This is a genomic window from Persicobacter sp. CCB-QB2, from assembly GCF_001274635.1.
GTDB classification, from domain to species: Bacteria; Bacteroidota; Bacteroidia; order Cytophagales; family Cyclobacteriaceae; genus Persicobacter; species Persicobacter diffluens.
Genome location: NZ_LBGV01000001.1, coordinates 2,768,233 through 3,690,978 on the forward strand (window position 1 = coordinate 2,768,233; position 922,746 = coordinate 3,690,978).

Annotated in this window: 762 protein-coding genes, 46 tRNA genes, 15 pseudogenes and 1 riboswitch (1 of these 824 only partly in view); of the genes and pseudogenes, 425 read left to right on the plus strand and 398 right to left on the minus strand. The window is 42.6% G+C overall.

Annotated elements, in window-relative coordinates:
* Nucleotides 1-105 precede the first annotated feature (105 nt).
* The 8 genes from NG22_RS12175 to cmk all read right to left on the minus strand — a co-directional run bounded on the left by NG22_RS12175 (nucleotide 106) and on the right by cmk (nucleotide 8,082).
* On the minus strand, nucleotides 106-1,605 hold the full coding sequence (locus NG22_RS12175; RefSeq protein WP_157601058.1) for an O-antigen ligase domain-containing protein: 1,500 nt from the start codon (nucleotides 1,603-1,605) through the stop codon (nucleotides 106-108).
* A 173-nt stretch (nucleotides 1,606-1,778) separates the two neighbouring features.
* Nucleotides 1,779-2,396 carry an NADH:ubiquinone reductase (Na(+)-transporting) subunit E gene (nqrE, locus tag NG22_RS12180; RefSeq protein ID WP_053405978.1) on the minus strand — a complete coding sequence of 206 codons (618 nt, stop codon included), beginning with the start codon at nucleotides 2,394-2,396 and terminating at the stop codon, nucleotides 1,779-1,781.
* 16 nt (nucleotides 2,397-2,412) lie between these two features.
* Complete coding sequence (locus NG22_RS12185; RefSeq protein ID WP_053405979.1) at nucleotides 2,413-3,078, minus strand: NADH:ubiquinone reductase (Na(+)-transporting) subunit D; 666 nt, start codon at nucleotides 3,076-3,078, stop codon at nucleotides 2,413-2,415.
* A 20-nt stretch (nucleotides 3,079-3,098) separates the two neighbouring features.
* Nucleotides 3,099-3,809 (minus strand): NADH:ubiquinone reductase (Na(+)-transporting) subunit C, encoded by a 711-nt coding sequence (gene nqrC, locus NG22_RS12190; RefSeq protein WP_053405980.1) that lies wholly within the window; start codon nucleotides 3,807-3,809, stop codon nucleotides 3,099-3,101.
* On the minus strand, nucleotides 3,796-4,992 hold the full coding sequence (locus NG22_RS12195; protein WP_053405981.1) for an NADH:ubiquinone reductase (Na(+)-transporting) subunit B: 1,197 nt from the start codon (nucleotides 4,990-4,992) through the stop codon (nucleotides 3,796-3,798). The genes nqrC and NG22_RS12195 overlap by 14 nt, the downstream gene beginning before the upstream one ends.
* A gap of 8 nt (nucleotides 4,993-5,000) precedes the next feature.
* On the minus strand, nucleotides 5,001-6,362 hold the full coding sequence (locus NG22_RS12200; protein WP_053405982.1) for a Na(+)-translocating NADH-quinone reductase subunit A: 1,362 nt from the start codon (nucleotides 6,360-6,362) through the stop codon (nucleotides 5,001-5,003).
* 144 nt (nucleotides 6,363-6,506) lie between these two features.
* Entirely contained in the window at nucleotides 6,507-7,376 is an 870-nt protein-coding gene (locus tag NG22_RS12205) for a 4-hydroxy-3-methylbut-2-enyl diphosphate reductase (protein ID WP_053405983.1), read from the minus strand.
* Between the two features lie 19 nt (nucleotides 7,377-7,395).
* Nucleotides 7,396-8,082: a (d)CMP kinase gene (cmk, locus tag NG22_RS12210; RefSeq protein ID WP_053405984.1), complete on the minus strand. Its 687-nt coding sequence runs from the start codon at nucleotides 8,080-8,082 to the stop codon at nucleotides 7,396-7,398.
* 444 nt (nucleotides 8,083-8,526) lie between these two features.
* On the opposite strand from cmk, the gene NG22_RS12220 reads away from it, so the two are divergent.
* Together NG22_RS12220 and NG22_RS12225 are read left to right on the plus strand one after the other, a co-directional pair.
* Nucleotides 8,527-8,826 (plus strand): hypothetical protein, encoded by a 300-nt coding sequence (locus tag NG22_RS12220; RefSeq protein WP_053405986.1) that lies wholly within the window; start codon nucleotides 8,527-8,529, stop codon nucleotides 8,824-8,826.
* 54 nt (nucleotides 8,827-8,880) lie between these two features.
* Complete coding sequence (locus NG22_RS12225; protein ID WP_053405987.1) at nucleotides 8,881-9,246, plus strand: DUF4870 domain-containing protein; 366 nt, start codon at nucleotides 8,881-8,883, stop codon at nucleotides 9,244-9,246.
* Between the two features lie 224 nt (nucleotides 9,247-9,470).
* Here NG22_RS12225 and nagA read toward each other — a convergent pair whose 3' ends face one another.
* Together nagA and NG22_RS12240 are read right to left on the minus strand one after the other, a co-directional pair.
* Nucleotides 9,471-10,649, minus strand: coding sequence for an N-acetylglucosamine-6-phosphate deacetylase (nagA, locus tag NG22_RS12230; RefSeq protein ID WP_053405988.1), 1,179 nt, complete (start codon nucleotides 10,647-10,649; stop codon nucleotides 9,471-9,473).
* A gap of 540 nt (nucleotides 10,650-11,189) precedes the next feature.
* Complete coding sequence (locus NG22_RS12240) at nucleotides 11,190-12,611, minus strand: aldehyde dehydrogenase family protein (protein ID WP_053405990.1); 1,422 nt, start codon at nucleotides 12,609-12,611, stop codon at nucleotides 11,190-11,192.
* Nucleotides 12,612-12,805: 194 nt separating this feature from the next.
* Here NG22_RS12240 and NG22_RS12245 point away from each other — a divergent pair, with 194 nt between their 5' ends.
* Nucleotides 12,806-13,699 (plus strand): glycerophosphodiester phosphodiesterase, encoded by an 894-nt coding sequence (locus tag NG22_RS12245; RefSeq protein WP_053405991.1) that lies wholly within the window; start codon nucleotides 12,806-12,808, stop codon nucleotides 13,697-13,699.
* Nucleotides 13,700-13,742: 43 nt separating this feature from the next.
* Here NG22_RS12245 and NG22_RS12250 read toward each other — a convergent pair whose 3' ends face one another.
* A complete protein-coding gene (locus NG22_RS12250; RefSeq protein ID WP_053405992.1) occupies nucleotides 13,743-14,516 on the minus strand; it encodes a bifunctional 2-polyprenyl-6-hydroxyphenol methylase/3-demethylubiquinol 3-O-methyltransferase UbiG in 774 nt (257 codons plus the stop codon).
* A 193-nt stretch (nucleotides 14,517-14,709) separates the two neighbouring features.
* On the opposite strand from NG22_RS12250, the gene NG22_RS12255 reads away from it, so the two are divergent.
* The gene (locus NG22_RS12255) at nucleotides 14,710-15,918 is read left to right on the plus strand and encodes a GWxTD domain-containing protein (protein ID WP_053405993.1); all 1,209 of its coding nucleotides are present in this window, start codon (nucleotides 14,710-14,712) and stop codon (nucleotides 15,916-15,918) included.
* 506 nt (nucleotides 15,919-16,424) lie between these two features.
* A complete protein-coding gene (rlmB, locus tag NG22_RS12260) occupies nucleotides 16,425-17,201 on the plus strand; it encodes a 23S rRNA (guanosine(2251)-2'-O)-methyltransferase RlmB (protein ID WP_053405994.1) in 777 nt (258 codons plus the stop codon).
* Nucleotides 17,202-17,247: 46 nt separating this feature from the next.
* Here rlmB and NG22_RS12265 read toward each other — a convergent pair whose 3' ends face one another.
* Entirely contained in the window at nucleotides 17,248-18,330 is a 1,083-nt protein-coding gene (locus tag NG22_RS12265; protein WP_053405995.1) for a mannose-1-phosphate guanylyltransferase, read from the minus strand.
* Nucleotides 18,331-18,666: 336 nt separating this feature from the next.
* On the opposite strand from NG22_RS12265, the gene recQ (NG22_RS12270) reads away from it, so the two are divergent.
* The 4 genes from recQ (NG22_RS12270) (at nucleotide 18,667) to NG22_RS12285 (ending at nucleotide 22,870) form a co-directional block, all read left to right on the plus strand.
* Nucleotides 18,667-20,862: a DNA helicase RecQ gene (recQ, locus tag NG22_RS12270; protein WP_301280967.1), complete on the plus strand. Its 2,196-nt coding sequence runs from the start codon at nucleotides 18,667-18,669 to the stop codon at nucleotides 20,860-20,862.
* Nucleotides 20,863-20,975: 113 nt separating this feature from the next.
* Nucleotides 20,976-21,881, plus strand: coding sequence for an SDR family oxidoreductase (locus NG22_RS12275; RefSeq protein WP_053405996.1), 906 nt, complete (start codon nucleotides 20,976-20,978; stop codon nucleotides 21,879-21,881).
* Nucleotides 21,882-22,130: 249 nt separating this feature from the next.
* A complete protein-coding gene (locus NG22_RS12280; protein WP_053405997.1) occupies nucleotides 22,131-22,463 on the plus strand; it encodes a hypothetical protein in 333 nt (110 codons plus the stop codon).
* A 14-nt stretch (nucleotides 22,464-22,477) separates the two neighbouring features.
* Nucleotides 22,478-22,870: a HEPN domain-containing protein gene (locus tag NG22_RS12285; RefSeq protein WP_172674376.1), complete on the plus strand. Its 393-nt coding sequence runs from the start codon at nucleotides 22,478-22,480 to the stop codon at nucleotides 22,868-22,870.
* A 50-nt stretch (nucleotides 22,871-22,920) separates the two neighbouring features.
* On the opposite strand, the gene hisS is transcribed toward NG22_RS12285, so the two are convergent.
* Nucleotides 22,921-24,288 (minus strand): histidine--tRNA ligase, encoded by a 1,368-nt coding sequence (gene hisS / locus NG22_RS12290; RefSeq protein ID WP_053405999.1) that lies wholly within the window; start codon nucleotides 24,286-24,288, stop codon nucleotides 22,921-22,923.
* A 215-nt stretch (nucleotides 24,289-24,503) separates the two neighbouring features.
* Between hisS and NG22_RS17950 the strand changes: the two genes are divergently transcribed.
* Nucleotides 24,504-24,647: a hypothetical protein gene (locus NG22_RS17950; RefSeq protein WP_172674377.1), complete on the plus strand. Its 144-nt coding sequence runs from the start codon at nucleotides 24,504-24,506 to the stop codon at nucleotides 24,645-24,647.
* A 63-nt stretch (nucleotides 24,648-24,710) separates the two neighbouring features.
* Here the strand turns inward: NG22_RS17950 and NG22_RS12295 are convergent, their stop codons facing one another.
* On the minus strand, nucleotides 24,711-25,220 hold the full coding sequence (locus NG22_RS12295) for a metallophosphoesterase (RefSeq protein WP_053406000.1): 510 nt from the start codon (nucleotides 25,218-25,220) through the stop codon (nucleotides 24,711-24,713).
* A gap of 300 nt (nucleotides 25,221-25,520) precedes the next feature.
* Between NG22_RS12295 and NG22_RS12300 the strand changes: the two genes are divergently transcribed.
* The 5 genes from NG22_RS12300 to hemB all read left to right on the plus strand — a co-directional run bounded on the left by NG22_RS12300 (nucleotide 25,521) and on the right by hemB (nucleotide 30,751).
* Nucleotides 25,521-25,754 (plus strand): hypothetical protein, encoded by a 234-nt coding sequence (locus tag NG22_RS12300; RefSeq protein WP_053406001.1) that lies wholly within the window; start codon nucleotides 25,521-25,523, stop codon nucleotides 25,752-25,754.
* A 2-nt stretch (nucleotides 25,755-25,756) separates the two neighbouring features.
* The gene (locus tag NG22_RS12305; RefSeq protein WP_053406002.1) at nucleotides 25,757-27,139 is read left to right on the plus strand and encodes a cytochrome ubiquinol oxidase subunit I; all 1,383 of its coding nucleotides are present in this window, start codon (nucleotides 25,757-25,759) and stop codon (nucleotides 27,137-27,139) included.
* 39 nt (nucleotides 27,140-27,178) lie between these two features.
* Nucleotides 27,179-28,252 (plus strand): cytochrome d ubiquinol oxidase subunit II, encoded by a 1,074-nt coding sequence (gene cydB / locus NG22_RS12310; protein ID WP_053406003.1) that lies wholly within the window; start codon nucleotides 27,179-27,181, stop codon nucleotides 28,250-28,252.
* 276 nt (nucleotides 28,253-28,528) lie between these two features.
* On the plus strand, nucleotides 28,529-29,257 hold the full coding sequence (locus tag NG22_RS12315) for a hypothetical protein (protein ID WP_053406004.1): 729 nt from the start codon (nucleotides 28,529-28,531) through the stop codon (nucleotides 29,255-29,257).
* A 510-nt stretch (nucleotides 29,258-29,767) separates the two neighbouring features.
* Nucleotides 29,768-30,751, plus strand: coding sequence for a porphobilinogen synthase (gene hemB / locus NG22_RS12320; protein ID WP_053406005.1), 984 nt, complete (start codon nucleotides 29,768-29,770; stop codon nucleotides 30,749-30,751).
* Between the two features lie 302 nt (nucleotides 30,752-31,053).
* On the opposite strand, the gene NG22_RS12325 is transcribed toward hemB, so the two are convergent.
* Both NG22_RS12325 and NG22_RS12330 read right to left on the minus strand, forming a co-directional pair.
* Nucleotides 31,054-31,458, minus strand: coding sequence for a hypothetical protein (locus NG22_RS12325; RefSeq protein WP_053406006.1), 405 nt, complete (start codon nucleotides 31,456-31,458; stop codon nucleotides 31,054-31,056).
* The gene (locus tag NG22_RS12330; RefSeq protein WP_053406007.1) at nucleotides 31,455-32,093 is read right to left on the minus strand and encodes an RNA polymerase sigma factor; all 639 of its coding nucleotides are present in this window, start codon (nucleotides 32,091-32,093) and stop codon (nucleotides 31,455-31,457) included. The genes NG22_RS12325 and NG22_RS12330 overlap by 4 nt, the downstream gene beginning before the upstream one ends.
* Before the next feature lie 344 nt (nucleotides 32,094-32,437).
* On the opposite strand from NG22_RS12330, the gene NG22_RS12335 reads away from it, so the two are divergent.
* Complete coding sequence (locus tag NG22_RS12335; protein WP_053406008.1) at nucleotides 32,438-32,824, plus strand: DUF6249 domain-containing protein; 387 nt, start codon at nucleotides 32,438-32,440, stop codon at nucleotides 32,822-32,824.
* A 1,110-nt stretch (nucleotides 32,825-33,934) separates the two neighbouring features.
* Here NG22_RS12335 and NG22_RS12340 read toward each other — a convergent pair.
* The 7 genes from NG22_RS12340 to NG22_RS12370 form a co-directional block, all read right to left on the minus strand.
* Nucleotides 33,935-34,007: transfer RNA gene (locus NG22_RS12340), tRNA-Gln, on the minus strand.
* A gap of 28 nt (nucleotides 34,008-34,035) precedes the next feature.
* Nucleotides 34,036-34,108: transfer RNA gene (locus NG22_RS12345), tRNA-Gln, on the minus strand.
* Between the two features lie 28 nt (nucleotides 34,109-34,136).
* Nucleotides 34,137-34,209, minus strand: a tRNA-Gln gene (locus NG22_RS12350).
* 24 nt (nucleotides 34,210-34,233) lie between these two features.
* Nucleotides 34,234-34,306: transfer RNA gene (locus tag NG22_RS12355), tRNA-Gln, on the minus strand.
* Nucleotides 34,307-34,333: 27 nt separating this feature from the next.
* Nucleotides 34,334-34,406 (minus strand) — tRNA-Gln (locus NG22_RS12360).
* Between the two features lie 42 nt (nucleotides 34,407-34,448).
* A tRNA-Gln gene (locus NG22_RS12365) sits at nucleotides 34,449-34,521 on the minus strand.
* A gap of 66 nt (nucleotides 34,522-34,587) precedes the next feature.
* Nucleotides 34,588-34,660 (minus strand) — tRNA-Gln (locus NG22_RS12370).
* Between the two features lie 218 nt (nucleotides 34,661-34,878).
* Between NG22_RS12370 and NG22_RS12375 the strand changes: the two genes are divergently transcribed.
* The gene (locus NG22_RS12375; protein ID WP_053406009.1) at nucleotides 34,879-36,159 is read left to right on the plus strand and encodes a lipopolysaccharide assembly protein LapB; all 1,281 of its coding nucleotides are present in this window, start codon (nucleotides 34,879-34,881) and stop codon (nucleotides 36,157-36,159) included.
* Nucleotides 36,140-36,397, plus strand: coding sequence for a hypothetical protein (locus tag NG22_RS12380; RefSeq protein ID WP_157601060.1), 258 nt, complete (start codon nucleotides 36,140-36,142; stop codon nucleotides 36,395-36,397). The genes NG22_RS12375 and NG22_RS12380 overlap by 20 nt, the downstream gene beginning before the upstream one ends.
* A 19-nt stretch (nucleotides 36,398-36,416) precedes the next feature.
* On the opposite strand, the gene NG22_RS12385 is transcribed toward NG22_RS12380, so the two are convergent.
* The 14 genes from NG22_RS12385 to NG22_RS12450 all read right to left on the minus strand — a co-directional run bounded on the left by NG22_RS12385 (nucleotide 36,417) and on the right by NG22_RS12450 (nucleotide 52,854).
* Entirely contained in the window at nucleotides 36,417-39,386 is a 2,970-nt protein-coding gene (locus NG22_RS12385; RefSeq protein WP_053406011.1) for a PD-(D/E)XK nuclease family protein, read from the minus strand.
* Nucleotides 39,387-39,438: 52 nt separating this feature from the next.
* Nucleotides 39,439-39,918, minus strand: coding sequence for a gliding motility lipoprotein GldH (locus tag NG22_RS12390; RefSeq protein ID WP_053406012.1), 480 nt, complete (start codon nucleotides 39,916-39,918; stop codon nucleotides 39,439-39,441).
* The gene (locus tag NG22_RS12395) at nucleotides 39,919-41,421 is read right to left on the minus strand and encodes a regulatory iron-sulfur-containing complex subunit RicT (RefSeq protein WP_082305138.1); all 1,503 of its coding nucleotides are present in this window, start codon (nucleotides 41,419-41,421) and stop codon (nucleotides 39,919-39,921) included.
* A gap of 518 nt (nucleotides 41,422-41,939) precedes the next feature.
* Nucleotides 41,940-43,226 (minus strand): phosphoribosylamine--glycine ligase, encoded by a 1,287-nt coding sequence (purD, locus tag NG22_RS12400; RefSeq protein WP_053406013.1) that lies wholly within the window; start codon nucleotides 43,224-43,226, stop codon nucleotides 41,940-41,942.
* A gap of 219 nt (nucleotides 43,227-43,445) precedes the next feature.
* Nucleotides 43,446-44,351, minus strand: a complete 906-nt coding sequence (locus NG22_RS12405; protein WP_072159292.1) for a peptidylprolyl isomerase — start codon at nucleotides 44,349-44,351, stop codon at nucleotides 43,446-43,448.
* 140 nt (nucleotides 44,352-44,491) lie between these two features.
* The gene (locus NG22_RS12410) at nucleotides 44,492-45,643 is read right to left on the minus strand and encodes a PCMD domain-containing protein (protein ID WP_053406015.1); all 1,152 of its coding nucleotides are present in this window, start codon (nucleotides 45,641-45,643) and stop codon (nucleotides 44,492-44,494) included.
* A 12-nt stretch (nucleotides 45,644-45,655) separates the two neighbouring features.
* Nucleotides 45,656-46,396 carry an outer membrane beta-barrel protein gene (locus NG22_RS12415; RefSeq protein WP_053406016.1) on the minus strand — a complete coding sequence of 247 codons (741 nt, stop codon included), beginning with the start codon at nucleotides 46,394-46,396 and terminating at the stop codon, nucleotides 45,656-45,658.
* 174 nt (nucleotides 46,397-46,570) lie between these two features.
* Nucleotides 46,571-47,833, minus strand: coding sequence for a GTPase HflX (hflX, locus tag NG22_RS12420; protein ID WP_053406017.1), 1,263 nt, complete (start codon nucleotides 47,831-47,833; stop codon nucleotides 46,571-46,573).
* Nucleotides 47,834-47,949: 116 nt separating this feature from the next.
* On the minus strand, nucleotides 47,950-48,291 hold the full coding sequence (locus NG22_RS12425) for a cytochrome c (RefSeq protein WP_053406018.1): 342 nt from the start codon (nucleotides 48,289-48,291) through the stop codon (nucleotides 47,950-47,952).
* 78 nt (nucleotides 48,292-48,369) lie between these two features.
* Nucleotides 48,370-48,726 (minus strand): hypothetical protein, encoded by a 357-nt coding sequence (locus NG22_RS12430; protein WP_157601062.1) that lies wholly within the window; start codon nucleotides 48,724-48,726, stop codon nucleotides 48,370-48,372.
* A 120-nt stretch (nucleotides 48,727-48,846) separates the two neighbouring features.
* On the minus strand, nucleotides 48,847-49,662 hold the full coding sequence (locus NG22_RS12435) for an alpha/beta fold hydrolase (RefSeq protein WP_053406020.1): 816 nt from the start codon (nucleotides 49,660-49,662) through the stop codon (nucleotides 48,847-48,849).
* 159 nt (nucleotides 49,663-49,821) lie between these two features.
* Nucleotides 49,822-50,604 carry a ZIP family metal transporter gene (locus NG22_RS12440; protein WP_053406021.1) on the minus strand — a complete coding sequence of 261 codons (783 nt, stop codon included), beginning with the start codon at nucleotides 50,602-50,604 and terminating at the stop codon, nucleotides 49,822-49,824.
* Nucleotides 50,605-50,916: 312 nt separating this feature from the next.
* Nucleotides 50,917-51,663: a class I SAM-dependent methyltransferase gene (locus NG22_RS12445; protein WP_053406022.1), complete on the minus strand. Its 747-nt coding sequence runs from the start codon at nucleotides 51,661-51,663 to the stop codon at nucleotides 50,917-50,919.
* Nucleotides 51,664-51,765: 102 nt separating this feature from the next.
* Nucleotides 51,766-52,854: an FAD:protein FMN transferase gene (locus NG22_RS12450; RefSeq protein WP_053406023.1), complete on the minus strand. Its 1,089-nt coding sequence runs from the start codon at nucleotides 52,852-52,854 to the stop codon at nucleotides 51,766-51,768.
* A gap of 270 nt (nucleotides 52,855-53,124) precedes the next feature.
* On the opposite strand from NG22_RS12450, the gene ruvB reads away from it, so the two are divergent.
* From ruvB to NG22_RS12475, 4 genes are all read left to right on the plus strand, one after another.
* Nucleotides 53,125-54,159 (plus strand): Holliday junction branch migration DNA helicase RuvB, encoded by a 1,035-nt coding sequence (gene ruvB, locus NG22_RS12455; RefSeq protein ID WP_053406024.1) that lies wholly within the window; start codon nucleotides 53,125-53,127, stop codon nucleotides 54,157-54,159.
* 9 nt (nucleotides 54,160-54,168) lie between these two features.
* Nucleotides 54,169-55,098: a tRNA epoxyqueuosine(34) reductase QueG gene (gene queG, locus NG22_RS12460; RefSeq protein ID WP_053406025.1), complete on the plus strand. Its 930-nt coding sequence runs from the start codon at nucleotides 54,169-54,171 to the stop codon at nucleotides 55,096-55,098.
* Nucleotides 55,099-55,932: 834 nt separating this feature from the next.
* Entirely contained in the window at nucleotides 55,933-56,346 is a 414-nt protein-coding gene (locus tag NG22_RS12470; RefSeq protein ID WP_053406027.1) for a hypothetical protein, read from the plus strand.
* 5 nt (nucleotides 56,347-56,351) lie between these two features.
* Nucleotides 56,352-56,903 carry a hypothetical protein gene (locus NG22_RS12475; RefSeq protein ID WP_053406028.1) on the plus strand — a complete coding sequence of 184 codons (552 nt, stop codon included), beginning with the start codon at nucleotides 56,352-56,354 and terminating at the stop codon, nucleotides 56,901-56,903.
* A gap of 55 nt (nucleotides 56,904-56,958) precedes the next feature.
* Here the strand turns inward: NG22_RS12475 and NG22_RS12480 are convergent, their stop codons facing one another.
* Nucleotides 56,959-57,138, minus strand: a complete 180-nt coding sequence (locus NG22_RS12480; RefSeq protein ID WP_053406029.1) for a hypothetical protein — start codon at nucleotides 57,136-57,138, stop codon at nucleotides 56,959-56,961.
* Nucleotides 57,139-57,246: 108 nt separating this feature from the next.
* Here NG22_RS12480 and NG22_RS12485 point away from each other — a divergent pair, with 108 nt between their 5' ends.
* From NG22_RS12485 to NG22_RS12500, 4 genes are all read left to right on the plus strand, one after another.
* Nucleotides 57,247-58,728 (plus strand): BatD family protein, encoded by a 1,482-nt coding sequence (locus NG22_RS12485; protein ID WP_253275690.1) that lies wholly within the window; start codon nucleotides 57,247-57,249, stop codon nucleotides 58,726-58,728.
* 279 nt (nucleotides 58,729-59,007) lie between these two features.
* Complete coding sequence (gene aroC, locus NG22_RS12490; RefSeq protein ID WP_053406030.1) at nucleotides 59,008-60,102, plus strand: chorismate synthase; 1,095 nt, start codon at nucleotides 59,008-59,010, stop codon at nucleotides 60,100-60,102.
* A gap of 174 nt (nucleotides 60,103-60,276) precedes the next feature.
* Complete coding sequence (locus tag NG22_RS12495) at nucleotides 60,277-61,608, plus strand: dicarboxylate/amino acid:cation symporter (RefSeq protein ID WP_053406031.1); 1,332 nt, start codon at nucleotides 60,277-60,279, stop codon at nucleotides 61,606-61,608.
* Between the two features lie 84 nt (nucleotides 61,609-61,692).
* Entirely contained in the window at nucleotides 61,693-62,301 is a 609-nt protein-coding gene (locus tag NG22_RS12500; protein WP_082305077.1) for a NifU family protein, read from the plus strand.
* A 425-nt stretch (nucleotides 62,302-62,726) separates the two neighbouring features.
* On the opposite strand, the gene NG22_RS12505 is transcribed toward NG22_RS12500, so the two are convergent.
* Nucleotides 62,727-64,769, minus strand: a complete 2,043-nt coding sequence (locus NG22_RS12505; RefSeq protein ID WP_216597624.1) for a S9 family peptidase — start codon at nucleotides 64,767-64,769, stop codon at nucleotides 62,727-62,729.
* A gap of 708 nt (nucleotides 64,770-65,477) precedes the next feature.
* On the opposite strand from NG22_RS12505, the gene pyk reads away from it, so the two are divergent.
* The 4 genes from pyk (at nucleotide 65,478) to NG22_RS12525 (ending at nucleotide 70,576) form a co-directional block, all read left to right on the plus strand.
* Nucleotides 65,478-66,896 carry a pyruvate kinase gene (pyk, locus tag NG22_RS12510; protein ID WP_053406033.1) on the plus strand — a complete coding sequence of 473 codons (1,419 nt, stop codon included), beginning with the start codon at nucleotides 65,478-65,480 and terminating at the stop codon, nucleotides 66,894-66,896.
* Between the two features lie 174 nt (nucleotides 66,897-67,070).
* The gene (locus NG22_RS12515; protein WP_053406034.1) at nucleotides 67,071-69,038 is read left to right on the plus strand and encodes a gliding motility-associated C-terminal domain-containing protein; all 1,968 of its coding nucleotides are present in this window, start codon (nucleotides 67,071-67,073) and stop codon (nucleotides 69,036-69,038) included.
* Nucleotides 69,039-69,160: 122 nt separating this feature from the next.
* Complete coding sequence (locus NG22_RS12520) at nucleotides 69,161-69,499, plus strand: YbaB/EbfC family nucleoid-associated protein (RefSeq protein ID WP_053406947.1); 339 nt, start codon at nucleotides 69,161-69,163, stop codon at nucleotides 69,497-69,499.
* Between the two features lie 66 nt (nucleotides 69,500-69,565).
* The gene (locus NG22_RS12525) at nucleotides 69,566-70,576 is read left to right on the plus strand and encodes a glycosyltransferase family 2 protein (protein ID WP_053406035.1); all 1,011 of its coding nucleotides are present in this window, start codon (nucleotides 69,566-69,568) and stop codon (nucleotides 70,574-70,576) included.
* Between the two features lie 13 nt (nucleotides 70,577-70,589).
* Here the strand turns inward: NG22_RS12525 and NG22_RS17440 are convergent, their stop codons facing one another.
* Nucleotides 70,590-70,808: a PspC domain-containing protein gene (locus NG22_RS17440; protein ID WP_072159071.1), complete on the minus strand. Its 219-nt coding sequence runs from the start codon at nucleotides 70,806-70,808 to the stop codon at nucleotides 70,590-70,592.
* A 147-nt stretch (nucleotides 70,809-70,955) separates the two neighbouring features.
* Here NG22_RS17440 and NG22_RS12530 point away from each other — a divergent pair, with 147 nt between their 5' ends.
* The 3 genes and pseudogenes from NG22_RS12530 (at nucleotide 70,956) to NG22_RS12540 (ending at nucleotide 74,843) form a co-directional block, all read left to right on the plus strand.
* The gene (locus tag NG22_RS12530) at nucleotides 70,956-72,737 is read left to right on the plus strand and encodes a M48 family metallopeptidase (RefSeq protein WP_053406036.1); all 1,782 of its coding nucleotides are present in this window, start codon (nucleotides 70,956-70,958) and stop codon (nucleotides 72,735-72,737) included.
* 176 nt (nucleotides 72,738-72,913) lie between these two features.
* Nucleotides 72,914-73,890 (plus strand): annotated as a pseudogene (locus tag NG22_RS12535) (pyruvate dehydrogenase complex E1 component subunit beta).
* A gap of 95 nt (nucleotides 73,891-73,985) precedes the next feature.
* Nucleotides 73,986-74,843 carry a patatin-like phospholipase family protein gene (locus NG22_RS12540; protein ID WP_053406037.1) on the plus strand — a complete coding sequence of 286 codons (858 nt, stop codon included), beginning with the start codon at nucleotides 73,986-73,988 and terminating at the stop codon, nucleotides 74,841-74,843.
* 5 nt (nucleotides 74,844-74,848) lie between these two features.
* Here NG22_RS12540 and ffh read toward each other — a convergent pair whose 3' ends face one another.
* Complete coding sequence (gene ffh, locus NG22_RS12545; protein ID WP_053406038.1) at nucleotides 74,849-76,180, minus strand: signal recognition particle protein; 1,332 nt, start codon at nucleotides 76,178-76,180, stop codon at nucleotides 74,849-74,851.
* 295 nt (nucleotides 76,181-76,475) lie between these two features.
* On the minus strand, nucleotides 76,476-76,721 hold the full coding sequence (locus NG22_RS12555) for a YgjV family protein (protein ID WP_053406040.1): 246 nt from the start codon (nucleotides 76,719-76,721) through the stop codon (nucleotides 76,476-76,478).
* A gap of 169 nt (nucleotides 76,722-76,890) precedes the next feature.
* Between NG22_RS12555 and hemE the strand changes: the two genes are divergently transcribed.
* Nucleotides 76,891-77,931 (plus strand): uroporphyrinogen decarboxylase, encoded by a 1,041-nt coding sequence (gene hemE, locus NG22_RS12560; protein WP_053406041.1) that lies wholly within the window; start codon nucleotides 76,891-76,893, stop codon nucleotides 77,929-77,931.
* A gap of 671 nt (nucleotides 77,932-78,602) precedes the next feature.
* On the opposite strand, the gene NG22_RS12565 is transcribed toward hemE, so the two are convergent.
* Nucleotides 78,603-81,575, minus strand: a complete 2,973-nt coding sequence (locus NG22_RS12565) for a DUF2723 domain-containing protein (protein WP_053406042.1) — start codon at nucleotides 81,573-81,575, stop codon at nucleotides 78,603-78,605.
* Between the two features lie 358 nt (nucleotides 81,576-81,933).
* Between NG22_RS12565 and NG22_RS12570 the strand changes: the two genes are divergently transcribed.
* The 10 genes from NG22_RS12570 (at nucleotide 81,934) to NG22_RS12620 (ending at nucleotide 89,694) form a co-directional block, all read left to right on the plus strand.
* Nucleotides 81,934-82,398 (plus strand): hypothetical protein, encoded by a 465-nt coding sequence (locus NG22_RS12570; protein WP_053406043.1) that lies wholly within the window; start codon nucleotides 81,934-81,936, stop codon nucleotides 82,396-82,398.
* Between the two features lie 702 nt (nucleotides 82,399-83,100).
* Nucleotides 83,101-83,547, plus strand: coding sequence for a 50S ribosomal protein L13 (gene rplM, locus NG22_RS12575; protein ID WP_053406044.1), 447 nt, complete (start codon nucleotides 83,101-83,103; stop codon nucleotides 83,545-83,547).
* A gap of 5 nt (nucleotides 83,548-83,552) precedes the next feature.
* Nucleotides 83,553-83,939, plus strand: a complete 387-nt coding sequence (gene rpsI, locus NG22_RS12580) for a 30S ribosomal protein S9 (RefSeq protein WP_053406045.1) — start codon at nucleotides 83,553-83,555, stop codon at nucleotides 83,937-83,939.
* Between the two features lie 65 nt (nucleotides 83,940-84,004).
* Complete coding sequence (gene rpsB / locus NG22_RS12585) at nucleotides 84,005-84,775, plus strand: 30S ribosomal protein S2 (protein WP_053406046.1); 771 nt, start codon at nucleotides 84,005-84,007, stop codon at nucleotides 84,773-84,775.
* A gap of 151 nt (nucleotides 84,776-84,926) precedes the next feature.
* Complete coding sequence (gene tsf / locus NG22_RS12590) at nucleotides 84,927-85,757, plus strand: translation elongation factor Ts (RefSeq protein ID WP_053406047.1); 831 nt, start codon at nucleotides 84,927-84,929, stop codon at nucleotides 85,755-85,757.
* A 611-nt stretch (nucleotides 85,758-86,368) separates the two neighbouring features.
* Nucleotides 86,369-86,740, plus strand: coding sequence for a hypothetical protein (locus tag NG22_RS12600; RefSeq protein ID WP_053406049.1), 372 nt, complete (start codon nucleotides 86,369-86,371; stop codon nucleotides 86,738-86,740).
* A gap of 102 nt (nucleotides 86,741-86,842) precedes the next feature.
* Entirely contained in the window at nucleotides 86,843-87,379 is a 537-nt protein-coding gene (locus NG22_RS12605) for an outer membrane beta-barrel protein (RefSeq protein ID WP_216597625.1), read from the plus strand.
* Nucleotides 87,380-87,461: 82 nt separating this feature from the next.
* Nucleotides 87,462-87,968 (plus strand): outer membrane beta-barrel protein, encoded by a 507-nt coding sequence (locus tag NG22_RS12610; RefSeq protein ID WP_072159075.1) that lies wholly within the window; start codon nucleotides 87,462-87,464, stop codon nucleotides 87,966-87,968.
* A gap of 100 nt (nucleotides 87,969-88,068) precedes the next feature.
* Entirely contained in the window at nucleotides 88,069-88,884 is an 816-nt protein-coding gene (locus NG22_RS12615; RefSeq protein ID WP_053406052.1) for a carboxypeptidase-like regulatory domain-containing protein, read from the plus strand.
* 111 nt (nucleotides 88,885-88,995) lie between these two features.
* Nucleotides 88,996-89,694, plus strand: a complete 699-nt coding sequence (locus tag NG22_RS12620) for a carboxypeptidase-like regulatory domain-containing protein (RefSeq protein WP_172674378.1) — start codon at nucleotides 88,996-88,998, stop codon at nucleotides 89,692-89,694.
* Nucleotides 89,695-89,929: 235 nt separating this feature from the next.
* On the opposite strand, the gene NG22_RS12625 is transcribed toward NG22_RS12620, so the two are convergent.
* Together NG22_RS12625 and NG22_RS12630 are read right to left on the minus strand one after the other, a co-directional pair.
* Nucleotides 89,930-91,198, minus strand: a complete 1,269-nt coding sequence (locus NG22_RS12625) for a replication-associated recombination protein A (RefSeq protein ID WP_053406054.1) — start codon at nucleotides 91,196-91,198, stop codon at nucleotides 89,930-89,932.
* A 12-nt stretch (nucleotides 91,199-91,210) separates the two neighbouring features.
* A complete protein-coding gene (locus NG22_RS12630; protein WP_053406055.1) occupies nucleotides 91,211-92,026 on the minus strand; it encodes a Rossmann-like and DUF2520 domain-containing protein in 816 nt (271 codons plus the stop codon).
* A 124-nt stretch (nucleotides 92,027-92,150) separates the two neighbouring features.
* On the opposite strand from NG22_RS12630, the gene nhaC reads away from it, so the two are divergent.
* On the plus strand, nucleotides 92,151-93,617 hold the full coding sequence (gene nhaC, locus NG22_RS12635; protein ID WP_053406056.1) for a Na+/H+ antiporter NhaC: 1,467 nt from the start codon (nucleotides 92,151-92,153) through the stop codon (nucleotides 93,615-93,617).
* 10 nt (nucleotides 93,618-93,627) lie between these two features.
* On the plus strand, nucleotides 93,628-94,215 hold the full coding sequence (locus NG22_RS12640) for a 3'-5' exonuclease (RefSeq protein ID WP_053406057.1): 588 nt from the start codon (nucleotides 93,628-93,630) through the stop codon (nucleotides 94,213-94,215).
* Between the two features lie 62 nt (nucleotides 94,216-94,277).
* Here NG22_RS12640 and NG22_RS12645 read toward each other — a convergent pair whose 3' ends face one another.
* Together NG22_RS12645 and NG22_RS12650 are read right to left on the minus strand one after the other, a co-directional pair.
* Nucleotides 94,278-94,883 (minus strand): YigZ family protein, encoded by a 606-nt coding sequence (locus NG22_RS12645; RefSeq protein ID WP_053406058.1) that lies wholly within the window; start codon nucleotides 94,881-94,883, stop codon nucleotides 94,278-94,280.
* Nucleotides 94,884-94,955: 72 nt separating this feature from the next.
* Entirely contained in the window at nucleotides 94,956-96,077 is a 1,122-nt protein-coding gene (locus NG22_RS12650; protein WP_157601066.1) for a hypothetical protein, read from the minus strand.
* 267 nt (nucleotides 96,078-96,344) lie between these two features.
* Between NG22_RS12650 and NG22_RS12655 the strand changes: the two genes are divergently transcribed.
* Together NG22_RS12655 and NG22_RS12660 are read left to right on the plus strand one after the other, a co-directional pair.
* Nucleotides 96,345-97,205, plus strand: a complete 861-nt coding sequence (locus NG22_RS12655) for a hypothetical protein (protein WP_053406060.1) — start codon at nucleotides 96,345-96,347, stop codon at nucleotides 97,203-97,205.
* 56 nt (nucleotides 97,206-97,261) lie between these two features.
* Nucleotides 97,262-97,549, plus strand: coding sequence for a hypothetical protein (locus NG22_RS12660; protein ID WP_216597626.1), 288 nt, complete (start codon nucleotides 97,262-97,264; stop codon nucleotides 97,547-97,549).
* Here the strand turns inward: NG22_RS12660 and rsgA are convergent, their stop codons facing one another.
* From rsgA to NG22_RS12680, 4 genes are all read right to left on the minus strand, one after another.
* Nucleotides 97,550-98,476 (minus strand): ribosome small subunit-dependent GTPase A, encoded by a 927-nt coding sequence (gene rsgA, locus NG22_RS12665; RefSeq protein WP_053406062.1) that lies wholly within the window; start codon nucleotides 98,474-98,476, stop codon nucleotides 97,550-97,552.
* 11 nt (nucleotides 98,477-98,487) lie between these two features.
* Entirely contained in the window at nucleotides 98,488-99,738 is a 1,251-nt protein-coding gene (locus NG22_RS12670) for a 3-deoxy-D-manno-octulosonic acid transferase (RefSeq protein WP_072159077.1), read from the minus strand.
* 549 nt (nucleotides 99,739-100,287) lie between these two features.
* A complete protein-coding gene (locus NG22_RS12675) occupies nucleotides 100,288-100,917 on the minus strand; it encodes a peroxiredoxin (RefSeq protein WP_053406064.1) in 630 nt (209 codons plus the stop codon).
* 264 nt (nucleotides 100,918-101,181) lie between these two features.
* Nucleotides 101,182-101,646, minus strand: coding sequence for a Dps family protein (locus NG22_RS12680; protein ID WP_053406948.1), 465 nt, complete (start codon nucleotides 101,644-101,646; stop codon nucleotides 101,182-101,184).
* 441 nt (nucleotides 101,647-102,087) lie between these two features.
* Here NG22_RS12680 and NG22_RS12685 point away from each other — a divergent pair, with 441 nt between their 5' ends.
* The 3 genes from NG22_RS12685 (at nucleotide 102,088) to NG22_RS12695 (ending at nucleotide 104,859) form a co-directional block, all read left to right on the plus strand.
* Nucleotides 102,088-103,299 (plus strand): hypothetical protein, encoded by a 1,212-nt coding sequence (locus NG22_RS12685; RefSeq protein ID WP_053406065.1) that lies wholly within the window; start codon nucleotides 102,088-102,090, stop codon nucleotides 103,297-103,299.
* Nucleotides 103,300-103,353: 54 nt separating this feature from the next.
* Nucleotides 103,354-104,271, plus strand: coding sequence for a PfkB family carbohydrate kinase (locus NG22_RS12690; protein WP_053406066.1), 918 nt, complete (start codon nucleotides 103,354-103,356; stop codon nucleotides 104,269-104,271).
* 105 nt (nucleotides 104,272-104,376) lie between these two features.
* Nucleotides 104,377-104,859 carry a hypothetical protein gene (locus NG22_RS12695; protein ID WP_053406067.1) on the plus strand — a complete coding sequence of 161 codons (483 nt, stop codon included), beginning with the start codon at nucleotides 104,377-104,379 and terminating at the stop codon, nucleotides 104,857-104,859.
* A 140-nt stretch (nucleotides 104,860-104,999) separates the two neighbouring features.
* Here NG22_RS12695 and prmC read toward each other — a convergent pair whose 3' ends face one another.
* Nucleotides 105,000-105,860 (minus strand): peptide chain release factor N(5)-glutamine methyltransferase, encoded by an 861-nt coding sequence (gene prmC, locus NG22_RS12700; RefSeq protein ID WP_072159297.1) that lies wholly within the window; start codon nucleotides 105,858-105,860, stop codon nucleotides 105,000-105,002.
* A 226-nt stretch (nucleotides 105,861-106,086) separates the two neighbouring features.
* Here prmC and NG22_RS12705 point away from each other — a divergent pair, with 226 nt between their 5' ends.
* On the plus strand, nucleotides 106,087-106,545 hold the full coding sequence (locus tag NG22_RS12705) for a hypothetical protein (RefSeq protein WP_053406068.1): 459 nt from the start codon (nucleotides 106,087-106,089) through the stop codon (nucleotides 106,543-106,545).
* 342 nt (nucleotides 106,546-106,887) lie between these two features.
* Here the strand turns inward: NG22_RS12705 and NG22_RS12710 are convergent, their stop codons facing one another.
* Nucleotides 106,888-108,054 carry an IS91 family transposase gene (locus NG22_RS12710; protein ID WP_053406069.1) on the minus strand — a complete coding sequence of 389 codons (1,167 nt, stop codon included), beginning with the start codon at nucleotides 108,052-108,054 and terminating at the stop codon, nucleotides 106,888-106,890.
* Nucleotides 108,054-108,950 carry a tyrosine-type recombinase/integrase gene (locus tag NG22_RS12715; protein WP_216597627.1) on the minus strand — a complete coding sequence of 299 codons (897 nt, stop codon included), beginning with the start codon at nucleotides 108,948-108,950 and terminating at the stop codon, nucleotides 108,054-108,056. The genes NG22_RS12710 and NG22_RS12715 overlap by 1 nt, the downstream gene beginning before the upstream one ends.
* A 52-nt stretch (nucleotides 108,951-109,002) precedes the next feature.
* Here NG22_RS12715 and NG22_RS18055 point away from each other — a divergent pair, with 52 nt between their 5' ends.
* From NG22_RS18055 to NG22_RS12730, 3 genes are all read left to right on the plus strand, one after another.
* Complete coding sequence (locus NG22_RS18055) at nucleotides 109,003-109,167, plus strand: hypothetical protein (RefSeq protein WP_216597628.1); 165 nt, start codon at nucleotides 109,003-109,005, stop codon at nucleotides 109,165-109,167.
* Nucleotides 109,168-109,262: 95 nt separating this feature from the next.
* A complete protein-coding gene (locus NG22_RS12720) occupies nucleotides 109,263-110,063 on the plus strand; it encodes a DUF2807 domain-containing protein (RefSeq protein WP_053406070.1) in 801 nt (266 codons plus the stop codon).
* Nucleotides 110,064-110,564: 501 nt separating this feature from the next.
* Complete coding sequence (locus NG22_RS12730) at nucleotides 110,565-111,368, plus strand: DUF2807 domain-containing protein (RefSeq protein ID WP_053406072.1); 804 nt, start codon at nucleotides 110,565-110,567, stop codon at nucleotides 111,366-111,368.
* Between the two features lie 256 nt (nucleotides 111,369-111,624).
* Here the strand turns inward: NG22_RS12730 and NG22_RS12735 are convergent, their stop codons facing one another.
* Entirely contained in the window at nucleotides 111,625-112,179 is a 555-nt protein-coding gene (locus tag NG22_RS12735; RefSeq protein ID WP_053406073.1) for an acyl-CoA thioesterase, read from the minus strand.
* Between the two features lie 184 nt (nucleotides 112,180-112,363).
* On the opposite strand from NG22_RS12735, the gene ribD reads away from it, so the two are divergent.
* The 5 genes and pseudogenes from ribD to NG22_RS12760 all read left to right on the plus strand — a co-directional run bounded on the left by ribD (nucleotide 112,364) and on the right by NG22_RS12760 (nucleotide 118,811).
* Nucleotides 112,364-113,404: a bifunctional diaminohydroxyphosphoribosylaminopyrimidine deaminase/5-amino-6-(5-phosphoribosylamino)uracil reductase RibD gene (gene ribD, locus NG22_RS12740; RefSeq protein ID WP_053406074.1), complete on the plus strand. Its 1,041-nt coding sequence runs from the start codon at nucleotides 112,364-112,366 to the stop codon at nucleotides 113,402-113,404.
* Nucleotides 113,405-113,414: 10 nt separating this feature from the next.
* Nucleotides 113,415-113,897 (plus strand): GAF domain-containing protein, encoded by a 483-nt coding sequence (locus NG22_RS12745; RefSeq protein ID WP_053406075.1) that lies wholly within the window; start codon nucleotides 113,415-113,417, stop codon nucleotides 113,895-113,897.
* A 276-nt stretch (nucleotides 113,898-114,173) separates the two neighbouring features.
* Nucleotides 114,174-115,318, plus strand: a pseudogene (locus NG22_RS12750) (arginine deiminase family protein).
* A gap of 235 nt (nucleotides 115,319-115,553) precedes the next feature.
* Nucleotides 115,554-118,022 (plus strand): TonB-dependent receptor, encoded by a 2,469-nt coding sequence (locus NG22_RS12755; protein ID WP_053406076.1) that lies wholly within the window; start codon nucleotides 115,554-115,556, stop codon nucleotides 118,020-118,022.
* Between the two features lie 459 nt (nucleotides 118,023-118,481).
* Nucleotides 118,482-118,811, plus strand: coding sequence for an MGMT family protein (locus NG22_RS12760; RefSeq protein WP_053406077.1), 330 nt, complete (start codon nucleotides 118,482-118,484; stop codon nucleotides 118,809-118,811).
* Nucleotides 118,812-118,849: 38 nt separating this feature from the next.
* On the opposite strand, the gene NG22_RS12765 is transcribed toward NG22_RS12760, so the two are convergent.
* From NG22_RS12765 to ispE, 4 genes are all read right to left on the minus strand, one after another.
* Nucleotides 118,850-119,734, minus strand: coding sequence for a DUF6048 family protein (locus tag NG22_RS12765; RefSeq protein ID WP_157601070.1), 885 nt, complete (start codon nucleotides 119,732-119,734; stop codon nucleotides 118,850-118,852).
* Nucleotides 119,706-120,236, minus strand: coding sequence for a hypothetical protein (locus NG22_RS12770; RefSeq protein WP_053406079.1), 531 nt, complete (start codon nucleotides 120,234-120,236; stop codon nucleotides 119,706-119,708). The genes NG22_RS12765 and NG22_RS12770 overlap by 29 nt, the downstream gene beginning before the upstream one ends.
* Nucleotides 120,237-121,090: 854 nt before the next feature.
* Nucleotides 121,091-125,794 (minus strand): tetratricopeptide repeat protein, encoded by a 4,704-nt coding sequence (locus NG22_RS12775; protein WP_082305078.1) that lies wholly within the window; start codon nucleotides 125,792-125,794, stop codon nucleotides 121,091-121,093.
* Between the two features lie 300 nt (nucleotides 125,795-126,094).
* Entirely contained in the window at nucleotides 126,095-126,916 is an 822-nt protein-coding gene (gene ispE / locus NG22_RS12780) for a 4-(cytidine 5'-diphospho)-2-C-methyl-D-erythritol kinase (RefSeq protein ID WP_053406951.1), read from the minus strand.
* Between the two features lie 118 nt (nucleotides 126,917-127,034).
* Here ispE and NG22_RS12785 point away from each other — a divergent pair, with 118 nt between their 5' ends.
* Nucleotides 127,035-128,078: a DUF481 domain-containing protein gene (locus tag NG22_RS12785; RefSeq protein ID WP_053406081.1), complete on the plus strand. Its 1,044-nt coding sequence runs from the start codon at nucleotides 127,035-127,037 to the stop codon at nucleotides 128,076-128,078.
* 55 nt (nucleotides 128,079-128,133) lie between these two features.
* On the opposite strand, the gene NG22_RS12790 is transcribed toward NG22_RS12785, so the two are convergent.
* Entirely contained in the window at nucleotides 128,134-130,326 is a 2,193-nt protein-coding gene (locus NG22_RS12790) for a S46 family peptidase (protein WP_053406952.1), read from the minus strand.
* Between the two features lie 186 nt (nucleotides 130,327-130,512).
* On the opposite strand from NG22_RS12790, the gene NG22_RS12795 reads away from it, so the two are divergent.
* The 3 genes from NG22_RS12795 (at nucleotide 130,513) to NG22_RS12805 (ending at nucleotide 133,872) form a co-directional block, all read left to right on the plus strand.
* Nucleotides 130,513-131,754, plus strand: coding sequence for a DnaJ domain-containing protein (locus NG22_RS12795; RefSeq protein WP_053406082.1), 1,242 nt, complete (start codon nucleotides 130,513-130,515; stop codon nucleotides 131,752-131,754).
* Nucleotides 131,755-132,109: 355 nt separating this feature from the next.
* The gene (locus tag NG22_RS12800) at nucleotides 132,110-132,931 is read left to right on the plus strand and encodes an enoyl-ACP reductase (protein ID WP_053406083.1); all 822 of its coding nucleotides are present in this window, start codon (nucleotides 132,110-132,112) and stop codon (nucleotides 132,929-132,931) included.
* 107 nt (nucleotides 132,932-133,038) lie between these two features.
* Complete coding sequence (locus NG22_RS12805; RefSeq protein ID WP_053406084.1) at nucleotides 133,039-133,872, plus strand: diacylglycerol kinase family protein; 834 nt, start codon at nucleotides 133,039-133,041, stop codon at nucleotides 133,870-133,872.
* A gap of 26 nt (nucleotides 133,873-133,898) precedes the next feature.
* Here the strand turns inward: NG22_RS12805 and NG22_RS12810 are convergent, their stop codons facing one another.
* The 9 genes from NG22_RS12810 to NG22_RS12850 all read right to left on the minus strand — a co-directional run bounded on the left by NG22_RS12810 (nucleotide 133,899) and on the right by NG22_RS12850 (nucleotide 146,398).
* Entirely contained in the window at nucleotides 133,899-134,150 is a 252-nt protein-coding gene (locus tag NG22_RS12810; protein WP_157601072.1) for a hypothetical protein, read from the minus strand.
* A gap of 123 nt (nucleotides 134,151-134,273) precedes the next feature.
* A complete protein-coding gene (locus NG22_RS12815; RefSeq protein ID WP_157601075.1) occupies nucleotides 134,274-135,875 on the minus strand; it encodes a T9SS type A sorting domain-containing protein in 1,602 nt (533 codons plus the stop codon).
* Entirely contained in the window at nucleotides 135,875-141,151 is a 5,277-nt protein-coding gene (locus NG22_RS12820) for a S8 family serine peptidase (protein WP_082305079.1), read from the minus strand. Before NG22_RS12820 ends, NG22_RS12815 begins: the two co-directional genes overlap by 1 nt.
* Nucleotides 141,152-141,327: 176 nt before the next feature.
* The gene (locus NG22_RS12825; RefSeq protein ID WP_053406088.1) at nucleotides 141,328-142,095 is read right to left on the minus strand and encodes a TrmB family transcriptional regulator; all 768 of its coding nucleotides are present in this window, start codon (nucleotides 142,093-142,095) and stop codon (nucleotides 141,328-141,330) included.
* 339 nt (nucleotides 142,096-142,434) lie between these two features.
* On the minus strand, nucleotides 142,435-143,358 hold the full coding sequence (hemC, locus tag NG22_RS12830) for a hydroxymethylbilane synthase (RefSeq protein ID WP_053406089.1): 924 nt from the start codon (nucleotides 143,356-143,358) through the stop codon (nucleotides 142,435-142,437).
* Between the two features lie 10 nt (nucleotides 143,359-143,368).
* Nucleotides 143,369-144,493 carry a DNA polymerase III subunit delta' gene (gene holB, locus NG22_RS12835; protein ID WP_053406090.1) on the minus strand — a complete coding sequence of 375 codons (1,125 nt, stop codon included), beginning with the start codon at nucleotides 144,491-144,493 and terminating at the stop codon, nucleotides 143,369-143,371.
* Between the two features lie 165 nt (nucleotides 144,494-144,658).
* On the minus strand, nucleotides 144,659-145,747 hold the full coding sequence (locus NG22_RS12840; RefSeq protein ID WP_367379237.1) for a putative sugar nucleotidyl transferase: 1,089 nt from the start codon (nucleotides 145,745-145,747) through the stop codon (nucleotides 144,659-144,661).
* 138 nt (nucleotides 145,748-145,885) lie between these two features.
* Nucleotides 145,886-146,134 carry a type B 50S ribosomal protein L31 gene (locus NG22_RS12845; protein ID WP_053406091.1) on the minus strand — a complete coding sequence of 83 codons (249 nt, stop codon included), beginning with the start codon at nucleotides 146,132-146,134 and terminating at the stop codon, nucleotides 145,886-145,888.
* Between the two features lie 30 nt (nucleotides 146,135-146,164).
* Nucleotides 146,165-146,398 (minus strand): hypothetical protein, encoded by a 234-nt coding sequence (locus tag NG22_RS12850; RefSeq protein WP_053406092.1) that lies wholly within the window; start codon nucleotides 146,396-146,398, stop codon nucleotides 146,165-146,167.
* A 142-nt stretch (nucleotides 146,399-146,540) separates the two neighbouring features.
* On the opposite strand from NG22_RS12850, the gene clpB reads away from it, so the two are divergent.
* Nucleotides 146,541-149,156, plus strand: a complete 2,616-nt coding sequence (gene clpB / locus NG22_RS12855) for an ATP-dependent chaperone ClpB (RefSeq protein ID WP_053406093.1) — start codon at nucleotides 146,541-146,543, stop codon at nucleotides 149,154-149,156.
* A gap of 285 nt (nucleotides 149,157-149,441) precedes the next feature.
* Nucleotides 149,442-150,050 carry a hypothetical protein gene (locus NG22_RS12860; RefSeq protein WP_053406094.1) on the plus strand — a complete coding sequence of 203 codons (609 nt, stop codon included), beginning with the start codon at nucleotides 149,442-149,444 and terminating at the stop codon, nucleotides 150,048-150,050.
* 54 nt (nucleotides 150,051-150,104) lie between these two features.
* Here NG22_RS12860 and NG22_RS12865 read toward each other — a convergent pair whose 3' ends face one another.
* The gene (locus NG22_RS12865; protein ID WP_053406095.1) at nucleotides 150,105-150,464 is read right to left on the minus strand and encodes a T9SS type A sorting domain-containing protein; all 360 of its coding nucleotides are present in this window, start codon (nucleotides 150,462-150,464) and stop codon (nucleotides 150,105-150,107) included.
* Between the two features lie 212 nt (nucleotides 150,465-150,676).
* Here NG22_RS12865 and NG22_RS12870 point away from each other — a divergent pair, with 212 nt between their 5' ends.
* Nucleotides 150,677-151,843, plus strand: a complete 1,167-nt coding sequence (locus tag NG22_RS12870) for a BamA/TamA family outer membrane protein (protein WP_053406096.1) — start codon at nucleotides 150,677-150,679, stop codon at nucleotides 151,841-151,843.
* Between the two features lie 292 nt (nucleotides 151,844-152,135).
* Here the strand turns inward: NG22_RS12870 and NG22_RS12875 are convergent, their stop codons facing one another.
* The 3 genes from NG22_RS12875 to tgt form a co-directional block, all read right to left on the minus strand.
* Nucleotides 152,136-153,065 carry a DMT family transporter gene (locus NG22_RS12875; protein WP_053406097.1) on the minus strand — a complete coding sequence of 310 codons (930 nt, stop codon included), beginning with the start codon at nucleotides 153,063-153,065 and terminating at the stop codon, nucleotides 152,136-152,138.
* A 1-nt stretch (nucleotide 153,066) separates the two neighbouring features.
* Complete coding sequence (locus NG22_RS12880; RefSeq protein ID WP_053406098.1) at nucleotides 153,067-154,143, minus strand: LptF/LptG family permease; 1,077 nt, start codon at nucleotides 154,141-154,143, stop codon at nucleotides 153,067-153,069.
* A 68-nt stretch (nucleotides 154,144-154,211) separates the two neighbouring features.
* On the minus strand, nucleotides 154,212-155,342 hold the full coding sequence (gene tgt, locus NG22_RS12885; protein WP_053406099.1) for a tRNA guanosine(34) transglycosylase Tgt: 1,131 nt from the start codon (nucleotides 155,340-155,342) through the stop codon (nucleotides 154,212-154,214).
* A gap of 146 nt (nucleotides 155,343-155,488) precedes the next feature.
* Between tgt and NG22_RS12890 the strand changes: the two genes are divergently transcribed.
* The 5 genes from NG22_RS12890 to crtD all read left to right on the plus strand — a co-directional run bounded on the left by NG22_RS12890 (nucleotide 155,489) and on the right by crtD (nucleotide 160,245).
* Entirely contained in the window at nucleotides 155,489-156,667 is a 1,179-nt protein-coding gene (locus NG22_RS12890) for a glycosyltransferase (protein WP_053406100.1), read from the plus strand.
* Nucleotides 156,625-157,239, plus strand: a complete 615-nt coding sequence (locus tag NG22_RS12895; RefSeq protein ID WP_053406101.1) for an RNA polymerase sigma factor — start codon at nucleotides 156,625-156,627, stop codon at nucleotides 157,237-157,239. The genes NG22_RS12890 and NG22_RS12895 overlap by 43 nt, the downstream gene beginning before the upstream one ends.
* A 103-nt stretch (nucleotides 157,240-157,342) precedes the next feature.
* Nucleotides 157,343-157,978 (plus strand): 16S rRNA (guanine(527)-N(7))-methyltransferase RsmG, encoded by a 636-nt coding sequence (gene rsmG / locus NG22_RS12900; protein ID WP_053406102.1) that lies wholly within the window; start codon nucleotides 157,343-157,345, stop codon nucleotides 157,976-157,978.
* Between the two features lie 5 nt (nucleotides 157,979-157,983).
* The gene (locus NG22_RS12905) at nucleotides 157,984-158,706 is read left to right on the plus strand and encodes a CPBP family glutamic-type intramembrane protease (protein WP_053406103.1); all 723 of its coding nucleotides are present in this window, start codon (nucleotides 157,984-157,986) and stop codon (nucleotides 158,704-158,706) included.
* 63 nt (nucleotides 158,707-158,769) lie between these two features.
* Nucleotides 158,770-160,245 carry a 1-hydroxycarotenoid 3,4-desaturase CrtD gene (crtD, locus tag NG22_RS12910; RefSeq protein WP_053406104.1) on the plus strand — a complete coding sequence of 492 codons (1,476 nt, stop codon included), beginning with the start codon at nucleotides 158,770-158,772 and terminating at the stop codon, nucleotides 160,243-160,245.
* 47 nt (nucleotides 160,246-160,292) lie between these two features.
* Here crtD and NG22_RS18220 read toward each other — a convergent pair whose 3' ends face one another.
* The 3 genes from NG22_RS18220 to NG22_RS12925 all read right to left on the minus strand — a co-directional run bounded on the left by NG22_RS18220 (nucleotide 160,293) and on the right by NG22_RS12925 (nucleotide 164,345).
* The gene (locus tag NG22_RS18220; protein WP_053406105.1) at nucleotides 160,293-161,786 is read right to left on the minus strand and encodes a transporter substrate-binding domain-containing protein; all 1,494 of its coding nucleotides are present in this window, start codon (nucleotides 161,784-161,786) and stop codon (nucleotides 160,293-160,295) included.
* Between the two features lie 412 nt (nucleotides 161,787-162,198).
* Nucleotides 162,199-163,506, minus strand: coding sequence for an adenosylhomocysteinase (ahcY, locus tag NG22_RS12920; RefSeq protein WP_053406106.1), 1,308 nt, complete (start codon nucleotides 163,504-163,506; stop codon nucleotides 162,199-162,201).
* A gap of 77 nt (nucleotides 163,507-163,583) precedes the next feature.
* Nucleotides 163,584-164,345 carry a biotin--[acetyl-CoA-carboxylase] ligase gene (locus NG22_RS12925; protein WP_072159079.1) on the minus strand — a complete coding sequence of 254 codons (762 nt, stop codon included), beginning with the start codon at nucleotides 164,343-164,345 and terminating at the stop codon, nucleotides 163,584-163,586.
* 53 nt (nucleotides 164,346-164,398) lie between these two features.
* Between NG22_RS12925 and rsfS the strand changes: the two genes are divergently transcribed.
* The 9 genes from rsfS to glf all read left to right on the plus strand — a co-directional run bounded on the left by rsfS (nucleotide 164,399) and on the right by glf (nucleotide 174,957).
* Nucleotides 164,399-164,767, plus strand: a complete 369-nt coding sequence (gene rsfS, locus NG22_RS12930; RefSeq protein WP_053406108.1) for a ribosome silencing factor — start codon at nucleotides 164,399-164,401, stop codon at nucleotides 164,765-164,767.
* 192 nt (nucleotides 164,768-164,959) lie between these two features.
* Complete coding sequence (gene ftsH, locus NG22_RS12935) at nucleotides 164,960-166,981, plus strand: ATP-dependent zinc metalloprotease FtsH (RefSeq protein ID WP_053406109.1); 2,022 nt, start codon at nucleotides 164,960-164,962, stop codon at nucleotides 166,979-166,981.
* Between the two features lie 106 nt (nucleotides 166,982-167,087).
* Nucleotides 167,088-167,885: a UDP-2,3-diacylglucosamine diphosphatase gene (locus NG22_RS12940; protein WP_053406110.1), complete on the plus strand. Its 798-nt coding sequence runs from the start codon at nucleotides 167,088-167,090 to the stop codon at nucleotides 167,883-167,885.
* A 49-nt stretch (nucleotides 167,886-167,934) separates the two neighbouring features.
* Nucleotides 167,935-168,216 carry an ATP-dependent Clp protease adaptor ClpS gene (locus NG22_RS12945; RefSeq protein WP_053406111.1) on the plus strand — a complete coding sequence of 94 codons (282 nt, stop codon included), beginning with the start codon at nucleotides 167,935-167,937 and terminating at the stop codon, nucleotides 168,214-168,216.
* A 41-nt stretch (nucleotides 168,217-168,257) separates the two neighbouring features.
* Nucleotides 168,258-168,881 carry a recombination mediator RecR gene (recR, locus tag NG22_RS12950; protein WP_053406112.1) on the plus strand — a complete coding sequence of 208 codons (624 nt, stop codon included), beginning with the start codon at nucleotides 168,258-168,260 and terminating at the stop codon, nucleotides 168,879-168,881.
* A 263-nt stretch (nucleotides 168,882-169,144) separates the two neighbouring features.
* Nucleotides 169,145-170,344, plus strand: coding sequence for a pyridoxal phosphate-dependent aminotransferase (locus tag NG22_RS12955; RefSeq protein ID WP_053406113.1), 1,200 nt, complete (start codon nucleotides 169,145-169,147; stop codon nucleotides 170,342-170,344).
* 145 nt (nucleotides 170,345-170,489) lie between these two features.
* Nucleotides 170,490-171,494: a D-glycero-beta-D-manno-heptose-7-phosphate kinase gene (rfaE1, locus tag NG22_RS12960; RefSeq protein ID WP_053406114.1), complete on the plus strand. Its 1,005-nt coding sequence runs from the start codon at nucleotides 170,490-170,492 to the stop codon at nucleotides 171,492-171,494.
* Nucleotides 171,495-171,933: 439 nt separating this feature from the next.
* Nucleotides 171,934-173,748 (plus strand): TrkH family potassium uptake protein, encoded by a 1,815-nt coding sequence (locus tag NG22_RS12970; protein WP_072159305.1) that lies wholly within the window; start codon nucleotides 171,934-171,936, stop codon nucleotides 173,746-173,748.
* 57 nt (nucleotides 173,749-173,805) lie between these two features.
* Nucleotides 173,806-174,957, plus strand: a complete 1,152-nt coding sequence (gene glf, locus NG22_RS12975) for a UDP-galactopyranose mutase (RefSeq protein ID WP_053406117.1) — start codon at nucleotides 173,806-173,808, stop codon at nucleotides 174,955-174,957.
* Here the strand turns inward: glf and NG22_RS12980 are convergent.
* From NG22_RS12980 to NG22_RS12990, 3 genes are all read right to left on the minus strand, one after another.
* A complete protein-coding gene (locus tag NG22_RS12980) occupies nucleotides 174,944-175,729 on the minus strand; it encodes a DUF4422 domain-containing protein (protein ID WP_053406118.1) in 786 nt (261 codons plus the stop codon). The genes glf and NG22_RS12980 overlap by 14 nt on opposite strands.
* 161 nt (nucleotides 175,730-175,890) lie before the next feature.
* Entirely contained in the window at nucleotides 175,891-176,724 is an 834-nt protein-coding gene (locus NG22_RS12985; protein ID WP_053406119.1) for a glycosyltransferase family A protein, read from the minus strand.
* A 33-nt stretch (nucleotides 176,725-176,757) separates the two neighbouring features.
* The gene (locus NG22_RS12990; RefSeq protein ID WP_216597629.1) at nucleotides 176,758-177,447 is read right to left on the minus strand and encodes a capsular polysaccharide synthesis protein; all 690 of its coding nucleotides are present in this window, start codon (nucleotides 177,445-177,447) and stop codon (nucleotides 176,758-176,760) included.
* Nucleotides 177,448-178,219: 772 nt separating this feature from the next.
* On the opposite strand from NG22_RS12990, the gene NG22_RS12995 reads away from it, so the two are divergent.
* Complete coding sequence (locus tag NG22_RS12995) at nucleotides 178,220-178,867, plus strand: DUF1919 domain-containing protein (protein WP_053406121.1); 648 nt, start codon at nucleotides 178,220-178,222, stop codon at nucleotides 178,865-178,867.
* Nucleotides 178,868-178,921: 54 nt separating this feature from the next.
* Here NG22_RS12995 and dnaK read toward each other — a convergent pair whose 3' ends face one another.
* Entirely contained in the window at nucleotides 178,922-180,847 is a 1,926-nt protein-coding gene (dnaK, locus tag NG22_RS13000) for a molecular chaperone DnaK (RefSeq protein ID WP_053406122.1), read from the minus strand.
* Between the two features lie 337 nt (nucleotides 180,848-181,184).
* On the opposite strand from dnaK, the gene NG22_RS13005 reads away from it, so the two are divergent.
* The 3 genes from NG22_RS13005 (at nucleotide 181,185) to NG22_RS13015 (ending at nucleotide 184,256) form a co-directional block, all read left to right on the plus strand.
* The gene (locus NG22_RS13005) at nucleotides 181,185-182,162 is read left to right on the plus strand and encodes a glycosyltransferase family 2 protein (protein ID WP_053406123.1); all 978 of its coding nucleotides are present in this window, start codon (nucleotides 181,185-181,187) and stop codon (nucleotides 182,160-182,162) included.
* Between the two features lies 1 nt (nucleotide 182,163).
* Nucleotides 182,164-182,976, plus strand: a complete 813-nt coding sequence (locus tag NG22_RS13010; protein WP_053406124.1) for a hypothetical protein — start codon at nucleotides 182,164-182,166, stop codon at nucleotides 182,974-182,976.
* A 116-nt stretch (nucleotides 182,977-183,092) separates the two neighbouring features.
* Nucleotides 183,093-184,256 carry a glycosyltransferase family 4 protein gene (locus tag NG22_RS13015; protein ID WP_053406125.1) on the plus strand — a complete coding sequence of 388 codons (1,164 nt, stop codon included), beginning with the start codon at nucleotides 183,093-183,095 and terminating at the stop codon, nucleotides 184,254-184,256.
* On the opposite strand, the gene NG22_RS13020 is transcribed toward NG22_RS13015, so the two are convergent.
* On the minus strand, nucleotides 184,233-185,201 hold the full coding sequence (locus NG22_RS13020) for a glycosyl transferase family 90 (RefSeq protein WP_053406126.1): 969 nt from the start codon (nucleotides 185,199-185,201) through the stop codon (nucleotides 184,233-184,235). The genes NG22_RS13015 and NG22_RS13020 overlap by 24 nt on opposite strands.
* Nucleotides 185,202-185,326: 125 nt before the next feature.
* Here NG22_RS13020 and NG22_RS13025 point away from each other — a divergent pair, with 125 nt between their 5' ends.
* The 6 genes from NG22_RS13025 to mnmD all read left to right on the plus strand — a co-directional run bounded on the left by NG22_RS13025 (nucleotide 185,327) and on the right by mnmD (nucleotide 191,149).
* A complete protein-coding gene (locus NG22_RS13025) occupies nucleotides 185,327-186,448 on the plus strand; it encodes a glycosyltransferase family 4 protein (RefSeq protein WP_053406127.1) in 1,122 nt (373 codons plus the stop codon).
* Between the two features lie 377 nt (nucleotides 186,449-186,825).
* On the plus strand, nucleotides 186,826-187,620 hold the full coding sequence (locus NG22_RS13030; protein WP_053406128.1) for a hypothetical protein: 795 nt from the start codon (nucleotides 186,826-186,828) through the stop codon (nucleotides 187,618-187,620).
* Between the two features lie 165 nt (nucleotides 187,621-187,785).
* Nucleotides 187,786-188,433, plus strand: a complete 648-nt coding sequence (locus tag NG22_RS13035; RefSeq protein WP_053406129.1) for a hypothetical protein — start codon at nucleotides 187,786-187,788, stop codon at nucleotides 188,431-188,433.
* A gap of 120 nt (nucleotides 188,434-188,553) precedes the next feature.
* The gene (locus tag NG22_RS13040; protein WP_053406130.1) at nucleotides 188,554-188,838 is read left to right on the plus strand and encodes a hypothetical protein; all 285 of its coding nucleotides are present in this window, start codon (nucleotides 188,554-188,556) and stop codon (nucleotides 188,836-188,838) included.
* 9 nt (nucleotides 188,839-188,847) lie between these two features.
* A complete protein-coding gene (locus NG22_RS13045) occupies nucleotides 188,848-190,365 on the plus strand; it encodes a bifunctional ADP-dependent NAD(P)H-hydrate dehydratase/NAD(P)H-hydrate epimerase (RefSeq protein WP_053406131.1) in 1,518 nt (505 codons plus the stop codon).
* Nucleotides 190,366-190,462: 97 nt separating this feature from the next.
* Nucleotides 190,463-191,149: a tRNA (5-methylaminomethyl-2-thiouridine)(34)-methyltransferase MnmD gene (gene mnmD / locus NG22_RS13050; RefSeq protein ID WP_053406132.1), complete on the plus strand. Its 687-nt coding sequence runs from the start codon at nucleotides 190,463-190,465 to the stop codon at nucleotides 191,147-191,149.
* Between the two features lie 34 nt (nucleotides 191,150-191,183).
* Here the strand turns inward: mnmD and NG22_RS13055 are convergent, their stop codons facing one another.
* Entirely contained in the window at nucleotides 191,184-192,083 is a 900-nt protein-coding gene (locus tag NG22_RS13055) for a lysophospholipid acyltransferase family protein (protein WP_072159081.1), read from the minus strand.
* Nucleotides 192,084-192,548: 465 nt separating this feature from the next.
* Between NG22_RS13055 and gmk the strand changes: the two genes are divergently transcribed.
* Together gmk and nadD are read left to right on the plus strand one after the other, a co-directional pair.
* A complete protein-coding gene (gmk, locus tag NG22_RS13060; RefSeq protein ID WP_053406134.1) occupies nucleotides 192,549-193,121 on the plus strand; it encodes a guanylate kinase in 573 nt (190 codons plus the stop codon).
* Between the two features lie 9 nt (nucleotides 193,122-193,130).
* The gene (gene nadD, locus NG22_RS13065) at nucleotides 193,131-193,733 is read left to right on the plus strand and encodes a nicotinate (nicotinamide) nucleotide adenylyltransferase (RefSeq protein ID WP_053406135.1); all 603 of its coding nucleotides are present in this window, start codon (nucleotides 193,131-193,133) and stop codon (nucleotides 193,731-193,733) included.
* Between the two features lie 320 nt (nucleotides 193,734-194,053).
* Here the strand turns inward: nadD and NG22_RS13070 are convergent, their stop codons facing one another.
* Nucleotides 194,054-195,382, minus strand: coding sequence for a serine hydrolase (locus NG22_RS13070; RefSeq protein ID WP_053406136.1), 1,329 nt, complete (start codon nucleotides 195,380-195,382; stop codon nucleotides 194,054-194,056).
* 83 nt (nucleotides 195,383-195,465) lie between these two features.
* Entirely contained in the window at nucleotides 195,466-196,167 is a 702-nt protein-coding gene (locus tag NG22_RS13075) for a hypothetical protein (protein ID WP_053406137.1), read from the minus strand.
* Nucleotides 196,168-196,397: 230 nt separating this feature from the next.
* Between NG22_RS13075 and NG22_RS13080 the strand changes: the two genes are divergently transcribed.
* The 4 genes from NG22_RS13080 to NG22_RS13095 all read left to right on the plus strand — a co-directional run bounded on the left by NG22_RS13080 (nucleotide 196,398) and on the right by NG22_RS13095 (nucleotide 201,374).
* Nucleotides 196,398-197,342 (plus strand): GTP-binding protein, encoded by a 945-nt coding sequence (locus NG22_RS13080; RefSeq protein ID WP_053406138.1) that lies wholly within the window; start codon nucleotides 196,398-196,400, stop codon nucleotides 197,340-197,342.
* Nucleotides 197,343-197,361: 19 nt separating this feature from the next.
* On the plus strand, nucleotides 197,362-199,011 hold the full coding sequence (locus NG22_RS13085) for a Zn-dependent hydrolase (protein WP_053406139.1): 1,650 nt from the start codon (nucleotides 197,362-197,364) through the stop codon (nucleotides 199,009-199,011).
* A 324-nt stretch (nucleotides 199,012-199,335) separates the two neighbouring features.
* On the plus strand, nucleotides 199,336-200,865 hold the full coding sequence (locus tag NG22_RS13090; protein ID WP_053406140.1) for an aldehyde dehydrogenase family protein: 1,530 nt from the start codon (nucleotides 199,336-199,338) through the stop codon (nucleotides 200,863-200,865).
* Between the two features lie 92 nt (nucleotides 200,866-200,957).
* The gene (locus NG22_RS13095) at nucleotides 200,958-201,374 is read left to right on the plus strand and encodes a response regulator (RefSeq protein ID WP_053406141.1); all 417 of its coding nucleotides are present in this window, start codon (nucleotides 200,958-200,960) and stop codon (nucleotides 201,372-201,374) included.
* 56 nt (nucleotides 201,375-201,430) lie between these two features.
* On the opposite strand, the gene NG22_RS13100 is transcribed toward NG22_RS13095, so the two are convergent.
* From NG22_RS13100 to NG22_RS13125, 6 genes are all read right to left on the minus strand, one after another.
* The gene (locus NG22_RS13100) at nucleotides 201,431-202,036 is read right to left on the minus strand and encodes a superoxide dismutase (RefSeq protein WP_053406142.1); all 606 of its coding nucleotides are present in this window, start codon (nucleotides 202,034-202,036) and stop codon (nucleotides 201,431-201,433) included.
* A gap of 536 nt (nucleotides 202,037-202,572) precedes the next feature.
* On the minus strand, nucleotides 202,573-203,028 hold the full coding sequence (locus NG22_RS13105) for a nucleoside deaminase (RefSeq protein WP_053406143.1): 456 nt from the start codon (nucleotides 203,026-203,028) through the stop codon (nucleotides 202,573-202,575).
* The gene (locus tag NG22_RS13110; protein ID WP_053406144.1) at nucleotides 203,025-203,570 is read right to left on the minus strand and encodes a hypothetical protein; all 546 of its coding nucleotides are present in this window, start codon (nucleotides 203,568-203,570) and stop codon (nucleotides 203,025-203,027) included. The genes NG22_RS13105 and NG22_RS13110 overlap by 4 nt, the downstream gene beginning before the upstream one ends.
* An 80-nt stretch (nucleotides 203,571-203,650) precedes the next feature.
* Nucleotides 203,651-206,746 carry a translation initiation factor IF-2 gene (gene infB, locus NG22_RS13115; RefSeq protein WP_053406145.1) on the minus strand — a complete coding sequence of 1,032 codons (3,096 nt, stop codon included), beginning with the start codon at nucleotides 206,744-206,746 and terminating at the stop codon, nucleotides 203,651-203,653.
* Nucleotides 206,747-206,868: 122 nt separating this feature from the next.
* Entirely contained in the window at nucleotides 206,869-208,110 is a 1,242-nt protein-coding gene (nusA, locus tag NG22_RS13120; protein WP_053406953.1) for a transcription termination factor NusA, read from the minus strand.
* 69 nt (nucleotides 208,111-208,179) lie between these two features.
* Nucleotides 208,180-208,665, minus strand: a complete 486-nt coding sequence (locus NG22_RS13125; protein ID WP_053406146.1) for a ribosome maturation factor — start codon at nucleotides 208,663-208,665, stop codon at nucleotides 208,180-208,182.
* Nucleotides 208,666-208,945: 280 nt separating this feature from the next.
* On the opposite strand from NG22_RS13125, the gene cysS reads away from it, so the two are divergent.
* Nucleotides 208,946-210,442: a cysteine--tRNA ligase gene (gene cysS / locus NG22_RS13130; RefSeq protein ID WP_172674379.1), complete on the plus strand. Its 1,497-nt coding sequence runs from the start codon at nucleotides 208,946-208,948 to the stop codon at nucleotides 210,440-210,442.
* A 249-nt stretch (nucleotides 210,443-210,691) separates the two neighbouring features.
* On the opposite strand, the gene rfbA is transcribed toward cysS, so the two are convergent.
* Genes rfbA through NG22_RS13150 form a run of 4 tightly spaced genes read right to left on the minus strand, consistent with a single transcriptional unit; the run spans nucleotide 210,692 to nucleotide 214,986 of the window.
* Nucleotides 210,692-211,555 carry a glucose-1-phosphate thymidylyltransferase RfbA gene (gene rfbA, locus NG22_RS13135; protein WP_053406148.1) on the minus strand — a complete coding sequence of 288 codons (864 nt, stop codon included), beginning with the start codon at nucleotides 211,553-211,555 and terminating at the stop codon, nucleotides 210,692-210,694.
* Nucleotides 211,556-211,605: 50 nt separating this feature from the next.
* Nucleotides 211,606-212,655: a dTDP-glucose 4,6-dehydratase gene (gene rfbB, locus NG22_RS13140; protein ID WP_053406149.1), complete on the minus strand. Its 1,050-nt coding sequence runs from the start codon at nucleotides 212,653-212,655 to the stop codon at nucleotides 211,606-211,608.
* Nucleotides 212,656-212,662: 7 nt separating this feature from the next.
* Nucleotides 212,663-213,649 (minus strand): UDP-glucuronic acid decarboxylase family protein, encoded by a 987-nt coding sequence (locus tag NG22_RS13145; protein WP_053406150.1) that lies wholly within the window; start codon nucleotides 213,647-213,649, stop codon nucleotides 212,663-212,665.
* Between the two features lie 5 nt (nucleotides 213,650-213,654).
* Nucleotides 213,655-214,986, minus strand: a complete 1,332-nt coding sequence (locus tag NG22_RS13150; RefSeq protein WP_053406151.1) for a UDP-glucose/GDP-mannose dehydrogenase family protein — start codon at nucleotides 214,984-214,986, stop codon at nucleotides 213,655-213,657.
* 244 nt (nucleotides 214,987-215,230) lie between these two features.
* Between NG22_RS13150 and rpsU the strand changes: the two genes are divergently transcribed.
* From rpsU to raiA, 3 genes are all read left to right on the plus strand, one after another.
* Nucleotides 215,231-215,425, plus strand: a complete 195-nt coding sequence (rpsU, locus tag NG22_RS13155; protein ID WP_053406152.1) for a 30S ribosomal protein S21 — start codon at nucleotides 215,231-215,233, stop codon at nucleotides 215,423-215,425.
* Nucleotides 215,426-215,571: 146 nt separating this feature from the next.
* Complete coding sequence (locus NG22_RS13160; RefSeq protein ID WP_053406153.1) at nucleotides 215,572-216,474, plus strand: tyrosine-type recombinase/integrase; 903 nt, start codon at nucleotides 215,572-215,574, stop codon at nucleotides 216,472-216,474.
* 23 nt (nucleotides 216,475-216,497) lie between these two features.
* Nucleotides 216,498-216,866 (plus strand): ribosome-associated translation inhibitor RaiA, encoded by a 369-nt coding sequence (raiA, locus tag NG22_RS13165; protein WP_082305080.1) that lies wholly within the window; start codon nucleotides 216,498-216,500, stop codon nucleotides 216,864-216,866.
* Between the two features lie 477 nt (nucleotides 216,867-217,343).
* Here the strand turns inward: raiA and metK are convergent, their stop codons facing one another.
* From metK to NG22_RS13185, 4 genes are all read right to left on the minus strand, one after another.
* Nucleotides 217,344-218,600: a methionine adenosyltransferase gene (metK, locus tag NG22_RS13170; protein WP_053406154.1), complete on the minus strand. Its 1,257-nt coding sequence runs from the start codon at nucleotides 218,598-218,600 to the stop codon at nucleotides 217,344-217,346.
* 149 nt (nucleotides 218,601-218,749) lie between these two features.
* On the minus strand, nucleotides 218,750-219,463 hold the full coding sequence (locus NG22_RS13175; RefSeq protein ID WP_053406155.1) for an SAM-dependent methyltransferase: 714 nt from the start codon (nucleotides 219,461-219,463) through the stop codon (nucleotides 218,750-218,752).
* Nucleotide 219,464: 1 nt separating this feature from the next.
* The gene (locus NG22_RS13180; protein WP_053406156.1) at nucleotides 219,465-220,220 is read right to left on the minus strand and encodes an alpha/beta fold hydrolase; all 756 of its coding nucleotides are present in this window, start codon (nucleotides 220,218-220,220) and stop codon (nucleotides 219,465-219,467) included.
* 6 nt (nucleotides 220,221-220,226) lie between these two features.
* Nucleotides 220,227-220,940 carry a pyridoxine 5'-phosphate synthase gene (locus tag NG22_RS13185; RefSeq protein ID WP_053406157.1) on the minus strand — a complete coding sequence of 238 codons (714 nt, stop codon included), beginning with the start codon at nucleotides 220,938-220,940 and terminating at the stop codon, nucleotides 220,227-220,229.
* A 141-nt stretch (nucleotides 220,941-221,081) separates the two neighbouring features.
* Here NG22_RS13185 and NG22_RS13190 point away from each other — a divergent pair, with 141 nt between their 5' ends.
* The 12 genes from NG22_RS13190 to NG22_RS13245 all read left to right on the plus strand — a co-directional run bounded on the left by NG22_RS13190 (nucleotide 221,082) and on the right by NG22_RS13245 (nucleotide 232,284).
* Complete coding sequence (locus NG22_RS13190; RefSeq protein WP_053406158.1) at nucleotides 221,082-221,534, plus strand: GatB/YqeY domain-containing protein; 453 nt, start codon at nucleotides 221,082-221,084, stop codon at nucleotides 221,532-221,534.
* A gap of 12 nt (nucleotides 221,535-221,546) precedes the next feature.
* Nucleotides 221,547-222,056 carry a CvpA family protein gene (locus NG22_RS13195; protein WP_157601079.1) on the plus strand — a complete coding sequence of 170 codons (510 nt, stop codon included), beginning with the start codon at nucleotides 221,547-221,549 and terminating at the stop codon, nucleotides 222,054-222,056.
* A gap of 2 nt (nucleotides 222,057-222,058) precedes the next feature.
* Entirely contained in the window at nucleotides 222,059-222,631 is a 573-nt protein-coding gene (locus tag NG22_RS13200; RefSeq protein WP_053406160.1) for an aminodeoxychorismate/anthranilate synthase component II, read from the plus strand.
* Between the two features lie 88 nt (nucleotides 222,632-222,719).
* Nucleotides 222,720-223,469, plus strand: coding sequence for an alpha/beta fold hydrolase (locus NG22_RS13205; protein WP_053406161.1), 750 nt, complete (start codon nucleotides 222,720-222,722; stop codon nucleotides 223,467-223,469).
* An 8-nt stretch (nucleotides 223,470-223,477) separates the two neighbouring features.
* Nucleotides 223,478-224,143: a CBS domain-containing protein gene (locus NG22_RS13210; protein ID WP_053406162.1), complete on the plus strand. Its 666-nt coding sequence runs from the start codon at nucleotides 223,478-223,480 to the stop codon at nucleotides 224,141-224,143.
* An 85-nt stretch (nucleotides 224,144-224,228) separates the two neighbouring features.
* Nucleotides 224,229-225,101: an NAD kinase gene (locus NG22_RS13215; RefSeq protein WP_053406163.1), complete on the plus strand. Its 873-nt coding sequence runs from the start codon at nucleotides 224,229-224,231 to the stop codon at nucleotides 225,099-225,101.
* Nucleotides 225,102-225,219: 118 nt separating this feature from the next.
* Entirely contained in the window at nucleotides 225,220-226,113 is an 894-nt protein-coding gene (locus NG22_RS13220; RefSeq protein WP_157601081.1) for a DUF6089 family protein, read from the plus strand.
* 78 nt (nucleotides 226,114-226,191) lie between these two features.
* Nucleotides 226,192-226,938, plus strand: coding sequence for an isoprenyl transferase (locus NG22_RS13225; protein WP_053406165.1), 747 nt, complete (start codon nucleotides 226,192-226,194; stop codon nucleotides 226,936-226,938).
* A 2-nt stretch (nucleotides 226,939-226,940) separates the two neighbouring features.
* Nucleotides 226,941-229,619 (plus strand): outer membrane protein assembly factor, encoded by a 2,679-nt coding sequence (locus NG22_RS13230; protein ID WP_253275692.1) that lies wholly within the window; start codon nucleotides 226,941-226,943, stop codon nucleotides 229,617-229,619.
* 490 nt (nucleotides 229,620-230,109) lie between these two features.
* Nucleotides 230,110-230,655: an OmpH family outer membrane protein gene (locus NG22_RS13235; protein ID WP_367379238.1), complete on the plus strand. Its 546-nt coding sequence runs from the start codon at nucleotides 230,110-230,112 to the stop codon at nucleotides 230,653-230,655.
* 104 nt (nucleotides 230,656-230,759) lie between these two features.
* Nucleotides 230,760-231,305 (plus strand): OmpH family outer membrane protein, encoded by a 546-nt coding sequence (locus NG22_RS13240; protein WP_053406166.1) that lies wholly within the window; start codon nucleotides 230,760-230,762, stop codon nucleotides 231,303-231,305.
* 64 nt (nucleotides 231,306-231,369) lie between these two features.
* Entirely contained in the window at nucleotides 231,370-232,284 is a 915-nt protein-coding gene (locus tag NG22_RS13245) for an LD-carboxypeptidase (RefSeq protein ID WP_053406167.1), read from the plus strand.
* Here NG22_RS13245 and chrA read toward each other — a convergent pair.
* Nucleotides 232,273-233,451, minus strand: a complete 1,179-nt coding sequence (gene chrA, locus NG22_RS13250) for a chromate efflux transporter (RefSeq protein ID WP_053406168.1) — start codon at nucleotides 233,449-233,451, stop codon at nucleotides 232,273-232,275. The genes NG22_RS13245 and chrA overlap by 12 nt on opposite strands.
* A 169-nt stretch (nucleotides 233,452-233,620) precedes the next feature.
* On the opposite strand from chrA, the gene NG22_RS13255 reads away from it, so the two are divergent.
* Nucleotides 233,621-234,385 (plus strand): superoxide dismutase, encoded by a 765-nt coding sequence (locus NG22_RS13255; protein WP_253275693.1) that lies wholly within the window; start codon nucleotides 233,621-233,623, stop codon nucleotides 234,383-234,385.
* 98 nt (nucleotides 234,386-234,483) lie between these two features.
* Here NG22_RS13255 and NG22_RS13260 read toward each other — a convergent pair whose 3' ends face one another.
* The 9 genes from NG22_RS13260 to NG22_RS13300 form a co-directional block, all read right to left on the minus strand.
* Nucleotides 234,484-234,753, minus strand: a complete 270-nt coding sequence (locus tag NG22_RS13260) for a DUF493 family protein (protein WP_053406169.1) — start codon at nucleotides 234,751-234,753, stop codon at nucleotides 234,484-234,486.
* 146 nt (nucleotides 234,754-234,899) lie between these two features.
* Nucleotides 234,900-236,987: a peptidylprolyl isomerase gene (locus NG22_RS13265; protein ID WP_053406170.1), complete on the minus strand. Its 2,088-nt coding sequence runs from the start codon at nucleotides 236,985-236,987 to the stop codon at nucleotides 234,900-234,902.
* Nucleotides 236,988-237,338: 351 nt separating this feature from the next.
* The gene (locus NG22_RS13270; protein WP_053406171.1) at nucleotides 237,339-238,619 is read right to left on the minus strand and encodes a hemolysin family protein; all 1,281 of its coding nucleotides are present in this window, start codon (nucleotides 238,617-238,619) and stop codon (nucleotides 237,339-237,341) included.
* 7 nt (nucleotides 238,620-238,626) lie between these two features.
* Nucleotides 238,627-238,863, minus strand: coding sequence for a hypothetical protein (locus NG22_RS13275; RefSeq protein WP_053406172.1), 237 nt, complete (start codon nucleotides 238,861-238,863; stop codon nucleotides 238,627-238,629).
* 7 nt (nucleotides 238,864-238,870) lie between these two features.
* Nucleotides 238,871-239,476: an LPS export ABC transporter periplasmic protein LptC gene (gene lptC, locus NG22_RS13280; protein ID WP_053406173.1), complete on the minus strand. Its 606-nt coding sequence runs from the start codon at nucleotides 239,474-239,476 to the stop codon at nucleotides 238,871-238,873.
* A 305-nt stretch (nucleotides 239,477-239,781) separates the two neighbouring features.
* Nucleotides 239,782-241,086, minus strand: coding sequence for a lipopolysaccharide assembly protein LapB (locus tag NG22_RS13285; RefSeq protein ID WP_053406174.1), 1,305 nt, complete (start codon nucleotides 241,084-241,086; stop codon nucleotides 239,782-239,784).
* A gap of 434 nt (nucleotides 241,087-241,520) precedes the next feature.
* Nucleotides 241,521-242,828 carry a tetratricopeptide repeat protein gene (locus NG22_RS13290; RefSeq protein WP_053406175.1) on the minus strand — a complete coding sequence of 436 codons (1,308 nt, stop codon included), beginning with the start codon at nucleotides 242,826-242,828 and terminating at the stop codon, nucleotides 241,521-241,523.
* 13 nt (nucleotides 242,829-242,841) lie between these two features.
* Complete coding sequence (locus tag NG22_RS13295) at nucleotides 242,842-244,212, minus strand: hypothetical protein (RefSeq protein ID WP_053406176.1); 1,371 nt, start codon at nucleotides 244,210-244,212, stop codon at nucleotides 242,842-242,844.
* On the minus strand, nucleotides 244,199-244,927 hold the full coding sequence (locus NG22_RS13300) for a type III pantothenate kinase (RefSeq protein ID WP_053406177.1): 729 nt from the start codon (nucleotides 244,925-244,927) through the stop codon (nucleotides 244,199-244,201). Before NG22_RS13300 ends, NG22_RS13295 begins: the two co-directional genes overlap by 14 nt.
* Nucleotides 244,928-245,500: 573 nt before the next feature.
* Between NG22_RS13300 and NG22_RS13305 the strand changes: the two genes are divergently transcribed.
* Nucleotides 245,501-247,084 (plus strand): sodium:proton antiporter, encoded by a 1,584-nt coding sequence (locus NG22_RS13305; RefSeq protein WP_072159085.1) that lies wholly within the window; start codon nucleotides 245,501-245,503, stop codon nucleotides 247,082-247,084.
* A 143-nt stretch (nucleotides 247,085-247,227) separates the two neighbouring features.
* A complete protein-coding gene (locus NG22_RS17445) occupies nucleotides 247,228-247,488 on the plus strand; it encodes a hypothetical protein (protein WP_072159088.1) in 261 nt (86 codons plus the stop codon).
* Between the two features lie 194 nt (nucleotides 247,489-247,682).
* Here NG22_RS17445 and coaE read toward each other — a convergent pair whose 3' ends face one another.
* The 7 genes from coaE to NG22_RS13340 form a co-directional block, all read right to left on the minus strand.
* Nucleotides 247,683-248,291 carry a dephospho-CoA kinase gene (gene coaE, locus NG22_RS13310; protein ID WP_053406178.1) on the minus strand — a complete coding sequence of 203 codons (609 nt, stop codon included), beginning with the start codon at nucleotides 248,289-248,291 and terminating at the stop codon, nucleotides 247,683-247,685.
* Nucleotides 248,281-249,261: a YbbR-like domain-containing protein gene (locus NG22_RS13315; protein WP_053406179.1), complete on the minus strand. Its 981-nt coding sequence runs from the start codon at nucleotides 249,259-249,261 to the stop codon at nucleotides 248,281-248,283. The genes coaE and NG22_RS13315 overlap by 11 nt, the downstream gene beginning before the upstream one ends.
* A 343-nt stretch (nucleotides 249,262-249,604) precedes the next feature.
* Nucleotides 249,605-250,501: a lipoyl synthase gene (gene lipA / locus NG22_RS13320; protein ID WP_053406180.1), complete on the minus strand. Its 897-nt coding sequence runs from the start codon at nucleotides 250,499-250,501 to the stop codon at nucleotides 249,605-249,607.
* A gap of 216 nt (nucleotides 250,502-250,717) precedes the next feature.
* A complete protein-coding gene (locus tag NG22_RS17665; RefSeq protein WP_053406181.1) occupies nucleotides 250,718-250,906 on the minus strand; it encodes a hypothetical protein in 189 nt (62 codons plus the stop codon).
* Nucleotides 250,906-251,442, minus strand: a complete 537-nt coding sequence (locus NG22_RS13330) for a hypothetical protein (RefSeq protein WP_157601083.1) — start codon at nucleotides 251,440-251,442, stop codon at nucleotides 250,906-250,908. The genes NG22_RS17665 and NG22_RS13330 overlap by 1 nt, the downstream gene beginning before the upstream one ends.
* Nucleotides 251,443-251,551: 109 nt before the next feature.
* Nucleotides 251,552-251,887: a bacillithiol system redox-active protein YtxJ gene (gene ytxJ / locus NG22_RS13335; RefSeq protein WP_053406183.1), complete on the minus strand. Its 336-nt coding sequence runs from the start codon at nucleotides 251,885-251,887 to the stop codon at nucleotides 251,552-251,554.
* A gap of 8 nt (nucleotides 251,888-251,895) precedes the next feature.
* A complete protein-coding gene (locus NG22_RS13340) occupies nucleotides 251,896-254,355 on the minus strand; it encodes a hypothetical protein (protein WP_157601085.1) in 2,460 nt (819 codons plus the stop codon).
* 290 nt (nucleotides 254,356-254,645) lie between these two features.
* Here NG22_RS13340 and NG22_RS13345 point away from each other — a divergent pair, with 290 nt between their 5' ends.
* Nucleotides 254,646-255,881, plus strand: a complete 1,236-nt coding sequence (locus tag NG22_RS13345; RefSeq protein ID WP_053406185.1) for a pitrilysin family protein — start codon at nucleotides 254,646-254,648, stop codon at nucleotides 255,879-255,881.
* A gap of 28 nt (nucleotides 255,882-255,909) precedes the next feature.
* On the opposite strand, the gene NG22_RS13350 is transcribed toward NG22_RS13345, so the two are convergent.
* Nucleotides 255,910-257,256 carry a YihY/virulence factor BrkB family protein gene (locus NG22_RS13350; protein WP_157601087.1) on the minus strand — a complete coding sequence of 449 codons (1,347 nt, stop codon included), beginning with the start codon at nucleotides 257,254-257,256 and terminating at the stop codon, nucleotides 255,910-255,912.
* Between the two features lie 142 nt (nucleotides 257,257-257,398).
* Here NG22_RS13350 and ispF point away from each other — a divergent pair, with 142 nt between their 5' ends.
* A complete protein-coding gene (gene ispF, locus NG22_RS13355) occupies nucleotides 257,399-257,878 on the plus strand; it encodes a 2-C-methyl-D-erythritol 2,4-cyclodiphosphate synthase (RefSeq protein WP_053406187.1) in 480 nt (159 codons plus the stop codon).
* 72 nt (nucleotides 257,879-257,950) lie between these two features.
* Here the strand turns inward: ispF and NG22_RS13360 are convergent, their stop codons facing one another.
* From NG22_RS13360 to upp, 4 genes are all read right to left on the minus strand, one after another.
* Nucleotides 257,951-258,334 carry a hypothetical protein gene (locus NG22_RS13360; protein ID WP_053406958.1) on the minus strand — a complete coding sequence of 128 codons (384 nt, stop codon included), beginning with the start codon at nucleotides 258,332-258,334 and terminating at the stop codon, nucleotides 257,951-257,953.
* Nucleotides 258,335-258,485: 151 nt separating this feature from the next.
* On the minus strand, nucleotides 258,486-259,445 hold the full coding sequence (locus NG22_RS13365; RefSeq protein WP_253275694.1) for a calcium/sodium antiporter: 960 nt from the start codon (nucleotides 259,443-259,445) through the stop codon (nucleotides 258,486-258,488).
* Nucleotides 259,446-259,584: 139 nt separating this feature from the next.
* Nucleotides 259,585-260,541: a calcium/sodium antiporter gene (locus tag NG22_RS13370; protein ID WP_053406188.1), complete on the minus strand. Its 957-nt coding sequence runs from the start codon at nucleotides 260,539-260,541 to the stop codon at nucleotides 259,585-259,587.
* A gap of 139 nt (nucleotides 260,542-260,680) precedes the next feature.
* Nucleotides 260,681-261,337, minus strand: coding sequence for a uracil phosphoribosyltransferase (upp, locus tag NG22_RS13375; protein WP_082305081.1), 657 nt, complete (start codon nucleotides 261,335-261,337; stop codon nucleotides 260,681-260,683).
* A gap of 383 nt (nucleotides 261,338-261,720) precedes the next feature.
* Between upp and hpt the strand changes: the two genes are divergently transcribed.
* From hpt to dnaJ, 5 genes are all read left to right on the plus strand, one after another.
* Nucleotides 261,721-262,248 (plus strand): hypoxanthine phosphoribosyltransferase, encoded by a 528-nt coding sequence (gene hpt / locus NG22_RS13380; RefSeq protein ID WP_053406189.1) that lies wholly within the window; start codon nucleotides 261,721-261,723, stop codon nucleotides 262,246-262,248.
* A gap of 89 nt (nucleotides 262,249-262,337) precedes the next feature.
* The gene (locus tag NG22_RS13385) at nucleotides 262,338-262,910 is read left to right on the plus strand and encodes an adenylate kinase (protein WP_053406190.1); all 573 of its coding nucleotides are present in this window, start codon (nucleotides 262,338-262,340) and stop codon (nucleotides 262,908-262,910) included.
* 671 nt (nucleotides 262,911-263,581) lie between these two features.
* Entirely contained in the window at nucleotides 263,582-264,583 is a 1,002-nt protein-coding gene (gene obgE, locus NG22_RS13390) for a GTPase ObgE (protein WP_053406191.1), read from the plus strand.
* A gap of 109 nt (nucleotides 264,584-264,692) precedes the next feature.
* Nucleotides 264,693-265,286, plus strand: a complete 594-nt coding sequence (locus NG22_RS13395) for a nucleotide exchange factor GrpE (protein WP_053406192.1) — start codon at nucleotides 264,693-264,695, stop codon at nucleotides 265,284-265,286.
* Between the two features lie 77 nt (nucleotides 265,287-265,363).
* Nucleotides 265,364-266,515, plus strand: a complete 1,152-nt coding sequence (dnaJ, locus tag NG22_RS13400; protein ID WP_053406193.1) for a molecular chaperone DnaJ — start codon at nucleotides 265,364-265,366, stop codon at nucleotides 266,513-266,515.
* A gap of 349 nt (nucleotides 266,516-266,864) precedes the next feature.
* Here the strand turns inward: dnaJ and NG22_RS13405 are convergent, their stop codons facing one another.
* The 4 genes from NG22_RS13405 to NG22_RS13420 all read right to left on the minus strand — a co-directional run bounded on the left by NG22_RS13405 (nucleotide 266,865) and on the right by NG22_RS13420 (nucleotide 269,843).
* Entirely contained in the window at nucleotides 266,865-267,278 is a 414-nt protein-coding gene (locus NG22_RS13405; RefSeq protein ID WP_053406194.1) for a PIN domain-containing protein, read from the minus strand.
* Complete coding sequence (locus NG22_RS13410; protein WP_053406195.1) at nucleotides 267,271-267,522, minus strand: DUF6364 family protein; 252 nt, start codon at nucleotides 267,520-267,522, stop codon at nucleotides 267,271-267,273. Before NG22_RS13410 ends, NG22_RS13405 begins: the two co-directional genes overlap by 8 nt.
* 81 nt (nucleotides 267,523-267,603) lie before the next feature.
* Nucleotides 267,604-268,902: an ABC transporter permease gene (locus NG22_RS13415; protein WP_253275695.1), complete on the minus strand. Its 1,299-nt coding sequence runs from the start codon at nucleotides 268,900-268,902 to the stop codon at nucleotides 267,604-267,606.
* The gene (locus tag NG22_RS13420; RefSeq protein ID WP_053406196.1) at nucleotides 268,902-269,843 is read right to left on the minus strand and encodes an ABC transporter ATP-binding protein; all 942 of its coding nucleotides are present in this window, start codon (nucleotides 269,841-269,843) and stop codon (nucleotides 268,902-268,904) included. The genes NG22_RS13415 and NG22_RS13420 overlap by 1 nt, the downstream gene beginning before the upstream one ends.
* Before the next feature lie 145 nt (nucleotides 269,844-269,988).
* Here NG22_RS13420 and NG22_RS13425 point away from each other — a divergent pair, with 145 nt between their 5' ends.
* Nucleotides 269,989-271,122 (plus strand): serine hydrolase, encoded by a 1,134-nt coding sequence (locus NG22_RS13425; protein ID WP_053406197.1) that lies wholly within the window; start codon nucleotides 269,989-269,991, stop codon nucleotides 271,120-271,122.
* Nucleotides 271,123-271,178: 56 nt separating this feature from the next.
* Here NG22_RS13425 and NG22_RS13430 read toward each other — a convergent pair whose 3' ends face one another.
* Together NG22_RS13430 and NG22_RS18345 are read right to left on the minus strand one after the other, a co-directional pair.
* Nucleotides 271,179-272,858: an FAD-dependent oxidoreductase gene (locus NG22_RS13430; protein ID WP_053406198.1), complete on the minus strand. Its 1,680-nt coding sequence runs from the start codon at nucleotides 272,856-272,858 to the stop codon at nucleotides 271,179-271,181.
* 26 nt (nucleotides 272,859-272,884) lie between these two features.
* Nucleotides 272,885-273,121: a cysteine-rich CWC family protein gene (locus NG22_RS18345; RefSeq protein WP_060685184.1), complete on the minus strand. Its 237-nt coding sequence runs from the start codon at nucleotides 273,119-273,121 to the stop codon at nucleotides 272,885-272,887.
* Between the two features lie 243 nt (nucleotides 273,122-273,364).
* Here NG22_RS18345 and NG22_RS13440 point away from each other — a divergent pair, with 243 nt between their 5' ends.
* Nucleotides 273,365-273,955, plus strand: a complete 591-nt coding sequence (locus NG22_RS13440) for a GPR1/FUN34/YaaH family transporter (protein WP_053406199.1) — start codon at nucleotides 273,365-273,367, stop codon at nucleotides 273,953-273,955.
* A gap of 253 nt (nucleotides 273,956-274,208) precedes the next feature.
* Here the strand turns inward: NG22_RS13440 and NG22_RS17450 are convergent, their stop codons facing one another.
* The 14 genes from NG22_RS17450 to NG22_RS13505 form a co-directional block, all read right to left on the minus strand.
* Nucleotides 274,209-274,979, minus strand: coding sequence for a septal ring lytic transglycosylase RlpA family protein (locus tag NG22_RS17450; RefSeq protein ID WP_072159090.1), 771 nt, complete (start codon nucleotides 274,977-274,979; stop codon nucleotides 274,209-274,211).
* Nucleotides 274,980-275,431: 452 nt separating this feature from the next.
* Complete coding sequence (gene nadB, locus NG22_RS13450) at nucleotides 275,432-277,042, minus strand: L-aspartate oxidase (protein WP_053406963.1); 1,611 nt, start codon at nucleotides 277,040-277,042, stop codon at nucleotides 275,432-275,434.
* A 204-nt stretch (nucleotides 277,043-277,246) separates the two neighbouring features.
* Entirely contained in the window at nucleotides 277,247-279,508 is a 2,262-nt protein-coding gene (locus tag NG22_RS13455) for an NADP-dependent malic enzyme (protein ID WP_053406200.1), read from the minus strand.
* Nucleotides 279,509-279,615: 107 nt separating this feature from the next.
* On the minus strand, nucleotides 279,616-280,731 hold the full coding sequence (locus tag NG22_RS13460) for a DUF4837 family protein (RefSeq protein ID WP_082305082.1): 1,116 nt from the start codon (nucleotides 280,729-280,731) through the stop codon (nucleotides 279,616-279,618).
* 351 nt (nucleotides 280,732-281,082) lie between these two features.
* Entirely contained in the window at nucleotides 281,083-282,492 is a 1,410-nt protein-coding gene (locus NG22_RS13465) for a lytic transglycosylase domain-containing protein (protein WP_053406202.1), read from the minus strand.
* Nucleotides 282,493-282,504: 12 nt separating this feature from the next.
* Nucleotides 282,505-283,929, minus strand: a complete 1,425-nt coding sequence (gatA, locus tag NG22_RS13470) for an Asp-tRNA(Asn)/Glu-tRNA(Gln) amidotransferase subunit GatA (RefSeq protein ID WP_053406964.1) — start codon at nucleotides 283,927-283,929, stop codon at nucleotides 282,505-282,507.
* A 138-nt stretch (nucleotides 283,930-284,067) separates the two neighbouring features.
* Nucleotides 284,068-284,244: a twin-arginine translocase TatA/TatE family subunit gene (gene tatA / locus NG22_RS17455; RefSeq protein WP_072159092.1), complete on the minus strand. Its 177-nt coding sequence runs from the start codon at nucleotides 284,242-284,244 to the stop codon at nucleotides 284,068-284,070.
* 95 nt (nucleotides 284,245-284,339) lie between these two features.
* Nucleotides 284,340-285,551, minus strand: a complete 1,212-nt coding sequence (locus NG22_RS13475; RefSeq protein WP_053406203.1) for a murein hydrolase activator EnvC — start codon at nucleotides 285,549-285,551, stop codon at nucleotides 284,340-284,342.
* A complete protein-coding gene (locus NG22_RS13480) occupies nucleotides 285,538-286,305 on the minus strand; it encodes a DUF4292 domain-containing protein (RefSeq protein ID WP_053406204.1) in 768 nt (255 codons plus the stop codon). The genes NG22_RS13475 and NG22_RS13480 overlap by 14 nt, the downstream gene beginning before the upstream one ends.
* 76 nt (nucleotides 286,306-286,381) lie before the next feature.
* The gene (locus tag NG22_RS13485; protein ID WP_053406205.1) at nucleotides 286,382-288,145 is read right to left on the minus strand and encodes a tetratricopeptide repeat protein; all 1,764 of its coding nucleotides are present in this window, start codon (nucleotides 288,143-288,145) and stop codon (nucleotides 286,382-286,384) included.
* A 217-nt stretch (nucleotides 288,146-288,362) separates the two neighbouring features.
* The gene (locus tag NG22_RS13490) at nucleotides 288,363-289,373 is read right to left on the minus strand and encodes a sugar nucleotidyltransferase (RefSeq protein WP_053406206.1); all 1,011 of its coding nucleotides are present in this window, start codon (nucleotides 289,371-289,373) and stop codon (nucleotides 288,363-288,365) included.
* Between the two features lie 29 nt (nucleotides 289,374-289,402).
* Complete coding sequence (gene dut, locus NG22_RS13495; protein WP_053406207.1) at nucleotides 289,403-289,834, minus strand: dUTP diphosphatase; 432 nt, start codon at nucleotides 289,832-289,834, stop codon at nucleotides 289,403-289,405.
* 15 nt (nucleotides 289,835-289,849) lie between these two features.
* Nucleotides 289,850-291,355, minus strand: coding sequence for an oligosaccharide flippase family protein (locus NG22_RS13500; protein ID WP_053406208.1), 1,506 nt, complete (start codon nucleotides 291,353-291,355; stop codon nucleotides 289,850-289,852).
* 74 nt (nucleotides 291,356-291,429) lie between these two features.
* Entirely contained in the window at nucleotides 291,430-292,209 is a 780-nt protein-coding gene (locus NG22_RS13505; protein ID WP_053406209.1) for an enoyl-CoA hydratase/isomerase family protein, read from the minus strand.
* Nucleotides 292,210-292,646: 437 nt separating this feature from the next.
* Here NG22_RS13505 and NG22_RS13510 point away from each other — a divergent pair, with 437 nt between their 5' ends.
* Nucleotides 292,647-294,089: an NADP-dependent isocitrate dehydrogenase gene (locus tag NG22_RS13510; protein ID WP_053406210.1), complete on the plus strand. Its 1,443-nt coding sequence runs from the start codon at nucleotides 292,647-292,649 to the stop codon at nucleotides 294,087-294,089.
* Nucleotides 294,090-294,310: 221 nt separating this feature from the next.
* On the plus strand, nucleotides 294,311-296,326 hold the full coding sequence (locus NG22_RS13515) for an LruC domain-containing protein (protein ID WP_053406211.1): 2,016 nt from the start codon (nucleotides 294,311-294,313) through the stop codon (nucleotides 296,324-296,326).
* 36 nt (nucleotides 296,327-296,362) lie between these two features.
* Here the strand turns inward: NG22_RS13515 and NG22_RS13520 are convergent, their stop codons facing one another.
* A complete protein-coding gene (locus tag NG22_RS13520; protein ID WP_053406212.1) occupies nucleotides 296,363-297,292 on the minus strand; it encodes an NAD-dependent epimerase/dehydratase family protein in 930 nt (309 codons plus the stop codon).
* Nucleotides 297,293-297,442: 150 nt separating this feature from the next.
* Between NG22_RS13520 and NG22_RS13525 the strand changes: the two genes are divergently transcribed.
* From NG22_RS13525 to NG22_RS13600, 16 genes are all read left to right on the plus strand, one after another.
* Nucleotides 297,443-297,631, plus strand: coding sequence for a hypothetical protein (locus tag NG22_RS13525; RefSeq protein WP_253275696.1), 189 nt, complete (start codon nucleotides 297,443-297,445; stop codon nucleotides 297,629-297,631).
* Nucleotides 297,632-297,697: 66 nt separating this feature from the next.
* Complete coding sequence (gene kbl / locus NG22_RS13530) at nucleotides 297,698-298,888, plus strand: glycine C-acetyltransferase (protein WP_053406213.1); 1,191 nt, start codon at nucleotides 297,698-297,700, stop codon at nucleotides 298,886-298,888.
* A 246-nt stretch (nucleotides 298,889-299,134) separates the two neighbouring features.
* Nucleotides 299,135-300,526, plus strand: coding sequence for a sigma-54 dependent transcriptional regulator (locus NG22_RS13535; RefSeq protein WP_053406214.1), 1,392 nt, complete (start codon nucleotides 299,135-299,137; stop codon nucleotides 300,524-300,526).
* Nucleotides 300,516-301,889, plus strand: coding sequence for a PAS domain-containing sensor histidine kinase (locus NG22_RS13540; protein ID WP_053406215.1), 1,374 nt, complete (start codon nucleotides 300,516-300,518; stop codon nucleotides 301,887-301,889). The genes NG22_RS13535 and NG22_RS13540 overlap by 11 nt, the downstream gene beginning before the upstream one ends.
* Nucleotides 301,890-302,145: 256 nt before the next feature.
* Nucleotides 302,146-303,033 carry a UDP-2,3-diacylglucosamine diphosphatase gene (locus NG22_RS13545; protein ID WP_053406216.1) on the plus strand — a complete coding sequence of 296 codons (888 nt, stop codon included), beginning with the start codon at nucleotides 302,146-302,148 and terminating at the stop codon, nucleotides 303,031-303,033.
* Nucleotides 303,034-303,042: 9 nt separating this feature from the next.
* Nucleotides 303,043-304,182: a glycosyltransferase family protein gene (locus tag NG22_RS13550; protein ID WP_072159094.1), complete on the plus strand. Its 1,140-nt coding sequence runs from the start codon at nucleotides 303,043-303,045 to the stop codon at nucleotides 304,180-304,182.
* A 94-nt stretch (nucleotides 304,183-304,276) separates the two neighbouring features.
* Nucleotides 304,277-305,338 carry a hypothetical protein gene (locus NG22_RS13555; protein ID WP_053406218.1) on the plus strand — a complete coding sequence of 354 codons (1,062 nt, stop codon included), beginning with the start codon at nucleotides 304,277-304,279 and terminating at the stop codon, nucleotides 305,336-305,338.
* Between the two features lie 412 nt (nucleotides 305,339-305,750).
* Nucleotides 305,751-306,380 carry a riboflavin synthase gene (locus NG22_RS13560; protein ID WP_053406219.1) on the plus strand — a complete coding sequence of 210 codons (630 nt, stop codon included), beginning with the start codon at nucleotides 305,751-305,753 and terminating at the stop codon, nucleotides 306,378-306,380.
* A gap of 70 nt (nucleotides 306,381-306,450) precedes the next feature.
* Entirely contained in the window at nucleotides 306,451-307,338 is an 888-nt protein-coding gene (locus tag NG22_RS13565) for a helix-hairpin-helix domain-containing protein (RefSeq protein ID WP_053406220.1), read from the plus strand.
* Between the two features lie 46 nt (nucleotides 307,339-307,384).
* Complete coding sequence (locus NG22_RS13570) at nucleotides 307,385-307,807, plus strand: secondary thiamine-phosphate synthase enzyme YjbQ (RefSeq protein WP_053406221.1); 423 nt, start codon at nucleotides 307,385-307,387, stop codon at nucleotides 307,805-307,807.
* 166 nt (nucleotides 307,808-307,973) lie between these two features.
* The gene (gene ruvA, locus NG22_RS13575; RefSeq protein WP_053406222.1) at nucleotides 307,974-308,567 is read left to right on the plus strand and encodes a Holliday junction branch migration protein RuvA; all 594 of its coding nucleotides are present in this window, start codon (nucleotides 307,974-307,976) and stop codon (nucleotides 308,565-308,567) included.
* A 37-nt stretch (nucleotides 308,568-308,604) separates the two neighbouring features.
* Nucleotides 308,605-315,744, plus strand: a complete 7,140-nt coding sequence (gene sprA / locus NG22_RS13580) for a cell surface protein SprA (protein WP_253275697.1) — start codon at nucleotides 308,605-308,607, stop codon at nucleotides 315,742-315,744.
* A 183-nt stretch (nucleotides 315,745-315,927) separates the two neighbouring features.
* Nucleotides 315,928-316,305 carry a glycine cleavage system protein GcvH gene (gene gcvH / locus NG22_RS13585; RefSeq protein WP_053406223.1) on the plus strand — a complete coding sequence of 126 codons (378 nt, stop codon included), beginning with the start codon at nucleotides 315,928-315,930 and terminating at the stop codon, nucleotides 316,303-316,305.
* Nucleotides 316,306-316,350: 45 nt separating this feature from the next.
* A complete protein-coding gene (locus NG22_RS13590) occupies nucleotides 316,351-316,743 on the plus strand; it encodes a VanZ family protein (protein ID WP_338235633.1) in 393 nt (130 codons plus the stop codon).
* Nucleotides 316,744-316,835: 92 nt separating this feature from the next.
* A complete protein-coding gene (locus NG22_RS13595; RefSeq protein ID WP_053406225.1) occupies nucleotides 316,836-317,510 on the plus strand; it encodes an energy transducer TonB in 675 nt (224 codons plus the stop codon).
* 528 nt (nucleotides 317,511-318,038) lie between these two features.
* Nucleotides 318,039-318,713, plus strand: a complete 675-nt coding sequence (locus tag NG22_RS13600; protein WP_053406226.1) for an energy transducer TonB — start codon at nucleotides 318,039-318,041, stop codon at nucleotides 318,711-318,713.
* Nucleotides 318,714-318,811: 98 nt separating this feature from the next.
* Here the strand turns inward: NG22_RS13600 and NG22_RS13605 are convergent, their stop codons facing one another.
* On the minus strand, nucleotides 318,812-319,696 hold the full coding sequence (locus tag NG22_RS13605; RefSeq protein WP_053406227.1) for a YicC/YloC family endoribonuclease: 885 nt from the start codon (nucleotides 319,694-319,696) through the stop codon (nucleotides 318,812-318,814).
* Between the two features lie 124 nt (nucleotides 319,697-319,820).
* Between NG22_RS13605 and NG22_RS13610 the strand changes: the two genes are divergently transcribed.
* The 3 genes from NG22_RS13610 (at nucleotide 319,821) to NG22_RS13620 (ending at nucleotide 321,942) form a co-directional block, all read left to right on the plus strand.
* The gene (locus NG22_RS13610) at nucleotides 319,821-321,674 is read left to right on the plus strand and encodes a long-chain fatty acid--CoA ligase (RefSeq protein WP_216597630.1); all 1,854 of its coding nucleotides are present in this window, start codon (nucleotides 319,821-319,823) and stop codon (nucleotides 321,672-321,674) included.
* 113 nt (nucleotides 321,675-321,787) lie between these two features.
* Nucleotides 321,788-321,864: transfer RNA gene (locus tag NG22_RS13615), tRNA-Arg, on the plus strand.
* A gap of 4 nt (nucleotides 321,865-321,868) precedes the next feature.
* Nucleotides 321,869-321,942, plus strand: a tRNA-Arg gene (locus NG22_RS13620).
* 73 nt (nucleotides 321,943-322,015) lie between these two features.
* On the opposite strand, the gene recF is transcribed toward NG22_RS13620, so the two are convergent.
* Complete coding sequence (recF, locus tag NG22_RS13625) at nucleotides 322,016-323,125, minus strand: DNA replication/repair protein RecF (protein WP_053406229.1); 1,110 nt, start codon at nucleotides 323,123-323,125, stop codon at nucleotides 322,016-322,018.
* Between the two features lie 115 nt (nucleotides 323,126-323,240).
* Here recF and pdhA point away from each other — a divergent pair, with 115 nt between their 5' ends.
* The 6 genes from pdhA (at nucleotide 323,241) to feoB (ending at nucleotide 330,456) form a co-directional block, all read left to right on the plus strand.
* Entirely contained in the window at nucleotides 323,241-324,269 is a 1,029-nt protein-coding gene (gene pdhA / locus NG22_RS13630; protein ID WP_053406230.1) for a pyruvate dehydrogenase (acetyl-transferring) E1 component subunit alpha, read from the plus strand.
* A gap of 67 nt (nucleotides 324,270-324,336) precedes the next feature.
* Nucleotides 324,337-325,053, plus strand: a complete 717-nt coding sequence (locus NG22_RS13635) for a tol-pal system YbgF family protein (protein WP_053406231.1) — start codon at nucleotides 324,337-324,339, stop codon at nucleotides 325,051-325,053.
* A 985-nt stretch (nucleotides 325,054-326,038) separates the two neighbouring features.
* Nucleotides 326,039-326,515 (plus strand): 6,7-dimethyl-8-ribityllumazine synthase, encoded by a 477-nt coding sequence (gene ribH, locus NG22_RS13645; protein WP_053406233.1) that lies wholly within the window; start codon nucleotides 326,039-326,041, stop codon nucleotides 326,513-326,515.
* Between the two features lie 90 nt (nucleotides 326,516-326,605).
* A complete protein-coding gene (locus NG22_RS13650) occupies nucleotides 326,606-327,922 on the plus strand; it encodes an aspartate kinase (protein ID WP_053406234.1) in 1,317 nt (438 codons plus the stop codon).
* Nucleotides 327,923-328,118: 196 nt separating this feature from the next.
* Nucleotides 328,119-328,343 carry a FeoA family protein gene (locus tag NG22_RS13655; RefSeq protein ID WP_053406235.1) on the plus strand — a complete coding sequence of 75 codons (225 nt, stop codon included), beginning with the start codon at nucleotides 328,119-328,121 and terminating at the stop codon, nucleotides 328,341-328,343.
* A 4-nt stretch (nucleotides 328,344-328,347) separates the two neighbouring features.
* Nucleotides 328,348-330,456, plus strand: coding sequence for a ferrous iron transport protein B (gene feoB / locus NG22_RS13660; RefSeq protein ID WP_082305142.1), 2,109 nt, complete (start codon nucleotides 328,348-328,350; stop codon nucleotides 330,454-330,456).
* A gap of 198 nt (nucleotides 330,457-330,654) precedes the next feature.
* Here feoB and NG22_RS13665 read toward each other — a convergent pair whose 3' ends face one another.
* From NG22_RS13665 to NG22_RS13675, 3 genes are all read right to left on the minus strand, one after another.
* Nucleotides 330,655-331,053, minus strand: coding sequence for a type II toxin-antitoxin system HigA family antitoxin (locus tag NG22_RS13665; RefSeq protein ID WP_053406236.1), 399 nt, complete (start codon nucleotides 331,051-331,053; stop codon nucleotides 330,655-330,657).
* A gap of 145 nt (nucleotides 331,054-331,198) precedes the next feature.
* Complete coding sequence (locus tag NG22_RS13670) at nucleotides 331,199-331,528, minus strand: type II toxin-antitoxin system HigB family toxin (protein WP_053406237.1); 330 nt, start codon at nucleotides 331,526-331,528, stop codon at nucleotides 331,199-331,201.
* Between the two features lie 141 nt (nucleotides 331,529-331,669).
* Nucleotides 331,670-331,999 (minus strand): helix-turn-helix domain-containing protein, encoded by a 330-nt coding sequence (locus tag NG22_RS13675; RefSeq protein ID WP_053406238.1) that lies wholly within the window; start codon nucleotides 331,997-331,999, stop codon nucleotides 331,670-331,672.
* 355 nt (nucleotides 332,000-332,354) lie between these two features.
* On the opposite strand from NG22_RS13675, the gene NG22_RS13680 reads away from it, so the two are divergent.
* The 4 genes from NG22_RS13680 (at nucleotide 332,355) to NG22_RS13695 (ending at nucleotide 336,159) form a co-directional block, all read left to right on the plus strand.
* Entirely contained in the window at nucleotides 332,355-332,861 is a 507-nt protein-coding gene (locus NG22_RS13680; protein WP_053406239.1) for a lactoylglutathione lyase family protein, read from the plus strand.
* A 371-nt stretch (nucleotides 332,862-333,232) separates the two neighbouring features.
* On the plus strand, nucleotides 333,233-334,975 hold the full coding sequence (locus NG22_RS17670) for an L-dopachrome tautomerase-related protein (protein ID WP_082305084.1): 1,743 nt from the start codon (nucleotides 333,233-333,235) through the stop codon (nucleotides 334,973-334,975).
* A gap of 92 nt (nucleotides 334,976-335,067) precedes the next feature.
* Nucleotides 335,068-335,655, plus strand: coding sequence for an RNA polymerase sigma factor SigZ (sigZ, locus tag NG22_RS13690; RefSeq protein WP_053406969.1), 588 nt, complete (start codon nucleotides 335,068-335,070; stop codon nucleotides 335,653-335,655).
* 96 nt (nucleotides 335,656-335,751) lie between these two features.
* Complete coding sequence (locus NG22_RS13695) at nucleotides 335,752-336,159, plus strand: hypothetical protein (protein WP_053406240.1); 408 nt, start codon at nucleotides 335,752-335,754, stop codon at nucleotides 336,157-336,159.
* 293 nt (nucleotides 336,160-336,452) lie between these two features.
* On the opposite strand, the gene NG22_RS13700 is transcribed toward NG22_RS13695, so the two are convergent.
* The 5 genes from NG22_RS13700 to nrfH all read right to left on the minus strand — a co-directional run bounded on the left by NG22_RS13700 (nucleotide 336,453) and on the right by nrfH (nucleotide 342,147).
* The gene (locus tag NG22_RS13700) at nucleotides 336,453-337,805 is read right to left on the minus strand and encodes an alginate export family protein (RefSeq protein WP_053406241.1); all 1,353 of its coding nucleotides are present in this window, start codon (nucleotides 337,803-337,805) and stop codon (nucleotides 336,453-336,455) included.
* Between the two features lie 21 nt (nucleotides 337,806-337,826).
* The gene (gene ccsA / locus NG22_RS13705) at nucleotides 337,827-338,606 is read right to left on the minus strand and encodes a cytochrome c biogenesis protein CcsA (RefSeq protein WP_053406242.1); all 780 of its coding nucleotides are present in this window, start codon (nucleotides 338,604-338,606) and stop codon (nucleotides 337,827-337,829) included.
* 2 nt (nucleotides 338,607-338,608) lie between these two features.
* On the minus strand, nucleotides 338,609-339,877 hold the full coding sequence (locus tag NG22_RS13710) for a cytochrome c biogenesis protein ResB (RefSeq protein ID WP_053406243.1): 1,269 nt from the start codon (nucleotides 339,875-339,877) through the stop codon (nucleotides 338,609-338,611).
* Nucleotides 339,878-340,043: 166 nt separating this feature from the next.
* Nucleotides 340,044-341,543, minus strand: coding sequence for an ammonia-forming cytochrome c nitrite reductase (gene nrfA / locus NG22_RS13715; RefSeq protein ID WP_157601090.1), 1,500 nt, complete (start codon nucleotides 341,541-341,543; stop codon nucleotides 340,044-340,046).
* A 19-nt stretch (nucleotides 341,544-341,562) separates the two neighbouring features.
* Entirely contained in the window at nucleotides 341,563-342,147 is a 585-nt protein-coding gene (gene nrfH, locus NG22_RS13720; protein WP_053406244.1) for a cytochrome c nitrite reductase small subunit, read from the minus strand.
* A gap of 478 nt (nucleotides 342,148-342,625) precedes the next feature.
* Here nrfH and NG22_RS13725 point away from each other — a divergent pair, with 478 nt between their 5' ends.
* Nucleotides 342,626-343,645: a hypothetical protein gene (locus tag NG22_RS13725; protein ID WP_053406245.1), complete on the plus strand. Its 1,020-nt coding sequence runs from the start codon at nucleotides 342,626-342,628 to the stop codon at nucleotides 343,643-343,645.
* Nucleotides 343,646-343,911: 266 nt separating this feature from the next.
* Here the strand turns inward: NG22_RS13725 and NG22_RS13730 are convergent, their stop codons facing one another.
* The 4 genes from NG22_RS13730 to NG22_RS13740 all read right to left on the minus strand — a co-directional run bounded on the left by NG22_RS13730 (nucleotide 343,912) and on the right by NG22_RS13740 (nucleotide 347,717).
* The gene (locus NG22_RS13730; protein ID WP_053406246.1) at nucleotides 343,912-345,738 is read right to left on the minus strand and encodes an asparagine synthetase B; all 1,827 of its coding nucleotides are present in this window, start codon (nucleotides 345,736-345,738) and stop codon (nucleotides 343,912-343,914) included.
* 86 nt (nucleotides 345,739-345,824) lie between these two features.
* Nucleotides 345,825-346,472 carry an endonuclease III gene (nth, locus tag NG22_RS13735; protein WP_053406247.1) on the minus strand — a complete coding sequence of 216 codons (648 nt, stop codon included), beginning with the start codon at nucleotides 346,470-346,472 and terminating at the stop codon, nucleotides 345,825-345,827.
* Nucleotides 346,473-346,572: 100 nt separating this feature from the next.
* On the minus strand, nucleotides 346,573-346,713 hold the full coding sequence (locus tag NG22_RS17850; protein ID WP_157601092.1) for a hypothetical protein: 141 nt from the start codon (nucleotides 346,711-346,713) through the stop codon (nucleotides 346,573-346,575).
* On the minus strand, nucleotides 346,710-347,717 hold the full coding sequence (locus NG22_RS13740; protein ID WP_157601094.1) for a hypothetical protein: 1,008 nt from the start codon (nucleotides 347,715-347,717) through the stop codon (nucleotides 346,710-346,712). The genes NG22_RS17850 and NG22_RS13740 overlap by 4 nt, the downstream gene beginning before the upstream one ends.
* Before the next feature lie 387 nt (nucleotides 347,718-348,104).
* Between NG22_RS13740 and NG22_RS13745 the strand changes: the two genes are divergently transcribed.
* The gene (locus NG22_RS13745) at nucleotides 348,105-349,862 is read left to right on the plus strand and encodes a PAS domain-containing protein (RefSeq protein ID WP_157601096.1); all 1,758 of its coding nucleotides are present in this window, start codon (nucleotides 348,105-348,107) and stop codon (nucleotides 349,860-349,862) included.
* 284 nt (nucleotides 349,863-350,146) lie between these two features.
* On the opposite strand, the gene NG22_RS13750 is transcribed toward NG22_RS13745, so the two are convergent.
* Nucleotides 350,147-351,265, minus strand: coding sequence for a hypothetical protein (locus NG22_RS13750; RefSeq protein WP_157601098.1), 1,119 nt, complete (start codon nucleotides 351,263-351,265; stop codon nucleotides 350,147-350,149).
* 286 nt (nucleotides 351,266-351,551) lie between these two features.
* On the opposite strand from NG22_RS13750, the gene NG22_RS13755 reads away from it, so the two are divergent.
* From NG22_RS13755 to NG22_RS13770, 4 genes are all read left to right on the plus strand, one after another.
* Nucleotides 351,552-352,919 carry a dipeptidase gene (locus tag NG22_RS13755; protein ID WP_053406251.1) on the plus strand — a complete coding sequence of 456 codons (1,368 nt, stop codon included), beginning with the start codon at nucleotides 351,552-351,554 and terminating at the stop codon, nucleotides 352,917-352,919.
* A 150-nt stretch (nucleotides 352,920-353,069) separates the two neighbouring features.
* Nucleotides 353,070-353,453, plus strand: coding sequence for a hypothetical protein (locus NG22_RS13760; RefSeq protein WP_053406252.1), 384 nt, complete (start codon nucleotides 353,070-353,072; stop codon nucleotides 353,451-353,453).
* Nucleotides 353,454-353,552: 99 nt separating this feature from the next.
* On the plus strand, nucleotides 353,553-355,529 hold the full coding sequence (locus NG22_RS13765; RefSeq protein ID WP_053406253.1) for a cytochrome c biogenesis protein CcdA: 1,977 nt from the start codon (nucleotides 353,553-353,555) through the stop codon (nucleotides 355,527-355,529).
* Between the two features lie 344 nt (nucleotides 355,530-355,873).
* Nucleotides 355,874-356,734 carry an HAEPLYID family protein gene (locus NG22_RS13770; protein ID WP_053406254.1) on the plus strand — a complete coding sequence of 287 codons (861 nt, stop codon included), beginning with the start codon at nucleotides 355,874-355,876 and terminating at the stop codon, nucleotides 356,732-356,734.
* A 209-nt stretch (nucleotides 356,735-356,943) separates the two neighbouring features.
* Here NG22_RS13770 and NG22_RS13775 read toward each other — a convergent pair whose 3' ends face one another.
* From NG22_RS13775 to NG22_RS13800, 6 genes are all read right to left on the minus strand, one after another.
* Entirely contained in the window at nucleotides 356,944-358,266 is a 1,323-nt protein-coding gene (locus NG22_RS13775) for a hypothetical protein (RefSeq protein ID WP_053406255.1), read from the minus strand.
* 272 nt (nucleotides 358,267-358,538) lie between these two features.
* Nucleotides 358,539-358,859 (minus strand): hypothetical protein, encoded by a 321-nt coding sequence (locus NG22_RS13780; protein WP_053406256.1) that lies wholly within the window; start codon nucleotides 358,857-358,859, stop codon nucleotides 358,539-358,541.
* Nucleotides 358,860-358,874: 15 nt separating this feature from the next.
* Nucleotides 358,875-359,264, minus strand: a complete 390-nt coding sequence (locus tag NG22_RS13785) for a hypothetical protein (RefSeq protein ID WP_157601100.1) — start codon at nucleotides 359,262-359,264, stop codon at nucleotides 358,875-358,877.
* 74 nt (nucleotides 359,265-359,338) lie between these two features.
* Nucleotides 359,339-360,892, minus strand: coding sequence for an Rne/Rng family ribonuclease (locus NG22_RS13790; RefSeq protein ID WP_053406258.1), 1,554 nt, complete (start codon nucleotides 360,890-360,892; stop codon nucleotides 359,339-359,341).
* A gap of 219 nt (nucleotides 360,893-361,111) precedes the next feature.
* A complete protein-coding gene (locus NG22_RS13795; RefSeq protein ID WP_053406259.1) occupies nucleotides 361,112-361,987 on the minus strand; it encodes a tetratricopeptide repeat protein in 876 nt (291 codons plus the stop codon).
* Nucleotides 361,988-362,024: 37 nt separating this feature from the next.
* Nucleotides 362,025-362,318 carry an HU family DNA-binding protein gene (locus tag NG22_RS13800; protein WP_053406260.1) on the minus strand — a complete coding sequence of 98 codons (294 nt, stop codon included), beginning with the start codon at nucleotides 362,316-362,318 and terminating at the stop codon, nucleotides 362,025-362,027.
* Nucleotides 362,319-362,481: 163 nt separating this feature from the next.
* Between NG22_RS13800 and mutY the strand changes: the two genes are divergently transcribed.
* The 6 genes and pseudogenes from mutY (at nucleotide 362,482) to NG22_RS13830 (ending at nucleotide 369,417) form a co-directional block, all read left to right on the plus strand.
* A complete protein-coding gene (mutY, locus tag NG22_RS13805; protein WP_053406261.1) occupies nucleotides 362,482-363,555 on the plus strand; it encodes an A/G-specific adenine glycosylase in 1,074 nt (357 codons plus the stop codon).
* A gap of 155 nt (nucleotides 363,556-363,710) precedes the next feature.
* Nucleotides 363,711-364,190: a single-stranded DNA-binding protein gene (locus tag NG22_RS13810; RefSeq protein ID WP_053406262.1), complete on the plus strand. Its 480-nt coding sequence runs from the start codon at nucleotides 363,711-363,713 to the stop codon at nucleotides 364,188-364,190.
* Between the two features lie 731 nt (nucleotides 364,191-364,921).
* A complete protein-coding gene (gldE, locus tag NG22_RS13815) occupies nucleotides 364,922-366,268 on the plus strand; it encodes a gliding motility-associated protein GldE (RefSeq protein WP_157601102.1) in 1,347 nt (448 codons plus the stop codon).
* A gap of 23 nt (nucleotides 366,269-366,291) precedes the next feature.
* Nucleotides 366,292-366,870, plus strand: coding sequence for a gliding motility protein (locus NG22_RS13820; protein ID WP_053406263.1), 579 nt, complete (start codon nucleotides 366,292-366,294; stop codon nucleotides 366,868-366,870).
* Nucleotides 366,871-366,895: 25 nt separating this feature from the next.
* A pseudogene (gene recG, locus NG22_RS13825) lies at nucleotides 366,896-368,994 on the plus strand (ATP-dependent DNA helicase RecG).
* 132 nt (nucleotides 368,995-369,126) lie between these two features.
* Nucleotides 369,127-369,417, plus strand: a complete 291-nt coding sequence (locus NG22_RS13830) for a PLDc N-terminal domain-containing protein (protein ID WP_053406264.1) — start codon at nucleotides 369,127-369,129, stop codon at nucleotides 369,415-369,417.
* On the opposite strand, the gene NG22_RS13835 is transcribed toward NG22_RS13830, so the two are convergent.
* From NG22_RS13835 to NG22_RS13860, 6 genes are all read right to left on the minus strand, one after another.
* On the minus strand, nucleotides 369,414-370,676 hold the full coding sequence (locus NG22_RS13835) for an oxygenase MpaB family protein (protein WP_053406265.1): 1,263 nt from the start codon (nucleotides 370,674-370,676) through the stop codon (nucleotides 369,414-369,416). The genes NG22_RS13830 and NG22_RS13835 overlap by 4 nt on opposite strands.
* 550 nt (nucleotides 370,677-371,226) lie before the next feature.
* Nucleotides 371,227-372,210: an aldo/keto reductase gene (locus NG22_RS13840; RefSeq protein WP_053406266.1), complete on the minus strand. Its 984-nt coding sequence runs from the start codon at nucleotides 372,208-372,210 to the stop codon at nucleotides 371,227-371,229.
* Nucleotides 372,211-372,762, minus strand: a complete 552-nt coding sequence (locus NG22_RS13845) for a hypothetical protein (protein ID WP_053406267.1) — start codon at nucleotides 372,760-372,762, stop codon at nucleotides 372,211-372,213.
* 298 nt (nucleotides 372,763-373,060) lie between these two features.
* On the minus strand, nucleotides 373,061-374,941 hold the full coding sequence (locus tag NG22_RS13850; protein WP_172674380.1) for a GAF domain-containing protein: 1,881 nt from the start codon (nucleotides 374,939-374,941) through the stop codon (nucleotides 373,061-373,063).
* A gap of 104 nt (nucleotides 374,942-375,045) precedes the next feature.
* Nucleotides 375,046-376,569, minus strand: coding sequence for a 2,3-bisphosphoglycerate-independent phosphoglycerate mutase (gene gpmI / locus NG22_RS13855; RefSeq protein WP_053406269.1), 1,524 nt, complete (start codon nucleotides 376,567-376,569; stop codon nucleotides 375,046-375,048).
* 20 nt (nucleotides 376,570-376,589) lie between these two features.
* Nucleotides 376,590-376,811 carry a hypothetical protein gene (locus NG22_RS13860; protein ID WP_053406270.1) on the minus strand — a complete coding sequence of 74 codons (222 nt, stop codon included), beginning with the start codon at nucleotides 376,809-376,811 and terminating at the stop codon, nucleotides 376,590-376,592.
* Here NG22_RS13860 and NG22_RS13865 point away from each other — a divergent pair, their 5' ends adjacent.
* The 7 genes from NG22_RS13865 to NG22_RS13895 all read left to right on the plus strand — a co-directional run bounded on the left by NG22_RS13865 (nucleotide 376,812) and on the right by NG22_RS13895 (nucleotide 382,264).
* Nucleotides 376,812-377,207, plus strand: coding sequence for a DUF4783 domain-containing protein (locus NG22_RS13865; RefSeq protein WP_053406271.1), 396 nt, complete (start codon nucleotides 376,812-376,814; stop codon nucleotides 377,205-377,207).
* Between the two features lie 127 nt (nucleotides 377,208-377,334).
* A complete protein-coding gene (nadC, locus tag NG22_RS13870) occupies nucleotides 377,335-378,189 on the plus strand; it encodes a carboxylating nicotinate-nucleotide diphosphorylase (protein WP_053406272.1) in 855 nt (284 codons plus the stop codon).
* A 28-nt stretch (nucleotides 378,190-378,217) separates the two neighbouring features.
* A complete protein-coding gene (locus tag NG22_RS13875) occupies nucleotides 378,218-378,733 on the plus strand; it encodes a hypothetical protein (protein WP_053406273.1) in 516 nt (171 codons plus the stop codon).
* Between the two features lie 334 nt (nucleotides 378,734-379,067).
* Nucleotides 379,068-379,559 carry a regulatory protein RecX gene (locus NG22_RS13880; RefSeq protein WP_053406274.1) on the plus strand — a complete coding sequence of 164 codons (492 nt, stop codon included), beginning with the start codon at nucleotides 379,068-379,070 and terminating at the stop codon, nucleotides 379,557-379,559.
* Entirely contained in the window at nucleotides 379,556-380,221 is a 666-nt protein-coding gene (locus NG22_RS13885) for a carotenoid biosynthesis protein (RefSeq protein WP_053406275.1), read from the plus strand. Before NG22_RS13880 ends, NG22_RS13885 begins: the two co-directional genes overlap by 4 nt.
* Before the next feature lie 54 nt (nucleotides 380,222-380,275).
* Entirely contained in the window at nucleotides 380,276-381,163 is an 888-nt protein-coding gene (locus NG22_RS13890; protein WP_053406276.1) for a MerR family transcriptional regulator, read from the plus strand.
* Nucleotides 381,164-381,412: 249 nt separating this feature from the next.
* Entirely contained in the window at nucleotides 381,413-382,264 is an 852-nt protein-coding gene (locus NG22_RS13895; protein ID WP_053406277.1) for a hypothetical protein, read from the plus strand.
* A 433-nt stretch (nucleotides 382,265-382,697) separates the two neighbouring features.
* Here the strand turns inward: NG22_RS13895 and NG22_RS13900 are convergent, their stop codons facing one another.
* The gene (locus NG22_RS13900) at nucleotides 382,698-383,534 is read right to left on the minus strand and encodes a hypothetical protein (protein ID WP_157601104.1); all 837 of its coding nucleotides are present in this window, start codon (nucleotides 383,532-383,534) and stop codon (nucleotides 382,698-382,700) included.
* A gap of 405 nt (nucleotides 383,535-383,939) precedes the next feature.
* On the opposite strand from NG22_RS13900, the gene hemA reads away from it, so the two are divergent.
* Nucleotides 383,940-385,217 carry a glutamyl-tRNA reductase gene (gene hemA, locus NG22_RS13905; protein ID WP_053406279.1) on the plus strand — a complete coding sequence of 426 codons (1,278 nt, stop codon included), beginning with the start codon at nucleotides 383,940-383,942 and terminating at the stop codon, nucleotides 385,215-385,217.
* Between the two features lie 23 nt (nucleotides 385,218-385,240).
* On the opposite strand, the gene NG22_RS13910 is transcribed toward hemA, so the two are convergent.
* The 3 genes from NG22_RS13910 to NG22_RS13920 form a co-directional block, all read right to left on the minus strand.
* A complete protein-coding gene (locus NG22_RS13910) occupies nucleotides 385,241-386,752 on the minus strand; it encodes a SpoVR family protein (protein WP_053406280.1) in 1,512 nt (503 codons plus the stop codon).
* A gap of 24 nt (nucleotides 386,753-386,776) precedes the next feature.
* The gene (locus NG22_RS13915) at nucleotides 386,777-388,048 is read right to left on the minus strand and encodes a YeaH/YhbH family protein (RefSeq protein ID WP_053406281.1); all 1,272 of its coding nucleotides are present in this window, start codon (nucleotides 388,046-388,048) and stop codon (nucleotides 386,777-386,779) included.
* 69 nt (nucleotides 388,049-388,117) lie between these two features.
* On the minus strand, nucleotides 388,118-390,046 hold the full coding sequence (locus NG22_RS13920) for a PrkA family serine protein kinase (protein WP_053406282.1): 1,929 nt from the start codon (nucleotides 390,044-390,046) through the stop codon (nucleotides 388,118-388,120).
* A 417-nt stretch (nucleotides 390,047-390,463) separates the two neighbouring features.
* Here NG22_RS13920 and NG22_RS13925 point away from each other — a divergent pair, with 417 nt between their 5' ends.
* The 3 genes from NG22_RS13925 (at nucleotide 390,464) to NG22_RS13935 (ending at nucleotide 394,145) form a co-directional block, all read left to right on the plus strand.
* Complete coding sequence (locus NG22_RS13925) at nucleotides 390,464-391,498, plus strand: TrkA family potassium uptake protein (RefSeq protein ID WP_157601106.1); 1,035 nt, start codon at nucleotides 390,464-390,466, stop codon at nucleotides 391,496-391,498.
* 126 nt (nucleotides 391,499-391,624) lie between these two features.
* Nucleotides 391,625-392,599, plus strand: coding sequence for an NAD-dependent epimerase/dehydratase family protein (locus NG22_RS13930; RefSeq protein WP_053406283.1), 975 nt, complete (start codon nucleotides 391,625-391,627; stop codon nucleotides 392,597-392,599).
* Nucleotides 392,600-393,221: 622 nt separating this feature from the next.
* Nucleotides 393,222-394,145: an AraC family transcriptional regulator gene (locus NG22_RS13935; protein WP_053406284.1), complete on the plus strand. Its 924-nt coding sequence runs from the start codon at nucleotides 393,222-393,224 to the stop codon at nucleotides 394,143-394,145.
* A 101-nt stretch (nucleotides 394,146-394,246) separates the two neighbouring features.
* Here the strand turns inward: NG22_RS13935 and NG22_RS13940 are convergent, their stop codons facing one another.
* Nucleotides 394,247-394,768: a YfiR family protein gene (locus NG22_RS13940; RefSeq protein WP_053406285.1), complete on the minus strand. Its 522-nt coding sequence runs from the start codon at nucleotides 394,766-394,768 to the stop codon at nucleotides 394,247-394,249.
* 366 nt (nucleotides 394,769-395,134) lie between these two features.
* Between NG22_RS13940 and prfA the strand changes: the two genes are divergently transcribed.
* The 7 genes from prfA (at nucleotide 395,135) to NG22_RS13975 (ending at nucleotide 401,861) form a co-directional block, all read left to right on the plus strand.
* Nucleotides 395,135-396,205, plus strand: a complete 1,071-nt coding sequence (gene prfA, locus NG22_RS13945; protein ID WP_053406286.1) for a peptide chain release factor 1 — start codon at nucleotides 395,135-395,137, stop codon at nucleotides 396,203-396,205.
* Nucleotides 396,206-396,400: 195 nt separating this feature from the next.
* Entirely contained in the window at nucleotides 396,401-397,612 is a 1,212-nt protein-coding gene (locus NG22_RS13950; RefSeq protein WP_157601108.1) for a hypothetical protein, read from the plus strand.
* A 91-nt stretch (nucleotides 397,613-397,703) separates the two neighbouring features.
* On the plus strand, nucleotides 397,704-398,336 hold the full coding sequence (locus NG22_RS13955) for a hemolysin III family protein (protein ID WP_053406288.1): 633 nt from the start codon (nucleotides 397,704-397,706) through the stop codon (nucleotides 398,334-398,336).
* Between the two features lie 94 nt (nucleotides 398,337-398,430).
* Complete coding sequence (locus NG22_RS13960; RefSeq protein ID WP_053406289.1) at nucleotides 398,431-399,036, plus strand: sigma-70 family RNA polymerase sigma factor; 606 nt, start codon at nucleotides 398,431-398,433, stop codon at nucleotides 399,034-399,036.
* 100 nt (nucleotides 399,037-399,136) lie between these two features.
* Nucleotides 399,137-399,871, plus strand: a complete 735-nt coding sequence (locus NG22_RS13965) for an acyl-CoA desaturase (RefSeq protein WP_053406290.1) — start codon at nucleotides 399,137-399,139, stop codon at nucleotides 399,869-399,871.
* A gap of 101 nt (nucleotides 399,872-399,972) precedes the next feature.
* Complete coding sequence (locus tag NG22_RS13970; RefSeq protein ID WP_053406291.1) at nucleotides 399,973-401,010, plus strand: RluA family pseudouridine synthase; 1,038 nt, start codon at nucleotides 399,973-399,975, stop codon at nucleotides 401,008-401,010.
* A gap of 104 nt (nucleotides 401,011-401,114) precedes the next feature.
* Complete coding sequence (locus tag NG22_RS13975) at nucleotides 401,115-401,861, plus strand: SDR family NAD(P)-dependent oxidoreductase (RefSeq protein WP_216597648.1); 747 nt, start codon at nucleotides 401,115-401,117, stop codon at nucleotides 401,859-401,861.
* Nucleotides 401,862-402,394: 533 nt separating this feature from the next.
* Here the strand turns inward: NG22_RS13975 and NG22_RS13980 are convergent.
* On the minus strand, nucleotides 402,395-403,024 hold the full coding sequence (locus tag NG22_RS13980; RefSeq protein WP_157601110.1) for a hypothetical protein: 630 nt from the start codon (nucleotides 403,022-403,024) through the stop codon (nucleotides 402,395-402,397).
* Nucleotides 403,025-403,336: 312 nt separating this feature from the next.
* Between NG22_RS13980 and yfcE the strand changes: the two genes are divergently transcribed.
* Entirely contained in the window at nucleotides 403,337-403,885 is a 549-nt protein-coding gene (yfcE, locus tag NG22_RS13985; RefSeq protein ID WP_053406973.1) for a phosphodiesterase, read from the plus strand.
* A gap of 405 nt (nucleotides 403,886-404,290) precedes the next feature.
* Here the strand turns inward: yfcE and NG22_RS13990 are convergent, their stop codons facing one another.
* On the minus strand, nucleotides 404,291-405,952 hold the full coding sequence (locus tag NG22_RS13990; protein ID WP_082305086.1) for an OstA-like protein: 1,662 nt from the start codon (nucleotides 405,950-405,952) through the stop codon (nucleotides 404,291-404,293).
* 156 nt (nucleotides 405,953-406,108) lie between these two features.
* Here NG22_RS13990 and tilS point away from each other — a divergent pair, with 156 nt between their 5' ends.
* From tilS to NG22_RS14010, 4 genes are all read left to right on the plus strand, one after another.
* Nucleotides 406,109-407,449, plus strand: coding sequence for a tRNA lysidine(34) synthetase TilS (tilS, locus tag NG22_RS13995; RefSeq protein ID WP_053406295.1), 1,341 nt, complete (start codon nucleotides 406,109-406,111; stop codon nucleotides 407,447-407,449).
* Complete coding sequence (locus NG22_RS14000; protein WP_053406296.1) at nucleotides 407,433-407,948, plus strand: Crp/Fnr family transcriptional regulator; 516 nt, start codon at nucleotides 407,433-407,435, stop codon at nucleotides 407,946-407,948. The genes tilS and NG22_RS14000 overlap by 17 nt, the downstream gene beginning before the upstream one ends.
* 333 nt (nucleotides 407,949-408,281) lie before the next feature.
* On the plus strand, nucleotides 408,282-409,907 hold the full coding sequence (ade, locus tag NG22_RS14005) for an adenine deaminase (RefSeq protein ID WP_053406297.1): 1,626 nt from the start codon (nucleotides 408,282-408,284) through the stop codon (nucleotides 409,905-409,907).
* Between the two features lie 272 nt (nucleotides 409,908-410,179).
* Nucleotides 410,180-411,196 (plus strand): hypothetical protein, encoded by a 1,017-nt coding sequence (locus NG22_RS14010; RefSeq protein WP_053406298.1) that lies wholly within the window; start codon nucleotides 410,180-410,182, stop codon nucleotides 411,194-411,196.
* 377 nt (nucleotides 411,197-411,573) lie between these two features.
* Here NG22_RS14010 and NG22_RS14015 read toward each other — a convergent pair whose 3' ends face one another.
* From NG22_RS14015 to NG22_RS14040, 6 genes are all read right to left on the minus strand, one after another.
* Nucleotides 411,574-412,788: an ectonucleotide pyrophosphatase/phosphodiesterase gene (locus NG22_RS14015; protein WP_053406299.1), complete on the minus strand. Its 1,215-nt coding sequence runs from the start codon at nucleotides 412,786-412,788 to the stop codon at nucleotides 411,574-411,576.
* A gap of 749 nt (nucleotides 412,789-413,537) precedes the next feature.
* Nucleotides 413,538-415,016, minus strand: coding sequence for a glycine--tRNA ligase (locus NG22_RS14020; RefSeq protein WP_053406300.1), 1,479 nt, complete (start codon nucleotides 415,014-415,016; stop codon nucleotides 413,538-413,540).
* Nucleotides 415,017-415,454: 438 nt separating this feature from the next.
* On the minus strand, nucleotides 415,455-416,216 hold the full coding sequence (locus NG22_RS14025; protein WP_082305087.1) for an FkbM family methyltransferase: 762 nt from the start codon (nucleotides 416,214-416,216) through the stop codon (nucleotides 415,455-415,457).
* Nucleotides 416,213-417,472 (minus strand): cation:proton antiporter, encoded by a 1,260-nt coding sequence (locus NG22_RS14030; RefSeq protein ID WP_053406302.1) that lies wholly within the window; start codon nucleotides 417,470-417,472, stop codon nucleotides 416,213-416,215. Before NG22_RS14030 ends, NG22_RS14025 begins: the two co-directional genes overlap by 4 nt.
* Before the next feature lie 10 nt (nucleotides 417,473-417,482).
* Nucleotides 417,483-418,316: a universal stress protein gene (locus NG22_RS14035; RefSeq protein WP_053406303.1), complete on the minus strand. Its 834-nt coding sequence runs from the start codon at nucleotides 418,314-418,316 to the stop codon at nucleotides 417,483-417,485.
* Nucleotides 418,317-418,510: 194 nt separating this feature from the next.
* Entirely contained in the window at nucleotides 418,511-419,413 is a 903-nt protein-coding gene (locus NG22_RS14040; RefSeq protein WP_053406304.1) for a glycosyltransferase family 2 protein, read from the minus strand.
* Between the two features lie 61 nt (nucleotides 419,414-419,474).
* On the opposite strand from NG22_RS14040, the gene NG22_RS14045 reads away from it, so the two are divergent.
* Both NG22_RS14045 and NG22_RS14050 read left to right on the plus strand, forming a co-directional pair.
* Entirely contained in the window at nucleotides 419,475-420,230 is a 756-nt protein-coding gene (locus tag NG22_RS14045; RefSeq protein ID WP_053406305.1) for a glycosyltransferase, read from the plus strand.
* Nucleotides 420,224-420,763: a glycosyltransferase gene (locus NG22_RS14050; RefSeq protein ID WP_253275725.1), complete on the plus strand. Its 540-nt coding sequence runs from the start codon at nucleotides 420,224-420,226 to the stop codon at nucleotides 420,761-420,763. Before NG22_RS14045 ends, NG22_RS14050 begins: the two co-directional genes overlap by 7 nt.
* A gap of 204 nt (nucleotides 420,764-420,967) precedes the next feature.
* On the opposite strand, the gene NG22_RS14055 is transcribed toward NG22_RS14050, so the two are convergent.
* Nucleotides 420,968-421,855, minus strand: coding sequence for a class I SAM-dependent methyltransferase (locus NG22_RS14055; RefSeq protein ID WP_157601112.1), 888 nt, complete (start codon nucleotides 421,853-421,855; stop codon nucleotides 420,968-420,970).
* Between the two features lie 290 nt (nucleotides 421,856-422,145).
* Nucleotides 422,146-423,138: a carbohydrate porin gene (locus tag NG22_RS14060; protein ID WP_072159097.1), complete on the minus strand. Its 993-nt coding sequence runs from the start codon at nucleotides 423,136-423,138 to the stop codon at nucleotides 422,146-422,148.
* Between the two features lie 1,118 nt (nucleotides 423,139-424,256).
* Between NG22_RS14060 and NG22_RS14075 the strand changes: the two genes are divergently transcribed.
* The 3 genes from NG22_RS14075 (at nucleotide 424,257) to NG22_RS14085 (ending at nucleotide 426,458) form a co-directional block, all read left to right on the plus strand.
* Nucleotides 424,257-424,505 carry a hypothetical protein gene (locus NG22_RS14075; protein ID WP_053406311.1) on the plus strand — a complete coding sequence of 83 codons (249 nt, stop codon included), beginning with the start codon at nucleotides 424,257-424,259 and terminating at the stop codon, nucleotides 424,503-424,505.
* Nucleotides 424,506-424,520: 15 nt separating this feature from the next.
* Nucleotides 424,521-425,753 carry an aspartyl protease family protein gene (locus tag NG22_RS14080; protein WP_053406312.1) on the plus strand — a complete coding sequence of 411 codons (1,233 nt, stop codon included), beginning with the start codon at nucleotides 424,521-424,523 and terminating at the stop codon, nucleotides 425,751-425,753.
* 267 nt (nucleotides 425,754-426,020) lie between these two features.
* A complete protein-coding gene (locus tag NG22_RS14085; protein WP_053406313.1) occupies nucleotides 426,021-426,458 on the plus strand; it encodes a DUF2141 domain-containing protein in 438 nt (145 codons plus the stop codon).
* A 54-nt stretch (nucleotides 426,459-426,512) separates the two neighbouring features.
* On the opposite strand, the gene NG22_RS14090 is transcribed toward NG22_RS14085, so the two are convergent.
* The 5 genes from NG22_RS14090 to NG22_RS14110 form a co-directional block, all read right to left on the minus strand.
* Nucleotides 426,513-426,586, minus strand: a tRNA-Arg gene (locus NG22_RS14090).
* 44 nt (nucleotides 426,587-426,630) lie between these two features.
* Nucleotides 426,631-426,704 (minus strand) — tRNA-Arg (locus NG22_RS14095).
* Nucleotides 426,705-426,748: 44 nt separating this feature from the next.
* Nucleotides 426,749-426,822: transfer RNA gene (locus tag NG22_RS14100), tRNA-Arg, on the minus strand.
* 44 nt (nucleotides 426,823-426,866) lie between these two features.
* A tRNA-Arg gene (locus NG22_RS14105) sits at nucleotides 426,867-426,940 on the minus strand.
* A 44-nt stretch (nucleotides 426,941-426,984) separates the two neighbouring features.
* Nucleotides 426,985-427,058, minus strand: a tRNA-Arg gene (locus NG22_RS14110).
* A 518-nt stretch (nucleotides 427,059-427,576) separates the two neighbouring features.
* Between NG22_RS14110 and NG22_RS14115 the strand changes: the two genes are divergently transcribed.
* From NG22_RS14115 to NG22_RS14150, 7 genes and pseudogenes are all read left to right on the plus strand, one after another.
* Nucleotides 427,577-430,336: a 2-oxoglutarate dehydrogenase E1 component gene (locus NG22_RS14115; protein WP_053406314.1), complete on the plus strand. Its 2,760-nt coding sequence runs from the start codon at nucleotides 427,577-427,579 to the stop codon at nucleotides 430,334-430,336.
* Between the two features lie 39 nt (nucleotides 430,337-430,375).
* Nucleotides 430,376-431,941 carry a 2-oxoglutarate dehydrogenase complex dihydrolipoyllysine-residue succinyltransferase gene (gene odhB / locus NG22_RS14120; protein WP_053406315.1) on the plus strand — a complete coding sequence of 522 codons (1,566 nt, stop codon included), beginning with the start codon at nucleotides 430,376-430,378 and terminating at the stop codon, nucleotides 431,939-431,941.
* Between the two features lie 81 nt (nucleotides 431,942-432,022).
* A complete protein-coding gene (gene lpdA / locus NG22_RS14125; protein ID WP_053406316.1) occupies nucleotides 432,023-433,423 on the plus strand; it encodes a dihydrolipoyl dehydrogenase in 1,401 nt (466 codons plus the stop codon).
* 520 nt (nucleotides 433,424-433,943) lie between these two features.
* Nucleotides 433,944-434,584 (plus strand): annotated as a pseudogene (gene aqpZ, locus NG22_RS18170) (aquaporin Z).
* 151 nt (nucleotides 434,585-434,735) lie between these two features.
* Nucleotides 434,736-435,308, plus strand: a complete 573-nt coding sequence (locus NG22_RS14140; protein ID WP_053406318.1) for a GNAT family N-acetyltransferase — start codon at nucleotides 434,736-434,738, stop codon at nucleotides 435,306-435,308.
* 105 nt (nucleotides 435,309-435,413) lie between these two features.
* Nucleotides 435,414-435,842: an organic hydroperoxide resistance protein gene (locus NG22_RS14145; RefSeq protein WP_053406319.1), complete on the plus strand. Its 429-nt coding sequence runs from the start codon at nucleotides 435,414-435,416 to the stop codon at nucleotides 435,840-435,842.
* Between the two features lie 69 nt (nucleotides 435,843-435,911).
* On the plus strand, nucleotides 435,912-436,388 hold the full coding sequence (locus NG22_RS14150) for a GNAT family N-acetyltransferase (protein WP_053406320.1): 477 nt from the start codon (nucleotides 435,912-435,914) through the stop codon (nucleotides 436,386-436,388).
* Nucleotides 436,389-436,451: 63 nt separating this feature from the next.
* Here the strand turns inward: NG22_RS14150 and NG22_RS14155 are convergent, their stop codons facing one another.
* Complete coding sequence (locus tag NG22_RS14155; protein WP_053406321.1) at nucleotides 436,452-437,186, minus strand: outer membrane beta-barrel protein; 735 nt, start codon at nucleotides 437,184-437,186, stop codon at nucleotides 436,452-436,454.
* 97 nt (nucleotides 437,187-437,283) lie between these two features.
* Here NG22_RS14155 and NG22_RS14160 point away from each other — a divergent pair, with 97 nt between their 5' ends.
* On the plus strand, nucleotides 437,284-439,320 hold the full coding sequence (locus NG22_RS14160; protein ID WP_053406322.1) for a hypothetical protein: 2,037 nt from the start codon (nucleotides 437,284-437,286) through the stop codon (nucleotides 439,318-439,320).
* A gap of 152 nt (nucleotides 439,321-439,472) precedes the next feature.
* Nucleotides 439,473-439,943 carry a hypothetical protein gene (locus tag NG22_RS14165; protein ID WP_053406323.1) on the plus strand — a complete coding sequence of 157 codons (471 nt, stop codon included), beginning with the start codon at nucleotides 439,473-439,475 and terminating at the stop codon, nucleotides 439,941-439,943.
* A 268-nt stretch (nucleotides 439,944-440,211) separates the two neighbouring features.
* Here NG22_RS14165 and epsC read toward each other — a convergent pair whose 3' ends face one another.
* Nucleotides 440,212-441,036, minus strand: a complete 825-nt coding sequence (gene epsC, locus NG22_RS14170) for a serine O-acetyltransferase EpsC (protein ID WP_053406324.1) — start codon at nucleotides 441,034-441,036, stop codon at nucleotides 440,212-440,214.
* Between the two features lie 576 nt (nucleotides 441,037-441,612).
* Between epsC and NG22_RS14175 the strand changes: the two genes are divergently transcribed.
* On the plus strand, nucleotides 441,613-443,427 hold the full coding sequence (locus NG22_RS14175; protein WP_172674382.1) for a tetratricopeptide repeat protein: 1,815 nt from the start codon (nucleotides 441,613-441,615) through the stop codon (nucleotides 443,425-443,427).
* A gap of 160 nt (nucleotides 443,428-443,587) precedes the next feature.
* Complete coding sequence (gene gltX / locus NG22_RS14180; RefSeq protein WP_053406326.1) at nucleotides 443,588-445,132, plus strand: glutamate--tRNA ligase; 1,545 nt, start codon at nucleotides 443,588-443,590, stop codon at nucleotides 445,130-445,132.
* An 835-nt stretch (nucleotides 445,133-445,967) separates the two neighbouring features.
* Here gltX and NG22_RS14185 read toward each other — a convergent pair.
* The 4 genes from NG22_RS14185 to NG22_RS14210 all read right to left on the minus strand — a co-directional run bounded on the left by NG22_RS14185 (nucleotide 445,968) and on the right by NG22_RS14210 (nucleotide 449,410).
* Complete coding sequence (locus NG22_RS14185; RefSeq protein WP_053406327.1) at nucleotides 445,968-446,312, minus strand: hypothetical protein; 345 nt, start codon at nucleotides 446,310-446,312, stop codon at nucleotides 445,968-445,970.
* Between the two features lie 453 nt (nucleotides 446,313-446,765).
* On the minus strand, nucleotides 446,766-447,110 hold the full coding sequence (locus NG22_RS14195) for a T9SS type A sorting domain-containing protein (RefSeq protein ID WP_053406329.1): 345 nt from the start codon (nucleotides 447,108-447,110) through the stop codon (nucleotides 446,766-446,768).
* Nucleotides 447,111-447,615: 505 nt separating this feature from the next.
* Complete coding sequence (locus NG22_RS14200) at nucleotides 447,616-447,960, minus strand: hypothetical protein (protein WP_053406330.1); 345 nt, start codon at nucleotides 447,958-447,960, stop codon at nucleotides 447,616-447,618.
* An 829-nt stretch (nucleotides 447,961-448,789) separates the two neighbouring features.
* Nucleotides 448,790-449,410: a sterol desaturase family protein gene (locus NG22_RS14210; protein ID WP_053406332.1), complete on the minus strand. Its 621-nt coding sequence runs from the start codon at nucleotides 449,408-449,410 to the stop codon at nucleotides 448,790-448,792.
* Nucleotides 449,411-449,659: 249 nt separating this feature from the next.
* On the opposite strand from NG22_RS14210, the pseudogene icd reads away from it, so the two are divergent.
* Together icd and dnaE are read left to right on the plus strand one after the other, a co-directional pair.
* Nucleotides 449,660-450,924 (plus strand): annotated as a pseudogene (icd, locus tag NG22_RS14215) (NADP-dependent isocitrate dehydrogenase).
* 385 nt (nucleotides 450,925-451,309) lie between these two features.
* Nucleotides 451,310-455,629 (plus strand): DNA polymerase III subunit alpha, encoded by a 4,320-nt coding sequence (gene dnaE / locus NG22_RS14225; protein ID WP_053406334.1) that lies wholly within the window; start codon nucleotides 451,310-451,312, stop codon nucleotides 455,627-455,629.
* A gap of 558 nt (nucleotides 455,630-456,187) precedes the next feature.
* On the opposite strand, the gene NG22_RS14235 is transcribed toward dnaE, so the two are convergent.
* Together NG22_RS14235 and NG22_RS14240 are read right to left on the minus strand one after the other, a co-directional pair.
* Complete coding sequence (locus NG22_RS14235) at nucleotides 456,188-456,616, minus strand: DUF523 domain-containing protein (protein WP_072159099.1); 429 nt, start codon at nucleotides 456,614-456,616, stop codon at nucleotides 456,188-456,190.
* Entirely contained in the window at nucleotides 456,613-457,116 is a 504-nt protein-coding gene (locus NG22_RS14240; protein ID WP_053406337.1) for a mechanosensitive ion channel domain-containing protein, read from the minus strand. Before NG22_RS14240 ends, NG22_RS14235 begins: the two co-directional genes overlap by 4 nt.
* Before the next feature lie 470 nt (nucleotides 457,117-457,586).
* On the opposite strand from NG22_RS14240, the gene mutS reads away from it, so the two are divergent.
* On the plus strand, nucleotides 457,587-460,193 hold the full coding sequence (mutS, locus tag NG22_RS14245) for a DNA mismatch repair protein MutS (RefSeq protein ID WP_053406974.1): 2,607 nt from the start codon (nucleotides 457,587-457,589) through the stop codon (nucleotides 460,191-460,193).
* Nucleotides 460,194-460,774: 581 nt separating this feature from the next.
* Here the strand turns inward: mutS and NG22_RS14255 are convergent.
* The 6 genes from NG22_RS14255 to NG22_RS14280 form a co-directional block, all read right to left on the minus strand.
* Nucleotides 460,775-460,954, minus strand: coding sequence for a hypothetical protein (locus tag NG22_RS14255; protein WP_053406339.1), 180 nt, complete (start codon nucleotides 460,952-460,954; stop codon nucleotides 460,775-460,777).
* A 326-nt stretch (nucleotides 460,955-461,280) separates the two neighbouring features.
* On the minus strand, nucleotides 461,281-461,928 hold the full coding sequence (locus tag NG22_RS14260; RefSeq protein ID WP_053406340.1) for a MarC family protein: 648 nt from the start codon (nucleotides 461,926-461,928) through the stop codon (nucleotides 461,281-461,283).
* 253 nt (nucleotides 461,929-462,181) lie between these two features.
* Entirely contained in the window at nucleotides 462,182-463,057 is an 876-nt protein-coding gene (metF, locus tag NG22_RS14265) for a methylenetetrahydrofolate reductase [NAD(P)H] (RefSeq protein WP_053406341.1), read from the minus strand.
* 738 nt (nucleotides 463,058-463,795) lie between these two features.
* Nucleotides 463,796-464,518: a HisA/HisF-related TIM barrel protein gene (locus tag NG22_RS14270; RefSeq protein ID WP_053406342.1), complete on the minus strand. Its 723-nt coding sequence runs from the start codon at nucleotides 464,516-464,518 to the stop codon at nucleotides 463,796-463,798.
* A gap of 389 nt (nucleotides 464,519-464,907) precedes the next feature.
* On the minus strand, nucleotides 464,908-465,606 hold the full coding sequence (locus tag NG22_RS14275; protein WP_053406343.1) for a response regulator transcription factor: 699 nt from the start codon (nucleotides 465,604-465,606) through the stop codon (nucleotides 464,908-464,910).
* A complete protein-coding gene (locus tag NG22_RS14280; RefSeq protein ID WP_082305089.1) occupies nucleotides 465,590-467,338 on the minus strand; it encodes a cell wall metabolism sensor histidine kinase WalK in 1,749 nt (582 codons plus the stop codon). Before NG22_RS14280 ends, NG22_RS14275 begins: the two co-directional genes overlap by 17 nt.
* A gap of 161 nt (nucleotides 467,339-467,499) precedes the next feature.
* On the opposite strand from NG22_RS14280, the gene NG22_RS14285 reads away from it, so the two are divergent.
* From NG22_RS14285 to NG22_RS14295, 3 genes are all read left to right on the plus strand, one after another.
* The gene (locus tag NG22_RS14285) at nucleotides 467,500-468,453 is read left to right on the plus strand and encodes a hypothetical protein (RefSeq protein ID WP_157601113.1); all 954 of its coding nucleotides are present in this window, start codon (nucleotides 467,500-467,502) and stop codon (nucleotides 468,451-468,453) included.
* 616 nt (nucleotides 468,454-469,069) lie between these two features.
* On the plus strand, nucleotides 469,070-471,346 hold the full coding sequence (locus tag NG22_RS14290; RefSeq protein WP_053406346.1) for an ATP cone domain-containing protein: 2,277 nt from the start codon (nucleotides 469,070-469,072) through the stop codon (nucleotides 471,344-471,346).
* Nucleotides 471,347-471,813: 467 nt separating this feature from the next.
* The gene (locus NG22_RS14295) at nucleotides 471,814-474,099 is read left to right on the plus strand and encodes a serine/threonine protein kinase (RefSeq protein ID WP_053406347.1); all 2,286 of its coding nucleotides are present in this window, start codon (nucleotides 471,814-471,816) and stop codon (nucleotides 474,097-474,099) included.
* A gap of 295 nt (nucleotides 474,100-474,394) precedes the next feature.
* Here NG22_RS14295 and NG22_RS14300 read toward each other — a convergent pair whose 3' ends face one another.
* The 6 genes from NG22_RS14300 to NG22_RS14320 form a co-directional block, all read right to left on the minus strand.
* Nucleotides 474,395-474,748: a DUF6787 family protein gene (locus NG22_RS14300; protein WP_053406348.1), complete on the minus strand. Its 354-nt coding sequence runs from the start codon at nucleotides 474,746-474,748 to the stop codon at nucleotides 474,395-474,397.
* 126 nt (nucleotides 474,749-474,874) lie between these two features.
* Nucleotides 474,875-475,039, minus strand: a complete 165-nt coding sequence (locus NG22_RS17855) for a hypothetical protein (protein ID WP_157601115.1) — start codon at nucleotides 475,037-475,039, stop codon at nucleotides 474,875-474,877.
* A gap of 213 nt (nucleotides 475,040-475,252) precedes the next feature.
* Complete coding sequence (locus tag NG22_RS14305; RefSeq protein ID WP_053406349.1) at nucleotides 475,253-477,058, minus strand: acyl-CoA dehydrogenase family protein; 1,806 nt, start codon at nucleotides 477,056-477,058, stop codon at nucleotides 475,253-475,255.
* 94 nt (nucleotides 477,059-477,152) lie between these two features.
* Nucleotides 477,153-478,325, minus strand: a complete 1,173-nt coding sequence (locus NG22_RS14310; protein ID WP_053406350.1) for an acetyl-CoA C-acyltransferase — start codon at nucleotides 478,323-478,325, stop codon at nucleotides 477,153-477,155.
* A 31-nt stretch (nucleotides 478,326-478,356) separates the two neighbouring features.
* Nucleotides 478,357-480,756: a 3-hydroxyacyl-CoA dehydrogenase/enoyl-CoA hydratase family protein gene (locus NG22_RS14315; RefSeq protein ID WP_053406351.1), complete on the minus strand. Its 2,400-nt coding sequence runs from the start codon at nucleotides 480,754-480,756 to the stop codon at nucleotides 478,357-478,359.
* 43 nt (nucleotides 480,757-480,799) lie between these two features.
* Nucleotides 480,800-481,276: a MarR family winged helix-turn-helix transcriptional regulator gene (locus NG22_RS14320; RefSeq protein WP_053406352.1), complete on the minus strand. Its 477-nt coding sequence runs from the start codon at nucleotides 481,274-481,276 to the stop codon at nucleotides 480,800-480,802.
* Nucleotides 481,277-481,625: 349 nt separating this feature from the next.
* On the opposite strand from NG22_RS14320, the gene ndk reads away from it, so the two are divergent.
* Nucleotides 481,626-482,096 (plus strand): nucleoside-diphosphate kinase, encoded by a 471-nt coding sequence (ndk, locus tag NG22_RS14325; RefSeq protein ID WP_053406353.1) that lies wholly within the window; start codon nucleotides 481,626-481,628, stop codon nucleotides 482,094-482,096.
* A 125-nt stretch (nucleotides 482,097-482,221) separates the two neighbouring features.
* The gene (locus NG22_RS14330; RefSeq protein WP_157601116.1) at nucleotides 482,222-482,872 is read left to right on the plus strand and encodes a hypothetical protein; all 651 of its coding nucleotides are present in this window, start codon (nucleotides 482,222-482,224) and stop codon (nucleotides 482,870-482,872) included.
* Between the two features lie 127 nt (nucleotides 482,873-482,999).
* Here the strand turns inward: NG22_RS14330 and NG22_RS14335 are convergent, their stop codons facing one another.
* Nucleotides 483,000-483,608, minus strand: coding sequence for a Crp/Fnr family transcriptional regulator (locus NG22_RS14335; RefSeq protein WP_053406355.1), 609 nt, complete (start codon nucleotides 483,606-483,608; stop codon nucleotides 483,000-483,002).
* Between the two features lie 57 nt (nucleotides 483,609-483,665).
* On the opposite strand from NG22_RS14335, the gene NG22_RS14340 reads away from it, so the two are divergent.
* On the plus strand, nucleotides 483,666-483,932 hold the full coding sequence (locus NG22_RS14340) for a DUF2492 family protein (protein WP_053406356.1): 267 nt from the start codon (nucleotides 483,666-483,668) through the stop codon (nucleotides 483,930-483,932).
* Nucleotides 483,933-483,991: 59 nt separating this feature from the next.
* Here NG22_RS14340 and pheA read toward each other — a convergent pair whose 3' ends face one another.
* The 5 genes from pheA to thrA all read right to left on the minus strand — a co-directional run bounded on the left by pheA (nucleotide 483,992) and on the right by thrA (nucleotide 490,751).
* Nucleotides 483,992-485,062, minus strand: coding sequence for a prephenate dehydratase (gene pheA / locus NG22_RS14345; RefSeq protein WP_053406357.1), 1,071 nt, complete (start codon nucleotides 485,060-485,062; stop codon nucleotides 483,992-483,994).
* A gap of 7 nt (nucleotides 485,063-485,069) precedes the next feature.
* The gene (locus NG22_RS14350) at nucleotides 485,070-485,810 is read right to left on the minus strand and encodes a DUF2807 domain-containing protein (protein WP_053406358.1); all 741 of its coding nucleotides are present in this window, start codon (nucleotides 485,808-485,810) and stop codon (nucleotides 485,070-485,072) included.
* Nucleotides 485,811-485,882: 72 nt separating this feature from the next.
* Nucleotides 485,883-487,175, minus strand: a complete 1,293-nt coding sequence (gene thrC, locus NG22_RS14355; protein WP_053406359.1) for a threonine synthase — start codon at nucleotides 487,173-487,175, stop codon at nucleotides 485,883-485,885.
* Nucleotides 487,176-487,193: 18 nt separating this feature from the next.
* The gene (locus NG22_RS14360; protein ID WP_053406360.1) at nucleotides 487,194-488,159 is read right to left on the minus strand and encodes a homoserine kinase; all 966 of its coding nucleotides are present in this window, start codon (nucleotides 488,157-488,159) and stop codon (nucleotides 487,194-487,196) included.
* Nucleotides 488,160-488,297: 138 nt separating this feature from the next.
* Nucleotides 488,298-490,751 (minus strand): bifunctional aspartate kinase/homoserine dehydrogenase I, encoded by a 2,454-nt coding sequence (thrA, locus tag NG22_RS14365; RefSeq protein WP_053406361.1) that lies wholly within the window; start codon nucleotides 490,749-490,751, stop codon nucleotides 488,298-488,300.
* A 943-nt stretch (nucleotides 490,752-491,694) separates the two neighbouring features.
* On the opposite strand from thrA, the gene NG22_RS14370 reads away from it, so the two are divergent.
* Entirely contained in the window at nucleotides 491,695-492,543 is an 849-nt protein-coding gene (locus tag NG22_RS14370) for a universal stress protein (protein ID WP_053406362.1), read from the plus strand.
* Nucleotides 492,544-493,066: 523 nt separating this feature from the next.
* On the opposite strand, the gene NG22_RS14380 is transcribed toward NG22_RS14370, so the two are convergent.
* Both NG22_RS14380 and NG22_RS14385 read right to left on the minus strand, forming a co-directional pair.
* Nucleotides 493,067-493,699, minus strand: a complete 633-nt coding sequence (locus tag NG22_RS14380; RefSeq protein ID WP_082305090.1) for a nicotinamide mononucleotide transporter family protein — start codon at nucleotides 493,697-493,699, stop codon at nucleotides 493,067-493,069.
* 135 nt (nucleotides 493,700-493,834) lie between these two features.
* Nucleotides 493,835-494,086 carry an acyl carrier protein gene (locus tag NG22_RS14385; RefSeq protein WP_053406365.1) on the minus strand — a complete coding sequence of 84 codons (252 nt, stop codon included), beginning with the start codon at nucleotides 494,084-494,086 and terminating at the stop codon, nucleotides 493,835-493,837.
* Nucleotides 494,087-494,260: 174 nt separating this feature from the next.
* Here NG22_RS14385 and NG22_RS14390 point away from each other — a divergent pair, with 174 nt between their 5' ends.
* The 6 genes from NG22_RS14390 (at nucleotide 494,261) to NG22_RS14415 (ending at nucleotide 498,795) form a co-directional block, all read left to right on the plus strand.
* Nucleotides 494,261-494,509 carry a 4a-hydroxytetrahydrobiopterin dehydratase gene (locus tag NG22_RS14390; protein WP_301280977.1) on the plus strand — a complete coding sequence of 83 codons (249 nt, stop codon included), beginning with the start codon at nucleotides 494,261-494,263 and terminating at the stop codon, nucleotides 494,507-494,509.
* Between the two features lie 125 nt (nucleotides 494,510-494,634).
* A complete protein-coding gene (rsmI, locus tag NG22_RS14395; protein ID WP_053406367.1) occupies nucleotides 494,635-495,315 on the plus strand; it encodes a 16S rRNA (cytidine(1402)-2'-O)-methyltransferase in 681 nt (226 codons plus the stop codon).
* A 20-nt stretch (nucleotides 495,316-495,335) separates the two neighbouring features.
* On the plus strand, nucleotides 495,336-496,988 hold the full coding sequence (lnt, locus tag NG22_RS14400; protein ID WP_072159101.1) for an apolipoprotein N-acyltransferase: 1,653 nt from the start codon (nucleotides 495,336-495,338) through the stop codon (nucleotides 496,986-496,988).
* A gap of 18 nt (nucleotides 496,989-497,006) precedes the next feature.
* Nucleotides 497,007-497,801 carry an inositol monophosphatase family protein gene (locus tag NG22_RS14405; protein WP_053406368.1) on the plus strand — a complete coding sequence of 265 codons (795 nt, stop codon included), beginning with the start codon at nucleotides 497,007-497,009 and terminating at the stop codon, nucleotides 497,799-497,801.
* 85 nt (nucleotides 497,802-497,886) lie between these two features.
* Complete coding sequence (locus NG22_RS14410; RefSeq protein WP_157601117.1) at nucleotides 497,887-498,306, plus strand: hypothetical protein; 420 nt, start codon at nucleotides 497,887-497,889, stop codon at nucleotides 498,304-498,306.
* A gap of 36 nt (nucleotides 498,307-498,342) precedes the next feature.
* Nucleotides 498,343-498,795 (plus strand): hypothetical protein, encoded by a 453-nt coding sequence (locus NG22_RS14415; protein ID WP_053406370.1) that lies wholly within the window; start codon nucleotides 498,343-498,345, stop codon nucleotides 498,793-498,795.
* Between the two features lie 308 nt (nucleotides 498,796-499,103).
* On the opposite strand, the gene NG22_RS14420 is transcribed toward NG22_RS14415, so the two are convergent.
* Nucleotides 499,104-500,294 carry a BamA/TamA family outer membrane protein gene (locus NG22_RS14420; RefSeq protein WP_053406371.1) on the minus strand — a complete coding sequence of 397 codons (1,191 nt, stop codon included), beginning with the start codon at nucleotides 500,292-500,294 and terminating at the stop codon, nucleotides 499,104-499,106.
* A gap of 1,204 nt (nucleotides 500,295-501,498) precedes the next feature.
* On the minus strand, nucleotides 501,499-504,339 hold the full coding sequence (gene uvrA / locus NG22_RS14430; RefSeq protein WP_053406373.1) for an excinuclease ABC subunit UvrA: 2,841 nt from the start codon (nucleotides 504,337-504,339) through the stop codon (nucleotides 501,499-501,501).
* A 238-nt stretch (nucleotides 504,340-504,577) separates the two neighbouring features.
* Between uvrA (NG22_RS14430) and NG22_RS14435 the strand changes: the two genes are divergently transcribed.
* A complete protein-coding gene (locus tag NG22_RS14435) occupies nucleotides 504,578-505,546 on the plus strand; it encodes an App1 family protein (protein ID WP_082305092.1) in 969 nt (322 codons plus the stop codon).
* A gap of 29 nt (nucleotides 505,547-505,575) precedes the next feature.
* The gene (locus NG22_RS14440) at nucleotides 505,576-506,670 is read left to right on the plus strand and encodes a DUF4421 domain-containing protein (protein WP_053406375.1); all 1,095 of its coding nucleotides are present in this window, start codon (nucleotides 505,576-505,578) and stop codon (nucleotides 506,668-506,670) included.
* A 792-nt stretch (nucleotides 506,671-507,462) separates the two neighbouring features.
* Here NG22_RS14440 and NG22_RS14445 read toward each other — a convergent pair.
* Nucleotides 507,463-508,440: an endonuclease/exonuclease/phosphatase family protein gene (locus tag NG22_RS14445; RefSeq protein WP_053406376.1), complete on the minus strand. Its 978-nt coding sequence runs from the start codon at nucleotides 508,438-508,440 to the stop codon at nucleotides 507,463-507,465.
* An 88-nt stretch (nucleotides 508,441-508,528) separates the two neighbouring features.
* Here NG22_RS14445 and NG22_RS14450 point away from each other — a divergent pair, with 88 nt between their 5' ends.
* Together NG22_RS14450 and NG22_RS14455 are read left to right on the plus strand one after the other, a co-directional pair.
* The gene (locus tag NG22_RS14450) at nucleotides 508,529-509,314 is read left to right on the plus strand and encodes a pseudouridine synthase (RefSeq protein WP_072159103.1); all 786 of its coding nucleotides are present in this window, start codon (nucleotides 508,529-508,531) and stop codon (nucleotides 509,312-509,314) included.
* Between the two features lie 3 nt (nucleotides 509,315-509,317).
* Nucleotides 509,318-509,701, plus strand: coding sequence for a nucleoside triphosphate pyrophosphohydrolase family protein (locus tag NG22_RS14455; RefSeq protein ID WP_053406377.1), 384 nt, complete (start codon nucleotides 509,318-509,320; stop codon nucleotides 509,699-509,701).
* A 644-nt stretch (nucleotides 509,702-510,345) separates the two neighbouring features.
* Here the strand turns inward: NG22_RS14455 and NG22_RS14460 are convergent.
* The gene (locus tag NG22_RS14460) at nucleotides 510,346-510,825 is read right to left on the minus strand and encodes a methylated-DNA--[protein]-cysteine S-methyltransferase (protein ID WP_053406378.1); all 480 of its coding nucleotides are present in this window, start codon (nucleotides 510,823-510,825) and stop codon (nucleotides 510,346-510,348) included.
* Between the two features lie 2 nt (nucleotides 510,826-510,827).
* Nucleotides 510,828-512,033 (minus strand): N-acetylmuramoyl-L-alanine amidase, encoded by a 1,206-nt coding sequence (locus NG22_RS18175; protein WP_082305094.1) that lies wholly within the window; start codon nucleotides 512,031-512,033, stop codon nucleotides 510,828-510,830.
* A 266-nt stretch (nucleotides 512,034-512,299) separates the two neighbouring features.
* On the opposite strand from NG22_RS18175, the gene NG22_RS14470 reads away from it, so the two are divergent.
* Together NG22_RS14470 and NG22_RS14475 are read left to right on the plus strand one after the other, a co-directional pair.
* Entirely contained in the window at nucleotides 512,300-512,782 is a 483-nt protein-coding gene (locus NG22_RS14470) for a hypothetical protein (protein ID WP_053406379.1), read from the plus strand.
* 56 nt (nucleotides 512,783-512,838) lie between these two features.
* Entirely contained in the window at nucleotides 512,839-513,294 is a 456-nt protein-coding gene (locus tag NG22_RS14475) for a hypothetical protein (RefSeq protein ID WP_053406380.1), read from the plus strand.
* Between the two features lie 4 nt (nucleotides 513,295-513,298).
* Here the strand turns inward: NG22_RS14475 and NG22_RS14480 are convergent, their stop codons facing one another.
* Complete coding sequence (locus NG22_RS14480) at nucleotides 513,299-514,525, minus strand: FtsX-like permease family protein (RefSeq protein ID WP_053406381.1); 1,227 nt, start codon at nucleotides 514,523-514,525, stop codon at nucleotides 513,299-513,301.
* Nucleotides 514,526-514,663: 138 nt separating this feature from the next.
* Nucleotides 514,664-515,083: a 30S ribosome-binding factor RbfA gene (gene rbfA, locus NG22_RS14485; RefSeq protein WP_053406382.1), complete on the minus strand. Its 420-nt coding sequence runs from the start codon at nucleotides 515,081-515,083 to the stop codon at nucleotides 514,664-514,666.
* Nucleotides 515,084-515,400: 317 nt separating this feature from the next.
* On the opposite strand from rbfA, the gene NG22_RS14490 reads away from it, so the two are divergent.
* The 6 genes from NG22_RS14490 (at nucleotide 515,401) to panB (ending at nucleotide 521,011) form a co-directional block, all read left to right on the plus strand.
* Nucleotides 515,401-516,807, plus strand: coding sequence for a hypothetical protein (locus NG22_RS14490; RefSeq protein WP_157601118.1), 1,407 nt, complete (start codon nucleotides 515,401-515,403; stop codon nucleotides 516,805-516,807).
* A 65-nt stretch (nucleotides 516,808-516,872) separates the two neighbouring features.
* The gene (locus tag NG22_RS14495; RefSeq protein WP_053406384.1) at nucleotides 516,873-517,664 is read left to right on the plus strand and encodes a porin family protein; all 792 of its coding nucleotides are present in this window, start codon (nucleotides 516,873-516,875) and stop codon (nucleotides 517,662-517,664) included.
* A 115-nt stretch (nucleotides 517,665-517,779) separates the two neighbouring features.
* A complete protein-coding gene (locus NG22_RS14500; RefSeq protein ID WP_053406385.1) occupies nucleotides 517,780-518,253 on the plus strand; it encodes an Lrp/AsnC family transcriptional regulator in 474 nt (157 codons plus the stop codon).
* A 182-nt stretch (nucleotides 518,254-518,435) separates the two neighbouring features.
* Nucleotides 518,436-518,954, plus strand: a complete 519-nt coding sequence (locus tag NG22_RS14505; protein WP_253275701.1) for a phosphoribosyltransferase family protein — start codon at nucleotides 518,436-518,438, stop codon at nucleotides 518,952-518,954.
* Nucleotides 518,955-519,028: 74 nt separating this feature from the next.
* Complete coding sequence (locus NG22_RS14510) at nucleotides 519,029-520,150, plus strand: HAMP domain-containing sensor histidine kinase (RefSeq protein WP_053406386.1); 1,122 nt, start codon at nucleotides 519,029-519,031, stop codon at nucleotides 520,148-520,150.
* 39 nt (nucleotides 520,151-520,189) lie between these two features.
* Nucleotides 520,190-521,011, plus strand: a complete 822-nt coding sequence (gene panB / locus NG22_RS14515) for a 3-methyl-2-oxobutanoate hydroxymethyltransferase (protein WP_053406387.1) — start codon at nucleotides 520,190-520,192, stop codon at nucleotides 521,009-521,011.
* A 418-nt stretch (nucleotides 521,012-521,429) separates the two neighbouring features.
* Here the strand turns inward: panB and NG22_RS14520 are convergent, their stop codons facing one another.
* Nucleotides 521,430-524,321 carry a DEAD/DEAH box helicase gene (locus NG22_RS14520; protein WP_053406388.1) on the minus strand — a complete coding sequence of 964 codons (2,892 nt, stop codon included), beginning with the start codon at nucleotides 524,319-524,321 and terminating at the stop codon, nucleotides 521,430-521,432.
* Between the two features lie 171 nt (nucleotides 524,322-524,492).
* Between NG22_RS14520 and NG22_RS17860 the strand changes: the two genes are divergently transcribed.
* Nucleotides 524,493-524,636, plus strand: a complete 144-nt coding sequence (locus NG22_RS17860) for a hypothetical protein (protein ID WP_157601119.1) — start codon at nucleotides 524,493-524,495, stop codon at nucleotides 524,634-524,636.
* Between the two features lie 287 nt (nucleotides 524,637-524,923).
* Here the strand turns inward: NG22_RS17860 and NG22_RS14525 are convergent, their stop codons facing one another.
* The 14 genes from NG22_RS14525 to NG22_RS14590 form a co-directional block, all read right to left on the minus strand.
* The gene (locus NG22_RS14525; protein ID WP_072159324.1) at nucleotides 524,924-525,370 is read right to left on the minus strand and encodes a methylglyoxal synthase; all 447 of its coding nucleotides are present in this window, start codon (nucleotides 525,368-525,370) and stop codon (nucleotides 524,924-524,926) included.
* Between the two features lie 260 nt (nucleotides 525,371-525,630).
* Entirely contained in the window at nucleotides 525,631-530,742 is a 5,112-nt protein-coding gene (locus tag NG22_RS14530) for a hypothetical protein (protein ID WP_053406389.1), read from the minus strand.
* Between the two features lie 101 nt (nucleotides 530,743-530,843).
* The gene (locus NG22_RS14535; protein ID WP_053406979.1) at nucleotides 530,844-531,434 is read right to left on the minus strand and encodes a nitroreductase; all 591 of its coding nucleotides are present in this window, start codon (nucleotides 531,432-531,434) and stop codon (nucleotides 530,844-530,846) included.
* A 78-nt stretch (nucleotides 531,435-531,512) separates the two neighbouring features.
* Entirely contained in the window at nucleotides 531,513-533,345 is a 1,833-nt protein-coding gene (locus NG22_RS14540) for a tetratricopeptide repeat protein (protein ID WP_053406390.1), read from the minus strand.
* An 876-nt stretch (nucleotides 533,346-534,221) separates the two neighbouring features.
* On the minus strand, nucleotides 534,222-535,940 hold the full coding sequence (locus tag NG22_RS14545) for an Ig-like domain-containing protein (RefSeq protein WP_053406391.1): 1,719 nt from the start codon (nucleotides 535,938-535,940) through the stop codon (nucleotides 534,222-534,224).
* Nucleotides 535,927-536,808: a class I SAM-dependent methyltransferase gene (locus NG22_RS14550; protein WP_053406392.1), complete on the minus strand. Its 882-nt coding sequence runs from the start codon at nucleotides 536,806-536,808 to the stop codon at nucleotides 535,927-535,929. The genes NG22_RS14545 and NG22_RS14550 overlap by 14 nt, the downstream gene beginning before the upstream one ends.
* A 42-nt stretch (nucleotides 536,809-536,850) precedes the next feature.
* A complete protein-coding gene (gene mnmG, locus NG22_RS14555) occupies nucleotides 536,851-538,716 on the minus strand; it encodes a tRNA uridine-5-carboxymethylaminomethyl(34) synthesis enzyme MnmG (protein ID WP_053406393.1) in 1,866 nt (621 codons plus the stop codon).
* Between the two features lie 133 nt (nucleotides 538,717-538,849).
* On the minus strand, nucleotides 538,850-539,287 hold the full coding sequence (gene ybeY, locus NG22_RS14560) for an rRNA maturation RNase YbeY (protein WP_053406394.1): 438 nt from the start codon (nucleotides 539,285-539,287) through the stop codon (nucleotides 538,850-538,852).
* On the minus strand, nucleotides 539,287-539,688 hold the full coding sequence (locus NG22_RS14565) for an ATP-binding protein (protein WP_053406980.1): 402 nt from the start codon (nucleotides 539,686-539,688) through the stop codon (nucleotides 539,287-539,289). Before NG22_RS14565 ends, ybeY begins: the two co-directional genes overlap by 1 nt.
* A gap of 5 nt (nucleotides 539,689-539,693) precedes the next feature.
* The gene (locus NG22_RS14570; protein WP_072159105.1) at nucleotides 539,694-542,993 is read right to left on the minus strand and encodes a DUF4175 family protein; all 3,300 of its coding nucleotides are present in this window, start codon (nucleotides 542,991-542,993) and stop codon (nucleotides 539,694-539,696) included.
* A 75-nt stretch (nucleotides 542,994-543,068) separates the two neighbouring features.
* Entirely contained in the window at nucleotides 543,069-544,850 is a 1,782-nt protein-coding gene (locus tag NG22_RS14575) for an ABC transporter substrate-binding protein (protein WP_053406395.1), read from the minus strand.
* Nucleotides 544,851-544,868: 18 nt separating this feature from the next.
* A complete protein-coding gene (locus NG22_RS14580) occupies nucleotides 544,869-545,630 on the minus strand; it encodes an exodeoxyribonuclease III (RefSeq protein ID WP_053406396.1) in 762 nt (253 codons plus the stop codon).
* Between the two features lie 12 nt (nucleotides 545,631-545,642).
* Nucleotides 545,643-546,014 carry a hypothetical protein gene (locus NG22_RS14585; protein WP_053406397.1) on the minus strand — a complete coding sequence of 124 codons (372 nt, stop codon included), beginning with the start codon at nucleotides 546,012-546,014 and terminating at the stop codon, nucleotides 545,643-545,645.
* A complete protein-coding gene (locus NG22_RS14590) occupies nucleotides 546,011-546,364 on the minus strand; it encodes a carboxymuconolactone decarboxylase family protein (protein ID WP_053406398.1) in 354 nt (117 codons plus the stop codon). The genes NG22_RS14585 and NG22_RS14590 overlap by 4 nt, the downstream gene beginning before the upstream one ends.
* Before the next feature lie 150 nt (nucleotides 546,365-546,514).
* Between NG22_RS14590 and NG22_RS14595 the strand changes: the two genes are divergently transcribed.
* Complete coding sequence (locus tag NG22_RS14595; RefSeq protein WP_053406399.1) at nucleotides 546,515-547,204, plus strand: ComF family protein; 690 nt, start codon at nucleotides 546,515-546,517, stop codon at nucleotides 547,202-547,204.
* 53 nt (nucleotides 547,205-547,257) lie between these two features.
* Here the strand turns inward: NG22_RS14595 and gldJ are convergent, their stop codons facing one another.
* The 5 genes from gldJ to NG22_RS14620 all read right to left on the minus strand — a co-directional run bounded on the left by gldJ (nucleotide 547,258) and on the right by NG22_RS14620 (nucleotide 555,448).
* Nucleotides 547,258-548,451, minus strand: coding sequence for a gliding motility lipoprotein GldJ (gene gldJ, locus NG22_RS14600; protein ID WP_053406400.1), 1,194 nt, complete (start codon nucleotides 548,449-548,451; stop codon nucleotides 547,258-547,260).
* 174 nt (nucleotides 548,452-548,625) lie between these two features.
* Nucleotides 548,626-551,976, minus strand: coding sequence for a transcription-repair coupling factor (mfd, locus tag NG22_RS14605; RefSeq protein WP_053406401.1), 3,351 nt, complete (start codon nucleotides 551,974-551,976; stop codon nucleotides 548,626-548,628).
* Between the two features lie 55 nt (nucleotides 551,977-552,031).
* Nucleotides 552,032-552,508: a hypothetical protein gene (locus tag NG22_RS14610; protein WP_157601120.1), complete on the minus strand. Its 477-nt coding sequence runs from the start codon at nucleotides 552,506-552,508 to the stop codon at nucleotides 552,032-552,034.
* A gap of 142 nt (nucleotides 552,509-552,650) precedes the next feature.
* Complete coding sequence (locus NG22_RS14615; protein ID WP_053406403.1) at nucleotides 552,651-554,711, minus strand: OmpA family protein; 2,061 nt, start codon at nucleotides 554,709-554,711, stop codon at nucleotides 552,651-552,653.
* 38 nt (nucleotides 554,712-554,749) lie between these two features.
* On the minus strand, nucleotides 554,750-555,448 hold the full coding sequence (locus tag NG22_RS14620) for an OmpA family protein (RefSeq protein WP_053406404.1): 699 nt from the start codon (nucleotides 555,446-555,448) through the stop codon (nucleotides 554,750-554,752).
* Nucleotides 555,449-555,765: 317 nt separating this feature from the next.
* Here NG22_RS14620 and NG22_RS14625 point away from each other — a divergent pair, with 317 nt between their 5' ends.
* Entirely contained in the window at nucleotides 555,766-556,800 is a 1,035-nt protein-coding gene (locus NG22_RS14625; protein WP_172674383.1) for a radical SAM/SPASM domain-containing protein, read from the plus strand.
* Between the two features lie 350 nt (nucleotides 556,801-557,150).
* Here NG22_RS14625 and NG22_RS14630 read toward each other — a convergent pair whose 3' ends face one another.
* On the minus strand, nucleotides 557,151-559,898 hold the full coding sequence (locus tag NG22_RS14630; protein ID WP_053406405.1) for a hypothetical protein: 2,748 nt from the start codon (nucleotides 559,896-559,898) through the stop codon (nucleotides 557,151-557,153).
* A gap of 263 nt (nucleotides 559,899-560,161) precedes the next feature.
* On the opposite strand from NG22_RS14630, the gene NG22_RS14635 reads away from it, so the two are divergent.
* Nucleotides 560,162-561,181 (plus strand): hypothetical protein, encoded by a 1,020-nt coding sequence (locus NG22_RS14635; RefSeq protein ID WP_053406406.1) that lies wholly within the window; start codon nucleotides 560,162-560,164, stop codon nucleotides 561,179-561,181.
* Here NG22_RS14635 and NG22_RS17470 read toward each other — a convergent pair.
* From NG22_RS17470 to NG22_RS14705, 14 genes are all read right to left on the minus strand, one after another.
* Nucleotides 561,147-561,338 carry a CPXCG motif-containing cysteine-rich protein gene (locus NG22_RS17470; RefSeq protein WP_072159106.1) on the minus strand — a complete coding sequence of 64 codons (192 nt, stop codon included), beginning with the start codon at nucleotides 561,336-561,338 and terminating at the stop codon, nucleotides 561,147-561,149. The genes NG22_RS14635 and NG22_RS17470 overlap by 35 nt on opposite strands.
* Before the next feature lie 254 nt (nucleotides 561,339-561,592).
* Nucleotides 561,593-561,961, minus strand: a complete 369-nt coding sequence (locus NG22_RS14645) for a hypothetical protein (protein ID WP_053406408.1) — start codon at nucleotides 561,959-561,961, stop codon at nucleotides 561,593-561,595.
* Nucleotides 561,962-562,085: 124 nt separating this feature from the next.
* Nucleotides 562,086-563,318, minus strand: coding sequence for a diaminopimelate decarboxylase (lysA, locus tag NG22_RS14650; protein WP_053406409.1), 1,233 nt, complete (start codon nucleotides 563,316-563,318; stop codon nucleotides 562,086-562,088).
* Nucleotides 563,319-563,356: 38 nt separating this feature from the next.
* Nucleotides 563,357-563,821 (minus strand): hypothetical protein, encoded by a 465-nt coding sequence (locus NG22_RS14655; protein WP_053406410.1) that lies wholly within the window; start codon nucleotides 563,819-563,821, stop codon nucleotides 563,357-563,359.
* Nucleotides 563,822-566,833: 3,012 nt separating this feature from the next.
* The gene (locus NG22_RS14660; RefSeq protein WP_053406411.1) at nucleotides 566,834-568,309 is read right to left on the minus strand and encodes a cryptochrome/photolyase family protein; all 1,476 of its coding nucleotides are present in this window, start codon (nucleotides 568,307-568,309) and stop codon (nucleotides 566,834-566,836) included.
* Nucleotides 568,310-568,460: 151 nt separating this feature from the next.
* Complete coding sequence (locus NG22_RS14665; RefSeq protein ID WP_053406412.1) at nucleotides 568,461-569,006, minus strand: hypothetical protein; 546 nt, start codon at nucleotides 569,004-569,006, stop codon at nucleotides 568,461-568,463.
* Between the two features lie 72 nt (nucleotides 569,007-569,078).
* Nucleotides 569,079-571,610 (minus strand): M14 family zinc carboxypeptidase, encoded by a 2,532-nt coding sequence (locus NG22_RS14670; RefSeq protein ID WP_053406413.1) that lies wholly within the window; start codon nucleotides 571,608-571,610, stop codon nucleotides 569,079-569,081.
* A gap of 231 nt (nucleotides 571,611-571,841) precedes the next feature.
* Nucleotides 571,842-573,491 (minus strand): DNA repair protein RecN, encoded by a 1,650-nt coding sequence (gene recN, locus NG22_RS14675; RefSeq protein WP_053406414.1) that lies wholly within the window; start codon nucleotides 573,489-573,491, stop codon nucleotides 571,842-571,844.
* A gap of 25 nt (nucleotides 573,492-573,516) precedes the next feature.
* On the minus strand, nucleotides 573,517-574,419 hold the full coding sequence (locus tag NG22_RS14680; protein ID WP_053406415.1) for a DUF4835 family protein: 903 nt from the start codon (nucleotides 574,417-574,419) through the stop codon (nucleotides 573,517-573,519).
* On the minus strand, nucleotides 574,412-575,635 hold the full coding sequence (coaBC, locus tag NG22_RS14685) for a bifunctional phosphopantothenoylcysteine decarboxylase/phosphopantothenate--cysteine ligase CoaBC (RefSeq protein WP_253275702.1): 1,224 nt from the start codon (nucleotides 575,633-575,635) through the stop codon (nucleotides 574,412-574,414). The genes NG22_RS14680 and coaBC overlap by 8 nt, the downstream gene beginning before the upstream one ends.
* A gap of 180 nt (nucleotides 575,636-575,815) precedes the next feature.
* Nucleotides 575,816-576,127 carry a DNA-directed RNA polymerase subunit omega gene (locus NG22_RS14690; protein ID WP_053406416.1) on the minus strand — a complete coding sequence of 104 codons (312 nt, stop codon included), beginning with the start codon at nucleotides 576,125-576,127 and terminating at the stop codon, nucleotides 575,816-575,818.
* Complete coding sequence (locus NG22_RS14695) at nucleotides 576,127-576,948, minus strand: outer membrane protein assembly factor BamD (RefSeq protein WP_053406417.1); 822 nt, start codon at nucleotides 576,946-576,948, stop codon at nucleotides 576,127-576,129. The genes NG22_RS14690 and NG22_RS14695 overlap by 1 nt, the downstream gene beginning before the upstream one ends.
* Nucleotides 576,949-577,085: 137 nt before the next feature.
* A complete protein-coding gene (locus tag NG22_RS14700) occupies nucleotides 577,086-577,778 on the minus strand; it encodes a T9SS type A sorting domain-containing protein (protein ID WP_053406418.1) in 693 nt (230 codons plus the stop codon).
* A 233-nt stretch (nucleotides 577,779-578,011) separates the two neighbouring features.
* Nucleotides 578,012-578,827 carry a mechanosensitive ion channel family protein gene (locus tag NG22_RS14705; RefSeq protein WP_053406419.1) on the minus strand — a complete coding sequence of 272 codons (816 nt, stop codon included), beginning with the start codon at nucleotides 578,825-578,827 and terminating at the stop codon, nucleotides 578,012-578,014.
* 125 nt (nucleotides 578,828-578,952) lie between these two features.
* Here NG22_RS14705 and NG22_RS14710 point away from each other — a divergent pair, with 125 nt between their 5' ends.
* The 5 genes from NG22_RS14710 to NG22_RS14735 all read left to right on the plus strand — a co-directional run bounded on the left by NG22_RS14710 (nucleotide 578,953) and on the right by NG22_RS14735 (nucleotide 583,141).
* A complete protein-coding gene (locus tag NG22_RS14710) occupies nucleotides 578,953-579,303 on the plus strand; it encodes a hypothetical protein (protein ID WP_053406420.1) in 351 nt (116 codons plus the stop codon).
* A gap of 73 nt (nucleotides 579,304-579,376) precedes the next feature.
* Nucleotides 579,377-579,754 carry a RidA family protein gene (locus NG22_RS14715; RefSeq protein WP_053406421.1) on the plus strand — a complete coding sequence of 126 codons (378 nt, stop codon included), beginning with the start codon at nucleotides 579,377-579,379 and terminating at the stop codon, nucleotides 579,752-579,754.
* 1 nt (nucleotide 579,755) lies between these two features.
* Nucleotides 579,756-580,037, plus strand: coding sequence for a hypothetical protein (locus NG22_RS14720; RefSeq protein WP_053406422.1), 282 nt, complete (start codon nucleotides 579,756-579,758; stop codon nucleotides 580,035-580,037).
* A 217-nt stretch (nucleotides 580,038-580,254) separates the two neighbouring features.
* Nucleotides 580,255-581,415 (plus strand): TlpA disulfide reductase family protein, encoded by a 1,161-nt coding sequence (locus NG22_RS14730; RefSeq protein ID WP_053406424.1) that lies wholly within the window; start codon nucleotides 580,255-580,257, stop codon nucleotides 581,413-581,415.
* A gap of 391 nt (nucleotides 581,416-581,806) precedes the next feature.
* Entirely contained in the window at nucleotides 581,807-583,141 is a 1,335-nt protein-coding gene (locus NG22_RS14735; RefSeq protein WP_072159108.1) for a porin, read from the plus strand.
* A 73-nt stretch (nucleotides 583,142-583,214) separates the two neighbouring features.
* On the opposite strand, the gene NG22_RS14740 is transcribed toward NG22_RS14735, so the two are convergent.
* The 4 genes from NG22_RS14740 to NG22_RS14755 all read right to left on the minus strand — a co-directional run bounded on the left by NG22_RS14740 (nucleotide 583,215) and on the right by NG22_RS14755 (nucleotide 587,722).
* Nucleotides 583,215-583,745, minus strand: a complete 531-nt coding sequence (locus NG22_RS14740; protein WP_053406425.1) for a TrmH family RNA methyltransferase — start codon at nucleotides 583,743-583,745, stop codon at nucleotides 583,215-583,217.
* Between the two features lie 75 nt (nucleotides 583,746-583,820).
* The gene (recQ, locus tag NG22_RS14745; protein ID WP_253275703.1) at nucleotides 583,821-585,992 is read right to left on the minus strand and encodes a DNA helicase RecQ; all 2,172 of its coding nucleotides are present in this window, start codon (nucleotides 585,990-585,992) and stop codon (nucleotides 583,821-583,823) included.
* A gap of 46 nt (nucleotides 585,993-586,038) precedes the next feature.
* Entirely contained in the window at nucleotides 586,039-586,467 is a 429-nt protein-coding gene (locus NG22_RS14750) for a Fur family transcriptional regulator (protein WP_053406427.1), read from the minus strand.
* A gap of 115 nt (nucleotides 586,468-586,582) precedes the next feature.
* Complete coding sequence (locus tag NG22_RS14755) at nucleotides 586,583-587,722, minus strand: cystathionine gamma-synthase (RefSeq protein WP_053406428.1); 1,140 nt, start codon at nucleotides 587,720-587,722, stop codon at nucleotides 586,583-586,585.
* Between the two features lie 180 nt (nucleotides 587,723-587,902).
* Between NG22_RS14755 and NG22_RS14760 the strand changes: the two genes are divergently transcribed.
* Together NG22_RS14760 and NG22_RS14765 are read left to right on the plus strand one after the other, a co-directional pair.
* Nucleotides 587,903-588,478 (plus strand): hypothetical protein, encoded by a 576-nt coding sequence (locus NG22_RS14760; RefSeq protein ID WP_157601121.1) that lies wholly within the window; start codon nucleotides 587,903-587,905, stop codon nucleotides 588,476-588,478.
* A 23-nt stretch (nucleotides 588,479-588,501) separates the two neighbouring features.
* The gene (locus NG22_RS14765) at nucleotides 588,502-589,155 is read left to right on the plus strand and encodes a hypothetical protein (protein WP_157601122.1); all 654 of its coding nucleotides are present in this window, start codon (nucleotides 588,502-588,504) and stop codon (nucleotides 589,153-589,155) included.
* 57 nt (nucleotides 589,156-589,212) lie between these two features.
* Here the strand turns inward: NG22_RS14765 and NG22_RS14770 are convergent, their stop codons facing one another.
* From NG22_RS14770 to NG22_RS14780, 3 genes are read right to left on the minus strand one after another with little or no spacing between them, the layout of a single operon-like run.
* Entirely contained in the window at nucleotides 589,213-590,238 is a 1,026-nt protein-coding gene (locus NG22_RS14770) for an ATP-grasp domain-containing protein (RefSeq protein WP_053406431.1), read from the minus strand.
* Between the two features lie 2 nt (nucleotides 590,239-590,240).
* On the minus strand, nucleotides 590,241-590,963 hold the full coding sequence (locus NG22_RS14775; protein WP_053406432.1) for an NRDE family protein: 723 nt from the start codon (nucleotides 590,961-590,963) through the stop codon (nucleotides 590,241-590,243).
* An 11-nt stretch (nucleotides 590,964-590,974) separates the two neighbouring features.
* Nucleotides 590,975-591,478, minus strand: a complete 504-nt coding sequence (locus NG22_RS14780; protein ID WP_053406433.1) for a hypothetical protein — start codon at nucleotides 591,476-591,478, stop codon at nucleotides 590,975-590,977.
* A gap of 406 nt (nucleotides 591,479-591,884) precedes the next feature.
* Between NG22_RS14780 and NG22_RS14785 the strand changes: the two genes are divergently transcribed.
* The 3 genes from NG22_RS14785 to cysK all read left to right on the plus strand — a co-directional run bounded on the left by NG22_RS14785 (nucleotide 591,885) and on the right by cysK (nucleotide 595,229).
* Nucleotides 591,885-593,003: a hypothetical protein gene (locus tag NG22_RS14785; protein ID WP_053406434.1), complete on the plus strand. Its 1,119-nt coding sequence runs from the start codon at nucleotides 591,885-591,887 to the stop codon at nucleotides 593,001-593,003.
* Nucleotides 593,004-593,159: 156 nt separating this feature from the next.
* Nucleotides 593,160-594,128 carry an IS30 family transposase gene (locus tag NG22_RS14790; RefSeq protein ID WP_053406435.1) on the plus strand — a complete coding sequence of 323 codons (969 nt, stop codon included), beginning with the start codon at nucleotides 593,160-593,162 and terminating at the stop codon, nucleotides 594,126-594,128.
* Between the two features lie 189 nt (nucleotides 594,129-594,317).
* Nucleotides 594,318-595,229 carry a cysteine synthase A gene (gene cysK / locus NG22_RS14795; RefSeq protein ID WP_053406436.1) on the plus strand — a complete coding sequence of 304 codons (912 nt, stop codon included), beginning with the start codon at nucleotides 594,318-594,320 and terminating at the stop codon, nucleotides 595,227-595,229.
* Nucleotides 595,230-595,259: 30 nt separating this feature from the next.
* Here the strand turns inward: cysK and NG22_RS18350 are convergent, their stop codons facing one another.
* Nucleotides 595,260-595,505, minus strand: coding sequence for a DUF2256 domain-containing protein (locus tag NG22_RS18350; RefSeq protein ID WP_053406437.1), 246 nt, complete (start codon nucleotides 595,503-595,505; stop codon nucleotides 595,260-595,262).
* A gap of 165 nt (nucleotides 595,506-595,670) precedes the next feature.
* On the opposite strand from NG22_RS18350, the gene NG22_RS14805 reads away from it, so the two are divergent.
* From NG22_RS14805 to NG22_RS14835, 7 genes are all read left to right on the plus strand, one after another.
* Nucleotides 595,671-596,219, plus strand: coding sequence for a 30S ribosomal protein S16 (locus NG22_RS14805; protein WP_053406438.1), 549 nt, complete (start codon nucleotides 595,671-595,673; stop codon nucleotides 596,217-596,219).
* A gap of 16 nt (nucleotides 596,220-596,235) precedes the next feature.
* Entirely contained in the window at nucleotides 596,236-596,763 is a 528-nt protein-coding gene (gene rimM, locus NG22_RS14810; RefSeq protein WP_053406439.1) for a ribosome maturation factor RimM, read from the plus strand.
* Between the two features lie 8 nt (nucleotides 596,764-596,771).
* Nucleotides 596,772-597,467, plus strand: coding sequence for a tRNA (guanosine(37)-N1)-methyltransferase TrmD (gene trmD / locus NG22_RS14815; RefSeq protein WP_053406440.1), 696 nt, complete (start codon nucleotides 596,772-596,774; stop codon nucleotides 597,465-597,467).
* A 75-nt stretch (nucleotides 597,468-597,542) separates the two neighbouring features.
* Entirely contained in the window at nucleotides 597,543-597,902 is a 360-nt protein-coding gene (gene rplS, locus NG22_RS14820) for a 50S ribosomal protein L19 (protein ID WP_053406441.1), read from the plus strand.
* Nucleotides 597,903-597,989: 87 nt separating this feature from the next.
* Nucleotides 597,990-598,490 (plus strand): GNAT family N-acetyltransferase, encoded by a 501-nt coding sequence (locus NG22_RS14825; RefSeq protein ID WP_053406442.1) that lies wholly within the window; start codon nucleotides 597,990-597,992, stop codon nucleotides 598,488-598,490.
* A 70-nt stretch (nucleotides 598,491-598,560) separates the two neighbouring features.
* A complete protein-coding gene (locus NG22_RS14830; RefSeq protein ID WP_053406443.1) occupies nucleotides 598,561-598,770 on the plus strand; it encodes a hypothetical protein in 210 nt (69 codons plus the stop codon).
* A gap of 136 nt (nucleotides 598,771-598,906) precedes the next feature.
* Nucleotides 598,907-599,224 (plus strand): Fic family protein, encoded by a 318-nt coding sequence (locus NG22_RS14835; protein WP_053406444.1) that lies wholly within the window; start codon nucleotides 598,907-598,909, stop codon nucleotides 599,222-599,224.
* 11 nt (nucleotides 599,225-599,235) lie between these two features.
* On the opposite strand, the gene NG22_RS14840 is transcribed toward NG22_RS14835, so the two are convergent.
* The 3 genes and pseudogenes from NG22_RS14840 to glmS all read right to left on the minus strand — a co-directional run bounded on the left by NG22_RS14840 (nucleotide 599,236) and on the right by glmS (nucleotide 602,209).
* Nucleotides 599,236-599,625, minus strand: coding sequence for a hypothetical protein (locus NG22_RS14840; protein ID WP_157601124.1), 390 nt, complete (start codon nucleotides 599,623-599,625; stop codon nucleotides 599,236-599,238).
* A gap of 44 nt (nucleotides 599,626-599,669) precedes the next feature.
* Nucleotides 599,670-600,266: a PolC-type DNA polymerase III gene (locus tag NG22_RS14845; RefSeq protein WP_053406446.1), complete on the minus strand. Its 597-nt coding sequence runs from the start codon at nucleotides 600,264-600,266 to the stop codon at nucleotides 599,670-599,672.
* A 108-nt stretch (nucleotides 600,267-600,374) separates the two neighbouring features.
* Nucleotides 600,375-602,209, minus strand: a pseudogene (gene glmS, locus NG22_RS14850) (glutamine--fructose-6-phosphate transaminase (isomerizing)).
* A 430-nt stretch (nucleotides 602,210-602,639) separates the two neighbouring features.
* On the opposite strand from glmS, the pseudogene radA reads away from it, so the two are divergent.
* The 3 genes and pseudogenes from radA (at nucleotide 602,640) to NG22_RS14865 (ending at nucleotide 605,354) form a co-directional block, all read left to right on the plus strand.
* A pseudogene (gene radA, locus NG22_RS14855) lies at nucleotides 602,640-604,033 on the plus strand (DNA repair protein RadA).
* 76 nt (nucleotides 604,034-604,109) lie between these two features.
* Nucleotides 604,110-604,493 (plus strand): DUF5684 domain-containing protein, encoded by a 384-nt coding sequence (locus NG22_RS14860; protein WP_053406447.1) that lies wholly within the window; start codon nucleotides 604,110-604,112, stop codon nucleotides 604,491-604,493.
* A 249-nt stretch (nucleotides 604,494-604,742) separates the two neighbouring features.
* Nucleotides 604,743-605,354 carry a hypothetical protein gene (locus NG22_RS14865; RefSeq protein ID WP_157601125.1) on the plus strand — a complete coding sequence of 204 codons (612 nt, stop codon included), beginning with the start codon at nucleotides 604,743-604,745 and terminating at the stop codon, nucleotides 605,352-605,354.
* Between the two features lie 55 nt (nucleotides 605,355-605,409).
* Here NG22_RS14865 and NG22_RS14870 read toward each other — a convergent pair whose 3' ends face one another.
* Entirely contained in the window at nucleotides 605,410-605,994 is a 585-nt protein-coding gene (locus tag NG22_RS14870) for a porin family protein (RefSeq protein ID WP_053406449.1), read from the minus strand.
* A gap of 346 nt (nucleotides 605,995-606,340) precedes the next feature.
* On the opposite strand from NG22_RS14870, the gene NG22_RS14875 reads away from it, so the two are divergent.
* The 6 genes from NG22_RS14875 to NG22_RS14900 all read left to right on the plus strand — a co-directional run bounded on the left by NG22_RS14875 (nucleotide 606,341) and on the right by NG22_RS14900 (nucleotide 610,573).
* Complete coding sequence (locus NG22_RS14875) at nucleotides 606,341-606,922, plus strand: N-acetyltransferase (RefSeq protein ID WP_053406450.1); 582 nt, start codon at nucleotides 606,341-606,343, stop codon at nucleotides 606,920-606,922.
* 63 nt (nucleotides 606,923-606,985) lie between these two features.
* Entirely contained in the window at nucleotides 606,986-607,648 is a 663-nt protein-coding gene (locus NG22_RS14880; RefSeq protein ID WP_072159109.1) for an LON peptidase substrate-binding domain-containing protein, read from the plus strand.
* 159 nt (nucleotides 607,649-607,807) lie between these two features.
* Nucleotides 607,808-608,281 carry an NADH-quinone oxidoreductase subunit A gene (locus NG22_RS14885; RefSeq protein WP_053406452.1) on the plus strand — a complete coding sequence of 158 codons (474 nt, stop codon included), beginning with the start codon at nucleotides 607,808-607,810 and terminating at the stop codon, nucleotides 608,279-608,281.
* A 21-nt stretch (nucleotides 608,282-608,302) separates the two neighbouring features.
* Nucleotides 608,303-608,818 (plus strand): NADH-quinone oxidoreductase subunit NuoB, encoded by a 516-nt coding sequence (gene nuoB, locus NG22_RS14890; protein ID WP_053406453.1) that lies wholly within the window; start codon nucleotides 608,303-608,305, stop codon nucleotides 608,816-608,818.
* A gap of 18 nt (nucleotides 608,819-608,836) precedes the next feature.
* On the plus strand, nucleotides 608,837-609,337 hold the full coding sequence (locus tag NG22_RS14895) for an NADH-quinone oxidoreductase subunit C (protein ID WP_053406454.1): 501 nt from the start codon (nucleotides 608,837-608,839) through the stop codon (nucleotides 609,335-609,337).
* Between the two features lie 18 nt (nucleotides 609,338-609,355).
* Nucleotides 609,356-610,573, plus strand: coding sequence for an NADH-quinone oxidoreductase subunit D (locus NG22_RS14900; RefSeq protein WP_053406455.1), 1,218 nt, complete (start codon nucleotides 609,356-609,358; stop codon nucleotides 610,571-610,573).
* Nucleotides 610,574-611,231: 658 nt separating this feature from the next.
* On the opposite strand, the gene NG22_RS14905 is transcribed toward NG22_RS14900, so the two are convergent.
* From NG22_RS14905 to NG22_RS17865, 3 genes are all read right to left on the minus strand, one after another.
* Entirely contained in the window at nucleotides 611,232-611,645 is a 414-nt protein-coding gene (locus NG22_RS14905; protein ID WP_053406456.1) for a hypothetical protein, read from the minus strand.
* Between the two features lie 66 nt (nucleotides 611,646-611,711).
* On the minus strand, nucleotides 611,712-613,367 hold the full coding sequence (locus tag NG22_RS14910) for a hypothetical protein (RefSeq protein WP_053406457.1): 1,656 nt from the start codon (nucleotides 613,365-613,367) through the stop codon (nucleotides 611,712-611,714).
* An 81-nt stretch (nucleotides 613,368-613,448) separates the two neighbouring features.
* Nucleotides 613,449-613,619 (minus strand): hypothetical protein, encoded by a 171-nt coding sequence (locus tag NG22_RS17865; protein WP_157601127.1) that lies wholly within the window; start codon nucleotides 613,617-613,619, stop codon nucleotides 613,449-613,451.
* A 365-nt stretch (nucleotides 613,620-613,984) separates the two neighbouring features.
* On the opposite strand from NG22_RS17865, the gene NG22_RS14915 reads away from it, so the two are divergent.
* Entirely contained in the window at nucleotides 613,985-614,842 is an 858-nt protein-coding gene (locus NG22_RS14915; RefSeq protein ID WP_053406458.1) for a hypothetical protein, read from the plus strand.
* A 128-nt stretch (nucleotides 614,843-614,970) separates the two neighbouring features.
* Here the strand turns inward: NG22_RS14915 and NG22_RS14920 are convergent, their stop codons facing one another.
* Complete coding sequence (locus NG22_RS14920) at nucleotides 614,971-615,567, minus strand: lipoprotein signal peptidase (RefSeq protein WP_053406459.1); 597 nt, start codon at nucleotides 615,565-615,567, stop codon at nucleotides 614,971-614,973.
* A gap of 267 nt (nucleotides 615,568-615,834) precedes the next feature.
* A complete protein-coding gene (gene ileS / locus NG22_RS14925) occupies nucleotides 615,835-619,146 on the minus strand; it encodes an isoleucine--tRNA ligase (RefSeq protein ID WP_053406460.1) in 3,312 nt (1,103 codons plus the stop codon).
* Nucleotides 619,147-619,391: 245 nt separating this feature from the next.
* Between ileS and NG22_RS14930 the strand changes: the two genes are divergently transcribed.
* Nucleotides 619,392-620,825 carry a PP2C family protein-serine/threonine phosphatase gene (locus NG22_RS14930; RefSeq protein ID WP_082305096.1) on the plus strand — a complete coding sequence of 478 codons (1,434 nt, stop codon included), beginning with the start codon at nucleotides 619,392-619,394 and terminating at the stop codon, nucleotides 620,823-620,825.
* 39 nt (nucleotides 620,826-620,864) lie between these two features.
* Here the strand turns inward: NG22_RS14930 and NG22_RS14935 are convergent, their stop codons facing one another.
* Nucleotides 620,865-623,273 carry an RND family transporter gene (locus tag NG22_RS14935; protein ID WP_053406462.1) on the minus strand — a complete coding sequence of 803 codons (2,409 nt, stop codon included), beginning with the start codon at nucleotides 623,271-623,273 and terminating at the stop codon, nucleotides 620,865-620,867.
* A gap of 609 nt (nucleotides 623,274-623,882) precedes the next feature.
* On the opposite strand from NG22_RS14935, the gene NG22_RS14940 reads away from it, so the two are divergent.
* Nucleotides 623,883-624,404, plus strand: a complete 522-nt coding sequence (locus NG22_RS14940; protein ID WP_157601129.1) for a hypothetical protein — start codon at nucleotides 623,883-623,885, stop codon at nucleotides 624,402-624,404.
* Between the two features lie 414 nt (nucleotides 624,405-624,818).
* Complete coding sequence (locus tag NG22_RS14950; protein WP_053406465.1) at nucleotides 624,819-625,043, plus strand: hypothetical protein; 225 nt, start codon at nucleotides 624,819-624,821, stop codon at nucleotides 625,041-625,043.
* 99 nt (nucleotides 625,044-625,142) lie between these two features.
* Here NG22_RS14950 and asnS read toward each other — a convergent pair whose 3' ends face one another.
* On the minus strand, nucleotides 625,143-626,594 hold the full coding sequence (gene asnS / locus NG22_RS14955; protein WP_053406466.1) for an asparagine--tRNA ligase: 1,452 nt from the start codon (nucleotides 626,592-626,594) through the stop codon (nucleotides 625,143-625,145).
* Between the two features lie 501 nt (nucleotides 626,595-627,095).
* On the opposite strand from asnS, the gene rpoN reads away from it, so the two are divergent.
* Both rpoN and NG22_RS14965 read left to right on the plus strand, forming a co-directional pair.
* Nucleotides 627,096-628,547 (plus strand): RNA polymerase factor sigma-54, encoded by a 1,452-nt coding sequence (gene rpoN, locus NG22_RS14960; RefSeq protein WP_053406467.1) that lies wholly within the window; start codon nucleotides 627,096-627,098, stop codon nucleotides 628,545-628,547.
* 97 nt (nucleotides 628,548-628,644) lie between these two features.
* Nucleotides 628,645-629,319, plus strand: coding sequence for a hypothetical protein (locus NG22_RS14965; RefSeq protein WP_053406468.1), 675 nt, complete (start codon nucleotides 628,645-628,647; stop codon nucleotides 629,317-629,319).
* Here NG22_RS14965 and NG22_RS14970 read toward each other — a convergent pair whose 3' ends face one another.
* From NG22_RS14970 to NG22_RS14990, 5 genes are all read right to left on the minus strand, one after another.
* Nucleotides 629,320-630,363 carry a hypothetical protein gene (locus NG22_RS14970; protein WP_053406469.1) on the minus strand — a complete coding sequence of 348 codons (1,044 nt, stop codon included), beginning with the start codon at nucleotides 630,361-630,363 and terminating at the stop codon, nucleotides 629,320-629,322.
* Nucleotides 630,360-631,823: a glycosyltransferase gene (locus NG22_RS14975; protein WP_172674384.1), complete on the minus strand. Its 1,464-nt coding sequence runs from the start codon at nucleotides 631,821-631,823 to the stop codon at nucleotides 630,360-630,362. The genes NG22_RS14970 and NG22_RS14975 overlap by 4 nt, the downstream gene beginning before the upstream one ends.
* Nucleotides 631,824-632,154: 331 nt before the next feature.
* Complete coding sequence (locus NG22_RS14980) at nucleotides 632,155-632,907, minus strand: geranylgeranylglyceryl/heptaprenylglyceryl phosphate synthase (RefSeq protein WP_053406471.1); 753 nt, start codon at nucleotides 632,905-632,907, stop codon at nucleotides 632,155-632,157.
* Nucleotide 632,908: 1 nt separating this feature from the next.
* The gene (locus tag NG22_RS14985) at nucleotides 632,909-633,307 is read right to left on the minus strand and encodes a hypothetical protein (RefSeq protein WP_053406472.1); all 399 of its coding nucleotides are present in this window, start codon (nucleotides 633,305-633,307) and stop codon (nucleotides 632,909-632,911) included.
* Entirely contained in the window at nucleotides 633,300-633,659 is a 360-nt protein-coding gene (locus NG22_RS14990; RefSeq protein ID WP_053406473.1) for a phage holin family protein, read from the minus strand. The genes NG22_RS14985 and NG22_RS14990 overlap by 8 nt, the downstream gene beginning before the upstream one ends.
* A 372-nt stretch (nucleotides 633,660-634,031) precedes the next feature.
* Between NG22_RS14990 and NG22_RS14995 the strand changes: the two genes are divergently transcribed.
* Complete coding sequence (locus tag NG22_RS14995; RefSeq protein WP_072159111.1) at nucleotides 634,032-636,485, plus strand: bifunctional UDP-N-acetylmuramoyl-tripeptide:D-alanyl-D-alanine ligase/alanine racemase; 2,454 nt, start codon at nucleotides 634,032-634,034, stop codon at nucleotides 636,483-636,485.
* 1,319 nt (nucleotides 636,486-637,804) lie between these two features.
* On the opposite strand, the pseudogene NG22_RS15005 reads toward NG22_RS14995, so the two are convergent.
* Nucleotides 637,805-638,052: pseudogene (locus NG22_RS15005) on the minus strand (GlsB/YeaQ/YmgE family stress response membrane protein).
* A gap of 290 nt (nucleotides 638,053-638,342) precedes the next feature.
* Between NG22_RS15005 and NG22_RS15010 the strand changes: the two are divergent.
* Entirely contained in the window at nucleotides 638,343-639,803 is a 1,461-nt protein-coding gene (locus NG22_RS15010) for an ATP-dependent RecD-like DNA helicase (RefSeq protein ID WP_053406475.1), read from the plus strand.
* A 25-nt stretch (nucleotides 639,804-639,828) separates the two neighbouring features.
* Here the strand turns inward: NG22_RS15010 and NG22_RS15015 are convergent, their stop codons facing one another.
* Nucleotides 639,829-640,278, minus strand: a complete 450-nt coding sequence (locus NG22_RS15015; protein ID WP_053406476.1) for a DMT family transporter — start codon at nucleotides 640,276-640,278, stop codon at nucleotides 639,829-639,831.
* Nucleotides 640,279-640,287: 9 nt separating this feature from the next.
* Entirely contained in the window at nucleotides 640,288-640,974 is a 687-nt protein-coding gene (locus NG22_RS15020) for a DNA alkylation repair protein (protein ID WP_072159339.1), read from the minus strand.
* Between the two features lie 475 nt (nucleotides 640,975-641,449).
* On the opposite strand from NG22_RS15020, the gene dapF reads away from it, so the two are divergent.
* From dapF to mazG, 5 genes and pseudogenes are all read left to right on the plus strand, one after another.
* On the plus strand, nucleotides 641,450-642,226 hold the full coding sequence (dapF, locus tag NG22_RS15030) for a diaminopimelate epimerase (RefSeq protein WP_053406479.1): 777 nt from the start codon (nucleotides 641,450-641,452) through the stop codon (nucleotides 642,224-642,226).
* 158 nt (nucleotides 642,227-642,384) lie between these two features.
* Complete coding sequence (secA, locus tag NG22_RS15035) at nucleotides 642,385-645,744, plus strand: preprotein translocase subunit SecA (protein ID WP_053406480.1); 3,360 nt, start codon at nucleotides 642,385-642,387, stop codon at nucleotides 645,742-645,744.
* A gap of 1,039 nt (nucleotides 645,745-646,783) precedes the next feature.
* Nucleotides 646,784-647,320, plus strand: a complete 537-nt coding sequence (locus tag NG22_RS15050) for an SPOR domain-containing protein (protein WP_053406483.1) — start codon at nucleotides 646,784-646,786, stop codon at nucleotides 647,318-647,320.
* Nucleotides 647,321-647,326: 6 nt separating this feature from the next.
* On the plus strand, nucleotides 647,327-648,514 hold the full coding sequence (locus NG22_RS15055; protein ID WP_053406484.1) for a M20 family metallopeptidase: 1,188 nt from the start codon (nucleotides 647,327-647,329) through the stop codon (nucleotides 648,512-648,514).
* Nucleotides 648,515-648,586: 72 nt separating this feature from the next.
* A pseudogene (mazG, locus tag NG22_RS15060) lies at nucleotides 648,587-649,401 on the plus strand (nucleoside triphosphate pyrophosphohydrolase).
* A gap of 79 nt (nucleotides 649,402-649,480) precedes the next feature.
* Here mazG and NG22_RS15065 read toward each other — a convergent pair.
* Nucleotides 649,481-651,337 (minus strand): TraB/GumN family protein, encoded by a 1,857-nt coding sequence (locus tag NG22_RS15065; RefSeq protein WP_053406485.1) that lies wholly within the window; start codon nucleotides 651,335-651,337, stop codon nucleotides 649,481-649,483.
* 73 nt (nucleotides 651,338-651,410) lie between these two features.
* Nucleotides 651,411-653,084 carry an alpha-glucan family phosphorylase gene (gene glgP / locus NG22_RS15070; RefSeq protein ID WP_053406486.1) on the minus strand — a complete coding sequence of 558 codons (1,674 nt, stop codon included), beginning with the start codon at nucleotides 653,082-653,084 and terminating at the stop codon, nucleotides 651,411-651,413.
* Nucleotides 653,085-653,767: 683 nt separating this feature from the next.
* On the opposite strand from glgP, the gene NG22_RS15075 reads away from it, so the two are divergent.
* The 7 genes from NG22_RS15075 to NG22_RS15105 all read left to right on the plus strand — a co-directional run bounded on the left by NG22_RS15075 (nucleotide 653,768) and on the right by NG22_RS15105 (nucleotide 663,159).
* The gene (locus NG22_RS15075) at nucleotides 653,768-655,186 is read left to right on the plus strand and encodes a hybrid sensor histidine kinase/response regulator (protein ID WP_053406487.1); all 1,419 of its coding nucleotides are present in this window, start codon (nucleotides 653,768-653,770) and stop codon (nucleotides 655,184-655,186) included.
* Between the two features lie 101 nt (nucleotides 655,187-655,287).
* Nucleotides 655,288-656,430: a 5-(carboxyamino)imidazole ribonucleotide synthase gene (locus tag NG22_RS15080; protein ID WP_053406488.1), complete on the plus strand. Its 1,143-nt coding sequence runs from the start codon at nucleotides 655,288-655,290 to the stop codon at nucleotides 656,428-656,430.
* The gene (purE, locus tag NG22_RS15085; RefSeq protein WP_053406489.1) at nucleotides 656,427-656,936 is read left to right on the plus strand and encodes a 5-(carboxyamino)imidazole ribonucleotide mutase; all 510 of its coding nucleotides are present in this window, start codon (nucleotides 656,427-656,429) and stop codon (nucleotides 656,934-656,936) included. Before NG22_RS15080 ends, purE begins: the two co-directional genes overlap by 4 nt.
* Before the next feature lie 105 nt (nucleotides 656,937-657,041).
* Nucleotides 657,042-658,745 (plus strand): single-stranded-DNA-specific exonuclease RecJ, encoded by a 1,704-nt coding sequence (recJ, locus tag NG22_RS15090; RefSeq protein ID WP_053406490.1) that lies wholly within the window; start codon nucleotides 657,042-657,044, stop codon nucleotides 658,743-658,745.
* A gap of 97 nt (nucleotides 658,746-658,842) precedes the next feature.
* The gene (lptB, locus tag NG22_RS15095; protein ID WP_053406491.1) at nucleotides 658,843-659,574 is read left to right on the plus strand and encodes an LPS export ABC transporter ATP-binding protein; all 732 of its coding nucleotides are present in this window, start codon (nucleotides 658,843-658,845) and stop codon (nucleotides 659,572-659,574) included.
* A 29-nt stretch (nucleotides 659,575-659,603) separates the two neighbouring features.
* On the plus strand, nucleotides 659,604-661,118 hold the full coding sequence (locus tag NG22_RS15100; RefSeq protein WP_053406492.1) for a GH3 auxin-responsive promoter family protein: 1,515 nt from the start codon (nucleotides 659,604-659,606) through the stop codon (nucleotides 661,116-661,118).
* A gap of 328 nt (nucleotides 661,119-661,446) precedes the next feature.
* Complete coding sequence (locus NG22_RS15105) at nucleotides 661,447-663,159, plus strand: Na/Pi cotransporter family protein (RefSeq protein WP_053406493.1); 1,713 nt, start codon at nucleotides 661,447-661,449, stop codon at nucleotides 663,157-663,159.
* 43 nt (nucleotides 663,160-663,202) lie between these two features.
* Here the strand turns inward: NG22_RS15105 and NG22_RS15110 are convergent, their stop codons facing one another.
* Entirely contained in the window at nucleotides 663,203-664,339 is a 1,137-nt protein-coding gene (locus tag NG22_RS15110; RefSeq protein ID WP_053406494.1) for an acyloxyacyl hydrolase, read from the minus strand.
* 88 nt (nucleotides 664,340-664,427) lie between these two features.
* Entirely contained in the window at nucleotides 664,428-665,348 is a 921-nt protein-coding gene (gene miaA / locus NG22_RS15115; protein WP_053406495.1) for a tRNA (adenosine(37)-N6)-dimethylallyltransferase MiaA, read from the minus strand.
* A 186-nt stretch (nucleotides 665,349-665,534) separates the two neighbouring features.
* Between miaA and NG22_RS15125 the strand changes: the two genes are divergently transcribed.
* Nucleotides 665,535-666,059, plus strand: a complete 525-nt coding sequence (locus NG22_RS15125; RefSeq protein ID WP_053406497.1) for an adenine phosphoribosyltransferase — start codon at nucleotides 665,535-665,537, stop codon at nucleotides 666,057-666,059.
* Between the two features lie 14 nt (nucleotides 666,060-666,073).
* Nucleotides 666,074-666,412, plus strand: coding sequence for an arsenate reductase (glutaredoxin) (gene arsC, locus NG22_RS15130; RefSeq protein WP_053406498.1), 339 nt, complete (start codon nucleotides 666,074-666,076; stop codon nucleotides 666,410-666,412).
* A 62-nt stretch (nucleotides 666,413-666,474) separates the two neighbouring features.
* Here arsC and NG22_RS15135 read toward each other — a convergent pair whose 3' ends face one another.
* The 3 genes from NG22_RS15135 to NG22_RS15145 form a co-directional block, all read right to left on the minus strand.
* Complete coding sequence (locus NG22_RS15135) at nucleotides 666,475-666,864, minus strand: DUF4890 domain-containing protein (protein WP_157601131.1); 390 nt, start codon at nucleotides 666,862-666,864, stop codon at nucleotides 666,475-666,477.
* A 150-nt stretch (nucleotides 666,865-667,014) separates the two neighbouring features.
* Nucleotides 667,015-667,527 (minus strand): hypothetical protein, encoded by a 513-nt coding sequence (locus NG22_RS15140; protein ID WP_053406500.1) that lies wholly within the window; start codon nucleotides 667,525-667,527, stop codon nucleotides 667,015-667,017.
* Nucleotides 667,528-667,593: 66 nt separating this feature from the next.
* The gene (locus NG22_RS15145) at nucleotides 667,594-668,730 is read right to left on the minus strand and encodes a Na/Pi symporter (RefSeq protein ID WP_082305099.1); all 1,137 of its coding nucleotides are present in this window, start codon (nucleotides 668,728-668,730) and stop codon (nucleotides 667,594-667,596) included.
* A 228-nt stretch (nucleotides 668,731-668,958) separates the two neighbouring features.
* Here NG22_RS15145 and NG22_RS15150 point away from each other — a divergent pair, with 228 nt between their 5' ends.
* Complete coding sequence (locus NG22_RS15150) at nucleotides 668,959-671,397, plus strand: TonB-dependent receptor (RefSeq protein ID WP_053406502.1); 2,439 nt, start codon at nucleotides 668,959-668,961, stop codon at nucleotides 671,395-671,397.
* A gap of 373 nt (nucleotides 671,398-671,770) precedes the next feature.
* Nucleotides 671,771-672,739, plus strand: a complete 969-nt coding sequence (locus NG22_RS15155) for an imelysin family protein (protein WP_172674385.1) — start codon at nucleotides 671,771-671,773, stop codon at nucleotides 672,737-672,739.
* A 392-nt stretch (nucleotides 672,740-673,131) separates the two neighbouring features.
* Here the strand turns inward: NG22_RS15155 and NG22_RS15160 are convergent, their stop codons facing one another.
* A complete protein-coding gene (locus NG22_RS15160; protein WP_053406504.1) occupies nucleotides 673,132-673,584 on the minus strand; it encodes a hypothetical protein in 453 nt (150 codons plus the stop codon).
* A gap of 260 nt (nucleotides 673,585-673,844) precedes the next feature.
* Between NG22_RS15160 and NG22_RS15165 the strand changes: the two genes are divergently transcribed.
* Nucleotides 673,845-674,195, plus strand: a complete 351-nt coding sequence (locus tag NG22_RS15165; RefSeq protein WP_053406505.1) for a hypothetical protein — start codon at nucleotides 673,845-673,847, stop codon at nucleotides 674,193-674,195.
* A 37-nt stretch (nucleotides 674,196-674,232) separates the two neighbouring features.
* On the opposite strand, the gene NG22_RS15170 is transcribed toward NG22_RS15165, so the two are convergent.
* On the minus strand, nucleotides 674,233-676,254 hold the full coding sequence (locus NG22_RS15170) for an alpha-amylase family glycosyl hydrolase (RefSeq protein WP_053406506.1): 2,022 nt from the start codon (nucleotides 676,252-676,254) through the stop codon (nucleotides 674,233-674,235).
* A 440-nt stretch (nucleotides 676,255-676,694) separates the two neighbouring features.
* Here NG22_RS15170 and ccoN point away from each other — a divergent pair, with 440 nt between their 5' ends.
* The 8 genes from ccoN to NG22_RS15210 all read left to right on the plus strand — a co-directional run bounded on the left by ccoN (nucleotide 676,695) and on the right by NG22_RS15210 (nucleotide 684,686).
* Nucleotides 676,695-678,827 (plus strand): cytochrome-c oxidase, cbb3-type subunit I, encoded by a 2,133-nt coding sequence (gene ccoN / locus NG22_RS15175; protein WP_053406507.1) that lies wholly within the window; start codon nucleotides 676,695-676,697, stop codon nucleotides 678,825-678,827.
* Nucleotides 678,828-678,883: 56 nt separating this feature from the next.
* Nucleotides 678,884-679,069, plus strand: coding sequence for a cbb3-type cytochrome c oxidase subunit 3 (locus tag NG22_RS15180; protein WP_053406508.1), 186 nt, complete (start codon nucleotides 678,884-678,886; stop codon nucleotides 679,067-679,069).
* A gap of 20 nt (nucleotides 679,070-679,089) precedes the next feature.
* On the plus strand, nucleotides 679,090-679,938 hold the full coding sequence (locus NG22_RS15185) for a cbb3-type cytochrome c oxidase N-terminal domain-containing protein (protein WP_157601135.1): 849 nt from the start codon (nucleotides 679,090-679,092) through the stop codon (nucleotides 679,936-679,938).
* A gap of 312 nt (nucleotides 679,939-680,250) precedes the next feature.
* Nucleotides 680,251-681,678 carry a cytochrome c oxidase accessory protein CcoG gene (ccoG, locus tag NG22_RS15190; protein WP_053406987.1) on the plus strand — a complete coding sequence of 476 codons (1,428 nt, stop codon included), beginning with the start codon at nucleotides 680,251-680,253 and terminating at the stop codon, nucleotides 681,676-681,678.
* Nucleotides 681,679-681,698: 20 nt separating this feature from the next.
* A complete protein-coding gene (locus NG22_RS15195; protein WP_053406509.1) occupies nucleotides 681,699-682,139 on the plus strand; it encodes a FixH family protein in 441 nt (146 codons plus the stop codon).
* A gap of 10 nt (nucleotides 682,140-682,149) precedes the next feature.
* Nucleotides 682,150-682,857, plus strand: a complete 708-nt coding sequence (locus NG22_RS15200) for a sulfite exporter TauE/SafE family protein (protein ID WP_072159116.1) — start codon at nucleotides 682,150-682,152, stop codon at nucleotides 682,855-682,857.
* 26 nt (nucleotides 682,858-682,883) lie between these two features.
* Nucleotides 682,884-683,660 carry a GNAT family N-acetyltransferase gene (locus NG22_RS15205; protein ID WP_053406511.1) on the plus strand — a complete coding sequence of 259 codons (777 nt, stop codon included), beginning with the start codon at nucleotides 682,884-682,886 and terminating at the stop codon, nucleotides 683,658-683,660.
* 381 nt (nucleotides 683,661-684,041) lie between these two features.
* Complete coding sequence (locus NG22_RS15210) at nucleotides 684,042-684,686, plus strand: hypothetical protein (protein ID WP_157601137.1); 645 nt, start codon at nucleotides 684,042-684,044, stop codon at nucleotides 684,684-684,686.
* 78 nt (nucleotides 684,687-684,764) lie between these two features.
* Here the strand turns inward: NG22_RS15210 and NG22_RS15215 are convergent, their stop codons facing one another.
* Entirely contained in the window at nucleotides 684,765-685,892 is a 1,128-nt protein-coding gene (locus NG22_RS15215; RefSeq protein ID WP_053406513.1) for an AAA family ATPase, read from the minus strand.
* A 659-nt stretch (nucleotides 685,893-686,551) separates the two neighbouring features.
* Here NG22_RS15215 and glyA point away from each other — a divergent pair.
* From glyA to NG22_RS15230, 3 genes are all read left to right on the plus strand, one after another.
* Nucleotides 686,552-687,820 (plus strand): serine hydroxymethyltransferase, encoded by a 1,269-nt coding sequence (gene glyA / locus NG22_RS15220; protein ID WP_053406514.1) that lies wholly within the window; start codon nucleotides 686,552-686,554, stop codon nucleotides 687,818-687,820.
* 164 nt (nucleotides 687,821-687,984) lie between these two features.
* The gene (tatC, locus tag NG22_RS15225) at nucleotides 687,985-688,857 is read left to right on the plus strand and encodes a twin-arginine translocase subunit TatC (RefSeq protein WP_053406515.1); all 873 of its coding nucleotides are present in this window, start codon (nucleotides 687,985-687,987) and stop codon (nucleotides 688,855-688,857) included.
* Between the two features lie 41 nt (nucleotides 688,858-688,898).
* A complete protein-coding gene (locus tag NG22_RS15230; RefSeq protein ID WP_053406516.1) occupies nucleotides 688,899-689,333 on the plus strand; it encodes an RpiB/LacA/LacB family sugar-phosphate isomerase in 435 nt (144 codons plus the stop codon).
* A gap of 48 nt (nucleotides 689,334-689,381) precedes the next feature.
* Here NG22_RS15230 and NG22_RS15235 read toward each other — a convergent pair whose 3' ends face one another.
* Nucleotides 689,382-690,479, minus strand: coding sequence for a Fic family protein (locus NG22_RS15235; RefSeq protein WP_053406517.1), 1,098 nt, complete (start codon nucleotides 690,477-690,479; stop codon nucleotides 689,382-689,384).
* A 1,269-nt stretch (nucleotides 690,480-691,748) separates the two neighbouring features.
* On the opposite strand from NG22_RS15235, the gene NG22_RS15245 reads away from it, so the two are divergent.
* On the plus strand, nucleotides 691,749-692,717 hold the full coding sequence (locus NG22_RS15245; protein WP_053406519.1) for an IS30 family transposase: 969 nt from the start codon (nucleotides 691,749-691,751) through the stop codon (nucleotides 692,715-692,717).
* A gap of 490 nt (nucleotides 692,718-693,207) precedes the next feature.
* On the opposite strand, the gene ung is transcribed toward NG22_RS15245, so the two are convergent.
* Nucleotides 693,208-693,873, minus strand: a complete 666-nt coding sequence (gene ung / locus NG22_RS15255) for a uracil-DNA glycosylase (RefSeq protein WP_053406521.1) — start codon at nucleotides 693,871-693,873, stop codon at nucleotides 693,208-693,210.
* A gap of 240 nt (nucleotides 693,874-694,113) precedes the next feature.
* Between ung and NG22_RS15260 the strand changes: the two genes are divergently transcribed.
* The 12 genes from NG22_RS15260 (at nucleotide 694,114) to NG22_RS15315 (ending at nucleotide 701,475) form a co-directional block, all read left to right on the plus strand.
* Nucleotides 694,114-694,189, plus strand: a tRNA-Gly gene (locus tag NG22_RS15260).
* Between the two features lie 33 nt (nucleotides 694,190-694,222).
* A tRNA-Gly gene (locus tag NG22_RS15265) sits at nucleotides 694,223-694,298 on the plus strand.
* A gap of 31 nt (nucleotides 694,299-694,329) precedes the next feature.
* Nucleotides 694,330-694,402: transfer RNA gene (locus tag NG22_RS15270), tRNA-Gly, on the plus strand.
* A gap of 55 nt (nucleotides 694,403-694,457) precedes the next feature.
* Nucleotides 694,458-694,541: transfer RNA gene (locus tag NG22_RS15275), tRNA-Leu, on the plus strand.
* 10 nt (nucleotides 694,542-694,551) lie between these two features.
* Nucleotides 694,552-694,624, plus strand: a tRNA-Gly gene (locus NG22_RS15280).
* A 67-nt stretch (nucleotides 694,625-694,691) separates the two neighbouring features.
* A tRNA-Gly gene (locus NG22_RS15285) sits at nucleotides 694,692-694,764 on the plus strand.
* 56 nt (nucleotides 694,765-694,820) lie between these two features.
* Nucleotides 694,821-694,904 (plus strand) — tRNA-Leu (locus NG22_RS15290).
* Nucleotides 694,905-694,914: 10 nt separating this feature from the next.
* Nucleotides 694,915-694,987: transfer RNA gene (locus tag NG22_RS15295), tRNA-Gly, on the plus strand.
* A 191-nt stretch (nucleotides 694,988-695,178) separates the two neighbouring features.
* Complete coding sequence (locus tag NG22_RS15300) at nucleotides 695,179-696,162, plus strand: MoxR family ATPase (protein ID WP_053406522.1); 984 nt, start codon at nucleotides 695,179-695,181, stop codon at nucleotides 696,160-696,162.
* Between the two features lie 427 nt (nucleotides 696,163-696,589).
* A complete protein-coding gene (locus NG22_RS15305; RefSeq protein ID WP_053406523.1) occupies nucleotides 696,590-699,352 on the plus strand; it encodes a TonB-dependent receptor in 2,763 nt (920 codons plus the stop codon).
* A 120-nt stretch (nucleotides 699,353-699,472) separates the two neighbouring features.
* Nucleotides 699,473-700,675, plus strand: a complete 1,203-nt coding sequence (locus tag NG22_RS15310; protein ID WP_053406524.1) for a hypothetical protein — start codon at nucleotides 699,473-699,475, stop codon at nucleotides 700,673-700,675.
* A gap of 62 nt (nucleotides 700,676-700,737) precedes the next feature.
* Entirely contained in the window at nucleotides 700,738-701,475 is a 738-nt protein-coding gene (locus NG22_RS15315; protein ID WP_157601139.1) for a hypothetical protein, read from the plus strand.
* Between the two features lie 247 nt (nucleotides 701,476-701,722).
* Here NG22_RS15315 and NG22_RS15320 read toward each other — a convergent pair whose 3' ends face one another.
* A complete protein-coding gene (locus NG22_RS15320) occupies nucleotides 701,723-702,187 on the minus strand; it encodes a toxin-antitoxin system YwqK family antitoxin (RefSeq protein WP_053406526.1) in 465 nt (154 codons plus the stop codon).
* 328 nt (nucleotides 702,188-702,515) lie between these two features.
* A complete protein-coding gene (locus NG22_RS15325) occupies nucleotides 702,516-702,854 on the minus strand; it encodes a carboxypeptidase-like regulatory domain-containing protein (RefSeq protein ID WP_172674386.1) in 339 nt (112 codons plus the stop codon).
* Between the two features lie 307 nt (nucleotides 702,855-703,161).
* On the opposite strand from NG22_RS15325, the gene NG22_RS15330 reads away from it, so the two are divergent.
* The 4 genes from NG22_RS15330 to NG22_RS15345 all read left to right on the plus strand — a co-directional run bounded on the left by NG22_RS15330 (nucleotide 703,162) and on the right by NG22_RS15345 (nucleotide 707,089).
* The gene (locus tag NG22_RS15330; protein WP_253275704.1) at nucleotides 703,162-704,067 is read left to right on the plus strand and encodes a TIGR01777 family oxidoreductase; all 906 of its coding nucleotides are present in this window, start codon (nucleotides 703,162-703,164) and stop codon (nucleotides 704,065-704,067) included.
* A gap of 17 nt (nucleotides 704,068-704,084) precedes the next feature.
* On the plus strand, nucleotides 704,085-704,819 hold the full coding sequence (locus NG22_RS15335; RefSeq protein ID WP_053406529.1) for a TIGR00730 family Rossman fold protein: 735 nt from the start codon (nucleotides 704,085-704,087) through the stop codon (nucleotides 704,817-704,819).
* Nucleotides 704,820-704,895: 76 nt separating this feature from the next.
* Nucleotides 704,896-705,828, plus strand: coding sequence for a lytic transglycosylase domain-containing protein (locus tag NG22_RS15340; protein WP_082305143.1), 933 nt, complete (start codon nucleotides 704,896-704,898; stop codon nucleotides 705,826-705,828).
* Nucleotides 705,829-706,192: 364 nt separating this feature from the next.
* Complete coding sequence (locus tag NG22_RS15345) at nucleotides 706,193-707,089, plus strand: IS982 family transposase (protein ID WP_053406531.1); 897 nt, start codon at nucleotides 706,193-706,195, stop codon at nucleotides 707,087-707,089.
* Nucleotides 707,090-707,240: 151 nt separating this feature from the next.
* Here NG22_RS15345 and metX read toward each other — a convergent pair.
* From metX to NG22_RS15365, 4 genes and pseudogenes are all read right to left on the minus strand, one after another.
* Nucleotides 707,241-708,271 (minus strand): annotated as a pseudogene (metX, locus tag NG22_RS15350) (homoserine O-acetyltransferase).
* 72 nt (nucleotides 708,272-708,343) lie between these two features.
* A complete protein-coding gene (locus tag NG22_RS15355) occupies nucleotides 708,344-709,663 on the minus strand; it encodes an O-acetylhomoserine aminocarboxypropyltransferase/cysteine synthase family protein (protein ID WP_053406532.1) in 1,320 nt (439 codons plus the stop codon).
* A gap of 251 nt (nucleotides 709,664-709,914) precedes the next feature.
* Nucleotides 709,915-710,018, minus strand: a riboswitch (SAM riboswitch).
* A gap of 125 nt (nucleotides 710,019-710,143) precedes the next feature.
* Nucleotides 710,144-710,377 (minus strand): hypothetical protein, encoded by a 234-nt coding sequence (locus tag NG22_RS15360; protein WP_053406533.1) that lies wholly within the window; start codon nucleotides 710,375-710,377, stop codon nucleotides 710,144-710,146.
* A gap of 133 nt (nucleotides 710,378-710,510) precedes the next feature.
* The gene (locus NG22_RS15365; RefSeq protein ID WP_082305100.1) at nucleotides 710,511-711,569 is read right to left on the minus strand and encodes an endonuclease/exonuclease/phosphatase family protein; all 1,059 of its coding nucleotides are present in this window, start codon (nucleotides 711,567-711,569) and stop codon (nucleotides 710,511-710,513) included.
* 185 nt (nucleotides 711,570-711,754) lie between these two features.
* On the opposite strand from NG22_RS15365, the pseudogene NG22_RS15370 reads away from it, so the two are divergent.
* The 3 genes and pseudogenes from NG22_RS15370 to NG22_RS15380 all read left to right on the plus strand — a co-directional run bounded on the left by NG22_RS15370 (nucleotide 711,755) and on the right by NG22_RS15380 (nucleotide 714,783).
* Nucleotides 711,755-711,990, plus strand: a pseudogene (locus tag NG22_RS15370) (hypothetical protein).
* Between the two features lie 99 nt (nucleotides 711,991-712,089).
* On the plus strand, nucleotides 712,090-713,496 hold the full coding sequence (gene glmM, locus NG22_RS15375) for a phosphoglucosamine mutase (RefSeq protein WP_053406535.1): 1,407 nt from the start codon (nucleotides 712,090-712,092) through the stop codon (nucleotides 713,494-713,496).
* Between the two features lie 156 nt (nucleotides 713,497-713,652).
* Nucleotides 713,653-714,783, plus strand: a complete 1,131-nt coding sequence (locus NG22_RS15380) for a cysteine desulfurase family protein (RefSeq protein ID WP_053406536.1) — start codon at nucleotides 713,653-713,655, stop codon at nucleotides 714,781-714,783.
* 404 nt (nucleotides 714,784-715,187) lie between these two features.
* On the opposite strand, the gene hemH is transcribed toward NG22_RS15380, so the two are convergent.
* From hemH to NG22_RS15410, 6 genes are all read right to left on the minus strand, one after another.
* Nucleotides 715,188-716,237, minus strand: a complete 1,050-nt coding sequence (gene hemH, locus NG22_RS15385; RefSeq protein WP_053406537.1) for a ferrochelatase — start codon at nucleotides 716,235-716,237, stop codon at nucleotides 715,188-715,190.
* A gap of 174 nt (nucleotides 716,238-716,411) precedes the next feature.
* Complete coding sequence (locus NG22_RS15390) at nucleotides 716,412-717,080, minus strand: phosphatidylserine decarboxylase family protein (protein ID WP_053406538.1); 669 nt, start codon at nucleotides 717,078-717,080, stop codon at nucleotides 716,412-716,414.
* Between the two features lie 133 nt (nucleotides 717,081-717,213).
* Nucleotides 717,214-718,491 carry a Glu/Leu/Phe/Val dehydrogenase gene (locus NG22_RS15395; RefSeq protein WP_053406539.1) on the minus strand — a complete coding sequence of 426 codons (1,278 nt, stop codon included), beginning with the start codon at nucleotides 718,489-718,491 and terminating at the stop codon, nucleotides 717,214-717,216.
* A gap of 95 nt (nucleotides 718,492-718,586) precedes the next feature.
* Nucleotides 718,587-719,414 (minus strand): phosphatidate cytidylyltransferase, encoded by an 828-nt coding sequence (locus NG22_RS15400; protein ID WP_338237592.1) that lies wholly within the window; start codon nucleotides 719,412-719,414, stop codon nucleotides 718,587-718,589.
* A complete protein-coding gene (locus NG22_RS15405; protein ID WP_053406541.1) occupies nucleotides 719,407-719,616 on the minus strand; it encodes a DUF2007 domain-containing protein in 210 nt (69 codons plus the stop codon). The genes NG22_RS15400 and NG22_RS15405 overlap by 8 nt, the downstream gene beginning before the upstream one ends.
* Nucleotides 719,617-719,669: 53 nt before the next feature.
* Complete coding sequence (locus NG22_RS15410) at nucleotides 719,670-720,164, minus strand: ferritin (protein WP_053406542.1); 495 nt, start codon at nucleotides 720,162-720,164, stop codon at nucleotides 719,670-719,672.
* 302 nt (nucleotides 720,165-720,466) lie between these two features.
* Here NG22_RS15410 and dusB point away from each other — a divergent pair, with 302 nt between their 5' ends.
* The 3 genes from dusB to NG22_RS17870 all read left to right on the plus strand — a co-directional run bounded on the left by dusB (nucleotide 720,467) and on the right by NG22_RS17870 (nucleotide 722,991).
* On the plus strand, nucleotides 720,467-721,459 hold the full coding sequence (dusB, locus tag NG22_RS15415) for a tRNA dihydrouridine synthase DusB (RefSeq protein ID WP_053406543.1): 993 nt from the start codon (nucleotides 720,467-720,469) through the stop codon (nucleotides 721,457-721,459).
* A 68-nt stretch (nucleotides 721,460-721,527) separates the two neighbouring features.
* The gene (locus tag NG22_RS15420) at nucleotides 721,528-722,430 is read left to right on the plus strand and encodes a DMT family transporter (protein WP_253275705.1); all 903 of its coding nucleotides are present in this window, start codon (nucleotides 721,528-721,530) and stop codon (nucleotides 722,428-722,430) included.
* A gap of 288 nt (nucleotides 722,431-722,718) precedes the next feature.
* Nucleotides 722,719-722,991 (plus strand): hypothetical protein, encoded by a 273-nt coding sequence (locus NG22_RS17870; protein WP_157601145.1) that lies wholly within the window; start codon nucleotides 722,719-722,721, stop codon nucleotides 722,989-722,991.
* Nucleotides 722,992-723,066: 75 nt separating this feature from the next.
* On the opposite strand, the gene NG22_RS15430 is transcribed toward NG22_RS17870, so the two are convergent.
* A complete protein-coding gene (locus tag NG22_RS15430; protein ID WP_053406545.1) occupies nucleotides 723,067-724,857 on the minus strand; it encodes a chloride channel protein in 1,791 nt (596 codons plus the stop codon).
* 261 nt (nucleotides 724,858-725,118) lie between these two features.
* On the opposite strand from NG22_RS15430, the gene NG22_RS15435 reads away from it, so the two are divergent.
* Both NG22_RS15435 and NG22_RS15440 read left to right on the plus strand, forming a co-directional pair.
* Nucleotides 725,119-726,060, plus strand: coding sequence for a nitronate monooxygenase family protein (locus NG22_RS15435; RefSeq protein ID WP_053406546.1), 942 nt, complete (start codon nucleotides 725,119-725,121; stop codon nucleotides 726,058-726,060).
* Between the two features lie 112 nt (nucleotides 726,061-726,172).
* Nucleotides 726,173-726,745: a hypothetical protein gene (locus NG22_RS15440; RefSeq protein ID WP_053406547.1), complete on the plus strand. Its 573-nt coding sequence runs from the start codon at nucleotides 726,173-726,175 to the stop codon at nucleotides 726,743-726,745.
* 83 nt (nucleotides 726,746-726,828) lie between these two features.
* Here the strand turns inward: NG22_RS15440 and NG22_RS15445 are convergent, their stop codons facing one another.
* The 6 genes from NG22_RS15445 to tpiA form a co-directional block, all read right to left on the minus strand.
* Nucleotides 726,829-727,593, minus strand: a complete 765-nt coding sequence (locus tag NG22_RS15445; protein ID WP_053406548.1) for an OmpA family protein — start codon at nucleotides 727,591-727,593, stop codon at nucleotides 726,829-726,831.
* A gap of 144 nt (nucleotides 727,594-727,737) precedes the next feature.
* Nucleotides 727,738-729,075: a peptidoglycan DD-metalloendopeptidase family protein gene (locus NG22_RS15450; RefSeq protein WP_082305144.1), complete on the minus strand. Its 1,338-nt coding sequence runs from the start codon at nucleotides 729,073-729,075 to the stop codon at nucleotides 727,738-727,740.
* Between the two features lie 281 nt (nucleotides 729,076-729,356).
* The gene (gene prmA / locus NG22_RS15455; RefSeq protein ID WP_053406550.1) at nucleotides 729,357-730,184 is read right to left on the minus strand and encodes a 50S ribosomal protein L11 methyltransferase; all 828 of its coding nucleotides are present in this window, start codon (nucleotides 730,182-730,184) and stop codon (nucleotides 729,357-729,359) included.
* A complete protein-coding gene (locus tag NG22_RS15460) occupies nucleotides 730,184-730,705 on the minus strand; it encodes a GrpB family protein (protein ID WP_216597632.1) in 522 nt (173 codons plus the stop codon). The genes prmA and NG22_RS15460 overlap by 1 nt, the downstream gene beginning before the upstream one ends.
* A 33-nt stretch (nucleotides 730,706-730,738) precedes the next feature.
* A complete protein-coding gene (locus tag NG22_RS15465) occupies nucleotides 730,739-731,089 on the minus strand; it encodes a DUF6150 family protein (protein ID WP_053406552.1) in 351 nt (116 codons plus the stop codon).
* Between the two features lie 365 nt (nucleotides 731,090-731,454).
* Nucleotides 731,455-732,222, minus strand: a complete 768-nt coding sequence (gene tpiA / locus NG22_RS15470) for a triose-phosphate isomerase (RefSeq protein ID WP_053406553.1) — start codon at nucleotides 732,220-732,222, stop codon at nucleotides 731,455-731,457.
* A gap of 196 nt (nucleotides 732,223-732,418) precedes the next feature.
* Here tpiA and NG22_RS15475 point away from each other — a divergent pair, with 196 nt between their 5' ends.
* Nucleotides 732,419-732,895 carry a hypothetical protein gene (locus NG22_RS15475; protein ID WP_157601147.1) on the plus strand — a complete coding sequence of 159 codons (477 nt, stop codon included), beginning with the start codon at nucleotides 732,419-732,421 and terminating at the stop codon, nucleotides 732,893-732,895.
* A 15-nt stretch (nucleotides 732,896-732,910) separates the two neighbouring features.
* Nucleotides 732,911-734,059, plus strand: coding sequence for a hypothetical protein (locus tag NG22_RS15480; protein WP_157601149.1), 1,149 nt, complete (start codon nucleotides 732,911-732,913; stop codon nucleotides 734,057-734,059).
* 805 nt (nucleotides 734,060-734,864) lie between these two features.
* Here the strand turns inward: NG22_RS15480 and NG22_RS15485 are convergent.
* Entirely contained in the window at nucleotides 734,865-736,373 is a 1,509-nt protein-coding gene (locus tag NG22_RS15485) for an SDR family oxidoreductase (RefSeq protein ID WP_053406556.1), read from the minus strand.
* A gap of 178 nt (nucleotides 736,374-736,551) precedes the next feature.
* Between NG22_RS15485 and NG22_RS15490 the strand changes: the two genes are divergently transcribed.
* Nucleotides 736,552-737,001 carry a hypothetical protein gene (locus NG22_RS15490; protein WP_157601151.1) on the plus strand — a complete coding sequence of 150 codons (450 nt, stop codon included), beginning with the start codon at nucleotides 736,552-736,554 and terminating at the stop codon, nucleotides 736,999-737,001.
* A 203-nt stretch (nucleotides 737,002-737,204) separates the two neighbouring features.
* Nucleotides 737,205-739,622, plus strand: a complete 2,418-nt coding sequence (locus tag NG22_RS15495; protein ID WP_053406558.1) for a heavy metal translocating P-type ATPase metal-binding domain-containing protein — start codon at nucleotides 737,205-737,207, stop codon at nucleotides 739,620-739,622.
* A 465-nt stretch (nucleotides 739,623-740,087) separates the two neighbouring features.
* Here the strand turns inward: NG22_RS15495 and NG22_RS15500 are convergent, their stop codons facing one another.
* On the minus strand, nucleotides 740,088-741,110 hold the full coding sequence (locus NG22_RS15500) for a hypothetical protein (RefSeq protein WP_157601153.1): 1,023 nt from the start codon (nucleotides 741,108-741,110) through the stop codon (nucleotides 740,088-740,090).
* 24 nt (nucleotides 741,111-741,134) lie between these two features.
* Nucleotides 741,135-741,455, minus strand: a complete 321-nt coding sequence (locus NG22_RS15505; protein WP_053406560.1) for a hypothetical protein — start codon at nucleotides 741,453-741,455, stop codon at nucleotides 741,135-741,137.
* A gap of 191 nt (nucleotides 741,456-741,646) precedes the next feature.
* On the opposite strand from NG22_RS15505, the gene ccoS reads away from it, so the two are divergent.
* On the plus strand, nucleotides 741,647-741,850 hold the full coding sequence (gene ccoS, locus NG22_RS15510; protein ID WP_053406561.1) for a cbb3-type cytochrome oxidase assembly protein CcoS: 204 nt from the start codon (nucleotides 741,647-741,649) through the stop codon (nucleotides 741,848-741,850).
* A gap of 171 nt (nucleotides 741,851-742,021) precedes the next feature.
* The gene (gene mdh / locus NG22_RS15515) at nucleotides 742,022-742,954 is read left to right on the plus strand and encodes a malate dehydrogenase (protein WP_053406562.1); all 933 of its coding nucleotides are present in this window, start codon (nucleotides 742,022-742,024) and stop codon (nucleotides 742,952-742,954) included.
* Nucleotides 742,955-743,280: 326 nt separating this feature from the next.
* On the opposite strand, the gene NG22_RS15520 is transcribed toward mdh, so the two are convergent.
* Nucleotides 743,281-744,087, minus strand: coding sequence for a zinc-dependent peptidase (locus NG22_RS15520; protein ID WP_072159119.1), 807 nt, complete (start codon nucleotides 744,085-744,087; stop codon nucleotides 743,281-743,283).
* Nucleotides 744,088-744,870: 783 nt separating this feature from the next.
* Nucleotides 744,871-745,191 (minus strand): thioredoxin, encoded by a 321-nt coding sequence (gene trxA, locus NG22_RS15525; protein ID WP_053406563.1) that lies wholly within the window; start codon nucleotides 745,189-745,191, stop codon nucleotides 744,871-744,873.
* Between the two features lie 506 nt (nucleotides 745,192-745,697).
* Here trxA and NG22_RS15530 point away from each other — a divergent pair.
* The 5 genes from NG22_RS15530 to NG22_RS15550 all read left to right on the plus strand — a co-directional run bounded on the left by NG22_RS15530 (nucleotide 745,698) and on the right by NG22_RS15550 (nucleotide 750,010).
* Nucleotides 745,698-746,276 (plus strand): RNA polymerase sigma factor, encoded by a 579-nt coding sequence (locus NG22_RS15530; RefSeq protein WP_053406564.1) that lies wholly within the window; start codon nucleotides 745,698-745,700, stop codon nucleotides 746,274-746,276.
* Nucleotides 746,263-746,898, plus strand: coding sequence for a hypothetical protein (locus NG22_RS15535; protein ID WP_053406565.1), 636 nt, complete (start codon nucleotides 746,263-746,265; stop codon nucleotides 746,896-746,898). Before NG22_RS15530 ends, NG22_RS15535 begins: the two co-directional genes overlap by 14 nt.
* 17 nt (nucleotides 746,899-746,915) lie before the next feature.
* Entirely contained in the window at nucleotides 746,916-748,022 is a 1,107-nt protein-coding gene (locus NG22_RS15540; protein ID WP_082305102.1) for an outer membrane beta-barrel protein, read from the plus strand.
* A 79-nt stretch (nucleotides 748,023-748,101) separates the two neighbouring features.
* Nucleotides 748,102-748,986 (plus strand): LysR family transcriptional regulator, encoded by an 885-nt coding sequence (locus NG22_RS15545; RefSeq protein WP_053406567.1) that lies wholly within the window; start codon nucleotides 748,102-748,104, stop codon nucleotides 748,984-748,986.
* 91 nt (nucleotides 748,987-749,077) lie between these two features.
* The gene (locus tag NG22_RS15550; RefSeq protein ID WP_053406568.1) at nucleotides 749,078-750,010 is read left to right on the plus strand and encodes a YeiH family protein; all 933 of its coding nucleotides are present in this window, start codon (nucleotides 749,078-749,080) and stop codon (nucleotides 750,008-750,010) included.
* An 81-nt stretch (nucleotides 750,011-750,091) separates the two neighbouring features.
* Here the strand turns inward: NG22_RS15550 and serS are convergent, their stop codons facing one another.
* Nucleotides 750,092-751,372: a serine--tRNA ligase gene (gene serS, locus NG22_RS15555; protein ID WP_053406569.1), complete on the minus strand. Its 1,281-nt coding sequence runs from the start codon at nucleotides 751,370-751,372 to the stop codon at nucleotides 750,092-750,094.
* Nucleotides 751,373-751,791: 419 nt separating this feature from the next.
* On the opposite strand from serS, the gene rho reads away from it, so the two are divergent.
* Nucleotides 751,792-753,813: a transcription termination factor Rho gene (gene rho, locus NG22_RS15560; RefSeq protein ID WP_053406570.1), complete on the plus strand. Its 2,022-nt coding sequence runs from the start codon at nucleotides 751,792-751,794 to the stop codon at nucleotides 753,811-753,813.
* Between the two features lie 420 nt (nucleotides 753,814-754,233).
* Here the strand turns inward: rho and gshAB are convergent, their stop codons facing one another.
* The 3 genes from gshAB to NG22_RS15580 form a co-directional block, all read right to left on the minus strand.
* Entirely contained in the window at nucleotides 754,234-756,531 is a 2,298-nt protein-coding gene (gene gshAB / locus NG22_RS15570; RefSeq protein ID WP_053406572.1) for a bifunctional glutamate--cysteine ligase GshA/glutathione synthetase GshB, read from the minus strand.
* 4 nt (nucleotides 756,532-756,535) lie between these two features.
* Entirely contained in the window at nucleotides 756,536-757,900 is a 1,365-nt protein-coding gene (locus NG22_RS15575; RefSeq protein ID WP_053406573.1) for an MATE family efflux transporter, read from the minus strand.
* A gap of 61 nt (nucleotides 757,901-757,961) precedes the next feature.
* Entirely contained in the window at nucleotides 757,962-758,291 is a 330-nt protein-coding gene (locus tag NG22_RS15580) for a helix-turn-helix transcriptional regulator (protein ID WP_053406574.1), read from the minus strand.
* Between the two features lie 258 nt (nucleotides 758,292-758,549).
* Here NG22_RS15580 and NG22_RS15585 point away from each other — a divergent pair, with 258 nt between their 5' ends.
* A complete protein-coding gene (locus tag NG22_RS15585; protein WP_157601155.1) occupies nucleotides 758,550-759,257 on the plus strand; it encodes a DUF2490 domain-containing protein in 708 nt (235 codons plus the stop codon).
* On the opposite strand, the gene NG22_RS15590 is transcribed toward NG22_RS15585, so the two are convergent.
* From NG22_RS15590 to panC, 5 genes are all read right to left on the minus strand, one after another.
* Nucleotides 759,247-760,485, minus strand: coding sequence for a S9 family peptidase (locus NG22_RS15590; protein WP_053406576.1), 1,239 nt, complete (start codon nucleotides 760,483-760,485; stop codon nucleotides 759,247-759,249). The genes NG22_RS15585 and NG22_RS15590 overlap by 11 nt on opposite strands.
* A gap of 3 nt (nucleotides 760,486-760,488) precedes the next feature.
* Entirely contained in the window at nucleotides 760,489-760,974 is a 486-nt protein-coding gene (gene rfaE2 / locus NG22_RS15595; protein WP_072159121.1) for a D-glycero-beta-D-manno-heptose 1-phosphate adenylyltransferase, read from the minus strand.
* 18 nt (nucleotides 760,975-760,992) lie between these two features.
* A complete protein-coding gene (locus tag NG22_RS15600) occupies nucleotides 760,993-762,033 on the minus strand; it encodes a lysylphosphatidylglycerol synthase transmembrane domain-containing protein (protein ID WP_053406577.1) in 1,041 nt (346 codons plus the stop codon).
* 102 nt (nucleotides 762,034-762,135) lie between these two features.
* Nucleotides 762,136-762,486 (minus strand): aspartate 1-decarboxylase, encoded by a 351-nt coding sequence (panD, locus tag NG22_RS15605; RefSeq protein ID WP_053406578.1) that lies wholly within the window; start codon nucleotides 762,484-762,486, stop codon nucleotides 762,136-762,138.
* A gap of 201 nt (nucleotides 762,487-762,687) precedes the next feature.
* Nucleotides 762,688-763,539 carry a pantoate--beta-alanine ligase gene (gene panC / locus NG22_RS15610; protein ID WP_053406579.1) on the minus strand — a complete coding sequence of 284 codons (852 nt, stop codon included), beginning with the start codon at nucleotides 763,537-763,539 and terminating at the stop codon, nucleotides 762,688-762,690.
* Between the two features lie 127 nt (nucleotides 763,540-763,666).
* On the opposite strand from panC, the gene NG22_RS15615 reads away from it, so the two are divergent.
* The 6 genes from NG22_RS15615 (at nucleotide 763,667) to NG22_RS15640 (ending at nucleotide 771,499) form a co-directional block, all read left to right on the plus strand.
* Nucleotides 763,667-764,473, plus strand: a complete 807-nt coding sequence (locus NG22_RS15615; RefSeq protein ID WP_053406580.1) for a glycogen/starch synthase — start codon at nucleotides 763,667-763,669, stop codon at nucleotides 764,471-764,473.
* A gap of 70 nt (nucleotides 764,474-764,543) precedes the next feature.
* Nucleotides 764,544-765,836 carry a DUF4270 family protein gene (locus tag NG22_RS15620; protein ID WP_053406581.1) on the plus strand — a complete coding sequence of 431 codons (1,293 nt, stop codon included), beginning with the start codon at nucleotides 764,544-764,546 and terminating at the stop codon, nucleotides 765,834-765,836.
* 1,009 nt (nucleotides 765,837-766,845) lie between these two features.
* Complete coding sequence (locus NG22_RS15625; protein ID WP_053406582.1) at nucleotides 766,846-768,270, plus strand: HAMP domain-containing sensor histidine kinase; 1,425 nt, start codon at nucleotides 766,846-766,848, stop codon at nucleotides 768,268-768,270.
* 621 nt (nucleotides 768,271-768,891) lie between these two features.
* Complete coding sequence (locus tag NG22_RS15630) at nucleotides 768,892-769,764, plus strand: hypothetical protein (RefSeq protein ID WP_157601050.1); 873 nt, start codon at nucleotides 768,892-768,894, stop codon at nucleotides 769,762-769,764.
* On the plus strand, nucleotides 769,725-770,255 hold the full coding sequence (locus NG22_RS15635) for a hypothetical protein (RefSeq protein ID WP_053405915.1): 531 nt from the start codon (nucleotides 769,725-769,727) through the stop codon (nucleotides 770,253-770,255). The genes NG22_RS15630 and NG22_RS15635 overlap by 40 nt, the downstream gene beginning before the upstream one ends.
* Nucleotides 770,256-770,743: 488 nt before the next feature.
* Entirely contained in the window at nucleotides 770,744-771,499 is a 756-nt protein-coding gene (locus tag NG22_RS15640; protein ID WP_053406583.1) for a glycosyltransferase family 2 protein, read from the plus strand.
* A gap of 43 nt (nucleotides 771,500-771,542) precedes the next feature.
* Here the strand turns inward: NG22_RS15640 and polA are convergent.
* Nucleotides 771,543-774,406, minus strand: a pseudogene (gene polA, locus NG22_RS18180) (DNA polymerase I).
* A gap of 204 nt (nucleotides 774,407-774,610) precedes the next feature.
* Here polA and NG22_RS15650 point away from each other — a divergent pair.
* The gene (locus NG22_RS15650) at nucleotides 774,611-775,465 is read left to right on the plus strand and encodes a YitT family protein (RefSeq protein WP_053406584.1); all 855 of its coding nucleotides are present in this window, start codon (nucleotides 774,611-774,613) and stop codon (nucleotides 775,463-775,465) included.
* Nucleotides 775,466-775,660: 195 nt separating this feature from the next.
* Here NG22_RS15650 and NG22_RS15655 read toward each other — a convergent pair whose 3' ends face one another.
* Nucleotides 775,661-776,080, minus strand: coding sequence for a fasciclin domain-containing protein (locus NG22_RS15655; protein WP_053406585.1), 420 nt, complete (start codon nucleotides 776,078-776,080; stop codon nucleotides 775,661-775,663).
* Nucleotides 776,081-776,278: 198 nt separating this feature from the next.
* On the opposite strand from NG22_RS15655, the gene NG22_RS15660 reads away from it, so the two are divergent.
* From NG22_RS15660 to NG22_RS15670, 3 genes are all read left to right on the plus strand, one after another.
* Entirely contained in the window at nucleotides 776,279-776,929 is a 651-nt protein-coding gene (locus tag NG22_RS15660) for a hypothetical protein (RefSeq protein ID WP_053406586.1), read from the plus strand.
* Between the two features lie 117 nt (nucleotides 776,930-777,046).
* A complete protein-coding gene (locus NG22_RS15665; protein WP_082305145.1) occupies nucleotides 777,047-777,649 on the plus strand; it encodes a YceI family protein in 603 nt (200 codons plus the stop codon).
* Nucleotides 777,650-777,856: 207 nt separating this feature from the next.
* Nucleotides 777,857-778,471, plus strand: a complete 615-nt coding sequence (locus NG22_RS15670; RefSeq protein ID WP_053406588.1) for a YceI family protein — start codon at nucleotides 777,857-777,859, stop codon at nucleotides 778,469-778,471.
* A gap of 767 nt (nucleotides 778,472-779,238) precedes the next feature.
* Here the strand turns inward: NG22_RS15670 and NG22_RS15675 are convergent.
* The gene (locus tag NG22_RS15675; RefSeq protein ID WP_053406589.1) at nucleotides 779,239-782,097 is read right to left on the minus strand and encodes an AsmA-like C-terminal region-containing protein; all 2,859 of its coding nucleotides are present in this window, start codon (nucleotides 782,095-782,097) and stop codon (nucleotides 779,239-779,241) included.
* 239 nt (nucleotides 782,098-782,336) lie between these two features.
* Between NG22_RS15675 and NG22_RS15680 the strand changes: the two genes are divergently transcribed.
* A complete protein-coding gene (locus NG22_RS15680) occupies nucleotides 782,337-783,509 on the plus strand; it encodes a M20 family metallopeptidase (protein ID WP_053406590.1) in 1,173 nt (390 codons plus the stop codon).
* Between the two features lie 293 nt (nucleotides 783,510-783,802).
* Here NG22_RS15680 and nrdD read toward each other — a convergent pair whose 3' ends face one another.
* Nucleotides 783,803-785,965: an anaerobic ribonucleoside-triphosphate reductase gene (gene nrdD, locus NG22_RS15685; RefSeq protein WP_053406591.1), complete on the minus strand. Its 2,163-nt coding sequence runs from the start codon at nucleotides 785,963-785,965 to the stop codon at nucleotides 783,803-783,805.
* A gap of 374 nt (nucleotides 785,966-786,339) precedes the next feature.
* Here nrdD and NG22_RS15690 point away from each other — a divergent pair, with 374 nt between their 5' ends.
* A complete protein-coding gene (locus NG22_RS15690) occupies nucleotides 786,340-786,963 on the plus strand; it encodes an outer membrane beta-barrel protein (protein ID WP_072159126.1) in 624 nt (207 codons plus the stop codon).
* Between the two features lie 296 nt (nucleotides 786,964-787,259).
* Here NG22_RS15690 and NG22_RS17875 read toward each other — a convergent pair whose 3' ends face one another.
* Nucleotides 787,260-787,544: a hypothetical protein gene (locus NG22_RS17875; protein WP_157601159.1), complete on the minus strand. Its 285-nt coding sequence runs from the start codon at nucleotides 787,542-787,544 to the stop codon at nucleotides 787,260-787,262.
* Between the two features lie 103 nt (nucleotides 787,545-787,647).
* Here NG22_RS17875 and ltrA point away from each other — a divergent pair, with 103 nt between their 5' ends.
* Both ltrA and uvrA (NG22_RS15700) read left to right on the plus strand, forming a co-directional pair.
* Nucleotides 787,648-789,045: a group II intron reverse transcriptase/maturase gene (gene ltrA / locus NG22_RS15695; RefSeq protein ID WP_216597633.1), complete on the plus strand. Its 1,398-nt coding sequence runs from the start codon at nucleotides 787,648-787,650 to the stop codon at nucleotides 789,043-789,045.
* A 163-nt stretch (nucleotides 789,046-789,208) separates the two neighbouring features.
* A pseudogene (uvrA, locus tag NG22_RS15700) lies at nucleotides 789,209-792,057 on the plus strand (excinuclease ABC subunit UvrA).
* Between the two features lie 283 nt (nucleotides 792,058-792,340).
* Here uvrA (NG22_RS15700) and NG22_RS15705 read toward each other — a convergent pair.
* Nucleotides 792,341-792,655: a hypothetical protein gene (locus NG22_RS15705; protein WP_053406593.1), complete on the minus strand. Its 315-nt coding sequence runs from the start codon at nucleotides 792,653-792,655 to the stop codon at nucleotides 792,341-792,343.
* 656 nt (nucleotides 792,656-793,311) lie between these two features.
* On the opposite strand from NG22_RS15705, the gene NG22_RS15715 reads away from it, so the two are divergent.
* Both NG22_RS15715 and NG22_RS15720 read left to right on the plus strand, forming a co-directional pair.
* Entirely contained in the window at nucleotides 793,312-794,373 is a 1,062-nt protein-coding gene (locus NG22_RS15715; protein ID WP_053406595.1) for a sensor histidine kinase, read from the plus strand.
* Nucleotides 794,351-795,103, plus strand: coding sequence for a LytTR family DNA-binding domain-containing protein (locus NG22_RS15720; protein ID WP_053406596.1), 753 nt, complete (start codon nucleotides 794,351-794,353; stop codon nucleotides 795,101-795,103). Before NG22_RS15715 ends, NG22_RS15720 begins: the two co-directional genes overlap by 23 nt.
* A 147-nt stretch (nucleotides 795,104-795,250) precedes the next feature.
* Here NG22_RS15720 and NG22_RS15725 read toward each other — a convergent pair whose 3' ends face one another.
* Nucleotides 795,251-795,619, minus strand: coding sequence for a hypothetical protein (locus NG22_RS15725; RefSeq protein WP_053406597.1), 369 nt, complete (start codon nucleotides 795,617-795,619; stop codon nucleotides 795,251-795,253).
* Between the two features lie 95 nt (nucleotides 795,620-795,714).
* A complete protein-coding gene (gene hemW / locus NG22_RS15730) occupies nucleotides 795,715-796,842 on the minus strand; it encodes a radical SAM family heme chaperone HemW (protein WP_053406598.1) in 1,128 nt (375 codons plus the stop codon).
* 362 nt (nucleotides 796,843-797,204) lie between these two features.
* Between hemW and NG22_RS15735 the strand changes: the two genes are divergently transcribed.
* The 7 genes from NG22_RS15735 (at nucleotide 797,205) to gldN (ending at nucleotide 804,431) form a co-directional block, all read left to right on the plus strand.
* Nucleotides 797,205-797,984, plus strand: coding sequence for a DUF4271 domain-containing protein (locus NG22_RS15735; protein WP_172674387.1), 780 nt, complete (start codon nucleotides 797,205-797,207; stop codon nucleotides 797,982-797,984).
* A 29-nt stretch (nucleotides 797,985-798,013) separates the two neighbouring features.
* On the plus strand, nucleotides 798,014-798,790 hold the full coding sequence (locus NG22_RS15740; protein ID WP_053406600.1) for a uroporphyrinogen-III synthase: 777 nt from the start codon (nucleotides 798,014-798,016) through the stop codon (nucleotides 798,788-798,790).
* A gap of 99 nt (nucleotides 798,791-798,889) precedes the next feature.
* Entirely contained in the window at nucleotides 798,890-799,849 is a 960-nt protein-coding gene (locus NG22_RS15745) for a PorP/SprF family type IX secretion system membrane protein (RefSeq protein ID WP_053406601.1), read from the plus strand.
* 127 nt (nucleotides 799,850-799,976) lie between these two features.
* On the plus strand, nucleotides 799,977-801,014 hold the full coding sequence (locus NG22_RS15750; protein ID WP_157601162.1) for an SUMF1/EgtB/PvdO family nonheme iron enzyme: 1,038 nt from the start codon (nucleotides 799,977-799,979) through the stop codon (nucleotides 801,012-801,014).
* A 49-nt stretch (nucleotides 801,015-801,063) separates the two neighbouring features.
* Complete coding sequence (gene gldL / locus NG22_RS15755; RefSeq protein ID WP_053406602.1) at nucleotides 801,064-801,939, plus strand: gliding motility protein GldL; 876 nt, start codon at nucleotides 801,064-801,066, stop codon at nucleotides 801,937-801,939.
* 29 nt (nucleotides 801,940-801,968) lie between these two features.
* On the plus strand, nucleotides 801,969-803,582 hold the full coding sequence (gldM, locus tag NG22_RS15760; protein WP_053406603.1) for a gliding motility protein GldM: 1,614 nt from the start codon (nucleotides 801,969-801,971) through the stop codon (nucleotides 803,580-803,582).
* A gap of 18 nt (nucleotides 803,583-803,600) precedes the next feature.
* Nucleotides 803,601-804,431 (plus strand): gliding motility protein GldN, encoded by an 831-nt coding sequence (gldN, locus tag NG22_RS15765; RefSeq protein ID WP_053406604.1) that lies wholly within the window; start codon nucleotides 803,601-803,603, stop codon nucleotides 804,429-804,431.
* 33 nt (nucleotides 804,432-804,464) lie between these two features.
* Here gldN and uvrC read toward each other — a convergent pair whose 3' ends face one another.
* The 3 genes from uvrC to NG22_RS15780 form a co-directional block, all read right to left on the minus strand.
* Complete coding sequence (gene uvrC / locus NG22_RS15770) at nucleotides 804,465-806,267, minus strand: excinuclease ABC subunit UvrC (RefSeq protein WP_053406605.1); 1,803 nt, start codon at nucleotides 806,265-806,267, stop codon at nucleotides 804,465-804,467.
* A gap of 67 nt (nucleotides 806,268-806,334) precedes the next feature.
* Nucleotides 806,335-808,731, minus strand: coding sequence for a penicillin-binding protein 1A (locus NG22_RS15775; RefSeq protein ID WP_082305108.1), 2,397 nt, complete (start codon nucleotides 808,729-808,731; stop codon nucleotides 806,335-806,337).
* Between the two features lie 36 nt (nucleotides 808,732-808,767).
* Complete coding sequence (locus tag NG22_RS15780; RefSeq protein WP_053406606.1) at nucleotides 808,768-811,431, minus strand: hypothetical protein; 2,664 nt, start codon at nucleotides 811,429-811,431, stop codon at nucleotides 808,768-808,770.
* A 296-nt stretch (nucleotides 811,432-811,727) separates the two neighbouring features.
* Between NG22_RS15780 and NG22_RS15785 the strand changes: the two genes are divergently transcribed.
* The 11 genes from NG22_RS15785 to NG22_RS15830 all read left to right on the plus strand — a co-directional run bounded on the left by NG22_RS15785 (nucleotide 811,728) and on the right by NG22_RS15830 (nucleotide 820,023).
* Nucleotides 811,728-812,582 carry a M23 family metallopeptidase gene (locus tag NG22_RS15785; RefSeq protein WP_053406607.1) on the plus strand — a complete coding sequence of 285 codons (855 nt, stop codon included), beginning with the start codon at nucleotides 811,728-811,730 and terminating at the stop codon, nucleotides 812,580-812,582.
* 131 nt (nucleotides 812,583-812,713) lie between these two features.
* Nucleotides 812,714-813,163, plus strand: coding sequence for a polymer-forming cytoskeletal protein (locus tag NG22_RS15790; RefSeq protein ID WP_053406608.1), 450 nt, complete (start codon nucleotides 812,714-812,716; stop codon nucleotides 813,161-813,163).
* Nucleotides 813,084-813,353 carry an AtpZ/AtpI family protein gene (locus NG22_RS18355; RefSeq protein ID WP_071932155.1) on the plus strand — a complete coding sequence of 90 codons (270 nt, stop codon included), beginning with the start codon at nucleotides 813,084-813,086 and terminating at the stop codon, nucleotides 813,351-813,353. Before NG22_RS15790 ends, NG22_RS18355 begins: the two co-directional genes overlap by 80 nt.
* Nucleotides 813,350-813,739 carry a hypothetical protein gene (locus NG22_RS15795; protein WP_053406609.1) on the plus strand — a complete coding sequence of 130 codons (390 nt, stop codon included), beginning with the start codon at nucleotides 813,350-813,352 and terminating at the stop codon, nucleotides 813,737-813,739. Before NG22_RS18355 ends, NG22_RS15795 begins: the two co-directional genes overlap by 4 nt.
* Nucleotides 813,739-814,764: a F0F1 ATP synthase subunit A gene (atpB, locus tag NG22_RS15800; protein WP_072159129.1), complete on the plus strand. Its 1,026-nt coding sequence runs from the start codon at nucleotides 813,739-813,741 to the stop codon at nucleotides 814,762-814,764. Before NG22_RS15795 ends, atpB begins: the two co-directional genes overlap by 1 nt.
* Before the next feature lie 83 nt (nucleotides 814,765-814,847).
* On the plus strand, nucleotides 814,848-815,099 hold the full coding sequence (atpE, locus tag NG22_RS15805) for an ATP synthase F0 subunit C (RefSeq protein ID WP_053406611.1): 252 nt from the start codon (nucleotides 814,848-814,850) through the stop codon (nucleotides 815,097-815,099).
* Between the two features lie 73 nt (nucleotides 815,100-815,172).
* The gene (locus NG22_RS15810; RefSeq protein WP_053406612.1) at nucleotides 815,173-815,667 is read left to right on the plus strand and encodes a F0F1 ATP synthase subunit B; all 495 of its coding nucleotides are present in this window, start codon (nucleotides 815,173-815,175) and stop codon (nucleotides 815,665-815,667) included.
* 2 nt (nucleotides 815,668-815,669) lie between these two features.
* Complete coding sequence (gene atpH / locus NG22_RS15815; protein WP_053406613.1) at nucleotides 815,670-816,215, plus strand: ATP synthase F1 subunit delta; 546 nt, start codon at nucleotides 815,670-815,672, stop codon at nucleotides 816,213-816,215.
* Nucleotides 816,216-816,252: 37 nt separating this feature from the next.
* Nucleotides 816,253-817,830 (plus strand): F0F1 ATP synthase subunit alpha, encoded by a 1,578-nt coding sequence (gene atpA / locus NG22_RS15820; RefSeq protein ID WP_053406614.1) that lies wholly within the window; start codon nucleotides 816,253-816,255, stop codon nucleotides 817,828-817,830.
* A 51-nt stretch (nucleotides 817,831-817,881) separates the two neighbouring features.
* Nucleotides 817,882-818,772, plus strand: a complete 891-nt coding sequence (gene atpG / locus NG22_RS15825; RefSeq protein ID WP_053406615.1) for an ATP synthase F1 subunit gamma — start codon at nucleotides 817,882-817,884, stop codon at nucleotides 818,770-818,772.
* Between the two features lie 417 nt (nucleotides 818,773-819,189).
* Nucleotides 819,190-820,023 (plus strand): hypothetical protein, encoded by an 834-nt coding sequence (locus tag NG22_RS15830; RefSeq protein ID WP_053406616.1) that lies wholly within the window; start codon nucleotides 819,190-819,192, stop codon nucleotides 820,021-820,023.
* Nucleotides 820,024-820,069: 46 nt separating this feature from the next.
* On the opposite strand, the gene galK is transcribed toward NG22_RS15830, so the two are convergent.
* Nucleotides 820,070-821,215 carry a galactokinase gene (gene galK / locus NG22_RS15835; protein ID WP_053406617.1) on the minus strand — a complete coding sequence of 382 codons (1,146 nt, stop codon included), beginning with the start codon at nucleotides 821,213-821,215 and terminating at the stop codon, nucleotides 820,070-820,072.
* A gap of 397 nt (nucleotides 821,216-821,612) precedes the next feature.
* Between galK and NG22_RS15845 the strand changes: the two genes are divergently transcribed.
* The gene (locus NG22_RS15845; RefSeq protein ID WP_216597634.1) at nucleotides 821,613-822,893 is read left to right on the plus strand and encodes an MFS transporter; all 1,281 of its coding nucleotides are present in this window, start codon (nucleotides 821,613-821,615) and stop codon (nucleotides 822,891-822,893) included.
* 582 nt (nucleotides 822,894-823,475) lie between these two features.
* Here the strand turns inward: NG22_RS15845 and aspS are convergent.
* Nucleotides 823,476-825,236 (minus strand): aspartate--tRNA ligase, encoded by a 1,761-nt coding sequence (gene aspS / locus NG22_RS15855; protein WP_053406620.1) that lies wholly within the window; start codon nucleotides 825,234-825,236, stop codon nucleotides 823,476-823,478.
* Nucleotides 825,237-825,657: 421 nt separating this feature from the next.
* Here aspS and NG22_RS15860 point away from each other — a divergent pair, with 421 nt between their 5' ends.
* Entirely contained in the window at nucleotides 825,658-826,428 is a 771-nt protein-coding gene (locus tag NG22_RS15860; protein WP_053406621.1) for an AAA family ATPase, read from the plus strand.
* A gap of 234 nt (nucleotides 826,429-826,662) precedes the next feature.
* Here NG22_RS15860 and NG22_RS15870 read toward each other — a convergent pair whose 3' ends face one another.
* From NG22_RS15870 to NG22_RS15910, 8 genes are all read right to left on the minus strand, one after another.
* Nucleotides 826,663-827,175: a hypothetical protein gene (locus NG22_RS15870; RefSeq protein WP_053406623.1), complete on the minus strand. Its 513-nt coding sequence runs from the start codon at nucleotides 827,173-827,175 to the stop codon at nucleotides 826,663-826,665.
* 99 nt (nucleotides 827,176-827,274) lie between these two features.
* Nucleotides 827,275-829,281: a type I pullulanase gene (gene pulA / locus NG22_RS15875; protein ID WP_053406624.1), complete on the minus strand. Its 2,007-nt coding sequence runs from the start codon at nucleotides 829,279-829,281 to the stop codon at nucleotides 827,275-827,277.
* 235 nt (nucleotides 829,282-829,516) lie between these two features.
* Nucleotides 829,517-830,683 carry an AIR synthase related protein gene (locus tag NG22_RS15880; protein ID WP_053406625.1) on the minus strand — a complete coding sequence of 389 codons (1,167 nt, stop codon included), beginning with the start codon at nucleotides 830,681-830,683 and terminating at the stop codon, nucleotides 829,517-829,519.
* 165 nt (nucleotides 830,684-830,848) lie between these two features.
* Complete coding sequence (locus tag NG22_RS15885; RefSeq protein WP_082305110.1) at nucleotides 830,849-832,471, minus strand: OmpA family protein; 1,623 nt, start codon at nucleotides 832,469-832,471, stop codon at nucleotides 830,849-830,851.
* On the minus strand, nucleotides 832,375-832,968 hold the full coding sequence (locus tag NG22_RS15890) for a hypothetical protein (RefSeq protein ID WP_053406627.1): 594 nt from the start codon (nucleotides 832,966-832,968) through the stop codon (nucleotides 832,375-832,377). Before NG22_RS15890 ends, NG22_RS15885 begins: the two co-directional genes overlap by 97 nt.
* Before the next feature lie 27 nt (nucleotides 832,969-832,995).
* Nucleotides 832,996-833,475 carry a hypothetical protein gene (locus NG22_RS15895; RefSeq protein WP_053406628.1) on the minus strand — a complete coding sequence of 160 codons (480 nt, stop codon included), beginning with the start codon at nucleotides 833,473-833,475 and terminating at the stop codon, nucleotides 832,996-832,998.
* 380 nt (nucleotides 833,476-833,855) lie between these two features.
* A complete protein-coding gene (locus NG22_RS15905; RefSeq protein WP_053406630.1) occupies nucleotides 833,856-834,653 on the minus strand; it encodes a (Fe-S)-binding protein in 798 nt (265 codons plus the stop codon).
* A gap of 21 nt (nucleotides 834,654-834,674) precedes the next feature.
* Complete coding sequence (locus NG22_RS15910) at nucleotides 834,675-836,003, minus strand: (Fe-S)-binding protein (RefSeq protein ID WP_053406631.1); 1,329 nt, start codon at nucleotides 836,001-836,003, stop codon at nucleotides 834,675-834,677.
* Between the two features lie 423 nt (nucleotides 836,004-836,426).
* Between NG22_RS15910 and NG22_RS15915 the strand changes: the two genes are divergently transcribed.
* The 7 genes from NG22_RS15915 (at nucleotide 836,427) to NG22_RS15945 (ending at nucleotide 837,231) form a co-directional block, all read left to right on the plus strand.
* A tRNA-Phe gene (locus tag NG22_RS15915) sits at nucleotides 836,427-836,502 on the plus strand.
* Between the two features lie 61 nt (nucleotides 836,503-836,563).
* Nucleotides 836,564-836,636 (plus strand) — tRNA-Phe (locus NG22_RS15920).
* A 60-nt stretch (nucleotides 836,637-836,696) separates the two neighbouring features.
* Nucleotides 836,697-836,769 (plus strand) — tRNA-Phe (locus tag NG22_RS15925).
* A gap of 31 nt (nucleotides 836,770-836,800) precedes the next feature.
* Nucleotides 836,801-836,873 (plus strand) — tRNA-Phe (locus NG22_RS15930).
* A gap of 45 nt (nucleotides 836,874-836,918) precedes the next feature.
* A tRNA-Phe gene (locus NG22_RS15935) sits at nucleotides 836,919-836,991 on the plus strand.
* Nucleotides 836,992-837,038: 47 nt separating this feature from the next.
* A tRNA-Phe gene (locus tag NG22_RS15940) sits at nucleotides 837,039-837,114 on the plus strand.
* Between the two features lie 44 nt (nucleotides 837,115-837,158).
* A tRNA-Phe gene (locus tag NG22_RS15945) sits at nucleotides 837,159-837,231 on the plus strand.
* A gap of 1,555 nt (nucleotides 837,232-838,786) precedes the next feature.
* On the opposite strand, the gene NG22_RS15955 is transcribed toward NG22_RS15945, so the two are convergent.
* Both NG22_RS15955 and tsaB read right to left on the minus strand, forming a co-directional pair.
* Nucleotides 838,787-839,311, minus strand: coding sequence for a DUF2480 family protein (locus NG22_RS15955; RefSeq protein ID WP_053406633.1), 525 nt, complete (start codon nucleotides 839,309-839,311; stop codon nucleotides 838,787-838,789).
* Nucleotides 839,308-840,000, minus strand: coding sequence for a tRNA (adenosine(37)-N6)-threonylcarbamoyltransferase complex dimerization subunit type 1 TsaB (gene tsaB / locus NG22_RS15960; RefSeq protein ID WP_053406634.1), 693 nt, complete (start codon nucleotides 839,998-840,000; stop codon nucleotides 839,308-839,310). Before tsaB ends, NG22_RS15955 begins: the two co-directional genes overlap by 4 nt.
* A 198-nt stretch (nucleotides 840,001-840,198) precedes the next feature.
* On the opposite strand from tsaB, the gene NG22_RS15965 reads away from it, so the two are divergent.
* The gene (locus NG22_RS15965; protein ID WP_053406635.1) at nucleotides 840,199-840,756 is read left to right on the plus strand and encodes a chromate transporter; all 558 of its coding nucleotides are present in this window, start codon (nucleotides 840,199-840,201) and stop codon (nucleotides 840,754-840,756) included.
* A gap of 13 nt (nucleotides 840,757-840,769) precedes the next feature.
* The gene (locus NG22_RS15970) at nucleotides 840,770-841,327 is read left to right on the plus strand and encodes a chromate transporter (protein ID WP_053406636.1); all 558 of its coding nucleotides are present in this window, start codon (nucleotides 840,770-840,772) and stop codon (nucleotides 841,325-841,327) included.
* 211 nt (nucleotides 841,328-841,538) lie between these two features.
* On the opposite strand, the gene NG22_RS15975 is transcribed toward NG22_RS15970, so the two are convergent.
* From NG22_RS15975 to proS, 11 genes are all read right to left on the minus strand, one after another.
* Entirely contained in the window at nucleotides 841,539-843,203 is a 1,665-nt protein-coding gene (locus NG22_RS15975; RefSeq protein ID WP_053406637.1) for a S41 family peptidase, read from the minus strand.
* Between the two features lie 386 nt (nucleotides 843,204-843,589).
* Nucleotides 843,590-843,982 carry a ribonuclease P protein component gene (rnpA, locus tag NG22_RS15980; RefSeq protein ID WP_253275706.1) on the minus strand — a complete coding sequence of 131 codons (393 nt, stop codon included), beginning with the start codon at nucleotides 843,980-843,982 and terminating at the stop codon, nucleotides 843,590-843,592.
* A gap of 23 nt (nucleotides 843,983-844,005) precedes the next feature.
* Nucleotides 844,006-844,161 (minus strand): 50S ribosomal protein L34, encoded by a 156-nt coding sequence (gene rpmH / locus NG22_RS17485; protein WP_071932153.1) that lies wholly within the window; start codon nucleotides 844,159-844,161, stop codon nucleotides 844,006-844,008.
* A gap of 183 nt (nucleotides 844,162-844,344) precedes the next feature.
* Entirely contained in the window at nucleotides 844,345-845,508 is a 1,164-nt protein-coding gene (locus NG22_RS15985) for a formimidoylglutamase (RefSeq protein ID WP_053406638.1), read from the minus strand.
* A 137-nt stretch (nucleotides 845,509-845,645) separates the two neighbouring features.
* On the minus strand, nucleotides 845,646-846,941 hold the full coding sequence (gene nqrF / locus NG22_RS15990) for an NADH:ubiquinone reductase (Na(+)-transporting) subunit F (RefSeq protein ID WP_053406639.1): 1,296 nt from the start codon (nucleotides 846,939-846,941) through the stop codon (nucleotides 845,646-845,648).
* A 188-nt stretch (nucleotides 846,942-847,129) separates the two neighbouring features.
* Nucleotides 847,130-847,969 (minus strand): acetyl-CoA carboxylase, carboxyltransferase subunit beta, encoded by an 840-nt coding sequence (gene accD, locus NG22_RS15995; RefSeq protein ID WP_053406640.1) that lies wholly within the window; start codon nucleotides 847,967-847,969, stop codon nucleotides 847,130-847,132.
* Between the two features lie 258 nt (nucleotides 847,970-848,227).
* On the minus strand, nucleotides 848,228-849,649 hold the full coding sequence (locus NG22_RS16000; RefSeq protein ID WP_053406641.1) for a GAF domain-containing protein: 1,422 nt from the start codon (nucleotides 849,647-849,649) through the stop codon (nucleotides 848,228-848,230).
* On the minus strand, nucleotides 849,649-850,296 hold the full coding sequence (locus NG22_RS16005) for a cache domain-containing protein (protein ID WP_157601164.1): 648 nt from the start codon (nucleotides 850,294-850,296) through the stop codon (nucleotides 849,649-849,651). Before NG22_RS16005 ends, NG22_RS16000 begins: the two co-directional genes overlap by 1 nt.
* A gap of 362 nt (nucleotides 850,297-850,658) precedes the next feature.
* Nucleotides 850,659-850,931 (minus strand): DUF4834 family protein, encoded by a 273-nt coding sequence (locus tag NG22_RS16010; protein ID WP_053406643.1) that lies wholly within the window; start codon nucleotides 850,929-850,931, stop codon nucleotides 850,659-850,661.
* Nucleotides 850,932-850,993: 62 nt separating this feature from the next.
* Nucleotides 850,994-853,804 (minus strand): carbamoyl-phosphate synthase large subunit, encoded by a 2,811-nt coding sequence (gene carB / locus NG22_RS16015; protein ID WP_053406644.1) that lies wholly within the window; start codon nucleotides 853,802-853,804, stop codon nucleotides 850,994-850,996.
* A 325-nt stretch (nucleotides 853,805-854,129) separates the two neighbouring features.
* On the minus strand, nucleotides 854,130-855,605 hold the full coding sequence (gene proS, locus NG22_RS16020) for a proline--tRNA ligase (protein ID WP_053406645.1): 1,476 nt from the start codon (nucleotides 855,603-855,605) through the stop codon (nucleotides 854,130-854,132).
* Nucleotides 855,606-855,802: 197 nt separating this feature from the next.
* Between proS and NG22_RS16025 the strand changes: the two genes are divergently transcribed.
* Nucleotides 855,803-857,191 carry a hypothetical protein gene (locus NG22_RS16025; RefSeq protein ID WP_157601166.1) on the plus strand — a complete coding sequence of 463 codons (1,389 nt, stop codon included), beginning with the start codon at nucleotides 855,803-855,805 and terminating at the stop codon, nucleotides 857,189-857,191.
* Nucleotides 857,192-857,367: 176 nt separating this feature from the next.
* Nucleotides 857,368-858,879, plus strand: coding sequence for an OmpP1/FadL family transporter (locus NG22_RS16030; RefSeq protein ID WP_157601168.1), 1,512 nt, complete (start codon nucleotides 857,368-857,370; stop codon nucleotides 858,877-858,879).
* 41 nt (nucleotides 858,880-858,920) lie between these two features.
* Here the strand turns inward: NG22_RS16030 and NG22_RS16035 are convergent, their stop codons facing one another.
* The 4 genes from NG22_RS16035 to NG22_RS16050 form a co-directional block, all read right to left on the minus strand.
* The gene (locus tag NG22_RS16035; RefSeq protein ID WP_053406648.1) at nucleotides 858,921-859,427 is read right to left on the minus strand and encodes a shikimate kinase; all 507 of its coding nucleotides are present in this window, start codon (nucleotides 859,425-859,427) and stop codon (nucleotides 858,921-858,923) included.
* A 311-nt stretch (nucleotides 859,428-859,738) separates the two neighbouring features.
* Entirely contained in the window at nucleotides 859,739-860,800 is a 1,062-nt protein-coding gene (locus tag NG22_RS16040; protein WP_053406649.1) for an ABC transporter permease, read from the minus strand.
* Between the two features lies 1 nt (nucleotide 860,801).
* On the minus strand, nucleotides 860,802-861,896 hold the full coding sequence (locus NG22_RS16045) for a BT_3928 family protein (RefSeq protein WP_053406650.1): 1,095 nt from the start codon (nucleotides 861,894-861,896) through the stop codon (nucleotides 860,802-860,804).
* Nucleotides 861,897-861,938: 42 nt separating this feature from the next.
* Nucleotides 861,939-862,484, minus strand: coding sequence for a DUF1599 domain-containing protein (locus NG22_RS16050; protein WP_053406994.1), 546 nt, complete (start codon nucleotides 862,482-862,484; stop codon nucleotides 861,939-861,941).
* Nucleotides 862,485-862,519: 35 nt separating this feature from the next.
* On the opposite strand from NG22_RS16050, the gene folP reads away from it, so the two are divergent.
* From folP to NG22_RS16065, 3 genes are read left to right on the plus strand one after another with little or no spacing between them, the layout of a single operon-like run.
* On the plus strand, nucleotides 862,520-863,377 hold the full coding sequence (gene folP / locus NG22_RS16055; RefSeq protein ID WP_072159132.1) for a dihydropteroate synthase: 858 nt from the start codon (nucleotides 862,520-862,522) through the stop codon (nucleotides 863,375-863,377).
* 45 nt (nucleotides 863,378-863,422) lie between these two features.
* Nucleotides 863,423-864,337 (plus strand): diadenylate cyclase CdaA, encoded by a 915-nt coding sequence (gene cdaA, locus NG22_RS16060; RefSeq protein ID WP_053406652.1) that lies wholly within the window; start codon nucleotides 863,423-863,425, stop codon nucleotides 864,335-864,337.
* Nucleotides 864,334-864,657 carry a DUF721 domain-containing protein gene (locus tag NG22_RS16065; protein WP_053406653.1) on the plus strand — a complete coding sequence of 108 codons (324 nt, stop codon included), beginning with the start codon at nucleotides 864,334-864,336 and terminating at the stop codon, nucleotides 864,655-864,657. Before cdaA ends, NG22_RS16065 begins: the two co-directional genes overlap by 4 nt.
* Nucleotides 864,658-864,973: 316 nt before the next feature.
* On the opposite strand, the gene yajC is transcribed toward NG22_RS16065, so the two are convergent.
* From yajC to NG22_RS16090, 5 genes are all read right to left on the minus strand, one after another.
* On the minus strand, nucleotides 864,974-865,288 hold the full coding sequence (yajC, locus tag NG22_RS16070; RefSeq protein WP_053406654.1) for a preprotein translocase subunit YajC: 315 nt from the start codon (nucleotides 865,286-865,288) through the stop codon (nucleotides 864,974-864,976).
* A 24-nt stretch (nucleotides 865,289-865,312) separates the two neighbouring features.
* Nucleotides 865,313-865,816, minus strand: coding sequence for a DUF1573 domain-containing protein (locus tag NG22_RS16075; protein WP_053406655.1), 504 nt, complete (start codon nucleotides 865,814-865,816; stop codon nucleotides 865,313-865,315).
* 19 nt (nucleotides 865,817-865,835) lie between these two features.
* Nucleotides 865,836-866,141 (minus strand): YtxH domain-containing protein, encoded by a 306-nt coding sequence (locus NG22_RS16080; protein WP_053406656.1) that lies wholly within the window; start codon nucleotides 866,139-866,141, stop codon nucleotides 865,836-865,838.
* 176 nt (nucleotides 866,142-866,317) lie between these two features.
* Nucleotides 866,318-867,502: a transcription antitermination factor NusB gene (gene nusB / locus NG22_RS16085; RefSeq protein ID WP_072159134.1), complete on the minus strand. Its 1,185-nt coding sequence runs from the start codon at nucleotides 867,500-867,502 to the stop codon at nucleotides 866,318-866,320.
* Nucleotides 867,503-867,674: 172 nt separating this feature from the next.
* A complete protein-coding gene (locus NG22_RS16090) occupies nucleotides 867,675-868,778 on the minus strand; it encodes a Glu/Leu/Phe/Val dehydrogenase dimerization domain-containing protein (RefSeq protein WP_053406658.1) in 1,104 nt (367 codons plus the stop codon).
* A 147-nt stretch (nucleotides 868,779-868,925) separates the two neighbouring features.
* On the opposite strand from NG22_RS16090, the gene NG22_RS16095 reads away from it, so the two are divergent.
* Genes NG22_RS16095 through NG22_RS16105 form a run of 3 tightly spaced genes read left to right on the plus strand, consistent with a single transcriptional unit; the run spans nucleotide 868,926 to nucleotide 871,464 of the window.
* The gene (locus tag NG22_RS16095; protein ID WP_053406659.1) at nucleotides 868,926-870,713 is read left to right on the plus strand and encodes an ABC transporter ATP-binding protein; all 1,788 of its coding nucleotides are present in this window, start codon (nucleotides 868,926-868,928) and stop codon (nucleotides 870,711-870,713) included.
* Between the two features lie 24 nt (nucleotides 870,714-870,737).
* Nucleotides 870,738-871,151 (plus strand): nucleotidyltransferase substrate binding protein, encoded by a 414-nt coding sequence (locus NG22_RS16100; RefSeq protein WP_216597635.1) that lies wholly within the window; start codon nucleotides 870,738-870,740, stop codon nucleotides 871,149-871,151.
* Nucleotides 871,144-871,464: a nucleotidyltransferase domain-containing protein gene (locus NG22_RS16105; protein ID WP_053406660.1), complete on the plus strand. Its 321-nt coding sequence runs from the start codon at nucleotides 871,144-871,146 to the stop codon at nucleotides 871,462-871,464. The genes NG22_RS16100 and NG22_RS16105 overlap by 8 nt, the downstream gene beginning before the upstream one ends.
* 600 nt (nucleotides 871,465-872,064) lie before the next feature.
* Here the strand turns inward: NG22_RS16105 and der are convergent.
* Nucleotides 872,065-873,372 carry a ribosome biogenesis GTPase Der gene (gene der / locus NG22_RS16115; protein WP_053406662.1) on the minus strand — a complete coding sequence of 436 codons (1,308 nt, stop codon included), beginning with the start codon at nucleotides 873,370-873,372 and terminating at the stop codon, nucleotides 872,065-872,067.
* A gap of 157 nt (nucleotides 873,373-873,529) precedes the next feature.
* Nucleotides 873,530-874,423 (minus strand): GTPase Era, encoded by an 894-nt coding sequence (era, locus tag NG22_RS16120; protein ID WP_053406663.1) that lies wholly within the window; start codon nucleotides 874,421-874,423, stop codon nucleotides 873,530-873,532.
* Between the two features lie 218 nt (nucleotides 874,424-874,641).
* On the opposite strand from era, the gene NG22_RS16125 reads away from it, so the two are divergent.
* The 17 genes from NG22_RS16125 to NG22_RS16205 all read left to right on the plus strand — a co-directional run bounded on the left by NG22_RS16125 (nucleotide 874,642) and on the right by NG22_RS16205 (nucleotide 876,358).
* Nucleotides 874,642-874,713: transfer RNA gene (locus tag NG22_RS16125), tRNA-Glu, on the plus strand.
* Between the two features lie 23 nt (nucleotides 874,714-874,736).
* A tRNA-Met gene (locus tag NG22_RS16130) sits at nucleotides 874,737-874,809 on the plus strand.
* 38 nt (nucleotides 874,810-874,847) lie between these two features.
* Nucleotides 874,848-874,918 (plus strand) — tRNA-Glu (locus NG22_RS16135).
* A 23-nt stretch (nucleotides 874,919-874,941) separates the two neighbouring features.
* A tRNA-Met gene (locus tag NG22_RS16140) sits at nucleotides 874,942-875,014 on the plus strand.
* A gap of 38 nt (nucleotides 875,015-875,052) precedes the next feature.
* Nucleotides 875,053-875,124 (plus strand) — tRNA-Glu (locus NG22_RS16145).
* A gap of 31 nt (nucleotides 875,125-875,155) precedes the next feature.
* Nucleotides 875,156-875,227: transfer RNA gene (locus NG22_RS16150), tRNA-Glu, on the plus strand.
* A gap of 31 nt (nucleotides 875,228-875,258) precedes the next feature.
* Nucleotides 875,259-875,330 (plus strand) — tRNA-Glu (locus tag NG22_RS16155).
* 23 nt (nucleotides 875,331-875,353) lie between these two features.
* Nucleotides 875,354-875,425, plus strand: a tRNA-Met gene (locus NG22_RS16160).
* Nucleotides 875,426-875,463: 38 nt separating this feature from the next.
* A tRNA-Glu gene (locus tag NG22_RS16165) sits at nucleotides 875,464-875,535 on the plus strand.
* 23 nt (nucleotides 875,536-875,558) lie between these two features.
* A tRNA-Met gene (locus NG22_RS16170) sits at nucleotides 875,559-875,631 on the plus strand.
* Between the two features lie 37 nt (nucleotides 875,632-875,668).
* Nucleotides 875,669-875,740, plus strand: a tRNA-Glu gene (locus NG22_RS16175).
* 23 nt (nucleotides 875,741-875,763) lie between these two features.
* A tRNA-Met gene (locus tag NG22_RS16180) sits at nucleotides 875,764-875,836 on the plus strand.
* Between the two features lie 38 nt (nucleotides 875,837-875,874).
* Nucleotides 875,875-875,946 (plus strand) — tRNA-Glu (locus NG22_RS16185).
* Between the two features lie 23 nt (nucleotides 875,947-875,969).
* Nucleotides 875,970-876,042: transfer RNA gene (locus NG22_RS16190), tRNA-Met, on the plus strand.
* Nucleotides 876,043-876,080: 38 nt separating this feature from the next.
* Nucleotides 876,081-876,152 (plus strand) — tRNA-Glu (locus tag NG22_RS16195).
* A 23-nt stretch (nucleotides 876,153-876,175) separates the two neighbouring features.
* Nucleotides 876,176-876,248 (plus strand) — tRNA-Met (locus NG22_RS16200).
* Between the two features lie 38 nt (nucleotides 876,249-876,286).
* A tRNA-Glu gene (locus NG22_RS16205) sits at nucleotides 876,287-876,358 on the plus strand.
* 108 nt (nucleotides 876,359-876,466) lie between these two features.
* Here NG22_RS16205 and NG22_RS16210 read toward each other — a convergent pair.
* From NG22_RS16210 to NG22_RS16220, 4 genes are all read right to left on the minus strand, one after another.
* Complete coding sequence (locus NG22_RS16210) at nucleotides 876,467-877,291, minus strand: mechanosensitive ion channel family protein (RefSeq protein WP_053406664.1); 825 nt, start codon at nucleotides 877,289-877,291, stop codon at nucleotides 876,467-876,469.
* 159 nt (nucleotides 877,292-877,450) lie between these two features.
* The gene (locus NG22_RS16215; protein WP_157601170.1) at nucleotides 877,451-878,125 is read right to left on the minus strand and encodes a hypothetical protein; all 675 of its coding nucleotides are present in this window, start codon (nucleotides 878,123-878,125) and stop codon (nucleotides 877,451-877,453) included.
* Between the two features lie 233 nt (nucleotides 878,126-878,358).
* Nucleotides 878,359-878,490: a hypothetical protein gene (locus tag NG22_RS18225; RefSeq protein ID WP_301280968.1), complete on the minus strand. Its 132-nt coding sequence runs from the start codon at nucleotides 878,488-878,490 to the stop codon at nucleotides 878,359-878,361.
* Between the two features lie 73 nt (nucleotides 878,491-878,563).
* Entirely contained in the window at nucleotides 878,564-879,211 is a 648-nt protein-coding gene (locus NG22_RS16220) for a hypothetical protein (RefSeq protein ID WP_053406666.1), read from the minus strand.
* A 217-nt stretch (nucleotides 879,212-879,428) separates the two neighbouring features.
* On the opposite strand from NG22_RS16220, the gene sdaAA reads away from it, so the two are divergent.
* The 6 genes from sdaAA (at nucleotide 879,429) to NG22_RS16245 (ending at nucleotide 884,074) form a co-directional block, all read left to right on the plus strand.
* Nucleotides 879,429-880,337, plus strand: a complete 909-nt coding sequence (sdaAA, locus tag NG22_RS16225; protein WP_053406667.1) for an L-serine ammonia-lyase, iron-sulfur-dependent, subunit alpha — start codon at nucleotides 879,429-879,431, stop codon at nucleotides 880,335-880,337.
* Between the two features lie 150 nt (nucleotides 880,338-880,487).
* Nucleotides 880,488-881,546 carry a HAMP domain-containing sensor histidine kinase gene (locus NG22_RS16230; protein WP_253275707.1) on the plus strand — a complete coding sequence of 353 codons (1,059 nt, stop codon included), beginning with the start codon at nucleotides 880,488-880,490 and terminating at the stop codon, nucleotides 881,544-881,546.
* Between the two features lie 11 nt (nucleotides 881,547-881,557).
* A complete protein-coding gene (locus tag NG22_RS18185) occupies nucleotides 881,558-881,770 on the plus strand; it encodes an ATP-binding protein (protein ID WP_253275729.1) in 213 nt (70 codons plus the stop codon).
* A 200-nt stretch (nucleotides 881,771-881,970) separates the two neighbouring features.
* Nucleotides 881,971-883,482, plus strand: a complete 1,512-nt coding sequence (gene atpD / locus NG22_RS16235; RefSeq protein ID WP_053406668.1) for a F0F1 ATP synthase subunit beta — start codon at nucleotides 881,971-881,973, stop codon at nucleotides 883,480-883,482.
* Nucleotides 883,483-883,526: 44 nt separating this feature from the next.
* Nucleotides 883,527-883,772 (plus strand): ATP synthase F1 subunit epsilon, encoded by a 246-nt coding sequence (gene atpC / locus NG22_RS16240; RefSeq protein WP_053406669.1) that lies wholly within the window; start codon nucleotides 883,527-883,529, stop codon nucleotides 883,770-883,772.
* Between the two features lie 38 nt (nucleotides 883,773-883,810).
* Entirely contained in the window at nucleotides 883,811-884,074 is a 264-nt protein-coding gene (locus NG22_RS16245; protein ID WP_053406670.1) for a hypothetical protein, read from the plus strand.
* Nucleotides 884,075-884,080: 6 nt separating this feature from the next.
* Here NG22_RS16245 and NG22_RS16250 read toward each other — a convergent pair whose 3' ends face one another.
* Genes NG22_RS16250 through NG22_RS16270 form a run of 5 tightly spaced genes read right to left on the minus strand, consistent with a single transcriptional unit; the run spans nucleotide 884,081 to nucleotide 888,365 of the window.
* A complete protein-coding gene (locus tag NG22_RS16250) occupies nucleotides 884,081-884,584 on the minus strand; it encodes a sterol desaturase family protein (protein ID WP_053406671.1) in 504 nt (167 codons plus the stop codon).
* A 9-nt stretch (nucleotides 884,585-884,593) separates the two neighbouring features.
* Nucleotides 884,594-885,439, minus strand: coding sequence for a 4-hydroxy-3-methylbut-2-enyl diphosphate reductase (locus tag NG22_RS16255; RefSeq protein ID WP_053406996.1), 846 nt, complete (start codon nucleotides 885,437-885,439; stop codon nucleotides 884,594-884,596).
* Between the two features lie 49 nt (nucleotides 885,440-885,488).
* Complete coding sequence (locus tag NG22_RS16260) at nucleotides 885,489-886,325, minus strand: phytoene/squalene synthase family protein (RefSeq protein ID WP_053406997.1); 837 nt, start codon at nucleotides 886,323-886,325, stop codon at nucleotides 885,489-885,491.
* An 11-nt stretch (nucleotides 886,326-886,336) separates the two neighbouring features.
* Nucleotides 886,337-887,824 (minus strand): NAD(P)/FAD-dependent oxidoreductase, encoded by a 1,488-nt coding sequence (locus NG22_RS16265; RefSeq protein ID WP_053406672.1) that lies wholly within the window; start codon nucleotides 887,822-887,824, stop codon nucleotides 886,337-886,339.
* A gap of 28 nt (nucleotides 887,825-887,852) precedes the next feature.
* Nucleotides 887,853-888,365: an RNA polymerase sigma factor gene (locus NG22_RS16270; protein ID WP_053406673.1), complete on the minus strand. Its 513-nt coding sequence runs from the start codon at nucleotides 888,363-888,365 to the stop codon at nucleotides 887,853-887,855.
* A gap of 382 nt (nucleotides 888,366-888,747) precedes the next feature.
* Here NG22_RS16270 and trkA point away from each other — a divergent pair, with 382 nt between their 5' ends.
* Nucleotides 888,748-890,097, plus strand: coding sequence for a Trk system potassium transporter TrkA (gene trkA / locus NG22_RS16275; RefSeq protein WP_053406674.1), 1,350 nt, complete (start codon nucleotides 888,748-888,750; stop codon nucleotides 890,095-890,097).
* 8 nt (nucleotides 890,098-890,105) lie between these two features.
* Nucleotides 890,106-891,563 (plus strand): TrkH family potassium uptake protein, encoded by a 1,458-nt coding sequence (locus NG22_RS16280; protein WP_053406675.1) that lies wholly within the window; start codon nucleotides 890,106-890,108, stop codon nucleotides 891,561-891,563.
* A gap of 255 nt (nucleotides 891,564-891,818) precedes the next feature.
* On the opposite strand, the gene NG22_RS16285 is transcribed toward NG22_RS16280, so the two are convergent.
* Both NG22_RS16285 and NG22_RS16290 read right to left on the minus strand, forming a co-directional pair.
* Nucleotides 891,819-893,009, minus strand: coding sequence for an RsmD family RNA methyltransferase (locus NG22_RS16285; protein WP_053406676.1), 1,191 nt, complete (start codon nucleotides 893,007-893,009; stop codon nucleotides 891,819-891,821).
* Nucleotides 893,010-893,019: 10 nt separating this feature from the next.
* Complete coding sequence (locus tag NG22_RS16290) at nucleotides 893,020-894,012, minus strand: aspartate-semialdehyde dehydrogenase (protein WP_053406677.1); 993 nt, start codon at nucleotides 894,010-894,012, stop codon at nucleotides 893,020-893,022.
* 124 nt (nucleotides 894,013-894,136) lie between these two features.
* Here NG22_RS16290 and NG22_RS16295 point away from each other — a divergent pair, with 124 nt between their 5' ends.
* From NG22_RS16295 to NG22_RS16310, 4 genes are all read left to right on the plus strand, one after another.
* Nucleotides 894,137-897,667: a hypothetical protein gene (locus tag NG22_RS16295; RefSeq protein ID WP_053406678.1), complete on the plus strand. Its 3,531-nt coding sequence runs from the start codon at nucleotides 894,137-894,139 to the stop codon at nucleotides 897,665-897,667.
* Nucleotides 897,668-898,064: 397 nt separating this feature from the next.
* A complete protein-coding gene (locus tag NG22_RS16300; RefSeq protein WP_053406998.1) occupies nucleotides 898,065-898,457 on the plus strand; it encodes a TraR/DksA C4-type zinc finger protein in 393 nt (130 codons plus the stop codon).
* 1 nt (nucleotide 898,458) lies between these two features.
* Nucleotides 898,459-899,022, plus strand: a complete 564-nt coding sequence (gene scpB, locus NG22_RS16305) for an SMC-Scp complex subunit ScpB (RefSeq protein ID WP_053406679.1) — start codon at nucleotides 898,459-898,461, stop codon at nucleotides 899,020-899,022.
* A 62-nt stretch (nucleotides 899,023-899,084) separates the two neighbouring features.
* Nucleotides 899,085-900,098, plus strand: coding sequence for a pseudouridine synthase (locus NG22_RS16310; protein WP_082305112.1), 1,014 nt, complete (start codon nucleotides 899,085-899,087; stop codon nucleotides 900,096-900,098).
* Nucleotides 900,099-900,270: 172 nt separating this feature from the next.
* Here the strand turns inward: NG22_RS16310 and NG22_RS16315 are convergent, their stop codons facing one another.
* From NG22_RS16315 to NG22_RS16335, 5 genes are all read right to left on the minus strand, one after another.
* Nucleotides 900,271-901,545: a pitrilysin family protein gene (locus NG22_RS16315; protein ID WP_053406680.1), complete on the minus strand. Its 1,275-nt coding sequence runs from the start codon at nucleotides 901,543-901,545 to the stop codon at nucleotides 900,271-900,273.
* Nucleotides 901,546-901,612: 67 nt separating this feature from the next.
* The gene (gene porV, locus NG22_RS16320; protein ID WP_072159139.1) at nucleotides 901,613-902,797 is read right to left on the minus strand and encodes a type IX secretion system outer membrane channel protein PorV; all 1,185 of its coding nucleotides are present in this window, start codon (nucleotides 902,795-902,797) and stop codon (nucleotides 901,613-901,615) included.
* A gap of 69 nt (nucleotides 902,798-902,866) precedes the next feature.
* Entirely contained in the window at nucleotides 902,867-906,238 is a 3,372-nt protein-coding gene (gene porU, locus NG22_RS16325) for a type IX secretion system sortase PorU (RefSeq protein ID WP_053406681.1), read from the minus strand.
* 66 nt (nucleotides 906,239-906,304) lie between these two features.
* Entirely contained in the window at nucleotides 906,305-907,012 is a 708-nt protein-coding gene (gene pssA, locus NG22_RS16330) for a CDP-diacylglycerol--serine O-phosphatidyltransferase (RefSeq protein WP_157601172.1), read from the minus strand.
* Complete coding sequence (locus NG22_RS16335) at nucleotides 907,002-907,637, minus strand: MBL fold metallo-hydrolase (RefSeq protein WP_053406682.1); 636 nt, start codon at nucleotides 907,635-907,637, stop codon at nucleotides 907,002-907,004. Before NG22_RS16335 ends, pssA begins: the two co-directional genes overlap by 11 nt.
* 67 nt (nucleotides 907,638-907,704) lie before the next feature.
* Between NG22_RS16335 and NG22_RS16340 the strand changes: the two genes are divergently transcribed.
* Together NG22_RS16340 and NG22_RS16345 are read left to right on the plus strand one after the other, a co-directional pair.
* Nucleotides 907,705-908,739: an FAD-binding oxidoreductase gene (locus NG22_RS16340; RefSeq protein ID WP_053406683.1), complete on the plus strand. Its 1,035-nt coding sequence runs from the start codon at nucleotides 907,705-907,707 to the stop codon at nucleotides 908,737-908,739.
* Nucleotides 908,740-908,998: 259 nt separating this feature from the next.
* On the plus strand, nucleotides 908,999-912,313 hold the full coding sequence (locus NG22_RS16345) for a hypothetical protein (RefSeq protein WP_053406684.1): 3,315 nt from the start codon (nucleotides 908,999-909,001) through the stop codon (nucleotides 912,311-912,313).
* A gap of 283 nt (nucleotides 912,314-912,596) precedes the next feature.
* Here the strand turns inward: NG22_RS16345 and NG22_RS16350 are convergent.
* Together NG22_RS16350 and NG22_RS16355 are read right to left on the minus strand one after the other, a co-directional pair.
* Nucleotides 912,597-914,884: pseudogene (locus NG22_RS16350) on the minus strand (M1 family metallopeptidase).
* A 75-nt stretch (nucleotides 914,885-914,959) separates the two neighbouring features.
* Nucleotides 914,960-915,547 carry a HupE/UreJ family protein gene (locus NG22_RS16355; protein WP_053406685.1) on the minus strand — a complete coding sequence of 196 codons (588 nt, stop codon included), beginning with the start codon at nucleotides 915,545-915,547 and terminating at the stop codon, nucleotides 914,960-914,962.
* Between the two features lie 138 nt (nucleotides 915,548-915,685).
* Between NG22_RS16355 and NG22_RS16360 the strand changes: the two genes are divergently transcribed.
* Nucleotides 915,686-916,189 carry a DUF6702 family protein gene (locus NG22_RS16360; protein ID WP_053406686.1) on the plus strand — a complete coding sequence of 168 codons (504 nt, stop codon included), beginning with the start codon at nucleotides 915,686-915,688 and terminating at the stop codon, nucleotides 916,187-916,189.
* On the opposite strand, the gene NG22_RS16365 is transcribed toward NG22_RS16360, so the two are convergent.
* A complete protein-coding gene (locus NG22_RS16365) occupies nucleotides 916,186-916,743 on the minus strand; it encodes a 2'-5' RNA ligase family protein (RefSeq protein ID WP_053406687.1) in 558 nt (185 codons plus the stop codon). The genes NG22_RS16360 and NG22_RS16365 overlap by 4 nt on opposite strands.
* Before the next feature lie 324 nt (nucleotides 916,744-917,067).
* Here NG22_RS16365 and NG22_RS16370 point away from each other — a divergent pair, with 324 nt between their 5' ends.
* The gene (locus NG22_RS16370; RefSeq protein ID WP_367379239.1) at nucleotides 917,068-918,780 is read left to right on the plus strand and encodes a glycosyltransferase; all 1,713 of its coding nucleotides are present in this window, start codon (nucleotides 917,068-917,070) and stop codon (nucleotides 918,778-918,780) included.
* 130 nt (nucleotides 918,781-918,910) lie between these two features.
* On the opposite strand, the pseudogene floA reads toward NG22_RS16370, so the two are convergent.
* The 4 genes and pseudogenes from floA to uvrB form a co-directional block, all read right to left on the minus strand.
* Nucleotides 918,911-919,884, minus strand: a pseudogene (gene floA, locus NG22_RS16375) (flotillin-like protein FloA).
* Nucleotides 919,885-919,888: 4 nt separating this feature from the next.
* A complete protein-coding gene (locus NG22_RS16380) occupies nucleotides 919,889-920,350 on the minus strand; it encodes an NfeD family protein (protein WP_053406688.1) in 462 nt (153 codons plus the stop codon).
* 133 nt (nucleotides 920,351-920,483) lie between these two features.
* Nucleotides 920,484-921,140 (minus strand): DNA-3-methyladenine glycosylase, encoded by a 657-nt coding sequence (locus tag NG22_RS16385; protein WP_053406689.1) that lies wholly within the window; start codon nucleotides 921,138-921,140, stop codon nucleotides 920,484-920,486.
* Nucleotides 921,137-922,746 carry the 3' portion of an excinuclease ABC subunit UvrB gene (uvrB, locus tag NG22_RS16390; protein ID WP_053406690.1) on the minus strand. Its footprint extends 409 nt past the window's final position, so only the last 1,610 of its 2,019 coding nucleotides appear in the window; its start codon lies off the right edge, out of view; its stop codon occupies nucleotides 921,137-921,139. The genes NG22_RS16385 and uvrB overlap by 4 nt, the downstream gene beginning before the upstream one ends.

The following is a 922,746-nucleotide window of genomic DNA, read 5'->3' on the forward strand; positions in this document are numbered from 1 at the left end:
GAAAATTTGGCCTTTTACGGTAAGTCAAATCAAATATATTCAATTAGCTCGCTGGCAGACAAGATGGATAACGGGTATTGACCGCAAATGACACAGAGCTTTTTTTTAATCAATAGGAATAGTCTTTTTCTTTAGCTTCTCCTCCTCTTCCAGCGCCTTCTGCCTTTTCTCCTCATCCCGCTCCCATCGCGGGCCTAGAAAAATAAAAGCAATGCCAAAATAAGTCAGGGGAGCAGTAGGAATCTGTGTGATCAGTCCGTTGGTATAGCTCGCTACCGCCACTCCACAGTAGCCACCATACATCGCAATGAGCTTTACACGGGTATTGGACTCTTTCAAATTCCAGACGACCATAAACCCTTTCACTGCAATAAATACAATCATAAAAACGTGAACATAAAGGCCGATAAAACCACACTCGGCCCAAACCCTCGTGTAGTGGCCGTCCGTGCCTAATTCGGCGAGAAAGGAGCCTGGTGCAAAGCGTTTCCCCCAAGAGCCCGCCATTCCAATTCCTGCACCAATCGGTTTATTGTGCATATAGTTTTCCAAGATCTTCTCCCTGTTCTTCCGCACCATAAAGGAGGGATCCTCGGATGGATTCATGGCCGTTCGCATTCGGTTAATCTGATAATTGGTTTGGCCAATGGTGGTCCATTTTAATACCGCAAACATAAAGAATCCGATAGAACATCCCAGAATCAGGATTTTCACCCGTTTACTCAGCAACAAATACATGAAACCCGCCAAAGCAGGAATCACCAAGGGCCCACGGGAACCTGAAATCAGCATTCCGTAAAAAGCCATCAGAGAGGAAAATATCAGGTAGTTACGCCGTCTTTTATTTTCCCATTCAGCAATGGAGAAGATTCCAAAAACAATCCCCGCCATGGCTTGAGAGGCTCCAAATTGTGCCGCATCTGAGTAGTAAGAAAATACCCTTAATTTACCAAAAAGAACATGGGTATTCGCCGCTCCGGCATCCAGCCATCGCTGCTCAGTGGGAGAAACCCCGATGAACAATTGCTTAATTCCCCAAATGGTTCCGATAATGGAAAAGATGGTCCAAATGGTGATCATCATGTCCATATCCTTGGGTTTATTAAAAATAAGAACACCACAGATGAAATTCAAAACCAGATATAGGGCCAGGCCACGCATAGCATAAAACCAGGCGACTACGGAGCGGGAAAGCGGATTGGCAATTTCAATCACACAATAGCCAAACCAGATCAAAATCACATAAAATACGGCCTGATGGAGATCCGAAGCATCCAGCTCGCGGCCTTTGCCCAAAATAGTAAAGAGAATGGGTAGCAGGAGGAAGACATCAACCCCCAAGCCATAGGGGGCAAAGGGATAATAGCGAGTGAGGCCGGCTTGCATAAAGGAGATGACCAGTACGAAATACATCCCCACCTTGGGGTTGGCATAAAAATAGGCCATGAACATCAAAATGGGCGGCAAAAAGAATAGCATCAGCGGTAGCTTATTCCCCGTACCAATGGCAAGGCCCAGCAAAAGTGCAAAAGGAAGGGCCAATAACCAACCCCAGCGACGTATCCATGGGCCACCCAGAAAAAGTCGAAGTCTGTGTATATCCAAAACGGTGAAAGGCTTGATCTAAAATAGATTACGCTTTTCTTTTTTACCGCATTTCAGGAAGGAAGTTGTTTATTGAAAATGACGAAAAACTATCTACGTGTAGGTTTTCAATCAAAAAAACAAAAAAAGGCAGCCCGATCGGACTGCCTTTTCAATATCTATATGTCGTGGGATTACAAAGCAATACCCATGAAAGACATAAATGCCATACCCATCAAACCAGTGATGACCATGGTGATCCCCAAACCTTTCATGGCATCAGGTACATCAGAATACTTCAAACGCTCACGGATTGCAGCGATGGCGATAATCGCCAACAACCAACCAATACCGGAAGAGAATCCATATACTGCAGACTCACCCAAGCCCATCTCACGCTGTACCATAAACATGGAAGAACCCAAGATTGCACAGTTTACTGCGATCAAAGGCAAGAAGATACCCAATGAACCGTAAAGTGCCGGAGAAACTTTCTCAATGATCATCTCTACCAACTGTACCATAGAGGCAATTACGGCGATAAACATAATCGCTTGCAAGAAGGTCAGGTCGATTTCAGCTGCCTGCGCACCTAATAACCAAGACAATGCGCCTTCTCTCAATACATACTCCTGCAATAACCAGTTAACAGGTACGGTGATCGTTAATACGAACGTTACCGCTAGTCCAAGGCCCATTGCAGTATCTACTTTCTTCGAAACGGCCAAATAAGAACACATTCCCAAGAAGTAGGCAAATACCATATTCTCAATGAAGATGGATTTGATACCTAAGTTTACTAATTCTAACATTGATTCGTTCGTTTAATTATTTTTCAACGTAACCTGTGTATGCGCGCTGTACCCAAATGATCAGCCCCAACACCATAAATGCACCTACCGGAGAAACCATCAAACCGTTCAATGGGAAATCTGGCAAACCAATCGCTTCAAATACTTTGAAACCGAAGATAGAACCAGAACCGAACAACTCACGGAAGAAGGCTACTGCCAGGATGATCCATGCATATCCAAAACCGGATCCCAAACCATCCAATACGGAATCGTAAGGTTTGTTACCCATCGCAAATGCTTCCAGACGCCCCATTACAATACAGTTGGTAATGATCAGGGAAACGAATACGGACAGCATCTTGGATACGTCGAAGAAATATGCTTTCAATACCTGGTCTACCAAAGATACCAAAGTTGCAATTACTGCCAATTGCACAATGATACGGATACGACCCGGAATCAAATTACGCATCAATGAGATAATCAGGTTGGAGAATACAATTACCACCGTTACGGCAATGGCCATAACGAAGGTAGGCTCCAACTGCGTGGTTACTGCCAATGCAGAACAAATCCCCAATACCTGAATGGTAATCGGGTTGTCATCGTTCAAAGGATCAGTAACAATCTTTTTGCGGCGCTTAGAGAATAAAGGCTCTGCTGCCTTTTTCACTTCTGCCGTTTCAACTGTTTCAGCCATTTTAATTTCTTTATTTGGTATTAACCGTTGATTACACTTTTTTCCAAGAATGCCTTATAGTAAGACAGGTAGTTCTCCAACATGTCATTGACACCATCAGCAGTCAAGGTTGCCCCTGACATACCATCTACCTGGTGGTTAGACAATGAAGCATTGTTCTCCCCTTTCAACATTTGAATGGATACTAAATTAGTCCCTTCAAAAATTTTCTTACCGGTATAACGATCCTGTACTTCATCAGAAGTGATACGAGCACCCAAGCCTGGCGTCTCACCTACGTGATCCATAGAAATACCTTTTACAGTGTTTCCATCTGACTCCAATGCCAAGAATCCCCAAATGTTATTCCAAAGACCATTACCATACATTGGCAAAATATAAGAAGCAGCACCGTTAGTATCAGTATACTTAAATACTGGCAATTGACGCTCCTCTACAGGCTTTTTAAATTCACGGCCTACATCTACCTTAGATGCATCTACTCCGTCAATCTTTTCACCTTTAGAATTTACTACAAAACCTTCGATCTGCGTATTGAAGATCTCCAAAATACGGTCCGGCGTCTCTGAAGAGATATCCGTTACCGCACCCAGGATCTGCTTACGCGTATCCAATTCTACTGCTTTCTTTTGGGCATCTTTTAACCCAACAGCGGCAAAAGACAATAGTCCTCCAAGAACGATTGTCATGGCAGCCGCAAAACCGACGATATATCCGTTAGACTGTTGCACGTTTCAATCTCATTTTTTTGTTAGACTCAACTACATAGTGGTCGATCAACGGAGCGAATACGTTCATCAACAAAATTGCCAACATGATACCTTCCGGGTATGCAGGGTTGAACACACGGATGATAACCGTTAATACACCAATCAAAATACCGTAAACCCACTTACCAACAGTGGTATGAGCAGCAGTTACAGGATCCGTTGCCATGAAAACAGCACCGAAAGCCAAACCACCGATTACCAAATGGTAATGAGCAGGCATTCCCATATAAGCGTTCACCGCCAATGCATTCAACAACAAACCGGTCAAATAAGCACCACCGAAAACACCTACCATAATTCTCCAGGAAGCTACACCCGTTGCAATCAACAAGATAGCACCCAAAAGAATCGCTAGTGTGGAAGTTTCACCGATAGAACCTGGAATAAAACCCAGGAACATGTCCATGAAACCGAAATTAATGCCGCCATAAGAAGAGGCTTCTAATGTCGCTACAACACTCTCACCCGCTGGCGTAGCGTTCGCAATCGCCAATGGAGTAGCACCTGTGAAACCTTCTACAAGGTTAGCCCCCTCGATACCGGAAGTCCAAACGTTACCGGAGATATCCGTTGGGTAAGCGAAGTAAAGGAATGCACGAGCAGTCAGGGCCACGTTCAATACGTTAGTCCCTACACCACCGAAAACCTCCACGCCTAATACTACGGCGAAGATCATCGCTACGGCTACCTGCCACAATGGAATAGAAGCAGGAATACACAATGGCACCAACATCCCGGTTACCAGGAAGCCTTCCGCCAATGGGTGTTTACGTAGCACGGAAAAAGTTCCCTCTACCATACCACCGACAGCGTATGCCACCAATACGATAGGCAACACCTGAATGGCGCCATAAATGAACATATCACCAAATGAAGCATCAGTAACGCCTGTTGCTGCATAGTGCTGATACCCTACATTATACATACCGAACAACAAAGCAGGCACCAATGCGATCACTACGGTCATCATTAGTCGCTTCAAGTCGTTGGCATCTTTCACCTGAACTCCTTTGGAACCCGTTACCTCCTTTGGTACATAAAGGATGGTATCAACGGCTTCAAACAGGTAGTGGAACTTCTCAAATTTCCCACCCTTTTCGAAGTCAGGCTTGATATTGTCAAGTTTTTCTCTTAAGAATTTCATGATGTTTATTAGCTATACTGCAACAAATCCAAACCTTTTCTCAAAATAGCCTGAATATCGTTCTTCGACACGTCAATGAACTCACAAAGGGCTACATCTTCTTCTACCAACTCGTAGATACCCAATGCTTCCATATTGTCGAAATCCTCGGCAATGATGGCTTTCATCAGGTGAGTAGGTAAAATATTCATAGGCATCACCTCTTCGAAGGCACCGGATACTACGAAACGACGCTTCTCCCCACGCGTGTTGGTGTCTAAACGAAACTCCTTATTTGGATTAAGGAATGACAATAAACCAAACGCTTTGTGGAAGGATACACGATTCGACTGCGGAGTAATCCATCCCAGGAATTCCTGCTCACCATCTCCCTCAGGGATTACCGTGAATTGGTTGTGATAAAAACCTAGGAAACCGTCCTGAGCAATTTTCTCACCAGTCAAAACGTTACCAGAAATATAACGCAAGTGACCCTCGTTTACATTACCCTCAACCAAAGGCTTGATGCACGTACCCGCCAATACTTTCGCATAGGCCGGCTTTTTCACCTCAGAACCGGTAATCGCAATCACGCGGGAAGCGTCATACTTACCCGTCAGGAACAATTTACCGATCGCTGCTAAGCCAGTAGCAGAAACAGTCCAGTAAAGATCCCCTTTGTTGATTGGAGAAATTTCGTGAATCTGTACCCCTACGTTACCCACTGGGTGCTTACCGGTGAAAGCGGTTTGCTCGCAGTTTTGTAAACCCGCAAAAATGGAGTTAGAAACTGCACCGTTTAAGCCCAGGTGAACACGATCCGTGAATTTCGCTAGTACATCGATACCTGCCTGAAGATACGCTTCTTCACCCTGGAAGGCGAATTCGTAATCAGGTGCCAATGGATGGCTATCGAAAGCAGAAATGAAAATTGCTTTCGGGGCATCTTGTGGATTTGCTACAACGCCATAAGGACGCTGAATAATGTGTGGCCATACACCGGCCTTGCACATTTGTGCAACAGCTTCCTCGCGAGATACCTTTTGTAAATCAGCGGAGCTGTATTGTGTGAAGGACTCAAACTCGAGTTCCTTGTCTGCCAAAACGCGGATTTCCAATAAACGACGCTTCGCACCACGAACGATCTCTACCACCTCGCCGGATACCGGAGAAGTATAAAGAACATCTGGTGTCATTTTGTCGAATAACATCGGAGAGCCTGCCTTGACTGTATCCCCTACTTTCACCATTAATTTCGGACGTTGGATTCCAATGAAGTCCGATGGTTTAAGCGCGAATACATTTGATTCTGCAAATGAAGAGATTTGTTTATCAGCTTGGCCAACAAGCTTGATATCAAATCCTTTCTTTACCTTTTTTGTATTTGACATCGCTACATGAATTGATTCAATAGGTCCCTAAAAAACGGCTCAAAGCTAATAAAAAGTGCGCTAATTATTGATTAAATTGACAATAATTCACGTAAATAATGAGCCTCATCATATCTTAATCTTCGAAAAGTATAAAAAGCTGACTCAGTTGGCCTTTTTTATGAAGTCCGCCACCTGTTCCATCAGCCACATTGGAGTAGAAGTCGCCCCGCAAATGCCCACAGAATTCACGCCCTCCAACCACTCAGGTAATACTTCTGCTTCGGATTCTATGAAATAGCTTTTTGGGTTGTGGGTTTTACAAACCGCATACAGCGCCTTTCCATTTGAACTTTTCTTACCTGAGACAAAAAGAATCAGGTCATGTTCCTGAGAAAAACGCTCCAGCTGTGGCTCACGGTTTGACACCTGTCGGCAGATGGAATCATTCGCCTGAAAATCCACCACCTCAGCCTTTTGGTGCATTTTATTTTCTATACTTTCCTTAAGGGCATAAAAGCCTTTGGTGCTTTTGGTCGTTTGAGAAAATAGGGTCACCGGTCGGTTAAAGTCCAACAATTCCAGATCCTTTTCCTCAGACACGATCAAGGCTTCTTCATTGGTTTGCCCAACCAATCCAATCACCTCGGCATGCCCTTTTTTTCCATAGATCACCACCTGTCCATTATCGTCCTGCATTTTATCGTGAGCCGTCTTCACACGGTTCTGCAGTTTTAACACTACGGGACAGGAAGCATCAATCAGGGTAATATTATTTTCCATTGCCAGGCGGTAAGTTTCCGGCGGCTCGCCATGAGCACGAATCAGCACCTTGCAATCCTTAAGATCTGCCAGATCTTCCCGGGAAATCACCCTCAACCCCTGCTCATTTAAGCGCTTCACCTCCATATCATTGTGGACAATATCCCCCAAACAATACAAAGTAGACGAATGCGCCATTTCATCCTCCGCCATCTTGATGGCATATTCCACTCCAAAACAATAGCCGGAGTTTTTATCAATGGTTACTTCCATAATCCAGGTTTCTTCTGATCTATTGAGCGGCAACGGTTTCCTCAGCAGCCTTTACTATTTCTCCCACCTGTTCCTCAAAGGTCAGGAAGGAGGTATCTACCACTTTTGCATCTTCCGGCTGCACCAAAGGACTTTCCGCTCGTGTGGTATCTATTCGGTCTCTCTTCCGAAGATTTTCGATAATCTCTTCCAGATTCACAATTTGCTTTTGTTCAAATAACTCCTTCTGCCTTCTCTCAGCACGAATGCGCACATCTGCTGTCATGAAAATCTTGAGCTCAGCATCCGGAAAAACCACCGAACCAATATCGCGTCCATCCATCACCACTCCTTTTTTCTTGCCCATCTTACGCTGCTGCTCGACCATCGCTTCACGAACCAATCCAATAGCGGCCACATCACTCACTGCATCGGAGATATACATCTTGCGGATCTCTTTTTCGACATTCGTTCCATTTAAAAAGGTTTCGTTCACCCCTTCTTGTTTATTGTATTTGAAACGAATATCAATAACCTTCAAAGCTTCTTTAATGCCCTTCGGGTCAGTTAGTGAAACATTATGTTCCTTGAAATATAGCGTCACCGATCGGTACATGGCACCTGTATCAATATACCCATAACCCAACTGAGCAGCTACCGCTTTAGCTGTTGAACTTTTCCCACAGGCGCTATAACCATCAATGGCGATTACTATTTTTTTACTCATATTTTTCCGCTGATCAACAAATGTTTAACAGTCCTTCATTGGACAGGGAATAGGCTTCCCTTTTTTGATTTGCTTCTTTTTGGGAGGATATTTCCGACCAGTAGAGCAAGAACTCAGGCCTGCCCCGCCAACGATCAACATTAAGCACAGACACATTGCCGTCTTCCAACGAACAGTTATCCTTTTTTTCTTCACTGATTTCGTATTTTATTTGGTAAAAAAATTCTCTCCCACTATTCCAAATCGCCTCCAAAGGTAACAAAGCTTTCCATAATTTCCCCCTAAAATTTTTATTCTCAAATCGTAACCTTTCAGAATGTTCAAATACGGTCAAACGGGACAGCCCTCAAAGTCGTTTTTACAATTAGCAGGAAGTAAGTAATCCCTCAAATAAGTTCTATTTAATATTTAAAATACGCATAAATTTACCAAAAACTACTGACAATGAACAAGAAAGAAAATGAAGGCTCCATGGAAAAACTCTTCCGAAATATTGGTAAAAAGATTGATGACCTGATCAACGAAGTACCGGTAGACAAACAAGAAGTGAAGGAAGAATGGAACAAAAGATCAGGCGAAATCAAGCGCAATCTCCATTTTTTAGAAATGAAAGTAGATGAATTTGCCATCGAGCACCAGTCCACCATTCAGGAAATAGAAGACAAAGTAAAAAGCACTACTGAAAAAATTAAAAAGGAGTTTTCCGACTTTAAATCGGGCAATGACAGAAAAAAAGAAAATTAAACGAAAAAGCGATCCGGTAAATAAAAGGAACGCCATCCATCAAAAACAATTATTATGAGTAACACCCTTCCCGTCAGGTATGCCAATAGTCAGGAAAAACAATGGGGACTATTCGCTCACCTCGGCACCCTTATCGGGCTATGCATCCCGCTAGCCAATATCCTGGTGCCGCTAATCATTTATCTCTCCAAAAGAGAAGAATCTAATTTTGTGGCCGAGCACGCCAAGGCCTCTTTCAACTTTCAGGTGTCGATGACCATCTTCCTGATCATCTCCGGATTACTTTCCTTCCTCATCATCGGCATTCCCTTTGTAATCCTTTTCGCCCTGATGACGGTGATCTGCTGCATCATCGCGGCTATTGATCTGGACAAAGGAAAGTTTTATCGCTACCCACTCACCATCCGATTTTTGGATTAAAACACGGGAAACCAACCATCCTTAGCCTTGATTTGGAGGAAGCATTCATTTCACTAAAGTCTTCCTCCAACAACACTCCCCCTCCCACTACGCCGTATGTCGTAATGGCCAATAATTTTGCACATAAAAAAACCGGGCTCAACCAAATAAACCCGGCGCTAAACCATCAATTTAAAAATAAACCAAAGTTTTAATTAACCTATTCTCAACCTATTAGAATTTCACTAAGCCATTGCCTGCAATTCCTTCGCGGCACTGGCTTTTTTATATTTTTGCACACCGTTGACAAAAGTGCTCATCACATTCATTTCCTCATCCAGCAACACAAAGTCTGCGGCATAGCCATTTTCAATCTTCCCGATTCCTTCCAGGCCTAAACTTTGCGCCTGATTCCAAGAGGTGGTTTTCACCAGCTCAGCCAAAGATAAACCAGTCACCGAACGCACCATTTTAAGTCCCTCATTGAACCGTAGGGTAGATCCGGCCAGGGAACCATTCTCCAGGCGGGCCACTCCGTCTTTCACCTCCACCTTCAACCCACCAAAGCTTCGCACACCATCTTCACACCAGGAAGCCGCCACTGAATCTGTAATCAGCATCAGGTCTTCCATTTTACGGCTTTTGAAAATCAGCTTGATCATATCCCGATTCAAATGCACCCCATCACAAATCAATTCCAATTTTACATCATCATCCAATAATCCGGCCCCAACCAATCCAATTTCGCGGTGATGCAAAGGTGTCATCTGATTACAAAAATGCGTTAAGTGTGTCATTCCTTTCTTCTTGGCCTGAAGGAAATCCATATAACTCGCATCCGTATGAGCCGCTGAAACCGTAATACCTGCATCCGTGGCAGATTTAGTGAATGGCAAAGCTCCTTCCGTCTCAATGGCCACAGAGACCACCGACACCGGATAAATATCATGCAAAGCTTTCAATTCCGACCAGTCCGACTTGCGAACGAAATCCGGATTCTGAGCCCCGGCACATTTTCGGTTGATAAAAGGCCCCTCAATATGCACTCCCGGTGTTTTCGCAAACTCCGCATCCTGTGCATACGCCTTCACCGCCTCCATTGATTTTTCCAGCACCTCATTGGGCGCGGTAATGGTCGTAGGCAAAAAGGTTGTTACCCCTTCTTTTAATTTAGTCTCTGCTATAGTTCGGATCGAATCCGCTGTACCATCGCACACATCCGCCCCACTAGCGCCATGAGTATGGATATCCACAAAACCCGGCATCAAAATTTGCCCGCGACCATCAATCACCTTTTCGGCAGCCGGAACCATTTGCCCCAAACGAATCACCGCCTGAATCAAACCATTCTCCACCAATACCGAGGCTCTGTTCAGATCCATTCCGGGAGAAACCACGCGCACATTTTGAATAAGTGTTCTCATGAACTAATTAATTACATTTGTTTATCAACACAATTCAAATATAGTGCTAAAAATTAAAAAAGGAAGTTAATTAAAAATATTTTTTAAAAATTAAAGCATTATTAATCAAAAACCGATTTAAAAGCCGATTTAAAAGCCGGAAATTAAGACCTTAAACCCAAATTATTCACCGCTCAATTTAGTAGCCCCCCTTAACCCAAATTATTCATCAACAGCTTGCGTAAATTACCGCAAACAACTTAAAACTAGCGTAATTTAATTTGGTTTCCGGATTTTTAAAGCTCTAATTGGGGCGTACTTGCTTCCTCCTCCCTCACCTGCTTCCGTGGAAAAAAACTGAAATAAGGAATTATTTCTTCCTTTCTCCCTCCTTGCAGCTAAACGAAGATTTAGGCATAAATTATCCGGCTTAACGAAAATCAACCTCTTAAAAAACCGCATCACCAACCATAAAATACCCTTAAAAACAAAAAAAGCTGGACCTAAATCGGATCCAACTCCATTAATAAATATTTTTTCACAATAAAATACGCTTCAATTCTACATCCATTTAAATAATTGTTTCATAAAAGATAATTTCCCACGATAAGGTGCATACCTAAAAGGCAAATCCAGCCAACTGCTTTTTTTCATCACCCCCTTCATATGACTAAAAGCCTCCACAGAATATGCTCCATGATAGCCCCCCATACCACTATGCCCGATCCCGCCAAAAGGCAGACTGCTCTCCGCTAAATGCGCCACGGCATCATTAATCGCACCTCCACCAAAAGCTCTTCTGCTCATTAAGCTCTCCGCAAAAGCTTTATCCTCCGAAAACACATATTGCGCCAGAGGATTAGGATACCGATCCAGCAAAGCATCCAGTTCTTCCGCCTTTTGATAAGTCAGCACCGGTAGAATCGGCCCAAAAATCTCCTCCTGCATCACCGCATCTTCCGTTGTGACATGATCCATGATTGTCGGCGCCAGGTATCGATCCGATGCTGTGTACTCTCCCCCCATCACCACCTTACGCTCATCCAGCATTTTTACCAAACGCTCAAAATGACGATCACTGACCATTCGTGGATAATCCGGACTTTTTGAAGGGTCTTTTCCATACATCTTCTCCACCTCGTCCATCATATGCCCCACCAAAGCATCCTTAATTTTTTCATCCGCCAAAATATAATCTGGTGCTACGCAGGTCTGACCTCCATTCACAAATTTGGCCCAAACAATTCTGCGCGCGGCAATGGCTAAATTGGCATCCGCCGCTACTATTGCAGGGCTTTTCCCTCCCAATTCCAAAACTACCGGAATCATCTTTTCACCTGCAGCGCGGGACACCAACCGCCCAACCGCCTCACTTCCGGTAAAAAAGATATGGTCCACTGGCTGGGCAAGTAAATGTGTTGACACTTTTACGCCTCCCTGCACCATTTTTACATATTTTTCCTCAAAAAGCTCCTCCAGCAATTTCTTCATCACCTTGCTACAGTTTGGAGTGTATTCTGAAGGTTTCACTATGGCGCAACAGCCTGCAGCAATAGCCCCCATCAGCGGCAATAAGGCCAGCTGAACAGGGTAATTCCAGGGTGCAATAATCAGGGATACGCCATAGGGGTGTGGGTGAATTTTTGTAGTAGCAGGGAAATTAGCCATACTGAACCTGCTCACCGTTCTTGGCCCTGCCCACTGCTTTAAATTCCTGATCATGTGCCTTACCTCCACTTGCAGCAGGCCAACCTCTGTAATGAAGCCTTCAAACTTTGACTTCCTAAAGTCAGCCTGCAATGCCTCCAGCATTTCGGACTCATATTGCTTCAGGCCCTTTGCCAGCTTCAGCAGTTGCCGCTTCCGAAATGAAAGCGAAAGCGTTTCCTGACTTTTAAAATAAGCTTTCTGCAATTGTAGGATCCGTTGAATTTCCTCTTCTGAGGTTTCAGAAAAAGTTGGAGTAATAGGTTCTTGCGTCATGGTCTGTTTGTTTATTTTGGAGAAAAAGAAACCATTGCGGATCCCTTTTCATTATTACGGCATAATAATATATAAAAACCCCGTCATGCTGTCGAGTTTCTTACAAAAACAGTCATAAATTCTTAATGATGATCAGTTTTTTTTCAATTTCTCAAAAACTACCTTAGCCCTCCTTATCCTTTTGATGTATACCTATGAGATTTTATCTTTCTTTTTCCCTCTTTTTAGTAATGTTCAATCATCCCTCTATTGCACAATTTGATTTTGAAGGCCATCGTGGTGCGCGGGGCCTGATGCCCGAAAATACCATTCCGGCCTTTATCAAAGCACTGGACCTGGGCGTCACTACTTTAGAGATGGACGTCGTCATCAGCAAAGACAAAAAAGTTGTGGTTTCGCACGACCCCTTCCTGAATCATGAAATCACCACCACCCCAGAGGGCAAAAGCATTCGCGAAAAGAATGAGGAGACTTATAATCTGTATGATATGAATTATAAGGAGATCAAAACTTTTGATGTAGGAAAGAAAAAGCACCCCCGATTCCCGAGACAGGAAAAACTGACGGTCTTTAAACCCCTATTATCGGAGGTCATCAAAGCAGCGGAACATCATGTAAAAGATACGGACCGCAATGAGGTCTATTATAACATCGAAATCAAAAGCCGGGAAGAATGGGATGACATTCACCACCCGAGAGTGGGCGAATATTGTGAATTAGTCGTTAAAGCAATTCAGGATTATTTACCCACGGAAAGAGTGATTCTGCAGAGTTTTGATGTCCGCGCTTTACAGTACCTGCATGAGTATTATCCCGAATTTACCCTTGCTTATCTGATCGAAAACAAAAAATCTGAAAAAGAGAATTTAGACAAATTGGGATTTCTGCCCGACGTTTACAGCCCTGAGCATATTCTTTTAAAGAAAAAAAACATTGAAGACCTCCATGAAATGGGCATGAAAGTAATTCCATGGACGGTCAACGAACGAAAAGACATGGAAGAACTGATTGAATGGGGAGTAGACGGCCTGATTTCAGACTATCCCGATTTACTGATGATCGTAGGAGAGGAGAAGCATTTGCAATAAAATAAAAAAAGGCCGCCCTCAACAGGACGGCCTTTTTTAGGGTTTATTTTCTTAAAATGTAGAAAAGATCCAGTGCCTCATCCGCATTTTTCACCTCCAAATAATCCTCATGTCGGATAGACATCACCAAATCATCTGAAGCGGTTTTCAGTTTATTGCGATTTCTTCGATTCATAAAATCATAAGGAATGCGTAGCAACCAGGCAGGCAAACGATATTGCAAATTCAATACATCGTACTTCATAACGGCCTCCACCGATTTCTTATTACGGTGATAGTATTCCCATACCTTATCATTTCCGCCAATACCATTGGCCTCCACCTGATCAAAATACCTGCCGGCCAAAGCCTTCAGTTCATCAGCGGTATACTCCCGCTCGTGCCATGGATTTCGGCTCAGCGTTTTCTTAATATTCGGCGTTGAAATAATCGCTACACCTCCTTTTTTCAATACCCGATGGATTTCTTTTAGAAATAAAGCATCATCGGCAATGTGCTCAATCACCTGAAAAGACACCACGGTATCAAAGCTCTCATCTGCAAAATCCTGGAAAGGAGGCACTACTGCCTGACGGAAATCCACTTCCGGATGCTCCGCTTTCAGCTTGTCAACCACTTCGGGAATTTTATCTATAGCCGTGTAGGACTCACTCTTAGGTGCCAGCAAGTGCACCCCTCTGCCTTCCCCACAACCCACTTCCAACAACTTTCCCTTCACATAAGGAGCTGCGGCATAATAGGCTTTTAATAATCGCTGATGGATAGGATTATCAGAAGGAATCTGATCAGAAGCGATTTCTGTGGTATATACACTCATTTAATTTCTAATCTATAATAAAAAATGATCCGCCCAACGAGCTTACCAATTTTTCGTTTATCTTAACAACACAAATATAGCCATTTCCGTGAACTGCAAAGGCTGGGGAGATATAAATGATTGAAGAAGGGAGACTTTTCACCGAAATTTTATTTTTGTACTTAAATTCCCGACTTTCTCAAAATCATCCAAAATGAATTTTGCCTGCTATCGATTTTTCATCCTTACCTTCTTTTTCTTTTCCCTTCCGGAATCGTTCGCGCTGGCTCAATTGCCTTTCAATGAATACAACCAATCCTATAATTACAATCCCAACGCGCTTACCAACTTCCGACACTTTGTATTTCGGGATGAGGAAGGTTATAAGGTTATTCTAAATATCAAATACCGGTCGCAGGAAAATGTGGTGGACGAATGCCGGCTGACGTATTTCTTTGTCAACTCCTATAATTCACTGGACAAGTCCGGTGCCACAGGGGTAAATTATGATAATTTTAAAAAGCGCGATGGAGAAAACAATTACTTCATCATCCCGCTATCCCCAAAGGTAGACACCAAGGATATCATGATTCTGAAGATGGCGACGAATAACGGAGATTTCGTGTTTTATCATGATATTCCTTTATACGATGCCGTTGATTTCATCCCACAGGATGGAGAGGAGCCCTTCTGGGCCGTAACGGCCAATTACATCCCCTTAACTGCCTTGAATGTAAAAGCCACTGGAGCAGAACAGAAAGTCACCATCCGCTATTGGGAACACAAATTCCTTCCTGCTTTGCCGCCCATGAGCAAAGCCTCCTCTCCAAAAGAATTACATTATACCGATACTTCTTTCAATTCCGGCACCATCATCCCCATTGATAAGACCGGCACCTACTTTGTTTCCACACAGCCCGAAAGCAAAAAAGGCTGGGTATTCCGGAAAGAGGGCACATACTTTCCGGAAATTAAAGAAATGAACGAGCTCGGCCCTCCACTGCGCTATATTTCCACTAATGAGGAATATCAGGACTTGCTTACCCATTCGGATTTGAGACAAGCCTTTGAGCAGTTTTGGCTGGAAAACAGCCGGTCTCCGAAAAGAGCACGCGCCACCATCAAGCGCTATTACGGACAGGTGACTAATGCCAACATCCTTTTCACCACTTACAAGCAAGGCTGGAAGACCGACCGCGGCATGGTCTATATTGTTTTTGGCAAGCCGGATCAGGTGTATCGGGACCAATCAGAGGAGATCTGGATCTATGGAAAAGATGAGCTGGAGCAGGTGAAATTCACCTTCAACAAAAATCAGGATTTTTACCATAAAGGGTTTTACCTGCTGAAACGTTCCAAAAAATATCAGGACAGCTGGTACCGACAGGTAGACCTTTGGCGTAAGGGCCTTAAGGGCATTTAGCGCGTTTTTCAGGTCCATTCATCCGAAGCAAATTTCGATAACGGAGTGTAAGGCTTTTTTATAATCATCAGGCAAGGCGATTTAAACGGATTATTCCTGCTTAAATCTTCCTTTAGCTGCAAGGCGGGAAAAATGAAGGAAAAGGTCTCCATATTAATTTTCTTCTAACGCAGCAGAGGAATAAGGAGAAAGCAAGCTTGCCCAAAATTATGGTGATTAATCTGTCAGCAACCAAAGATTAAGCGACTAATAATGGGCTATTTAAAACGAACCGAAAAAGCTAGCGGTGAATCATTCGGCTTTAGCCTGAGCTTGCTACCTACTCTTTAACGCTTCAATCCCATTAGTACCAAAAGGCATTTTTGTAATTTCCCTATTTAAAGTCAGGGCCAGCGAACAATTCCTAAAACTATTCAGCTATCTTTGCAGCGGAGAAGGGCAAGCCGGGAATTTTTGCATTATTCTTGCAGGCAGAGGCTTACCTTCCAAAAGAAAGCTAGTGATTTATGGAAAGAACGTTCCGCGGAAACTTCCGCAAAAAACCGCAAACGGCGGATATGATTTTTGGCACAAGAGCCGTTATCGAAGCCATTCGGGCTGGAAAAGAAATCGACAGACTGTATATCCAAAAAGGGCTGAATAACGAATTGACGAAAGAGTTGGTAGACACTGCCATTGAATTTCGCCTTCCGATCAGCAAGGTTCCGGTTGAAAAACTGAACCGGATTACCCGCAAAAATCATCAGGGAGCAATTGCTTACCTTTCTGCGGTAACCTACCAGTCTTTGGACAATATTATCAGCGAGTGTTATGCTAAAGGAAAAGATCCTTTCATTCTGATGCTGGACCGCGTGACCGATGTCCGCAACTTCGGGGCCATTTGCCGTACAGCGGAATGTGCAGGGGTAGATGCGATCGTTATTCCTTCCAAGGGAGCTGCGCAAATTAATGCGGATGCTGTAAAAACTTCCGCCGGCGCATTAAACATCATCCCGGTAACGCGTCAGGATTACCTGAAGGACACCATTACGTATTTACAGGAAAGTGGCATCAAGGTCGTAGCGGCCACAGAAAAGACAGATCAAATTTATACGGAGTTGGACTACAATCAACCGATTGCCATTTTAATGGGTTCTGAGGAAGATGGTGTTTCTCCTGAATACCTGAAACGCGCTGATGAAAAGGCTAAAATTCCGATTTTAGGAAAAATTGAATCTTTGAATGTATCCGTTGCAGCGGGCGTCATTATTTATGAAGCCGTTCGCCAAAAAGGAATAAAATAAAAAAAGGGAAGCCTGATGAGCTTCCCTTTTTTTTACCTGAACTATTTTACAGATACTCTTTGCCGGTTTTATTTTTCACCGCCTTGAAAATCTTCTTGTAGTTGCGTTCATTTCCTTTCTTCACCACCACCACTAACTTTTCTCTGACCGCCACCACATAGTTCTCCAGCCCTTCTGCTACTACCAGCGTCTCCGGATCTTCACTGACCACCATGGAATCCTCTACATCAAAGAGCATCGCATTGGCAAAAACGGTATTTCCTTCCTCTTTCTCCTGATTCAATTCATGGATGGTCTGGAAAGAACCTAAATCCGTCCACTCAAAATCACCCAGAATCACATCCACATTTCCGGCCTTCTCCATCAAGCCGTAATCAATAGAAATATTCTTGCAATGGGAATAGGCTTTTTGCAGGGACTTTCCTTCAGCGGTGGTAAAATAATCCCCCTTCATTTCCTCAAAAACATCTGCCAAATCCGGCAAATGCTTTCGCAATGCCCGGATAATCGCCTGCACATTCCAGATAAAAATACCTGAGTTCCAAACGTAATCCCCACTTTCCACAAAAAGTTCCGCCATTTCTTTGGAAGGCTTCTCCGTGAAAGTTTTCACTTTTTTGATGGTGGCTTCATCTCCATCCCGATATTGTAAATAACCATAAGAAGTCTCCGCCTTATGCGGACGTAAACCAATGGTCAACAACCGATCCTGATCAATAACCGATTCCAGACCGGTAAAAATACAGTTATGAAAAGCCTCCTCCTTGAAAATCGCATGATCAGAAGGAGAAACCACGATGCGGGCATTCGGATAGGCTGATGCAATTTTATAACAAGCATAAGCTATACAGGCCGCCGTATTTCTTCTATGAGGTTCCAGTAATAATTGATCCTGCCCGATTTCCGGCAATTGTTCCTGTACCAGCTCACGGTAATCCTCATGGGTCACCACAAAAATATTCTTTCGGGGGCAAATCGGTAAAAATCGATGATAGGTTTGCTGCAATAGTGATTTCCCTAAGCCGAAAACATCCATAAATTGCTTGGGACGGTCCGTTCGGCTAAAGGGCCAAAGCCTGCTACCAATACCTCCAGCCATGATCACCACGAAATTATTCTCACTATACATCCCGATTTATTTTATTATTATAACCTTTCTTTAATTTGTGAAATTTGTCATTTCAATTGCGCAATACGAATTTATGGTCTAAACACTTAAAAAAGAAATAAACTCCTTTTGTAGAAAGTTCAGAAAACGTAAATTCATATATTAATTAACTAATCCTGATAAGGTACAACGTCGATTACACAAATCTATTGGAAATTTTTCTCCAAACTACCTGTCAGTCTGCCTAGTGTAAAAATAGCGCATTTTAGGCAAAGATCTAATGATCTATTTCATTAGAATAATACAATAATTTTTATTAAATTAAATAGACAGCACATTGATTCCCCCCATCATGGTGTGCTTTCCATTTATTTACCAGAACAACAGCAGAAGGTCTTGAGTAAAATAACAGATAAATTAAAGGATGTCTTTGGATACGATCAATTCAGAGGTAACCAGGAAGCCATTATCGAAAATTTACTGGCAGGGAATCACACCTTCGTGATTATGCCTACCGGGGCCGGTAAATCCATGTGTTATCAATTACCGGCACTCCTGATGGAGGGGACGGCAATTGTCATTTCTCCATTGATTGCCCTGATGAAAAATCAGGTAGATCAGCTAAGGGCATTGGGGATAGACGCCTACATGCTCAACTCTACCCTGACCAAGGGCGAGATGACCCGGGTAAAGAAAAAAGTATTGGCCGGAGAAGCACAGCTCCTCTATGTAGCGCCGGAATCCCTCACAAAAGAGGAGAATGTCGAGTTTTTGAAACAGGCCAAAATTTCTTTTGTCGCCATTGATGAAGCACACTGTATCTCGGAGTGGGGACATGATTTCCGCCCTGAGTACAGAAGAATCCGCTCGATCATTTCCCAGTTTGGAGATCTGCCTATTATTGCCCTTACTGCAACGGCGACTCCAAAGGTACAGCTGGATATTCAGCGCAACCTGGGATTAGAAGATGCCAAACTTTATAAGTCTTCCTTTAATCGGGAAAACCTGTATTACGAAGTTCGTCCCAAGAAAAATATTGACAAGCAGTTGATAAAATTCATCCTGGACCGCAAGGGACAGGCCGGCATCATCTACTGCCTGAGCCGAAAGAAAGTGGAAGAAGTCGCCAACCTCCTGAAGGTAAACGGCGTAAAGGCGGCCCCTTATCATGCCGGACTGGAAGCCGGGCTTCGGGTGAAAAACCAGGACGACTTCCTGAATGAAGAGCTGGAAGTGATTGTGGCCACCATTGCCTTCGGCATGGGGATTGATAAGCCGGATGTGCGCTTTGTTATTCACTATGATGCCCCAAAATCTTTGGAAGGCTACTATCAGGAAACAGGTCGGGCGGGCCGGGATGGGCTGAATGGTCACTGTTTGCTTTTCTACAGCTATAATGACATTGTCAAGCTGGAAAAATTCAATAAAGATAAGCCGGTTACAGAGCGCGAAAACGCCAAAATGCTTTTGGAAGAAGTCGCCTCCTTTTCGGAGTCCGCCGTTTGCCGAAGGAAGCAATTACTCCATTATTTTGGAGAGCACCGCGAGAAGGATTGTGGTTTCTGCGATAATTGTAAGAACCCCAAGGAACGCTTTAACGCTCAAAAAGAAATAGTCATTGCGCTTAAAACCTGCCTGTTGACCAAAGAACGATTCGGCATTAACCACCTGGTTAATGTAGTTCGAGGCTCACAAAACCAGTATGTGATGAGCTATGAGCACAATGAACTGGAAGTGTACGGACTCGGAAAGGGAGATACCGATGAGGACTGGAAAAGCATTTTCCGTGCGGCGATGATCAACCAATTCCTGGAAAAGGATATTGATAATTATGGGGTGCTGAAAATGACCGATGCCGGAAAAGCCTTCATCGAAAATCCGCATGAGGTATTGGTCCCTAAAGGCCATGACTACCGCAATATGCCGGAGGAAGACGAGGTGCCAGCCATCACCACCAAATCCTATGATAAGGTGCTGTTTGGGCAGCTTTTGGCCTTGAGAAAAGAAGTTGCCAAGCGGAAAAAGGTTCCCCCTTATGTCGTTTTCTCTGAGCCTTCATTGGAAGAGATGGCCATTACCTATCCCTGCACCATGGAAGGCATGTTGCAAATTCAGGGTGTTGGCCAAGGAAAGGCCGCTAAATTCGGAAAGCCATTCATCGAGCTCATCAATAAATATGTTAGTGAAAATGACATTGAAACTGCTGATGAGATTACTGTAAAAACCGCTGGTGACCGTTCCAAGGATAAAATCTTCATTATTCAGCAAATTGACCGCAAGGTGAATCTGGATGAGTTGGCAGAAGGCCGAAACTGGGATTTTTTCCAGCTACTGGAAGAAATGGAACATATCTGTTTTTCCGGCACTAAACTGAATATCGACTATTTTTTAGAAGATATTATGGATGAGGAAATGCAGGACGAGCTGAGAGATTATTTCATGGCGGCCGAAACAGACGATATTGAAGAAGCATTGGACGAATTAGGCGAAGACTTTGCTGAGGACGAAATCCGATTGATGCGCATCAAAATCTATTCGGATTTAGCCAACTAACACTAGAATTCTTACATTAAGGCGTTTATCTTTTCCAGGCTGCGAGAGAACCAATCGCAAGGCCATACGGATCTAAAGGTAAACGCTTTTTTTGTGAACCTATATCAACAAAAATGAAAATACTTATCACTGGAGCAAATGGTCTCCTAGGGCAAAAACTGGTAGGCCTACTGGCTGAAAAGGAAGTGGAAATCATCGCCACTGGTAAAGGGAACAGCCGCCTGCCCAATTCGGATACCTTTACCTATGTAACCATGGACATTTGCAATGCCAAGGAGGTAATGGAAACCATTAAAACTCATCAGCCTGATGTGATTGTCAATACTGCGGCCATGACACAGGTGGATCAATGCGAAACCGAAAAGGAAGCCTGCTGGGATTTAAATGTGAATGCCGTCGAACACCTGATTAAAGCTTCGGAAGCAAACAATGCTTTTCTTCTGCATCTTTCTACTGATTTCATTTTTGACGGAGCCGATGGTCCTTATGATGAAGAAGCTTCCGCCAATCCGTTAAGTTATTATGGAGAGAGCAAATTGGCCGCGGAAGAGCTGTTACAGAAAAGTAACATCCGTTGGGCCATTGCCAGAACCGTTCTGGTTTATGGCATTGCCCATGATATGAGCCGCTCCAACATCATCCTTTGGGTAAAAAACTCCATAGAACAGGGTAAAGACCTGAAGATCGTGGATGATCAATGGAGGACGCCAACCCTGGCAGAAGATTTAGCGATGGGCTGCTGGTTGATTGCCGAAAAGCAAGCGGAAGGTATTTTCAATATATCCGGCAAAGACCTGCTAACCCCTTACGATATGGCCATGATGACCTGCGATTATTTCCAACTGGATAAATCCTACATTGAGAAAGTAGATGGCAGTATTTTCCAGCAAACCGCTAAGCGCCCGGCCAAAACCGGTTTTAACATCAATAAAGCAAGAGAGATTTTGGGCTATGAGCCGCACAGCTTTGAGGAGGGCATCAAAATCCTACATGAGCAGATAAGTAATCGAAAAGGGTAGGAGGAATTCGCTTATTTTCATCACCATACCGTAAGCAGATAGTTGAAGACCATACAAGCTTAACTGAAGGCTATTTCCCTAACATTTCCCACCCCAAATAAGGGTAATGACATAAAACCCCAAATAACTATTCGGGACAAAAAAGGCCCTCAATTTCGATTGGGGCCTTTTTAATTCTTAGGCGCTAAGTTGAAATGCGACAAATTTTTTGGCTAAAAACAATTGGAAACATTATCCCGTTGACGAAACATGGAACAAGAACTAATCCTTTCGGATAAAGAACTCCTTGGAAGACTTAAAACTGCCATTACTTCTATTCAATCAAATTTAGAGGTTTTGGTCTATGGACCTTTTATCCACAATAAGCCTAACCCTGAGAATGAGCTACATTTGATCATATTATTGGATAAGGAAAAAATAAGCTTAAAAAAAGAACTGGAAATCAGTAAGCCTCTTTTTGATTTGGGCATTTACCATGGCTTTTTGATCAGACCCCTTTTTCTTTCCAAAAAATCATGGGAACGCATTTCAAAAGAACAGCCGGAACTTTACAATATAAAGAAAGGAGCGTTAGTCATATAACCTTTATTTGCATCATGCCCAACAACTACCATTCCCCTAATTGCCGATACCGACTTTCCCGTTCTCAACTGATGCTTCAAGAGGTAAGTCTGCTTTTAAAGCATAACTTTTTCCTTTCTGCCATCAACAGAAGCTATTATGCTTGTTTTTATGCAGCCAGTGCCTATTTATTAAGTAAAGGAATCCAACCAAAATCACATAGCGGCATTGTCCGAAAACTTAACGAAATTCAGGCACAGCAAAAATGTTTCACACAAGACAACATCATTTTTTATAATTTCCTTGCCAACAAACGAAATCAGGCGGACTACCAGGATTTTTTTAATATTTACAAAGAAGGAACGGAAATCATTTATCAGGAAAGCGCACTCTTCATACAAGAGATGCTAGAATACTTCCGACAATAAAAAAGCCACTCCTCAAAGTGGCTTCCTCATTTCATCTAAAAGACAGTGCTTTAATTCAGTTTTTCAATAATCTCCGCAACACTCAATTTATCCTGCTCTCCAGTCTCCATATTCTTCAAAGTGTAAGCCCCATTGGCAATCTCCTCAGAGCCCACCATCAATACATATGGAATAGATTTCTTATTGGCATAGTTCATCTGCTTTTTCAGCTTGGCTGAGGAAGGGAAAATCTCAGATTTAATTCCCGCCTCACGGAATTGTGCCAGCAAGCCCAAACCATGCGTTTCTGATTCCTCATCAAAGTTCACAATCATCAGCTGGGTAGTGACCAAATTATCTTTTGGAAACAAATCCAACTCTTCCATTACATCATAAATACGATCCACGCCAAAAGAGAATCCAACGCCAGGTACATCCGGTAAGCCAAATACGCCGGTCAGGTTGTCATAGCGACCACCACCACTCACCGAGCCAATGGATACATTATTCACCTTAACCTCGAAGATCGCTCCGGTATAATAAGAAAGTCCTCGGGCCAAAGTTAAATCAAAATCCACATGGTGATCTTCTACCCCAAACTTTTTCAGGTAGGTGAAGATTTCCTCCAATTCTTCTACTCCTTTCGAACCATCTGCAGAAAGTGCCAAAAGCTCTTTGCTCTCGGCCAAAAGTTCCTCATTGCTGCCGGCCATCTTCAAAATAGGCTTGGCCTGCTCCACAGCATCTTCTGAGAACCCGCGTTCTGCCAATTCCTCCAACACCTTATCAAACCCGATTTTATCCAGCTTATCAATCGCTACACAAAAATCCGTCTCTTTCCCCGGGGCGCCGATGGTCTCTACAATACCGCTTAGAATTTTACGGTTATTCATTTTGATGGAATAATCTGTAATATTCAGGCCGGCGAATACTTTATTGATCATCTGGATGATTTCCGCCTCACAAATCAGGCTATCCGTCCCCACCACATCCGCATCACACTGAAAGAACTCTCTATAACGACCTTTCTGCGGACGATCCGCACGCCATACCGGCTGAATCTGATAACGTTTGAAAGGGAAAGTAATATCATTTCGATTCATGACCACATAACGGGCAAAGGGTACCGTTAGGTCATAACGCAAGCCTTTCTCGGCAATTTTCGGAAGTAAAGTCTTCGATCCTGCTTCGTAATCAGCCACCGATGTTTTCTTCAAATAATCACCGGAATTCAGCATTTTAAATATCAGCTGGTCTCCCTCATCACCATACTTTCCGGTTAATACGGAAAGGTTTTCCATGGTTGGAGTCTCCAACGGCATATAACCGAATTGTTCAAAAACAGATCTGATGATCGAAAAAATATAATTTCTGCGAACCATCTTTTCTGGTCCGAAATCTCTGGTTCCTTTAGGTATGGACGGTTTTTGTACTGCCATTGATGCTTATTGAAAATATGTCACGTAATTTTAGAGTGCAAAAATACAAAATGGGAAGCGATTAATAAGCGAATGACCGCTTTTTTCCGTTCCAACGCCCGTTGATTTTCAAGTTTTTGTGATTTTTTTTGGGGCGTTAATTAGTTTTTTAGTGACAATCCCTTAAATTTGCAGTCCGTTTGTAAGAATCATATAAAATCATAATAAATAAAGACATGGCAGTTACTAGACTAGTCCGTAAAGGAAAAAGAAACAAGGCGGTTGCTAAAAACCTTAACAAAGCTATTGCTCACGCATGTGCGAAGCCTGTTATCAAAAAAGTTGATGTAGAAGAATTGAAAAAACAATTCGAAGCATAAGATCAGTTTTTGATCTCTGTTAAAAAGCAGCATCCCGCAAAGGTGCTGCTTTTTTATTATCCTTTATTTCAGGGCTGAGCGCGCTCCCAATTCTATCACCTCCAACTTTTCCGGCCGCCCGGCATTTACTTCAAACCTCAGCAAAGTCCGGACTTTATGAAAGCCATGCCGACCTGCCGCTCCCGGATTCATGCATAACATATTCCCGAATTTTGGATCTGCCATCACCTTCAGAATATGAGAATGCCCACAAATAAACAGATCCGGCGCCCCTTGACTTTTTAATATATTTCTCACTCTGGCTGCATATTTTCCGGGATAACCACCGATATGCGTCATCCAGACTTTCAGGCCTTCTACCTCAAAAAATAAATCTTCGGGTAATTCCTGCCGTAATTTGCCGCCGTCAATATTCCCATAAACTGCCCGAAGGGGCTTAAAGTCCTCCAACTGCTCCAGCAATTCCCAATCCCCAATATCGCCTGCATGCCAAACCTCATCGCAATCCTTAAAATACTCAAACACACGCTCATCCAAAAAACCATGAGTGTCTGACAATAGTCCTATTTTCATCTTTAATTTATCGTTTTATTCTAAATTACTAAAAGCATCATTTTTTTAAAAAAATCAATTTTACAGCATTCTACAGGATTATTAATAATTGACGAACAAAAAAGTCTTTGATAATTCAAAATTCCCCAAACGATCAAATTAAAAAACCTTTAAATTTTGATTTAAAGGCATATTCTATGGATTTTTGGCATCAACAAACCTTATGCGCAAATCATTTTAATTGATACAAAATTCAGTCTCTAAAATGACCTTTCAAGCTGACTAATGCCGAATTTCGCGCCATGAATACTTCTTTATGCTATGAATAAAGCGTCCAAAAATAATACAGCCCAGCTCATATTTGCCTGGGTGATGATTTGCTTCTTCAGTTTCTATCTATTTGCCAACCTTCCGGGCATGCCGGAAGAAGTTTTGGGCATGGGTTGGAAGAAGTTCCTCCGATGGGTCTTTGGCTTATTATTCAGCGCTGGTTCATTTACGATCTATTTTCGTGACGAACTATTCCGAAAAAAACAAAAAACAGATAAATCATAATTATGGACGTTGAACTACTATCGCGATTTCAATTCGCTTTCACGGCTTCCTTCCATTACCTTTTTCCTCCTTTCAGTATTGGGATGGGCCTCTTATTGGTCATTTTTGAATCCCTATACCTGATCACCGGCAAAGAAGTATGGGAGCGTATTACTCGTTTCTGGATTAAAGTATTTGCCGCCAACTTCTCCGTCGGGGTAGCCACCGGTATTGTACTGGAGTTTGAGTTTGGTACCAACTGGTCCACTTATGCGCGTTTTGTAGGAGATATTTTTGGCTCTCCTTTGGCTGCAGAGGGTATTTTTGCCTTCTTCCTGGAATCGGGCTTTTTAGCCATCCTGCTTTTTGGCTGGAACCGTGTAAGCAAACGCACGCACTTGTTCTCCACCATAATGGTATTCCTGGGATCTACCATGTCCGCTTTCTGGATTGTGGTTGCGAACTCCTGGCAACAGACGCCGGTCGCCTATAAACTGGAAACATTGGATGGTGTCACCAGAGCGGTAATTACCGACTTCTGGGGTATGGTCTTTAACCCATCGGCCATGCTTCGTTTTGAACACGTGGTCGTAGGAGCATTCCTTCAGGGAGCATTTCTGGTACTTTCCGTTTCGGCTTACTTTATTTTGAAAAAGCAATATGAAGAATTTGCCAAAAAATCATTCACCATTGCATTAATCGTTTCTACGATTGCGGCACTGGGACAATTAGCCATTGGGCACAGCCATGCCGAGCAGGTGGCAGAATATCAGCCGGCAAAATTAGCCGCTTATGAAGGCCTTTATGAAACCACGGAAAGAGCGCCGCTTTACCTATTCGGATTTACCGATCCGGAAACGCAGGAAACCGTCGGCCTGGCCATCCCGGGCATGTTAAGCTTCCTGACGCATGGTGATCTGGATGCACCCGTAAAAGGCCTAAATGAATTCCCGAAAGAGGAATGGCCAAAGGCGGCGGCGGTATTCCAGACTTATCACATCATGGTAGGAATCGGTATGCTGCTCATCGGCTTGACTTTATTCTCTTGCTTCCTGCTTTACCGCAAGCAGCTCTTTAACCAGGATTGGCTGATGAAAGGCTATGTGGCTGCAGTCGTACTACCGGTAATCGCCAACCAATTGGGCTGGTTCTCCGCTGAAATGGGTCGACAGCCGTGGGTGGTGTACGGTTTATTAAAAACCAAGGATGCCGTATCAAAGAGTGTTACCGCTCCGGAGGTTTTAACTTCTTTGATCATGTTCATGATCGTTTACGCATTGCTTTTCTTCGTTTGGTTGTATGTTTTAGACCGTGAGATCAAACACGGACCGGGTGGGGAAGATCACGGTGTAGAAGCGGGATACTCCCACAAGGGTAAGAAAATTGAAGGATTAAAAGGGCTGTAAGGCGGCTCTGCTCATTAATAAATATCAAATTATTGCACTATGGATTATCATGTAGTATGGTACCTGTTGGTAGGAATTCTATTGATTGGGTACGCCATTCTGGATGGCTTTGATTTAGGGGTTGGCGCCTTGCATTTATTATCCAAGACGGATCATGACCGGAGAATCATGCTGAACTCCATTGGTCCGGTATGGGATGGGAATGAGGTTTGGCTGATTACTGCCGGAGGAGCCCTTTTTGCCGCTTTCCCAGAAGTTTACGCCACCGCCTTCTCCTCATTTTATCTGGCTTTAATGTTTGTACTGGTCGCCCTGATATTCCGGGCGGTCTCCATCGAGTTCCGCTCCAAAGAAGAAAATACCACCTGGCGTAAAACCTGGGATTTTAATTTCTTTATTGGTTCCGTAATCGCTGCGGTAGTTTTTGGGGTAGCGATTGGAAATATTATCATGGGCATTGAAATTGGCCCGGACAAGGAGTACCATGGAACTTTCCTGGCCTTGTTTACGCCATATACCCTGATGACGGGCGTTTTCAATTTGGTGATGTTTACCATGCATGGTGGAGTTTACCTGTTGATCAAAACAGAGGGAAAATTACAAGCCGATATGAAGCGTTACACGATGAATGCTTATTTCGTTTTCGTCACCCTTTTTGTGGTCCTCACCGGTATGACCCTTTATTTAAAACCGGAAATGTTGGCTAACTTCTCTTTTGGAAAAGTGGCAGCCACTAACCCTCAACACCATCTGATCAAGGATTACCAGACCATTGTCTCCGTATTTGCCTGGTTGGTGATTGGCTTAAATGTCTTGTCCATCATGAACATTCCGAGAACCATTGTAAAAGGGAAATACCATCAGGCTTTTATTTCCAGTTCTTGTACCATTGCGGCACTGATCATGCTTTTCGCTTTGGGTGTATTCCCGAACCTGGTCGTAGCCAATGATCCTGCCAACAGCCTGAATATTTACAATTCAGCCTCTTCGGAATATACACTAGAAACCATGTTTAAAGTCGCCATTTTCGGTATGCCTTTCGTCGGAATTTATACTTCCCTTATTTATTGGACTTATAAGGGCAAGACCAAAATTGATGACCAGAGTTATTAATAATATTTTATAACGTTTAAAAAGACCGGTGCTTCCGGTCTTTTTTTTATCCCATCAACACCTAACAGTCAACCAAACCCCACCAACACCCCAAATTGGTAAATTAAAGCATGGTTGGTATTTATTTCATAAACCTATCCTCAGTAAATTTAATCTCCCCCAACAGACACATTCAAACACACTTATAAAAAGAGAAATAAAAATCACTGACATTACTATTTATTGATAATATTTTATTTATTCGAACCTTCAATTAACCTAACTCAATTTAAAAAGATGAAATTATCAAGCACCTCATTATTAAGGTGGGAAAGTCTACTTCTTCTGATCACCCTGTTTGCCGCCTGTTCCTCTGAAGATGATCATGACATCAACAGCCCTTGCTCCGACCCTTCGGAACACATTTACCAGGAAGTAGATGGGATCATCACTGTTGAAATGGAAAACACTACCATTGGGGAAGGATGGGGATTAAAAACAGAAAGCCCTGATTTTACAGGAAAGGGCTATTTGCAGTGGGAAGGTGAAACGGCTTACAATAATCCGGGAAATGGCCTTTTAACCTACCGGATACAAGTAAACACTCCCGGAACCTATCGATTCCTTTGGCGGGGTAGAATCAACGAAGGGAACTCCGGTTCTGACGCCAATGATGCCTGGCTTAGAATGGCAGATGCCACGGATTTCTTCGGCTATAAAGCCAAGAATGGTTCTTACGTCTACCCCAAAGACTCTGGCAAAACCCCTAACCCAAATGGGTCCGGAAAAGAGGGATGGTTTAAGATCTACCTCAATAAACTGAATGAGTGGGCATGGATTTCCAATACCTCTGATAACGATGCCCATGCGGTATTTGCCACTTTTGAAAAAGCCGGGATCTATACCGTGGAAATTTCCGGCCGATCAAAAGGTTTTGCCATTGACCGCTTCAGTCTCTTCCATGAAAATGTGAATGAAGCAGATGCTACCGACGCTATTCTCAATCCCTCCATCACTTGCCAGTAGAAATTTCAAGCCGGAAATACTTCCGGCTTTTGTTATCACCACAGGGCTTTTTCATAAAAAGATAAATCAGCCATTCAACACCTTATATTTAATTATCAATCGTTTCTTTTTCATTTTTTCTTGATAAAAAACGAAACAAAAAAATCAAGGCTTGTGATCAATGTCGGCGGGACAAAGAACCTGCTGACGGAATCCATCAAGGCGACATTTCGAGCAGGCAGGAGTCTGGTAAAATAGGGCTAAAATGTCGCTGTGATGCCTTCTTATCGCCAGCAGAACCTTTGTCTTTCCGCCCATTGATCAAGGCCGGTTGTTGATGTGGAAAATTTTATACTATTAAGTTAATACCCTAAAAGATAGTAATCTAACTCATAAACAAGCGCTCAAATCAATTAGACCCTCATTGGGAACTAGATCTTTCATATTATTTGTAGTTTTATGAAAAAACCGTGATTATCATCAACCATCCAACGAAATCCTTAAATTGCAGTCAATACAAAATACGTTAATATGGATTTATCTCGTAGACCAAGGAGAAACCGTAAGTCGGATGCCGTACGCCAAATGGTAGCGGAGACGCAGGTGAATACTTCAGATCTTATTTTCCCCCTCTTCCTGATTGAAGGAAGTAATAAAAAGGAAGAAGTGGCTTCAATGCCCGGCATCTACCGATGGTCACAAGACCTGTTGTACAAAGAAATTGAAGAATGCATGAATTTGGGCGTTCGCAGTTTTGATGTTTTCCCTTCCCTTTCCGAGGACAAAAAAGATAAGATGGCTACGGAAGGATTAAATCCTGAAGGTATTTACATCCAGACCCTGGCCGGTATTAAAGCGCGATTTCCGGAATGCTGCCTGATGACTGACGTGGCCATGGACCCTTATTCTTCGGACGGACACGATGGCATTGTTGAAAATGGACAAATCCTGAATGATGAGACCCTGGAGGTTTTAGGTAAAATGGCCGTGGTGCAAGCACAAGCCGGAGCAGATATCATTGGCCCCTCAGATATGATGGATGGCCGTGTGGCGCATATTCGTGCGGCTTTGGATGCAGCAGGATTCACCAACACCAGCATCATGTCTTATACGGCCAAATATGCTTCTGCCTATTACGGTCCTTTCCGTGATGCTTTGGATTCTGCACCAAAATTCGGTGATAAAAAAACCTACCAAATGGATCCGGCCAATCGTAAGGAAGCGATTCTGGAAGGAGAGCTGGATTTTCAGGAAGGGGCAGATTTCCTAATGGTGAAACCGGCATTGGCTTATTTGGATGTTATTCGCACCTTAAAAGATAACTTCGATATTCCGATCTCATGCTATAATGTCAGTGGCGAATATGCCATGGTCAAAGCGGCTGCAGAAAAAGGCTGGTTAGACGGTGAACGCATTATGCTGGAGACCTTATTATCCATGAAGCGTGCCGGAGCAGATATTATCCTGACCTATCACGCCAAGGAATTTGCCGAATGGCAAAAAAACAACCGATAATTGAAGATAAAAATAAAGCCTGTCCGAGTAGACAGGCTTTATTTTTTTTACCAATTATTTCGTTTAGCTCAATTATTCAAGTTTATGCCGGATTATTGATGTTTAAATCCTCACTTAGCCCAGGACGAAAAAAATGTAGGAGTTTTTCCTATTTCAAGTTTATTCCAGGGAAGCTGACGAAATGAGGAGCAAGCAAGCTCACCCCAATTCGGACGATTTAACTATCAGTAAAACCACTCAAAACAAATTAAAAATTGAGCGATTACTTCTTCTTTAGATAATCCAGTGGCAAATATTTCGGTTTAAATGCTCATTGAGCTAAATATTTTCTTGAACTTCTGATCCATCAAGCTCAAAACTAAACCACTTAAAGCTAATAAAAAAGCCCCCATGATTATGTCCTGGCTTTGGTATAGAGCACTCATCTCCAAGGCCCAATTCATCCAAAAGCTATCTGCCGCAGTGGATACCGATTGAGCAGGCGCCATCATCAACACAACACCGCCAAGGGCCAGCACCAAGACCAGCAACAACACCCATATACGCTTTGATATCAGTGGGCTATAATGCTTCATCGGCACGACCATCGCAGGATGTTGCATATTATGCAAAACCCGCTGACTAAAATCAGAAGATAATCGTGGAGTAGATTTCAAGCCTGATATTAAATCCTTTTCCCAGTCTTTTTTATTATCTAACTCGCTCATAAGGCAAACATACTTTTTCGATTGGACAATTTTTCTTCCAGCTTTTTCCGGCTCCGGTGTAATCTCACCTTCACCAGATTCGGCTTAATATTCACCACCTCGGCAATTTCCTTCGTACTCATTTCCTCCAAATAATATAGGGAAATAATCACCCTTTCCTCTTCCGGTAGCTGGCTGATCGCCGCATGAACCTGCTCCTTTCGGTCTTCCTGCTCCATCATCTCAGCGGCATCAGGACCCTGTTGCCGATCCGGTAATTGATCCGTCACCCATTCCCATACGGACCGACGGGAATTTTGCCTGTTTTTACCCAGGGCCATATTATAAGCAATACGGTAAAGCCAGGTGGAAAACTTAGCCTCCCCCCGAAACTGATCCAGGGCTTCAAAGGCTTTCAAAAAACTATCCTGAGCTGCTTCTTCTGCATCGGCATGATTCAATAAAATCCGATAGCAGATTTGATACACCATCTCTTTATGATGATCAATCAAAAGCGTAGCCCGGCTATAGTTTCCCTGCCGTATTTGGTTCAATATGGTGTTTTCAGTATCAGTATTCAACATCTGTCCATTGGATGCGCTATCAGAAGCTGCGGTTACAGAAGTTAAGCATTTTTCTTGAAAAAATTTCCCCAACCCGGATTGACCATATTAACCCGAATTATTTATGCTTAAATCCTCGTTTAGCTGTAAGGCGAAAAAAATGTAGGAGTAGTTTCCTATTTCGAGTTTTTTCCAACGAAACAGAGGAATGAGGAGAAAGCAAGCTTGCCCACATTTGGGCCATTATAAATCAAAGAAAATAAATCACAATAAACTGAAAATAAGTCGCTTATGCTTAGTTAATGAATTTATCGTTAAATAATTGGGGTTAACTCCTTCATCAGGCTGATGAAAAAAAAAGGAATTTTTGTAACCATCCTTAACCAGCTGGCATCAAAAGGGCGAAAAACAGCAAAACAACATTTAAATTTAAAGCTATGAGTCCTTTATTAATTCCAATTTTAGTCCCGCTTTCCGCTTTTTTGATGGTTTTTGGCATCGTTTATATCCTGACCACCGCTCGGAATCGGGAACGTTTAGCCATGATTGAGAAGGGAATGGATCCCACAGACCTGATGAAAGGACCTGAAAGAAAAAATCGTTTTAGCTCCCTCAAAAATGCCTTATTGGCTTTGGGCGTAGGCCTGGGGGGAATTATTGGCTTCTTTATTCAGGGTGGACAGGATTTCTCCGATTTCCTCCAGTCTCCGGTCAATATCTTCCTGATGATTATTGGAGGTGGCTTAGGACTATTAACCTACTATTTCATAGCGAGCAAAATTGAGCAAAAAGAAAAAGAAGAGGATTCCTCTTCACCCTTTTAAAACCAATTACTTCAGAAAAAAGGCCTTCCCAATCCGGAAGGCCTTTTTTTCGAATAAATCTTCTTCTCTTTCCAGCTTCAAAATTGAGGCCTGATGCAGGATAAAATACTGCTCCTAATAATAACCGACCTCATTCGTGCCAGTAAAAGAGAAACAACTAAGCCGGATTATTTATGCCATAATCCTCGATTCTTCAAATTTTCCCTTCGAATTTTGACCATAAACACACTCTTATTGCCTGCAGTCACTCCATGGCTTCTTTCTACCAAAATAAACAAATTCAGAAAAATCATACAGCTTCCCCACAAACCCTACATTGAAGACAAAGCCCTAAAATTCAACACATAAGCCTTTACATCAAGCACAAAATGCTCCGTTCGATGACCTGTTGAGCTATTTAAGCTATTTTTCCAATTGGATTTTTCAAATTAAATGAGGAATGATTTCATACTTCCTTATCTAGAAATATCAAAACTACCTCATTAAAAATCAGGACATTAAATTTTACTTAAAATTGAACATTTTGAATAGCCTGACTAAAGGAGCTCTTAAAAATTATTTTGAATCTGTCAGAAAACGCAATCAAAAATTACCGAAACCTTCATTTTCAATGAATCTCACTTTTTTTTGGAAACTACGCAACAAAATTCTTTTGTACTATAAAGGAAACTAAATAAAAAAGGAGGTTCCCCGTAAATCTCACAACTCGTTTAACCACAAACAACTCACTCAAAACCAATACAATACAATTTAAAGAACTTTCTTACACCATGACAAATGCGCTTTTTTAACCAATTCCCCCTTACTATATTGCAATACAATCACAGGAAACTCACCCTCAACAAGAGGCTGAAACTTTACATTTTTCCTTGAGGAAAGCATAATAATTTTGTTCATTTAATCCCCCACTATCATGTACACTATTAAATATCAATCCCCAAAAGGCGTAGCTTTCCTAAAGCTCAAAGCAAGATCAAATTCCGATGCTGTGCGCGAGCTTTTTAGACTTCACCGGGTGGAACTCCACCGTGTTATTGAAGTAAGCCAGAAAAACTAAAAGTGACTCCAACAAAAAAAGCCGCTCTCTGTAATAAGAAAGCGGCTTTTTTGTTGCCCGACTAGGGCTCGAACCTAGACTCTTCTGAACCAAAATCAGACGTGTTGCCAGTTACACCATCGGGCAGGATAATATCCAAATATTGTAAGCTTTGTTGCCCGACTAGGGCTCGAACCTAGACTCTTCTGAACCAAAATCAGACGTGTTGCCAGTTACACCATCGGGCAGGATAATATCCAAATATGTAAGCTTTTGTTGCCCGACTAGGGCTCGAACCTAGACTCTTCTGAACCAAAATCAGACGTGTTGCCAGTTACACCATCGGGCAGGATATATCCAATTGTAAACTTTGTTGCCCGACTAGGGCTCGAACCTAGACTCTTCTGAACCAAAATCAGACGTGTTGCCAGTTACACCATCGGGCAGGATAATATCCAAATTGTAAGCTTTTGTTGCCCGACTAGGGCTCGAACCTAGACTCTTCTGAACCAAAATCAGACGTGTTGCCAGTTACACCATCGGGCAGAGTATCGTATCGCAATACGAACACTGTTTATTATCTTGAAGTTGCCCGACTAGGGCTCGAACCTAGACTCTTCTGAACCAAAATCAGACGTGTTGCCAGTTACACCATCGGGCAAGAAATAAAAGACGAAGTAGTTAAAAACAACTCCCAAACATCTTTTAATCAAGATCATTATGAAAGTTGCCCGACTAGGGCTCGAACCTAGACTCTTCTGAACCAAAATCAGACGTGTTGCCAGTTACACCATCGGGCAGTAGCATCGCTTAAAGGTGAAACCCTCAGCGTTTTTGCGGATGCAAATATAACGGACTTTTAAATTAAATTCCTAACCCCCGCACGTAAAATTTTGGCATTTCCGGAAAAATAAAGGGCTGTTCCCTGAAATACAGAAAGATGGAGAATAATCCCCAAAGGCGCATTTTTACGTAATTTTCCTTTAACTTTGTATTGATACTTCGTTAAAGAGACCATATGAGCTTCGTTCAGGATTTTTTCAGGTCTGCCAAACCAATGCTGACCTTTTCCTTTTGTTTTTTGCTACTATTTGCCTTACCGGCTACAGCCCAATACGACACGCTGGTGGTGCAGGGAAATGGGCTCTTATTGCTTAATGAAACAGAAGTACAGATCGCCTCTTCCAAAATGCTGGACGACATTTATGATTTCCGCTTCGATGAGGTAGAGACCGAATACGTAAAGCTCAAGGAAGATTTTGGCTGGCACCCCTTGCCTTATTTTCTGATGGGATTAGCCGAGTGGTGGAAAATCACGGTCAATTTCGAAGATAAAAGCCAGGACCCGGTTTTCATGGCCTATATGGACTCCTCCATTATGCTGGCCGATAAGCTCTATAATTACGAAAAAACTTCTCTGGAAGGCGCATTCTTTCTGGCTGCTGCCTATGCTTTTGAGGCCCGGCTGGTCTCGGAGAGAAAAGAATGGACCAAAGCAGCCAACCTGGCCAAAAAATCTTTGGCCTATTTAGAGGAATCCAAAGGAAAGGGAGGCATGAGCCCGGAATTATTGTTTGGGGATGGGCTTTATAATTATTATGCCCAATGGATACCGGAAAACTATCCCATGCTGAAACCTATCATGTGGTTTTTCCCCGGAGGGGACAAAGATTTAGGGATCAAGCAGCTCAGGGAGGTGGGGAAAAATGCCTTTTTCACCCGTACAGAAGGACAAATATTCCTGATGCGGATGTTGGCCAGTGATGGAAAAGACCCACAGGGCGCGCTGCATATTGCACGCTACCTCCACAAAACTTACCCGAATAACCCCTTCTTTGAGCGTTATCTGGCCCGAATGCTTTACGCTACGGCCTCCTATTATGAAATGGAAAAAGTCTGCCTGTCCATCATTTCAGATATTGAAAATAAAAAATATGGCTACGGGGCTGATGACGGCCGCTATGCCGCTTTCTTTTTAGGCCAATTATATCACGCCCGCATGCAGTATCAGAAATCTGAGCAGTACTATAAAATGGTGATGGATTTTGTAGCCGAAAATGAAGCCTTCAACATGGGCTATTATCATTATGCCATTTTAGGCCTCATGGATATTTATGGAAAACAAGGGGAGTACGAAAAAGCAAAGGAGTACCACAAACTGTTGAAGAAGCACACCAAGCGCGGAGAGTCAGTGGCTAAAGCCGCGAGGAGTCGTATAAAAAATTATAAAGAAATCGCTAAAAAGTTAGACGACAACCCCAAAAAAATAGTTAGCGAAGATGGAACGAATTCAGATTAAAATGAGCCCGGAACTTTTTTTAAGCTACCCGATTTGTCAACAATGTGATATGCTGTGGGAGCAGGCAGAGCTGCTTTACATTAATGTGGAAGATGACCAAATGATCCACCTTTATGTTATTCAGGGCTTTTTCGTAGAAGTTCTTTTTCGAAAAGGAGGACAGATGATAGATTTGATCAAAGCCTATGAAGCAGCCTCAGCCATAGAAAAATACTGGCAGGAAGTTAATATCGAATAATCACTCCCCGCCTTTTGGCTTACCGTCTGCAAATCTTTCGATAATCACAGAATCGGCATTTTTCTTCTTTATCGGTTTGGTCAAACACCTGTTCTTCCGAGAAAATCTCCTCCAGCAATTGCTGCAGCCCTTCCATTATTTCAGGAAATAATCTCCTTGCATTTTCCAGTCGGTTTTTCCCTTCCTTAAGGAAATACTCGAATTGCTGGCCGTACATTTCCCTAATGGCGTAAACAGCCGGTACTATACTATTTTTCTCCTCCGGATCAGGAAAGTTATGATCATATAACAAACTATAAATCAAGGTCTGCAAAGCCACTTTAGAGCGATCCTTCTCTTCCCGATCAAACAAGCTCCCGACTGATTTGAAAGTGGTGGAATCACCTCCGGTTTTATAATCCAGTATCCGCAACTGCCCATCCTTCAAATCTACTCGATCAATACTCCCGGAGAGTCGTACCGTAGCGCGCTGCCCATTCAGATTCAGGGGAATTTTCAAAAACTCATTTCTTCCGATCTCCAGCCCTACAAGGGTAAAGGGAGCATATTCCATATCCCTTTTTAGAATCTGCCGGCCCATGTTCAGCAACATTTTTTTCACAATTACATTATTGCCGGCCAGGGCCATTTCCTCAGCATCCTGCAACTGATAATGCTTTCGGATCTCCCGTTCAATTTGTTTTTCCAGTTGTGGTAAAATCAGTTCCTTAATTTGCTGAGGCATGACCATTCCGCCGTCCCTGCTCAAATAAGGCTTATATAGATTTTCCAGTGTATTGTGCAAAATCGTACCGGCTACGGCCACATCAAGTTCCTCTTGTAACTCCTGCTCTTCCTTCAGGCCGGCAATATAACGGAAGTAAAACTTCAGGCGGCAATCCAGAAAGGTGGTGAGCGCAGTAGGAGACAAAGGCACTCCATTTTGCCCTAAATAACGGGACAATTGCTTCTGCACCTCCGGACTTCTTTTGATTTCAATGGCATTCGCTCCCACTGCCTTTGGAGTGGTCGCCAAAACGCTTTCTTTTAATGGAAAGGGCGACTCAAACTTTAGCTGATACAGGTAGCGACTTTCTTCCCCTTTATAATTCCCATCTGTTTCGGTATTATGCACCAGATAAACTTTTTTCGCCCGCTGAATCAAACGATAAAATAAATAGGCATACATCGCATCATGCTGTTCAAAAGTAGGCAGCCTGAAAGCTTTTCTGAGACTATAAGGAATAAAAGAGTTCTTGGAGGCTGCTTGCGGAAAAGCGCCCTCATTCATAGAAAGAATAATGACCTGATCAAAATCCAGATTACGGGTTTCCAACACCCCCATAATTTGTAAGCCCAGCAAAGGCTCCCCGCTAAAAGGCACCCGAACGCCCTGTATCACCTGCCGAAGCAAGCGGATAAAGGTTTCCATCGGCAAGGCCATTTGATGCGTATTCAGCAGCTCCTGCAGCTTTTTAAGCTCTTTATACAGCTTCAATACAAATTCCTGCTCCGGGGCCGCTTCCTCAAACTCTTCCGTAAGCACTGTTTTGTTCACATACAGCAAGAGTTCAGTTAAGTAATGACTAAAATGCGCCACATCCGGTGCTTTATAAAAAATCACGTTCAGAAAGGGCACCTCCAAAGATTGGATATAGACACCCTTGACCATGGACTGATTTCGACGAATAATTTGCCGGCGAGCCTCCTGCACTTTCTCCAGCTCCTCCGCTTGCAAAGACTGCATCAGATAAGGATGCGCCATTAATTCCAAAACCACCTTATAAGGATATTCCGGCCCCTCTACTGCACTTTGCTGCAACTGGCAAGCCAGTTCAAAGAAAGAGTACAGGGCGGTATTCTTGAGCGGATACCCCATGGTCACGTTCAGGCTTTTGAACTCCTCTGGCACAGCATGCAAAAGGGAAAAAAGCATATGCTCTTGTGGAAGAATGACCGCCGTCTTTTCCTCCTCGAACTTTTCCCCTTTGGCCAGTACGGCATTCCGGATTTCCTGTAACAGCTCCCCGGCCACCTTCGTCTGCCCTACTTCCAGTGGAACCCCAATAACCTCTATGGGATCCTGCTCGTCTTTTTTCGATTGTATAAAATGATCTGCTGCCAGCTTTTGTTCTTCCTCCGCCACGCCATAGCGAAACGGATCCGGCAAGGTGGCTCCCAGGATAGGATCCTGCTTGTATTCTCTCAAAAAACGTCCGGCTTCCTGCTGAAAATCATCGTAGAAATAGCGATCCAAATCCCAATAAATGCGGGCCTGGTGTTTTTCTACAAAAAAGGAAATAATCTGCTGCTCAGTTTTGGTCAGGGCATTAAAACCGGCAAAAACAATATTTCCGTAATGATGCTCATAATTCCCACTTGTTAATTTTTCCAGCAAATGGCGGTGCACCATACCGGAATAACCCCAGCCCTTTGCTTTCAGCCGATCCTGAAACTTTCGGTGAATCTGGGGCAACTTCTCCCACAGCTCCTGAAAGCCCTGGGCATATTTTAAATTCTTATCCTTAAAGCTGGTCCAGAATTTTTCTACCAGTGCCTGCTCCTCTTCAGTCAGAAAGTCAAACTGCTGGTCAATGGCTTTCAGGTCTGCCACATTGGTCAACAGGTGCTCACTTTCCACCATATACTTATCCAGATCCTCAAAATCCTTAAGCAACATCTGCCCCCAGAAGTAAAACTGATCAAAGGACTCCCGGCTTTGTTCCGAAAGCTCCTGCTGCCCGTACATCACCTCCTGAAAGACATGATACAATTCGAAATTAAGCGCCAGAGGGTCCTGCGTTTTCAAATCAGAAAGGCGCTGGATAAAATCATCAATACTGATCACATTAGGTGACCAAATGGCTTTATTAATCTTCTGCGAAATGGCCTTGCGCAGAAAAAGACCGGCACGGCGGTTAGGAAATATAATGGTCAGCTTTTCCGGCTGGGGAAAGTCCCGCAGAATCATATCCGCCAGCTCAGACAAAAAGGTTGAGGAATTAGCCATAGATCTAAAAGGAAAAACCACCCTGCCGGACGGCAAAGTGGTTTGAATGCGATTAATTACTTTTACTTACCCGAATACCTACCGCTACGATTTCGGGAAGACTCGTTTCTTCATTCCGAACAAATTGCTGCAGCTTCAATCGGTAACCCCCTCGCTGGGGAAATTTGAAATGCTCCTTAAGCATAAACTCATGGTCGAAGATATCTCCCAAACCTGTTCCCAAAGGGCGGCCGGTCACCGGATCGAATAAATCTTTCTTCAGCAACTGCGAATCAAGCACCTGACCGGTACTGTCTTCCAGCGTATAGGTCAGGTAAATATTATGCTTCGGATACTGCAATGTATTCCTGATCAGACAAGCCACATTGTATTCCTGCCCGGGATCAGGGATGGAAAAATCGAATTTGGGAGCATCTTCATCCTCCCATTTTTGACCTTCAAATTTGTGCATGGCCTCGTAAACCTGCCCGCTGTCACAGGCAAAAAATGCCAAAGCCATACACGCTAAAAGGCAAAACTTCAATCGTTTCATTTATTCCTTATTGTTGGGTTTTTGATTTCTGGGACCGGAAGGCTTACGTCTGCGGAAATTCCGACGACGGCCCTGCTGTCCTCCTTCTTTCTTTTCTCCGGACTGTTCTGCCTTTCCTTCCGGCTTGCGCTGATCCCTTCCTTCGGGATTATGCTTCTGCCGCGGTGGAATGGCCGGATTTCCCTCCTTCGCCTTTGGCGCATCTCCGTTTGTTTTCTGCGGAGCAGTATTGCCTTTGGTCTGTGGGTTATTATCCCTTGCCGGACGACGAGAACGGTTTCTACGGTTACGGTTAGATCTGTTCTCTCCTCCCTCCTGCTTTGGCTCTCTTTGCTCTCGGCTTTCCTTTTGCGATGGATTCTGCTCCGAAGTTCTCGCCTCACCGGATGTCCCCGGCTTCTTACGACGCTTCTTCTTGCGACGCTTGTTATCCGAAGAGTATTTTTTATCCAGCTGGTCCAGATCACTGGCAAATGCCGCCTGTGCATCCGCTACCTGCTGCTCATCGGATTCCAAAGTGGCCGGATGCTGTCCGCGCTTATTCATGCGGATGATCTCCATCACCCGATCAATCGGAATAGAATACCAGCTGTTCTCACTTTCATAACCAAACCACATGATTCGGCGGAAAATGTCCGTTTTTTGCAATCGGGCTTCGCCTTTTTCCGTCACCAATGGGACATTAATTTCCGGAATATCCTGAAGTGCTTCCAGGTAAGTTTCCAGCTCATAGTTCAGGCAACATTTCAATCGCCCGCACTGTCCGGAAAGCTTGGATGGGTTCAAGGAAAGGTTCTGATAGCGTGCCGAAGAGGTGGAAACGCTCTTAAACTCGCTCAACCAGGTGGAGCAACAAAGCTCTCGACCACAGGAACCAACTCCACCCAGACGCCCAGCCTCCTGACGAAGACTGATCTGTCGCATCTCTACGCGGATTTTAAACTCAGAGGCCAAAATCTTGATCAGCTCCCGGAAATCCACCCGCTCATCTGCGGAATAATAGAAAGTCGCCTTGGTATTATCTGCCTGAAATTCCACATCGGTCAGCTTCATGGACAAATTCAGGTCATGAATAATCTCCCGCGTGCGGTAAAGGGTCGGCATTTCCCTTTTCTTTACTTCGTGGTATTTGTTAAAGTCTTTATCACTGGCCAGGCGGTATATCGGGCGAATTTCGCCATTGTCCTCTACCTTTTTTTTGCGCATTTGCAGGCGCACCAACTCGCCCATCATGGATACATAACCCATATGGTGACCATTAGGCACATCTACAATTACAGCCTCTCCGGTAGCCAGTGGTAAGCTTTGGTCATTTCTGAAAAAGTCTTTGCGTCCGTTTTTAAACCGGACTTCGATTACGTCATATTCCTTGTCTACCGGCAGCTCCATATTGGCCAGCCAGTCGAAGGAATTCATTTTATTGCAACCGCCGGAACTACAAGACCCCTGACTGCCGCAACCGGCAACCTCTTGTCCTGTTCCACAGGTGGTACATCCTTCCATGTTATCTATATATATCATCGGAGGTGCCACCCGCAATCATCACACTCCTGTTGAAAAGACATGAAAATAAAAAAATTATTTTGTAGGGTGGGTCTGTTTAGTTCAATGTAAGGATAAAAGTAAGAAATATCTGCAATTAAATGAAAACAGTTCCTCTTTGGCATCAAAAAAGAAGGTTCGAATGGTTAAATCCGGGCCAAATTTATACAACAGTGCTTCCCTCCCTAACCCCAATTATTCACCGCCAGATTCAGTAACTTCACTTAACTAACTCACCGTCAATTCATTACATTTTTGCCTACTGATTTTTTATAGCCCCAATTAGGGCAAGCTTGCTTTCTCCTCATTCATCTGCTTGGTTGGAAAAAACTCGAAATAAGAGACTATTCCTTCATTTTTCCCGCCTTGCAGCTAAAGGAGGATTGAAGTATGAATAATCCGGGCTAATGCCAACCCCCACAAAAAAAGGCCATTACCCTCCGGCAATGACCTCTTTGTATCTTGAAAGACGAAATGTCTTATTTTTCCAATTTCAATAAGTCCTGACCAATGTCACCGCGGAAGTTTTTATTGTTCCAGTCGATCTTGTTCACACCGGCGTAGGCATTCTCCAAAGCAGTAGTTAAATCAGCTCCTTTTCCGGTAATATTCAACACACGACCGCCATTGGTGACCACCTGCTCTCCTTCTAACTTGGTTCCGGCATGGAATACAGTGGCGGTATCTACAGCCTCAATACCGGAGATAGCATCTCCTTTTCCATAAGCTTCCGGATAACCACCGGCTACCATTACTACAGTGGTTGCCGTCTCTTCATAAACTTCATAGCTGGTATTGCCCAAATTACCATTGGCTGCAGCCTCCAACAAGTCTAAGAAATCCGACTTGATACGAGGAATTACTACCTGCGTCTCCGGATCACCCATACGAACATTATATTCGATCACTTTCGGATCTCCGTTATCATTCATCAAACCAATGAAGATAAAACCGTTATAATCGATCCCTCTGTCTTTCAAGCCCTCAATGGTTGGCTTTACAACACGATCTTCCACTCGCTGCATGAATTCAGCACCTGCAAAAGAAACCGGCGATACCGCACCCATTCCACCAGTATTCAAACCGGTATCCTGTTCGCCAATACGCTTGTAATCTTTAGCCTCCGGCAAAATCACATAGTCTTTACCGTCTGTCAGTACAAAAACAGAAAGCTCAATACCGGTCAAAAACTCCTCTACTACTACCGAAGCAGAAGCCGCACCGAATTTCGCTTCTAACAACATTTCTTTGAAAGATGCCTTAGCGTCTTCATGAGACTCACAGATCAACACCCCTTTTCCTGCCGCCAATCCGTCTGCCTTCAATACGATAGGCGTGGACATGGTGTCCAGATAAGCCAAACCGGCATCGATGGTCTCCGCTGTAAAGGTTTTATAGGCTGCGGTAGGAATGCCATACTCCTCCATGAAGGCTTTGGAGAAATCTTTACTCCCTTCCAAAGTAGCTCCATCCTGCTTAGGACCTACAATCTTCAATCCGGCATATTTCGCATCCGCTTCAAAGAAATCACGAACCCCTTCTACCAAAGGTACCTCAGGCCCTACTACTAGCAAGTCCACTTTATTCTCCAAAATAAAAGCGCCCAAAGCTTCGAAATCGGTTACCCCGATGTTCACATTTTCTGCGATAGCTGCAGTACCGGCGTTGCCGGGAGCTACAAAAAGCTTTTCACATTTTGGACTTTGTTTAATCTTCCAAGTGAAGGCATGTTCTCTACCTCCGGATCCAAGGACAAGGATATTCATAATTTCCGCGCTGTAAATAATTTGATAATGCTTTGGCCTTTAGCCACGGCAAAAATAATAATAGTTTAGCTGTAATTGGTGGGATTAGGATTTTTTTTCAAAAGGAAGCTGGAGCCCTAAATTCACCCTATTTAAAAGCATTGTGAAAGAAAACACCCTTCTTTTCTTTAAAAAATCACCCTAAAACGCAAAAAAGGACCCATCCATGAGCCCTTCCACTTATTTTTTAGCCTTGGAGTAATCCGCCTTTAAAACTTCCAAGGGCACATTTACGGTTCCTTCTTCGGTATACTGCAGCCCGAATGTTTTACTAAGTTTCTTTTTGGACATTTCCTCCACAGTGATTTTTATATATACCGGCTTGCGTGGTTTATCCCCTGCACCGGTTTCCACGGCGGCCAGTTGATCAATCACGTCCAGGCCTTCCACTATCTGCCCAAAAACAGTATACTCATCATCCAAATGGTATACGCCGCCGATGGTCTCATAAGCTTTTACCCTCGCTTCCGGATAGCCGGCTTTGGTCAGCTTCACATCAAAACGCTCCTCCATAACCGGAATCAGTTTAAAAATTTCATCATTATAGGCCTCCAGTCCATCTTGGTGATAAATGTCATTCAGCTTATAAAGCACGCTGTCATAGCCCGGCACCTCGGGCATATATTTGGTCAAATAATGATTCACGGCATTCATATTCGCGACCAGCTCGGTTTTACTCACCCTTTTTCCATCCACAATGTAAAACTGACAAGCACTGGAGGCTTTTTTAGGGTTGACATTATCTCCTTTTCGGGCTGCCGCAATTGCTCCTTTTTGGTGGAAAAGCTCCTGACGAAATTCAGCAGGGATGGTCTTATTCGCCTTTCCGGGCATTCCGACTTCTGCCAAATCTCCTCCCTGTACCATAAAGTCATTAATCACCCGGTGCCAGGTAGTAGAATCATAAGCACCTGAGGCGGCCAGCTTCAGGAAATTGGCCTTGTGCCCCGGGGTCTGATCATATAAAATGGCTTTCATTTCCCCGAATGGAGTATGAAAGGTGATCAGGCTGTCATTGTTTTTATTACAAGCCTGCAGACCGATGACCATCAAAAGAACGAATAAAAAAAGAAGGCGAAAACGCATAGTATTACTCAATTGAGGAGTTGAAAATTTATCCACACAAAAAAATAAAAATTTGACGGAAATGAATAGTAATTTTTCTCCATCCATAAAAAAAGCGACCGCTGACCGGTCGCTTTTTTGAATATGTGAGCTAGCTCATCTTAATATAGTAATTCAAAATTCGCCACATCCAGTCGGCTGTCAATCACCCCGGCGAAGTCGTTACCATTGGCACTTGGAGAGAAAACCACCACAATTTCATTTGGCTCGGTTCCTTCCGGTGCATAGCCCGACTCGTTCAGACTGGCATATAAGCTGGTTTTCGGTTGCGCGTAATCAGGAAGTTCTTCATGATCTCCATAATAAATCGGAATCTGAATACGTTCCCAACCTGTATCCACATTATCCGAGGCAGGATTAAAACTACGGTCTGCAGTTCGGAACCAACCCGTTGCCACCCGCTGAATAGTCTGCCCGTCATTGAACCTCAACATCACATAAATATCCGCTGCATCTTCGTCATTTGCAGGTAAAGTTTTATCGCCATCAATCCCATAATACTTTTTACCCCCTCCCGGATAATAACGGTAATCAACCTCAAAACCTATCGGCTGATCTGTAAACGGCTTTCCGAATACAGGCAATTGGTAAGGGTCCGGAATAAGGTTTGAACCATAGTTAAAATCACCGGAATACAGGCTACCTGCAGCGATAGGTGGTAATCCATCAACAGAAGAAACATCGATGGTCGTCAGTGAAACCGCCGGCCCATCACTTTTAGTAAAGGGTATATTATTTTCATTTTTGAATGCCCGCTTACTTCCTTCATTTGGAGTGATCCAAAAATTGTCTACATCTACAGAAGTTCCGATCTGCTGGTATCTGGTTACTATTACAGATCCATAAGATGCCGTGTACCAATCACTAAAGTCGGCATTAATCGGCTGTGTTTCATTAACTGACCTCAAACCAATGTTCACGCGCCAGCCCTGTGTACTGCCATCCTCAGCGGTAACCACATAAAGCACCTCTTCATTAAAGTCCTGTACCTCACCTGGCTGAGGTTGTACAGTGGAAAGACTGGAAGTTGTAATCACAGCAGGAGCTACTTCAGAAAGATCCGTCCCCAGTGGTAAATATAAATCAATCGTAAAATCAGTGGTATCAATAACCGATGAACCAATTTGCCCATCCACCTGAAAAGTTAATATTAACTTTTGATCCGTTACCCCAAAAAAGGTTTCATCAATGTTACAGGCAGTAAAAAGCACTGCAGCGGCTAAAGCCCAAAATATGTTTTTATAAAAATGCATATACTCTCCTCCTTAGAAATAATAGGAAACCCCCATATTCAATTGCAATAAGCTAATTCTGAAATCGAAGTTCGAACGGGTGATTTCCGTCACTTCCTCATAGTTTTCCCTACCGGTTTCTTTGCTCACATTCAAGCCCAAAAGCCCCACAGAAACTTCAAAAGAAAAACCATCAGAGATAAAAGCCACCATACCGGGTTGAATCCCCAAGCCAATCTCATGAAAGTCCGTCAGTGATTTGTTGATTTCCGGACCTACCGTACTCACATTTAAACGCTTTCCGTTTTCATAATAAAAATTAGTTTGATTAAAAAGGGCAAATCTACCCTGCCCGTCTAATGGCAAATAATTTCTGATGAAAGCCGTCGTCACGTAGGATTGATTCAGGGACTGCGCCAAAGTGTTATTGGGGTCTCCCTGAATGGTTCTTTCATTTTCACCCCGGTTATAGCCAAAGCCCAAGCCTACAGAAAAATTATCTTTTATAAAGTAACCTCCCAGCGCCCCCATGGAGAAATCATATTTCCGCTGATCTAAAACCGTCTGAATGATTTGATCCTCATTCTTGGCATTTCTGGTACTAAAAGAAAAAGTAAGGCCGGTATGAAATTGTCCCTTAGCCCTGTATTGATTAAAGTCTTCCGTGGCTAATTTCTCCCCGGGACTCAACTTCTCTGCCTTACCTTGCGCCAAGGCGATGTTAACCCCAAAGCCGAGCAGCAAGGCTAAGGTCAGGCGTAATTTGTTTAACATGTAAAATAGAATTGGTTACTGATTGGTTCAGAAAAGAGTCAAGAAGGAGGGATTTTTAATATGGCTCAAATTTATAAGAATTTACTAAGCCAAACTATAACTTCAAAACAAAAAAAGCTCATCAAATTCAGACATCCGATGAGCTTTCTATTGAAAAAAGATGATTTTTATGGGTTAGGACAGGTCAAAGTTTCCGCCCCACTCCCAGTCTTCTTTTTCATAATTCGGGAAAATTTCAAAATGGCGTTCTCTTACTTTTCTAAGCACTTCCTTCTTGAATTCATCCATATTCTTCTTCTTGGATGCGGAGATAAATACCGTGGTTTGCGCGTCTTTCCCATGATAAGTACGCTTCAGGCGTTCTATCAGATCCTCCTGTGGCTCCTCCTCATAGTCGGGGGCTTGCCCCATCTCTTCCAACATTCGACGTTCGTGTGCCTCCCTGCGCAATTGCTTTTCGTAAAGATCAATCTTATTGAAAACAAGCACTGTAGGTTTATCCGTCACCCCGATTTCTGCCAGGGTACGCTTCACCACATCAATATGCTCCTCAAAAGAGGCATGGGAGATGTCTACCACATGAATCAAAACATCCGCTTCTCGAATCTCATCCAAGGTGGACTTAAAACATTCTATCAGGGTGGTCGGCAACTTTCGGATGAACCCGACAGTATCGGTCAACAGAAAGGGAATGCGGTCGATCACTACCTTTCTCACTGTGGAGTCCACCGTAGCAAACAGCTTGTTCTCTGCAAACACATCTGCCTTTGCTACTGCCTGCATCAGCGTGGATTTCCCCACATTGGTATACCCCACCAAAGCCGCCCGCACCATGCGGTCACGGTTTTGTCGACGGGTTTGTGACTGCTTATCAATCTTGCTCAGCTTATCCTTCAACAGGGATATGCGATGTTTAATGATTCGGCGGTCAGTCTCGAGTTCCGTCTCCCCGGGACCACGCATCCCGACCCCACCTTTTTGTTTCTGAAGGTGCGTCCACATGCGCGTCAATCGCGGCAATACGTATTGGTACTGCGCCAATTCCACCTGCACCTTGGCCTGAGCCGTTTGAGCACGGATGGAGAAAATATTTAAAATCAACAGGCTTCGGTCCAGAATTTTACACTGAAAGTGATTTTCCAGATTTCGTACCTGCGAAGGCGAAAGGTCATCATCAAAAATGACCATATCAATATCATAAGCCGTCACGTAGGCTTCAATTTCTTCCAGCTTACCCGAGCCTACATAGGTACGCTTATCCGGGTGATCCAGATTCTGCACAAATTTCGCCTTTGTGATGGCGCCGGCCGTAGTGGCCAAAAATTCCAGCTCGTCCAGATATTCCTCCGTCTGTTCCGGGCGTTGTTGTCTGGTAGAGACTGCCACTAAAACAGCGGTTTCAATTTTGGCACTGGTGGTTATTGATTCTGCTTTCATATAATCTTTTCCTGCATGCTGCCGGAGCAGTAATGCGATAAAATCATGGTTGCTACTCGTTTAATGAAATAGCGGTGTATTTAAAACGGCGTCCCCATCATTTTATTTTTCTTTTCTTAAAGTTTGTCCAAATACTTTGCCACAGCTTCAATTTCCTGCGGACTCAGTACATCTTCAAAGGCATTCATATCGCCTTTTCCTTTACGGATGATCTCTATGCGCTCTTCTATGGTCATTTGAGTCTGGCTCAAATCCGCAGAATTGTACATTCCTTTCTTACCATCCCAACCATGACAGGTATTACAGGCCGCTTTTCGATAAGCTTTTTTGCCCGGATCTACCTGTGCCACTTTTTTGGGCGCTTCCTGTTTTTGCTGGCTTTCTTTTTGCTCACTCCCGCCACAAGCACTTACCAGCACTATCATTAGGGCCAAAAGGCCGAAGACTAAATTCTTCATGATTCCTATAGGTTTAAAATAGCAAAAGGGTAGGCCTTTAATAGACTTACCCTGCTGCTTTCATTAGGTTATTTTCAATTATACGTTACCGTAGTGCAGCAACATATAAAGTAAAAGCAATGTAAATGAACCAGCCGATATACCGGCCAGCACTGCATTCTTCTTTCGAAAACCGATGATTCCCAGCGGAGTTCCTACCAGAACGATCGCCAACTTCAAAAAGAATAGGTGATTCCCAAATAAGCCGGAGGCCATCCATAAGTATAATCCTGTAAGCAAGACTAATGTCCCCAGTATCATGTCGGCTACTTTTGTTTTAGCGCGGAGCGCATCCACTTTTTGCGGAGCCGCCAGCATCATCACAAATTTAAAGACAATCCAAAGGGTAAAAAGGATGACTACAGTCGTATGTAAATGCTTTATTCCTGTAAGCATAAGGGTTGTGGTTATGATTGTAAGGTTTTTGTTGCTCCTTGGAGCATTGATTGTTATGCAAATATATTACAATCCCTACATAATCCGTAGCAGGCAGGAAAAAATCGTAATCCGATAATTCTATAATCGCATAGGCTTGGCGTGTTGCCCTAAAAATGCCAAAGCCTCTTCATTAAAAAAGGCCGGCGCCTCCACATTACAAACATGCCCACAATCTTGTGCCACCTTCAATAGCGAATTAGAATGCCGTGCGACCATTTCCTTTACCGGCTGCAGGAACATATGATCCTGCGCACCCATAATGTAAAGGATAGGGGTTTTGATTTCCTTTTCTCCAAAAAGCTTCAGCAGCGGATTCACCTCATTGGTCAGCTTAAACCAGCGAAGAAATTCTTTTTGTGCCAACTTTCGGGCTTCCCTAATAAATAAGTTTCTGGACTCCTTATGATTGTTTTGTGGCATAATGATAAATGCCAAAATGGAATACAACCACATATAAGGTACAAAGCGTTTGGTCCATTCGGCTATGCGAATCAAAAATCGACTGCTCAGCTTCAGTCGGGTTACTGCGCCCCCCATAATCATGCTGGTGACCATTTCCGGTCGAATTTCAGCAATGGTTCTGATGACAATCGTCCCTAAGGAAATACCGACAAAATGCGCCTGCTTCAATCCAAGATGATCCATCAGCCTGATCACATCCTCGGCCACACTATTAAAAGTGTATTGCGTATCTACCAAATTCTGAATAATCTCCTTGGATTGTCCGTGTCCCCGCAGGTCTAATAATAGAACATTATATTGTTTTTTAAACTCCCGCAACTGCTTGAACCAGATGGAAGAACTTCCCCCGGCTCCATGCACAAAGACCACCCAATCGTGTTGATCTGAAAGTTTAAATATTTTATGATGTAATAAAGCGCTCTTCTCCCTCATACAATTTTGCTGTTAAAACACCGGTCAGTGAATAACTCTTAGACCACTGCCTGCCTTATTTGTAACAGTTCGTTAACGCTTTTTGCCGAAAAAAATTAACATTCTTCCAAAAAGCATTCGCTTCAATGGACATTTCGGACAAACAACGTCAATGTATGTTTAAAAGGGAAAAAACTCCGTACTTACCGCAATCAGGGAACCTAAAAGCATTGCTCCAAAGCCTTTCCAGCTTTTATGCGCTTTCCCCGTATTTTCAAAGAAAATAGTACTGGAAATATGTAAAAAGCTACCGGTTACCAAGGCAGAGATCCATCTCAGGTGTTCATCCTCCACCCAGCTGGCATCCCCTAATGCATGCGCCATCAACGCCCCCACCGGAGAGGCCGCCGCAAACAACAGCAAGATGACAATGGTGCGGTTCTTCATGGTTTTTCCATGATTCAGCAAAGCGGTTAAAGCAAATGCCGCCGGTAATTTATGAAGCATAATTCCCAGCAATAGGTTATTGCCGTGATAATGCCCGTGAGATAACTCATGCCCGCTTAAAGCTCCATGGCCTAGCATTGCCCCTTCCAGAATAGAGTGAATCCCCAAACCAATCAATAACACCCAGGGGGACAGCTTATCCTGATGACCATGCCCACCAGAAGCATGAAAATGTCCGTGTTCTATCCCTCCGGAAAGTTTTTCCAAAATTACCTGAACGAAAAAGCCCATCAGAATCAAGCCTCCTAATAAGGTTTCATCCATCAGGCTGTGATCATGGCCGGCATCAAAATGGAATAATTCCGGAATTTGGTGCACCACCGTGAGGGCAAATAAGTAGCCTCCGGCAAAATTGAGTATTTCTCTAAAATCAGGTTTGAACTTTTTAGAAATCCAAGGTTGGGCGAGCCCCGCTAAAAGCGTAGCAAAAAAGAGAACCGATAAGGTTAGCCACATATATAATTAATCCTAAAATCCTGTTTATCGCAACAAGGTGGCAAGTTAAGGGAATTTTATGAAATCATATTCATTAAAATAAAGATTCCTTTAGCCGAATGGCGCACAGTCCGCAGCAGTAAACTAAAGCAATATTCTTATTTACTGATCATTAAAGCTGTTTTTTTGATTTTTTTAAGCCGGATTATTCCTGCTTAAATCCTCCTTAGCTACAAGGCCGGAAAAATGAAGGAATTTTCCCTATTACATTTTTTTCCGAGGCAGCAGAGGAATGAGGCTTTAAGCGTAATCCGTCATGGTTAAAGTCTCCAGTTAAGGTCTCCTGGCCACAAATATCATCCGGTCAGACTTTTGGGCATCATATTCATTAAGGTAATAATCCCCGTAAACCTGCTGCACCTCTAAACCCGCCGCTTCAAAATATTGGATAAATTCTTTCTTGGAAATGGCTTTCACTCTCTCCTGAAAGTGAAAAGGACGATTCTCATCCTCGAACCAGATATCCTTCACAATAAAATTCTGATCGTCTACCTGTCGGGTAATACAGAAATTAATCTCCTCCACGGTCTTACGTTCCCGACCCACCAAATTGCTGATCACTTTTTCCGGATTCAAAAAATCCAAGACAAAAACACCCCCTTTTTTCAAAGCTTGTGCTGCACTTTCAATGGCCTGCTGATTTTGTTGTTCTTCTGCGAAATAACCAAAGGAAGTAAAAAGGTTCAGCACATAATCAAATTGCTTCACGCCCTCCGCGAATACCTTGCGCATGTCATGGATATAAAAATGCAAGTGACTATTTCCGGACTGCCGGGCAGCTTCCACATTTTGGGCGGAAAGATCCAGACCGACCACATCGAAACCCAATTTATTTAAATAGATACTGTGCCGCCCTTTTCCACAGGCCAAATCCATCACTTTTGCTTGCTTTGGAAAAGCCAGTTTTTCCACCAGTCGACTGATGAATTGTTGGGCTTCGGTATAATCCCGGTCTTTGTATAAAATATGGTAATAAGGAGAATCAAACCATTCTCCAAACCATTCTTTTTTTGTTGTCATCCTTGAAACTGTCATAGAACAATTCTCTGGCAATAAGTAAGCTATTCCAATAAATATCCCCCATGGGAATTTATCAATTAAATTTTTAAGAATATTATCCTTTTATCGAATGTTGACCATGGCTTTTTCAGCACCCTTGGTCGCATAAATCTTCATTTTTCCTTCTTCATCGGAATAAATCAAATACCCCTCCAAATCAGGCTGGCTTTCCAGTATAGCAATGGATTTCTCTACTCCCATCACCATAAAAGCCGTTGCGTAGGCATCTGCCAGCATGCAGTTTGGCGCCAAAACCGTCGCACTGAGTAGACTCCTTTGCACCGGATAACCCGTCTTTGGATCAATGGTATGGGCATATTTCACCCCATTTTCCACATAGTAATTGCGGTAATTTCCACTGGTGGCCATCCCCTGATTTTCCACTTTTATAGCGGCATACAATTGACGCTTAACGCCCCGTTCAGCTAATTCTTCTGACGTTAGGGGCTCATCAATCCCGATAACCCATGGCATATTTTTATCGCTCAATCCATGGCAAACTACTTCACCACCAATCTCTACCATTAAATGCTCCACCCCCTGTGCTTTTAAATAATCAGCAACTACGTCCACACCATAACCTTTGGCCAAAGCGTTAACGTTCAGCTGTACTTCCGGGCGTTCTTTTTTTACCTCTTCCTGATCAAATACAATGGAGGGAAAGTCCAGCAATGCCAATAAACTATCCACCTTTGCCTGGCTCATCGTCGTACGGTCCCCGGCACCAAAGCCCCAGGCTTTTGCCAGAGGACCAATAGTAGGATCAAATGCCCCGTCTGTTATTTCATAGACCTCTTTGGAAGCCTCTAATACCGGATAAAAATAAGGACTTTTATATTTCAGCGCCTGCTCCCGGTTAAACTGTGAAATCTCGGAATCAGGGATATAAGTAGAAAGTGCCTGATTAAAATCCAAAAGCACGGAGTCTACCTGCTGTTTATAATTACGCTGGCCCTCATCCAAATACTTGATATGATAGGTGGTACCCATGGTGTTTCCCTCAAAATAGACCAGTTTGGAAGCGTTCTCTGCCAAATCCTGACCATATTTTCGCTCGCGATATTGCTGAACGGCAAACATAAGCCCCAATAACACAATGGGGTATATTAATGATTTGGTATTAAAGCGTGGTCGGTTTCCTTGATTACTCATGATTATTAACAATTTCACTGCAAAAATAAGGGCTTATTGTCCTGATTCCCAAAAAGCATGACTTTTGTTGTGAATTTATTGCCTGTATTCCCCAAAATCAGAAAAATAGAGGGAGGAAAAAGAAAGCAAAAACCATATTCGCCAAAAAAATGTCATAATTTCCGCCACTCTTGATGGATAAATTTTTCCTAATCCTTATTTTTGCGCCATCCATATTTTGGATAACTTCGATTTGAAGCGAAAACATTTGTTGAATTAAGGCCAGAACGCATGCGCGAAGACTATTTAAGCGGAGACGAAGAACACTTAAGTCCCAAAGAGAAAGAATTTGAGAAGGCGCTTCGACCGCTAAGCTTTGCCGATTTTACCGGGCAGGAGAAGGTTTTGGAAAACCTGAAGGTCTTCGTTAGCGCTGCTAAAAAACGTAACGAGCCATTGGATCATGTGCTTTTACACGGCCCTCCGGGCTTAGGAAAAACCACCCTATCGCACATCATCGCCAATGAACTGGGCTCCAACATTAAGGTCACTTCCGGGCCTGTTTTAGACAAGCCCTCTGATTTGGCAGGCCTGCTTACTAATCTGGAGGAGCATGATGTACTATTCATCGATGAAATTCACCGATTAAATCCGGTGGTAGAAGAATACCTGTATTCCGCTATGGAGGATTATAAAATCGACATCATGCTTGATTCCGGACCTAATGCACGCACTGTGCAGATTGGCCTGAACCCATTCACGCTTATTGGCGCCACCACCCGCTCCGGTTTACTTACCGCTCCACTGAGAGCGCGCTTTGGTATCAATGCCCGCCTGCAATATTACGATGCCCAGCTGCTGACCAAGATCGTGGAGCGCTCCTGTCATTTGTTAGGGACTCCTATTGATGAGGAAGGCTCCTACGAAATTGCCCGTAGAAGCCGGGGGACCCCAAGGATTGCCAACAACCTGTTGCGCCGCACCCGAGACTTTGCTGATATTAAGGGAGATGGAAACATCAATATGGACATTGCCCAAATGGCATTGGAAGCCCTGGACGTAGACCATAATGGTCTGGACGAAATGGACAACCGCATTCTGAGCACCATCATCGAAAAATTCAAAGGAGGACCGGTAGGCATTAGCACCATTGCCACCGCTGTGGGAGAAGAGGCAGAAACTATTGAGGAAGTTTATGAGCCATTCCTGATTCAGGAAGGTTATATTAAGAGAACTTCCCGAGGACGGGAATGCACCCTACTAGCCTATGAACATTTAGGGATCAGCCCACAACAAGACGCTACACAGGGATCATTATTTGGATAATATTCAGCTTTGAACAATACGGCAGCACATACCGCCATCCTAAAAGAGGAGGCAAAAAGACTAGGATTTAATTTTGTAGGCATTGCCCGGGCAGATTTTTTAGAAGAAGAAGCCCGCCCACTGGAACAATGGCTAAAAAATGGCTACCAGGGAAAAATGCAATACCTGGAAAATCATTTTGACAAAAGACTGGACCCCCGAAAATTAGTCGAGGGGGCAAAATCAGTGGTTTCTTTAGTCTATAATTATTTCCCTCAGGAAGATTTGGCCCAGGCTGGAGCATATAAAATTGCCAAATATGCCTATGGGAAAGATTACCATTTCATCATTAAAGACAAGCTAAAGGAGTTGATTTCCCAACTACAGGAGCGAATTGGGGAAATTGATGGACGGGCTTTTGTGGATTCTGCTCCGGTAATGGAAAGACAATGGGCGCAGAAATCAGGTTTGGGCTGGATTGGAAAAAACAGTTTGCTGCTCAATCGCCAAATGGGAAGTTTTTTCTTTTTAGCCGAACTCATCATTGATCTGGAACTGGAACCGGATGTGCCCCTGGCCAAAGATTATTGTGGCAGCTGCACCCGATGCATTGATGCCTGCCCAACTGACGCCATCACCCAGGCGGGCGTTGTTGATGGCAGCAAATGCATTTCCTACCTCACCATTGAGCTTAAAGATAGTATCCCGGACACCTTCAAAGGACAGATGGAAAACTGGATTTTTGGTTGTGATATTTGCCAGGACGTGTGCCCATGGAATCGATTTTCTAAACCTCATCAGGAAAATCAGTTTTATCCACATCCTGCCCTGAAAGATATGCACAACAGGGACTGGGAAGAACTAAGCCGGGAGCTCTTCAATGAAATATTCCGAAAATCAGCGGTAAAACGCACAAAATTAGAGGGTTTAAAACGAAACATTTCTTTTATAAAGGAGTAGCCACACGCTCAAATTCGCCCTTTTAGCTTTCCAATCTTCACACTTATCCACCAAAATAGTGGATTGTGGAAAACTATTGTGGAAAAGTTGGGCAAAATCCGCCATTACCCACACTTTTCTCCTGAATTTTTAGATTTTCGCCAATTTTTCGTCTAAAAATCGAACTTTCTGAAGTTTAGATGTGGATAACTGGTATACGAACTTTGATTTTCGAACTCTCAACTTCTTAAGTGTGGATAAATAAGCCGTGATCTATAATTTTCGAAATAGCATTTAAGCAGAATTAGGCCGGATTATTCATGCTTCCATCCTCTTTTAGCTGCAAGGCGGGAAAAATGAAGGAATAGTCTCCTATTTCGAGTTTTTTCCAACGAAGCAGATGAATGAGGAGAAAGCAAGCTTGCCCAAATTTGGGCTATTATAAACTAGAGAAAATAAATTATAATAAACTGAATTCAAGTCGCTTACACTTAGTTGATAAATTTAGCGGTGAATAACTCGGGTTAGGCATGCTCAAATCCTCCTCTAGCGGCAAGGCGGTAAAAATGAAGAGGAAGGTTCCTATTTCGAGTTTTTTCCAACAAAGCCAATGAAGGAAGGGATAGTAATTTACCCAATTTCGGACCATCAAAATCAACGATAACGAACTGATCATAAACTCCTTGATCAGCCCCGAGACCTAATAGGTGGGCAATTCGTGTTAATTTTTCCCAGACCAGCATATCTCCCTTTAAATTCCAGTACTTTTTCCGTCAGATGGCCGTTAAAAAAATGAGGTTTTGTATACCCGACAGTTTTTTATACTTTTAATCTACATTGTGCTATTTAAATTATATGAGAGTTTTAGAGAACAAACCATTCATTTGGATTGCCTCCACCTTATTGCTTTTGCTTTTATCCTGCATTATTCCTGAAAAAGCCAGTGCACAGGTTTTAACCCCTAATACACAGGCTCCGGGCATGCAGTATTCGAAAAAGAAAGAAAAGCAAATAAAGAAGGCAGAAAAGAAAAGGCAAAAAGCCTTGAAAAAGGCTCAAAAAGATGGAAAACTATCCAATTCTTTTGATCAGGCCGTCATTGAAGCTAAAGAAAGGCAGAAGCAGAACGCCATTAAAAGAGCCCGGATGGAAGAAGAAATGAAAAAACCGCAATATTCGGATCCCTCTTATTTCGGACATAAAAAGAAACCGAAAAAAAGACCCCCCGGGAAAAAGAAATATTGTAAGGAATGTGAAATGTACCACTAAATTTTATGCTTAACGTACGCTATTCTAATATTGTAGCGACTGCCGAAATTGATGCACAAAAACTGGAAAACCAGCTCCAAAAGCAGCCTTCCTCCAAAACGGAAATGCTTTTTGTGGCTCCATTTTGGGCAAAAAAAGCCCTTAGAGATGCAGTGGACAAAGAAAAAGTAGGCGTCATTTTGGACTTTCCCTATGGCAATAGCCGGTCAGAAAGCATTCTGACCGGGGCACAAATTGCACTGAAAGAAGGTGCTAAACATGTCGCCATCACTTACCCCTATGGCGCTCATGCTTCCGGGATGAATTGGCCCAAAATTCTTTTTGCCCAGCTGTCCAAATTAGTGCATTCCAATGAAAGCCTGCTTTGGGTATACCTGGACACCGCTCACCTGCCCGAACCCCTATTGGCACAAGCCCTAAACTGGATCAAAAATGCCGGGGTAGACGGAATAATTTTAAGCCAAGATCAGGGAAACCATCCGGTAAATCAGCAAACAATAGATTTTACCCTGCAAACCTTAGCCCCTCAATTATGGGTGCATTTATTCCAAAAATGACACAAAAAACCCCAAGGGAAAAATCCATTGGGGTCTGTAAAGTCTTTGGGGTAGGTTATGCGAAAGCCTCATTCAGAATGCTTCCGTATTGGTCACCGTATTCGCGATAACACCAGTTTTGAAGAGCTAGTTTTTCCACAGGCACACAATATCCAAGTGCTTTGATCAGTTCTTTTCTAAAAAGATAGGGATCGAAGCTTACTTTAGACAAAATAGTCTTGCAATAATTTAGCATGTTAATAAATTTAGTCCCACCAATGAAGGTGTTTTAAAAAGATTATTATTTAGGGGATTTAATAAATGTCTTACTTTTGTAAGAACTCAAAAAAGTAATTGTTTTTGCATGCGCTGTAATTCAAAAATATCTTATGTACTTTTTCTGGTAGGATTGATGCTTCTACCGCAGTATACGATGGCACAGGATGAAAAGGTTTCAATCATTTTGGGATCTTCCGACATCGGTATGAATCAAATGTACACCATTACCATTCAGGTAGAGAATGGAAGGCTAAAAGGATACTCGGACTTCCCTGAAATTGAAGGGTTTGTCATGAGAGGAACTTCCTCTTCCAGTTCCACCAACATCGTGAACGGGCAAATATCCTCCACCCAAAAACTTACTCAAAACTATGCCCCCATGCGGGAAGGGACTTACCGGCTCTCGGCCTTTGAAATGACGGTAAATAATCAAAAGATTTCCTCCCCGGGCGGCACGATCAAAGTTGGCCCTGCCAAACAACAAAGTCGCCAGCGAGGATTTGATCCTTTTGGAGATCCTTTTGGGCGTGACCCCTTCGATGATTTTTTTGGTCGAAACAACAGCCAGCCGCAGGAATTTGTGGACGTAAAAGAGGATGCCTTTTTTGCTTTGTCTACCAGCAAAGAGGAGGTCTATGTCGGGGAAGGCTTTAACTTAAGCCTGGCCTTTTATGTGGCAGCCAATAACCGCGCCCCTATGGACTTCTATCAGCTTCCCGAGCAGGTGGCCGAGATGACCAAGAAGATCAAACCAGCTAACTGTTGGGAGGAGAACTTTAATATTGACCGCGTACAGGGCGTTCCGGTCACCATCAACGGCAAAACCTATACCCAGTACAAATTGTATCAGGCGACTTATTTCCCTTTGAATACCGGAGAAATTGATTTCCCTTCATTGGAATTGAAAATGATCAAGTACAAGGTGGCCAAGCAACAGTCCTTTTTTGGCAGAAATCGAAAAGAAGATTTTAAATCTTTCCGTTCCAGATCCAAAAAAGTAAAAGTAAAGGAGCTTCCTGATCATCCACTCAAAGACAAAGTGGCGGTAGGCCGATACCGATTAACGGATAAATTAAGCCTGAAAGAACTGGATGCCGGTAAAAGTTTTGAATATGCATTTACCGTATCCGGCAGAGGCAATATTGCCGCCATTGATCAACCGATACAGGCAGATAATAAAGACATTGAATTTTACCCCCCCAACATTCGTCAGAATATCAACCGGAATAACAACCGAGTGACAGGTTCCAAAACCTTCACTTTCTATGGTATTCCGCGCGAACCGGGCGAGTACAACTTGGGTGACTTCTTCCAGTGGATTTACTTTGATCCGGACAAGGAAACCTATGACACCCTTCGTCCAAAGGAAACCATCAAAGTCACCGGGAAAAGCCAACAGTTCCTGACGATTGAATCTAATCAGCTGGGAAGTTTCTATGACAAAATCAATTTAGAAAGCAATGATTTAAAACCATTGCAATCGCCTAATTATTGGAGATGGATCGGGAACACCCTCATCCTGCTATTAATGGGAACCATGGCATTTTTCCTGATTCGGAAGCCGTAGACCGAAATATTCATAGTTAAATCCTCCATGACCTGTAAGGCGGAAAATAAGGAAGGAATTTTTCCTATTTCGAGTTTTTTCCAATGAAGCAGATGAAGGAGGAGAAGGCAAGCGCAGCCCAATTTGGCTGATTGATAAATTAGCTAACCAGTAAAACAAATTGATAATGAGCTCCTTGGCATAAAACCTAAGTCAGACTGTGAATAATTCGGCACAGCACCTTGAACACCAGGCCTTCGGGCCAATGAACGCACACATAAAAATTTAAGCATTTCGACCATGGGAAATATTTTTGGACGAAAATTTCGCATCACTACCTTTGGGGAATCCCACGGCAGAGGGTTAGGCGTCACGATAGACGGATGTCCTGCCGGAGTTCCCATTGATGAGGAATACATTCAGACGGAATTAGATCGCCGTCGCCCGGGTCAGTCAAAAATCACCACTCAACGCAAAGAGGGAGATAAAGTGGAAATTCTTTCGGGAGTTTTTGAAGGACTGAGCACCGGCACGCCAATTGGCATGATCATCATGAATCAGGATCAGAAGAGCAAAGATTATTCGCATATCGCAGAATCTTTCCGTCCTTCCCATGCCGATTTCACCTATCATGAAAAATATGGCCATCGCGATTACCGTGGTGGGGGGCGTAGTTCTGCCCGGGAAACTGCCGCCAGAGTAGCGGCAGGAGCCGTTGCCAAGAAAATGTTGGCTCATTTTGGTATAGATTTCAAAGCCTGGGTTTCTCAGGTAGGCCCACTGAAGCTGGATAATCATTACCAGGCGCTGGATCTTTCCGCCATTGAATCCAATATCGTTCGCTGCCCGGACGGGAATATGGCTGAAAAAATGATCGAGCTGATTGACGATACCCGTAAAAAGCGGGATACCATCGGCGGCGTCGTTTCTGCTGTAATTTCCGGAGTTCCTGTAGGACTGGGAGAGCCGGTGTTTGATCGTTTAAATGCCGAATTAGGCAAAGCCATGTTAAGCATTAATGCGGCCAAAGGTTTTGAATATGGCAGCGGATTCGAGGGGGTGAGCATGTATGGTTCGGAGCACAATGATAAATTCTTCACGGATGAAAATGGGCAGGTAAAAACTGAAACCAACTACTCCGGTGGTATTCAGGGAGGCATCTCCAATGGACAGGATATTTTCTTCCGGGTAGCTTTCAAGCCGGTGGCCACCATTATGATTGATCAGGAAAGCATTGATATACACGGCGAAGCCGTAACGGTCAGCGGAAAAGGAAGACATGACCCCTGCGTGGTCCCAAGAGCCGTTCCCATAGTAGAAGCCATGGCCGCCTTGGTCATTGCAGATCATTTCATGCTGAACCAATCTACACGTTTGGATCAGTTAAAAGCCTGATAAAAAAGGGAGCTATCTTAAAATGGCTCCCCTTTTTGTTTAAAAACAGGGCTTTATTGGATTCTTCCAAAAATGTTTGGAAAGCCCGGTGGTATTGCGTAAAATCAGCGTCCCTGAAAGGGCCTTGGTCTTTTTGAGGCATATTTATTAGTTATTACATTCCCCTTTTTTTAGATGTTCAAAAAAATCCCACTACATAGCCAGATCTTTTTAGGTTTAATTCTGGGCCTGGTCGTAGGCTTAACCTTTATTTTCACCAATGTTCCGCAATGGATCACCCTGGAGCTAATAAAGCCGATAGGTGAAATATTTGTGCGCGCACTGAAAATGGTGGCGGCGCCACTGGTCATTGCATCCCTGATTTGTGGTATCGCTAACCTGAGTGATATTTCCAAGCTTAGCCGTATGGGCACCAAAACCATTGGTATTTATATCCTGACCACCACCTTTGCCATTACCATCGGTTTGGTCACGGTTAATTTACTACAGCCGGGTAAGCTAATTTCCCCTAAAACCCGCTCAGATATTGAAGCCAAATATTCACAGGATGTTAAGGCTAAAAAAGAACAGGCAGAAGAAGTTAAAGAACAATTGGTCTTGCAGCCATTAATTGAAATGGTGCCGGAAAACTTTGTAAAAGCAGCTTCGGAAAACAGCCGGATGTTACAGGTAGTTTTCTTTGCCGTATTATTCGGTGTGGCTTTATTAAAAATTCCGGAAAATAAACGCAGCCCGGTAGTCGCCTTTTTTGATGGACTCAACCATGTGGTGCTCAAGATTATTGACTTTATCATGATCATTTCTCCATACGGGGTATTTTCTTTGATCTGTACTTTATTGGTGGAAGTGGCCGGAGATGATCCTAACAAGGTTTGGGGAATCCTCAAGTCTCTTGGTTTTTATGCCCTGACGGTTATCATCGGCTTGCTGATCATGGTATTGGTGGTATACCCCATGCTATTGAGGATCTTTACCCGAAAAAATTTCAGCTATAAAGCATTCTTCAAAGGCATTGAAAGAGCCTTGCTTTTAGCTTTCAGCTCCAGCTCTTCAGCGGCAGCCCTTCCGATCACTATTGAGTGTGTAGAAAAAGAATTTGGGGTATCAGAAGAGGTGAGCTCCTTTGTTTTGCCACTAGGCGCTACGATGAATATGGATGGCACTTCCCTTTATCAGGCAGTGGCGGCAGTATTTATCTCCCATGCTTTGGGCTATGATCTGAGCCTTGGTCAACAATTGACCATTGTTTTCACCGCCCTATTGGCCTCAATCGGCTCTGCGGCAGTTCCTGGCGCTGGACTGATTATGCTATTGATCATTTTGGAATCAATCGGAGTTCCTTCTGCCGGTTTGGCACTTGTTTTAGGCCCGGACAGAATTTTGGACATGTGCCGTACGGCTGTCAATGTAACTGGAGATGCGACCGTTTCCATGATTATTGCCACTACCGAAGGAGAAAAATTAAAGATACTGGAAGACAAAAAGGAAACGGTAGAAGTAGAATAAGTCAATGGCAATAAATGTCGGTGGCATAACCGATTAAGGCCAAAATATTGCTTAGATTTGTATTAAAATAGAACATTCATAACCATGGAAAATAACCAAGGATACGATCGCGATAAAATGTACGAAAAGGTGGTGACCATTTATTTGGAAGCCAACCCTAACCCTAATTCTTTGAAGTTTGTCACCAGTATGATGCTGGTGGATGGGATGGAACAATACGATTTTTCTGATATGGAAAATGCAGCCCCATGCCCTTTAGCGCAGGAATTATTTGGTTTCCCATTTGTGGAGCGCGTTTTTATTAGTTCCAACTTCATTACCATTTCCAAATCTGCGGAGGTAAACTGGGAAGAAGTGCAGGGCGCATTAAAAGACCATATCATTGATTATTTACAATCCGGTAAAGAGCTTTTCTCCAAAGAAGCATTGGCCGCACAGGAAGTCTCCAAAGGGGAAGAAACTGAGATTGAAGGAAAAATCAAGATGATTTTGGATGAGTATATTCGTCCGGCTGTGGAATCAGACGGCGGGGCAATCACTTTCCATTCTTTCCAAAATGGCGTGGTAAAAGTATTATTACAAGGAGCGTGCTCAGGCTGCCCGTCTTCGACCATTACTTTGAAACAGGGTATTGAGAACTTATTGAAGCATCAGCTTCCGGAAGTTCAGTCCGTAGAGGCGGTAGGAGTTTAACCCGAATTATTCACCGCTAAATTAATCGACTAAGCATAAGCGGCTTATTTTTAGTTCGTTATAATTTATTTTCTTTAGTTTATAATTGTCCAAATTTGGACAAGCTTGCTTTCTCCTCATTCATCTGTTTTGTTGGAAAAAACTCGAAATAGGAAACTATTCCTTCATTTTTTCCGCCTTACAGCTAAACGAGGATTTAAGCCTGAATAATCCGGGTTAAAAAATATATTGCTAAGAAAAATCCTCCCTGAACTTCATCAGGGAGGATTTTTTGTATTCAACCATTTGCAAACTGCCGGGCCCGAATTTGGGCGAGCTTGCTTTCTCCTCTTTTTCAGCTTTGATGGGAAAAACTCGAAATAAGAAAAATCCCTCCATTACTCCCCCTAGCAGCTAAACGAGGACTTCAGCAGGAGTAAATCTGGCTAATTATTGGTCATTCCCATTTGATCCAACAAGAAGGCATATTCTAAAGCCGTCTCTTTAAATTTTCGGAATCTACCGGAATTCCCTCCATGACCAGCCTCCATATTGGTATGCAATAAAATCGGATTATCATCTGTCTTTAGCTCCCGCAATTTGGCCACCCACTTGGTCGGCTCCCAATATTGCACCTGCGAATCATGAAAACCGGAGGTTACTAAAACAGCCGGGTAAGCCTTGGCCTCCACATTATCATAAGGCGAATAAGACAACATATATTCGTAATAAACCTTATCATTCGGATTTCCCCACTCCTCATATTCTCCAATCGTCAATGGGATGGACTCATCCATCATGGTCGTCACCACATCCACAAATGGTACAGCGGCAATCACTGACTTGAACAATTCAGGTCGCATATTCATCACAGCTCCCATTAACAAACCACCGGCCGAGCCTCCCATGGCAGACAATTTCTCCGGAGAAGTATATTGGGCTTCCACTAACCAATCTCCCGCGGCGCAAAAATCTTCAAAGGTATTCTTCTTCTTCAGAAATTTACCATCCTCATACCAGGCTCTGCCCAAAGTCTCTGATCCACGAATGTGCGCAATGGCATATACAAATCCACGGTCCAGCAAACTTAAACGAACGGAGCTGAAAAAGGGATCAATGGAATAACCATAAGAACCGTAACCATAAAGCAGGGTGGGATTTTGTCCATCTTTCTTTAAGCCCTTTTTATATACAATGGACATGGGCACCATTTTGCCGTCATGCGAAGGGAAATTGACCCGCTCGCAGACATAGTCTTCCGGATTGTATCCCCCCACCACTTCTTGTTCCTTTTTCAGCTCTCTGGCTTTTGTTTTCATATTAAAATCAAAAACCGAGGATGGACGCGTCATAGAAGAATAGCCATAACGCAGAATTTCCGTATCAAAATCAAGATTAGAAGTGGTATAAGCGACATAGGCCGGTTCATCAAAAGGAATAAAATACTCTCCCTTGCCATCCCAACGCTTCACGTTGATTTGAATCAAGCCCTCTTTACGCTCACTGACTACAAGGTAATCCTTGAAAATCTCGATATCCTCCAGCAGCACCTCCTCCCGGTGTGGAATCACCTCCACCCAGTTTTCCACACTGGTAGCGGTTTCAGGCGTTTTCATCAGGCGAAAATTTTTCGCTTCCAGATTGGTACGAATGTAAAAATGATCCTCATAGTGATCAATCCCATATTCCAGCAAAGGCTTTCTTTCCTGGAACATCCGGAATTCGCCTGTTGGATTATCTGCCTCTAAAATCTGAAATTCAGCAGAAGTAGTACTCGAAGAACCAATTACTAAATACTTCTTGGATTTCGTTTTGTAGATGAAAGTATCAAATAGACCATCTTCCTCTTCATATACCAACACATCCTCGGACACCGGACGCCCCAATTCATGGCGGAATGTGCGGTTAGCCCTGAGCGCCTCATCCTTCAGTGTATAGAAAAGCGTTTTATTATCATTGGCCCAGGTGATGTTGCCCACCGTTTCAGGAATACGATCCTCCAGAATCTCCCCTGTTTCCAGATTCTTAATACGGATATCATAATTCCGGCGACCAACGGTATCCTCGCTAAAAGCAATTAGCTGCCTGTTGGTACTGATCTCCCAATCGCCCATGGCGTAATAGGAAGTACCCTCCGCCAATTCATTTTGATCCAACAAAATCTGCTCTTCCGCCTCCATACTCCCCTCTTTGCGGCAGTTTATCGCATATTCTTTCCCTTTTTCGTATCGGGTATAATAATAATACCCTTCAAAATAAACAGGTACGGAGCTATCATCCTGCTTAATTCTCCCAACAATTTCATTATATAAGGTTTCCTGAAGTCCCTCGGTGTGTTTCATCACCGCTTGGGTATAGTCGTTTTCTTGATTCAGATAATCCACAACTTCCTGATTCTCGCGATCACGCATCCAGTAGTAATCATCGGTGCGCTGATGTCCGTGAGCTTCAAGAACCTGTGGTATTTTTTTGGCAACGGGTGCTTTCATAGGTGCCTCTTTTTTATTGTTCATACATCCCAATGAAAATGTCATCATCAGGAAAAGCCCAAAGGTCGTTCTTTTTGAAAAAATTATCATAGCATATTTTTAAGAATTAATACTTCTAAGATTTTCAATAAAAAATATACGAAATATTAAAATTCCCACCTAAAAAGCCTGCCTAATAATCGAAAAATGACTAATAACATTATTAATTACCCGCAAAGCAGATATATGTCATTTGATAGTTTTAAAGTACTGTATTCCAAAAGGCAAATTCTTTGAAAATTAATATTCTCTCATCATCTTCTCATGGATTTTTATTGTCAATTAAAGACAAAACCCCTCAATCCTATGTTAAAAACCAAACTACACCCCCTCTCCTTAATTACAATATTATCAATTTATTAAAGGTAAAATTGGCGTATTTTGCATATCCCATTAAAAAACAAGGGAAAGATTGACCTGATTGAAAATCAACTCTTTTTTACGCTGGGAATTAGGCGCTCAATCTTCTTTTATTTAAATTTGCACCGGTTTTAGAGCACCATCCATTTTTGGAAAATGGAGAAAAGTACAATCCTGATCAAAAAGGATTTAAAAAAAATCTCTAAATACCTCTATAGGTTTTACTTACCTCAAAAAAGTTAAAACCATAACCACCATTAGGATGGTTTAGCATACAGAAAAGCTGGAAACATTTAATAAAACATTTTTATGAAAAACACGAAAATCGTTGCTACGATCTCTGACCGTAAGTGTGATATTCCATTCTTGACAGAGATGTATAACCAAGGTATGAACGTTGTTCGTATCAACACTGCACACCAAACTTTCGACGACTCTATGCGCGTTGTTGAAAACGTTCGTGCTGTATCTGACAAAATCGGTATCTTGGTAGACACTAAAGGTCCAGAAATCAGAACAACAAAGATCGATGAAGAATTTCGTGTGAAGCCTGGTGATGAGGTATTCATGGCGGGTGATCCGGAAGGTATCTCAACTCGTGAGTTGGTATACGTTAACTACGCTGGTTTCGTAGAGGATGTACCTGCAGGTTCTCGCATCTTGATTGACGACGGTGATGTTGAATTCATCGTTAAAGAAAACCTAGGCGACAAATTGTTGTGTATTGCACAGAACTCTGGTCCTGTAAAGTCTAGAAAGTCTGTAAACATTCCTTCTGTACACGTGAAATTGCCTTCTATCACTGCAAAGGATAAAGGTTATATCGAGTGGGTAGCAGATAACAACATCGATTTCGTAGCACACTCTTTTGTACGTAACGCAGCTGACGTTATCGCAGTACAAGAGATTTTGGATGCTAAAGGATCTGATGCTAAAATCATCGCTAAAATCGAGAACCAGGAAGGTGTTGATAACATCGACGAAATCTTGGATCACGCACATTCGATCATGGTAGCACGTGGTGACTTGGCTGTTGAGATTCCTCAGGAGCGTATTCCAATCACTCAAAAAATGATCATCGACAAGTGTATCGCTCGTCGTAAGCCTGTAATCACTGCAACTCAAATGTTGCACACTATGATTGAGAACCCACGTCCAACTCGTGCGGAGATCTCTGACGTAGCGAACGCAGTTTACGATGGTACTGATGCGGTTATGCTTTCTGGTGAGTCTGCTTATGGTGACTACCCAATCGAGGCGGTAAAAACAATGGCTTCTATTGCTGAGGCAACTGAGAAATACGAAGGTTTCAAGAAAGACACTGAGTTTGTTGTATTGAACAACGACATCTCTGCATTCGTAGCAAAATCTGCTTACTATGCGTCTGAGAACTTGAACCCAGCGGCAATCATCACTGATTCTGCTAACGGTCGTACTCCTCGCGCTATCGCGGCTTACCGTCCAAAAACAGCTATCTTCGCCAAAGTTTACGATGAGCGCGTAATGCGTGAGTTGTCTTTGACTTACGGTGTTCACGCTTCTTTCTTGGCAAAAGGTGATGATTCTGATGCTTACATCAAAGAATCTTTGGCTGAGTTGAAAGAGAAGAACATGGTAGAGCAAGATGATCGTTTGGTAGTTGTAGGTGGTAACTTCGGTGACTTCCACGGTGCTTCTTTCTTGGAAGTAGCTACAGTTGAGAACATCGAGTCTAACTTGAAAAAATAATCCTTCGGGATTCACAATATTAAAGGCTGCCTTCGGGCAGCTTTTTTTTTGCCCTGATCTTCCGCAGTTGGCGCATTTCTGCTCGATTTCCTCCGCTCCTTAATTTTTTCTTGTTATTTTTCGAAGTAATATTCGTATCATTTCAATACAAGCCCCTGTAACCCACATTTTTCTTTGAAGCATTTCATTCTATATATTTTCTGTTTTATCCTCTTTCCCGTTGCCCTGAAAGCGCAAGTTCTTTCGGACAAAGAGTCTTTCAGTGTGGACAAAAATATCTTGTGTGCAGGAAGCAAATTAGTTATTCAGGATAACCCATTGGGAAATGATACCGGTGGGGCAGATGTGGTCATCAGCTATTATCAAGACGACTATACCATACTTGAAAATGCCATTTTCAGAGAATCAAATGGCGCCCCCAAGGCTTTCAAAGTGGGAGACCTTATCGGGGATGGACTTCACGGAGAAAATGACTTTAATCCACAAAAATCATTCACATTGATTCGAGTGAGACAGGCAGGGCCAGGAGGAACATTGGACATCGATTCCTTACAAATTTCCATCACCGTTGATCCTCCTCAATTCTCCATTTTTCAATGCCCCAACAGCACTGATAATGAGGTAGTCCTTTTTTTTGACGAAAGTCAAAAAGCGAATTTCAACCGAATCATTGTAGAAAGCCCCGTTGCAGACGAATTTTTACTGGAAGACACCCCTAGGAGATATGATAATTTCTCCGCCGGAGCTACCACCTTTACCATCAGAGGAGATTTTGGAGAGGTGGGAGACACCATGGATGATGCCTGTAAACGAGGGAGGACCTCCAAAATCATCGAAGACAATTATGACATTCCCTCCCCGAAGGAGGTCAGCCTGAGTGTCACGGCACAATCCGAAACCGATGGAGCGATAGCCATCACTTTTAGCGGAGATACCGAACGATACCCTTACTTTTATGATCTCCCTAAGGAGGATCCGGTATTGGCGGTTAACAACACCATCCTGGGCGAGGACCTTAATACGCAAAGCTCCCTAAGCTTTTCCCTCTATGCTTATGATTTCTGTGAATCTGAAAGCTATGGCGACATTCGCACGCTTCATACTATTGCCTTAAATGCGGCATCTCAAAAAGGCTTTAACGAGGTAAAAAATACTTACGCGGGTACTGATAAACTGTCCCTTGAAAAAAATGGGGAGGACTTTCAGGAATTCGAGCCGAATGCCATTATAGAAGACAGGTCCGTTGACTGTGGCCTTTTATACCAGTATCAGGCACTGGCCACTAATGATAATGGTACTTCCCGTTCCGTCCTCAGCCCGGAAATTACCGGAAATTCCGATCAGGCCGCCACCATTCGTTATGTGGTAGCAACCGTTTCGGATGACGCCCAAATTGAAATTATGGGAGAAGAACCGGTTGCACAGGCTACTTATTATCTGGAAGTGGGCACAAATAAAGAAGAAAACACCGAACACCTGTTCTCCTTTGAAAATCTCAATCCTAATGAGCAAGCCCATTGCTTTACCTCCAGCCTGTTGGACGAATGTGATAATCTGTCTGTCCCCAAAAATTCCTGTACAATTTTCGTGGAGAGCGAACAACTTTCCGCCAAAAGGATGGCTTTTAAGTGGACAGATTATGTGGGTTTTTCTGTGGACGAATATGAGTTGTACTTACTGGATCAGGACTTTCAGCTACTGCAAAGCATTAATGCCGGCATATTTACACGTGATGAAATCAATTTGGAAGAAATCTCAGAGGAAACCACCTTTGCCCAAATTGCAGCCATCAATAATGCCGATAATTTAACTGCCCTTTCCAACATCATCTCTATCGATTTTGAACCGATCATTCGCTTCCCTAACGCTTTTACGCCCGATGGAGATGGCCTGAATGATGTTTTCACCTATGTAGGCACCTCTCCTTTGGAAAAATTCGAACTGGTGATTTTTAACCGTTGGGGAGAAACCATATTCGCCCTCAGTGAAACCCAAAATATAGCGGGTGGCATCAGACCCGGCTGGAACGGCACCTACAAAAATGAAAAAGCGCCAGCTGGCACTTATTCTTATCGCGCCAAGCTGACTACCACTGATGGAAAAACGCTGGATTTCAGCGGAATGCTCCAATTAATCCGATAAATAAGCTGACAGGCCATAAATAAGCACGAAATTTGTTAGCTTTAGGCAAATTTGGGGTCTGGAAATTCTTTTTTCAATTTTTCAGCCCCTTTAACGATAGAACCAAAAATAAAAGCGATACTATGTTCGACATGATGAAAATGATGGGCAAAGTGAAAGAGGTGCAAGACCGTGTTCGCGAAGCTCAGGACCGCTTAGGAAATATTACAGTAGAAGGTGAATCCGGCGCCGGTATGGTAAAAGTGGTGGCCAACTGCAAAAAGCAAATTGTAAAACTGGACATTGATGATTCCCTAACCGGAGCGGAAAGCAAAACCATTCTTTCTGACCTTATCGTGGCGGCGGTCAACAACGCCATGGATAAAGCAGATGAAACGGCTCGCGAAGAAATCAAAAAAAGCACCGAAGGTATGATGCCGAACATTCCAGGCATGGACCTATCCAATATGTTTGGAGGATAAACCTATTAAATATTCTTAAAGAAACGGCCCTGTGTCGTTTCTTCATTTTTTCACGCGCTTCTTTTCATGACTGCATCTGTAGCCATTGTCATCCTCAACTATAACGGACGAACCTTCCTTAACAAATTCTTACCCAACGTACTTCAGCATGCAGAAGGCGCCGAGGTCATTGTGGCTGACAACCAGTCTACCGATGACTCTGTTGCTTTTATGCAAGCAACTTTTCCGCAGGTAAGACTGATCATTAATAAGGAAAATGGCGGGTTCGCCAAAGGCTATAATGATGCATTGAAGCACGTGGATGCGGACTATTACGTACTGCTCAATTCTGATGCAGAAGTAACAGCAGGCTGGCTCACGCCCATTATTTCCTTTATGGAGGAACACCCAAAAGTCGCTGCCTGCCAACCCAAAATCATGGCCTATCACAATCGGATAACCTTTGAATATGCCGGAGCGGCAGGGGGTTACATTGATTATTTAGGTTATCCTTTTTGCAGGGGAAGGCTGTTCGATACTTTAGAGGAGGATGAGCATCAGTATGATGATATTCGAAAGGTTTTTTGGGCAACAGGATGTTGTATGTTTTTGAGATCCAGCACCTTCCATGAATTCAATGGATTTGATGAGGATTATTTCGCCCATATGGAAGAGATCGATCTTTGCTGGAGGATGAACAATGCGGGCTACGAAGTGTTCTATCACGGAGAATCAAAAGTATATCATGTTGGTGGAGGAACTTTACCCAAATCAAACCCACGTAAAACCTACCTCAATTTCCGCAATTCACTCATTACCCTCTATAAAAACACGAGGCGAAGACACCTTATACAAAAATTGTGTCTTCGATCCCTACTCGATGTGGTGGCCGCCACCAAATTCCTGTTTTTTGACTCGAGGGCCGACGCAATGGCCGTTTATCGAGCACAGTGGTACTTTTGGTCCCGATTACCCAAGTGGCAGTCCAAAAGAAAAAACCTTAAAAGAAGCAATAAGGCATGTTTGGATTTGATTCTTCCAAAATCGATTGTCCTTTTGTATTATTTAAAAGGTAAAAAAAGTTTTAAAGATTTGTGAAATTAATTTAAATTCAGGCATAAATTATTGGATTATTGTGCCTTCTTAAATTTCTGCGAATATTTTTCCAGAAAGCAAGGATAAGATAAAGCACTAATGGAGATCCAGCGGTAAGACAGGAAAGATACATAAAACTTAGTCGAACGCTGAAAACGGAAATCCCCATTTTTTGAGCGATGGAAGTGCAGACTCCAAATGCATAATCTTCTATGAAGTATTGTATTTTTTTCATTTTTTATTGGCTGATATCTAATGCGATATTCGGTTGGTAAAGATAAAAGTTACAATCGAGATGATTTTTTTTTACTATTATTGCAATAGTAAGCATATACCGATATTTTCGCACGAATGCAACCTTTATAATTAAACGAAGATAGAAATGAGAAAGCTTGTTTTTCCTGCCGCCGTACTAGGCGCCATGATGATGTCAGGTTGTTCTTTGAACAAAATGGCTAAAATGGCAAAAGACCAGGAATTGACAGTAACTCCGAACCCATTGGAGGTTCATGCAGATACTGTACAATTCGAAATGTCAGCAGTTTTGCCTGTTAAAATGTTAAAGCCAGGCCTAGAGTATCAGATGGAGCCATCTTACAATTACGGTGAGAAGTCTGAAACACTAAGCGCTGTCACTTTGAAAGGTGATGACTGGGCTGATAAAAAAGATCAGAACCCACGTTTGTCTGAGTCTTTCGCTTTTGCTTACAATGATGAAATGTCTTCTGGTGAGTTGGCGATCGCAGGTAAGGCTGTCGACCCTAAGAAGAATAAAATTAAGGAAGGTCCGGTTCTTCCAGTAGCTAAAGGTGTTATTACTACTTCTCAATTGGTAGAAGATGTATACGCTCCTGCTTACTTGTTCCACGGATACAACAACCAAGAGGAATTGATCCCAACAAACGTTGAGTTCTTCTTTACTCAGGGTTCTTCTGTATTGCGTTGGTCAGAGAAAACTTCTGAGCGTGGTAAGTTCTTGGATGCTTTCGTAGCAGACAAAAACGTAACCCGTACGGTAATCATTACTGGTACTCACTCTCCAGAGGGTACAGAGCGCAATAACTCTCGCTTGGCGGAGAATCGTGCTACGGTAATCGAGAAAGAATACCGCAAATTGATGAAGCGTTACGACTACAAAGGCACTGCGGATTCTATCAAATTCGTATTGAAGCCAGTAGTAGACGATTGGGCGGAATTCAAAAAAGAATTGGAAGCTTATGATGGCGTAGACGCTTCAGTGAAGTCTGAATTGTTGTCTATCGTTAACGGTGCAGGTTCTTTCGAAGAGAAAGAGAAGCAAATGCAAAAAGTTAACGGATACCGCAAAGTATTCAAGGATGTTTATCCTAAGTTGCGTACTGCAAAAACTGAGATCTTGACTGTAAAAGAAAAGAAAACAGATGCAGAAATCGCTACTTTGTCTAAGCAAATCCAAAACAACAGTGTAAACGCTGATACTTTGAGCTTGGAAGAGTTAATGTACTCTGCTACTTTGACTCCTTCGGTTTCTGAGAAAGAAGCTATCTACGCTGCTGCCACTAAGAAAGCGGATAGCCACATTGCGCACAACAACTTGGGTGCTGCTTACTTGGCTTCAGCTGCTGAAGCAGAAGGTTCTGCTCGCGCTGAGATGGTAGAGAAAGCAATGACGCAGTTCGAATTGTCTAACCGCAAGCAAGAAACTGCTGAAGCTACTGCTAACATGGCGGTTGCTGCTTATTTGGCTGGTGACGACGTGAAAGCTTTCAACTTGATTGAGAAAGCTTACGCTATGGGTCTTGAGTCAGAAAACGCAAAATCTTTGGCTGGTGTGAAAGCTGCTTTGGAGATCAAGCGTGCAAAATATGCTGACGCTGTAGCTTCTTTGGCAAATGCTGATGACGCTGCTGCTAACCTTTACAACAAAGGTTTGGCTCAGCTATTGAACAAGCAATATGACGCTGCTGTAGTTTCTTTCCAGGAAGCTGCTGAGAAAGACAGCAACTTTGCTGCTGCATTCTATGGCGAAGCCATTGCTAACGCTCGTGCAGGTAAAGAAGATGCTGCTATCGCAGCTTTGAAGAAGTCAGTAGCTGCTGAGCCAGAGATGGCCAAAAAGGCGGTTAACGATTTAGAATTCTCTAAATTCTCTGCTTCTGAAGCATTCCGTAACGCATTGAAATAAGGCGAATTTTCGCTGTTTCAGCAATATTAACAAAGCCCTCAGCCATTCGGTTGAGGGTTTTTTATTATCAAAGGGAGAATATTTTTTTTTCATTCCATTTCGCTTATTTTTACGCCACATTACCCGCCAGGGTATTTAACAAACAATGCACAATAACCTAATTCAAAATAATAACCATGAGACAAATCCAGTTTCGAGAAGCACTACGTGAGGCGATGAGCGAAGAAATGCGTCGCGATGAAACCATCTTCCTAATGGGAGAAGAGGTGGCCGAATACAATGGTGCTTATAAAGTGAGCCAGGGAATGCTGGACGAGTTTGGACCAAAACGTGTCATTGACACCCCAATTACGGAAGCAGGATTTACCGGTCTGGGGTAGGTGCTGCCATGAATGGCATCCGTCCGATTATTGAGTTCATGACTTTCAACTTCTCTTTGGTAGCAATTGACCAGATTATCAACTCTGCTGCAAAATTGAAGTCGATGTCCGGTGGACAAGTAGATGTGCCGATCGTTTTCCGTGGAGCAACGGGTAATGCAGGTCAGTTGGCTGCTCAGCACTCGCAAAACTTCGAAAACTGGTATGCCAACACCCCTGGATTGAAAGTGGTGGTTCCTTCTAACCCAAAGGATGCTAAAGGACTTTTAAAATCTTCTATCCGTGACAATGACCCGGTGATCTTCATGGAGTCAGAATTAATGTACGGTGACAAAGGAGAGGTGCCTGAGAGCGAATACCTGATTCCAATCGGTACGGCTAATGTTGTAAAAGAAGGTACAGACATTACCTTGTGTTCTTTCGGTAAAATGATGAAGGTAGCGATTCAGGCTGCTGAAGAAATGGCGAAAGAAGGCATTAATGTAGAAGTGATTGATTTGCGCACTGTTCGTCCTATTGACTGGGCGACCATCATTACTTCTGTGAAAAAAACCAATCGTTTGGTGGTACTGGAAGAGGCATGGCCATTGGCTTCTATCTCCTCAGAAATTGCTTTCCACGTATCCAAAAACGCTTTTGACTATTTGGACGCTCCTGTTACCCGAGTAGTTTCTGAAGACGTTCCGGTGGCTTATGCAAAATCATTATTGGAAGCGACCGTCCCTAATGTAGAAAAAACCGTTAAAGCTATTAAGGAAGTGCTTTATCGTTAATAATATTTATTTTCATATATAAAAGCGCACCTCTGGGTTGCGCTTTTTTTTTGCTTCTGATTTTATATTGCTCAACCAAATAAAAAAATTTACCAATGCTCATACCCGCAGACATTGAAGTAGGGATCGCTTTGAGTGGGGGAGGCGCAAGAGGAATTGCTCATATTGGAGTATTACAAGCTCTGGAAGACTATGGGATTTTCGTAAAAAGAGTTTCAGGCACCAGTATGGGGGCCATTGTTGGTGCATTATACTGTGAAGGTATTCGCCCGATACAAATATTAGAAATTGTGAGTGAGCGCAGGTTTATCAATATGTTTCGATGGCGGTTATTAAAGACCGGACTCCTGCCGCTGGATTATTTAGAGGAAAAGATACTGGAGTATATTCCCCATAATTCTTTTGAAGGCTTAAAAATGCCCTTACATATCTGCGTAAGTAATTTGTCTACGGGAAATTCGAAAATTGTCTCCTCGGGACCTCTAATGGACTGGGTAAAAGCTTCCGCCTCTATTCCGGTTTTATTCCCTCCGGTGACGATCAATAACGAGCAATTTGTAGATGGAGGCCTGACCAATAACCTGCCGGTGGAACCTTTACTGGAACATGCCAACCGCACGATCGGCGTTCATGTAAATCACAACCTCAAAGTCCCGCAAGTTAGTGGCATCAAATCTGTGGCGGAGCGGGTGTATCGGCTCGCTATCTGGCAAACGGTGAAAGACCGGATGGATGAATGTGATCTGGTCATTGATCCTATTGATGCACGAAAATATGGTACTTTTGACTTTAATCAGGCGCAGGAACTATTCAATATAGGCTATAAAGCCACAGAGGAAGTCATGTATCACCTCACCAAAAATATTAATCTGGAAAAACTGATTAACCTTCACCAAAGAAAAAGCCCCACCAAAGAGGAGGGGCCTAATCAAAATATGGTTCAAAGCGAATAGTTCACTTATCTTTTCATCAAATTACTCAATCCCATACCACGACGAGAACCCGTCAATTTATTCATGGTTTTCATCATTTTGCGCATTTCATTGAATTGCTTCAACAACTTATTCACATCCTGAACGGTAGTCCCGGAACCTTTTGCAATTCTTCTGCGACGGCTACCGTCCAACAATTCCGGATTTTCACGCTCTTCCTTGGTCATGGAAAGAATAATGGCCTCGATAGGCTTAAATGCATCGTCATCGATATCGATGTCCTTCATCATTTTACCTACACCCGGCAACATGCCTACCAAATCCTTCAGGTTACCCATTTTCTTAATTTGGGCTAGCTGAGAAAGGAAATCTTCAAAGTTGAACTGGTTCTTGCGGATCTTTTGGTTGATACGCTTCGCTTCATCCTCATCAAAAGCCTGCTGCGCACGCTCTACTAAGGAAACCACGTCACCCATACCCAAAACACGCTGGGCCATACGCTCAGGATAAAAGACATCCAAAGCATCCATTTTCTCTCCGTAAGAGATAAACTTTATCGGTTTTTCTACAACCTTACGGATTGAAATGGCCGCACCACCACGGGTATCACCATCCAACTTGGTTAATACTACTCCGTCAAAATCCAAACGGTCGTTGAAAGTCTTGGCTGTATTTACGGCATCCTGACCGGTCATCGAATCCACAACGAACAAAGTCTCTGATGGCTGAATGGCATCTTTAACTGCTGCAATCTCATTCATCATTTGCTCATCCACCGCCAAACGACCCGCCGTATCGACAATGACCACCTTTTTATTCTGCGCTTTTGCTTCCGCAATCGCTTTTTGGGCAATCTCTACCGCGTTTTTATTCTCAGGCTCGGCATATACTTCAACACCAACCTGCTCTCCCAATACCTTCAGCTGGTCAATCGCCGCAGGGCGGTAGATATCACAGGCTGCCAGCATAACGCTCTTTCCTTCCTTCTTCAGGCGGGAAGCTAATTTACCGGTAAAAGTAGTTTTACCGGAACCTTGTAAACCGGCAATCAGGATGACCGCAGGATTTCCCTCCAACACGATATTCTCCTGCGTACCCCCCATCAGACTGGTTAACTCATCCTGAGTAATTTTCACCAACATCTGACCTGGAGACACGGAAATCAAGATATCCTGTCCTAGGGATTTATTTTTAATTTCGTCAGTTACCTCTTTTGCTACCTTAAAGTTAACGTCGGCATCAATCAACGCACGGCGAATTTCTTTTACCGTGGTGGCAACGTTAATCTCGGTAATACTGCCCTGACCTTTTAGGTTTTTAAAGGCCTTATCTAATTTGGTACTTAAATTATCGAACATGGCATTCCTTCAGTTTCCGCAAAAATATAAAAATTATATCGCTTTTTTATTGAACGATAGGGCTTTTGCATTCTTTTTAGGAACGCGATGACCCATTAAAAAGATGATAGATATTGAAAATGGCAATAAAACTATTCACGACTACCACCGGGTAGGCCTGAATCATCACTCCATAAATCACAAAAAAAACAGCTCCTATTGAATTAATAAGCCGCAATTTCCGTATTTCCTTAAAAGTAAAAGAAAGCGCAACGAGTGTCATTGCAATGTATCCTACCCAATCAGAATAATTCATTTATGAAGAATAAGTTTCTGGATGCTGTCCCTGCTTGTAGTAAAAGCGATAAAGCTCGTAAACATTCAATGCCAAAATAATCACATTGAGTCCCACTACCGGCAAGGCCTTAATCAACAAGCCGTAAACAATAAAAATCAAGGCTGCAAAAATATTGACTTTCCGCAGGGTTACCAAATTTCGGAATGTAAAAGAAAATGCTGCCAATCCCATGGCCATATAACCTAAAAGCTCCGTCCAGTTCATTTATCTCACTCTAAAAACACCTAAACAACTATTGCACAGCTGTTTTCAAAAATCAATCCAAAAACACACCTACCCTTTACCTATTTTTACTTTAGAAAAATTAAGTGGGGAACCTCTTAAAAAACAGCAAATAACTCTAAATTTGCGATCGAAAATTTCTGAAATAGCTATGGAACTTAAAAATGACCTCATCCTACGAGCTGCACGTGGGGAAAAAACGGAAAGAACGCCTGTATGGCTAATGCGTCAGGCTGGAAGAATTTTACCGGAATACCGTGCGGTAAGAAGTAGCGTCAGCGGTTTTATTGAGCTGGCTCAAACACCTGAATTGGCAGCAGAAGTTACCATTCAGCCCGTTGACCTTTTAGGGGTGGATGCCGCCATTATCTTTTCAGATATTTTGGTTGTTCCTGAAGCCATGGGACTGCCTTACAAAATGGTAGAGAAAAAGGGGCCATGGTTCCCGGAGACTGTTAAAAGTGCTGCCGACCTCAAAAAATTAAGCGTGGCAGATGTGGAGTCAGATTTAGGATATGTATTAGAAGCCATAAAAATCACCAAAAAGGAGTTGAACGGCCGCGTTCCTCTAATTGGTTTCGCTGGTGCTCCCTGGACGATTTTTTGTTATATGATTGAAGGACACGGCTCTAAAACTTTCTCCAATGCGAGAAAAATTTTATATACCGATCCTCAGATGGCGCAGCAGTTATTGCAGATGATCACTGACACCACCATCACTTACCTAAAAGCACAAATTGCCGCCGGAGCTGACATGGTGCAAGTCTTTGATTCCTGGGCAGGAATCTTACCTGACGATCACTATGAAACTTTCGCCTTGTCATACATCCGTCAAATCTGTGATGCCATCACGGAAGTGCCCATCACTGTATTTGCCAAAGGAGCTTATGGAGCGAGAAAAGCCATTGGGCAATTAAACTGCAACACTGTTGGCCTGGACTGGAATATGGACATTCAGGAGAGTCGCCAATTAATTGGAGCTAATAAAACCCTTCAGGGAAATCTGGATCCTGCCGTACTATATGCTGATTTTGCCACTGTGGAGGCTAAAACCAAGACCATGCTGGATACTTTTGGCCCTGACCGACACATTGCGAATCTCGGACACGGCGTTTATCCGGACATTGATCCGGAAAAAGTGAAGTGTTTTATTGAGACCGTAAAAAGCTACAGCCCAGGCCTGAGAAAATAAATTAATTTTTTTTCAAAAAGGAGGGTTACCTGTCTTTGGCATTTAGTATATACAAATGCATAAGCAATTTAAGTAGCACAAAATTTATACACCTGTTTTTGATTGAACCCCGGCCTTGTCCGGGGTTCATTCTTTCTAAAGGATTTATTTCTTACATCCGCTCCTATTCCTCAGCTTTTAGGCCACACTTATTCCTCCCCCTCTCAAGACAACAAAGCCACCATCTTTTACGTCGGGCAAAAAAATATGCGCCCTGACTAAGCCCCTCTTCCCTTTCTTTATAATAATACCGGCTACTACTGGCCACAATTCCTTCAATTTTCCTGTCATGCAACAAATGGAGGAAGCATGCAGCATTCGGATGGTGAATGAATATTACACCCGGATTATTTATGCTTAAATCCTCGTTTAGCTGTAAGTCGGAAAAAATGATGGAATAGTTTCCTATTTCGAGTTTTTTCCCACGAAACAGATGAATGAGGAGAAAGCAAGCCTGCCCGAATTTGGGCTATTATAAATCAAAAAAAATAATTATAATAAACTGAAATTAAATTACTTGCGATCATTTAATAAATATGGCGGTGAATAATTCGGGTTACAGGGCAGCAGGTCAGAAATTTCCAAAAAAAAAGCCCACCATCCGGTGAGCCTTTTCTTCAATTATTTATTTTTTATCCGCCGAAGCGAGCGTAATGGTGTCTTAATTTCTCATCCATTTCCACCGCCAAGGCATCTTCCTTTTCGGTCTTCAGAATTCTCACAAACTCTCCCAACACCATCATGGACATCTGGGTGCTGCGGTCCAAACCTCCGGCAATGCGCTCATTATAGTCCAGGTTTTCGATTGCCCGATCTCCCATCACTTTGATAATTTCCATCGCTTTTGCTTTTTCATTCACTGCCAACAGGAATCTAACCATTCGCATGGAAGTATAATCATAAGGCACCGCCTCATCCGGAATACGCTCCAAGGTGGCATTCATCACTTCCTTAGCGCGCTCATCATCTCCCTCTTCCAACAAGGCCAGGATCAGACTATTAATATTCGAACGGGTATTAAGCACAAAGTTACGGTAGTTCTCATCATAATACACTTTCGGGTCATCCAGACTACGGTAAGCAAATTTATTCATCACGTTATCGTACATGGTTTCAGTATCCACCAAGTACTCCCCTGATTGCTGTTGCCCTGGGAAATCAATCGGTAATAATCGATAAACATTACCTTCTTGCGCCACATGGTGGGACAAATCAATTCCAATAGAGGAAAGCGATGTATTATTGAAATAGATCGGACGCTCCCAATTATTATTAGTAATCAGATCAATCAGCATAATAGTGTTTTTCTCCAAGCCGTTTCCTTTCAGAGACCACACCAATTTATCCGTAACATAAGGCTTCAACTTATCCGGCACCAAATTACTGTTCAACACCTCAGAGGTATCCACATCAAAATACATAGATTTGGAAGGAACAACACTCATTACCCCGCCACTACGAGTAGGGAATTGTAGCTGATTAGATCCCTTGCGTAATAAACTGATGTATTGCTTGGCATTGATCGCCGCGCCTTTTTTCACAGAAGGCAACTCCTGATAAACCGCATAATCATTCGGCCCACCCTGACGGTAATGTTCCTTTTCAAAAGTAAAAGGTAGTTCTTCCGACTCATAAGCTTTACGCTTCATTTGGTCAATGTACCAATCCGTATTAAAGTAAGATAATACGATTACCCGCACATCGGTACGGAAATTCTCTACTTCCTGAACATACCACAATGGGAAAGTATCATTATCCCCGCCGGTGAAAATAATGGCATTCGGTGCCAAGCCTGCCAGAAAATTACGGGCAGAATCCACGGAGAAGTAACGATTCGAACGATCATGATCATCCCAGTTTTGTTGTGCCATAATAGCCGGCGCCACCAGGCAAAGTGCGGTTGCCAAAGCCGGAGTGGCAACACCTTTGGTAAACTTGCCTAATAATTCGGCAATGGCAAATACCCCGATTCCACACCACATGGCAAATACATAGAAAGCCCCTACATATATATAGTCTCGTTCACGTGGCTCAATAGGAGGTGAGTTCAGGAACATCACCAAAGCCAGGCCGGTGATCAGGAACAAAATCAATAAGAAAAAGAAGGTCTTCGGGTCTTTATTAAAATTAAAGAACACCCCAAATAGCCCCAGAATCAGCGGCAACATGAAGTAGACATTGTGCGCCTTGTTATCCTTAATCGTAGAAGGTAAATCTTTAAAAGCATCTGTAATCCCTACCCAGCTCGCTCCCTGAATATCACTTTCTCGTCCGGAGAAGTTCCACATAAAATAACGCATGAACATCGTCCCGATCTGATGCGAGAAGAAGAAGCTCAGGTTATCACTGAAAGTAGGCTGCTCTCCCGGACGTAAGCCCAGCATATTCTGATACTCTTGTACGTGGCGCGGGCTATTGCTCCATATTCTTGGGAAAAGCGTTTTGCGTTTATCGTCAAATTGATATTCAATTTTATGATCTGCAATTTCATACTTATCCTTTCCTTTCACATAAACCGGCGCACCCACTTCGGTCCCCACTACCTCGGCATCAAAGTACTGCCCATAACCCAAAGGACGGGTACCGTACTGCTCACGCTTCAGGTAAGAAACGAAAGATACAATGTTATTCGGGTCGTTCTCATCAATCGGAGGATTGTAATTGGAACGAATCGGGATGATACTGAAAGAAGAATAACCAATCAGAATAAATACAAACCCTAACAGGAAAGTATTCAGAATGGGCTTCTGCATTTTCTGAGAGTAATAAACCCCGTAAATCAATGCCCCTAAAAAAGCAACAATAAAGCTCACAATTCCGGAACCGAAAGGCAGGCTCAAAGTATTAACGAAGAATAATTCAAAATCCCCGGCCCAGGTAGGTAGTCCAGGAATAATAATATCGTTAATAAATAACAGAATGACAGAACTCACCGCCAGCGTTATGAAAACCCCTTTGATGGTCGCCTCTTCATACTTTTTAAAATAATAAATCAACCCTAAAGCCGGAATGGTCAACAAGTTCAGCAAGTGAACCCCGATAGAAAGCCCCATTACATAGGCAATCATAATTAACCACCTTAAGGAAGCGGACTCATCCTCAATGAATTCCCATTTCAACATCATCCAAACTACGGCCGCAGTAAATAAGGAAGACATTGCATATACCTCCGCCTCAACAGCAGAAAACCAGAAAGAATCAGAGAAAGTATAAATCAAGGATCCCACAGCAGCGCCACCCATTATGAGTACCGTTTGCTCCAGCGAGGCTTTTGCGCGATCAACCTTCAAAATTTTCAGCCCCAACATCGTCAAACTCCAGAATAGGAATAGAATGGTAAATCCAGAGCAAAGTACCGAAGAAATATTAATCCAATAGGCAATTCGAAGCGGATCTCCCATCGCAAGGAAAGAGAACATCCGGTTGATCAACATAAAAAATGGTGCCCCCGGAGGGTGAGAGACCTCCAACTTGTAAGAGGTGGCAATGAACTCCCCGCAATCCCAAAAACTGGCGGTCGGTTCCACTGTCAGCCAATACACCAAGGTGGCAATTCCAAAAATGATCCAACCGGTGTAATTATTAATTTTACTGTAATTAAACATTTAATGTAAGGTTATCTTGATAACAAGAATTATTGCATACAATTTTTCAAGGGTTGAAAATAGGAACTCTTCTGCAAATAATAGCCGATCGCGGCTTAAAATTTAATAAGAGCATTTCAATATGCCCTAAAGAACCCCGCTTATGAACGCCATAAGCTTTCCTCTACAGTACACCCTTAATAGCAGAAGGATCAAAAAACAACAAAAAATTATTACGCCACTTCATTTATTAACTAATAAAGAATTAGTTAAACTAAACCACTTCGAGAATTATTCGTGAAGAAAATAGAAGGTGCTAAGCAAGCATCCCCCTATTACCTTTCCCGATTTCGGTTTTCCCTACAATCAAAAATACACTATGAAAAATCTACATTTTCTGTTCATCTTTTTGGTCATTTTTGCCGCCTCCTGCTCTGATGATGACAATGGAGATACCTCCGTACCTTCTGCTGCCGGAGACTGGTACCTTTCCGGAATTAATGGAGAAGCTGTTCCGGCAGGTACTGGTGGGCTGATCTCAATTCCTGTTGAAATTGATGGAGACTCACTCGACTTACTGCTGGGCGATAAGGATGACCGGACCGTAATCCTGGACGAGGATAACAAAATATACCCTAAAGATATTAGTGTAGCCATTGGCAGCTGGATGCAAGACAATGGAAATATTACCATCACCATTGATTCTTTAGAACAATACAGTGGTACCACTGATGGCACTTCAGTCATTACCCTTCAGGTTTCTGACTTAATCATTGAATTACCCGATGGATCCCAATTCCCCGAAGTGAATTTCCGAGGAGATGCCATTTGGTCAAAACCATAAAACATTTCTTCCCCCAACCCAAAAAGAGAGCTTCGGCTCTTTTTTTTTGCCTTTTCAATGCTGCCCCACTTTTCTCCTGGCTCATTTTAGCCCGAATGATTCAACGACAAATTCGGCAAACCACCTGACTATGCTTATGCTAAGATTATTAAGCTTGTGTCTATTGAGTTATAAATAGCCAAAATTTGAGCAAGCATGCTTTCTCCTCATTCTGCTGCTTCATTGGAAAAAATGAAACAGGAAAAATTCCGTCATTTTTCACGCCCTGCGGCTAAACGAGGATTTTAATATGAATAATCCGGGTTAAACAGAGCCGCTGCACCAAATTCCATTTTTAGGTCACTTCATTTTTTTAGCACGACTTTTGACCAGCACTCTGGGCATTCGATTGATGCTCAGGGGTAAATGGATCTAAAATATTGAAATACAGTTTCATCTTCCTAGGTTTGTAAATATTTTTCTTCTATATTTGCACTCCTTTTGGGGTGGATTGAGTCCAAACCGCCTTAGATTCTAACCGCCCCCTAAGGAACCGAAACCTCGTACCTTAGCACGTACAAGTCCGTATTACACTGATTTAAAAGGGTTTCAAGCCGACAGGATTCACGTAATCAAACTGCGTAGGAGCTTCCAAACCAATGCAGCAAGAAGTGATGAAATTCGGATCTAAGATTATTTTATAATTATTAAAATTCAGCTAAAGTGGATACTTTAAGTTACAAAACACTATCAGCTAACAAGGCGACTGTTGAAAAAGAATGGGTTGTTGTTGACGCTACCGATATGGTATTGGGTCGTTTGGCATCTGAAGTTGCTAAAATGATTCGTGGTAAGCACAAGCCATCTTTCACTCCTCATGTAGACTGTGGAGACAATGTTATCGTAATCAATGCGGACAAAGTTCGTTTGACTGGTAACAAGTGGACTGACAAAGTTTATGTTCGTCACACTGGATACCCAGGTGGTCAGCGTAAGCAAACTCCTATGGAGGTAAAAACTAAGAAGTCTTCTACGATCTTGGTAGAGCGTGCTGTTAAAGGTATGTTGCCAAAGAATCGTTTGGGCCGTCAGTTGTTCCACAATCTATTCGTTTACGAAGGTGCTGAGCACAAGCACGACGCACAGCAACCAAAAGAAATTAAATTCTAAGAAGCATGGAAGTAGTAAACACTTTAGGAAGAAGAAAGACTTCAGTCGCAAGAATTTATGTAAAAGCTGGTAACGGTGAAATCACTGTTAATAAGCGCCCATTGGCGACTTATTTCCCAACTGAGATCTTGCAATTGATCGTAAAACAACCATTAGTTATCTCTGAAGTTGATGGTAACTTTGACATTAACGTAAACGTGTACGGTGGTGGTATCAAAGGACAAGCGGAAGCTGTTCGTTTGGCTATCTCTCGCGCACTTTGCGAAATCGATGAGGAGAATCGTCCTGCATTGAAGAAAGAAGGATTCCTTACTCGTGACCCACGTATGGTCGAGCGTAAGAAATACGGTAAGCGTAAGGCACGTCGTTCTTTCCAATTCTCGAAACGTTAATATTTTGCTTCGGCGAATGTTTTCGTTTTTTAAAACATTTGAAATTTTCTATATAAGATTTAGTAATGGCTATTCAACTAACTTATAAAGACTTACTTGATGCTGGTGTTCACTTTGGACACTTAACGAGAAAGTGGGATCCAAAAATGGCTCCATATATCTTCATGGAGCGTAATGGCATCCATATTATTGATTTGAACAAAACCTTGGTGGCTCTCGAAGAAGCATCTAACGCCCTTCAAGGAATCGTTCGTTCTGGTCGTAAAGTGATGTTTGTTGCTACCAAAAAGCAAGCTAAGGACATCATCGCTGAAGAAGCAGGCCGCCTTAAAATGCCTTTCGTAACGGAGCGTTGGTTAGGTGGTATGTTGACCAACTTCGCGACTATTCGTAAGTCGTTGAAGAAAATGTCTTCTATCGACAAGTTGATGAAATCGGAAGAGTACATGAACTTGGCGAAGCGTGAGCGTTTGATGGTATCTCGTGAGAAGGACAAATTGGAGCGTGTATTAGGCGGTATCGCTGACTTGACTCGTCTTCCAGCAGCTTTGTTCATCATCGATATCAAGCGTGAGCACATCGCAGTGAAAGAAGCACAAAAGTTGAATATCCCAGTATTCGGTTTGGTGGATACTAACTCTGATCCAACTTCTGTTGATTTCGCTATCCCTGGTAACGACGACGCATTCAAGTCGATCTCTATCATTGCTAAGGCGATCGGTTCAGCTATCGAAGATGGTTTGAACGAGCGTCGTAAAGACAAAGAAGAGAACGAGCGTAAGAAAGAAGAGGAAGCTAAAAAAGCAGCTGATTCAGAGAACGCTGAAGAAAAATAATCTTAGGATTAAATAAAATTAATGAACACCACCCTGCCTTCGCGTAGTTGGAGGTGTTCATTTTTTTTATCTAGATAAGTAATTGAAGATCTGTACAAATTCAATTACTTTCGCAGAGAAATTTCTTATTGATCACTAAATAATATTAACAATGGCAATTTCAGCAAAACAAGTTAATGAGCTGAGAAAAGCGACCGGTGCCGGTATGATGGATTGTAAAAAGGCATTGGTTGAAACTGATGGCGATTTCGACAAAGCGATCGAGGTTCTTCGTAAAAAAGGTCAGAAAGTTTCTGCTAAGCGCGCTGATAACGAAACTTCAGAAGGTACTGTATTCGTGAAAGCGAATGAGGATTACACTGAGGTAGTATCTTTAAGCTTAGTATGTGAGACTGACTTCGTAGCGATCAACGACGAGTACCAGGCTTTGGGTAATGCTATCTTGGATGCTGCTGCAGCGGCTAAGCCAGCAGACGTTGAAGGTATCATGGCGTTGTCATTGGGTGATATGACTGTAGCTGAGAAGATCACAGAGACTATCGGTAAATTCGGTGAGAAAATTGTGATCAAGAACTACGAAGTGATCACTGGTGAGAAAGTTGTTGCTTATATCCACTCTAACAAGAAATTGGGTGTAATCGTAACTTTGGCCAATGTTGGTGAAGCTGACTACGTAACTGCAGGTAAAGATGTAGGGATGCAGATTGCAGCAATGAACCCAATCGCATTGAGCTCTGATGATGTAGATGAGGCTACTAAGGCTAAAGAATTGGAAATCGGTCGTGAGATCGCATTGAAAGAAGGTAAGCCAGAAGCTATCGTTGACAAAATCGCTCAAGGTAAATTGCAGAAGTTCTTCAAGGACAACACTTTGTTGGCACAAGATTTCGTAAAGGACAACTCTATGTCTGTTGCTAAATACTTGGATAGCTTGAACAAAGGAATGACTGTAGTTTCATTCAAGCGTATCACTGTAGGATAATTATATATTCTCAGAAAAATATAGAAGCAGGAGGAAACTCCTGCTTTTTTTATACCCTATTAAGTCAGCTAAGCCGGATTATTCATGCTAAAATCCTCGATTAGCTGCCAGGCGGAAAAAATGAAGGAATAGTTTCCTATTCCATTTTTTTCCAAGGAAGCAGATGAATGAGAAGCAAGCAAGCCTATCCTAATTTGGGCTATCAGAAATTTCGCAAATACAATCGAAAAGAATTAACAAACAGCCTCTTGCGGTAGACTCTAAAACTAGCGGTGAATAATTCGGGCTAACTCCATCAAACCAACCCAAGCGCTTCACGACCAAATCATTACAGACATTTTTCTTTGGTTTTTAATAGCCCAAAGTCGAGCAAGCCAGCTTTCTCTTCTTTTCTGTACCCCACCCTGAAAAACTGGAAATAATAGCCTAAGCCTACATTTTCCCAGCCTTGCTGCTAAACCATATTCTAAGCAGTCATCATTCGGCCAAACAAACTCCTCCATAACTTAAAACTCCAAAACAACTCCCGGATAACGGCCATTTACCCCATTCCGACATGATTAATTCCGCTGTTTTATTTATATTGGCGACCAGACTTAATTTTTTGCTTCATGGATTGCAGACTTTTGATAAAAAAGCAGGACCTCATAAAACTCCACGGTACGGCTGTGGGAATATATCAGCCGCAAAATGCCTTTCTTAGACCTGAAATGGCAGAGATTTTTTATCTGGGCATACTGATGAAAGAAGGTTTCGGGCGCGTATTTTTCCCTGTCACCAAAACCATCATTGAGTATTTAATGATGGGTAAAATTACTATTCGGGACATATACAATAACACCGAATCCCTTACTTATCAAATCAAAAAAGGAGCTAACAAAGCCATCACGGTTATCAGAGATGAAGTAGAAAACAACACCCTATTTTGGGATGACTATTTCACGGATCTGGATCCGGACCTACTGGCCTATCCTCAAGTGTAATACTTTACAATTAAATATTATCAATTCAACCTTCCGGAGGCTAAACTCCGGACTCAGGCTTAGGCAAGCAAGCAATCCCTAAGTCAAAAAATTATTAAACTTATGAGATTATTCGGACTCTTTCTATCTATGGCGCTAGCGCTATCCTTGACTGCCATGGGACAAGCCAAACCTCAAACAGAGGGAGAAAATTCCCTACCTAAGGGTGGAATGCAGATTAACGCAGGATTTGGACTTTCAGGAAATGGCATCCCGGTTTATGGGGGAATGGATTTCGGTGTTCATCAAGACATGACAGCCGGATTCGAAGTAGGTTATCGCTCTTTTTCCGATAACTACTGGCGTTACAACTCCTTCTCTATCACCGGAACTTTTAACTACCATTTCAATCGATTAATCGGCCTACCTTCCAACTTTGATGTATATGCCGGAGGTAATATTGGCTATGTTAACTGGAACCACCACTGGGAAGGCCCTGCTGGTACGGATGAATGGCATAAAAATCATTCTTCAGGCATAGGCCTTGGCATTCAGGTAGGTGGTCGCTATTTCTTCAACCAAAACTGGGGAGTAAATGTGGAACTAAACGGTGGAAACCAATTATCCAGCGGAAGAGTTGGGGTAACCTATCGCCTGTAAGAAAAAACTCATCATATCTTAATCCGTTTTTTTTTGAAAAGCAGCTGAGAAAGAATTTATTGCGCCCCGAAAATAAATTCACATGAAAAAATTAATTACATGCTGCTTGTTGTTAATGCTCACAGTATTAACCGCTAAGGCTGATTCTCCGCTTGGACAAGGGGGAAAACAATTAAACTTCGGATTAGGATTTGCCAATTATGGCATCCCGGTTACTGGTAGTTTTCAGTACGGAGTTCACCGCGATATGTCTGTTGAAGCAGAGCTTTCCTGGGCGAATAGAAATGTAAAGTATAATAAGGATAAATATTACCGCAGAAATACTTTCGGCATCGTAGGACGCTTTAATTATCACTTCAACACCATATTGAATATTCCATCCAACTTTGACCTCTATGCGGGTGCTAATGTTGGCTTTAGAATTGTGAACTACCCTTACGATTATTACGGAAACAGAACTTCCGGACTGGGCTTAGGCCTTCAGGTAGGTGGACGCTATTATTTCAATGACCAGTTTGGTATAAATTTGGAATTTGCAGGCGGTAGAGCCGTTACTGCCGGAAAAATTGGAATCTCCATTAGATTTTAACAGAAAGGGTGCTTCGGCACCCTTTTTCATTGTTAATAAAAGTTAAATAATTGTCTTGCTGAGCATTAGCCACTACCTTCGGCTTTTCAATATTTGCAAGATGAAAGCATTCCTACTCTCCTTCCTTCTCTTTCTTCCAGCCATTTCCTTAGCGCAGGAAAACACTCCACTGCCGACCTTACTACATGGCCAATTGCTCAATGCTAACAATCAGGAAAGCATTCCCTTTGCACATATTGTCAATATCTCTCAAAAAAAAGGTGCCATTTCGGATGAAATAGGCTACTTCTCTATCAATGCACAACAGGGAGACACCCTTTGTTTCCGGGTTTTAGGCTATAAAACGGATACCATCACCCTAAGCAGGGCCCAACTGGAGGCCATCAGTACCAAATTCCGTTTGGAAGAAGAAACGCGAAAACTGGCCAATGTTAATATATACTCCTATGATAATTCCGCCATGTTCCGAAAAAAACCGGAACCCTATTATATTCCGGGTATTAACATGAACCTGAATCCTCCCAAAAAGGACACCCTTTTACAAAAGCCCCGTGATCCAAAGGCCTATGAATATGCCATTGGAGCCATTTTCAATCCGGTGAGCACTCTCTATTCTGCCTTTAGCAAAAAAGAGGATGAAACGCGAAAAATGGCAAAAGTGCTTTATGAAGAACAACAGGAACAATTAACCAATCAAAAATTCAACAAATACTTCAGCCCGGAAGCCATTTCCAAATTACTCAATATTGAGACAGAGGAAGCCGAAGCTTTCCTGGCCTTCTATAATCCTTCAAAACAAAGAGTGTATGGTTTAGCTCCCCCTGAGATTATCATAGAAATCCTGAATCAATACGGTGAATATCTGGAACAGGATCTATATATTTCTAAAAAAAGTAAGCCCTCTAACAGCCATTAAATCAACGATTAGTCAATGCCTCAAGCTGATCAAAGAATCTCCCTGCGGAAGATCATCCCGCTTCTATTGCTTTTCCTCCCCTATAAAACTTATGCGCAGGATCTTCCCTCCATGATTTTAGGACAACTTGTTCACTCAAAAGAAACAACAGGAATTCCCTTTGCACACATCATCAATCTGAATAGCAACAGAGGTACATTCGCTGACAAAAATGGCTTTTTCTCCATTAATGCAGAAGCAGGAGACAAAATATACTTCCGCGCAATCGGATTTCAATCCGATACAGTTGAAATCAATCAGAATCATCTTCAGGCTTTGGAAAATCAATTCTTTCTCGATGAAAATATTCAAACCTTAAAAACGGTAGTCATCTCAGAAGCCTCTTATCCCACCATCCTTAGAAAGCAACCTGAAGGCATTTTAATCCCAGGACTAAATACAAAATTACCAAAAGCCGAAACAGATACTATCCTAGTAGAACCCGTATTCCCCAAAGTGCACCATTATGCCCTAGGCATGCTCTCAAGTCCCTTTACAACCTTGTATATTGCATTTAGCAAAGAGGAAAAAGAAAAAAGGAAAATAGCCAAAATTCTTTACAAAGAACAGCAGGAACAATTGACTGATCAAAAATTCAACAAACACTTCAGCACGGAAGCCATATCCAAATTACTCAATATTGAAACAGAGGAAGCTGAAGCTTTCCTTTTAAAAATTAAAAAAGACACCATTCTCATTAAAAGGCAAAATAGTCGGGCTATAGAAAAAGATATTTCTCTAATGTATTTTGATTACCTCAACAAAAAGTAAATAAAAAGCACCTTCAATTAACACAAATTAGGCACCGACAGATTCAATAAAACGATCCCCGACCTAATTTTCAGCACATAGTAGGTATTACTCCAGATTTTTCATCATCCAATTTTGGGCAGACTTGCTTTCTCCTCATTCATCTGTTTCGTTGGAAAAAACTTAAATAGGGGACTACTCCTTCACTTTTTCCGCCTTGTAGCTAAACGAAGATTTAAGCCGGAATAAATCCGGGTTAATACCCATACTTATCCTTCCACCAGTATTTCAACCACTCCCGGGTATGCTTTTCTTTTTGGTTATCTCCCGGATCATAGAGTTTCGTGCCTTCCAGTCCTTCTGGTAAATATTCCTGTGGTGCAAAATTCCCCGGATTATCATGACTGTAATTGTAGCCCTTACCATAGCCCTGTTCTTTCATGAATTTGGTGGGCGCATTTCTTAAATGTAAAGGCACCGGCAAGTCCCCTGTAGCATCAATCAATCGCATGGCCTTATTCACCGCCATATAGGACGCATTACTCTTCGGACTGGAAGCCAAATAAGCCGCACATTGAGCCAAAATAATTCTTCCCTCCGGATAGCCAATGGCCTGCACCGCCTGAAAAGCATTGGTCGCAATCACCAGAGCTGTCGGATTGGCCATGCCCACATCTTCTGAGGCAGAAATCAATAAACGGCGGGCAATAAATTTAATGTCTTCTCCTCCCTTGATCATACGGGACATCCAGTACACTGCCGCATTCGGGTCTGAACCCCGGATAGATTTAATCATGGCCGAAGCCAAGTCATAATGCTGATCGGCATTCTTATCATAAAGGGCCATGCGCTGCTGGGCCAACTTTTTGACCAGCTCATTGGTGATTTGTTCTCCCTCTTTCAAGGCATCTGCCACGATCTCCACCAAATTCAACAGCTTGCGCGCATCTCCACCGGAAACAGACAATAAAGCCTCATATTCTGCCACCTTCAGGTTTTTAGGTGCAATCACCTTATCCTCCGAAAGCGCCCTTCTGACCAGACCTTTCAGATCTTCCTCTTCCAAAGATTTCAGGGTATACACCTGACAACGTGAAAGCAAAGCCCCATTCACCTCAAAAGAAGGGTTTTCGGTAGTCGCCCCAATCAGGGTAATATGTCCACGCTCCACCGCCCCTAAGAGCGCATCCTGCTGCCCCTTATTAAAGCGGTGAATTTCATCTATAAACAACAGCGTTTTTTCCTGTCGGCGCGCCTTATCAATCACCTCCCGAACATCCTTTACGCCGGAAGAAATAGCGCTCAGGGTGGCAAAGGGCATTTTCACCGTCTCTGCCATAATTTGAGCCAGCGTTGTTTTCCCCACACCCGGAGGCCCCCAAAGGATTAAAGAAGGCACCATGCCGCTTTCCAGCGAGTGACGCAATACTCCTTTAGGGCCCACCAGATGCTGCTGCCCCACCATTTCATCAATATTTCGGGGGCGCAGGCGTTCTGCTAATGGCTGCTGTTTATTTCCTATCATAACAATCCTGTTTTATAATTCCCACTCCTCTTCTTCACTCGGGCGGTGCCACTCATCAATAATTTGCTGACTAAGCGCCCGGTACACCTTGGCCTTGTCCATATCATCTTCCAGCAAATCCAGGTGCGCTTCCAATGTTTGAACATCCTTACGTATGGCCGGGCCCGTTTGGGCTGCTTTGGGACCAATTTCCAAGGTCTTATTCACCGTTTCGGCAATCAGAGGATGTAACAATTCAAAATCCAGGCCCTGGGATTCCATGATCTGAGAAGCCCGCAGCATCATGAAATTGGAGAAATTACAGGCAAATACCGCAGAAAGGTGCAAATATCGCCTTTGGGCAGAATCCATTGCCCTCACCGTTTGACTGATCGTAGCCGCAAAATTCAGCAATTTTTGACTGGCCCAATCCGAAGAGGCTTCAATTAAAAAGGGGATTTCTTCCACCTCGATTTCCTTTCTCTTAGAAAAAGTTTGTAAAGGATAAAAAACTCCGTGTGCATCCGCTGCTGCAAAAGAAAGTTCTCCCATGGGCTTTGCTCCCGAAGTGTGCGCTAAAATTGCTCCATCCGGCAAAATAATCTCTTTTGCCACCTCGGAGATCGCATCATCACTTACACAAATCAAAATAATGTCTACCTTTGTGTCTGAAAAGTCGAGATCGGGCTTCCATTCAGCCCCATAAAGTCGATTCATTAATTGGGCGCCACGCTTGGCATCCCGGCCGTAGACCGTCATTACTTTATGGCCTGCATTTTCAATTGCAGGAGCCAAATGCCATGCTACATTGCCGGTACCGATTATGGCTACTTTGTATAACTTATTCATGACATTTCGTTAAATTTATCCGATTATCCAAAAAATAAAACTAATCAATTGATTAACGTACGCTTTTTGCACCCGCCTATCGACGGGTTTTTATTTGGATAACATAATTACAAAAATACTATAGATGGAGCAAAAGTCTTATAAAACACCATCCCTTCTTCAGGCCCTCATACCTGTAAGCCTATTAATTCTTCTTTTAGCCGCCAATGTTTTTATATTCGGAGATGATGCAACCTATGGTCCTAATCAGATTGCACTAATCCTGGCGGCTGCATTAGCGGGCGTAGTCGGGGTCAACCTGCACTACAATTGGGATGATATGCAGGAAGGTATTGTGCAAAGTATCAAATCCTCCCTTCCGGCGATTTTGATTTTGCTCCTGATCGGTTCCCTTTCAGGCACCTGGCTATTGAGCGGGATTGTCCCTTCCATGATTTATTACGGACTGGGCATTATGACCCCAAAGATTTTCTTATTTGCCACCGTAATTATCTGTGCCATTGCTTCCATTGCCATTGGGAGTTCCTGGACTACTATTGCCACCATTGGTATTGCACTTTTGGGGATTGGTTCCGCTTTAGGCTTTGATAAACCCATGATTGCGGGTGCGATTATTTCTGGCGCCTATTTCGGAGATAAAATTTCTCCTATGTCTGATACCACCAACCTGGCCCCCGCAATGGCAGGTACGGACTTGTTTACCCACATCCGAAGTATGATGTTTACTACAGTTCCGTCCATCATCATCACCCTTATCATTTTCTTGATTTTGGGATTCCAGCATTCCTCTGGTGCAGATGCTGGTAATATTGAAGCGATTCGTGAGAGTATTGATCAGACCTTCAACATCACCCCCTGGTTATTTTTGGTTCCGGTGATGGTGATTGGCCTGATCCTAAAAAAAGTGCCTGCGATCCCGGCCCTTTTAATTGGTACATTGCTGGGAGGTATTTTTGCCTGGATTTTCCAGCCCTCCGTTATCCAACAAGTGGCCGGAACAGAGGATTTTACCTGGGTTGCACCTTATAGTGTCTTGATGAAATCCATGTTTACAACAATCTCTATCACTACAGAAAACACGCAGGTCAATGAACTGCTTACTTCCAGTGGAATGGAAGGCATGCTCAATACCATCTGGTTGATTATTTGTGCGATGATTTTTGGTGGAATTATGGAGTCTACCGGCCTTTTGCAACGTATTACTGCTGCTATTATTAGTAAGGTAAATTCAGTTGGTGGCTTGATTTCCGCTACCGCCGGATCCTGTTTATTTTTCAATGTAACTGCCTCTGACCAATACCTTTCGATTGTGGTGCCTGGCAGGATGTTTGCAGATGTTTATCGCAATCGGGGAATTGCTCCGGAAGTTTTATCAAGAACACTGGAAGATTCCGGTACTGTGACGTCGGTACTTATTCCATGGAATACCTGTGGTGCGTATCAGGCAGGAGTATTATCAGTAGGCACTTTAGCCTATTTACCTTACTGCTTCTTTAACATCCTAAGTCCATTCGTCACAATCATTTTCGGGTATTTGTTCGTTAAACCGGATGCGGCCAAAAAGGCTGAGCCGGTAGTGGCAGTCGATTAAGTGAGCTTTTATGTATCAAAAAGAAATAAGTAAAGAAGAAGTCAACGAATTACCGTTAACCAAATATGAGGGAGAAGTAGTCTATATCACGGAAAAGGACGAACTTCAAGAGGCTTTAAAGGAAATTGAACAATACAATGTGGTGGGTTTTGATACAGAGACCAAACCCAATTTCCGAAAGGGCGAGAATAACGGAATTGCTCTGATTCAAATTGCGACAGAAGAAAAAGTATATCTGATCAGGGTAAAGCAAACGGGCATGACAGCGCGCCTGGCAGACTTTCTTTCCAATCCGGACATTTGTAAAGTAGGCATTGCTTTAACGGATGATATCCGCGGATTAAAGGAAATTGGAGACATTTTACCCAATGGATATGTGGATTTAGCCGTGGAAGTAAAAAATTTGGGCTTAAAAGTAACCGGCGCCAGAAACCTATCCGCGATTTTCTTGGGGATTCGCATCTCTAAAAACCAACAAACCTCCAATTGGGAGAAGGCGGAATACAGTCCTCAGCAAATTGATTATGCCGCCACAGATGCCTGGATTTGTCTGGAAATTTTCCGAAAGATACAAATGCTGGAACCAGCGTTTTATTAAAGGTTAATAAGGGTAATAAAAAAGGTCGTGAGCACATCACGACCTTTTTTTATAGCTCATTTTTATTCTTCTTCCTCTAATAGGTAGAGACCGTCAATATCTTTCAATTTGGCATACACCTGCTCAAATAATTTCTCCCGAACCGATATTTCCATCTCGCAAACATTATCAAACTCCTGTTTTACGATCTCCAAATCGTACTCTTTTATCAATTTCATTACATCATTCATCGACAAGTACTCAAAGCGAAAAGGGATTTCTATCGTCAGGATTTTCTCCACGATTTCCCCCTCTTCTATCGCCTCTGCCGCTGAAGTCCGATAAGCATTCACCAATCCCGGTACTCCTAGCTTCGTCCCTCCAAAGTAGCGCACTACCACAATCAACACATTAGTCAGATTATTGGAACGAATCTGCCCTAGAATAGGGTCTCCGGCGGAGTGATTCGGCTCTCCATCATCATTGGCCCGGTAGCGTTCGCCCTCCTTTCCCAACACCCAGGCAAAGCAGTGGTGACGGGCATCGTAGTACTGCTTTTTTAGGGCATCCACAATTTCCTTGACGTCTTCCTCCTTTTTAATAGGATAAGCATATGCCAAAAATTTACTTCCTTTTTCTTTATATAAACCTTCTGATGTTCCGGCCAGCGTTAAATAGGTGTCTTTCATATGTCTTTTCTGCCTTGCAAAGCACAAAAATAAGGATAGTTTTCTGCAATCAAACTTCTGTTGATATTTCCCCTACAGTGCATTTATAGAGCGGCTGTCGATATCATATTTATTGTATTTTATGGCCAGCTTTTTATACTTGCTAAAATCCGCTGAATTCCCTGTTGCCTCGGCATATTTAGCCAACTCAATATAAGTCACGCACAAGCCGTGGTCAGAGGGATGCTCCTGCTTCAAAAAATACTTTTCGGCCTCCAGTAAATAGGTTTTCACCTGTGGATCCTTTGGATTGTCTTCTGAGAGAAAACGCGCCATAAAGGTGTAAGCCGGCGCTTTATACAATAAAATATTCTGCTGGGTCAGTGCCCGTGCCATCTCCATTCTTTGTCCATCCTCTTTCTCTAAATAGGCCAGGTTTTCCAGATACATGCAACGGAAATAGGGATTATTCGGAAAATGAGTTATCAAATACCGGGATTGCTGCAAAGCACTTTTGGCATCCATTCCGTAGCGTAGCTGCAAATGAAACAGGTACTGCCTCGCCTCCACTGCTGTAAAAACGCCATTCTCGGTGGCATAAGCCATTTGTTCCAGTCCTAATTCAATATCCCCACTTTTAAAAAACATCATAAAAGGACGGTATATGGGGTTATTTTGAGGAAACTTTACTCTGTAAAAATTATACAGGCCGGTAGTAAAATAGAAATCCGGAAACTGATCCATCAGTCCGAAGCCCTCCTTTACATAATTATAGAGCACTTTTCCATAATTAATCGCTTTCATCGAGCTTCCCTCATCAAACCAATATTCAGCAAACATTCCATTAAATGTAAGGGCCGCAAATTTAGCCTCAGCACTTTCAGGGTATTTCGCCAGCAGCTCCAAAGTCAGTTCCATACCTCGTTCTAAAAGGTGTACATACTGCGTTTCCAATTTATTGGCATCGGGTACAAATTTCTGTTTCCAAAAAAGTACCCGCGCTTTCAGTAGATATACCGTTGGGTGTTCGCCCAGGTAGGCATCTAAAGAATCGGCATAATCATTCGCCAAATCAAATTCAAAATTGTAAGTAGCATCCAGCCCCTTTTCGATATAGCGCATCGCACGCCTATCTTTTTGAATATTAATCTGATTCCCCGAAAAAGCGGGAAAGGAAAGGGTAACGAATAAAAGAAGAAAGATATTTTGCCTCATGTAAAGGAAATTTACCAACGAGCGATTTAAAGAAAAACCACCATAACGGGATTTATAAGTTCGCATAATTGGGGAAAATTGTGGAGCGGACAAACAAAAAACTGTTTTTTTGCGCTATTTATTTGAATAATTTTTAAATTTTATACCTCTACCTAACTATAATAGGATCTCATTTTTTATCGCCTGTAAACTGTTTTTGTTATCGAAGCTCTCAAAATATTTAGTTCTGACTGGCTCAGTAAAGCGAAACTGAGCCTGAGTACCCTCTTGATTCGAATCATCACGCAGCTGGGTATCATTAAACTGTTTGCTGTATATTTTGGACCTTCCGGCATTGCATTACTGGCTCACTTTCAAAACTTAATTGAACTGATCACCCAGATCCCCAACGAAGGGATCAACCGGGCATTGGTGAAATTTTGGTCTAATCCTACTTTAGACGCAGGGCCGAGGCGACGGGTTTTCTATGCCGTAATTTCATATAATCTGATTATCCTTGTCTTTAGCTTTGTCCTGTTTTATGGATTAAAAAATATATTTCTGAAAGAGTTTTTAATTCTGGGAAATTCCGGACTTCCATTTGAAGGGCTCTTCTTTACCGCAGCTATTCTCATCCTGATCCATCTTTTCCTGATGAGCGTAATTCTCTCGCATGGAAATGCGAAGACTTACACCCTTTTCAGCCTTTTGGGCATGATTCTCTCTTTTATTGCGGTGGCCATTTTTATTAATGAAGATGATCAGCAATTGGCCCTGCTTTCGGTGGCCTTCGGACAGGCCATGGGCTTAATACTCTCCATGAGCTATTCTGCTTATCACGGACTTATCCGGAAAATTCGCCCTGTAGAAACCAGTAAAGGCTCTATGGAAGCCGTTTGGGATTTTATTGCCATGAGCATTGGCGCATTTGTATTTGGTAAAATGGTGGAATACGGCGTACGGGAATGGGCAATGAATACCTATGGACTGGAACAGACGGGGCAGTGGCAATCGGTGGTCAAAATTTCCGAAAACTACCTGTTATTGTTTACTGGTACAGTAGGGGTAGCCTTTTTCCCAAAAGTAAACCAGCTTATCTTTTTCCCAAAAGAATTGCGCACCTACATTCGGGGGTATTTGCCCTGGTAATCCCGGTGACTTTGGTGGGATCCCTCTTTATCTTTTTTGGTAAGGATATTCTTTTGATGGTACTTTTCAGTCACCAATTTTTGGAAGCAACCGACTTTTTCCTTTTCCAGCAAATTGGGGATTTCTTTTTTATCCTGAGCTATCTTCTCGCTTTTCTGGTCACGGCTCAATCCAGAGCCAAAGTTTATCTGAGCATACAATTTGGTGCTACACTGCTTTATTTGGCCTTGGTAGCTTTCTTTTCCAGCCGCGACGGCATCGTGGGCATAGTCGAAGCCCATGCCCTGCGATCCATTATTTACTTTGGCGTTTTGCTCTTACTCAACAGAAGAATCCTGCTTTAGCTATCGGCGGTTATCATCGCCCTCAATCATACTGAGGTAGCTCAAATATCGTCCTTCATCGATATAGCCCTCTTTCATGGCTTCCCGCACCGCACAGCCCGGCTCGTGAATGTGGCTGCAATTGTAAAAACGGCATTCGCTCAACAAAGCACGGAATTCCGGAAAATAACCCGCAATTTCTTCTTCCTTGATATCCATTAAGCCCAGCTCTTTGATGCCCGGAGTATCGATTAAAAAAGTCCCGGGCTCAATTTCAAACATCTCTGCAAAGGTAGTGGTGTGCACACCCTTGTTCGCATAGGTAGAGATTTCCTGCGTCCATTGCTCTACCTCCGGTGCGATAGCATTAATCACCGTGGATTTCCCTACACCCGAATGTCCGGAAAGAATAGATACTTTTCCCTTGAGTAACTCCCTGAAGGCGTCCAGTCCATCCCCTTTTTTGGCAGAAATCGCCAGGCATTTATAGCCAAGAGATTCATACAACTCCATCAGCTCTTCCTGAATTTCCAGGGCTTCCGGCACCAGAATATCAGACTTGTTAAACACCAATACTGCCGGAATATGGTAAGACTCACAAGAAACCAGGAAACGGTCTATGAATCCCTGAGAGGTTCTGGGCATTACCAAAGTACAAACCAAAATGGCCTGATCCAGATTAGCCCCAATAATATGTCCGTGACGCACCTTTCGGGTAGACTTCCGAATCAGGTAATTATCCCGCTGATGAATTTCGGTGATCACGCCCGTTTCCTCCTCCGTTTCTTCCAACTCAAAAGTCACCCGGTCTCCCACCGCTAATGGGTTGGTGACCTTCAGTCCTTTTATTTTGAATTTTCCACGTAATCGGCAACGGTATACCTGCTCACTTTCTTTTTCTCGAACTTCATACCAGGAGCCGGTAGAGCGCATCACTAATCCTTCCATATTGTATTTGGCTATTTAATATAAGCTTCGCAAAAATCGAGAATTTGATCCGTAACGCCTAAATTTTCTTCCACATATGCACGCGAAGCTTCGGCGGCTTGACGCCTTTTCTCCTCATTTTGATAAAAATGATCAAATTGCTGCAAAAAGTCGCCAGCATCCTTGACCATAAATGCCCCCTGGCGCTTGACTAAATCAACGGCTTCCTGAAATTTTGAGTTTTTGGCAGATCTACCAAAAAAGATCGGTAAGCCGTAAGTGGCTGCTTCCAGAATATTATGAAGGCCTGCGCCAAAAGCACCCCCAACATAGGCGAAGCTACCATAACGGTAAAGGGAAGATAGCATACCAAAATTATCGATGAGCAGCAATTTCTTATCCGCCACATTTTCCTCAGTGGCCAGGGAATAACGAATGCAAGGCACCAGGGCGTTTTGCTCCACTTCCTCCATCTCCTCTTTTTTCAGATTATGCGGTGCAATGATAAATTTCAGATCTTCATCCCCCCGGTTAATCAAGGGGTAAAGCACTTCCATATCCTGTGGCCAGCTGCTGCCCACCACTAAAACACGATGTCCCTTCGCAAAATTCTCTACAATGGGTAAATCCACCGCCTGCTGACATATTTCCTCCACACGATCAAACCGACTATCACCGGTTTTGCTAAAATTATAAATCTTGGCCTCTTCCAATAGTCGAACAGAAGTCTCGTTTTGAACAAAAAAATGATCGAAGCAATGCAGTGTGCGCAGAAAAAAGCTACCATACCACTTGAAAAAGATCTGATCTTCCCTGAAAATGGTAGAGAAGGAAAATAAAGGTATATTTTTCTGTGCGACCCGCTTCAGGAAATTATACCAGAACTCGTATTTCACAAAGAAAACCACGGAAGGCTCCAGCGTATCCACAAAGCGCTTGGCATTCTGCCAGGTATCTACCGGTAGGTAAGTAATCAAGTCTGCCTCGGCATAATCTTTCCGGACTTCGTAACCAGACGGAGAAAAAAAAGTCAGGACCACTTTATACTGTGGGTATCGCTTTTTAAAGCCTTCCAATACCGGGCGTGCCTGCTCAAATTCCCCCAGAGAAGCACAATGAAACCAGGCCACCGGAGCCGAATTTTCTCTTTTAAACAGGGCTATTCGTTTAATAACGTCTTTTCTGCCATTGACGAATAGTTTTAATTTTTTGCTGAATAATGCCGCAACTGGCAATAGCGATTCCACCAGGTGGAAGAAAAAATTGTATATGAATTGCCCCATGGGTATTGGTTGGATGAAACCATCAACTGCCCAGAAGGCAGCAAATTTTACCCAAAAATAAAAAACCCCCCGATATTATCGGAGGGTTAGGAAAATTATCTTTAGCCGAATGATGCATGCATAAATCCGCATCTAGCCACAAGGCAGGGAAAATATAGCAATAGCACCTATATTAAGTTTTTCCAGGGAAGCGACTGATGGCGGAAAAGCAAGCTCATCCCATTTTGGGCGGAAAAAAGCAGTTAAAAAATCTACCGTTCACTTAAAATAAGCTCCTCGAGTGGATTTTTTAATCTGCCAGTGCATTTTTCGGCTTAAGCCGGATTAATTCATGCTTAAATCCTCGTTTAACTGTAAGGCGGAAAAAATGAAGGAATTTTTCCTATTTCGAGTTTTTTCCAACGAAACAGATGAATGAGGAGAAAGCTAGCTTGTCCAAATTTGGGCTATTATAAATCAAAGAAAACAATCTATAATGAATTTGAAATAAGCTACTTGTGATTATTTGATAAGTTTAGCGGTGAATAATTCGGCTTAATACCAAAAGGCTTAATTAGCAGACAAATACTCTGCTACCCCTTCCTTAGTGGCTTTCATTGCTTCTTCGCCCTCTGACCAGTTGGCCGGGCATACTTCCCCATGCGCCTCAACGTGGTGCAAAGCATCTACCAAACGGATCATCTCGTCGATGTTACGACCTAATGGCAAGTCATTGATCGTTTCATGACGAACCACCCCTTTTTTATCAATCAGGAAGGTACCACGGAATGCTACCGGAATTCCCTCGAAAGTCAATTCACCTTCGTCATTGTATTCCCAGTCACCAGCTAAAACACCATAATTATTCGCGATAGTTTTCGCCAAATCAGCCACCAATGGATAAGTTACACCTTCGATTCCACCCTGCTTTTTAGGAGTAGATAACCAAGCCAGGTGTGTTTCTTCAGAATCACAAGAAATACCCACAACCGCAACATTACGCTTTTCGAATTCAGCCAGTTTACTTTGGAAAGCCAGGATTTCAGTTGGGCAAACGAAAGTAAAATCTTTTGGGTAGAAGAAGAAAACCACTTCCTTCTCACCGATATACTGCTCTAAAGAGAAGTTTTCAACGATTTCATCACCGTTTACTACTGCAGGAGCCACAAATGATGGGGCTTTTTTTCCAACTAATGACATCTGTTATTAATGTTTTAGGATTTAAAAGATTTCAAATTAAACCCCAAATTATGGGGGTGCTCAGCGAAAATCAATTTTAAAGAAGGGAATTAAACATTGCTTTTCCTTATCCTAATATTAGTTTTAATGATAGTAACCAAAAACGATCTTTAATGATCAAAAGCCAATTCGACTCCCTGCATTTTGTCTAAAAAAAACATTATAAAAAAAAAGAGGAAAACGAAATTATCGCTTTCCTCTTTTGACATTATTTGAAAGGATCAATTATCCCAAATAAGCATTCAGCATCCAGGCTGTTTTTTCCTGACCAGAAATATAATCTCCTACTAAAGTAGATGTACCTTCATCATCAGCCTCCCCTGCCAATTCCAAAATAGCACGCTCTTTAGAGATCAGGGTTTGAATATTTTTCAGGGTAATACTTACCGTATTCTCCGCATCAAAAACATCCACAGCAGGCTCTATTTCGGCTTTCGCCAAATAATCACCAAAGGAATGGATCGGCGTAGCACCTAAAGTAAGGATACGCTCAGCAATCTCATCAATTTGCTCCTGCGCCTCGGTATACAGCTCTTCAAATTTCGCATGCAATTCAAAAAACTGCGGGCCTTTAATGTTCCAATGGAACCCACGCAGATTCTGATAATATAATTGATAATTGGCCAACAAATCGTTTAAAGCAAGGGCTAATTCGTCTGATTTGGCTTGGTCTAATCCGATAAAATTCATAATGATATTTTTTATTGTTTGTCTGTTATTTACTTCTATGATGATGCAAATGTAGTCCCGCCACATTCCTTCATCAAATCATAAAATCCAATGTCGAAATCATTGAAACCGATAAGCGATAAGGCTAAGTTTTATCCCAAAAATGAAACCCCGCCCTAACAGGCTTACGCTCAATAAATCGTCATTTTTCAGATTAAAAATTCCCACTATTTCTATTAAAAAAGACTAATGATTGTCATGTTTTAAACTGATTCTAATTCAGGCACACCTAAACGTCTCTATGAAAATATTTTAACTATATAAACCATTTCCCACTAATCCTGCCCTTTTCTGTGCGGTAGATTGCCCGCTTTTCGGGGCAATCGTTTTTTAAGCACCCATTTTGTGCTAACTTTGGTTCTTGCGCAAATTTTTCGGTAGAATCTCAGGTTCAGCTATATTATGCAATTAATTGAAGTAAATAATTCGGCATTGGAGAAAGCATTCATTGACTTTCCCCATCCGCTATATAAAGATTATCCTAATTACATCCGTCCCCTGGACAAGGACATCGCGGCTGTTTTTGATCCTAAGAAAAATAAGTTTTACCAGCATGGGGAGGCCATCCGCTGGATGCTTAAGGATGAAAAGGGAAAATATATTGGTCGGGTAGCTGCTTTTTACAGCTCCACCACCATGAATAAAGACAATGACCAGCCCACAGGTGGCATGGGCTTTTTTGAGTGCATCAATGATCAGGAGGCCGCTTTCAAATTGTTTGATGCCTGCAAAGACTGGTTAACGGATAAAGGGTTGGAGGCCATGGATGGCCCGATTAATTTCGGGGAGCGGGATAAATGGTGGGGCCTACTGGTAGAAGGGCATGACCGTACGGCCAATTATGAAAACAACTACCATCCGGAGTATTATCAGGCATTATTTGAAAATTACGGTTTCAAAATCTATTTCAAACAGTATACTTTTGGCCGCTATACTTTCGACCCGCTTTCGGATTTGATTCACCGCAGGGCCGAAAAAATCCTGAATACGGAAGGATACCGATTCGAGACGATCGACAAAAAGAATCTGGACAAATACACCCGCGATTTCACCAAAGTATACAATGATGCCTGGCAAAATTTTGAGGGGGTTGCGTCCTTATCTTATGAGCAGGCTAAAAGTCTGATGGAACAAATGAAACCCATCATGGACGAGCGACTGATCTTTTTTGGTTATTATTTCGATGAGCCGGTTGCTTTTTATATCAACCTGCCGGAAGTGAATCAGATTTTCCGCCATATGAATGGCAAGTGGAATATCTGGCAGATGATAAAATTCAAATACCTTCAAATGAGAGGCGTCTCCAAGCGTGTAATGGGGATGGTATTTGGGGTCGCTACGGCTCACCAGGGAAAAGGGGTGGAATCTGCACTGATCATTGAAGCTGGAAAGAATGTCATCAACCCTGATGTGCACAATTATTCCGAGCTGGAGATGAACTGGATTGGGGATTTCAATCCGGCCATGATGCATTTGGCTAAAAACCTCGGCACTAAAATCGTAAAGACGCACCACACTTATCGCCTGATGTTTGACCCGAATAAGGAGGTGACGCGTCACCCAAGGTTGGGCTTCAAAAAGAAAGCGGCAGCAGTGACTGAAGATGCAAAATAATCGTTCTAAATTCAGTACGACATCCTATAGAAAGTATAAAAATATATATAAACCATGAGCTTATTATCCATTGGAACGGTGGCTTTTGATGCCATTGAAACCCCTTTCGGAAAAACTGATAAAATTGTTGGTGGATCCTGCACTTATATTGCCTTGGCAGCTTCCTACTTTATAAAAGAAGCCAACAACATTGTGGCAGTGGTGGGAGATGATTTCGGGAACGACAATATCGCAGACCTGAACCGCCACGGTATTGATACCGAAGGCTTACAGATTAAAGATGGCGAGAAATCCTTCTTTTGGGCCGGCCGCTACCATAACGATATGAACAGCCGCGATACCCTGACCACGGAATTGAACGTACTGGAAAACTTTGATCCGGTCATTCCGGAGAGTTATCAGGATTGTCAGTATTTAATGTTGGGTAACCTGACGCCTGCAATTCAAATTGAGACCATCAAGCGTCTGAAGAACCGTCCGAAATTCATTGCCATGGATACCATGAACCTGTGGATGGACATTGCGATGGATGATTTGAAAAAGGCACTGACGATGATTGATATGTTGATCATCAATGATGAAGAAGCCCGCCAGCTGTCCGGTGATTACTCTTTGGTACGTGCGGCTCAAAAAATTCAAGAGATGGGCCCTAAGTATTTGGTGATTAAGAAAGGAGAGCACGGTGCATTGCTTTTCGGTGAAGGCCGTACTTTCTTTGCGCCAGCCTTACCTTTAGAGGAAGTTTTCGACCCTACCGGAGCGGGTGATACTTTTGCTGGAGGATTGATGGGATATTTGGCAAAGTCAGACAATGTAACTTTTGACAACCTTAAAAGAGGAATTATTTTCGGTTCAGCGATGGCTTCTTTTACGGTAGAGAAATTTGGTCCGGAAAGATTGAAGGATTTGGATGAAGCTACGGTAAATGCCCGTGTGCAGGAGTTTGTGAACTTATCGCAGTTTGAGCTATAAGCTTAAAATTTCACAATGTGAAAAGCCGGTTCCGATCAGGATCCGGCTTTTTTGATTGAGGAAGACGGAGATAAAAAAACAGGAATATTTGATTAGCTTTGCGCTATGATTGAAAAAATTGAGGCGATTGAGGATCAGTTGAATAAAATTGGTCCGAAAGGGTATAAAACTTTGTATGAGGAAATTCGACAGGAACAGCCTTTATTGAGTGCTTTCTTTTTGGGTTTTAAAATGGATGGATACGGCAACTACCTCCAGGGAGCATTGCTCAGGGGCATTTTTGCGGTCTATCTGTATTATAAAGAGGAGGCGTTTTTTCAAAAGAAACTGGGCTATGCCGCTTTTAAGGAAATGCGGGATGAGCAATTACATTTCCTGGAATTTATGGAAAGCCAGCCCATGATGATATCAAAAGAGGACCTGACCGGCAAAATGGTGAAAGCCCTGGAGGACCAGCAGCTGTTTTCTTATATCATCCGTGGATTTGAAACTTCTCAGGCCTTTAATGGCTTACCACCCGAAGAGAAGGGGACCATTGCACTGGAATTTAAAGTATTGCTGGAATTGATTCAGCAACAGAAGAAATAATAAGTCAGGGGAATAACCGCCCGTTCCACCTATTAAAGCCTAATTATTGGTATTGACTTTGAATTAATATTTGACAATAGCGATGAATAGTTCAACTTATACCGAAAAAAGCCCGAAGTAATGAAAACTTCGGGCTTTTTTTATCGCTCTGCGCGCACGATGCGATCTTTTCCATTCAGGTCCCTCACAATCCGAACCTCTTCAAATCCTTTTTCCTCCAGCATGGCTTTAGTCTCTTTTCCATAAGCCTCATTGATCTCGAAATACAGCTTCCCGCCATCATTCAAATGATCCATGGCCAAATCAGCTATACGCTTATAGAATAATAAGGGTGCATCATCCGGCACAAAAAGCGCCAGATGCGGATCATATTTCAAAACATTTTCATGCATATCCGCTTTTTCTCTTTCGCAGATATAGGGCGGATTACTCACGATCACATCAAAAGTCTGCTGGAAGGGCAGGGCATCTTTCAGCACATCCATCTGCTCGAATTCCACGGCAGCATCCAGATAAACCGCATTTCTTCGGGCTACGAACAAGGCCTTTTCTGAAATATCCACCGCAAAAGCATCACAATGTGGCATTTCTAGGTCAAGCGTTATCGGAATACAGCCGGTTCCAGTCCCAATGTCCAGTACATTGAACAAGTCGCCCTGGTTCTCTTCCAAAATCAATTGCACCAACTCCTCCGTCTCCGGCCGAGGAACCAAAGTTTCAGGAGTCACAATGAATTTACGATTGAAAAAAGGCGCAACGCCCGTGACATGCTGTAAAGGCACCTGCTTTTTCAGTTGCTCCACCGCATCCCATAATTCATCCCATTCTTCTTCCACTAATTCCAATGGCGCGTCCGTCAACACGGCCGTTCTGTCAATCTCAAACAAATCTTCCAACAAACCATAGGCTACACTCTCTGCTTCGCGTTCTCCTAATGCCTCCAAAAGGGCCTTGGTAATATATTGTTTAAGGGCCTTAGCCCCTTTTAATCCTTTATCCATACGACCGCAATTTACGAAAATTCCAACCAATTCATGGCTTCTTTCACGCATAGCACTGCGTACAAAAAAACCACTACCCGTGATTTTTGCATCAAAAAAGATACAAATTAACCCTTATCCCTCTTTAGCGTTAAAAATTGGGGTCGAAAATGATACGTTCGTCATTTTGTTTAATCATTAATCTAATAAAATCGTTAAATAATAATAAATAAAAACTATTACGCAGATGGCCTCCTACGAATCACCCGGACTAAGTTTCACATTATCTAAAAGGGATCAATTGGCGACTGTTTCTTTTCGGGATGTCATTGAAGAGGCCGAATTCCATTACTTAAAAGAACAAATCGCTCCTTTCATCCAACAAAGCAAATGCTGCAAGTTCATTCTCGATTTAAGTCAGCTCACCCTCCCAACCTTCAAATTTTTCCATAAATCCATAGAAGAATTCCTATTTCATACCACTCGTCATTTTTGGTGTTGTAAAGTAGTAGTAGTGACCGGTGCCAGAATGGATCAAATAAGTGCCTTTAACTTATGGATGCTCCAAATAGAAAACCTGGCCACTAATATGAATACCGACACCCTGGTCAGAATGCCGAGCGCCGACTATTGGAATCAAAAATGCGTCATGAAGTGTCAACAAAAAGGTTTGGCAGGCATCACCTTTAAACTTCCCTCCAAATAGCATGTTTAATAATAAATGATTAAATTCTATTTACTTAAAAGCATCACTAATAAATAGGAATACGAGCGGTCTGCAAGACCCAGCGAATATTCCCGGTTGAACTACACCCCTGAGCGCATGGAGTCCCCGATCTGATACTATGTGTTTTGCGGCAAGTTTATCGATGTTTTCTTTATCCCTCAGTCTTTTTTACAAAAATTTGAAGCTGAAAATCATCAAATATTGACTTTTCAAAAGGTGATTCTCTTGGTTATTTTCCGATTTTCAACTGAATCTCCGAGGTTTAGGGTGTTCGGTTCCAGGCCACATGAAAATGCGGCTTTTTTTCGTGCTTGTACAAAATTATTGCAGGGCCTTGTAGAACAAGGTGCTGATGGCAATGGCAGGAGAACGAATTTTCGGAAGCTCCCGAACTACCACCATTTTGCCATGCTCACAATGCGGACACTTTTTGAAATCCTTACCTGCGATGCGATGGATCACTGCCGTTGCAGTTTCATTGCTCCGCTGAATTTCCTTTTCGACCGGACGTCTCTCTGGCTGAAATTGCAGTTTTAAATTGCGTTTGGTGGTCGGGTTATAAATTCCATAATACCGGATTTTGACAAAATTCCTCGGTAGAATATGCTGACAAAATCTTCTGAGGAATTCAACCCCAGTGATCGTAATGGTCTTTTTTTGACCACCTGTCCGATAGTTTTTAGCAATGAAAGAGACATGGGTTTGGGTAATTTTCAGAATGCGCTGGTTACTAATCGCTACCCGGTGCGTATATTGCCCGAGGTAACGAATGACATGCTCCGCATTGGCCATGGCAGGCTCACAATATACCACCCATTTTTTTTCATAAGCTTCTTCAATGTTCTCCTCAAAATCGGTTAACAGCTGATTTTTCCGTAAACGCCGTTTGAGCAAATCCAGAAATTTCCCTTTAAAAACACCACTTAACTGATGCACCGGATAAAGAAATTTTTGATGATCGCCCAGCTTTTTCCAGCGGCCTTTCAAGTCATAACCCGCTGCAGGCACCAGGCAATGCAGGTGAGGATGCAGCGATAAATTTTGTCCCCATGAATGCAAAACACAGACCGCCCCCGTTTCCGCACCGAAATGTGTATAGCCGAAGGTTTTTAAGGTGCTCCAGCAAGCATCGAAAAGTGCACTGTAATACAGTTTTCGATCATAAAGACAAAGTCGGTTGAGCACATGAGGCACAGTAAACACCAAATGATAATGCCTGACCGGAAGGGTTTTCGATATCAGTTTTTCGATCCATAAAGCCTGCTTGGAAGCCAGGCATTTGGGGCAATGACGGTTACCACAACTATTATAACTGTAGCGGACGGTATGGCAACAGTCACATCGTTCTTCATGCCCACCCAATGTGGCAGTCCGGCAGTTAAGCAAATCATTGAGCACCCTGAGCTGTTCAGCGGTAGGCTTTTCCTGCTCACAATATTGCTTCCCGAATTGTCGAATGACATCCGCAATTTCGAAGGCCGGTCGCATTATCTCCGTCCATATAGGGTGTCCAATGGACTATGAGGGGTTAGCTTTTCGCATTGCGCCACATGTAAATAAATCATCGTGGTGCCGATTTCAGAGTGCCCAAGCAGGTCTTTTACCGTAACGATATTTAATCCATCTTCCAGTAAATGGGTCGCATAACTATGCCGAAGTGAATGTAGATTAACCTTCTTTTTGATTTGGGTTTTCTTCAATGCTTCCCGCATTACCCATGACAAGCCACGGACACTGTATTGACCGCCATCTTTTCCATTAAAAAGCCAAATGTGAGGATGTTCCGCTGAAAGATATTTTTTTAAACCAACAACCATCACTTCTGAAAGTGGGACAATGCGGTCCTTCTTGTACTTTGACTGCCGGATATGAATCGTTTTTCGCTCCAAATCAACATCACCCAATTTAAGGTTGATCACCTCCTGCCCCCTTAGGCCAGCAGAATAAATTAGCGTGAGAACGATGCGCTGTTTGAGTAAAAACGGTGCGGCAAAAAGCTCCTTTAATTCTGAGCGATTTAAAATGACCGGCAATTTGGTATCCCCCTTTAGGGAAGGTAGGGCGATGGCATTTTTATTCATCCCCAACAATCGGAAATAGTAGCGCAAGCCATAAACCATATGCTTAAAGCTACTTCGAGAGGGTGATTTCGGGTCACGGGCCAAAGCCACCAGATATTCATTGATCTCGTCCTCACTGATTTTCTCCGGTAACTGTTTAAAATGAAGCACAAACAGCGCCACCCGCCTGATGTAATTGTTCAGTGTGCTTTCACTTTGACCGCGTAAGCTGACCTGAGAAGCCATTTTCTTACATACATTTGCAAATTCCGGAACAGCAATGATAGCCTGCTCAACGATGGTTAATCCTTTCTTTTTTCTCATCTTTTTTTTGTTTAGGTGAAAATTGTGAAAGGTTTAATTTATAAAAATCGGTATGATCACTATCTTTAGTGATGATGAGCTATCCCGAAGGGATTTAGTTCAACACTTTCTAACAAAAATGACCCTGCTTCTTGTCGCAATCGCCTTTATTACGCCCTTTATAGCCGGAGGGATCATTCTTTGGTACATCATGAGTGGAGAAAAGAAAACCAAATAACCCCTGCTGTTTTAGCCTTCTCCTAAAAATACCCTTCAGATAAACACAAAAATCAAAATCATGACTAGTTTTGGGATTAATTATTTACATCCCAAATGAAAAATAATACTTCAAGCCCTAAGCTGGCATTCCTTTTATTGCTCATTAGTATCGGCTTTTTTTCTTGTAATGATTCTGATGTACAGGAAAGAGTGCTATTGCCCTTCTCTCAAATCAGTACTTATAATGATGTCAGGATTCATTTGGTCAACGGCCCTCACCGGATTGATATCCTCGGGGAAGGATCAATTTCCGCTGTTAAATGGGAACAAAATGGTTCACATCTGCACCTGAAGGAAATCAATGGATTGAATCCGGAATACAACATCGTTCAAATTTCCACCCCTTCTCTGGAAAGTATTTGTTTGAAAAATTCGAGTCAAATTTATATCCCGGAAGAATTTTTCACTTCAAAAACTTTAGACCTTCAAATCCTGGATGCCGGCAGATTAGAAACCAATGATCGTTTCATTGTGGACTCGCTAATTACTATAGAAGCCAGAAATGCTGCCCGCATCTATATTCATGAGCTCTCTGCCCATCTTGCTGAATTTGATATTCACGATGGAAGTCGGGTAGATGTTGGTGGGCAGGTGAATGCGCTGGTGGATCTCCGGGTACGGAATGGCGCCCGTTTTCATTTGGATGGGGACGACCATTGGTTTTTAAATAATCCGCTTTCTGCCCCAAAATTTCAAATTCATCTAACTGATGGGGGGAACGCATGGGTGCATGCTACCGACACTTTGCAGGCTTTGGTGAAGAATGGGAGTCATTTGTATTACAAATCTTTTGAAGGCCATCTCCACATCGAAAAGCAGGACGGAGGAAATGCGACCATTAAGGACGAACACTAAAAAATAAGGCATTTCCGTTAATGGAGCTTAAAATTAGGATCCAGGCACCATTACTATTCTACCAAAATAATCCTAATCAATGCGATAATACTTAGAATTATTCAAATGAAAAAGGCTTTTAAACAAGCGCCTAAAAAGTAAATTTTAGCCACTTTTTTATAAATTGGCACCTTAACAAAAGCGATTATCCCTAATTATTCACCGCTGGACTTTGAGAAGCGAGCCAACAAACTCATTTTCAATCCACGGCGATTGACATTACCGATTTTTAAATCGCCCAAACTGGGTTAAGCTTGCTTGCCATTCATCTGCTTTGTTGGAAAAAACTCGAAACAGGAAAAATTCCTTCATTTTCCGCCTGGCAGCTAAACGAGGGTTTGAGCATGAAAAATCCGGTTTGAATACGCTACCTACTCAAGGCTCCTATAAAAAAGGAAAATACAGCCCACATCAATCCGCTGTAAACACCTCCTCAGTATTTCCTAAACTAAATTATTCATAATGGAAAAACTTAGATTTTCCCTTTTATCAGGACTATTATTCGCATTGGTTGCGTTTTCATCTTGTAAAAAAGATGACCCCAAACCTCATTCTCTAACCAAAGAACTTTCCGCTTTCAGCAAAGTCATTATTGGTCAGGATTTAAATGTAGAATTTCGCATTGGAAGTGATAGCCGTGCTGAACTTCGGGGCTTCGGAAATTTAGAGGAAGTCACCTTTCTTTATAATGATGACCAATTGACGATCTCCACTCCGGAAAAAACGTCCATTTCACAGTTGACCATCTACCTTTACACCAACAATGTTAATGAGAAAATAGAACTAGAAGCCAAAAGTCAGGCAAAAGTTCGTTTCCCTGATGGCTTCACTACCTATGAGGACATTAAGCTGATCGCCAAAGACCAAGCGGAAGTCAGCTCTCATGGCGTTTTTGCCTCCAGAAATATTTCCATTTATGGAAGTGGCACCGGCTCGAAAATTTTTATGGATAATATTATCCCGCAAACCACCACGATCGATCTTAAGGGACAAGCCATTTGTAACTTGAATGGACGAAGCCCGAAAAAAGTTCAGGTAAAAGCAGCCGGAAGCTCAAGTCTGAATATGGTGGAAAACCCCTTCCAGCCTTTAGCATCTGAGCATTATGAACTGGACCTATCCGATGGGGCAAAAGTTTGGGTGAATGCCAGTGTAAAAATCAGTGGTAAAATGACGGGTGGTGCAGAATTATTCTACAAACCCCTGAATCCTGACTTTTCAGATTTAGAAAGGGAAGACGGCAACCGGGTTGAAGAAAAGCACTAAGTGCCTATTTATAAATGCCTATTTAAAGGAAAAGCGATGAGACCAACTCATCGCTTTTTTTTCCAGAATGATGCCATTATAGCGTCTATTTTTCAGACTATTGCAGGTGATTTTGCTGATTTTTTTAGCCCGGATTTGGGTAAACTTTCGTTCTCCTCCTCCGCCTGCAACTTTTGCAAAAACTCACAACAGAGAATTATTCCTTCATTTCTACCTCCATAAAGCTCAAAGAGATTTCCAGCAGGCGTCATTTCGCTTATAACTCCATTTTTACATTATACTGCTTCAGGGCTTCCAGGTATTCCTCAGATTGAAAATCTTCATCCTGATGTTCATGAAATTCATGCCTTTTATTGGTGGTAAACTCTACCTGTTTGGCTGCCCTCAGAAATCGTCGAATGCCATCGCGATCTTTAATCACCAAGCCGGGCACCTTGTGCGGTTGCCCTCCCTCCTCCTTTGCCACCATTGTAAAATAGGAGGAGTTACAATGCTTCGTTTTTCCGGTTTTAATATCTTCTGCCTCCACTCGAATACCCACAATCATGGAGGTATTGCCCACATAATTGACCTGTGCCTTCATTGAAACCAGTTCTCCTACCTCAATAGGGTTTAAAAACTCTACTCTTTCCACGGCGGCAGTCACACAATAACAGGCCGAATGCTTGGAGGCCACGGTAAAAGCCACCTGGTCCATTAAAGCCAGAATGTGCCCTCCATGGATTTTCCCACTAAAATTGGCATTAGAGGGTAGCATCAATTGTTTGATTTCAACCCTTGAATCTTCAACGGTTTTGTACTGATTGTTCATTGGTTTTAGTTTTCTTATACCATCAATGTCGTTTATCGGGTAAATAAATTGAACACAATGGCTTAAATTTTATGGGTGTAGATGAAAAATAACAGATAACTCCCTAACTTCAGCTCTATTTCAAACAATTGTCTGAAATAAAACAGAATTATTAAAAAACATATTTATTCTCTACTAATTGCTTATGTGCCCTTCTCCGCGATCAGAAGACCAAAAGTTCATGTTACGCGCCATCCAGTTGGCCGAAAACGGTTTGGGAGCTACTTACCCTAATCCAACGGTGGGTTGTGTTATTGTTCACCAGGGAAAAATTATTGGAGAAGGCTGGCACCAGCGGGCAGGTGAAGCGCATGCCGAAGTGAATGCAGTCGCCTCGGTAAAAGATCCCTCGCTCTTGAAAGAAAGTACGGCCTATGTTACGCTGGAGCCTTGCAGCCATTTTGGAAAAACGCCTCCCTGTGCTGATCTGCTGATCAAACATCAACTTAGGAGAGTAGTAGTGGCCGCAACAGACACCAATCCACAGGTAGCCGGCACTGGCCTGAATAAAATCCAAAAAGCGGGGATAATAGTAGAGACCGGAGTATGCGAAGCAGAAGCCAGAGAAATGAACCGCCGCTTTTTCACCTTTATGGAGAAAAAAAGACCCTATGTAGTTTTGAAATGGGCACAAACGGCCGATGGATTTGTGGCCAGGGAAAATTTTGACTCCAAATGGATCAGTAATATCTGGTCTCGTACCCTGGTACACAAGTGGCGAACCGAAGAACAAGCCATCATGGTGGGGAAAAATACGGCTCATTACGATAATCCCAGCCTGAATGCTCGCATGTGGACCGGAAATGATCCTGTGAGAATAGTCATTGACCGCCATTTAACCCTTGATTCCGGATTGAACCTTTTTCGGGGAAAACAGCCCACCATCTGCTATAATCTGACAAAATCAGATACTAAGGGAAATACCACTTATGTGGCGATCAAGGAAGATAACTTCCTGAAAGCCGTCTTCGATGATTTATACCAAAGAAAAATACTGTCTGTTTTCATTGAGGGTGGAGCTGGTTTATTAAAAGAAATCCTGGAGGCTGAACTATGGGACGAAGCCCGCATTTTTAAAAGCCAAACAATCTTTGGAACGGGCATCTCCGCTCCAGAAATCAGTGGATTTTGTCAGGAAAAACACCTTGTAAATGAAGATAATTTAGAAATTTGGCGCTCAAAATAAATCGAACATTATGGCTGAATCATTAATCATCGACCAAGAGGCGGATAAAGCCGCTCAATACCAACAACTGCTTCCCCAAATTGAAGCCCTGATCAGTTATGAAGAAGACCTGATCGCCAATCTGAGCAATATTGCCGGAGCGCTAAAGCAGGCAATGGATTTCTTTTGGGTAGGATTTTACATCGTAAAGGGAGAACAATTGGTACTTGGCCCTTACCAGGGACCTATTGCCTGTACGCGTATTGCTAAGGGTAGAGGGGTTTGTGGAACGGCCTGGGCGGAGGGCAAAACCCAATTGGTAGCGGATGTGGAACAATTCCCGGGACATATTGCCTGTTCCTCGGACAGTAAATCAGAGATTGTGGTCCCCTTAATCGTAGCCGGAACCGTCAAAATGATACTGGATGTCGACAGTAATCACTTAAATGATTTTGATGCCACTGATCAAAAATATTTGGAGAAATTAATGGATATTTTAGCTAAGCAACTATAAATCAACCCTCCAAAAATATCCCAAAAAAGAAATCAACGCAAAGCTTTCTATGATCAGCGCATAAATGCTATTTTAGTACGCTTTATTTTAAACTTTCTGGATTTGACCATTATACTTTCATTCACCTACAAATGATTTAATTAAACTTAATCCAGAAATACTCAAACATTAGGCTTAATGCCAAACGAATAAATAATTGTTATGGAGCTTAAATTGCAATCCGAATTTGGAGTACTCAATGGAGTGATCATGCACCGTCCGGGTTTTGAGCTGGAAATGCTAACCCCTGACAACATTGGTGAATTCCTTTTTGAGGACGTGCCATATCTGGAGCAAATCCAGCGTGAACATGATGAATTCCGTGCATTAGTACGATTAAATACCGAAGCCAAGGTTTTCCGTCTTGAAGGCCTTCTTCAGGAGGTATTAAAAGATGAAAAATTAAGGCTGGACGCTTACCGCAAAGCCCTTGCGGCGAAAGGATACCAGCATGTAGCAGAAGACTTATTATCCCGTTTATCCCTGGCGGAAGCCACTACCGCACTTACTGCGGGAATTCGGATGAAGCATTTGCGCAGAAAATACAACCCAAAATCCCTGCAGGACCTGGGAGATCTTGACTTCTTGATCACTCCGAACCCGAACAGCTATTTCATGCGGGATCCGGCGGCAGTGATTCAGTCCGGTGTTATTTCCAGTCATATGAAATATCCGGGTCGACAGCGCGAGTCCGATATCATGCAGCTGATTTTTGAGCACCACCCTGAATTCAAAAACAATTATATCAATGCCTACCCACATGATGGCAGCCCGGAAACCGGCTGTATTGAAGGGGGGATGTCATTGTATTGTCAAACAAAGCGCTGGCCATTGGCAATTCTGAACGCACAGATCCAAAAGCCATTAAGGCCGTGGCCAAACATGTGATTGCCAATAGCGAGGTAGAGCGCGTATACGAAGTACACCTGCCGGCACGTCGTAATTTCATGCACCTGGACACCGTGTTTACCATGATTGATGAAAATTTAGTCGTGACATATCCGGATGCCATGGACATGAACCTGACCACCTACATTTACCGTCAAAAAGGCGTAGATGCCAATGGAGAAGTTATTCTGGAAGAAGAAGTGGTGAATAAATCCATCATTGATTTATTGAAGCTGGAAATTCCTTATCTGGAAGTGATTGGTACAGCACAAGGCTATCCGGAATATGCCTCCAGAGAACAATGGTACGATGGCGCCAATGTTTTTGCCATCGGACCACGAAGAGTGATTGCCTATGATCGCAATAAGTACACCAACCGCGCCTTAATCGAAGCCGGAGTGGAGGTATTGGAAATTCGATCATCTGAACTTTCCAGAGGCTTGGGAGGCCCCAGATGTATGACCATGCCACTAGAGCGACAATCCTTGAAATAAAACGAAAAGGATCAAAAACAAAAGGCCTTCCTCTTTCGGGGAAGGCCTTTTTTTGTTGAATAATCAGCTAAAAAAACTCAACAAAACCAATCAAATAATTAAACAAAATGCCATAATAAAGGATTTTTATATAGATTTTTACTCCAAAATGTTAAACAAAAGTTGCAACTATCGTACTAATGAGTAACATTTGTTGCTAACATAATTAAACGAACAGAACCTAACACTCCATTCAATGAAAAATAGCATTCTTTGCTTGTTCTTTATTTTCATAGGGCAGGTGGCCCTAGCGCAAAATGGCATCATAAGAGGTGAAGTTATCAATAAACTTACCAACGAAAGTATTCCTTTCGCTAACGTAGTCGTTCAGGGATCCACTACCGGCGTGGTCACTGATGTTAATGGTAAATTTGAATTCACGGGCCTGCAACCCGGCCTTTATAACTTAGAGGTGAGCTATGTTGGCTTTAGCCCACGGACACTTTTTGAAATTGAAGTTACTAATGCCCGTCCGGCCATCGTGAAGTTTGAATTAGAAGAAGATGCCACCCAATTAGAAGGAGTGGAAGTGGTCGCCAAAGGCTTCGAAAGAAAAATGGAATCTCCACTTTCTATGAGAACGATTGGAACGAATGAAATTAAAAGAAATCCCGGAGGTAACCGTGACATTTCCAAAGTGGTGCAATCTTTACCCGGGGTGGCTTCCTCAGCCTCTTTTAGAAATGATATTCTGATTCGTGGTGGAGCTCCCTCCGAAAACCGTTTCTATCTGGATGGAATTGAGATTCCGAATATCAACCACTTTGCGACACAAGGCGCTTCCGGTGGTCCGGTGGGGATCATCAATGTAGATTTCATTCGCGAAGTAGAATTTTACAGTGGTGCTTTTCCGGCCAACAGAGGAAATGCCCTGAGTTCCGTATTTGAATTCGAGCAAAAAGACGGTCGTGACGATCATCTCACTTTTAATGGTATTGTAGGGGCCAGTGATCTGGGAATCACCCTGGAAGGTCCACTTTCGGAAAAAACCACATTCATCGCCAGTGCCCGAAGGTCATATTTACAATTCTTATTTCAGGTTTTGGGCCTGCCTTTTCTTCCGACTTATAATGACTACCAATTCAAGCTAAAACACAAATTCAACCAAAAAAATCAACTTACTTTGGTGAGTCTGGGTTCTTTGGATGATTTCTCCCTGAATGCGGATGCGCTTTCTGACAGTACCTCTGAGGATTTCAGACAAAATGAATACATCTATAATAACATTCCGATTCAGGATCAGTGGTCTTATGCCATTGGCGCCAAATATGAGCATTTCCACAAAAACGGGGTGTTGACTGCAGTAATGAGTAGAAACATGCTCAAAAATACCTCCTACAAGCATCAGGATAATGATGAAAGTAAACCCAAGACACTGGACTATCAGTCCTCCGAAGCGGAGAATAAAATCAGAATTGAGGATTATCGCAAAGTAAACGGCTGGGCTTTCAACTATGGCGTAGGGACGGAATTTGCGAAATATACCAACCGAAGCCAATTTTTAACTTATTCTGCGGCAGATGATCAGCTGATACCGATTAACTACTCCAGTGATCTGGATATGCAGAAATGGAATGTTTTTGGACAGGTGACCAAAGGTTTTTTTGATGAACGATTAAGCCTTTCACTTGGGGTGCGGGCGGATGCCAATAATTATTCAGATGATATGAATAATATGCTGGATCAATTATCACCACGGTTCTCTGCTTCCTATGCCATGACGCCAAAGCTGAGTGTGAATTTCAATACCGGTATTTATTATCAGCTGCCTTCCTATACCACTCTTGGCTATCGCGACGAAAATGGCACCTTGGTAAACCAGCAGAATGATTTGAAATATATTCGCTCTGAGCACTTGGTAGGTGGATTGGAATACCGCATCGATGAGAAGAATTTACGCTTTACAGCGGAAGGATTTTATAAAAAATACAGCAATTCTCCCTTCTCTATTCGTAACCAGGTAGCCCTGGCCAATCTGGGCGCAGATTTTGGTGTAATCGGAGATGAACCGGTTACTTCCACAGCGAAAGGTAGATCTTATGGATTTGAGTTTTTGGCCCAACAGAAATTTTACAAGGGCTTTTACGGATTGCTGGCTTATACCTGGGTGCGATCTGAATATACAGATGCCAATAATCAGTTTATTCCTTCTTCCTGGGACAGCCGCAATATTGTGAGTTTAACCGCCGGTAAAAAGCTGAAGCGCAATTGGGAAATTGGTACCCGTTGGTTGTATTCCGGAGGAACGCCCTTTACCCCATATAATGTAGAGGCTTCAATGAAGAGAGATTACTGGTTGGTGAACCGGGTGGGAATACGGGACTTTGAAAACCAACTGAACAGCCAGCGGAATGGAAACTTCCACCAGCTGGATTTGAGAATTGATAAGAAGTATTACTTCGATAACTGGAGTTTGAATTTCTTTATCGACATTCAGAACCTGTATAACTTCAGTCAGGATGCTCAACCCAACTTAACGGCTGCTCAGGATGCCAATGGCAATCTGCTACGCGATCCTAATGATTTTGGAAACGACATCCCCAATCCCATTAACCCGGGAGAGACTATTCCGGATCCGAATAATCCGGGCAGTTTCCTGCCTGACTATATTCCTTCCACTAATGGAAATATTCTGCCGACTATTGGAATTATTATCGAGATATAGCCTTTAAACAGTGCTATTCACCGCTAAATTTATCCCACGATTATCCATGCTATACTCCTCGTTTAGCTGTAAGGCGAGAAAAATGAAAGAATAGTTTTCTATTTCGAGTTTTTCCCACGAAACAGATGAATGAGGAGAGCAAGCTTGCCCAAATTTGGGCTATTAAAAAATCAGTCGACACGAATGTACCATACTGATAATTAGTTGATTAAAGCGAGTCTCTGAATCTGGCGGTGAATAATTCGGATTATGGCCCCAAATCAAAACACTTACATTCAGTTTATTTCAATTTGGGTTAAACTTGCTATCTACTCATCCACCTGCTTTTAAGAAAAAGGATGATTTATTTAAATTAATTCAAACCCGTATATATCCAATAATTGGAGGAGCCTGTAACCCCGGGCTCCTTTTTTTATTGGAAGGACGATCAGAGTTGCCAGCATTAAGCTATCTTTAAGCATGAAAAATGACTTTTTTGAACAGGTGTACGAAGTTGTCAAGCTGATTCCTGCGGGCAGAGTAAGCAGTTATGGTGCCATTGCGGCCTATTTGGGTGCCAAACGGTCGGCACGCGTGGTGGGCTGGGCCATGAACAATGCGCATGGGTTGCCGGAGGTACCTGCGCACCGGGTGGTGAACAGAAACGGCTTATTGAGTGGTAAAATGCATTTTAATCCACCGGAAGCGATGGAAGAAAGACTCGCTAATGAAGGAATCGAAGTGAAGGAGGACCAAATTGTGAACTTCAAAGCCCATTTTTGGGATCCCGCCAAAGAATTAGCCCTATAAAAAAACCGCACTGAATCATCAGGCGGTTATGAAATCTCTTAATTCTTAGGAATTCGTTCTTTATACCTCACTGGCATTATCGGGATTCTCCAGGCTAAAAACAGATCCAATCCCATGGAGGTGCCATTCGCAAAGCCGTAACCGGAAATATATCGGACCGGGACTTCATAATTATTATCAAAATCACCCAGCACGCGATAGCGGAAGGTAAAGCCCATCAACAGGTTTTTCCAAATGGCGGTCTCTGAAGTGATGTCCACCTCCCACCAATTGGCCGACAGGTTATTTCTGGCAAAATCCACTTCATAATCATCAAAAATCTCTCCGGTGATTCGCGCCGTTCCGGAATCCGAAAAAGTACTGTTGCCAATACGCCCACCAATACGAAGGGAACTGTTTTGCTTCACGGGAATTTTTAAATCTCCCCCAAACCGATAATACTGTCCATTAACCTGGTAATTGTCCACATTTTTGTAGGCAGAACCATTAAAGGTGATGTCTTGTGTTCCGAATTCTGCCACGGCCACAAAATATTCGAATAGGGTCAATCCCGCCCAGGCTTCTGCCATTAGGCCATTTCTGCTGGAAAATCCTTCTATGGGGTCAGAATAGTTTACGGCAATTTCCAGATTAGATAAAGGCGGCAATATTTTTTTAGGCAGGGAGTCCTTTTTGGCCTTCTCTAATTCCCTTCTTTCCTTCCTGGAGAGGGTCTTAAACTCATCGGACCGATCCAGAATGGGAATATCAATCAAAACCATAGGAGTCGTTCGGACAGTGTCCCGAATGTAAAGACTTCTGTCAAAGGTTGGTTTTGCCGGTTCATTTTCTTCCTCCAGCTCTTGTGCCATGGCAAAAAAGGGCAGGAAGAGAAAGCTTACACAAAAAATGAATTTAGTTAAGTATAAAAACAATGTTGACATTGGTGTTTTCGCTTATACAATCTGCAGATTCATCATTACAAATTACCTCAAAGGACCGAACTTTATCATTTCCGTTCGAAGGCTCTCCCTCAGGTTTTACGTTAGTGGCCACTACTCTCACAATATTGCGTGGATCCAGCGTCTCCGTTAAATCATAGGTCAATTCAAAATCAAATTCAATGGGCTGCAACTCTACCTCACCCCGCTTCTTAATGACCTCCAACCGGTACTTGGCTCGTGGAGTATTCATGTCCAATGGCAAATTCATGGTCGTAACTGAATCCTCTATCCCGAATTCATCACTCAAACTGCCATCTTCCAGTATCCCATAAGCTGTGGCCATCAATCGAACAGAGGGAGTTCCCTCTTGATTCTCAAAAAAATTCAACACCACATAGGGATTGGTTTGCTCTGGTCCGCAGTCCGAACAGGTATCACAGCTGGAGAGTCCCAAAAAGGTCATACCGACCATTAAAAGAAAAAAGAAAATGCTTTTTTTCATAGTTATGCGCTTGCAACAAACAAAGGTACACAAAAGCATTCGGGGATCAATAGTGGGTAAAGATTTCTAATCCTAATTATTCACCCCTATTATCACTTACCGATTCATTGGATTAATTGAATGTCGCCTTCCTTGATTGGACTGGTGTTTAAATGGCTCCTGGGAGGAGGTATTCTTGCTATTAATTCATCTGCGGTGTTGGGATGAGCCGTGTTGCTTTCAGAGCCTCTGCAGCTTATTCCTTTCTATTACTAAAAGCTGATAAAACCTCAATAGTAAAATTCGCTGCTATTTCCTGTCTTTTCATGTTCATTTATTCTGAATAGAGGCGTCTAGACCCATTCGTGAAAATTCGGGCCATTCGTGGCTAAAAAAAAGCAAGGCTGTGATCAATTTTGGAAAGTCATTGACCAAGGCCAAATTGTTGCTGTTTAAGGTTTTCTATTATAAATATAGCCCCTCGCTTTTAGGGAATTTGTTGACGACTAAATATAGGCCTTGGGTTTATGCACATTCTTTGATTCTGCTTTATTTTTTTTTAAAAATGCCCTGAATTTTGCAGCCTGCGCTGGTTAAAAAAGCCTGAGCTGAAACAAAAAAAGCCCGCAACTTGTGCGGGCTGTTATAAAATTATGATTTTAAGCTTTTGCGCTAGAGCATGTTTAAAAGCACACCATCCGGCTACAAATTCGAATAATTGGAAGCGATTTTGGCTTTTCATCACGCTCTTAAGGATGGAGGGCTTTGCCTGAGCTCCTTTGGGGGAATGATAAATGATATGCTATCTCACATTCGCCCAAAGCGCGAGGCCCGAGCACCTGACCGCCCCTAGGGTGCCCCCCACACACAAAGTCCTATTTACAATATTGTTTGATCATGAAACCTGCTTTTCGGTCGCCCATGCTAGCGGCTTTTTGCCAGTCTTCACAAGCGCCTTGGTTATTTTCCAGTCGCCTTTTGATATTCCCGCGCACTAAGAAGTAGTTGGCTTTGGAATCATCCAGTCCAATGGCTAAATCCATATCCTTGATGGCACCCATCAGGTCATTTTCCTCCACCAGCAAACTTGCCCGATTATAGAACATTTCCGGATCTTTTGGATTCAGTTCAATGGCCACATTATAATCCTTAATGGCTGCTCTGAAATTCCCTTTCTGTTCCAGAATCAATGCCCGGTTATAATACACATCCGGATTCTTTGGATCCAGCTCAATGGCATTGGTCAGGTCTGCCAGGGCTTCTTCATATTTTTCCAAATAGACATAAGCCGTGGAACGGAAACGGTAAATATCACCGGTTTTGATCCCTTTGTTTACGGCGTCTGACAAAGATTTTATGGCTTGTTCAAACTCTTCATTTTCCAGGCGCGCCTCTCCTAAATGAGCGTAAAGCGTAGGTTCATTGATTTTATTATTGGTCCGCTCATAATAAGAAATGGCGATATTGAAATCTCCCTGGTGATAATAACATTCCCCGATATAATACAGTATTTCCTCCTCCTGTTTCTCGGTAAGCTTCTCGAACTGACGTAAGTCGACTACAGCTTTTTCATAATCATTAATCAAATAATAGGCGACCCCACGATTTTCCAGGGCTTTTGCGTATTCCGGCATCTGATCCAATGCCGCTGTATAAGCCGCAATGGCCTTTTCCTTGTCTCCAGTCATGAAGAGCGCCTTACCTCTATTGTTCAATAATTTAGCATTATTTCCGCCCTGGCTCACTGCCTGATTGTAGTCAGACAAAGCTCCTTCATAATCTTTAAGGCGGAATTTGGTATCTCCACGCTGCTGATAAGCCTCCGGATAGCTGCTCTGTAGCGCTATGGCCTTATTCAGGCTTTGTAAAGAAGCGCGGAAATCACGTGCTCCATATTGCACCATTCCCATATGATAGAACGTTAGCGGATCCTGAGTGCCTAACTGAATGGCTTTCTCCAAGGCCGGCTTGGCTCCCTTTTCATTTTCCTGAAACATTTCGGCATTTCCCAAAGCATTGAATCCGGTCAAATCCTCCCGTCCCTTCAATCCCCTTTGAAGATCAGGAATCGCTTCCTCATATTTTTTCTGAATATACAAACAAACCCCTCGGCCTAAATAGACCTCCTGATCTTTTACCCCCTGGGTGATGGCCATGTCCAGGCGATCATATGCCTGCTCGTATTTCCCCAGGCGGAAATAAGCCGTACCAATCATGGCGCCCACCTCTTTGCCTGCATTGGCGTTCTGCTCTAAAGCGATGAAGTCAGTAAGGGCTTTTTCGTAGTCCGACATTTTATAATAGGCTAAACCACGGCCCTGAAGCGCTTCAATACTATTGGCATCAATGGCCAGTGCATGAGAATAAGCAGTAATAGCCTCTTCTTTCTTTTTCAATGCGACTTTTACGGCACCCAGATCTGAATAAGCGGCGATGGTTTTTTCACCGGCGGTAGTGGCTGCTTCTAATGATTTCTCCGCGTTGACATAATCCTTGGTTTTATATTGGCTGCGTCCTAAACGGAATTTTTCTTCTGCTGTCAGGCCTCCTGCTTTCGCTAGATCAGTGGCTGCCTTCTCAAATTGATTCGTCAGAAAAAGGGCATTTCCTCTGGCTTTTAAATAGGCCGGATTATCCGGCTGCGCATTGATTGCCCGATTCAAATCGTCTATGGCCGGCGCGTTTTTGCCTAATTGGTAATAGCACATTCCTCTATCTCCATAGTAGGTGGGCGCATCATAACCTAATCGGCCCGCTTCCTCGAATAAGCTCAGCGCCTTTTCATAATTTTTGGCCTTTAGTTCCATTTCAGCGGCCAGTCCATAAACCTTTTTATTTTTGGAACCCTGTGATATCGCCTGATCCATATTGGTTTTGGCATTCGTCTTATCGCCCATTTCATAAAGAGAAATCCCCAGCATCTCATAGAGTGGGGTTGCCCCTTCACTCAGGCTTTTCGCTTTCTCCAAATCTGATTTCGCCGAAGCATATTGATCCTGACGATATTTTGCGGTTCCTCTCAATAGGTAAGCCACGGAATTTTCAGAATTCTGCCCTATCACCGCATCCAGTGCTGATGTAGCCTTAGGATAATCCTTCAACTTCATGGCCAATTTGGCGCGCTTCATCTGTATTTCTTCCCCATTGGAGCCTGCAGCTACGGCTTTGTCATAATCCGCTAATGCTGCTGCCTCCTCCTTTTGCTTCAGGTTCAGGCTCGCCCGGGTTTCGTACAAATCTGCCTGCTGATAACCCAGTGCCTCTGCCTTGTTTAATTGGATCAAAGCATTGTCATAATCGCGAATAGCATAAAGTGCCAGGCCATATTGCCCCGCAACAGTCGGCGTCTTTAAAGCGCCTGAATTAGGGAAGGCCTCCACGGCCGTTTTCATATCGCCACTTTCATAAGCCGAAGCTCCTAATTTTTTCAAAACATCCGGATCGTTCACCCCACCTTTTACCGCCATTTTCAGGGCCGCAGAGGCTTCCTTATATTGCTCCATTGCATATAAAGACAATCCTAAAAACTGATAACATTCCGGTTCGCGAGCACCGCCATCAATGGCCTCCTCCAAATGCTGAATAGCCTCCGCATATTGCTCCAATTGGTAACAAGCCAATCCCCAGGACTTTTCCAGCGCACTGCCGGAGGCACCACCAGCCTTTGCTTTTTGAAAATAAGGAATGGCTTGCTGGGCCTGAGACTTTTGCAGGTAAGCAAATCCAATTGCCTGATACATTTCGGCATCAGTACTGCCCATTTCTTCTGCTTTCAATAATATAGATAACAAATCTGCATGATCAGGCTGCTCTTTCAACATCGCCGCTCCCAGAGTAGTATACACTTCCGCCTTTTGGCTGGACATTTCCACCGCCTTTTGCAAGTGAGGAATACATGCCGCCACCTCATTGGCTTCATATTGAGAAAGCCCCAGGCTCTCGTAAAGCTCCAAATCCGACTTTCCCTTTGCTAAAGCTTTTTTGAAATGGGCCACGGCGGGTTTTAACTGCTCCGTCTTCCAATAAACGGTGGCCAGCTTAAAATGAAAGTCAACATCATCTGCGCCGGCAGTTTGCGCCATAATATAAGTCTGAATAGCAGGATTATATTGCTTTAACTCCACCTCTGAGGCTGCCTTCATGATCAAAATCTCCACCTCATCAAAGCCACGAGTGACGGCATCTTTCAGGGAAGCTGCGGCCAGTTCATATTGTTTTAGCTGATAAGCGGCCACCCCTTTATACAAAGTCAATTTTTTATCCTTACCGCCCATGCGCTCGGCGTTTTGGGCATCTTCCAGGGTGGACTCCCATTGCTTAAGCGCATAATGGGCTGCCGCACGGTTTTCCACGGCCTTTACATAAGTGGGATCTATCGACAATGCCTTGGTCAGGTCAGTTTTGGCCTGAGCTGCATTACCATTAAGCAAGTGTGCTTTTCCCCGGTTATTATAGAGGGTCATTTCTTTATTACCGGAATTTTCAGCCCCATTATAATTGCTGATGGCCTTATCGAAATCCTTTTGACGGAAATAGGCATTTCCTAACTGAAACTGGCTCTCCGCGGTTTTGGGAGCCTTTTCTAAAATGAGTATGGCCTGCTCAAATTGGTTCTCTTCATAAAGTGCGGTTCCCAGGGCGGTCAGTGCTTCCGGACTGGCTTTTCCCGCTGCTTCAACAATCGTTAAATCATCAATGGTGGCTTTGAAATTTTCAGTTTTGAAGCTCAGCAAACCGCGGGATTGCAAAATCTCCAGGTCTCCTTCTTTATAATCCAATGCTTTACCATAAGCAGTGCGTGCACCGGCCAAATCCCCCTTGGCCTCACGGGCCTTGGCTCCATAGTAATAGGCGGTAAACTCACTTCCCACCAAACGCACACATTTGGCAAAAGTGGCCGCGGCTTTTTCATATTCCTTTTGGTCAAAGGCTTCCATGGCGATCAGCAAATTGCGATTTGCTCGAAAGGAAGGCAACCAGTCTTCTAGTTTTTGATTTACCTTTTGTAATTGGTAAATTCTCTGGGCATCGATGATGGCCGTTTTACCCTCTATCACCTGATCGGCCACTATCCCAATCACTTTTCCGTCGGCAATTACAGGTGCCCCATCCGCTTCAATGGATTTATTGGATAAGGCCCAATGTCCATAGTTTTCAAATTTCACCGCCTTATCCAGAGAAAGGGCAATCGTTTCTGCCCCCTCCGCATTGTGCTTTTCCACTTTTGCTTGCTGGCCTTTGGAGGGCATGCCCACCGCATAGGCAATAGTGCCCTTGGCTTTATTCACGGAAAATTTCACCAGGCTGGTGGCTGGATCAAACGCCAAAACCTTTCCGATGGAATAGCTTTGCCCGTCTGCCAGGATCACCTCCACTTTCACCGCTTTATGAAAGCCGGTTCCACGGCTAATGGCCGTTCCGTTTTCATCAATAAAAAAGCCGGTAAATGCATTAGCCTGCTTTCCATTGGCACCAATGGTTTTGATTAAGAAAGTACCGGGGTTTTGCGCTGATTGCGCATGAGACGAATAACCCACTCCCCAAAGAAGGAGTAGCAGAAAAAGTAATTTTCTTTTCATAGGTCAATGATATGTTGGGATGACGAACGGGCCGTCGGTAAATGCGTAAAATGTTAGGTTCCGATTACAAATATTACGAAAAAAGCGACAAGACTCCTGCATTTCCGGCAAAAATCGAAGGAAATAGAGACGCTACCTTTATTTTCAATAACCCTCTAATGTTCAAATAAATACCGCTTATCCCTAAATTTATCCTTAAAACGATGTAAAATGACACCAATAAAAGCAAAATAGTTGTCGCAAAATAAACCTGTTCGCAACAGGTATATCAAAAAAGCTCAATATTAAACTAATCTTCAATCAAAGCAAACTACTATGTTTCAGATAACTATCAGAAAAGCCTTCCTTAATTTGTTCAATTTTCTGATCACCTTCAAATATTCCATAAACCGTAGCGCCCGATCCGGACATGGAAGCATAAACTGCCCCGGCTTTATACATATCTTCCTTTAATTTCGATATTTCAGGGTGATTCGGAAAAATAGACGCCTCAAAATCGTTTTTCAACAAGCCTTTCCACGCCTTAATCTCATAATTTTCAATGATTTCCTTCACCGATAATTCGGGTACTCGAGGCGAAATTCCCGCATAAGCTTCGGCGGTTCCAATATGGATATTCGGATTCACCAATAAAATCTGATAGCCTGAAAGGTCCACATTCACCGATTCAAAAGTGGTTCCGGTGCCCGTAGCCAAAATTGGTGTATTCTTAATAAAAAACGGGCAATCACTCCCCAAACGAGCAGCATAAGACTCCAATACCGCCACCTCAAGCTGCAGATCAAACTGCTCATTTAAAAGTTTAAGGGTAAATGACGCATCCGCGGATCCTCCCCCCAGGCCGGCACCTATGGGAATAATTTTCTCCAGGATAATTCTTACCGTGGGCATAGGATAATCTTTCGCCAACAAATGATAGGCTTTTAGACACAAATTACTGTCCGGGTTTCCCGGAATATGAATGCCGTAGCTTTCAAAGGTGGTTTCGGCCGCGGGCACAATTTCCAGAGCATCCTTCCAGTCTACCGGAAGAAAGACGGATGAAATATTATGAAAACCATCTGAACGCCTGGAGATTACATCAAGCCCCAGGTTGATTTTTGCATTTGGAAAAGAAATCATGATCAAATATATCAAAAAGGGTTCAGTATGAAAACAAGTAAAATTACAATCGAGTTGCCAAAATAAAAGCTTTCGATTAAGCTCATTTAATTCATACGATAAGGACACTTTTACCTCCATGAAAACACAATACCTCTACCCACTTTTGATATTATTTTTTATTCCGTTAATTACTATAGGGCAAACAAAAGTCGATGAACTCATCCTAAAAAACGGGGATGTCATTCATGGAGAATTTACTAAGTTACAAAGGAACTACGTCTTTATTGATGCTGATTACGGAGATGCTGATTTTAAAATTGATTGGGATGAAATTGAAAGCATCTTCTCTGAACGCACTTACAATATTTATTTAAAAGGAGGAGACCGGGTTGTAGGAAGCTTTAAAACAGACCCAAATGATTCTACGGCTGTCATCATCACGCCCTTTTACGGAGGGCAGCCCTACAGTAAAAAATTAAGAGAGATGGTCTCTATAAAGACGGTCGATACTAAATTTATTGATCGCTTCACCGTTGGGCTTAGCTTAGGCTATACCTTTACCAAAGCCAAAAATGTGCAGCAATTTACCGGACAGGCCAATGCGCGTTATGCAACTGATAATTGGGCTTTAGGCGGGAATGTCAAATCTGTCCAAAACTCCCAGGATTCCGTGGCGGATACACACCGAACCGATGGGGCGATCAATTGGGCATGGACATTTTACAAAAGCTGGTTTGCCGGCGTCGGGATGAGTTTTCTCAGCAATGATGAGCAAAATCTAAAATTGAGGACCTCCACCTCTGCTCGTATTGGTAATTATATTGCCCGCTCACATAAACTGGACTGGCTGGTATCAGCAGGTATGGCCTGGACGAATGAACGCTATATTAACACAGAAACCTCCAATGCTACCTCTAACTCCGCAGAGGCTGTGGTCTCCACCCAGTTGTCCATTTTTGGTATTGATGATTTCACCTTAAATACTAATCTGGATACTTACGCCAACCTGAATACTGCCGGTAGGTACCGGGCCGATTTCACCGTGGATCTGACCTGGGATTTACCCAAAGGATTTTTGTTTAAAATAGGAAACACCACCAACTACGATAGCAAACCGGTAAGTCCGGGTGTTTCTGAAGTCGATTATGTATTTTACACCACTTTTGGCTGGGAGTTATAGCATAAAAAAGGCAAGCCGATCTGGCTTGCCTTTTTCATGAAGTGCCTGTTAAAAATTACTCCACTACCTCTTCAACTTCAGGCAGTTGAACGGGCTTGGGATCTTCTTTTACCAAAGTCATTTCCTCCACCAAATGTCCGGCACCGGCATATACATCCACTACCCACAATACATAGCGAATATCCACAGCAATATTGCGGCAAATGTCTTTATCGTATTTGATATCCGACATGGTGGATTCCCAGGAACGGTCAAAGTTCAAACCGATCAAACGGCCGTGGCCATCAATTACCGGAGAACCGGAATTACCACCTGTGGTGTGGTTGGAAGCGGTGAAACAAACAGGCAATTTGCCCGTCTCATCGGCATACTGTCCATAGTTTTTGTTGGCATAAAGTTCTCTCATGCGATCTGTGATCACATAGTCATCTGCTCCAGCCATTTCTTTTTGGAAAACACCATCCAGATAAGTGTGAGAAGTGAAACGCATGCCGTCATATGGGTTTGAACCATCCACCACACCATAAGAAACACGCATGGTGCTGTTGGCATCCGGATAGAAAGTTTTCTCCGGCATCATCTCACGCAATCCGGCAGTATAAGCACGGTTCAGTCTCTCCAAAGCATTTTGTGTATCCGTCATAACGGTTTTCACTTTCTGGGTATAGATGTCGTAGAATTCACGCTCCAGCTGAATGGCCGGATCTTTCATCAATTGCTTCACGGCTTTTTCATTGAAATTCTCCAATAAAGCATTGACCTTTTCTTCACTTACCATGGCTGACTTTTCAAAGATAAAATCCGCATAGTCCTCCATATCGCCTTTATATTTCTTTACCGCCGCATTCAATAGGGCTGGCTGGAAATTCGAATGGATATCCTCATGGTAAAGTCCCATCAGGGACGCAAATACTTTTTCATCCGTGGCCGCGCTGTAATCCTTAAAGAATTTCTTAGCATATGCCTTGGCGCCTTCAATACTCTTCTCCTTATCATCCGGCAGGGCGTCAATAATAGCACGGAACTTCGCAGCCATGGTCAAAACCTCTGTGCCGTAAACAGCCTCGCGGATATAGTTATAAGGCAATATCACATCCTGCTCCTCTTTGTGCGTCTGCTCAAATTTTGACAACAGGCTTCCGTATGTGGCTTTTCTGTCCGCATCCGCATCTGCCCATTTTTGGAAATTTGCTTCCAAAGCCTCTTTCTCGTCAATGGCGTTGGTTACCTTCAATCCACGGTTCTCTCCAATCCACTTTTTATAGTAATTCGCTACGCGGGCATATTTGGCAGAATACTTAATACGAACGGCTGCATCCTTATCCATATCCGCCTTCAAAATATTCAATTTGGTCTCGCGGATTTTGATTCGGTTCGGGTTAGTCGTTTCTACCAAAGGCTTCACCGAATAGGTGGTCAAATACTCCTGTGTACGCCCCGGAAATCCGAATACCATGGTGAAATCGCCATCTTCAACGCCAGTCATATTGATGGGTAAGAAATGTCTTGGCTTCAATGGAACATTCTCCTCCGCATATTTTGCAGGGCTGCCATCCGGTGCGGAATATACACGGAACATAGAAAAATCTCCGGTGTGACGCGGCCACATCCAGTTATCAGTATCTCCTCCAAATTTACCAATGGCCGATGGAGGAGCTCCTACCAAGCGCACATCGTCATAAGTCTCGGTAACAAATAAATAGTACTCATTGCCATAAAACATGGACTTCACCTTGGCGCCATAGTGCGTGCCTTTCGTTGCTTTCGCCACCACCTGATCAATATTCAGGCTTACTCTTTCCTGGCGCTCTTCTTCCTCCATAGCAGGAGTAATGCCATCCAGAACCTCTGAAGTCACCTCCTCAATACGTACAATGAAAGTCACGAACAAGCCCGGATTCGGAATTTCTTCCTCACGTGACATGGCCCAGAAGCCATTCGTCAATAAATCATTTTCAACAGAAGAGTGAGACTGAATCTGCCCGTAACCGCAATGGTGATTGGTTAACACCAGGCCTTCGGGAGAAATTAACTCTCCCGTACAAAATCCGCCAAAAGACACCACTGCATCTTTGAGGCTGGATTGGTTCACACTGTAAATATCTTCTGCAGACATTTTCATGCCCCTTGCCTGCATATCTGCCTCATTCAGGCTTTTCAATAATTGTGGGAGCCACATGCCTTCATCTGCTTTCGTTAGCACAGGCGTGAGCAATAATAGCAGGGCGAATCCCCACTTCTTCATCATCTTCATAGGTATTGATTCCTTATAATTTGATAAATCGTATTTTTCTTCCAAAACCTTATTTTCCGGTTTCTAACCATCTTTCAAATTTCATCTAAATTTATGTCATTTCAAAAGAGAGTTTTCGTATTCAAAAAGATACCATCTGCAACATAACCGTTTTTACTTTCATCCCAACAATCACGCACCTTGATCAACTATTACCAAATATTAGGCGTAGATCCCACATCCAGCTCGCCGGAAATCCGAACGGCATACCGAAAACTTGCCCTGCAATATCATCCCGATAAAAACCCAAATGATCCTGAAGCGGAAGAAACGTTCAAGCTTATCTCCACGGCCTATCGGGTACTCATTGACCCGGAACAACGTGCTGCCTATGATTTTTTGATTTCCCACCAACACCAAACGGCCCAAAAGTCTGATACAAAACAGGAAGAGGACGCTTTTAACCCCAGAAAAAGAACCACCTATCAGCAGCGTGAAAAACATCGGGAAAAATATTACCAACAAAATCCGGAATCCCGACCGGAGCCTATCAGCTATTGGGAAAAGCTGGGGCAAAACCACTGGATGAATGTGATGACTGCTGTGGCGTTTTCTGCCCTGCTATCGATAATGGTCGGGATCCCAATCTATATGTATATTAAAAAGCAGCAGGAAAAGGAAATTGCCCGCCTGATGGAAGAGCAAAGAAGGTTTGATGTGGCCCGGAGTTTATATGAACATAAGGCCTACCATGCAGCCCTGGACTCTTTGGAAATTTTAGTAGCGCATCCAAAAGCGAATTTTGATATTATCTCTTACCGTAATGCGATCCTGAATGATCTTTATGAAAAAGGGCAGGATGCCTACTTCGATGAAAAGTATCAGCATGCGGTCTATTATTGGCAGTTACTTGTAAAACACTCTGATTATTCTGCGGTACTTTATCAGCAACTGGCCATGGCCTATGAGGATATTGGCGCCTACCAACAGGCGCTTTCTATTTATGAAGAGATGGTAGGAATGGAACAATTCAACATTCCATTACTACTTTCGGCCGCCTCACTTTGCGCAGACCAGCTCATAAATAATGAAAAAGCCCTAAAGTATTATACCATGGCCACTGATGCCATGATTGATGCCTATATTATTAACTATGGCCGCGCCTATGCCTTGGTTTTGCAACCCAAGGACATTCCCGAGTCCCATTATATTGCACACTATGGGCTTGCGGTGGTATTGGCCAGACTGGAAGAATATGAACGGGCAAAACTTGCCTGCGACTGGGCCATTTTTCTCCGCCCCAGAAGGCCTGAAGCCTATAATGTTTTAGGAAACTGCTATTATGCCATGGATCAACGACAGGAAGCCTGCGAAGCCTGGGATCAGGCCATTCACAGAGGAAGCTTACAGGCGGGGGAGTGGGTGGCCCGCTTCTGTCCCTAATTTCACTACCGATAAATGAGCGGATTCGAATTATAGCCCACCAAGCCCCAAAAACCCAACCAACAAGCTTATTATCAGAACACTAAAGCAATTATCCCAGATTTTTAATTAGTCCAGACCGGGGATTAACTTTCATCCTCCTCATTCCGCTACTTTGTTGGAAAAAACTCAAAACTGGAAACTATTCCTTCATTTTAACGGCCTTGCAGCTAAACAAGGGTTCAAGCATGAATACTCCGCACCAGGGCTTCACCCTCCGTTAAATTAGCATCGAAAAAGGTCGGGGATATTGTGGAAGATTTATAAATTGCAGGCTAATTTCGGAAACTGAAATAATATATTAAACTATAATACCATGGCAACTAATCTGCTAAAAGGAAAAAGAGGGATCATTTTTGGTGCCTTAAATGAAGAGTCTATCGCTTGGAAAACCGCTTTGATGGCACATGAAGAAGGTGCTGAATTCGTACTTTCCAATGCTCCTATCGCTTTGCGTATGGGTAAAATTAAAGAATTGGGCGAGGCTTGTAATGCAGAAGTTATTCCGGCAGACGCGACCAGCGTTGAGGATTTGGAAAACCTATTCAACAAAGCATCCGAAATTTTGGGCGGTAAAATTGACTTTGTATTGCACTCTATCGGCATGAGCCCGAACGTTCGCAAAGGCAAGACTTATGGTGATTTGAACTATGACTGGTTCCACAAGACTTTGGATATTTCAGCGATGTCTTTCCACAAAGTATTGCAGACTGCTGAGAAATTGGATGTAATGAACGAGTGGGGATCTATCGTAGCGCTTTCTTATATTGCTGCACAGCGTAGCTTCTCTCACTATGCCGATATGGCGGATGCCAAGGCATTGTTGGAGTCTGTTGCACGTGGTTATGGTGCGCGTTTTGCCGCTAAAAAAGTACGTGTAAATACCATCAGCCAGTCGCCAACGGTAACTACGGCAGGTCAGGGTATCACCGGATTTGATGATTTCTTCAACTTCGCAGATCAGCTTTCTCCATTAGGAAACGCGCCATCTGAAGAGTGTGCAAAATACATCCTTTCTCTATTCTCTGATTACACCCGTTATGTAACCATGCAGAATTTGATGCACGATGGTGGATTCTCCACTTGTGGTATCACAGAGGAAATGATGGAGACTTTGGCCAAAGCACGTCAGAAGTAATACTGACATCATAAAAAGACAATATCACCGACTGCTATTTAGTGGTCGGTTTTTTTATGCCTTAGCGTTTGATTTCGTTTATTAGAGAAAATTTTTCCCAGCGAATCATGCCCGAAATACAACCCCAATACCTCATTATCTATAACCCGATTGCCGGCGCCGGTAAGATTCAGGGATTAAAGAAAATGGTCAAAAAAAGCTGGTCCGGAAAAATTGGTTATAAATGGAAAAAAACCAAATATGCCGGACATGCTGCCGAAATCGCTCGAAAAGCCATCGGCCGGTATGATGCCGTAATCGCCATTGGTGGAGATGGAACCGTGAATGAAATTGCCGGAGCACTAGCGGGTAGTCCAACAGCCATGGGCGTCCTCCCAAAAGGTTCAGGCAATGGATTGGCGCGGCACCTGGGCATACCCATGGAGCTGAAGAGGGCCATCAAATGGATGCGAAAAGCTAAAACCCAACCGGTGGATACACTGGAAATGAACGGGAAATTTTTTATCAATGTGGCCGGAATCGGCTTTGATGCCCATGTAGCACACCGGTTTGCAAAAGCCGGCAGCCGGGGATTACACACCTATGTGAAGGAAAGTATTCTGGCTTATTTCACTTACCCGAAAAAAAACTACCGCCTGCAATGGAATGGGCAGGACTTATCCACTAAAGCGTTTTTGATCAGTATTGCGAATTCTTCCCAGTTTGGTAATAATGCCTATATCGCCCCCCATGCCAGTGTTTCGGATGGAAAGGTGGATGTTTCCATCATCAGGGCCTGCCCGATTTGGTATGCGCCCTGCATGGGCTATCGCCTGTTTACCAAAACACTGCATCGCAGCCGATTCTACCAAAGTTTTCAAACGAAAGAAGTGCTGATCTCCTGTGAAAGAGAGGAGGAGGTGCATCTTGACGGAGAGGCAGTTCAGATGGAGCTCCCTTAACAGTGAAATTGCATCAGGGAAATTTATTAATGCTTAGAAGATAAAGTGCTGAAGATATCTGAGGACTTTATTCTGGTGTACATTAACCAGCCTGCCATAAATAAAAGGCCTACTTTAACCAAACGTGCCAAAACGACACCTGAAAAAAAGCCCCATTCATAAGCGGAAGAAGCTTCCACTATTTCTACCGGCTCAATCAGGAAAAACGCCAATAACAATGGTAAAACGAAAGCGAATAAAAAGAATAGGGTAAAGGAATAAATTAAACGATTGCTCATTTTGTAGTCTGCTAATTTAGAGTTCAAATCTAGAACTGAAATATGATTTAAACAATAATTTTTAGCATAAAAAAATCCCACCGAAGCGGGATTTTTAAAAAGCAATAAACATTACAAGTTGAACTATTCCTTAATCACCTTAGCTATGGACTTACCCCCAGACCAGCTGATCTGAAGAAGGTAATACCCTGAAGGCAAGGCGGACAAATCACTACTTACCCGCTGGCTTTCTGCCCGCTCTGCAAGGGTCATCAACCTCTTACCTGACATGTCCATTATCTCCAACTGCACCATCTCATTGGCCGCCACCGTAGGTAGAATCACGGATAAGCCTCCAGTGGTTGGATTAGGATACACTTTCATGGTAGCAGCCATTCCGGAAGAAAGCGGTGCCTGATTTACTTTTACCTTCAGAGGAGCTGAGGTAATCAAACCGGATTCATTCTCTGCTACAACCTCCAACTCAGTAGTTCCTACTGCCACTCCCAAAAGGACAAGCGTTGTTTCTTCCACAAAAGCAGAAACCATTCCGTCAGCAGTCTTCACATAAAAATGAAGTGCCTCCTCATCCAGTGTTTCGAAATAATCTGCCAGATGCACTTCCTGCAGTGCTGCTACCTGAAGCTCGTAATCCGTAAATTCCTGAGTCAGCACCGGTGCTACTTTCACATCATTCACCAAGACTGAAAGCGTAAAGGTTGACTGTGCTCCCAATTCATCTACAAGCAAAAACTCTGGAGCATATTCCCCACTCATCAGATAATCCGGAGCCATTTCCAAAATCATTTTCCCTTCTTCCAAACGATAAGTGAAATCATCGGCGCCATTGATAGCAGAAAGCGTCAGCGCATGATTTTCTGGATCTAAAAGCTCAATTTCCCATTGTGCTTCCTCCCCTTCATTGATCTCAAGGGGCGCCAGTTCTTTTGCCATAGGTGCACCATTAAACAGAATGCTTGTTGGCACTTTCACCGTCTCGCGCATCGGCTCATTATGCCCTAGATACAGGTACCCTTCATAAACTCCCGGCTCGAAACCTTTCATTTCCGTGCTGATTTCCACCGTAGCTTCCTCCGCTGTTTCCAGGCTTCCTGTTTTCGGTGAAATATCCAGCCATTCGGCCCCGTAAGCGTCCATCGCTCTCAGCTTAATGGCATAAGTATAGTAGAAAGAACTTGAAGAAGACATGGCTTCCCAGGTGACTCCTCCATCCAGCGTCACGAAATACTTTCCGATCACTGAGGGCACATCATATTCTACTGGTAGGCGATAGTGGATATCATCTGATGCTACCATCTTAATGGTGAAAACCTCTCCCTTAGTGAAGTAAAGTGGTTGCGACAGTGGGATATTCTCCATCGCTCCCGTTTCAGAAACAGGGAAATACTCCTCAGTCGCCAAAACCTCTGCCCCGATAGGGCTGTCTCCTTTGATCACGATAACAGTCCATGGAGAGTCCGTTTGCTTAACAAAATAGTTACGTATATGCGTCAAGGTAAATCCCTGCGGGTTGACTACCTCAAACTTAGCGGCATACTGAACATCTACTTGATCAGAACCTAAAAGACTCATCGGTATATCCGTTGCCAAATCATAAGCCAGAGAATCAGAGAAAGCATGCTTCTCTTCATGTACCACTCTCGCATTTACCATTTGCTCAAAGGAGCGTTCCGGAATTGGCATTTCGTCTAAAAGAGCGAAACTCGTGGATACGTTACTCTCCACTACGCGAGCATTGGATGGAGTTGGTATCGGGTTTCTACTACCTGTTCAGATGCTTTGCTCCAACCGTAACGCGTCAGCCCCAAGGTAACATCATAATCCAGTGGCATCTCTTTCCCTATATTTGACAATTGAAAAGCGTACTGCCCTAACTGCCCTTGGTTCACCAATATATCAATCGTATCTTGGCGCGATGTATAATCCATAACATACTGCAAGTATGGCGCTGATTTGGCATCTCCGACAACAGGTAGTGTCAGCTCGGTGGCATTATCAAAGGCAAGCACCAAAGTATCATAAGTGACTTCATCAGTCAAAGCCTGATAACGCACACTCAATGACACTTGATCAAAGGCGCCTAATGGCAAGGTGTCTGTCGTGCAAGTAAATGAGTCCCCTTCTTTAAATGAAGCAGAAAACATTACGGGCAAGCTGCCCTCATTACGAATATCTATTGGCAATGTCTGCTCAAAGGCTGAGTCTAAAGCATAAATCACATCATTAAATTCAAGCTGCTCTTGGACTGTGGATAATTGAGCCTCACCGGTAACTTCCAACTGGACATTTGTACTCCAGGACGGCTGATTAACATCATCACTATAGACTGTCATTTCGTATTCATGACTACCCACAGCTGTTGACGCTGCATTATATTGCATATCGATACTAAGCTCTTCATTAGGATTAAGAGTAAACAATTTTGGTGCTTTCACCTTGATTGTTTTACCTAAAATTTCTTTAATGAAATCTGCATTGCTTTCCATGTATTGCCAAGCTAAATCACCCGTTGAGTTTTTCATCCCTACTATCTGATAAGTAAATGCTGTTGGCAATTGCTTATATGACAACTCTATTCCACCATCAGACGTCAATATGACTTGTATAGAAGTTTGGGTATACGGAGTTAATGGCCCCGCCATTACTGCCCACATATCATCAAATTGAATAATCAGACGGTCCTCCTCTTCCAACAGATAAATTCCACCCTCACTAGAAGCGTACATTCTCATCCAAAAAGCTGAAATAACGCCTAAATCTGCATTGAAGGCCAATTGATCTTCATTAATATCATAACCAGGAAATGGCGCTGCATTACCAAACGCATAATCTGGAATCCCCCCATTAAAGCTAAGTACCCCTGCACTCGAAATACGAATTTGACGCTGTATTTCTCCATAAAATGGAAAGTTAAATTTATCGAAATGGTAAGTGGTGATATAATCTGGATATACCATATCCTGAAACAGCTCCCTTCCCTGCTCTGATATATCCAACCATTCAACACCTTCCGTTATTTCAAAAGAGTAGCCAAAATTACCATCTCCTCTTTGCAAAGAAGGAGTATCATCCTGTAAATTAAGCCATGCAGGGGTGCTTACAACAAAATTCAGCGACTCTGTCTCAGAGGTATTGCTAACCACCAAACTGGTCTGCTCTCCTAAAGCTCCATAGGCCATCGTGGCAGAAGTAAGGAAATTATCGGCCCTTACATTCATTTCCGGAGACTCAAGCCCTTCGACAGATAAGGCGATAGTGAAATCAGTATTATCAACTGAAATAGTCAAATCCCCAGAATGCTCTCCTACACCCGGTAATTGCGCAATAACTTTTAAATTCACCACTCCTCCTGCACTTATACTGGATGGAACATAGCCTGAAATAGTATATCCTTCCGAAATACTTTTTACCTGAAAGCTTGCTTTTGCATTCCCTGTATTTTTCACTGCGATACTCTGTGTTATTTCAAGCCCCTCCTGATAAACACTTTCACCAAAATGGATTTTTTCGGGTACCTCAATTATGGCCTCACCAATCAATTGCACGGAAAACTTCAGGCTACCTCTTCCAACTGGAAAGTCATAATAAGTGGTTCTGCTTGAGTTATAGCCATTGTCTTTCAAGCCTTCGGTATTGATGAAAGCTTCCACCTCCATCGATTCTCCCACTTTCAAAAATCCTTTATAAGGCGTTAAGAACTGAATATAACCGCTACTCTTTCCATCTTCAAAGCTGGAGAATATAAACTCACCGTCACGATCTCCGGTGTTGGTAACCGTGAATTTGGCCGTTCTGGTCTCCCCGATAGGAATTGCATTTTCATCCACCCACTCAAATTCCGCCTGATCCACTTCCATAAATGCACCTTTGATATAATGAGCACTCAATACCAAACGTTCGGTTTCCTCCTCTTCTTTATGAATTTCCAAAATGCCTGATACCGTACCGACTTCTGATTGCGCTACCGCTTTTACCGTTACTTCTACTCCCTTGCCCGGAACAATCGGATTAATCACAGCCGGAGATACTTCAAAATATTCTGAATCCCCTACCGTTAAACGAAGCGTATCTGTCAGTGCTTTTCCTTCATTGCGAATTAAAAACTTACGCGTTGCGGCCTTATTCAGATAAAGCGTTGAAAAGTCTACGGCATCCTCGGTGATCACGATTTCCGGTTTATTTCCCTTGACAGTCAAAGTCACCGGACGGGACAATGGCCCCTGCATCGGGTCATCATGACTGGCAATTAACTGCAAATTATATACACCGTCATACCACTCATTTCCTTTGATGGTCATGGTGGTCAAACGACTTTCACCGGACTCTACCACTACAAAATTAGGATCAAAAGTAACCAGGCTGTTTGTTTTCAATACCTCAAAAGCACGAATCTTAAAGAGCATGCGCTGAGCCGATCCAAAATCCTGGAAGTAATTATGGCTCTCCCGTCGAACATAGGACTTTCCTCTATAGCTACTGGTGACGTTTTCTCCACCCAGAGGATAGAAAACCCCTTGTGGCGAAAGTACAGAAATCCAGAATACCTCTCCTTCCGCTACTGCCACATCCCTTGAAAATGAAGCAGAATACCATTTTCCTCTCTGATCATCCACCCGCACCGTCACACGGTGAACCGGCGTGGTAATCGGGCGGTCATCTCCTCCCACATAAATGGCCAGAGTATAAGATACTTCCGTATACATCTCACTACACAGGAATGCACTTAACGCCCCGATTTTCATATCCCGGGGAGCGGTGAATTTATTTAAAAATTCCGTAGTCCCCCCGCCATTTCCGGCCATAAAATTCGGCATATATTCCTGATCATGGTGCAGAGAATCAATGGCTTTATAGGTAGGCATAATCACTACCGGATCGGAAGCTGTAGTAGTATTTGAAAAGTTACCTGCTGAAGCATTAAATGGAATTGCAGAAGGTTCCGGATGATCTGAAAAAGGGATAACAGCATTGCTTTCCGTGGAGAATGCGGATAGGCGGCCATTGGTCATTTCAGGTTCTTCTTCCATTTGGAAATCATTCAGACGGAAAGAAACCCGGCTTGGCCATTCCCCGGTATTTTTTACTGCCATGGTTGCCTGTGGATTACTTTCTCCATCCAGATCTACTTCCAATGCAATAGGGGATTCTTCTACCCAGGAAACTTCCGCTGATGGTGTAGTGGTAAAAGTCATGATTTCTGACAATTCCGCACGATTACCGAACTGATCCACCCCACGAACCGCCAAGCTATAAGTAGTGGTAGGCATTAATCCATTAAAAATATAGCTCATAAAAGCGTTAGAAGTCCCACCGGAATGATGCATCACACTGGCTGCATTTTCAAAAGCCGCAGATTCCTCCTGCGTAAACTCTCCCTCGGCCAACAAAATTTCATATTCCTGAACGGTTAAACCAAAGGCATCGGTTACCAACATCCAGCCAATCTGAGCACCTATAGAACCAATAGAATAAAATCCCCAGTTTTCAATGGTATTCGGCTTTTGACCTTCGTCTTTCACCAAAGCTGCATAGGCATCCAATCGACCTTTCCCTATTTTCCCTACGAAAGAGGTGTTTAGGTAATCAATATTCGCCGAATGATCAATCAATCTGCTACGAATCTGATCGGCTGTTATCTGATAGGCATTATTGGAAGCCACAAGCGCAGCCACACCGGTCACGTGAGGCGCTGCCATAGAAGTACCTGAAATGGCCACATATGCTCCATTCGGATAAGTGGAGTAAATATTACTCCCCGGTGCCGCAATATCAATGGTTTCATTCCAATAAGAAGATAATGCCTTCTGGTCATTGTGATCCACATTGGAGACCGAGATTACTTCCTCCATTATGGAAGGGAAAGAATAAGCCGGACGGGTATACACCGGATTATAACCAAAGTTACCTGCCGCAAAAATCACCACACCTCCATCTACCGGACCTACCGCATTTCCTTCATCATCACGACCTGCCATGGCAATAAAATAACGGATAGCGTCTTTCTGAATTTCTGACTCAGTCGCATCCGGAAAGCCCCAGGAGTTATTGGTAATCACTGCTCCCATATCAGCGGCATAAATAAAGGCTTCTTCAAATCCGCCCTGGGTGCTCCATTGCAAATAATTCGAAAATACCTGCAGGGACATCATACGAATACCATCATCCGGACCAGAACCACCGGCCACTCCGGCCACTCCAATACCATTATTGGTTTCGGCTCCAATCGTACCGGCAACATGAGTACCATGGGTATGTGGAATAATAGTAGGCATATTATCGGCAAAGTTCCATCCGTAGACATCATCCACGAAGCCATTGCCGTCATCATCAATTCCGTTGCCGGGAATCTCTCCGGTATTGACCCAAAGGCGATTCATCAAATCAGGATGGTTCACATCAATACCACCATCAATGACACCGACAACTACATCTGGAGAACCTGTCTCAATCCCCCACGCTTTCAGTAAATTGATATCAGCTCCGGATGTTCCACCCGATTGACCTTGGTTGTCATAGTGCCATTGCTTCTGAAAGAAAGGGTCCGAGGGAGCAGTGCTCATCGGCTCACCAAATAGCTTACAGAGCATTTTTGGTTCCACTTTTTCCACCATTTCCAAAGAACCGAAGGAAGCCAGTAAGGCCTCTACTTCATTCAAAGAGTCGGTCTCAATTTCGTACCACTGATGCAGTCCGAAAGCACGGTGACGCTCTTCAAATTTGCCGGCCTCCCGAAAAACTCTTTTAATACTTTTGGTCTGAAACTGGGTATTGAACTGGTCAAATTCTTGAATACCAGTCTGGTTGATGGAGATCTGACTGGATTCAATCTGACGCAGCTGCGCCTCCAGATAAGGCAGATCTTTCTCTTTGATTTTCATTCGAATCACCCCTTTGGTGGGAATGGATTCTTCTTCCTGCGCCCATGCCACGCCTGAAAAAATCAGACATAGCAGTGCCAGTAAGCTCATCCTTCGGATGGCTGTCACAGTAGTGTTAAGCATGATAGGTAAAGATTAGGTTACACTATAGTTATTATATTTCGCTTTATATTGATGCTTCCCTGTCCCTCATTCTTCTTGCGCGTAAAAGAGGGAGGTCAGAAGGTTTCATTTTTGAACAAAACAAGGCCGTTAAGCCTTCAAGGCTTTTCTTTTTAATATAAAAAATGGGTTCAGGGCTAAAGCTCCGCTGCAGACTCCCAGTAAAAGTTAAACAACTGAAACATGGACCTCGCAAAAGCCTCGTCTTCTATCGACAAAGCCATATTGACGGGTACATCATTTCCTCCGTGAATCAGCAACAGCACATATTGGAAGTCCACCATCAGCATTTTAAAAGGCAGTGCTTTCGCCATTCTTACCTCTTCGCCCTGGGATTTAAAATAGGCCGCCAGCCGCTTCACATCCTCCTCACTTTCTCCTTTGGGTATTTCATAAATCCCCTTAAATACCACGCCCTTTTCCATGGAAGCCTCTTCTGAAGGATTCACTTCCGGCAAATTTGAAATATCCACCGAATAAGGTGCCTTTGAAAAACCGACTCCGATTTTTTCCGCCAGGCGAAAAAGTCGGTAATACTCCTTCAGTATTTCATCCGCATCTGTCAGGGTACGGAATACGGAAACCGCCGGCTGCTCCAGTTTCTGAAATTGTTCTTCCAGCTTTTTACTTAGCGTCGCCAATTCCTGTTCTTGTTGTAACAACTCATCCCGCCTGCGGGAAAAAGCTGATTTCGGAGAATTCACGGCATACATCTTCGGTTTTTCAGAAGTCAATCGGCAATAGCCTTTATCTGCCAGGCCTTCCATAAAGGCATATAGCTTTGAAGTAGGAATACCACAAACCCTGGAAATTTCTGAAACCGCTAATTCTCCCTTATCCAGCAAAAGCCTGTAAATCTTCAACTCTTGTTGGGAAAATCCAATTTTACTTAATAACTCATCCATTGCTACTACCAAAAGTAGTAGCTAATTCTGTAAAACAAAATTATTTTGAAATTTATTACTACCCCAAAACAATATTTCGAACAATAAGAAGGACGCAAAATAAACAAAAGACACGAAAATCATTCAATCGACTGACTTCAAAGGCCGCGCAAGGCACAAAATCCCACAAAACAACAGCTTTGCTGTTCCGTTAAATAGCGTACGTTTAAATATCAAAAAACTCAACAAAAGATTATCCCAGAGGGTAACAACCTCCAACCAAAAAGAATTCAAAACAGATAAAGTACAAAAAAAGGGAAGGCTCACGCCCTCCCTTAAATTTAATTATTGATCAAATACCTATAATTGTGCCTTAATCTCTTTCAGCATCTGATCCCCTCCCTGGCCGATTAAATCCTCCGCCACGGCAGTTCCCATTTCTTCCACAGCCTCCGGTGCAGTCATCGCAGAGGCTTCAATTTGCTTCTCGCCCTGCAGGCCAATAATTCCACCCACAAGCTTCACCTGTACTCCTTCCCATTGCGCCAGCCCATACACCGGAACGGAACAACCGCCTTGTAACCTCCTCAAGAATGCGCGCTCGGCCAATAATAATTTTTCGGTAGGTTCGTGATTTAGACACTCCCGGATTTTTGCACGCAATGCAGGATCCAGCTTCACAGAAGCTTCAATCGCCACAGACCCCTGCCCCACGGCCGGCGTAAAACGATCCAAAGGTAATTTCTCCACGATCAAATCATCATATTCCATGCGGTGAACACCGGCATAAGCCAAAAGTAAGGCATCACATTGGCCCTCTTCCATTTTTTGAATCCGGCGCTGCAAATTTCCACGAATCGGTACAATCTCAATATGCGGATAATATCGGCGAAGGGTCGCTACTCGACGATTAGAAGAAGTACCCAATCGGAATTTTTTACCGCTGTCCAGCGTCAGGGATTTATCCTTGGAAACAATGACATCATTCGGTGTTTCGCGCTCACTAAAGGAAATCAACTCAAAGCCTTCCGGTAGCTCCGACTGCATATCCTTGGCACTGTGCACTGCAATGTCAATGCGCCCATCATTCAGCTGCTCTTCAATTTCCTCGGTAAACACCCCCTTGGAGCCAATCTTATGGATAGAAACATCCAGAATTTTATCTCCCTTGGTTTCAATCGTCACGATTTCGGTCTCCAGCCCTCCTTTTTGCAAGGCATCCTGTACAAAATAAGCCTGCCAAAGGGCCAGCTTACTTCCTCTTGTTCCTATTCGAACCTTCATATATCTATAGTTATTGTCCTCTCAAAATGCTCGCTATTCTCAGCGATAGGTTGAAAAAGGTGATCTTGGCATTGGCATTTCTTTCCAGATGATAAGCCGCATCACCAATCAGGCGGTTAATCCACTCTACCTGCTCCATATTCATCACCCGGGAAAAGCGGCCTACGAAATCCTGCCCGCCCTGATTCAACGCCTGCAGATCCTGCGCCCCATAATGCTGTAAAAGTGATGCCCGCATGATGCTCATCCCATACTGCAACATCCCCTGCTGGCGCAATTTATTGTATTTGGCAAATGCTTCGGTCAGTTGCATCAGTTGAGCGAAGTCCCAGGAATAGCACAGCCGCATCCACTGACGGAAAAGCTCCTGACTGTCCTCTTCTCCTTCCTCTAAAAGCGCCATTGCTTCCGGCACCGTCTCGGCAATTTGTGCCAATTGCATGGCCCTTTCTTCAGATGCTCCTCCATCCCTTTGCAATATTTCCTGCAGTTCTGCCGGAGAATAATGAGGCACTTTCACCATCTGCGTTCTCGAACGGATGGTACCGATTAATTGCTGCTCCTGATTCGTCACCAAAAAGAACAGGGTGTTCTTTGGTGGCTCTTCAATGATTTTCAATAGCGCATTGGAGGCCGCGATATGCATTTTTTCGGGTAACCAGATGATCATCACCTTATATTCCGCCTCATAGCTTTTCAGGGCCAAAGATCGGATAATGCGACGTGACTCCTCCTTGGAGATATTCACCTGCCTGTTCTCCCCGCCAAAGGCGGCCACCCAGCCTGCAAGTGTTGGATGTGCCTCGCTGGCCAAATACTTCCGAAAATCCGGCAGAAAGTTATCACTCACCACATCCTTACCAACAAACTGCTTGGTGGCACTTACCGGAAAGGCAAAATGCACATCCGGATGCGCGATGTTTTTCATTTTTTGACAGGAAGGACACTCCCCACAGGCATCGCCTTCCTGTTTGTTGGTACAGTTTACATAGGTCGCCATGGCCAAAGCCAGGGACAGCTGACCTCCACCTTCCGGGCCGGCAAACAATAATGCATGTGCCAAATGGTTATTCGACACTGCCTTTAATAGCCTTTGTTTGATTTCGGCTAAACCGATGATATCCGCAAACTGCATAAAAAAATCTTATTCCAATTTATCTCAGAATTCCTGAGTTATTCTATTATTTCTTTTCCCAAACCCGGTGTGGCTTTGATTCCTCAAAAACCCTCGCCAGAATTTTAAAATCTGCCTCACTAAATTCCAGGCTACGGCGAGCCATCACCCGCTTTGCCACCTCTACTACCCGGGGCAATGCAAAAGTAGAAAATCCACCATGCCCTCCCAAGAATAAGAAGGAATATAATTTCGCGGATAACCTTCCCCGAAAACATTGGCCCCTACCCCTACCACCGTAGCGGTATTGAACATGGTATTAATCCCTGCCTTGGCATGGTCTCCCATGATTAAACCCAAAAACTGCTCGCCGGTATTCACAAAGCCATCCTTTTTAAAGGACCACACTTTACAGGGCGCATAATTATTTTTAAGGTTCGAAGTGTTGGTATCCGCTCCCAGATTACACCATTCTCCCAAAACAGAATGCCCCATATAGCCGTCATGCCCTTTATTGGAATAGCCAAAGACCACGGAAGTATCCACCTCTCCGCCTAATTTGGACCATGGCCCGACAGTGGTATTGCCTCGCATTTTCGCTCCCAGCATTACCTGCCCATGCTCGCATAAAGCAAAAGGACCTCTGACAATCGCCCCTTCCTGAATCACCGCATCCTTACCAATATATATTGGGCCGGCCTCGGCATTTAAAGTAGCATCTTTAATATCCGCGCCTTCTTCAATGAAGATATTTTCTTTGGCATATATCCGCGTATAGGGATCCGTGATGGCTTGAGATTTTCTGCCTGCTGTTACCAGCTGAAAATCTTCCTTTATTTCTTTCCCATTACGGGTATAAATATGCCACACTTCCTCCACCAAATTATATTCCCCATCAAAAGGCACCTCCACAGAACCCTCCACCGGATGTACACCGTCAAAATTCGCCAACTGGCTTTCCGAATATACCGCGGCTAATAACTGCTCCCCCGACATTAAGCTTGCCCCCTGAGGTAATTCCTCCAACGCTTGCACCAAAGCAGCATTGGGGCAAAGCGCTCCATTAATAATAAGATTGGCTTCCTCTGCCACCCAAAGTGGAAACTTCTCTTGCAGATAATCTGCCGTCAAAAAGCTTACTTCTTCTTCCAGATGTTTTTGCCACTTCTCAGCAATGGTCAAAATTCCAATACGGATACCGGCCGTCGGGCGGGTAAAGGTAAAAGGCTTCAGGGCAGTCCGAATTTCGGGCTGATCAAATAGGATGATATTCATTTACACACAGTTTTGGGTTGGCCCTTTGCACAGTTGGCCAGCACCCATTCACAATTTCAATAGGGCAAAAATAAAAAAGTCTCCTTGATTTGCACCAAGGAGACTTCTGTTTCTTCAAGCGAGACGCGCCCGCAGGAATTAGTTTTTCTTTCCGTACTTTTGGTAGAATTTATCCACACGACCAGCAGTATCAACGAAGATGTTCTTACCAGTGTAGAATGGGTGAGATGCAGAAGAGATCTCGACCTTTACCAAAGGATATTCTTTTCCGTCTTCCCATACGATAGTCTCAGCTGTCTCTACAGTAGAACGAGTCAAGAATTTAAAGTCAGATGATTGGTCGTGAAAAACCACTTCTCTGTACTCAGGATGGATTCCTTTTTTCATGATCTTATATTTTATTATTTATATTTTCTTTTATTCTTCTTCAAAAGGAGTGCAAAAATAGGAAACATTATCGTAAGGCACAACCCTACTGACATTTAATTGATTAGTAATTTTCCTTTTCCACTCCGCCCAAATGTTAAGGATTTGGGAATAATCAGCCTGCAAAGTTAACAAAAGTTTACGCAAGGAAAAACGGATTGATTCGGAAATCTGCCACAATTTCTCTCTACTGCCGTTTTTTACTGAAATTATTTCAGGCTCCATGACTCAGCTGCGACATTTTCACCGACTTTTTGCCGAAATTTCAGTTGAAGCGACAATTTTTCAGCCATCAACCTACTGGAACACAGATTGATCAACATTACCTGAGCGCTTCAACGATCAACAAAATTTAAATGGAAGAAAAATGAATTTAAATCAATATACCATTAAGTCGCAGGAGGCATTGCAGAAGGCCGTTGAGTTGAGCCAATCGAATGGACAACAGGCCATAGAGCCTGCACATTTACTCAAAGCAATTCTTTTGGTGGATGAGAATGTCTCCAATTTTGTATTAAAGAAATTAAGCATAAACCGTTCGCAGCTAGAGGAGAAACTAGATCAACAGATTGCGGGCTTTGCCAAAGTAAGTGGCGGGCAACAATCCTATTTCTCCAATGAGGCGCAACAGATATTAAATCAAGCCCAGAACAGCATCACCGAATGGGGAGATGAATATGTGGCCATTGATCACCTTTTGGTAGCTTTGGCCCAAAGTAAAAACCCCACCGGTCAGCAAATGCGGGATTGGGGCATGGATGCATCGGCGCTAAAGAAAGTATTATTGGAACTTCGGGGCGGCAATCAGGTCAAAGACCAGAATGCCGAATCGAAATATAAATCACTGGAAAAATACTCGAAGAACCTGAATGAGCTGGCCAAAGCCGGAAAAATTGATCCGGTCATCGGTCGTGATGAGGAAATTCGTCGGGCCATTCAGATTCTTTCCCGTCGTACGAAAAACAACCCCATGCTGACCGGTGAGCCCGGTGTAGGGAAAACGGCAATCGTGGAAGGGATGGCCAAAAGGATTGTGGATGGTGATGTACCGGAAAACCTAAAATCCAAGCAAATCATTGCCCTGGATATGGGACTTTTGGTGGCCGGGGCCAAATATAAAGGTGAATTTGAGGAACGATTAAAATCCGTCATTCAGGAAGTGGCGGCTTCTGATGGGGAAATCATTCTCTTTATTGATGAAATCCATACCCTGGTAGGCGCTGGTGCCGGAGGTGATACCGCCATGGATGCGGCCAACCTGTTGAAGCCTGCCTTGGCCAGAGGGGAACTGAGAACCATCGGGGCTACCACCACGAAGGAATATCAAAAATACATTGAGAAGGACAAGGCGCTGGAGCGCCGATTCCAGACCGTGATTATTGATGAACCTACAGTCGAAGACACCATTTCTATTCTGCGAGGGATCAAGGACAAGTATGAATTGCACCATGGGGTGCGCATTAAGGATGATGCGGTAATTGCGGCAGTGGAACTTTCAAATCGCTATATCACTGAAAGATTCCTACCCGATAAAGCCATTGACCTGATGGATGAGGCGGCTTCCAAATTACGTATTGAAATTGACTCCCTGCCTGCAGAACTGGATGAATTGCAACGCAAAATTATGCAGCTGGAAATTGAGCGTGAGGCGATTCGCCGGGAAGGAGATAAGGACAAAGAAAGTCAGCTGAACAAAGTAATCGCCGAATTATCCGATGCGCGCAATACCTTAAAAGCGCAATGGGAAAATGAAAAATCCGTGATCACCAGCATTCAGGCGGAAAAAGAAAATATTGACCGGCTGAAATATGAAGCAGAACAGGCGGAGCGTTCCGGCGATTTGGGCAAGGTCGCCGAGATTCGATACGGAAAATTACTGGAGGCGGAAAAGCGGTTGGAAGAGGCCCAAAAACAAGTAGAGGCTTTGGAAAGTGAAAACACGCTTTTAAAGGAAGAAGTCTCCAGCGAAGACATTGCGGAAGTGGTGGCGAAATGGACCGGAATTCCTGTATCAAAAATGTTACAAAGTGAAAGAGAAAAACTTTTGCATTTGGAAGAGGAACTGGCCAAAAGAGTAGCCGGCCAACATGAAGCCATTAACGCCATTTCGGATGCGGTGCGCAGGAGTCGCGCCGGATTGCAAGACCCCAAGCGCCCGATTGGTTCCTTCCTTTTCATGGGAACCACCGGAGTTGGGAAAACCGAGTTGGCGAAAGCCTTGGCAGATTATCTTTTCGATGATGAAAACGCCATGGTGAGAATTGATATGTCAGAATATCAGGAGCGTCATGCGGTTTCGAGACTGGTCGGAGCGCCTCCGGGATATGTTGGTTATGATGAAGGTGGACAATTAACGGAAGCGGTTCGCCGCAAGCCTTATTCAGTAGTGCTTTTGGACGAAATTGAAAAAGCGCATCCGGATGTCTTCAATATTCTGTTGCAGGTACTGGACGACGGACGTTTGACCGATAACAAAGGCCGCATTGCCAATTTCAAAAATACGATCATCATCATGACCACCAATATGGGTGCGCAGGTGATTCAGGAAAATTTCGCCAGCATTAATGATGATAACTATTTTGACGTCATTGAAAAAACGCAGGAGCAGGTCCTGAACTTACTCAAGCAGATGGTCAGACCGGAATTCCTTAACCGAATTGATGAAACCATTATGTTCCATCCATTAAGTAAAAAGGATATCCGTAAGATTGTCAATATTCAGTTTGAGGAGATCAAACGCAGATTACGAGAGAACAATATCGAAATCGAAGCCAGCGTCGAAGTACTGGACCGCCTGGGAGAATTGGGTTACGATCCTTCCTTTGGCGCCAGACCGCTAAAAAGGGTGATGCAAAAAGAATTATTGAACCCCTTATCCAAGGAAATTCTTTCCGGAAGAATTAAAGCGGAAGGTGTGGTCAGTATTCAACTTTCAGACCAACTGGATTTGGTCTTTGAAAATATCAACCCCCTAAACCTGTAGCCATTGGTACAGAATATGCTATGTACTAGGAGGTTGTGTTTTAAAAGCTTTCTCAATTTCTAAAGAAATTTGAGGCTTGGGACGTGTTATTTTACACGTCCTTTTTTTATATATGCCGCCCTTCCCTCCAGGGAAAAATCAATCAATCCGTCCTCCAATTAAGCTAAAAAAATCATAAGCAATTCCACGAAAATCTTTCTTTAAGGGAAAATTTGGATATATTGGAGTATTAATTTAAAGTATATCATTATATTCGTATTTAAGTGTACCTATATTAAGCAACCTATGAAAAAATTAGTACTTCTTTTTTCTCTTTTCTTCTGTGTTGGTTTAGTTGCTACTGAAGCGCAAGCACAACTTTCCAAAAAGGAAAAAAAAGAGTGGAAGAAAAAACTCAAACGCGTTACCCCTGAACAATATAAGCAGTTGACCGAAGATTACGCAAAATTGCAAGGTCAGGCAGGTAAGTATGACTCTCAAATTGCTTCTCTAGAGAAGAATGTTGCCGAGCGTGATGCCAGAATCATGGAATTGACAGCTGAAGTTGAAAACAAAGATGGTCAGATCTCCGCTATGCAAGAAGAAAAAGCCGCTTCTATTGGTTCAGCACCAGCAAAGTCTTCTGCATCCGTGGATGGTGTGATTTTTAAAGTTCAAATTGGTGCTTTCAGAAATAAAGACCTTTCGAAATATTTCGAACAGCATGAAAACTTCTCTGGTGAAACAGATGCGGACGGTACGCAGAAATTCACTTTGGGCCACTTCGTGGATTACTGGGAAGCGGACACTTTCAAGAAATATCTGAGAGAGATGGGCGTAAAGGATGCCTGGATTGTTCCTTACAAAGATGGTCAGCGTGTAGCGATCAAAGACGTATTGGAAGGCGCTATTTAATAAAAAAATATGAAGTCAAAAAAAAGCAGTGCGATCTAATCGACACTGCTTTTTTTATTCCTTCTTGATCCGAATTGCTTTATTAAAGCGTGTTTTAGGATCTTTTAATACAAGTAAATAATATCCCGGCTGAAAATCGTGGGTATCAATTCGGTAATACCTGTTTTTGATCACCTCTTCTGCATCAATCTTTATATTATTCCCGATAATATTAAAAACCTCCATTTCCAGAGAATTCACATTGATATTATCGAGTTTTACGTGTAAAACATCATTGTTCGGATTGGGATAAACCTCTACCCGATCATTGACGGTTCGAAGGCCTAGAGGCAATGCATTCTCAGTTTGGGCGAAAGCCGTCAAACTCAGAACCATCGTAAAGGCCAACATAAAAAGTACCTTTAGACCATTCATTGAATTTATTAGTTAAACATTTTTTAAAAAGAATCGGCAATTTCCGTTCCTCACTAGCAAATATGCTAATTTATACGCACATTATTGCACCCCATTGAAATAAAAAGGTGATTATCACGCTTATCTTCACAAAATTTAACAATTAAGCAAAAGCTTCTTACCTTTGCAGGCTCAAATTTACGGATAAACACCTCATTCTGGGTCAATTATACATGCATCGAATATTAGTTACAAGCCTCTTCATTTTAACCTTTTTTCACCAAATCGCTTTGGCGCAGGAGGCAGAAGCTGTTGATGAAGTGGGAAAAGCAAGCACTGGCGTTGGGTTGGTGGATAAAGTTTTGAACCTGGTCGATTTATTTTCCTATGAAAATGAAAAGGTAGCGCTTTCGGCTTATCCGGCGGTGGCCTACAGTCCTCGGGATGGCATGCGAATGGGAGGGCTGTCCATCATTAAAATCAAAAATAACAACAATCAGGAAGATTGGTATCGCCCCACCCTTTTAATGCCGCAACTTACCTGGTCTACCAAAAATCAGGTCAAGGCGGAATTGGGTTATGACGTTTATTTGAAAAAATGGAACCTTCAGGGAAATATTAATCTGGCATTATTGCCCAATGATGAATTCTATGGCATTGGAGCAGCGAACAGCTCCGAGCAATTCACCCTTTACACCTCCAATTCCTTCAGCTATAATGCCGAATTTAATTATATGCTGCGACAAGAGTTAATGGTGGGTTTCGGAATGAACTATATGCACCAGACGGTTGCAGACATTGACAATCCCGAGATATTACCCATATCCACCCCGGGTTACGAGGGCGGAAACCTGATCGGCTTTGGCCCTATTTTGCGCTGGGACACGCGAAACAATAATTTCTACCCTACTTCCGGCCACTGGCTCAATCTACAAGCCTCCTTTTATACGCCGGGACTTAGTGATTATCAATTCAATTTATTCACCGCCGAGATCCGGAAGTTTTTTACTATTGTGGACGAAAAAAACATATTGGCACTTCAGGGAAGAGTAGACATTACCGATGGAGAGGTGCCCTTTTTTCTGATGCCCGGCATTGGCGGGAGCAAAAGATTAAGAGGAATTGACCACTTCAACCGCTATTTAGATAATAATGCCTGGTTTGCTCAGGTAGAATTTCGCCGGCATTTATGGTGGCGATTCAGCGGAGCCACCTGGGCTGGTGCCGGACAAACCGCTACTCATGCACATCAATTCAGCCTTCAGGAGGCGCAGTTTGTGGGTGGTGCAGGCCTTCGTTTTCAGGCCACGGAAAAGGATCGCCTGAATGTTCGGGTAGATGTAGGATTCGGCTCCGGGGGGCAAAAAGGAATTTACCTTTCCATACTGGAAGCTTTTTAAGCCGAATGATGCATGCTTAACCCGGATTAATCATGCTTCAATCCCCCTTAGCTGCAAGGCGGAAAAAATGAAGGAATAGTATCCTATTTAGAGTTTTTCCCAAGGAAGCAGATGAATGAGGAGAAAGCAAACTTGCCCAAATTTGGGCTATAAAAAAATCAGCAGACGCGAACGTAATGAATTGATAATAAATCTATCAAGACGGATAACTAAATCTAGCGGCGAATAATTCGGCTTAAAACTAAAAAAAGGGAATGCATTGCGCACTCCCTTTTTTGTAACTTCTTTAGCTTCAAACCTCCTGAAGCCTTATTTTTTCTTTTTTATGCTTTCTCCGCTTATCCCAGTTTTTCAATAAGGGATAGCACAATACAGATAGCAAAATCATCGCTGTTCCGATGTAGAACTGACTGCTCATTTTCTCCTCTGAGCCCAGAATCAGGACCGCCAGGGTAATACCATAAATCGGCTCCATATTCACGGTAAGATTCATCATGAAAGGGGTAACGGTACGCATCACCTTCACGGAAGCCGTATAGGCATAAACGGTACAACCCAGCGACAATATCATCAACCAACCGAAATCAGCCCATCCACCCCACATTCTCAATATATTTCCCTCCGCAAAAAAGGTCACATAAATTGGCAGGAATAGCACGGTGAAGCCAAAGGCACCTACCATTTCATAAAGGGTAATGGTCGCTGGTTCGTATTTCCCGACAAATCGCCCATTACAAATCGTAAATAAGCTGGCTGCAATGGCTGAGGCAATCGCCACCATTAAACCCCAAAAGTGCGTGAATTCAAAACTAAAAATTACATAAAGGCCCAACAGGACAAATATCCCCAATAGCACCTCATACCAGGCCACTTTTCGCTTATTGATCATTGGATCCAGTAAACTGGTCCAAAAAGCACCGGTCGCAATTCCTGCTAATGAGACCGAAGCGGTAGAAATTTCCGCCGAGGCAAAAAACAAAATCCAGTGAAAACCGATTAAGGCACCTGCCCCCAACAAGTGGTATTTCGCCTTTTTAGTCAGCGCCTGTAGCCGCTTACGCTGTGCCAGTAAAATATACATGGCTACTGACGCAATCAGCGTTCGGTAAAATACAATCTCTACGGCGGGCAAAGTGATCAATTTCCCCAACACTGCCGTGAAGCCCCACACAAATACGATAAAGTGGAGCATCAGGTAATCCTTTACTGCGTTCTGTTGCATTTTATTTAGGCACGGTTCGATATAAATATACCCCAATACATCCAAAGACGATATTAGGAATCCAAACAGCGATAATCGGGGTTAAGGTCCCCTTTTCCGCCAAAGTTCGGCCAAACATAAAGAAGATAATGTACACAAAGGCCAATACGAAACCAATCGCAACCTGTACGCCAGTCCCTCCACGCGCTTTTCTGGCAGACACCGTAATTCCGATAAAGGTCAGGATCAGAATGGCAAAAGGAGAGGTATAGCGCACAAATTTCTCAATTTCGTATTCCTTCCAGGTCTCAGAACCCCGGGACTGCAAATCGGCAATGGCCATATCCAGCTCTGGAAGCGTCAGGGCTTCATATTCCTTTTCCTGATTTTCGAAATATTTCGGCAAAAGGTTAAAGGCAGAATCAAGCTCATTCCCCTTGGTAACAATTTCCTCCATCCCATTGATTTCCCTTTGCTGCCAATTATAGAGCGTCCAGCTTTCCTTTTCCCTATTCCACTTCATTCGGCGAGCGGTCAGTTTGGATTTCAGTTCATTGCCTTCAATCGTTTCCAAAGTCACCCGATAACCCGTATTGGAACTGTTATTGTACGATTTTAGATACAAATAGGACTCCGGTGAAAGCTTAATGTGTACATGCTGATCATCAAAATAAAACTGACGCTCCAAATAAGCCCGTTCAAATTCCAGTCGGGATTTGTTTGAATTCGGAATCAAATAAGCATTGGCAAAAAAACTGACTACTGCCAAAAGTGTCGCCCCCACAAAGTAAGGGCGCATAAACCGCTTAAAGCTCACCCCACTACTTAAAATCGCAATGATTTCAGTATGACTGGCCAGTTTAGAGGTCACGAATACCGTGGTGATAAAAACCATGAGTGGGGTAATGAAATTCCCCATATATAGCGCAAAATCCCCATAGTAAGCCAGAATTTCCATCATCGGCAGCTTATTCTGCAGGTATTTATCGTTCTTCTCGGTCATATCGATAATACAAATTACCGACACCAATACCATCACGACAAACACATAGGAGGTCAAAAACTTTTTGAGGATATAGCGGTCAAGAATTTTTAGCATGAGCTTAAAAAAGGTTGAGTGGGCAATTTAAATTACCCACAATAAAAATCGAAAAGATTCAAGGCCTATTACAATCGACGGCTCACCTTTTCTACCATCACATTTTTCCAACTGGCAAATTCTCCGGATTTGATTTTCTCACGTGCCTGCCCTACCAACCACAGGTAGAAAGTTAAATTGTGGATAGAAGCAATTTGGTTCGCCAATAATTCCTTCGCCGTCACCAAATGGCGCAAATAAGCTTTCGTATAGAAAGTAGACACATAACCTCCAATATTCGGATCAATCGGAGAGAAGTCGTCCTTCCATTTTTCATTTTTAATATTGATAATGCCCTCAGAGGTAAAAAGCATACCGTTACGCGCATTACGCGTAGGCATTACGCAGTCCAGCATATCCACCCCTAAAGCAATACTCTCCAGAATGTTAGCCGGCGTCCCTACTCCCATTAAATAACGAGGCTTGTCTTCTGGCAAAATATTCGTTACCAAATCCGTGGTTGCATACATTTCTTCTGCCGGCTCTCCCACCGAAAGTCCTCCAATGGCATTTCCTTCACGGCCTTGCTCCGCAATAAATGTAGCCGACTGCTCGCGCAAATCTTTATAGGTTGATCCCTGAACTATCGGGAACAAAGTCTGGCTATAGCCATATTTCGGATCAGTGCTGTCAAACCGATCAATACAACGCTTCAACCAACGGTGTGTCATTTCCATGGAATCTTTCGCATAGCGGAAATCACAAGGATAAGGCGTACACTCATCAAAAGCCATCATAATATCGGCACCGATCGTACGCTGAATATCCATCACGCCTTCCGGTGTAAACAAATGCTTGGACCCATCGATATGAGATTTAAAAGTCACCCCATTCTCCTTAATTTTTCTGGTTCCGGAAAGTGAAAACACCTGATACCCGCCACTATCGGTCAAAATAGGACGATCCCAGCCATTGAACTTATGCAGTCCGCCCGCCTGTTCCAGTATATCCAATTTCGGACGAAGGTACAGGTGATAGGTATTTCCCAAAATAATCTGCGCCTTTACATCCTCCTTCAACTCCCGGGTGTGTACCGCCTTCACGGATCCCGCCGTACCTACCGGCATAAAGATAGGAGTTTCGATTTTCCCGTGATCGGTGGTGATCACCCCGGCACGTGCTTTACTCTTGGGGTCTTTTGCTTCTAATTCGAACTGCATGCGTTTTTCTATTTATCGATCAAAGATGAGCCCTCTGAGGAGAACTATCTAAAATTTCCATTACCTTTAAACGAATGAAGCAAGGAAATATACTAATCATCCTATTTCCTATGCTTTGCCGTTTAACCGAGCAAAATTAACGCTTTTTGGAAGATATTATTGAAAAATACTCGGGGAATCCCAGCCTTTTTTTTCTTTTAATCAGCTGGTTGATCGCCGGAGGGATACAAATGATTTACCATGGCCTGCTGTTTAGCAGAATTTGGTGGCAAAAGCCCAAAAATTCGCCCGGGCCCTCCCTTCCCAAACTCAGCCTGATTGTTGCAATTCACAATGAGGAAAAAAATCTTCCTGAACTTCTGGAACAACTCCAAAAACAAAAATATCCGGAGGATTGGGAGCTATTATTCGTCGATGACCGATCAACAGACAGCAGCAGGAAACTACTGTTGGAGCAAAAAAAATTCAATTCTCATTTAAATATTATTTCCATAAATGAGACTCCAGCAGGCAAAAGTCCCAAAAAATATGCAATTCAACAGGGAATCCTACACGCCCAACACAATCATATGGTCTTCACTGATGCGGACTGCCGGCCCGCCAGCGAGGATTGGCTCTTCCTTATGGCCTCTAAGTTCCAAAAAAACATACAATTCGTATTGGGATACAGCCCGTATAATTTTCATAAGGGATTTTTGAATTTATTTATTCGTTTCGAAACACTTTTAAGCGGGATTTCCTATCTTTCACTTGCAATGTGGGGAAACCCTTATATGGGAGTAGGTAGAAATTTGGCCTATCAAAAAGGTTTTTTTCTCGACCATGGAGGGTTTAGCAAGCATGATCAAATTCTCAGTGGAGACGACGATTTATTGGTCAATGAAATGGCCAATAAGCACAACACTGATTGGGAGATTCATCCAGCCGCTTTTGTTTATTCCAAACCTAAGGAAAGCTGGAGGGCATTTATCCATCAGAAAACACGTCACCTTTCTGCTGGAGTGAAATACCGATTTACCGACCGCCTGCTATTAGGGTGCTGGGTGATCAGCAAAGTCTTTTTCTGGCTATTGCTGCCCCTGAACCTTTGGCATTTTGGTTTATCAATAAATTTACTGGCATTTGGGCTACTTGTAGTTGCAGTGATCAGTATCAATATTAAATTGTCTGCAGAAAGACTCAGAGAAAAAGTTTCGATCTGGAGCATCCCAATTTTAGACCTGCTATACGTCTTTTATTATGTATTAACAGGACTGCGAACACTTTTTATCAAACAAACTCAATGGAATCATCACCAAGAAAGACATTTTCAGCAAAAGCATTAGAGGATTTCAAATTGATTGACCGAGCTGTAGAGGAGGGAGATCAGCAAGCTTATGCTGATCTGATGAAAAGATATAAAAAACCGGTTTATCATATCATCCTGAAGATGATCCGCAACGTGGATGATGCGGAAGATCTGACCATTGAAGCTTTCGCGAAAGCGTTCAAGAACTTACACAAATTTAAAAAGGACTATACCTTTTCTACCTGGCTGTTTCGCATTGCGACCAACAATGCCATTGACTTTATCCGTAAGAAGAAACTGGATACTTTAAGTATTGAGTCTACGTATAAAGATGATAATGGCGAAACAGTGGGCATAGAGGTGAGAGATGGTTCTTTGAATCCACAGGAAGAGGCGATTAAAAGTCAGAAAATCGAACTGGTACAAATGTTCGTGACCAAGCTTCCTCCTAAATACCAGCGACTGGTACGGCTTCGGTATTTTCAGGAATTATCCTATGACGAAATCGCCAAAGAGCTGGGTTCCCCACTGGGTACGATTAAGGCCCAACTGCACCGCGCCAGAGAATTACTGTATGACCTGGTAAAAGGGAACGAGCATCATATTTAATGCAATTTCGCATTCGATTTGTAGGACAAGCAGGTAGTTTCTACCTTTGCATAAATTATACTGAAGGAGAGTTTATTACTCTCCTTTTTATTTAAATAATGCAATGGAACATACTGTCGATATTATCTTCAAATATTTCCCGGAGCTTACAGAGAAGCAAAAGGAGCAATTCAGCCAGCTGAAGGATTTATATTTTCACTGGAATAGTCAAATCAACGTCATTTCCAGAAAAGATATAGAGGAGTTGTATGTACGCCACGTGCTGCATTCCCTGGGAATAGCCAAAGTGATGGGCTTCCGCCCGGGAGCACATGTTTTGGATGTAGGAACCGGTGGTGGTTTTCCAGGTATTCCCTTAGCGATCATGTTTCCAGAGACTAACTTCCACCTGATTGACTCCATTGGGAAGAAAATCACGGTAGTGCAAAATGTTGCGGAAGCCCTGGGATTGGATAATGTAAAGGCGGAGCAAATTCGAGCAGAGAAGGTCAAGCAAAAATACGATTTTGTGGTCAGCAGGGCGGTAACGCGCATTAAGCCATTCTTTAATTGGGTACGCACCCATTTCAAAGACGAATCTTTGCACCCCTTATTCAACGGTATTTTGTATTTAAAAGGGGGAGATCTCAAAGAAGAGATGGCCGAATTGAAGCGTCCTTATCGCGAATATGACCTGCCAGACTTTTTTGAGGAGGATTTCTTCGAGACGAAGAAAGTGATTTACGTAGAAGTGGAATAAGCATCATGAGTACAATTTTTTCTGAGGGAGAAAGCTTAAAGCATTTTTGGAAAGCCCCTCGTGATATTTACCAGAAAGAAGATTTTCAGACTGCTTTACCAAAGGTTTTAGGAATTTACCTGATGATGTGGATTCCTATGTTTTTGGTAATGGGTGTATTATATACTTTAGAGTCGAAGGGCATAGTGGATAATTTAGATAACCATGCCATTGAGCAGTTTCTGGAAACCATGCCCTTTGCGGTGGTCTTTGTTTTAGCCGGAATTGTTCAGCCCACCCTGGAAGAATTAGGCTTCCGCTTATTTCTCCGGCCCAAATACGCCGGCATTTCCTTTTTCATTTGGATCGTTTTCCTGGCAGCCATTTGCTTTCAGTCACTTCCAAAAAATTTAGCCATAGTACTCATCGGTGCTTTGTCGGTTTTCCTTTATTTCTATTTTTCCGACTGGCGACACCGGCCGGAGGTGATCTGGGGAAAATATTTCAAAGGACTATTCTGGTTGTCCGTGTTTTCTTTTGGGTTGGCACATGCCGTAAATTTTGTAGCGGTGGATGTTCCCCTATGGGCAATTCCTTTAATGGTTCTTCCCCAGATTGTAGCGGGTTACTTCCTTGGCTTTACCCGACTCCGCTTTGGAATCAGCTGGGCAATTTTCTTTCATTGCCTCCACAATTCTCTTTTACTGCTCGGGTATTTGATCAATGAGCATTATTTACATCTGACCTAAGCTGATAAAGCGGTATTAATTTTTTAATTTATACCGCTTTATTTTTTTAAAAGGAAACCTACTATGAACAAAATAGGCATTATTGGTGCCGGAGTTGCAGGACTTTCGGTCGCCATCCGCTCAGCCATCAAAGGAGAGGAGGTACATGTTTTTGAAGCCAACGCCTATCCGGGCGGCAAGCTCTCCGAAATCAAATCCGGTGAGTACCGCTTCGACGCCGGGCCTTCCCTGTTCACCTTGCCTGAATTAGTAGATGAACTTTTTGAACTGGCAGGCGAAAATCCCCGCGATCATTTCGAATACAGCCGAATGGATCCTATTTGCAAATACTTCTATGAATCAGGACTGGAGATTACGGCTCATGCCGAAGTGGAAAAATTTGCAGGGGAAATCGCACAGAAAACTAAAGTTCCCTTTCGGCAAATCATGAAGGGCATGAAAAAAAGCCAGGAACTTTACGAAACGCTGGCCCCCTTGTTCATGTACAAAAGCATTCACAAAGCCAAAACTTACTGGAGTCGAGAAGCTTTCAATGCCTATCCTAAAGTTCCCAGGTTAAATTTCCTGAGAAGCATGCATCAGGAAAACCAACATCTGTACGGGAATAAGGAAATTATTCAACTTTTTGACCGTTATGCCACCTATAATGGATCCGACCCTTATCAGACGCCTGCCACTTTAAATATTATCCAGCATTTGGAACACCAATTAGGAGCTTATGCCCCAAAAGGTGGGATGATTGCGATTACCAAGGCGTTGTTTGAGCTGGCCAATAGGAAAGGCGTTCATTTTCACTTTAACCAAAGAGTGGAAGAAATTCTGACAGAGGATAAGCTGGTAAAAGGGATTGCCACTGACCAAGGACAATATAAATTTGATGCGGTGGTCAGTAATATGGATATGGTCAATACCTATCGAAAACTATTGCCTCAGGCATATGCCCCGAAATTCCTTCTGAATCAGCCGAAATCAAGCTCAGCACTTATTTTCTATTGGGGCATCAAAAAGCAATTCCCACAGTTAGGCGTACATAATATCCTTTTCTCCAAAAATTACCGGGAGGAGTTCCGGCAGCTCTTTGATCAAAAAAGCATTTTCGAGGATCCAACCATCTACATCTGCATTACTTCGAAATATGAACCTGAAGATGCACCAAAAGGCTGCGAAAACTGGTTCACTATGATTAATGTCCCCCATAATCAGGGGCAAGACTGGGATCAACTCGTCAGGGAGGCCAGGGCTCATATGATTCAGAAAATCAATCGACAGCTCCGAACCAATATCGAGGAGCTCATCGAAACAGAGGAAATTTTGGACCCCAGAGGCATAGAAGACAAAACCAGCAGTTTTGCCGGGGCCTTATACGGGAACAGCTCCAATAATATGTTTGCCGCTTTTTTGAGACATGCGAATTATTCCTCCAACCTTCAAAACCTTTTCTTCTGTGGGGGCAGCGTACACCCGGGAGGAGGTATCCCGCTTTCCATACTGAGCGGTAAACTGGCAAGAGAGTTTATGGATGAAAAGCTGCCCGCTTAGAATCACCCAAAATTTAACGGCCTCCCAAAATGAGAGGCCGTTAAATCTTAACTCGGTATAAGTTGTTGGTAAGAATCGTACCTTTTCAAAATGCTTTTTACATAGGTCACCGGTTCTCTTCCCCGACAATAGCCAGATTTCACTACCGGATCTTTATAAAAGGTTGCTTCCGATTTTTTTAATAAGTAAAACTCCACATTGTCCTCCCATTTTTCCGGATCCTTTCCATACTTTTTCGCCAATCGCTGTGCATCCAACACATGCCCTTGTCCGGCATTATAAGAAGCTAAAATAAACTTAATCCGTTCTTTGGGGTCTTCTATTCTTCTCGCCCAGAATTTATTCAGCCAGTTCAAATACTCGGTTCCTGCGGCTATATTTTCCCCGGGATTATAAAGATCGGATTCATTTTTCCCAAAAAACTTCGCGGTATTGGGCATCACCTGCATCAGCCCCTGCGCCCCCATCCAGGATTTCGCCTGCGGATCAAAAAGGGATTCCTGATAAATCTGAGCGGCCAGTAATCGCCAGTCCCAACGGATATTGTATGCTCCTTTTTTAATCATTTCATCATATGGACTCAGCCGGTCACCATTGATGGTCGAGAACTGCGAATCATTACGCATTTTAAACCTTCTTTGATCCATATAATAACGGTTATAGATGCCGTTAAAACTGAAAGTCGTTTTGATATGTCTCAACCACTCATTTGTCGCCGTCAATAATTCAGGACTATTCTTGCGCATGGCCCAGGCCAGCTTTTGAGGGGCATCAATAGCTACTTCTGTATTCAAATTCCCAAAATAAATCGCATTGGAATTGGCAATGTGTGCATCAGAGATCGTGTAATCAATCTTCCCCTCCGCCACTTCCCGAATCAATTCTTCGGCAGTTTTATCTACAATTTGAACTTGTACTGGCTCTTTACAAATTAAAGAAAGCTCATATAGCATATTGGAGAATACCGTATTTCTCCCCACATATACTTTCTTCCCGGCCAACTGCTGGCGTTTCACCACAAATTCCGTGGGAGATAAGGGCGTGGTAGGGTTTTTTCGTCCCACTTCACGCTGTACCAATACCGGAGGCTCTTCCCGCATGGTTCCGGTGAAGTTGACCAGCATCTTCCTTTCATTGGTTTGGGTTAAATTATGGGCAATAATATCACCCTCTCCTTCATTCAGCATCTTTAAAGCTGCTTCAAAGGAATTCGTTACCCTGATTTTAAGATCTACATCCAAAGATTTCGATAAACTCTGTAGCAACTCATACTCATAACCACGAGGAGTACCTTTGTAAAGATAAAAACTGGTAGAGTTACCAAAAAGAATCGCCGTCAAATGTCCCCGATCGCGAATATCGTCCAAATCCACATCCACCATAGGAGCATGTTTCGCTAAGCGCTGCTCTAAGGTCTCCGTCTTCGACGTATCGGAATTAGTTTGTTTACAGGCGGTAGGAATCATCATCATGATGGCCGCAGTGTAAAAAAACCTCTTGCTCCGGTTTACTGACTCAACAAAGTAATTGGCAAAGTTCATAGATCAATGTTTTCGAGTACTGGCCCTTTCCTCCGTCCGAAGAAAAAACTGATATTTGGTGATTAAACTCATAATTGTTAAAATTCAATCAAATCTCACTAAGGAGCTAAATATCGCGCACTCACCCTTCTTGCAATTATACGCAAAAAGACCACCAAACTAAGGTACCAAAAACACAACTAGCACAAAATCAACATGAAAATGCCTTTTAGATGATTAAAACACATTTTTTTCTAGTATAAATTTTAATTATATATTACCTCAAGTTCTATAGACTAATTCACTGACTATCAATATAAAAAAAGGAGCCCCAAAATGGGACTCCTTTTTATAATTATGTCAATGCAATTTAACGCATGTTTAATACCAAACCATCCGGAACGAATTAGGGCTTTTCAACATGCTGTTCGTCTTAATATCTATAATACTCAGGCTTGAATGGGCCTTCTACCTTAACGCCGATATAGTCTGCCTGATCCTCAGAAAGCGTATCTAATTCCACTCCGATTTTTGCCAAATGCAAACGTGCTACTTTCTCATCCAAATGCTTTGGCAAAGTGTAAACTTTGTTTTCATAAGCATCGCTATTGGTCCATAGCTCAAGTTGCGCCAAAGTTTGGTTGGTAAATGAGTTGGACATTACAAAAGAAGGGTGACCAGTAGCACAACCCAAGTTCACCAAACGTCCTTCAGCCAGAATAATTACCTCTTTTCCATTAATGGTGTACTTGTCCACCTGATCTTTAATGGTATCTTTAGTATCACCATAAGTGCCGTTCAACCACGCCATATCGATTTCATTATCGAAGTGACCGATATTACAAACAATGGTTTTGTCCTTCATTGACTCAAAGTGACGACCCACGATGATATCTTTGTTACCAGTAGTGGTTACCACGATATCCGCCTCTTTCACAGCATCGTCCATTTTCTTTACTTCAAAACCTTCCATGGCTGCCTGCAAAGCACAAATCGGGTCAATTTCCGTAACGATAACACGAGCACCTGCACCACGCAATGATTCTGCGGAACCTTTTCCTACATCACCAAAACCGGCAACGACAGCTACTTTACCCGCAATCATCACATCAGTTGCACGACGGATACCATCTACCAAAGACTCACGACAACCGTATTTGTTATCGAATTTCGATTTTGTCACCGAATCGTTCACGTTAATCGCTGGTAATACCAATGAACCATTGCGCTCGCGCTCGTATAAACGGTGTACACCAGTAGTGGTCTCCTCTGAAAGTCCTTTGATTTCGTTCACAAACTGAGGGTAACGATCCAATACCATATTAGTCAAATCACCTCCATCATCCAAAATCATATTCAATGGCTTGCCATCTTCGAATGCAGTCAAAGTTTGCTCGATACACCAATCAAACTCTTCCTCATTCATTCCTTTCCAGGCGTAAACCGGAATACCCGCAGCAGCAATGGCCGCAGCAGCATGATCCTGAGTTGAGAAAATATTACAAGAAGACCAAGTTACCTCAGCACCCAATGCTACTAATGTCTCAATCAATACGGCCGTCTGGATGGTCATGTGCAAACAACCGGCAATACGCGCACCCGCTAAAGGCTTTGCGGCACCATATTCTTCACGAAGGGACATTAGACCCGGCATTTCCGCCTCCGCCAATTTAATCTCTTTTCTTCCCCATTCAGCTAAAGTAATATCTTTAACCTTGTATTTTAAACCTGATTCAATCATATGTTTTTATAAAAATATAGTTTGATTTCGCTTAAATTAAATTCAATTACAACACGCTTTGTTTCAATTCAGTACACTTATTCTTCCAAAGAGAGGAACTTGATTTCTTTAAACTGATAACGCTGCAACTTTCCATTGACTTTCAGTACCAGTGGGCCCTGATCCTCAACATCTACAATTTCTCCCTCAATTACCTTACCATTTAAATCCTCGTAGCTGCAGACTTGCTCATAACCATACAAAGCGTTGAGGTAGTCAGTTTTAAGCGCCTGCTGCCTTCCCATGGCTAAGTTAGTATACTCCTGCTCAATGGATTGTAATATTAACCTTAAAATCTCCTGTTTGTCAAATGGCTGTCCACAAATCATGGCGAGAGAAATGGCCCTATCCAGCTCAAATTCAATCTGATTCACATTTAATCCAATTCCGATCACCGACCACTCCATGCGGCCCTGTTTGATCACGTTTTCGATCAGTATACCACAAATCTTTTGTTTGCCAACCAGAATATCATTGGGCCATTTTAATTGAAGCTCATCTTGGGGAATGTATTGCTTCAGCACCTTGTAGATGCCCAGGGCAATCACCATACTCAGATAGAATTGCTCCGAAAGGTGAATAATCTCTGGTTTTAAAGCGATTGAAAAGGTCAGGTTAGCCCCAGGCTCAGATTCCCATCCATTTCCTCTTTGTCCCCGACCCGCCGTTTGATCCTCCGTCACTATGACACTGCCATTTTGCGTGCCATCCTGCAGGGTCATTTGCATCAGAAGACTATTGGTTGACTGACATGTTGGCAGAAATTTGATTTCTTTTCCTATTCTTATTTTTTTTGCCAATTTTTTGCGGAGTGAATTATAATTATATTACTGCGCTAATTTATATACATCGAATGGAAGAAAAAAATAACTTATCCTCCGAGGAGCTGAGCCAGTTAGTCGTGATGGGGATGCTGGAAAAGAAAGCCAGCAATGTGGTGGTCATGGATTTGAGAAAAGTGGGCAATGCAGTAGCTGACTTTTTTGTAATTGCTTCGGGTAGTTCAGATACCCAGGTAGAATCCATCGCCAAATCAGTTGATGAGGAAGTATTCAAAAAGAACAAAACCAACCCATGGCACCGTGAAGGAATGGACGGCAGAGAATGGGTACTACTGGATTATGTAGATGTAGTGGCGCATGTTTTTAAAAAAGAGACCCGCGAGTTCTACGATCTGGAAAATATGTGGGGAGATGCAAAAATTACACGAATTGATTCTTAATGAATCTTCTCTAAGCATACTTCATAAAGTTGACAGCAAATTGGTTAGCAATAAATAATACAATAAATTAATTTTGAATTGTATTAAATCCTGAAAATAAATCTAATATTGAGGGAACGAAGGCATAACCAATCCGTTTGTTATCAAATACCAAGAAAATTCCGTTTATTTTTTATATCAAACTAATTTATAATGGCAGAGAATCCACAGAAAAAGCGAAAAATGATTCCTACTCCGCCGCCTAGAAATAATTACCAAATGTGGGTAATTATTTCATTGTTGTTGCTGGTGATAGGTTTCAGCATGTTCGGCAAAGGCAATTCTGCAAAAGACATTACCCGTGATCGCTTCGACACCATGCTTTCCGATGGTGACGTGAAGGAGGTTTTGGTGATCAGAAACCAAAACCTGGTGGAAATCACCCTGAAACCGGAAGCAATGGAAAAAACCAAATATAAGGAGGATCAATCTGCTCCGGCATTTGGCATGCCCGCTTCTGAGGGCCCACAGTACAAGGTTAATATAGTATCCGGTGATGCTTTTATTACCCATTATACCGATCTGGAAAATAAGCTAAAGGAAAAAGATCCTGAATATCAGAAAATCGGCTATAAGGTAGAGGATCGTTCAGATATCACCTCTTTTATCTTCAACTATGGTTTCTTGATTTTGATGTTGTTCGCTTTTTGGTTCCTGATGCGCCGGATGACCGGCGGTGGCGGACCTGGCGGCCAAATTTTCAACATTGGTAAATCCAAGGCACAGCTTTTCGACGCAGAGAATAAAGTAAAAATTACTTTTAAAGATGTTGCCGGACTGGACGAAGCCAAAGAAGAGGTGCAGGAAGTTGTAGAATTCCTGAAGAAACCTTCCAAATTCACCAAACTGGGAGGTAAAATTCCTAAAGGCGCCTTATTAGTAGGCCCTCCGGGTACTGGTAAAACCCTCTTGGCGAAAGCCGTTGCCGGGGAGGCAGGTGTTCCTTTCTTTACTTTATCAGGTTCTGATTTCGTGGAAATGTTTGTAGGGGTAGGTGCCGCACGTGTACGTGACCTTTTCAAACAGGCAAAAGACAAGGCGCCCTGTATCATCTTTATTGATGAGATTGATGCGATCGGTAGAATGCGTGGTAAAGGCCAGATGCCGGGCTCCAATGATGAGCGCGAAAACACCCTGAACTCCCTGTTGGTGGAGATGGATGGTTTCGGTACGGATTCAGGCGTGATCATTTTGGCGGCTACTAACCGTCCGGATGTACTGGACAGCGCATTGCTTCGTCCGGGACGTTTTGACCGTCAGATTTCCATTGATAAGCCGGATATTTTAGGTCGTGAAGCTATTTTTGGGGTGCATTTGAATAATCTGAAGCTTTCACCTGATGTGGATGCGAAAAAATTAGCAGCCCAAACTCCGGGATTTGCCGGTGCAGAAATTGCGAACGTAACGAATGAGGCGGCTTTGATTGCCGCACGTAGAGACAAGGAGCATGTCGACATGCAGGACTTCCAGGATGCGATTGACCGCGTGATTGGAGGTTTGGAGAAAAAGAACAAGATTATTTCTCCTGAGGAGAAGAAAATTGTGGCTTACCATGAGGCCGGTCATGCAGTGGCAGGTTGGTTCCTGGAGCATGCTGATCCATTGGTGAAAGTAAGTATTGTTCCGCGTGGAGTAGCGGCTTTGGGTTATGCCCAATACCTTCCAAAAGAGCAGTTCCTGTATCAGACGGAGCAATTGATCGATGAAATGTGTATGGCCTTGGGTGGTCGTGTAGCGGAGGAAATTATCTTCGAAAAAATTTCTACCGGAGCATTGAGTGATTTGGAGCGGGTAACGAAAATGGCCTATTCCATTGTCTCGATTTATGGGATGAACGATAAAATTGGCAATGTTTCTTTCTACGATTCCAAAGGGGGAGACATGCAGTTCAATAAACCTTACTCTGATGCGACCGCTGAAAGAATTGATGAGGAGGTACGCAAAATCATTGCAGATGCCTATCAGCGCACCAAAGAGTTGCTGATGAGTAAAAATGATCAATTAGAGCTGATTGCGCAGGAGTTGTTGGATAAGGAAATCTTATTCCAGTCCGATCTGGAAAGATTAATTGGAAAGCGCCCTTTCGAGAAGCAAACCACTTATCAGGAATACACCAATAAAAGCGTAGAGCCCTCTAAAGAAGAAAAAACTTCCGAGGAGAATACAGAAGCTTAAAAAGGTATAAAAAACCGGAATAGATAAAATCAGATGGGGGATCCTCATCTGATTTTTTTATTTTCGCACACAAATGTTTTAAGCTGGCTGCAAGCCTTTTTTCCTGATGAATTTAGATTCCCTACAACATTTGCCCAACGGCAAAAAAATATATTTCGCTTCTGATTTTCACCTGGGTGCTCCTGATGCCGAGCAAAGCCTTATCCGGGAAAAAAAAATCATCCGCTGGCTGGACAGCATTGCCGATGATGCGCACGCCATCCTGCTTTTGGGAGATATTTTTGACTTCTGGTTTGAATACAAGACGGTTGTCCCGAGAGGTTATGTGCGATTTTTAGGCAAATTAGCGGAGTTGCAAGACCGGGGCATTCACATCCTTTTATTCACCGGGAATCACGACATGTGGATGTTTGATTTCTTTCCCAAAGAACTGAATATTCCGGTGATTAAAGCACAACCCATCAGCCTGCAAATTAATGGCATCAAAATGATGATTGGCCATGGTGACGGGCTGGGCCCGGGAGACAAGAAGTACAAATTCCTTAAGAAAATCTTCGCCAACCCTTTCTGTCAATGGTGCTTTGAGCGTTTACACCCAAATCTGGGTATTGGTATCGCCACCCGATGGTCACAGGGCAGCAGACTGCAAAATGCAGACTTTGACGAGCAGTTTTTGGGGGAAGACGAGTGGATTTTTGCCTATTGTAAGGAAATTGAGGCGGAAAACCACCACGATTATTATTTATTCGGACACCGGCATTTGCCCCTGAATCTGAAGATCAATGAAAATGCCCGTTATTATAATCTTGGGGAATGGTTCAAGCACTGCCTTTACGGAGAATTTGACGGGAAGCGGCTGGAATTGAAAAATTTCGAATCGGAAACTCAACTAATAACCAATTGATTATCATATTATTTGGTATCTTTACAGATCAAAACAATATTTATTCACCATGAGAAACGATATTCTAGAGGAAATATTGGAGGAAGTGCTGGTGCAGGACACTATCACGGAGGAGCGGGATCTTATGGTCTTCAATGATGATGTCAACACTTTTGACCATGTCATCAATACACTCATCAAAGTCTGCCGACACACTACCGAACAGGCCGAACAGTGCACCTGGATTATCCATTATAAAGGAAAATGTTCCGTTAAGAAAGGCAGCATGAAAGAATTGCGTCCAATGAAGGATGCCATCTGTGAAGCCGGTATTGATGCTAAAATCATTTAAGTTTCAGAAATCCAACCTTTATATAGGTTTCAACACCATATATGCAATTTTCATCTAAACTTATTGAAAACGCCGTTGGCGAAATTGCCAAACTGCCGGGCATTGGTCAAAAAACTGCCCTGCGGCTGGTAATGCATTTGCTCAAAGCACCGGAAGAGCAAAGTGAGCAACTTTCCAAAGCCATCGTCAAAATGAGACAGGACATTAAATTCTGTCAGAAATGCCATCATATCAGTGATGAGGAGGTTTGTAATATCTGCCAGTCTCCACGTCGGGATGGTGCTATCATTTGCGTGGTGGAAGAATCGCAGGATGTAATGGCGGTCGAAAATACGGCGCAGTACTTCGGGCATTACCATGTGCTGGGTGGCGTGATTTCCCCCATTGAAGGCATTGGCCCTTCGACTCTGAAAATTTCAGAACTCATCCACCGGATTGAAAAAGCAAAAGAAGAAGACGAACCGATCAAAGAGGTAATCCTGGCGCTTTCTCCCACCATGGAGGGAGACACCACCGCTTTCTATCTGACCAAAAAACTCCGAGCCTTTGAAGATTTAAAAATCACCACCATTGCCCGGGGCATACCTGTGGGCGGTGAACTGGAATATACGGATGAAGTCACCCTGGGCCGATCCATACAGGCCAGAGTCTCTTTCGCTGATTAATTAAAAATTGGAATATTCCCTGTTCAGGGATCCAAAAATATCCGATACTTCGACAAGAGGGATCGGATATTTTTTTGCAACAAGGTTTGTTGTTTTTAAAACAAAACTAAAATTACCCCTGTATGATGTTAAAATTTCAGATTGATGAACAACATCACCTCAGGGACTTGTTAAAAATCATTTTTCTTTCGGAAATATTACGAATACTGTTTAATTTTTCAGTGTTTATTAAGAAATATCAAACCGCATAATTGCATTAACTAATGGACATCTTATCCAATCGCGTAAAATCCATGGCCGTTTCAGCGACAATCGCCATGGCCCAAAAAGCCCGTGAAATCAAAGCACAGGGTGCTGACGTTATTAGCCTAAGTTTGGGAGAGCCTGACTTCAAAACACCAGAGCACATTCAGGTGGCGGCTAAGGATGCGATCGATTCGGGAGATTATTTCACCTACACTCCTGTACCTGGTTATCAGGATTTGCGTGAAGCAATTGCGGAAAAATTAAAAGCCGAAAATGGCATTGAAGCCACTGCGAATAACATTGTAGTTTCCACCGGCGCCAAGCATGCTATCGCGAATGTATTCCAGTGTATCATTAATGAAGGAGATGAGGTGATCATTTACTCCCCATTCTGGGTAAGCTACCCGGAGATGGTCGGCGTTGCCGGAGGTAAATCTGTTTTCATTGATGCTGGTATTGAAAAAGATTTCAAAGCTACTGCAGATCAGTTGGAAGCGGCTATTACGCCAAAAACCAAAGCCATCATCTTCTCTTCTCCCTGTAATCCAACAGGAGCGGTATTCTCCAAAGAGGAATTGCAGGCTATTGCAGATGTAGTGACCAAGCATGACAACATCGTGGTGATTGCGGATGAAATTTATGAGTACATCAACTTCACCGGCCAGCACTGCTCTATCGCCACCTTACCAGGAATGGCCGAGCGTACCGTAACGGTGAACGGCTTGTCTAAAGGACATGCCATGACTGGCTGGAGAATAGGTTATATTTGTGCACCTGAGTTCATTGCAAAGGCCTGTGCTAAATTACAGGGGCAATTCACTTCCGGCACCAACTCTATTGCCCAAAGAGCAGCACTTGCCGCTTTGACCGGCGATACGGAGCCTACCAAGAAAATGGCAGAGGCTTACCACCACCGCCGTTCGATGGTTTATGAATTATTGTCTGAGATCCCGGGCATGAACTTAAATATGCCTGAGGGCGCTTTCTATTTCTTCCCGGATGTCTCTGACTTCTTTGGAAAGAAAACTCCCGCAGGGGAAGAAATTAAAGACGCGAATGATTTATCGATGTACTTATTAACGGAGACCCACGTTTCTACCGTGTCCGGTGCTGCTTTTGGCTCTCCAAATTGCTTGCGTTTATCTTATGCTGCTTCAGAAGAGCAATTAAGAGAAGCCATCCGAAGAATGAAAGCAGGATTAGCGCAACTGGCTTAATTCCGCTACAAAATATTCTCTTACAAGCGCCTGTATTTCAGGCGCTTTTTTTTTGTCCGAGCAGATCAGACTAAAAAAGGAGAGATAATCCGTGGGAAAAGCGTTTCTTTTTTATTTTTGCACTTTGAAAAAGAATTAGATAACAATGAAATATCCCTCTTTAGATAAACTATTCGAAAGTTTTAATCCACTGAAGGTATTGGTGATCGGAGATGTGATGGTGGACTCCTACATTTGGGGCAAAGTAGACCGCATTTCTCCGGAAGCACCGGTACCAGTAGTGAACATCCACAAGAAAGAGGATCGTTTAGGTGGCGCTGCCAATGTGGCCAAAAATATTCAGTCCATGGGGGCGACCCCTATTCTTTGTGCATTGGTAGGAGATGATGACCAGGGACAAAGTTTTATGGATTTACTGGAGGCCAGAGGCGTTTCTGCAGAGGGAATTATCAAAAGTAATCACCGCACCACGACGGTGAAGCAAAGGGTATTGGCAGGTTCGCAACAAATGCTGCGAATTGATACCGAGAATGATCAAAACCTGAATGCGGAAGAACAGGAAACCCTTTTAAACAGAATTGAAGAAATCATTAACGGCGTGGATGTGATCATCTTCGAAGATTACGATAAAGGCGTCCTGAATAAGGAGGTGATCGCACAGGTAGTCAACTGGGCCAGGGCCAAAAATATACCTACAGTAGTAGATCCGAAGAAACGTAATTTCATGCACTATCAGGGCGTGACGCTTTTCAAACCTAATTTGAAAGAAATCAAAGAGGGCTTAAAAATTGAGTTTAATGCAGATCATCAGGAAGAAGTTTTAGCAGCGGTAGATCAATTATTAAAAAGCCTGCAGGCAGATACTGCCCTGATCACCATGTCGGAAAGAGGTGTATTCATCAAGAATGAAAAGCAACACGTTCATGTTCCGGCCCATATTCGCAGCATATCCGATGTTTCCGGTGCAGGAGATACCGTGATCAGTATTGCCTCCCTTTGCCTGGCTTTGGGTCTTCCTTTGGACTTCACCGCCTCTCTGGCTAACCTTGGAGGCGGATTGGTTTGTGAATCATTGGGAGTGGTTCCAATAGATAAAAAACGCCTTTACGAAGAAGCACTCAAAAACAAATACTTTGACCTTTTAACTTAAATGTGTTTTAATACCGTAACTATTAAAGCGATAATTTGATAATTGCTGAAACGGTAGTCGATAGTTTTGAACGAATAGTTCGCTTTGGTTAAAACGAATTTATCACCGTAAATTTCGTAAAACGCGATAAAGTAAGTTTTCTCCATTCCTTGCGATTGGTTTTACTGATTTTATAATAGTCCCAATTTGGAGCAGCTTGCTTTCTCCTCTTTCACTTTGCCCGTCAGGAAAAATCCGAAAAAGGGGACTAATCCTTACTTTTTTCGCCTTGTGGCTAATCAAGGATTGAAGCATTCCTTATTCCGGTTAATTACGGCAAAGCCTGAAAGCCATTTCTTTTTCGAAAGAAAATGTGATATTGCATAACATCTTTGCCGTGTCTCGTTTTCCTTCTGAAGAGCATTGGCTTTTTTGTTTTCCATTTAATGCCTTTCCCCTCATGAGCCGCAATCCGATATTTGAGCGTATCATTAACCAACTTTACCTCAGTAGGCCAATTGCCTACAAAATCATTGGCATTTCCCGGTTTCTCATTACGCTGGCAGTAGTACTAGGGATTGTTTATGCCATTGGATTTGAATTGGATCAGATCCAACTACAAAAAGTGACCTTCTGGCTGGATATCGCTTTAGATTTTTATATCATCAACTTTATAGCCCGGGGCATTTACAGTCTGAGGATGAAGGAATTTCTCCTATCGCATAAATTCGAATTTGCGCTCATCCTTTTTGTATTACTCAATAAGGCTACTACCCACCATTTGGACAATTATATTTTTGAGCTTTTACTCAAATCGAAGTTCATCCACACCCGGCATTCCAACTTTTACTTTTTCTTTGTTTCCCTCTGTCTATTATTCATTTTCATCAATGAATTTGCCGTTGCCAGCCGCTTTCTCAGTAATCTGACCATCAAACCGGCCAAACTTATCACGCTCAGCTTCTTAAGCCTGATTCTTGCAGGAGCCGGCACGCTGATGTTACCCGCCATGACGACTTCTGGTGGCTCCATGCCTTTTATTGATGCCATATTCACTTCCACCAGTGCGGTCTGTGTCACAGGCCTCATCGTAGTGGATACTGCCACCTATTTTACCACCAAAGGACAATTCGTTATTATGCTTTTATTCCAGCTGGGAGGCCTGGGAATTATTGCATTTGCCGTTTTCTTTTCCGGTATCCTGGGAGGGCAGTCCAATATCAAAGAACAAATGCTCATTCAGGATTACCTGAGCTCGGACTCCCTCAAAGATTCCATTGAGACTTTAAAGGTCATTTTCAAGATGACTTTTCTGATTGAAGCCGCTGCGGCAGTAGGCATCTACATGACCTGGGGGTCGGGCGTTCAATTTGAATCTCAATTACAGAAAATCTTCTTTTCAGTGTTCCATGCCATTTCGGCCTTTTGTAACGCCGGCTTTAGTTTATATACCAATAACCTGTACGAAGCTGGTGTGCGCGATGCCTACCTGCTGCATGTCATCGTGGCGGCGACCATTATTTGCGGCGGAATTGGCTTTGGTGCTATGAAAGATCTTTTCTCCATCAAAAGGCTAAGAGAAAGACTGGAAAAGCCCTGGATGGAATGGAAGCTAGGAACCCGGATTTCCATTTGGGTCTCGTTTTTCCTGATCATCTTCGGGACCCTTTGTTTTTGGCTTTTGGAAAAGAACAATGTGATGTCTGGCATGAATACGGGACAATCCATTATCTCAGCGATGTTCCAATCCGTTTCTACCCGTACCGCCGGCTTTAACACGGTGGATCTTTCCCGAATAAAAACCTCTACTGTCCTGATTATGTCCTTTCTGATGTTTATTGGAGCATCCTCAGGATCCACCGGGGGTGGCATTAAAACCTCCACATTCTTTGTGATACTTTCTTCCATGTATGCCAACATCCGGGGAAAATCAAGAATCGAAATCGGAAAACGGGAATTACCCAAAGAGGCCTTATTCAATGCCAATGCCATTTTTGTGTTTGCCATTCTGATTAATGCCGTCTCCATTATTCTACTCACGATTTTTCAGGAAAAATCCCCTTTGCAAGTCATCATCTTCGAGCAAATCTCCGCCTTCTCCACCTGTGGGCTTAGCATGGGCTTAACCTCCTCTCTGGACTATTGGAGTAAATGGATTATCATTAATTCCATGTTTTTGGGCAGAGTAGGTAGCCTGACCTTCATTGTGGCAATAAGTTCAAGTAAATATTCAAAAATTTACAAATACCCAAGTGCGAATATTATGGTGGGGTGATTTAATTTGAATCAATATTTTTTAAATTGAGTCCCTCTTAACCATCTTTTTCGCTACATGTATGATTTTTTGATTGTAGGCTCCGGCTTATTTGGGGCGGTCTTTGCCCGTGAGGCGCATCAAAGAGGAAAAAAATGCCTAGTCATTGACAAAAGAAGCCATTTGGGAGGTAATATTTATTGTGAGCAGGTCAACGGGATAAATGTCCACCAATACGGTCCTCATATTTTCCACACGAACAGTAAACGCATTTGGGAGTATGTCAATCAGTTTGTAGAATTCAAACCATTTGTTTATAGCCCAATAGCGAATTATTACGGAAGCCTGTATAACCTTCCTTTTAATATGAATACTTTTTATCAACTTTGGGGATGCACAAGCCCTGAGGAGGCTAAGGACATTATTGAAAAACAGATAAAAAAGGAGGGGATAAGCAACCCTCAAAACCTGGAAGAGCAGGCAATATCCCTGGTAGGGAGAGATGTTTATGAAAAACTGATCAAAGGATATACTGAAAAACAATGGGGCCGAAAAGCCACCACATTACCGCCTTCCATCATTAAAAGGCTGCCGGTGAGGTATACTTTTGACAACAATTACTTTAATGACCATTATCAGGGCATTCCCATTGGTGGCTACAACAATTTAACCCGTGGGCTTTTGGAAGGCATTGAATGTAAAACCAACACGGATTTTTTTGAAGACAAGGCCTATTGGGAAAGCCTGGCCAAAAAAGTGGTATATACCGGAAAAATTGATGAGTACTTCAATTATTGTTTCGGGAAGCTGGAATACCGGAGCCTGAAATTTGAATCTGAAGAACTCCCCCAAAAAAATTTTCAGGGAGTAGCGGCGGTCAACTATACCGACGCGGAAACTCCTTTCACCCGAATTGTGGAACACAAACACTTTGAGGGCGGAAGCCAGTCCACTACAGTCATTACCAAGGAGTACCCATTGGGAAATTCTGCAGAAAATGAGCCCTATTACCCCATAAATGATATCAAAAACACGGAGTTATATCAGCGGTATAAAGCCCTTTCCGAAGCGCTACCCGATGTGATTTTTGGAGGAAGACTGGGAGAGTACAAATATTATGACATGCACCAGGTCATTGCCTCTGCTTTAAAATACTTTCAGGAAAAACCTCATTCACCAGGGAAGCAATTCACAATGGAGGAAAAAAAGACCAAGTTCAGTCTTCAATAAAAATGGTTTGTAATTCTTTAACTTTTAACTGATGGTGAGTGACGAATAAATGCAATAGTCGCTCGCCTAAAAAACCGTAAACCCTTGCCTGATAAACATCGGAGGATTTTTCGGCCTTCAGCTTTCCCTCCATTTTGCCCAAAACATCAAATAACCACTGCATATAGGAGCTGAACAGCTCAGGCTTCATAATAAAAATGTGATAAATATAGACCCGGGCGGGTTGTTTAAGGAATTCCTTTTTAAATGTAGGAAAGTAATGGGGATAATCATCCCTGATTACCTTTTCAAAAACCTCCCAATCCTCTTTATAATGAGCCTGTGCAAAATCGTCTTTGGGGGACAGCCGCTTTTTATAAAACTTCCTTGGAAGAAGTACATCATGGGTGTTTAAATAATGATTGATCTTTTCCCCATGGCTGTCATTATAAATGCCTGACCACTCTGTGGCTGTTCTCAAAACCTTTTTCACCTTTTCATAAGGAGAAAAACCATGCAAAAAGGATCCTAATGCAGTCTGATCAAAATTCAAGAATCTACGATAATGCATAAATCCAATAAACGGAAGATTTTGCAATGGAAGGTTTTTCCATGCCCAATACATGGCCGTTAGCTCACAGTAATTTTTATTCTTCTCGGAAATGTGGTCCTCTCCATCCATATCCGAAATCATTGGTAGGTCGACTCGAGACAGCGCTTTCCCAACATGAATAGGTTTGAAAATTTCACTTTTTGAATAGGGATACTCTTTATGAAAGGCAACTAAAATCATTTCAAGAATTTACTATAAAAAAGGCTACAGAGAAATGCCTTACTTTTTCTAATTAATAAGTAGAGTCAAAACTAAAAAATTAACCCGAGCCTACAACTTTTCAAAAGTTGCCTTTTTATTAATTTCAATCAGGTTTCCAGATAAAATAATAAAAAAATTCCTTAGCCTACAATATCCATCCCGAACAGGCGCAACCTAGCCCCTCTCCTTTTGGACCAATTAATAACAAAGAACCGCTTCCTCATTTCCTTTCTCAGATATTTATTGGATAACCTGTGCCTTTTAAAGTAAGCCTGGTGATTCTTTTTAATTTGGTCATACATTTTCACCTTATTCAGGTTAGCAGAACAAGTTCTGGATCCTTCTAATTGCCTGTAATAAAAAAGAACATCTGGAATTTGATAAAATTTCCTGCCCTTTTCAACGAAACTCAACCATAAATCCCAATCCTCAAACCCCTTGTCCATATTGACATTATAACCCCCAATTTCTTCCCAATCAGATTTTCGAAAAAAAGCAGTGGCAAACACCATGTTTGATACCCAGATTCGCTGCGGATTAAATTTTCCCAAATTCCAATGCCACTCCCCTTTCTCATTGAAAAAATTCGCCTGGCAATACACAACACCACAATCCTGAGTGGAAAATACCCTGAGAGCTTTTTCACAATATTCAGGATGAATCAGGTCATCAGCATCTAATGGCAGAATAAATTCTCCTCGAGCTTTTGCTATGCCACGATTTCTTGAAATGGCTGGCCCTGAATTTTTTTCATTTTCAAGTAATGAAATCTTCCCCGGGTATTGTCGTTGTAAGGCTTTAATAATTTGAACCGAATCATCAGACGAACAATCATCCACACAAATAATTTCAAAGGATGGGTTACTTTGATGAATTACGGAGTGAATCGTTTCATAAATATATGGAGCAGCATTATATACCGGTATAACTACCGTAAAAATCACATTAAAATCTGTCATCACATTAACCAACATTAATTATGTTTATTGTCGAATTAAACACATAAATCACCTGTAATCACTTTTTGTGAATCGAATATCGTCGAAAAACAATAACTTATCAGAATAAGTCAAGCAAAGGGGATGAAAAATATCTCCCAAAATTCCTGTCCACGGAATGGGATAACCTTTATTATCACCCCATATATTCCCAGGGTTATTCCTTAAGTGTGGTAAATACTCATCTAATCGTTGATGCAATAATTCCATCCAATGTTGAGTAAAAGTGGTATTAGCCTTAAAAAGATAACCACAATTACCCAACAACTTCGAATAATTATTCGCCAAGTGAACAGAAAGCGCCGTACCATCAAAAGCGACATCCTCCCGACTTCGTTCTGGATAACCAATTGCAAACACATCTGAACATTCTAATTTAACGAAAAAAGGTGCCCAACTTTTCTCCACTCGCTTAATATCTGTGTAGCCGCCACCATAATGATGCATGAAATATGTTCGAAGATAATCAGACTTATGAACACAGGATAAATACTGATAAGCAGGGTGGAGAGGTGCCTCAGCTTTGATATACTCATTCAAATTTTCAGAAGTAATGAGAATCAATGGCATTCCTATACTAGCTTTGGTGATCTCTAAATTTCTCAACCTATTAGCTGTCATAGGATTATCTCCTGTCCAAAAACAGAAAACAGATGGACTTACTTTATTGGCTTTTGGATGCTTTATTTTCTTTGCCAAAAAACACGAAGGTATTAACTCTCGCCCAGTTGTCTTATACCACAAATATTTAATTACCGCTGATTTCTTTGTTATTTTATTCTTAAGCCCCATTATTCATCTCACAAACTATATTTCTCGAATGATCTTTTTTTACTATTTAAACAAAATTACCATACAACTATACATTTTGCCTAAAAACGCAAAAAACGAATCAACAATAGTAACTTTGGGTTCCAACGCCAACAAAGCTCCATGTTCGATTCGCTTGACGACAAACTTACACAACAATTTCCAGAATGGGTTAAAGCATGATGAAAAAATGTACTCGCTTAAAATCTAGGAGCCTGTCGGATTACAAGTGATTTCACTAGAATCACAAAATATTATTTTAACAGCCAATTTTTTGGCTAAGTCAATTCTGCTATAAATCCCATATAGATCGGATTTTAAAAGTGTATGCCTCCAATGTAAGCTGATATTCCAAATAAAATTTCGTCGGATTAGCTGGATTGATATTAATTCGACAGGCTCCTAGAAAACCCCATTAAGAAACTGGATTTCTTATACAAAGTAAAAGATTACTTCGGTAGTATTCAAAAACAAAAAATACAATGAGTAGCACCAATAAGCAAGTCAACCACCTCTAGCAATTTTAAGCTAGGGCTATAAAATAAGTCAAAAGAAGAAACTATAAATCAAAAACATAAAACCCTCATGCAAAATCTTGCACGACGGCTCAAAGAATTCAATATTTGAAAAACGACTACGCTACCGCAGAATTTTCAACCCAATGTACCCTTACTTTTTAAAAAACCCCTTACTACCGAGGAAGCTCAAAAAGCGCCTATACAAAAAATACGCCACTCAAAGCCTGAAAGGCCGCGCATTCACCCTACTCTCCAGCGATAGTTTAGGTGGGCAAACCTGCAAAGAAGCCGGCACTCCATACAATTCCCCGACGGTGGGTTTATTCCTCTATCCGGAGGATTTCTACGAACTGTGCCGTGCACCGGAGTATTTTTTCCATGCTCCTTTAACTTTTATCAGGGAGTCGAAATACCCCTCCGCAAAAAAGCACCTGGAGGAACATCATTACCCCATTGGTTGCTTAAAAGGAGAAATTGAGATTCATTTTCTGCATTACAAAAATGAGGAAGAAGCCAGAACCAAATGGAACCGCAGAGTTAAACGCATCAATTGGAAGAACATCTTGGTGATTACCAATGACCAAAATGAATTTACTCCGGAGATGCTTTCTCATTTTGATCAAATAAAGTATCCCAAGATTCTGCTTTCTGCTAAGGATCTAAATCACCCAGACACCGTTCTACTCTCCTATTTTAAAAAGGACGCCCATGTTGGCGACACCTTCTCTAACCGTTTAAAAATTATCAAAGACTTCGATTTGGTTCAATGGATTGTAAAAAATACACCATAAAAAAAAGCAGCCCCAAAAGGCTGCTTTTCTATTTTATGATTTATATCTAAAGGATTATTTCACCTCTTCGAAATCTACATCTTCTGCAGAAGAACCAGTGTCGCCACCTGCTGCACCTGCGCCAGCATTAGCGCCTGCGTCAGGACCTGGCTGAGCACCACCTTGCGCTTCCTGCTGTGCCTGGTAAAGCTCTTGAGAAGCTGCTTCCCATGCCTTATTCAAACCTTCCATTGCCGGATCAATCTGAGCCACATCACCTGAAGCATGCGCAGTTTTCAAAGTAGCCAAAGCATCTTCGATTGCTTTTTTGTTACCTTCAGAAAGCTTATCGCCGAATTCTTTCAATTGCTTTTCTGTTTGGAAAACCAATGAATCCGCCTGGTTAACTTTCTCTACTTTCTCTTTTGCTTCTTTATCCGCAGCTTCATTCGCTTTCGCTTCCTCTTTCATGCGGTTGATTTCCTCATCACTCAAACCTGAGGATGCCTCAATCTTAATTTTCTGCTCTTTACCAGTACCTTTATCTTTGGCAGATACGTGCATGATACCGTTCGCATCAATATCGAAAGTTACTTCGATTTGAGGAACACCACGTGGTGCTGGTGGAATGTCAGTCAATTGGAAACGACCAATCGTCTTGTTATGAGCAGCCATAGGACGCTCACCCTGAAGTACGTGAATTTCTACAGATGGCTGGTTATCCGCAGCAGTAGAGAATGTTTCTGACTTCTTAGTTGGGATAGTTGTGTTAGACTCAATCAATTTCGTCATTACACCACCCATGGTCTCAATACCCAAAGAAAGTGGCGTAACATCCAATAACAATACGTCTTTTACATCACCAGTCAATACACCACCCTGTATGGCAGCACCAATCGCTACTACCTCATCAGGGTTCACCCCTTTAGATGGCTTCTTACCGAAGAATTTCTCAACAGACTCCTGAATAACCGGGATACGAGTAGATCCACCTACCAAGATTACTTCATCAATATCTGAAGTAGACAAACCTGCATCATTCAATGCCTGTTTCACAGGATCCATAGAACGACGTACCAAATCATCTGCCAATTGCTCGAATTGTGCACGAGACAATGACTTCACCAAGTGCTGAGGAATACCATCAATCGGCATGATGTATGGCAAGTTAATCTCAGTGCTGGTAGAAGAAGACAACTCGATCTTCGCTTTCTCAGCCGCCTCTTTCAAGCGCTGTAATGCCATTGGATCTTTACGCAAATCTACGTTGTGATCAGACAAGAAAGACTCTGCCAACCAGTTGATGATCACTTGGTCAAAGTTATCACCACCCAGGTGAACATCACCGTTAGTAGACAACACTTCAAATACACCGTCACCCAATTCCAGGATAGAGATATCAAAAGTACCACCACCAAGGTCATAAACAGCGATTTTTTGATCATCCATTTTCTTGTCCAAACCGTAAGCCAAAGCAGCTGCGGTAGGCTCGTTGATGATACGCTTCACATCCAAACCAGCAATCTGACCTGCTTCTTTGGTTGCCTGACGCTCTGCATCGTTAAAGTAAGCTGGTACAGTAATAACTGCTTCCGTTACTTCAGTACCCAAGAAATCTTCAGCAGTTGACTTCATTTTCTGAAGAATAACTGCAGAAAGCTCCTGAGCTGTATATTGACGATCACCGATCTTCACGCGAACAGTGTCGTTAGCTCCTTGCTCTACCTGGTAAGCAACCTCTTTAGCCTCCGTAGAAACTTCAGAATATTTCTTACCCATAAAACGCTTCACAGAAGCGATTGTATTCACAGGGTTGGTAATAGCCTGACGCTTAGCAGGCTCCCCTACTTTACGCTCACCATTTCCATTGTCCAAAAAACCAATAATAGATGGAGTTGTACGGTGCCCTTCCGCATTTTGAATAACTACAGGCTCGTTACCCTCCATTACAGCCACACAAGAGTTGGTGGTTCCTAAGTCGATACCAATGATCTTACCCATTGCAATAATTGATTTATATGTTTTCTAATTTTTTTCTTTTCAAACACGCCCAAAAGACGCTCGGGAACTATTCATCAAGTGGCGTGCCAATGCGGAAAAGCGCTCCAATCAGTGATTTTTGCGTGACAAATTGACACGAGCTGTCATAAAATAAAAATTTCTTTTCGCTTCAAGCCTCAAATTGACACACTTCCTGTCAATCTTGTGTACCCCAATGACGTGTTTTCTGACTGAAATTTCGGAAAAGGCTAAATTCCATGCCCTCAATTTTATTCACATCTTTATTTCCCCTATTTTTGAAACTTAATAATAAAGCGATCACTCATTCTATTTTTTCATGAGAAGTATTTCAGCGATTGTTCCTAATTACAATGGAAGAGAACTATTGGAAAAAAACCTTCCCTCTTTGATTCAGGAATTATCCCGGGCATGTCAGGATTTTGAAGTAATCATAGTGGATGACTGTTCCACTGACGATTCGGTGGATTTCCTGAATGCACATTATGCCGAGCATATCATTATTGCCAAAGAAAAGAATGAGGGATTTTCTGCCACCTGTAATGCGGGTATTCAAAAAGCGGGCAAAGCGCTCATTTTTTTAATGAATAGCGACATTATCCTGACCGAAGGCTATTTTGAACCTCAATTCAAATATTTTGAGCAGGAAGATACCTTTGGGGTCATGGGAAAAATCATTGGCTATTTTGATGATAAAATTCAGGATACCGCCAAGCTGCCCATCATGAGAGGACTGAAGCTGAAAGCCGATAACAACTACCTGTTAGAGGACCATCAAGAAGGTTTTTGGACGCCGACCATCTATTTATCCGGTGCCAATGCGCTGATGGATGCCCAAAAGCTAAAAGCCATGGGTGGTTTCGACGAAATCTATTCTCCCTTTTATTCGGAGGATTTGGATTTAGGAATTCGTGCCCACCGCCTTCACTGGAAATGCTATTATGAACACCGTGCGGTATGTCGTCATGAAGGCTCTGTTTCTACAGGCAAGTTACGAAAGACCTGGGTAGATACTATTGCTCGCAGAAATCGATTTTTTGTACATGGCATTCATTATAACGGCTGGCGATTATGGCTTTATAATTTACAAATTGCCTTTGAAATGATGTTTCGTTGGGTGAACTTCCGCTTTGGTGTTTATTTTGGATATTGGGAATACCTTAATTCCTCCAAAAAAATGCGACAATCCAAAAAGCAACTGGAAGAACTGGCCTACCCCCAAAAACCGCTCAGTTTGAAGGAAATCGTTCAAAGACACTATGATTCAATTGACACCTACAAAATCAAAAGAGTTTAAAATGGAAAAAATAATTCCCCAAAAAATCACGGTGGAGGAAGATTTTTCATTTGAATTCTCTATCTGCTCCTTTGTTACTGACCTCAATGAATATGAGGAAATGGTGGCGTCCTTTCAAGCCAAAGGTTTCTCCGCCTCCAATAGTGAATTTTTGTTTGTAGACAATAGCCAGGGTAACTCCTTTGAGGCTTTCGGCGGAATTAATCGTATGCTTCGTCAGGCAAGAGGGCGATATGTCATTATCTGCCATCAGGATATTTTATTGCAAGAGGATGGTAAAGCCGAACTCGAAGCAAAAATTGCTGAGATAGAATCCATTGACCCTAACTGGGGCATACTGGGAAATGCCGGAGGGGTAAATCTTAAATATAATGCCTTTCACATTTCGCACCCACAGGAAGATTTAAGAGAGCAACATTTGCCCCTGAAAGCGATCAATCTGGATGAAAATTTTCTCATCATCAAGGCCGCTGCAAATTTGAATACTTCCGCTGACTTAAAGGGTTTTCACCTTTACGGCACTGACATTTGCCTTTTAGCGAATATCAGAGGGTACCAGGCCTATGTCATAGATTTCAAAATATTCCATAAAAGCAAAGGCAATGCGAATAAGAGCTTTTTTGAGATAAAAAATGCCTTGAAAAATAAATATGAAAAGGCCTTTGCCGGAAGGTTTGTGGGAACTACCATCACGCGGTTTTATGTATCCGGATCAAAATGGAAAAATCTCGTTATTAATTCCGGATTTGTGATGTTTTGGGCTAGGCAGTATTATAAATTCTTCAAGCCTAAAAAACATTATAAGCCTCATTAGCCGAAAATCGCTAAATTGTATCCCGATTCGGTATTATTAAATATAATTCCCTATTTGGATTAAATTTTGAAAGCCCCTTCATCAAGCCATCATCTGCTCATTTAAAATTTTACACAATGAATATTTTAGTTATTGGACATGAAGCCTCCCGGACTGGTGCCCCAATCCTTTTAGAGCATTGGTGCAGGTGGATAAAAACCAATACTAAGCATGACATTCGAATCCTACTAATTAATGGAGGAGAAATCGAACCCGAATATCAGGAAATCGCGTCCTGCCAAGTCCTTAAAAAAAACCTTTACGGCAAATGGATGCCTAAATTTTTTAGAAGAAAAAAATTAGAATATTCAAACGTCAAGCTTGAGGATGACCATTTTCAACCAGATATTATTTATGCCAACACCTCAGCTTCTAGTCATATTTCCAGCCAATTAAAGGAAAAATACCAAGTCCCCTGTATCACGCACATTCACGAATTAGAAAAGATTATCGACAAATTAGGGAATAAAATGTGGGTGGATAATTTAAAAACTACCGACATCTTCATTGTAGTTTCTAAGGCGGTGAAACAAAACTTGATACAAAACAGAAACGTTCCTGAACAAAAAATCAGACTGCATTACGGAATGTCTGATTTGATTAACTTTAAAAGACAAAAACTTAATATTTCTGAGAAGAATCAGTTAAAAAAAGAATTAGGAATTGCCGAAAACGCACTCTTAGTCGGAGCCTCCGGAACCATTATTAAACGCAAAGGATATGACTGGTTTATAAAAACTGCGGCTTTATGCAAGGTCAAATATCCGGATTTAAATATTTCTTTTCTTTGGGTGGGTGGAGATGAAAAAAAACTTCACAAGCTCAAAAAAGATCATACGGCAACACTGGCAGAAGCCGATATTACATTTATCCCCAATACCGCCAGTCCTCAAAAATACTATAGCCTTTTTGATGTTTTCTATATGTGCTCCATAGAGGATCCATTTCCTTTAGTAGTATTAGAAAATGCAGCCCTGGGAAACCCGACTGTATGTTATCAAAATGCTGGTGGTATTCCTGAGTTTGTAAAAGAAGATGCCGGTTTCTCTGTCCCTTTCACGGATGTAGAGGCAGCTGCGGACAAGTTTGCTCTATTTTATAATGATCGATCGCTTTTAGCCTCCATGGGCAAAACCGCTGAAAACAGAGCCTTAACTAATCATAATATTGAAAAGATCAGCAGTGAAATAATGGAAACACTGGAAGAAACTTTAAAATCACAGACCTCCTGCAAGGGTTAAATATTTCTCCAAAACCATCAAACCCAGTACAAATTCCCTTTTTCGATTTTTAAATGTTGCCGCAAAAGCATTTGCATTTTGTACAATTTCCATCGCTTTCTCGGGATGGGATTCGAAAAAGGCAATTTGTTCTTTCAGGTCGGACCAATCCGCTTTAACTTCAATATAGTGTACTCCGGCCTTTAATGTCCCCTCCATAAACCAAGTTTCAAATTTCGGTTTCGGCATTACCGCTACCGAGTTAGAGGACATCACCCACTTTAAATTGGTCGCCACATCATTGCCTTCCGGGCACAACAAATAGCGATATTTCAGCTGTTCAGGAATACTCATCCGCTCTTGCTTCCACTCCTTGGGAGTATCTCCATTATTCGTTTTTCCTATATTCATCGAGGGATCCTTATGATGATTCTGCATTAAACTTACACGGCTTTCCTGCCCATAAAAAACAGCTCCTCTCCAACAAGCTTCCGCTTTTTTATCTTTCCAGGAATAAGGATCCTTAATGAAATTAAAATGCCGAACCTCATTTAACTTTAGAAGCACTCCGTTTTGCTCCCCTACAGGACGGCTTTTCTGAATAGTCGGAAAAGCCTCCACATGCCGAATGTCTCCAAATAAATAATCAATCTTAGTAGCGGAAGAAAAATGACGAAGGTAGCGGCGCGTATCGAAAAAATAAACCTTTGAATGACGCTCTGAGGCCAATTCCTGTAAAGATTTCGCATTTTCACTTAAAGCAAAAGGGGTCTCCAACTGACAATAAAAATCTCTTCTCTTTTCCATAACCTTCCACTCTTCTGCTGTACATCCTTTTTTATAATGCCGGATAATCCAATCAGCAGATCTGATGGCTGGCAGGCCTTCTAACCAACGATTGAAATAATAAAGCGCTTTATTTCGCTTATAAGAAAGAGGGGGGAATATGGAAGAAAGTAGACTCATTCAAAAATTGCTAATAATCTTACAGAAAGGAGGAATATCCTTTTGAATTACGGCCCTAATTATAAAACTTGCGGCAAGTTTTTCTATAATTCATCACAAATATAGACGGTTCTACTTTTAAGTTTATGCAAATCCTACTTCTTTCCTCCGATGGACTACACAATGGCGCATCTCATTCCATTTGTTATTTGGCTGACGGACTCGCCAGAAGAGGTCATACGGTTGTTTTGGGCTGTAAAAAGGACAGTTATATTTGGAGTAGAGGGAAATCTTACGGAACCTTTATTGTTGAAGCTTTAGATTTTAAATCAAAATTTGCCCTGCGTGACCAGCTCCAACTGAAGGCGGTTATTCAAAAGCACAATATTCAAATCATTAATGCCCAGGAAAGCAAAGACCGCTACTTATCCATGTTGGTGAACAAGTTTTTCAAACTTGGGCTTAAAGTTTTCCATACCCGGCGCCAAAGGCCACTAAGTGTTGGCGGAAAAATTCAGAACAGCCTTTACCTGAAAGGAACAGACAAAATGATTGTCATCAGCGATGCGCTGAAGCAGACTTTTATTGAAAAAGGTTTTCCGGCTCATCATTTGGAGGTAATCAGCAATGGCCTTCCTTTTGAGGGGAAAAGTAATGCCAGTGAGTATGCGCTGATGCAACTGAAAGAAAAGTACAGTATTCCACTTGAAAAACGGTTGATTGGATGTTTTGCACGCCATAAATGCCAGGACCAACTGGTGCGTGCGCTCGAACATGTAGAACAGGATGCCTGCCTGCTATTGGCGGGTGTGGAGAAAAATGTTTTTGATGAATTAGTGGCAGAACACCAAATCAAAAATAAAATCATCTATCTGGGCATGCTGCCGCGGGAAGAAATTTTGCCATTATATGAAATTCTGGATCTTTTTGTCCTGCCTTCTGATTCCGACGGATTCGGATTGGTACTGGTAGAAGCCATGATGAAAGGTGTTCCCGTCATCGGGACAAGAATGCATGGTATTATTTCGGTGATTAATGAAGAAAAGAATGGGCTATGGTTCGAACATGGGGATCACCAGCAATTGGCAGAAAAAATAAATCTTTATTTGAATAATGAAGACATTCGTCAAAAATACATTCAAGCCGGGCTAAAAGCCGCAAGAGAGGAATTTTCCATCGAAACCACGGTGAAAAATTATGAAACATTCTTTCAATCCTACCTTCCTGCTGAGGTCATAATGGAAAACGAATCACTACTCACTCTTTGAGCCGATAAAGCCCAGCATAAATCTTCCAGTTGGCGCAAAAAATAAAGGAATAGTTCCCCATTTCATATTTCTCTCTATGAAACAGATGCATGGAAAGAAAGCCAGCTCGCCCAAATTTGGGCCATTAAAATCCAGCAAACACACGCTTATTAAACTGAAAACAAGTCAATTAAAAAGCATTAATAAATAAAGCGGTGAATAATTTGGGATACCATCACACTTTTTAAGCCCGTCCCTGTCCTGCTTATTTTTTATTTTACGACAACTATTTGGTCTTTATAAGTTCGATTTTGCGACAGCTGAGGATGAAATGCATCAAAAAAGATGCAAAGTCAAAGCTCATTCCATGAATATCATTAACTTAGCAAATAAAAAACATGCCCCACCGATTACAGCATTGGGAAAATGAGGTTTACCAATTTATTTCCCAATATGCTGCATTTAAAATTCAAAAAACGCCTGAACAGCCCACCGCACTCATCAGTGAACAACTTTCCATTTATTTATTTGAACCGCTGGAGCAACTTCCTGCCGATTTTGGAACAGAAAGATTACAGGGAATACACCTTTGGAAAGATCAATGGGCCAATCAAAAGGAAATTATTTGTTCCAGATTACTTTCGGCCCTTGGCATTACCCAAAGAATTCATGGCAGGAAATGTAAGGTTATCCCCATAAGTAATCCGGAACTAATTAACTTTCTAGAACAAAATCATTTACACACTCCGCTGAGGGCAAAAATCAAATATGGCTTAATATATGAGGGAGCACTTGTCGCCGTAATGGCCTTTAGCCATCCCCGACAAATAAGCCGAAATGGCAACATTTACAAATCTTTCGAACTGATCCGACATTGTAATAAATCAGGCTATACGGTGGTGGGTGGTTTTAGTAAGCTGCTGAAGCACTTTATTCAGGAAAAATCCCCGGATGATATCATGACTTATGTAGACCTGGAATGGTCCAAAGGAGAAAGTTACCTGCAATTTGGCTTTGAAGAGGTAGGGATCAGCCCTGCCCAATTTTTTTATCTTGACCAAACCCAAAAAAAGCGGATTTATCCGCATTTGATTGGGCAAGATGGAAAGTTTGTTAACCAACAATTAATTGATTCCGGTTTTCGGGTGGTTTATAACCACGGAAATATTAAATTGCTTTTGAAACTGAAGTAAGAAATACGACGCAATTGTGATGCGTCTAACAAAATAATTTTTAGATCTTACTTACAAAATATTATCTTTACGTAAGATATTGTACAATAGACAGTTATCTACTTAGCATTTTTGCACGCTATTTGATGTGATTTGTGCTGATTAATTCGAATCAAATTTAGAAAGATGAAGAAAAAATTGTGGGCCCTTTTGCTTGGATCTTTTTTGGTGGGAAGTATCTCTGTAGCAAGTGCACAGGGAACGGAGCAGGCAGCTACTGGAGAGCAAACCCTTAAAGAACAATTTCAGAGTTTGAAAAAAAGCAGTACCACCTATAAAAATGGTGCTGGTGTTCCTTATAAAGTGATCAAAGAGGTGAGTTATGATAAAATCGTTCGTGTAGTAGAGGACAGTATCGTAGGCCACCGTAATCTGTTGAAGCAAACCAATGCGCAACTGGCTGAAAGTAATGAAGAGATTGTTCGCCTGAATGATATGATTTCCTCTAAAGACAAAGAAATCGAAGAGAATATCTATCAGGTAAGCCACCTAACCGCACTTGGCATTGACTGGAACAAAAACACTTTTAAAGTGACAAGTTTCGGTATTATCCTTTCGCTAGTAGCTGCTTTAGTATTTGCCTTTACGCGTGTTAAATTTTCGAATAATACTGCTGCTTCAAAAACTTCAGATTATGAAGAGCTACACGAGGAATTCGAATCTTACAAACAAAGAATGAGAGAGCGTGAAACAAAGCTACGCAGAGAATTGACTACTGAAATGAATAAGGTGGAAGAGCTTAAGGCTTCTTTAAAAAGAGGAACCAACGCTTAATACTTAAAAAAAATTAGAGGAAAGAGGGACTTCAACGGTGCCTCTTTTTTTTGGCCTTTGAAATCGAATCCCTTTTAATTTTTTGCTGAAAGCCTTATTTTCCATTGGAGGAAAACAGGTATGACCAAAACCAAATACCGCATTGAAATCAGGCTTAAGGAAATGCCCATTGTGCAATATCAGTATGCTCATTTGGAAGAAGCCAGTAACTTTTTCGACTTTCTTTGTCAGGGAGATTTTCAACAACAAACCACCCTTTTACTAGACGAAGTCCTTAGCAACCCACTGGATGCTGACCTGCAAACCATCAATAAAATGGTGAAAATAGAGATCAGCCCGCGTGGAAAAAAAGTTCACCATGACCACCGCTCCTCCCGAGAGGGTTACACTTATTTTGGCTATTAGCTCCCTACTATGACAAAAATTCTAACTGCTGAGCAAATTCGTGCCTGTGATCAATATACCATAGAACACGAACCCATCTCCTCCGAAGATTTAATGTATCGGGCCTCCGGACAATTTTGTAATTGGTTCCGTAACCATGCCCCGAACCGCCCAAAAATTCTGGTCTTATGTGGAATGGGCAATAATGGGGGAGACGGACTGGTAATCGCTCACTTATTGCATCAAAAAGGTTATCCGGTAGAAGTAGCCATCATCCGCTTTACAGAAAAAGGCAGTAAAGATTTCAACCATTACTATTATCAGTATCAGGGCAACTTCCCTTTTCACGAGGTGCAGAAAAAGGAAGAACTTCCAGATTTAAAAAAATATCAGGTATTAATAGACGGAATTTTTGGATCAGGCCTTAACCGACCTGTTGAAGGCCTGGCCGCTTCGATCATAGATGCTGCCAACCATTCCGGAAAAGAAATTATCGCTATAGATATTGCCTCCGGCTTATTTTCAGAACACAAAGCCAAAGGTCAGCATCCTATCATTCAGCCTAAGCATACCGTTTCTTTTCAGGTGGGGAAGCTGGCTTTTTACCTGCCCGAAAATCATATACATGTTGGTCAACTGCATATTGTAGATATTGGCTTGGATAAAGCCTTTATTGCAGAGCAGGAAAGTGATTATGCCGCGGGCTCCCTAAAGAAAATCAGGGAAATCTTAATACCGCGTCAAAAATATGATCATAAAGGCAGTTTCGGCCACGCCTTGTTAATAGCCGGCAGCTATGGCAAAGCGGGAGCCTGTATTTTAGCAGCCAAAGCAGCACTGCGTTCAGGCCTGGGCTTACTCACGGTGCATTGCCCCCAAAAGTGTGTGGAAGTCATTCAAACCTCCGTTCCGGAAGCTATGGTGCTCCCGGATGAGATGGGCACCAAGTTCTTTACCAAGCCTCATCAAACGGATCAATATGATGCCCTTGGTGCCGGACCTGGCTTAAGCACCGAAACGGCAGCTAAGGAAGCCATGAACATCCTCTTTGCGCAACATCCCTCTCCAATGGTGTTGGATGCCGATGCCCTCAATATTATTAGTCAGAGTCCGCATTTATTGGCAGCTATTCCTTCGGGCAGTATATTGACGCCCCATCCAAAAGAATTTGAACGCCTAGCCGGAAAAAGCGAAAACCAATTTGAACGACTCCAAAACCTGCAGGCGCTGGCCGTGGAACACCAGGTAGTTTGTTTAATCAAAGGAGCGAACACAGCCATTGGCTTTCCGGACGGCAAAATCATTTTCAATCCTACCGGAAACCCGGGAATGGCCACCGCAGGTAGTGGCGATGTATTGACCGGCATCATCACCGCCTTATTTGCGCAGGGATATGCCTCTTCAGAAGCCGCTATGATAGGCGTATTTGTGCATGGCCTCGCCGGAGACTTAGCCGCTAAAGAATTTGGGCAAACCAGCCTGATCGCCTCCGATATCATTGAAAAGTTGCCTCAGGCCTTTCAAAGGCTGTATCAGGACCTTTGGTAAAAATTACCGATATTTGCCCTTTGATCAATCACCTGCCGGTAGTCTATCTATTTCCAGGTATAAATTGATCCTTTCGCTTGAACATTGAAATAAGCATATGGCGGCAAAAGCAATAAAAATCATTGAAACGGAGGATGGATCGCATTCGCTTTTTCTTCCGGACATGAATGAAACTTATCATAGTTCCCACGGGGCCATACAGGAGTCTCGTCATGTTTTCATCAAAATGGGGCTGGATTATTGGGCATCGCAATCTCCGGAGGGAAGCCTGAGCATACTTGAAATTGGCTTCGGAACAGGCTTAAATGCACTTCTTGCATACGAATGGGCCATGAAACACCAACGAAAGGTGGAATTCATCACTTTGGAGGCATACCCGCTTCCGGAAGAAATTACAAAAGCCTTAAATTACCCCGCACAGATGGAGAGGGCAGATCTTTCGGACACTTTTCAACAAATGCATCAGGCAGAATGGAATAAAGAAGTCCCCATTTCAGAATATTTCAGTCTTTACAAAATGGAAGATAAGCTGGAGACAGTCATCTTCCCTGAAAAAGCGCTACAAGTGGTTTTCTTCGATGCCTTTGCGCCGAGTAAACAGGAAGAAATGTGGGCGCCGGAACTTCTTCAAAAATGTACGCAACAACTCGTCTCTAATGGAGCATTGGTGACTTATTGTGCCAAAGGTCAATTAAAAAGAGATCTTAGAGGTTTAGGCCTAACCGTAGAAAGTCTGGAAGGCCCTCCGGGAAAAAAAGAAATGGTACGCGCCATTAAAAACTAAAAAAAAGGGCTGTCCGCAAAAGACAGCCCCTTTTTTATACCACCGCCTGCACATCTTTCGGCTTTTGGTGTGCACGCTTCCACCTTCGGTGAGTCCACATCCACAACTCAGGCTGAGCAATAATATCTTCTTCTAACCTGCGGGTATGTCTTCTGGAAATTTCCAGATCACTCAAAGATTTTGGATCCATGGTTAAAACTTCAAAACTTACTTTATAATGACCCCTTTTCGGCCTGCGAACCACGGCATAAACCACCGGGTAATCAAACTTTTGAGCCAATTGAGCCGTCCCCCGATAAACCGGTGTATCCTGATTCAGGAATTTCACCCAATGAGAGTTGGATAATAATAAAGGTGTTTGATCGGCCAGGAAAACAATGGCCGTTTCCCTATTCCTATTGGCCAGCATCACCCTGGGCGTATTCTTTGTGGCGACCACTTCCCCTCTGAACCTAGTCCTGATATACAAAAACAGCTGATCCATCATTTTATTATGAAGCGGCTTATAAATACAAACCAAAGGATGCCCTTCCTCCAAACCAATTCTTGCACCACCCAATTCCCAACTGCCGTAATGCCCCATCACCACGATAATACTATGCTTATCCTTATACAATTGGTACATTTCTGCATAATGCTCTATCTCGACCCTTCTCCTCAATTCTTTCTCAGAAATAGACAATTTCTTCAGGGTTTCGAAAAGTGAGTCCGTGAAAAATCGGTAATGTTTTCGGGCGATGGCCTTAATTTCCTTTGGAGATTTTTCAGGAAAAGACCGATGGAGGTTATCCAGCACTACTTTTTTTCTGTAGCCTATCAAATAATAGGTAACAAAATAAAAGCAATCGGAAAAAAGATACATTATCCGTAGGGGGATAAGGGAGATTAAATAGAAAAATGGGAAAAAGAGAAATCTATAAATGAATTGCTGCATGAATAAACCACCTTGTTAAGCCCTAAAAGTCGTAATTTTTTTAATTAAATGGGAACCTTATAGCAGGTTTAAAAGCCAAAATTCGAAGCGAAAATTTGATTATTGCAGAAGCGATACCCGAATATTTTGAGCGCATAGCATCGCTATTGTTGAGAAATTATCCAAATTCGCTTTCAATAATTCGAATTTGCTGCCGGATGGTGCGCTTTTAAACATGCTCTCCTATACGATTCCCCAATCCTTTATGGATTTTTGCTTCATTTTTGGCTGTCCTATACGATTTTCCTACCTTTGCGCATGGAAAAATTCAAAGCTGCAATTTTCAAATTGAAGTACAAGGGACTTCCTCCTTTTCCCCTTCTTTTATCAGCGAAAGATCCAATTTTTGGAATTTCGCTGCTTTAGCGTCATTCCTCTATATTTTCCATACCCAAACTTAAATTTCTCTTTCAATTTTAAAAAATCATGACGCATAAAGGCAAGGCTTTTATCTTTTCAGCGCCTTCAGGTTCAGGAAAAACAACTATCGTTCATCATTTATTAAATCAGCGAGATGATTTATGCTTCTCTATTTCGGCCACTACCAGAGAGGCCAGAGGTGCGGAAAAGCATGGTCAGGACTATTACTTCCTCAGCAAAGAAGAATTCAACAATAGAGTGAATCAGGATGAGTTTGTGGAGTGGGAGGAAGTTTATCCCGGATGTTGCTACGGTACTTTGAAATCAGAAGTGGAAAGAATTTGGGCAGAAGGAAAGCACGTCGTATTTGATGTGGATGTAAAAGGAGGAGTTAGCCTGAAAAAATATTTTCAGGAGCAGGCATTGGCCGTTTTCGTCAGAATACCGGATCTGGAAACCCTGGAAGCGCGACTTCGGGGCCGAGGTACTGATGAGGAATGTGCCATCAAAAAGCGACTGGCCAAGGCCGAGTATGAATTAGGCTTTGAAGAAAATTTTGACATTTCCATTATCAATGACAATTTGGAAAATGCCTTAAAAACCTCAGAAGAGACGCTTCAAAAATTCATTGAAAAATAAACACCAGCCATGTTCGGGAATTTCGTTCAAAAAAAGCTCAAAATAGGTCTTTTCTTCGGTTCCTTTAATCCCATTCATATTGGTCATCTTATCATTGCCAATAGTATGGTGGAATTGGCAGATTTGGATCAGGTGTGGTTTGTGGTATCTCCACAAAATCCTTTCAAAAAGAAAAGTAGCCTGGAGCATGAATTTGACCGCTACGATTTAGTGGAGAAGGCCATAGAAAACAATCATAAGCTTCGGGTGACCGATGTGGAATTCCGCATGCCAAAGCCCAGCTATACCATTGACACCCTGGCTTATTTATCCGAAAAGAACCCGCATCATGACTTTAAAATTATTGTAGGGCAGGACAATTTAAGTCATTTCCATAAATGGAAAAACCATGAGGAGATTCTGAAAAATTTTGGCCTGGTGGTTTATCCCCGACCGGATTCCAAACCAAGCCCCTTTGATGATCACCCAAAAGTGACCATGGTCGAGGCTCCAATGGTCGATATATCAGCCACCTTTATCCGAAAGTGTATTAAGGCAGAAAGGTCTATCAAATACATCGTCCCGGATGAGGTTATTGAAATGATTGAAAGTCGGAAATTATTTGGTGCTTAAGCCCATTGCCTCAAAAAAAAGCGCCAAAACTTGGTCTCCACCCCAGTTTTGGCGCTTTTTTGATACAGCTCGCCTGCCTGTCTCGCTATTGCACTCAAAAGGGTACAAACTTTAACTCGGGTTATTTATGCTTTAATCCTCTTATAGCTACAAGGCGGAAAAATGAAGGAATTTTTCCTATTTCGAGCTTTTTCCAAGAAAACAGATGAAGGAGGAAAAAGCTAGCTTGCCCCAATTTGGGCTAATTGAAAATCGGCAACAACAATTTTAACGATCTGACATAAAGCCACTACCTGAATCTGGCGATGAATCATTCGGGTTTAATTATCCTGAGCCACTGCTTTTAATACTCCGGACAGAAATTCATTGAAGTCAAAATCTTCTCCCGAAGAAAGCCCCAAACGTACCACTACCAAATCATGAGAGGGAATTACCCAAACCCTTTGCCCCTGAAATCCATCAGCGAAATAAACATCAGCCGGACAATCCGGAAGAAAATGCAGGCTTTCATTTAACCACCATTGTGCGCCATACTCCCCATCTGCACTTTTTGCTGCCTGCCGGGAGTAATCGACCCAGCCTTCCGGCAGAATTCTTTCTCCATTAAATATCCCGTCATTTAAATAAAGTAAACCAAATCTGGCCCAGTCGCGGGTAGTGGCAAAGGAGTAGGAGGAGCCTACAAAATTACCGGAGGCATCCGGTTCCAACACCATCGAACGCATCCCACAGGGATTAAATAACCGTTTTCTGGCAAATTGATAATAGGCCCTTTGATCGCCCAAAGTCTCATAAATAATCTTTGTTAAAATATTGGAAGTTCCGGAGGAATAATACCAAACCCGACCCGGTTTATGCGCCAAGGGCACATTGGAAGCAAATTTCCCCATATCACTGGAAGCATACAACATCGTCGTTGCATAGGAAATATCGCCATAATCTTCCACCCAGTCCAAGCCGCTGGACATTTGTAATAAATGATTTAAGGTGATATTCTTTCGCTGGTCCGATTGCCAATCCACAACCGGGGCCGGGGCGTGAATATCCAACTGCCCATCCCCAACCAATATTCCGATCAAGGCAGAGGTAATGGATTTAGTCATTGACCAGCCCAGTAATCTGGTATTTTCGTCAAAGCCCTCAGCATATTGTTCCCAAATCAACTCATCCCCTCTGGTGACTAATACCGCTCTGGTTTTTTTCTCCTTTTGAAAAGCCTTGTCCATCACCTTTTTTAAAGCTGGATAAGGCTTTCCTCTTCCCAAAAAATCCCCCACTGGCCACATAAGTGTATCAGGGCGATCAGGCCATACCGATATAGCCTGCTCCAATGCAGGCGGCTGTTTACTGTCTGCTACCAGAGTGCAACCCAACCCTTCCTGATAAACTGAGGTTTCTGCCCCCAGCCCCCACACCGTAGAGGTGACCGTTTTTCGATCATAATCCACTTCAGGCGAGGCATATTTAATCAGTGAAAAATTCAAGTCAGTGGCCAATATATCTTCCGGAGATCGCTCCGAAACAAAAACACAGGAGCACATCATTTTTGAAGCATAACCATTAATGATGGGAAGACGGGCGTAACCATACCAGGCACCATAAAACAACAATAGGGCGATACTGGCCCAAAAAATAACTTTTCTATTCATAGGAGGTGAGTTAGCTTATTCAACTCCTACAAAATAATGCAATAATTAAAAAAGCACAGTAAGAACTGTGCTTTTATATTGTTTTATAAACTCATCACCCGATCCAAATACATCAGGTGCTTTTCATAACCATTCATCTGGATGGTTAGGCGATTAATTTTCTCAAGCTTTCCAATGTCAAAGGATCGGTCTCTCAAAGATTCCTTATAGGTCATTCTGTTTCGGAATGTTTTCCATTCCATTTCCACCAAAGTAAGTAAATAGGGGTTTTTAATTTCAGGCAAGTGCAATTCCCTGGCGATTTTCTTTCTTTTAATATTAGGTCGTCCAAAAGTCTGCAATAAATCATTCACCAAACCCAAATTGGAAGTCATTTGTACTTTAGCAAGCATGTCATCTATAAAATATAGGGTAACATCAAAACAGTCTGCATTCTTTAGCTTCACCAGGTGCTTTTTCGAGATAAATACCTTAAGCCTGCCCTCATAAAACTCCCCATAATCCATAAAGTCTCCCAAATTAAGATCCTTCAAATAAGTCCCCAATTTGAAATCATGTATCCCATTCAACTGATCTACATTGTGAATATCCATAATGCCCAAATGCAGATTAGCACTGCTCATATCCAATACAACCGGGTTTTTAATGTTAGCTTTTAAATTTTCAATGGGAATACTACGGGTTTCCGGCTTGACCTCCTCAAGAGGCTGGCAACTTGTATGTACCAGGAAACAAATGAAAAAGATCACAAAGGGCTTAAATGGGAATGTTAAAGTCCGGGTCATAAATAAGATGAGGTTAGGTTTGAGAAAAAAATCAGGATGTGATATTAAAACTCAAATTGTAGGAATACTGTTCCCTGTAAGTAACATTTGGAGGCATTGCTCCCGTAACATTTTGGAATATTTCCGTTAGAAAAAATTTCTACGCGATGTAACCCTTAGTATTATTTCAGGAAAACTCCTTGAGATGTCGATGGGCATTGCCTACCTTGGAGTAAATTGTACGAAATAAGATGCAGCAAAATTCTATAAAAGTTACCATACTAACCGGCTTTCTGGGTGCGGGAAAAACCACTCTCCTTAACCACATCATTTCACAAAATCCCCAAACACAATACGCCATTATTGAAAATGAATTTGGCAAAATACCCTTAGATCAAGAACTGATCGATGGACCAAAAGAGGGCATTTTTGAATTAGCCAATGGCTGTATTTGCTGCAATATCAATGAAGAGTTACTCAAGGTATTAACCAAGCTGATCACCAGTGACTTTAAGTTTGATCACCTGTTAATTGAAACCACCGGCATTGCCGATCCGCTTTCGGTAGCTGCTACCTTTATGTTTGATCCTCACCTGCAGGGCATATTCAGCCTCGATGGTATCATCGCCCTGGCCGATGCTCCAACGGTACTGGAAAGAATCGAGCAAGAGTCCGTTACGGCTAAACAGCTATCAGCAGCACACAACATTTTACTGAACAAGACTGATCTTCTCCCAAAAGAAGAGTGGAATAAGGTTAAGGAGGTTCTAGCTTCCCTGAATCCTTTTGCTGAAATTATCCCCTGTCAATTTGGGCAGGTAGACAATGAACATCTTTTTGATTTAAGAAAAAGAGATTACAAAATGGTGGAAAAGGCCGACCAGCCCATCCATCATCAACACGGACAGATCAGAAGTTTTACCTGGCAGTCTGGAAATGCCCTGGATTTGCATAAATTCGAAGCCTGGCTTTCGATGTTCCTGCCCATGAATCCTTCGGTCTACAGAGTAAAAGGGAAATTGTACTCAAAAACGTACGACCGCAAAATCATCGTGCAGTCCGTGGGCACCCAATTTTATTTTACTCAGGGAAGTCTGTTCGAAGAGGAAAGGGGCGATAACATGCTGGTCTTCATCGGAAATAACCTGGACCAAGAGAGCATCAAAAAAGCATTATCAGATTGTGAGATCAATTAATAAAATCAACCTTAATAATATGAAAAAGAACCACATACTCTCCCTTGCCTTTGCAGGAGGACTACTATTGGGAGGATGCCAGGCAGATCAAAAAAAAGCTGAAAATTCCAGCCTATCGGTATCAGATCCGGTTCAGGAAAAAGTAAACCAGTATGATCATTTTACTTTGACTGCCGACCTTTCCCATTTGAGTGAGAACCAGAAAAAAATGATTCCGCTGTTGATTCAAGTAGCTGAAATCATGGATGATATTTTTTGGCAGGAAGCTTACGGAGACAAAAATGCTTTGCTGGAACAGCTAAGTCCGGCAGAAAAAGCCTATGCTGTAATCAACTATGGACCCTGGGATCGCTTGGAAAACAATAAGCCCTTTATCCAAGGCGTGGGAGAAAAGCCTAAAGGAGCGAATTATTACCCGGCAGATATGACCAAGGAGGAGTTTGAGAAATCTTCAGCGTCTGATATCAACAGCTTATACACCATGGTCAGAAGGGGAGAGGACGGAAACTTGGTGGCCATCCCTTATCATGAATTTTTCAAAGCACAAACGGAGGAAGCTGCACAGTTATTAGAACAAGCAGCCGACTTGGCCGAAGATAAAGGTTTCCAAAAATACCTTCAATTAAGAGCAAAAGCCCTCCGAGCTGATGAATACTTCGAGTCGGATTTAGCCTGGATGGACATGAAGGACAATATGATTGACCTGGTGGTGGGGCCTATAGAAACCTATGAAGATAAGCTATTTGGCAATAAAGCATCCCATGAAGCCTACGTTTTAATAAAAGATATGGAGTGGAGTAAGAAATTAGCCAAATTTGCCTCTTTTCTTCCAGAGCTTCAGCGCAATCTTCCGGTAGCGGAAGCTTATAAAAAAGAAGAAGCCGGAACCGACTCTGATCTGAATGCCTATGATGTCGTCTATTATGCAGGAGATTGTAATGCGGCATCAAAAACCATTGCCATTAACCTGCCCAATGATGAAAAAGTGCAACTGGAAAAAGGTACTCGCCGACTGCAGCTAAAAAATGCCATGAAGGCCAAATTTGACAAAATCATGCTGCCCATTGCCAGTGCATTAATTGTGGAAGAACAAAGAAGCAATGTGACTTTCGACGCCTTTTTTGCCAATACCATGTTCCATGAAGTAGCCCATGGTTTGGGAATAAAAAATACCATTAACAATAAGGGAATGGTAAGAGCTGCCCTTAAAGAACATGCCTCGGCCTTGGAAGAAGGAAAAGCAGATATTCTTGGCCTGTATATGATCGATCAATTACATGCTAAAGGAGAATTGGAAGGGGAGATGAAAGATTACTATACTACCTTCCTGGCAGGTATTTTCCGCTCCGTACGCTTCGGAGCAGCCTCTGCACATGGTGTGGCGAATATGATTCGATTCAATTATTTCAAGGAATTCGGCGCATTTTCCAAAGACGAAGCCACCGGCCTTTACCGTGTTAATTATGAAAAAATGGAGGAGGCGGTAAATGCCTTGTCAGAGAAAATATTAACGCTGCAGGGTAATGGCGATTACGATGGAGTAGCCGCATTGGTAGAAAAAAGCGGCAAAATAAGCCCGGAACTACAAGCGGATTTGGATAAACTATCTGAGTTAAATATCCCTAAAGATGTGGTCTTCCAGCAGGGAATAAAAGAATTGGGGCTTTAGTAGCAAGGCCTAATTAAAGTGCTACATGTTTAGCAAAAAAATGAAGTATTTTGGAAGCGCTGCAGGTTTTTCAAAGCACAATGCAATGCTATTTTTTTAAAATAAACCAAAATCAAATACGATCGTATTAATTTTCTTCAGATAAAGGGGGATTTAAATATCAATTAAATCCCTTCAGAAAAGCCAGTGTGAAAGCACTGGCTTTTTTTTGCACTCAAAAACGTACAGTCCTTCTCAGTGGTAAATTATCCCAAAATGCCTCATTCCAGCCTGAAATTTCGTATTTTCACCTAACAAAAAATTAAAGAACAAACCCCAAATAGAATGAACCTGAACTTTTTATCCCAACTAAAACTCGAGCATGAAAACTTGGGTATCGCCATTGGTAACCAATGGCAAAGAGGTAATGGCCCCAAAATAAAAAGTACTTCTCCAGTCAATGGCAATACCATTGGAGAGGTGCAGCTGGCCACCGAAGAACAGTATCATCAGGTAGTTGATCAGGCCAGGAAGGATTTCCTTGAATGGAGAAATATACCTGCTCCGAAAAGAGGAGAAATCGTTCGACAGATAGGGGAGGCCTTCCGTCAAAATAAAGAAGCGCTCGGCCATTTAGTTTCCTATGAGATGGGGAAATCCCTTCAGGAAGGACTAGGGGAAGTACAGGAGATGATAGATATTGCTGACTTTGCGGTGGGCTTATCCCGACAATTGCACGGTCTGACCATGCATTCTGAACGTCCACAGCACCGCATGTATGAACAGTATCATCCGCTGGGCGTGGTGGGCATCATTTCGGCCTTTAACTTTCCGGTAGCGGTGTGGTCATGGAATGCTTTCCTGGCCTGGGTATGTGGAGATGTTTGCATTTGGAAACCTTCCGAAAAAACACCCCTTTCAGCAATTGCGTGTCAAAAAATTGTGCAGGAGGTATTGCAAGCCAACCATGCCCCGGCAGCAGTAAGCTGCCTTGTGGTGGGAGATGCTTCAGTGGGTAAAGCCATGGCTAACGATAAGCATGTTCCTTTGGTTTCCGCAACGGGATCTACCAAAATGGGAAAATCAGTGGGGGCTGCAGTGGGGGCGCGTCTTGGAAAAAGTCTTTTGGAACTAGGCGGAAATAATGCCATTATCATAACACCGGAGGCAGATTTAGAGATGTCGATCATTGGGGCGCTATTCGGAGCTGTAGGTACCTGTGGGCAGCGATGTACCTCTACGCGTAGATTAATCGTCCATGAATCTATCATAGAGACGGTGGCTGAAAAACTTAAAAATGCCTATGCCCAACTAAAAATCGGAAATCCGCTGGATACGGAAAACCATGTGGGGCCATTAATTGATAAAGAGGCGGTCAATAATTATCTGAATGCCATAGCCAAAGCCAAAGAAGAAGGAGCCGAAGTGATTATCGATGGAACAGTTTTGGAAGGAGAGCGCTACAGTTCCGGCTGCTATGTGCAACCTGCCATCTTCAAAGTAGAAAATGAATACAAAATTGTTCAGGAAGAGACTTTCGCACCAATTTTGTACCTGATTTCGTACAATAGCCTGGAGGAAGCCATAGCGAAACAAAATGATGTGCCACAAGGGCTGAGTTCTGCCATCATGACTTTGAATATGAGAGAGGCGGAGCAATTCTTATCCACTAATGGTTCCGACTGCGGCATTGCCAATGTAAATATTGGCACCTCCGGGGCAGAAATCGGCGGCGCCTTTGGTGGTGAAAAAGAAACGGGTGGAGGTAGAGAGTCCGGATCAGATGCCTGGAAAATCTATATGCGCAGGCAAACTAATACCATGAACTATGGTTCGAATTTACCTCTGGCTCAAGGCATTGAATTCAATATTTAATGTAATTATTTATTAACAATTTTATGATTTAATTGAAAAAAAATCATTTAATTACGTTACGTTTATGAACTGTTTTAAATAAATAAGTTATCATGAGTCCAAATAGTCCCAAATATTCCGCGGTGATGCTGATCGACGATAATGAGATTGACAATCTAATTAATCAAAAGATGATTGAGGCGGCCAATATTACGGAAAGAATCTATACCCATACTGGTGCTAAAAGTGCAGTTGAGTTCTTAAGAAATATTGAAAAAATGGAAGAAGTGGCCGAGAGCGTTCTTCCAGAAGTCATTTTCCTCGATATTGATATGCCTTTAATGGATGGATTTCAATTTTTGGATGAATTCGACAAACTTTCAGATCTTACAAAGAACAAATGTAAAATCGTGATGCTGACTTCCTCCATTAACCCGCAGGATGTTAGCAAATCAAAAAAATACGATTACGTAAAACAATACATCAACAAGCCACTGTCTCAAGACAATTTGGCAAAGTTGGAAATCTAAAAACAAAAAATCCCGTTCAGATGAGCGGGAGTTTTTTATTCATTATCTAATGCCGATTATTTCGCAGCAGCAAAGTTTTTAGAAACCTGCTCCCAATTAATAACATTAAAGAATCCACCGATATAATCCGGACGACGATTCTGGTAATGCAAATAGTAAGCATGCTCCCAAACATCCAACCCTAAAATTGGTGTTCCTTTTTCTTCTGCAATATCCATCAATGGATTGTCCTGATTAGCAGTTGAAGTCACGGCCAAAGAACCATCAGCCTTAACAATCAACCAAGCCCACCCTGAACCAAAACGCGTGGCCGCTGCATTGGAGAAAGTCTCTTTGAATGCGTCAAAAGAACCAAAAGCGGCATCAATAGCTGAAGCCAATTCTGTTGATGGCTGACCACCATTTGCACTCAAAATGCTCCAGAACAAGGTGTGGTTGTAGTGACCTCCACCATTATTTCTTACTGCCGTCCCCAAAGATCCTACTTCTGCCATCAAGTCTTCGATAGATTTATCAGCAGCGGGTGTTCCTTCAATAGCAGCATTCAATTTTGCTACATATCCGGCATGGTGTTTACCATGATGAATTTCCATAGTGCGCGCATCAATATGTGGTTCCAGCGCATCAAAAGCGTAAGGCAAAGCCGGTAATTCGAAAGCCATGATTATTGTGTTTAATTGGTATTGTTTCAATTGTTTTTCACTGAAAATCAGTAGAATTAAGATAATTTTTTTCTTCAGAAAGTCCTAAATAAAAGGATTAATTATCTTATTCACTTCTGATTTTCAGACGGAAATTAGCATACTCCGTTCGCTATTCCCAATTGATAAAAACCATAATCCTATTGAAGGAATTGATTCTCCCTGATAATGAGTATTTAGCAAGCAGGAACCTCACAAAATTGCTCCAACAACAATGATACTACTATAGCCCGAAAATAATTCTAGCGGGAATTAATCATGTTTAAATCCTAATTTAGCTGCTATGCGGTAAATATGAAGGAATAAATTCCTATTTCGGTTTTTTCCCAACACAGAAGAGGAATAAGAAAGATTACCCCAATTTGAGCTATTAAAATAACCAGCAAAGTCAACCGTAATGCAATGAAAATAAATCCAGCGGTGAATAATTAGGGTAACATCACTTCTGCTATAATGGTCATTTAATTGAACATCACACTTTTAAACACAAGCGGGTTTTACTTACGCAATTTTTGGAAAAACTCATCCACTATGGCCTGACACTCCGCCTGCATGATTCCTCTGACGATCTCGGTTTTTCCATGCAGCACCGGAGGATCCAGCCGCTCATAGCCTCGTTTTAAATCCGCAGCACCGAATACCACTTTACTCACCTGCGCCCAAAATATGGCACCTGCACACATGGTACAGGGTTCCATTGTAACATAAAGTGTACAATCTTTCAAGTACTTCCCACCAATGGCATTGGCCGCAGCAGTAATGGCTAACATTTCGGCATGTGCCGTTACATCAGACAATCGCTCGGTTTGGTTGTGGGCTCTGGCTATTATTCGGTTTTTCCACACGACCACCGCACCAACCGGTATTTCCTCTTCTTCAAACGCTACCTCCGCTTCCTGTAAAGCCTGACGCATGAAATAATTATCATCAAAAGGGTTTATCAACTCACTCATTTTATCATTAGGGTATTTAACACCATCATAGCAGTATTCTGATATTGTGATTTAATCCGGCTATTACAGGAAAAATTATAGGTCAACAGCTGTCCATTATCAATGGTATAGGCTATTAGGTTATATTTTCTTCCCACCCCATTGGAAGGTCCTTCTCCACTTGGTAGCGGCGCATCAAATTCAAATACGAGAAACGATTTACCATTGATTTCCAGCACCTCTTCCCTGCTAAAATCAATATCTCCGTTCAGCTCCTGAATAGAACTCTTGAAAAAGCCTCTCAGGATCGGGAAGTCAGCCGTAGACCATTGACTAGGCTTTTGAGACAAGGTTAAGTCTGCCTGGCCGTTTAAATCTGACATCGCTGAAATAACGGCGCTACTTCCGGCATATTTCCGGGCAATTACATCCGCTGCCATAGGTCTGAAATCAGTTGGTACTTCGATAGTGATCTCATCATTCACTTTTACTTTTTCCAATTGCTGCGCTTGAAGGCAGAAAGGCAGCATCAGGAATACCACCGCCATGTATATCTTTTTCATAATTACTTAAAGGTTGAATGCCCCAAAAATAAAAAAGCCGACCAAATTGGCCGGCTTTTTCAATAATATTTTTCTCGTTATTAAAGCGTACGCTTTGTCTCCTGGATCTCATATGACTCAATAACGTCACCGATTTTGATATCGTTGAAACCGTTGATTGAGATACCACAGTCGTAACCTTTCTTCACTTCTGCTACATCGTCTTTGAAGCGTTTCAAAGCACCCAATGCACCAGAGTAAATCACGATACCGTCACGGATCAATCTCACATCATTACCACGCTTGATGATACCGTCGGTAACCATACAACCTGCAATAGTACCCACTTTAGAGATTTTGAAGGTCTCACGTACTTCGGCGTTACCCATGATGACTTCTTGTTCTTCTGGAGCCAACATACCTTCCATCGCATCTTTCACCTCGTTAATCGCATCGTAGATGATAGAGTACAGACGGATATCAATTTCTTCAGATTCGGCAATTCTTCTCGCCTGAACGGAAGGACGAACCTGGAAACCGATGATAATCGCATCAGAAGCAGAGGCCAACAATACATCAGACTCAGAGATCTGACCTACAGCCTTGTGAATAATATTCACGGCTACCTCATCAGTAGACAATTTCAATAAGGAATCAGACAATGCCTCAACGGAGCCATCCACGTCACCCTTAACGATAATATTCAATTCCTGGAATGATCCAATCGCCAATCGACGGCCAATCTCATCCAGAGTAATGTGTTTCTTCGTACGAACAGACTGTTCACGAGCCAACTGCTGACGTTTCGTTGCAATTTCACGCGCCTCACGGTCCGTTTCCATCACATTCAACTTGTCACCCGCCTGTGGAGCACCATCCAAACCTAATACCTGAACCGGTGTCGCTGGCCCTACGGACTCCAAACGGTTTCCACGGTGGTCATACATGGCTTTTACTTTACCATAATGCTGACCGGCCAACATGATGTCTCCGATATTCAAAGTACCGTTTTCTACCAACATGGTAGCGACATAACCACGACCTTTATCCAAAGAAGCCTCCACTACAGTACCTGCTGCTTCACGATTTGGATTGGCTTTCAATTCCAAAATCTCCGCTTCAAGCAATACTTTCTCCAGTAGCTCTTCTACACCCTGACCTGACTTAGCAGAAATTTCCTGACACTGGTATTTACCACCCCAGTCCTCTACCAAGATATTCATTTGTGACAACTCATCACGGATTTTATCCGCATTCGCTGCCGGCTTATCAATTTTGTTAATCGCAATTACGATTGGTACACCCGCTACCTGAGCGTGGTTGATGGCCTCTTTTGTTTGTGGCATTACCGCGTCATCGGCTGCTACTACGATAATGGCAACGTCGGTAACTTTCGCACCACGTGCACGCATCGCAGTAAAGGCTTCGTGACCTGGAGTATCCAGGAATGCTACACGCTTACCAGTTTCGGTCATCACGTCATAAGCACCAATGTGCTGCGTAATACCACCGGCCTCAGATGCCGTTACGTTAGCGTTACGGATATAATCCAAAAGGGAAGTTTTACCGTGGTCAACGTGACCCATGATCGTTACGATCGGTGCTCTTTCCTGTAGATCTTCAGCCTTATCCTCTACAACGGTAACTTCAGTCTCGTCCTCTGCAGAAGCAAATTCTGCATCGTAACCAAACTCATCGGCTAATAAAGTAATCGCTTCCGCATCCAAACGCTGGTTGATGGATACGAACATGCCCATATTCATGGCTGTTGCAATCACTTCGTTTACAGAAACCTCCATCAAAGTAGCCAAATCGTTCGCAGAAATAAATTCTGTTACTTTTAGCTTCTTTGCATCCAGTCTTTCCTGCTCCATCTCCGCCTCAAAGGCTTCACTGGCACGGTTTCTCTTATCTTTTCTGTATTTAGAACGGTTAGAAGCCTGATTTCCTTTGTTTCCGCCGGAAAGCTTAGCAAGCGTCTGCTTGATTTGCTCCTGAATTTGCTTATCTGTAAGCTCCTCCTTTTGTGGCTGTGGCTTTCTTCCGCCTTTTCTATTCTGATTTTGATTACGGCCTCTTCCGCCACCTTGCTGATTTCGGTTACCACCGCCACCTTGCTGGTTGCGATTACCTCCACCCTGCTGATTGCGATTGCCGCCGCCCTGGCTTTGCTGATTGCGATTGCCGCCACCTTGCTGGTTACGGTTTCCTCCGCCTTGCTGATTACCACCTTGCTGACCACCCTGGTTCTGTACGTTCCCCTGGCCATCTTTGGTAATGCGCTTGCGCTGTCTCTTTTTTCCGCGACCTTTGTCATCAGAAGATGCTATCGGCTTTTTCTTTGGCTTGCGCTCAAAAGAACTCAAGTCGATTTTACCTACTACTTTTAATCCCTGCAGCTTGTCTGCCTGGGCTGTAATTACCTTACCGGACTCACCAGTAGTAGTTCCTTTCTGATCGGCATTCCCCTCAGAAGTCCCCTTTGCTTGAGGAGCATCTTTTTTAGTTGCTGCCTCAACGGTATTTTCCTTTTCCAAAACTTTATTCTCTGAAACCGGCTTCTCCGGTGTTTCTTTAGTTGCTTTCTCGGTTTGGGCTGGCTTTTCAGGGGCAGCCTCTTTCTTCGGAGGATTTACTTTAGCGGCATCAGTTTTTTCAATCTTCTCCTCAGAAGGTTTTTTCTCCTGTGCTTTCGGTGGTGTAGCCTTCTTGGGCTCAGCAGCTTTTTTCTTTTCTGCCGGTTTTGGGGATGGCTTTTTCAAAGCATCCAAATCAATTTTACCAACCACTTTCAATCCTTCCAGTTGTGGATCTTCCACTTTAGGTATTTCCTTTTGCTGAGGTTTTTCTTCCTCTTTTTTTGGCGTCAGGGGCTCATCGCTCATGTTTTTGATAAACACTTGCTTCTCCTCCTGAAATTCTTCTTCTTTTTTAGCAGTTTCCTTTTTGCTGGTCTCATTACCGGCGTTCGCTGCTCTTTTTGAAGTACCGATTTGCAGTTCAGCCGCTTCCTCCTTGTCCTGAGCGGATCCCTGAAATTCCTTTGCTACAAGGCGGAATTCTTCCTCAGATAATTTAGAGTTAGGATTACGTGAAACCTCATACCCTTTCTTCGTCAAAAAATCGACGACAGAGTTAAGGCCCACATTTAATTTGGAGGCGACTTTACTTAATCGGTGCTTTTTTTCTTCTGCCATATATTTACTGATGCCTGATGCTAATAAAAATGAGCTATTCTCAAATGATAGGAAATCCCGAACGACAAATATACATTAAAAAGAGACAGGTTCGGGATTCCCTGTCTCTTTATGCTATATTTTTATTCAAACTCGTTGTGAATTACCTTCACGATCTCGGCAATGGTCTCCTCTTCAAGGTCAGTACGACGTACTAATTCTTCCATAGAAAGGGCGATAACGCTCTTTGCGGTATCCAGACCAACTTTGTTCAACTCTTCGATGATCCACTCATCAATTTCGTCTTTAAATTCAGTTAGCATGATATCTTCTTCCTCCCCTTCTTCAATGTCACGGAAGACGTCAATCTCATAACCCACTAATTTACCGGCAAGACGGATATTATATCCTCCTTTACCGATTGCCAAAGAAACCTGATCCGGTTTAAGGAATACCGCAACGCGAGACTCTTCTTCGTTAATCTCGGTACGAACTACCTTCGCCGGGCTCAATGCACGAGCAATAAACAAGTCTTTGTTCTCTGTGAAATTAATCACATCAATGTTCTCATTACGAAGCTCACGAACGATAGAATGGATTCTGGATCCTTTCATTCCCACACAAGCTCCTACTGGGTCAATTCTGTCATCATAAGATTCCACCGCTACTTTCGCACGTTCACCTGGCTCACGAACAATCTTCTTAATAGAGATCAATCCGTCATAAATCTCAGGAACTTCCTGCTCAAATAAGCGTTCCAAAAATTCAGGAGAAGTTCTTGAAACCAAAATCTTTGGATTACCATTATTGGTATCTACCTTATGAATGATCGCACGAACAGTGTCTCCCTTGCGGAAACGATCTTTTGGGATCTGCTCTCCTTTTGGTAAAGACAATTCATTTCCTTCCCCATCGGCAAGGATGATTTCACGACCCAAAACCTGATAAACTTCAGCCGTAATGACATCACCTACCAAATCTTTATATTTTTGATATAAAATATCTTTTTCCAAATCTTTAATGCGTTGCATCAAAGTTTGACGAGCAGTCATAACTGCACGACGACCGAAATCCTCCAATTGAACCGACTCCGCAACCTGCTCTCCAATCTCAAAATCAGGCTCGATCTTTCTAGCCTCTTCCAGGCTGATTTTGTCATAATCCCAGATATCCTCAGAGTTATCATCCACGATTTCGCGATAACGCCAGATTTCCAGGTCACCCTTTTCAGCATTGATAATAACTTCGAAGTTATCATCAAACTCATATTTTTTGCGGATCATTGTACGGAATACATCTTCCAGAATACGGATCATCGTGGGGCGATCCACATTTTTGGTTTTTGCGAATTCCGCAAAAGACTCGATTAAAGTCGAACTGTCCAACATATGCTTTCGGTCTCTTTACTTGCTATAATAAACAAATTAAACTGTTACTTTTTAGCACAGCCTTTCTTAAAATACAATTACAATCATGGCTTCCTTGATGGAATCGAAAGCAATCTCGGTATCCTCATAGTTTACCTTTTTCTTTCCTTTTTCCTTCACCTCGGCCTTCAGAAGAATATTTGAATCTGTTACTTCCAGTAACTCCCCTTTAAAAGGTTTGGATTCTCCTTCCACTGTAACTTTTAGCGTTCTGCCAATATTCTTCAAATATTGTCTGTGCAATTGTAGCGGGTAATCCAATCCGGGAGAAGACACTTCCAAAATATATTTGGTGCTAATGACCTCCTGCTCCTCTAACTGATACCCTACATATCTGCTTACCTCTGCACAAACATCAATATCCATACCATCATCGCCATCAAGCAGCACCAAAACTTTCATATTGGGCTGATGACCACTGATAATCACATTGACAACAAAGTATTGATCGTCCTTCAGGGCCTCCTCAGCCAACTTCCAGACTTTATCTTTTAAATCTTCCTGAAATGCCATACCTGCATTTATAAACAAAAGAGGGAGCGATGGGCCCCCTCAACCTTTTGATAGCGCAAATATAGAAATTTTTAATTTTTATAACAACATCTTATTTGATCACAGCTAGATATATATGCATTCCTTTTAATTTTAAGGCACCGAAAGGAGACTTTCTATCTCCAAAAGGGTATTTATAAAAATCAGTTCTGTCCAATCATTTTTTTAGATTTGGATTTTGAGGGAGAAAATTATCATCCATAATTCCTTTAAGACTTGGCGATTATTTTAAATTTGCATTATGCTGAATGAATTAAAAGTCTACAATTCCCTAAGTGGGAAAAAAGAGAAGTTTGAACCACTCAATCCCCCATTTGTTGGGATGTATGTTTGTGGTCCTACTGTTTACAGTGATGTTCACCTGGGAAATGTTAGAACCTTTATGTGCTTTGACGTCATCAACAGATACTTAAAGTTCCAGGATTATAAAGTGCGCTATGTACGCAACATTACTGATGTAGGACATTTAGTGGATGATGCTGATGCCGGGGAGGACAAGATCGGGCGCATTGCAAAACTGGAAAAAATTGAGCCCATGCAGGTTGTTCAGCGTTACACCACCGGTTTTCACGAGGTCATGAAATTATTCAACATCCTCTCTCCGGACATCGAACCCTCGGCAACGGGACATATCATTGAGCAAATTGAGGTGATTCAAAAAATATTGGACGCAGGCCTTGCCTATGAGTCTGAAGGGTCGGTTTATTTTGACATTGCCAAATATAATGAGCAGGAAAATTACGGAAAACTTTCCGGCAGGGTAGTAGAAGACCTCTTAGAGACTACCCGAAATTTGGACGGACAGGAAGAGAAGCGATCCAAGGCGGATTTTGCCCTTTGGAAAAAAGCTTCCGAGGAGCACATTATGCGCTGGCCATCTCCATGGGGCATTGGTTTCCCGGGCTGGCACTTAGAATGTACGGCCATGAGCACCAAATATCTGGGTGAGCAGTTTGATATTCACGGAGGAGGATTGGACTTAAAATTCCCTCATCATGAATGTGAAATTGCGCAGGGAAAAGCCGCCACTGGCAAAGAAACGGTCAAATATTGGATGCATTCCAATATGCTGACGGTTAATGGCACTAAAATGAGTAAATCTAAGGGGAATTCATTCTTGCCTAACCAATTGGTAACCGGAGATCATGAATTATTAGAAAAAGGATATTCTCCAATGACTGTCCGCTTTTTCATGCTACAGTCCCATTACTCTAGTCCATTGGACTTCTCCAATGACGCTCTGAAGGCTGCGGAGAAAGGATATATACGCCTTGCAAATGGAATGAGGTTAATCTCCAAACTGAATTACCAGGAGGAGGAAGGCGTTGAAATCAATGAAAAGCAGCAGAAACAAATCAATAGTATTTGTGATAATTGCTATCGTGCCATGAACGACGATTTCAATACTGCTCAAACCATTGCACACCTTTTCAACCTTTTGAAGAAGATTAACACCCTATATTTAGGTCAACTGAAATATGCAGAGATAGGTCGGGAAACTTATGACCGCCTGATCAATACCTTTAACGGTTTTGTTTTTGATGTTTTAGGCCTTCAAGAAGAAAAAATCGAAGAGGTAGATCCGATCATCCATATGCTTTTGAAATTTTACCAGGAAGCTAAAGAAGCTAAGGATTATGATAAAGTGGATGAAATTAGAGCTGCTCTGAAAAGTCAGGGCATTGCAGTAAAAGATATGAAGGACAAAATTGACTGGGCATACGACGAGATAAAATAAAAAAAGAAAAGGAGGTCAATGACCTCCTTTTTTTATAACGCCGTAATATGTCCTAACCCGAATTATTCACCGCTAGATTCACCCAGCCACCTTAAGTGACTTTTTTTCTTTTGTTAATATTGGCTTACAAATTTCCCATTTGCCCCAATTTGGGTAGGCTTGCATTTTCCTCATGCATCTGTTTCGTTGGAAAAAACTCGAAATAGGGACTATATCTTCATTTTCCCCGCCTTGCAGCAAAACGAGGATTTAAGCGTGAATAATACGGGCTAAGTATTGACCATAACCACTTTTCATTAAGGGCTCTGCGAGTTCTAGCAATTGCTCCTTGTTAATAAAGTTCATCCGGTAGGCGATTTCCTCAATACAGCCTACTTTTAGCCCTTGTCTTTCTTCAATAATTTGAACGAACTGCCCGGCCTGAGCCAAAGAAGCATGGGTGCCGGTATCCAACCAGGCTGTACCACGATTCATCACACTGACCTTCAATTTCCCCTTCCTCAGATAAACTTTATTTACATCTGTAATTTCCAGCTCTCCTCTTTTGCTTGGCTTGATGGATTTAGCAATAGACACCACCTCATTATCATAAAAGTACAAGCCCGGCACCGCATAATTTGACTTTGGCTCCAATGGCTTTTCCTCGATGGAAATGGCTTGTTTTTGATCATCGAACTCTACCACACCATAACGCTCCGGATCATTCACATGATAGGCATAAATGATTCCTCCATCGGGATCAACATTCCCCTGAAGCTGAGTGGATAAGCCGTTTCCATAGAAAATATTATCACCCAAAATCAAAGCGACCTTATCATCCCCAATAAATTCCTCGCCAATAATGAAGGCCTGTGCTAATCCTTCAGGATGCTCCTGAACAGCATAAGAAAATTCACACCCCAGTCGTTTTCCATCTCCTAATAATTCTTCAAAAAATGGAAGGTCCCTTGGGGTTGAAATGATCAATATCTCACGAATACCAGACATCATGAGAATACTTAATGGGTAATAAATCATGGGTTTATCATAAACCGGCATCATTTGTTTACTCATTGCTAAAGTTAGGGGGTGTAACCTCGTCCCTGATCCCCCCGCTAGAATTATTCCTTTCATGGGATAAAAAATTTAGGGGCAGAAAAATCCGCCCCTTGGTTTCAATTCTTTTATTGCTCGTACTGCTCCTGGTAGTACTTTTGGTAATCTCCTGAAGTAATGTTGTCCATCCACTCCTGATTTTCCAGATACCAATCAACCGTTTTGCCAATCCCTTCTTCAAACTGTAAACTAGGTTCCCAACCCAATTCCTTCATAATCTTGTTCGCATCAATGGCATACCTCAAATCATGACCTGCACGATCCGTCACATAGGTAATAAGTTGCTCTGCCGTTCCTGCCGGACGACCTAACTTCTCATCCATTACCTTACAAATCACTTTAATCAGGTCAATATTCTGCCACTCATTAAAGCCACCGATATTGTAGGTTTCCCCCAATTTTCCCTGATGGTAAACCACATCAATTGCACGGGCGTGATCCACTACGTACAACCAGTCTCTTACATTTTCTCCTTTCCCATATACCGGAAGAGGCTTATTATTTCTAATGTTATTAATAAACAGCGGAATCAATTTCTCCGGGAACTGATTTGGCCCATAGTTATTGGAACAATTCGTAATCACCACCGGTAACTTGTATGTATTGGCGTAGGCTCTTACAAAATGGTCTGAAGACGCTTTTGATGCTGAATATGGAGACTGTGGGTCATAAGAGGTATCTTCGTAAAAGAAACCTCCATCATCAAGAGAACCATAAACCTCATCCGTACTAATATGATAAAATCGCTTCCCTTCAAAATTATCTACCCATAAGTCCTTGGCAGCATTTAAAAGATTTACCGTTCCAATAATATTGGTCTTCACAAAAGCCAGAGGGTCTTTAATAGAGCGATCTACATGTGATTCGGCCGCCAGATGTAAAACCCCTTCAAATTGATATTTCTGAAAAAGGCTATTGATGAAAGCTTCATCACAAATATCCCCTTTAACGAATTCATAATTTTCCTTTTGATCAATATCAAGAAGGTTCTCCAGGTTCCCTGCATAGGTCAACTTATCCAAGTTCACTATTTTGTACTCAGGGTATTTATTTACAAAAAGACGAACCACATGGGAACCGATAAAACCGGCTCCTCCCGTAATTAAAATGGCTTTCATTAAAAAGTTACTTTTTTATGTATTGCTCAAAATTATTATGCTCTTTTTTATAAAGCTCCGATTCGGATAAGGACTTGAAATACTCATAGGTGATTTTAAGCCCTTCCGCCCGGGAAACTTTAGGTTCCCAATCTAGTATATCTTTTGCTAAAGAAATATCTGGTTGCCTTTTTTTAGGATCATCGGTAGGCAATTCTTTATAGATCACTTTTTGATCTGTTCCTGTAAGCTTAATAATCTCTTCTGCGAATTCCCCAATGGTAATCTCATTAGGATTTCCAATATTCACCGGATGAGCATAATCCGAGTGCAATAAGCGATAAATCCCTTCCACCAAATCATCAACATAGCAGAAGGAGCGGGTTTGAGAGCCATCCCCAAATACAGTTAAGTCCTCTCCTCTTAAGGCTTGCCCTATGAAGGCCGGTAATACTCGCCCATCATTCAGACGCATTCTGGGACCATAGGTATTGAAAATACGGACAATCCGAGTTTCTACCCCATGATAGGTATGGTAGGCCATGGTCATGGCCTCCTGAAATCGTTTGGCTTCGTCATAAACACCTCGAGGCCCGACAGGATTTACATTCCCCCAATAATCCTCTTTTTGAGGATGAACCTCAGGATCTCCATAAACCTCGGAAGTAGAGGCAATCAACATCCGGGCTCCCTTTGATTTGGCTAATCCTAACAAGTTGTGTGTACCTAATGAGCCCACCTTCAATGTTTGAATCGGGATTTTCAAATAGTCGATAGGAGAAGCTGGTGAGGCAAAATGAAGGATGAAATCTAAGTCACCGGAAACATGCACGAAATTAGATACATCGTGATTATAAAATTCAAAGTTAGAAAGCGGGAAAAGATGCTCTATATTCTTTAAATCCCCAGTGATCAGGTTATCCATGGCCATGACATGGTAGCCTTCCTTTATAAAACGGTCACACAGGTGCGAACCCAAAAAACCGGCTGCACCTGTGATTAATACTCTTTTCATATGACTTAAACCTTTACAGTTTGATGTTTACGAACTTCTGCTCGTCCCACGCTAATATAATCAAAACCGAGCTCTTTCATGACTTCCAAATCATAAAGGTTTCTGCCGTCAAATATGATGGGGTTATTCAAGCCTTTTTGTAGGACATCAAAATCCGGGGTACGGAAGACTGGCCATTCGGTAAAAATCACCAAAGCATCTGACTCATCAGAAGCGGCATATTGGTGTGAACAATAAGTTATTTGATCCCCGAAAATTTCTTTCACATTTTCCATCGCTTCAGGATCATAGACTTTCACCCTCGCTCCAGCCTCCAAAAAGTCTTTAATATTATAAAGAGCCGGAGCCTCTCTAATATCATCTGTATTTGGTTTAAATGCCAAGCCCCAAACAGCGATTGTTTTTCCCTTCAGGCTTCCACCAAAATACTCGATCAATTTTGGAAAAAGCTTTGTCTTTTGGCGATGGTTCACCTCCATTACAGCATCCAAAAGCTTAAAATCATATTCATATTCTTTGGACGTTTTCTCCAAAGCCTGAACATCCTTTGGAAAGCATGAACCTCCATAACCTATGCCCGCAAATAAAAATCGGTTGCCAATTCGGGTATCGGTTCCCACTCCACGTCGAACCGCGTCCACATCAGCACCCACTAACTCGCACAGATTGGCAATCTCATTCATAAAGGTAATTTTGGTCGCCAGAAATGAATTGGCAGCATACTTGGTCAATTCCGCTGATTTCTCATCCATAAAAATCACCGGATTCCCCTGCCGAACCAGCGGCGCATATAATTGCTCCATCACTTTCTGCGCATCTTTGGAGGTGGTTCCTACGACCACCCGGTCAGGTTTCATAAAATCATCCACAGCCACTCCTTCCCGTAAAAATTCAGGATTAGACACCACATCGAAGTCAACAGTGGCATTTGCCGCAATTCTAGCTCTGACTTTCTCAGCGGTTCCGACTGGTACCGTTGATTTATCCACCACGACAACATATTGATTCAAAATTGGCCCTAATTCTTCCGCCACCTGCAAAATGTACTTCAGGTCGGCAGATCCATCTTCCCCGGGAGGCGTGGGCAATGCCAAAAAGATAACTTTAGCCCCTTCAATTCCTTCCGCTAAAGAAGTGGTAAAGGACAACCTACCCTGGTCAATATTTCTATGAAATAAAAGATCCAGACCGGGTTCAAATATGGGCATTTCACGATTGCGCATTTTTGCCACTTTGCGCTCATCTATATCTACACAGGTCACATGATTTCCGGTCTCAGCAAAACAAGTTCCGGTTACTAATCCGACATAGCCTGTTCCTACTACTGCAATTTTCATTGTGTTGGGGTTTAAATGATAATTGAAAAATATTCCTAATGGAAACACAGGGTTAACTTATTTTTTTTGTAGTTGTTCGTGAAAAATTACAATTCAAAAAATATTTTTTTGATCAGATCTTGAGCTGTTTTTCGCTAATCCGCTTATTTTTAAAGAAAAAGCTGGCAATGGTGGGGAAATTAAAAATTAATATCCTATCTTTGCGTTCCGATTGAATTGAACGAAATTGAAATAGAGATATATTATGATCATCGTAAACGTAAAAGAAAACGAAAGCATCGAGAAAGCGCTTAAGCGCTTCAAGAAAAAATTTGAGCGTACTGGAGTATTGCGTGAATTGAGAGCACGTAACTTCTACACTAAGCCTTCTATCACTAACAGACAGCAGAGACTAAAGGCTGCTTATAAGCAGAAAATGTACGCTGAAGAAAACTATTAATTAATAGTTTTTTGAAAAAATTAAGTACCATCCTAAGATGGTACTTTTTTTTTGCCCATTTTTCAGGTAATCAAATTGGCTGGTGAAAAACAACACGTAAATCACCTGCTCCATAATTTCACATTGATTACCTTTTCACTAAAAATATGATTAAGGATTTTTTGAGGTATATGGCTTATGAAAAAAGACTCAGCCAACATACCATCATCTCTTACGAAAATGACCTTAACAAATTTTCTCTCTACCTTCAGGAAAATGCCATAGAGACCCCCGTTCATTTGGTCTCCCCCAATGAATTGAGGCAGTGGATCATTTATCTTTCAGAGGAAGAAATGGCGATAACTTCTATAAACCGAAAAATCGCCTGCCTGAAAAGCTTTTTCAAATTTTGTCTGAAAAGAGGCACCATTGAGAAAGACCCTACCGAAAAACTTAAAACTTTAAAAAAGCCTAAGCGCGTTCCAAAATTTATTCCGGAAGACCAACTTAATCACTTTTTGGACCAACTGTCTCACCTGCCCGAGGACTTCCAAGGCCTTAGAGATCGATTAATATTAGAGCTCTTATATGGCACCGGTATAAGACGGGCGGAGTTAATTGAGTTAAAAAGTGAACAAATTGATAAAAAAAATTACACGGTCAGAGTCAGGGGTAAAGGTAACAAAATCAGACTAATACCACTAAATAGCACCCTCAGAGAGCTTATTCCCCGATATGAAGAACAAAAACTAATTGAATTTTCGGGTAACACTTGCGAATTTTTAATCGTTACCAATAGTGGAAAGCAATCGTATCCAACTTTTATTTATAAGAAGGTGAAGGAGTACTTGGAAATTTTTAAAACTATAGACCAGAAGAGCCCACACATTCTGAGACATACGTTTGCTACCCATCTTTTGAACCGCGGAGCTGATTTAAATGCCATTAAAGATCTTTTAGGACATAGTAGTTTATCTGCTACGCAGGTTTACACACATAATAGTATTGGAAAATTAAAGGATGTTTTCAATCAGGCCCATCCAAAGGCCGAGGAAGATATCCATAAATAGATCACTTAAAATACATTTCGCTTATGAAGTTGCAGATGCATTCTATTCACTTTACAGCTGATATCAAGCTATTAGACTTCATTCAGAAGAAAGTTGACAAACTGGAGACTTTTTTCGACAGAATTATTGACGGCGAAGTATTCTTACGTCTGGCTAAAAATGACGATAACGAGAATAAGATCGTAGAAATTAAATTAAACTTACCAAAAACTCAGCTTTTCGCTAAAGCAACCGGTAGTTCATTCGAGGCGGCAACGGACGAGGCGACAGAAAGCTTAAGACGACAACTAAAAAAATACAAGGAAAAATTAACCGACAAGCAAAACAATAAAGAAGTTCTTCTTAATCAAGAAGCAATCTCCGAGGAGGAGCTTGAAGAAGAGTTCGAATAAAAAGCATAATAAAAAAAAGCCGGCCTTTGGGTCGGTTTTTTTTTGCCCCACTATTCCTTGAAATGAATTCTAACTTGAATTATTCACCACTAGGTTCAATACCCCACCCCAGAAAGTTCATTATCAGCATAATTTGGTTGGGCTTGCTGATTTTTTAATGACCAAAATTAGGTAAGAGCAACTTCTCCATAATAGCGATGCTATTCTCTCAAAATATTCGGGTAGCGATTCTGCAACGCTTCAAATTTTCGCTACGAATTTTGGATTTTAAACCCACCCTAAGCTTGCTTTCTTTTCATTGGTCTAACTCCATGAAAAAACTCGAAATAAGCAAAATCCCTTCATTTTCCTACCCACCAGCCAAACGAAGGTTTTAGCCTGAAGAATCCGGCTTAAGAATAGGTTTCACATAAAAAAATAGGATCCAGCCTAAGGCCAAATCCTATTTTTAAAAGACAAGCTATTCAAGCTAAATCCTTATAGACTAAAAGCATTTTTAATGGCTTCTACATAGTCCAATTTTTCCCAGGTGAAAGTTTCCACTTCCAACACTACAGGCTCCGAGTACGGATTTGGGAAAGAAACTTTTTTAACTTCTGAAGTTCTACCCATGTGACCATAAGCAGCTGTTTCCTGATAAATGGGGTTTCGTAGTTTTAAGCGCTGCTCAATAGCGTAAGGACGCATATCAAAAATGGCCTTCACCTTTTCCGCAATCTCACCATCCGTTAAGTCTACCTTGGCGGTACCGTTGGTATTGACATAAACACCGGTCGGCTCCGCTACGCCAATAGCGTAAGAAACCTGCACCAACACCTCATCCGCTACACCTGCTGCAACTAAATTCTTGGCAATATGACGAGTGGCATAGGCTGCTGAACGGTCTACTTTTGATGGATCTTTACCTGAAAAAGCACCTCCACCATGAGCTCCACGACCGCCATAAGTATCCACAATAATTTTGCGACCAGTCAAACCGGTATCACCATGAGGACCTCCAATCACAAATTTCCCGGTAGGGTTAATGTGATATTTGATATCCGCCCCAAAAAGATCCTGAATATGTACCGGCAAGCTAGAAATCACTCTTGGCAACAAAATCTCCTTGATATCGGCTTCAATTTTACCGAGCATCTCCTCATCGGTATCCGCGAAAGGATCGTGCTGAGTAGAAACTACAATCGCTTCAATGCGCTCCGGCTTATGGTCATCAGAGTACTGAACAGTCACCTGAGATTTTGCATCCGGACGCAAATAAGGAATTTCATTCCCCTCGCGACGCAAATCTGCAAGTTCGCGAAGAATACGATGAGAAATTTCCAATGCCAGTGGCATGTAGTTCTCAGTTTCATTGGTCGCATAACCAAACATCATCCCCTGGTCCCCTGCACCCTGATTTTCTCTATCCTCACGGTCAACACCACGATTGATATCATCAGATTGCTCATGAATAGCGGAGATAACGCCACAAGAATTACCATCAAACTGATACTCTCCCTTGGTATATCCAATTTTATTGATAACGTCACGAGCGATTTGCTGTACATCCAAATAAGCTTTGGATTTCACCTCCCCGGCCAAAACTACCTGACCAGTAGTCACCAAGGTTTCACACGCAACTTTTGAATGCTTATCAAAGGCCAAAAAATGGTCGATAAGTGCATCAGAAATTTGATCGGCAACTTTATCCGGGTGCCCTTCTGATACTGATTCTGACGTAAAGAAATAAGACATATTAAAATATGATTTTAGGATTTTTTGAACTCGGCAAGGGGACCAAAACCGCCTTGGCACTCAGACCAAGAAAAACACTCCCTTGCAAAGAACATGAATGTTAAATCGAAATTCAAAGTTAGAGAAAATGCCTGAAACTAAATACGTTTTTAAACACTAAGTACAAAAATTGTCGGGAATTTGCCTATGGTCAATTTCTCTTTTCTCCATTGAGCGATTGTCTTGGTTTTAATGAATTCCTCCTTACCGGAAACATCTTTAGCTACGCAAAGTTTGACGTTCGGATTGCAGTTTTTCACTAAATCGTTAAAAAGATGATCATTCCTATAAGGCGTCTCCATAAAAATCTGCGTTTGATGAAAATCTTTAGCCGTTTTCTCTAAACGCTTGATCGCCTCAACTCTTCTTTTTTTATCAATCGGAAGGTAACCGCTAAAGGCAAAGGACTGCCCTGAAAAACCGGAAGACATCAAGGCCATAAAAATGGAGGAAGGCCCCACTAAAGGCACCACCTGAATTCCCTTATTATGCGCAAAATCTACGGCCAATGCCCCCGGATCAGCGATTCCCGGACAACCCGACTCTGAGATAATCCCGACATTCTCACCATTCAGTACGGGCTGCATCAATTGAGCCAGCTGGGTATCTTTGGTCTTTTTATCCAAAACTTCGAATCTCAACTCTTCAATGGTCAGGCCCAATTTCAAGCTGGAGATATACCTTCTGGCCGTTCTGATATTTTCCACCAAAAAGTACTGTGTATCCTTCACCACTTCACGAACCTGCTCTGCAATTACTGCCGGAGCCGTTTCGTCTGCAATGACGTTGGGGATTAAATATAGTGTACCTTTATTCTTTGACATCTTATAAATATTTACTGATCACCTCCAGAAATGCCTGAGGTTTTTCTGCATGAATCCAATGACCCGCCTCTGCAATGGTCTCGAATGAAGCATGAGGAAATTGTCTCAAAATACCATCAAAATCTTCCTCCAGGATATAATTGGATCTGGCTCCTCTGATAAAAACGGAAGGCCCGTCAAAATGAGATTGCGAATCCAAAGGCACCACAATGTTCTCAATTTGATCTTTTATCACTTCTAAATTGAATTTCCATCGAAAACCTTCCGGACCTCTGGCCAGGCCTTTCAAAAGAAATTGTCTTACTCCAAAGTCTTCAATCAATTTACTCATTTGCTCATCCGCCTGCCCCCGACTTTTAATGGCAGACAAATCAATAGCCTCTAATGCTTCAATAATCAATTGATGATGCACCGGATACTCCTTGGGGGCGATATCCACTACTACTAATTGCTTAACTTTTTCAGGATGCTCACAAGCAAACTGCATGGCCGTTTTCCCTCCCATGGAGTGTCCGATGATATCAGCCTCTTCGATCTGATGAGATTGAAAAAACACCTCCAAATCATCTGCCATCGCCTCATAATGGTGATCCATTGCATGGGGCGAGCCCCCATGGTTTCGCTGATCTACCAAATAAACGGTACGCTTTGCTGCTATGGCACGGGCAAAGGTCATCCAGTTATCCAGAGAGCCGAATAAGCCATGTAATATAATCAGGGGAGTGCCCTCCCCAACCTGTTTAAAGTTAAGCTGCATGCTGGTTTATTTTAACTGTCGAAGGTAAAGTTGAATGGTATTTTCAAATCCCATATAGAGGGCATCACATACTAAAGCGTGGCCGATAGATACTTCATCTAATTGCGGCAATTGTTCTTTAAGATATTTCAGATTATCCAAATCCAAATCATGGCCTGCATTGATCCCTAAGCCTAATTCCTGCGCTTTCACTGCTGCCGCCACATAATGGGATACCGCCTCCTCTTTGTCTTTATGGAAGTTAGCCGCATATGGCTCGGTGTACAACTCAATTCTATCCGCTCCGCAATTTTTCGCTCCCATTACAAATTGAGGGTCAGGATCCACAAAAATAGAAACCCGAACTCCCTCTGCTTTAATAGCCTCGCAAATCTCTTTCAGAAAACCTTCATGCTTAACCGTATCCCAGCCTGCATTGGAGGTAATGGCTGTTGGTGGGTCCGGCACCAAAGTCGCCTGAGCGGGCTTCACCTTTTTGATGATTTCCATAAAACGCTCATCCGGATAACCCTCAATATTGAATTCAGTAGTCACCACTTCGCTCAAATCCAAAACATCCTGGTAGGTGATATGTCGCTCATCCGGTCTGGGATGCACCGTGATTCCTTCCGCACCAAACCTTTCCGCATCCAGTGCCGCTTTTACAACATTCGGATTGTCCCCACCGCGCGAATTGCGAAGGGTAGCGATTTTATTGATATTTACACTCAGCTTCGTCATATCATTACCTGATTTATTAAATTTAGGCGCAAGTTAGTATTTTAAGAGATTTTCAGGAGGCTTTAGTCGAACTATTCCACCGAATGCTTAAATCCCTACCTTTGTATCCAAATAATATTTCAAAAAATAAAAAGAAAACTTATGAGCTTAAAGGAGACCATCAATACCGATATTAAAAAAGCTATGCTAGCCAAGAAAAAAGACGATTTGAGAGCCTTAAGAGCAATCAAGTCCATGATTATGCTAGCTGAGACAGAGAAGGGCAGTGCCAGTGAGTTGAATGAAGAGCAGGAAATCAAGATTCTTCAAAAGGCGGTAAAACAAAGAAAAGAATCTGCTGATATGTATCAATCACAAAATCGTGAGGATTTAGCAGAAATTGAACTTTCTGAAGTTGCTGTGATTGAGCAATACTTGCCACAGCCGCTTTCGGAAGAGGAGTTAAAGGCGGCGATCACCTCCATTATTGCTGAAACCGGTGCGGAAGGCCCTAAAGATATGGGGAAAGTGATGGGCGTTGCCACTAAATCCCTTGCCGGAAAAGCTGATGGAAAATCTATTTCCACCATGGTGAAGACTTTACTTAATCAATAATTCAAAACTATTTTGATCAGTATTTTTGATATAGGCGCCTTGGTTCTTATGGGTTATGGCGCCTACAATGGATTTAAAAAGGGACTTATCGTCAGCATTGTCACGACTTTAAGCCTGTTTATTGCGATATGGGGCGCTGTACAATTCCAGGATATCGCTACCAGCCTGTTAAAACCTTTTGTAAGCATTGATATCAGCTACCTGCCATATCTCGCTTTCGTTTTGGTCTTCATTGTTTTTGTTGTAGGGGTACATTTCATCGGAACTTTCCTGAAAAAAATTATCCATATGACACTACTCGGAAGTTTAGACACTTTAGCTGGTGGCTTATTGGGAATTATTAAGATCGCTCTCTTTCTGGGCGTTATTGTTTTTGCCATTCAGCATTTTGCCCCTGAAAAAGCCGACGAATTAATGAGTAGTAGCATGGCATTTCCTATTTTGGCAGATTTGGCTGACTTCGTAGCGGGCTTCTTTCCTCCCATAGAGTTCGAAATTCCGGACATTCCAAAAAGCGTGTAACATTGATATTACTGATTGATAATTTCGATTCCTTCACCTACAACCTGGTGGATTATTTTGCGCAAATTGGTGTGAAATGCCGGGTTTACCGAAATAATACCCCCATCCATGATTTAAACCTGGAGGGTGTAAGGGCCATCGTCCTTTCTCCCGGCCCGGGCACTCCTTCCGGAGCTGGGCGATTAATGGAGTATATTGCATATTTTGATGGTCAATTACCCATGCTAGGCGTTTGCCTGGGACATCAGGCCATTGGCCAATACCTGGGCGAGAAAGTCATTCAGGCCATTCAACCTCTGCATGGAAAAATTACCGAAATCAAAATCTCTCCAACCGGCATTCCATTCAGGGATTTAGGAAAACACTCGAAGGTAACCCGTTATCATTCTCTAGTCCTACAAAAGCCATTAAGATCTGATATTCAAATAACTGCCGAAACAAAGCAGGGAGAAATAATGGCCATTGAGCATTTTGAGAAGAAAATGACCGGCATACAATTTCACCCGGAAGCTATTTGTACTGATGAAGGACTGCAAATGCTTAGGAATTGGTGTGAACACCATCGCATCATTTGATATCCATTGCATTTCAGCTAAATTGCCAAATATTATTTCTACAGGCTAATATCCTCTAATGGCTTTTAGTCTATATTAATGTTATTGCATGACTATTGAAATTAAGGAAGCTCAGGGCTTTCAGTATATAGAGGAGGGTGAGGGGCAAACCATCATGTTGCTTCATGGGTTATTTGGCGCCCTAAGTAATTGGGATGGAGTCGTGAATCACTTCAAGGAGGGGTTCAGGGTCGTTATTCCTTTATTACCCATTTATGAAATCCCAAGAAAACAGGCCAACCTGGAGGGCCTACTTGCGCATATTGAAGCATTCGTCCAAATGAAGGGATTGAATCATATGATCATCATGGGCAACTCTCTGGGGGGACATCTTGCTTTGATGTATGCGCTGGCACACCCTGATGAGGTGGATAAATTAATTCTGACCGGCTCTTCCGGCCTATTTGAAAACTCCATGGGTAGCTCTTTCCCCAAAAGGGGAAACTACCAGTTCATCAAAGAAAAAGTAGAATATACCTTCTATGACCCTAAAGTAGCCACTAAGGAATATGTGGATGAGGTTTTTAATATCACGAACAGCATCCCAAAGTGTATGAAAATCGTTAGTATAGCTAAGTCCGCTCAACGGAACAATTTAACCGACGAGTTGCCAAAAATTAAAGCCAAAACGCTTTTGGTGTGGGGTACCAATGATACCATTACCCCTCCGGAAGTGGCCTATGATTTTGACCGGCTTATACCTGACACTCAACTACGATTCATTGACCGGTGCTGTCATGCTCCCATGATGGAACATCCGGATGTTTTTAACCAGATCGTAGATCGATTCCTGAACTGAAAAATAATATGATTGCAGAATCTCTGATAAACCACTCCATTCCACCATTAAAATCATCTGACAATTCGCAAAAGGCGCTTTTATGGATGGAAGAATTGCGCATGCACCAACTTCCGGTGGTGGACAATCGAAAATTCAAGGGCATGATCTCCGAGGAGTTGGTATTAGAGAATAATAATATCGACGCCTTGGTGGGGGAATATGATTTGATTGCGGAACAATGTTATGTTCAGAAACATCAGCATATGCTGGATGTTATCAAACTCTCTACCGACTACGGGGTGGACATTGTAGCCGTGGTGGACGAAGATTTAAATTTCCAGGGTATCATTACCTTAAATGATACCCTGAAAGCCTTATCGCAATTATCGGCCATTCAAAGTCCCGGAGGAATATTAATCCTATCCATGAAACAGATTGATTATTCCCTGGCTGAAATCACCCGACTAATAGAAGAAAACAACACTAAAATCCTCAGCACCTATGTGTATGATGACCCTGAGGATCCTACAAGGTTACATTTAACGGTTAAACTCAACACCCACGACCTGCAAAGAATTGTGGCTACATTGGAGCGCTTTGGTTACCTGATTGAGGCCCGCTTCGAGGAGACCACCAGTTTAACCAATGAGCAGGAGCGGTTTGATATTTTGATGAAATATTTAAATATTTAATTTGGCTTTGTAATTTTAAGCCAAAATCCGCTCAACCTTAACAAATGAGGGGTTTTTAAGATTTATTTTTTTTAAAACAATAGTGATGCGCGTCGCCTTACACGGTAAAAACTTCTCAGAACAAAGTATTCCGGTTATGCGAACAATTTTTGACCGAATTGTTCGATACAGTAGTAAAATTTTTCTCTCCGAAAGATATGCCAAAGTCTTGCACTACCGGGGTATCAAATTACCCTTGGCCGGTACTTTTGGGCGTGGAAACTTACCCGAATGCGATGCAATCATTACCCTTGGGGGAGATGGCACCTTGCTAGATACCGTTACTTATGTGGGAAGCAGCGAAACGCCTATTCTCGGCATAAATACCGGAAGATTAGGTTTCCTGGCTACAATTCCTATCAATAAGTTTTCTGAAACTTTCAAGAGAATTCAGGAAGGGGACTACCGAATAGATGAAAGGAGCTTACTTTCTTTGCGCACTCCTGAAAACTTTTTCCTTAATCAGAACTTTGCCCTAAATGAATTCACAGTAACCAAAAAGGATAGCTCCTCTATGATTACCGTTCGTGCCTTTATTAATGATGAATACATCAACAGTTATTGGGCCGATGGATTAATAGTAGCCACTCCAACAGGTTCCACTGGTTATTCCATGTCTTGCGGAGGCCCCTTACTACATCCGGCATCAAACAATTTCGTCATTACTCCGGTGAGTCCGCACCACTTAAATGTGAGACCACTAATTATTCCGGATAATTCTGAAATCCGCCTGGAAATAGAAAGCCGATCACGCAATGTTTTAATTTCTTTGGATTCCCGCTCGCAGAGCATTCCCTACCAAACCGAAATCAAACTAAAAAAAGAATCTTTCGGTGTAAAGCTCATCCACCTCAATGACTATAGCTTCTATGATACCCTTCGTGGTAAACTCAATTGGGGCATGGATCTAAGAAATTAATTAAAAAATTGTATCTTCAGCTCAAATTTAGTCTCAATCACACCATTCTGCTTATGCAAGAGCAATACGTTTAAAGCATTTTATTATATTTCCCCTCATTTTTGTAATAATTTCGAATTTGAGGTTTCTAGTAATCAAAAAACGAGTGGTGTTTTTACCCAAGCGCAATACATATTTATGCTGTAAACTGACCCTCCTGCTAGGATTTTTTCTGGTATGGAAGCAGGAAGCCAATGCCCAATTTCAGGAAATTGGCGTCGGGATTGGAGGCATGACCTATACGGGAGACATACAGCCTAATTTTTCTTTTAAAGAAACCCTCCCGGCAGTGGCGGTAGCCTACCGCCGAAATTATCAGTACGGTTTTACCATGCGCTACCAGTTACTGGTAGGAAGCATTCAGGGAAGCGATGCAAATACGGCCAGAGATAATTTCGCCACCAGCCGAAACGCCTCCTTCAATGCACTGATGACCGAGGCAAGCGCTGTCATGGAGTACAATTTCATGGACTACAAAAGCAGTGGTTCGGGCTATCCCTGGACCCCTTATTTATTCCTTGGCGTTGGTTTCAATTACTTTCAGGGCACTTCCTCTATAGCGCCTATCCCCCCTGAAAACTCTGGAGTGGCCAATATCCCGGCTACAAAATACAATTACAATTCATTCTCTTACACGGCCACAATTGCTGGGGGAGACAGCTTTATTGAACAAAAAAATGCATTTCCACTGGTGATTCCACTGGGCTTTGGCTTTAAATACAGTTTAAATCCGAACTGGACCCTCAATCTGGAATTTGGCGCGCGTTTGACTTTTACTGATCGCCTGGACAATGTCTCTCAGGAAATTGAGACCAGTAATCATTCGCAAAGATATTACCCTTCCGAACCGGAAGATGTTAAAAAAAGAGATTTCTATTACGGACATGACACGAATGCAGACATGTACTATTACTTTGGTCTTTCCCTGAGTTATGGTTTTTTCAGCGTTCCATGCCCTCATGATTTTTACTAAAGCCCTGCTAATAAGTTTTTATTCTTAAAAAAATTAAAGCAACTTTACAGGCTTGAAGATAAGGAATGGTTATTTCGCATGAAGGAACAGATTAATCCAAATAATATACCTAAACATATCGCCATCATCATGGATGGCAACGGACGATGGGCTAAAAAACAAGGAGCAGCCAGGATTTTTGGTCATCGAAATGCCCTTAAAGCAGTTCGGGAGTCGGTTGAGGGAAGCATGGAATTGGGGGTAAAATACCTTACGCTTTATACCTTCTCCACCGAAAACTGGAACCGTCCAAAATTAGAAATTGATGCCTTGATGCAATTGCTCGTCAGCACAATTAAAAAGGAGACTCCTGATCTTCATAAAAATGGTGTTAGAATAAATGCTATTGGAGATATATCCAGCCTTCCAAAAGGTTGTCAGGAAGAACTAAGCTGGGCAATGAATTATACCAAAAGCAACAGCAAGCTGGTTTTGAATCTGGCGCTGAGCTACAGTGGCCGGGCCGAGATCATTAACAGTGTTCAAAAAATGGTGGCAGCCGCACAAAGTGGAGCGCTAAAACCTGAAGATATTACCGAAGATTTTATAAGTAAAAGTCTATACACGGCAGAAATTCCTGATCCGGAATTACTCATTAGAACCAGTGGGGAAAAAAGGATCAGCAATTTTTTACTGTGGCAGATAGCTTATACCGAACTACATATTACTGATACCCTATGGCCAGATTTCAGACAAAAACACCTGTTTGAAGCGGTATTAGATTATCAAAAACGCGAACGAAGATTTGGAAAAATTAGCGAACAGGTGCAATCCCAAAACTCATGAAATTGTCTAATATAATCCGATTTATCACTATTTTTTCCCTTGGATTATGCCTGGTTCAAGAAGCCACTGCACAATTCAGAATGGGTGTTGGACGTAAAATTGACAACACCATCAAGCTGGATTATGGAAATCCTAAGGAATATGAAATTGCCGAAATTGACGTACAAGGAATTGAAACCCTGAATAAATCGGCATTGCTCTCCTTAACCGGCCTAAAAGTAGGTGACAAGGTTAGAATTCCCGGAGATGACATCAGTAACGCCATCCGTAAACTGTGGAAACACGGGATTATCGGGGACGTTTCCATTTTGGTCAACAAGCTGGAAGATGGACAGGCATTCCTAACACTGGAATTAAAGGAGCGTCCAAGACTGACGCGTTTTGAATTCCAGGGAATCTCCAAAAGCCAGTCCAAGGAATTGGGAGAAAAAATAAAGCTGATCCGTGGTAGGGTACTGACCGATGCCATTGTGAAAAATGCAGAGCTTTCCATTCGTGACTTCTATGTGGACAAAGGACACTTAAATGTGGACGTAAAAACGAAGCAAATTGAAGATACGCTGGTAACCAGCGGTGTTCGATTGATTTTCGATGTCACCAAAAACAACAAAGTAAGGATTGACAAAATCAATGTTTACGGGGCAGAAGCCATTGATGACCAAACGGTCAAGCGTAAAATGAAGAAAACCAATGAAAATCTTCGTTTTAAACTGCCTAACCGGTTAGCCTCCGACCTCATTTCCCTAGGAAAACCGGAAAACATGAAATACTTCCTGACGCATCAGGAAGATGACGGCGGCTCCAGCGTAAAGGATTATTTGAATGAAAACGTGAAGCTGAACTTCTTTAAATCCACCAAATTTATTCGCACCGAGTATGAGGAGGATTTAGATAAAGTCATCACTTATTACAACTCCAGAGGTTACCGTGACGCTCAAATCATGGAAGATTCCGTTTATGCTTCCGGCAAAGACCGCATCAATGTGGACTTACATATTGAGGAAGGTCAGAAATACTATTTCCGAGATGTAGAATGGGTGGGTAACTTCGTTTACACTGATGAAATCATGAACAAAATCCTGGGTGTAAAGAAGGGCGATGTTTATGATATGGAATTAATTCAGAAAAAACTAAACTTTAACCCTACAGGACCAGATGTTTTCGGTCAATATATGGACAACGGTTATCTGGCATTCCGCTGCGAGCCTGTTGAGGTAAAAGTAGAAGGAGATTCCATTGATGTCGAAATGCGTATAGTGGAAGGTGCACAATTCACTATTAACAAGGTTCTACTAACAGGAAATGACAGAACTAATGACCATGTAGTATATAGAGAAATAAAAACAATTCCTGGGGATAAATTTTCGAGAGAAAGAATTATCACCACGCAGCGAGAGCTATCCCAGCTGGGTTATTTCGATGCAGAAACCATCAATCCGGTTCCACTGCCCAATATGGCTGCAGAGACTGTAGATATTGAATGGGGCGTACAGGAGCGACCCTCCGATCAGATTTCCCTTTCCGGTGGTTGGGGTGGATCCTTCGGTTTCGTAGGTACAGTAGGATTGACCTTTAATAACTTCTCGGTTAAGAATATTTTCGATAAGAGTACCTACCGTCCATTACCTTCAGGAGATGGACAAAAGCTTTCCCTGAATGTTCAGGCCAATGGGGTACAGTATCAATCTTATGCGATCGGATTTACCGAGCCCTGGCTAGGGGGGAGGAAGCCAACCTCATTAAATGTGTCTTTCAACCACTCGGTACAGCGTATCTTCCCATTCAATGATTTCAGTTTCACGAATCAGATTGGATTCCTGAAAATGTGGGGAGCTTCTATAGGCTTTGGAAAACGATTAACATGGCCGGATGAATGGTTTACCATTTCCTACGCATTGTCGATGCAGACTTACGAAATGGAGAACTATACTTACTCCAGACTAGGATTTGATACCGGTACTTCTACTAACTTCTCCTTCATTACGACTTTGTCTCGTAACTCAGTGGATAACCCAATGTATCCGCGAACCGGTTCATTGGTAAGTACCAGATTGGCCATGACGCCTCCATATTCTTTGTTCAATAACAAAGATTATGACAACATTGATAATGAAGAAAAGTACCGATTTGTCGAATTCTATAAGGTTAACTTTGACCTGAAAAACTATGTACAAATCTGGGGTGATTTGGTATTGGAAACCAAGGCCCACTTTGGACATATGGGATCCTATACCAATCAGGTTGGGGTAGGTCCTTTCGAAAGATTTGAAATGGGTGGTTCGGGTCTTTCCGGAGGTAACTTCATGTTGGGTACTGATATCGTAGCCTTAAGAGGTTATCAGGATCGTTCCCTGATTCCTTACAACCCGGAAGAACAAATTCAGGGGGGTACAACTTTCGTAAAATATACCGCGGAATTGCGTTACCCACTGTCACTGAATCCATCTGCGACCATCTATGTTCACACCTTTGCAGAAGCGGGTAACAACTTCAATGAGGTCAGCAGCTTTGACCCATTCGATGTAAAAAGATCCGCGGGTGTGGGTGCCAGAATCTTTATGCCGGCCTTTGGTTTGATTGGTATTGACTGGGGTTACGGATTTGATCCGACTCCAACGCAGCCTGCTGGCGGACCTTCCGGTTCTCAGTTCCACTTCACCATCGGACAGCAGATCAGATAATCAGATTGAAAAATATACAAAAGCGATGTTCCTTTGAGCATCGCTTTTTTTATGCCCTGTTTCGAAAAGACGTCAGCCGTTTAACCGGAATGATGCACCAGCAGATTCAAAGGGCTTAAACAAATTTATTCACCGTTGGATGCTTTACCTTTCCTCACGCTCCATACGATCTCCCCATTACCGATCTTTTCCTGAATTTTTTAAACCAATAATTGGGGTCTAGCGGCTATTATGGAAATTAATCAAATTTGCAGCCGGATGGTGTGCTTTTAAACACACTCTAAAGAACTATTTCTTCCTTGGAAAAAACTTGAAATGAAGAACTACTCCTTCATTTTCCCCCTTGCTGCTAAAGGAGGATTTAAGTATGAATAATCCGGTAAAGCGCTCATAATTCGGTTAATTTCCTTAAATCAAAAAATAATCTAATATTTAGGTTTAATTTCCTTTTAGGAAGCGTAAATTGAAATCTAAAGCAAAACGCTTTTCAATGCATATGAATAAACTGTCTTTCTTTTTTTGCTTTCTGGCCTGCCTTTGTTTAGGTCAATATTCCTGGGCTCAGAAATTTGGTTATGTGGATACAGAATTCATCCTGACCAAAATCCCCGAATATCAGGAAGCCCAGTCAGAGATTAATAAACTTTCCGAAACCTGGCAAAAAGAAATTGCCGAAAGTTATAAAGATATCCAGGCCAAATACGATGAACTCCAGGCCGAAGAAGTTCTGCTGACTGCCGAAATGAAGGAGGAAAGACTGAAGGAGATCCAGCGAAAGGAGGAAGAAGTTAAAGCCTACCACAAAAAAGTCTTTGGATTTGAAGGGATGTTCTTCCTGAAGAAAAAGGAATTGATCAAGCCGGTACAAGACAAAGTTTTTGAGGCAGTATCCAAAGTTGCCAAAGAAAAAAGGCTTCAGGTGATCTTCGATAAATCCGGAACACTGGTGATGATTTATACTGACCCGATACACGATTACACCGACTATGTACTGGAAGAACTGGGACTTGGAGATCCTAATGACACCGTAGAATAAGGATAGTGTTAAATAGTGTTAATTCGGATCGATAAATTGGAAGAGTTTTTTTTTAAACTCTTAATCTTTATTAGTTTGCAACAAATTTAATTTTTGGGATAATTATGAAAAATAAAAGCTTAATTACTGCGCTGGCATTGGTGTTGGTATTTTTGGGTTTGGGTGCGCAAGCACAAACTGCAGCAATTAAAATAGGATACACCAATGTTGACTATATCCTAAGCCAGTTACCTGAAGCTAAGCAGATCGAAACACAATTGAAGGAGTACGAGGCGCAACTTGGCAATCAGTTGCAAGCTAAAATGCAGGAATTCGAAACAAAGTACAGAGACTTCAGCGAAAAAGCCGAGACGATGGTACCTGAGGTTCGTGCAGACAAGCAACAGGAACTTCAAAACATGCAGCAGCAAATCCAGCAGTTCCAGCAAACTGCCCAAGGATCTTTGCAAAAGAAACAACAAGAGTTATTGGAACCTACTTACAAGAAAATCCAGAACTCTATTGATAAAGTAGCGGAAGCAAATGGTTATACTCACGTATTCACTTCTGATGCGGCAGGTTTCCCAGTATTGCTTTATGCGCGTGAAGAGGACAACATCTCAAATTTAGTATTGAAAGATCTTGGAGTAACTCCTCCTGCTTCCAACTAATTTGAAAAAAATATCAATTTAAAAATCCCAATCTTACGGTTGGGATTTTTTATTTTTAGGCCATATGCAAAAAACCTTGTACCCGCCATTTTTAAAAGAAGGAGATGCTGTTGCCATTGTTGCCATTTCCGGCCCGGTAATGGAGGCCCCTGTTCATGCTGCCCGAAAAATACTGGAAAAAGAAGGCTTCCGTGTCCATTTGGGAGCACATTGCCTGGACCAGGTCGGGATGTTAGCCGGAAAAGATGAAGATCGACTGGCCGATTTTCAGCAAGCACTGGACAATCCAGAAATCAAGGCTATTCTCTTTGCACGCGGGGGCTATGGGGCCAGCAGGATTATTGACCTGGCGGATTTCAGCCAATTCCGGAAATTACCAAAATGGTTGGTGGGATTTTCCGACCTTACGGCCATTCACCTGCATTTGGAAAAATACCATATCTGCAGCATTCATGGGGTAATGCCCAATTCCTATGCCCGGGAAGGAGGAGAAGTTGCCCGACAAGCTTTGTTTGGCTTACTCAAAGGGAAAACAACAAAGCTAGCATCCCCTAAACACCCTTTAAACCGTCAGGGAAAAGCGAAGGGGAAAATCTTAGGTGGAAACCTCAGCATCATCAATCATTGTCTCTCAAGCCCTTCAGAGCCGAATTGGAAAGGTGCTATTTTGGTTTTGGAGGATCTGGAGGAACAACTTTACCATCTGGACCGCATGATGATACAATTACAGCGATCAGGGGTCCTCTCCCAACTGGCGGGATTGATTATCGGACAATTTTCAGACATGAAAGAGGGGCGTTATCCTTTCGGAAAACTGGCGGAAGAAATCATCCTGCAACATGTTGCGAATTATCAATATCCGGTCTGGGTAGGCGCTCCAATTGGTCATGAGGCTCACAACCTCCCTTTTATTCATGGCGCTAATATTTGCCTGGAAGTAACGGATGAAGGGTCAAGTATTGATTATTTACAAAATTAAGCCTATCCCAAGGGTAAGTAAAACGATAACCGGTGCGGGGACTTTATTGGTAAGAATCAGAATAAAGCCTGACAATACCACCAGGATATTCAACCATTGCCACTCTATGGGCATGGCCAGCTGAACGGCTGCTGCAGCCACAAAACCAGAGCTGGCCGCCACAATACCCTTTAAACTTGCTTTGATCACGGCATAATGCTTAAGCCGCTCCCAAAAGCGAATAACAAAGAATATCAAAAATGTGCCGGGAAGGAAAATACCCACCGCCGAGACTAATCCACCCAAAATAGCCATCGGAACACCATGCTGCTGCATACTGAGCGTCCCCACATAAGCACAAAAAGAAAATACAGGTCCGGGAACCGCCTGTACCATGGTATAGCCCGTCAGAAATTCCTCAGAGGTCAGGTACATTTTCAGACTTACAAATTCTGTGTAAAGTAAAGGAATAAGTACCTGTCCACCGCCAAAAACCAGACTGCCATTCCGGTAAAAATTCTCAAAAAGGCGGACTAATTTGTCTTGCGTAAAATACCCGACCAACGCAGCTCCTATGAGCACCCCAATCCATAAAAAGAAATTCTTCCAATCAATACGCCAGGGCACTTTTTCTGCAGGAGATTTTTCCTCCTGATGATGTCGCCAACTGGTATAGGTGCCAGCGGCTAATAAGATCAGGGGAAAAAGGAATGGACTGGCAGCCAACAAACATAAAACCACCGAAATCACCATAATGACGACGCCCTCCCCATCCCGAATCACTTTTCGGGCGATCTTAATCCCTGCTGCGGCCACAAAAGCCACTGCCAGTGGTGGAATAAATCGGGTAAAAGCTAATGAAATGTCAAAAGAGGCTGCCAGACTTATTAAAAGCCCTAACAAAATCATTAGGGTAATAGCAGGAAAACACCAAATTAACAGTGTCCAATAAGCCAAAGAAGGGCCCCCAAGCCTAAAACCAACCGCTGTAATGGTTTGAGTAGAAGTAGGCCCCGGTAAAATGGAGCAAAGCGCATTTAACTCCAATAATTCCTCCTCGGAGAGATACTGATGCTTTTCTATGAGTACTTCTATAAAAAGCGCAATATGAGCTTGTGGACCTCCATAAGCAGTAAATGCCAATTGCATTACATCTCTTAAAAAAATCAGACGCCTGGCTCTTCTCATAAAAAAGTTTTAATTACAGAAATGGTCTTAACTTCTCACTAATTGGCGCACAAACTGTAGCCAGTGGTACACTTCAAAGGTTTAGACTTTTACCTGCCGTAATATCTGATAAATAAATTTTGAAGAAAAGGATTTAATTTTCAAATTGAATTATTCCAACACAATAATCATGGACAATAAACAAAACCCAAGCAACAGTAGAAGGGCCTTTGTCAAGACCTCTGCCAAAGCTGCCATTATCAGCGCAGCAGGCATGCCTTTAATGGGAGCGCTCAGCAGTTGTGAATCCAAAAAAGAAGAGAAAAAAGAGGAAGCAAAAGAAGTAAAACCTCAGGTAGAGACTTTCAGTCAAATTGCACTTCCTTACGCATTTGATGCTCTGGCTCCCAATATTGATGCCATGACCATGGAAATCCACTACGGGAAGCATCATGCAGGCTATGTTAAAAAATTAAATGCGGCTGTTCAAAAAGATCAGATTGGTGGTTCTTTGGAAGCTATTTTGGCCAATGTCAGTCAATATTCCACGGCGGTTAGAAATAATGGAGGCGGACATTACAATCACAATATGTTTTGGCAAGTGATGAGTCCGAATGGGGGAGGAGTACCTACTGGCAAACTGGCTGCTGCTATTGATCAGGCCTTTGGAAGTTTTGAGGAGTTTAAAGCGCAGTTCTCCAAGGCGGCGGCCACCCGATTCGGTTCAGGCTGGGCCTGGCTGGTGAAAAACGGAACGCAATTGAGTATTGGATCCACGCCAAATCAGGACAACCCCTTAATGGATGTGGCCGAGATAAAGGGCACCCCTTTACTTAACCTGGATGTTTGGGAACATGCCTATTACCTCAACTACCAAAATATGCGTGGCAGCTATATTGAAAACTTTTGGAAAGTGGTGAACTGGGAAGAGGTTTCAAAACGATTTGAGTCCTAATCTGCACAGTTTTACCATAAGAAAAGGCGATTCTTTACCGGAATCGCCTTTTTTATTACTACCCCTTATGTTCAATAGGGCGCCATTTTTACCACAAATTACAAGGAAATTAAACCAGGAATTTTCGCAGCCTTCTTGTAAGTATTGACTACTTCATCAGAAGATCTTACTGCAAACCTCGCAGTGAAAGAGAAGAATTTCCCATTCTTAGAGCGTTTTTCTTCCACCATCTGGCGAGGAAAAATCTCTTTATGAAAATGCTCCACTTCTGTGGATGGAACGATAAACTTGTAAGTATAATTGGTAGGGAATTGATGCTGATCCTCTAATTTTTTCTTAAAGTCTTCGTATGAAAACGACTTAGACATAAATACTCCTTTTCTTTATTTATACGTTGTTTGTCCATCAGCAACTGAATATTACTGACAACAAGTTCTTAAATACAAACAGCCTGCCGAATTAAATCGACAGGCTGTTGGCTTATATTTTTCAGACAATTTGTCAGCTAAGCGAATTAATAATACTTATAACGCTCATCAACAACATTGGCTGCCTCTTTCAAAGACTCTGAGATGTTGAAAGAAACGCGGTTGTTCAGGTTCGCTTTCAACTGATCTGCATAAGTTTTGTAGTTTGCTATTTCAGGGGCAGTAGTTTTCGCTACTAATTGGATCACCAAGATACCGTTATCAGTCACTACTGCTTTGGAAATCTCACCTTTCTCCAAGCCGAAGATAGTACCTACTGCTTCCGGTGCATAACCTACAGATGGTAAAATGTTAGAAGCAATTTTCAAATCAGAAGCTTCGTAAACTTTAGCGTCATCGCCGTAGTTCTTCGCCATCTCATCCAAAGTAGCTCCGGACAATTTCTTCTTGATGATCTCTGCTTTCTTCTCTTTTTTCACTTTATCTGTCACCTCTGTCTTCACTGCAGAAAGTGGAGACGTTCCTTCTTCCACTACGGAAGTCAAAGCTGCTACCACATAGTTCTCACCAGCGTCCTGCGCTTCAGAAACCTCACCGATAGCTGCATCACGGAATGCCCAGCTAATTACAGCACGAGCATCAGCAATAGATCCCAAACGACGATCATTAGCGCCTAAACGAGCGGCAGTCTGAACGCGGTAATTGTTCTCTTTTGCAAGCGCTTCCATTTCGTTTACATCACCAGCATTGGTCGCCAGCATGTCCGCATCACGGAAGATCTTATCACGCGTTTCATCAGAAGCAATCATCTCACGTTGGATAGTGGCAACGCTGAATGCCTTTGTTGTCACCGGCTCTGTTACTTTAATAATGTGGTAACCGAACTGCGTCTCTACAACAGCACCATAAAGCCCTGCTTTGTTCATTCCGAAAACTGCCTTTTCGAATGGCTCTACCATACGACCTTCAGAGAACCATCCCAAGTCACCACCGCGAGAAGCAGATGGATCCGCAGAATTTTCTTTGGCCATTTCCTCAAAATCAGCACCACCTTTTATTTTTCTCAAAATGCTGTTTGCCTCTTTCTTTGCTTTTGCTTTAGCCTCGTCTGAACTATCTTCAGCGCGAATCAAAATGTGGCTAGCTTTAGCCGACTTTGTTCCTTCCTCAGAAATTTTAGATACTTTATAAAGCGTATAGAATCCGCCTTCCGCATAAGGACCACGAACATCCCCTTCAGAAAGGTTACCTGCGTTAGCCTGTAACATACGTGGCAATTGATCGATTGAGAAAGTTCCAAAAGACTGGCCATTCACATCAGTATTGGCTGCAGCGTACTCGGCATCTTCTGCTACTGCTTTGAATTCGTCTTTGATCTCGTTGATCTCTGTAAAGAAAGCAGCTGAATCAGAGGCAGAAGGTACAATTGGGAAAGTTACATACTTCACCGCACGGTAAGCTTCTGTCTGATATTGTTTCGAATGAGCGCTTAAATAGCTTTTCAATTCACTGTCCTTCACAGGTACTAAAGAGTCACCCACTGTGTAGAAAGGAACATAAAGATATTTTGCTTCAGCTACTTCGGTTTCACCTTCGTACTGACGCTTCGCTTCTTCAATAGTTACATAGTTAGCACCCTGAACCAAGTAATCGAATTTCAAGCGCTCACGTGCTGGGATTAAGGACTCTTCGATACTCAACCACATTTGAGTCTGCTGAGGATTGAAGTTTGCCATCGCTCTAAGCATAAAGTCTTTATCAAACTCACCAGTCTCAGGGTTTCTAAAAAGTTGCTGGATCTGTGGGCTGATATTCTTACCCTGAACCATGTCAATCAATTCCTCATCTGATACTCTGATTCCCAAAGCCTCATACTCAGTTTTGAAAGTTTCTTTGATCACCAAAAGATCCCAAGCTTGCTGACGCAAAGAGTTGGTCTCCGTTTCAGAAGGAAATCTTCCATAATTATTACGGAAGTTGATTTTTAGTTCTTCTATCTGGTTTTGGTATACTTCTAAGGGTATTTCATTTCCAGCAATCTCCCCCACAACACGATCGTCCTGAGAGGAGCCCGGAGCTAACAAATCACCACCTACAATAAAAACTAACAGACCAACTGCAATTACACCTACAGCGACGCCTGTTTTCTCACGTATTTTGTTAATTAAAGCCATTGTTTAACACAATCTAAAAAAAGCGCTACGATTATTATTTCTTATTTATTTACAATTTTTGGTAGAGGAAGCCTGGTAAAAATGCTCAGCTTTCGCTGCTCCAAAAAATATCTTGGACTCCCCTCAAAAAAAATTTGGTTCGAAATATCGGTAAAAAACCATTGAAAATAAACCTTTTCGGCACGGGATTCTAAAAAAATGACTATTTCGTTCTTCGCCTAGCCATTTAAGCCCTATTTCAATCCCGAGCGAGATTAAAATTATCAAAATATTAAGGAAGGACACAATATTTTAATGAAGGAAAATCAAAATTTGCCAAAATCAGCTATTTCTTCCCCGGGCAGGGAGGAGTTAGTCCTCCAGATTTGACCGGTCCAGCTGAACAATATCAATTCCATTTTCCTTCCTGATCTCAATGATGACCAAACCTATAGAAGTGAAAATTTCCTCTTTTTCCTCAGGAATTTTCTGAGCTTCGGCAAAAATAAATCCCCCTAAGGTATCATAATCCCCTTCCGGTATATCCCAGTCATATTTTTCATTTAAATAATCAATATCCAGCCGGGCAGAGAGACGATAATGCTCTTCCCCGATTTCCTCTTCCACCAAATCCTCATCATCATGCTCATCCTGAATTTCTCCCAGAATCTCCTCAATCACATCTTCCACACTCACAATACCGGCCGTTCCCCCGAATTCATCCACTACTACTGCAATACTTTTCTGATCACTCACAAATTGAAGAAGCAGGTCATTGGCCAGCATGGTTTCGGTAACAATGGGAATATCCATCATATTTTCCTTCACGCTCTTAGGCTTGCGAAACAAGTCCGAGCTATGACAATAGCCGATGATATCATCCACAGAATCCCGATAGACCAATATTTTGGAATGCCCGCTTTCCATAAAAGCATTTTTTAAGTCCTCTACAGCGGCATTTTCTTCCACGGCCACGATATCAGTCCGGGGTACCATACAGTCTCTCACCTGAACGGTTTTAAACTCCAGTGCATTGTTAATGATACGGGAATCGACCTCTTGTTCCTCCTCATAGCCTTCTTTTAAATTACTTACAAACTGGCTGAGCTCGGTTCTGCCTAACATCCCGGAATCTTCAGAGTAGGGCAGGCGCATCACATGCACGATGAATAATTCTGACACAAACATGACCATGGCCACCACCGGACGACTAAGCTGGTAAATTAACCATACCGGAACCATCAACACTTTCAAAATCCCATTGGGATCAATCAGAAAAAGGGATTTGGGGGTAAACTCGGATAAAAAAAGGACAATCACAGTGGAGATCACCGTCTGCAAGAAGAATAATAAGAACTCATTATCTTCCGGAAGAAAGTGATAAACACTATTAAAACCTTCGATCACTTTCGCCATAAATATGGTGTAAACCATCAGCGTGACCGTATTGCCCACCAACATAGTAGCCACAAACTGGCTGGGGCTTTTCAAAAATTTGGTATACACTTTACCGGACAACATGCCCTTTTTCTCATCCAACTGAAATTGTAGCTTATCGGCGGAAATAAAGGCAATTTCTACCCCGGAAAAGAGGGCTGAAGCCAATAATGAAATGACTACGATATAAATCGGTTGTTCCAAACTTTCAATCATAAGGTCGTTAAGCTTTACGCCTGTTTTTCTTTTTCCCTTTTGGGTTTCCGGAATCCTTCTTTGGGGCCTCAGCCTGCTTTTTTACCGGCCCCCGAAGCAACTGATAACCAAAGAAACCGGCCAGGCTAAACATAAAAATAAAATAGGATTGTTGAAAACCATAAAGCATGGTCTGGTGCACCCCAATAATGAAGGCGACGACCGTTAGGGCAAATACGATTTGAGTGATTAATCCTCTTGACATGAAAATATTATTGAATGTCTGTAATAGGTGCTACCATCCTCGTGGAGTCTACACCTGTGGAGTCTTCTTCCTCTTCCTCATCGAGCTCAATAGTTCCTTTGGGCGTGCGAATGTGATAAAAGGAAAAATCCTGAGCAGCATCCAGTCCCTCACCAGTCAATATTTGCCCCTCCGACTCAATTCTCACAAACTTCTCGGTATAGACCTTTTTGGTTTTCGGATTCCAGAACAACTCCTCCGTATTCAGTTTTTCTCCGGACTCTACATTCTGAACCCGCACATCACCCTGAGCCTTATACTCCATTTTTTCCTTCTCATAATAGCAATAATTGCATCGAAGGGTGGCCTCCATCTCGCCCTCTTTATTAAAAAATTCGAGATACAATCCCTCGGGAAACTCCCGATCACCGGATTCAAACTCTAATTGCTTGTCAGCCTCCAGGGTAAGCACTAATCTTGCGGAATCACTGTAATAGGTCAGGATCGTGTCCGCCTCCATCATGGGGCCCTCGTAGGATACAAAAACGTTCACGTCTTTTTTCTCTTCCTCACAGGCTGAAAGCGTTAGCAGGGCCAATAGTATTGCCCAAAAACCGAAAAAATGCTTGTTCATGGATATTAATAAGCGGAATGATGATTTTAAACAAAGATATAAAAAAAGCAGGCAATCAAAATACAGCCTGCCTGCTCTTTAAGATACTTTATGCGAATATGCTCCGTCAGGCGCAACGAATCCACCCCTGAGGTTCATATTCTTTATGTAATAATGATTTTCCGAATTTTTAATAGCCCCAATTCAGGCAAGCTTTCTTTTCCCTCATCTGCTTCCTTTGAAAAAACTCTAAATAGAGAACTATTCCTTCATTTTCCCACCCTGCAGCAAACAAGGATTTCAGGATGCACCATTAGGACTAATACTTAATCCCGCTTCTGGACCTGTACCGTTTTATTAATCCAGCAGCCGATGTTTACCGGATCCCCCACATTTAAATCATAGGTAAAAATATCCTCCATATTCGGAAACTGAGATTTAGCATTGGCCATTCCACTTTTATTGCCCGCCTTGGCATACATTTCATACGCGGCTATGAATACCGCCCGATCTTTGACCTTATTTTGGTTCTGTCGGCACCGCTCAAAAGAACCAAAGTATAAATTCCCCACGAAGGTATAGGCTTCCACTTTTGCCGGATTCAAAGCCACGGCTTCCATGGCCATTTTTCTGGCCTGACTCAAGTTCTTTTGTTTTTCATGGATACCTGCAATTTCCAACTTCATATCAGCCTGTTTTTCTGCATCCTCAGCCTGCTCCTCCGCCAAATGAAAAAACTTCATGGCGTTCTCATAATTGCCATTTTGCTTTTCCTTTACCGCAATCAATTTCGCCATACCAAAGCTGGGTTCCTGCTCATAAATAATTTTGGTAGCAGCAAGGAAAACGGGTAAATCCATGCACTGCCCGGCATAAGACAGCTTAAAGATTTGTCTGGCCAAATCTATATTTTGAGGATCCTGTTGCAATTTAGGTCCCAGATTATTGGCGATAAAATCACAATCAACATCTATAATTTGCGGCAATAGCTGGTCTACCAAATCCTTGATTTTCTCTACCTCTTCCGGCTTTTTGGAGGTCTTCATCTGCGCAGTCAGAATGCCATCTACCTCATCGTAAATAGCCAACACCTCTTCATTGGTAAAGGCGGATTCGTCCTGGCTACGATAGCGGCGTACAATATCAAAATAACCAAAACAGTTACGGTCCATTGTCTTATTCCCTTTTAAGGAAATTACCTCCTGGTATAGCTTCACCAGGCCCGGATACTCTTCCGGACTATCTTTGAAATACTTATAGGCATAATAAGCCTTTCGGTCCAGCACGGAAGCCTTTTGGCCGAAATACTGAATTCTTAAATCATAAGAGCGCAGAGCGGAATCTTGCAGCTGCTTTTTACGAGCAGGGTCTTTTTCTTTGGTGGCAAGGGCGTCATAAATTTTTGCCGCATTCTGATACAGCGACTTATTTAAATCAGGTGCGTTAACCATTAACCACAACAAGGGCTCCTGACAGGCCGCATAATTTTTCGCTTTCAGGTTGTCGGTATAAATAACGTTCTTCTCCTGGGCCAGCTCTTCCTGACCAGCGGGCCAATTCCATCCTGATTGCGCAAACGAAGCTCCCCAAACCATGGAAAGCGTCAATACTAGAATAAATTTGAATTTCATATTTAAAAAAAAGGGTAAGTGATAACAACGACATCATTAAAAATCCCCACTGAATTTCAGACCTCAAAAAAAGCATCCACACCGCACAAAATGCCTGAAAACAAAACATCTCCCTCACTAAAACCCTAAATAGCAAAATATTCTATGGAAAAGTAATAGGACAGCGTAAAAAATATGCAAATTATTCTTTACTCAATAATAGTAAAGCTTTAACCAAAAATTTTAAACCGTTTAGTTCATACTTTAAACCTCAGCCTCCAACTAAATTCTAATTATAGGAAGCGATGCTAAAATCTTGCGACAATAGTGCTTTTGGCTGCATCATTAACCCGGATAATTCATGCTTTAATCCGGCTTAAGCTTGAAAATCCAGCCTAAAAAAAAAGCGGTCAACCCAAGGCTAACCGCTTTTAATATATCACCAAAGGTGATGATTAGTCACGCTTCTGAACTTTCACTGTTTTGTTAATCCAACATCCGATAGATACAGGATCACCAACATTCATATCATAGGTAAAAATATCCTCCATCGATGGGAACTGCGCTTTTGCATTCGCCATTCCACCTTGGTTACCCGCTTTAGCATACATCTCATAAGCAGCGATGAATACTGCACGATCCTCTACCTTATTTTTGTTTTGCTTACACTTATCGAATGAAGAGAAGTACAAGTTACCAATCAAAGTATAAGCCTCTTTTTTAGATGGATCAGCAGATACCGCCTTCATGGCATACTCACGTGCTTTAGCAGCCTGGTGAGATTTTGCATAAACGTCAGCCATATCCAGGAACAATCCTGCTTTCTTGGTTTCATCGTCAGTCAATTCCAAAGCCTGATTGAAGTAAGCCAAAGCATCCTCGTAATTACCCGCTTGCTTTTCCTTCATCCCTACCAATTTCGCTACACCGAAATCTGGCTCCTGAGACTGAATCACTTTTGCGGAAGCCAAGAATACCGGATCTTCCATACAACGACCTGCCACAGATAATTTGAAAATGTTTTTCGCCAATTTCAAATCGTTAGGATCCTGCTCCAACTTTGGCCCTAAAGTGTTAGCAATGAAATCACAGTCAACATCCACAATGGAAGTAAACAATTTGTCTACATTCTCACGGATAGTCTCCAATTTATCAAGGTTTTTACCTTTTGCTTCTTTCTGATCAAGGATAGTAGAGATTTGCTCATAAGTTGCAATAACGGTCTCATCAGAGATCGCATTCTCATCCTGTTCTTTATAACGACGCATCAAATCCATGTACGCCACGCAGTTGTTATCCAAAATTTTGGCTCCGTTCAATTCAAAAGCCTCTTTGAACATCTCGTAAACCTCTGGATATTTCTCTGCCTCATCCTTATAATAATAGTAAGCGTAATATACCTTACGATCAATTACGGCAGCTTTTTGACCAAAATATTTAGCACGCAAATCATAGGTCAACATAGCGGAATCCTGCAACATTGCCTTTTGAGCTTTGTCCTTAGATTTCTTCGCTAATGCATCGTAAATTTTTGCACCATTTTGGTAAAGGGATTTATTCAAATCAGGAGCATTAACGATCAACCAGTTTAATGGCTCACGGCAAGCTTCATAATTTTTTGCTTTCATGTTATCCGTATAGATAACGTTTTTTTCCTGTGCAATTTCCTCTTGTCCTTCAGGCCAGTTCCATCCCGCCTGTGCGTAGGACACAGTCGCACTTCCTGCGATTAACAGAAGACTTAAGAGTGATTTGATCTTCATAGTAAATTATTGATTAGTCGTATTTTCTTCTTATAAACCAACGTTCACTGAAAGTTACCCCAACAGAGAGCTGAAAATAGGTTTCTCTAAATGCTCCTTCTACTGCTGCATCTCGCACCCCGGCTACACCAGCCAAAGACAGAGAATTATATCCAATAGGAAAAGTAGCACCTGCTGAAACAGCCATATTCGTTACCGATGTTGTCCCTCCATTCGCATCAACCATTAGATAGGGGGTCTGCTCATAAAAGAAACCGGCGCGATAAGCCACGCGGGATAAATAATTTCTTACGGAGAAAAAGTCAGGAATATATTCCCCACCTACCGCTACTCGATAAGAATTCCCCATAGATACCGCATTGGTACTGCTTTCAATATGGCTAGCGTAAGCTGACCAATCCTGTTGTGTAAAATCTACCGCAATAGAGTATTTATAATCTTTTTCAAGTGAAACACCCAATCCCAATTTTGCAGGGATTATGGTTTCAAAATCCGGATCGTTTGAGATTTGCTGTCGAAAAACCTGCTCATCATAGGGGTTTTCCGTACTTACTCTCCTTTCCAATACCACTTCATTATTCCCACTCAAATCTGCTCTGAAGTCATAAGTAGCCCCTACATTAATATAGGTCTTTTCAGCAAGCTTACCTTTATATCTACCACCTAACTGAAAGGAGAAGTCACTTACTTCAATGACATTCTGATAGGCAGTCAGATAATTAAAAGCAAATGCTTCTTCTGCTATATCCGGGTCCAAATCAAAAGCGCGTTCGTCGTAGTATCGACTAATTTGCTCTCTCGTATAAAAACCAAACAAATATGATGCCTTAATCCCCAAACTAAAATTTTTATTAAGCCGAACCCCATTTGCCCAGTAGGCTGACCTTAATCCGCCATCTCCTCTAAGTTCCCGGCTTTTGTAAATATAGGGGCTTCCATCTGGCGCCATCGGGCCATCCATAACCCCTACGGTCCCCTGATTAATTCTGTAATTCACCGCAGAATAAGGGTTAAAACCAAAATTCATGGTCCAACGATTAAACATGACCGGGAAAGCGATGGAAATATAGGAAAGGTTACCGGTACTGGAATATTGGGAAAATTCTCCATCCTCTACTTTTCTTCCTTCATAAAATCCCCCCACCTCAATCAAAGTACTGGTATTATTCGCCAATAGTGCCGGGTTCAGGTTGTTGATAAACCAGGGTGCACTTGAAGCAATCCCCACTCCGCCTTTACCTAAGTTTGAAACATATCCCTGTGGCATAAGATTCCCAACCCCCAAAGAGGAGTAAGGTGTCTGTGCTACCTGGGCCTTTAGGTCTGCTGCGAAAAACCAACAAAACAGTATCAGGCCAAAAAGACTATATCTATTTTTTAGCATTATGAAGTAAAATTGCCTGTAATCCGTATAACACCAAATCAGGCTCTAACAGAATATTTTTTCCATCCAATTGCTCGAGAAACGCAGGTGCGTCCCCTCCACATAGAACGACATGCAAGGTATTAAATTTAGCGCGATAGTGTGAAATAATTTCGCGCATTTCTGATAAAAGTCCATAAAATGCACCACTTTGCATACATTCCACAGTACTTTTCCCCATTATTTCCGCGGGAACTTCGCCTTGTAAAAGCGGCAGGCTCCGGGTAAACTCATGCATGGCACGTAAGCGCATTTGCCAACCAGGAGAAATACTTCCCCCATGATAAACCCCTTTTTCATCAATCAAATCAAAAGTCACACAGCTACCGGCGTCTATTACCAGACTGGCTTCGGAGGGAAAGCGTTGCACAGCTCCGCAGACACCGGCCAGGCGATCCATCCCCAAAGTTTCGGGAGAATAATATCGATTTTCAATAGGAACCCTTGTTTCCGGCCCTAACACCATCCAACGATTATTTGGCTTTTTCACAATATGCAAAACCTCTTCAGGGATTTCGCCTACTGCCCCCAAAATTCCTAAGGCTTCAGGGTATTGATTTAAAACATTAAGGATATCATCCAAATTCGTTTCTTTTATGACTTTGGTCAATTTAAGACCCGAAAAAACGCCTATCTTTGTCCGTGTATTACCAATATCCAGAACGATTTGATCCATTCCGCTTTCATTTTGTTCTAGACAAAATTAATGAAATAAAATACAACATCTCCATCCCTGAACCGGAGGATATGTTAAATATAGTTAACATATGATCATGCATTCAAATCGGCACTAATGCCTTTTTTTCATTTTGACTTATTTCTTATGACATTCCATAACAATTGTCACAAAAGGATATTTAATGATAACATATATTGCGTGAAGAAAATTAACCTGTCCTGAAATCCTCTTAAAATTTCAGGGCTAAAGTTTTAGAATAATTCAATATTAATACTTTTTCCAGGCTCCCCTTAAATTTTAAATAATAAGACTGTATATCAAGTAGTTACTAAAGACATTTAAAGACCTGCATTTCTTTCAATAGATTTAAATAGGTGCATTTCGAACTTTGGTAATTTATTGATAACATCAAAAAACGAAAAATGGCATAAAAATGGCTGCAAATAATGCATTTTGACATAAATTCTTACCCCATTTGAGCGAAAGCCCAAATATTAGTTTGAAACATTACACAATAATTTTATAGATGATCCCTTCGGGGATGATTTTTTTGGTTTGATTTAGGAGATTATGAGAAAATTACTTGTTTGGCTGTTAGTATCGGTGCTAACAGTGGCCGGAGCAGTTGACCAACCAGCAATGGCCCTTGACCAGGCGGAAACAACTACTGTCACTACGGTTGCGACCGGGCAGGATCATCAGGAGGATTCCCACCATCAGGAAGCCGAGCACGACAGCCATGGAGCACATGATGAACACCACGAGGCTCCGGCATGGACGGTTATTCCGTTCGTTTTATTGCTTTTAATGATTGCTACAGGCCCATTATTCTATGAGCACTTTTGGCACCATCATTATCCAAAGGTAGCTGTTGGATTAGCCACTCTGGTGATTAGTTATTACATCTTTGTTTTAGGCAACACCCACGGACCAGTTCATGCCTTTTTTGAATACTTTCAGTTCATTGCCCTGCTAACGGGACTGTATGTCGCCTCTGGAGGTATCATGATCAATGTGGACCGGGAAGGAACTCCAATGGCCAACACCGTCCTTTTAGTGATCGGTGCTGTAGTGGCCAATATCATTGGTACTACCGGAGCTTCCATGTTATTGATTCGCCCTTTCATGAGATTAAACAAAGGAAGAATTAAACCTTATCACATCGTTTTCTTCATCTTTATGGTTTCCAACGTTGGGGGTTGTTTGACACCAATTGGTGACCCTCCATTGTTCTTAGGGTTTTTGAAAGGAGTACCATTTTTCTGGACCCTCACGCATAACTGGGACACCTGGGCATTTGCGATCATCATTTTAGCGATTGTATTCTACTTCTATGACAGCAAAAATCACGAGAATAATCTGGAGAGTGATTTGGAATTCAATTCCGGGGATGACAATGGCGGAAACGTTTCTGTAAAAACGCAGGCAGGTAAAGCTGTTCACACTGGTAAAGTTACCTTTGTTGGTTCTAAAAACTTCGTTTGGTTGACAGTGGTAGTCGTGGCAGTATTCTTGGATCCTAACGTTTTTGACTGGGTTCCGGCCATTAATTATGACGGACAAAAAATGTCTTTCCTACGTGAGGTGATCATGCTAAGCGCGGCATTCTTCTCTTTCAAATGGGCCAATAAAGATGCCCTTAAAGGAAACGGCTTCAACTTTGAGCCTATCCGTGAAGTAGCCTTCATCTTCATTGGTATCTTCGGAACCATGATGCCTGCATTGGAATTGGTAGGGAACTTTGCCAAATCCGAAGCGGGTCAGGCATTGATCAACCACAACTCATTATACTGGGGAACAGGTGCACTTTCCGGCTTCCTGGATAATGCGCCGACTTATTTGAACTTCCTGGCAGCAGCTATGGCTTCTAAGGGGGCGGATCTTTCCAATCAGTCTGAAGTGATTGCCTTTGCAGCTGGTCAAATGGCCAACTCAGCGGTAGAATTAACAGCGATTTCGGTGGCCGCGGTATTCTTTGGTGCAATGACTTATATTGGTAATGGCCCGAACTTTATGGTAAAATCCATTGCAGAGCAGGAAGGGATCAAAATGCCATCCTTCTTTGGTTACATTCTAAGATTCTCTCTTCCAATTTTGTTCCCAATTTTGGTAGTGGTGTGGGTGCTATTCTTCTACCTACAGCTATTTGGATAAAACTTTAAGCTATTCAATATCAAAGCACTGGCCAATTACGGTCGGTGCTTTTTTTATATCAAGTATTCAGAATAATCATTTGAATCCCTCAACTATAGCCTTAATTTGGAGTTTGTATTAAGAAAACCAAAGAAGGGGAGGAGATGCATCTAGAGACTTTTGAAGATTTTATGAAATTAAAATACCGGGACAAGATCAAGACCTTGTATTTCCACGGAACATTCGTTGTCTCCATTCGCTACTATGCCCATAAAGTCAATCTGTATCTGGTGCATGACTTTTACATTGAAGTATTCTACAATCCCAAACTGGATCTTATTGAACACTTTGAACGATTTAACCCCAAACATAAACGCACCAAGTTCTATACCGACCAGATTGCCCTACCCTCTGATATTCTTTAAGCCGAATTATTCATCGCCAAATTCAGCAACGCACCTTAAGCGACTTTATTTTCAACCCAATAAGATTGTTCTTAGTAGTTTATTAACAGCCCAAATTTGGGCAGACTTGATTGCACCTCAATCTTCTGTTTCCTTGAAAAAACTCGAAATAGGAAAAACCCCTTCATATTCCCGCCTTGCCGCTAAATGAGGGTTTAAGCCTGAATAATCCGGATTAGGCTGTGTAATAGACTATTGACCTGAGGAATCACTGCCGAATGGTCGGCATTATCAATTAAAAAATCTGCCTTCGACTTTAAATCCTTTTCCGGAATCTGATTACGAATAATCTGATGTATTTGCGCCTCGGAACGGAAGGTATCCCTTTTCCGAATCCTTTGGATCCGTTCCTGTTCAGGAGCGACTACCGCAACTATATAGTCAACGCCAACCAAATCTTTTCCGTGTTCCAGCATAATCGCCGCCTCTTTAAAAATAAGCCTACTGGATTGTCTTCCTGACCATTTTTGGAAATCTTTAGCTACAGCAGGATGCACAATGTGATTGAGGCTTTTTAGTAATTGATCATCAGCAAAAACTTGCTGCCCAACCCACTGCCGATTATAGCGGCCATCCTCCAGATAAGCTTGCTCGCCCAATAAGTTAATAATGGCTGCTTTGACTTCAGAATCCTCTACTACCAGTTCCTTCGCACGCTCATCAGCATTGTAAACCGGATAGCCAAGCACCTCCAAAAATTTACTCACAGAGGACTTTCCTGCACCTATCCCACCGGTAATCCCTATTTTTAACTTATCCTTCATCCTTTTCTTTAAAGTGAACTTTTACCGCCCCTGAGTCCAGATGCACATTTTCCACCTGCTTGGGAATGGAAAGCACCTCCGGCATGATGGTCGAATCTGACAAATTTAATCTCAGAAAATCTACCCCAACACGGAAAGGTAAGTGGAGCGCTTTCTCCTTTTTTCGAATATTGTACTGAATATAGGTCACACTATCCAACAAAAAGGCAGAGCCATCAGAAGGGAAATGCTTGATTTCCATGTTTACCGGATAGTTTACCGTCACCATTTCATCCACATCAAACCTCACCCTCACTTTAGAGGGAAAAATATTCAAATAGGGCGTCTCCTCTTCGGTCAGGTCTATATTGGTATTCACCGGCCCCTCAACGGTTTCCATGGGTAAATCCACTAGAAATTCACCCGCTGCTGCTAAAATCTGCTTTTCGGGGCCCTCAATTACTATGGAATCCGGAAATGCCTCTACTTCTGAAAAAACACGAAAACCTTCCGCCAAGTTCACAGAAACGGGATTTAACCCCACTTTCACTTTCTTGCGAATTTTTCGGTCAATATCAAACTTAATGGTGTCCGGTGAAATAAAACCTACCCTCAACCCACTCAATGCCTCCCTAACGTCTGAAGAAATTTCCCGACTGGTAGCATATTTCCTGGAAGCATCATCAGGCAAATCTATTGCAATACGGTTTCTCAAATAGGGCAAATACAATTTCACCAGCCCCCAACCCGGCCCGCTAACATCCACATTCACATACTCAGGTAGGGGATCCATCACGCTTAGGCGACTTTGATCATAGTCATACTCCAAAGGAACCTTCACGGTCATTTGATGGTCTTCTTTCTGAAGCGCAGTAAGAATCCAAAGCACAAAGGCGGAGCAGAAACAAATGGCCATAATCTTTAACTGCCCAGGTTCAGTTGAAGGGGCAATTTTTCTAAGTATGGCGATAATTTGCTTGAGTCTTTTCAAGAAAAAAAAATTGAGGGTTCAATGCCAGTATTTCTAAACCTAAAGCATCAGCAACCTTTGAGGAATACAGGTGAGTATGCTCAAAGAAGGGAATTTGCTCCCGTCATTAGGCTTTTATTGGAGTGGTTTCATCCATCAGGACACCCATTATCTCTTCCTTCATAAGATGGAAAAGATTTGTACTTCTAATACAGCATGGTCTTTTCGAATCCTGATGATTTCTTCACACTCTAAACAAAAATATCATTTGATTCCCGAATTCAGAACTTAAAAACAAAAATCTCTTCGTTTTACCACAAAAAAAAGAGGATAACTTTACTTATCCTCTTTTCTGATGTTTTTATTAAACGTTAACGTGGCGCTCGGCATGGTAAGATGATCTTACAAGCGGACCAGACTCCACATATTTTATTCCTCTTCGCTCTCCTTCTTCCTTATAGTATTGGAACATTTCCGGAGTAATAAACTCAATCACTTCGTGGTGGCGGCGGGTAGGTTGCAAATATTGACCTAAAGTCAAAATATCACAGCCATTGGCAGCCAAGTCATCAATGGCTTTCAATACCTCCTCCGGCTTCTCTCCAAGCCCCAACATGATCCCGGTTTTGGTTCTCATGCCCAACTCCTTAGTACGACGAATCTGTTCCAGACTTCTGGCATATTTCGCCTGAGGACGCACCCTTCTGTAAAGACTTTCTACCGTTTCCATATTATGAGAAACAACTTCCTGTCCTCCCTCCACCATTCGTTCCAAGGCTGACCAGGTTCCTTTAACATCCGGAATCAAAGTTTCTATGGTGGTAGATGGACTCAGTTCTTTCGTCAATTTCACGGTCTGATACCAAATCTCAGCACCACGATCTTTTAGCTCATCGCGGTTTACCGAAGTAATCACGGCATGCTTCACCTTCATTTTGGTAATGGCTTCTGCCACTCGCTTAGGCTCCGCATCATCATATTCCGGTGGGCGGCCGGTGGCTACCGCACAAAAAGTACAGGAACGCGTACACACATTCCCCAAAATCATAAAGGTCGCTGTACCAGCTCCCCAACACTCACCCATATTAGGGCAATTACCACTCTGACAAATGGTATGCAAATTATGCTTATCAACAATATCCCTTACATTCTTGTAATCCTTACCTACCGGAAGCTTAACGCGCAACCAGGAAGGTTTTTTGGTGCGGCCATCTTCGGTGGTCTCGTTAGGAATACTAGGGATAACGGGTAAATCAATCATAGGAAAAACGCTTACGATTCAAAAAGATCCACGCTCGGTTCATGGGCGTTTCAACGCAAATGTAAATAAAATGCCCGAAATCATCAGTCTATCCACGGACACAATACGAACGAATGCGGAAACAGCTCTCATCGTTTTCTTCTAAAGCTAGAAAAAACACAAAAAAAGCACTCCAACAAGCTGAAGGAGTGCAAAATAATTCAATTATATATCAATTTATCTTTGACTTCCATAGTAAAAAGTGATGAACGCATTAGGATAGAAAGCCGAATTCTCCGCATTGGGCATCAATTCAATTTCTTTCGCAAATACCTCCATCAAAACTCCCACTTCTATTCCCACTACACTACTTTTGGCGTTACCAAATTCAAAAGTTAAGGCCGCTTTTAAATGTCCTCCGGGCACTATAGAAGATTCGGGAACCCCCTGAAACAAACCTCCGGGCCCATAATAGTGGCCAAATCAACCGTAGGATCATATGGGATACGTCTTTGCCCCTGATCTCCCCCACCGGACACCTCCACATAGTAAGGCGTAACCACCCCAATGGAAGGACCTCCAGATGCTAAGAAATTAATTTGAACGCCCTGTTGGGGAGCCTTTCTGAATAACCGCCACTCCCTTCCATACTGGAATCGGAAATCATATAGATAATTAGATTTCCCCAAAATAAAGGCGCTTCCGCTGAGGGTTTGCTGCCTTCTTTCTTTGGGATGTTTGATATTGACCACCTCCAAACCAAAGGAATGGTATACATTCTCTGTAAGGGCTTTGGAATATCGGAATACAAAACCGCCAATCAAGCCTGAATTGGTCGCCTTGTTAATCCCCCAAACAAATTGGGAATTGTAACCATCATCTTCCAGATCTTGTGCTACAGACGAAGTCGGGCAATAAATGAAAGACAGTAATGTCAAAAAAGACAATAAAAATTTCCTCATAGGTTCGAAGGAATTTAGTGCATTGGAGTCTACTTATTATTATAAAGGAGGATCGACAGCTTAGGTTTCAATAAAACTTTCAGTTCTACAAAAAAATGGTAATTTTTTATTATGCTTTCACCGCCTTTTCAATAGCCGCGAAGCTGATATTATGATGAGAGGTATCAAATACAGCTTTTCCATTTTTAATCAAAATCACCTGTGGTGACTGATGAGGCACCCCAAATTGCGCTGCAATCTCATTACTAATCGCTCGAAAGCTAATCAAATCCAGGTAATAGGGTTTAACGCCAAGTTCTTCTTTAAAGTTGGATTCAAAAAAACGCAAGGACATGGAACTTATGGGGCAGCGGGTGGAATGCTTAAAAATTACCACTGGCTGTTGGAAGGATTTTTCCCTGATTTCTTCCAAATGTTGTTCCTGTTCTAAAATATTCCAATTCATATTTTCCCTTATTCAATAGTCATCGCTTCTCTCTGGGATTGAAACTGACTACCAGTATCCCAAATTTCATGCTCTTTTGCGTTGTAAGAAGGTTTCTTCTGTTTCTCCTTCACCGCCTTCATCTCTGTATCATTATACCAAATTCCTTTCCACCACATGCCCAGCTTCCCTACCTCCTTATGAGGTGTTCCTTCATAACGCATCATACGTGAAGCCAATACTTGTCTCTTTCTTTCTCTCTGATAGTATTGCTTAGCCGGAATTTCTCCGGAATAACGATAAGCTTCCTTCGCTTTTAATTTTCTGATGACCCTGGAATGATCCACAAAGCTACCTTCATACTGATGTGCATTTTTGGACATCCACTTATAATGACGATTATCCATTTTCTTGGTATCGATCATATAAAGGCCCTGCTTTTGCATCTCGGCGGATTTATCCTGATATAAGGTGACTTTATTGGTATAGACTTGTGTACCGCTAAAGTTGTGCGCTACCTGTGACATTTCCTTAAAATGTTTTTGCCTCATTTTTCGGGTATCCACCACGTATTGACCTTGTCGCTGAGCCTCGGCTGACTTATCCTGATATAATGCCACTTTATTTTTCTGAATAATGGTTCCCTGGTAGCCATGCATATACTTCGACTGCGCCTTATAGCGCATCCGCTTTTCTTTATGTGTATCCACTACATACTGGCCTTGACCAAGCGCCTCCTCCGATTTGTCCTGATAAAGCGCCACCTTATTCTTGCGGATCATCGTCCCCTCATAGCCATGCATATATTTCGACTGTGCCTTATAGCGCATCTGTTTTTCCTTATGCGTATCCACCACATACTGCCCCTGGGCTAAGGCCTCCGAAGATTTATCCTGATAAAGAGACATCTTATTTTTCCGAACCACATCGCCACCGTACTGATGCATCATCTTTGACATGGTCTTAAAGCGCATTTGTTTTTCCTTATGCGTATCCACCACATACATGCCCTCATTCAATCCTTCATAAGACTTTTGCTTATAAAGATCATATTTGGATTGTCTTCTGATGCTTCCCTGGTAATTCTGAACGGTTTTGGATAAATATTTATCTTTTGGTTCTCCATATCTGGGATTGACCTTTCGCAATCCCTGACCGGCCATCTCCATAGATTTATGCTGCATTTCCGCCTGGCGTTGCTGACGACTTTTCCCGCCCTTCATGATTTTACCCTCTTGCTGAGCACGGGTAATAAACTCACTTTCCAGTCGGCGGGAATCCATTGGCTGTCCAATGCGCAAGCCTTGCTTCATCATGCGGTCTGAGGTGCTTTTCCGTCTTTCTTCCATTTGCCCGTAAGACAAATGTCTTTGATCACCGGTGTAGCGCGAAAATTGGCTTGCCCTCACTCTACGCCCCTGATGGGTGCTGGACGCACTGCCCTTTACACTTCCCTGGCGTTGAGCTTCAATGGACTTATCTACCATTCTGGCATAGCGTTTCTGTCCGCCGTTTCTGATATCACCGCTATATTGATGCCGTGTCTTGGACTCATACCTTTCCTTCGCTCCTTTAGGATCTCTTTTATAAATCCCTTGAGCCAATCCTTCCATGGACTTCGTGCGCATATCATTGCGCTCTTTGGTCGGATTGATCTTTTTCATCTTATCCGGATTAAATTTTTCCGCATTAGGGTAGGATTTAAATCGCTCAGCGGTAAGTTTATATTCCCCACGATTGTTCATCTGCTCGCGGGAAGATTTTTTGTATACCGACTTTCTGGAAGCATACTTGGATTTAGAAGCAGGATCTCCCGTACTTCTTGATTGTCGCTGAGATAAATACTTTCTTTCTAAACGATCCGAACTTTTCCCTTTCGAAGAACTCATTCCCTGACGCTTCAATTCAGACGCTCTCCTTCTTCCGGTAATCCCTCCACCGCCATCATAGGCTACTCCTCTGTCTTTTCCTCCTCGGTATTTATCAAAATTGGAAGGACGCTCTTTGAATCGCTCCGGTACGACCTCCTGTTGGCTGGCCATATTTTTTCCCGGCTTGGGCGATTGCTCATTGAATCTTTGAGGCTGACTTTCCGAAACGCCCCCGCCCCCTTTACGTTGTTTTTTAGATTTCTTCCGATAAACGGCTTTTTCGTTTTTACGCTTTTCCTTTCCCTTGTATTTAGAATGTTTTTTGGAAAGATACTTAGACTCCAATTCTTTGGATTTCTTTGTTTTCTTTAATCCCGCCTCTGTATTCTTACTGGCATTGGAACGCTGGCGTTCCCGACGTTTTTTATAATTGGAATCTTTAGCATTCTTATTCGATCCACTCTGATACATGATGGCATCAGAGGCCGAAGGAGGCCGGTTTTGCGCCTGCCCTTGCTGGCAAAAAAGCATCAAACCAAAAACCATCAGCAACAAAGAACACTGATGGATCGGGGAGGAGTTCCCCTTCCATATATATTTGCAAATATTAAGTAGCATTTTCAAAATTAAGCGTCAAACTCCATGGGTAGATTAACGAAAAGCAAGACGAACAGGTCCGCTTCACGCTTATAATTAGTCTTCCTTTTAGGAATTACCTTCATTTTCCCTGAAAAATAGGGGAAGTTAAGCATTTAGAATAATAATATGTATTAAAAAGGAGGTTTCAAACCAAAAAGGGGAGTCGGAGATCTATCTTTTTTATTATTTTCGCCTTCAATTACATAATCTTCACTCAATTTTTCGTTATCAGATAAATCCTGATTGGTATTATCTCCAAAAAACTATATATGATTCATTTCGAAAGCTTTCAGTTAAATAATGGTCTTAAAGTAATCGTTCATGAGGATCCTTCCACCCCTATGGCGGCAGTGAATTTACTTTATGATGTGGGTTCTCGGGATGAGTCAGAAAATAAAACGGGCTTCGCCCATCTTTTTGAACATTTAATGTTTGGAGGATCCAAAAACATCCCTTCTTTTGATCGTCCTCTGCAATTAGTTGGGGGTGACAATAATGCCTTTACTTCCCCGGATATTACGAACTACTATATCAATCTCCCTGCCGCAAATCTGGAAACGGCTTTTTGGCTGGAGTCTGACCGGATGATGTCGTTGTCTTTTGACCCAAAAGTTTTGGAAGTGCAGCGATCTGTGGTCATTGAAGAGTTTAAGCAACGCTATCTTAACCAGCCCTATGGTGATATTTGGTTAAAAATGAGGCCGGAAATATATAGTAAACACCCTTACCGCTGGCCTACCATTGGAAAAGATATTAGCCATATTGAACAAGCGACAATGGAGGATGTAAAAGAATTTTTCTACAAATTCTACCGTCCGAATAATGCCACTTTGGTGGTGGCTGGTCAGGTGAAATTAGATCAGGTAAAGCAATTAGCAGAAAAATGGTTTGGTCCTATTCCTGCGGGGGAGACCCTTAAAAGAGCGCTACCCGTAGAGCCAGCACAATCCGCTGCAAAACAACTGGAGGTTGAGGCGGATGTCCCTTTGGATGCCATTTACAAAGTGTACCGCATGCCGGACCGGTTGCATGCTGACTACTATGCCCTTGACTTAATGACGGATGTTTTAGGCAAAGGGCGCACCTCTCAACTTTATAATGATCTGGTGAAAGAAAAACAGTTATTCAATAGCATAAGCGCCTACTCTTCGGGCTCCCATGATCCGGGCATGTTGGTTATTGGTGGAAAGCTAAATCCGCATATTTCATTGGATGATGCCAATGCAGAAATTGAGCAAATTGTATACGGATTGCATCAGGGAATTACGGAAACCACATTGGAAAAAACCAAAAATCAGGCGCAGGCCGCCCATGCGTTCTCTGAGGTGGAATTATTGAATCGCGCGATGTTTTTAGCCATGGGGGATATTCTGGGAGATGCCAATATGATCAATGAGGAACTCGGCAAAATAGGTAAAGTAAGCACTGATAATATTCAGCAGGTAGCTAGGCAATACCTCCAAAAAGAGCAATGTACTACCATGTACTATAAAGCTAAAAAATAAGGGGAAAGGGGAAGCTTTCCCCTTTTCTTTATATGGTTTTTACCAACACATTTTTCTCGCTGTTTTCTAAGTCCTGATCTAGTCTTAAAAGTAAATGGTCCATTTCTTCCAGATCTTCCGGCAGTTTGCCCAAAGTCGCATCATCGAAGCCGACTTTCTCCAGGCTATCTAATACCGTAAAGACCGTCATTTGATCCAGAGGCAGCGCGGGTACCAAGCCCATTTCTTCCGGCTCTTTGCCTGCTTCAAAGCGTGAAATTAAAATCTTCCCCTGCACCAATTTTTGGGCAGCCTCTTCCAAATAGAAAAAAGGAACATGCGTATTATGCTCAATATCCACCAAACGCACCGGCTCTTTTCTTCCTTCAAAAGCCCTGACTACCTCCCGGCAAATCAAGAGTCCGATTATTTTCAAATGACGGAGCGATACTTTCCCCAGTCGAAAATTTCTCTCATGCTCCTCTACCGATTGCATGGCATTACATAATTCCGCCCCAAACAGCACAATCTGCCAACTCAGCTGGAAAAAAATCATCAGTAAAGGGAGTGCTGCAAAACTACCATAAATAGCGTTATAGCTGGATACGCCAATCTGCAAATCCAAATAAAGCCACTGAATGGTCTGAATTAAATAACCGCTAAAAATCCCTGAAATAAAGGCAAATTTTAAATTCACCCTGGTATAAGGCATAATCATATAAACCAGCGTAAAAAGGGCAATCAGCATCAGATAAGGCGAAAGCTGGGCTGCAAAAGTAACCCCCTGTGCGGCGTATTCATTGATGTAGGCAATATCAATACTTTGAGAGAACTCCCGAAGCTTACTCATCACCATCACATTTAAGGAGGAAGAAATGATCACCAAAATGGGGGCGATCACGATCATGGTGGTATAGTCCGTGAATTTTCGGGCAATGGAGCGAGTCGCTTTTACAGACCAGATATCATTAAAACTAGTCTCAATATTGTAGATCAGTTTCATCACCGAATAAAATAAAACAACAAAACCAAATCCGGCTACGATATCCCCCTGAGCAGAGGATAACATCCTTTCTGAAAAATCTACCAATTGATGAGCGATTTCCTCCTGCCCCTTCAGAGAAGAGAAAATGATCCCTTCTAGTTTTTTATCCAGATCAAAACCCTTGGCAATCCCGAAAGCCAGCGCCATTACCGGGACGATCGACAGCAGTGTGAAATAAGTAAGTGCAGAAGCCCTGAAACCACAACGGTCTTTTAAATACCCATTTACGGCAAGGGTTAAAACTCTCAAAACCTTAATCCCGATCTGTTTCGGCCAAGGCATATTTGCAATCTGAATACTCCACAGGTCTTCTGTGAAGAATTTCTCATAATTAAATTGAAGAATATTCATGAGTCTTTGTAGCCAAATATTTCGTCCGGTCTGCACTCTTTGGTTACATTTGTAGTCCCCAAAGGTTAGCAAAAAAATTCGATTTTGAGTTTTTTCTCTAAATCGGAATATAATTACAAAAGAAAATATCAATTTCAAAACTATGAAAATTCGAATAGGATACGGATATGATGTACACCAGTTAAAAGAAGGCTATGATTTCTGGCTGGGCGGCATCAAAGTTCCTCATACAAAAGGAGCGGTTGGGCATTCCGATGCTGATGTTTTAATTCATGTGATCTGCGATGCCATTTTAGGCGCAGCCAACATGCGTGATATTGGCTTTCATTTTTCCGATCAGGATCCCCAGTATAAGGGCATCGACAGTAAAATCCTATTGGCTGAAGTATTGAAGCTGGTCCGTGAGAAAGGGTATGAAATTGGTAATATTGATTCCACCATTTGCCTACAAAAGCCAAAGGTAAATCCACATATACCGGAAATGAAAAAAGTGCTGGCGGAGGTGATGAACATCGAGGAAGAGGATGTTTCCATCAAAGCCACTACCACGGAGAAATTGAGCTTTGTGGGCCGTGAAGAAGGCGTTTCTGCTCATGCGGTGGTCTTGCTGGAAAAGCAATAAATCAGTGCCTGCAACATGTCAAGAAAGCGGAAAGCATAAAAAAAAAGGGGCGAATCGCTCCTTTTTCGGTTTTTACATCACCTGATGCAAAACAAAGGAAAGCCCCAGTCCCCAAAAAGCGGCAGAAACAAGCATATAAACCATTAATTGTAACCTTGGAGCACCTAAAACAGAGGCTAACAGTGTTCCCACGACCGGACTAAAAATAACCGGCGTCAGGAATGACACGCCCAAAAGGCCATAACGCTTCCAGATGTAAACAAATCGCCGACTTCTACGGCTGAACTTCTTCTTCCCGATGATTTTTTTTCTGAGGAGAAAGTGGCGTAACTGAATACCAAAAAAGGACACCAAAACCACCGTGGTCATCATGCCGGAAATGGTAAAAAGTACCGTTTCCCAATAAGTAAGCCCCAAGGCAGGACCAAGCGCCGGACCACCAATAAATTTGATCATGCTGATCAAATATACCGGAACATATTTACTTAAAATTGCTACTATCACAATGTGTGAACGGCCAACGAAATAACATGTTCCGGCCAAAAATTGATTAATTGATCAGTAGCTTAAAATTCCTACAAGATCAAAACTATGGCTGCCAATACTCCTAATTCGCCAATACCAAATAAGTGTAAAGGAAATAGACCGCCAGTAAAATAAGTCCATCGATTCTCCCCACTTTTTTGCCAATCCACATCATTGGGAAAATAATGGCCGTCACGCCCAGCATCCAGTACATATCATTGTCAATAAAAGACGCATTGACAGAAATAGGAGAAATCATGGCCGTAATACCTAATATCGACAGGATATTGAAAATATTGGAGCCTAATAAATTACCCAACGCCATATCCACCTGATTTTTCCGTGCGGCAATCACCGAAGTGGCTAATTCCGGTAAGCTGGTACCCAGTGCCACCACGGTCAGACCAATCACTCTTTCCGGCACGGAAAAAGCTTTGGCGATATTTTGAGCGCCCTCCACAAACCAGTCCGAACCGAAGTAGAGCCCTAAACCGCCAAGAGCCATCCATAAAATATCTTTCCAGACGGTTCCTTTGATTCCGGCTTCCATTACCTCAGCAACCTCCTCCGGTATGTGCGGATTCTTTTTGGATTTCCACACCTGATAAGTAAGGTAAATAATCAACGTACCGAATAGTAACGCACCTTCCAGCGCAGTCAGAACCCCTCCCTGCACCAATAAAACCAATAAGACCGAAGCCCCAAAAGTAGCCGGCCAATCCACTTTCAAAGTACTTTTTTGAACAACGATAGGGGTGATGACCACCGTGGTGCCCAGTACCAGGGCCAAATTACATATATTGGAGCCCACCACATTGCCCATGGCTAAATCCGGGCTTCCCTGAAAGGCGGCGGTCACCGACACCAATAGTTCGGGCGCTGAAGTCCCAAAAGCAATAACCGTGAGTCCGACTACCATAGGAGAAATTCTGTAACGAAGCGCCAGCTCCGTGCCTCCTTTCACCAGGTAGTTTCCTCCTCCAATTAAAAAAAGTAGCCCCAAAACCAAGCGGGCAATATCAAAAATCATGGATTCCATCATAAACTCATTCAATGTACGCTTGCTGCGTAAAATTCTTTTAATTATGCCAAATATGGCGGAACATATAGCATTTTATTTATGGAAAAAATTCGCCGGTGTTCTTTTCCTTGAGCACAATTCAAAAAAACACCATATTCCATCAAAGCACTAATAAATAATTATAAAGTAAATAAAGCCCCAGTAATAAGGCCCCGCTCATCCTGCTGATTTTACGACTCAAGCCCATCATCGGAAGCAAAAGCAGGGTCAGGCCGAGCATCCAGTAGCAATCATTTTGAATGAAAGCAGAGTCTACCGAAATGGGGGTAATCATGGAGGTCAACCCTAAAATGGCCAGAATATTAAAAATATTAGATCCCAGCACATTGCCCAAAGCAATATCTGCTTGTTGCTTTCTGGCGGCAATAACGGAAGTGACTAATTCCGGCAGGCTTGTCCCCACCGCCACAACAGTCAGGCCGATAATACGCTCCGACACCCCAAAAGAAGTCGCCATATTACAAGCCCCCTGCACCATCCAATCTGCCCCGAGATAAAGCCCCAATCCTCCAAGAAGTATCAAAGCGATGTCTCTCCAAACCGAAGCCCCTGATGGATTTTCCGGCACAGGAGCATCTTGTTTGGTTGGAAAATGAGTCGTTTTTTCCGATTGCCAAATTTGAAACCATACAAATATCAGCAAAGCCGAAAACAATAAGAGTCCATCAAAAAAACTTAAAGCGCCATCCTGAACCAAGTAAAACAGGACTAAGGCAGCGCCAAAAGTGACCGGCCAGTCCTGAAAAAGAGTCTCTCGATTTACCGGCAAAGGTGTTATCAAGCTGGTCACTCCTAAAATAAAAGCCAAATTGCAAATATTAGAACCGACTACATTCCCTATCACCAGATCCGGGCTAGCCCGAAAAGTAGCTTGTAAGGAAACCAACAATTCCGGTACCGAGGTACCAAAGGCAATTACGGTAAGCCCGACCACCATCGGAGAAATTTTGAAACGGGAGGCTAAATCTGCCCCACCTTTTACCAGATAATTTCCTCCAAGAATCAAAACGAGGAGACCTATTCCCAACAGACCTCCATCAATAACCAAAGATCCCATTTTTGCTAATACAATGAGCGACTATTCGCTTATTTTTCGAATTTAGCTGTTATTATGAGAATAATACGATGGTTGCGCCAAAAAAAAAGAGCGAAAAAAGAAAATTTTTCGCTCTCTTTATTTAATTTTCAGATACCTTCTAATCTTTTGAGCCAAACGCTAAGTCCCCTGCATCTCCCAAACCGGGAATGATATAGGACTTTTCATTCAAATGAGAATCCTCGGCGCATAACCACAAAGTACAACGATCTCCCATTTTCTCCTCCACATAAGCTATGCCCTCCGGAGCGGCAATCGTCGCTACGATATGAATCGAGCGAGGGGTTCCTTTGCCAATGGCCTTTTCAATTGCATCTACCAATGAACGACCAGTAGCCAACATCGGGTCCACAATGATCAGGTCCTGACCTTCCAAATCAGGATAAGCCGCATAGCCTAATTCTATTTCAAAGCCGTCAGGAGCATCTGCATTCTCTTTTCTGAAAGCACCGATAAATCCACTGGAGGCTTTATCAAATATATTCATAAAACCATTATAAAAAGGCAAACCGGCTCTCAAAACGGTCATCATAATGGGTTGTTGTTCCAATACCGGAATATCCGCTGTACCCAGTGGAGTGGTCACTGTTTTAGTCACATAAGGTAAATCCTTGGATACCTCATAGGCCATTAATTCTCCCAGGCGTTCAATATTTCTTCTGAAGCGCATGGAATCTCCCTGAATATTTACATCTCTTAATTCGGCCAGAAAGTGATTGGCGACCGAAGCCGTTTCATTAAGTCTGAATATTTTCACAACACCTAATTTTGTCTCAAATAATACCAGCGCTAATATACACTATAATATCCAAATCCTCTTCTTACTCAACTGGTCGAAATAGCATCTTTTCAAGATGAGATAAATTAAACTAAATCAATAATCAATGTCAATATTTCACCCCGGAGAAAACTTTAAACTACATAACCTACAATTAACAAGATATTATTTCTTCATTTTCAGCAAAAACAGACACCTTTCGGGCTGATTAACAGTCATATTGATTGAAAAAAATATAAAATTTATCGATAAAAAATTCATCATTTTCCGCCTAAGGCATTTCAATAATAAATTGAAGGTGGTATATTTGCCTGCCCTTGAGAATATTAAGGGCTTTTTTATTTTATAAAAATTTCAAGGTGATGATTGTAAAAGACAAGGCGTTCAAGATGTTCATTGATGAGGAGCAATTGGCTCAGGGCATCGAGAAATTGGCAAATCAGATTAACAAAGACTACGAAGGGAAAGAACCTATCTTTTTGGCCATTTTGAACGGTTCGTTCATGTTTGCCGCCGACCTGTACCGTCTGACAAATTTAAAATCTACCATTTCATTCCTAAAATTGGCTTCTTACGAGAGCATGAACTCTACCGGAGAGGTAAAGCAATTGGTAGGTTTACAGGATGATCTGAACGGACGTGAGGTAATCATTATTGAGGACATCGTTGATACCGGCAACACCTTGGAACACATCATGAAATTATTAAAAGAAGAAGGCGTTAAATCTGCAGAAATCGCTTCTTTATTGTATAAGCCAGAGGCTTACAAAAAAGATATGCCGATTAAATATGCCGCTTTTGAGATCCCGAACAAATTCGTAGTAGGTTACGGATTGGATTATGATGGCTACGGAAGAAATCTACCTGCTGTTTACCAACTAGCAGAATAAAATAAATTGATTTTTTTCATGAGAAAAGTCCAATAGTAGTCTTAATTTCATGAGGAGATAACCAATACTTAAATTTAAATTTTTATACAATGCTTAATATTGTACTTTTTGGCCCTCCAGGCGCCGGTAAAGGAACGCAGTCAGAAAAATTGATCGAAAAATACGGTTTGTTGCACATCTCTACAGGTGACTTGTTCCGCAAGCACTTAGGAGAAGGTACCGAGCTGGGTAAATTGGCCAAAAGCTATATGGATAATGGTAACCTGGTTCCGGATCAGGTGGTTATCGATATGGTGGATGATCGTTTGAAAGAAGTTGGAGAGGTAAAAGGAATTATCTTTGACGGCTTCCCTCGTACAGTAGCACAAGCAGAAGCATTGGATACGCTGATGAATGGTAAAAACACGCCAATCTCAGGTATGATCGCATTGGAAGTGGAAGATGAAGAGTTAAGAACGCGTATCCTAGAGCGCGGAAAATCTTCAGGCCGTGCAGATGACCAAAGCATTGAAAAAATCAACAACCGCATCAACGTTTACAAAGAAGAAACGCTTCCGGTGGCTGATTTCTATGAAAAGCAGGGGAAATTTGTTTCCATCAATGGTGTTGGTACTATTGATGGAATTTTCGGTGATATTTGCGCTGCAATCGAGCAATTGTAAGTCAACACCTTCAAATAAAGACAGCCTTCTCCAATGCGGGGAAGGCTGTTTTTTTATTCTCCTGAACCTAAAAATGAAAAGGAACAGTTTTTGTCGGTTAACCCGGATGATTCATGCTTAAATCCTCGTTTAGCTGTAAGGCGGAAAAAATGAAGGAATAGTTTCCTATTTCGAGTTTTTTCCAACGAAACAGATGAATGAGGAGAAAGCAAGTTTGCCCAAATTTGGGTTATTATAAATTAAAGAAAACAAATTACAATAAACTGAAAATAAATTGCTTAAGACTGATTAATAAACTTAACGGTGAATAATTCGGGTTAAAAGGCTGATGCCTAAGCCGGATGATTCATGCTTAAGCCTCTTTTAGCTGTAAGGCGGAAAAAAGGAAGAAATTTTTCCTGTTTCGAGTTTTTTCCAACGAAGCAGAGGAATGAGGAGAAAGCAAGCTTGCCCCAATTTGGGCTAATAATAAATCAACAAACACCACCTTATCGAGCTGAAAATAAGCGACTATAAGGGAGTCACAAAATTTAGCGGGGAATCATTCGGGTTAAAAATTAGTGGAGATCCTTGGCCTGGTCAAAAAGTATTCTCCATTAAATTTGATAACTTGCACAACTTTCGGCCAATTGGGTGGAAATTAAAATCAGAATACACATTACTGCATATATATGTCAGCTTCAAATTTTATCGATCACGTTCGATTATGTTCCCGTTCCGGCAAAGGCGGTGCAGGGGCAGTAAGTTTTCGTAGAGAAAAACACGTCCCTCGAGGAGGACCGGATGGTGGAAATGGAGGTCGCGGAGGTCACGTTATTATTCGTGGAAATGCCCAGCTATGGACACTGCTACACCTAAGATACCGCAAGCACGTTATCGCCGGAGCCGGAGAGTCCGGTGGGGGAATGCGTTCCTCCGGTGCTCAGGGGCGCGACGAGATCATAGAAGTTCCTTTAGGCACCATTATTCGTGATGCCGAAACCAATGAGATTCGCGCAGAGATCACTGAGGACGGAGAAGAAATGATCATTACTCCTGGTGGCCGCGGAGGCCTGGGAAATGAAAATTTCAAAACCGCCGTGAACCAAACACCACGATACGCACAACCGGGAGAACCAGGACAGGAGGAGTGGCTGGTATTGGAACTGAAACTTTTGGCTGATGTGGGATTGGTAGGATTTCCGAATGCCGGAAAATCCACTTTATTGTCCAGTATTTCTGCCGCCCGACCAGAAATTGCGGATTATCCTTTCACGACTTTGGTGCCCAACCTTGGAGTGGTGTCTTACTTTGACAACCGCTCTTTCGTAATGGCGGATATCCCGGGAATTATTGAAGGAGCAGCGGAAGGAAAAGGTTTGGGATTACGATTCCTGCGCCATATTGAGCGAAACTCCATGTTGCTGTTCATGATTCCAGCCGATACTGAAGATGTTCAAAAAGAATATCAGATCCTGAGAGGAGAATTGGAGCGATACAATCCGGAGCTTTTGGACAAACACCATATTTTGGCCATTACCAAGAGTGATATGCTGGATGAGGAAATGATGGAAGAATTCAAAGCTGAACTTCCTGAAGGAGTGGAAAGCCTTTTTATTTCCTCCATTACTCAAACCAATCTGGACAAATTAAAAGACGCTATCTGGCAAGGATTGAATCCGGTGGCCGAATAATAGCCGATAATTTGGCAAAATTGTCAGTCAAAATGGACATAATGACACATTTTAAGGATTGGCAAAATCATTGAGGAAATCAAATTTGAACTTTAAACCATTTTTTGCAATGGCAGAGCATACCGTAAACGAAGAGGAAAAAAACTTGCAAGAAGAGGCTGTAAACGAGCAACAAGCTGAAGAAACGGCTGAGAATACTGAAAATACAGAAGAAAACGCTGCTGAGGCTAACACTGAAGAGGCGGTTTCTGAAGAAGATAAATTAAAAGCAGAAGTACAGGAGCATAAGGACAAATACCTGCGTTTGTACTCTGAATTTGAAAATTACCGTCGTCGTACCTCCAAAGAGAAATTGGAATTGGTGGAAAGCGCCAACGAGCGTTTGATCAAAGAATTACTTTCCGTAGTGGATAACTTTGACCGTGCCAATGCCAATTTCAAAGAAGACATGGACGCAAAAGCTGTACATGAAGGTTCTGAATTGATCTTCAAAAACTTTAAGACCGTATTGGAGAAATTCGGACTTAAGGCTTTGGAGACCGAAAAAGGAGACGATTTTGACACTGACATGCACGATGCAATCACCGAAATCCCGGTTCCTGAAGAGGATCTGAAAGGAAAAGTATTCGATGTAGTGGAAAAAGGCTACAAATTGAATGAAAAAGTGATTCGTTTTGCCAAAGTGGTGGTAGGCGCAAAATAATTTTTAACAAAGAAGAAACAAGCAGCGGGGGAGTTTGCGCTCCCCTTCAAGCCATATAGTTTTTAATCCATATTAACATGGCCAAAAGAGATTACTACGAGGTTTTAGGACTACAAAAAGGGGCTTCTGAAGCGGAGATTAAGAAAGCTTACCGTAAGGTAGCGATCAAATATCACCCGGATAAAAACCCCGACAATCCGGAAGCAGAAGAGCGTTTTAAAGAGGCTGCGGAAGCGTATGAAGTATTGAGTGATGCTCAAAAGCGTCAGCAATATGATCAGTTTGGCCATGCAGGCATGGGCGGCGCCGGCGGTTTTGGCGGTGGCGGCATGAATATGGATGACATCTTCTCTCAGTTCGGAGATATCTTCGGTGGGGGAGGGGGCAGTCCTTTCGACAGCTTTTTCGGAGGTGGTGGCGGTGGCCGTCGTCCTCGTCAGCGTCAGGGTACCAATCTTCGCATTAAGTTAAAGCTTACTTTGGAAGAAATGGCGCATGGCGTGGAGAAGAAAATCAAAGTGAAGCGTCAGGATTCCTGTGAAAGCTGTGGTGGTAACGGATCCAAAAATGGTAATTCTTTGCGTACTTGTCCTACCTGTCATGGTACGGGTCAGGTGCAGAAGGTAGTGAATACCATGTTGGGGCAAATGCGCTCTGCCTCTACCTGTCCGAGCTGTAATGGCGCCGGTCAGATGGTAGATCAGCACTGTGACAGCTGCCATGGTTCCGGTGTGAAAACCAAGGAAGAGGTAATCTCCGTAAAGATTCCTGCCGGTGTTTCTGAGGGCATGCAACTGTCCATGTCCGGAAAAGGAAATGCCCCTAAAGGTGGCGGAATCCCGGGTGATTTGCTGATCGTGATTGAAGAAGTAGCGCATGAGGAATTGAAGCGCGAAGGCAATAATGTGGTATATGAATTATACATCAACTTTGCCGATGCAGCACTTGGAACGCATGTAGAAGTACCGACTATTGATGGTAAGGTAAAAATCCGCATCGATGCGGGTACACAATCCGGTAAAATTCTTCGCTTGAGAGGAAAAGGAATTAAGGACATCAATGGTTACCAAACCGGTGATCAGTTAATCCACGTGAATGTATGGACGCCTCAAACGCTTTCTAAAGAGGAGAAGGAAATCCTGGAGAAACTAAGAGAGGCAGACAACTTCAAGCCGGATCCAGCGAAAAAGGAAAAAGGATTCTTTGAAAGAATGAGAGAATTCTTCTAACCCGGATTATTCATGCTTAAATCCTCGTTTAACTGCAAGGCGGGAAAAATGAAGGAATAGTTTCCTATTTCGAGTTTTTCCCAACGAAGCAGATGAATGAGGAGAAAGCAAGCATACCCAAATTTGAGCTATTGATAATTCGACAAAACTAACCAAAAAAACCTGAAGAATAGACATTTACAGCAACTCACTAAGTCTAGCGGTGAATAATTCGGGCTAACAATAGTTCATAGAAGGAGCCGCTGATATTCAGCGGCTTTTTTATTTTGAAGGATTTCGTATTTTTGGTCATTAACCTTGATTCATGCTCCAATCGTTTTTAATCCATGATTAGCATAAATAATTAGACTTACTTTTCAAGGCTGGCCAGATACTCTTTCGGCAACATTACCGGCAACAGCGCATGCTGAAATTCTTTCCTGTTTCGTGTAATAATCACCTTACAGCCTTCATTAATGGCGCATTGATGCTGCACAGAGTCTTCGAAATCCCGGAATTTAGAATGCAGGGCTTTCTGAATAATCTCCCCATCCACCACGGCAGTTTTTAACAGAATGTTTAACCAGGTAAAAAGCTCATCCTGATTTTGGTATTTCTCCCGGCTCAAAAAATAAGAAGCAGTGGTATAGGTCACGGGACACACCACTGCTTCAATTTTTTTGTATTCAATTAAGGTAAATAGGCGAATTGCATCCGTTAAGAATTCCTTCCTTTTTAAAAGCAGATCCAATACCACATTCGTATCCAAAAAAATCCTATCCATACTTTTGGTCTAAATGCGTCCGATAGTCTTTTTTGAAATCCACCTCATCTGCTACTTTATTCCCCTTTCCTACGATTTGGGAAACAAGAGGGGAAACCTCCTCCGGTGCCTCTTCCTCCTGCATAATCGTTTCTAAATAATTCTCCAATAATTTAGAAATACTTGTCTGCTGCCGCTGCGCATATGCCTTGGCCTTATCAATGGTGGTTGAATTGAGCTTCAGGGTTAACTGCTTATCCGTCATCTTATATGAAATTATACGTACAATTTACTATTATTAATACGTATCATCAATTATATTGTTCTTTAAAACAATCACTTAAACTCAATACCTCATCCGAACCCATTTCCAAAGCACCCGGTAATTCACCTTGGCACCATTCATTAAAATGCCAATTCGGTAAATTCTGGCTGCCAGCCAGGTGGTGAAAGTAAAACCAGCCGCAAGGAATGTCATCGACAATAATAACTGCCAAAGAGGAACTCCAAAAGGCACGCGCATCATCATAATTACCGGAGAAGTAAAAGGAAACATCGACATCCAAAAAGCAAAGTTACCATGTGGATCCTGCAATATCACCGCCAGAGAAATGATCGCGAATAGCAAGGGCATACTCAGCGGAATCATGAATTGCTGATAGTCCCCATCCTGATCCACAGTAGCCCCTACCGCAGCAAATAAAGCGGCATACATCAGATAGCCTCCCAAAAAGTAAAAGACAAAAGACACTCCGATGGTCACGAAATCCATGGAGGCCAGTGCTGCCGTAATTTTCGGCAAGCCTTCGGCTGCCATCGCCTCCATCTGCGGATCCATCGGAGCGGCAGGAGAGGGACTTAAATATACACCGGTAATCGCTCCAATCACCAGACTAAGCACAAGGGACAGTCCTACCCAAATGATAAATTGAGTCAGCACCACGCTCGCTACACCAACAATTTTCCCCACCATCAATTGAAAGGGACGAACAGAGGAAATAATTACCTCCACTATTCTGTTCGACTTCTCCTCAATCACCCCACGCATTACCTGGGTACCATAAAGGAAAATGAAGAAATAAATTAGGAATGCCGCCAAATAACCAATCACCGAAGCCACCTCCGCATGGCTCTCTGCCTCATCGCCGTTTTCATTGATATTCACTGTGCGAATGCCAACCTCGGGTTTAATGGTGTTTAACCACTCCTTTGACAGACCGGCGGCCTTTAATTTTTCCTCTTGAATTTTTTCAGCAATTACCTTCCGGATTTCTGACTTAATCGCCATCCCCGGATTAGCTTCCGAGAAATAAACCAGATTGGTTTTTTCTTTTAAATCCACATTCGGGATTAATAACAAACCATCATAAATCCCCGATTCCAGATATTCCTTCGCATCCTCCAGGCTTTCATCCACATAATGAAATTCCACCTCCGAATTACTTTCAAAAGCATCGGAAAACAAGCCGGAATAATCCACCACTTCCACCTTTTTGGTTTCAGGTCCCTTTTCTGCCAGCCAGATCGGCACCGCCCACATCGCCACAAAAAGGAGTGGACCCAGCAGCGTCATGACCACAAAAGATTTTTTCCGCACCCGGGTCATATATTCCCGCTGTATAACTAGCCAAATTTTTTCCATCATCAAGAACTTATAATTTCAGAGGAGGCAGGACCCTCCACTTTGGAGACATGTTGTATAAAAATTTCACTCATTGAAGGAATTAATTCCTCAAAATGGACTACATGTCCCTGCTGAAATACCGCAGACAGTAAATCATTGGAATTTTCACCTTCGGCCAATTGAAAAGTCATGTTGAAATGCCCATAGTCCTCCTGATGGGAATTAATCAATTCGAAAGGAATAATGGCCGGGTCGATCATGGCATCTGTCACAATCTGATATTTATTGGCCTTGTGGTCCATTTTGATATCCCGCTTTTTCCCTTCCAGTACTTTTTCGGACTTATTGATCAATGCAATATTATCGCACAATTCCTCCACGGATTCCATCCGGTGAGTTGAAAGCATGACCGTACATCCTTTATCCCGAAGCGCAAGAATTTCATCACGGATCAAATTGGCATTCACAGGATCAAAACCGGAAAAGGGCTCATCCAAAATCAGGAATTCAGGCTCATGCATGACCGTTGAAATAAACTGCACCTTTTGCGCCATGCCCTTGGAAAGGTCTTCCACCTTTTTATTGGACCAGTCTGCAATCTCGAATTTATCAAACCAAATTCGAATCTTTTGGATGGCATCTCTTTTGGAAAGTCCCTTCAGTCGGGCCAGGTACAACAACTGTTCGCCAACTTTCATCTTTTTGTACAATCCCCGCTCCTCCGGCAGATAACCAATTCTTCGAATATGATCCGGTTGTAATTCCTGCTGATTGAAGCGGATGGTTCCTGAGTCCGCAAATATGATTTGATTGATAATCCTGATCAAAGTGGACTTCCCCGCACCATTTGGCCCGAGTAATCCAAAAATACTTCCTTTAGGAACCGTCAGACTAAGGTCCGTCAGTGCCTGATGATCTGCAAATCGTTTATTGACCTGCTCAATTTCTATTTGATTGATCATATAATATTTTCAAATGAAAACTAGAATAATGGGAAATGCCCTTTTCCCCCTAAGAGATAATACGCAATATAGAATTATTTATATTTATCCCTATAGATTAATCCAGATGACGGCCTCCTTACGTTACTTTTAAAAAGAACGTCTTATGGTCCGAAAACTTACCTTACTTCTTCTTTCTCTTCTTTTATGCCCTCAGCCTGCTTTCCCCCAAACGGAGCACGCACCGGAATGGCTCAATGAGCGGGTTTTGGTCTCTTCCGAATCGCATCATCAAACGGGAACCCTATGCCTAATAGACTTTCCCAATGGTCGGCAATGGATGGCCGTTGCCGGCCTTGCCAATAAAGAACAAAATGTTCCGGCTTTAGGGAATTATTATGTGGAAATTGGTTCGATGACCAAGATGTTTATCGCAACGGCTATTTTGCAATTACATGAGGATAGCCTGTTGAACATCTACAAACCCTTTACCTCTTATATACAGGAGCCCTGGGCTAAAAATTTAAATCGATGGAAGAAAAAAAATTGGAGTGATTCCATTTCCATATTGAACATGCTTAACCACACTGCCGGCATATTTGATTACCTGGACGACGGTACCGATCAGGCTACAGTTGATAAATATGGCTATGAGGGGAAAGTACGTTTTAAACCACGAGAGCTTATTCGAAACTCCAATATTGAAGGAAGTTATGGGCCTCCAAATAAAAAATGGCATTACAGCAATACGGCTTATCTGGCCTTAGGCATTCTTATCGAAACCGTGAGTGGGAAACCATGGCAGGATTACATTCAGGAGCATATTTTAGACCCAGCCAATCTGCAGCGCACCAAATTTGGTACAAGAATGAATAAAGAAGAATTGTCTAAAAAAATGCAGGGTTATTTTGATGGCAAAAAAATCAATATGGCCTTTTCATTAGCCGGAGCGAGTGGGGAAATGGTCAGTACTTTGCCGGATATGGCGGTTTTTATCCGGAAATGGTGGGGAGGAGAGTTCTTCAAATACCCGGAAACCACCAACTTATTGCGGACCGCTCATTTTGCAGATATTGGGCCTTTGGGCAGTTATGGAATGGGCATTATGCATTTAATGGATCTATATGGACATGGCGGGCAAACCTTCGGCTTCTCCGGATTTGGGGGTATTTTGCCCCAAAAAGAGATTGTACTCATTTGGATACAGAATGACTCCCAAGTGGGGGTCTACCCAGCGATACTGGACATCTCGGATGAATTAATGGAAAAGAAGAAAAAACCGGTTTCTGGTGAAAAATAAAGGGTCTGTACTAAATTCAGTACAGACCCTTCCGTTTTTTAAGGATAAATCAATGCTTAAGCATTTACAGCCTGAGGAACGACCTCATAGCCTGATTTTTTATATAAGAAAAATCCTCCCTGAACATTTTTCACTTTCGTGAATCCGGAGTTCACCAGGATCATAGAAGCCAAATAGCCCCTCAATCCCTTCTGGCAATAAATCACCTGTTGCTTGGCAGGATCCAGCTCATTTATTCTTTCTCTCAATTGATCCAACGGAATATTGATCGCACCCGGTACCTGACCCTGATTGGCCAATTCCTGCGGATTACGCACATCCACCAACTGGTAATCTTCTGAAGGCGTTTCCTTCTGGAAGGTGGTCAGATTTCTTGGGCTGATTTCCTCATGAACAAATTTCAGGGTATTGGAAGCCGTATATCCTGCTACAATCACCGGATCTTTTGCCGGAGAGAATGGAGGGGCGTAAGCCAAATCCAGATTAGGCAAATCATGTACTGTTAGCTTCGCATAAATGGCGGTAGACAAAACATCAATACGTTTATCTGCTCCTTTTTCCCCAAAAACTTCTGCTCCTAATAAAGTACCTGTAGTTGGATCATAATAAATCTCCACGATCAAATCCTTTGGATTAGGATAAAATCCGGGAGTCGCTCCGGCAATGATTAAAGTACTTTGGTAAGGAATCTCCCTCATCTTCAATGCACGCTCATTAAAGCCTGTACGCGCTAAAGTATAATCAAATACTTTCACGATCGCTGTACCATAAGCCCCGGGAAAACGCTCATTTCCACCGACAGCATTGGCACCCGCCACACGTCCACCTTTATTGGAGTGCGTACCCATAGGGAAATAACCAGCCTCGCCGTTGATCAGGTTTTTAATCGACACATTGTCTCCGGCCGCATAAATATCCGCCAAAGAGGTCTCCATCTTATCATTAACCACCAAAGCACCATTGGACAACGTTTCCGCTCCTTTATCTTTTAACATTTCAGTGTTAGGACGTCCACCTACGGCAGTCATCAGGTAATCTGCAGGAATAGTACGATCTCCCACAATCACGGCTTTCAATTTGCCCTCTTCGACAACCACCTCTGAAATTCCTTCACCGGTAATCACGTCAACCCCTCCTTCATTCAAGGCTTGTTCCGCAAAATACCCAAATTTAGCATCCCAGGCAGCCAGTACGGAAGGTGCTAATTCCACTACTGTTACTTTCTTGCCGGCTTTGGCCAGATTTTCGGCAGCTTCAATCCCGATCAGTCCGGCTCCCAATACCACGATATCATTCATGGCATCAAGTCCGTTGTAAACTTTATCAAAATCAGCCATGGAACGGACGTTCGACCAATCCTGCGTTAGCTCCAAATTTTTGATTTCCGGTACAAAAGCACGGGCACCAGTGGCAAAAATCAATTTATCATACGCATAAGTACCCGCTGATGTAATAACCTGATGCTGATCAGGCAGAATGTCCATCACCGGCTCATTCAAATGCATCTCCACACCAAACCTGTTTTCCAATAGATTGGGTTTTACCACCAACAACTTTTCTCTGCTCTGGATGGTATTCGAAAAAGTATAAGGAATACCACAAGTGGCATAACTGATGTAATCGGTTTTTTCGAAAAGAAGAATACGAGCATTCTCGTTCATTCTTCTTGCTTTGGCTGCAGCGGATGGTCCTGCTGAAAGACCTCCAACGATGATGATTGTTTCTTGCTTGTTCATAAAAACCTGCGCCCCTCCCGGGGATTTTATCTTTGCTTAATTTGTTTCATTTGCACGCTTCGCTGTTGCTCGAAAAATTCCTGCTTCAATTCCCGCATACAATGCACGCAAATACAATCCGAAAAAGCCTTGGCTTTGATAAATTCTTTCTCCTCCGGAGAAAAAGTTACCGCACTGCATTGGCATTCGGCGATATTTCCAACTTTACATTCAAATTTGTTGCCACATCTCGGGCAAACTTTGGATTCGTGTTTTTGCAACATTATTTACTAAAGAATTGAACCTGAAAGCATTGCTCCGCGATTCTGATTACAAATGAAAGGCTATTTATGCAGGCCTTCTATGACTTTTGTTACACAAGTAAAAAAAGGATTAATCCACTACTTTCGCAAGAATTACCACGGCTCTTGTGGTATCAAAATTAAACCTCTATTTTCGCAGCCGAATTTCCTGATAAAGATCATTATTTAGGAAATCGACCATTTATTTTATCATTTCAAACTAAAATGCAAAACTTAGACATTGTCGCTGTAAAGGACACTACGGCCAATCCTGCTCCGCTTGGACTTTTGGGATTTGGCATGACCACCATCTTATTGAACCTGCACAATGCCGGTCTTTTTGGAGTAAACTCCGCCATCATGGGGATGGGTATTTTTGTGGGAGGACTGGCACAGGTAGTGGCAGGAATTCAGGAATCCAAAAAGAACAACACCTTTGGCGCAACAGCCTTTACTGCTTACGGCTTCTTTTGGTTATCCTTGGTAGCCATTTGGATTCTCCCTCAGGCTGACCTGAATGTAGAAGCTGCCAGCAAACAAGCCATGGGCTGGTACTTATTGATCTGGGGAATTTTCACCTCCGGAATGTTTGTAGGAACATTAAAAAGTAACCGGGTATCTCAAGTCATCTTCGGATCACTGGCGGCCCTTTTCTTCCTATTAGCCACCGGAGACTTTCTGGACAACCATGCGATTACCAATTTCGCCGGAATTGTCGGTATATTCTGCGGAGCCATGGCCATGTATGATGCGCTGGCGCAGATTCTGAATGAAATTTACGGAAAGGAGCTTTTACCTCTGGGACATAAAAAATAAAATTAAAACCGGCTTTCGAGTCGGTTTTTCTTTTTTAATCCGAATGATGCATGCTTAAATCCTCGTTTAGCTGCCAGACGGAAAAAATGAAGGAAAAGTCCGCTATCTCGAGTTTTTTCCCATGAAACAAAGGAATAGGAAGGAAGCAAGCTCACCCAAATTTGGGGTGATAAAAAACCAAAAAAAATACTTGTAATTAATTAGCAATAAGCACCTTGGGTTAGACCAATAAATTTAGCGGTGAAAATTCAAGTTAAAGCAAGCGGTCTACCGGCACCACAAAAGCATCTTTATTAACTTTTCGAACCCTGGGGAGATCTGCCTCAGCGAAAGCCCGATCCGGATAATGCCCCAACAATACCCGAAAAATAGTCTCTTTTTTTTGTGCGACCACCTGTACCCGACTTTTGCCCAAGCCCATGATTTTATCCAGATTAGCCAACATATTTTCGTAAGAATTGAAAGAACCCAACTGGACGACAAAACCGCCCTCCAGTTGCATACTTTTCGCTTCAATTTCAAAAACCTCAATAACCGCGGGAGCAACAACTTCCTCCACAGCCACTGGCGCGGAAGGAGCCTTTTTAGGCTTTTGCTGGGCTGTAGGCTCCGTTTTTTTTGATGCCGGAGCGGGCTTATCTCCCCCATATTCTACCGGCAGGGCAATCACTTCTACAACTCCCTTGATCAGTCCGGCCTCTACTCCTCCAAGATCCTTCATCGCCTGTTTAGTCAGATCCAATACTCTTCCCTTAGAAAAAGGCCCGCGGTCGGTAACTTTCACCTCCACGGTTTTCCCATTGTAAGTGTTGGTTACCCTCACCTTAGTTCCAAAAGGAAGGGTTCGGTGCGCGCAAGTATAAGCTTTATTGGAAAATTTCTCTCCACTGGCTGTAGAGCGACCATTGAACTTATCTGCATAGTAAGAGATCTCTCCCTTAAATTTATCACCTACTTTTTGGGCATGCGCCACATAAAGCATTCCAAGCATAATCGCCCAGAATAATATCATTCTCTTCAGCATGTTTTTTCAAATCTATTTTCCCAACTTAAGGTGTTACAATAAAATACAACTCATTCATAAGCAGGAAAAATACGGTCAATATGAGTCAAAAAAATAAGCACCAATATAGTAAAGAAATTTTATACCATTTCCGCTGTGCTCAATGTGGGTCGTGGTGGAGTATTGGAGATTTTCAAATCATTCAGAAACCGGCTTTATTTTGTCCACATTGTGGTACAAAAGCCGCTTTGGAAGAACTAAAACCAAAAGACATTTAAACCGAAATACACGCCTCCAAATTTCACATATATAGTCAAGAGGTCTATTTTCAGTACATTTAAGCCTTTATTTTTGATTTTTTATTAACCCAAGGGTGAGCCAGCTTTCACCTCACTCCGCTGTTTCCTTAAGGAAAACCTCTTCATTTTTCCCGCCCATAAGTTAAACATGGTATTAGGCAGGTATAATTCGGATTAAATCTTACCAACGATAATCGTATTTTTTTTATACTGCTCCAGGCTCTCCGGATAATCGCTCATAAAGTGGGCTCCCCGGCTTTCATTTCGACGTAAGGCTGACTGGATGATCATATCGGCGATGGCGCCACAATTTCTCAATTCCAGTAATTCCGGAGAAATCCTTGTTTTCTTATAATAGTCTTCAATTTCTTTATTAAAGACTTTCATGCGTTTGTAAGCACTGGTCAGGCGAATTTTCGACCGGACAATTCCCACATAATCCCACATCACGTCCTTAATCTGGGTCAGGTTATTTCGCACCAGATACCATTCTTCCTTATTCTTGGCTCCGGAATCATCCCAGGAAGGAATAACGATATGGGAAAAGTTACGTCGATTTTTAAGGCGCTTGGAAATGATTTTCTCCGCCGCCCGATGCGTAAACACCAAAGCTTCCAACAGGGAATTCGATGCCAAGCGATTCCCCCCGTGAATACCGGTATGGGCTGATTCTCCTCCGGCATACAGATTTTGCATGGACGTCAAACCATTCAAATTGGTCATTATTCCACCACAAACGTAGTGGGCGGCAGGGGTTACCGGAATATAATCCTTACCAATATCCAGACCCAACTCGGCCTTACAATGGCGGTAAATATTTGGAAAACGTTTAGAAAGCTCTTCTCCACCAATATGAGTGAGGTCCAGGTAAACACAGTTGGAGCGCAGGTTCTTCATTTCCGTATCAATGGCCCGGGCTACAATATCACGAGGTGCCAACTCTAAACGCTCGTCATATTTCTCCATGAAACGTTCTCCTTTGGCATTTCGCAGCTGCCCTCCATGGCCACGCATGGCCTCTGTAATCAGGAAGGGTTTCTTTCCCGGGTTATACAAACAGGTAGGGTGAAACTGTACAAATTCCATATTCGCGATACGCACTCCGGCCCGATAGGCCATGGCCAGGCCATCACCCGTAGCCACCTCCGGATTAGTGGTATGCTGGTAAGCCTGAGATGCTCCTCCGGTGGCAATCATGGTAAAATCTGCCTGAAAAGGAATTACACGCCGGGCCTGAATATCGAGCACATAGGCTCCGAAACAGATATTAAAATCAGCCTGTAAATTTCCCAGCACATGGTGTTCAGTGATTAAATCCACCCCCATATGATGATCAAAGATGGTAATATTCGGGTGGGCTTTCACTTTGGCTAACAAGGCGCGCTCAATTTCTGCTCCTGTCAAATCCGCCTTATGCAGGATCCGGTGACGGGAATGACCACCCTCTTTGGCCAGCGAGTAAGTGCCGTCTGCATTTTTATCAAATTCACAGCCTTGTTCAATCAAATCCCTTAATCGATCAGGACCTTCCTCTACCAATACTTTTACCGCATCCGGATGACATAATCCGGCACCTGCAATCAAAGTATCTTTATAGTGAAGTTCTTCATCATCATTTTCAGACCACACCCCGGCTATTCCCCCCTGTGCGTAACGAGTGTTGGATTCCTGAGGCTCCGACTTCGTTACAATATGGACTTTTCCATGATCGGCCACATTTAAGGCAAAGTTTAATCCTGCAATCCCACTTCCTAATACCAAAAAATCTGATTTAACGATAGGCATATTCAAACAGCTTTTGCTTCCTCCAATTCCCGGCAAATCCGTCGGGCTTTATTGTGAATACAAAGCTAATTGATTTGCTGACAATTCTTGAAAATTATAACAAAAACTAGAAGTAGCAAGCTCATGAAGCGCCAGAAAAACCGTAAAACAAAAAAGTCCGACCTCCGGGCCAGACTTTTTGTATCCTTATAAATTTTGTTTCTTTTACGCTTTTTGGGCTTCCACCACTCCAATAGCGGCCAGTTGTACGATTTCGCGTACAGAAGCCCCCATTTGTAATATCTGTACCGGTTTGTTCATGCCCATCAGGATCGGGCCAATCGCATCGGTCCCTCCCATCTCCATTAACAGCTTGTAGGCAATATTGCCGGAGGCCAGGTCAGGGAAAATCAGGGTATTGGCTCCTTTCTCTCCCAGCGCACTGAAAGGATAAATCTCTTTTTGCAATTCCGGATTAACCGCTACATTGGCCTGAATATCTCCTTCAATGATCAGGTCCGGATGCTGCTGTTTGGCCAGCTCCACTGCCTCTTGTACTTTTGTAGGGACGTCCCCCTGAGAGGAACCGAAGTTGGAATAGGAAAGTACGGCAATCCTTGGCTCAATATTGAAAGAACGGACACGCTCTGCCGTCAGGCTAATGATCTCCGCCAATTCCTTTGCGGTTGGATTAACGTTCACGGCGGTATCTGCAAAGAAATAGGGCTTATTGTTACTGGAAACAATGTAAAGACCAGCCACACGATCCACGCCTGCTCGCTTTCCGATAATTCGAAGATTCGGAATCAGCGCACTTGGATAATCCTGCGTCACTCCACCAACGACCACATCAGCCTCTCCGTGTTCCACCATCATGGAAGCAAAATTATTCCGATTGCGCATCTGCTTAATGGACTGCTTCATCGTGAGGCCTTTTCGCTTACGTTTTTCCCACATCAGCTGTCCGAAAACTTCCCGTTTGGCCTTCTCGATCATCGGATTGATCACCTCAACACCATCCAGATCCAGCTGTAGCTCTTCAATTCGGTTTTTGATCACCTCTGCATTCCCCAAAAGTATGGGGTGCCCAATGCCTTCATGCAAGATACTGTAAGCTGCCTGCAGCATTTTAGAAGATTCTCCATCCACCAATACCACACGTTTTGGATTCCTTTTGGCTGTGGAAATCAAATGACGAATGAGACTCTGGTGAATACCGATACGCTCTTCCAATTCTACTACATAAGCATCCCAATCATCAATCTTGGATTTGGCCACTCCGGATTCAATCGCTGCTTTCGCCACCGCTGGTGAAATTCGGCTGATCAATCTTGGATCAAGTGGCTTAGGGATCAAATACTCTTTTCCAAACGCAATGGTCGGATCATTATATGCCTGCTTTACCGTTTCCGGTACATTTTCCTTGGCCATTTCGGCTAATGCACGAACAGCGGCCAATTTCATGGCTTCATTAATTTTGGTCGCCTGCACATCCAGTGCCCCACGGAAAATATAGGGGAATCCCAATACGTTATTTACCTGGTTGGGGTGATCTGAACGCCCTGTTGCCATAATGATATCATCCCGGGAAGCCATCGCGGTTTCATAGGGAATTTCCGGATCCGGATTCGCCAAAGCAAAAACAATCGGGTCCTTGGCCATCGATTTCACGGCTTCCGGAGAAAGCACATTTCCTTTGGAAAGTCCCAGAAACATATCTGCTCCAGCAAGCGCTTCTTCCAATGTACTGACATCTGTACGATCAGTAGCGAAAAGTGCTTTACTTGGCGCCAGTTCACCACGGTCTTTTCGAATAACCCCACGGGAATCCAGCATCAGGATATTTTCTTTCCTGGCACCCAATGAAACATAAAGTTTCGTACAGGCAATGGCAGAAGCACCCGCTCCGTTCACCACGATTTTTAGCTGATCAATAGGCTTTTGAACAATTTCCAGCGCACTCAAAAGCGCCGCTGATGAAATGATGGCCGTCCCGTGTTGATCATCGTGCATCACCGGAATGTTCATTTGCTCGATCAGCTCCTGCTCAATCTTAAAACTCTCCGGTGCTTTGATATCTTCCAGGTTAACTCCGCCGAAAGTGGGTTCCAGTGATTTTACGATCTGAATAAATTTATCAGGATCTTCCTCATCAATTTCAATATCGAAAACATCTATTCCGGCAAATTTCTTAAAAAGCACGCCTTTTCCTTCCATCACCGGCTTGGAGGCTTCTGCTCCAATATTCCCTAATCCTAAAACGGCCGTACCGTTTGAAATTACGCCCACCAAATTTCCCTTGGCGGTGTATTTGTAAGAATTTCGTCGGTCTCTTTCAATCTCTAAACAAGGTTCCGCCACTCCTGGAGAATAGGCCAAGGCCAAATCCAGTTGCGTACTCATAGGTTTGGTAGGAACCACCTCAATCTTTCCGGGTTGCCCCTGCTGGTGGTAAGCCAGCGCATCCCGTTTTAATTTTTCCGACATATAAATGGTATTTGTTTGTTTATGATTTCATGCCTGCCTTCATTAAACCTTAGCGGTTTACCAAAAAACAGACAAGTGAGGGTTTGGTTATTGCGCGTTTGTGCTCCCTATTTCGCGGCACTTTGTTTCGGCAGTTCGTCAGAGGTTTGGAATGTCCACAAAATGGCTTCCAGTTCGCGGATTAACTCTCTTTTATTTCCCCCCGGACGGTAAGCAAATCCCTCAAGATAAAATAGTTTCTGTTGCGCTTCATCCACAATGGCATACCCAACATACGGACCACCCATTGCGATTTCATTCAATCTCCACAGCCCACGAATTTCTACGGCATATTTGCCATTAAAATCAACGGTCTTGGTTTCAGGCTTCAAAATGGTTTGGGTCAGCATGTAGGAATCCGGATCATCATTCCCCAATACATACTCTTTACAGACGCGATCACGGAAAGCAATAATGGAATCCGGCTCCAATTGGGATTCACTCACAAATGGGGTTTCTGTTAAGAAAAAGCTCTTATCAATTTTCTGTCCCGGGTTACGGAACCAGATAAACTGTTGCCCTTCGTCTGCCTTTTTATAAGCAAAGGGGATTCTCAATTTTACTCCAAATTTATCCTGAATATGTTTGCCCAATTCTTTAGACTCTTTGGAAGAGTAAATATCGGTCCGAATTCGTTTTTTCTCTCTTTCGTTAAAATGCTGTTGAATCACATCAGCATGCATCATGATTTTCCCAGCCAATTCTTCTTGTGTATTTCCGTAAAGGAACATGACCTCTTGTCCACGGGCGTATACGTCTTTGGCGACTGCCATATAATCTGAAGGATCCGTCGAAGACAATTTAGACAAAATGCTTTTGGGCATCGCCTGTTTGGTTAAATCTGCTGACTTAGAGTGGTTGTCAGAAGAATATACCCGAACCACATTGGCCTGAAACAATAGGGAAGCCGTAAAGTCTTCCGGTGTAATTCGTAAAATCTTGAATTTAGGCTCAGACTGTGGAAGCACGGCATAAGGACTTAAAAACACCTCATCAAGAGCATCTCCGATAGGGCCTTTCATGGAGGCGGAATCCATGACCAGTAAAATCTGACCGAACACTCCACGGGAAGCGGGTAAATACTCTTTTTTCTTTTTCTTGGAGGAAGTAGATTCACAGCCAAAAGCTGCTACCATCAATAAAATGGCCAATACACTTCCGAATGATTTATGAATACGCATCATCTGTAATGATTGATTGAAAAATATTTTCAGACCTGAATTATGCTGTTATAAATTTAAATGCAAAGTAATTATTTAAACCCGAATTACGCATGCTTAAATCCTCGTTTAGCTGCAAGGCAGGAAAAATGAAGGAATAGTTGCCTATTTCAGTTTTTCCCAAGGAAGCAGATCAATGAAGAGAAAGCAAGCTTGCCCAAATTTAGGCTATTAAAAATCAAAGAAAAATACCTGTAATTGATTGACGGCGGGATGATTGAGTGGTTTGCAGAATACAGTGGTAAATAATTCGGCTTAGCACCCTTCAAAAAAAAAACCGGAACTAAGTCCGGTTTCTTTTTCAATAAAATCTCATTATCCAATTTTGAGCTTCTGTCCTACATTCAGCTTATTGGATCGAAGACCATTTAATTTTTTTAATTGACTCACCGATACGCCTTCCAGCTTTTGGCAAATACTCCAGAGCGTATCACCACTTTGTACTACATAAACCTTTCCGCTAATGGTAGTAACCGATTTTGCACTGCTTTGGGTAGAAGTCGCTGACTCCCCGGCACTTTTGGCGATGACATTGGCCTGACGATCAAAATAGGAAGGTTTCACCCAAATGTCTAATCGCTGTCCGGCACGAATCATCGTGCCCCTGATATTGTTCCACTCCCGTATATCAGACACTCGCACACCATATTTACGTGCAATTTTCCCTAATACGTCCCCGGATCTGACACGATGACGAATTCTTTCGCGTCCGTAGACACTACCCGGAATATTCTGGGCTACCATATCAATCTCTTTCTGCCCATAAGTGGCAGAATCAAGTAAATATTCCTGATTGGCAACAAACTTCTCTGCGGCTTCTACCGGTAAAATCAGTGGGTAGGATTTTGCAAAAGGAGGAATCGCATCATGCTTTAAAGAAGGGTTTAACATGCGGATATCATCCGGACAAATATCCAACTGATTGGCCAATACCCGCAAATTCGTAAACTGACTCACCAATACTTCTTCAAATTCTGGTAAATAGGCCGGATCATCCACAAATAAATTATGCTCCTCTGCATATTTCATCATATAGGTGACCGCTACAAACTGAGGAACATAGGAACGGGTCTCACGAGGCAAATAATTATAAATGTCCCAGAAGTGCTTCTTTCCGGAACGTCTCATAGCCTTGCGCACATTCCCGGGCCCACAGTTATATGCCGCTAAGGCTAGCTCCCAATCACCGAACTGCTTATACAGATTAGTAAACATTTTACAGGCAGCTTCCGTGGCCCGATTCGGGTTTACCCGGTCATCATAATAAGACGTACGGTGCAAGCCATACTCCCTTCCGGTAAAATACATGAATTGCCAAAGTCCCATGGCTCCGGCATGGGAACGCGCCTCAGGGCGCAATCCCGACTCTACGATAGAAAGATATTTAAGTTCGTCCGGCAAACCATATTCCGCCAATTTTTCTTCAAAAATGGGAAAATACATGTAAGATTTCCGGATAATCTCCTTGGAATACGAACGGTCCCGAATCGTAAAATAATCCACAAAGTTCTTCACCTTCAGATTATAATTCATCGGAATTTCTGTAATCTCAGAAAGCTCCTCCATTCTTTCCCCTACCAGCTCAAAGCCAGGGTCAGGGATATACTCATATTGGTAGTTGGTGTGTACTACTGGCTGGCTATGTCGCCCATCAGGAAAATTTCCGGCCCAGGCACCCCCGAAGGATGCCAATAACAAACCATAAATTCCTAAATATTTCTTCATATCTCTGTTCCTCTATGCAGGAAGCAGCTTTTTTGAAAAGGCATACAAGTCAGCCTCCTTAAATGCTCCCCCCACGATCTGTAAACCTATTGGCATGCCATCCTTGTCCTCCCCATTGGGAATGGAAATGGCAGGCAGGCCACATACGTTTGCTAAAACGGTATAAATATCTGCTAAATACATCTCCAAAGGATCTTCAGAATGCTCTCCTATGGCAAATGCGGTTGTCGGAGTAGTAGGCATCAATAAAAAATCAAATTCGCTCAGTAATTGATCAACCTGATCCTTTACCAATCGACGCACCTTTTGAGCTTTGGTGTAATAAGCATCATAATAGCTGGCACTTAAAACAAAAGTTCCCAGCATGATTCTGCGCTTCACCTCTTCCCCAAATCCCTCCGATCTTGATTTCTTGTACATCGACTCCAAATCTGTGCCATTCGGAGATCGGTACCCGAATTTAACGCCATCATATCTGGAGAGGTTTGAGCTGGCCTCTGCGGTGGTTAAAATATAATAGGTGGGTAGAATGTAATCCAGGAGGGAAAATTCCACTGTTTCCACCTGATGCCCCTGTGCCTTCAGGGCATCAATTTTTTCCAGCGTCTTTGCCTTAACTTCTTCATTCAGTCCCTCAGACTCCATGGTTTCCCGAATGAGGCCGATTTTTTTCACCCTACCTTCCTCCAACAATTGCGTGCTATAGGCTGGTACCTCCTCACGAGAAACGGTGCTGTCCTGCTCTTCATATCCGGCAATAATTTCCAAAACCAACGCATTATCCTCTATGGAGCGGGAAATGATGCCGATGGTATCAAAAGAAGAGGCATAAGCAACCAAGCCATAGCGGGAAATCCGGGAATAGGTAGGCTTAAACCCGATGGTACCTGTGAATGCTGCCGGCTGTCGCACCGAACCTCCGGTGTCTGAACCTAAGCTTAGCAAGCAACAATCCGCCTGTACGGCTACTGCTGACCCTCCGGAGGAGCCTCCCGGAACTTTGTTAAGGTCTGCGGCATTTCTCACCGGGCCAAATGCTGAATTTTCATTTGATGATCCCATGGCAAACTCATCACAGGCTACCCGTCCGATGACAATGGCATCTTCCGCCAACAACCTTTGAACTGCCGGGGCAGTAAACTGGGATTGAAAACCTTTTAGCATTTTACTGGAACAAGAAAGCTCATGCCCTTCGTGACATAATACATCTTTAAGCGCCACGACCATTCCAGCCAAACGCCCGGCTGTTCCATCCTTCAGTTTTTGATCAATCCGATTCGCTTCTTGTAGAGCTTCTTCCTGATAAACTTCCAGAAAAGCATTGAGCTCTTTTTGTTGCTCAATATTTTTCAGGTAATACTTTACCAAAGCCTCACAATTTAGCGCTCCGGCACTTATTTCGGATTGAATTTCTGTTAGGTTATTGAATTTTTTCAAAGCGAGAAAATTAAAAACATGCCATAAAAAAAGAACTCCCAAAGGAGAACCCGTAAAAATTTGAACCTCTCCCTGCTGCATGGCATCAAAGAGAGGTTATTGTTTGCCTCGAAAAATTGTATTAAAAATCAGGACAGATTATTCCTTAATCTGCTTTCCTGCATCATCAATTTCGTCTTTTATCTCTTTTGTAGCGTCCTTGAACTCCCGGATCCCTTTTCCAAGACCACGAGCCAGTTCAGGAATTTTTTTGGCTCCAAATAAAAGCACGACTACAAGGATGATCACCACCCATTCCATTCCACCTGGCATCATAATTTTAAGTTTAAAATTGGTATTTGATTGTATTACAAATATACATAATATGCCTTAGCGTGCAAAAATGCCCGAAAAGGATTTCAAATTGAGTATCAACGGCTTCGCAACCACACTTGCGGATTAAGTTTCTCCTTTTGCTTCCAAACCTGAAATTGCAATTCTGACTTCCCGTCTGAGTCGGTATGCACCACACCTATCGGGTCCTTAGCATTCACCGCTTCTCCTACTTTCACCTTACTGCTTTCCAATTTGGCATAAACCGTGAAATAATCCCCATGCTGCACAATCACCACGGTATTCATTTCACCAGGAACGTAGGCCACGGTTTTCACCACTCCCTGATGTACTGCCCGCACCAGCTCTTGTTTACGGGTTTGAATATCCACCCCCGGATTCTCCACCACAACCCCTTTCAAAGCAGGATGGGGGTGTTTACCAAAGCCCTGACTGACAAAACCGGAGGCTACCGGCCATTCTAATTTTTTTCTGAAATTGGCAAAATCGGCACCTACAAAAGCAACATCAGCCTTTTTCACCGCCGCTTTTTTGGCAGATGATTTCTTGGCCAACTCAGTCCGAATCACATCTGCGATCAAATTACCCAGCTTTTCATCTGCCTTTTTCCGGTCTTTAAGCTCTTTGTTCAGCTTCCGTCCCCGGGTTTTCAGTTCCGCCAATACCGTTTTTTGCTTCTTCTGAAGATTTTCCAGCTCCTGGTATTCCCCCATTTGTGCGACCAAAAGCTGATCTTTTTCCTGCTTGGCCTCATCAATTTCTTCTCTTTGATCCTCCAGTGTTTTCTTCACAAGACTAATCATTTCCATCTGATTTTTTCTGGCTTTAGAATATTGGCGCATATATTCCAGGCGAAGCACAAAATCATGAAAAGTTTCTGCTGAAAATAGAAAGACTAAATTATTCTGGCTCAATTGGGATTTATAGGCGGTATGGGCCATTTCCCCATATTCCTGTTTCAACTGCACTAAATCTCCTTCCATCCCTTCGATGATATCCTCCAATTCCCCCATGCGCACGTTTAACTCCACCACCTCTTTATTGATGTTGGACATCATGTCTTTACGCGTTTTAATCTGCTCATTTAAGGCATTCAGCTGTCCCACGGTAGCCTTTTGGCTATTCATGGTTTCTGAAAGAATACGGGAAGTCTCTTCAATTTTTTTCTTATTGGCCTCTCGTTCCTTTTCTAATTGTTGCTTGCTTTTCTGTGCAGTCGCTTCAATTGAGCCAATGGAAAAAATAAAGGCGAAAAAAATCCAAAAGGGAAAAAATCTATTTCGGAACATAGCGGGATGTAACTTTGAATGGGAAGCTTAACTTCTTCTCATTAATATCCACTTTCTGAAACTCCACCTTCACATGAGTTGACAGTGTCCCTCCACTAAGCGGGTGAAACACCACATCGATCTCATTCTTAAAAGGAAAAATATCCGACTTCCGCTCCTTGCGGTTCATTTTTGCCGCCTTCTTATTCTCCTTTTTCTCCTGCTTATAGTTTTCTTTAGTGGTCTTCTTTTTATTCTTATTTTTTATTTCCTGAAAATCTGAATATTCAAGGGTTAGGGTATTGCCCGTTTTAGCCTGAATGGCCTGGGTACGCTGAATACGATAGGAGAGGGGATCCACCCGACTCAAATACTGCATTTCAGCCCTTTCCTGGTCTAACAAAAACACATTACTCTCGCGCTTGACGCGATCTTTATCAGCCTGTTGCTCAATTAAATCACCCACCAGAATGGACTGCAACACAAAAAAATCAAGCGCTACCTTATACTGCTCACTCAGTTGCTGATAGTCCAGGTAATAGACCTCTTTTTTCAGCTTATTCAGGATGGTGATAGATTCAGGCGTGAATTGAGCCCGGGCCACCTCCACTCCCAAGCCGGGCGTTACAGACATCCAAATAATGGAATCCGCTTTCATTCTTAAATTTACGGTGGCTCCTAACTCCTTCTCTCCATTATGAAAGTTGACTTTCATTTTACCGGAAAGGTATTCAAAATCCAGGCGATCCACCTGGAAATCGCTCTTTTCAACCAATCTAAAGCCGACATTTCGTCGGCTACAAGAAAAAATAAATATTGAAAATATCGCTAGAATCAATAGGGAACTACTCCTATTCATACAATTTCTGATGCTTAATCTTTTTATCCAACAAATCGGAAGCATCTCCTTTTACCTTGGCTTTCTCCCAATACTCCAGCGCCTCACTTTCCTCTCCTAATTGAAAAAGAACATCTCCATAGTGCTCCAAAACAGCTCCGGAAGTCTCTCCCAAATCTACTGCTTTCTTCAAAAATTCTTTGGCCGCCGGAAAATCGCCCATTTGATAGAGTACCCAGCCATAGGTATCCAGATAGGTTCCATTATCCGGATGCAGTTTAATCAACTTCTCGGACATCTGCTTGGCTTCCTCCAGATTTTCTTTTCTCAAGGATAAAAAATAACTGTAATTATTCAGAACATGCTCACTGTTGGGATCCAAATTCAGGGCTTCCTTATAGGCTTTATCTGATTTTTCATGGTCATCAATACCATTGTAGGCATCTCCTAACTGTCCGTAAAAAACGGTGGTCAGTTGTTCATTGTTAGAAGAAAGCTTTCGCCCCTGTTCAAATGCCTGAACCGCATTTTTATAATTTTTCTCCATCAAATAAGCCGTACCATTAAAGTAGTACAGCATCGCCTGATTGGGGAAAAGCTCCAAGGCTTTATTGGAATGCGCAATGGCGGCATCCATATCCTCTTTTTCAAAATCAATATTGATCACATTTTGCCATACGGCCAAATTATTGTCATCCAACTCCAAAGATTTCAGGTATTGCACCTGTGCATTTTCCCTTTCCTCTAAGGTGAAATAGTAATCCCCAAAAAGCGCAAATGCGGAGGCTTCCTCCGGATGCACTTTTACCAGCATTTCACACATCTGCTTTGCCTCTAATTTGGCATCCTCCTTTGGAAGTTGTTGAAATAAACTGACTGCATAAGGCAATTTAGCCTCAATCGTCAATTTGGGATCCTCCATTGCCATATGGATATTGGCCTTACCCACCTCATGCTCCTCTTGCTCAACTTGTATTTGCCCTAAAAGCATTCGGACTTCGGCACTTTTATTATCCTCCAAATAATCGGCTAATAAATCCTGTGCCTGGTTCAGGCGGTTATTGGAAATCAAAATTTCTGATAGTGCCAATACGAATTGAGGTTCATCCGGGAAGGCTTTGATCAATTTTTCACCTTCAGCTACTGCGCTTTCCAGCTTCCCTTGTTGAATGTAAATTTTCTGCTTCTGGAAAACCACCTGCTCATTTAAGCCATATACTTCTTCGACTTTATCCAAGGCCCCTAGTGCCTCATCAAACTTTTTTAGGTAAAGGTAAAGGCCTGCTAATTCAAAATTGAATTCATCGGTTTTCTCCACATTGGCCATCAAATCTTTGTACACCTGAATGGCTTTCTCTAACTCACCGGTTTTCTTATATACCTCGGCATTCACCAAATAATAATACTTATTGGTTTTATCGAGCTCCAAAGCTTTTTGAGCGTGGGTCAGGGCATCTTCATTCTGGTTTCTTCTCATCGAGATCTCGGCCATCTTAAAATGTGCCGCAGGATTGTTGGGGTCGTACTCGAGAGATTTTTCGAAATAAACATATGCCTTCACGAAATCATCCAGAATGTAGAACTTTTCTGCCTGAGCAAAGAACATTTCCGCATTTCGTAAATCCTTCTCCGTTGGTACCACTACCTCGGACTTTTGCTTATTCTTTTTACTTTTTTTCTTCTTCTTTTGAGCGATAGCCTGACCAGAAATTCCCCCTGCCAGCAAAAAAAACATGAGACTCAAACCAACAGCACGCAAAAATTTGGAAATGTTCATTAGTATATGCGTATGATTAAAATGTGATTCTTGGATAACAACTAGATTATCTTTGTAAAACGAAAATTACGGATAAACAGCTAATATCCTCCCCTAAAATTGAAAAAAGAAAGGGGACCATTAGATGGTAATCGGAAAAAATTGAAAAATAACAAAAAAGAAGGCAACCAGATCCTCGTTTGGAGCCCAATTGCCTTCTTTAAATATACGAGCGTGTTTACTCTGTAATAGTGTTGAAATCACCCACCGACATGGTTTTGGATTTCCCTTCGAATACGGCCTGGTTACCAATCATGGAATCTTTCAGAATAGCATGACTGATCTCACTGTCCTTTTGAATAATCGAATTCTCGACGCGGGAATCGGTAATTTCTGTTCTGTGCCCAACGGAAACATGAGGTCCGACAACGGAATTTATAATTCTGGCCTGCTTACCGATATACACCGGAGGAATAATTACTGAATTAATTACCTGAGCAGAAGCATCTACCAAACCAGCATCATCCTTAATGTATTCCAGGTAGCGGTGGTTCGTATTTACCGTAGCCGTTTTGTTTCCACAATCCAACCATTCCTGTACCGTACCAGGATAGAATTTAGTACCTTTTGAAGTCAGGTTTTCCAAAACGCGCGTGAGCTGGTACTCTCCGGAATCCATGATTTTATGATCAATCAGCTCAGCGATTTCAGCGCGTAAATCTTCCCCTTTCTTGAAATAATAAATTCCGATAATCGCCAAATCAGAAACAAAAGATTTTGGCTTCTCCACAAAAGCAGTGATCTGTTTTTCGTCATCCAGCTGTACGACCCCAAAGGCAGAAGGATCCTCCACTTGCTTCACCCAGATGATGCCATCTTTTTCGACATCCAAAGTGAAATCAGCTTTGAACAAAGTATCAGCAAAAGCCACTACCGTATTGCCTTCTAAGATATCCTTGGCGCAATAAATGGCGTGAGCGGTTCCCAAAGCCTCATCCTGATAGAAAATATGGCCCTGAGCCCCGGACTTTTCAGCAATCCCTTTAAGGTCTGCTTCCACATCCTCCCCAAAGTTGCGACCGATTACGAAACCGATATTGTCGATCTGTTCCGTGCAGACTTTCACGATATCCTCCACCAAACGCTCCACGATAGGCTTACCTGCAATTGGAACTAATGGTTTAGGAACGGTAAGGGTGTGGGGGCGCATGCGCTTGCCCATACCGGCCATAGGTATGATGATATTCATTGATTTAAAAATTAATGGTTTCTAAAAAATTATTTACCGGTGCTACCAAAACCACCCGCGGCTCTTTCAGAATCTTCCAACAACGCTACTTCTTCCCACTGAATTTGCTCATGGCGCGCAATCACCATTTGCGCTACACGCTCTCCGTCTTTCACCACAAAAGGCTCATTGGATAAATTCACCAACAACACTTTCACCTCTCCTCGATAATCGGCATCAATCGTTCCGGGGCTGTTCAATACAGATAATCCGTGTTTGAATGCCAGCCCACTCCTTGGGCGAATCTGAGCCTCATAGCCAACAGGCAATTCCATAAACAAACCAGTTGGCACTAAAACGCGCTCTAAAGGCTTCAATTCAATATCCTGGTCCAAATTAGCATTCAGATCCAGTCCGGCAGCAGCAGCAGTCTGATACTGAGGCAGACCGTGCTTTGATTTATTAATTACTTTAACTTTCATCCTGATTATAAAAAACTAAGCCCTGCGATTTTTACGCAGCGTACTTCTTTCCAAAATAAACACCATCCCGGCAAAGATCAAAAAGATCAATAGCTGAATCCCTTTAAGAAAATAGAAATTGTCAAGTTTTAATTGGAAACAAAAGTGACCCAATAGGCCCGCGAGCACCAAATAAAGCATTCCCCTCACCATTTGATAAGGGATAGGATAATATTTCTGCCCCAATATATAACTTGCCACGGTCATTAATAAATAAACAATAAAAGTGACATAGGCCGAGCCCATATATCCATAGCTTGGAATGAGCATGAGGTTCAAAAGAATGGTCAATATCGCTCCTCCAACCGCTAAATAGGTCCCCACATAAGTCCGGTCCGTAAGCTTATACCACATGGATAAATTGTAATACACCCCTAACAGCAAATTAGCCATCAGCAGCACCGGAACCGCATCCAGTGCCAGCTTGTATTCCGCTTGTCTGAGGGTAAAAATGGCGATAATATCCAGATTGGCGACTATACCCACATAAGCCACTGCCCCGAAAGCAATAAAAATATGGGTCACCTTACCAATAAGCGCCGGGGAATTCTTATCGCCGGAATTATTGAAGAAAAAAGGTTCTGCCGCATACTTATAGGCCTGAATCGCCAAATTCATAAAAATGGCCAGCTTGTAACAAGCCCCAAAAATTCCTAAAATTTCCTGATTTGAAAAGCCCTCATAAAAGCCTTCCGGAAGAATTTTCTTCAGCATCAGTCGGGAGAACATTTCATTGGTTGTCCCGGCAACGCCCATAAATAAAAGAGGGTAACCATAACGTACGATGGGATTTATGACCTCCTTATTCCATTGGAATTTAAAACTGCGAAAGGCGCTGCCCAACATGATCCAATTGGCCGCAGAGGCCACTAAATTAGAGAATACAACGATCGCTGGCCCCACTGCCGGGCTGTACCAGCTATTTACCCATGCTGCCTGTTCCGGCATAAACTTCCCTTCCAAAATGGCATTAATACCCACCAACAGCACAATGTTCAAGCTCATATTGATGAGGATATTGATCATTTTGGTCATGGCGAATTTCTTGGCCTTCCCTTCAATTCTCAATTTTGCAAAAGGAATGGCACTCACCCCGTCCAAAAATAATATCGCCGCCAAAGCATAGACATAGCCCTCTTTACCCGGAAATTCCAAATAATTCATAATGGGCGTGGCCAATGCACAAAGCAATAAGGCCAGTGCCGTATCAATGACCAAAACGAGGCTGGTAATCTGATTGAAAATAGATTTGGCACTTGATTTATCCTGAGAAACAAAGCGGAAGAAGGTAGTCTCCATTCCAAAGGTGAACAATACCATGAAAAAGGCGACATAGGCGTACAGCTCAGTCACCACACCATATTCCGCTGCGGATAAATAAGTGGTATAAAGGGGAACTAAAAAGTAGTTCAGCATCCGGCCCACAATACTGCTCATGCCATAAAGCACGGTATCTCCGGCCAGTTTTTTCAATCTGCTCATTAAAAATGGGTTGATAAAAGGAAAGGATTGAGTATCACCCAATCCTTTTTATTTGTAATAATATTTTTTGTCGCTTATTCTCCCTGAAAATCCGGGTCACGCTTTTCCAAAAAAGCCGATACGCCTTCCTTAAAATCTTGTGACTTACAAAGGTTCGAGAAGTTATTGGCTTCTGACTGATAGCCGGCATCTGTTCCTTTGGACGCCGCATTCACACAGCTGATCACAGAACCAATGGCCAGTGGGGCCTTGTTAATAATCTTTCTCATGATTTCCTTGGCTTTCACCATCAGCTCATCCTGAGAATACACCACATGATTCACCAGACCTATGTTTTTTCCTTCTGCGGCGGGCACCTGATCTCCGGTCAGCATTAATTCCAATGCTTTGCCTCTGCCCACAATATTGGCCATTCTTTGAGTACCGCCAAAACCGGGAATCAAGCCCAGGTTCACCTCTGGAAGACCAAAACGGGCATTTTCTGTCGCCACGCGGATATGGCAGGCCATAGCCAGTTCACAGCCGCCCCCTAAAGCAAAGCCATTCACCGCCGCAATCACCGGCTTGTGGCAATCCTCTATCATAGCAAAAACCTCCTGACCAGTTTCAGAGTATTTTCTACCATTAAGTTCGTTCAGCGTTTTGATTTCATTGATGTCCACCCCGGCAGAAAAAGACTTCTCTCCCTTGCCGGTGATAATCATCCCACGCACATCATCATCGTCATATCCACGTTGAATCGCCTCTCTGAGATCCTCCAGCGTCTGAAGGTCCAATACATTGTACTTTTCAGGCTTATTGATTGTCAGCAGAAGGACGTTATCCTCCACTTCAAATTCGATGGATTTAAACATTACAAAATGGAAATTTTTTTACCAAAGATAAAGCTTGACCTTAAAATCGCAAAAAATGTAGCATTTATTTAAGGCCTTTGACTCCCCTCCTAAAGTATTAGCAAAAAAAGGATAAAGTCAATTTAATTCACTGTAAATGAGCAAAAATTAGCAGTGCTTGTATTTTTGCGGGCTGAAGTAACTAAAATAAATTGATGGAAAAAAGAAGATCGGTCATCCTCCACAATTCTTCCTAAAAAAGCCCTGAATAATTCAGTAATATCCGACCTCTTTTTGAGTCAAAAAATACAAATCAAATCCTCTATACCTATATAAATTATCAATACCACATATTTATAATCAAAAAAGGATGGCAGCCTGAAAAATCAATAAATTTCTTTAAATTCGTTAGGAATCATAAAATCAACATAGACCTTAAATTCTTATTCCCTATCGTTATGCCAAACAAAACAATAACCGTAGCCCACGGTGATGGTATCGGACCGGAAATCATGGAAGCCACTTTGGCGATTTTGGAGGCAGCTAAAGCCCCTATTGATATTGAAACCATTGAAATTGGGAAAAATGTGTACCTAAAAGGTGTTTCTGCAGGAATTGAGCCCTCATCCTGGGAATCCCTTCGTAAGAATAAAATTTTTCTAAAAGCCCCGATTACCACTCCTCAGGGTGGTGGCTTCAAGAGTTTGAACGTCACCACACGTAAAACCCTTGGCCTTTACGCCAATGTCAGACCCTGCCGTTCCTTCTTCCCCTATGTACAAACTCACCATCCATTAACTGACATGGTGATTATCCGGGAAAATGAAGAGGATCTATACGCCGGCATAGAACACCAGCAAACGGAGGATGTGGTGCAGTGTCTGAAGCTCATCTCCAGGTCCGGCTGCGAGAAAATCGTACGTTATGCCTATGAATATGCCCGCAAATATGGTCGCAAAAAAGTGACCTGTATGACCAAGGACAATATCATGAAGCAGGCAGATGGCCTTTTCCACCGCGTATTCGATGAAGTAGGGAAGGAATATCCGGAAATTGAGCAGGAGCACATGATCATCGATATCGGCTCGGCCATGATTGCCGATCGTCCACATATCTTCGATGTTATCGTAACGCTGAATCTTTATGGGGACATCATTTCAGATATTGCAGCACAAATCACCGGATCGGTAGGATTGGGCGGATCTTCCAATGTGGGGGAAAATTACGCCATGTTTGAGGCCATCCACGGCTCTGCTCCGGATATTGCCGGAAAAAATATTGCCAACCCCTCCGGTCTGATCAATGCTGCTGTGATGATGATGGTACACATTGGCGAGCCGGAAATTGCCGAAAAAATCCAAAATGCCTGGTTAAAAACCATTGAGGATGGAATTCATACGGCTGATATTTACGACAAAACGGATTCTAAAGAATTGGTAGGCACCAAAGAATTTGCTTTGGCAGTGATTGAGCGATTGGGTAAAAAACCTTCGGAGCTCAAATCAGTAACCTACGATGAACAAAAAGAGGAGCCAAAACCCATGACGAAATACACTCCTCAAAAGAAAGAATTAGTGGGAGTGGATGTATTCATCGACTGGAAAAGCGAAGACATGAACCCGAATACCATTGGTGACGCTCTAAATGCCATTGAGGCTGATGGGCTTAAACTTAGAATGATTTCTAACCGCGGTATTAAGGTATATCCGGATGGTAATCCGGAAACTTTCTGCGTAGACCACTGGCGTTGTCGGTTTGTCGCCACTGATGAAACGGTAAGTCATAGTCAGGTAGCTCAATTACTGACCATATTGGCCGATAAAGGCCACGACTTTATCAAAACAGAACATTTGTATATGTTCAATGGAGAAAGAGCTTATTCCCTCGGACAAGGGGAATAAAAGTTATAATATTTCTTATTGCGAAAGCACTGCCTCCCCGGTAGTGCTTTTGTTTTATACAAGTACCTAAAAAGATGATTTTCAACACTTTACCTTACACTTTTCACAAAAAAACTTTTTATTACATCATGACCAAAGCTTAATCGACATTACCCGCAACATGCGTTTAATTTTTTTTCAGAAGAGCCGTAACTCTAAGAGTACCAAAATTAACCTCAATAATGATAAAATATTTTGCTATTCTGAGTGTAATACTCCTGGCATGGTCCTGCACCCCGGATCGAGACAATCCGGTAGATAATCAAGATGTTGATGCGCTTCAAAATCTAAATATTCCCGAGGATTTTAATTTTCAAACAGAAAGTGCTTCCACTATCAGCCTATCCACTGATTTAACCGAAACAAAATTTGTACTATTAAATGAGCAATTTGACGTGATCTTTAATGGTGAAACCGATAACCAGGGAATCGCCACTGTTGATTTGAATATTCCTGCGGCCTCCGAAGAAGTTTATGTTCATTTTACGAAATTCGGCGTGCCACAAGATTCTTTCCCTATTTATCGAAGTGAGGGCTTTCAGTTTGAAATCACTACCGATCGTTCTGCTCCCAGCAACCGGATTTCCGCTGTAAGTGTTAACGGAGATCCCACACCAGGCTATCAGTATTTAGGAAGCTGGAATACCAATGGGTTGCCCGACTATCTTGTAAGTCCTGGAGATAATATCTCGTCCGCTCTTATTGATCAAGTGCAGGCGAGCCTACCGGAAAAATTCCCGGTCCCTACTTACAACCCGGATTATCTGAACGCTACCACCAAAGAAATACACATTACCGGTGGATCTACTGACGTTTGGGTCACCTTTGTTCATGAAGGGGCGGGCTACAGAAACTCTCTGGGTTATTACACTTACCCAACAAATGATCCTCCAAGCTCCATTTCTGATATTGAAAACAGCCGAACCATCATTTTCCCAAATGCTTCTTTGAAGGGCAGTGGGGGTCAAATGATGTCCGGTGATAAAGTAAAAATCGGAACTTTTGATGCCGGAACTACCATTGGCTTTTTTATTTTATCAGATGCCTTCCGCAATCAACAGCCTTCCAGCCCAAAATGGAGCTTCTATTCTCATCCGGATTTAAACCCAGAAAATAGCGCGGACAACCGCCAGCATATGGTCATGCTTTACAATCCGGATGAAGAGCTTTATCTATTTGGATTTGAAGACATCCAAAGAGAAGAAAGAGGTTGTGATCAGGATTTCAATGATCTGGTATTTTATGCGACGGCAAACCCAACATCCAATATTACAAGAGGTGATGTACCGGAAACCACGGATCCTACCGATGGAGATGGGGATGGGGTAGATGACGTTTTTGATCGCGACCCCAATGACCCGAAAAGAACCTATTATGATTATTACCCTGGCTCCAACGCTTTCGCATCCTTAACTTATGAAGACCTCTGGCCAAGTAAAGGTGATTATGATTTTAATGACCTGGTAATTGATTATCAGTACCAAATCGTGAAAAACGGCAATTACCAGGTGACTTTTATCGAAGGAACCTTCGTTATCCGGGCCATTGGTGCGGGCTTTAAAAACGGATTTGCCATTAACTTCCCTGAGCTGAGCCCTAATCAGGTCAGCTCTGTGAATGTAGTACCGGATGAAAATGGCATCCAGCCATTTGCGGAGGGCTATTTAAATATAGCGGCCAATGGCACCGAAGCAGGGCAGTCCACTGCAGTGGTTCCCATTTTTGACAATGCTTATAACATCATGCAGGCCTTTGGCGGCGCTTATGTGAATGTTTTGGCGGCCAACCCTTACCAAACCCCGGACACACTCCGGTTTTCGATGGAACTGACAAGTCCTATCCTTCCGGCTGAAATTGGGAATGCACCTTTTGACCCTATTCTGATTGCCAATATGAGACGAGGGTATGAAATTCATTTGGCAGGAAAAGCGCCCACAGATTTAGCCGATACCGGCCTTTTCCAAAATGCTGATGATGACTCCAGCATCAATGATGGAAAGCTGTATAAATCACAACACAATTTGCCCTGGGCAATGAACCTGCCCAATTCTTTTGATTACTGCGCAGAGGGCAAACGTATTGATGAGACTTATCTGAAATTTGTGGAATGGGTAGAATCTGGCGGAAGCACCTATCCGGATTGGTATTCAGATAAAAGTGGATATCGCAACACCAGTAATATTTACCAAGTGCCATAAAACAAAAGCCCGGCGAAAATCGTCGGGCTTCTTTTTTTAGATATGCTCTAAAATATCTTTGGTCATGGCATCCAAATCAAATTTCGGAGCCCAATTCCAATGCGCTCTGGCGAACTGGTCGTCAATAGAATCCGGCCATGACTCTGCAATAGCCTGACGATGATCCGGTTTGTACACCATTTTAAAGTCCGGAATAATCTTCTGAATAGACTCCCCAATCTCTTCTGGCGCGAAGCTCATTCCCGCCAAATTATAAGAAGTGCGGATTTTCACCTGCTCCGCCGGACTTTCCATCAACTGAATGGTACCACGGATGGCATCCTCCATATACATCATCGGCAATACCGTGCCTTTATCCAAAAAGCAATTGAACTCTTCGCCCTGCTTGGCTTTGAAATAAATATCAACGGCATAGTCTGTGGTTCCTCCACCCGGCATGGCCTTATAGCCTACCAGCCCCGGATAACGTACCGAACGTACATCCACACCAAATTTTTGGAAATAATACTGACACAATTTTTCACCTGCCAGCTTATTTACCCCATACATGGTCGTCGGGTTCATCACCGTTTCCTGAGGAGTCATCACCTTAGGGGTATCAGGTCCAAAAACCGCGATAGAACTCGGCCAATAAATTTTATTTAAATTCTTTTCTCTGGCAAGTTCCAGCACATTTACCAAGCCATTCATGTTCACATTCCATGCAATACCTGGCTTGGACTCCCCAATGGAGGACAAAATAGCGGCAAGATTATAAATTTGGGTGATCTTGTGCTTTTCCACAATTTGCCCCAAACGTTCCCGATCCAAAACGTCCAATTGCTCAAACGGACCGCGTTCGGCCTGCGCTTTGGCCACGGTTAAATCGGAGGCAATGACATTTTGCTCTCCATATAATTTTCGCAATTCATCCGTAAGCTCAGAACCCAATTGTCCGAAAGCGCCAATGACTAAAACTCTCTCCATTCCAATAATACAGAAAAACGGTAATTTTTTTGAATAATTATTAACAATAACTATCCAATAATGAATAAATTTAAATTCAATCCTGAAGCAAAGCTTTTACCTTTGGATTTAGGTGCTAATTTATGATTTTTGAACCACTAATTCGGGTAAATGAAGATGGAATTTAGCGAATATTTAAAAACAAAAAATATTAATCCGGCCGCTTTTGAGCAGAACGAACCGGAAAAGTATAAGCTTTGGAATCAGGAGTTTAGCGAGATGCATCCCAAAAGTTTCACCATGCAAAAACTCTTTGAGATTAATAAAATTCGTAGAAAATTCACCCTTACCAAATATTAATTCAGGTTACACCATTTTACCCTAATTATTAACGGAAAAATTTTCCCCTACTATATAATTTACAACATGTACGAAACGCTTAAACCCGCACTTGAAAAAGAGCTGGAGGCCATCAAGGAAGCTGGTCTTTACAAAACGGAAAGAATCATTACTACTCCTCAGGGAGCGGAGATTAAAACCACAGAAGGTAAGGAAGTTATCAATTTCTGTGCGAACAATTATTTGGGACTTTCCTCTCACCCAAGAGTGATTGAGGCGGCAAAAAGAACAATTGACACCCATGGCTTTGGAATGTCTTCCGTTCGTTTCATTTGCGGAACGCAGGATATTCACCGCGAATTAGAGCAAAAAGTAGCCAAATGGTTGGGGACAGAAGATACCATTTTGTATGCTGCTGCTTTTGATGCCAATGGTGGCGTTTTCGAACCTCTTTTGGGCCCCAACAGTGCCATTATCTCTGACACCCTTAACCATGCTTCCATCATTGATGGGGTGCGTTTATGTAAGGCGGCCCGTTACCGCTATAAGCATAACGATATGGCGGATTTGGAAGAGCAATTGAAAGCTGCTCAGGATGCTGAGCATAGAATTATCGTAACTGACTCGGTATTCTCCATGGATGGCACCATTGCCCAGTTGGACAAAATCTGTGATTTGGCTGATCAATACAAAGCATTGGTGATGGTAGACGAATGCCACTCTTCCGGATTTATGGGTAAAACCGGAAAAGGTACGCACGAGCATTGCGATGTTATGGGAAGAATTGACATCATTACCGGTACTTTTGGTAAAGCCCTGGGGGGAGCTTCCGGTGGTTTCACTTCCGGCAGAAAAGAAATTATTGACATGCTTCGCCAGCGTTCCCGCCCTTATTTATTCTCCAACACTTTGGCTCCAGCGATCGTGGGCGCTTCTATTGAGGTGATCGACATTCTGGAAGAAAGCACTGAGCTGAGAGATAAAGTTTGGGAAAACACCGCTTATTTCCGCGAGCAAATGACCGCGGCGGGTTTTGACATTAAGCCGGGTAGTCACCCAATTGTTCCGGTAATGCTATACGATGCTCCTTTGGCGCAGAAATTTGCGACCAGGCTTTTAGAAGAAGGCATTTATGTGATCGGATTTTTCTATCCGGTAGTACCAAAAGGGGAGGCAAGAATCAGAACACAGATCTCTGCGGTTCACGAAAAACATCATTTGGACAAAGCTATTGCGGCTTTCACCAAAATCGGAAAAGAACTGGGAGTAATTCAATAGTACCCTTTCAGAAACGATCCCCGAAAGACCGGTTTACGCCGGTCTTTTTTTTGTGTCTTAGGGATTTTGCCCTGCTTCCGAATTCTGATGATTATTCCTTATATTGTTCATAAACGGACAGTTGTGGTCACGAGCGGACACTACCATTCTCAAAAGCGGACAGTCCGATATGCTCAGTATGCTTGTAATCAAAGATTTAGGATTATGGCATCATTTTAGGATAATTTTTCACCAAACCTTACTACTATGATGGAAAAAGAGCTCGGCAAAATTTTAATTATTGATGATGATGAGGATGTACTATTTGCAGCCAAGATGCTGTTGAAAAAATATGCAAAGGAAGTCATCATTGAGAAAAACCCTAAAAAAATACCTTTCCTGCTCAATCATGACACCTACGATGTCATCATGCTGGACATGAATTTTAGCCGGGACACTACCTCGGGGAAAGAAGGTTTCTATTGGCTGGAACACATCATGGAAAGAGATGCCAATGCGGTGGTGATCCTCATTACCGCCTTTGGTGATGTGGAAATGGCCGTTCAGGCCTTGAAGCAGGGCGCTACCGACTTCGTACTGAAGCCCTGGCAAAATGAAAAGCTGTTGGCCACCCTAACGTCTGCCAGTAAGCTTCGCAAATCTTATGAACAGGTAGATACGCTTCGCCAGACCAATCGCCAACTTTCAGCGGATCAGCAGGATAATTTTGGGCAAATGATAGGGGACAGCCCTTCCATGCGGAATGTATTCGCCATTATTGATAAAGTCGCCACCACCGATGCCAATGTCTTAATTCTGGGGGAAAATGGAACCGGTAAAGAATTGGTCGCCAGAGAAATTCACAATCGCTCGATGCGCAAAAACAATATTTTTGTAAATGTGGACATGGGCGCTATCACCGAAACGCTTTTTGAAAGTGAACTCTTTGGACATAAAAAGGGCGCTTATACCGATGCCAAGGAAGACCGCGTGGGGCGCTTTGAAATGGCCAATAAAGGCTCTCTGTTTTTGGATGAAATCGGTAACCTGAGCATGCCATTACAATCCAAATTACTGACTGCCCTCCAAAGAAGAGAAATCACCAGAATTGGAACTAATAAGTCCATACCGGTAGATATTCGGCTGATCACTGCGACCAATATGCCTTTGCACGAAATGGTGCATCAAAATACTTTCCGACAGGATCTACTCTACCGAATCAATACGGTGGAAATTCACCTGCCCCCCCTTCGGGAAAGACAGGAAGACATCCCGACCCTTGCCAGACACTTCATCAATAGTTATTGTAAAAAATATCAAAAGCCACCGATTAGCCTTGATGACTCCGGCCTGCAAAGGATGAAATCCTACGGCTGGCCCGGAAATATCCGGGAATTGCAACATGCCATTGAACGCGCCATTATCATGTGCGATGGGGAGAAACTGAGTGAAAAAGATTTCTTTTTCCTTCAGCAAACCATGCACCAGGTGCAAAACGAACCCTCCCAGCCGGCTAATAACTTTAATTTGGATGAAGTCGAGAAAAACGTCATTCAAAAAGCCATTGACAAACATAATGGAAACATCTCGCAGGCTGCCAAAGAATTGGGACTGACGAGGGCTTCCCTCTATCGCAGACTACAGAAATATGGAATATAATTCCCTGAAAAAAGAAATATTACTCCGGCTCATCGCCCTGACCGTCTCTGTCTTTGCTTTGGCATTTTTAATCCTGAGCGACGATAGGTCGGCTTTTTCGATCATCGTGGTGTTACTGCTGGTGGCCGGACAAGTGTTTCTGCTCATGAAGATGATGGACACCATTCATAACGCATTGAGCAAATTTTTTCAATTAAAGGAAAACGGGAACACCCCATTCCGCTTTCCCCAGTACAACGACCAGAGTTATCTCAGTGGTTTGTACCGGGAACTCAATGGCATGCTCAATGAATTCCGATTAGAGCCTGAAGAGGGAAGAGAAAAATACAATTACCTTAAAAACATTGTGCAGCATGCCGGGGTAGGTCTGATCACTTTTGATTCCCGGGGAAAGGTAGAAATCTTCAATACCGAAGCCAAAAACCTATTGGGCATCGAAAGCCTGGATCACATTTCTGCCCTGACAGAAGTACACCCTGAGCTGCGGCAACAAATAAAAAACCTGAAGACCGGCGGCAGAGGATTGATCAAAATTCAAAACGGAGATGAAGAAGTGAATCTGTCCCTATTCGCAGTGGAGCTCCATTTGAATAAGGAAAACTTCAAGCTGATTTCCTTCCAGAACATTCAGTCCGAGCTGGATCAGAATGAGATGGAAGCCTGGCAAAAACTGGTACGCGTGCTGACGCACGAGATCATGAACTCTATTACACCGATTACTTCCCTGGCTTCCACCATTGAAGGAGATATCATCCATAACCTCGATCGCTGCGAGGAGGAAAAAGAATTCTGCGATTTCCCCAAGGCTGATTTGGAAGACCTTCAAATGGCCGTTCGAACGATTCAGAAAAGGGGAGAAGGGCTGATTCACTTTGTGACGGACTTCCGCAGCCTGACCAAAATTCCAAAACCAGAACGTCGGGTGGTAGCGGCCAGATCACTTTTTGATGAAGTGGTGCGCCTGATGGCATATGAAACCCAACCGAAAAACATTGATGTAAAAATAGACGTGATCCCGGATGACCTGGCCATTTTTGTGGATCCACAACAACTACAGCAGGTATTAATCAACCTGATGCAGAATGCCTGTCAGGCCATAAAGAAAAAAGAAGGTGGTCTAATTGAGTTAATCGCACTGAGAGGCGGAAAAGCGGATCAGACCCTTTTAATCATTCGGGACAATGGAACGGGTATTGAAGCGGATGCCCTGGCAAAAATCTTCATCCCATTCTTTACCACTAAGAAAAATGGATCGGGTATTGGCTTGGCATTATCTCGTCAAATCATCCGTCAGCATCATGGAAATATTACCGCCAAGTCTACCGAAGGAGTGGGTAGTGAATTTACCATTCGGATCAATTAATCCCTAAACTAAAACCGGCAGGTTCCCCAGATAAAATAGGCCGATTAATTTATTTGACGTACTTCCTCAACAGGGTGACTATCCGCCAAAACGCTGCGAGCAATTTGCAGGCTGAAACCGGATAATCAGAATAATACAGAGGTAAAATTCCAATAATCTACAAAGCCCCTCAGGGGCTTTTTTTCATCCTTTCTTAAAAATGAATTGACAACCAGTTGATGATTAATGATGACCTTGCGCTAAACCGTTTCCGTTTATGGCCAAGCACTACAAGACCATCGTTATCTCTGATGTTCACCTGGGAACCCGAGGCTCAAAAGCCAAAGAACTGGTGAAGTTTTTAAAGAAAAACAGCTGTGATAATCTTTTCCTGAATGGGGATATCATCGATGGCTGGCAATTAAAGAAATCAGGGGTTTGGAAGAAAAAGCATACCCGATTTTTTATGCGCATCATGAAAATGATGGAAAAGCATCAAACCAAAGTATTTTACCTTAGAGGAAATCATGATGACTTTTTGGACCAGGTGCTTCCACTAAAAATCGGCAACTTTGAGATTGCCAAAGACTATTTTTACCACAGTCATGGAAAGCGGTATTACATCATTCATGGAGATATTTTCGATTCCATTACCACTCAATGGACCTGGCTGGCCAAGCTGGGCGATATTGGCTATACGTTTTTGCTTTGGCTAAATCACCATTACAATCGCAGAAGAAGAAAAAAAGGGCTACCCTATTATTCGCTTTCTCAGGTAATCAAAGCCAGGGTAAAATCGGCCGTTTCTTTTATTGATGATTTTGAGCAGCATCTGGTCTCCATTGCCCGCCACCATAACTGCAACGGCATTATCTGCGGACATATTCACCAGCCTGCCAACAAAATGATTGAGGATATTCACTACCTCAACTCCGGAGACTGGGTGGAATCCCTAACGGCGCTGGCAGAAGATGAAAATGGAAAATGGCAGCTGATAACCTACTGCGAAGAATTAATGGAGGAAGAGGAAGTGGAGAAGAAAGGAAATAAGGAATGGGAAAATCTCCTGCAAAATTCAGAAGAAGAGGAAAACACCACCATGAGCAGGGAAGAACTTCCGCTTTCTGTCCATGAAATGATTAAATTAACCGATAAATTCGAATAAAAATAAAGCATGCGATTCATATTTATTGTTCAAATCGAGGGGAGAGGGCATATGACTCAGGCCATGGCGCTGCAAACCCACCTGCAAAAAGCAGGTCATGAAGTATCGCATGTCTTCCTGGGTAAGGGGAAAAGACGAGAAATGCCGGAATATTTCGCAGAACACTTTTCCTGCCCGGTAGAACAGGTGGCAAGCCCCAACTTTATCACTGATAAACACAATAAGAAAGTAAGAATCGTCCGTTCGGTATTATATAATTTCAAATACCTGAATATCTTCAAAAAAAGTCTTAATCGTATTCATGAGGTGGTGCAGGAACAAAAACCCGATATCATCGTCAGTTTCTATGATTTTTTGGGTGGATTTTACAATCTACGCTTTCGCCCTAAGGCCAAATTTGTCTGCATAGGCCATCAGTACCTGGCTCAGCACCCGGAATTTCCACATATTCCTCAACGCAGGTCCGAAAAACTTCTTTTCGAAACCAATAACTTCCTGATGGCCATGGGGGCCGATCTTAAAATAGCACTTTCCTTCGCGCCCTATACCTCACTTCCGGAAAAGAAAACCGTAGTCGTCCCACCCTTGCTAAGAGATGATTTACCCGAACCCTCTCTTCATCAGGAGGAATTTTTGCTTTGCTATATGGTCAATGACGGCTATGGAGACGATATCAGGAAATGGCATGAGCGCAACCGGGAAGTGAAGCTCGTTGCTTTTTGGGACCGAAAAACTGCCGGGGAAGTGTACCAACCTCATCCCAACCTAATCTTTCATCAGCTCAATGGTCCCAAATTCATAGACCACATGCTGCGTTGCAGAGGCTTGGTAAGCACTGCCGGTTTTGAATCCATTTGTGAGGCCATGTATTTAGGAAAACCCACCTTTATGGTGCCTGTAAAAAGGCAATATGAACAAGCCTGCAATGCGCTGGATGCCGCAAAAGCAGGTGCGGGAATTTGGGCTGAACACTTTGACATCAGTACCTTTCTGGCCTATTTGGAAGGACAAAAAACGAAAAGAGTAAATCCGCAGAAAGAATGGTTCGATGACGGAGAGAGAAAGATCATAGCGGCATTGGAACAGCTGAATTCCAGTGAAAGGACAAGCTCACCTGGCCAAAAAATTACAGAATCACTGCAAGTCTGATGACCTCCCGAAATATCCTATGGATTTTGCTCACAATTTCCTCCTGAATGTCGTTGTGATCTTTATATTTGTGACCGACAGACAATCCACAACAATGGCCATAATCAGTAAGAAAAAAATCATTTATCCGATTTACGATAAATTACAACTCTATTGTGCCGAGCACGGTCGACAAGCAGACTTACCCATCACCTATGAAGACCTCTGCCGATACAATAGTTCCATCCCACTTTTTGATAACAACGACAATGACACCCTTTGGGAGACTGTATTTTTCTCTCCCATTGAAATGGAACAGGTGCACGCTAGTCTGAAATATATTTACTCTTTATTGAGAGCTGGCGGGGATGTATCGGTGATCAAACACCTTTATATTGATCGCATTGACGTTTGTACTTACGGCAATACCCGTCCCTTCCGAATTCGGGTGGTGAACCGTATTAACGACCTTTTCGACTATTTTTATATCAAAAGAGCCGATGCTTCCCGGGTTTATGGCCTGGAGCTGGAACATCTCCTTTCTCCTAATAACATCACCTTCTTTGTGAATGACCAGACGCTGGTAGAAGAACATATTCAGGGGATTCCCGGCGACCAGTTTATGGCCGGACATATGCATTCACAGGAGGTCAATGAGATCAGACTGGCCAAGGAATTTGTTAAATTCAACGAACGATGCTTCGTGCGCCTTTTGGGAGATATGCACGCCAATAACTTTGTGGTGGAGATTATTCCGGATTTTGATGAGGTTCATTATCGAATCCGTCCTATTGACTTTGACCAGCAAAACTACGAAGGCCGTCGGGTAATTTATCTTCCACAGTTTTTTAAGCAGAACAACCCCATCATTCAGATTGGCATCAAGTATATGAAGCCGGAGCTGGAATTACAGTACCAAAAAGAGGAGCGTTCCCGATTAAGAAACCGAATTCGTGCTGCGCATTATAAGATTGATCAGCTGATCGAGGTGATGAAAGGCGATAATATCTCCAAACCCACCAATGTACACCAGTTGAAAACCGAACTTTCGGAAATGTATCGTTCTTCCTCTTTCCTGAAATGCCAGAATATGGGAGAAGTGCTACATGAAAGTCTGAGCATGCTCTTTAAACAAAAAATTCGCCCAAGGAATAACAGTATTCCAATTATTGAATAAGCTCCGGTTTAAAGGCTGGCATCCTCTTTCACTAATTGGATTATTGCGGAGGCAATACCTGATTTTGGCAGGGAACAGCATCACTATCGTGTTTAAAAACCAAAATTCGCAGCGAAAATTTGATTATTACAGCAACGATACCCGATTATTTTGAGAGCATAGCCTCGCTATTGTTGAGAAATGATCCAAAATCGCTTCTAATGATTCGAATCTATAGCCGGAGGGTGTGCTTTTAAGCATGCTCTAAGATTGGAAATTCACACGAATTCGCTTCCCATCATTCGAATTTTTTTCAGATGAATTGGTTTTTAACTAGTTCTATGCTTTTAAAATTCTTGGGAGATAAGCAAATGAGGTTTACCTCTATAATGGAAATCACTACCTTTGCCTAAATCCCACTAAATATAGCATCATGTTTACAGGAATAATTGAACAAATCGGTATCATCAAGGAAGTCATTCAAGACCATTCTAATGCCGTTTTTAAAATCGAGTCTGTACTGGCTCCTGAATTAAAAATCGATCAGAGTTTAGCACACAATGGTGTTTGCCTGACAGTGACTGAAATAGACGGAAATGTTTCTACGGTAGTTGCCGTGGATGAAACCCTGAAAAAAACAGCCCTGGGCGATTTAAAAGCGGGAGATATTGTAAACCTGGAAAGAGCCATGGCTTCCGGTGGTCGCTATGACGGCCACATTGTGCAGGGACATGTGGATCAGGTGGGTATTTGCACCAGTGTTCAGGAAGTGGATGGCTCCTGGCTATTTGATTTCGAATATGACCCTGCCACCGGCAACTTTTGCGTGGAAAAGGGTTCCATTACCATTAATGGCGTAAGTTTAACGGTTTTTAATACGGCAGAGAAAGGAAAATTCCGTGTAACAATTATTCCTTACACCTTCGAGCACACCAATTTTAAACAAATTAAAGCGGGCGATAAGGTGAACCTAGAATTCGATATTCTTGGAAAATATGTTCAAAGATTATTCGAAGGAGGCTATGAAGATTATCTTTTGGAAAAGTTAAAAGGTAAAGTTTAAATTACATGCATTCTTCCAATATGCTTTAAACTAAAACGAAGCGCATCAGTCATTTTGAATAAAAAAACTGATGCGCTTTTTTCGTCAATTTCAAAAAAAATACAACCTCAGTGACCGGGAGCTTTGGTCGGTGATCTTACTTCACCTTTTTATCATTATCATTTTGGGATTAGGGAACACCCTTCCCCAATTATTGAAACCCACTGCGATAAAATTGGGTATTATTGAAGAAATCACTATTTCTCCCCAATTATTGGCTTTACAGAAGGAATGGGAAAAAGACAGTCTGTTCACTTTTAATCCCAATAAGGCCAATGCCCTACAACTTCACCAATTAGGCTTTAAGAAAAAAAGCATTCAGCATCTTCTCAACTTCCGCAAAAAAGGCTATCACTTTCGGCTCAAAAAAGACCTGCTCAAAATTGCTGAAATAGATTCCCTCCATTTTCAAAAAATTTACACTTACATCGATCTACCGGAAAGCTTTCCCAAACGTAATCCTAAATTCAAAGCCAAGCCTAAAATGGCGAAGGCCTATTCGCCTCCTAAAAAGCTAAACATTAATCTCAACACCGCCGATAAGCTCATTTTGTCAAAAATATATGGTATAGGTCCCAAGCGAGCAGAGCAGATCCTCAAGTACCGAAAGCTACTGGGAGGCTATGTGGAAAAAGAACAACTGGCCGAGGTCTATGCACTCGAAGGAGAGACCGAAGTGCTGAAAAATTGCTACCAGGCTTGCTTTATTACGCCCCACTTCCAACCCGAAACCATCTCCATCAATCAGGATGACTTCAAAAAACTAGTCCGACACCCCTATCTGGAATATGAAGAAGTCAAGGTGATTTGCAATTACCGAAGGGAATTCCCAATTGAGAATAGTAGTCATTTAAAGAAAATCCTATCCTGTAGTGACAGAAAAATACAAAAATTAGCTCCCTACCTCAATTTCGATTGACGGGTATCACTTTTTACCTTAATTTGGGAAATTCCTTTTATTGCGTATGAAGTTTTTCCAACACCAATTAAGGCTTCCCGCCTTCCGAAGAGGTTTTCACCTGATTACGGAGGAGGTGATGGCCCACATGCCCGAATTATCGCAAATTAAGGTCGGAATCTTACATGTGTTTATTCAGCATACTTCCGCTAGTTTAACCATAAATGAGAATGCCGACCCTACCGTAAGGCAGGATTTTGAAGCCCATATGAATAAAATGGTGCCGGAAGGAGCCTCCTATTTCAAACACACCTATGAAGGTCCCGATGATATGCCCGCGCATATTAAGGCATCCCTTATGGGGCCTGCTTTAACAATTCCTATCACCAATGGACAATTGAACATGGGGACCTGGCAGGGCATTTACCTTTGCGAGCATCGGGATTATGGGGGAGAAAGAAAAATTATCATAACCGCCCAGGGAATTTAGATTTTTGAAAGCGAAAAATGCATTATGCTTTTATTTTATGACATCCCATTAAATTAAAAGTGGATTAAAAAGCACTAGACTGCGGTATTACCAGTAGTTTTATTAATTTTATCGTTATTTATTGCATTTAGCGCATTTCTTCATTTTATACCAGAAAAGCTGATCAATGATTGCATATATCCGAGGAAGAATTACAGAAAAAGAACCAACATATGTAGTGTTGGATGTGGGAGGATTAGGTTATGAAGTTCGTATTTCCCTCAATACTTTTGAAAAACTTCAGGACAATAAAGAAGAAGTGAGATTAGCCACTTATTTACAGGTAAAGGAAGATGCTCACACCCTTTTCGGCTTTTTTGATATCCTGGAGAAAAAGCTTTTTTTACACCTTATTGGCGTAAATGGCGTGGGTGCCAATACGGCCATGGTTATGCTTTCCTCCATGAATGTCAGGGAGCTTAAAGAGGCCATTGCTTCTGAGGATGTAAAAACTATTCAAAAAATTAAAGGCATCGGAGCCAAAACTGCTCAGCGCATCATTCTGGAATTGAAAGATAAATTGCTGAAAGAGGGGGTGGATGCTCCGGCAAGTTCTACTGGCGGTGGCACAGCACATCAGGCGAAAGAAGAAGCTTTAATTGCACTGACTACTTTAGGAATACCTAAAGCCACTGCTGAAAAAAGCATCACTAATATTCTTAAAAAGCATGGAAGTGATATTGGTGTGGAAGAGATCATCAAACTTGCACTAAAAAATTAATCCTGACTCAACCTATTTTTTTTAACCCATCACCACCTTGAAGTCTAACCTTTATTCAATATCTCAACTACTGTTCATTGCAGCAGTAACGCTTTTCGCAGCACCGGCATTGTCTGATGCTGCAGCGCCTTTTTTCCAGGTGGTGGAACAGGCTGATACCCTTAGGAATGAGAATCAGAAAGACAGTATTCCGGAGAAATATGTACCGTCTCGCACTCCGCAGATTAATCCGGAATCTGATCGGCCCGGAGCGCCCTTTACAGATCCTAATTTGGGACTTTCGCCATTATACCTGAAAGATCCCTCCAATGTGAAGATGGATGTTGAGCTGGATACCGCCAACAACTATACCATTTATGAAAAAATGGGTGATGTGAATTTCCGGCCCACCACCAATATGACTTTTGATGAATTCAATCAATACAACAATCAACAGATTCAAAAGGAATATTGGCTGGAAAGATCAAAAGGACTGGACGGCGAAAGTGCGGTAAGTGGGCGACAATTGATTCCGCCTATTTATGTGAGTCCTATTTTCGACCGTATTTTCGGCGGGAGTTATATTGACATTACCCCTTCCGGTTATGCCACCTTAGATTTTGCCTTAAGATATCAAAGAGTGGCCAATCCGGCCGTACCGGTTTCTCAACAACGAAATGGCGGTTTTGAATTTCAAAACCAAATATCCATGAACGTCATCGGGGAGATTGGAGATAAGCTGAAGGTGACTGCCAATTTTGACAACAACAAGGCTTTTAACTTTCAAAATGACTTCCGGGTAGAATATACCGGATACAAGGAAGAAATCATCAAAAAGATTGAAGTCGGTAATGTAAGTTTACCCTCTTCCAACAGTTTGATTACCGGTGCTCAAAACCTATTCGGAGTAAAAGCTCAATTCCAGTTTGGTAAACTTTACGCGACCACGCTTTTTTCCACACAAAGAGGTAAATCAAATACCATTGTTCTGGAAGGAAATTCCGGAGGACAAGGAAAACAATTTGAGATGGTGGCTTCGAATTATGACGAAAACCGCCACTTCTTCCTGGGCCACTTCTTCAAAGATAATTATGAAAACTGGTTGAGAGGATTACCTCAGGTGCTTTCAGGGGTGAACGTTACCCGGGTAGAAGTCTATGTGCTGAATCGAAATAATGACACCCAAACCCTGCGAAATGTAGCCGGTCTCCTGGATATGGCCGAACCCAACAGGGATAATATGAATAAACCGGATAACTCCTTTAACCAACCTATTAATCCGGCTTTTCCGAATGATAACCGTGCCAATGGCATGTTCAACAGCTTGCAGCAAGATCCCTCTTTAAGAAATGCGGACACCTTTACCGATGCGATGATTGCCAAAGGCTTCGAAAATTCAGAAGATTTTGTCAAGATCAATGGGGCCAGAAAGCTGGATCCGCAGGAATATTCCATTCATAGTGCATTAGGTTATATCTCGCTTTTCCGTCGTTTACAAAATGATGAAATGCTGGCCGTAGCCTACGAATACACTTACAACGGACAAGCTTATAAAGTAGGGGAGATGTCAGAAGATTATCAGAACAGACCTGATGCTGAACTGATCTTCCTGAAAATGCTTCGCCCCAATAAAATTGACGTAGAATCACCCGCCTGGCAGCTGATGATGAGAAACGTCTACAACCTGGGATCCTCTCAAATTGGGCCGGAGGGTTTTGATTTGAAAGTGATTTACCGGGATGACCGTACCGGTATTGATAACCCCAGTTTGCATGAGGGAACAAACACTAAGGATAAGCCTTTGGTGGAATTGTTAAGAGCCGATAGATTGAACAGAAACGGAGACCCGCAGCCGGATGGTATTTTTGATTACGTCGCCGACGTTACCGTATTCTCCGACAATGGAAACATCTTCTTCCCGGTACTGCAGCCTTTTGGAAACACCCTGGACGAACAGTTCCTCCCCACGGAGGATGTTTTAAAAGAAAAATATGTCTTCGAGGAACTCTATGCCAGAACCAAGGCGGATGCCGAGCTGGTCACCGAAAAGAATAAATTCTTTATCAAAGGATCCTTCCAGGCCGGTAGTGGCTCGGAAATCACCCTTCCGGGAATTGATATCTCTCCGGGATCCGTGGTGCTTTCTGCTGGTGGTATTCCCATGACCGAGGGCGTGGATTATACGGTAGATTATAACCTGGGCCGGGTAAATATTACCAACCAGGCCATTCTGAATTCCGGAAAATCCATTACCATTACTTATGAGCAGGCTGATTTGCTGAACTTCCAGACCCGATCCTTATTGGGAACTCGCCTGGATTATCGGGTAGATGACCGCCTGAATATTGGAGGTACATTGCTTTACCTTAATGAACGAGCAGTCGTAAGCCGGGTAGGAATAGGTGATGAACCGGTTCGAAATGTGAAATATGGATTTGATGTCAGCTTTCAGGATGAATCCCGCTTTCTGACCCGCATGGTAGATGCGCTGCCCCTGGTGCAAACCAAAGAAACTTCCACGGTCAGTATTAATGCAGAATTTGCGCAATTAATTCCAGGCACCTCCAATAAGGTCAATGGTTCCGGAACGGCCTATATTGATGATTTTGAAACCACGATCACACCTTTTTCAGTATCCAACAATTGGTTTTTAGGGGCGACTCCTGAAACCACCGGTAACCGACTCATCGAAGATAATGGAGAAGATAAACTGGGTATTAATTATAAACGTGCCAAGCTGGCCTGGTATACCATTGACAACACCTTCTACCAGACCAACAGCCGAAATAAGCCTGCCAACATTAACACTGAAGATACCCAGAACAACTATGTTCGGAATATTCCTCCGCAGGAGATTTTCAGAGAACGTGATGAGACCCTGATCAATGCCAATATCGCCACCTTCGATATGGCTTTTTTCCCGCAGGAACGTGGCCCCTACAACTACAATCCCAACCTGACGAATGAGGGGCTTTTGCCGGAACCGGAGGACAACTGGGGAGCCATTACCCGCGCCATTACCTCAGATGTGGATTTTGATAAAACCAATATCGAGTACATCGAATTCTGGATGATGGATCCCTTCATCGAGGGCACCAATGGTCGCGTACTGGACGGGCGTCTGAATACCAATAACACTACCGGAGGAGACCTGTATTTCAATCTGGGCTCTGTATCCGAAGACCTGATGAAGGATGGCAAGCATGCTTTTGAGAACGGCCTGCCGCCCGATGGCTCTGATGGCGGTTTCGACACCAACGAATGGGGTAAGGTAACCACCCAGCAATATTTGAACAATGCCTTTGATAATGACCCGAATTCCCGCCCTTTCCAGGATGTGGGACTGGATGGCCTTCGTTCAGAGGAAGAATTAGAGTTCTTCAGAGAAAATTTCATTGATCGACTGGTAGTAGCTCCGGAAGTACTTACCGCTATTTCTCAAGACCCTTCCGGTGATAACTTCCGACATTATCTGGATGCCTCCTATACCGATATGGACGCCAAAATCCTGGAGCGTTATAAAGACTTCAACGGAATGGAGGGCAACTCGCCGATTCAGTCCAACAATAATAACTTCACCTCAGCCGGTAGCGCTTATCCTGACAATGAAGATTTGAATAATGACAACACTATCAGTGACCTGGAGGAGTATTATGAATACAAGATCAGCCTTAAGCCAGGTGACCTGGAAGTAGGTAAAAACAATATTGTTGATAAAGTCACCAACTCAGAGGCTAACGCCTCCTGGTATTTATTCCGTATCCCGGTGCGTCAGCCTACCGGCTCCTATGGTGGGATTTCCGGTTTCAAAACCATTCGCTTTATGCGGACATACCTGACGGGCTGGCAGCAGCCGGTGGTATTGCGTATGGCCAAATTCCAGCTGGTAGGTTCGCAGTGGCGACGTTACGAAAACAGCTTATTTGATAATGGGCTGGACGAAGTGCCGGAGCCATTTGATACCGACTTCCAGGTATCTGTGGTGAATTTGGAAGAAAACTCAAGTGCTCTCAACAAAATCCCATACCGGGTTCCACCGGGAATCAGCCGGGATTACGACAACACTTCCGTGGTTTCCCGTCAGCTGAACGAACAATCCATTCAGTTGGTGATGAAAGACCTTCAGAATAAAGACGCCCGGGCAGTGTTTAAAAACACCACCCTGGACTTGATCAATTATGGTCGATTAAAAATGTTTGTCCATGGGCAGGACCCCATCACGCAGAGTGATGAACTCCGGGTGTTCATGAGAATCGGTACGGACTTAACCCAGAACTTCTACGAAATCGAATGGCCTCTTAAAATAACACCGGAAGGTTCCAATACCTCTGAGGAAATCTGGCCTGCAGAAAACAATCTGGACATTGCCTTAAATGACCTTTATGCCATTAAATCTCGGAGAAACAGGGAAGGCTTTGAGCAGGCTCTGCCTTATTCGCAGCAGGTGGGACGGTATAAAATCACGATTGTGGGCCGGCCGGAATTAAGTACCGTTCAAACAATTATGCTCGGTGCCCGAAATCCGGATACCTTTGATAAGCAAAGCAAGGATATCACCGTTTGGTTTAATGAATTACGTGCAACGGATTTCGACAGTGAAAATGGTTGGGCCGGAAATGTCCGATTCAATACCAAACTGGCGGATTTAGGGGTACTTTCAGGTAGCAGTAGCTATATCTCTTCCGGCTTTGGAGGTATTCAGGATAATATTTCCGCACGTACCAGAGAGTCTTCCCTGAACTATGATATTGCCGCTAATGTCAATTTAGATAAATTCGGGCTGGACCGTTTCGGACTACGTATTCCGATGTACGTTTCTTACGAACATAACAAAATTACGCCAAAGTGGGACCCGCTGGATCCTGACATTCCGCTGGAGGCCTCACTGGAGTCCTTTGACACCCAGGCCGAAAGGGATGCATATCGCAAATTAGTGGAAGATAATACTTACCGAAGAGCGATTAGTTTTAACAATGTCCGGAAAGTAAAAGTGAAAGAGGATGCTATCCCACACATTTATGATATTGAAAACTGGGCTTTCTCTTATGCTTATAGCGAAATTACCCGAACGAATATCAACCTGGCAGATTATATCAACTTTAACCATAAAGTAGGACTGGCCTATAACTATAACGCCAACCCCTTCATATTGGAGCCATTTAAAAACAGTAAAGGATTAAAATCAGACTGGTTGCGTTTGATCAAAGATTTCAATTTAGCCCTATGGCCCTCTTCCATTAGTGTGAGGGGAGACCTGGACCGAAGCTTTATCAGAAACCAGCTTTTCAATGAAGATTTAACCACGGTAGGCATTGAACCGACTTATGAGAAATACTTCAATTTTAATCGCTATTACAATATTCGCTGGGCATTAACGCAAAACCTCTCGCTTACATATAATGCCAGGGCATTTGCGACCATTGATGAACCCGAAGGCGACATCAATACCCAGGCGGCCAGAGATTCCATTCGAGCCAATCTAATGAGGTTGGGCCGTTTGAAAACTTTTGATCAGAATATTCGGGCCGATTACCGATTACCTTTGGATAAAATTCCATTGACGGACTTCTTAAATGCCGACCTGAACTATTCGGTGAACTATACCTGGACGGCCGGCCCGGTGAACATTGAGGAGGAATTTGATTTCGCCAATACGATCCAAAACTACCGTCAATACGGAGGTACCGGTAAAATTGACCTGGTCAAACTCTACAATAAAAATAAATTCCTGCGGGACATAAATAAACCTAAACGAAAACGGCGATCCTCCTCTAGGGCAACCACCAGAAAGATAGAGGCAGATACTATTAAAGCCCCTGCTGAAATGAAAGGGCTTAAGGGCATGCTAAGGTTGTTAATGATGGTTCGGGACGTGAACGCCACCATTAGCTATACGGACGGAACTTCCTTGCCGGGCTTTGAGCCAACCCCGAACCTCTTCGGGCAAAACTTTGACAATAATGCACCGGGCTGGCCCTTTATTCTGGGTAGTCAGGATGCAGGCATTCGGAATCAGCTGGCGGATCAGGATCTCTTGATTCAAAATGGTAACCTGACCCAACAATTCAGTCAGAACCAGATGATCAATATGAACCTGAATGCCAACCTGGAACCGATTAAGGATTTGAAAATCCGACTGAGTATGACCAAAACGAAGAACTCCTTCTATCAGGAACTCTTCCGTTATGACACCATCAGTAATTCCTTTGAATCCAATACGCCGGCAAGAAATGGTAGCTATTCCATCTCTTATTTCATGCTACCAACCACCTTCTCCAGTTTTGATACTGATTTGGTGGACAAGGCTTTCCGGGATTTTGAAAGCTATCGCGCCATCATTAAGGACCGGCTGGATGCACTTAACCCTAATGGGGGAGAGTATAACATCAATTCTCAGGATGTGTTGATTCCGGCCTTTATTGCGGCCTATACCGGAAAATCAGCGGAAGAAGCTAAATTGAGCCCATTCCCGAAAATCCCGATTCCAAACTGGCGTCTGGACTATTCCGGATTGCGTAATATCCCGGCGCTAAAAGACATTTTCAGTTCGGTGAATATTACTCACGCCTATAATTCAACTTACAGCGTCAACAGCTATACCAATTCACTGGAGTACACCGATAATCTGGAGTTATCCAATGACATTGAGAATTATCCCTTGGCCACTAAAGTAAACGAAGAAACTGGCTTCTATACACCGGTATATGTGCTGGATCAAATCGTGATGTCGGAGCAATTTTCTCCGCTAATTGGTTTAAATGTCAGAACAAAATCCAAGGTAAGTGCCAAGATAGAATACCGATGGGAGAGAAACCTCGCCCTGAACATCTCCAATATTCAGATGACCGAGATGAGAAATAAAGACTGGTCCTTTGACATTGGATATACCAAAGGAGGAATGAAAATGCCATTCCGATGGAAAGGACGAACCGTCATTCTGGACAATGACCTGACCTTCCGCTTCAACTTTGTGATTCGGGATACCGAAACCCTGCAAAGAAAGCTGGATGATGTCAGCACCATTACCAATGGTAATGTCAATTACCAGATCAGGCCTACGGTCGCCTACGTGGTAAATAACCGACTGAATATTCAAGCCTATTATGAGCGAACGGTAAACGAGCCAAAAATCTCCACTTCCTACCTCAGAACAGCCACCAATTTCGGAGTTCAGGTAAGGTTCAATTTCTCTAATTAATTTCTTAAGCGCCCAAAACCTCCAATGGTTTTGGGCGTTTTTGTTTGCAGAAGATAGAATCTTCTGAGGCCATCTTCTGAATATTTCTAAATTCCATACTGCCCTCTAATTCCCATGGTTTTTAGAAAAAATAATTCAATATTTGCTACACAACAATTTGACCCATTTTAATTTTTTTAAACCATGAATATCCCTGCAGAATTAAAGTATACTAAAGATCACGAGTGGATCCGTATTGAAGGAAATACCGCTATCGTGGGCGTCACTGATTTTGCTCAAAAAGAGCTGGGAGATATCGTTTATGTAGAAGTAGAAACGGTAGACGAAGAAATTGAAGCTGGTGAGGTATTCGGAACAGTAGAAGCAGTAAAAACCGTTTCTGACCTGTTTATGCCCATTAGCGGAACTATTGTGGAATTCAACGAATCCCTGGAAAGCGAGCCTGAAAAGGTAAACGCTGATGCCTATGGGGAAGGTTGGATGATCAAAATTGAAATGAACAATCCTGCAGAAGTAGAAACATTACTTTCTGCAGAGGCGTACGAAGAACTTATTGGCTAACATTAAATTTAATCTTGGCTTAAAAAATCAAAGGAGGATACTTCTTTGATTTTTTTTTACCTTTCCGTTATGATCCTTCGTTACCAACTGTTCACCATCATCTGGGTGATCATCATCCTTTTCCTTACCCTGTTACCTGCCTCTTCCTTACCTTCAGGAATCAACTGGTATATCCCTTTCGATAAATTGGCCCATGCTGGTGTTTTCGGAATATTGGCCCTATTACTGACAATAGGCTCCTGTAAGCAGTACAGCGTTGAACACATGAAACGCTTCCCCTACCATTGGACCATTAGCCTGTGTTTCGTTTTCGGACTGTTGATTGAAGTTTTACAAGGGAGTTTCACCAGCCGACATTTCGAATGGATGGATTTAGTGGCAGATATGATAGGCGCATTTATTGGGTTGATTGTATTTTTTTTCGTCTATAAGTGGTGAGGTCTTTTTGTTTCGCGAAATTTTTAATAAGTTTGAGGGACGACAACAACTTTTCTTATACATCCCTTTGACTAATTAAAAAGGAAGCTGATATGGAGATTAAAAAGAACCCTGGTAAGGATCTTACCAAAAAATCAGGGCTGTTCTTTAATATTGGTCTGTGTATTTCCTTAGGTCTTGTAATCCTTGCTTTTGAGTGGAAGTCGTACGACGATGTAAAAATCGCCGACGCTGCCGTTGCTGAAGTAGATTTCGAAGAAGTGACCGAGGTACCCCAGACTCAACAGCCCCCTCCACCACCACCAAAAATCCAGGCACCTGTTATTGTAGAGGTACCGGATGAGGAAGTGATTGACGAGGATATCGACGTTGATTTGGACGTGGATGTTACCGAAGATGCCGTAATCGAAGAAGTAGTATTCGAGGAAGCACCGGAGGAAGAAGAAGTAGAAGAAGTATTTACTATTGTAGAGGATCAGCCAGAATTCCCGGGAGGAATGCCAGCGTTCTACAAATACATTGGTAAAAACTTGAAGTATCCATCTCAAGCCCGTCGTATGGGTATCGAAGGAAAGGTATTCGTACAGTTCGTAGTAGGTAAAGATGGTAAAATCAGCGAAGTACAAGTAATTAAAGGTATTGGTGCTGGTTGTGATGAGGAAGCTAAGCGTGTAATTGAAAGCTCTCCAAAATGGAAAGCTGGTAAGCAACGTGGACGTGCTGTAAAAGTACGTATGATCCTTCCGATCACCTTCAAATTAGGATAATTCCCTAAAAAAGAAATTAAAAAAAGGACTGCAGCAATGTAGTCCTTTTTTTTATGCTTAAATCCAAATTACGAAGGCTTAAGCCGGATTATTCTGGCTTAAGCCGGATAATTCATGCTTAAATCCTCGTTTAGCTGTAAGGCGGAAAAAATGAAGTAACTTCTCCCATTTCAAATTTACCCCAACCAAGCAGATGAATGAGGAGAAAGCAAGCTTACCCCAATTTGGGCTATTTTAAAAAAACAATATCGAAATGGCAATAAGTTGATTAATGGTATTTATTGAATCTATCATTGAAAATCTAAGGTAAAAATATAATTCCTCAAACGAGTCACAACAAACTACACCACAACAAATTACCCCCAAACCACCAACAACAAAATAAACCACTCAAGAACCATAGCTTCTCCTTTTTATATTTTTTAAACGTTATTTTTTTCCAAAAATAATTTTGTGGCAGCGTTTTTGTAGTATAATAAAGTAAAAGAATTGGCTGATTCTAATGTAGTACTTCTAACATTTTAGCTTATGGAACTCAAGAAAGACCCCGGAAAAGATCTAAAAAAGAGAAGATCCTTATTTTTTACCATCGGCCTTTGCCTCTCTTTAGCTTTCAGTATTGCTGCTTTTAATTGGCGGGTTTATGAGGATAAAATTGATATTACCGGCATCCCAATAGATGGAGATGATATTGAAATCGTCGAAATCCCGGCCAGTAGAATTGAGCCTCCCAAACCGCCCAGAGTGGTTAATCCTGTGATTATTGAAATTCCGGATACGGAGGATATCCTTGATCCCGATGATATTGACATCGATATCGAGGTAACCGAAACCGATAAGATTGAAGATGTAATATTTACAGACGCTCCAAAAGAGGAGGATCCTGAAGAAATCGTTGTCTTTGTAGAAAAACAACCTGCTTACCCCGGAGGAATTCCTGCTTTTTACAAGTATGTAAGCAAGAACATGAACTACCCCAGTCAGGCCAAAAGACAAGGCATTTCAGGTAAAGTTTTTGTGCAGTTCGTGGTAGACCGCGACGGTTCCATTTCCAATGTGGAAATCATGAAAGGCATTGGGGCCGGATGTGATGAAGAAGCGAAGCGTGTATTGGCCAATTCCCCAAAATGGAATCCTGGAAAACAGCGGGGTAGAGCTGTGCGCGTCAGAATGGTGTTACCAATCACCTTCAAATTGAATTAAACCATAGTAGTAGGATATATTTTTCCCATACTATACCTACCAAAAAGGCCAGCCTATTACGGGCTGGCCTTATTCATTGTACAATCATTTGTAATCCTTTAAAGGATATTCAGGGATTGCTCCTTAATTTTTTCCAACTCCTCTTTCATTTGTACCACCAGGCGCTGAATGGCGGCATGGTTGGCTTTTGATCCAAGCGTATTGATTTCCCGGCCAATCTCCTGGGAAATAAAACCCAGTTTTTTTCCGTTAGAAGCCTGCGTAGGTTTTAATATCACCTCTTTGAAATATTTCAGGTGATTCGCCAGACGCACTTTCTCCTCATTAATGTCATATTTCTCCAGGTAGAATATGATCTCCTGCTCAAAACGATTCTGATCGTAATCTTCTTTTTGCTGCAAGTCCTCCAAATTTTGACGCAGGCGGTTTTTCACCGTCTCCACACGCTCTTCTTCAAATTGAGGAACTTTTTGCAAACATCCATCAATGACGTCAATATAGCTCACCAGCTTTTCAGCCAATACCGCTCCTTCCTTTAGGCGGAAGGCATCACAATCTTTTAGCGCAGCATTTAACGCCGAATGAAGTAATTTCCAATCCTCTTCACTACCCAGCTCTTCCCGCTCATTCACCAAAACTTCCGGCATCTGCAATACCAACTTAAACAATTCCTGTTCACTGGCGCCTGTATTTTCCGCTAAAGCTTTCAGAGCGGCATAATAATTCTGAAAAAGCCCTTCATTCACCTGCACCTTTGGAGTAGTATCATCTTTGCGATTAAATTCAATATTGACCGCAACTTTCCCTCTTTCCAGACAGTCCCCAATGGTATTTCTAATCTCGATCTCCCGATCGCTGAAGGTTCTGGGTAATTTTAAGTTAGTATCTAAGAACTTAGAATTCAAAGTTCTGACTTCTACCTGAATACTGATGGATTCCGTATCCAAATTGGCAGAACCGTAACCTGTCATGGATTTTATCATAGCCTTTTCTTTATTTAAATACTAATGTAAAAAAAACATACAATATTTCATTTATTTCCTTCGTTGACCGAAATTCAAATTTTCGTTTTATTGGTAAAAAGTCGACGATTTGACCCTATCCCCCATGGATAAAAACAGTCTATTGGATCTTTTCGAGAAAGCCGTACATGCATTCGGACCACAACCGCTTTTCTGGCAATGGCAGGAGGGAGTTTTCAGCCCCATTACCTATCAGGAAACCAGTCAGCATGTGCATGGCTATGCCAATGGATGGAAAAACTCCGGATTAAACCGTGGAGAGAAAGTGGCCCTTTGGCTCGACTCCTCCCCGCTGTGGGTCATTACGGAAATCAGCATTTGGTATGCCGGGGGAGTGGCGGTACCCATGAATCTCAAAACGGAAATCAATACCCTGATTTGGCAAATCAAACATGCGGAATGTCAGCATCTGGTTTTGGAAGAACATCTGGTGGAACAAATACTGCCCCACCTGCCTGCTTTGCCTGAAAATTTACATTTGTGGTATAACCGCAAAAATCAGCGCTTCGAACACCCGCAAATAACACCCCTACAGGAGTTATTAGATTTTGGCGATCAGGTGCCCCTTATCCCGACTACGGACCTGGCGGCCATCATCTTTACTTCGGGTACCAGCGCAGACCCCAGGGCTGTTTTACTTAGCCATGAGAATCTGCGAACCAATGTGCTTCAAATCAAAAAAAGAATCCCTATTCCCCCTGAGGCACGCACTTTCATGCTGCTTCCGCTGGATCATGCCTTTGCGCATACCGTAGGTTTGTATAGCGTCATCATTCAGGGAGGAAGCATTGGCTTTCCTCCACAGGGAAAATCCATGATGGAAATTCTCCGGATGATTCCCGAAATCCTGCAGTCCTTCCAGCCCGACTTCCTGCTCCTGGTTCCGGCCCTGATTAAAAGTCTTCGCTTATATGTAGAAAGAGCGGTTCGCTCACTAGGAGAGGAAGTAGAAAAAGATTACCGCAATGCTTTGGCCCTGGCTTATCAAAAAGCCAGAAGCGGAGATGAATTAGGATATGTAAAACGACTGAGTGCCTTTTTCATGACACACGCCGTCCTCAATAAGCTCAAAGATAAACTATTCCCTAACCTAAAATTTATGGTAACCGGGGGAGCCTATTTGGATCGCAATGTCATTTTCTATTTCAATGCCCTCGGGCTTCCAGTTTATCAGGGTTATGGACTTACCGAAGCCAGCCCGGTAGTTTCTACCAATAATGAACAATATCAAAAAGTAGGTTCCGTAGGCATGCCGCTTTCCATGATAGAAGTGGAAATTCGGGATGAAAAGGGAGAGCGATTACCCCTGGAAAAAACAGGAGAGATTGTGGTAAAAGGCACAAATGTGACCAGAGGGTATTTCAAAAATACGGAAGCTACCAACCTCCTGATCAGAGACAAATGGCTACATACCGGAGACATTGGTAAAATTGACAGCGAGGGTTACCTCTATGTCCTGGGGCGCATCAAAAGCCTGCTAATTTCCTCTGATGGAGAGAAATTTCCTCCGGAAATGGTGGAGGCCGATATCGAAGAATTTTGCAGCTGTATTGATGCCGTTTGCCTGTACAATAACCAATCACCCTATACCCTGGCTTTAGTAGTTCCAAATGTGGCCAACATTCGAAAAAAAGCCCTGGAAAAACATATTGGAAATAAAGAACTCATTCCTTTTACACTCAAAACCATCGAAGAAGAGTTAATCAATTTCAGAAAGGCGACTGCCTTTGAAGCCAAATGGCCCCCCAACAGATTCCGCCTGATGATGGAGCCCATGAGTATTCAAAATCGCTTCCTGAATCATAACTACAAAATGATCCGACCACGGGTACATGATTTTTATGCAGCAGAAATTGAAGAAATTTTCAGAAAAAAAGATCGAAATACCAATGATCCCATAAATTTGGAACGCGCAAGCAACCTGCACGTTAGCCATTAATATGGGGGGCACAAAGAAAATAAATCTCGTAAAATTAGCTAAAATGGGGCGCTAAGGTTTGTTTTTTACCAAAGCCTTCCTACATTTGCATCCGCTTAAGCATTGAAGGAAACGGTCGCGTAGCTCAACTGGATAGAGCATCTGCCTTCTAAGCAGACGGTTCGGGGTTCGAGTCCCTGCGCGATCACCACAATGGTCTAGTAGCTCAACTGGATAGAGCACCTGCCTTCTAAGCAGGCGGTTCGGGGTTCGAGTCCCTGCTGGATCACGATGCTTAAGCAAAAGCCCATTCTTTCGAATGGGCTTTTTTATTGCCTAAATATTTTTCTAAAACGGTTAGGTTATTCCTTATTCTGTATTCCTCCCTTTTCAATTTCAAAGATTTTCACCTCTTCGTCAATCTCCTTTACCAAGCCTTTGGTTCGCTCCGGGCGGGCATCTGTAATGAAAATTTGGCCGAATTTATGCCCTGCCACCATTTTCAACAGGTGCTGCATGCGCTGATCATCCAACTTATCGAAAATATCGTCCAGCAACAAAATAGGCTTAAACCCTTTCTGCTGATGAATTAAATCAAAATGACTCAACTTCAATGCCACTACGAAGGACTTTTGCTGGCCCTGTGAACCAAATCGCTTCACCGGATGGCCGCCAATCAAAAATCGGAAATCATCCCGATGCACCCCCATAGTTGTTCTTCCCAAGACGACATCTTTTTCCGTCGCCTGCTCAAACTTCTCCTTAAAATCTTCCTTCAGTACCTCCGTCCGGTAACGCAAACTCACTTCTTCCCGTCCACCAGACAAGGCCTGATAATGCGCCTGAAACAAAGGTTCAAACTGATCCAAAAAAGAAATGCGCGCGCGGGCGATCTTTTCCGCACGATCTAATAGGGGAATATTATAGGTTTCCAATAGATCCTGATCTGCCGGCATATGATTTTTCTGCCACTGACGCAGCAGCGCATTCCGCTGCTTCAACAATCCATTGTATTCCATCAGCCATTGCAGATAATTACGATCGGTCTGACAAATAATCGCATCAAAAAAACGCCTCCGCTCTTCACTTCCTTCCCGAATCAAATCCGTATCATGGGGCGCCATCATCACCACCGGAAAACGCCCTACATGATCCGATAGGCGCTCATAAGGCACCTGATCGCATCTCAACACCTTTTTGGCCCCTTGTTGCAAAGCGCACAATACCTGATGCTGCCGGTCTTCATTCCTGAATTCTCCCCGAATACTGAAAAAAGGCTCCTGATGACGAATACTTTGCTGATCCTGTCCCGGAAAAGCGGATTTCGCCAACGATAAATAGTGAATAGCATCGAGCAGATTGGTTTTTCCGCTACCATTTTCTCCAACCAAACAATTAATCTGAGGTGAAAACTGCATATTCAGCTCTTCATAATTCTTGAAATTCAGCAGTTGGATATTAAAAAGAAACATAAAGGAATGTATTGATTGCAGCGACTTTTTATTATTTTCGCCCACTACAAACCTATTAACTACAATTGTTTTCTGCAAATCAAGCTTAAGACAACAATAAAACCATATAACAATTATGTCAAACCAAACTGCAAACACTGGATCTGCGGCTACTGAGGAGCGTTTCTCCAAAGAAACCTATATGTGGTGGTATGAAAACATGCTACACATGAGACGCTTTGAAGAAATGAGTGGTCGTGTGTATGGTCAGCAGAAAATCAGTGGATTCTGCCACTTGTATATTGGTCAGGAAGCCTGTGCAGCAGGTGCTGTTTCCGCACTAAAAAAAGGGGATAAATACATTACCGCTTATCGTGATCACGCTCATCCTATTGCCTTAGGATCTGACCCAAAGCGTATCATGGCTGAGCTTTACGGTAAAGCCACCGGCCTTTCTAAAGGTAAAGGTGGATCTATGCACATCTTCGATGTGGAGAATGGCTTCTACGGTGGCCACGGTATCGTAGGTGGACAAATTCCATTGGGCGTCGGTTTGGCTTTCGCCGAACAATACAAGGGAACTGATAACCTTTGTATCGCTTATATGGGAGATGGTGCGGCACGTCAGGGTGCGGTACACGAGGCGTTCAACATGGCCATGACCATGAAATTGCCCATCATCTTCGTGATTGAGAACAATGGTTACGCCATGGGTACTTCCGTACAACGTACTTCTAACGTAATCGAACTTTATAAATTAGGAGAATCTTACGATATGCCATCCCATCCGGTAGACGGCATGAGCGTGGAAGAGGTTCATATTGCTTGTGAGGAAGCTGCCGAGCATATCCGTGCAGGAAAAGGCCCTGTATTGCTAGAGTTCCGCACTTACCGCTACAAAGGCCACTCCATGTCTGACCCAGCTAAATACCGTACCAAAGAGGAGGTAGAGAGCTACAAGCAAAAAGACCCTGTTCAGCAGGTAAAAGCCACTATCCTTGAAAAAGGTTATGCAACTGAAGAGGAATTAAAAGAAATGGATAACAGAATCAAAGAGTCTGTAAAAGAATGTGTAAAATTTGCGGAGGAGTCTCCACTTCCGGACCCAAAAGAAATTTTCACAGACGTTTACGCTCAGGAAGACTATCCATTCGTTAGAGAATAATCGGTGAGGGCCGCTATTTTAATATCAATAAAAATTGATTATTATTGCACCCTAAAAATTTTTTCAAATGGCAAAGAATAAGAAAAAACAAGAAGAAGCTGAAAAGTATACAGGTCAGGAGTTATTGGAAAATCCAGAAGCGATTGCTGACCGCCTGAGTAAATCAGAAGAGTTTTTAGAAAAAAACAAGGTAGCCGTAATTGGTGGATCCGTAGCTTTGATCGTGGCGGTAGGATTGTTTTTCTTTTACCAGAGCTTCATTTCCGGCAAAGATAAAACTGCACAGGCAGAAATGTTTCAGGCGCAGTACTACTTTGAGCAAGACAGCCTTAACCTGGCTTTAACGGGAGATGGAAACAGCTATGGTTTTCTTAAAATTGCCGACGAATATGGCAGCACTCCTGCAGGTAAATTGGCAAACTATTACACAGGTGTGATTTACTTGCGTCAGGGTGAGTTTGATAAGGCCATCAACACTTTGAAAGGCTTCAGCCCTTCAGACCAGTTGATTCAGGCAAAAACTTATGCCTTGATTGGTGATGGCTATATGGAAAAGAAAAGCTATGGGGATGCACTTTCTTACTATCAGAAAGCGGCCAACTACAAAGCCAACAAATTCTTTTCTCCGATTTACCTGAAAAAAGCAGCTTTAGCGGCTGAATTGAAAGGTGACTTGAAAACGGCAAAGTCAAGCCTGGAGACTATCGTAAATGACTACTCAGATGCTAACGAGTATCAGGAAGCTCGCAAGCAACTAGCGCGCGTGAACGGAATGATCAACTAAGATTAGCCAAAAAAATACAAAAGGGATTAGCCAAAAGCTGATCCCTTTTTTTATTGCCCTATATCGAATTATTCACCGCTAAATTCATCAATTCCCCTAAAGTGGCATATTTTCAGTTCGATAAGATGGTGTTTATTGATTTATTAATAACCCAAATTTGCGCAGGCTAGCTTTCTCCTCATTCACCTGTTCCCTTGGAAAAACAGTTGAAATTGGTAACTATTCCTTGATTTTCCCCACCCGGCAGCCAATCGAGGATTTCACCCGAATCATTCACCGCCACATTTATTATCTGAGTGCAAGTAATTTATTTGCAGTTCATTACAATTTAATTTCTTTGATTTATAATAGCCCCAATTTGGGCAGGCTTGCTTTTTTCTCATTCACCTGTTCCCTTGGAAAACAGTTGAAATTGGTAACTATTCCTTGATTTTCCCCACCCAGCAGCCAAACGAAGATTTAAGCAATAAGAATTCAGCTTAAGTTGAAAAAAGATCGCTCCTGATCGTTCATCCCTTTACAAAAGGCCGGTATCTAGCTACTAATTAAACAATTTGCAACCTTTCTCCGCTCAACAGGCAATCTGAAGCCACCGCCGCCCCCTGCGGACACCCTTACTGACCGAAAAATTGGCAACTACTAAACACCAAAACGAAAAGAGCATTTATCGCTTTCCCGTTTTAGTCAAAACATGAATATGAGAATGGAAAACAATCAATTTTACATCAGCCTGAATTAGAGAGGAGTTAAATCCCATTTCCCATAAATCCACCAATAGTTTCAAACCTCAATCCCAAAAATTAATTGTACTTTTGAGCGTCAGTTAAAACCGATGTTTTATAAATCTAACAGTTGTTATAATAATAAAACCCATCCGAGGTGTTTATTCCATTTTATAACAATTTGTTAGAATCGATTTACATAAAAGCGGGAAAATAATTGACCACGATTCTTTTTATTCATCTAAATTTGAACTGTAATACATATGGCAACTGCACTAAAAAATCTGAGCGAATATTCTGATAAAAACTTATCTGACGTAAGTGGCAAGACTTTCGCAATTGTAGTGTCGGAATGGAATGAGGAAGTAACGGAAGCCCTTTATAAGGGTGCCAAAGAAACACTTTTAGTCAATGGGGTTTCTGAAAAGAATATCATCCGAAAGAATGTTCCGGGAAGTTACGAATTATCCTTAGGCGCACAGTGGATGGCCCAACGTGCTGATGTGGATGCGGTCATCTGCCTGGGATGCGTGATTCAGGGTGAAACCAAACATTTTGACTTCATCAATCAGGCCGTAGCGATTGGTATTACAGAAGTGAATTTGAAATTCAATAAACCCGTAATTTTCGGTGTGCTTACCCCAGATACGCAGGAACAGGCGTTGGACAGAGCCGGCGGGAAACATGGAAATAAAGGAGACGAGGCAGCGATCACAGCAATTAAAATGCTGGGATTCTAAATACAGCTTCGGGCAGGGAGAACTCCTTGCCCGTTTTTAGTTCACTGCCTCTTGAAACTTGAGTAAAAAACGATAAATATTATACAGGTCATGCAGGTATACAAGTTTGGAGGCACTTCGGTAGGAAGACCGGAGCGTATGCATCGCGTAGCAGAATTAATTCAGGCAGATTCAGAACGTAAAATCGTGGTATTGTCCGCTCTTTCGGGCACTACTAACGCCTTAGTGGCAATTGGAGATGCGTTAACAGCCAAAAACAATGATTTGGCCCGCCAATTAATTGAAGAGCTTTACGAGCACTATTTGGCATTCTATCCCAAATTAGTAATCGGCGATAATGCATTGGCCAAGGCAAAACAAATCATTGATGAACACTTTAGCTTCATCCGCACTTTGCCCGGACACTTCTTCAACAAGCGCCTGAATAAGGAATTATTGGCACAAGGCGAGTTAATGTCCACCAAGCTATTCACCACTTACCTGCACGAACAAGGCGTAAAAGCACAATTGCTGCCGGCATTGGATTTTATGCTAGTAAACGAAGACCATGAGCCGGACCTGGACTTCACTTCCAGAGAACTGTCCGCCTTGGTGGAAGCTGCTGAAGGCACTCAACTTTTTATCACCCAGGGCTATATTTGTCGTGACCACGAAGGCGAGGTTTCCAACCTTAGCCGTGGGGGATCTGACTATACCGCTACTTTGATCGGCGCTGCCATTCAGGCATCAGAAACGCAGATCTGGACGGACATTGATGGCATGCACAACAATGACCCTAGAGTAGTAGAAAATACTTTTCCAATTCCGGAATTAAGCTTTGATGAAGCTTCCGAATTGGCCTATTTCGGTGCAAAAATCCTGCACCCGACGTCCATTATCCCTGCACAGCGTTACAATGTTCCGGTACGATTGAAGAATACCATGGAGCCAAAAGCACCGGGTACTTTGATCAGTCAGCATTTTTCGGCAACCGGAGCTGTAAAAGCAGTTGCTGCAAAAGATGGTATTACCGCTATAAAAATCCGTTCCAATCGAATGGTACTGGCTTATGGATTTATCCGTCAGATCTTCGAGGTGTTTGAAAAATATAAAACACCAATCGATATGATCACTACTTCTGAGGTAGCGGTCTCATTAACCATTGATAATGATGAACAACTTCCTCAGATCCTGGAAACCTTAGAGAAATTCGGTCAGGTGCAGGTGGACCGCAATCAGTCCATCGTTTGTGTAGTGGGAGACTTCGGTGAGGAAAAAGTGGGTATTGCGACCAAAGTACTGGATGCTATGGAAGAAGTGCCAATCCGAATGATTTCCTATGGAGGTTCAGATTACAACATTTCCCTTTTAGTGGGAAGTGAGAACAAAGAGAAGTCACTTTGTCGTCTGAATGAATTCCTTTTCTAAGCAATTATAAAGCAATCATTAATAGAAAGCTGTCTCTCCCAGAGGCAGCTTTTTTTATGCCCTCCAATAAATAGCCGGGACGACAACTAATTATCTCATATCCTGTTCTATATTTTAATTCTCCAACATCGTTTTGTTAAGGAAAAAATACTAATTTGCGTTTAGATCAGTTCTAAATTAGTTTCGTATAAAAATCATGAACATTGCAGATTTGAAAATTGGACAAAAGGGAATCGTCACAGGATTTTCTGACGAGGAACTATCCCTTCGCCTATTGGATATGGGCTGTTTACCCGGGGAAGAAATTACCCTGAGTTGTATTGCGCCTTTAGGTGATCCAATTGCCATTGATGTAGCAGGCTCCCGCGTTTCTTTGCGTAAAAAAGAAGCCTCCACCGTCATGATTGAAAAAATATCGTAAATCTGTGCGTGAAAATATTTTAAAGGTTGCCCTTATTGGTAACCCCAACGCCGGTAAGACCTCCATTTTTAACTTACTTACAGGTCTTAATCAAAAAGTAGGAAACTTTCCCGGTGTTACGGTCGACAAAAAATCCGGCCCCTGCAATAAGATTAAATCGCGCAAAGTTCAAATCGTAGACTTTCCCGGTACTTACAGTATTTATCCCCGTTCTGCTGATGAACGGGTATTTTTTACAGAAGTCACCAATCCGGAATCAGATAATTTCCCGGATATGGCGGTTGTCGTGGTGGATGCGGCTCACCTGAAGCGTAATCTTTTGCTTTTCTCCCAAATCAAAGATATGGGCGTGCCGGCTATTATAGCCATGACCATGCTGGACGTATTGCCGGAGAAAGACCAATTAGATCTTGAGCTATTAGCTCAAAAATTAGACAGTCCTATTATTCCGGTGAACGGTAGAAATGGAGAGGGAATGGAGGAATTAATCGCTGAAATCGAGCGATTCGAATATCATATCCCAGAGCCTTTCCTTCCGATGGAATCCTATGTGCATGATGATTTATTCTATCGGGCAACGGCTGCCTTCCCTGATGAGCACCCCTACCGGGTATATCAAATGATGCAGCAGACCGATACCTATGCGGGTATCGGCCCGGAGGACATTGATATCATTGATGAGATCAAGGAAAACTCCTCTTTTAAAAGTCACCAATTGCAGGCACAGGAAACCATAAACCGTTACCGCCTGCTGGATGATATCCTAAGAGAAGTAAAACCTCATAACAAAAAAATTGAGGAAAACCTTCGCGTCTCTTCCCAACTGGACAAAATACTTACCCACCCACTGTGGGGATATTTTATTTTCATTGGAATCTTATTCTTCATGTTCCAGGCCATTTATTCCTGGGCCAGTATTCCAATGGATTTCATAGATGAACAATTCGGAGCATTGGGGGAATGGATCAGTGCTACTCTTCCGGACGGAGCATTGAATTCGCTCATCAGCGAAGGAATCATTCCGGGGATTGGCGGAATCGTCATTTTCGTTCCTCAAATTGCCATTCTTTTTGCCTTCATCGCACTTCTGGAAGAAACCGGCTATATGGCCCGTGCCGTATTCCTCACCGACCGGATCATGCGGGTATTTGGCCTGAATGGAAAAAGTATAGTGCCACTGATTTCAGGAGTAGCTTGTGCAATTCCGGCGGTAATGGCTGCCCGGAATATCGAAAACTGGAAAGAGCGCCTTATCACCATTTTGGTAGCACCACTGATCAGCTGTTCGGCTCGTCTGCCGGTTTACACCATTCTGATTGCCTTGGTGATTCCGGACGAATCCATTGGCTTCTTTAACCTTCAGGGTTTGGTGTTGATGGGCTTGTATGTACTGGGGTTTGTCCTGGCGCTGGGAATTGCTTTGATTATGCATAAGATCATAAATTCACCTCAACGCCCATTCCTGATCATGGAATTGCCTTCTTTCAGAATGCCCAGATGGAAAAACGTGGGACTAACGATTTATGAAAAATCCAAAACCTTCGTATTCTCCGCAGGTAAAATTATTTTCATCATTTCCATCGTATTATGGGTATTGGCAAGCTATGGCCCCGGAAGTGAAATTGCACAAGCAGAAAGCATCGTCACGGAACAATATCAGGGGGATAATCAGGAAGAGCTGGAAAACCTGATTGCTTCTTATAAGCTGGAGCATTCCTTCGCCGGATATTTGGGAAAAGCCATTGAGCCGGTGATCGAACCGCTTGGATATGACTGGAAAATCGGGATCGCCCTGATCACTTCCTTTGCTGCCAGAGAAGTATTTGTAGGATCCATGGCCACCATTTACAGTGTGGGAACAGATGCCGAAAACACCAAAACGGTGAAAGACCGACTCGCCACGGAGATTAACCCCAAAACCGGATTACCGGTCTTTAATCTGGCCAGTGGAATTTCCCTGATGATATTCTACGCCATTGCCATGCAGTGCATGAGTACACTGGCTATTGTGAAAAGAGAAACTAAAAGCTGGAAGTGGCCGATGGTCCAACTGGCCTACCTGACCGGTCTGGCTTATGTTTCAGCCCTGATAGCCTATCAAACATTGATATAATTTTTCTTTAAAAATACTAAAAAGGCGAACCTCCATGGTTCGCCTTTTTATTGCATTTTTTCCAACGAAGAAAATGAATGAGGAGAAAGCAAGCTATCCCAATTGGGCTTAGTTAAAAATCAGGATTCCCACCACAACACACTACAAAACAAGCCCCTGAGAGCCTTACCAATTAAGCCCGAGGGCGTGCAATTCGACTTAGCTTGATTTCAACACCTCCTGATTGAGCAGTTCATAAGGGCGGTTAAAAGCCTCCTGCCTTAGTTTAAAGTGATCCGCCAACCTGCGGATACTTTCTTTAGAAAGCCCCTTCTGAAGGTTAAGTACTTTTGAGACGGTGCTTTTTTGCACCCCCATGATCTCCCCCAACTGACTTTGATTCAAGCTATGACTAGCCATTAATTCCCTTAATAGTGCAATAGGGGAGAGCTCATTAAAAGAGGAATGCTCCTCATCATACTTTTCGATCAGAAAAGTAAGTAACTCTATCTCGTCTTCCAATTCAGGATTCTCCAAGGCCAACAAGGCCTCCAGCTGTTCGCAATAGTCTTCATACTGCTCCCGATCCTTGATAATCTTATACTTTAAAGCTTCCATTCCTTTGTCTGTTAAAAACCTTTTAAACTACTCTTCCGACCACGAATTCACATTTTATGGGGGTTATTTACAATATTTGCGATACCACAGCTCACTAATTATTCAAAAGCATAGCTACTGTTCCCATTATAATAAAAATCAGGACCTAAAATTCACTAATGGAATATTGTAAACCTCGCTTACAGATTTTATCGTATTCTGCATGCGTCCCGATCCATTTTACAAAGAGGTGCACCTTGCGGCCGAACAAATATTTGCAGATCATCCGATGGGAATTACCACCAATATTGAAAATAACCCGATCTGAACCCTTCCCTAAAATATCTACAGAATTAAAGGTGCATAATATATCCTGAGGCTGGTACCAGTCTGCATAACGAATAGCCATTAACCATGCCTCAAAAGCGGCCTTACTAGATGCATTGGAACGCATATAATCCTCCACCGTCTGCCTCTTTATCAAATGAACTCTCATTATCAGTACTTTAAACTTACAAAATAAGTTTCACAAAAGGAAACCACTCCCAAAATTAAGGTTGTTTTACCCCTTTAACTGATGAAAACCTTACAAGACTCACAATAAATCAATTATTTTAACATAAAGTACCACGATACATTACACCTGTTCAGCAAGCAAAACCTCACGTCCCCATTGATCTAGTTGTTCCAAAATGGGCAACAAAGATTTTCCTCGCATACTTAACATATACTCCACTTTCGGAGGCACGACAGGATACATCTTACGGACCACCAAACCATCCGCTTCCAACTCCCGGATGGACTGGGTAAACATTTTATTGGTGATCCCTTTCACCTGCCTTTGAAGTACCCCGGAACGCTCTGCGCCTTCGCGCAGATGAAACAGGATTAAGGGCTTCCATTTACTACCGATCACCTCCATGGTCTCTGCCAATGGACATACTCCACAACTTTTTTCTGCTTCCATTTAAAAAAAATTATTACCCTAAGAACTATTCCGCTCAATTACTACTTTTTTGTAAGTATACTACTTTTTCGTAGATACTTGACCATCTAACATTTACCTGCAAAATTTGCACCCATTAATCCTAATAATGTATGTTGAAATCCTCCTTTAGCTGTAAGGCTGGAAAAATGAAGATATAATTTTCTATTTCGAGATGTTTCCAACAAAGCAGTTGAATGAAGAGAAAGTAAACTACCCTAATTGGGACTATTAAATGAACCACCCAAATCAAACTGGAAATCAAGCCCTTAACGCTTCCACCTAACTACAGCGGTGAATCATTCGGGTTAAGGCCCACAAATTTAAAAGGTGAAAAATGGAAAATAAAACTTATCCAAGAGCATTCTCCCACATCGGCATTACCGTGCCTGATTTAGATCAGGCGATTAAGTTCTATACTGAAGTCATGGGCTGGTATTTATTAATGGGACCCGAAACGGTGAAAGAAGAAAATGAATCCGCTATCGGGATCATGTGTATCGACGTATTTGGAGAGGGTTGGGAAACTTTCCGCATTGCCCATTTATCCACTTCAGATGGGGTAGGCTTCGAGATGTTCGAATTCCCTAATCAACCCAAAACCAGAGGTATTTTCAACCCTTACCAATCCGGCGTATTCCACTTCTGTGTACAGGACCCGGATGTGGAAGGACTAACAGAAAAAATTGTTGCCGCAGGTGGGAAGCAAAGAATGCCCGTTCGGTATTACTACCCGAATGAGAAACCTTACCGTATGGTTTATGTGGAAGACCCTTTCGGAAATATCTTTGAAATTTACAGCCACAGTTATGAGTTACACTACTCCAGCGGGGCGTATAAATAATACTTACCGGGAGGGATGCATGCTGTTTGCATCCCTCTTGAATTTTGTTTAATTTTTTTAAGCCGGATTATTCATGCTTAAATCCTCGTTTAGCGGTAAGGCGGAAAAAATGAAGGAATTTTTCCTATTTCAAATTTTTTCCAACGAAACCGATGAATGAGGAGAAAGCAAGCTTGCCCAAATTTGGGCTATTATAATTCAAAGAAAATAAGTTTTAAAGACCTTAAAATAAATTGTTTACGCTTAGTTGATGAATTTAGCGGGCAATAATTCGGGTTAAAATAGTTGATTAGTATCACGGCACACTTTCAATTCCACTCCAGTCCGATTGCTAATCAGACCAACACCCTTCCACCCAATCTATCCTCAAAATGAAAATACTAAACCAACTCCTGATCGCGGCATTCTTAATGTCCGCTTGGGCTTGTGAGCACCCCAAAAAAGAAAAAATCACAAAAGATGACCGCCCGCTGAGTCTGATCGCCAGCTCTTCCAGACAATGGACCGGCATCACCATCAGTCCCGAGGGCCGAATGTTCGTGAATTTCCCCCGCTGGTCCGATGATGTACCTGTGTCAGTAGCGGAAATTATTGACGGTAAGGTAGTGCCTTTTCCCAATGAAGCATGGAATACCTTCAATGGCCAAAATGAAGAAGAACACTTCTCCACAGTGCAGTCCGTCGTGGTGGACGACCGCAATTTCCTATGGGTACTGGATCCGGCGAATCCCCAATTTCAGGGCGTATTGGAAGGCGGTCCCCGTCTGCATCTCTTTAATCTGGATCGGGATGAATTTGTAAAGACCATTCCTTTCTCTGGGACGACCTGGAGTCAAAACTCCTATTTCAACGACCTTCGTATCGATACTAAAGCAGGCATGGTATACATCACCGATTCCGGAGCGGGAGGGTTAGTCATCCTGAATTTGAATACCGGCGTCTCCCGAAAAGTTTTGGCCGACCATCCCTCCACGCAGGCTGAAACGGATTATCTGGTTTTTGAAAATGGTCTTTGGAAAAATCAGGTGCATTCCGACGGCATCGCCCTCTCCCCTGATAAAAAATACCTATACTATGCCGCTTTAACTGCTCACAGTCTGTATAGAATACCAACAGCAGCTTTGCAAAACCCTACCTTCAATGATGAAGACCTTGCCCATCGCGTAGAGCGAGTAGCCTCTATTGCAGCGCCTGATGGGATGCTGTTCGATGATGCCGGAAACCTGTTCATGGCAGATCTGGAAAATGAGGCTGTGGCGGTTTATAGTGAAGAACGTTATTTCCGCTTTCTGAAAGATCCAAAAATCCGTTGGGCCGATACCTTTGCCAAAGACCCCGAAGGCAACATTTACTTCACTACCTCTCAAATCAATTATGCCCCCTCAGATCGGAAAGATTATGAAATTTACCGCATCAATATCCAACCAAAACTCCCGGTCAATAAGGGAAAAATCCTGATTGCACTGACCAGTCATGCTGAAATGGGTCAGGGGGGAGAGCCCACTGGCTATTTCCTGTCGGAAGTTTCACATGCCTATTATACCTTCCTGGAAAATGGCTATGAGGTGGTTTTCGTTAGTCCGAATGGGGGAGAGGCACCGCTTACCGGCATGGATACCACGGATATGCAAAACAGGAATTTTCTCAAAGATGAGGCTGCTCAAAAGCTGGTCAGGAACAGCATTAAGGCTTCGGATATTAATCCAAAAGATTATCGCGCTATCTATTATGCCGGAGGCCACGGGACAATGTGGGATTTCCCGACAGATGAAAATTTGGCGACGATTTCGCAAGTCATTTATGAAGATGGCGGTGTGGTGGGCGCAGTTTGCCACGGACCTTCGGGCTTATTGCCCATCAAGCTATCCAATGGAGAATACCTAATCAAAGGCAAAAAGGTCAATGGCTTTTCTAATGAGGAAGAAACGGCCATGAAGCTGGAAAAAAAGGTTCCCTTGCTTTTGGAAGATGCCCTGATTGAAAGAGGAGCTATCTTTTCCAAAGGTCCGATGTGGGGCGACTATTCCGTAGCGGATCAGCGGGTGATCTCCGGGCAAAATCCCGCCTCTGCACACAGTGTGGCTCAAAAGATGGTCGACTGGCTGGCCCAATAACAATATAGGAAAGCCGTGGCAGTAGCTGCGGCTTTTTTTATGCATTATTTTTGCGTCCTTTTCAGAGAGAATCGTCTATCAAAGAAAAAGGCATGACGGAGCATATCTGGAACAATTTCAAGGATCAATTAGGTGGCTTTATTCATAAGCGTGTCAATGACTATGAAACCGCTGAGGACATTTTGCAGGATGTTTTTGTGAAAATTCACCTGAAGTCCGATAGCCTCAAAGATCAGGATCAGCTTTCCAGCTGGCTTTACCAAATTACCCGGAACACCATTATTGATCATTACCGTAAAAAACAGTTGGTCGATTATCAGGAAACCTATGACGTTCCCGATTTAGAGGAAGCGCAAAATCTCAATGGAGACTTTCTTCCCTGCCTGCTACCTTTTATTAATCAATTGCCGGAAAAATATCGCCACGCGCTGGAGAAATCGGCACAAGGTACCCTCAATCAAAAGCAATTGGCCGAAGAACTTAACCTCAGTTACTCCGCTGCCAAATCCAGAGTACAACGCGGACGACAAAAATTAAAAGCGCTATTCCAGCAATGTTGTGGAGCAGAAACAGATCGTTACGGCAATATCCACGATTACCAGCCCAAATGCAACTGCCGCAAAAACTGTGAAGCCGGGGCAAGCCATTGTACCTGCGCCATCACGCAGCGCAACAGTTAATCGATTTGAAAAATTTTTGCGTCTTTTTAAAAGTGGTCCGTCTTAGAGGGTGAAATAATTTTAACACCTAAACATTTAAAAAGATGAGTAATTCAAATGCTTGTTGCACACCGGAAACTAACTGTTGCGAACCTCAAAACAACAAGAACTGTCAGTGTAAGTGTGAAAACGGAAAATGCGAATGCCAGTGTGGAGATCAAAAGTGTGAGTGTGTCTGCAATGAGGATAGAACTTGTACCTGCACCTGCGCAGATGGAAGCTCCTGTACCTGTGATTGCTAAAGTAATCAACAGACCAACTGCTGTACTACCGAAGCCTGCTGTTAACATTATCAAAATGAAATCAGGGTACTTCCTTTTTAGGGGGCTGCTACCGCAAGCGTTCACATCGGGCTGGCGTGGCTCGCGCTTTTTCCGAGCCGCTACGCTGTCAGGCTGGAAAAAGGAGCTTAACCCGGATTTTTCATGCTTAAATCCTCGTTTAGCTGTAAGGCGGAAAAAATGAAGGAATAGTTTCCTATTTCGAGTTTTTTCCAACGAAACAGATGAATGAGGAGAAAGCAAGCTTGCCCAAATTTGGGCTATTATAAACTAAAGAAAAAATTATAATAAACTGAATTAAAGCTACTTAAGCTTAGCTGATGAATTTAGCGGTGAATAATTCGGGTTTAACAGGCCCACTTCATCCCTGCCCCGATTGAAAAACCGAAAGTCCGTTTTTAGCAATCCCAAAACCGCTAAAAACAAAACAGGCCTTCCCAATCGGAAGGCCTGTCTTTCATCTCCTGAATTGATGAATTACTTAAACGTTGTCGCAAAAATCGTAGGATTAATATTCACACTCAACCAGGCCCAGTTCTGACCATTGGAAGAATTTCCTGTTGGATAGAGCAATTCCATTTGCTCACCGGCAAACATCTGAGAGAATCCACCCACCAAAGTAACGTCTTTCGCCACTTTATAAGCAAAGGATAGATCCAGTTCCGTTCCCAAATAAGTACTTTCAGAACCTCCCTGCTCGTTCTTGATAGAAGCAGCGCTGTTGAAATGGTGTAAAGTACCGGTAATCGCCAATTTAGGATTCACCTTATAAGTCGTTCCGATATTTTTATCGAACAGACCTACACTTCTACCATGGTTACCTACATAGAAGTAGTCCATGAAACCATAGAATTTGTGGTGAGTACCATAAAGCGGATCGAAAGATTTATTTCCCTCTACAGGAACAACTCTTTGCTCACCAGTAGCAATTCCGTTGTCATCTACTATATCAACCACTTCTTCATCGTTACCGGAAACGTAATCCAATCCACCAGTGAAGGTCCAGGCAGATCCTTGTGCGTTATACGCTACTTTAACAGCGGCAAGGTTTGCGTTTACATTCTCCACACCGTTGTTATTCCCAAACTGATGGTAGTAAGTTGCGTATACCATCCAGCCATTATTTTTGTAGGTCCAGTTCGTACCTACTGTCTGCAGATTGTTCAAACCTGAAACAGGACCATCAGCGTCCATCTTCTGAAAGCCTAAATTCATGAACAATGCCGTTGCTGACAGTTGCTCGGAGAATTTATAGCTGGTCCACAAATACTGCATGCTTTTGTAAGGCTGGCCGCTTGGCGTGTATAAGTTATCAAACTTATTTTCACCATTCTGGCTGTAAGCCAAACCCAAATGCGCCTGAAAATCGTTCAGTTCCACTTTAGTCAGGAACATATCATGCCAACGGCCCGCTACATGCCAGTCCAAAGTTCCCAAAATACGATCATCATCATAGGCTGCCTGCTGACGACCAATTTTAAAAGCCACCGTATTAGAAACGGCATATTCAGCCCACGCCTCATTCAGCATGAAGGAACCTTCCATCTCTGTTTGTGGAGTCGCCCCCCAAACAGAAACATTCTGACCCGACATTCCGACTTTCAACTTACCGCTTGCATCGGTATAGTAGGCACTTAATCGTGCACGGTTATTAATAAAAAATGCAGGATCTGCGCCTTCTGGCTTTAATCCATGTGATCCATTGCGGAATTCCGCACGTGGACGAATCTGAGCTTTCAGTTCAAATTTTGATTCGCCCTCTTCTTGCGCATAAGCAGGGGCTGACCACAATGCAGCCAGCATGCCTAATAGTATGTAATAGTTTTTCATAGGTTGATTTTACCCAAAAATTTACGACGTATATGTATGTACACTGCTCGCCGCAGATGGTAAATAGTTAATACCAAACCAGCAGATCAGTAGTACAATAAATGCAATAGCTAGCGTCCACAATGCTGCAGACTCTTTTTTAGGGTGAAAATGGCGATAGTGGATGTAAATCATATAAGCCAGCCACGTAATGAAAGCCCAGGTTTCCTTCGGATCCCAGGTCCAGTAATGGCCCCAGGCCTCTTTGGCCCATAGGGCTCCAAATAACAGTCCCAAAGTCAAAAATGCCGTTCCCACATACACCAAATGATCACCCATTTTCAACAAACTCAAACTCTTCTTTGGCTGAATCAGTCCCTGAATCGCCACCACCGAGGAAGCGGAAAGAATCGCATAAGCGAAAAGGTATACAATCACATGGGGAACGAACCATACCGAACGCAGTGCCGGCATCAAAGCCTTATTCATGGCCTCAGGATTCATTACATTAATGCTGATAAACATCACCGACATCCCACAGGCATAAGCCAGCAGCCAGAAATATTTCCAGCGACGGTAGCCTAACAAACCAATAAGCGGAATGAATAGCGAATACCAAAGACGGGTCTCGCCCAATGTTCTCATCGGTGGACGGTCCAGATGCATCCACATGGCAGCGATAAAACCACCAAAAAGCAGAATCCCCAAGAAGAACAAGACATTCACCACCTTGTCATCCCATTTTTTAAATGCTCCGAAAGTTCCGGTTGTCCACAGTGCTCCACTGATCATACCGATATATGGAAAAATTGCCCAGCTCATCCTTATGCTTGTTTTGATGGTTCTACTTTATCTTTATTCAGAGTGAACAGATAAACCGCTCCGGCGATCATCATAAATACCCCTATGTACACGACCCACAACCATGGATCTCTCACCAACTCCACCACTGACAGATTGGACCACTTGCCTTTCTCGGCATCATAGCTCAATTGGTAAATTTTCCAGTCACCCACCTTTATCGGATGGTTCACCTCAATCAGTGCTTCCTCGGAAGTTTCCTCTTCCGGACGGAAGATTTTCACCTCCGAAGCATATCGCTTAGGATCCGGCGGTGCCATGGCTAAAGTGTGCGTGCTGTCCAACATTAACCATGCAGGAGAAGCCGCAAAGCTACCTGCACTTACCCAGCCTTCCACTTTCTCGCCATTCGGCTTGGTCACCTCAGCGTATACGGTAGCGGCCGCACCAATTTGATTCACTTCCTCATAGCGGGCATTTGAGGCATCCGCCACATAGGCGGCAGCAGGCATCAATCGCTTCACCTGAATATCAAAACCCATCATATTGCCGGCGGTAGAATCATTTTCTACCGTGAGGAAATACTGTGCAGCAGCATCATAAATCTGTCCGGTCTTCGGGTGCACCATCATCAGTTTCGGATCGTATTCCTCCATGATAAACGCTTTCAACTCCAAAGCCAGATCCAATTCATAAATCTGCCCTTTGGCATCGTAGGCTCTCCATTCCGGCTGTCCGGTGTATAAATCCATCGACAGTCGCTGCACATCATAAGCGCCAAATCCGGCCGCCCACAGGGCAATCCACAAACCGGCATGGTTCGCAAAGAAACCCCAGTTTTTATTCCGCCATGGGAAGCAACGCTTCATGGTAGCAAAACCAAGAGAAACTAACAGGAAGAAATAAGATAAAATGAAAGGGTAGGAGGAGGTCATCTGATTCCAGCCCAAATCCATGATCCAGTGCGGATCCAAATGTGCTTGTTGTGGCGTAAGCGCCATGATCACGGACAACAGTCCGAAGAAAGATAAGCTCACAATGGCCACTGGTACTCCGGCCAGCCATTTCACCCAGGCTTTTTTTCTATTGAAAAAGTACAGTAAAACGATGGCAGCAACCAGGACTGATCCCGCAATGATATTGGCCGGCCACATCATGGCCACATCGGGAAATGGCCCATTCATAAATTGAAGTGCGGCCCCAATCAACCACAAGCCCGCAACCGTCACCCATGCTTCCGCATATCCCAGAGCGCCTGTCCAAAGCTTTCTTTTCTGCTTCTTATTTTCCATCTTCTTAGCAATAGATTTTCTTAATTCCTGACAATTCGCAGATCAAAACATGATCATTGATGGTGTTTTGCGCAAAAAACGGGAGAATGAACTCCTCCCGTCTTTACTTTGCCTCTTAAGCTCAGCAATTCAAAGATTGCTCCAATATGCTTGCCTCGAAATTGTTTTATTTCATCAACTTACCATTTGCCTTGGCTTCTTCCAACCACTTAGGCAATAGGTTTTGCTTAAAGTCTTCTTTTTGTTTTTCCAACTTCGCCATATCCAAACCAACGGATTTTTGTGCTTTCTCTTTCGTAGAGAAATCCGGAAGTGGAACATCTTTGGTATAACCTAAGTCAACCAATACTTTCTTGATCTCCATACGTGCCTGGTAAGACTTCTCAAGGGCAGATCCCAAGATACGCGCGATCTCTACTGGTGCGTGGAAAGAGGAACCATGTGCCGCAACAGCGAAATCCCATCTCCAACCCGCGTGGCGAATCAAAGTCAAAGCTTCTTTCATTTGTGCTGGAGTAGCACCTTGTTCCCAGGCGAAACCTGCTTCCAGGTGAGCAATCGCCAATTCACGCTCTACTTTATCACGTGTTTCTTTGATCGCATCCTGACGCTCATAAACGTTAGCCGTCAATGTTTCTGCATCCTCGCGGTGACATACCTGACAAGAGTTTGCAATATTGTTCAATGGAGACTGGATGTGGTGATCAGTGAATTTCTGACCGCCTTCAGTTTTATATGGCATGTGACAGTCCGCACAAGATACACCACGCTGACCGTGAATACCCATTTGCCAGGTTTCATAACCTGGGTGCTGTGCTTTCAACATCGGCGCTTTAGAGATAGAGTGTGTCCAGTCAGAGAAATCAATCGCATCGTAGTATTTCTCCATATCCTCTACTTTGAAACCTTCATCCCATGGGAAAGTCAAATAATTCTCTTTGCCATCACGCTTGTCGAAGTAGTACTCTACGTGACACTGCGCACAAACCAAAGTACGCATCTCCTGGTGAGAAGCATCATTGATATCTTTACCCTGACGCTCGAAAGCTTCGGCCAATGCCGGACGGCTGATTTGCAAGTTCATGGTCTCAGAATCGTGACAGTCTGCACAACCAATTGGGTTCACAATCTCAGAACCTTTACCGGCCCACTTTCCTTTGTAGAATTCTGCCACTCCATGCTCCTCCATCATACGAGGTACATCCGGAGACTTACAAGTCCAACAAGTCGCTGGCATAGGACCGTCATTCTCATCTACTGGACCACCTGTACGTAAAGTGTTTTGAATATCCTCCACCGCATAGAAGTGACCACGTGGTGCATTATAGTCTTTCGAGAAACCATAACCTGCCCAAAGTACCACCAAGTTTGGATCCTCTTCCAACATGTCACGCTCTACATTTCCATTGTATTTTGAAACGAAATCCATTTCCGAAGTCTCCTTCCAGGACTGGTACTCGCGTGGATAATTCTCTCCCCACAATTCGTTTCTTGCTTCTGTTTTAGACAAAGCTTTCATTGGTTTGTTCACCAGCTGAGCTTCAACCCGTCGCTCAGTAATAGAAGAAGCCAACAAGCCCAGGCAGAAAACTGCTACCAGGGAAAGTCCGAATAACAACCAACCCAACCAGGGTTTATTGTTTACGCTTTTGGAAATATTCGCCATATCAATATCTAATTAAATCTTATTTCTTATTCGTTTTTTCTTTTAACCACTTTGGCACTACCGATGAAGGTAATGGCACACGCGCATTAGGCGTTGAGGACAAACTGTTCACCCGGCCGTGTGGCACCTCGCGGTGACAATCCCAGCATAATTTCCCTTGCCCATGTTCTGCTTCCTGAAAGCTCACCTGTAGATTATCGTTAGCGGAAGTCAAATGATCATGACAACGCTGACAGTTCTCTTGTACTACGGTAGCTCCTGCTTCATGAATCTTGATCACCTGAGGCTCTAAGCGCAAAGTGAACATCGTCGCATGGCGCAAACCGTCCATGGCTTTGAAATAATACTTGCGCGCCTGCGTATCATGCGGCACGTGGCAATCATTACAGGTTGCCTGCTCACGGTGGGAGCTGTGCTGCCAGGTTGCATACTGAGGAGCCATGATGTGACAGTTCACACAGGCCGCAGGATCATCGGATAAGTACACCCATGCTTTTGATACATAAAAGGTGTACGCCCCCAAACCAGCAAAAACTCCCAATAGCATAATAACAGGAATTCGCCACTGCTTCGGTGGCATTAGAAATCTGAAAACCTTCCCCATATTCTATATTAGTTTACCATAAAGGAGGGAAGAATCAGCTGCTTTAGAGAGGGTTAAAATTAGGTTATAATATGACAATTATCAGGAGTGAATAATTTTTTAATAAGATCCATTGTTGATTATGAAATTGATGAAAAATGAGTCCCCCAAGCCAAAAAATTGCTATTGGTTTCATTCAATTGAAATTATTTAGAATGATTCTAAATGGTATTATCACTAAAAATAATAGTGGAATAGGAAATAATTATGTCAACATTAAACATACTCAAGCCACTCATCCTTAAAGCGCAATAAGGAAACCAGATTGTTAATATCATTTTTCATAACACCGATCGCAATATCAACTCCCGGGAAAATATAATTATTCCAATACAACCCTAAAAAATAATTTTCAATAAGATTTAAATTCATACAGTATTTTTCCTTTTAATTTTATACTTATTTCACCTTATGAAAAATTGCCATAAATTTACCGTCTATGAATTTCAGCAAAATTAAATATTTCATGGTCCTTTTGACTGCGATTGCATGTGGCTGCAATCAAACAGAGGATCCTTGTGGCCAACAACCTAATACCGAAAATATTGCACTCCAGTTGGACTTTACTTCGACCGCTTCTGCACTAAAAAAAATATCATCCAAAGAAGAAGTTGCGCTATTTTTAAAAAACCAACCGGCCTTTGCTACCCTCTTTTTGAAACAGGGACAGCACCCACACGATTCTATCCTGGTCAATCAGCTATTTGACCGAAGTCAGCATCCGGCCTTTCAGGAATTAATCCAGGAATCGGAAAAAGTTTTCGATCAATATGACCTCAAGCAGGAGTTTGAGCAAGCTTTTAAAAACATCAAATACCATTACCCCGAATTTAAGGCACCGAGAATCGTGACGGGCGTTACCGGCTTTGACACCAACTTTCAGGGCTTTGACGACGACCTCTACGTTTCGGACAGCCTCATTATCATCGGGCTGGATTATTTTCTTGGGGAAGGCGCCAAATACCGCCCCAACAGCATGCCACAGTATATTTTGCGAAGATACTCACCGGAATATATTGTCCCCTCAGTAATCAACCAACTGGCCGATGGCTTTATGCGCTCCAATGCCAAGGACCGCAGCATGCTGGCGGACATGATATTTTATGGAAAGTCGTATTATTTCACCAAACAAATCCTCCCTTGCGTGGCAGATACGGTGATCATTGGCTATACCGAAGAGGAATTTAAAGAATCAAAGGAGCACAGTAAAGTGATTTGGGCCAGCCTGGTGAAAAATCAAATGTTATATGAATCCGGAAATGAATTAAAGAAAAAGTTCATTGGAGAGCGCCCGAAAACACTGGAAATCGGTGAAAAATGCCCGGGAAGAATTGGCCAATGGGTAGGCTGGGAGATCGTAAAGAAATATATGGAAGAAAATGAATCCGCGGATCTAAAAAGCCTAATGGCCAACCCGAATGCGGAAAATATTTTTGCCCATTCTAAATACAAAGGCTAGGGCAAAACCCCACTATTAACCCGAATTATTCACCGCTCAATTCATTAACTAAGCGCAACAACTGGTTTTTAGTTTGTTATGATATGTTTTCTTTGATTTATAATAGCCCAAAATTGGGCAAGCTTGCTTTCTCCTCATTCATCTGTTTCGTTGGAAAAAAATGAAATAGGAAAAATTTCTTCATTTTTTCCGCCTTACAGCTAAACGAGGGTTTTCGCAAGAATAATCCGGCTTAGAAAAAGGAAGAGCCTGCGCCCTTCCTTTTTTTATTCCCCAAAATGAAAATCTAACCAGGCGCCCATCACAGCGGCTGCCCACAGTTGGTCCTCAAACTGAGCTTTTCCTTTTTCCGCCGCTTTCAGCATGCCCTGGATTTCTTCGAAGTCCAAATATTGATACACCAGCGCATCTTCCTTTTGCAGTTGATGCTTTATTATATCTGCCTTACCGGATTTTAAATAATTCGCAAGCGGTAAGCGACTATCGTAATGTGGCCGTGCGGCAACCTTTTCCTTGGCCCAATTCTTCAACCAATGCTTTACAGTCGCATTTTGCTCACTATTAAAGTGTCTAGCAGATTTTAAGCCTTCTTCCAACACCAACTCATTCAAAAAAGGATACCGCACCTCAATCCCATTCTGACGATAAAACTGGGAAGACTCCACATATAAGCGACCTGGAAGATCTTGCTTAAACTGCCATTCCCGCAGAGCTTTATAATCACTCCCCATATCCCCCTCTGCGCTATCCCCAAAAAGGCTGAATAAATTTTGCGCCGTGATCGAGGGGGATTCGTCAATATGTCGGCCCAACAAATGAATTAAGTCCAGGTGCTTTTTAACTGGCAGGAAAGATTTTGAAGGCAATACCCCTTCCAGCTTTTTAATCATGGGAATCCATGACTTTAACAAATCATATTTTTCGAGATACAAGCCAAAACCAAAAGTAGCATTATCCGCTCCCAACAAGGTATTTCCCCCTTCAGCAGATAGCACCACTTCGGATCGGCCATCAATAAACTGTGCCAGCAGATAATGAATAAATCCGCTCATTCTCAGACAGGGCACCTCCATTTGGGAGATGTAATCTTCCCAGTGCTCTAATGATTTTTCAGTAAGCAAATCCTGATATAATGCTAATCCCTCCTCATAGGAAGTATCTTCCGCAAACTTATAATCCGCATATCGCTGATCCACCTCTGAAGGATCCACTGCAAGTCCATAAGCCAATGCGGGGCGGATGCCTGCCTCTCTTCCTAAAGCCGCCAATGTGGTACTCATCTGACCGCCGGTAAAAAGCAAACCAATGTTCTTATCCCCCGAGGTTTCCATGAACAAAGTATCGATCAAAGCCTCCTTCAATCCCTCCTCATCAGTTTCCGTTTGCGCAGAAAAGTAGTTATCCACCGACTTACACACATTTGTGGAAAACTGCCAACCTTCCTTTCCACAGCTAAGCTGCAGCTGCGTCCCCCATGTAAGGTTTTTTACATTTTTATAAATGGTAGCCCCCTCAGAGACGTAACCCTGAGATAACAGTTTCGCAACTTCCACCTGATCAAGCGCTTTATCTGTCAAGCCCGATGCAATAACGGAGGACAATGAGGTGGAAAACACCCAAAAATTTTCCGACTGATAGTTGAATATTTGCTTCGAACCATAAGAGTTATCCACAATTTTCAACTTATTAACAGACTTATCCACATAAAATCCCGCAAAATCACCATTTACCTCTGAATATTGGGGATTTTCGGTCTTTTCCTCCCATTTCATCCACACCTCCGCCACAGACATGGAACCGAATACAGCCCCTTCACTGACCAGTTGATTTTTAATATCATGATAATTAAAGAGTTGCCCATCCATGGCCGCATATCGTGTACGTTCTTTGGTGGAAACGGGCTGTAAACTCCGGATATCTTTGTCATCCAACAGCAAATTATTCACCCCAAGGAAGATTTGCCCTTCCGGCATGTGGATTACTTCCCATCGCCCCGCTGAGTTTCCATAACCTTCTGCTGCCTGCAGCATCCGCTCTATAACTTCGGCGGTTAACACTCCCTGACGATCCCAAATTGCATGTATTGCTGACATATTTAGTTTGAATAATTTCTATTGGAATAACGGCTATGGCCTTCCCACAAAGGTTGACAATCACTGAAAAAACATAGCCTGAATATTTATATAAACGCGCCCTTTTCAAAGGAACGGCAAAAGGCCGAAATCTTACAATCTTCACATTTTGGCTTACGCGCCAGGCAAATATAGCGCCCATGTAAAATCAACCAATGATGCGCTTTGGGCACCACCTCTTTGGGGATGTGGCGCATCAATTGTTTTTCCACCTCCAAAGGAGTGGAAGCATTCTGATTCACCAGTCCCATCCTTTTGGATACACGAAAAACATGGGTATCCACCGCCATGGCAGGCTGATTGTAAATCACCGATACGATCACATTGGCCGTTTTCCGACCCACTCCGGGCAATTTTACTAATTCCTCTACCGTAGCAGGGACTTCACTGTTAAAATCCTCCACCAACATTTTCGCCATTCCAATCAGGTGTTTCGTCTTATTGTTGGGATAAGAAATGGATTTGATATAGGGGAATAGCTCATCAAAATGCGTGGCTGCCAAATGCGCTACGGTAGGAAAGTCTTCGAAAATTTTTGGCGTCACCATATTGACGCGCTTATCGGTACACTGGGCAGATAGGGCCACGGCGACAATAAGTTCATAAGGATTGGAATAATTGAGCTCTGTTTCAACTTCCGGCTGGGCTTGGGCGAAATAGTCCAATATGCCCTGATAGCGTTCTTTACGGGTCATGATTTATGGCTTGTTTTCCACAAATTACACCCTTGTCGCTCAGCTGTGCAATTTTTCCTGAAAGATTCCTGCCTCAACAGCAATAATTCCCGCCCCTTTTTTAGAAGGCCTCCCGCATGGTAAAGAATATGGCCATCTCTTCTCCGGCAGTTTTGCCCACATCCAGGCGGAAATTCAAATGATCATCCGGCAATAGCTGAAATCGCAATCCGGCACCATACATCCATTTGCCATTTTTCACAAAGGGATTTTCCCATTCCGCACGTGTATTTCCCCAGCCCCCAAAAGCAGCAGCCCCAAATCGCCCGTAAATATGCCGGCGATATTCTGCCTGTACATAATAGATTTGATTATCAATATATCGGTTCGGGTGACCAATGGCTCGAAAATGATGCTTACCCCCAATTGTGGTAATTTGTAAAAGGGCACATCATCCCCCAGGACAAACTCATAATAAGCCTGAGCACCAATCACGTTTTTGGCGGAACCAATTTTCCAAAAGGAAGCCAGATCCAGTTCCAAATGATGAAAGTTAAAATCCCCGAAATAGTAGCGATAGTCAAAAGTAATTAATTGCCCCCGGCTAGGATACAGGATATCATCCCGGGTATCAAAGCGGGCATCCAGCCCCAAACCTGTGGTAAATCCTCCTTCAAATCCCCTGATACTTTCATCCAGGCTCTCTCCTTCAAAACGACTATTATCTACCCAGGAAACATCATAAGACAATCCCAGAAAAAACACATCGGTAAGAGGATTCAGCCAAACCCCGGTGGCCCCAAAAGTATTGGTTAAAAATTCCGTTGACGGCACATTGGGTCCTCCAATACCATAATACGTATCCGGAATTTGATACCAAAGGATTCTTGAGCCTAGAAGCCAGCCATTGGTGTGATAAAAAATCACATCCGTATCCAGCATCATCTGTCCTTTGGTAGAATAAGCAAAAGAAGGAATGATGGTCGTTGGCCGGCTGTATTTGGTTTCCCTTTTTCGCTCTTTCTGATCTTTCAGTACGATCACAGGCATAATGCCTACATCTAAGCCGGCCCTTTCAGAATAATCCAGCAAAGGATAAAAGGACAGGGTATATTTTTCTTTATCAATAGTCACCCAATCCATTACATCTTCCACCAGCTTCATCTCTTGCCCTGAGGACAAACTATCAGCTTGATGTTGCGCATGGGCACTCCCTTGACATAAACCAATAAACAATAGAAAAAGGGCAAAAAGAGGCTTACTCAAAACGATATTGTATTTTTAGAGATTCTAGTTACGCAAAAATCTCTGATAAAACCTTAGAATGACCTGTTTTTAGAATTAGATTAACCCTTTCCATAATAATTGTACGATAAAAATTTATCACTCTATTTTTTTCAAAATCCCCAATGTCATCTTCATTATTCCTCATAATTATTAACAATAATGGCTTCACTTTTTTAGATACCTATAAAAACAGAAATCCCTCACCTACAGCAACAAGACAAATCAAACTCCACTAAATACCATTAACAAGGAGGAATAGTTAGATTCGGCTGAAGATTAACCTTTTTTTAACCAATATCTAAGAGAGACAATGGCTTTTTTTTGCTGATTTGCCATCAATTAAGATCATCAAACATTCAACAAAAAGTGAAATCATTATCTCAGATCAAAAATCAATTATTCAAAAGAATATTCAAAAAAGAGCTTCAGCAATATTCGGAAATGATTGTGGAACAAAAGAAAAGACGAGACAATGCATTAAACATCATTGATGAATTTTCACAAGGAAATCTGAAAGTAAAACTAGAAGACTCCACCTTAGGGGATGAAATTCATGGTGCACTAATCAAGCTGAAGGATCATTTTACCGAAAAAGAAAAAATAGAGGACCAACGCAACTGGACGAATATCGGCCTGGCCAAGTTTGCTGACATTTTACGAATGGCCAATTCTGAGACGAACATTGCGGACATCGTACTCAAGGAGGTTATCCATTACCTTAAAGCCAATCAGGGCATGATCTATACTGTGGCAAAGGAAGAAAATGAAACCTGCCTGGTACTGGAAGCCTGCTATGCCTATGACAGGAAAAAGTATCTCCATAAAAAAATTGCCATTGGGGAGGGCTTAGCAGGGCAGGCCTATCTGGAAATGGCTCCTATTTATATGACAGATATTCCCAATGGCTATCCAAAAATTACCTCCGGACTTGGGGACGCCACGGCGCGGAATATTTATATCATTCCCCTGATGGTCAATGAGGAAGTCTACGGAGTCATGGAACTGGCTTCCTTCCAAATGTTCGAAGCCTTTGAATTGGAGTTTTTAAATAAACTATCCGAACAGCTCGCCGCTTCCATCAGCAGCTTCAATCTGAATCAAAAAACTGCTCTCCTACTGGAAGAATCTCAACTGCAAACAGAGCAATTACGTGCTCAGGAGGAAGAAATGCGCCAGAATACGGAAGAATTAATGGCCACTCAGGAGGAGATGAAAAAGCGACAAAGTGAGCTGGAGCTTTTAAAGACAAATCTGGAATCCGAAGTTTTTAAAAGAACAGAGGAAATCCAGGAGCAGAAGGAAGAGCTGGAGCAACAACTGGAAGAAATCAACACTACTCAGGAAAGCCTGCATAAACAAAAAGCAGAGATGGAAGGGGTACTCCTGGCCATTGATTATGCAAATTATCTGGCAGAGTTCGCCACTGATGGGAAAATCACTTATGTCAATGATCAGTTTCTGACTTTATTCGGCAAAGCGTTCACCAAAGAGTCCCTGATCGGTAAAAATCACCGGGAATTTGACGAACTGGCCAAACAACCGGAAGCTTATCAGCAATTCTGGGACAGATTACGGAAAGGGGAGGCCATCAAGAAAGAGGGAGTCGTACAAGTAGGGGAAAGGACTTTCTATTTGGAGGAAAACTATACTCCTGTAAAAAACAAAGAAGGGGAAGTGGTGAAAATCCTCAACCTTGCGCATGATATCACCAAAGTCAAAGAGCTGTCCCTTCAAAATGCGGCGAAGGAGCGTGAGATCAAAGACGTGCTCAATACCATGAATAAGGCCATCATCGCAGCCACCTTTGATTATGATGGAAACTACCTAGAAGTGAGTTCGGAATTCTGCCGGTTTTTTAATGATCCGGAAGGATATTATGATGGAAAAAGAGACCGGGACTTTAACCCTTTGGCCAGCAGGCCGGATCAGTACGAAAAGTTCTGGAAGCACCTACAAAGCGGAAAAAGCTACGAATACATGCAGAATTGTGAAATCAATAATAAGAAATACCTGATCGAAACCATTTACAGTCCGATTTTCACCCCTGATAAACAAGTGGAAAAGATCATGTTGATTCTAAAGCCTTTTGACCTGGCTAAAATCAACTCCTCCGTCAATGCCTGATCACTCAGCAAAAAAAGACCGCCACTCCTGAAGAATGGCGGTCTTTTTATTTAACCCGGATTATTCAGGCTTAAATCCTCGTTTAGCTGTAAGGCGGAAAAAATGAAGGAATAGTTTCCTATTTCGAGTTTTTTCCAACGAAACAGATGAATGAGGAGAAAGCAAGCTTGCCCAAATTTGGGCTATTATAAACTAAAGAAAATAAATTATAACGAACTAAAATTAAGTCACTTACATTTGGTCGATTAATTTAGCGGTGAATAATTCGGGTTAAAATGTATTTTTTACAATGGGCAAGTCAGGTCAGCCACCTGCTCAGGTGCAATGCGATCTCCATTGGCCAGGCTAACATTCCAAATAAAGGAATCATTGGCTACCGACTCTTCCGCCAAATGCTTGATCCCACACATACCGGAAACAGCCAGGGAGGCGTTCGTATCAATTTGTAATGCACCCTGACGGTTTGGTAAAGCAATATTCACCTGCTCCAGTCCATCCAGATTACTCAAACTATTGTTAGAGGAAATATTCAGGCCTCCTACGGTATTTAAGTTTTTCAGATTCGTCAGATCGTTCAGTGCATCATTAGCCAACAAACGGAACTCACCCGTTACCACTTCCAAATTCTCTAATCCATCCAGTGAAACCAGGCTTTCGTTTTGAGCAATGTCCAATCTGGTCAAGGTATTAATCCGCTCCAGGCCTTCAAATGACTTTAAAAAAGGATTCGAAGAAATCATCACATTGGATTCCACATACTCCAGACTCTCCAGCCCTTTCAGGTTTTGAACGCCCAAGCCCTCTATGGATAACTCTAATACAGAGTCAATTTTATTCAAGCCTTCCAAAGAAAGTAAATCCGGCATTACCCCAATTCTCAAATTCCCCTTGAAAGTCTCCAAGGTAGAAAGACCGGCCAATGAACTCATCACCTCATTGTTTTTAATGGTGATATTCCCTTCTATCCAGCCTAAATTCGGAAAACCATTAATTTCCTTCGCCAAAAAATTACGCTCAATCAGCAAATTCCCGCCGATATACAGCAAGTTTTCAAAACCACCAATTTCGGTCAAAGTACTGTCCGCAATAAAGGAAAGGTTACCCGTAATGGAGTCCAGAAAATTAAGCGTTTTGATATCCTCATTACTATAATCAAAATCACTGAACACCAAAGAACCTCTGATCGATACTACCCCACGATCCTTCATCTCCTCCATATTGGCTACCGTCGGATTTTGGATCGATCCATTATAATAAGGATGATCAACGCCTGCAGTATCAATAATTTTGCTGGAACTAAATGGATTGGGAATATAATCCGGAGTTTCGTCATCATCCTTACAAGCACTTAGCGCAGTGATCGCCAGGATGGTCAACATGCTATATTTTAGCCAATTTTTCATCGATGTTATTTTTACCCTCAGGTGGGGCATTATTACGGTTAAACTCAAATATTGCTATTCGGCCCGGCCTTCTTAAAAAGAAGATTAGGCTCCAAGAAAGACAAATTTGCAAATTATCTGTCATTCTTTCTGCATACAAGGGCTAAAACATTCAGCTACACCTCAGAGGAAGGCACCAAAATGCATTAAGCCTGCCTTAAAAAGTGTAAAAGCCAAAAGATATCCACAATATTTCAGTAATTTGCCAAAGAGAAAATAAGACATTGAATTTCAAATTTCGACCCTTATGAGTGCTAATTCCTATATTCAGGAAAATCAGGAACGCTTCCTGAACGAACTTTTTGATTTGTTAAGAATCCCCTCTGTAAGTGCAGACAGCAAGTTTGCTGGTGATGTGCGCAAAGCAGCGGAATTCATCAAAGAGCGTTTCGCAGAAGCGGGAGCAGAAAATATTGAAATCGTGGAAACCAATGGTCACCCGGTAGTTTATGCCGACAAGATCATTGATCCGGCATTGCCTACCGTATTGGTATATGGCCACTACGATGTGCAACCGGCAGATCCATATGAATTATGGGATTCCGAGCCATTTGAGCCGGAAATTCGCAACAATCGCATCTACGCGCGTGGTTCCTCTGATGACAAAGGCCAAGCCTATATGCACCTGAAGGCCTTTGAGGCTTTGCATAATTTGGGCCAGCAGCCGGTGAACCTTAAGTTCATGATTGAGGGGGAAGAGGAAATCGGCTCTAAACATTTGGGCGATTTCGTTAAAGCCAACAAAGAACGCCTGAAAGCAGATGTGATCCTGATCTCCGATACCGGAATCTTTAGCATGGACTGCCCGTCGATTTGTTCCGGCCTGAGAGGTTTGAGCTATGTGGAAGTTGAAGTCACCGGCCCTAATCGCGACCTTCATTCAGGAATGTACGGAGGTGCTGTGGCCAATCCGTTGATCGTTCTTTCGCAAATGGTAGCATCATTGAAAGATGAAAACGGTAGCATTACCGTACCCGGATTCTATGATGGCGTGGAAGAGGTTTCTGCCGAGGAGCGTGCCGCTTTGAATGCAGCACCATTCAGCCTGGAGGCTTATCAAAAAGACCTGGGCGTGGATGCCGTTGACGGTGAAGCGGGATACACCACTATTGAGCGTACCGGTATTCGTCCATCTTTGGATGTAAACGGCATGTGGGGTGGCTATACTGGCGAAGGAGCCAAAACCGTATTGCCTTCTAAAGCATTTGCTAAAATTTCGATGCGTTTGGTACCGGGGCAGGACAGTGCGACCATCACCCAGCTTTTCAAAAAGCATTTTGAGGCCATTGCTCCGGCATCTGTAAAAGTGGAAGTAACACCTCATCACGGTGGTGAAGCATCGGTAACAAAAGTGGATTCTATCGGCTTCCGTGCAGCCAGCAATGCTTTTGAAAAAGTATGGGGTAAGCCGGCTATTCCGATGCGCGAAGGAGGATCTATTCCTATTGTGGCTTTGTTCAAAAAAGAATTAGGCTTGGATTCCATCATGCTCGGCTTTGGATTGGATGAAGATACCATCCACTCTCCCAATGAAAGCTATGGAGTAGAGAATTACCTGAAAGGAATTGAGACCATCATGGAATTCCATCAGCAATTTGCCGACTTGAATAAATAATCAGTTACAAGAAAAAGACTAAAGGCGATTCTCCGGATTCGCCTTTTTTTATGAGCAAAAGTGAAAATACTGTCTCATTTTAGACAATCTCAGCCATTTATCTGATTTAAATACTTCCGATAACCACTTCCTCCCGTTATATTTGCATTCATGTTAAGACAAATTCAAATATTGGGAATTTTGGTGGCGGTCATTGCCTACACCTACGGAGCCGTTCCGGTGAACTCTCCCTATATTCGTTTTTGTGTCCAATGGGGTGATCAAAATACCTCACGTGTCGGTACGGTGCAATGTTATCCTTCCGTATTCGGAGACAACACCTGCGATTATACCGCATTTTTACCTCAGCCTACTGAGGACAATAAAACCTGCACCAAGGAAATCGTGATTGTAAAATCTTTGGATCAACACATCCTCAAATTCTTTCACTTCAGCAGTAGAGAACTTCCGCTTTGTCAGCAGGAGGAAAGTCCTTTTATGGATCAATATCAATTTTTGAAAGACGCCAAGCTTTCCCCGCCTCCCCGGTCCTAGACATATTGCCCTTGCTGATCACCCCTTTCCGGGTGACTAATTTATATGTCTAAATTTTATTTTCAGGAGCATTGATGCTCCTCATATTTCATCATTTTTATGAAAAAATTAATGGCCATGTTGATGGTTGCCCTGTTGGCAATGATCAATACTGCATTTGCTGATATTCTGGACCCTGCCAAATGGGAAGTTTCTGTTGACAATAAAGAAGCGAAAGCAGGAGACGAAGTTACCCTTTCTTTTACCGCAAAAATCGATACCGACTGGTATCTGTACTCTTCCGATTTCGATCCGGAATTGGGACCAATGGTTACAGTAATCAATTTCAACACCAATGATTCTTATAAATTGGTGGGAGATTTGGTTCCGGTCAATCCATCCAAAAAGTACGATGACCTTTGGGAAGGAGAGTACACCTATTTTAAGAAAACAGGGGAGTTTCAGCAAAAAGTGAAGCTGCTAAAAGATAATCCATCCATCTCTGCGGTGGTAGAATATCAGGTGTGTTCTGATGAAGGAGGGCAGTGTATTACTTTCGATAAAGAATTTGATTTCAATGCGTTCTTTAAGCCAGTGGCTAAAAAAGCGGAAAAAGCAAAAACAGAGGTTTCTGTAATTCCGGAAGGACAAGGCGACCAGAGCACCAGCCTTTGGGGATTTGCCGTTTTGGCATTCTTGGCCGGTTTAGCCGCTTTATTGACGCCTTGTGTATTTCCAATGATTCCAATGACGGTTTCTTTCTTCACTAAAGGCGGACAGGATACTTCTGGCGGATTGCAGAAGGCATTAATTTACGGTTTCTCTATTATCGCGATTTATACCCTGGCAGGAACGATTGTAGCCGCGACGATGGGACCGGAATTTGCCAACTTCTTAGCTACTCACTGGGCGCCGAATTTATTCTTCTTCATCGTTTTCATGATCTTTGCCCTTTCATTCCTGGGTCTTTTCGAAATCGTAATCCCTTCTGCTTTAGTCAATAAATCAGTAGCCAATGAGGAAAAAGAGGGATTGATTGGAATTTTCTTCATGGCTTTTACCTTGGTATTGGTATCCTTCTCCTGTACGGGACCCATTGTCGGTACCATCCTGGTAGAATCTGCTGGCGGACAAATCCTGAAACCAGTGGTGGGAATGTTTGCCTTCTCTCTGGCTTTTGCAGTACCATTCACCATTTTCGCCGCTTCTCCAAAGCTATTGAAAAGCCTTCCGCAATCCGGTGGATGGCTGAACAATGTAAAAGTTGTATTGGGATTCCTGGAATTGGCTTTAGGTTTGAAATTCCTTTCCATCGCCGACCAAACTTACCATTGGGGACTTTTAGACCGGGAAGTATACCTGGCTTTCTGGATTGTGATTTTCTTCATGATCGGCCTTTATTTCTTGGGCAAAATTTCAATGCCACACGATTCTCCTTCTGATGGAAAAGTATCCGTTCCAAAGATGATCATGGCGATTTTGACTTTCACCTTCGTCGTGTATATGATTCCGGGAATGTGGGGTGCTCCATTGAAAGCATTGGCAGGTTACTTACCTCCAAGAACTACCCAAGATTTCAATTTGGAAGGTTCAGGCAATGCCGCAGTAGTATCCGGAAATGTATTGGACAAACCAGCCAAATACTCAGATTTCCTTCACTTGCCACATGGCTTGCAAGGATACTTTGACATGGACGAAGCTTTAGAGGCTTCCAAAGCATTAGGCAAACCAATCTTCGTAGATTTCACCGGCCATGGTTGTGTGAACTGCCGTGAAATGGAAGAGCGTGTATGGTCAGACCCAAAGGTATTGGACATCTTACGTGAGGATTATGTGATTCTGGCGCTTTATGTAGATGATAAAAAAGAATTACCGGAAGCAGACTGGTACACTTCTGAATATGACAACAAAGTAAAAAAGACCATCGGTAAACAAAATGCCGACCTTCAGATCACCAAATACAATAACAATGCACAGCCATTTTATTTGCTATTGGACAGCGAGGGCGAACTGATGATTCAGCCAAAAGCTTATGATTTGAATGTGAATAATTTTGTAGAATTTCTGAACAAAGGAATTGCGGCTTACAACAAATAAGCTTCATTAACCCCTTTAAAAAGCGCTGAATTTCGGTTCAGCGTTTTTTTTGTGCATGTACATTTTAGCCACTTAAAATTGAAATTGTAAAAAAATGCCTACATATTCGCCTTCAGAAAATGCAGCCGGATGACTGCTACACCTTTCAGAATTCAGGCAAAAAACAGGAATAGTCTACTATTGCTGAATGTATCAGGACTGCAATAAAAAGGGATAAATAAGCCTTGCCCGGTACTGCGAAGCCATAGTAAAGACCAATGCTATCGCTGCTCAATACTCATGGCGAAAAGACACTTTTTTTGGCTCTGAATCATTTGAATTAATTGAAATACTTTACCTACTCCATGAAAACCAAATTTACTGCTCTTGCTGCTTTTGCACTTTTGCTAATTCCTTTCATTTCGAATGCACAAAAAACAGAACTTCGTGAGGATCGGTACCTTCTGGACAGCCTTTATATTGAAGAAACCGAAGACAAAACACCCGCTAAAGTCCTCCATGCTGAACCGCTATACATTGACTTGATCCGTGATTTGGGAGCCCGAAAAGGGGAGAAGGAGTGGAACGTAGGCTTCGGTTTGAATGATAATACAGACTATGATCGGATAGAGGCGCTGGTGGAATACGAATGGGCGCCCATCAACCGCCTTGGACTGGAAATTGAAGTTCCTTTTTCTTTCTATTCCGGCAACCCCAACGGAATGGAAGCAGTGCCCGCCAACAGAATGGAAAGTCTGAAACTGGCTGCCCAGTATTCCTTCTTTGTCTCCGAAAAAGCCAAAACCTCCCTGGCCATTGGCTATATCCATGAATTTGAAATGACACCCTTCGAAAATTATGGAAAGGAATCCTTTTTCACTGGAAATGTTTTCAACCCCTTTTTCGTAGCAGCCAAGAGGTGGGGGCAAAATTTTCACACCCTCATTTACACCGGGCCAGTGATTGAACAACCTTTTCATGAAAATGAAATCCATACCGAATGGCAAATCAATACCAACTTCCACTATATGATTCCCGGCACCCGGAACTTCCTAGGCGTGGAATTGAATAAAGAAGTAGAACATGATGACTTTGATATGACCATTCGCCCCCAAATGCGATTGGGCATCACTGATGATTTGATGATCGGTATTGTGACCGGAATACCTGTAAACAGGGAAAGACAGCGGTTGTCTACTTTTTTAAGGTTGATTTGGGAGCCTTAATCTGCTTTAAACCGAATCATTCATACTTAAATCCTCGTTTAGCTGTAAGGCGAAAAAAATGAAGGAATTTTTCCTATTTCGAATTTTTGCCAACGAAACAGATGAATGAGGAGAAAGCAAGCTTGCATAAATTTGGGCTATTAAAACAACAGCACTTTGTTAATAGCCCATTTTCTCTTCTCAATAAAGCTGACAATGAATAATTCGGATTAATTCACCTGAAATATTTCCTGCGCCACCACCTGCATTTCTGATTTTTCAAACCGAGCAAATAAATCCTGAAAATGATGAGCCTCTTCAATGGAAATTATCTTCTCCGGAAATGCACTGCTCATTACTTTTAACCCCAAATACACCCTGTCCAATAAAGCCTGATCCTCTACGGAAACCGAAGCTCCCTGTCCCATTAAATACAAGAAATGCCGCTCAGCGAGTTTCAATAGCAATGCCCGCTCATCCTGGTCTTTCGGTAAATGGTCCACAATTCCGACCGTTATCCATCTTTTCCCGATATCCTCCGTCATTACATAGTTTTCCCCGAGCAATAATTTCTGCATCAATTGATCTCCAGGAAACTGAGCCTTAACCCGATCAATAGCGGCGTCCATTTTTTCTCCCGAAAGAAAATAACGCTGGCTCGTCAGGCCATAGTATCCTACAAACACTTCCCGATATGGGGTCTCAAATCCTACAGTTTCAACGATATTAGCATACCAAAGGTCATTAATAATTTGATTCATATCCTGATCATCCGGCAATCCGATGCTGCTCCAGTCCGGGACTTGTCCAGCGGAAGAATTAATTTTTAGTTCACTCATTATCTGCTTTGGAATTCGCTGACTATGGCTAAAAGGGCCGTTTTGCTGTTTCACCACAGTGTGAGGACTATTATCCTTCTCACAAAATAAATTTCCGATGGGCAATAGCATCGGACCAATCAGACTGCTACCTAAGGCCCTCCTACTGTAAGGGAACGAAACTGTGTGTAGCACGCTCTTTGAATTTGACACTTCCACCACTAAAGTATCTTCGGACTTGGTAAACCCATACTGCAACCCCCTTTGTAAATCCCTCTGAAAGCATACAATATCACCACTTGGGCCATAATTTATTTCAACCTTCAGACTATCCCCATATCGGACTTCTTGTTCTTGCAAATGCCCTTTTTCCCAATTTTTTCTAAGGATGATATTCCCTGAGGGATCATAATATTCGACTTTTTCCAAGCGATTATCATCATCCCAATATTGATCCACTATCAGTGAACCAACTGTCCCTGATTGAGCGGAAAGTCGATATTTTCTCAATTGTTGAATCTGCCCATTCGGATAATAACCAATAAACTGAACGGTCTGACTGGAATCTAGAGGATTAAACTCCCTGAATTCATGCATCATTCCGTTTTCATGATAAGAAAGGATTTCATAGTTATCACCATATGGCAATTGCAATTGAACCGCTGGCTCTTCTTGTGGAGCGCATGCTAAAAAAAACAGCGGCAGGAAAAGGAGGCTTAAATAAGGAGTCTTCATAGGGGTAGATTACTTTAGTTTAAAAATATATAAACTTTATGCAATCACCACCTCTAGGTATCATTTTTTATCACAAATAGACTCAATTAAAACCCTTGAAATCTTTACTAGCCTTGATTGACTGATATTCAACATCTTTTACACAAACAAAAACAACCCCTTAAAAAGATTATTATAAATATTCATCCCAAAAGAGGAAATAAACAGATTTCAACCCATGAGACCGGATTGGGGAGCCTTATAACAAGATTGAAAATGTAATTCAATCTAATCTATAGGACTAATACGGTCATTCCAACAGAAATATTTCCCATGTTTGCATCCTCAAACAAATCCAAGGGTAATTTATTGGTATTAAAAATAGATTTAAGGCCGTATTGAATTCGGAAAAACATGCCCACCCGACTCCTCCTGATATTTTCATATCGAACATCGAAAAGAACTCCCATAAATTGCTTACTCATTTTGAGAATATTTTCCTCACCAAAGATTAATTGCCTTGTACCAATACCTTCAAAGCTTTCAGACATCAGTAAATTAAGGGTCAGCCCCAAACCTAACATTACCCTTTCTTTATTCGCCGGTTTCGCCATATTAACTGAATTACTCTAAACTGGCATCATCAATAAAACAGGTAGCTGCGCATAAACATTCGAAAACTTTACTATTGATGATTCACTACGCAAACCCAAATAGTTTACACCTTCCCCTGATCTTGCATAGGTCTTTCTTTTGTAAAAAAAACCGCCGGCTAAATTATTAGTAAATTCACACCTGAAGACCAATTGGTCACTTAGATCAATAGAAAGCCCTGAACCTATTACTCTACCTATAAATAAAGATTGAAAATGTGGGCCATATTCGGATACCACCAAATCATTTGATGAGAGCCACGAAGCATTTCCTCCAGCAAATACATCAAACTTAACACCATTACTTTGAGCGAAAACCAGCGAGGAAGTAATGGAAAATAAAATCAAAAAAATTGTACGAGTCATTACTATTGTAGGATATTTACAAGTAAAAGTAAGAAACATACATAAAAAAAGCTCCTCTTCCGAGGAGCTTCTCACTACTTAATTTCAATTTCTTCGCCATCTTTGGTTCTTAACACAAACTCGGTTAAGCCAAGAGATGAATCTTTTTCAAGGTTCACCCATCTCCAGTATTTTAAAAACCAATTCATTCGCCGCGATAAAAAGCCTGCGGTGAAATAGGCATGGAGGTATGGATGTAGTGCAACGGTCAAATGTTTTTCATTTTGTTTTGTAAGGATATAATCGATGTTTTCCTCAATTTGGTCTGCTACTACGATTGATGCGGTAATTGTACCGCTGCCGTTGCAAGTCGGGCAAACCTCTTTTGTCTGAATATTCAACTCCGGACGCACACGCTGACGTGTAATCTGCATCAGGCCGAATTTCGTCAAAGGCAATATGGTAAATTTCGAGCGATCATCTTTCATCTCCTCTTTCATGCGCTCATATAATACCCGTTTATTCTCGGGCAAACGCATATCGATGAAGTCAATGATGACAATACCACCCATATCACGCAGTCGCAATTGCCGTGCGACTTCGTTCGCAGCTTCCAGGTTCACCTTCAATGCGGTGGTCTCCTGGTCGGCCTCAGCATTGGATTTATTTCCGCTGTTGACGTCAATGACGTGCATGGCCTCGGTGTGTTCAATGATCAGGTAACCGCCATTTCTTAGGCTGACGGACTGACCGAAGAGCGACTTAAGCTGCTTTTCCACGCCGAAATTCTCAAATATCTTGGCTTTACCCGTATAATGTTTGACAATTTTCTCTTTATCAGGGGCGATGGACCTGATGTAATTTTGTACCTCTTCAAATACCTCCTCGTCATCAGAAACAATCTGATCAAAGGATTCATTGAGCATATCTCTCAATATGGATGAGGCTCTTCCCATTTCACCAATCACTTTGTCTCGTGGCTTGGCAGTTTTTAGCGCTTTAATGCCTTTTTCCCACTTGTCAAGCAAGTTTCGCAGGTCTCGATCCAGCTCTGCAACATCCTTTCCTTCTGCGACGGTACGTACAATGATACCGAAGTTCTCCGGACGGATGGAATTCAACAACCGAATCAGTCGCTTACGTTCTTCTTTACTGGTGACCTTCTTCGAAACATGGACTGCATTTGAAAAAGGGACCAGAACGATATAACGACCTGCTATAGAGAGTTCGCAAGACAATCGGGGACCTTTGGTAGAAATCGGCTCTTTCACCACCTGTACCAGTATTTGCTGACCTTTGGCCAGTACCTGGTTGATCTTGCCCAATTTGTTAATATCTTCTTCACTTTTGAAGCCATTAAGGCGGAAGTTGTTATTTCTCTTATTTTGGGCTTGTTTGGTGTATTTGTTCAAAGATCGAACCTGCGGACCAAGATCTAGATAATGCAAAAATGCATCTTTCTCATAACCTATGTCCACAAATGCGGCATTCATGCCTGGTGCGATTTTCTTAACCGTACCTAAATAGATGTCGCCAACATTGAATTGATTCCCACTGTCCTCCGTATGGAATTCCAGCAAGCGCTTGTCTTTCAAAAGGGCTAACCGACATCCATTTTGAGTTCCATTAATGATTAATTCGTTACTCAAAATCTTAATTAATTTAAGTGAAAGATGTCCGTAGCAGCAAAACAAACGAAGGCTGAACAGTATTTCACCGTCCAGCCTACGAAAACATCGTTATAAGACTACTTCTTCTTGTGTCTATTTTTTCTTAGACGCTTTTTTCTCTTGTGAGTAGAAATCTTATGTCTCTTTCTTTTTTTACCGCAAGGCATAATTATAAGAGTGTTTAGTTATAAAATAATTTTATTGAAGCTGTTCCAAATAATCACCCGCCGTAGCTTGAACCACCGGATCGTTACTGTTGGCAACCACCCATTCAAACGCTGACTTGGCCTTGGACTTTTTTCCTAATTCAAAATAGCTCAATCCTAAATAGAAATGAGCCTGCAAATGCTGAGGATCAACCTCAGTTAAATGCTTAAAACGCTCACTGGCCTTGTCATACTGCCCGGATTGCACCGAAAGCATGCCCATTGCAAATAAAGCGTCGGCTTGATCAGGGTCCTGTGCCAATACCTCACGCAGCTCCATGATCGCCGTCATCGGCTGATCTGTTGATACGTAAGTCATCGCCAAATGCGTTTTTGAAGTCAAATCACCAGGATTCTCTTTCAAATACGCTGCCAAATAATTACGAGTTTTTTCTCCCCAGTCCGCAGCTGCAGCTCTGCTTGGCGCAAACTGAAAAGCCTCGTAACAATATTCCCCAACCGATTTCAACTTTAAAGCTGAAGGTTCATCAGGTAATGACAATTCTGCAAAAAATGCAGCGCTGTCAAATTGATTTAGGCGCTTATACACGCCTGCCAATGAATCCGCAAATATATGTTTTTTTTCTAACATTTCCGAATTCTCCCATTTTTCTTTCAAAGAAACTATCACAGCGTGTAGCTCTTCTGCCCCTTCCATATTATGAGCGTGATCATGCGAATGGTCATGTCCTTCATGATCACTATGATCATGCCCTTCATGGCGATCAGCATTCGCTACATTTTCGGTTGGCTGTTCTTCTTTAGAGGAAACAGGTTCACCGGATTTTTTCAACACCCTGGGCAAGCTATAAATAGCAAACGTCAGGATAAGGGTAGAGGCAATTAAGGTTAAACGGGATCGGCTCATATCGTTGGGTAAAAACGCCTAAATCTTTCAGAACAAATTATTCGCTATCTTTTACGCTAGCTTTTACCTTCTCAACGAAAACCTTAGAAGGTTTGAACGCTGGAACATAATGCTCATCGATTACGATAGCCGTGTTCTGAGAAATGTTACGTGCTACTTTACGAGCTCTTTTCTTGTTTACGAAACTTCCAAAACCACGAACGTAAATGTTTTCGCCATTAGCCATTGAGTTCTTCACTACTTGGAAGAAAGCTTCAACAGTCTCTTGAACGTCAGCCTTATCAATCCCGGTTTGCTCAGCGATCTGAGAAATTACGTCTGCCTTAGTCACTTTGCTATTATTTAAGTTTTAAAAATTAATTCGTAAAATTCTATCAACCAATTATTTTTGGGCTCACAAAAATAACGGTCGGTATTTAATTAAAAAACAAATTGCGTAAAAATTATCCCTGTTTTCGCGACTTGACCGATCCATTTAAAAAAATAAAATCTCGATGCAAGACTTTGTAAATAAAATCGTTAGCTGGTATGAAAAGAATCACCGCCAACTCCCCTGGCGAGAAACCCATGACCCCTATCGCATATGGCTATCGGAAATTATCTTACAGCAAACGCGTGTAGAACAGGGACGACCTTATTACGAGCAATTTACAACAGAACACCCTAATATACAATCACTTGCCGAAGCAAATGAAGAATCAATTTTACGGCTTTGGCAGGGATTAGGCTATTATTCCAGAGCGCGAAACCTCCACAAATGCGCAAAAACGGTCGTAGCAGAACATGGAGGGCATTTTCCCAAAAAATTTGAAGATTTAAAAAAACTTCCGGGAATTGGGCCTTATACTGCTGCCGCCATTGCCTCTTTCGCTTTTGGCGAAAAAGTAGCCTGTGTAGATGGAAATGTTTACCGGCTGTTGAGCCGATTTTTCGGCATTTGGGATGATATCGCCTCGCCAAAGGGGCAAAAAATATTTTTTGCAAAGGCCCAAAGTCTGATTCCCAGCGATCGTCCTGACTTATTTAATCAGGCCACCATGGAAATGGGGGCGATGGTTTGCACTCCCAAAAAGCCCAATTGCATGTATTGCCCGCTACAGGCAGGCTGCTATGCTTTTGAGCACAATAAGCAGGAAGAGCTTCCGGTGAAAACAAAAAAAGTCAAAGTAAAAAAAAGGTATTTGCACTACCTTATCATTAAACATGAGGGAGAAGTGCTCATGAAAAAACGCGACACTAAAGGAATATGGGCGGGTTTATATGATTTCCCCCTGATAGAAGGCAAGGAAGCCATAGTTGATTTTGATGATTTATTAGAAAATACGCCTAATTTTAATGGGGGAAAATTTCTGTTGGGACAAATAAGTCAACAATACAAGCATGTTTTGACACATCAACAGCTCTTTGTGCGTTTTTTTGAGATTTCCACTAAAAATCAGGCTGCTTTCCAGCAGGTCAAAGAAGCTTTTCAATCCCAAAATTTCCCAATAGAAGAAACCATGGGGATTCCGAAACCCATTCTCATTGACCAGTACCTGAAAGAACACCAACTAGAAGGTGTAGAATAACAAGGGATAATCGACAAAATATAGTCGATAATTTCACCTTTCAGGGTTTTTACCCTACATTAGAGAAAAGGGCTAAATCAAAATTGAACAAAGCACTTTTGAAAGTAGACCGTTATATTAGACAAAAGAAAAATTATATATAAATAACATTTCATATGATCAATAAAGCAACAATACTCGGAAGGCTGGGCGCTGACCCTGAAGTTCGTCATCTTGAAAATGGAGTGATGGTCGCAAATATAAATGTGGCAACCACTGAGGTTTACAAAGACCGAAATACAGGAGAGCGCCGGGAATCTACGGAGTGGCACCGCATCGTGCTATGGAGAGGCTTAGCTGATATTGCAGAGAAATACCTCAAAAAGGGAGATTTGGTGTATATAGAAGGGAAGATTGAAACCCGCTCTTATCAGGACCAAACCGGCGTTACTAAATATACCACAGATATTGTGGCTCGTGAAATGAAATTGATGCCTAAGGCAAGACCTGAGGGAGCTCCTGCACCTGCAGCAGCTCCAGCCAGCCAAAAGCCGCAACCGGAAGTGATGCAACCTCAGACCAACACCATGGTTAATGACCCATTACAAGCTCCTGCAGCACCCAATACTGCTGCGGATGATGATCTTCCTTTTTAAAAAATACAATCGCCCTTCGGGGCGATTTTTTTTACCAAAAACTGAGCCCCCGCCAACAAGCCGAAATTTCCCTGCTAAAATCCTCCTTTAGCTGCAAGGCAGGAAAATAAAGGAATTTTTCCTATTTCGTTTTTATCAAGAAAAAATGAAAAATAAACGATTAATTATACTATATAAGGTATTGAATGGCTGATCTAGCTTTTTATGAAAAAGCCCTGTTAATCGGGTTAAGCCAGAATGACCGCTTAACTAAAGTCAAAAAATCGGGAAAATCATGATCCGGTTATCATTTATTTACAATAAACAACGGAAAGGAAGCTTCACCCGAATTATTTACCGCCAGACTAAATGAGCTGCTGTAAATATCTATATTTCAGGTTTTTTTGATTATTTTTATCGAATTATCAATAGCTCGAATTTGGGTATGCTTGCTTTCTCCTCATTCATCTGCTTCGTTGGGAAAAACTCGAAATAGGAAGCTATTCCTTCATTTTTCCCGCCTTGCAGTTAAACGAGGATTTAAGCATAAACAATCCGGGTTAACCAACACCGGCAATTTAGGAGGCAACAAAACCCAAGCTATTGGATTCCGCTTGAATGATTTTGAGAAAAATGAATTACGCCGGCCGTGATTCCGGAGAATAACCCATAATCTTAAAGCCAAATTGCTTGGATTAGATTGAATTTCCCGATTTTTTTGTATTTTATCGAAAAACATCCTTTACACTAATTTGGAAACTTCCGCGATTGATGACCCCTACCCGTTGTACCTGGCAATAGGTAGCTTTTTTACAGGAGAATTTCTCTACTACAGCTTCAACGGCTTATTGATCGTTGCGCTTTTGGTCATGTCTTTTATTGCCTCAGGATCTGAGGTCGCTTTCTTTTCTTTGGATACGGAAACCATCAAAAAATCTAAATCCGGAGACAGCGGAGACCGATTGGTTTACGAACTGATCAGCAAACCCAAAAGACTGCTCGCCAACATCCTGATCCTCAACAACTTCATCAACGTATCCATGGTACTCATTACCACAGTAATGGTTTGGCATGCGGTAGGAAGTGATGAGTCTGACGCCGGGGTAATTGCGCTCACCACTACCGGCCTTTCACTGGTCATCGTCTTTTTTGGAGAAATTATCCCAAAGGTTTTTGCCCGTCAGAATAATCTGAAATTCGCCAAATTCTCCGGCCGAATTTTAAAGGCTTCGGAATTCCTTTTCACGCCGCTTTCCTGGCTTTTAATGAGCTGGTCCAATATTATTGAAAGTCGTATTCAGCGAAAAGGCTATCAGATTTCAGCAGATGAAATATATCACATCCTGGAACTGACTGAAAAAAGTACCTCTAAGGAAGAAAAGGACATTCTGAGAGGAATTGTCAACTTCAGCTCCCTGACTGTGAAACAGGTGATGAGAAGCCGAATGGACATCACCGCTTTTGAGTTGGAAATGGACTTCCATGAGCTCATGGACAGCATCAACAAAAATAACTATTCCCGAATTCCGGTATTTAATGATACCATCGATAAGATAGAGGGTATTTTATATGTAAAAGACCTGCTGCCCCACATTGAGAAAGATGAACACTTTAAATGGCAGGAACTCTTAAGGCCGGCCTATTTTGTTCCTGAGCTCAAAAAAATTGATGGTTTATTGAAAGAATTTCAGGAAAAACGGGTACACATGGCCATCATCGTAGATGAGTATGGCGGAACCTCGGGGCTCATTACTCTGGAAGATATCATTGAGGAAATTGTTGGGGAGATCAAAGATGAGTATGATGATGAAGAAATTGCCTTTAAGGAAATTGACTCCAATACTTTTATCTTCGAAGGAAAAACCTCCCTGAATGATTTTGCCAAAGTGCTCGACATCGATATCAATGACTTCGAACCACTTAAAGGGGAAAGCGAGTCTTTAGGCGGACTGCTGCTTGAAATTAACCACAAACTGCCTAATGTAGGACAGGAAATAGCGGTTAATAACCTTAACTTTACCATCAATTCCGTAGACAAAAAGCGGATTAAGCGTGTAAGAGTAAAACGCACTCAAATGACGAAATCCGACAAAAACTAAGTCGAAAAGCCAAGCCCAAAATCATGAAATTAAGATATTACTTTTTTAGCATTTGCCTGCTGATAGGCGCTCAAGCCTGCAATGATCAAAGCTATTACCCAAAACCAACGGCCCTCTACCGTATCCCGCTGCCCGAACATGCATATATTTCCGCACCGGACAGCATGCCCTATGATTTTGAAATGTCTAAATATGCCGTGATTAAACCTGACACCTCCTGGATAGCGGAGGAGCATTGGATTCATGTGTTTTACCCGGAATTTGTGGCCGATATACAACTGACCTATAAGGCGATCGACTCTCAGGAAAAGCTAGAAGAATTCGTTAATGAAAGCTATCGGCTTACCCATAAACAACAAATAAAGGCCACTGCCATTGACGAAGGTACCTTCACCAGTGCGAATGGTCATTTAGTAAGTGTGGCGGCCATTGAGGGAGAAGTACCTACTCAATTTCAGTTTTTCACTACTGACAGCAGTAAGCACTTTCTCCGCGGGGCATTATATTTCAGAACAGCTACGGCCAATGATAGCCTCGCCCCGGTGATCCAGTATGTAACGGATGATATCTTCCATATGATGAACACACTGGAGTGGAAATAAAGACTTTTTTATAGCTGGGAAGGGAATGGTTGAGAATTTTTTCAATACAAAAATTGAATTTCTTAAAGGGGTCGGCCCAAAAAAGGCGGAAATTCTTAAGAAAGAACTGAATATTCACACAGTTGGAGATCTCATCCAGCATTACCCCTTCCGGCATGAGGATCGCTCTCAGTACCATCAGCTGGATCAAATTCAGTCCGACATGCCCTACATTCAGGTCAGAGGCTGGATCAGAAAGGTTGAAACTATTGGCGAAAAACAAAAGCAACGATTGGTGGCCACATTCTCCGATGAGCACGGAAGCATTGAGCTGGTGTGGTTCAAAGGAGCCAAATGGATTGAAAAACAACTGACTGTTGGGCAAGAGTTACTGGTTTTTGGGAAACCTCAATTATATGGGGCAAAGTTCAGCATTGCCCATCCGGAAATTGAGCTGGTGACCGAAACACACCAGCCCAGCGGGGGGGGCTCCAACCTATTTATCACACTACAGAGGTGATGAAAAGACGCTTCCTGGACAGCAAGGCACTTTCAAAACTCATGAAAACTGCTGTCAACCAGTCTCTGGAACACGTCAATGAAAGTCTTCCGGACTATCTGATGGAGCATTTTAAGCTGATTGACAAAAGAACAGCGCTCTGGCATATTCATTTTCCGCCTACCATAGAGGCCCTTCAGAAGGCAAAGTTCCGATTAAAAAAGGAGGAACTTTTCTTTCTACAATTACAGTTACTCAAACTAAAAATTGCCCGCACAGACAAATTCAAGGGAATGGTGCTGAAAAGAACCAATTTGCTAAATACTTTTTACCAGCAACACCTGCCCTTTGATTTAACCGGCGCTCAGAAAAGAGTGATCAAGGAAATACATGCCGACATGGCTTCGGGCGAACAAATGAACCGGCTGGTACAGGGAGATGTCGGCTCCGGGAAAACCATTGTTGCCTTTATCTCCATGTTGATCGCCGTTGCCAGCGGAACCCAGTCTGCCTTAATGGCCCCTACGGAAATTCTTGCCACTCAACACTATGAGGGACTGAAACCCTTTGCTGATATGATGGGGGTGACCATTGAATTACTCACCGGCTCCACCCGTAAAGCCAAAAGAAGGATCATTGATGAAACCCTTCGGTCCGGCGAACTCAAAATAATCGTAGGTACGCATGCTCTTTTGGAAGATACCGTTCAATTCAAATTATTGGGACTGGCTATTGTGGACGAGCAACACCGTTTTGGAGTAGCCCAAAGAGCTAAATTATGGAATAAAAACGCAGGAATTTACCCTCATATTCTGGTGATGACCGCCACGCCCATTCCGCGTACACTTGCGATGACACTATATGGTGACCTGGATGTTTCGGTGATTGATGAACTTCCCGCCGGAAGGAAACCCATACAGACTTTTCATATGAATGACAGCGGGCGCCTTCGGGTCAATGGGTTCATTAAAAAGGAAATTGAAAAGGGACGACAAGTTTATATCGTATATCCGCTGATAGAAGAATCGGAAACATTAGATATCAAAGATCTACAGGACGGATATGAAAGCATTTGCAGGGCATTTCCCGAAAACCACATCAGTATTGTCCACGGCCGCATGAAACCGGAAGACAAAGAATTTGAAATGCAGCGGTTTATCAAAAATGAAACCCAAATCATGGTCGCCACCACGGTAATTGAGGTAGGGGTGAATGTGCCTAACGCTTCGGTAATGATCATTGAAAATGCAGAACGATTTGGGTTGGCGCAGCTGCACCAGCTCAGAGGAAGGGTAGGCCGGGGCGCAGAGCAATCTTATTGTATTTTAATGAGTAAGGAAAAACTAAGCAAAGAGGGAAAAGTCAGAATGGAAACTATGGTACGGACCAATAATGGATTTGAAATTGCAGATGTTGACCTTAAACTCAGAGGCCCGGGAGATATCAGTGGAACACAGCAAAGTGGGGTATTAGACCTGTTAATAGCGGATTTAGCAACAGATGGCGCCCTTCTACAGGCGGCAAGAGATGCTGCAAAAAGAATACTGGAAAGGGACCCTGAATTAGCCCATCCCAAGAACCAACCCATTCTTCGTCACATTAATTCCCTAAAGAAGACAACTACCAATTGGGGTAGAATAAGTTAAAAATCATTTTGAGATATCTTATTATTATTAAAATTATTGACTTTCTCCTCAATTAATTGTACTGAAAAACTAATTCTTAATTAATCATACAGATTTGCCTGAAACGTACCTTTGTATTGGAGGAAAATCAATATGAAAAAATTCGTTTCAGAAGCTTATAATGCCTTCCCACTAAAAGCATTAACGGTTATCAGCTGCATGTTGATGCTCGTTATTCTTGCGCTTTCTCTTTTCGAATATCAATTAAGCTCCTATTTTTTTCTTGGGTCTCAGATCGGGCTGTTCATTACCTGGATAATTTCTATGGCCTATATCTATTTATTTAATAAAGAAAAGAGAACCATTTGGATGGTTTTCATGATCCTCCTTCCTTTTATCACACCCATTGCCTATTTGTTAAGAGGCTCCATAAAATCCCGTTAATCCAATTGCCATTTGGGTTTTCGGCCTGAAAGAGTCAGTTTCCATTTATCCCAAAAACGAAGGGATCTTCTTTCATACCAGCCTCCAGGATGCGGAGCGACATACCGATGCTTCAGCGAAGGAGAGAGGTAAAAAGCAATTTCCGAGGAGCCATTATAATAATGCATTGCAGCCTGTAAAAAGCTATTATTAAAAATTTCCACCAGCCTTCTCATCTTCGCTGGCCTGTCCAGGAGTTCATCATATGCCCCCACAAAGTGGCGAAAAAGCAGGCTCACTTTTTTTTCCAGGTGATGAGGTTCCACCTGCAGGTTGATGGCCTTAGACAGTTCTTTTCCTATAAAAAACTCAATTAAAATTGCGGGCACATCATCGAGAATATTTCCTGGAATCACATATTCAAAAAACTCAATCAGGGATTTGGTCAGGACTTCACCTGCTTTGGAGGCTAATCGCTGATCCTGCAAAATAGACATCCCGGTGCGTTTTCCCTCCTGATAAGTATGTGGGATCAATTCAGGCTGCACGCCCATCAAATGCCCCACTACTTTCCATACATGCAGATAGGCCTCCACTTCCTCATCTTTTAGCGCAATACCCAATTGCTCCAAACCCATCAGTGGAAAAACGGAAAAAGACAAAAGCGTGCCCAGCATATCCTCCTGATTAATGGGCATTCCAAAATGATCTACCTCCCATCCTGCAGGATCTTTCAGGATTCTCGCACGGACCACCGCATGCATTAATCGTACTTTTTGTATGGATCGAATCCCCTTACCCTTTTTCCCTAAACCACCATCGGCCATGATGTCCAGTACAAACTGAGAGGTCTCCATTAACCTCCTGACAAAAGGCTGCAGATTCTTTTGCTGCATTTCAAACTGCCCGGTGCGGTGCAACACTTCCGCTCCCAGACCGCAGGCGTAAGTGGCCGGAAGGGATTTCAACAACAATAACATGGAAATCAATGTCCCGTGCTGCTGAAAAAAGCGCTCCCCTTTGGCGATTAATTGAGGATCAGCGAAATCGGGCAGGGAAGAGGTATGGGCAAAGTAGGTTTTTAAATAATCAGGAATCTGATCCTCAGGAAAATGCTTATTCGATTTAAGTTGATCAAAGAGGGCATTGACTTTGGCAATCTGAGCATAACCTCCCTCCACTATGGGGGCTATGGCCTCATCAGCTAAAGGGTCGGCCAGCAAGCGTAAAGCCTTCCAATCTATATTTTTGGGCTTAGGGTTTTGTGTCAATTCAGGCATCTGTCAGGTTTTAGTTTTGAAACATCCCTGAAGATAATATTTTATATGATATCTAACTGATTTTTAAGCGCCTGTTTAACCCGGATTATTCATGCTTCAATCATCGTTTAGCTGCAAGGCGGGAAAAATGAAGGAATAGTTTTCTATTTCGATTTTTTTCCAACGAAGCAGATGAATGAGGAGAAAGCAAGCTTGCCCAAATTTGGGCTATTAAAAAATCAGCCCACACGGATGTCCTACACTGATAATTAGCTAGTTAAAACAAGTTCCTAAATCTAGCGGTGAATAATTCGGGTTAAACCCAATATTTGCCCTCTAAAATGGAAATAGCAGAAACCGCAATCGAATATTTGGGAAAAAATGCGTGACTATCATCTGAAAATGATCCACAACCCCATGACCGCTTTAAATAATCTGAAATCACCCCCAGTTAGGCTACTTTTAAAGGCGCTCTAAAATGAAGAATTTCATCTTATTTCAGGAAACTTCCCTTCCTTAAACTAACCAAGAAGATAAAAAAGAAAGAGATTTACCTTTGCCCGAGGGTAAGCTAGTTCCAGGATAAACTTTTTCGCTTACCCCAATAATCCTCCGAACCCATCGCCATGGCGCGCAGTAAATCCATATCCTCCTGATCCAGCCGAACCGAATTCGCCAATACATTAGATTCAAGATGCGCCACCGTACTCGCGCCACTCAACACCACATCGGCCCAGTCCTGATGCAAAACAAAGGCCAGGGCAATGGCGTCCATTCCCACCTGATGTTTCCAAGCCATTTGCTTAAGATCGCTGACAAAAGGCTCCTCCTGATTTCGGGAAGTCAAGCGCCCATTGGCCACCGCCTCTTTTATGATGACTCCCATTCCTGCTTCATGAGCCGTCTGAAGCATGCGCTCTGCAGAGGTTTCCAATACATTATAAGTGGCCTGCACGGCATCAAACAACCTTTGCCCGTCTATGAAAATATTCATGGCTTCCTCCAAAACTTCTGCTTGTTGTGCTCCACTCAGAGAAAGACCAATCCGAATACCCATTTGCTCCTTTAATTCCTGAAGTGCATGATGCACGGCTGAATTGGTCAGGATGCCACTTTCCAAAGTAGCAGAGTGTACCTGATATAAATCTATATGGCTTCCCAAATGCTGCTCACTTTCCAGCCATTGTTGCTGAAATCGACCAAGGGAATGATCCTTCACCTCATGTACCTCCGCCTCAATTTCCCAATCCGCCACATAATAATAACCCCATTTGGAACCTACGCTAATTTCCTTCGGATTGAACGTCTTTAGCCAATTCCCCATGAATTGTTCCCCAAGCCCATAACTTCTGGCAGTATCAAAGTAGCGGATTCCGGCAGCATAAGCCGCCTCCAGCACCTGATGGGTACGGGCTTCCATTTCTGCCTGATCATAATTCCGCTGCAAATCTTCTGCATGGCCTAAATTAATATAGGCCGGACGCCCCAAAGCCGCGGTACCAATCCCCAAGCGGCTGACTTTTATGCCCGTTTTCCCTAAATCTCTTAATTCCATTTACCAAAGAGGTTTAATTTCTACCGTATAAGTTACCGTATCCTGCATGACGACTTTCGTCAGCCCATGGACTTCATAGGAAATTAACTGGTCGTCCTTCCATTTCAGGCTGATTTTTCGATTGGCTTTGTGCACCAGCGTTTCCCCTCTAAGATAGGCCACTAAACTGTTCATACCATCCCGATCCTTGACCTCCAGGGAAATCACACTGGCTTTAGTATCTTCAGTGAGCAGCTCATAACGAAGGCTTTGGCCCAATGAGTCTACCTTATAAAGCCCCTCCAAAACAGGTTTATTTAAATCAATATCATCCAGTAATTTGAACTGGTTTTCCCAATTCACTGATGGCCCTTCTATTTTCACCTTTTCTACTTTTTGACCAATGGCCACATACTGTTCAACCGCAGGCTGCAACTTTTCCAAATGATTTTTCAGCCTGTTTTCCACAGTTTTCACATCAAAATAAGCAGGGCTTTCTTCTTTCTTCGGATCCATATTACAAGAAGAAAGCAGTACCGCTAAGGCAAAAGCGATTGATAAGGAAAGTCTCATTGAGTTTGTTTTAATGAAGGGGCAATAAATAAAAAAATCAATCCAAATAAAAATCCGGTAACTCACCGGATTCAATGAATTAAACCGAATTATGCAAGCTTACATCCTCGGTTAGCTGTAAGGCGGAAAAAATGAAGGAATTTTTCCTATTTCGACCTTTTTCCAACGAAACGGATGAACGAGGAGCAAGCAAGCTCACCCAAATTTGAACTATTTTTAAATCAGAAATAACGTTTTCAACACACTGAAAATAAACACCCTGAACAAGATAATGGAATCTGGGGGTACAGCACTCGGCTTATGCTTTCAAACCACTGGCTGTAGTGGATTTCCTTCTGATCCAAATCCACACTTCTCCTTTCCATTCCAAATGACCTCTTTCTTCCCAAAAGCCGTCCTCTTCGAACAAACAAGGCGTTTCAGACTGAAGTGTTTGCTGATCTCTGCTCTGGAACTCTGCTAAAAGACGGCTATCCTTCACCAGCTGCATATCCTGTCGGCCCAATACTTCTTCTACCTCATGGTAACCAAGGTGCTCTGCGAACAACTTGCTGAGCATTTCATATTGTCCATTCACTTTCTTCACCGCCCAGGATTGGTCACCTCCGGACAATTTAGTCAGAATCATTTCATTGAATTCCAGTTTATCCTGAATCTGCTTGGTCGATGTTTTTTGCTCCTGTTGTAAACGGCTCATTTGTTCATGGGTCGCCTGCATCTCTTCCATATTCTGACGCAATTCCTCTTCCTGCGCCCTCATCTGTTCGGCCTGCTCCTGCGTTTCTCTCAATAATTTGGAGGTTTGCTCATTGGTTCGCGCATTATAGATGGTCATGGCAATAGACTGGGCCGCCTCCTCTAAGAAATCTAATTGATGCTGATCAAAGGAGTGAAAAGAAGCCAGCTCCAGAATTCCTTCTACCTGATCATTATTCTTCAGGGGTAATACCAACAAAGCACGCGGACGGGCATCCCCCAAACCGGAGGTAATTCGAATAAAATCTTCCGGAATCTCAGTCATATAAACCGTTTTCTGTTCCAAAAACACCTGCCCTACAAGCCCCTCACCGATTTTGATCTGTCCCTGCTCATACTTTTTCCTACTGAAAGCATAGGTGGCCGTTTGGTCTAAATAGCCCTCCCCTCCAACTTCCTGATATACATAAAAAGTGCCTTGAACAGCACCCAAATAACTTACTAATTGCGGAAGCAACTGATCTCCTAAATGAGCCAGATTATCAAAGTCATTCCGAATTATATTCGTTAAAGCCGCCAGGCCCTCAATCTTCCAAAGACGTTGTTTCTCTTCCACCGCCACTGACTTCAATTGCTGGCGCATATGAATCAGGGAATTCCCCAAAAGATCATCCTTCCCCTGCGCTGTATAATCTTCCTCCAGATTACCTTCTCCTACCTGATTGGCAAAATTAGAAGCTGCCTTCAGGTTGTCACCCACTTTGGATAAGGACCGGCTCAGGCCTTTAAAATCTTTAAGACTGGTTACGATATATTTTTCAGGAAGCTTCCCCTCGGCCATAAAATCCAGAAGATGACTAAAATTACTGATCGGTTTCTTCACAATTCGGATGGTATATACCACAAATCCCAGAATCTGAAGAAATATAAAAGCTAAAAAGAACAGGTAGGAAAGGGTGAGATCTGCTATTTCCTCATTAGTCCCCGCAATATGGTCAGCCAGCATTTTGTCCAACTCTTTTTCCAATGCCATCAGCTGTCGCTTTACCATTTGCCCCTCCTGAATCACGGCCAGATCAAGGCTGTTTTGCTTAAAATGAATTAGAAAAAGATCAATCTGTTCAATCAGTAGCGCTACTCTTTTATTAATATTGGCATCTTCCGTGTTATTAAAAGCTAATTGAGTCGAAGTCAAAGCGACATTATAATCCGTAAACGCCTGAATAACCCGATCATTGACCACATTATCGGCAGAATGTTGTAAGACCGAAAATACCAATAAGTCTCCGATCGCACTTTCCATATCCGCCACTGCAAACCTCAAGGGGGTTAAGCCCTTTTCTTCAACATCTCTTCGGGCCGCAATTTTATCTTTGAGAGAAAATAATTTGACTGAGGGGAGCAAACTAATAAGCACAACGATCCCGAAAAAAATCAAATAGCGTTCAGCTAATGATTTCTCCTTAGAAAGCAAAAGATTCATAATGGGTATTTTTGAACTAAAAAACCCAAATTTCATAAAAAAAGCCTAATCAATCTAATGATCAGGCTTTTAAATTTTTTCTTTATTTTATTTTAGGATAATTCTTAGACTAAACAATCCCCTGTCATATCTGCGGGCTGCTCAATGCCCATCAATTTCAAAATGGTTGGTGCCACATCACCCAACTTACCATCTTTCACAGGACCGTTGAATTCCTTATCGATAATGACACAAGGAACCGGGTTAGTGGTGTGAGCAGTGTTAGGCGTACCATCATTATTCACCATGAAGTCAGAATTACCGTGATCCGCTAACAATACAATAGAATAATCATGCGCTAATGCTTCGTTCACTACAGCTTCAGCACACTTATCTACTGTTTCGGCTGCTTTCACTGCTGCTTCAAATACACCGGTATGACCTACCATATCCGTGTTCGCAAAGTTCAAACATACGAAATCAGGCCATTCGTTCTGAATCTCAGGGATAATGGCATCACGGATATCTTCCGCAGACATTTCCGGCTTCAAATCGTAAGTGGCCACCTTTGGAGATGGGCAAAGCAAACGCTTCTCCCCTTCAAATTCAGCCTCACGACCACCAGAGAAGAAGAAGGTTACGTGTGGGTATTTCTCCGTCTCGGCAATACGGATTTGCTTACGACCCGCCTTCTCAATTACCTCGCCAATCGTGTTGGTCAGGTTATCTTTATCGAAAATTACAGATACGTTCTTGAAAGTAGCATCGTAATTCGTCAACGTCACATACTTCAGTTTCAAAGGCGTCATATCCTGCTCAGGGAATGCTTCCTGCGTCAATGCCTTAGAAATCTCACGACCACGGTCCGTACGGTAGTTGAAGCAGATCACTACATCATCCTCTTCAATTTTCGCGATTGGGTTACCCGCAGCATCTGTATTTACGATTGGCTTGATGAACTCATCCGTTACATCCGCATCGTAAGAAGCCTGAATCGCCGCAGGTACGTCGGTAGTTTTTTCACCAACCGCATTTACCATTACATCATAAGCCAATTTCACGCGCTCCCAACGGTTATCACGGTCCATGGCAAAGTAACGACCTACTACTGAAGCCAACTGACCGGTAGTCTCCGCCATATGAGCAGTCAAGTTCTCCAAATGACCTTTTCCTGACTTAGGATCACAGTCACGACCATCCGTAAAAGCATGAACGAAAACATTTTCTTTCAAGCCTTTTTCTGCCGTGATCGACAACAAGCCTTTCAGGTGGTTGATGTGAGAGTGAACCCCTCCATCAGAAACCAAACCAATGTAGTGAACTTTCTTGTTGTTCTCCTTGGCATAGTTCAACGCTTCTACCAACACCTCATTGTTATCCAATGTGTGCTCTTCGATAGATTTGTTAATCTTTACCAAATCCTGATACACAATACGGCCTGCCCCAAGGTTCATGTGACCAACCTCAGAGTTACCCATTTGGCCCTCAGGAAGACCTACCAACAAACCGGATGCTTCCAGTTTGGAGTGGGAGTACTTACCGTAAAGAGAATCTACAAATGGAGTTTGTGCTTTGTCGATCGCTGATACCTCTGGATTTGGAGCAATTCCCCATCCGTCAAGGATCATAAGGATAACTTTCTTATTCATGACAATTCTTTATTGTGAAATTAGATTTTTTCAACTGTTGGCAGTTTGCTGACGTTTTTCCCAAGGAATTTCACCAGCAAAATGTGATACAAAAATAACAGAATGCATTGGGGCGCAAGATGATCTAAATCATTATAATAATCAATTAAAGGTAAATTTAAAGCCCAAGGATCAGGATTAACAATAGAATTATTATATTGTAACTTCTTTGCTAAATATTGAATTTTCCATTCAACCAGCATATGAGAAAATTTTATCCCATTTTCCTATTACCGATACTCCTGTGCATTGGCTTTCAGGGGCATGCGCAAAATGATGTTTTGCAAAAAGTACGCACCGCCCTTAAAACCGGAAACGCCAAAGAACTCAGCCGGCATGTTCACCAGAACGCCGAGCTTACTTTTGATGGCGAAAAAGCTAATTATAGCCGGACACAGGCAGAGTTCGTGTTAAAAGACTTCTTTAAGAAGAATCCCCCCGTGGATTTTCAATATGTTCATCAGGGCACTTCTCGTGAGGGCCTGAAGTACAGTATTGGAAAATATGAGACGCAAACCGCTACCTATCGGGTCTATATGTTCGTCAAGCCCTATGACGGCAACTATTATGTAGACACCATTGATTTCAGTAAGGAATAAATTAAGGAACACCTTATATTAGGTAAAGCTCCCTGTGAGCCAGGGAGATATCTCCCGACTATCGTCATAATTTTTTAACTCTTTATGGACGCTTGTCATTTGTGGCCTTAATTTATACTTTTGCACCATGTTAGCATATTTGACTGAAGAAGCTTTGGAACAGTGCATTCGCACTGCGATAAAGGAGGATATTGGAGATGGTGACCATTCAACGCTAGCAGCTATTCCGGAAGATGCGCAATCAAGGGCGCAGATGATCATCAAAGATGATGGCATTATTGCCGGACTGGAAGTTGCCAAGCGGGTGTTCAATATCGTAGAACCTCGATTAAAAGTGAGCCTTAAAAAGCATGATGGTGATCATGTGAAATTTGGCGATATAGCGTTGATTGTGGAAGGGCCTGTTCGGGGTATTCTTACTGCAGAGCGCATTGTTTTGAATTTTGCACAGCGCATGAGTGGCATTGCCACGCGCACGCATCGCATTAGCCAGCTTATTGAAGGGACCAACACCCGACTACTGGACACCCGTAAAACCACGCCAAATGTGCGAATCATGGAAAAATGGGCGGTTCATATTGGTGGGGGAAAAAATCACCGTTTCGGTTTGTACGATATGATCATGCTGAAGGACAATCATAATGATTATGCCGGAGGGATCAGACAATCCGTTACCGCAACCCAAAAATACCTGAAAGAAAAAGGGCTGGACCTTCGCGTAGAAGTGGAAACCCGAAATTTGGAAGAGGTGAAGGAATGCCTGGAAGTGGACGGCATTGACGTGATCATGCTGGACAATATGCAGCCCGACATGATGCGGGAAGCCATTGCCCTGATTGACGGGAAATGCCAGACGGAAGCGTCCGGTGGTATAACGGAAGAGAATATTCGTGAGATGGCCGAAACCGGAGTGGATTTCATTTCCGTAGGTGCACTGACGCATTCCTTTAAAAGTTTAGACATTAGCTTGAAAGCATTCTAAGTCAATTGACTTATTATCATTTACAATTATGATCATAAAGACCAAAAAAATTCAACTGGACAAAAACGAGTACATCAAAATGGCGATGTTGCACACCCTGAAAAAACAGTGGTGGGTAGCGCTTATTTTTCTGGCCATTTGCTGCGGTGGATTTCTAACCCCTTCAGGTTGGGGATGGTGGATTGGTGGTGCTGTTGTAGCCCTGATCCTCTACGTTTTATTTTGGATGATCCAGTTTGCAGGCCTTACTCAGATGGAGCAGGGGCAATTACTTTTTGAAAAGCTCTTCTATGAAATCACCAGTCAGCAGATCCTGATCAAGATGAATGAAAGACAGGGAATGCCGATGAAGTGGGAGCAGGTTCAGGAAATTATCAAGAGTGAAGATGCTTACGAATTGTGGGTATCCAAAGCACAATTGATTCATTTGCCGTTTAAGGCATTTAAAGGCGAGCGAGAATTCAGCTTCATGGAAAGTGCCATTTTCGATCGCAAGTTTGACAAAAAAGGCAAAAACAAATGGGTGCTTAAGCAAGCTTCCTGATGATCATAAAAAATTATGAAAAGCGGCCAGGCCGCTTTTTTTATGCATAAAAAAACCCCATCAAACTAAAGACGGGGTTTTAACAGACGGTCCGTGCGTTTTCATTTTATTCATTCAATAATCATCAGATTTGGGTGTGCATCTACGATGGATACACTGGACTCATCCCAAGCACGTGACTAGCAAACGTCTGTGTTTTTATAATATTAACCGCTCAAATAAATTTTCGGATAGCCAAAAGGACATTTTTTTACTATTTTCCTCTAAAGTTTAAAACAAAAAATGGCTAAATACTATCTAAAGCATTCTTTTCCAATAATTTGACGAAAATTCCATGCACGCTAACCGCCCTGACTATAAGAGTATTTATTTAAAAGCCGCCAATTACTGTGCTTATCAGGACCGTTGTACGGCTGAGGTAAGTGAAAAACTGCAGAAATGGGGACTGGAAGATGAAATGCTGGAGGCCGCCATTGAGCAGTTAATAGCAGAGAAATACTTAGATGAGGAGCGCTTTTGCCGGTCTTATGTCAGAGGAAAATTTTATTATCAAAAATGGGGAAAACAGAAGATCCGCCAGGCTTTAAAACTCAAGCAGGTGAATGAAAACCTTATACAGTCGGCTTTGGAAAATGAAATCAAGCCAGAAGATTATGATGAGGTTTTGTTGAAAATTCTTCATCGAAAATACCATCAACTGGAAAAAGAAACAGATCCCTACAAACGTAAAATGAAAACGGTTCAGCATGCCGCCCAAAAGGGCTTTGAATCCTCCATCATTTTTTGCCTGATTGACGAAGCCATTGAAATGGAAGACGACTCATGAACCTTATCAAACACCTCCATTTTTCGAATTACAAAAGTGCTGCTAGGCCCCTGTTAGTACTGCTGGCCACTATGCATTTAGCCGGCGTCATTGGATTGACTTTTGAATACAGCCGTCCTTACTTTCAGTTATTAACCCCACTCAATCTGCTGTTTTCCAATTTTGTCCTGTTTCAATTTCACCACAACAAAACACGGGGCTTTTATTTGTTCGCCTTTTCCGCCTTTACCGTCGGACTCCTTATGGAAATGATTGGCGTCAACACCGGATTAATATTTGGCCAGTACCAATACGGACAAACCCTCGGCCTTAAAATATTCCACACCCCCTTAACCATTGGACTGAACTGGTTCAGTCTGGTGTATGGGAGTTCTTACCTTTTTCAACAATTAAAAATTCACCAGCTCTTCAAAGCGGCCCTGGCTGCTGGCACCATGGTCACACTGGATATATTTATTGAACCGGTGGCCATGGCCCTGGATTTCTGGAATTGGGAAAATGAAACCATCCCCTTTCAGAACTATTTGGGCTGGTTTATTATCGCCTTCCTATTGTCTAACCTTTATTATATATTGGTTAAAAAAAGTAAGAATCCCGTTTCATCCATTTTTTTTATCATTCAAGGGCTTTTTTTCATTTTTTTATGGGCTTTACTGCGCTAAACGGCGTACAAGCCGTTATTGGATTATATTTGTAAGCCCCTAACCATCTGTGATATGTCTAACTATTCAATTAAAGATTTAGAACTTCTTTCCGGTATTAAAGCTCATACATTACGTATTTGGGAACAGCGATATAATTTCCTTAAACCCCAAAGAACAGACACCAATATCCGCTATTATACCGATCGGGATCTGAAGCTAATACTGAATGTATCGCTGCTGAAAGAAAACGGCCTGAGAATTTCGAATATTGCCAAAATGGAGGAATCGGAAATGCGAGACCACGTCATTCGCATCACCGATTCAAAAACCACTTATCCGGAACAGATCTATGCCCTGACACTGGCCATGGTGGAGTTAGACGAAGAGCGCTTTGAGAAAATCATGGGAAGCAATATCCTTAAATATGGCTTTGAAAATACCATGGTGAACATTATCTATCCTTTTATGGCCCGGGTAGGTCTGTTATGGCAAACCGGTGGAATTAATCCGGCTCAGGAGCACTTTATCAGTAATCTGGTACGTCAAAAACTGATGGTCGCCATCGACAGCCAGTATGTAAGTAATTCCGAGTTTAAGCATAAATATATGCTCTTCTTGCCTGATGGAGAATTACATGATATCGGGCTGCTATTCGCGAATTATCTGCTCCGAAACCGTAAAAATAAAACCTTCTACCTCGGACAGAGCCTCCCTTTTGAAGAATTAACCTCCATTTTTGAGATCCATCAGCCAGATTTCCTGCTCACCATCATCACCTCTGTGCCAGGCAGCTATTTGGAAGTGCAAAAATTCGTGGACAATATGTCTGCCGCTTTCCCCAAAACCACCATTTTAATCAGTGGGCCTCAGGTAGTTGGACAGGGAATTATTGAACCAGAAAATGTGATTGTACTTAATAAATTCCAGGACCTGGTAGATTTTATTGAAGAGCAGGAATAGGCAGCTTTTCCACATTTTTGCCCAAGCCGAAAGCCACCATACTGCCCTAATCCGCATGCTCAGGCGTTTCCGAAAACCCTCTAAAATAGCCCTGATTTCATTTCATTGAAAATCAATCATTTACCTTAAACAATTCATATTTATTTTCAGTATTGTGTGAGATTAGATAACTTTCGAAGGATTTTCTTTACTTTTGAGAGTACCATGTAATAAAAATTGCTTTTCGGAACCCTCGCACTGCATTGACCAATGAAATTAAAATTTTACTTCATCGCCTTTTTTGCACTAATTTTTTGTTCAAATGATGCTTTAGCCCAAGGTCGGATTCCCTCTAAAGGATATAGCCATCATACAAACCTAAGAAGTGCATGGTCTTTTGGACTTTCCACCGGAACCTCGCTGTTCAATACAGATGCCGTAAAATTGGGAAGTGGACACCAGCCTATATATAACTTCACAGGAGGTGTCAATATTGACTATCAATTTAACAACCGATGGTCTGTGGCCGGACATTTTAATTTTTTCAACCAAAATTTCGATGGTGGGACATATCCGGATTCCCTTGCCTTTCACTCCCGTAATGTTGAATACTATGTCGCCTTCAAAAGAAAGTTATTGACCAATGTAAATGCATTGAAAGCAACCCATTATTGGGATCTGCATATCTTTGCCGGTGTGGGAAACGTGTTTTTCAACCATTTCGATGGCGATAAAAGGGCTGAGAAATCTCATGGCTATATTATCGGCGCCCCAACAGATGACGGTAGCTATAACATTAGTGCCTATGAATATGCACAATTAGGCATTATCCTTCCCGTGGGAATAGGTTTTAATTACTATTTCTCGGATAAAATGGGCTTCCATTCTGAAGTAGGATACCGATTCACTTCCACTAACTTTTTGGATGGCATAAAAACCAATACCCCGAGACTGGACCAATACCTTCAAGTGAGTGTGGGATTAACTTATCGCCCATGGTCCAATTCAGGCACTAAATACCTGTATAACCAACACTTGAATGGGAAAAAGAAAAGTCACAGAAGGAACTTGCCTAAAAAATCTAAAGGGAAACGATATAAATCCACCAATAAAAGGGAATAAGGATTTTGAAGTTATCCACAAACAAAGGGGTTTTCCACATTAAGATTGTGGAAAACCCTTTTTTATTCCCCAAAAAATCTACCAAGCGCATTTTTACGTGAATAAAATCAATACTTCCATCATGTTTCACGAAATTATGTGGAAAAGACCCATGCAATCCACCAATTTATCCACTTATCCACACACTCAGGGGTAGTTATGCACAAAATTAACCTGAGCCGAAATATTCATCCTTTATTCTTTCTTTGGTTGCGGAGGAAATCGTTTTCCATTTTGATTTTTTCCACCAAGGAACCGGATGAATGTGGGAAAGCAAGCACCCAAAATTCGGGCAATTAAAAATCAGCAAAACCAATAAGGATACACTGATAACAAAACGTCTATTAGGCACCCTTTTAATTGACTCCTTAAGCCTGGCGATGAGTAAGTCGGGTTAATTTTCCCTTCTTACCGGCTCATCTGGTGCCGGGAGCAGCTCAGGCGCTTCTATTTTAGGTAATTCTGGTGTATAGCGTTCTGGTGCCTCAAATAAGGTTCGCCGGTTCATCAGGAAAACCTTCCCCTTTTCATTAGTTATCAACAATTCCTCCTCATTCAGGTATAGAATCGCCTCCGACTGACCCGAATTCACAAATCGCTTACAATAAAAAGGAACCATTCGAAGATTATCTTCCTGGTCGAAGTCCGCATAATACAAGAGTACTTTTCCGTAACTTAAAAGTGCCACCTGCCCTTTTTCCGGACTGATATCTGCAGCCGTAATCTGCTCTCGCATTTTAAAAGCAAAAACTTCCCTCGCCACATATTCTCCGGCCTGATCCGGCAATTGATATACCTTCACTTGCTTCCCTCCCCGGATTTTTGCGAAGAGATAGAGCTTTCCTCTAGCCCAAAGCATTGCCTCACAATCAAAACGCTTATTTTTATTCTTCTTAGGAGGAAACTCAAGCTGATCTTCATATGAAAAGGAAATAGTCTCCACTTCGCCCGAAAAAATGTGATAGCGATAAATTTTTAAATCCTTTCGATTGTTGTTATTATTCCCAAAATCACCAATGAAAATATGACCATCTTCATCCTGAGCAAGATCTTCCCAGTCCACATTTTTCACCTCTTCAGGAAAATTCACCTGCCCCATTAAACCCACTTCATCATTTTTGAAGGCAAATAAAACCGGTTTACCTCCACTATCGTCATGCGTAAAAAAAAGATCATTATGCGCGGCTAAACCCGAAGATTCCTTCACTTCCTCCGGTAATCTCCCTATCATATTCACCTCGTATAATTTATTGGGGCAACTGTCACACTTTTCAGTTGGAAATGGACACGAAATTACGATACTCTTCAGGGCCATCCATAAGGAAAGCAGATTACTCAACACCATTTAATTATTGATTACCAGTTGATAAAATGAAAATTTAAATACAAAAAATTTATATAATTAAAAATGAAACCAATAATAGGACGAATCAACCATATTTCAGACAAAAAAATGCTTGTTTATTTACCAGATAAATAAAACTTAAGGACTTTTCTTAAAAAATGGCTCAAAATTTGAACCCATTGAATTCACTTTTGATCTTATTTATACTCATTATAAATGTTTTACAAAAGTGATAATGATCAGTGATTTTCGTGAGTAAACCAGTACTTTTGCAAGACAGAGGAGGTTTCTATGGTGAACAATTTCAAATTTACAGGGATATCCCATAAACAAGCGGATATTAAGCTAAGGGAGCTTGTGGCATTGGATGAAAATGCCAGCAAAAAGCTATTATTTGAGCTTAAAGAGAAATTAGGACTTCAGGAGGCACTAATTTTATCTACCTGTAACCGAACGGAAGTTTACTATAATGACCGAAGAGATCTTAGCTTCGATATTGCCCGCTTAATCGGGGTCATAAAAGGTCTGGAAAATCCTTGTAGGATAGCCGCAAAATTTGAAGGAATTTCCGAAAATTCTGCCGCCGTTCAATATTTATTCCATATTGCAATGGGTCTTGAATCCAAGGTAGTAGGGGATATTCAAATTTCCAATCAGGTGAAAAAAGCCTACCAATGGTCTTGTGATGAAGGCATGGCGGGTCCGCTTTTACACCGTTTGATGCACACCGTATTTTTCTGCAACAAGCGCGTTTCTCAGGAAACCTGTTTCCGTGATGGAGCAGCATCCGTTTCCTATGCCGCAACAGAGATTGCAGAAAACCTAACCTCCCAAATCCTTGACCCCAAGATATTAGTATTAGGGCTTGGTGAAATTGGAGAAGATGTGGTGAGAAATTTGGTAGATCGGGAATTTCGTGAGATTTATATTGCTAACCGTACTTCTTCCAAAGCAACAAAGTTAGCAAGTGAATTAAATTTAAATACCCTTCCTTTCGAAGAAGCACAAGCCTTTATCAGAGAAGAAGCAGATGTCATCATCAGCTCTGTTGCCATGGATCAGCCCTTTATTACTGCTGATTTTGTGAAAGACATCAATATTAAAGGTTATAAGCATTTTATAGATCTTTCAGTACCACGAAGCATCGAGTTGGATGTGGAGTTTGTACCGGGAGCAACCTTACACAATATTGATAATATCACGGCTACCACTAATAAAGCCCTTGAAAAAAGACTGAAAGCGGTTCCTCAGGTAGAAAGCATCATTCAGGAATGCCAGTCAGAATTCATGAATTGGAGCAAAGAAATGGTCGTTTCTCCTACCATTAAAAAGATGAAAAACTCTTTGGAGCAGATTCGTCAACAAGAAATGGCTCGTTTCCTGAAAAATGCCACAGAGCAGGAAGCCAAGATGATGGACAAGGTAACCAAAGGCATGATCCAAAAAATCATGAAGCTACCGGTACTCCAATTAAAGGCCGCTTGTAAGCGAGATGAGGCGGATCAATTAGTAGACGTTTTAAATGATTTATTCGATCTGGAAAAATCACAAGAATATGTAAAAAAATAAGCTGTCCTCCGACAGCTTTTTTTTTAATAAGACTTTTTCAATAACTGATTCACGCCCAACTTATTTTTCCGGTAAAGATGAACCGGAAAGCCCCATAAATAACGGACATAATCCAATGTTTCCTCCGCCTCTTTATCATTGAGCTGATAATTATTGATAGGGTTATAAATCAACTTCAGCACATTGCTTTCGTGAATATCTCCCTTCTCCACCTGTATATCCGGAACATAATTAGATCTGGAATATTGACTGCTCAAATATTCCCGAAGCTTCTTATATCCACGCTCATTATGAATGGCGGAGATTTCGTAATGCTTCTCCTTTTCATCATCCCGGATGGCAAACAACTTCATATCTCGCATTACTTTGGGTGACAAATACTGTAAGAGAAAGGAATCATCCCTGAAGTTTTCCATGGCAAAATGAAATTGCTCCAGCCAGTCTTTCCCTGCCATAGACGGAAACCACTCCCGATCCTCTGCAGTCGGGTGCTCACAAATTCGTTTTAAATCCATGAAAATATTAAAGCCCAGCGTATAAGGGTTCAGACCATTGAAATACTTACTGGAATAGGGTGGTTGAAAAACTACGCTACTGTGGTGATGGAGGAATTCCAGCATAAAGCCTTCCTCCAGAAAACCCTCTTCATGTAATTTATTCACCAAATGGTAATGGGTAAAAGTCGCAAAGCCCTCATTCATTACCTTGGTTTGTGATTGCGGATAAAAATATTGACTTACCTTCCTTACAATCCGGATCAGCTCTCTTTTCCAAACCGGTAAACGCGGGGCATTTTTTTCAATATAGTACAAGATATTCTCCTCCATCTCAACACCCTTGCCATTTTCTTCCAGCTTAGAGGAGGTATCAGAAGGAATGGTTTTCCATAACTCATTATACGTTTCTCGCTTAAACTCCACCAGCTTCCTCAGCCTTTCGTTTTCCTCTTTCACCGAGCGCTCCTCCGGTTTCTTATACTTATCCACCCCAAGGTTCATCAAAGCATGGCAAGCATCCAAAGTAGCCTCCACCTCCTCATATCCGAATTCTTCCTCACACTTTAGCACATAATCACGAGCAAAAACCATATAGTCCAGGATCGCATCGGCCATAGTCCAGTCCCGAAACATATAATTCCCTTTGAAAAAAGCATTATGCCCCTGACAGGCATGCGCTATTACCAAAAGCATTAAACAGGTAGAATTATTCTCCATATTATAAGAGATACAGGGGTTGGAGTTAATCACCATCTCATAAGACAAACCCATCTGCCCTTTGCGATAACTGTTCTGATTCATCACAAAGTCTTTTCCAAATTTCCAATGCGGGTAGGAGGTAGGCAAGCCTACCAACGAATAGGCATCCAACATTTGTTCTGAAGTCACCACCTCTATCTGATTGGGATATACATCCAGCTTCAGGTATTCTTTCCCATAGTAATGGGTAATTTCATCTGCCAGCTGTATGGAATCGAAATCCCAGTGTGGATTGGAAAAAACCTTACGACTCAATGCCGCCTTTGACTTTATACTCATGGATTTAGGTCAGTTAGTGGGTAATTAGACTTTCTCTGCTGTTCTTTTCCGGAACAATCCTTTAAATACCGGCCAGATTTCAGACACCTGATAAATTTTACGGATGGAAAATCCCTGTTCATCATTTATTGCCTTATAGTTCTGCCATAAGTAACTGGAATATTCACTATTGTTTATTTCCAGATAGGCCATATACTGAATTTTCGGCAGCAAGGTCTCCTTTATCATATTCCGGCATTCCACCGCATCCCGCTCCGACCAGGCATCCCCATCAGAAGCCTGACAACAGTAAATATTCCATTCGGAAGAAGAGTAGCGTTCGTCAATAATCTCATTCATCAACTTCAATGAAGGCGCCACAATCGTACCCCCGGATTCACGAGAATTAAAGAATTCCTCCTCATCTACCTCTTTAGCCACTGTATGGTGGCGGATAAAAACAATTTCAATTTTCTTATACTGCTTGGTCAGAAAGAGATATAAGAGGGTAAAGAACCGTTTGGCAATATCCTTTTCATGCTCCCCCATGGAGGCCGAAACGTCCATAATACAAAACATAACGGCAGAAGTTATCGGCTGCGGATAAGGCTCATGATTTTTATACCGCAAATCAATGTGGTCAAAGAAAGGAATATTTTTCAGCTGCAGCTCCAACTGCTTGATTTCCTCTAATAATAATTGCCGCTTCTCCTCATTCTTCTCTTTTTCCAGAGCCTCTTCTTTCTCTTTTTTCTTCTTATTAAGTACCCCCCGAATGGCAATCTGCCGCGCCATAGATTGCTGATAACTCGTTTTTATGGCCAATTTAGACGGAGAACCGTCTTTGGAATAGCCGGCACGCTTTAATTTGGTCGCCTCGGTTTGCTCCATATACTTCTTTAACAAATTGGGCAATTCCAGATCTTCAAAGAAATAATGTAAAAACTCATCCCGACTTATTATCACCGTAAAACCATCCTCGGTCACTGTAGGGTCATTAGAACCCTTACCCTGACCACTTCCCTGACCTTCGCCTCCGGGTGGCTTAGGAATTTTATCCCCTTCATTAAAGCGATCATTGCCCGGCCGAACGGTGGTTTTATCCCCTGTACGCCCGTCGTGTCGGAAGGAAGGTTCACTAATTTTTTTTATAGGCACCCGCACAGATCCACCTCCGGTGGCATCCGTAATTTTCTCCTGGCTGATCAAATCAGGCAATGCCTTTTTGATTTGATCCTCAACTCTTCTCAGAAACCGATGACGATTACTGGTTGATTTGCCTTTTGAATTTTTTCGCCTGTCAATAATTTTACCCATGGAGCAGTCATTTTTCCATCAAAAAAACCCAGGATTATAGCCTGGGTTTTTAAATTCCTTTTCAAGTGCTTAGGCCATTGTTTTCCTAACCCGCATAAACCAGTCTACCAGAATTCGGATCTGTTTGTAGGTATAGCCACGATCTTCCATTCTACGAATGAAATCCTTATGCTTCGCCTCATCATCTTTATTAGACTTGGCATTGAAAGTGATCACCGGTAGAAGATCTTCCGTATTGGCAAAAATCTTTTTCTCGATAACCGTCTTAATTTTTTCATAAGCATCCCACCTTGGACTTTCGCCACCATTGCTGGCCTTGAACCGAAGGGTAAAATTGGTTACCTCTGCGCGGAAATCTTTTGGATTGGCAATTCCGGCAGGTTTTTCAATTTTTTCCAGCTCCTCATTGAGCATTGATCTGGATAACATCTCTCCCGAATCAGGATCGCGGTAATCATTATTCTGCATCCAGTGATCGGCATAGACCACATATTTCTCAAATATATTCTGCCCGTAGGTAGAGTAAGACTCGATATAAGCCTTCTGAATTTCATCTGCGATAAACTCGGCATATTTAGAGGCTAACACAGACTTAATGATATTCAGATAGCGCTCCTCACGCTCTTTATCCATCTGCATTTTAATGACCTCCTGCTCCAGTACATAGAGCAAATGTACCGGATTGGCCGCAATCTCATCCGTATCGTAATTGAATACTTTGGAAAGCACTTTAAAGGCGAATCGGGTAGAGATACCCGTCATCCCTTCATTGATCCCGGCTTCATCCTGATACTCCTGCAGACTCTTCGCATTTGGATCAGTATCTTTTAAAGATTCACCATTATACACTCTCATTTTAGAGAATAGGGAAGAATTTTCAGAAGGAGATAAACGCGACATCACGGCAAACTGTGCCAAAATCTGCAAAGTTTGCGGAGCACAGGGCGCCTTACTCAGAGAACTCTCCCGAATCAGTTTATCATAAATCTTGATCTCTTCTTTAACACGTAATACATAAGGCACTTGCACTTTATAAATACGATCAAGGAAGGCCTCATTTTTCTTATCTGAAGTAAACTTCGCCCACTCACTTTCATTGGAGTGCGCCAGAATAATCCCGTCAAAAGGAATAGCCCCAATGGGTTCCGTTCCTTTATAATTATTTTCCTGAGTTGCGGTCAGCAGGGGATTCAAAACCTTGATTGGAGCTTTAAACATTTCCACAAATTCCATTACCCCCTGATTCGCCAAACACAAACCTCCGGTAAAGCTGTAGGCATCCGGATCGGATTGCTGGTGTTCCGCTAACTTTCGAATGTCTACTTTTCCTACAAGAGTGGAAATATCCTGATTATTTTCATCCCCGGGTTCGGTTTTGGCCACTGCCACCTGATCCTGAACAGAAGGATACATCTTCACCACGCGGAACTGATTAACATCGCCACCAAATTCTTTCAGTCTTTTAGAAGCCCAGGGACTCATACAGGCGGGCACATAGCGACTAGGAATGTTGTAGGCCTCCTGCATATCCTCTCGGTAGGCAGAAAATAAGCCTAAGGGACTCTCATAAACGGGTGAAATGACATTTCCAGCCTTCAGTACATAAATGGGCTGATCCTGAATCAATGCCTTAATTTTTTCTGCCAGAGAACTTTTACCTCCTCCCACAGGTCCCATTAAATACAAGATCTGCTTTTTTTCCTCCAGTCCTTGTGCGGAATGCCTGAAGTAAGAAACGATCTGCTCAATGGTGGTTTCCATTCCATAGAAATCCTTGAAGGCAGGATAAACCTTTATTTTCTTGTTAGAGAAAATACGACTCATTTGTGGGTCGTCACCTGTGTTGATCACAACCGGATCTCCTATAGCTTTGAGCATCCGCTCAGCAGGTTTTAAATAAACCTGATCATCATTCTTACACAATTCCAAATACTCAGAGACCGTCAATTCTTCCTGGGCATGATGGTATGTGTTTTTGATTTTATCTATTAAGCTCATAATTCCCCCTTTTTCGAAATCTTCTTTAGGTGCTATTTATTATTCGGTATTATTTAATCTCCTGACTAGAAATAATGCTAAAGCAACTTGTAACTATTCTCTTATTTTTGTGAATATTCCGTTAGCTCTTAGTTTTATTACGGACTGGTGAAGCTTTCCGTTGTAACATCATAGCTTTCAAATCCCTTAATCCACCAAAGGATCACTTGTAAATAATAAAAAAGACCAAATTTTTGTTTTTATTACTTCTGCTTATTTTTTGTACTTAAAGAATAAAATTACAGTCCCTAAATTTTATAGATGAACGTAATTTTTAAATGAATAATGCATCTTTATGGAGATTGACTCCTATGTTTAATACATTTGACCTGATAAAACAGGAAGAGCAATCCATATTCAAAACATCTAATACTGAAATTGAAAATATCTATCATTGATCGAGACTATAAAAAAGCATTGAGAAGGCCTTTCTTTGCCCTTTCACTGCTGTTTTTAAGCTTTTTTACGGGTACCACATTTTATGCTTTAGTAGAAGGCTACAGTCTGATTGATGCCGCTTACATGGCGGTAATCACGATCAGCACGGTGGGCTATGGGGAAATTCTTCCGCTTTCACAGGATGGCAGATTGTTCACCACCCTGTACATCATCAGTAATCTGATTATCATTGCATTTGGAGTCTCCACCCTGACCAGCTACCTTTTTGGGGGAGAAATGAACCATTTATTAAACCGTTATAAAATGAGCAGAGAGGTAAGAAAATTAAAAAATCATGTCATTGTTTGCGGATTAGGACGAAATGGAATAAAAGCTTGCGAGGAACTTTCCAAAGCCGGGACCCCTTTTGTGGTAGTAGAGTCCAATGAAGAAGTATTGGAAAGATTTCCCTTCAATATCGGACATCAAATGATTCTCGGCGACGCCACTGCTGACCACATATTAATAAAAGCAGGAATCCTTTATGCCAAGGCATTGATCACCACCTTACCCTCTGATGCGGAAAATGTTTTTATCTCCCTGACCAGTAGAGAGCTCAACCCAAAGCTAGAGGTAATTGCTCGTGCAAGTGAAGAGTCTTCAGAAAAAAAGCTTATTAGAGCTGGTGCAAACCGAATTGTTAAACCCGACACTCTTGGAGGATACCATATGGCGCAGCTGATCACTAAACCTTTGGTGGTAGAATTTATTGATACGATCAGTGGAGTCACGGAGGAGGATATGCAAATGGAGGAAATCAGTTACGACCAATTGTCACAAAAATATCAATCACATACGATTGAGGAATTAGACATCCGGAAAATCACCGGCGTCTCTGTTTTGGGGACAAAAAAGGATAAAGAGAAATTTCAATTTAATCCCTCCATTCATACCAAAATTGAGGAATCTACCACCATGATTATTATTGGAAAGACCAAAGAAATAGAAAAATTCAAAAAAGTTTACTGCAAATAAATTCTGAAAAGCACTTCTTTTGGGAATAGTAGATCTAGATTAAATTCAAATTCCTGAAAAATTTGCACAAGGCGACCTCCAGTTTAATTAATTGATTATTACAATTTTACACCCAAGCCCCTTTAAATGAAAGTACTAATCACCGGAGTAAATGGATTGCTGGGTAGCAATATCGCGGAAACCTTCCTGAAAAATGATTGGGAGGTAATTGGTATTCTAAGAAAAGGGGCCAATATTTCCGCTATCCAAGATCTACCCGTAAGATTAGCCTATGGTGAAATTCTTCAATGGGAATTCCTAAAACCCCTGGTAGAAGAGGCTGACCTCATCATTCATGCGGCAGCCACCACGGATATGAGTGGTCAACAGTTAAGTGACTATGCTTTTAATTATGATTCGACCGAACAGATCATTAAGGCATGCTTACTTTTCCCCGAAAAAAAACTAATCTTCATCTCCACGGCAAATGCTTTCGGCTATGGTGATAAAAAACAGCCCGGAAATGAGTCTTTAGCTCCTGATCCGCTATTTTTGAATTCTTTCTATGCCCAAAGTAAGCTCAAGGCTCAGCATATGGTCATGGATGCCTGCCAAAAACAACAACTTAATGCCATTGTGCTGAATCCAAGCTTTATCATTGGCCCCCGGGACGCAAAACCCTCTTCCGGGCAAATCATACAAAAAGCAAAATCTGTTCTCGCTTTTGCCCCAAAAGGAGGGAAGAATTTTGTTCCTGCCAGGGATGTTGCGCAGGCTGCCTTACTCGCTGGGCTATCAAAAATCTCCGGGGAGTGTTATTTGGTCGTTGGCGATAATTTGTCTTATAAGGAATTTTTTCAGCAGTGTCAATCCGTGTTTCATTACCCTAAGGTAATCATTCCACTTCCTAATCGCCTGCTGATATGGGCCGGAAAGACTTTGGAATATTTAGCTCAGACCTTTCAATTCTCCAGCCTGCTTAATACCAATAATGCCAGAATCCTGACGATTCAAAATTACTATTCCTCCAAAAAAATTGTCCAGCAACTAATTTGGAATGCTTCCTCCCTCCCCAAAGCCATCAAAGATTGTTATGAATGGATGGAAAAAAATCCTTCTTAGTCCTTCTTGTATTTTTCCCGCTTAAAAACAGCCATCTCAATTACTCCATCAGGGTATGATTTATTAGGGAAAGTCAATTTAAGATTCACTATATCATTATTCCCAAATTCAGTGAAAGATAATGTCCCCTTGACGAACAAATTAGACCCTTAACATATCATCCATTTAAGAATCAGCATAAATTACCCTATTTATGGATAGCGGCATGTCATTTCCCTCCTCCACCTGCTTACAAAGCTGGCTTTCACCACCAAAGCGAGAAACAAAAATTATAGCTAAAATACAATGAAAGGCCGTAAATTTGCCTTTCTACAATAATCCACCTTATTTTTTTAATAACTGAAACACTTTTTCGTCAATTGTAGTAAAATATGACGAAAAGGCTTAATAAAAACGTTCTATAAGAAGAAAAACATAAACTTTTCAATTTTTGAACTGTTCTTAGATTAAGTTTGCTGAAAAATAATTAACGTAAGAATAAAATTTAAAAAATATAATTATTAAATTTGAACAAAACCAATACAGATTACGACTAACGACTTATTTTCAGTCACTTATAAAAGTAATCATTGGTTTAATTTGATAATTTAGAGATTATTGAAACAGTGTAAGTTGATAAATCATGGAAGATTATAACAAAATTATCGAATCCCTCGGAGTTCGGTACGCGAAAGCAAAGAATATTAAAATATTACAACCCCTTACCATTACCAACTACTACGACGTAGAAAACACCATTTTATTACTAAATAAAGGTGAAGTTCGTTTTGGTGAAAATGATGAGGCTGTAAACGAAGGAGATATTTTATTCATTCCTGGAGGCCATTCCACCACGATTACTTATGGTTCTGGCAAACCGGATGTATTGAACAATGATGAATTCATCACCAGAAGAGATGATTTCTTTAAAACCTTCCATCACTCCGAATTAGAAGATACCATTGCCGAGAACTTCTCCTATGTTTCCTTTGAAGCAAAAGTTTTCGACTCTGTAAACTTCTTCAACTCTCTGGATATTCCTCCATTTGTGATTGGCAAAAATGATCGCTTAGCTGCCATCATGCGAACCATCCTGAAAGAAAGTGTTTCAGAGTTGGCCGGCAACCAGCGTGTGGTTAAGATCAATACAGAATATCTGGTAGTGGAAATTGTTCGTCATATTATTCGCAACAGATTGTTTGTGGAGCAATTGGCGACGAACTCTACTTACTTCAAGGATCCTCGATTGATCGACATCTTTAACTACATCAAGGAAAACCTTGAGGGAGACCTTTCCAATAAGGTATTGGCAAGTGTAGCCAATGTATCCGAAGATTATGTAGGGCAGTATTTCAAAATGTTGACCGGTATTAACCCTCAGGATTATATCGAGTATCAGCGCATGGAAAAAGCGGTGGGACTATTGAGAACTACCAAAAAATCTATTCGAGACATTGGAAAAGAAGTAGGCTATAAAGACACCGCTTATTTCTGTCGCCGATTCAAGATGATGTTCGGTATCCCTGCCGGTAAAATGAGACGCAGAGAATCCTTGATGAATATCTAAGGATAGCAAAAGAAATAATAGGATCCCCTGAGCCATCAGGGGATTTTTTTTGGGCAAAAAAAATCCCCGACTGATGTCAGGGACTAATTTTAAATATCTTTTTAGGAATAAACCTCCACCGCAAATCGTTTCAAGGCATCCTTCACCTTTAACTGTGATTTTTCAATGGATGTTAAATTCATCTCAAATTTCAATTTCCCATCTACCATAATAAAGTTGATGCCACTGCCCTCCTTGGCGAGCCCATCCTGCTCGGTCACCACTAAAACCGGTGCCTCATTCAGTGCCTGCTCCACTTCAGGTAACTGCTCGCTTAAGTTCTGTGCCAAAAATAAGATATGACAATCTTTGGCCTGTTCCGGCTTATCAAATTGAACAATTTTTATTTCACGACCATCTACCGTCTTTTCATCCGCCATTTTTTGCAAATGAATCAATAAGCCAGTCTGCCCTAAAACGCCGATGACAAAGTCACCCTCACTTACAGCGGCAGGCCACTCTACATATTTGGTAAAAGTATATATATACAATTTTTGAAAGGCGAAAGATTGATTGCCCTGTGCCATTGTCACTGAAGCACTCAATAGCATTGCCCACAAAAAGAAAAGGATCTTATTTTTCATTGACGCAAAAATAATTCAATTTTCAATATACAAGCTACAGAAAAGATCGGAAAATGATCTGTCAAATAATTTTATTTTCATGAGTATTAATTGAAGAATCTGCCCAAAGAGTGAAATTTAACTAAGCCTAGTTATAATATTCTCGCTTTCCTGTTGAAGATTTAACGCAAAAAAAAGCGAAAAGGCTCGTTTTTAGCATGAGTATCGAAAACCAATTATAGAAATCACCCGATAGCTTTTCCCAAAAAAGAGGCGATTTATCTCCATCATGCCACAACATGGGCGGAATGTGATAAGGATACTATAAGTTGAGAAGGAATTAATTCACGGTTTTATTAAATTGCGAACTAATAAGCGAAAAAAATTATGACAGATAAACTCGAGGCAATAAAAGCTCGCTACGAGGAAGTTGGGCAACTTTTAGTTCAGCCTGACATTGCTTCTGATATGAAACAATTCACCAAGCTCACCAAAGAATTCAAGGATTTGGAAAAGGTGGTGAATAAATACGAAGAATACCAGAACGTTCAAAAAGGAATAGAGGATGCCAAAAGCATTTTAGCCACTGAAAAAGACGAAGATTATCGTGAAATGGCTAAAATGGAATTGGATGAACTGGAACCTCAGATTAGTCCATTGGAAGAGGAGTTAAAAGAACTGCTGATCCCTAAAGACCCTAATGATTCCAAAGATGGTATTTTGGAAATTCGCGCAGGAACCGGTGGAGATGAAGCCTCTATCTTTGCTGGAGATTTATTCCGAATGTACCAGAGATTCGCGGAGAAACAGGGCTGGAAATTCTCGGTAATGAGTGCCACAGAAGGTACGGTAGGTGGTTTTAAAGAAATTATTGCCTCCGTTTCCGGTGAGGATGTTTACGGTAAACTGAAATTTGAATCCGGTGTTCACCGTGTTCAGCGTGTTCCGGCCACTGAAACCCAGGGAAGAGTACATACTTCTGCTGCTACGGTGGCGATGATGCCTGAGGCCGAAGATGTGGACTTTGAGCTGAATTTGAAGGATATCAAAAAAGATACCTTCCGAGCTTCCGGCGCAGGAGGGCAGCACGTCAACAAAACAGAATCAGCTGTTCGATTAACGCACCTTCCCACCAACACAGTGGTAGAGTGTCAGGATGGCCGTTCTCAGCACGCCAACTACGATAAAGCGCTTACCGTTTTGCGTTCACGTCTGTATGAAGCAGAACTGAAAAAACACAATGATGCCATTTCCGAGCATCGTAAATCGCTGGTAGGTTCCGGTGACCGCTCGGACAAAATCCGTACTTACAACTACCCGCAAAGTAGAGTGACGGATCACCGTATCGGATATTCCTCTCATAACCTTCCTGCCATTATGGATGGTGATATTGGCGATATCGTTGAACAATTACGTATTGCTGAAAATGCAGATAAAATGAAAGCAGGAGAGGAGTAATCCCTGCATTTTTCCCCAAGCAAGCTTATGCGAAATCTTTTTTTATTATTTTTCTTGGTCATTTTTGCGTGGGCTTGCTTGCCCCGGGAAGAACCCATATCTACAAACCCAGCCCTCAAGCTGAATTTTTCCACAGACAGCTTAAAGTTTGACACCCTTCTTAGCGGACAGGTTAGCGCCGCAAAAAGATTATGGGTGTACAATCGGCACAATGAGTCTGTCAACATCAGTCAAATCCGACTTGCCGGAGGAACAAGCTCCCCTTACAAGGTCATCATTAATGGAAAAGAAGAACCAGCCATTAACGAAGAGCTGTTAATGGCACAGGACAGCCTGCTAATAATAGTGGAATACTTTGCTCAGGAAACGGACTTTGACCAGCCCTTCGAACAAAAGGACAGTCTGATTTTCCTAACCAATGGCAATGAGCAGGAGGTGAAACTACAAGCCTTTAGTCAGGATGTTTATGTGTTGGGAAAATTAACCCTCCAATCTGACTCTGTTTTCTCCAACAACCGTCCGTATTTGCTGACCGACACCCTGACTATTGACGCAAATGCGACCGTCTTTTTAAGGGAGGGAACGCAAATCCTGGCACAGAAAAAATCTGCCATCCTGGTGTTCGGTGGATTAATAAGCACCGGAAATGTAGAAAAACCAGTCATTATCCGGAATGAAAAAATGAATATTGAGGCTCCTAATCAATGGGAGGGCGTATATCTTGAACAACCCGGGGGAGAAGTGCGCTTTGAATATACGCAGATCAAAAATGCTCACATCGGCCTTTGCATGCAACATTCTAATCGCCCGCTGATCCTGCGAAATGTAGAACTCATCAACCATTACAGCCATGGCCTGCTGCTAAATGATGCAGATGTACAAGCGGAAAACAGCATCATCGCAAAAGTGGGAGGACCACTTATTGGGGTGGTAATGGGCGCCAACATTCAAGCCAATCACCTGACCCTTTCTACTGCCGGAACAGGACTTATTCGCAGAAAACCGGCCCTGGATTTGCGCATAGAACCTGAATCAGAAGAATTACCGGTGGATCCTAATGCGCAACGCCCATTGGAAGTGCATATCATCAACTCTATCATTTGGGGAGCCAGCAGCCAAACGGATGAAATCCATATTGATGAACAGGCACAAACTGTTCATCTGGAATACAATCTACTTCGCACTGATCAGGATTTTGGAGACACCAATAATTACAACCGGTATACCGCTCAGGAATTATTTCAGGACATCAGTACCGATAACTATAAACTATTGGAAGATAGCCCACAGATAGATTTTGGGATCCCTTCCAATGTCAACAAAGATATTTTAGACCGGGACCGGGACGAACTTCCGGATATTGGCGCATTCGAATTTATTCCGGAGGCGGACCTCCCCACCGAATAATTGGACATTAGATAAAGGGAAAATAATTTAAAAGCACCCAAAAACTCACACAACTTATTATTTTTCAATCGGTTAATATCAATAACCGAATATGAAAAAATCTAACAAACAAACTATTGGAGAAGAACAGGCCAATTACCTCACCCATGGGGTAGGGCTCTTATTAAGCAGTTATGGCTTCGGAATGCTATTACATAAAGCCTGGCACGTTGCTGACCCCTGGTATTTGGCCGGATTCACCATTTATGGTATTTGCCTGATCGCCGTTTATATTTCCTCCACCCTATATCATTGGGTTTCCCGTCCGAGCCTAAAAAGGAAGTTACAAATCATCGACCATTGTGCCATCTTTTTAATGATCGCCGGAACTTACACCCCTATACTATTAATTACCCTAAAACGGCACGGAGGGCCCTATTTTTTAGTTTTCTTATGGATAGTGGCCCTGCTGGGCATAATATTAAAATTTAAATATACCGGAAAGTACCAAAAGCTCAGCACAGCCTCCTATCTTGCCATGGGCTGGATGGCCATTATCTTCCTTAAACCACTCTATTTACTCATTCCAAGTCAGGGATTATGGCTTTTGATGGCCGGTGGAGGCCTATACAGCCTGGGCACCATTTTTTTCCATTGGGAAAAATTACCTTATGCCCATTCCGTTTGGCACCTTTTTGTAGTGGCAGGAAGTTTATGTCATTTTTTAGTGATTTTAGAGCTATAGGCCACAGAGTTTCCTTTAAAATGGAAAAAAATCTTTCATGACCTCTCGCTCATTCCATTTGATTCGATTAAAATTAAAGTATCTTTGTCGCAAGATGGAACTGACACAAAGCATTATTACATACCGCCCGTTACTATTTAAAGTAGCCATGGAAATCCTTGACGACCTGAAAGATGCCGAGGATGTGGTTCAGGAAACCCTGATCAAATGGACGAATATGGATCGCTCGAAGGTAGCCAACCCTAAGGCCTATCTTGTGCGAGCGGTAACCAATGCCTGCCTGAATTTCAAAAAGCAGTGGCGCCACAAAATGGAAATGCCCTGGAGCGTAAACATGTCAGAGTTTCTTCCCAGCACAAAGGAGATGGAGGATTTCAAAGCAGATATTGACCATCAACTCCACAGCGCTTACCAAACCATGGTGAAAAAACTCAGTCCTTTAGAGCGGGGCCCTTATATGCTTCGGGAATTTTTTGATTTGGAATACCCGGAGATCTCGGAAATCTTTGAAAAGAAAATGGATCACTGTCGTCAACTGGTTTCCAGAGCCAAACAACGACTGGAAGATCAAAAAGAGCGATTTCAAATTGAGGCTCAGCAAGCCAAAAAAGGCTATGAGCATTTTCTAAAAGCCAGCAGAGAAGGTAATTTGGAAGACTTTATCAATTTTCTGAAAGAGGATACCCAAAAGGAGAAATAAACGTTTTTAATTTTTATTTAATTTTATCAGCTATTTTTGTCACAGATAGTTATGGTGGATTGTCTTGTATGATACAACACAATCAAACTAGCCATAACCCATGATTATCATTCTGTTTTTTATATTCAGCTGGTACTTTTCCCTATTTTTCCAGACCTTCTTTCTGCACCGCTATGCAGCACATAAGACTTTTTCCATGTCTCGAACTACGGAAAAAGTTTTCTTCATTCTTACCTGGATCGGTCAGGGGTCCAGTTACCTTTCTCCCTATGCTTATGGCGTCTTGCACCGAATGCACCACGCTTATGCAGACACCGAGCATGATCCACATTCGCCCATTTACGATAAGAATTTATTTTACATGATGTTCCGCACTAAGAAGATCTTCACCGATATTCTTTACAGCAGAACCCCTGTGGAAGCACGGTTTACCCGCGGAGTGCCGGAGTGGAAAAAATTCGATCTGTTTGCCTCCAGCTGGCCTTCCCGCCTAATGTGGGGCGTAATCTATCTCATAATATATCTTTTGTTCGCAGATAATATCTGGCTTTGGTTACTTTTCCCTATTCAGTGCCTGATGGCACCGGTACATGGCGTCATCATTAACTGGTTTGCGCACAAATACGGCTACCGTAACTTTGAGGTGTCCGACACTTCCAAAAATTTACTGCCGGTAGACTTCCTGATGATGGGCGAGTCTTACCACAATAACCATCATTCGCAGGGACATAAACCTAACTTCGGCGTTAAATGGTGGGAAATCGACCCCACCTTTATCATCATCAAAATGTTGGACCGACTAAAAATTATTAAACTCAGAAAATCAGCGATTTAACTACACCATACATAAGGGAGCAGCATTAGGTGCTCCCTATTTTTTGGTCTCTTTGGACTTTCCAGTTAAGGCCACTACCTTTGCGGTTGAAATTCAAGAATATGAGTGAAGAAACAACAGGCTTTTTCGACGAGGAAAACGAGGAATTATATGAACATCACCGCATAGTGGCGGATCCCAAGCAAACTTTAGTGCGCTTGGACAAATTTCTGATGGATAAACTGCCCAGTACGAGCAGAAGTAAACTTCAGAAAGCGATAAAAGATGGCTTTGTAAAGGTTAATGAGCAGACGATAAAGCCGAACTATAAAGTTCACCCAAATGATATTGTGGTTGTGGCGCTTCCGGAGCCTCCGAATGAGTCGGAAGTAATTCCGGAGGATATCCCACTGAATATTGTTTATGAAGATGAACATTTATTGGTGGTAAATAAAGAAGCCGGAATGGTGGTTCACCCCGCGCATCAAAACTGGAACGGCACTTTGGTCAACGCATTAGCTTACCATTTTCAGAATCTTCCGGAAATGGAGGGCAATACCGGTCGCCCCGGTTTAGTGCACCGTATTGATAAAGATACCAGCGGCTTGTTGGTGATTGCCAAAACAGAAAAGGCCATGAGTGGCCTGGCCAAACAATTCTTTGACCACTCCATAGAAAGAACCTACCTAGCTTTAGTCTGGGGAGAACCTAAGGAAAGTGAAGGGACCATTAATGTGCATCTGGGCAGATCTTTCAAGGACCGTCGCGTAGTAGATGCCTTTCCGGAGGGAGATATTGGCCGCCATGCCATTACGCATTATAAAGTTATTCAGCCCCTGCGGTATGTTTCGCTGATTCAATGTAATTTGGAGACCGGAAGAACCCACCAGATCCGGGCACATATGAAGTATCTGGGACACCCACTTTTCAGTGATACTATGTATGGTGGCGATAAAATCCTAAAAGGAACTTCTTTTTCCAAGTATAAGCAATTTGTGGATAATTGCTTCAAAGTAATGCCACGCCAGGCGCTTCATGCGAAATCTTTGGGATTTGAACACCCCGTGACCAAAGAATGGATGCAATTTGAATGTGACCTACCAGAGGATTTTGCCAGCGTTATTGAAAAATGGGAGCAATACGTTCAGTACAACGACTAGTCGAAATAATTTAAAAGCGGAGCAAATCCGCTTTTTTTTATCCCAATACCCAACATTTTACCTAAATTTCCGGACAAAGAATTCTTAATTGAAAAGTACCCAACATCATGAAAAAAATAGCCTTTATCACTGGTGCTACTTCCGGCATTGGAAAAGCAACCGCTGAAGCCCTTGCCCCATATTTTAAATTGATTTTATGTGGCCGAAGAGCTGATCGTTTAGCAGCAATATCCGATGCGATGCCTACCGAAACCAGGACGCTATGTTTTGATGTACGTAACCAAAGTGAAGTATTTGATGCCATTAATAGCCTGAGCCCGGAGTGGAGAAAAATTGACCTTTTAATTAATAATGCCGGAAATGCTCATGGCCTGGATCTCATTCACGAAGGGAGTCTGGAAGATTTCGATGCTATGATAGACATAAATGTTAAAGGACTAATCTACGTTTCCAAGGCCATCGTTCCGGAAATGGTGGAAAGAAATTGCGGGCATATTATAAATATCAGTTCCATTGCAGGCAAGGAAGTATACCCCAAAGGAGGTGTTTATTGCGCCTCCAAACATGCCGTAACCGCCCTTAGCGATGGCATGCGCATGGAACTCAACCCTTATAATATTAAAGTGGGGAATGTGTGCCCGGGAGCAGTAGACACTGAATTTTCAGCGGTAAGATTTAAAGGAGACCTTGAAAAAGCAGCCAAAGTCTATGAGGGCTATGAACCATTGGTCGCCCAGGATATCGCTGAAGTTATTGCTTTTATGGCGCTTCGGCCAGATCACGTGAACATTGCAGATATTACCATTTTACCCAAAGCCCAGGGAAGCGCTACCATTTTCAATCGGAAATAAGCAGCGGATGCAATAGGCTAGGGTTGATTTGGATGAAACCAAAATCTGCGATAAAAATCCTTATAAGGCATGTCATAATAGCGGTCTTTGAGCGACTCAATTATCGACAGTTCATTAACCCGGATTATTCATGCTTTACTCCTCTTTTAGCTGCAAGTCGGGAAAAAAGAAGGAATTTTTCCTGTTTCGAGTTTTTTCCAAGGAGGCAGATGGATGAGGAGAAAGTAAGCTTGCCCAAAAAGGAGCTATTAAACATTCGGCAAAACCAATCATAAAATATTGCTATCAAGCTACCTACGAAAACCTACTAAGTGGAGCCGTGAATAATTCGACTTAGCTTTTTATCCCAAATAAAAAAAGGCCGCCCTGCATCGGACGGCCACAATCATAGGATCATTAGGATTTTTACTACCAGGCTCACCAAAACTTTGGACTGAAAAGTCATTTATGGTGCGCCCTCATACCGGCAGCTTTTGGGTTTTTGTTTGATTATTGATGATCGATTAGCGATCTGGTTAAGGTTAAGGTAATGCTTATGCTACAAAGTAAATCGCGCAAATCAACAGCGCACTGATGGCCGACCAGCCCGCAAGACAAGTATTAAAGCCATCACTTCCCTGAATTAATTCATGCTTTATCTGCTTTGTGTTTTGGTCACCTACATTCCCGGAAACTTTAAGAAAATTATACTGACGTTTTTTTCCCGGTACTTCAGGTCCTGCCTCAAATCCAAAATAATTGATTTCAGAATGAGTCAGACTCTCTAGTAAAGAAGAATAATTATCTAAATTTCGACGATTCACTTCAATGGTTTTACCATTTTCCAAATAGAAAATCACCGTATGTAATTCAAAATATTTTGTTGGAGTAGTGGAATAACTATACCCACGAATATCACTATATGCTAACAATTCCTTGCGACCAATCACAAATGGCCTGGAAAATTCTATCCCTTCTTCTCTGAAAGCCAAACGAAGAGGCTGTCTCAGAAAGTAATACACCATAGGGAGAAAAAGTAAAATTAATGCTGATCCGAAAGACTGATCAACGCCATTCGAAAGATGAGTGATACCATATCCCACAATGGCAATAATAATCAATACCTGAAATGCAGACATTAATTGAAAAAGAGACCAACGGTGAAATAACTTTGACTCGAACATTATTATAAAAATTGGTGGTAAATTGGTTATTGCAGCCGCAAACATATAAGGACTTATGAGAATAAGCAAATAATTTCAGAGTCGCCCTCATTTTCTCAACTGACAAAAATCATCTTTTGAGGATTGTTTATTGAATAATTCACATTAAATGAGGAGAAACACTAAAAGATTATTCCCTTTTTCCGGAAATTGCTAGCGAAAAAAAAATTCCATTTTTTTGTAAAAAAATAATTGGATTTCAAACAGTTAGGCCGCCAAGCCATTATATCCACCTCTAAAGAAAAGAATTCACTTATTTCAAACGCATCAAATATGAAAATCATCTTCATTTCCGACATTCATGGTTCTGCCACCTTTTTAGAAAAAGCACTTGCAGTAGTGGAATCTGAAAAACCGGATCAAATAATATTAGTGGGAGACGCCATGTACCACGGCCCCAGAAATCCCTTACCTGAAGGCTATGCACCCGCAAAAGTAGCCAGCCTGCTGAATAATTATAAAGACCGGATCATTGCCGTAAGAGGCAATTGCGACAGTGAAGTGGACCAGATGTTATTAGAATTTCCGATGATGGGAGATTATGCGGTATACCAGGCCGAAGGCATTTACTTCTACATCACCCATGGGCATTTAGCCAGTCCGGAACAGGCTCCGGCCCTTAAAGCAGGAAGCATTTTCGTCTCAGGGCACACCCACATTCCGGTTGCCACTAAAGAAAAAGGCCTATATTTCTTCAATCCGGGTTCTATTGCTTTACCAAAAGGAGGTTTTGCCCCTAGCTATGGCATTTTTGATCAAAACCAACTTATCGTGAAAGATTTTGAAGGAAATGTGATAAAATCAGTAGAAATCGAAAAATAAGTCCTTTATAATACAAGTCCTTGTGTGAATTTCTTTAGCGGTCGAAAAAATAAAACTAAAAGGCCTACTCTCCCAGGAGTCAATATTTTAAAAAAAATAAAGCTAATTGATCCGCATTACTCTCCATTGGTCAGAAAAACACCTCCTTCCATTCCTTGTGCTAAACTGGAAAGGAAGTATTTCCGGAGCACAAAACTACCTTAAACCGCCTATTTCATTGTAATTGGATGTAAAACATACAAATATTCAATTGTTGAATTATTGCACCAAAATAACTTGATATTATTATATTTTTTGACTTACTTGGATGCAGTCAATATAGGTTAATTTCCTTCAAAACGGAGGACAAATGGGATTATGGATAGGGCTGTCAGTCGACAGCCCTTTTTCTTTATTCTTTTTTGCTTATTGCTCCATCGGAATCGTCTGCATCTCCTCCCCTTTAGGGATTTCTTTTTCCAAAGATTCCTTTTCCTCCAGATTTAACAAAATTGGAGTGGCCGGCTTTTCAATGCCGAGGCTATCCAGCATTAAGCTATCTATTTTCGCCAGACGGGGAGCCAATACATCCGCCTTAGTCGGTTTTTCTTCTATCCGCCAATTGAAGCCACTTAACTTTTCTATCTCCGGCTCTATAGTATGTGGCGGATAAAAACTAGCCTCGGGCTGTACATAAAAACGGACATTAACCGGCTCATTGTCTTCAAAAAAGATCTTCATATTGGAGCAAAGCGTGTGGTTCAGCCCATGTAAGGTATTGTCTTGCTTCAGCGCATAATAGTTACTTTCACTATTCCCGTTCACATCCACCATGGAGATATTTTGCCCTTCAAAATAAGCAATCATTTCCCGTCCCTTGATCTGATTATAGTTCTTGAGAGTATCCTCCATGATGATAAAAGAGTTCCGCTTCAGAAACATCTTATCCAGTGTGTTATTCGCCATTAATAGGGAAATCGAATCCGCTTCTATCTGATTGGTATTCTGTGCCCAAAGCAAGGGATCTTCATAAAGGTAAATCATGGAATCGGCCATATCATAACAAAGGGAATCCGCTATTCCCTGCAGGTCGGATTTCCAGATCAGCACATCGTGATAAGCCAACATTTTATTCTCTTGCTGCGCCTCATTATCAATGGCTACCAGGGTATCGGCGCTCATATAAAAGGTATCCGCCTCCATCAACTTCTTCATTACCGGACTACCCCACACTTTGGTATAGCCGGTGGCCTTATCATAATAGGCCTCTTCCCCAGTCACGATGACGCTATCTTTTTTGGAAAGCATAAACACATTTCCAATCACCGAATAGGAATCCGTCCCCCGGTTATATTTCATATCATCGCCGGTCACTAAATAAGAATCGGTTTCTACCTGCCCTTCTTCTACATAAGATTCCTCACTGCTGGCATCATAAATCATCCCGTGGTCAGTCTCCAGCGTCATTCCATCTTTGGAAGTACTCTTGGTAAAGCCAAAAGTAATGGCCTCCTTGGTAATGGTATTATACACCAAAGAGTCCGTTTCCATGATATAATCCGGATTAGTTAACACTACATTTCCCACGAAAATCATCTTATTCTGATTCGGATAATAGGTTCCCCGGTCAGAATCCAAATTATTCTGCCCATCCACGATATTTCCGCCATTGAAATAATGAGCACTTTTGGAGGAAGTATTATAATCCAGGAAATCAGTATACAGAATCATATCTCCATCCGTATAAACCACCTCTTCTCTCAACCGGGCCAATCGTTCCTGTGTCCGGTATACCAATTTTTTGGAGGTAATATTAATGGAATCATTCTCTACAATGCGGACCTTTCCATAGCATTCCATTTCCCCTTCCTTGCGGTAATAATAGGCGGAATCCGCATAGATTATGGCATCCCGTTTTTTGAATCGAAAAACCACATTATCAATCAATTTTTGATAACGAATATTGCCTCTACGCCCATTGTAAAGGTTCTCCGCATCATAATCCACTTTTTCCTTTTTATTCTGCGCCATGGACGGCAGGCTTAGGCCCAGCATCAATACCGAAAACGCAAGCAGTATAATTCGCATTATCTATTGTTTTACGATTGCTTAATAATTAAGCATAAGAGTCGACATTTGGCAGGAAGTGGCCAGACAAAAATGTCCGAATGAACCAATCCTCCTGTAATTTTGGTAAATTCACTCAAATTTAATAATTCCCCACGCTAATTCGACAATATTCTAATGAAGCTTAAGGCCTTTTTAGCGCATATTCACAATCACTTTCCGCATCTTACTACCACCAAAAGCCTTCTTGCCGTAAGTGGAGGAATGGATTCTATGGTGCTGGCCACCTTGTGCTTAAAGGCTAAAATACCTTTCATCCTGGCACATTGTAATTTTCAGCTGAGAGGATCATCGTCTGATTTGGATGAATTATTGGTACGCAAATGGGCCGAGGAACATCAAGTTCCACTTTATTGTAGAAGCTTCCATACCATGGCTGAGGCAAAAGAAAGGGGGCAATCCATTGAAATGGTGGCCCGCCAACTCCGGTATGAATGGTTTGAAGAATTAATGAAAAGCCAAAATTGTGATCAACTCTTAACCGCCCACCATTTGAATGATCAGCTGGAGACCTTCCTTTTCAATATGGCCAAAGGCTGTGGAATTCGTGGGTTAAAAGGGATGCCCGAACAACATGATCGATTGGCCCGACCGCTTTTACAATTCAGTCGGAAGGACATTTTAGCCTATGCAAAAATGGAAGGCATTCCATTTCGGGAAGATGAAAGTAACCAGGACACCCAATATCACCGGAATAAAATCCGACAAAACATCATTCCTGAACTCAAAAAAATTAACCCTGAACTGGAGCACACTTTCAGGAACAGTCAGGCTAGGATTGCAGCTGCGGATCGGCAATTGCAACATTGGGTAAATTCCCATTTGGAAAATCATGGCGACTGGAAACAACAATTATTCTATTTGCCCACCTCCCGGGTTTTTTCCCAAAAAGAACCCACCTTATACCTGGAGCTGTGGCTAAGGGAATATGGATTTAACTACCAGCAGGTGCTACAAATAGCAGAAGGCCATGGCGAGAATAGTGGCAGCTTATTTGAATCCGGGGACTTCGCACTCCAAGTGGACCGGGGAAATTTTATTTTGGGACAAAAACCACAGGCTCCGCCTGCTCAAATCATTGAAAATAGCAGGCAAACCCTTAACCTCCACCAATTCCAATGGCAGTCGGATACGTTTAATGTGAAGGATTTTCAGCTTGAAAAAAATCCTTTGATCGGGGCATTTGATCTAGATCTGCTCCAATTTCCTTTAAAGCTGAGACCCTGGAAACTGGGAGATAAATTTCGCCCCCTCGGAATGAAAGGAAAAAAGAAAGTCAGTGATTTTTTGATTGATCAAAAAATACCGATTTTATTAAAAGCTCAAACCATGGTATTGGAAAGTCAGGGAGAAATCGTCTGGCTGGTAGGATACCGCCCCGATGATCGATTCAAAATTGGCCCAAAAACAAAAAACATCTGGAGAATAGAATTGAAGCAAAATGAAATCACTTTTTAAAAAACCATATGACCCTGAGGATATCGTCTTGTTCGACTTTTTGCAAAATTGCCCTTTACTGTCGGAACTGACCTATCAGGAACTTTCGGAGATCAAACCCTTGCTTTATGAACGAGAGTTCCAAATGGACGAGGCGGTATATTTCCGCAATGACCCCAGCCAGGTGCTCTATATCATCAAAAGCGGAGAGGTCACGATGTCCATTGATATTGAAGGCAACTTTGAAGAGCTGGGAAGGCTGGGGCCCTTTAGTGCTTTTGGCAAAAATGCGATCTTGCCCAATACCCAACGCACCCACAATGCACTGATCACGAGCAAATCCGCCGAAATTTATGCGATCTCCGGAGGAAGTCTTCAGGACCTTTTCGAAAAGAATCCGGAAATAGAAAATAAAATGTTGCGCTCCTTATCCATTTATTATAATGATTATATGAAGCGACTATTTCAGGCCTATAAAAAATCGAAGGCCTTTTTTGAGTTGAAGGAAGTATATCAATAATCCCTTTAGCCGGATTATTCCTGCTTAAATCCTTCTGTAGCTGCAGGGCGGAAAAATAAAGGGATTTTACTTATTTCATTTTTTTCCAACGATGCAGATGAAGGAGGGGAAAGCAAGCTTGCCCAAATTGGGGCCAGTAATAAATCAGTAAACATAACCTCATCGAACGGAAAACAACCGTCTTAAGACCAACTACTATATATTACGGTGAATAATTCGGGTGTACCTTATCGACACTACAAAAGCAGTGTATTCCATAAATTCTTGTTGCTACTTTTGTAGAAGAGAAAATCCTGCTTTGCTTAATTAATACTCCAGAGAAGCAAATTGCTTATGAAAATTATAAGAGGACAGCTGGTAGATTTACACCAAAAGAAAATTTACCCGGCGGAGATCAAGATCAAAAAAAATAAAATCGCCTCCATCCAAAAAGTAAAGGATGCTCCGGCTCATTACATAATGCCCGGCTTTGTGGATGCCCATATTCATATAGAAAGTTCCATGCTGGTGCCTTCGGAATTTGCCCGACTAGCCGTGGTGCACGGAACGGTGGGAACTGTATCGGATCCCCATGAAATTGCCAACGTGATGGGCATTATGGGCATCCGATTCATGGTCAATAATGCCCAGCATGTCAATTTCAAATTCAATTTCGGTGCCCCTCCCTGTGTGCCGGCGACCAGCTTTGAAACTGCAGGAGCCATCATCAGTCCCGAAGATATTGAAACCCTTTTCCGAAAGGACGGCCTGAAATATTTGGCCGAAATGATGAACTGGCCCGGCGTACTTCAAAAGGAGGAGGACGTAATGGCTAAAATAAAAATTGCTCAAAAATATAACCGTCCGGTGGACGGACACGCCCCGGGCCTGAAGGGGGAAGATGCGGCTAATTATGCGGCGGCGGGCATTAGCACGGATCATGAATGTTTCACCGCAGAGGAAGCGCTGGACAAACTCAAGGCCGGCATGAAAATCCAAATCAGGGAAGGAAGTGCTGCCAAAAATTTTGAAGCTTTAATTGGCCTCCTTGCTGATTATCCGGAACAAATCATGTTTTGTTGCGATGACAAACATCCCGACGAATTAGTGGAAAATCACCTGGACGATCACGTGAAACGGGCACTGGCTAAGGGACATGATTTATTCCAGGTACTCAGAGCGGCCAGCTACAATACCGTCAAGCATTACGGGCTGGATATTGGCCTTTTGCAAGAAGGAGATCCCGCAGATTTCATTTTAGTAGACAATCTGGACGATTTCAACATTCAACAAACCTTCATTGAAGGGGAATGCGTGGCAGAAAATGGCGTCACTTTGATGAAATCCACTGCCTGCACCCCAATTAATAATTTTTCCTGCACAGAAAAAAAGCCGGAAGACTTTCAGATAAAGGCCGAAGGCTCAAAAGTAAAAGTCATTGAAGCGCTGGAAGGGCAACTCATCACCAATCCTTTGACCCTGGAGGCCAAAATCGAAGATGGTCTGGTCGTCAGTGATCCGGATCGCGATATCCTGAAAATGGTGGTGGTCAATCGTTACAAAAAAGCGGAAGTGGCCAAAGGCTTCGTCAAAAATTTTGGTTTGAAATCGGGTGCCATCGCCTCCTCCGTAGCGCATGATTCCCACAACATCATTGCCGTAGGCATTGATGATCATTCACTTGCTGAAGCGGTCAATTATATTATTGAACACAAGGGAGGCGTTTGCGCCTTTGATGAGGAGGAACGCGCCATCGTACCCTTACCGGTTGCCGGCTTAATGTCGACCAGCAATGGTTATGAAATCGCGCAAAAGTATACGGCCGTAGATCAAATGGTGAAAAGAATGGGAGGAAAATTAAACTCTCCCTTTATGACCCTTTCCTTCATGGCTTTACTGGTCATTCCCTCCTTAAAGCTAAGTGATTTAGGATTATTTGATGCAGATAAATTCACATTTTGCAAGCTGCTAACTGATTAAAATGCGCATCTAACCTTTAAAAAAGCCAATTAAAATATACTTATACTCATTTTTTAAGGTAATTATTTACGACTCTATGCTTTGGTTAATTGGATCTTAATCTTATATTTACAGTGTTATAAGAATAACGGCTCCAAAAACTTAACCAATAATAATCTTATCAACACCAACTTCTTCATCAATCTCTATGCCTTTGGATTAATGTTCCAAAGGCATTTTTTTAACGCAAATTTTTTCATTCCGTATAGTTAAACATACTAACGAATGCTATAATGAAGAAAATTTCCCTTCTGATTTTGCCTCTTGTGCTGTTTTTTGCTTGTTCAAATGACGATGAGGGCACGCCCATCGTGGTCGCAACTGGTGAAATTATAAGTTTGGAAAACCCAAACGGATCCAGCTTTGACATTGAATATTCCACCGATGGGGAAGGAGATTTTGTACTCAAGGTTTATCTCTCTTTACCGGGGGAAGGAGTCCCGGTCTTATTTTCGGAAACATTGACAGCAGGAAACCAAAGGAAAACCATCATTAATGCCAACATCAAAGAGGCAACCAATTATTTCTGTCAGATAGAGGCGACCTCTTCTTCCGGTCAGGTATCCGTTTCCAATGTGGAAAGTATCACTACCCTTGCCAATGATTTCACCATCTTCCTGAATAAAATAGATGAACAAAGTTTCGAAATTAATTTTGATGATACCCCACCTGTAGTAGTAAACCCTTATTTCTCCTTCGATGGGCAAAGTTTTATTCCTTATACTACCTACCAAATCACATCAGCAAAGATCCATACCGGGCAAAGCATGTTTTTTAAATACATCACCGGTCAGGGACAGGAGAGTAATATTATCATCATTGATGAAAATGATTTTGACCGACTGACGGCCATATCCGATAAGACCGAACAGAATATCACCACTAACGATTTCACTGCCGTTCTTGAGCTTTTGGAGGATAATCAAACCCTTATTCAGGTGGATGCTGAAGGCGACAAATCTTTTTCCTTACAAATAAGTGCGGAGGATAGCGACTTACAGGATTTATTGGGTTCCGATGAATTTGAAGTATTTGTCTCCAATGCCTCCAACAAGCTATCCGGTTCCTTTACCGATGGAGTAAATTCCTATGTAGTAGAGACCAGCGGCTTATTTCCAAATGATTTTCGAATAGTGAATAGTGAAGAAAAAATCACCTTCAGCGCTATTATCGCCCTAAAAAATGAAAATCAAAATGATGATGTTTTATTCTATGAGCAGTTGACCTTTGCCGTCAATAAAGTAGATTAGAAGCTATTGTAAAGCCGCTCCAACTCCCTTCCTGTTAGTTATTATGGTCAACGAGGGAGGGGCTTTCTAGTCAAATGCTCCTAATCTCATCCAATGTAAGTCCGATTAGGCCTTAAAACGGCGAATACTGTGGATCAAAAAAAATCGCTATCCCCTCCGGAATAGCGATTTTTATTTTCATCCTGCTTATGTCCTCTTTTAACTGCAGGGCGGGAAAAATGAAGAAATTTTTCCTATTTCGAGTTTTTTCCAAGAAAACAAATGAATCAGGAGCAAGCAAGCTTCCCCCAAATTGGGCAATTTAGCAATCAGCATACCTACTCAAGATAAAATGACAAGCATTCCCAAAGAGCGTGTTTATAGTTAATCAATCCGGTCTAGGGCTGCTGTAAAGTAGGGGCTAAAACCTCGAACTCCCCATCTATTGTTTCCGGACATTCCAGATTTAATAAATGCGCCATTAATGGGTACAGGTGAATATTTTCAAAAGCTTCAATTTCCAGCCTGTTTTGAAAGGAAGGTCCCTGGGCATAAAAAATCGCATGCATATTCTGCTCCGCGGGGTCAAAGCCATGGGCTCCCGTCGAAAAAGACTTACCTGCTTCCACGAATAAATAAGGGATTTGTGCATCCAGCCATACTTCCGGTACGGCATTATGGGTATAATGCCATCTTTCTGGAGCAGACTCCTTTCTGATCACTTTAAACCTGCCATCCGCTTTTTGGGTCAATTCTTTTTCCAGCAACTCTACATCAGCACCTTCCTTTGGATAAAGCAACACCTGCGATCCCCCAGCATTCACCACTTCAAAATTGGAATAGTCCGTCATCGATCGATAATCAATGCCTTCCTCTATTTTTTGCATGCCGTGGTCAGACACCACAATAATATTGGCCTCCACCTGCAGCTGCTTTAATCCATCCAACAGCGCGCCCAATTGCGCATCCACCTGTGCTACCGCTGCAGCCGCTTCTTCAGAATCAGGTCCAAAGTTATGCCCACTCTTATCGGGCTCATGGAAATAAAGCGTGATAAAATCTGGTCTTTCCTCTTTTGATAATTGTGTCCAGGACAAAATCTTTTCTACCCTTTTCTCAAAAGGAATAGACTCATCATAAGGAAAAAAATAAGAGGGAAGGGTTCCGTGTTGAGGGACGTCAGATCCGGGCCAGAAGAAACAAGCGGCCTTTTTGCCCTGATCTTCCACTAATTTCCAAAAAGGAGTTCCCCCATACCAGCGGGGATTATTTCTTTCCTCCGCCTTTCCTAATGCATAAACAGCATCATATTCGGGAGAATAAAAAACATTATGAATTAAGCCATTATGCCCGGGATACATGCCCGTGATGATGGCCCAATGGTTTGGAAACGTTTTGGAAGGATAAGAAGGAATCATACTCTTGGCCTTCACTCCTTCCTTTGAAAACTGAGCCAAATGGGGTGGGGCATACTTTTCCGTATAGTCGAATCGGTAGCCATCCAGTGAAATCAAAATAAGAGGATGATAGGCTTCCTCGGTGCTGGGCTGCATTTTCTTTCCACAGGAGCATAAAACCATTCCTGTCAGAAAGAATATCCATAGTCTTTTCATATACTGATCATTATCCCACAAAAATAAATGGAGAAATCCGATAGTGAATCATTCAAAGCACAAAGAATTATTATCATTTCATTAAGAGGAATTCAAACCATTTTTTTTTGATTCTAATCCCGCAGAAAGCGAAATCATTTGATCATTATGAGAAAAGTGCAAAATTAATCGATTGAACAGAGTTTTAGTATTCAAAAGGCATAACGCTTATCGTTTAATGAGAAAAACAGGTCAATTAGCTCAAAAACAAGCGTCCAAATTTCAAAACGGAACTGTAAATAATAGACAGTTCCCATCTTCAATAAAATAGCGGGAGTAAAACGACAAGACTTCCAAAAATTTCAAAGTTATTTTTTTATCACTCTAAAATTGATCGACACCTAACATTTACTCCCCAATTGTTCCAAAACAAAAAAAACCTGACGGTGGACTGCTTCCGTCAGGTCTCTGTAGAAAATTTTGTGGAATGGTTTAAATATCTTACTTGAAGAAAATTCTTTTTTATCGAATGTCTGACATTATGAACTAGCATATTCCTTTGTAGGTTTCAGACATCATTAACTTTTTTTTAATTTACAATTAATCCTCAGCCAAATACAATAATTGCCGCTCTTTTTATTATTGACATTATCAATATACCAATTGACTTTATCATTTAAGCGTGATATTCATCCGCTTATTTTTATATTCAAACAGGCAAAAAAAAAGCGGAACTTATAAGCTCCGCTTTTTTCATTATTGATAATTACTTACTTGTCTTCCAACTCACGGAAAATTTTAGAGATAGAAACTGCTTCCCCAATCACTTTTCTAAGGTCTGCAATCGCTACACGCTCCTGTTCCATGGTATCACGATGACGGATAGTAACCGTTTTATCTTCCAAAGTCTGGTGATCTACCGCAATACAGAAAGGTGTACCAATCAAATCCTGACGGGTATAACGCTTACCAATGGACTGCTGCTCTTCATACACCAAGTTGAAATCATATTTCAAATCGTCGAAGATTTCTTTCGCTACTTCCGGCAAACCATCTTTCTTCGTTAATGGGAAGATCGCCGCTTTTACCGGAGCCAAAGCCGGGTGGAATTTCAAATAAGTACGTTTTTTCGCCTTATCGCCTTCGCCCACCATTTCCTCTGTATAAGCATTGAACATGGTCATCAGGAACAAACGATCCGCTCCGATGGAAGTCTCCACTACATAAGGGATGTAGTTTTTATTGATTTCCGTATCGAAGTACTGTTGTTTCTTCTTAGAGAATTCCTGGTGCTGAGAAAGGTCAAAGTCCGTACGAGAGTGAATACCCTCTACCTCTTTGAAACCGAATGGGAATTTATATTCAATATCCGCTGCAGCATTAGCATAGTGCGCCAATTTCTCATGGTCATGGAAACGAAGCTTTTCTTGTGGTACCCCCAATACTTTGTGCCACTTCATGCGGCTTTCTTTCCACTTCTCGTACCACTCCATTTCTTCGCCCGGACGAACGAAAAATTGCATCTCCATTTGCTCAAACTCACGCATACGGAAGATAAACTGACGCGCGACGATCTCATTACGGAAAGCTTTACCAATCTGTGCAATACCGAAAGGCACTTTCATACGAGCCGTTTTCTGAACGTTCAGGAAGTTGACGAAAATACCCTGAGCCGTTTCCGGACGAAGGTAAACCGTGCTTGACTCATCTGCCACAGAACCAATCTGGGTAGAGAACATCAGGTTAAACTGACGAACTTCCGTCCAGTTAGTGGTGCCCGAAATTGGGCAGGCAATCCCATTATCAATGATCAACTGGCGAACACCTTCCAAATCTTCCGCATCCAAAAGACGCGCCAACTCCTGCTCCAAAGCTTTACCTTCAGCGGCTTTGCCTTCTTCTTCCAACCTGGCAGCATACTCCTCCACCAAAACATCCGCACGGTAACGCTTTTTGGAATCCTTATTATCGATCATAGGATCATTGAAAGAATCCACGTGACCTGAGGCTTTCCAAGTAGTAGGGTGCATGAAAATGGAAGCATCAATCCCGACAACATTGGAATTCAGGCGCGTCATGGACTGCCACCAAACATCTTTCAGATTTTTCTTCAATTCCACCCCGTAGGCTCCATAATCATATACTGCCTGAAGGCCGTCATAAATTTCTGAAGAAGGATAAACAAAACCATACTCTTTCGCATGTGAGATGATATCCTTTAAGGCGCTGTGTTCTTCTTGTTTTGCCATGTTGGAAAAATAATATATTGAATCTTAGTATCGAATCTAAACCCCCTGAAGCATTGTGATAATGCCATCAAAAGAGGGGTATTATTACTAGCCTGCAAATATAAGGAATTTGAATTTGGCAAGGGGCTAAAGCCGTGAGATTCTTATTCATGCCTTGGAATTTGATGCAAAAGCCCCCCAAAGACCGGCATGAACTTCACGTGAATGATGCATCCTTTAATCCTCGTATAGCTACGAGGTGGAAAAAATGATGGAATAGTTTCCTATTTCGAGTTTTTTCCAACGAAGCAGATGAATGAGGAGCAAGCAAACACAGCCCGTACTGGGCAATTAATCATTGAAGGAATAATCAAAACAGTTAGAGCATAAATTCCCCGTATACCTTAACCAAACCTATCAAAGCAAAATTCGGCTTAAAGCTTAATCCGCTAATTCCTCTTAGGCCCTCAAAAGTGTGGAATTAAAAAACTCATCCATATGCACCAGCTGGTAGCCTTTGTCTAGCCATTGCTGGATATGCTCCCTGATGCGCTTAAGGTAATGTTCATCCTGAGGGTGGTTCACCTCATCAAACTCCACACATAAAATACGCGGATAGATCTCTTTCTTCAGCAAGTCTTCCATCACCTTGTATTCGGCACCTTCAATGTCAATCTTCAAAAGGTCAATCTGCTGATGACCCAGTTGTTTCATCAAATCATCTACGGCATACACCTGCGCTTCGAAAAAGTCTGCTGTTTTTTGCAGGTTCACCGCAGAATGCGAAACATGAGAAGGATCTGCCGGCATGTAAAATTTCAAAACCTCTTCCTGATTCCATAAACCCCAGGGGTGAAATTGCCATTTGTTCAAAAGGGCAGCATCGGTGGGATAAAATGTTCCCGTCTCATGGGGCAGCTCCAATGCCCGCGCCTCCTGCAAGGCATTTTGTAATGCTTCGAAATGTGCGATGGCTCTTGGGGTCGGGTCAAAGGTGTGCACCTGACAGCCATAAGTCTGGCTCAGGGCAGCATCAAAGGAAATATCCTCACCGGCTCCCGCCAAATAACACACTGCATGCTCATCCAAAATCCCTTTTGGAATATACCAATGGCAGCTTTTTGACCCCAGCGCCTCCACCGGTAGTCGGGTAAAATCAAAAAAACGGCCTAGTTTCCACCAGGCCTTTAATTTCATATATCGGTCAATTATAATACTCATTCTGAATCTTTCTTAGCCTGTGCTCCCAGCTGGATACACATTTTCAATAATGGAGCAGAAATAATGATGGTTACCAATACCATGATCACAATCGCCACAAAAAGCTGATTTTCGATCAAACCGGCCTGCAAGGCAATTGCCCCCAGAATCACCTCTAATGTTCCATGGGTATTCATTCCAAAGCCTATGGCCAGGGAATCATGCTTGCTTAAACCACTAATTTTCGCTCCTCCGTATCCACCGATCACTTTACCTACAAAGGCGGTAATGATCAATACCACCACTAAAGGGAAATTAAAACTTTCGATAAAGTTGACATGCAATCCAATGGACACAAAGAATAATGGTGCAAAGATATTATTTATAAAATGGTGTACAATCTCCTTCGCTCTTTCCGATAAGTGCACCGAATCTCCCAGCGCAATTCCCACAATGAAAGAGCCGAAAATGGCATGAATACCGATCCACTCTGTAAAAGCAGCCGCCAGAAAGCAAAGCGCCATCGACAGGGACAACAAGCCCCCGGGCCATGCCAGGCGGGCATTGATCCAGGGCAGTATTTTATTGATCAGCGCCCGGCCAATCGTCAGCATTGCCAGCGTGAAGCCCATGGTCAGCCCAATCGTTTCCCCCAAGCCCATATGGCCATTTTCAGAGCCCATCATCGACAATATGACGGTAAATATCAACCAGCCCAGAATATCAATAATCATGGCTGAAGCAATAATCAGCATCCCCGTCCGGGTTTTGAAGATATTGAGGTCCATGAGAATCCGGGCAATAACGGGCAAGGCCGTAATGGAAAGGGTCGTTCCTATGAAAAGCGCAAATACCAAATGATTGCGGTCATCGGTCAATCCGTAAAATTCCGGCGCCATAAATGGGCCGATAAATCCCAGAATAAAGGGAATGATTAATGCAGACAAACTGATATTGGCCGCCTTCTTTCCCTGCTCTATCACCAGATCCAGCTCCACCTCCAGGCCGGCGATAAAGAGCAACAGCACTACGGCAATCTGGAAAAAGCCATCCAGCACAATCGCTGAGGAACCACTGGTAGGGAATAAAGTCCCCCACAATTCCGGCGCCAGTCGGCCAAAGAGGGTAGGCCCTAAAAGCACCCCGGCCATTATTTCTCCTACTACTGCAGGCTGCTTTAGCCGGCGCATTACTTCGGCCAACAACCGCGCCACTCCCAAAATTATGGCCAGCTGCAGTAATAGGTTGATTACTTCACTATGATTTAATTTCTCCATGAAAAGGCATTTAAGGGTGTACGATCAAAAGATTGGAAGGCAGGTCAGACATGATATACTCCAGGTCTTGTCTGAAAATGCGATCAAAGAGTCCTAACTTTCGGCCCATGCCCTGCATCACAAGCAAATCGGCATTCGTACGTCTGGTAAATTTGGCCAATTCATGCCCTGCTTTACCGGCAGTAATCTTTATGTTAATGCGCAGATCTTCGGTATCCAGTTTATCCAATTTTGCCTGCACCTCTTTCAACTCCTCATTCACCAGATTTTTTCGGGTTTCACTATATTCCTCCTCCGAATCCTCCGAGGCCACCGCCAGGCTCAGCCCATAAAGCTTAATCTCACGAATCAAATGCAGGATACTGGCCTGATCCCGCTTGCCTAAGTCGCAGGCCACCTTCAGGGATTTTCGGGGGTTTCTACCACCACCGGCCTGCACCACAATATTATCGAAATTCTGCGGGTGGGAGGAAGGCGTCACCAGCACCATCACTGAACAATCGGCTTTTCGAAGAATGTCCCGAGCAACAGAACCTATATAATATTGAAAGAGATTCTCCTTTCTAAGTGCCCCGGCGATCAATAAATCCACCTCTTCCCGACGACAGATCTCCAATATCTTTTTAGAAGGAGCGCCATTTTCCCAACAAAGTTTGACTTTTCCCCTGTCCACCTTCACCTGGTCCAGCATTTCATCAAGCTGCTTTACATCCTCATCAGAACGCTCGCCAATGTGAATTAAAACCATTTCAGCTTCAAACAACTGTTGTAAACGCACTGCTTCCCACAATACGGCCTCCCCGGTGGGCGAAAAGGCAATTGCCACCGCTAATTTTTTAAACATGATGCTCGGAAAATTTCGTAAAGAAAAATTTTAACTTCCTGATTTTCACGACCACAAAGGCTACGATCAAAAAATCATTCCCTCAGGAAGCTATCCCAATATAAAGCTTTTTTTGGCAAATTGGGCTTATAATCAAAATCAGAGACTGTTTTTTAGCCATTTTGAAAGAGATGCTTTGGTGGGTGGCACAAGCCTTAGCGTCTGCCAAAAAGCAAAAACAGGATATATTGTGGAATAGCTTTTAGCTTTGCTTTCCAATAATATTTCACCATCGCCTGCCGCACCTCTTTATTTTCTTCCATGGGGATTTTCTCTACTGCTAACCGGTCCAGCCGGTCCACATCATAGTTGGTGGTGCGAAAAGAGTGCTGTCCGGAACCATCCTGCCCAATATTTTCTGTAATACTCCGCGAAGGGTTCAGGCAAAGACCACCCGCCAAAAAAATCGTCGCATACCAGCGAATGGCCCAGGAGTCCCGCTTGCCAGCCAATTGATTACGCAACATCCGGTGAAAGTTAAAGGAACCCTCATAGTCAAACTTCTTTTTCAGCCTGCCATCAAATTTACCCAATAAGTCCTCCGATGAAGGATTAAATTGCTCCCAGCGATTTGCCCAGGTGGCCCAGCCCCAACACTGCATTTGCTGAACCAAAGCCAAAGGTGGAAGATCATTCCTTTTCAAATCCGGCATATAAGCACCAATATGCCACACTTTGTCCTCATTTTGATACAATTCCAGCGCCTCATTCATAAATTTCAGAAAGCCCGGTGCCACCACGATATCATCCTCCAGGACGATAATCCGGCCATGCGATTTCAAAATCCGGCTTACCCCTTCAATAATACTATTGGCCAGGCCCTTATTCTGATCTGCCAAAATCAATTCCTTCCGGCCTCCTATCTCAAAATCAGCGACCAAATCTCGGGTGGACTGAATGGCCAATTTCGTTTTTTCATCCGCTCCGGCTTTGGGGCCATCTGCAAAAATGAAAATCTCTGAATGCGCCACCTCCGGATTGGCTTTTAAAGCCTCCAAAGTTTTCAAGGTATGATCAGGGCGATTGTAAACGAAAAGTGCGATTGGGGCAAAGGTCATGGCGTGAGCATTTTTAATTCACCACTAAATTAAAGCTATTTCTTTTAATAATATAAATGCCATGCTTAGCTTAGCGCCTAAGATGAATCAAAAAAAGCCCCTAAAAGTCGTTTTCCTTTGTTCCTTCGGAGATACCGGTGGAGCTGCCATGGCTTCCTTACGCCTCGCTAAAGCCCTTCGTCAGCAAGGGGTGGATGTACACTTTTTAGTACAGCACCAAAACACGCCGCATGAAAACATGGAAGTGGTAAAAGGCTGGAAATGGCGATTGGCACTGGAAAAGCTTCATTTCCTGCTATATGAAAAAGATAAAGCACATCGATTTGCCTTTTCCTCAGCGACTGTCGGGGCAGATTTATCCCAACATCCTTTGATTCAATCTGCCGATATCATCCACATTCACTGGATCAATCAGGGATTTTTATCGCTGAAAGGCTTGAAAAAACTTTTTGCTTTGAGGAAACCGGTGGTGTGGACGCTGCATGATATTTGGGCGTTTTCCGGAGGCTGCCATTATGCTTTTGATTGCGAAGGCTATTTAAACAGCTGTGGAAATTGCCCTCAAATCCGAAAGGCTCATCCAAAAGATATTTCCCATCAACAATGGAAAGCTAAAAAAGAAATTTACGACATTCTGGCGCCGCATTTGGTGGGAGTGAGTCAATGGATCATTGATCAGGCACAGGAAAGCGGGCTTCAGCAATACCTGCAATTCCACCAAATCCACAACCCATCGATACGGATCTTTTTCAACCTTCAAAGCATAAGCAGGCCTTACGACAGCAGTGGAATTTACCCGAAGATCAAGCTATCTTAACCTTCGGAGCCGCTAATCTCCTGGATACAAGAAAGGGGTTTCAAGATTTGGAAAAGGCACTTCAGCTTTTGAAAAAGCAAAAATTAGTGCATCCCCATCTTCTCCTTTTCGGAAAGTGCAATGACCCACAACGATTAGATCAACTCCCTTTCCCTTTTACATATGTGGGGGAAATCAGACAGGAAAAGAAAATTCGGGAGCTATACCAATTGTCGGACGCTTTTATCACGGCTGCCTTGAATGAAAACCTGAGCTATATGATTATGGAGGCCATGGCCTGTGGATGCCCGGTGATCACCTATGCCGCCGGAGGAAATCCCGAAGCCGTACTTCACCAACAGAATGGTTATGTCGCAGAATTGGGAAAGCCAGCCTCTCTGGCGGAAGGAATTCATTGGGTGTTTGATAACGATATTGATCAGCTTAGTAAAGCTGCAAGAAACCATATGCTTTCCCACTTTTCTGAAAAGGAGGTTGGAAAAGCCTATCATTCTCTCTATCAGCAAGTGTTAGCCCGAATTATGCCCCGCTAAATTTAATAAATATTCAAAAGCAGCTTGTTATCGTCCATTACAGGTGTTTTCTGATGTTTTGAATCGCCCAAATTTGGAAAAGCTTGTTTTCTCTTCATTCCTCTGCTTCATTGGCAAAAACTCGAAACAGGAAACTATTCCACCATCTTTCCCACCTCAAAACTAAACGAGGATTTAGCGTGCATCTTTCGGATCAGCCAATATCTAAGCATAAGGGTTGAGAGGCAGATCTTGTATTTGAAAATGGGATTTATTTAAAACATCTTTAAATTCATCAGAAAAAGTACCTTTTCCAATAACTGCTATCAAATGCATTTTCGGAATAAAATCGGTAGCGCAAAGCCTGTCTTTTAGTTTTATTCTTTTTTGGATCTGCCTTAGTTTCCTTTGATTCATCGGCCTTTCATTCATTTCAGGGGAATCATCATGCACATCATTGATCCCTCCAAAAGCAATATGCCTTAGCCCCATGCCCATGGCAAACTTCTCCACTTCTCTTTTCGAAAACTTATAGACATAATTGCCCACCGTTTCGAAAGAATAGCGATTCTTCCACAGTCCTCCAAAAAGCTTCGGCAGACGATCTCCCAAATTTTTTAATAACAGAAAGGCTGGATTGGAAAGCGCTATATCCACCGGTTCCATAAAAATCACGGCCCTTTTGGCCACTCTGGTCATTTCCGATAAGGCGAGATAAGGTCTTGGAAAATGATGTAATGCCTCCTTACACAGTACAAAGTCATAGGCGTTATCCTCTAAATCGATCGCTTCGGCATTCAAAGCAGCATATTGCTTTATCCGCCCGGACGCTTTCGCAAGACTTAAAATACTATCCTCAATATCAGAGGCCAAGACTTCTTTCACCCCACTTTTCAATAAGTAATGAGCATCCGCTCCATAACCATCACCTACCGTCAACCAACTGGCGGATTTATCACTTTGGATAATGGGACTCAGCGCACCATACAAACGCTCCGCTCGCCAGTCATTAACAGAGCGTTCCTCCCAAAATTGAGCTGATTTGACTCTTTCTTGTAGATGAAGGGCGTGCTTTTGATAACTTTCCTGAGCATTCATTTCGTTAATGTTCACTTTTTAAATTCCCAATACCCTAAGTTATTGATTCAATGCATTTAAAAAACATATAACAGCAATTTTCAACTACCCTTTTCTCATTTAACCCCTAGGAGCGTGTTTAAAAGCCAAAATTCGCAGTGAGAATTTGAAATATTACAGAAGTGATACCCGATTATTTTGAGAGAATAGCAGCGCTATTGTTGAAAAATCATCCAAAATCGCTTCCAATAATTCGAATTTGCAGCCGGATAGTGTGCTTTTAAACAAACTCTAAATAAAAATTAAAAAAAACTCAAATAGGACCATTACCAAGGCGCATTCAACCACCATTCCGTCTTAAACCCCAAATAAAAACCCACGGCGGTCTCTCCCACAGCCTGCAAATAGGGGGAATATAAATTCTCCCGCGCAAATTGATTATAAAAAGCCAGGGAGGTTACCAGCCTGAAATGCGGCCTGGACCAATAACTTCTACCTGCAAAAGGGACCAATGTCGGTGTTATTCCTATTTTAAAAACCGTGGCCGGATCCTGCAAGCCATCCTTCCTTAGCGCAAAGTTGGACTCCGTCAATAAATGAAAATAGTCCGTCACATAGTAGGTATAGCGACCGCCAATAGCGAACTCCCGCTTTTGATTAAAGGTCACCCTCCCCCTATAGGTAGGCGATTCCCCCAAAGTATCTGCAGCTCCCCGACTATAAGTGTACAAAGCATAAGCTTCCAATGACCAATCCTCAGCATCATCGAGTAGCAATCGGTTGATAAAAGATAAGGAATAGGCTTTTCTAAAATCGCCTGTCGTCAGATTAGGGGCGCCATAGGTAAGGTAAGTTCGGGAAAACCCTCCATCACCTCCATTGGCGATTCTGGCACCATAACGGATCGCGGTATTATTAAAAGAATTCTTCATTCCCGGAATTTTCCAAAAATGCTTCAAGCCGATTACCCCGCCCCAGTCGGAGGGGTAATTCTCCACTGAATCTTCTTCGCTACTCCCCGCCTCAGCCAATTGATGATACTCCAGCATCCCTTTCAGGCGATGATGATCATTAAGCTGTAGCTCATGCTCTGCTATCAATACCAAACGCTGCCTTAACTCCAAAACCGGAAAACCATTCACCACATTAGTAAAAAAATAAGGGGGAACGGTAGAAGTAGTATCGGTATTAGCAATAAACATGGCAGACAGCGATGAATTTTTATATCTCCCACCAACGCCCTGACCTGTATGATCATCAAAATAAAAGTGATCGGCCATATGAATATCTTCCCCCGATAAAATATCGCCCCCAGCCATAAATCCCAGGGGCTGTTGGCAATATTTCGCGCTTCCACATGAAACTCCGGTAAGGAAAAGCCTAAACCGGTAGGGGAGTTTGTGGTCCCGAAACCTATCAACTGAGAGGATAATGAAAAAGCAGAAAGCCTTATGCGGGTGTGAATAATGGTACTGTCTCCCTTACTTTTCAAAGGCTGAAAAGTATAACCGGTATATAATTCCAAATAATCTCCTTCTTCATTTCGGCCGCCAATACTTCCCATCCCATTCAGATTAAAATTCCGCCCTATAGAACGTTGATGCTGAAAGAGCCAATTCACCCCCACCCGGGCATACATGCCCATATAAAAACCCTGCCTCGGATCTTCCGGATATTGGTTGGGCTGCGCCCATGCCTTCTTGCAAAAAATAAGGAGGAAAAGAAGAGTCCATTGCTTAAATCCCATTTATCCTTTGTTTTAGTACTTTTATACTATAAGAAATAAAGGAAGCTGGCTTTGTTTGGGGCAAAGTGGATTCTTTCCTAATGAAAGGGATAAGATCGGCTGCTGAGGCCTTTTTTGGGCACAAATGCACAAACGGTCACCAAGCCGGAATATTTATGCTTAAATCATCGTTTCGCTATAAGGTGGGAAATGAAGAAATTTTCTCTGTTTCGAGTTTAATACGAACGAAGAAGCGGAATAAGGAGAAAGCATACTCGGCTCAATTGGGAATATCTAGTGATCAGGAAACATCCACAATGGACTGATAATAATTTCCTGGTGTGAATCCCCTGAATCGTAAGAGGTATTAATCAGCCAAAGAGCTTATTTGAAAGCCAAAATTCGCAGCGAAAATTTGATTATTACAGAAGCGATACCCGATTATTTTGAGAGAAAAGCAGCACTATTGTTGGAAATTATCCAAAATCGCGTCCAATAATTCGAATTTGCAGCCGGAGGCTGCACTTTTAAACACCCTCTAAACTCCAATGAAAAGGGAATAGGGTGCGACAAGAGTACAATTCAACCTATTCTTTTTCAAATCAATTCAGTTTTAAGCTGTCCTATTAAGCATTCTATCTCAATTGAAGTGGGCGCCCTTTGGAAAAAAGGCCAAACCTCACTATTTTAGTAGCTTAGATCTTCAAGTCCATGAAAAATTATCCTTCCAATTCCGCAAAAAGTTTTAATCACAAGATTTATGGCGCCTTTGCTGTAATGCTCATGATTACCGCGATGATCGCTTTAGGGCAATCTCTGGCGAAGGATAATACCTCAAAACTGTCTTTCCTTTTCCCTGTTGAGCATCCTCAGGTAGAAGAAAATAACCATAGAAATTCAAGTCCGAACTTTCATTTCAATGTGGTGGGAATCTTCACGGATTTGGTCTTGCGGAGATAAAACCCCATATCATCAATGAGAAAATTATTCTCAGTTCTATTTTTTTTTCTACTTACCACTCCACTTTTTGCTCAACAGCGCTACGGCTTTCATTTAAAGGGGGAGACTAAACGTTATTCCCTTCCTTTTGAAATAAAAAGCAATCTCATCATTGTCAAAGCCCAGCTCAACGGCTTTATCCCTCTAAACTTCATTATTGATACCGGCGTCCGTACCACCATAATTACCGATATCACCATCGCTGACATTCTCGGCCTGAAATATCAAAAAAAAATCACTCTTTATGGCGCAAACCGACAACCCGTAAATGCTTATATCTCTTCCGGAATTCAGTTTGCTTCCGGCAAATTAATGGGCAATCACCTGACCATTTTAGTGCTGGACAAAGACCCGCTCAACTTTTGGTCCATGACCGGCACAGTGGTTCACGGAATTTTGGGTTATGATCTTTTGAGTAGGTTTGTGACCGAAATCGACTACGACCGCAAGATGATCACTTTCCATCGCATAGAAGATTTCCAACCACCCCGCAAAGCCACAAGCATTCCCATCAGTGTAGACAACACCAAAATTCATATCGAAGGAGATGTTCATTTAGAAAACAGAAGCTTCCCCAAAAGTCAATTAATGATCGATACGGGCGCCAGCACGGCACTGACCCTCGAAAAAGACCAACAACATCAGCTCATTGCTCCCCCACAAAAAAATATTGAAACGCATCTGGGAGTAGGCATCAGCGGTATGCTAAACGGCTGGGTGGGCTTAGTAGATTCGGTTTCCCTCTCTCATACAGAAATTGCCCTTGATAATGTGGTCAGTAATTTTGTAGATGAACAATTCTTTCTGGACAGCGCCATCGTCCTTCAGCGAAATGGCACCATTGGTGGGGAAATTTTGTCCCGCTTCCACCTGTGGATAGATTATTACCATAAAGAAATGTACCTCAAAAAAAGCCGCAAATTTAACAAGCCCTATAAATTTGATAGAAGCGGGCTTACCCTCCACCTTAAAAATGAATTATCCCCCAAAATATATGTAGAATATATCGCTGCTCCTTCACCAGCGGCTAAAGCGGGCTTGCAAAAGGGGGATCAAATTCTTTCCGTTAACTACTTTAAAGGAGGAGAAGGACAATTGGGGAATATTAACAACCTCTTACAATCCAGGCGAAAAAGGAAAATAAAGATCAAATACAAAAGAGGGGAGGAGACCTTTAAAACCACTTTTTATCTGGAAGACTTGATTTAAGCCGGATAATTCATGCTTAAATCCTCGTTTAGCCGCTTTAATGGAACAAACAATCAATTAGAAATATTCCTTCAATTCTTTCGCCTTGACACTACATGAGGGTTGAAGCGCATAATTCGGCTTAAATTAATTCTCGCATCAATGACATGAAAAGGGAGTTTAGTGGTAGGTTTAGGTCCTTTTCCTCCTACAAGCCATTTTAAATGCCCATAAAAAAGGGAAAAGCTCAAACAATCAATTCTAAATCACAAATCAACGGAAGCTAAAATGAAAACATTATTGCTAATGGGGTGGCTATTTTTCGGAATAAACACCTGTCTATATGCCAACGATGACAAAACTACCGAAGTAAGGGTCACCGTTACTAATTTAAGAAGTGAAGAAGGGCAGGTGATACTCAGTCTTTTCGATAATGCAGAAGATTTCCCAAACCAAACAAAAGCCATAAAGACTTTTAAAGCAGATATTCGGGATGGAAAAGCAAATTTTCAATTCCATCTTCCTGCCGGAACTTACGCCTTCGCTTTCACCCATGATGAGAACAACAATGGCAAAAGAGATACGAATTTCATCGGTATGCCTAAAGAAGGGGTAGGGGCTTCCAACAATGCCAAGGGCTCCTTTGGTCCTCCAAAATTTGAAGATGCCAAATTCACCATCGCTGACCAGCCCATTCAATCCACTGTGGAGACCAACTATTTATAGTCTGACCGAAATAGAAGGCAAAAAAAAATCCGAATTGTTTCCAATTCGGATTTGTGACCTCGCCAGGATTCAAACCTGGAACCTCTTGAGCCGTAATCAAGTGCTCTATTCAGTTGAGCTACGAGGCCAATAAACCGTCCTCTTATTTATACAGCACAGACTTGCTGTTTCGTGACCTCGCCAGGATTCAAACCTGGAACCTCTTGAGCCGTAATCAAGTGCTCTATTCAGTTGAGCTACGAGGCCAATAAACCGTCTTCTTATTTATACAGCGCAGACTTGCTGTTTCGTGACCTCGCCAGGATTCAAACCTGGAACCTCTTGAGCCGTAATCAAGTGCTCTATTCAGTTGAGCTACGAGGCCAATAAACCATCCTCTTATTTATACAGCGCAGACTTGCTGTTTCGTGACCTCGCCAGGATTCAAACCTGGAACCTCTTGAGCCGTAATCAAGTGCTCTATTCAGTTGAGCTACGAGGCCAATAAACCGTCCTCTTATTTATACAGCGCAGACTTGCTGTTTCGTGACCTCGCCAGGATTCAAACCTGGAACCTCTTGAGCCGTAATCAAGTGCTCTATTCAGTTGAGCTACGAGGCCATTATTGTACAATTTTATAGAAAAAAAGAGGGCTTCGAATGGCCCTTTTCAAAATTGCTTTGCAAAGGTAAGGCTTGTTTTCGCTTTTGCAAACCCCTTTTTGAAAAAAAATGTAATAAATCTCAATTTTAGCACTTTTAACTATTCTCTATTAGAAAAATTCAATTCGCGCTATTGATTACATTTTCACTTTCTGAAGCAAAAGATATTCCAAAAGCAGAAGCCCCCTTATTTTCCCCCATTATTTTTAAATAATTATTCAAATTCAGGGAATCGTTAAATTCCAACAATTTTACTACTATCCGTATTTTTTGGAAAGCAGGACAAGGATTCCGACGAAATAAAGGCCTTCACTTAATAAATACGGTCATTTGCTATCAAAAACTCAAAAAAGGCCTGAATCATAAAACCGTATAACCGCTTAGGCAATTTCTTTATATTCATTTCACTTTATACATTTGATAGAGGGGCAGGCTAGCCCCAATCAATTCCAACCAAAACCCTAGAACCCCAGGCTGATGGATAAATATTCCTACATTGCCAACGCACATGGCGATTACATCGATGAGTTGTACACCCAGTTTCAGGCTGACCCGGAGTCAGTAGATGAAAGCTGGCAAAAATTCTTTGAAGGATTTGAGTTTTCCGCTCATTATAACGAAGATTTGATTCCGACCCCCTCGGTCAATGGAAATGCGGCCGTTCAGGAGGATAAGAATTCCCATGCCTATAAAGAAATTTGTGTTCGTAACCTGATTTACGCCTTTCGGACGCGCGCGCACCTCAAAACCAAAACCAATCCGGTTCGGGAAAGAAGGTACTGGAAAGCCTACTTGCATCCGGAAGAGTTTGGGTTGTCGGAGGCTGACGGCAATACCGTCTTTGAAGCCGGCCGGGAAGTTGGTTTGGAAGAGGCCACACTCAATGAAATCATCGCCAAACTGAAAGTGATTTATTCACATCATATCGGCTTTGAATTCATGTATATCCGTGAGCCGGAAATTCAGTCCTGGTTCAAGGAAAAAGTAGAGGATTACGCCATCCACAAGAAATTCAGCTACCAGCAAAAACGACACATTTTAGGAAAACTGAATGAGGCGGTGGTGTTCGAGAATTTCCTGCATACCAAATATATCGGGCAAAAACGATTTTCTCTGGAAGGCGGAGAAAACACGATCCCGGCCCTGGACGCGCTGATCAACCGCGGAGCAGACTTAGGTGCTGAAGAATTCATCATCGGGATGGCGCACCGTGGTCGTCTGAATGTTTTGGCCAACATCATGGGGAAAACCTATGAGCAGATCTTCAACGAATTTGAAGGCAACACGCCAAGTGATTCTACCATGGGCGATGGGGACGTGAAATATCACCTGGGTTATACCTCAGACATTGTCACCCTCGGCGGAAAAAAGGTCAAGCTGAACTTAACCCCCAACCCTTCTCACCTGGAAGCGGTAAACCCTGTGGTATTAGGCAACACCCGCGCCAAGATTGATTATTTATACGAAAGAGATTATCATAAAATAGTCCCGATCCTCATTCATGGAGATGCGGCCATTGCCGGCCAGGGCATTGTGTATGAGGTGGCGCAGATGGCCAAATTGCACGGCTTCCGCACCGGAGGAACGATCCATTTTGTGATCAATAACCAGATCGGTTTCACCACTAATTTTGATGATGCCCGATCCAGTATTTATTGTACCGATATTGCAAAGGTGGATGACTGTCCGGTGATGCACGTGAATGGAGACGATGCCGAAGCCGTGGTGCATGCCATGGAAATTGCGATTGAATACCGACAAAAATTCCAGCGGGATGTTTACATCGATTTATTATGCTACCGTCGTCACGGGCATAATGAGTCGGATGAACCCAAATTCACCCAGCCGGATCTTTATAAAAAAATCGCCAAACACCCCAATCCAAGGGAAGTATACTCCCGCTATTTGGCTGAAAGAGACGAAATGGATGCCGAAGTGGCCAAGGAAATGGACAAACAGTTCCGACAGCTACTCCAGGATCGCCTGAATATGGTGAAGCAGTCGCCGCTGCCATATAAGCTGCAGCCTTTGGAGCGCCAATGGCAGGCATTGCGCAGTTCGAAACCGGAAGATTTTGACCAGTCGCCGGTTACCGGAGTGGAAATGGAACTGATAGAAAAAGTCGCACAATCCCTGACCACGGTGCCGGAAAACTTCAAGCCACTGCGTCAGATTGATAAATTGCTAAAGGAGCGTAAGCAAATGTTCTTTGAGCAAAAGAAACTTAATTGGGCCGCAGGAGAATTATTGGCCTATGGCACCCTGTTGACCGAAGGCAAAAAAGTACGCCTGACCGGGCAGGATGTAATCCGCGGAACCTTCTCTCACCGCCATGCGGCACTATTTGACTCTGAAACCTCTGAGAAGTACAATAACCTGAACCATATTGACGAAAAGCAGGCGCATTTCAGCATTTATAATTCCCTGCTTTCAGAATATGCCGTGCTGGGTTATGAATACGGATATTCCACTGCCAACCCGAATGCCTTAACCATTTGGGAAGCGCAGTTTGGTGATTTTGCCAATGGCGCTCAGGTGATGATCGATCAATTTATTTCCTCCTCAGAGACCAAGTGGAATGCCGGCAGTGGTTTGGTCATGCTATTGCCACATGGCTATGAGGGACAGGGACCGGAGCACTCTTCCGCAAGACTGGAGCGTTTTCTTCAGCTTTGTGCTAATTATAATTTAGTGGTCACCAATATCACCACCCCGGCCAACCTTTTCCATGCACTCAGAAGACAACTGACCTGGGGTTTCCGTAAACCTTTGATCAATATGTCACCCAAGTCATTGCTGCGTCATCCGGAAGTCTATTCTCCGCTGGAAGCCTTCAATGGAAATCATAAATTCCAGGAAGTTATTGATGATCCTCAGGCAGGCCCAAGAAAAACCAAAAGAGTCGTTTTCTGTACCGGAAAGGTTTATTACGACTTACTGGAAAAACAAAAGGCGGATAAGCGGGAAGATATTGCATTGATAAGAATGGAGCAATTGCACCCATTCCCGCTAAAGCAGGTGAATGCCATTTTAGACAAGTATAAAAAGGCGGAAATTTGCTGGGTACAGGAAGAGCCCAAAAATATGGGCGCCTGGTGGTTTATCCGTGAAAACTTCCCGGAAGACCGTTCCCTTCAGTGCATCAGCCGTATTTCTTCGGCCTCACCAGCAACCGGATATGCCAAATTGCATGCAAAAAATCAGCAACTCATCATCGAGAAAGCTTTCACCTTATAATAAAACCGGATACGATATCCCAAAAAACAAAGAATCAATATGAGCCTTGAAATAAAAGTCCCGGAAGTAGGAGAATCTATCACAGAAGTTACCATTTCCCAATGGTTGAAAGCAGATGGCGAGCTAGTAGAAATGGATGAGGTAATCTGTGAAATGGAGTCTGATAAAGCTACTTTTGAATTAACCGCTGAAGCCTCCGGTAAACTAAAAATACATGCGCAGGAAGGGGAAACCCTGGAAATTGGTGCCCTGGTATGTGAAATTGATGAATCCGCCGCTGGAAGCAGTGGGCAGGAAGATACAGCCTCCGAAGCAAAAACGGAGGCAACGGAAGCCAAAACAGAGACGCCGTCAGAAGCCAGCAAAGATACCGAAGGAGCGATCATCGAGATGAAAGTACCTACTGTGGGAGAATCGATTACAGAGGTAACCATTGCCAGCTGGTTGAAGGGTACGGGTGACCATGTGGAAATGGATGAAGTCATTGCAGAAATAGAATCCGACAAAGCCACCTTCGAGCTTACGGCAGAAACTTCCGGTGAATTAGAAGTAATCGCGGAGGAAGGGGAAACCCTGGAAATCGGTGCTTTATTATGCAAAATTACCGTTGGAGAAGGCGCTCCGGTCACTGCAAATGAGCAAAAAAAGGAAGCCGCGAGCCCTAACCCAATGCCGGCAACAGCGACGGATGGAACCACCAATTATGCCACCGGCCATGCCTCTCCGGCAGCGGCTAAAATTTTAGCAGAAAAAGGCATTAGCGCTGATCAGGTGAAAGGAACCGGCGTCAATGGCCGTGTAACAAAGGAAGATGCGCAAAAAGCAAAAGTTCCAGCAGCAAAACCAGCTCCGAAGCCCGCAGCCAAATCGAGTCCGGCGCCTGAAAAAAGCAGTGGAGTGGAAGGTCGTGAGCAGACACGCAAAAAAATGACACCTTTACGTAAAACCATTTCCAAGAGACTGGTACAGGTGAAAAATGAAACGGCCATGCTGACCACCTTCAATGAGGTAAACATGAAACCGATCATGGATCTGCGTAAAAAATATAAAGATTCCTTTAAGCAGAAATATGAAGTGAATCTGGGCTTTATGTCTTTCTTCACCAAGGCGGTTTGTCTTGCCCTGCAGGAATTTCCGGCAGTAAATGCCCAGATCGACGGGGAAGAGATGGTTTACAATGATTTCTGCGACATTTCCATCGCGGTATCAGCGCCTAAGGGTCTGGTGGTACCCGTAATTCGCAATGCAGAGCAATTGTCATTCGATGCCATCGAGAAAACCATTGTTTCCTTAGCCACCAAAGCCCGCGACAATAAACTGTCCATTGATGAAATGACCGGCGGTACCTTTACCATTACCAATGGCGGTATCTTCGGATCCATGTTGTCCACCCCCATAATCAATGCGCCACAGTCGGCCATATTGGGAATGCACAACATTGTGGAGCGCCCGATGGCCATGAATGGGGAGGTGAAAATCCTGCCCATCATGTATGTGGCCCTGAGCTATGACCACCGGATCATCGACGGCCGGGAGTCTGTTGGCTTCCTGGTACGGGTGAAAGAATTGCTGGAAGATCCATCGAGATTGCTTTTGGGTATTTAGAGCATGTTTTAAAAGCGCTTAATTAATCTGCGGCCTGTCCCGTACGGGCCCCTCCTTTTCCAAACATTAGACCATCAAATAATGAACTACGATATCACCATAATAGGATCCGGCCCCGGAGGCTATGTAGCCGCCATACGATGCGCCCAACTGGGAATGAAAACGGCTTTGGTCGAAAAGTACCCCACCCTGGGGGGAACCTGCCTGAATGTAGGCTGTATCCCCTCCAAAGCGCTTTTGGATTCCTCGGAGCATTATCACAATGCCCACAAAACTTTTGAAGAACATGGCATTCAGCTAAAAGATTTGGGAGTGGATATGCCACAGATGATCAAAAGGAAAGATGCAGTAGTGAGTCAAACCACTGCCGGTGTGGAATTTTTGATGAAGAAAAACAAAATCGATGTTCATTATGGCACCGGATCTTTTGTGGATGATCATACCGTCAAGGTGACCGATAAAGACGGGAAAGAAAACACCTTTTCTACTAAAAAAGCCATCATTGCTACCGGATCAAAACCGGCCAATCTGCCTTTTATCAGCCTGGATAAAGAAAGGGTGTTCACCTCCACGGAGGCGCTAAACCTTCAGGAAGTGCCGAAGCATATTATTATTATCGGCGGTGGAGTCATTGGCCTTGAGCTGGGATCTGTGTACGCCCGTCTGGGCGCGAAAGTCTCTGTGGTGGAGTTTCTGGACAGCATCATTCCGACCATGGACCGCACCATGGGCAAAGAATTGCAGCGCTCCATGAAAAAACTGGGTGTGAAGTTCTACCTCAGCCATAAAGTAACCGGTGTAGAAAGAAAAGGGGAGGAAGTTACGGTGACGGCAGAAGATAAAAAGGAGCAAACCGTAGAATTTAAAGGAGACTATTGCATGGTCGCCATTGGTCGTCAGGCCTACACCGAAGGGCTTGGGCTGGAAAATATCGGCATCAAAACCGATGATCGGGGAAGAATTGAAGTGAATGACCATCTGCAGACTTCCAAATCGCATATCTTCGCGATCGGAGATGTCATCAAGGGTGCCATGCTGGCGCATAAAGCCGAGGAAGAAGGGGTTTATGTGGCTGAATATGTAGCAGGGCAAAAGCCTCATATCAATTACAATTTAATTCCGGGCGTGGTCTATACCTGGCCCGAGGTAGCGGCAGTAGGCCAGAGCGAGGAGCAACTCAAAGAAGCCGGTATCCCTTATAAATCCGGGGCTTTTCCTTTCCGTGCACTGGGACGAGCCCGGGCATCCATGGACATTGACGGACAGGTAAAAGTGCTGGCGCATAAAGAAACCGATGAAATCCTGGGGGTTCATATCGTTGGGCCGCGGGCTGCCGATATGATTGCCGAAGCGGTGGTGGCCATGGAGTACCGCGCATCTGCGGAGGATATCTCCAGGATGTCTCATGCGCACCCTACCTTTACCGAAGCGATGAAGGAGGCTTGCCTGGCAGCGACGGAAGACCGACCGCTACATATCTAATCATTACAAATATTCACCGACCGATTCAGAAAGTAGCGCAAAGGCATTATTTAAAGGAAATTTTGAATGACTTTACTGCTTTATTAATCGTCCCAATTAAGGGGAGCTTACGATCTCCTCTTTCATATGCTTCTTTTGGGAAAAACTCGAAACAGGAGAAATTTCTTCCTTTCTCCCCCCTGGCAGCCAAAGGAAACTGTAAACATGAACCATTCGGATTAAAAAAACGCCGTAACCTTTGAGTTCTGGTGTTTTTTTTTGGTCAAAATCTTCCATGAAATTGACTTATTTCAACACCCTGTCTGACTTAATATAAAAACATCAATAGTCATTCTCCTTAAAATTAAAGCCCAACACGCACACAAAAAAATTCTAAATAAAATCGCCTTTCATGTCAATTTTATTCAACACCCCCCCCCTTTCATGGTTCCCTCATTGAAAGAGTTTTTAAATGAATAAAAACAATAATGTAATGGAAGTAAAAGCTACTACTAAATATTTTGCCGAATTCATCGGAACCATGGTGCTGGTACTGGTGGGGTGCGGTTCGGCCGTTTTTGCCGGTGGTCACATTGGCTTTATGGGCGTATCCTTCGCATTCGGTCTTTCGGTCCTGACCATGGTCTATACCATAGGACCAATCTCGGGCTGCCATATCAACCCGGCCATTTCTATCTCCATGACCGTCGCCGGTAAATTATCCACTCAGGATGCCTTAGGCTACATTGTATCCCAATGTTTGGGGGCCGCTGTCGGGCCGGTATTATCTATTTTATTGCCAACGGAAACCCGGATTATGACATTAGTGCAAACGGACTAGCCGCCAACGGATATGGAACGGGATCTCCGGATGGTTATTCCATGATCGCCGGTCTGGTAGCCGAGATTGTGTTCACGGCTTTATTTCTTTTGGTCATTTTTGGCGCTACCAGCGAACAGGCTCCCGAAGGATTCGCTGGAATCGCGATAGGCTTAGCATTAGTCATGATTCACCTTGTCACAATTCCTGTAACCAATACCTCCGTAAACCCTGCACGTTCATTAGGCCCAGCATTATTCGTAGGGGGAGATGCTTTATCGCAGCTCTGGCTATTTTGGGTAGGCCCCATCATCGGAGGTATAATCGCAGCAATATTATGGAAATCCCTATTCAGTAAATAGGATTTTAATACTGTCTTAATTCATCGAAAACAATAAAGGAGAATTCTATTTTCACATAGATTCTCCTTTTTTATTATTATTTTCATCAAAAAACAGCCAATAATTTTCAAATATTGACGCCAATTGTGTAAATAGCTGAAAATTACTAGTCATGATGAGTACGGCCCTCAATTATTCAACGCAAGATCAACCCATCCGTCCGGCAGACCCTTCCTATGAGGTGAAGTTTGAGACTAATCGACTGCGTATCCGAAAGTTGGATTGGCACGACTTAAAGGATTTCCAAAAATTAGTTGGGGACCAGGATGTAATGGAGTATGTCACCGGCAAAGCTTATCATTCCCGGGAAGGGGAGGCTAAATTAAAAGCTGTTATTGAAGCCTACAACAAGCACTTAAATGATTACTGGATGTGGGCTGTGGAAGATAAGCTGAGCAAGCAATTCATAGGAGTTTGTTTAATTTACAAAAACAGTAAGGAAGAAGAAGAGTTGGGCATCCGCCTTCAAAAAGAATTCTGGGGCAAAGGTTATGGCTTTGAATTAGCCAAAGGACTCATGCGCCATGCCATCAAAACCATGCGTTTCAAATGTGTCAAAGCCTATGTTGACACGCGCAATACCGCCTCGGAAATGATTTTTCTTTCTTGTGGATTTAAGCCGGAAGCAGAGCATCAGAATGAGCTTAAGGGGAAAGACAGAGTCTATGTCTACCGCAGATGCTAAAAAAATAATTAAAATTTCTACTCAAACTGAAACCCAAACGATAAATTTCAGTTTCTTATTATATCGCTCACGATTTAATTTTAAACGATATAATTGAACACAAACATGGGATTCAAAAAGTTGTATACCGCTTCCGCCGAAGCCACAGGAGGAAGAGATGGTAAAGTAAAAAGCAGTGACGGAGTAATTGATACTGGCCTTAGTGTTCCGAAATCTTTGGGAGGAGCGGAACAAGCAGGTACGACCAATCCGGAGCAGCTATTTGCCTCAGGCTATGCAGCCTGCTTCAGTTCTGCGCTGAATCTGGTAATAGGCAATCAGAAGATTAAAACGGGGCAAAGCCGCGTGACGACTACGGTTCATTTAGGAAAAGATGATACCGGCTTTGGATTGGCCGTTGATCTAAAAGCTATAATTCCCGGGGTTAGCGAGGAGCAAGCACAAGCCCTGGTAGAGGAAGCGCATAAGGTATGTCCGTATTCCAAGGCAACTAGTGGCAATATTGAGGTCAATATTATGGCTGAAATCGAATAAAATCAGGCCTAAGAATAAAAGAAAGCAGTAAAGAGTACCATTCTCTTTACTGCTTTTTTATTTTTAATCATGATTATTCGAGAAATCACCCGAAACGATGATAAGGCCATCGCCCACATCATCCGCAAAAGCCTGGAAGAATATGGAGAGAATAAAGCCGGAACCATTTATTTTGACCCCGTTCTGGATCATATGAGCGATCAGTACCAGAAGGAGGGCTCAGCCTATTTTGTGATTGAAGAAAACCATCAAATTCTTGGTGGAGCCGGAATTGCACCTTTAATTGGCGAGCATCAAAAGACCTGTGAATTACAAAGAATATTTCTAAAGGCATCTGCAAGAGGAAAAGGGCTGGGAAAAATGCTGATGGACCAATGCTTGCATTTTGCCCGATCACAAGCTTACCAGCAGGTATATTTAGAAACCCTCCCAAGTTTAAAGGAGGCGGTCCTCCTTTATGAAAAATACGGATTTCAAAAACTGGAAAAATCCATGGGAAATACCGGACATGGCGCCTGCGACCTCCCCATGCTGCTCAAGTTATAAAGTTAATCCTAAAGTAAGCGTCACTGGAGGCTACCATAATAGTTTACAGCGCCCCGGTTACCTTTATTTCATTTTTTTCCTTCTATCCACGAAAGGAAATCGCTCCTTAAACAAGTCAAACTGAAATAAATAAGCCATTTGAAGCCCGGCAAAAATATTGAGCGTACCATATGGAGCGCCAGGATAATCCGGATTAATGATATTTTTGAGGCCAACACTGAATATACCGGTTAGTTCTACCGAGCTCTGCCCAAAGGATTGCAACATTCCAATTTCAGCCCGGATGCCCAAATCAAAACGATTATCCCGAAAATCATCATATTCAATCTGCTCCTCGGATTTAATATTTCCGGTTTCTACATCAATCACTTTTTGAACATTAGACAGCTGATAGGCAAAATAGGGTCCTAAATTGATCACCACCTTGGTAGAGCCTTTAAATACATAAAAGCTGGACATAAGCGGTACCTCCAAATATGTGTAATCTGCTGCTATGCTTTCGGTTTGCGGGTTATCCCCAATTTTTCGACTCTCTGGTACTCGCTCCGCAAAGCCTTTCTTTGAGTAATCCAAGCCTATCTGCAAACCGGCATTTGGAGAAGTATATAGCCGATAAAATACCCCACCCGAATAAGCCGGGATAAATGTCGTGAAAAGCGTCTGATTCGTCTCTACATTATTGGTATAACCCACAGAAGAAACCGCTCCGGCAGCCCGAACTCCAATAAACTGCTGCGCTTTTAACTCCCCAAGGCAGAAAATAAAGCAGGAAAGCAAAAAGTATTTATAAAATCTCATAGCCAATTGATTAAACCGCGGTAAATTTAAGATATTTTTGATTGCCAACCTGAGAAAGCTTTTTCTAAACCCTTTAATTTAGGCCAAATAATTGAATATGATCCAAAAAGCGGTTGTTTTACTTTTTGCCCTTACCCTAATAATAGGCTGTAACTCCCATTCCGGGGATTCTCCTTTATACAAAAACAGTACTTTTACCCTCAGCCGGCATATGGTCAAAGAGGGGGCCTTGGGCGCTGAAACCTCTTCTGCTGGTATTCATAGTAATTACTTCAAAAACAAACAGCAGCCCCTTCCTCCCAGCCTGCGATATACCTTTATTATTAATGGGAAAATTTTGGAATTTCAGGGCCAAAACTTTCATGAAGTAGGGATCAGCCCGGATATCAACGGGCATTTGGAATGCCCCATCAGCACTTACGGGAAAGCAGAGCAGCTGAATCAAAAAAATCAGCAAGCCTCCACTACTCCTTTAAAAACCATCTCTTTTCAGCTGGACCTTTCTGCCATCCTCCAATCATTTTCGGAGAAGGGCTATTATGATTTTGAACAGGAACGCCTTTATGAGGATGACCTCAACAATATTTACCTCCTATGTAATTTACCTGGCCAATCAGTATTGCTTCCCGACTTACAGTCCCGTCGCGATTTAATCATGAGAGGACCCGACGAAAAGGGCCTGTTTTACCTCAATATTGCCCTGGAACAAAAAAATAAGGAACAGCCTGACCAATGGGTAGCGACTAATAAAGCAGATTACTTTTACCCCTCCATTCAATCGGATATTCCTATTCTGGATCAGTCCTACCGGCTGGCGGTGGAAAGTATCAGTAAAACCTTTCATAATAATCCGGTTCAATCTTTCCAGACCAATGCCCTGAACCAACAACACCTCTGGTATGCGGCATATTTATCCCTGGGCATTATTGAACCGGATTTATTTCGGAAGCATTTGGAAGAACAATTAGAGCGCCGGAATATTCATGCGGAAAATAGCCTGTCTTTTGGATGGCCCATTTCCTCAGACCGTATATTATGGGCCTTGGCGGCCTGGGAATTGTATATGATTCAGGGGGATCGGGAATGGCTGGAAAAAGCATATCCGCTGATGCAGATGATTTTTGAACAGGATATCATCACCCTGATGGACCCCAACACCGGGCTTTTGAAAGGGGCCAATATTGGCATTAAGCCACAGTGGTCCGTTTATCCCAACTGGATGAGTCCGGCAGACATTTTCAACTCCAACCATCTGGCCACTAATAGTGCTCATTACCAATTTTTTAGGATTTTAGAGCAAGCCTCCGCTCTATTAGGCAAAAACCCGAATCGCTACCGGAAATATGCACAAAACTTAAAGCTGGCCATCAATGAAAATTTCTGGCAGGAGGACCGGGGATACTATGCTGCTTTTCTTTATGGCCAGCAACATAAGCTAAGTGCTTATCGGGTAAATCATTTTGCGGAAGCCCTGGCCTCCCTTTTTCAGGTCAGTAATCTTCAGCAAGGGCAGTCGGTGTTTCAAAACATTCCGACACTGGCCTATGGAGTACCCCTAAATTATCCTTTGATGCAGGATGCCGTGGGAAGCTGGCAGGACCACATTGCTCCTATGGCCCAAAGCTACTGGACCTGGGCGGCGGCTGATATTCCCAATGAAGAAGCCGTGAAATATGGTATTTCCACGCTTTTAAGAGCCAGTAGCCTAAGCATGAGCAACCCTATCGCGATCAGGGGAACCAATGGAACCATTATTTCTCATAAGGAAAGGTCAGAAAAAGAATTATGGAGTGCTGCAGCAAATTTAGGTTTGGTTTACCGGGTATTATTTGGAATGCATTTCAATGAGTCCGGACTGGAATTTAAGCCGCACATCCCCAAAACTTATGCCGGTACCTATACCCTGGATAAGGTAAAATATCGTGAAAACAATTTAAAAATTACCATTGAGGGCTTCGGTCATCATATCGCTCAATTTACTATTGATGGGGTGGAGTTTCCAAAAGCAGAAATCCCCAATGATATGAAGGGCAGTCATGAGGTTTTCATTCGACTGGATCGACAGTTGGCCGATCAAAAAGAAATCAACCTTATTGCGCCGCATAAATTATTGTCCTCCCCAATGCAAAATTAGTTGATGGCATATTAGAATGGGACCCCATACCGGGCGCCATTGCTTATACCGTACTCAAAAATGGTAAGCCCTACGCCTATCTTTCTGAAGAATTCAGCTTCCGTACCAACCCGGAAGAAGGGGCGGAATATTGCGTATACGCCCTGGACTCCATGGGCTTTGAATCTTTTGGTTCAGCTCCTGTTTTTTCTGTAGACCAATCCCGAAAAATCATGTCCGGCATTCCTTACACCGGGCAAAGCAGCAATATTAAGGGATTCACCGGAGATGGTTTTGTTATTTTGGATCGCCAAAAAAACCGACAGGTGAATTACTCCATTGAGATGGAACAGGAAGGGAATTACCTGATTGACTTCAAATATGCTAACGGTAATGGCAACTTATATTCCGGTAAAGATTGCCCCTCAAGATCACTAAGCGTATCCGGCATATATCAGGGAGTCATTGTATTGCCTTCAAGAGGAGATGGCGAATGGTCGAACTGGGGCTATTCCAATAGCATTCGGGTAAGGTTGCCAAGAGGTAGATCCCGAATCTCCCTGAGCTTGGAATCCTTTAATGAGCCCAACCGGGAAGCAGGCAATCGGGTATTATTGGATTATATGCGCATTCGTAAGGAATAAAAAAGCCTCCATATATTTCTGCGGAGGCTTCTCTCGAATATTTATGATCCCGTCACCCAAACTATTCACAGCTAGATTCAGGCACTACACTAATAGGGTCACTACTCATGCATTAAAATGAACCCTACTGGTGTATTGATGGCCCAATTATGGGAGGCCTGCTTGCTACTCATTCTTATACCTTAATGGAAAAAGCTCGAGATAAGGAAAATTCCTTCCTTTTTTCCCTTCCGGCGGCTAATCAAAGAGCGAAGCAGGAATAATCCGCTTAAGAACTTTTACTCATAAGCTCTTTCTTATTTTTCATCACGATTTGAGGGCGGTGATAAACTATGGAGTGTTTTTCCACGGAATTTGTCAGCCAGACATTCCCCCCAATCACACTATCTTCACCAATCACAGTATCTCCCCCCAGAATGGTTGCCCCTGCGTACACCACTACGTGGTCTTCCAAAGTGGGATGTCTTTTGGTTTCTGCCATCGATTTATCCACACTCAGAGCCCCTAATGTGACGCCCTGATAAATTTTCACATTCTTTCCAATCTTGGTGGTCTCGCCGATCACAATCCCGGTGCCGTGATCAATGCAAAAATGCTCTCCAATCTCTGCCCCCGGATGAATATCAATACCCGTATGGCTGTGGGCATTTTCACTAATAATCCGAGGCAGCAAGGGAAGCTTCATTCTATACAATTCATGCGCAATGCGGTGAGAAAAGATGGCCCGAAATCCCGGATAAGTACGAATGACCTGATCCACACTGGTGGATGCCGGATCACCTGAAAAAATGGCCTCCGCATCTTTTTTTAACATTTCATGAATGCCCGGAAGTGCATCGAACAGCTCATCCGCGATTTCTTTTGCCGGCTTGGGTAAATCCATCTCCATACCGGAAAGGATATCTATCGCCTGGGAATAAATCAACTCATACTGTGCGGCAATCTGGGTCTCATTCACGATGCAGTGTTCAGAAAACTGAGGAAACAAAAACTCACGCATCCGCTCAATCAGCTCACAAATGGAAGAGCGATAGGGCATAGGAGGGGTATTGCGATGGTATTCAAATAATGATTTTATAAACTGCTTTTTCATGACTAGGCTTAATTTTTTTCAGAATAATTCAGGCGGAAAACTGTCGAGGACAACAACTTACCGCACATCCTTCTGTCCAGGCAATGGCCGTTAATAACCGAATCATGCGAATCGTTTTCATGTAATGTTTAAATTAAAATTTAAATAAAAATCTCCTCATTTCAGCCCCTTCCACCCTGCGCCAATCAGGTTTTTATTGCATTAGCCAGCTTAGCGCCCATTGAGTCATTTAAATATTTACCTTTCTACCTTGCGCTTTGTTTCAATTTGATGTGATACTTGAGAGGTAAAAGCATTAAAAGCGGTATTTAAATCCCCAACATTAGATCAAAAAAAAACTAAATTTGAAATTGAAATAATTACAAGTGGCGCCAAATGACAGGTGCTTCACTACAAATTAAACTAAAATTAGCTTTTTAGACACAAAAACCGGCTGAACATGCCCATTATAAAATGTTATGTTTTCCGGTGTTTTTTAATATTTGATGCAATTAAATGAAAAGACCTTTCTACCTTTTATTTTTGCCCCTCATAATCCTTTACTGCTCAGATGCCTTTGGACAAAGGAACAATTATTTGGAAAGAGCACAAATCGCCTATGATGAGGGTAAATTTTCAAGAGCCATCAGCTATTACAAAAAGGCCCTTTCTAAAGAATATGATGCCTTTGCTGCACTTGAATTAGCCGAATGCTATGAAGAAACCAATCAGTTAGAGGAAGCTTCTCAAGTATATAAAATTATTCTTGAACAACATCAGGAAGAAATTCCGCTGATTCGATTTGAGTATGCCGCCAGTCTAAAAAAATTGGGAAATTACCCCTTAGCCATTCAGGAATTTAACACCTTTTTGGAAGAGGCAAAATTGGTAAAGGGAAGGGCTAAACGGGATGCGAAATATCTGACAGATTTATCCCAAAAGGAAATACAGGGTTGCGAATTAGCCTTGAAGGATCCGGTGGTAGAAATTTTAGAAATGGGCTATAGAGAGGTCGATGAAATAGACAGCAGCTTTACGCTTTATTCACCGGCTATTCACCCCACCACCGGAAATTTATGGGTGACCACCGAAAATGCCCGGCAAAAAGGAAATTTCCAAAGGTTTAAATATACCGGAGGACAATGGTTTCCCTTCACTCAGGAAGATGGTTTTCGATATGTCAATTCCGGTGCTCAGGAGGAGGGAGGTGCTTTTAGCCCAGATGGAAATACCTTCTTTTTCGTCAAAAGCCAGCGAGATTATCCCTACGAAATTTGGTATTCGGAAAAAATAAAAGGTCGTTGGGTCAAACCAAAACCATTGGAGGATAAAGTAAATAACCCTTATTACGACAATATCTGCCCAAGCCTTTCTTCTTCAGGTGATACCCTTTTCTTTTCCTCTAACCGGCCAAGGGGAAAGGGTGGATTTGATATCTGGTTTTCGGTAAAAAATAAAAATGGCGAATGGAAAAAAGCCCAAAATCTGGAAGCGGTCAATACGGAGGAGGATGAAGTAGCCCCTTACTATGATGGGAGCTCGGATCACCTTTATTTCAGCAGCGCAGGACATATTACCTATGGAGGACTGGACATTTTCAGCTATTCGTTCCAGGATGGGTCCATCCACAATTTAGGAGCACCGATCAACAGTTTTGCGGATGATGCCTATTTTGTAAAAAAGGGAGATCTCATGCTTTTTAGCTCTCAAAGGAAGGGGAATCAATTCAGATTATACGAAATCAATACACGTCAAAAAGAAGTACTGGCACAGGAAATGGTCATAAAAGAAGTCATTGCAAAGGCCAAAACTGACACCTCCTTCACCACTACGAACGCTGGCCAACCACAATCACCATTGGCAAACAGCACCCATGCCTACGATGTTACTCCTGTCAAAAAAATAACAGCTCCGGCTTTGGCCCCGGCCAACTATCAGGAAGAGGCGCTGGCTTATTATGAAGGATTAGATCATCAGCAAAAAAATAAAGTGGAACGCATCATGGCCACCATGTGGATGAATATGCGCCTGACCATGGCACCACAGCTGACGGAAGAACTCAAGCAGGAATGGGCCTCATTGGCAGCCGACCAACAAGCAGAACTTAAACGCATCGGTCGCTATTACTGGGCCAAGTCCCGCACGCAAAGAAGTGCTCTGGCAGCCAGGGAAGAGCAGTTTGTACTTGAGCATAATGCCAAGTCACCTGCCCGATGGAGAAGTCTGATCATCTATTATGCCTTCCGTCATGATGAAGAGGGCATGATCAAAATGTCTAAATTAGACTGGGAATTCCTTAAATCCCTGCGCCAGGAAGATGTGGATAAGATCAAATACATCTCCAGCCGACTGCGAGAGATTCAAATGCCAGCTTCCGTACCGATTGATCTTGAAAACAGACAAATTCGATAATGGATCAAAAAGACAGGGCAGAGGTCCTGTCTTTTTTGTTTTATTCCTATAATTACCGCCCTTCTTGTCATTTCAAAATCCGTAACGAATTGTTACCTTTGTACCGCTTTTGTACAATGCAAAGCCACAGGATATTGACATTAAAAATCATTCCTTATAAATGGAAAAAGAAGTAAGAGTTCGTTTTGCTCCCTCACCTACCGGAGCCTTGCACATTGGTGGTGTCAGAACCGCCCTTTTCAACTACTTATTCGCCCGCAAGCACGGTGGTAAATTTCTTCTAAGACTGGAAGATACTGACCAAAGCCGATTTGTGGAAGGGGCAGAGGCCTACATCCTGGAAGCCTTAAACTGGATGGGCATTCAGGTAGATGAAGGCGTAGGAGCAGAAGGCGGCGAATGCGGACCTTATGTTCAGTCTCAGCGTAAGGATATTTATCAAAAATATGTACAGCAACTGATCGACGAGGACAAGGCCTATTATGCCTTTGATACCCCGGAAGAGCTGGATGCGATGCGCGAGCGTTTGATGGAAGCTAAAGTGGCCCAACCACAATACAACTCCATCACCCGCATGCAAATGAAAAATTCCCTGACCCTCTCCGCTGAAGAGGTTAAGACGAAAATGGATGCCGGCGAGCCTTATGTGGTACGTTTGAAAGTTCCGCGCAAAGAGGAAATTCGTTTGAATGATATGGTTCGTGGATGGGTAAAAGTGATGTCCATTGATGTGGATGACAAAGTGCTTTTGAAATCCGATGGTATGCCAACCTACCATTTGGCCAATGTGGTGGATGATCACCTGATGGGGATCACCCATGTGATTCGCGGAGAAGAGTGGTTGCCTTCTGCACCTTGCCACGTGTTATTATATGATTTCCTGGGTTGGGAAGACAGCATGCCGCAATTTGCCCACCTGCCGTTGATCTTGAAACCGGACGGAAACGGGAAATTATCCAAGCGTGATGCAGACAAAAAAGGGTATCCGGTTTTCCCTCTGGATTGGAATGACCCCAGAACAGGCGAATTCTCCATTGGTTTCCGTGAGCAGGGTTATTTGCCGGAAACGATGGTCAACTTTTTGGCCATGTTGGGTTGGTCTCCGGGGAATGATGAAGAAATGTTCACCATGGAAGAGCTTTGCGAGCGCTTCTCTATTGAGCGCGTAGGAAAAGCGGGGACCAAATTTGACATTCAAAAAGCGCAGTGGTATAACCAGCAATATTTGAAAAACCGTCCGGAAGCAGATATCACCGCCTTTGTTTTGGCAGATGCACAAAAGGCCGGTTATGAGTGCTCAGAAGAGAAAGCACGTGCCATCGGGCAGCTGATGAAGGAGCGCGTGACTTACCCAACGCAATTTGCTTCAGAAGGAAAGTACTTCTTCGTGGCGCCAGAGGAGTATGATGATAAGGTCATCCGTAAAAAGTGGACAACAGAAGCGGTGGAAGTCATCGGAGCATTCAAAAATGCCATGGTAGCGGTAGAGGACTTCAGTGCTGAAAACATAAAGGCGGCTTATATAGGTGTTTGTGAAGCCCGCGAAATTGGTATGGGAAAAGTGATGCAATCCCTTCGTGTTTCGGTAACCGGACAGGGTGGTGGTGCTGATCTTTTCGAAACCATTGCCACTATTGGAAAGGAAGAAGTCGCTAACCGCATTGACGGTGCAATCAGTACATTAGCGGATCGCGTGAAAGCTTAAACAATTATTGATTTTTCAGGAAAACCTCTCGGAAGCATTCGGGAGGTTTTTTTATGCGGATCAAAAGATCCTGCGATCCCTTCATCCCCCTATTAAAACAGCCCACCATGATCATGAAAATATTGCTTTAGGTCTGCATAGGCCTGTACTCACTTTCCTGACCTTCCTTCAAAAGCAGACATGCTCCTTTCAGTTTGTTTTTATAAGCTACCCATCGGGCTTATCCCGCCTTACCCGAATTATGCACCGCATAAATTAACTCAATGCATTTTTTTTCAACACATTAGGAGTGTTACTTTGTGTTTTTTAGGCCCGTTTTTTCGCAAGCTTGCTTTCTCTTCATTCATCTGCTTCGTTGGAAAAAACTCGAAATAGGAAAAATTCCTTCATTTTTCCCGCCTCGCAGCTAAAAGAGGATTTAAGTATGCATGATTCGGGCTAAATCATTCCTTTGAGGATGATTCAAACGCCAACCATGGCTCTTCGAAAAACACAAGGGAAGTCACAAAAGCCTCTTTCATCAAATCCCATAAGTCCCTGCTTACAAAAAAGGGAAGGTTTCTGACCAAAAGGAATGATCTAATCAATGTACCGACAACCCATTGAGCCATAGCCTATCAAAAACAATAATAATGGGAGGTTTTGCCTTCAAAAAACATAGGCTTGCTGAGGAGATCGCCTATTCACAAAAAAATCAGACACAAAAAAAAATGCCCTTATGAGGCATTTCCGCTGCTCGACAGTCGAGACTTTAATAATGTTCCGATTGATCCAAAAGGTGCTCACGCCAGGGGCAGGCTTCCTACCCCGCGTCAGCAATCGCCCTTTGAATCAATTAAAAAGGTTTGTGATCAAATGTCTTACGCGTCACACCGAAACCGTCTTTTACCACTACAGTGTACTCTCCTGCTGGCATATTTTCGAAACGGAATGGCTTCATAAAACCCTCTTTGTCTTTTACTGTAGTCTTCGCTACTAAAACTCCAGACTCATCATAGATCGATACGATCACTTTAGAATCCATATTGGCCATATACAATACTTTGTAAGTTTCTGCATTGGCATTTCCAATTACACGGAAGAAAGATTTTCCTTTGGCTGCTTCTGTATCATTAATTCCCGCAAATGCGAAAGAAGCGGACATTACTAAAGCGAAGGCGATTGCTACAATGTTTTTCATAACGTTTTCTTTTTGTTCATTGATTACATTACAAACATACGGGGATAATTTTACGGAAATCGCATCATTATCATCTTTTTAATCGCCTATTCAGGAGGTTTCAGGGCTTCAAATTACCAAATTCGCAAACTAACCCTGAATTTTCGCCTTATTCTGCTGCCTTTCCTTAAAAGGTATATTCATTTTCGCAGCTTTTAACCACTAACTCCCAATGTTAACTTTTATTAATCTGCACAACAAAATTGCAAATTTCAAAATGAAACCCTTTTTCAAGCTTCTTTTTACGCACTTTTGAAAACCAAACATCGTTTTTTTGAACTCATTTTTAATCAAAGCTGAATTTTGGGCAAAAAAAAATGCCCTGACAGGCATCAATTCCGCGCTCAAAGCAGCTACAAAAAATATTACAGGCTCATTTCTCCACATTCCTATACCTGTCCGCTACCTTTTTAATTAAAACTCCGTTGGATTATGTACAAATTTCTTTCTGTAGGTTCCTTGATCATCCTTAATTACAACGGTATACTCTCCGGCAGGCATTTCTTCAAACCTGAAAGGTTTCAAAAAGCCGTCCTTCCCCTTAACAGAAGTTTTCACTACCATTCTTCCATCCTCATCATAAATAGACATCGTCACACGATCCTGCGGAGCGGACATATACAACACCTTATACATTCTGCCATAACCATTGCCGATCACATCAACATGGGTACTACTTTTGGCTTCACTATCTTTGGCTGCTAAAGCAGCGCCACTCATCATTATGGCAGTAACTGCCAACAAAAGCATCTTTTTCATAATTGTTAGTCTTTAAATTTAAGCTTCACTTCTACTAGTGCAAAGCACAGACTAAATCCCCATAAAATACCATTAATTTTTTTTGTGATTTTTTTCAACAAGATCCAGTAACTCAAAAAACACAATAGTAATGGGCTTGTATTGACAATTATTAGGAAGTTCATCGCGACGCAACCAACAAAAAGGAGGAACAAAATTGCGTTTCAACAATAAAACACAAAGAAACAAGACCTTGAAAGGAGCACATAATCATGAAATATGGCTTAAAAGGCGGTATTTCGACTAAAAAGTAAGGATTAAAAGATATGGATTAACCAGAGGAAGGGAAAATCAGGAGGTCGAAAAAAATATTAGGGCTGCGGTAAAAAAGAAAATCAATATGCAGCGAATCGACCCCAAGCTTTTAATATTACAATTGGCTATTCTAACAAAAAATCAAAATAAGGGGCATTTCAAACCAATACCCTTGAGAATAGTCCTCAAAAGTGACATCATTCAAAGGCGATTAGTCCTTGGGCTGATGGTAGAAGGTTTCTCTTTTCATTCCAAAGGAATCCTTGATGATAATAGTATACTCACCGGCGGGCATGTTCTCAAATCGGAAGGGTTTCAAAAACTCCGACTTGTCCTTGATATGGCTTTTCGCCACCAGGATTCCGGCTTCATCATAAATGGCCAAAGTTACTTTGCTTTGGATGTTGGCCATATAAAGGACTTTGTACGTTTTGGCATTGGCATTGCCAATCACCTTGACCATGGATTTTCCCTTGGTCGCTTCATTGTCCTTGTTCGCAGCGATGGCGGGCATGCCCAGCATGACGGCCATCAAAATCACAAATAGGTTTTTCATAATAGCAAACTAGTTTTGGTTAGTTTGTTAATGATGGAATTTACGGCGGCAAATGGAGCCTGTAAACCTGATTATGAATTATTTAATCGCCACCATCGCTTATGAAAAACATGAAATTCTAAATTTTATTAAATCGTCCACGAAAAAATAACTCAAACTGCTAACTTTCTTCTAAAGCACCGTTCTTGTTTTGATTTTACCACCCAAAACCTTCAATATTAAGCTTTTATCAACATAAATCGTTTTTTAAAGCTTTCCAAAAGCAGTCCATTTTTATGATAGAGATTTAACAATCTACTAAAGCAATTCCGCAGAATAAACTTCCCCATGGCCAAAAAACGCCAAAAAGGATACCATTTTTCATTACTGCACAAGCCTTTGATAAAAAAAGGCCATCCCACTTCCTCCCTAATTGCGAAACCAGCCAGTACTTACGCGCTTTCCCTATTGCCCACTTCCATGGCTTCTATGGTAGTCCGGATTATACATGCTTATCCTCGTTTAGCTGTAAGGCGGAAAAAATGAGGGAATTTTTCCTATTTCGAGTTTTTACCAACGAAACAGGTGAATGAGGAGAAAGCAAGCTTGCCCCAATTTGAGCTATTATTAATCAAAGAAAACAAGCCATAAAAACTAAAAACAAGCTATTTATCATTAACCAATATATTTGGCGGTGAATAATTCGGGATAGGAGTGCTTTCCTCCAAAACCCAGCAGATAAAAAAAAGCGGCCTATTTTCATAGGCCGCCTAGCAAAATAATAATGACAACAACTAGTACCGAAGTACTATTTTAGAGATTCTATCTACGGGCTGTTCACCCTTAAGCATTACTTACGCTTTTTTTCAGGCATGGTTCCAAAAATCACGTCCCAAAATGGGGAGCTCACCCCAAAGGCCACCGTATCATCCTTATAGTGATGGATGGCATGATGCACCCACAAAGTCTTGAAGGCATTATTTGGGGGTGCCCAGGCATGTACGATATAATGTACAAAAAGATAAGTGGCATAACCGCTAATGAAACCCGCCACAAAGCCAAAAGCCCAATTGCCCATTAAAAGCCTGAAAAATAAAAACATCAGGGTCACCACCGTCACACTCACCAGAGGAGGCATGGCCAAACGGCTTCTGTCCTTGGGGAAATCGTGATGCACCCCATGAAAGGTGTAGGTGAATCGCTTTTTCCATCCGGCATCCTCCACCATATGGTAAAGTTTTCGATGCGCCCAGTATTCTACAAAGGTGAACAGGGTGAAACCAAATAGAAAAACGCCAAATAAAGAAAACAGAGGCAGCAGCTGATGATAAGCTGCATAAATCATCAAACCCAAAGCGCCTCCATAAAAAATTACCAGAGGATAAACGATGTGGGTATGAGTGATCCTTTCAAGGATCGGATTTTTAAAAAGAGCTGGAGGCGATTTTGTTGTAGTAGCATTCTTTTTCATAGAATATCACAAGAGGTCAGAAAATTTCAGGCTTTTGCTTACCATTTTAATTAAAGTCCTTTCCTTTAAAGTACTAAACTTTAAGCAAAATATTCATATTACCTGATTCTTTCTATAATAAGCATTTGTAACGATAATCTTCTTTTCCACCAGCTTTCTAACGAATTTTTATGCACCAACAGCGCATTTTTCAATACAAAATCTCCTATATTCGGACAAATTGACTCAAAAATTAGAACACAACACACCATGAGCGAACAAAAAATCACCATTCAGAACGGAAAATTGCAAGTACCGAATAATCCAACCATTCCATTCATTGAAGGCGATGGTACCGGAGTAGATATTTGGCCGGCTGCGAAGCGTGTTTTGGATGCAGCTGTGGAGAAAGCTTACAATGGAGAGAAGAAAATCCAGTGGAAAGAGGTGTTGGCGGGTGAGAAAGCTTTTAATGCGACAGGAAACTGGCTGCCAACGGAAACTTTGGACGCCTTCAATGAATATTTAGTAGGGATCAAGGGACCATTGACCACTCCAGTGGGGGCGGTATCCGTTCTTTGAATGTGGCTTTGCGCCAGGAGTTGGATTTATTTGCCTGTGTGCGTCCGGTACGCTGGTTTGAAGGGGTGCCTTCTCCGGTAAAGCGCCCAGACCTTTGTGATATGGTCATCTTCCGTGAAAACACCGAGGATATCTATGCGGGTATCGAATATATGAACGGTACGGAGGAGGCTGAAAAGGTGAAAAACTTCCTTCAAAATGAAATGGGCGTGAAGAAAATCCGCTTTCCGGAGACTTCCTCTATTGGTATCAAACCCGTATCAGTAGAAGGGACGGAGCGCCTGGTACGTGCGGCCATTGAATATGCGATCAAGTACGACAAGCCATCGGTGACTTTGGTACACAAAGGAAACATCATGAAGTTTACCGAAGGGGCTTTCAAAAATTGGGGCTATGCCCTGGCAGAGCGCGAATTCGGTGATCAGGTATTCACCTGGGCACAATATGACCGCATTGCAGAAGAGGTAAGCAAGGAAGCGGCGGATAAAGCACAAAAAGAAGCGGTGGATGCAGGTAAAATCATCGTGAAAGATTCTATTGCAGATGCCTTCTTGCAGCAGATCTTGTTGCGTCCGGCAGAATATTCCGTAATCGCAACCCTGAACCTGAACGGGGACTATGTATCGGATGCTTTGGCGGCCATCGTAGGGGGTATCGGTATTGCTCCGGGAGCGAATATCAACTACCAGACGGGAAATGCCATCTTCGAGGCGACTCACGGTACCGCTCCGAAATACGCAGGACAGGATAAGGTAAACCCGGGGTCGGTCATCCTTTCCGGTGCCCTGATGTTGGAGCACTTAGGCTGGACGGAAGCTTGTAATTTGATCTATAAGGGCATCGAAGGAGCCATTTCCAAAAAGCGCGTGACTTATGATTTCGAGCGTCTGATGGAAGGGGCTACCTTATTGAAATGTTCTGAATTTGGCGAAGAGATCGTAGCCAATATGTAAGCCTAAAAGGGCAGGAGCTGCACTCCAATTCATAAAATATCCAAAACACCCTGCCATCTGCGGGGTGTTTTTTTTGTATCCGATCACGTACAGCGCCAAAAAATCCCCCCATCAGGCGATGCTAATCGGTCAATCCGTTCTTCGCTTTCATTTTTTCCCTCGAACTTTAGCTCATCAGCCTTCCAATCAGCTCCTGACCACCTGTCATTCGGTAATTTTTGCAGGAGCTTTTTCAGGCAAGTATACTTCGCCAGTCCTCCACCAACCACATCTGTTGAAAGCCAAAAAGAGGAGGAATCAAATGGCATGAATGGTGACAGAAATTGCTTATATTTGTATTTAGAGCGCAGAAAAATAGCGCGTTCTTGTAAAAGAAGGAGAAGATATGTTCTTAATATACGATACCGAGACCACCGGTTTACCTCAGAATTATAATGCCCCTGTTACGGATCACGACAACTGGCCCCGCATGGTCCAGCTGGCCTGGCAGTTGCATGATGAGCAAGGTAATCTGGTGGAAGTGAAAAACTTTATCGTCAAGCCGGAAGGCTATTCGATTCCCTTTAATGCCACGAAGATCCACGGCATCTCCACCCAGCGTGCAGAGAAGCAGGGTATGCCACTGGAGTATGTGTTAGAGGAATTCGAAAAGGCTTTGGCCAAGTCCCAATTCTCGGTAGGGCAGAACATTGAATTCGATGTGAACATTGTCGGGGCAGAACTGGACCGAAAGGGAAGAGATACCGGTCAGATTTTAGAAAAACCGATCCTGGACACCAAGGATGAGGGAACGGATTTCTGTCAGATTCCCGGAGGTAGAGGGGGGAAATACAAATGGCCTACCCTGACGGAGCTGCACGTGAAGCTATTCGGAGAAGGTTTTGCCGAAGCCCACAACGCCTCTGCCGATGTGGAAGCAACAGCCCGCTGTTTCCTCGAAATGGTACGTATCGGCCTCTATTCTGCCGAGCGATTAGGCACCACCGAGGACGTCATAGCAGCATTCAAAGAGAATAATCCTTCCACCATTGCGGCCATCGGGCTGAATATTGAGCCCTATACGCCGGACAATGTAGAATTTGCTGAGGAGACCGACGGAGACCGTGGCACTACGGATACCGCCACGGCCATTGACCTGACTGACGTCCCTTTTGTGCATTTGCACGTGCATACGCAGTTTTCGGTATTGTCGGCCACCTGTGATATCGGTTCGCTCGTCAGCAAGACCAAGGAGTTGGGCATGCCGGCAGTGGCCATGACAGACCATGGAAATATGATGGGCGCCTTCCACTTTGTGCGCGATGCCCTGAAAAATGACCTGAAACCCATCCTGGGCTGTGACTTTTATGTGGCGGAAGAATACCAAAAACGCCAATTTACCAAAGACAATCCCGATCGCCGTTTCCAACAGACGCTGATTGCCAAGAATAAAGCCGGTTATCATAATTTGGCCAAGCTGAGCTCGATTGCCTATGTGGATGGTTTATATGCAGGCTATCCCCGTGTGGACAAAGACCTGATCGTTCAGTATAAAGAAAACATCATCGCCACTACCGGTAACCTGAATGGGGAAATTCCGGACCTGATCCTGAATGTGGGGGAAGAAAAGGCCGAGGAAGCCTTCCGCTGGTGGCATGGCCACTTCGGAGACGACTTCTATGTGGAGCTGATGCGCCATGGTCTGGAGGAAGAGGATCACGTCAATGAGGTGTTGATCGGTTGGGCTAAAAAATATGGAGTCAAATACTTCGCCTCCAACAACGTCTACTACATCAATCAGGATGGGGCCGATGCCCATGACATCCTGTTGTGTGTGCGCGATGGGGAAAAGAAAGAAACGCCTATAGGTCGCGGCCGTGGCTACCGCTTTGGCTTCCCGAATGATCAGTTCTACCTGAAATCTCCGGAAGAGATGAAGGAACTGTTCAAAGACATTCCGGAAGCCATCGTGACGACCAATGAGATTTACGAAAAAATTGAGGCTTATGAGCTGGCCCGGGAAGTACTGCTACCCGCCTTTGACATCCCCGAGCAATTCATACATGAAGAGGATGAAAAAGACGGGGGCAAGCGCGGAGAGAATGCCTACCTGCGCCACCTGACCTACGAAGGCGCCTATAAACGTTGGGGTAAGGAGCTCTCGGAGGACATCAAGGAGCGACTGGACTTCGAGTTGATGATTATCGAGAAGACGGGTTATCCCGGTTACTTCCTGATTGTGCAGGACTTTACCTCCGCCGCCCGTGATATGGGCGTATCGGTGGGTCCGGGTCGTGGATCGGCAGCGGGATCAGCCGTGGCCTATGCCATCGGAATTACGAATGTGGATCCGATTGAGTACGACCTGCTTTTTGAGCGTTTCCTGAATCCGGATCGTGTCTCCCTGCCCGATATTGATATTGACTTTGATGATGAAGGACGCGGAAAGATCATCGACTGGGTAGTAGAGAAGTATGGACACAATCAGGTGTCCCATATCATCACCTACGGTACGATGGCCGCCAAATCATCGATTCGGGATACCGCCCGTGTGATGGACTTACCCTTACCGGATGCGGACCGAATTGCCAAACTGGTACCAGACATCAAGCTGAAAAAGCTCTTCGGCATGTCGCCGGACCAGCTGAAAGATAAACTGAATTCCGACCAGATGGAAATGGCCCGTCAGCTGATGGACATCTCCAAGCAATCGGATATGGAGGGGAATGTATTGAACACCGCCCGCGTGCTGGAGGGTTCCATGCGGAACACCGGTATTCACGCCTGCGGTATCATCATCACCCCTGACGATATTACCAAATTCATCCCGGTGTCTACCGCCCGCGATGCGGACCTGCTCGTTACGCAGTTCGATAACTCCGTGGTAGAGGATGCCGGTATGCTGAAAATGGACTTTCTGGGGCTAAGAACCCTGTCCATTATCAAAGATGCCATCAAGCTGGTGAAGCAGCGCCATGATGTTGACATTGATCCGGATGAAATTCCGCTGGACGATGCCAAGACTTATGAGCTTTACCAAAAGGGAGAGACCAATGGTACTTTCCAGTTTGAGTCCCCGGGGATGCAGAAGCACCTGCGTTCCTTGAAGCCGGATAAGTTTGCCGATCTGATCGCCATGAACGCCCTGTACCGTCCGGGTCCTTTGGAATACATTCCAAACTTTATTGCCCGTAAGCACGGTAGGGAAGAGATTGCCTACGATTTACCTGATATGGAGAAATACCTGGCCGAAACCTACGGGATTACGGTCTATCAGGAGCAGGTGATGTTGCTTTCTCAGCTATTGGCGGGCTTTACCAAAGGTGAGGCGGATATGCTGCGAAAGGCCATGGGTAAGAAAATCTTCGCCCTGCTGGAGAAGCTGAAGCCGAAGTTCATCGATGGTGGTAAAGCCAATGGGCATCCGGAAGATCGCCTGGAGAAAATCTGGAAAGACTGGGAAGCCTTCGCCGCCTATGCCTTTAACAAGTCCCACTCAACCTGTTATTCGGTGGTGGCTTTCCATACCGGTTACCTGAAGGCCAACTATCCACCGGAATATATGGCCTCGGTCCTGACCCACAACATGAACGACATCAAGAAGGTGACCTTCTTTATGGAGGAGTGCCAGCGGATGAAGATTCCGGTATTGGGTCCGGATGTAAACGAGTCCTCGCTGAAGTTTACCGTAAACGAAGAGGGGGCGATTCGCTTCGGGATGGGCGCCATCAAGGGAGTAGGAGAGGCGGCTGTGGAGGCCATTGTGCGCGAGCGCGAAGAGGGTGGCCGTTACCAATCGATCTTTGACTTTGCCAAGCGGGTAGATTTACGTGCAGTCAATAAGAAGGCCATGGAGTGCTTAATCCTCGGCGGAGGCTTTGACTCCTTCAATATTCCGCGTGCAGCCTATATGCATCAGGAAAATGAACGCGATCCCTTGTTCTTTGAAAAGGCCGTTCGCTATGGACAACGCCAGCAGGAGCAAGCCCGACAGGCGCAAGTATCCCTTTTCGGAGGAGATTCCGGCGTAGCAGATCCGGAACCGCAGGCACCGAAGGTCGAAGAGTGGTCGTCGATCACCAAGCTGAATAAAGAAAAAGAGGTGGTGGGGATTTATATCTCCGGTCATCCGCTGGATGACTTCCGGGTAGAGCTGGACATGTTCTGCAATGCAGACCTGGGCCAGCTGGAGGTGAATATGGACAGCCTGGTGGGCCGTGGAGAAATCGCCTTGGGCGGTTGTATTACCGATTGCTCCCACCGCTACACCAAAAAAGGACAGCCATTCGGTACCCTGACGGTGGAAGATTATTCCGGTTCCTTTACTTTCTTCCTCTTTGGAGAAGACTATGTAAAATTCAAGCAGTATATGGAGATCGGCTGGTTCATTTACCTCAAGGGGACGGTACAGGTGCGTCAGTGGGATCCGAGCCGTAAGGAATTCAAGATCCGCTCTATCGAATTGCTGGGCAATATCCGCGATAAGCTTTCCAAAACGGTGGCTTTGCAGATTGAGGCCAAGGACATCACCAATGAATTAGTGGAACAGATCAAACTGATCAGCCGTCAGCATCCCGGGCAATGTAACCTGAAGGTGGTCATTCGTGATTCGGAGGAAAATATCACCATAGATATGATTTCCCGCTCCATGCAGGTGAAGCCGGAAAATGAGCTGTTGCGGAAGATGGATGAAATTCCGGAGATTGAGTATTCTATTCAGACTTAACCCGAATTATTCACCGCTTAATTTACTTCTTAGTCATAAGGAGTTAATTTTCAGTTCATTAAAATTTATTTTCATTGATTTATAATAGCCCAAATTTGGGCATGCTTGCTTTCTCCTCATTTATCTGTTTCGTGGAAAAAAAACTCGAAATAGGAAAAATTCCTTCATTTTTTCCGCCTTATGGCTAAACGGGGATTTAAGCATGAATTTTCCGGGTTAAGGGCGGTATTCTGCCTTTCGCCGCATAATTATTGGGGAAGAGCTCCGCTATCACCGCATCCGGAAGGGCTTTCTGAGAAAGACGGAAAACGGGTTTCCAGCCTCCGGAAGCAAAGCGGCCAACCCGGCCTGAGGCGATAGGGACCTACCCAAAAAAGGAAATCCCCAATGGACCATAGCCGCCATTGGGGATTTTTTTCAAACCTTTTTCATTCACCATTAGGCTCAAAACGTGTTACCCGAAATATTCACCGCTAAATTTCGTCAATCGACTAAATGATTTATTTTCAACTCCATAAGGTTGAACTTATTGATTAATAACCCGAATTCGGGCAAGCTTTAAATAATATAGTCTAACTCAGTGGTGACTTTGATCCCCTTTGCTTTAAGTTTTTGAGTAAAAATCCCATCTCCGGGAACCAATCGACCAGAAAAGCTCCCGTCATAAATTAAGCCGCAACCACAGGAGGGCGATTTGGCTTTCAATATGGCGGCTTGCACCCCCGCGGCCTCAGCTTGCTTCAGGGCCTCATCGGCTCCGGCCATAAAGGCCGCTGTCACATCTGTACCGGATTGGGTACAAATTTTATTCCCCTGCATTTCAGCCGGTACTCGAGGAGTGGGCAGTCCGCCAAGTACTTCCGGACAAAGGGGCAGGAGGTTTTCTGCCCCATAGCGATCAATGATCTGCTGTTGGAGGTTATGGCGACCATCATAACGACAATGTTGCCCCATTAAACAAGCGGATATCGCTACTTTTTTTTTCACAAATTAGACTTTTCTTTTCGAACAATTGCTTTCTGCATGGCCAGGTTATTGGGGTAAGCAATTTCATTTCCTTCCAAATCAATTACCCGAATATTGAACAGGTTAATGTCGATGACTTTACCTTCGGCTCCGTTGTCTCCATCTTTTATTTTGATATGATCTCCAATTTTAAAGGGAGCATTAAAAAACAGAATCAGGGCGGAGGTGATGTTACTCAAAACAGACCAGGCTGCGAAAAAGGCCACCCCGACGACGGTAAAAATGGACGCAATATAAACCGAAAGGCCCTGAACCGAAACCTGCCAAATCATGCCCAGACCAATAAGTCCGAGTACTGAAAGCAAGAAAGTAACCACCTTCTGAACATAGGCCGCCCGAAAGGGCAGGTAGTCCCTTTTTACGCCAGAAGAATGAATATAACGAACTAAAAGGGTCCTACTCGTAAAAAAAAGGACAAACAAACAGAGCGTTCCAAGCAGTTCATAGTGGATTGTTTGCATTGGTATTTTTTATGGTTAATACTGTGTAAATAATGGGTAAATAGGTAGGGGAGGCTACCTAAAGCGCTAATTTGAGCGAGAAGGTAGTGTAAATTTAATCAATGGAAAAGGGTCGATAATAGAAAGTCTGTTAAAAGATTCTATCTTTGTAATTTACTTCAGTAGTAGCATTTTCAAAAGGTTTGTTCCTAAGAAAATTTCTATGCTGCGGGTAAAAAATGCCTCAATTTTTCGGGAAAACCAAGAGGACACGCTCAAAACCATTTCGCCCCATCATTCACCTTCCGGCAAGGGTTGCGGTGCAAGTCGGTAAGCAGGAAGGGATTGCAAGGAGGAGAAAAAAAATCAACCCCCCATTAAGCTAAAATCCATTGGTTACCCCAAGATCATTTGAGGTAAAGAAAGAAAGAAAGAAAAGCGAACAGCATTTCGATAGGATAGATCTAAAAAAAACAGAAAGCAGCGCATCTATGGCCAAGGGGAGCAAAGAAACACCTTTGATGAAGCAGTACAATGCCATCAAGACACAATATCCGGGAGCACTTTTACTTTTCCGCGTAGGAGACTTTTACGAGACCTTCGGGCAGGATGCCGTCACAGCGGCCAAGGTGCTGGATATTGTCCTGACCAAAAGGGCCAATGGTTCGGCCTCCCATGTGGAGCTGGCCGGTTTCCCCCATCATGCCCTGGATGCTTATCTGCCGCGCCTGGTGCGGGCGGGTCATCGGGTGGCGATCTGCGATCAGTTGGAGGATCCGAAATCCGTTAAAGGCATCGTGAAGCGGGGCGTGACCGAACTGGTGACCCCCGGCTTGTCTTTCAATGATCAGGTACTGGATCAGAAGGTCAACAACTATCTGGCGGCGGTTTATTTCGGCAAAACGCAGCATGGGGTGTCTTTTCTGGACTTGTCCACCGGAGAGTTTTCTGTGGCCATGGGGGATTTATCCTATATCGAAAACCTGATTCAGAGTTTCCGTCCCTCCGAAATCCTTTACAGCCGCAATCAGAAGGAAGCCTATACCGCTTCTTTTCGTGATCAGTACAATACTTTCTCTTTAGAGGAATGGATTTTCTCGGCCGAATACGGTTATGATAAACTCAAAAACCACTTCCGCACCGATTCCCTGAAAGGCTTTGGCATTGAAGGCTTTGCTGAAGGGATTATTGCGGCCGGAGCCGTATTATTCTACCTCGAAGATACCGAGCATAAAGAAGTGGCGCACATTACGAGCATTTCCCGCATAGAGGAAGACCGCTATGTATGGCTGGATAAATTTACCATCCGTAATCTGGAGCTGCTATATCCGCAGCAGGAGGGCGGCGTTCCTTTGATACAGGTTTTGGACCATACGCTCACCCCTATGGGTGGTCGCCTATTGAAAAAGTGGATGGTCTTGCCATTGAAGGACCTGAAGACCATCCGGGAGCGTCATGCCTGCGTGGAGGCCTTCACACAAGAGGAGGAATTGCAGGAATTATTGCAGGAGCAGTTGCGGCATATCTATGATTTGGAAAGGCTGATTTCCAAGGTGGCTGCCGGCCGTATCAATCCGCGGGAAATGGTGCAGCTGAAAAAAGCCCTAATGGCGCTGGGCCCTATTCGCCAGGCCTTACTGGACAGCCCTTATGCCGAACTGCAGGCCTTGGCGGAGCGGATTCACCCCTGCCAGGTGCTTTTTGAGCGCATTGCCACCATTTTGAAGGAAGATCCGCCGATGTTGATCCATCAGGGGAACCTGATCAATGATGGCATTAATGCGGAGCTGGATGAATTGCGCCAAATCGCCTTTTCGGGCAAGGATTATCTGGAATCGATTAAAGAAAGAGAGAAGGAGCGCACGGGCATTCCCTCGCTGAAGATCTCCTATAATAAAGTATTCGGCTACTATCTGGAAGTGAGCAAAGCGCATCAGGATAAAGTACCGGAGGAATGGATCCGTAAACAGACCCTGGTCAATGCCGAGCGTTACATTACCCAGGAACTGAAAGTCTATGAAGAAAAAATCCTGGGTGCCGAGGAGAAATTACAGGTCATTGAGCAGGCCTTATTCCGCGATTTGGTGGCTTTTGCTACCGATTTCATCGGGCAGGTACAGCAAAATGCCCTGGCAGTGGCCAGTATTGACTGCCTGAGTTCCTTTGCGCAAGCGGCTCTGGAGCATGATTACACCAAACCGCAGATGTCAGAGGATTTACAGCTCGATATCAAGGCGGGACGCCACCCGGTAATCGAAAAACAATTACCCGCCGGGGAGCCTTACATCCCCAATGACATTTACCTGGACGATGCCGACCAGCAGATCATCATCATTACCGGTCCGAATATGGCCGGTAAGTCCGCCTTGCTACGTCAGACGGCCCTGATCGTACTGATGGCTCAGATGGGTTCCTTTGTGCCAGCAGAAGCTGCCCAAATCGGTTGGATCGATAAAGTCTTTACCCGTGTGGGCGCCTCGGACAACCTGTCCAAAGGAGAGTCCACCTTTATGGTGGAGATGACCGAGACCGCCTCGATCATGAATAACCTTTCCGAGCGCTCTTTAATCCTGATGGATGAAATTGGGCGGGGGACTTCTACCTATGATGGGGTTTCGATTGCCTGGTCGATTGTGGAATACCTGCATAATCACCAAAAGTGCAAGGCCAAAACCCTTTTTGCCACCCATTATCACGAGCTCAACCAGCTTTCCGAAGACTTTAAAGGCATTAAGAACTACAATGTCTCTGTGAAGGAAATGGATGGCAAGGTGATCTTTTTGCGCAAGCTGCGTGCGGGGGGCTCTGAGCACAGTTTTGGTATTCATGTGGCCCAATTGGCAGGTATGCCGAAGCCGATTGTGAGTCGGGCCAATGAAGTGCTGGCCCATTTGGAAGAGAGCCGTACCAAGGAAAAAACCAAGGAGCGCATCGAGGCCATGCCGAAAAATAATTTCCAGATGAACCTGTTTGATGCAGTGGATCCGAAGCTGGCGGAAGTCGAACGGATGATCCGTAAAATGGATGTCAATACCCTGACTCCCATTGAGGCGCTGATGAAGCTGAATGAATTAAAAAGTAAGCTGGAGCCCAACTAATCAGGACAACGTGCTTAATAGGCATAAATAGGGAAATAGGCTTCCTGATTTTTTTTCCCAGAAACAAAACACCGCAGGCAAATACAGTACGTATGCTGCCTGCGGTGTTTTCTGTTTTAAACCAATGATGCTCCTTAACCCGAATCATTCACCGCCAGATTCATAATAAAGACCCACGGAGCGTATTCACAACGCACTACAATTTGGTTTGCTTTTTTTAAATCGCCCAAATTGGGGTAGGCTTGCTGTCTCCCTCTTTTTCTGCTGCTGCTACCTTGGGAAAAATGAAATAGAAAAGATTCCTTCATTTTTTCCGCCTTGCAGCTAAACGAGGATTTATGCGTCAATAATCCGGCTTAAAAGACCAAATCAATTTCAGGCTAACAGCCCCACGACAATGGCGAAGAGGGTAATGGCGGTTACCGCAATGATGGCGGGAAGGTTTTTCGCTACAATTCCTTTTTGATTTTTGTACATCCTTTTGAGCTTTAGTGCGTCTGTATAACATTTTCGAGCCCAAAAAGATCAAAAAAAAGCACCTCCGAAGAGATGCTTGTAAATTTCTTTAGAAAGCAGACGCGCTAGTGCGCCTGACCAACGGCCTGACTTGGCACTTCTTGCTCAACGGCTGCAGAAGCATCAGCACCATCATTCACATGATGATATACCCCAATAGAAAGTGCCAAAATGATAATAGCAAAGACCATCATCAATGGGTAAAAAGCTTTGCTCAAAAAACTGAATTGCTTAGAATTACTCATAGTTTAAAATTAACGTTGTTCGGTATTCATTAGTCTGATTCGGAAACCGGTTTCAAGCTTAAGCAAGCCAAACACCACATTTTGCTTCTTATTGACCTGAAACTAACCCCAAACTTAAAAAAATAATCACTGGATTACCAGCTAGGGATCTGATTAAGATGAATTTAAGTTAGTTAATTTTGCCTTGGGACAAAATGATCTGTCGATTTTATCCGCAATTTTATCAGATATCCAACAAACGTTTGCATTCATTGCCATTCCTTAAACCATCAGTGGGCAATTTCATAAATTTAACATTTTCGGAAAATTATTTTTGCTAAACCTGTTTATGGATGAATAAAACCCCAGGTTTCCAACAGGGACTCACTACCCAAAATGATCATTTGAACCCCCATTACCGCAATAATCAGCCCCATCAGGCGAGCAATTACGTCCAATAAGTCCCGACCAAGGGCATTGGTGATTTTTTCACTATAAATAAAAGAGAGATAAACCATCAGGGTAACCAAAGCGCCGATGGTGACAATCAAAAAAGAATTCAGCCAACCGGGATACATGCCTGCAAAGTTCATTCCCACTGCCAAAGTACCCGGCCCCGCCAGCATGGGCACCGCCAGCGGGGAGACCGCTATATCCATCGAGGACATGTCTTCTCGCTCAATATCATCTTGTGGGCTGTTTTCCTTACTCATATGCCCTCTTAATAATTCAATCCCGGCGGAGATCATAATCCCCCCACCCACCAGGCGAAAAGCATTCAGGGTGATGCCGAACATTTGAAAAATCACATTCCCCACCACCACAAAGAGCGCCATGATGATAAAACTGATCAGGCAAGCCTTATTGGCGATACGACGGCGAGTTTCAGGCTTGAACCTTTCCACCAGCCCAACATAGACCGGCATCATGGCAAAAGGATTCATCATGGTGAAAAAACCCAGAAAAACCGTTGTAAAGAACAGTTGATATTCCATTCACAAAAAATTATAGGGTATATGACTATTTGGCCGCAAACATAGAATTTTGACCTGATAATTCCCTATCAATAAGGAATTATTATGAAAAAAGAAAACGAAATAAAATTCTGAGTTTTCTGTACCCTAATAGCTATTACAGCTTAATCAAGTCCCTGATGGGGATATTTGGCAAATAAAATTTTGTCAATAAAAAAAAGCCCGCTCATTTGAAGGGCTTTTCGGGTATTTTATAAAATTCTGAAGTTCTGAACTACCGCTTCAACCATTCCGGAATGGCCTCAAAAATCTCCACGGTCGCACGTGATTTATTCAAGGTATAGAAATGCAAGCCCGGAGCTCCTCTTTCCAACAGTTCCATACACTGTTTCAATGCCAGATACACCCCGGCGGTATACATTTTCTCCGGAGAATCTTTAATCGGCTCCAGGGCATTAACAATACGCTGCGGAATATTAGCATTCACCATCTCCGAAAAGCGCTTGATCTGATTAAAATTAGTAATCGGCATGATGCCCGGAATGATTCGGGCAGTAATACCGGCCTGTCGGCACTTTTCAACAAATGAGAAATAAAAATCATTATCGAAAAACATCTGCGTCACCACAAAATCCGCCCCCTGATCCATTTTATATTTCAGATAATCGATATCAGAAGCCATATTATCTGCCTCGGGATGTTTTTCCGGATAACCTGCCACCCCAATGGCACTTTGTCCGTTTTTGGCAGCAAAGGCCACTAAATCACTGGCATTATTAAAACCACTCTCCTGCTTCTCAAAAGTGCTTTGCCCTTTTGGAGGATCTCCTCTTAAAAGCATTAAATTCTCCACCCCCAAACCCTGCAGATAATCCAGATCGGCTTTGATTCTTTCTTCATTGGCGCCCACACAGGTGTAATGGGCCATGGTGGTCAATTGATGTTTATTCTGAATATAATCCACCAAGTCAAAAGAAGCATTTTGATGGCTTCCTCCAGCCCCATAGGTCACCGAGACGAAGTCAGGAGATAGTTTTAACAACTGCCCCAGGTTAATCCCAAATTCAATATTGGCTTTTAAACTTTTGGGAGGAAAAAACTCAAAGGAGAAAGTTTTAGATTTTTTTTCAAAAATTTCAGTGATTTTCATATCGCGATCCCAGTTATAAAATTGGAGTTTAATCTTACAAAATTACAAATACGCCTAAGTTTCCGCAAACGGTTGCGCTGAATAGATTCATTAAAAAAGTGCAAAAAACACCCCTAAAAACAGGCTAATTCCATGAAATTAAACAGAAAAATTCAATTAAAAAATTGCCCGGTTTTGTCGTCCCGCCAGAGGGGTGCCAATTTTTCATTTGTTTTGGTCAAAATTCAAAATTTTTGAATTTAAGCCAAAATATACATATCGAATTTAAGATCCCGCAAAGAAATGATAAATGTCATGTTATTTTAAAAAAATATAGCGATATTTGTAATGTAGATTTTTGGAGGACAGAACAGGAGTGGAGTCCTGTTCCGATTTTTTTAACTTAAACAAGCGATTTTTTTGACTATACTTTTTACTGTTTTTTTAATGAAATAATGGCTGGGAGCCAAGCTTACAAATTGTGGAATGGACAAGAAATTTGTAAATGCGGTTTTATTTTTTCAGCTGAAACGAAATGAACTTTTTTATCTCAACTTATCGCAAGGATTTTTTGGACTGCAACTGCCATCTCGGAAGAGGTGGCAGTTTTTTTTGCTTCACCGCATTTAGAATTTAACCACAACCGTGCCAAAAATCACTTATTGTCCATTTTGGCAAACAAAAAGCGCCCTAAAAGGAGCGCTTAATATCTTTATAACAATCGCCTTATTTGATTTTAATAAGACCGGAGTCGTTTTACTAGCCGGCAAACTCCTTCAAATCTTCAATTTTAATCAAACCTTCATACAAAGCTTTTCCAACGACTACCCCTTTGACACCAATTTCTTCAAGGCGTTTAATATCTTCAATAGAACGCACTCCACCACTATTCACCAGGTGAGCATCCGGAAACTGCTGCACCAATTGCTCCATCATTTCAAAATTGGGGCCTTCCAGGGTTCCGTCTCTGGAAATATCCGTTACTTTAACAAACTTGAGTCCCCGGGAAGTAAAATATTCGATATGTTCTTCCAGCTTTATCATCGTATTCTTTCGCCAGGCATCCGTCATGATCATCCCTCCCAGCGCATCTGCCGCCATTGCAATACGTTCGCGCCCAAAGGTCATCAACCACCCCACAAACAAACGGGAATTTTCCACCGGCAAGCCTCCGGCAGTCACACTTTTTGCCCCATATTCAAAAACTTTGTTTATGGCCCCATCGGTTAAAACCCCTCCAGCAAAGTTCACCTTTAAGCTGGAGTGAGAACTTATGGTGTCGAGAATATCCAGATTCACCGGCTCCCGCTGCTTGGCCCCGTCCAAATCTACCAAATGAATTTGTTCTACCCCCACGTCGAGAAATTTATTGGCCATGTCCACCGGAGAGGCGGAATATTCCACTGCCGTTTCATATTTTCCTTGATGCAGGCGAACCACTTTATTGCTTAATACTGCTAAAGAAGGGATAATTTCTATCATTATGGTTTTGATTATTGTTGAGGTAAAAAAGTAACAGGTTTCATATGGTAATATAACAAAAATCGCCTGTTTTCTGCTTCTTATTTGGTTTAATAAGGGAATTTATCCTATTCATCAGGGGATTTTAAGCCTCTGATTCCACAAACTAAGGGCAGTCCGCGGAAGCTATTTTTGCAGTCGTATTATTCACCGAAAATATCAATAAGTCTAAGCGTTTAATTTTCTCCAAGCATGGAGGTTGTCATTCCTGAGTTTCAAATAGCCCAAATTTAGGTAAGCCCCATTTCTCCTCCCTCATCAGCTTCCTTGGAAAAATATGGTAACAGGAAAAATTTCTTCCTTTTTCCCGCCTTACCGCTTCAGAAGGATTGAAACATAAATAAGCCCACCTAAGTCATCTCAGCCAAACGAAACCCCTGGCCGTGAATAGTTTGAATCAGGACAGAACTATCCGCCTTCAGGTACTTCCGAAGTTTCGCAATATAAACATCCATGCTTCGGGCATTGAAATAGGAATCATCCTGCCAGATTTCTTTCAGGGCTTCGGAGCGGTCCATGGTTTGGTTTTTCTTCTTCACCAAAAGCTTCAATAATCCGGCTTCTTTGGCCGTCAGGTGGGTGGTGGTGCCTGCTACCGTTAACTCCTGCCGGTGAGCATCAAAAACACAATTTCCAAATTCAAATTTGACCATCTCCTGGTTTTGAGGCGCATCCGCATAGGTTCGTCTTAAAATAGCTTTCAGGCGAAGTAACAGCTCCTCCATTGAAAAAGGCTTGGTCATATAATCATCCGCCCCCAGGCTTAAGCCCTCCAGGGTATCCTCTTTCAGCGATTTGGCGGTCAGAAAAATAAAGGGCACTTCTTTGCCAGAGGCCCGAATTTCCCTGGCCAGGGTAAAGCCATCTTTTTTGGGTAACATCACATCTAAAATGCAAAGATGAAATTCCTCTGACTTAAAGGTATCCCAGGCTTCCTCTCCATCCTGACACCAAACGGTGGGGAAGCCTTTAATGGTTAAGTATTCATGTAGAATCTGGCCAAGGCTGGGATCATCTTCCACCAATAAAATTTTAGCGTTCTGTTCCATAAGGTAAAAATAAGGAAAAAGTGGATCCTTTCCCAAGTTGACTAATGACTTCAATTTGTGCCCCCAGCGCGTCCACAGCGGACTTCACATAGGAAAGCCCCAAGCCAAATCCCTTCACATTGTGAACATTCCCGGTGGGAATGCGATAAAATTTATCAAAAATATTGCTCAAATGTTCTTTATTCATTCCGCAACCGTGGTCTTGCACGGTGATGCGCAATCCATTTTCTTCCTGACTTAAACTCAGGCTAATCCAGGGCGCTTCCGGAGAGTATTTATTGGCATTATCCAGCAGGTTCTCCACGATATTGGACAAATGCACCCGATCGGTTCGAATCACGGTGCGCTCCGCTTTCAGCTCACAGATTACTTTTCCGCCTCTTTTTTCTACCTGAAGCGCAATATGTTCGGCCGATTGTCGCAAGATCTCTGCTACATCCACCGTCTCCCATTTTACCTTCATCCGTTCGCGATCCATTCGGGCTACCTGCAAAACCTTTTCCACCTGTTGCCCCAATCGCTTATTCTCATTGCGAATAATGCCTAAATAGCGGTCCACAATCGTCGGGGAAGTCCGCATATCAGGGTCTGCCAAAGCTTCACAAGCCAGGGAAACCGTAGCAATAGGTGTTTTGAATTCATGGGTCATATTATTGACGAAGTCATTTTTCATCACCGACAATTTCTTTTGGCGAAGAATAATATGAACCGCATAGGCAAAACAAAGGATCATCATCAACACCAAAAGAAGGGAAGAGCCCATGGCAACGCCTACCTGTCCAATAAGGAAACGCTTCTTTTCAGGAAAATCCAGTAATAACTTGGTATTGGAACTAAAAAAATCATTGGGGTAAAGAATGGTTTTGAAATCCGTTTGTTTCAGATTTTGAAGTTGCCCCGGCTCCATATTATTCATCAGGAACTGATCATCCTGCATGACGGCATAATGGAAATTGATATTCATTCCCCGCCGGGAAAGCTCTGCAGAAAGGAGAGAATCGAGCATATTTTTGTTCAACCGTTGCGCTACCGTTCTGGGGGCGGCAAACATTTGATCAACGATTCTCTGGACCATTTTAGTCCTTTCCTCCATTTTCTTTTTTTGCTCCTCCAGGGCTTTTTCTTTTAATTCCGGCCAGTTTTTCTTCCATCCATTTTTCTTTAGTTGTGGGCTTGGATACTGAATAACGATCTGATCTCCGCTCTTCACTGCCGGCTCATGAAACTCCAGTAGAGAATCCCCGCTAATCACCTGAAAAGCGAAATGCCCATCCTGTCCATTGGAACTTTCCGCTGAAAAACTAAAGTCGAACTGCTGAGCTCCCTTTGGAAAGGCGCCGACATCAATATTGATGTCCAGCATCATCTGCTGCATTTCTTGCTCCACGGCGGCCATCTGCTGTTCAAAAGAATTCATGGCATTTAATCTTGCCTGCAAAGAATTTTGAAAAAAGCCATTTTGAAGACCATGCCTGCCGCCTGGAGATTGCTGATTAACCCAATAGAAAAAATCCGTATCTACCAATACCTCCTGCTGCTTCTGTACCCGGTGCAACACCTCTTGTTGTTCCAAATTGGCCGCCACCGCATTCAAGGCCAGGTGCACATCCTGATTAAAACGCTCCTCATTCACTTTCATGGCATTGCCGACCCAATACAATTGGAAAGCCAGCAGGCCCAATGTGGACAAGCACATGATTAAAATGACAATATTGAGATTTCTCTTATTCATAGCCCTGGGGTTATGCCCCCTAATTTAAGGGCTAATTTCAAATCTCTATGGCCCGCCACCTGCCTTTTAACATCTTTTAACTTGTTTTAACAGGGCATTAACAAAATAAACCAATGGTATCCAATACCTTAGCGGCTGAAAATTCATCAAACACCAGCCCTATGAAAAAGCTAAAACTCCTCCTTTTGTGCCTCCTGTCAATGAACCTTTCGCTTATGGCGCAGGAAGCTTCACAAAAGTTCAGCCTCAAAATGATGACCGTGGACCAGGAAGGTAATAAAGTCACCATTGAACGCGAATACGACAGCCCTGAGGCCATGCAAAAAGATCGGGAAAAGCTGAAAAAAGAAATGCAGGAAGCCGGCATGGCAGATTTCCAAATGCATTCTTTCCCGCATGGTGAAGAAGCTTTTCACTTCCCTTTTGCATTGGATTCCGGAGCGCAATTCAATATGGATTTTAATTTCGAATTTGATCATGAAAAACTGGATTCCATGGTGCAAATAAAGATGAAGCAGGTGAAGGTTTTAGAGGACAGTATGACGCATCCTTTTGTATTTATCACTGAGGGGGACTCCACAGCGGCGGATGTATTGGTCTGGAAAAACCAGCTAGAGGGACTCCCAACGGAAGAAGAAATAAAAGCCATGGAAGAAAAACTGATGAAGCAGCTGGAAAAAACAAAACTGAACCAGCTGGAAATTGAAAAAATCATTGAAACCACTACCAACGCCCTGGCGGAGGCCAAACAAAACACCGCTTTTCAGGAAAATATTTTTTTCCATCACCCCCATTCCCGAAACCATAGAACAGTGAAAATTGCAGACCTTAATCAGGCTGAACAAAGCGAAAGCAAATGGAAAAGCCTCCCTTTAGAAAGAATTCAATTAAAGGCCAGTCCCGGTCAAATTGAGCTCAGCTTTAGCGCTCCATCAAAAAATACGCTGATCCAATTATTAGACGCTGAAATGCAAGCCCTCTATCAGGAAGAATACAATGGTTTTGACGGCCATTATGAAGGCGCTATCTCCACTCAAAATCTCCAAAATGGTCACTATCGATTGCAAATCATCCAGGGAAAAAAAGCCTATCAGAAAAAAATAGTGGTAGAATAGCTACTCATTTTCATAATCCATCCCCGAACAGCAGAAGCTTTCGCTTTTTGCTGTTCTTTTTTTACACAGACAAGCGCGAATATTTTTTAACAAAAAGGAATTTGCACTTTTTAAACTTTATTTCATTCTCACAACCCTTTCTTTTTTTCTCTTATCGAAAGCCAAAATACCAGTAATCGAAGGGCTAAGGCAAATTTGGCCCTTAAATTACCTGCATGTTATGATTCTCGAAATCCTCCTCTAAATTATTATATCCTAAAGCTTTGACAGTCCAAAAGCATAGATTTAGATTAGAAAATTAATATTTTGATTTGAAAAAATACCTAAAAGGGGGTTTTATTAATTTTTAAAGAAGTTAAAAGCCATCAAGAAATCCCTTTTATTTTCTTTGAAGAGATTTATTACATTTGGTCACGGTTGTTAGAAAGAGTAGAACCCAAAATTTGAACCGACGCTAGAAATCAGTCTCTTACCATTTTGTACTATTTTTAGCTATAGTCTCCACTTCTTTGGCCGCTCCATTCCCAAAAACACCGAATCCGCCCACAAGTCGTTACTTTTGTCATGAAATGGGCGGTGATAAATCAATTTTTCACCCAAAATATTGGAGAGACTCATGTCCGAGAACGCCGCCACTCAAACCCTGAACCAAGAACAAAAAGAAGTAAAAGTGATCCAACCCAAACATATCGTAAAACGAAACGGAAAGCGCGTGGTTTTCGACCCACAAAAAATTGCCAATGCATTGGATAAATGTTTTGCAAATGTGGGCCGTCAGCCATCAGAATTGAAGACCCTAATTGACAGTCTTACTGAAAGAGTGGTCAACATTGTCTCCGCACAGTATGATGTACCGACGGTGGAAAATATTCAGGATATTGTGGAGATGACGCTTCAGGCGGAGGGAGAATACGCAGCGGCAAAGCACTACATCCTTTATCGTGCTGAGCATGCGAAAATGCGTGAAAGTCGTCCAATACCGCAGGAAGTAAAAGAAGACTTTGCGGCCTCAGACGTTTACTTCCCGACACAACTACAAAAATTTCAATTTTACGATAAATACTCCCGTTTTGGCTATGAAAAAGGCCGACGAGAAACCTGGATTGAAACCGTTGACCGGGCGGTGGATTTCATGAAGGAATTATCTGAGAGCAGATTACCTGCCTCCGATTATGAAAGATTACGCAAAGGCATTCTGGAGATGCGTGTAATGCCTTCGATGAGGCTATTGGCGATGGCGGGTCCGGCGGCGCGTCGTAACAATATGTCCATTTACAACTGTTCTTACTTACCAGTAGACTCCATGGACTCCTTTGTGGAAGCCCTGTTGATCTCAATGGCGGGCTGCGGCGTAGGCTTCTCGGTAGAGAACGAACATATTGAAAAGTTCCCAAGAATTAAACGCCAAAAAGGACAAACGCTGGCTACCCACGTGGTCAAAGATACGACTGAGGGTTGGGGAGAATCTCTAAGAGCTGGACTGGATGCCTGGTTCAAAGGTTATGACATTAAATTTGATTATTCTTTAGTTCGCCCGGCAGGTGCGGTATTGCGCATTAAAGGTGGCCGTGCTTCCGGTCCTGAGCCATTGCGTCAAATGCTGGATTTTGCCCGTGCAAGAATCATTGCACGCCAGGGTAGCTTCCTAAGATCATTGGATGCGCACGACATTATGTGTGCGATTGGTTCAGCCGCAGTATCCGGTGGGGTACGCCGTACGGCGATGATTTCTCTATTCGACTTTGATGATGACGCGATGCGTCATTCTAAAGACGGGGATTTTTGGAGAACCAACCCACAGCGCTGGAACGCCAATAACTCTGCGGTATGGCCGGATCGTGAATTGTCTCAGGCAGAAATTGCCAAGTACATGTTAGACATGGTACATTCTGAGCGTGGTGAGCCTGGTATTTTCAACCGAAAAGCAGCCATTGCTACCATGCCTGAACGAAGAAAAGAGGCGCGCTTCGGAACCAATCCTTGTGGAGAAATCATCCTTCGTCCATTTGAATTCTGTAACCTTTCCGTAGCGGTGGCCCGTCCGGAAGATTCATTGGAAGACCTGAAAGAAAAAGTAGAATTAGCCACCATCATTGGAACAATTCAATCAATGGCCACTCACTTCCCCGGGCTTCGTGAACAATGGAGAAAGAACTGTGAGGAAGAGCGTTTATTGGGTGTGGACATCAACGGACAGTTGGATAGCCCATTAGCACAGGATCCAAAAGTGATGGCAGAATTAAGGGATTTGGCAGTAGATGTGAATGCGCGTTATGCAATGGTGTTGGGCATCAATCAGTCTGCTTCGGTTACTTGTGTGAAGCCCTCCGGCAACTCCTCTCAGCTATTGAATTGCTCGCCGGGTATTCACTCTCGCTGGGCTCCTTATTATATTCGAAATGTAAGGGTAGGAGCTGCCACTCCTATTTACAAGGTATTGAAAACTTCAGGCGTACCGATGGATCCGGAGAATGGACAAACTGCCGACAATGCCACAACCTGGGTGGCACACTTCCCGGTCAAAGCTCCGGAAGGCGCAGTTACCCGCAATGACCGCTCTGCACTGGAGCAGTGCGAATATTGGTTAAGGGTGAAATCAAATTATACGGAACATAACCCTTCGGTGACCATCACCTATAAGCAGGATGAAGTGTTGGATATCATTCGTTGGGTATGGGAAAATCAAAATCGTATTGGAGGCATGACCTTCCTTCCGGCTTATGATGCTCAATTTGATCAAATGCCATATGTGGAAATTGACCAGGCCACTTATGAAAAATTAAGTGCGGAATTCCCTGAAATTGATTTCTCGAAAATTTACCGTTTTGAGGAAGAAGATTATACCACGGCCGCTCAGGAATTAGCTTGTATGGCCGGCCAGTGTGATATTTAACCCTAATTATTCACCGCCAAATTTATCAAGCCAACACAAGTGACATAATTTCAAGTCTTTAAACCTAATTTTCTTTGAATTATAATAGCCCAAATTTTGGAAAGCTTGCTTTCTCCTCATTCATCTGTTTCGTTGGAAAAAACTCGAAATAGGAAAAATTCCTTCATTTTTTCCGCCTTACAGCTAAACGAGGATTAAAGCATGAATAATGCGGGTTAATCAAACAGTTAAATATTGTTAAAAGCCGTTTTCTTAACTGAAAACGGCTTTTTTTTAATCTTTCGTATAATAATTTCCTTTAGTTTTGAAAAAACAAGGAACAAATAATGAGTAAATGGCCATTAAGATTGCTATTGACCTCATTTTGTCACTTTTCGTATATTTATCTAACAGGAATCGGCTTGATTTTTGTAAAAGGATAAATTCAGATTTCTTTTTTAGGTCCTTAACCACCTATACTCAGCAATATGCGCCAAAATAACCACGAAAAAGTAAGTGATATCTTAGCCCAGGTAATGGACTTACCTCCCCATGAGGTGGAGCCTAAAGTACGGGAATTATGCGCAGGTGATGAAGCCCTGCGTAAAGAGGTATTATCGCTATTAAATTTCGTTGAGGAGCCTAAAACCAGCACCCAGAGTGCTAAAATCATCCAAAGGGTTGGTGCGGATACCCAATTCACCAAAAACAAAAAACACACCCTTTTAGAGCAATGGAGAAACCAGCTCTTACTCCCCAAAAGGGTACGTTTAATGGTGTTAATCTCCTGTTTGTTATTCATTTCTTTTTGCGGAAATCTTTTCAGGAGCGGTGTTAGGAAACAAATTGTAGACCAACAGCGGAAGGAGTTGAAATCCATCCTTACTGCCCATCATGAAATTTTGAGTTCCTGGGTAGAAAGTCGCCTGACAGAAATTGAAAGAGAAGTTAATGACAGTACTGAATTGCGAAATATCTCTGTTGATATTCTGGAGGCGGCCAATAACCTTCCCTTTCTGGATAGCCTATTCGCAGTAAAAGCGCATGATGATTTCAGTGCATTATTAAATAATCTAACGGAACGGAACAATACCTCTATTATTGCCTTGCTGGACCTGAGTGGGGCGATTGTGGCCTTTCATTCCAGTAATCCCAAAATTCCTTACGTACCTCAAAGTCAAGTCATAGGCACCTATATCGCCAAAGACTTAATGGGAATATTGGCCGATATTCGAGAAGGTAAAGCTGTTTTTCTACCTCCTTATCAGGAAGAAAAAAATACCATTATTTCCGATGGACCGACCAATACTTTCTGTTATTTCTGCGCTCCCATACGGGATGAAAACGGCCGTGTAATTGGAGGTATTGCGGTGGCGATGGATCCCGAGATTCAGTTTTCTAAATTGTTCAATATAGCCCTGGAAGGAAAAGGAGGAGAATCCTATGCTTTTGATGATCAGGGGCAATTGATATCCAAAACCATCACTGAGCTAGATAAGGTAGGACTGATAAAGTCCAAGAAAGATACCCTGGTCAAGAAAAACGTTCTGACGATGAGAGACCCGGAAAAGAAAAGTGATCTGGTCAAAATTGTACAAGCGGCATTAGAAGAAAAAGCGTCTTTTGGATCTGACTCTCTCACTTTCGGAGCCTTGATGGAGCCCTATGTCAATTATGCGGGAAAAGAGATGGTGGGGGCCTGGTATTGGCTTCCGGAATATGGCTTCGGTGTTGCCACTGAGGTGGAAGCTACGGAAGTTTTTGCTCCTATCCGATACATCCGAATTGTATATTTTCCGATGTTCATCGTCATCATTATCCTCTCCATTTTACTTTTTAATAGTAATGTGAATATTTCGCTTTTGAAGAAAAAGGTCAGCAAGGCCAATAAAATGGGGCATTATGTGATCAAGAAAAAAATTGGAGAAGGAGGATTTGGTGAAGTCTTTCTGGCAGAACATGCTTTTTTGAGAAGACCTACCGCGATTAAGGTCCTGAAAAAAGAGTTGATCCAGCCGGAGCACCTGCAAAGATTTGAGCGAGAGGTACAATTAGTGGCGCGCCTGTCTCATCCGAATACCATTCGTGTGTATGATTACAATTACACCAAGGATGGTCGCTTTTATTATGCCATGGAATATCTGGATGGTATCTCCCTTCAGGAGTTAGTGAATCAGCATGGGGAGCAACCGGTAGAGCGAATTTTACATATCCTTTATCAAATCTCCAAGTCATTAAAAGAAGCGCATCAGATGGGCTTGGTGCACCGGGATATCAAACCACAGAATATTATGCTTTGCAAGATTGGCGGTGAGCCTGATTTCGTAAAAGTACTGGATTTTGGTTTGGTGAAGGACATGCGCAATACCGAAGAAATCACGCAGCTGAATCAGGTAGCGGGAACCCCCTCTTATCTGGCCCCGGAAAGAATGACCAATCCGAAACTGGCGGATCACCGGGTCGATATTTACGCTTTGGGCGCCATCGGCTTTTTCCTGATGGGGAAAAAATTACTGATTGATATGCTTTCCCAGAGTAACCTGGGTGGCAAGCCCTTATCTCCGAGCATGATCAATTTAGAAGCTTACCAACTTCATGATCAACCACAGGCCTTTATTGATTTCCTATTCAGCTGTATGGCTTATGATATGGAAGACCGGCCAGCGAATATTGAGGAGGTTATTGATCAATTAGAAGCGTTTCGATTAAGCTATAGCTGGACAGAAGCCAAAAGAAAGGAGTGGTGGAAAAAGTACGATGCTTATGATCTTTAATCCGAATAAGGCATGCCTGAGCCGGATTATACATGCATAAACCTCCGTTTAGCTAAAGCGGAAAAAAGTGAAGGAATCATTCCCTATTTCGAGTTTTTTCCAAGGAGGCCGCTAAATAAAGAAAAAGCAGGCTAAACTCTATTTGAGCGATTAAAAAATCAGCAAAATCAGCCAATGCGCTGGCACACGCCCCCTAAGCGCGTCTTAATAAATTAGCGGTGAATATTTCGGGCTAGAAAAAAACAGGTATAAACAAAAAGGTAAGCTTCTGCTTACCTTTCTTTATTTCGAAGTATTATTGCTTCTCCTTTTTCATCAGTCTCATTCTTTGAAGCATCTTTTTCTCTTTCTTCCAGAAAAAATCAAATTGTCCAAAGATCCATCCGTAGACTAGGATTAAAATCTGATAAGAGGGGAATACAAAAACCAAATAAGTAATTACTTTCAACCACATTGGGGTGGTATCGTCATAACCCAATGCAAAGTAGAGTCCTTTTCTAAGCCAGACCACCGTGGAACCCGTCAGGGAAAAAACCAAAAGAATAATCAACACCTGCCAGGCGCTATCCAACTCCCATTTTTTCTCCATTTTGGCAATCCATCCCACTTTGGCAAGTTTACCTTGCTTATTAATATCTTCGGAAATCATGTTTTTTCGCTTCTACCTGATGATTATCAGTTCGCAATTTAAGAAAAATTGTCAATTCCAGTATATCCAATTACTATTTCCTGCTTAAAACAGGACTTAACGAACTAGAAAGCAACTCCTTACAACTTAATAGATCGTTTTATACTTGGTATGTCCTCTTCCTTTGTCTTTAATTGTTTTTTTCTTCCCATACGAGTTATAGGTCTTTTTTGCGCAGGAACTAAGTCCTGTTCCGAAAAGCACCATTAAAGCGCCGAACAGCACCGCCAAAAGATTTCTTCTGATTTTCATAATAAGATTTAATGTGGGTTTTTATCAAATAATACTTTCCATGGTTTTGGGTTCACAAAAACGTAAGTGAAATCACGGAAACGCATTTTTCTATTAATGAACATAAAAATCCATTATTCATCAATATCTAATAAAAAAATAAAAAAACCGGCCCAAACAGACCGGTTTTATTTCCCTTTGAAAAAAGGGAAGCATCACACACCATTAAATTCTTTAATTGAAAGGATAATCCCCCTTATCCAGACAATAATCAGCAATGGTTCTTCTGGCTACTTTCAAATTATGAGGCTGCACTTTTGTATAGCGCTTTAAGCCCATGAGCATCATTCTCATTTCGTCGCCTTCCGCAAAAGCATAAATGGCTTGCTTACCCGCCTTTGTGGCTTCATCTACTGCATAATGGGCATAGACCTTCACCATTTCAATATGCACTTTAGCCGCCTCTACTCCCTCAGATTCAATGATACGCTCCGTACGCAATACCGCCGATTCCAAAGCATAAACCTGAATCAGCATATCCGCCAGATTCATCAGAATTTCCTGCTCATCTTTTAGGGTGGCCATCAACTTCTGCACCGCTGCCCCGGCAATCATCAAGCCTGCCTTTTTCAGGTTTTTGATTAATTTATGCTCAGCGGCCAATACACGCTCGTCATCATCTCCACCGAAATCCGGAATAGAAGTGAGCTCTTTGGCCACCGCCATAGCCGGACTCATCAGATCCAGTTTACCTTTCAATGCTCTTTTCAGCAACATATCGATGGTCAACATGCGATTGATTTCATTGGTTCCCTCGAAAATTCGATTGATACGGGAATCACGATAAGCTCTTTCCATCGGCGCATCTGCAGAATAACCCATACCGCCATATACCTGAACGCCTTCATCGACTACAAAATCCAAAGTCTCGGAGCCGTGCACTTTCAACATGGCACATTCAATGGCAAATTCTTCTACTGCCTTTAATTTAGCTTCCCCTTCTTCCATTCCTCCGGCAACCAAAGCATCATAGGCGTCATCAATATTTTGTCCGGCACGATAGGTGGCGGCTTCCGAAGCATAAACCCGTGCCATCATTTCGCCCAGCTTGTGTTTTATCGCCCCGAATTCCGCAATGGATTTCCCGAATTGCTTACGCTCCTGGGAGTAATTCAAAGCATTTTTGATCACCCCTTTAGCGGCTCCCAAGGTAGCAGAAGCCAATTTGATACGACCAATATTCAGGATATTCAAAGCGATCTTGAAACCATTCTCCCGCTCTGAAAGCATATTTTCCACCGGCACCTTACAGTCGTTGAAGAAAATCTGACGGGTAGAAGAACCTTTAATCCCCATCTTTTTCTCTTCCTCATTCATGGTCACCCCACCAAAGCCTTTCTCCACGATGAAAGCCGTCAGGTTCTTATCGTCCTCTATTTTAGCAAATACAATGAAGACATCGGCAAAACCTCCATTGGTGATCCACATCTTCTGACCATTGATCAAATAATGTTTACCGTCCGGAGTAAGGTCCGCCTTGGTTTTACCGGAGTTGGCATCAGAACCGGAATCGGGCTCGGTCAAACAATAAGAAGCTTTCCATTCCCCGGTGGCCAATTTTGGCAGGTATTTGGCTTTCTGCTCCTCATTTCCATAATACAAAATCGGAAGGGTACCAATGCCCGTATGTGCCGACAAGGCTACTGCGAAGGAGTAACCTGCACCTACTTTCTCTGCGATCAACATGGAGGTGTTGAAGTCCATCCCAAAGCCACCATATTGTTCCGGAATGGAAGTTCCCAATAATCCCAACTCACCGGATTTATCTAATAAATTCGGCATCAACTTCGGATCTTTCATCGCATCAAGCTCCTCCACTTTAGGATATACTTCATGCTCCACGAAATCCGTACAAGTTTGCGCTATCATTTTTTGTTCTTCACTCCACTGCTCGGGCGTAAAAACATCTTGAGGGGAGGTTTCGGAAATCAGGAACTCGCCTCCTTTAATGGCTTTTTTTTCTTTGTTCAGGGTCTCCATAATAGGGTATAGTTTATTTTGTTGTTCGAAAGAGGGGGGAGGCGGACTGACAATCGCCTCCCTTCAAATATGTGTGAATTTGTCCTTGTCGGACTTATTTGAGTAGTTCGTAAACACCAGCTACACCCTGACCACCACCCACGCAGGCGGTTACCATTCCGTATTTCTGATTTCTACGACGCATTTCATTGAATAATTGAACCGATAGCTTCGCACCAGTACAACCCAGTGGGTGTCCCAGGGCAATTGCTCCTCCGTTCACATTGACGATTTCGGGATTCAACTCTGCACCTTTAATCACACCCAAAGCCTGAGCGGCAAAGGCCTCATTCAACTCGATTTGCTCGATGTCTGCCAATTGCAAACCTGCCAGCTTCAAGGCTTTTGGGATCGCCTCCACTGGCCCGATACCCATCAATTTGGGCGCTACTCCGGCCACGGAATAGCTCACCAAACGGGCTATTGGCTCAAGATTATATTCTTTCACCATGGCTTCTGACATCACCATGACAAAAGCGGCACCATCGGATGTTTGAGAGGAATTACCAGCGGTTACCTGCCCGCCCATAGCGAAAGCAGGACGTAATTTCCCCAAGGCTTCCATGGTTGAAGCTCGAGGTCCTTCATCCTGATCTACCACAAATGAACGGCTCTTGCGCTTCATTTTTTCATCGAGGTAAACCTCTTCAATCGAAATCGGTACGATCTCATCTTTGAACTTCTGTTGCTCCAAAGCGACCAAAGCCTTTTGATGAGAATTCAATGCGAACTGATCGGCATCTTCCCGGCTGATCTCATATTTCAAAGCCACCTGCTCCGCCGTCAAACCCATCGAGGTGTAATAATCCGGCGTCTCATTGGCTATGTTATAGTTCAAAGCCGTTTTGAAACCCATCATCGGCACCATCGACATGGACTCTGCTCCACCGGCAATGATACATTCCGCCTGCCCAGCATGGATTCTGGCACTCGCGATTGCAATCGCCTCCAAACCGGAACCACAATAACGGTTCACGATGAAACCCGGAGTTTCAATGCCCAATGCTAATAAAGAGATCATTCTCCCCATTTGCATGCCTTGCTCTGCTTCCGGAATGGCACAACCCACGATAAGATCATCCACTCTTTTGGTGTCAAAACCATCCACCTGATTCACCAGGTGTTTGATCACATCCGAGGCGATATCATCCGGACGGGTAAACCTGAAACCGCCCTTTTTCGCCTTTCCTACTGCCGATCGATAACCGGCAACGATATATGCATTCATGATTATTTCTTTTGCGTTTGGTAAAGGGATATTAGTTGCGTAACGGCTTACCACCGTTCAGAATAGCCTGGATTCTTTCCAAAGTCTTCTTCTCTCCGGTCAGGGACAGGAAGGCCTCTCTTTCCAAATCCAGTAGATATTGCTCGGTCACCATGGTAGGAGCAGACAAATCACCACCACACATCACATGGGCAATTTTATGAGCGATCTTCACATCATGATCCGAGATATAATTCCCCATTCTCATGCCATTCACTCCGGCGTAGAACATCGCCATTCCTCCACGTCCCTGTACTTTGAAAGTGCGCTGTGGCTTTTGGGTGTAGCCCTCTGCCGCCAACTTCAATACCGTCGCTTTGGCCTCCGTGATCTGACGATTCTTACTCAAGGTAATGCCATCGACCGGTCTCAGGATATTCATTCCTAATGCTTCGTGAGCGGAGGTAGCCACTTTAGCGGTTGCAATAGACATGAAAGCCTCCTGCAAGGCATTATATTCCACATCCCCTTCCACATAGCGATCCGCAGCTCTCAATGTCAATTCCTTGGTGCCACCACCAGCAGGAATCAAACCAACGCCCACTTCCACCAAACCGATATAGGTCTCGGCAGCCATTTGTACGCGATCCGCGTGTAACGTCAATTCGCAACCTCCACCCAGGGTTAAAGCATGTGGTGCTACTACTACCGGAACGGAAGAATAACGAGCGCGCATCATCGTTTTCTGGAAGGCTGCAATCATGAAGTCGATCTCATCGTATTCCTGCTCAATGGCATTCATGAAGATCAGGGCCAGATTTGCACCGGCGGAGAAGTTTTGCCCATTATTGGCAATGACCAATCCGGTATATTTTTCTTCGGCAAGGGTAATGGCTTTATTAATGGCCTCGATCACCTCACCGCCCATGGTATTCATTTTGGAATGGAATTCCAGGTTCAAAACGCCATCTCCAATATCAAAAATAGAAGCACCTGAATTTTTCCAAACCACCTTGCTCTCCCGAAGATTATCCAAAATGATGTAATCTTCTGTACCTGCAATGCCTTTGAAAGATTTGGTTGGAATATCATAGAAGGTCGTTGCTCCGGCTTCTGCTTTGAAGAAGGATTCATGTCCGGCTTCCAGCATTTCATAAACCCAAGCGGCAGGCTTGTATCCAGCGGCTTCCATTTTAGCTACCGTCTTGCGAACACCCACCAAATCCCAAGTCTTGAACGGACCAACTTCCCAACCGAAACCGGCGCAAAGGGCATCATCTATTTTGTAGAGCTCATCGGTGATTTCCGGAATACGATTGGATACATATTGAAACAAGCCAAAGAAGGAATCACGGTAAAACTCCCCGGCTTGATCTTTTCCGGAAAGCAATATTTTAAAGCGCTCCTTAACATCATCAATCGGCTTAGTCATTTCAAGGGTAGGGAAGGAAGCCTTTTGTTTAGGCTTGTATTCCATATCCTCCAGATCCAGCGTCAGGATGACCTTCTTACCATTCTCATCTTTGGTTTTCTTATAAAAGCCTTGCTTCGTTTTATCTCCCAGCCATTTTTTCTCGATCATTTCATTGATCACCGGTGGCAGGTTGAAAGTCTCCCGGCTTTCATCATTTTCCAAGGCCGCATAGAGGTTGTTGGCTACTTTCACCAGTGTATCCAAACCCACGACATCAGAGGTTCTGAAGGTGGCAGATTTCGGACGACCGATCACCGGACCAGTAAGTTTATCAATCTGATCGATATTCAGCCCTAGCTTCTGCATGGAATCCACCACTTTCAGAATGGCATAAATCCCCACTCTGTTGGCAATAAATGCAGGGGTATCCTTACAAAGCACAGTGGTTTTACCCAGATAAACATCTCCGTATTTCATGAAGAAGTCCACAATCTCCGGATCAGTATATGGCGTCGGGATGATCTCCAACAATTTCAAATACCTTGGCGGATTGAAGAAGTGCGTCCCGCAGAAATGCTTTTTAAAATCATCCGATCTGCCCTCCAACATTAAATGAATGGGGATACCGGAGGTATTGGAAGTGATCAAAGTACCCGGCTTACGGAACTGCTCCACCTGATCGAAAACCTTTCTCTTGATTTCCAGATTTTCCACCACCACTTCAATAATCCAATCCACCTCTTTGATTTTCGACATATCATCATCGAAATTCCCAAGGCTTACGCGTGATTGAAATGACTTATCGTAAAGGGAAGCGGGTTTAGCTTTTACGGCGGTTTGGAACATCTCCGTCACAATGCGATTACGCACCTGAGGGGATTCCATCGTCAGGCCTTTTTGCTGCTCCGCTTCGGAAAGTTCCCGAGGAACAATATCCAGCAAAAGCACCTCGACGCCAATGTTGGCCAAATGACAAGCAATGCGGGAGCCCATAATTCCTGAGCCCAGGATTGCTGCTTTTTTGATTGATCGGTTCATGGTGTGGTAAAAAATTTTGTTTTGGGTTTAGTTTAAGGGAATTTTATTTCAGGTCTGCGGACTGATAATCTGCCAACAGGTTAGTTTTCTTCTTTAAGCTTGCATCCACCACCTCGTTTACTTTTCCGGACACTCGGAAAAAAGTAGCTAGCTCTTCCTCACTTACTTTATCTCTTACCTCATGATTAAAGGCCTTCACCGTAGCGATGGAAACGCTTCTTTTCTTGCGGCCTTCTTCAGTCAGAAATATTAAAACTGACCTTTTATCATACTTGTCTCTTTCCCGGTAAATCAGACCCCGGTCTTCCATATTTTTAAGTAAGCGAGACAGTGACCGACTTTCCAAGCCCATTAAAGGGGCAATTTTGGTAGCGGGCATACCTTCGGTGGGGTGGATGTTCAGTAACACATAACCAATGGAGGTCGTTATCTCCTGGGAGGAAGCATATTTATTATACATCCGGGAGATGGCATGCCAGGTGGCTTTAAAAATATAATCTACAGTTTCTTCTTTCTTCATACTCACAGCGTCTTAACCTAATATAACGAAAATTTGTTCTGCATGCAGACTATTTTTGCAAAAAATTGATATTCAATAGCATTAATAAGAAACTAAAGACATGATAAAACCCTCAAAATCCGACTATTCTGTACTCAATAAGGAAACTGCGCCATAAAAAAAATAGACTTATTCTTATCTTACTTCAAAAAGGTCAGCAATCAACTCAAATAAAGTCTAAAATTTATAACAATAAACACCTTTTGATAATGTCATAATATGACGTAAATATTGAAGCCATAACACTTGCTTTTCTCAATAAAATCCTCAAATTTTAATTAAAACAACATAACCACTAAGTATTTAATGTATGGAATCAGGTAATCTAACTTTCACCATGATAAAGCCCGGAGCGGTAAGCAATGAGTATATCGGGCCTATCCTCAGCAAAATCACCGAAGCCGGTTTCCGTATTGCAGCCATGAAAATGATCAAACTCAGAACTGCACAAGCGGAGGTTTTTTACGGCATCCACCGCGACCGTCCCTTCTTTAAGTCATTGGTGGAATTCATGACCAGCGGCCCTATCGTGGTGGCGGTTTTGGAAAAAGAAAATGCAGTAGAGGCCTACCGGGCGCTGATAGGAAACACGAATCCGGAAGAGGCCAAATCCGGCACTATTCGTAAATTATTTGCAGAATCTGTCAGCAAAAATGCGGTTCATGGCTCTGATAGTGATGAAAATGCCCTCAATGAAGCCATGTTCTTTTTCTCCCGTTCTGAGATTTTCACAAAAGACGGAGAGGTTATGATGGCGGCGAATCAGATTGTCCCTCGATAGTTTGACCACACACTTTCCGGCATTTGTATTAATGATAAAAGTAAATATGCACCGGCCAATTTGGTCAGGTGCTTTTTTATTTCTCTTTTTTTGGCAATTTTTATGATTCAAAAGTTCTGTTTATCATGAATAACCTAAGCACCAAACTATTATACTTATTCGTTTTTGTATTTTTCATTGCATGTCAGGAAAAAGAGCAGCAAGGCGATAGAGAAGAAGCCATAGCAAAGGCGGAAAACTCAAAGGAAGAAAAAACATCAGGGGCGGTGGCCTTTGAGCAAGCTTTCGATTTAGGTAAGGTCAAAATGATGGTCCATATTCCCAATACCACCACGGATAACCTGATTACCATCAATCCAGAAGGCTTTGAAAATATGAAAGATCCCTTCACGACTAAGATAGAAGGTATTGTACGTGAGGGTTATCAGGCTGACTTAAACGGTGATGGCTTTCAGGAAATCTATCTGTTTGAATATTCCATCGGTTCAGGCACCTATGGAAAAGTTCATGCTTTTGCTTCCTTCGGCGATAAATCTTTCGGGCCAATTTACATGCCGGAAATGACGGAGGATCTTGCCCAAGGCTATATGGGCCATGATCGCTTTTACATTAAGGATGATTTGCTGGTACGGGAATTTCCCTTGTATAATGAGTCGGATACCAATGCCAAACCCACAGGGGGAAACCGTGTAATCAAATATTCACTGGAAAAAGGAGAGGCTGGTTTTATCCTGAAACCCAAAAAAGGCAGAGAGCAGATCAAGCTGGGATTTTGATTATCAAATTTCTAAATATACCAGGGGTTTACCCACATTGGCTTAATGTTTGCTAGTATACTCCAAAACAGAAATAGTAGAAATAAACGATACGAAAAGGGAAAGGTCATTGGCCTCTTCCCTTTTTTTATTTGAGCCAGACCTTTTTATCGGCTATTTCCAAATCCCCTTTTTGCTCCAATTTTTTGATGGTGCGAATGACTGTTTCAACCCGTAGTCCGGTCAGATCAGCGATTTGCTGACGCGTAAGAGAAACTTGATAAGGCCTGCAAGCCTGCGCCTGTTCCATCGAATACTCCATCAATCGCAGAATCCGCTGCGGTGCTGCGCCCACATTTTCGCTTTGCATAATGGCCTTATAGCGCAGGCGGTGGGATAAATTACGGGTAAATTTGAAATGCAAATCAGGCCGATGTTCCAGTATTTCCATCAATTTTTCGGAAGGCAATTTCCACAACCTGCCTTTTTCCAACATGAAAGCACCGGAAGGATAGGGGAAGTCCCCAAAAATTGCCGGCTCGCCAAAGCTTTCTCCTTTATGAAAGACCCCCTGGACAAATTCCCGTCCGTCTTCTGCAAAATGAGCCATTTTCACGGCACCACTTTCCACCTGATAGTAAAAAACAGGAGCTTCTCCTTCTGAAAAAATCTCCATTCCACGGGCTCCTTCCACTAATTGGGCACCATTTTCTCTAAGTATATTTTCAGGAATTAATTCCCTTATGACATCGGTCATATCATTGGCAATTTTGATTTGCGGAAAATTGTAGGGTCTTCAATAAACTAAATTACGATGAACAATATAAAGCATATTCACGAGGTTATCTTCCTGGTAGAACAAAACAACGGAAAATGGAATGCATCCGGCCTGGAAACGGCTATTGCTGAAAATTGGGGTGCTGATGTGCAGTTCATGGCTTGTTCGGGTGTTCCTTTCCCAAAAGAAGAAGCGTTGGAATTCCTAATGGGAAGAAATAAAGTGGTATTGGATGATAGCGGAAAAGTCAGGCTTCATCCTTCCATGCAGATTTGTAATGGGCATGAAAATTTTCAGGCCTGAAAATGAAAAAGGGAAATCTGAATTGAATCGGATCTCCCTTTTTTATTTTTTATTGGCTATTAACACATCCGGACATAGCTCCCGAGGAACTTAATCTTGTCCCGGTTCACCATCATTACCGCTTTGGCGGACTCATCTTCAATATGGCCTTCAAAATCAATGAAGAACCAGTATTTAAAGTTCTTTCCTTCTTTAGCCGGACGACTCTCGATTTTGGTCAGATTAATGCCCGCCTGATAAAAATCCTGCAGCATATTCACTAGGGCACCCGGATTATCTCCGATTTTGGCCAGAATAGTGGTTTTGTCCTTACCGGATTGCTTATTAACAATCTCTTTACCCAAAATCAGGAAGCGCGTGAAATTATCCTCTGAATCCTCCACGTTTTCATACAGAATTGGTAAAGCATATTCTCTGGCTGCCACATGCGAACAAAGGGCTGCTGCACCTTCTTCTTCCGCTGCCATTTTCACCGCTTTAGAAGTAGAGTTCACCGGAATCAGTTCCACTTGTCCTTCTTCGAAAAACTCTCCCAAAAAGCTTTTACATTGACGAAAGGCGATATCACGAGAGTAAATCTTCTTGATGCTTTTGACCGAATTCTCTTTCGTTCCGAAAGCAAAGTGAATCGGCATGGCCACCTCTGCCACAATATTGAGATCATGTTTTCCCAATAAGTCGATGGTGTCGGCCACGATTCCCTCCTGATTATTCTCAATAGGCACCACGCCAAAGCGTACTTTTCCGGTACTTACTGCATCAAAAACCTTGGAGATAGTCGTCAAGGGCAAATATTCTGACAATGCACCAAATCGGCTCTCAGCAGCCTGATGGGTAAAAGAATTCATCGGCCCCAAATAGGCGATGCGTTCCGGCAATTCCAGATTTCTGCTAATGGCAAAAATCTGATGAAAGACTGCCTCAATGGCCGATCGGTTAAAAGAACCTTTGCTCAATTTCGCTAATCGATCAATAATTGCTTTTTCACGCTCCGGACGATAGATCACCGTTTTATGGTGCGCTTTTAAATGTCCTACTTCTTTAACCACTTCCATCCGATCGTTCAACAATTGGAGCATTTGCTCGTCAATGTCATCGATCTTCTGTCTGAGTGCATCCAGATTTTCCATATTTTATTTATTTCAATTTTTCATTCTCTTCCTGAATCTCCACCCTTCCGGCTCCGGTAACTTTTTGCTTCAAAACCACTGGTTTTTGCAAGCATAAAATGCCGCCAATACCACTCACTTCAGCCTTTAACTCTTCCGCTACCCGGACAATAGCTCCGCCCATGCCCTTCACCTGTATCTCCGCCTGATCCATCAACAGGCCTGCTGCCCGTAAGCCCCCGGCGCCTAACAATTGCGCCTTTACTCTCCGGGCACGGCCCTCTAATTGCATGGTTCCGGCCCCTTCCATCTCCATATTCAAATAGAGGACATCCAGGGTCAAGCACAAGTCGCTCAGGCCACTTAAAACCACTTCCAAATGATCAAATATCAATGGCTGCGGGCTTTCCAGCTTTCCGTTCCCCATTAAATAGATACCATCCAATCGCTGGTAATCCAGGCAAAGCCGGGGCGTTATCAAAGGTTTAAAACCTGCTTCCAAAGCAATCAGAAGCGTGTCTCCCTTCCAGTCCATCACTATCGCCTTCAGGCACTCTTCATTTCCTTCAAAGAGGGCATAATTACGATTGGAGGGTTGAATCTCCACCTCAAAGTTTCCTTCCACTTTCAACTTCCTGAATGGAGGAACCTCCAGCTCAAAAGTTTCCAGTTGCAGGTTTTTGGGGCGTCGCGGTTCATGACAGGCCTGTAAAAACAGCACCAGCCATAAGCCGCCAAATATATTTAATTTCTTAAGTTTCCCTATCATCAAAGACAATAATAGGGTAAATCCAAAAGACTTAGAATAATTACCGGAAAAATACCGCCAAATAGCTGTCGGTTATTCTACCAAATAAGCTTTCAATGCTTCAAAAGTAGGAGGCGTTAATCGACTTTCTTTGGGTAATTCCAGTAATGCCTCCAGTTTAGGGGGAATGACCGGCTGAAGACCCGTTGTCGCTTTTACCACCTCATGAAATTTGGCCGGGTGAGCTGTTTCCAGAAAAACGCCGATTTCATTTTTATCCTGCAGAAAATCGGCAATGGCCAGATAGCCCACGGCACCATGCGGATCCAGCGGGTAGTCACATTCCTTTTGAATGCGTACCATCACTTCCTGGGTAGTGTCATCATCAAAAGCATAGCCGGAAATCTCCGCTTTCATTTCCTCCCAAGAGTCTCCAAATAAGGCTTGCATTCGGGCAAAATTACTCGGTGCCCCAACATCCATGGCATTGGAAATGGTGGCAATGGAAGGGCGTGGCTCATATTGGCCATTTTCCAGATATTGCGGAACAATATCATTTACATTCGTAGCGGCTATAAAATGCTTTATCGGCAGCCCCATTTTCTTGGCCAGCAAACCACCGGTCAGGTTTCCAAAATTCCCGGAGGGTACACAAAAGTTCACCGGTAATCCCTGTTTTTGCAATTGCCCATAAGCCCAGAAATAATAGAGCGATTGTGGAATTAAGCGGGCAATATTGATGGAGTTTGCTGAACTCAGTCCGCATTTTTTTGACAACTCCTGATCCAGGAATGCCTGCTTGACCATGGCCTGACAATCATCAAAGGTACCTTCTACTTCCAAAGCTGAGATATTCTGCCCGGCGGTGGTCAGTTGCTTTTCCTGCAAAGGACTCACTTTTCCGGAAGGGTAGAGGATGGACACTTTAATATTTTTCACGCCCAAAAATCCCTGCGCCACGGCACTACCGGTATCTCCTGAAGTGGCGACCAAAATATGAATCTGCTCGCCGCTTTTCTCCAAGAAATACCCCATGATGCGGGCCATAAAGCGGGCGCCAAAATCTTTAAAGGCATGGGTAGGGCCATGGAATAATTCCAAAGCATACACCTTCGGACTTACTTCCACCAGTGGTACTTCAAAATCAAAAGCATCATCGCAAATTGATTTAAGCACCTCCACCGGAACTTCCTCCGATAAAAGGGCGGAAGTTACCTCCAGGGCAATTTCCTGAAAGCTCAGGCCCGGTAATTTTTCAAAAAAGGAGGAAGGTAATTCAGGAATGGCTGTTGGCATATACAAACCATTATCCGGTGGTAATCCACGGAATAGTGCTTCCTGAAAGCTAACCTGATGATCTTTATTATTTGTGCTGTAAAGTTTCATAAAAAATAAGAATTCGGATTAAACAGTGGATTGCTGCTGTGCTTCGGCTGCCAATACCGTAGGGCCTTGCATATTTACTTTGGAAACATACACCTGATAAGTAAAGCCCAGTGATTTGATGATCGTTTCCATCGCTTCCGCCACTTTTTGAGCCGTTTCAGGCCCTTGGGAAAAAGTAAATTGTGAGGGGCCTGAACCGGAAATTCCAAAACCCAGGGCTCCGGCTACCATGGCTGCTTTCCTCACTTCCTGAAAGCCCGGAATTAGGGTAGAGCGCAAGGGCTCCACGATCACATCTTCCATAGATCGGCCGATCAGGGCATAATCACTACTCATCAATCCGGCAATTAGTCCCCCTACATTTCCCCACTGGGTAACGGCATCTTTTAATGGCACCTGCTCCTTAAGCAATTTTCGCATTTGTTTGGTCGGCACCTCCACATCCGGGTGGATCACGGTCACATATAAATCCTCGGGAACCGTAATATTGACCACATCCAGTGGCTCATAACTTCTTACCAATACAAAGCCGCCCATCAATGCCGCTGCCGCATTATCCGCATGGGCAAAGCCACAGGCGGCGCGTTCTCCCTCCAGTGCAAAAGGCAGTAAGTCTTTCCTTTCCAAAGGTGCGCCCATTAACTCATTAATGGCAAAGGCTGCCCCAACCGCGCTGGCCGCCGAGGAGCCTAATCCACTACCCAAGGGCATTTGTTTATGCAGGCGAATATCTACCCCCTGCTTTATTCCCAAGTGTTTTAGGTACTCCAGCACCGCCACTCCGGCCGTATTTTTCTCCACCGCTAATGGCAACTTCCCTTCGTCTCCCGTAATTTCCGTAATTCGCACCTCGCCCGTTTCGGTTAAGGTCAGTTCCAAGGTGTCACCAGGGGCATCAATGGCAAAGCCCAGCACATCAAATCCGCAGGTTACATTGGCTACGGTTGCCGGGGCGAAAACGCTAATGGATGATAATTTCTCCATAAACAAAATTCAATTAGGGGTGAAAATTTAAACTAAGAGTTCACTTTGGGATATGTTGCTGATTTGGGATGTTTGGTCCTTCAGACCAAAAAAAGGAGGAAACCTGATGACCTCCTCCTCTTTTCAATATCTTTTATTCTAAGATAAATAATTAAAGATTCGGATAACCTCTGCAAATACACCGGCTGCGGTGACTTCCGCTCCGGCACCAGGGCCTTTTACTACCAATGGGCGCTCCAAATAGCGCGGGGTCGTAAAGGAAATGATATTATCACTCCCTGAAAGGCTAAAGAAAGGATGCTCCGGGCCTACGGCTTTCAAAGCAACCAATGCCTTACCACCTTCCATGCTGGCGATAAATCGAAGTACTTTCCCTTCGGCTTCAGCCTCTTTCAACAAGCCTTCAAAATGGTGATCATGCTTCGCCAATTCCTCAAAGAAAGCCGGTACATCGGGAGCTTGCATGCAGGATTCCGGCAAAATACCATCAATCTGCACATCAGAGATGTCCATCTGATAACCCGCCTCACGGGAAAGAATCAAAATCTTACGACGTACATCCATTCCGTTCAGGTCATCGCGTGGATCAGGCTCGGTAAATCCGGCCGCCTGTGCTTCCTTCACGATTTCCGAGAAAGAAGTCCCGGCCTTAAAGGAATTAAAAATATAAGATAGTGTACCGGACAGCACGCCTTCAATCTTCTGAATACGGTCTCCGGAATTTAATAAATCATTCAAAGTGGTGATCACCGGCAAACCGGCTCCCACAGACGTTTCATAAAAGAATTTCACGCCACGACGATAAGCCGTGTTCTTGATTTCCTGCAACTTGAGGAAGTCCCCGGAACTGGCCAGCTTGTTAGGCGTGGTAATGGAAATGGAATTATTCAATACCCTTTGGTAATTCTCCACTACTGCCTGGCTGGAGGTATTATCCACAAATACGGAGTTGGACAAGTTCAGCTCCACCATTTCGGTCACGAAATCATCAATATTCCCTTTACGACCCCTTTCCAGTAATTCTGCTTTCCAGTTGTCCAGATCAATACCATCCAGATCAAAAAGGAATTGTTTACTGTTGGCAATCCCGACGATATTGATCTTCAGGTGTTGCTTCAACAAATTATCGTACTGCGCCTTGATCTGATTCAACAAGGTAGAACCAATCAGTCCCACTCCTGCGATGAACAGGTTCAGACGGGTCTCCGTCGACAGGAAGTAAATATCATGCAGCGCATTCAGGGTTTTAGAAAAATCCTTACGCTCTACCACTACAGAAATATTCAGCTCAGAAGTTCCCTGTGCAATCGCCACTACATTGATACCATTCCGACCCAAAGCACCAAACAACTTGGCCGCAACCCCGGGCTGATGCTTCATATTCTCTCCGATCGTAGCAACTACAGCCAAATCGTAGCGAATTTCTACCGCATCAATTTTATGGTTGATCATTTCCAGGTTAAACTCCTGCTCTAATACCTCCTTGGTTCTTGGACCATCATCGGGAGCAATGGCAAAGGAGATAGAACGCTCAGAGGAAGCCTGGGTAATGAAGATTACGTTAATTTCCGCCTCAGAAAGCGCATTGAATAAGCGGTTGGGCACATTCGGTACGCCCATAATACCACTGCCCTGAAAGTTTACCAAAGCCACTTCCTGAATGGAAGATATGCCCTTTACATCATAATCCCAGTCTGAAGAGGCATTTGAAATCAAAGTACCTTCAAAATCAGGATTAAAAGTATTACGAATACTCAAAGGTATACTTTTGGCCATGGCCGGTGCCAGGGTAGGCGGGTAAATCACTTTGGCACCAAAATGAGACATCTCCATCGCTTCCGCATAGGAAAGGGACTTCAAAGAGTAAGTCTTTTTCACCCGGCGAGGATCAGTAGTCATCACACCATCCACATCGGTCCAAATTTCAATCTGATCCGCATCCAAAGCTGCTCCCACAATGGCTGCGGTATAATCAGAGCCCCCTCTGCCTAAAGTAGAAGTTACCCCATCCTCTGTAGAGGCGATGAATCCCGTAATAATTTGTAAATGGTTCGCTTTAGAAAAATGCTCCCCAATATTCCGATTAGTGGCTTCGAACAATACCCTTGCATTACCAAAGTTCCCATCCGTTACGATCAATCGGCGGGCATCTGCAAATTCGGCAGCCACCCCTTCCTGGCTCGCATATTCGCTTAAGAGGTAGCTGGCCATTCTTTCACCAAAGCTTAAAATCAGGTCTTCGGTGCGCTTGGACAACTCCTTAATTAAATTAACCCCTTGCAAAAGGTCACTCAATTCTTTCAGAAAAACCTTAATATTATTGTAAACTCGTGTTCGTGTCTCGTCGGTCATGATGGTTTCCACCATTTCAAAATGACGCTGCTTGATCGACTCCAATACCTCCTCATAGGCAGGATCATTCGAGCAAGCCATCTTTCCTACGGCTACCAGCTGATTGGTCACACCAGAGAGCGCTGAATTTACGACTGCGACCTGCTCTCCTTTTTGCTGATAGTCCTTCAGGATCCCGATTACCTGCTTCAGGCCTTCTGGTGATCCTACCGACGTTCCTCCAAACTTTAAGACTTTCATTGATCCGAAAAGAAAAATTGATTAAAAAATTATCAACAAATCCCATGAATTTATACAATACCCGACAGTGATTTGCAAAAAACCACAAGGCATTTTCAATAAATAGGGATTTTTTTATTTAGTCCGTCAATATACGGAAACAAAAATAGAAAGACATAAAATGTCTGAATTTCCATTCATTTTCCCCTATAAACAACCCAAGACCAAACAAAATTAGGTGAATTCAGAAATGACAAACATTTAATAGCAAAAAGCCTCACTTTTAAACAAAGGCAAGCTGTCACTTTCTTTATTTGAATGAGGAGCCTAAACCGAATTATTCACCACTAAATTAATCGAGTCGACTTAAGCATTTTATTTCAGCTCAATGAGATCGTAATTACTGATTCATTAATCGCCCAAAATTAGGCCAGCTTGCTTTCTCCTCCTTCATCTGCTTTGTTGGAAAAAAATGAAATGGAAAAAATTTCTTCCTTTTTCCTGCCGTGCAGCTAAACGGGGATTGAAACATGAATGATCCGGTCTGAAACGCTATTGAAAATTTGGAAACAAAAAGTCCCGTTTATTGAAAGCAATGGCTCATTTTCCCCCCGCTTTTTAAGCCGGCAATATATGCATCTAATCGTTAGGAGTAATTTATAAAAGGAAATTAACTTCAAATAAACATCCATATTATAAAACCCTGACATTTAATGCATTCCAATTCTATTTTTTCAAAACCAAAGGGAGGTTTTATTAATATTTTCCCAAAAAATATTTAGTGTTACCCTGTAAGAAACACTGAAATCAGTCAGGGTGAAAAATCATGTATGGATCAAACAAAGATTATGGTAAAATTCAGAAATGAAGATTATATTAATAATGTAGTCGTTCATCTGAGGTTTGCTTAGCGCAATCAAAAACTTATTCTCGAGACATTTTCTCCATATTAACTCCCAAAACCATGACACCGCACATATTAGTTCCCACCGATTTCACCAACATTGCTACCCATGGTGCTGAATTGGCGCTGAATTTGGCCCGAGAGAATTTTGGCAAAGTCACTTTCCTTAATTGCTCTCAACTACATCGCACCCAGGGCGGGTATATGTTGGGCTATGAGTACCTTGAAGAGTCTGATGAGGTGATTGACACGAACGTTCGCCGCCAAATGCGCGAATGGGTTGCCGCTTTAGATACTACCAGTGTACTGGTGCAAACCCACCTAGTGGAAGACTCTTTTGAAAATGGGGTAAACACTTTCCTTCGTAACCATGATGTGGACATGATTGTCATGGGAACCAGTGGAGAGTTAGACTTTGCTGAATACTTAATTGGTAACCATACCGATTTTGTTATTCGCCATTCCGGATGCCCTATAGTAACGATTAAAGAAGGCGCAAAAAACGACGTAAAAATAAAGAACATCCTGATGACCACGGACCTTGTTCATGAGGATGATGACGCTATCAACAAAATAAAGGTCTTTGCGGAAAAATTTAATGCAGTATTGCACGTGTTGTATATTTCCCAAGGAAAGGAAAAAACTTTGGAAGAGATTAATTTGAATCTGGAACTGTTCGCCAGAAGGCATCAGCTCAATAATTATGTATTACATAAAGAAATTTCTTCTAACGTTGCTCAGTCCATTGCCGAAACAGCAGAATGGTTTAACATTGATTTGATTGCAATGCTAACTAACTCGCATGACGGCTTCTTGAATTTATTCAAATCAAGTGTTGCTGAATCAGTAGTTAAAAAGGCGGACTGCCCGGTAATGCTGATTAATACACACGTACTTTCGCAAAGTTAATTTTCCAATTCACTCTAAAAAGCAGCCTTCCCCGGGCTGCTTTTTTTATGCCCCGGCCAGAAAATGAAAATCGATTTATTCATTTAGCCGGAAAAGTAATTTCCAGTAACAGCGCTTTTTTTAAAAAAACGAAACCAAAAACCAAGGCTTGTGATCAATGTCGGCGGAACAAAGAACCAGCTGACGGAATCCATCAAGGCGACATTTGGACAGGGCAAGAGACTGGTGAAATATGGCTAAAATGTAGCTGTGATGCTCTCTTATCGCCAGCAGAACTTTTGTCTATCCGCCCATTGATCAAGACCGGACTATTGATGCGGAAGATTTTATACTATAATGTCAATACTGTAAAAGATAGTAAGCCAACTCTTAAACAAGTGCTCAAATCAAATAGACCGGCATTGGGAACTAGATCATTCCTATAATATGTCCATTTGTAGTTTTATGAAAAAGCCGTGTTTCCAGTAATCCATCCATTGGAGAAAACCGGAGGAATCATAACTCAAATAAAAAGGCGAGAAAACTACAGCTGCCCCCGCGCCCAAAGATGTTCGCCATTACTTTCTTTCCATTCTTCCAGCCAGCGGATGTATCCATAAACGCCCACAAAAACGAAAACCGCCATCACCACTGCGGATAGATAATTCCCCACAAAGGCATGCGCAAATACGCCGATGGTTCCGATCAACACCCAATAAATCCAGGAGCCCAATAACTTCTGAGAAGATAGCCAAAGAGCTACAACAGCCGCCAACGAAATATAAGAATGCACATAAAACAAAATGGCATCATGCAGCTGAAAACCGACAATCACCAAAATGGCAAATAAAAGCAGTCCACTGCCCAAATACATCAAATGCTCCTGTAGAGACCACACCTGAAAAGACTTCCCCAGGCTGGGCCAGTGCCACCAACCGTAGATTGATATACCCAAATAAACAATGCCCCATAAAGCCTGAACCCACCAACCAAAGGCCAAACAACAGCCACTATACCAAATAGAGGAAAATGAAGCGGCCCACCACGCCTTTTGATCATTCCTCGCCAATAACCATAAGAACAAGCCTCCGGCCAGCACTGCAGGGATCATCCATGAGCCAGTTTGGTGGAGCATCCGTAGAGGAGCATCAATGAATTGTAATAAAAGGCTCATCATAAGAAGTTTAACTTTGTTCGACGGGGGTATGGTATTAACAGAATTTAACAAAAAAAATCACTAAATCCCGACAAACAACAAAAAAGCCTGACCACTTGCGTAAATGATCAGGCTTTTAAAGATGGGAACACCAACTTAGTGTTCTCTATGATACAGCGAAACATTATTCTTAATGTAAGCTTCCAAATCTTTAATGGTCAATAGATTGTGAATTTCTTCTTCAGGAATTTTTAAATCGTAAGCAGCTTCAATACTGAAAATCAAATCAACCACATCAACAGAGGATAAACCAAGATCATTAATCAGATCTGCCTCCGGGCGAATAGTATCTTCAGCCACTTTCAAACCCACCAGAATCGATTTGATTTTTTCGTAATAAGGACTCATAACAAATGTTGAATTTATTCTAATAGTGAGGAGCGCAGCCATGAAACTCCTCAGATACTAAACATGCAAAAAACACATGTGTTCTAATTATCAAAAAGAACAATTAAACTTAAAACTACCAAAAAAAACATCATATTTTAAGTTATCAACAGGAATTCAAACTCTTTAAATTTAATTAAAGCCATGAGTAATTGGACTGAATCAAACAACCGCCTTAGCCAAACCTTCAAATTCAAAAATTTTATTGAGGCCTTTGGCTTTATGAGCCAGGTGGCCATCATTGCCGAGAAAATGGATCACCACCCCAACTGGAGTAATGTTTACAATCAGGTTACCATCGAACTGACCACTCATGACGCTGGCAATACCATCACCGATAAAGACCGCACATTGGCCAAGGCCATTGATAACCTTCTTGCATGATTTTCAAGGGGAAAATGAATAAAATCAACCGGTAGATCATGTCCAATTAATCCGGCTTTCTTACCTTCGTAACAGTTCTTGGAAAAAGACAATCTTTTTGACAAGTGGATTAAGACGAAGAATTTATGGAAGCCGGAAAATTATATTTAGTCCCGACCCCCATCGGGAATTTGGAAGATATCACCTTGAGAGCGATTCGGATTTTGAAAGAAGTGGATGTGGTTTTAGCAGAAGACACCCGGACGACGGGCAACCTGCTGAAGCATTTGGAAATTTCGAAGCCGCTAAAAAGCTTTCATATTCATAATGAGCACAAAATTGTCCAACACTGGGCCACACAGATAGAAGAAGGGCAGACCATAGCGCTGTGTTCTGATGCCGGAACTCCTGCCATATCCGATCCGGGATTTTTGCTTGTACGAGAATGTGTACAAAAAGGAATTGCGGTGGAGTGCCTTCCGGGGGCAACTGCTTTTGTTCCGGCCCTGGTAAACTCTGGTTTGCCCAATGACCGATTCATTTTTGAAGGCTTTCTTCCGCATAAGAAAGGGCGCCAAACACGGGTTCAGGCGCTGGCAGAAGAGGAGAGAACCATTGTTTTGTATGAATCTCCACACCGATTAGTAAAATCCCTGCAGCAGCTGGCGGAATTTATGGGAGAGGACCGTCAGGCATGTGTTAGCAGAGAACTGACCAAAATGCATGAAGAAAATGCCCGGGGAACCCTGGCTGAACTGATCACCCATTTTTCCCAAAAAGAAAAAGTGAAAGGGGAGATCGTCATCGTAATTGAAGGAAAAAAATAATAGCAGCGCATAGTACCAACATGACTTTTTTCGAAAAATTAAGAGCAAATCAGTGGTACCCGCTGATTTTATCCCTTTTCAGCGGATTTTGTTTCTGGGCAGCCTGGCCGAATATGCCCCTGACCTTTCTCATCTTTTTGATCTTTGTACCCATTTTCGTACTTCGGGAAGAAACCGTTGGCAAGAAAATCAATAGGGCTGGCCTGAAATTTTTTGGCTGGACTTACCTGACTTGTTTTATATGGAATGCCAGTACCACCTGGTGGGTTTGGAATGCAACGCCGGAGGGAGCAATGGGGATGCTGGTCGCTAATAGCTTTTTGATGACGCTTCCCATCCTGGCCTGGAGCTTTGTACGCAAAAGGATGCCGGAATTCTGGAGCTTTGTAGCCCTGATGCTCTTTTGGCTGGCCTTTGAGAATATTCACCTGAACTGGGGCCTTTCCTGGCCATGGCTCAACCTGGGCAATGCTTTTGCCAAACGCTACCAGTGGGTGCAGTGGTATGAAATTACCGGAGCCGCTGGAGGTACCATTTGGGTGCTGATCATGAATATGCTTATTTACCGCATATTATTTTATGGTGGTGCTTTATACAAAGGACAGTTTCGCTATATCTCGCTATCATATGCCCTCATATTTGGGCTCAGCTTACCCATCGGCATTTCCTACTTTATTTATAATAATTTTGAGGAGCAGGGTGAGGAGGTAGAGTTTATCGCCATGCAGCCCAATATTGACCCCTATTCCGAAAAATTCCAGAATAGCGAAAACTTCATTCCCTTTGCGCAGCAACTCCAAAGGTTTATCCAGCTATCTGAGGAAAAAATCACGGATAGCACGCGCTTCCTTTTATGGCCGGAAAGTGCACTGGACAAGGTTTTCTCTGAAAAACAATTCAGTACTTATGCTGAGGGAAGAACGATCTATAAATTTAAAGAAAAGTACCCTCAGCTTAACTTGCTGACCGGACTGACCAGCTATCAACAATATGGGCAAATGGAGGAAAAGCCCACCGAGACCGCCCGTTTTCAGCCCAATATGGGCTACTACGACGTCTACAATGCCGGACTATTTCTAAATGAAAATATGGAGCGTCAGTTTTACCACAAGTCCAAACTGGTACCGGGCGTAGAAACTACTCCATACCCCTGGCTATTTGACTTTCTTACCCAAACCGTCTTCAATTTAGGAGGCACCACGGGTAACTTTGGTAAGCAACAGGAGCGCTCTGTTTTTTTTAACAGTGATTCCATCGGTATTGCCCCTTCCATTTGTTACGAATCCATTTATGGTGATTTCATGGCACAGTACATTCGCAACGGAGCCCACTTTATCGCCATTATCACCAATGATGGCTGGTGGCGCAATACCCCGGGCCACATTCAGCACTTACAATATGCCAGCCTGCGTGCCATTGAAAACCGCAGGTCCATTGCACGCTCCGCCAATACCGGAATTTCTGCCTTCGTTAATCAGCGTGGAGATATCCTGCAGCCAACAGATTACTGGGTGCAGGACGTTATCCGGGGTAGTTTGAAGGCCAATACCGCATTTACCTTCTACACGCAAAACGGAGACTACTTAGGCCGGACCGCTCAATGGATGGCCCTGTTTTTCTTCCTGGCTGCTTTTGTAAGAGGGAAAACCAAAGGATTGATTGAAGAAGAATAACACCTAATTCTATATCGCATGAAAAATCTAAAAGACCTTTGCTTAGAAGTCATTGAAATTGCCCGAGCGGCAGGTGCCTTCCAACGCAATGAATGCCGACAGATGGACAAAAGCAAGATTGAAAAGAAGGGATTAAATGATTTAGTGTCCTATGTTGATAAGGAAACAGAGAAAATGCTGGTGAGTAAGCTCAGTCAGCTTTTTCCGGAGGCTGGTTTTATTACCGAAGAAGGTACCACTGCACAGGGACAGGCAGAATATACCTGGGTAATTGATCCACTAGATGGAACCACCAACTTTTTACACCAGCTACCGCTATACTCCGTAAGTATTGGATTATTGCATGAAGGCAAGCCGGTACTGGGGGTTATTTATGCACCGGAAACGGAAGAAATGTTCTCTGCGGTAAAAGGGGAGGGGGCTTATCTGAATGGTAAGCAGATTGAAGTCAGCCAGGCGGATCAGTTTTCCGACAGTTTAATTGCTACCGGTTTTCCATATCAGCGTTTTGAGGAGATGGACGCCTATCTTCGGATCCTGGATAAATTAATGCATTGCACCCATGGATTGAGAAGACTAGGCAGTGCGGCCATTGATCTGGCTTATGTAGCTTGTGGTCGATTCGAAGCTTTCTATGAATACAACCTGAAGCCATGGGACATTGCGGCGGGCATCATCATAGTGGAGGAAGCCGGAGGAAAAGTAACCGATTTTAAGGGAGGTCCGGATTTTCTTTTCGGTAAACAATTAATTGCCGGGGGCCCCATCCATCAAGACCTTCAAAAGATGATCCATCAACACTGGTGTCAATAATATCCCGATCCGATATTTTTAAATGTAATATTTTTAGAAATAAATAACTTCTTCGTTTATTGGCGATTTAAAAAATTACCTATAGATGAAGAAGTTTTTATTTTCATGCCTAATGGTATTAGGCTTAATGGTGTTCTTCCCGAAAACAGAAGGGAAGGCGCAAAATTTTAACCTAGTAGGACACTTTGGAGCCACAATGCTCAACCGACCAGCCAAATTTCTTTTCGATGTGGAGGGGCAATTTGGAGTTACGAGAACCGTGATGCTTACCAGTGGTTACCAGCATTGGGACAATAAAAACCACGCCACATTCGGGATGAGAATCTACCCTGTGGATGGATTTTACCTGCGTGCCCGCGGCCTTTTCTGGAATTCTGCCGATGTAAGTTTAGGTGCAGGATTCACTAAACATTTTGACCAAAACTGGCTGATGGAATTCAGCGGGGATTATTACATCAATGCCAAAAGAATGGGATTACAGGTAGGTATCGGATATCGATTCTAAATTCCGTATTTTAGTTTTCCCATTAAAAACTATCCGATGATTGAGATTAAAGTTGCCCTTTATCAGGCCTGTGTTGAATATGTAGAGGAAAGAATCAACCGCGCGAAGGAGAATATTCAGGCAGCGCAGGAAGCCTCTAACAGCGAAACCAAGAGTTCTGCTGGCGATAAATATGAGACCGCCAGAGCCATGGCGCAGCTAGAAAAAGAAAAGGCATTAGGACAGCTGAATGAATCTGCTAAACTAAAAAAGGCCCTGGAGCTTATTCACCCGGACAAGCCTATGGAGCAAGCTGAATTGGGAAGTCTAGTCATTACCTCTGCCGGCAACTTTTATTTAAGTATAGGGGCTGGAAAGCTGCAACATGAGGGGCAAATCTACTTTGCTCTTTCCCCTGCCTCCCCACTGGGGCAACAGATTATCGGAAAAAAAGCAGGAGATCAGTATTCTATTAATGGTAAAAAAGTCTCCATTAAGGCGATTTATTAGCAGTTTAATCCTAAAAAAAGGGAGGGAATCCATTCGGTTCCCTCCCTTTTTATTTTGTCTTCTTTAATATCAGACTGAATTATGCATGCTTAAGCTGGATTATTCTTGCTTCAATCCTCATTTAGCTGCAATGCGGAAAAAATGAAGGAATAGTTTCCTATTTCGTGTTTTTCCCAAGGTAGCAGATGAATGAGGAGAAAGTAAGCTTTCCCAAATTTGAGCTATAAAAAATCAGCAGACACGGACATAATGGATTGACAACAAGTAGGTTAAAGAAAGTCTTTAAACCCAGCGGTGAATAATTTGGCTTAAAAAGCTTCCGTCATATTGAAATACAATAGGGTTTGGTTATTAATCGGATCCTTCCCAATGTCCATTCGGAAATTCATTCTTGGTTGTACCTCAATGCGCAAGCCGGCGCCGTAGTTGGGCAACCAGCCCTCCACATCAAATGGGGTAGGACCGACTGCTCCCACACCACACCAGGCAGCAAAACCAAATTTGCTAAAGAATCGGCCTGCCCAGGTTTTATGATCAAAATTCAGCATATGGCGGTATTCCAAAATGGCATAAGAAGTCGTTTTATCTCTGAACTGCCCCAAATAATAACCCCTCAAATCAAAGGGCGAACCCACTTTAGACATATCTGTCCAGGGTACATTTCCTGTTGAAGTATTACTCGAAACTGTCCAGGCCAGGTTTCTTCTTTCCCCCAAAAAAGGAAGGGCTTTATATTGACGATACTCTAACTGATAAGACTGAAAGGAATAATCACTTCCAAAAAACTTTTCATAAAACACGGCTGAGGCAATAAAATAAACCCCAGAATAGGCATTCGCCGGGAAGTCACGCGTATCGTAAGATAACTGAAAACCCAAACCGGAATTGAATATTCGATCTCCCTCAGCAGTTCCTCCGGCGGCAATATAATAGGGATCTTCCACCATTAGTTCGGCAGGATCCCTGATCCTGGTACTGGTAATATCCACCTGTGGGCCTAAGAAGAAGTCAGAGGCGCCCAGGCGAAATAAGAAAATCGGATTAAATTGATAAGCCGTTGCAGCATACTGTGTGGTGGCCTCTCCTCTGGGACGCTCCTTATTGGTTTCGAAACCTACTCCATAATAATTCTCCTGATTATCCTTGATATAGAACTGCCCAAAAATCCGGAATTTATCCTCATTGAAGAATAACTGAGGACGTACAATCGCATTAAACCCACCATTAAACAACCAGGCAAAACCCACCGGAACGTTGGAACGGTTGATCAGACTATCCGTAGGATCAGTTTTAAAGGTGAATAAGGCACTTCCTCCAATGAGGGCACCGAAGTCAGGGGTATAGCCCGGGCCTCCCAAAATACTAAACTTAAGGTTTTTATCTTTTTTACTTTCCTGCTCAACACTATCTACTTGGTTATCAGCAAGATCCTGAGCTAAAGAAATATTAAATGTAAATATTATTACAATTAATATAACGATTTTTAAAAATCGTATCATATAAGGTAATTGAATAATGCTATGAATGACTAAGCAATTTAATCAATAGGTAGAAATAGCATACCTATTTTTATCATTTTGGCCCAAATTTACACGCTTGATTAATGAGAATACCACTTTTGCCACATATCAAGAGTAGGTAGAAAATTCGCTATTTTATGCTTGACCAGTGAATCAAAAGAAAAAAGCTGGGATTTCTATTGACTATGAGTATTGATTTGTAAACGTAAGCCTTAATATTATAGCACCCTAAAGGTCATTTTTCCTTAACCGTTTAACTAAGCAAATAATGACTAATCCCTCCTTACCCTTACCCTCCTGGATAAATCCTCCACTATAATTCCGTCTCCGAAAAATATTATTTTTTTGCTTTCAACTGATAATTTGAACCTGGGGTTGTAACCACCAACGAAAATGATAGCACCTTCTAATTGAAAAGGGTACCATCCCGTTACCTTGTCGCATTGAACTTATTGTTTCTGATCTTTTTTCAAAAGGATTTCGGATCACTATGAGCTTTTAATACTTAAGTTTTATTTGAATCAAATTATACATGCTTAAATATTCGTTTGGCTGAAAGAAGGGCAAGGGAAGGAACCGTTCTCCTTTTCGTGTTTATCAAAGAAGCAGATACATATGGAGAAAGCAAGCTAACCTCAATTAGGGTATTTAAAAATCAGGGGTAATGCTTTAACTATATTAAAATTAAACCCTTAGGGTAGGCACATTGAATCTTGAAATCGGTAATTGGGATTAATCCTGATAAACAAATCGTCAGGCTATGATCAATATAGGCTAATCCATCGCTGGTTCCTCCAGAAAACCTCAAGGTATTATTTTGATCAATAACGGACTAGGAATGAAGAGCAGGGTAATAATCCCTCAATATTATTTTCTTTGATCACAGTACCGGTGGATGCTCCTCCAATGATCATTAACTGACTTTCCATTTTTTTAGGCAAGGCTGAAATTGGGGAGGAATAATTTGAGTTGATTTTAATCTCAAAGCTAAAGTCCTCTTCTAAAAAATTACCAACAAGGAAAAAGTTCCGCACTCAAATCCATGACCATTTAAAACAGCAACCAAAATGCTACTACTGAAAAAAGCCGATAACAGTAGAATCAAATTTTCTTGTTTACAAAAAAAGCGACTGTTCCACGTGAAACAGTCGCTTTTTCCATCATAATTTATGTTAAATAGACTTTAGCTATTCAATTTTTCTTTAAGGTATGGCGCAGTATAGCCAACATCAATTTTAACCATTTCTTCGGGCGTACCGGCAAATAAAACCTGCCCTCCGTTTTGTCCGCCTTCCGGTCCGAGGTCAATGATCCAGTCAGCACATTTAATCACCTCCATATTATGCTCAATGATAATGGCCGAATTTCCCTGATCCACCAAGGCATTGATGGCTTTCATCAATCGGTCAATATCATGAAAATGTAAACCAGTGGTAGGTTCATCAAAAATGAAAAGTGTGTGTTCTCCCGCTTTTGATTTCCCATGCCCCAGGAAGTAGGCAAGTTTCACCCGTTGCGCTTCTCCTCCGGAAAGGGAAGAAGAAGATTGCCCCAGCCCGATATAACCGAGTCCTACATCATAGAGTGGTTTCAATTTATTGATGATGGATTTCTGATCAGCAAAGAACTCCATCGCATCCGCCACCGTCATGTCCAGAATATCAGCAATATTCTTTCCATTATATTCCACCTCGAGGATCTCCTGTTTGAACCTTTTTCCTTTACAGCTCTCACAGGTCAGGTGCAAATCGGCCATGAACTGCATTTCGATCTTCTGCGTCCCCTCTCCCTGGCAAGTTTCACAGCGACCGCCATCCACATTAAAGGAGAAGTGAGCAGGTTTATATCCTCTTTGTTTGGCCAATGACTGACCAGACATCAAAGTTCGGATCACATCATATGCCTTTACATAGGTCACCGGATTAGAGCGAGAAGACTTTCCAATGGGATTCTGATCGACAAACTCCATACGGGTGACCTTCTCAATATCACCTGTAATCGACTTCATTTTACCTGTTTCCTCATTTACCGTACCCAGCCTTTTTCCCAAAGCAGGGTAGAGAATCTTCTTGATCAAGGTAGATTTACCGGATCCGGAAACGCCAGTCACCGTTGTCAAAACACCAAGCGGAAATTCCACATCAATATTTTGCAAGTTGTTTTCTGAGGCGCCATTAATCTTAATCGTCTTACTGAAAGGTCTACGGTTCTCTGGAACTGGTACTTCAATCTTTCCGGAAAGGTAATGGGCCGTATGGGTATCCACGCCATGCATTTCATCCAGGGTTCCCTGAAACATCAATTCACCACCATGAGATCCGGCGTTGGGGCCAATATCAATAATCTGATCAGAAGCACGCATCACTTCTTCCTCATGCTCCACCACAATGACGGTATTGCCCAAATCCCGAAGTGATTCCAGCACGCCGATCAGCCTTTGGGTATCTCTGGGATGAAGTCCAATAGAGGGTTCATCCAAAATATACATAGAGCCCACCAAAGCACTCCCCAACGAAGTCGCTAATTTAATCCTTTGATATTCTCCACCGGAGAGGGTAGAGGTAAGGCGGTTGAGTGTCAGATAGCCCAGTCCCACCCGGTCCAGATATTCCAGTCGGTTGGTTACTTCTTTGAGGATTCTTTTCGCTACTCCTGCCTCAAAATCGGTTAGATTTAATGTATCAAAAAAGCTACGAGCCTCCGCAATTGGCATCAAAACCACATCGGTAATTGACTTTCCATTCACTTTCACATAGCTCGCATCTTTGCGTAATCTGGTACCACGACAGTCCGGACAAGTGGTACGCCCCCGGTATCTGGAAAGCATCACCCGGTATTGAATCTTATGGGTTTTACTCTGCAGGAAGTCAAAAAATTTGTTCAGCCCTTTAAAATGTTTGTTTCCCGTCCATAGCAACTCAACCAATTCCGGCTCCATATCTTCAATCGGGCGATGAATAGGGAAGTCAAAATCCATTGCGGTTTCCACCAATTTTTGTTTCCATTTTTTCATGGTCTCCGATTTCCATGGAGCAATCGCATCCTCATATACCGAAAGCTCCTTATTTGGAATCACCAGATCCGGATCAATCCCGAGAATAGAACCAAACCCTTCGCATCGCTTACAGGCCCCATAGGGATTATTAAAGGTAAACAGATTGGCAGAAGGCTCTTCAAACACTATTCCGTCTCGTTCAAATTTATCCGAATAACTTTCAATCCTTCCATCGGTATAAGCCAAAATACAGGTGCCGCCCCCTTCAAAATAAGCCGTCTGAACAGAGTCTGCCGTTCGGAACTGTAGTTCTTCCGGAATCTCTTCCGGAATTGCCAGTCGATCTATCAATACCCGAATCTCAGCGTGATCCTTAATTTTATCATGATCAGGAAGCAGGTCTTCAATAAAGAGGATCTCCTCTTTCCATTGCACACGAGTATACCCTTTAGAGAGCAAAAGCTGTAATTCCTGCTCCATGGTCCGGTCCTCATGTTCCATCAAAGGAGCTAATACCATCAATCGCGTACCCACCTCATTAGATAGAATCTTATCGACCACATCTTCCACCGCATCTTTAGAGACTTCTTCTCCGCTGACAGGAGAGATCGTACGACCAATACGGGCGAATAATAGCTTCAGATAATCGTAAATTTCAGTAGAAGTTCCCACCGTAGACCGTGGGTTACGGGTGTTCACTTTCTGCTCAATGGCAATGGCCGGTGCAACGCCCCGGATATAATCTACCTCCGGTTTTTCCATTCTTCCCAAAAACTGACGGGCATAAGAACTCAGACTTTCCACATACATGCGTTGTCCCTCGGCAAAAAGTGTATCAAAGGCCAGAGAAGATTTTCCGGAACCAGACAGCCCAGTCACGACTACCATCTTATTCCTGGGAATGGCAACACTTAAATTCTTCAGGTTATTCACCCGCGCACCTTTAATAATGATATGTGACTTGGGATCTAACTGTTCCAGATCCGTGGTCATTTGGCCGTTTGTTTTCTTTGTCAGCTTTTTGCTCATAAGATCAAAGATAATATTTTTTTAAGGAGAATACCGGCATTTCCGTTGGCAGCCTGATAGGAAAAAGGCAGCGCTACAAAAGCAACACTTTTACCAAAATCAGCCTGGCCAGGGGCTTGGCCCTTTCCTTTGAAGTAACTGATAATCTAGCAAAAATGATCCATATCCAATGATAATTCCCTTCACTTTACCGCTAAAATAATTGTACCTTATAAATAAGTCCTTCCGCTCATACGCTATGAAATACGCTCGTGTTATTCCTTATTTTGGATATGGTTCTTCTACTCGCGGAAGAGTAATGGGGCATATTATCCGAAAGTATAAAATCAAAGATCCTAAAAATGGATGGTGGCGAGCCCCCAAAAATATGCAGGACATGATGAAGCGCTTCCGCCTGAAGGGGGTGGGGCGATATACTGTTGCCATCAGTATTTATGGGAAAAGGTATACGACCATTAGCGAGGAAGATGGTTTTTTTGAATTGGAAATGCAGCTAGATCATCTGCCCGAAGGATGGCACGACTATGAGGTATATGTTCCGGATCTAAAGCTTTTCGGGCAAGGGGAGCTGTTCATCACCCAAAGCAAAATGGCTGTGATCTCTGATATTGATGACACCTTCCTGATCTCACATGCACTGAAAAAATGGAAGAAATTACCCCTGTTACTTTTCAAAAATGCCCTTAACCGCAAGCCATTCTTGGGCAGATCTAAATGGTATAATCGATTGGCGAAAGAAGGAACACAGCCCCTGTTTTACATCAGTAGTAGTGAATGGAATCTCTTTGATTTTCTTCGAAAATTTGTGGAACACCACCAATTCCCAAAAGGCGTATTCCTCTTGAACAGACTCAAAAGTAGGTGGGGCGATTTAATACAAAAGCAGGGAGAACACCACCAGTTGAAGAAATTTTATATCCTGCAACTCCTTGCTGATTTTCCGGAAATGAAATTCATGCTGATAGGAGATAGTGGGCAGCAAGACATGCAAATCTATCAGGATATTGCAAGCCATTCCCCTCAAAGAATATCCGCTATTCTAATCCACCAGCTTCCTAAAACCAGCCAGGAAAAGGTGCGTCAATTCTCGGCTCGTATCAATGCACTTGACATAAGCTTCCATCTATTTCAAAGCTCAAAAGAAGCGGAAAGCTATTTGCAAAATAATCTACCTTCCCTGATCATGAATGATGCAGAATTACCATAATTTGATAATATTTGCTCAAACGAATTATTTTGAAGGGACTCTTATTTTTTTTACTGGTATTCCCGATCTCCCTACTGGCCCAAAAAAAAGACAGGGAAATCGATGAGCGCAACTTTGTTCAAAGGCTATTGGGTATTAATAATGCGCAAAAATGGTCGCATTATGACACTACCTTTATCAAGGATTATTCCCAGGACTGGACTCTAAGAATCTTTACTGCCAACAAGTTTAATCAATTCGCGGTGTTCAATAAAGACCGGGAGGTGGATCAAAGCTTACTTTACGAACCCACCCCCAGCACCAACCTGGGACTAGGTTTTAATCATAATTGGTTAGGGGTAAATGCTTCCTTTAACTTTCCATCTTCCTCGAATTCCCATGACCTTCAAACCAGCATGATGGATATGCAGGTAAATGTTTATGATGTAAAATTGGTAGGAGAGTTTAGACTACAGCGCTATCAGGGATATCATGTTCAACACCTGGGTTGGGAAGACTGGATAAAACCGACAGAGCGTGCACTTGATGTCCAGCTTGCTTACCCCAACTTAACCACCAGCTCCTTTAGTGGTAACCTGGCCTATGTATTTAATTGGAGGAAATTTTCTTACCGCTCCTCCTTTATCCAAACCCAGCGACAATTGCAAAGTGCAGGATCCTGGCTGGCGGGAGCTACTTATTTTCTTTCCTCTATCTATAACGATGGGGAAGGAATATTGGGGGAGTCCTCTATACACTTTCCCGAAATGAACTTTCAAAAATCCTTGGCCATAGGAGCTGGACTAATGGGTGGATATGGCTACAACCTGGTCATCCGCCGTAATTTCTACACCAGCCTGACGTTCATGCTGGGCCCTTCCTATAACTACACCAATCTGGAGTACCTGACTGAAGAACCCAATGCTAAAGAATTCAGAATGGGCTTTTGTGGTGTTTCACGTTTTAGTATCGGATATAATAAGGCCAACTGGTTCCTGGGAATCCATTCCGCTCTACAATGGAACGCCATTTTCTATGAAAAAACCGGCTTAAATAGTTATAATGGTTCCTTCCGTTTTGTGGTGGGCAAGCGTTTTGACTGGAAGCTAAAAGGACGATTTTTCAAGATAGTCGGCTTGGATTAAGCAGGAAAAATAAACGTTCCACGTGGAACATCTAAGGATATGAAAAACGCTTCCCCTTGATAAATAATACCGCGGAAAGACCCGATAATGCATGTACAATCCGAATAATTCATGCTTAAATCCACGTTTAGTTAACCCGGATTATTCATGCTTCAATCCTCTTTTAGCTGCAAGGCGGGAAAAATGAAGGAATAGTCTCCTATTTCGAGTTTTTTCCAACGAAGCAGATGAATGAGGAGAAAGCAAGCTTGCCCAAATTTGGGCTATAAAAAAATCAGTAGAAATGAGTCTATTGAGTTGATAATAAATCAGTTAAGGCGAATTACTTAATTTAGCGGTGAATAATTCGGGTTAAAAATCATGAGGAGGGGATAAACCTTATTTCGATTTTTTTCACGGTGGTAAATGAAAGGGTAACAAGTAGGATCGAGTCAATTTGAGCTGTGAAATAGCAAAACAACCCCTACAGCTAATGGAATATGTTTGTTTATCTCCAGGCCAAACTCATTTTACGATTTACTCTTTATACGGGTACCTCAAATAGGAGAAAAAACAATCAATTTCCCAAACACAACAGAAACAAAGCTATCGCCATGGGTTATTGAGGCTAGCGGGGAATCTTTATGAACAAGACTTCATATGCCTATCTCCCTTACAAAGTTTCAGGCCATGGTTAACAATCAGGCGAAATCATTTTCCATAATTCCACGACCCGCAGCATAACGTTCCACGTGGAACACTAGACTATATTTAGCTTACGCCTAATAATCTCACCAGGATGATTTTCGTGATTTATTCTGGTGTATAAAGCTTCACACTGGCCACCACCTGCCCATGATCTGATTTCCAAACCGGCACCTTGTCCATAGATAAAGTCTGATCGATAAGGTGGTCGGTATAAGTTTTCACATACTCTACTGCTCCTAATCGATGAGGGTTCCGCGGATGCAACTCTTGTGAAACCAAAATATGATCCAAGGCGCCATAATAACCATTGTGGATATAAGTATAATAGACGTCCTGGGTGGACTGTCGTGCTTGTATGTCTTTTACAGGATACAGAAGCACATCCCAGATTTTCTGTTTCACGCGAGTATCAAAACGTCGATGTGGAGGGGTTCCACTGATGATATCATTGGTCACGGCCAAAGCAGAATCATTCATATCCCCCAGCACCACCACAGGAGAGGAAGCGCTCCCCCTCAAACGCTCTACCAATATTTCTCTTAAAGCAACCGACTCCACGGCCCGGATCAGTAATGACCTTGCTTTACCTTTCGCCCTTTGTACGGGATCATGCGGATCTTCTCCTTCATGGATAATAGGTCTTTTAGATTTGAGATGGGTCACAAATACAGTCATAGGAATAGTATCCACCAGAATCTCTACCCGAAGGATGGCCCGGTTAAAATTGTGAAAGGGTACTTCTGTTCCTTCAACGAATAAGGTGGAAGGAAAAGCGCGAATAACTTCTGTATGGGTTATTGGAAACAAAGAAGCCAATCCTACAGCGGGCTGATCTCCATCCGGATTTGCAGTACGTATTTCTGCTCCCCTTAAGTATTGACTTCGCTCCACCGCCTCCACTAAAGCAGAATGATGAAATACTTCTTCAAAGGCGACTATGGAACACCTCATCTTATCCAATTGCTGGGCGATCCAGTCGCACTTCTTATCATAATCCTGTTGACTGTATTTTCGGTGCCCATGGTACCTTACATTCGGCAACACTAAATTGAATAAGTTAAAATTGCCAATTTTTAGTCTCATGTACTTATACCTTAGTTTTTACATTTCTTTGAAGGAAGAGCTGTAGTATCCCTGTAAAACATAACTCCTTTCTTGGTATCTTTGTGCTATGAAGGATGAGCAATATTATTACTACCTGATCTATAAACCATTTAACACCCTTACACAATTCAAAGGAGAGGGTGATACCCTGGCGGATTTGTATGATTTCCCTAAAGACGTATACCCCGTTGGAAGGCTGGATAAGGACAGTGAGGGCCTGTTGATTCTGACCAATGACAAAGCGATCAATCATCAATTACTACATCCAAAGTTTAAACATAAGAAGGAGTATTGGGTACAGGTCGAAGGTGAAATCACGGAGGATGCTTTAAAGCAACTAAGAGCGGGAGTAACGATTAATGTTGAAAAGAAAGACCACTTTACCGCTCCCGCATGGGCGAAGCGCATAGCGGAACCTCCTTTAGAAAAGCGTAATCCTCCTATTCGGGAAAGAAAAAATATTCCCACCTCCTGGATAAGTCTCACAATTACAGAAGGCAAAAACCGACAGGTGAGAAAGATGGTGGCCTCGGTAGGTTTTCCCTGTCTGCGCCTAGTAAGAGCAGGAATAGAGGAGTTGAAGGTAGAAGGGATGAAGATTGGAGAGGTTAAGAAAATTGCACAGGATCGTCTGTATGAAAGTGTTTTTGGTGACCGTAAATATCAACCAAAGGCCCGACTTCAGAAGGCCGAAAAAAGATTTTCCACCGATGTATTGAAGCCTAAATCAGGCATAAAAAAGCTAGGCAAAAGAAATTTTAAGCGCCCCGAGGGAGAAGAATCCAGGCCTAATAAACCAACTTCAAATAACAAACCTAACCGTTTTAAATCGGGAAAATCCAACAAAAGATAAACCATGAAGAAACAAATTAATCAAGTTAAGACCTTTCACGAAACCTTTGAAGTAGGGATAAAAGAGGGGCCACAATTCCCGGATGAAGCCACTCAACAATTAAGAAACCGTTTACTACAGGAAGAGCTGGATGAACTCAAAGAGGCGGTTGCCAATAATGATTTGGTCGAAGTAGCCGATGCTTTGGTGGATATTCAATACCTGCTATGTGGAACCATTTTAGAATACGGGATGCAGGATAAGTTTGAGGCACTATTCGATGAAGTCCACCGCTCCAACATGAGTAAGCTGGATGAAAACGGAAAGCCGGTAAGAAGAGCTGATGGAAAAGTGATTAAAAGTGAACTATTCAGTCCTCCGGCACTAAAAGAAATCCTGGAGGACTAATCGCCAATCTATCGCTATTAAGCTTAAAAAATAAACCGACATCATTTCAGAGCCTGGGACCATTACATTATGGTTTTCCTCAGGCTCTTTTTTTCGGGCACCATCAAAAGCTGTCATCGACTGTCTTGATGATACCTTTCACCTCTGTCAATTTTCACTTCGGATGGGCTGCATTTTTTCAATAGCATGGAAAAACTATCCCGAATTATGCATGCTTAAGCCAGATTATTAATGCTCAAATCCTCGTTTAACTGCCAAGCGGGAAAATGACGGAATTTTTCCAATTTCGAGTTCTTCCAAGGAAGCAGAGGAATGAGGAGAAAGACAGCCTAGCCAAATGGGGCGATCAGAAAATCAGCTAAATCAACCTTAACGCATTAAAATAAATCCTTTATGGCAGCGAGCTAAGTCTAGCGGTAAATGATTTGGGTTAATATGCTAAGAACATTAAAAGCACAGCATCCGATTACAAATTCGAATTATTGAAAGCAATTTTGGGAATTTCTCAACCACGGCCCTGCTATTCTCTCAAAAAAATCAGGTATCACTTCTGCTATTATCAAATTTTCGCTACGAATTTTAGCTTTTAAACACACTCTAAATGCCACTAAATATTACAGCCATTTGAAGGAGGTAACAAAAAATCAAAAGTCCATTCGCATTTGCTGCAGGCCTCTTTCCAGCTTTAAAAGAAATTCCTTTCGGTCCAGTCCCCAGGCATAGCCGGTCAGTGCACCGGAGCTTCCAACCACCCGGTGACAGGGAATCAAAATGGCAATGGGATTTTTGGCATTTGCATTCGCTACAGCACGTACGAGCTTTTCATCGCCTAACTGAATGGCCAGAGCTTTATAGCTAATTTGCTTACCAAAAGGCACATTTTCCAGGGCCTGCCATACCAGCTTTTGAAAGTCTGTTCCCTCCGGCCGGAGAGCTAAGTCAAAGCTTTTCCGTTTCCCTTTGAAATAATCCACCAACTGCTGCACGGTTTTATGAATCAGTGGATGCGGATTATTCTTCTTCTTTTCCGCTACAAAGGTAAGCCCTATTACCGCATTATCAGCCACCGTAATTTTGATCACCCCCAGTGGGGAGGGATAATATCCAAAGCTTTTTTTCTGCATGATTACTCCTTTTTCAGCATACCGGAAGTAAGCCAGTTGGCAATCGCTTGTCGGTTATCGGGAACCACAATTCTCCGCTGATCTTTTGGATTGGAAATATTCCCCAACTCCAAAAAGGTGGCCGGAACATCCAGGTTTTTCAACATGTACAAGTCTCGCGTTCCGACGGTTCCATCATAGCCCCTACCCGCTCGCTTACTTTTATACTTTTGCTCAATGGTTTTGTAAAGAGAGGTGGTAAAGGCTTTAGAGTCCTTGCTGTTCTTTTGATAGTACAGAAACATATCAATGTTCTGGCTTTTTTTACGACTATCAATATGCACCATCACGGCTCGTTGATACTTATACCCCTTTGCTTTATTGTATTTATAGAGTGAATTAACCACATCGGCACGTTGCTTTAAGCGCGCCTTTTGATTCAGTGGAATCTTTTGACCTTCCCAACACGTTTCGTGCTCTGTTCGCTTCAAAATGGTCTCATCCCGAATTCCATCATGCTCATCCCGAATAATCACATAAGCCTTTGCTCCACGTGAAATCAGATTACGAGCTAAGCGAAGCGCCACATCGTAAGCATACTCATGCTCATACAATTTATACTTTCCATATCTGCCAATAGCTCCGGGATCAGGTCCGCCATGTCCGGCAATCACGTAATAAACACAACCATCCAGACGCTCGTCCTTTATTTCTACTTTCTCATAATCCGGGCCAAATATGGGAAAAATGGTTTCTTTCTCCTCTACTTTAGCCTTGGCTATTTCCAATTGCGGATCTTGCATCATATGATAAGGCACCCAAAGTTCAAGATCTTTACGGAAATCACCCGCCTTTAATTTCGCTTTGAACATGTCATCATTATAATCCGCAATATCCTGTGCTATTGCCCAACTGGTAATCCCGAGGGTGGAGCGAATGCTCTTCCCATTATATTTTACCTTATACAAGGGTAGTGCATAATGCTTTCCAACCTGCAAATGCTTCTTTGGCCCAAGTTGGTTAAGCCCATAAAAATAATCCAGGTTCTGAGAAAAATCGATCAAATGAAACCTTCTCAAAAGGGCAAATACTCCCTCTCCTCTTAGCACTTCCGCGCTAACATATTCATAATTCTCACCATTTTGGCCATGAACAGCAGAAAGACCAAAAGAAAAAATAAAACATAAACTGAGTACAAAAGCCACTAAAAAGCTTTTAGGTAATGACATGCTTGGATAATTGAATGCGTAAAATGAATTTCAATTTGAAAGTTAAAGATTACAGTGAAAAAATAGAAGGTTTTCCCCCTTAGCTTTAAAAGGTTGCTCAAATAGCTTGTACATTTCATCCATTTATTGGTAATTATTACTTGATAAAAAGTAACGATTTAGGATATTTGCTTAACACTTAAAACCAGTAAATGGTTTCCTAATGCTAAGCCTACCCTATCGACTTCCTTATTAAGTCCGCTTCAACTTTAATTTATAATATCAACATGAAAAAATTTCTATTTGCATTCTTATTCCTTGCAGGCATGGCTATTGTTCCTGCAAAAGCTCAGATCGTTCAGGGTTTCTTTGTATATGGTTTTGACCAATTCAATAACCAGGGTAGCGACAAATCTTTTAACACATACGGGGCTGAAGTCAACGTATTTATCCCTAGCTCCAAATGGGGAATTAATGCGGGTTACAGCACGGGAACAGCGGAAGCAAATGGTATGGATAAAAAAGCACATAACTGGAATATCGGTTTAGCTTATAAGGCCTTGAAGTTACCATTAATCTCTGTTGCTCCTATTGTTGGTTTGAATGGTTACTCCCAACCTAATTTGAAAGATCCAATGGCAAACTTTACCAGTGATACGGAATTCGGTTTGGATCTGGGGGTAAGTGCGCATATCACCTTTATTGCGGCTATCGCCAAGTATGACCCCATCGCCAATTATGGGGAGATTGGTATAGGTTTCTCCTTCTAACGAACCCTTCGCTTCAAAGCATCGTAAGCCACTTCAATTACTGATGTGGCTTTTTTATGCGATTAAAAATCAATACCCGGATTAATGCGCCTTTAGAATTGGTGCAGGAGCACTTTGCTCAGGACCTTTTTGAGCAATTAAATCCACCTTTCCCCAAGGCTGCAGTATTAGTTTATGAAGGAAATTATCCGGGAGCCAGGGTGGAACTGGAAATTGACTTTCTCTTATTCAAACAGAAATGGATCAGTGAAATTACCACGGTCCAAAAAGAACCAGACAAGTATTCCTTTATTGATGAAGGTCGCCAGCTCCCCTTTTTTCTCAAAAAATGGCATCATCATCATCTCCTGCTTAAAAAAGGCGTGCAAACTGAAATAGTGGATGATATCCAATTTAGCTCCGGCAATTCACTACTGGACCTGCTTTTGTATCCTGGCCTGTTAATCCAGTTCCTCTACCGAAAACCCATTTACAAAAGCTACTTTAATTCCTTATCGAAATCCCTTCGCTAATCGCTTATTGCAATAATGCATTATCATCATATTTGGTCGCCATACTTGCTGGGCGGAAGGAAGCCAGGCTGGTCACGATGATCAAGGTCAGGGAAACAATCAAGAAGTCTATCCACTCTATTTTAACCGGATAATCATCAAATATAGCCGTTTGCATTCCCATCTTGACAAAGCCAAAAGTATCCTGTAGATATAAAATTCCATATCCGAGAGTAAGGCCGATAATCGCCCCGGTGAAGGAAATCAAAATCCCTTCATAAAGGAAAATCTTTTGAATCGTATTTCGCTCAGCTCCCAGGGTATACAATACGGCAATGTCCTTTTTCTTTTCAATGGCCAGCATGGAAAGCGTAAAGAAAATCGTGACCGATGCCACCCCGATTATGAAGGCGAAGGTTAAAAAGACGAAGAACTTCTCGAGTTTTAGTACACGGATCATTTCAGCATGCTGCTCATCCTGTGTCTGGATTTCGAAGTCATCTCCTAACATTTTTTGAAGGGCTGCTTTCACCTCTGGTATTGCCCGGGTAGGGACAATTTGAATCTCCAGAGCGGTGCGTCTGTTGCCATACTCCAAAAGGTCCGCCGCAAAATCAATCGGGACAAAGACATAGTTGTAATCAAACTTTCGCTCTATAGCAAAGACACCCGAGGGCGCGATTATTTTCCGATTAGTGAGCTTTGTCGGGTCAATGGAGTTAACCTTTCCTCGCTTAGGATAGAAAAATTGTAAAGGGTAAAAATCATTCTTTAAAGATAATGAAAGCACATATTGCACACCGCGACCAATAACCGCAAACATCTTGCGCCCATCGCGTAATTTAAAATCTCCTTCCACCACCATGGAATCTAGTCGGTGCTGGTCCACATAGTTGTCACTCACTCCTTTCATGGTAATGACCACCTGCGCATCCCGATAACGCACAAAGGCATTATCCTCAATCACTTCCGTCACGACTGACACCCCGGGTAAGGCCTGAATGTCCTCTAGCGTGGTCTTATCCAGTTCAAATGATTTGCCTTTGGTCGGTACTACTTTTAATTCCGGATCGAAAGTATTGTACAAGTTTTTGATCATTTCTGACATCCCATTGTAGACAGAAAGCACGATCACCAAGGCCATCGTAACAATCGCCACTTCAAACATAGAAATGATGGAAATGATGCTAATAAAAGAACTTTTCTTCTTTGACCAGAAATACCTTTTGGCAATAAAAAATGGGGTGTTCATGTAGTTATATAATCAAGGGCGATGGGCTAAAGCAATAGGTCTTAAAGATATTTTCCTAAAAAATGATGGAATAATTATCTATATGCGTGAAAATAAAAACCACGAACATTCGCTTTCGTGGTTTCTATCAGCAGATGATTAATCTTCATCTTCGTCTTCCAGTTTATCGAAATCATAATCGCCTAATTTATAGCGATCATCATTCTCTTCCGGAATCTCAATATCCTTCAACAAGTTATTAATTCTTTCGGCCTGATCCAGCGTTTCATCCAAATAGAAATTAATCTCCGGTACAATACGTACAATCTTCCCAATACGCATCCCTAGGTGTTTACGAATTTCACTTTTCAGATCCGTAATTTCTGCCAACAATTCGGCCTTATTTTCTACCAGCATAAAGCTCAGGTAGACTTTGGAAAAACTTAAATCCGGGCTGATTTCCACATCAGTCACGGTGATAAAGCTATTTCCAAAATGGTGACGCATTTCCTTTTGAAAAACGTCACTCAATTCCCGCTGAATCATTTTCGAGAATTTTTGCTGTCTTTTACTTTCCATATATTTTTATCTATTTATTACTAACACCACCTCAATTTTCATCCAAAAGCGCCTGACTCATTATAAAAGGTCAAAAAGAATACTACTTTTGTAAACGACAGTTACCTGAAATTGAGGTACCCATGGAGCTGAATCAGAAATCTCTTTTTTCAAGCTCACCTTCTAAATCACCTCCTTGATAACGACTAAACGGTATTGTACTGCAAAGCTGCGACCAAAATAATCGGGATTCAAAAGGAGTTTTTAAAATTTAGCTTGAAAAGTGGTATTTCTACTCCATAACTGAATTACAAAATTAACTTAAAAAGTAGAATTCATTGCTACGCTTTTTTAGAATCAACGACCCTTTTCGACTTTTAATTATTACAGTCATCCTGATTGCTGTCAGACTCCCCTTTTTAGTAGAGAACAGCCTGACGCAATACGAACTAAAATGGATGTTGGTCGGCGAACAGTTGGCCATGGGAAAATCCATGTATTTAGATGTTTTTGACCACAGCGGGCCACTTTCCGCAGGCATGTATTGGTTTCTGAGCATGATTTCGGGCAGATCCCCAATACTTCCCAGAATCCTGGCTTTGGTATTGGTACTGCTCCAGGCCTCCATTTTCAACAATATCTGTAACCGCTTCAAAGTTTATGAGGAAAGTAATTTTGTCCCCAGCTTATTGTATACCCTGGGGATGAGTTTGTTTTTCGAAATGCAGATTCTCTCCCCGGAACTTTTAGGGCTTTCCTGTCTTATGATGGCCTTATATTACTGCATTGAGCATATCACCTCCAGGGAACGGAACGATGAAATCGTCATTCGGATGGGACTCATGCTGGGCCTTGCCACCCTCTTTCACCCGATATTCTTTTTCTTCTTCCTGGGGATATTTATCATGATGATTTTCTTTTCGAATACCATCGTGAGGCGCTATGCCGTTATCCTTTACGGATTCTCCCTACCCATTTTTCTCGCCGGGCTTTATTATTTCTGGAAAGATGCCGGTACGAATTTCATCCACTTCTTTATAACGGAAAATATCAAAAGCATCACCCCTATGTTCAACAGCCTGGTGGTTTGGTCTCAATACTTACCCCTGATCGGTGCGCTGATGCTTTTCTCGGTGTTTGGACAGATAAAAGCATTATCTACCTGGCACATGAATAATCGCCAGACGCTCATTACCATCACGATGATTTCCCAATTGGTGGTAGGTACTTTGATCACCATCCTACTTCGGCCCAAAAATCCCCATGATTTTATCATCCTGATTCCCTGGCTGGCATTTTTCATTCCTTTTTATTTTTTCCGATTTCGAAGAAAGTGGCTATCAGAAGTATTCTTTGGTATGCTGATTTTAGGGATGATAGTGCCGGGAATTTTATTGGATACCGGTTACTGGGCACCTAATCAAAGATTAGAAAAGCAAGCATATTTATTGAAGGAAACGAATCTGCCTGCGATAAAGGATAAAAATATTTTGGTTTTGGGAGAAGACCTCAGTCCCTATTGGGAAGCACGGGCAGATCTGGCTTATATCGGCTGGCAAAGCCTTGCTGCGGACCTGAAAAACGACAAAAAAATTGCCCAATACCGCATTTTGGCCAGCTTTGGAAAACAATTGCCCGAAGTCATTATTGATCAGAAAGAAGTAATGCCTGAACTGGAAAATAGGGTTCCAAAGCTTAAAGCACAATATGTCCGGAATGGAAATACTTATCAGTTGAAAAATTAACACTTTTTAAAGATGTCCGAAAAATTAAAAGACTATCTTTGCCTTGATGTAATTAATCTAATATCATGAAGAATACCTGGATGCTCATCATTGCTGCCCTTTTCTGTGGGTATCAAGCAGTGGCTCAAGAAACAAGTACAGATAACAATAACCAAGAAAAGCTAGAATCTTATTCTAATCCTCAGAAAATCGCCAGGCCAAGCCTACCTGGTTCCTTTATGGTTTCTTTTGGATTTAATAATACCATTGGTGGCGACAATGACTTTCGTCTGAACTGGTGGCAATCGAAATATTTTAATGTTTCCTATCTCTATCCGGTTACGTTAACGGAAAAAATCTCTTTTAACGGAGGTTTTGGTATCGGAATTAATAACTGGGCTTTCCAGGATAAAGTAGGTATCGCCTCTAATGTGACCACTGCCGGAGCTCCAATTGTCACCATCTCTGGTGATGCACGAGATTTCCCTTTTACCAATATGGGAGAAATTAAAAGATCTAAACTGGCCATTACCTATATTGATATTCCTTTGGAGTTTCGCTACACCTCAAAAGGGGCGGATACCAACCGTGGCTTCAGAGCAGCAGTAGGTGGACGTGTAGGTTACCGCATTGGTGGTGGTAACTCCAAACAAACCCTTACCGGAGGAAGAACATACAAAACCAAAGAAGATTTCTTCCTTAACCAGTGGAGATATGGTTTGTCCTCTTCTATCGGTTACTCTTGGATCAACATCTCTTTCTATTACGGCCTAAGCGATATTTTCGAACAAGATAAACTTCGTATCAGTGGCGAACTTGGTACTCCAATCAACCCCGGAAACCCTTACGAGTTGGGAATCACCATTGACTTGTTCTAAAATACGCAAGCCCAAAGAAAAAATTAGTTTTTTATATAATCACAAAATATTATTTGCTAGATTTACCTAGTAAACTATATTTTTAACTGCAGTTATTATTATTTAAGCATTGGTTATGGCCTATCAACAAAAATTTGATAAAATTGACCGTAAGATTTTAGAAATCTTACAAAAAAGTGCCAAAATCACGAACGCTCAGCTTTCCAAAGAGATTGGTCTTTCTCCTGCACCTACTCTGGAACGTGTCAAGAAATTGGAGCAATCTGGGATTATTAAGAGCTATCATGCCAAATTAGATACTGAAAAAATTGGGCTTGGGGTATCCACCTTCCTTATTATTAACCTTAAAGGGCATAATAAAGAAACTTATGGAGCTTTCATGGAACACATCAATAAGATTGATGAAGTAGTGGAATGTCACTTGATTACCGGTTCAGGAGAATTTCTTCTGAAGGTAATCACGCAAGATATTGCTTCTTATCAAACCCTGATGCTGGATCATATTTCCGCCATTCCTGAAGTAGATAATATGCAATCTATGGTAGTACTTTCAAGCTTGAAAGATAGTAAGGTGATGCCTATCCCTTGATAGCGAATACATTTAAACAGCTTTAAAAATCAGAAATTTATACTGGATTAATCCAGTGGTAGATTTCTGATTTTTATTTTTATAAGCATTAGTTTGATTATATTTGAAATCCAAAAACCCTTTGGGGCTAAAGTGGGTCTAACAAGATATATTGAGCTCACCAAAGGCCTCGAAGAAAAGAAATGACAAAAGAAATGAACAGCCCAAAGAATAAAATTCTTGATCAACAACAGGTTCTGCAAAAGATCAAAAGAATGGCCTATGAAATCTATGAGCAGAACTATCAGGAGACAGATATCTATTTGGCCGGCATACCGGAAAGTGGTTATCTTTTTGCTCAGATTCTGAAGAAAGAACTAGAAAAAATAACCCCGATAAATATTCATTTATTTTCTATAATTGTTGATAAAAAAGATCCACTATCAAATGATATTCAATTGGATACGAATCCTGAACAATTAGAAAATAAAACCGTCATCATTGCTGATGATGTTATGAATACAGGAAAAACATTCTTTTATGCGCTCAAACCGCTGCTTTCCATTCCTTTGAAAAAGTTACAAACCGCTGTTCTCGTTAATAGAAGCCACACGGTTTATCCGGTCGCGGTGAACTTTTCAGGCTATGAATTAGCGACGATTCTCACCGAACACATCGAGGTAGATTTATCGGAGGGAAAAGAATGCGTTTATTTATTTTAGATTTTTTTTTTGTATATTAACAGGATCAAACTCACATTTCTTAATTAATAATTATCAATCGCATCACTGTTCACATGCCTTATTCTGATGTAAATTTGTCCAAAAGTCAGTCTATCAAAGACTTGACCTCGAATACCGAGGAATCGGTAGCGTCTAGACGAATGCACAGAGAAAGACTCCTGGAGGAGGCGGCGCTTGGACAGGTGAGTTGCGAGATTGAAAGCGGGAAAATTATTTCCCTGACCAAGGTGATTAAGAAACTGATTGGTGAAGTAGATGTCAATACCAGTCTTTATGATCTTTTCGCCAGTGCCGACGAACTCAAAGAGATTAAATTAATTCTCAGAGCCGGAGGCCCGATTACCCAAAGGGAACTACAGCTTATCCGACCGGCAGACGGCCAGTTGATCTGGATAAATTTCACAGCACTACCTGCTGAAGACGGCAAAACCTTTGATGCCATGCTCAGGGACATCTCCCGTCAGCAGGAAAGTCTGGTAGAGCTGCAGCGTGTGAATCAGGAGTTGGATAATTTTGTTTACCACTCCTCTCATGACCTCCGTTCTCCACTACGTTCCATTTTAGGACTGGTTCAGATTCTTAAATTAGATCGGGACGAGAAGACTATCGATAAATGTCTGTTGATGATTGAGGAGTCAGTAGACCGTTTAGATGGTATCGTCACCGAAATGCTAAGCCTTTCCAGGAATCGCCATTTACATGATTCTATTCAAAATGTAAACATGCTGGTGGAGGTGAATCAGGCTATTGAGCATTTTTACACCGTGATTGAAGATCGCGGACTATTATTCAAAACGGATATTCGTCAAAGAATACCCTTCTTTTCTGACGTTGCCCGCGTTAGAATTATCCTCAACAATCTTATCTCTAATTCCATCAAGTTCCGAGAGTCCGGGGTTAGTTCCCCTTATGTATCAGTCTCGGTACGATGTAACTCCAAAAAGTTAACCTTAACCGTACAAGACAATGGCGTAGGAATTCCTAAAGACAAGCATGAGAAGATTTTCGAAATGTTTGTTCGCGCCAACGAAAAAAGCAGCGGGTCTGGATTAGGACTCTACATCGTGAAACATGTAGTGGAGAAATTGGAAGGCAGTATAAGTGTTCAATCCACAGAGGGCGAAGGCTCTGTTTTCACCGTAGAATTACCTAATTTAGCACCTCAAGTGAAATAGTGCACACCCATCCGCCTGGCGGGTGAAAAATTAAAGGTAATGTCTGTTCATAAAAAAGAAATCAAGAAAAAGGTTACTACCCACCGCCTGATGAAAATGAAACAGGAGGGGGAAAAAATCTCTATGCTTACGGCTTATGATTATTCCATGGCCAAGCTTATCGACGGTGCCGGTATCGACATCATCCTTGTTGGAGATTCAGCATCTAATGTAATGGCGGGTAATGAAACGACCCTTCCAATCACATTGGATCAAATGATATACCATGCTACTTCAGTAGTAAAAGCCGTTGACACAGCATTGGTAGTGGTTGACATTCCCTTCGGCTCCTATCAGGGAGACTCTCACAAAGCTTTGGACTCTGCCATCCGAATTATGAAAGAAACGGGTGGACATGCCGTAAAAGTAGAAGGTGGAGCGGAGATCAGGTCTTCCATTGAGCGTATCTTAAGTGCAGGTGTACCTGTAATGGGGCATTTAGGCCTTATGCCTCAAAGTATTTATAAATACGGAACCTATACCGTACGTGCAAAGCAGGAAGAAGAAGCGGAGAAATTGATAGCTGATGCCTTGTTGCTGGAAGAATTAGGCGCTTTTGCATTGGTATTGGAAAAAATCCCTGCAGAATTAGCGAAAAAAGTGGCGGAGAAGTTAACCATTCCGGTGATTGGAATTGGTGCCGGATCCGGTGTTGACGGTCAGGTATTGGTGATGCACGATATGCTGGGCATCAACAATGAATTCAGCCCTCGCTTCCTTAGAAAATATGCGAATCTTCATGAGGAGATCACCCGTGCGGTAGGTCGTTATATTGAAGATGTAAAAGCAGTAGACTTCCCGAACGAAAATGAGTGCTATTAATTAGCCATCTATGATAAATGAAAAAATCCCCGGCTTTAATAGAGGCCGGGGATTTTTTATGCGTAAGCCGATAGATCATCGGCTATTACGGTAAGGATGATAAGGGACGAATTTTTCTTTAAGCCAAATTATTCACGGCTAGATTTAGTAGTTCGTCTCCAGATGTATGCTTTCAACCCAACAGGCTTATGTCTACTGATTTATTAATAGCCCAAATTGGGGCAGGCTTGCTTGCTACTCATTCCTCTGCTTCATTGGAAAAAACTTGAAATAGGAAAATTCCCCCATTTTTACCGTCTTGCAGCTATGCGAGGATTTTAGCAGGAATAATCCAGCTGAAATAGCCCAAAGGCGGGAAGCCAGCTGCTCACAAGACCAATATCCATTGAACAGGTTCAATTGCTTTGAAGAAATCGGCTTAACTCAATAAAGATTCAATATCATGTTGAGAAAGTTCCTTGACAAAACTCTCCTCCGTAGTGATTAAAGCATCTGCCAGCTGTTGTTTATTCTGCTGCAAAGCCAATATCTTTTCCTCCACAGTGCCCTTACCAATAAACTTATAGGTGAATACCTTTTTCTTCTGACCAATCCGGTGAGCTCTGTCCACGGCCTGCAATTCCACTGCTGGGTTCCACCAGGGATCAAGAATGAATACATAATCCGCCTTAGTCAGGTTTAAACCAACCCCTCCGGCTTTTAATGAGATCAGGAATACTTGCACCTCATCATTATTCTGGAAGTTGTCCACGGCCTGTTTACGGTCCTTGGTAGTACCATCCAAATAGGAATATACAATATTACGCTCTTCTAACTGCTGACGCACCAGGCTTAGGTGCTTAACATACTGGCTAAAGATCAAAATTTTATGCCCCTCAGAAATACCACTTTCCAGGGTGGTCATCATATCATTCATCTTTCCGGATTCGCCCTTGTACGCCGTCTCCACTAAAGCGGGATGGTTAGCAATCTGGCGTAGCTTAGACAAACCTTGCAATAAGGTGAAATGTGATTTCTTCAGGCCTTCCTCTTCAATCTGCCCCAAAATCAAATCGCGATAATAACTCTTCACCTGATCATAGCGCTTCTGCTGCTCGGGTGCCATGCTGGAATATTTGACATTGACCACCTTCTCCGGCAATTCCTTGGCCACCTGCGACTTATGACGACGCAAAATAAAGGGCTTTATCAGACTATAAAGTTTCTGCGTTTTCTCTTCATCCTTTTTCTTTTCAATCGGGTTCAAATACTCATTTCTGAAAAAAGATTGCCCGCCCAAAAGCCCGGGGTTAATAAAGGTAATCTGTGACCATAAATCCATAGTACTATTTTCCAAAGGCGTACCTGTAAGAATCAGCCTGTTTTTGGAATTCAGCTTCTGAACGGCCTGGGTAATATTGGAAGCCGGATTTTTGATCGCCTGAGACTCATCCAAAATCACATAATTGAAATAGAACTGGCTCAAAATGTCTACATCCAGGCGAATAATACCATAGGAAGTCAGCACCAAATCATAATTGGAAAACTTACTGACATCCTTATCCCGATTTGTCCCGGTATAAATCAACACTTTCAGCTCCGGGGTAAATTTCTTCGCTTCAATTTCCCAATTGTAAATCAGGGAGGTTGGCATCACCAACAAGGAAGTTCCCTGACTGCTTTCCTCTTTAGAGGCCTGCAATAAGGCCAAAGTCTGGACTGTTTTTCCCAGTCCCATATCATCCGCCAAACAACCACCAAATTTATACTGCGCCAAAAAACGCATCCAATTATAACCGGCCTTTTGGTAGGGACGAAGCTCCCCGGAGAAGCCCTCCGGAATCGCATAATCTTCTATCTGCTCAAAGTCTCGTAACTGTTCCAGCTTGCGGTCTATGGTCACTTTGGCCAGGGTATCCTGCTGTAGTTCCTCCACCAACATCAAATGATGCTTTTTCAGAATCACCTCCGAATCATCCTCAGGATGATCTTCCAGAAAGCCGACCAAATCCGCATATTTGGAATACCATTCGGCCGGTACTAAAGCCAGCTCACCATTAGGTAGCGTCAGCATGCCATCCTTACGCATGGCATTTTTCAATGACTTGATGGAAATACGATATTCCCCAAATTGAATGGTAGCATGAACATCAAACCAGTCGATATTCTCCCGAATCTCCAAAATGAATTTCGCCTCTCCCACAAAGAACTTACGCCCCACTTCTGCATCTCTCTGCTGGAAATTAAAGCCCTCTTTTTGCAGGTCTTCATAATGCTCATTGAGCCAATTCATTCCTTCTTTTAAGGGTAATACCCATTCTTCAGACTGACTGTCTCCCTGAAATCTGGCAAGTCTTTCTTTAAATGCTTTTTCTGCTTTAAAATTTCTTTTGGTTCTATGAAAAGCAAAGCCCATCGCGTTTTCTTCTAAACGCACCCCATAAGGTTGAAAATTCCTGGCCGGATAGGCCGAATCCCCATACTGAAAGTTCAAAGACAAGGCCAGCATGGCCTCCTGATTGGTATCTGTTTCGGGCAATATTTCGTGGTAACTCAAAACAGGAATTACTGGCTTCTCCTCCGTGAAAACTTCGAAAGAATCACTTTTCACATCAAAGGAAGCCACTAAAGGAGTCACGAACTTTTGGAAATAATTCGCCCGAATTTTGTCCGGAATCATGATGAAGAATTTCCTCAAAAAAGGAATCAGCTTCTTTCCATCTACCGGAATTTTAAAATGGTAAACTTTTCCATTCGCCACTAACCAGGCAGGTTCTTTACAAAGCAAATAAGACCCATTCTGCTTGAATTGTATATTTTCCCCTTCACAGTACACTGTCGGGAAATAACGCGTGTGATCTTCCCTTTTCTTGAAATGGAACCATAGAGAAGCTTTTTCCCCTGCCCATTGCAATTCACTTTCCGCCGGATAACCATCCTTTCCCATTTCAAAGATTGGTTTACCTACCAAAAGCGGAAGGAGCTTGGCGCGTTGCATTTCCAGATAGGCATCTACCTCATCCTTAATACCTGCTTTATTTACTTTATAGTATTTCTCGAAAAAATCAGACAGCGAAATATGCTTTCGCGAAAATTTACGCATAATAGCGTCCTGCTGCATGGCATCGATGATTTCCAGCAACTCATAATCTCGCTCATCCAGCCCTTGTTGAAACTCCGGCGCATTCTGAGCAGAAATATTTTGATAGGACAAAGTCAGCTTTCCTTTAGCATCTTCCTGAATGACAAAGGACTCAAATAGGTAGCCCAGGCACTCATGTTCAAAAAGAGAATAGATTAATCGGAAAGGCTGATCAGTAGCTACTTTCATTAAAAATAAAATTCGTGAACATGCAAAATACGGCAAAATCTCTTTTAAAAAAATGAAAATCGCATTCCTGAGATGGTCGATTCATCGGTAATTCTGATATTTGCATCTTCAAATTAATTGTAAAAAGGAAGCTTCCTCATGAAAAAATGGATCAACATACTGGCCTGGATAATGGCATTCGTCGCAATCATCGTGTTTTATGCCTCAATTCGGTTTCATGAGCATGAAGTCCCCCTGACTTTTGCCGCACTGGTCTCTTTATTAGCAGCCTATGGCGTGCACCGGTGGTCGAAGAAAATTAATGAGAAGAAATAAGCTGGGCTAAGCTAATAGGAAAGCGCCTCCACTACTTTTTCTACATTTAGAGGCAATAGGAAGATTATAAGATCGTGAAACCTTTTTTTTCACGACTTTTTCAAAGGTATTCGCCGATTAATTGCTGAAAAATTTCACTGAAATAGGCATAAAAACCGGACTTAACTCCTTGTATTTTACGTTTTCAACATTTTTAGCCTACTTATCCACAATACTTATCCACAGTGTGGATAAAAAAACAGCCCAGACAGATGCCTGGGCTGTTTTTTTGTATATTTTAAATAAAATTATTCAATGGAACGATTCAGGTACTCATCAAAGTTGACAGCTTCGGTTTGATATTCGGAATCAAAATACGGCGAACTCAACAAGAAATCCGCAGAAGCAATATTAGAGGCCACCGGAATATTATAAACCACCGCGATACGCAGCAATGCCTTAATGTCCGGATCGTGCGGTTGTTGCTCTAATGGATCCCAGAAAAAGATCAGGAAATCGATCTCTCCCTCTGCAATTTTGGCTCCAATTTGCTGATCACCACCTAAAGGACCACTGAAAAAACGATTGACTTTGATATCCAAAGCTTCTTCCAATAGCTTTCCGGTAGTTCCTGTAGCAAATATATTGTGCTTGCTCAATTTATCTTTATGCTGACGCGCCCAATCCATCATGGATGCCTTACGATTATCGTGGGCGACCAAAGCAATATTCTTGTATTTACCTAATGTGGCCATAGCTCTTATTTGTAAAAAATTCTTGCAACAAATTACCAAATTCCCCAACAAAATCCCTCGGGAATACCTGATTATTTGGAATTGAAACATCTTGTTCAAAATCTGATGAAAAAAAAGGCAGGAAAGAAATACTTCCCTGCCTTTCGATAAAGCCGAATTGGGTATGCTCCCTCCTTATCTAGCTGCAAGGAGGGAGAATGAAGGAATAATGCCTTCAAGCCTCCCTGTATTGATTGATGCTATCGTGCGCATCATTCGGGTTAAAATCCGTCATCTTCATATAGTGGTTCATCCTCTATCTCTTCTTCCTGCTTCTCCTCTACTACTTCCTCTTTTTTCTTCTTTCCTTTTTTCTTCTTTTTCTTCTTCTCTTTCACCGGCTCTACCTCCACTTGTTCGTCCTCTGAGACGGCTTCTTCCGTTTCCTCGCCAAAGCCATCATCAACGGTTGCTGTATTTTCTTCCGAATCATCCCCATAGAGGGAATCCTCATCATCCGCTACAGATTCATCGTATAGAGACTCATCGTCAAAAATGATATTCTCCGTATCCTCATTCTCTTCTAAACTACCCGCATCAAAGAAAGGATCTCCTGAATCCTCTGACAAAGTAGGCTCCGCAATCTGATACTCTTCATCGATATCCATATATAACAGGCGGAACCTGTTGACATAATCCAGTACTTCCTGTTTCTCCCCAACAGCCAGAATAAATTCTCCAAGCTTGGCCTTAGCCACATTACTTTTCTTGGCTACTTGTGAGTTAAAGACCGGATCCCCGGAATAAACGATCAATCTGTTCTCCGGAAGGTTGTAATTCAGATAATACCAGGCATCCGGGCCTCCATTGATGAATAAGCTCATCACATCTCCTTCAGCGGTTTTAGAGACCTCCAGATATCCCTCCATTTTGGCATTTACATCCAAAGAAAGAATACTGGACACGCCAATTTTCCCGGTAGAATACCAGGCCGTTTGCTCCTCTGACCACTCCATATCAAAATCAGAAAGCACTATTCCTCTCTGTAATCGACGAGACATTTTCACCAAAGGTGCATAGTCTGCGGATAATAAAGCCTCATAATCCTTCGTCGCTTTATCCCCAATGATTTCCCCCACCTTATAGAAGAGCTTGGTCAGGTCTTCATTTGCTTTTGGATATCCACCATCTTCAGCGGCAATATTCAGATTGTTCCCCATTGAGGTGAGCGCACCTCCAGGTAAATCGGTCTCAATGGTGGTGAAACCATTAAAACGAACCGTGTTATTATTCAGGTTACCGGAACCAATCGCGGAAGCGCGCATCATAAACTTATTCACCTTCGGATAAGGATTCATAAACAGGTTTACGCCCCCTTCAAAGACGATATCCGTAGTTTCTTCATTAAAGGTATATACCTTACCAGCGAAAGAATTCGCCCTGGTTTTCATGGTATCCTCTACGATATAATGCGCCTTTTCCTCATCGTAGGAAAGCAAACCGTTCGGAACGAAAAAGTCTTCATCTCCTCCGCCACGCTTTTGAAATACGAAAGTAGAATAAAGAACATTCGTGCCCTCTTCAAAGTGAATACCAGCGGTTAGTAATTCCCCATTTTCGGTAATAGCGGAAGCAAAGTCAAAGATAATCTCCTGCTGTTCTTCATCATTACTCTGATAAACAATCCAGGTATCGTAATAGGGAATATTTTTCAAGTCAAGCTTCACAAAACCATCCAGCTCCAATGGTTTGCTGGTCGCTCTCATTTTTGCGGTTCCTTTGAAATACATTCCCGGAGAAATTATTAATTCATCGGCCTCTACAATCTGCCCACTGGACTCGGTGTGCAACTGTTTCTTTCGGTCAGGTTTCAATTCAAATTCATCCAGCTTAATATTAAAGGTATCCTGCACTGCATTCACAAAGCGGTAGGTGGCATCTCCTTCAAACATCTTTCTGGAAAGAATATCAATATTACCATCAAACAGGTTGTGATATCCGTTCAGGGTATCAATGACCAAAGTCGCATTGGTTAATCTCGGCAATACAAAGTTAGGCAAAATTTTAATCCGGTTAGAGTCCGGCGTAATCATGGCATCTGCCACTACGATATGCGGAATACCGGTAACGGACATCTCCTGCGCCTGAATATCGTAAGTTGCTCCCTCGGCAGAGAATACCAGAGAATCCATATCAGGACGAGTGGAGTAGAAGTAGGAATCGGAAATATCGACTTCCTCCGGCTTGGTCATGATGATGATGTCCTCCTCCAGTTTCCATTCTGCCTCTGTGATAGAAGTCTTGGTCATCGCATAAGGGAAGGAAATGGCAGCATCTCCCTCAATCTCCGGCGAAATAGAGGCCAGGTTATTCTCCAGGTCGAAGTCTACCTCCACATAATCTCCATAGAGGGTAGATTTCGTGGAATCTTCTGACAAAATATTAAACTGCGCCTCCCGGGCCTGCCACCTAAACTCTTCGAAGGTCAACTGTTCTGAATGCGTTTGAGAACCTCGAATCTCCAAATCTCCTTTTCCTCTTAAACCTTCATGCGTCAAGACCGCTGCACCGACCATATCTCCTTCATTGTAGAGCATAATGGGCTTGTCGGTGGTTTTCAAAAACAAGCTATCCTCATGAGGCAACCAGAGTAATTCTAAATCCTCCGCGCTCATCGACGGATAACTGATTCCGGCGAAATCTCCGGCTTCAATCATTGAGGAATTTGCAAAAGCGACCATGGAATCCTGATACATGGTATACTTTTCAGATTCGGACTGGGAAGCAAGCAATTCAAATCTTCCCTCTCCCTGCAATCCATTTTTGTCTAATCGAATTTCATCATAAATGATGCCGTCCGTATCATAGAGGGTATAGCCCTCCTCGGGCACCGTATGGACAAAACCCAGGGAATTATCCGGCATGATGGTCATTTTTTCTTCAAAATCCGGGAATATTCCTCCGGAGACAAATCTACCCTGGAAACCAATGGCGGAAGGATCTCCACCCGCTAAACTATCGATAGAAAAGGGCGGAATGATGAAATATACACTCTTATCGTAAGCCTGATCCAAATAGGTCGGATTATCGAAATATACCACGGCACCGCGCTCGGCATCAAATCTCGGATAGTTTGGGAATACCTTTCTACCGGATTTATTGTCAGGACGGTTGATATATAAAGTTCCGTTCGTTGCTCCCATATTGGAATTCAAGCTTGAAGTCAGTTGCTCATCCGCAGAAACCAAGGAGTTGTCTACTTTCTTGCGCTGGCCATTGGCCGAATCCGGTAAGTAAAAACGAATAGAATCAATTTGATCCAGCTGAATCAGGAAGCTATCGTAACGGAAAACAAAATCGTGCCCTACAAACTCAAAGTTTCCGGAGAATAACTTTCCATCAAACTTAAAGTCTCTTTTTCCAATCAAATCAATGGATTCCTGTTCCGGAATAATATAAACATCCAGCTTTTCACTCAGATAGAATTTATCAATTCCCCGGACCGTCATGCGAGAATCATTCAAATGAAGCGTAGCATTCGGTGCCGCATTGGTCCTGGATGGAATGGTTAAATCATCATAATCTTTTTGCCTTCTGTAGGAGGCGGTGTAATGATAAGCCTTATCCTTTACGGTGATAATGTTGGAGATCGCATCAAACTCTATAAAATTATTCTCCCGCATTTTGAACATGGCGTGCTGCGCCTTGGTATAATCAAGTTTGTAATACTCGACAAAATCCAACAGGCTAAAGGTTTTCGACCGAACCTTATTGCTGTAATTCGTCAAGCTGTTCAGCGGGTGAAAACCATAGGGATCACTTAGTGATTTGTAATTTTTCTTGTTGAAATAATCCTTGGATTCAAAAAATGCCGGTCGATGATCACGCGCTTGGAATATGGAAATGTCTAAACTATCATGCGCCACATTCCATCGCAGGTAATCCGCCTTTACATCCATATCGTAATAGGTGATCCTAAAAGAGGAAAGCTCATTATTTCCTCTGTTTTTCAGGGCATGAATGGTAGAATCCTGTTGCCGATAGGTAATCTTCATATCGGGATGAAACAGGGAATCACGACCGTATTTCACCACTATCTTACCATTCGGCGCTACAAAAGTAGAGTCCGTATATTCGATAATGCCGCTTCTTACCAAAAATTCCCGATCATCACCTCTGGAAAAATGCACCTTACTTTCTCCTTCAAAAATGGAATTGGAAGAAGCATTTACCCCCCAGAGAGAATAACCTCCCAAATATTCAAAATTATCATTGATAAAAGATGCTAATCTCACATTGCTCCCATAAGAAGTAAATCTGGGATAGGTAGGTTTGGCATTCTTCCCCACCCGGCTTGATTTATATTCGAAATAGCCCAGTGTCGGTTCCGTCAATTTCTCCGGATAAAACATCGTAGCCTTGTTTACTTCGAATTTGGGTTGCTTGGTACTGAAAAAGAACTTCTCAAAAGTACAATAGGGACTGCCCTCTGTAAAACCGGCAATTTTCCAATCAGCCTTTCCACTGTACGCTACGAAAATCCCTTCCACCAATAAAAAATCTCCCTGAATACCCGAAAGAACCAGCGTATCAAAAGGCGTTTCAAACTTTAGCTCCAGCTGGTCGAAGTGAATATAAGGCCCTTCAATAGCGGGTGCCTCATCCTGAATAAAGGAATCCACCATCTCTTCCAAAGTCTGGGAATTTTTCTCCTCCACAATCACATTCCCACCGGTGGCACCGCTCCAGTTATCATCATCCCAATTTAAGGCAGTATCCTCGTTTTTTTGGTCAGTGCTGTCATCCTCTCCCCAATCCCAGCTACTCCAGTCATCATTAGTGTTTTGACTTTCCTCAGCATTATCTCCCCAGCTGCCCCAGTCCTCTTCGCTACTTTCCTCTGCAGGTACCGAACTATCCTCCGAGGACTCTTGCGTAGGGTCATAAAAGGTGGTATTCTCATATTTCAAGGCAAAAATAGCCCCCTCACTGGCCTGAAGATTAAAAAAATTGGACCTATTCAATTGCTTATACTTCAAAAAAGTATGAAGCGCCTGGGTCATCTTGACAAAATCCCTTGAGGAAAGGGCCTCCAACCCATTTTCCAATTGGTCCAATAAGCCATCATACTGCACTACAGAGAGACCGGCCTCTTGTCTGCCGGCAGTCAGTGTTGCGGTCACCTCGTAAAGAAAAGGCTTGGCTCTCCACTGCTTTTCATTCATCTTATTGTACAGCACAAAAATTCGTCTTTTCTGGCTATCGGAAAGACTACCTCCATTCCATAAAGAATCGAACTGATGTCCTGCCAAACTGAAACGCTCAGAACGCCCCTCCTTCATTACCTCCATCACCCGAATGGCTAATGAATCCGGTGCTTCAACAGTCTTCATCCTTTGGGAAAACCCCTGATGAAAGCACGACAGCATCAGGAAAACTAAAATCAATAACGGTCGATGCATTTTTTGCAATCTAAAATTTATACACTCTTATCTCATTCCCTGATCCAGGGAAATGACTTACCTGTTTTTTTTCTTCGCCCCTTTTGAGGCCATTGCCTGGGTATGCCCAAATACAGGAAACCCAATAATTTGTCTGAAGCTTCCAAGCCAAAAAAAGACTTCGCCTCTTCCATATAGGTAATCCCTCCGGATCCCCAATAACAACCAATACCATAGGCGGTAGCACTTAATTGCATATTTTGCACCGCTGCTGCTACTGCGGCTAATTCTTCTACCTCTGGCACAGCCGCCCTGCGATCCCTTTTCATGCCAATGGCGATAATATGGGAGGCCTTGAGCGGTTTGGCGGCTAACTTCTTAAACTTATCTGAATGGAAATTTCCCTGCTGCATACTCACTTTTTGATAAAGACTGGCTTGAAAATCAGCCAAACGCTTTAAACCCTTTCCGGTAAATACCGTGAAGTGCCAGGGCTCGGTAATTTTATGGGTAGGCGCCCAACAGGCATTTTCTAATAATTGCTCGACGATGGCATCGGGAATGATTTCACCGGAATATTGCTCCGGATAAATGGATCTTCTTTTGGCAATCAGTAGGTCAATCTCTTGGGTGGAAAATTCCATATCATTAGCTATCCAATTTAAAAAACAAAAAAACAAAAAAGGAAGAAATAATATTCCTTCCTCCTCAAATAATATCATTTAATTAGGGAAGTCCCCTCTCAGGGCCCTAAATCGTTTCCTGGCTTCCTCTACATGAATACTTCCCGGATAATCACTCAGAAAAGACTGATATGCATCCATGGCGGCCTGTGCATCTTTGATTTGATGTTCATACAAATCAGCAATTTCAAAAGCGGCATCATCCGCCAGTATATCCTCTGGTCCACTTTGTACGACCATTTTTAGGCTTTCCAAAGCTGCTTCAAAATTCCCCTGCTCTTTATACACTTTGGACATCAGATAATAAATCTCATCTGTTAACCCATGACCGGGATAGTCCTTCAGCATCTTTTTAAGCCTGCTCAGAGCCTCTTCATTCTTTTTCTGGAAAAGGAGTAGGTCTATGGCTGCATACTCCTCCATAGGAGCTCTGAGAGTGTCTAGTGCCGTATTGTCTTTAATCAATAAACTCATGGACATGGCGTCATTGGCAATTTCCCGGGTGGTGGCTTGTTTCAGCACATCCAAATGCCCCGCAGCCAATTCAAAATCTCCGGTATAGTAAGAAAGCTTGGCACTTCTGAGTTTCGCTTCATAACCAATGGGCGTTTCTTTCCCTTCTTTTTCTACCTGGGCATAGAGTAATCTGGATTCCCAGGGTTGACTTTTCAAAAGAAAAATATCTCCCAGCGAAATTTTGCATTCCAATTTCAAATTTTTAGGAATTCGGCCTCCCTGGGTCACCTCCTCCAATAATTTGATGGCCGTATCATAATCTTCCTTGTAAAGCGCGTGTAACATTGCTTTATTTTTTCGGGCCTCAAAAGTGGCGATCGAGGGCGGAACCTCTTCAATCAGCTGTTGGTAGCTCGAAATAAGTTCATCAATATCCTCCATATCTACCGGAAAAGTATTTTTAACTTGTTCCTCCCGGGCATTGATAATGGCATTTCTGGCAAGATAATAATTGGGGCTTTCCAAATAATTTTGGATGACATAGTCATAAACCATGATGGAGTTATCGTAGTCTTTATGCTGCAAAGCCATCCGGGCCACCTCCATTAATTGATCCCCATTTGATTTCTTTCGTTTATCCAGACTTCTTGCCTGAATAAAAGCCCCATAAAAATTCCTTTGCTGCAGATTGGTCCAAATCAAAAGCTCTGCATAAAACTCTTCCTTCCCGTCCTTTTGAATATGGTCAATTAAATAGGCCTCAAAGGACTCTAAATCTTCAGGCTCACCCAGCGTCGACTGAAGGACGTTCTTCACGTAGGAGCGATTCTTGGGGTTCCTGACGGCCATCTGAACATATTCATCCACCATCGGATCTTTTTGGTTCGTCAATCTGTAAATATTGGCCAGTTCATGCGCAAACATCCCATCGTTCTTACTGACTTTTCTCCCGAACTTAAAAGTAGCAACAGCCCAATCAAATTCCTGCGCCCGATAAAACTCCTGAGCAAGCCCTCTGATTTTATTTAAGTCTTTTCCCTGGGCCTCTATCAATTCCTCATAAAACTTATCTTTCAGATCATTCTGATCGCTTGCAGCTAATAGACGGCCCTGATCTACCTGATACACGAAAACATCCGGATTTTTTTTAACAGCCCTGCTCAGGTACTTTTCAGCCCCTTTGAAATCCTTTGTACTCAAAAGTAAATCAAAATAGTTCTTATGTATCAAAGGAAGGTTTTCATTCTGTTTGGCCAACTTTTCATATAAATCCAGAGCTTTCTCCACCTCCCCCCGATTTAAATATTCTTCCGCAAGACTTACTTTTTGAAAATCTTGCGGAAAAGCAGGAACCGAAAATAATAAGCTTAAAAAGACAATTCCCAAAATCCTTAGCGCCCCTTTGGTTTTCCACATATTAGATAGTATTAGATTATATATATCTTTTTAAAAAAGAGTTATTATTCTTATTACGCTGTGAATTGGTGGATAAGTTACTCAATATTTTGAATTAGGGGATTATTACACTTTTTCTTCACTGAATATTAGGTTTATCCACATAGCTTATCCACATGGAATTCCTTATTCTTTAGGGTATTAACATGAAAATCCTAATTTTTTTATTTTTTGTGGATAACTTTTTTCAACATCGTCCACAAGTGGAAATATTGGGGGAAAACGGGGTTCATAAAATTGGATTTTACACATCAAACCAGATTTTAGAGAAAATCGCGGGATAACTGTTGATAAGTGGGGAGAATTTCAAAGATTTCGGAGAGTTATCCTTGCAAAAAATAGGGTTATCCACGGATATACACACAGGGTTTCATATTTGATCAAAAAAAACGGCTCGAAATCATATTTTCGAGCCGTTTTTCATACATGTAGGAATATGTTAGTGGAAAACCCTGTTTGTCTGGTGAAATTTGAAGCGGATATTATAAAATTGAAGCGAGAAGAAGTGGATAAGTAGAGCAGTGAGGATCAAATTTAAAATTCAGAGCGCATCGGGCATAAAAAAAGCCATCCGTAAGGATGGCTTTTTGATTTTCACGGGAAACAATTCGTTTAAGAAGCCGTGATCATGAATATTTTAGAGCTTGTATTAAAAGCCTGAGTTCATTTTGAAATGGCAAAGGTGCCCTATCCGATTATCCTGGGAGAATAGCAGCGCTATTGTTGAAAAATATTTAAAATCGTTTCCAATAATTCGAATTTGCTTCGGAAAGAGGGGTTTTATTTACCCTCTCCAGGAGAATAGAAGCGTTTTTAATGAATCCTTCCGCTTTAACACTAATAGACTAAATCAATATTGGTCAATTCCCAGTTGGCGCGTATGGCAATTTCTTCCGGGTAGATGTAAACGGGCTCGGGACTTTCATTTTTAAGCATATTTCCATACTCCCATACCCCATTTTCATTTTCATCTATCAATAATCTTAATCGATAGGTGCCAGGCTTAAGGTTTTGGAAGAGATAATCTCCATTTTCAGAGGGCTCCAATTCTTTAACAAGCTTGTAATCCTGACTGAGTGCCTGAATTTTATATTTTGGATAGTTGGTTATCACTCTTCCGGCAATACTACCCAAATCTTCCGGTCTTGCCAGGCTAAATTTTTGGGATATGGCCTCAGAAGAATCACTTTCCACACTTATAAAAGCGCCTTTTGGCAGGACTAAAGATACTTCTTTAAAAACGATGGGTGAGGGCTGATTGATATAAATACTATCCGCCTTTAAACTATCCAGAAAAAGGGTATCCGCAGGTGGAAGAAAAATGGAATCCAATCCAATATTTTTTCGAATGGTCACCTCATTGAAGTTTTCATTCCATTCCAGCTCTTTTTCGATGTCAATTTGTAAAAAATTGAGGGTATCAAAAGCGAATAACATGGAATCCGGATGTACCTCCCGAATCGGCTTATTAAATCGAATTTTTTCAGAAAAGTCTGCAGCTACAGGGTTATCATGGTTGGTGTTCACAATTTCCGTTAGAAATTCTCCATATTTTCTCCTTGATTCAGAGAATTTGATGAATACTTCAGCAAAACCTTCATTGTTTACGGAGTCTTTTGCAATAATTCTAGCGGCAATACTGTCATTTTCACTTCTTAATTCCGGGTTGAAAAACCTTACTCCATTATGCTCTACGCTGAAATCATGCAATACTTTTTCGTCCGGATTTAGAAAATTGACCTCATATTCTGTGACGTATTTATTAAAAATGACGTCAAAATATTTACCGGAGGGTTTTGCCGAATTCACGTGGAACTCTCGACCATCTACCAATAGTAATTGGAAATCTAAATTCTCCTGGCTTTCTGTTAGCGATAAAGTATCTGTTAAAAAGGCGGATGGTTCGCTTTCCGCATCATTTAACAGGTTATTATTCGCATCCAGGAAGGCATAGGCCCGGAAATTTCCATTTCTAATGTAGGATAATTTATAAAAGCCTTCCTCATCTGTTTTGGCAAAATATTCCGGTTTTCCCGTGAAAATATTTAAAGAATCCGAGACATCGAATAAAACGACAGTCGCTTCTTTCACCGGAAGACCGGTCATCAACTCGGTTACTTGTCCACTGATTTCCAGAGAATCAATATAATCCCCCGTACTGAAAGCAAATACAGAATTTTTCCAGGGATTATTCTCATTGATATCCTGTATGGCGTCCTGGAAATTGAAATTGTAGGTGGTATTTTCTTCTAATGGCTCTTCAAAGGTGATGATGAGTGATTTCTTTTTCATTTTGAAATCATATCGAACATCCGTTTGAGGGGTAATCAGAAGTTTTTGCTTCAGGTTTTTGGGCTGGGTATACTCATCAAAGGTGAAGGCAAATTTTTTTCCTCTATAATTGATATCCCCCATTTGTGGGACGGAGGTGACCAGTTTTGGGGGAATCGTATCTTGTTGTCCTCCTATGGGTTGGCGAACATTGGCACAGGAAGCAATAAAGAAGCCCATGATTCCCGAAGCCAAAATGATATTCGCAATGCTATTTACTTTCATGCTCCAAGATGTAGATTAAACTACTGAAATTATTGTTTTTACGAGCGGCAAGATTTGACTTGAGTCCAGTATAGAATGCTGAAAAATAGTTTTGATGTCCATTTTTATACTGCTCGCTTAACAAACTTACATAAAAGGAATCCAATTTCATGGGAATCTTACGGTTGATTTTGAATCCATGATGCTCCGCAAGTAGCTGCATGCTTTTTTGCGAAAAATGGTAAAGATGCCTGGGGACATCATAGGCCGCCCAATAGGTACCATAATGTTGGGCATCATAACTCTCCGGATTAGGCACTGCAATAATTAGTTTTCCCGTGGAACGAAGCTTCTGTTTTAGGGTCTGAAGCGTTTCATTAAGGTCTTCCAGATGCTCCAATACATGCCAAAGGGTAATAATCTCCACTTGTTCAGGACCTAACTCCTTTACAGAAGATGCTATTTTTCCTTTCAATACAGGTACATGCTGATTTCTGGCATCCTTGGAAGGTTCTAAACCTTCAATTTCCCAGCCTTTCTTTTGGCAAAACTCCAGGAAATGTCCTGTGCCACAACCAAAATCCAGGATGGATTTAGAGGTGGAGGCGTATTGACGAACGAGCTTTTCTTTTCCTCGGAGTGTAAAGAATCGCGCAATCTTATATAAAAGTTGCGTTAGGTTTTGTGCCTTGTTGGTATGTGAGATATAACTATCTGCCTGATAATAGGCTCCCAATGCCTCTGGGATGGGATTAGTGAATTTAAACTGGCAATCATCGCATTGAACAATTTGAAACTGTTCCTGACTGCTGGTAAAATCTTTACAGGCTAAAAAATCAGAAAAATGGCTGCCCTGACAAACAGGACAGCGCTCTATATTTTTGACCATAGGTATGCGGATCGAAAGAAATGTTTCCCGTGGAAAATCTATTTATTTCCCAAGATACACCATCAAAACGGAAATATCAGCAGGAGAAACGCCACTAATTCTCGAGGCTTGTCCTAATGTTTGTGGACGCATATTACTTAGTTTCTCCTGAGCTTCTTTGGAAAGGGCTTTGATTGCACGATAATCAATAGAATCTTTGATATACAAGTTTTCCATATTATCCATTTTCTCGGCCATCTTCTGCTCCTTATCGATATAAGTATCGTATTTGATCAGAATTTCCGCCTGCTCTTTATTGATGCGGTCATAATTATTCATTTCCACTTCAAATTCAGGGGTAATCACACTGACTTGTTCCATGGAAAGTTCCGGACGCTTCAATAGTCGGTAAGCCGATTGAGATTCCTTTAAAGTTGCCGAATTCATAGACTCTAATTGCGCATTGGCTTTTGTCGGTTTGAATTTGGTCGTCTTTAAGGTATGAATCAGCTCTTCTACATTTTGCTTACGCTGAACCATTTTATCAAATCGCTCTTGTGTCGCCAAGCCTATTTGATGCCCTTTTTCAGTAAGACGAAGATCTGCATTGTCCTGGCGTAATAGGATACGATACTCTGCACGTGAAGTGAACATTCTGTAAGGCTCTTGCGTGCCCTTGTTCACCAAATCATCGATTAATACGCCGATGTATGCATCTGAGCGTTTCAAAATCAATGGATCTTCTTCTTTTACACGAAGGGAAGCGTTGATACCAGCCATTAAACCTTGCGCTCCCGCTTCTTCATATCCTGTCGTTCCGTTAATCTGACCAGCGAAATATAAATTTTTCACTAATCTGGTTTCCAGAGAGGTATGAAGTTGTGTTGGTGGGAAGAAATCATATTCAATGGCATATCCCGGACGGAACATTTTCACCTGCTCAAATCCTTCAATTTGACGCAAAGCTTTCATCTGTACATCCTCAGGCAAAGAGGAGGAGAATCCATTAACATAAATTTCTACCGTATTCCATCCTTCCGGTTCTACGAATATCTGATGACGATCACGCTCAGCAAAGCGGTTGATTTTATCTTCAATAGAAGGACAATAACGCGGGCCCAAACCCTGAATGCGGCCATTAAACATCGGTGAACGATCAAAACCTTCCTTTAATGTTTCGTGAACTGCAGAATTGGTATAAGTGATATAGCAGGAACGCTGCTTTTGCAAAGGTTGCGTTTCATCACTGAAGGAGAATTTGTAAGGGCTTTCATCTCCGGCTTGTTCGGTCATGGCTGCCCAATTAAGGCTTCGCCCATCTACCCGTGGAGGGGTTCCGGTTTTCATTCGTCCGGCTTCCATTCCCAATTCAACCAATTGTTCGGTAATACCAGAAGCAGAACCTTCTCCCGCACGGCCACCCCCAAATTGTTTTTCTCCAATGTGAATGGTGCCATTCAGGAATGTTCCGTTGGTCAGAACAACCGTTTTGGCCGGAATTTCCAAACCTAAACTCGTTACGACTCCTTTGACCTGTCCGTTCTTAATGACTAAGCCTTTGACCATTTCTTGCCAGAAATCTAGATTTTCCGTTTGTTCCAAACGTAATCTCCATTCTTCTGCAAATTTCATGCGGTCGTTCTGTGTACGTGGACTCCACATAGCAGGACCTTTGGAACGGTTAAGCATGCGGAATTGAATCATCGATTTATCGGTGATAATTCCCATTTGACCGCCCAAGGCATCTATTTCACGTACAATTTGTCCTTTTGCTACTCCACCTACTGCAGGATTGCAGGACATCTGTGCGATCGTATTCATATTCATCGTTACCAACAGGGTCTTCATTCCCATATTGGCAGCTGCCGCGGCAGCTTCGCAGCCGGCGTGTCCGGCTCCTACCACGATCACATCATATTCAGTAAACATAGGCTTTCCCTTTGTTTTATATTCTAATGGATGCTAATCTGTTTTAAAACAAATGTTCCACGTGGAACCTCATTTTTATGATAAAATGAATGTTTCACGTGGAACATTTTGATTTTCAAATGTTTGTGCAAATTTAAGCAAAAGAATCCTCAAAAAGCGCAATTGCTTCATTTTCTTTTGCCCGCATTGTCGCTGCCTCCTCTTCGGTTTTGTCTTTGTATCCTAAAAGATGCAAGACACCATGAATAATAACCCTTTTCAATTCTTGTTCAAAAGGTACATTCAGACTCAAGGCATTATCTTTTATTCGCTCTACACTGACGAATATATCAGACTCAATAAAGCCAGGGGTTTCACTATTGTCAAAAGTAATGATATCCGTATAGGTGTCGTGATTCAGATATTCGACGTTGATTTTATACAAATACTCATCACTACAAAAGATAAAATTGATTTCCTCTAATTCAAATCCCTCATTTTCAATTACCTGATTAATCCATGCTCGGCTGGAAATAAGCTGGTCTACATCGAATTCAACATCCTCTGTGAAAAAATTAATTTGATCTTCCATTAATTGATATAAAATGATAACTCCACTTTTCTCCCCTCCTCCTTGAACTCAACCTCATCACAAAGATGTTTGATCAGGAAAATTCCTCTACCATGTGGTTGGTCAATATTTTCTGGCGCTGTCGGATCTGGCAGATCATTATAATCAAAACCGTTTCCTTCATCTTCCACTGTAAATTTTACAGCTTCATTATTATGATGCACCGTGAGGGTAACGTTCTTTTCCTTATCAAATTTGTTGCCATGTTGAATGGCATTATTGACAGATTCAGTAATGGCAATCATAATATTACCATAAATGTCATCATCGAGTTGGTATTTGTCTTTGGTATTATCGATAAAGCTCTCGACAATTCTAATATTTTCACTCAAAGATGGGATTTCAATTTTGATCGATTCCATTATCATCACCGGATATTGTTGTTCTCTAACCTTTTGAAATATTGATTGACCTCTTTTTTATAATAAGGGTTGAGCTTTAAAGGAATAGTCTTTAATCGCTCGAGTTCTTTCTGTTTTTGACGGATATACTCCTCGATAGCCTCCGGTACCTGTTGATCATAATTTTTAGCAGTTTCTCCTTCACGTTCGTCATCCAGACGATCTTCCCGATCTGCTTTTTCAGACTCTAAAAGTCTGGTCATAATCTCTTCCTGGCGGTTGATCATTTTATTGGTCAATTGTTTATTGACTAGATCAAGTTCTGTTTCCTCCATTTTTTCAATGGCATCTTTCAGTTCTTTTCCTCCCCCACCATTGGCTTTTTTCTCAGCTTCTTCAAGCGCCCTGCGAATCTCTTCCTGTTCTTGAGCTAATTTAGCAACTTCTTCTGACAATTGTCTGCCTGATTTACCACTCTTTTTCAAATCATTAATTTTTTGATTCAATTGCTGTTGCAATTGACTTAATGAAGGAGTCGGCATAGGCTGATTGGATTGCTGTCCGGAAGAATTCCCCATCATTTCAGACATTTGTTGCTGCATTTGAGAAAGCACATCGTCTAATAGCAGGGCTAAATTATTCATGGAGGTCATCGCAAACTGTTGCTCGCTTAACGCATTACCTTTTTTTCTTTCCTTAATATAATTAGAAGCTTCGTCTAAATGGCTATTTAGGTCATTTAATTCTCTGGTCACAAAGGAAGAAATTTGAAAAACTCTTTCAGCCAGTGATTTGAGGGAGTCCTGAACAATTTTACTGTCATTCTGGATTTTGATTTGTTCCTGGCTCAGGTTCACAAATCGGGGGTCACTTTGTCGGGTTTTTCTAAAATCCTTCATGACCTGTTCCTGATTGAAGGACAGGTGGATCAAATTATTGAGAATATGTCTAAGGTTATTCATATTCTCCTGCACCATTTGCATTTCCATGCTTTGCTGCATTTGTTCCATCTTCTGCTTCATTTTTTGCAGATTCTGACTGATTTGTTGCTGGGACTGCTGCGCTTGTTTTTTCTTTTTTTGCTCTGCAGCTTCCTGAAACTGTTCTTGTCCTTTTTGGATGTTCTGCTCTTCCTGTGCCATATCAGGCAAAGCATTGGGACGTTTTAGATCATTATTTATTTTTTGGAGTTCATTCAGGTCTTTTTCCATTTCCTTGAATTCCTGATCCAGTTTTTCCTGTTCTTTGGCAATCTCCTCTAATTCATTCTTGGAGGCCTCTTCCGTTTTCTCGTTCAGTTTGGATTGTTCATCCTCTAATTCCTGCAACTGTTTGGTGATTTCGTCTGCCTTGAAATCAAATTTCATTCTTTTAAATAGTTCCAGGGTACGCTCCAGTTCTTCCTCCAGATTACTTTCTTTTTGCTCAATTTCTTTGAGCTTATCCTGAATCTGATCCATGTCCTGAGCTTGCTCCTCCATTAATTGCTGTAGCTCTTCATAGAGTTTTTTGGTTTCTTCATCCAAAAGGTCATCCATTAACTCCTGCAGCTTGGCGACCTTTTCTTTGATGGATTCATTCTTTTGTTCCTCAAAACGGTTTCTCCTTTCCACTTCTTTTTGGTGTTCCTCCTGAAGCTCTTTCAAACTGTTGTTGAGCTCTTCCCGTTTTTTGATCAAGTCATCAATTTGCTGTTTATCCTGCCAGCTAAGGGATTTTTTTGATTTCAATTTTTGCTCAATATTCTTAAGCTCGTTTCTGACCTGCTTCGCCTGCTCAATATTTTTGTCAATGGATTTTTCATTATTGGCACTTCCCTCGGCCAATTTTTCCTTCAAATCATCTTTGGTAGGGACTTTAAAGGTGTAGATGCCCGTTTTGGTTGTTTTCGGACCATTGATTTGGTCATTATCAGTTACCTGAAGGTAATATTCCATTTTCTGCTCAGAAGATAATTGCAGGGTATCCAGTGGCCAATTGAGGTAAAAGCCCTGGGTAGTTTTGCTACGATCTATAGGTAGGGAATGGGTTTTAAAGGAAGATTTTGAATTGGTTCTGTATTTAAGGGATAAATATTTGAGCCCATGATCATCACTGATATTTCCTCCCAAAATAATGTAATTGAAAAGAACGGTATCCTGAAACTGCTCCAGACTGATTTTGGGATATTCATCCTTGATCACGTTGACTTGATAAATTACCGGATCATTATTTTTGCCATATTCATTTTCCAGCTTGATTTCATAGCGATCTGATATGTGCAATGATTTCTCTAATTCAAATCCGTCCTTATTAGCGCTTAAAGCATAAACGGTGTCCTCATTTTGGAAATGCATTTCCATAGATCTGGTATCGGGTGCTAGAAATGACCATTTGACCTTAGTCCCTTCCGGTACCTCAAAATTACCTGTATTGGCAATATAATCTGTTTCTCTGCCCAGATAGGCTGGATATTCCAGGCTGACTTCGAAGTTCTTGATTTTAGGGCGAGGCACAACTTTTACTTTATACACGCTGGAGGAAAACCCGGCTGCCTCGAATTGAAATTCCTGATTCTGCTGAATTTTATTAAAGGTGTATTGAAAGTCAGTATTGGAGGTTTGCTTAAGTTTAAATTTCCGGTCTGCAGTTTTTAAGTATACCTGCGCTGGCACCGTTTTTCCGGAAATATTAAGGTCAACGGTAAAGTCTTCATTTCTAAAGGCGATAAGCTTTTGATTTTTTAGATTAAAATCAAAAAGGGCCTCCGGGGCAAAAGTCTCATCATAACGCACAATCCTTTTGGTACTTTCCGTAAAAAACTGTGGGACGAAAAGTAAAATGGCAATAATGATGACAGATGGAATATAAAGATACTTTAAATACTGCTTATTTTTTTTTATGGGAACGGCCTCCTGAAAATCATATTGATCCAGCTGATTTTCTTTTTGATCAATAGAGGCTTTGATTAAGTCGTTTGACCCGGAATAATTACCTTTTAATTGAATAAGGTTCAGTAAACGATCTCCAATATTAGGTAAAAAGGAGCCGATGTTTTGCGCTGCTTCCTGATCGCTGATAGGCTTTCTTAATCCAAGCAGGTGTAATAAAGGATTAAGAATAAAGTAGAGGAAGTTACCGATAAGTATGGCAATAAAGCCATAGAACAGGACCGCCCGGACTGTTGAGCCGAATCTACTGGTGAACTCAAAAGTATTAAAGAGTAAAAAGGCGGTTGCAACTATGGTAAAAGAAAAAATACTACCCTTTAGTAACTGATTAAGGTAGTATTTCTTTTTATAGCCAGAAAGCTTTTGGTCAAGCTTAGCTCGATGATTATTGGTCATATTTTAGTTCATTATCAGCTTTCTTTAATAAACGGAAACCGTTTAGAAGGAGCTAAAAATAATGCATAAAATCATTTATTCAGCACTGCTGGCGGATGAAATGTGAGTTTGAGGATCGTGTTGAAAATAAACTTCGCTATAATCTCGATACTGCATTGGATTATTGGGGAAGTTTTGCACGTAATTTTTCACTAATCGATAACCTTCATCATACCATAAGGCCACGATGGGGGCCTGTGTCATCAGGTAATTTTCGGCTTGTGTGAAGTATTGATTAGCCTCTTCCAGTGAACCGGCGGAAAGGGCTTTTTCAAAAAGCTGGTCATATTTTTGATCCTTGAATCGACCAATATTGGGGACAGATTGCTGATTTGGGTCTTCCGGTACATGTTGGCCATAAAACTGCCAAAGGAAATTCTCCGGACTTGGATAGTCTGCCAGCCAGGCCGTTCTGATCAGGTTGAAATCACCACTAAAGCTTTTTTCCAGCAATTGAGAGAAAGGTAAGATTTGTAATTCAAGATCAATGTTTAAATGGTCTTTCAATTGCTTTTGAAGTTCCATGGCCACATAAGTATTTCGATCTCCTTCCGCATTTAGCAGTAATTTAATTTTAGGAAATGGATTACGCTTATTATAACCTGCTTTTAGCAGATAGTATCTGGCGGAATCCAGATTCAGTGGGTATCCCTTAATTTTTTGGATATCGTAATTTTCGAATACGGGTGGTGTTACGCCTTGTTCTGCAGGAGCATAGCCCTCTCCATTTAAAACAAAATCTAAAATTCGATGCCGGTCAATGGCAAAACTGATCGCTTTACGAACATTCACATCCTGAAAAACACCTTGATCATTTCTAAAAGTAAGATATTGTGAAAGCATTTCAGGTACCCGCTGAAGCATATAATCTGTTGGGACATTGGCTCCTTTAGCAGCTGTTTCCTCCAAAATCTCAATGATGTATTCGGTAGGAAGACGATAAATCATGTCTAATTTTCCTTTTTTGAACTCCAAAAGCTCTGTTTTTTTATCCTTTATAAAGGAAATGCTAATGGCATCAATGAAAGGTAATTGATTATTGTATTTATCCGTTTTGTGGTAATGTCGGTTCTTTTTAAGGGTAACCGAAACATCCTCATCTATGGTATTTAAATAAAAGGGACCAGTACCTACCGGGTGAATCCTAACATCTAAGCCATATTTTTCAAGGGCTTCTTTGGGGTAGATGAAGGCTGCGGGTCTGGCCAGTGTTACTAGGAATAATGCGTTTGGAGCTTGTAGCTCTACAGAAACGGTATATTTATCAATGACTTTAACGCCCTTTAATTCAAAAGCAGGAACATTGCCGTTGGCACTGGCGTCATAATATTCCTGAGCGCCTAAAATCAGATCTTTAAATGCAGGGAAGTTTTTATTTTGAAGACTTTGGGTGCATAATTTTGTCAAACAAAATTTCACATCCTCAGCCGTAAATTCGCGTCCTTTTCCTTCGGCAAAACAGGGATCATCATGAAAGAAAACACCTTCTTTCAGTTTAAAAGTATACGTTTTTCGATCGTCCGAAATAGTATAGTCCGCCACCAGAGAGGGGTGAACCTTGGAGATGTCCGCCTGGTCAAAGGTAAATAAGCCTTCAAATATGGGAGTGGCTACCCGATAAGAAAAAGCATCCGCAATAGCGGGAGGGAATAAGGTTTTGATGTTTTCTGTTTCATTTAATCTAAAAACACCACCATAATTTCTTCCAGCCTTTGCTTCTTTTACTTCCTGGCTACGGTCTTGCCCAGTCTGGGCGCCACACGACCAAAGAAAGATGGTGGTAATACCGAGTAAAAGGATGCTTTTAAAAATATTCATAATGTTGGGTAAGGTTTCTTATTTTATTTCTAAATAGACGGGGCAATGATCAGAGTGTTTAACCTCCGGTAAAATTTTGCCGTCTACCAGACGTGCTTTCATTTCGGTTGTCGCCATCAAATAGTCAATACGCCAGCCCTTATTTCTTTCACGAGAAGCTGCCCGATAGCTCCACCATGAATAATGGTGAGGTTCCGGCTGGAATTGGCGAAAGCTATCAATGAAACCACCGTCAATGAATTTTGTCATCCACTCCCGCTCTTCAGGTAAGAATCCTGATGTATTTTTATTCTTATCAGGGTTATGGATATCAATGGCAGTGTGGCAAATGTTATAGTCTCCACAAACCACCAAATTAGGCAAATCTTGCTTCAGGGACTGAATATACTGATAAAAATCCTCCAACCACTCCATTTTGAATGCTTGTCTTTCTTCTCCGCTTGAACCTGAAGGCATGTAAGTATTTAAGATAGAAACATCCTCAAAATCAACTCGTAAGACTCGACCTTCACGATCATATTTTTCCATTCCACAGCCATATTCCACATGTTTAGGAGCAATTTTAGTTAATACCGCTACTCCACTATAACCTTTTTTCTCCGCGGCCATCCAATATATTTGATACCCCAGTTTTTCCCATGCAGCAGTATCTACCTGATGTTGTTCTGCTTTAACTTCTTGCAAACAAAGTACATCTGGCTGCTCTTCTTCCAACCACTCATTAAAGCCTTTTTTTATGGCCGCCCGGATGCCGTTGATATTGTAAGAGATAATTTTCATTAATAATCGTGACTAATTTGGTGAATTTAGTGAAAAGTCTAATTCTTTCTCAAAATACTCAATGATATGCATTTTAAGTAATTTTTCCTGCTCCAGCAGATCAAAATGTGGCAATGGCTTTAAAACTTTCCAATGTGGCCAGCCATCTTTATCCAATCCTTCTAATTCGTAGAAACCCGAATAGCTCAAGACTTTGCAAATGGCAATATGCATTAAATCTTGTTTTTCTTCTTTGGTAAAGCGCGCAAAACCTTTTCCTAATTCTTGTACACCGATTAATAAAAGCACCCCATTGATATCTTTTGGTCGGGTGTTGAGTCGTTCCTTGATTTCGGATAAGAGCTTGGCCCAGGCACGGGCCAAGTCTAAGTCTTTTTTGATCATGCCTTATTTTTTTGCTTATCTAAAGCCTCCCAATACTCCACCGCTCTTCTAAGCTCCGGAATAACGATAGTTCCTCCGATTAAATTCGCAATGCTAAAGATTTCGAAGACTTCGGCTTTGGTGACGCCTAATTCGTGTACTTTTTCCAAATGATATTTGATGCAGTCCTCGCATCTCAACACCATCGAACAGGCTAAGCCCAACATTTCTTTGGTTTTGACATCCAATGCGCCTTCGGCGAAGGTATTGGTGTCAAGGTTAAAGATTCTTTTCAATACTTTATTGTCTGCCGCCAAGATTTTATCATTCATCTCAGAACGATAGGCATTAAATTCTTCTACTGGATTCATAATTAAATTCCGATTAATGACGCAAAGATAAATGTAAGCTTTTGATTATTAATGAAAGTAATTTCCTTCTTTCCGCAAATTTGTATTGGACTTTACATCTGCCAAAGAAATTTCCGAAAACAGTTTATTTTCAATAGGTTTTACTAGGGCATGAAGATATTAAAAGTTACCCTGGCAGGAGTAAAGCATTTATTGTTTCCCCCTTATTGTTTATGCTGCGATGCTCACATCCCTTTTGAAAATGCCTTGATTTGTATGGACTGTGAATTGGATCTTTCCTGTTCCATGACGGATAGTGATCGAGAAGTAAAAGTGATTTTTTATGATATGCCACAGGTCAAGGGCTTATATATCGCCTTTCAGTTTTTCGAGGATTCCAGGGTTCAAAAATTAATTCATTATTTGAAATATAAGCATTATCCTGAAGTTGGAGAACTATTGGGATGCAAATTGGGGAGGATCATAAAACGACAACAGCAGCCTTTTGACTTTATAATTCCGGTCCCCATTCATCCCAAAAAAAGGAAAATCAGAGGGTATAATCAGGCGGAGCATATTGCTAAAGGGGTAATGGAAGAAACGGGGATTCCCCTGGCTTTTGGTCTTCTCAAAAAACAGAGGCATTCTTCTTCGCAGACTAAATTGAATAAGGAAGAGCGAATCAGGAATGTAGAAAGGAGTTTTGGTTTACGAAAAAAACTAAACTTTAAAGGAAAAAGAGTTTTGCTGGTAGATGATGTATTAACTACTGGCGCAACTTTAAGGGCTTTGGTTCAAGTCTTAATTGAGGCGAAGGCAGATCATATTGAGATCGGGGTTTTGGGAAAGGCAGAGGCATAAAAAAAAGAGATGCCGATTCGACATCTCTTTTCTCTTATTTTGAAAGGATTGAATTAATAGTTCGTTCCTGCTCTAATCATTGCACAACGGAAACCGATGGTTGCAGTAGCAGAATCCTGCTCCAAATAGCGGCGAGTTCCAGGATTTAACCAGTAAGCCACATCAGACCAAGATCCACCTTTATAAACGCGTGCCTGGTCACTGATTAGGGAGTTCGCACTCTCATAATCGTATTTGTCCTGGCTATCCAAGAAGCCATCTCGACGAACCGGGTTCAAATCTTCCATATCCTGGAAAGATAGCGGACGATAAACATCCAATACCCATTCGTTAACGTTTCCTGCCATATTATACAAACCGAAATCATTTGGAGGATAATCGTAGATAGAGCTGGTAATCATGGCTCCATCATTCAATTTACCTGCAATACCGGCATAGTCACCACGGCCTCTTTTGAAGTTGGCCAGGATTTGTCCCATTTGCTTTCCGTAAGGGTTACGAACTGCGTGACCGTCCCATGGGTACTGACGACGGTGGGTGTTATTTTCATCCATCCATTGTGTACCGATAAGTGCCTGCGCAGCATATTCCCATTCAGCCTCTGTCGGTAGACGGTAATCCGGAAGTACTACCCCAGACTCTAAAGGAATTCGTCCACCACCTTCTGGTAAATCTTCACCTGCATCTTCGGCCAACTTGTAGTTAACGATGGCAGTTCTCCAGGTACAGTAATCCATTGCCTGTTGCCAGTTGATGCCAACCACAGGAAAGAAACGGAAACCAGGATATCTGAAATAATGGTTTACGTAAGAATCGTTATAAGCAAGTTCACGAGCCCAAACAGTCGTGTCAGGCAAAGCTGAACGATAAAATTCTTGGGAGGAATCTTGATTAACGAAGTGGGTGTATTCCAACCAGTGAATATTGGCGATTTCTGTTTCATCCATATAAAAGGAAGCAACAGTAACAGTACGCTCTAAATTGTCACGGGAGTTCATAACATCCTCTTCGAAAGAACCCAGTACGGTACGTCCTCCTTCTATAAAGACTAAGTTGGGACCATCGGGTTGACCACGGAAATCATTGACTTTGAATCCGTCGTCGTCATTGTATTCCAAACCTGTAGCAGTAGAAATCCTGCCAGGGCTGGAAGCGGTAGGTTGAGTGCTGGTATTACAGCTAATTAACGCAAAGGCTAAAAGAGCTGTGCATGCCACACCACTAAAGATTGACACAAAATTTTTCATAACCTGTTTTTGATCTTCGCATGATAGGTTGCTAATATAATTATAAGGATTTTTGTTGCCAAACCAAGGATTAATTAGCAAATATTATTTTTACCCATCATTTCGGTAAAGTTAGCATAAAACAATTTAAGTACGTATTAAACTGTGAAAATATCGTTATGTTCTGTAATTTTTTTAATCCAAAATAGTTTGAAAAATTTTATAGGCCTCCTCGATGCTATCCACTGCTGAAAAACGGACCATTAATTTGTCCCTGATCTCTTTTATTTGGCACCTCCGGGCATTTAATTGAACATATTGCAATATTTTCCCAAAAACTTCAGACTGAAAATATTCCGTATTTTCCTGATCAATTACATAGGCTTTCATTTTAGATCCTTTGATCAATAATTTTTCAAAGCCTAATTCCTGAGCCGTTGCACGTAACTTAACGGCTAAAATTAAATTTTGTACTTGTTCCGGTAAAGCACCAAACCTGTCCTCTAAATTGAGGGTGTATTCCTGCAGGTCTTCCGGCTCTAGTTTATCCAGCTGACTGTAAATGTTTAGTCTTTCGGCCGTATTGGTGATGTACTCTTCCGGAATTAATAATTCCAGATCCGTTTCCAATACACACTCCTTGGCCGGTTTAGTGGCTTTTTCCTCTTTCTGCTCATCAAAAAGATCTCTGAATTCCTCAGAATTTTTAAGCTCTGTTACCGCTTCATCGAGAATTTTGTGATAGAGTTCAAAACCAAGGTCTGAAATAAATCCACTTTGTTCGGCACCCAATAGATTTCCGGCACCGCGAATGTCGAGATCTCTCATGGCTACTTTGAATCCATCTCCCAAATCCGTAAACTCTTCTAAAGTGCTTAGCCTTTTTCTAGCCTCACTGGTCAGGGTGGAAGTTGGAGGAGAGAGTAAATAGCAAAAGGCTTTGATATTGGACCGTCCTACCCGGCCTCTCATCTGGTGCAGGTCGGATAAGCCAAACATATGCGCCTGATTAATAATAATAGTGTTGGCATTGGGAATATCGAGCCCGGATTCAATGATATTGGTGGAAATCAGTACATCAAATTCTCCCTCAATAAAAGAGGTCATAATCTTCTCTAATTTCGGTCCCTCCATTTGTCCATGAGCAAAAGTAACTCTGGCATCAGGAACCAGCCGGTTGATAAGACTGGCAATCGCTTCAATATCACCAATTCGGTTGTGTACAAAGAATACCTGTCCACCGCGCTTCACTTCGAAGTCCACCGCGTCCCGAATAATGGATTCATTGAAAGTATGAATTTCAGTGGTTACGGGTTGGCGGTTTGGCGGAGGAGTGGCGATGACACTCAGGTCTCTGGCGCCCATCAGGGAAAAGTGAAGTGTTCGGGGTATCGGGGTTGCCGTTAAGGTCAGCACATCCACATTTACCCGCATTTCTTTTAGCCTGTCTTTTACTTTAACGCCAAATTTTTGTTCCTCGTCAATCACGAGTAAGCCCAGGTCTTTAAAAACTACATCTTTATTGACTAATCGGTGTGTACCAATCAGAATATCGATTTTGCCCTCTTTCAGATCTTTCAGGATTTCCCTAACCTGCTTAGCGGTTCTGAATCGGTTGATATAATCGACTCTGACTGGCAGGTTTTGCAGTCTGTTTTCAAAAGTTTTGTGATGCTGCATGGCCAGAATTGTGGTCGGCACCAAAACGGCAGCCTGTTTGCCGTCTGTTACGGCTTTGAATGCCGCCCGAATGGCGACCTCGGTTTTTCCAAATCCCACATCCCCGCATACGAGACGATCCATTGGATACTTTGCCTGCATATCTCTTTTTACATCCGCAGTGGCCTTGGCCTGATCGGGGGTGTCTTCGTAAATAAAAGAGGATTCCAGTTCTGCCTGAAGGAAGGAATCTTCATCAAAAGCATAGCCTTCCACTTCTTTTCTTTTGGCGTAAAGCGCGATCAGGTCTTTGGCGATGTCCTGCACCTTCTTTTTCACACGGGACTTTTTCTTTTCCCATTCCGCAGAACCGAGCTTACTCATTTGTGGGGCGATACCCTCTTTTCCGGTGTATTTGGAAATTTTATGCAGGGAATGAATGCCGACAAAGAGCAAGTCATTGTCCCGATAAATCAGCCGAACGGTCTCCTGCGAACGCCCATTGACCTCCACTTTTTCCAGACCGGCAAATCTGCCCACCCCATGATCTATATGGGTGACGTAGTCTCCGGTTTTCAGACTTCTTAATTCCTTTAAGGTCAGTGCTTTTGATTTAGAGAAGCTTTGTTTGGCCTTATATCTGTGAAATCTTTCAAAGATCTGATGGTCCGTATAGCAGGTAATATTTCTTTCTGTATCGATAAATCCACCACGCAGGGCTATGGGAATAGCTTCCACCTTTAAGTCAGGCGCAATTTCTTCCAGAATATTCAATAATCTTTCCCTTTGTTTGGGCACATCGGCAATCAGGTGTATTTGGTAATGCTGATCCTGATGGGCTTTTAAATCTTCCACCAACAGGTTAAAGTCCTTATTGAAATTAGGCTGCGCTTTGAATCCCCAATCGAAAGATTTGGTTGATTTACCCAAAAAGCGGTTTCCAAAAGCTATGATGGAAAAGGCATTAAGGCTTTTTGATAAGGATTCACTATTCTCAAATAGTTGATCCGGGGGTAATAATAGTTTGGCGCCTCCGCTATCCTCCTGTTTATCTTCAAATATGGAATCTGCTTTTTCATAAACCTTATCCAGCGTATCTAACAACAGTTCCTCATCCTTGATCCAGATTTGGGTGTTTTCTGGCAGGAATTGGAGGAAGCTGATTCTTTCCTCCTCCTGAATCTGTGTTTTGATATTAGGGATCAGGCTGATATTCTCCACTGATTCCACCGAAAGCTGGTTTTCAGGATCAAAGGTTCGGATACTGTCGATCTCATCGCCAAACAACTCAATACGATAGGGTAAGTCATTTCCAAAAGAAAACACATCAATGATTCCCCCGCGGATGGCAAATTGTCCTACTTCGTAAACAAAGTCGGTGATTTCAAAGCCGAATTCCAGTAAAATACTTCTGAGGGTATCAACATCTACCTCCTCCCCGATGGATGCCCGGAAGGTATGCTCTTCCAGAGCAGTTTTATTAATTACCTTCTCGGTTAATGCTTCCGGATAGGAAATGATGATGTTTTGTTTGTCATCAGGATGGTTGATTTTATTTAAAGTTTCGGCCCTGAGTAAAACATTGGCATTTTCTGTTTCTTCCGGTTGATAAGGTTTTTTGAAAGAAGAGGGGAAAAGTAAAATCTCCTTGTCGGTCAGGTTTTGAAGATCGTTCAGGAAATAGGCGGCTTCTTCCCGATCATGTAAAATGATCAGTTGGGGTTGATCGCTTAATTGATGGACCGTTGCGGAAAGTAAGGCATCAGCGCTTCCGGCTAGATTTTTAAATTGAAGTCGCTGTTTTTTGGAACCCTGAAGCAGTTGGATGACCTGTTGGACGAAGGGATCTTGGGTATATTTAGAGAGGAGTATTTCTCTGCTAATCATAAGGGTGCGGATAGTGGATACAAAAAAAGTGATTCTTCCGAATCACTCTGTTTCTTTAAAGATTCATTAAGTCGATTTCCTTCTTAATGTTGACCGGAACTTTTACGGGGATGCCTGAGGCTTTCACTTTTATATCTCCCGTAAACTGTGCCTGAATGGGCTTGCCTCCCATAAAGTTGAGCAAAGCGCCTTTGAAAATCTTATCCTGTACCATTTTCATGGGAACTTCCAGCTCTATGGGGATATCAAATTCCCCTTCTGGTGGAATGGGTAAATCATAATCTTTGACTAATTCCGCCACAGGCTCCTGATCTAAATGCATTTGCAGATCAACAGAATTAAGTACCAGTTTGTTTTTATTGGGATTGAACAAGCGAGCCTGCGCCTGAACTTTCACCATATTGTTGGAGGTTGGTGAAAAAACAATATCGTGGATTCCTTTAAATTCCGGCGGTTGTGGCGTAGAACAGGCAGAAATAAACAGGATGAGTACTACCCAGAGCCAGATTGAATTTAATGAAATTTGTTTCATAGAATAAGCCGTCGGCATTAAAAGTAAAATGGTGTTCCCATTTATCTTAACGGAAAAAGAGCAAATTATTTTTCTAATTTTGCAAGATAAAAAAAGCCAACGAATTTTCGTTGGCTTTTTAAAGTGCTTTATCTAATGCTTTTTATTTATTTTCCTTGAAGCTAACTCTTCTGTTGGCTGCGCGTCCTTCACGTGTAGCGTTGGATTCTTTTGGTTTTTCTTCTCCATAACTTACGGCAGATAGCTGACTTTCAGCTACTCCCTGCTCTAATAAGTATTTCATTACACTTTCAGCACGGCGCTCTCCGAGACGGTCATTGTATTCTTTAGGACCTGTGGAATCAGAATATCCGCGCACCTGAAGTTTAATAGAGGTGTTTTCTTTCAAAAGACTGGCTAAGGACTCTAAATCATCTTTGTATTCAGCTTTCACATTATCTGCATTAAAGTCAAATAATACCTCCAGGGCCAATAATTCCATATTTACTGCAGGAGCTTCGGTGCCTGGGGCTACCGCGACAGCAGGTCCGCTTTCCGGCGTTGTCGCTAAGGCAGAAAGGGTAATAATTCGGCTGAATTCGCGGAATTCTTTATCTCCTAAAACGTCGATGGAATCTACTTTGCTAGCGTAACCTTCGGCTTGTACTAAGTAGGTATAAGCGGCACCTGTTGGTAAGGAAATCTCATATTCTCCGGTTTTAGGATCAGAGTTGGTGAAACCAACCTCGGTATCTTCGGGAAGGAGGTTGTAAGAAATCTTAGCCATGACAGGTTCTTTGGTGTCTTTATCCAAAACGGAACCTTTTACGGTGATCACAGGCGCAGGCTGGTAGAAAACAGGAAGCGCGATCTGGTGAACATTGGTATTCTCCCCTTCCTTACCGGTAGAATAGAAAGCATATTGTCCTGATGGAGGAATGGTAAAGAATTCATCATCTCCATCGGTATTGATGTCAGCCCCTAAGTTCTCAGGCTCCGTCCAGTTGGTCCAGGTATCATCCAATCGGCGGGAAATGTAAATATCGGCACCACCAAAACCGGAAAATCCTTTGGAGGAGAAATAAAGGGTTTCATTATCCGCTGCTAAGTAGGGAGAATATTCATTGGCGGCAGTATTGATATCCGAACCTAAATTCATGGGTTCGGTCCATTTTCCATCATCCTGTAAGAATGAAACGTAAAGGTCTTTTCCTCCCACGGCATCGAAACGGCTGATGGCCATGATCAAAGTTTTACGATTATTGCCAAGGAAGTAATCCCCATCCGTTCCTTCAATATAAGCGTTGGTGATTTTCAATTTTTCTGGTTTGGTCCAGCCTTCAGAGGTTTTACTGGCAATGGAAACACCGGCCTTCATTTTACCTCCTTTTTTATACTCATTACCCAACAATACCACCATGCTTTTACCATCAGGGGTAATAGAAGAGATGAAATTATCTCCTTCATTGTTCAGGCCTTCTCCCATATTTTTCGCGGATTTCCAGCTTTTGGTATTTTCATCCCATTCGGAATACCAAATATCCTCGGTGTCATTCTGACCACCAATATTTTCAGGGTGATTCAGGCGAGAGAAATAAAGGGTTTTTCCATCCGGTGCAATCAATGGACGGCGTTCTTCAAAATCAGAGTTAATGGTAGTGTCCAGTTTTGTTGAGCGTAAAAATGGATTTACGCCATCTTTAACTTTGGCTTCTACTTTTATAGGTTGATCATCATTGGAAATGGCTACAGCATCAATTCCATAATAACCCGGAACTGCAGCACCGTTGAACACCAAACGAACACCGTAAACCGGATAAGTCGTTTCATCAAAGAAGATATTTAACAAACGACCGGTCAGATCTACTTTTTTCGGAGTGAAAGTGTTCAGTAGTTCCTGATTACCTGCGGAGTCTAAAAGGTACACCTGGTACAAAGCAGACGGGTTGTATGACTCGGCGACACCAATCTGGCGAACCACTTGAGGGTTTTCAAAACCCACAGTGATCTCCTCTATTTTATCCTGGGATTTTGGTAACCAGGCATTGGGATTATCCCCGCCTTGTGGCAGCACATTGGGCTTGCCCAAAATTTGCTGAGAGGAATATTCGAAGGGAGAGAGTTCAGAGGAAAAGTCCAACACTTTGGAAGCCCACTGAACATCCTGTGCATTTATTTGGAATGCTAACAGGCTTAGAAACAGGATGGGTAGTAACTTACGCATATTTTTTGACTTGAATTTTCTTAATGGATCATATTGGTTTAAAACTCGAGAATTCTTACTTCCACCCTTCTGTTCTGAGCTCTCGCATCTTCACTGGATTCTCTTGTTAGTGGTTTAGTTCCACCAAATGCTTTTATTTTAATTCTTTTGTTATCGACTGATTTGTTTACCAGGTAATCTCTTACTGCTTTTACCCGTTCTTCAGAAAGTTTTAGATTTCCTTTTTGTGAACCTCTAAAATCGGTATGTCCTTCAAGTTGAATGATCATGGAAGGGTTATCCCTGACCATGGCAGCCAATTCGTTCAGCTCTTCAAAGGATTCCGGCTTGATTTCCGCTTTATTTTGATCAAAAGTAAGATTGCTTAGTCGAAGCACTTCATTTGACCCTTCTTTTCTTAGTTTAAATTCTACAAAGAACTGTTCATGCTCTCCCACCTCTTTTATGGATACAATCTGCGTGTTTTTGATGTAGCCCTCGGCGGTGGCTGTAATTTCGTATTCACCTTCCATGGCTTTGAAAGTAAAACTTCCTGTTTCCGGATTCATGGAGATGATCCCGATTTGGTTGCCATGTGGGAGTGTTTGGTAATGCAGTTGCGTTTTGACTGGTTTTCCGGTATCGTTATCGGCTACTTTTCCCTTTACAATCCAGATGTTTTGAGCATTTGAGAAGTTAGGAAATAGCAATAGTCCAAGTAAAATTGAAAAAAAGGCTTTTGAGTAAGCGTAATTCATAAAAAGGATAGGTTTCCGTTTGGCAGCTGGTTTGTTTTAAATGTAGTGATTAAACATGTAAATCTAGTCATTATCGTCTTTATAAAATGCAAAATAAGATGGAATTTATAAAAAAACTGTATGTAATATTTTGATAAGTTTTTATCCTTACTCTATTCTAAAATACTCAATTGAGTCAATTGTTTTACTTTTTAGTTAAAATATATAACGTAGGCAATTTGCGCAGGTATTTGTTCATGCTGATGCGTTTAATGGGTAAATTCATGTATATTGGTCATATCAAAAATGAGGACTGGTTGCAAAAGCTAAGTGATTAAATGAGTGTTTTGAATAGGGCAAAAGTGGCTGACGGCTGGAGTTGGTTAAAAAAATTAAGTTTAATCAAGCTGATCAATATGGTTAAGGTGAGGGCATCTTATCTGCTTTCCGGCCTGGTAAATCATCCCATACATTGGGGCATGCCCCTGAGTCTGGCGGTAGAACCCACCACTTCCTGTAATTTACGTTGCCCGGAATGTCCAAGTGGCCTGCGGCAGTTTAGCCGCCCTACCGGCATGATGGATTTAAAACCTTATCAGGCCTGGATCACGGAATTAGGACCTTATCTGACTTTTCTTAATTTTTATTTTCAGGGAGAGCCTTTTTTGAACAGGAGGCTGATTGAAATGATTCAGTGGGCGAACCAGCAAAAAATATATACGGCCACTTCTACCAACGCTCATTATCTGGATGAGGATACCGCCCGAAAAGTGGTGGAATCAGGCCTGGATCGCTTGATTATAAGTGTAGATGGAACTGATCAGCAGACTTACGAGCAGTACCGGATTGGGGGCAAGTTGGAAAAGGTGATTGCCGGCACGGAAAAGGTTTTGAAATGGAAGAAAGCGCTTAATAGTCAAAAACCCTTTGTCATTTTCCAATTTTTGGTGGTTGGGCCAAATGAGCACCAGATAGAAGAGGTAAAGGCTTTAGGAGAAAGCTTAGGGGTTGATGAGGTGGTGTTGAAGAGTGCTCAGATTTATGATTATGAACAAGGGTCTGATCTCATTCCGAAGAAGGAGCGCTATAGTCGATATGTCAGACGGAATGGGAAATACGAGCTTAAACATAAAATGGCCAATCATTGTTGGCGGCTTTGGCACTCTCCTGTTGTCACCTGGGATGGTAGTTTGATTCCTTGTTGTTTTGATAAAGATGCCACCTACTCCTTTGGGCAGTGGAGTGAAGCGCTCCCGCTTGCAGAAATTTGGAAAGGCCAAAAGGCCCGACAGTTTAAAAAAGGAGTGCTAAAAAACCGACAGCAAATTGATATTTGCCGCAATTGCACGGAAGGTGCCAGGGTTTGGTTTTGATAGGAATTTATGATGGCAGAATGTGCTTAATTTTAATAATAGGAGTTCTTTTATTCAGCAGGAAAGCAGCACTAGATGCGTGGACACTATTATTCATTGGCAGTTTTAACGAATTTTAGTAAGTCTATTTCTAGTGTGTTGTCTCAGGGTTTTGAATAATCCAAAATTGGGTAAACTAGCCTTCTCCTCATTCATTTTCTTCGTTGGAAAAAATTCCAAGTAGGAAACTACTTCATCATTTTTCCGCCTTGCCGCTAAACAGGGATTTAAGCATTCCTATTTCGGGTTCATTCAGAACTGAATAAAAAAGGCCTGCATTTTACTGCAAGCCTTCTTAATATCCTGAAAATTTAGTTTTGGTAAAATTCCCACTTTTTTAAATATTGCTGGTAGACATTATAAAGGGTGAATTGCTGTTGTCGGGGCGAGAATGTCAGAGCAATAGGAGCGCTGCTGTCAATAGGTTGCCCATTTGTTAAAATGCCATTTTTATTGAACAGGTAGGTGAAATCCTGGGCTTTATCCGTGATCGCGATAAACTGATTTCCCTGATTGAAATTGTAATACTGCACTGACATGGCCTCCGGACTGAGGTAATCCTTCTCAAAGAGTAATCTTCCTTCTTCATTCAAAAAACTTACCTGTGTAAGATCGTGGCGAAGAATTAAGAAATCGTTGTTCAGCAGATCCGGCACCAGGCTAAACCTGGACTCTTTTAAAGGTTTATACAATTGATTTTTGTGGAGGATTTTTCCGGATAAATCAAAGGTGATTAAAAGACCTTCTTTACCAATTACGTGCGCCTGGCTATTTTTAAAATTAGTCCCGGCTTCAAGAAAAATAGCCCCATCGAATTCCTGATTTAATTGAATAGGAAATCCTCGATAAGATTCCCCTTTTCTGTTCAACAAATGGATTTTCCCATTCAGCGTACACAATAAAATGCAATCTTTGGTTCCTACGCGAAGGTGTCTTGGAGGAGCAACCAAGGGGCTACCCAGCTTTTTCGGTTTCCATCCACTTAATGGACTAAGGTTTTTGTCCGTCATCCAGAGGCTGCCCGTACTATCGGCAAGGCACAACCTGTAATTTCGGTTCAGGTCGTAATCGAATATCGAGACAAATTGCGGAGAGATTCCCCTGGGGTATTTTTTGGGAAAATCCTTAACCGGATTTCCATTTCGGTCAATCAGGAATAACCTCTCTTGCCCGGGGAGTAAGTATTGTAAGTAGCCGTTTCGGTAAAAGTCAATTTGTTCACTGCCAAAAGGAAATTGATCATCCAATTGTTTTTTCCAAAGTACATTACCCTCTGCGCTCACTAATTCCACGAAACTGCTGTCTTCCAGCACCAAAACTTCTGATTGTTTACTCTGGTGATTTTTTACGACTAAAGGCTTAGCCATAGCGACCTGAGAAAGCTTTGTATTGGAGCTTAGGCTCATCAGCTGTTGACCTCCCTGAAGAGTACTCTGCTGACTTTGTTTTAAAATCAGGTTGGAGGAGAAATGCTTACCCTGGTTTTGAATGCCTAAAGCAAACAGCTCCAAGCTTCGAAGCGGCAAGGCATAATCCTGAAATATTTTATTCGCCTTGGTAGATAAATGTGCCTTGATGATGGACCAGGATTTGGTGAAATCTACGATAAACGTCAGCTGGTCATTTTCATTGATCTGAGCAATGAAGGGTTCATGCCTTAAGGATTTTCCCCAGGTATTTTCCAGTTGATAGGCATTGATAAACTGGTGTAAACCATGGATGGAATTGGCAATCACCACTACCTGCTCGTGGAAAGTGTAATAGACCTTTTCAAATCCCTGATAGGAAGGACCAAAAAGACGCATCGGAAATTCATTCCAATGCAAAGCATAAATTTCATGTGATTCGTAAAATTCAACCGGCTTAATCTCCTGGTCACCCTCGGTATGCTGTTGTTCCAGCCAGGCGAATTTCTCCTTGGCCAATGGCAAATTATCAGTGGGCATGATCAGTAGTTTATCAGCCTGCTGGGGTTTTTGAGATTCCAGAGTGGCCAATGCCAAATGTCCGGAAGACCAGGAGAGCCAATCTGCTACATCCAATGACAACCGGAAAAGCATTTGTTGACGCAGGGAATTTTCATACTCATTTTCTTTCCAGAATTTTTCCAGTTTGCCTTGCCATTGGGGCATATCGCTGATCGCCGTTTTGAGTAAGAAAGCAGTCTGGTTGGGAATGTATTGAAATACATCCCGATGTTTAACGGTTTGTCCCCGGAATGTATTAAGGTATTGTTGCTGGTTGGTGGTGTCCATGAAAATGGAACCTGTCCCAATAATTTCTCCTTGAGGAAAGTACAGATCCAGATAAAGCCCCTCCAATAAATTATCCAATAATTGGTGATGCGGCTTACGGAACTCTTTGGAACCAAAGCTTTTGGTCAGTGCCCCTAGCTTTTCCCCGTTTACATATAAATTTCCCTGGTCCTGATCGAATTTGGGAACTTCAAATAAACCCCATTGTTTATCTTTAAAACCTGGTTTTTTATTTTTCAAATGGCGGATAACATCTTCTACTAACACAGGAGAAAAACTACCCACAAAAGCCCGATCACTGACAAAATAGGAAAAGCCCTGTTGATCTCCGGCTTTTTTGATAGTTTCAATTTCCATGTCCTGATAAGCCTGCACCTCATGTTGGTAGTTGGGGTGTTGCTTATACAATTCAAGGATCTTCAGCAATTGCCCGCTTTGTTTAAGTTCCGGCTGGAAATATAAAAGCCAGTCCATTTCATTTTTGCTCGAAAGATGAAACGAAAGTAGAAAATTTTGTTGTTGGGTAAGTTGTTGAAGCATTCCATTGGAGCCACTAATGCTATCCAGGGACTTCAGGCTGCTGTCAAAAGCAGAAAATGCTGGCGTATTGATCAGATTTTGCCATATAGGCTGCTGACTGAAAAGGTTCCAGTCTTCAACAATGTGCTCGGATTCATAAACCGCTAATGCAGTGGAGGGAACGAAATCCCAGGTGGAGCGCTCTTGGTTTTGAAATTGATACCAAGTGAAAAATGCTCCCCCTCCCACCAAAATGACCAATAGGGTGATCAGGAATTTTTTCAAAATAATGTCAGGCTAATTGATTTTAGAAATCGAATGTGGCACCCTGTAGAGGTTTTTTTTATGAGGAATGATATTCCTTATAATTTTGATTAACAGCCTCTCAGGGTAAGCGCAAGATAAAACCTTAGGGTAAATTCTTTAAATATTAGGATCAAATAATTCTAAAGATCCCTTTTTTAGGTAAAATATGACCAGTATTCCAATTTCTTACACCCAGATTATGTCGAAAGAGATCCCTTAATAACGCTTATCGTTTTGCTGGTATGAAGCATTATGAATATATCTTTTTGTGCCTGTTTTTCCTGCTAATATTTTTTGGCGGGGAGGCGGATGCTCAGCCCTCCAATCAAAAGGGAAAAGTGATGTTTTATAATCTGGAAAATTTTTTTGATTGTCTGGATGATGCCGGTAAACTGGATGAAGAATTCCTTCCGGAGTCCGGCAGGCGATGGACCAAAAGCCGCTACCGGAAAAAGCTTAAGCATATCCAGAAGGTGATTGCGAATTTGGGGGAGTGGGAATTGCCATGGTTAGTGGGGCTTTGTGAATTTGAACATCGATCGGTTTTGGAAGACCTGGCAAAATCGCCGCTGCTTTGGCAAGCGGATTATCAAATAGCACATTTTGAATCCTCAGATAAAAGGGGAATAGACACCGGCTTGCTGTACCGGCCTGATGTTTTCGAGCTTTTGGATCAATGTGCCTGGCCAGTGGAACTGGAGGAGGGTTATTTTAGTAGGGAAATCCTTTGGGTTATGGGGAAAGTTGGAGAGGATACGCTACATGTTTTGGTGAATCACTGGTCTTCCCGATGGTCTGGGGAAATGGCAACGGAATGGAAACGTAAGCGTTTTGCAGCAGAGATGGCCGGAATTTGTAATCAAATTAAGGATCAACATCCTCAACATCTGATTTTGGCCATGGGGGATTTCAATGATGAACCGGTAGATCCTTCCTTTACATTTTTTAAAGCGGAAACCAGCGCCAATATGGAGTGCATGATGCCGGAGGACAAGGAAGGAAAAACGCACTATTATAATGAGGCCGTAAAAGCATGGAGTTGCTTTGATCATATTTGGGTGAATCAGAATTTCCGGCGAAGTTTATCTTTCAAGGCAATGTATCCCGCGCAGGTTTTCCGGCCGGACTGGTTACTTAATGAAGATGGTACTCCCTGGCGCACTTATAGAGGTTTTGCTTATGAGGGAGGTTTTAGTGATCATCTGCCGGTATTTTTGCAGGTGACCCTTAATCCCAGTCGGACTGGGCAGGATGGGCGTTGAAATAGGTAATGTCTCCCTCTTCGCTTTGATAGGCAATTTCAATGGGGCGACAGCAAACTTCACAGTCTTCTATATATTCCTGATGATCAACAGAAGGGTCCAGCAGAACGGAGATTTCTGCCAGACAATAAGGGCATATGAACCATTGTTCGAACATATTTTTGGTTACGCCCCTTTGCCTTAAAAGTTGATTTAACCCGTATTATTCATGCTTAAATCCTCGGTTAGCTGTAAGGCGGAAAAAATGAAGTAATTTTTCCTATTTCGAGTTTTTTCCAACGAAACCGATGAATGAGGAGAAATCAAGCTTGCCCTAATTTGGGCTATTATTAATCAAAGGAAATATATTATAATGAGCTGAAATTAATTGGCTTGCGATCAGTTAATAAATTTAGCGATGAATAATTCGGGTTAATCCTCTCCCCTTTCTTGCTTGAGCTGTTGCTCCAGATACTTAATATGTTTCTGAAGTTTGGTCTGCTTGCTCTGAAGTCGGTTTATTTCAGCAAGGCGCTCCTCCAGTTCTTGTTTAGACTGATTGAATTTTTTTTGCCAGCGGCTATTGGCTTCTTTTTGTTTTTGATCGTTGGCCTCCTGGTGTTGATTCTGAAGTTCAGCACGGAGGTCATTCAATGCCTGTTGTTGTAATTTTTGTTCTTGCCTGGCTTGTTGTCTCTCCTGTTGGAGCTTAATGATAAGAAAAATCAGTCCGGCTGTCAGCAAACCAATAATGGGCAGTGCGTAGGCTTTCAGAAAATTGAAAAATTCAAATAAGGGCATTGCATAAAATTTTGATCCAAAAAAAGGTGACAGTTACTGCCACCTTAATCATCCTCCAATATCGTGAATTCAATTTTATTATTCCGCAAAAATGGTCGAAACCGCTCGCGAATAAAAATTGATTTTACATTTCAATCTGAACCTGATTTCTGGTTAAATCTTCCATCTCCTCTCTTTTACGAATAAGATGCGCCTTTCCTTTGTAAACCAAAACCTCAGCAGGACGGAAACGGGAGTTGTAGTTAGAGGCCATGGAAATACCATAAGCACCGGCATTTTTGATGGCTAATACATCTCCTTCGCGTACTTCATTCATTGGGCGATCCCAACCAAAAGTATCGGTCTCACAAATGTATCCCACCACAGAGTACAATCTTTTGGTTCCGCCTGGATTACTTACATTGAAAATTTCATGGTAAGCGTCGTACATCATCGGGCGCAATAAGTGGTTCATACCAGAATTAACCCCGACAAATACCGTTGCAGGGGTGGTTTTAATGGTGTTGGCCGATACCAGGAAGTAACCGGACTCACTCACTAAATATTTTCCGGGCTCAAACCAGATTTCCAGGTCTCTGCCGTATTTTTTACAGAAAGCACGGAAAGCGGCTCCTAATCTTTTACCTAATTTCTTAATGTCAGTGGTATTATCACTTTCTTTATAGGCTACTTTGAAGCCGGAACCGAAATCAATGAACTGAAGGTCCGGAAATTCCATAGCGGCTTCAAAAAGGATATTAGCGCCCTGAAGGAAAACCTCTGCATCCAGAATATCTGAACCGGTGTGCATATGCAGACCGGAAATGTCCATATTATACGTTTTTACCACACGCAAAATGTGGCGCATTTGGTAATAAGAAATACCAAATTTTGAATCAATATGCCCGGTAGAAATCTTGTGGTTACCTCCCGCCATAATGTGCGGATTCAGGCGAATACAACAAGATTTTGAATTTCCGTAAGTATGACCAAATTGCTCCAGAATGGAGATGTTGTCAATATTGATCACCACCCCTAATTCAACTGCTTCCTGAATTTCTGAGAAAGAAACAGAATTGGGCGTGAATAGAATTTCTTCCGGGGTGAATCCCGCCATCATGGCCAGTTTCACTTCCTGAATAGATACGGTGTCTACTTCAGTACCATTCTGACGCATTAATTTCAAAATGGAAAGATTGGTCAGTGACTTTACCGCATATTTAATCTTCAGTGGAAGGTCAGCAAAAGCGTCTTTTAAAGTGTTGATCTGGGAAACGATTTTGTCCGCATCATAGACGTAAACCGGTGTGCCGAATTCTTCTGCAATTTGCTGCAATTGTACCCCTTGGATACAATATGCGTTATCCTTCAATTCCATTTTTTATCAATAGCGGGGTTTTGCCCCATTGTTGTTTGTTAATTAATTGTCTGATGCAAAGCGTCAACGACAATATGTGCCGTAGTCATGACAATGCTTTGCGATTTAAGGTCCATTTCAGGGCGGTCCTCCATATGGTTTTTGATCATTTGCTCTGCGAAAGCCAATAATTCCATTTGAGGATGTTCTCCGCTCAAAGGTGCTTCTTCCGCTTTCAGTTTTTCCATATAACCATTGGCTACTTCCATCAATTTGTCCTCCGTAATGGAAGGGAAATTTTCGAAGGCAGCCTTAAAGGACAACCAGATACTGGTGCTTAAAAGCAATAACAATTCGAAATCATCTTCAAATTCAAGCTTCTCCTGCATCAGAAAAATATAGGTCAATAAGGCACGCTGCTCTGTACTGAACTGTGCCATTACTTTTTCCATATTCCCCTGATGAATTTGCTCAAAAGCGGATTGAATATGAACCTCTTCTACAATGATTTTATGATCACCCATTGTTCGTGTGTAAAATTATGATTCTTTGTTGAGAAAATACCACCCATTTTACATGTGTAACTTAATGTTGGTGTATCGCCCAAATAAATAACAACCACATCAGTGCTTGTTATTTAATGTCAATTCCTTTTCCGATAATTCAGCATTTTTCCCCTTACAGGAAAGTTTTCAGGAATTTGCGGGGCTCTTGAACCAGTAAAATGAATGATGCGACAAACTTAGCATTTAATTTTTAACCCCTTTATGATGTAGCCCAAATTAACCCGGAATATTCATGCTTAAGTCCTCCTTTAGCGGTTAGGCGGAAAAAGGAAGGAATTTTTCCTATTTCGAGTTTTTTCCAACGAAACAGGTGAATGGGAAGAAAGCAAGCTTGCCAAATTTGGGCTATTATAAATCAGAGAAAATAAATTTTAATAAGCTGAAAATAAATTACTTGTGATTAGTTGGTGAATTTAGTGGTGAATATTTCGGGTTAATCCTGCGAAAATCATCCTTTGCAAGATCAAAATGAAGGAAAAGTCCACCTGACAATTTTTTTGGGAGAATGCGGTAATAGCGAGCTTAAGCTTACCGGTTTTTTTTGAGATTTCTTGTATTGCGAGACTTTTCTTCCGGGGAAACCTTCGCTTAAACCGAACGATTCACCGATGGATTTAGGGGTGAAATTAAGGCTTTACTCTTAATGTGTTTGGAGTAGTTTTCCTGATTTTTTTAATATCACAAATTTTGGTGGGCCAGCTTTCGGTTCACTCATCTGCTTCCTTAGGAAAAATTAGAAATAGAAAACAATTCCTTCATTTTCACGCCTTGAAGCTAAGCGAGCATTTAAACATGAATGATTCTGGATTAAAAATACAAAGACCCTGAAATGGAATTTTTTCCATATGAAAATCAATTTCCCCTTCAGGAAAGAAGCAGAAAAGGGGAATTTCATCAATTTTATAAAAATAGAGGTCTTGTTATTAATTTGATATCACAACATGGTAATTATTGCAAATAATCAAAAACACCCATTTTTTTGATTATTTTTAACAATAGCTCTCGCTTGTGATGAAATTTTCAAAAAAAAGTAGCTTTCGTTATTGACTTTATTTAAAAAGGCTCGTATCATTGTAATGTAATCAACGGATAACATACTGTTGGGTGATGAAATTGGCAGACATGCCCTCCTGTCTCGGGGTAGGGATCTGGAATAAATCGGTTGCATTGCCTCGGAATTGACTAACCACCCTGTGTAGGTTCGAATCCTACCCCAACAGCGCAATTCTCCAAAAGCGGAGGATTTAAACTTATTGAAAACACACACACTGTTGGGTGATGAAATTGGCAGACATGCCCTCCTGTCTCGGGGGTAGGGATCTGGGATAAATCGATTGCATTGCCTCGGAATTGACTAACCACCCTGTGTAGGTTCGAATCCTACCCCAACAGCGCCTTTCTCCAAAAGTGGAGGAATTACATTTACTGAAAACACACATACTGTTGGGTGATGAAATTGGCAGACATGCCCTCCTGTCTCGGGGTAGGGATCTGGGATAAATCGATTGCATTGCCTCGGAATTGACTAACCACCCTGTGTAGGTTCGAATCCTACCCCAACAGCGCCTTTCTCCAAAAGTGGAGGATTTAAACTTATTGAAAACACACACACTGTTGGGTGATGAAATTGGCAGACATGCCCTCCTGTCTCGGGGTAGGGATCTGGAATAAATCGGTTGCATTGCCTCGGAATTGACTAACCACCCTGTGTAGGTTCGAATCCTACCCCAACAGCACAATTCTCCAAAAGCGGAGGAATTAAACTTATTGAAAACACACACACTGTTGGGTGATGAAATTGGCAGACATGCCCTCCTGTCTCGGGGTAGGGATCTGGGATAAATCGATTGCATTGCCTCGGAATTGACTAACCACCCTGTGTAGGTTCGAATCCTACCCCAACAGCGCAATTCTCCAAAAGCGGAGGAATTAAACTTATTGAAAACACACACACTGTTGGGTGATGAAATTGGCAGACATGCCCTCCTGTCTCGGGGGTAGGGATCTGGAATAAATCGGTTGCATTGCCTCGGAATTGACTAACCACCCTGTGTAGGTTCGAATCCTACCCCAACAGCGCAATTCTCCAAAAGTGGAGGATTTAAACTTATTGAAAACACACACACTGTTGGGTGATGAAATTGGCAGACATGCCCTCCTGTCTCGGGGGTAGGGATCTGGAATAAATCGATTGCATTGCCTCGGAATTGACTAACCACCCTGTGTAGGTTCGAATCCTACCCCAACAGCGCAATTCTCCAAAAGTGGAGGATTTAAATTTACTGAAAACACACACACTGTTGGGTGATGAAATTGGCAGACATGCCCTCCTGTCTCGGGGGTAGGGATCTGGAATAAATCGGTTGCATTGCCTCGGAATTGACTAACCACCCTGTGTAGGTTCGAATCCTACCCCAACAGCGCAATTCTCCAAAAGTGGAGGATTTAAATTTACTGAAAACACACACACTGTTGGGTGATGAAATTGGCAGACATGCCCTCCTGTCTCGGGGGTAGGGATCTGGAATAAATCGGTTGCATTGCCTCGGAATTGACTAACCACCCTGTGTAGGTTCGAATCCTACCCCAACAGCGCCTTTCTCCAAAAGTGGAGGAATTACATTTACTGACAACACACATACTGTTGGGTGATGAAATTGGCAGACATGCCCTCCTGTCTCGGGGGTAGGGATCTGGAATAAATCGGTTGCATTGCCTCGGAATTGACTAACCACCCTGTGTAGGTTCGAATCCTACCCCAACAGCGCAATTCTCCAAAAGTGGAGGAATTAAACTTATTGAAAACACACACACTGTTGGGTGATGAAATTGGCAGACATGCCCTCCTGTCTCGGGGGTAAGGATCTGGGATAAATCGATTGCATTGCCTCGGAATTGACTAACCACCCTGTGTAGGTTCGAATCCTACCCCAACAGCAAACGCACCAAATAAAGATCTAAGCCCTGTTATTAAATAGGGCTTTTTTCGTTGACAGAGATTTCTCCTCTTTGGTAATTATGGGCATAGGTGAGAATGTGATGCTTATCCTGTGGAGGCATTTCATCCCATTCTTTCAATAGCTTTTGTAAAACAGGCAACTTTCTTAGTTCACTTTCATTTTTGTGAACGTAACGCCAAAACAGGGCATTCATCGGGCAGGCATTTTCCCCAAAACTCATATTGGGGTTATAAAGGCAGGCGTCGCAATGTCCACTGACTTTTTGAATGCTTCTACCATCCGTAAAGGGAATTTTGGCTGGTGTGGAAAAATCAGCTCTCAGGCTTTCACTGGTGTTCCATGGGAAGGCATTCATCAGATTCCCAATCCACCATTCCTCAAAAGCCAATTGATCTGTTTTGGAATAAACAGCAAAATTTTTAAGAATTTGTAGCGTCGAAGGCTGATTAACAGTGGCCATTTTTGAGATGCTGTTCAACCCTGCCTGAATACAATGCATTTTAGATTCTCCCATCTGGAAATCCCTGGGAATTTCATTGCTTTCCAGAGAAGCCTCCATTAGGTTAACCGGCGTTTCCCTTTTGTATTTTTGCCTTCTGAACTCTCTTTTACCCATCAGGTCAAATAAGAAGCGATTAATCTGTTCCTTGGAGGCCCTACAACTTTTATTGCGTAATTTTTCCTCCAAAACGCTAAGAAGTTCTCGGGGAGAAATCAGCTTCAGATTCAGGGCAAAAGATAACTGTGGAGAGAAAATAGGCTCATGGGCCTTCATTTCCGGTAGTTTCTGTTCCAAAAAGAAATCTAAATAATGAAAGGTATTTTCTCGGGAAATAATCCATGGAAAATTTTTTGCATTCACTTCTCCATAGGTATCAATGCCCATTTTTTCGATCAGCTTTTTGATGGGCCTTAAGTCATGAGAAAACTTTAAATCGGGCGTGCTTTTTGCGGCCTGTGGGATTGCTGGCTGTTGATCTGATAGTTGTTGAATGCTATGAATGACTGCACTGTTTTTCACTTTTAAATACTGAAGAATCTGATCGGGTGAATTTCCTTCAATTTTTATGTAATCTGATTTTTCAAAAAGGAAGTGATAAGCACTGCAGATGTTTACTTTGACTCCAAGAATAAGGGAGAAATCATGAATTTGCCGGCTGATTCTGTAATCATCCGGAGAGATGTATTCGAAAAACTCCGGCCGGTGCTGGTAAATCAACCAGGCAATATTTTCCGGAATGGATTGCCTGTTTTCCGGGGCATCCAGGGTAAGATAAAAGAATTCGTGCCCCTTGTCCCGCATTTTTCGGGCAAAGTTACGCATGCTGGCGTAAGAGGCCATGACTTTCTGAATGTGTTGTTTGATATGGTTAGATTCTTGCAACACTTCCATCATGACATACAAAACCGAATCATCCGCGGTTCGAAACCAGGGATGTGACTCATTGAGTTGGTCACCTAATATTAGTCGTATGGTTTTTATCATTCCTGCCGCTTATTACCAGGATTAAAAATACAAAACCTAATCACAAAGGACAGGCCTCAGGGGTAAAATAATCACTATTAATTGTCGCAAATGTTATTTTTAACGAAAAATTAATATATGGGAGTGGTATGGCATTGCGTACACTGAAAAGTTAGAGCATTTGTACTAATCTGTAATAGTCTACCATAGTAATGCGAAATGCTTCATTGCCTTCTTGGTTTCCAAAAAGAGGGTGCTTTTTTCCTTCAAGTTCAACATACAACTGACAGCTTTGCTGTACCTTTTCATACAAATCTGTGGCAAAACCAGCCTGAAGAATCGTGTTACCCTTTTTATATGGAATGGTGCCTGTTTCTCCGGTAGCACAATTCGTATAATGCACTTCGAAAGTTGCCTTATCCTCTAAAAGCAGATCAGTTTCGAGGAAAACAAAGGCTCTATTGGCTACCCAGTGGTGGATAATGGCGGTACGAAGCAGGGGTTTTTCTTTTAACTCCTCCCACTCTTCAAAACGATATATAGAAATATTAACATCCGGTTTTTCCTCCACATCGTAATAGGCCCGTCGGACGTTTTTAAAAAACAGGACGGTCGCATCATTGGTATCAAAGCGGATATTTTCTTTACTGACCACTTTAGCTTTGTGCTCGCAGGAAGAAAACAATAAAAATAGGATTAGCAGCGGAGTATATCTCATACTGAAGAAACGATCTGACTATTTATGGGGTTAAAAAAATCCCCGAAACAACTACGTTCCGGGGATTGAAGATTATTGATTGACATAGAATATGGCGTTGGCGAGCATTAATTTCCCACCGTACCAAAATGATCGGAAGATGGGATCGTCAGCCATATAGACAATCGTGCCAGCTCCAATATTCTCAGTGCCGATAATCAGGCTTTTTTCCAGTGTAGGTTTCGTTCGGTAGCCTACAAATCCGCTAATCCAGCTGTCCATTCCATCGATGGTGCCCACATTCCAGCCCTTTTCCAGTCTGGCGATGCGTTCTTTACCAATTTTCATGGTGAAATAGTTATCGTCATAACCATAGGATAAAGGATGATCAGGGTCCAGCTTAACTTTGAATATGGCACCAGGAATGTCATTGGATACCTGATTTCTTAGTCTTTCTCCATAGGATGCATTTTGTTCTTTAATAGGGGCGTAATTTTTTTCCTCCTCTTCATTGGCATAGGTTTTTACACTATAACCTTCCTGATCTTTAAAAAGGCGAATCGCATGGCGAATGGCGATCAGTTTTCCTCCATTGGAAATCCATTGATGTATTTGAGATTTTTGGCTTTCGGATAATGCTCTATAATTTCCATCAGGCAGAATTAAAACATCATGGCTGTTAAGAGCAGCGGAGTTCAGTCGGTGAATATCAATCCCGGTAAAAGGATAATTGATGTCGAAATCCATATAATGCCATAAGGAACCATAACTGGTACTACTGATGCCCTCTCCCCTGACGATGGCCACATTGGGCTGATTGAGGTGACTGATTTTGTCTGAGCCCAGATCTGCTCCCGAGGTAGAGTAGCCGGAAAATAAAGGGTAAGGAATAACGTCGTACTGACTGCTGATTTGTGCTATGAAATCATCAAATTCGCTTTGCAAATGTCGGTTGGACTGTCGGTTAATGATCACTGACCCCGGGGAAAAGGTCTTTTCCCCATGTGCAAAGGCCTTTTTGTTGAATTTTACCCGAACATTTTCCTGTAAAAGGGCACTGAGTAATCTGGCTTCTTCTACACTGTTCCATTCCAGTATGTACCCAACCGGTTTACGCAGGGAATCTTCGACTACCACCTGTTGCTGAGGAATCTCAAAATAGTTGGTGGTATAAATCCTTTCCGTGGAAGCAAAGGCGGGAATGCCATACACATAGGGTAAACTCCAGGCGGTAATGTCATAAGTCAATGAATCTGACAAATGTGTTTTAGGCTCTAATAGCACATTGGCGATTTTTGACTTGGCCTGGTAGGCAGAAATGATGATGTCAGAAGCATCCAGTTTGAAAGTTTCATCCTTCCCGTTCATATAGTTAAAGCCGCGATAGGACTTATTGACTAAAGCACGGCCGTATTCAATGCCCTGCTGATCCAGCAGTTTTCGGACTTCCTCCAGGCGGTGAGGGTTGTTCCCGATTTTCAGAACATAGCTTTTGTATTTGCTTTTCGGGCTGGTTTTCGCATCCTCAAAATAGGACTTATAGGCTGAGATTAGATCTCGGGAATGTTCAGAGGCTACTTCTATGGCCGTCCAGCCCGATTGGTAGTGATGGGCGATGCGATCGCTCAGGGTTAGATTATCTTCACCTTTTCTTTCTACAGTAAGGCCTGCAATTCCGTGACCTGCCTGTTCCAGCGTCATGCCTATTCCTCCATTAAAAGTGGGGTAAGTATCCCCATAGGCCGGATAAAGTAAATCGAACCATTCTTTGGTGAAATACAGCCAGCCGTTGGCATCAAAATGCTCGGCATTGGCCTTTCCATATGTGATTTGGAATTCTCGCTGAAAATCCGTGATCGCCTCATGATAAGGCTCCGTAGCCGGAGCAAAATAGTAAGGAGAATCCGGATACTGTTCATGGAAATCCAGGTGGAGATGCGGCATCCAGTCTAGAAAGAGCTGCACCCTTGCCTGAGATTCTACCTGCGTTTGCCATACCCAGTCGCGGTTCAGGTCGTGGTAATAGTGGTTGGATCTACCACCGGGCCAGGGTTCGTGGTGTTCTTCTGCCTCCATATTCGGATTGGGGAACATGCCCACGGTGCTGTTATACCAGTTTACATAACGGTCCCGCCCGTCAGGATTCAGACACGGGTCAATGACCACCAAGGTATTGTCTGTCCAGTCAGCTTTTTGAGCTTCTATTTGTTCTACCAGTCCATAAAGCATTTTCATGGATACTTCTGATGAGGAAGCCTCATTCCCGTGGACATTATAACTCAGCCACACCGTAACGGTGGAATCGTTGGGAAGTGTCATTCCTTTTTCCAAAAGGGCCATCCGGCGATTATTAGCCCGGTAAAATTCCAGGCTGTCAATTTTATTTTTGGCACCCACGAAGGCCACCATCAAAGGGCGTTTCTCTATGGTTTCCCCATAATATTGGAGGGAGATATTTTCCGAATGCTGTGCCATATATTCAAAATAGGACACAATCTTATGATGTGGGGTAAAATGAGTTCCTAAGGGGTAGCCGAGAAATTCGGCGGGGTTTTTTAATACTTCCTGCGCTTGTAGTCCAAAATGGAGGAATATGAAAAAAGCAAAGGCACAGAGTTTTTTCATTGGGGAAAATTGTAATAGTTGGATGTAAAAGAGAATTGAAGTCGATTTTATAAAATCCGGACTTTATTGGTTATACAAAAAAACAGTAAAAACAGCTGTCATTTGAGGTCATAAAAGTACAATTTTAATTGAATCTTTTTACTATTTTCATGTGTAATAAACGGATTTATTGAACATAAAAAAAGGGCTTGCCTAAAATGGAAAGCCTTTTTTTCAATGGGTTAAATGTTTTTACTTAAGTAGCTCTTTGGCGCTTTCCAAAGCAGAAGCAGATGGTTGATCTCCACCAATCATTTTCGCGATTTCAGAAATTCTTTCTTCATTTGAAAGTTCTTTCATGCGGGAAACTGTCTTTTCTGCGGAATGGTCTTTGAAAACGAAATAGTGTTTACTTCCTTTAGAGGCAATTTGTGGTAAGTGAGTAATGACCAGCAATTGGTGTCCCTGAGCCATTTGTTCCATCATTTTGACCATTTTCAAAGCGACCTCTCCGGAAATTCCAGTATCAATTTCATCGAAAATAATGGTAGGAAGTGCCATTTTATCCGCCATCACAAACTTGACGGCAAACATTAATCGTGAAAATTCACCACCGGAAGCCACAGATTTTAAAGACTGATGCGGCATGCCTTTATTGGCAGAGAATAGCAGATTGACCTCATCGGTACCTGTTGGGCTTGGAGCAACGGTTTCTTGCTCAATACGCATACTGGCATTTTCCATTCCTAGTTCCCGTACCAGAGCGGTAATTTCCTCGGTGAACTGGTCCACAATTTCCAGTCGGCTTTGACTCAATTTAGCGGCCGAAGAAAGCATTTCCTCTTCGGCAACCATCATGGCTTGCTGCGCCATTTCCAACTCCTCATCCAGGTTCTCAACCGTACTTACTTTTTGACGAAGCTCTTCATGCAAGGCCATAAGCTCCTCCAGAGAATCCAGCCCGTGTTTCTTTTGTAAGCGGAAGATTTCACTCAGGCGTTCTCTGGCAATTTCAGCCTCCTGAGGGTTAAAATCTACTTTTTCCTCCTCTGTTTCAAGTTCGCCCTGTATATCTCTTAGCTCAATGAAACAGCTTTCCAGTCGGTCTTTCAATGCTTCAAAAGCGGGGGAAATTCCAGCCAGTTGACCCAGCCAGTTGCTGGCGGTGGAAAGACGATCTTCTACATTGCCCTCTCCCCTGCTGAGCATTTCCAGCAAACCGTTCAGCTTGGTTTTAATTTCCTCGGCATTGTCAATCAACTGGACTTGTTCTTCCAGCTGAGATTGCTCTCCTTCTTCCAGTTGCATTTCTTCCAATTCATTGAACAGGAACTGGTGGTAATCTGCTTCCTGCCTGATTTGAGCTGCGTTACTTTTAAGTTTTTTATATACGCTTTCTTTCTTTCGAAATGCCCGGTAGGTTAACTCATAAGCGGATTTTAACTCCTGATTTCCGGCAAAAGCATCCAATAATTCCAATTGATAGGCATTGGCGCCCAATTGTAGGGTGTCGTGCTGAGAGTGGATGTCGATCAGGATTGCCCCCAGCTGGCGGATTACCTCTAACGTGACCGGGGTGTCGTTGATAAAGGCACGCGATTTTCCCGCCGGGCTTATTTCCCTTCTCAAAAAGGTTTGCTCGGAATAATCCAGCTCATGCTGTTCGAAAAAAGCCTGTAATTGATATTCCTGAATATCAAAAGTCCCCTCAACAATACATTTTTGTTTGGGATCATAGAGCACCTTGGTATCAGCTCTTTTACCAATCAAAAGGCCCAAAGCCCCCAGCATGATGGATTTACCTGCACCGGTTTCACCGGTTACAATGTTCAGTGCATTGGCCGGTTCAATGGCTAAATGCTGAATCAGGGCGTAATTTTTTATTAATAAATGCGAAAGCATGAAAAATCAGTCCTAAGAGAGTGTCTTAATTGGATAATATTTTTTTGTAATCGTCGGTTCGGGTAGGGTCTATTTTCACCAAAATGTCATGCACCTGTTTGCGTACATTCATGTCCCCTTCTGAGAAAATATTGATGATCTCCTGGTATTTGGTGTCCAGCCAGGTTCTTAATCCTAAAGCATTGGGCTTAAGGCTTTGAATTTTTTCCAAATTCTCGATGACGCCCAAAATTTTCTTTCTGGCTTCATCCGGATCCGATTCAAAATCGTCCAAAGCCAGTCGGTGGTAGGTATAATTCCCGGCCCGAAGGTCTCTCATTTGCCCGTTCAGATAGTCATCAATCAAAACGTAGCGGTTAATATTACCATCAAACTGATTCCAGCCCGGGCTGTTGTTGGATTGGGCATTGGAAACAATCTGGTTGGCCACATCAAAATAGGTTTGTCCCCCCATCTCCGCAAAAGTGTCGAAATCCGTACCAATGATGATATTGGCGTAGAAGGATAAAAGGGCCACTATATTGGAGGTGAAGTTGGTCGGGGAATAATCCAAAGGCTGTGATTCGGTGTATTCAAATGACCAGTTTTGATCTGCATAGAATAAAAATGGTACCGTCTCATAGGAGGTTCCGTATACCGGCCGCGCTGACTGAATGGAGGCCGTGGCTTTGTAAGTACCGATAGAAGGCATCTGCTGCATATTGATCAGGATGCGGCATTTGATTTTTTCTTCGGTCTGGAATCTTTCCTCTGTCCAGCGGGTATCATTCATAAACTGGGTAAAAGCCCTTTCCATATCCTGGAAAATCCGCTTGTCCTGGGTTTGAATGTTTTCTGCATTTACCACTACCTGGCAATTGAGTTCCTGCGCCCGCAATGGTGACAGCAGGGCGGATAGTCCAAGGAGAAGGAGCCAAAATTTATCCATTGCTCTTGTTAATAATTTGTTCTACAATATCGACAGCCACCTGGGTTTTGGTCTTCAAGGGGTTTTCCTGAATACTTCCGTCTTTATGTATGAAGGTTACTTTGTTGGTGTCAAAGCCAAAACCGGCCCCTTTATCTTTTAAAGAGTTTAAAACGATCATGTCGAATTTTTTTCGCTCCAATTTTGATTGAGCATTCTGACTTTCGTTTTCGGTTTCTAAAGCAAAACCAACGATGAACTGACTTGGGATTTTTATTTCGCCCAAATTGGCGGCTATATCCGGAGTTTTGACACATTCAATCATCATGGTGTCTCCCTCCTTCTTAATTTTTTCTTCTGATTTTATTTTTGGGGTATAATCCGCCACAGCTGCCGAGAGCACCGCGATATCGCTTTCCGGAAAAGTTCTGGAGCAAATGTCGTTCATATCCTGAGCGGAAGTCACCTTATACACCTCCAGGTTGGGGTGGTGTATTTCCAATGCTGTAGGTCCTGAAACCAAAGTAACGGAGGCGCCTTGTCTTAATAATTCTTCGGCAATGGCATAGCCCATTTTTCCGGAAGAGTGGTTGCCAATAAAGCGAACAGGATCTATGGCTTCATAAGTGGGGCCGGCCGTTACCAGGCATTGCTTTCCTTTTAGTGGGCGATCTGAAGCAAAATATTGTTGTAAAGCGGTTACGATATGTTCCGGTTCGGCCATTCTTCCCTGCCCGATCAATCCGCTGGCTAATTCGCCATGTTCCGCTTCAATGAACAAATTACCATATGACTGAAGCGTCTGGATATTCTTTAAAGTGCTGGGATGCTGGTACATGTCCAGGTCCATGGCTGGAGCAAACATCACCGGGCATCGTGCCGAAAGGTAAGTGGCCCCCATTAAATTATCGGCATAACCGTTGGCCATTTGCGATAATGTTTTGGCTGTTGCAGGAGCAACCAACATTACATCCGCCCATAAGCCGAGCTCTACATGGCTGTTCCAAACCCCGTTTTTCAGGTTGGCATATTCACTTAAAACAGCATTGTTCGAAAGGGTCGCCAGCGTAAGTGGGGTGATAAATGCTTTTGACGCCTCGGTCATGAGCACTTGTACTTCTGCGCCTTCTTTCACCAATAAGCGTACGAGATGAGCAGCTTTATAGGCGGCAATACTTCCGGTGACGGCTAATAATATTTTCTTCCCTTTCAAAGAGGTCTGTGGGTCTTGCATCATTTTCTGATTTTCAACCAGTAGGCTGGTCTCCCGCTAAACATGTTTTTTAGAAAGGAAAAATACGGCTTTTAAGGGAAAAAAAGAGAGATGAGTAAAATTATTTTGGGGGAAATAACGACAAGCCAAAAAAAAGGCCATCCCGGAAAGAGATGGCCTTTTGTATTTTACAAGAACAGCGAATTATTCGTCGCCTCTGTAGCGGAATTTCAATTTGCCTTCCAAGAACTCTTCAGTTGCAATAACTGTTGGTTTAGGCTGGCGCTCATAGAATTTAGAGATCTCAATTTGCTCTCTGTTTTCCATTACTTCCTCTAAGTTGTCAACTGTAGAAGCAAACTCAGCCAATTTTTGAGTCAACTCCTCCTTCTGACGAGCTGCCAATTGACGGGAACGCTTGCCGATAACCGCAATGGATTTGTATAAGTTTCCGGTTGGTTCGATCAACTTGTTTAGATCGCGGGTTACAATGCTAGACTTGATAACTTTTTTCATTACGAGTTTTTATTCTTGGCTATTTTTTCCAATTGGTTTAAGGAATCTCCGTACAATTTCTCGGCCGACTTCAGATAGGTGCTCTCCGGGTATTTCTCGATAAACCTTTGGTAAATCTCGATGGTCTCGGAAAAGCGATCCTCCTTCTTCTGGTAGGTACTCTGGGTAGCCAAAGTATGACTCGATTCCAGTCTGAGGAAAGCTAACTCCTCATTATATTTTGAATCCGGGAAATCCTTTCTGAAATTTTCGAAAGTCACCATGGCGGCTTTCCATTTTCTCAGTAAGTAATATTGCTTAGCAATCAAATATGCTTTGGTTGCTAATTTTTCCTGCAATTCCCCGATAATTCGGTTTCCCTCCGGTGCATATTCACTATTGGGATATTTGTTCAGAAAACTCTGCAGAGCAGATATGGCTTCTGTTGTACTGCTTTGGTCTAATTCTTCTCTTGGTGAATCTTTTACAAGGGAGTAAGCAGACATATACATGGCTTCTTCCGCTTTTTCACTTCGAGAGTAGGTTTGGTAGAAAGTTTTAAAGTAATGGGAGCTCATGGTGTACTGCTTTTGATTGTAACATCCATAAGCGTATTTGAACTGCATATCTTCCGCCTCTTCGGTACCCCGCATGGCTGGCATAATTTGTTCAAAAAGGTTATTGGCTTTATACCACTTTTCTCTTTGGTACAAATCCATGGCAACCTGATACTTATATTCGTTGTCCGTAGACTTTTGAGCCTTTCTATATTCCGTAGCACAACTGCTAATCAATGGCAAAATAAAAAGCCCCAGCAGCAGTTTGACTTTGTTTTTATGCATAAGGGTGCAAATATACTCAGTATCAATAAATAAGACAAAAGGTAAAGCAATTTATTAAATTAATTACTTTACAGATACTCAAAAGTAGGCAGTAGGATCGGAATATTAAAGAAAAATAAGTTTGTAAATAGGAAGGATTAACGTTGTACTACGATTTTTCTGGTGGCTTTGCTTTGTCCGTCGACAATGAGACTGTAGAAGTAAACACCTTCTTTATAGTTGCCAACCTGAATTTTAACCTTGTTATCAAATGGAGAAAGGGCAAACTCACCAATTTGAGTTCCCAAAACATTATGCACCACAATTTTTGCTTCTACAGAAGAAAACAGTTCGTATTGTAACCAGCCGGAAGTATTGATGGGGTTTGGGTACATGGTCCCTACCTGTAGATGCTCATCCAGGTAAATGTACTGGTCCATGTCTACAGGAGCCACCGTAAACACTAATTCTTCCTGAATATCCTGATGATTTTGCAAATCGGTAATCTTGATGGTGTAGCGTCTGTCCTCAAGGCCTTCTAAAAAAGTAAATCGAGCGTTGAGGTCGTCAATTTCTTCCCCAGCTTTCATTTCAATAGTCAGTTTTCCGCTGTCAATAAGTCTTTTACCAAAAAGTACTTCAGCGTGATCCTTTAACTCAATGGATTGTGATTTCCATTCGACGATGACTTTTACATTGTGATTATAATCATTATATAACACAATGGGGACTTCGAAAGGCACTCCCTGGGAGGTGCTCAGGTCTTTTTCCGGCAAGTCCAAAAAAATTCCCTGCCCATAAGTGGCGAAGCAAAAGAAAAGGAAAAAAATGAATAGTAAATTGTGTTTCATGCAGATCGGTTAATACTTTAATTAATATACCACTAAACTCACTAAAATGTTGATCTGTAGGGTTCTATTTATTACGTAATTACCAATTATTTATAAACTCTCCATAGATCCGGTGTGAATGTTCGGATTGGATTTAAGAAAACAGGAATTGTCCAATAGATTTATAAATTCTCTCGGAAATCTCAGGAAATTCTGTTTTTCCGAGAGAATGTAATATTTCCTTTATTTGAATATTATGACTGGTGCAAATGAACGTCCATTTGTGGGAACGGAATGTTAATTCCTTCTTTATTGAAGGTGTCGTATACTTTTCTGTTCATATCAAAGTATACTGGCCAGTACTTTCCGCTGTCCACCCAGCAACGAACTACGAGATTTACGGAGCTGTCAGCCATTTGATGGAGTGCGATAAAAGGCTCTGGGGATTTCAGAATTCTTTCGTCAGCTTGTATGAGTTGGGATAATAAATCCTGCGCCTTTTGAATATCATCTCCATAGGCAATGCCAAATGTCCAGTCCACCCTTCTTTGAGGTTCTGTACTGTAATTAATCAAAGCATTGTTTGCTATTGGACCATTTGGGATAAAAATGGTTTTATTGTCCGGGGTTTTTAAAATGGTCACGAAAATTTGAATACTTTCTACCGATCCGGAATAACCCTGCGCCTCTATGAAATCTCCTACTTTATAGGGCTTGAAAATGAGGAGCATTACCCCTCCGGCAAAATTTTGAAGCGTTCCGGATAATGCCATACCAATGGCCAGGCCTGCAGCCCCCAAAATGGCGATAAAAGAGGTCATTTCTACTCCCAAGGTACCAAGAGCGGAGAGCACCACTAAAATTTTGAGGATGGAATTAAAAAGAGAGGTTAAAAATGGTTTCAGCGTTTGATCAAGCCCTCTTTTGTCCATGAATTTTCGGAAGGCGGCGGTGAGCACCCCGGTAATCCAAAGCCCAATAATTAAAATGAGAATGGCAACGACTAATTTACCGCCGTATTCCACCACGAAGCCCATGGCCTGATCCTGGTATTTGGAAAAATTTTCCATAGAAAAGAAATTAAGTGAGGTTAAGGTGTTGAATATGTGAATATTAAAAATTACACATAATATTTGTGTTATTCTAACGAATATTGTTCTCTTAGGATTATTTTTAACCAAAAAAAAGGCAAACGATGAAGAATACCATTTTAAAACTTTCGATGTTCTTGTTACTCACCGTGGGAATGGGAGCTTGTACGCAGGAAACGCAAAACCGGATCGGACGATCTATTCAAAACTGGACCGGAACCAATGGGGTTCTGGAGGTATATGCTGGTGAAAAATTGGTGAAGCGATTTATTAAAATAGATAAACTCTCTACCGCTTCAGGAACGAAGGATGGCAATATGAGTCGACCCTATCGGTTTGGATATGGTTATTTAGACGCGAATTTGAATGGGGTGGTAGATGCCGGAGAAAAAAAGGTTTATTTTGAATTCAGTGATTATTCCACCAATTATATCTTTTTCGAAAATCCGAACTAAGCATTTTTGACGGACGGCAAAGACCTTTTGATGGAATTTTATTAATTTCAAAGATTACATACTCCCATTTTTTATGAAGAAGATCATCAATACTTCAAAGGCTCCGGCACCAATCGGGCCTTATAATCAGGCTGTTTTGGCTGGAGATACCCTTTATGTTTCAGGTCAGATTCCAGCGAATCCTGAAAGCGGGGAAATAGTTTCCGGTGGAATTGAGGCAGAAGCTCATCAGGTGATGAACAATATGGCAGCTATTTTGGAAGAGGCAGGCTTCAGCTTTGATGAGGTGGTGAAGTGCAGCATTTTTGTTCGGGACATGAATGATTTTGGTAAAATCAATGAAGTTTATGGCGGATATTTCGGAGAAGACGCCCCCGCTCGGGAGACGGTACAAGTCGCCAGACTACCCAAGGATGTAGGAGTGGAAATTTCCTGTATAGCCGTTAAATAAAATGCCTTTTTTCCCGGTTTTTAAAGAGACCCTTGTTTTGCCCCTGCCCTTAAAGGAGGTCAAGGAAAAACTGAGGAAACGATTAGTCGCTGATGGCGACCTGCCGGAAGAAAAGAAGGGCAAATTTAACGGAAAGGTGTTTGAAAACACTTTCCGAATTTCTTTATATATCAATTATCCGGATAATTATTTACCGCTAATGGTAGGGGAGCTGGAGGCAACTTCTAAGGGGACGCTGGTATTTATTACCTATCGACTTTTTCCCTTTGTCTTCGCTTTTTAGTGTTTTGGTCGGTGATTTGCTTTTTATTTGGATTGTTTTTATACTTTTTTACCGAAAAACACCTTTATGCGGGTATTTCTTTCTTGCTAGGAGGGTTGAATTATCTGCTTTGTTTGGTAAACTTTAGAAGAAAAAAGAATATCGCAAGGCGGCATTTTCATTCCATTTGGGCTGAGGGTGAACCGCTAAACAATTAATTTAATCAATCATACTACAAATGAAATCTTTAGGATTGAAAAAAAGTGGAGCCATCTTATCATTGGCGGCTCTAGCCTGGGCTTGCGATGGTGGTAAGGCCCCATTCACCGGATCAATTGAAGGTGAGCAAGCTGCAAATGTGGATTCGGTTTATTTATTGGATCGTGGAGCATCAGGATTTGAAAAAATTGCAGCCGCAGCGGTTACAGAAGGAAAATTCACCTTTTCGGCACCTATTGCTCATAATGGCGCGCTTTATTTACAGGCACCAACAGATGGATCCTTTGGAGATAGAAAACCTACCACAGTTGTTTTTTATCAGGAGGGAGATGCATTGGTAGGGAAGCTGAATGCAGATGATTTAAACGGTAGTGAAATTTCCGGAGGGTTGGCACAAACGGAATTTAACACTTACAAAGAGGGGCAAAAGTCTTTTGTAGACAAAATGAAGGCGCTTTCTGAGCGTTATCAGGAAATTGCCGCTACTGCGCAGGGAGCTCCTACAGATGAGCAAAAAGAGGAGTTGAAGAAAATTGGAGACGAGTATGGTGCTTTGGATAAAGAAGCAAATGCTTATTCCGATGGCTTTATCAATGAGCATACTTCTTCTATGGTATCTCCATTTTTGTTAAGACAAAATGCTTACCGCATGGACGAAAAGGAGCTGAAGTCTTATTTGGAGAAGTTTACGGCTGAAGCGAAAACTACAGCGGACTATACCGCTATCGAAGACCGCTACAACACTTTGATGGCTACTGCGATTGGTCAGCCGGTCTTGGATTTTGAGCTGACCACTCCGGAAGGAGAAAGCTTTTCTACTACAGCACTACACGGAAAAGTATTCCTGATTGATTTCTGGGCCTCATGGTGTGGTCCATGTCGTCAGGAGAATCCAAACGTAGTGGCCATGTACAATAAGTATCATGATCAGGGTTTTGAGATTTTAGGTGTTTCTTTAGATAACAAGAAAGAAGCATGGGAAAAAGCCATTGCCAAGGATCAGTTGACCTGGAATCATGTTTCTGATTTACAGGGGTGGCAAAATGCTGTGGCAAAACGTTATGGTATCAATTCTATTCCAGCTACCGTATTGGTAGATGCTAGTGGGAAAATTGTTGCTAAAAACCTGAGAGGCGAAGAGCTTGAAAATAAAGTAGCAGAGCTACTTTCTGCCAGCTAAGCAAAGTATTTTAATTAAGTATTTTAATCCCGATGCAAATTAGTTGTGTTGGGATTTTTTTGTTTATATGATTATTCAAAGGAAAGTGGTTGGTTATTTGGGGGAAATTAAAATAAAATTAAAGAAGAGGTCGTGATTAATGTTTTTACCTTTTTTTGGTTATTTACTGGTAATGTTTTACTTCTTTAATATTGTATTATGTGGTAAGTATTTGATTTGTAGAGGGTTTTATTATTTGATTTATCTATATTTTATCGAAATTAGTCGTTTTGTTAACTCAATGTTACGTCATGATTTAATTACATCATATTAAGTTAAATTTTGCTTCATCTTAAGTTCTTTAATTTATTATTTCTTTGCAGTCAGTATTGGAAAGATCGCTATTGAAAAAATGAAAAGGATTATTACCCTAGTATTGGTATTATTTTTAGTTATGTCTGCTTCGGCTTTTGCGGAAGGTGTGGATAAGGTTCAGGATAGCAAGGATGCAGAAGTAAAGTTACCTGAGAAAAAAAAGGACGAATACTTAAAGGCTCCATTTGCCAAGTCAGAGAATTTTGCCAATGGCATTCTGCCTACTTCACTGAAAAGTAAGTGGTTTGATAAAATAAAAATTTCAGGATACGCACAGATGCGTTATAATGATCTTTACAAGACCAACCCTGATATGGAGTGCGAGCAGTGTGATGGGACTTATGGCGGGAATGATGGGATGTCATTTCGTCGGATCCGAATCAAGTTTTCCGGTTATTTGCATGAGCGTGTTTATTTCTATATTCAGCCTGATTTTGCCGGAGGCAATAGCAATAATGTTAGCTTAAGAGATGCCTATTTTGATTTGATGTTCACCTCTGACCGAAGATGGAGATTGCGTTTGGGACAATCTAAGGTTCCTTTCGGTTTTGAAAACATGCAGTCTTCTCAGAATCGTTTGTCTTTGGATCGGAATGATGCGATTAACTCTGCCCTGAAAAATGAGCGTGATATGATGGCAGTGGTTTACTACACTCCCACGATTGTTCAGGAAAGATTCAAAAAACTTCAAAACCAGCAACTGAAAGGTTCTGGTAACTACGGTATGTTTGCTTTAGGTGCTTTTAACGGGCAGACCGCGAACAATGCAGATGAAAATCTGAATAAGCATATTGTAACGCGTTTGACCTATCCTTTTGAATTGGCAAACGGACAGATTTTCGAAGCGGGTATTCAGGCTTATGCCGGTCAGTATGTAACCACAAAAGTCTCCGAGGGGGTGATGGCGGAGGTTACAGGAGAGAATGGCCAGAAAGAGATGGTTTCTGCGGAAGGAATGGAATGGGATGATGCACGTCTTGGTGCTTCTTTTATCTGGTACGCCATGCCATTTGGTTTCCAGACGGAATACAATGTAGGGGTTGGTCCTGAGTATGATCCTGCGACCAACACCATTCAGAGGAAACCATTGAAAGGGGGGTATGCGCAGATGTCTTACCGCATGGAATTAGGACAGCATTTGGTATTACCTTTCTGGAGATATACGAACTATGAGGGGGGGAAGAAATTTGAAACCGACGCCCGTTCTTATGATATGCAGGAAATTGAGGTAGGTTTTGAGTGGCAGCCGAATCAGGCTTTTGAATTAGTAGCCCTTTATGCCTATGCCGACAGAACATACAACGATTCTTTAAATCCTGATAACCGCCAAACGGGTTCATTGATCCGTTTACAAGCCCAGATTAACTTCTAAGAGATCTTTTTCCGATATATAAAAAAGGGCGATCCATTTACGGATCGCCCTTTTTGCATAAGGATTGTGGTCTTTAAAGCATTACTTTTTTGAACACATCCCAAATGGTAATGCCCATGCTCACGGAGATGTTCAAAGAGTGTTTGGTGCCAAACTGTGGAATTTCCAATACGCCATCAGCCTGCGCCACGACTTCTTCCTCTACACCGAAAACCTCATTGCCGTAGACCAAGGCATATTTTTTTCCTGCTTCAGCCTCAAAATCTTGTAGTTTGGTGCTTTCGTCGGCCTGCTCTACCGCTAATACCGTATAACCTTCTGATTGTAGTTTTTTAACCAAGGCCAGCGTTTCTGGTACATGTTCCCAAGTGACGGAATCCTGCGCACCCAAAGCGGTTTTGTTAATATCACGATGAGGTGGTTTGCCAGTAATGCCACAGAGGTATAGTTTTTCAATGGCAAAAGCATCCGAAGTTCTGAAGGCCGAACCTACATTGTTAAGGCTTCGCACATTGTCCAGAACGATTACGATTGGGCTTTTTTCAGCAGATTTAAATTCTTCTACCGAAGGGCGGCCCAGTTCATCCATGGTGAGCTTTTTCATGGGGCTGTATTTATCTTATTTTATTGCTAATATTAATATATTCAAAAGCCCTCCGCAAAAAGAAGGCCATTCCTCTTAGAGTTGGTTGAGCTCCGACTCCGACAGTTCAAGCGCTTTATCCAATCCATTTTTTTGCAGATAGGCTTTGGCTAATCGGATTTTGTGGAAATCTACCGTTCCTTTCAGGTAATCAAACACCTGTCGGATGGTGACTTCAAAGCCTAAAGCGCGAAAGGCTTGTGCTGCCATATGCATTTCCTGCGGACTGAAATATTTTTCCAGCGGAATCTCATAGCCAATGGCGTACAAATCTGCCAAATGTGAGTAAATGGTCACCACATTGAGTCCCCGGCTCAGGGCAATTTCTTCCGGCTGCAAACCATTTTTAAAGGATTCCCAGGTCTGAAGTTTGGTATTGGTGGTTTTGGCTTTTTTCATCTCGCCCGTTCCAAAAGACCGAATCTTACTTAAAAAGGCATCTCCAAACTGGTCCAATTTTTTACTACCAACACCGGAAATCTTCAGCAGCTCATCCTCGGTTTGTGGCTGCTGGCGCACCATATCCAATAAGCTTCGGTCAGAGAAAATCAGATAGGGAGGCAAATCGTGCTGTTCTGCAAGTTGTCGGCGTAGTAGGCGAAGCGCATCAAAAAGGGCTTCGTTAATGGCTTTGTTTTTGGGCTTTTCCTGTTTAACCTGCACTTTTTGCATGGCCCGGTGTTGCAGCAGGACGGTTTCCTTTGCAAACAATACAGCCTGACTTTTTTCCGTTAAGCGCAGGCGAAACTGATCTTCCAGGGCAATGTCCATATAGCCCATATTCACCATTTGGTGGATATAGCTGTGCCAATGCGGAATCGGGATTTCCTGCCCGATACCAAAAGTTTTGAGTTGATCCCATCCATTTTTTTGAATGGAACTGGTGATATGCCCTCTCAAAATATCCACCACGTCCTGAGCCGTGGCTTGTTGCTGACAACGGTATACTGCTGAAAGGATTTTTTGGGCAGTCACGGTGCCATCCACTGATTTTGGTGGATTTTTACAGACATCGCATTGTCCGCAATCCTCTTTCAGATCTTCCCCAAAATAGTTGAGTAATACCTTTCTCCGGCAAATATGCGCCTCCGTGAAATGCTTCAGGCGCTCCAGCTTCATTTCCTGCAGGGCTCTTCTGTCTTCTTCCAATTCTTTCAGCATTTGCTGCTGTCGGATAACATCTGCATAAGTGTAGAAGAGTAAAGCATGGGCATTCAGGCCATCTCTTCCCCCGCGGCCAATTTCCTGGTAATAGCTTTCTATATTTTTAGGCAAATTATAATGCACCACCCAGCGGACATTAGATTTGTCAATCCCCATCCCAAAGGCGATGGTCGCCACTACGATTTGCACTTTGTCTTTTAGAAAATCTTCCTGTGTTTTATTACGTTCGGAATGCGGAATTTCAGCATGGTAAGGTCGTGCAATAAATCCTTCCTTTCTTAATCGGTATGCAAGATCTTCTGTGGATTTACGACTTAAGCAATAGATAATTCCTGCCTCGTTGGGGCGTTGGGACAAGAATTTAATAAGCTGTTTGTTTCGATCCTCTGCCGGAACTACCTGTAAGAAAATGTTCGGTCGGTCAAAGGAGGAGATAAAAGACTTAGCTTCCGGAATCTGAAGCTGGTGGATGATATCTCTTCGGGTGAGTTTGTCTGCCGTAGCGGTCAGGGCAATAATAGGTACCGAGGGGAAATTTCTTCTCAGGGCAAAAAGCTTACTGTATTCTTTTCGGAAATCATGTCCCCAAAAAGAGATGCAATGTGCTTCATCAATGGCAAAAAGATTGATGCGAATCCTTTTCAGAAACTCAAAGAAGTTCTGTGAGAGTAGTTTTTCAGGGGAAATATACAGGAGGTGAAGCCTGCCGGAGCGGGCATCTTCTTCAATTTGCATTTGTTCCTGATAAGGCACACCGCGGTGCAAACAGGCTGCAGCAACTCCATTTCTTTTCAATCCTTCCACCTGATCTTCCATCAGGGCAATTAAGGGTGAAATCACGATACAAGTGCCTTCCATGACAATGGCCGGGATCTGAAAACATAGTGATTTTCCTCCGCCGGTGGGCATGAGCACCATGGCATCTTCTCCCTGAAGGACGGTTTGAATAATATCTTCCTGTAAAGGCCGGAAAGATTCGTAGCCAAAATACTGACTCAATACGATGCCGGCGTTTTGCATTAACGCACCTACCCTGCTATTCATCAAAAATCGTAAATGAAAAATTCAAAAAGTGAATCTACCGCAGGCCTTAGCGGCAATCGGGGCATTTCCCTAACACCAATAAATTGATTTCTTCCGCCACATAGTCCGGAGAAAGCGCGATGGTTGGAATTTCAGTTTCTTCCAAACAACGTACCTTACCACAAACTTTGCATTTGAAATGCACATGGTTGTCGTGGTGTTCATGGGTTTCACATCCTCCCGAACAGGTGGCGTATCGAGCGGCGCCACCATCATCAATAACGCGGTGAATAATGCCGGATTCTTCAAAAGAATTGAGGGTGCGATACAGGGTCACGCGATCATAGTCATCCGAAAGGATGGCCTCAATCTCAGGATGGGACAAAGCCTCTCTTTTGTCCTTGAATAAAAGGAGCATATCCTGTCGACAAGCCGTATACCGAAGTCCGTGTTTTTTGAGGGTGTCCTTTACTTCCTGAATTTTCTCTATGTGCATGAGCCAAAAAAAACTTGCGTTGCTATTTATTATGGATGCAATTTACCATTTAATTACAGCAACTTCAAATAGTTGAGGGGATTGAAAGTAGCCCGGAATTTTCGGGCTATTCATTTTAGCTAAGGGCTTGCCTCAGGTCATCTACCAGATCTTCGGCATCTTCAATACCAACGCTCAGGCGAATCAGGGAGTCGGTCACTCCTACTTTTTCTCTTTGATCCTTAGGAATGGCAGCATGTGTCATGGTAGCAGGATGTCCGGCCAGACTCTCTACTCCGCCAAGGGATTCCGCCAGGGCAAAGAATTTGAATTTTTTCAAAACCTCAAAAGCCTTTTCCTGCCGGTTGTCCTTCAGGCTGAAGGAGATCATTCCACCGAAATCTTTCATTTGCGCGCGGGCTGCGGCATGGTTGGGGTGATCGTGAAATCCGGGCCAGTAAACTTTTTCTACGGCCTCGTGCTGTTTTAAGAATTCTGCCACAATGGTACCGTTATGGCAATGCCGATCCATTCTTACGGCTAGGGTTTTGATGCCTCTTAAAACTAAAAAAACATCCTGTGGGCCGGGTACCGCACCGCAGGAGTTTTGAATAAAGGCGAGCTTATCCGCCAACTCATTATCATTCACGACTACGGCCCCCATAATCACATCCGAATGGCCGCCCAGGTATTTAGTGGCGGAATGCATCACGATATCTGCTCCAAAATTCAGGGGTTGTTGCAGGTAAGGCGTGGCGAAGGTATTGTCTACGGTGAAAAGCAAATCATGCTTTTTCGCCAGGTGGCCGATGGCTTTTAAGTCCACAATGTTCATCATGGGATTGGTGGGTGTTTCTACCCAAATCATTTTGGTGTTTTCATTGATAAAGGATTCAATATCGTCCACCTTTTCCATATCAACGAAGTGGAATTTAATTCCCAGGGGTTCGAAAATTTTAGTGAAAATGCGATAACTCCCACCATACAGATCATTGGACGAAATTACTTCGTCTTCCGGTTTTAATAATTTGATGATAGCGTCTATGGCTGCCAGGCCCGAGGCAAAGCAAAGTCCATGCTTTCCGTTTTCTAATGCTGCCAAATTGGCTTGCAGCGCATCCCGGGTAGGGTTTTGTGTTCGGGAATATTCATATCCTTTATGATCTCCGGGGGCGGCTTGTACATAAGTAGAGGTCTGATATATGGGCGGCATGATCGCTCCTGTAGAGGGATCTGGCTTTTGGCCGGCATGTATGGTTTTTGTTGCAAATTTCATGGGCGGATGAAAAAAAAGATCGTATGAAACAATTAAAGGGTTAAAATTTTATAAAGATACAATTGTGTTTCTTCTCGACAGTTTGCTTTATTCTTTGTAATTTTCCTCGGAAATTTTTACGAATCCTGAGCATGACTGTTGGAGAAACGATGGTTTAATTCCAATTTCCTACATCTCCTTATGAAACCGAATCGTTACCTACTAGGCCTTTTATCCTTTCTGATGTTCTTATTTTCCTGTTCTAAGACGGTGATTACACAGTCTGAATCTCCGGTGAAAGAAAGTTTGGTGGAACCCCAGTTGGTCGTGGTATATGATGGCGAGCAAGACCTGGACTGGGTGTGCAGTTTTGAGGAGCGCCTGGCGAGTTCATTGCCATCAGATTTAAATGCGGTTTCTATCCGAAAAGTATTGTTTGATCCCCATGCGACCGTTGAGCAGCATGTAAAATCTTTAATGGAGCAGGGCAAGAATACGGTTTTACTCGTGAAGTTAGTGAAGGATTCCAGTGAAATGAATCTGACGACTGATGCGGACGGCGGAAGTATTCGGGGGCGGCAGCAATTAGACCAGCAAACTTCCGCAGAGATTGAAGACGCGGTAGTTTTACGAGCAGAACTTTATGACCTGAAAAGCCGGAAACTGGTCTATAATTGCCTTTCAAAAACGGGAACCAAAAAGCCTTCTTTAGGAGTGGGGAGTAGTTTTGGGAAAGCTTTGGGTAAAAATATGAGGAAGGAGGGGCTTTGGCGCTAACAACAATTAATCAATCATAAATAATGAGAATTTTTAAAACACTTACTTTTTTAATGGTGGCAGCGGCTTTTACTGCCTGTACCAAAACCATCGTTACACAAAGTGACAAAATGAACAAATCCGGCTTTGAGGGGCCACAGTCGTTGGTGGTGCTTTATCAGGGCGATTATGGAGATGGAGAATTTATTGAATCTACTGTAGCAAAGGGTTTACCTGTAGCCTTAAAAGCGACTTCTGCCAGAGAATTATTGACTGATACCACGAAAAGTAAGCAAGCGCATTTGGATCAGCTGATCGCTATGGGCAAAACCGCTCTGATGGTAGTGAAGGTGTTGGATTATGCGAGCGATACCGTGCAGGCGCAGGTGACGGGTCGATCCGGTAGAAGTTTAATGGAAGATCAGTCAATGGGTTTTTACAGCAATCAACATTATGGTGTGGAGGCAGGTTCGCAATATCCTGAAGGCAATATTCAGGAGAATTTAGATAAGTCAAGACCACAGGCCATCCAGATAAGACGTACGCTTCGCTTGCAGGGAGATATTTATGATATTAAAACCAAAGGTCGTATTTACAATTGTAGAACGACCATTGAGAACCCTCCAAGCGTAAAGGCCATTGGTAAGAGCTTCGGCAAAGCGGTGGGTAAAGATTTAAAAGCCACAGGCTTATTATAGGAAGCTATTTGAAGTACTATTTTAATGGGGAGGGTTTCGGTAACGAAGGCTTCCCTTTTACATTTTACTAAGTTGTCGGTATTCTATCAGGGAGGTAACCCCCTTTCGGAAGGTCGTGTAAGGCACCCCATTTTGATGGTTGGCAATACTGATTTCTCCCATTACTTTCCAATGGGCAAACAAGTCTTTGTAGGCCTGAACCAGGGAATAACCAGGATGATAAATATGGGCAGGTTCGGCCTTAGCGCCATTGAGTTCCATGATTTTGATGTTTTTTCCTGCATATAAATCTTCCAGAGAGGGCACTCTTAGGTCAAAACGCCCGTAGTTGAAGCCTTCAATCTGAAGCGCGATCTGATCAAACCTGGCATGAAGCACTTTATTGATGAGGTGATTGCCGTTTAGGAATTTCGTGCCCCTGCAATGGTTTCCAATAGATTCTAATAATAATTTCTCCCCCTTTGGAACTACAGTGGTCATTAGATCATGCTGTGCTTCCTTTAGTCGTTCTAACTGTAAGAATGCTCTTGGATTTTGTGTCATTAAAGTTTCCACCGAGCTTGTTCCATCTCCGGTAATGCTTAGCATTTCTTTTAATACCACCGAGCTGATGGTTCCGAATTGGCGATTGGGGTGGCGGTAGTAAAAAACACCTACTTCGAGAGGGTAATCAATAAATTCCTGAATGATGACCGGAATTTGCACTTCCCGGCAATAAGAGGGCAGTTCTTCCTCATGATTAATTTTTTCAACGCCCCTGCCTCTTTCTCCAAAATCAGGCTTAAGGATTATGGGGAAAGACAGCCCGAGTTGTTCCATTCCCCTTAAAATATTTTGAGGTTCCGGCTTTTCGATCAATAAGGTTTTGGGGGTAAACTCCGCCGGAATTTTTTTTAAAATCGCCGATTTGGATTCTGCCAAAAGGCCACCGTTTTCAATTCCGGGGTTAGAGGCGGAAAAGAAAAAAGGAGATCGGGCACGAATAGCAATGCCCAAAGCGTAAAACCAAATCGGGAGGTAAACCAACTGCCAGGGCCAGTATTCCCAGGAGGTTAATTTTATAAAAAATGACCTTAAGTTCATTTTTACTCAATGACTAAATCAGATTCAAATTTGACCATGGCCGAGCGTTGCGTCTTCCAGTCTTTATAATGCATAAAATGCGCCCCATTTTCCTTTAAAATGGTGGTGGTGCTTACCGTACCCACTTCCATTTCGGCCCAGTCCATCATGACGTTTGTTCTGGGATTACCTTCCCCGGCATTTTCATGAAAACCTCGGAGGGAAGCCAGGTCGTGCGGATAATTGGCCAGCCAATCCTGGAACCAATCTATTCTTTTTTGCCGGATATTAGCATCGTATAATGTGGCGCTGGACCAAATATAGCTTTGATGATTCGGTAGGTTTTTGATGTAAAGTTGCTTGCCCGTCCACACCATCTCATAGAGGGTTTTATCCTGAATGGCAATTAAGGTAAAGGGCTCAATGCCGTGGAAATTATATTCGGATGAAAATTTGGGCAAATCTTGGTGCCGAAGCAAGTCTCTGACTACCAGTCCCCGACTATGGCGATAAGGTGGATTGCTTTTGTGATTAACAAAGCCTCCGTTTAGAAGGCATACGGCATCAAAATAGGGAGAAAGTCCAATCCAACTACCGCTCCCCATGGGGTCTATAGGCATTAAAACCTTCAGGTATCCCTCCATATGGATTTTGGGTAATTCGGCATAGGGCCGTTGATAGCTTACATCCCGGTTGGAGGTGAAGATAAAGCCCTCCTCAGTGGGCACAAAGGTTACCGTACACATGAGCGATAGGTTTATTTTATTTTCTGATGCGCTACTGTAGAGCTTGCCACTCCAAAATGTTCCGGAACCTTAATGTTGGGGAACAATAGTCGATACCCCACTCTCATCATGGCCATATGGTGGACAGTATGTTCAATATTATAGGCTAATTCGCGTTCAAAATTAGATTCCACTCTGAAGCTCATCTCCCCTTCATCACCAAGGTATTTTCCTTCCAAACGTAATTTTTGATTTTCAGTGTTTAGAATAAATTTTTGGATTTGCTGAATAGCCTTTAATGCGGTTACCGGATCATTTTCCAAAGCGAGTTTTCTTTCGCGTTCATCATAGTTTACGATTCCCTTTGGTAAACCGCTTTCTAAGCAAGTGAAAAATTCCAAAGTATGGCGAACGTGTTGGCCGATACTACCCTTGCCTAAAACATCAATTGGGCTTTGGTATTCGGTAGCGGTCATTTGTTTAATGACTGAATCTAGTTGATTGAGTAGCTGAATGGCGACTTGTTTGATCGTCATGCTGTAGGAGTTAAGTATGGTAATTAGGGGTAATTTATTAAATTTTTCATCAAAGCTTAGATTTTATTAATTGAAAAGCCGCAATTTCCAAATAAACCCGATTCAAGGAGACCCAGAAGGGGAGTGATTAGAATTATTATACTTTTTGTAAAAATTTAGGAGGAATTGGATTTAGCTAGGTGTAATCGATTGATTATAAGTGGTATCGGAGTCAGTTTATTAAAGGGGATTTGCTTTTGGTTAAATGGGAGGGGCATTTCAAGATTGCATTAGGGAAGTGGAAAAAAATAGCCTACATCAAAACTTTATGTAACTTCGTGAATGGAGAAAGATCAACCTTTTAGTGAATTTATTGACAGTATTAACATTGCCCTTAAAAAATTGACAGGCTATAAACGCCGAGAGTATGCAGCAGAAATATGCATTAAATATTTTGACGGGTCACCCTCCAAAATGGAACGATCCGTTAATGTTGGGCGAGAAATGGTTAAACTCGCTCTTAAAGAGCATTATACAGGGATTCGATGTATGGATGCATTTTCATGTAGGGGCAGAAAAAAAAGAGATTGAGCATCCTGAGCTAGCTAATGATATAAGCTGTATTGTTGATGAAGAAAGTTGTATTGATCCCAGCTTTAAGACAGAACGATGTTATGTTAGAATAACTGCGCAATACATTTTACAGAAACTCTTAGCCTTAAAATATCATGAAGGAGATTTTTGTGTTCGTACAATCAATAATATTCTAAATAGATTAGGGTATACATTAAAGAAAGTCCAAAAGATTAAGCCATTGAAAAAAATCGCAGAAACAGATGAGATTTTCACAAATGTAAAAAAGCACAACAAAGAAGCCGAAAGCAATGACCGAACGATACAAATTTCTTTAGATGTCAAAGCAAAAACAAAAGTAGGAAATCTTAGTCGCGGAGGTTATTCTAGGACTCAGAAAGCTAATCAAGCCGAAGATCATGATCATCACTGGACTGAAACTCTTGTTCCCTTAGGAATAAGAGAAACTAAATCTGAAGATATTACTTTCATATTTGGTAAGTCAAAGGAAACGAGTGACTTTATTGTTGATGGCCTAGAGATGTGGTGGGATGAAAAGGGATATGATAAATCAAATTATGATACATTATTAATCAATTTGGACAATGGAAAACCGGTGGCGGGAAATACTCGACGCTTTATTCAACGCATCATTAAGTTTTCGAAAAAAATTGGAATTCCAATTCATTTGGTCTACTATCCCCCGTATCACAGTAAATATAATCCAATAGAAAGAGTATGGGCTGCGTTAGAAAACTATTGGAAAGGCCTTATTCTTGATACAGTTGAAAACACGCTGGAAATTGCAAAAAAAATGACCTGGTGTCAGAAAGCTCCTTTAGTATTTATGAACAACAATACTTATGAATCACCTATTAAGATAGATGATAATAAATACAAAAGTTTTGACAAAAACTTACAAAGAAACGAGATTCTGCCCAAATGGGATATTTTTATCAATCCGGTTGTGTAGTTTAATATTTGCCACTTCCCTTAGCAAACAGGATTTGAAGACCTGAATTTTTAATTTCCTGGATTCTAATTTTAAGTGCAAGTTTTTTTGGCATAAAAAAAAGGTATCCGGTACCTTTGAAATTTAAATCTAATTGCACTTAAATAAGAAATAACAATGGCCCAGATTACCCTGACACAAAGATATGAAATTGAAGCGTTAGTTAAAATAGGGTTCAATAAAACAGCTATTGCTGATAAAGTTGGATTTCATGTATCGACTATAGGGAGAGAAATAAAGCGTTGTCGTAAAGGGTATTACGACGCTGATACGGCGCATAGTAAGTACCTGGCCAATCGTAAAAATAATCGGGAACCGTATAAACGGACTCCCGAAATGGAACAAGTAATACGTGAGTGTCTTATTGAAAATGATTTCAGCCCAGAACAAATAGCTGGAAGATGTAAAAGGGAGGGGGCTCCAATGATCTCAGTTGAAGGAATTTATCAATTCATTTACAGTGTTCCTGAATTGGCTAACCACCTTAGGATCAGCAAGGGGAAAAGGAAAAAACGGAAATCTAATTCAAAAAATGGATCAAAAATTCCAGACCGGAAACCTATTCATATTCGACCCACGGAGGCTGATAATAGATCGGAGTTTGGGCATATTGAACTTGATGTTGTGGTAGGGACCAAGGAAAAGTCAAATGTCTTGGTTACGGCTGTTTGTAGAAGGTCTAGATATACATTGATCGGAATAGCATTAAGCAAATCAGATAAAGATGTTTTGAAAGCCTTAGAAGATATGGCTTCAAGATCTTTAATACCTTGGAAGACGGTTACTTGTGATAATGGGAAAGAATTTGCATGCCATAAAGAATTAGAAGCCTCTGTTGGTTGTGTGGCCTACTTTGCAGACCCTTACGCCAGTTGGCAAAGGGGTACCAATGAAAACACAAATGGCCTAATAAGACAGTACTTTCCTAAAGGGAAATCAATGGACAATATCAAAATGAATTCAGTACTCCAAGTAGAAGAATCCCTCAATAATCGCCCAAGAAAGAAATTGAATTTTTGGACGCCTATCGAATATATTCATGGTGAAAGAAAAAATTTGATCACCATCAATAAAACTTGCATTTAAAATTGGAATTCAAGTTTTCAAAGATTGTTTGCACAAATAATAAGAAAAAACAGAACGCAGCCTTTGAATAATACGTTAAAATAAAGCTTTTACCATCTAAGCATTTTTATGCGGGGCGCATTGAAAAAGGGTAAAAGTGATATAGTTTATTGAAATCACCCCGCTGAATTTTGAATAAGCGTATTCAACATGAAAGTACAAAATATCCTACAAACCATCGGGCACACTCCCCTGGTGAAAATCAACAGACTTTTTGGAAAAGATGTAGAGGTTTGGATGAAGCTGGAAAGAGCGAATCCCGGAGGTAGTATTAAAGACCGTATTGCATTATCTATGGTAGAGGATGCTGAGGAAAAGGGGCAATTATCCAAAGGGGGAACCATTATTGAACCTACCTCAGGAAACACCGGGATAGGCTTGGCTTTGGTTGCTGCCGTGAAAGGTTACAAGATAAAGTTGGTGATGCCGGAATCCATGAGTATTGAGCGCAGGAGAATTATGGCGGCATATGGAGCGGAATTGGTCTTGACGCCAAAAGAAAAAGGAATGAAGGGTGCTATTGCCAAAGCAGAAGAATTGGTGGAGGCAACAGAGGGAGCCTGGATGCCCATGCAATTTGACAATGAGGCCAATAGTAAAGTGCATTTTGAGCGTACTGCCAAGGAAATTATTCAGGATATGTCCAGTGGCTTTGATTATATGATTACTGGTGTAGGAACGGGTGGTCATATTACCGGAGTAGCAAACGCTTTGAAGGAGCACCACCCCAAGATGAAAGTCTATGCGGTGGAACCCACTGCAAGTCCTGTGTTGTCGGGAGGTGAGCCCGGGCCACATCCTTTGCAGGGGATTGGGGCAGGTTTCGTGCCCAAGGTGATGGATACTTCGGTATTGACCGGAGCCATTACGGTGGACAAGGAGGAGGCATTTGAATTTGCGCAGCGCGCAGCGAAAGAAGAGGGAATTTTTATTGGAATATCCTCAGGAGCTTCATTGGCAGCTATTGCGAAAAAGTTACCGGAGATTCCAGTAGGTTCAAAAATTTTGACTTTCTGCTATGATACCGGTGAAAGATACCTTTCGATAGATGGATTATACTAGATAACGGATTATATTCTTTTTAAAGCCCAATCAGTTACCCGCTGTTTGGGCTTTTTTTGTTTTGCGATTGGCCCTACATCTGTGACTACAGTATTTCACTTCTTCCCAAACCTTTACCCATTTCTTTCTCCAGCTAAAAGGCCGGCCACAAGTTTTACAAATTTTTACCGGTAGTTGCGATTTCTTCATGTCTTCAAAACACTTTGTTGGCGGTAGCATCACAAGTTTGGCTACTTTTTTGCAAAAGGGGAATAGGCCAAAGGATGTTATGGGCATAAGCAAACGGTTAAGAATGAAACCGTATTTATTTTCAGCATGTTAGCGGTTTAATTTATTGGGGGAATTGTAACGAAATCCCAATAATTTTCTCTACCTTTGCCCCTCAATTAAATAGAAGGACGTGTTCCTTCGTTAACGTTAAACGTTTTTATAATTTAAAAAATGGCAGTTAAAATCAGATTAGCGCGTCGTGGACGCAAGAGACAAGCAATCTATAACTTGGTTGTTGCTGATTCAAGATCACCACGTGATGGTAAATTCATCGAGAACTTGGGTATCTACAATCCTAACACAAACCCTGCAACCGTTGATTTCAACGAAGATGCAGCTTTTGATTGGGTAATGAAAGGTGCTCAGCCTACCGATACTGCACGTGCATTGTTGTCTTACAAAGGAGTAATGTTCCGTAAGCACCTTCAAATTGGTGTGAACAAAGGTGCGATCACTCAGGAGCAAGCTGACGAGAAATACAACGCATGGAAAGAAGCTAAATTGGCGAAGATCGAAGGTAAGATCGCTAAATTGGCGAACGAAGCTGACGCTGCGGCGAAAGCACGTTTCGACGCTGAAGCGGCTAAAAACCAAGCGCGTATTGATGCTATCGCGGCTCGTAAAGCGGAAGAAGAAGCTGCTGCTGCAGCTGCTGAAGCTGAGGTTGCTGGTGATGATGCAGAAGGAGAAGCTCCTGCTGCTGAAGAAACTGAAGCATAAGATTGATTAATAGCCGATGCGTATAGATCAGTGTTTTGAGCTGGGGTATATCACCAAAAGACATGGATTGGATGGATCAGTAAATGCTGTTTTAGATACAGATGATCCTTCAGTTTATATTGATTTGGAGGCGGTATTCCTGGAGCATGGTGGAAGTTTGGTGCCTTATATTGTGGAGGACATCCGCATGAAAGGAGATCAGGCGATATTCACTTTTGAAGGGGTGGAAAGCCCTGAAGACGCTGACGCATTAAAAGGTGTAAAATTATTTCTGCCGCTTGATATCCTGCCGGATTTAGGCGAAGGAAAGTTTTACTATCACGAGATTGTTGGCTTCCGGATGCAGGATCGTCAGCACGGGGATTTCGGAACGGTTACCACCGTTTACGATAATGATAAGCAACCTTTAATTGCAGTAGACTGTAATGGGAAGGAAGTTTTGGTCCCGATGGCGGATGATATTCTACTGAAAGTAGATAAGGAAGCAAAGGTAATTGAGACGCAATTGCCTGAGGGTTTATTGGAAGTTTACACAGAGGACTAAGCAGGGAAATGAGAATTGATATTATCACCGTGCTGCCGGAATTGATCGAAAGTCCGTTGAGTCATTCGATCCTGAAACGTGCACAGGACAAAGGTCTGATCACCGTGGAGGTACATAATCTTCGCGAATTCTCTACCAATAAGTATCGCCAGATAGATGATTATACATTTGGAGGTGGTGCCGGAATGGTGATGATGATTGAGCCGATTGCCAAATGCATCGATTCATTGAAAGCAGAGCGCGATTACGATGAGGTCATTTACATGAGTCCGGATGGGGAGCGATTTGAGCAAAGCATTGCCAATGAGCTTGCGCTGAAAGGCGGCAACCTGATTATTCTTTGTGGGCATTATAAAGGTGTGGACGAGAGGGTGCGGGAGCACTACATTACGCGGGAGATCAGCATTGGCGACTATGTGTTGTCCGGTGGAGAGCTTGGTGCGGCAGTAGTGACGGACGCGGTAGCCCGATTGATCCCGGGAGTGTTAGGGGATGAAACTTCAGCACTTACTGATTCCTTTCAGGATGGTTTAGTCGCCCCTCCTGTTTATACCCGACCAAAGGAATACAATGGTTGGGAAGTGCCCAAAGTATTACTTTCCGGAGACCACAGCAAGATTGAGGCCTGGCGTTTTGAGCAATCCGTAAAGCGTACACAAGAGCGTCGCCCGGAATTACTCAAGGATGCTGATTCTAAAAATTAAAGAGCGGATCAGCCGCTCCTTTGAATTAAAATTATTCAACATGGTGCCCTGCGAGGGCACGATAAGATTACAATAATGAGCGATTTAATTAAATTCGTAGAAGCTGAGAGCAATGAGCGCCGTGCAGCGCTTCCTAAGTTCAAAGCCGGTGATACTGTAAATGTACACTGTAAAATTAAAGAGGGTAACAAAGAGCGTATCCAGCAGTACCAAGGAACTGTAATGCAGATCCGTAATGCAGGTTCTAACGGTGAAACTTTCACTGTTCGTAAGATCTCTTCTGGTATCGCTGTAGAGCGTATCTTCCCAATGCTTTCTCCAAACATCGATAAAATCGAGGTTGTTCGTTTGGGTAAAGTACGTCGTGCACGTTTGTTCTACCTACGTGGTCGTCAAGGAAAAGCTGCTCGTATCAAAGAGCGTCGCGCGAAATAAAATTTTCGGATTCTTTTCGGGAATTAAAAATACGAAGCCGGCATCCTCAGGGTGCCGGCTTTTCGTGTTTTATTACTATTTTTTAGCATGATCATTTTTGAAACCTCCCGCCTGCAAGTCAGGTCCCTCAGCCACACTGATATTGTTGATTTATTATCAATCTATCAGCAAAAAAAGAATATGCGCTACATTCAATCCGGCCGTACCGACTGGACCAATACGGAATTGAAAACAAAGGTGGAGCGCTGTAATCAGGGTGAAAACGGAGGACTCTATGGAATTTTTTTAATTGAAAATCAGCAGCTGATTGGTGAGGTTGGCTTGTTTGACTCTTTTCAGGATGCTACACATTTGGAGATGGGGTATATATTGGATCATCTTCATTGGCAAAAAGGATTGGGTTATGAGCTGGTGAAAGCACTGATGAATCATGCTTTTTCAAAACTGAAGGTCAAGCAATTATCAGCCCGGATGTATGCCGAAAATCAAGGTTCCATAAAGTTGGCGGAGAAGTTGGGGATGGAAGAATATCAAAAAGGGACCACTCCGGAGGGCAGGGAGTTTAGGTGGTTTGTTGCTACTAATTGATTGGTAATCAGTAACTATTTTTGGTATTTTCAAGTTAGTAGTATAAAATCATACTTTAGGAAGCACAATAATGGAAGAGTTAAAGGTAAAAAAGGCAGTAACCCTCGATGCAGAGGTCATTGCCTATGTTGAGGAATATGCGAAAAGTCACCATTTAAAATTTTCCACGGCTATGAATCAAATTTTACATAGAAGTAAAGAAGTGGACCGTCAGTTGAAAATGAAAGAACAGGAAGAAATGATCGATAAGCATTTGGAAATGTTTAAGCGCTTATCTTAATGGAACTACGAAGTACCTGATGATCATATGGGTAAAGCTACCCTCCTAACCTTACCCTATTTTTCAATGAATTATCCTGGCAAAGAGGAAATACTTCATTTCCATAAAATCCGGATTGATAAATCCGGAGGGAGTCATGGGATTATTGATATCGGGAAGATGGATAAATTTTTTTTTTGCACTGGAAGTTATTTATTATCCTGATTTTTTCGATAAGGCTGCCTATTTGTTGTTTGCCATCAATTCTAATCACCCATTTCAGGATGGAAACAAACGGATCAGTATAGTGAGCTTCACCTATTTTGCCCTAATCAATAACGTTCCGAATGAACTGGTGGATGAATTTACAGGGAAGTGGGCGGAAGAATTAGCGCTTGATTTAGCCTCAGGGAAATATCAAATGGAAGCCCTCATCGAATTTCTTAAAGACAAATTAGGGCACTGGCGAGCATGAAATGCCTGAAACTACCCTAGGCTTAATAAACAGCATACTCCTATAATGATCCAAAATATCCATTGAAACATTTTCAACAGGCCGTTTTCAATCGGACTGTTGATGGCGATGGGAATTTGAACCATAGCAAAGGACAAAAAACAAATGCCTATGAGGAGTGTAACATCTTCTGTACTTCGAAAAACAAAGGCATAATCAAAAGCAAATCCCCAAAGCAGTACCGCCGATATAAGCATCCAGACGGACATATAATGAAACAGGCTGTGCATGACCTTTCTAGGAATTATTCCAACATCCTGGCTCTCCAAAACAGGTTTTAAGAAATCCTTATTTCCAATGGTAAAGTGCCCGGCACAAGCCATGCTACAGACTATTGCGGCGATTAAAAGCAGAAAATTCATTGTTATTAGAATAGTATATCCTTTTAACCATTTTCCGCATGATGTTACTCTGAAAGCGTCACTTTTTTAGCGATATCAAAACATGCCTGAAAGCAAGCCAAGGTCAGTTCGCTATCTTCCAGGGCGTTGTGCTCCTCTCCTTCCCTTTTCAGCCCGAAGTATTCTGCGATATGGTTGAGTCCACGCCTTTTGGGCACCTCTTTGCCATTGTTTTCCAAAATCATAAAAGCAAAAGTGCTGATGCTTAGCAGGTCAACAATTTTAAAGGAAAATGGCCATTTCATATTTTCCCGATAGTAAGCCTCACGCAGAAAGTTAATGTCGTTCATGACCCCTTGTCCGGCCAGGATAATATCACGCAGCTGATTGGTATTGTCACGATTAAGTTGCTCCATAATCCAATCCTCCATTTTCTCCAACACTTCGTACATGGCCGGAGCATCCATCAGATCATATTTGGAAAGCCCGTGGATCTCTTCTGATTTGGCCGAAATAGTGTTGATATTCTCTGGACAAACATTCGAGGAGAATTTGCTGATTTCCTTCCATTGGTCGTCCACCAAAACGGCCCCTACCTGAATAATATCGTGGATTTCCGGATCCGGACCACTCATCTCCAGATCAAAAACTAAATATGGCATAATTGAAAAAATGTTTGCGGTAAATATAAAGGTTTGTAGGAGTCTGCAAAAAGAAAAGGCGCATTCCCTTATCAGAATGCGCCTTAAAAATTGATCTATGGTAATTTTTTACTCTACAGTCACCGACTTCGCTAAATTTCGTGGCTGATCCACATTACAACCTCTCATTACGGCAATGTGGTAAGACAATAGCTGCAATGGAATGGTCGCAACAAGTGGCATGAAGGCTTCATGCGTGTTCGGCACCTCAATCACGTGATCCACCATTTTAGGAATTAGTACATCTCCTTCGGAAACAATGGCGATCACTTTCCCTTTACGGGCTTTTACCTCCTGAATATTGGAAACTACCTTATCGTAAGAGCCATCACGGGTAGCAATGAAACATACCGGCATTTCTTCATCAATTAAAGCAATCGGTCCGTGTTTCATTTCTGCCGCCGGATACCCCTCTGCGTGTATATAAGAAATCTCTTTCAATTTCAAGGCGCCTTCCAATGCCACCGGGAAGTTATATCCACGACCCAGATAAAGGAAGTTTTTGGCATCCTGATAAAGCTCAGAAATTCCGCGAATCTGCTCTTCGGACTTCAAAGCCTCTTCTACTTTTGCTGGAATTTGTTCCAGGTGCGCCAGCATTTCTCTGAAGCGGGTTTCGGAAATTGTTCCCTTTTGTTGCGCTACCTTCAGCGCAATCATAGATAATACTGAAAGCTGGGCAGTAAAGGCTTTGGTAGAGGCTACTCCAATTTCAGGCCCGGCGTGGGTGTAAACTCCTGCATCAGAGATACGCGCAATTGAAGAACCAACTACATTACAAACCCCTAATACGGTCGCTCCTCTGGACTTTGCTAATTCCATGGCAGCCAGCGTATCGGCAGTTTCACCGGATTGAGAAATAGCAATTAAAATATCGCCTTCGTGGATAACCGGGTTTCTGTAACGGAACTCAGAAGCATATTCCACTTCAACCGGAATACGACAGAATTCCTCGAAAATGTATTCAGCAACCAAGCCCGCATGCCAGGAAGTACCACAGGCAGCAATGATGATACGATCCGCCTGGCGCAATTTGCTTAGATAATCGCTGATTCCGCCCAAGGTCAGTTGCCCTTCGCTTGCATTTAATCGTCCTCTCAAACAGTCATTGATGGACCTTGGTTGCTCATTAATTTCTTTGAGCATAAAGTGATCATAGCCACCTTTTTCAATAGCCTCCAACTCCAAATCCAAGAGGGTGATTTCCGGAGTGGAAACAACATCATCTGTATTTTTTATATGCAATTCGTTGCCACGAATTACCGCAATTTCATTGTCATTCAGATAAACCACTTCATTGGTGTATTCCACAATTGGAGTCGCATCTGAAGCCAGGAAGAATTCATTTTTTCCCAAACCAATCACCAATGGGCTTCCTTTTCTTGCTGCGATCATCAAATCCGGATCGTTTTTGGAAATGATCGCAATGGCGTAGGCTCCCACGACACGTTTCAACGCCAATCGAACCGCTTCTACCAAGTCTACATTGTTAGACTGTTGGATGTATTCGATGAAATGAATCAGGACCTCAGTATCCGTTTCAGAAGTAAACTTGTGGCCATGCGCCACTAATTCTTTCTTGACGGAGGCATAATTCTCAATGATACCATTATGAATAATGGCCAAATCTTTCGTTTGAGAATAGTGCGGGTGCGCGTTGACATCGTTTGGCTCTCCATGCGTGGCCCAACGGGTATGCCCGATTCCAATGGTAGATTGAGTGTTTTGATCGGCGATATGCGCCTGTAATTCGGCTACTTTGCCTTTTTTCTTATAAATGGATAATTCGGGGTTAATAAGGCAATTCCGGCACTGTCATATCCACGGTATTCTAAGCGTTGAAGGCCTTTAATGATGATTTCCTCGGCCTGTCGGTGTCCTTTATAAGCAACAATTCCACACATAATTGGAAAAAGGTTTATCTAATTTTGATGGTTTTTATTTCAAAAATTTTCCTGAAGTAAGCCATTTGTACTTGAATATCAAAAAAATGGCCATTACCGGATTTTATGCCCTAATGAGATTAAATAATTTTCTTTACTTATTTAGGTAACAGCGCATTGGTGTATACGGTTTTCGAAAAGAGTTGAATTTATTCAAGCAGAATATTATCTAAAAATGGAAGATAAAAATAGAAATAGGGTGAATTTGGAAGGGGGAATTAAAGTGGAGGAAAGTTAAATTTGAAGGAAAAGTATTTTTCATCAAAAATTAAAATTTCTATTTCATCTTGGTAAAATCAATTTTTTCTTCGCTAAAAAGTCTGATTTTAGGGATTGATTTTTTATTCCTGAGAAATTGTAGAAATTCGTTTTTCTCAAGATCAATATTCATATGGCAAAGGCAAAAGTTAAAACGGCGTATTTCTGTTCAAATTGTGGTTATGAGGCACCCAAGTGGCTGGGAAAATGTCCGTCCTGCCAGCAATGGAATACTTTTGCAGAGGAAGTAATTGAGAAAACGACAAAATCTAGATTTGCCAGTGGAGATGCGGTAGCAGCCGGAAGTTCTTTTCGAAAGACAGCTCAGAAAGCGGTAACGCTGAAAGATATTCAGGTACAACAAGAAAAGCGTTTTGATGCGCAGGATACCGAATTGAACCGCGTACTTGGAGGAGGCATTGTGCCGGGCTCTTTGGTGCTAATCGGAGGGGAGCCCGGGATAGGAAAGTCTACTTTGATGTTGCAGGTGGCCTTGAAATTAATTGCACTAAAAGTACTGTATGTTTCGGGGAAGAGAGTGCGCAGCAGATTAAGATGCGTGCGGATCGCCTGCACAATAAGAACAATAACCTGTTTGTGTTGACCGAGACTGATTTGGACAAAGTGTTTAATCAGGTGAAGGAAATTCAGCCAGAAGTATTGGTGATTGATTCGATTCAAACCCTGGGATCCTCGCTTATTGATTCTGCACCCGGAAGTATTTCTCAGGTGAAGGATTGTACGGGAGAGTTGATGCGTTTTGCCAAAGAAACCAATACTCCCACTTTTATTATTGGCCATATTAATAAGGATGGGAATATTGCCGGCCCGAAGGTTTTGGAGCATATGGTGGATACGGTTTTGCAATTTGAAGGAGATCGCCATTTGAGTTACCGGATTTTACGGACGATTAAAAACCGTTTTGGATCCACCAGTGAACTGGGCATCTATGAAATGCGAAATGATGGGTTAAGAGAGGTGAATAACCCCTCAGAGGTATTGATTTCCCAAAGAGAGGAAGAATTAAGCGGAGTAGCCATCGGTGCAACCCTGGAAGGAAATCGCCCATTACTGATCGAGACTCAAGCTTTGGCGAGTCCGTCAACCTATGGAACGCCACAAAGAGCGACCACCGGATTTGACAATAAGCGTCTGCAGATGTTGATTGCCGTACTGGAAAAAAGAGGTGGCTACCGATTGAGTATGCGTGATGTGTTTTTAAATATTGCGGGAGGGGTGAAAGTGCAGGATCCCGCATTGGATTTAGCGGTGGCTGCTTCTATGGTTTCTTCTTTTGAAGAAATAGCCATTCCGCCACACATTTGTTTTGCGGCGGAGATTGGCCTGGGAGGAGAAATCAGGGCTGTAACACATGTGGAATCCAGAATCGCGGAGGCGGAAAAAATGGGCTTCTCTACTATTTATGTCTCGAAGTTTGGATTGAAAGGCATTGATTTCAAAAAGTACGGCATTCAGATCAGGGCATTTGGCAAGCTGGAGGATATTTTTCAGGATCTTTTCCAATAAACGGCTGCAATAATTTTTACCTCAGAACACACTTTTTGAGAAAGATCAGTTATATGGTCAAACAAATTTGTGTTCTATGGAAAATTATGAAAATGCAGCCGGATCGGGTTTAGTGATGATCGTCTACTTTGCGTTGATTGTGATTCAAATTGTCGCTTTGTGGAAAATATTTGAAAAAGCGGGACAGGAAGGTTGGAAGGCGATTATTCCCATTTATAATATCATCATTTTATTGGAAATCATCGGAAAGCCCTGGTGGTGGTTGTTATTGTTATTTTTACCCATTATCAATATTTTCATTTATGTGATGATGTGCCATTTAACCTCGCAATCCTATGGAAAGGGCATTGGATTTACCCTCGGGCTGATATTCCTGTCTCCCATTTTTTATCTGATATTAGGTTTGGACAGTAGCATCAGATATATGGGGCCAGCGGGGGCAACTGCGCAAACATTTTAGTGCGGTGATTATCTTCAAAGAGATTAATGCTAAATGAGGAAGAATCATTTAGCATTTTTTTTAGATTTGTTTGTTAAAGAAGCGAAGGAAAACGCTTTTCCCTTTTGTATGAATTAATTAAAGCAAATGTCCATCTTCACCACTTTTTCAAAATCCTGCCTTGGACTGATCCTGATCCTGTTTTTGTTTTTTTCGACCTCCTCAGCTTATAGTCAAGGACGGCTGTACTATTCCCAAACGGAGCTCGAGATGATTTTTTCCTATGCGGATTTGAGCAATGAGGGTCAAAGCAGTAGCGACAGTCCAGTCAGGTGGTCTCCGGTGTTGAATATTCATACCCATTATCACTTTGATTTCAATCGCCATTTTGGATTGTTTACCGGTTTGGGCGTGAAAAATATGGGCTTTATCGCCAGCTATCCGGACATTAAACAAAGGAGAAAGCACCGAACCTATAATTTAGAAATTCCGATAGCCTTGAAGTTAGGGCGATTGAATAAATGGCATTTTTATGGGGGCTATTCATTTGAAGTGCCCATTCATTATAAGGAGAAGTTGTTTTTGAATGGCGAAAAGGAAAGCGTTCGTCGTCATTGGTTTTCCGATCGTGCTCCTAGACTGATGCATGGTCTTTTTGCAGGAGTAGTTTTCCCATCGGGAACGCATTTGAAGGTGCAGTATTATTTGAATAATTTTCTGAACAAAGATTTTGAGACAGTGGATTTAGATGGTAATATTTTGAGACCATATGAAGGAATAAGTGCCAATGTTTGGGCGATCAGCCTTAATTTTCCTCTTACCAAAAACAATAAATTCTATTACCAAAAGCCCCCCACCTATCAGGCGAGTTTGAATTATTAAAAAAAACGGAGCCCCATCATGGAGCCCCGTTTTTGACTGGGAAGTGGGGGTGACCCTATATCCGAACACCCAGCGTGATGTTAAAAGATCTGTTTTGAAAAGAACTGTTGGAGAAGGCCTGGTCTACTTTGAAATTATCTGAAAGCCCCCAGCCATAATCAGCATCCAGGGTAAAGAACAGGATATCTACCCCCAAGCCTGCCTTTACGGCCCATTGAGTGGACTCCGTGTCGAATACATCAGTGAAATTGTTTCCATTTGTTTTATATCCAAAACCTATCTGAGGGCCTGCATAAGCTCGGAATTTAAACATATCTGCATTGATGAACTGATATCCTACCATCACCGGCACTTCCCAACCTGTCTGATTGAATGATTCCAGGTCAATATTTGGAGTATTCTGGAGATCATTCCAGTCTACCTCACTACTGTATTGGGTATAAAAAAGCCCGGGCTGAATAAACCATTTCTCCCCGATGCGAAGACTTGCTCCAAATTTATAACCTGCCTTCGGGTTGAAAGCATCATTATTTGGTTTAGAAATCGTCACTCCTGCAGCCGGAACCAAGTGTATCTGTGCCTGACTTTGAATTGTGAGAAGGAATAGCAAACCTGTGAAAATGAAAGGGAATTTTTTCATAACCATTAAGTTTTGATGTTTTAATTTTTTCAGGATATTTTGTACTCTTCAAAACTCATGCCGAAAATGTTTAACAAATTTATGGTTTAGTTATATGTTGAGCAAAGTGGGCTAATTGTTAATTTGAATCTGAATCCTACATCATTTTTTAAGAGAACCGATTTTGATGGTAGAAATTCAGTTTGGTCTCTGACTTGTAGGTGTTTGTGTTTTTATTGTATTATTAGGTATTGGGCCTTCATTTATTAGCCCTCTGCAAAATCAATTTTGTATTAATTCCAGTACAATGCTTTTATTTCACAGGAGGTCGGATTAGTTTCGGTACTTAAGAAAAACAAAAAGCGCAATGAAAATTAAGAAGGCGGAAGCAAAGGATAAAAATACGGTGGTGAATATTTTGACGACTTCTTTTGCCCGGGATGCTCATATTCAGTGGTTGTTAGAAAAATCTGATTATGAACAAAAAGTCCCTTTGCTGATGGCTTATCTTTTTGAAGAAGCCATCAGAAGCGGAGTCGTTTACCTGACTGAGGATGAAACAGCTGCAGCCATATGGAAGGGCGGTAAGAAAATGCCTTTTTCATGGAAGTGGTTGGGTGTAAATTTGGAAATGCTCCTGAAACTCGGTCTTCCCACGATTATCAGGAATTTGCAAACGGTCAAATTTACCTCCAAACATTTGGCTGAGGCAGAACAATATTACAATTTGTACTCCTTGGGTGTTTTGCCCGAAAGCCGTGGTAAAGGGTATGCCTCTCTGTTAATGGATGCTGTGCTGGAGAAAAAGCAAAAAGAGGGAGTTCCGGTTTATTTGGAAACGGCTAGTTTGAGGAATGTTTCCATTTATGAAAAGAAGGGTTTTGTTACTTATTCGGAGTACAAAAAGGGCAACCATATTTTATATCATATGAAAAAGTCAGCAGACTGATTTTCCTGTTGGGGATTGTGGTAGATTGACAACCAAATGATTGAAACGAAACGTTAAAAAAATATGCTACAATCATACATCCCATTATTTCCCCTCAAAATTGTGGTTTTCCCCTCGGAGAAAGTGAACCTACATATTTTCGAAAGAAAATATAAGCAGATGGTACACGATTGCCTACGGGGTGATCGTTTATTTGGAATTCTGTCGGCGGTGGATAATGAAAAGATGTATGGTACCTCCGTGTATTTGCGTGCGATTAACAAAGTGTATCCGGATGGCCGGATGGACATTCAGGTAATGGGACAGAAGGCCTTTATCGTGGAGGAATTTGATGAGGTGAAGACTTCCAGAGAATATTCTGCTGGCTTAGTACGCTATTTGGATAATGATATGGAGGTGGATGAGGATAAAGTGCTGGAACTTAAGGAAAAGGTGCGGGAGTTTTTCCAGTCCTTAGAAATGGTGGGGCGTGTGGAGTTTAATCAGCAGCCCAAAGCTTTTGGTATTGGCCACTATTTGGGCTTGTCCCTGGAACAAAAGTATGAGTTGCTTAAGATTGAAGAAGAAAAAAGTCGTCAACATTATCTGATTGAGCACCTGAAAGCGACGATTCCGATTGCCAAACAGTTCAATGAGGCCAAACGCCGGATCCGGATGAACGGGCATTATAAATATTTTGATCTTGGAGATCCCATTGATCCTGATTTTCCGATGGGGGAAAATTAAGCGCTTAATTCTCAACAAGCCAAATTATATTTGTTTGGATTGTAATTATTTCGACATCAAAGTGACATTTCCGATCTTTTAAAAATTGGCATTTTCATTTTTTCAGGGAGCTCATTAGCTTTGTCTTGCATTAGTGCATTTTTATATCAACATTTCGTTATGATCGCCACTGAAGTCTCCGCCTTTGGAGAAATTCTCTTATATATCATCGGCTCGGTACTTTTCGTACTGCTGACCTATTTCGGCTCCTGGCTTTTTCGTCCGCATCGTCCTAATGAGGAGAAAAATACCACTTACGAGTCCGGAGAAGATACCGTAGGCACCGCCTGGGGCCAGTTCAATATGCGCTTTTATATTGTCGCATTGCTGTTTATTCTCTTTGAAGTAGAAATTATCTTTTTATTTCCATGGGCCACGGTCTTTGGTGATGCACAATTGATCGCAGAAACCGACGGCATGTGGGGCTGGTTTGCCATCGTGGAGATGTTCCTCTTTATCTTTATTTTGGTATTGGGACTGGCTTACGCCTGGGGCAAGGGATTCCTGAATTGGGATAAGCCGGAGGTGATTCCGCCCAAAGTGGATACCAAAGTGCCGGATCAGTTGTATGATGCGGTGAATAATCGTTATTAAACCACCCTCAAAACTTTTACAATGGGATTATTGGATCAGGAATTTACCAAGGGTGGCGTGATTGTGACCAAGGTAGATGATTTATTGAATTGGGCGCGTCTTTCGTCCCTGTGGCCGATGGGCTTCGGACTGGCCTGCTGTGCGATTGAAATGATGGGGGCCTATGCTTCCAATTATGATTTGGACCGGCTGGGCGTTTTTCCAAGAGGAACACCACGGCAGTCTGATGTGATGATTGTAGCCGGCACGGTAACTTTCAAAATGGCGGACCGGATCCGCAGATTGTATGAGCAAATGGCAGAACCCCGCTATGTGATTTCTATGGGCTCCTGCTCCAACTGTGGAGGTCCTTATTGGGATCATGGCTATCATGTGGTGAAAGGCGTGGATCGCATTATCCCGGTAGACGTTTATGTGCCGGGTTGTCCGCCAAGACCGGAGGCACTGATCGGTGGCTTTTTGAAGTTGCAGGAAAAAATCAGACAGGAAAGCCTGATGGCTCCGACTGCTGTAGAGGAATTATTAAAAGAAATGTAGTCCCTGAATTGGTCAATCATGAATTTTGAAGAAATCGTCAATCGTATTACCGCCCGATTCGGGGAGGAAATGATCCTTTCGCAGGAATTGCAGGATCACCCCCACTCCATTACGGTAACCTCAGAAAATATTCATCCGCTTTGTGCTTTCCTGAAAGATGAGGAGGAATTGTATTTTGATCAGCTTTCCTGCCTTTCCGGAACAGATGATGGACCCAAAGCCGGCACGCTGGGTGTGGTGTATAACCTGTACTCTATTCCGTACAATCACCATTTGATGATCAAGGTGAAATTGCCGAGGAATGAGGAGAATGTAAAGGCGCCGGAGATTGCCACCGTTTCAGACTTATGGAAAACAGCAGACTGGCATGAAAGAGAGGCTTTTGACCTGTATGGAATTCATTTCAGTGATCATCCGGATTTGAGGAGAATTCTCCTTCCTGCCGACTGGGAGGGACATCCGATGCGCAAGGATTATGAGGCGCAGGAGTATTATCATGGCATAAAAGTGAAGTATTAATTTTCCGACAGCAAGACGATGGCGAATAAGATTCAATACCAATATGATCCCCAACACCTGAATATTTCCGAGCCGGCGAAATACGGCGAAGGGGATTTGAAGCATCAGGAGATGATCATCAATATCGGTCCACAGCACCCTTCCACACACGGCGTTTTGCGTTTGGAAGTAGTCACCGATGGGGAGATTATCGTGGATGTGGTACCGCATTTGGGCTATTTGCACCGCTGTTTTGAAAAGCATGCGGAGGCTTTGATGTATAATCAGATCATCCCTTATGTGGATCGGATGGATTATATGACGGCCATGAATAATGAGCACATTTACTGCATGGGCGTGGAGAAAATGCTGGGCATTACCGACCAAATTCCGAAGCGTACGGAGTATATCCGGGTTTTGGTGTCGGAATTGAACAGGATTGCTTCCCACTTTGTGGCGCTGGGCACTTATGGTCTGGATATCGGTGCGACAACGCCCTTCCTTTGGATGATGCGCGATCGGGAGCATATTCTGAGATTGTTGGAATGGGTGTGTGGTGCGCGTATGCTGTACAATTACATTTGGGTTGGTGGTTTGTATTATGACCTTCCGGTAGGATTTGAAAAACAGTGTAAAGCCTTTATCGATTATCTGAAACCCAAATTGGTGGAGACGGATAAGCTGTTGATTGAGAATAAAATTTATGTGGAGCGTACCGCCAATGTGGGGGTATTGCCGAGAGATCTGGCCATTAATTATGGCATTACCGGTCCGATGCTACGGGCTTCCGGATTGAAATATGACCTTCGCCGGGTAGATGCCTATTCGGTTTATCCGGAACTGGAATTTGATATTCCGGTGGGCAACGGTGAAATGGGTACCACCGGAGATTGCTGGGATCGTTCCTGGGTGCGTGCGCAGGAATGTAAAGAATCCGTAAAGATCATTGAGCAATGCCTGGAACGCCTTCAGGGCGATTATAAACGGGATAAGGAATTTGATCCGCAAGCCATTGTACCCAAAAGGATACGACCAAAAGCGCAAAGCATGTACTTCCGCGGGGAGAGTCCTAAGGGAGAATTGGGATTCTATTTTGAAGCAGACGGCCGTGCCGATAAACCATTGCGTTGCAAGGCAAGATCTGCCTCCTTTGTGAATTTATCTATTTTGCCCGCTTTGTCAAAAGGCACGATGTTGGCCGACTTGATTGCGATTATGGGCTCTATTGATGTGGTATTGGGAGAAGTGGATCGCTAAGCTTAACCATAATGGTGCACCATCCCCCCTGTAAAGCTAATCAGGAAAGCTGATTTCAGTATGTTGTAGCAGTTTCCCTGATTTTTAATCCGACTTATTTACCGCTAGTTTTAGAAATCATCACAAAATCATGTCTGTCAATTGGTTGTGATTGGGTCTGCTAAATTTTTGGTAGCCCAATTTTGGGTAGGCTTGCTTTTTACTTATTCATCTGCTTCGTTGGAAAAAACTCGAAATAGGAAAAATCCCTTTATTTTTTCCGACTAGCAGCTAAACGAGGATTTAAGCACGAATAATCCGGGTTAAATAGCCCAAATTCGGATGAGCTTGCAAGCACCCCATTTCTCCACTTCCCTGAAAAATAATCGAAGCATGGAAGTCTTCCCTAATTTGTTCTGCTTTGCATCTCAACAACGATTTAACCCGAATTATTCACCGCTAAATTAAGTAATTCATATTAAATAGCTTACTGTCAACTCAATAGGTTTATTTCTGCTGATTTTTTTATAGCCCAAATTTGGGCAAGCTTGCTTTCTCCTCATTCATTTGCTTCGTTGGAAAAAACTCGAAATAGGAGACTATTCCTTCATTTTTCCCGCCTTGCAGCTAAAAGAGGATTGAAGCATGAGTAATCCGGGTTAAGCATGCAAAATTCGGTTTAAGAGTAAACCACCGCATAGTTAAAAATGGAGCCTTCCTGACAGGGATCCGGACATTCCAATCGAATGGATTTGGTATGGAAATAGGCCTCACAAGGATCCGGTTGGAATCCGGGATGATTGACATAAGTTTTTAGCACCAGCTGATGTCCCAGGAAATCGTAAATTTTCAGGTCCAATGCATTAAACTGGAAAAACTGACTGGCCATAGCGATAGGATTAACCATTTCCGCTTTTATTTTACCCACATTAACATCTGCCCATGGCGTATCCGGACAATGGTAGGCCAAAGCTTTTTGGACTTTTAATTCGACTTTGACATGATCTATTTGCTGCAAAGCATCATATGCAAGGCTGAATACGATGGCCAGGGCAAAGGAAAATTTCAATAGGAGCTGAGTGAACCGTTGCATGCTAAATCGTTTGATGTTAACCTAATATACAATGCAGAGGGTTGATGCTCAACTATTTAACAGTATTTAACTTTTTGATAACGTGCTGATGGTCTGTGGATTATCTTCTGGTGGCCGTCCCGGGGAAATTGTGGAAGCGTGACTCATCTGAAGGATTTCTTCCGGAAACCCATGTTTTTGAAGGATAAAAGGAACAATCTGATGGTTGCCGGTCTTTCCGGAAAGCTTGTAGTTAAAAATCAGGCTGCCTTCCCGTATTTCAAAGCCCATACATAAATGCCGGAAAGCATCATTCAGTGCATTTTCCAGTTCCAGGTCGTGGGTGGAAATGATAATTTTATGTTGTTGATCGGCAAGGTAGTTTAATACAGCTGCGCCGTAATGGATGCGATCATTGGTATTGGTTCCCTTAAAGAGTTCATCCAGCAGAATAAGCTTATGAGCGGCCGGGTGCTCAAGAATATGCTTCAGGCTTTCCACTTCTTCATTGAAATAACTGGAACTCCTGACAAGGCTGTCGTTGATGGACATGGAGGAAAAAACCGCTAAGGGATAATGATGGAAAGTTTTGGCAAAAGCGATTCCAAGATTATTGGAAAGGAGCATATTTACCCCCATGGTCCTGATCAGGGTGCTTTTTCCCGTCATATTTGCTCCGGAAAGCATCATGTTTTGCGTGATGGTCAGGGAATTTGGAACACAATCTTTTACTAGTGGGTGACGGATTTCCTCCGCATAGATAGCCTTATCAGAAATAATCCGGCTTTCAGTTATTCCCGTTTTTGTTTTTAAGTAAGCAAGGCATAAGGCGGTGTCTGAGAAGCCGGTTAGCTCGAACAACGACAACAAGGTGCTTTTGTGCTGCCGAATTTGAGCATTGGATACTGCAGCCAGATTGACCTCAATCAACAAGGCAATATTAAGAAGTTCTTTCAGGTACCAAAAGAGGATGGTCAGTTCATTTTCTATTGATAGCGGGCCAAAGGCAAGGGGAATGGTGCTGATTCGATTTATTTTTTTTAAATCCAGCTTCATTATAAAGCGCTGTAGCTCCGGATTATTTCTTGTTTTTTGATGAAAGCGGCTTAAAAGCCGGAGGGTGTTCAAGGCTGAGGTGAGGCCGGTAAAGAATGATTTTCCTGAAAGGTGGATCAGGAGGTTGATTATAAATATCGGGACAAGGAGTAGCCAAAATGTGGGGAGGTAGAATCCTGAAATCAGGCAGGTCAGAAAAGCAAAAGAGGAAATAAAGGCATAATTGAAATACCATGGAGTGTGAGCAGGGCAATAGTGGAGGTATTTTAAAAAAGCCGCTACCTTCACCTTTCTCAGACCCCAAAGGGCTTCCAGGAGTTCATTTCTTGCCATGGTATTTTCTTGAAGAAATCGGGCGTAATGGGTTAAGCCGTCCTTTTGCTCATATTGAAATTGCTTACAGATGTGATATAAATAATTACTTCCAGCCTCTGTGAGGCAATGGTTGATGTGGGGAATGACCGCTTCATAATTCAGGTCTTGTTGCGTTTGCGCTGAAATGCAGGAATGGGGATCTCCAAAATACCGGTCATACAGGCGGAAGTCATGAGGATTGGGCTTGACCTTGTCTAAATTTTTGAAATCTGTTTTTAAAGCGGAGAGTTCGGTTTTTGATTTTTTGTTGGTCAGGAAATGGAAAATGGCGAGACTGCCTGTAATGAGCAGTAATAAAAAAAGGAACGTCATAGGGGATTAACTTCCGGAGTCAATAGGTTAAAGAAAAATGGGCCAATGGATTAAGGCTGGTCTGTCCGGTGAGGTTTTTATTTACTCCGTAATTTCCACAGATGTTTTTTCCCGGGCGCCGGAGAAACCTTTCATAAAATCTTCTTTAGCCTCCCGAATGTCGGTGTGAGAAAAATAACCGACCGCCATTCCCATGAAAAACAGGATGGCCAATAGAGGAAAAGGTTTGCTTATTTTTCTACCCTTGATCATAATATTGATATTTTAAATAAGATTAATTATGTAATTTACACCATTGAATGTCTTTATGCAATCAGTGGTACATATATATCAAAAATGTTGTGCTATATTCCTATGAGAAGATTATCTCTGCTTTTTTCAGTATTTATACTTTTTGCCTGTGCGCCTCAGGACGCGAGGCATGCAAATAAACAGCGGAATGAGTCATCTGCTGAAAAGATTCCGATTCGACTGACCATTGATCCTGAGCAGTTGGTGGAAGTATTATCCCATGACCTTAACAAGGATGGAAATCCGGATAGTATATACCTTTTAGAACCTCCAATCGGGGATCCGGGATATTCAATAAAATCCTTTTTAGCATTAATGCCGATACCGTGTCTTTTCAAGGGGAAACAGCATGGGATACGATCTTCTGGACAGCGAAAAATAATGAAATCAGCTCTGATAAACTGTTTTTGACCAGAAGTGAAGAAGTTAACTACCTCCTGCTTTCAGGAACACAGTACAGTTGTTGCCCTGTTCAGACCACTATTTTTGCCTTGACCGATAAGCTTCCAAAGATTGTTTTTGATCAAGAATTTCAAGTCTCATCCATAGAGGATTTGGATGGAAATGGTACTTTGGAGATCATTGGATCATCTTCTTTTGTGCAGGCCTTTCAAGAGATCGACTCGATTGATGCTGAATTGGGTACCTATTCACCTTTCAAAGTATATGAAATGGTGGAGGGCAAGGTCTTGCTGGATTATGGAAAGTCAAAGCGTTATAATCAGGAAAATTATCTATTTGCCGGTTATGATTACTCTGAAGATCTTCCGGTTGTTTACTATCGGGATGGACGAAAACCGCATCTTTTGGATACCCTTGACCTTTACGAATGCAACATAGACTATTGTTTGCAGTTGAATCAATCACTAGATGCCCCTACAGCAGAATATGTCTTGGACTTTCTATTAACCTTTGATGACCGTTGTAACAATAATATTGAATTTTCTGAATTCAGCGCTACACTCCTCCTTCAACTACTGACCAAACAGCCCGCCCTTCTTCTTGAGGTTTGGGATCAGCATAAAGCAATTTTGGATCATCAATCATTAATAGCTGAAATTCAATCCCCATTAATTGACCTTGATTATGAAGAGTTGGATCGAAATTGGTCAGAAGTCCCTCCATCTGACCTAAAAGCAGAAATGACTAAATTAATTGAAGCAGCAAAAAAAACAGATTTTTAATATCTTATGCTCGGAGGTTAAATTTTGAAATAGCTAGTCATCTTATTGGTTTCTCTTTCCGGAAAGACAAAAAATAACGCCAACCCTCAAATCAAGGATTGGCGTTTGATATAGAAATATATTTTTCTCTATCCGATTCTTTCACCGGATGCTGTCACTAAAAATTTCTTTTGGAACATAATGATCAGTGCGACCCCAATAAAGATGGCAGAATCTGCCACATTGAAAATCGGCCAAAAAGCCATGTATTTTCCACCCCAAAGCGGCAACCAGTCGGGCATATAGCCTTCCCAGATATCGAAGTAGAACATGTCGATGACTTGTCCGTGGAACCATGGGCTGGGAGCATTATATGGGGCATTATCCAGCAACACACCATAGAATATACTGTCGACTAAATTACCGATAGCACCACCCAGAATTAATCCAATACAAACTAATAAACCGGTATGTGCTCCTTTTTTGGCTAAATGAACCAAATACCAGCCTATTCCAAACATCGCAACAAGGCGGAAGGAGGTCAGGATTAATTTTCCATAATCAGAACCCAGCTGCATACCGAAGGCCATGCCGGGATTCAGGGTATAGTGTAGCTTGAACCAGTCTCCAAAAACTTGAATCTGACCCGCCGATCCCAATGGCATATTGAAATGAACCGCCATTTTCACGATCTGGTCCAGAATGATTACGGCCAGCGCAATCAGGAAATATTTTCCGTATTTCATTGTAGAAATCTATTTAAAAAACCAGGCAGGTGCCTTGATTCAAAAAATCATTACTAAGCGTATGTTTAAAAGCACACCATCCGGCTGCAAATTCGAATTATTGGAAGCGATTTTGGATAATTTCTCAACAATAGCGATGCTGTTCTCTCAAAAAAATCGGGTACTGCTTCTGTAATAATCAAATTTTCGCTGTTAAACATGCTCTAAAACCGAAACGAATTAGCAAAAAAATAAAGAGGATACCAGCAAAGTATCCTCTTTTGTTTTTTATTTCGACACTTTCAAAGTTACCGTCAGGCCATCGATATCCAATGGCGTGCCGTCTGAAAGGGTTGCTACCAATTCCAAAGCCGTAGCTTGTGTTTCGGTAGTGATATAATCTCTGTTTGAAGCAACTGCTTTTGCTATGGTTTCCTCCTCCAGGATAGCAATCTGAATTTTATCCTGAATCTCCAAGCCCATATCCTTACGGATATTTTGAACACGGTTTACTAAATCACGCGCCAGGCCTTCTTCTTTCAATTCATCGGTTAAGTTGATGTCCAAAGCCACCGTCAAGGCGCCTTCGTTGGCTACCAACCAGCCTGGAATATCCTGAGAAGTGATCAACACATCTTCCAGGGTCAAAGTAATATCTCCGCCTTCCAAAGCTAAAACGTACTGGCCGTCTGCTTCGATTTTGGTGATATCCTCCTGTTGGAAGCCACCAATTGCCTTGGCGATATCCTTCATTCTCGGACCATATGCCTTACCCAAAGTCTTGAAGTTAGGCTTGATGTTTTTCACCAAAATACCGGAAGTATCGTCGATGACTTCTACTTCTTTCACGTTCACCTCATTCTTGATGATGTCTTCCACCGCCACAACATGTGCCTTGAAAGTATCATCCAATGCCGGGATCATCACGCGCTGCAATGGCTGACGTACCTTGATTTTCTCTTTCTTACGAAGGGAGTGTACCAAAGAAGAAGCCGATTGCGCCAAGGCCATTTTAGCTTCCAGATCTGCATCGATATGTGCTTCGTCGGCAGTCGGGAAGTTGGTTAAGTGAACAGATTCCGCAGTGCCTTCCATGCCTGTCGTCAGGTTTTGGAAAAGCGTATCCATATAGAATGGAGCGAAAGCTGCACTCAATTGTGCCACTGTCAACAAACACTCGTGTAAGGTTTGGTAAGCAGCTTTTTTGTCTTCATTGAATTCCCCTTTCCAGAAACGTTTACGGTTCAGACGAACGTACCAGTTCGAAAGATCATCGTTGACGAAATCCTGAATCGCACGTGCGGCACGCGTAGGCTCGTAAGCCTCCAGGTTTTCATCTACCAATTTGATCAAAGAGTTCAAACGGGAAATGATCCAACGATCCGACTCCGTACGGTTTTCTACCGCAACGATATCCAGACCGTAAGTGAAGCCATCCAAATTCGCATATAGCGCGAAGAAGTTGTAAGTATTCTGAAGGGTACCGAAAAGCTTACGTTTTACTTCCGTAACGCCATCCGGATCGAATTTCAAGTTATCCCATGGGTTCGCGTTGGAGATCATGTACCAACGTACCGCATCAGGTCCGTGCAGGTCGATGATTTCAAATGGATTAATACCGTTGCCCAAACGCTTGGACATCTTGTTTCCATTTTTATCCAATACCAGGCCGTTGGCAATCACGTTTTTGAAAGCCACCTTGTCGTACAACATGGTGCTCAAAGCGTGCAGGGTAAAGAACCAACCACGTGTTTGGTCAACACCTTCCGCAATAAAGTCAGCGGTATATTTAGCCTCAGCAGCATTTACTTCATCCGCTAATGCGCCCCATTGCGCGTATGGCATCGCACCGGAATCAAACCAAACGTCGATCAGGTCCGGCTCACGGAACATTTGCTTACCGGAAGCAGAAACCAATACCACATCATCCACATATGGACGGTGTAGATCGAAATCTTCAGCAAGCGATTCGGTCATGAATCCGGCAGCTTTCGATTTTTCTACTTCCGCCGCCAATTCTGCAATGGAACCGATGCAGATTTCTTCCTCTCCGTCTTCTGTTCTCCAGATAGGAAGTGGCGTACCCCAGTAACGGGAACGGGAAAGGTTCCAGTCTACCAAGTTCTCCAACCAGTTACCGAAACGACCGGATCCGGTAGAGCCCGGCTTCCAGTTAATGGTTTTGTTCAAAGCCACCAATTGATCCTTGTATTCGGTGGTTTTGATGAACCAGGAATCCAATGGATAATACAATACAGGCTTGTCTGTTCTCCAGCAATGTGGGTAGCTGTGCTCGTATTTTTCTACTTTAAATGCTCTGTTTTCCTCTTTTAATTTGATGGAAATCAAAACATCCACATTCTTATAGTCTTTGGCAGAAGTTACCGACTCGTCTTCATAATCCGCTTTCACGAACTGACCGCCAAACTCGCCCATTTCTTTCACGAAACGACCGGTCTTGTCTACTAGTGGTAACTCATTTCCTTTTTCATCCAAAATGGTGATTGCAGGTACACCCGCCTGGAAAGCGACGCGTTGGTCATCCGCACCAAAAGTTGGCGCAATGTGAACGATACCGGTACCATCTTCAGTGGTTACGAAGTCCCCTTCGATGATGTGGAAAGCTTTCTCCGCATTTTTCACCGGCTGAACGTAAGGCATCAATTGCTCATAAGCCTGCCCTACCAATTCACTTCCTTTGTACTCGCCTACTACTTCGAAAGGAATATTCTTGTCTCCTTCGTTGTAGTCTTCAATTTTCAATTCGGCATTTTTAGCATTGAAGTAGGCGTTGAAACGGTTCTTCGCCAAAATCACGAAAATCTCCTTGAAAGTGTAAGGGTTGAAAGTACGCACCTTCACATAGTCGATGTTCTTTCCAACCGCCAAAGCCGCATTGGAAGAAAGCGTCCATGGAGTTGTCGTCCAGGCCAGGAAGAATTCATTCTCCGAACCCTTCAATTTGAACTGGGCGGTGATCGAGGTGTCTTTTACATCACGGTAAGTCCCTGGCTGGTTCAATTCGTGAGAAGACAATCCGGTACCTGCCGCCGGAGAGTAAGGCTGGATGGTGTATCCTTTATAAAGCAAACCTTTGTCATAAAGCTTTTTCAACAAGCTCCAAAGCGTCTGCATGTATTTGCGGTCAAAGGTGATGTACGGATCATCCAAATCCACCCAATAACCCATTTTTTCAGTCAGCTCATCCCATTGATCCTTGAATTTCATTACCGACTCACGGCAACGCTGATTGTATTCCTCAACGGTGATGGACTTCCCGATATCTTCTTTCGTAATGCCTAATTCTTTTTCTACCTGAAGCTCTACGGGCAATCCGTGCGTATCCCATCCCCCTTTACGCTTCACCTGGAAGCCTTTCAGGGTTTTGTATCTACAGAAAATATCTTTCACCGTACGGGCCATCACGTGGTGAATTCCCGGAGTTCCGTTTGCTGAAGGAGGACCCTCAAAAAACACGAATTCAGGAGCTCCCTCGCGCAATTTCACAGAACTGTCGAAAGTAGCTTTATCTTTCCATTCTTGAAGTACATCGCGCCCTACTTGAGCGAAATCTACCTGTTTATATTCTTTATACTGCATTGATCTATATTGGCATTAGAATTAGGCGCAAAAAACAGCTTGGGAAAGTCCAAAGCAGACCTTCCCAAAAAAGTTCCGCTAAGTTAAGCAATAGAATTTAAAATGATAAATTTGAGAAGTTTAGCTTACTAAAAAATCTATTTTGATTCCTGAAAAAAAAATCAGATTTTCATTTTCAAGTCAGAGGGTCAAATAAATGACCTAACAGCGAGTCGCTACGCCTCAACAGTCCAACCAACCCAATTATGAGTATTCCCCTGAGCCAATCCCATTTTGGGACCGCCTTTTTTATGCCTGAAGCCAGCAGTGATGTGGCCCGATATGAGCGCATCATGAAGTTTTCCTGTTTATTGGCCGGGCTTATTCACTTATTTTTTCTATTACTATTTCGGTACTTCGGAGCGGTGGAAATGGCGGCACTGAATCTGTATTTTAGTATTCCGTTGTATCTGTTGGCCTTTTTGGCGGCTCATTTCAGGAAGTTCAATCTGGTGGCCCTGCTGAATTTTGGCGAATTGATTGTGCATGCCGTTGTGGCCACTTTCTACCTGGGGCTTTACACCGGCTTCCATATTTACCTGCTGCTACCCGTAATTTTAAGCTTTATATTTTATAAATACCCGATCGTGGAAAGGGTGTTGATCAGCGTCTTCTTCTCGCTGGCATATTTTGGTTTTTACATCTGGACCTCTGGCCGTTATTCGGACTCTCCCCTGCCCTCATGGCTGGGGCACGCTTTTTTCCTGTTTAATTTATCCGTATTTGTCGGCTTCACTTCATTGATGATTTTTTTGTTCGTGAAAGAAGCTTTTCGAATGGAGCAAAAGATACTGGACGCCAACGAGGAACTGACCCTTCAAAAACAGGAGATTGGGGAGCAGCGCAATGCTTTAATGAGGCAGAAGGAAGAACTGGAATATCAAAGAGACCGGGTGAATGAAAGCATTCAATATGCGCAGCAGCTACAAAAAGCGGTGATTCCCTCTCCGGAGATCCTGAGCCCTTATGTAGAAGATTATTTTTTACTGGAGCGTCCCTGCAATGTGGTGAGCGGAGATTTTTTCTGGCTCAAGGTGGTGGAAGGAAAACTGATGTTGTTATTGGCAGATTGTACGGGGCATGGAGTGCCCGGGGCCTTTATGAGTATGCTGGCCATTGGTCTGATGGAAAACGTGGCCAAAGATTTCGGTGCGGCAGATCCTGCTCTTTTGATGGACGAATTACGCCGGAGAATGAAGGCAGCCCTGGGAAAAGGCGAACAGCTGGATTTGGGGCAAGAGGGTATGGATGGGGCGATTTTGATATTTGACCCTGAGCGTTATGAGTTGGAATACAGCGGGGCTTATAATCCAGTGTGGGTAATTGGTCAACAGGGCCTACAAATAATCAAGGGCAGCCGGCAACCTGTGGGGGCTCATGTGGTGGAGATCCCCTTTGTAAGCCATACCGTTAAGTTGAACAAGGGAGATGCTGTTTACCTTTTTACGGATGGATTTTGCGATCAGGTGAATGGGAAAAGTGGGGAGAAAATGAAATTGAAGAGATTCAAATCTGAACTTATGAAATATTCGGGCCTTCCCATGGAGGGCCAATCCAAAGCCCTGGAAACTTTTTTTAATGACTGGCAACAGGGGGGTGAGCAGGTGGATGATTTTATGGTGTTCGGTTTTCGGGTATAAAAAAAGGCAATCCGGAAAGACTGCCTTTTTTTATGAGGTTTACTCCTCTCCCTCTTTCTTTATTTTGATGGAGGAAATATTGATTTCTTCGTCGTCATGTTCATGGTAAAACTCTACATCATCAATCAGGAGATGTTCATCCGCCTTACTTCTCTTTCCATTATCAAACACCATTAATAATGCCGGAAGGATGATCAGGTTAGTACTCATGGCAATCAGAAGCGTCATGGAAGTTAAGAGCCCCAAGGCCTGCGTACCACCAAATTCTGAAAATCCGAAGATGATAAATCCGAAGAATAATACGATGGAGGTATAAATCATACTCGCACCCACTTCATGAATGGATCTGCTGATGGCTTTAGGAACAAAGAAATTATCTTCATAAAGATCCTGTCGGTATTTGGCCAGATAGTGAATGGAGTCATCCACAGAAATACCAAAGGCAATGCTGAACACCAAAGCGGTACTCGGCTTCAGAGCTACGCCCACAAATCCCATGATGCCGGCGGTTACCAATAGCGGAATCATATTCGGGATCAACGAGATCAGGATGATGCGGAAGCGTCCGAACAAAATGGCCATAATGATGGAAATAATCACAAAAGCCAAAAGCATGGAGGACTTCAGATTGTCAATCAGGAAGCTGTTTCCCTTCACAAATAAGAGCGTGGTACCAGTTGGCGTGACCGTTACTTTGCTGCTTCCACCAAAAATTTCTTCTACTTGTGGTTTTACCACCTCCTCTACCAGATCATGTAATTCGTGCGATCCGATATCGGCTACCTTGAAAGAGATGCGCATCTTGCGACCGTCTTCCGTCACGAAGCTGTTCAGAAATCCGGAGTTATCGTCCTGTCCCTGCAGATAGCGCAGGATAAAATTCTTATCTCTTTTGGGTAAATCGTAATAATCCGGATTGCCATTATAATAGGATTGCCGGGCCATTTTGATAAATTCCACAATGGAAATCGGGCTGGAAATATTCGGGTTCTGCTCCAGTACACGCTCGAGCTTATCCACTTTTTTCCAGATGGATTCTTTCATTACGCCCTTTTTCTTTCCGGTGTCCACCACAATTTCCAGCGGCATGATTCCGGCAAAGTTTTTCTCCAGCCAAAGCAAATCCTGCTTTACTTCACTGTGATCCGGCACATCATCCACCATAAAAGAAACCGCCTTGATTTTGTACAAACCGATCACAGAAACCACAATGATAGCAGCAGCCCCTACCAATACGGAATAGCGGTGGCGGTGCACCATCAGGTCAATGCCATTGAGGATTTTATTCAGCCCTTTTTTATTCAAATGGCCTAACCTCTTCAATTCCGGCTTGGGTAAATAGCTGAATACTGCCGGAATGAAAATGATGCTCACAAAGAAAGTGGCGATAATATTGATACCTGCTACGGTACCGAATTCTTTCAGAATTTTGATATCAGTAAAAGCCAACACACCGAAGCCGACTGCGGTGGTGAAGTTGGTCAGGAAGGTTACCACACCAATTTTACTGATTACTGAAGTTAAGGCCTTGTATTTATCTCCCGTTTTCAGGATTTCCTGATGGTATTTATTCAACAGGTAAATACTGTTCGGAATTCCTATGACCACGATAATGGGCGGAATGACACCCGTCAGAATCGTGATTTTATAACCCAGTATACCCAGCGTTCCGGCACACCAGATCACGATTACCCCGATCATGATCAACGGGAAGAGTACCGCATCCCAGGAACGGAAGAAGTAAAGCATAATGAGTCCGGTGACCAGCACCGAAAGGATCAGGAACATCACCATTTCCTTCTGCACCATGCGGGCATTTTCCGTTCGCACGAATGGCAATCCGGCATAATGCAGCTTGATGTCCGTGGCTTCGCTGAACTGATCACAGGCCATGCGGATGTCATCCATCAACTGAAAGCGCTTTTTGGAATTCAGGATGTCCTTATTAATGGAAAGGAGCAGCAGGTTGGCGCCATTATCCATATTGATCATCTGCCCGGTGTATAATTGCTGATTGCCTACAATCCCTAGCAGGCTGTCCAGATCGTGTTGATTGTCTGGAAATTGCTCAAAAATGGATTTCGCTTCAAATTTCGTGAGCTCAGTATTCTTCACCAGATGCACCATTCGGGGGATGGACATCACCTCATTGACGCCCCGAATTTTGTTCAGCTCCTCACCCAGGTACTTCAGTCGGCGGAAATTTTCCAGCTCATAAACAGCGCTGTCTTTCATTCCAATGGCAAGCAAGTTACCATCTTCCCCGAAGTCTTCTCTGAAATTTAAAAAAGTAATCATTTCCGAATCGGTCTTCGGAACGGTGCTACCAAATTCGTAGCTCATCTCAATATCTTTCCCCTGATAATACATGAATACCGTGATAACCCCGATGATCATGATCAGGGCCAGTCGGTACCTAAGTACAAATTGGGCGAATTGATTCCACATTGTGCAATTATATTTTTTTGGTATTATTTCTTAGATCAGCTGCTTTCCCTTAGAGACTTTGACCAAAGGATCATGCTGAAGTGGGGCAAATTTAAGGATTTTTAATTCGCTTTTCCGATCGTGATACCGATGATTTGTGGTAAAGTTCAGATAATAATCAAAGCATCGATATTTAATATTGAGCTTAAAATATTGATTTTTATTGTATTTTTTGACCGTTGTACAATTAGGTGGTATCCGATTGGAGGGTAGGATAAACAATCTTTTATTGTTCAAGAAGGAGGTGCAATGGTAAATGGAATTTGATAACTAATTCTTACGAGCTAGCTTCATTACCACCATGGGTTTTATTAAAATAAGATTTGAATGTTATTAAAATAATTATTAACATAGTTTTTCCGTTAATATAAAAAGCTTTCTTATGGCAATGAAAAAGACTATTATCTGCTTTCTGCTTTCTGTTTTCTGCTTTCAGCATGTGACAGTGATCAAGAAGCAGCAATAAAAGAAGAGGTATTTGACCATTCAGAACTTTCCTTTAAGTCTGAAAAAGTCAATATTTCATACCCTGGTCTGATAACAGGTATTGAAAAGTTCAAAGAAGGGCAGTTGCAATTAAATGGTTTGTTTCAATTCAAAATTGAAGCACACGATGTCCTTATCAATGGAATAACCATAAACCTTGATAATGCTGTAGTTTTATTTCAAAAATTAGGACCCTATCACTATAAGCTTTCCTTGAACGACAAATTTTCCTTAACAGTAAATAATGTTACAGAAGAGCAAACGTTTTCCGTAGATGGTGTAATTGAGAATAATCTATCTGATTTAGAAATGAAAAACGGGTTAATGTATGTTGCATTGACTGGAATTCTAGATGATGTGCTGTATAATTTCCCACCATTATCTCCTATTCAAAATTTAAAGGTTAAATGCGGTGATTATTACGGTCATACGATTGGTTGGGGCGCGACTAAATCTGAATCGATGCATCACGAAAAGTGTGTCAGGGACGGTGCTTGTACAACAATTGAGAAATATAAATGCTCATTCATTGGAACGGATACAAGTTGTTTTACCGGAAGTTTGGGCTGTGTTACTATTTCCACGTTTTTATGTAATGATTGTTAATTATGTTTATTACATCTCAACAAATAGGGTTAATTCTACTGATCTATCTTGTTTTATACCTTGTTCTCGCTATTTCTATCCTAAGAGACAATTACTTGGGGAGTGGCTTGAAGTTTTTAAAAATGTGCATAATTACCTTTATCCCGATACTGGGATTAATAATTGTTAGTGTTGATCTCCTAATCTCAATCTTCAGAAAAAAAGAGATGACGGGATAAAGATTTGCAAACATTATTACATTCTGGGCTAGTACAATGACAAGCCATATCGTGGTGGGTTATTTTTAGCTCAATCTTTAAAAATGATCTAAATATTCATTTTATCTTTTTAGTACCCCTATTTGGGGTCTTATGAAGCTTGTGTTATTAAAAAGTTATTGTTATTTTAAAATAAGCTTCTATTATTTTTAGAAAGATGGATTTTTTACCAATTCAAGTCAAGCGGTTGTTTCTGGTTATTCTAATGCCGCTTTCCCTTTGGTGTCTGAATGAAATGTTTGTTCAGGGAATGAAATGGGAAGGGGTATTAAGCGGAACCGGATTCATCCTTATGCTATTGCTGCTGCAATTTTTTGCGCGCTCCATAACCGAGGAGGGGACGCAGCAAAGACAGACGATGATCAAGAAAAACGTAGATTAGCTTACCCAATCAAAGATATTTATTACCAACGCTAACCTATCTACGAAAAAAAAGGCAGTGATGAATTTTCACTGCCTTTTTCTTATGGTTGATATTTTCTTAGAATTCCGCCGTACCAGGAGTACGTGGGAATGGAATGACGTCGCGAATGTTGGTCATGCCCGTTACGAACAAGATCAAACGCTCAAATCCAAGACCGAATCCGGCATGAGGAGCCGTTCCGAATTTACGGGTATCCAGGTACCACCAAACGTGCTCTTCCGGAATGCCCATGGCTTTCACTTTCTCTACCAATACCTCATAACGTTCCTCACGCTGAGAACCTCCAACGATCTCGCCAATACCCGGGAACAAAATGTCCATGGCGGCAACGGTTTTCTCGTCTTCGTTCAAACGCATGTAGAAGGCCTTGATTTTGGCCGGGTAGTCTGTTAAAATTACCGGCTTTTTGAAGTGCTTCTCTACCAAGAAACGCTCATGCTCGGATTGCAAATCAGCACCCCACTCTTCAATTTTATATTGGAAACGACCTTTCTTGTTTGGCTTAGAGTTTTTCAGGATATCAATCGCCTCTGTATAAGTCAGGCGTTGGAAATCGTTGTTGGCCACAAACTCTAATCTTTCAATCAGATTCAATTCGTTTTTCTTATCTGCAGGAAGGTTTTTCTCCTCCTGTAGCGCGCGCTCCTTCAGGAATTCCAAATCTTCACGGCAGTTGTCTAATGCGTATTTCGCCAGGAATTTCAGGAATTCCTCAGCCAAATCCATATTGTCTTCCAGGTCGGCGAAAGCCACCTCCGGCTCAATCATCCAGAATTCCGCCAGGTGACGAGTGGTATTAGAATTTTCCGCACGGAATGTCGGACCGAAAGTATAAACTTCCCCTAGTGCCATAGCGCCTAATTCAGCCTCGAGCTGACCGGATACTGTCAGGTTGGTTTCCTTACCGAAAAAATCCTGCTTGAAGTCAATATTGCCTTCCTCATCTTTTGGAGGGTTGGCCAAATCCATGGTGGTAACGCGGAACATCTCCCCTGCTCCCTCGGCATCTGAACCGGTGATGATTGGAGTGTGTACGTTCACAAATCCTTTATCATGAAAGAATTTATGGACGGCGAAAATCATGGCATGGCGCACACGCATTATCGCACCGAAAGTATTGGAGCGAGGGCGCAGGTGGGCAATCTCTCTTAAAAACTCCAGGCTATGGCGCTTAGGCTGTAATGGATAAGTCTCCGGATCAGCCTCCCCTAACACTTCAATGGTCTCGGCATTAAGCTCTACTTTCTGTCCGGCACCTTGTGAAGCGACTAATTGACCCTCAGCGGAAATACAGGCACCGGTAGTGATGCGCTTCAAAATATCTTCCGAAATATTATTAGGATCAGCAACAATCTGAAGGTTAGCAAGACATGATCCATCGTTTAAGGCAATGAAGGATACATTTTTATTCCCCCTTTTGGTTCTTACCCAGCCTTTTACGCGAACATTTACATCTACCTGCTCTCCTGTGAGCAGGGCTTTAATTTTTGTCCTTTTTGATTCTGCCACTTTACACAAAGTTTTTAGTTCTAAAACAGCCGATGCATTTCAATTGCATCTAATTAGGCAAAGGAAATACTTTCAAAACTTATTCACAATCTTCCACCTAGTATTTTGGTACTGGAAATCAATTTGTCCTTTTCTAAGGTGTTTTTTGCGCAATAGATAGATTAAAATTATCTGTAATTTATTACATGGGTACTTTTTTTTAGGAGGAAAAAGAAATTTGAAAGGTATGTACTGAGTGTTAGATATTTATCGTATTTTGTTCAGGGTGGAAATGAAAAATCGGCCCAACAAAAACCTATCCAAATTATAGGAAATAGCTGAAAATTTGGTCGATTGAATAACTTTTAAGGGTTTTTATCGGTATTATTAATGTCTTTTATCAAGAAGAGATTAGAATCGGACATGATTTTGTTTAAATTCCGAAAAATTATCAAAGATTTGCTCGCACTAACAAAAATCTTGCCTTATTTTAGGTTACAGAAGTAAAAATCACAAAAGCCCATGCAAAAATTAGGACTTACTCAAACGTTATCGCAGAAGCTTTCCCCGCAGCAGATACAGTTTATCAAACTGTTGCAGGTACCGACAGCTGAGTTGGAAGCACGTGTGGAGGAAGAGCTGGAGGCTAATCCGGCCCTGGAAGAAGGACGTGATGATGCGGAAGATCCCTATGCGCAACAGGATGATTTTGAAGCTTCAGAAGGTTCTGATGAATATATGGACAATGAAATTAGTGTAGAGGAGTACCTGCATGATGATTTCAGTGGTTATAAAATGTACGGCGATGGTAGCGGTGATGAAGAGGAAAAGGATATTCCGATTTCTTCCATGACCACCCTGCAGGAGCAGCTCAAAGACCAACTGAGCTTTCTTCCTCTTAATGATCATCAAAAGTTATTGGGAGAGCAGCTGATTGGTAGTATTGAGAATGACGGTTATATCCGTCGTGATCTGGAAATGATCGTGAATGACCTGGCTTTTTCCCGAAATATTGAGACTAATCTGGAGGAATTGGAATCGGTATTGGTGCAGATCCAACAATTTGATCCGGCCGGTATTGCGGCCCGTGATCTGCAGGAATGTTTGCTGCTGCAGCTGAAGCGTCGTCAGGATCCGGATGAAGCAACGGAAGATGCGATCCGCATCATGGAGGAATGTTTTAATGATTTTACCAAAAAGCATTATGAGAAAATCATGCGTCGTCTGAATATTAAAGAGGAGGATCGCCTAAGGGATGCTTTTGAAACCATTGTTAGACTAAACCCCAAACCGGGCGGGATTACGGAAGGTCTGGTGAAAAATCAATATTTAATTCCGGACTTTATCCTGACCAATGATAATGGCAAGTTGGATTTGAGTCTGAATTCCAAAAATGCTCCTGACCTGAAAGTCAGTCGTTCTTATGCGGAAATGATGGACGCTTATGATAAGAGTGACAAAAAGGATAAGAATTTGCGGGATACGGTCATGTTTGTGAAGCAAAAGCTGGATGCGGCCAAATGGTTTATTGACGCCATTCGTCAGCGTCAGGAAACCTTGCTCAATACCATGGGATGTATTTTGGTGCATCAGAATGAATTTTTCCTTACCGGAGATGAGGCCAAGTTGAGGCCAATGATTCTGAAAGATATTGCTGATAAAATTGAAATGGATATTTCGACCGTTTCTCGTGTAGCGAATAGTAAAGCGATTCAGACGGAATTCGGGATTTTTCCTTTGAAATATTTCTTCTCAGAAGGGATCACCACTGACACCGGAGAGGATGTTTCCAGTCGGGAAGTGAAGCATGTATTGAAAGGCCTGATTGATGAGGAAGATAAGAAAAAGCCGCTTTCAGATGATAAACTGGAGAAATTGCTCAAAGATAAAGGCTACAAAATTGCCCGCCGGACTGTCGCCAAATACCGGGAGCAACTCAATATTCCCGTAGCACGATTAAGAAAACAGATTTAATAGCAGGCCCAATTCAATTGGGCTTTGTATTTTTGAGACAGTAGGATTTAGTCCGTGTATTTTTAGATATTATATTTTTAAGCCAAATTCTCCCAAATTGTCTTTACCAGTAGAACAGCAGGCCATCAATCAAACGTCAAAATTTTCCGTGAACCGTACCCTCGCACACATAATATCTGTATTGTCGCATCCTTTATTGATGTGTACCTATTTTAGTGCAATAGTGGTTTACCTTTTTCCTTTCCTGGTGGAGTTACCACCTCAGGCATTAAATCTGAAATTTGTGGGGGTGATGTTTTTGATAACCTCAGCACTTCCCTTGTCCTCTTTACTAATTATGGCGGTTAGTCGGAAGTTGGTAAAGTCTTTGAAAATGGAAAGCCGAGAGGAGCGGATTTTACCTTTTTTCTTTGTGTCTTTTTTTTACGGGCTAACGGCCTATATGCTTCATGAACAATGGGGATTGACGGGCCCATTTTGGAAGGCGGTAGTCATCATGACTTTTTTAATTTTCCTTCTTTCCTGCATAACCCTTTTCTATAAAATCAGTGTACACAGTGCTGGCTGGGGTGGGTTGTTAGGCTTTGTGCTGGCATTCCAGTTGAGCCAACCCGTGGAAGGCGTAATGGAACTGATGGCTTTAATTACCCTTTTTTCAGGACTTACGATGAGTGCTCGTTTGTATTTAAATGCCCACAAGCCCGATGAGGTTTATTGGGGATGGCTATTAGGCATGGTCGTTTGTTTTGGCGGAGCCAGTTTTTTTATGTAATCAGGCGATAGTCTCTCCGATCAGATTATTCAGATTAGCATAAAAGCGGTGTCGATTTTCGTCTTTGCTGCTGAGCCTTTGGAAAATGTCAATCGACTGAAGCAATTGTAGCACTGGCTTCTTTCCATAATAAATAGCTTCAATGGCGGCATGCTGCAGTTTATTGGTTTCGATTAAATCCGGAAGTAGATTCATATTGCCCCACAGGTCTCCCGCCAGCTTTTCAAATGTTCCCGCATCTCCTGTTACTTCGGAAGGCATGGCCCATTGCACACTATTTTGTTCGGCCAATGTTTTAAGAATATCAAAGACTGCGGATTGATTGTCTTTTTGAAGGAAGACTTCCTGATCCAGTAATATATTCAGCTGCTTTCCCTCCTCTTCCATTAAATATGCCACATATCGTTCTGGGCTGACCTGCTGAAGCAGGGAGGCTGCCCGATAGTTCAGTTGTTGCGTTATTCCGGCATTGCCGGCAATAATTTCCAGATCAGATCCCTCCGCCGGATGCATTTGGTTATAAGGAAATCCAAATCCCCAGGTGATGATGTTTCGAATATTCCGCTTTTCTAATGCTGGATATAAGGAAGGGTGAAATAATAAAGCGGGTCCGCAATAAGTCTCCACATTCGAATCGAAGCATGCTTTTATCTGTTTTTGATGCAGCTGAATTTGTTCCTCCAGCTGATCATCGTTTAGGAGGTAAGACAATCCATTATAGTAAGTCGCACAGGAAAAGCCAATATTGCCCCTTTGTTTCAACACTCGCAATTTCTCCAGCATTTCCGGATAAAAACGTTCCAGACTTTGTAATAGCGAGGCAGAAAACTGGAGCATACAGAAGAAATCAGAATGTTGGCTGGTGATTTCCTGAATCTGATCCAGCCAGGGTCCTCCAATACGGTGAACCCATTCCAATGTATCCGCCTCCATTTTTTCCTGATCCAAAAGTACCTGTGGATTTGGCGCAAAAAAATGACTTTTCCTCAGGCTTAAGTCCTGGTGAAACTGCCAGTGGAGGAATATGCGTTTGCTATTTTTCATGGTACCAAAGCCTCTTCTTCTAAATGCGTATTGGTTGGGGACTCTCCTGCTGCCATTAAAGTGTTTTCAGAAGTTTGAGCCGCTACGATCTGTTGGTAAATTTTCTTGATCTTATAAGCCGAAGTTCCCCAGGTGGCATTTTTTAAATCCATATAGGCGGCTTCTTTTTGCGCTGCTCTGTGATAATCATCCTTGAGCAAGGCAATAATTTCCTGCGCCATTCGTCTGGATTGCTTGATGCCAACTTTTGGTGCGGAGCGTAAGACCTCCCCGGCTCCTGCTCGGTTAGTCAGAATGACAGGAATACCCAGCATTGCAGCTTCCAGGGCCGTCAGGCCAAAGGGTTCCGAATTAGAAGTGAGACAATAAACATCTGCCATGGCAAAGATTTCCTGCACTTGCTCATGTGGCATATAGCCGGTGAAATGGCATTTCCCGATCAGGGTTGGGGATGCCGCTCTTTCAATGACCCGTGCATACTGATCCCCATCGCCCACCACCACAAATCGGCAATCGGGGCAATGCTCCAGCACTTTCTCCGCGACTTCCACAAACATTTCCGGATTCTTCTGCTGGGTGAGCCTGCCGGCAAACATGACCAACGGATTCGGGAAAGGTTTGGCTTTTCGCTCTACCTGATGCCAACTGATGCCATTATGCACATGGGTGATTTTGCGTACATCGCAGTCATATTCCTGAATGAGCTTACCTGCGGTATATCGACTGACCGGGATAATGCGGTCAGCAGTTTTCATCATTTCCCGCTCTATATGGGTGATGTAATCTTCCTGGGTCAGGCCACTCCGGTCATATTGCAGGGAATGGACATGCGCCACCAAAGGTTTACCGGTGATCGCCTTCAGGGCCATGGCTGCTGGGAAGGTCATCCAGTCATGGGCATGGATAATGTCAAAATCAAATTCATCCGCCATCACCTTCACATATTCGGCATAGGCTTTTACCTTATGAATAAGATTATCTCCATAAACAGGCCCCACTTTAAAGACATTAGGGATATCCGGGAAAACTTCCTGACTGACCGGTAAAGGAATTAATTTTTCCACAGTGGTCGGTGTGGCCGGAATTTGTTTTTTGTATTGTATCTCCCGATAGGTCGTCACTGGTCGAAAGCCGTGAACAGCTTCTTCGTAAGTTTGTGGTACGGAGGTTTTGATGTCGCTGTAAGGGTCCAGGTTGACATCAATATAGCGCGTTTTTTTTACGAATTCCGTGTAAGCTTCATGCCCTTTTTCCTCCAGAATTTCGTTGATCTCCACCTCATCCATGCCATAGGTGGTGACTTGTTCAATGCGGTAGGCCTGATCTGCCCGGGGGAGAATCAGGCTGATATCCACGAGTCTGCTGAGGGCTTTACATAATTCCAGAGAGGCAATTCCTAGTCCTCCGTTCAGAAGGGGAGGGAACTCCCAGCCCAGCATGAGTATTTTTTGATTTGGCATGATATGGGTGAAAAAATTATGAAATGCTGAACCCGGATTATTCATGTTTAAACCCTCCTTTGGCTGCATGGCGGAAAAAGGAAGGAATTTTTCCTGTTCCAAATTTTTCCAAGAGAGCAGATGAAGGTGGAGAAAGCGAGCTTGCCTAAATCGGGGCTATGAACAAATCAGCAGTTATAGCATTATTGATTTGAAAATAAACTGTTTAAGACGAGTCGGTTAATTTGGCGATGAATAATTCGGATTAACTACCAGGGCAGTTTGTTATAAGCAAGTAAAGGAATTCCCCCGAATAATAAATAAAAATCAGTTGTAATTTTTATTATGATTATTAGTTGTTATTGTAATTTTCCTTAATGCGCAAAACCTCCTCCAAAAGCGCAGGTTCACGCTCCAGGCTGTTTCCCATCACAATTAAGTCGGCCCCCGCTGCCCAGGCCCAGGCCGCTTTGTCAGCGGTGTTGATTCCGCCTCCGACGATCAGAGGAATGTCCAATACGTCTTTCACTTGTCGGATGGTTTGGCTACTTACCGCTTCTAAGGCCCCGCTCCCTGCTTCCAGGTAAATGAGTTTCATTCCCAAAAATTGGCCGGCCAGGGCAGTATTGGCAATAAGCGTAGGTTCATCAGCAGGAAGGGGTACGGTCTGACTTACTGCTGCCACCGAAGTGATTTTTCCTCCATCTATCAGAATATAGCCAGTGGGAATACTCTCCAGTCCCCATTTTTTGAGTTGGGGGGCAGCTTTGATGTGATGTCCTATCAAAAATTCCGGATTTCTTCCCGAAATCAGAGAAAGGAACAGTAAGGCATCGGCCTTTTGAGAAATTTGGTTGGAATGGCCCGGAAATAAGAGTACCGGAATATGGGTATGTTCTTTTATTACATTGACGGCCTTTTCCGTATAACCTTCCGGAACTCGGCTACCGCCCACGAATATGAAATCAACCCCTGATTCCTGACATTTTTCTAGCAGAGGCGTTAAGCTTTCATGGTCATGGGCTTTATCAGGGTCAATTAAAACCGCCAGCATTTTTTTTGCGGAGGTTTGCTTTTTTACAATGGTTGGGTAAATATGATTCATGCTATTCTTCCCCCATTTTTCCGGAGAGTTCATTTTGCATTTTTTGTTTCGCTAAGCTTACCAGGAAGTAAACGAGATTTTCAGCCAGGGACTTTTTGATGGTATTGCCCAGGTCTTTATCTCCTTTTGATGCTTCCACTGTTGGTGCTGCAGGAGCTGCTGCTGCCATGGGTGCGCTATGAGAGGTGTTTTTCTTTTTCGAACCACTGATCCAGCTGATGACTTTCAGTCCAATGTATCCACCCAAAATACCAAGAGAGGTCTTAGTTACCTTTTTACCCATATTGACCGTATCGTTCTTAATGCCAATCAGGTCATTGGTTAAGGCAGTAAGCTGTTCATTATTTTGCTTCTTAAGCTCCAGCTTACGGGCTTTGAATTTGCTTTTTACATCATTCATTGGTTTCCTCCTCCATGGTTTCCATTATTTCATAGAACCAGTTCATAATGGTATTAATTATTTTTGCTCTGAGAGCCGCGATCAGCACAATGATCAACAAATAAAAACCGGCAATGATTACAAAGCCCAGATAAACGCTATTGAGTACAGCATTGAGAAAATACCCCAGCGCTATGGTGGCAAATAGAAAGAATAAGCCGAATAGGAAAATGAGCACTATAGAAATTAATGCGCGTGAAAGTACCCAGGCCGCTTGTTCCCCCACCTGTAATTTCGCCAGTTCTATTCTGGACTCCACATAGCCGGTGAGGTTACTGACCAGGCTTTCTATATTTGATGTTTCTTTTTTCATATGATCATCTCAACTCAACAGGGCCGCTTCGGGGAGTGCCTGTTGATTATTGGCGGTATTGCTTTACGAATTTAGAGGAATATCTGAAAAATATTATTTCACACCCTCAAATTATAAAAATAGAAGGTAGAGAAGTAAGAATTTAATAAAAAATAAAGGGCTTTTCGTACATTGAGCAAATCGCCGGCAGGCTTTAGTGCATTTGAAAATCATCCACTGGATCACCTGGTCCTGGAGGCCAGTTTTAGGGCCGATTCAGGGCCCTAATTCACCTAACGATTAGGAATAATCCAAAAGTAATAAAGGGTCTTTAATGAGCTTTTGGCAGAAGGAGAGTTTAAGAATGCGCATCACATTAAATGCGGAAGGTCCATGAATTATAGTCAGTTAGCAAAAATTATGGGAGGGGAAATCCTCCAAATGGTGGAAAACAGGAAAATAGAAAGCCTGTTAATCGATAGTCGAAAGGCGGTGATCAGCGAATCCGCTTTGTTTTTTGCTTTGCAAGGCCCCCGACATGATGGCCATCAATTTGTGGAAACATTGTACCGTCAGGGTATCCGGCAATTTGTGGTTCAAAAGTGGGAAGGGACTTTGAGGGATTTCCCGGATGCGAATATTATTATCGTACCCAACAGCTTGCGTGCCATGCAGGCCCTGGTGGCCAAACATCGTGCTCAATTCGGAATACCGATCATTGCGGTTACCGGGAGTAATGGCAAGACAGTGGTGAAGGAATGGTTGCATGAGGCCCTTTCTAAGCGTTGGGTAGTTTGCAGCAGCCCTAAAAGTTATAATTCACAGGTGGGGGTGCCACTATCGGTTTGGGCCCTGAATGAGCGTCATCAGATCGGGCTTTTTGAGGCTGGAATCTCATTAACCGGCGAAATGAAGCGCTTGCAGGCCATTATTCAGCCTACATTGGGAATCTTCACCAATATTGGCAGTGCGCATGCGGCTGGTTTTGAAAGTCAGGAGCAAAAGGTGCGGGAAAAACTGATGCTGTTTCAGGAAGTGGAGGCATTGGTTTATTGTAAAGATCATCAGCTGATTGATAAACAAGTCAAAAGTTTTTTAAAAGACAGCAAGCTGCTCGCCTGGTCTACTGAACATCAGGCTCCATATCGCTATAAAATTGTGGGTAAGGAAAAAGGCCAAACTATTGTGAAGGTAAATGAGCAGGATTTACTGTTTTTGCCTTTTGTAGATGAAGCTTCTCTGGAAAACACCTTTCATATTCTGACGGTCCTTCAATTTTTGGAATATTCCATGGAGGATATCCAACGAATTGTCAAGCAGTTTAAAGCACCATCCATGCGCCTGGAGTTGAAGCGGGGGGTGCAGGAAAACTATATTATTGACGACACTTACAATAACGATTTGCTGGGGCTCGAAATGGCGCTCGACTTTTTGGTGCAACAAAATCAACGGCCGGTAAAGCGGGTGATTCTTTCAGATATAGCGCAGTCGGGCATGTCAGAAGAGGAATTGTATCAACAGGTGAATCGTTTGCTATCAGATCGCAGAATCACACATTTTGTAGGAATCGGTTCGCAAATTTCAGCATATCAATCCGCTTTCCAGGGCATAGAAGCTACTTTTTTTCCTGATACTGAAAGCTTTTTGCGAAGCCTGGAGCATCAGATTCCCTGGCAGGAGGAGCTGATTCTGGTAAAAGGAGCCCGGCATTTTGGATTTGAGCAGGTGGTACGGGAGCTGGAGGCCAAGGTCCATGGAACACGGCTGGAGCTGAGTCTGGACGCGATGGCCGAGAATTTGAATTTCTATCGCTCCCTTTTAAAGCCTAAAACCAAACTAATGGTGATGGTGAAAGCCTTTGCCTATGGTAGTGGGAATCTGGAAGTGGCGCAGCTGTTGCAATATCACCGGGTGGATTATCTGGGCGTGGCTTTTCCCGATGAAGGTGTTGAGTTAAGGAAAAATGGCATTCACCTGCCCATCATGGTAATGAATTGCCATGAAGATACCTTTGAGGCCCTGGTGCGCTATCAGTTGGAGCCGGAGGTGTTTGGTTTTGGCCAACTTAAAGCCTTTGGGGAGTTTTTGAGAGCCAATGGAAAACAATCTTCCATCCATTTAAAAATTGATTCCGGTATGCATCGTCTGGGTTTTATGCCTGCTGAAATTCCTACTTTGATTGAGCAATTGAAAAATTATCCGGAGCTCAAAGTGAAAGGGATTTTCAGTCACCTGTCCGGAGCCGATGAAGCAGAGTTCAATGATTTTTCCCATGAACAGGCCGGGCGTTTTCAGGAAGCGGTATCGCTTTTGAAGGCTGAATTAAATATAGATCCGCTTTGTCATTTATGTAATTCTGCCGGAATCGTTCGTTTTCCGGAGTACCATTTTGATATGGTCCGGCTAGGGATTGGATTGCACGGAGTGGAGGTCACCGGAAAATATGATCAGGCATTAAAAGTTCCTGCTCGTCTGAAAACCTTTATTTCTCAAATTAAGGAGATTCCTGCCGGAGAAACCGTTGGCTATAGCAGAAAAGGAAAAGTGGAAGCCACTAAAAAAATTGCCACTATTGCCATAGGTTATGCCGATGGTTTTCAGCGAGCTTTTGGAAATGGACGGGTGAAAGTGAAAATTAACGGACAGCGGGTACCGATTATTGGGAATGTATGCATGGACATGTGCATGGTGGATGTCACAGGAGTTGCTGCCAAAGAAGGAGATGAAGTGATTTTGTTTGATGACCAGGAAAGTCTATTGGCCTTGTCTGAGGCGGCCGGAACCATCCCCTATGAGGTGCTCACGCTGATCAGTAACCGGGTAAAACGGGTTTATTTCCATGAATAGTTGTGGAACTTCGTGGAACAATTGGATTGGCTTGTTAATGAGTAAATTACTTATTGTGGTTTCTTTGTGAAACGCCGTGAAACAGCAGGTAATGAGCGGAAGTGAGGGCGCTCCCCTTGATCCTTATTGATAAAGTGGTCGAGGGGAAAGTCTTTTGTTATGGATAATTTAAAGAGAAGGTTTAAGTGACGTTCAGAGAAAAAATAGCAGATTTTGTACTTGAGAACACGGCTTTTTCACAAAACCACAAATTATAGGAAAGTTCCAGTTTCATATGAGCTTCGATTTGATTTGAAAGCTTGTTATTAGTTAGGAGATTATCTTCTACAGTTTTGACTTTATAACGCAAAACCTTCCACAACAACAGTCCGGCCTTGATCAATTGGCGAAAAGCCATGGGTTCTGCTGTCGAAGAGAAGTCATCACAGCGTTATTTCCATAATATTTTCTTCTATTCGCTATAATTGTCAAATAACGCCTTGATGTCTTCCGGCAGCAGGTTCGATGGCTCGCCAGAATTGATCACAGCCTTGATTTTTTGTTTCGTTTTTTATCAAGAAAAAATGAAAAAGAAACGATTGAATATTATATAAAGTATCGAATAGCCGGTCTGGCTTTTTATGAAAAAGCCCTGATTTGATTTGAAAGCTTGTTATTAGTTAGGAGATTTTCTGTTACAGTTTTGGCTTTATAACGCAAAACCTTCCACAACAACAGTCCGGCCTTGATCAATTGGCGAAAAGCCATGGGTTCTGCTGTCGAAGAGAAGTCATCACAGCGTTATTTCCATAATATTTTCTTCTATTCGCTTTAATCGTCAAATAACGCCTTGATGTCTTCCGGCAGCAGGTTCGATGGCTCGCCAGAATTGATCACAGCCTTGATTTTTTGTTTCGTTTTTTATCAAGAAAAAATGAAAAAGAAACGATTAATTATTCAGTATAAGGTGTTGAATGGCTGATCTAGCTTTTTTTGAAAAAGCCCAGTACCAGAGTATAGGACTTCAGTTCAACTACTAGCAGCCATTAGCGGGTTGAAAGAAAGCCTTGAGTCTGAATCTTTGTTGGTTCTAGCTGGAAGGAGTGAAAAAGATAATCCTTTTGAACTTGAACGATATTTTAGTCAAATGCTATCAGAACTCGAAATAGGAAAAGTTCCTCCATTTTTCTCGTCGTGCAGCTAAACGAGGATTCAAGCATTCGTAATTCGGATTAGGATAAATTGTGGAACACTGTGAAACAAATATAATTATCAGTAAATCAGTAAAATAAAAAATCGCATGCATCCGTGAAACTTTGTGGAACATGCGATTTTTTTGTTTACCCTTTTATTTTCCGATAGCCCCAGAGGACAACCAGCCCCCCCACTACTGCAATGGCAAAAGAGCCGATATTAAATCCGTCCACACCACCGAATCCTAGTAATGAACCAATAAACCCCCGACCACCGCTCCGGCAATTCCGATGATAATGGTAACAATGAAACCTCCCGGATCATCTCCGGGCATGATCCATTTGCTCAAAATTCCGGCGATCAAGCCGAAGATAATCCAAGAAATGATTCCCATAATGAATTGTTTTGATTCACAGACTTTACCACAATCCATTGGAAAAGGTTTTAGGAATAATACAATTTGCTAATCAATTGTAAATCAATGCTATAAAATGTGGAAAAGTGAATAACTATGTGGATAGTCGATAACAATGTTGATAAATCCGACTTATATTTGATTTTAAATCCGACAAATCTACTTGCTAACCTTACTTGTCCACAAAGAAAGGATCAGGGAATATTTTTCGGAAAATTCGTTTTAAGATTTCATTTTTGTTCCTGATTTATCCACAAAGCTGTTTGTAAATGAAAACCATCACATTGACGAAAGGGCAAGCCGAATTCTTTGAAAAGTTCAAGGCTTTCATCAAATCCAAAGAGACGGAAGTGATGATTTTAAAGGGCTATGCCGGTACCGGTAAAACCTTTTTAGTCCAACAATTGCTCGAATGGCTGGATACCCGCGAGCGGGAGTATCGTCTGATGGCTCCAACCGGAAGGGCCGCCAAGGTTTTAGGTACCAAAGCGCAGGAGCCGGCCTATACCATTCATAAATCCATTTATTCTTTTTCATTGATGGAAGAAGAGCGTGGTGGGAAAAAAGGGAAGCATTTAGGCAATGTGAAATACCATTACAGAACTCGCCAAAATGATGATGTAGGCAATACGGTTTATATCGTGGATGAGGCCTCTATGGTGAATGATACCGCCAATGATGGCGAGATGTACCAGTTTGGCAGTGGTCGGCTATTACAGGATTTTATCAAATTCAGCAGACAGGAACCGGAAAAAGGTACTTGCCGCAGAAAGATTCTGTTTGTGGGTGATCCCGGGCAGCTGCCACCGGTGGGCGCATCATTTTCCTGCGCCCTTTCCAAGGATTATTTGCGGGAAACTTACGAGCTGAATTGTGAGAGCTTTCAACTCACCGAGGTGGTTCGGCAAGGAAAAGACAGTGGGATTTTGGAATATGCCACCCAGCTGCGGAATCATTTACGCGGGGAAGGTTTACGCCCTGCCTTTAATTTTTCACTTTCGGATGTGCACCGCGCTCCCCGTGAAAATATAGTGGATTATTATGATCGGGCCCAAAAGAAATCTGGGCTGGAGGAAGTGATTCTGGTGACTTTTTCTAACCGACTGGCCTTGCAATACAATCTGGCCATTCGACAACAGCTTTTTCCTCATCAGCATGGCCTGCAAATCGGCGATCGCCTGATGCTTTGCACGAATAATTATGCTTATGAGGTGGAACTGCTGAATGGGGATTTTGCCCGGGTGATTGATATGGATCCGGAGGCGGAGGAAGAAGCGGTGAGGGTGGATGTTTTTGATCCTGAAACCAAAAACTGGAGCAAGCAGGAAGTGGTGTTGCGCTTTCGGGATGTGTTCCTGGAAGTGATCGATAGTGAGGGGGAAGCACAGGAAATTGAGGGGAAAATTATTGACAGCTTGCTGGATTCTCCCAATCGGGACATCACCGCTTTAGAAAGGAAGGCCCTTTATCAGCATTTCCGCAACCGATACCCCAAGCTGAAGCCAGGCAGCAAGAAGTTCAACGAAAAGCTGGGGGAAGATCCTTACTTCAATGCGCTTCGTTTGAAATACGGTTATGCCATTACCGGCCACAAAGCCCAGGGGGGTGAGTGGCAGTTTGTATTTGTGGATTTTGAAGGCACCCAATATATGCGGGATGAAAAGGAATCCATTCGTTGGAGTTATACCGCCGTAACCCGCGCTAAAGGGCACCTTTTGGTAGTGCGCTAAAGTCTTGAATTGGGCAGTGAAAAATTTAAAATTTTTGAATAATCCACACCCCCAGTACCATAATGGCAATCCCCAAAATTTTCATCCAGCTGATCGGTTGTTGCTGCATGCCTAGCCAGCCGAAATGATCCAGAATTAGCGCCAAAACCAGCTGACCGGCAATGACTAGTGTCAGCGTGGAGGTCATGCCAATTTTGGGCGTTACAATCACCAGGCTGGTTACAAAAAAGCTCCCCAATAAGCCACCGGTAAACTTCCATTTTTCAAGCCCTGAATAGGATTGGATAATTTCCCCAACTTGTCCTTTTTGCTGTATCATTAAAAGTACAAAGATGGCCAGCCAACCTACCGAGAAATTAGCAAAGGACGCCAGGATCGGGCTTCCCGTGCTGATTTTCAGGGAGCTGTTCACCCCTACCTGTACGGCTGCGGCGGCGCCAATCAATACGGCAACGATATAGTATATGAAATTCATAAGCTCAAATTAAGCATTTTTCTTAATCCATTTTAAGGCCTCCGTTTTGGACAATTGGGCCAATTCCGGATGATCTTCCACAAATTGCTCCACCCAGGCGGCATTGGTTTTGGAGATTTCCCGCAAGGACCAGCCAATGGCTTTATTGAGGAAGAACTCCTTGCTCCCTAAGCTTTGTTCAATAATCCACTGCTGCCAGGGCAGATCCGTCGCCTGCTTGTACTTTAATTGATACAGGATAGCCGTCCGACGCAACCAGATGTTTTCCTGCGCGCACCATTTCTCCACATAATCCTTCATTTGTTCGGGAAATCGCTGGAAATGCGCCCCCACTCCATGGGTAGCCAGAAAATCAATGGTGTCCCACCAGGATTTTTGCAAAACCAGCTCTTCCAGTGTCAGAATGAATTCCGGCCCCCACTTTTTCTTCATCTTTTGAATCAGCTCAATGCCCATATACTGCCACTCCCTTTCCGGCTGCTCCCATAAATAGTGCAGGTAATCCGGCAGTTGATCCGCCAGAGGGAGCCTGGCTTCCTTCAAAAAATATTTGATGGCCTCCCGCCTTTCCGGTGCCCGAATGCCATAATAATCAAATTGGCCCTTCATATAGGCTTTCATGCTTTTTTGCTCAGCCGGATTGGCCAATGCTTCAAAGGCTTGTCGGAGGGGGTGGAAATATTCGGTGGGATTCATGGTGAACACTGGCTTGGTTTTCTGCAAGCTAAGGGATCGCCGATAAAAATGGAAATGCTTTTTTCGGGGGCTTCCTTCACGCTGTTCAGGTCAGGCTTTCGGCCGTCGCTCTTTGAGGGATGCGCTACGCCTTGAGCATCCTCAAAGGAGCTTCGCAAAGGCCTCTATCCTTAGCCCGACTGGTTCATTTTCCCAAATGCCATGGCTTAGGGATGGAGCAGGTTTGTTTGAGCTCCTTTTTGCAGCGGGAAAGCGTAGCGGGCGCGCAAAAAGAGCGAGCTGCGACTGCCCGACCGAGTGCAACGAAGGGAAGCCCCAAAGTAAAAAAAGGATTAGCTGTCTTTTTGTCATATTTTCAGAGCTTTGTATAATCTTTGCCATGAAATGAGTAGTTTCGAGCCGTCGTTGAGGTGAGGAGGTCTGAGTGGACTGGTCAATGGCTTGATTTTAAGGTTATTATTGAAGAAAATACGGAATGGATTCCTTAGCATTTTATAAATATCAGGGTACTGGAAATGACTTTGTGATGATCGACAACCGCGAGATGGTTTTCGATCCTGAAAATATTGCATTGGTGCAGCGACTATGCGACCGCAGATTTGGCATAGGCGGCGACGGTCTTATTCTGATTCAGCATAAGGAAGGCTATGACTTCGAAATGGTCTATTTCAATTCCGACGGGACGAAAAGTCTTTGCGGAAATGGTAGCCGATGCGGGGTGCGCTTTGCGGAATTTTTGGGTTTGGTGAAGGAGGAAACTTACTTCCTTACGATTGAAGGAGGCTTGCATGCGAAGATCACGCCGGAGCTGATTCACCTGAAAATGCCGAATGTGAAAGGGGCGGAGCAAATTGGCAGGGATTATTTCATCAATACCGGATCACCACACTATGTGCGCTTTGTGGAGGATGTGGAAAACCTGAAGGTTTATCAGGAAGGACAGGCCGTTCGTTATAATGAACGCTTTAAGGCCGAAGGCACCAATGTGAACTTCGTACAGCGTTTGGGCGAGCAGGACATTTTCGTCAGAACCTATGAGCGCGGTGTGGAGGATGAAACCCTTTCCTGCGGAACGGGTGTGACCGCTTGTGCCCTGGCTTCTCATATTGAAGGCATGCCCTCTCCGGTGAACATCAAAGTAATGGGCGGTAACCTGAAAGTGAGCTTTGAGCAGGTGGGCCCGAATGAATTTGAAAACATTTTCCTGATAGGACCAGCCGAGCAGGTTTTTGAGGGAACAATAAAACTATAATTTTTAATTATTTTCTGGTGGAAATCCTGCTAATCATGAGGGATTTTACCTTAAAATATTTTTAAATCATTTACCTTTGACTAGGGAGGTCTGAGTAGTCCGGTTCGGGTGCTATAGGTGGACACTCCTGCAGATACTGTTTGCAAATAATTTTTGCCATGTTAGATAAAATCACTAAAGGCTTTGCGAAGCTGTTCGGTACTAAATCCGATCGCGATATTAAGACGATCCTACCGATCGTAAAGCAAATTAATGAGGAGTTCGATAAGTTGAGCTCTATTACTGATGAGGATCTTCGTAAGGCTTCTCAGGATTTGATGGACCAAATTCAGGAAGAATTGAAGCATTTGGATGCTGAGATTGAAAAACTGAAGGCGGAAGCCGAATTGCCTGAGACGGATGTATTTAAGAAAGAAGATCTTTATGCAGAAGTAGATAAACTGGAAGAAAAGCGTAATGAGGAACTAGAGGTAGTATTGAACAAGATATTGCCAAAGGCTTTCGCTATTATGAAAGAAACCGGCCGACGCCTGCGCGATAATAAAGAATTGCGTGTATCGGCGACGGTGCACGATCGAACCATCTCTGCAAAGTCTGACTGTGTGACGGTAGAAGGCGACACTGCCATCTGGCACAACAGCTGGACCGCTGGTGGTAACCTGCTAACATGGGAAATGGTACATTACGATGTACAGCTGATCGGTGGTATTGTATTACACCAGGGTAAAGTAGCCGAGATGGCCACGGGTGAGGGTAAAACTTTGGTAGCGACCCTGCCGGCCTTCCTGAATGGTCTTTCCCGTCGTGGGGTGCATGTAGTCACCGTGAACGACTACCTGGCTAAGCGTGACTCCGAATGGATGGCGCCTTTGTTCCAGTTCCATGGATTGAATATTGACTGTATCGATAAGTGGCAGGCCAACTCTGAGGAGCGTCGTAATGCTTACCGTGCAGACATTACTTACGGTACTAACAACGAATTTGGCTTTGATTACCTGCGTGATAATATGGCGCGTGGTACGGATGAGTTGGTTCAGCGCAAGCACCACTATGCGATGGTCGATGAGGTCGATTCCGTATTGATTGATGACGCCCGTACGCCATTGATCATTTCCGGTCCGGTACCTAAGGGAGATCAGCATGAGTACCATACTTTAAAGCCACGTATTGAGGCTTTGGTGTCTGAGCAACGCAAATTGACGCAAGCTTATTTGAATGATGCTAAGCGTCTGATCAAAGAAGGAAATAAAGACGAAGGAGGATTGGCGCTATTCCGTGCTTTTCGTTCTTTCCCAAAATATAAGCCATTGATTAAGTTCCTTTCTGAGGATGGTATTCGCCAGATCCTGCAGAAAACGGAGAACTATTATATGGCGGACAACAACCGCGAAATGCCGAAGGCAGATGAGCCATTGTTGTTCATTATTGATGAAAAACAAAATTCGGTTGACCTAACGGAAAAAGGGATTGACCATATCACCGGAAAAGGTGAAGATCCAAACTTCTTCATTTTACCGGATATCGGTACCGAGGTAGCGAATCTGGAAAATGACGCTTCTCTTGCGGACGATGATCGCATCGTGAAGAAAGAGGAGTTGTTGCAGGACTATGCAGAGAAAGCGGAACGTATTCACTCGGTGAACCAGCTGTTGAAAGCTTATTCCCTATTCGAAAAAGATACCGAATATATCCTTCAGGATGGTAAGGTGAAGATCGTCGATGAGCAGACCGGTCGTGTGATGGACGGTCGTCGTTATTCGGATGGTTTGCACCAGGCTTTGGAAGCCAAAGAAAATGTAAAAGTAGAGGACGCTACGCAAACTTATGCGACCATTACTTTGCAGAACTACTTCCGTATGTACCACAAATTGGGTGGTATGACCGGTACTGCCGAGACGGAAGCAGGAGAGCTTTGGGACATCTATGAATTGGATGTGGTGGTGATTCCTACCAACCGCCCGATTCAGCGTAATGATGATGAGGACAAGGTTTATAAAACCATCCGTGAGAAGTTCAATGCGGTAGCGGATGAGATCGTCGTGCTTCGTGAAGCCGGTCGTCCGATTTTGGTGGGTACTACTTCTGTAGAGATGTCGGAGCTATTGTCCCGTATGTTGGGCATGCGCCAGATTCCTCACCAGGTACTGAACGCAAAGCAACACGCCAAAGAGGCGGACGTAGTCGCGCAAGCAGGTCAGGCGGGAATGGTTACCATTGCAACCAACATGGCGGGGCGTGGTACGGATATTAAGCTATCTCCGGACTCCAGAAAAGCAGGTGGTTTGGCCATCATCGGTACTGAGCGTCATGAATCTCGTCGTGTGGACCGTCAGCTGCGTGGTCGTTCCGGTCGTCAGGGGGATGTGGGTTCTTCTCAATTCTTCGTTTCTTTGGAAGATTCTTTGATGCGTATGTTCGGTTCTGAGCGTATTGCCAAAGTAATGGACCGTATGGGCTTGGAAGAAGGAGAAGTGATTCAGCACTCCATGATTACCAAGTCTATTGAGCGTGCACAGAAGAAAGTAGAGGAAAATAACTTCGGTATTCGTAAGCGTCTGTTGGAATATGATGATGTCATGAACCAGCAGCGTGAGGTGATTTACAGCCGTCGTCATAATGCACTTTTCGGAGAGCGTTTGTCGATTGACCTGATGAATCAGCTGTACGATGTGGCCGAAAACCTGACCGTAGCGCATAAGGATTCCATTAACTATGAAGGTTATAAACTGGAAGCACTAAGCGTGTTGGGTGTGGATTTGCACCTTTCAGAAGAAGATTTCAATAAAACCTCTGCAGAAGATTTAACTCAGAAGCTTTTTGACGAGGCTTACAGCCAGTACAAAAAGAAAAATGAGATCATCGGTGAGCGTGCCATGCCGGTTTTGGAGCATGTGAATGCGGAGCGTGGTGCAGTAGTAGAAAACATCATGGTGCCTTTCACGGATGGTAAGAAGCAGTTGGGCATTGTGACCAACTTGCAGAAAAATCTGGAAGATCGTGGTAAGACTTTGGTCACGGATATGGAGAAAATGGCGACTTTGGCCATTATCGATATGAAGTGGAAAGAGCATTTACGTGCGATGGATGACTTGAAGCAGTCGGTACAGAATGCGGTTTATGAGCAGAAAGATCCATTGATGATCTATAAGTTCGAAGCTTTCGAATTGTTCAAAGCCTTCCTGGCAGATGTGAACCAGGAGACGACCAGTTTCTTGATGAAGGCTTCTATCCCGACCGCTGAGCCGGAGAAAGTACAGGAGGCACGTGAGGAAAGACCAAAGCAGCAGTATAATGCTTCTAAGGAAGAGAGTCGTTCTACGCTGAATCAGGATACGCCAAAGGCACATCCTACTCAGGCGCCACAGGTAGAGAAAACCGCTCCGATTCGCAAAGAGCATACGCACGGTAGAAACGATGTGGTTTCGGTTCGTTATGCAGATGGCACCGTGAAGGAGAATGTGAAATTTAAGAAAGTAGAAAATGATTTAGCGGCCAACAAATGTGTGTTGATTGACTAATTCATTGAAAATATAAATGCATTTTTAAAGGAGGGCTCTGATATGGAGGCCTCTTTTTTTTATGTTGATTTTCCCTGCTCCAATATCCAGGAATATATATTTATAACACGAAATCTCCCACACCAACAGTGCGGCCTTGATCAATTGGCGAAAATCCATGGGTGCTGCTGCCGATCAGAAGTCATCACCGCGTTACTTCCACGCTATTTTCCACCAATCGCTACAATCGTCAAATAACGCCTTGATGGGTTCCGGTAGCAGGATCAATTGGTCGCCAAAATTGATCACAGCCTTGATTTTTTTGTTTCGTTTTTTATTAAGAAAAAATGAAAACAGACTGAGTAAATATAAGGCTTGAGTGTCCCAGCGAGCTTTTTTGAAGGAGATTTCGTTTAAAAACAGGACTAGAACATTTGACGTCTTTCTTTTCACCGCCTAATCATTTTGGTAATTAAAGCATTTTGAAGTCTGCGGACCTACAGCTTTTCAGATATTGGGGTGTTTGAATATTTGTTGAGCCACTATCTTTTATGGTATTACCCCTTTTATTCCAAACTTTCCACACCAACAGTGCGGCTTTGATCAATTGGCGAAAAGCCATGGGTGCTGCTGCCGATCAGAAGTCATCACAGCGTTATTTCCACGTTATTTTCCACCAATCGCTACAATCGTCAAATAACGCCTTGATGGGTTCCGGTAGCAGGATCAATGGGCCGCCAAAATTGATCACCGCCTTGATTTTTTTGTTTCGTTTTTTATCAAGAAAAAATGAAAACAGACTGAGTAAATATAAGGCTTGAGTGTCCCAACGAGCTTTTTTGAAGGAGATTTCGTTTAAAAACAGGACTAGAGCATTTGACGTCTTTCTTTTTACCACTTAATCATTGTGGTATTGAAAGCATTTTGAAGTCTGCGGACCAACAGCTTTTCAGATTATAGTTGTAAAATATGGAAGCCCAAGCGATGCCCTGATGGTATGCGCTTTTTTTTGTAACTTGTGCCTTTATTGCGTCAATCTAGTTTTGCAAAATATTTTTAGATGAGAAATATATATACCCTATTCGGCTTTTTGCTTTTGATAGCGGCTTGTTCGCCCAAGACCACCCCAAGCAGCAGCAATTATCAGGAAGACCTGTCGGTTTATCGTCCTGACTATGTGCAGCTGAAGGCAGAACAAAAAGCCAACAGAGAGAAAGAAGAAGTCAGAAAGCAAACGACTACTTCTACCACATTTCCTGTAACCAATGATATCACCACCGGTGTGGAGAATCAATTAGCGCATTTTGCAGAGGCCAATGCCGGCAGCAATGCGACTAAATACACCATTCAGGTGTATTCCGGTACCAGTCGGGAAGAGGCCAATGAAATTAAGGAGCGGGTTTATGAAGATTTTCCCAGCGGAAATCCAAAGGTTACTTACAAGCAGCCTACCTACCGTGTGCGTGTTGGTGATTTTTATAATCGGGTAGATGCCTATTTGACTTATGAAAAGCTGAGAAGATCCTTCAGAAGAGCGATCGTGGTGCCTTATAAAGTCCAGTTGGGTGAAAAAAAGACGGAGGGAGCGGATTATTAAGGGAATATGAAAGCGAAAATTCAGGCGTTAGCCAAAAATATAAAGTCGGAAGTGATTACCAACCGCCGACATTTACACCAAAATCCGGAGCTTTCTTTTCAGGAGTACAATACGGTGAAGTTTGTATCTGAAAAGTTACAGGAGATGGGCATTGACCTTCAGGAATCCAAAGCGGAGACTGGTTTGGTAGCTTTGATCAAAGGAAAAAATCCGGAGAAGAAAGTCATTGCCTTACGGGCTGATATGGATGCCCTGCCGATTATCGAGCAGAATGAGGTGGACTACAAATCTCAAAATGAAGGCGTGATGCATGCTTGCGGGCATGATGTACACACGGCTTCTTTATTGGGTGCCGCCAAAATTCTGAATGAGTTGAAGGAAGAGTTTGAAGGTACGGTAAAGCTGATCTTCCAACCTGGAGAGGAGCAGTTGCCAGGCGGTGCTTCTTTAATGATTAAGGATGGTGCTCTGCAAAACCCGAATCCGGAAGCGATCATCGGTCAACATGTGATGCCCTTGATTCCGGTGGGGAAAGTGGGATTCCGTGCGGGCATGTATATGGCCTCTTGTGATGAATTACATATCACCGTAAAAGGAAAAGGCGGTCATGGAGCTTTGCCGGAATTGACGATCGACCCGATTGTGATTTCGGCCAATATGATCGTTTCCCTGCAGCAGATTGTCAGCCGTGGTGCACCACCAAAAATTCCATGTGTGTTGACTTTCGGTGATATTCATGGACATGGGGCGACCAATGTGATTCCTGATGAGGTGAAGATTCAGGGGACTTTCCGCACCATGAATGAAGAGTGGAGAGCAGAAGCCCACGAACGCATGGTGAAAATGGCCACGGGCATTGTGGAAGGCATGGGGGGAACCGTGGAATTTGAAATTCGCAAGGGGTACCCTTATCTGGAAAATGATGAACAGCTGACCCATAAAAACCGCGCAAGAGCGGTGGATTATCTGGGAGAGGAAAATATTGTGGACCTGGACATCTGGCTGGGAGCCGAAGATTTCTCCTACTACACCCAGGAAATGAAAGCTTGTTTCTACCGCCTCGGAACACGAAATGAATCCAAGGGGATTGTCTCCGCAGTGCATACGCCCACCTTTGATATAGATGAGGATGCCCTGGAAATCGGCGCAGGATTTATGGCTTATCTGGCCATTCAGGAACTGACCGAAAATTAAAATATTGAAAGCCTCGCATATGTTGAGGCTTTTTTGATCTTTGCGATTGTTGAAAAATATAAAAGAAGCCTTATGCCGATGATCACTCCGCCCATTGATACTAACCGAAAAGCCAAGCTGGAAGCTTTTGATCGATTGTTGACCATCATGGATGAGTTGCGGTTGAACTGTCCGTGGGATAAAAAGCAGACGCTGGAAAGCCTTCGTCACCTGACGATAGAGGAGGTTTATGAACTTTCAGATGCCATTTTGGAGGGAGATGAAGAGGAAGTCCGCAAGGAACTGGGCGATATCATTCTTCATATGGTGTTTTATGCCAAAATCGGGGAAGAGCGCAAGAGCTTTGATGTGGCCTCGGTGCTGAATGGCATTTGTGATAAGCTGATTCACCGTCATCCGCATATATACAGTGATGTGGAAGCCAATGATGAAGAAGCCGTCAAGCAGAATTGGGAGAAAATCAAACTGAAAGAAAAGGGAAATGTCTCGGTTTTGGGAGGCGTACCCACTTCCCTGCCTGCTTTGGTTAAGGCGATGCGCATACAGGAAAAAGCCCGAGGGTTGGCTTTGACTGGGAACACAAAGCGCAGGTCTGGGAAAAAGTGGAGGAAGAGATGGCCGAGTTCAAGGCGGAATTCAATATTGATAATGGCGAGCCCATTGATAAGGAAAAAGCGCAGGCTGAATTCGGTGATCTGTTATTTAGCCTGATCAATTATTCCCGTTTTCTGGATATTAATCCGGAGGAAGCGCTGGAACGCACCAATAAAAAATTCATTTACCGCTTTCAGTATCTGGAGGCGGAAGCGAAAAAGGCCGGAAAAAATCTTTCAGACATGAGCCTGGAGGAGATGGACCATTATTGGAACGAGGCTAAAGGAAAATAGCCTTCCGGCCATGAACATTTACAAAAAAGCCTGCGATCAGCGAAGGATGGCAGGCTTATTTTAGGGCAAAAGAATATTATTACAAGGGATGCGGCCTGAAAGTCGTCAGGAAATATTCGGCATAATTAATTCCGTCTTCACTTAAATCTGCATTCAAGTATTGAAGAACAAACATATGGTTATTGGAAATCCATAACCTGATTTTGACGTCATTTCCATTCACTTTGGCAGTGGTTTCAGCTCCGTAGAAATAGTCCGCAAAGTTCAGGTACTGAAAATCGCTGATGTCCTGATAATCGGTGTCCAGCATACTTTTTAACTCTGCTTCCAGAATCAGGGACAGCTCTTCATAATTTTCCGCCTCCCATTCATAGGGGAAATCGGTCATATTAAACATGACCGTGGAGTCGGTATCAAAGGAAATTCTGGAGAAAACCACGGTTTTCTTTCCTTGTAAATCCACCTCTTCATGCGTCGTTACCGGAGTGGTGGGAAATTGTATGGCATATCCGATATCTTCATCTTCTATGGAAAACCAGTCCTCATTATCAGAATAAGTTTCAATATCGATGAAGGCAATTTCTGCCCGACTGGTATCTTTTTGATCTTTGATCTCAAATCCTCCAAAAAATTCTGAAAGATCCTGCGTTCCTTTTTCCACACTAAAGGTGGAGGCCATCACCAAATACATTTTGTTGTTGACCAGATAATAGTTCAGAATAATGGTCTCCTCCCCTGCTTTTATTTTAACGTCTCTTCCCGGAAATCCGGCTTTTTCAATAGAGGACTTTTCAAGTATTTGCGCATTGGGCAACTGGTTGAGCATCGCTCCGATCCCGCCATCAAAAATTTGATCCAGGCGGCTGGTCATATTGGAGTGCACAGTCCCTTCCGGATAGGTCGTCATCGTCAGGTTGTAATTACTCACCATTTTTCCTCTTTTAGAAACCACCATGCTGATAACCTCCAAAGGACCAATTTCTGATTGCACGGTCTGAGTCACGACCTGTGGTTTTTGTGGAAAAAGAACCGCATAATGAGCAGTATCCTGGCTATAATCTTTCCAAACGGTGCCACTACTTTTCGGTTTTTGCTGATTCACCTGCATTTTTACAGGACTAACTTTCCAGCCCTTCTGTTTTAATAAAGCAATGACGCCGTCATCCCCCCCTAAATGGCCTGCGCCAAAGAGAGCCATGGTGGATTGCTGACGAAATTGTTCGTCAAGCCGGTTGGCGATAGTGACATTTCTTTTGGTGAACAGCTTGTCCGAAAGTTCCTCTTCACTTTCGTTTTTGGTTTCTATTTTCGCTAATTCTTTAATGTTGCCCTTAAGATAATATTTGCTGAGCTTTTTAAGTTCTTTATCACGCTGACCAAATTCTGCCACAGCCTCCATCAGCATTTCAGTGTCAAAATCATCAAAAGCAGCCATTTGCTCTTCAATGGTTTCAATGGCAAAGAGAGGCTTATTCTGACTGATCGCATAATTCTGAAAATAGAGGTCCATGGATTCTTCCATATCCTGAGCACGATTCAGGCTAACCATCAGGGAGTAGATGCCCATAGGTTTGAATTTCTTCAGGATCTCTGAATTAAACTGGCTTTTTTCAAATACTTTCAGAATCTTTTGAAAGTCCGCTGTGCTGATATGATCCGTGATTTTTTCATTACCGGGATACATCATCATTTGCGCTGCTTTGATCAGTTGGTCTCCCTGCATGTCAAGCTCAAAAGCAGCTTGTTCGCATTTATTGATATAATCCTTTACCTGTTCACTGTAAACAAATAATTTTTCTTCCTGAAGATGAATGGTCCCATAAAGGTAGGAGGGCTCTTGCTGACCATTGCCGCTCACTTCCCATAAAAGAGATTGAGCCAGCGTAAGGGTTTGACTGATCAGCAGGATAAAAAATAATAAAAAGTGTTTTCTCATAGTTTCATTAAATATGCCCTTAAGATAAAAAAAATCCCGCCATTGGCGGGATTCCGTAGGAGGTGAATTTTCCTTAAAATTTCTCTTGTTCCGGGTTATTGTAAACGTGCTCATAATATTCATGCGCCATGCGGTCCGCATCAAAATAGGGCGTTACATCCTTCATGGAGGTTTTTACAATTTTTGTCCACTCCTCCGGCTTGTCGTAATAAGTTGGCAATACCTCATGCTCCAACAAGTAGTACATCGCTTCCATATCTTCCTGATCCTGCATATGGTGAGGCTTGCGGTGATCCGTAGCCGGGATGATGAATCCATTGGAGCCATGGCGGGTAAACTCACAAATCCAACCGTCATAAGTCGAGAAGTTGATACCGGCGTTCATCGCAGCAGTCATACCGGAAGTACCGGAAGCTTCACGGGTCACACGTGGGTTGTTCAGCCACATATCGGAACCGTATTTCAACATGCGGGAAAGCTGTAATTCATAGCCTACCAAAACCGCTGCATTTTTATATTGCTTGGTCATGTGCACCAGTGAGTTAAAAGTACCCACCGCACCGTAATCCATTGGGTATGGCTTACCCGCCCAGATAATCTGGATCGGATATTTTGTGTTGGTCAATAATTTATGGAAACGCTCCATATCACGGGTGATCAGGTCAGGACGCTTGTATTCTGCATAGCGACGCGCCCAAACAATGGTGAAAACATTGGGATCAAACCAGTTACCGGTTTGGTCCGCCACGATCTGGAACAAGTTCTTTTTCAGTTTTTTCTTACGCTCTATCAGAGAGGCATCATCGTCCTTTGCCAAAGCTTCTTTCAACTGTGGGTCCTGCCAGTAGCGGGCATTCTGCGCATTGGTCACATGGGTAATCGGGCAAATGCCTTCATGACCTTTCCACATTTCTCTAGAAACTTCTCCATGTAGTTTAGAAACCCCATTGGCAAAGTGTGAAAGTCTCAAAGCGACTAAAGAGTGGTTGAAAATATCATCCTTGATGCCCGTAAGCTCACGCACAGTCTCTAATGGTACCCCATTAAAGAAGCCCAATTTGTTTAGCAGGTGAATATTATGTTTTTCGTTACCTGCTTCCTCAGGAGTGTGAGTGGTAAATACCATACGCTTCTTTACCTCCTCAACAGAATCAAATTTCTTATATAAATGGAAAGCAGCGGAAAGGGCATGCGCTTCATTCAGGTGATAAATTTCCGGCTCCCAGTTCAGTTCATCCAAAAGTTTCGCACCGCCAAGGCCTAAAAGAATAGACTGTGCTACTTTACCCTCTGTGTTGGATTCGTAAAGGCGGTGAGTTGTCGTTTGTGCCAGATAATCGTTCTCCGGTAAGTCTGTAGATAAGAAGAACATCGGAACGGTACCGAACTGCTCAGGATCCAGATAATAGGCTTTTACCCATACCGGGTGATTGTTCAGGTTAATAGAGAATTTGATGCCGGTATCTTCCAGAAAAGAGTAGATTTTCTCCTGAAATAAAACGTCCATGGACTGATCCTTGGCACGAATCTGATCATAGTAGCCATATTTCCATAGCAAGCCAATCCCGACCATATTTTGCTTCAGGTCATAAGCACTACGCATATGCGAACCGGCTAAAAAGCCTAATCCTCCGGAATAGATTTTGAAAGACTGATCGATCGCAAATTCCATACAGAAATAAGCGGTTTTTTTACTGTATTTAGGATCGAATTTATAAGGGTGTTGGAATTTCTTAGGTAAGCTCATTATTATTCAAAAATTAGTATTAAACCAAGATTGTGTGATTGTTTATACACGAAAAAATCCAGTTAGATTATGCAATTAATGGATTTTTGTAATATGTAATAGTTTGTTTGAAATTCTTTTTGATTTTTTGCTTTAGCAAACGTTTTCTATGGCCGATTTAAGGCACACTTTTTTAGTTTTATCCTGCTTATTTAATGATTAACAAAGATTTGAAAAATGATTTGAGTCATTAAAAATACTGTCTAGAGCATAAAAAACGAAATATAGATTTTTGAGTTAAAAAATGCTGGAAAAATTTAAGTGCCTGAAGATGTAATAATTGGAATATCCATGTTGAAATTTACTCTTCGCATCGGCAATTTTTTTCATGACACTCTTTTTTTTGCCTCTGAAACGGTCTAATGCTATTTTTTAAAAGCAGAAAAACTGCTCCCAAAAATAAAAGGAAAACGACGATTTCCTGAAAAGTCAAAGTAGTCAACAGCTCCATTTTTTTTATTTGATTTTAGTACATAGTCAGATTTTGAACCAATTTTTACGATTTATGGGACGAATCCGAATGAAAAGCAATAAAGATATATAAACCAATTGATTAGCGCGAAAAAATAGAGGTAACTTTTTGCTCAAAAAGGTGAACAATATCCAAATAAATCTCCTTTCAAATATATACTGACATACTGCCTATGAACCTGAACGAATACCACTATGCTGTTGACCCAACATTCCTAAAGCGCCTGCCCTGCCCCATCATTGTGCTTGGTCCTCACGGTACAGCCTTATTTGCGAATCAGGCTTTCATAGCGCTTTTCAGTGAAATCGCCGCGGAAGCTATTCAAAATGGGAAAATTTTGTCCATCATTGGCCGGTGGCAGGAAGAAGAAGTGGTAAGTTTTCCGAATTCCAGGGTGCCTCAGAAAAAATGGCGCCTAAAACGTATTAATCAGGAGGATGACCGAGAGGTTTGGTCTTTAGAAGAAGCCAATCAATCCCCTTTTCAGGATACGCAATTTTTGTCCATGATGGCGCATGAACTGCGCACTCCGCTTAATGCCATTCTGGGCCTGACCCAGTTGGTGAATCAGGAAAATGAACAAAAGGGTTTGGTTGAAACCCTGCATACCCTTCAATATTCCGGAGAGCACCTGTTGGGTCTGATCAATGATGTATTGGATTTTAGTAAAATTTTCGAAGGGAAACTTCAGCTTGATCCACGGTCCTTTAATCCCAAAATGCAGTGCAAAGAGATTAAGGCCATGTTGCAAAGCAGAGCCTTGAATAAGGATATCTTCCTGAAGGTTTTAATTGGAGATGAGGTGCCCGAACTGGTGAAGGGCGATGATCATCGTCTGAAGCAGGTGCTGATCAATCTGATAAATAATGCTATAAAATTTACCGAAGAGGGAGGCATTACCGTTAAGCTGGAGCGCCTGCCCAGAGGGGGGAATATGCTGTGGTTGCGTTATACGATTGAGGACAGCGGCATTGGTATTGCACCCGATAAAATTCAACAGATTTTTGAGCCTTTCAGCCAGGCTGACACTTCCACCGGTCGGAAATACGGTGGTACAGGCCTGGGTTTAACGATCAGTAGGTTCCTGATTGAAAGTATGGGAGGGAACATCAGGGTAGAAAGTAAGCCAGGGGTAGGCACGCGTTTTTTCGTGAGCTTGCCAATGGAGCGCCATCAGGATGAGCAGCAGCAATTTATTCCAGCAAGCCTTAAGCCTTTTCGTAATGCGAAAGTACTTTTGGTGGAAGACGAGCCGATCAACCAGGCGATAGCCAAACGCTATCTGTCAAAATTTGGGATTGTTCCTGAATTGGCGGAAAATGGAAAACGCGTATTACAATGGGTAGAGGCGGAAACTTTTGATTTGATCCTGATGGATCTCCACCTTCCGGATGCACATGGAGAACAGCTGGCCCGTTCCATTCGCCACATGAATGCGCATTACCACAGAATACCCATTTTGGCGTTGACTTCCACCCGCTATGATGAGTGGGAAGATAAAACAGAATTGGCTCAAATGAATGGCTATTTAACAAAGCCTATTAATCCGGCCCTGATGAAACGCACCCTTGAGGAGTTTTTTGAATTTTGAGCTTAAAGCAGTCCGCTTTCTTGCCCAATAGCCTTCTTTACTTTGGAAAAAGGATTAGCTTTGTATGTCAAAAACTTTAAGACAGGCAAATTGCGATAAACATGGCATTCTCTTTATTCCAAGATTTAAAATTAGGTATTCTGGGTGGCGGACAGCTGGGCAGAATGCTGATTCAGTCCTCTTTTGATTTTAATATTGATATCGCCATTATGGATCCGGATGATCAGGCTCCCTGCTCCAGGATTGCCAGTCGGTTCAAGGTGGGTTCATTAAAAGATTATACCGACGTTTATGAGTTCGGAAAAGGCTGTGATGTGATCACGGTGGAGATTGAAAATGTGAATACGGAAGCCTTAAGGCAGCTGGAGCTGGAAGGTAAAAAGGTTTACCCGCAGCCAGCGGTCATTGAGCTGATTCAGGACAAGCGTATTCAGAAGCAGTTTTACAAAGATCACAATATTCCTACCTCCCCTTTCATTTTAACCGAAGATCGCAACGAGGTCATGCGCCATGCAGACTTTCTGCCAGCGGTTCATAAATTGGGCCGTGAGGGTTATGACGGGCGTGGGGTCCAAATGCTACGTCAGGTGGAAGATATTTCCAAGGCTTTTGATAAACCGGGTGTTTTAGAGAAGCTGATTGATTTCCAAACTGAGATTTCGGTGATTGTGGCCAGAAACCCACAGGGGCAGGTACGCACTTTTCCTGCGGTGGAGTTGGTCTACCATCCGGAGGCTAATTTGGTGGAATACCTTTTTGCACCGGCGAAAATCAGTCCCGAAGTCGCAGATAAGGCAGAGAAAATTGCTATTGATGTCATCACCAAACTGGACATGATCGGCTTGTTGGCCGTGGAGATGTTCGTGACCAAAGAGGGAGAGGTTTTGGTGAATGAGGTAGCGCCGCGTCCACATAATTCCGGACACCAGACCATAGAAGCGAATCATACTTCCCAGTATGAGCAGCATCTGCGCTCTATTATGGGGGCACCTTTGGGGGATACCGCAGCTTTGAAGCCTTCCGCTATGGTGAATCTACTAGGGGAAGAAGGCTATGAAGGTCTGGCAAAATACGAAGGGATGGAGGAATCCATGGCCGTTGATGGTGCGCATATTCACCTGTACGGAAAAAGTTACACCAAGCCTTTCCGAAAAATGGGTCATGTGACCATTGTCGATGAGGACCTGGATCGACTGAAAGAAAAAGCAGATTTCATTAAAAATACCCTAAAAATAAAAGCATGAGTAAGGTGCAAGTAGGCATTATTATGGGAAGCAATTCTGATCTTCCGGTAATGAAGCAAGCCGCAGAAGTATTGGAAGAATTGGGCGTAAGCTTTGAGGTAACGATCGTTTCCGCCCACAGAACACCCGAACGTATGGTAACTTATGCCAATGAGGCCAGAGCCAGAGGCATAAAAGCGATTATCGCCGGAGCAGGCGGGGCCGCTCACCTTCCGGGAATGGTGGCTTCTATGACCAGCCTTCCTGTCATTGGTGTTCCGGTAAAATCCAGCAATTCCATTGATGGTTGGGATTCGGTACTTTCTATTTTGCAAATGCCGGGCGGTGTGCCTGTGGCGACGGTAGCGTTGAATGGCGCGAAAAATGCCGGTATCCTTGCCGCCCAAATGGTGGGTGCTTTTGAGGCAGATATTGCGGAAAATCTGGACAAGTTCAAGCAGGCCATGAAAGAAAAAGTATTGGATGCTGCAGCAGAATTAGAGGAAAAAGGTTATCAGGCCTTTTAATTTTCCGTAATTTAGTATTGCTTTTGGAAGATCTTACTAATTTTCCAAAAGCAAATTTACGTTGCAGAGAATCTGTGGCGCTATTATTTTTTCTTTGAAGGGAATATGGTCAAAAAGTGGGTATATAAGGCGGCACCGCCGCAAGAGGATGTCGATCGGTTGATGACTCAGGTAGGAGTTTCGGAGACTGTCGCGACCCTGCTTGCCCAAAGGCAAATCACCGATTATGATGAGGCGAAGCAATTCTTCCGCCCCTCACTGGAGCATTTGCATGATCCTTTTTTGATGAAAGGAATGGCCGAGGCAGTGGATCGCCTGCAAGAGGCCTTTCAAAGAAGAGAGAAAATCCTGGTCTATGGCGACTATGATGTAGATGGTACGACTTCAGTAGCCCTGGTTTATGGTTTTTTGAAGGAGTATTACCCGAATTTGGAATTCTATGTGCCGGATCGCTATAAGGAAGGCTATGGCGTTTCACAAAAAGGGATTGAATACGCCCGAGATAATAACTTTAAGCTGATCATTTCACTGGATTGTGGAATTAAGGCCGTGGACCGGGTGCAGCAAGCCAAGGATTGGGACATTGATTTCATCATCTGTGATCACCACCGCCCAGGAAGTGTTTTACCTCCTGCTGTGGCCATCCTGGATCCCAAGCAAGAAGATTGCCAGTACCCTTTTACGGAACTTTCCGGTTGTGGCGTAGGCTTTAAGCTGATGCAGGGCTATTGCCGAAAGTTTGATATTCCGGAGCAAAAGCTCTTCACCTATCTGGATATGGTGGCGGTGAGTATTGCATCTGACATCGTGCCGGTGTCAGGGGAAAACCGCGTTTTGGCCTATTTCGGTTTGAAGGTTTTGAATAAAAAGCCCTCTCACGGTTTACAGGCCTTGATGAATTTAGGCAGTGGCATTTCCAAAATGACCATTTCCTCTATCGTTTTCGGCATTGGCCCAAGAATTAATGCTGCCGGCCGAATGGCGCATGCCTCCGGAGCCGTCGAATTACTATTGGCGCGCGATAAAGAGGAGGCCGATATTTTGGCTCAGCGGATTGAAACCAAGAATGAAATCCGCCGGAACTTTGATACCAATATCACTGCTGAAGCCATCAGCATGATTGAAAATACAGGAGGAGTACAAGCAAAATCTACCGTGCTTTTCAAAAGTGACTGGCACAAAGGGGTGATTGGGATTGTGGCTTCCCGTTGCATCGATAAATTTTATCGACCCACCATTATTTTAACCGAATCCAACCGGAAAGCAACAGGTTCTGCCCGATCCGTAGATGGCTTTGATATTTATGAAGCGATCAGCGAATGCTCGGATTTGCTGGAGCAATTTGGTGGGCACCGCTATGCGGCAGGACTTACTTTGGAGATTGATAAGGTGGATGAGTTTCGCCGTCGGTTTAATAAGGTAGTCGAGGAAAGAATTACCGAGGACCAATTGGTGCCTCGATTGAATATTGATAAAAAGATTACGCTGGACGAGGTCAATTATAAGCTTTATAATATTTTGAAGCAGATGGCGCCTTTTGGGCCGGAGAATATGACCCCGATTTTTGTCAGTGAAGATTTGAAAATTACCGAACGCCCCAGATTGCTGAAAGGGGAACACCTGAAGTTTAAAGTAGTTCAGGATGGCACCCAGCAACCTTTGGAAGCCATAGGCTTTGGCTTTGGTCAATACTTCGATTTGGTCAATAGTGGTATGCGTTTCCGTATGGCTTATTCTGTGGAAGAGAATATTTATATGGGCCGGAAAAGTTTACAGCTGTATGTGAAAGACATCAAATTCGAGGAATAATTTTTGAGGGGAATTGATCATCACGGAAGTCGGAAAAGTATTTTTTTTGTCGGCCAGATTGTTCACCTTAATCAAAAAATGATTTGTAATTTAGATTATGAAGCTACGTTCTGAAAAGCTGGTCAAAAAATATAAAAAGCGGACCGTTGTTAATCAGGTGTCCGTGGAAGTGGAGCAAGGAGAAATTGTTGGATTATTGGGCCCAAATGGTGCCGGTAAGACTACTTCCTTTTATATGACCGTAGGCCTGATTAAACCCAATGACGGGAGGATTTTCTTGGATGAGGAAGACATCACGGCTTTGCCCATGTATAAGCGAGCCCAAAAGGGGATTGGATACCTGGCGCAGGAGGCCTCTGTTTTTAGGACACTGACGGTGGAGGAGAACTTAAAGGCCGTTTTGGAAATGACCAAGCTCTCAAAGGCAGAGCAAAATGCCAAAGTAGAGGAGTTGCTGGAAGAGTTTTCTTTAACGCACGTTCGAAAAAACCTGGGGATGGTGCTTTCCGGCGGAGAGCGTCGTCGTACGGAGATCGCCCGTGCGCTGGCGGTGGATCCCAAATTTGTGCTATTGGATGAGCCTTTTGCCGGAGTAGACCCGATTGCGGTAGAGGAAATTCAGGGGATCGTGGCCAAATTGAAAAATAAAAATATTGGAATCTTGATTTCTGACCACAATGTGAATGAGACACTGGCCATTACCGACCGTGCTTATTTGATGGTGGAAGGAAAACTTTTCCGAGCAGGAACAGCTGAGGATTTAGCCAATGATCCGGAAGTGAGACGAGTGTATTTGGGGGAGTATTTTGAGCTAAAACGAAAGATATAGCTGTTGGCTGCCGGGCCAAACTTATCTTTATGACCATTATCAACTCTATTATCACCTGGGTGATGCAGAAACGTATCCACCAGATAGAACTCTTCATGAAATACCCTCATGAAGTACAATTTGATATTTTTCAGCGGTTGATCGAAACGGCCGCTGATACGGAATTTGGCCGGAAATATCATTTTAAAGAAATCAAAACGGCCCGGGAGTTTCGGGAGCGGGTGCCCCTGCACCACTACGAAGATTTATTCCCCTTTATCGATCGGATGATGAAGGGGGAAAAGAATATCTTATGGCCTACCGAAATTAAATGGTTTTCCAAATCCTCCGGAACTACTAATGCCCGCAGTAAATTCATTCCGGTCTCCAAAGAGGCCCTGGATGAATGTCATTTTAAAGGCGGAAAAGACCTCTATTCTTTCTACTCCAATAATTATCCCGATACCCATATTTTCTCCGGAAAAGGACTGGCCATTGGAGGAACCCATCAGGCCAATGAGTTTGATCTGAACGAAAACTCCCATTACGGGGATGTGTCCGCGGTGATTATGGCTAACCTTCCCTTTTATGCCCAGCTTTACCGTACCCCTAGTCTGGACATCGCCCTGATGGACGAATGGGAAGATAAAATTGAGCAGATGGCACAATCCACCATTCAGGATGATGTCACCCATTTTCTGGGAGTTCCCACCTGGACGCTGGTTTTATTGCAAAGGGTTCTGGAAATTACCGGCAAAAGTCATATTAAAGAAGTATGGCCTAACCTGGAGGCATTTGTGCACGGAGCGGTGGCTTTTGAGCCCTACGAGTCTTCCTTTAATGCGCTGATCCCAAAGGAAGGCATGCATTATATGGAGACTTATAATGCCTCTGAGGGCTTTTTTGGGATACAGGACCAGAAAGACAGTAAAGATTTATTACTAATGCTGGACTATGGGATTTATTATGAATTTATTCCCATGGAAGAATGGGATAATGAAGAACCAAAGACCATCACCCTGGAGGATGTTGAGCTTGGGAAAAACTATGCCATGGTCATTTCCACCAATGCCGGCTTGTGGCGATATCTGATCGGAGATACGGTTCGGTTTACCTCCATTTCCCCTTATCGGGTGAGGATTTCCGGTCGCACCAAACACTTTATTAATGCTTTTGGTGAAGAGGTGATCGTGGAGAATGCCGATCAGGCCATAACGGCGGCTTGTGAGGCTACCGGAGCGATTATGTCCAATTATACCGCCGCTCCCATCTTTTTGGAAGTGGGGGTGAAAGGAGGCCATGAATGGATCGTAGAATTCGAGAAAGATCCGGACGATGCCCAGCGTTTTACCGAGGTTTTAGATCAAACGTTACGCCAGATCAATTCGGATTATGATGCCAAGCGCTATAAGAATATTGCTTTAGAAATACCAAAGGTACATGTGGCGCCGGCAGGAACTTTTTATAAATGGATGAAAAACAGGGGTAAACTCGGTGGTCAGCATAAAGTCCCCCGATTGTCCAATAAACGGGAATATGTGGAGGAGATCTTAAAATTATTATAGTGTTGCCAAATTGTAAATATTGTTTGCGTTACTAGTCAATAATTAAGGCGGATTTTGGGGTATTTTAATTTCCGGAGAACAATATCATAATCTAATTGCGCTTTGAAGTCGAATTAAACTGAAATAGGTCATCTTTTAGGTTGATCTTCCTCTTCTTTGCTTGGGGTAATTTATTGGATTTGTTCAAGTTTCTCCTGCAAAGTTACTCAAACTAAAAAAATGGTGTTTGGTAACAAATCCTTAACATACAAATGGCGTTCATTGGCTTAATTAATGCCATTTTTGTCAGCGAAAAAATCAGGCTCGGTTCTGCCGGAATAAATTGTAAATGGAATACGGATTAATTGATTTCTTGAAGCTTGTAGGAGCTCTTGGGTTTTTCATCTTTGGGATGAAAGTAATGTCTGAGGGGATTCAGAAGGTTGCAGGAAATAAGATGCGAGAGATTTTGGGTAAGATGACCCAGAATCGATTCATGGGTATGCTGACAGGTTTCATCACCACAAGTTTGGTACAGTCCTCCTCAGCAACCACAGTAATGGTAGTGAGTTTTGTTAACGCAGGCTTGCTTTCCTTGGTTCAGGCGATTAGTGTAATTATGGGAGCCAACATCGGTACCACCATGACGGGGGTGCTGTTAACGGTTTTTGGATTTTCCAAAGTAAGTATTTCTTCTTACGCCCTGGTCATTATTGCAATCGGCTTCCCGCTACTCTTCTTAAGTAACAACAAAGCCAAAAGTTGGGGAGAGTTTTTTATTGGATTTGCCTTATTATTCATGGGACTGGATGAATTAAAACATGCAGTACCAGATTTAAGTGCCAACCCTGAAGTATTGGAATTTGTAAAATCATGGACGAATTTAGGTCCTGGAGGAATTTTCTCCACCCTGTTATTTGTGATGATTGGTACTATTCTGACCATTATCGTTCAGTCATCCAGTGCGGCCATGGCCATTACACTGGTGATGTGTAACAGTGGATGGATTCCTTTTGAAGCGGCTGCGGCCATTATTTTAGGAGAAAACATTGGTACGACGATTACCGCGAACCTTGCAGCAATGATTGCAAACGTTCATGCCAAGCGTGCAGCATTGGCTCACTTCATGTTCAATATGTTCGGTGTAGTGTGGATGTTGGTGGTTTTCCACTGGTTTACCCTAGGCATCGCTTATGTGATGGACAACTATCTGGGTTTGGGAGATCCTTTTGCGCAAACAGATTCTATCAAATGGGGATTGACGCTATTCCATATCACTTTTAACTTAACCAACACCTTCCTGATGATTGGTTTTGTAAATAAGATTGCCGATATCGTGACGGGACTATTGCCAGCGAATGATTTGGAAGAGGATGATTACAGATTGGAGTATATCTCTACCGGATTGATGAAAACACCGGAATCTTCTATCCTTCAGGCACAGTTGGAAGTCGTGAGATTCTCAGAATATACTGAAAAGATGCTTAACCTAATGGGTAAGCTTATTATTGAAGAGAAGCCTAAAAAGCAAAAGAAACTGATCGAAAAGATCAGAAAGATCGAGTCTACTACGGATGAGGTGCATGAGGAAATTGCAAAGTATCTTTTGCGAATTTCTACCAACCGCCTGAGCAGAGAGTCTTCTGAGATGATTTCTGATCTTCACTTTGTGATCAATGATTTGGAAAGAATAGGAGATATTTTCTGCCACGGAACCCGTACCTTTGCGAAGAAAGCGGAGCAGGAAGTGGAACTTTCGGAGGAGCAGAAAAAGCAGTTGGTGTTACTTTCTGATAAGTTAAGAGTAGGTTTTGATGCAATGAAAGTCAACCTTAAAGAGGTGACTTCTCCATCTAAAGTAAACTTTGAGACCGCAAGTGAAGCCCAAAGAGATGTTTATGATACGGTAAAAGCATTGAATAAGCGTCTGGTTTCAGAAGCAGATATGGATGATTATAACATTAAGTCTGGTTTGATCTATACCGATTTGATTATGGTTTACTCCAGAGTAAATGACCACGTTTTCAATGTAACGCGGGATTTAGTCGGACAGAATAGATAAGCCCTTATTGATGTTCAAAATATATGGAGGTAAGCCGAAAGGTTTACCTCTTTTTTTTGATTGGAATTTCATAAGCCACGGACCATTCCACAAAATCCGCCACCGAGGCATGGGCCTTTAAGGCGACCTGAAACCATAATTTTTCCAAAACTGCATATCTTGCACCCAGCCTCCAGTATAGAAGCTCCTCATTAGCATTATCCCCATGATAGTAATAGGCCCCCAGCCCCAGGATGAACCTGAGTCGGTTTAAGATAAGCTCATTTTCTCCATAAAGCCCCAGGCTGAGGAGCTGGTACCGTTCCAGAGGACTTTGGAGCTGTTTATTCCTTACTTTGGCAATTTCATTGTAAAAGAGGTCATGGGCCAAGCTGAAGGCAAAGATGTAACTGATTTGTTTCCGGTAGCCCAGACTAAAATCATGCACCTGATAGTATTTAAAAGTGAGATCAGAAGATCTTACGCCATAGCCATAGCGAAGGAAGATGCTTTGTTTATCCTGGAAATCGCCCCAAAGTCGTCGGACGGTGGCCGCTTTTTCAATATTATTGGTGAGTGAGTAATCCCGGTGGAAAAAATATTTTAGCCCAATACTTAGTCCCCGATTATTCAGCCCCAAATTGGGGGCGCGGGTCATTCCATTAGAGAAATGGGTATAATCCATGGAGATATCCAAATCCATCTGAGGGGATATGGTAAAGGTATTGGCAATTCTTAATCTTAAAAAGGCATTTTCCCCTGATCCAATGGCTACGTTTCGAGGGTTTTTAGTCTCATGGAAGGGGCTCAGGTTAAAAGCCAGTCCGATGGAAGGCTCCAGGGCCAGGTAGTAATTTTTGTGTCGAAAAACAGGGAAAGCAATAAAACCATAAAGGGCATTAGGGTTTCCGAAAATTTGACTGCTCCCCACATCCCCGCGAAAATATCCCAGGCCATAAAGCGGATGGTTTAATAAGACCTCAAATGCATGGCTCCCCAAGCCTTGCTTTCCGAGCCTGATATCCAAAAAATGGTAAGGCTCGGAGGTGATTGCTTGTAAGGCGGGCTTATGAGCAATGACGTCTCCGTAGCTATATCTCGCCTCTAAGAAAAGTCCCTTTTGTTTCAGGAGGGACTTTTGACCGTGCGCATAAAAAGATCCACACCCCAAAAACAAAAGCAATAGTAATACTTGCTTCATGCAATCTGACGTTGATGAAAAATCATTTAAACAGATTGGTGGGGTTATGCCAGTCGCTCCTAAAAAACGACTGTATTGTAAGAAATACTTACATAGGGGATAAGTTTAGAATTTTTTCGATTTTTTGCTCTAAAGGCAGATCTCCCTCCAGCCAGTGGATATGGATCCCTTGCTTTTCCATTCTTCGGAAATAGGTCATTTGCCGTTTAGCGAAATTATGGATGGCCGAATTCAATTTTTGGTACATGTCGTTTTTGTTAATCTCCCCTTCGAGGTATTGGGTGATAAAACGGTACTCCAGCCCATAAAATTTTAGTTGTTCCGCAGTATAGCCTTTACCAAGCAGATTTTCCACCTCTTCTACCATGCCCTCCTGCAATCGCGCCTTTAGTCGCTTAGTGATGCGCCTTTTTAAAGTACTCCTCTCCCACTGTATGCCGGCTACCACATGGTTGATTTCGGGTAATCGGCTTTTTTCAGGGGGATTTTGCTGCTCAAAAGTGGCAATCTCAATGGCTTTAATTGCTCGCTTTCGGTCCGCTATGTCTGTGGTGTTGTGCAGTGGCTTCAGCAATTGTAATTGCTCAATAAGTTGCTCCAATTCCATCATGGCTAATTCCGCCCTTAAGGCCACGTTTTCCGGTACCTTTTGTAGTCGATAGCCCTTTAAAATAGATTCAATGTACATGCCAGTTCCCCCACACATGATGGCTTGCTGTCCAGCCTGTGTAATTTGATCAAAGGCCTTCAGAAAATCTTGCTGAAATTCAAAAACATTGTATTCATACCCAGGAGGATGAATGTCAATGAGGTGGTAGGGAATTTGTTGTCCATTGATCTGGTATTCCTCCAAATCTTTTCCGGTTCCGATATCCATTCCCACATATACCTGTCTGGAATCTGCGCTGATGATTTCTCCGGAAAGCTTTTCCGCCAGATGCACCGCCAAATGGGTTTTGCCCGAGGCCGTGGGCCCTAAAATTGTAATCAGCGTATTATTTTTTTCCATCCTCAAAGTACTTTTGTTTTTGGTGATTCCTGCAGCATGATTTTCCGCCCCTGTGTTTCGGCTTCGCTTCGCTTTTGGTTATCTTGCGAATTGTGTTTTGCGGAGATGCCTCCTGCAAATATATCAAAAAAATAGCGGCAGTAGCGGAATCCTATTGCCCGGCATTTGAAAAAATAAAACTTCAGCATGAATTTAGAATATGTAAAGTCAGTAGTAAGAAATGTTCCGGATTTTCCGAAGCCTGGCATTCAGTTTAAGGACATCACCACCGCATTGAAGGACCCGAAAGCTTTATCTTTTATGGTGGATCACCTTTATGAACATTATAAGAATAAAGGGATCACGAAGGTGGCTGGCATTGAATCCCGTGGCTTTATTATAGGGGCTGCATTGGCTGCCCGTTTAGGTGCTGGTTTTGTTTTAATTCGCAAGCCGGGAAAATTACCTGCTGATACGATTCAGAAATCCTATCAACTGGAATATGGCGAAGATACCATTGAAATGCACAAGGATGCCATTGGCAAAGAGGATGTGGTTTTGGTGCACGATGATCTGTTAGCCACAGGCGGAACGGCTTTGGCCGCTTTGGAATTGGTTCAGGAGGTTGGAGCAAAGGAGGTTTATGTTAACTTCCTGATAGAATTAGCCTTTTTGAATGGTACGGAGCGCTTGTCTTCGGCAAAAGAAGTATATTCGATGATTAGCTACTAATCAAAACAAATCCTATGAAAATATTTCATAACCCAAGGTGTACAAAATCCCGACAGACACTTCAGCTTCTACAGGAAAAGGGAGCAGAAGTTGAAATTGTGGAATACCTGAAAACCCCTCCTACTGTGGCAGAACTTACGGAGGTCGTTAAACAATTGGGCATTCCGGCGGAAAAGCTATTACGCAAGACAGAAGCCATTTTTAAGGAGCAGTTCAAGGGACAAAACCATACGGATGCCGAATGGATTCAGATTATGGTGGATCACCCCAAATTGATTGAGCGTCCTATCGTGATAAAAGACGGAAAAGCCGTGATTGGCCGTCCGCCGGAAAATGTGGCAGTATTTTTTTAGGGAATAATTAAATGAAAAGGACCAACATCGCTGCTGGTCCTTTTTTATTTGGGATATATACGTTATGATTTTTTACGTTTTTTACCGCCTTTCCTGCCCTGGCGATTTTTTTGCTGCTCCTGGAAAGTGGTAAACTGCTCCTCCGTAAGAATTTCTTTCAATTCTCCTTCATAAGTGGTGCGGTGTTCCTTCATGGCTGCGCGCATGGTCTCTCGGTCGCCTTGGCTTTCTTCCCGCATGGCTTGCATCTCGGTGATGTGCTTGGTGTTCAATGCCAGGATTTTCGTTGATTGCTCCTCATTTAGCCCCAGGTGCTCGGTCATTCTTTCGGTCATTTTTGCGGCTACCTCTGCAGGTTCTCCTTCCATCATTCCACGTCCCCCCGGGCCTTGTGCCATTAGGCTGGAGAAAGAAGCTAGCAGGATCCCGAACATTAAAATTAGATTTTTCATATCGCTTATTTTTTTGTTTTTCTGTTTGATTACCCTACAAAGAAGAAGTTTAATGCTGAGACGAAAAAAAATCTTCAATCAATGGCGGCAAACGTTCAATCAAAGGCATAAAAAAAAGCACCTGATGACTCAAGTGCTTCTTTAAGAGGCTTAATCCTCTTTGGATGCTTCTGTATCCTTGCTTTTCTTTTTATCTTTTTTCTTCTTCTTTTTCTTCTTCTTACCACCGTTTTTCCATTGCTCAAACTGCTTCTCGGTCAGTATGCCTTCCATCTTCTTTTTATAGTCTTCCTGAAGTGCTCTGAACTGATCGGCCAGATCCTGCTGGTCGCCTTGCCCGCTCATGGCTTTCTCACGAAGAGCAAAAGCTTTGGTGTAGTGATCATGATTCACCACATTGACATTCAATTCCTGCTCGAAAGACAATTTAAGGTCTTTCTTCATTTCTTCGGTCGCTTTTTCGGCTAATTCCTCTTTGGTAGGTTCCTTGGGCTGGTGATCAGCTCCTGCCTGCGGAATGCCACGGGTCCCATAGCCTCCTCCGTAACCATAGCCACGGTTACCATAATATTGAGCATAACAATTGTTAAAAGAGGCAAAAGCGACAATTAAGCCAAGGCATACCAAAATGGATTTACAGCAATGGATCGTTTTATCTTTCATAACGCAAATTTCAAGTGATACAGGAAAAAATAACCCTGTGAACTAAAACAATAGATGCAATATCTATTATTGGTTGAAATAAATCAACAGGAAGGGAGCAATAAAGAAGGTGATGATCAAATACAGTAAACCGGCAGCGCGGTATTTTACTGTCATTTTTCCTAGCCAAATGGCCATATTTACCGCAAAATGCCTGAAGGCCTTGATCGGCATAAAGATAATGACTCCCGTGAGGTTGAATAAGAAATGCACCAATCCCATCGCCAGCGCGGTTGGGGAAAGGAAAAGTCCGACCATCAGAGCGGTAATGGTTGTGCCCAGGTTGCAGCCTAAAATATAAGGGAATACTCTACTCAAACCCACTTTTTTGGTGGCGGCTAAAGGTACTATTAAAGAGGTCGTCAGTGAGGAGGACTGTACCAAAAGGGTTAAAACCGTGCCTGTACCAAAAGACTTCCATTCTGTTTTGAAAAAGGACTGGAATGTGTTTTTAAGCTCGGCATCCAGATAACGATAGATGATTTTTGCCAATAACTTAATAGAAGCAAAAAGCAGCACCATAGAGAATATGATGGTAATTGGGCCATTATCGATGACATTGATCAACCAGTAAACCAAAGGTTCAATGGAAAGCCATTTTAAAAAGAAAACATTGTCCAGTTCAATAATGGGAATAAAAGCGGCAATGTATTGAGCTGTTTGGGTGTAAGTCTGGAAAAAATATTCAAGAGGTAACACCATGATTACCGTCAATATATTGAACAGATCATGCATGGAAGCGGCAGAAATAGCCCGTTGAAAAGACTTTCGGTCACTGATAAACCCTAAAGAGACTAATGTACTTGTTAATGTCGTTCCAATATTAGCGCCTAAAATCATCGGTACCGCATCTGCAAAAGAAATGGAGCCAGCCGCTACAACCGCTACTACAGCGGAGGTTACAGTGGAGCTTGACTGAAGGATGGCTGTACCCAATAGCCCGACAAATAAGCCCACAAAAGGGCCAAAGTTATTCTCTACCATTAAATCAGTGGCTTTTCCTCCTACAACGGAGAAGGATTTTACCATTAATTCCAGGGAGAAAGCAAAAAGTATTAGTGTCGCAAGAATGGAGATAATCCCCTTAAGGACATTTTTCCGTTTTTCTCTCGACATCATGGTAGCTTGTATGATAGTATTATGCGTGTTAAAATGATCTTTCATTGCTGCGTTGCCCTGCAATTTGGCAAGGCTTGCAAAGTTAGGAAGTGAATTTTCTTTAATGGCAAAGCCAATGTAAAATCATTGTTAAATCATTAGGTGCTTAGCGTTAGTAAAACCCGATTTCAAAAAATAAGACTTGAGATTAAAAAAATATTGGAAAATTATTTTTAGTAAGTCTAAATAAGAATTAATTTGCCTTCGAAAAATAAGCTACAATCTACTTACGATATGGACAAAAGATTACAAAAGGGAGCATTAATAATGCTAGCCCTATTTTTTACGACTTTTGCAGCCTTAGCTCAGGTATCTATAAAGGGGAAAGTCACTGAAGCCAATAAAAATGGATTACCAGGGGTTACGGTGAAATTGGGGACTAATGGTGCGGTAACGAATGAAGATGGCGTCTTTACTTTTGAATCTGTGGAGGCGGGCAAGCACCTGTTAACGATTTCCTCTGTGGGTTTTGAAACCCAAAAGCAGGTAGTTGTTGTTAAAAAGCGCCCTGTTGAAAATCTAATTTTTGAATTAGCGGCCTCTACCACTGATTTGGCCAACGTAACGGTTTATGGAGGCTCCTTAACGCGTTCAGGAAAGGCAATAGAGGATATTCCGGGTTCCACCCATTATCTTAGTCCGGAAGAATTGGCGGTATTTAATTACACTGATGTAAATAATGTACTGGCCTTTATTCCCGGCGTGAATATGGTGCAGGAAGATGGCTGGGGCTTACGGCCAAATATCGGTATCCGAGGGACGGGCTCAGAGCGTAGTTCCAAAATCACTTTAATGGAAGACGGCATATTGGTGGCTCCGGCGCCTTATACTGCTCCAGCAGCCTATTATTTTCCTTCTGCCGGAAGAATGCAGGCTTTTGAGGTATTGAAAGGTGCAAGTCAGATAAAATATGGACCAAATACTACCGGAGGAGCTTTTAATATGGTATCCACTCCTATTCCTACACAGTTTTCGGGGATGTTGAATGCCAATGTGGGGTCCTATGGATTGAAAAATGTTCATGCCCATGCAGGGACTTCAACGGAACATTTTGGATTGTTGGTGGAGACCTTCCAGCAAAGCGCAGATGGTTTTAAAAATTTGCCTAATGGTGACCCAACCGGTTTTAATAAATCCGATTATATGGTGAAAGGGCGTATTAACACAGGAAAAGAGGCAAAAATTTATCAGGCTTTATCTTTTAAAATAGGGTATAATGAAGAGGTGTCGAATGAGACTTATCTGGGGCTGACGGATGCTGACTTTGAGGCTGATCCTTTTCAGCGCTATGCTGCATCTGCCAAAGATAAGATGGAGACGAGCCAGCAGCTTTATTCTTTGGAGCATGTGATTGAACCTACTGATTTCTTATCGGTCACCACTACCCTTTACCGCACTGAATTTGCCAGAAACTGGTACAAACTGAATAAGGTGAATGGCAATGGTATCTCCGGAATTATGGAAAATCCGGCAGATTTCCAGCAGGAGTATCTATGGTTGACCGGCCAGCAGGACTCACCGGACGACATTTTTGAAGTCAAAGCCAATAACAGAACTTATTATGCTCAGGGCATTCAGTCCAGACTGAATGCTTATTTTGAAACCGGAAATATAAAGCATGCACCGGAAATAGGGATTCGATACCATGAAGATGGTCTGGATAGATTCCAATGGGTGGATGATTATAAAATGACTGGCGGAGAACTGATGATGACCACCAAAGGACAGCCGGGTACGGATAGTAACCGATTGGAAGATGCCTATGCTTTTTCAGGCTATTTCCAATATGGATTAACATTGGGAAATTTGTCCCTGATTCCAGGTATTCGCTATGAAAATATTTACCAAACTAAAAATGATTATGGTAAAAATGATGTAGAACGTAGTGGGGCTGATTTAAAGAAAAGTTCCAATGCGGTTTCAGTGGTACTCCCCGGGATTGGTGCTGAATATAAAATCTCCGGTTTACTGTCAACATTTGCCGGTGTTCATAAAGGGTTTTCCCCTCCGGGCTCTAAAGAAGATACCAACCCGGAGGAAAGCGTCAACTATGAATTAGGTATTCGGGCAAATTCTTCGGCCTGGAATCTGTCTGTAGTTTATTTCTATAATGATTATCAGAATTTGTTGGGGGCAGATCTTTCAGGGAATGGAGGAACTGGCTCAGGCGAGTTATTTAATGGCGGACAGGTACATTCCCAAGGCCTGGAGCTGGAGGCCGTAGGTAATTTGTTGCATCAGGTTTCCACTCATTTCAAATTGCCGGTATTCTTTACTTATTCCTATACTTCCGCACGTTTCCAAAACGATTTTGAAAGTGATTTTGAGCCATGGGGAACCGTTACTGCGGGTGATTATTTACCTTATGTGGCTCCGCATCAATTCGCATTGAGTCTTGGCCTTGAGCACCGAAAGTTCTCTATTAATATGGCTACAAAATATCAGTCTGCAATGCGAACCATTGCCGGTCAGGGAGACTTGGAGCCTTCCCAAAGCACAGACGAGATTCTGACGATGGACTTGAGTGCCCATTATTTCTGGGGGAATAATGTAGAGTTTTATGCGAACTGGAATAACATTACCAATGCCACTTATGTGGTTTCCAGAAGACCAGCTGGTGTTCGACCTAATATGCCGTCCGTGGTAATGGCGGGAGTAAAGCTGACATTCTAGGGAAAAGAAAACTAGATTAGAAAAAAGAGTATCTGTAAGGATGCTCTTTTTTTTTGTCTTTGGAAAATAAATGAAGAGCATTTATTATAAAAAAAAGCTGAATTGATTTAATTTTGTAAATATTTATAGCGTCATTTACTTGGAAAAATGTTATTCTTGCGCGTAATGTTTTGGTCTTTTTTTAACATTTTTGAAATTTGAATATATTTTTGAAAGATTATCGCCTACATCTCGTGACGTTCAAGGATTGAATGGAACTAATCTTATAAATCCTCTTTCGATGATGATTAGAAATAAAAATATTGGCTTCCTCAGGTCTGTACTTTTTTTCATAAGTTGGTTCCTTGCCTTTGCATGCACCAATCAGAAAAGCTTGGAGGAACAAGCTCAACATGACGTTGCCCTTTTTGAAAAAGTAGTAACTGATGTTACTGAGGCGTACGTTATGCCTTCTTCTGTTGTCTTTTTGAAGGACATGCGCGCATTGAACGTAGCGGTGGATAAACTGATATCTCTTAGGAATGAAGATGCCCTGAATACCGTGAAATTGGCCTGGGTGGAGACTTACTTTACCTGGCAAATGATTAGCCTGTTAGATTTTGGGCCAGCAGAAGAATTAATGCTAGCCGACCTGGTGGGTAAATTCCCGGTAGATCCTTCAGCGGTAGTTCCTGATGAAAATAATAGGCTGCTGGCAGAAGAAAAGGGTCTGATGGCGGTAGAATATATGATTTTTTCGGCCACCACAGAAGAAACTTTGCAGGAAGTTCGAAATTCAGAGACCTTTCGTCAGGCCTTACTGCGGAAAGTAGCTGAAATGAATGAACTAAGTACCCAATATCAACTAAAGTGGCAATCTTATCAAAGTAATTTCGCAAATCAAACCGGAGTGGAAGAGGATCAATCAGTTTCCCAGCTGGTGAGCGCAGCCATTAAGACGATTTCTTTAATGAATGGGAAAAAGTTAGGCAGGCCGATGGGCATTGACGGAGGTGAGGTTGACTTTGAATTGATTGAAGGTACTTACTCGGGGGAGTCGATGAGTGCTTTGCGATTACAATGGGCATTTTGGAAGGGTTTGTGGAAAGGGGAAATTAATGTCAAAGATTACGAGATGGTGTTTAGTGGATTGGGAGAAATCTTAGGAGAGGGGGAACAACATCAACAACTGGTTGAAAAAATGGCGGAAGTGGATGCACTGTTCGCCCAAGTGAATTTAAAAGATATGAGAAAGGCCATTACCTACTTTCCTGAAGAGATGCAGGCCCTTCAAACCGCATTGGAAGAAATGGAAGTGTTGACGCTTTCCCTACCATCTAGTATGGGGATAGCAGTGAATTAATCGTAAGGAATCTTGTTTAAATATTGATTCTTTAAAAACACCTGATTTCGGTCTGGTATTTCATTTTAAAAAGAGGTTGTTTTCTTAAGTTTTCTTTTTGCTGCAAAGTGGGAAAAAGAAAGCATAATTTGCCGTAAGGAACTTTTGAAAGAGAAGCAGTAAATGTGGCGAAAGTAAGCTTACTCAAATTTGAGGTTTAAAAAAATCAGGAAAAACGTGTATAGCACCCTGTAAAATTGATGATAGTGTTACGGTAATAAGGGGCTGTAGCTGCATAATAGGGTTACACACACCCTCAAAAATAAGAGGTAAATTATTGGCAAGAATACAAAAAAGGCGGTCATTTTGATGACCGCCTTTTTTTAAGCCATACTTTAAAAATTATCGTGCTTTTAATTGGTTGAGAGGTATTGGGAGGAGCCGGGAGTGGAAATGTCTTTTCGAATGAGCGCTACGGTGTCTAAGCAAAAATTCAGATCATCTACACAATCCTGATAGTTTTTAATGATTTCAGTCTGAGAAGCCCCATTTCGCTTACTAAATATTAAATTTTTTACGGAGGAGCTTAGTTTTTTTTGATGGACAATCAGGCTTTTTAACATGGGGTAAGTGGGAAAGGCCGGGATAAATTGTTTTTCGAGCCATAAGTCATAATCCTGATCTCCTAATAGCATATCAAGTTTTCCGGAGTCTTCATGTCGATTGGTGACAAATGACCGGAGTGTTTCCTGCCAATTGTTATAATAAAAAGTTGCTTTCGCAAATCCTTCTCTGTAAACCTGATGATCGACAGAAGTCAATGGAGTGGAATACCGCATTTTCATCTTCACTTGTTCTAAATGCATAAGCCAAATCGGAATAAAAAGTTCTTTTTTACCTAAGAGTCAAATGTATTATTGGTCATAAAAGTATGAAAATGAGTGTTTTATGATGAGTTTTGTGATCTTTTTTTATCTTTTTTATATCTGTGATGTAATAAAAGTCAGATGGCATATTATTTGACGCTGCTCCAATGTTAGTTTTTATGCATGCGATATTGGGGATGAAAAAGTGGATTTTAGTCGTTCTAGGGCTTTTTTTTATAAGTTGGAGGTTTAATAGTGAAATGAATCTGGAGGGTAAAGTGAGTGCAACATTCCTCCCAGGTGATCATTATTTGCCAATACGTAACTTTTCCACCAATATTGCGCTGCCTAAAGATTCCACTGTTAAGATGGGCGTGCCTTACGAATTAAATTCCGGTGCTTATGAAGTATATTATGAGGTTTTGAGTCCGGGAAGAGGCTGGAGAAAGGTGGATTATGTCATGGAACTCAAATCCGATCATGGCCGAAGGGGTGGAATTTGGGGTTTTTCAGAGCAAGGCGCTGATATTGATTATGTGCTCCACCTGGGTCGGGAGCCCATATTGAAAAGGAATATACGGAATGATCGGAGGGTTTACCGTCGATCATAAAAAAAGCCCGAATCGGAAATGGATTCGGGCTTTTTTGTTATTTCTTTTTCTTCTTTTTTACTTTTTGGAAAACCAGTGCGGTACGGTTAGTGAGGTAAATGCTGAGCTTTTGTTCCTCATTGGTCGTGTAGACCATTTTGGTGTTCACCCGGTTAAAACCTCCGTATTCCGGATCATCCGAGGAAAGTATGATTTTATAATCTCCTTCCTCCGGTACCCAGAATTGATAGGCCGGAATGGCATTTTCCGGATGGAAGTTAAAGACGAAAATCAAATCACCTCTTTTGACAATAATGGTATTGTTGACCTCGTCCAGGTTTAACTGTTCGGCCGGATTCACCGTCAGGGTTTTGTGCTGACTGATCACATCGATCATGGCAGCATCAAAATCTTTCAGGTAATGGTATTTCAGATATTCTGCATCCGCTAGGCTCCACTGGCGGCGGGCATGCTGATAACTCCAGTTATTACCTTCCCTTGGAAAATCTATCCATTCGGGATGCCCGAATTCATTCCCCATAAAGTTCAGATAGCCTTCCCCGCCCAAAGACATGGTGAAGAGGCGGATCATCTTGTGCAGGGCAATGCCGCGGTCAATGATCAGGTTTTCTCCCTCCTTGTTCATGTGCCAGTACATCTCCTTGTCCATGAGCCAAAAGGCAACAGTTTTATCTCCGACAATGGCCTGGTCATGAGATTCTGCATAGGCAATAGAACGCTCCTGGTATCGGCGGTTGGTCATCACACTCCATAACTCCTGTACGTTCCAGTCCTCATCATTTTTATGTTTCAGGTATTTTATCCAGAAATCCGGAATGCCCATCTGCAAACGGAAATCAAAGCCCAATCCCCCTTCTTTTACCGGCCGGCAGAGCCCGGGCATTCCACTCATATCCTCTGCAATAGTGATTGCTTCCGGATTAATCTCATGTGCAAGCGTATTGGCTAATTGTAAATAGCTCAAGGCATCCCAATCCACCTGATCCACAAAATATTTGTCATAGTGATCGAAGCTCACATGGTCCCCGTGGTGCAGGTACATCAAGGAAGTAATGCCATCAAACCGGAAGCCATCTACATGGTACTCCTCCATCCAATAGCGCACATTGGACAATAAAAATTGCTTCACCTCCCATTTTCCATAATTGAACAATTTGGAGTCCCAGGCATCGTGGTTTCCTCTTCCGCCGGCATGAAAGTACTGGTGGTCGGAGCCATCAAATTCATTAATGCCTTCTGCCAGATTTTTTACCGCATGAGAATGTACCAGATCTATGACGATGGCCAGGTCTAGTTTGTGTGCCTTATTGACCAAATATTTGAAATCATTCGGATTGCCAAATCTGCTGGAGGGTGCGAAAAAGTTGGAGACATGATAACCGAAAGAGCCATAATAAGGATGTTCCGCAATGGCCATTAATTGTACGGTATTGTATCCAAGCGATTTTATTCTTGGTAAAATGTCATCTGCAAACTCCCGGTAACTTCCTACTTTGGCTTCCTCACTTCCCATGCCCACATGTCCTTCATAGATGATGGGTTGCTTTTTTTGTTTTTTGGAAGAAAAAGATTTGTCCCCCCAGCGGAAAGCTTTTTCATTTAAGGCTACTGCGGAGAAAAGATGTGTTTCCGGATCCTGTTCTACCAAACGTGCATAAGCCGGGAGTCTATCCCAGGTGCCATTATTGCCTACTACCTGCACCTTAAACAAAGAGTTTTCGGTCAGTTCTTCTTCAGGAAGCGAAATTTCCCATATGCCGCCTTCCCCTCTGCTTAGCGGGTGACTTTCCCGGTTCCAATGGTTAAATTCTCCAACCAAATGCAGAGAATGTGCCTCTGGCGCCCACTCTTTATAGACCCACCGCTTTTTTCTTTTGTCCAGATGCAAGCCCATTTCTTTATAGGCACCGGCGAAGTCCACAAGGCTTCCACTGGCACTTTCAATTTCTTTTAGTGCTGACTGAAAGCGGCTGATTCTACCGTTGATTTCTTCGGTATAGGGTTCCAGCCACGGATCATCCTGAACCAGTTTTGGTTTGTTGGCAGTAGTTTTTGACATATAAATTGAGGGTTAGGGGAATGAAATTCCGAAAAGTGAAAAAAGGTAAAGTTCTTTCTACTAGTTATGGAATTAAGTTGATATTGTCCAATTTAAATAAAAAAAGGGATAAATAACGGCCTAAAAAATGCGCCTGATCATATTCTGAAATTCAGGATGATAATTTTAGAAAACCGCCATCTGTAATAAGCCCGAAGGAGGGAAATTATTGAAAAAAAGAATATTTTTTTGGGCAGGCCTCGATTTGGGTAATTTATTAAAATATTAATTTAATCATATGTTAATGCAACTTATGGATGCATTTAATAAGTAAAGTACAAAAATTGATTTTTGGTTTATTACACAGCCGACAAAAGTTATGATCTCAACTGACAAATGTCATGTTTTGAGGTAATTCATCTCTTTAACTTCGTTAAGATGAACTATTGTACTTTTAAGCTATGCATTTAGAGAAGTTTCGTTATGACAACAAGATAGTGAAGTATTTTGCTATCGCCACCGTCATCTGGGGTATCGTCGGTATGTTGGTGGGTTTAATCATTGCGTTGCAACTTTTCATTCCTGCACTCAATCTTGACACGGCGTTTTTAACTTTTGGCCGTATCCGTCCATTGCACACCAATGCGGTGATTTTTGCCTTTGTGGGCAATGGTATTTTTGCGGGGGTTTATTATTCATTACAGCGCTTACTGAAAGCACGGATGTTTAATGATGCCCTTTCATGGATCCATTTTTGGGGCTGGCAATTGATTATTGTTGCGGCAGCAATTACACTACCTTTGGGAATCACCACCTCAAAGGAGTATGCTGAATTGGAATGGCCGATTGACATTGCCATTACCTTAATTTGGGTCGTTTTTGGTATCAACATGTTGGGTACCATCATCAAGAGAAGAGAGCGTCATATGTACGTGGCCGTTTGGTTCTACATCGCCACTTTTGTGACGGTGGCGGTATTGCACGTGGTCAACTCTTTTGAATTGCCGGTTACTTTCTGGAAATCTTATTCCATGTATGCCGGGGTTCAGGATGCCCTGGTACAGTGGTGGTACGGGCACAATGCGGTAGCATTTTTCCTGACGACACCTTATTTGGGTCTGATGTACTACTTCCTGCCTAAAGCAGCGAACAGACCGGTATATTCTTATAAACTGTCCATTATTCACTATTGGGCATTGATTTTCATTTACATCTGGGCGGGTCCTCACCACCTGTTGTACACCTCATTACCTGATTGGGCACAGACCTTGGGAACCGTATTCTCAGTGATGTTGATCGCTCCATCCTGGGGGGGTATGCTGAATGGTTTATTGACCCTTCGTGGGGCATGGGATCGTGTTCGTGAAGATGCAGTATTGAAGTTCATGGTGGTAGCCGTGACTTGTTACGGTATGGCGACTTTTGAAGGACCAATGCTTTCTTTGAAAAATGTGAATGGTTTCGTTCACTTTACTGACTGGATCATTGCCCACGTTCACGTTGGTGCTTTGGGATGGAACGGATTCCTGACCTTCGGTATGTTGTATTATTTGGTACCTAAAATGTGGAACACCAAATTGTACTCTGCAAAATTGGCCAATGTTCACTTTTGGGTGGGTACTTTAGGAATTGTTTTCTATGCCATCCCAATGTACGTTTCCGGCGTAACACAAGGTTTGATGTGGCGTCAGTTCACCATTGAAGGCGTATTGCAGTATGGTAACTTCCTGGATACCGTTACGCAGATTATCCCATTCTATGTGTTGCGTGCATTTGGTGGATTCTTGTATTTGGGTGGTGCCTTTATCATGGCCTACAACCTTTACCAAACTGCCGCTCAGGGCGTATTCCAAGAAGAGGAAGAAGCAGAAGCACCTGCTTTGGAGAAGAAGAAAATTATCGGAGGCCACTGGCACTCTAAACTAGAGCGTAAATCCATTGTTTTCTCGGCGCTTTCTTTAGTAGCGATCGCAATTGGTGGAGCAGTGGAGATGGTCCCTACCTTCCTGGTAGATTCCAATATTCCAACGATTGAAAATGTAAAACCATATACACCACTGGAATTGCACGGTCGCGACCTGTATATCAGAGAGGGTTGTGTGGGCTGTCACTCTCAGATGGTTCGTCCTTTCCGTTTTGAAACTGCGCGTTTCGAGGAATACTCCAAAGCCGGAGAATTCGTTTACGATCACCCATTCCTTTGGGGATCCAAGCGTACGGGTCCGGATTTGGCGCGCTTAGGTGGTCGATACCAAGACTCCTGGCATTACAACCACATGATGGACCCTACCAGTACATCTGACGGTTCAATTATGCCACCTTATCCATGGTTGTTTGAACAGACTTATGATGCCAATGATATTCCGGCTAAAGTGACTGCCATGCGCACTTTGGGAGTTCCATATGAAGAGGGCTACGAGGATCAGGTCGTGATGGATGTACAGCAGCAGGCGAAGCAAATTGCCGCAAACCTGAAAGCAGAGATTAATGTGGACGTTCAACCGGAAGCGGAAATTGTGGCTTTGATTTCTTATTTGCAGCGATTGGGCACCGACATTAAAGTGAAGCCTGAGCAGGTAGCAGCAGCTAAATAATTCACCAAAATCCTCTCTGGTGCAATCGGGGAGGTTTTTGTAAAACGAATCCAATTATGTTTAAACATTATTTCGAGCGGGTATACAATGTAGAGGTTTGGCCGATTATTTCGCTGATCATCTTCTTTACATTTTTTGTGGGCTTGCTGTGGTATGTTTGGAAAATGTCAAAATCACATGTTGACAAGATGAGCAATATGCCACTGGAGGAGGACCCGAACGATGATTTGGAGGATAATTAGAAAGGATAACCCTAAATCTTATGAATACTAAAGCATTCAAATATAAAGCGGTGGCGGCAATGGCTTTGCTGATGGGCATGATGCCCGAGCTGGCCTTTGCGCAGTCCGGAGGGGGGCTTGATGAAGCCACAGCCCTCAAAATCATGCTTGGGTTGACGACGGCGATTTCTCTGGGGGTTTTGTTGGTGGCGATTTTCACCCTGAAGGTGGTGAATACCGTGATGCAGCAGGAAGCGGAGAAAAAGGCAGAGGCGGAAGGAAAAGAGTTGGTACGTCAGTCCTGGTGGTGGGGAATTGCGAACGAAGCGGTTCCAATCGAACAGGAAGAAGAAATTCTACTGGACCATAATTATGATGGCATTCAGGAACTGGATAACCATTTGCCACCCTGGTGGAAAGCTCTTTTTGCGGCCACGGTGGTTTTTGGGGTCATTTACGTGGGCGTATATCATGTTTTTAAGTTTGAGTGGGCACCATTGTCTGCCAAAGCTTATGAAGTTGAGATGGCACAAGCAGCATTAAATGCACCAGAGCTTGATGAAACCAATGTAACTTTATTAACAGACGGGGTAGCTATTGAGTACGGAGAAGCACTTTTTGCAAAAAAATGTGTGACTTGCCATGCTGCCGATGGAGGAGGAGGCCTTGGTCCGAACTTAACCGACGAATATTGGATTCACGGTGGGGATATTAAGGATATTTTCAAAGTAATCAAAGACGGTGGACGTCCAGGGAAAGGGATGATTCCTTGGAAAAAGCAACTATCACCTAAAGAGATCCAGAGTGTTGCTTCCTTTATTTTGACCCTTCAGGGGACGAGCCCTCAAAAGCCGAAACCAGCAGAAGGAGAAAAATACGTAAGACAATAGAACTAATCAACTTTACCGGAAAAATCGGGAGGACTGGAGTTCTCCCGCTTTTTGGTTTTAACCCAATTATTCATCGTGGTGAGCAGTTAAACATCCCATTGTGCTGAATAAGGGAGTTAAAAAAGGAACATTAAAATAAATAGCTCATCAAATTTGAGCAATTAGACATTTTCACTGCTTGGATGCCTTGTGATAAATCATTCGAAATAGTTTTCCTATTCCCTCTTATTTTACACCTTGTGGCTGAACAGTGAATGATGTTTGAATCACCCGGTCAAACCCCCTCGGTTTTTAGCCGAAAATATCAAAGTCATGGCGGAGGAAACCAATTTTTACGAATATGATTCCCAGTTCCGGGATACCATCTCTACGGTGGATGAACAGGGAAAACGCATATGGATTTACCCCAAGAAACCTTCGGGCCGATTCCATAAAGCCAGAGTTTATGTCGCCATCTTTTTATTGGCATTGTTTTTTGTGACGCCATTCATTCAGATCGATGGCCACCCTTTCTTTCTTTTTAATGTATTCGAGCGAAAATTCATCATTTTCGGCGTGGCTTTCTGGCCACAGGATTTCATCCTCTTTGCATTAGCCTTTATTGCTTTCGTCGTCTTTATCGTGCTCTTTACGGTCGTCTTTGGGCGGTTTTGGTGCGGTTGGGCATGTCCACAAACGGTGTTTATGGAGATGGTCTTTCGCAAGATTGAGTATTGGATTGAAGGAGATGCACCACAGCAGCGTAAGCTGGACAAAGCCCCCTGGACACAGGAAAAGATCCTTAAAAAGGGTTCCAAGCATTTAATTTTCATCGTAATTTCTCTGCTGATTGCCCATACGGCTATGGCCTATCTGATCGGGATTGAGGAGGTGAAGGAAATTGTAAGCAAGTCGCCAATGGAGAACCTGAGTGGGTTCATCGGCTTGATTGCCTTTACCGCGATATTCTATGGTGTATTTGCCAAATTCCGTGAGCAGGCCTGTACGACGGTTTGTCCTTACGGAAGATTTCAGGGCGTATTTTTGGACAAGAAATCCATCGTAGTAGCCTATGATTGGATGCGCGGGGAGAAGCGTGGAAAGCTGAAGAAAAATCAGGCTCCGGCACCAGATCAGGGAGATTGTATCGATTGTAAACTTTGCGTGCATGTTTGCCCAACGGGTATTGACATTCGCAATGGGACGCAATTGGAGTGCGTGAATTGCACGGCTTGTATCGATGTTTGTGATGAGGTAATGGACAAGGTGGACAAGCCTCGTGGCCTGATTCGCTACACTTCAGAAGAACAAATTCAGCACGGACACAATAAGATTTTCAATGCACGTTCCATTGCCTATTCAGTAGTATTGTGTCTGATTTTGGGATTATTGACCATTTTATTGGCTACCCGTACTGATGTGGAGGTAACGATGCTTCGTGTGCCGGGCATGTTGTATCAGGAAACGGATGAGGGAGAAATTCAGAACCTCTATAATGTGAAATTTGTCAATAAAACCTTCGAGGAGGTCAACCTGGAAGTGAAACTGGAAAACTTCCCGGATGGCGTCATTGAGCGGGTTGGTGGAGAAGCCATTCAAGTGGGGGCCAATGCTCTGACCGATGCCACCTTCTTTATTCGAATTCCCAAAAGTCAAATAACAGCCACCAAGACTAAATTAGAAGTCGGGGTTTATCAGGACGGGGAGTTAATGGTGACCGAGGATATTAACTTTCTCGGGCCGATAGTATTGAAAAAATAGCAAGTGAAAAGGATAATATCATGAGTTGGGGAAAAGGAATTATTTTAGCCACTGCGGCCTTTATGATCTTCATTGTTTCACTGGTAGTGATGATGGTACGTTCGGATCAGCATTTGGTATCCAAGGATTATTATAAGCAAGAATTGGCCTATCAGGAGCAGATTGAGCGCATCAGGAACGTGCAGGCATTGAGTGAGGAAGTGCGGGTGGAGTTGTCGGAAGACAAACAGACCGCCATTGTGAGTTTACCCCAGGAAGTGATTGGCTCCCTGAAAGAGGGCGAAATTTACTGGTTCCGTCAGGATGATGCCACTCAGGATGTGTCCGTACCGATGGAAGACAATGAAATCGCGCGTTGGGTATGTGACCTGTCAGAAATGAAAAAGGGCAAATGGCGTGTGCGCACCAGTTGGTCTGATGGGCAGAAGGAATATTATGACGAAAAGGTGATCATGCTTTAAAAGAAGAGAGATGGTGTTGTGGTCAATCGCTTTTTTAATCGGCCTGATGGGCAGTATGCACTGCATTGGCATGTGTGGCCCGATCAGTATGGCTTTGCCGATGCCGGACCGGAAGTTGGGAACGGTACTGAAGGTTACGCTGATGTACAATCTGGCAAGGAGCTTCAGCTATATGTTGCTGGGTGCCCTGCTCGGTATCATTGGCTTTGGATTCAGTTTGGCCGGAACGCAACAAGTCCTCTCCATCGTCATGGGCGCATTGATGTTGGTAGTGATTTTATTACCCCAAAAATACCGCCTTCGATTGGAGCAGGCCGCCGGGAATCCAGTGGCAGGAAAGATTAAGAAAGGTTTCGGCTATTTTTTCAAAAAAAGAACCACGCTGGCCTTTGCCGGAGTTGGATTCCTAAATGGGTTTTTGCCTTGTGGACTCGTCTATATGGCGCTTGCAGGCGCTTTGGCCATCGGCGACTGGCAACAATCTGCCCTGTACATGGGCATTTTTGGACTAGGCACCTGGCCGATGATGGTGTCCGTAAATCTGGCAGGTAACTGGTGGGCGTCCAGTCAATGGCGCCATAAATTCTATAAAGCGGTACCCGTTTTCACCTTTGTGATTGCGGTGATGTTTATCCTCCGGGGGTTAAATCTCGGAATTCCCTATCTGAGCCCGGAGATTAGAGTCTCGGCAGGGGAGCAGATAGAGGCCTGTGATTGATTTTTTAACTTAAATCCCCTGCGCCCATGGAAGATTTCATTCAACTCACCTCAGAAAATATTGATCAGGAACATATTTGTTGCGCATTCTCAGACAAGAAATGCCAGGAGAGTTACGCGCTAAAGAAGGAATGGCTCAAACAGGAATTTGAAAATGGCTTTACCTTCATTCGGCTGGATGAAAGGGCCAAGGTGTTTCTGGAATATGTGCCGGCAGAAAATGCCTGGATTCCGGTTACCGCGCCGGAGTATCTGATGTTGAACTGCTTTTGGGTTTCAGGAAAATACAAGGGCAAAGGTTATGGAAAGGCCTTAATCCAAAAAGCAGTCGAGGAGGCGGATCAATCGGGCAAAAATGGCCTGGTAGCGGTGGTGGGCACCAAAAAGTTCCATTTTATGACCGACGGGAAATGGTTGCAACGTCAGGGATTCGTGGAAGTGGAAAGGCTGGACAGTGGTTTTAGTCTTTTGGTAAAGAAAATCAAAACGAATGCCCCGGATCCTGTATTCAATGCAAGTTGCCGGAGTGGCGAATGTGAGGAAAATGAAGGACTGGTGGCCTATTATTCTCATCGTTGTCCTTTTGCGGAATATCATGTGCAGCACTCCTTACAGGCCACCGCAGAAAGCAAAGGAATCCCTTTAAAATTGATCCGGTTGGAATCCAAAATGCAGGCGCAAAATTGCCCCTCCCCTGCCACGATCTTTAGTCTTTTTTATCAAGGAAAATTCCTCACCACTGATTTGAGTGTATGTATGGAAGCCCGCTTTGATAAATTCATGAGCAAGTTGCAATTGCTTTAGCTAGTCATCCGGTATTTGTAGGTCACCATGCTGTGGCATAACCTGAATTAAAAGCCGCTAAGTGAGGTGGTGTGATTAACTAATTTATTAATAATGGTTTATGGGTTGGTTTTCGCAGCCCGAATCTGGGAGGGCTTGTATTTCGTCATTTACCTGTTTCCTTGGAAAAACCGAACAAGGTACGCCTACCTTCATTTTATTGCCTTGTAGCTAAACGTGGAATTAAGAATGATTATCCGGCTTAGGGATGGAGGTATTGTTGAAGCTCATTTTGGCAAGTGCGGAGTATTGCTGATTTTAGAGGTTTTTCCGCCAAAATAGCGACTACCGACAGCCCGCCCTGAGCCAGCGAAGGGAAGCCCCTGAAAAAAAAATTAATTAATGAAGACGAAGAAAGTTAGAGGACATAGAAGAAGGTGGCGGGCAATTGACCATTGGGTTGAGTATGATAGACACCTTGATTTGGGCTATCTCCGGCAATATCAGCGGGCATATACGAAAATCGGTGTTCGTCCTTGGAATGGAATTTCCATTACGGAGAGTGAATTTGCCGAAGTCCGTAAAAAGACCCGGATCAAAATGCTGGAAGGCTTGATGGAGATTTACGATGATTGGAAAAGGGATTTGGAAGCAATGGGAGTGCCTTATTATTTGAAAATTTGGTGGTATGAACCCCGGGTTTCGCAATCTCAGGTGGTGGCTGCGATAGGAGAGTCTATAAATTACTATGAAAGCATTTTTTATAAGCCAAAAGGTAGTGAGGAAAAGCGACCAACAGGAATTTTATTAAATGAACCAGCTTCTGATTTTAGGTGGAGTTATCATTGGGATGAAGATCACTGGGATAATGGCCAGCAAACCGAAGGGATTTATGATTCTGAGGAGGAATATGATTGGGAGCGAAAATGGCTGGAGAAAATCAAGCGGAAGCCTCATCGAATATCCAAGATTATTGCCCCTGATGGAGAAGAAGTTGAACTTTATTCTTTCAGAAGAGGAGTGGTTTGGGTGGGTGAATTTGAATAAAATTTTTCTTTGAAATATAAGTGCGAACAGATGCGTCTTCGAGCCTCTGTTCACACTTTTGGTTGAAGGTATTTTTTGCTAATACAACAACCCCAATGCCCAAAGGGGAATATTCCGCTCCTCCCCTTTCTCTATCAAAGGATTGACTTTTATGGCTTCGGTAAGGGCTTTCAATTCTTTCTTACTTCTGGCTTTTTCCCCCACGGCCAGCACCAGCTTTTCATCTACCAAAAAATCTCCGGATTCGGGACTAGCCAATTCATGTTTCACCTTTAAATGTGTAAAAGCGAAGGCCTCATACAGGTTTTGTGGGGATTGGTTTTTGATGATTTCCCGATACGTGCTCAGGTTTCCGAAAAATAATTTATCTACAGGCCGGATGGCCTTGATGCCTTTGGTGGCCTTTTTTAGAAAATGAATGATTTCGGCCTGTTCCAATAATTGTAATAGTTCATTAAGAGATGGCCGGCTCATGTCAATGGCTAGAGCCAACTGTGAGGTGTTGGGCTTATCGGGAGCCTGATTGGCTAAAAGGTAACACAGGTGCTTCAGTTTAAATCCCGTGCTGGCTTTTAATTGTGCGAATTGTACCAGCTCCCTTTCCAGACTCAGTCCCAAGTCTTCCAAGGCATCCCCTTGATTAAAATGATGCAGATAATCTTCAAATAGCGCCAGCGGTCGGATTTTGGATTTTTCCAGCCAGTCCAAATATTGATGGGACAGGATTTCCTCTAAAGTGAGTGGAGGTGCCGTAATTTGGTGTTTGACCGCAAGATATTCCCGGAATGAAAAAGAGGGAAGCTGATAGATTTTTCCATCGCTCTGAATGGCAGTAAATTTCCGGTGATGCTGATGGATGGGCGGAATACTGAATATAATCTGGAATTTGGGCAAGGCTTTCCGGATGCTGATGAGCTGACTGATCCAGTCTGGCTGTCGGTGGAAATCATCAATAAAGGCGCTGTTCCCTCCTCTGGCCTCAAAGAGCGTGAGATGATCTAATATTTGCTCATGGGTGAATTTAAAATCTCCGGCATTCAAATAAAGGGCTTTATCTCCAAAATCATCCTTTTTGAGTTGCAGGAAGGAGGTTTTGCCTGAAGCCTGCCCTCCAATGATACCAATTAAAGGGTGCTTCCAATCAATTTGTTGATCAATAAAGCGAGAAATGAGGCCCGTTTGCACCGGGAGAAGAAGTGTACTCATGTCTGATAATTTAAAAAATTGCAAAGGATACCTTTATAATGAGTAAAAATACTGCGATCCAATTTAGCATATTTTGAGATAATTGTAAGTTGTAATTTTCACAATTGATGCTTCTTTTTCTAAACTAATTATGAATCGCTTCTGTAGCGGTTTAGGAGTGAAAAATATCAGACTGTTGAGTTTTGTATATTAGGGATATCGGTGATTTTTTTTGCGAATTAAACTTTGGCATTCCATAGTCTTTATTGGCAACTTATTCAATCACCTTTAGAGTAGCTAATTAGGGATTGGTATCGATTTTTATAGAATTCGGTATTGACTCCATAATGATAATTTTAGTTTACACTTTTTAATTAATTATGGTCAATATAATGGTCTTTAATTCATTGTTTTGATTGGGTCAGAAAAAGCTTCATTTGTCTCATTCTGCGCATCTTTCCGGACTTGATCAGAAATTTTTAACAATGGCGTTTTTTTTAGCTATCGGGAATGCCTTTAAACTGAAGTTTGTCATGTTTTGGGATAGGAGGAATCAATTGAAATATTGGCATAAACCCGTAAAACGGGCAATTTTAATGATAATTATCAGTTGTATTGTTTGTCAAAGGCAGATCTGCTATTTTTGCGGGATCTAAAATATAACCATACCACTCACGGTCATGACAAGAGACAACGTAATTTTTGATCTGATTGCCAAAGAGCAACAAAGACAGGAAGAGGGCATTGAGTTGATTGCCTCGGAAAACTTCACTTCTCTCCAGGTGATGGAGGCGATGGGAAGTGTGTTGACGAATAAATACGCGGAAGGATTGCCTAAGAAACGTTACTACGGCGGTTGCCAGGTAGTGGATGAAATTGAGCAATTAGCGATTGATCGTGCGAAGGAATTGTTTGCCGCGAACTGGGCAAACGTTCAGCCTCACTCCGGGGCGCAGGCGAATGCGGCAGTCATGTTGGCAATTTTGAATCCTGGTGATAGCATTTTGGGTTTTGACCTTTCTCATGGTGGTCACTTAACTCATGGCTCTCCGGTGAATTTTTCTGGTAAAACTTACAAGCCCCATTTTTATGGCGTAGAGAAAGAGACCGGTATCATCGATATGGACAAGGTGGAGGCTACTGCTAAAGAGGTAATGCCGAAACTGATCATTTGTGGTGCTTCTGCATACAGCCGTGACTGGGATTATGCGCGTTTCCGTGAAATCGCAGATGAGGTAGGGGCTACCCTTTTGGCGGATATTTCTCATCCGGCAGGTTTGATCGCACGTGGCTTGTTGAATGACCCACTAGATCATTGTCATATTGTAACGACCACTACTCACAAAACTTTGCGTGGTCCACGTGGAGGTTTGATCTTGACGCGTGAGGAGATGCCGAACCCTAAAGGGGATACTACTCCAAAAGGAGAGGTTCGTAGCCTGAATGCGCAACTGGATATGGCCGTATTCCCGGGTACGCAGGGTGGTCCTTTGGAGCACGTGATTGCAGCCAAAGCAGTGGCTTTCCAAGAAGCTTTGAGTGATGAGTATATGGATTACGTTTACCAGGTGAAGAAAAATGCAACCGCCATGGCGAAAGCATTTGTGGAGCGTGGTTACGATATCATTTCCGGTGGTACGGATAACCACTGTATGTTGATTGACCTGCGTTCTAAAGGTTTGACTGGTAAATTAGCGGAAAATACATTGGTAAAAGCGGACATCACCATTAATAAAAATATGGTGCCGTTTGATGATAAATCTCCATTTGTCACTTCCGGTATGCGTGTGGGTACAGCAGCAGTAACTTCCCGAGGTATGAAAGAAGCCGATATGGAGCAGATTGTCGCATTTATTGATGCGGTATTGACTGATCCGGAAAATGAAGCAAATCTTGCGAAGGTAAAAGGCGAGATCAACGCCTGGATGAAAAACTTCCCATTGTATTAATTCTTACAGAATTTGAATAATATTCAGGGCGGGGCGAATAAATGCTTTTCGGGTGTTTATATGCCCCGTCCTTTTTTTATTTTCGCATTTGGGCTGCGAATTATTTCTATAGCAGCCGCTATGGTTTCAATCAACTATAATTCGGTTTTCCGAAAATTACTCGTATGTCAATCAAGCAAGAACAGGATATGTCCTTTCTGGACCATTTGGAGGAGTTACGCTGGCATTTGATCCGCGCTTTTGCCTCTATTTTTGTTTTTTCCATCATTGCTTTTCTTTCCAAGAATATTCTGTTCCATCATATCATTCTGGCACCTTCCAGATCTGATTTTTGGACTTACCGCATGTTTTGTGAATTGGGGCAGTATCTGACAGGCTCAGATGCTTTCTGTATAGAGGAGTTGCCTTTTATTCTACAATCTCGTCAGGTGACGGGGCAGTTTATGATGCACGTGCAGTCTTCTTTTGTGGTAGGCTTGATTTTCGCTTTTCCTTATGCTTTTTGGGAAATATGGCGCTTTGTGGCCCCGGGATTATATGATGAAGAAAGAAATGCGGCACGTGGTGCTGTGTTTTTTGTAAGTCTTTTATTCGCCCTTGGCGTGATGTTTGGCTACTTCATGGTGTTGCCAATTTCGCTGAATTTTTTGTCCAATTATCAACTGGATCCAACTATTCAGAATGAATTTGACATTATCAGTTATATTGGTACCGTGACCATGGTCGTATTGGCCTGTGCGCTGATGTTCCAGCTTCCGGTGGTGATCTATTTCCTTACCAAGGCAGGTATTGTGACGCCGGCCATACTGGAGGCTTACCGAAAGCATGCATTTGTAGCTTTTTTAGTGGTTTCAGCCATTATTACTCCTCCGGATGTGGTCAGTCAGATTTTGCTTTCCATTCCTTTGGTAGTGCTATATGAGATCAGTATTGTGATTGCCAAGCGGATCCAAAAGCGGGAGCAAAGCGAGGAATTGGTGGTATCTAAAAAGGAGCCGACAACCTATGACGGGCCTTTGGATCAGATGCCGGATTAATATTATTGAAGAGCATTTATTTCACATAAAACAGCATAAAGATGTCTAAGAAAGTAGCAATTGGTGGTGATCACGCTTCTCCGGAATACAAAGCAGCCATCATTGAGCATTTGGAAGCAAAAGGCTTCGAGGTGAAAAATTATGGAACCAATTCTTTGGATTCAGTGGATTATCCTGATTTCGCGCATCCGGTAGCCAAGGGCGTGAATGATGGCGAATTTGAGCGTGGTATTCTAATCTGTGGTTCTGGCAATGGCGTGGCCATGACGGCCAACAAATACCCAAATGTGCGTGCGGGTTTATGCTGGACGAAAGAGATTGTGACCTTGATCCGTCAGCATAATGATGCCAATATTTTGGTGCTTCCGGCGCGTTTCACGGCTAAGCAGCAGGTGATCGAAATGGTGGATGAGTTTTTCTCCATGGAGTTTGAAGGCGGTCGCCATCAGAACCGTGTAAATAAGATCTGTATCTGATCAGCAACAGTAATGAAATAAAAGCCGCTTCCGGAAAAGGGAGCGGCTTTATTGTAATATGTTTTCTCCTTCCAGGATGGACATCAGGCGGTGGTTTAAATAAAGCTTCTCCTTTCCTACCCGCACGGATTTTAAATAGCCGGCTTTCTCCAGTTTGATCAAATAGTTCCCCACTGTTTTAGCCGTGCCAAGCTCTGCCTCTACCAATGTCTGTCTTTTAGAATAGGGGAGTTTAAATAATACCTCCATCAGGGTATAGCTATGGAATTTAGGGAACTCTGCCTTAATGGCCTCCGATGTTTTCTCCATTAACTCAATCACCGATTCCATCCGGAATAAGGCCTGTTTGGCGGTAATCTCCACCATATCGAGCATATACAGGATGAAATCTTCCCAGGCCTCTTTTTCTGTTACTGCTCTAAGCTTTTTGTAATAGGACTCCCTTTCTTTTAAAATATATTCACTCAGAAAAAGGGCGGGGATATCCAACAGTTTATTTTGCTTTAAATATAATAGGAAAAGAATTCTTCCGGTTCTACCGTTTCCGTCGCTGAAGGGATGTATGGCTTCAAATTGGTAGTGCATCAGGCTCATTTTGATCAAAGGGTCCAGGTCATCCTCTGGATCATTAATGTACCGTTCCCATGCTTTTAGTTTTTCCAGTATGGTCTCCTCTCCTTCTGGAGGCGTATAAACCACCTCGCCTCTGGAATTGGCTAATCTGGTACCCGGAAAATCCCGGATGCCAGCCATGTTTTGCTTAATGCACTGCACAATTTTTATGCAAAGGTTAACGGTGATAAATGGCCTTTGCTCAAATTCTGTCATGCCTAACCATAGTGCCTTTTTGTAATGGAAGATTTCCTTATTGGCCGGATTAGCGAAGCGCTTCTCCACCAATAGAGCCTTAAAAAGGTCATCATTGGTGGTAACAATATTTTCAATTTCCGAGCTGGCCTTGGCTTCTTGTAAATAAAGAGTATCCAGGAAAAGGTTGGGGTTTGGCAGTTTGGTGAGCGCCCCGTTCAATTGCGCTAAGGCCCTGCTGGTAGTGACTAACTTCACCATGATATCCTTGGAATAAAGATCAATTTTAGGGGGTAATGGCGGGAGTGCATTATAAGGAAGATCTTTATGATAAGTCATGGCGATTTAAACAAGGGTAATTTTTTTCACTTTTTACTCTGCAAATAATAACGAGGGTAAACATCATTTTAGTTTCTCCTTTAAATGTAATTTTTTCAGTTTTTTACTCTTTAAAAGTATAGCTGCTCCCTCAAAATGAGGGTAATTATTAATGAAAATTACCTTTTAGCTTTTTTCGAGTGTAGTATTATGCCTAAACTTCGCTTCAAAGGTAAAAACTAGAATATTTTACTTTGCATTTTTTGATGAAGGTAAATGAATTCCTGTTAAGGTTCTGATTTTTAGGGCGGCCTATTTTTTGTAGGAATGCGGGCTGTTTTTGAGTTGCCAAAGAACTATTCCAAAGTGCAGCTCAAGATTACATGTTCTTACATCTATTTTATAACCATTTCAAAGGTAATTTATTACAATAATCACCTTTGAGGGTGTTTCGAAGGTAATTCGGGTGCCAACACTAAAAGGGAGAGTAAAAGGAAAAGGATTTCACCCCACCCAAAGGTGAGAAGGTAGTAGTCCTTTTGGAAGAAACTAAGGTAAATCCCTCCAATATTCACCCTTAAGCGCAATAAAAGGGGGCAGGCCGCAACTCTTTTTGATTACCCATTTAAAAGCTACAAAATGATTAACTGGAAGGTAATAAATGTTAAAATTTACCTTTGAGGATGTTTCGAAGGTAATTCGGGTACCAACACTAAAAGGGAGAGTAAAAGGAATAAGATTTTACCCTCCCAAAAGGTGAGAAGGTAGTAGTCCTTTTGGAAGAAACTAAGGTAAATCCCTCCAATATTCACCCTTAAGCGCTCTTTGGATCGACCATTTTAAAGCTACATCATGATCAGTCGAAGGTAATAAATGATGAAATTTACCTTTGAAAATGTTTCGAAGGTAAAAATGGCTCCAATGTTAATATGGACAGTAAAAATAGAGAGTCTTTACACTTCCAAGCGGAAAAAAGGTAGATATCCTTCTGGAAAAAACGAAGGAAGCCCCTCCCATATTCACCCTATCGCGGAATTGAGGGAGAGACCAGGCTGAAGCGTTCTTTGGGTCGACCATTTTAAAGCTACATCATGCTTAACTGGAAGGTAATAAATGATAGAATTTACCTTTGAGGGTGTTTCGAAGGTAAAAAGGGTTCCAATAATAATTTGAAGAGTAAAAATAGAGATTCCTGGATTCTAATTTTAAGTGCAAGTTTTTTTGGCATAAAAAAAAGGTATCCGGTACCTTTGAAATTTAAATCTAATTGCACTTAAATAAGAAATAACAATGGCCCAGATTACCCTGACACAAAGATATGAAATTGAAGCGTTAGTTAAAATAGGGTTCAATAAAACAGCTATTGCTGATAAAGTAGGATTTCATGTATCGACTATCGGGAGAGAAATAAAGCGTTGTCGTAAAGGGTATTACGACGCTGATACGGCGCATAGTAAGTACCTGGCCAATCGTAAAAATAATCGGGAACCGTATAAACGGACTCCCGAAATGGAACAAGTAATACGTGAGTGTCTTATTGAAAATGATTTCAGCCCAGAACAAATAGCTGGAAGATGCAAAGAGGAAGGGACTTCTATGATCTCAGTTGAAGGAATTTATCAATTCATTTATAGTGTCCCTGAATTGGCTAATCACCTTAGGATCAGCAAGGGGAAAAGGAAAAAACGGAAATCTAATTCAAAAAATGGATCAAAAATTCCAGACCGGAAACCTATTCATATTCGACCCACGGAGGCTGATAATAGATCGGAGTTTGGGCATATTGAACTTGATGTTGTGGTAGGGACCAAGGAAAAGTCAAATGTCTTGGTTACGGCTGTTTGTAGAAGGTCTAGATATACATTGATCGGAATAGCATTAAGCAAATCAGATAAAGATGTTTTGAAAGCCTTAGAAGATATGGCTTCAAGATCCTTAATACCATGGAAGACGGTGACTTGTGATAATGGGAAGGAATTTGCATGCCATAAAGAATTAGAAGCCTCTGTTGGTTGTGAGGCCTACTTTGCAGACCCTTACGCCAGTTGGCAAAGGGGTACCAATGAAAACACAAATGGCCTAATAAGACAGTACTTTCCTAAAGGGAAATCAATGGACAATATCAAAATGAATTCAGTACTCCAAGTAGAAGAAACCCTCAATAATCGCCCAAGAAAGAAATTGAATTTTTGGACGCCTATCGAATATATTCATGGTGAAAGAAAAAATTTGATCACCATCAATAAAACTTGCATTTAAAATTGGAATTCAAGATTTTTTACTTTTCAAAGTGGAAAGAAGGTAGATGTCCTCTTGAAAGAAACTAAGGTAGAACCCTCCCATATTCATCTTTAAGCGCAATAAATGGGTGCGGGCTGAACCGCCATTTGATCATCCATTTTAGAGCCACATCATGATCATCTTGAAGGTAATAAATGATAAAATTTACCTTTGAAAATGTTTCGAAGGTAGAAAGGATCATTGCTTTATCTTCAAGGGTAAAAAGGGTTATTTTATACGCCATAAATTGACTATGTGCGTCGGCTTTCAGAGTTTGAAGGGGATTTTACAGAATACCCGACCCTTGATCGTTTCCGCCTTGAAAACTGGTAATTCCGAGAGAGCACTCTCCTTAAATTAACTCTTGAAAGAAATTGAAAGGTAAAAAACTGTAAAATTTACCTTTGATTGTTTATCGCAGGTAAATTTTACGCTGAAGAAATCCTTCCCTGGTAATTGCCGCATCCAGCTACCACTGAATAACTGACTCACCTCTATTATCTAGGTACTTATTCGCCAGGCTGAAATGTTCATTGCCAATAAACCCCCGGTGAGCAGACAAAGGAGAAGGGTGAACGGAGGAAAGAATATAGTGCTTATTCTCATCAATCATACTGCTTTTTTTCTGCGCAAAGGCTCCCCAAAGCATAAACACGACTCCTTCTTTCTCTTCTGCAATCTTTTGAATCACAGCATCTGTAAAAGTCTCCCAACCCTTTTTTTGATGAGAACCCGCCTTCCCCTGCCGTACGGTAAGGGTTGCATTTAGAAGTAATACCCCCTGATCAGTCCAGCGTTCTAAATTACCTGAAAAAGGGGGATCAATGTCCAGATCTCTTTTGAGTTCTTTAAAAATGTTTCGGAGAGAAGGCGGAAAGGCCACGCCATCTAAAACAGAAAAGCTTAACCCATGCGCTTGTCCCGGGCCGTGATAGGGGTCCTGACCCAGAATCACCACTTTGGTGTCTTTGAATGCACACCTGTTGAATGCATTGAAGATATAATCCGGATGTGGGAAAATGATTTCTTTGCTGTATTCCTCCTGTACAAAGGCTTTCAGATCATTGAAATAGGCCTTTTGGAATTCTTCCTGAAGAACGGAGGACCAGTCATTTTTGATTTGGAAAGCTACCATCGTTATTGGGCTGGATTTTCTTAATAATTTAAATCGACCCAATTTGGGGAAAAGTCACGATATTTAAAATGATCCCTCATTTTACGGCATTTTTGTATTTGAGCTTTATGGTATTGCCTAAAACCTAGTGGAGAACCCTTAAAGCTCTATTTTTTCACTTTTTTTACTGCAGGGGATTGCAAATCAAATTTCCTTTATTACCTTTGCAGTCCCTTAAGCAATCAAGGGAATGAAAAATAAGCGAAAGTAGCTCAGCTGGTAGAGCACAACCTTGCCAAGGTTGGGGTCGCGAGTTCGAATCTCGTCTTTCGCTCCACTTAGAAATAAGTTGATAAAATATTTTCATTAAGCGAAAGTAGCTCAGCTGGTAGAGCACAACCTTGCCAAGGTTGGGGTCGCGAGTTCGAATCTCGTCTTTCGCTCCACTTAGAGATAAGTTGGAAAATATTTTATTCTGCGAAAGTAGCTCAGCTGGTAGAGCACAACCTTGCCAAGGTTGGGGTCGCGAGTTCGAATCTCGTCTTTCGCTCAAAAAAAGATCGACAGGATCTTTTTTTATGCCGCATCAGTTCGCTGATGGTCGGGCCGGGATGGTGGAATTGGTAGACACGCAAGACTTAAAATCTTGTGTCCGTTAGGACGTGCGGGTTCGACCCCCGCTCCTGGTACTATATTATTGCGAAAGTAGCTCAGCTGGTAGAGCACAACCTTGCCAAGGTTGGGGTCGCGAGTTCGAATCTCGTCTTTCGCTCAAAAAAATTATTGAAATAGTATTTGCAAAATTTTTCAAAGGTGATTAATCTTGCAAGCTCAAATACGCGAAAGTAGCTCAGCTGGTAGAGCACAACCTTGCCAAGGTTGGGGTCGCGAGTTCGAATCTCGTCTTTCGCTCAAGAAAAGATCAACAGGATCTTTTTAAAGAGCCGCATCAGTTTACTGGTGGTCGGGCCGGGATGGTGGAATTGGTAGACACGCAAGACTTAAAATCTTGTGTCCGTTAGGACGTGCGGGTTCGACCCCCGCTCCTGGTACTATATTATTGCGAAAGTAGCTCAGCTGGTAGAGCACAACCTTGCCAAGGTTGGGGTCGCGAGTTCGAATCTCGTCTTTCGCTCATCACCTTCTCTGAATTTCAGGGAAGGTTTTTTTATGCTTTTTTTAAGGAGCCCCCCTTCCCTCTTTTGTTTTCCATTCTTTGTTATTATTTTGGCAGCCCGCCGCAAAGGAGCTAATCCTCTCCCTTAATATTTTAAGTATGAGGGCGGTTTTTGGAGAGTATAAAAATAATCATACCTGATTTTTATAATGGATACCGTAAATAACGAATTGCGAGAAGCACGTCAGCAAAAAATTCAGCAGGTTTTTTCAGAGGTTGGTAAAGTAGTCGTCGGACAGGAGTACATGGTAAACCGCCTATTGATAGGGCTTTTTACCCAGGGGCATATTCTTTTGGAAGGAGTTCCGGGCTTGGCAAAAACCTTAACGGTTAATACCCTGGCTGAAGTTTTAAAGCTGGATTTCCAGCGAATTCAGTTTACACCGGATCTTTTGCCAGCAGATTTGATCGGTACCATGATTTACAACCAGCGTTCCGGAGAGTTTGAGGTGAAGAAAGGTCCTGTATTTGCCAATATTATTTTGGCCGATGAGGTGAACCGTTCTCCTGCTAAAGTACAGGCAGCACTTTTGGAGTCCATGCAGGAAAAGCAGGTGACTATTGGGGAGACCACCTATCCATTGGATCGCCCATTCTTGGTATTGGCGACCCAGAACCCCGTGGATCAGGAAGGTACTTATCCGTTGCCTGAGGCGCAGGTAGACCGTTTTATGATGAAAGTATACGTGGACTACCTTTCTAAAGAAGACGAGCTGGAGGTGATGCGTAGAATGGCCAATATGCAGTTTAACTCTAAGGTGGAAACTATTCTTACCAAGGAGGATGTATTTGCCATTAGAGATGATATTAATGCCGTAACGATTTCGGAGTCTTTAGAGAAATACTTGATCGAGTTGGTGTTTGCCACTCGTAACCCTAAAGAGTATGGCTTGAATGACTATGAGCATTATATTCAGTTTGGGGTGTCGCCGCGTGCTTCTATAGCCTTGAACCTGGCCGCAAAAGCTACTGCATATTTTGATAACCGAAACTATGTGTTACCAGAGGATATTAAGGAAATTGCACCGGACGTGCTAAGTCATCGCATTTTGCTGAATTATGAAGCTGAAGCTGATGGGGTAAGTAGTCGGGATGTGATTGAGGCCATTCTTAAAAAGGTGCCGATTCAATAATAAAATTAAACGGAAATCAAGGAGCCTTCTCTTAAACAGGGAAGGCTTTTTGTGTTTTAGTAGGTAAGTATATAAGTGTTTTTAATCAAAAACCCCTTATTAGGGAGAAGCGGGTTTAAAAAGACTTTAATTTTATTATTGTTTTATAATGATGTCAGGGGTAAATGTTACTTCAGTATTACCTCCTGGTTGAAGGGCGAAATTGCTGTTGTGAGGGCTGAAAACACTGATTAATAATAAAAAAACCTGGTTGGGGTTTTTCATGGACTTCCGTGGAGTGATTTAGCAGGTCATCCTGAATTGATCTTCTTAATATTGGGTTAAAGAATATTAGATAATCCATAAAGCTAAATTAATTTTTAAGAACTCGTTTAGTAATAGTGGCGCCCTACTTTTGCTGTCGAAAATTGAGTTACATAAAAGATCCATGAAAAACATTTTACTAACCTTTTGGTTGACAGCCTTTGCATCCGTAGCCGCTTTTGCGCAGAGTGGTACTATTAAAGGCGCAGTGAAGGACAAAACGACAGGCGAAGAGATTATTGGGGCCAACGTTTTGATCACCGGCACCACTTCCGGTGCAGCCACTGATGTATTTGGTAATTTTGAATTTAAAGCTGCGGCAGGTGCCCAATCTGTAACAGTATCCTATATCGGTTATAAGGACTGGACGGGGACCGTGACGGTCACTGCTGGTGGGACTTCAACCCTGAACGTTAACCTTGACCCTGATTTGGTCGAGCTGGAAGGAGTAGTGATCAAATCCAAAGCAGAAAGATCAGGCTCAGAAGTTTTGCTTTTAGAACAAAAGAAAGCAGCCACCATGGTAGAGAATATTGGGGTGAAAGAAATGGCCGTAAAGGGTGTTTCCAATGTGGAGGATGGTTTGACAAAGATGTCCGGTATTGCGAAAGTTGGATCCAAAGGGGTTTACGTTCGTGGATTAGGAGACCGATATAATAGTGCCACTTTGAACGGGTTACCTGTTCCGGCTACTAATCCTGACATGAAGATGATCCCCCTGTCTATCTTTCCAACAGATGTGGTTGAGGCCATTTCGGTAAGCAAAACCTTTAATGCCACTCAGTATGGTGATTTTGGTGGCGCCACTATTGATATTGCCACCAAAACTTATCCGGAAGACCCCTTCTTGTCTGTAGGTGTTGGGGCCAGTGGTAACAGCATCATCACAGGAAAAGACTTCAAAACATTCCAGGATGGTCAGTTTGAAAGATTAGGTTTTTCTGGTAACGGTAGAGAAAATACAGTAAATGATAGAAATGTACCTCCTGCAAGTGAGACGGCTGGTGATCCGTTCAAGACAGGTTTTACCCCAACCACTACCCAGGCGCCGGTTGGTTTTGATTTCAACATTCGTGGTGGTAATAAATTTGACGTTGGTTCAGAAGGGCAAATTGGTTTTATTGCTTCAGTAGCCCATGAAAATGACTTCGATTATAAAGGAGGCTCTAGAAGAAACCTGAACGCACAAGCAGTGGAATTGAATAACTTCCAGCGTGATGAGTATACTTACTCTACTTTAACGACCGCCTTATTGGGAGTAAATTACCAGCTTAACCCAAAACACGATTTCACTTATAACCTATTATTCGCCAACACTTCGGATAATACCACTTCCGAATTATTCGGTTATGTACAGGACGTTGCAGCGAATGATATCCTGATCCGTCGTAACACTTACGTACAGTCTCAGCTTTTGACCAACCAATTATTAGGAGAGCACTTATTGAATGATAGCGAGACTTTAGCCTTGGATTGGGGAGTATCTTATTCCACCACCAATCGTATAGAGCCGGATCGTCGTCAAAACAGTTTCCGGGTGAATTCAGAGAAATTGTTACAATTAAATGCTTCTCAAAACCATAGATTTTGGTCTGATATGGATGAGGATGAAATTGCGGCTAAAACCGGCTTGGTATGGAAGCATGGGGAAACTACTGAAGGAGAAGCAAAGGGAACAGCCTCTTTTGGTTATCAGGGGAAATACAAAGGTCGCCAGATGCAAAATTATCAATACAACATGAGGGCAGCTGGTGATGGTTTGAACCAAATTATTAGTCCAAATAATCCTGATGAATTCTTTAATGATGAAAACTATTTAAAAGGAAATTATTCTTATAGTAACGGTATTGATGTAGCGCAGCATGAGTTTGAAGCAGATATGAATGTGCATGGAATCTATGGTTCCTATGATTACAATATTAATGATCGTTTTAAGGCCTTGGTGGGGGTACGTTACGAAAATGGTTTGCAGGAAGTAAGATTCCGTAACCTGAGAAACTCCTATGATGATCCATATCAGATTTCTCAGTATAAGACCAATGATATTTTGCCATCCCTTTCATTAAAGTATGCCTATACTGACAAGTCTAATTTTAGATTTGCTTTCAGTAAAACACTGACAAGACCCGGAATGAGAGAGATTATTCCTTTTCAGTATCAGGATGTTGACGGGAACCTGTTCGAGGGTAACAGAGAATTGGAGAATTCCACCAACTACAATTTGGACATGAAATGGGAAATTTTTCCTAACTCCGGCGAATTATTCTCGGTGTCTCTTTTTGGAAAGAAAATCTACGACGCTATTGAGTTGACGCAATTGGCCCAGGGGGGCGGAAACTTATTCACCTACACCAATACAGAGGAAGCCAATGTGGCAGGGGCGGAAATTGAATTCAATAAAAATCTTGAAAATGTTTTTGGAGATGCCTTCCAGGGCTTAAGCGTAGGCTTGAATGCTACCTATTTGTATTCAGAGATTGTTTTGAAGGAAGGTGACCCTAAATCCGAAATCCTAACCAACAAAACACGTCAGTTACAAGGCGCCTCTCCTTATTTGATTAATGCAAACTTAGCCTACAATAAGGAGGTCGGTAAGTGGAATACAACTTTCTCCGGGGTTTTTAATATGTTCGGTGACCGTGTTTACTCGGCGGGTCAGCAAGGAGCTGGTGATATTTACGAGAAAGCCGTGCCTAAATTCGATTTCGTTTGGAGAAATACTTTTTCCGAGAAATGGTCTATTGATATGAAGGTTAAGAATATCCTAAACCCGGAGATTCAAAGATATCAGCAAGAGTTTGGTGATAGATCTATTCAAGATCAAACCGTAGATTCTTTCCATGAAGGAGTATCCTTTAGTGTAGGGGTTAGTTATATAATTAAGTAAATATAAAGTTATTTAATATTTGTTAATGTAAAGTAAATATAGCCTTTGATTTAAATTAATGAATCGAATCTATATTTGCTTTTGAATTAAGAACAGAAACTATATTACTAATTTATTCAAATGAAAAACCTTTTCAAATTTCCACTATACGCAGCCGTAGCTTTCGGTATCGCGTTGACTTCATGTTCTGATGATGATTCTAATACCACTGATCCTTCAGGTGGAATCATTAACGATCAAAACGAAATCGTTAAAGACATCAATGAAGATGTAACTTTGATGGCAGGTGAGACATACTTCATCAACAAAGGTATTCACGTAACGGGTGATGCTAAATTGACCATCGAAAAAGGAGTTACCGTAAGAAATGGTGAAAGCGCTTATCTTTTGGTAGAGACTGGTTCTCAGATTTTCATCAATGGGGAAGCAGGTGAAGAAGTAGTTTTCACCGTAAACACGCAAACTCCTGAGCCAGGTGCATGGGGTGGTTTGATCATCAATGGTAAAGCTCCGATCAACGTTTCCGGTGGATCTGCAATTGCGGAGGTTGGTGACGTGGCTTACGGTGGCGATAACGCTTCTGATAACTCTGGAAAACTTTCGTATGCGGTATTCAAATATGGTGGACACCAGATTAATTCTGAAAAAGAGCACAATGGCCTAACCTTCAATGGTGTTGGTAATGGTACCTCAGTAGATCACATTGCAGTTTATAATGCAGCTGATGATGCTTACGAGTGGTTCGGTGGTACTGTAAACGCTTCAAACTTGTATGCTTATGGTACTCAGGATGATATTTATGACTGGACTTATGGTTGGGTAGGTACTGCTACTAATGTTTATGGTGAGCACAATGCTGCGATTAATAACGGTGAGAACGATCGTGGTATCGAGGCCGATACGAACTCTTCTAACTTCGCTGCTACTCCTTTCTCTAACCCAACAGTGGAGAATATTACACTAAAGGATGCTGATCAAGTAGGTACTTCCGGTTTGAAATTACGTGCGGGTACTTCTTTCAACTTTGAAAACCTGGTAATTGAAGGTTTTGGCGGAAGTGGTAAGAGTATCATCGAAGTGGAGACAGAAGAGACTGTTGGACATATCATCAATGGGGATGCTTCCATTGCAAGTTGGAAATTTATGCCGGTTGCTGGTCAGGGTGACTATACCTTGAAAGTTAAAGACGCTTCAGAGAACGAAGTAGCGGTTATCGAAACTTTCTTCTCTGACGCAGTGGATGCTGCTGCTACTGGTGCTCCAGAGGCTTTGGTAACTTGGGGTAAGTCAGTTGCTATTGCTGATAACCTTCCTGAGAATTAATTTGGGGAATTATAAATACAAAGTCACCCTGTGGTAAGGGTGACTTTTTTTGTACCTTTTTTATGAAACACTGGTGTTGGATACTCTTGTTTTTTGTCGCATGTGAGGTGAAGGACAGAAACATTGATTTTAAAACCTTAGAAGAGGATTTGGGTGCTTTAGCCTTGGAGGAAGATTTAAATCAAACGGCATTGGCGACCTTACGAAATGTTGAAAATGATACCTTAAAGCGCGCACTCTCCAAGTTGACCTACTCCCAATACAGTGAGGCGCAACCCGGATTGACAATTTTAAAAGCTGAGCGGAATGAGATTAACCGAAAAGTAGATTCTGCCACCATCGCTTTTGAAATTGCCAAAAAGCAGCGTTTTAAGGAGCTGTCTCATTTTGAATTAGGGGAACCCTATCAAGATAGAAAGTATTCCAGAATTCCTTATACCTGTACTTTTGAGCAGGATTCTATTTGGCAATTTTATGATTTGCTGGAAATCCGGTTTTATATGGATGACCGTTTCTTTGTCCACACCATGGTGGGGCTGGACACGGTGGCCTTCGGTAAGGAATATCCCATGCGTTTCTTTAAGTACTTTGCCAACGAGCAAGAGGCTAAGGCAGATTGGAAGCATTTACAGCAAATTATTGCGGAAGGTTCTTATCGTTTGGATTTTCGTCCGGGAGGAAATAGAAGTAAATCTCAGCCAGTTCGCGATTCATTTGAACATCGTATTGCTGATTTATTGGAGCAGCGAAAATCCATTGATCAACAGCTGAATGAAAACCTGCTTTTTAAGCTAAAATAAGAAAACTCAATTTCACTGTAAAAATAAAGGGCGACCAATAATTGGCTGCCCTTTTCTAATTTATTCAAATGATATTTTATTTCTCCTTTATGCGTCCTTATGGACACGAGTACGAATATACGGTATTCAGTGGAGTTATCTAAATGTTAATAGAAAATTACCCGATTTCCATAAAAAAAGCGACCCGTTGAGGATCGCTTTTTTTTGTTATTATGAAGATCGAAATTGAATGACGACTAAACAGATCTTAATAATTAATCTCTTGGGTCAGTTTACCATTTTCATCATAAACCTTCCATTCTCCGGTTTTCTGACCATTAGCATATTCTAATTCATATCTTACTGTACCATTATCATCCCAGATAGTCCAGTTACCGGTTTTTTGACCATTTTTGTAGTAAGCCTCACTTACTTTTACCCCTTCTTTGTTCCATTTCACCCACTTGCCATCCTTTAAACCGTTAGCATATCCTCCCATTTCTTTCTGCTCGCCGGAAACGTAATACGTGTTGGCTAATCCATGCTTATTCCCTCTTACCAGGGTAAAAATCGCTTTAGTAGCGCCATTATCATAGGTGTTCTCGAAGCGGCCTGAAAATAAGAGACCGTCCTCTCCGTAATACTTACCATTGCGCTCGATCAGGTTATCCACACCAGCAAACGCACTAACAGACATCAAAACAGCGGCAAAAATTAAAACTAAATTTCTCATGACGGATATATTTAAAAAGTCTTTGATCTTGTTCGTTGATCAAATATACGGAAAAATCTTTCCAATGTTATTAAATTGTTAACAAAATTAACTTATCGTTTCTTTTAGATTGAATTTAAATAAAAGCAGAGGGTTAATTTACTTTAAGTCAGAGTATTGAGGGGTTGTTTGTTAGGTGACTTAACGTTAACATAATATAGAGGCGCGCTGGTTTTAAAATATGGAGGGAGGCTTAATAGAACATCATGCACCTTCTCCTTTCAGCAAATAGGCAAAAAAATATCCTCCCGGTGATCGAGAGGATTATATATTTTAAAGGAATGAACGTCTATTCAATTTCCATCATTTTGAAAACGCTGGATGTCGGTGCCTGCCCAGTTGAAACCATGATTTTTTCTGATTCAGACTCATACGAAATGAAATTCACATTGACCTGATAGGTTCCTGGCTTCACATTGGAAAATTTGAAATTACCATCAAAATCTGTCATGGCCTTAATCGTAGTACCTGCAATGACTACTTCTGCCCCAACCAAAGCCTCACCTGTTCGGTGATCTACTACTTTTCCCGCTAATACTGTAGTGCTTTTGGCATTATTGTTTTCACCACCAGCAAAGACCGTCAACGAAATAAGACTGAAAAGAATAAGAGAAAGTAATTTTTTCATTTTCCTGTTATTATCTACCTCAAAAGTACGACAAGAAATTTGGCTTAGCACCATTATCCATATCAATAAAATATTTTCTTAGTGTTACCCGAGTTTTACCAGTATTAAATCACCTCATCTGTTGGGGGTTGAAAACCAAATGGTTAGGGGTGAATTATCCTGCAAGGTAAATGAGGGGAAGACCTTCAAGCTACAGGAAAGGCGGACTGATACGGATCTGAGCAGTATTTTTTCTTTAAATCATCAACTAGGATAATTCTCAATCCGTTGAAAAAATACATTAATATCTATAAAATTGACACATTCAGTGCTTATTACAGGTGGGACAGGATTAGTCGGTTCTTCCCTCTCCCAATATTTTCTTAAAAAAGGATGGAAAGTACATCATCTCAGTAGAAGAGTGGAGGGTTTGGTAAATGGCATTCATTCCTTTCTTTGGGATTTGGAATCGGATTATTTAGACCCAAGGGCATTGGATGGCGTGGATTATATTATTCATCTGGCAGGTGCGGGAGTGGCTGATCAACGATGGACACAGGCGCAGAAACAGTTGATTTTGACAAGCAGGTTGAAGTCTAGCCGATTACTGAGATTAGCCTTGCAGAAACAAAAACATCAGGTGAAGGCCTTGGTGAGCGCTTCTGCCATTGGTATTTATGGAAATGTCCCGGAAGGCATCGTGACGGAGAAAGGTCCATACGCAAATGATTTTCTGGCCGATGTGGTCAAGCAATGGGAAGACGAGGTGGATAAAATACAAGAAAATCAATTGGTAATACGATTAGTAAAGCTTCGTATTGGCATTGTGCTTAGTGAAAATGGTGGTGCTTTGGAAAAAATGCTGCTCCCTGTGAAATTTGGATTAGGAAGTCCTTTGGGTAGCGGTAAGCAAATGATGAGCTGGATTCATGTAAAGGATTTGGTCTCCATGTTTGCTTTTGCCATCAATCATGAGGATATGAATGGCGTGTACAATGCCGTGGCGCCTGGCCCGGTCTCCAATGAGGAGTTTACCCGACAGCTGGCCGCAGTGAAAGGCAGACCATTATGGTTGCCGGCAGTGCCCGCGCCAGTGTTGAAAATGGCATTGGGGGAAATGTCTGAAATATTGTTAGGAGGAGCACAGGTGTCTTCCGAAAAAATAATGAATGCCGGTTTTGTATTTAAATATCCGGAATTGAAAACTGCCTTGCAGCATTTACTGGATAAGTAGATTGAAATTTTTCTATTATGAGTGAGTTGGAAAAAATTAATGCTTCCGAAGGGGAAAAGAAGATCAGAGAAGCATTTAAAACAAAAGACTGGTCCGAAATAAAAAGCTCAGACTCCTGGACTATTTTCCGGGTAATGGCGGAATTTGTGGAAGGCTTTGATAAGCTGGCAAGAATAGGTCCCTGTGTCTCTATCTTTGGTTCTGCCCGTACTGACGAAAAGAACGAATACTACCAGACAGCCTCCAAAATTGGTGAAATGCTGGTGCAGCATGGTTATGGGGTAATTACAGGTGGTGGGCCCGGGATAATGGAAGCCGGTAATCGCGGAGCACATAAGGCTGGCGGCAAATCCGTGGGTTTAAATATTGAGTTGCCTTTTGAACAATTCTCCAATATTTATATCGATCCCGATAAGTTGATTACCTTTGATTACTTTTTTGTGAGAAAGGTAATGTTCATCCGTTATTCTCAGGGCTTCGTGGTAATGCCGGGGGGAATGGGAACATTAGACGAACTTTTTGAAGCCCTAACGCTTATTCAAACAGAGAAAATCGGTCGCTTTCCAATCGTGTTAGTGGGGCGGGAATATTGGAGTGGATTGGTGGATTGGCTCAGAAAAGTCGTTTGTGAAAAGGAGAAAAACATTGGTGAAGGTGATTTCGACCTGTTTTCGGTAGTCGATACGCCGGAAGAGGCAGTGGCCGTCATAGATGATTTTTATTCTAAATACCTGCTAAGTCCGAATTTTTAATGTCGGATGAAGCAAAAGAGATTGATTTTTGTGGGAGCATTAACCGACTAAATAACAGAAACTTTTGGTGAAGAAAATGATTTTGGGCTTGGGCGTTGCTGGAGTGATGGCCGGTCTGTGGTATGTAAAGGCTGAAGAAGAAACAATAATGGCCAAGGCGGCATCTCAAGCCGAGGTGCTAAGTGCAACAATGACAGCGCCTGGAACGAATACTCCGGTATTTGTTAATGCCAAAGTGGTCAAAATGCCGAAGGATTTAAATCTGGCGGGGGAATCTGTGCCATTGGATGACCCAGAGGTTTATGAGCGCATGGATAAGGAATTGTATGTGAATACTTATTTCCATTCCAGTACAATTTTTTTGATTAAGCGTAGTACCCGATGGTTTCCGCAAATGGAGCCTATCTTAAAAGAAGCAGGAATTCCGGAGGATATGATGTATTTGGCGGCTATCGAAAGTGGGCTGGCGAATGTGGTGTCTCCTGCCGGAGCTGCAGGTTACTGGCAATTGATGAAAGGTACGGCCCGGGAATTAGGGCTGGAGGTCAATGAGGAAGTAGATGAGCGATATGATCCGATAAAATCCACCGAGGCGGCTTGTAAGTATATGCTGGCTTCTTATGAGAAGTATGGGAATTGGACCAATGTGGCGGCCTCCTATAATATGGGAAGAAACGGATTTAGTAAAGCTTTAGCCAAGCAGCGTGTGGATTCTTATTATGATTTGCTTTTAAATCAGGAAACAAGCCGTTATGTCTTCAGAATATTGGCCGTAAAGGAAATTTTAAACGATCCGGAAAAATTTGGTTTTCAGATTCCGGAAAGTGAAAAATATCAGCCCGAGCAATTGAAAGTGGTGGAGGTGAAAAGCTCTATTCCAGACCTGACGTCCTGGGCTTTGGAACATGGGGTAAATTACAAAACCCTAAAAAGATACAACAGCTGGTTGAGAAAAAATACCCTGACGATTAAGTCTGGCAAAACTTATCAAATTAAATTACCGGCATAAGATATTTCTAAAAAGCGAAGCGCTGAAGTTTCGCTTTTTTTTATGCAAAAAGGTCAGCGAATACATCACCGACCTTTTCTTTCTCTCTCTCTCTCTCAATTCAAGGATTCAGAAGCGAAGCTTCCTGTATTTTTGAAGCAGATATCTGGTTTTAAGCTAAATTATCCACCGCGGAATTTGTTGGGTCAGTGCAAATCGCCTACCCTCAAATCATTGCATCTTTTTTTTTGATTTTTAAAGTCCAAATTGGTGTAAACCTGAGTTCGATTTATATAATTTATAAAAAAAGTACAATTTATAAAGGAAAAGCCATTGAAATTGAGTATATTTAAGTACCTAAAATTCAAATATTTAACTCAATACAATGGCTATTTCACAAGATAAAATTACCGAAATATTTTTTAACATTGATGAGTTTTGTCAACAATTAGATCAACTCATAGAGGCATCTTCTATTGGAAATCCTCCCAAACGAAAGCCAAAAATGTCACATAGTGAAATTATGACGATAATGGTTCTGTTTCATCTTAAGGGGTTTCGTGATATGAAGACCTTCTACAATAGCTATGTCCTTGTGCATATGAAATCCGAATTTCCGGAAACTGTAAGCTATAACCGTTTTACAGAGCTAATGCAGAAAGCGTGCTTACCTCTTGTCCTTTTCTTGAAGCACTGTTGTATGGGAGAAGGAACTGGCATTGCTTTTATCGATTCCACTCCCATTCGAGTTTGTAAAAATAAACGCATTTTTAATCACAAAACTTTCGACGGAATAGCAGCTAAGGGAAAATCAACGATGGGTTGGTTTTATGGCTTTAAATTGCACCTGGTTGTAAATGACAGAGGGGAACTACTCTCCTTTATGATCACTCCAGGAAATGTGGATGATAGAGAACCTCTTAAAAATGAGTCATTTATAAACTCTCTTCAAGGTAAGCTATTTGCTGATAAAGGATATATTTCAAAGACCCTAAGTGAGTTGCTTTTCGGCAATGGGATTCACCTTTTTACAGGAATTAGACGCAATATGAAGAACTGTCTGATGAGTTTTAATGATAAAATTTTGCTTCGTAAACGTTCCGTTATTGAGACAATAAATGATCAGCTAAAGAACATTTGCCAAGTAGAACATTCCAGACATAGATCATTTGGAAACTTCATTTCAAATTTAGTAGCAGGCTTGGTAGCTTATTCCTTTTTTGAAAAGAAACCTTCAATTAAATTTGAGACTGAAAACACTGGACAAATGGCTATTTTTTAAAATCGAACTCAGGTTGTAAGCTTGTTTTCTCCTCATTCATCCGTTTCGTTGGTAAAAACTTAAAATAGGAAACTATTCCCTCATTTTTCCCGCCTTATAGCTAAACGAGGATTAAGCATAAATAATACGCGTTAAGCCTGCCTAATTCGGCTTAAATTGTTGCGATTTGCTCAAAGTATTGATTCACAACCTCTGTCAGTTGGGTGGATTCAATTAAAAAGCCATCGTGACCGTAAAGGCTGTCTATTTCTGAATAATGTGCATTAGGCGTGTGCTTCGCTAAAAACTTTTGCTCTTCTATTGGAAATAGAATATCGGAACTCAGCCCGATGTATAAGCATGGAATCTGAATTTCGCCCAAAATAGCCTCAATTTCACCCCTGCCTCTTCCGATATTTTGGGAGTCCATCGCTTTGGACAGGTACCAATAACTGAAAGCATTGAATCTTTTAGCCATTTTTTCCCCCTGATAGCTTTGGTAGGTGCAGGCACGGAAATTATCCAGTTTGCTGTCATCCGGATCCTGCTGAGTCGCCAGATAAGTCTGATAATTACGATAAGAAAGCATGGCGACCGCCCTGGCAGTTTTCATTCCTTCCAATCCGGCTTTGTCTGATTTTTCCTGCCAGCTAGGATCCTGCTCAATGGCCATGCGTTGTGTCTGGTTAAAAGCAATACCCCAGGGAGAATGCTTGGCACTGGCTCCAATGCAGATCAGACTTTGAAATACTTCCGGCTGACTGATGATCCACTCTAAAGCCTGTTGTCCCCCAGAGAACAGCCGATTAATTGGCTTACCTTTTCAATATTTAAATGCTGTCTTAAAATATCAAAGGCACCAATGATGTCTCTGTTGGTCAGCAAAGGAAAGTCGTGATAATAGGGTGTCTTGGTTGCCGGATTAATACTTAATGGCCCGGTAGAGCCATAGCAACTGCCCAGCATATTGGCGCAAACAATGAAGTGTTTTTCCGGGTCAAAAAGTTTCCCTTCACCAAAAAGTCCCGGCCACCAATCCAATACATTGTCATTGCCGGAAAAGGCATGACAAACCCAGATGACGTTATCCTTCGCTTCATTAAGCTGACCAATAGTGGCATAAGCCAGCGTAAATTCCGGCAGTGTTTTGCCCTCTTCGGTAGTATAGGGTTGGGTATAATGAAATTCGTGTTGCGAGACCATGCTTGGGGTTTTATGTTACAGGCAAAAGGCACGGTCAAAAAAGATGCCGTGCCTGAAATAAAAAATGCTTATTTATTGGGCGATCGCTGATGCAAATGCAGTTTCGAATGCTTGCGTCAGGTCTCCTTTGATATCATCAATATGTTCGAAACCAACAGAAAGTCGAAGCGCATTAGGCGTAACGCCCGCAGCTACTCTCTCTTCCTCACTTAGTTGCTGGTGGGTCGTGGAAGCCGGGTGAATAATGAGTGTTTTAGCATCTCCTACATTGGCCAAATGACTCACCAATTTCAGGCTGTCCACAAATTTTTTAGTGGTTTCCAAATCTCCTTTTACAGAGAAAGATAGCACACCGCCAAATCCTCTCTTTAAATATTTTTTTGCAGTTTCATGGCCCGGGTGCGAAGGAAGTCCGGGATAACTAACGGACTCCACCAATTCATGCGCTTCCAGCCATTCTGCTACAGACTGAGCATTTTCCACGGTTCTTTCCACCCGAAGGGACAAAGTTTCCAATCCCTGAATGAGCTGGAAAGAGTTAAATGGGCTCAGTGCAGGGCCAAAATCTCTCAGGCCTTCCACTCTGGCGCGGATGATGTAGGCAATGTTTCCGAAAGGAGAGTCACTACCGAAGGTTTCCCAGAAGTTCAGGCCGTGGTAGCCTTCTGACGGTTCTGTGAATTGTGGGTATTTTCCATTACCCCAATTGTAATTTCCACCATCAATAATTACTCCTCCAATACTGGTGCCGTGTCCGCCAATCCATTTAGTGGCAGAAGCGGTCACGATATTAGCACCGTGTTCTAATGGACGGAATAAATAGCCGCCAGCACCGAAGGTGTTATCCACCACCAAAGGCACGTCATGCTTTTGGGCGACAGCAGCGATTTTTTCAAAATCCGGCACATTAAAAGAAGGGTTGCCAATGGTCTCCAGGTAAATCGCCTTGGTGTTTTCATCAATGAGCTGGTCAAAATGCTCCGCTTCATTGTCCTCGGTGAACTTAACCTCAATTCCCAGGCGCTTAAATGCTACTTTGAACTGATTGTAAGTTCCTCCGTACAAATTCGGGCTACTCACAATATTGTCTCCGGCATTCACAATATTATTCAGGGCAATAAACTGTGCAGCTTGTCCCGAACCCACAGCCAAAGCAGCTACCCCGCCTTCCAATGCGGCAATGCGCTGCTCGAAAACATCCGTAGTCGGATTCATGATACGGGTGTAGATATTGCCAAATTCCTTCAGGGCGAATAAATTAGCGCCATGGTCGGAATCCTTGAATACATAGGAGCTGGTCTGGAATAATGGCACTGCTCGCGAACGCGTATCGCTATCCAAAGTGTGACCGGCATGTAATTGAAGGGTTTCGAAATTTAAAGACTGAGACATTATTTCTGATTTTTTTATTTCAACGATTGATATGCTAATTCAACAATGCTGATCACCTTTGGGTGATGCCAATGTTACGATGCGTGAAAACGCTCCGTGGTCGGAAGTAGATGAATTATAATGCCACTAAGGGCGCATTCGTTGAAATGCATGAAAACACATCAGGCTACGGTTTGCAGTAGCTGAGGAAATAATATCAGAAGGTGCGATCTGAATCGCTTTGTGAAGCTGAATTAATCTCATTGTCTAACAATTTATATTCACCAATTAACTATGGTTCAGGAATTAGCACCTTAACGAGGGTCAGGTTGCTAGAGCTTCTTCGAGCCTGTCTCTCCACTCTTCTATATAAATCAATGCTCAGATTGAGCCTTGACTTGATGCCTCAAAGATGAGGGGCGGATTTTTGAAATCCAAATGAATGCCTGATTTTTTTGGTAATGGCCAAAATTTATAAGGGGGTAGATCCGGTATGGCTAATTAGATTTCAAATTCTAAATCTTCGGCCTTATTTTGCTGATATTCAAAATGAAAGTCAAACCAAAAATCATAATCCGCATAAGGAACACAGTCCTTCCACTCCTGACTATCAATTTTTATTGACTGGATTAAATTTCGGGGAATCCACTGCAAGAGTTCACCCGCCTGATGAATAGGTAATTCTGAAATTCTGACAAATTCAAAGCCCAAATGATTTGTAGGAGAATGCTTCATAATTCAGGTATAAAAATTTCTATTAAGATACCGATCATGAATTTGATTATCAACAGTATAAGGTTATTTCCTTGTTAAATATTGTTAAACAAAAAGTCCCATTTGTTATCTTGATTTTTCCTGAATGAAACCCTTATGGAGCGGAGAGCCTGAAAGTAGATTTTATTGGAAAGTGGTCGGAGTAGGGGACTTCACGAAGTGTTTTAAAATTATTCAATTCAAAAGCATCTGAATAAAACTGATTGTCTATTCTGAGGAAAAACATCGGGCTGTTCATGCTGAAACCAAAACCCCTCCCCTTTTGCTCAAAGGCATTGTGAAGGTTTTTTCGAAATTGTTGATAATTATAGGTAAACGGAGGGTCATTAAAATCACCACAAACCAATACCGGATACGGAGACTGGGCAATATGCGCTAGTATCGGATGGGTCTGGATTACCCTTTTCTGAATGCCACTTTTAAGTTTTGAGAGGAGTATGGGGTATGCTTCACTGGCTTTTTGCCATTCCAATTCCGGATTGATTCCCATAGAATGTAGATGTAAATTATAGACACGTATGGTGTCTTTTGGGGATAATAAAACATCTGCAAATATGGCCTGATTGATGCTGGACTCTCCGATATCTATCTTTCCTCCCTTTAAAATCGGAAACTTACTGAAAATCGCCATCCCCCTGGCAAATTCGTCATTTTCAGCAAATTGATGATAATTCAATACGTAAGGCTCATAGCCTTTTTGCTTTAATTTTTGACTCACATTCAAGGCTTTCCATCGGCCGTCGCTGTAATATTCCTGCAGGCATTTAATAGCGGAAGTATCTTCGACTATGAAATTGATCATTTCCTGGGAGTACACCCAGCCTTTGGCTTCCTCCGCCTTATATTCTCGCATCAACCGGCTATTGTAGCTCAGCACTTCAAAAGATTTTCTCTTTTGATCAGTTACTACGGAGTTCCACTGAAAAATTTCCGGCATTACAAATACCCCAAAGAGTAACAAGCCTAAGCTTAAGAAGGGAATCCGGTGACGAAGGATGAGCTGAAAAGCAATATTCATTAACAGACAAAGCATCAAAACCGGTATGCCGTAGGAAAGGATTCCCGCGGGCCAGAATAGTGTTGGCGGAATAAAAATACTGCCATATATCAGCAGGCTAGTGATGATTAAAAAGATATTGAGTATCCTGAGCATAATGAAGTTAGGGCAAAACAAAACTGAATCATTGTCCTTTTTTAATACTAATTAGTATTTAAGGGTTGATGGTTTTTGAATCCTGTTATATAAATGACAATAGGGCATAATAAAGGTTATTTCCACCGAATTTAATGGATCCTTTTGATTACCTTTGGCGTCAAATAAAAAAAAGAGTATTTGCTATGGCAACCTTTCTAATTGTTATCGGATTCTTCGCAGCTTTTTTTGTGATGATGTCTGTTCGTCTGATTTTGAAAAAAGATGGGGAGTTCAGAGGTACTTGTGCTTCTCAAAGTCCTTTTCTAAACAAATCGGGGAACCCTGTGGCTTTTGTGGAAAAACACCGGAACAATGTAAAAATCGCAAAAACGTCAGCAACGCTCCCACTGTTGACGACCTTTTAGCGGGCAAGCAGTAGTGTACTTTTTTGTATCTTAATCTGTTTATTTATTGTCATTTTAAGAGACAGGTCTAAGTTTTTTTTTATTATTTTTGCCGAGAATCATTAGAATTATAGATGACACTGATTAAATCAATTTCGGGTATCCGAGGTACGATTGGAGGACAAGCTGGAGAGGCCCTGACTCCTGTGGATGTGGTTAAATTCGCCGCAGCTTTTGGTAGTTGGGTGGTAAAGCAAACGAACATCCCAAAGATCGTAATTGGACGTGATGCACGTATTTCCGGAGAGATGGTGTCCAACCTTGTGGTGGCTACGCTTCAGGGATTGGGAATTGATGTGGTAGACTTAGGTCTTTCCACCACACCGACTGTGGAAATTGCGGTGCCGCTTGAGGAGGCCGGAGGAGGAATTATCCTTACTGCCAGCCATAACCCTATCCAATGGAATGCCCTTAAATTACTAAATGCCAAAGGTGAGTTTATTTCTGCTCAGGATGGTGCCGAAGTTTTGGAAATTGCCGAGGCAGAAGCATTCAATTTTGCGGAAGTGAAAGCTTTAGGTAAAGTAAGCAAGGCAGATCACTATATTGATAAGCACATTGAAATGATTTTGGCACTTCCATTAGTGGATGTTGAAGCCATTAAGGCCGCCAATTTCAGAGTAGCCATTGATTGTGTGAACTCAACCGGAGGAATTTCCCTTCCTCCCTTATTGAAAGCCTTGGGTGTGGAAGAAGTAACAGAGTTTTACTGTGAGCCAAACGGTCACTTCCCGCACAATCCGGAACCATTACCGGAAAACCTGCGTCAGTTCTCTCAGGAGTTGCAAAGTGGTGATTTCGATTTAGGAATCGTTGTGGATCCTGATGTGGATCGCCTGGTATTCATGAAGGAAGATGGGGAGTCTTTCGGCGAAGAATACACTTTGGTGGCCATATCAGATTACGTTTTGAAAGCCAATGGTGGCGGAAGCACGGTATCTAATTTGTCTTCCACACGTGCGCTGCGCGATGTAACCGAGAAAGCAGGTGGTACTTACACGGCTGCCGCAGTGGGTGAAGTCAATGTGGTGACGCAAATGAAAGCTACCGATGCGGTGATCGGTGGAGAAGGTAACGGAGGTGTGATTTATCCGGAATTGCATTACGGACGTGATGCGCTGGTAGGAATTGCTTTATTCCTGACTCAGCTGGCAAAATTCGGTAAGTCGATTTCCTTCCTGAGATCAACCTATCCCAATTATTTCATTAGCAAAAACAAAATTGAATTGACTCCGGATGTGGATGTGGATTTGATTTTAGAAAAAATTGCTGCGAAATATGCTAAGCATCCGGTTAACACCATTGATGGTGTGAAAATTGATTTTGAGGACGAGTGGGTACACCTGCGTAAGTCGAATACGGAGCCGATTATCCGCATTTATGCAGAGTCTCCTTCCTTGGCAACCGCAGAGCACCTGGCCAACAAAATTATTTCAGACATTCGGGAGATTATTATGGAATCCAAAAGCGAGGCCGAATAATCTATTGATATAAGTAAAAATCTGAAAAAAAACCGTATGGCAGTAGCTGTACGGTTTTTTTTCATCCAAAAGGTGCTTATTATAGCCTTTGAAAAACAAATTAGCAGTCAGGACTAAGATTTTTAGGACCATGGTAAGCCGTGGTAAACAGGAGATATGAAGGTATATTTTGATAATGCAGCTACCTCTCCGGTGGCTCCCGAGGTATTTGAGGAGATGATTCCTTTTTTGAGGGATCATTTTGGTAATCCTAATTCACAGCATTCCCACGGGCGAGAAAACCGTTCGGCCATTGAAAAAGCCCGCAAGTTGGTGGCGCAGAAACTGGGCGCCCAAACCAATGAAATATTTTTTACTTCCGGCGGTACAGAGTCTGACAATACAGCCATTCTGGGAGCAGTAAAGGCTTTTGGTTTAAAGCATATCATTACTTCCCCGCTGGAGCATCATGCCGTTTTGCATACCGTAGAGCATTTAGCAAAAGAGGGTTTGATGACCTTACATTTGCTGAAAGTTGATCAGCAGGGAAATATTGATTTTACCCATTTAGAGGAATTATTGAAAGCGCATGGCGCCGAAAGCCTGGTGACTTTGATGCATGGCAATAATGAGATCGGGAATTTACTGGATCTGGAAGCTGTCGGGGAGCTGGCCCACCAATACGGAGCCCGCTTTCATACCGATGCCGTGCAAACGGTGGGGCATTATCCTTTTAATCTTTCCGAAACAAAAGTGGATTTTCTGGCTGCCTCTGCCCATAAATTTAATGGCCCAAAAGGAATTGGTATTCTTTATGTCGCCAAAGAAAATAAAATCGGTCCCTTTATTCATGGTGGTGGACAGGAGCGCGGTATGCGTGGTGGTACGGAGAATGTGGCCAGCATCGTAGGGATGGCGAAGGCCCTGGAAATAGCCCATGATCGCATGGAGGCTGATATTTCCCATGGAAAGTCTATCAAATCCTATTTAAAAGAAAGTTTGGAGGCCAAATTGGCCGGAGTTCAGTTCAATGGACGCTCTGGAGACTTGGAGGCCAGCCTGTATGGCGTACTGAATGTGAGCCTACCTTCTTCCAAAGATGCCGGTATGCTGCTTTTCAGCCTTGACCTGAAGGGGATTTCTGCTTCTGGTGGGAGTGCATGTTCCTCCGGTGCCCTGACGGGTTCTCATGTTTTGACCGGTATTAAGGCCGACGAAAATCGCCCAAGCGTGCGTTTTTCTTTTGGTCGCTATAATACCAAAGAGGAAGTAGATTATGTGGTAGAACAACTGCTGGCGATTCTATAATTTATAAGGGGAATTATTCAGACCTAAATCCTCATTGAGCTGAAAGGTGAGAAAAATGAAGGAGTTTTTCCGATTTCGTTATTTCCAACGAAGCAGATGAATGAGGAGAAAGCAAGCATACCCAATTTGAGCTATTGATAATTCGAGAAAACTAACCGGATAATACTGAGGTGTAGGTATTTATAATGATTCACTAAATCTAGTGGTGAATATTCGGCTTAAGGGGAAATCCCTCGCAAGCTCGGGTCGGGCTGTCGTGGCTCGCTTTTTTGCCTGATTTTACTCCAAAACCAAGGCAGGCAAAAAGAGCTCAGACAGGCCCACTCCATCCCTTTTCCAAGGCCTTCGGCCAAAAAAAAAGGCTGTCTTCTTCCGGACAGCCTTTTTTTATTTTCTAAACCAGATCAGGCATTCACCAAATCCGATTGGTTTTTCAATACGATTTGCTTTAAGCACTCTACCCAAAGCGGATGGTTATTCAGACTTTCAACCAGGTCCCATTGTTCTCCGCCAGCTTCCATGAACTCCTCCTTGAACTCATCCCCCACCTCAATAGTGGTCTCCAGGCAGTCGGCAATAAAGCTGGGTGAAAAAGCCAGCACCTTTTTATGGCCCATTGCAGGGAGTTGTTTCAGGAGCTCATCTGCATAAGGCTGAATCCATGGATCTTTCCCCAGTCTGGATTGGAAGGCTACAGTATATTTTTCTTCCGGAATGCCCAATGCTGCAGCAATTAGTCTGGAGGTTTGGTAACATTGTGCTCGGTAGCAGTATTTGTTCTTTTTGTTGTAAGTGGCGCAGCACTTATCATTCAGCTTACAGTAGCCGCCATTGGAGGCCTTATGAATCTGGCGTTCCGGCACGCCGTGATAGCTGAAAAGGAAATGGTCATAATCCGTTTGCTCCATTAGGGGCAAAGCGCGCTCTTTAATCGTCGCGATGAAAAGCTCTTCCTCTAAAAACTGCTCTACGAATTTAATGGTTGGAATCACCTGCCAGTCTTTCACGATTTCCATCACCTTGTCTGCCACAGAACCTGTAGTTGCTGATGCATATTGTGGGAATAAAGGAATGACCAATATCTCCCCCACATCATTTTTTCGTAATTCTTCCAAAGCCACCTGTATGCTGGGGTTCTGATAGCGCATGCCCAGCGCTACCACATAATCCTCTCCCAGCGATTGCTGTAAGGCAGCCTGCACATCTGCTCCATAAAACATCAGGGGAGAGCCACGGTCTTCCCATAGCTCCTGATAAGTTTTGGCCGACTTAGGAGCTCGGAAAGGTGCGATAATCAAATTTACCAGCATCCATCGGCTGATAAAAGGAATATCAATCACACGCTTGTCCATCAGGAACTCACGCAGGTATTTTCGCACATCAGGGGTCGCAGGACTATCCGGAGTTCCCAGATTGACCAGTAAAATGCCTTTTTTGACTTTGGGTGTATTCATTGGAATTTTCTTCGTAAAATGGTTTGTTTACACTGTTCTCTTCTCCAATTGGGGAGTTTCAGTGATGGTTTATAGCGTTGGTTGGTTTGGGCCGCCTGAGGAAAGGGCATAAAAAAACTCTTTCCTGCGTAAAAATAGCAAAAAAGAGTTTTACTCATAGCTTTATGAGGCAGATCAATCCTCAGTCACCAGTTCTGCGATAACTGTTTTGCCACCTTTGGTTTTCTGATTCAGGTCTACTTTTACTTTGGTGTCCAATGGAAGAAAAACATCTACGCGGCTACCGAACTTGATGAAACCGTATTCTTGTCCGGCTTTGTACTCATCCCCCTCATTGGCGTAAATCTTGATTCTTCGGGCCATGGCACCGGCAATTTGTCTGACCAATACCTCTACCCCGTTTTCCATTTTAAGCACCATAGTGGTACGCTCATTTTCGGAGCTTGCTTTCGGGTGCCATGCCACCAAATATTTTCCTGCGTGATATTTGCAGAAAGACACGATTCCATTCACAGGCGCCCGGTTGTTATGCACATTCAGTGGCGACATGAAAATGGATATCTGCTTGCGCATTCCATTGAAATATTCATTCTCCATTACGTCTTCAATCACGACTACCTTCCCGTCCGCCGGAGCGATGACCTGACCCTCAGAAATTTCCAGCTTGCGCTTGGGCATGCGGAAAAACTGAAGATTTAATAAAAAGAAAATGACACTTACAATCTGACTTACCCTGTGCATAATTACCTTATCCGGAAAGGAATAGATCAATGCTGCATTAATGCCCGCCAAAATCAATAGTAAAACCGTTAAATACGTTCTACCTTCTCTATGTATAGTCATGATATTTTATTGCTCTTGGATTATGTTGCTTGTCAGACCTGAGGCCATACAAAAAAACAAAGATAAATAAAAAGCAGACAATATTCTATTGCCTGCCTTGGTCACTTTTAAAAAAGCGGAATATTTCAATTTTCTAGTATCCTCCTCTGTATTTATAAGCTTTGTTAATCTTGCTGATTGCCACGATATAAGCAGCGATTCGCATAGGAACATTATAGCGGTTGTGCTTATTATAAACATTTTCAAATGCAGCACGAATGGTCCGGTCTGCACGTCTGTTTACTCGTTCACGCGTCCATTTATAACCCAATCGGTTCTGAACCCACTCAAAATAAGAGACGGTAACACCACCTGCATTGGCCAAAATGTCCGGTACCACCATGATGCCCTTTTTGTTGATGATCTCATCCGCTGCAGCCATGGTCGGACCGTTAGCTCCTTCTACAATTAACCTGGCCTGAATGCGGTCTGCATTCTTAGGGGTGATCACATCTTCCTTAGCGGCGGGAATCAATACGTCGACGTCCAGGAATAAAAGCTCCTCTGCATCTTCCATTTTGGTAGCACCGTCGAAGCCTTCCAAAGTACGCTCATTATTGTCGCGGTAATCAATAGCCTCCTGAATATTAATACCATTTTCATTATAATAGGAGCCTGAAATATCAGAGATGGCCACCACTTTTGCGCCTCTTTCCTGTAAAAGCAAAGCTGCAAAGGAACCTACATTTCCAAAGCCCTGTACAGCAATAATTGAATTGTAGGGGTTAATCTGAAGTTTTTCCATGGCAGACAAACAGCTGATCATTACTCCACGGCCAGTGGCCTCGGCGCGTCCTAAGGAGCCTCCTAAGGTTATTGGTTTTCCGGTCACTACCGCATTCACCGTCATACCGTGATTGCGGGAGTATTCATCCATCATCCAGGCCATTTCCCTTGGGCCTGTTCCCATGTCTGGCGCCGGAATATCCCTATCCGGACCGAAAACTTCTGCCATCGCAGTGGTGTAGGCGCGGGTAAGGCGCTCAATTTCCCCGGCAGACATTTTGCGCGGGTCACATTTAATGCCCCCTTTTGCGCCACCATAAGGAATATCCACCACGGCACATTTCCAGGTCATCCAGGCTGCAAGTGCCTTAACCTCGTCCAGATTTACGTCCATATCGTAACGAACGCCCCCTTTCGAAGGTCCTAAGATGTTGGAGTGAATGACGCGATAGCCTTCAAATACCTGAATGGAGCCATTGTCCATGGTGATGGGCAGGCTTACAAGCACCTGCTTATCGGGGGATTTTAAGACATTGTAAACTTCATCTTCTAATCCTAACTTCTCTGCTGCAATGATGAAGCGAGACATCATGGATTCAAAAGGATTTTCATGATCCTTTATTGGTGCGGGTTCGATGTAAGCCATATCCTGTAAATAGAATGTTGTTCGTTTTGTAATACGAATGCTAATTTAGGAAAATTGCTAAATTTCCAATATCAGCATTGAAAAAACTTCTGATTTTAAAAAAGTCTTAAAATTTCAAAGAAGGCCGCGATGAATGGTATGGATAATAAGAGGCCATCAAATCGATCCAAAAATCCTCCATGTCCGGGAAGTGTAGAGGCGGAATCTTTTATTTCGATGCTTCTCTTAAACAGAGATTCTACCAAATCGCCATAACTTCCGGCAATGATGATGATCACCGATAAGCCGATCCATTGCTCCAAAGGCAGCGTCCCCCAAAAATAATGTAAGACTACCGCCACTGTTAACGATAAAATGGCTCCTCCGGCGAATCCTTCCCAGGTTTTTTTCGGCGAAATTCGCTCAAACAGCTTGTTTTTGCCAAAATTCACCCCAGCAAAGTAAGCGCCGGTATCACTTGCCCAAAGCAGTAATAGCATACCCAGCACGATATGGCTTTGATAGCTTCCCTGAGAGAAAGCGCAGTAGTGCAATAAGGTAAAGGGTAGGCCGACATAGATAATCCCCAACACCGTATGAGCAATAGAGTTGAAGGGTTTTTCTTCCGGTCTTTGGTATAATTTGGAAAAATAAATGATTCCTAAAATAGGGCCGAGCAACATCATCAACGAAATGGACCAGCCTTCCTGAAAGTGAAAGAAAGTGATCAGGTTCATTCCCGCCCCGATAATGGTTCCTAAAATGGCGTAGGGCTGATGTCCGTCTGCTTTTATCAGGCGGTAAAATTCCAGCTGGGCCAAAATAGAGATAACAAAGAAAAGGATGAAGTAGGAATAGGCATTAAAAAATATGGCGGAAATCATTACGGCCATACCGATTAATCCGGTGATGATGCGCTGGGTGAGGTTGCTGAATTTATTCAAACTTGATGTCATTTTCAATAAGCTGTTTGGCCCTGAGCAGATCATCGCGTTGCACTTTGATCTCATAGTTACCGAAAATGGCATAGGCCCGGTCCTTTTTATCCATTAAAAAGGCGGGAATATTATTTTGTTCCAATACATCCCTGACGATGGTTGCGCGCTGCAAATTCTTCGTCTTATAGGCAGTTTGCCAATTTTCCATAATCCTCAAAAGGGCTTTGTAATCGGAACCAAAGGTAATATTAATTGCTTAATTTATATCATATTCGCCGGAATGTTCTGATCGAAGAACAATAAGCCTTCACTCTGCGCAGGGAGATATTGAATTTGATTTTTCCAATCCCATAAGCCTTTTCTTATTTTTACCTCCCTTTCCATTCTGGTTTTAAGAAAGTTAAGTGGATCGTAATCCTGGGCATTCCAGCATGCTTTGGCAATGCCGTTTAACTGTTGGAGGTGCTGTTCGCTCCTGTCCAGCAATAGGTTGATTAGGTCTTCGTAGCTATCAATGGCGGGATGTGGCGGATGGACTTCAGGGTTTTCAGCCACCTGCCCACATTCCTGCAAGTAATTCATCATCTGGTTCTGAAAGTTCCAGTGCTGTTCAGCGGCTTGCCTGCAATAGGTTTTCATACCGGTGAAGCCATTGGTCTCGCACCAGTTTTGAAAAAAGAGATGAGCAGAACGGCTGTGGGCTTCCGCAGCGATGAATTCGTTAAGGGAAAGGACGGTTGATTTTTGTAATCGCATGAACAGGGAAAATTGAAAGCAGAAAATAACAAAATGGATTTGCAGCATCAACTTTCAGTTTACCTTTTTGTCTTACTGTTTTTCCTGAAATTTGGAAATTATTCCCTCTTTTAACCATGGATTTATCAAGGGGCAGACTTTTTTGATCAAATACAAACCATTAAATTTGTATCTGCTTTATGCAAATGGTCTGAAAATAGGCAGGTTATTTGTTTGAAGGTAAAGGAATTGAGTGAATACTTGGTTCAAATAGTATTTGGAACAGTCTGCAATAGGTGGACTTAAAAATTAGGAAAAGCCCTATGGTAAAAATTGGAGAAGTAGAATTAGGCGATTATCCCTTGTTGCTTGCCCCTATGGAGGATGTGAGTGACCCGCCATTCCGTGCCGTGTGCAAGGAAAATGGTGCAGATATGATGTATACAGAGTTTATTTCTGCTGAAGGTCTGATTCGAGATGCTGCCAAAAGCCGTCAAAAACTGGATATTTATAATGAGGAACGCCCGATAGGTATTCAAATTTTTGGAGATAAGATAGAATCTATGCGGGAGGCAGCCGCCATTGCTGAGGAGGCTGATCCTGAATTGATTGATATTAATTACGGTTGTCCGGTAAAAAAAGTAGCCTGTAAAGGGGCTGGCGCCGGCATTCTGAAGGATATTCCGAAGATGCAGCGCATGACGGAGGAAATTGTCAAGCAGGTGAAAAAACCGGTAACGGTAAAAACCCGCCTGGGCTGGGACAGCAATACGATTCAGATCCTGGAAGTAGCCAAGCGCCTGCAGGATGTGGGTATTGCTGCACTGACGATCCACGGCCGTACGCGCCAGCAAATGTATAAAGGCGAGGCGGACTGGAATCCGATTGCAGAAGTGAAAAACCACCCGGATATTCATATTCCCATTTTCGGAAATGGTGATATTGATTCACCGGAGAAAGCCCTGGAGTATAAAGAAAAATTTGGATTGGATGGCGCCATGATCGGTCGTGCGGCCATCGGATACCCCTGGATCTTCAAAGAAATTAAACACTTCATGGCCACAGGAGAAAAGCTTGCTCCGCCGACTTTAGAGGAAAGAGTTTCTATCGCTAAACGTCATTTGGAGTTTTCGTTGGAGTGGAAAGGTGAGCGTCAGGGAATTTTGGAAATGCGTCGCCATTACACCAATTATTTCCGTGGAGTAGCCAACTTTAAGCCTTACCGAATGAAACTGGTAGAAAGCCTGGATCCGAAGGAATTGTTCGGTGTATTGGATGAGGTTCAGACAAACTTAATCCTGCCGGAGCCTGTTTAAGATAAGCCCAAGGAAGCCGAGCAATATGGCTTCCTTTTTTATTGACCTACATTATCCTATATTCCGTCATGGAAAGAATTTACACCTACCTCAGGCAAAGTGTTACCTCTAACTGGCTAATGCTTTTTATCCTGTCTTTTGTCTGGGGCAGTTCATTTATCTTAATAAAAAGGGGACTGGATGTATTCACTGCTCCGCAGGTAGGCGCCATTCGGATGCTGTCAGCGGGCATGTTCTTATTTCCATTAGGAGTAAGAGCTTTGAGCAATGTGAAGCGACGTCACCTATTTCCCCTCTTCTTTTCAGGTTTTATAGGTTCTTTGGTGCCGGCCTATTTATTCGCCAAGGCGGAGACACAGCTCAGCAGTGCGATTACCGGCATCCTCAATGCCCTGACCCCCCTCTTTGTTTTGATCATCGGTACGCTGGTTTTTCGTCTGGCCATATTCACCAAACGCATTGGTTTTGGCCTGATGGTGGCTTTTGGTGGTACGGTGATTTTATTATTGGCGGATGCCGGAGGAGATATTCTCGAGATTAACTTCTTCGCCATTTTTGTGCTAATTGCCACTATTTGCTATGGGTTCAATGCCAATGTGGTGAAGGCTTTTTTGTCTGATTTGAAGCCCTTGGAAATTACCAGTGTGGCATTGGGCATGATGGTGCCGATCGCAGCGATTTATCTTTTCGGTTTTTCCGATTTTTCCGACCGGATTTTATTAGAGGAAAAGGCCTATGTTTCCCTGGGGTATTTGTTGATTTTAGGTTTTTTAGGAACTTCTCTGGCGCAGATTGCCTTCAATCGACTGGTGCAACAAGCCGGGCCCGTCTTTGCTAGTTTGGTGACCTATCTGATCCCCATTTTCGCCCTTCTTTGGGGCGTGTGGGATGGCGAGCAAATTTTAATTGGGCACTATATGGGCATGATGACCATCGTATTGGGGGTGGCGATCACCAATGAAAAGTTGTAATTCATTGAATTTCAGCTTTTTTATTACGCTTTGCCTTTGGTGGAACAAATGAATCGGTTAGGCTTTTAAAATGCTTTTGTTTACTTTGTAAATGTCTTAAATACAGCATTTTACTACTCTATTATTTGTTTGCCTCATGGAAAATTTGATCCCCACCTCCGTTATTCCCCAAGATCGCTTTTCATCTGTTTTAGAGCCTATACAGGAAAACTTATCCATGCTTTCAGAGCTATTACACCGGCATCAAAGAGCCAATTTACCCGCCATGGGGAAGGAACGGTAGATTTTGTGAAAGAAGCTCTGATAAAGGCCAAATTACAGCCTGAGGCTATTCCAGGGCGGATAAGTATTCGGGATCTTGAGCAGAAAGTAGAGTTAATAGAGCGGATTGAAGAAGCACTGCGTCCTCTGGAAGTTATGCGGGAGAAATTGGCGCAGGCGGCATTGCTCACTGCCAGCGAAGTTTATGTGCCCTGTCTGAGTATTCATAATGCGCTTAAATTAAAAGAAATTAAAGAGGCTTCAGATAAATTGACAGAAATTGAAACCCTGAAGGACTAAGGGCGTTTGCATAAGTGCTACGTAAATGAATTGATTAAAAAAAGGCTATCCAATCGGGATAGCCTTTTTTCTGCCTTATACTTTATGTTGCTGTCGTTGAAGATTGGAACGATAAGCATTGAAAATTCTGGCTTTGGAAACAAAACCCAGGTATTGATTTCCATTTTCTTTGTCAATCACCGGTAGGTTCCAGTCACCCGTCCGCTGGAATTTCGTCATCACATTACGCATATGTTCATCCGGGTAAACCTCCGCATGGGGCTTGTGCATAATGGTTTTCACTACAATTTCCGTCCGCTTGTTGTCATCAAACATCAGCTCCCGAATATCATCCAGCGTCACGATGCCTTTTAACTCTCCCTGCTCATTCACCACCGGGAAAATATTCCTTTTTGAGGCTTTTACCAATGGAATCATGTCTTCAATAGTGGCCGTGGGCAGGACTTTGAGCAGGTCGGTTTCTATGAGCTTATTCATATTGATGGAGTTCAGCACCTGTCCGTCGCGGTCATCCTGGAAGATCTGCCCTCTTTCGATCAGTTTTTTAGTGTAAATGGAATGGGGCTCAAAAGCCATGATAACGAAATAACTAATAGCGGAGACCAACATTAGGGGCACCATTAGGGTGTAGCCACCCGTAATCTCAGCAATCAGGAATATTCCCATTAAAGGAGCGTGAAGTACCCCACTCATTACACCGGCCATGCCTACCAAGGCAAAATTGATAGGGCTGCAAATGCGATCCCCGATGATCAGGTTAATCACGGTAGCAAATAGAAAACCGGAAATTCCTCCCAGGAATAAAGAAGGGGCAAATATACCACCGCAACCTCCGGAGCCAATGGTAAGAGAGGTCGCCACCGGCTTTAGGAGAATAATACCGGCCAGCATGGATACTAATAAGTATACATTAGTTTCGGAACGTTCGAAGAAAATACCCGCAAAATTAAATACTTCATGTCCCCGGCCATTCAATAGCGCTTTGATGGTCTCATAGCCTTCCCCATAGATGGATGGGAAGATGACGATAATGACGGCCAATATTAAACCGCCGACCAGCCCCCTGAGCAGGTAATTTTTAATTTCCTTAATTTTGGGTTCCACGATATAAGAGATCCGTGTAAAATATAAGGAAACAAAGGCGCAGAAAATTCCTAAACCCACAAACCAAAAAGCATCAGTGGCATGGAATTCATCAATTTGCTTAAAGGAGAACAGTAATTCATTACTGCCAAAGGCAAGGCTGGTCAAAGCACCGGCCGATGAGGCGATCAGTAAAGGGATAAAGGCAGATACTGAAATATCAGAAAGAATGACTTCGATGGCGAAAATCACCCCGGCAATAGGCGAGTTAAAGATGGCGGCAATGGCCGCTGCAGAACCACAGCCAATCAACATGCTTCGACGATTATAATCTAAATGCATCATGGTCGCCATATTGGATCCGATGGCGGATCCCGTTACCACAATTGGGGCCTCCAGTCCAACAGAACCACCGAAGCCAACCGTAATGGCCGAGAGCAACATCCGGGACCACATTTTCCCCCGCGCCATAATAGCGGATTTTTGGGAAATATTAAACAAAACATCCGAGATGCCATGCCCAACCCGCTCTTTCATGATGTATCTAGAGATAAAAACCGTAATCATGATCCCGATAATAGGGAAGAGAATGTAGTAAGGCGTATCCGATAATTCGCTGTGGTCTCCCTGTAAAAAATGCTGAACGGTATGAACAGTTTCTTTCAATAATATGGCACTTAAACCTGCCAGGATTCCGACGATACCACTAAGAATAATTGTGAAGTTTTTATTATTAATGTGCTTTACGCGCCAAAATAAAAACAATCTCAACAACTTTTTCATACTAATTGAAAGACCGATTATTACAATTTAAAATTTCATTTTCCGGAATTATATTTTTTTTGCCTATAGCAAGATAAATATAGCTAATCCGAGCTTTTGGGGAGGCGATTGTCGTAAAAAAAAGGCTTATCATCAAGTTTTTAGACGATTTATTGTGTCCTAGTTAAGGATTTTTTTTCGCTAATTTAAGTTTGATTCAATTTTGCTTTCATAAAAAGGGAAGCTAATGAAATTTTTTTTAATCCATTTAGAAATTCAGATATGAAAAACAGCGTGTGTCAATTGTTTGATATTGAAATTCCCATCATTCAGGCAGGGATGGTATGGTGCAGTGGCTGGCGACTAGCCGCAGCCGTAAGTAAGGCCGGTGGATTGGGAATTATCGGAGCAGGATCGATGCATCCTGAGGTGCTGATGCACCATATCCAATCCTTAAAAGCCGACACTGATAAACCATTTGCGGTCAATGTACCTTTATTATACCCGGAGATTGACCGGCTGATGGATGTTATTATCCAGCAGGAGGTGCCCATTGTTTTCACTTCGGCTGGTAATCCTAAAAGCTGGACGCCGAAATTAAAAGAAGCGGGCATAAAAGTGGTTCATGTGGTTTCCAGTGTGAAGTTCGCTTTAAAGGCAGAGGCTGCCGGAGTGGATGCTATTGTCGCGGAGGGTTTTGAAGCCGGCGGTCATAATGGGCGGGAAGAGACGACGACACTTTGCCTGATTCCGATGGTGGCGGATGCCGTACAAATCCCTGTGATTGCGGCTGGAGGCATTGGTTCGGGCCGTGCTGTTTTGGCAGCCATGGCTTTGGGGGCTGATGCGGTTCAGGTGGGCTCTTTATTTGCTGCAGCGGCAGAATCTTCGGCCCACGACCATTTCAAATCTTTATTGGTAGAGGCCGGAGAAGGCGCAACAGAGTTGGTGTTAAAGAAAGCCACACCGGTGCGTTTATTGAAGAATGATTTCTATCAGCAGATAAAGGAAATGGAAATTGCCGGAGCAAGTGCGGAAGAACTCAGGGGGCATCTGGGCAAAGGAAGGGCTAAAAAAGGGATGTTCGAAGGGGCGCTTTCGGAAGGTGAGTTGGAAATTGGGCAAGTGGTCGCCATGATAAAGGAAGTGGCACCAGCGGCTAAAATTTTGAAAGATCTGTGGGAAGAATTTTTGCAGGAAAAATTAAAATTAGCTAATTTATAGGGTAATTTTTTAATAAAGAGGAAAATGCAGTCTGCTTTTAGGGAGTTATTTTTTGAATTTGAGAATCCTTTTGACGTAGCTAAGTTTTTTCTCTACAGATCAACAATCAAACATGGAAACTATACTTCACCAACTTGCCTTTACGCAAGGGGGACGGGCGTATTATTTTTATTTAACGCCTCACTATTTTTGTTTTTCAAAAAATAAGCTAACTGATGAGGGGGAAAGCAAAATTTCCCTTGAAGGAATTAAAGATAAGTTTGAACTGAAAAGCCAGTTAATCATTGAGTGGGTGGAAGGTTCGCGCTTTTTTAGTTTAAATTCAGGGGGTGAGGAGCAAGGGTTTCATGCCCCTTCTGCAGAGGCCGCTTTGGAAGTGATCAGCATGATCAGAACCCAATTTGAAAAAAATATGGCACAGCAGGCAGAAGTTCCGCTGACTTCAAAAATATGGAATGCCTCAAAATCTTTCATTCCCGCGTATTTTGCTTTAATAGCGATCATTTTTTTTAGCGGGGAAATGCTTTGGGGGCAAGAGCAGTCTTTCATGTTATCCCTGGGAATATACCTGCTTTCGTCCGTAGTGGTGGCTGGAGGATTGTTTTTTGGTTATCGACAATGGATGGACATTCGGAAGCTGACTCATTTTGAATTGAGTGGATTACGAAAATCAATTGAAGTTTAAAAGATATAGCTATCTCAAATGCCAAATATGTGGAAATATTGGATTTGATATTTTAGGGAGGCCATGACGGGGCCTCCATTTTTTTATTTATTTTCTGGCATAAAGATTTTAAAGTCCACCCTTCTGTTTTTTTGTCTGCCCTCTTCGGTATTGTTGTCATATTGAGGCATACTTTCTCCATAACCAATCACAGAAATTTGGTCTTCATTTACCCCAATGTCTTTCATCAGGCGCTCTATTTGCCGCACCCTTTTCATGGACAGTTGCAGGTTGTCCTCTTCTTTCCCAATACTGTCAGTATGTCCCTCTACCAGTACAATTCCTCCCCGGAGCGCATACTCTACCGCGATTAGGAAAGGGTCAAAATTGACATAGGCAAATTCATCCTGTCCGGTGATAAAATAGAGAGACTCCACCATTTCTTCAGGTGTTTTCCCATTCTTTTCCCGCTCATCAATCATCTTCCGGACACGAGCGTGCTCTTCATTGATCGGTTTGGGTAAAATACGTTCTTTCACCTCTGCCAAAGCCGGCTTATTTTCTAATGGCTCGGGTTTAAGCGGTGGAGGAGTCGTGATAACATTACTTTTGGGAGGGCTCACTGGCGTAGATACCACAGTGACCTGATAATCGGCTTTTTCGGAAGGATGGGCTAATTTCTTACCTGATCGACTTTTTTTGGCCTCTAACTTTTCTGGCTTTTTCTTACGTCCTTTCTTACACTGCTTTTTGGAGGAATAACGTTTTTGTTTGTGTCGTATACTTTTACGATGAAAACTTTGCCCATAGCAGTAGTCGCCTATGAAAAGCAGGCTGAAGACAAGGAAGATGAGCTTTAAGAATCGCAATAGTGTAAAGGTTAAGGTTAATGTTAGGTCATTGCAAATCTATAAAATATATTGAAAAATATATATTTATTACATTGGTTGTGAGAGAAATTCACACAAAAAAGCCCCAGCTTGATAGTATTATCGAAATGGGGCTTTGAAATATTACAGGTTATAGGGAAGTTCTTCGATACAAATCCCTTCTACTTCTTCAAACAGATTTTTCGGCAAATGATGCTGAAAGCTTAGCGCATTCAGGCGGGCCATCATCGCATCTCTTGCGGCGAAATAGTTTTCTTTTTCGCTTTCATCAATGGGCTTGGCGGAAGGAATTTTTTGTCTTCTGGGGTCTACCTGTTGTCCGTTTTTCCAGAATCTGAAACAACAATGCGGGCCCGTAGCCAGGCCGGTACTTCCTACATAACCAATTACCTGCCCTTGTTTTACTCTTACGCCGGGCCGGATGCCTTTGGCAATTTTTGACATGTGCAGATATTGGGTGGTAAAAGTGCCATTATGACGAACCTTAACATAATTTCCGTTGTATCGCTTGTATTGTGCCTCTTGAATGACACCATCCCCCACGGACATAATCGGCGTTCCGGTTGGGGCGGCATAATCCGTACCCAGATGGGATTTCCATCTTTTTTGTACCGGGTGGAACCTGCGTCGGCTAAAGCTGGAACTGATACGGCTGTATTTTAAGGGCGCTTTTAAGAATGCCTTTCTGAGGGAATTCCCTTCTTCATCAAAATAGGAATCTTTTTCCCCCTGCTGATAGAAAACAGCCCAATAATCATTGCCGGCATGCTGGAAATAAGCTCCGTCAATATTGGCGATGCCTACCGGATGACCATCCACCTGCTTTTCCTGATAGATAATTTTGAAACGATCACCTTTTTGAATGTGGAAAAAGTCCACCTGCCAGGCAAAAATCTCCGATAATTCATGTGAAAGCAGCGGAGAGGCTCCTTCATCCATCATGGTTTGGTACAGGGAATAATCAATGGTGCCGGTTAAATGCTTTTCGACGATTTCCACTGGTTTAGCACCCCGGTATACACTCACCGAATCTTTGAGGTTGAAGACCACATAGTCTACCGGATCTATTTCGTAAATCATTTGCTCCACAGTTTGCAGTGAATCTTCTTTACAGATCAGGGTATATTGATGGTTGAAAGCTAATTTTCTAACATCAAATACGGTCTTGCTTTTTTCAGCTAATTCGTGGATGTATTTGTATTCAATATTGTGGGGGAGTAGGATTTCCGACAGTCGCTGATTGGGTTTGATTTTGTCCGTTATGACAATTTTATCTTCTACAGGAAGCTCATATAATTTTTGTTCATACGCGATGGTATCGATCGTCAGACTAATTGAATCTGTTAATTCTTTGCTGTTCGTATGAAAGTCTGTCTGATATTCGTAGTGACGATAGAAAAGGGTGAAGCCTGCCCCTATCATTCCCAAAAGTAATATGATGCCGATTGCTTTAATTTTCATTCCCCGGGTGTTCTGCGCGATTAGTCTATTTTTGAATGTAGCTTTGATTTTTCTCAAATTACAAGTCGGTAAATTTAAAGGTATTTTCAATCAAATGCTTGAAAACGCCAACTTTAACGAAAATTAACAAATATTGCACCATGATTTCCTAAGTGTTTGGAATATAATGGGGTTGAAGGAGTTTTTTAGGTAAAGGCTTTAAAATAGGGAAAGAAAAGTAGGGGTAAAAAAAAGAGGCTTCTCAAGCCTCCCTTTAGTATGTTATGCTCCGAAACGGATTTTTATTTCAGAATAAAATGTACCGAAACCCAGTCTCCCTCTTTAATAAAGGATTGTTTTTCCAAACCGAGTGGAGCGGTTACTTCTTCAATAATGGCTATATCTTCCTCATAAAAGCCGCTCAACAACAGGTGCCCTCCGGCTACCATATTGGCCACATAGTCTTTCATTTCATGTACCAATACATTTCGGTTGATATTGGCGATAAGAATATCGAAAGGCTTTTCGAAATTCATCTCCGCTATAGTACCCTGATGAACCGGAATCTCCATATTATTCAATGCGTAGTTTTCTTTGGAGTTTTCTACACACCATTCGTCAATATCATAGGATTCTACTTCGGCTGCGCCTAATAATTGCGCCATAATGGCCAGAATTCCTGTTCCGGTTCCAGCATCCAAAACCCGTTTCTGTTGGTGGTCAATGTTCAGCATATTCTGAATCATTAAGCGGGTAGTCTGGTGGTGCCCCGTTCCGAAAGACATCTTCGGGTTGATGGCAATCTTATAAGGAAAATCTTTCTCCAGCTGATGGAAATCTGCATGAATGGCTACTTGGTCTCCAATGAAAATCGGCTCGTAGTTTTTCTCCCACTCCTCATTCCAGTTTTGCTTTTCTACTTCTACCACTTCATAAGAAAGCTCCGTCATAGCGGCATATCGCGCCATTACTTCCTTAGTCGCTTCCGCCTCGTAAGCATCTACTTCTGCCCAGCCATCAAATCCTTTTTCATTGTCCAAAAAAGAACTGAATCCGGCTTCTGCCAATTCCGCCTGAAGAATATCTCCGAATTCCGGCGTACAGTTGACTTTAATTTCTACAAATTCCATTAATCTATATTATGCTTTTTATTCCATTCCAATGCCAGGGCTTCATGATGCTGAATGAAAGCATCTTTGCCATCGCAGTATTTCTCTATATCATTTTGGCAGGATTTGGCCACTTTTATTTTCAGTGCGCCGTAAGCATCCCGTACTTCGGGAAAGGTTCTTAAATAATCCCGAAAAGCCAAATGTCGCTCCACGTGCTCATCACCTGCAGGGAAAGCATGAATCTGATGGCTGCGGTGATAGCCACCTTTTTCAAAATATCGCCGGCGGGAGATCCCATTTTCTCCTTTGGTCACAAAGCCTAAAGCTTCAAAAGCAGCATTTTGTTGATCTATTACTTCCAGAGAGGAAACCTCTAACATGATGTCAATCACAGGCTTGGCGGCTAGTCCGGGGATGGAAGTACTGCCGATATGATGAATATTTACAATACCCTCGCCTATTTTTTCGTGCAGCAAGCCCGATATTTCTTCAAAATCTGATGCCCAATGGTCTTCATGGGGTACTACTTTTACAAGCATTGTACTCATTTTGATACAGTCAATAATAATTGATTATCGATTACAGCCGGCAAAGCTTTCCGCGTCCGTGAAGAAAACGGTGAAGTGGGCTCTGCTTCTTTCCTCTACAAAAGCGACATTAAAATGTGCGCCCTTTTGTTCGTCCACAAAACACCACATGCCCGGTTTTGTACAATATAGCCAGTTGTCTTCTTCAAAAACGACTAAATCTGCCGAGCTCTCATATTCTTCTTCATAGACTAAGTATTGGGCAAATCGTTCGTCTTCCACCTCAAAAACTTTGCCCATCAGCTGACAGGGATTTACATATTGAGCCACGGATTCTGTCGCACTAAAAATAAGCAGCACTCCGAGGCTGAGAAAAAAGGCTTTAAATGAATTCATGAGATAAGATGATAAAGCGAACGATTAGTCGGTAAAGATAGAAATAATACAAATGAAGACCTAACCCGAATGATTCACCTCTGAATTTAGTGAACCAGCTTAAATCTCTCACCAACCATTCCACTCAGGTATTTTGCTTTGAATTTTTATAGCCCTAATTGGGCTACGCTTGCCTCCTCATCATTCATTTGCTTCCTTGGAAAAAACGCCAAATGGAAGACTATTCCTTCATTTTTCCGCCTTGCAGCTAAACAGGGGTTTAAACAGGTATCTTTTGGGTAAAATGTATTTTTGGACGGAAAATAAGGGCAAAAAAAAGCACGACCAGAATTGGCCGTGCCTTGCAATATGTTGAATCTTTCAGATTAGAAAGACTTTACGATATCGATGAAGTCACGAGATGCCAAAGAAGCACCACCGATCAAACCACCATCAACGTCCGCGCCAGCGAAGATTTCGTTCGCGTTAGATGGCTTACAAGATCCACCGTAAAGGATAGATACAGAATCAGCAACTTCCTGACCGTATTTAGCCGCGATGTGCTTACGGATCTCAGCGTGCATTAATTGTGCTTGCTCAGCAGAAGCAGTTTTACCAGTACCGATCGCCCAGATTGGTTCGTAAGCGATGATAAAGTTAGTCATTACTTCAGCAGACAAGTGGAATAAAGAAGCAGTCAACTGATCGCAAACGAATTTGTAAGCGACATCATCACCTTGCTCACGAGTTTCCAAAGCCTCACCACAACAGAAGATTGGCTTCAAATCAGCCGCCAATGCAGTGTCCACTTTAGCCGCCAACAACTCATTAGACTCATTGTGGTACTCACGACGCTCAGAGTGACCCAAGATCACGTACTCAGCACCTACAGATTTGATTTGAGAAACAGAGATCTCACCAGTGTAAGCTCCTGCTTCGTGTGCGCTACAATCCTGAGCAGCGATCGCTACATTTGCAGCATCTTTTACCAATTTACCTACAGCATCCATGTGGATTGCAGGTGTACCCATGATAACAGTTACATCTGATGGTGCCTCATCAGCAGCCATATTTACTACTTCAGATGCTAAGATTTTACCCTCTTCCAGGGTTTTGTTCATCTTCCAGTTACCAGCAACGATTTTATTTCTCATGATCGTAGATATATTGTATTAAAGTTTGATTCAAAATCGGATAGCAAAGATAGAAACTTTAGGAAGTCAAACTTATGATCTATGTGGTACTTTTTCGCCCTTTATAGCGAATTAAATTGAAAGCCTTGAAAATTTTATATTGGAATGATCTTTCCTACCTTGAGACCCGGTTGATATTTAGAAAATTCTAATGTTTATGAAGCGAAATCCCCTATTTCAATGGTGTTGCTTGTTATGTTTATTGGTGATTGGAGGTGTAGAGGCGCAGGCACAAGAGGAGCGCCATCGCCAGTGGGAAGACAGAAGTTTTTTGGTTCGCCAAATCAGTTTAAATGATAAACCGATGACCTCGATGGGTGGAGAGGCAACGCTGAAAGGCGCCATTTTTACCCTAAAGTTTGATGGCAGTAAGCCGATCATCTTCATTTTTGATCGAAAACAGGTAATCGGAAAGGACAAGGACAATATGTTTTTTACCGGTAAGGACAATCAGGATCGGAATGTGTCCGGGAAGATGTCCAATAAAATATACCCCGATCTTCAGGGGCGCTATGTTGATTTCAATATGGACATCAAGGGAGGAGGCCATATGCGGCTGATCATGGATGAAAATATGTTCGTGGATTTGAGCGATAGCACCAAGACGGAAGATGCAAATTATGTAAACGAATAAATGAAAATACCCAGCATGAAAAAATTGATCCCATTCTTATTGGTGATGTTGGCTTTTTTAGCCACCCCAGCCTTAGCGCAGGATGATGACATTGACAACCTAAATGCCGCCACCGGCATTCGTTTTTTAAATTTTGGTAATCAGCTACCGGATGATGCCCTTTCCTCCCGTTCCGTGGTTTTGGTTTCTGTGCCTCCGGTGGGGAATGGTAGCTCTGAGCGTGGGGACTGGAAGAGCTTAGCAAAAGAAGCGCATAAAGGGTTAAAGAAAGCCGGAATTGATGCGGTAGGCTATTTCTATTATGATGATGTGATGGCCAATGAAGATGTGACAGCCGCTTTTGTGCAGGAGTGGAGAAGCAGAAGAATTTCCAATATTGTGTTTCTTTCCAAGGTCGAGTTAAAAATTAAGAAGAAGCCTTCTTTAAGGAATGTGGTAGTGGTCACCTCCTTTAATGGAAAACTGTCCCTGACAAAAGACGGGCAGCTTGCCTGGATGGATCAAAATAAAGATTTGGCGGCCATCATGAAAAAATTGGGCAAGGCAGCAGCCAGAGCGGATCAGCCTAAGGAAAATAACCTGATTAATGATCAGCCTGAATTTTTTGAGGATGTGGAACTGTTCAAAGCAAAGCGTTACACCAGCTATTCCATTAATCTGAAAAGCGATAAAATTGGAGTGGTGAAATTTCGTAAAATTCCGGTTCCGGCCTCTCCTCCTGGTGGTATGATCAATAAGAATTTGGTAAAGCAGGCCAAGGAAATTAATGCACAGATTGATAAAGCCAATGATGAGCTTGGGCGTCTGATGAAACAGTACCCTTTTAAATATGAGTTGATCGATTATGATCCGGCCAAGTTTAAAGACCTGAGAAAGCAGGGCGTTTTGATGATTCTGGAGCCCATTTATTCCTCTGGGCACAGCGTTCAGCGATTATTGAACTATGAAGTAGATTTGAGTGAAACGGAATTGATTACCGTGAAGCCTAAAGATGGAGGGGCAGTATTCAGAACGATCCCGGTGAATGCGCCAGTGTATAAGTGGTATATGCGATCTACGGTGAATGATGCCATTTATCTGGGGGAGCAATGGGATGCGGATGAAACATGGCAGGAGGCCCTGATCAACCACATTAATAATCTTAAGAAAGCTTATAAATTGTAAAAGACGGCTTAACTGTTTGTGAAACACCTGTGAAACGCTATAAAGAATTGATATTCAGAGCGCGATTCACAGGTGTTTTTTTGTGAAACGCTGTGGAATATTTGGGGAAATCCTAATCTTTGGATCCTGATTTATTTGAACAGCACCAAAAGGGAACTACCATAAAATTGTTCGTGAAACAGCTGTGAAACAATTGGGGCTGCTGTTATTCAGAAGGTTAATTTCTTGGTTTAGTCTGTGGAACAATGTGAAACACTCCTCTACCTACAGAAAATAAGGAAAGGATCTCGGAGTGTTACGGCCAGTTTTGAATCCGCAAAAAATGCCGACCAAACTAAGCATGATTATTGCCCACTCATTCCAGCCTAAGAACCCTTGGAAGGGTTTTCGATCAATTTTCAATAACAGGAAGCCTTTTCTCTCCCTAATCCGGGATAATCCGGTATCACCTCTGCCATACTTCTGATTTTCGTTAATGAATTCCGGCTTAACCCGAATGATTCACCGCTGATCTCATTGTCAAAAAAATTTCAATTAATTTTCTTTAGTTCTCAATAGCCGAGATTTGGGTAAGCTTGCTTGCTCCTTCTTCATCTGCTTCCTTGGAAAAAACTCGAAATAGGAAAAATTCCTTCATGTTCTCCGCCTTATAGCTAAACGAGTATTTAAGCAGGTATAATTCGGGTTAAAAACACCCTTTCGCCCTAGGGAGAAAAAAACATCAGCAGGAATTTGGGGGGAAATTTCAGTTTTCCATGGAACGTCGTGGAACAATTGTAATTCGCTTAAAACAAAAAGCTTATTTTCACTTCCCTTTATGTGAAACATCGTGAAACGCCTTCGCTTGTTCTGCAAGCCGGATATTCGGGGCTATGGTAAGGTTTTCAGCCATGCCCTGGAAAATAAAGGCATGAAAAGGAAATACGGACCACCAATAAGCCCTTCCCTTTAAGCCAATGGGTCGAAAGGTCGCATTTTGTACTAACAGCCATTCCGATATTTCTTTGTCTGGGTTGGGCGTTACTTTAAATTCCAGCCAGGCTTCTCCCGGAAGTTTCATTTCCGCATAAAGCAAGAGGCGGCCCTGTTCCCGGTCAGCGACTAATACCCTCCAAAAATCAAGGGCATCACCGGGAATCAGTTGATTCGGACTTCGCCTGCCTCTACGGAGGCCTACCCCACCGACCATTTTATCCATAATGCCGCGAATTTGCCAAAGGAAATCCCATTTGTACCATCCTCTTTCCCCTCCGATACTCCAGATATTTTCCAAAACTTCTTCCCGCTCCCGATCAAAGGGAATTTTTCGCACATCGGTAAAACAACCGTGTTGTGGGATCTTGATATAGGCATGCTGATAGGCTTTGAAATTGGATTCCGAATAAGCATCTTTCCAGCTGCTGACCACCTCATTCTGTTCAATCTTTACAAAGGCTAACTCCAAGGCTTTTTGATAAGAGAATAATTCCTGAGGAACCACCTGTTCTATTCCTTTAAGGTGAACAATTACTTCGTTTTTCATGGAATCCACCAGGCTTCGTGCCAAAGAAAAAGAGGTAGAAGTTACAAAATAGAGCCACCAGGAAGATAAGCGGGGAGTTAACACCGGCAGTGTAATGATCCACCTTTTCAGTCCACGAATTTTGGCATATTGCAATAGCATTTCCTTATAGGTTAATACTTCCGGTCCTCCGATATCATAAATTTTTTGATAAGTTTCTTCTTTAAGAAGTACCCCGCTTAAATACTGGATCACATTTCGAATGGCGATGGGCTGACATTTGGTTTTTAACCACTTGGGTGTTACCATCACCGGTAATTTTTCCACCAAATCCCGGATAATTTCAAAGGAAGCACTGCCGGAGCCAATGATGATCGGTGCCCGAAGGACGGTAGTCGGTATGCGGCTGCCAAGAAAACAGGACTCCACCGCAGCCCGCGAACTCAGGTGTTTGGATAATCGCTTATCGTTGGCGATGCCACTGAGGTAAATGATTTGCTGACAATTGGTGGTGTTCAGTAATTCCAAAAAATGCTCCGCAGCTTGTTGCTCCAGGGTTTTGAAATCCGAATAGCTTTGGCCCATGGAATGCACCAGATAGAAGGCGGCATCGAGCTCCCGGGGTAAGTGTTGCCGTTGGCTGACTTTCAAAAGGTCCATTTCGATTAATTCGACTTTTCCGTGCCAGTCCTCTTCCAATTGAATTCTGCTTTTATCCCTAACGATGCAAAAAACATGATGTCCTTCATGTACTAAAACGGGTAAAAGTCGTCGTCCAATGTAGCCGTTTGCGCCGGTAAGTAATATTTTCATAATTAAGGAGGAAGGTGATCGGTGCCCTGATTCAGTAAGTAATATGGTTAAGCATACTTTATGTAGAGTATTAACGTTGGAAAGCGGCGGAATTTTGATAAAATGAGCCGGATTTTTTCAGTTGAGACTGTCATTTTTTCGTTAAATTATTACTATCAACAATCCTAACCCATTTCCCATGGCAATATCCTCGACTTTACCCAAGTCCTTTAATTTTTCCCCCGATAGTAGCCCCCTGCGGGTATTGATGTTGGGGAATAATCCCATAGAGCTGGGACAGCTTTATGATCTGTTAAAGGCAAGCAAGGACCACCACTATCAGCTGGAAGTAAGCTTTGATGAGCAGGATGCGATTCGAAAAGCCAATGCATTCAAACCGGATTGCATCGTGGTGGACGATAACCTGGAATCAGATCGGATTCGAAACCTATCCGATTTGATGCAGGAAGATCAGTACCTGAAACATGTACCCATTACGCTGGTGAAAAACACCAACAGATGGACGGTAGTCGCCAAGGGGATTCATGAATATGTACTCAAAAATATGCTGAGCTCGAAAACCTTATCCCGGGCGGTCATGAATGCGATCCGATACGGTAAAGTATTTAGTCGTCGGTGGGCACAATAATATTGAAATAGGCAATAAATGAAGATTTATCGCAGGCAGGAGCATGACTTTGAAGGGTCTTGCTCCTTTTTTTTGTAATTTGCCTTCCCAGTATTGACCTGCCGGCGGGCCCTTTTTTCATTCTTTTCGAATGAAAGGAGCTCATTTAAAAAATAACCTAAGGGAGAGATACCCATTTTTTGACCTGTGAAGGGTGGCATTTTATGAGCAATCAATCTTCAAATACCATAGCAGAACAGCAGTGCTACCATTGTGGCAATCCTTGCGAGGAAGAGCGCTTACAGTATGACGATAAGGACTTCTGTTGTAAGGGCTGCCAGATGGTTTATGATATTCTCAAGGAAAATGATCTTTGTGATTATTATGAATTGGAGCAAAGCCCGGGTATTAATCTAAATAACCGGGATTTTGCAGATCGTTTCAGTTATTTGGACAATGCTGAGATCCAGGAAAAGTTGTTGGATTTTACGGATGGCCGGATGAGCCGCGTGCGTTTATTTTTGCCCGCCATCCATTGTTCTTCCTGCATTTGGTTGCTGGAAAATCTCTACAAGCTCAAAGATGGGATCCGGCAGTCGCGGGTGAATTTTAGCAAAAAGCAGGTCTTAATTGAGTTTCTCAACGAATCGATATCCTTACGTGAGGTAGTGGAGACTTTGGCTTCGCTGGGCTATGAGCCTCATATTTCATTGGAAGAAAATGACCAGAAAAAAAAGCCATCGCCCAACAGGACGCTTTTCCTGAAGATCGGGGTGGCCGCTTTTTGCTTCGGCAATATCATGCTGTTGAGCTTTCCGGAATATTTTGGTTTTGATGGCGGCTGGGATGATGAGTACCGTCGTTTTTTTTCCTGGCTGAATGTATTCCTTTCCCTGCCCATTGTATTTTATTGCAGTACGGATTATTTCCTTTCCGCTTACAAGGGCATTAAGCACCGTTACATTAATATTGATGTCCCCATTGCGATTGGGATCGTGACCTTATTTGTTCGGTCGCTGGTGGAGGTGGTCTTTGATTTTGGCCCGGGTTATTTCGACTCTCTGGGCGGATTGCTTTTTTTCCTGCTGACGGGAAAATGGTTTCAGGCGAAATCCTATGAATCCCTGTCTTTTGATCGCGACTATAAATCCTATTTCCCACTGGCCATCCATCGAAAAGAAGAAGGAGAGATGAAGCCAGTGCCCGTAGCCAACCTTCAGATTGGGGATGAAATCATGGTCCGGAATCAGGAAATTATTCCGGCTGATAGCATATTGGTATCAGGCGAAGCCAATATTGATTACAGCTTCGTAACCGGAGAGGCCGTTCCGGTGTTGAAAAAGGCCGGTGATAAAATCTATGCCGGAGGGCGACAGGTGGGGCCTTCCATTGATTTGATAGTGAAGAAAAAGGTTTCTCAAAGTTACCTGACCCAACTTTGGAATCAGGATGGCGGAAAGGTGGCTACCGAGCAGGATCAGCATTCCATGATCAACCAAATCAGTAAATACTTTACCATTTTGGTGTTGGCCATCTCTGCCATAGCGGCGGCTTATTGGGCCTGGGAGGATAGCAGCCGGGTGCTGAATGCATTTACTGCCGTATTGATTGTGGCTTGTCCCTGCGCACTGACGCTCGCTACACCCTTTACGCTTTCAGCAGTTTTGGGGGTGTTTGGAAAGCACCATTTCTATTTGAAAAATACGGCTGGGGTGGAACTGATGGCAGGCATCAGCCAGCTTATTTTTGATAAAACGGGCACCATCACTTATGCCGGTAAGGGGAAAATAAGCTTTGAAGGCGCTCCTTTGAATCCGGCCGAAAAGCTTTGGGTAAATGCCATAGTCAAAAACTCCACCCATCCACTAAGCCGAAAAGTAGCCGATTATTTAGAAACGGATGTAAAACTTCCCCTTTTAGCGCAATTTGAGGAAGTGCCCGGCAAAGGGCTGATCGCTCAGGTGGAAGGTCGGGAAATCAGGATGGGGAGTGCCGCTTTGGTTTCAGCCGAAAATGCCGGCTCCCGGGGCGTACAGTTTTCCAGCGTTCATTTGTCCATTGATGGGTTTTATCGCGGATGTTTTGTGATTCAAAATCAATATCGTGATGGGTTGAAGTCACTGATCAATCGCCTGAAATCCACCTTTAAATTGGCGCTGGTGTCGGGAGATAATAATGCTGAGGCGCAAAATCTTCAGGCTTATTTTCCCGAAAATACGCCGCTGGTGTTTAACCAAAATCCAGATAAGAAGAGAACATACGTGATGCTACGACAGGAAGAGGGTGAGAAAGTCGCTATGCTGGGTGATGGCCTGAATGATGCCGTAGCTCTTCAGGCAGCTGACTTTGGCATTGCCGTGACGGATGATATTTCCGCTTTCACACCGGCTTGTGATGCCATCCTGGATTCAAGCCAATTACATCGCCTCGATGAGTTTTTCGCCTTTTCTCAAACGGCCCGCAAAATCATCATCAGTGCCTTTGCCATTTCCTTTTGTTACAATATTGTGGGGATTAGTTTTGCCGTTTCCGGCCTTTTAACCCCGGTTATAGCAGCCATTCTGATGCCATTGAGCAGTATTTCAGTGGTGGCATTTGCTACCTTGTCGGTAAAGGTGTTGGCCTGGCGAAAGGGCTTTTAAAATTTTTTGGGAGTGCCCTCCTGACGTCGGTCGGGCTGTTGCGGCTCGCTCTCCCGGCGGGCACTGGGGTATCACCAACAAAAAGTCAGTGCCCGCCGGGAGGAGCTCAAACAGGCCCGCGCCATCCCTCACTCGAAGTGTTGGCGGTAAACCCGGAATATTCATGCTTCAATCCTCGTTTAGCTGCAAGGCGGGAAAAATGAAGGAATTTTTACTATTTCATTTTTTTCCAAGGAAGCAGATGAATGAGGAGAAAGCAAGCCTGCCCAAATTTGGGCTATTATAAATCAAAGAAAATAAATTGTAAATAAACTACTTGTGGTTAGTTAATGAACTCGCCGTTGAATAATTCGGGTTAAGGTGATCTGCTAAATCTAGCGGGAAATAATTCGGGTAAAGGAATTACTGCCCTAGCACAAAAAAGGCCTACTGCGATTTGCAAGAGGCCTTTTTTGAGGGTTGATTTTACCAATTTTTAAATGCTAAGACTTCATCGTGATAATCGAGGACTTCATCCTCCGTGAGCCCGAATTCATTGGCCAGTTTTGTCGGAATTTTATCCTCTGTATAATGGGAGTCCCAGTAGAGCTTTTCAAAAGCATAATACACTTTTTTGGCTTGCTCTGAAGGTACATTGTCAGGGGTCAGGCGTCCTACTTTTTCTTTGACTTCCAGGGCAGGCTTTTCTTCATCCGGCGTCCACTCCAGCTGTCCGTAAGTAAAGGGCCCATTGGCATCCCGCTCATCAGCATAAGCTAAAATAATCACCTTATTCAGCCCTCTTTGCTCCTGATAGGCTTTTTCCTGGGTCTTTATCAAAGCATCAAATAAAGTGGCTTTCAGGGTGTCATAGCCAATGTTTTGATCCACCATAATGCGGGCTTCCACCTTTCCGGAACCCAGTGGGTTCCACTGTAACAATTGGAAAGTATCGGCCACGCCGTATGGATTTTCAGCCACCTTTTTATTGGAATAGGTTTTGGTGACCGTGTTGCCATTATGGCTGGAGATGGAGGTGAAGTTATAATTGATATTATCCCAGGGTTTGGTGGCCACAAAATAGATCAACATGCCCAGTAAAACGATGCCCGCTGCAATCCGGCCCCGAAGGATGTCATTTTTATACTTTTCCTGCAGGCTGTCCGGTAGAGGTCCTCTTACCTTGCTTTGCTCATATTTTTCCTTCAGCTGATGAATACGGTTATCATATTCTTCCTCTGAAATAATGCCGTCATCCTTAAGGCCCTTCAATTCCGAAACCCGGGCCGACATATTTTGTAAGGGGTCCTGAGCAGCTCTTTCTCTTTCAAACTGCATCTCCATTTTGCGCAGTTTTGACTCCCGCAGCAATGCCACTACAAGCAAACCGATGAGCGGTGTGGTAATAAGAGCAAGTAAAAATGCTTTCACCCCTGAGCGGCCTTTGGTGGTAGCGAAATACGCCACCAGAAAACATGCTATTAAATAAAATGCGGTACTAAATTCCATAGATTAGGTTAGGGTTGATATTTTTTAGTAGCTGGCGTGAAAATAATTTTTTCTCAGCTTCGAAATTTGGTGTTGGTACTCTTGTTCTGATAAAACACCTTCCTGTTTTAGAAATTGCAGGTTTCGGATTTTATCCGTAAGCGATGGCCTTTTACAGCCATGTTCATAATGGTAACGGTTAATTTTTACCGAAAGGCTTTCCTCCAGGAGCAAAACTACGATAAAACCCACTAATGGAGTAAAAATTAAGGACACTAAAAAAGCTTTCAAAGAAGATCTGCCTTTATTTTGAGCGTAAATGGCGACTAACAGGCAAAAGGTTAAGTAGGACAGCGTAGATAGCATAGTCGAAAAATTATATGGTAAAATCTTTCTTCTATAAATCCAAAGCCTGTGCCAAAGCGAGAACAAATGATAAAATCGGCCTCGGGATTGACACAGGGCATTTTTTATTTTAAATTCAGGGAAACAAACATTAAGCCGTTCAGCGTACGGTTGTTCGTACTGTCCGATGGTGAACAGTCAGCTTTTCTTTTATGTCAGTCATCTTTATTCTAATTTCCATCAGTATTCTGGTGGCGATCATTTTCCTTGCCGCCTTTTTCTGGTCGGTGAAATCCGGGCAATATGAAGACACCGTCTCTCCCGGAGTGCGTATCCTTTTTGAGGAAAGGAAATCGGAAGAAAAGCAACCAGCATCCCAGGCAGAGGAGCAAGATACTGATCAAACAAAAAACTAGGGTTATTATTATCTTTTTCTTATTATTGATAACAAAAAAGGTAGAAATAATGAGATTATTTAGGGTGAAATGATGATGAAGATCACCCCATCAATTTTTTATAAATGGCCCTCGTTTGATACATTTGTTATAAACGAAAGGACTTATTTTTTAGCTTAAAATAAAAAATCCATGAAAGTAACAGTTGTTGGTGCAGGAGCAGTAGGTGCTTCTTGTGCAGAGTATATCGCAATTAAAGATTTCGCTGATGAAATCGTATTGGTAGACATCAAAGAAGGTTTTGCTGAAGGTAAAGCGATGGATTTGATGCAAACTGCTTCTTTGAACGGTTTCGATTCTACCATCACCGGAACTACCGGCGATTACTCCAAAACTGCAAATAGCGACGTAGCAGTAATTACCTCTGGTATTCCTCGTAAGCCAGGTATGACTCGTGAAGAGTTGATCGGCATTAACGCGGGTATCGTTAAGACTGTTTCTGAGAACTTGATCAAGTACTCTCCAAATGTGATCCTTATTGTGGTTTCCAACCCAATGGATACCATGACTTATTTGGCCGCTAAAGCGACTGGCTTGCCAAAGAATCGTGTGATCGGTATGGGTGGTGCTTTGGATAGCGCTCGTTTCAAGTATCGTTTGGCAGAAGCTATTGACTGTCCACAGTCTGATATTTCTGCGATGGTAATTGGTGGCCACTCTGATGTTGGAATGGTTCCATTGATCGAGAAAGCTACTCGTAACAGTGTACCTGTTGCTGAATTCTTAACAGAGGAAAAAGCAGCTGAAGTAGTGGAAGCTACGAAAGTAGGTGGTGCAACATTGACGAAATTGTTGGGTACTTCTGCCTGGTATGCGCCGGGTGCGGCAGTTTCTGAATTGGTTCGTGCCATTGCATTGGATTCTAAGAAAATGTTCCCATGTTCTGCCTATTTGGAAGGCGAGTACGGTTTGAATGACATCTGTATCGGTGTACCAGTATTGATTGGTAAGAACGGTATTGAAAAAGTAGTGGAAATTGAGCTTTCAGAAGCTGAAAAAGCGAAATTGAATACTTCTGCAGAGGGTGTTTCTAAAACCAATGGTCTTTTGAGTGTAGAAGCTTAATATTTGCCAAATTTTGATATAAAAAAAGCCGTCCTGATTTTTCGGGACGGCTTTTTTATGGGTTTTATTTTATAGAAGCTAAACATCATGGCTTTAGTCATCAGATTTTAGCCTGATTCTTCCTGTTTAAATTCTCGTTTGGCTGCAAGGTGGGAAAAATGAAGGAATTATTCCTGTTTCGAGTTTTTTCTAACCCCGCAGTTAAATGAGGAGAAAGCAAGATTGTCCAAATTTGGGTTGATTAGAAAATCAGCAAAAATAACCTTAATGCATTGATGGTACATCCTTTGTGATGATCCGATAAATATGGCGGTGAATAATTCGGCTTACGATTGCTCTAGCATACAGGCATTCACCTCTCTGGGATCCTGTTTTAATAATTTGCACATCATATCGTAAAGCTCCGGGGTGTGTGCATAAAACTGATGTGGACGCTCAAAAAACTCTTCAATCGCACAGGCAAAAAACTCATCATCATTGGTGCCGGCATAGGGGCGAAAGAATTGATCCCTTCCCTTCCGAATTTTATCAATCTGGGCAAAAGCCATGTCCTGATATTTACCATAGACTCTCCATCCTAAATAATGGTATTCATCATTGGCAATGCTGTTCTCCAGACAAAAGGCATGTGCCATTTCATGAAGGCCGGTGTTTCGGCCATCCCCCAGGTCCGCATTTCCACGCTCAAAGTGTTCCCATGACAAAATAATATGCCCGAAAGGGCTCACCTCTCCGGCATGGTACTGTCGGGTAATGCGGGAATAATAGGCCGTGGGATAAATCAGAATTTTCTCAAAATGGGAAAAGTAAATATTGGGGAATCCGAAGGTGAGCTGAATGGCCGATGCGGAAATTTTGATCACCATCTCATCGGTAAGTTCCAGCCCTCTGGGGATGAAGGTCTTGAGGTAAATAAATTGCTCTACCCGTTCTTTAAAATGCACTTTCTGCCCTTCCCGAAGGCACCGGTAGTAAGGCACTTCCTGCTTTAGTATCTGAAATTGAGCATCCGATAGTTTGGGGGCGCTCCCCAACCGACCCTTGACCTCTGTTCTTAATTCCCTCAAATTGGGATGATATGCCCAATAAACAGCAAAAATAATTAGAAGAATAATAAATATGGTGACCAACATAGAATGGAATTGTCTAGATAAAAATTAGATTAAAAAGTTAAAATGTTGAAGTATAAAAGTAATGAATTCAACCGGATTATTCATGGATAAACCCTTGTTTAGCTGCTAGGGGGGTAAAATGAAGGGGTTTTTCCTAATTCAGGTTTTTTCCAACGAAGCAGATGAATGAGGAGAAAGCAAGTATAGCCCAATTGGGACTATTTGAAAATTAGAAAAGTCAATTGCTGTGTGTTGCTAACACGGCTTTTTCATAAAACTACAAATGGGCAAATAATAGGAATTATCTAGCTCCCAATGAGGGTCTATTTGATTTGAGCGCTTGTTTATGAGTTAGCTTACTATCTTCTACAGTGTTGACTTTATGGTAAAAAATCTTCCACATCAACAGTCCGGCCTTGATCAATGGGCGGATAGACAAAGGTTCTGCTGGCGACAAGAAGGCATCACAGCGACATTTTAGCAATATTTCACTAGTTTCCGGCCTTCTCCAAATGTCGCCTTGATGGATTCCGTCAGCAGGTTCTTTGTCCCGCCGACATTGATCACAAGCCTCGATTTTTTTGTTTCGTTTTTTATCAAGAAAAAATGAAAAAGAAACGATTGATTATTAAATATAATGGATTGAATGGTCGATCAGGCTTTTTATGAAAAAGCCCTGATGTTGCTAATGAGCTTGTTGGGGTGTTTTTCTGAATCTGGAGGTGAATAATTCGGCATTGCCCAGACACAAAAAAACCACCCCAAATTGAGGTGGCTCCTTTTAAATTTTTGTCGAAGTCTGAATTACAGTTGAGCGTCCAATTTCGCTGCCAAAGCAGTTTTTGCGGCTACACCCACTTGCTTGTCTACTACTTCACCATTCTTGAATACCAACAAAGTTGGGATAGAACGAATACCGAACTGCGCAGGAGTTACTTGGTTAGCATCTACATCCATTTTTGCGATCACTGCTTTTCCTTCGTACTCACCAGCTAACTCTTCTACAACAGGACCAATCATTTTACATGGTCCACACCACTCTGCCCAAAAATCTACCAATACTGGCTGATCACCACTGATGATTTCCTGAAAGTTTGCGTCGGTAATTTCTAATGCTTTACCCATAGTTTTATGATTAATTAGGTTAGAACTTAAATTCCTTATCTTGAAATCAATTCCTAAAATTGTACACAAATATATCAATTTTAGTTGCTGATTATAATGCTTTCCTACCTTCTATTACACAAACTGTTCCATAGCAGACAGTCGGTCGATATGTCATATTGTTCTATTTCAATACTTTGTAAAGAAAATATTCGCAACCTTAGACAGAAAGCGATGTCATTTTTGACAGTCCAAATATTGCCAAAAAGGCTGTAAAATTAAAGGTGCTACGGATACTCTTTCCTAATGCGGATATAAGTAGCTTTTATGATATTCTGATTATTTTATGGATAGGAGCAGGAGTGAAAATGAAAATAGGAAAAAAAGCAAACTTAAGGGCTTGTTAGTCAGTCACTTTTTTTCTTGCCACAAAAAATTCCATTAAATTTTTTGTGGCCATGCAACCTCTTTCCGAAATGCTGCATCAAGCTAGTGAACCACCTTTTAAATATGACTGAAATTTACTGATGTTTTTTCGCCTATCACCAAAATCTGATCAAGAGCGGATGCTCGACGGTTGCCGTAAAGGTGATCAGCTGCAGCAGCGTAAGCTCTATGAACAGTCGGCGCCGAAAATGCTGTCAGTATGTCGGCGATATATTGCCGATGAAATGGAGGCGGAATCCGTCATGGTGCAGGCATTTTTAAAAGTGTTTCAAAAAATAGACTCCTTCAAGGGAGAGGGAGATCTCGAAGCGTGGATACGGAAAATCATGGTGAACGAATCATTGATGTATTTGCGGAAAAATAAGCATTTGCAATTATTCGTGGAGGTGGAAGAAGTTCATCAATACGAATGGGTGGAAGGGGCGGACGCCAATCTGCATGCGGAGGCATTACTCCAAATGATTCAGGAGCTGCCCAGTGGCTACCGGACGGTGTTTAACCTTTATGCGATTGAAGGGTATTCCCATCAGGAAATTGCTGAGCAGTTGAATATCAGTGTCAATACCTCGAAATCACAGCTCAGCAGAGCCAGAGCCATGTTGCAAAAAAAGTGTAAATCAACAGATCACCATCAAATAAGGGAAAATGGAAGCTTTTGACCGTCAATTCAGGGAGAAACTATCCCAGCATAAAAGTGTTCCCTCGCCGGATGCATGGGAGCAAATAGCCGGCCAGCTGCCCCAGCAGCAAAAACGGGCTTTTGCCTACTGGCAGGTAGCGGCAGCAGTGCTGTTGTTGTTCGGTTTTTTTGCCACCGGATATTTTTATGGAGATTTGCTTTCTCCTGTTCCGAAATCACCGCTTGCGGTGGAGGAACATCAACCAGTGGAGCAAGTAAAAGAGGAAGTGGCGGATCAGTTGCCGGTGGCAGATATTGAACCTGTGACGGTGGTTCAAAGAAGCTCTAGCCCGGTGCAAATGCTTTCTTCCAAAGGGAAATCATTTACTTCGGAACCCAAAGCTTTACCTCAGATAAATATTGAAAAGGTGGAAATACCGGTATTTTTTGAAATTCCAGAGGAAGCCGCTCCTTTGTTAGCGGAGGCGGTGGTGGAAAAGCCGGTGCGCCCCAAAAGAAAGATAGAGGTGACCATCACCTATGTCCCTAATGAGCAAACCACCATGGAAAAGGTAAAGGGTTTTATTGAATCCGGTACGGAAAAAATGGTGGAGGAACCTAAACTTTTAGCAAGACAATTTTCCAGAATAAGAACAAAATAATTGAAACCTATACAGTCATGAATCAGATGCTACACGCGATTTGCACGTGGATGGCCATACTTTTGCCTTCACTGCTTTGGGCTGCCGCCCCTATTAACGACGACGGAAGAGATACCCTTCGGATACAAACCAATGTTGGGGCGAATATTATGATTGAAGCCACCGACAAAGAGGCTTTGATGGAACTAAAAGCGCTGGATATTAATAAAATTCTGGAAGACATGGAGATGGTAACCGACTCGGTGGGGAATTCCAAAATTGTGATCAAAAAATCAGATGATACCTACATCAGAGAAGAAGAGCGAGAGATTTCTTTTGATACTCCCCTGGAGGACCACTCCGACAATGCCTTTCGTCAGCGTGCAAGAAAATACAACTCCTCCGGGGAATATTTGAGTGATGAGGATACAGAAGGAGATAAACAGTATGGAATGAAATATGACTCCGATGAAGGCATGGAGGTGTATTGGGGAAATAAATACAAGTCCAGCTTTAAAAAGAGCAGAAGAAGATCTTCCGGTTATTTTGGAATGGATTTGGGGGTGAATAATTGGTTAGAAAACGGCCGTTCTCCCTCCGGAAATGCCCCTTATAATGTTCGCCCGTGGGGTTCCTGGTATGTCTCTTTAGGTGGAGGGTATTTATTAATGCTTTCCAACCACTTTGGGTTTGATATGGGCGGTGACATCAGCTGGTACAATTTCAAATTCCAGGATGATGATGTCCGCTTGGTGAAGGGGGAAGATCGTTTAATATTTGACACGGCGGATCCTTCTATAAATTCCATCAAATCTAAACTTACCGTTCCCTATGTGAATGTAAAATTGGTGCCGACCTTTAAGATCGGTCCAAAACACAGAGGGATGACCATCGGAGCCGGAGCTTATGCGGGTTATAGAATAGGCGGTTATACCAAAGTGAAACAAAAGATTGATGGTTCTACTCATAAGCCTAAAAATCATTCTGATTTCTATTTGAATAATTTCCGATATGGTGTCCGCTTTCAGCTAGGATGGGAGGAAGTACAATTCTATGCGAATTATGATCTGAATCCGATCTTCCAAACGGATCACGCACCGGAATTAAACGCCTTCTCTTTAGGCATGACCTTCCAGATATTTTAATCTGAAAAATAATTATAGTCAAAAAAGTCATACCAGCGGTAGGGCTTTTTTTTTATCTTGACGGGAATAATTCAGTACTATGTTTGATTTTCGTTTGAGAGTTTTTGAGCGCGTGGCGCGTCTGGAAAGTTTTACGGCTGCCGCTCAGGCCCTTTTTATCAGTCAGCCAGCAGTTTCTAAGCACATCAAAGCTTTGGAAGACCATTGGGCTACCACCCTTTTTGAACGGCAGGGGAATAAGGTGAAATTAACAGAAGCCGGAAGCTTGCTGCTACAACATGTTTTGGAGCTTTTAGACAAACATCAGCAACTGGAATTTGAGATGCAGGCACTAAAGGGTGACTTTTCCGGCCGCCTAAGGATAGGCGCCAGTACCACGCTGGCGCAATATGTTTTACCGGCATATTTATCCCAATTTAAAGCCCGCCATCAGGGAGTTCAGATTTCATTAGAAAGTGGCAATACTCAGGAGGTAGAGCAGTGGGTGCGATCCGGAGAGGTGGACCTTGGTTTTACGGAAGGAGATAGTTTTCATTATGGGGTGAAATATGAGCCATGGAAAAAGGACGAATTGGTCTTGGTTTGCCGGAAAAAGAGCCAGTGGAAGAAACGCTGGGAAGCAGATGGGCTGGAGGTTTTGAAAGAGATGCCACTGGTGCTGCGGGAATCAGGATCCGGTACGCTGGAGGTGCTGGAGCATTGTCTGCATCAAAAAGGGTACAAGCTTTCGGCTTTGAATATCCAAATGCAATTGGGGAGTACAGAATCTATCAAAACCTATCTTGCGCAGTCAGACGTGTGTGCCTTTTTACCCAAATTTAGTATTCAGCGGGAGTTGGAAGAAAGCCTGGAACTGATTGATGAGCAGGAATGGTTAATTCAGCGGCCATTTTATATCATCAGTCATGATCAAAAGGATATTTCGGGCTTAGGGAAGCGATTTTTGAAAAGCCTAAAGTCATAACTTTGGGTTATTAATCATCACTGATTAGAATAACTTCACATCATTAATCAGTGGCATCTTTGTGCTGTAGAACTTCAAAAACAGAATAAAGATGCAAGGAATCGCAATACCTCAACAACCCGATTTCAAAAAGATGATTTGGTGGGGCGCCGGAATTTTCTGCCTGATGCCCTTTTGTTCTCCTTTTATCGCCCTGATCATTGGAGTGATTTTATCCAATTTTCTTTTCACTGATTATCAGCAACAAGCCCATAAGTGGACCAAAATATTGCTGAACTTTGCCATAGTGGGCATGGGATTCGGCATGTCTTTTCAAGAAGCCTGGGCCGTAGGCTCAGAAGGTTTTGGCATTACTGCATTGACCATTGCGGTAGTTTTAGGGTTGGGCGCTTTACTGACCAAATGGCTCAAAATCGATAAAGAAACGGGACTTTTGATCTCCTTTGGCACTGCCATTTGTGGAGGAAGTGCCATTGCAGCTGCGGGAGCTACCCTAAATGCCAAAGAGGAAAATATGTCTGTAGCCCTGGGAACGGTATTTTTATTCAATGCGCTCGCATTGGTGGTGTTTCCTTTTATCGGGCATTTATTGCAGATGCCGTCAGAAGCGTTCGGTTGGTGGGCCGCCATGGCCATTCATGACACCTCTTCAGTGGTTGGCGCAGCCGGGACTTATGGTGGAAAAGCATTAGAAATTGCCACCACCGTGAAATTGGCCAGAGCCTTGTGGATTGTGCCACTTTGTGCAGCTTTGGGTTGGTGGAAAAAAAGTGGTCAGAAATTGCCCATTCCTACTTTCTTGATTGCCTTCATCGCCGTGATTCTCATTCACCCTTATTTGCCGGGGGTGGAGCAGTGGGGCATTCACCTCACCAGTATTTCCAAAAGAATGATGACTTTGGCCTTGTTCTGGGTGGGTACTGGCTTGCACTTTTCTACCCTAAAGAAAGTGGGCCTGCGGGCATTCGCGATGGGGCTGATCCTTTGGGTTGTGGTGGGGAGCCTGGCGTTGTATCTTCTTTAGTGCAAAAATTAATAATCGGTTTAATAAAAAAGCCCGACCTCATTACGAGGGCGGGCTTTTGGCATATTAAAACGAAAATATTTATTTCGTAATCTTATCAAAACCAACATAAGGAACCAATACCTCAGGAATATTGATGCCGTCAGCAGTTTGGTTGTTTTCTAAAATAGTCGCTACAATTCGTGGCAAAGCAAGCGCAGAACCATTCAAAGTATGCAATAATTGGGTCTTTTTCTCTCCTTCCGGACGGTAACGCAACTTCAGGCGATTCGCCTGATAAGTCAGGAAGTTGGAAACAGAAGAAACCTCCAACCACTGATCCTGGCCGGCAGAATAAACTTCCATATCATAGGTGATGTGAGAAGTGAAGCTTAAATCACCACCGCAAAGTCTTAGCACACGTACCGGCAATCCTAATTTTTTCAAAAGGCGCTCCACATGTTCTACCATGCCATCCAATGCAGCCATGGAATCTTCCGGCTTAGCAATTTGAACAATCTCCACCTTGTCAAACTGATGCAGGCGGTTCAGGCCACGAACATGTGCCCCCCAGGAGCCCGCCTCACGACGAAAACATGGCGTAAAACCTGCATTTTTGATCGGAAGATCCTTCTCATTAATGATCGTGTCACGGTACATATTGGTGATCGGCACCTCAGCGGTTGGAATCAAATAGTAATCATGACCCGTCAGTTGGTACATCTGCCCTTCTTTATCCGGCAACTGTCCAGTCGCAATTCCGGAAGCCTCGTTTACCACAATCGGAGGTAATACTTCAGAATAACCCGCCTTCTCTGCTTCATCTAAAAAGAAGTTGATCAATCCGCGTTGCAGGCGGGCACCTTTTCCTTTGTAAACAGGGAATCCGGCACCGGTCAGCTTATTACCCAATTCGAAATCGATGATATCGTATTCCTTGATCAGATCCCAGTGTGGCTTTTTGTCATCACTCAGGACTGGCTTTTCCCCAAATTCGCGGATTACCTCATTGTCCTCATCACTCTTTCCTTCCGGTACAGATGGGTGCGGAATGTTGGGAATGGTGTACAATAACTGCTGTAATTCCTCCTCAACGGATGACAGTTTTTCCTGCAACTTCTTCGATTCCTCCTTCAATACCGCAGTTTTGGCTTTGACCTGTTCCGCCTCTTCCTTTTTTCCCTCGCGCATCAACATACCGATTTGCTTGGAAATGGAATTGGATTCTGCCGAAACATCATCATTTGCCTGCTGGGTGGCACGACGCTCCGCATCTAGCGTCAGTACTTTTTCTACTACTTCCTCAGGATTGGGAAAATTTTTGACCTTCAGGCCAGCAATTAACGCCTCCTTGTTTTCCTTAAATTCATTGATTTGTAACATGTTGCAGGAAAATATATTTGTTAATGTTATGCACTGCTAACAGGTGAATTCACCTGTGGGGGCTTTATTTCGCCCGTTTTTGTCATTAATTCCCCTTTAGGGAAATGTTGGCTGCTAAGTTAAAAAAAACCAATTTGATTCCCTTTAAGTTGGGAAGCTTTTCAGCCAATAAAAAAACGATTGAATATAAATACTTTTCTGAATGAAACCTTCACAAATTGCATCGGTTTATTCAAGTGAGACTTGACATTTCTAATGGTTTAATTTATACTTGCGTATCTAAACATCAATTAGGAACCTCTCCTAAGTCTCAATTGGAATATTCTATTTCATTGAAATCATTACTTTTTCATTTTATCCTCTTATTTACACTAAAAGAGAAAGCCCTCGCACGATAGTGCATTATATATTACTATTCTATGTACAATATTGAAGAACTGAGTGTCAAGCTCCTGTCTGAATTAAAGGAGATTGCCGAAGAGTTGGGAGTAACCAAATATAAAAGCCTTCCTAAAAAAGAGTTGATCTACAAAATCCTCGATCAACAAGCGGTACTTCCTGAAGATCAATTGCAGAAGTTGGTAGCCAGTAAAAAGGCTGCTGAAGTTGCAGCGCCTGCTCCTGAAGCAGAAGCAAAACCTAAAACGGAAAAGAAGGAGCGCGCTCCAAGAAAAGCCCGTGAAACTAATAAAGAAAAAGCACCTAAAGCTGATAAGAAAGAAGCGGCTGCTAAACCAAAGCCTGAACGTGAAACCAAACTCCCTAAACGCGAAAGCGTAAAGGCGGTTGCCCCTGTTGAGCAAACAGAGGAAAAGGAGCGTAAGGAAGAGCGTCCGAAACGTCAGCGCAAAGAGCGTACAGAACGCAATGAGCAGCGTCAGGACCGTCCTGAAAAAGCGGAACGTCAGGAGCGTCCAGAGCGCCAGGAACGTTCTGAGCGTCCGGAAAGAAAAGAAAGAGAGCGTAAGCCGCGTCAGCAAAAAGAGCAGGACAGCAATGAAGATTTGCTGGAATTGTTCACTGAGGCGGTAACATCGGGTAAAATTCCTGAGCCTGCTCAACCATCAAGTACTGAAGAAAAACCTGCTGTGACAGAAGAAAATAAAGAGGAGAAAGTAGCTGCAGAAGCTGCTGCTCCAGTGGAGGCTGCTACTAAGGATGAGCCTGTAGCCATTCCTCCAAGAAACAGAGAAGCTGCCCCTGAGGCCTCGTCGGAAGACCAGGAACAGCAGCGTCCTGAGCGTCGTGAGCGTGAAGATCGCCGCGATGATCGTCGTGACGACCGCATGAACCGCCGTCAGATCCAGAGCACCATTAAGGAATTTGAAGGCATCGTAGAGAGCGAAGGTGTATTAGAAATTATGCAGGACGGTTATGGTTTCTTGCGTTCTTCTGATTACAACTATTTGGCTTCTCCGGATGATATCTACGTTTCTCCATCTCAAATCAAGCTTTTTGGTTTGAAAACCGGAGATACCGTATGCGGATCTATCCGTCCTCCGAAAGAAGGAGAAAAGTATTTCGCCTTGTTACGTGTCGAAACAGTTAACGGAAAAACTACCGAAGAAATTCGTGACCGTGTGCCTTTCGAGCATTTAACGCCACTTTTCCCTCAGGAGAAATTGAATTTGACTGATGCTTCCAATAAATATTCTACCCGTGTTTTAGACCTGTTTGCCCCTATCGGTAAAGGTCAGCGTGGTATGATCGTGGCACAGCCAAAAACCGGTAAAACGGTATTGTTGAAAGATGTTGCGAACTCCATCGCTAAAAACCACCCTGAGGTTTATCTGATTATCTTGTTGATTGATGAGCGTCCTGAGGAGGTAACCGATATGGCACGTTCCGTTCGTGCAGAAGTAGTTTCTTCTACTTTTGATGAGCAGGCAGAACGTCACGTAAAGGTTTCCAATATGGTATTGGAGAAATCCAAGCGTATGGTAGAGTGTGGTCACGATGTAGTAATTCTTTTGGATTCTATCACTCGTCTGGCACGTGCACACAACACCGTAGTACCTTCTTCTGGTAAAATCCTTTCCGGTGGTGTGGATGCGAATGCATTGCACAAGCCTAAGCGTTTCTTCGGAGCGGCTCGTAATGTAGAAAATGGTGGTTCTTTGACCATTATCGCTACAGCATTGACCGAAACCGGTTCTAAGATGGATGAGGTAATCTTTGAAGAATTCAAAGGTACTGGTAATATGGAATTACAGTTGGATCGCAAATTGGCGAACCGCCGTATTTACCCTGCTATCGATATCTTGGCTTCCGGTACGCGCCGTGAAGATCTGTTGAACGATCGTGAGACCCTACAGAAAATCTGGTTGTTGCGTAAGCACGGCCTGTCTGATATGAACTCTCAGGAAGCAATGGAGTGGATGTTAGAGAAAATGCGTGGTACCAAAGACAATGAGGAATTCTTGTTGTCGATGAATGGTTAATCGCGAATAATATAAAATGAAAATCCCCTGTATCTTTTTTGATGCAGGGGATTTTTTTATGCTTTTGACTTTGGGGCATCAGCTCGCCCAGGCTCGCTGTCGGGCTTTCGGCAGTCGCTTTTTTTGCGAGCCGCTACGCTTTCAGGCTGCAAAAAAGAGCTCCAACAATGCCTCTATCCCTTTGCCGGGGGATGGTGTTTCAATTTAAGCCAAATTATTCACCGCTGAATATATTGATGTAATCCCAATGTCTTTCTATTAAGCAGTAAGGGGTGTTCTCGTTGATTTTTAATAGCCCAAATGGGGCTAAGCTTGCTTTCTCCTCATTCATCTGCTTCGTTGAAAAAAATGAAATAGGGTACTATTCCTTCATTTTCCCGCCTTGCAGCTAAACGAGGATTTAAGCATGCATAATTTGGCTTAAAACCCCAAAATATCCATCATCTTCGCATTCAACCTTCTGTTCTTTCCACGGAACGGATGACAATGAATATGAATCGCCGGATTGAAGTTCATCTCAATAATAGAATAATTGTCTGCCGATGCCGGCTGATCGATTTCCTGTATCATCATGTCCAGCCCGGTGATTTTTACCCCCATGGCTTTGGCAGCTTCAATCGCTATTTTTTTATAGGAAGGATGAATATCATCCGTGAAGTCCAGACTGTCTCCACCGGTGGAAATATTGGAATTTTCCCTCAAATAAACCGTTTCCCCATCAGCCGGAATGCTGTCGAAATCCAGTCCTTGTGTTTCCAAAAACATGCGTTCCGGAGCTTCCAGCTTGATTTTCTCCAAAGGTGTTCGATAGCCGACCCCTCTGAGTGGATCCTGATTTTTCTTTTCCACCAATTCCCGAATAGTTGAACTGCCGTCTCCTTTTACATTGGCCGGAACGCGATGCAAAATACCCACCACTTCTTCCCCAATGATGAAGATCCGGAATTCCCGACCGGCAATAAAAGGTTCGATCAGAATACTGTTATCCTCACGAAAAGCCATTTCCACTGCTTCTTGGAAAAGCTTTTCGCTGGTATTTTCTTTCAGAATACTGATGCCCAAACCGAAATTAGTGGTCTTCGGCTTGATCACGATGGCCTTACCTTCAAATTGCATAAAGCTCGCCTTGGCCTTATCGGGATTGTCAAAATCTGCCCCCATCGGCACCTGAATCCCCGCCTGATGCAAAACATGCTTGGTGACAATCTTATTTTCCATCATCAAAACGCCGCTGTAGGTATCCAGAGAAGTTTTGGTGGCCTGTTGCACAAACTCCGTTTTATCTCCTTTAGAGAATTGTACGAAATTAGCGGCACGATCCAGAATCTCGAATTTTACCCCTCGCTTAATCGCCTCCCGAAGCATCAGTTGCGTCGACAGCTCCATATCTTCCAAACCGGAAAATCGATAGCCCTTGGCTAAGCCTTCCGCCTTGAATTTTTCTGCCAACTCCATATGATAAGCGATGTACCCTTTTTCGTGCACCCCTTTTCTCACGACTTCTGTTGGGCCTTTTTCGGGATTATTGGCCAAACTTTTAAAGTATTGCAGCGCCTTTCGATAAACCTCATAGCTTTCATGAGCAGGGATTAAAGTGGCCAATTCTTCCAGCCAATTCAGCACTTTTTCTTTTTTGCTAAAGCCTTCTTCGGGTTTGCGGTCTTCCCAAATGTCGGCATGGGCACCACAGCAAGCCACTTTGTACTGATTATAATAGGCCACTCTTTGATCCTGACGATTAAAGGCTGAATCCTTTTCCTCCGAAAGCAGGGCCCAAAGGAAATACAAATGGTACAAATAAAGAGCAGCTTCATTAATGCCCTGCGGGCTCAGGGGATCTAAATCCAGCATGCGGATTTCCATATGCGTAATCTTTCCGCTTGTATCTTTTTTGATACGGAAGGGCAGATAAAGCTCCTTTTCCTGCAGGATTTTCTTTTCTTCCACCAGCTTTTCTACTGATGAATTAAAGTTGTCCCAATTGCTGTAGTCCAGGTAGAATTCTTCCTTATTGCGATATCCACTAATGCTGGCACGGATCGAATGTGTGAAGCGGTGCGTGCGAGTATCCTGGCCAATTTCCGGTAATTCCCAATTGGACATATCGAAAGAAGTATGCACTACTGGGCTGTTCCCCGTCAGCATTAAGGGCATCCAGCGGTTTTTCATCATGATGCGTAAAGCCTTCAGATAAAGCTCTTGCTCAAAATCTGCTGAATTTAGCTCGCCGCTTTTTTGATGCAAATGTTGAATTAGCAGCGGATCTGGGCTCACATTGAAATGAATGCCTGAAATCAGCTGCTTTTTCCTCCCATAGGTATGGGCCAGATGCGAACGGTAGTCCTCATGGTCTTTACCTAATTCCCCAAAGTTGGCCATGGGAACCTCGCCATCTTCTGTGGGCAGGGCAGGTGGCATGGAAGATGGCCATAGGATTTCTTCTCCAATGTTTTCATTGACCACCTCATGAATGGTTTTCATAAATCCTGCAGCTTCTGCAATGGAGGGTAGCGGTGGGGTGATCATTTCCAGCTGACTTTCGGAAAAATCTACCGTCACATAAGGGTGCTTGAGCTTATCACCAAAATCTTCCGGATGAGGCGAACAAGCAATTTTCCCTTCCTTCGTCACCCTCAGATTTTCTTTTTCCAGACCGAATTTTCCTTCCAGTAGAAAAACCTGTGCCTCTTGCCGATCGATATTATTGGTCTTTTTCATAGGGCTAAATATTTAGAGGGGCCAGCAGTTGGTCCTTTTTTTTCATTTTATAAAGGGTGATACAAAAAAGTGCGGGTAGCAGTAATCCTTTGGCGATACTGCTGATGCTAACGGCCCACCAAACGCCTTGTGCCCCCATGGCCAATTGGTGGGCCATGAAAAGCGCCAAGGGGATGCGCAATCCGGTAAAGCAAATGCTTACCATCGGCGGGACATGGGTTTTCCCGATGCCATTATAGGAGCCCATGGTGAGCATTTCGATGCACATAAAAAGTTGACTGGCACCGAGAATAAAGAGGTAATCTGTTCCCAGGGCAATGCTTTCCGGTTCATGGACAAATAGGCGGATCATTTGTTCCGGAAATAGCCAGAACAAGCTGGTAATGCTGATGCCTACCAGCAGGGCAATTTTCAGCCCTTGTTTATAAGTGTTAGGAATTTGACTTATCCTTTTTGCGCCAAAATGGTGACCAATCTGAATGGTCATGGCCTGTGACATTCCGGCCATGGTCATATAACTCAGGGCTTCCAGTTCCAGGCCTATTTTCTGAACGGCGATGGCAGTAGCGCCCCATTCGGCCAGAATCTTTGCCATGATAATTTGAATGCCCACGAAGATAATCCGCTGAAAACCCACCGGACTACCCAATTTCAAAATATCGGTTAAGTGTCCGAAATCCGGGGCACTTTTGGCAAACTGAATATCTTTTTGTTGCCTGAAAAGGATCAGAAAACGCAGAAAGACGATCAACCGGGCTAAAAGCGTAGCAAAAGCAGCTCCTTCAACGCCCAAACCCAAGCCCCAAATGAACAAGGGGTCAAGCATAATATTCACCACCATTCCCAGCGCACCAGCCCTGAAGGAAACCGCCGTTTTCCCATGGGCATTAAATATGGCTGTAAAGAGAAAGTTCAGAAATTGTAGCACCACACTCCCTCCGATAATGAAGAGGTAATGTGCTGCCATGGATTCTACTTCCGGATCATTTAAATCAAAAAAAGCAATGAGCGGCTTTCTTCCAGCCCACAGGAAAATGGTGTAAAGGAAACCAAGGACTAAGGAGAACCAGGTAGCGGAGGTGATAAACTGACTGATGATGTCGCGCTTGCCAGCACCAGCAAATTGGGCAACTTTTACGCTGACCCCCGTCAATACAATGGAAAAGAGGGCGGCGCCAAGGTTGAGGAAAAAGCCAGCGGTTCCAACGGCAGCCACTGCATCACTCCCTACTCTTCCCAACCACAACATATCGGTCAGGTTATAGGCCATTTGCAATAGGTTACCTCCGATTATTGGAAGTGCCAGCAGGATTAATTGTCTACTTTCTTTTGAAAGGCCCCACCAAGGGTTATTATTTAATGACTGCATTATCTATCGTTAATTGACGATGAATTTGGGTAAAATGTATGATCACAACAAGCTGCTCCCTTTAGAGCACTTCTGCAGTTTTTCCCCCCTTGGGAAATACCAGTTGCTGAAGTTCTTCCCATTCCTTCCATACTTCCTTATTCAGGCAATAAAACATTTTGGGCGGGTGTGCACTGGCGCATATCAAGCCTGCATTCTTCAGTTCTTTTAAGTGCTGGCTGACCGTCGACTGTGAAAGTGGAAGTTGGTCCACAAAATCACCACAGATGCATTCATCTGCTGCTGCTAAAGTTTGTAAAATGGCCACCCTGGCCGGATGGGCCAATGCCTTAGCCAGTTCGGCCAGCCTTTGCTGCTTTGAATTGAAGTGATTCGTTTTATCTTTATTCATGGATTAATCGTTTATCGTAAATATACGATTAATATCAATATCCATACCATTTCGAGAATATGATTTTTTTCATACCACATGTCGGGAAGAATGCCGTAATTCGATCAATTTTGAACATCAGAACGACTGAAATTGACAAGGCTGAATTTAAAGCTTTGCACCATTTTTTCTTGTTTTGAAGTAATTTTAAAGGGAAAAGGATTGATTTTAAGGGAGATAAAAAGACTCGGTTTTAGTCAGTGGATTGGGGCTAAACAGATGCATCTATTTGCGTTGGGGATCTTTATGTCCTTTTTTGTCAGTCAAAGCGCTTCTGCTCAGGATGGCCAGTTCTGGGGCGAGTTTCGTCCGGGCTATATGTGGAATGATAAGTGGGTGGGGCAATTTGCAGTTGGATACCGGCAATTTTATGGTTCGCAGGAGTGGCATCGGTATTATATTCACCCTATGATGCGCTACAATTTGAATAAACGATGGAATATACGGGCGGGTCTGAATACCATTTATAATACCTATCAGACAGAACAAAACCATCTGGAAATTCGCCCCTACTTAGGAGTCGGATTAAAATGGCCCATTATTGAATGGATGGATGTAAACCATTATGCAAGGGTGGAAGAACGTATCAGCCGGTATTCAGAGGAGGCGGCGACTGAGCTGGTGACGCGTGGACGCTATAAGGTGGATACCCGTATTCCGCTTTGGCGGATTTCTAAGGAAAATCTTTATTTCCTGATGGCTTATGGGGAGCTATTCTTCAATATGGGGGGAGAAGCAGATGAAGTTTTCAGGAACCGGAATCGTTTTGGTGCGGGTGTTGGTATGGTCTCCAAAAGCAAATGGTCCTATACCCTGCTGTTCAATTATCAGAAAACCAGACAGGCCACCGATGGTGAATTTGACCGACATGATTTTTTCACACAAATCCGGATTGCCTATACCTGGAAGAAAAAAACTAAGGAGTAGGTTTGTAAGACTGGGTGTCCAGAGCATCCAGATACTGAAAAAAATAGTCCATAACGCCGGAAAGGTGCCCTTTTCCCGCTAATGGAATGTACCGGACGTTTCCACCGGATTGCTGCATTTCCCGAAAAGCATTTTCACTGTTGAGGGTGGGAACTAAACCGTCATGGGTTCCATGGAAAAGGTAAACAGGGGCCGCTGGCTGCCAGTAAATAGGGCTGTTGTCTTTTGAAATCTTAAAGAATGGATGCGTTTCAGGGGCTGCATGTATAGCCACTAAAAAATCCTTTTTCAACAGCTTTTCAGTTTTTTTCTGGCCGGAAAGGAAAAACCAGGGGCGGAAGTACTTACGGTAAGATTTCGCCTTTTGAGCGTAAATTTCCCTGATGGGGTAATCGTATCCCTCCGCTACAGCCCAGGCACTCCACATATAAATGGCGGCTACCGGTGTTTGTGCTTTTTCCTGTTGACAAAACCATTGTACGGTTCCGGTAAAATCATGAGGGCCAGCATAAAAATATCCGCCCTGTATTTGGTATTGCTTGGGATATCGGGTCTCTAATATCTGCTGACTCGCTAATCCAATGGCGGCTCCTTCAGATATTCCGCTCAAATATACTTTTTTGGGGGCTTTGGCATTTGCTTCCGAATAAGCCAATAACATGTCCACCGAATTTTGGGCGTTAATTTTATTCAGGGTATATGGGTGTTCGGTGTGCTTGCTGGTATTGTAGCCCACGTAATCCGGCATCAGGACGGTGAAGCCGTTGGACGCCAGCGTGGCTCCAATGGATAATTCCTGTGTGAAATGATCTTTTTGACTATTGGATATTTCGCTTGCTGATGGGGCGAGTTTTTGGGCCGCCGGATAGATGGTGCCATGGTGATGCAGGATGACGCCTTTGCTTTCTCCGGCAGGTTGCAATAATAATCCGGAGAGGAGGATTGCTTTGCCCTGGTAATTGCTGGTGTAGTGAATTTCTTGCAGGGAGACGGTTTGGGGGAAATGCAGGGCCATTTTTTGAATGTCCTCAAATGCTTTCATGTCCTTTAAAGTGGTATCCACTTTGGATAAGATTTTAAGGGCAGATGGCTTGAACATACCATATTCACGGGCCTGCATGTATTGCGCATCCATCTCTCCTATAGTTCGTTGTTCTGTTATTTTCTGGGCATTTGCCAGAGAAATGAAAAAATAAGCGAAAAATAAGAGAGAGAAATGCCACTTCATGGATTATCCGAATTTTTTGATTTTATCGATGATATTGGTGGTAGAGAAGCCATCCACAAGGTCTACGGTTTCTACACTTCCGCCGTTTTCCAAAACGAAAGGGGCGCCTACAATATTTTCCACCGAATAATCGTTTCCTTTCACCAGGATGTCCGGCTTCACCGTTTCGATTAATTTCAGAGGGGTTTGCTCTCCGAAAAGAATGACATTGTCCACAAAAGCCAAAGCCGCCAACATGCGGGCGCGGGAATATTCATTATTGATCGGACGTTCGGGGCCTTTCAATTTTTGGACGGAGGCATCAGTGTTGAGTCCAATCACTAATCGATCTCCCTTTTGGCGGGATTTTTCCAGATAATCGATATGGCCCAAATGAAGGATATCAAAACAGCCGTTAGAAAAGACAATTTTTTCGCCTTTCTGACGGTAGGCGTCCATGGTTTGATCAATGTCTGACCAGGAAATGATTTTATCTGCAGTAGTTTTCATCTTGAAATTAATGATTACCTATTGTGGTTTTACTAAAGGTGCTTTTTGTTGATCGACTTTTTGGTCCTTGCCGAAAAGGATGAGAGAGATGGCCAGGGAAATTCCCCCCACTATCAACAGCATAACTGTTTGAGAGGTGTGTAATACCGTAGCGAAGAAAACCCCATCGGTTAACGGAAGGCCGTAAAGCGCCAATGTTCGGGAAACAATCCAGTGATAGGCGCCAATGCCCCCCTGTACAGGGGCGGCCATTCCCAGTCCTCCCATTACAAAAAGGGTCAGGCCAATTCTGGGGCCAAAATGTGCAGTCTCCGGCCAGGCGAAAAAGATAACAAAGGACATGGTAAAGTACATGGCCCAGATCACAATGGTGGAAAGCACAAAACCCCATTTGTTCTCTATGGAACGAAAACTCAAAAGCCCTTTAGTCAATTGCTCTAAAAAGGACTCTATCTTCACGAAAAAAGCGTTTTTGCGTAGCCAGGCCCTTTTAAACCTCCATAGGTAAACCATTCCGGTCATTCCCAATAATCCCAGCGCAAGCATCACGGAAACCAAAGGTAATAGGGACAGGCTTTGACCAAATTTTTCAGAGATCAGATCCGACAGGAATTGAAAGAGTACTTCAAACTCCAGAAAGAGCACTAAAGCCACGCTCACCAATAATATAATGAAATCAAAAAGGCGTTCAGCGACCACACTCCCAACTCCGGTGGATAAGGGAACCTTATCGGATTTGGCCAGTATGGCACAGCGCGCTACTTCTCCGGCTCTGGGAATAATCAGATTAGCAAAATAGCCCACCATTACCGCCAGAAAGGTTCTCCAGACGCTCAGGTGCTGATACCCCAGGGGCTTCAGCAGTAAGTTCCAGCGGTAAGCCCTTGCCCAGTGGCTTATCAGCGCCATCGCAAAAGATACGTATATCCATCCGTAGGTCAGGTCTTCAGCCCTTGCCTGAAAGTCGCTAAAGTCCATGTCCCGAAAGACATAATACAAAAGCCCTAAAGCGAGGCTGAGGGAGAGGATGTATTGGGCGATTTGTTTTAATTGCTTCATGGTCGGGGGAAAAGAAAAAAGTTCAGCTCTTCAGCACAATGGCCACAAAGCTGAACTTTTTAATAAAAACTGTGGAACCCATAACGGGCTTGCTAAAAATTTTTAAGCGATACGATTGTCACCGTCAGGGAAAACAATCGATGGCTTGAATCCTTTTTTGGCTTCTTCAAAATCCATTGAGCCATAAGAAATAATGATGATGATATCTCCTACTTGAACACGACGGGCGGCAGGTCCGTTCAAACACACCATTCCGCTACCTCTTTCACCAGCGATGGTATAAGTCTCAATTCGTTCGCCATTATTAACATTAACGATTTGAACTTTCTCCCCTTCCAGGATGTTGGCTCCATCCAAAAGATCAGCATCGATGGTGATACTTCCTACATAATGTAATTCAGCCTGCGTAACTTTTACGCGATGGATTTTCGATTTTACTACCTCAATATTCATTTTCTTTCCAAAAGAAGCATCTCCTTATAAGATGAATGTGATTTTGGGGGTTATCAATCTTCAAATTTGAGTGATAACCAACTCAATCGCAAGTTTGTGATTTTATGTAACTATCCCTAATAAAAATTAACTTTCCTTAGGTGGATAGCACTCCGGAAAAACCGTTTTCCGCTCTCTCAAAATTGCAATTATCCTGCTATCTTAAATATTAAAAGATCGATTATCGATCAATCTTACTCCCTCCAAAAATGCTGCCACACAAACGGTTATGCGCTGTCCTAATTTAAGTTTTTCCACTTTTTCCAAGGTGTGGGCATCCACCATTTCCATATACTCTACTTCCATTTCGGGATGCTTTGCCATTACATTCTCAAAAGCCATGCGTGCTTTTTCCAAAGAACCCTGCCGACGAAGCGTTTGAGCTGTGCTCATCAGCGCCTGATTGATGGCCGGAGCAATTTCATTTTTGGCGTGCTCTGATAATCGGCGGTTACGGGAGCTTCTGGCCAGCCCATTGGCTTCCCGACTGATCGGGCAACCCACTATTTCAATGGGAATGTTTAAGTCGGTCACCATTTTTTTAATGATGGCCAGTTGTTGGAAATCTTTTTCCCCAAAATAAGCGCGGGTGGGTTGCACAATATTGAATAATTTATTCACCACCAGGCCTACCCCACTGAAGTGTCCCGGGCGGAATTTACCCTCCATCACACTGTCCAGCGGATGGAAATTAAAGCCCAGGGGATTTTCTCCCGGGTACATCGTTTTGGCATCCGGCGCAAAAATATAGTCACATTTGGCCGCTTCCAATAAAGCGATATCCCCCTCTAGTGTACGGGGATATTTTTCCAGGTCCTCGGCATTATTAAATTGTGTTGGGTTGACAAATATGCTGCAAACCGTAACGTCATTGTCCTTAACGGACTGTTCAATTAAAGAAATATGCCCTTCATGTAAGGCGCCCATTGTGGGGACAAATCCAATGGATTGACCCTCAAGGCGAACAGTTTGCAGGCTTTTTCTGATGTCAGAAATGGTATTAATTACTTGCATGTATCCTGATATGATCCTTCGATTCAAACCCTAAATCTATGATTTTAACCTAAATAAATTGAGAATCGAGGAAAATTTCGTAATTTTGTATTCCCCTTTGTTTGATTAATCTTATTCAATAACAGTTATGTCAAAACTTCGAATTCTATACGTAGCTACGGAAATTAACCCATTTCTCCAAACTTCGCAAGTAGCGGACTTTGTTCGCAAGCTCCCACAGGAAATGCAGGAGCGTGGAATGGAGATTCGGATTATGGTGCCGCGTTTCGGATTGATCAACGAACGCAAGAATCGACTACATGAGGTAGTTCGTCTATCAGGAATTAATATTGCCGTTGGCGAGGAGGAAAAGCCTTTAGTCATCAAGGTGGCTTCTATTCCGAATGCGCGCCTTCAGGTATATTTCATCGATAACGAGGATTATTTCCAGCGTAAATCTGTATTTGTTGATAAGGAAAATAATTTGCACGCCGATAACGATGAGCGTGCGATCTTCTTCTGTAAAGGAGTAATCGAAACCGTGAAGAAATTAGGCTGGGAGCCGGACGTTGTTCACTGCAACGACTGGATGACCGGTTTGATTCCAATGTATTTGAAAACTTCCTACAAGAACGATCCGATTTTCAAAAATGCGAAATCGGTTTTCACAATTTACAATAATCACTTGCCTCAGAAGTTTTCGGAGGATATCTTCGAGAAAATTAAGATGATTGACATCGAGGACGAGATGTTGACGCCAATGTCAACCGACTTCGAAGGATTCATCAAGATGGGTGTTGAGTATGCTGATGCAGTTGTGAAAGCTGAAGAAGAGCAATACAATGATTCATTAAAAGGACTTTTTGATTCATTGGCTCACAAGCAAATTGACTCCGTCGTTGAGGATGATTATTTAGATAAATACTATAATATTTATAATGAGCTTGTTGGGTAACAAAACCTTCCAACCAATATTAGGGCTAATCGGTGCATTAGTCCTTTTTTTTACGTCTTGTCAAGATTCCATGAACCCCTCCGCGGGTTTTAATCCAGGTTTCGACCCGACCAAAACCAAGTATATTGAGATCACCATTCCCATTGATTTGTTTCGTTATGATTCTGTCCGTACTTCGGTGAATCAGGGACGGGCATTGGTGGGTTCCATTAAGGATGATGAATTTGGTAGCCAAAAGGCCACGGTTTATTCGATGATGAGAAGATCTTCCAGAATAATTCCTGAGGATGCTTCTTATGATTCCCTGACCCTGAATCTGAGTACCATCTATGGATATGGTGAAGTTTTTGATAATCCCATTCGCTTGGGACTGCATGAGCTGACCCAAACGCCGGATTCTACGGAACGACCTGACCGTAATTTTTATACTTTTGATGCGGTGCCTTATGAGGCAAACGCGATCATTAGTCGGAATTTGGTCATTGATCAGGAAGATAATACCAATGCGGTGGATACGACCTATTCTTTGAGAATGCCGGATGGTTTAGGTTTTTCTTTATTTTCTTATGCACAAGTGGAGCTGGAAGAACTGGAAGCCTTGCAGCAAACGGAATTCAGTAAAGATTTTCCAGGCTACGCCCTGGTAGATGAGGCCGGAACCACTAATGGAATGTTGGGCTTTAATTTGGACAACTCCGGTTTGTTGGTACATTACCACACGGCTACTGATACCGCCTTTGCGAGCTATTCCTTCTCTTACTTTAATACCGCTGATACCAGTTTCTTTGCCAACTTCACCGGCATGGTTCAGGATTACAGCCAGTCCGCTTATCCGGCACTTCAGGATACCATGCGTTTTATTCGGATTAATGGAGAGGGAGATTCCGGTGACGGTTATCTGAAAGCAGGTGCAGGCGTTTATGCGGTATTGAAAATGGATTCGCTGATGCAAAACTATTTGGATACGCTAGACGATGGTAATGCGATTTTGGTGAATTCAGCGGAGTTATTAATTCCTTATGATGATACCGAGGTGACCGATGAGCAAAGGGTTCCAAATCCTATCCTGATTTATAAGGTAGATGAGGATTATAGGTCCTATACTCCAAACTTACTTCCTCTGGATAGCTTTGATCCTACTTTGGAAAACGCCGGAGATAATGTTGTACGGATGTCGCCCAATGAAAATAAGACTTATTATAAGACCCCATTAACCCGTTATATGCAGGCATTGATTACGGAACGAATGGAAGAGAAAAATAAGTTGATGTTGGTTCCCTTTCCATTTCATGACCAGCTCGAAGGCTTAAAGTTCTTCGGAGATGAGGTGATCATCAGGATGTATTATACCGTAGTAGAATAAAAAAAAGACCGTTTTTAAAACGGTCTTTTTTTTGTCTCTTGCTCATGCTTTGACAGGAGAAGATGTGGGAATTATCCACAAAAAAGGCTGAAAAGGCGGTCGATATTTAAAAGGACTTTCCTCTATTTTCGAGCATTTTTAATGCCTGCAGATGTATTGGGAGAAGGACCGTTTATCCTTATTACCGCGCAAGGGGTTTGGTTGAAATGGGGTTAAAGATGTGCTTGCTCTTTTAAGCCGAATTAATCACCACCAGCTTTAGTGACTCTGCTTAAGTGGCTTATTTTTCGGCTCAATTAGTTTATGTTAACTAATTTTTTAAACGCCCCAATTGGGGCAAGTTTGCTTGCTTCTCATTCCTCTGCCGCCTTGTAAAAAGCTCGAAATGGGAAAGTATTCCTTCATTTTTCCCGCCTTGCAGCCAAGCGGGTATTCAAGCCTGCATCATTCGCTTTCATTTTCCTGTGAAATAAGTGCTTTTTGATTATGGGACATTAGTTTTTGTCTACGGAATGAAAGGGTTCCGTCCTTGGGAATAGGGTGGATAGGCGATGAAAGGCCATCCAATGCCTTCATGTTAGGTAATGATCAAAATTCCATTTTATCTACGGTGCTGCTCAGGCTAAATTCCCGTGATAAAATCATCAATTATTTCAAAAATGGTTAAAATATGCCGCTCAGGGCTGTTTTTTTGATTGGGGAGGGTAAGTTTAATAAGGCTGAGGTGAGCGGTTTTTCCCCATTTGTGAAATTTTTTTGAAGTAAGTTATTAAATAATTTTGCAAAAATATTATCTTTATTTTGTGTTGCTGGTAGTAGTCTGACTAAATTAGGGCAGATTTATTACTGGATGAGGTATTTTTTGGGGATGTGTAGATAATGTACCTTATCTAAGAAATTGAAGAGAATTTAACCACTGTACTGAATCTTTTTATTTCTAGGTCTTTATTTGATTAAATAAGCGATAATTCAGTATTTTTATAATAATTATTGCAAATCTACTATTTCCATGCGTAAAGGTATCGGACTGCATAAGGTAATTTCTTTCCTCCAAAGTTTTAGAGAGGAAAAGGGGATCACACCATCTAATGGGAAGTACTTCTTACTGCCCAAGCTGGTGATTGCGACTAACCTTATGGTGATTATGCAATTATTCATCGACATCTTCTGGGGTGGGGAATCCTTTATCGTATATCATCTGGCTTTTTTGGTGCTGTTGTCAATCCCTTTCTATTTTTATCAGCGGAAGGAAGATGATCTGGCCCATGATATACTTTTCCTCATTCAAAATACCTATATCTTTTTGGGCTGTCAGTTAATGTCCAAGTCCACCGGCTTGGTCTATTTCTTTTTTCCTATAGTGGTGATGGTTTGCCTTACGCCCCGGGAAGAAAATGTATTGCCCTTTGTGGTAAAGCTATTGATCCCGATTATTTCATTGCTCTATTGTTCCTATACTTCCAGTATGCTTTCGGTCTTCAGTGCCATGGAGCATAGTGGTATTGAGTTAACGGCACTTTGGATAAACCAGTGTCTGGCTATGTTAGTAACGGCGATGTTGGTTTACATCAAAGTGGATCAGGATAGGGAACGAACAGAGGAGCTGGAGGCCATGCTGGAAAAGAAAGTGGAGGCGGAGGAAAACCTCATTGAGCAGAAAGAGGAGTTGAGTCAGGTGAACACTAATTTGAATGAGCTGGTTTACCATATGTCTCATAGTTTAAGAGGGCCGATTGCTTCTTTGACAGGTCTGCTTCAATTAGCAAAATATGAAGAGGAACTTAAGGCAATCAAGAAATACCATCATGAGTCTGAGATATTGGTTCAACGGGTGGATAATTTCATTAAAGAAGTGAACGCCTACCATATGGCGCAAAAAATCAGTAATAGTCGTGTGGGCTATATCTCTTTCCAGCAATTAATCCGGGAGGTGCATGAGCAGGGCAAGTTGAAAAACATCGCCATGAAAGATAAAATTGATTTCAATTTTAAACTGGAAATGCCGGACAGTATCAAACTGCCCATACTGGACATTGAAATCATCATTTATAATTTGGTGCAGAATGCGTTCAGGTTTCATGATCCTCAGAAGCAAAATCCATTTGTTAGCGTGGAAATGCGACTAGAAGCCGGACGAATCGTGATTAAAGTAGAAGATAATGGCGTGGGTATTCCTCAGGAATCGCTGGATCACGTCTTTAAGATGTTCTATCGCGCAGATTATAGCATGATGAGCACAGGGCTTGGCTTAAACTTAGTGAAAAGAAGAGTGGATTCACTGGGCGGGCAGATTAAGGTGGATTCTAAGCTGGGTGAGGGCTCTCGATTTACAGTGGTGTTACCGGACAAATTTGTAAGCTATTTGGATTATGATGAAACCCGTTATCATGATTTGATCGGGAAGACTGACATTTATCGGGCGGAAGTCTCTTAATCCATATTATCAGGACTTTTTAAATAAAGCTGGATTGGCCTTTCCAACCCTTATCCTCAATCATTTCTTTGTTCTCGATAAAACGATACAAAAAATTAAAAGCAGGTAAGGTGATGTGGAAGATTTTGCATTAAAAAGTCAATGCTGTAAAAGGTAGTAGCCTGATTAACGACAAGCACTCAAATCAAATAGCTCCACATTGGTCTCCGGATCTTTCCAATTATTTGCCCCATTGTAGTTTTTTGAAAAATTCGTGCCCCGAATTAAGCACTGTCAGTTTCTGTGAATCTATTCCAAAGGCTTTTTACAATGTTGCTGGTTTTATCCTCTAATTAGTGCTTGTCCGAAAACTCTAAAATCGTTTATATAGGCCTAATATCATCGATTTTTAGTGATAATTGAAAATGAGTTTTTTCGAAAAAGTCAAAGAAAATGCTTTTATTTAATCGTAATACACGGATAACACTCATTTAAGGCTCAAAACTCATACTTTTTTTAACTATGCGCAGCGGATTCACCCAACAACTCAAAATTAACACAATACCTATAAGTGAGGTTCAATTTCCTAGCAACACACGAGATCATATTGTTAATTTATTACGGGCTCTTCAAGCGATCTACATGAATAAGGAAATTAGTGTTCGCATAGAAAAACTTTTGCAAGAGGCCATTGGGACTAGTCAGACTTCAGGAAGGAAAGGGATGGGATTATGGGAAGTTTTTGTTTTGGCTCAATTACGATTGTGTCAGAATTTATCATACGATGATCTTCTAAATTTGGCAAATTATAACGTTTTGGTTCGAAGGATGCTGGGAAAACAAATTAATCTTGGTCTTGCTGGTGAATCAGTGGATGAATATACCTTTCAAAATATTTATGATAATGTTAGCTTGGTTGATGATGAAACACTAAAAAAAATTAATGCTGTTATTGTTGAATTTGGACATGGTATATTTAAAAAAAAAGACTCGGATCCATTATCCTTAAAAACAGATAGTTTTGTTGTTGAAACAAATACGACTTTTCCATCGGATTATGTATTACTTTTTGAAGCTGGTCGCAAATGCCTAAATATGATCGGTGAAATAGCAAAACAGCATAAAGTAAAAGGTTGGAGAGAAGTAAAAAGCGAATCAAGTAAATTAAAATCACTCTGTAGATCTTTTGGGAGAGCTACCTCAGCAGGTGGGAAAAATAAAGCTAAAAATGAAATTGAAGCTTGCCAGGCATATTTGAATAAAGCAAAATCACTATACAAAAAGGTTGCTGATTTTTGGGAAAAAGATATGCCGGCATTGCTTATTGACCAAAAGACACTGTTGGTTCTTATTAAAGTTGAGTGGTTTAAGTTGATGTTTGAAAAACATATAAACTTGTTGGAGCGAAGAATAATTGGCCAAGAGAAAATCCCAGCATCAGAAAAAGTCTATTCCCTCTATCTTCCTTTCACAGAATGGATAAAAAAGGGAAAGAAACGCCCCCAATTGAAATAGGGAAAAAGTTATTTGTCACAACAGATCAATTTGGGCTTATTGTTGATCATTGTCTTGGGGATAATTTATCAGACAGAGATTCGATTATGGATATTATTGATCGAGTACTAGAAAAATATCAATTAGTATCATCTTGGAGTACAGATAAAGGATTTTCTTCAAAAGAAAATAAAGCGTTAATTCAGGAAGTTTTCCCTGATTTGCAGTTGATAATGCCTAAACTAGGTAAACGAAATAAAACGGAAGAGGCTGAAGAAAAGAGTAAACCCTTTAAATTATTAAAAAATGCGCACTCTGCTATAGAATCTAACATCAATGAATTGGAGAATAGAGGGTTAGATAGGTGTCCAAATAGATCTCCTGAGCAATTTCGAAATTATGTAGCCCTGGGAATTACAGCATATAATTTGCATAAAATAGGAAAACGATTAAATGAAATAAAAATTAAAAAGGAAAAAACACGATATAAAAAAATTATATCTGCCGCTTAAAGAAGCTGCCTTTTAGAATGGAATAAAGCCTCTAGATTTACTAAAGGCTAAATTCTGTATGTCTTAATTTTCAAATAATTGTCGTAAAATAACCTTCAATGTCTTCTTCTGTCAAAAATGATAGATTTTAGCAATCAAAGGATAAATATCCAATAATCAAGCCATACCAATAGTGCACAACAATATTGTTTCTGTTATATTTTAAAATATTGTGTTTCATTTTCTTACAGCCACTAATTATGCATGGCTAATCTATAGCGTTGCCCCAAAGTGCTTACCATTAATTCAATTCAGGTATTTTTTTGTAGATTTTTAATAGTCTAAATTTGGCTAAGCTGGCTTTGTCCTCATTCATCTGCTTCATTGGAAAAAACTCGAAATAGGCACCTTTTTCTTCATTTCTCCCGCCATGCTGCTAAACAAGGGTTTAAGCATGAAAAATACGGCTTAAAATTTATAGCTTTGTCGTTCTATCTAAGACGAACATTTTGAAAATCTCCATTATTACGGTGGTTTACAATGCCGCTGACCTTTTTGAGCTGAGCTGGCAGAGTGTAAAATCCCAGACTTTTTCAGATTTTGAATATGTGGTGGTCGATGGTCATTCCAAGGATGGATTAGCCGATCGCCTGCCACAAATGTCTCATATTGACCAATGGGTCTCTGAGCCTGACCAGGGCATTTATGATGCCATGAATAAAGGTTTGGATATGGCCAAGGGAGAATTTGTGCTCTTTCTCAATGCCGGAGATACCTTTGCGTCCAATACCACTCTTCAGGAAATTTTCGATAGTGCTCCTGATGCTGCAGATGTGATCTATGGGGAAACCTTAATGGTGAATGATGCACGTGAAGTACAGGGCACGCGCTCGGCATTAACCAGCCGGCAATTGCCGGAAGACCTCACCCCTTCCTCATTTTTGAAAGGTATGGTGGTATCTCATCAGGCCTTTATCCCCAGAAGAAGTCTTTGTACACTCTATGACCTGAATTATCGCCATAGTGCCGATTTTGACTGGTGTTTGAAGATTTTGAAAAAATCCCGCCTGAATTATAAAGTTGAAGCTCCCATTGCCCATTATCTTATTGGCGGGCATTCGGCTAATCACGTCCGGGAAAGTCTGAAGGAGCGATATGCTATTATGCAGAAGGAATTCGGGAGTTGGTCAACCTGGAGGGCGCATTTGGCTGTTGCCTGGCGTGCACTAGGAAGGAAATTGACAGGCCAACATAATAAATGGTAAAAAAAATCCGGAGCGATGAACTCCGGATTTTATTATTAATAAATTAGTGAGCTTCTAACCAGTTCTGCCCAACTCCCGCTTCTACTTCCAGCGGAACTTCGAAAGGTACTGCTTCCTGCATCATTCGGATCACCTGCGTTTTGACCAGTTCCAGTTCTTCCTTATGCACATCAAATACCAATTCATCATGTACCTGCATGATCATTTTTGATTTCAGGTCTTGTTGGCTCATCCAGTCATGAATATTGATCATGGCTTTTTTAATGATGTCTGCCGCTGATCCCTGAATCGGGGCATTGATGGCATTTCGCTCGGCAAAACCACGAACGGTTGCATTTCTGGAGTTGATATCCCTTAAGTAGCGTCTGCGGTTCATGATGGTTTCCACATAGCCGGACTCCCGGGCATCATTCACCACCTTATCCATATAGGTTTTCACAGCCGGAAACTCCTCAAAGTATGCCTTAATAATGGAAGAAGCTTCTCCTCTTGGAATGTTCAGGCGTTCTGCCAAACCAAAGGCCGAGATTCCATAAATAATTCCGAAGTTGGCGGTTTTCGCTTTTCTTCTCATATCGCTGTCCACTTCTTCCGGGGATACCTTAAATACTTTGGCGGCGGTGGCACGGTGAATATCTTCCCCATTTTTAAAAGCCTCAATCATATGAGCATCCTTGGCAAAGCCAGCCATAATGCGCAATTCAATTTGGGAGTAATCCACTGCCAGTATTACATGGTCCTCCTGTCGTGGAACAAATGCTTTTCGAATCTCCTTTCCTCTGGACGTACGGATCGGAATGTTTTGTAAGTTCGGATTGGTAGAGCTCAAGCGGCCCGTAGCCGCAACGGCCTGACGATAGGAGGTGTGAATCAGTCCTTCGGCATCAATCAATTCCGGTAGGGCATCGACATAGGTAGATTTTAGCTTGTTCAGCTCGCGGAACTCCAGAATCAGGGCGCATATTTCATGCTCCCGGGCCAGTTTGGAAAGAATTTCCTCCCCTGTCGCATATTGGCCGGTCTTGGTCTTTTTCGGTTTTTCGACCAATTTCATTTCCTCAAAAAGAATAACGCCTAACTGCTTTGGGGAAGCAATATTAAATTCCTTACCTGCCAGTTCATAAATGCGTTTTTCAATTTGCTGGCTCTCATTGCCCAGAATGTCTGACAGTTCTCCAAGGGTTTCGGTATTCACTTTCACACCATTTGCCTCCATATCCGCCAGTACCCTGACCAATGGCATTTCCAACTCGTCCATCAGGGGCTGAACACCGCCCTCCTGGAGCTGAGGTGTAAAAAACTGTTTCAATTGCAGGGTAATGTCAGCATCTTCTGCCGCATAATCTACCCTTTTTTCTACCGGTACCTGAAGGAAAAGATTGTCCTTGGCTTTGTCCTTTTCTTTTCCGGTCAACGATTTAAAAGAAATGGGTGTGTAATTCAGATAATCTTCTGACATGGCATCCATGCCGTGTTTGCCCTCCGGAGAAAGTAAATAATGCGCAATCATGGTATCGAAAAGCGGCCCTTTCAACTCCAGATTATATTTGCGCAATACCAGCATATCGTATTTGATGTTCTGGGCAATCTTTACAATTTCCTCCGCTTCAAAAACGGCACGGAAATCGTCCACTACTTCCTGCGCTAATTCGGGCGCATCATCCGGAATGTGGACATAGTAAGCCTCATTGGCATTATAGGCAAAAGAGATTCCGCAAAGTTGCGCCTGGAAAGGGTTTAAGGAGGTGGTCTCTGTATCGAAACAAACTTCTTTTTGCTTTAATAAATATTGGCATAAGGATTCCCTTTCCGCTTTGGAGGCAATCATATGGTAATTTTTCTTTTCCAGTTCAAAACGGCTCTTCTCCTGTGGAACAGTAGCTTCCTCGGCCGCGGGAGCATCGAAAAGTGAAGGTTGTACCGCCTTTTTCGCTACTTTTTTCGAGCTGCTGGCTGCACTTCCCCACCAAACAAGTCCATTTGCCCCTGGGCATTGACATTGGATGCAGTAGAAGTTTTAGGAGTTGAAGCCTCTTCGCCAAATACCCTTTTTTTCAGGGTACGGAACTCCATCTCATCAAAAATCTCCCCTACTTTTTCCTTATTAGGTTCATTGTGCTCCAGTTCCTTTTCATTGAATTCAATTGGAACGGTAGTACAGATGGTGGCCAGTTTTTTTGATAAAAGGGCCAGTTCTTTATTGGCTTCCACCTTTTCTTTGGCTTTGCCTTTCAGCTCATGTGTATTTTCAAGCAAGCCTTCTACCGATCCGTATTTCTGCAAATACTTCACGGCTGTTTTGGGTCCCACTCCCGGAATACCCGGAATATTATCAGAGGCATCTCCCATAAGTCCCAGCAAATCAATGACCTGGTCTACATTGGCGATATCAAATTTTTTCAATACCTCCGGAATGCCCAAAATATCCACCCCATTGCCCATATAGGCGGGTTTATACAGAAAGACATGTTCTTCCACCAATTGAGCATAATCCTTATCCGGCGTCATCATAAACACCTCAAAATCTTCTTTTGCCGCTCTTTTGGCCATGGTGCCGATCACATCATCGGCCTCAAACCCCTGCACTTCCAACACGGGAATGTTAAAGGCTTTTACCAAATCCTTGACGATCGGAATGGAAAGTTTGATGTCTTCAGGGGTTTCCTGTCGCTGGGCCTTGTACTCCGCATATTCTTCATGACGGAAGGTAGGGCCCGGTGGATCGAAAGCGACTCCGATGTGTGTCGGTTTTTGGTTACGAAGAATATCCAGTAGTGTATTGGTGAATCCAAGGACCGCTCCGGTGTTAAATCCTTTAGAGTTTATTCTGGGGTTTTTACTGAAAGCGAAATGAGCCCTGTAAATCAAGGCCATAGCGTCCAGCAGGAATAGTTTTTTTGAAGGCATGCTCCTGTAGGGGTGTTTAAAATTTCGATTTTATAATTATGGCAATATACCAAATTTTGAGAGGTGTAAGAAAGGATTCAGGAAATGGAATTCTGTGATAAAGATGAATATCATTTCAGGCTAAAAAATGATGGTTTTACCCCTTGTAAATCAAACCATTTCGAATAGTTTTGCGCAAATTTTTAACAGCATTAAAACGTATTAATGAAATCTCTAAAAAACTTGAGAGTCTATGCAATCATGTCTTTAGGCGCATTTTTGCACTGCTTGGGTTGGTCAGCTTTTATTATCCCTTTTAAAATATCCAGTGGTGGATTGACAGGGGTGTCTACCGTAATTTTTTACGCTACTGAAATTCCGGTGGCCTTTTCTTATTTTTTGATCAATATTGCCCTGATTGGTTTAGGGGTGAAAGTGCTGGGCCCGCGCTTTGGATCGAGGACATTATATGGGGTGGTATTGTCTTCCCTGTTGTTTTATATATTTCCGGAATATGTTTTTCAGGAGCCCCTGGTAGATGATATTTTCTCGGCAGTCGTGGTGGGTTCGGCCATTTCGGGAACGGGTATTGGTTTGGTGTTATCACAGGGCGGTAGTATGGGCGGAACGGACATTATCGCCATGATTATCAATAAATACCACAATGTGTCTCCGGGACGTATTCTTTTATATTGTGATATCTTAATCATTTTCGCCTCCTATCTGGTGCTTCAAAAAGTGGAAGCCATTGTTTATGCCGGAGTGATTATGTTTGTGATTTCCTATGTGGTGGATTTGGTGTTGACCGGAGAAAAGCAATCTGTACAGGTGATGGTTTTCTCAGAGCGGGAGGAATTAATAGCCGAGGAAATCAGCAGGAAATTTAATCGTGGTCTGACCATTATTCATGGAAAAGGCCATTTTACCAAAAAGGATCGACAGATTTTGATGATTATGGCCCGTAAGCATGAGGCCAATACTTTATTGAGTTTAATTACTAAGGCCGACCCGGAAGCATTTATCTCCGTGGGGAAAGTAATGGGGGTTTATGGTAAGGGATTTGAATCCTTCAGAAGATAAAAAAAAGGCGGCCGCTTGGTCGCCTTTTTTGTTGACAGGAATAATGCTTAGCCCGGATTATTTCTGCTGCGATTCAGTAAATCTGTTTGGTGGAGCCTGAGCGCACCACCATCATTTTGTTGTCTTGATTAACACTCCAAAAAGGGAACCATTCCCTTTTTTTTCCTGCCCTAAGACCGTAATAGATAATTTTGTTTAGGGTAGAATAAGCTGATCTACCATTTGGATAATGCCATTGTCAGCTTTCATGTCCTTTTCTAATATGTTGGCACCTCCTACTGTGATATTATTGCCGGAGCCACTAACATCCAGGGTGTTGCCCAATAAGTTGGTTACACTACCGGCCCTGGCCATGTCTTTGGCATCCACGCTGCCTGAAAGGACATGGTTTTTCAGTATTTCAGTCAACATTTCCTTATTGTCCGGGTCGAGTAATTCCTGAAATTTGGTATTTCCCAAAGCGGCAAAGGCATTATTACTCGGAGCGAGAATAGTAAGGGGATCTGCTCCTGAAAGCAAACCACTGATGCCCGCTGCCTGTGCCAAAGTCATAAATTTGGAAAGCTTTGGATTTCCCTGAGCAAGGGCAAGTAAACTACCGGCAGATCCCGTCAATCCCCGACAGAGGAGCAGGAAGAAATGAGGAATAGCACGGATAAGATGGGCAGGTAAATGAGTCTCTTGAAATTCATGTAGGTTTTATTAGGTTGGAAATAATACAGATGTGTATTCTTGTGGTTAACTTGCCTGTACAGGATAGGTTTTATGCAAATCCTTTAAATTTTTGTGAAATTTTACGAATTGTAATTTTAGATGGCTACCAAGGCGCAGTGGTGTTTTTTTGATCGCTCCGGAGAGCGCAGAGCAAACGGATCTCCGGTTAAGGTGAATTTGTTTAAGGAAGATACGGCTCTTCTGTTCTCCTCCTTTAAGTTTGTGTTTGATAAGGCAATGGTACAACTGCCTCGATGCAAAAGAACGGAAATGGTTCATTTGATGGTCAGCCTGTTGAAATGGATTGGCGTACCGGTACTTTGGTATTATGGGGATTACGGCAGTTGGTTCTGGAACCTTACCTTTGCCGTTCTTCCGGTAGGTTTTTTGGCATTAGTGGTGCAGTTAATCGCCCGGATTCGCCCAAAAGCCTATTATATCTTCAGCCCTCTTTTGTTTTGGGAACTTGCGGCCTATCTGATTCCCGCTTATTATTTCACCAATCAAATTTTGGACAGGTGGTATCTGTCTAATAAGGATTTGGCCCTGACTATTTTGTTGGGGATGGGAATTAGTCAGCTGGGCCTGGCCATAATGCGGCAGTTTCAATGGCCTCTGGAACAAAAGGTTTTGGGTGGACATTACCCCAGATTGCTACAAAAGATGGAGGAAGGTTTTACGATAGGACCAAATCCTTTCATTCACTCTTTTTTAGGATTATTCTGGAAAGCCTATAAGTGGTTTATTTAGATGTTGATATTCAGGGCTTTTAATAATGAAATATTTAGCATGAATATGATTTTATTGTGGGTATTTTCGTTTTTATCATTGTTCGTAATCCTTATGATCAATTAAAACAGCATGAAAATGAAAAATCTCAAAGTCCTGATGCTTAGTCTGCTGACGATGCTCCTGTTCGTATTTGCGGCACCAAAAGCCCTTCAATATAAAGTGGATCCTTCCCAAACCAAGGTGAAATGGATCGGGCAAAAGGTGACCGGAGAGCACTATGGATCGGTAAATATAACAGCGGGTTTCTTATCCGTGGAGGAGGGTGTAATAACAGGAGGGACATTTTCTTTGGACATGACCTCCATTGTGGTGGAAGACCTGGGTGGGATGATGAAGAAAAAGCTGGAGAAGCATTTAAAGTCAGAAGATTTTTTTGGAGTAGAAGCGCACCCCACTGCCAAATTTGTGATCACTAAAGTTTATCGGCAGGGAAAAGAAAAAAATGAATATAAGGTGGTGGGTAATTTGACCATTAAGGGCATCACGAAAGAATTGAAATTCCCGGCGGTCGTGGAGGTGGATAAAGAGAGTCTGAAAGCCAAAGCGACGATTACTGTAGACAGAACCGAATTCAATGTGCGCTATGGTTCCGGTAGTTTTTTTGATGATTTAGGGAATAAAACCATTTATGATGAATTTATTCTGGAGGTGGAACTAAGCGCAAAAGTGTCTGCCTGAAAACATAAAGCTCCAAGTCGGAGCTTTTTTTGCCTCCTGATTCGTGTAGGTACAATTAATTTCTTAACTTTTAAATAAGCTTATCGGCTTTGAGTGAGGGGTTTGTGGATTTTTTTTCCTCTTTCTTCTTTTTTCACTCATTTCTTGTAACTTTGCTAATACAATTGATGTATAAACAACAATAATTAATACAAACAAAATTTAACCATGAAATCAATTAACAAATCTCTGTTGAATGTAGCGGCAGTTTTGGCGATCGCATTAGTGACATTTGCTTTTAAAGGAGCTGAAAAGCAATATGCGGTAGATGTGGCCAAAACCAATGTAAAGTGGACTGGTGAAAAAGTGACTGGTAGTCACTGGGGAGCCGTAAAGGTGAAAGAAGGTACATTGGCTATGGATGGTGATCAGTTGTCTGGCACATTTGTTTTGGACATGACCTCCATAGATGTGAAGGATTTGGAAGGAGAATACAAGGGTAAACTGGAAGGCCATCTGAAGTCTGCAGACTTCTTTGGTGTAGAGAAATTCCCGACTGCGAAATTTGAAATTACCAAGGCTTACCGTCAGGGTAAAGAGAAAAATGAATATAAAGTAGTGGGTAAGCTGACGATCAAAGGCATTACCAAAGAGATCAAATTCCCAGCGACTATTGATGCAGATAAAAACGTGCTGACTGCGAAAGCAACGGTTAAAGTTGACCGTACTGAGTTTGACATTCGTTACGGTTCCGGTAGCTTCTTCGATAATTTAGGGGACAAAACCATCTATGATGAGTTCACTTTGGATATCGATTTGAGCGCTAAAGCAGTTGCTGGATAATATTACAATCAATTTATACTTAATTTTGGGGAGCACGGGTCTTTTTGATTCGTGCTTTTTTTTTGACTGGAAACAATCCTCACTTAGGGGTATCAATGCCAATGGATAATAAAGGTATATACACTACAAATCCCCTTATGTGTTTGATAAAACCCGAATTATTCACCGCCAGATTCAGGGGTTTGCTTTAATCAGTTAATTATCAATATGGTACATTCGTGTCGACTGATTTTTTTATAGCCCAAATTTGGGCAAGCTTGCTCTCTCCTCATTCATCTGCTTCGTTGGAAAAAACTCGAAATAGGAAAAATTCCTTCATTTTTCCCGCCTTGCAGCTAAACGAGGATAAAAGCATGAATAATCCGGGTTAAAGCGCATTATCTTTGCCCCCCTATCAGGGTGTAATACGCTGTAATCCCATAAATCACTCTCATTATGTTATTGGTCCCAAAAATAGCCTCAATAGCTTTCTGGAGCATCTTCAATGGCTCGTCCGAATTGATTAGAGGCTTGATTTTTTATCGGTAAAAAATGAAAAAAAGTAAACCTTCGGTAAAATATAAGGGTGTAAATTCATTTTAAACGCCCCTAGTGGCCAACTTCCGGTAAGGCCGCTACACTGGTAATCTTAAAAAAATTCGAATGCTGCGGACGCTGTTGCCTGAAAAATTGGGCCGACTAAAAAGCGTCTTTGTGATTTGCTTCCGGACAAAAAAAGGAGGTCAGGCATTACCTGACCTCCTTTAAGTTTTATTAATAGACAAAGTTTAGAAAAGATTATCCAGAATCTTCTTCGCTTCATCTTTTACATCTTTCTTCTGTTCTCTATCCTCCTGTCTTTTTTCAGAGGAGGTCTTGGTGGTAATGGATTCGGTGCCGGCCAGTTTATAAGTCGGCTTATCATAGTTACCGCCAATGTCAAATTTAAAGCGCATTGCATCCGGAACGGCCTTGGTGTTGCCGCCTAATAAACCGGAGATGACCTTGTTGGCCTCATCGCCCAGTCCACCTGTCGGAACGACTACGTTCATTTTATAATCTAAAGACTTATCAAATCCATTACTTCCCTGAATAGTAGCGGTGTACTCTCCAATCTGAACATCGAAAGGCTGTACTTTTACACGGCCATTCTCAATTTTGGTGGACATGATCACATCTTTCAGGTCGATGGTTTTATTTGAAGAGCTGAATCCGGAAATGGACGAAATGCCCTGCACCAAACCGGAATTATTCACAGATGCTTGCTTGATTTTAATATCTCCCCCACCATTCAACGCATCAAAATTCGGTGTCATGTCCTGCAGGAGGCTGCCCTTCATGGCAAATTTGGTGTTGAATTTACCATTCATGTTTTTAGCCACCGGCGCTGCTGCCCTTACGGTATTCAGAGATTTGTAGGCCTGTGGGATATCAATATTGCTCATATCAAAATCGAAATCGAAAGTCGGGTCTTTCGGGTTGGAGCTGTTGTAGGCGCCTTTTAAAGCTATTTGACCGCCCATGGTGTTAAAGGTGAGCCCTTCCATGGAAGCAATGCCATTTTTCAAAATGATCTTTCCTTTCAGGTCCGTAAGCGTCATTTCATCATAAATGGTTTCTTTGATGTTGGCATTCAGCACCATATTGATGTTTTTCGGGATTTCCACCACTCCCTCAGCTGTTTCCGGATCTTTGGTCTCAGCCTTTCCCTTTTCCGCCTCGGTTTCTTCTACCATAAACTGGTTCAGGTTAAAGCGTTTGCTGTTGAAGTTGATGTCGCCGGTCAGGGTTTCATCTTTCAGGGCATAGGCCAGATAGTTTTTCAGCTTACCATTTACCGCAATATCACTATTGCCCACTTTGCCGGTCAGACCAGAAAGGGTGATAGTTTTAGGAGTAAAATTGGCCTCTGCATTGGCAATCCGTAAGCCCTGTGGCAGGTCGGCATCAGCATAGTATAAATTCGAAAGCGTAACTTTTCCACTGGTGGGTAATTTATCATAGGCTTCCGCTTCCAGATCAGACATCTTTCCTTTGGTCACAATGTCGGCATAAATCTTTCCACTCAGTTCCATGCTGTCCAGCTGGAAAGCTTTGGCCATTGTTCCTAAATCAATATTTCCTTTTGCTTTCACATCCCAGCTCGGATTGTTGAAGTTTTGAATGAGCATGGAGGCATCAAATACTTCTTTCTCCATGGTCATTTTAAAGTCATTCACCTTCAGGTAAGCGGTGCTCATTTTACCTTCCGGACTTTTCAATGAAGCATTGAAGCCGACATTCTTTACCGGAATCGGGAAATCAGCCGTCTGGAAATAGCCATTGGCTAAACTCATGCTTCCATCCAGCTTCGGAATGGTATTGGTCAGACTGTCGTAATACCCGTCTGCAGAGATGTCGACTTTGTAAATTCCTTTCATGGTCAGGCCTTCCTGATGGGCCAGATCACTCAAATCGGCCAGGTCAATGGTGCCTTTCAGATTACCTTCAATGTTGTATTTTTTTAAATCCTTTACCAACAATTTGGCGTCTATCGGATTTTTACCCAGGTCCATATGGAATTTGGGGATATTCACACTGGTATTTTCAATGATGCCATCCTTATTTTCAATTTCCATAGCCATATTCAGATTGCGGATGGCAGTAGGTAAATCCGGATATTGTATTTTTCCGTCTTCCACATTCACGCTTAAGCCAAAAGCAGGCATTTGATTGTCATTAAAAATGCCTTTGGCGTGACCGTGAATGTCAAATTCACCATCGGACTTAAATCCTTCCAGATCCTTCATGAATTCTTCCGGAATAAGGGATAAAACGGCTTTTAAAGAATTGTCTTTTGAGGCGAAAGTCAGGTCCATCTCAATATCCTCTGCCGGCATGGCCACATAACCATCAAAGCCCAAAGCGAGCTCATTCAGCCGAAGGGTATTCTCCTTAAAAGTAAATTTCATATGCGGAAGGTCAATGTTGATGGTAGCATCGGCTTCCAAAGCTCTTTTGTGCAAATACTCGGTGCCTTCCATGGCAAAGCTCATTTCTCCGATTTGGGTATGAGAAGACAAGTCGAAAATGTCCTGATCAAAATCACCTTCTCCCTGATGCTGCAAGCCATCAATCACCAGATGCATCTGACTGCCAAAATCATCATAACTCAATTTTCCATCGATAATCTCCCAGTGATCAATGGAAAAAGAGGCGCCACTTCCCCCGCTGGATTCTTCAGGGCGTTCTTCAACAGCGGTTTCATCACTTTTGGCAATGTCATAATTGGTGCTGCCGTCTTTTAATACTTTCACACGGATATCGGGGCGATCCAGAATAATTTCATTTAAGGCAATGGAACCACTCAGCACGCTGCCTACATTAACAGACAGGCTGAACTCTCCGATTTGGGCGAGGGTGTCCTGCTCAAAAGGAGCGTGTCCCACCACTCCAAAATCTCCCATGCTTACCGTCAGGTTGGGGAAATCTTTGAAGAAGGAAAGAGAGAATTGTTCGGAATCGTAATATACATCCGCATTTAAATTTTCATCTAAAGCGGTATTAACAGCGGATTCAATTTTTCCTTTTAGTAAGAATGGGGCAATGGCCAAGGCCAGAATCAGTAGCACAAATAGGGTGCCCAGACCAATAAGAAACTTTTTCATTTTGAAAGGGAAATAATTGGTTTGTCGGGATTATAGCGATCAATGTACAATAAATTGAGCGGAATAAATGAGAAATTAGAAAGAAATCGACCGATTTTTAAGTAATTCCTAATCCATTAATTGGAAAAACAGAATTCCTCTTAGATTGAAATATTTTTATAATCGACTATAACTTGTCTTTAATTCGTGACGTCTGTTTTCTTAGAGTTAAATCTATTTTTCATAAAAGCCCAACTAAAATGAAAACCAAAGCACTTGCCCTGAAAGATTACATCATTGATATCCGACGGAAAATTCATGCTAATCCAGAACTGGGGTATCAGGAATATGAAACGGCAAATCTGGTGGCAGGTGAATTGCGAAAACTGGGTTTGGAACCTCAAATGGAGGTGGCCAAAACCGGAGTGGTCGCTGAGTTTAGGAAAGGGGCCGGGCCATTGATTGCGCTTCGGGCAGATATGGATGCTCTGCCCATTCAGGAAGCCACCGGACTACCTTTCGCTTCTCAAATACCGAATGTTTCTCATGCTTGTGGCCATGATGCGCATACTGCCATGTTGCTGGGCGCTGCAAAAATATTGAAAGAAGAAGAATTTGAAGGTGGAATCCGATTGATTTTCCAGCCGGCAGAAGAAAATAATTATGATGATCCTGATCGTTTTTCGGGAGGAGAGCGCATGGTGAAGGAAAATGTGATGGAGGGCGTGGATTATGCAGTGGCCTTGCATCAGGTGCCGATGATGCCTTCGGGCATGATGAGCCTGACGGACGGCCCGGTAATGGCGGCGGCAGATGTGTTTACCATAGTAGTGGAAGGAAGGGCTTCCCATGGAGGACTATCTCCAGAAATGGGCGTGGACGCGGTATTTATCGCTGCACAAATTATTAATAACCTTCAGGCCATTGTGGCAAGAAATATTTCCCCAACGGAAAGCGGGGTGGTGTCTATCGGAACCATTGAGGGTGGATTTGCACCTAATGTGATTGCTGATAAAGTGGTGTTAAGGGGTACATGCCGTGCTTTAAGTCAGGAATCTATGGCGTATATCCGGGAGCGCATTCAGACGATTATTCAGCAAACAGCCGGTATGCATGGAGCGAAGGCTTCTTATGAAATTACGCAACATTATGACGTAACTGAAAATCACCCGACCCCGACTAAAGTGGGCCGGGCAGTGGCTAAGGAGTTACTGGGAGAGCAGGCCATTATTGCTTTAGGGCCGAATATGGGGGCGGAAGATTTTTCTTTCATGGCACAGGTAGTGCCTTCAGTTTTTGGATTGTTGGGTACTCAGATTATGCCTGAGGTCTCTTATTCCCTTCACCACCCCAGGATGAATTTGAATGAGGACATGCTTCCACTCGGAACGGCATGGCTGGCACAGACTGCCCTGGAACTGATGAAAGGCTAAAATAAGCACAAATTGGCACCGTTAGACTCAGGGAGATCACTCAAAAGTTTTATGATTAATACATTACTATTGGGTTTGCTGATTTTTTAATAGCCCAAATTGTGGCAAGCTTGTTTTCTTATTTATTCCTCTGTTTCCATGGAAAAAACGAAACAGGGAGACGAAGTCTCGATTCTTCCCGCCTTGCAGCTAAAGGAGGAGGTGCGCTTGAGTAATCAGAGTCAAAAAAAGGGCGGAAAAATCCGCCCTTCAAAGTATCCAATTATGGATTAGGTTCACCGCCATGCGGTAGGTTATTGTTTGAGGTCATGTTTTACACGGTGATGCACTTCTTCCTGCTTACCATTATTGAAGCGATCACGGTAGTTGCCGGTGATATAGCCGGTTACTCTTCTTAATTTCATTAGTTTATCGGATCCGCAGGAGGGACAGGTGTCTTTAAACAGGCCCTTATCTCCGCATTCCAGGCATTCATCATATGGAATATTCATGGCGAAATAGTATACGCCGGCCTCCATAGCGTGTTTGATTACCGGCAGGAGTATCTCCGCATTTTCGCTGATATCAGAGTTTAATTCCACATAGGTGATCGATCCTCCGGTGCAGTAATTGTGAAAAAAGGCTTCTTTTTCCACCTTCTCAATGGCATCCAGCGAATGCCATACCGGAATATGAAAAGAGTTGGTGATATAGTCCTTATCACTCACATTTTTGATTTCCCCATATTGCTTTTTCAATAGCTTCGCGAATTTATGACAGAGCGATTCGGCCGGGGTGGCATATAGCGAGAGATTCAGATTGGTTCTTTCGGCATGTCCGCTGACTTTCTCATACAGGAACTGAATGATTTGCTGGCCTTTTTCATAGGCCTGGGCATCTTCTCCATGGTGTTTGCCCATCAACACAATCAGGGTTTCCGCCAGGCCTATAAAGCCTACCGCCAGCGTACCACTGTTTAAAGTATCCCCGATGCGGTCATTATCTGCCAGCTTGGCGCCCCCCTTCCAGGTGTCGTTGCGATACATAAAGGGAGCAGATTTGGCCAGCTGTTTTTTCTGCCATTTCAGTCTCTCCGTCAACATGTCCACGCCGGTATCTACCATTTCGGAAAGTTTTCCGAAGAAATTCTCCCAAAGCTCTCCTTCTTCCATTTTGCTTACCTCAATGGCCAGCTTAGGGAGGTTAATGGTAATCGGGCTCAGATTTCCCCGACCGGATTTTCCATTAGATCCATGGCGGTTGACCCCGTTTCGGGTGCGGCAACCCATGGTAGCCGCTTCTTCATCCGGATTTTTAGCTTCGTATACTTCCGCATCTACATTCACATAGTTTGGATAAACCCGCTTGGTAGTACACTCGATGGCTAAATTTAATAAATCTGCATTGCGTCCTTTTTCATCAGAAACGCCTTTCTTGTATTTCCAGATTTGGATCGGGAAAATGGGTGTGGAAAATTCTTTCCCTATTCCTTTAAGAGTGGAGCGTAGCATAGATTCAATGACCAAGCGGCCTTCCGGTGAGGTATCGGTTCCGTAGTTGATGGAAACGAAGGGCAATTGGTTTCCTGCCCGGGATTCCAGATGATTCAAATTGTGGATTAGCGCCTCCGCCGCCTGAAAAGCCTCTTCGCGGGTTTTGTTCAGCGCATAGGCGTAAGCATTGGGATACGCTTTTTCCAGTTCCTCATTTTCCATGCGAATTTCCAGTGTTTCTTCGGCAAATATGCCCAGAAGCTCCGCCGCATTGGCAAAATGTTTTTTAAACGATAGCCCGATGAAGGGTGCCATATCGTAATCAAATTTGTTGGACGCAATTCCTCCAAACTGGCAGTTGGACTGGCACTGGAAGATTACGGCCACCAACTGCATGGCGGAACGGATGGAACGAGGCGGACGCATGGAACCATTGCTGGTGTAAATGGGGCGGCTCATTAAGTCTCCCAGATCCACGAACATGCAGTTCTGCATGCCCACAGCATAGGAGTTAAAGTCATGGAAGTAGATCCAGCCCTCTTCATGCATCTTGATGTGTTTCTTTGGAATCAGGAAGTTTTTCGCATATTCCTTGGATACCTCTGAAGACATGCGCGTCAATTTGGCCGTGAAGACGTGCTCTGGCATATTGGCATTTTCATTCTCAATATTGGAGAGGTTAATGGCCTCATCTGCAAATTTGAGAATCATGCTATCGGTTTGGCGGGATACTGCTCTTATTTTTCTGTATTCGATATAACTTCTTGCTATTTCATATTCATTATGGAACATCAAACGGTCTTCCACCAATCGCTCAATATCATAGACCGAAAGGTATTGGTAATTGGAAGAGGAAATCTGACTTTGCACCTCATTGGCGATGTTTTGTGCAAAGGATGAGCTTGCGCCGGCTTTTCCGACTGCGATGGAAATTCTGTTCATTTCAAAGGGTTCCACGGCCCCGCTTCGTTTGATGACATTCATGAATAATCGTTTTTTTGGGTAGGAAGAATTAAGTAGGCAGTTTGAATTTCAATAATCTGCGCCGGCAAAAGACAAGGTAAAATCACTTTATGAACTGATAATTATTAGGGAGGTGAATTAAAGGGTTGTTAGTCAGTGGGTTGTGGACTGTTTTTTCGGTAATATGGAGGCTCCGTATTTAAAAAGTGATAAAAGGGAACTCTTGATTGGTTGATTATTGAACTAGAAGCGGGGTGAATTTTTTTTAAGTACAATTGCGGCTTGTAGTAGAAAAAATCCCGTATATATATGAAAATTGTTAGTGAATCTATAATGGGTGCAATAATCGACTTGTTTCCAATGGCTTCTTAATTCTTTATCTCAACTAAACTCAAATGATGAATAGATTACTGTTTTTCGGATTTTTTTGTCTGCTTCCTCTTTTTTCTTTAGCCCAAGTAGAAATATCTCCCATGGTCGGTTACCAGTTAGGAGGAAGTATTGATTTCTGGGAGGGGAAATTCAAAATTAATGATCAGGTAAATTATGGACTTCAGCTGGCTTATCCGATACGGGAAGGTATGGCGGTGGAGTTGTCTTATACCCGTATGGATACCGATGCAGAATTCCGGGCTTATCGGGGTGGATTTGAAGACCGCTCTTTTGATCTGGCAGTTCAGTATATTCAGTTGGGAGCGGTTCGGTCTTTTGGACAGGGGCCGGTAGAACCCTTTGTGTTGTTGAATGCCGGTGCAGGCTGGGCCTCTCCTAAAGTGAATGATATTGATGATGAATGGCGGTTTTCGGTCATGTTTGGCGGAGGCCTGAAATATTGGTTCAGTGATCAATTGGCCCTGAAGTTTCAGGCGCGGATGATGATGCCGTTATATTTTGCCGGTGGAGGAATTTATGGAGGGATAGGCACTGGCGGACCCAGCGCAGGTGTGAGTGTTGGAAGCACGGCCATCATGGTTCAGGGGGATTTCTCTCTTGGACTCAGCATTCGCTTAGGGCAATAAACTTAAGCATGATTAATCTCCGCTAATTTCAGAAAGTAGCGCTAAAGGGTTTATTAAGGGGTTGTTTTGGGTGATTTCACTGATTTATTCATCACCCAAATGTGGGTAATCGTGCTTGCTCCTCATTCATCAGCTTCCTTGGGAAGAGCTTGAAATAGGCAAAATTCCTTCATTTTTCCCGCCTTGCAGCTAATTGAGTATTGAAGCAGGGGTAATTCGAGTTAAAAAGATTTTGAAAAAGTAAGGAACCTCTGGGCTACAGCTGGTTCCTTTTTTTGGTGCGCCGTGCATGGCGATTAACTAATCGGTGCAAGTCCGTAGTGGGGGTTAGTAGTGCCAACCACATAGCAGAAGGCAAGGGTGTTTACCGTGAGGTATAATCTGAAGGAAGCCGTATGCAAATCTCTGGCCTGAGGGACACGAACATCATGAGGCAGTGTTGTCTGGATAAGTTTGCCAAACAAAACGAAGTCCGAAACTACTCGGAAGGCAATGCTGTATATGGTGCAGGTAGATGGAGAGAAAGTTAATCGTCTTACCGCGGGAGATCTCGCAGGGGTGTCCACAATAGTAAAGGACACGTTCGAAAAAGGTTTACTGCGAGAAGTCAGCCGAAGTCAAAGTAGTCGAGACCGACGGCGAAGGACTGAACTTTAATTAGAAATCATTACAGAAAGTTACTGAATGAAAGGTAGAAAGCAGAAAGTACGAAGAAATAGTAGCTTGTTCGGAAAAGCACCTGCGGAACAGGGGAAAGCCGAACGAGTGCCGACTTTTGTTTGGATAACTGAAGCGGATGATTTCACAGTTACACAGAGAAAGGAAGGATTGTTAGACCAAATCTTGTGCCCTTACAATCTGAACCGAGCATATCAGCGAGTGGTCAAGAACAAGGGGAGCCATGGAATTGATGGGATGAAGGTCGGCGCTTTGGCGTCATACCTGCAAATTCATGGAAGGGAAATTGTCCAATCCATACGTCAAGGGAACTACCGCCCGAACCCAGTCCGACGTGTAGAAATACCGAAGGACAATGGGAAGACACGCCCTCTGGGGATACCAACGGTAGTGGATCGTTGGGTACAACAGGCGATCAGCCAAGTTTTAGTTCCGATTTACGAAAAGGAATTCTCGCCTCACAGCTATGGGTTTCGTCCTGGTCGCAGTCAGCACCAGGCACTACTTCAGAGCCAAGAGATCTTATCAGAAGGCTATCGTTATGCGGTGGATTTGGATATGGAGAAGTTCTTTGATACGGTAAATCACAGCTACCTGATTACTTTATTGTCAGAACAACTCAAGGAAGGATCTGTGATTTCGCTCATTCACAAATATTTGAATGCAGGTGTTGTCATAGGTCACAAATTTGAGGCAAGCACCGACGGCGTACCACAGGGTGGTCCATTGAGCCCACTATTGAGCAATGTAATGCTTAATGTTTTGGATCAAGAACTGACCAAGCGTGGACATCGTTTTGTACGCTATGCCGATGATATGATTATTTTCAGTAAAGGACGAAAAGGAGCGGAACGGCTCAAAAGAACAGTTACCCGATTTATTGAGGACAGACTGTACTTGAGAGTAAACAAGGAGAAAACGCAAGTAGTACCAATGTGGCAAATCAAATTTTTGGGATATTCTTTCTATAAGTGGAAGGGAAAAGTGCGTTTTCGAGTTCAAGCCAAAAGTATCAATCGGCTAAAGGATAAAATGCGTGCGATCACCAATAAAAGTAATGGTCTGGGCTATCAAAGGCGGAAAACCCTACTATCCCAAACGATAAAAGGGTGGATCAATTACTACAAATTTGCCGAGATGAAAACCATCATGCAACGACTCGACGAGTGGTTACGCCGCCGAATTCGGGCATTCACTTGGAAGAATTGGAAGCGAGTAAGAACACGGTTCAAAGAACTAAAGCGACTGGGTGCCGATACATCGAAAGCCTGGGAACACGCCAACACAAGAAAAGGACATTGGCGGATCGCAAAGAGCCCAGTATTACACAAAACCCTGACCGATGAAGTGCTCCGAGAACAAGGCTACGTCTCTCTAAAGACATACTATCTCTCTGTACACTGAATTAAGGAACCGCCCTGTACGGATCCGTATGCAGGGTGGTGTGGGAGGTGCACTGGTGAAAGTGAAATTTTCTTTCACCAGCCATCTACCCGATATTGGGGGGAATGGTTTCATTCTTGAAGCCATTTGTTATCTTTGTTGATTGGTGCTGACAATAAGAAATATGCCTAAGAAGAAAGCTGTTGAATCAAATGGCTTCGATCAAACCGGTCACAGCCATGTGGCGGTTTACGGAGCCCGCGAACATAACCTGAAAAATATAGACGTAAAATTTCCTCGCAATAAAATGGTGGTCATTACCGGTGTGAGTGGAAGTGGAAAGTCTTCTCTTGCCTTTGATACCATCTATGCAGAGGGGCAGCGCAGGTATATGGAGAGCTTTTCGGCTTATGCCCGCTCCTTTATGGGCGGTATGGAGCGTCCGGATGTGGATAAAATCGAGGGCCTGAGTCCGGTGATTTCGATAGAGCAAAAAACAACGGCGCGTAACCCAAGGTCCACCGTAGGAACCACCACGGAGGTATATGATTTCCTTCGATTGTTGTATGCCCGTGCTTCTGAGGCTTTTTCTTATCTCACCGGTAATAAGATGAGCAAGCAGTCCGAGGATCAGATCATTGATCAGATCATCAGGGCTTATGAGGGAAAGAAAGCCATCTTGTTGGCTCCGGTGGTGAAAGGCCGTAAAGGGCATTATCGGGAATTGTTTGTGCAGATCCGGAAATTAGGCTTCACCAAAGCCCGTATTGATGGCGAGATTATGGATCTGGAGCCTAAAATGCAGGTAGATCGGTACAAAACTCATGATATTGAAATCGTGGTGGATCGCCTGAAGGTGGCCGAAAAAGACCGTTTTCGCCTGGCTCAGTCGGTAAAAGTGGCCATGCAGCATGGTAAAGGATTGATTTTCCTGCAGGATGAGGAGGGAGATATTCATTATTTCTCCAAAATGCTTATGGATCCGGCTTCCGGCCTGGCTTATGATGAGCCCGCACCAAATTCCTTTTCCTTTAACTCCCCTTACGGTGCCTGTCCGAAATGTAACGGACTAGGCGTGATTGAGAAGTTTACCAAAGACTCCATTATTCCTGATGAAAGCCTGAGTATTAGTCGTGGAGGTATTGCTCCTTTAGGAGAATATCGGGATACCTGGTTCTTTAAAAAAATCGAGGCCATCCTCAAGCGCAACGACTGTAAGGTTAGTACGCCGATCAAAGACATCCCCAAAGAGGTGATGGATAAAATTTTGAACGGGGATGATGAACCGGTTCCGGTAGCTTCCAAAAAATATCCGGGCACGGAGTGGAACACCAAATTTGAAGGCGTATATAAATTGCTTTCGCAAATTATGGATCAGGGAACTGAGAAAATGCAGGCCCAGGTCAAGGATTTTGTCGCAAGGAAAACCTGCCCGGAATGTGAAGGGAGTCGCTTAAGAATTGAATCCCGACATTTTCTGATTGACGGGAAGAATATTTCTCAGCTGGCCGAAATGAGCCTGAAACAATTGGGCGAATGGCTGGTAGGTCTGGAAGATCGCCTGAATGATCGTCAAAAAGTTATTGCCACTGAAGTTCTTAAGGAAATTCGTAAGCGATTAGGCTTTTTATTAGATGTCGGCTTGTATTATCTGACATTGAATCGCCCCCTGAAGACTTTGTCCGGAGGGGAAGCACAGCGTATTCGGTTGGCCACCCAAATTGGTACCCAGCTGGTGGGGGTGATGTATATATTGGATGAGCCGAGTATTGGGCTGCATCAACGGGACAATGAAAAACTGATCAACTCATTGAAATCCTTACGCGACGTGGGGAATACCGTCGTGGTGGTAGAGCATGATAAGGACATGATGCTCGCCTCGGATTATGTGCTGGATATTGGTCCGGGTGCAGGTCGACACGGTGGACAGATTGTAGCCGAAGGCGCCCCCGAGGAATTATTGAAACAAAGATCCAATACTTCGGATTACCTCAGCGGGAAAAATGAAATTGCCATTCCTGAAAAAGTGAGAGAAGGGAAAGGGACTTTCCTGTCGCTTAAAGGAGCAAAAGGGAATAATCTGAAGAATGTGTCCGTTGATTTCCCATTGGGGAAAATGATTCTGGTTACCGGAGTTTCAGGATCTGGTAAGTCTACCCTGATTCATGAAACCCTCTACCCTATTTTGAGTAATCATTTTTATCGCTCTCATAAAGAGCCGATGCCTTATGATTCCATTGATGGATTGAAAGAAATCGATAAGGTCATTGAGGTGGATCAGTCTCCAATCGGAAGGACGCCGAGATCTAACCCGGCTACTTACACCGGGGTTTTTACCGATATCCGGGCATTGTTCTCTGCATTACCGGAAGCGAAAATTCGGGGCTATAAGCCGGGGCGTTTTTCTTTTAATGTGAAAGGCGGAAGATGCGAGACCTGCGAAGGCGCCGGTATGAAGCTCATTGAGATGGATTTCCTGCCGAATGTACATGTTCATTGTGAAACCTGTAAAGGAAAAAGATATAACAGAGAAACACTGGAGGTACGATTTAAAGGGAAGTCCATTTCGGATGTTCTGGACATGACGGTATCCCAGGCCGTGGAGTTTTTTGAAAATCAACCTAAGATTTTAAGGAAAATCAAAACGCTGGAGGAAGTGGGACTTGGTTATATTTCCCTGGGTCAGCATGCGACCACCCTTTCCGGGGAGAAGCCCAGCGAGTGAAGCTGGCCACAGAACTTTCCAAAAGAGATACAGGGAAGACGTTCTATATTCTGGATGAGCCAACTACCGGGCTGCATTTTCAGGATATCCAGCACCTGTTGGATGTTTTGAATAAACTGGTGGATAAAGGAAATACAGTCTTAGTGATTGAGCACAACCTGGATATGGTGAAAGTAGCGGACCATGTGATTGATCTCGGGCCTGAAGGCGGGGCTGAAGGTGGAACCATTATCGCTACCGGAACACCACAGGAGATTGCACGGAAGCGGAAATCTCATACAGGCCGATTCCTAAAAGCAGAGCTTTAGCCGAATTATTCACCCGTAGTCCCTGGCTGCTCATAAAGGATTTGTTATAAGTTCTTTATGAGTAGTTTTGCTGGATTTTTAATAGCGCATATTTGGGTAAGCTTGCTTTCTCCTCCTTCATCTGTTTCGTTGGAAAAAACTCGAAATAGGAAAAATTCCTTCATTTTTTCTGCCTTACAGCTAAACGAGGATTTAAGCATGGTTCATTCGGCTTAAATAAAAAACGCCCTGCCTTTTACTAAAAGGGCAGGGCTATTGTCATTCAAAATTATCAGAAAAAAGCTTACATGAGCATATAATAAGCGTCCCCATCAATTTGGGTAATAAAAAATGCATGTTTTAATAATGGTCGCATGGCAGGGTGATCTTCCAATGCTTTCAAATCCTCCGTCTCCTCACTTCTGATGATATCCCCGAATGCATTGATCAAAATGAATTTGTGGTGATCGGCAAAAAGTTCCAATTCAACATTTTCTTCCATCCATTCCGGTTCATTACCGGGTGCTTTTGCGTAATTTTCATTTTCTGCAAAAGCTGTTGCGGAATTTAAAAGGAAGATGTTGAAAATTGCGAATAATGTAATTTTTAAACCTTTCATAGCCTTGAAATTTAAAAATGGCCACTTATTTGATCTTTATATTTGTAAATATATAAAATAGAACGGAATAAAGTGTTTTCGGGTTAGGTAAGTTTTATGTAATATTTTTCACAAAAATTAATTTTTTTAATAAAAATAGAGGTGAGGGAATGGCGCTTATTCGCTGGTTGTGGATCGCAAATGGTTTAAACTTAGTCGAATGTTGAGGGCGGATTTTTGCGTTTCTGACAATTGTCATACTTTGGTTTTTGTAGATGATTTTGAGCCCGGGTAATAAAATGTTGCTTTTCCACCGAATTGAGAATAATGATTTTAAAGTTGATGGAGGGCCGAGAGACCAGTGGGTAAACCTGAATTTTTTGCCAATAAATTTAGTAGGTCTAGATAAAAGGTTTGCTGTCAGTTTATTGTATTGGAGGTCGCTGATTTTTATATAGCGCAAATTGGGGTAAGCTTGCTTTCTCCCCAATCATAAGCTCGTTGGAATAAACGATAAATAGGAAAGATCCCGGTCTTTTTCCCACATTGCAATAAACGAGGATTTCCGCATGCAAAAATTGGGTTAATGGAAATATTTTTCCTCTAAGGGGATGAATCGACCTTTGATCAAAAAATAGCTTTCTTCTTTGTGCAGGCTGAGTAAATTGAGCAAAAAGATGATGAAAAAATTAAGAGCATATTGGTTAATTCAGGTGATGGGATGGTCCACCTATGCCTGCTTGCACATCGTGCTTTTAATTATTTCCAATAATTTTGCGCCGGAGAAAGCATTCGAGATTTTTGCACTGGCGGGTTATTATTTAGTTTCTACTCACCTTTTTCGAGAATATATCCGCCTGAATCAATGGATGAAATTTAATTTGAATCGACTTGGAGGACTCGTTATTCTGTCTTCTTTCCTCTTAGCGGTTTCCAATTATTGTTTCCAGATTATCGCCTATTTCCTTACCGGGGCATTGGATCCTATGCATGATTTTGATTCCCTGTTTATTGTGGTGTCCGTTTCCTCTTCCATGCTTTTTTATTTTCTTTGGGCAGTATTGTATGTACTGTACCATTATCTGGATCAGCGCAATCAGACTTTAAAATATTTGGCAGCTTCCAGAGAGTTTGAGTTGAATCGCCTGAAGTCTCAAATGAACCCCCATTTTATTTTCAATGCATTGAATTCTATTCGTGCGCTGGTTTCTGAGCAGCCGGAGGATGCGAAAGTGGCGATTACCCAGCTTTCAGGTCTCCTAAGGAATTCCCTCGCCATGGACAGGAAAAAGTTAATTCCTTTGCGGGATGAGTTACGAACAGTTTCGGATTATTTGGCTTTAGAGAAAATCCGCTTCGAGGAAAGGCTGGAATATGAGTTTGAAATTGCCCCGGAAACCCTGAACCGCCTTGTTCCTCCGTTAATGGTTCAAACGCTGGTCGAGAATGGAATTAAACATGGAATAGCCAATTTGACACATGGAGGAGAACTTTTGATAAAAAGCCAGTGGCTGGAAGAAGAGGATTCAGTTTTGCTTAGTATTGTTAACAGTGGTAAATTGAATCAGGAAAAATTGAAAAATGCAAAGGGTTATGGTATAGCTAATACGCGACAGCGCCTTAAATTACTTTTCGGCGATAGTGCCCTTTTTGAAATCCGGCCGGATGGTGATCAGGTTTTAACCTTATTAAGCATTCCGCAAAAAACTGAAAACTATGAGAGCATTAATAATAGATGACGAAAGGTTAGCCAGAAAAGAATTGGCTTCTTTACTAAAGGCACATCCTGAGGTGGAAGTAATTGGAGAGGCGGTTAATGTGGATGATGCATATGAGCAAATTAATAAACTGCAGCCGGACCTAATATTTCTGGATATTCAAATGCCGGGGAAATCCGGTTTTGACCTTTTAACCATGCTGGATAAAAGCCCACAGGTGGTTTTTGCTACGGCTTATGATGAATATGCCATTCAGGCTTTTGAGGTGAACGCCCTGGATTATCTACTCAAGCCTATTCAACCGGATCGACTGGCAGATACCATTAGAAAGATTGTTGCTGGGAATAGTAGTGAGATGAGTCTAGCTCAGGATCCTATTGAGTCTGGTGCAAAAGCGGGTTCCAAAAGGGATGTGCTTGGGGTGAATGATCAGGTTTTTGTGAAGGATGGGGACCGATGTTGGTTTGTGCGATTATCGGAAGTGAGGCTTTTTGAGTCTGATGGTAACTACATCAAGGTGCACTTTGAGCAATTTAAACCGATGATTCATAAATCGCTCAATGCCTTGGATGAACGTTTGGACGATCGCCATTTTTTCCGGGTTTCAAGAAAGCATATTGTTAATCTTGCGTGGATTGAAAAAATTGAGCCTTGGTTTAATGGGGGGCTAATGCTTGAGCTTAAGGGGGGAGAGAAAGTGGAGGTCAGCAGAAGGCAGGCTACAAAATTCAAGGATATGATGAGCCTTTAAAAGCCAAAAAATTAGCAGGGAAAATTAGAAGTATTGCTGAGGTGATGAAGGGTTATTTTGAGGAATAGCATCGCTATTGTGAAAAATTATCCAAAATCGCTTCCAATAGTTTGAGTTTGCAGCCGGATGGTTTGCTTTAATCACCCTCTAAGGCCTCACTTGCTGAATCAGTTTTTCTTGTAATTCCCATTCAGCTGCTATCCGGATCATGGCTGTTGCTTCCATTTCAGTGATATATCCTTTAATATGGAGTAAATCCCAGACTTTGAGCAGGTGATTTAAGCGAGTGGAAGGTTGCAGTGGAATGTGATTCAGCTCTTTTTTGGCCCGTTCAAAAATATTGAGGTAGTCACTTTTGATAAATTCAAGGGCCCATTCTTTCAGGTTTTCTCCCTCTGCATGCTGGGAAGCCTCGTGATTGATGATATTTTGTTCATGCTCATCTAATCCGTGGTAATGCAGCATTAGGCACATTAAAAGGAAAAAAGCTCTTTTTTCATCTTTAATCATTTCCATGAGGTTGTTTTCAAAGAAAAGACCGCTTCAGGTGGCCCAGTTATCAGTTATACAACCTTATTTTGAGGAGGAAATGTTTCTAAAAGTCATTTTTCTTACATTAAAAACAGGTGTTCTGTAATTTGATCTGCTATCATTTTGCCTTTTGAGGTCAAAAAAAGTACATCACCCTGTTTTTCCAGAAAATGATCTTTTTCCAGTTTTTGCAGATAAGCGCCATGTTCTCTGGATAAATCAAAATTCAGATGATTTTGAAGGTGTCCCAGGTCGCAACCCCATTTTGTTCGAAGCCGGGTCATGATATATTCATTAATCAGATCTTCTCGGCTAAGAACTTCACCATCAAGCGGTAATTGGCCCTCTTTGATCGCCTTTACATATTTAGCATTATTGGCAATATTGAAATGCCTTTCCTGATGATTGTAGCTGTGGGCACCTGGACCAATGCCCAAATATTTTTTTTGAAGCCAATAGCTGCTATTGTGCTTAGATTCAAGGCCGGGCAGACAAAAGTTAGAAACCTCATAATGTTCATATCCATGATTAGCGGTTGTATTTATAAGGATTTCGAGTTGATCCGCGGCCTTGTCTTCATCCACGGGTCGGATTTTTCCCTTCCGGTACCAATTCCCAAAGACGGTCTTTTCTTCAATGGTCAGTGCATATGCGGAAAGGTGCGCTGGTCTTAACTTCATCATGAGCGCCAGATTTTCTTCCCATTCTTCATTGGAACTTTGTGGCATGGCATAAATCAGATCCAGATTGAGGTTATTAAATCCTGCTTTTCGGGCATTTTCCACCGCATTGAATGCCTGCTCACGGTCATGTGCACGGTGCAAAAGCTTCAGGTCTTTTTCGAAAAAGCTCTGAATGCCGATGCTTAATCGGTTAATGCCGATTTGATGCAGACCCTTTAAATAAGTGAAACTTAAGTCATCGGGATTCGCCTCGAGGGTAATTTCCGGTTGGGGAATAAGGGTGAAATTTTTGTAAATAGCCTCAATGATCTGGCTCAGCTCTTCAGGGCTTAAGAGGGAAGGGGTTCCACCTCCAAAGTAAATGGTTTCTACCGTTTCAGTCTCTAAGTATTCCCGTCTAAGGGAAAGTTCTGAAATAATAGAGGCGACCATTTCTTCTCTCAGCTTTCCGCTAGTGCTGAAATGAAAATCGCAGTAATAACAAGCTTGCTTGCAAAAGGGAATATGAATATAAATACCAGCCATTAATGCAAAGAAAACAAATAGAGCGGGATATTGAGGATAATGGCCGATGATTATTTCGGATTAGGTGGGAATTTAATTTGAGCTGGTTAATTTTGGGGATATTAAATTTTAGTATGCGAAGCAGATTTAATCGGTTATTTTTCCTTATCTCAGCGCTTCTTTTTATGAGCGCTTCCTTATTTGGTCAGTCTTTAAAGCCTCAAAAAGACTATGGCAATTTTAAAGAGTTTCACTTCAAATCAATAGAATTTCATCCGGTGGTGATTTCTTTGCCATCCAATACGGCTATTTTTGTGAATGATGAGCCCGCGTATTTTTTTGTAAAGGATACCGTTATCCATTATGGATTTGAAAACTTTAAGGTGCAGGATTATGTGGGTTTGGTCAGAATCGGTTTTTTTAAACCCTCTGGCTTGTCCGGCTTGGAGGTAGCTTTGGAAGCGGAGCCCCCAGAGCCTCACCAATTAAGCTTATCTGAAAGGTATGATTTAAAGCTGGATGACTTTTTGGTGATCGCCATTTTGGCTTTGTTAGCCCTTTATGCTTTATATTTAAATGCTTTTCCATTAACCTTTATGGGTTACCTTTCTCCATTTGGTAGCCCTGCTAACAAGGATTTAAATCTTTTGAAAAGTAATCCTTTTTCAAAAGAGAATGCCCTTTTGATTGTTTTCCATTCGGTGGCCATTGCAACCCTTTTCTTTACGTCACTATCGGTGCTTAGGCCTGAAATGATCCAAGGTTTAAATGATGAATCAATTATTTTTTATTTTTTGTTATCGGCATTATTAATTGTATTATTCTTCTTTTTGAAGTATATCCTTTTGGTCTATCTAGGTTCTATTCTGGAAAAGAATGACATTCCCCCACTCCACTTTTTAGAGTATTTAAAGCTTTCTTTTTGGTATGTTAATTCAGGCTTAATTTTTATGTTATATTTAGTTTTATCAGGCCAACAGTTTTGGCTTACCTCCCAATTTTTAGTAGGGATTGTAATATTTCTTGGTTTGTTTAGAACTGCCTGGTTGCTTATTAGGCTAGCTGTCAGTGGTTCGTTTAGTTATCTGAATTTATTTTCGTACCTTTGTGCCTCAGAAATTTTACCGCTTTTCGTGGGCGTTAAAATTGCGTTGAATTGGTGATGATATTCGGAATTTTTTCAATCTAAATTATGTCTACTTCTACTGATAAAGAAAGTATTAAACCAGTAAAAAAAATATTGGTTTCCCAACCAAAACCGGCAAACGATAAATCCCCGTATTTTTCTTTAGCAAAGAAGTACGGCGTTCAGATTGATTTCAGGCCTTTTATTCAAATTGAGCCAGTAGGCTATAAGGAGTTTAGAAAGCAAAAGGTAGATATTTTGGCACATACCGCAGTGATCTTTACGAGTAGAAATGCGGTCGACCACTTTTTCAAGTTGTGTAAAGATTTGAAAATTGAGGTGCCCTCCGACATGAAATATTTTTGTATCTCGGAGCAGACTTCAAATTATTTGCAAAAGTATATTCAGGTTAGAAAGCGCAAAGTATTTGTTGGGCAGAGAACCGCTTTGGATCTGATTGAAATCCTGAAAAAGCATAAAAACGAAAAATACGTTTTTCCATGCTCTGATATTAGAAAGGATGATATACCAAATTTCTTTGAGAAGAATGGGGTGGAATGGAGTGAGGCCATTATTTATAGAACTGTTGCTTCTGACCTTTCTGATTTGTCTGACGTCAATTACGATTTGATTGCCTTCTTTAGTCCATCCGGGATCAATAGCTTGTTCGTGAATTTCCCCGAATTTAAGCAAAATAATACACGGATTGCCGCTTTTGGGCCAACTACGGCTAAGGCCGTAAAGGATGCGAATTTGCATCTAGATATTGAAGCACCGCTGCCAAATGCGCCATCTATGACCGGTGCTTTGGAGCTTTATGTAAAAAAAGCGAACGGATTGTAAAAAACCTACATCAAAATCTTTGCATATTTATCACATTTTAATTAAATATAGCGTTGATAATAACGCTGTATTTAATTTTTAATGTACCCAACCTAACCTATGCGTTTTAACATCACCTTTTTGTCCCTTCTTTTGATAGGAGTTTTAGGGCTAAATACATCTTTTGCGCAGCAAGCTCCGATGTATTCCAGCGCCCCTTTTGTTCCCCTATCCTTTAATCCCGCCTATTCAGGTGTGGAGGGGTATACCCGTGCGACGCTTTTGCATAGATCGCAATGGTTGGGAAATACCTCTTCCTTTGATGGTAATGCCGGATTAAATACCCAGCTCCTCATGCTGGATGCGCCCGTATACCGTATTCGCAGCGGTGTGGGCTTAGTAATCGAGAACTCTTCCTTACCCGCAGTTAATGATCTTTCAATAAGAGCTAATTATGCCTACCATTTAAGAATTAAAGAGGCCAAACTTAGTTTTGGAGTTAATGTGGGGATGTATTCCAGGGCCTTTGATAATTACCAATGGCGCCCTAATGAAAATGAGGATTGGATGACCTCTGGTCAGGTTTCGCAGGTTTTACCTGATATGGGGGTGGGAATATTTTTTCAATCCCAAAAGTTTTATGGAGGATTGGCCTACAATCATTTGTTGGATGCTTCCTTTGATTTTGGGTTTACTAGCCAATTACGCGATAAAATTCCGACGGCCCTTAATGTGTTTATGGGCTATGATTACGAATTCAATTATGATTTGATCATTACTCCTTCTTTATTTTTTCACACGGACTTTGCTATTTATACTGCTGAACTTGCAGTTCGAGGTACATACAAAGATAAAATGTGGGGAGGGATGAACTTTCGGTGGTCAGAGTCTGTTGGTTTGTTATTAGGATATTCGCTACTTAAAGATAATTCTTTAAAATTAGGTTATGCATTTGATTTTGTGGTGATTGGGCAAGGAGCTAAAGCAGCAACTTCTCATGAATTTATGATTTCTTATGCTTTACCAATCTCTGGAGACATTAATAAAAAGATTATTAGAACTCCAAGATTTAGACATTAAGGTTAAATTTTTGTGTAATTTTTACTTTTGGTTGTTTAGGCTTTAGGATACCATTATATTGGTAAATCTTTGAATTCGAATGCAACCAAGTTATATTAGAAGAATTCAAATTCTCAAAATAGGTGTTATGAATATTGTGCAGAATTTCAGGTCCATTTTTACAATGGGACTGATTACAATCGCGCTGCAGAGTTGCGGACTTTTCGGTGGCGGCGGTGGTTATGATGACCAAGGGGAACTGGTAGGTGTCCTTGATCGTGAAAGCTGGACGCCGGACATTCCATTCGGGATGATTCCAATTCCTGCAGGTACCTTCCACATGGGACAAGCTGACGAAGACGTCGCCCGCTCCCAGATTAACATGAACAAACAGGTGACCATTGGATCATTCTATATGGATGATTCCGAAATTACCAATAATGAGTACCGCCAGTTTGTCTTCCATCTTTTAGAAGATTCCGTAAGTATTTTAGGGGAAGAGGAAATTATGTCCAAGTATTACCCGGATACTACTGTGTGGATGAAAGATTTCACCCACCATTACGGAGATCCATTGCTAGAAAGTTATTATCAGCATCCGGCTTATGATGAATTCCCAGTTGTGGGAGTGAGTTGGGTGGCTGCTCAGTATTTCTGTGATTGGAGAACAAATTACCTGAATGCCTGGAGAAATGACCAAGGTTTATTTTCAATGCCAAAGTTCAGATTGCCCTCGGAGGCCGAGTGGGAATACGCCGCCAGAGGTGGACGTGATATGGCCAAATACCCTTGGGGTGGTCCTTACCTTAGAAATGCAAAAGGTTGTATGTTAGCCAACTTTAAACCGGGTCGAGGTAACTATTACGATGATGGTTATGCTTACACCTCTCCTGTCTATTCTTTCTTTTCTAATGATTATGGACTTTACGAGATGTCAGGAAATGTTTCAGAGTGGTGTCAGGATGCTTATAATCCGGCTGCTACAGCTTTAGTATGGGATATGAACCCTACTTATAATGACGCAAATGAACCACGAAAAGTGGTTAGAGGAGGTTCTTGGAAAGATATCGCTTATTACCTGGAATTGGGTACTAGAGATTTTGAGTATCAGGATTCAACTCGTTCCTATATTGGCTTCCGTTGCGCAATGACCTATTTGGGTCGTTCTTCCGGAACAGAATTTTAGTAATTTAAAAAATAATATATCCCATATATAACCTAAACATCAAGCGAAAATGAGTAAGAAAAAAGGTGGATTCAAGGAGTATTTTTATGAGAAAATTGCTCCTATTGCAACAGGTGTCGGAGCCGCAGTTGTAATTGTTGGTGCATTGTTTAAAATCATGCACTACCCTGGCGCTGGAATTATCCTTCCGATTGGAATGGGTGTAGAAGCAGTCTTGTTCTTAATGTTTGCTTTTGCTCCGCAGCACAAAGATCCAGAATGGTCCAGAGTGTATCCGGAATTGGCAGATGATTATGTTGGATCTAATGCGCCAGCAAAAAGACCAACTGCTAATGGTGGTGACGCTGTAGCACAAAAGTTGGATGGCATGTTATCTTCTGCCAAAATTGGCCCTGAGTTAGTAAACAGCCTTGGAAAAGGAATGAAAGACCTTTCCACTTCAGTAACCAAGTTGTCTTCTTTAGGAGATGTGGTTGATGCCACTAACAATTATTCAACTTCTGTAAAGCAGGCTTCCTCTCAAATGGTTGAAGTAAATAAGGCTTACGGAAATACGATCAAAGCAATGAATGATGCGGCATCAAATACTGCTCAAACAGTACATCAAATGATTTCCGCTTCTAAAGCAGCTTCAGATTCTATGACTTCTGTAGCGAATAATACAAAAGAATATCATGGACAGGTTCAGGTAGTAACCAAGAATTTGTCTGCTTTGAATGCTGTATATGAAATGGAATTGAAAGATTCTAAAGATCATATTGCAGCCATGAATAAGTTCTATGGTAATATCTCTAACGCCATGTCTAATATGGCGGATGCAGCCAAAGAAAGTGAGCAATTTAAAGGTGAAATTAACAAGTTGACCAACAACTTGAACTCTTTGAATAAAGTTTACGGCAGTATGTTGACTGCAATGAAAGGATAATTTTTTCTCCAATAAAAAATACTTAAAAAATGGCAGGAGGAAAAGAAACCCCAAGACAACAGCTGATTGGGCTGATGTATATCGTATTCCTGGCTCTGATTGCAATGCAGGTGTCTGGGTCGGTAATGGAGAAATTCCATATCATCAATCAGTCCTTAATCCGTTCTAATAACGAGACGAATGTCAGTAATGGAATTCTTGTTGATAAAGCAATGAAAGCCAAAGTTGACGAAAGTGGTCGTGAGCAGGATAAATTAGTTTTGCAGAAAGCAAGGGAAGTTCGTGAACTGACATCTAAAGCATTAAATTATGTTGATGGTCTAAAAGATGAGCTTACTGAAAAAACAGGTGGAATAGATGAAGCTACTGGTTTGCCAAAAGGCATGACCGATGAGGACAAGGTGGCGAATTGGTTTATTCAGCAGAAAAAAGGAGACGAGGTTAAAGAACAATTGAACGCGTATGTTGCTGGCATCAGAGAGGTTGCGGGAAGTGTTGACGTTAATGTTGATTTAAAAGATATCGCCCTAGAACCAGGGGATATGCCTGAATATGCTAACAACAAGGAAGTTAGGAAAAAGGATTTTAAATCGTTTAACTTTGAGCATACGCCGATGATTTCGGTTTTAGCGTCTTTATCACAGTTCGAATCAGAGATTTTGGCCAGAGAAGCACAAACGCTAAAAGCTTTGGGCGATAAGATTGGCGCGGGAACCATTCAGTTTGATGAAATCGTTCCAATGGTTTTACCAGAATCGCAAGTTGTAGCAGCAGGAGCCAAGTATAAGGCACAAATGTTTATTGCCGCATCTTCTTCTGGTATAAAACCAACAATGGCTTTGAATAATAAGCAAATTAAGGTGAATGCTGATGGAAAAGGAGAGGTTGAATTTACGGCAACTCCTGGTAAATATGACAAAGACGGTTTAGCGCGTAAAACTTTTAAAGCGACCATCTCTATCCCTAAGGCGGGTGGTGAAGCGGAAAAGTTTGAGCAGGAGATCGAGTATTTTGTGGCTAAGCCTGTAATTCAAATTCAATCTGCTTCTGTTCAGGCATTATACCTGAATTGTGGAAATGAATTGAATGTTCAGGTACCCGCATTGGGTTCTGCTTATCAGCCATCATTCAGAGCTAAAGGTGGTAAAACATTTGCTGGTAGTAAAAAAGGTATTGTTACAGTAGTGCCGAACTCAAAGGCAGTGGCTTTGACGGTATCTTCCGGAGGTAACGTGATTGGAACAGAGAATTTCAAAGTGCGTCAGATTCCATTACCTACCATCGAGATTTTCAATATGAAAGGTAAAAAAGTGAATTTGAAAAATGGAGAGTCTTCCGCTAACATGCGTAAGGTGAGATTACAGGCTACTCCAGATAAATCATTCGCTGAGTTTTTGCCGAATGATTCTAAATATAGAATTCAGGAAGCAGAAATTACCTTGGCGCAGGGTTCTCGCCCGGTAGCAAAACCAATTAAAGTAACCAATGGTCAAGCTGACCTTGGTGCAATAATGGGTAAAGCGAAGGCAGGAATGCGTTTGGTAGTTGAAGTGAAGAAAGTAGTTCGTAAAAACTTCCGAAATGAAATTGAGGTAGTGGATATGGGTGCTGACGTAGTAACGAATATTGCAATTAGCAATTAAAATAATTAAACAGGTGTTATGAAAAATTTTGTTTTAGTTTTCTGCGTATTGCTATTGACTCCTTTTACGCTATTGGCACAGGAGGAAGAGGTAGGCTACAATGAAAATTCTGTTCATCCCATTCATAATTCCAAGCAACTTTTCAAAAAACGTGTTTGGAGAAGAATGGATTTAAATGAAAAGCAAAATCAACCGTTTTTTGCAGTAAATAATCAAATCACTAAGTTCATTATTGAGGCAGTTCAAAATGGAGAGTTAATTCCCTACGACACTGACTCTGTAACAGATGATCGTCGGATTTCTAAAGAGGAGTTTATGTCCCGATTGGAAATTAAGACCGATGCCGGTGGAGGTGACTTCGGAGGCTGGGGTGATGATGGCGGAGATTGGGGTGAAGGTGGAGCGACAGCCTCTGCAGGTCCATCCAAAACTTATATCCGACCTGATGAATTAAATTTACTGGAGATTGTTGAGGATGCCATTTTCGATAATCAGAGATCTAGAATGTACTTCGATCTTCAGGCGATCACTGTTAAGATTCCTGCTGATTTAACTGTAAATGGATTAGAAGGTACTTTAGCTTCTTTCCGATACAAAGATTTGGAGGAGCTTTTCCGTGCCATGCCAGATAAAGCACAATGGTACAATATGTACAACCAATCTAAGAGTGTGAACTTTGCAGATGCTTTTCTACTAAGATTGTTTAGTGCACGTATCTGGAAGGTGAATAATCCTCAGGATGAAGATTTGTATTCTATCTATGGAGGAAATCCAAAGAGAGCGCTATACGCCTCTCAGCAGGAGGAATACAAACTTATGGAGTACGAACATAACTTGTGGGAGTATTAATCCCATCATAACACCTCATAAAAGGCCGATGCACTATGCACCGGCTTTTTTGTTTAAAAGGAAATCGTGAACCACTTCTCCTTTTTTACCTAAGAGCTCGATAAGCTCTTTTTTTGGGATTTGCTTTATTTTTTCAACTGATTTGTATTTACTCAATAGTTTTTCAATTGATTTTGGGCCAATGCCGGGGATCTCATCCAAAATAGTATGAAAGGAATTTTTACTTCTGGTGTCTCGGTGGAAAGTAATGGCAAATCGGTGGGCTTCATTTCTGATATGTTGCAATACACGAAGGGTTTCTGATTTTTTATCCAGGTGGAGGGGGTATTGATCTTCCGGATAGTAGAGTTCTTCCAGCCGTTTGGCAATGCCCACTACTGTCAGTTTCGAATATACTCCAATTTCCTTCAAAGCTTCCACAGCGGCATTTAACTGCCCCTTTCCTCCATCGATGACGATTAGTTCAGGTAAAGGCGCATCTTCATTAAGAAGCCTTTGATATCGACGCCCTACCACTTCCTTCATAGAGGCAAAGTCATCCGGTCCTACTACTGTTTTGATGTGAAATTTACGATAATCCTTTTTGGATGGCTTTCCATTTTTAAAACACACCATGGAGGCTACCGGATTGCTTCCTTGAATATTGGAGTTGTCAAAACATTCGATATGACGAGGGAGTACTTTCATCCTTAAATCCTGCGCCATGGTTTTTAGTAGTCGACTTTCTTCCTGTTTTGAGGCCGTATTGTTTTTGATTTTTTCCTTCTTGAAGAACAGGGCGTTCTTAATGGCCAGTTCAATTAGCTTCTTTTTGTCTCCAATTTTTGGGACAGTGATTTGTACGTTATGCCAGCTTTCTATTGGAATATTGGTAAGCACTTCTTCGGACTCACTTCGGAAAGTTTTGCGAAAATCAATAAGGCAGAGTGCAAGTATTTCGGCTTCTGTTTCCTGCAGTTTTTTCTTGATTTCAATGGTTTTGGTTTGACTTATTGCGCCATTGATGATTTTCATATAATGAACAAAAGCGGAACTATCATCACTAACAATGCTAATCACATCTAAGTCTTCAAATTTGGGATTAGTGATGACGGTTTTGGTTTGAAATTTTTCCAGGTACTCTAGTTTATGTTTGAATTCCTGAGCTCTTTCAAAGGCTAATTCCTGAGCTGCCATATTCATTTGTTCTTTGAACCATGATTTAGCTAACCCAAGTTTACCCTTCAGGATATTAGTGATTTGACTGATGTCTTTTTGGTAATCTTCTGCAGATTGATTGCCTACACAGGGGCCATAGCATTTTTTAATATGGTATTCCAGGCATACCTCAAACTTGCCGGCCTGAATATTTCTATCTGTAAGATTTAAACTACAGGTTCTAATATGAAACAATTCCCGAATGAGCTCCAAGACCGTATTCATACTGCGTAGATTGGAAAACGGGCCATAATATTTCCCATAGCCTTTTTTATACTGTCGTGTGGAGAAAACTTTGGGAAAGGGTTCATTGGTTACCACGATGTAGGGGTAGGATTTATCATCCTTCAACAGAATATTGTATTTAGGTTGATAGGCCTTAATATGGTTATTTTCCAATAATAGGGCATCCAGTTCCGAATCAACGATGGTGATTTCTAAATGATGAATTTCAGATACCAGCTTTAGTGTTTTACGGTCGTGCCGGTTTTTATTGAAAAAATAGCTTTGTACTCTTTTTTTGAGGCTTTTAGCCTTTCCCACGTAAATGAGGGTGTTTTCCTCATTAAAATAACGGTAAATTCCGGGCTTATCAGGGAGTTGATTGATTTGTTCCGGCGTGTAAATCTTACTTTCCATAATGATAGAAACAAAAAAACGGATATTGGAAGTCCAATATCCGTTTAAAAATTCATTTTTTCCAAGATTAGAAAATATCGTCAGAATCTAGGTCTTCCAATTCCGGTTTTACAGTTTTTTCAATAACCGTGGTGTCCCCGTCTTCTACTATTTCTTCTTTTACTTTGTACACCCTGCTTTTAAGCACATCGCAATCCAGTTCCATGGATATGGGTTTGGACGGTCGTTCAAAAGCGCCTTTGGTATAGCCTAAAGACTCATCATTATAGACGTCTCTCATAAACTTATCAAAAATTGGTCTCGCTGTTCGGGCACCTTGTCCGTCATACCAGTTTCTAAAGTGGATGGAGCGAGAGTCTCCCCCTACCCAGGTGCCACAAACCAAATCTTTGGTCACTCCCATGAACCAACCGTCCGAAGCATTTTGCGTGGTTCCTGTTTTACCACCAATTTCATTATTCTCTTTCAATTCCCAACTTAGGCCAACTGCGGTACCACCTGCCTCTTCTGAGGCTCCTCTAAGCATATATACCATTAAATAGGCGGTTTCTTCACTTATGGCTTCTTTGGTTTGTGCAGGGAACTCCTGAATCGTATTACCGAATTTATCTTCAATTCTTGTTACAAAATTAGGAGTAGTATACACCCCTTTATTGACAAAGGTTCCATATGCACCCGTCATCTCAAATACCGAAACATCGGCAATCCCCAAAGCAAGGGAAGGCACAGCCTGTGATTCCGGTATGGCAACTCCCAATCGGTTGGCAAAATCTACTACCTGTCGAGGCCCTACCTTGTCCATGACGAATGCGGTGATTGAATTCACTGATTTAGCCATTGCCTGGCGAAGTGACATATTCTCTCCGGTGAACTTGCCATCCGCATTTTGTGGGGTCCAGGTGGGTTTGGTAGATCCTTTTGGAAGCTGGAAGGTATATGGGATGTCACGTACTTCATAACAGGGAGAATAACCATTTTCAATGGCTGTACCATAAACCAATGGCTTAAAAGTAGAGCCGGGCTGTCGCTTACCCTGCATCACGTGGTCGTACTTGAAATGCTCATAATTGATTCCTCCAACCCAGGCCTTGATTTGACCATTGTGCGGGTTCATGGCCATAAAACCAGCTTGTAGGAATTGTTTATAGTATTTCAGGGAGTCAACTGTACTCATGAGGGTATCAATCTCACCTTCCCAGCTGAATACTTCCATTGGTTTTTTAAGATTGATGTAGTAGTTCACCGAATCAGCGCCTTTGCCATATTTTTTGACCAAGGAACGGTAGTAAGGCAAACGTTCTGTTTGCTTCTCTATGAAATTCGGGATTTCTTTTCCTTTTTCATCAATCCAGGGGTTTCTACCTTCCCAATGTTTGTCGAATTTGGCCTGAAGCTTTTGCATATGTTCCTCTAAAGCCGCTTCAGCATATTCCTGCATTCGACCATCAATCGTGGTGTAGATCTTAATCCCATCTTCCCACAGGTCAATATCATTATCTTTTGCCCAACGCATTAACCAGGGGCGAATGGCCGATCGGAAATAAGTCGCCAGCCCCTCGTTATGTGAATCTACTTTGAATTGTAGTTCGATGGGGAGTTGTTTCAGAGAATCAAATTCCGCTTTACTAAGGTCTCCATAGACATACATTTGCCCTAAGACCATATTTCTTTTGTTCTTAGAGCGTTCCGGGTGTCTCCTTGGGCTGTAACGAGTCGGGGCATTAATAACACCTACCAGCGTGGCCGCCTCTTGTACATTTAAATCTTTTTGATCCTTATTAAAGAAAGTTTTAGCGGCAACCTGAATTCCAAATGCATTACTTCCGTAGGGAACCGTATTAAGGTACATGGCAAAGATTTCCTCTTTGGTAAATCTTCTCTCCAACTGAACGGCAATAATCCACTCTTTTATTTTTACGATGACCAGGTCAACGCCTCTTCGCATTTTATTATTACCTAGGGATTGCACCAGAGAACCCTCAAATTCATCTCCACGGGTAGAATACAGGTTTTTGGCCAGCTGCTGGGATAGCGTACTTCCCCCTCCTGCACCCTGACGCAAAATCACCGATTTGATCCCCACACGAATTAAATCTTTAAAGGAAATACCAGAGTGTTCAAAGAAGCTGTCATCTTCCGTATCCAAAAGGGCTTTTTTGATGTTCGGGCTTAATTCTTCATAGCTAACATTGGTACGGTTCGTTCGATAATACTTTCCCATTAGGGTACCATCCGCTGTATAAATCTCCGAGGACAGATCATTCTTGGGGTTTTCTAAAGATTTATAACCCGGAAGGCCGCCAAACAGTCCGCCCAGGTCAGTGCTGACTGCATAAACAATGAAATAAATGGATAGGAAACCACCCAGGAAAAGAATCCAGCTGGCCCAAACAAGCCGTTTTACCCACTTCCCCCCTTTTTTAGCTGACTGAGTGGTTTTTTCTTCTTTCTCTATTTCTTCCATGTATATAGGTTTAAAATTGATTCCCCCAAAGGAATGCTATTGGTAATTTTCAATAAAAAATGATTCGTATAACTCCAGCGCCTTGTTTTTATAGAAAATCTGGAAATTATCGTTCGTAATGACAAAATTATAAATTTTCGCGCCTGCAACTTCTTTTAAAGGAGATTTTTCCCCGTTAAAAGTGGTGTAAAACTGTAGTGCATCCTCCTTGTTATCAAATTTGGAAACGATTACCATGGCAAATTCCTTATTGAATTCTAGGTTTCCGGTATTCAGGTTATTGTACCTAAACTCTTCATCAATAAAGGTTTTGAGTCTGGCAGGAAGCTCATCAATGAATTCTTTTTCATTGGGGTAGAGCAGAACAAAAAGATGTTCTTCCTCAAAATATGGGACGAAAGACACCGCTTTTTTCTTCTCTTCCTTGCTTTGGAAATTTCTGGCCGCCTCTAAAAGGTTGACGGCGTGTCCATTTAGTTCACTATTGGGATAGTTATCAATAAATTTCTGCAATTCCACTTCATATTTTTCCGCTCCGTATTCTTTACCATCTACTAATACTCTTAACAAGCGAAGGTAATCTGTAAAAGGGAGGTCCGGATGTTTTCGAATGGCAGGATCCACCAAAATGTGCACTTGCTTTAAGCTATCTTGCAAATACCAATTGTAAGCCTCATGATAAACCATCTTCAATTGCTCTGTAGCTAAATTACTTTCTTCCCGATAATTAGGGTTGAGGATTAATTTGGCGTAGAGGGTTTTAGGGAAGTTGGTCGTCAAATCGTCCGCCATTACCTGCATTCTTGGATCCCCTAATTTCTGATAAATCAGATATAGGGTATACAGTGCTTCCGGACGATATTCAGAGCTTTTAAAACGATCAATTTCATCTTCAAAGGAGGTAATGGCATTATCCTCTTCAAAAAGTTCAAAATGGTAAATATTTCCTAAACCAAAGAGTCCTTCGTCTACCTGCTCCAACAAGAGGTCTTTGTCACTTTGGGCAAAAGGAATTTGCCCCCATAGCGCAGCATAGCGGGACTCCCGACTTTCCATATTTTCTTCTGCCGCCTCAGCGCCACCTCCTTTACCACTAGGAGCATTGCCCTCTCCGGTGGCTTCTCCTAAAGTTAGCGGAGCGTCTTCATCTAATTCCTCCTCATCTTCCTCCTCCCCATCTTGGGGAGCAGCTGCTTTTTGCATTTTGGAGGCCAAACGCCAGTTATCCACCAAAGGTCTCTGTCCCCAATTGCTTAGGAAGACACTTTTTCCGCGCGACATTTGGCTTTGATCATAAAAATACCATTTGCCACCTTCCAGGGATGGAGGTCCAAAACCGGCATCTCCAAAAGGATCTCCAGCACCACCGAAAAATCCACCGCCTCCGGCCTGTGCCGCTTCTTTTCTTTGTTGTTTCTTTTCCAGTTTTGCCTGCGCTGCCGCAATGCTGTCTTCCTTATCCAGTATACCATTGAGCACCATGGCGATGCCAAGGGTGTCTTTTTCTGAAAGGGAAATTAAGGAATCCGACACATGGACCATATCATGAAACCGTACAAATCGACCTAATATTTCCTGTCGATTCGCAATCAGTTCATAGTTAGGGTCGGTTTGTGGCATGGCAGTAAGTGTACTGTCATAGTAAGCCTTAGCCAAATGATAGTCTTTTATTTTATCATAGTACACCTTACCCAGCGCCCAATAGGTGTATCCTTTTTGTCGAGGATCGGTTGATTTTTGCTGGACAGAGGTCTTGTAGGCGGTTATGGCTGCATCCAGGTTTTCTTGTTTCTCTTCAAATGCACCAAGCTCGTAATAGATTTTATCCTTGAAGTCTACGTTTTTTTGATCCTTCAATAATTTTTTAAAATATTTACGCACCCGCTTAATGTCATTGGCTTTATTTAATTCGGTAACCTGAGCTAGGTTCAGTTTGGCGTAGAAAGAAAGCTCGTAGGATGGATTGGTGCTTAATACGTTGCGATAGTTTTGGTAAGCCAGTGCATCAAACTCTAAGTCCTGATAAATTTGCCCGAGTAAAAAAAACATTCTGGCTTTCCCCTCTTTCCTTTTCATTAAGGGAATGGCTAGCTCCAAATTTTTAATCACCTTATCTTTATCCTGCATTTTTTGATAAAGATGCGCCTGTGTAAGAAACCAAGCCTTTTGGTTATTTTTAGATAAAGCTTCCTTTCCTAAAAAGTCATTTACTGCAACGGCATTGTTGAATTCCTGATGATCCGTATAGGCGCGCATCAGGGCAATCAATGCCTTATGGCGGACCTCATCATTTTTACTTCTGGTATTAACAAATTTGAAGGTGTCAAATGCGTTGGGATAATCCTCTGCATAAGCGCGGGCTTTTCCTACCAGGTAATAGCTATCATCTTCCCATGAACTTCCCGGGTGCCTTTGAATGGCCAGAGAAGCCATTTTAATGACTTCGTCTAATTGCTCCTGATTAGCATTGGCAATGGTACTGTCCACCGTAGGGAAAACATACAGAAAGTCATTGAAATTATCAGGATTAGAATCCAAGATGTTTTTTTCAATCTCTTTTATCTCCTCCTTGGCATAAAAATAGCCATTAAATCGAGCTGCCGTATTGTGGTAAGGAGTGGAGCCTTTTTTTGACTTTTCGGCTGAACAGGATAAAAGTGTCAGAACGAAGAAAAAATATATTATTTTGGAGTTGGGCATGCGGTATAAATCTGCAAAAGATGGTAGCTGATGAAGTTCCTAAAATTCTGAATATTTTTTTAATTATTCGATTATTGATTCAGATAAAATGAGAGAGAACTGAATTTATTTTATCATTCCAGTTAGTTTTTTTATTAATAAACCACTGGCGGTTGGATTTTGCCACTTTAGTAGAATGCCTCCATTTTCTCTCCATTGAATTAAAAGAAGGATTATTTTTGATGTAATTTTAAAGATGAATTTTAACAGGAAATGGTTTTTTCCTTCTATTTTTGTAGAGTAACAATATCAGTCCGGTGGAAAAAAAGAAAGAGATCAGTAATTGGTTAACAACAAAGTATTCTTTGATCATCAGATCAGAGGTGAATTTGGAGGAAAAAACGTCCCTCAATTTCACTTATTTGAAATTGATTCGAATGCTGTTTGTGTTTTTTACCGTGGTGTTTTTCCTGAGCCTGGTATTAGTGAAAACCATTTTAAAGCAATGGCTGGATCCGGAATTTGAAAACCGGCAACAGGCCCGAGAGCTGATAGAGCTGCGGGCATCGGTGGACTCACTGATGTTGTCGGTGGAGCAAAAGGATATTTTCCTTAAAAATATTGAGGATATCTTACAAGGGCGTGATGGACAGGAAGTGAAGGAGGAAACGGAGCGCCAGAACACAAAAGCGGTTGAAAAAGATATTTCCGATGGTTCTGATCTGGATTCCATATTCAGGGCAGAGTTTGAAAATATGTCGCTTGATGAGCTCGGAGGGAAATACAATGAAGGTCCTTTGGCGGATATTTCTTTTTTTAAGCCAGCGGACGGGATTCTTTCTTCGGCATTTGATCCTTTATCGGATCATTGGGGAGTGGATATTGTGGCCGGGAAAGACGAACCCATTAAAGCCATCGCTAACGGAACCGTTTTAATGTCTACCTGGACGCAGGAAACGGGGAATGTGTTAGTGATTCAACACCCGAATAATTTAATTTCAGTCTATAAACATAACTCGGAATTGTTGGTCTCTGAGGGGAGAATGGTTCGCTCAGGAGAGATTATCGCGATTATGGGGAATAGTGGTGAGTTGTCAACAGGACCTCATCTACATTTTGAAATTTGGTTTAATGGACATGCAGTGAATCCATCGGATTTTATTGCATTCTAAATGAAAAGTACATCACTAAGTTTTTAGAGCTCTTCATCTTTGGTGTGTTTTTTAGAACCTAAAGGGAGATAGACTATTAACTTTTTAAGCTGGTTTTTTCAATAAAGAAGAAGTCGCAAATTTGAAGCATTATGTTTGGTAATAACAAGAATCAGGAAAAAGTAGCATCAGTGGAAGCAGCTAGTAATTCAAGTAATCACATCGGTAAAGGAACTATTATTCGCGGAGATGTAGAAACTTCGGGTAATATTCGTATTGAGGGTACCCTGGAAGGAAATATTGATTGTAAATCTAAGGTAGTCATGGGGGCTTCTTCTAAGGTGGATGGTAATTTAATGGCCCAAATTGCCGAGGTAGAAGGACATGTGACCGGAAAAGTAGAGGTCTCTGACGTTTTGGTTTTAAAACCAACAGCAGTTATTGACGGAGACATTATTACCAATAAAATGGTAGTAGAGTCCGGAGCAGTATTTAATGGCTCTTGTAAAATGTCTAATAGTAATGAAGGTATTGGTGGACAAGCAAAATCCGGAGGATTATTCTCAAAATCCAAAAAAGAAGAAGCTGTTAAGACCGCTTAATAAGTTTATTCAATTTTCAAGCCTGGGCATGCAAATGCTCGGCTTTATATTTTTTGGCTATTATTTGGGTCATAAGATAGACCAGTGGCTGGAGAATGCCACTCCATGGGGAATTATCATTGGAATTCTCTTTGGTGTGGTAGGCTCTATGGCATATGTTATGGTTCGGGTAAATAAAATGAACAAATGAATAGAGAAACTGAACAGGCTTCTCTGAAAAGGTTAAGCATTTTTTCGTCGATAGTCGCCCTCATTTTTTTACTGATCAAGTATCTGGAGGTTCCCTACTTTTACCACCGCTCCTTGTGGATAGTTGCCGTAATGTTTTCCCTTAATTATGTGAATATTAGGGTGATTTATCGTTTGCCGGAAGAGGACTTTATAGCAGGTTTTTTTTCCTCTATGGTGATGCGTGTTTTTGGTTGTCTGGCGGCCGTTACTTACTTCGTTTATGTGGACCGGGAAAATGCGAAAAGCTTTATGCTCAGTTTCGGTATTCTTTATTTGTCCTATCTGTGGTTTGAAATTTACAGTTTATTAACTACATTTCGTCGCATTTCAAAAAATCCTAATTAATGAACGCTACAAAGTTTTTTAGCTTACGCTGGGTAACTGCGTGTATGCTAGTGTTTTTCACTATGTTTACAGCGGCATCGCCTGCTTTGGCAAGCGGTGGTGGGTCCGAGGAAGAGTTCTCCGCGAAGGATTTGATCTTCCATCATATCCTGGATACTCACGAATGGCATTTTTTCGACGGTCCCTATGGGACACTTTATCTTCCGGTGATTGTTTATTCACAGGAAGGAGGCCTAGAGGTTTTCTCCTCTTCCAATTTTTACAATGATCATCATGAAGTCGTTCCTTATCAGGGATACATTTATGATCATGGACACATTACGCACGAGCAGTATGGACATGTTTATGATTTTTCGATCACGAAAAACGTAGCCGCCATGTTTATCTCTTTTGCATTGTTGCTCTTTGTGTTTCTTTCCAGTGCCCGCAGCTATAAGAAGCGCGGCAATTCACCACCAAAAGGCATCGCCGCATTTTTCGAGCCCCTGATCCTCTTTATCAGAGATGATATTGTGGTTCCGAATATTGGCAAAAAAGACGCGGATAAGTTTATGCCTTATCATCTTACCCTTTTCTTCTTCATTTGGTTCAATAACCTCTTGGGTTTATTACCAGGTGCGGCCAACGTAACGGGTAATATTGCGGTAACGGTAACCCTGGCGATAATCACCTTGATTATTACCCATGTGTATGCCAAAAAGCCTTACTGGAGTCACATTTTCAATCCTCCTGTGCCAATGGCCTTGAAGCCGATGATGATCCCGATTGAAGTGGTGGGTATTTTTACCAAACCATTTTCCCTGACGGTACGTCTTTTTGCAAATATTACTGCAGGACACATCATGATTTTGGTACTGTTATCTTTTGCTTTTATCTTTAAGAGTGTAGCAGTAGGAGCTTTGTCTGCAGTAGTAGCCACTGCCATGAATTTCCTAGAGTTATTGGTGGCATTTATTCAGGCTTACGTCTTTACACTGTTGAGTTCGATCTTTATCGGACAGGCAATGGAAGAAGCTCATCATTAAGAAATTGGTCCTTCCCTAAGGAAGATTTTTATAGACCTTAATTTACAGAAATCCTTTTGTTTAACTTTAAATAACGCTTAGTTATGTTCAGCTCTTTATTTTTCGCCGAAGCTATCGGTTTGTTGGGTGCAGCCCTAGGTGCTGGTATTGCTGCAGTTGGTGCAGGTATCGGTATTGGTCAGATTGGTGGTTCAGCTATTGAAGCCATCGCTCGCCAGCCTGAGGCAGCAGGTCAAATCCAAACGACTATGATTATCTCAGCAGCCTTGGTAGAAGGTGTATCATTGTTTGGTGTAATTGTATCTCTTTTGATCGCTTTGGGCGTAGGAGGATAATTTCACTTTCTAAAAGTCACTTGGGGCGGTAGGCCTCAGGTGGCTTTTTTACAGCAAATAAATTTTTAGCGAAATGGAACTAATAACCCCTGGATTTGGGCTGATAATTTGGCAATTGTTGGTGTTCATCGCTTTGATGTTCATCCTGACGAAGTATGCATGGAAGCCTATCCTTAATGCGGTAAAATCTCGTGAAGCGGCGATTGAAGATGCCCTTCATGCAGCAGATAAAGCGCGTGAGGATATGAAAAACCTGCAAGCGGACAATGCCAAATTGATCGAGGAAGCTCGCAAAGAAAGAGAGAAGATTGTTTCTGCAGCTCAGAGCGCGGCTAACAAAGTTAAAGAGGATGCAAAAGCCGAGGCACAGCTGATCACAGACAAAATGATCGCCGACGCTCAGGCTTCTATAGAGGCTGAAAAGCGTGCCGCCCTGGCAGAAGTGAAAAATCAGGTGGCCGAATTCTCCGTAGAAATTGCGGAAATGGTTTTGCGCAAGGAATTATCTTCCCCACAAGCGCAAAAGGAATTAGTCGACAGCTACATGGCTGACTTGAAAACGAATTAATTATGTCAGATATCCAAGTCGCATCTAGATATGCGAAGTCCATCTTTGAATTGGCTTCCGAAAAAGGCGTATTGGAGGCAACAGCCGCTGACTTTAAATTAATTCAGCAGGTGTGTAGCCAAAACCGCGACTTTGTGGTGATGCTGGAAAACCCGATCATTGGTATAGACAAAAAATGGGGAATCATTAAGTCTATATTCGAAGGGAAAATTTCAGAATTAGCCATGACTTTTCTGAATGTGGTCACCTCTAAAAACAGAGAAGAACATATTCAGTCGATCTCAGCAGCATTTGAGGAGCAATACAATGAGGCCAATGGTGTGGTGAAAGCACAGCTGACCACCACTGTAGCATTGGAAGCTTCACAGCTTACCCAATTTGAAGCTTTTGCTTTGAAGGAAAGTAAGGCCAAATCAGTACAGCTGGAGACCGCGGTTGATGACGCCCTGATAGGAGGATATATTTTACGCATCGGTGATCAATTGATTGATAACAGCGTAAAATCCCGATTGGCAAAACTCAGACAGAGCCTGTTGGCTAAAGTCTAAACATATAAATTTTTTACAGAATTAATCAAGAGTAATAATGGCTGAAGTAAGACCAGATGAGGTTTCGGCGATACTTCGAGATCAACTATCTAACTTCAAATCTGAAGCAGAATTAGAAGAAGTAGGTACCGTCCTTCAAATCGGTGATGGTGTTGCTCGTATATATGGTTTGACCAAGGCACAGGCTGGTGAGTTGATCGAATTTGAAAACGGCACCGAAGCATTGGTATTGAACCTGGAAGAAGATAATGTCGGAGCAGTATTGTTCGGAGATTCTTCCGGAGTAAAAGAAGGAGATAATGTTCGTCGTACAGGACGTATCGGTTCTATCCCTGTAGGGGAAGGCATGGTAGGTCGTGTAGTAAATATGTTGGGTCTGCCTATTGATGGTAAAGGACCTATCGCAGGTACTACCGTAGCAATGCCATTGGAGCGTAAAGCACCAGGGGTAATCTACCGTGAGCCTGTAACCGAGCCTCTTCAGACAGGCTTGAAGGCAGTGGATTCCATGACGCCGGTTGGTCGTGGTCAGCGTGAGTTGATCATTGGTGACCGCCAGACGGGAAAAACTGCTGTAGCGATTGATACCATTATCAATCAGAGAGAATTTTATGATGCAGGAGAGCCTGTGTTCTGTATTTATGTAGCGATTGGTCAGAAAGCTTCTACCGTAGCCAACATTGTACAGTCTTTGGAAAAGCATGGCGCATTGGATTATACTGTGGTTGTTTCGGCTTCCGCTTCTGATCCGGCTCCTATGCAGTTTTATGCGCCATTTACGGGAGCAGCTATCGGGGAGTACTTCCGTGATACTGGTCGTCCGGCTTTGGTGGTATATGATGATTTGTCCAAGCAGGCAGTAGCATACCGTGAGGTTTCTTTGTTGCTTCGTCGTCCTCCAGGGCGTGAGGCTTATCCTGGTGATGTATTCTACTTGCACTCCCGTCTACTAGAACGTGCGGCAAAGTTGAACTCCAACACTTCGGTAGCAGAGAAAATGAACGATTTGCCAGAGGGCTTGAAAGGTCAGGTAAAAGGTGGTGGTTCTTTGACTGCCCTTCCGATTATTGAAACTCAGGCCGGTGACGTTTCTGCTTATATCCCAACCAACGTAATTTCGATTACCGATGGTCAGATCTTCTTGGAGACTAACTTGTTTAACTCTGGTTTGCGTCCTGCAATGAACGTAGGTATTTCGGTATCTCGTGTAGGGGGTAATGCACAGATCAAGTCCATGAAGAAGATTGCAGGTACTTTGAAACTGGATTTGGCGCAGTTCCGTGAATTGGAGGCTTTTGCTAAATTCGGTTCTGATTTGGATGCCGCAACGAAATTGGTGATTGAGCGTGGTCGTCGTAACCAGGAAATTTTGAAGCAAGGGCAGTATCAGCCAATGCGCGTGGAAGACCAGGTAGCGATTATCTATGCTTCTACTAAAGGCTTCCTGGATAAGGTACCAGTAGAAAAGATCAAGGAATTTGAGGCAGAGTTTTTGGGCGTTTTACGCGAACAACATGCGCAAATTTTGGAAGGTCTTAAAGCCGGTAAATTGACCGACGAAGTGACCAACGGTTTGAAAGCAGTAGCGACAGACCTTGCGAAAAGATATGCATAATTGATGGGGAGCCTGAGTGATCAGGCTCATCCTTAATATTTTTTATAAATTATGGCAAACCTCAAAGAAATCAAGGCTCGGATAAAGTCTGTAAATTCTACCCAGCAGATTACCAAGGCAATGAAATTGGTAGCTGCTTCTAAATTGCGCCGTGCGCAGGATAGAATTGTGCAGATGCGTCCTTACGCTCAAAAATTTGATGAGATTCTTGATCACGTAAATGAAGTATCTGCTGACGTTAAATTGAAAAGAGATTTCGGCCAAGTGCGTGAAGAAATCGAATCAGTTTTGGTGGTGGTGATTACTTCTGACAGAGGATTGTGCGGTGGTTTTAATACAAACGCAATCAAACAGGCCAATCAAAGAATTGAAAACTTATATGCTTCCCAAAAAGCAGCAGGTAAGTTGACCATTCTACCTATTGGAAAGAAAGCATATGAGTATTATTTGAAAAATGGCTTTAATGTCGTGGACAAATATTACGAGTTGCTGACCGACCTTTCCTTTGCCAGTGCCCGAATGGTCGCGGAATATTTGATGCAATCGTTTATTGAAGGTATATACGATCAAATTGACATCGTATATAATGAGTTCAAAAACGTAGCGACTCAAATTCTTCGTGAGGAAACCTTCCTTCCAACGGTATCTTCTGAAAAAGAAGAAGGCCATGAGGCAGCAATTGATTATATATTCGATCAGGATCCAAGTCAATTGTTGGATGAACTTATTCCTTACGGTTTGAAAGTGCGCTTTTTCCGTGCAGTGCTGGAATCCAATGCTTCCGAGCATGGAGCACGTATGACGGCCATGGATAAAGCAACAGAAAATGCCGCAGAATTATTGAAAGAATTGAATTTACAATACAACAGAACGCGTCAGGCAGCCATTACCACAGAGATCCTGGAGATCACTGCAGGTGCGGAAGCCTTGTCGAATGGCTAGCGAATACTGTATTGTCAAAATACCAGAAATCCATCCTTTTACGGATGGATTTTTTTTTGAAAAAATCTTACATCTTTTTTTTAAGGCCAATTAAGCCGTGTAGATCGGCTGTTATTTAGTGAGAAAAGGAGGTAAATCCTTGAAATTGATTCGTTTATCCACATTTTAAAAATTTGACAATATCAATAAAAAAATAGTTTAAATTGAAATAAAGCCTATTTTAAGAAAAGGATGTGGATAACTTTTTAATTGTGGATAAATAATTTTGAAAGTTTTGAGTTCAGTTTTTTTTTGCCTCAAAATCAATTCAATAGGGTGGTTTTCCACTCTCTTTCCTACGTAATCCGTTATTTGGATGCCATTTTTACTGAAACCTTTATGTTTTCCACAAGGTGTGGATAGTCCTGTGAGTAAGTCATGTTGATAAATACCAATACACTTTTAAAAATCATCCTTAAATCTCAAGTAATTGTGGGTTTAGTGGGTTGTGCGATCTTGATGTTTGGGCTTAATTTATTGAATATTAGCGTTAAAGAGGTAGGTTGGACAAGATTTGTTTTCGTTTTTACCGCTTGTGTTCTTATTTATCGGATTGAATGGGTTATCCACAAATTTGGTGTGGGTAAGGGCTTAAGCATGTGGATAAGTGGAAAAGGACTGGAATCCCGAATTTTTTATCCACTTTTGATCCTGGTTTTGCTTTTAAGCTTCTTCCTGGGAAGAAAGGAATGGTGGATGCTTTTTCATTTGGGCGTTATCTCTTTGCTCTACAATTTTCCAAGTACGCTTCCGGTCAATTTTAAACCCTGGCGATCTGTCCCGTTTTTAAAGGTATTTTTGATTGCCTATGTCTGGGCGATGTTAGGCAGTTATTATCCCGCCACATTTTTGGAGATTCCCCTTCAAAGTGAGGGTTTGTTCCAACAGTTTGCCTGTCTCTTTTTTTATGTTTTCGGCATGACACTCCCCTTTGATATTCGGGATTATTATACCGACCAGCGCCAACAGCTTTGGACAATTGCCGGTGCTATCGGAATACCAAAAACAAAGATTCTGGCGATGGTAAGCTTGTCACTTTTTTGTTACATGGCGCTGGAGCTTGGGATCTCCTCCTGGTGGCTAGGCCTTACTTTTCTTCTGAGTTTAGTACTGGTGGGCTTGGCCAACCCTCTCCGATCATCATTTTACTATAATATTCTAATGGATGGGTCAATCCTGCTATTTCTATTAGGAGCGGTCTTTTGGGCATAAAAAAAAGCGTCCTAAGACGCCTTATTATTTATGTTTTTCCGTAAAACTATTCTACTCTGGCGCCTTCACCCGTCACCACGGTATAAGTCTTTAAAGCAATTCCCATTTCTTGTTTATAAGCTTCAGAAATCGCTGCGATGAACTGATCAACCGCTGCAGCTTTGACCAGGTTGATGGTACAACCGCCAAATCCACCGCCCATCATTCGGGCTCCAAAGACATTTTCATATTCTCTGGTAATGTCCACCAAAAAATCCAGCTCTTTACAACTAACTTCATAATCATTTTGAAGTCCATCATGAGAGGCATATATCAGTTTGCCCAATTCGAAAAGCTCATTTTTAGAAAGGGCCTTTGCCGCAGCTTCTACTCGGTTATTTTCATTGATCACAAACTCACAACGTTTGTAAATCACGGGATCAAATTCCGATCGGTGAGCTTTTAATAAATCAAGGGAAACATCACGCAGGCTATTGATGCTTTTGTCATATTTTTTCAGGATGGCAACTCCTGCCTCACATTGTTCCCTGCGCGTATTGTATTCGGAAGAGGCCAATGAGTGCGATACTCCTGTATCACAAAGTACCCACTTAAAACCACCTGTATTCAAAGGGAAAAGTGCTATTTCCTGCGATCGACAATCCAATTTGATCACCTTATCCTTTTCTCCAAAAGTAGAAGCAAATTGGTCCATAATACCGCATTTTACACCGGCATAATGGTGCTCAGCTGCTTGCCCTACCAATGCCAGGGATTTTTTATCCAAACCTCCCTTAAAAATCTCATTTAAGCCCGTCGCTAAAGCACATTCTAAGGCCGCTGATGAACTCAATCCGGCACCTAAAGGAACATCCCCGCCCATGACCAAATTAAAGCCCTCCACCTTTACCCCTTTTGCCATTAGCTCTGCCACTACGCCTTTAACGTAGTTGATCCAGCCTTCCGTGGCTTTTATCTCCTCCAGGCCGAATTCGGCTTCTTCTTCCAAATCAATAGCATAAGCTTTGACCGTTTTACTCTTGTTCGGCTCAAGAAGGCATACGATCTCCTTATCAATGGCTGCGGGCATTACAAAGCCCTCATTATAGTCTGTATGTTCTCCAATTAGATTAATTCTTCCTGGTGCTCTCGCGATCGTGGGTTTTCCGCCGTAAAGGGCTTCAAACTTTTCTTCAAGGTGTTTGGTAGTCATTGGTATTGTACGCTAAAAAAAAATGTAATGCTTTGAGTAAATGTAGCACAAAATGACCAAAAATTCATTGACGCAGCTCCACTAAGTTTTTTTCTTTTATCGCTTGAGAAAGTTGCGCCTAATTTCAAATTGAATCTTTCCTGCAATCGTTTGAATTTTACCCAATTCTTATCATAATTTTTTAATTTTAGCTTAATTTTGTTTTCCGAATTTATGATCGAGCTCATTTTTTGAGAATTAAGTTTTTATTTTTGAAAACAACACCCCCTTTATTTTTTAAATATTATAAATACAGCCGTATATTAGCTGAGAAATTTAGCATATTTTTGAATCTAGAAAACCTTTTTTAAACGGTATCTTGTGGTCCCACACATAGGGCCTAAAGCTTTTAGTAATCATGGCAGAAGTAATGGAAAAAAAGACAAACCAAGGGCAGGAAACGAACTATACCAAGCCCTTCATTATTTTGGTGGCGCTCTTTTTTGTCGTTGGGTTTTTAACAACGGCAAATGGACAATTTCAGGCACCATTAAAAACCGCCTTCCTGGCAAACGCAGGTAACCTAAAGAATACCTTGGTGACCCTCATCACCTTCGCTTTCTTTATGGGCTATCCGGCCATGGGAGGAGTTTCTTCAAGATGGATTGATAAGTTGGGTTATAGAAATACGCTGATCCGTGGATTAGTGATGTTGGTGGCTGCTTTGGGCGTGTTCCGTCTTTCTGTTTTTGCTGATGCCACTTTGGGTTCAGTTGCATTAACAGCAGAGGCAACCGTTCCTTATGCATTCTTTATTTTCTTGGCAGGTTCTTTCTTTATGGGTTGCTCTCTGGCAGTATTGCAGGTAGTAATTAACCCCTATTTGGTAAGTTGTAACGTTCCGGGCACTACTTCAGTGACTCGTATGAGTATTGGTGGATCTTCCAACTCAATTGGTACTACTATCGCGCCATATTTCGTGGCATTCTTGGTATTCAAAGGAGTGGAGAATCCAGCAGTGGAGCAAATGGGTATTCCATTTTTCGGATTGATGGCAGCAGTAGCATTGGTTGCTTTCATAATGAGTAAGCTGGAGCTACCGGAAATTCAGGGAACTACTTCAGGTGGAGATGTTAAATTAGAGAAAAGCGTTTGGTCCTTTACTCACCTATTCTTGGGTGTTGTGGGTATCTTCGTTTATGTTGGTGTGGAGATCTGTATCGGTTCTAATATTAACCTTTATGCAGAAGACTTAGGATTACCAACGGATATTTATACTTTGATGGCTGCCTTGTACTGGGGTGGTATGTTAGCAGGGCGTTTGTTGGGCTCTACACTTTCAAGAGTTGCTGCACAAACGCAATTGGCTGTAGCCGCTACCGGTGCTTTGGTATTAGTAACAGCAGGTATGTTGTTGAACCAACCATGGTTCCTAGTGGGTGCAGGGGTGTTCCACTCTATTATGTGGGGAGCAATCTTCGCTTTGGCTTTGGATAAATTAGGTAAGTATACCACAGCGGCTTCTGGCGCTTTGATGATTGGTGTAGCTGGTGGAGCGATCATTCCTTGGTTCCAGGGTATCGCAGCTGACGTTATGGGCGGCTGGCAGTGGACTTGGATTTTGGTTATCGCTTGTGAGGCTTACATCCTTTTCTATGCTTTGATTGGTCATAAGCACAGCCTGGCTGAAAATGCATAATTGAATTTATTTCGTGCGAAAGCACAACCCCAAATAAACTATGAGCATCCTGCAATTGTGGGATGCTTTTTTTTATGGGCCCTGCTGCCGCTAATACGCCAGCACCGGGCTTTCGCGGCTCACCCCATCGGCCTTTTGGGCCGCTGTGGTTCAAACAGGCCCGCTCTATCCCTGGTCCGGTTGGACGCGAGGAGATGAGGATCTGGAATGAGGGGCAATATTGGAAGGTAGGGAATGGCTTTGTTGGTCTTCCTGGTAGGCGAAAATCTAAGCCGAATGATTCACCATAAATTTAGTGGCTCGTCTTAAGCGGATTATTTTCAGGTCAATAATGTGTTGTTTGTTGATTTGTTAATAGCCCAAATTGGGGCAAGCTTGTTTTCTCTTCATTCATCTGCTTTTTTGGAATAAACTTGAAATAGGGAACTATTCTTTCATTTTTCCCGCTTTGCAGCTAAACGAGGGTTTTAGCATGAATAACCCGGGTTAAGGGCAGGGGACATTAGGGAGTCCATAAAAAAATCCCTGCCGGTGAATACCAACAGGGATTTAAATTATTTTTCTGCCAAAATACTCTGGCGATTAGTCTTCTTTTTTCAGGTTTAGTGCGATTTGCAGTTCATCCAATTGCGTTCCATCCACTAATGCAGGAGAGTCAATCATCACATCACGGCCCGAGTTGTTTTTCGGGAAAGCGATATAGTCACGGATGGACTCAGAACCACCGAACATCGCGCACAAGCGGTCAAAGCCAAGGGCGATTCCACCATGCGGAGGTGCACCGTATTCAAAAGCTTCCATCAGGAATCCAAACTGCTCCTTAGCTTCCTCATCCGTAAAACCAAGGTGTTTGAACATCAATTGCTGCTGCTCACGATCGTGGATACGAATAGAACCACCACCGATCTCCACACCATTGATCACCATATCATAAGCATTCGCACGAACCGCTCCCGGATCAGTGTCCAATAGCGCCATGTCTTCCGGCTTTGGAGAAGTGAATGGGTGGTGCATCGCATGGAAACGTTTGGTTTCTTCATCCCACTCTAGCAATGGGAAGTTCACGACCCACAAAGGTTTGAATTCTCCTTCTTTGCGCAAGCCCAATTCATTACCCATATGTAAACGAAGCTCGTTCATCTGCTTGCGCACCTCATCTTTAGCACCCGAAAGTACCAGCAATAAGTCGCCTGCTTTTGCTTCCATCGTTTGTGCCCAGGCAGCTAATGCTTCCTGATCAAAGAACTTGTCTACGGAAGATTTAAAGGAACCATCCTCATTACACTTCACATAAACCAATCCTTTTGCGCCTACTTGCTGAGACTTTACAAAGTTTGTCAGGGCATCCAATTGCTTACGCGTATAGCTTGCGCAACCCTCTGCTTTAATTCCGACTACTAATTCAGCATCATCAAATACCTTGAAGCCTTTGTTTTGAGCCACCTCGTTCAGTTCCACGAACTCCATGCCGAAACGGATATCCGGTTTGTCAGAACCATAAAGACGCATCGCATCTGCATACTCCATATGCGGGAAATCACCAATTTCCTGGTTCAATACCATACGGAATAAGTGGCGCACCATCCCTTCGAAGATATCCAGAATGTCCTGCTGCTCAATGAAAGCAAGTTCGCAGTCTATTTGGGTGAACTCCGGCTGGCGATCGGCACGCAAATCTTCATCACGGAAACATTTTACAATTTGGAAGTAACGGTCAAAGCCCGATACCATCAACAACTGCTTGAAAGTTTGTGGGGATTGAGGCAAAGCGTAAAACTCTCCCGGGTTCATACGAGAAGGCACGATGAAGTCACGTGCGCCTTCCGGAGTAGATTTGATCAAAACAGGTGTTTCGATCTCTAAAAAGTTTTGCTCATCCAAGTAACGACGTACTTCCTGTGCAATGCGGTGGCGCAATGCCAACTTCTCACGTACCGGATTACGACGAAGATCCAGGTAACGGTATTTCATGCGCAGGTCATCACCACCATCGGTATCATCCTCAATCATGAATGGAGGAAGTTTCGCCGCATTAAGAATTTCAATGGCCGAAACTTTGATCTCAATTGCTCCTGTTGGGATTTTATCATTCTTAGAGTAACGTTCTACTACTGTCCCGGTCGCCTGGATCACGAACTCACGTCCTAACTGGCGGGTCTTTTCCAAAACTTCAGGAGCAGTAACGCCCTCTTCAAAAATCAATTGGGTGATGCCGTAACGGTCACGAAGGTCAACCCAAGCCATGCCGCCTTTATCGCGAACACGCTGAACCCATCCGGACAGGGTAACTTCTTTATTGACATCCTCAATGCGGAGTTCTCCGCAGGTATGTGATCTGTACATATTTTGATAAGTAAATTTCCGTGCAAAGGTAAAAAAATATTAGCGGGAATGCTGAATATCGCCGATTTCAGGCCGGCTTTTTACCAATCGGGAATTTACAGGTTTTTTGGATCTTTTTTAGAGCTCGCTTTGCTTCTTTTTATAAAATATTGGGAAGTATTTGTGGGAAATATTTAAACCCGAATTATTCACCGTTCAATTCATCGAATCACCTCAAGGGGCTTTCCTTTAGGTTATTACAGGTGTGTTATTTGATTTTTATAGTCCAAATTTGGGCAAGCTTGCTTACTCCTCATTCATCTGCCTCATTGAAAAAAAATGAAATTGGAAGATTTTCTTCATTTTTTCGGCCTTATAGCTAAAGGAGGAAATAAGCATGCCTAATTCGGCTTAATAAGCAGCCTCAAATTGTTCATCGAAAATGGCGGACAATAAAAACGATAATGGAAATATTGCCGTTGATAATGATAGAAAGCCACCAATTTTTTATGCCATGACCAATACAGACTTATTCAATCAATACCTGACTGATCGGATGGATAAAATGCCAGATCGGGCCAAAGCTAAGCTCAATCCGCCAGTGATCACCATTTCCCGTGAGGCGGGATGTGGGGCGGAGCATATTGCAAAAAAGCTTTCCGCCAAAATGAATGCGCTTTATCCGAATGCTATGCCGCAGTGGCGCTATATAAATAAGGAGGTGATGGAGAAGGCGGCCGATAAGTTAAAAATGCGGGTGGATGAGGTAGAGCGAAACTATAATCAGGGACACCGCGAAGTAGTAGAGGATCTGTTCTTCAGCTTAGGAACCAATTATTATAATTTCAATGATACCAAGGTGAAGAAGACCATTGTGAACGTGGTTCGTGATTTCGCCCATCAAGGAAATATGATTATTGTAGGACGCGCCGGCGAATGCCTGACCGCCGATCTGGATCGGGTGTTGCAGACTACCATTCACGCACCTTTGGAATGGCGGGCACAGAACCTGATCAGGCGTTGGGGAATAGATAAGAAAGAGGCTTTGGAATATATAGACAAGAACGATAAGAAGCGGAAAGCCTTCCGTGATTTTTATGCCAAAGGCAAAGCACTGAGATACGACTTAAGCATTGATGCTTCTTCCTTCACCGAAGATGAAATTGTAGAACTACTCTTTCAGACATTAAAGCTTAAAAAATATATAAAGTAACGCAACGAGGCTTTGTAATTGATTTTTTAGGAGAGGTTTACCTCTCCTTTTTTTATCTTTGTAGCCAAAAAGATGCAAGAAGCTTTTGCTTACGTATTCGCCGGATTTTTTATCCTTTCCTTACTTTCCCTAATCGTGGGTTTGGTACGCCCCTGGCGTGTATTGTGGTTTTGGGATCAAGCCCATCGCTGGGGCGTGATTAAATTGTATGTTCCGCTTTCGGTTTTGTTTTATTTATTGTACTTCTGGCTCCGCTGAGGAAGTATTGTCCTCTTCCACCTTCACTAGCTTACGTGTGAAGAATAAAAGGGCATAGCCCGGGGATTGTGAGGAACTTGAAGCTTCTCCCTCATTAAGATGTAGTTTGGTGTTGGAATGATATTGCTTGATGGTCAGGGTATCTCTTCGATAATCTGTTATTTCCAGATACACATATGGAGAAGGTAAATAAGGATGTTCCATATTAATGGATAGAACATTATAAAAGAATCCCCCATCATCATGTTTGCCAGGTATTCCCTGCAAACTAAAGGCACCTTCAGGGGAAATATTGTAAAAAGTTTTACTAAACTCTACATCCGGCTGTGGAGTCCCATAGGAATATTGACTCTCAATGACTTTCCATTTGCCATAGGCCAGGTAGGAAGGGTATATCAACTCCGGTTCTTCTTCATCTTGTGGTGCTGAACATCCAAAGGCTAAAAGAGCCAGACAAAGGGCAAAGAGGCCTTTTTTTAGGTCTTTCATAGGTAGGTGTTTGTTAACTGAAAACAAGCAGGCTTGTTTTAAAAAAATGGTCGATCCAATTTATGAACCGACCATTTAAATTCCATCAATTTTTTGAATTTATTCTGCGCGCAGGATATATGCGGTGTGAGCGGGAACTTTTACTTCCCTGACTTCTCTTTTTATTCCCCTTTCTTTGATTTGCTTTCCATCTCCCACTAAAGACCAATAGCCACGGGGCAATTTGATGGTTTGCTGGCCAGCATCAGCATTAAAAATCACGATGATTTCCTGCCATTCATCCAGATTCGCATAATTACTTATTTTGTAAGCGACGACGGCTTCGGGGGTATCCATGAACTCCAAATTATTCTGAATCATTTCAGCGGTAAGCATTCTAAAGGCCGGATGATTTTTACGCAACTGGATCAAGCCTTTGTAATAACTGACTATATCCTGATGCTGACTCTTCCAGTTCCAGTCGATTTGGTTGATGGCATCGGGCTTATTGTAGGAGTTATGTTCCCCTCCTTTGGTTCTCAGCATTTCTGATCCGGCATGGAGGAAAGGAACGCCCTGAGAGGTCAGGATCATGGTGGCGGCCAGGCGATCCAACTTTTGAATAGTTGCTTCACTGGCTTTGGGATTGGCAATCTTTAGCTTATCATAAAGCGTCTGGTTGTCATGACAGGATACGTAGTTGACGCACTGTGAAGGTTTGTTGGCCCAGGGAGCTTTACTATAATTGATTTTATTGTAATTGATCTGATCGTGCTGGATAGCGCCGACGATACCGAACTTTATGCTTTCTTTCAGGTCAAACTGACCTCCGATATAACCACTTTCTTCATCATAAAAAACAGATCCTTTTACTGCATCTCGCATATCATCTGAAAAAGCGGCAACATCAGTTAATTGGGTTGTATTTATTTTTAAGGCCTGTTCATCTGCCGGAAGCGGAGAGGCTGCCGCATTCCAGCCTTCGCCATAAACGTAAATAGAAGGATCAATCTCTTTTAATGCTGCTGACAACTGGTTCATGGTTTCAATATCATGAATGGCCATAAGATCAAAACGGAAACCATCCAGATGGTATTCTTTGGCCCAGTATTTACAGGATTCAATGATGTATTTCCGCATCATCGGATGTTCAGAGGCGGTTTCGTTACCACAGGCAGAGGCGTCAGAAAAGGTTCCATCCTCATTATGACGGTAGTAATAGCCCGGAGATTCCAGGTTGAAGTTAGCATCCTCGGTAAAACCGGTATGGTTGTACACCACATCTAACACCACCCGAATGCCTTGTTCATGAAATCCTTTGACCATTTCTTTAAACTCCCGGATTCTCACTGCGGGCTCATAAGGATCGGTAGCGTAAGAACCTTCGGGGACATTATAATTTTGAGGATCATATCCCCAGTTAAATTGTGGTTCGTCCAGTTTACTCTCATCCACGGAGCGGTAATCAAAGGCAGGTAAAAGGTGTACATGCGTCACTCCCATTTCCTTAATATGGTCAATACCAGTTGCGAGTCCTTCCGGCGATTTGGTGCCTTTTTCTACTAAGCCTAAAAATTTGCCCGGATATTGACTGCCACTGGTTTCAGAGATGGTAACATCCCTCACATGAAGCTCATATAAGATAATATCGTTTGGGCGGGCAAGTAATGGCCGTTTATCTGCCTCCCAACCTTCCGGATCGGTCTTGGTTAAATCAATTACCTGAGCACGTTTCCCATTTACACCAACGGCTTGGGCATAAATGCCCGGGGTCTCCTCCAGCATCTCTTTGCCAATGTGGACCTGATAGGTATAAAATCTCCCTTCCTGATTCCCATTGACCACTAGCTTCCATAGGCCATCTTTTTCATTGGATTTCAACATGGAAATGGTCTCTACAGGACTTCCCCCCTCTCCCTTCTCATAAAAATGAAGGTCTACCGCTGTTGCAGTGGGTGACCATACTTTAAATGTGGACTTTTCTGGGCTGAATTCAGGCCAAAGATCCCCGTGATATTCCGGGTAATCCAGGTAACTGTCGAACTTGGGGACAGCGGGGCCGCAACTAATCAGCAGTCCTGTCATGATAATTAGCAAGAGGTTGGAGAAATAAAGATTGCCTTTCATTTGAGTAACGTTAATGACACCTAAAAATAATGCAATGAGCTTAAGTTTACCAGCACTTTATGGGCAGATGAGCTCATTGGTGTAATTTTATTGTCATAAGTCGGCTTTGGATACAAAGTTTTTGATTTGAATAAAAAAAGCAATCTGAGGCGGCCAATTAATTGAAATCCGACAAAGATTGCTTTTCCTTTTATTAGGCCTTCCGCTAATGGAAAGCATAATATTGATTGCAGCATTAATATTCGAACGTACCGTTCTGTGTTTTCAGCGTTACCTTTTTGCTATCCGCAGCTTCAACTCGGCCAATGATTTGTGCTTCTACGCCAAAAGACTTGGAGATGTCGATAATCTCCTGTGCATATTGCTCCTCCAGGTATACTTCTAATCGGTGACCCATATTGAAAACCTTGTACATCTCTTTCCAGTCGGTTCCACTTTCCTGATGGATCAATTTGAACAATGGAGGAATATCAAAGAAGTTATCTTTGATTACATGGATGTTGTCACCAATGAAATGGCCCACTTTTGTTTGGGCTCCGCCTGAACAGTGTACCATTCCATCAATATGCTGACGGTGATTTTTAAAGATTTCCTGGGCTATTGGTGCATAAGTACGCGTAGCAGACAATACCAATTTGCCAGCATCTAATGGACTGCCTTCAACGGCATCCGTTAATTTACAAGATCCTGAGAAGATCAGGTCAGCGGGAACAGCTCCATCAAAAGCTTCCGGATATTTCTCCATATAGATCTTGTTGAAGACATCGTGACGTGCGGAAGTAAGACCATTTGAGCCCATTCCACCGTTATACTGATCTTCATAGTTGGCCTGGCCATAGGATGCCAATCCCACAATGACATTGCCAGGCTTAATATTATGGTTAGAAATTACATCAGCACGCTTCATACGAGCAGTGACAGTTGAATCAACGATAACCGTTCTTACCAAGTCTCCCACATCAGCAGTTTCGCCACCTGTAGAGATAATGTTGATGCCATTGTCGCGTAGCATTTGCAATACTTCCTCGGTACCATTGATCAAAGCGGCGATCACTTCACCCGGGATCAGGTTTTTGTTTCTTCCGATGGTGGAGGAAAGCAGAATATTATCTGTAGCGCCGACACAGATCAGGTCATCAATGTTCATGATAACCGCATCCTGTGCAATTCCTTTCCATACCGAAAGGTCACCGGTTTCTTTCCAATACATATAGGCTAGTGAGGACTTCGTTCCTGCGCCATCAGCATGCATAATGTTACAGTAAGCGGGGTCTCCGCCCAGGTAATCTTCTACAATTTTACAAAACGCCTGAGGGTAAAGCCCTTTGTCCACATTTTTAATCGCATTGTGTACGTCTTCCTTGGAAGCCGATACACCCCTTTGCATGTATCTTTCGTTCATCGGTGGGAATGTTAAAATTTGTGGCAAAGGTAAAAGTATTGATTAGAAAACTAAAGCATGCTTTCTATAAATCTTCCTGAAATGCGTGGTAAAAGGAAGAATCAGTCAATTTTAGCCTGAAATGGAGGTGGTAGCCTAAGGCCAGGGGCAAATTTTTATTTGTTTTCAGGTGAAAAAAGGTTGTTTCTTGAAAATGTAGGGTAAAAAAAAAGCATCCGGAATCCGAATGCTTTTCTTTTGTCCCAAAGTGGGTTTATTGTTCTTCCTCGTCTTCTCCCCCACCAAAGAATCGTTCTTCCAGGTCTTTGGACTGGTATTCCACTTTTTCCGCGGAAACTTTACGGGCATCCAGACCGATGATTTTAAACTCTGTACGTCGGTTTTTTTGTCGACCTTCCGGATTGTCGGAGCCATCCGGATTGGTATTGGCGGCAATGGGGTGCTTTCTCCGTATCCTTTTGCTTTCAGGCGATCTGCAGCGATGCCATTTTCAATTAAATAGGCTACCGCAGAATTGGCGCGACGCTGTGAAAGATCCTGATTGTAAAGGGCCTCACCCCGACTATCGGTATGGGAGCCGAGTTCAATGCGGATTTTCGGGTTATCCACCAGCAAATTCACCAGTTTATCCAGTTCTACCGCTGCATCGTCCCGGATATTGTCTTTGTCAAAGTCATAGTAAATATTTTCGAGGACGATCGGCTTATCCAATACGATTTTATCTAGTACAATCTTGGTTTCGAAAACCACATTGGTGATGTTTTTGACTAGTCGCTCTTGCGGAACGGTTTTTCCCACGGTGGAGAAGTCGGTACGGGAGGTCAGGTAATCCACTTTGGAACCAAATAGTACATAATTCTCTGCCGGATATACGCGGAAGCGGAATTTACCATCCTCATTGGTGGTGGCTTCCCCCAGGATTTCTTCATTGGCGTCCATCAACTGCACCTGTGTGTCTTCCAGTATGTCCTCTGTTCCATCATCCCCGATCGTAACGGCAATACCAGTAAGATAGTAGTTCACTACCTTTAGCTCCGGATCATTATTGACGAAGGTATAGATGTCATCATCACCAGCGCCGCCTTCTCGGTTGGAAGAGAAAAAACCTTTATTCAGGGAAAATAAGAAAAGGCCAAAATCATCCGCAGGAGAGTTTATGGGTTTTCCCAAATTGCGTACCTGAAGTTTTCCATCCTTACGTTCAGCTACAAAAAGGTCTAAGCCACCATATCCGGGATGTCCTTCTGAGGCAAAATAGAGCTTCCCGTCATCGGAAAGGTAAGGAAAGGATTCATTATCCGCCGTATTAATTTTATTTCCAAGGTTTCTGACATTTCCCCAACGGCCACGAGCATCTTTTTTGGCTACGTAGATGTCGGTTCCTCCGAAACCACCATTGCGATTACTGGCAAAATAGAGTTGCTTGCCATCCGGGCTGAAGGCCGGAGCAGAGTCCCAGGCTTCAGGATCACTGGCAGCAATCATCTTGGGTTCTGACCATTCGCCTTTTCGATATTTGGATTCATACAAATTCACATCCTGTGTGCCTTTGCGTCGACCGGTATTTCCGCGGGCAAAGATCATGGTTTTTCCATCCGGAGAGAAGGTGATGGTGCCTTCATTGGCTCCGTTGGAGTATAATTCTTTGATTTGTTCAGCCGTTTCGATCTCCACGCGTGCCCCTTTGGTCTTCACTTCCCAAATGTGAGTGAAAGGGGTGCCTGTAGCACGATAAATGTCGTTTCCTTCGCGGTTGGAGGTAAAGTATAATTTCCCCTTCGTGTACACAGGTGCGTATTCCGCACTCGGGAATTGATGGCTTCCAGGTTTTTCACCCGATAGGTAGGTTCTTTATCTTCCTCGGCTAATAATAGCTCCAGGTTGTCCACATAATTGTTGCATAGGTCAATCACCTCGACATTTGAGGCACCTTGTAAGAAATAATCCAAATGATCCTTGGCCTCCTTGTACCTTTCATTGGCCACTAGCGCTTTGGCATAATAGTAATTGGCCATTTCCTCCGGGGCTCCGGCACGTAAAGCTTCTTCATAATAGGGCAGGGCTTCTTTCAGGCGGTTGGAGAGCCGGTAAGATTCCGCAATCATATAGTTGGCCTCCGGGACAGCTTTGCCGGAGGCAGCCTGCTTCTTGAATTGCTTAAGTGCCAGTTCATATTCCCCTGCATCATGTTTCTTATAGCCTTTTTTCAAGGCAAGATCTTGCAGGAAGCATCCGCTCAGGCTAATGGAAAGTGCCAAAAAGAGGCTTAAGGAAAATTTATTCATAGTGTTGAATCGGGCGTTAGGCTAAGCTTAATTGAAAAATCGGGAAAGCCAGGAATCTTTGGCCGGAAGAATCCAGTTGTTCTCAAAGTCTTCTTTGGATTGCACCACGGTATTGAACATAGGACTTTCCGCATGAATCTCTCCTGAAGCAATTTTACTTTTGAGGGCGTTCATTGGAAATCCTTCCGTAATTCCCTGAAAGTAGACGGTTGTTCTGTTGAATGGGTCGGTCTTATAATTTTCCGCCACCTGACGAACAAAGCCAACGGAGGAATCGATAGAACAACCGGTGGCTCCGGCGCTACTCTCATCCACGGCGATTATCAAAAAGCGACCTTCTTCCAACCGCATGGAGGCATGCAGATCTTTACCATGGGCTTGCCATTGATTCAAAAAGGTGACGGCTTCTTGTTGCAGGTTCGTTTGTTCCTCTTCCGACAGGACACGGTCCAGACTATAGATCCATAATCTGGCAGAAGCGGGAAGTTCATTAAATGGTACGTACATAATTTTATAAAAAGCTTTTTGACCAACAGCGTGTTGACCCTCAATCTTTCACAAAAATCTCGGCTTTCAATCTATTTACGAAAAAAAGGAGGATATAATTGTCTGATTCACTCAAAAAAAATAAGTCTTTGAATATTTTTTAACAAAAAAGGGAAGTGAAAAGAAACAAAAATGCCGGTTTTAGGCTTACCGGCATTTTTACTAAGAAGTATTTTTTTGAAATCCCCCGTCCAAAAGTACTTGCTTTGGTCAGGGGATTTCGAGGGCTGTAGCCCTGAAGTAAAATGGTTATTAGGAATAAGCATCCGGTGCATATGCTGTAGTTCAGCGGCACCGAATATTTTGGGCTTGTATCTAAAAAGATGCAAAGGTTATTTTTTTTAAAGGATGTCTTCGGCTTCAGCAATTAATTCGGCCAAATCACGTACTTCTACTTCCCCTTCTTTTTCTTTATTCTTTACCCCATCGCTCATCATGGTCATGCAGAAGGGACAACCGGAAGCAATAATCTTGGCGCCAGTATCTAGTGCCTCTTCCGTTCGCTCAATATTGATGTCTTTGTTGCCTTGCTCAGGTTCTTTAAACATTTGAGCACCACCGGCTCCACAGCAGAGTCCTTTGGTTTTACACCTTTTCATTTCCACCAGTTCCGCATCCAGCGCTTCCAGTACTTTTCTTGGTGCTTCATAGACATTATTGGCACGGCCGAGGTAACAGGAATCATGGAAGGTGATTTTCTTTCCTTTGAAAGCACCGCCTTCCGCTTTTACCTTGCCTTCATCGATGAGCTGTTGTAATATGGCAGAATGATGCATGACCTCGTATTTTCCCCCAAGAGCAGGGTATTCATTCTTCAGGGTATTGAAACAATGAGGGCAGGCGGTCACGATTTTGGTGATTTCATAGCCGTTCAACACCTGAATGTTAGACATGGCCTGCATTTGGAACAAAAATTCGTTTCCTGCTCTGCGGGCTGGGTCACCGGTACAGGTCTCTTCCTCTCCTAATACGGCGAACTTTATGCCCACCTTGTTGAGAATTTTCACAAAAGCCTTTGTCACTTTCTTGTATCGGTCATCGAAGGATCCGGCGCAACCAACCCAGAATAGAATATCCGGTTTTTCGCCTTTAGCGGCCAATTCGGCCATGGTAGGTATATGAATGATATTGTCAGACATGGGAATCTCGGTTAGTGGGTTTTATTTGTTTTCTGCTTCGGTTTTCAGGTCATTCGCCCAGGAGAATCGGTCGGTTGGAGGGAATTTCCATGGGGCGAAGCTGGTTTCTACGTTTTGGAACATGGCATTCCATGATTGTGGGGTAGAGGATTCCTCCATGGCCATATAGCGGCGCATTTCCAGGATGATGGACAGCGGATCTATGGTGATCGGACAGGCTTCTACGCAGGCGTTACAGGTGGTGCAGGCCAACAATTCCTCCTTGTTGATATAATCTCCGTAGAGGCTTTTCCCATCTTCCAGTCCTTTTCCGCCTTTGCTGATGCTCATGCCGACTTCTTCGGCACGATCACGGGTTTTCATCATAATCGCCCTTGGCGAAAGTGCCTTGCCAGTCATATTGGCGGGGCAGTTATCGGTGCATCGGCCACATTCGGTACAGGCGTAGGCGTCCATCAGGTTTTTCCAGCTCAGGTCATTGATGTCTTTGGCGCCAAAGCGTGGAATTTCTGCCGGAGGAGGATCCGCCGGCATGCCGAGCATGGATTTCACTTCATTGGTGACATTGTCCATATTTTTGATTTCCCCTTTAGGCTTCAGGTTTGAGAAGTAAGTGTTGGGAAAGGCCAGGAATATGTGCAGGTGCTTGGAATAAGTGATGTAGAAAGCGAAGGCAAGAATGCCGACGATATGTCCCCACCAGCTGGCGCGTTCAATAATGATGAGCGTATTATCACTCAATCCTGAGAAAAGGGGGACAAAGAAACCACTGAAAAAGAACTCCCCGGTAAGGGGGTAATGGGCGACGCCTCTGCTTTGCAACACCTGATCAGCACCATTCATGGCGAGAATAGCAAACATCAAAACGGTTTCGATGACCAATATTAAGGTGGCATCCAGAGTGGGCCAGCCCTTCATCTCGATTTTAGTAAAGCGGCTGAGCTTTAATACGTGGCGACGAATAAAGAAAACCACGCAGGAAAAGATAACGCCAATAGCCAGGAATTCAAAAAAGTTAATCAGTACCGGATAGAAGGAGCCCAGCACGGGGGCAAAGAGGCGATGCGTGCCTAATATCCCATCCAGAACGATTTCCAGAACTTCCAGATTGATTAACAGAAAGCCCACATATATTAATAAGTGGAGGAAAGCGGGAATGGGGCGCTTGAACATCTTCTTTTGGCCAAAGGCAACCAGCAGCATGGTTTTTAGTCGCTCCATAGGTTGGTCGGTGCGGTCTTCCTCTTTACCTAGTAGAATGTTTTTTCGGATTTGCAGGATACGCCGCCCAATAAAATAGCCGGAAACAGCCAGCACAGCCAAAAAGACGAGCTGAGAGATAAGGGTCATGTTGATTCGTGTTTTGTTTTGGGTCTTATTCAGGTTAACGCATAAAAACCAAATCGTAAAAGCCGGTATTCTGTCTTAAATCTCAGGGATCTCTCCTTTCCCTTTTCAACAGTTGAAAAAGGGGGCTCTATCCCCGGAATTTACGGCTTCTGTTCGGGTGTTATTAGCGTTTGGTTTGGTTCAAATGGCCTTTTTGTTAATAATCAGGCACATCCTCTTATTTAATATAACCAATGTTTATAAATAAATGTCGATTAATACCATAAAATATTCTGCATGCAGAGTAATTTTTACATGATCAGGAGAAAAACCGGGCTTAATCAGAGAAAAAAGGGAGTAAGGTGGCGTAGAATTGTAGATTTTTTTGGTGATAGCGCTTGTGTTTAAAACAAAATGCCGTATGTTTGCAATCCGAAACGACAAGGTGCCTTAGCTCAGTTGGTAGAGCATCGGACTGAAAATCCGTGAGTCGGTGGTTCGAGTCCACTAGGCACCACCATTTTCGTACTCAGAAAGCCTAAGAAAGGCCTTTTGAGGAAGTTTCGGCAGGCAAACAAGAAGGTGCCTTAGCTCAGTTGGTAGAGCATCGGACTGAAAATCCGTGAGTCGGTGGTTCGAGTCCACTAGGCACCACTCTTTTTTGTTTACGTCATTTTGGGGCGTCCTGAAATGGCAATCATCTTTGTTTAAGAAGGTGCCTTAGCTCAGTTGGTAGAGCATCGGACTGAAAATCCGTGAGTCGGTGGTTCGAGTCCACTAGGCACCACTCTTTTTTTCCTGGGACACTATGAAATTATGGTGCTTTAGCTCAGTTGGTAGAGCATCGGACTGAAAATCCGTGAGTCGGTGGTTCGAGTCCACTAAGCACCACCCTTGTCCCAAGGGATAAAGGTGAGAGAATTTGAATAATAATTTGGTGCCTTAGCTCAGTTGGTAGAGCATCGGACTGAAAATCCGTGAGTCGGTGGTTCGAGTCCACTAGGCACCACTTTATTTTGACTCCCTTGAGGAGTTTTCGAGGCAATGCAATTTGTTGGTGCCTTAGCTCAGTTGGTAGAGCATCGGACTGAAAATCCGTGAGTCGGTGGTTCGAGTCCACTAGGCACCACCATTTCTTTTTTAGGAGATGGTGGAACACAAAAAGCAAAGCATTTCGGTGCCTTAGCTCAGTTGGTAGAGCATCGGACTGAAAATCCGTGAGTCGGTGGTTCGAGTCCACTAGGCACCACGATTTTGACTGTAAAAAGTCAACATCTGTTACAAAGATAAAAGGTCGCAAGCTTCCAATTTGCGACCTTTTTATTTGTCCACACTTTTGGTCTCATTTGCATCAAAAAGGAGACAGGCAGGCCATCATCCGGTCGAAACAATCCTCAAAAGCATTTACCAGACTCAGGGAAAGGGGCTTCCCGCGATAAACGCGGTCGGGCTACCGTCAGTCGCTCTGAACATCGGGGCGGACAGGCGGACTGAGGTTTTGAATCGTCTGCCCGCCCTGATGTTCAGGAGCTCCACAACCGGCGCTGCCTCTGCCGGTATCCCTAAGCCAAATCGCCTTTGGCTCCCACCTTGGCCTTTCGGCCGCGGCGCTTTGCCTTTTTCGCTATTCCCCGGCTTTGTATCCAAAAAGCGACAAATTCCCTCAAAACACTACCGTCAAGCCCCTAAATCCTGCCTCCCATCGCCAGAATATTCTTTAGCCCTCGTCGCAAGCGACTTGTCTCCTTCCCGCCTGCGGGCCAATGGGGGAATTGATCCGGTAATATCCGGGGAATCCCCACTACCGCCCATTTTCCCTGTCGGGAAGGAAGAACTCCGGGATTATGGTGTTTCAAAGGGTGCATCGCTAAGGCTCAGCCTTGGCCTGTCGGCCGCGGCGCGAACCTTCTCGCCCTATTCCCCGGCTTTGCATCTAAAAAGCGACAAATTTCCTCAAAACACTTCTGTCAAGCTGCCCCATCTTGCTTCCCATCGCCATAATGGCCTTCAGTCCTCGCCGAAAGCGACTCGTCCCCTTCCCGCCTGCGGGCCAATGGGGAATTGATCCGATAAAATTCGGGGAATCCCCACTACCGCCCATTTTCCCTGTCAGGAAGGAAGAATTTCGGGGAATATGGTGTTTCAAAGGGCGCATCGCTAAGGCTCAGCCTTGGCCTGTCGGCCGCGGCACCCAGCATAAAAGTAGAGGTTTAACAGTTTTGCATCAAATTAGGTGCAGACGTTGGTGGTGGAGAAGATTATTGTGGGTTGTTGTTAATGTGCAGATATTGAGTGGCTTGTGGGTGTTTGGGGAGGTGAGGGTCGAGCTTTGGTCACCATTTCGCGACAACTATTTCTACTTTTATGCACACTTTTCACCTATGTTTTGACTCAATTGACCAATAGGTTGAAAAACGGTCCCATTTTGGGGAAAATAGAGACAATTTGGCTTGAACGGAAACACGTTGATCTCTTGGAGTGTCCATTTTAGCGGGTAAAGAGGACGGTTGTACCTTTTTTGATACCAGGTGGAAGGTAAAGGAGCGGGGTTCGGGAAATCGCAGGGAAGATGAGGTAGGAGGTAGTCCCGATATGGGAAAAGCAGAAAGGCTGAGAAGCGGTAAATCGCCTAAGAGTGGGGAGTGAGGGAAGGCATTGGGGCCGATAGGCGCCTGGGGCAGGGATCAAACCATTGTTTGAGCTCCTTTCGGGCGGTGGTGGCAATTGGATAACCATGGATTGCCACCGCCCGAAAGAGCGAGTGGTGCGAGCCCGACCGCGCTTGTGCGGTGCCCCCCTAAAAATTATTTCTTTCTTGGTTTCTTGTAGATGGGTACGGTGGAGCAAGGTTCGCCATACATGATGCCTTTGGCGTAGGGCACCAGGCGGTGCGATAGTTCCACATAGGCGGAAGTAGGCACGGCTTTGTCGGAACAGCCCTTGATCACGACCATTTTATCCTCGAATTGCTTATAATCGAAATGCGCCAGGGCTTTGCGGAAGATGACCGTTTCCAGTTCCTCCAAATCCCCGAAGACGATGGTGCGCGCGAAGGGGTTCAGGCGGGTGGTCAGCAACATGAAGGCCCAGGTCGGGACGATGGCGTCCTCGGAACAGGTGATGGCCACATGCTTATCCTGATACTGTGTCCAGTCGGTAGCTTTTACAAAGTCACGGAAGTCTTTTTCGCGCAGGATCATGCCCTGAAACAGCTGGTCTTTGATGTCCAGCAATACGCGTTCGCCTTTCGGACGGAGGGTTTCGAGGTCTATTTGCTCGAGTCCACTGTTGGCGACTTTATTAACGATGGGTTGGTCTTGCAAACTCATACTCTTTTCTTGGGTTTGGTGCCTTGGAAGGCCTTTAAGTAGTAAGGCTCAAAGTAAGCCAGGCTTTCGAATTGTTGATTTTGATATTTTTCCTCGGCCAATAAGCCTACGCCTTTGGCAGATGGGGTGATGTTTTCAAGGAATACGGCATTTTCATGCTGCAGGATGTCTTTGCACTTGGGCATTCCATTGCCGAAGAAGACGATTTGGCGGTTGGCCAGTTGCTCCGTGAAGGGATTGATTTCGTCCTCCAGTACCTTGGGTTGGGTTTTTTCCAGCAGTTCGCCATTGGCTTCGGAAAGTTGGCAATATACTTCCATGCGTCGGGCATCGAGCATAGGGCAGTACAGGGCATTGGGACGATCTGCGGTATGGGCAACGGTGCGCACCATGGCCGACAGGGTGTCGATGGCAATCAGTGGAATGTCTAGGGCATGGCAAAGGCCTTTGGCGGTGGAAAGTCCAATGCGCAGGCCGGTATAAGATCCGGGGCCGGCGCTCACGGCTACGGCATCCAGTTGATTCATCTCCAAGCCGACGTTTTTCATCAATTGCTCAATCACAACGGTAAGCAGGTTGGAGTGACTCTTCTCGATGAACAACTCCTGGAGGGCCTGAAGCTCGCCATCCTTAAATAATGCTACCGAACAAACCGGGGTAGCGGTCTCTATATTTAAAATTATTGCCATAATATCTTGTGGAATAAACGCTTAATGGGAGTATTGATTCTCCCGGGCGCTGCAAAATTATTAAATCCTTACTATTTTGTAGGTAGTTGCGCTTACTTTCACGCCTTTTTAATGGGAAAAAGTCCTGATGGGCTTGGTTTCTGTGTATTTTTGGAGTTGCTGGCCAAATTCCTGGCGAGCATTTTACTTGTTGATTGAATGAAATTTCTTTTCGATTTATTTTGGACCTTTTTTAAGCTGGGGGCGGTGACCTTCGGTGGAGGTTATGCCATGATTGCCATACTGGAGGACATTATCTGTACGCAGAAGCAATGGTTGGAGAAGGAGGAGTTATTGGATATTATCGCCATCGCTCAGATGACCCCCGGTACTATCGCGATTAATGCGGCCACCTTTGTGGGCTTTAAATATAAAGGGGTAGGTGGGGCGATAGCGGCCAGCATTGGATTGGTGATGCCCTCGGTGATCATTGTGACGGTGATTGTGTTGCTTTTCGGGGCTGAGCTGTCGAACCCTTTGGTGCAGGCGGCCTTTACGGGGATCCGTTGTTGCGTGGTGGCGCTGATTATGGTGGCTGTGGTACGCATGTATAAGGATTCGGTGAAGGAAAACTGGGGCAGGCTGGCCTTTTTGATCAGCGTGTTGCTAATGGTCTTTTCCGGACTGAACCCGATTGGCCTGATTGTGGCCGGTGCTGCGATTGCCATGCTGACGCAGTTGATTATTCCCAAATGGTTTTCTAAAAAACTGGCCTGATGGCCGCTAATGTATGATTTACTTAGAACTGTTTATAACCTACTTTAAAATTGGCTTGTTCTCTTTCGGTGGAGGACTGGCGATGTTGCCATTGATTGAGCATGAGATGCTGAGCCATGGCTGGATGACGCATGCGGAGTTCATGAATATTGTGGCGATTTCCCAAATGACGCCTGGTGCTATTGCGGTGAACTGCGCGACTTTCATCGGGCTGAAGGTAGGCGGAGTGCCGGGAGGAATTATCGCCACTACGGGCTTGGCCATGCCCTCGGTGATTGTGATTCTACTACTGACGCAGCTGCTGGCGCGTATAAAGGAACACCCGATGAAGAAGGCTTTCTTCTTTGGGATCAAACCGGTGACCATTGGCCTGATTTTCTATGCCGGGGTGATGGTGGCGCAGAATACGATTCTCCTAAATCCTGCCGACTGGCTGAGTGTGGATTGGGTGAAGTTCGTATTGACTGGTCTTTGTTTCCTGGTGCTGTATCGCTTTAAAGTGAACTCGATCATGATGATCGGCATTAGTGGGGTGATAGGGCTGGTGCTGTTTGGCTTTATGGGACTTTAATCAGTAACTGACCTGCCGTAATTTAACATGGAGGGGTAGAATTAATATTCAGTGGAATGGAGAGGGATTTGAGGGGCTGTACCTCCCTTTAAACGCGCCAGACAGATTTATTAAAAGATCATCCTCAAGGTTCGGGAGGTCTGTTATCTTATAAAACAAAAAAAGCGCTTAGGTCTGCCCCAAGCGCTTTTCTTTTATTGATTTCTTACAATTATTCTCCTTTTAGGATTTTGTTGTACTCTTCTGTATTGTTTAATACCTCGATGGCTTTCTGAACCGTCTCATCTGTTTTGAAGGAAGCTTCGATCAAGCCTTCACGATAGTAGTAGCGGGAAACGATTTCCTCTGAAATAACGGTTTTGATTTCGTCTTTGAATTTCTCCAAATCCTTTTTCTTATCGTGCTTTACGCTTTTTTCCAATTCCTCGATTTGCGCCTGCACGTCGTCGAAAAATTTCTCTTTCTCAGCAAACTCTTTAAGCTCTTCCAGTGATTTTTCCACCTTGGTGGTATAATCGTATTCCTTGTCGCCTAACCATGTCACAAAGTTATTGAAATCCTCATCGGTGATTTCAAACTCAGCTGGAGAAACGATGGATTCGTGATCGTAGTAGTAGTTAGTCGCATAGTCAAAGATCCATCCGCGGGCCAAAAGACTGGCGGTGATTGGAGCAATGTACTTACGCTCAATTTCGATGTCCGGATCAATCCCTCCGCCGTCATATACCGGACGGCCATTGGCGGTATTGAAAGCTACTTTTAAAGAATCTGGCAATTTACCAACTGATCCGTCGTCGTTTCTGTGGGAATAATCTATGGCCTGAATACATCTTCCGGAAGGAATGTAGTATTTGGCGGTGGTTACTTTCAATTGAGAGTTGTAAGCTAATGGACGCGTGGCCTGTACCAAACCTTTACCGAATGTACGCTCGCCAACCAATACTCCTCGATCGTAATCCTGCATTACACCGGAAACAATTTCCGCTGCGGAAGCCGAACGGCTGGAAGTAAGGACTACTAATGGAATCTCGGTGTCTACTGCACTGTTTAAAGTGTTGTATTCTTTATTCCAGTCAGACATTTTACCCTTGGTGCTTACCACTTCGGATCCTCTTGGTACAAAAACGTTGGATACGTTCACTGCTTCGTTTAGCAAACCACCCGGGTTGTCTCTCAAGTCTAAAACAATTTTGGAGGCGCCCTCTGCTTTTAATTTTTTTAAGGCGTCTTTTACCTCTTTACCTGCTTCGGTAGTGAAGTCTGAAAGTTTAATATAACCGATACCATCGGCAATCATTCCGTTCCAGGGTACATTTTTCAGCGTGATTTTCTCACGGGTAATATTGATGTCCAGAGGCTCTTCGGCGTTCTGGCGCTTAACTTTTACCACCAAACCAGTGTTGGCCTGACCTTTCAGCAGTTTAGAGATGTCAGAGACGTTCTTATCGGAAACATCAATACCATCAATTTCCAGAATCTCATCGGCTACCTTCAATCCGCTCTTTTGCGCGGGGAAGCCTAAATAGGGCATGATAATGACATTTTTTTCATGCTGACGGCCGATGATGGCCCCAATCCCCCCATACTGACCAGTAGTCATGGTGCGGTAGTCTTCTATCTCGTCCTCCGGGATATAATTGGTGTAGGGATCCAGAGACTCCAACATAGCGTCAATCCCGGTCTTAATTAAGTCGTTTGGGTTGACCTCATCTACATAATAAGTGTTGATTTCTTTAAATAGGGTGGCGAAAATGTCCAAATTCTTGGCAATCTGGAAATAGCGATCCGCCTGATCTGTTCTGGTAAAGGAGAAAAGTCCTAAAAGACTGACGCCCAAAACCATTGGCAAGAAAATTTTCTTGAAAGTTATTTTCATTGGTATGATTTATTAAAAGCAATAGCTGTATTTATCCTTAGATAACGATAAGGAAAAGAAAAAGTAGCACTCCAATTGCTAAAAATAATAGGGATTAACAATAAATAACAATTATTTCCTTGGAAATAGCCGCATTGCTTCAGGATTATGAAGGAATGCCTGCATTGATAACAAAAATATTTGCAAAAAGCTAGATAGCATCGACTCACCATAGGAGATGAACAGGCGAGAAAGAAGATGGGGGATACACTTTTTTCAGGAAGGTATAAATGTGCTTATTGGAAAAGCTTATATTTTGGATGATTTTCTGTTGGAAGCTTTTCTTTAAAGTCGATTTCAGGGAAGGATTTTGGATCAGTCCGGTGTTTCGGATTCCGCCGCTTCGTTTACCAGATGATGAATCTTTTTGAGGATCCTGCGCATTTGTTTTTCAATCTCATGATACGGCAGCATCTTCGGGAGGTATAAATAAAACCAATACGCAAAGCCGGATGACTCTCCGGGCTTAATAATTCTGTTTTATGAAGACGGTAAGCTTCCCGAAGTCGACGTTTTACCGCATTCCGGTCAACGGCATGTTTATGTTTTTTCTTCGGAACGCTAAAAAGCACCTGATGAAAGTCGGTTTCCGGCTGCGAAGCAGGCAGGAATACCACTTTCATCGGATGCAAAAAAAAAGAGGAACCTTTATAAAAAAGTTCCTGTATAGATTTTTTACTACATAAACGCTCGGCTTTACATAGCGTGAAGGATCCGGGACGTCTAGTAGTGTTTCCCATAGAATGGCAAATAACCTTAATGATTATTTGTGAGTCTTTTGATCAGAAACAGTTAATCTTTTTCTTCCTTTAGCACGACGACGAGCCAATACTGCACGACCGCTTACGGAAGCCATACGAGCTTTGAAACCGTGCTTGTTTTTACGTTTTCTCTGCGAAGGTTGGAAAGTTCTTTTCATTACTATCTATTTTTTAAGGCTGCAAATATACAATTAAAATATCGATAAACAATTAGGGGGCTGAAAATAAGTTCCTTAGCCCGAGTTTATCGCGTAAAAAAACCACTTAACAGTGGTTTACGGGGCGCAAATATACGAAGGTTTCCTTAAAATCCATGGGCTTTGCATTAAAATTATGGCTTTTTAAGCGTTTCTACTCAGGGTAACGAACCAACGATCAGGCAGTTCACCATGAACGGCTTGCTGATAATCGGAGTATCCACAAGGAACGCGCCAAAAACGTGGCTTTCCAGGATTCGGGTTCGGAACTTCTACCCACCATTTTCCGGAGATGAGGCTTTTGTAGAATTTTATGGGTTCGTCATGGATGTCAATCTTGACCAAATATTGCATGAAGTCCTGGCTTTCAAATTCGGCCTCGTTTTTTCTATTGTAAAAGCCTTCGATAAAGTACCAGATCATGGTGGCGATTACCGAAGCGGTCTTCATTTGGTCATCATCCTCAAAGGGGTTGTATTCATAAAAGCCAATGGAAGACATGTCATTGTTTATGCCGGCATACCAGCAGATCTGACAAGCTTCTTCCCCTGTCAGTCCAAAAGGTTGTGCATTGGAGCTTCCGGGAGCATCAGAGGAACGAATAGCGGCAACATCAAAAGACAACAGTTGCGTGGAGCGGATAATGGGCTCCATGGCCTTAATATCTGCCCGGGCATCTCCTAGTCGGATAGTATCAAAGCTTAGGCTTTGGAGCTTTTCAAGCTCCTCAGGGTCGCAGAGGTAAGTTTGATAGGCCAAATGGGCGAAGTTGTCCAGGATATTGGGGGTCTGCAGGATGATTTTTTGCAGGAAGTTCCTGTTAAAAGGTACTTCAGCGTCATTGGTAAGATCGAGGAAGGCATCAATATTTAATAAGGATACCTTTTTTTCCTCTGAAAGATAGGCCTGGTATTGTCCAACAGTGAAATCATGGGTTCCTCCAAAGATTAAAGGTAAAATGTTATGATGAAGGAGCATGGCACAAACCTCCCGAAGCCTCCCACAGGTTTCTTCCGGGTCAAGGCCATTTCGAATGTTGCCTAAGTCGGCAATTCGATAAGGATTTGCTCCTTTTTTTAGTCGATAAAGCTTTTTTCGGATTTCCATAGGAGCCTGGCTCACCCCCATATTGGACTCATCACCTCCGTTTTCTTCAATGCCAATGAAGGCGATATCTACTTCTTCCAATGAGGGGAACTGATGCCTGAAGATTTGGATCTGTTCGCCTATGGTGTTTTTGGCAAAGGAGATGTCTTCCCCAAAAAATGGTTCCGGGATGGGGGATAAGAAAAGCTCGAAATTTAACATGCTTGCAATTAGGTAAAATCAGACCTTGGAAATTAACAAATGATTTAAAAATTGAAAAGTTTTTGGAAAAACTTACATAAAAAAAGGAGTGAGCCCAAAAGCTCACTCCTTTAATTTATTCTTTTTGGGGATAATGATTATCCTCCGAAGTCGTCAAATCGGATGTTTTCGTCCGGCACACCCAAGTCTTCCAACATCTTCAATACTGCTGCGTTCATCATTGGAGGTCCGCATAGGTAGTACTCGATATCTTCCGGCTCATCGTGTTTGCTCAAGTAGTTATCCAACAATGCCTGGTGGATAAATCCTGTGAAACCGTCACCTTCATCTTCCATGTCCTTTTTCACTTTCCAGTTGTCCTCAGGAAGCGGCTCAGAAAGGGCAATGTTCATCTTAAAGTTAGGGAAGTCCTCCTCGATTTTATCGAAGTGGTTCAAGTAGAACAACTCTTTCTTCGAACGACCACCGTACCAGTAAGAAACTTTACGATTAGTTTTCTCGGTGTGGAACAAGTGGAAGATCTGTGCTCTCAATGGCGCCATACCAGCACCACCACCGATGTAAACCATCTCGCGCTGAGTAGGGTTGATCTCGAATTCACCGTAAGGACCGGAAACTGTTACGAAGTCGCCTGGCTTACGAGAGAATACATAAGAAGAACAGATACCTGGGTTAACTTTCATCCAAGTGTTGTTCGCACGATCCCAAGGAGGAGTAGCGATACGGATGTTAAGCATTACGATATCACCTTCTGCAGGGTGGTTGGCCATAGAATAAGCGCGGTAGATCGGCTCATCGTTCACCATCTGAAGATCCCACAATCCGAAGTTGTCCCAGTCAGACTTATAAACGTCAGCAGGGTGACCCAACTCAGGATGAGGAGTGATGTCCATATCCTTGAAGTCTACCGTAATGGCAGGAACGTCAATCTGGATATAACCACCAGCTTCGAAATCCATGTGTTCGCCTTTTGGAAGACGTACTTTGAACTCTTTAATGAAAGTAGAAACGTTGTAGTTAGAAATTACCTCGCAATCCCACTTCTTAATACCGAAGATTTCAGCCGGAATTTCTATGTCCATATCGTTTTTAACTTTCACCTGGCAAGCCAAACGAACGTTATCTGCTTTTTCAGCTCTTGAAAGGTGACCTTCCTCTGTAGGCAATACGTCACCGCCTCCTGATGTAACTCGGCACTTACACATTGCGCAAGTACCTCCTCCACCACATGCAGATGGTAAGAAGATCTTCTCGTTACCCATGGTAGAAAGCAAGGTGCTACCAGCAGCGGTAGTCACTTCTCTTTCGCCATTGATCGTGATCTTCACCGGTCCTGACTGTACAAGCTTCGATTGCGCAAAAAGCAATACGAAAACCAACATCAGGATCAATGCAGTAAAGGCAACAACACCGGATAATACAATACCTGTCATTGTTCTTTAATGATTTGTAAATGATAAATAAACCTGCCTTCGCAGGCTGCACAAATATAAGGCTGTGCTTCAAAATCCTAACAATATATTGAAGGGAAATTCCGATAAGCACAAAAAAAAGATGAACCTTTCCGCAGGATTTGCGTCGGATTCATCTTTTTTGGATTAATGTCAGAAATAAATGTCGATTATTTCAGCATTTTCAATAAGGAAGAAAGCTTAGACTTCACATGGCGGCGATCAACGATGAAATCCAGGAAGCCATGTTCCAGCACGAATTCAGCGCTTTGGAATCCTTCGGGAAGATCACGGCCGATGGTCTCGCGAATCACACGCGGACCGGCAAATCCGATCAGGGCACCTGGCTCAGAAATGTTGAAGTCTCCCAACATTGCATAGGAAGCGGTAACACCACCAGTGGTTGGGTCTGTCAAATAACTGACGTAAGGTACTTTTGCCTCTGAAAGTAAGTGCAGTTTGGCGGAGGTTTTGGCCATTTGCATCAGCGAATAACCTGCTTCCATCATACGCGCACCACCTGATTTGGAAATCATGATGAAAGGAATCTTGTGCTTCAATGCATGATCAATAGCACGGCTGATCTTTTCTCCGACAACAGAGCCCATGGATCCACCAATAAAGCTGAAGTCCATACAGGCTACCACTACTTCCAATTGGTTCATTTTACCGACGGCTGTACGACAGGCATCCACCAATTTGGTTTTCTCTTGAACTTTTTTCAGGCGTTTTGGGTAAGGCTTGCTATCCACGAAATTCAAAGGGTCGCCGGAGCTCAATGAGGCATCCAATTCCTTGAATTCGTTGTTGTCAAATAGGATCTCAAAGTATTCTTTGGAGCCGATGCGTACATGGTATCCGTCTTCCGGACATACGTATGCATTGGCTTTTAATTCCCTCATGTGGATAATGGAGCCGGACGGGGTTTTGTACCATAACCCTTCAGGGGCGTCCATTTTATCTTTGGTCGAGGTCTTTATCCCTTTATCCGTTCTTTGAAACCAAGACATATTTTTATATAGTTTAGTATGCTTTTAACTCGTAACAAATTGACAAAAAATCAGAACCTTAAGCTTGCGTTGGGAAGGAAACTAAGGTTCAACAGTCGCACAAATATATTTCAATATTTTGTTTATTCAAGGGAAATTCTTGTCCTATAAGATCATGCTCCTTTTGTTACTTTATTTAAGGGCTTGATTGATAATATTTTGGCGATCCATTTTTCAATAGATCGCCAAAATTAATATTAAACTGAAAAACAGACTTGTTTATTTCAGTTGGTCAGATTTTAAGTTCTTTATTTCCAGCAGGGCCACCTCTAGTTTGTTTTCGGCTACAGTAGCACGATCAGTAGCTTCCTTGAGTTTTTGGTCCAGATCATTTTCGCGTCTTGCAGCATCTTCTTGCGTAGCTTCCAACTCTTCCATGTTCTGACGCATTTCCTCTTCCTGTGCACGCAATTGCTCTCCTTGTAATTGAGCTTCCTGAAGTAATTTTTGGGTTCGGATATTTACGCGCATTGCACTGATTTCTGAAGCAATACTTTCTCCCAAACGCTCAATGAATTCAATTTGGTAAGGCTCAAATTTGGTGAAGGCCGCAATTTCGAGTACTCCGTAAACTTCCTCATTTATTTTTAATGGAATGACTAACAAGCAGGAAGGGCTTGCATCACCTAGGCCGGAGGTAATATTGATATAAGAGGATGGGATGTCGGTCATGAAAATAGTTTCCTTCTCCTGGAAACATCTTCCGGCTATGCCCTCTCCTACCAATATTTCTTTTTGTAGGAATTTCTGACGATCATAAGCAAAACAGGCTTTTTGCTCCAGTACCGGATGTTCCCGGTTATCGGTTTCTAAAAGAAAGATTCCGCCCTGATTGGCATTGGTGTATTTCACCAGTTCAGAGATGATTTTATAGGATAGCTCCTCAATATTGGCGTCAGCATTGCGCGTGATTTCGCTGAATTTTGCCAGCCCGGTATTTGCCCAGTTTCTTTGGTCTTCCTCCTTCTTTCTGGTTTTTTCTTGTGCGCTAGCGGTCTGAAGACTGTCTTTCATTTCCAGTAAGGCCTTACCTAAATGATCATTTTCACTTTTCGACTGAAGCTCTACATTCAAATTCCCTCGTCCAATTTCATGTGCGAAATTGGTGATTTCACTCAGGCTGTCCATTACCTGGTTCAGGCTTTCGGCCATGTCCTGAATTTCATCCCTGGATTTAATTGATAAGTGATTATTTTTGGAGACCTCTCCCTGAGCAATGCGTTTTAACATGCCCGTGGTTTTAATGATGGGCGAAGTAATACTATAAGCCAAGCCCCAAATGATCGCTAACAATACCAAAAGTCCAATGATCAGACCAATGGAGGCTCCTTTGGTTAATTCTTTGGCTTGTTCCATGAAAATGGATAGCGGAATTTTGATGGCTAAGGTCCATGGTTTTTCTGTTCCCTGAGAGACTACCGGGACGAAAGTAATGAAGTAAGGGATTTCTCCTTCCTCAACGGTGTAGCTAAAGTTTTCCCCTGCCATAATTTTGTCCAGCATGTGCTCATCAGAAGGAAGGTGTTCTGCCAAATCCATTAGTTTATTTCCAATCATGCTTTGGTCAGGATGGCCCACAACGGTTCCTTCATAAGAGACCAGATAGGCTTCCGATCCCGGGTAGGGGTGAATGTCTTTCACTAAATCGGCAAATCCCCCAGGCTCAAATCGCAGGCAACAATACCGGCGAACTTTCCGGACGGGAGGAAAAGCGGTGCGGCCTGAGAGCTCATTAGAAGCCCTTTAAGGTTTTCATTTAAAAGATCCTGGTAAGGTTCTGCTAATACTTCTGCTGGCTTTCTTTTCGTTTGGTAATAGTAACTAGTAGGGTTGGATATGCTCGCGGTATCAAGTGTGGCTTTGAAATAAGTGATGTCATTGCCTTCTTTTTGAGCCAAGCTTATGTATCTCCCATGGTCTTTATGCCAATCGGGGTCTATAGCCGCTAATTCCAAAATGTAATATACCGCCAGCAGGTCTTCATTTCTTTTGTAAAAAGAGCTCAGTAGGGTGTCCAGAATCGCTTCATTGGAATAGTCACCCTGAAAGTCTACAAAGTCCTGAACTCCATTTGCCAGGGCTCGCATCATTCCTTGGTTATGATTCAGGCGAGATTCAATTTGGTTGGCATATTCTCTTGCTGAAGTTTGAGCAACTACTTTGGCGTCTTCAATAGATTTTTCATTTAGGTTGTTGGTGAAAAAATACCAGGCGGTAATCACCATTGAGCCTAGAAAAACCGCTGTGAAAAACACCAATTTATGGCGTATTCGAAAACGTAATTTCATAAAACTATTCTGTTGGGTTTGGTTGGGGACAATAAAGGTTAAGAGTAAGGTATTACTGCTAAATCAATAATTTACACAATGTTAGTTTTGTGCGAAATATGAAGAAAAAAATTTTTTTTCAGATTATGAAGATAAAGAGATTAAAATTTGGTTGCAGTTTAATCGATTTGATCGACCGAATGAGAGGGATGAACCTGATTTTATTGGATCTTATTGAAAAAATTTAAAGTTAGTGGAGAGATAACAATGAAAAAAACATTAATAATGGAATAAAATCGCCTGTTTTTGAAAATTACATTTATTGGGCAGGCCAAAAAAAATTGCAAAAAAAAGGTGATCTACTGATCACCTTAGTGGTATTTTTAATCAATTTCTTTGAAATCGATATACTCGCCTCCTTTAAAATTTTCAAGGTCTTTATCCTGTTGGTTCTTCTTGGGGACATAATCCACCTTGATTTGCCCGGATGGTTTCTTTCGAAATTGCTGATTTGATTCATTATTCTGGTGGTTGTAAGCCTGGTGCCAGCCCCTTTGTTGTTGGGTAGCTCTTCTTAATACCATTCCCAAAATTTTGTTGCTCATTTTGTAAGCAACATAGAAAATCATAAATAATATCAGCAGTATTTTAAACATGGCTTTAAATATTTTTATGGACTTGAGAAGCATTACTTCTCAAATCCAAATCTTGCTTCTTATTACTTACTCAGGTACAAATTTCGTTCCGAGTGAAGTTTCAAGAAGTAATCATCTAATAAATCGTCAATAAAGTAAATGGCCTCACCAGTTGATTTCATCTCAGGTCCTAACTCCTTATTTACATTCGGGAATTTGTTAAAAGAGAATACCGGCTCTTTAATAGCGTATCCTTCTTTTACCGGATTGAATTCAAAATCAGTTACTTTCGCGCCTAGCATCACTTTCGTTGCGTAATTCACGTAAGGTTCCTGATAAGCTTTACAGATAAATGGTACGGTACGGGATGCACGAGGGTTGGCTTCGATGACATAAACTACATCATTTTTTACAGCAAACTGAATATTGATCAATCCCTGAGTTTTCAAGGCGATCGCCAGTTTCTTGGTGTAGTTTTCAATGGTCTGGATGGCCAAGTCTCCTAAGTTGTAAGGAGGTAGTACCGCATTGGAGTCCCCGGAGTGAATACCGGCAGGCTCAATGTGTTGCATAATACCAATGATGTGAACATTTTCACCATCACAAATCGCATCTGCTTCACACTCTACCGCGCCATCAAGGAAGTGATCCAACAGGACTTTATTTCCAGGAATGTCACGCAATACTTTCACTACGTGTTGCATCAACTCCTCCTCATTGATTACGATTTTCATTCCCTGGCCCCCTAATACATAGGATGGGCGAACCAAAGATGGGAATCCGATATCCTGAGCTACTTCCATCGCTTCGTCCGCAGTTTCTGCTGTACCGAAACGAGGGTAAGGAATATCCAAATCTTTCAATAAGGTAGAGAAGCGACCGCGATCCTCGGCTAAGTCAAGGGCTTCGAAGGAAGTACCGATGATTTTGATGCCGTAGCTGGTTAATTTCTCAGCCAATTTAAGTGCTGTTTGTCCACCAAGCTGAACAATTACGCCTTCTGGTTTTTCGTGAAGGATGATGTCATAGATGTGTTCCCAGAATACCGGCTCGAAGTATAATTTATCCGCAACGTCAAAGTCAGTAGAAACAGTCTCCGGGTTACAGTTGATCATGATGGTTTCATAACCGGCTTCTTTTGCGGCCAATACCCCATGCACACAGCAGTAATCAAACTCAATACCCTGACCGATACGGTTCGGTCCGGCACCCAACACGACCACTTTTTTCTTGTCAGAAACGATTGATTCGTTTTCTTCGCCAAAAGTAGAGTAGTAATAAGGGGTTTGCGCTTCAAATTCCGCAGCACAGGTATCTACCACTTTGTAAACGCGGTTGATGCCCAATTCACGACGGTGGTTATGTACTTCAGATTCCTTACATCCGATCAAATGAGCGATCTGACGATCCGCATAACCCATTTTCTTGGCTTCCAACAATAGCTTTTTCGGCATATTGCTCAAATCGAATTTGGCCATTTCCTTTTCGATGGCAATCAATTCTTCAATCTGACGAAGGAACCAAGGATCAATCTTGGTTAGGGAGCGGATAGTTTTAAATGGAATACCCAGTTTGTAAGCATCGTAAATGTGGAATAAACGATCCCAGCTTGGGTGCTCCAGGCTATAAAGCAATTCTTCCTGATTGGTGTTTTCTTTGCCATCAGCTCCTAAACCATTTCTCTTGATCTCAAGCGACTGGCAGGCTTTCTGAAGTGCTTCCTGGAAGTTCTGGCCAATACCCATTACCTCCCCAACTGCTTTCATCTGCAAGCCCAGTGATTTATCTGCTCCGTGGAATTTATCAAAGTTCCAACGAGGGATTTTCACGATCACATAGTCCAAAGAAGGCTCGAAGAAAGCAGAGGTAGTTTTGGTGATCTGGTTTTTCAACTCATCCAGGTTGTAGCCAATCGCCAATTTCGCTGCAATTTTGGCAATCGGATATCCTGTCGCTTTGGATGCCAATGCAGAGGAACGAGATACACGAGGGTTAATCTCAATAGCGATGATTTCATCATTTGCCGGATTTACAGAGAACTGTACGTTACATCCACCTGCAAACTGTCCGATACCATTCATCATTTTGATGGCCAAGTCACGCATTTCCTGATAAACGGTGTCAGGAAGGGTCATGGCTGGCGCTACAGTGATAGAGTCTCCTGTGTGAACCCCCATTGGGTCAAAGTTCTCAATAGAACAGATGATGATCACGTTACCGTTATTGTCACGCAATAACTCAAGCTCATACTCTTTCCATCCTAAGATAGACTGCTCTACCAATACTTCATGTACCGGAGAGGCATGCAAACCGCGGGTAAGCGCTTTGTCAAAATCTTCAGGCTTGTTTACAAAACCTCCTCCTGTACCTCCAAGGGTAAAGGAAGGACGGATTACCAAAGGAAAACCTATTTCTTGAGCAATTTCTTTTCCGTGAAGGAAAGAAGTTGCGGTTTCGCCCTTACACACGTTTACATCAAGTTCGTGCATCAACAGGCGGAACTTTTCACGGTCCTCAGTAGTCTCGATGGCGTCAATGTCCACCCCGATAATACGAACGCCGTACTTCTCCCAAATTCCGGCAGTCTGACAATCAATCGCAAGGTTCAATGCGGTCTGACCACCCATGGTAGGCAATACGGCGTCAATTTCGTGTTTTTCAAGGATCTCAACAATTGATTTTTTGTTGAGCGGCTTGAGGTAGACATTATCAGCGGTGACGGAATCCGTCATAATGGTCGCCGGGTTGGAGTTGATCAGGGTCACTTCAATGCCTTCTTCTCTTAAAGAGCGAGAGGCTTGCGATCCGGAGTAATCAAACTCACAGGCTTGTCCAATAATAATCGGCCCACTACCGATAATAAGTACGGATTTGATACTGGTGTCTTTTGGCATTCTTGACAGGAATTATTTTTTTCTTAGGATTTTAAGCATGTCCAAATTGGCACAAATGTAGGGTGTTCAGACTACATTTGAAAATTATGAGGCTATCATTTAATCAGGAATTTGTTTAATGTAGCCGGGAGTAGCGGATGATGGGTCTTTATTTAGGCTAGAACAGATACTTCATCATACAAAATTTAATGAATTTCAAAAAGCCAATGGCAGGCCGGATTTTGATATCTACTCATCCAACTAAAGATTCCACTTATTGATTGCCGCTCTTTCAAAATTTGAATATAAAAAAACCGATGCCTGACCGGCATCGGTTAATAATATTTTAGTAAGCTTTGGCAAATAGAAATTTCTTGCCAGGCTTGCCTGTTATAATACATGGTCCTTCTTCGGAATCTTTCCAGTCCACCGGGAAGCAACGGGAAGAGGCTTTTGTTTCGTCCTGAATTTTATCCTCGGTTTCTTTGGTGCCATCAAAGTAACAAGCGACAAAGCCTCCTTTTTCTTCCAGCACTTGTTTGAACTCGTCATACGAACTTACTTCCGTAATTCTTTCATCTCTGAAAGAAAGCGCTTTTTGGAAGATGTTTTCCTGAATTTCGTTCAATAGGTTTTCTACAGTATCTTCGATACCCGCTAATTCATAAGTCTGTTTTTCTTTCGTATCGCGACGAGCAACCTCAACAGTACCATTGGCTAAATCACGAGGACCCATGGCCAGACGAACCGGAACTCCTTTCAATTCCCATTCCGCAAATTTAAAGCCTGGCTTGAAGGTATCACGATCATCAAACTTCACGGAAATACCCTTTTTCAATAAAGCAGCTCTGATTTCTTTCACCTTGTCGGCAATGGCTTCTAATTCCTCTTCCTTTCTGTAAATAGGAACGATCACCACCTGGATCGGAGCCAATTTTGGAGGAAGCACTAAGCCTTCGTCATCAGAGTGGGCCATGATCAAGGCGCCCATCAAACGGGTAGAAACACCCCAGGAAGTTCCCCATACATGCTCCAGTTGGCCTTCTTTACTTTGGAACTTCACGTCAAAAGCTTTGGCGAAATTCTGTCCAAGGAAGTGAGAAGTACCTGCCTGAAGTGCTTTTCCATCTTGCATTAAGGCCTCAATGGTATAAGTTTCCAAAGCGCCGGCAAATCTTTCGCTTTCGGATTTTACTCCTTTCACCACTGGAACCGCCATAAAGTCTTCCGCAAAGCGAGCGTAAACTTCGTGCATTTGTTCTGCCTCTGCGATGGCCTCTCTTTTGGTCGCGTGAGCAGTGTGCCCCTCTTGCCATAAGAATTCAGAAGTTCTCAGGAAAAGACGGGTTCTCATTTCCCAACGCATTACGTTGGCCCACTGATTCACCAAAATAGGCAGGTCGCGGTAGGACTGAATCCAGTTTTTATAGGTGGACCAGATTACTGTTTCTGAAGTAGGGCGAACAATTAACTCTTCCTCCAGCTTGGCTGCAGGGTCAACCACTACGCCGCTGCCATCCTCGGCATTTTTCAGTCGGTAATGCGTAACAACTGCACATTCTTTGGCAAAACCTTCTACGTGATCTGCCTCCTTACTCAAATAAGACTTGGGGATAAGCAAGGGGAAGTAGGCGTTGCTGTGTCCGGTGTCTTTGAACATTTTGTCCAATTCAGCTTGCATTTTTTCCCAGATGGCAAAACCATAGGGTTTTATCACCATGCAGCCACGAACAGCAGAATTTTCAGCCAGGTCGGCTTTCTTGACCAATTCGTTGTACCACAGCGAATAATCTTCGCTTCTTTTTGGTAATCCCTTACTCATCTTTTTGAATTATATTGAATTTTGGTATAAAAATTGCTATATTTTATGCGTAAAAGCGTTATAGCAGGGCAAATATAATAAATATTATTACAGTCGGGCCACCGGATTCGGCGTTATATTATTTATAAAATGCACGGTCTTAGCGTTTGTTGTTCCAAAACTAGCTTGCCATTACTGTAATCCATAAATTGACGACCATGAAAAAACTAGCAGCCATACTGACAATGGGCCTGGCTTTAGGAAGTCTGGGGGTTCTGCCTCAAACTGCCTCCGCCCAAGAAGTGGATGATATGTACTTCACAAAGCGTGATCGTGTACAGCCAACTTACACTGCCGGTAAATCTTCTGGAGATAATTACGTTTCCTCGAGTGCCGCTGCGGTGAATAATAATCCGTCCTATTCCGGAGCGGGTTATACTTATGATGAATCCAATTATTCAGCGAAGACGGTTGATCCTGCATTGATCGAAAAATACAAAAACCCAACGGCTTATGCCGATACGGTTGAATACAATGGTAATCCCACTTATTCATCCGAATCGTATTTTCCAGCAGACTATCAATCCAGTCAACCTGCCGTAGTACAGGATCAGGGGAATTATGCTTATAGCAATAATGGATTGAATGCCGTTCCACAGGGAAGTACCATCAATGTTTATGGAGGTTCAGCCTGGGGAATGCCTTATATGGGCATGGGTATGGGCTTTGGCTACGGAAATATGTATGGGCCGGGTTGGGGTTATCCAGGTATGGGCTGGTCAATGAGTATGCGTTATGGAGGTTGGTATGATCCATGGTACGATCCGTTTTACGGACCGGGCTGGGGATATCCGGGCTATGGCTGGGCCGGAGGAGGCTGGGGTTATCCCGGCTATTGGGGACGTCCCGGTTGGGGTTACCCAGGTTACGGATGGGGACGTCCGGGCTATTGTCCGCCTTATTATCCAGGTGGTGAGCACGCCAGAAGCAATGTTCGTTATACGCGTGGGGCAGCTAATGCCAGAAGTGTGTCAGGAGGAACTTCCTCTTCATCTATCCGTCCGGGACGTGCGACCAGAGACAACAGCGCTGTTTCCAATAGAGCCGCTACTACTAATCGTTCCTCTAATATGAGAAGTACGGGGGCAAATAATCGTGCGGCTTCGGCTTCGGAAAGATATCGTTCCAATCGCGCGATGACCGGTGTTGATTCAAGAGGAAGAACCTCGCGTGCGGCAGCCGCTTCTTCTAATAATAGAGTAGCCGCTTACGAGAGAAACAGAAGTTCAGTGAACAGGTCCACTTCTACCATTAATAACTCCCGTGTTCGTCCTTCGAATACCAATTATGTGGCGCCAGAGAGAAGCCGGGTAAGAAATCAGTCTACCCGCAGCACTAATTCAAGGTCTTACACCAATAATAATAGAACGAATACGAATAACTCCTTCAATCGCTCCAATTCTAATACGAATAGAAGCAATTTCAATAACACGCAAAGAAGTTCATTCAGTTCTCCATCCAGAAGTAGTTTTAGTTCTCCTTCACGCAGTAGCGGTGGCGGAGGAAGTCGTTCTACCGGAGGCGGAGGCCGTTCAACAAGATTTTAATTCCAAATGGGGGCTGGTTTTAGCCCCTATTTTTTTCTACAGTAAATTGGGTGATACCCCTATCCATTCAACTTAAATTGACCTTTATCATGACCAGGTATTGTTTTGCATTTTTATGCTTGGTGACGTTTTTTCCATTGGAAATTTTTGCCCAAAGTTACGCTAATCGTGGCGTAATGATGTCACAGACGGAAGTAGTGGGTTCTGCCAGGATTCAGGCTTTAGGTGGGGCAGCGACCTCCCTGGGAGGAGATATGAGTGCTGCCTATTATAATCCGGCAGGACTGGGTTTTTTTAGAAAATCAGAATTTAGTGGAGGCTTTGCACTGAATGTGATCAATAATGATGCGGCTTATACCACCTACTCCTTTGAAAACGATAATTTCAGCACGACGAATTCCAGTGCCAATAATTCACATTTCCAGCTGTCCAATCTGGGCATCATTATTTCTAAAAAGAAAGATGATTTAGTTCCGGGAAAATGGCGGGGCGGTTCTTTTGGAATCACCTTTAACCGGCTGAACAACTTCGCCGGGACCGTGAGCTATGGGGGGAACAATACCTCCAATGATATCAATGATTACTATTTGCAATTGGTTGACAGGTACGAGATTACGGATATCAATGATTTATTTGATCAGCCTTCTATTATTGGAATGGCTGCGGATGTTTATTTATTAGATGGATATGTGAATGAGTTTGGAGATCCTTACATTGATCGCTTGTTTCCGAATGATGTCCCGTCCTTGGATTATCCAGTAGCACAACGAGAAACCATCATTACCAGTGGTAACCAAAACACCTGGAATTTTGCTTATGGTGGCAATTATGATGATATATTGTTTTTTGGATTGGGTGTTGGAGTAATTTCCGGAAATTATCGTCAGGAGCGCTTCTACACAGAGGACTATGTTGAGTCTTTCCTTTTATCTCAGGAATTGAGAGAAATATACGAATGGTCATCTACTGGATTGAATGCCAATTTTGGATTAATCTTCAAGCCAATCCCAATATTGAATATCGGAGCTTCCATTACTACTCCGACTTATAATTGGATAAGGGATCGTAGTGTTACGGGACTTACCGCTCGATACGATAATTATGAATATTGTCCTGACTGTGGGGAAAATGGGGGTTCGGTGATTTTAGGGACGGAGACGCCTCCTTTAGGAGATATTGGGACCCAGTCTAATTTTAATATTACTTCTCCATGGCGAACTTCACTTGGCGCATCTGTCTTTTTGGGTAAGCGAGGATTCATTTCCGCAGATGCCGAATATGTAGATTATACTGCCATGAATCTTTCTTCCAATGATTTTGCAACGGGAGAAGAGGATGATTTTATTAATAACAAGTTGACACAAGCCTGGAATTTCAGAGCAGGGGCGGAGTTCAGAATAGCCTCCTCCTTTATGGTTCGTGTTGGGGCAAATTATCAGGGTGATCCTTATAAAAATGAGAATGGAGATAATTTAGCTGATTATTCCAGACTCTCCCTTACAGGTGGTTTGGGTTATCGTAGCAGTGATTTCTTTATTGATTTCGTGTTATTGCACCAGACGACACAGCAGTTGTATTCTCCTTATACTTTGACGCCTGATGAGGATAATCCAGCTTTAGTAACGCCTTATGCTTTGGTGGATCAATCGAAGTGGAGAGGTCAGTTAAATGTTGGTTTCTACTTTTAAGGAATAAAAAAAAGACGAGTCATCAGGCTCGTCTTTTTTGTTTATAATAAATTGAGTATTTCTTCCGGACTTAAGTTACCGCCCTTGATGCTGATTTGTGCTTTATTGTAATAGGGCAGGCGTTCCATCACTTTTCCTTCCAGCTCCCGCTCCAGTTCTTCCTGACTTTTTCCCTTCAATAGCGGTCGGTCATCTGTTCCGTTGCCATGCAACCTTCGGAAAAGCTCCTCATAGGGAACATTTATAAAAATGGTTAATCCGGTCTCATTCATGAACTGCATGCCCTTGTGAAAACATGCCGTGCCTCCTCCTGTGGAGAGCAGGAAAGTCTCGTTTTTCAGGCTGAAGTCCCGGAGTAAATTAGCTTCTGCTTCCCGGAAATAAGCTTCTCCTTTTTGGCTGAAGATCTCCTTGATCTCCATTTGTTCTTTGTCTTCTATGATCTGGTCAAGGTCAAAAAAGGGAAGGCCTAGTTTTGCTGCAATGGGTTTTCCGAGGGTAGTTTTTCCGGAACCGGGCATGCCGACCAGAAATATTTTCTTATGCATAGGGGATGTGGCTGGTTATAATATAGAAATCACTGATTTTTGACCCGAATTATTCACCGTTAAATTTAGTGGATCGCACTAAGTGATTTATTTCATGTCAATAAAACTGTATTTGTGGATTTGTTGATAGCCCAAATTGGGGCGAGCTTGCTTTCTCCTCATTCACTGTTTCCTCAGGAAAATTTGAAATAGGAAAATTCCTTCATTTTTCCCGACTTGCAGCAAAGCGAGGATTTTAGCATGTATCATCCGGCTTAATCAAAACGACCCCAATATAAAGTACAAAATGGGAAAAGAGAAGGCTTCGCCGATTATTGTGCTACCCGAGGGTCGAGTAAAGCATATAGTAGGTCGGTGATGATGTTGATCAACACAAAGCAGCTGGCAATGAAGATGGTAACGCCCATCACCACAGGGAAGTCTAGTTGTTGAACTGCATTCAAAGTGGCAAAGCCAATACCTTTCCAGTCAAAAATGTATTCAATAAAAAAAGCGCCGGCCATCAGGTTGGCTAGCCATCCGGACATGGCCGTAATGATAGGATTCAGGGCATTGGGAAGAATATGCCGGATCAGGATTTGGCGGTAGTAACGTAATCCTTTCGCCCTGGCAGTCTTGATATAGTCTTGCTTCACGACTTCTAGTATAGCAGATTTCGTCATTTGACCGATTATTGCTAATGGTCGCAGCGATAAAGTAATGGCAGGCAGGATTAAATTTTTCAAAACCAGGATTTCTTCTCCCGAAATGGGATCCCTCTCCCAAAGCTGGCCGGTAATATTGAGTCCGGTGTAGGGCGCGAGATAATAACCAAAGAACATGGCGACCAGAATAGCCAGTACATAGGTGGGTATGGATAGACTAAAAACGGAGAAGAGGTTGAGTATTCGATCTCCGATTTTTTTCGGGTGTAAACCGGCGAGTATGCCTAATAGAATACCCATGAAAGCCGCAATGAGCATGGCGGCAAAAGCCAAAATCAGGGTAGGACTAATACTTGTAGTGATAATTTCTCCCACCGGACGGTTGTTTTGGAATGACCTCCTCAGGTAAGGGACTTTCAGGGCTAAAACGTTTTTTTCTCCTGTATGGAACAGGGCCTGATAGTCATATTTAGCCTGAGCCTCAGGGGTGCCGGGGTGAATGCCGACCGGACTAAGATCATTCAGGTATTGGAAGAATTGTTCCGGCAGACTTTTATTCAGGCCGAGTTCTTCCTGAACCATTTCCACCGTTGCTACATCTGATCGTTGACCGCTGAGCATGGCTGCCGGATCTCCCGGCAAGGCATGAAAGAGGAGAAAGACGATGCAGATTACTCCCAAAATAATGGAGAGGCTGTAAAGCAATCGGTGGAAAAGGTATTTGAGCATATCAGCTATTGTTGATGAGTTCGAGGATATCCTCTTTTTCGGGCGTATCATTATAGTGCCACTTGCCCAGGATAGTTCCGTCTTTCATCAGTACGATTCCGGGGTTGGATCGGATGATGGTTTTCAGGACAGTATCATCTCCAAAGAAAAAGGGAAAGTCCAGCTGATACTCATGGCGAACCGGATCCAATTGTTCAGTGGTGCTGGAAGTGAGCAGTAAGGGTTCTGCTTCTTCTCTTACCTCATCGACTAAAGCCTTTATCTGCGGCAGGGCGTGCAGGTCACTTTCTTCCACCCGGTTGATGATGACCAATAATTTGGCGCCATCAAAAGTATAAGCGGTAAAATCTCCATCATCATTCCAGATGCTGTAGTCCAAAATTTTGGGTTGGGCTTCCGGGTTAAGCAGATCCATGGAAACAAACTTATAAGTTGTATCCGTTGGGTAGTTTTCAAAGACTTCCTTCTTTCCATTTTTTTCCATGGTGTAAGCATAACGGAAAGGCTCCGAAGGCTGCATATCCGTTGGGATGTTGGCGCCTACTTTATAGGGGCGGAAGTCCACAAATGGTAAATGCTCGATCGCATAATAGGCCATGAAAAGACAAGCTACCGTGGATAAGGCTACAATAGCGCCTCTGGCAGGGACGGAGAGGATTTTGCCAATATCTTTGACGAAAATCAAATAGAAAATGAAGACTGCCAGCAGCATATCTTTACCAAAGCTTTGCCAGGGCGTAAACTTGATAGCATCTCCAAAGCATCCGCAATCGGTTACCTTGTTAAAATATGCCGAATAGAAAGTCAGGAAGCCAAAAAAGACCACCATGGCTGCTAATAGCTTTAAGGTCAGTTTCTGTCTCCAGCCAATTAATAAGGCAATGCCCAGCACAATTTCAAAAGTGCTCAGGAATACGGAGAAGAAAAGACTAAAAGGTACCAAATATTCGAAAAGCGGGGTGAAGTCAGAAGAAAACACTTCGAAATATTCATGTAACTTGATGGCCGTGCCGTAGGGATCGTTGAGTTTAACGGCCCCTGAAATAATAAATATTACGGCGGTAAAATATTGGATGAGTCGATTAATCGCTTTCATCACCTCTATCGATTAAGATTAAAAATTGGGTTTATTTTTGGCTTAGGCTTCCGCCTTCATGAGAATCATGCAGAACACACAGTAGTTGATAATGTCCTGATAGTTCGCATCGATTCCCTCTGAGATCAGGGTTTTGCCCTCATTGTCTTCAATTTGCTTCACGCGGTAAAGTTTCATCAGCACGATGTCCGTCATGGAGCTTACGCGCATATCTCTCCAAGCTTCATCGTAATCATGATTCTTATTGGCCAAAAGGGCCATGGTTTCTTCTACTTTTTTATCGTAAATAGGTTCCAGCTCGGTATATGGAATTTCCAGGCGATCGTCATCTCTCAGGTCCATCTGGATCAGGGCCATCACACAATAATTGATAATACCGATAAACTCCCCGCGAATATCATCATCCACCTTTTGGGTTCCCTTTTCCTGAATGGATCGAATGCGCTTGGCTTTAATAAAGATCTGGTCCGTGATGGAGCTAAGTCTCAAAATCCTCCAGGCGGTTCCATAATCTTGTGTTTTCTTGCCGAAAATGGCTTTGCAACTGCTTATAACTTCTTTATATTCGTTAGTTGTTGTATTATTCAAGGGAATAAAATTTAAATTCTTCAAATATCGCTTCAGTGGGGAAAGATACTTTTTTTTACAGAAAAAACACACTTACAGTAGGAGGACAATTACGATCATTTGATCGCCCGATGGTAATGGGTATCCTGAACGTCACGCCGGATTCCTTTTTTGATGGAGGAAAACATGAAGCCGAGGCTGATTTGCTGGCGCAGGTAAAGAAAATGAAAGCCGAGGGGGCAGATCTGGTAGATATCGGCGGCTATTCCTCCCGACCGGGGGCTGCCGAGGTAAGTGTGGAGGAAGAGACCGAGCGGGTACTAAAAGGAGTTGCTGCAGTGAAGGCCTTATGGCCGGAAGCCATCATTTCTGTGGATACCTTCCGGGCAGCGGTTGCGAGAAAAGGCGTGGAAGCGGGTGCACATATCATTAATGATATTTCTGCGGGCCAGCTGGATGATCAGATGTTTCTTACCGTAGCGGACTTGCAGGTACCTTATATCATGATGCATATGCGAGGGACTCCGGGAACGATGCAAAGCATGACCGATTATGAGAACCTGACTTTGGAGATGGTACATTACTTTGAATCTCGACTGAAAAAGCTTAGAGATTTGGGTGTAAATGATGTGCTGATTGATCCGGGATTTGGTTTTGCCAAGACCCTGGAACAAAATTATCAACTCCTGAATGAAATGGACAAACTGGCGTTGCTCCAACTACCTATTTTGGTGGGGGTTTCCCGCAAATCCATGATTTATAAATTACTTGGAGGGAGTCCGGCGGAGGCGCTGAATGGTACCACGGTTTTGAATACCCTGGCTTTAACCAAAGGGGCGAATATTTTGCGGGTTCATGATGTGAAGGAGGCCAAAGAATGTGCTGAACTTTTTGCAAAGATGCTTCAGCCATGATCAATCTTTTATGTATTTTTATAAATCATTACAACTAGCACTTCATTGTTATATCTTTTAGGATTTAAGATCGGATTTTTGGAAATCAGGCTGTGGGATATCGTGGATATTTCACTGGTGGCGGTACTGCTTTATCAGGTGTATAAACTGATGAAGGGAAGTATGGCCATGCGCGTGTTTTTGGGCTTCGTTTTCTTTTACGGATTTTATTTTTTGGTAAAATCCCTGCAAATGGAGTTGCTTTCCAACATCCTCTCCTATGTAATGAGTGGTGGTATTTTGGCGCTGATCATCCTTTTCCAGAATGAAATCCGGAAATTCCTGCTGATGGTCGCCAAATCCATGTCTGACTTCTGGCATCGGAACTCTAACCCCATCTTCCGTAGTTTTTATAAAAACCAGGCCAATGGAAAAAGTGGAACCTCCCCAAGCCTGAATGCGGTGGTGGAGGCTGCCCGAGAAATGAGTTTCTCCAATACTGGTGCGCTTATTGTATTATCCAAAAACTCTGAGTTGCGGATGATTGCCAGTTCCGGTGATTTACTGGATGCCATGGTGTCTAAGCGAATTTTGATGTCCATCTTTTATAAAAACTCGCCATTGCATGATGGTGCAGTGATTATTCACGACGACCGGGTGGTGGCGGCAAGGTGTATTTTGCCGGTGTCGGAAAATTCGGATTTGCCCGCCCAGTTTGGTTTACGTCACCGCGCGGCCATCGGGATGACCGAAAGTTCCGACGTACTGGTAGTGGTGGTGTCGGAAGAAACCGGGCAGATTTCTCTGGTGAGGAATGGAGAAATTTCTCACAACCTTTCGGTACAGGAAATCAGAAGAAGGCTGAATGCTTATCTCTCTACTGAAAATAACCTGAGGGAAGAGATTAAGCAGGTGGAGAAGATCATCAAGAAGGAGTTGGAAGAAGTAGAAAAAGAGAAAAAAGAAGGCAGTACATCATGAGATATAAAAAGCCCTACGAGCCAGGTTTGAGAAGAAAGAAGGATACCAGCTCGGTAAACGAAAGCTTTGCAGAATATTTGAAGGAGTTCCGACTGAAAGATAAATATCAGGCCACGCAGGTGGTGAGCTCCTGGCCGGAGTTAATGGGGCAGGCCATCAATAGCCGAACCGATAAAATTTTCCTGAATGAGGGCGTTTTGTATGTGAAGCTGAACTCCTCCGCCATGAGGCAAGAGTTGGCTATCGCCAAGCAGCGTGTACTGGAGATTCTTTGGGAACGATTCCCTAAAGAAATTGTATACGATGTACGCTTTATGTAAACTTTGGATGAATTTACCTGGATTATTCACAGTTAAATTCATTGAATAAGCATAAGTAGTTCATAATTAGGTAAAAACGAGTCATTGCCTTAGGCTTAAAATAGCCCAAAATTGGGCAAGCTTGCTTTCTCCTCATTCATCTGTTTCGTTGGAAAAAAACTCAGAATTGGAAAAATTCCTTCATTTTTCCCGGCTTACAGCCAAAGGAGGATAAACCAGGAACAATCCCGCTTAAGGAGTTGTCAAAAAATACTTGCCCCCAAAAAAAAAGCCTCTCTCAGTTAAGAAAGAGGCTTTTGTGCGTTAAGAAATAGGCTTACTTCTTAACAGGTTCCTTTTTCGAGTTTTCCAGGGAAATGGCAGATTTCTCAAACTTAATTTTGGTTCCACGGTCTACATCCAATACGACAGTATTACCGGAAATCTCCGATACTTTACCGTGCATGCCACCGATGGTCACCACTTCGTCTCCTTTTTTGATGTCGTCCATAAATTTCTGCTGATCCTTCTGCTTCTTTTGCTGCGGACGGATCATGAAGAAATAAAATACGAAACCAATAGCGGCGAACATTAAAATCTGAGGAAGCATTTGCTCCATATTTCCCGCCTGGAAAAATAATAAATCCAACATCTCTAATATATTGCTAAATAAAAATTACTGCTTAACCGGTCCTGCTGTTTCCAGTTTCTTAGGCGTAACATTAGCTTTAATCGTGATCACGGTAAGCTCAGGATTGGTGTTTCCATAAATGCTTACACGCTTACTCTGCTTGTTAGGCTTGCCTTTACTGTTGAATTTTACGTGAATTTGTGCTGTTTCACCAACGCCAACTGGTTCATGTGGCCATTCAGGTACAGTACATCCACAACTACCTTTTGCTTTGCTGATCACAAGCGGTGTTTCGCCTACGTTTTTGAACTCAAAGGTGTGCTCCACTACATCTCCTTCGTTAATGGTACCAAAATCGAATTCGGTTTCGGTGAATTCCATTTTAGCGAAAGCAGTAGGTGCTGCTTCAGAAGAGGTTTTTGCGGCATCCACTGCAGTTTCTGCAGCAGCGGTTACGGTGCTTTCCGCACTTTCTTTTTTCTCGTCACAAGCTACTACTGCTACGGTAAAGGTAGCCAGCGCCAGTGCGTTCAAAAATAACTTTTTCATGGTTAAAATATAGCTAGGTTTAGTTTTGGCCGCTTTTGATTTGGCTGATCAAGTCGTCCACGTCTCCCAAAAGCTTTTCGGCCTTTTCTTTGGCGTCATCAATGACTTTCTTTCCTTCGGCCTTGGCCTCAGAGTCTGGAATTGCTTCTACTTCTTTGATATATTCATTGATCAGGTCCTGCAACTTCTCTTTGTATTTCTCCAGTTGGAAGGACAATTTATCACGCGTGCTTTCCCCTTTGTCAGGTGCGTAAAGAACTCCCAAGATGGTACCCGCTGCAGCTCCTGCAAGGAATGCTAATAGACTATTGGTGCTTTTGCTCATATCTGAAAACGATTATCTGTTTGACCCAATTTAGATTTAATTGCTAAAAAAAGAAAAAATGTGCATAATCAAATGGAATTTTACAATGAATTCCGATTATGCACATCTCATTGGAGCCCGCGGACTCTATTTTCAGTACGGTTGTTAGGCAAATTCGTTGATTGCCCTATCCGTTTTTATTTGTTGTCAATCAAACCACGACCGGATTTACGGATTGTACCATCATGTCCAAGGGAAATGGCTAATACATCCAAAATACCGTTCACGAATTTCTTTGATTTTAGTGTAGAATAGTTCTTGGCTAGTTCTACCGCTTCATTGATCGTAACTTTTACCGGAATGGAAGGGAAGTTGATCATTTCAGCTAAAGCCATTTTCAGGATCAACATATCCATGACGTTGATACGATCCTTATCCCAGTTTTGTGCACGATTAGAGATCAGGTCGACATAATCATTCTCATTCTCTACCACTTTCAGAAATAAGTCATTGAAGAAACGCTTATCTTCTTCCCAGTTCATGGATAGTTCAGAGATGATCAGCTTATCGGTGATGTCATTCACAGACTTGATGGTCTTCAATACCATGGAACGCAATACCGAACGGTTTTCACTGAACTGCAAATCCTGCTCCTCGAAGTAAGAAACCATTACCGGATGCTTGAACAACATATTTTTCACAAAATACATCAACCACTCTTTATGCTCCTCGAAGGTAGGATTTTCCTTGCGGGTATATTCACGGTATTCGGGATCTTTTTTGATCAGCTTTCTGTACCAGTCACGGGCTTGTACCTCCATGGCATCATCAATGCCGGCTCCCAAACGTTGCGATCTGAAGTTAATGTCTTCATTTTCGCGGATCATGGTCACAATCGGGTTGTGGTAGAAGTTCATGGCCGCTTTAGAAGTGACTTCCCCCACTCTGCTGCGGTTGATGTTCATTTCTTCCACTTCTTCCTTCACTAAATCGCCGAAAGCTACAATCAGCTCCAACAAACGAATGTAAGTACGGGAAACATTTTCAGCCTCATCCAGCATCCCCTGACGGTAATGCTTCAGGTCGGCCTGGTTTTCTACATTATAAAGCTTAATAGCCTCTTTTACCGCTTCGATAATTTCAGGCGTCACATCCTCCTTGGCGTTAATCACCGGAGCATTGTACTGCGTTCTGAAAATTTTCTTAGCAATTCGCGCTTTGCCCCTCAATTCTGTAGGATCCTGTGGCTCCATGGAGTTCAGGTCCGGGGCAAATGTCTCGTCTATTAAAGATTGAGCTAAACCAAAGTTGGCTCTTTTAGACTGATGCAAGCCGTAAAGCGCCTGCAATGTTTTTATACGGAGAGATCTTCTATTAAGCATCTACTATAAAGAACGTTTTCTAATTCAACATGCCTTTGCATTGATCGGTGGTTTCACCGAATTGCAAAACTACAAAACAAAAACAGTTCCAAAAAAAAATTCGGGACGATGCCCGAATTTATTTTATATTTTTTGTTCCAAACGTATCTCAAAAAGGGAATTTATTGTCTGATTATAATGTGCTCTTGATCTTGGCCACCTGATCAATACGCTTTTGAGCTGCTGCCATGGCTGCTTCCTGCGGAGTGATGCCTTGCTTTTGTGCTTCCTCCAGAATTTCCAGGCAGGTATCGTAGATGCGCTCGGTCATGGCCATAGCGCGGTCTCGGTTGTAATCGGTAAAATGATCCAGGCATACGTGAATTACCCCACCGGCATTAATCAGGAAGTCCGGCGCATAAACAATGCCCTTTTCTACCAAAATTTTCCCGTGCTTGATTTCATCCTTCAGCTGGTTGTTGGCCGCTCCGGCAATGATTTTGCACTTCAGGCGATCGATGGTATCATCATTAATGGTAGCCCCTAATGCACATGGAGAGTAAATGTCTACATCCAGATCATAAATCTCTTCCATGCCAACTACATGTGCGCCATTTTCAGCCGCTACCTGTGCAGCGCGGTCTTCGAAAAGATCACAGATATACACCGTAGCCCCTTCTTTGGTCAGATACTCTACCAGGGTAGAACCCACGCTTCCGGCTCCCTGCACGGCAATGCGCTTGCCCGCCAAAGTATCAGAACCAAAGGTATGCTTGGCTGCAGCTTTCATTCCCACATAAGTTCCGTAGGCAGTTACAGGAGAAGGGTTACCTGCTCCGCCCATGGTCGGTGCCAGTCCGCAAACATGATTGGTTTCGTAGGAAATGTATTCCATATCACGATCCCCCATGTTTACATCCTCTGCAGTTACATATTTACCGCCCAGGCTATTTACAAACTTTCCAAAGCGACGAAGCAATGCCTCATTCTTTACCTTTTTCGGATCACCAATGATCACGGCCTTACCGCCACCGATATTCAAACCGGCCAATGCGTTTTTGTAAGTCATTCCACGGGACAGGCGAAGGACGTCTTCCAATGCATCCTCATCAGAGGCATAATCCCACATACGGGTTCCGCCCAAAGCGGGTCCCAAAACGGTATTATGAATTCCAATGATGGCTTTTAGTCCGGTAGCCTCATCGTGGCAAAAAACGACCTGCTCGTGGCCCATGCGCTGCACTTGCGTAAAAATTGAATTTTCCGTCACAGCTTTCATTTCGTTTACATCAGCCATATGACAAATGATTGTAGTTTAGTTATCTTTGTATGATGGGTGATTGTCCAATTGCGTATTTTTCAATGCCCATAACGTAAACTTAATTTTAATTTACGTTTATTTCAAAGAATATTGGCAATAAGCTAAAAACGCTAAAAAACCTTCGTGAAAGACCTTCAATACCTTAATCGATACCTCCTTAAGTATAAATATTACCTGATTCTGGGTTTATTATTTATCGCTATTTCTAACTTTTTTGTAATCATCCCTGGTCAACTGGTCAGAAATGCGCTCGATCTGGTGATGGATAACATCTCCCTGTACCGCATGATGGAAGGCCTGCCGGAGATGGCGGAAGATTTCGGAGATGTGATTAATTCTTCTGTGATTGTCTACGGCGTGAGCATTTTGGTCATGGCCTTGTTGCGTGGATTTTTCCTTTTTATGGTACGGCAAACCATAATCGCCATGTCACGGCATATTGAGTTTGATCTGAAGAATGAAATTTATGCGCACTATCAATCATTGCCTACTTCTTTTTACCGTCGGAACAATACCGGTGACCTGATGGCCCGTATTTCCGAGGATGTGAGCAAGGTAAGAATGTATCTCGGGCCCGCGATTATGTACGGGCTGAATATGGTGGTGCTATTCCTGATGTTGATCCCTTATATGTTCAGCATTAATGCAAAGCTGACGCTTTACGCTTTATTGCCCCTGCCGGTACTTTCTCTGAGTATTTATTTTGTCAACAATATTATCAACCGGCGTTCCGAAGAAATTCAGCGGAGCCTTTCAGACTTGTCTACCTTTGTACAGGAAGCCTTTTCCGGAATTCGGGTGATCAAATCTTTTTCCCGGGAAGAGGATTCCAGTAAGAATTTGCGTGAGCAAAGTAAAATTTACCGGGATCGTTCTCTTGGTCTGACGCGCGTGCAGTCCCTGTTTTTTCCCTTGATTTTGAGTTTGATAGGGCTGAGTACCATCCTGACCATTTTTGTAGGGGGCTCTGAGGTACTGAAAGGTCAATTGAGCTTTGGGAATATCGCAGAATTCGTATTGTATGTGCAATTGCTGACCTGGCCTGTGACTTCTTTGGGTTGGATCACCTCTATTATCCAGCGGGCAGCTGCTTCCCAGAAAAGAATCAATGAATTCCTGTTTACGAAGAATAATATCACTTCGGAAAAAGAAATTACGCCGGAGGTCACTGGTAGTATCAAGTTTGATAACGTTTCTTTCACTTATGAAGATTCCGGTATTCAGGCCCTGCAAAATGTGGACTTCGAAATTGCGGCGGGAGAGTCTGTCGCCATTATCGGTGGGACGGGTTGCGGAAAGAGTACGCTGGCGAATTTGATCTGTCGCCTGTTCGATGTTACCGAAGGGGCCATTCAGGTGGATGGTCACGATGTCCGCGACTTCAAAATTGACTATCTGCGTGGGCAAATTGGCTATGTGCCGCAGGATGTCTTCCTTTTTTCGGATTCCATTCGGAATAATATTGCCTTTGGGAGTAATGATGTCACAGAGGAGGAGATGCTTGCCGCCAGTCGTCAGGCAGATTTGCATGAAAATATTTCCCGTTTTGAAAATGGTTATGAAACGGTATTGGGAGAGCGGGGAATTACTCTCTCCGGCGGACAGAAGCAGCGCGTTTCTATCGCCAGAGCTATCGTCCGCAATCCAAAGGTGCTGATTCTCGATGACTCCCTTTCGGCAGTGGATACCAAAACCGAAAATGCCATTTTGAACGCCCTGAAAGAGGTGATGGCTAATAAAACTTCCATTATCATCTCTCATCGTATTTCTTCGGCTAAGCTTGCCGATAAGATTTTGGTGTTGAATGATGGACAGATTGAGCAACAAGGTACCCATGAGGAGTTGTTGGAAAAAGGTGGGGCTTATAAGGAGCTTTACCTGAAACAGCTACAAGGGGAGGAGATGGCTTAGGTAATTGTTGATTAAATATTTTTTATGATGGATCAAATGGACGTTCGTTGGTTGCAACGATTTTCAAACTTTAAGAAAGCTTTTGGCCAGTTGGAAAAAATTTTGAGCCTTCCTCAATTAAATGAGATAGAGGAACAAGGTTGTATTCAGGCCTTTGAGTACACATTTGAGTTAAGCTGGAAGACGATGCAAGACTTGTTAAAGGCAAAGGGGCTTGAAGATGCTATCGGGCCCCGACCTGTGATTAGAATGGCTTTTCAGGTGGGGCTTGTGGAAGATGGTGCAGCATGGCTTGAGATGCAAAAAAGCAGAAACCTAACCAGTCATGCCTATCAAGAGGAAACAGCCAAAGAAGTTTTAGGGAAGATTAGGGCAGACTATTACGACTTATTTGCTACCTTAAAACAAAGGTTGGAAAAAGAAGAAGAAAATGGTTGATTTGACAGAAAAATCAGGTTTGAGTCAGAAGTCCATTCACGCAATTCGGGAAATTTTTGAAAAAAACGTGAGAATTCAGGATGTGGTGATATTTGGGTCAAGAGCCAAGGGTAGTTATAGGCCCGGCTCCGATGTGGATGTAGCACTTAAAGGAGATAATTTGACGCTGAATGATGTTTTATCTGCCATGGTGGATCTAGATGACTCTGATCTGCCCTATCTTTTTGATGTGATCATTTATGATAGGATCAATGAACCTGCTCTAAAAGAGCATATTGACAGGGTCGGGCTTTCACTCTATGAAATGATTTAGCATTAAAGGCTTATTTTATGCAATGTATATACTTTCATAAATCACGCCTTCCACATTTATCTTCCCAGTTCCAGTATTCCAGGAAAGCATTCCCGTTTTGGAAAAATAAGACCAGTCCACCTTTCCTTCTCACCATTTCAGTGGTTTGACTCACCACAAAGCGCTTTACTCCCGCCCATTTTTTTTACATTCCTTCCGGTTCACTTAGTGGAGGAATAATTTTCAAAAGCCAAAGCTCATTTCCGGCAATTGTTCACTTCCATTCATTCATCAATTTCCAGCTTTGATTTGTTTTCAGTGACTATCACCTAAATTTTTTTTTATCGTTAGGGGCGGCCACTCGCCCAGGCTCATGGCGGGCTGGCGGCAGTCGCTATTTTGGCGGGAAATTCCATAAAAACTTCCCAGGCTTGGGCTGGCCAAAATGAGCTTCACAATTGCCTTCATCCCTCCGCCATCCCTTCTTCGATCATCTTTTGTAGGGAGTGGAGGAGTTCGTGTTTGAAACAGCATCTTTCAAAAAAATGGGCATAAAAAAGCCTGCCGCGATCTCCACAACAGGCTTTTATTATATCTTTTAGCTTAATACAAAGCTCAAAATTACTTCTTACGGAAATAAACCTGAATCGGCACACCCTCAAATCCGAAGTGCGCTCTCAATTTATTCTCAATGAATCGACGGTATGGATCCTTGATGTACTGTGGCAGGTTACAGAAGAACGCAAAGGAAGGCGTCTTGGTCGGTAACTGCGTGATGTACTTGATGCGGATGTATTTACCTTTAGTTGCTGGAGGAGGGAAAGCCCCAATTTCATCCAACATGATATCATTCAATTGAGAAGTCGGAATCCGGTGCGTCATGTTGTTGTAAACACCTACCGCTGTTTCGATGGCTTTATGTACGCGCTGCTTGTTCAATACGGAAGTATAAACAATCGGTACATAGCTCAACGGACCAAGTTTCTCCTGAATGTTTTTAGTAAAACGTTCTGCCGTTTTGTGGTCTTTGGTGACCAAATCCCACTTGTTCACCATGATGATCAAACCTTTTTTATAGCGGGCGGCCAAAGAAACGATGTTCATGTCCTGAGACTCGAAGCCACGGCTGGCGTCAATCATCAAAATACAAACGTCAGAGTCCTGTAAAGCCTGAATCGAACGCATTACGGAATAGAACTCAATCTTCTCCTTTACCTTCGTACGCTTTCTGATACCGGCAGTATCTGTCAGGATAAATTCCTGCCCGAAAGCATTGTAGTGTGAGTTGATACTGTCCCGCGTAGTACCCGCTAGGTCCGTAACGATGTTTCTTTCCTCACCCAAAAGCAAGTTTACAAAAGAAGACTTACCCGCATTCGGTCTACCCAAAACGGCAATTCTTGGAATGCCCTCATAAGGATTCTCCTCATCACTTTGTGGTAGTAACTCTACCACTTTATCTAATAATTCACCCGTTCCGGAACCATTGTTCGCTGAAACAGGGAATACATCTTCAATACCTAATCCATAGAATTCGTGGTACATCATCTGCAGTTCCGAATTGTCGGTTTTGTTGGCTACTACCAGTACCGGCTTATTCGTACTACGCAAAATACGCGCGAAATCTTTATCAAGATCAGTCATACCTGTTTTGGTATCCACCATAAATAGAATGACAGAGGCTTCATCCAAAGCAATTTTTACCTGATCCCGAATGGCACCCTCGAAAATATCCTCCGATCCCACTACATATCCACCGGTATCTACCACGGTGAAGTGTTTGCCTGTCCACTCTGATAATCCATAATGACGATCACGGGTTACCCCGGCCTCATCATCCATAATCGCCTGCTTTCTTTCAATCAGACGGTTAAAAAGGGTGGATTTCCCTACGTTAGGTCGTCCAACAATCGCTACTATATTTGCCATGTTTTCTTTTTTGCTAAATCATCGCCCCGCTTGGGCGTTTAGTCAGGAGCATACGTTCATGCCCGAAATAATTAAACTCTACTCAAGCAAGAAAAAGACCAATACGGTCAAAAATTTCCTTAATACCTGAATTTTCTACAAAATTGAGAAAAAAGCTTTAACGATCATAGCCAAAGTTTTTCAGAGATCGCTCTTTTTTACGCCAATCGTCTGATACTTTCACATAAGTCTCCAAATAAACCTGCTTCATGAAGAAGGCTTCCAGCTCTTTTCGGGCCTCTATGCCCACTTTTTTGATTGCGGCGCCCTTGTGTCCGATCAAAATTGCCCGCTGACTTTTTCGTTCTACATAAATTTCCGCCCGCATGCGGATAATTTTATCATCCTCCTCGAAATCGGTGACCGCTACTTCGCAGCTGTATGGTACTTCCTTTTTGTAGTTCAGAAAAATTTTCTCCCGAATAATTTCTGCACCAAAAAAGCGTTCCGGACGATCCGTTAATTGTTCTTTTGGGAAATAAGCCGGGTGTTCCGGAAGATATTCCAGAATGCTTCCGAATAATTCCTCTAAATTCTCTTTCTCCAGGGCCGACACTTTAATCACCTTGTCCGGATTGATGTGCTCCAGCCAGTAAGAAATTTTGTCGTCTGCCTGCGATCCCTTATTCAAATCGATCTTATTCATCACGAAGATCACCGGAACATTCGATTTCCTCAATCGCTCCAGTGCTGGATCCTCCGGCTCTATTTTTTCATAAAGGTCCGTTACAAATAGCACTAAGTCTGCATCTTCCAAAGAAGAGTTTACATAATCCATCATGGACTTGTGCAATTCGTACTGTGGTTTCAGGATTCCGGGAGTGTCCGAATACACCACCTGAAAGTCATCACCACTAATTATCCCGAAGATTCTGTGTCGGGTCGTTTGTGCCTTGGAGGTGATGATCGATAATCGCTCTCCCACAAGGGCATTCATCAGCGTGGACTTGCCTACATTCGGCTTTCCAATGATGCTGACAAAGCCGGCTTTATGTTGTTTCTGTTCTGCCATTCAATATTTTTTTACAAATATAGCTTGATTAAACGGTTTTTCCACTTACCTTTGTACTCCGTTTCAGAGAAGGGGGCAAAAGTAGCGCTAATTAGTGTTTTTACCCTTTTTTAACGGTTGATGTCAACAATATCCTTTAGATTTTGAAAATATTTTAGAATACTTGCTTGACATTTTGGTTGTAAATTAACTTACTTTGCAGCCGCAAAAAATAATCCGGTCCGTTCGTCTAGGGGTTAGGACGCCAGGTTTTCATCCTGGTAACAGGGGTTCGATTCCCCTACGGACTACAAGCCGCAAGGCAAAGATACATCGCGGGGTGGAGCAGTTGGTAGCTCGTCGGGCTCATAACCCGAAGGTCGTAGGTTCGAGTCCTGCCCCCGCTACACAGAAATCAAAACGTTGGTTTCAGAAATTTAATGTTGGTCCGTTCGTCTAGGGTTAGGACGCCAGGTTTTCATCCTGGTAACAGGGGTTCGATTCCCCTACGGACTACAAGCCGCAAGGTAAAGATACATCGCGGGATGGAGCAGTTGGTAGCTCGTCGGGCTCATAACCCGAAGGTCGTAGGTTCGAGTCCTGCTCCCGCTACAAAGAAATCAAAACGTTGATTTCAGGAATTTAATGTTGGTCCGTTCGTCTAGGGGTTAGGACGCCAGGTTTTCATCCTGGTAACAGGGGTTCGATTCCCCTACGGACTACACAGTGTTGAAACACACTTTAAAAATTTCCGGTCCGTTCGTCTAGGGGTTAGGACGCCAGGTTTTCATCCTGGTAACAGGGGTTCGATTCCCCTACGGACTACGCAGTGTTGAAACACACTTTAAAAATTTCCGGTCCGTTCGTCTAGGGGTTAGGACGCCAGGTTTTCATCCTGGTAACAGGGGTTCGATTCCCCTACGGACTACAAGCCGCAAGGCAAAGATACATCGCGGGGTGGAGCAGTTGGTAGCTCGTCGGGCTCATAACCCGAAGGTCGTAGGTTCGAGTCCTGCCCCGCTACACAGAAATCAGAACGCTGGTTTCATAGATTTAGTGTTGGTCCGTTCGTCTAGGGGTTAGGACGCCAGGTTTTCATCCTGGTAACAGGGGTTCGATTCCCCTACGGACTACAAGCCGTAAGGCAAAGATACATCGCGGGATGGAGCAGTTGGTAGCTCGTCGGGCTCATAACCCGAAGGTCGTAGGTTCGAGTCCTGCTCCCGCTACAAGGAAATCAAAACGTTGGTTTCGCAACAAATTGTTGGTCCGTTCGTCTAGGGGTTAGGACGCCAGGTTTTCATCCTGGTAACAGGGGTTCGATTCCCCTACGGACTACAAGCCGAGAGGCAAAGATACATCGCGGGGTGGAGCAGTTGGTAGCTCGTCGGGCTCATAACCCGAAGGTCGTAGGTTCGAGTCCTGCCCCCGCTACACAGAAATCAAAACGCTGGTTTCATAGATTTAATGTTGGTCCGTTCGTCTAGGGGTTAGGACGCCAGGTTTTCATCCTGGTAACAGGGGTTCGATTCCCCTACGGACTACAAGCCTTAAGGCAAAGATACATCGCGGGATGGAGCAGTTGGTAGCTCGTCGGGCTCATAACCCGAAGGTCGTAGGTTCGAGTCCTGCTCCCGCTACAGAGAAATCAAAACGTTGGTTTCATAGATTTAATGTTGGTCCGTTCGTCTAGGGGTTAGGACGCCAGGTTTTCATCCTGGTAACAGGGGTTCGATTCCCCTACGGACTACAAGCCGCAAGGCAAAGATACATCGCGGGGTGGAGCAGTTGGTAGCTCGTCGGGCTCATAACCCGAAGGTCGTAGGTTCGAGTCCTGCCCCCGCTACAGAGAAATCAGAACGTTGGTTTCATAGATTTAATGTTGGTCCGTTCGTCTAGGGGTTAGGACGCCAGGTTTTCATCCTGGTAACAGGGGTTCGATTCCCCTACGGACTACTTTATAGCATCTGGTTATATAATCAGATGCTTTTTTTATGCCTAAAAAAAAAGACAGTCACCCAAATGACTGTCTTTTTTGTTAAAAATAAACAAAGATTACCATTTTTACTTGTCCATATGCACATCCAGCTGTGGGAAAGGAATGGTAATGCCATTGGTATCAAGGGCTAATTTACCCTGCTCATAAATATCAAAGTAAACGTCCCAGTAATGGGTGGGACTACAGTGTGGTCTGACTGCCAGATTCACAGAGCTGTCTGCAAGTTCTGAAACGCCCACAAATGGTGCAGGATCTTTCAGTACTTTATCGTGTTTGCTCATGACCTCCAGCAAAACTTCTTTCGCCTTTTTGATATCCGAATCATAAGAGATGCCCATGGTAAGGTCTACTCTGATTTTGCCTTCAGCGGTAAAGTTAATGATGTTGTTTGCCAAAATAGCTCCATTGGGCATAATCACTCTTTTATTTTGCGGGTCAGTCAGGATGGTGTTGAAAATCTGTATTTCTTTAACTACTCCGAGTTGGTCTTGCGATTTAATCAATTCCCCAACTTTGTAGGGTCGGAAAACGAGAATTAAAACTCCACCAGCAAAATTGGCCAGGGCTCCTTGTAGCGCAAGGCCGACTGCCAAACCAGCTGCACCGAGTACTGCAACAAAGCTGGTGGTTTCGACTCCCACCATGGAGGCTACTGAGATGATCAGCATGGCTTTTAGCCCCCAGTTGATCAGGCTGATAATGAAGGGACGTAAGGTAGCGTCATAATTACGCTGTTTCATCCTTTGGCTAACGGTCTTGGTAAAGCTATTGATTATTCTCAAGCCAATGAAAAGAACGAGGATGGCAAGGATAAGCTTGGGGCCATAGGACATGGTAAGTTCCACTGCAGTATCATACCAGGAAGACATTTTGTCGTCAATGTTGAGCATGTTCAGGAAATTAATTGAGGGTTGAGGTATTTAAATAATGGATAGCATATTATCACTATTAAAATATCGCCCTTAATTAACTAGATATCAATCTGATGTAAGTATTGAGCAAAAAAAAGCCGATCGTAGCGATCGGCTTTTTATAATATGTTGGTTTAATTAAAATCTCGGGCCATAGAAAGGGTTGTAACCAAAACCTGGTCTCATCCCACCGTAGTAAGGATTCATTCCAAAACCTCCCATTCCACCGTAACCATAAGCCGGCATTACGTTTTTAGAGGCGCTTATGCCGAAGGTAATAGATGTTTTTTCGTTGGGCTTATAGGTGAAGGCGGTGTTCACCGAATATGCCAGGTTGTTGTTTTGATTGCCATAGTTCACATGTCCATTGCTGATGTCAGGTCTTACGGCCATTGGAGCACCGGAATGATTAACATTACCTACTAAAAATTCCCCCTGAAAGAACCATTTATCATTTAAAGGCATAGCAATCTGTGGACCTGCCATCACCAAAGAAGAATGGTATGGGCCTACATTCTGGGATTGGTAAAAGGCCTGAAAACCAATTTTAGCGCCAGGTCTGTATGATCGTTGTTCCTGAGGAAGGGGAGCGTAGGGGAGCTCTTCGTCCACATAGCTTACCTCTTCGCTTTTTTTATTTTTTGACCAGGGTGCATCAGCCCAGTGACTCACTCCAACATTGTATCCGTAGCCGGAGGGTGCTTCACTATTCATGGGAACAATAGAGCTCAATCCCATGGAAACACTGGTTTGTGCATGTGCGATGGTAGAAATTACCAAAGCGGTGGCCAAGAGTATAATATTTTTCATCATGATTCGAGCATTAAAAGCTAAAGCCTCATTACCTAAACGGAAAGTAATCTCAGGAGTTTGTTTTAACACCTTCCTGTATTAACAATAGTGCAAAAGCATGCAATGTTCCGCTTTTGAATGGTTAAGGTACAAAAAAATCGTTAAGATTTCATGCGAAAATGGGTTGACCACACAGAAAAGGCCGATGATAGAATCACCGGCCTTATTTTTTTAATTTTTTATTGGACAAATACTTACGCTTTTTCTTCGTCCTTCTCTTTCATGGAGATAACGTCAAGGGCGATAAGGGCATGTACTACGCCTAAAACAATGGCGAATCCCCAGATGAACATATTTGCGCCGCTCGCTATTGGTGCATCTAACATAGTGATAAGGGTTTTATGGTTTTAAATTAAAATTAGAAGAATAAAGTTTAGCGTCAAAAAAATCTTATTAAAATTAAGAAGCTTCCGGATTGTGAATAAAGTTTTGAGCCAATAATGGGAGCTGGTGCAGGCGCTGGAGTCCGAAATGAAAAGCGAAATAACGGTATTTGTCAAAAGGCCTGGGACAGGCTTTTATTTTATCTACATAATATTTTCGCTTTTCCTGTGAGAAATGAGAGGGAAGTCCATCGCGAAGCAGCAGGTCAATTTCTTCCAGAGTAAGAGGAGGCAGTTTGCCTATCATGGCGTTGATTTCTCCTATCAATAAACCGTCTACATTGTCCGATATCTTTTTAAGAAAGAAACCCTCCATGAAATCATTGATGGTTTTAGGCCCGATATTAATCGTTTTACCTTCGATTTTGAATTGATACAGGTTCATTCTGGCCAAAGCCCGAATGCTTAGCCCCGTGATCAGGCCGATGACCAATGGGTGCTCCTGAGCAGAAAACTCATGGATACTTAAATTACCCCTCAACAGCAATTGGGTGATGCCGATGGCAAGCAGGGCATAGTAAAGTGCGTAAATTATTGGAGTGAAGGGTTGACGCATTAGCAAACCAAAATTGACCGCATATTTGCCAAGGGCTAATTCACTTCCCATTAATAAAAAAGCCCCCAGTCCGGCAATAAATAAGGGGTGGCTTAAATAGTCGATCATTTTTCAGTAGGTCTATCTTTTGAAAACTCACTGAAAAATAGTCAATTTCATCTTTAAATATCAAATGAGGGAGGCGTGAAGAGAAATTTATTCTTGATTAGTTGCGCTGCTATTCTTAAAAAATTGATACCTTAACATAAAGAACTGAGAAGAAATATTAGGATGTAGGACTGTAAGGGCGATTTGTGTCCCAAAACAGTTAAAAGAGCATAGACCCATGAGCTTATTGTTTAAAGATTTTAAAAGCTGGAAAGCATATTGTGAGGAAGAAAAATTGCCTTTGTACGAAGCGGTAATTCAATACGAGCAAAATCAAAGGGGAGCCGGTCGGAAGGAGATTCTGGAAGGGATGGTTGCGGCCTATGAAGTGATGCGGCAGGCTATTCATACCGGTTTAACGGAGGATATGACTTCCGTTTCCAAAATGATTAACAATGGAGCAAAAAAGGTTTTTAATCATTCGGTAGCAGTACTCTCTCCTGATTTTCAAAAAATGATTGCGCGTGCTTTGGCCGCCAAAGAAGTAAATTCCTGTATGGGCAGAGTGGTGGCCGCCCCAACCGCCGGTGCTTCCGGAATTTTGCCGGGCGTATTTTATACCTTGCAGGAAACCCATGAGCTACCGGATGAAAAAATTGCCGAAGCCATGCTGATTGCAGCCGGCGTAGCTTTGATTATTGAGCAAAAAGCGTCCTTAGCTGGAGCGGTGGGTGGTTGTCAGGCCGAGACGGGCTCCGCAGCGGCTATGGCCTCAGCAGGGATTGTTTATGCATTAGGAGGAGATAATGATCAGGTATTTAATGCTGTGGCGGTAACCATTCAGTGTATGCTGGGCTTGGTTTGTGATCCGGTAGCGGGCTTGGTAGAGGTGCCCTGTGTGGTGCGTAATGCCTCTGCGGCTTCTATTGCTTTTTCCTCCGCACAAATTGCACTTTCAGGTATGGACGCTGTAATTCCGGTGGATGAATGCATTGATGCCATGCATGAAGTCGGTCAATCGATGGAGAGCAGGTATAAGGAGACGGCTCTAGGGGGAATGGCTGCTACTATAACCGGGCAGGCGATTGCCAAACGGGTTTTGATTCAGGATATTGAAATGTTATCGGACGAGGAAGATGTTGAATAGATGCGCCACAAAATATTTTACCGGCTGACTTTTTGGTGCTAAATTTGCCAATACATTTTTTAAAATCAGATCGATATTTTTGCCTATGCATTAGATTTTACTTTTTCACAGATACATTAACTGTTAGTTTTTACATAAAAAGTAGAATATATGGGAAGGTCTTCCTCGGAGAAGCAGCCTAAGAAGTGGGATTTATATCAAAATAGATCTCAAATGAAGTGGGGAGTGCTGGCAGTGGCCATGGTCATTACCATTGCTTCCATTTTCTATACCAATCAGATCGTCAAAAAACTGAAGGAGCGTGAGGCTCAATTGGTAGAATTGTACGCAAAATCAATTGAATATGCGGTCAATGTCGGGAATAGGGACGAGGTATTGTTTTTGACTCAGAACATCATTGTGCCGAATAATTCCATTCCGGTGATCCTGACCGATGGAGTGGATAAACCACTCGATTTTCGGAATATTGATATTGATCCAAAAATTTCTCCCAAGCAACGACAGAAAAAGTTGCGTGCTTTGGTGGAAGAAATGAAGCTTCAGCACGAACCGATAGAAATCATTTTTACTGATGAAAACGGAGGGGTGTATGACTATAATTATGTCTACTATAAAAACTCCTTTTTGCTGGATCAGCTGACCTATTACCCCATCGTCCAGCTTTCGGTTATTGCGTTTTTTATCTTTTTGGCCTTCTATGCTTATAGTAATAGCAAAGCGGTGGAGCAAAACAGGGTTTGGATTGGCTTGGCAAAAGAAACGGCTCACCAGCTGGGTACGCCACTATCCTCTTTGGTGGCCTGGATTGAGTACTTAAAGATGGATGAGGATTTTAATTATCCGGAGGTACTGGAGGAGTTGGAAAAAGATACCCATCGGCTGGAGACCATTACCAATCGTTTTTCCTCTATAGGTTCAATCCCGACATTGGAGGATGAAAACCTCTATGAGGTGATTCGTTCCAATGTAGATTATTTGTCGAAACGGATTTCTACTAAAGTGAAAATCTCTATCGCTACAAATTCCCAGGTGGTGATCGCTCCGATTAACCGCGCTTTGTTCGATTGGGTGATTGAAAATCTTTGTAAGAATGCTGTAGATGCCATGAAAGGTACCGGTAATATTGATATTAATCTTGTTGAAGGACCAGAAGGAGGAGTAGTGATTGATATCCGGGATACCGGGGGGGGATTCCAAAAGATAAGCTGAAGAAAATTTTCATTCCGGGATATTCGACCAAGAAAAGAGGCTGGGGCTTAGGCCTGACCCTGACCAAAAGGATAGTGGAGAATTACCACAACGGGAAAATTTTTGTAAAATCCTCTAACCCCACTGAGGGAACGGTTTTTAGAATTTTATTACCTGGAAAAGATTATTTGCTTGATGCTGAGGAAGCGGATCTGTTGATTTCGGGTAAAACAGCCTCTGCTTAAAATTTTCAATTTCCATTGAATAATTTTGCCTTCAGAATAGATAATTTAAAATTTTGTGTAAATTTAACCGTCCTTAGACCCCTTGGGTCAGGGTATTTTTTTTGCATTCCAATAATTTTTCCCCGTGTTAATCTCCGAAAATCAAGTTAAAACGGGATAATAATTATTGACCATCGATCAATAGAATATAAAATTTTAGCATGGCAAACATTGGCAAAATCACACAGGTTATCGGGCCTGTGGTAGACGTCGCTTTTGACGCTGAAGGCGCAAGCCTACCTGCCATCATGAATGGTCTTGAGGTAATCAAACCATCTGATGGAGCTCGAGTAGTGCTTGAAGTTCAGCAACATCTAGGAGAGAATCGTGTTCGTACCATTGCCATGGACGGTACCGAGGGTCTTCTTCGTGGGTTGGAAGTAGTGGATAATGGTTCACCTATTCAGATGCCTGTAGGTGAGGACATCCGAGGTCGTATGTTCAACGTAGTGGGAGAAACCATTGATGGTATTGGAGAGACCAATACTACTCAGGGTTTACCGATTCACCGTCCAGCACCTTCTTATGAAGACCTTTCTACTTCAACCGAAGTACTTTTCACTGGTATTAAAGTTATTGACCTGATTGAGCCATACGCAAAGGGTGGTAAGATTGGTCTTTTCGGTGGAGCTGGAGTAGGTAAAACCGTATTGATCATGGAGTTGATCAATAACATTGCGAAAGCATACTCAGGTTTATCTGTATTTGCAGGTGTAGGTGAGCGTACGCGTGAAGGTAATGACCTGCTTCGTGAGATGATTGAATCCGGCGTAATCAAATACGGTAAGGAATTCGAGGAGTCTATGGAGACAGGTGACTGGGATTTGTCGAAGGTAGATAAAGAGGAATTGAAAACCTCTCAGGCCACCTTGGTATATGGCCAGATGAACGAACCACCAGGGGCACGTGCACGTGTAGCCTTGTCAGGTTTGACCATTGCCGAATATTTCCGTGATGGAGATGGTTCCGGAAAAGGTCGTGATATCCTTTTCTTCGTAGATAATATTTTCCGTTTTACCCAGGCAGGTTCTGAGGTGTCGGCACTTTTAGGTCGTATGCCTTCTGCGGTAGGTTACCAGCCAACATTGGCAACTGAAATGGGAGCAATGCAGGAGCGTATTTCTTCTACTAAGAATGGTTCCATTACTTCTGTTCAGGCGGTTTATGTACCTGCCGATGACTTGACTGACCCTGCACCGGCGACCACTTTCGCCCACTTGGATGCGAAAACGGTATTGTCGCGTAAGATTGCTTCTATGGGTATTTACCCAGCGGTAGATCCATTGGATTCTACTTCCAGAATTTTGTCTGAAGAGGTAGTTGGAGCGGAGCACTATCAGGTAGCGCAGGATGTAATTAACATCCTTCAGCGTTATAACGAACTTCAGGATATCATCGCCATTTTGGGTATGGATGAGCTTTCTGACGAGGATAAGCAGGTGGTACACCGTGCACGTCGTGTACAGCGTTTCCTATCTCAGCCATTCCACGTTGCAGAGCAATTCTCTGGTATCCCGGGTCAGTTGGTAGATATCAAGGACACTATCCGTGGTTTCCAAATGATTATGAATGGGGAAGTGGATCACTTACCTGAGGCGGCCTTTACTTTTGTAGGCCCAATCGAGGAAGCTATTGAGAAAGGTGAAAAAATGTTGGCAGAAGCCGCTGAATAATCTTAAACCGATGGGGAGTTTACTCCCCTTTAAATTGGGCAATTATGTACTTGGAAATTGTTACACCGGACCAAAAGGTATTTGAAGGAGAAGTTAGCGCAGCTACTTTTCCCGGAACCAACGGTGCCTTTCAAGTGCTGAAGAACCACGCCCCTTTGATCTCCACCTTGTCTAAAGGTGATTTGAAATATGTGATCAATGACAAAGAAACCATCATTGTTGTTGATGGTGGCGTTGTTGAGGTACTTGATAATAAGATTATTGTATTGGCAGAAGCCGTAGAAGGATAAACAAAACATCATTAGATATAAAAAAACCTTTAGTTGTGATGACTAAAGGTTTTTTTTTTTTTTATGCCGTGAAAATTCTTCACCCGAATTATTTATGCTTGAACCCGGATAATCCAAGCTTAAATTATCGATTAGCTGTAAGGCGGGAAAAATGCAGGATTAGTTTCCCATTTCCAGTTATTTCCAATAATCCAGAGGAAAGAGGAAAAGCAAGTTTATTCAAATTTGTGCCATCAAAATATTTGGAACAACAAGAAAACAAGCCAGGGTTAAGCCTGTTTTGCAGGGCTTGGGTCACATAATTCGGGTTAATGCGAATGTGCCTCAGTTCTGGATGCTTCTTTTTCTTCTTTAGCGGTGATGGACTGCTTTTCATATTTTTTTGGTGCCCACAAAAAGCCAAAAGCTTGTGCTCCTTCTTTGGTATGCACCGCGTGGTGGATATAATGTGCTTTCATAATCCGTTTCATATAGGCGGATTTGAATTTGTACTTGTACTTAATTCTGCGATGTACGATGATATCGTGAAAGACACTGTAAAATATACCGTAAAGCGTAACTCCTAAACCAATGTAAAGCAGAAAGCGCCATTCAGGAATTTCGGAGCCGAGCACGATCATCACAATGGCCGGAATGGAAAAGACGACAGCAAACAGGTCATTTTTTTCAAGGGTTTTATTGTGAACGGTATGATGGTCCTTATGCCAGCTCCATAAAATACCATGCATGATGTATTTGTGGGTGAACCATGCAACACCTTCCATAAAAAGAAAGGATCCTATCACCAATAGGATGTTCATCAAGATTGCCATATCAAAAAATTAGAAAGTCAATATTCTTTTTTGTACTTCTTCCATGAGCCACATTGGGGTGGAGGTAGCACCGCAAACACCAACACGGTCTTTTGGATCAAACCATTCTTCTTGTACCTGTTCTTTGTTGGAGACAAAATAGGTGTTTTCGTTCTGCTGTTTGCAGATATTATATAACACCTTCCCATTGGAGGATTTTGTGCCGGAAACGAAAATGATTTTTTCGTATTGACTGGCAAATTTCTTAAGCTCCTTGTCCCGATTACTGACCTGCCTGCAAATGGTATCATTGGCATTGACCTCAATGCCTTTTTCTTTAAGCTTATCGATAATTTTATAAAAATTATCAGTGGATTTTGTGGTCTGACTGTATAGGCTAATGTAAGACGGAAGACTATTAAGGTCTAATTCTTCCAGTGATTGAAATACAACGGCTTCTTTATTGGTCTGGCCAATCAATCCCATGACTTCGGCATGCCCGTGCTTTCCATAAATGTATATTTTTTCCGCTTTGTCATAAGCATTCTTGATCCGGTTCTGTAATTTTAATACGACCGGACAACTGGCATCAATGAGGTCTAATTGATTTTCCAGCGCTATTTTGTAGGTAGAAGGTGGCTCTCCATGTGCCCGAATCAGGACTTTCGCATTTTTTAATTCCTTAAGCGTTTCATGGTTAATGATTTGTAGTCCCATTTTTTCCAACCGATGGACCTCTTCATCATTGTGAACAATATCTCCCAGGCAATACAATTTTCCTTCCTCCAGCAGAATTTCTTCTGCCATTTCAATGGCATAAACCACTCCGAAGCAGAAGCCGGAATTTTGGTCAATATCCACGGTGAGGTTTTTCATTGTATTATTGCCTTTATAGTTTTTTGAAGGGCGTGTACTTACATTCATATTAAACTACCCTTAAGTGAAACTGTAAATATGTTTTGGCCAGTAAGGCTAATTTTCTTGGATTTGGAATTCTGATCCTTTGATTCTTAACCGTATCTGTGGAAGCATCTTTGATTTTGTCAAAGAGTTTCAGGTAATAGATATACGCCAGATAAACGCCCATCTTGGCATTTTCCGGTAATCTGATAATTCCCTGATAGGCATCGTCAAAATCCTTTTGGATATCCATTTCGATAAGGTCCTTATCCTTTTGATTGAAATTATCGAAATTTATATCCGGAAAATATACCCGCCCACGATCTTCGTGATCACTTTTCATATCTCTCAGGAAGTTCACCTTTTGAAAAGCACTTCCAAGGCTGCAAGCTGCCGGTTTAAGCGTATCAAAATCCCCTTCTCCATGAAAGCAAAAGACTTTCAGGCACATTAGACCAACTACCTCTGCGCTGCCATAAATATAAGTTTTATAGCTTTTGTCACAGTAAGTGGTTTTGTCCAGGTCCATTCTCATGCTATTCAGAAAGGCATCAATAAATTCCAGGTCGATTTGATATTGATTAACTACTAGCTGAAAGGCATGGAGGATTGGATTCAGGCTAATTTTTTGCTTAATCGCTTCATAAGTATCGTGCTCAAATTTATCCAGTAAAGTTTCCCGATTCCAATCATGAAAAGTATCGACGATTTCATCCGCATAGCGGACAAACCCATAAATGGCATAAATTGGTTCGTGCAACTCTTTGTCCAGTGTCTTAATGCCTAAAGTAAAGGAAGTGCTGTAGGATTGCGTGACCAACCGTGCACAATCGAAGGTGGTTTTATTAAAAAGTTCAATCATCTTTTTCACTTTTACAATTCGGCAAAATCTTTTTCGATTTCATTTCCGACAACTAAGCCGGAGATTAATGATGGGGGAACGCCTGGTCCGGGAATGGTTAATTGCCCCACATAGTATAAGTTAGCAACTTTTTTGGATTTACAACTAGGCTTGAGGATGGCAGTTTGCTTTAGCGTATTGGCCAGTCCATAGGCATTGCCTTTAAAGGCATTGTAATCCTGTTCAAAATCTTTTATCGCGTACGATTTTTTCACAATCACATGATCCTTAACGGACTGTCCAATGAGTTTTTCCAGTCTGTTCATGATTATTTCGTAATAATGTGATCTTTTTTCCTCTGAGTCCTCCAAGCCCGGAGCAAGCGGTACGAGTAATACCAGGTTCTCTTTTCCTTCAGGAGCAATTGCCGGATCGGTGACGGAGGCAGCGCTCATATAAAAAAGAGGTTTTGACGGCCACTGAGGGTTAGTGTAGATTTCACTGGCGTGCAGTTTGAAATCTTCATCAAAAAATAGCATGTGATGATCAATACCTTCCAGCTTTTTATCCAATCCAATGTAAAAAAGTAAGGCAGAGGGTGCCATCGTCCGTTTTTGCCAATATTGTGGGGAATAGCTTCGATATTGGGTGGGTAATAGATGTTGTTCTACATGATGGTAGTCTGCTCCACCAACCACAATATCTGCTGGATAGTAGTCTTTGTCCGTATTCACACCGGTGGCGATGCCGTTTTTTACTTCTATCTGACTGACGGTTTCGCCAGTATGAAATTTCACTCCCATTTCCCGCGCCAGCGTTTCCATTCCTCGGATAATTTCGAACATTCCCCCCATCGGATACCAGGTCCCGAGCTTGAGATCAGCATAATTCATTAGACTGTATAGCGCAGGGGTGTTTTCCGGGGTGGCTCCCAAAAATAGAACGGGGAATTCCAGCAGCTTTATAATCTGGGGATGTTTAAAAAACTTTCGGACGTGTTTAGAAAGTGAGGTTAACAGGTCCAGGTTCAGGGCGCCTTTGAGCAGGCGGATATCTAAAAATTCTGTAATGGAGCGGGAAGGTTTATTAACGAAATCGTTAATGCCCACCTCATATTTATATTTGGCTTGCGCCATGAATTTTTCGAGTTGTTCAGCAGCACCAGCTTCATATTGTTCCAATAAAACGCCTAATTCCTGGAGGTTGGCAGGAATTCGCCAGCGGTCATCCGCTCCAAAAACCACTGAATAGGAGGGATCAAGTCTTTTTAATTGGTAATAATCAGAAGGCTTTTTTCCAAAAGTCCGGAAATAATTTTCGAAAATGTCGGGCATCCAATACCAACTAGGGCCCATATCAAAGGTAAAGCCCTGACAGTGAAACTGCCGGGCTCTTCCTCCTATTTGAGTATTTTTTTCAATGACGGTGACGTCATATCCTTTTTGTGCTAACGAAGTAGCAACAGCTATCCCGGCAAAGCCGGCACCGATTACTATTGCATTTCGATGTTTGTGAGTCATGTAAAGGTTGATTTTAGGCTTGACAGACCTAAAGTTTACCTCCGTAATTTTTTAACATAGACTTTAGATCCTTTCGAGCAATATGAATTCTATTTTTTACAGTTCCAATTGGAATGTCCAGTTTTTCCGCGATTTCGTAATATTTGAAACCCCGAAAATGCATTAAGAAGGGAAGTCGGTAGTTTTCGTCTAATTTCCCAATTGCTTCCTTGATGTCCCTCATGGCAAAACTTGAATACGCCATGTTCTCGGTAATGTTGCCGGAAGAATTGATATAATGTAAATTATCGGTAGAGTCAATGAAGGTGTTTCTTCTTACCATCCTTTGGTAATTGGTAATGAAGGTATTCTTCATTATAGTGTACAACCATGCCTTGAGGTTGGTGCCTTCAGTAAATTTATCTCTATTCGTGTAGGCTTTTAGCACGGTTTCTTGCAACAGGTCATTTGCCGCCTCTGAATCCTTGGTCAATCTCATAGCGAACGGTCTCAACGAAGTCGATAACTTGTCGAGATGGTAGCTAAATTCTAACGCTGTCATTGTGATTTGGTAAGTTTAGTTTGTAAAAGTTTTGGGGGTAATGATTTTCGAATAAGGTGCTTTGATTTTGGTTTGAAATTAAGTTTGTGGTTACAATTAAATGATGAAATTGTTGGGCCGTTATATCCGGATAAATTGTCGTAGCCCTTACTTACCTATGGTTACGCCCACTTTTTAATATTGTTTCATATTTATCAGTAGTTCAGCGTGTTAAGTGGTTTTGTGGGCCGTGGGATTATAGCCGGTTAGATTTATTGACATTTTTAAATTTTTAGGGATAAACCCGATTTGACAGACAGTTAATGGCCTGTTTGGTACCATTTATGGGCGTTAATCACATTAAAATTCCCTATATTTGGGCGTTAAAAATAATCTTTTCAAAATGCATATTGTTATTGCCGGGGCGGGTGAGGTTGGTTTTCATTTGGCCAAGCAACTGGCTCATGAACAGAAAGATATTGTAATTGTCGATACTGACAAGGAGCGATTAAATTATGTCTCCAATCAGTTGGATGTGGCTGTTATTGAGGGGAATTCTATTTATTATGATGTCCTGAGAGAAGCAGAAATCGCTAAGGCGGATCTGTTGATTGCCGTTACCCCGGCGGAAGAGACGAACCTGGCGACCTGTATGATCGGTAAAAAGCTAGGGGCTCAGCGGACGGTGGCCAGGATAAATAATGTAGATTTTTTGAGCCATCGCCAGCGGGAAGACTTAAGAACGCTGGGGATTGATGAATTGATTTCTCCGGAATCTCTGGCCGCACGTGAGATCAAGCGCTTGTTGCGGGAAGCAGCCCTTACAGATACTTTCGAATTTGACCGAGGAATGCTTTCCCTGATCGGAATCAGAATTGAAGAAGGGGATCCTTTTACCGGTTTAATGTTGAAGGAAACCAGTTCTCTGAATAAGGATCGGGATTTTGTAATTGTAGCGATTTTACGAAATGGTAGGACGATTATTCCGGATGGAGATACTCGTTTGGAGTTAAACGATAATGTTTATTTTGTAGCGGAACCCACAGGAGTGGATCGGGTATTCGAATTGAAGGGTGGTACCAAGAAAAAAATTCGAAATATCATGATCTTGGGTGGTAGCCGTACCGGACTACATGCGGCCAAAAAATTATCTCAGAAGACCAATAAGTACCGGGTAAAAGTAGTAGAACGAGACCGGGAAAAATGTTTTAAGCTGGCGGATGAATTACCTGAAGCTTTAATCATAAATGGCGATGCCAATGATGTAAATTTACTAATTGAGGAGGGGCTAGAAGAAATGGATGCCTTCATTGCCGTAACAGGCAACTCAGAGACCAATATTATCTCATGCCTGTTGGCGAAGAACCACCATGTGGCCAAGACGATCGCTCTGGTAGAGAATATCGATTATATTTTATTGTCTCAGACCATTGGAGTAGATACGATGATCAACAAGAAGTTGATCGCGGCTAATTTTATCTGTCGTTACCTAAGAAGAGGCAATGTTTTGAGTATTGCCAGTATTCATGGAGTGGATGCTGAGGTATTGGAATTTGAGGTAGAGGAAAACTCTGCCATCTGTTTCCAGAAGTTAAGAGATTTGGATTTCCCGGAGGGTGCTATCATCGGTGGGGTAATTCGAAACAACCAGGGGTTTACGACCATGGGTAACTTTGAATTTCACCCGAAAGACCATGTGGTGGTGTTGTGTAAGTCCAATGTTATTCGTAGTGTAGAGCGATTTTTTAAGTAATTGATTTAATGAAGAGATTTCATTTTAGATCCATCATTCATATTATGGGTTTGCTGTTGGTGATCAACAGTATCTTTATGCTCACCGCTTTACCCTTCTCCTTCTATTTTGAAGATGATCAGCACTGGGCGATTTTAATGGCGGTATTGATTACGGCTTGTTCCGGGGGATTAGCTTTCTTTCTCACTTTGGGGAGAGAGCGAATTGTAAAGAAGCGTGACGTCTATATTATTGTGACTTTTGGTTGGGTTTTAATGGCGCTGTCTGCCACTTTACCTTATTTATTGAGTGGCAGTATTCATTCGCTAACCGACGCTTTTTTTGAATGCGTATCGGGCTATACCACGACCGGAGCGTCCATTTTAAGTGATATTGAGGCGGTTCCTCCCTCCATTTTATATTGGCGAAGCCTTACTCAGTGGTTAGGAGGAATGGGGATTATCGTGTTAACAGTGGCCATTTTGCCATTGATTGGTGTGGGCGGCATGCAGCTTTTTGTAGCCGAGGCACCGGGAATTTCAGCAGATAAATTACGCCCCAGGATTACGGATACAGCTAAACGATTGTGGTTGATTTACATCGGGCTGACCGCGACTGAAATGGTGCTTTTGCGCGTTTTTGGAATGACTTGGTATGACGCGCTGAATCACAGCTTGACCACCATGGCCACAGGAGGATTTTCCACCAAGAATGCGTCCATAGCGCATTATCCGAGCCCATGGATTCAATATACCATTGTGCTATTTATGTTTTTTGCCGGAACCAATTTCTCCATGATGTACTTTGGTTTTCAGGGGAAGTTGAAGAAGGTGTGGGCCAATGATGAATTCCGTGCTTATTTTTTAAGTATTGTGATTTTATCTATTATCTCAGGATTGTATGTGGGCATCAATGTGTATGATGACCTTGAGTTGGGGATGCGGGACGTGACTTTCCAATTGGTTTCTTTGATTACCACCACTGGTTTCGTCTCTGCAGATTATACCAGCTGGGCACCTTCCCTTACTATTATGTGTTTTATATTACTCTTTGTCGGGGGATCTGCCGGATCCACCGCTGGTGGAATAAAAACGGTAAGGCATTTGATTTTGGCGAAAAATGGCTGGTTGGATTTGAAACGACAGTTACACCCGGCGGCCGTTATTCCGGTAAGGTTAAATGGCAAGGCTGTTTCCGGTGAAATTTCCTATACGGTTCTGGCCTTTGTGATTATTTTCCTATTCATTTTCGTGGTGGGAGCAATGCTTTTAGCCATGACCGGTCTGGATTTACTCACCGCCATGGGAGCCAGTGCAACCTCTTTAGGAAATGTAGGCCCAGGAATAGGGAAAGTTGGGCCAGTGGATAATTTTGCCTGGTTGCCTCCTGCAGCCAAGTGGATATGCAGTGTGTTGATGTTGCTGGGAAGGCTGGAGTTATTTACGGTACTTTTATTATTTACTCCTTTCTTTTGGAGGGGGAATTAAGCAAAAAAAAGCGGTTCAATGACAGAGCCGCTTTTTTTGTCTTCTAGGGATAACCTATCCCGAATTATTCACCGCTATATTTATTAGATGAGCGCAAGTAGTTTAAATTCAGTTCATTGCAATTTGTTTTCTTTGATTTATAATAACCCAAATTTGGACAGGCTTACTTTCTCCTCCTTCTTGGGAAAAAATCGAAATAGAGAACTACTCCCTCATTTTCCTGCTTTGGAAGCTAAACGGGGCTTAAAGCACACGTTAAAGTGCCTTTTTGGTGAAAATCAGTACTTTCTTATCGTCTTTTAGCGTGGTGGCAAAAAGGTAGTTTTCACCGCCCTCCTTAAGCTTCAGCTTTTTTCTGAGGTCTGCAACGGTAGAGGGAAAATTACGAATGGCCAGATTGGCTTTGCCGTCTTTGCAGTACTTTTTGATGATTTTTTTGTTGACGGCTTCTACTCCTTCGATTAGAAATGATCGTCCGGGAAAGCCGGGAATCAACTTTTCGGAGGTGTATAGATGAGAATGCGGGTGTAGCTTTTGTAATTGATATTGCTCTGCCACAATTTTAAATCCACCGGCTTTCATGATGGCCACATTGGGTTCGTACAAATATTGCAAGGGTTCAGAAAGCGGGGCTTCCGCAGCAGTTTCTTCTATTTGGCTGTAAGAAAGGTCCTGACTTTTTCCATTCGGAAGCAGGTTGGTGGTGAAGAATTGGATGTTCTTCCGGCTTTCCTTATTCATGCGAAATAAGACTTCCTTGCAATCATTCTGCACCGCAATGACATGCACTTCCTGAATTTGAGGGAGCTGCTGCAAGGCGCCCTTGATGTCCAGCATAGGGGACGCTTTTATCCATACGTCTTTGCCCTTTTCCAGTAATAGAGCTTCCAACTCAATAACATTGGGCAGGCAGTCGGATAATAAGAAGACTTTATTTTTTTGCTCATCCCGACGGTAAGGATCCAGAAAAATGACATCAAATTCGGCCTGAGTTTTCAGGTAATCAACGCCATCACCAAAATGACATTGTATATGGTCCGCCCCTAAAGTTTGAAGGTTGTGTTGACTTCTCTGGAAGAGTTCTTCCCAAATTTCGGTGTAGACAACGGATTGGAAATTTTGTCCTATATAATAGGTGTCTACCGCAGAGCCCCCGGTGAGGTCCAAAAGTCGGTCTCCTTTGATGACACTTGCTTTGTATCGGGCCGTTGCTTCAGAGGAACATTGTTCCATGGAAAGCAAGGGCGGGAAAATAATCCCCTCGGTTTGGTACCAGGAAGGGAGCTTGCTTTTCGCTTTTTGGCGTGCCTGAATTTGCTCAGTAATGAGCCGCATAGGGAAATCAGGAAATTGCTTTGCCTTTAGCCCTAATGAAAAAGGATCATGCTCAGCATGATCCTTTATGAATTGTTGTATTTTTTTATCCTTGAGAGTTTCCCAATTCATATTTGGAATCTTAGCTAACGATACCGCTGTCTACCAGTTTTTGCGCGATCTGAACGGCATTGGTAGCAGCACCTTTGCGCAAGTTATCAGCCACACACCACATATTCAAGGTATTTGGCTGAGATTCATCTCGACGCAGACGTCCAACGAATACTTCATTTTTGTTATGCGCATTTAGTGGCATTGGGTAAACGTTGTTCTGTGGGTCGTCCTCTAAAATAACGCCTGCTGTATTAGCGACAATTTCACGAACTTCTTCCAGAGTAAAGTCTTCGTTGAATTCCACATTGATGGACTCGGAGTGTCCGCCCATGGTCGGAATACGAACAGTAGTAGCAGTTACTGCAATATTTTCATCATTGAAGATTTTCTTGGTTTCCAAAATCATCTTCATTTCCTCTTTGGTGTATCCGTTTTCCTGGAATACATCGATATGAGGCAACACGTTCAAATCAATTTTGTGTGGATAGGCCATATCCGGTGTTTCTCCGGCGCGCTCAGCCATCATCTGATCTACTGCTTTTTTACCTGAACCGGTAACGGACTGGTAAGTAGAAACGACGATACGCTTGATACCATAGCGCTTGCGCAAGTCACAAAGTGCCAATACCATTTGGATGGTGGAGCAATTTGGGTTGGCGATGATGTAATCTTCCGCTGTTAATTCATCTCCGTTGATTTCCGGAACCACCAATTTTTTGCTGGGGTCCATTCTCCATGCCGATGAATTATCCACTACGCGGCAACCGACCGCTGCAAATTTTGGTGCCCACTCCAATGAAGTGCTACCTCCTGCCGAGAAAATGGCAATATCAGGACGAGCTTCCACCGCCTGCTCCAGGGTCACGATCGTGTGGCTCTTGCCCATGAACTCCATCTGTTTACCTGCAGATCTCGCTGAAGCTACCAACAATAATTCGTCGAAGTGAAAGTTTAAATCTTCGACCACTTTCAACATTTGCCCGCCTACCAAACCGGTGGCGCCAACAATCGCTAATTTCATTTCCTGAATAAGGTTTGATTAAAAATTACAGCTTCAAAGGGTGGCCTATTTGGTTTACATACAAATACTTGCCGAATCCTTCAATGATTTCGGATACAAAGCTAAAACAAAAATTCAGAGTTCAATGCCCAAATTTTACCTATTTCCAGCCTGTAAGGCGCCTACAACAATAATAACAACCCTTGTTATATTTTTTATCCCTTTATGGCTTTTTGGGGCACAATTAGAGGTTGAAAGCGGTTTTTATGCCGATGGTATAAAAATAGGATTGGCTTTTTCACCTCCGGGTGGCCATTTGGAGAAAACTTGGAAAGCGTGCGCGGAGACGATTAATGGTGGGTGGTCCAATGAAGTACTATTTGGTGGAAGAAGTGCTGATTTTGGGGGTAATACTTCAACATTAGGAATAAATATTACTTCGGAGTCCGGGGATATTGATGTGACCAAAGTTTATGTATGGAAGGGAAGAAGTTGGGTGATATTTCCCCAGGCGATGATTTTTGAAAATCCTGAAATTTGGTATAAGGGAGAATTGGTCTCTGGCCGGCTCATTAATTCAAGACAATTATACTTTGATCTGGAATTGGATACATCCGCAGTAATTGAATGGAGAGGGATTCATGATGCACTTGGAGGGCCGTTTGGGGCGCATCATGAAATGGAATTTTTGTTCTTAAGGAATCATTATGAAGTATTGGACGGGAATCGGTTTCGGTATTTTTGGCTTCAGGAGTGGGAAAATGTATTTTCTAATGATTCAAGACTTATTCTTCAGCATTTTGGAAGGCATACCGATTTCTATTTTCGGGAAGCATTAGCCAAATCGGAAGAAAGGGTGTTTGATTTGGCTTTTGTAAAACACGGAGATACGCTATCCTTACCAGATTTTTCAATTATTCGGGATGAGAAAAGGCCACTCGTTAGAGAGGTAGTATGTTTGGATGAGCATCTATTGCTTGTCAAGTTTTCTGAGCCCATACAGTTGCCGGCTCATTTTTCCGCCTTTGCCCTGAAGGAAAATACTGTACTGCATATAGAGAAAGAGCGTAGTGATCAGCTTCTGGTGAAATTTCAGAATGCTTTCCCCTCGGAAGATCCTCAAGTATTGGAGATCAGAAATATTCGGGATCTGGCGGGTAATACGCTTTATGGAACCAAGAAAGTGGACTTTGTATTTGATTTTTTGCCGCCCAATTTGATTCAGTTGAATTGGATTCAACAAGATTCTGTCCATTTGGTATTTCATGAGGCCGTTACGGAGTTTAAGGTCGAGGGCAAATCTCTGATTTTTCCGGAATACCCTTCTATGGTTGGGATGGAGGTGGGCCCAGATAGCAGGATTAGTTATTTGGCAGTAGATGGAAAAGGAAACCAAAGGGTTCAGACAATAGATTTGCAACCATCAGTTTACGGGGCTTTTCATTTTCTATCATCCTCTAGGGGGATAGTTCCCATTTTCGAGGATACTTCTGAGGTAAATATTCAAACCATTCCTCCGTTTCAGTCCATTCGAAAAGATGAAGGTGAGCTTGTTTTGGATTTTAATACACCCTTTACTTCCGGTGACTCGATTCATATTTTTTACGGAGCAGATCTTGAATTTGTACATATTTTCGAAGAAGGAGTAAAGGAAGTGGTGCGGAAAGATTTAGGACTGGTTGAATTAGTGTTTGATAAAGCGGTTCAGGCTAAGGGCGAGTACTATGCCAATGGTATGCTTGTGAAAAAATTGCTATTCAATTTGGAGCAAGATGCTTTATCTCTTTTGCTGGAGGATGAATTTTGGCTTAAAGATAGCCTTTATTTTAGATTTGAGAATGAAAAAACGGTTTCGGGCTTTCTTCTGCCCAGCTTTGAAAGGACGCTGTACATGGATCAGACTCCTCCGGAGGTAGACTCCCTATATTGGCAAAACAGCAACTCCTTCACCATTGCTTTTACGGAATCTATTGAAGATCCTACAGACTTGATGGAGTCATTTGTGATTGCGGACCAGCCCGCAACTGGTTGGGAATGGCAAGAAAATACCTTGACCATCCATATAAAGGAAGAAGTCATTCAGGATTCTTTAACCCTAATCTTACCTCCATTTTCAGATTTGAATGGTAATCTCTTAACGATAGGGGAGATGGTGATTCCCGCTCCGATAAGGATAGCAAAACATGCCGTACTCATCAATGAAGTGATGGCTGATCCGCTGGATGGGCCGGAGTTTGTTGAATTGTATAATGCCTCAGACCAGGAGGTTCCCTTACATTTTATGAGCTTGGAAGATGATCGCGGCCGGATGAACCTTCCCTACGGTTTTTTGGCTCCTCATCATTATTATTTACTGGATGATTTAATGGGAATCAGTTTAAATAATACGGAGGACCGGTTGAGTTTATCTTCCAACGGTATTGATATCCACAAGATGTGGTATGAGGAGGCGCTGTTTGGCTTGGAAAAAGGCCACTCTCTGGAATTGGTGGATCAGGATATGGCGTGTAAGGTGGTGGGGAATTGGAAAAATTCCGACGCAGAAGGAGGAAGTCCCGGAGAGGAGAATAGTCAAAAGGGAAAACTGGTAGAGGGTTCCGTACTGCCGAAAATCGTGAAGATTTGGGCTTGGGAGCGCTTTATTCAGGTGTTTTTTAATCAGGAAATTGATTCAGTAAGCATTGAATGGCCTAAGAACATGATGCTAGCATCCACCTTTAAAGGACCTCATTTTTGGCGATTTGATTTTGAAGAAGAATTGGCGCCGGGGCAAAAATTGCTTTTGATACAACGCTATCTTTCGGCATGTGATTTTGAGGACAGCAATCCTCGGGAGCTTTATGTACAGTTGGCCAAGCCGCCGGAAGCGGGAGATATTCAGGTGAATGAAGTGTTATTTGACCCCTATCCAGAGATGGAGGATTTTATCGAGCTGAAAAATTTCCGAAACTGTCCTTTGGTGTTGCATGATTGTTATTGGCGAAACGAAAGTTCCGCTCTCCTTTCTGAGGATCCATTGATTTTGGAGGCAGGAGAAGTACTTGCCCTTACGGAGGATAGTTCTGCTTTACATTCGGTCTACCCGTCTATGGAAAAGGAGAACGTTTTTGTCGTGAATGCACTTCCTTCTTTGCCCAATGATGGCGCAAGTTTTCGCTTAGAAAATAATGCAGGAGTGCTACTTGATGAATGTATTATTGATGCGGGTAGTCATCATCCAATTTTAAATGAGGTGGAAGGAGTTTCTTTATTAAGAGTGGGCCGGGATGGATTGAATAAAAGCGCTTGGGTTTCCTGTTCTGAGCAAGTTGGATTTGCTTCCCCCGGTTTGGATCATGGTGGCTGGGAAAAAACGGGAACCTCCGTGGAGGTGGAGGCCGTTCCGGAATTGTTGGAGGTGGGTAGCCAATGGGGGCGGAATGAAATGCGAATTCGACTGAAATCTGCCCAACTGCCTTCCAAAGCAGACATTGCAGTATTTGATTTTTATGGCCGTAAGGTGATTGATTTGGCTTCGAACTACGTTTTGGCGCCGGATAATGAGTTTGTTTGGTATGGGCAGCAGGAAAACGGAAATTTTTTGCCTGCTGGTCACTATTTAATTTGGGTGGAAGTTACGGCTGCAGAGCAAAAAAGTTCTGTTACCAAATTGACGGTAGCCATTGTATATGAATGATTTAGGGCTGAAATTTACATTATTTTCAAAAAATTAATCGCTACCACCAGTAGTTCTGCTGTAAGGAATTTTACTTCTGATAAATATTTCAAAGCTGGTATATTTTGAAATATTATTTCATTTAATTTTATTTGCCCAAATTTAATTTCAAGATAATGTTGAATTAATGAAGAATGATGAAATTTAAGCACATTTGGGGATCAAAAATGAAGAATTTTTCGTCTATAATGGTGCAGACTAAATTTTATGGTGGATGTTAAGCATTCACCTTATTCAATTAATAAAATTAAACTATTAAGTAAAATTTTATCATTTGTGGACGGAAATGAAGATGTAATTTTTATTTTTGTCTTACTTTTTAAACTCAATGAATATTTCCACAGAATATTTACCCGTTATGGCAGAACAGCAAAACCAGTCGCAATTAAGGTACTCTAAAGAGGATTTGGCAGAGTTTGAAGCTTTGATCCTGAAAAAGATCGGCCGCGCCACCAACGAGTTGAATTTTATTAAAGAGACTCTTGGGAAATCAAACCACAGTGGTACCGAAAACTCCATAGGTAATATTAAACCTTTGGAAGATAGTGCGGATGTTCAGGAGAAAGAAAACCTCCAGGAATTGGCCGTACGTCAACAGAAATTTTTAAATAATCTTCAAAAGGCTTTAATTCGTATCAAAAATGGTACGTACGGGGTATGTGTAGATACAGGGAAGCTCATCCCAAAAGATCGTCTACGTGCAGTGCCTCATACGACGCAGACCATTGAAGCGAAATTGAAAAGAGCCTAAATTGGAATTATTAGCAACTTACGTTGAAGCATTAATTTTCTGTGCCGAAGAACCTGTTACCGTCAAAGTATTAGGCAGGTGCCTGTCTGATAAATTTGGTGCAGAAATACCTGAAGAAGACATTATTAAAGCGATATCCGCCCTTGAAGAAAAATACGACAAGGGGGATTTCGCTTTTTTTATTAATAAATCTTCAGGAGGTTATCAGTTTTTGACCAAACCAGTTTATCAATCACTGGTTACCCTTTTATTACAACAAAAGGCCAAGAAAAAATTATCTACTTCGGCCATGGAAACCTTATCCATTATTGCCTATAAGCAGCCCATCACTAAAATGCAAATGGAGCAAATACGTGGAGTGAGCTGCGATTATGCCGTACAGAAATTATTGGAGAAAGGATTGATAGAAATAAAAGGAAAATCGGAGAGTTTGGGTCGACCTTTGCTATATGGAACCACCGAGCAGTTTATGGAATATTTCGGGATTAATCACCTGAAGGAACTGCCCACCCCTACAGACTTCCGAAAGGAGGATAATATCATTGGAGAAATGGGGGAGGATTAGGAGAAATTCAGTAAATTCGCGACTTATTTAAAATTTAAGAGCTCTGATTAAGGGTAGCTGTTATGACAAAAGCAAGACGAAGTAATTCAGGAAGGCGATATTCAGGTGGGGGGAAATCTGGTTCAGGACGTCCCGGAGCTGGGAAAACTTCCCATAAGAAAAAATTTGATCGTTCTCGATCTGCAGAGCATAAGCCGGAATCGGATGAAAAAATTGCAAAGAAACAGCGCTCATTAAAGGAGATTTATAAAGACCGTCAGGCTGCCAGTGAGTCGACCAATACGCCAAATTATAACTTTCGTAAGATGAAAGAATTGGCGAAAAAGAAAGCGGCCAAATCCGGAGGGGAAGAAGGTGCTCCCCAGTCTTATGCGGTTCGTTTGAATAAATTTATTGCCAATGCCGGAGTTTGTAGTCGTCGAGAGGCAGACCGTCTGATTTCCGAAGGGGAGATTTCCGTAAATGGTAAGGTGGTTCGTGAGATGGGCTATAAGGTGGAGCCAAAAGACAAGGTGAGCTGGCAAGGAAAACTTTTGAGTCGTGAGAAATCGGTTTATGTACTATTGAACAAGCCAAAAGATTTCCTGACCACCACGGATGATCCGAAAAACAGAAAAACGGTGATGGAATTGGTGAAGAAGGCCGCAGGAGAGCGTATCTATCCTGTTGGGCGTTTGGACCGCATGACTACCGGTCTGTTACTTTTGACCAATGATGGCGAGCTGGCAGAGAAATTAGCGCACCCTTCTAATAATGTCAGAAAGATTTACCAGGTAGAGCTGGACAAACCCATTACGGAGGAGGATTTTGCGAAAATTCAAAATACCATTGAGTTGGAAGATGGGCCGGTGCCGGTGGATGATTTGGTAATTTTGTCATCAGATGCTAAAAGCCTGGGTATTGAAATTCACCTTGGGCGAAATAGAATTGTCCGCAGAACTTTTGAGCATTTGGGCTATGAGGTGGTGAAGCTGGACCGTGTAGTTTATGCCGGTTTGGATAAAAAAGACCTGCCAAGAGGAAAATGGCGCTACCTATCAGAAAAAGAACTCATTCATTTGAAATATTTCCTTTAAAATAAAAAAAGCCTTCTCTGTTAATTCAGGGAAGGCTTTTTTTTGACCCGAATGATACAAGCTCACCCCACTTGTTCGGGTTAAAAATCAATAAAATAAAACACAAAGAACTGATTATCCTTTATCGTGGTTTATCGAATGTAGCGGTGCATAATTCGATTTCACGCACCCATTAAACTTGTCCTACCACGATTTCCAATAAGTCATCCGCCTGCCAATATTTGGCGGCAATCGCTTGTAGTTCCTCAGGAGTACAATGATTGAGGGTATTCAGATAATGGTCGTAATAGTTATAATCCTGTTGGAAAAGGTAAATACTTTTAAATTTCTCTAATAGTGCAAATGGCGTATTCAGGGAGGACAAAAATTGCCCCATGATGTAGTTTTGAACGATTTCCAACTCATCCTGTGGTACCGGTTCCTCAATAAGTTTTTGAATTTCTTTTTTGATCTCTCTTAAGGCATCCATGGTGTTTTCCCCTTTCACTTCCGCTCCAATGGCCCAATATCCATGCTGTTGGAAAGAGTAAAGGACAGAGTGAATACCATAGGTATAGCCTTTTTCCTCCCGGATATTTTTCATTAGTCGGGAACCAAAATACCCTCCCAGAATTTCGTTTATAATACTAAGCTTAGGGTGATCTTCATGTTTTTTGGTGAAAATCGGGCGGCCTATTCGAATCGCCGATTGCAGGCTTCCTTCTTTATGAATATGTTGGGGAGCATATTGGGGTTGAATTTGGAGAAGATCTGGCTTAACAAGCATATTGGTTTCAACCGCATCTTGTCCGAAATATTGATTCAATAGTGAAAAAATAGCATCATCAACATCACCACAAAGCAGTATTTCAAACTGATTCTCTATATGTTTTTTATAAAAGGCATGACATTCTTCCCGGTTGATTTTTGCAATATCCTCGATTTGGAGCACCTTACCATAAGGGTGACTTTCGCCAAAAAGGGCATTTCTAAAGGAGCGTGCAGCCAAAAAAGCATTCTTCTCTAAATTTACTTTAAGGTTCTGAATTCGCTGGCTTTTTAAATTCTCCAATTCTTTTTCAGGAAAACTGGCCTCTCCCATGATTTCCTTTAATATGGGAAGTAGTAAAGGAATATGCTTTTTCAGGCAAAATAAACTGACTGCGCTGTTATCTGTCCCCCCGGTGATGTCCAGTTGAGCGCCATAATGCTCAATAGTGCTTGATATTTCTTTGGCACTTTTGGAAGAAGTTCCCTCGGCCAGCATTTTATAAGCAAAAGAACTTACGCCCTTCACCTCTTCATTCACCTGTCCAGATCGAAATAGCAATTCTATTTTAACCACCGGTTGGGCATCAGAGATGATGTAGTGCATTTTTCTCCCATTGTCCAGGGTGGAGGTTTTTACTTTTCCGATGTTAAAGGTATCAATCCGTTGGAATTTGGGCGGGATGGATCTGTCAAGCATAGTTAGCATATAAAGAAAGGACGATGAAATTGCTTCCATCGTCCTGTATCATAGAATCTTTTTTTTATTAATCTCTTACTGAAGTGGTACTTTCCTCTCCAAATTGGAAACTTAAAGTAAATCGGATGGTCTCAGCCAATGGATTCTCTCTGGTAAATGGAACCAAATAAGCGACATCCAGTCCGAATACATTGTAATAAAAGCCTAAACCTAAAGTCATATAGGTACGATCTCCCTTTTCAGGATCTTCGTATTGGTAACCCAGGCGGGCAGCAAAAAGCTCTTTATACCAATATTCCATACTGGCTTGAAGTTTGACTTCCTGAATCTCTTCCCCAAAACCATTTGGAGCATCTCCAAAGGAGGAGAACATTCCATTGATTACTGATTTGTCCTGATTGTTAATTTTATTGCCATCCTCATCATATGTAGGAGTAGGTACCATTAACTTATTAAACTCTAAGCCAAAGCACAGTTTGTTGTATGGGTCTAAATTAAAGGAATAAACAGAACCAAGTCTTAGGTTAGCTGGAAGAAATTGTTGTTCGGCTTCCCCCAGATAGGTCATTTTTGCACCGATGTTGGAGATTACTGCTCCAAAAGACAATTCGCTTTTCTTCAGGCTTCTTTTGAATTTTTTATTGTAATAGTAACCAATATCTGCGGCTACTGATTGGGCTGGCTGAATATCTCCATTCACGGCTGAGGCGCCCAGGTTGGAGCGGATATATTTCAGGTTCACCCCAATACCCGAGGACTCGGACAGCATTCTGGAATACCCCACCTGAATGTTATAATCTCTGGGGCGGCCCTGGGGTAAGTTGGTTTGACCATTCTCATCTACAAATTCGATGGTTCCCATATTAAAATAGGTCAATGAAACCGAGATAAGCTGTTCTCGAGTTAATTTGTAATAACCACTCAAATAAGAAATGGACATGTCATTGGTGATCTTACCCAGCCAGGGTGTATAGGAAAGGGAGGCAGCAAAATCATTTTCGATAAAAGCATATTTTCCCGGGTTCCAGTATGCTGAAGCTAAATCTGCGGAAGTAGCAGCTCCCATGTCACCTAAACCTGCCGAACGAGCATCCGGGGAAATTAACATGAAGGGAACGGCTGTTTGAATAACACCACCACCTTGTTGCCCGGAGGCATTTGGCCCTCCAGGACCAATATTTTGGGCAAACACGGTTGTTGGAGAAAAAGCCAGTGCGATTAAAAAGCTAAAAATATAATTGAGTTTCTTCATTGGTTCAAAATAGGTTTTAAACAGTGGGTACAGTTGAACAAATTTGCAGTGAATACAAGGTAATGATTTTTATGGTATATATATCAATCTGTTCAAACTTTCAGATTTACCTTTTTCATTTAGATTTTCCACAGAAAGTTTAAACAAATACATACCTGAGGCGAGCTGTCCGGCACTTTCAGCAGGTTTCCAGCTTTCCATTTCTACTACTGAAGATGCGCGATCAAAGCTTTCTGAAATGGTGTAAATCAATTGCCCCTGGGTGTTATAAATTTGAACTTTTGCCACCAAAGGATCTCCCGGAGTGTTATGCTCAAACCTGAAAACGGTACTTTCTCTAACTGGGTTAGGGAAATTGAATACATTTCTTAATGTAAGTTTATCCTGCTCTGTTACTAAAAATGTAATTACTTTTTCCGATGCATTGTTAAAATTATCCCAGGCTTTTACACGAATTTGATGTTCTCCATCTGTTAGTCCGGAAAAAGGATAGTTGATCCAGCCGGTTTGGTAGTCATCTACTGCGGATTGGTAATACTTGTTTAGTGGGATTTGCGCACCATTATCCAGTTGGGTAAAAGGGTTTTGCCCGATATTGTTTGGAGAAATGGAAATGCCGGTTTCTGCGGTTAACTTTCCCAAAAGATCAAAAGCGGAGGGCGTTAAACTTCCTTCCACAAACAGCGTGTCATTGATGAATAGTTCTATCTGTGGTCCCAGTTCTGACTCTACCGGATTGTCAGATGTTCCTCCAATTGTTATACGGTCTTCTCCGCCCAGGGCCGGCTTACCTTCCTCATTGGAGTAAGCAAAAGTCTGGATTATGGCTCGGCCTTTTTGGTAATCGATGTTTTTGGGTACGACAAATTCAATGGAAAACGCTCCATTTTCTACAGTGGCCTGCCCATTGAATAGTAGGTTTTCATAGACGTCGTAGCTCATTACATCATCCCGAAAACCTAAGGTTTGATTCTGTAAAGGCTTGTCATAAACCTTCACTTCCACAATCCCATTAAAAGAAGGATCCATATTTCCGGAAGCGAGATTGACTTGTCCGTCCATTTGAATGAAGTCCATTGCCGCCAGGTTGGGCTGCTCCGAAGGTGCTTTACCATTAATACTCAGGATTTCCACCTGTGGGCTTCCGCAAATCAGCCGCATAGAAGGATCTCCCAAAAGGGCAAAATTTCGATTGACAGCACCTGCCAGCGCATTGTTTTTGGTGTCTTTGAAAATATCTCCTAGTCTTCTGAATTGCCCTCCTTCTTCTCTTAGGAAAAGCGCATTATGAAAAGCCCTGTTTAATTCCTGATTGGTAGAGGCAAAAACCTTACGGGTAGTTGTTACCAAACCAATAGCTCCTCCATTTGGATTTTTTAGTAATAATTCCGCCCCACTTTCCAGTTGTGGATGATCATACACCCCATAGTCACAGGTGGCGGTAATCACCAGGGGAAGCTTTTCATAATTTTGAAGATTATTCACCATGGCCCGGGTCAGGATGTTTTCATCCGCCCATTGTTCAAAACTTCCATGCCCCTGGTAACTAATGGTTAAGGCTCCCTCTTCAAAAGCACCGATGATGGCCGCTTCCGTTACCTGAGATTTTCCAATATTTCCCGGATCTCTGGGGGCGGCATCTAGGTATATTTTTTCAGGTCTGAATGCCGGATGATCTTTGTGGATGATTTGGGCGATCTCATCGGTTTGTTTTTGGTGTATGTTGCCATCACCATCATCTGCCACATAAACCATCCTGGACTGCCAGTCCTGAGGCGGCAGGCTTTCATACCGAATAAGCTTATCCACCACTACCTGAGCTTCTTCGGCAGTTTGTACGGGTAAACGACCGATACCAATTTCCAGGCTATGATCTCCTGCCCGGCTTTCTTCCCAAAAACCTTCGTTCTCCTCTAAAAACCCAAAGTAGTCATCCGAGGAGTGAGAGTAAATGGGATGAGTGGAATTCCGGCTTTCATAAACCGGGACAAAATTGGTGTTATTCGTGACCCGATCCAGATAATCAAATGAACAGTCGCCAAAAAGTAAAAGATATTTTAATTGTTGATTGCCGGCCTCATAAAGAAAACGCATATAGTTTCTGACGGCAGAGATGTCCTGACTAGCCATGGAAAATTGGGAGAATACATCCTCAATATTGACCACCTTTACATGGAGACCCTGGCTTTGATTTCGGTAAGTAGCCAATTCCTGCGCCTGAGTCATGAAATTAGGATGGCTAACAATGACCATATCCACAGCCGGATTTGATCTTATATTGGCTGCATTAAAGGATCCGATGATTTCTGGAGTTAGTCCATTATCAGGATTAAAAGCAATATATCTTCCCGCTCCCGCAGTTTGAGAACCAAAGGTGGTGTTCCCGTTGGCAAACTGACTCGACTGAAGGCTGGCGTTAGCAAAATCCGTTACCTCCCATACCTTGGTGTTGGCATTGGTGCCGGAGATTTGAAATCGTTTTTCGTCCTGTCCTGCAGCCCTTGTCTGCCGAAACACCGTTTGTCCATTAAAAAGTTTTAGGCTTCTTTCTGCATTAACCACGACAGCATCTAAATTTCCATAATGACGAAATGGTTCTGCATTAGTACTGAATCGGATGTCAAAATTGAGGCTGGTGGCAGCAGGGTCAATGACCAGTACAGAGGGGTTTTCAAATATTTCAGAGGCCCATTTACCTCTTTCAGCATAGTCTGCATTGGAAACCCCTGAGATGCTCATGCTCCCTAATTTAGTGTTATTGAGCGAAACAGCCACTTCGGCTGTCCCATAGGAGGAGTTCAGGGCGCGAAGATTAACCTTTAAGCTTCCATCGGTGGACAGATCACTAATTTCAAAATTTACCCTCTGGCTGCCCCCATTCTCAAAACGTTCCCCATACCAGAATCTACCTGACTGCCCTAATATATTGTAAATCTCTTCTTCGAAAGCCATCACCTCGGTGAAGGTGGTATAGAGTGTGCCGGTATTGATGGCTGGCGCTGTGGTGATTCTTTTTCCCAGGCCTTCGGTTTTTATATGGAAAAAGACAAAAGCCTCCCGGCTGTACAAGTTTTTTTCAAAATCAATAAAACCGGCCTCTTCATTGAAGAAATAACGATCCGGCCCTTCAGCATAGAAGTAAACAGCATCATTGGTGTCAAACTTACCGTCAGCCTCCCCATCTACCCAAATGGCCAGTTCCGGCAATTGGTGAACTTCATTCAGGGCATTTTTCTGGGGAAGCATACCGCCTTCACGTCCGTAAATAGCGATTTTTCTGGGATCAATATCAGCAGGATTTAAGCCCATTTCCTGCAGGCTGCTGGCAGTGATTTTAAATACTCCGGCCTGATTGACTTTCAGTTTCACCCAGGTGCCCTGACTCAAGTCCGGATTTGAAGCTGCTGCAAAAGCGGATTTGCACACTAGCAATAGGGCCATGAGCCCTAAGAAAAAATAGGAATATGAACGGTGGGAATTCGACATAAAAAACAGCAAAGGTGGCGATTAGGAACGATAAGCTCTTACAAAGGAAATTAGGATATACAACAAAATAATAAAAGGGATCGAGGCGACATTCAGTATAAAAATGGAGGCTGCCGCCAGGATAATAAAGGAGTAAATTAACTCATTCCCTTTCCATCCATAAGTTTTGAACTTTAAGGCGAACATCGGGATTTCCGAGGTGAGCAATAGGGAAAAGGCGAAATTCAATCCCAAAAGTAAATAAGGATTCAATAACCAGTTTTCCGCTCCTAAAATATTATGAGCCAGCATAAAAGGCAGAGCACTCGCGAAAATGGCATTTGCCGGAGTGGGTAAACCGATAAAGGAGGTCGTCTGGCGATCGTCTACATTGAACTTGGCTAGTCGCAATGCGGAGAATGCCGCCATGATAAAGGCAAAATAGGGTACATATTCCGGTAGCTCGCATTGCCCTAAAAGCTGGAAATAAAGCACAGCCGGCAGAACGCCAAAAGTGACCATATCGGCCAGAGAGTCCAATTCTCCCCCAATAGGTGAAAATTGTTTAAGAAGTCGGGCCGTAAAACCATCAAAAAAGTCGAAAATAGCTCCTGACCATATCATGCCGGCCGCCCAAAGCAAATTTCCCTGAAAGGCCAGCACAATGCCGACACAGCCTGAAAGTAAATTCAGGCAGGTAAGCGTATTTGGAATATTGAAAATTTTCAATTTGCTAGCATTATCTGACATATGGATTTTCTCTTTTTTCTTCTCCTACAGAAGTGGCAGGGCCGTGTCCAGGATGGATTACCGTTTCCTCTGGTAAGGCATACATCACTTCTTTGATGGACTTTGCCAGGATATCGAAATCTCCTCCCGGTAAATCTGTTCTACCAATACTTCGTCTGAAAAGTACATCACCGGCAATAATATTGCCACTTTCAGCATGATAAAAAGCCACATGCCCGGGAGCATGGCCCGGAACAAAAAGTACTTTCAAGGCCGTATTTCCAAAAGTGAAAGTTGCTCCCTCTTTTAATTCCTCATCAGCGGTAGTAGGCTCATAAGCCGGAAATCCCCACATGGAGGCGTAATTTTCTACTGCAGCCAGCGTGGGGTTATCAGCAGGGTGTAGGTGCAGTTTTACCTTAAAGGTATTTTTGACAAAAGCATTGCCCAATACATGGTCCACATGGGCGTGGGTGTTCAAAAGGGCCACCACTTTCAGTTGTTCGCCATCAATATAAGCCTGTAGCTCCTGACGTTCTTCATGGGTATAGCAACCTGGGTCAATAATCACGGCTTCCTTGGTTTCGTCATGAAGCACATAGGTGTTTTCAGAAAAAGCGTTAAAGGGAAAAACTTTTATTTGCATATTCTTAATATTTTAGCCCTAAATTTCTCGATTAATCTGCAAAAACCATAATCCTAAACCATTTACTATGCAAGCCTACGATTATATTATTATAGGTCAGGGTATCGCCGGTACCGTCATCAGTCATCAATTGCGAGAAGCAGGGAAGACGGTTCTGGTCATCAATCAAACCAATGCCAATGCTTCCTCCAGAGTGGCGGCAGGCATTATTAACCCGATTACGGGGCGTAAAATGTCATTGACCTGGCGGGCACACGATCTATTTCCCTATTTGTGGGATTTCTACAGTCAACTGGAAAAGCAATTAGGCATTAAAGCCTTACACCTGCAGGAAATATACCGCCCCTTCCTTGAGGTGGTAGAACAAAATGACTGGATGGGCAAAAGCGCTGAAGATAATTTTAAGCCTTTTGTGAATTCGGTGCATGCACCGGCAGAGGAGGGAATTCATGCTCCCTATGATGGATTGGCCCTTAATCAGGCGGGCTGGCTGGATCTTAACTTACTGTTGGATACTTACCGTGATGCATTAGGAGTCCACTACCGCGAAGCGGCTTTTCGGGAGGAGGATTTAATGCTGACAGCCGAGGGAGTCGAATATGAAGGTGTAAAAGCCAAGGGAATTATTTACGCCCAAGGATATGCGGTGGGGGAAAGTAAGTACTGGGAGGGACTCCCTTTCAGACCAGTGAAGGGAGAAGTGTTGACCATTGAACTGGATCGTGACTTTGAGCGAATTTACAATCGGGGGGTGTTTGCCCTGCCATTGGGTAATCATCGATATCGAGTAGGGGCAACTTATGATAATCATAATTTGAATTACGAGGTTACCGAGCAGGCCAGAAAAACCCTTTTGGAAAAGCTGGAAGGTTTGGTGAAGCTGAGTCCCAAGGTGGTGGATCAGCGGGCGGGAATTCGCCCAGCCACCAAGGACCGAAGACCATTTATAGGGCAGCACCCTGATTATCCACAAATTTTTCTCTTTGGCGGGCTTGGCACCAAAGGGGTTTCCCTAGCGCCTTTTTTTGGAGAACAGCTGAAGAATCTATTACTAAAAGGGACTAAAATAGAGCCGGAAGTGGATATCTATCGGTTTTTTTAAGATATTAAAGTCGAAATTTCCCCTGCTGACTGGGTTTTCTTCAGGGGGAAATTTTCTTTTTTTCATTTTTATTGATTGTCAAGCAAATACCTTGGAACGTATAGCGGAAACATTCGTAGAAAAAATTATGTATTAGGGAAACTTAGGTGCTAAAGGAGTCGATGGGCATGGGCAGTGGATTGCCCCTAATAAATCTCTAAATATTATTGCCGGTTGGGGAGGACTATCTCCACTTTTGCTAATAACCTACTGAACACCTATGCTCCAACGCTTATTACTATTAGGTATACTATTTCTATTTTGCCTCACCCCTTTTTTCCGGGTTTCTGCACAGGCTTTACGTGATGAATTTGGTCAAAACCGAATTCAGTATCAGGTGAAAGACTGGAAATACTACAGCACAGATAATTTCGATATTTATTATTATGAAGGCGGACAGCAATTTGCCAAGTTAGGCATTGAATACCTCGAGGAAGAGTTTGACCGCATGACCGACCTTATCGGTTATTCCCCTTATTCCAAGGTTAAAATTTTTCTCTACAATTCAGAGGAGGAATTAGGGCAAAGCAATGTAGGGCTTAGTGGAAATTACTACTCGATTGGAGGGCAAACCAATTTCACTAAATCTCATGTGGAATTAGCCTACCCGGGCACCATGTCCCTGTATCGCGAAACGCTTTTATTTCATGTCGCCAAGCTTTTAGTGGAGGACATGATGTTCGGCGGATCTTTGGCGGATATGTTTCAGAGTACCTATTTGTTGAATTTACCCACCTGGTTTGTCACCGGTGCATCAGCTTATATTGCCGAGGGTTGGTCGGTGGAAATGGATGATTTCGTTCGGGAGTTAATCATTTCTGAAGATTTTAGAAGGGTAAACAGCTATTCCGGGGAGGAAGCGCAGCTTCTGGGGCAATCCATCTGGAATTTTATTGTGCAGCGATACGGAAGAGCCAATTTATCCAATATTCTGAACTTAACGCGCATCATTCATAATGAGGAACGTTCCATTGTGAGCACCCTCGGGATTTCTTATCCGGAATTTATTTCAGAGTGGCAACGTTTTTACAAGGACATGTCAGCCAATATAGGCAACTCTTACCAAATGCCACAGGATCAGTTTCTGCTGTTTGATAAAAATAAAAAGGGACGTGCCTATGGTAAAATGCGCATTAGTCCGGACGGTACCCGTATTGCTTATGCGGTGGATAACTCCGGTAAGTTCAGTGTGGAGGTAGAAGAGATTGCCAGTGGAAAGGTAAAAACAATTATTAAGGCAGGTTATAAAGAAGTCAACCACAGGCCGGGAGAATATTTACCACTGATCAGCTGGAAGGATGATAATACGCTGGGAATCATTTACCGGAAAAAGGAGCAAAGTTATTTGCAGATGTATGAATTTTCTTCCAAATCCTTTTTAGAACGCCCCTTGGGTCGGGTGAATAATATTACTTCTTTTGATATTAAAAGAGATAGTAATGTCGGGATCATTGCTGCAGATCGAAAAGGTAGAAATGGTTTATTCTTAGTTTCCCTGAAACGTTTTACTACCAGGTTATTGACTAAGGATATTTTTGATGACATTGAGCCTCGCTTTATTCCTAATACCAATACGGTAGTTTTTGCATCTAACCGTATATCAGACACTCTTGGTGTGAAGGATAATAAACTTAAGGATTTACCAGAAACCTATAATATTTTCCTTTATAATCTGGATACGACCAGAACGGTCCTAACACGGGTTACCAATAATATTGGCTATAATATTAAACCAGTGCCTGTTGATGAACAGTACTTCTATTATTTGAGTAATCAGCAGGGTATATATAATCTTTATCGGTATGATCTTGAAAACCGCTTGTATCAGCAGGTAAGTAATTACGCAGTAAGTATTCGGGATTATGATATTGGCCCGGATAACGCTATGGTGTATACGGCCCGTAAGTCGGATAAGGATTTTATCTATTATGAGCCTAATGCGCCATTGAACAGAAGTATTTTTACACTTGCCACTGGCAGAAGACAACTTCTAAATGCGAAGGCGGTCAAAGACCGAATGGAGAAAAGAAAAAAGCAGGCTTTGCAGGATTCCCTGGAAAGGGTGGAAAATGAGTTGCGTAAATTTAATGAAACCCTTCGTTCTCCGGGTTCTTTATTTTTGGATTCCATAGCCAATACCATTGGAAAAGATTTTGATCAGCCTCCATTAAAGGATTTAGACCCGGAAGGGCTGGCTACGGAAAGTCTGATTTCTGATGATCCTAATTTGGTAAACACGGATAATTATCAGTTTTCTTCTACGAAAACGCCGGCAAATAAGAAAAGAGAATCTTTCCTTACACGCTACAGACTCATGCGCCGAGACTCCCAGGTCATGGGGCCGGATGATTATGAGACCTACTTTAGGATGAATAATTTGGTGACCTCATTTGTAATTGACCCCTTGATGGGCTTTGGTATTCAGATGGAAGCCGAAATGACCGACTTATTGGAGGATCATCGCTTTTATGGGGGATTTGTAATGGCGACTGATTTCCGTTCCGGAACTTTCTTTGGAGAATATGAATACCTTAAAGGCTTTTTGGATTACCGGATTCGTTATGACCGTAGGGTGTTAAACATGACCACGCAGCAGTTTGAGGAGCAGCAATATAAAATGAATAAGTTGGAAGCTTCCGTTTCCCTGCCGGTGAGTATTAGTTCCAGAGTTTCTTTAACCCCTATGCTGACGCATACCGTCTGGGTGGATAAGAATATTGATAATTTGGTAAATCCACCTATTAATCCTGTAGGAAATCCCGAAGGATTGTATTCTGGTATCAAAGGGCAGTATGTTTTTGATAATACCACCAGTCAGGGCTTGAATTTGAGGACGGGCTTTCGAGCCAATGCCGGAATAGAATATCAATTCGCTACCATGGGTGATTTGGAGAGTTTCGGGAAGTTGTCCATGGATATCCGACATTATTTGCCTATTCACAAAGAAATTGTGGTGGCGACCAGATTGTATTATGGCCGGTTTTTCGGGGATGGCGCTAAGCAGTTCTTATTAGGTGGCGTAAACAATTGGCTGTTTAATCAAACGGAAAATGATGGGCAGAGCGCTGAGCCGGGAGATCCACTGTACTTTGAAAATGATTTTAATAATTCTGATATTCTTTTTGCGGAGTATGTAACCGATTTGCGCGGATTTAATTACAATACGTTTAGTGGAACAAATGCCTTATTGGGAAATATTGAATTAAGGGTGCCCTTGATTCGTTATTTGTCCCGCGAACCGATATCTTCCAATTTCTTGAGAAATCTCCAGTTTGTTGGCTTCTTTGATATTGGTTCTGCCTGGACCGGTCCCTCCGCTTTTGCCCGCGAAAATAATATCAATACTGATGTAATAGAGGGCGGGCCTTTTGTGGCCAGAATTAATAACTTTAAAAACCCCTGGCTTTACAGTTACGGTGTGGGCATGAGAGCGCCGCTGCTGGGTTTCTTTACCCGACTGGATCTGGCCTGGGCCACCGAGGATTACGAACGTAAACGTCCGAGGTTGTCCATCTCCATTGGATACGATTTCTAAAAAATAGCACAAAAAAAACGCCGATCAGGATTTCTGATCGGCGTTTTGCTTTCAAACGGTATTGTTATCCCGAATTATTCATCGCCAAATTTATCAACTAGATGTAAGTGATTAAAATTCCAGGTCGTTATAATTTATTTTCTTTGATTTATTATAGCCCAAATTGGGGCAAGCTTGCTTTTTCCTCATTCACCTGCTTCGTTGGAAAAAAATGAAATAGGAAAAATTCCTTCATTTTTTCCGCCTTGCAGCTAAACGAGGATTTAAGCATGACTAATCCGGGTTATTTAGAGGCTTTCGCCTTCTTTGCTTTCTGCATAGGGTTACTGCCGTAGGAAGCGCCCCTTGCGGCTTTACTTCTTTCGAATAGTTCGAACCTCGAAGGGATACTTTGTCGAGGGAAGTAGTTATTATTCAGGTCGGTATCTGCAGTTTCCAGCATGGGGTCCAGAATAATATTGGTGACTTCTTTTTCAAAGGCAAACACTTTGCTTACCTCCTCTTCGTTCTTTCTCCAAATTTCAGCGGGAATAAAAGCAGTTTCATGACTACCATCCTCAAAGTCAAATTGTAAAATGATGGGCATTACCAATCCTCCCACATTTTTAAAATCCAATTGATAGAAATTCAAGTCGCTATTTAATAATGCTTTGTCCTTTTCAGAAAGTTTGGTAATAAAGGTTTTATAAGCTTTTCGCTGTTCGTCGGTCGTTTTGTAGGGATCGTAGGAGTTATAGAAATCACGAAGATCCGGACGCTCATCATCCACCCGGGTAGTCAATTGCTTATTACGCTCTTTGCTGATACTTTTCTCTCTTTTTTCTGCCTTCGCTTTTGCAATTGGGTTTTCTACATCCGGATTTTTTGTATTTAACTTATACCACTGCACATTTTCCAAAGAGATATCCACATGATCAGTCGAATAGAACCAGCCTTTCCAGAACCAGTCCAAATCCACGGCTGAGGCATCCTCCATCGTTCTGAAGAAATCCTCCGGCGTGGGGTGTTTGAAAGCCCATCTTTCCGCATAGGTTTTGAAAGCGTAATCAAAAAGCTCCCGACCCATTACCGTTTCTCTTAAGATATTGAGCGCTGTAGCGACTTTGGCGTAAGCGTTGGAGCCAAATTGCTTCAATTGTTCTGAGTTGGTCATGACCGGAACGATATTATCCGGATTGCCTTTCATATACGGAACAATTTTGGACGGAGCGCCTCTTCTGGAAGGATAATCATGCTCCCATTCCTGCTCTGTTAAGAATTGAAGGAAAGTATTCAATCCCTCATCCATCCAGGTCCATTGACGTTCATCGGAATTGATGATCATTGGGAAATAATTATGTCCTACTTCGTGGATAATTACGGAGATCATCCCGTACTTCGTTCTTTCTGAATAGGTGCCATCCTCGGCTACACGTCCGTAATTGAAGCAAATCATCGGGTATTCCATTCCATTAGCTGCTTCGACGGAAATCGCTACCGGATAGGGGTAGTCAATGGTATATTTGGAATAGGTGCGAAGGGTATGAGCCACTACTTCTGTGGAGTATTTATAATATAACTCATAGGCTTCCTTAGGGTAATATGACATGGCCATTACCTTCTTATTGTTCAACTGTACCCCCATGGCATCCCACACGTATTTTCTGGAACTACCAAAAGCAAAGTCGCGCACATTTTCGGCCTTATAAACCCAGGTTTTTTCTCCTTTAAGTTGTTTCTTTTCTGCTTTTTGGGCCTCATCTTTGGTCACAATCAATACCGGCCGATCAGCAGTTTGGGCTTTTTCCCATCGTTTCAACTGTATTGGATTCAGGATTTCTTCCACATTCTGAAGTTCGCCTGTCGCACAAACGATATGGTCTTCCGGAACGGTAATGGCGACTTCGTAATCCCGAAGGTCAGCGCAAACTCCCCGGAACCCAGGAATTGTTTATTTTGCCAGCCATTCACATCATCATATACACACATTCTGGGAAACCACTGACAAATGGTATAAAGGTAATTTTCATCTTTAGGAAAATACTCATAGCCGGAACGTCCGCCCAATTGCATCCGGTCATGGATATTGTACCACCATTTCACATCAAAAGTAACAGAAGCACCAGCAGCCAAAGGCTCAGGTAAATCTATACGCATCATGGTTTTGTTGATGGTGTAGGGTAGCGAATTGCCCGCAGCATTTTTCACTTCTTCAATATGAAAGCCCAGATCCTGATCATGTCCCATAAAGCGGTTGATCTGGCCGGAAGACATTTTTTCATTAATCTCACTTGGCGCAATTTTAAAAGAATCCGAGTCTTTGTTTCTCATGTTCTGATCCAGCTGCAACCAAAGGTATTGCAGGGCATCCGGGGACTGGTTGTGGTAAGTGATGGTTTCCTGTGCATCAATGCGCTGTCGTTCATCATCCAAGTGCACTGCTATTTTGTAGTCAGCGCGTTGTTGCCAATACTGGTGGCCGGGAGCTCCGGATCCTGTTCGGTAGAGGTTTGGCGTGGCCAGGTCATTGCCCAGCTGCTCGAACTTACGGCCTTTGTAGGGGCTGTAAGCCTCTTGCGCAAAAGTGATCATCGGCCACAAGCACGCAATCGCAAGCAAAATTCGTTTGTTCATAAAAAAAGCAAGATAGGTAAGGTTAAGAAAGGGTTACCAAAATTTGGCCTGATACATCAAAATCACCGAGACGGTCAGGATAGCAATCGTCCAGGTAGGCTTCCAATAGTGGTAAAATTTTTTATTGATTAAAGTAAATAGCTGAAATAGTAAGAAATAAGCAATAACAATCACCACCTGACCGGCTTCTAAGCCTAGATTAAAGGCAAGTAGCGGGGTGAAAATATCCTGTGAACGCCCCAATAGAGATTGCAGGTAGGAGGAAAATCCTAGTCCGTGGATTAAGCCGAAAGCCAAAATCACGGCATAGGCCCATCCGTAACCGGATTTTTTGGTAGTACCACTTTTTAACTGAAATAAGTGGGTGACGCCCGTAATGAAAATAGTGAGTGGAATTAAAAATTCTACATAGTCACCGTTTACTTTCACAATGCGAAATGTAGCCAGGGCCAGGGAAATACTGTGCCCCACAGTAAAAGCAGTTAGTAATCCCAGAATTTTTTGCCATTGTCTGATTGTGAACGAAAGACAGAGGGCAACGACGAAAAGTAAATGGTCGTATCCATCCAGGTCCAAAATGTGCAACCAGCCCATTTCAAAAAAGGTAGAAAATGTGCTCATTTGTAAAAAAGAAGTCTTAAAAAAAGGAAAATATAGTCTGTATGGCGAGTGAAAAGCGTGGCTTTAGCTCAGCCAATAATTTGTTAATTTACAAAAAATACCCTTTTTGCTGTTCAAATTTTACCCAAATCCCCGAAAATGAGAAAATTTTATATTGTCGGCGTCTTTTTGTTATCATTGGTTACTTTAAGTAATCCTGTATTTGCTCATCCCTATCATATTAGTTTGTTGGACATGAAATATGATGTGGAGGAGAAAAGAATTGAAATGGAGGGCAAAGTTTTTCTGGATGATTTGGGCGACGCTATTTTCAAAGAACAGCAATTGCAGGTGGATTGGGAAATGGGAATTCCGGAGGAAGCGGTAGAAGCTTATTTTTTGGAGCATGTTAAAATTCAATGGGAAGGGGATGCGCGGGAAATTCGGTTTGTAGGGATGGAAATTGAGGATGATGCCTTGTGGGTGTATTGCTATGTGGAAAAGGTTAAGCCCAGGGGAGTTTTAGAAGTACAGAATACCATACTTTTTTCAGAATTTGATGATCAGCAAAACCTAGTGCATTTTCAGGATGAAGTGGGTTTGAGGTCAGAACGATTGCATAGCGGGAGAAAATTAGTGGCTTTTCCGCTACGTAAGGTTTAACCATCAAAATGGAATTTTTCGTAAACTTCCCACACATTTCCATCATGTTTGAGTAGTGTAATGTATTTAACCTGAATGGTTTGTGTGTATTGTTTTTCTTTGAAAAAATTCCAGGCCTCTGGAAAAATAGCCTTTTTTAAATCCCGAAATGCAATGGTGAAATGGGGGTGGAAAGGGCGTTCTTTATAATCGGCATTGAACAGGTTGAGTTCTCGCTTCATCATTTTTTTTAGCTTAGTTTGTAAATTGGACAATTCCATACTTTGCTTTACATCTACAAAAATTACACGAGGGGGGAATTGGTTGAAATTATTTAATTCAATTTCAAAGCCAGTTTCTTGGCTTACAAAATTGGAAATTGTCGTTTTTAAATGATTTAATTTTTTCTTTTTCCATAAAAAAGGCATGTGTAAAGTGAGGTGTGGAGGTGACTTTAGGGCTCCACTTGTTGAAAAATGCGTTGCCGCCTCCAGCTTAAACTGATGGAGGTCATGAAATACTGGTTCCTCAGGCACGATGGCGATAAAAAATCGGTCAGTTTCTTTATTTTTCATGATTTATTGCATTGTATGTTTGAAAAGAAAAGTAGCGATTATCTAATATTGCAAAGGTTTGCAGTTAGAAGAATTTTCATGTATTATTACCGATAATTAACACTTTTTTAGTTTAATTAAGCGTTAAAAATTTTCTGCAGCAAATTTCAACAGTTCAGCTTATTATTTCACCTTTTGTATGTCAAAATTTAACAGGACCAACAAAGTAACCAATAGGAGAATTTCAAAAAGTAGCATTTCCAAAACGCTTCTTGTGGAGGTTTCTTGGGAGGTATGTAATCAGGTGGGGGAATTTATACGGTGATCCGTTCCAAGGCTCCTACGATGGTTAAAAAGTGGGAAGAGAATTATACCCTGTTGGGTCCATATGTACATGATCAAGCGCAGGCGGCATTTGAGCCCTTACCCTTGGAGGAGTCCAATGCGGTGTGTCGGGCAGTAAAAAGGATGCAAGAGTCCGGATTGGACGTACATTATGGCGAGTGGTTGGTTACCGGAAAACCAAAGGTGGTTTTGGTAAATCCCAATTCTGTATATGATCGTCTGGGTGAAATTAAATACAATCTTTGGGATCATCATGGGATACCGTTGCCTTCACAGGATGACTGGTTAGATAAGTCAGCGGCATTTGGAGAGTTGAGCAGAATCTTCTTCAGTATTTTAGCAGAGGAAGAGACCTCCAAAAATATTATCGGTCATTTCCATGAGTGGATGTCTTCCACTGCAATTCCTGAATTGCGCTATGAAGGCGTGAATATCTCAACGATCTTCACCACTCATGCCACCATGTTGGGGCGTTATTTGGCGGCCAATGATCAGGAGTTTTATCATCACCTGCCATTCTTTGATTGGGAGAAAGAAGCGATCAATTTCAATATTGAACCACAGGTTCGGATTGAGCGCGCGGCGGCACACGGTGCACATGTATTGACGACAGTATCAGAGGTGACGGGGCAGGAATGTATCCATTTGTTGGGTAGAAAGCCGGACGAGATTACCCCGAACGGCTTGAATATTGAGCGTTTTACTGCCCTGCATGAATTTCAGAATTTACATAAAGAGTATAAGGAGAAAATCCATCAGTTTGTGATGGCTCATTTCTTCCCAAGCTATACTTTTGATTTAGATAATACGCTTTATTTCTTTACTTCGGGTAGATTCGAGTATAAGAATAAAGGCTTTGATACCACTTTGGAAGCTTTGGCGAAATTAAACTATCGCCTGAAGCAAGAGCAAAGTGATGTGAACGTGGTGATGTTTTTCGTGACTAAACGCCCATACCAGTCGGTGAATCCGGACGTATTGCATTCGCGTGCGGTGATGGAGGAATTACGTCATACCACTAAGATGATTCAGAATCAGATTGGAGAGCGCCTGTTTTATGCAGCGGCATCTTCGGATGATCACAAACTTCCGGAGCTGAATGAGTTTGTGGATGAGTATTGGAAATTACGTTTCCGTCGTACTTTACAGTCCTGGAAAAGTGGTGGATTGCCATCGGTAGTGACCCACAATTTGTACGATGATCATAATGATGAGATCCTGAACTTCCTGCGTTCTTCTAATTTGTTGAACCATGAGGATGATCGTGTGAAAGTGGTTTATCACCCAGATTTCATTTCTCCTTCCAGTCCTTTGTTCGGAATGGAATATGGGCAGTTCGTTCGTGGTTGTCATTTGGGAGTATTCCCATCTTACTATGAGCCATGGGGCTATACACCACTGGAGGCGATGGCTTCCGGAGTGCCTTCGGTTACTTCTGATTTGGCAGGTTTTGGTGACTATGTGGTGAATAACCTGCAGGATCATGAAGAAAAAGGGATTTATGTCATTGACCGTAAGAATGCGAACTTTGATGCAGGTGCGGATCAGTTAGCTTATAAATTACACAAATTCATTAAGATGGATCGCCGTCAGCGTATTTCTCAGCGAAATAAGACGGAACACAACTCCACTTTCTTTGATTGGCATAACCTGATTCACCATTACGATAAGGCACACAATTTGGCGATTACCAGAAATAAGAAAGGAATGTAGTCCTTTTAGAAAATATAAAATGAACCGCGGGCATTTAGCCTGCGGTTTTTTTATGGGCTGAAATTCCGGGATAAAAAAAAGCAGCCTTCCGGAGAAGACTGCTTTATTATTTTTTTAGGAATCTCCTTATTTATTCTGCAGGAGTATCATCATCATCAGAAATGGATTTACGCATATCCGTATCCGCCTGGATATTTTGGAATTTGTAGTAATCCATAATGCCCATGTTTCCGCTTCTGAAAGCTTCGGCCATCGCTAATGGAATGGTGGTTTCCGCTTCAATTACTTTTGCACGCGCTTCCTGCGTTTTCGCTTTCATTTCCTGCTCAGCAGCCACCGCCATTGCTCTTCTTTCCTCGGCTTTTGCTTCCGCTACTTTCAAGTCAGCCTGGGCTTGATCTGTCTGAAGGGTTGCTCCAATGTTTTTCCCTACATCCACATCGGCGATATCAATCGACAGGATTTCAAAGGCTGTTCCGGCATCTAATCCGCGCTGCAATACCAGCTTGGAGATTTTATCCGGATTTTCCAATACCTCTTTGTGGGATTGGGCCGAACCGATGGAGGTTACAATACCTTCCCCTACACGGGCAAGGATAGTATCTTCACCTGCACCACCTACATATTGCTGGATGTTGGCACGTACCGTCACACGGGCAGTGGCAATCAACTGAATACCATCGGCAGCTACAGCCGCCACTTTAGGGGTAGTGATCACTTTTGGATTTACAGAAATCTGAACGGCTTCGAACACATCACGACCTGCCAAATCGATGGCGGTAGCTTTTTGAAAGTCCAGTCCAATATTGGCCTTGTCTGCTGAGATCAATGCTCTGACAATATTGTAAACATCTCCCCCGCCAAATAGTGGGTTTCCAAATCATTGGTGGAGATTTTCAATCCCGCTTTAGTAGCGGTAATCAATGGATTAACGATGGTACTTGGTGGTACCTTTCTAATTCTCATAGCGACCAATTCTCCCAATGAAATCCGAACACCCGAGAAAAGGGCGGTGATCCATAGGTTAACAGGAACAAAGTATAGAAAGAGAAATAATAAAAATATTCCTAAAATAATAGGAACTACCAGACCGAATGAGCCCATAAATTTAACTTAAAGGTTGTACGATTATTTTATTGCTTTCAATGGAAATAATTTCAATGGATTGGCCAGCTTCCAGGAATAATCCTTTGGTGGTGACTTCCACTTCCATATCGCCGAAAAGTGCTTTACCTACCGGTTTCAAATCTGAAACAGCTTCGCCTTGCTCTCCTACAGAAAGGCCAAGGTTATCCCGGGTATTGACTTTGCTTTTGATGGCATCGGTATTGGCCATTTTTAACCATGGTTTGGACTGAAAAGCATAGATGGATAATAGTCCGCCCGCTACGCCAGTACCCAATAATACCCAGTGGCCGGTATCACTTCCGAATTCGCTATAGGTCATGAAAACACCCCCAATCACGGACAGCACTCCCATAATTCCCACGAAGGTAGTGCCCGGAATAAAGATGATTTCGACAATGATCAGCAAAATGCCGATAAAAATTAAAAGGCCAATTAACCACATAGGAAAAGCTGTTATTTATGATCCCAATATAAGCTTTTGTGTAAATATTAGTAGCGGCTTTTGTAAGATATTAGGGTGGGAGAGTTATTATTTTAGTTAAAAATCAATATTTACTAAAATAAATTGGATTTGGTTAAGGTTGCGCTTTTAATAAAGCCTCGGGGCTGTCAAAACGAAAGTACTGGCGGAGGGTAATTTCCCACAAATAGAAGCTCGATACTGTATTGTAAGGAGAGAATTTTGCGGCCAGCTTTTCAAAAATTTCCGGATTCATTTCCTCCTTTTGAAAGAGCCATTGCATGCCTTTCCTTAAGGCCAGGTCTCCGTAGGAATGAACGTCCTGACGCTGTAGGGTAAATATCAGGAACATTTGGATGGTCCAGGGCCCTACACCTTTGATGGGCAGGAGAAGATGATGAATTTCTTTATCCGAAAGTTGCTGCAAAAATTCCGGAGTGAATTGCTCCGGTTTTTCGATAAAAGCCTTTGCAATTTCCCGACAGTATTTGGCTTTGGCATTGGATAATCCACAGCTTCTGAGTACTTCAAATTCCAGCGCTAAAAGGGCCTTTGGATCAGGTGTCTGCTCAAATAATTGTAAAAAGCGGCGGTAAATGGTATTGCCCGCGGCAAAAGAAACCTGTTGGTAGATGATATTAAAAACCAGGCCCAGAAAAGGATCTGGAACGATTTCACGTTCCGGAATCTCCGGGACTAATTCCATTAATAAATTCATCTCCGGAATGCTTTGCAGGTGCTCTATGGCCTCGGCTTTGATTTCAAATTTCATGATTCCATTTGCTTTTTCAGGGCAAACAGCTCATCACGCAATTTGGCTGCGGTAATAAAATCGAGGTCTTTGGCCGCCTTTTCCATTTCCTTTTGGGTTTTGGCGATCATCTTTTCGATGTCCTCCTTCTTTGCATACTGCAGCACAGGATCGGCTGCCAGGGTTGGCTCCGGATCTTCCACATAGTATTCTTTAGGCTCTGCTTTGCTGTCTGCCACTTTGGTCTGCCCCAGAATTTCTTCTTTGGATTTTCGTACTGTTCTGGGCGTGATCCCGTGCTCCTCATTGTAAGCGGCCTGAATACTGCGACGTCGGTTGGTTTCTTCCATGGCTGTATTCATAGAGTCCGTGATACGATCGGCATACATGATTACAGTACCGTCTGCATTACGGGCGGCGCGACCGATGGTCTGAATCAGGGATTTGGTAGAACGCAGGAAGCCTTCTTTGTCTGCATCCAGAATGGCGACCAGGGATACTTCCGGCAAATCCAGTCCTTCCCGCAGCAGGTTTACCCCCACCAATACATCATAGGTTCCCAGACGAAGATCCCGAAGGATTTCTACCCGATCCAGGGTTTTTACTTCCGAGTGGATATAGGCACATTTCACATTGGCTCTTTCCAGGAACTTGGTCAACTCCTCGGCCATTCTTTTGGTCAAAGTCGTTACCAAAACCCTTTCATCCTTCTGAATGCGGTTGTCAATTTCTTCCATCAAATCATCAATCTGATTAATGGAAGGGCGTACCTCAATTTTGGGGTCCAGCAGGCCGGTCGGGCGGATAATCTGCTCCACGATGATGCCCTCAGAATTACGAAGCTCGTAATCTGCCGGTGTGGCGGAAACGAAAACCATTTGGTTGATCATTCCCTCAAATTCTTCAAACTTCAGTGGTCGGTTGTCCATGGCTGCCGGCAGGCGGAAGCCATAATCTACCAAATTTACTTTTCTGGCGCGGTCTCCCCCATACATGGCCCTTACCTGTGGGATGGTCACATGGCTCTCATCAATCATGATCAGGTAATCCTCCGGGAAATAATCCAGCAGACAGAAGGGGCGCTGTCCAGGCTTTCTTCGATCAAAGTAACGGGAATAGTTCTCCACGCCGGAGCAATAGCCCAGTTCGCGGATCATTTCCAGATCAAATTCCGTACGCTCCTGAATTCTTTTGGACTCTTCCACCCGTCCCTCCTCATCAAAGAAACGGATTTGTTTGACCATATCATCCTGAATTTCCTTAATGGCCGTTTGGATGGTGTCTTTACCGGTTACGAATAAATTGGCTGGGAAAATGGTGGTAGTCTGCTCGTCGGAAAGCTTTCTTCCTGTTTCCGGGTCAATGGTTTGTATGGCTTCAATTTCATCTCCCCAAAAATAGAAGCGGTAGGCGAAATCGGCATAGGCCAGGTACAAATCCACCGTATCGCCCTTTACACGGAAGGTTCCTCTTTTAAAGTCAGATTCTGTCCTGCTGTACAAAATATCCACCAAAGCAAAAAGGAATTGATTTCGGGGAACGCTGTCTCCCACTTTAAAGGAAAGCACATTTTTGCCGAATTCCTCCGGATTTCCGATACCATAAATACAAGACACGGAGGCCACTA

Coding starts and splice junctions, on each gene's coding strand:
- nqrE (WP_053405978.1), bottom strand. CDS start 2,396: ATGTTAGAATTAGTAAACTTAGGTATCAAATCCATCTTCATTGAGAAT.
- NG22_RS12185 (WP_053405979.1), bottom strand. CDS start 3,078: ATGGCTGAAACAGTTGAAACGGCAGAAGTGAAAAAGGCAGCAGAGCCT.
- NG22_RS12195 (WP_053405981.1), bottom strand. CDS start 4,992: ATGAAATTCTTAAGAGAAAAACTTGACAATATCAAGCCTGACTTCGAA.
- NG22_RS12200 (WP_053405982.1), bottom strand. CDS start 6,362: ATGTCAAATACAAAAAAGGTAAAGAAAGGATTTGATATCAAGCTTGTT.
- NG22_RS12205 (WP_053405983.1), bottom strand. CDS start 7,376: ATGGAAGTAACCATTGATAAAAACTCCGGCTATTGTTTTGGAGTGGAA.
- cmk (WP_053405984.1), bottom strand. CDS start 8,082: ATGAGTAAAAAAATAGTAATCGCCATTGATGGTTATAGCGCCTGTGGG.
- NG22_RS12220 (WP_053405986.1), top strand. CDS start 8,527: ATGAACAAGAAAGAAAATGAAGGCTCCATGGAAAAACTCTTCCGAAAT.
- NG22_RS12225 (WP_053405987.1), top strand. CDS start 8,881: ATGAGTAACACCCTTCCCGTCAGGTATGCCAATAGTCAGGAAAAACAA.
- nagA (WP_053405988.1), bottom strand. CDS start 10,649: ATGAGAACACTTATTCAAAATGTGCGCGTGGTTTCTCCCGGAATGGAT.
- NG22_RS12240 (WP_053405990.1), bottom strand. CDS start 12,611: ATGACGCAAGAACCTATTACTCCAACTTTTTCTGAAACCTCAGAAGAG.
- NG22_RS12245 (WP_053405991.1), top strand. CDS start 12,806: ATGAGATTTTATCTTTCTTTTTCCCTCTTTTTAGTAATGTTCAATCAT.
- NG22_RS12250 (WP_053405992.1), bottom strand. CDS start 14,516: ATGAGTGTATATACCACAGAAATCGCTTCTGATCAGATTCCTTCTGAT.
- NG22_RS12255 (WP_053405993.1), top strand. CDS start 14,710: ATGAATTTTGCCTGCTATCGATTTTTCATCCTTACCTTCTTTTTCTTT.
- rlmB (WP_053405994.1), top strand. CDS start 16,425: ATGGAAAGAACGTTCCGCGGAAACTTCCGCAAAAAACCGCAAACGGCG.
- NG22_RS12265 (WP_053405995.1), bottom strand. CDS start 18,330: ATGTATAGTGAGAATAATTTCGTGGTGATCATGGCTGGAGGTATTGGT.
- NG22_RS12275 (WP_053405996.1), top strand. CDS start 20,976: ATGAAAATACTTATCACTGGAGCAAATGGTCTCCTAGGGCAAAAACTG.
- NG22_RS12280 (WP_053405997.1), top strand. CDS start 22,131: ATGGAACAAGAACTAATCCTTTCGGATAAAGAACTCCTTGGAAGACTT.
- NG22_RS12285 (WP_172674376.1), top strand. CDS start 22,478: ATGCCCAACAACTACCATTCCCCTAATTGCCGATACCGACTTTCCCGT.
- hisS (WP_053405999.1), bottom strand. CDS start 24,288: ATGGCAGTACAAAAACCGTCCATACCTAAAGGAACCAGAGATTTCGGA.
- NG22_RS17950 (WP_172674377.1), top strand. CDS start 24,504: ATGGCAGTTACTAGACTAGTCCGTAAAGGAAAAAGAAACAAGGCGGTT.
- NG22_RS12295 (WP_053406000.1), bottom strand. CDS start 25,220: ATGAAAATAGGACTATTGTCAGACACTCATGGTTTTTTGGATGAGCGT.
- NG22_RS12300 (WP_053406001.1), top strand. CDS start 25,521: ATGAATAAAGCGTCCAAAAATAATACAGCCCAGCTCATATTTGCCTGG.
- NG22_RS12305 (WP_053406002.1), top strand. CDS start 25,757: ATGGACGTTGAACTACTATCGCGATTTCAATTCGCTTTCACGGCTTCC.
- cydB (WP_053406003.1), top strand. CDS start 27,179: ATGGATTATCATGTAGTATGGTACCTGTTGGTAGGAATTCTATTGATT.
- NG22_RS12315 (WP_053406004.1), top strand. CDS start 28,529: ATGAAATTATCAAGCACCTCATTATTAAGGTGGGAAAGTCTACTTCTT.
- hemB (WP_053406005.1), top strand. CDS start 29,768: ATGGATTTATCTCGTAGACCAAGGAGAAACCGTAAGTCGGATGCCGTA.
- NG22_RS12325 (WP_053406006.1), bottom strand. CDS start 31,458: ATGAGCGAGTTAGATAATAAAAAAGACTGGGAAAAGGATTTAATATCA.
- NG22_RS12335 (WP_053406008.1), top strand. CDS start 32,438: ATGAGTCCTTTATTAATTCCAATTTTAGTCCCGCTTTCCGCTTTTTTG.
- NG22_RS12375 (WP_053406009.1), top strand. CDS start 34,879: ATGAGCTTCGTTCAGGATTTTTTCAGGTCTGCCAAACCAATGCTGACC.
- NG22_RS12380 (WP_157601060.1), top strand. CDS start 36,140: ATGGAACGAATTCAGATTAAAATGAGCCCGGAACTTTTTTTAAGCTAC.
- NG22_RS12385 (WP_053406011.1), bottom strand. CDS start 39,386: ATGGCTAATTCCTCAACCTTTTTGTCTGAGCTGGCGGATATGATTCTG.
- NG22_RS12390 (WP_053406012.1), bottom strand. CDS start 39,918: ATGAAACGATTGAAGTTTTGCCTTTTAGCGTGTATGGCTTTGGCATTT.
- NG22_RS12395 (WP_082305138.1), bottom strand. CDS start 41,421: ATGGAAGGATGTACCACCTGTGGAACAGGACAAGAGGTTGCCGGTTGC.
- purD (WP_053406013.1), bottom strand. CDS start 43,226: ATGAATATCCTTGTCCTTGGATCCGGAGGTAGAGAACATGCCTTCACT.
- NG22_RS12405 (WP_072159292.1), bottom strand. CDS start 44,351: ATGCGTTTTCGCCTTCTTTTTTTATTCGTTCTTTTGATGGTCATCGGT.
- NG22_RS12410 (WP_053406015.1), bottom strand. CDS start 45,643: ATGCATTTTTATAAAAACATATTTTGGGCTTTAGCCGCTGCAGTGCTT.
- NG22_RS12415 (WP_053406016.1), bottom strand. CDS start 46,396: ATGTTAAACAAATTACGCCTGACCTTAGCCTTGCTGCTCGGCTTTGGG.
- hflX (WP_053406017.1), bottom strand. CDS start 47,833: ATGAAAGCAGAATCAATAACCACCAGTGCCAAAATTGAAACCGCTGTT.
- NG22_RS12425 (WP_053406018.1), bottom strand. CDS start 48,291: ATGAAGAATTTAGTCTTCGGCCTTTTGGCCCTAATGATAGTGCTGGTA.
- NG22_RS12430 (WP_157601062.1), bottom strand. CDS start 48,726: ATGCTTACAGGAATAAAGCATTTACATACGACTGTAGTCATCCTTTTT.
- NG22_RS12435 (WP_053406020.1), bottom strand. CDS start 49,662: ATGAGGGAGAAGAGCGCTTTATTACATCATAAAATATTTAAACTTTCA.
- NG22_RS12440 (WP_053406021.1), bottom strand. CDS start 50,604: ATGTGGCTAACCTTATCGGTTCTCTTTTTTGCTACGCTTTTAGCGGGG.
- NG22_RS12445 (WP_053406022.1), bottom strand. CDS start 51,663: ATGACAACAAAAAAAGAATGGTTTGGAGAATGGTTTGATTCTCCTTAT.
- NG22_RS12450 (WP_053406023.1), bottom strand. CDS start 52,854: ATGAGTAATCAAGGAAACCGACCACGCTTTAATACCAAATCATTAATA.
- ruvB (WP_053406024.1), top strand. CDS start 53,125: ATGCGCGAAGACTATTTAAGCGGAGACGAAGAACACTTAAGTCCCAAA.
- NG22_RS12470 (WP_053406027.1), top strand. CDS start 55,933: ATGAGAGTTTTAGAGAACAAACCATTCATTTGGATTGCCTCCACCTTA.
- NG22_RS12475 (WP_053406028.1), top strand. CDS start 56,352: ATGCTTAACGTACGCTATTCTAATATTGTAGCGACTGCCGAAATTGAT.
- NG22_RS12480 (WP_053406029.1), bottom strand. CDS start 57,138: ATGCTAAATTATTGCAAGACTATTTTGTCTAAAGTAAGCTTCGATCCC.
- NG22_RS12485 (WP_253275690.1), top strand. CDS start 57,247: ATGCGCTGTAATTCAAAAATATCTTATGTACTTTTTCTGGTAGGATTG.
- aroC (WP_053406030.1), top strand. CDS start 59,008: ATGGGAAATATTTTTGGACGAAAATTTCGCATCACTACCTTTGGGGAA.
- NG22_RS12495 (WP_053406031.1), top strand. CDS start 60,277: ATGTTCAAAAAAATCCCACTACATAGCCAGATCTTTTTAGGTTTAATT.
- NG22_RS12500 (WP_082305077.1), top strand. CDS start 61,693: ATGGAAAATAACCAAGGATACGATCGCGATAAAATGTACGAAAAGGTG.
- NG22_RS12505 (WP_216597624.1), bottom strand. CDS start 64,769: ATGAAAGCACCCGTTGCCAAAAAAATACCACAGGTTCTTGAAGCTCAC.
- pyk (WP_053406033.1), top strand. CDS start 65,478: ATGAAAAACACGAAAATCGTTGCTACGATCTCTGACCGTAAGTGTGAT.
- NG22_RS12520 (WP_053406947.1), top strand. CDS start 69,161: ATGTTCGACATGATGAAAATGATGGGCAAAGTGAAAGAGGTGCAAGAC.
- NG22_RS12525 (WP_053406035.1), top strand. CDS start 69,566: ATGACTGCATCTGTAGCCATTGTCATCCTCAACTATAACGGACGAACC.
- NG22_RS17440 (WP_072159071.1), bottom strand. CDS start 70,808: ATGAAAAAAATACAATACTTCATAGAAGATTATGCATTTGGAGTCTGC.
- NG22_RS12530 (WP_053406036.1), top strand. CDS start 70,956: ATGAGAAAGCTTGTTTTTCCTGCCGCCGTACTAGGCGCCATGATGATG.
- NG22_RS12540 (WP_053406037.1), top strand. CDS start 73,986: ATGCTCATACCCGCAGACATTGAAGTAGGGATCGCTTTGAGTGGGGGA.
- ffh (WP_053406038.1), bottom strand. CDS start 76,180: ATGTTCGATAATTTAAGTACCAAATTAGATAAGGCCTTTAAAAACCTA.
- NG22_RS12555 (WP_053406040.1), bottom strand. CDS start 76,721: ATGAACTGGACGGAGCTTTTAGGTTATATGGCCATGGGATTGGCAGCA.
- hemE (WP_053406041.1), top strand. CDS start 76,891: ATGGAACTTAAAAATGACCTCATCCTACGAGCTGCACGTGGGGAAAAA.
- NG22_RS12565 (WP_053406042.1), bottom strand. CDS start 81,575: ATGTTTAATTACAGTAAAATTAATAATTACACCGGTTGGATCATTTTT.
- NG22_RS12570 (WP_053406043.1), top strand. CDS start 81,934: ATGAAAAATCTACATTTTCTGTTCATCTTTTTGGTCATTTTTGCCGCC.
- rpsI (WP_053406045.1), top strand. CDS start 83,553: ATGGAAGTAGTAAACACTTTAGGAAGAAGAAAGACTTCAGTCGCAAGA.
- rpsB (WP_053406046.1), top strand. CDS start 84,005: ATGGCTATTCAACTAACTTATAAAGACTTACTTGATGCTGGTGTTCAC.
- tsf (WP_053406047.1), top strand. CDS start 84,927: ATGGCAATTTCAGCAAAACAAGTTAATGAGCTGAGAAAAGCGACCGGT.
- NG22_RS12600 (WP_053406049.1), top strand. CDS start 86,369: ATGGATTGCAGACTTTTGATAAAAAAGCAGGACCTCATAAAACTCCAC.
- NG22_RS12605 (WP_216597625.1), top strand. CDS start 86,843: ATGAGATTATTCGGACTCTTTCTATCTATGGCGCTAGCGCTATCCTTG.
- NG22_RS12610 (WP_072159075.1), top strand. CDS start 87,462: ATGAAAAAATTAATTACATGCTGCTTGTTGTTAATGCTCACAGTATTA.
- NG22_RS12615 (WP_053406052.1), top strand. CDS start 88,069: ATGAAAGCATTCCTACTCTCCTTCCTTCTCTTTCTTCCAGCCATTTCC.
- NG22_RS12620 (WP_172674378.1), top strand. CDS start 88,996: ATGATTTTAGGACAACTTGTTCACTCAAAAGAAACAACAGGAATTCCC.
- NG22_RS12625 (WP_053406054.1), bottom strand. CDS start 91,198: ATGATAGGAAATAAACAGCAGCCATTAGCAGAACGCCTGCGCCCCCGA.
- NG22_RS12630 (WP_053406055.1), bottom strand. CDS start 92,026: ATGAATAAGTTATACAAAGTAGCCATAATCGGTACCGGCAATGTAGCA.
- nhaC (WP_053406056.1), top strand. CDS start 92,151: ATGGAGCAAAAGTCTTATAAAACACCATCCCTTCTTCAGGCCCTCATA.
- NG22_RS12640 (WP_053406057.1), top strand. CDS start 93,628: ATGTATCAAAAAGAAATAAGTAAAGAAGAAGTCAACGAATTACCGTTA.
- NG22_RS12645 (WP_053406058.1), bottom strand. CDS start 94,883: ATGAAAGACACCTATTTAACGCTGGCCGGAACATCAGAAGGTTTATAT.
- NG22_RS12650 (WP_157601066.1), bottom strand. CDS start 96,077: ATGAGGCAAAATATCTTTCTTCTTTTATTCGTTACCCTTTCCTTTCCC.
- NG22_RS12660 (WP_216597626.1), top strand. CDS start 97,262: ATGGTACTTTTCAGTCACCAATTTTTGGAAGCAACCGACTTTTTCCTT.
- rsgA (WP_053406062.1), bottom strand. CDS start 98,476: ATGGAAGGATTAGTGATGCGCTCTACCGGCTCCTGGTATGAAGTTCGA.
- NG22_RS12670 (WP_072159077.1), bottom strand. CDS start 99,738: ATGGGGCAATTCATATACAATTTTTTCTTCCACCTGGTGGAATCGCTA.
- NG22_RS12675 (WP_053406064.1), bottom strand. CDS start 100,917: ATGTCATTAGTTGGAAAAAAAGCCCCATCATTTGTGGCTCCTGCAGTA.
- NG22_RS12680 (WP_053406948.1), bottom strand. CDS start 101,646: ATGAATTTTATCGGATTAGACCAAGCCAAATCAGACGAATTAGCCCTT.
- NG22_RS12685 (WP_053406065.1), top strand. CDS start 102,088: ATGCAATTAATTGAAGTAAATAATTCGGCATTGGAGAAAGCATTCATT.
- NG22_RS12690 (WP_053406066.1), top strand. CDS start 103,354: ATGAGCTTATTATCCATTGGAACGGTGGCTTTTGATGCCATTGAAACC.
- NG22_RS12695 (WP_053406067.1), top strand. CDS start 104,377: ATGATTGAAAAAATTGAGGCGATTGAGGATCAGTTGAATAAAATTGGT.
- prmC (WP_072159297.1), bottom strand. CDS start 105,860: ATGGATAAAGGATTAAAAGGGGCTAAGGCCCTTAAACAATATATTACC.
- NG22_RS12705 (WP_053406068.1), top strand. CDS start 106,087: ATGGCCTCCTACGAATCACCCGGACTAAGTTTCACATTATCTAAAAGG.
- NG22_RS12710 (WP_053406069.1), bottom strand. CDS start 108,054: ATGCGACCGGCCTTCGAAATTGCGGATGTCATTCGACAATTCGGGAAG.
- NG22_RS12715 (WP_216597627.1), bottom strand. CDS start 108,950: ATGAGAAAAAAGAAAGGATTAACCATCGTTGAGCAGGCTATCATTGCT.
- NG22_RS18055 (WP_216597628.1), top strand. CDS start 109,003: ATGATCACTATCTTTAGTGATGATGAGCTATCCCGAAGGGATTTAGTT.
- NG22_RS12720 (WP_053406070.1), top strand. CDS start 109,263: ATGAAAAATAATACTTCAAGCCCTAAGCTGGCATTCCTTTTATTGCTC.
- NG22_RS12730 (WP_053406072.1), top strand. CDS start 110,565: ATGGAAAAACTTAGATTTTCCCTTTTATCAGGACTATTATTCGCATTG.
- NG22_RS12735 (WP_053406073.1), bottom strand. CDS start 112,179: ATGAACAATCAGTACAAAACCGTTGAAGATTCAAGGGTTGAAATCAAA.
- ribD (WP_053406074.1), top strand. CDS start 112,364: ATGTGCCCTTCTCCGCGATCAGAAGACCAAAAGTTCATGTTACGCGCC.
- NG22_RS12745 (WP_053406075.1), top strand. CDS start 113,415: ATGGCTGAATCATTAATCATCGACCAAGAGGCGGATAAAGCCGCTCAA.
- NG22_RS12755 (WP_053406076.1), top strand. CDS start 115,554: ATGAAAAATAGCATTCTTTGCTTGTTCTTTATTTTCATAGGGCAGGTG.
- NG22_RS12760 (WP_053406077.1), top strand. CDS start 118,482: ATGAAAAATGACTTTTTTGAACAGGTGTACGAAGTTGTCAAGCTGATT.
- NG22_RS12765 (WP_157601070.1), bottom strand. CDS start 119,734: ATGTCAACATTGTTTTTATACTTAACTAAATTCATTTTTTGTGTAAGC.
- NG22_RS12770 (WP_053406079.1), bottom strand. CDS start 120,236: ATGAAAAAAAGCATTTTCTTTTTTCTTTTAATGGTCGGTATGACCTTT.
- NG22_RS12775 (WP_082305078.1), bottom strand. CDS start 125,794: ATGAAAAGAAAATTACTTTTTCTGCTACTCCTTCTTTGGGGAGTGGGT.
- ispE (WP_053406951.1), bottom strand. CDS start 126,916: ATGATTTCTTTTCCAAATGCAAAAATCAACCTGGGGCTTGATGTAATC.
- NG22_RS12785 (WP_053406081.1), top strand. CDS start 127,035: ATGAAAACACAATACCTCTACCCACTTTTGATATTATTTTTTATTCCG.
- NG22_RS12790 (WP_053406952.1), bottom strand. CDS start 130,326: ATGATGAAGAAGTGGGGATTCGCCCTGCTATTATTGCTCACGCCTGTG.
- NG22_RS12800 (WP_053406083.1), top strand. CDS start 132,110: ATGGCAACTAATCTGCTAAAAGGAAAAAGAGGGATCATTTTTGGTGCC.
- NG22_RS12805 (WP_053406084.1), top strand. CDS start 133,039: ATGCCCGAAATACAACCCCAATACCTCATTATCTATAACCCGATTGCC.
- NG22_RS12810 (WP_157601072.1), bottom strand. CDS start 134,150: ATGAGCAATCGTTTAATTTATTCCTTTACCCTATTCTTTTTATTCGCT.
- NG22_RS12820 (WP_082305079.1), bottom strand. CDS start 141,151: ATGCTTAACACTACTGTGACAGCCATCCGAAGGATGAGCTTACTGGCA.
- NG22_RS12825 (WP_053406088.1), bottom strand. CDS start 142,095: ATGGATGAGTTATTAAGTAAAATTGGATTTTCCCAACAAGAGTTGAAG.
- hemC (WP_053406089.1), bottom strand. CDS start 143,358: ATGAAGGTTCGAATAGGAACAAGAGGAAGTAAGCTGGCCCTTTGGCAG.
- holB (WP_053406090.1), bottom strand. CDS start 144,493: ATGCAGTTTGCGGATATCATCGGTTTAGCCGAAATCAAACAAAGGCTA.
- NG22_RS12840 (WP_367379237.1), bottom strand. CDS start 145,747: ATGAATATCATCCTATTTGATCAGCCCGAAATTCGGACTGCCCTGAAG.
- NG22_RS12845 (WP_053406091.1), bottom strand. CDS start 146,134: ATGAAAAAAGGAATCCATCCTGAGTACAGAGAAGTGGTTTTTCACGAC.
- NG22_RS12850 (WP_053406092.1), bottom strand. CDS start 146,398: ATGGAGCCTGAAATAATTTCAGTAAAAAACGGCAGTAGAGAGAAATTG.
- clpB (WP_053406093.1), top strand. CDS start 146,541: ATGAATTTAAATCAATATACCATTAAGTCGCAGGAGGCATTGCAGAAG.
- NG22_RS12860 (WP_053406094.1), top strand. CDS start 149,442: ATGAAAAAATTAGTACTTCTTTTTTCTCTTTTCTTCTGTGTTGGTTTA.
- NG22_RS12865 (WP_053406095.1), bottom strand. CDS start 150,464: ATGAATGGTCTAAAGGTACTTTTTATGTTGGCCTTTACGATGGTTCTG.
- NG22_RS12870 (WP_053406096.1), top strand. CDS start 150,677: ATGCATCGAATATTAGTTACAAGCCTCTTCATTTTAACCTTTTTTCAC.
- NG22_RS12875 (WP_053406097.1), bottom strand. CDS start 153,065: ATGCAACAGAACGCAGTAAAGGATTACCTGATGCTCCACTTTATCGTA.
- NG22_RS12880 (WP_053406098.1), bottom strand. CDS start 154,143: ATGCTAAAAATTCTTGACCGCTATATCCTCAAAAAGTTTTTGACCTCC.
- tgt (WP_053406099.1), bottom strand. CDS start 155,342: ATGCAGTTCGAATTAGAAGCAAAAGACCCCAAGAGTAAAGCACGTGCC.
- NG22_RS12895 (WP_053406101.1), top strand. CDS start 156,625: ATGGAATCATCACCAAGAAAGACATTTTCAGCAAAAGCATTAGAGGAT.
- rsmG (WP_053406102.1), top strand. CDS start 157,343: ATGGAACATACTGTCGATATTATCTTCAAATATTTCCCGGAGCTTACA.
- NG22_RS12905 (WP_053406103.1), top strand. CDS start 157,984: ATGAGTACAATTTTTTCTGAGGGAGAAAGCTTAAAGCATTTTTGGAAA.
- crtD (WP_053406104.1), top strand. CDS start 158,770: ATGAACAAAATAGGCATTATTGGTGCCGGAGTTGCAGGACTTTCGGTC.
- NG22_RS18220 (WP_053406105.1), bottom strand. CDS start 161,786: ATGAACTTTGCCAATTACTTTGTTGAGTCAGTAAACCGGAGCAAGAGG.
- ahcY (WP_053406106.1), bottom strand. CDS start 163,506: ATGATTGAATCAGGTTTAAAATACAAGGTTAAAGATATTACTTTAGCT.
- rsfS (WP_053406108.1), top strand. CDS start 164,399: ATGGAAGAAAAAAATAACTTATCCTCCGAGGAGCTGAGCCAGTTAGTC.
- ftsH (WP_053406109.1), top strand. CDS start 164,960: ATGGCAGAGAATCCACAGAAAAAGCGAAAAATGATTCCTACTCCGCCG.
- NG22_RS12940 (WP_053406110.1), top strand. CDS start 167,088: ATGAATTTAGATTCCCTACAACATTTGCCCAACGGCAAAAAAATATAT.
- NG22_RS12945 (WP_053406111.1), top strand. CDS start 167,935: ATGAGAAACGATATTCTAGAGGAAATATTGGAGGAAGTGCTGGTGCAG.
- recR (WP_053406112.1), top strand. CDS start 168,258: ATGCAATTTTCATCTAAACTTATTGAAAACGCCGTTGGCGAAATTGCC.
- NG22_RS12955 (WP_053406113.1), top strand. CDS start 169,145: ATGGACATCTTATCCAATCGCGTAAAATCCATGGCCGTTTCAGCGACA.
- rfaE1 (WP_053406114.1), top strand. CDS start 170,490: ATGAAATATCCCTCTTTAGATAAACTATTCGAAAGTTTTAATCCACTG.
- NG22_RS12970 (WP_072159305.1), top strand. CDS start 171,934: ATGAGCCGCAATCCGATATTTGAGCGTATCATTAACCAACTTTACCTC.
- glf (WP_053406117.1), top strand. CDS start 173,806: ATGTATGATTTTTTGATTGTAGGCTCCGGCTTATTTGGGGCGGTCTTT.
- NG22_RS12980 (WP_053406118.1), bottom strand. CDS start 175,729: ATGATTTTAGTTGCCTTTCATAAAGAGTATCCCTATTCAAAAAGTGAA.
- NG22_RS12985 (WP_053406119.1), bottom strand. CDS start 176,724: ATGTTGGTTAATGTGATGACAGATTTTAATGTGATTTTTACGGTAGTT.
- NG22_RS12995 (WP_053406121.1), top strand. CDS start 178,220: ATGTACCCTTACTTTTTAAAAAACCCCTTACTACCGAGGAAGCTCAAA.
- dnaK (WP_053406122.1), bottom strand. CDS start 180,847: ATGGGTAAGATCATTGGTATCGACTTAGGAACCACCAACTCTTGTGTG.
- NG22_RS13005 (WP_053406123.1), top strand. CDS start 181,185: ATGAGAAGTATTTCAGCGATTGTTCCTAATTACAATGGAAGAGAACTA.
- NG22_RS13010 (WP_053406124.1), top strand. CDS start 182,164: ATGGAAAAAATAATTCCCCAAAAAATCACGGTGGAGGAAGATTTTTCA.
- NG22_RS13015 (WP_053406125.1), top strand. CDS start 183,093: ATGAATATTTTAGTTATTGGACATGAAGCCTCCCGGACTGGTGCCCCA.
- NG22_RS13020 (WP_053406126.1), bottom strand. CDS start 185,201: ATGAGTCTACTTTCTTCCATATTCCCCCCTCTTTCTTATAAGCGAAAT.
- NG22_RS13025 (WP_053406127.1), top strand. CDS start 185,327: ATGCAAATCCTACTTCTTTCCTCCGATGGACTACACAATGGCGCATCT.
- NG22_RS13030 (WP_053406128.1), top strand. CDS start 186,826: ATGCCCCACCGATTACAGCATTGGGAAAATGAGGTTTACCAATTTATT.
- NG22_RS13035 (WP_053406129.1), top strand. CDS start 187,786: ATGAAGAAAAAATTGTGGGCCCTTTTGCTTGGATCTTTTTTGGTGGGA.
- NG22_RS13040 (WP_053406130.1), top strand. CDS start 188,554: ATGACCAAAACCAAATACCGCATTGAAATCAGGCTTAAGGAAATGCCC.
- NG22_RS13045 (WP_053406131.1), top strand. CDS start 188,848: ATGACAAAAATTCTAACTGCTGAGCAAATTCGTGCCTGTGATCAATAT.
- mnmD (WP_053406132.1), top strand. CDS start 190,463: ATGGCGGCAAAAGCAATAAAAATCATTGAAACGGAGGATGGATCGCAT.
- NG22_RS13055 (WP_072159081.1), bottom strand. CDS start 192,083: ATGCAGCAATTCATTTATAGATTTCTCTTTTTCCCATTTTTCTATTTA.
- gmk (WP_053406134.1), top strand. CDS start 192,549: ATGACGCATAAAGGCAAGGCTTTTATCTTTTCAGCGCCTTCAGGTTCA.
- nadD (WP_053406135.1), top strand. CDS start 193,131: ATGTTCGGGAATTTCGTTCAAAAAAAGCTCAAAATAGGTCTTTTCTTC.
- NG22_RS13070 (WP_053406136.1), bottom strand. CDS start 195,382: ATGAATAGAAAAGTTATTTTTTGGGCCAGTATCGCCCTATTGTTGTTT.
- NG22_RS13075 (WP_053406137.1), bottom strand. CDS start 196,167: ATGACCCGGACTTTAACATTCCCATTTAAGCCCTTTGTGATCTTTTTC.
- NG22_RS13080 (WP_053406138.1), top strand. CDS start 196,398: ATGCAGCAAAATTCTATAAAAGTTACCATACTAACCGGCTTTCTGGGT.
- NG22_RS13085 (WP_053406139.1), top strand. CDS start 197,362: ATGAAAAAGAACCACATACTCTCCCTTGCCTTTGCAGGAGGACTACTA.
- NG22_RS13090 (WP_053406140.1), top strand. CDS start 199,336: ATGAACCTGAACTTTTTATCCCAACTAAAACTCGAGCATGAAAACTTG.
- NG22_RS13095 (WP_053406141.1), top strand. CDS start 200,958: ATGAGTCCAAATAGTCCCAAATATTCCGCGGTGATGCTGATCGACGAT.
- NG22_RS13100 (WP_053406142.1), bottom strand. CDS start 202,036: ATGGCTTTCGAATTACCGGCTTTGCCTTACGCTTTTGATGCGCTGGAA.
- NG22_RS13105 (WP_053406143.1), bottom strand. CDS start 203,028: ATGAGTGAGTTGATAAACCCTTTTGATGATAATTATTTCATGCGTCAG.
- NG22_RS13110 (WP_053406144.1), bottom strand. CDS start 203,570: ATGAAAAAGATATACATGGCGGTGGTATTCCTGATGCTGCCTTTCTGC.
- infB (WP_053406145.1), bottom strand. CDS start 206,746: ATGGCAGAAGAAAAAAAGCACCGATTAAGTAAAGTCGCCTCCAAATTA.
- NG22_RS13125 (WP_053406146.1), bottom strand. CDS start 208,665: ATGGCATTTCAGGAAGATTTAAAAGATAAAGTCTGGAAGTTGGCTGAG.
- cysS (WP_172674379.1), top strand. CDS start 208,946: ATGCTGAATGAATTAAAAGTCTACAATTCCCTAAGTGGGAAAAAAGAG.
- rfbA (WP_053406148.1), bottom strand. CDS start 211,555: ATGAAAGGAATAATTCTAGCGGGGGGATCAGGGACGAGGTTACACCCC.
- rfbB (WP_053406149.1), bottom strand. CDS start 212,655: ATGAAAGCCATTTTAATTACGGGAGGAGCCGGTTTTATCGGTTCCCAT.
- NG22_RS13145 (WP_053406150.1), bottom strand. CDS start 213,649: ATGAAAAGAGTATTAATCACAGGTGCAGCCGGTTTTTTGGGTTCGCAC.
- NG22_RS13150 (WP_053406151.1), bottom strand. CDS start 214,986: ATGAAAATTGCAGTAGTAGGAACAGGCTATGTCGGATTAGTAACCGGA.
- rpsU (WP_053406152.1), top strand. CDS start 215,231: ATGATCATCGTAAACGTAAAAGAAAACGAAAGCATCGAGAAAGCGCTT.
- NG22_RS13160 (WP_053406153.1), top strand. CDS start 215,572: ATGATTAAGGATTTTTTGAGGTATATGGCTTATGAAAAAAGACTCAGC.
- raiA (WP_082305080.1), top strand. CDS start 216,498: ATGAAGTTGCAGATGCATTCTATTCACTTTACAGCTGATATCAAGCTA.
- metK (WP_053406154.1), bottom strand. CDS start 218,600: ATGTCTTATTTCTTTACGTCAGAATCAGTATCAGAAGGGCACCCGGAT.
- NG22_RS13175 (WP_053406155.1), bottom strand. CDS start 219,463: ATGTCAAAGAATAAAGGTACACTATATTTAATCCCCAACGTCATTGCA.
- NG22_RS13180 (WP_053406156.1), bottom strand. CDS start 220,220: ATGCAGCTTAACTTTAAACAGGTTGGGGAGGGCACTCCCCTGATTATA.
- NG22_RS13185 (WP_053406157.1), bottom strand. CDS start 220,940: ATGACGAAGCTGAGTGTAAATATCAATAAAATCGCTACCCTTCGCAAT.
- NG22_RS13190 (WP_053406158.1), top strand. CDS start 221,082: ATGAGCTTAAAGGAGACCATCAATACCGATATTAAAAAAGCTATGCTA.
- NG22_RS13205 (WP_053406161.1), top strand. CDS start 222,720: ATGACTATTGAAATTAAGGAAGCTCAGGGCTTTCAGTATATAGAGGAG.
- NG22_RS13210 (WP_053406162.1), top strand. CDS start 223,478: ATGATTGCAGAATCTCTGATAAACCACTCCATTCCACCATTAAAATCA.
- NG22_RS13215 (WP_053406163.1), top strand. CDS start 224,229: ATGCGCGTCGCCTTACACGGTAAAAACTTCTCAGAACAAAGTATTCCG.
- NG22_RS13225 (WP_053406165.1), top strand. CDS start 226,192: ATGAAGGAACAGATTAATCCAAATAATATACCTAAACATATCGCCATC.
- NG22_RS13235 (WP_367379238.1), top strand. CDS start 230,110: ATGCATATGAATAAACTGTCTTTCTTTTTTTGCTTTCTGGCCTGCCTT.
- NG22_RS13240 (WP_053406166.1), top strand. CDS start 230,760: ATGAAAAATAAAAGCTTAATTACTGCGCTGGCATTGGTGTTGGTATTT.
- NG22_RS13245 (WP_053406167.1), top strand. CDS start 231,370: ATGCAAAAAACCTTGTACCCGCCATTTTTAAAAGAAGGAGATGCTGTT.
- chrA (WP_053406168.1), bottom strand. CDS start 233,451: ATGAGAAGAGCCAGGCGTCTGATTTTTTTAAGAGATGTAATGCAATTG.
- NG22_RS13255 (WP_253275693.1), top strand. CDS start 233,621: ATGGACAATAAACAAAACCCAAGCAACAGTAGAAGGGCCTTTGTCAAG.
- NG22_RS13260 (WP_053406169.1), bottom strand. CDS start 234,753: ATGTCTAAGTCGTTTTCATACGAAGACTTTAAGAAAAAATTAGAGGAT.
- NG22_RS13265 (WP_053406170.1), bottom strand. CDS start 236,987: ATGGCTTTAATTAACAAAATACGTGAGAAAACAGGCGTCGCTGTAGGT.
- NG22_RS13270 (WP_053406171.1), bottom strand. CDS start 238,619: ATGATTGAAAGTTTGGAACAACCGATTTATATCGTAGTCATTTCATTA.
- NG22_RS13275 (WP_053406172.1), bottom strand. CDS start 238,863: ATGTCAAGAGGATTAATCACTCAAATCGTATTTGCCCTAACGGTCGTC.
- lptC (WP_053406173.1), bottom strand. CDS start 239,476: ATGAACAAGCATTTTTTCGGTTTTTGGGCAATACTATTGGCCCTGCTA.
- NG22_RS13285 (WP_053406174.1), bottom strand. CDS start 241,086: ATGAAATTCAAATTTATTCTAGTATTGACGCTTTCCATGGTTTGGGGA.
- NG22_RS13290 (WP_053406175.1), bottom strand. CDS start 242,828: ATGAAGATCAAATCACTCTTAAGTCTTCTGTTAATCGCAGGAAGTGCG.
- NG22_RS13295 (WP_053406176.1), bottom strand. CDS start 244,212: ATGCTAAAAAATAGATATAGTCTTTTTGGCCTGATACTGTTTTGTTGG.
- NG22_RS13300 (WP_053406177.1), bottom strand. CDS start 244,927: ATGGATCAAATCGTTCTGGATATTGGTAATACACGGACAAAGATAGGC.
- NG22_RS13305 (WP_072159085.1), top strand. CDS start 245,501: ATGAGAAAATTACTTGTTTGGCTGTTAGTATCGGTGCTAACAGTGGCC.
- NG22_RS17445 (WP_072159088.1), top strand. CDS start 247,228: ATGCATCTAGAGACTTTTGAAGATTTTATGAAATTAAAATACCGGGAC.
- coaE (WP_053406178.1), bottom strand. CDS start 248,291: ATGAAGGATAAGTTAAAAATAGGGATTACCGGTGGGATAGGTGCAGGA.
- lipA (WP_053406180.1), bottom strand. CDS start 250,501: ATGATTGATTTACCCGTTATCCCTAGTATTCCTAACGAGACCACCGAA.
- NG22_RS13330 (WP_157601083.1), bottom strand. CDS start 251,442: ATGAGGAAATTTTTATTGTCTTTTTTGACATTACTGTCTTTCATTTAT.
- ytxJ (WP_053406183.1), bottom strand. CDS start 251,887: ATGAATTGGAATATTTTAGAACAGGAACAACATTTGGAAGAAATCAGG.
- NG22_RS13340 (WP_157601085.1), bottom strand. CDS start 254,355: ATGCTACTTAATATTTGCAAATATATATGGAAGGGGAACTCCTCCCCG.
- NG22_RS13345 (WP_053406185.1), top strand. CDS start 254,646: ATGATTCATTTCGAAAGCTTTCAGTTAAATAATGGTCTTAAAGTAATC.
- NG22_RS13350 (WP_157601087.1), bottom strand. CDS start 257,256: ATGAATATTCTTCAATTTAATTATGAGAAATTCTTCACAGAAGACCTG.
- ispF (WP_053406187.1), top strand. CDS start 257,399: ATGAAAATTCGAATAGGATACGGATATGATGTACACCAGTTAAAAGAA.
- NG22_RS13360 (WP_053406958.1), bottom strand. CDS start 258,334: ATGATCAAATTTATTGGTGGTCCGGCGCTTGGTCCTGCCTTGGGGCTT.
- NG22_RS13365 (WP_253275694.1), bottom strand. CDS start 259,445: ATGATGGAATCCATGATTTTTGATATTGCCCGCTTGGTTTTGGGGCTA.
- NG22_RS13370 (WP_053406188.1), bottom strand. CDS start 260,541: ATGGGATCTTTGGTTATTGATGGAGGTCTGTTGGGAATAGGTCTCCTC.
- hpt (WP_053406189.1), top strand. CDS start 261,721: ATGATTGTAAAAGACAAGGCGTTCAAGATGTTCATTGATGAGGAGCAA.
- NG22_RS13385 (WP_053406190.1), top strand. CDS start 262,338: ATGCTTAATATTGTACTTTTTGGCCCTCCAGGCGCCGGTAAAGGAACG.
- obgE (WP_053406191.1), top strand. CDS start 263,582: ATGTCAGCTTCAAATTTTATCGATCACGTTCGATTATGTTCCCGTTCC.
- NG22_RS13395 (WP_053406192.1), top strand. CDS start 264,693: ATGGCAGAGCATACCGTAAACGAAGAGGAAAAAAACTTGCAAGAAGAG.
- dnaJ (WP_053406193.1), top strand. CDS start 265,364: ATGGCCAAAAGAGATTACTACGAGGTTTTAGGACTACAAAAAGGGGCT.
- NG22_RS13405 (WP_053406194.1), bottom strand. CDS start 267,278: ATGGATAGGATTTTTTTGGATACGAATGTGGTATTGGATCTGCTTTTA.
- NG22_RS13410 (WP_053406195.1), bottom strand. CDS start 267,522: ATGACGGATAAGCAGTTAACCCTGAAGCTCAATTCAACCACCATTGAT.
- NG22_RS13415 (WP_253275695.1), bottom strand. CDS start 268,902: ATGATGGAAAAAATTTGGCTAGTTATACAGCGGGAATATATGACCCGG.
- NG22_RS13420 (WP_053406196.1), bottom strand. CDS start 269,843: ATGATCAATCAAATAGAAATTGAGCAGGTCAATAAACGATTTGCAGAT.
- NG22_RS13425 (WP_053406197.1), top strand. CDS start 269,989: ATGGTCCGAAAACTTACCTTACTTCTTCTTTCTCTTCTTTTATGCCCT.
- NG22_RS13430 (WP_053406198.1), bottom strand. CDS start 272,858: ATGAACAAGCAAGAAACAATCATCATCGTTGGAGGTCTTTCAGCAGGA.
- NG22_RS18345 (WP_060685184.1), bottom strand. CDS start 273,121: ATGTTGCAAAAACACGAATCCAAAGTTTGCCCGAGATGTGGCAACAAA.
- NG22_RS13440 (WP_053406199.1), top strand. CDS start 273,365: ATGCAAAACTTAGACATTGTCGCTGTAAAGGACACTACGGCCAATCCT.
- NG22_RS17450 (WP_072159090.1), bottom strand. CDS start 274,979: ATGCTGAAGAGAATGATATTATTCTGGGCGATTATGCTTGGAATGCTT.
- nadB (WP_053406963.1), bottom strand. CDS start 277,042: ATGCCTATCGTTAAATCAGATTTTTTGGTATTAGGAAGTGGGATTGCA.
- NG22_RS13455 (WP_053406200.1), bottom strand. CDS start 279,508: ATGTCGGAAAAATTAAAACGGGATGCGCTGGCTTACCACCAGCAGGGG.
- NG22_RS13460 (WP_082305082.1), bottom strand. CDS start 280,731: ATGATGCGTATTCATAAATCATTCGGAAGTGTATTGGCCATTTTATTG.
- NG22_RS13465 (WP_053406202.1), bottom strand. CDS start 282,492: ATGAAGAAATATTTAGGAATTTATGGTTTGTTATTGGCATCCTTCGGG.
- tatA (WP_072159092.1), bottom strand. CDS start 284,244: ATGATGCCAGGTGGAATGGAATGGGTGGTGATCATCCTTGTAGTCGTG.
- NG22_RS13475 (WP_053406203.1), bottom strand. CDS start 285,551: ATGTTCCGAAATAGATTTTTTCCCTTTTGGATTTTTTTCGCCTTTATT.
- NG22_RS13485 (WP_053406205.1), bottom strand. CDS start 288,145: ATGAACATTTCCAAATTTTTGCGTGCTGTTGGTTTGAGTCTCATGTTT.
- NG22_RS13490 (WP_053406206.1), bottom strand. CDS start 289,373: ATGAATATCATCATACCTATGGCCGGTATGGGCAAGCGCATGCGCCCC.
- dut (WP_053406207.1), bottom strand. CDS start 289,834: ATGAAAGTTAAAGTAATTAATAAATCAAAGCACGGTCTGCCTCAGTAT.
- NG22_RS13500 (WP_053406208.1), bottom strand. CDS start 291,355: ATGAGCAGATTGAAAAAACTGGCCGGAGATACCGTGCTTTATGGCATG.
- NG22_RS13505 (WP_053406209.1), bottom strand. CDS start 292,209: ATGTTTAAATCCATCGAATTTGAAGTGGAGGATAACGTCCTTCTGCTG.
- NG22_RS13510 (WP_053406210.1), top strand. CDS start 292,647: ATGCCAAACAAAACAATAACCGTAGCCCACGGTGATGGTATCGGACCG.
- NG22_RS13515 (WP_053406211.1), top strand. CDS start 294,311: ATGATAAAATATTTTGCTATTCTGAGTGTAATACTCCTGGCATGGTCC.
- NG22_RS13520 (WP_053406212.1), bottom strand. CDS start 297,292: ATGGAGAGAGTTTTAGTCATTGGCGCTTTCGGACAATTGGGTTCTGAG.
- NG22_RS13525 (WP_253275696.1), top strand. CDS start 297,443: ATGAAGATGGAATTTAGCGAATATTTAAAAACAAAAAATATTAATCCG.
- kbl (WP_053406213.1), top strand. CDS start 297,698: ATGTACGAAACGCTTAAACCCGCACTTGAAAAAGAGCTGGAGGCCATC.
- NG22_RS13535 (WP_053406214.1), top strand. CDS start 299,135: ATGATGGAAAAAGAGCTCGGCAAAATTTTAATTATTGATGATGATGAG.
- NG22_RS13540 (WP_053406215.1), top strand. CDS start 300,516: ATGGAATATAATTCCCTGAAAAAAGAAATATTACTCCGGCTCATCGCC.
- NG22_RS13545 (WP_053406216.1), top strand. CDS start 302,146: ATGGCCAAGCACTACAAGACCATCGTTATCTCTGATGTTCACCTGGGA.
- NG22_RS13550 (WP_072159094.1), top strand. CDS start 303,043: ATGCGATTCATATTTATTGTTCAAATCGAGGGGAGAGGGCATATGACT.
- NG22_RS13555 (WP_053406218.1), top strand. CDS start 304,277: ATGGCCATAATCAGTAAGAAAAAAATCATTTATCCGATTTACGATAAA.
- NG22_RS13560 (WP_053406219.1), top strand. CDS start 305,751: ATGTTTACAGGAATAATTGAACAAATCGGTATCATCAAGGAAGTCATT.
- NG22_RS13565 (WP_053406220.1), top strand. CDS start 306,451: ATGCGCTTTTTTCGTCAATTTCAAAAAAAATACAACCTCAGTGACCGG.
- NG22_RS13570 (WP_053406221.1), top strand. CDS start 307,385: ATGAAGTTTTTCCAACACCAATTAAGGCTTCCCGCCTTCCGAAGAGGT.
- ruvA (WP_053406222.1), top strand. CDS start 307,974: ATGATTGCATATATCCGAGGAAGAATTACAGAAAAAGAACCAACATAT.
- gcvH (WP_053406223.1), top strand. CDS start 315,928: ATGAATATCCCTGCAGAATTAAAGTATACTAAAGATCACGAGTGGATC.
- NG22_RS13595 (WP_053406225.1), top strand. CDS start 316,836: ATGGAGATTAAAAAGAACCCTGGTAAGGATCTTACCAAAAAATCAGGG.
- NG22_RS13600 (WP_053406226.1), top strand. CDS start 318,039: ATGGAACTCAAGAAAGACCCCGGAAAAGATCTAAAAAAGAGAAGATCC.
- NG22_RS13605 (WP_053406227.1), bottom strand. CDS start 319,696: ATGATAAAATCCATGACAGGTTACGGTTCTGCCAATTTGGATACGGAA.
- NG22_RS13610 (WP_216597630.1), top strand. CDS start 319,821: ATGGATAAAAACAGTCTATTGGATCTTTTCGAGAAAGCCGTACATGCA.
- recF (WP_053406229.1), bottom strand. CDS start 323,125: ATGTTTCTTTTTAATATCCAACTGCTGAATTTCAAGAATTATGAAGAG.
- pdhA (WP_053406230.1), top strand. CDS start 323,241: ATGTCAAACCAAACTGCAAACACTGGATCTGCGGCTACTGAGGAGCGT.
- NG22_RS13635 (WP_053406231.1), top strand. CDS start 324,337: ATGGCAAAGAATAAGAAAAAACAAGAAGAAGCTGAAAAGTATACAGGT.
- ribH (WP_053406233.1), top strand. CDS start 326,039: ATGGCAACTGCACTAAAAAATCTGAGCGAATATTCTGATAAAAACTTA.
- NG22_RS13650 (WP_053406234.1), top strand. CDS start 326,606: ATGCAGGTATACAAGTTTGGAGGCACTTCGGTAGGAAGACCGGAGCGT.
- NG22_RS13655 (WP_053406235.1), top strand. CDS start 328,119: ATGAACATTGCAGATTTGAAAATTGGACAAAAGGGAATCGTCACAGGA.
- NG22_RS13665 (WP_053406236.1), bottom strand. CDS start 331,053: ATGGAAGCTTTAAAGTATAAGATTATCAAGGATCGGGAGCAGTATGAA.
- NG22_RS13670 (WP_053406237.1), bottom strand. CDS start 331,528: ATGAGAGTTCATTTGATAAAGAGGCAGACGGTGGAGGATTATATGCGT.
- NG22_RS13675 (WP_053406238.1), bottom strand. CDS start 331,999: ATGGAAGCAGAAAAAAGTTGTGGAGTATGTCCATTGGCAGAGACCATG.
- NG22_RS13680 (WP_053406239.1), top strand. CDS start 332,355: ATGGAAAATAAAACTTATCCAAGAGCATTCTCCCACATCGGCATTACC.
- NG22_RS17670 (WP_082305084.1), top strand. CDS start 333,233: ATGAAAATACTAAACCAACTCCTGATCGCGGCATTCTTAATGTCCGCT.
- sigZ (WP_053406969.1), top strand. CDS start 335,068: ATGACGGAGCATATCTGGAACAATTTCAAGGATCAATTAGGTGGCTTT.
- NG22_RS13695 (WP_053406240.1), top strand. CDS start 335,752: ATGCTTGTTGCACACCGGAAACTAACTGTTGCGAACCTCAAAACAACA.
- NG22_RS13700 (WP_053406241.1), bottom strand. CDS start 337,805: ATGAAAAACTATTACATACTATTAGGCATGCTGGCTGCATTGTGGTCA.
- ccsA (WP_053406242.1), bottom strand. CDS start 338,606: ATGAGCTGGGCAATTTTTCCATATATCGGTATGATCAGTGGAGCACTG.
- NG22_RS13710 (WP_053406243.1), bottom strand. CDS start 339,877: ATGGAAAATAAGAAGCAGAAAAGAAAGCTTTGGACAGGCGCTCTGGGA.
- nrfA (WP_157601090.1), bottom strand. CDS start 341,543: ATGGCGAATATTTCCAAAAGCGTAAACAATAAACCCTGGTTGGGTTGG.
- nrfH (WP_053406244.1), bottom strand. CDS start 342,147: ATGGGGAAGGTTTTCAGATTTCTAATGCCACCGAAGCAGTGGCGAATT.
- NG22_RS13725 (WP_053406245.1), top strand. CDS start 342,626: ATGAATTTCAGCAAAATTAAATATTTCATGGTCCTTTTGACTGCGATT.
- NG22_RS13730 (WP_053406246.1), bottom strand. CDS start 345,738: ATGTCAGCAATACATGCAATTTGGGATCGTCAGGGAGTGTTAACCGCC.
- nth (WP_053406247.1), bottom strand. CDS start 346,472: ATGACCCGTAAAGAACGCTATCAGGGCATATTGGACTATTTCGCCCAA.
- NG22_RS13750 (WP_157601098.1), bottom strand. CDS start 351,265: ATGAAAAATTGGCTAAAATATAGCATGTTGACCATCCTGGCGATCACT.
- NG22_RS13755 (WP_053406251.1), top strand. CDS start 351,552: ATGAGTGCTAATTCCTATATTCAGGAAAATCAGGAACGCTTCCTGAAC.
- NG22_RS13760 (WP_053406252.1), top strand. CDS start 353,070: ATGTTAAGACAAATTCAAATATTGGGAATTTTGGTGGCGGTCATTGCC.
- NG22_RS13765 (WP_053406253.1), top strand. CDS start 353,553: ATGAAAAAATTAATGGCCATGTTGATGGTTGCCCTGTTGGCAATGATC.
- NG22_RS13770 (WP_053406254.1), top strand. CDS start 355,874: ATGAAAACCAAATTTACTGCTCTTGCTGCTTTTGCACTTTTGCTAATT.
- NG22_RS13775 (WP_053406255.1), bottom strand. CDS start 358,266: ATGAAGACTCCTTATTTAAGCCTCCTTTTCCTGCCGCTGTTTTTTTTA.
- NG22_RS13780 (WP_053406256.1), bottom strand. CDS start 358,859: ATGGCGAAACCGGCGAATAAAGAAAGGGTAATGTTAGGTTTGGGGCTG.
- NG22_RS13785 (WP_157601100.1), bottom strand. CDS start 359,264: ATGACTCGTACAATTTTTTTGATTTTATTTTCCATTACTTCCTCGCTG.
- NG22_RS13795 (WP_053406259.1), bottom strand. CDS start 361,987: ATGAGCCGATCCCGTTTAACCTTAATTGCCTCTACCCTTATCCTGACG.
- mutY (WP_053406261.1), top strand. CDS start 362,482: ATGCAAGACTTTGTAAATAAAATCGTTAGCTGGTATGAAAAGAATCAC.
- NG22_RS13810 (WP_053406262.1), top strand. CDS start 363,711: ATGATCAATAAAGCAACAATACTCGGAAGGCTGGGCGCTGACCCTGAA.
- NG22_RS13820 (WP_053406263.1), top strand. CDS start 366,292: ATGAAATTAAGATATTACTTTTTTAGCATTTGCCTGCTGATAGGCGCT.
- NG22_RS13830 (WP_053406264.1), top strand. CDS start 369,127: ATGAAAAAATTCGTTTCAGAAGCTTATAATGCCTTCCCACTAAAAGCA.
- NG22_RS13835 (WP_053406265.1), bottom strand. CDS start 370,676: ATGCCTGAATTGACACAAAACCCTAAGCCCAAAAATATAGATTGGAAG.
- NG22_RS13840 (WP_053406266.1), bottom strand. CDS start 372,210: ATGGAATTAAGAGATTTAGGGAAAACGGGCATAAAAGTCAGCCGCTTG.
- NG22_RS13845 (WP_053406267.1), bottom strand. CDS start 372,762: ATGAGACTTTCCTTATCAATCGCTTTTGCCTTAGCGGTACTGCTTTCT.
- NG22_RS13850 (WP_172674380.1), bottom strand. CDS start 374,941: ATGAATCTTTTGCTTTCTAAGGAGAAATCATTAGCTGAACGCTATTTG.
- gpmI (WP_053406269.1), bottom strand. CDS start 376,569: ATGAATAAGAAAGTTATCCTTATGATCCTTGACGGATGGGGAATTGCT.
- NG22_RS13860 (WP_053406270.1), bottom strand. CDS start 376,811: ATGCTGGTTGAATGGAAAATTCAATATTTAGCAAAGAAGTTACAATAT.
- NG22_RS13865 (WP_053406271.1), top strand. CDS start 376,812: ATGAGAAAATTTTATCCCATTTTCCTATTACCGATACTCCTGTGCATT.
- nadC (WP_053406272.1), top strand. CDS start 377,335: ATGTTAGCATATTTGACTGAAGAAGCTTTGGAACAGTGCATTCGCACT.
- NG22_RS13875 (WP_053406273.1), top strand. CDS start 378,218: ATGATCATAAAGACCAAAAAAATTCAACTGGACAAAAACGAGTACATC.
- NG22_RS13880 (WP_053406274.1), top strand. CDS start 379,068: ATGCACGCTAACCGCCCTGACTATAAGAGTATTTATTTAAAAGCCGCC.
- NG22_RS13885 (WP_053406275.1), top strand. CDS start 379,556: ATGAACCTTATCAAACACCTCCATTTTTCGAATTACAAAAGTGCTGCT.
- NG22_RS13890 (WP_053406276.1), top strand. CDS start 380,276: ATGTCTAACTATTCAATTAAAGATTTAGAACTTCTTTCCGGTATTAAA.
- NG22_RS13895 (WP_053406277.1), top strand. CDS start 381,413: ATGAAATTAAAATTTTACTTCATCGCCTTTTTTGCACTAATTTTTTGT.
- NG22_RS13900 (WP_157601104.1), bottom strand. CDS start 383,534: ATGATAGGGAGATTACCGGAGGAAGTGAAGGAATCTTCGGGTTTAGCC.
- hemA (WP_053406279.1), top strand. CDS start 383,940: ATGGTGAACAATTTCAAATTTACAGGGATATCCCATAAACAAGCGGAT.
- NG22_RS13910 (WP_053406280.1), bottom strand. CDS start 386,752: ATGAGTATAAAGTCAAAGGCGGCATTGAGTCGTAAGGTTTTTTCCAAT.
- NG22_RS13915 (WP_053406281.1), bottom strand. CDS start 388,048: ATGGGTAAAATTATTGACAGGCGAAAAAATTCAAAAGGCAAATCAACC.
- NG22_RS13920 (WP_053406282.1), bottom strand. CDS start 390,046: ATGAGCTTAATAGATAAAATCAAAAACACATACCATCATGCCCAGGAA.
- NG22_RS13930 (WP_053406283.1), top strand. CDS start 391,625: ATGAAAGTACTAATCACCGGAGTAAATGGATTGCTGGGTAGCAATATC.
- NG22_RS13935 (WP_053406284.1), top strand. CDS start 393,222: ATGGAAGATTATAACAAAATTATCGAATCCCTCGGAGTTCGGTACGCG.
- NG22_RS13940 (WP_053406285.1), bottom strand. CDS start 394,768: ATGAAAAATAAGATCCTTTTCTTTTTGTGGGCAATGCTATTGAGTGCT.
- prfA (WP_053406286.1), top strand. CDS start 395,135: ATGACAGATAAACTCGAGGCAATAAAAGCTCGCTACGAGGAAGTTGGG.
- NG22_RS13955 (WP_053406288.1), top strand. CDS start 397,704: ATGAAAAAATCTAACAAACAAACTATTGGAGAAGAACAGGCCAATTAC.
- NG22_RS13960 (WP_053406289.1), top strand. CDS start 398,431: ATGGAACTGACACAAAGCATTATTACATACCGCCCGTTACTATTTAAA.
- NG22_RS13965 (WP_053406290.1), top strand. CDS start 399,137: ATGATTATCATTCTGTTTTTTATATTCAGCTGGTACTTTTCCCTATTT.
- NG22_RS13970 (WP_053406291.1), top strand. CDS start 399,973: ATGAGTGAAGAAACAACAGGCTTTTTCGACGAGGAAAACGAGGAATTA.
- NG22_RS13980 (WP_157601110.1), bottom strand. CDS start 403,024: ATGTTCGAGTCAAAGTTATTTCACCGTTGGTCTCTTTTTCAATTAATG.
- yfcE (WP_053406973.1), top strand. CDS start 403,337: ATGAAAATCATCTTCATTTCCGACATTCATGGTTCTGCCACCTTTTTA.
- NG22_RS13990 (WP_082305086.1), bottom strand. CDS start 405,952: ATGCGAATTATACTGCTTGCGTTTTCGGTATTGATGCTGGGCCTAAGC.
- tilS (WP_053406295.1), top strand. CDS start 406,109: ATGAAGCTTAAGGCCTTTTTAGCGCATATTCACAATCACTTTCCGCAT.
- NG22_RS14000 (WP_053406296.1), top strand. CDS start 407,433: ATGAAATCACTTTTTAAAAAACCATATGACCCTGAGGATATCGTCTTG.
- ade (WP_053406297.1), top strand. CDS start 408,282: ATGAAAATTATAAGAGGACAGCTGGTAGATTTACACCAAAAGAAAATT.
- NG22_RS14010 (WP_053406298.1), top strand. CDS start 410,180: ATGAAGAAAATTTCCCTTCTGATTTTGCCTCTTGTGCTGTTTTTTGCT.
- NG22_RS14015 (WP_053406299.1), bottom strand. CDS start 412,788: ATGAAAAGACTATGGATATTCTTTCTGACAGGAATGGTTTTATGCTCC.
- NG22_RS14020 (WP_053406300.1), bottom strand. CDS start 415,016: ATGGCAAAACAAGAAGAACACAGCGCCTTAAAGGATATCATCTCACAT.
- NG22_RS14025 (WP_082305087.1), bottom strand. CDS start 416,216: ATGAGTATTATAATTGACCGATATATGAAATTAAAGGCCTGGTGGAAA.
- NG22_RS14030 (WP_053406302.1), bottom strand. CDS start 417,472: ATGGAGAAATTAAATCATAGTGAAGTAATCAACCTATTACTGCAGCTG.
- NG22_RS14035 (WP_053406303.1), bottom strand. CDS start 418,316: ATGTTTAAAAAATTAGCGGTGGCAATTGCCTTTTCGCCCACCGGGGAG.
- NG22_RS14040 (WP_053406304.1), bottom strand. CDS start 419,413: ATGACCTTTGCCCCAATCGCACTTTTCGTTTACAATCGCCCTGATCAT.
- NG22_RS14045 (WP_053406305.1), top strand. CDS start 419,475: ATGCTTAGCTTAGCGCCTAAGATGAATCAAAAAAAGCCCCTAAAAGTC.
- NG22_RS14060 (WP_072159097.1), bottom strand. CDS start 423,138: ATGGCTGGGGGCGATATTTTATCGGGGGAAGATATTCATATGGCCGAT.
- NG22_RS14075 (WP_053406311.1), top strand. CDS start 424,257: ATGAAAAATTATCCTTCCAATTCCGCAAAAAGTTTTAATCACAAGATT.
- NG22_RS14080 (WP_053406312.1), top strand. CDS start 424,521: ATGAGAAAATTATTCTCAGTTCTATTTTTTTTTCTACTTACCACTCCA.
- NG22_RS14085 (WP_053406313.1), top strand. CDS start 426,021: ATGAAAACATTATTGCTAATGGGGTGGCTATTTTTCGGAATAAACACC.
- NG22_RS14115 (WP_053406314.1), top strand. CDS start 427,577: ATGGATAAATATTCCTACATTGCCAACGCACATGGCGATTACATCGAT.
- odhB (WP_053406315.1), top strand. CDS start 430,376: ATGAGCCTTGAAATAAAAGTCCCGGAAGTAGGAGAATCTATCACAGAA.
- lpdA (WP_053406316.1), top strand. CDS start 432,023: ATGAACTACGATATCACCATAATAGGATCCGGCCCCGGAGGCTATGTA.
- NG22_RS14140 (WP_053406318.1), top strand. CDS start 434,736: ATGATGAGTACGGCCCTCAATTATTCAACGCAAGATCAACCCATCCGT.
- NG22_RS14145 (WP_053406319.1), top strand. CDS start 435,414: ATGGGATTCAAAAAGTTGTATACCGCTTCCGCCGAAGCCACAGGAGGA.
- NG22_RS14150 (WP_053406320.1), top strand. CDS start 435,912: ATGATTATTCGAGAAATCACCCGAAACGATGATAAGGCCATCGCCCAC.
- NG22_RS14155 (WP_053406321.1), bottom strand. CDS start 437,186: ATGAGATTTTATAAATACTTTTTGCTTTCCTGCTTTATTTTCTGCCTT.
- NG22_RS14160 (WP_053406322.1), top strand. CDS start 437,284: ATGATCCAAAAAGCGGTTGTTTTACTTTTTGCCCTTACCCTAATAATA.
- NG22_RS14165 (WP_053406323.1), top strand. CDS start 439,473: ATGGGCTTTGAATCTTTTGGTTCAGCTCCTGTTTTTTCTGTAGACCAA.
- epsC (WP_053406324.1), bottom strand. CDS start 441,036: ATGAAAAAGCAGTTTATAAAATCATTATTTGAATACCATCGCAATACC.
- gltX (WP_053406326.1), top strand. CDS start 443,588: ATGGAAAAAGAAGTAAGAGTTCGTTTTGCTCCCTCACCTACCGGAGCC.
- NG22_RS14185 (WP_053406327.1), bottom strand. CDS start 446,312: ATGAAAAACATTGTAGCAATCGCCTTCGCTTTAGTAATGTCCGCTTCT.
- NG22_RS14195 (WP_053406329.1), bottom strand. CDS start 447,110: ATGAAAAAGATGCTTTTGTTGGCAGTTACTGCCATAATGATGAGTGGC.
- NG22_RS14200 (WP_053406330.1), bottom strand. CDS start 447,960: ATGAAAAACCTATTTGTGATTTTGATGGCCGTCATGCTGGGCATGCCC.
- NG22_RS14210 (WP_053406332.1), bottom strand. CDS start 449,410: ATGAAAAAGAATGCTACTACAACAAAATCGCCTCCAGCTCTTTTTAAA.
- dnaE (WP_053406334.1), top strand. CDS start 451,310: ATGTTCTTAATATACGATACCGAGACCACCGGTTTACCTCAGAATTAT.
- NG22_RS14240 (WP_053406337.1), bottom strand. CDS start 457,116: ATGCAAACAATCCACTATGAACTGCTTGGAACGCTCTGTTTGTTTGTC.
- mutS (WP_053406974.1), top strand. CDS start 457,587: ATGGCCAAGGGGAGCAAAGAAACACCTTTGATGAAGCAGTACAATGCC.
- NG22_RS14255 (WP_053406339.1), bottom strand. CDS start 460,954: ATGAGTAATTCTAAGCAATTCAGTTTTTTGAGCAAAGCTTTTTACCCA.
- NG22_RS14260 (WP_053406340.1), bottom strand. CDS start 461,928: ATGGAATATCAACTGTTCTTTACAACGGTTTTTCTGGGTTTTTTCACC.
- metF (WP_053406341.1), bottom strand. CDS start 463,057: ATGAAAATCACTGAAATTTTTGAAAAAAAATCTAAAACTTTCTCCTTT.
- NG22_RS14270 (WP_053406342.1), bottom strand. CDS start 464,518: ATGATAGAAATTATCCCTTCTTTAGCAGTATTAAGCAATAAAGTGGTT.
- NG22_RS14275 (WP_053406343.1), bottom strand. CDS start 465,606: ATGGAACAGAACGCTAAAATTTTATTGGTGGAAGATGATCCCAGCCTT.
- NG22_RS14280 (WP_082305089.1), bottom strand. CDS start 467,338: ATGAATAAGAGAAATCTCAATATTGTCATTTTAATCATGTGCTTGTCC.
- NG22_RS14285 (WP_157601113.1), top strand. CDS start 467,500: ATGAAAAAGCTAAAACTCCTCCTTTTGTGCCTCCTGTCAATGAACCTT.
- NG22_RS14290 (WP_053406346.1), top strand. CDS start 469,070: ATGTCCGAGAACGCCGCCACTCAAACCCTGAACCAAGAACAAAAAGAA.
- NG22_RS14295 (WP_053406347.1), top strand. CDS start 471,814: ATGCGCCAAAATAACCACGAAAAAGTAAGTGATATCTTAGCCCAGGTA.
- NG22_RS14300 (WP_053406348.1), bottom strand. CDS start 474,748: ATGATTTCCGAAGATATTAATAAGCAAGGTAAACTTGCCAAAGTGGGA.
- NG22_RS17855 (WP_157601115.1), bottom strand. CDS start 475,039: ATGAAAATCAGAAGAAATCTTTTGGCGGTGCTGTTCGGCGCTTTAATG.
- NG22_RS14305 (WP_053406349.1), bottom strand. CDS start 477,058: ATGGAGACCCTGAACAAAGAAAAAAAAGCCATTAAAGGAGGCGAGTTC.
- NG22_RS14310 (WP_053406350.1), bottom strand. CDS start 478,325: ATGAATGCATATATCGTTGCCGGTTATCGATCGGCAGTAGGAAAGGCG.
- NG22_RS14315 (WP_053406351.1), bottom strand. CDS start 480,756: ATGAACCGATCAATCAAAAAAGCAGCAATCCTGGGCTCAGGAATTATG.
- NG22_RS14320 (WP_053406352.1), bottom strand. CDS start 481,276: ATGAAGAAAGAAGAAACTGTAGATTATATTTTTAAAGCCACCTGGCAT.
- ndk (WP_053406353.1), top strand. CDS start 481,626: ATGGAATCAGGTAATCTAACTTTCACCATGATAAAGCCCGGAGCGGTA.
- NG22_RS14330 (WP_157601116.1), top strand. CDS start 482,222: ATGAATAACCTAAGCACCAAACTATTATACTTATTCGTTTTTGTATTT.
- NG22_RS14335 (WP_053406355.1), bottom strand. CDS start 483,608: ATGACCGATGTCATAAGGGAATTAATTCCTGAAAATATACTTAGAGAA.
- NG22_RS14340 (WP_053406356.1), top strand. CDS start 483,666: ATGAACAATATAAAGCATATTCACGAGGTTATCTTCCTGGTAGAACAA.
- pheA (WP_053406357.1), bottom strand. CDS start 485,062: ATGGAAAATCTGGATGCACTCAGACAGAAGATCGATGACATTGACGAG.
- NG22_RS14350 (WP_053406358.1), bottom strand. CDS start 485,810: ATGATAGGGAAACTTAAGAAATTAAATATATTTGGCGGCTTATGGCTG.
- thrC (WP_053406359.1), bottom strand. CDS start 487,175: ATGAAACTTTACAGCACAAATAATAAAGATCATCAGGTTAGCTTTCAG.
- NG22_RS14360 (WP_053406360.1), bottom strand. CDS start 488,159: ATGGAGAAATTATCATCCATTAGCGTTTTCGCCCCGGCAACCGTAGCC.
- thrA (WP_053406361.1), bottom strand. CDS start 490,751: ATGAAAGTCTTAAAGTTTGGAGGAACGTCGGTAGGATCACCAGAAGGC.
- NG22_RS14370 (WP_053406362.1), top strand. CDS start 491,695: ATGACACCGCACATATTAGTTCCCACCGATTTCACCAACATTGCTACC.
- NG22_RS14380 (WP_082305090.1), bottom strand. CDS start 493,699: ATGATGAGCCTTTTATTACAATTCATTGATGCTCCTCTACGGATGCTC.
- NG22_RS14385 (WP_053406365.1), bottom strand. CDS start 494,086: ATGAGTCCTTATTACGAAAAAATCAAATCGATTCTGGTGGGTTTGAAA.
- rsmI (WP_053406367.1), top strand. CDS start 494,635: ATGGAAGCCGGAAAATTATATTTAGTCCCGACCCCCATCGGGAATTTG.
- lnt (WP_072159101.1), top strand. CDS start 495,336: ATGACTTTTTTCGAAAAATTAAGAGCAAATCAGTGGTACCCGCTGATT.
- NG22_RS14405 (WP_053406368.1), top strand. CDS start 497,007: ATGAAAAATCTAAAAGACCTTTGCTTAGAAGTCATTGAAATTGCCCGA.
- NG22_RS14410 (WP_157601117.1), top strand. CDS start 497,887: ATGAAGAAGTTTTTATTTTCATGCCTAATGGTATTAGGCTTAATGGTG.
- NG22_RS14415 (WP_053406370.1), top strand. CDS start 498,343: ATGATTGAGATTAAAGTTGCCCTTTATCAGGCCTGTGTTGAATATGTA.
- NG22_RS14420 (WP_053406371.1), bottom strand. CDS start 500,294: ATGATACGATTTTTAAAAATCGTTATATTAATTGTAATAATATTTACA.
- uvrA (WP_053406373.1), bottom strand. CDS start 504,339: ATGAGCAAAAAGCTGACAAAGAAAACAAACGGCCAAATGACCACGGAT.
- NG22_RS14435 (WP_082305092.1), top strand. CDS start 504,578: ATGAAATACGCTCGTGTTATTCCTTATTTTGGATATGGTTCTTCTACT.
- NG22_RS14445 (WP_053406376.1), bottom strand. CDS start 508,440: ATGAGACTAAAAATTGGCAATTTTAACTTATTCAATTTAGTGTTGCCG.
- NG22_RS14450 (WP_072159103.1), top strand. CDS start 508,529: ATGAAGGATGAGCAATATTATTACTACCTGATCTATAAACCATTTAAC.
- NG22_RS14455 (WP_053406377.1), top strand. CDS start 509,318: ATGAAGAAACAAATTAATCAAGTTAAGACCTTTCACGAAACCTTTGAA.
- NG22_RS14460 (WP_053406378.1), bottom strand. CDS start 510,825: ATGCAGAAAAAAAGCTTTGGATATTATCCCTCCCCACTGGGGGTGATC.
- NG22_RS18175 (WP_082305094.1), bottom strand. CDS start 512,033: ATGTCATTACCTAAAAGCTTTTTAGTGGCTTTTGTACTCAGTTTATGT.
- NG22_RS14470 (WP_053406379.1), top strand. CDS start 512,300: ATGAAAAAATTTCTATTTGCATTCTTATTCCTTGCAGGCATGGCTATT.
- NG22_RS14475 (WP_053406380.1), top strand. CDS start 512,839: ATGCGATTAAAAATCAATACCCGGATTAATGCGCCTTTAGAATTGGTG.
- NG22_RS14480 (WP_053406381.1), bottom strand. CDS start 514,525: ATGAACACCCCATTTTTTATTGCCAAAAGGTATTTCTGGTCAAAGAAG.
- rbfA (WP_053406382.1), bottom strand. CDS start 515,083: ATGGAAAGTAAAAGACAGCAAAAATTCTCGAAAATGATTCAGCGGGAA.
- NG22_RS14495 (WP_053406384.1), top strand. CDS start 516,873: ATGAAGAATACCTGGATGCTCATCATTGCTGCCCTTTTCTGTGGGTAT.
- NG22_RS14500 (WP_053406385.1), top strand. CDS start 517,780: ATGGCCTATCAACAAAAATTTGATAAAATTGACCGTAAGATTTTAGAA.
- NG22_RS14505 (WP_253275701.1), top strand. CDS start 518,436: ATGACAAAAGAAATGAACAGCCCAAAGAATAAAATTCTTGATCAACAA.
- NG22_RS14510 (WP_053406386.1), top strand. CDS start 519,029: ATGCCTTATTCTGATGTAAATTTGTCCAAAAGTCAGTCTATCAAAGAC.
- panB (WP_053406387.1), top strand. CDS start 520,190: ATGTCTGTTCATAAAAAAGAAATCAAGAAAAAGGTTACTACCCACCGC.
- NG22_RS14520 (WP_053406388.1), bottom strand. CDS start 524,321: ATGAAAGTAGCTACTGATCAGCCTTTCCGATTAATCTATTCTCTTTTT.
- NG22_RS17860 (WP_157601119.1), top strand. CDS start 524,493: ATGGCATTCGTCGCAATCATCGTGTTTTATGCCTCAATTCGGTTTCAT.
- NG22_RS14525 (WP_072159324.1), bottom strand. CDS start 525,370: ATGGCCACATTAGGTAAATACAAGAATATTGCTTTGGTCGCCCACGAT.
- NG22_RS14530 (WP_053406389.1), bottom strand. CDS start 530,742: ATGAAGACTGTTGAAGCACCGGATTCATTAGCCATTCGGGTGATGGAG.
- NG22_RS14535 (WP_053406979.1), bottom strand. CDS start 531,434: ATGGAATTTTCCACCCAAGAGATTGACCTACTGATTGCCAAAAGAAGA.
- NG22_RS14540 (WP_053406390.1), bottom strand. CDS start 533,345: ATGTGGAAAACCAAAGGGGCGCTAAGGATTTTGGGAATTGTCTTTTTA.
- NG22_RS14545 (WP_053406391.1), bottom strand. CDS start 535,940: ATGAAAGTAAATAGCATTGCGAATATCATTTTGGCTTCGGGAATCATG.
- NG22_RS14550 (WP_053406392.1), bottom strand. CDS start 536,808: ATGGTCAAAAATATAGAGCGCTGTCCTGTTTGTCAGGGCAGCCATTTT.
- mnmG (WP_053406393.1), bottom strand. CDS start 538,716: ATGTTTACTGAATATGATGTGATCGTGGTAGGAGCCGGACACGCCGGC.
- ybeY (WP_053406394.1), bottom strand. CDS start 539,287: ATGGAAGATCAAATTAATTTTTTCACAGAGGATGTTGAATTCGATGTA.
- NG22_RS14565 (WP_053406980.1), bottom strand. CDS start 539,688: ATGGAATCGATCAAAATTGAAATCCCATCTTTGAGTGAAAATATTAGA.
- NG22_RS14570 (WP_072159105.1), bottom strand. CDS start 542,993: ATGACCAATAATCATCGAGCTAAGCTTGACCAAAAGCTTTCTGGCTAT.
- NG22_RS14575 (WP_053406395.1), bottom strand. CDS start 544,850: ATGAATATTTTTAAAAGCATCCTTTTACTCGGTATTACCACCATCTTT.
- NG22_RS14580 (WP_053406396.1), bottom strand. CDS start 545,630: ATGAAAATTATCTCTTACAATATCAACGGCATCCGGGCGGCCATAAAA.
- NG22_RS14585 (WP_053406397.1), bottom strand. CDS start 546,014: ATGATCAAAAAAGACTTAGACTTGGCCCGTGCCTGGGCCAAGCTCTTA.
- NG22_RS14590 (WP_053406398.1), bottom strand. CDS start 546,364: ATGAATCCAGTAGAAGAATTTAATGCCTATCGTTCTGAGATGAATGAT.
- NG22_RS14595 (WP_053406399.1), top strand. CDS start 546,515: ATGAAGATATTAAAAGTTACCCTGGCAGGAGTAAAGCATTTATTGTTT.
- gldJ (WP_053406400.1), bottom strand. CDS start 548,451: ATGAAAAATTTTGTGTCAATCTTTAGTGGTGTGGCATGCACAGCTCTT.
- mfd (WP_053406401.1), bottom strand. CDS start 551,976: ATGATTAGCAGAGAAATACTCCTCTCTAAATATACCCAAGATCCCTTC.
- NG22_RS14610 (WP_157601120.1), bottom strand. CDS start 552,508: ATGAAACAAATTTCATTAAATTCAATCTGGCTCTGGGTAGTACTCATC.
- NG22_RS14615 (WP_053406403.1), bottom strand. CDS start 554,711: ATGCGTAAGTTACTACCCATCCTGTTTCTAAGCCTGTTAGCATTCCAA.
- NG22_RS14620 (WP_053406404.1), bottom strand. CDS start 555,448: ATGAATTACGCTTACTCAAAAGCCTTTTTTTCAATTTTACTTGGACTA.
- NG22_RS14625 (WP_172674383.1), top strand. CDS start 555,766: ATGAGTGTTTTGAATAGGGCAAAAGTGGCTGACGGCTGGAGTTGGTTA.
- NG22_RS14635 (WP_053406406.1), top strand. CDS start 560,162: ATGAAGCATTATGAATATATCTTTTTGTGCCTGTTTTTCCTGCTAATA.
- NG22_RS17470 (WP_072159106.1), bottom strand. CDS start 561,338: ATGTTCGAACAATGGTTCATATGCCCTTATTGTCTGGCAGAAATCTCC.
- NG22_RS14645 (WP_053406408.1), bottom strand. CDS start 561,961: ATGCCCTTATTTGAATTTTTCAATTTTCTGAAAGCCTACGCACTGCCC.
- lysA (WP_053406409.1), bottom strand. CDS start 563,318: ATGGAATTGAAGGATAACGCATATTGTATCCAAGGGGTACAATTGCAG.
- NG22_RS14655 (WP_053406410.1), bottom strand. CDS start 563,821: ATGGGTGATCATAAAATCATTGTAGAAGAGGTTCATATTCAATCCGCT.
- NG22_RS14660 (WP_053406411.1), bottom strand. CDS start 568,309: ATGATAAAAACCATACGACTAATATTAGGTGACCAACTCAATGAGTCA.
- NG22_RS14665 (WP_053406412.1), bottom strand. CDS start 569,006: ATGAGATATACTCCGCTGCTAATCCTATTTTTATTGTTTTCTTCCTGC.
- NG22_RS14670 (WP_053406413.1), bottom strand. CDS start 571,610: ATGAAAAAACTCTGTGCCTTTGCTTTTTTCATATTCCTCCATTTTGGA.
- recN (WP_053406414.1), bottom strand. CDS start 573,491: ATGCTTTCGCATTTATTAATAAAAAATTACGCCCTGATTCAGCATTTA.
- NG22_RS14680 (WP_053406415.1), bottom strand. CDS start 574,419: ATGGATAAATTTTGGCTCCTTCTCCTTGGACTATCCGCCCTGCTGTCA.
- coaBC (WP_253275702.1), bottom strand. CDS start 575,635: ATGATGCAAGACCCACAGACCTCTTTGAAAGGGAAGAAAATATTATTA.
- NG22_RS14690 (WP_053406416.1), bottom strand. CDS start 576,127: ATGAAAAAAGTTATCAAGTCTAGCATTGTAACCCGCGATCTAAACAAG.
- NG22_RS14695 (WP_053406417.1), bottom strand. CDS start 576,948: ATGCATAAAAACAAAGTCAAACTGCTGCTGGGGCTTTTTATTTTGCCA.
- NG22_RS14700 (WP_053406418.1), bottom strand. CDS start 577,778: ATGAAACACAATTTACTATTCATTTTTTTCCTTTTCTTTTGCTTCGCC.
- NG22_RS14705 (WP_053406419.1), bottom strand. CDS start 578,827: ATGGAAAATTTTTCCAAATACCAGGATCAGGCCATGGGCTTCGTGGTG.
- NG22_RS14710 (WP_053406420.1), top strand. CDS start 578,953: ATGAAGAATACCATTTTAAAACTTTCGATGTTCTTGTTACTCACCGTG.
- NG22_RS14715 (WP_053406421.1), top strand. CDS start 579,377: ATGAAGAAGATCATCAATACTTCAAAGGCTCCGGCACCAATCGGGCCT.
- NG22_RS14720 (WP_053406422.1), top strand. CDS start 579,756: ATGCCTTTTTTCCCGGTTTTTAAAGAGACCCTTGTTTTGCCCCTGCCC.
- NG22_RS14730 (WP_053406424.1), top strand. CDS start 580,255: ATGAAATCTTTAGGATTGAAAAAAAGTGGAGCCATCTTATCATTGGCG.
- NG22_RS14735 (WP_072159108.1), top strand. CDS start 581,807: ATGAAAAGGATTATTACCCTAGTATTGGTATTATTTTTAGTTATGTCT.
- NG22_RS14740 (WP_053406425.1), bottom strand. CDS start 583,745: ATGAAAAAGCTCACCATGGATGAACTGGGCCGCCCTTCGGTAGAAGAA.
- recQ (WP_253275703.1), bottom strand. CDS start 585,992: ATGAATAGCAGGGTAGGTGCGTTAATGCAAAACGCCGGCATCGTATTG.
- NG22_RS14750 (WP_053406427.1), bottom strand. CDS start 586,467: ATGCACATAGAGAAAATTCAGGAAGTAAAGGACACCCTCAAAAAACAC.
- NG22_RS14755 (WP_053406428.1), bottom strand. CDS start 587,722: ATGAAATTTGCAACAAAAACCATACATGCCGGCCAAAAGCCAGATCCC.
- NG22_RS14760 (WP_157601121.1), top strand. CDS start 587,903: ATGAAACCGAATCGTTACCTACTAGGCCTTTTATCCTTTCTGATGTTC.
- NG22_RS14765 (WP_157601122.1), top strand. CDS start 588,502: ATGAGAATTTTTAAAACACTTACTTTTTTAATGGTGGCAGCGGCTTTT.
- NG22_RS14770 (WP_053406431.1), bottom strand. CDS start 590,238: ATGAACTTAAGGTCATTTTTTATAAAATTAACCTCCTGGGAATACTGG.
- NG22_RS14775 (WP_053406432.1), bottom strand. CDS start 590,963: ATGTGTACGGTAACCTTTGTGCCCACTGAGGAGGGCTTTATCTTCACC.
- NG22_RS14780 (WP_053406433.1), bottom strand. CDS start 591,478: ATGACGATCAAACAAGTCGCCATTCAGCTACTCAATCAACTAGATTCA.
- NG22_RS14785 (WP_053406434.1), top strand. CDS start 591,885: ATGCAGCAGAAATATGCATTAAATATTTTGACGGGTCACCCTCCAAAA.
- NG22_RS14790 (WP_053406435.1), top strand. CDS start 593,160: ATGGCCCAGATTACCCTGACACAAAGATATGAAATTGAAGCGTTAGTT.
- cysK (WP_053406436.1), top strand. CDS start 594,318: ATGAAAGTACAAAATATCCTACAAACCATCGGGCACACTCCCCTGGTG.
- NG22_RS18350 (WP_053406437.1), bottom strand. CDS start 595,505: ATGCCCATAACATCCTTTGGCCTATTCCCCTTTTGCAAAAAAGTAGCC.
- NG22_RS14805 (WP_053406438.1), top strand. CDS start 595,671: ATGGCAGTTAAAATCAGATTAGCGCGTCGTGGACGCAAGAGACAAGCA.
- rimM (WP_053406439.1), top strand. CDS start 596,236: ATGCGTATAGATCAGTGTTTTGAGCTGGGGTATATCACCAAAAGACAT.
- trmD (WP_053406440.1), top strand. CDS start 596,772: ATGAGAATTGATATTATCACCGTGCTGCCGGAATTGATCGAAAGTCCG.
- rplS (WP_053406441.1), top strand. CDS start 597,543: ATGAGCGATTTAATTAAATTCGTAGAAGCTGAGAGCAATGAGCGCCGT.
- NG22_RS14825 (WP_053406442.1), top strand. CDS start 597,990: ATGATCATTTTTGAAACCTCCCGCCTGCAAGTCAGGTCCCTCAGCCAC.
- NG22_RS14830 (WP_053406443.1), top strand. CDS start 598,561: ATGGAAGAGTTAAAGGTAAAAAAGGCAGTAACCCTCGATGCAGAGGTC.
- NG22_RS14835 (WP_053406444.1), top strand. CDS start 598,907: ATGGGATTATTGATATCGGGAAGATGGATAAATTTTTTTTTTGCACTG.
- NG22_RS14840 (WP_157601124.1), bottom strand. CDS start 599,625: ATGAATTTTCTGCTTTTAATCGCCGCAATAGTCTGTAGCATGGCTTGT.
- NG22_RS14845 (WP_053406446.1), bottom strand. CDS start 600,266: ATGCCATATTTAGTTTTTGATCTGGAGATGAGTGGTCCGGATCCGGAA.
- NG22_RS14860 (WP_053406447.1), top strand. CDS start 604,110: ATGGAAAATTATGAAAATGCAGCCGGATCGGGTTTAGTGATGATCGTC.
- NG22_RS14865 (WP_157601125.1), top strand. CDS start 604,743: ATGATTTTTTCCTATGCGGATTTGAGCAATGAGGGTCAAAGCAGTAGC.
- NG22_RS14870 (WP_053406449.1), bottom strand. CDS start 605,994: ATGAAAAAATTCCCTTTCATTTTCACAGGTTTGCTATTCCTTCTCACA.
- NG22_RS14875 (WP_053406450.1), top strand. CDS start 606,341: ATGAAAATTAAGAAGGCGGAAGCAAAGGATAAAAATACGGTGGTGAAT.
- NG22_RS14880 (WP_072159109.1), top strand. CDS start 606,986: ATGCTACAATCATACATCCCATTATTTCCCCTCAAAATTGTGGTTTTC.
- NG22_RS14885 (WP_053406452.1), top strand. CDS start 607,808: ATGATCGCCACTGAAGTCTCCGCCTTTGGAGAAATTCTCTTATATATC.
- nuoB (WP_053406453.1), top strand. CDS start 608,303: ATGGGATTATTGGATCAGGAATTTACCAAGGGTGGCGTGATTGTGACC.
- NG22_RS14895 (WP_053406454.1), top strand. CDS start 608,837: ATGAATTTTGAAGAAATCGTCAATCGTATTACCGCCCGATTCGGGGAG.
- NG22_RS14900 (WP_053406455.1), top strand. CDS start 609,356: ATGGCGAATAAGATTCAATACCAATATGATCCCCAACACCTGAATATT.
- NG22_RS14905 (WP_053406456.1), bottom strand. CDS start 611,645: ATGCAACGGTTCACTCAGCTCCTATTGAAATTTTCCTTTGCCCTGGCC.
- NG22_RS14910 (WP_053406457.1), bottom strand. CDS start 613,367: ATGACGTTCCTTTTTTTATTACTGCTCATTACAGGCAGTCTCGCCATT.
- NG22_RS17865 (WP_157601127.1), bottom strand. CDS start 613,619: ATGATCAAGGGTAGAAAAATAAGCAAACCTTTTCCTCTATTGGCCATC.
- NG22_RS14920 (WP_053406459.1), bottom strand. CDS start 615,567: ATGAAATACGGAAAATATTTCCTGATTGCGCTGGCCGTAATCATTCTG.
- ileS (WP_053406460.1), bottom strand. CDS start 619,146: ATGCAGTATAAAGAATATAAACAGGTAGATTTCGCTCAAGTAGGGCGC.
- NG22_RS14930 (WP_082305096.1), top strand. CDS start 619,392: ATGAGTATTCCCCTGAGCCAATCCCATTTTGGGACCGCCTTTTTTATG.
- NG22_RS14935 (WP_053406462.1), bottom strand. CDS start 623,273: ATGTGGAATCAATTCGCCCAATTTGTACTTAGGTACCGACTGGCCCTG.
- NG22_RS14950 (WP_053406465.1), top strand. CDS start 624,819: ATGGATTTTTTACCAATTCAAGTCAAGCGGTTGTTTCTGGTTATTCTA.
- rpoN (WP_053406467.1), top strand. CDS start 627,096: ATGCAAAAATTAGGACTTACTCAAACGTTATCGCAGAAGCTTTCCCCG.
- NG22_RS14970 (WP_053406469.1), bottom strand. CDS start 630,363: ATGAAAAATAGCAAACGCATATTCCTCCACTGGCAGTTTCACCAGGAC.
- NG22_RS14975 (WP_172674384.1), bottom strand. CDS start 631,823: ATGCCAAATCAAAAAATACTCATGCTGGGCTGGGAGTTCCCTCCCCTT.
- NG22_RS14980 (WP_053406471.1), bottom strand. CDS start 632,907: ATGAATCATATTTACCCAACCATTGTAAAAAAGCAAACCTCCGCAAAA.
- NG22_RS14985 (WP_053406472.1), bottom strand. CDS start 633,307: ATGAATGATGTAAAAAGCAAATTCAAAGCCCGTAAGCTGGAGCTTAAG.
- NG22_RS14990 (WP_053406473.1), bottom strand. CDS start 633,659: ATGAAAAAAGAAACATCAAATATAGAAAGCCTGGTCAGTAACCTCACC.
- NG22_RS14995 (WP_072159111.1), top strand. CDS start 634,032: ATGAATTATAGTCAGTTAGCAAAAATTATGGGAGGGGAAATCCTCCAA.
- NG22_RS15010 (WP_053406475.1), top strand. CDS start 638,343: ATGAAAACCATCACATTGACGAAAGGGCAAGCCGAATTCTTTGAAAAG.
- NG22_RS15015 (WP_053406476.1), bottom strand. CDS start 640,278: ATGAATTTCATATACTATATCGTTGCCGTATTGATTGGCGCCGCCGCA.
- NG22_RS15020 (WP_072159339.1), bottom strand. CDS start 640,974: ATGAATCCCACCGAATATTTCCACCCCCTCCGACAAGCCTTTGAAGCA.
- dapF (WP_053406479.1), top strand. CDS start 641,450: ATGGATTCCTTAGCATTTTATAAATATCAGGGTACTGGAAATGACTTT.
- secA (WP_053406480.1), top strand. CDS start 642,385: ATGTTAGATAAAATCACTAAAGGCTTTGCGAAGCTGTTCGGTACTAAA.
- NG22_RS15050 (WP_053406483.1), top strand. CDS start 646,784: ATGAGAAATATATATACCCTATTCGGCTTTTTGCTTTTGATAGCGGCT.
- NG22_RS15055 (WP_053406484.1), top strand. CDS start 647,327: ATGAAAGCGAAAATTCAGGCGTTAGCCAAAAATATAAAGTCGGAAGTG.
- NG22_RS15065 (WP_053406485.1), bottom strand. CDS start 651,337: ATGAGAAAACACTTTTTATTATTTTTTATCCTGCTGATCAGTCAAACC.
- glgP (WP_053406486.1), bottom strand. CDS start 653,084: ATGAGCTTACCTAAGAAATTCCAACACCCTTATAAATTCGATCCTAAA.
- NG22_RS15075 (WP_053406487.1), top strand. CDS start 653,768: ATGAACCTGAACGAATACCACTATGCTGTTGACCCAACATTCCTAAAG.
- NG22_RS15080 (WP_053406488.1), top strand. CDS start 655,288: ATGGCATTCTCTTTATTCCAAGATTTAAAATTAGGTATTCTGGGTGGC.
- purE (WP_053406489.1), top strand. CDS start 656,427: ATGAGTAAGGTGCAAGTAGGCATTATTATGGGAAGCAATTCTGATCTT.
- recJ (WP_053406490.1), top strand. CDS start 657,042: ATGGTCAAAAAGTGGGTATATAAGGCGGCACCGCCGCAAGAGGATGTC.
- lptB (WP_053406491.1), top strand. CDS start 658,843: ATGAAGCTACGTTCTGAAAAGCTGGTCAAAAAATATAAAAAGCGGACC.
- NG22_RS15100 (WP_053406492.1), top strand. CDS start 659,604: ATGACCATTATCAACTCTATTATCACCTGGGTGATGCAGAAACGTATC.
- NG22_RS15105 (WP_053406493.1), top strand. CDS start 661,447: ATGGAATACGGATTAATTGATTTCTTGAAGCTTGTAGGAGCTCTTGGG.
- NG22_RS15110 (WP_053406494.1), bottom strand. CDS start 664,339: ATGAAGCAAGTATTACTATTGCTTTTGTTTTTGGGGTGTGGATCTTTT.
- miaA (WP_053406495.1), bottom strand. CDS start 665,348: ATGGAAAAAAATAATACGCTGATTACAATTTTAGGGCCCACGGCCTCG.
- NG22_RS15125 (WP_053406497.1), top strand. CDS start 665,535: ATGAATTTAGAATATGTAAAGTCAGTAGTAAGAAATGTTCCGGATTTT.
- arsC (WP_053406498.1), top strand. CDS start 666,074: ATGAAAATATTTCATAACCCAAGGTGTACAAAATCCCGACAGACACTT.
- NG22_RS15135 (WP_157601131.1), bottom strand. CDS start 666,864: ATGAAAAATCTAATTTTAATGTTCGGGATCCTGCTAGCTTCTTTCTCC.
- NG22_RS15140 (WP_053406500.1), bottom strand. CDS start 667,527: ATGAAAGATAAAACGATCCATTGCTGTAAATCCATTTTGGTATGCCTT.
- NG22_RS15145 (WP_082305099.1), bottom strand. CDS start 668,730: ATGAAAGATCATTTTAACACGCATAATACTATCATACAAGCTACCATG.
- NG22_RS15150 (WP_053406502.1), top strand. CDS start 668,959: ATGGACAAAAGATTACAAAAGGGAGCATTAATAATGCTAGCCCTATTT.
- NG22_RS15160 (WP_053406504.1), bottom strand. CDS start 673,584: ATGCATTTAGAACAAGTGAAGATGAAAATGCGGTATTCCACTCCATTG.
- NG22_RS15165 (WP_053406505.1), top strand. CDS start 673,845: ATGAATCTGGAGGGTAAAGTGAGTGCAACATTCCTCCCAGGTGATCAT.
- NG22_RS15170 (WP_053406506.1), bottom strand. CDS start 676,254: ATGTCAAAAACTACTGCCAACAAACCAAAACTGGTTCAGGATGATCCG.
- ccoN (WP_053406507.1), top strand. CDS start 676,695: ATGCATTTAGAGAAGTTTCGTTATGACAACAAGATAGTGAAGTATTTT.
- NG22_RS15180 (WP_053406508.1), top strand. CDS start 678,884: ATGTTTAAACATTATTTCGAGCGGGTATACAATGTAGAGGTTTGGCCG.
- NG22_RS15185 (WP_157601135.1), top strand. CDS start 679,090: ATGAATACTAAAGCATTCAAATATAAAGCGGTGGCGGCAATGGCTTTG.
- ccoG (WP_053406987.1), top strand. CDS start 680,251: ATGGCGGAGGAAACCAATTTTTACGAATATGATTCCCAGTTCCGGGAT.
- NG22_RS15195 (WP_053406509.1), top strand. CDS start 681,699: ATGAGTTGGGGAAAAGGAATTATTTTAGCCACTGCGGCCTTTATGATC.
- NG22_RS15200 (WP_072159116.1), top strand. CDS start 682,150: ATGGTGTTGTGGTCAATCGCTTTTTTAATCGGCCTGATGGGCAGTATG.
- NG22_RS15205 (WP_053406511.1), top strand. CDS start 682,884: ATGGAAGATTTCATTCAACTCACCTCAGAAAATATTGATCAGGAACAT.
- NG22_RS15210 (WP_157601137.1), top strand. CDS start 684,042: ATGAAGACGAAGAAAGTTAGAGGACATAGAAGAAGGTGGCGGGCAATT.
- NG22_RS15215 (WP_053406513.1), bottom strand. CDS start 685,892: ATGAGTACACTTCTTCTCCCGGTGCAAACGGGCCTCATTTCTCGCTTT.
- glyA (WP_053406514.1), top strand. CDS start 686,552: ATGACAAGAGACAACGTAATTTTTGATCTGATTGCCAAAGAGCAACAA.
- tatC (WP_053406515.1), top strand. CDS start 687,985: ATGTCAATCAAGCAAGAACAGGATATGTCCTTTCTGGACCATTTGGAG.
- NG22_RS15230 (WP_053406516.1), top strand. CDS start 688,899: ATGTCTAAGAAAGTAGCAATTGGTGGTGATCACGCTTCTCCGGAATAC.
- NG22_RS15235 (WP_053406517.1), bottom strand. CDS start 690,479: ATGACTTATCATAAAGATCTTCCTTATAATGCACTCCCGCCATTACCC.
- NG22_RS15245 (WP_053406519.1), top strand. CDS start 691,749: ATGGCCCAGATTACCCTGACACAAAGATATGAAATTGAAGCGTTAGTT.
- ung (WP_053406521.1), bottom strand. CDS start 693,873: ATGGTAGCTTTCCAAATCAAAAATGACTGGTCCTCCGTTCTTCAGGAA.
- NG22_RS15300 (WP_053406522.1), top strand. CDS start 695,179: ATGGATACCGTAAATAACGAATTGCGAGAAGCACGTCAGCAAAAAATT.
- NG22_RS15305 (WP_053406523.1), top strand. CDS start 696,590: ATGAAAAACATTTTACTAACCTTTTGGTTGACAGCCTTTGCATCCGTA.
- NG22_RS15310 (WP_053406524.1), top strand. CDS start 699,473: ATGAAAAACCTTTTCAAATTTCCACTATACGCAGCCGTAGCTTTCGGT.
- NG22_RS15315 (WP_157601139.1), top strand. CDS start 700,738: ATGAAACACTGGTGTTGGATACTCTTGTTTTTTGTCGCATGTGAGGTG.
- NG22_RS15320 (WP_053406526.1), bottom strand. CDS start 702,187: ATGAGAAATTTAGTTTTAATTTTTGCCGCTGTTTTGATGTCTGTTAGT.
- NG22_RS15325 (WP_172674386.1), bottom strand. CDS start 702,854: ATGAAAAAATTACTTTCTCTTATTCTTTTCAGTCTTATTTCGTTGACG.
- NG22_RS15335 (WP_053406529.1), top strand. CDS start 704,085: ATGAGTGAGTTGGAAAAAATTAATGCTTCCGAAGGGGAAAAGAAGATC.
- NG22_RS15340 (WP_082305143.1), top strand. CDS start 704,896: ATGATTTTGGGCTTGGGCGTTGCTGGAGTGATGGCCGGTCTGTGGTAT.
- NG22_RS15345 (WP_053406531.1), top strand. CDS start 706,193: ATGGCTATTTCACAAGATAAAATTACCGAAATATTTTTTAACATTGAT.
- NG22_RS15355 (WP_053406532.1), bottom strand. CDS start 709,663: ATGTCTCAGTCTTTAAATTTCGAAACCCTTCAATTACATGCCGGTCAC.
- NG22_RS15360 (WP_053406533.1), bottom strand. CDS start 710,377: ATGAAGCATTCTCCTACAAATCATTTGGGCTTTGAATTTGTCAGAATT.
- NG22_RS15365 (WP_082305100.1), bottom strand. CDS start 711,569: ATGCTCAGGATACTCAATATCTTTTTAATCATCACTAGCCTGCTGATA.
- glmM (WP_053406535.1), top strand. CDS start 712,090: ATGACACTGATTAAATCAATTTCGGGTATCCGAGGTACGATTGGAGGA.
- NG22_RS15380 (WP_053406536.1), top strand. CDS start 713,653: ATGAAGGTATATTTTGATAATGCAGCTACCTCTCCGGTGGCTCCCGAG.
- hemH (WP_053406537.1), bottom strand. CDS start 716,237: ATGAATACACCCAAAGTCAAAAAAGGCATTTTACTGGTCAATCTGGGA.
- NG22_RS15390 (WP_053406538.1), bottom strand. CDS start 717,080: ATGACTATACATAGAGAAGGTAGAACGTATTTAACGGTTTTACTATTG.
- NG22_RS15395 (WP_053406539.1), bottom strand. CDS start 718,491: ATGGCTTACATCGAACCCGCACCAATAAAGGATCATGAAAATCCTTTT.
- NG22_RS15405 (WP_053406541.1), bottom strand. CDS start 719,616: ATGGAAAATTGGCAAACTGCCTATAAGACGAAGAATTTGCAGCGCGCA.
- NG22_RS15410 (WP_053406542.1), bottom strand. CDS start 720,164: ATGCGATTACAAAAATCAACCGTCCTTTCCCTTAACGAATTCATCGCT.
- dusB (WP_053406543.1), top strand. CDS start 720,467: ATGGTAAAAATTGGAGAAGTAGAATTAGGCGATTATCCCTTGTTGCTT.
- NG22_RS15420 (WP_253275705.1), top strand. CDS start 721,528: ATGGAAAGAATTTACACCTACCTCAGGCAAAGTGTTACCTCTAACTGG.
- NG22_RS15430 (WP_053406545.1), bottom strand. CDS start 724,857: ATGAAAAAGTTGTTGAGATTGTTTTTATTTTGGCGCGTAAAGCACATT.
- NG22_RS15435 (WP_053406546.1), top strand. CDS start 725,119: ATGAAAAACAGCGTGTGTCAATTGTTTGATATTGAAATTCCCATCATT.
- NG22_RS15440 (WP_053406547.1), top strand. CDS start 726,173: ATGGAAACTATACTTCACCAACTTGCCTTTACGCAAGGGGGACGGGCG.
- NG22_RS15450 (WP_082305144.1), bottom strand. CDS start 729,075: ATGAAAATTAAAGCAATCGGCATCATATTACTTTTGGGAATGATAGGG.
- prmA (WP_053406550.1), bottom strand. CDS start 730,184: ATGGAATTTGTAGAAATTAAAGTCAACTGTACGCCGGAATTCGGAGAT.
- NG22_RS15460 (WP_216597632.1), bottom strand. CDS start 730,705: ATGCTTGTAAAAGTAGTACCCCATGAAGACCATTGGGCATCAGATTTT.
- NG22_RS15465 (WP_053406552.1), bottom strand. CDS start 731,089: ATGAATTCATTTAAAGCCTTTTTTCTCAGCCTCGGAGTGCTGCTTATT.
- tpiA (WP_053406553.1), bottom strand. CDS start 732,222: ATGAGAAATAAAATCGTTGCTGGTAACTGGAAGATGAACAAAACCCTG.
- NG22_RS15475 (WP_157601147.1), top strand. CDS start 732,419: ATGAAGCGAAATCCCCTATTTCAATGGTGTTGCTTGTTATGTTTATTG.
- NG22_RS15480 (WP_157601149.1), top strand. CDS start 732,911: ATGAAAAAATTGATCCCATTCTTATTGGTGATGTTGGCTTTTTTAGCC.
- NG22_RS15485 (WP_053406556.1), bottom strand. CDS start 736,373: ATGAAAATATTACTTACCGGCGCAAACGGCTACATTGGACGACGACTT.
- NG22_RS15490 (WP_157601151.1), top strand. CDS start 736,552: ATGGCAATATCCTCGACTTTACCCAAGTCCTTTAATTTTTCCCCCGAT.
- NG22_RS15495 (WP_053406558.1), top strand. CDS start 737,205: ATGAGCAATCAATCTTCAAATACCATAGCAGAACAGCAGTGCTACCAT.
- NG22_RS15500 (WP_157601153.1), bottom strand. CDS start 741,110: ATGGAATTTAGTACCGCATTTTATTTAATAGCATGTTTTCTGGTGGCG.
- NG22_RS15505 (WP_053406560.1), bottom strand. CDS start 741,455: ATGCTATCTACGCTGTCCTACTTAACCTTTTGCCTGTTAGTCGCCATT.
- ccoS (WP_053406561.1), top strand. CDS start 741,647: ATGTCAGTCATCTTTATTCTAATTTCCATCAGTATTCTGGTGGCGATC.
- mdh (WP_053406562.1), top strand. CDS start 742,022: ATGAAAGTAACAGTTGTTGGTGCAGGAGCAGTAGGTGCTTCTTGTGCA.
- NG22_RS15520 (WP_072159119.1), bottom strand. CDS start 744,087: ATGTTGGTCACCATATTTATTATTCTTCTAATTATTTTTGCTGTTTAT.
- trxA (WP_053406563.1), bottom strand. CDS start 745,191: ATGGGTAAAGCATTAGAAATTACCGACGCAAACTTTCAGGAAATCATC.
- NG22_RS15530 (WP_053406564.1), top strand. CDS start 745,698: ATGTTTTTTCGCCTATCACCAAAATCTGATCAAGAGCGGATGCTCGAC.
- NG22_RS15535 (WP_053406565.1), top strand. CDS start 746,263: ATGGAAGCTTTTGACCGTCAATTCAGGGAGAAACTATCCCAGCATAAA.
- NG22_RS15540 (WP_082305102.1), top strand. CDS start 746,916: ATGAATCAGATGCTACACGCGATTTGCACGTGGATGGCCATACTTTTG.
- NG22_RS15545 (WP_053406567.1), top strand. CDS start 748,102: ATGTTTGATTTTCGTTTGAGAGTTTTTGAGCGCGTGGCGCGTCTGGAA.
- NG22_RS15550 (WP_053406568.1), top strand. CDS start 749,078: ATGCAAGGAATCGCAATACCTCAACAACCCGATTTCAAAAAGATGATT.
- serS (WP_053406569.1), bottom strand. CDS start 751,372: ATGTTACAAATCAATGAATTTAAGGAAAACAAGGAGGCGTTAATTGCT.
- rho (WP_053406570.1), top strand. CDS start 751,792: ATGTACAATATTGAAGAACTGAGTGTCAAGCTCCTGTCTGAATTAAAG.
- gshAB (WP_053406572.1), bottom strand. CDS start 756,531: ATGAAAAAGACCAATAATATCGATCGGCAAGAGGCACAGGTTTTTCTA.
- NG22_RS15575 (WP_053406573.1), bottom strand. CDS start 757,900: ATGCAGTCATTAAATAATAACCCTTGGTGGGGCCTTTCAAAAGAAAGT.
- NG22_RS15580 (WP_053406574.1), bottom strand. CDS start 758,291: ATGAATAAAGATAAAACGAATCACTTCAATTCAAAGCAGCAAAGGCTG.
- NG22_RS15585 (WP_157601155.1), top strand. CDS start 758,550: ATGCATCTATTTGCGTTGGGGATCTTTATGTCCTTTTTTGTCAGTCAA.
- NG22_RS15590 (WP_053406576.1), bottom strand. CDS start 760,485: ATGAAGTGGCATTTCTCTCTCTTATTTTTCGCTTATTTTTTCATTTCT.
- rfaE2 (WP_072159121.1), bottom strand. CDS start 760,974: ATGAAAACTACTGCAGATAAAATCATTTCCTGGTCAGACATTGATCAA.
- NG22_RS15600 (WP_053406577.1), bottom strand. CDS start 762,033: ATGAAGCAATTAAAACAAATCGCCCAATACATCCTCTCCCTCAGCCTC.
- panD (WP_053406578.1), bottom strand. CDS start 762,486: ATGAATATTGAGGTAGTAAAATCGAAAATCCATCGCGTAAAAGTTACG.
- panC (WP_053406579.1), bottom strand. CDS start 763,539: ATGCAAGTAATTAATACCATTTCTGACATCAGAAAAAGCCTGCAAACT.
- NG22_RS15615 (WP_053406580.1), top strand. CDS start 763,667: ATGTCAAAACTTCGAATTCTATACGTAGCTACGGAAATTAACCCATTT.
- NG22_RS15620 (WP_053406581.1), top strand. CDS start 764,544: ATGAACCCCTCCGCGGGTTTTAATCCAGGTTTCGACCCGACCAAAACC.
- NG22_RS15625 (WP_053406582.1), top strand. CDS start 766,846: ATGCGTAAAGGTATCGGACTGCATAAGGTAATTTCTTTCCTCCAAAGT.
- NG22_RS15630 (WP_157601050.1), top strand. CDS start 768,892: ATGAATAAGGAAATTAGTGTTCGCATAGAAAAACTTTTGCAAGAGGCC.
- NG22_RS15635 (WP_053405915.1), top strand. CDS start 769,725: ATGGATAAAAAAGGGAAAGAAACGCCCCCAATTGAAATAGGGAAAAAG.
- NG22_RS15650 (WP_053406584.1), top strand. CDS start 774,611: ATGAAATCTCTAAAAAACTTGAGAGTCTATGCAATCATGTCTTTAGGC.
- NG22_RS15660 (WP_053406586.1), top strand. CDS start 776,279: ATGGCTACCAAGGCGCAGTGGTGTTTTTTTGATCGCTCCGGAGAGCGC.
- NG22_RS15665 (WP_082305145.1), top strand. CDS start 777,047: ATGAAAAATCTCAAAGTCCTGATGCTTAGTCTGCTGACGATGCTCCTG.
- NG22_RS15670 (WP_053406588.1), top strand. CDS start 777,857: ATGAAATCAATTAACAAATCTCTGTTGAATGTAGCGGCAGTTTTGGCG.
- NG22_RS15675 (WP_053406589.1), bottom strand. CDS start 782,097: ATGAAAAAGTTTCTTATTGGTCTGGGCACCCTATTTGTGCTACTGATT.
- NG22_RS15680 (WP_053406590.1), top strand. CDS start 782,337: ATGAAAACCAAAGCACTTGCCCTGAAAGATTACATCATTGATATCCGA.
- nrdD (WP_053406591.1), bottom strand. CDS start 785,965: ATGAATGTCATCAAACGAAGCGGGGCCGTGGAACCCTTTGAAATGAAC.
- NG22_RS15690 (WP_072159126.1), top strand. CDS start 786,340: ATGATGAATAGATTACTGTTTTTCGGATTTTTTTGTCTGCTTCCTCTT.
- ltrA (WP_216597633.1), top strand. CDS start 787,648: ATGAAAGGTAGAAAGCAGAAAGTACGAAGAAATAGTAGCTTGTTCGGA.
- NG22_RS15705 (WP_053406593.1), bottom strand. CDS start 792,655: ATGAAAGGTTTAAAAATTACATTATTCGCAATTTTCAACATCTTCCTT.
- NG22_RS15715 (WP_053406595.1), top strand. CDS start 793,312: ATGATGAAAAAATTAAGAGCATATTGGTTAATTCAGGTGATGGGATGG.
- NG22_RS15720 (WP_053406596.1), top strand. CDS start 794,351: ATGAGAGCATTAATAATAGATGACGAAAGGTTAGCCAGAAAAGAATTG.
- NG22_RS15725 (WP_053406597.1), bottom strand. CDS start 795,619: ATGGAAATGATTAAAGATGAAAAAAGAGCTTTTTTCCTTTTAATGTGC.
- hemW (WP_053406598.1), bottom strand. CDS start 796,842: ATGGCTGGTATTTATATTCATATTCCCTTTTGCAAGCAAGCTTGTTAT.
- NG22_RS15740 (WP_053406600.1), top strand. CDS start 798,014: ATGTCTACTTCTACTGATAAAGAAAGTATTAAACCAGTAAAAAAAATA.
- NG22_RS15745 (WP_053406601.1), top strand. CDS start 798,890: ATGCGTTTTAACATCACCTTTTTGTCCCTTCTTTTGATAGGAGTTTTA.
- NG22_RS15750 (WP_157601162.1), top strand. CDS start 799,977: ATGAATATTGTGCAGAATTTCAGGTCCATTTTTACAATGGGACTGATT.
- gldL (WP_053406602.1), top strand. CDS start 801,064: ATGAGTAAGAAAAAAGGTGGATTCAAGGAGTATTTTTATGAGAAAATT.
- gldM (WP_053406603.1), top strand. CDS start 801,969: ATGGCAGGAGGAAAAGAAACCCCAAGACAACAGCTGATTGGGCTGATG.
- gldN (WP_053406604.1), top strand. CDS start 803,601: ATGAAAAATTTTGTTTTAGTTTTCTGCGTATTGCTATTGACTCCTTTT.
- uvrC (WP_053406605.1), bottom strand. CDS start 806,267: ATGGAAAGTAAGATTTACACGCCGGAACAAATCAATCAACTCCCTGAT.
- NG22_RS15775 (WP_082305108.1), bottom strand. CDS start 808,731: ATGGAAGAAATAGAGAAAGAAGAAAAAACCACTCAGTCAGCTAAAAAA.
- NG22_RS15780 (WP_053406606.1), bottom strand. CDS start 811,431: ATGCCCAACTCCAAAATAATATATTTTTTCTTCGTTCTGACACTTTTA.
- NG22_RS15790 (WP_053406608.1), top strand. CDS start 812,714: ATGTTTGGTAATAACAAGAATCAGGAAAAAGTAGCATCAGTGGAAGCA.
- NG22_RS18355 (WP_071932155.1), top strand. CDS start 813,084: ATGAAGGTATTGGTGGACAAGCAAAATCCGGAGGATTATTCTCAAAAT.
- NG22_RS15795 (WP_053406609.1), top strand. CDS start 813,350: ATGAATAGAGAAACTGAACAGGCTTCTCTGAAAAGGTTAAGCATTTTT.
- atpB (WP_072159129.1), top strand. CDS start 813,739: ATGAACGCTACAAAGTTTTTTAGCTTACGCTGGGTAACTGCGTGTATG.
- atpE (WP_053406611.1), top strand. CDS start 814,848: ATGTTCAGCTCTTTATTTTTCGCCGAAGCTATCGGTTTGTTGGGTGCA.
- NG22_RS15810 (WP_053406612.1), top strand. CDS start 815,173: ATGGAACTAATAACCCCTGGATTTGGGCTGATAATTTGGCAATTGTTG.
- atpH (WP_053406613.1), top strand. CDS start 815,670: ATGTCAGATATCCAAGTCGCATCTAGATATGCGAAGTCCATCTTTGAA.
- atpA (WP_053406614.1), top strand. CDS start 816,253: ATGGCTGAAGTAAGACCAGATGAGGTTTCGGCGATACTTCGAGATCAA.
- atpG (WP_053406615.1), top strand. CDS start 817,882: ATGGCAAACCTCAAAGAAATCAAGGCTCGGATAAAGTCTGTAAATTCT.
- NG22_RS15830 (WP_053406616.1), top strand. CDS start 819,190: ATGTTGATAAATACCAATACACTTTTAAAAATCATCCTTAAATCTCAA.
- galK (WP_053406617.1), bottom strand. CDS start 821,215: ATGACTACCAAACACCTTGAAGAAAAGTTTGAAGCCCTTTACGGCGGA.
- NG22_RS15845 (WP_216597634.1), top strand. CDS start 821,613: ATGGCAGAAGTAATGGAAAAAAAGACAAACCAAGGGCAGGAAACGAAC.
- aspS (WP_053406620.1), bottom strand. CDS start 825,236: ATGTACAGATCACATACCTGCGGAGAACTCCGCATTGAGGATGTCAAT.
- NG22_RS15860 (WP_053406621.1), top strand. CDS start 825,658: ATGGCGGACAATAAAAACGATAATGGAAATATTGCCGTTGATAATGAT.
- NG22_RS15870 (WP_053406623.1), bottom strand. CDS start 827,175: ATGAAAGACCTAAAAAAAGGCCTCTTTGCCCTTTGTCTGGCTCTTTTA.
- pulA (WP_053406624.1), bottom strand. CDS start 829,281: ATGAAAGGCAATCTTTATTTCTCCAACCTCTTGCTAATTATCATGACA.
- NG22_RS15880 (WP_053406625.1), bottom strand. CDS start 830,683: ATGAACGAAAGATACATGCAAAGGGGTGTATCGGCTTCCAAGGAAGAC.
- NG22_RS15890 (WP_053406627.1), bottom strand. CDS start 832,968: ATGAATAAATTTTCCTTAAGCCTCTTTTTGGCACTTTCCATTAGCCTG.
- NG22_RS15895 (WP_053406628.1), bottom strand. CDS start 833,475: ATGTACGTACCATTTAATGAACTTCCCGCTTCTGCCAGATTATGGATC.
- NG22_RS15905 (WP_053406630.1), bottom strand. CDS start 834,653: ATGTCTGACAATATCATTCATATACCTACCATGGCCGAATTGGCCGCT.
- NG22_RS15910 (WP_053406631.1), bottom strand. CDS start 836,003: ATGACCCTTATCTCTCAGCTCGTCTTTTTGGCTGTGCTGGCTGTTTCC.
- NG22_RS15955 (WP_053406633.1), bottom strand. CDS start 839,311: ATGAGTTTGCAAGACCAACCCATCGTTAATAAAGTCGCCAACAGTGGA.
- tsaB (WP_053406634.1), bottom strand. CDS start 840,000: ATGGCAATAATTTTAAATATAGAGACCGCTACCCCGGTTTGTTCGGTA.
- NG22_RS15965 (WP_053406635.1), top strand. CDS start 840,199: ATGAAATTTCTTTTCGATTTATTTTGGACCTTTTTTAAGCTGGGGGCG.
- NG22_RS15970 (WP_053406636.1), top strand. CDS start 840,770: ATGATTTACTTAGAACTGTTTATAACCTACTTTAAAATTGGCTTGTTC.
- NG22_RS15975 (WP_053406637.1), bottom strand. CDS start 843,203: ATGAAAATAACTTTCAAGAAAATTTTCTTGCCAATGGTTTTGGGCGTC.
- rnpA (WP_253275706.1), bottom strand. CDS start 843,982: ATGGGAAACACTACTAGACGTCCCGGATCCTTCACGCTATGTAAAGCC.
- rpmH (WP_071932153.1), bottom strand. CDS start 844,161: ATGAAAAGAACTTTCCAACCTTCGCAGAGAAAACGTAAAAACAAGCAC.
- NG22_RS15985 (WP_053406638.1), bottom strand. CDS start 845,508: ATGTTAAATTTCGAGCTTTTCTTATCCCCCATCCCGGAACCATTTTTT.
- nqrF (WP_053406639.1), bottom strand. CDS start 846,941: ATGACAGGTATTGTATTATCCGGTGTTGTTGCCTTTACTGCATTGATC.
- accD (WP_053406640.1), bottom strand. CDS start 847,969: ATGTCTTGGTTTCAAAGAACGGATAAAGGGATAAAGACCTCGACCAAA.
- NG22_RS16005 (WP_157601164.1), bottom strand. CDS start 850,296: ATGAAATTACGTTTTCGAATACGCCATAAATTGGTGTTTTTCACAGCG.
- NG22_RS16010 (WP_053406643.1), bottom strand. CDS start 850,931: ATGTTTAAAATACTGCTGATATTATTTATGATTTTCTATGTTGCTTAC.
- carB (WP_053406644.1), bottom strand. CDS start 853,804: ATGCCAAAAGACACCAGTATCAAATCCGTACTTATTATCGGTAGTGGG.
- proS (WP_053406645.1), bottom strand. CDS start 855,605: ATGAGTAAGGGATTACCAAAAAGAAGCGAAGATTATTCGCTGTGGTAC.
- NG22_RS16025 (WP_157601166.1), top strand. CDS start 855,803: ATGAAAAAACTAGCAGCCATACTGACAATGGGCCTGGCTTTAGGAAGT.
- NG22_RS16030 (WP_157601168.1), top strand. CDS start 857,368: ATGATGTCACAGACGGAAGTAGTGGGTTCTGCCAGGATTCAGGCTTTA.
- NG22_RS16035 (WP_053406648.1), bottom strand. CDS start 859,427: ATGCATAAGAAAATATTTCTGGTCGGCATGCCCGGTTCCGGAAAAACT.
- NG22_RS16040 (WP_053406649.1), bottom strand. CDS start 860,800: ATGCTCAAATACCTTTTCCACCGATTGCTTTACAGCCTCTCCATTATT.
- NG22_RS16045 (WP_053406650.1), bottom strand. CDS start 861,896: ATGAAAGCGATTAATCGACTCATCCAATATTTTACCGCCGTAATATTT.
- NG22_RS16065 (WP_053406653.1), top strand. CDS start 864,334: ATGAGATATAAAAAGCCCTACGAGCCAGGTTTGAGAAGAAAGAAGGAT.
- yajC (WP_053406654.1), bottom strand. CDS start 865,288: ATGTTGGATTTATTATTTTTCCAGGCGGGAAATATGGAGCAAATGCTT.
- NG22_RS16075 (WP_053406655.1), bottom strand. CDS start 865,816: ATGAAAAAGTTATTTTTGAACGCACTGGCGCTGGCTACCTTTACCGTA.
- NG22_RS16080 (WP_053406656.1), bottom strand. CDS start 866,141: ATGAGCAAAAGCACCAATAGTCTATTAGCATTCCTTGCAGGAGCTGCA.
- nusB (WP_072159134.1), bottom strand. CDS start 867,502: ATGCTTAATAGAAGATCTCTCCGTATAAAAACATTGCAGGCGCTTTAC.
- NG22_RS16090 (WP_053406658.1), bottom strand. CDS start 868,778: ATGGCTGATGTAAACGAAATGAAAGCTGTGACGGAAAATTCAATTTTT.
- NG22_RS16100 (WP_216597635.1), top strand. CDS start 870,738: ATGATGGATCAAATGGACGTTCGTTGGTTGCAACGATTTTCAAACTTT.
- NG22_RS16105 (WP_053406660.1), top strand. CDS start 871,144: ATGGTTGATTTGACAGAAAAATCAGGTTTGAGTCAGAAGTCCATTCAC.
- der (WP_053406662.1), bottom strand. CDS start 873,372: ATGGCAAATATAGTAGCGATTGTTGGACGACCTAACGTAGGGAAATCC.
- era (WP_053406663.1), bottom strand. CDS start 874,423: ATGGCAGAACAGAAACAACATAAAGCCGGCTTTGTCAGCATCATTGGA.
- NG22_RS16210 (WP_053406664.1), bottom strand. CDS start 877,291: ATGCTCAACATTGACGACAAAATGTCTTCCTGGTATGATACTGCAGTG.
- NG22_RS16215 (WP_157601170.1), bottom strand. CDS start 878,125: ATGATGAAAAATATTATACTCTTGGCCACCGCTTTGGTAATTTCTACC.
- NG22_RS18225 (WP_301280968.1), bottom strand. CDS start 878,490: ATGTTAGATGCACCAATAGCGAGCGGCGCAAATATGTTCATCTGGGGA.
- NG22_RS16220 (WP_053406666.1), bottom strand. CDS start 879,211: ATGATCGACTATTTAAGCCACCCCTTATTTATTGCCGGACTGGGGGCT.
- sdaAA (WP_053406667.1), top strand. CDS start 879,429: ATGAGCTTATTGTTTAAAGATTTTAAAAGCTGGAAAGCATATTGTGAG.
- NG22_RS16230 (WP_253275707.1), top strand. CDS start 880,488: ATGGGAAGGTCTTCCTCGGAGAAGCAGCCTAAGAAGTGGGATTTATAT.
- atpD (WP_053406668.1), top strand. CDS start 881,971: ATGGCAAACATTGGCAAAATCACACAGGTTATCGGGCCTGTGGTAGAC.
- atpC (WP_053406669.1), top strand. CDS start 883,527: ATGTACTTGGAAATTGTTACACCGGACCAAAAGGTATTTGAAGGAGAA.
- NG22_RS16245 (WP_053406670.1), top strand. CDS start 883,811: ATGACTAAAGGTTTTTTTTTTTTTTATGCCGTGAAAATTCTTCACCCG.
- NG22_RS16250 (WP_053406671.1), bottom strand. CDS start 884,584: ATGGCAATCTTGATGAACATCCTATTGGTGATAGGATCCTTTCTTTTT.
- NG22_RS16255 (WP_053406996.1), bottom strand. CDS start 885,439: ATGAAAAACCTCACCGTGGATATTGACCAAAATTCCGGCTTCTGCTTC.
- NG22_RS16260 (WP_053406997.1), bottom strand. CDS start 886,325: ATGATTGAACTTTTTAATAAAACCACCTTCGATTGTGCACGGTTGGTC.
- NG22_RS16265 (WP_053406672.1), bottom strand. CDS start 887,824: ATGACTCACAAACATCGAAATGCAATAGTAATCGGTGCCGGCTTTGCC.
- NG22_RS16270 (WP_053406673.1), bottom strand. CDS start 888,365: ATGACAGCGTTAGAATTTAGCTACCATCTCGACAAGTTATCGACTTCG.
- trkA (WP_053406674.1), top strand. CDS start 888,748: ATGCATATTGTTATTGCCGGGGCGGGTGAGGTTGGTTTTCATTTGGCC.
- NG22_RS16280 (WP_053406675.1), top strand. CDS start 890,106: ATGAAGAGATTTCATTTTAGATCCATCATTCATATTATGGGTTTGCTG.
- NG22_RS16285 (WP_053406676.1), bottom strand. CDS start 893,009: ATGAATTGGGAAACTCTCAAGGATAAAAAAATACAACAATTCATAAAG.
- NG22_RS16290 (WP_053406677.1), bottom strand. CDS start 894,012: ATGAAATTAGCGATTGTTGGCGCCACCGGTTTGGTAGGCGGGCAAATG.
- NG22_RS16295 (WP_053406678.1), top strand. CDS start 894,137: ATGCCCAAATTTTACCTATTTCCAGCCTGTAAGGCGCCTACAACAATA.
- NG22_RS16300 (WP_053406998.1), top strand. CDS start 898,065: ATGGCAGAACAGCAAAACCAGTCGCAATTAAGGTACTCTAAAGAGGAT.
- NG22_RS16310 (WP_082305112.1), top strand. CDS start 899,085: ATGACAAAAGCAAGACGAAGTAATTCAGGAAGGCGATATTCAGGTGGG.
- NG22_RS16315 (WP_053406680.1), bottom strand. CDS start 901,545: ATGCTTGACAGATCCATCCCGCCCAAATTCCAACGGATTGATACCTTT.
- porV (WP_072159139.1), bottom strand. CDS start 902,797: ATGAAGAAACTCAATTATATTTTTAGCTTTTTAATCGCACTGGCTTTT.
- porU (WP_053406681.1), bottom strand. CDS start 906,238: ATGGCCCTATTGCTAGTGTGCAAATCCGCTTTTGCAGCAGCTTCAAAT.
- pssA (WP_157601172.1), bottom strand. CDS start 907,012: ATGTCAGATAATGCTAGCAAATTGAAAATTTTCAATATTCCAAATACG.
- NG22_RS16335 (WP_053406682.1), bottom strand. CDS start 907,637: ATGCAAATAAAAGTTTTTCCCTTTAACGCTTTTTCTGAAAACACCTAT.
- NG22_RS16340 (WP_053406683.1), top strand. CDS start 907,705: ATGCAAGCCTACGATTATATTATTATAGGTCAGGGTATCGCCGGTACC.
- NG22_RS16345 (WP_053406684.1), top strand. CDS start 908,999: ATGCTCCAACGCTTATTACTATTAGGTATACTATTTCTATTTTGCCTC.
- NG22_RS16355 (WP_053406685.1), bottom strand. CDS start 915,547: ATGAGCACATTTTCTACCTTTTTTGAAATGGGCTGGTTGCACATTTTG.
- NG22_RS16360 (WP_053406686.1), top strand. CDS start 915,686: ATGAGAAAATTTTATATTGTCGGCGTCTTTTTGTTATCATTGGTTACT.
- NG22_RS16365 (WP_053406687.1), bottom strand. CDS start 916,743: ATGAAAAATAAAGAAACTGACCGATTTTTTATCGCCATCGTGCCTGAG.
- NG22_RS16370 (WP_367379239.1), top strand. CDS start 917,068: ATGGTTAAAAAGTGGGAAGAGAATTATACCCTGTTGGGTCCATATGTA.
- NG22_RS16380 (WP_053406688.1), bottom strand. CDS start 920,350: ATGTGGTTAATTGGCCTTTTAATTTTTATCGGCATTTTGCTGATCATT.
- NG22_RS16385 (WP_053406689.1), bottom strand. CDS start 921,140: ATGAAATTTGAAATCAAAGCCGAGGCCATAGAGCACCTGCAAAGCATT.